801 protein-coding genes, 5 tRNA genes, 4 pseudogenes and 1 riboswitch (1 of these 811 cut by a window edge) are annotated in these 922,746 nt (G+C 62.4%); of the genes and pseudogenes, 396 read left to right on the top strand and 414 right to left on the bottom strand.

Annotated features, from left to right (window positions below):
* On the bottom strand, positions 1-3,174 hold the 5' portion of the coding sequence (gene putA / locus B0G71_RS19715; protein ID WP_116143588.1) for a trifunctional transcriptional regulator/proline dehydrogenase/L-glutamate gamma-semialdehyde dehydrogenase. 756 nt of this gene lie to the left of the window's left edge; 3,174 of the gene's 3,930 nt are visible here — the first part of the coding sequence; the start codon lies at positions 3,172-3,174; its stop codon lies off the left edge, out of view.
* 322 nt (positions 3,175-3,496) lie between these two features.
* On the opposite strand from putA, the gene B0G71_RS41430 reads away from it, so the two are divergent.
* Positions 3,497-3,667, top strand: a complete 171-nt coding sequence (locus B0G71_RS41430; protein WP_181916799.1) for a hypothetical protein — start codon at positions 3,497-3,499, stop codon at positions 3,665-3,667.
* A gap of 124 nt (positions 3,668-3,791) precedes the next feature.
* Here the strand turns inward: B0G71_RS41430 and B0G71_RS19710 are convergent, their stop codons facing one another.
* The 4 genes from B0G71_RS19710 to hemE form a co-directional block, all read right to left on the bottom strand.
* Entirely contained in the window at positions 3,792-4,037 is a 246-nt protein-coding gene (locus tag B0G71_RS19710; protein ID WP_116143586.1) for a hypothetical protein, read from the bottom strand.
* Complete coding sequence (locus B0G71_RS19705) at positions 4,037-5,458, bottom strand: YeiH family protein (protein ID WP_116148729.1); 1,422 nt, start codon at positions 5,456-5,458, stop codon at positions 4,037-4,039. The genes B0G71_RS19710 and B0G71_RS19705 overlap by 1 nt, the downstream gene beginning before the upstream one ends.
* A gap of 170 nt (positions 5,459-5,628) precedes the next feature.
* On the bottom strand, positions 5,629-7,875 hold the full coding sequence (locus tag B0G71_RS19700; protein WP_181916798.1) for a primosomal protein N': 2,247 nt from the start codon (positions 7,873-7,875) through the stop codon (positions 5,629-5,631).
* A gap of 465 nt (positions 7,876-8,340) precedes the next feature.
* On the bottom strand, positions 8,341-9,441 hold the full coding sequence (gene hemE / locus B0G71_RS19695; RefSeq protein WP_116118558.1) for a uroporphyrinogen decarboxylase: 1,101 nt from the start codon (positions 9,439-9,441) through the stop codon (positions 8,341-8,343).
* A gap of 218 nt (positions 9,442-9,659) precedes the next feature.
* Here hemE and B0G71_RS19690 point away from each other — a divergent pair, with 218 nt between their 5' ends.
* On the top strand, positions 9,660-10,457 hold the full coding sequence (locus B0G71_RS19690; protein WP_116143584.1) for a transporter substrate-binding domain-containing protein: 798 nt from the start codon (positions 9,660-9,662) through the stop codon (positions 10,455-10,457).
* A gap of 882 nt (positions 10,458-11,339) precedes the next feature.
* On the opposite strand, the gene B0G71_RS19685 is transcribed toward B0G71_RS19690, so the two are convergent.
* From B0G71_RS19685 to B0G71_RS19560, 26 genes are all read right to left on the bottom strand, one after another.
* Positions 11,340-13,070, bottom strand: coding sequence for an AMP-binding protein (locus B0G71_RS19685; RefSeq protein WP_116143582.1), 1,731 nt, complete (start codon positions 13,068-13,070; stop codon positions 11,340-11,342).
* Between the two features lie 235 nt (positions 13,071-13,305).
* Positions 13,306-13,731 carry a F0F1 ATP synthase subunit epsilon gene (locus B0G71_RS19680; RefSeq protein ID WP_012434800.1) on the bottom strand — a complete coding sequence of 142 codons (426 nt, stop codon included), beginning with the start codon at positions 13,729-13,731 and terminating at the stop codon, positions 13,306-13,308.
* Positions 13,732-13,800: 69 nt separating this feature from the next.
* A complete protein-coding gene (gene atpD, locus B0G71_RS19675) occupies positions 13,801-15,195 on the bottom strand; it encodes a F0F1 ATP synthase subunit beta (protein WP_116143580.1) in 1,395 nt (464 codons plus the stop codon).
* 102 nt (positions 15,196-15,297) lie between these two features.
* Positions 15,298-16,182 carry a F0F1 ATP synthase subunit gamma gene (atpG, locus tag B0G71_RS19670; RefSeq protein ID WP_106284868.1) on the bottom strand — a complete coding sequence of 295 codons (885 nt, stop codon included), beginning with the start codon at positions 16,180-16,182 and terminating at the stop codon, positions 15,298-15,300.
* Positions 16,183-16,321: 139 nt separating this feature from the next.
* Entirely contained in the window at positions 16,322-17,863 is a 1,542-nt protein-coding gene (atpA, locus tag B0G71_RS19665) for a F0F1 ATP synthase subunit alpha (RefSeq protein WP_116118562.1), read from the bottom strand.
* Positions 17,864-17,921: 58 nt separating this feature from the next.
* Positions 17,922-18,461 (bottom strand): F0F1 ATP synthase subunit delta, encoded by a 540-nt coding sequence (locus tag B0G71_RS19660; protein WP_006050846.1) that lies wholly within the window; start codon positions 18,459-18,461, stop codon positions 17,922-17,924.
* A 2-nt stretch (positions 18,462-18,463) separates the two neighbouring features.
* Positions 18,464-18,934 carry a F0F1 ATP synthase subunit B gene (locus tag B0G71_RS19655; protein WP_106284870.1) on the bottom strand — a complete coding sequence of 157 codons (471 nt, stop codon included), beginning with the start codon at positions 18,932-18,934 and terminating at the stop codon, positions 18,464-18,466.
* A 136-nt stretch (positions 18,935-19,070) separates the two neighbouring features.
* Positions 19,071-19,340, bottom strand: coding sequence for a F0F1 ATP synthase subunit C (gene atpE / locus B0G71_RS19650; protein ID WP_007180033.1), 270 nt, complete (start codon positions 19,338-19,340; stop codon positions 19,071-19,073).
* Between the two features lie 88 nt (positions 19,341-19,428).
* Entirely contained in the window at positions 19,429-20,280 is an 852-nt protein-coding gene (atpB, locus tag B0G71_RS19645) for a F0F1 ATP synthase subunit A (protein WP_106284871.1), read from the bottom strand.
* A gap of 162 nt (positions 20,281-20,442) precedes the next feature.
* A complete protein-coding gene (locus B0G71_RS19640) occupies positions 20,443-20,988 on the bottom strand; it encodes an ATP synthase subunit I (RefSeq protein WP_116143578.1) in 546 nt (181 codons plus the stop codon).
* 830 nt (positions 20,989-21,818) lie between these two features.
* Positions 21,819-22,706, bottom strand: a complete 888-nt coding sequence (locus tag B0G71_RS19635) for a ParB/RepB/Spo0J family partition protein (RefSeq protein WP_116143576.1) — start codon at positions 22,704-22,706, stop codon at positions 21,819-21,821.
* A gap of 18 nt (positions 22,707-22,724) precedes the next feature.
* Complete coding sequence (locus tag B0G71_RS19630) at positions 22,725-23,516, bottom strand: ParA family protein (protein WP_116143574.1); 792 nt, start codon at positions 23,514-23,516, stop codon at positions 22,725-22,727.
* A gap of 93 nt (positions 23,517-23,609) precedes the next feature.
* Positions 23,610-24,293, bottom strand: coding sequence for a 16S rRNA (guanine(527)-N(7))-methyltransferase RsmG (rsmG, locus tag B0G71_RS19625; protein ID WP_116143572.1), 684 nt, complete (start codon positions 24,291-24,293; stop codon positions 23,610-23,612).
* On the bottom strand, positions 24,290-26,248 hold the full coding sequence (gene mnmG, locus B0G71_RS19620) for a tRNA uridine-5-carboxymethylaminomethyl(34) synthesis enzyme MnmG (RefSeq protein ID WP_116143570.1): 1,959 nt from the start codon (positions 26,246-26,248) through the stop codon (positions 24,290-24,292). Before mnmG ends, rsmG begins: the two co-directional genes overlap by 4 nt.
* Positions 26,249-26,423: 175 nt before the next feature.
* On the bottom strand, positions 26,424-27,176 hold the full coding sequence (locus B0G71_RS19615) for an ABC transporter ATP-binding protein (protein ID WP_181916797.1): 753 nt from the start codon (positions 27,174-27,176) through the stop codon (positions 26,424-26,426).
* A gap of 11 nt (positions 27,177-27,187) precedes the next feature.
* On the bottom strand, positions 27,188-28,972 hold the full coding sequence (locus B0G71_RS19610; protein WP_116143566.1) for an ATP-binding cassette domain-containing protein: 1,785 nt from the start codon (positions 28,970-28,972) through the stop codon (positions 27,188-27,190).
* Between the two features lie 4 nt (positions 28,973-28,976).
* Positions 28,977-30,032: a branched-chain amino acid ABC transporter permease gene (locus B0G71_RS19605; RefSeq protein WP_116143564.1), complete on the bottom strand. Its 1,056-nt coding sequence runs from the start codon at positions 30,030-30,032 to the stop codon at positions 28,977-28,979.
* 205 nt (positions 30,033-30,237) lie between these two features.
* The gene (locus B0G71_RS19600) at positions 30,238-31,398 is read right to left on the bottom strand and encodes an ABC transporter substrate-binding protein (RefSeq protein ID WP_116143562.1); all 1,161 of its coding nucleotides are present in this window, start codon (positions 31,396-31,398) and stop codon (positions 30,238-30,240) included.
* A gap of 369 nt (positions 31,399-31,767) precedes the next feature.
* On the bottom strand, positions 31,768-32,934 hold the full coding sequence (locus tag B0G71_RS19595; RefSeq protein ID WP_116143560.1) for an ABC transporter substrate-binding protein: 1,167 nt from the start codon (positions 32,932-32,934) through the stop codon (positions 31,768-31,770).
* A gap of 518 nt (positions 32,935-33,452) precedes the next feature.
* On the bottom strand, positions 33,453-34,424 hold the full coding sequence (locus B0G71_RS19590) for a branched-chain amino acid ABC transporter permease (RefSeq protein WP_181916921.1): 972 nt from the start codon (positions 34,422-34,424) through the stop codon (positions 33,453-33,455).
* Positions 34,424-35,308: a branched-chain amino acid ABC transporter permease gene (locus tag B0G71_RS19585; protein WP_106284883.1), complete on the bottom strand. Its 885-nt coding sequence runs from the start codon at positions 35,306-35,308 to the stop codon at positions 34,424-34,426. The genes B0G71_RS19590 and B0G71_RS19585 overlap by 1 nt, the downstream gene beginning before the upstream one ends.
* 187 nt (positions 35,309-35,495) lie before the next feature.
* Positions 35,496-36,710 (bottom strand): ABC transporter substrate-binding protein, encoded by a 1,215-nt coding sequence (locus tag B0G71_RS19580; RefSeq protein ID WP_116143556.1) that lies wholly within the window; start codon positions 36,708-36,710, stop codon positions 35,496-35,498.
* Between the two features lie 51 nt (positions 36,711-36,761).
* A complete protein-coding gene (locus tag B0G71_RS19575; RefSeq protein WP_116143554.1) occupies positions 36,762-37,520 on the bottom strand; it encodes an ABC transporter ATP-binding protein in 759 nt (252 codons plus the stop codon).
* The gene (locus tag B0G71_RS19570; protein ID WP_116148725.1) at positions 37,517-38,296 is read right to left on the bottom strand and encodes an ABC transporter ATP-binding protein; all 780 of its coding nucleotides are present in this window, start codon (positions 38,294-38,296) and stop codon (positions 37,517-37,519) included. Before B0G71_RS19570 ends, B0G71_RS19575 begins: the two co-directional genes overlap by 4 nt.
* 293 nt (positions 38,297-38,589) lie before the next feature.
* Positions 38,590-40,302 (bottom strand): GMC family oxidoreductase, encoded by a 1,713-nt coding sequence (locus tag B0G71_RS19565; protein WP_116143552.1) that lies wholly within the window; start codon positions 40,300-40,302, stop codon positions 38,590-38,592.
* Between the two features lie 131 nt (positions 40,303-40,433).
* Positions 40,434-41,972: a CoA-acylating methylmalonate-semialdehyde dehydrogenase gene (locus B0G71_RS19560; protein WP_116143550.1), complete on the bottom strand. Its 1,539-nt coding sequence runs from the start codon at positions 41,970-41,972 to the stop codon at positions 40,434-40,436.
* A gap of 145 nt (positions 41,973-42,117) precedes the next feature.
* On the opposite strand from B0G71_RS19560, the gene B0G71_RS19555 reads away from it, so the two are divergent.
* Complete coding sequence (locus B0G71_RS19555; RefSeq protein WP_106284888.1) at positions 42,118-43,017, top strand: LysR family transcriptional regulator; 900 nt, start codon at positions 42,118-42,120, stop codon at positions 43,015-43,017.
* A 350-nt stretch (positions 43,018-43,367) separates the two neighbouring features.
* Positions 43,368-43,904 (top strand): class IV adenylate cyclase, encoded by a 537-nt coding sequence (locus B0G71_RS19550; protein ID WP_106284889.1) that lies wholly within the window; start codon positions 43,368-43,370, stop codon positions 43,902-43,904.
* A 50-nt stretch (positions 43,905-43,954) separates the two neighbouring features.
* On the opposite strand, the gene B0G71_RS19545 is transcribed toward B0G71_RS19550, so the two are convergent.
* Positions 43,955-44,446 (bottom strand): Lrp/AsnC family transcriptional regulator, encoded by a 492-nt coding sequence (locus B0G71_RS19545; protein WP_116143548.1) that lies wholly within the window; start codon positions 44,444-44,446, stop codon positions 43,955-43,957.
* A gap of 145 nt (positions 44,447-44,591) precedes the next feature.
* On the opposite strand from B0G71_RS19545, the gene phhA reads away from it, so the two are divergent.
* Complete coding sequence (phhA, locus tag B0G71_RS19540) at positions 44,592-45,482, top strand: phenylalanine 4-monooxygenase (protein ID WP_116143546.1); 891 nt, start codon at positions 44,592-44,594, stop codon at positions 45,480-45,482.
* 93 nt (positions 45,483-45,575) lie between these two features.
* On the top strand, positions 45,576-45,866 hold the full coding sequence (locus B0G71_RS19535) for a 4a-hydroxytetrahydrobiopterin dehydratase (RefSeq protein WP_116143544.1): 291 nt from the start codon (positions 45,576-45,578) through the stop codon (positions 45,864-45,866).
* Positions 45,867-45,971: 105 nt separating this feature from the next.
* On the opposite strand, the gene B0G71_RS19530 is transcribed toward B0G71_RS19535, so the two are convergent.
* Positions 45,972-46,196, bottom strand: a complete 225-nt coding sequence (locus tag B0G71_RS19530) for a DUF3717 domain-containing protein (RefSeq protein WP_106284892.1) — start codon at positions 46,194-46,196, stop codon at positions 45,972-45,974.
* Positions 46,197-46,435: 239 nt separating this feature from the next.
* On the opposite strand from B0G71_RS19530, the gene B0G71_RS19525 reads away from it, so the two are divergent.
* Together B0G71_RS19525 and B0G71_RS19520 are read left to right on the top strand one after the other, a co-directional pair.
* On the top strand, positions 46,436-47,122 hold the full coding sequence (locus tag B0G71_RS19525) for a response regulator transcription factor (protein WP_013590077.1): 687 nt from the start codon (positions 46,436-46,438) through the stop codon (positions 47,120-47,122).
* 134 nt (positions 47,123-47,256) lie between these two features.
* Entirely contained in the window at positions 47,257-48,762 is a 1,506-nt protein-coding gene (locus B0G71_RS19520; protein ID WP_116148723.1) for a sensor histidine kinase, read from the top strand.
* A gap of 64 nt (positions 48,763-48,826) precedes the next feature.
* Here B0G71_RS19520 and B0G71_RS19515 read toward each other — a convergent pair whose 3' ends face one another.
* From B0G71_RS19515 to mnmC, 7 genes are all read right to left on the bottom strand, one after another.
* Positions 48,827-49,345, bottom strand: a complete 519-nt coding sequence (locus B0G71_RS19515) for an SET domain-containing protein (RefSeq protein ID WP_116143542.1) — start codon at positions 49,343-49,345, stop codon at positions 48,827-48,829.
* A gap of 218 nt (positions 49,346-49,563) precedes the next feature.
* On the bottom strand, positions 49,564-50,676 hold the full coding sequence (locus tag B0G71_RS19510; RefSeq protein ID WP_116118581.1) for an NADH:flavin oxidoreductase/NADH oxidase: 1,113 nt from the start codon (positions 50,674-50,676) through the stop codon (positions 49,564-49,566).
* A 74-nt stretch (positions 50,677-50,750) separates the two neighbouring features.
* Entirely contained in the window at positions 50,751-51,464 is a 714-nt protein-coding gene (locus B0G71_RS19505; RefSeq protein WP_106284895.1) for a glutamine amidotransferase, read from the bottom strand.
* Positions 51,465-51,591: 127 nt separating this feature from the next.
* Positions 51,592-52,230, bottom strand: a complete 639-nt coding sequence (locus B0G71_RS19500) for a MarR family winged helix-turn-helix transcriptional regulator (RefSeq protein ID WP_012434832.1) — start codon at positions 52,228-52,230, stop codon at positions 51,592-51,594.
* Between the two features lie 538 nt (positions 52,231-52,768).
* The gene (locus B0G71_RS19495; protein WP_116143540.1) at positions 52,769-53,884 is read right to left on the bottom strand and encodes a YbdK family carboxylate-amine ligase; all 1,116 of its coding nucleotides are present in this window, start codon (positions 53,882-53,884) and stop codon (positions 52,769-52,771) included.
* 130 nt (positions 53,885-54,014) lie between these two features.
* Complete coding sequence (locus B0G71_RS19490) at positions 54,015-55,217, bottom strand: cation:proton antiporter (RefSeq protein ID WP_106284898.1); 1,203 nt, start codon at positions 55,215-55,217, stop codon at positions 54,015-54,017.
* Positions 55,218-56,062: 845 nt separating this feature from the next.
* Complete coding sequence (gene mnmC / locus B0G71_RS19485; protein ID WP_116143538.1) at positions 56,063-58,033, bottom strand: bifunctional tRNA (5-methylaminomethyl-2-thiouridine)(34)-methyltransferase MnmD/FAD-dependent 5-carboxymethylaminomethyl-2-thiouridine(34) oxidoreductase MnmC; 1,971 nt, start codon at positions 58,031-58,033, stop codon at positions 56,063-56,065.
* A 494-nt stretch (positions 58,034-58,527) separates the two neighbouring features.
* Between mnmC and B0G71_RS19480 the strand changes: the two genes are divergently transcribed.
* Positions 58,528-58,806, top strand: a complete 279-nt coding sequence (locus tag B0G71_RS19480; RefSeq protein WP_006050811.1) for an HU family DNA-binding protein — start codon at positions 58,528-58,530, stop codon at positions 58,804-58,806.
* A 129-nt stretch (positions 58,807-58,935) separates the two neighbouring features.
* Here the strand turns inward: B0G71_RS19480 and B0G71_RS19475 are convergent, their stop codons facing one another.
* Positions 58,936-60,258, bottom strand: a complete 1,323-nt coding sequence (locus B0G71_RS19475; RefSeq protein WP_116143536.1) for a GTP-binding protein — start codon at positions 60,256-60,258, stop codon at positions 58,936-58,938.
* A gap of 143 nt (positions 60,259-60,401) precedes the next feature.
* A complete protein-coding gene (locus B0G71_RS19470; RefSeq protein ID WP_116143534.1) occupies positions 60,402-60,848 on the bottom strand; it encodes a lytic transglycosylase domain-containing protein in 447 nt (148 codons plus the stop codon).
* Positions 60,849-61,364: 516 nt separating this feature from the next.
* Between B0G71_RS19470 and gspD the strand changes: the two genes are divergently transcribed.
* From gspD to gspF, 3 genes are read left to right on the top strand one after another with little or no spacing between them, the layout of a single operon-like run.
* Positions 61,365-63,722 carry a type II secretion system secretin GspD gene (gene gspD / locus B0G71_RS19465; RefSeq protein ID WP_116143532.1) on the top strand — a complete coding sequence of 786 codons (2,358 nt, stop codon included), beginning with the start codon at positions 61,365-61,367 and terminating at the stop codon, positions 63,720-63,722.
* Complete coding sequence (gene gspE, locus B0G71_RS19460; RefSeq protein WP_116143530.1) at positions 63,719-65,275, top strand: type II secretion system ATPase GspE; 1,557 nt, start codon at positions 63,719-63,721, stop codon at positions 65,273-65,275. The genes gspD and gspE overlap by 4 nt, the downstream gene beginning before the upstream one ends.
* Positions 65,276-65,279: 4 nt before the next feature.
* Positions 65,280-66,497 (top strand): type II secretion system inner membrane protein GspF, encoded by a 1,218-nt coding sequence (gene gspF / locus B0G71_RS19455; RefSeq protein WP_116143528.1) that lies wholly within the window; start codon positions 65,280-65,282, stop codon positions 66,495-66,497.
* Positions 66,498-66,572: 75 nt separating this feature from the next.
* Here the strand turns inward: gspF and B0G71_RS19450 are convergent, their stop codons facing one another.
* Entirely contained in the window at positions 66,573-66,986 is a 414-nt protein-coding gene (locus B0G71_RS19450) for a general secretion pathway protein GspC (RefSeq protein WP_106284950.1), read from the bottom strand.
* Positions 66,987-67,159: 173 nt separating this feature from the next.
* On the opposite strand from B0G71_RS19450, the gene gspG reads away from it, so the two are divergent.
* The 8 genes from gspG (at position 67,160) to B0G71_RS19410 (ending at position 73,932) form a co-directional block, all read left to right on the top strand.
* Positions 67,160-67,624 (top strand): type II secretion system major pseudopilin GspG, encoded by a 465-nt coding sequence (gene gspG, locus B0G71_RS19445; protein WP_106284905.1) that lies wholly within the window; start codon positions 67,160-67,162, stop codon positions 67,622-67,624.
* Positions 67,625-67,730: 106 nt separating this feature from the next.
* Complete coding sequence (locus B0G71_RS19440) at positions 67,731-68,312, top strand: GspH/FimT family pseudopilin (protein WP_116143526.1); 582 nt, start codon at positions 67,731-67,733, stop codon at positions 68,310-68,312.
* Between the two features lies 1 nt (position 68,313).
* Positions 68,314-68,730, top strand: a complete 417-nt coding sequence (gspI, locus tag B0G71_RS19435) for a type II secretion system minor pseudopilin GspI (RefSeq protein WP_106284906.1) — start codon at positions 68,314-68,316, stop codon at positions 68,728-68,730.
* Positions 68,708-69,394 (top strand): type II secretion system protein J, encoded by a 687-nt coding sequence (locus B0G71_RS19430; RefSeq protein WP_116143524.1) that lies wholly within the window; start codon positions 68,708-68,710, stop codon positions 69,392-69,394. The genes gspI and B0G71_RS19430 overlap by 23 nt, the downstream gene beginning before the upstream one ends.
* 490 nt (positions 69,395-69,884) lie before the next feature.
* A complete protein-coding gene (gene gspK, locus B0G71_RS19425; protein ID WP_181916796.1) occupies positions 69,885-71,162 on the top strand; it encodes a type II secretion system minor pseudopilin GspK in 1,278 nt (425 codons plus the stop codon).
* A gap of 28 nt (positions 71,163-71,190) precedes the next feature.
* The gene (gene gspL / locus B0G71_RS19420; protein WP_116143522.1) at positions 71,191-72,618 is read left to right on the top strand and encodes a type II secretion system protein GspL; all 1,428 of its coding nucleotides are present in this window, start codon (positions 71,191-71,193) and stop codon (positions 72,616-72,618) included.
* Positions 72,615-73,118, top strand: a complete 504-nt coding sequence (locus tag B0G71_RS19415) for a type II secretion system protein M (protein WP_116143520.1) — start codon at positions 72,615-72,617, stop codon at positions 73,116-73,118. The genes gspL and B0G71_RS19415 overlap by 4 nt, the downstream gene beginning before the upstream one ends.
* Before the next feature lie 34 nt (positions 73,119-73,152).
* Positions 73,153-73,932, top strand: coding sequence for a type II secretion system protein N (locus tag B0G71_RS19410; RefSeq protein ID WP_116143518.1), 780 nt, complete (start codon positions 73,153-73,155; stop codon positions 73,930-73,932).
* A 211-nt stretch (positions 73,933-74,143) separates the two neighbouring features.
* Here B0G71_RS19410 and B0G71_RS19405 read toward each other — a convergent pair whose 3' ends face one another.
* Both B0G71_RS19405 and B0G71_RS19400 read right to left on the bottom strand, forming a co-directional pair.
* Positions 74,144-75,715: an efflux transporter outer membrane subunit gene (locus B0G71_RS19405; RefSeq protein ID WP_116143516.1), complete on the bottom strand. Its 1,572-nt coding sequence runs from the start codon at positions 75,713-75,715 to the stop codon at positions 74,144-74,146.
* Positions 75,716-75,902: 187 nt separating this feature from the next.
* A complete protein-coding gene (locus B0G71_RS19400) occupies positions 75,903-76,274 on the bottom strand; it encodes a hypothetical protein (protein ID WP_116143514.1) in 372 nt (123 codons plus the stop codon).
* 251 nt (positions 76,275-76,525) lie between these two features.
* Here B0G71_RS19400 and B0G71_RS19395 point away from each other — a divergent pair, with 251 nt between their 5' ends.
* Both B0G71_RS19395 and B0G71_RS19390 read left to right on the top strand, forming a co-directional pair.
* The gene (locus tag B0G71_RS19395) at positions 76,526-77,068 is read left to right on the top strand and encodes a MarR family winged helix-turn-helix transcriptional regulator (protein ID WP_116143512.1); all 543 of its coding nucleotides are present in this window, start codon (positions 76,526-76,528) and stop codon (positions 77,066-77,068) included.
* A 133-nt stretch (positions 77,069-77,201) separates the two neighbouring features.
* Positions 77,202-78,764 (top strand): DHA2 family efflux MFS transporter permease subunit, encoded by a 1,563-nt coding sequence (locus B0G71_RS19390; protein ID WP_116143510.1) that lies wholly within the window; start codon positions 77,202-77,204, stop codon positions 78,762-78,764.
* 79 nt (positions 78,765-78,843) lie between these two features.
* On the opposite strand, the gene B0G71_RS19385 is transcribed toward B0G71_RS19390, so the two are convergent.
* The 4 genes from B0G71_RS19385 to ada all read right to left on the bottom strand — a co-directional run bounded on the left by B0G71_RS19385 (position 78,844) and on the right by ada (position 83,588).
* The gene (locus B0G71_RS19385) at positions 78,844-79,344 is read right to left on the bottom strand and encodes a hypothetical protein (RefSeq protein ID WP_181916919.1); all 501 of its coding nucleotides are present in this window, start codon (positions 79,342-79,344) and stop codon (positions 78,844-78,846) included.
* A gap of 212 nt (positions 79,345-79,556) precedes the next feature.
* Positions 79,557-81,173 (bottom strand): glutamate--cysteine ligase, encoded by a 1,617-nt coding sequence (gene gshA / locus B0G71_RS19380; protein ID WP_116148717.1) that lies wholly within the window; start codon positions 81,171-81,173, stop codon positions 79,557-79,559.
* 322 nt (positions 81,174-81,495) lie between these two features.
* Positions 81,496-82,413 carry a DNA-3-methyladenine glycosylase gene (locus tag B0G71_RS19375; RefSeq protein ID WP_116143508.1) on the bottom strand — a complete coding sequence of 306 codons (918 nt, stop codon included), beginning with the start codon at positions 82,411-82,413 and terminating at the stop codon, positions 81,496-81,498.
* The gene (gene ada / locus B0G71_RS19370; RefSeq protein ID WP_116143506.1) at positions 82,410-83,588 is read right to left on the bottom strand and encodes a bifunctional DNA-binding transcriptional regulator/O6-methylguanine-DNA methyltransferase Ada; all 1,179 of its coding nucleotides are present in this window, start codon (positions 83,586-83,588) and stop codon (positions 82,410-82,412) included. The genes B0G71_RS19375 and ada overlap by 4 nt, the downstream gene beginning before the upstream one ends.
* 394 nt (positions 83,589-83,982) lie before the next feature.
* Here ada and B0G71_RS19365 point away from each other — a divergent pair, with 394 nt between their 5' ends.
* Positions 83,983-84,408 carry a VOC family protein gene (locus B0G71_RS19365; RefSeq protein ID WP_116143504.1) on the top strand — a complete coding sequence of 142 codons (426 nt, stop codon included), beginning with the start codon at positions 83,983-83,985 and terminating at the stop codon, positions 84,406-84,408.
* Between the two features lie 32 nt (positions 84,409-84,440).
* On the opposite strand, the gene B0G71_RS19360 is transcribed toward B0G71_RS19365, so the two are convergent.
* Complete coding sequence (locus B0G71_RS19360; RefSeq protein WP_106284955.1) at positions 84,441-84,995, bottom strand: YaeQ family protein; 555 nt, start codon at positions 84,993-84,995, stop codon at positions 84,441-84,443.
* Positions 84,996-85,139: 144 nt separating this feature from the next.
* Positions 85,140-86,117 carry a LysR family transcriptional regulator gene (locus B0G71_RS19355; RefSeq protein WP_116143502.1) on the bottom strand — a complete coding sequence of 326 codons (978 nt, stop codon included), beginning with the start codon at positions 86,115-86,117 and terminating at the stop codon, positions 85,140-85,142.
* A gap of 188 nt (positions 86,118-86,305) precedes the next feature.
* On the opposite strand from B0G71_RS19355, the gene B0G71_RS19350 reads away from it, so the two are divergent.
* The 5 genes from B0G71_RS19350 to B0G71_RS19330 all read left to right on the top strand — a co-directional run bounded on the left by B0G71_RS19350 (position 86,306) and on the right by B0G71_RS19330 (position 93,367).
* On the top strand, positions 86,306-87,754 hold the full coding sequence (locus B0G71_RS19350) for an aldehyde dehydrogenase family protein (protein WP_116143500.1): 1,449 nt from the start codon (positions 86,306-86,308) through the stop codon (positions 87,752-87,754).
* Between the two features lie 126 nt (positions 87,755-87,880).
* Positions 87,881-88,885, top strand: a complete 1,005-nt coding sequence (locus tag B0G71_RS19345; protein ID WP_116143498.1) for an arabinose ABC transporter substrate-binding protein — start codon at positions 87,881-87,883, stop codon at positions 88,883-88,885.
* Between the two features lie 85 nt (positions 88,886-88,970).
* Complete coding sequence (araG, locus tag B0G71_RS19340; protein ID WP_116143496.1) at positions 88,971-90,518, top strand: L-arabinose ABC transporter ATP-binding protein AraG; 1,548 nt, start codon at positions 88,971-88,973, stop codon at positions 90,516-90,518.
* 71 nt (positions 90,519-90,589) lie between these two features.
* Positions 90,590-91,594 (top strand): L-arabinose ABC transporter permease AraH, encoded by a 1,005-nt coding sequence (gene araH / locus B0G71_RS19335; RefSeq protein ID WP_116143495.1) that lies wholly within the window; start codon positions 90,590-90,592, stop codon positions 91,592-91,594.
* Between the two features lie 39 nt (positions 91,595-91,633).
* Positions 91,634-93,367 carry an IlvD/Edd family dehydratase gene (locus tag B0G71_RS19330; protein ID WP_116143493.1) on the top strand — a complete coding sequence of 578 codons (1,734 nt, stop codon included), beginning with the start codon at positions 91,634-91,636 and terminating at the stop codon, positions 93,365-93,367.
* Positions 93,368-93,627: 260 nt separating this feature from the next.
* Here the strand turns inward: B0G71_RS19330 and sap1 are convergent, their stop codons facing one another.
* Together sap1 and speG are read right to left on the bottom strand one after the other, a co-directional pair.
* Positions 93,628-93,966: a surface attachment protein Sap1 gene (sap1, locus tag B0G71_RS19325; protein ID WP_012434866.1), complete on the bottom strand. Its 339-nt coding sequence runs from the start codon at positions 93,964-93,966 to the stop codon at positions 93,628-93,630.
* A gap of 453 nt (positions 93,967-94,419) precedes the next feature.
* Positions 94,420-94,992, bottom strand: coding sequence for a spermidine N1-acetyltransferase (gene speG / locus B0G71_RS19320; protein ID WP_258875773.1), 573 nt, complete (start codon positions 94,990-94,992; stop codon positions 94,420-94,422).
* A 154-nt stretch (positions 94,993-95,146) separates the two neighbouring features.
* On the opposite strand from speG, the gene B0G71_RS19315 reads away from it, so the two are divergent.
* A complete protein-coding gene (locus tag B0G71_RS19315; protein WP_258875626.1) occupies positions 95,147-95,422 on the top strand; it encodes a hypothetical protein in 276 nt (91 codons plus the stop codon).
* A gap of 72 nt (positions 95,423-95,494) precedes the next feature.
* Here B0G71_RS19315 and B0G71_RS19310 read toward each other — a convergent pair whose 3' ends face one another.
* Entirely contained in the window at positions 95,495-95,920 is a 426-nt protein-coding gene (locus tag B0G71_RS19310) for an HIT family protein (protein WP_116148713.1), read from the bottom strand.
* Positions 95,921-95,988: 68 nt separating this feature from the next.
* Complete coding sequence (locus tag B0G71_RS19305; RefSeq protein WP_116143491.1) at positions 95,989-96,930, bottom strand: GlxA family transcriptional regulator; 942 nt, start codon at positions 96,928-96,930, stop codon at positions 95,989-95,991.
* A gap of 182 nt (positions 96,931-97,112) precedes the next feature.
* Between B0G71_RS19305 and B0G71_RS19300 the strand changes: the two genes are divergently transcribed.
* On the top strand, positions 97,113-97,937 hold the full coding sequence (locus B0G71_RS19300) for an SDR family oxidoreductase (RefSeq protein WP_116143489.1): 825 nt from the start codon (positions 97,113-97,115) through the stop codon (positions 97,935-97,937).
* 23 nt (positions 97,938-97,960) lie between these two features.
* Here the strand turns inward: B0G71_RS19300 and B0G71_RS19295 are convergent, their stop codons facing one another.
* Entirely contained in the window at positions 97,961-98,488 is a 528-nt protein-coding gene (locus tag B0G71_RS19295) for an Lrp/AsnC family transcriptional regulator (RefSeq protein WP_012434873.1), read from the bottom strand.
* 152 nt (positions 98,489-98,640) lie between these two features.
* Between B0G71_RS19295 and mdeB the strand changes: the two genes are divergently transcribed.
* Positions 98,641-101,388 carry an alpha-ketoglutarate dehydrogenase gene (gene mdeB, locus B0G71_RS19290; protein WP_116143487.1) on the top strand — a complete coding sequence of 916 codons (2,748 nt, stop codon included), beginning with the start codon at positions 98,641-98,643 and terminating at the stop codon, positions 101,386-101,388.
* Between the two features lie 122 nt (positions 101,389-101,510).
* On the opposite strand, the gene B0G71_RS19285 is transcribed toward mdeB, so the two are convergent.
* The 7 genes from B0G71_RS19285 to B0G71_RS19255 all read right to left on the bottom strand — a co-directional run bounded on the left by B0G71_RS19285 (position 101,511) and on the right by B0G71_RS19255 (position 110,436).
* Entirely contained in the window at positions 101,511-102,599 is a 1,089-nt protein-coding gene (locus B0G71_RS19285; protein WP_116143485.1) for a diguanylate cyclase, read from the bottom strand.
* A 60-nt stretch (positions 102,600-102,659) separates the two neighbouring features.
* Positions 102,660-103,676 carry a chemotaxis response regulator protein-glutamate methylesterase gene (locus B0G71_RS19280; protein WP_116143483.1) on the bottom strand — a complete coding sequence of 339 codons (1,017 nt, stop codon included), beginning with the start codon at positions 103,674-103,676 and terminating at the stop codon, positions 102,660-102,662.
* A 16-nt stretch (positions 103,677-103,692) separates the two neighbouring features.
* Positions 103,693-106,191 carry a hybrid sensor histidine kinase/response regulator gene (locus B0G71_RS19275; protein ID WP_116143481.1) on the bottom strand — a complete coding sequence of 833 codons (2,499 nt, stop codon included), beginning with the start codon at positions 106,189-106,191 and terminating at the stop codon, positions 103,693-103,695.
* Positions 106,188-106,868, bottom strand: coding sequence for a chemotaxis protein CheW (locus B0G71_RS19270; RefSeq protein ID WP_116143479.1), 681 nt, complete (start codon positions 106,866-106,868; stop codon positions 106,188-106,190). Before B0G71_RS19270 ends, B0G71_RS19275 begins: the two co-directional genes overlap by 4 nt.
* The gene (locus tag B0G71_RS19265; RefSeq protein WP_116143477.1) at positions 106,861-108,285 is read right to left on the bottom strand and encodes a protein-glutamate O-methyltransferase CheR; all 1,425 of its coding nucleotides are present in this window, start codon (positions 108,283-108,285) and stop codon (positions 106,861-106,863) included. Before B0G71_RS19265 ends, B0G71_RS19270 begins: the two co-directional genes overlap by 8 nt.
* A complete protein-coding gene (locus B0G71_RS19260; RefSeq protein ID WP_116143475.1) occupies positions 108,282-108,746 on the bottom strand; it encodes a chemotaxis protein CheW in 465 nt (154 codons plus the stop codon). Before B0G71_RS19260 ends, B0G71_RS19265 begins: the two co-directional genes overlap by 4 nt.
* Positions 108,747-108,810: 64 nt before the next feature.
* Positions 108,811-110,436, bottom strand: coding sequence for a methyl-accepting chemotaxis protein (locus B0G71_RS19255; protein WP_116148711.1), 1,626 nt, complete (start codon positions 110,434-110,436; stop codon positions 108,811-108,813).
* A gap of 287 nt (positions 110,437-110,723) precedes the next feature.
* Here B0G71_RS19255 and B0G71_RS19250 point away from each other — a divergent pair, with 287 nt between their 5' ends.
* On the top strand, positions 110,724-111,050 hold the full coding sequence (locus tag B0G71_RS19250; protein WP_116118617.1) for an ecotin precursor: 327 nt from the start codon (positions 110,724-110,726) through the stop codon (positions 111,048-111,050).
* Between the two features lie 88 nt (positions 111,051-111,138).
* Here B0G71_RS19250 and B0G71_RS41425 read toward each other — a convergent pair whose 3' ends face one another.
* From B0G71_RS41425 to mnmE, 3 genes are all read right to left on the bottom strand, one after another.
* Positions 111,139-111,300, bottom strand: a complete 162-nt coding sequence (locus B0G71_RS41425; RefSeq protein WP_012434883.1) for a hypothetical protein — start codon at positions 111,298-111,300, stop codon at positions 111,139-111,141.
* Positions 111,301-111,534: 234 nt separating this feature from the next.
* Entirely contained in the window at positions 111,535-112,743 is a 1,209-nt protein-coding gene (locus B0G71_RS19245) for an integrase arm-type DNA-binding domain-containing protein (protein WP_116143473.1), read from the bottom strand.
* 176 nt (positions 112,744-112,919) lie between these two features.
* Entirely contained in the window at positions 112,920-114,314 is a 1,395-nt protein-coding gene (mnmE, locus tag B0G71_RS19240) for a tRNA uridine-5-carboxymethylaminomethyl(34) synthesis GTPase MnmE (protein ID WP_116143471.1), read from the bottom strand.
* Between the two features lie 369 nt (positions 114,315-114,683).
* On the opposite strand from mnmE, the gene B0G71_RS19235 reads away from it, so the two are divergent.
* Positions 114,684-115,097: an XRE family transcriptional regulator gene (locus B0G71_RS19235; RefSeq protein WP_116118620.1), complete on the top strand. Its 414-nt coding sequence runs from the start codon at positions 114,684-114,686 to the stop codon at positions 115,095-115,097.
* 133 nt (positions 115,098-115,230) lie between these two features.
* Here the strand turns inward: B0G71_RS19235 and yidC are convergent, their stop codons facing one another.
* The 4 genes from yidC to rpmH all read right to left on the bottom strand — a co-directional run bounded on the left by yidC (position 115,231) and on the right by rpmH (position 117,900).
* Positions 115,231-116,889 (bottom strand): membrane protein insertase YidC, encoded by a 1,659-nt coding sequence (gene yidC, locus B0G71_RS19230; RefSeq protein ID WP_116143469.1) that lies wholly within the window; start codon positions 116,887-116,889, stop codon positions 115,231-115,233.
* 30 nt (positions 116,890-116,919) lie between these two features.
* Entirely contained in the window at positions 116,920-117,150 is a 231-nt protein-coding gene (gene yidD, locus B0G71_RS19225; protein ID WP_007180115.1) for a membrane protein insertion efficiency factor YidD, read from the bottom strand.
* A gap of 106 nt (positions 117,151-117,256) precedes the next feature.
* On the bottom strand, positions 117,257-117,742 hold the full coding sequence (locus tag B0G71_RS19220; protein WP_106284939.1) for a ribonuclease P protein component: 486 nt from the start codon (positions 117,740-117,742) through the stop codon (positions 117,257-117,259).
* Between the two features lie 23 nt (positions 117,743-117,765).
* Complete coding sequence (gene rpmH, locus B0G71_RS19215; RefSeq protein WP_004198824.1) at positions 117,766-117,900, bottom strand: 50S ribosomal protein L34; 135 nt, start codon at positions 117,898-117,900, stop codon at positions 117,766-117,768.
* Positions 117,901-118,292: 392 nt separating this feature from the next.
* Between rpmH and dnaA the strand changes: the two genes are divergently transcribed.
* The 4 genes from dnaA (at position 118,293) to B0G71_RS19195 (ending at position 125,852) form a co-directional block, all read left to right on the top strand.
* Positions 118,293-119,930, top strand: a complete 1,638-nt coding sequence (gene dnaA / locus B0G71_RS19210; RefSeq protein WP_220377326.1) for a chromosomal replication initiator protein DnaA — start codon at positions 118,293-118,295, stop codon at positions 119,928-119,930.
* A gap of 220 nt (positions 119,931-120,150) precedes the next feature.
* Positions 120,151-121,254 (top strand): DNA polymerase III subunit beta, encoded by a 1,104-nt coding sequence (gene dnaN / locus B0G71_RS19205; protein ID WP_007180118.1) that lies wholly within the window; start codon positions 120,151-120,153, stop codon positions 121,252-121,254.
* A gap of 114 nt (positions 121,255-121,368) precedes the next feature.
* On the top strand, positions 121,369-123,840 hold the full coding sequence (gene gyrB, locus B0G71_RS19200) for a DNA topoisomerase (ATP-hydrolyzing) subunit B (protein ID WP_116143465.1): 2,472 nt from the start codon (positions 121,369-121,371) through the stop codon (positions 123,838-123,840).
* A 242-nt stretch (positions 123,841-124,082) separates the two neighbouring features.
* Positions 124,083-125,852: a DUF262 domain-containing protein gene (locus B0G71_RS19195; RefSeq protein ID WP_220377325.1), complete on the top strand. Its 1,770-nt coding sequence runs from the start codon at positions 124,083-124,085 to the stop codon at positions 125,850-125,852.
* On the opposite strand, the gene B0G71_RS19190 is transcribed toward B0G71_RS19195, so the two are convergent.
* From B0G71_RS19190 to B0G71_RS19170, 5 genes are read right to left on the bottom strand one after another with little or no spacing between them, the layout of a single operon-like run.
* A complete protein-coding gene (locus tag B0G71_RS19190) occupies positions 125,849-126,199 on the bottom strand; it encodes a PAAR domain-containing protein (RefSeq protein ID WP_116143463.1) in 351 nt (116 codons plus the stop codon). The genes B0G71_RS19195 and B0G71_RS19190 overlap by 4 nt on opposite strands.
* Positions 126,200-126,243: 44 nt before the next feature.
* Complete coding sequence (locus tag B0G71_RS19185; protein ID WP_116143461.1) at positions 126,244-127,212, bottom strand: DUF6708 domain-containing protein; 969 nt, start codon at positions 127,210-127,212, stop codon at positions 126,244-126,246.
* A gap of 2 nt (positions 127,213-127,214) precedes the next feature.
* Complete coding sequence (locus tag B0G71_RS19180; protein WP_116143459.1) at positions 127,215-129,794, bottom strand: T6SS effector BTH_I2691 family protein; 2,580 nt, start codon at positions 129,792-129,794, stop codon at positions 127,215-127,217.
* A 30-nt stretch (positions 129,795-129,824) separates the two neighbouring features.
* Complete coding sequence (locus B0G71_RS19175; RefSeq protein ID WP_181916794.1) at positions 129,825-130,640, bottom strand: DUF4123 domain-containing protein; 816 nt, start codon at positions 130,638-130,640, stop codon at positions 129,825-129,827.
* A gap of 17 nt (positions 130,641-130,657) precedes the next feature.
* Complete coding sequence (locus tag B0G71_RS19170; RefSeq protein WP_116143454.1) at positions 130,658-133,201, bottom strand: type VI secretion system Vgr family protein; 2,544 nt, start codon at positions 133,199-133,201, stop codon at positions 130,658-130,660.
* A 507-nt stretch (positions 133,202-133,708) separates the two neighbouring features.
* Between B0G71_RS19170 and B0G71_RS19165 the strand changes: the two genes are divergently transcribed.
* The gene (locus B0G71_RS19165) at positions 133,709-133,993 is read left to right on the top strand and encodes a hypothetical protein (protein WP_116143452.1); all 285 of its coding nucleotides are present in this window, start codon (positions 133,709-133,711) and stop codon (positions 133,991-133,993) included.
* 287 nt (positions 133,994-134,280) lie between these two features.
* On the opposite strand, the gene B0G71_RS19160 is transcribed toward B0G71_RS19165, so the two are convergent.
* The 6 genes from B0G71_RS19160 to B0G71_RS19135 form a co-directional block, all read right to left on the bottom strand.
* On the bottom strand, positions 134,281-135,465 hold the full coding sequence (locus tag B0G71_RS19160) for a Wadjet anti-phage system protein JetD domain-containing protein (protein WP_116143450.1): 1,185 nt from the start codon (positions 135,463-135,465) through the stop codon (positions 134,281-134,283).
* Positions 135,462-138,836, bottom strand: coding sequence for an ATP-binding protein (locus B0G71_RS19155; RefSeq protein WP_116143448.1), 3,375 nt, complete (start codon positions 138,834-138,836; stop codon positions 135,462-135,464). The genes B0G71_RS19160 and B0G71_RS19155 overlap by 4 nt, the downstream gene beginning before the upstream one ends.
* Positions 138,829-139,476: a DUF4194 domain-containing protein gene (locus B0G71_RS19150; protein WP_116143446.1), complete on the bottom strand. Its 648-nt coding sequence runs from the start codon at positions 139,474-139,476 to the stop codon at positions 138,829-138,831. The genes B0G71_RS19155 and B0G71_RS19150 overlap by 8 nt, the downstream gene beginning before the upstream one ends.
* A gap of 2 nt (positions 139,477-139,478) precedes the next feature.
* Positions 139,479-140,933: a DUF3375 domain-containing protein gene (locus B0G71_RS19145; RefSeq protein ID WP_116143444.1), complete on the bottom strand. Its 1,455-nt coding sequence runs from the start codon at positions 140,931-140,933 to the stop codon at positions 139,479-139,481.
* 246 nt (positions 140,934-141,179) lie between these two features.
* A complete protein-coding gene (locus B0G71_RS19140) occupies positions 141,180-142,457 on the bottom strand; it encodes a reverse transcriptase family protein (protein WP_309546260.1) in 1,278 nt (425 codons plus the stop codon).
* A 760-nt stretch (positions 142,458-143,217) separates the two neighbouring features.
* Positions 143,218-143,700 carry a GyrI-like domain-containing protein gene (locus B0G71_RS19135; protein ID WP_116143440.1) on the bottom strand — a complete coding sequence of 161 codons (483 nt, stop codon included), beginning with the start codon at positions 143,698-143,700 and terminating at the stop codon, positions 143,218-143,220.
* A gap of 308 nt (positions 143,701-144,008) precedes the next feature.
* Between B0G71_RS19135 and eat the strand changes: the two genes are divergently transcribed.
* Genes eat through eutC form a run of 3 tightly spaced genes read left to right on the top strand, consistent with a single transcriptional unit; the run spans position 144,009 to position 147,644 of the window.
* Entirely contained in the window at positions 144,009-145,412 is a 1,404-nt protein-coding gene (gene eat / locus B0G71_RS19130; protein ID WP_106283980.1) for an ethanolamine permease, read from the top strand.
* A gap of 43 nt (positions 145,413-145,455) precedes the next feature.
* The gene (locus B0G71_RS19125) at positions 145,456-146,850 is read left to right on the top strand and encodes an ethanolamine ammonia-lyase subunit EutB (RefSeq protein ID WP_116143438.1); all 1,395 of its coding nucleotides are present in this window, start codon (positions 145,456-145,458) and stop codon (positions 146,848-146,850) included.
* On the top strand, positions 146,847-147,644 hold the full coding sequence (gene eutC, locus B0G71_RS19120; RefSeq protein WP_116143436.1) for an ethanolamine ammonia-lyase subunit EutC: 798 nt from the start codon (positions 146,847-146,849) through the stop codon (positions 147,642-147,644). The genes B0G71_RS19125 and eutC overlap by 4 nt, the downstream gene beginning before the upstream one ends.
* A 5-nt stretch (positions 147,645-147,649) precedes the next feature.
* Here the strand turns inward: eutC and B0G71_RS19115 are convergent, their stop codons facing one another.
* Positions 147,650-148,045, bottom strand: a complete 396-nt coding sequence (locus tag B0G71_RS19115) for a DUF779 domain-containing protein (RefSeq protein ID WP_116143434.1) — start codon at positions 148,043-148,045, stop codon at positions 147,650-147,652.
* A 65-nt stretch (positions 148,046-148,110) separates the two neighbouring features.
* A complete protein-coding gene (gene adh, locus B0G71_RS19110; protein WP_116143432.1) occupies positions 148,111-149,631 on the bottom strand; it encodes an aldehyde dehydrogenase in 1,521 nt (506 codons plus the stop codon).
* Between the two features lie 334 nt (positions 149,632-149,965).
* Between adh and B0G71_RS19105 the strand changes: the two genes are divergently transcribed.
* On the top strand, positions 149,966-151,000 hold the full coding sequence (locus B0G71_RS19105; protein WP_116143430.1) for a helix-turn-helix domain-containing protein: 1,035 nt from the start codon (positions 149,966-149,968) through the stop codon (positions 150,998-151,000).
* Positions 151,001-151,045: 45 nt separating this feature from the next.
* On the opposite strand, the gene B0G71_RS42675 is transcribed toward B0G71_RS19105, so the two are convergent.
* Positions 151,046-151,414: a zinc ribbon domain-containing protein gene (locus tag B0G71_RS42675; RefSeq protein WP_116143428.1), complete on the bottom strand. Its 369-nt coding sequence runs from the start codon at positions 151,412-151,414 to the stop codon at positions 151,046-151,048.
* Positions 151,415-151,455: 41 nt separating this feature from the next.
* Positions 151,456-153,555, bottom strand: coding sequence for a cation-translocating P-type ATPase (locus B0G71_RS19095; protein WP_116143426.1), 2,100 nt, complete (start codon positions 153,553-153,555; stop codon positions 151,456-151,458).
* Positions 153,556-153,660: 105 nt separating this feature from the next.
* Here B0G71_RS19095 and B0G71_RS41420 point away from each other — a divergent pair, with 105 nt between their 5' ends.
* The 8 genes from B0G71_RS41420 to B0G71_RS19060 all read left to right on the top strand — a co-directional run bounded on the left by B0G71_RS41420 (position 153,661) and on the right by B0G71_RS19060 (position 159,942).
* Positions 153,661-153,837 carry a hypothetical protein gene (locus B0G71_RS41420; protein ID WP_181916793.1) on the top strand — a complete coding sequence of 59 codons (177 nt, stop codon included), beginning with the start codon at positions 153,661-153,663 and terminating at the stop codon, positions 153,835-153,837.
* A 49-nt stretch (positions 153,838-153,886) separates the two neighbouring features.
* Entirely contained in the window at positions 153,887-154,318 is a 432-nt protein-coding gene (cadR, locus tag B0G71_RS19090) for a Cd(II)/Pb(II)-responsive transcriptional regulator (protein WP_012431139.1), read from the top strand.
* A gap of 116 nt (positions 154,319-154,434) precedes the next feature.
* Positions 154,435-154,635 (top strand): hypothetical protein, encoded by a 201-nt coding sequence (locus B0G71_RS19085; protein WP_012431140.1) that lies wholly within the window; start codon positions 154,435-154,437, stop codon positions 154,633-154,635.
* Between the two features lie 43 nt (positions 154,636-154,678).
* Positions 154,679-156,082 (top strand): ATP-dependent RNA helicase DbpA, encoded by a 1,404-nt coding sequence (gene dbpA / locus B0G71_RS19080; protein WP_106283970.1) that lies wholly within the window; start codon positions 154,679-154,681, stop codon positions 156,080-156,082.
* Between the two features lie 302 nt (positions 156,083-156,384).
* Complete coding sequence (locus B0G71_RS19075; protein WP_116143424.1) at positions 156,385-157,539, top strand: pyridoxal phosphate-dependent aminotransferase; 1,155 nt, start codon at positions 156,385-156,387, stop codon at positions 157,537-157,539.
* A gap of 124 nt (positions 157,540-157,663) precedes the next feature.
* The gene (locus tag B0G71_RS19070) at positions 157,664-158,452 is read left to right on the top strand and encodes an ABC transporter substrate-binding protein (RefSeq protein WP_116148707.1); all 789 of its coding nucleotides are present in this window, start codon (positions 157,664-157,666) and stop codon (positions 158,450-158,452) included.
* 428 nt (positions 158,453-158,880) lie between these two features.
* A complete protein-coding gene (locus B0G71_RS19065; protein ID WP_116143422.1) occupies positions 158,881-159,384 on the top strand; it encodes a hypothetical protein in 504 nt (167 codons plus the stop codon).
* Between the two features lie 60 nt (positions 159,385-159,444).
* Positions 159,445-159,942 (top strand): 3'-5' exoribonuclease, encoded by a 498-nt coding sequence (locus B0G71_RS19060; protein ID WP_116143420.1) that lies wholly within the window; start codon positions 159,445-159,447, stop codon positions 159,940-159,942.
* A gap of 6 nt (positions 159,943-159,948) precedes the next feature.
* Here the strand turns inward: B0G71_RS19060 and B0G71_RS19055 are convergent, their stop codons facing one another.
* Positions 159,949-160,617, bottom strand: coding sequence for a hypothetical protein (locus tag B0G71_RS19055; RefSeq protein ID WP_116143418.1), 669 nt, complete (start codon positions 160,615-160,617; stop codon positions 159,949-159,951).
* Positions 160,618-160,762: 145 nt separating this feature from the next.
* On the opposite strand from B0G71_RS19055, the gene B0G71_RS19050 reads away from it, so the two are divergent.
* The 13 genes from B0G71_RS19050 (at position 160,763) to B0G71_RS18990 (ending at position 170,743) form a co-directional block, all read left to right on the top strand.
* Positions 160,763-161,080 carry a cellulose synthase gene (locus B0G71_RS19050; RefSeq protein ID WP_181916792.1) on the top strand — a complete coding sequence of 106 codons (318 nt, stop codon included), beginning with the start codon at positions 160,763-160,765 and terminating at the stop codon, positions 161,078-161,080.
* Between the two features lie 239 nt (positions 161,081-161,319).
* Complete coding sequence (locus B0G71_RS19040; protein ID WP_116148705.1) at positions 161,320-161,532, top strand: major capsid protein; 213 nt, start codon at positions 161,320-161,322, stop codon at positions 161,530-161,532.
* 512 nt (positions 161,533-162,044) lie between these two features.
* Positions 162,045-163,490, top strand: coding sequence for a virulence factor TspB C-terminal domain-related protein (locus B0G71_RS19035; RefSeq protein WP_147308690.1), 1,446 nt, complete (start codon positions 162,045-162,047; stop codon positions 163,488-163,490).
* Complete coding sequence (locus tag B0G71_RS42015; RefSeq protein WP_258875624.1) at positions 163,487-163,615, top strand: hypothetical protein; 129 nt, start codon at positions 163,487-163,489, stop codon at positions 163,613-163,615. The genes B0G71_RS19035 and B0G71_RS42015 overlap by 4 nt, the downstream gene beginning before the upstream one ends.
* Positions 163,612-163,890, top strand: coding sequence for a DUF2523 family protein (locus B0G71_RS19030; protein WP_116143410.1), 279 nt, complete (start codon positions 163,612-163,614; stop codon positions 163,888-163,890). The genes B0G71_RS42015 and B0G71_RS19030 overlap by 4 nt, the downstream gene beginning before the upstream one ends.
* A complete protein-coding gene (locus B0G71_RS19025; RefSeq protein WP_116143408.1) occupies positions 163,887-164,822 on the top strand; it encodes a zonular occludens toxin domain-containing protein in 936 nt (311 codons plus the stop codon). The genes B0G71_RS19030 and B0G71_RS19025 overlap by 4 nt, the downstream gene beginning before the upstream one ends.
* Entirely contained in the window at positions 164,819-166,207 is a 1,389-nt protein-coding gene (locus B0G71_RS19020; protein WP_116143406.1) for a type II secretion system protein GspD, read from the top strand. The genes B0G71_RS19025 and B0G71_RS19020 overlap by 4 nt, the downstream gene beginning before the upstream one ends.
* A 480-nt stretch (positions 166,208-166,687) precedes the next feature.
* Complete coding sequence (locus tag B0G71_RS19015) at positions 166,688-167,467, top strand: hypothetical protein (RefSeq protein WP_116143404.1); 780 nt, start codon at positions 166,688-166,690, stop codon at positions 167,465-167,467.
* Between the two features lie 3 nt (positions 167,468-167,470).
* Entirely contained in the window at positions 167,471-167,677 is a 207-nt protein-coding gene (locus B0G71_RS19010; protein ID WP_116143402.1) for a DUF4224 domain-containing protein, read from the top strand.
* A 1-nt stretch (position 167,678) separates the two neighbouring features.
* The gene (locus B0G71_RS19005; protein WP_116143400.1) at positions 167,679-168,758 is read left to right on the top strand and encodes a tyrosine-type recombinase/integrase; all 1,080 of its coding nucleotides are present in this window, start codon (positions 167,679-167,681) and stop codon (positions 168,756-168,758) included.
* A gap of 394 nt (positions 168,759-169,152) precedes the next feature.
* The gene (locus B0G71_RS41415) at positions 169,153-169,344 is read left to right on the top strand and encodes a hypothetical protein (protein WP_116143398.1); all 192 of its coding nucleotides are present in this window, start codon (positions 169,153-169,155) and stop codon (positions 169,342-169,344) included.
* A gap of 126 nt (positions 169,345-169,470) precedes the next feature.
* Positions 169,471-170,541 carry a reverse transcriptase family protein gene (locus B0G71_RS18995; protein WP_181916791.1) on the top strand — a complete coding sequence of 357 codons (1,071 nt, stop codon included), beginning with the start codon at positions 169,471-169,473 and terminating at the stop codon, positions 170,539-170,541.
* Positions 170,525-170,743 (top strand): retron Se72 family effector protein, encoded by a 219-nt coding sequence (locus B0G71_RS18990; protein WP_116143394.1) that lies wholly within the window; start codon positions 170,525-170,527, stop codon positions 170,741-170,743. Before B0G71_RS18995 ends, B0G71_RS18990 begins: the two co-directional genes overlap by 17 nt.
* Positions 170,744-170,892: 149 nt before the next feature.
* On the opposite strand, the gene B0G71_RS18985 is transcribed toward B0G71_RS18990, so the two are convergent.
* Positions 170,893-170,968 (bottom strand) — tRNA-Lys (locus B0G71_RS18985).
* 203 nt (positions 170,969-171,171) lie between these two features.
* On the opposite strand from B0G71_RS18985, the gene B0G71_RS18980 reads away from it, so the two are divergent.
* Both B0G71_RS18980 and B0G71_RS18975 read left to right on the top strand, forming a co-directional pair.
* Positions 171,172-171,576 carry a PaaI family thioesterase gene (locus B0G71_RS18980; protein ID WP_116143392.1) on the top strand — a complete coding sequence of 135 codons (405 nt, stop codon included), beginning with the start codon at positions 171,172-171,174 and terminating at the stop codon, positions 171,574-171,576.
* A 36-nt stretch (positions 171,577-171,612) separates the two neighbouring features.
* A complete protein-coding gene (locus B0G71_RS18975) occupies positions 171,613-172,491 on the top strand; it encodes a patatin-like phospholipase family protein (RefSeq protein WP_116118652.1) in 879 nt (292 codons plus the stop codon).
* Positions 172,492-172,586: 95 nt separating this feature from the next.
* Here the strand turns inward: B0G71_RS18975 and B0G71_RS18970 are convergent, their stop codons facing one another.
* Positions 172,587-173,600 (bottom strand): D-2-hydroxyacid dehydrogenase family protein, encoded by a 1,014-nt coding sequence (locus tag B0G71_RS18970; RefSeq protein ID WP_106283965.1) that lies wholly within the window; start codon positions 173,598-173,600, stop codon positions 172,587-172,589.
* Between the two features lie 376 nt (positions 173,601-173,976).
* Between B0G71_RS18970 and B0G71_RS18965 the strand changes: the two genes are divergently transcribed.
* Positions 173,977-175,833, top strand: coding sequence for a phosphoenolpyruvate carboxykinase (GTP) (locus B0G71_RS18965; RefSeq protein WP_116143390.1), 1,857 nt, complete (start codon positions 173,977-173,979; stop codon positions 175,831-175,833).
* A gap of 45 nt (positions 175,834-175,878) precedes the next feature.
* Here B0G71_RS18965 and B0G71_RS40975 read toward each other — a convergent pair whose 3' ends face one another.
* The gene (locus B0G71_RS40975) at positions 175,879-176,109 is read right to left on the bottom strand and encodes a hypothetical protein (protein ID WP_147308689.1); all 231 of its coding nucleotides are present in this window, start codon (positions 176,107-176,109) and stop codon (positions 175,879-175,881) included.
* 59 nt (positions 176,110-176,168) lie between these two features.
* On the opposite strand from B0G71_RS40975, the gene B0G71_RS18960 reads away from it, so the two are divergent.
* A complete protein-coding gene (locus B0G71_RS18960) occupies positions 176,169-177,272 on the top strand; it encodes a LysR family transcriptional regulator (protein WP_106283963.1) in 1,104 nt (367 codons plus the stop codon).
* A gap of 160 nt (positions 177,273-177,432) precedes the next feature.
* On the opposite strand, the gene B0G71_RS18955 is transcribed toward B0G71_RS18960, so the two are convergent.
* The 3 genes from B0G71_RS18955 to dprA form a co-directional block, all read right to left on the bottom strand.
* Positions 177,433-180,102 carry a DNA topoisomerase III gene (locus tag B0G71_RS18955; protein WP_116143388.1) on the bottom strand — a complete coding sequence of 890 codons (2,670 nt, stop codon included), beginning with the start codon at positions 180,100-180,102 and terminating at the stop codon, positions 177,433-177,435.
* A gap of 250 nt (positions 180,103-180,352) precedes the next feature.
* The gene (locus B0G71_RS18950) at positions 180,353-180,730 is read right to left on the bottom strand and encodes a thioredoxin family protein (protein WP_116143386.1); all 378 of its coding nucleotides are present in this window, start codon (positions 180,728-180,730) and stop codon (positions 180,353-180,355) included.
* Positions 180,731-180,798: 68 nt separating this feature from the next.
* On the bottom strand, positions 180,799-182,094 hold the full coding sequence (gene dprA, locus B0G71_RS18945; RefSeq protein WP_116143384.1) for a DNA-processing protein DprA: 1,296 nt from the start codon (positions 182,092-182,094) through the stop codon (positions 180,799-180,801).
* A 241-nt stretch (positions 182,095-182,335) separates the two neighbouring features.
* On the opposite strand from dprA, the gene def reads away from it, so the two are divergent.
* The 14 genes from def to B0G71_RS18875 all read left to right on the top strand — a co-directional run bounded on the left by def (position 182,336) and on the right by B0G71_RS18875 (position 195,290).
* A complete protein-coding gene (gene def, locus B0G71_RS18940; protein WP_106283999.1) occupies positions 182,336-182,839 on the top strand; it encodes a peptide deformylase in 504 nt (167 codons plus the stop codon).
* A gap of 31 nt (positions 182,840-182,870) precedes the next feature.
* Positions 182,871-183,860 carry a methionyl-tRNA formyltransferase gene (gene fmt / locus B0G71_RS18935; RefSeq protein WP_116143382.1) on the top strand — a complete coding sequence of 330 codons (990 nt, stop codon included), beginning with the start codon at positions 182,871-182,873 and terminating at the stop codon, positions 183,858-183,860.
* A gap of 114 nt (positions 183,861-183,974) precedes the next feature.
* Complete coding sequence (locus tag B0G71_RS18930; RefSeq protein ID WP_116143380.1) at positions 183,975-184,616, top strand: LysE family translocator; 642 nt, start codon at positions 183,975-183,977, stop codon at positions 184,614-184,616.
* 103 nt (positions 184,617-184,719) lie between these two features.
* A complete protein-coding gene (htpX, locus tag B0G71_RS18925; RefSeq protein WP_116143378.1) occupies positions 184,720-185,577 on the top strand; it encodes a zinc metalloprotease HtpX in 858 nt (285 codons plus the stop codon).
* A 417-nt stretch (positions 185,578-185,994) separates the two neighbouring features.
* Positions 185,995-187,434 carry a 16S rRNA (cytosine(967)-C(5))-methyltransferase RsmB gene (rsmB, locus tag B0G71_RS18920; RefSeq protein ID WP_116143376.1) on the top strand — a complete coding sequence of 480 codons (1,440 nt, stop codon included), beginning with the start codon at positions 185,995-185,997 and terminating at the stop codon, positions 187,432-187,434.
* On the top strand, positions 187,431-188,030 hold the full coding sequence (locus B0G71_RS18915; RefSeq protein WP_116143374.1) for a DUF4390 domain-containing protein: 600 nt from the start codon (positions 187,431-187,433) through the stop codon (positions 188,028-188,030). Before rsmB ends, B0G71_RS18915 begins: the two co-directional genes overlap by 4 nt.
* Positions 188,020-190,434: a PAS domain-containing sensor histidine kinase gene (locus B0G71_RS18910; RefSeq protein ID WP_116143372.1), complete on the top strand. Its 2,415-nt coding sequence runs from the start codon at positions 188,020-188,022 to the stop codon at positions 190,432-190,434. The genes B0G71_RS18915 and B0G71_RS18910 overlap by 11 nt, the downstream gene beginning before the upstream one ends.
* On the top strand, positions 190,435-191,124 hold the full coding sequence (gene esaR / locus B0G71_RS18905) for a response regulator transcription factor EsaR (RefSeq protein ID WP_116143370.1): 690 nt from the start codon (positions 190,435-190,437) through the stop codon (positions 191,122-191,124). It begins immediately after the preceding gene.
* A gap of 108 nt (positions 191,125-191,232) precedes the next feature.
* Positions 191,233-191,308: transfer RNA gene (locus B0G71_RS18900), tRNA-Phe, on the top strand.
* 388 nt (positions 191,309-191,696) lie between these two features.
* Positions 191,697-192,431, top strand: a complete 735-nt coding sequence (gene queC / locus B0G71_RS18895) for a 7-cyano-7-deazaguanine synthase QueC (RefSeq protein ID WP_116143368.1) — start codon at positions 191,697-191,699, stop codon at positions 192,429-192,431.
* Positions 192,432-192,495: 64 nt separating this feature from the next.
* A complete protein-coding gene (queE, locus tag B0G71_RS18890; RefSeq protein WP_116143366.1) occupies positions 192,496-193,128 on the top strand; it encodes a 7-carboxy-7-deazaguanine synthase in 633 nt (210 codons plus the stop codon).
* Positions 193,129-193,137: 9 nt separating this feature from the next.
* Positions 193,138-193,581 (top strand): 6-carboxytetrahydropterin synthase QueD, encoded by a 444-nt coding sequence (queD, locus tag B0G71_RS18885; protein ID WP_090518804.1) that lies wholly within the window; start codon positions 193,138-193,140, stop codon positions 193,579-193,581.
* A gap of 225 nt (positions 193,582-193,806) precedes the next feature.
* Positions 193,807-194,589: an HpcH/HpaI aldolase/citrate lyase family protein gene (locus B0G71_RS18880; RefSeq protein ID WP_116143364.1), complete on the top strand. Its 783-nt coding sequence runs from the start codon at positions 193,807-193,809 to the stop codon at positions 194,587-194,589.
* On the top strand, positions 194,586-195,290 hold the full coding sequence (locus B0G71_RS18875) for a tetratricopeptide repeat protein (protein ID WP_116143362.1): 705 nt from the start codon (positions 194,586-194,588) through the stop codon (positions 195,288-195,290). Before B0G71_RS18880 ends, B0G71_RS18875 begins: the two co-directional genes overlap by 4 nt.
* A gap of 105 nt (positions 195,291-195,395) precedes the next feature.
* Here the strand turns inward: B0G71_RS18875 and rodA are convergent, their stop codons facing one another.
* The 5 genes from rodA to B0G71_RS18850 all read right to left on the bottom strand — a co-directional run bounded on the left by rodA (position 195,396) and on the right by B0G71_RS18850 (position 201,827).
* Entirely contained in the window at positions 195,396-196,544 is a 1,149-nt protein-coding gene (rodA, locus tag B0G71_RS18870) for a rod shape-determining protein RodA (RefSeq protein ID WP_116143360.1), read from the bottom strand.
* Between the two features lie 9 nt (positions 196,545-196,553).
* A complete protein-coding gene (mrdA, locus tag B0G71_RS18865) occupies positions 196,554-198,869 on the bottom strand; it encodes a penicillin-binding protein 2 (RefSeq protein WP_116148703.1) in 2,316 nt (771 codons plus the stop codon).
* Between the two features lie 142 nt (positions 198,870-199,011).
* Positions 199,012-199,524 (bottom strand): rod shape-determining protein MreD, encoded by a 513-nt coding sequence (gene mreD / locus B0G71_RS18860; RefSeq protein WP_095417751.1) that lies wholly within the window; start codon positions 199,522-199,524, stop codon positions 199,012-199,014.
* Complete coding sequence (gene mreC, locus B0G71_RS18855) at positions 199,521-200,630, bottom strand: rod shape-determining protein MreC (protein ID WP_116143358.1); 1,110 nt, start codon at positions 200,628-200,630, stop codon at positions 199,521-199,523. Before mreC ends, mreD begins: the two co-directional genes overlap by 4 nt.
* A gap of 153 nt (positions 200,631-200,783) precedes the next feature.
* Complete coding sequence (locus B0G71_RS18850) at positions 200,784-201,827, bottom strand: rod shape-determining protein (protein ID WP_004189550.1); 1,044 nt, start codon at positions 201,825-201,827, stop codon at positions 200,784-200,786.
* Positions 201,828-202,209: 382 nt separating this feature from the next.
* Here B0G71_RS18850 and gatC point away from each other — a divergent pair, with 382 nt between their 5' ends.
* The 5 genes from gatC (at position 202,210) to B0G71_RS18825 (ending at position 207,477) form a co-directional block, all read left to right on the top strand.
* Positions 202,210-202,509, top strand: a complete 300-nt coding sequence (gene gatC / locus B0G71_RS18845; protein ID WP_105511670.1) for an Asp-tRNA(Asn)/Glu-tRNA(Gln) amidotransferase subunit GatC — start codon at positions 202,210-202,212, stop codon at positions 202,507-202,509.
* A gap of 193 nt (positions 202,510-202,702) precedes the next feature.
* Positions 202,703-204,190, top strand: a complete 1,488-nt coding sequence (gatA, locus tag B0G71_RS18840) for an Asp-tRNA(Asn)/Glu-tRNA(Gln) amidotransferase subunit GatA (protein WP_116143356.1) — start codon at positions 202,703-202,705, stop codon at positions 204,188-204,190.
* A 5-nt stretch (positions 204,191-204,195) separates the two neighbouring features.
* Entirely contained in the window at positions 204,196-205,671 is a 1,476-nt protein-coding gene (gatB, locus tag B0G71_RS18835) for an Asp-tRNA(Asn)/Glu-tRNA(Gln) amidotransferase subunit GatB (protein ID WP_116143354.1), read from the top strand.
* A 140-nt stretch (positions 205,672-205,811) separates the two neighbouring features.
* Complete coding sequence (locus tag B0G71_RS18830) at positions 205,812-206,651, top strand: PPK2 family polyphosphate kinase (protein WP_116143352.1); 840 nt, start codon at positions 205,812-205,814, stop codon at positions 206,649-206,651.
* 46 nt (positions 206,652-206,697) lie between these two features.
* Positions 206,698-207,477 (top strand): exodeoxyribonuclease III, encoded by a 780-nt coding sequence (locus B0G71_RS18825; RefSeq protein WP_116118668.1) that lies wholly within the window; start codon positions 206,698-206,700, stop codon positions 207,475-207,477.
* A 165-nt stretch (positions 207,478-207,642) separates the two neighbouring features.
* Here B0G71_RS18825 and B0G71_RS18820 read toward each other — a convergent pair whose 3' ends face one another.
* The 7 genes from B0G71_RS18820 to argB all read right to left on the bottom strand — a co-directional run bounded on the left by B0G71_RS18820 (position 207,643) and on the right by argB (position 214,979).
* Positions 207,643-208,935 carry a M48 family metalloprotease gene (locus tag B0G71_RS18820; protein WP_116143350.1) on the bottom strand — a complete coding sequence of 431 codons (1,293 nt, stop codon included), beginning with the start codon at positions 208,933-208,935 and terminating at the stop codon, positions 207,643-207,645.
* A complete protein-coding gene (locus B0G71_RS18815) occupies positions 208,932-210,326 on the bottom strand; it encodes an AmpG family muropeptide MFS transporter (protein WP_106283942.1) in 1,395 nt (464 codons plus the stop codon). The genes B0G71_RS18820 and B0G71_RS18815 overlap by 4 nt, the downstream gene beginning before the upstream one ends.
* A 14-nt stretch (positions 210,327-210,340) precedes the next feature.
* A complete protein-coding gene (gene metW / locus B0G71_RS18810) occupies positions 210,341-210,949 on the bottom strand; it encodes a methionine biosynthesis protein MetW (RefSeq protein WP_012431403.1) in 609 nt (202 codons plus the stop codon).
* Positions 210,946-212,091 carry a homoserine O-acetyltransferase gene (locus B0G71_RS18805; RefSeq protein WP_106283941.1) on the bottom strand — a complete coding sequence of 382 codons (1,146 nt, stop codon included), beginning with the start codon at positions 212,089-212,091 and terminating at the stop codon, positions 210,946-210,948. Before B0G71_RS18805 ends, metW begins: the two co-directional genes overlap by 4 nt.
* 310 nt (positions 212,092-212,401) lie before the next feature.
* Positions 212,402-213,085, bottom strand: coding sequence for a nucleoid occlusion factor SlmA (gene slmA / locus B0G71_RS18795; protein ID WP_116143346.1), 684 nt, complete (start codon positions 213,083-213,085; stop codon positions 212,402-212,404).
* Positions 213,052-213,855, bottom strand: a complete 804-nt coding sequence (locus tag B0G71_RS18790) for a pyrimidine 5'-nucleotidase (protein WP_116118670.1) — start codon at positions 213,853-213,855, stop codon at positions 213,052-213,054. Before B0G71_RS18790 ends, slmA begins: the two co-directional genes overlap by 34 nt.
* A gap of 224 nt (positions 213,856-214,079) precedes the next feature.
* Positions 214,080-214,979: an acetylglutamate kinase gene (argB, locus tag B0G71_RS18785; RefSeq protein ID WP_007179687.1), complete on the bottom strand. Its 900-nt coding sequence runs from the start codon at positions 214,977-214,979 to the stop codon at positions 214,080-214,082.
* A 263-nt stretch (positions 214,980-215,242) separates the two neighbouring features.
* Between argB and B0G71_RS18780 the strand changes: the two genes are divergently transcribed.
* Positions 215,243-215,461: a cysteine-rich CWC family protein gene (locus B0G71_RS18780; RefSeq protein WP_116143344.1), complete on the top strand. Its 219-nt coding sequence runs from the start codon at positions 215,243-215,245 to the stop codon at positions 215,459-215,461.
* A gap of 190 nt (positions 215,462-215,651) precedes the next feature.
* Here B0G71_RS18780 and B0G71_RS18775 read toward each other — a convergent pair whose 3' ends face one another.
* Entirely contained in the window at positions 215,652-217,289 is a 1,638-nt protein-coding gene (locus tag B0G71_RS18775) for a tetratricopeptide repeat protein (protein ID WP_116143342.1), read from the bottom strand.
* 132 nt (positions 217,290-217,421) lie between these two features.
* Here B0G71_RS18775 and B0G71_RS18770 point away from each other — a divergent pair, with 132 nt between their 5' ends.
* Together B0G71_RS18770 and B0G71_RS18765 are read left to right on the top strand one after the other, a co-directional pair.
* Positions 217,422-218,732: an ATP-binding protein gene (locus tag B0G71_RS18770; protein WP_106283936.1), complete on the top strand. Its 1,311-nt coding sequence runs from the start codon at positions 217,422-217,424 to the stop codon at positions 218,730-218,732.
* Complete coding sequence (locus B0G71_RS18765; RefSeq protein ID WP_012431409.1) at positions 218,729-219,271, top strand: response regulator transcription factor; 543 nt, start codon at positions 218,729-218,731, stop codon at positions 219,269-219,271. Before B0G71_RS18770 ends, B0G71_RS18765 begins: the two co-directional genes overlap by 4 nt.
* Before the next feature lie 139 nt (positions 219,272-219,410).
* Here B0G71_RS18765 and hslU read toward each other — a convergent pair whose 3' ends face one another.
* The 9 genes from hslU to B0G71_RS18720 form a co-directional block, all read right to left on the bottom strand.
* Entirely contained in the window at positions 219,411-220,757 is a 1,347-nt protein-coding gene (hslU, locus tag B0G71_RS18760; RefSeq protein WP_116143340.1) for an ATP-dependent protease ATPase subunit HslU, read from the bottom strand.
* 9 nt (positions 220,758-220,766) lie between these two features.
* Entirely contained in the window at positions 220,767-221,303 is a 537-nt protein-coding gene (gene hslV / locus B0G71_RS18755) for an ATP-dependent protease subunit HslV (protein ID WP_106283934.1), read from the bottom strand.
* Positions 221,304-221,780: 477 nt separating this feature from the next.
* A complete protein-coding gene (dksA, locus tag B0G71_RS18750) occupies positions 221,781-222,200 on the bottom strand; it encodes an RNA polymerase-binding protein DksA (protein WP_012431412.1) in 420 nt (139 codons plus the stop codon).
* Between the two features lie 677 nt (positions 222,201-222,877).
* On the bottom strand, positions 222,878-223,966 hold the full coding sequence (locus B0G71_RS18745) for a GTP-binding protein (protein ID WP_116143338.1): 1,089 nt from the start codon (positions 223,964-223,966) through the stop codon (positions 222,878-222,880).
* Between the two features lie 202 nt (positions 223,967-224,168).
* The gene (locus B0G71_RS18740; RefSeq protein ID WP_116143336.1) at positions 224,169-225,371 is read right to left on the bottom strand and encodes a class I SAM-dependent rRNA methyltransferase; all 1,203 of its coding nucleotides are present in this window, start codon (positions 225,369-225,371) and stop codon (positions 224,169-224,171) included.
* Positions 225,372-225,464: 93 nt separating this feature from the next.
* Entirely contained in the window at positions 225,465-226,388 is a 924-nt protein-coding gene (gene xerC / locus B0G71_RS18735) for a tyrosine recombinase XerC (protein ID WP_116143334.1), read from the bottom strand.
* Positions 226,389-226,427: 39 nt separating this feature from the next.
* Positions 226,428-227,150, bottom strand: a complete 723-nt coding sequence (locus tag B0G71_RS18730) for a DUF484 family protein (RefSeq protein WP_116143332.1) — start codon at positions 227,148-227,150, stop codon at positions 226,428-226,430.
* A 57-nt stretch (positions 227,151-227,207) separates the two neighbouring features.
* Entirely contained in the window at positions 227,208-228,095 is an 888-nt protein-coding gene (gene dapF / locus B0G71_RS18725; protein ID WP_116143330.1) for a diaminopimelate epimerase, read from the bottom strand.
* A gap of 94 nt (positions 228,096-228,189) precedes the next feature.
* The gene (locus B0G71_RS18720; protein WP_116143328.1) at positions 228,190-229,074 is read right to left on the bottom strand and encodes a lipid A biosynthesis lauroyl acyltransferase; all 885 of its coding nucleotides are present in this window, start codon (positions 229,072-229,074) and stop codon (positions 228,190-228,192) included.
* Positions 229,075-229,351: 277 nt separating this feature from the next.
* Between B0G71_RS18720 and metK the strand changes: the two genes are divergently transcribed.
* Positions 229,352-230,542 (top strand): methionine adenosyltransferase, encoded by a 1,191-nt coding sequence (gene metK, locus B0G71_RS18715; protein WP_116143326.1) that lies wholly within the window; start codon positions 229,352-229,354, stop codon positions 230,540-230,542.
* A gap of 186 nt (positions 230,543-230,728) precedes the next feature.
* On the opposite strand, the gene B0G71_RS18710 is transcribed toward metK, so the two are convergent.
* The gene (locus tag B0G71_RS18710) at positions 230,729-231,094 is read right to left on the bottom strand and encodes a hypothetical protein (RefSeq protein WP_116143324.1); all 366 of its coding nucleotides are present in this window, start codon (positions 231,092-231,094) and stop codon (positions 230,729-230,731) included.
* Positions 231,095-231,554: 460 nt separating this feature from the next.
* Here B0G71_RS18710 and B0G71_RS18700 point away from each other — a divergent pair, with 460 nt between their 5' ends.
* A complete protein-coding gene (locus B0G71_RS18700; RefSeq protein WP_116143320.1) occupies positions 231,555-232,316 on the top strand; it encodes a phytanoyl-CoA dioxygenase family protein in 762 nt (253 codons plus the stop codon).
* An 80-nt stretch (positions 232,317-232,396) separates the two neighbouring features.
* Here the strand turns inward: B0G71_RS18700 and B0G71_RS18695 are convergent, their stop codons facing one another.
* Entirely contained in the window at positions 232,397-232,603 is a 207-nt protein-coding gene (locus B0G71_RS18695) for a DUF3185 family protein (protein WP_116118683.1), read from the bottom strand.
* A 216-nt stretch (positions 232,604-232,819) separates the two neighbouring features.
* Between B0G71_RS18695 and mgrA the strand changes: the two genes are divergently transcribed.
* Entirely contained in the window at positions 232,820-233,863 is a 1,044-nt protein-coding gene (gene mgrA / locus B0G71_RS18690; protein ID WP_106283922.1) for an L-glyceraldehyde 3-phosphate reductase, read from the top strand.
* A gap of 62 nt (positions 233,864-233,925) precedes the next feature.
* On the opposite strand, the gene B0G71_RS18685 is transcribed toward mgrA, so the two are convergent.
* From B0G71_RS18685 to B0G71_RS18665, 5 genes are all read right to left on the bottom strand, one after another.
* Complete coding sequence (locus B0G71_RS18685) at positions 233,926-234,111, bottom strand: hypothetical protein (RefSeq protein WP_012431424.1); 186 nt, start codon at positions 234,109-234,111, stop codon at positions 233,926-233,928.
* Positions 234,112-234,383: 272 nt separating this feature from the next.
* On the bottom strand, positions 234,384-235,622 hold the full coding sequence (locus B0G71_RS18680) for an MFS transporter (RefSeq protein WP_181916917.1): 1,239 nt from the start codon (positions 235,620-235,622) through the stop codon (positions 234,384-234,386).
* A gap of 204 nt (positions 235,623-235,826) precedes the next feature.
* Positions 235,827-237,356 (bottom strand): efflux transporter outer membrane subunit, encoded by a 1,530-nt coding sequence (locus tag B0G71_RS18675; protein WP_116143316.1) that lies wholly within the window; start codon positions 237,354-237,356, stop codon positions 235,827-235,829.
* On the bottom strand, positions 237,353-238,558 hold the full coding sequence (locus tag B0G71_RS18670) for an efflux RND transporter periplasmic adaptor subunit (protein WP_116143314.1): 1,206 nt from the start codon (positions 238,556-238,558) through the stop codon (positions 237,353-237,355). Before B0G71_RS18670 ends, B0G71_RS18675 begins: the two co-directional genes overlap by 4 nt.
* An 88-nt stretch (positions 238,559-238,646) precedes the next feature.
* Positions 238,647-241,829: an efflux RND transporter permease subunit gene (locus B0G71_RS18665; protein WP_116143312.1), complete on the bottom strand. Its 3,183-nt coding sequence runs from the start codon at positions 241,827-241,829 to the stop codon at positions 238,647-238,649.
* Between the two features lie 427 nt (positions 241,830-242,256).
* Here B0G71_RS18665 and B0G71_RS18660 point away from each other — a divergent pair, with 427 nt between their 5' ends.
* Both B0G71_RS18660 and B0G71_RS18655 read left to right on the top strand, forming a co-directional pair.
* Positions 242,257-242,469 carry a hypothetical protein gene (locus B0G71_RS18660; protein ID WP_042327325.1) on the top strand — a complete coding sequence of 71 codons (213 nt, stop codon included), beginning with the start codon at positions 242,257-242,259 and terminating at the stop codon, positions 242,467-242,469.
* Positions 242,470-242,584: 115 nt separating this feature from the next.
* Positions 242,585-243,613, top strand: a complete 1,029-nt coding sequence (locus B0G71_RS18655) for a serine/threonine protein kinase (RefSeq protein WP_116143310.1) — start codon at positions 242,585-242,587, stop codon at positions 243,611-243,613.
* A 24-nt stretch (positions 243,614-243,637) separates the two neighbouring features.
* Here B0G71_RS18655 and B0G71_RS18650 read toward each other — a convergent pair whose 3' ends face one another.
* From B0G71_RS18650 to B0G71_RS18585, 14 genes are all read right to left on the bottom strand, one after another.
* Positions 243,638-245,539, bottom strand: a complete 1,902-nt coding sequence (locus B0G71_RS18650; protein WP_116143308.1) for a DUF3857 domain-containing transglutaminase family protein — start codon at positions 245,537-245,539, stop codon at positions 243,638-243,640.
* Between the two features lie 104 nt (positions 245,540-245,643).
* Positions 245,644-246,666, bottom strand: coding sequence for an XdhC family protein (locus B0G71_RS18645; RefSeq protein WP_116143306.1), 1,023 nt, complete (start codon positions 246,664-246,666; stop codon positions 245,644-245,646).
* Positions 246,639-247,235, bottom strand: a complete 597-nt coding sequence (locus tag B0G71_RS18640) for a CoxG family protein (protein WP_116143304.1) — start codon at positions 247,233-247,235, stop codon at positions 246,639-246,641. The genes B0G71_RS18645 and B0G71_RS18640 overlap by 28 nt, the downstream gene beginning before the upstream one ends.
* On the bottom strand, positions 247,226-248,461 hold the full coding sequence (locus B0G71_RS18635; RefSeq protein ID WP_116143302.1) for a VWA domain-containing protein: 1,236 nt from the start codon (positions 248,459-248,461) through the stop codon (positions 247,226-247,228). Before B0G71_RS18635 ends, B0G71_RS18640 begins: the two co-directional genes overlap by 10 nt.
* 5 nt (positions 248,462-248,466) lie before the next feature.
* Entirely contained in the window at positions 248,467-249,354 is an 888-nt protein-coding gene (locus tag B0G71_RS18630) for a MoxR family ATPase (RefSeq protein WP_116118692.1), read from the bottom strand.
* Positions 249,355-249,481: 127 nt separating this feature from the next.
* Entirely contained in the window at positions 249,482-250,279 is a 798-nt protein-coding gene (locus tag B0G71_RS18625) for a xanthine dehydrogenase family protein subunit M (protein ID WP_116143300.1), read from the bottom strand.
* A gap of 22 nt (positions 250,280-250,301) precedes the next feature.
* Positions 250,302-252,683, bottom strand: coding sequence for a xanthine dehydrogenase family protein molybdopterin-binding subunit (locus B0G71_RS18620; RefSeq protein WP_116143298.1), 2,382 nt, complete (start codon positions 252,681-252,683; stop codon positions 250,302-250,304).
* A gap of 10 nt (positions 252,684-252,693) precedes the next feature.
* Positions 252,694-253,248, bottom strand: coding sequence for a (2Fe-2S)-binding protein (locus B0G71_RS18615; protein ID WP_116143296.1), 555 nt, complete (start codon positions 253,246-253,248; stop codon positions 252,694-252,696).
* A 185-nt stretch (positions 253,249-253,433) separates the two neighbouring features.
* A complete protein-coding gene (locus B0G71_RS18610; protein ID WP_116143294.1) occupies positions 253,434-253,778 on the bottom strand; it encodes a hypothetical protein in 345 nt (114 codons plus the stop codon).
* On the bottom strand, positions 253,775-254,110 hold the full coding sequence (locus B0G71_RS18605; RefSeq protein WP_116143292.1) for a tlde1 domain-containing protein: 336 nt from the start codon (positions 254,108-254,110) through the stop codon (positions 253,775-253,777). The genes B0G71_RS18610 and B0G71_RS18605 overlap by 4 nt, the downstream gene beginning before the upstream one ends.
* Positions 254,111-254,514: 404 nt before the next feature.
* Entirely contained in the window at positions 254,515-255,906 is a 1,392-nt protein-coding gene (locus tag B0G71_RS18600; RefSeq protein ID WP_106283907.1) for an amino acid permease, read from the bottom strand.
* A 304-nt stretch (positions 255,907-256,210) separates the two neighbouring features.
* Positions 256,211-256,867, bottom strand: a complete 657-nt coding sequence (gene rqpR / locus B0G71_RS18595; protein ID WP_012431442.1) for a response regulator transcription factor RqpR — start codon at positions 256,865-256,867, stop codon at positions 256,211-256,213.
* Between the two features lie 10 nt (positions 256,868-256,877).
* On the bottom strand, positions 256,878-257,756 hold the full coding sequence (locus B0G71_RS18590; protein ID WP_116143290.1) for a sensor histidine kinase: 879 nt from the start codon (positions 257,754-257,756) through the stop codon (positions 256,878-256,880).
* Between the two features lie 433 nt (positions 257,757-258,189).
* Positions 258,190-258,960, bottom strand: coding sequence for a ferredoxin--NADP reductase (locus tag B0G71_RS18585; RefSeq protein WP_106283905.1), 771 nt, complete (start codon positions 258,958-258,960; stop codon positions 258,190-258,192).
* Positions 258,961-259,336: 376 nt separating this feature from the next.
* Here B0G71_RS18585 and B0G71_RS41410 point away from each other — a divergent pair, with 376 nt between their 5' ends.
* Entirely contained in the window at positions 259,337-259,507 is a 171-nt protein-coding gene (locus B0G71_RS41410) for a hypothetical protein (protein WP_181916790.1), read from the top strand.
* Positions 259,508-259,622: 115 nt separating this feature from the next.
* Here B0G71_RS41410 and B0G71_RS18575 read toward each other — a convergent pair whose 3' ends face one another.
* From B0G71_RS18575 to B0G71_RS18555, 5 genes are all read right to left on the bottom strand, one after another.
* Positions 259,623-260,582 carry an ABC transporter permease gene (locus B0G71_RS18575; RefSeq protein ID WP_116143288.1) on the bottom strand — a complete coding sequence of 320 codons (960 nt, stop codon included), beginning with the start codon at positions 260,580-260,582 and terminating at the stop codon, positions 259,623-259,625.
* Between the two features lie 46 nt (positions 260,583-260,628).
* Entirely contained in the window at positions 260,629-261,666 is a 1,038-nt protein-coding gene (locus B0G71_RS18570; RefSeq protein ID WP_181916789.1) for an ABC transporter permease, read from the bottom strand.
* A complete protein-coding gene (locus B0G71_RS18565; RefSeq protein ID WP_258875769.1) occupies positions 261,656-263,230 on the bottom strand; it encodes a sugar ABC transporter ATP-binding protein in 1,575 nt (524 codons plus the stop codon). The genes B0G71_RS18570 and B0G71_RS18565 overlap by 11 nt, the downstream gene beginning before the upstream one ends.
* 431 nt (positions 263,231-263,661) lie before the next feature.
* The gene (locus B0G71_RS18560) at positions 263,662-264,681 is read right to left on the bottom strand and encodes an ABC transporter substrate-binding protein (protein WP_116143284.1); all 1,020 of its coding nucleotides are present in this window, start codon (positions 264,679-264,681) and stop codon (positions 263,662-263,664) included.
* Between the two features lie 115 nt (positions 264,682-264,796).
* Entirely contained in the window at positions 264,797-265,849 is a 1,053-nt protein-coding gene (locus B0G71_RS18555) for a LacI family DNA-binding transcriptional regulator (protein WP_116143282.1), read from the bottom strand.
* Between the two features lie 339 nt (positions 265,850-266,188).
* Here B0G71_RS18555 and B0G71_RS18550 point away from each other — a divergent pair, with 339 nt between their 5' ends.
* Positions 266,189-267,169: an aldose 1-epimerase gene (locus tag B0G71_RS18550; protein ID WP_116143280.1), complete on the top strand. Its 981-nt coding sequence runs from the start codon at positions 266,189-266,191 to the stop codon at positions 267,167-267,169.
* A gap of 28 nt (positions 267,170-267,197) precedes the next feature.
* Here B0G71_RS18550 and B0G71_RS18545 read toward each other — a convergent pair whose 3' ends face one another.
* Complete coding sequence (locus B0G71_RS18545) at positions 267,198-267,995, bottom strand: endonuclease/exonuclease/phosphatase family protein (protein WP_012431452.1); 798 nt, start codon at positions 267,993-267,995, stop codon at positions 267,198-267,200.
* A gap of 88 nt (positions 267,996-268,083) precedes the next feature.
* A complete protein-coding gene (locus B0G71_RS18540; RefSeq protein ID WP_116143278.1) occupies positions 268,084-268,611 on the bottom strand; it encodes a hypothetical protein in 528 nt (175 codons plus the stop codon).
* Between the two features lie 269 nt (positions 268,612-268,880).
* On the opposite strand from B0G71_RS18540, the gene B0G71_RS18535 reads away from it, so the two are divergent.
* The 4 genes from B0G71_RS18535 to B0G71_RS18520 all read left to right on the top strand — a co-directional run bounded on the left by B0G71_RS18535 (position 268,881) and on the right by B0G71_RS18520 (position 273,439).
* A complete protein-coding gene (locus B0G71_RS18535; RefSeq protein ID WP_116143276.1) occupies positions 268,881-269,858 on the top strand; it encodes an AAA family ATPase in 978 nt (325 codons plus the stop codon).
* 418 nt (positions 269,859-270,276) lie between these two features.
* Entirely contained in the window at positions 270,277-271,383 is a 1,107-nt protein-coding gene (locus B0G71_RS18530) for an NAD(P)/FAD-dependent oxidoreductase (protein ID WP_106283896.1), read from the top strand.
* Between the two features lie 197 nt (positions 271,384-271,580).
* Entirely contained in the window at positions 271,581-271,892 is a 312-nt protein-coding gene (locus B0G71_RS18525) for a high-potential iron-sulfur protein (protein WP_116118703.1), read from the top strand.
* Positions 271,893-272,146: 254 nt separating this feature from the next.
* The gene (locus B0G71_RS18520) at positions 272,147-273,439 is read left to right on the top strand and encodes an MFS transporter (protein WP_116143274.1); all 1,293 of its coding nucleotides are present in this window, start codon (positions 272,147-272,149) and stop codon (positions 273,437-273,439) included.
* Positions 273,440-273,535: 96 nt separating this feature from the next.
* Here the strand turns inward: B0G71_RS18520 and B0G71_RS18515 are convergent, their stop codons facing one another.
* Complete coding sequence (locus B0G71_RS18515) at positions 273,536-275,056, bottom strand: amidase (protein ID WP_116143272.1); 1,521 nt, start codon at positions 275,054-275,056, stop codon at positions 273,536-273,538.
* Between the two features lie 264 nt (positions 275,057-275,320).
* Complete coding sequence (locus B0G71_RS18510; protein ID WP_116143270.1) at positions 275,321-276,019, bottom strand: dienelactone hydrolase family protein; 699 nt, start codon at positions 276,017-276,019, stop codon at positions 275,321-275,323.
* 253 nt (positions 276,020-276,272) lie between these two features.
* Between B0G71_RS18510 and B0G71_RS18505 the strand changes: the two genes are divergently transcribed.
* The 3 genes from B0G71_RS18505 to B0G71_RS18495 all read left to right on the top strand — a co-directional run bounded on the left by B0G71_RS18505 (position 276,273) and on the right by B0G71_RS18495 (position 280,083).
* Positions 276,273-277,376 (top strand): nitronate monooxygenase family protein, encoded by a 1,104-nt coding sequence (locus tag B0G71_RS18505; protein ID WP_116143268.1) that lies wholly within the window; start codon positions 276,273-276,275, stop codon positions 277,374-277,376.
* Between the two features lie 423 nt (positions 277,377-277,799).
* Complete coding sequence (locus B0G71_RS18500; protein WP_116143266.1) at positions 277,800-278,945, top strand: branched-chain amino acid ABC transporter substrate-binding protein; 1,146 nt, start codon at positions 277,800-277,802, stop codon at positions 278,943-278,945.
* A 121-nt stretch (positions 278,946-279,066) separates the two neighbouring features.
* On the top strand, positions 279,067-280,083 hold the full coding sequence (locus B0G71_RS18495; protein ID WP_181916788.1) for a cupin-like domain-containing protein: 1,017 nt from the start codon (positions 279,067-279,069) through the stop codon (positions 280,081-280,083).
* A 163-nt stretch (positions 280,084-280,246) separates the two neighbouring features.
* On the opposite strand, the gene B0G71_RS18490 is transcribed toward B0G71_RS18495, so the two are convergent.
* Positions 280,247-281,692 (bottom strand): collagen-like triple helix repeat-containing protein, encoded by a 1,446-nt coding sequence (locus B0G71_RS18490; RefSeq protein ID WP_116143264.1) that lies wholly within the window; start codon positions 281,690-281,692, stop codon positions 280,247-280,249.
* 259 nt (positions 281,693-281,951) lie between these two features.
* On the bottom strand, positions 281,952-283,163 hold the full coding sequence (locus B0G71_RS18485; RefSeq protein ID WP_116143262.1) for an MFS transporter: 1,212 nt from the start codon (positions 283,161-283,163) through the stop codon (positions 281,952-281,954).
* 192 nt (positions 283,164-283,355) lie between these two features.
* On the opposite strand from B0G71_RS18485, the gene B0G71_RS18480 reads away from it, so the two are divergent.
* The 3 genes from B0G71_RS18480 to B0G71_RS18470 all read left to right on the top strand — a co-directional run bounded on the left by B0G71_RS18480 (position 283,356) and on the right by B0G71_RS18470 (position 286,289).
* A complete protein-coding gene (locus B0G71_RS18480) occupies positions 283,356-284,018 on the top strand; it encodes a HugZ family protein (RefSeq protein ID WP_116143260.1) in 663 nt (220 codons plus the stop codon).
* A 395-nt stretch (positions 284,019-284,413) separates the two neighbouring features.
* Positions 284,414-284,716: an H-NS family nucleoid-associated regulatory protein gene (locus B0G71_RS18475; RefSeq protein WP_106283886.1), complete on the top strand. Its 303-nt coding sequence runs from the start codon at positions 284,414-284,416 to the stop codon at positions 284,714-284,716.
* 319 nt (positions 284,717-285,035) lie between these two features.
* The gene (locus B0G71_RS18470) at positions 285,036-286,289 is read left to right on the top strand and encodes a cation diffusion facilitator family transporter (RefSeq protein WP_116143258.1); all 1,254 of its coding nucleotides are present in this window, start codon (positions 285,036-285,038) and stop codon (positions 286,287-286,289) included.
* Positions 286,290-286,350: 61 nt separating this feature from the next.
* Here B0G71_RS18470 and B0G71_RS18465 read toward each other — a convergent pair whose 3' ends face one another.
* The 3 genes from B0G71_RS18465 to B0G71_RS18455 all read right to left on the bottom strand — a co-directional run bounded on the left by B0G71_RS18465 (position 286,351) and on the right by B0G71_RS18455 (position 288,170).
* The gene (locus tag B0G71_RS18465; protein ID WP_012431468.1) at positions 286,351-286,809 is read right to left on the bottom strand and encodes an Lrp/AsnC family transcriptional regulator; all 459 of its coding nucleotides are present in this window, start codon (positions 286,807-286,809) and stop codon (positions 286,351-286,353) included.
* A gap of 90 nt (positions 286,810-286,899) precedes the next feature.
* A complete protein-coding gene (locus B0G71_RS18460) occupies positions 286,900-287,529 on the bottom strand; it encodes an exonuclease (RefSeq protein WP_116143256.1) in 630 nt (209 codons plus the stop codon).
* Positions 287,526-288,170, bottom strand: a complete 645-nt coding sequence (locus B0G71_RS18455; protein ID WP_116143254.1) for an MBL fold metallo-hydrolase — start codon at positions 288,168-288,170, stop codon at positions 287,526-287,528. Before B0G71_RS18455 ends, B0G71_RS18460 begins: the two co-directional genes overlap by 4 nt.
* 638 nt (positions 288,171-288,808) lie before the next feature.
* Here B0G71_RS18455 and B0G71_RS18445 point away from each other — a divergent pair.
* On the top strand, positions 288,809-289,411 hold the full coding sequence (locus B0G71_RS18445) for a septal ring lytic transglycosylase RlpA family protein (protein ID WP_374957034.1): 603 nt from the start codon (positions 288,809-288,811) through the stop codon (positions 289,409-289,411).
* Positions 289,412-289,535: 124 nt separating this feature from the next.
* Here B0G71_RS18445 and rsmI read toward each other — a convergent pair whose 3' ends face one another.
* A complete protein-coding gene (rsmI, locus tag B0G71_RS18440; RefSeq protein ID WP_116143250.1) occupies positions 289,536-290,417 on the bottom strand; it encodes a 16S rRNA (cytidine(1402)-2'-O)-methyltransferase in 882 nt (293 codons plus the stop codon).
* A 37-nt stretch (positions 290,418-290,454) separates the two neighbouring features.
* Here rsmI and B0G71_RS18435 point away from each other — a divergent pair, with 37 nt between their 5' ends.
* From B0G71_RS18435 to B0G71_RS18415, 5 genes are all read left to right on the top strand, one after another.
* Positions 290,455-290,919: a YraN family protein gene (locus tag B0G71_RS18435; protein ID WP_404935363.1), complete on the top strand. Its 465-nt coding sequence runs from the start codon at positions 290,455-290,457 to the stop codon at positions 290,917-290,919.
* Between the two features lie 216 nt (positions 290,920-291,135).
* Positions 291,136-291,723 (top strand): phosphoheptose isomerase, encoded by a 588-nt coding sequence (locus B0G71_RS18430; RefSeq protein WP_106283879.1) that lies wholly within the window; start codon positions 291,136-291,138, stop codon positions 291,721-291,723.
* Positions 291,724-291,749: 26 nt separating this feature from the next.
* Positions 291,750-292,547, top strand: coding sequence for a BON domain-containing protein (locus tag B0G71_RS18425; RefSeq protein WP_116143246.1), 798 nt, complete (start codon positions 291,750-291,752; stop codon positions 292,545-292,547).
* Positions 292,544-292,894, top strand: coding sequence for a c-type cytochrome (locus tag B0G71_RS18420; protein ID WP_404935362.1), 351 nt, complete (start codon positions 292,544-292,546; stop codon positions 292,892-292,894). Before B0G71_RS18425 ends, B0G71_RS18420 begins: the two co-directional genes overlap by 4 nt.
* 74 nt (positions 292,895-292,968) lie before the next feature.
* A tRNA-Ala gene (locus B0G71_RS18415) sits at positions 292,969-293,044 on the top strand.
* Between the two features lie 148 nt (positions 293,045-293,192).
* On the opposite strand, the gene B0G71_RS18410 is transcribed toward B0G71_RS18415, so the two are convergent.
* Positions 293,193-294,953, bottom strand: a complete 1,761-nt coding sequence (locus B0G71_RS18410; RefSeq protein WP_116143244.1) for a methyl-accepting chemotaxis protein — start codon at positions 294,951-294,953, stop codon at positions 293,193-293,195.
* 250 nt (positions 294,954-295,203) lie between these two features.
* Here B0G71_RS18410 and B0G71_RS42010 point away from each other — a divergent pair, with 250 nt between their 5' ends.
* The 5 genes from B0G71_RS42010 (at position 295,204) to B0G71_RS18385 (ending at position 301,332) form a co-directional block, all read left to right on the top strand.
* On the top strand, positions 295,204-295,437 hold the full coding sequence (locus B0G71_RS42010; protein WP_258875622.1) for a hypothetical protein: 234 nt from the start codon (positions 295,204-295,206) through the stop codon (positions 295,435-295,437).
* 168 nt (positions 295,438-295,605) lie between these two features.
* A complete protein-coding gene (locus tag B0G71_RS18400) occupies positions 295,606-297,138 on the top strand; it encodes a sensor domain-containing diguanylate cyclase (protein WP_116143242.1) in 1,533 nt (510 codons plus the stop codon).
* A gap of 88 nt (positions 297,139-297,226) precedes the next feature.
* Positions 297,227-297,841 carry a DUF2239 family protein gene (locus tag B0G71_RS18395; protein WP_116143240.1) on the top strand — a complete coding sequence of 205 codons (615 nt, stop codon included), beginning with the start codon at positions 297,227-297,229 and terminating at the stop codon, positions 297,839-297,841.
* Positions 297,842-298,263: 422 nt separating this feature from the next.
* The gene (locus B0G71_RS18390; RefSeq protein WP_116143238.1) at positions 298,264-299,829 is read left to right on the top strand and encodes a methyl-accepting chemotaxis protein; all 1,566 of its coding nucleotides are present in this window, start codon (positions 298,264-298,266) and stop codon (positions 299,827-299,829) included.
* A 195-nt stretch (positions 299,830-300,024) separates the two neighbouring features.
* A complete protein-coding gene (locus B0G71_RS18385; protein ID WP_116143236.1) occupies positions 300,025-301,332 on the top strand; it encodes a solute carrier family 23 protein in 1,308 nt (435 codons plus the stop codon).
* 131 nt (positions 301,333-301,463) lie between these two features.
* Here B0G71_RS18385 and B0G71_RS18380 read toward each other — a convergent pair whose 3' ends face one another.
* Complete coding sequence (locus tag B0G71_RS18380) at positions 301,464-303,119, bottom strand: Na+/H+ antiporter (protein ID WP_116143234.1); 1,656 nt, start codon at positions 303,117-303,119, stop codon at positions 301,464-301,466.
* A gap of 384 nt (positions 303,120-303,503) precedes the next feature.
* Between B0G71_RS18380 and B0G71_RS18375 the strand changes: the two genes are divergently transcribed.
* Together B0G71_RS18375 and B0G71_RS18370 are read left to right on the top strand one after the other, a co-directional pair.
* On the top strand, positions 303,504-304,781 hold the full coding sequence (locus tag B0G71_RS18375) for an EAL domain-containing protein (RefSeq protein WP_106283871.1): 1,278 nt from the start codon (positions 303,504-303,506) through the stop codon (positions 304,779-304,781).
* Between the two features lie 45 nt (positions 304,782-304,826).
* Positions 304,827-305,522 carry a copper homeostasis protein CutC gene (locus B0G71_RS18370; protein ID WP_116143232.1) on the top strand — a complete coding sequence of 232 codons (696 nt, stop codon included), beginning with the start codon at positions 304,827-304,829 and terminating at the stop codon, positions 305,520-305,522.
* A gap of 94 nt (positions 305,523-305,616) precedes the next feature.
* Here B0G71_RS18370 and B0G71_RS18365 read toward each other — a convergent pair whose 3' ends face one another.
* From B0G71_RS18365 to B0G71_RS18325, 9 genes and pseudogenes are all read right to left on the bottom strand, one after another.
* On the bottom strand, positions 305,617-309,204 hold the full coding sequence (locus B0G71_RS18365; RefSeq protein ID WP_116143230.1) for an indolepyruvate ferredoxin oxidoreductase family protein: 3,588 nt from the start codon (positions 309,202-309,204) through the stop codon (positions 305,617-305,619).
* Between the two features lie 277 nt (positions 309,205-309,481).
* Positions 309,482-310,453 carry an ion channel gene (locus tag B0G71_RS18360; protein WP_116143228.1) on the bottom strand — a complete coding sequence of 324 codons (972 nt, stop codon included), beginning with the start codon at positions 310,451-310,453 and terminating at the stop codon, positions 309,482-309,484.
* A gap of 231 nt (positions 310,454-310,684) precedes the next feature.
* Positions 310,685-310,930 (bottom strand): hypothetical protein, encoded by a 246-nt coding sequence (locus B0G71_RS18355; protein ID WP_106283867.1) that lies wholly within the window; start codon positions 310,928-310,930, stop codon positions 310,685-310,687.
* Positions 310,931-311,010: 80 nt separating this feature from the next.
* The gene (locus B0G71_RS18350) at positions 311,011-311,241 is read right to left on the bottom strand and encodes a hypothetical protein (RefSeq protein WP_012431490.1); all 231 of its coding nucleotides are present in this window, start codon (positions 311,239-311,241) and stop codon (positions 311,011-311,013) included.
* Positions 311,242-311,362: 121 nt separating this feature from the next.
* Positions 311,363-312,280 (bottom strand): carbohydrate kinase, encoded by a 918-nt coding sequence (locus B0G71_RS18345; protein ID WP_116143226.1) that lies wholly within the window; start codon positions 312,278-312,280, stop codon positions 311,363-311,365.
* A complete protein-coding gene (locus B0G71_RS18340; protein WP_116143224.1) occupies positions 312,277-313,560 on the bottom strand; it encodes an AGE family epimerase/isomerase in 1,284 nt (427 codons plus the stop codon). Before B0G71_RS18340 ends, B0G71_RS18345 begins: the two co-directional genes overlap by 4 nt.
* Positions 313,557-314,543, bottom strand: coding sequence for a LacI family DNA-binding transcriptional regulator (locus B0G71_RS18335; protein WP_106283864.1), 987 nt, complete (start codon positions 314,541-314,543; stop codon positions 313,557-313,559). Before B0G71_RS18335 ends, B0G71_RS18340 begins: the two co-directional genes overlap by 4 nt.
* Before the next feature lie 194 nt (positions 314,544-314,737).
* Positions 314,738-316,589, bottom strand: a pseudogene (locus B0G71_RS18330) (EAL domain-containing protein).
* A gap of 290 nt (positions 316,590-316,879) precedes the next feature.
* On the bottom strand, positions 316,880-317,908 hold the full coding sequence (locus tag B0G71_RS18325; protein WP_116143222.1) for a bile acid:sodium symporter family protein: 1,029 nt from the start codon (positions 317,906-317,908) through the stop codon (positions 316,880-316,882).
* A gap of 596 nt (positions 317,909-318,504) precedes the next feature.
* Here B0G71_RS18325 and B0G71_RS18320 point away from each other — a divergent pair.
* Entirely contained in the window at positions 318,505-319,014 is a 510-nt protein-coding gene (locus tag B0G71_RS18320; RefSeq protein WP_258875621.1) for a hypothetical protein, read from the top strand.
* Positions 319,015-319,376: 362 nt separating this feature from the next.
* Here B0G71_RS18320 and B0G71_RS40960 read toward each other — a convergent pair whose 3' ends face one another.
* Positions 319,377-319,589, bottom strand: coding sequence for a hypothetical protein (locus B0G71_RS40960; RefSeq protein WP_147308686.1), 213 nt, complete (start codon positions 319,587-319,589; stop codon positions 319,377-319,379).
* A 124-nt stretch (positions 319,590-319,713) separates the two neighbouring features.
* Here B0G71_RS40960 and B0G71_RS18315 point away from each other — a divergent pair, with 124 nt between their 5' ends.
* From B0G71_RS18315 to B0G71_RS18305, 3 genes are all read left to right on the top strand, one after another.
* Positions 319,714-320,799 (top strand): porin, encoded by a 1,086-nt coding sequence (locus tag B0G71_RS18315; RefSeq protein WP_116143218.1) that lies wholly within the window; start codon positions 319,714-319,716, stop codon positions 320,797-320,799.
* 206 nt (positions 320,800-321,005) lie between these two features.
* The gene (locus B0G71_RS18310; protein WP_116143216.1) at positions 321,006-321,944 is read left to right on the top strand and encodes a LysR family transcriptional regulator; all 939 of its coding nucleotides are present in this window, start codon (positions 321,006-321,008) and stop codon (positions 321,942-321,944) included.
* An 82-nt stretch (positions 321,945-322,026) separates the two neighbouring features.
* Positions 322,027-325,734: a methylmalonyl-CoA mutase family protein gene (locus B0G71_RS18305; RefSeq protein WP_116143214.1), complete on the top strand. Its 3,708-nt coding sequence runs from the start codon at positions 322,027-322,029 to the stop codon at positions 325,732-325,734.
* Between the two features lie 163 nt (positions 325,735-325,897).
* Here B0G71_RS18305 and B0G71_RS18300 read toward each other — a convergent pair whose 3' ends face one another.
* Entirely contained in the window at positions 325,898-326,857 is a 960-nt protein-coding gene (locus B0G71_RS18300; protein WP_116143212.1) for a nitronate monooxygenase family protein, read from the bottom strand.
* Between the two features lie 285 nt (positions 326,858-327,142).
* On the opposite strand from B0G71_RS18300, the gene B0G71_RS18295 reads away from it, so the two are divergent.
* The gene (locus B0G71_RS18295; protein WP_116143210.1) at positions 327,143-328,033 is read left to right on the top strand and encodes an alpha/beta fold hydrolase; all 891 of its coding nucleotides are present in this window, start codon (positions 327,143-327,145) and stop codon (positions 328,031-328,033) included.
* A gap of 51 nt (positions 328,034-328,084) precedes the next feature.
* On the opposite strand, the gene B0G71_RS18290 is transcribed toward B0G71_RS18295, so the two are convergent.
* Positions 328,085-328,555 carry an Lrp/AsnC family transcriptional regulator gene (locus tag B0G71_RS18290; protein ID WP_116118736.1) on the bottom strand — a complete coding sequence of 157 codons (471 nt, stop codon included), beginning with the start codon at positions 328,553-328,555 and terminating at the stop codon, positions 328,085-328,087.
* Positions 328,556-328,668: 113 nt separating this feature from the next.
* Between B0G71_RS18290 and B0G71_RS18285 the strand changes: the two genes are divergently transcribed.
* A complete protein-coding gene (locus B0G71_RS18285; protein WP_116143208.1) occupies positions 328,669-329,568 on the top strand; it encodes a DMT family transporter in 900 nt (299 codons plus the stop codon).
* A gap of 321 nt (positions 329,569-329,889) precedes the next feature.
* Here the strand turns inward: B0G71_RS18285 and B0G71_RS18275 are convergent, their stop codons facing one another.
* From B0G71_RS18275 to B0G71_RS18250, 6 genes are read right to left on the bottom strand one after another with little or no spacing between them, the layout of a single operon-like run.
* Positions 329,890-330,810, bottom strand: coding sequence for an MBL fold metallo-hydrolase (locus tag B0G71_RS18275; RefSeq protein WP_116143204.1), 921 nt, complete (start codon positions 330,808-330,810; stop codon positions 329,890-329,892).
* Entirely contained in the window at positions 330,807-331,292 is a 486-nt protein-coding gene (locus B0G71_RS18270) for a MaoC family dehydratase (protein ID WP_116143202.1), read from the bottom strand. Before B0G71_RS18270 ends, B0G71_RS18275 begins: the two co-directional genes overlap by 4 nt.
* On the bottom strand, positions 331,289-331,513 hold the full coding sequence (locus tag B0G71_RS18265) for a DUF1289 domain-containing protein (protein WP_106283990.1): 225 nt from the start codon (positions 331,511-331,513) through the stop codon (positions 331,289-331,291). The genes B0G71_RS18270 and B0G71_RS18265 overlap by 4 nt, the downstream gene beginning before the upstream one ends.
* A 13-nt stretch (positions 331,514-331,526) precedes the next feature.
* Positions 331,527-332,048, bottom strand: coding sequence for a YbaK/EbsC family protein (locus tag B0G71_RS18260; protein ID WP_116143200.1), 522 nt, complete (start codon positions 332,046-332,048; stop codon positions 331,527-331,529).
* 54 nt (positions 332,049-332,102) lie between these two features.
* On the bottom strand, positions 332,103-333,029 hold the full coding sequence (locus B0G71_RS18255) for a hydroxymethylglutaryl-CoA lyase (protein WP_116143198.1): 927 nt from the start codon (positions 333,027-333,029) through the stop codon (positions 332,103-332,105).
* Positions 333,030-333,089: 60 nt separating this feature from the next.
* Positions 333,090-334,031 carry a glyoxylate/hydroxypyruvate reductase A gene (locus tag B0G71_RS18250; RefSeq protein WP_116143196.1) on the bottom strand — a complete coding sequence of 314 codons (942 nt, stop codon included), beginning with the start codon at positions 334,029-334,031 and terminating at the stop codon, positions 333,090-333,092.
* A gap of 348 nt (positions 334,032-334,379) precedes the next feature.
* On the opposite strand from B0G71_RS18250, the gene B0G71_RS18245 reads away from it, so the two are divergent.
* Positions 334,380-334,982, top strand: a complete 603-nt coding sequence (locus B0G71_RS18245; RefSeq protein ID WP_116143193.1) for an alpha/beta hydrolase — start codon at positions 334,380-334,382, stop codon at positions 334,980-334,982.
* Positions 334,983-335,118: 136 nt separating this feature from the next.
* Positions 335,119-336,144 (top strand): sulfate ABC transporter substrate-binding protein, encoded by a 1,026-nt coding sequence (locus tag B0G71_RS18240; RefSeq protein ID WP_116143191.1) that lies wholly within the window; start codon positions 335,119-335,121, stop codon positions 336,142-336,144.
* Between the two features lie 92 nt (positions 336,145-336,236).
* Here the strand turns inward: B0G71_RS18240 and bioB are convergent, their stop codons facing one another.
* The 12 genes from bioB to B0G71_RS18165 form a co-directional block, all read right to left on the bottom strand.
* Positions 336,237-337,322, bottom strand: a complete 1,086-nt coding sequence (bioB, locus tag B0G71_RS18235) for a biotin synthase BioB (RefSeq protein WP_116143189.1) — start codon at positions 337,320-337,322, stop codon at positions 336,237-336,239.
* Between the two features lie 33 nt (positions 337,323-337,355).
* Positions 337,356-338,099, bottom strand: coding sequence for a dethiobiotin synthase (gene bioD, locus B0G71_RS18230; protein ID WP_116143187.1), 744 nt, complete (start codon positions 338,097-338,099; stop codon positions 337,356-337,358).
* On the bottom strand, positions 338,096-339,280 hold the full coding sequence (bioF, locus tag B0G71_RS18225) for an 8-amino-7-oxononanoate synthase (RefSeq protein ID WP_116143185.1): 1,185 nt from the start codon (positions 339,278-339,280) through the stop codon (positions 338,096-338,098). The genes bioD and bioF overlap by 4 nt, the downstream gene beginning before the upstream one ends.
* Positions 339,280-340,641, bottom strand: coding sequence for an adenosylmethionine--8-amino-7-oxononanoate transaminase (gene bioA / locus B0G71_RS18220; protein ID WP_116143183.1), 1,362 nt, complete (start codon positions 340,639-340,641; stop codon positions 339,280-339,282). Before bioA ends, bioF begins: the two co-directional genes overlap by 1 nt.
* A gap of 1,034 nt (positions 340,642-341,675) precedes the next feature.
* A complete protein-coding gene (locus B0G71_RS18205; RefSeq protein ID WP_116143181.1) occupies positions 341,676-342,953 on the bottom strand; it encodes a dienelactone hydrolase family protein in 1,278 nt (425 codons plus the stop codon).
* Between the two features lie 572 nt (positions 342,954-343,525).
* Entirely contained in the window at positions 343,526-343,975 is a 450-nt protein-coding gene (locus B0G71_RS18195) for a YchJ family protein (protein WP_116143179.1), read from the bottom strand.
* A gap of 7 nt (positions 343,976-343,982) precedes the next feature.
* On the bottom strand, positions 343,983-345,113 hold the full coding sequence (locus B0G71_RS18190; RefSeq protein WP_116143177.1) for an acyl-CoA dehydrogenase family protein: 1,131 nt from the start codon (positions 345,111-345,113) through the stop codon (positions 343,983-343,985).
* 28 nt (positions 345,114-345,141) lie between these two features.
* Positions 345,142-345,819 (bottom strand): SDR family oxidoreductase, encoded by a 678-nt coding sequence (locus B0G71_RS18185; protein ID WP_116143175.1) that lies wholly within the window; start codon positions 345,817-345,819, stop codon positions 345,142-345,144.
* A gap of 45 nt (positions 345,820-345,864) precedes the next feature.
* The gene (locus B0G71_RS18180) at positions 345,865-347,058 is read right to left on the bottom strand and encodes an acetyl-CoA C-acetyltransferase (RefSeq protein WP_116143173.1); all 1,194 of its coding nucleotides are present in this window, start codon (positions 347,056-347,058) and stop codon (positions 345,865-345,867) included.
* Entirely contained in the window at positions 347,051-347,827 is a 777-nt protein-coding gene (gene can / locus B0G71_RS18175) for a carbonate dehydratase (RefSeq protein WP_116119715.1), read from the bottom strand. The genes B0G71_RS18180 and can overlap by 8 nt, the downstream gene beginning before the upstream one ends.
* Before the next feature lie 94 nt (positions 347,828-347,921).
* Entirely contained in the window at positions 347,922-349,760 is a 1,839-nt protein-coding gene (gene aceK / locus B0G71_RS18170) for a bifunctional isocitrate dehydrogenase kinase/phosphatase (RefSeq protein ID WP_116143171.1), read from the bottom strand.
* A gap of 84 nt (positions 349,761-349,844) precedes the next feature.
* Positions 349,845-350,249, bottom strand: a complete 405-nt coding sequence (locus B0G71_RS18165) for a MerR family DNA-binding transcriptional regulator (protein WP_012431532.1) — start codon at positions 350,247-350,249, stop codon at positions 349,845-349,847.
* A 187-nt stretch (positions 350,250-350,436) separates the two neighbouring features.
* Here B0G71_RS18165 and B0G71_RS18160 point away from each other — a divergent pair, with 187 nt between their 5' ends.
* The gene (locus tag B0G71_RS18160) at positions 350,437-351,510 is read left to right on the top strand and encodes an MBL fold metallo-hydrolase (protein WP_181916787.1); all 1,074 of its coding nucleotides are present in this window, start codon (positions 350,437-350,439) and stop codon (positions 351,508-351,510) included.
* A gap of 75 nt (positions 351,511-351,585) precedes the next feature.
* Here the strand turns inward: B0G71_RS18160 and B0G71_RS18155 are convergent, their stop codons facing one another.
* From B0G71_RS18155 to argS, 7 genes are all read right to left on the bottom strand, one after another.
* Positions 351,586-352,047, bottom strand: a complete 462-nt coding sequence (locus tag B0G71_RS18155; protein WP_116143167.1) for a DUF3828 domain-containing protein — start codon at positions 352,045-352,047, stop codon at positions 351,586-351,588.
* 623 nt (positions 352,048-352,670) lie between these two features.
* On the bottom strand, positions 352,671-354,257 hold the full coding sequence (locus B0G71_RS18145; protein WP_116143163.1) for an ABC transporter substrate-binding protein: 1,587 nt from the start codon (positions 354,255-354,257) through the stop codon (positions 352,671-352,673).
* Between the two features lie 265 nt (positions 354,258-354,522).
* Entirely contained in the window at positions 354,523-355,341 is an 819-nt protein-coding gene (locus B0G71_RS18140; protein WP_116143162.1) for a cobalamin-binding protein, read from the bottom strand.
* A gap of 3 nt (positions 355,342-355,344) precedes the next feature.
* On the bottom strand, positions 355,345-356,124 hold the full coding sequence (locus B0G71_RS18135) for an SDR family oxidoreductase (RefSeq protein WP_116143160.1): 780 nt from the start codon (positions 356,122-356,124) through the stop codon (positions 355,345-355,347).
* A 15-nt stretch (positions 356,125-356,139) separates the two neighbouring features.
* Positions 356,140-356,778 (bottom strand): thiol:disulfide interchange protein DsbA/DsbL, encoded by a 639-nt coding sequence (locus B0G71_RS18130; protein ID WP_012431539.1) that lies wholly within the window; start codon positions 356,776-356,778, stop codon positions 356,140-356,142.
* Positions 356,779-356,947: 169 nt separating this feature from the next.
* Positions 356,948-357,769: an SPOR domain-containing protein gene (locus B0G71_RS18125; protein ID WP_116143158.1), complete on the bottom strand. Its 822-nt coding sequence runs from the start codon at positions 357,767-357,769 to the stop codon at positions 356,948-356,950.
* Between the two features lie 61 nt (positions 357,770-357,830).
* A complete protein-coding gene (gene argS / locus B0G71_RS18120; RefSeq protein WP_116143156.1) occupies positions 357,831-359,621 on the bottom strand; it encodes an arginine--tRNA ligase in 1,791 nt (596 codons plus the stop codon).
* A 442-nt stretch (positions 359,622-360,063) separates the two neighbouring features.
* On the opposite strand from argS, the gene B0G71_RS18115 reads away from it, so the two are divergent.
* The gene (locus B0G71_RS18115) at positions 360,064-360,390 is read left to right on the top strand and encodes a DUF1840 domain-containing protein (protein WP_106282286.1); all 327 of its coding nucleotides are present in this window, start codon (positions 360,064-360,066) and stop codon (positions 360,388-360,390) included.
* A gap of 143 nt (positions 360,391-360,533) precedes the next feature.
* Here B0G71_RS18115 and B0G71_RS18110 read toward each other — a convergent pair whose 3' ends face one another.
* The 7 genes from B0G71_RS18110 to B0G71_RS18080 form a co-directional block, all read right to left on the bottom strand.
* Entirely contained in the window at positions 360,534-360,743 is a 210-nt protein-coding gene (locus tag B0G71_RS18110; protein ID WP_012431543.1) for a hypothetical protein, read from the bottom strand.
* 159 nt (positions 360,744-360,902) lie between these two features.
* A complete protein-coding gene (gene metH, locus B0G71_RS18105; protein ID WP_166679063.1) occupies positions 360,903-363,620 on the bottom strand; it encodes a methionine synthase in 2,718 nt (905 codons plus the stop codon).
* An 84-nt stretch (positions 363,621-363,704) separates the two neighbouring features.
* A complete protein-coding gene (locus B0G71_RS18100) occupies positions 363,705-364,775 on the bottom strand; it encodes a homocysteine S-methyltransferase family protein (protein WP_116143154.1) in 1,071 nt (356 codons plus the stop codon).
* Between the two features lie 319 nt (positions 364,776-365,094).
* Complete coding sequence (locus tag B0G71_RS18095; RefSeq protein WP_007179533.1) at positions 365,095-365,352, bottom strand: DUF3567 domain-containing protein; 258 nt, start codon at positions 365,350-365,352, stop codon at positions 365,095-365,097.
* 117 nt (positions 365,353-365,469) lie between these two features.
* Positions 365,470-366,258 carry an alpha/beta fold hydrolase gene (locus B0G71_RS18090; protein ID WP_116143152.1) on the bottom strand — a complete coding sequence of 263 codons (789 nt, stop codon included), beginning with the start codon at positions 366,256-366,258 and terminating at the stop codon, positions 365,470-365,472.
* A gap of 183 nt (positions 366,259-366,441) precedes the next feature.
* On the bottom strand, positions 366,442-367,746 hold the full coding sequence (locus B0G71_RS18085) for a DUF3108 domain-containing protein (RefSeq protein ID WP_116143150.1): 1,305 nt from the start codon (positions 367,744-367,746) through the stop codon (positions 366,442-366,444).
* A 274-nt stretch (positions 367,747-368,020) separates the two neighbouring features.
* Complete coding sequence (locus B0G71_RS18080; RefSeq protein WP_116148695.1) at positions 368,021-368,920, bottom strand: IclR family transcriptional regulator; 900 nt, start codon at positions 368,918-368,920, stop codon at positions 368,021-368,023.
* 128 nt (positions 368,921-369,048) lie between these two features.
* Here B0G71_RS18080 and B0G71_RS18075 point away from each other — a divergent pair, with 128 nt between their 5' ends.
* From B0G71_RS18075 to rfaE2, 6 genes are all read left to right on the top strand, one after another.
* The gene (locus B0G71_RS18075; protein ID WP_116143148.1) at positions 369,049-370,032 is read left to right on the top strand and encodes a fumarylacetoacetate hydrolase family protein; all 984 of its coding nucleotides are present in this window, start codon (positions 369,049-369,051) and stop codon (positions 370,030-370,032) included.
* A 255-nt stretch (positions 370,033-370,287) separates the two neighbouring features.
* Positions 370,288-371,523, top strand: a complete 1,236-nt coding sequence (locus tag B0G71_RS18065) for an ABC transporter substrate-binding protein (RefSeq protein WP_116143143.1) — start codon at positions 370,288-370,290, stop codon at positions 371,521-371,523.
* A 49-nt stretch (positions 371,524-371,572) separates the two neighbouring features.
* A complete protein-coding gene (locus B0G71_RS18060) occupies positions 371,573-372,460 on the top strand; it encodes an enoyl-CoA hydratase/isomerase family protein (protein WP_116143141.1) in 888 nt (295 codons plus the stop codon).
* A gap of 97 nt (positions 372,461-372,557) precedes the next feature.
* Positions 372,558-373,376 carry a PhaM family polyhydroxyalkanoate granule multifunctional regulatory protein gene (locus B0G71_RS18055; RefSeq protein ID WP_116143139.1) on the top strand — a complete coding sequence of 273 codons (819 nt, stop codon included), beginning with the start codon at positions 372,558-372,560 and terminating at the stop codon, positions 373,374-373,376.
* Positions 373,377-373,937: 561 nt separating this feature from the next.
* Positions 373,938-374,810: a ferritin gene (locus tag B0G71_RS18050; RefSeq protein ID WP_106282278.1), complete on the top strand. Its 873-nt coding sequence runs from the start codon at positions 373,938-373,940 to the stop codon at positions 374,808-374,810.
* 153 nt (positions 374,811-374,963) lie between these two features.
* Positions 374,964-375,446, top strand: a complete 483-nt coding sequence (gene rfaE2 / locus B0G71_RS18045) for a D-glycero-beta-D-manno-heptose 1-phosphate adenylyltransferase (protein WP_106282277.1) — start codon at positions 374,964-374,966, stop codon at positions 375,444-375,446.
* Positions 375,447-375,537: 91 nt separating this feature from the next.
* On the opposite strand, the gene B0G71_RS18040 is transcribed toward rfaE2, so the two are convergent.
* The 3 genes from B0G71_RS18040 to B0G71_RS18030 are packed head-to-tail and all read right to left on the bottom strand — an operon-like array spanning position 375,538 to position 377,533.
* Positions 375,538-375,777: a hypothetical protein gene (locus B0G71_RS18040; protein ID WP_106282276.1), complete on the bottom strand. Its 240-nt coding sequence runs from the start codon at positions 375,775-375,777 to the stop codon at positions 375,538-375,540.
* Between the two features lie 53 nt (positions 375,778-375,830).
* On the bottom strand, positions 375,831-376,643 hold the full coding sequence (locus B0G71_RS18035) for a type III pantothenate kinase (protein ID WP_116143137.1): 813 nt from the start codon (positions 376,641-376,643) through the stop codon (positions 375,831-375,833).
* Entirely contained in the window at positions 376,640-377,533 is an 894-nt protein-coding gene (locus B0G71_RS18030) for a biotin--[acetyl-CoA-carboxylase] ligase (protein ID WP_116143135.1), read from the bottom strand. The genes B0G71_RS18035 and B0G71_RS18030 overlap by 4 nt, the downstream gene beginning before the upstream one ends.
* A gap of 105 nt (positions 377,534-377,638) precedes the next feature.
* Between B0G71_RS18030 and B0G71_RS18025 the strand changes: the two genes are divergently transcribed.
* The 10 genes from B0G71_RS18025 (at position 377,639) to B0G71_RS17980 (ending at position 386,367) form a co-directional block, all read left to right on the top strand.
* Positions 377,639-378,772, top strand: a complete 1,134-nt coding sequence (locus tag B0G71_RS18025) for an ABC transporter permease (RefSeq protein WP_116118771.1) — start codon at positions 377,639-377,641, stop codon at positions 378,770-378,772.
* A complete protein-coding gene (locus B0G71_RS18020) occupies positions 378,769-379,647 on the top strand; it encodes an ABC transporter ATP-binding protein (protein WP_106282272.1) in 879 nt (292 codons plus the stop codon). Before B0G71_RS18025 ends, B0G71_RS18020 begins: the two co-directional genes overlap by 4 nt.
* A gap of 16 nt (positions 379,648-379,663) precedes the next feature.
* A complete protein-coding gene (locus B0G71_RS18015) occupies positions 379,664-380,626 on the top strand; it encodes an MlaD family protein (protein ID WP_116143133.1) in 963 nt (320 codons plus the stop codon).
* A 44-nt stretch (positions 380,627-380,670) separates the two neighbouring features.
* Positions 380,671-381,297, top strand: a complete 627-nt coding sequence (locus B0G71_RS18010; RefSeq protein ID WP_116143131.1) for an ABC-type transport auxiliary lipoprotein family protein — start codon at positions 380,671-380,673, stop codon at positions 381,295-381,297.
* A gap of 31 nt (positions 381,298-381,328) precedes the next feature.
* Positions 381,329-382,486 carry a VanZ family protein gene (locus B0G71_RS18005; protein WP_116143129.1) on the top strand — a complete coding sequence of 386 codons (1,158 nt, stop codon included), beginning with the start codon at positions 381,329-381,331 and terminating at the stop codon, positions 382,484-382,486.
* A 135-nt stretch (positions 382,487-382,621) separates the two neighbouring features.
* Positions 382,622-382,945, top strand: a complete 324-nt coding sequence (locus B0G71_RS18000) for a ferredoxin (protein WP_106282268.1) — start codon at positions 382,622-382,624, stop codon at positions 382,943-382,945.
* An 8-nt stretch (positions 382,946-382,953) separates the two neighbouring features.
* Positions 382,954-383,598 carry an alpha/beta hydrolase gene (locus B0G71_RS17995; RefSeq protein WP_116143127.1) on the top strand — a complete coding sequence of 215 codons (645 nt, stop codon included), beginning with the start codon at positions 382,954-382,956 and terminating at the stop codon, positions 383,596-383,598.
* Positions 383,599-383,917: 319 nt separating this feature from the next.
* Entirely contained in the window at positions 383,918-385,147 is a 1,230-nt protein-coding gene (locus tag B0G71_RS17990; RefSeq protein WP_116143125.1) for a D-alanyl-D-alanine carboxypeptidase family protein, read from the top strand.
* A gap of 13 nt (positions 385,148-385,160) precedes the next feature.
* Complete coding sequence (locus B0G71_RS17985; RefSeq protein WP_116143123.1) at positions 385,161-386,126, top strand: D-amino acid aminotransferase; 966 nt, start codon at positions 385,161-385,163, stop codon at positions 386,124-386,126.
* Complete coding sequence (locus B0G71_RS17980; protein WP_106282264.1) at positions 386,098-386,367, top strand: DUF493 family protein; 270 nt, start codon at positions 386,098-386,100, stop codon at positions 386,365-386,367. Before B0G71_RS17985 ends, B0G71_RS17980 begins: the two co-directional genes overlap by 29 nt.
* A 21-nt stretch (positions 386,368-386,388) precedes the next feature.
* Here B0G71_RS17980 and B0G71_RS17975 read toward each other — a convergent pair whose 3' ends face one another.
* Positions 386,389-387,357 (bottom strand): transcriptional regulator GcvA, encoded by a 969-nt coding sequence (locus B0G71_RS17975; protein ID WP_116143121.1) that lies wholly within the window; start codon positions 387,355-387,357, stop codon positions 386,389-386,391.
* A 98-nt stretch (positions 387,358-387,455) separates the two neighbouring features.
* Here B0G71_RS17975 and B0G71_RS17970 point away from each other — a divergent pair, with 98 nt between their 5' ends.
* The 3 genes from B0G71_RS17970 (at position 387,456) to lipA (ending at position 389,734) form a co-directional block, all read left to right on the top strand.
* On the top strand, positions 387,456-387,782 hold the full coding sequence (locus B0G71_RS17970) for a DUF2917 domain-containing protein (RefSeq protein WP_116143119.1): 327 nt from the start codon (positions 387,456-387,458) through the stop codon (positions 387,780-387,782).
* 205 nt (positions 387,783-387,987) lie between these two features.
* The gene (gene lipB / locus B0G71_RS17965; protein WP_116143118.1) at positions 387,988-388,713 is read left to right on the top strand and encodes a lipoyl(octanoyl) transferase LipB; all 726 of its coding nucleotides are present in this window, start codon (positions 387,988-387,990) and stop codon (positions 388,711-388,713) included.
* Between the two features lie 13 nt (positions 388,714-388,726).
* On the top strand, positions 388,727-389,734 hold the full coding sequence (gene lipA, locus B0G71_RS17960) for a lipoyl synthase (protein WP_106282260.1): 1,008 nt from the start codon (positions 388,727-388,729) through the stop codon (positions 389,732-389,734).
* Positions 389,735-389,853: 119 nt separating this feature from the next.
* Here the strand turns inward: lipA and B0G71_RS42000 are convergent, their stop codons facing one another.
* Both B0G71_RS42000 and B0G71_RS17955 read right to left on the bottom strand, forming a co-directional pair.
* Positions 389,854-389,988 (bottom strand): hypothetical protein, encoded by a 135-nt coding sequence (locus B0G71_RS42000; RefSeq protein WP_258193327.1) that lies wholly within the window; start codon positions 389,986-389,988, stop codon positions 389,854-389,856.
* A 56-nt stretch (positions 389,989-390,044) separates the two neighbouring features.
* Positions 390,045-390,491, bottom strand: a complete 447-nt coding sequence (locus tag B0G71_RS17955; RefSeq protein WP_106282259.1) for a hypothetical protein — start codon at positions 390,489-390,491, stop codon at positions 390,045-390,047.
* Between the two features lie 189 nt (positions 390,492-390,680).
* Between B0G71_RS17955 and B0G71_RS42520 the strand changes: the two are divergent.
* Positions 390,681-391,067, top strand: a pseudogene (locus B0G71_RS42520) (glycine betaine ABC transporter substrate-binding protein); the annotation flags it as partial.
* Positions 391,068-391,266: 199 nt separating this feature from the next.
* The gene (locus B0G71_RS42670) at positions 391,267-391,683 is read left to right on the top strand and encodes an ABC transporter permease subunit (protein ID WP_404935359.1); all 417 of its coding nucleotides are present in this window, start codon (positions 391,267-391,269) and stop codon (positions 391,681-391,683) included.
* 59 nt (positions 391,684-391,742) lie between these two features.
* Here B0G71_RS42670 and B0G71_RS17945 read toward each other — a convergent pair whose 3' ends face one another.
* Complete coding sequence (locus B0G71_RS17945; protein WP_116143116.1) at positions 391,743-392,432, bottom strand: HAD family phosphatase; 690 nt, start codon at positions 392,430-392,432, stop codon at positions 391,743-391,745.
* 218 nt (positions 392,433-392,650) lie between these two features.
* Between B0G71_RS17945 and B0G71_RS17940 the strand changes: the two genes are divergently transcribed.
* Positions 392,651-394,318 carry a Na/Pi cotransporter family protein gene (locus B0G71_RS17940; protein ID WP_116148694.1) on the top strand — a complete coding sequence of 556 codons (1,668 nt, stop codon included), beginning with the start codon at positions 392,651-392,653 and terminating at the stop codon, positions 394,316-394,318.
* Between the two features lie 24 nt (positions 394,319-394,342).
* Here the strand turns inward: B0G71_RS17940 and B0G71_RS17935 are convergent, their stop codons facing one another.
* Complete coding sequence (locus tag B0G71_RS17935; protein WP_116143115.1) at positions 394,343-395,113, bottom strand: DeoR/GlpR family DNA-binding transcription regulator; 771 nt, start codon at positions 395,111-395,113, stop codon at positions 394,343-394,345.
* A 311-nt stretch (positions 395,114-395,424) separates the two neighbouring features.
* Here B0G71_RS17935 and ugpQ point away from each other — a divergent pair, with 311 nt between their 5' ends.
* The 8 genes from ugpQ to B0G71_RS17895 all read left to right on the top strand — a co-directional run bounded on the left by ugpQ (position 395,425) and on the right by B0G71_RS17895 (position 405,531).
* On the top strand, positions 395,425-396,213 hold the full coding sequence (ugpQ, locus tag B0G71_RS17930) for a glycerophosphodiester phosphodiesterase (RefSeq protein ID WP_116143113.1): 789 nt from the start codon (positions 395,425-395,427) through the stop codon (positions 396,211-396,213).
* A 108-nt stretch (positions 396,214-396,321) separates the two neighbouring features.
* Positions 396,322-397,437, top strand: coding sequence for an ABC transporter substrate-binding protein (locus B0G71_RS17925; protein ID WP_116143111.1), 1,116 nt, complete (start codon positions 396,322-396,324; stop codon positions 397,435-397,437).
* Between the two features lie 137 nt (positions 397,438-397,574).
* A complete protein-coding gene (locus B0G71_RS17920; protein ID WP_116143109.1) occupies positions 397,575-398,513 on the top strand; it encodes an ABC transporter permease subunit in 939 nt (312 codons plus the stop codon).
* Complete coding sequence (locus tag B0G71_RS17915) at positions 398,510-399,301, top strand: ABC transporter permease (protein ID WP_116143107.1); 792 nt, start codon at positions 398,510-398,512, stop codon at positions 399,299-399,301. Before B0G71_RS17920 ends, B0G71_RS17915 begins: the two co-directional genes overlap by 4 nt.
* 46 nt (positions 399,302-399,347) lie before the next feature.
* Positions 399,348-400,418, top strand: coding sequence for an ABC transporter ATP-binding protein (locus B0G71_RS17910; protein WP_116143105.1), 1,071 nt, complete (start codon positions 399,348-399,350; stop codon positions 400,416-400,418).
* A 404-nt stretch (positions 400,419-400,822) separates the two neighbouring features.
* A complete protein-coding gene (locus B0G71_RS17905; protein WP_116148692.1) occupies positions 400,823-402,103 on the top strand; it encodes a dicarboxylate/amino acid:cation symporter in 1,281 nt (426 codons plus the stop codon).
* A gap of 57 nt (positions 402,104-402,160) precedes the next feature.
* The gene (locus B0G71_RS17900) at positions 402,161-404,161 is read left to right on the top strand and encodes an ATP-binding protein (RefSeq protein ID WP_116143103.1); all 2,001 of its coding nucleotides are present in this window, start codon (positions 402,161-402,163) and stop codon (positions 404,159-404,161) included.
* A gap of 17 nt (positions 404,162-404,178) precedes the next feature.
* The gene (locus B0G71_RS17895) at positions 404,179-405,531 is read left to right on the top strand and encodes a sigma-54 dependent transcriptional regulator (RefSeq protein ID WP_181916786.1); all 1,353 of its coding nucleotides are present in this window, start codon (positions 404,179-404,181) and stop codon (positions 405,529-405,531) included.
* Positions 405,532-405,609: 78 nt separating this feature from the next.
* Here the strand turns inward: B0G71_RS17895 and B0G71_RS17890 are convergent, their stop codons facing one another.
* Positions 405,610-406,140: a TlpA disulfide reductase family protein gene (locus B0G71_RS17890; RefSeq protein WP_106302219.1), complete on the bottom strand. Its 531-nt coding sequence runs from the start codon at positions 406,138-406,140 to the stop codon at positions 405,610-405,612.
* A 301-nt stretch (positions 406,141-406,441) separates the two neighbouring features.
* On the opposite strand from B0G71_RS17890, the gene B0G71_RS17885 reads away from it, so the two are divergent.
* On the top strand, positions 406,442-407,008 hold the full coding sequence (locus tag B0G71_RS17885) for a hypothetical protein (protein WP_241974473.1): 567 nt from the start codon (positions 406,442-406,444) through the stop codon (positions 407,006-407,008).
* A gap of 343 nt (positions 407,009-407,351) precedes the next feature.
* On the opposite strand, the gene B0G71_RS17880 is transcribed toward B0G71_RS17885, so the two are convergent.
* The gene (locus B0G71_RS17880) at positions 407,352-408,953 is read right to left on the bottom strand and encodes a YifB family Mg chelatase-like AAA ATPase (RefSeq protein ID WP_116143099.1); all 1,602 of its coding nucleotides are present in this window, start codon (positions 408,951-408,953) and stop codon (positions 407,352-407,354) included.
* A gap of 121 nt (positions 408,954-409,074) precedes the next feature.
* Positions 409,075-409,329, bottom strand: a complete 255-nt coding sequence (locus B0G71_RS17875; protein ID WP_012431591.1) for an accessory factor UbiK family protein — start codon at positions 409,327-409,329, stop codon at positions 409,075-409,077.
* A 413-nt stretch (positions 409,330-409,742) separates the two neighbouring features.
* Between B0G71_RS17875 and B0G71_RS17870 the strand changes: the two genes are divergently transcribed.
* The 7 genes from B0G71_RS17870 to ptsP (B0G71_RS17840) all read left to right on the top strand — a co-directional run bounded on the left by B0G71_RS17870 (position 409,743) and on the right by ptsP (B0G71_RS17840) (position 417,502).
* Positions 409,743-410,081, top strand: coding sequence for a P-II family nitrogen regulator (locus B0G71_RS17870; RefSeq protein WP_006048089.1), 339 nt, complete (start codon positions 409,743-409,745; stop codon positions 410,079-410,081).
* 44 nt (positions 410,082-410,125) lie between these two features.
* Positions 410,126-411,625 (top strand): ammonium transporter, encoded by a 1,500-nt coding sequence (locus tag B0G71_RS17865; protein ID WP_116143097.1) that lies wholly within the window; start codon positions 410,126-410,128, stop codon positions 411,623-411,625.
* A gap of 237 nt (positions 411,626-411,862) precedes the next feature.
* Positions 411,863-413,152 (top strand): glutamate--cysteine ligase, encoded by a 1,290-nt coding sequence (gshA, locus tag B0G71_RS17860; protein ID WP_012431593.1) that lies wholly within the window; start codon positions 411,863-411,865, stop codon positions 413,150-413,152.
* Positions 413,153-413,254: 102 nt separating this feature from the next.
* Positions 413,255-414,211, top strand: a complete 957-nt coding sequence (gshB, locus tag B0G71_RS17855; protein ID WP_106282214.1) for a glutathione synthase — start codon at positions 413,255-413,257, stop codon at positions 414,209-414,211.
* A 337-nt stretch (positions 414,212-414,548) separates the two neighbouring features.
* Positions 414,549-415,076 carry a PTS sugar transporter subunit IIA gene (locus tag B0G71_RS17850; RefSeq protein ID WP_116118877.1) on the top strand — a complete coding sequence of 176 codons (528 nt, stop codon included), beginning with the start codon at positions 414,549-414,551 and terminating at the stop codon, positions 415,074-415,076.
* Positions 415,077-415,172: 96 nt separating this feature from the next.
* Positions 415,173-415,442, top strand: coding sequence for an HPr family phosphocarrier protein (locus B0G71_RS17845; RefSeq protein WP_012431596.1), 270 nt, complete (start codon positions 415,173-415,175; stop codon positions 415,440-415,442).
* 311 nt (positions 415,443-415,753) lie between these two features.
* On the top strand, positions 415,754-417,502 hold the full coding sequence (ptsP, locus tag B0G71_RS17840; RefSeq protein WP_106282210.1) for a phosphoenolpyruvate--protein phosphotransferase: 1,749 nt from the start codon (positions 415,754-415,756) through the stop codon (positions 417,500-417,502).
* 89 nt (positions 417,503-417,591) lie between these two features.
* Here ptsP (B0G71_RS17840) and B0G71_RS17835 read toward each other — a convergent pair whose 3' ends face one another.
* From B0G71_RS17835 to gpmA, 3 genes are all read right to left on the bottom strand, one after another.
* Positions 417,592-418,350 carry a molybdopterin-synthase adenylyltransferase MoeB gene (locus tag B0G71_RS17835; RefSeq protein WP_116143095.1) on the bottom strand — a complete coding sequence of 253 codons (759 nt, stop codon included), beginning with the start codon at positions 418,348-418,350 and terminating at the stop codon, positions 417,592-417,594.
* A gap of 166 nt (positions 418,351-418,516) precedes the next feature.
* Positions 418,517-420,091, bottom strand: a complete 1,575-nt coding sequence (locus B0G71_RS17830; protein WP_116143093.1) for a S41 family peptidase — start codon at positions 420,089-420,091, stop codon at positions 418,517-418,519.
* 303 nt (positions 420,092-420,394) lie between these two features.
* Positions 420,395-421,141 (bottom strand): 2,3-diphosphoglycerate-dependent phosphoglycerate mutase, encoded by a 747-nt coding sequence (gene gpmA / locus B0G71_RS17825; RefSeq protein WP_106282205.1) that lies wholly within the window; start codon positions 421,139-421,141, stop codon positions 420,395-420,397.
* A 138-nt stretch (positions 421,142-421,279) separates the two neighbouring features.
* Here gpmA and B0G71_RS17820 point away from each other — a divergent pair, with 138 nt between their 5' ends.
* From B0G71_RS17820 to B0G71_RS17800, 5 genes are all read left to right on the top strand, one after another.
* Positions 421,280-421,705, top strand: coding sequence for a rhodanese-like domain-containing protein (locus B0G71_RS17820; RefSeq protein WP_012431601.1), 426 nt, complete (start codon positions 421,280-421,282; stop codon positions 421,703-421,705).
* The gene (gene grxC, locus B0G71_RS17815) at positions 421,702-421,965 is read left to right on the top strand and encodes a glutaredoxin 3 (RefSeq protein WP_007179466.1); all 264 of its coding nucleotides are present in this window, start codon (positions 421,702-421,704) and stop codon (positions 421,963-421,965) included. Before B0G71_RS17820 ends, grxC begins: the two co-directional genes overlap by 4 nt.
* Before the next feature lie 151 nt (positions 421,966-422,116).
* Entirely contained in the window at positions 422,117-422,587 is a 471-nt protein-coding gene (gene secB, locus B0G71_RS17810) for a protein-export chaperone SecB (protein ID WP_106282308.1), read from the top strand.
* A gap of 22 nt (positions 422,588-422,609) precedes the next feature.
* On the top strand, positions 422,610-423,608 hold the full coding sequence (locus tag B0G71_RS17805; protein WP_116143091.1) for an NAD(P)H-dependent glycerol-3-phosphate dehydrogenase: 999 nt from the start codon (positions 422,610-422,612) through the stop codon (positions 423,606-423,608).
* Positions 423,609-423,704: 96 nt separating this feature from the next.
* Entirely contained in the window at positions 423,705-424,253 is a 549-nt protein-coding gene (locus tag B0G71_RS17800) for an O-acetyl-ADP-ribose deacetylase (RefSeq protein WP_116143089.1), read from the top strand.
* Here B0G71_RS17800 and trmL read toward each other — a convergent pair.
* Both trmL and B0G71_RS17790 read right to left on the bottom strand, forming a co-directional pair.
* The gene (gene trmL / locus B0G71_RS17795) at positions 424,226-424,696 is read right to left on the bottom strand and encodes a tRNA (uridine(34)/cytosine(34)/5-carboxymethylaminomethyluridine(34)-2'-O)-methyltransferase TrmL (RefSeq protein ID WP_116143087.1); all 471 of its coding nucleotides are present in this window, start codon (positions 424,694-424,696) and stop codon (positions 424,226-424,228) included. The two genes, B0G71_RS17800 and trmL, sit on opposite strands and share 28 nt — an antisense overlap.
* 18 nt (positions 424,697-424,714) lie before the next feature.
* The gene (locus B0G71_RS17790; RefSeq protein ID WP_116143085.1) at positions 424,715-425,416 is read right to left on the bottom strand and encodes a ComF family protein; all 702 of its coding nucleotides are present in this window, start codon (positions 425,414-425,416) and stop codon (positions 424,715-424,717) included.
* A 168-nt stretch (positions 425,417-425,584) separates the two neighbouring features.
* Here B0G71_RS17790 and B0G71_RS17785 point away from each other — a divergent pair, with 168 nt between their 5' ends.
* The 8 genes from B0G71_RS17785 to B0G71_RS17755 all read left to right on the top strand — a co-directional run bounded on the left by B0G71_RS17785 (position 425,585) and on the right by B0G71_RS17755 (position 432,858).
* Entirely contained in the window at positions 425,585-426,550 is a 966-nt protein-coding gene (locus tag B0G71_RS17785; RefSeq protein WP_116143083.1) for a methyltransferase domain-containing protein, read from the top strand.
* Positions 426,551-426,862: 312 nt separating this feature from the next.
* Positions 426,863-427,336: a DUF2244 domain-containing protein gene (locus B0G71_RS17780; protein WP_116143081.1), complete on the top strand. Its 474-nt coding sequence runs from the start codon at positions 426,863-426,865 to the stop codon at positions 427,334-427,336.
* A 65-nt stretch (positions 427,337-427,401) separates the two neighbouring features.
* Entirely contained in the window at positions 427,402-429,036 is a 1,635-nt protein-coding gene (gene coxB / locus B0G71_RS17775) for a cytochrome c oxidase subunit II (protein ID WP_116143079.1), read from the top strand.
* A 44-nt stretch (positions 429,037-429,080) separates the two neighbouring features.
* A complete protein-coding gene (gene ctaD, locus B0G71_RS17770; protein ID WP_116118885.1) occupies positions 429,081-430,694 on the top strand; it encodes a cytochrome c oxidase subunit I in 1,614 nt (537 codons plus the stop codon).
* Between the two features lie 114 nt (positions 430,695-430,808).
* The gene (locus tag B0G71_RS41740; RefSeq protein WP_097391202.1) at positions 430,809-430,943 is read left to right on the top strand and encodes a cytochrome oxidase small assembly protein; all 135 of its coding nucleotides are present in this window, start codon (positions 430,809-430,811) and stop codon (positions 430,941-430,943) included.
* A gap of 42 nt (positions 430,944-430,985) precedes the next feature.
* Positions 430,986-431,624, top strand: coding sequence for a cytochrome c oxidase assembly protein (locus B0G71_RS17765; RefSeq protein WP_116143077.1), 639 nt, complete (start codon positions 430,986-430,988; stop codon positions 431,622-431,624).
* Between the two features lie 35 nt (positions 431,625-431,659).
* The gene (locus B0G71_RS17760) at positions 431,660-431,869 is read left to right on the top strand and encodes a DUF2970 domain-containing protein (protein ID WP_091796857.1); all 210 of its coding nucleotides are present in this window, start codon (positions 431,660-431,662) and stop codon (positions 431,867-431,869) included.
* 131 nt (positions 431,870-432,000) lie between these two features.
* The gene (locus tag B0G71_RS17755) at positions 432,001-432,858 is read left to right on the top strand and encodes a cytochrome c oxidase subunit 3 (protein WP_106282185.1); all 858 of its coding nucleotides are present in this window, start codon (positions 432,001-432,003) and stop codon (positions 432,856-432,858) included.
* A gap of 182 nt (positions 432,859-433,040) precedes the next feature.
* Here B0G71_RS17755 and B0G71_RS17750 read toward each other — a convergent pair whose 3' ends face one another.
* Complete coding sequence (locus tag B0G71_RS17750) at positions 433,041-433,250, bottom strand: twin transmembrane helix small protein (protein ID WP_007179452.1); 210 nt, start codon at positions 433,248-433,250, stop codon at positions 433,041-433,043.
* Between the two features lie 111 nt (positions 433,251-433,361).
* Here B0G71_RS17750 and B0G71_RS17745 point away from each other — a divergent pair, with 111 nt between their 5' ends.
* The 5 genes from B0G71_RS17745 to B0G71_RS17725 all read left to right on the top strand — a co-directional run bounded on the left by B0G71_RS17745 (position 433,362) and on the right by B0G71_RS17725 (position 437,474).
* The gene (locus B0G71_RS17745) at positions 433,362-434,078 is read left to right on the top strand and encodes an SURF1 family protein (protein ID WP_116143075.1); all 717 of its coding nucleotides are present in this window, start codon (positions 433,362-433,364) and stop codon (positions 434,076-434,078) included.
* 67 nt (positions 434,079-434,145) lie between these two features.
* Complete coding sequence (locus B0G71_RS17740; protein ID WP_116143073.1) at positions 434,146-434,808, top strand: cytochrome C oxidase subunit I; 663 nt, start codon at positions 434,146-434,148, stop codon at positions 434,806-434,808.
* Positions 434,809-434,830: 22 nt separating this feature from the next.
* Entirely contained in the window at positions 434,831-435,940 is a 1,110-nt protein-coding gene (locus B0G71_RS17735; protein WP_116143071.1) for a heme A synthase, read from the top strand.
* A gap of 6 nt (positions 435,941-435,946) precedes the next feature.
* Positions 435,947-436,852: a heme o synthase gene (gene cyoE / locus B0G71_RS17730; RefSeq protein ID WP_007179448.1), complete on the top strand. Its 906-nt coding sequence runs from the start codon at positions 435,947-435,949 to the stop codon at positions 436,850-436,852.
* A gap of 4 nt (positions 436,853-436,856) precedes the next feature.
* A complete protein-coding gene (locus B0G71_RS17725; RefSeq protein ID WP_116143069.1) occupies positions 436,857-437,474 on the top strand; it encodes an SCO family protein in 618 nt (205 codons plus the stop codon).
* 67 nt (positions 437,475-437,541) lie between these two features.
* Here the strand turns inward: B0G71_RS17725 and B0G71_RS17720 are convergent, their stop codons facing one another.
* Entirely contained in the window at positions 437,542-437,832 is a 291-nt protein-coding gene (locus B0G71_RS17720) for a YciI family protein (RefSeq protein WP_116143067.1), read from the bottom strand.
* A gap of 258 nt (positions 437,833-438,090) precedes the next feature.
* Between B0G71_RS17720 and B0G71_RS17715 the strand changes: the two genes are divergently transcribed.
* Both B0G71_RS17715 and B0G71_RS17710 read left to right on the top strand, forming a co-directional pair.
* A complete protein-coding gene (locus B0G71_RS17715; RefSeq protein ID WP_116143065.1) occupies positions 438,091-439,968 on the top strand; it encodes a methyl-accepting chemotaxis protein in 1,878 nt (625 codons plus the stop codon).
* A 248-nt stretch (positions 439,969-440,216) separates the two neighbouring features.
* The gene (locus B0G71_RS17710) at positions 440,217-441,029 is read left to right on the top strand and encodes a MetQ/NlpA family ABC transporter substrate-binding protein (RefSeq protein ID WP_116143063.1); all 813 of its coding nucleotides are present in this window, start codon (positions 440,217-440,219) and stop codon (positions 441,027-441,029) included.
* 13 nt (positions 441,030-441,042) lie between these two features.
* Here the strand turns inward: B0G71_RS17710 and B0G71_RS17705 are convergent, their stop codons facing one another.
* Positions 441,043-441,969 carry a helix-turn-helix domain-containing GNAT family N-acetyltransferase gene (locus tag B0G71_RS17705; protein WP_116143061.1) on the bottom strand — a complete coding sequence of 309 codons (927 nt, stop codon included), beginning with the start codon at positions 441,967-441,969 and terminating at the stop codon, positions 441,043-441,045.
* 372 nt (positions 441,970-442,341) lie between these two features.
* On the opposite strand from B0G71_RS17705, the gene B0G71_RS17700 reads away from it, so the two are divergent.
* From B0G71_RS17700 to nagE, 5 genes are all read left to right on the top strand, one after another.
* Positions 442,342-443,076, top strand: a complete 735-nt coding sequence (locus B0G71_RS17700; RefSeq protein ID WP_106282168.1) for a GntR family transcriptional regulator — start codon at positions 442,342-442,344, stop codon at positions 443,074-443,076.
* Between the two features lie 101 nt (positions 443,077-443,177).
* Positions 443,178-444,281, top strand: coding sequence for an N-acetylglucosamine-6-phosphate deacetylase (nagA, locus tag B0G71_RS17695; RefSeq protein WP_106282166.1), 1,104 nt, complete (start codon positions 443,178-443,180; stop codon positions 444,279-444,281).
* On the top strand, positions 444,274-445,281 hold the full coding sequence (locus B0G71_RS17690; protein ID WP_116143059.1) for an SIS domain-containing protein: 1,008 nt from the start codon (positions 444,274-444,276) through the stop codon (positions 445,279-445,281). The genes nagA and B0G71_RS17690 overlap by 8 nt, the downstream gene beginning before the upstream one ends.
* Before the next feature lie 38 nt (positions 445,282-445,319).
* The gene (ptsP, locus tag B0G71_RS17685; protein WP_181916785.1) at positions 445,320-447,887 is read left to right on the top strand and encodes a phosphoenolpyruvate--protein phosphotransferase; all 2,568 of its coding nucleotides are present in this window, start codon (positions 445,320-445,322) and stop codon (positions 447,885-447,887) included.
* Positions 447,888-447,996: 109 nt separating this feature from the next.
* Complete coding sequence (nagE, locus tag B0G71_RS17680; RefSeq protein WP_116143055.1) at positions 447,997-449,769, top strand: N-acetylglucosamine-specific PTS transporter subunit IIBC; 1,773 nt, start codon at positions 447,997-447,999, stop codon at positions 449,767-449,769.
* A 131-nt stretch (positions 449,770-449,900) separates the two neighbouring features.
* On the opposite strand, the gene cydX is transcribed toward nagE, so the two are convergent.
* The 5 genes from cydX to rpoH form a co-directional block, all read right to left on the bottom strand.
* Complete coding sequence (gene cydX, locus B0G71_RS17675) at positions 449,901-450,017, bottom strand: cytochrome bd-I oxidase subunit CydX (RefSeq protein ID WP_116143053.1); 117 nt, start codon at positions 450,015-450,017, stop codon at positions 449,901-449,903.
* Between the two features lie 28 nt (positions 450,018-450,045).
* On the bottom strand, positions 450,046-451,182 hold the full coding sequence (cydB, locus tag B0G71_RS17670) for a cytochrome d ubiquinol oxidase subunit II (protein ID WP_116143051.1): 1,137 nt from the start codon (positions 451,180-451,182) through the stop codon (positions 450,046-450,048).
* 35 nt (positions 451,183-451,217) lie between these two features.
* Entirely contained in the window at positions 451,218-452,810 is a 1,593-nt protein-coding gene (locus B0G71_RS17665; RefSeq protein WP_116118899.1) for a cytochrome ubiquinol oxidase subunit I, read from the bottom strand.
* Positions 452,800-453,060 (bottom strand): cytochrome oxidase putative small subunit CydP, encoded by a 261-nt coding sequence (cydP, locus tag B0G71_RS17660; protein WP_106282151.1) that lies wholly within the window; start codon positions 453,058-453,060, stop codon positions 452,800-452,802. Before cydP ends, B0G71_RS17665 begins: the two co-directional genes overlap by 11 nt.
* Before the next feature lie 339 nt (positions 453,061-453,399).
* Entirely contained in the window at positions 453,400-454,335 is a 936-nt protein-coding gene (gene rpoH / locus B0G71_RS17655; protein ID WP_106282149.1) for an RNA polymerase sigma factor RpoH, read from the bottom strand.
* A 363-nt stretch (positions 454,336-454,698) separates the two neighbouring features.
* On the opposite strand from rpoH, the gene B0G71_RS17650 reads away from it, so the two are divergent.
* Both B0G71_RS17650 and B0G71_RS17645 read left to right on the top strand, forming a co-directional pair.
* A complete protein-coding gene (locus B0G71_RS17650; protein WP_116118900.1) occupies positions 454,699-455,262 on the top strand; it encodes an acyloxyacyl hydrolase in 564 nt (187 codons plus the stop codon).
* 42 nt (positions 455,263-455,304) lie between these two features.
* Positions 455,305-455,688, top strand: a complete 384-nt coding sequence (locus B0G71_RS17645) for a nuclear transport factor 2 family protein (protein WP_116143050.1) — start codon at positions 455,305-455,307, stop codon at positions 455,686-455,688.
* Positions 455,689-455,879: 191 nt separating this feature from the next.
* Here B0G71_RS17645 and B0G71_RS17640 read toward each other — a convergent pair.
* Positions 455,880-456,911, bottom strand: a pseudogene (locus tag B0G71_RS17640) (2-isopropylmalate synthase); the annotation flags it as partial.
* Positions 456,912-457,411: 500 nt separating this feature from the next.
* Positions 457,412-458,383 (bottom strand): DNA-binding protein YbiB, encoded by a 972-nt coding sequence (ybiB, locus tag B0G71_RS17635; protein WP_116143046.1) that lies wholly within the window; start codon positions 458,381-458,383, stop codon positions 457,412-457,414.
* Positions 458,384-458,611: 228 nt separating this feature from the next.
* On the opposite strand from ybiB, the gene B0G71_RS17630 reads away from it, so the two are divergent.
* Together B0G71_RS17630 and maiA are read left to right on the top strand one after the other, a co-directional pair.
* Positions 458,612-459,310 (top strand): fumarylacetoacetate hydrolase family protein, encoded by a 699-nt coding sequence (locus B0G71_RS17630; protein ID WP_106282139.1) that lies wholly within the window; start codon positions 458,612-458,614, stop codon positions 459,308-459,310.
* Between the two features lie 25 nt (positions 459,311-459,335).
* Complete coding sequence (maiA, locus tag B0G71_RS17625) at positions 459,336-459,980, top strand: maleylacetoacetate isomerase (RefSeq protein WP_116143044.1); 645 nt, start codon at positions 459,336-459,338, stop codon at positions 459,978-459,980.
* Positions 459,981-460,078: 98 nt separating this feature from the next.
* On the opposite strand, the gene ftsY is transcribed toward maiA, so the two are convergent.
* Positions 460,079-461,242 (bottom strand): signal recognition particle-docking protein FtsY, encoded by a 1,164-nt coding sequence (ftsY, locus tag B0G71_RS17620; protein ID WP_116143040.1) that lies wholly within the window; start codon positions 461,240-461,242, stop codon positions 460,079-460,081.
* Between the two features lie 241 nt (positions 461,243-461,483).
* On the opposite strand from ftsY, the gene rsmD reads away from it, so the two are divergent.
* The 3 genes from rsmD (at position 461,484) to B0G71_RS17605 (ending at position 463,047) form a co-directional block, all read left to right on the top strand.
* A complete protein-coding gene (gene rsmD, locus B0G71_RS17615; protein WP_116143038.1) occupies positions 461,484-462,098 on the top strand; it encodes a 16S rRNA (guanine(966)-N(2))-methyltransferase RsmD in 615 nt (204 codons plus the stop codon).
* 112 nt (positions 462,099-462,210) lie between these two features.
* On the top strand, positions 462,211-462,726 hold the full coding sequence (gene coaD / locus B0G71_RS17610; protein ID WP_012431643.1) for a pantetheine-phosphate adenylyltransferase: 516 nt from the start codon (positions 462,211-462,213) through the stop codon (positions 462,724-462,726).
* A gap of 63 nt (positions 462,727-462,789) precedes the next feature.
* Complete coding sequence (locus B0G71_RS17605) at positions 462,790-463,047, top strand: YfhL family 4Fe-4S dicluster ferredoxin (protein WP_106282131.1); 258 nt, start codon at positions 462,790-462,792, stop codon at positions 463,045-463,047.
* A gap of 77 nt (positions 463,048-463,124) precedes the next feature.
* Here B0G71_RS17605 and hisC read toward each other — a convergent pair whose 3' ends face one another.
* From hisC to B0G71_RS17565, 8 genes are all read right to left on the bottom strand, one after another.
* Positions 463,125-464,204, bottom strand: coding sequence for a histidinol-phosphate transaminase (hisC, locus tag B0G71_RS17600; protein WP_116143036.1), 1,080 nt, complete (start codon positions 464,202-464,204; stop codon positions 463,125-463,127).
* Positions 464,205-464,274: 70 nt separating this feature from the next.
* Positions 464,275-464,880 (bottom strand): aminoacyl-tRNA hydrolase, encoded by a 606-nt coding sequence (pth, locus tag B0G71_RS17595; RefSeq protein WP_116143034.1) that lies wholly within the window; start codon positions 464,878-464,880, stop codon positions 464,275-464,277.
* Positions 464,881-465,030: 150 nt separating this feature from the next.
* Positions 465,031-465,654 (bottom strand): 50S ribosomal protein L25/general stress protein Ctc, encoded by a 624-nt coding sequence (locus B0G71_RS17590; RefSeq protein ID WP_106282125.1) that lies wholly within the window; start codon positions 465,652-465,654, stop codon positions 465,031-465,033.
* A 163-nt stretch (positions 465,655-465,817) separates the two neighbouring features.
* Positions 465,818-466,774, bottom strand: coding sequence for a ribose-phosphate pyrophosphokinase (locus tag B0G71_RS17585; RefSeq protein WP_006048037.1), 957 nt, complete (start codon positions 466,772-466,774; stop codon positions 465,818-465,820).
* Between the two features lie 44 nt (positions 466,775-466,818).
* Positions 466,819-466,895 (bottom strand) — tRNA-Gln (locus tag B0G71_RS17580).
* Between the two features lie 49 nt (positions 466,896-466,944).
* On the bottom strand, positions 466,945-467,826 hold the full coding sequence (gene ispE / locus B0G71_RS17575; protein ID WP_116143032.1) for a 4-(cytidine 5'-diphospho)-2-C-methyl-D-erythritol kinase: 882 nt from the start codon (positions 467,824-467,826) through the stop codon (positions 466,945-466,947).
* A gap of 65 nt (positions 467,827-467,891) precedes the next feature.
* Positions 467,892-468,524, bottom strand: a complete 633-nt coding sequence (lolB, locus tag B0G71_RS17570) for a lipoprotein insertase outer membrane protein LolB (protein ID WP_116143030.1) — start codon at positions 468,522-468,524, stop codon at positions 467,892-467,894.
* On the bottom strand, positions 468,524-470,365 hold the full coding sequence (locus B0G71_RS17565; RefSeq protein ID WP_116143028.1) for a tetratricopeptide repeat protein: 1,842 nt from the start codon (positions 470,363-470,365) through the stop codon (positions 468,524-468,526). Before B0G71_RS17565 ends, lolB begins: the two co-directional genes overlap by 1 nt.
* A gap of 87 nt (positions 470,366-470,452) precedes the next feature.
* Here B0G71_RS17565 and mutM point away from each other — a divergent pair, with 87 nt between their 5' ends.
* Together mutM and mutY are read left to right on the top strand one after the other, a co-directional pair.
* Positions 470,453-471,283: a bifunctional DNA-formamidopyrimidine glycosylase/DNA-(apurinic or apyrimidinic site) lyase gene (gene mutM, locus B0G71_RS17560; RefSeq protein ID WP_116143026.1), complete on the top strand. Its 831-nt coding sequence runs from the start codon at positions 470,453-470,455 to the stop codon at positions 471,281-471,283.
* 7 nt (positions 471,284-471,290) lie between these two features.
* On the top strand, positions 471,291-472,418 hold the full coding sequence (gene mutY / locus B0G71_RS17555) for an A/G-specific adenine glycosylase (RefSeq protein ID WP_181916784.1): 1,128 nt from the start codon (positions 471,291-471,293) through the stop codon (positions 472,416-472,418).
* 29 nt (positions 472,419-472,447) lie between these two features.
* Here mutY and B0G71_RS17550 read toward each other — a convergent pair whose 3' ends face one another.
* The 11 genes from B0G71_RS17550 to kdsD form a co-directional block, all read right to left on the bottom strand.
* Positions 472,448-473,083 (bottom strand): LON peptidase substrate-binding domain-containing protein, encoded by a 636-nt coding sequence (locus tag B0G71_RS17550; protein ID WP_012431654.1) that lies wholly within the window; start codon positions 473,081-473,083, stop codon positions 472,448-472,450.
* 39 nt (positions 473,084-473,122) lie between these two features.
* On the bottom strand, positions 473,123-474,016 hold the full coding sequence (rapZ, locus tag B0G71_RS17545) for an RNase adapter RapZ (RefSeq protein ID WP_116148688.1): 894 nt from the start codon (positions 474,014-474,016) through the stop codon (positions 473,123-473,125).
* 97 nt (positions 474,017-474,113) lie between these two features.
* The gene (gene hprK / locus B0G71_RS17540; RefSeq protein ID WP_012431656.1) at positions 474,114-475,082 is read right to left on the bottom strand and encodes an HPr(Ser) kinase/phosphatase; all 969 of its coding nucleotides are present in this window, start codon (positions 475,080-475,082) and stop codon (positions 474,114-474,116) included.
* Positions 475,083-475,209: 127 nt separating this feature from the next.
* Positions 475,210-475,725 carry a PTS sugar transporter subunit IIA gene (locus tag B0G71_RS17535; protein WP_012431657.1) on the bottom strand — a complete coding sequence of 172 codons (516 nt, stop codon included), beginning with the start codon at positions 475,723-475,725 and terminating at the stop codon, positions 475,210-475,212.
* A 298-nt stretch (positions 475,726-476,023) separates the two neighbouring features.
* Positions 476,024-476,380 carry a ribosome hibernation-promoting factor, HPF/YfiA family gene (gene hpf, locus B0G71_RS17530; RefSeq protein ID WP_106282113.1) on the bottom strand — a complete coding sequence of 119 codons (357 nt, stop codon included), beginning with the start codon at positions 476,378-476,380 and terminating at the stop codon, positions 476,024-476,026.
* A gap of 249 nt (positions 476,381-476,629) precedes the next feature.
* Positions 476,630-478,141, bottom strand: a complete 1,512-nt coding sequence (locus tag B0G71_RS17525; protein WP_116143022.1) for an RNA polymerase factor sigma-54 — start codon at positions 478,139-478,141, stop codon at positions 476,630-476,632.
* Between the two features lie 187 nt (positions 478,142-478,328).
* Positions 478,329-479,114: an LPS export ABC transporter ATP-binding protein gene (gene lptB / locus B0G71_RS17520; protein WP_116143020.1), complete on the bottom strand. Its 786-nt coding sequence runs from the start codon at positions 479,112-479,114 to the stop codon at positions 478,329-478,331.
* The gene (lptA, locus tag B0G71_RS17515; RefSeq protein WP_106282107.1) at positions 479,111-479,782 is read right to left on the bottom strand and encodes a lipopolysaccharide transport periplasmic protein LptA; all 672 of its coding nucleotides are present in this window, start codon (positions 479,780-479,782) and stop codon (positions 479,111-479,113) included. The genes lptB and lptA overlap by 4 nt, the downstream gene beginning before the upstream one ends.
* Positions 479,783-479,802: 20 nt before the next feature.
* Positions 479,803-480,411: an LPS export ABC transporter periplasmic protein LptC gene (gene lptC / locus B0G71_RS17510; protein WP_012431662.1), complete on the bottom strand. Its 609-nt coding sequence runs from the start codon at positions 480,409-480,411 to the stop codon at positions 479,803-479,805.
* Complete coding sequence (locus B0G71_RS17505) at positions 480,408-480,968, bottom strand: HAD family hydrolase (RefSeq protein ID WP_106282105.1); 561 nt, start codon at positions 480,966-480,968, stop codon at positions 480,408-480,410. Before B0G71_RS17505 ends, lptC begins: the two co-directional genes overlap by 4 nt.
* Entirely contained in the window at positions 480,968-481,951 is a 984-nt protein-coding gene (kdsD, locus tag B0G71_RS17500) for an arabinose 5-phosphate isomerase KdsD (RefSeq protein WP_106282103.1), read from the bottom strand. Before kdsD ends, B0G71_RS17505 begins: the two co-directional genes overlap by 1 nt.
* Positions 481,952-482,112: 161 nt before the next feature.
* Between kdsD and B0G71_RS17495 the strand changes: the two genes are divergently transcribed.
* From B0G71_RS17495 to purU, 5 genes are all read left to right on the top strand, one after another.
* Entirely contained in the window at positions 482,113-484,116 is a 2,004-nt protein-coding gene (locus tag B0G71_RS17495) for a cation:proton antiporter (RefSeq protein WP_116118916.1), read from the top strand.
* A 90-nt stretch (positions 484,117-484,206) separates the two neighbouring features.
* Positions 484,207-484,773, top strand: coding sequence for an adenine phosphoribosyltransferase (locus tag B0G71_RS17490; RefSeq protein ID WP_106282100.1), 567 nt, complete (start codon positions 484,207-484,209; stop codon positions 484,771-484,773).
* Between the two features lie 57 nt (positions 484,774-484,830).
* Positions 484,831-485,445, top strand: a complete 615-nt coding sequence (locus B0G71_RS17485) for a LysE family translocator (protein WP_116148686.1) — start codon at positions 484,831-484,833, stop codon at positions 485,443-485,445.
* Between the two features lie 33 nt (positions 485,446-485,478).
* A complete protein-coding gene (locus tag B0G71_RS17480; protein ID WP_116143018.1) occupies positions 485,479-486,342 on the top strand; it encodes a DUF4743 domain-containing protein in 864 nt (287 codons plus the stop codon).
* A 100-nt stretch (positions 486,343-486,442) separates the two neighbouring features.
* Positions 486,443-487,312 (top strand): formyltetrahydrofolate deformylase, encoded by an 870-nt coding sequence (gene purU, locus B0G71_RS17475; RefSeq protein ID WP_116143016.1) that lies wholly within the window; start codon positions 486,443-486,445, stop codon positions 487,310-487,312.
* An 80-nt stretch (positions 487,313-487,392) separates the two neighbouring features.
* Here purU and B0G71_RS17470 read toward each other — a convergent pair whose 3' ends face one another.
* From B0G71_RS17470 to uvrA, 3 genes are all read right to left on the bottom strand, one after another.
* Entirely contained in the window at positions 487,393-488,619 is a 1,227-nt protein-coding gene (locus B0G71_RS17470) for a PepSY domain-containing protein (RefSeq protein WP_116143014.1), read from the bottom strand.
* Positions 488,620-488,803: 184 nt separating this feature from the next.
* Positions 488,804-489,889 carry an AI-2E family transporter gene (locus B0G71_RS17465; RefSeq protein WP_116143012.1) on the bottom strand — a complete coding sequence of 362 codons (1,086 nt, stop codon included), beginning with the start codon at positions 489,887-489,889 and terminating at the stop codon, positions 488,804-488,806.
* Positions 489,890-489,926: 37 nt separating this feature from the next.
* Positions 489,927-492,800 carry an excinuclease ABC subunit UvrA gene (gene uvrA, locus B0G71_RS17460; protein ID WP_116118922.1) on the bottom strand — a complete coding sequence of 958 codons (2,874 nt, stop codon included), beginning with the start codon at positions 492,798-492,800 and terminating at the stop codon, positions 489,927-489,929.
* Between the two features lie 344 nt (positions 492,801-493,144).
* Here uvrA and B0G71_RS17455 point away from each other — a divergent pair, with 344 nt between their 5' ends.
* The 9 genes from B0G71_RS17455 to B0G71_RS17415 all read left to right on the top strand — a co-directional run bounded on the left by B0G71_RS17455 (position 493,145) and on the right by B0G71_RS17415 (position 502,797).
* Positions 493,145-494,332 carry an MFS transporter gene (locus B0G71_RS17455; protein ID WP_012431673.1) on the top strand — a complete coding sequence of 396 codons (1,188 nt, stop codon included), beginning with the start codon at positions 493,145-493,147 and terminating at the stop codon, positions 494,330-494,332.
* Positions 494,333-494,468: 136 nt separating this feature from the next.
* Positions 494,469-495,002: a single-stranded DNA-binding protein gene (locus tag B0G71_RS17450; RefSeq protein ID WP_116143010.1), complete on the top strand. Its 534-nt coding sequence runs from the start codon at positions 494,469-494,471 to the stop codon at positions 495,000-495,002.
* A gap of 295 nt (positions 495,003-495,297) precedes the next feature.
* A complete protein-coding gene (locus B0G71_RS17445) occupies positions 495,298-495,798 on the top strand; it encodes a MaoC family dehydratase (RefSeq protein WP_116143008.1) in 501 nt (166 codons plus the stop codon).
* A gap of 189 nt (positions 495,799-495,987) precedes the next feature.
* Positions 495,988-497,373: an MFS transporter gene (locus tag B0G71_RS17440; protein WP_116143006.1), complete on the top strand. Its 1,386-nt coding sequence runs from the start codon at positions 495,988-495,990 to the stop codon at positions 497,371-497,373.
* Between the two features lie 4 nt (positions 497,374-497,377).
* Entirely contained in the window at positions 497,378-498,790 is a 1,413-nt protein-coding gene (locus B0G71_RS17435; protein WP_116143004.1) for an MmgE/PrpD family protein, read from the top strand.
* Between the two features lie 10 nt (positions 498,791-498,800).
* A complete protein-coding gene (locus tag B0G71_RS17430) occupies positions 498,801-499,964 on the top strand; it encodes an acyl-CoA dehydrogenase family protein (protein ID WP_116143002.1) in 1,164 nt (387 codons plus the stop codon).
* Positions 499,961-501,151, top strand: a complete 1,191-nt coding sequence (locus tag B0G71_RS17425) for a CaiB/BaiF CoA-transferase family protein (protein WP_106282078.1) — start codon at positions 499,961-499,963, stop codon at positions 501,149-501,151. The genes B0G71_RS17430 and B0G71_RS17425 overlap by 4 nt, the downstream gene beginning before the upstream one ends.
* A gap of 46 nt (positions 501,152-501,197) precedes the next feature.
* Positions 501,198-501,950 carry a GntR family transcriptional regulator gene (locus B0G71_RS17420; protein ID WP_106302037.1) on the top strand — a complete coding sequence of 251 codons (753 nt, stop codon included), beginning with the start codon at positions 501,198-501,200 and terminating at the stop codon, positions 501,948-501,950.
* 34 nt (positions 501,951-501,984) lie between these two features.
* On the top strand, positions 501,985-502,797 hold the full coding sequence (locus B0G71_RS17415; RefSeq protein ID WP_116143000.1) for a CoA ester lyase: 813 nt from the start codon (positions 501,985-501,987) through the stop codon (positions 502,795-502,797).
* A gap of 14 nt (positions 502,798-502,811) precedes the next feature.
* Here B0G71_RS17415 and B0G71_RS17410 read toward each other — a convergent pair whose 3' ends face one another.
* Positions 502,812-503,612 (bottom strand): hypothetical protein, encoded by an 801-nt coding sequence (locus B0G71_RS17410; protein WP_116142998.1) that lies wholly within the window; start codon positions 503,610-503,612, stop codon positions 502,812-502,814.
* Positions 503,613-503,911: 299 nt separating this feature from the next.
* Between B0G71_RS17410 and B0G71_RS17405 the strand changes: the two genes are divergently transcribed.
* Positions 503,912-505,561 (top strand): methyl-accepting chemotaxis protein, encoded by a 1,650-nt coding sequence (locus B0G71_RS17405; protein ID WP_116142996.1) that lies wholly within the window; start codon positions 503,912-503,914, stop codon positions 505,559-505,561.
* Between the two features lie 142 nt (positions 505,562-505,703).
* Here B0G71_RS17405 and B0G71_RS17400 read toward each other — a convergent pair whose 3' ends face one another.
* The 7 genes from B0G71_RS17400 to B0G71_RS17375 all read right to left on the bottom strand — a co-directional run bounded on the left by B0G71_RS17400 (position 505,704) and on the right by B0G71_RS17375 (position 512,358).
* On the bottom strand, positions 505,704-506,513 hold the full coding sequence (locus tag B0G71_RS17400; protein ID WP_116142994.1) for a c-type cytochrome: 810 nt from the start codon (positions 506,511-506,513) through the stop codon (positions 505,704-505,706).
* Positions 506,510-508,135: a b(o/a)3-type cytochrome-c oxidase subunit 1 gene (locus B0G71_RS17395; RefSeq protein ID WP_116142992.1), complete on the bottom strand. Its 1,626-nt coding sequence runs from the start codon at positions 508,133-508,135 to the stop codon at positions 506,510-506,512. Before B0G71_RS17395 ends, B0G71_RS17400 begins: the two co-directional genes overlap by 4 nt.
* Positions 508,122-508,694 (bottom strand): cytochrome C oxidase subunit II, encoded by a 573-nt coding sequence (locus tag B0G71_RS17390; RefSeq protein WP_116142990.1) that lies wholly within the window; start codon positions 508,692-508,694, stop codon positions 508,122-508,124. Before B0G71_RS17390 ends, B0G71_RS17395 begins: the two co-directional genes overlap by 14 nt.
* Before the next feature lie 2 nt (positions 508,695-508,696).
* Entirely contained in the window at positions 508,697-508,870 is a 174-nt protein-coding gene (locus tag B0G71_RS41400) for a hypothetical protein (protein WP_181916783.1), read from the bottom strand.
* A gap of 24 nt (positions 508,871-508,894) precedes the next feature.
* Positions 508,895-510,271 (bottom strand): cytochrome c, encoded by a 1,377-nt coding sequence (locus tag B0G71_RS17385; RefSeq protein ID WP_116142988.1) that lies wholly within the window; start codon positions 510,269-510,271, stop codon positions 508,895-508,897.
* Positions 510,268-510,981: a c-type cytochrome gene (locus B0G71_RS17380; RefSeq protein ID WP_106282060.1), complete on the bottom strand. Its 714-nt coding sequence runs from the start codon at positions 510,979-510,981 to the stop codon at positions 510,268-510,270. The genes B0G71_RS17385 and B0G71_RS17380 overlap by 4 nt, the downstream gene beginning before the upstream one ends.
* Positions 510,982-511,470: 489 nt before the next feature.
* A complete protein-coding gene (locus tag B0G71_RS17375) occupies positions 511,471-512,358 on the bottom strand; it encodes a LysR family transcriptional regulator (protein ID WP_116142986.1) in 888 nt (295 codons plus the stop codon).
* Positions 512,359-512,453: 95 nt separating this feature from the next.
* On the opposite strand from B0G71_RS17375, the gene B0G71_RS17370 reads away from it, so the two are divergent.
* From B0G71_RS17370 to B0G71_RS17335, 8 genes are all read left to right on the top strand, one after another.
* Entirely contained in the window at positions 512,454-513,770 is a 1,317-nt protein-coding gene (locus B0G71_RS17370) for an MFS transporter (RefSeq protein WP_116142984.1), read from the top strand.
* Positions 513,771-514,104: 334 nt separating this feature from the next.
* The gene (locus B0G71_RS17365) at positions 514,105-514,797 is read left to right on the top strand and encodes a response regulator transcription factor (protein WP_181916782.1); all 693 of its coding nucleotides are present in this window, start codon (positions 514,105-514,107) and stop codon (positions 514,795-514,797) included.
* 152 nt (positions 514,798-514,949) lie between these two features.
* The gene (locus B0G71_RS17360) at positions 514,950-515,639 is read left to right on the top strand and encodes a response regulator transcription factor (protein ID WP_116142982.1); all 690 of its coding nucleotides are present in this window, start codon (positions 514,950-514,952) and stop codon (positions 515,637-515,639) included.
* A gap of 118 nt (positions 515,640-515,757) precedes the next feature.
* A complete protein-coding gene (locus tag B0G71_RS17355; protein ID WP_116142980.1) occupies positions 515,758-516,402 on the top strand; it encodes a response regulator transcription factor in 645 nt (214 codons plus the stop codon).
* A 256-nt stretch (positions 516,403-516,658) separates the two neighbouring features.
* The gene (gene aqpZ, locus B0G71_RS17350) at positions 516,659-517,405 is read left to right on the top strand and encodes an aquaporin Z (protein ID WP_116142978.1); all 747 of its coding nucleotides are present in this window, start codon (positions 516,659-516,661) and stop codon (positions 517,403-517,405) included.
* A 53-nt stretch (positions 517,406-517,458) separates the two neighbouring features.
* Complete coding sequence (locus B0G71_RS17345; RefSeq protein WP_181916914.1) at positions 517,459-521,901, top strand: ATP-binding protein; 4,443 nt, start codon at positions 517,459-517,461, stop codon at positions 521,899-521,901.
* Positions 521,902-522,404: 503 nt separating this feature from the next.
* Positions 522,405-522,839 carry a CHRD domain-containing protein gene (locus tag B0G71_RS17340; protein ID WP_116142974.1) on the top strand — a complete coding sequence of 145 codons (435 nt, stop codon included), beginning with the start codon at positions 522,405-522,407 and terminating at the stop codon, positions 522,837-522,839.
* Between the two features lie 117 nt (positions 522,840-522,956).
* Positions 522,957-523,913, top strand: a complete 957-nt coding sequence (locus B0G71_RS17335) for an alpha/beta hydrolase (protein WP_116142972.1) — start codon at positions 522,957-522,959, stop codon at positions 523,911-523,913.
* On the opposite strand, the gene B0G71_RS17330 is transcribed toward B0G71_RS17335, so the two are convergent.
* Positions 523,883-524,725, bottom strand: a complete 843-nt coding sequence (locus tag B0G71_RS17330) for an EcsC family protein (protein ID WP_116142970.1) — start codon at positions 524,723-524,725, stop codon at positions 523,883-523,885. The genes B0G71_RS17335 and B0G71_RS17330 overlap by 31 nt on opposite strands.
* 139 nt (positions 524,726-524,864) lie before the next feature.
* Here B0G71_RS17330 and B0G71_RS17325 point away from each other — a divergent pair, with 139 nt between their 5' ends.
* Both B0G71_RS17325 and B0G71_RS17320 read left to right on the top strand, forming a co-directional pair.
* Positions 524,865-526,460, top strand: coding sequence for an MDR family MFS transporter (locus tag B0G71_RS17325; RefSeq protein WP_116142968.1), 1,596 nt, complete (start codon positions 524,865-524,867; stop codon positions 526,458-526,460).
* Positions 526,461-526,491: 31 nt separating this feature from the next.
* Positions 526,492-526,992, top strand: a complete 501-nt coding sequence (locus tag B0G71_RS17320) for a MarR family winged helix-turn-helix transcriptional regulator (protein ID WP_116142966.1) — start codon at positions 526,492-526,494, stop codon at positions 526,990-526,992.
* Between the two features lie 119 nt (positions 526,993-527,111).
* On the opposite strand, the gene B0G71_RS17315 is transcribed toward B0G71_RS17320, so the two are convergent.
* The gene (locus tag B0G71_RS17315) at positions 527,112-528,389 is read right to left on the bottom strand and encodes an amino acid deaminase (RefSeq protein WP_116142965.1); all 1,278 of its coding nucleotides are present in this window, start codon (positions 528,387-528,389) and stop codon (positions 527,112-527,114) included.
* A gap of 146 nt (positions 528,390-528,535) precedes the next feature.
* Between B0G71_RS17315 and B0G71_RS17310 the strand changes: the two genes are divergently transcribed.
* The 3 genes from B0G71_RS17310 (at position 528,536) to B0G71_RS17300 (ending at position 531,372) form a co-directional block, all read left to right on the top strand.
* Positions 528,536-529,426 (top strand): MurR/RpiR family transcriptional regulator, encoded by an 891-nt coding sequence (locus B0G71_RS17310; RefSeq protein ID WP_106282034.1) that lies wholly within the window; start codon positions 528,536-528,538, stop codon positions 529,424-529,426.
* Positions 529,427-529,429: 3 nt separating this feature from the next.
* Positions 529,430-530,911, top strand: a complete 1,482-nt coding sequence (locus B0G71_RS17305) for an amidohydrolase family protein (RefSeq protein WP_116142963.1) — start codon at positions 529,430-529,432, stop codon at positions 530,909-530,911.
* A 74-nt stretch (positions 530,912-530,985) separates the two neighbouring features.
* On the top strand, positions 530,986-531,372 hold the full coding sequence (locus B0G71_RS17300) for a RidA family protein (protein WP_035562439.1): 387 nt from the start codon (positions 530,986-530,988) through the stop codon (positions 531,370-531,372).
* Between the two features lie 50 nt (positions 531,373-531,422).
* Here B0G71_RS17300 and queF read toward each other — a convergent pair whose 3' ends face one another.
* Genes queF through ilvA form a run of 3 tightly spaced genes read right to left on the bottom strand, consistent with a single transcriptional unit; the run spans position 531,423 to position 534,735 of the window.
* On the bottom strand, positions 531,423-532,247 hold the full coding sequence (gene queF / locus B0G71_RS17295; protein WP_116142961.1) for an NADPH-dependent 7-cyano-7-deazaguanine reductase QueF: 825 nt from the start codon (positions 532,245-532,247) through the stop codon (positions 531,423-531,425).
* Positions 532,244-533,146, bottom strand: a complete 903-nt coding sequence (locus B0G71_RS17290) for a 5'-nucleotidase (RefSeq protein WP_116142959.1) — start codon at positions 533,144-533,146, stop codon at positions 532,244-532,246. Before B0G71_RS17290 ends, queF begins: the two co-directional genes overlap by 4 nt.
* 23 nt (positions 533,147-533,169) lie before the next feature.
* Entirely contained in the window at positions 533,170-534,735 is a 1,566-nt protein-coding gene (gene ilvA / locus B0G71_RS17285; protein WP_404935471.1) for a threonine ammonia-lyase, biosynthetic, read from the bottom strand.
* Between the two features lie 462 nt (positions 534,736-535,197).
* On the opposite strand from ilvA, the gene B0G71_RS17275 reads away from it, so the two are divergent.
* From B0G71_RS17275 to B0G71_RS17185, 19 genes are all read left to right on the top strand, one after another.
* Complete coding sequence (locus B0G71_RS17275; protein WP_116142955.1) at positions 535,198-539,292, top strand: FAD/FMN-binding oxidoreductase; 4,095 nt, start codon at positions 535,198-535,200, stop codon at positions 539,290-539,292.
* A 34-nt stretch (positions 539,293-539,326) separates the two neighbouring features.
* Positions 539,327-539,755 (top strand): HIT family protein, encoded by a 429-nt coding sequence (locus B0G71_RS17270; protein WP_116142953.1) that lies wholly within the window; start codon positions 539,327-539,329, stop codon positions 539,753-539,755.
* An 86-nt stretch (positions 539,756-539,841) separates the two neighbouring features.
* Positions 539,842-540,255 carry a gamma-butyrobetaine hydroxylase-like domain-containing protein gene (locus B0G71_RS17265; RefSeq protein ID WP_106282019.1) on the top strand — a complete coding sequence of 138 codons (414 nt, stop codon included), beginning with the start codon at positions 539,842-539,844 and terminating at the stop codon, positions 540,253-540,255.
* Positions 540,256-540,322: 67 nt separating this feature from the next.
* Positions 540,323-541,054: a bifunctional demethylmenaquinone methyltransferase/2-methoxy-6-polyprenyl-1,4-benzoquinol methylase UbiE gene (gene ubiE, locus B0G71_RS17260; protein ID WP_012431711.1), complete on the top strand. Its 732-nt coding sequence runs from the start codon at positions 540,323-540,325 to the stop codon at positions 541,052-541,054.
* Between the two features lie 37 nt (positions 541,055-541,091).
* The gene (locus tag B0G71_RS17255; RefSeq protein ID WP_116142951.1) at positions 541,092-542,084 is read left to right on the top strand and encodes a Tim44 domain-containing protein; all 993 of its coding nucleotides are present in this window, start codon (positions 541,092-541,094) and stop codon (positions 542,082-542,084) included.
* Between the two features lie 156 nt (positions 542,085-542,240).
* Positions 542,241-542,885 (top strand): SCP2 domain-containing protein, encoded by a 645-nt coding sequence (locus B0G71_RS17250; protein WP_116142949.1) that lies wholly within the window; start codon positions 542,241-542,243, stop codon positions 542,883-542,885.
* 15 nt (positions 542,886-542,900) lie between these two features.
* On the top strand, positions 542,901-544,478 hold the full coding sequence (ubiB, locus tag B0G71_RS17245) for a ubiquinone biosynthesis regulatory protein kinase UbiB (RefSeq protein ID WP_116142947.1): 1,578 nt from the start codon (positions 542,901-542,903) through the stop codon (positions 544,476-544,478).
* Positions 544,479-544,502: 24 nt separating this feature from the next.
* Positions 544,503-545,126 carry a methyltransferase domain-containing protein gene (locus tag B0G71_RS17240; RefSeq protein WP_116142945.1) on the top strand — a complete coding sequence of 208 codons (624 nt, stop codon included), beginning with the start codon at positions 544,503-544,505 and terminating at the stop codon, positions 545,124-545,126.
* A 189-nt stretch (positions 545,127-545,315) separates the two neighbouring features.
* The gene (locus tag B0G71_RS17235; RefSeq protein ID WP_116142943.1) at positions 545,316-545,693 is read left to right on the top strand and encodes an FmdB family zinc ribbon protein; all 378 of its coding nucleotides are present in this window, start codon (positions 545,316-545,318) and stop codon (positions 545,691-545,693) included.
* 75 nt (positions 545,694-545,768) lie between these two features.
* Positions 545,769-546,422 (top strand): DUF502 domain-containing protein, encoded by a 654-nt coding sequence (locus B0G71_RS17230; RefSeq protein WP_116148682.1) that lies wholly within the window; start codon positions 545,769-545,771, stop codon positions 546,420-546,422.
* A gap of 63 nt (positions 546,423-546,485) precedes the next feature.
* Positions 546,486-548,285, top strand: a complete 1,800-nt coding sequence (aspS, locus tag B0G71_RS17225) for an aspartate--tRNA ligase (protein ID WP_116142941.1) — start codon at positions 546,486-546,488, stop codon at positions 548,283-548,285.
* A gap of 181 nt (positions 548,286-548,466) precedes the next feature.
* On the top strand, positions 548,467-548,982 hold the full coding sequence (nudB, locus tag B0G71_RS17220) for a dihydroneopterin triphosphate diphosphatase (RefSeq protein ID WP_106282305.1): 516 nt from the start codon (positions 548,467-548,469) through the stop codon (positions 548,980-548,982).
* On the top strand, positions 548,979-550,238 hold the full coding sequence (clsB, locus tag B0G71_RS17215; protein WP_116142939.1) for a cardiolipin synthase ClsB: 1,260 nt from the start codon (positions 548,979-548,981) through the stop codon (positions 550,236-550,238). The genes nudB and clsB overlap by 4 nt, the downstream gene beginning before the upstream one ends.
* 98 nt (positions 550,239-550,336) lie before the next feature.
* On the top strand, positions 550,337-550,465 hold the full coding sequence (locus B0G71_RS42665; protein ID WP_404935351.1) for a hypothetical protein: 129 nt from the start codon (positions 550,337-550,339) through the stop codon (positions 550,463-550,465).
* Positions 550,466-551,072: 607 nt separating this feature from the next.
* Complete coding sequence (locus B0G71_RS17205; RefSeq protein WP_106282004.1) at positions 551,073-551,672, top strand: TetR/AcrR family transcriptional regulator; 600 nt, start codon at positions 551,073-551,075, stop codon at positions 551,670-551,672.
* Positions 551,673-551,769: 97 nt separating this feature from the next.
* The gene (locus B0G71_RS17200; RefSeq protein WP_106282002.1) at positions 551,770-553,557 is read left to right on the top strand and encodes an acyl-CoA dehydrogenase C-terminal domain-containing protein; all 1,788 of its coding nucleotides are present in this window, start codon (positions 551,770-551,772) and stop codon (positions 553,555-553,557) included.
* 127 nt (positions 553,558-553,684) lie between these two features.
* Positions 553,685-556,120 carry a 3-hydroxyacyl-CoA dehydrogenase/enoyl-CoA hydratase family protein gene (locus B0G71_RS17195; protein WP_116142937.1) on the top strand — a complete coding sequence of 812 codons (2,436 nt, stop codon included), beginning with the start codon at positions 553,685-553,687 and terminating at the stop codon, positions 556,118-556,120.
* Between the two features lie 241 nt (positions 556,121-556,361).
* On the top strand, positions 556,362-557,561 hold the full coding sequence (locus tag B0G71_RS17190) for an acetyl-CoA C-acyltransferase (RefSeq protein ID WP_106281998.1): 1,200 nt from the start codon (positions 556,362-556,364) through the stop codon (positions 557,559-557,561).
* A gap of 118 nt (positions 557,562-557,679) precedes the next feature.
* Positions 557,680-558,450, top strand: coding sequence for an enoyl-CoA hydratase (locus B0G71_RS17185; RefSeq protein WP_116142935.1), 771 nt, complete (start codon positions 557,680-557,682; stop codon positions 558,448-558,450).
* A 131-nt stretch (positions 558,451-558,581) separates the two neighbouring features.
* On the opposite strand, the gene fdhD is transcribed toward B0G71_RS17185, so the two are convergent.
* Entirely contained in the window at positions 558,582-559,421 is an 840-nt protein-coding gene (gene fdhD, locus B0G71_RS17180; protein ID WP_116142933.1) for a formate dehydrogenase accessory sulfurtransferase FdhD, read from the bottom strand.
* Between the two features lie 147 nt (positions 559,422-559,568).
* Here fdhD and B0G71_RS17175 point away from each other — a divergent pair, with 147 nt between their 5' ends.
* Together B0G71_RS17175 and B0G71_RS17170 are read left to right on the top strand one after the other, a co-directional pair.
* Complete coding sequence (locus B0G71_RS17175) at positions 559,569-560,045, top strand: nitrate reductase associated protein (protein WP_116142931.1); 477 nt, start codon at positions 559,569-559,571, stop codon at positions 560,043-560,045.
* 159 nt (positions 560,046-560,204) lie between these two features.
* Positions 560,205-563,324, top strand: coding sequence for an EAL domain-containing protein (locus B0G71_RS17170; RefSeq protein WP_116142929.1), 3,120 nt, complete (start codon positions 560,205-560,207; stop codon positions 563,322-563,324).
* Positions 563,325-563,343: 19 nt separating this feature from the next.
* Here B0G71_RS17170 and B0G71_RS17165 read toward each other — a convergent pair whose 3' ends face one another.
* Positions 563,344-563,958 (bottom strand): glutathione S-transferase, encoded by a 615-nt coding sequence (locus B0G71_RS17165; RefSeq protein ID WP_116142927.1) that lies wholly within the window; start codon positions 563,956-563,958, stop codon positions 563,344-563,346.
* A gap of 160 nt (positions 563,959-564,118) precedes the next feature.
* Here B0G71_RS17165 and B0G71_RS17160 point away from each other — a divergent pair, with 160 nt between their 5' ends.
* Complete coding sequence (locus tag B0G71_RS17160; protein WP_116142925.1) at positions 564,119-565,051, top strand: LysR substrate-binding domain-containing protein; 933 nt, start codon at positions 564,119-564,121, stop codon at positions 565,049-565,051.
* Positions 565,052-565,243: 192 nt separating this feature from the next.
* Positions 565,244-565,579 carry a DUF4148 domain-containing protein gene (locus B0G71_RS17155; protein ID WP_116142923.1) on the top strand — a complete coding sequence of 112 codons (336 nt, stop codon included), beginning with the start codon at positions 565,244-565,246 and terminating at the stop codon, positions 565,577-565,579.
* Positions 565,580-565,648: 69 nt separating this feature from the next.
* Here the strand turns inward: B0G71_RS17155 and B0G71_RS17150 are convergent, their stop codons facing one another.
* Positions 565,649-566,044, bottom strand: coding sequence for an acyl-CoA thioesterase (locus tag B0G71_RS17150; protein ID WP_106281983.1), 396 nt, complete (start codon positions 566,042-566,044; stop codon positions 565,649-565,651).
* A gap of 285 nt (positions 566,045-566,329) precedes the next feature.
* Between B0G71_RS17150 and B0G71_RS17145 the strand changes: the two genes are divergently transcribed.
* Positions 566,330-568,216, top strand: coding sequence for an ABC transporter ATP-binding protein/permease (locus B0G71_RS17145; RefSeq protein ID WP_116118973.1), 1,887 nt, complete (start codon positions 566,330-566,332; stop codon positions 568,214-568,216).
* A 126-nt stretch (positions 568,217-568,342) separates the two neighbouring features.
* Here the strand turns inward: B0G71_RS17145 and murU are convergent, their stop codons facing one another.
* Together murU and B0G71_RS17130 are read right to left on the bottom strand one after the other, a co-directional pair.
* On the bottom strand, positions 568,343-569,071 hold the full coding sequence (gene murU, locus B0G71_RS17135; RefSeq protein WP_116142921.1) for an N-acetylmuramate alpha-1-phosphate uridylyltransferase MurU: 729 nt from the start codon (positions 569,069-569,071) through the stop codon (positions 568,343-568,345).
* A 3-nt stretch (positions 569,072-569,074) separates the two neighbouring features.
* Complete coding sequence (locus tag B0G71_RS17130) at positions 569,075-570,166, bottom strand: aminoglycoside phosphotransferase family protein (protein WP_116142919.1); 1,092 nt, start codon at positions 570,164-570,166, stop codon at positions 569,075-569,077.
* A gap of 223 nt (positions 570,167-570,389) precedes the next feature.
* Here B0G71_RS17130 and B0G71_RS17125 point away from each other — a divergent pair, with 223 nt between their 5' ends.
* The 4 genes from B0G71_RS17125 (at position 570,390) to rsmA (ending at position 576,180) form a co-directional block, all read left to right on the top strand.
* Positions 570,390-572,756: an LPS-assembly protein LptD gene (locus B0G71_RS17125; protein WP_116142917.1), complete on the top strand. Its 2,367-nt coding sequence runs from the start codon at positions 570,390-570,392 to the stop codon at positions 572,754-572,756.
* A 67-nt stretch (positions 572,757-572,823) separates the two neighbouring features.
* The gene (locus B0G71_RS17120; protein WP_116142915.1) at positions 572,824-574,185 is read left to right on the top strand and encodes a peptidylprolyl isomerase; all 1,362 of its coding nucleotides are present in this window, start codon (positions 572,824-572,826) and stop codon (positions 574,183-574,185) included.
* 4 nt (positions 574,186-574,189) lie between these two features.
* Positions 574,190-575,200 carry a 4-hydroxythreonine-4-phosphate dehydrogenase PdxA gene (gene pdxA, locus B0G71_RS17115; protein WP_116142913.1) on the top strand — a complete coding sequence of 337 codons (1,011 nt, stop codon included), beginning with the start codon at positions 574,190-574,192 and terminating at the stop codon, positions 575,198-575,200.
* A 149-nt stretch (positions 575,201-575,349) separates the two neighbouring features.
* Positions 575,350-576,180 carry a 16S rRNA (adenine(1518)-N(6)/adenine(1519)-N(6))-dimethyltransferase RsmA gene (rsmA, locus tag B0G71_RS17110; protein ID WP_012431739.1) on the top strand — a complete coding sequence of 277 codons (831 nt, stop codon included), beginning with the start codon at positions 575,350-575,352 and terminating at the stop codon, positions 576,178-576,180.
* A 45-nt stretch (positions 576,181-576,225) separates the two neighbouring features.
* Here the strand turns inward: rsmA and B0G71_RS17105 are convergent, their stop codons facing one another.
* Complete coding sequence (locus B0G71_RS17105) at positions 576,226-577,161, bottom strand: DMT family transporter (protein ID WP_116142911.1); 936 nt, start codon at positions 577,159-577,161, stop codon at positions 576,226-576,228.
* A 259-nt stretch (positions 577,162-577,420) separates the two neighbouring features.
* On the opposite strand from B0G71_RS17105, the gene B0G71_RS17100 reads away from it, so the two are divergent.
* From B0G71_RS17100 to B0G71_RS17090, 3 genes are all read left to right on the top strand, one after another.
* Positions 577,421-578,542 carry a porin gene (locus B0G71_RS17100; RefSeq protein ID WP_116142909.1) on the top strand — a complete coding sequence of 374 codons (1,122 nt, stop codon included), beginning with the start codon at positions 577,421-577,423 and terminating at the stop codon, positions 578,540-578,542.
* Between the two features lie 86 nt (positions 578,543-578,628).
* Positions 578,629-579,015 carry a lactoylglutathione lyase gene (gene gloA / locus B0G71_RS17095; protein ID WP_116118980.1) on the top strand — a complete coding sequence of 129 codons (387 nt, stop codon included), beginning with the start codon at positions 578,629-578,631 and terminating at the stop codon, positions 579,013-579,015.
* 26 nt (positions 579,016-579,041) lie between these two features.
* Positions 579,042-579,440 carry a hypothetical protein gene (locus B0G71_RS17090; RefSeq protein WP_116118981.1) on the top strand — a complete coding sequence of 133 codons (399 nt, stop codon included), beginning with the start codon at positions 579,042-579,044 and terminating at the stop codon, positions 579,438-579,440.
* Positions 579,441-579,511: 71 nt separating this feature from the next.
* Here the strand turns inward: B0G71_RS17090 and B0G71_RS17085 are convergent, their stop codons facing one another.
* The 8 genes from B0G71_RS17085 to B0G71_RS17050 form a co-directional block, all read right to left on the bottom strand.
* Positions 579,512-580,414 carry a M48 family metallopeptidase gene (locus tag B0G71_RS17085; RefSeq protein ID WP_116118982.1) on the bottom strand — a complete coding sequence of 301 codons (903 nt, stop codon included), beginning with the start codon at positions 580,412-580,414 and terminating at the stop codon, positions 579,512-579,514.
* 44 nt (positions 580,415-580,458) lie between these two features.
* Positions 580,459-581,217 carry a 1-acyl-sn-glycerol-3-phosphate acyltransferase gene (locus tag B0G71_RS17080; protein WP_116118983.1) on the bottom strand — a complete coding sequence of 253 codons (759 nt, stop codon included), beginning with the start codon at positions 581,215-581,217 and terminating at the stop codon, positions 580,459-580,461.
* Positions 581,218-581,257: 40 nt separating this feature from the next.
* Entirely contained in the window at positions 581,258-581,812 is a 555-nt protein-coding gene (gene gmhB / locus B0G71_RS17075; RefSeq protein ID WP_106282304.1) for a D-glycero-beta-D-manno-heptose 1,7-bisphosphate 7-phosphatase, read from the bottom strand.
* A 10-nt stretch (positions 581,813-581,822) separates the two neighbouring features.
* Complete coding sequence (glyS, locus tag B0G71_RS17070) at positions 581,823-583,922, bottom strand: glycine--tRNA ligase subunit beta (RefSeq protein WP_116142907.1); 2,100 nt, start codon at positions 583,920-583,922, stop codon at positions 581,823-581,825.
* A 15-nt stretch (positions 583,923-583,937) separates the two neighbouring features.
* A complete protein-coding gene (gene glyQ / locus B0G71_RS17065; RefSeq protein WP_106282303.1) occupies positions 583,938-584,945 on the bottom strand; it encodes a glycine--tRNA ligase subunit alpha in 1,008 nt (335 codons plus the stop codon).
* A gap of 218 nt (positions 584,946-585,163) precedes the next feature.
* Positions 585,164-586,774 carry an FMN-binding glutamate synthase family protein gene (locus B0G71_RS17060; protein WP_116142904.1) on the bottom strand — a complete coding sequence of 537 codons (1,611 nt, stop codon included), beginning with the start codon at positions 586,772-586,774 and terminating at the stop codon, positions 585,164-585,166.
* Between the two features lie 216 nt (positions 586,775-586,990).
* A complete protein-coding gene (gene mnmA, locus B0G71_RS17055; protein WP_116142903.1) occupies positions 586,991-588,136 on the bottom strand; it encodes a tRNA 2-thiouridine(34) synthase MnmA in 1,146 nt (381 codons plus the stop codon).
* 58 nt (positions 588,137-588,194) lie between these two features.
* The gene (locus B0G71_RS17050) at positions 588,195-588,674 is read right to left on the bottom strand and encodes an NUDIX hydrolase (RefSeq protein ID WP_116142901.1); all 480 of its coding nucleotides are present in this window, start codon (positions 588,672-588,674) and stop codon (positions 588,195-588,197) included.
* Positions 588,675-588,885: 211 nt separating this feature from the next.
* On the opposite strand from B0G71_RS17050, the gene B0G71_RS17045 reads away from it, so the two are divergent.
* Genes B0G71_RS17045 through B0G71_RS17035 form a run of 3 tightly spaced genes read left to right on the top strand, consistent with a single transcriptional unit; the run spans position 588,886 to position 591,830 of the window.
* On the top strand, positions 588,886-590,028 hold the full coding sequence (locus B0G71_RS17045) for a Re/Si-specific NAD(P)(+) transhydrogenase subunit alpha (protein WP_116118988.1): 1,143 nt from the start codon (positions 588,886-588,888) through the stop codon (positions 590,026-590,028).
* 15 nt (positions 590,029-590,043) lie between these two features.
* Positions 590,044-590,376 (top strand): NAD(P) transhydrogenase subunit alpha, encoded by a 333-nt coding sequence (locus B0G71_RS17040; RefSeq protein ID WP_106281949.1) that lies wholly within the window; start codon positions 590,044-590,046, stop codon positions 590,374-590,376.
* Positions 590,376-591,830, top strand: a complete 1,455-nt coding sequence (locus tag B0G71_RS17035; RefSeq protein WP_116142899.1) for an NAD(P)(+) transhydrogenase (Re/Si-specific) subunit beta — start codon at positions 590,376-590,378, stop codon at positions 591,828-591,830. Before B0G71_RS17040 ends, B0G71_RS17035 begins: the two co-directional genes overlap by 1 nt.
* Before the next feature lie 114 nt (positions 591,831-591,944).
* On the opposite strand, the gene B0G71_RS17030 is transcribed toward B0G71_RS17035, so the two are convergent.
* Positions 591,945-592,685, bottom strand: coding sequence for a YafY family protein (locus B0G71_RS17030; protein WP_116142897.1), 741 nt, complete (start codon positions 592,683-592,685; stop codon positions 591,945-591,947).
* A 71-nt stretch (positions 592,686-592,756) separates the two neighbouring features.
* Entirely contained in the window at positions 592,757-593,140 is a 384-nt protein-coding gene (locus tag B0G71_RS17025) for a VOC family protein (RefSeq protein ID WP_116142895.1), read from the bottom strand.
* Between the two features lie 858 nt (positions 593,141-593,998).
* On the opposite strand from B0G71_RS17025, the gene B0G71_RS17020 reads away from it, so the two are divergent.
* The 3 genes from B0G71_RS17020 to B0G71_RS17010 all read left to right on the top strand — a co-directional run bounded on the left by B0G71_RS17020 (position 593,999) and on the right by B0G71_RS17010 (position 596,346).
* Positions 593,999-594,955: a M23 family metallopeptidase gene (locus tag B0G71_RS17020; protein ID WP_220377324.1), complete on the top strand. Its 957-nt coding sequence runs from the start codon at positions 593,999-594,001 to the stop codon at positions 594,953-594,955.
* Between the two features lie 247 nt (positions 594,956-595,202).
* Positions 595,203-595,973 (top strand): hypothetical protein, encoded by a 771-nt coding sequence (locus B0G71_RS17015; RefSeq protein WP_147308684.1) that lies wholly within the window; start codon positions 595,203-595,205, stop codon positions 595,971-595,973.
* A gap of 100 nt (positions 595,974-596,073) precedes the next feature.
* Positions 596,074-596,346 (top strand): ClpX C4-type zinc finger protein, encoded by a 273-nt coding sequence (locus B0G71_RS17010; protein ID WP_116142889.1) that lies wholly within the window; start codon positions 596,074-596,076, stop codon positions 596,344-596,346.
* 92 nt (positions 596,347-596,438) lie between these two features.
* Here B0G71_RS17010 and B0G71_RS17005 read toward each other — a convergent pair whose 3' ends face one another.
* The 7 genes from B0G71_RS17005 to B0G71_RS16980 all read right to left on the bottom strand — a co-directional run bounded on the left by B0G71_RS17005 (position 596,439) and on the right by B0G71_RS16980 (position 603,399).
* The gene (locus tag B0G71_RS17005; protein ID WP_116142887.1) at positions 596,439-597,731 is read right to left on the bottom strand and encodes a class I SAM-dependent RNA methyltransferase; all 1,293 of its coding nucleotides are present in this window, start codon (positions 597,729-597,731) and stop codon (positions 596,439-596,441) included.
* Positions 597,732-597,880: 149 nt separating this feature from the next.
* Entirely contained in the window at positions 597,881-598,024 is a 144-nt protein-coding gene (locus tag B0G71_RS41395; protein WP_158608118.1) for a hypothetical protein, read from the bottom strand.
* 115 nt (positions 598,025-598,139) lie between these two features.
* Entirely contained in the window at positions 598,140-599,057 is a 918-nt protein-coding gene (locus tag B0G71_RS17000) for a hypothetical protein (RefSeq protein ID WP_116142885.1), read from the bottom strand.
* Between the two features lie 507 nt (positions 599,058-599,564).
* Positions 599,565-600,296, bottom strand: a complete 732-nt coding sequence (locus tag B0G71_RS16995) for a PqiC family protein (protein ID WP_116142883.1) — start codon at positions 600,294-600,296, stop codon at positions 599,565-599,567.
* Complete coding sequence (locus B0G71_RS16990) at positions 600,293-601,951, bottom strand: intermembrane transport protein PqiB (RefSeq protein WP_116142881.1); 1,659 nt, start codon at positions 601,949-601,951, stop codon at positions 600,293-600,295. Before B0G71_RS16990 ends, B0G71_RS16995 begins: the two co-directional genes overlap by 4 nt.
* Entirely contained in the window at positions 601,944-602,618 is a 675-nt protein-coding gene (locus B0G71_RS16985) for a paraquat-inducible protein A (protein ID WP_116142879.1), read from the bottom strand. The genes B0G71_RS16990 and B0G71_RS16985 overlap by 8 nt, the downstream gene beginning before the upstream one ends.
* Positions 602,619-602,625: 7 nt before the next feature.
* Positions 602,626-603,399, bottom strand: a complete 774-nt coding sequence (locus B0G71_RS16980) for a paraquat-inducible protein A (RefSeq protein ID WP_116142877.1) — start codon at positions 603,397-603,399, stop codon at positions 602,626-602,628.
* 419 nt (positions 603,400-603,818) lie between these two features.
* Here B0G71_RS16980 and B0G71_RS16975 point away from each other — a divergent pair, with 419 nt between their 5' ends.
* The 4 genes from B0G71_RS16975 (at position 603,819) to B0G71_RS16960 (ending at position 607,144) form a co-directional block, all read left to right on the top strand.
* The gene (locus tag B0G71_RS16975) at positions 603,819-604,379 is read left to right on the top strand and encodes a cytochrome b (RefSeq protein WP_106281928.1); all 561 of its coding nucleotides are present in this window, start codon (positions 603,819-603,821) and stop codon (positions 604,377-604,379) included.
* 8 nt (positions 604,380-604,387) lie between these two features.
* Positions 604,388-604,951 (top strand): YceI family protein, encoded by a 564-nt coding sequence (locus B0G71_RS16970; protein WP_116142875.1) that lies wholly within the window; start codon positions 604,388-604,390, stop codon positions 604,949-604,951.
* A 67-nt stretch (positions 604,952-605,018) separates the two neighbouring features.
* Positions 605,019-605,588, top strand: coding sequence for a YceI family protein (locus B0G71_RS16965; RefSeq protein WP_116142873.1), 570 nt, complete (start codon positions 605,019-605,021; stop codon positions 605,586-605,588).
* Between the two features lie 278 nt (positions 605,589-605,866).
* Positions 605,867-607,144 carry an MFS transporter gene (locus tag B0G71_RS16960; RefSeq protein ID WP_116148680.1) on the top strand — a complete coding sequence of 426 codons (1,278 nt, stop codon included), beginning with the start codon at positions 605,867-605,869 and terminating at the stop codon, positions 607,142-607,144.
* A gap of 128 nt (positions 607,145-607,272) precedes the next feature.
* Here the strand turns inward: B0G71_RS16960 and secF are convergent, their stop codons facing one another.
* From secF to queA, 5 genes are all read right to left on the bottom strand, one after another.
* Positions 607,273-608,223: a protein translocase subunit SecF gene (secF, locus tag B0G71_RS16955; RefSeq protein WP_106281923.1), complete on the bottom strand. Its 951-nt coding sequence runs from the start codon at positions 608,221-608,223 to the stop codon at positions 607,273-607,275.
* Between the two features lie 18 nt (positions 608,224-608,241).
* Complete coding sequence (gene secD, locus B0G71_RS16950; RefSeq protein ID WP_116142871.1) at positions 608,242-610,308, bottom strand: protein translocase subunit SecD; 2,067 nt, start codon at positions 610,306-610,308, stop codon at positions 608,242-608,244.
* 117 nt (positions 610,309-610,425) lie between these two features.
* Positions 610,426-610,755 carry a preprotein translocase subunit YajC gene (gene yajC, locus B0G71_RS16945; protein ID WP_007179286.1) on the bottom strand — a complete coding sequence of 110 codons (330 nt, stop codon included), beginning with the start codon at positions 610,753-610,755 and terminating at the stop codon, positions 610,426-610,428.
* 209 nt (positions 610,756-610,964) lie between these two features.
* Entirely contained in the window at positions 610,965-612,179 is a 1,215-nt protein-coding gene (gene tgt, locus B0G71_RS16940; RefSeq protein WP_116119002.1) for a tRNA guanosine(34) transglycosylase Tgt, read from the bottom strand.
* Positions 612,180-612,282: 103 nt separating this feature from the next.
* On the bottom strand, positions 612,283-613,341 hold the full coding sequence (queA, locus tag B0G71_RS16935) for a tRNA preQ1(34) S-adenosylmethionine ribosyltransferase-isomerase QueA (protein WP_116142869.1): 1,059 nt from the start codon (positions 613,339-613,341) through the stop codon (positions 612,283-612,285).
* 147 nt (positions 613,342-613,488) lie between these two features.
* Between queA and recG the strand changes: the two genes are divergently transcribed.
* The 6 genes from recG to ubiA all read left to right on the top strand — a co-directional run bounded on the left by recG (position 613,489) and on the right by ubiA (position 621,519).
* On the top strand, positions 613,489-615,936 hold the full coding sequence (gene recG / locus B0G71_RS16930) for an ATP-dependent DNA helicase RecG (protein ID WP_241974468.1): 2,448 nt from the start codon (positions 613,489-613,491) through the stop codon (positions 615,934-615,936).
* 803 nt (positions 615,937-616,739) lie between these two features.
* Positions 616,740-617,699 carry a LysR substrate-binding domain-containing protein gene (locus B0G71_RS16920; RefSeq protein WP_106284513.1) on the top strand — a complete coding sequence of 320 codons (960 nt, stop codon included), beginning with the start codon at positions 616,740-616,742 and terminating at the stop codon, positions 617,697-617,699.
* A gap of 399 nt (positions 617,700-618,098) precedes the next feature.
* The gene (locus B0G71_RS16915) at positions 618,099-619,553 is read left to right on the top strand and encodes a catalase (RefSeq protein ID WP_116142865.1); all 1,455 of its coding nucleotides are present in this window, start codon (positions 618,099-618,101) and stop codon (positions 619,551-619,553) included.
* Positions 619,554-619,638: 85 nt separating this feature from the next.
* Positions 619,639-619,797 carry a hypothetical protein gene (locus B0G71_RS41390; RefSeq protein WP_181916781.1) on the top strand — a complete coding sequence of 53 codons (159 nt, stop codon included), beginning with the start codon at positions 619,639-619,641 and terminating at the stop codon, positions 619,795-619,797.
* 153 nt (positions 619,798-619,950) lie between these two features.
* Positions 619,951-620,448 (top strand): Dps family protein, encoded by a 498-nt coding sequence (locus B0G71_RS16910; protein WP_106284510.1) that lies wholly within the window; start codon positions 619,951-619,953, stop codon positions 620,446-620,448.
* Positions 620,449-620,655: 207 nt separating this feature from the next.
* Positions 620,656-621,519 carry a 4-hydroxybenzoate octaprenyltransferase gene (gene ubiA / locus B0G71_RS16905; protein ID WP_116142863.1) on the top strand — a complete coding sequence of 288 codons (864 nt, stop codon included), beginning with the start codon at positions 620,656-620,658 and terminating at the stop codon, positions 621,517-621,519.
* A gap of 87 nt (positions 621,520-621,606) precedes the next feature.
* On the opposite strand, the gene proC is transcribed toward ubiA, so the two are convergent.
* The 6 genes from proC to B0G71_RS16875 form a co-directional block, all read right to left on the bottom strand.
* Positions 621,607-622,422 carry a pyrroline-5-carboxylate reductase gene (gene proC, locus B0G71_RS16900; RefSeq protein WP_116142861.1) on the bottom strand — a complete coding sequence of 272 codons (816 nt, stop codon included), beginning with the start codon at positions 622,420-622,422 and terminating at the stop codon, positions 621,607-621,609.
* Between the two features lie 63 nt (positions 622,423-622,485).
* Positions 622,486-623,184, bottom strand: a complete 699-nt coding sequence (locus B0G71_RS16895; protein WP_116142859.1) for a YggS family pyridoxal phosphate-dependent enzyme — start codon at positions 623,182-623,184, stop codon at positions 622,486-622,488.
* Positions 623,185-623,221: 37 nt separating this feature from the next.
* On the bottom strand, positions 623,222-624,448 hold the full coding sequence (gene glcF / locus B0G71_RS16890; RefSeq protein WP_116142857.1) for a glycolate oxidase subunit GlcF: 1,227 nt from the start codon (positions 624,446-624,448) through the stop codon (positions 623,222-623,224).
* A gap of 8 nt (positions 624,449-624,456) precedes the next feature.
* On the bottom strand, positions 624,457-625,545 hold the full coding sequence (glcE, locus tag B0G71_RS16885) for a glycolate oxidase subunit GlcE (RefSeq protein WP_116142855.1): 1,089 nt from the start codon (positions 625,543-625,545) through the stop codon (positions 624,457-624,459).
* Between the two features lie 151 nt (positions 625,546-625,696).
* The gene (locus B0G71_RS16880; RefSeq protein ID WP_116142853.1) at positions 625,697-627,190 is read right to left on the bottom strand and encodes an FAD-linked oxidase C-terminal domain-containing protein; all 1,494 of its coding nucleotides are present in this window, start codon (positions 627,188-627,190) and stop codon (positions 625,697-625,699) included.
* Positions 627,191-627,261: 71 nt separating this feature from the next.
* Positions 627,262-628,677, bottom strand: coding sequence for an FAD-linked oxidase C-terminal domain-containing protein (locus tag B0G71_RS16875; RefSeq protein WP_116142851.1), 1,416 nt, complete (start codon positions 628,675-628,677; stop codon positions 627,262-627,264).
* A gap of 213 nt (positions 628,678-628,890) precedes the next feature.
* Here B0G71_RS16875 and B0G71_RS16870 point away from each other — a divergent pair, with 213 nt between their 5' ends.
* Positions 628,891-629,445, top strand: coding sequence for a cob(I)yrinic acid a,c-diamide adenosyltransferase (locus B0G71_RS16870; RefSeq protein ID WP_116142849.1), 555 nt, complete (start codon positions 628,891-628,893; stop codon positions 629,443-629,445).
* Positions 629,446-629,520: 75 nt separating this feature from the next.
* Here the strand turns inward: B0G71_RS16870 and B0G71_RS16865 are convergent, their stop codons facing one another.
* The 6 genes from B0G71_RS16865 to B0G71_RS16840 all read right to left on the bottom strand — a co-directional run bounded on the left by B0G71_RS16865 (position 629,521) and on the right by B0G71_RS16840 (position 638,577).
* On the bottom strand, positions 629,521-629,853 hold the full coding sequence (locus B0G71_RS16865) for a helix-turn-helix domain-containing protein (RefSeq protein WP_116142847.1): 333 nt from the start codon (positions 629,851-629,853) through the stop codon (positions 629,521-629,523).
* A gap of 2 nt (positions 629,854-629,855) precedes the next feature.
* The gene (locus tag B0G71_RS16860) at positions 629,856-630,194 is read right to left on the bottom strand and encodes a type II toxin-antitoxin system RelE/ParE family toxin (protein WP_116119010.1); all 339 of its coding nucleotides are present in this window, start codon (positions 630,192-630,194) and stop codon (positions 629,856-629,858) included.
* A gap of 190 nt (positions 630,195-630,384) precedes the next feature.
* Positions 630,385-631,458: a 3-deoxy-7-phosphoheptulonate synthase AroG gene (gene aroG, locus B0G71_RS16855; protein ID WP_012431785.1), complete on the bottom strand. Its 1,074-nt coding sequence runs from the start codon at positions 631,456-631,458 to the stop codon at positions 630,385-630,387.
* A 378-nt stretch (positions 631,459-631,836) separates the two neighbouring features.
* Positions 631,837-633,303 carry a metalloprotease TldD gene (gene tldD / locus B0G71_RS16850; RefSeq protein WP_106284500.1) on the bottom strand — a complete coding sequence of 489 codons (1,467 nt, stop codon included), beginning with the start codon at positions 633,301-633,303 and terminating at the stop codon, positions 631,837-631,839.
* A 102-nt stretch (positions 633,304-633,405) separates the two neighbouring features.
* Entirely contained in the window at positions 633,406-634,257 is an 852-nt protein-coding gene (locus B0G71_RS16845) for a carbon-nitrogen hydrolase family protein (RefSeq protein ID WP_116148678.1), read from the bottom strand.
* A 129-nt stretch (positions 634,258-634,386) separates the two neighbouring features.
* Positions 634,387-638,577, bottom strand: coding sequence for a YhdP family protein (locus B0G71_RS16840; protein ID WP_116142845.1), 4,191 nt, complete (start codon positions 638,575-638,577; stop codon positions 634,387-634,389).
* Positions 638,578-638,772: 195 nt separating this feature from the next.
* Between B0G71_RS16840 and glnE the strand changes: the two genes are divergently transcribed.
* Positions 638,773-641,565 (top strand): bifunctional [glutamate--ammonia ligase]-adenylyl-L-tyrosine phosphorylase/[glutamate--ammonia-ligase] adenylyltransferase, encoded by a 2,793-nt coding sequence (glnE, locus tag B0G71_RS16835; protein ID WP_116142843.1) that lies wholly within the window; start codon positions 638,773-638,775, stop codon positions 641,563-641,565.
* A gap of 136 nt (positions 641,566-641,701) precedes the next feature.
* Here the strand turns inward: glnE and recN are convergent, their stop codons facing one another.
* Together recN and B0G71_RS16825 are read right to left on the bottom strand one after the other, a co-directional pair.
* Positions 641,702-643,372 (bottom strand): DNA repair protein RecN, encoded by a 1,671-nt coding sequence (gene recN / locus B0G71_RS16830; RefSeq protein ID WP_116142841.1) that lies wholly within the window; start codon positions 643,370-643,372, stop codon positions 641,702-641,704.
* Positions 643,373-643,443: 71 nt separating this feature from the next.
* Positions 643,444-644,346: an NAD kinase gene (locus B0G71_RS16825; protein ID WP_106284495.1), complete on the bottom strand. Its 903-nt coding sequence runs from the start codon at positions 644,344-644,346 to the stop codon at positions 643,444-643,446.
* Positions 644,347-644,676: 330 nt separating this feature from the next.
* Between B0G71_RS16825 and hrcA the strand changes: the two genes are divergently transcribed.
* From hrcA to pabB, 7 genes are all read left to right on the top strand, one after another.
* A complete protein-coding gene (hrcA, locus tag B0G71_RS16820; protein ID WP_012431792.1) occupies positions 644,677-645,696 on the top strand; it encodes a heat-inducible transcriptional repressor HrcA in 1,020 nt (339 codons plus the stop codon).
* A 185-nt stretch (positions 645,697-645,881) separates the two neighbouring features.
* Entirely contained in the window at positions 645,882-646,952 is a 1,071-nt protein-coding gene (hemH, locus tag B0G71_RS16815) for a ferrochelatase (RefSeq protein ID WP_116148676.1), read from the top strand.
* An 8-nt stretch (positions 646,953-646,960) separates the two neighbouring features.
* Entirely contained in the window at positions 646,961-647,368 is a 408-nt protein-coding gene (locus B0G71_RS16810; RefSeq protein ID WP_116142839.1) for an RNA-binding S4 domain-containing protein, read from the top strand.
* 524 nt (positions 647,369-647,892) lie between these two features.
* Positions 647,893-648,477 carry a nucleotide exchange factor GrpE gene (gene grpE / locus B0G71_RS16805; RefSeq protein ID WP_106284490.1) on the top strand — a complete coding sequence of 195 codons (585 nt, stop codon included), beginning with the start codon at positions 647,893-647,895 and terminating at the stop codon, positions 648,475-648,477.
* Positions 648,478-648,961: 484 nt separating this feature from the next.
* Positions 648,962-650,914: a molecular chaperone DnaK gene (gene dnaK / locus B0G71_RS16800; RefSeq protein WP_106284489.1), complete on the top strand. Its 1,953-nt coding sequence runs from the start codon at positions 648,962-648,964 to the stop codon at positions 650,912-650,914.
* Between the two features lie 277 nt (positions 650,915-651,191).
* Entirely contained in the window at positions 651,192-652,334 is a 1,143-nt protein-coding gene (dnaJ, locus tag B0G71_RS16795; protein ID WP_106284488.1) for a molecular chaperone DnaJ, read from the top strand.
* Positions 652,335-652,359: 25 nt separating this feature from the next.
* Positions 652,360-654,276: an aminodeoxychorismate synthase component I gene (gene pabB / locus B0G71_RS16790; RefSeq protein WP_116142837.1), complete on the top strand. Its 1,917-nt coding sequence runs from the start codon at positions 652,360-652,362 to the stop codon at positions 654,274-654,276.
* A gap of 341 nt (positions 654,277-654,617) precedes the next feature.
* On the opposite strand, the gene panB is transcribed toward pabB, so the two are convergent.
* From panB to B0G71_RS16755, 7 genes are all read right to left on the bottom strand, one after another.
* Complete coding sequence (gene panB, locus B0G71_RS16785) at positions 654,618-655,433, bottom strand: 3-methyl-2-oxobutanoate hydroxymethyltransferase (protein WP_106284486.1); 816 nt, start codon at positions 655,431-655,433, stop codon at positions 654,618-654,620.
* Positions 655,434-655,472: 39 nt separating this feature from the next.
* Complete coding sequence (locus tag B0G71_RS16780) at positions 655,473-656,153, bottom strand: deoxynucleoside kinase (protein ID WP_116119017.1); 681 nt, start codon at positions 656,151-656,153, stop codon at positions 655,473-655,475.
* Positions 656,150-656,698: a 2-amino-4-hydroxy-6-hydroxymethyldihydropteridine diphosphokinase gene (gene folK / locus B0G71_RS16775; protein WP_116142835.1), complete on the bottom strand. Its 549-nt coding sequence runs from the start codon at positions 656,696-656,698 to the stop codon at positions 656,150-656,152. Before folK ends, B0G71_RS16780 begins: the two co-directional genes overlap by 4 nt.
* A 48-nt stretch (positions 656,699-656,746) precedes the next feature.
* The gene (pcnB, locus tag B0G71_RS16770) at positions 656,747-658,336 is read right to left on the bottom strand and encodes a polynucleotide adenylyltransferase PcnB (protein ID WP_116119018.1); all 1,590 of its coding nucleotides are present in this window, start codon (positions 658,334-658,336) and stop codon (positions 656,747-656,749) included.
* Complete coding sequence (locus B0G71_RS16765; RefSeq protein ID WP_116142833.1) at positions 658,333-659,019, bottom strand: HAD family phosphatase; 687 nt, start codon at positions 659,017-659,019, stop codon at positions 658,333-658,335. The genes pcnB and B0G71_RS16765 overlap by 4 nt, the downstream gene beginning before the upstream one ends.
* A complete protein-coding gene (gene hda / locus B0G71_RS16760) occupies positions 659,012-659,782 on the bottom strand; it encodes a DnaA regulatory inactivator Hda (protein ID WP_116142831.1) in 771 nt (256 codons plus the stop codon). The genes B0G71_RS16765 and hda overlap by 8 nt, the downstream gene beginning before the upstream one ends.
* Before the next feature lie 72 nt (positions 659,783-659,854).
* Positions 659,855-660,931, bottom strand: coding sequence for an AI-2E family transporter (locus tag B0G71_RS16755; protein ID WP_106284480.1), 1,077 nt, complete (start codon positions 660,929-660,931; stop codon positions 659,855-659,857).
* A gap of 161 nt (positions 660,932-661,092) precedes the next feature.
* Between B0G71_RS16755 and purM the strand changes: the two genes are divergently transcribed.
* The gene (gene purM / locus B0G71_RS16750) at positions 661,093-662,160 is read left to right on the top strand and encodes a phosphoribosylformylglycinamidine cyclo-ligase (RefSeq protein ID WP_012431808.1); all 1,068 of its coding nucleotides are present in this window, start codon (positions 661,093-661,095) and stop codon (positions 662,158-662,160) included.
* A gap of 71 nt (positions 662,161-662,231) precedes the next feature.
* On the opposite strand, the gene miaA is transcribed toward purM, so the two are convergent.
* Together miaA and mutL are read right to left on the bottom strand one after the other, a co-directional pair.
* On the bottom strand, positions 662,232-663,179 hold the full coding sequence (miaA, locus tag B0G71_RS16745) for a tRNA (adenosine(37)-N6)-dimethylallyltransferase MiaA (protein WP_116148674.1): 948 nt from the start codon (positions 663,177-663,179) through the stop codon (positions 662,232-662,234).
* A gap of 45 nt (positions 663,180-663,224) precedes the next feature.
* On the bottom strand, positions 663,225-665,273 hold the full coding sequence (gene mutL / locus B0G71_RS16740) for a DNA mismatch repair endonuclease MutL (protein ID WP_116142829.1): 2,049 nt from the start codon (positions 665,271-665,273) through the stop codon (positions 663,225-663,227).
* Between the two features lie 207 nt (positions 665,274-665,480).
* On the opposite strand from mutL, the gene B0G71_RS16735 reads away from it, so the two are divergent.
* Positions 665,481-666,152: a DedA family protein gene (locus tag B0G71_RS16735; RefSeq protein WP_116142827.1), complete on the top strand. Its 672-nt coding sequence runs from the start codon at positions 665,481-665,483 to the stop codon at positions 666,150-666,152.
* Positions 666,153-666,280: 128 nt separating this feature from the next.
* Here B0G71_RS16735 and B0G71_RS16730 read toward each other — a convergent pair whose 3' ends face one another.
* From B0G71_RS16730 to ydfG, 11 genes are all read right to left on the bottom strand, one after another.
* Positions 666,281-667,093 (bottom strand): mechanosensitive ion channel family protein, encoded by an 813-nt coding sequence (locus B0G71_RS16730; RefSeq protein WP_106284477.1) that lies wholly within the window; start codon positions 667,091-667,093, stop codon positions 666,281-666,283.
* A gap of 232 nt (positions 667,094-667,325) precedes the next feature.
* Positions 667,326-667,784 (bottom strand): hypothetical protein, encoded by a 459-nt coding sequence (locus B0G71_RS16725; RefSeq protein WP_309546259.1) that lies wholly within the window; start codon positions 667,782-667,784, stop codon positions 667,326-667,328.
* Positions 667,785-668,044: 260 nt separating this feature from the next.
* Positions 668,045-668,120, bottom strand: a tRNA-Lys gene (locus B0G71_RS16720).
* Between the two features lie 177 nt (positions 668,121-668,297).
* The gene (gene ybgF / locus B0G71_RS16715) at positions 668,298-669,047 is read right to left on the bottom strand and encodes a tol-pal system protein YbgF (protein WP_106284476.1); all 750 of its coding nucleotides are present in this window, start codon (positions 669,045-669,047) and stop codon (positions 668,298-668,300) included.
* A gap of 19 nt (positions 669,048-669,066) precedes the next feature.
* The gene (gene pal, locus B0G71_RS16710) at positions 669,067-669,576 is read right to left on the bottom strand and encodes a peptidoglycan-associated lipoprotein Pal (RefSeq protein ID WP_012431817.1); all 510 of its coding nucleotides are present in this window, start codon (positions 669,574-669,576) and stop codon (positions 669,067-669,069) included.
* A 33-nt stretch (positions 669,577-669,609) separates the two neighbouring features.
* The gene (gene tolB / locus B0G71_RS16705) at positions 669,610-670,902 is read right to left on the bottom strand and encodes a Tol-Pal system beta propeller repeat protein TolB (protein ID WP_012431818.1); all 1,293 of its coding nucleotides are present in this window, start codon (positions 670,900-670,902) and stop codon (positions 669,610-669,612) included.
* Between the two features lie 139 nt (positions 670,903-671,041).
* On the bottom strand, positions 671,042-672,076 hold the full coding sequence (gene tolA / locus B0G71_RS16700) for a cell envelope integrity protein TolA (RefSeq protein WP_116142825.1): 1,035 nt from the start codon (positions 672,074-672,076) through the stop codon (positions 671,042-671,044).
* Positions 672,073-672,519 carry a protein TolR gene (gene tolR / locus B0G71_RS16695; RefSeq protein ID WP_012431820.1) on the bottom strand — a complete coding sequence of 149 codons (447 nt, stop codon included), beginning with the start codon at positions 672,517-672,519 and terminating at the stop codon, positions 672,073-672,075. The genes tolA and tolR overlap by 4 nt, the downstream gene beginning before the upstream one ends.
* Before the next feature lie 10 nt (positions 672,520-672,529).
* Positions 672,530-673,207 carry a protein TolQ gene (gene tolQ / locus B0G71_RS16690; protein ID WP_007179119.1) on the bottom strand — a complete coding sequence of 226 codons (678 nt, stop codon included), beginning with the start codon at positions 673,205-673,207 and terminating at the stop codon, positions 672,530-672,532.
* A gap of 155 nt (positions 673,208-673,362) precedes the next feature.
* A complete protein-coding gene (gene ybgC / locus B0G71_RS16685) occupies positions 673,363-673,842 on the bottom strand; it encodes a tol-pal system-associated acyl-CoA thioesterase (protein ID WP_116142823.1) in 480 nt (159 codons plus the stop codon).
* A 70-nt stretch (positions 673,843-673,912) separates the two neighbouring features.
* A complete protein-coding gene (gene ydfG / locus B0G71_RS16680; RefSeq protein WP_116148669.1) occupies positions 673,913-674,659 on the bottom strand; it encodes a bifunctional NADP-dependent 3-hydroxy acid dehydrogenase/3-hydroxypropionate dehydrogenase YdfG in 747 nt (248 codons plus the stop codon).
* A 241-nt stretch (positions 674,660-674,900) separates the two neighbouring features.
* A riboswitch (ZMP/ZTP riboswitch) is annotated at positions 674,901-675,009 on the top strand.
* A 166-nt stretch (positions 675,010-675,175) separates the two neighbouring features.
* On the opposite strand from ydfG, the gene glyA reads away from it, so the two are divergent.
* The 7 genes from glyA (at position 675,176) to B0G71_RS16645 (ending at position 679,991) form a co-directional block, all read left to right on the top strand.
* Positions 675,176-676,423, top strand: coding sequence for a serine hydroxymethyltransferase (gene glyA, locus B0G71_RS16675; protein WP_012431824.1), 1,248 nt, complete (start codon positions 675,176-675,178; stop codon positions 676,421-676,423).
* Positions 676,424-676,429: 6 nt separating this feature from the next.
* A complete protein-coding gene (nrdR, locus tag B0G71_RS16670; RefSeq protein WP_012431825.1) occupies positions 676,430-676,912 on the top strand; it encodes a transcriptional regulator NrdR in 483 nt (160 codons plus the stop codon).
* Positions 676,913-677,119: 207 nt separating this feature from the next.
* Positions 677,120-677,680 carry a GspH/FimT family pseudopilin gene (locus B0G71_RS16665; RefSeq protein ID WP_258875619.1) on the top strand — a complete coding sequence of 187 codons (561 nt, stop codon included), beginning with the start codon at positions 677,120-677,122 and terminating at the stop codon, positions 677,678-677,680.
* Complete coding sequence (locus B0G71_RS16660) at positions 677,677-678,123, top strand: hypothetical protein (protein ID WP_116142819.1); 447 nt, start codon at positions 677,677-677,679, stop codon at positions 678,121-678,123. Before B0G71_RS16665 ends, B0G71_RS16660 begins: the two co-directional genes overlap by 4 nt.
* Positions 678,120-678,932, top strand: coding sequence for a PilW family protein (locus B0G71_RS16655; RefSeq protein WP_116142817.1), 813 nt, complete (start codon positions 678,120-678,122; stop codon positions 678,930-678,932). Before B0G71_RS16660 ends, B0G71_RS16655 begins: the two co-directional genes overlap by 4 nt.
* A 47-nt stretch (positions 678,933-678,979) precedes the next feature.
* The gene (locus B0G71_RS16650) at positions 678,980-679,549 is read left to right on the top strand and encodes a hypothetical protein (RefSeq protein ID WP_404935350.1); all 570 of its coding nucleotides are present in this window, start codon (positions 678,980-678,982) and stop codon (positions 679,547-679,549) included.
* A gap of 13 nt (positions 679,550-679,562) precedes the next feature.
* A complete protein-coding gene (locus B0G71_RS16645; protein ID WP_116119026.1) occupies positions 679,563-679,991 on the top strand; it encodes a type IV pilin protein in 429 nt (142 codons plus the stop codon).
* Between the two features lie 53 nt (positions 679,992-680,044).
* Here the strand turns inward: B0G71_RS16645 and B0G71_RS16640 are convergent, their stop codons facing one another.
* From B0G71_RS16640 to B0G71_RS16630, 3 genes are all read right to left on the bottom strand, one after another.
* On the bottom strand, positions 680,045-680,524 hold the full coding sequence (locus B0G71_RS16640) for a DUF3318 domain-containing protein (RefSeq protein WP_116119027.1): 480 nt from the start codon (positions 680,522-680,524) through the stop codon (positions 680,045-680,047).
* 120 nt (positions 680,525-680,644) lie between these two features.
* Positions 680,645-681,031: a phage holin family protein gene (locus B0G71_RS16635; RefSeq protein ID WP_106284466.1), complete on the bottom strand. Its 387-nt coding sequence runs from the start codon at positions 681,029-681,031 to the stop codon at positions 680,645-680,647.
* A 132-nt stretch (positions 681,032-681,163) separates the two neighbouring features.
* Positions 681,164-681,466, bottom strand: a complete 303-nt coding sequence (locus B0G71_RS16630; RefSeq protein ID WP_011486909.1) for a YqjD family protein — start codon at positions 681,464-681,466, stop codon at positions 681,164-681,166.
* A 342-nt stretch (positions 681,467-681,808) separates the two neighbouring features.
* On the opposite strand from B0G71_RS16630, the gene B0G71_RS16625 reads away from it, so the two are divergent.
* Complete coding sequence (locus B0G71_RS16625; RefSeq protein WP_116142815.1) at positions 681,809-682,447, top strand: peroxiredoxin; 639 nt, start codon at positions 681,809-681,811, stop codon at positions 682,445-682,447.
* A gap of 150 nt (positions 682,448-682,597) precedes the next feature.
* On the opposite strand, the gene B0G71_RS16620 is transcribed toward B0G71_RS16625, so the two are convergent.
* The gene (locus B0G71_RS16620; RefSeq protein ID WP_012431834.1) at positions 682,598-683,788 is read right to left on the bottom strand and encodes an acyl-CoA dehydrogenase; all 1,191 of its coding nucleotides are present in this window, start codon (positions 683,786-683,788) and stop codon (positions 682,598-682,600) included.
* 104 nt (positions 683,789-683,892) lie between these two features.
* On the opposite strand from B0G71_RS16620, the gene B0G71_RS16615 reads away from it, so the two are divergent.
* A complete protein-coding gene (locus B0G71_RS16615) occupies positions 683,893-684,678 on the top strand; it encodes an IclR family transcriptional regulator (RefSeq protein WP_116142813.1) in 786 nt (261 codons plus the stop codon).
* Positions 684,679-684,718: 40 nt separating this feature from the next.
* Here B0G71_RS16615 and B0G71_RS16610 read toward each other — a convergent pair whose 3' ends face one another.
* Positions 684,719-685,552, bottom strand: coding sequence for an EAL domain-containing protein (locus tag B0G71_RS16610; protein ID WP_106284462.1), 834 nt, complete (start codon positions 685,550-685,552; stop codon positions 684,719-684,721).
* A gap of 356 nt (positions 685,553-685,908) precedes the next feature.
* Between B0G71_RS16610 and B0G71_RS41385 the strand changes: the two genes are divergently transcribed.
* From B0G71_RS41385 to fahA, 3 genes are read left to right on the top strand one after another with little or no spacing between them, the layout of a single operon-like run.
* Positions 685,909-686,061, top strand: coding sequence for a hypothetical protein (locus B0G71_RS41385; protein ID WP_158608117.1), 153 nt, complete (start codon positions 685,909-685,911; stop codon positions 686,059-686,061).
* Positions 686,062-686,095: 34 nt separating this feature from the next.
* Positions 686,096-687,442: a homogentisate 1,2-dioxygenase gene (gene hmgA, locus B0G71_RS16605; RefSeq protein WP_116142811.1), complete on the top strand. Its 1,347-nt coding sequence runs from the start codon at positions 686,096-686,098 to the stop codon at positions 687,440-687,442.
* Positions 687,439-688,749 (top strand): fumarylacetoacetase, encoded by a 1,311-nt coding sequence (gene fahA / locus B0G71_RS16600; RefSeq protein ID WP_116142809.1) that lies wholly within the window; start codon positions 687,439-687,441, stop codon positions 688,747-688,749. Before hmgA ends, fahA begins: the two co-directional genes overlap by 4 nt.
* Positions 688,750-689,007: 258 nt before the next feature.
* On the opposite strand, the gene B0G71_RS16595 is transcribed toward fahA, so the two are convergent.
* From B0G71_RS16595 to B0G71_RS16585, 3 genes are all read right to left on the bottom strand, one after another.
* Positions 689,008-690,168: an MFS transporter gene (locus B0G71_RS16595; RefSeq protein ID WP_116142807.1), complete on the bottom strand. Its 1,161-nt coding sequence runs from the start codon at positions 690,166-690,168 to the stop codon at positions 689,008-689,010.
* Between the two features lie 73 nt (positions 690,169-690,241).
* Positions 690,242-691,408 (bottom strand): MFS transporter, encoded by a 1,167-nt coding sequence (locus B0G71_RS16590; RefSeq protein WP_116119036.1) that lies wholly within the window; start codon positions 691,406-691,408, stop codon positions 690,242-690,244.
* 185 nt (positions 691,409-691,593) lie between these two features.
* Positions 691,594-692,439 (bottom strand): crotonase/enoyl-CoA hydratase family protein, encoded by an 846-nt coding sequence (locus B0G71_RS16585; RefSeq protein WP_116148664.1) that lies wholly within the window; start codon positions 692,437-692,439, stop codon positions 691,594-691,596.
* A gap of 92 nt (positions 692,440-692,531) precedes the next feature.
* Between B0G71_RS16585 and B0G71_RS16580 the strand changes: the two genes are divergently transcribed.
* Entirely contained in the window at positions 692,532-693,146 is a 615-nt protein-coding gene (locus B0G71_RS16580; RefSeq protein WP_116142805.1) for a plasmid fertility inhibition factor family protein, read from the top strand.
* Here the strand turns inward: B0G71_RS16580 and B0G71_RS16575 are convergent.
* Positions 693,143-694,141 carry a 2-hydroxyacid dehydrogenase gene (locus B0G71_RS16575; RefSeq protein WP_106284456.1) on the bottom strand — a complete coding sequence of 333 codons (999 nt, stop codon included), beginning with the start codon at positions 694,139-694,141 and terminating at the stop codon, positions 693,143-693,145. The genes B0G71_RS16580 and B0G71_RS16575 overlap by 4 nt on opposite strands.
* A gap of 528 nt (positions 694,142-694,669) precedes the next feature.
* Here B0G71_RS16575 and aspT (B0G71_RS16570) point away from each other — a divergent pair.
* The 4 genes from aspT (B0G71_RS16570) to B0G71_RS16555 all read left to right on the top strand — a co-directional run bounded on the left by aspT (B0G71_RS16570) (position 694,670) and on the right by B0G71_RS16555 (position 701,323).
* On the top strand, positions 694,670-696,352 hold the full coding sequence (aspT, locus tag B0G71_RS16570) for an aspartate-alanine antiporter (RefSeq protein ID WP_116142803.1): 1,683 nt from the start codon (positions 694,670-694,672) through the stop codon (positions 696,350-696,352).
* A 152-nt stretch (positions 696,353-696,504) separates the two neighbouring features.
* Positions 696,505-698,187 (top strand): aspartate-alanine antiporter, encoded by a 1,683-nt coding sequence (aspT, locus tag B0G71_RS16565; protein WP_106284454.1) that lies wholly within the window; start codon positions 696,505-696,507, stop codon positions 698,185-698,187.
* Between the two features lie 92 nt (positions 698,188-698,279).
* On the top strand, positions 698,280-699,944 hold the full coding sequence (locus B0G71_RS16560; protein WP_116142801.1) for a bifunctional aspartate transaminase/aspartate 4-decarboxylase: 1,665 nt from the start codon (positions 698,280-698,282) through the stop codon (positions 699,942-699,944).
* Positions 699,945-700,099: 155 nt separating this feature from the next.
* Positions 700,100-701,323 (top strand): alanine--glyoxylate aminotransferase family protein, encoded by a 1,224-nt coding sequence (locus B0G71_RS16555; RefSeq protein WP_116148661.1) that lies wholly within the window; start codon positions 700,100-700,102, stop codon positions 701,321-701,323.
* Positions 701,324-701,354: 31 nt separating this feature from the next.
* Here the strand turns inward: B0G71_RS16555 and B0G71_RS16550 are convergent, their stop codons facing one another.
* The 3 genes from B0G71_RS16550 to B0G71_RS16540 all read right to left on the bottom strand — a co-directional run bounded on the left by B0G71_RS16550 (position 701,355) and on the right by B0G71_RS16540 (position 705,823).
* The gene (locus B0G71_RS16550; protein ID WP_116142799.1) at positions 701,355-702,440 is read right to left on the bottom strand and encodes an acyltransferase; all 1,086 of its coding nucleotides are present in this window, start codon (positions 702,438-702,440) and stop codon (positions 701,355-701,357) included.
* A 53-nt stretch (positions 702,441-702,493) separates the two neighbouring features.
* Entirely contained in the window at positions 702,494-703,927 is a 1,434-nt protein-coding gene (locus B0G71_RS16545) for a sialate O-acetylesterase (RefSeq protein ID WP_241974465.1), read from the bottom strand.
* A 684-nt stretch (positions 703,928-704,611) separates the two neighbouring features.
* Positions 704,612-705,823: an MFS transporter gene (locus B0G71_RS16540; protein ID WP_116142797.1), complete on the bottom strand. Its 1,212-nt coding sequence runs from the start codon at positions 705,821-705,823 to the stop codon at positions 704,612-704,614.
* Between the two features lie 390 nt (positions 705,824-706,213).
* Here B0G71_RS16540 and xdhA point away from each other — a divergent pair, with 390 nt between their 5' ends.
* From xdhA to xdhC, 3 genes are all read left to right on the top strand, one after another.
* A complete protein-coding gene (xdhA, locus tag B0G71_RS16535) occupies positions 706,214-707,737 on the top strand; it encodes a xanthine dehydrogenase small subunit (protein WP_116142795.1) in 1,524 nt (507 codons plus the stop codon).
* Positions 707,738-707,770: 33 nt separating this feature from the next.
* Positions 707,771-710,137 carry a xanthine dehydrogenase molybdopterin binding subunit gene (xdhB, locus tag B0G71_RS16530; protein ID WP_116142793.1) on the top strand — a complete coding sequence of 789 codons (2,367 nt, stop codon included), beginning with the start codon at positions 707,771-707,773 and terminating at the stop codon, positions 710,135-710,137.
* Between the two features lie 69 nt (positions 710,138-710,206).
* A complete protein-coding gene (gene xdhC / locus B0G71_RS16525; protein ID WP_258875618.1) occupies positions 710,207-710,773 on the top strand; it encodes a xanthine dehydrogenase accessory protein XdhC in 567 nt (188 codons plus the stop codon).
* A gap of 70 nt (positions 710,774-710,843) precedes the next feature.
* Here the strand turns inward: xdhC and B0G71_RS16520 are convergent, their stop codons facing one another.
* The 3 genes from B0G71_RS16520 to B0G71_RS16510 all read right to left on the bottom strand — a co-directional run bounded on the left by B0G71_RS16520 (position 710,844) and on the right by B0G71_RS16510 (position 714,332).
* A complete protein-coding gene (locus tag B0G71_RS16520; protein WP_116142789.1) occupies positions 710,844-711,824 on the bottom strand; it encodes a LysR substrate-binding domain-containing protein in 981 nt (326 codons plus the stop codon).
* Between the two features lie 270 nt (positions 711,825-712,094).
* Complete coding sequence (locus tag B0G71_RS16515; RefSeq protein WP_116142787.1) at positions 712,095-712,745, bottom strand: 2-hydroxychromene-2-carboxylate isomerase; 651 nt, start codon at positions 712,743-712,745, stop codon at positions 712,095-712,097.
* 93 nt (positions 712,746-712,838) lie between these two features.
* Complete coding sequence (locus B0G71_RS16510) at positions 712,839-714,332, bottom strand: TAXI family TRAP transporter solute-binding subunit (RefSeq protein WP_116142785.1); 1,494 nt, start codon at positions 714,330-714,332, stop codon at positions 712,839-712,841.
* A gap of 603 nt (positions 714,333-714,935) precedes the next feature.
* On the opposite strand from B0G71_RS16510, the gene B0G71_RS16505 reads away from it, so the two are divergent.
* Together B0G71_RS16505 and B0G71_RS16500 are read left to right on the top strand one after the other, a co-directional pair.
* The gene (locus B0G71_RS16505) at positions 714,936-715,289 is read left to right on the top strand and encodes a BON domain-containing protein (protein ID WP_116142783.1); all 354 of its coding nucleotides are present in this window, start codon (positions 714,936-714,938) and stop codon (positions 715,287-715,289) included.
* 247 nt (positions 715,290-715,536) lie between these two features.
* Entirely contained in the window at positions 715,537-715,785 is a 249-nt protein-coding gene (locus B0G71_RS16500) for a hypothetical protein (RefSeq protein ID WP_106284444.1), read from the top strand.
* Between the two features lie 57 nt (positions 715,786-715,842).
* On the opposite strand, the gene B0G71_RS16495 is transcribed toward B0G71_RS16500, so the two are convergent.
* Both B0G71_RS16495 and B0G71_RS16490 read right to left on the bottom strand, forming a co-directional pair.
* A complete protein-coding gene (locus B0G71_RS16495) occupies positions 715,843-716,631 on the bottom strand; it encodes a sulfite exporter TauE/SafE family protein (RefSeq protein ID WP_116119051.1) in 789 nt (262 codons plus the stop codon).
* 239 nt (positions 716,632-716,870) lie between these two features.
* On the bottom strand, positions 716,871-717,524 hold the full coding sequence (locus B0G71_RS16490; protein ID WP_116142781.1) for a LysE family translocator: 654 nt from the start codon (positions 717,522-717,524) through the stop codon (positions 716,871-716,873).
* 339 nt (positions 717,525-717,863) lie between these two features.
* Between B0G71_RS16490 and B0G71_RS16485 the strand changes: the two genes are divergently transcribed.
* The 4 genes from B0G71_RS16485 (at position 717,864) to B0G71_RS16470 (ending at position 722,767) form a co-directional block, all read left to right on the top strand.
* Positions 717,864-718,757, top strand: a complete 894-nt coding sequence (locus B0G71_RS16485) for a LysR family transcriptional regulator (RefSeq protein WP_116142780.1) — start codon at positions 717,864-717,866, stop codon at positions 718,755-718,757.
* 236 nt (positions 718,758-718,993) lie between these two features.
* A complete protein-coding gene (locus B0G71_RS16480) occupies positions 718,994-719,971 on the top strand; it encodes a hydroxymethylglutaryl-CoA lyase (protein ID WP_116142778.1) in 978 nt (325 codons plus the stop codon).
* On the top strand, positions 719,968-721,209 hold the full coding sequence (locus tag B0G71_RS16475; protein ID WP_116142777.1) for a CaiB/BaiF CoA-transferase family protein: 1,242 nt from the start codon (positions 719,968-719,970) through the stop codon (positions 721,207-721,209). Before B0G71_RS16480 ends, B0G71_RS16475 begins: the two co-directional genes overlap by 4 nt.
* Positions 721,210-721,282: 73 nt before the next feature.
* The gene (locus B0G71_RS16470) at positions 721,283-722,767 is read left to right on the top strand and encodes an MFS transporter (RefSeq protein ID WP_116142776.1); all 1,485 of its coding nucleotides are present in this window, start codon (positions 721,283-721,285) and stop codon (positions 722,765-722,767) included.
* A gap of 45 nt (positions 722,768-722,812) precedes the next feature.
* On the opposite strand, the gene B0G71_RS41380 is transcribed toward B0G71_RS16470, so the two are convergent.
* The 3 genes from B0G71_RS41380 to B0G71_RS16460 all read right to left on the bottom strand — a co-directional run bounded on the left by B0G71_RS41380 (position 722,813) and on the right by B0G71_RS16460 (position 725,346).
* On the bottom strand, positions 722,813-722,953 hold the full coding sequence (locus B0G71_RS41380; RefSeq protein WP_166679071.1) for a hypothetical protein: 141 nt from the start codon (positions 722,951-722,953) through the stop codon (positions 722,813-722,815).
* Positions 722,954-723,079: 126 nt separating this feature from the next.
* Positions 723,080-723,547 (bottom strand): hypothetical protein, encoded by a 468-nt coding sequence (locus B0G71_RS16465; protein WP_116142775.1) that lies wholly within the window; start codon positions 723,545-723,547, stop codon positions 723,080-723,082.
* 257 nt (positions 723,548-723,804) lie between these two features.
* The gene (locus B0G71_RS16460) at positions 723,805-725,346 is read right to left on the bottom strand and encodes a hypothetical protein (protein ID WP_258875616.1); all 1,542 of its coding nucleotides are present in this window, start codon (positions 725,344-725,346) and stop codon (positions 723,805-723,807) included.
* Between B0G71_RS16460 and B0G71_RS41990 the strand changes: the two genes are divergently transcribed.
* The gene (locus B0G71_RS41990; protein ID WP_258875615.1) at positions 725,321-725,767 is read left to right on the top strand and encodes a hypothetical protein; all 447 of its coding nucleotides are present in this window, start codon (positions 725,321-725,323) and stop codon (positions 725,765-725,767) included. The genes B0G71_RS16460 and B0G71_RS41990 overlap by 26 nt on opposite strands.
* A 617-nt stretch (positions 725,768-726,384) precedes the next feature.
* On the opposite strand, the gene B0G71_RS41375 is transcribed toward B0G71_RS41990, so the two are convergent.
* Positions 726,385-726,696: a hypothetical protein gene (locus tag B0G71_RS41375; protein WP_181916948.1), complete on the bottom strand. Its 312-nt coding sequence runs from the start codon at positions 726,694-726,696 to the stop codon at positions 726,385-726,387.
* Here B0G71_RS41375 and B0G71_RS16455 point away from each other — a divergent pair.
* A complete protein-coding gene (locus B0G71_RS16455) occupies positions 726,604-727,689 on the top strand; it encodes a glycosyltransferase family 4 protein (protein ID WP_116142773.1) in 1,086 nt (361 codons plus the stop codon). The genes B0G71_RS41375 and B0G71_RS16455 overlap by 93 nt on opposite strands.
* A gap of 30 nt (positions 727,690-727,719) precedes the next feature.
* On the opposite strand, the gene B0G71_RS16450 is transcribed toward B0G71_RS16455, so the two are convergent.
* The 4 genes from B0G71_RS16450 to B0G71_RS16440 all read right to left on the bottom strand — a co-directional run bounded on the left by B0G71_RS16450 (position 727,720) and on the right by B0G71_RS16440 (position 733,291).
* Positions 727,720-730,110: a PIG-L family deacetylase gene (locus B0G71_RS16450; RefSeq protein WP_116142772.1), complete on the bottom strand. Its 2,391-nt coding sequence runs from the start codon at positions 730,108-730,110 to the stop codon at positions 727,720-727,722.
* Between the two features lie 131 nt (positions 730,111-730,241).
* Positions 730,242-730,694 (bottom strand): GDP-mannose mannosyl hydrolase, encoded by a 453-nt coding sequence (locus tag B0G71_RS16445; protein WP_116148657.1) that lies wholly within the window; start codon positions 730,692-730,694, stop codon positions 730,242-730,244.
* A 45-nt stretch (positions 730,695-730,739) separates the two neighbouring features.
* Entirely contained in the window at positions 730,740-730,889 is a 150-nt protein-coding gene (locus B0G71_RS41370) for a hypothetical protein (protein ID WP_166679073.1), read from the bottom strand.
* A gap of 113 nt (positions 730,890-731,002) precedes the next feature.
* Positions 731,003-733,291 carry a hypothetical protein gene (locus B0G71_RS16440; RefSeq protein ID WP_116142771.1) on the bottom strand — a complete coding sequence of 763 codons (2,289 nt, stop codon included), beginning with the start codon at positions 733,289-733,291 and terminating at the stop codon, positions 731,003-731,005.
* A gap of 804 nt (positions 733,292-734,095) precedes the next feature.
* Here B0G71_RS16440 and B0G71_RS16435 point away from each other — a divergent pair.
* From B0G71_RS16435 to B0G71_RS16395, 9 genes are all read left to right on the top strand, one after another.
* Entirely contained in the window at positions 734,096-735,085 is a 990-nt protein-coding gene (locus tag B0G71_RS16435) for a helix-turn-helix domain-containing protein (protein ID WP_116142770.1), read from the top strand.
* An 85-nt stretch (positions 735,086-735,170) separates the two neighbouring features.
* Positions 735,171-736,718 (top strand): mannose-1-phosphate guanylyltransferase/mannose-6-phosphate isomerase, encoded by a 1,548-nt coding sequence (locus B0G71_RS16430; RefSeq protein WP_116142769.1) that lies wholly within the window; start codon positions 735,171-735,173, stop codon positions 736,716-736,718.
* A 53-nt stretch (positions 736,719-736,771) separates the two neighbouring features.
* A complete protein-coding gene (locus B0G71_RS16425; protein WP_116142768.1) occupies positions 736,772-738,157 on the top strand; it encodes an undecaprenyl-phosphate glucose phosphotransferase in 1,386 nt (461 codons plus the stop codon).
* A 65-nt stretch (positions 738,158-738,222) separates the two neighbouring features.
* Positions 738,223-739,362, top strand: a complete 1,140-nt coding sequence (locus B0G71_RS16420) for a polysaccharide biosynthesis/export family protein (protein WP_116142767.1) — start codon at positions 738,223-738,225, stop codon at positions 739,360-739,362.
* A 49-nt stretch (positions 739,363-739,411) separates the two neighbouring features.
* Positions 739,412-741,646 (top strand): polysaccharide biosynthesis tyrosine autokinase, encoded by a 2,235-nt coding sequence (locus tag B0G71_RS16415; protein WP_116142766.1) that lies wholly within the window; start codon positions 739,412-739,414, stop codon positions 741,644-741,646.
* 88 nt (positions 741,647-741,734) lie between these two features.
* On the top strand, positions 741,735-742,853 hold the full coding sequence (gene gmd, locus B0G71_RS16410) for a GDP-mannose 4,6-dehydratase (RefSeq protein ID WP_106284425.1): 1,119 nt from the start codon (positions 741,735-741,737) through the stop codon (positions 742,851-742,853).
* A 5-nt stretch (positions 742,854-742,858) separates the two neighbouring features.
* Complete coding sequence (locus tag B0G71_RS16405) at positions 742,859-743,818, top strand: GDP-L-fucose synthase (protein WP_116142765.1); 960 nt, start codon at positions 742,859-742,861, stop codon at positions 743,816-743,818.
* Between the two features lie 112 nt (positions 743,819-743,930).
* A complete protein-coding gene (locus B0G71_RS16400; protein ID WP_116142764.1) occupies positions 743,931-745,073 on the top strand; it encodes a glycosyltransferase family 4 protein in 1,143 nt (380 codons plus the stop codon).
* A 56-nt stretch (positions 745,074-745,129) separates the two neighbouring features.
* A complete protein-coding gene (locus B0G71_RS16395) occupies positions 745,130-746,464 on the top strand; it encodes a glycosyltransferase WbuB (protein WP_116142763.1) in 1,335 nt (444 codons plus the stop codon).
* 31 nt (positions 746,465-746,495) lie between these two features.
* Here B0G71_RS16395 and B0G71_RS16390 read toward each other — a convergent pair whose 3' ends face one another.
* Positions 746,496-746,996, bottom strand: a complete 501-nt coding sequence (locus B0G71_RS16390) for a hypothetical protein (protein ID WP_116142762.1) — start codon at positions 746,994-746,996, stop codon at positions 746,496-746,498.
* Positions 746,997-747,181: 185 nt separating this feature from the next.
* Here B0G71_RS16390 and B0G71_RS16385 point away from each other — a divergent pair, with 185 nt between their 5' ends.
* On the top strand, positions 747,182-747,802 hold the full coding sequence (locus B0G71_RS16385; RefSeq protein ID WP_116142761.1) for a DapH/DapD/GlmU-related protein: 621 nt from the start codon (positions 747,182-747,184) through the stop codon (positions 747,800-747,802).
* Between the two features lie 220 nt (positions 747,803-748,022).
* Complete coding sequence (locus tag B0G71_RS16380; RefSeq protein WP_116142760.1) at positions 748,023-749,762, top strand: FAD-dependent oxidoreductase; 1,740 nt, start codon at positions 748,023-748,025, stop codon at positions 749,760-749,762.
* 102 nt (positions 749,763-749,864) lie between these two features.
* On the opposite strand, the gene B0G71_RS16375 is transcribed toward B0G71_RS16380, so the two are convergent.
* Positions 749,865-751,085: a glycosyltransferase gene (locus B0G71_RS16375; RefSeq protein ID WP_116142759.1), complete on the bottom strand. Its 1,221-nt coding sequence runs from the start codon at positions 751,083-751,085 to the stop codon at positions 749,865-749,867.
* The gene (locus tag B0G71_RS16370) at positions 751,082-752,575 is read right to left on the bottom strand and encodes a hypothetical protein (protein WP_116142758.1); all 1,494 of its coding nucleotides are present in this window, start codon (positions 752,573-752,575) and stop codon (positions 751,082-751,084) included. Before B0G71_RS16370 ends, B0G71_RS16375 begins: the two co-directional genes overlap by 4 nt.
* Before the next feature lie 285 nt (positions 752,576-752,860).
* Between B0G71_RS16370 and B0G71_RS16365 the strand changes: the two genes are divergently transcribed.
* Entirely contained in the window at positions 752,861-754,015 is a 1,155-nt protein-coding gene (locus tag B0G71_RS16365; protein ID WP_116142757.1) for an acyltransferase, read from the top strand.
* Between the two features lie 117 nt (positions 754,016-754,132).
* On the opposite strand, the gene B0G71_RS16360 is transcribed toward B0G71_RS16365, so the two are convergent.
* Entirely contained in the window at positions 754,133-755,338 is a 1,206-nt protein-coding gene (locus B0G71_RS16360) for a glycosyltransferase (RefSeq protein WP_106284415.1), read from the bottom strand.
* A 330-nt stretch (positions 755,339-755,668) separates the two neighbouring features.
* Here B0G71_RS16360 and B0G71_RS16355 point away from each other — a divergent pair, with 330 nt between their 5' ends.
* The gene (locus B0G71_RS16355) at positions 755,669-756,922 is read left to right on the top strand and encodes an oligosaccharide flippase family protein (protein WP_116148655.1); all 1,254 of its coding nucleotides are present in this window, start codon (positions 755,669-755,671) and stop codon (positions 756,920-756,922) included.
* Positions 756,922-757,995: a glycosyltransferase gene (locus tag B0G71_RS16350; RefSeq protein WP_116142756.1), complete on the top strand. Its 1,074-nt coding sequence runs from the start codon at positions 756,922-756,924 to the stop codon at positions 757,993-757,995. Before B0G71_RS16355 ends, B0G71_RS16350 begins: the two co-directional genes overlap by 1 nt.
* Before the next feature lie 66 nt (positions 757,996-758,061).
* Here B0G71_RS16350 and B0G71_RS16345 read toward each other — a convergent pair whose 3' ends face one another.
* The 9 genes from B0G71_RS16345 to B0G71_RS16305 form a co-directional block, all read right to left on the bottom strand.
* Positions 758,062-759,129, bottom strand: coding sequence for a hypothetical protein (locus B0G71_RS16345; RefSeq protein ID WP_258875614.1), 1,068 nt, complete (start codon positions 759,127-759,129; stop codon positions 758,062-758,064).
* 251 nt (positions 759,130-759,380) lie between these two features.
* The gene (locus B0G71_RS41985; RefSeq protein ID WP_116142754.1) at positions 759,381-759,974 is read right to left on the bottom strand and encodes a hypothetical protein; all 594 of its coding nucleotides are present in this window, start codon (positions 759,972-759,974) and stop codon (positions 759,381-759,383) included.
* 409 nt (positions 759,975-760,383) lie between these two features.
* A complete protein-coding gene (locus B0G71_RS16335) occupies positions 760,384-762,174 on the bottom strand; it encodes a chloride channel protein (protein ID WP_116142753.1) in 1,791 nt (596 codons plus the stop codon).
* Between the two features lie 6 nt (positions 762,175-762,180).
* Positions 762,181-762,594 (bottom strand): MarR family winged helix-turn-helix transcriptional regulator, encoded by a 414-nt coding sequence (locus B0G71_RS16330; protein ID WP_106284409.1) that lies wholly within the window; start codon positions 762,592-762,594, stop codon positions 762,181-762,183.
* 89 nt (positions 762,595-762,683) lie between these two features.
* Entirely contained in the window at positions 762,684-763,850 is a 1,167-nt protein-coding gene (locus B0G71_RS16325) for an HPP family protein (protein ID WP_181916779.1), read from the bottom strand.
* A 194-nt stretch (positions 763,851-764,044) separates the two neighbouring features.
* Entirely contained in the window at positions 764,045-765,505 is a 1,461-nt protein-coding gene (locus B0G71_RS16320; protein WP_116142751.1) for an efflux transporter outer membrane subunit, read from the bottom strand.
* A 12-nt stretch (positions 765,506-765,517) separates the two neighbouring features.
* Entirely contained in the window at positions 765,518-766,660 is a 1,143-nt protein-coding gene (locus B0G71_RS16315; protein WP_116142750.1) for an ABC transporter permease, read from the bottom strand.
* Positions 766,657-767,601, bottom strand: a complete 945-nt coding sequence (locus B0G71_RS16310; RefSeq protein WP_116142749.1) for an ABC transporter ATP-binding protein — start codon at positions 767,599-767,601, stop codon at positions 766,657-766,659. Before B0G71_RS16310 ends, B0G71_RS16315 begins: the two co-directional genes overlap by 4 nt.
* A complete protein-coding gene (locus tag B0G71_RS16305) occupies positions 767,598-768,581 on the bottom strand; it encodes an HlyD family secretion protein (RefSeq protein WP_116142748.1) in 984 nt (327 codons plus the stop codon). Before B0G71_RS16305 ends, B0G71_RS16310 begins: the two co-directional genes overlap by 4 nt.
* A gap of 264 nt (positions 768,582-768,845) precedes the next feature.
* Here B0G71_RS16305 and B0G71_RS16300 point away from each other — a divergent pair, with 264 nt between their 5' ends.
* From B0G71_RS16300 to B0G71_RS16275, 5 genes are all read left to right on the top strand, one after another.
* Positions 768,846-769,532 carry a TetR/AcrR family transcriptional regulator gene (locus B0G71_RS16300; RefSeq protein ID WP_116119084.1) on the top strand — a complete coding sequence of 229 codons (687 nt, stop codon included), beginning with the start codon at positions 768,846-768,848 and terminating at the stop codon, positions 769,530-769,532.
* A 472-nt stretch (positions 769,533-770,004) separates the two neighbouring features.
* Positions 770,005-770,289 (top strand): YtcA family lipoprotein, encoded by a 285-nt coding sequence (locus tag B0G71_RS16290; RefSeq protein WP_116142746.1) that lies wholly within the window; start codon positions 770,005-770,007, stop codon positions 770,287-770,289.
* Between the two features lie 19 nt (positions 770,290-770,308).
* Positions 770,309-771,367 (top strand): multidrug transporter subunit MdtN, encoded by a 1,059-nt coding sequence (mdtN, locus tag B0G71_RS16285; RefSeq protein WP_116142745.1) that lies wholly within the window; start codon positions 770,309-770,311, stop codon positions 771,365-771,367.
* A 7-nt stretch (positions 771,368-771,374) separates the two neighbouring features.
* A complete protein-coding gene (locus B0G71_RS16280) occupies positions 771,375-773,483 on the top strand; it encodes an FUSC family protein (protein WP_116142744.1) in 2,109 nt (702 codons plus the stop codon).
* Complete coding sequence (locus tag B0G71_RS16275; protein ID WP_116142743.1) at positions 773,480-774,967, top strand: MdtP family multidrug efflux transporter outer membrane subunit; 1,488 nt, start codon at positions 773,480-773,482, stop codon at positions 774,965-774,967. The genes B0G71_RS16280 and B0G71_RS16275 overlap by 4 nt, the downstream gene beginning before the upstream one ends.
* An 18-nt stretch (positions 774,968-774,985) precedes the next feature.
* Here B0G71_RS16275 and B0G71_RS16270 read toward each other — a convergent pair whose 3' ends face one another.
* Positions 774,986-775,456 (bottom strand): hypothetical protein, encoded by a 471-nt coding sequence (locus B0G71_RS16270; RefSeq protein ID WP_241974457.1) that lies wholly within the window; start codon positions 775,454-775,456, stop codon positions 774,986-774,988.
* Positions 775,457-775,662: 206 nt separating this feature from the next.
* On the opposite strand from B0G71_RS16270, the gene B0G71_RS16265 reads away from it, so the two are divergent.
* Together B0G71_RS16265 and B0G71_RS16260 are read left to right on the top strand one after the other, a co-directional pair.
* A complete protein-coding gene (locus B0G71_RS16265; protein ID WP_116148653.1) occupies positions 775,663-776,193 on the top strand; it encodes a helix-turn-helix domain-containing protein in 531 nt (176 codons plus the stop codon).
* A complete protein-coding gene (locus B0G71_RS16260) occupies positions 776,190-776,606 on the top strand; it encodes a VOC family protein (protein WP_116142741.1) in 417 nt (138 codons plus the stop codon). The genes B0G71_RS16265 and B0G71_RS16260 overlap by 4 nt, the downstream gene beginning before the upstream one ends.
* 24 nt (positions 776,607-776,630) lie before the next feature.
* On the opposite strand, the gene B0G71_RS16255 is transcribed toward B0G71_RS16260, so the two are convergent.
* The gene (locus tag B0G71_RS16255; RefSeq protein WP_116142740.1) at positions 776,631-778,319 is read right to left on the bottom strand and encodes a beta-glucosidase; all 1,689 of its coding nucleotides are present in this window, start codon (positions 778,317-778,319) and stop codon (positions 776,631-776,633) included.
* A gap of 794 nt (positions 778,320-779,113) precedes the next feature.
* On the opposite strand from B0G71_RS16255, the gene B0G71_RS16250 reads away from it, so the two are divergent.
* The 3 genes from B0G71_RS16250 to B0G71_RS16240 all read left to right on the top strand — a co-directional run bounded on the left by B0G71_RS16250 (position 779,114) and on the right by B0G71_RS16240 (position 784,470).
* Positions 779,114-780,568 carry a glycosyl hydrolase gene (locus tag B0G71_RS16250; protein ID WP_116142739.1) on the top strand — a complete coding sequence of 485 codons (1,455 nt, stop codon included), beginning with the start codon at positions 779,114-779,116 and terminating at the stop codon, positions 780,566-780,568.
* Positions 780,569-780,909: 341 nt separating this feature from the next.
* The gene (locus B0G71_RS16245) at positions 780,910-783,264 is read left to right on the top strand and encodes a polysaccharide biosynthesis tyrosine autokinase (RefSeq protein WP_116142738.1); all 2,355 of its coding nucleotides are present in this window, start codon (positions 780,910-780,912) and stop codon (positions 783,262-783,264) included.
* 42 nt (positions 783,265-783,306) lie between these two features.
* Entirely contained in the window at positions 783,307-784,470 is a 1,164-nt protein-coding gene (locus B0G71_RS16240; RefSeq protein ID WP_116142737.1) for a hypothetical protein, read from the top strand.
* Between the two features lie 514 nt (positions 784,471-784,984).
* Here the strand turns inward: B0G71_RS16240 and B0G71_RS16235 are convergent.
* The 5 genes from B0G71_RS16235 to B0G71_RS16215 all read right to left on the bottom strand — a co-directional run bounded on the left by B0G71_RS16235 (position 784,985) and on the right by B0G71_RS16215 (position 789,735).
* Complete coding sequence (locus B0G71_RS16235) at positions 784,985-785,389, bottom strand: DUF2471 domain-containing protein (protein WP_116142736.1); 405 nt, start codon at positions 785,387-785,389, stop codon at positions 784,985-784,987.
* Between the two features lie 38 nt (positions 785,390-785,427).
* A complete protein-coding gene (locus B0G71_RS16230) occupies positions 785,428-785,709 on the bottom strand; it encodes a hypothetical protein (protein ID WP_116142735.1) in 282 nt (93 codons plus the stop codon).
* A gap of 313 nt (positions 785,710-786,022) precedes the next feature.
* Positions 786,023-786,739 (bottom strand): transposase, encoded by a 717-nt coding sequence (locus tag B0G71_RS16225; protein WP_116142734.1) that lies wholly within the window; start codon positions 786,737-786,739, stop codon positions 786,023-786,025.
* Positions 786,740-787,169: 430 nt separating this feature from the next.
* Complete coding sequence (locus B0G71_RS16220) at positions 787,170-788,417, bottom strand: ABC transporter substrate-binding protein (RefSeq protein ID WP_116142733.1); 1,248 nt, start codon at positions 788,415-788,417, stop codon at positions 787,170-787,172.
* A gap of 73 nt (positions 788,418-788,490) precedes the next feature.
* Positions 788,491-789,735: a DUF1479 domain-containing protein gene (locus B0G71_RS16215; RefSeq protein ID WP_116142732.1), complete on the bottom strand. Its 1,245-nt coding sequence runs from the start codon at positions 789,733-789,735 to the stop codon at positions 788,491-788,493.
* Positions 789,736-789,829: 94 nt separating this feature from the next.
* On the opposite strand from B0G71_RS16215, the gene B0G71_RS16210 reads away from it, so the two are divergent.
* Entirely contained in the window at positions 789,830-790,786 is a 957-nt protein-coding gene (locus B0G71_RS16210; protein ID WP_116142731.1) for an AraC family transcriptional regulator, read from the top strand.
* 229 nt (positions 790,787-791,015) lie between these two features.
* Here the strand turns inward: B0G71_RS16210 and B0G71_RS16205 are convergent, their stop codons facing one another.
* Positions 791,016-791,273, bottom strand: coding sequence for a DUF4148 domain-containing protein (locus tag B0G71_RS16205; protein ID WP_116142730.1), 258 nt, complete (start codon positions 791,271-791,273; stop codon positions 791,016-791,018).
* A 137-nt stretch (positions 791,274-791,410) separates the two neighbouring features.
* The gene (locus B0G71_RS16200; RefSeq protein ID WP_116142729.1) at positions 791,411-792,355 is read right to left on the bottom strand and encodes a LysR family transcriptional regulator; all 945 of its coding nucleotides are present in this window, start codon (positions 792,353-792,355) and stop codon (positions 791,411-791,413) included.
* 186 nt (positions 792,356-792,541) lie between these two features.
* Here B0G71_RS16200 and B0G71_RS16195 point away from each other — a divergent pair, with 186 nt between their 5' ends.
* The 3 genes from B0G71_RS16195 to B0G71_RS16185 all read left to right on the top strand — a co-directional run bounded on the left by B0G71_RS16195 (position 792,542) and on the right by B0G71_RS16185 (position 796,406).
* Positions 792,542-793,465: a dihydrodipicolinate synthase family protein gene (locus tag B0G71_RS16195; RefSeq protein WP_116142728.1), complete on the top strand. Its 924-nt coding sequence runs from the start codon at positions 792,542-792,544 to the stop codon at positions 793,463-793,465.
* A 237-nt stretch (positions 793,466-793,702) separates the two neighbouring features.
* Entirely contained in the window at positions 793,703-795,145 is a 1,443-nt protein-coding gene (locus B0G71_RS16190; RefSeq protein WP_116142727.1) for an MFS transporter, read from the top strand.
* Positions 795,146-795,332: 187 nt separating this feature from the next.
* Complete coding sequence (locus tag B0G71_RS16185) at positions 795,333-796,406, top strand: porin (protein WP_116148651.1); 1,074 nt, start codon at positions 795,333-795,335, stop codon at positions 796,404-796,406.
* Positions 796,407-796,694: 288 nt separating this feature from the next.
* Here B0G71_RS16185 and B0G71_RS16180 read toward each other — a convergent pair whose 3' ends face one another.
* Positions 796,695-798,437 carry a methyl-accepting chemotaxis protein gene (locus tag B0G71_RS16180; protein ID WP_116142726.1) on the bottom strand — a complete coding sequence of 581 codons (1,743 nt, stop codon included), beginning with the start codon at positions 798,435-798,437 and terminating at the stop codon, positions 796,695-796,697.
* A 566-nt stretch (positions 798,438-799,003) separates the two neighbouring features.
* On the opposite strand from B0G71_RS16180, the pseudogene B0G71_RS16175 reads away from it, so the two are divergent.
* A pseudogene (locus B0G71_RS16175) lies at positions 799,004-799,330 on the top strand (GNAT family N-acetyltransferase); the annotation flags it as partial.
* Between the two features lie 77 nt (positions 799,331-799,407).
* On the opposite strand, the gene B0G71_RS16170 reads toward B0G71_RS16175, so the two are convergent.
* Complete coding sequence (locus tag B0G71_RS16170) at positions 799,408-799,986, bottom strand: GNAT family N-acetyltransferase (protein ID WP_116142725.1); 579 nt, start codon at positions 799,984-799,986, stop codon at positions 799,408-799,410.
* A gap of 942 nt (positions 799,987-800,928) precedes the next feature.
* On the opposite strand from B0G71_RS16170, the gene groES reads away from it, so the two are divergent.
* Positions 800,929-801,219: a co-chaperone GroES gene (gene groES, locus B0G71_RS16165; protein ID WP_008923887.1), complete on the top strand. Its 291-nt coding sequence runs from the start codon at positions 800,929-800,931 to the stop codon at positions 801,217-801,219.
* A gap of 55 nt (positions 801,220-801,274) precedes the next feature.
* Entirely contained in the window at positions 801,275-802,915 is a 1,641-nt protein-coding gene (groL, locus tag B0G71_RS16160) for a chaperonin GroEL (RefSeq protein ID WP_106286119.1), read from the top strand.
* 168 nt (positions 802,916-803,083) lie between these two features.
* On the opposite strand, the gene B0G71_RS16155 is transcribed toward groL, so the two are convergent.
* Positions 803,084-803,944, bottom strand: a complete 861-nt coding sequence (locus B0G71_RS16155; RefSeq protein ID WP_106286118.1) for a hydroxymethylpyrimidine/phosphomethylpyrimidine kinase — start codon at positions 803,942-803,944, stop codon at positions 803,084-803,086.
* Positions 803,945-804,234: 290 nt separating this feature from the next.
* On the opposite strand from B0G71_RS16155, the gene B0G71_RS16150 reads away from it, so the two are divergent.
* The 8 genes from B0G71_RS16150 to B0G71_RS16115 all read left to right on the top strand — a co-directional run bounded on the left by B0G71_RS16150 (position 804,235) and on the right by B0G71_RS16115 (position 811,433).
* A complete protein-coding gene (locus B0G71_RS16150; RefSeq protein ID WP_006047743.1) occupies positions 804,235-804,405 on the top strand; it encodes a rubredoxin in 171 nt (56 codons plus the stop codon).
* Positions 804,406-804,671: 266 nt separating this feature from the next.
* Positions 804,672-806,084 carry a hypothetical protein gene (locus B0G71_RS16145; protein ID WP_116142724.1) on the top strand — a complete coding sequence of 471 codons (1,413 nt, stop codon included), beginning with the start codon at positions 804,672-804,674 and terminating at the stop codon, positions 806,082-806,084.
* Between the two features lie 261 nt (positions 806,085-806,345).
* The gene (locus tag B0G71_RS16140; RefSeq protein WP_106286116.1) at positions 806,346-806,924 is read left to right on the top strand and encodes a YqgE/AlgH family protein; all 579 of its coding nucleotides are present in this window, start codon (positions 806,346-806,348) and stop codon (positions 806,922-806,924) included.
* Positions 806,921-807,361 (top strand): Holliday junction resolvase RuvX, encoded by a 441-nt coding sequence (gene ruvX, locus B0G71_RS16135; protein ID WP_116142723.1) that lies wholly within the window; start codon positions 806,921-806,923, stop codon positions 807,359-807,361. The genes B0G71_RS16140 and ruvX overlap by 4 nt, the downstream gene beginning before the upstream one ends.
* On the top strand, positions 807,348-807,899 hold the full coding sequence (gene pyrR, locus B0G71_RS16130) for a bifunctional pyr operon transcriptional regulator/uracil phosphoribosyltransferase PyrR (RefSeq protein ID WP_116142722.1): 552 nt from the start codon (positions 807,348-807,350) through the stop codon (positions 807,897-807,899). Before ruvX ends, pyrR begins: the two co-directional genes overlap by 14 nt.
* A 194-nt stretch (positions 807,900-808,093) precedes the next feature.
* Positions 808,094-809,119, top strand: coding sequence for an aspartate carbamoyltransferase catalytic subunit (locus B0G71_RS16125; protein WP_116142721.1), 1,026 nt, complete (start codon positions 808,094-808,096; stop codon positions 809,117-809,119).
* Between the two features lie 100 nt (positions 809,120-809,219).
* Positions 809,220-810,500: a dihydroorotase gene (locus B0G71_RS16120; RefSeq protein WP_116142720.1), complete on the top strand. Its 1,281-nt coding sequence runs from the start codon at positions 809,220-809,222 to the stop codon at positions 810,498-810,500.
* Between the two features lie 75 nt (positions 810,501-810,575).
* A complete protein-coding gene (locus B0G71_RS16115; RefSeq protein ID WP_116142719.1) occupies positions 810,576-811,433 on the top strand; it encodes a 1-acyl-sn-glycerol-3-phosphate acyltransferase in 858 nt (285 codons plus the stop codon).
* Between the two features lie 49 nt (positions 811,434-811,482).
* Here the strand turns inward: B0G71_RS16115 and B0G71_RS16110 are convergent, their stop codons facing one another.
* A complete protein-coding gene (locus B0G71_RS16110) occupies positions 811,483-812,361 on the bottom strand; it encodes a symmetrical bis(5'-nucleosyl)-tetraphosphatase (protein WP_116148650.1) in 879 nt (292 codons plus the stop codon).
* Positions 812,362-812,555: 194 nt separating this feature from the next.
* Between B0G71_RS16110 and B0G71_RS16105 the strand changes: the two genes are divergently transcribed.
* The 15 genes from B0G71_RS16105 to B0G71_RS16035 all read left to right on the top strand — a co-directional run bounded on the left by B0G71_RS16105 (position 812,556) and on the right by B0G71_RS16035 (position 834,978).
* Positions 812,556-813,467 (top strand): GDP-mannose 4,6-dehydratase, encoded by a 912-nt coding sequence (locus tag B0G71_RS16105; RefSeq protein WP_116142718.1) that lies wholly within the window; start codon positions 812,556-812,558, stop codon positions 813,465-813,467.
* 467 nt (positions 813,468-813,934) lie between these two features.
* Positions 813,935-814,996, top strand: coding sequence for a dTDP-glucose 4,6-dehydratase (gene rfbB / locus B0G71_RS16100; protein ID WP_116119114.1), 1,062 nt, complete (start codon positions 813,935-813,937; stop codon positions 814,994-814,996).
* A 10-nt stretch (positions 814,997-815,006) separates the two neighbouring features.
* On the top strand, positions 815,007-815,900 hold the full coding sequence (rfbA, locus tag B0G71_RS16095; protein WP_116142717.1) for a glucose-1-phosphate thymidylyltransferase RfbA: 894 nt from the start codon (positions 815,007-815,009) through the stop codon (positions 815,898-815,900).
* Complete coding sequence (gene rfbC, locus B0G71_RS16090) at positions 815,885-816,436, top strand: dTDP-4-dehydrorhamnose 3,5-epimerase (RefSeq protein WP_116142716.1); 552 nt, start codon at positions 815,885-815,887, stop codon at positions 816,434-816,436. The genes rfbA (B0G71_RS16095) and rfbC overlap by 16 nt, the downstream gene beginning before the upstream one ends.
* Before the next feature lie 11 nt (positions 816,437-816,447).
* Entirely contained in the window at positions 816,448-817,344 is an 897-nt protein-coding gene (rfbD, locus tag B0G71_RS16085; protein ID WP_116142715.1) for a dTDP-4-dehydrorhamnose reductase, read from the top strand.
* Complete coding sequence (locus B0G71_RS16080; RefSeq protein WP_241974448.1) at positions 817,341-818,237, top strand: glycosyltransferase family 2 protein; 897 nt, start codon at positions 817,341-817,343, stop codon at positions 818,235-818,237. The genes rfbD and B0G71_RS16080 overlap by 4 nt, the downstream gene beginning before the upstream one ends.
* A gap of 84 nt (positions 818,238-818,321) precedes the next feature.
* Complete coding sequence (locus tag B0G71_RS16075) at positions 818,322-820,493, top strand: glycosyltransferase family 2 protein (RefSeq protein ID WP_258875612.1); 2,172 nt, start codon at positions 818,322-818,324, stop codon at positions 820,491-820,493.
* Positions 820,382-821,506, top strand: a complete 1,125-nt coding sequence (locus B0G71_RS16070; RefSeq protein ID WP_147308682.1) for an ABC transporter permease — start codon at positions 820,382-820,384, stop codon at positions 821,504-821,506. The genes B0G71_RS16075 and B0G71_RS16070 overlap by 112 nt, the downstream gene beginning before the upstream one ends.
* 56 nt (positions 821,507-821,562) lie before the next feature.
* A complete protein-coding gene (locus tag B0G71_RS16065; protein WP_116142713.1) occupies positions 821,563-824,016 on the top strand; it encodes a glycosyltransferase in 2,454 nt (817 codons plus the stop codon).
* Between the two features lie 88 nt (positions 824,017-824,104).
* Positions 824,105-825,580, top strand: coding sequence for an ABC transporter ATP-binding protein (locus tag B0G71_RS16060; RefSeq protein ID WP_404935345.1), 1,476 nt, complete (start codon positions 824,105-824,107; stop codon positions 825,578-825,580).
* 85 nt (positions 825,581-825,665) lie between these two features.
* Entirely contained in the window at positions 825,666-829,760 is a 4,095-nt protein-coding gene (locus tag B0G71_RS16055; RefSeq protein WP_147308681.1) for a glycosyltransferase, read from the top strand.
* Between the two features lie 27 nt (positions 829,761-829,787).
* Positions 829,788-830,924, top strand: a complete 1,137-nt coding sequence (wecB, locus tag B0G71_RS16050; RefSeq protein WP_116142711.1) for a non-hydrolyzing UDP-N-acetylglucosamine 2-epimerase — start codon at positions 829,788-829,790, stop codon at positions 830,922-830,924.
* Positions 830,925-831,053: 129 nt separating this feature from the next.
* Positions 831,054-832,355, top strand: a complete 1,302-nt coding sequence (locus B0G71_RS16045; RefSeq protein WP_116142710.1) for a hypothetical protein — start codon at positions 831,054-831,056, stop codon at positions 832,353-832,355.
* Positions 832,356-832,552: 197 nt separating this feature from the next.
* Positions 832,553-833,716 carry an acyltransferase gene (locus tag B0G71_RS16040; protein ID WP_116142709.1) on the top strand — a complete coding sequence of 388 codons (1,164 nt, stop codon included), beginning with the start codon at positions 832,553-832,555 and terminating at the stop codon, positions 833,714-833,716.
* Between the two features lie 2 nt (positions 833,717-833,718).
* A complete protein-coding gene (locus B0G71_RS16035) occupies positions 833,719-834,978 on the top strand; it encodes a hypothetical protein (RefSeq protein WP_147308680.1) in 1,260 nt (419 codons plus the stop codon).
* A gap of 39 nt (positions 834,979-835,017) precedes the next feature.
* On the opposite strand, the gene B0G71_RS16030 is transcribed toward B0G71_RS16035, so the two are convergent.
* From B0G71_RS16030 to B0G71_RS16000, 7 genes are all read right to left on the bottom strand, one after another.
* Positions 835,018-835,443 (bottom strand): GtrA family protein, encoded by a 426-nt coding sequence (locus tag B0G71_RS16030; RefSeq protein WP_116142707.1) that lies wholly within the window; start codon positions 835,441-835,443, stop codon positions 835,018-835,020.
* Positions 835,440-836,723: an NAD(P)/FAD-dependent oxidoreductase gene (locus B0G71_RS16025; protein ID WP_116142706.1), complete on the bottom strand. Its 1,284-nt coding sequence runs from the start codon at positions 836,721-836,723 to the stop codon at positions 835,440-835,442. Before B0G71_RS16025 ends, B0G71_RS16030 begins: the two co-directional genes overlap by 4 nt.
* Positions 836,724-836,736: 13 nt before the next feature.
* The gene (locus B0G71_RS16020; RefSeq protein WP_116142705.1) at positions 836,737-837,675 is read right to left on the bottom strand and encodes an NAD(P)-dependent oxidoreductase; all 939 of its coding nucleotides are present in this window, start codon (positions 837,673-837,675) and stop codon (positions 836,737-836,739) included.
* Positions 837,676-837,790: 115 nt separating this feature from the next.
* Complete coding sequence (locus B0G71_RS16015) at positions 837,791-839,506, bottom strand: hypothetical protein (RefSeq protein ID WP_116142704.1); 1,716 nt, start codon at positions 839,504-839,506, stop codon at positions 837,791-837,793.
* Between the two features lie 15 nt (positions 839,507-839,521).
* The gene (locus tag B0G71_RS16010) at positions 839,522-840,262 is read right to left on the bottom strand and encodes an SDR family oxidoreductase (protein ID WP_116142703.1); all 741 of its coding nucleotides are present in this window, start codon (positions 840,260-840,262) and stop codon (positions 839,522-839,524) included.
* Positions 840,259-841,575, bottom strand: coding sequence for an FAD-binding oxidoreductase (locus tag B0G71_RS16005; RefSeq protein WP_116142702.1), 1,317 nt, complete (start codon positions 841,573-841,575; stop codon positions 840,259-840,261). Before B0G71_RS16005 ends, B0G71_RS16010 begins: the two co-directional genes overlap by 4 nt.
* A gap of 3 nt (positions 841,576-841,578) precedes the next feature.
* Entirely contained in the window at positions 841,579-843,003 is a 1,425-nt protein-coding gene (locus B0G71_RS16000) for a UbiA family prenyltransferase (protein ID WP_116142701.1), read from the bottom strand.
* A 364-nt stretch (positions 843,004-843,367) separates the two neighbouring features.
* Between B0G71_RS16000 and B0G71_RS15995 the strand changes: the two genes are divergently transcribed.
* Genes B0G71_RS15995 through B0G71_RS15980 form a run of 4 tightly spaced genes read left to right on the top strand, consistent with a single transcriptional unit; the run spans position 843,368 to position 848,088 of the window.
* Complete coding sequence (locus B0G71_RS15995) at positions 843,368-844,213, top strand: glycosyltransferase family 2 protein (protein ID WP_116142700.1); 846 nt, start codon at positions 843,368-843,370, stop codon at positions 844,211-844,213.
* A complete protein-coding gene (locus B0G71_RS15990; RefSeq protein ID WP_116142699.1) occupies positions 844,210-845,166 on the top strand; it encodes an SDR family oxidoreductase in 957 nt (318 codons plus the stop codon). Before B0G71_RS15995 ends, B0G71_RS15990 begins: the two co-directional genes overlap by 4 nt.
* Before the next feature lie 7 nt (positions 845,167-845,173).
* Positions 845,174-846,205 carry a glycosyltransferase family 4 protein gene (locus B0G71_RS15985; protein ID WP_116142698.1) on the top strand — a complete coding sequence of 344 codons (1,032 nt, stop codon included), beginning with the start codon at positions 845,174-845,176 and terminating at the stop codon, positions 846,203-846,205.
* 5 nt (positions 846,206-846,210) lie between these two features.
* On the top strand, positions 846,211-848,088 hold the full coding sequence (locus B0G71_RS15980; RefSeq protein ID WP_106286169.1) for a nucleoside-diphosphate sugar epimerase/dehydratase: 1,878 nt from the start codon (positions 846,211-846,213) through the stop codon (positions 848,086-848,088).
* Between the two features lie 102 nt (positions 848,089-848,190).
* On the opposite strand, the gene B0G71_RS15975 is transcribed toward B0G71_RS15980, so the two are convergent.
* Entirely contained in the window at positions 848,191-849,291 is a 1,101-nt protein-coding gene (locus B0G71_RS15975; RefSeq protein WP_116142697.1) for a glycosyltransferase, read from the bottom strand.
* Positions 849,292-849,561: 270 nt separating this feature from the next.
* Here B0G71_RS15975 and B0G71_RS15970 point away from each other — a divergent pair, with 270 nt between their 5' ends.
* From B0G71_RS15970 to B0G71_RS15925, 10 genes are all read left to right on the top strand, one after another.
* Complete coding sequence (locus tag B0G71_RS15970) at positions 849,562-851,109, top strand: methyl-accepting chemotaxis protein (RefSeq protein WP_116142696.1); 1,548 nt, start codon at positions 849,562-849,564, stop codon at positions 851,107-851,109.
* A gap of 387 nt (positions 851,110-851,496) precedes the next feature.
* Complete coding sequence (locus B0G71_RS15965) at positions 851,497-852,984, top strand: hypothetical protein (protein WP_116142695.1); 1,488 nt, start codon at positions 851,497-851,499, stop codon at positions 852,982-852,984.
* 468 nt (positions 852,985-853,452) lie between these two features.
* Positions 853,453-854,187 (top strand): Crp/Fnr family transcriptional regulator, encoded by a 735-nt coding sequence (locus tag B0G71_RS15960; protein WP_116148641.1) that lies wholly within the window; start codon positions 853,453-853,455, stop codon positions 854,185-854,187.
* 1,393 nt (positions 854,188-855,580) lie between these two features.
* On the top strand, positions 855,581-856,642 hold the full coding sequence (rfbB, locus tag B0G71_RS15955; RefSeq protein ID WP_116148639.1) for a dTDP-glucose 4,6-dehydratase: 1,062 nt from the start codon (positions 855,581-855,583) through the stop codon (positions 856,640-856,642).
* Positions 856,643-856,652: 10 nt separating this feature from the next.
* Positions 856,653-857,546 (top strand): glucose-1-phosphate thymidylyltransferase RfbA, encoded by an 894-nt coding sequence (rfbA, locus tag B0G71_RS15950; RefSeq protein ID WP_116142694.1) that lies wholly within the window; start codon positions 856,653-856,655, stop codon positions 857,544-857,546.
* A gap of 491 nt (positions 857,547-858,037) precedes the next feature.
* Complete coding sequence (locus tag B0G71_RS15945) at positions 858,038-859,528, top strand: lipopolysaccharide biosynthesis protein (protein WP_116142693.1); 1,491 nt, start codon at positions 858,038-858,040, stop codon at positions 859,526-859,528.
* A gap of 9 nt (positions 859,529-859,537) precedes the next feature.
* Positions 859,538-860,539 carry a glycosyltransferase family 2 protein gene (locus B0G71_RS15940; protein ID WP_116142692.1) on the top strand — a complete coding sequence of 334 codons (1,002 nt, stop codon included), beginning with the start codon at positions 859,538-859,540 and terminating at the stop codon, positions 860,537-860,539.
* Positions 860,536-861,186 carry an acyltransferase gene (locus B0G71_RS15935; RefSeq protein WP_116142691.1) on the top strand — a complete coding sequence of 217 codons (651 nt, stop codon included), beginning with the start codon at positions 860,536-860,538 and terminating at the stop codon, positions 861,184-861,186. Before B0G71_RS15940 ends, B0G71_RS15935 begins: the two co-directional genes overlap by 4 nt.
* Positions 861,183-862,337 (top strand): NAD-dependent epimerase/dehydratase family protein, encoded by a 1,155-nt coding sequence (locus B0G71_RS15930; RefSeq protein WP_116142690.1) that lies wholly within the window; start codon positions 861,183-861,185, stop codon positions 862,335-862,337. Before B0G71_RS15935 ends, B0G71_RS15930 begins: the two co-directional genes overlap by 4 nt.
* 75 nt (positions 862,338-862,412) lie before the next feature.
* Complete coding sequence (locus tag B0G71_RS15925) at positions 862,413-863,321, top strand: glycosyltransferase family 2 protein (RefSeq protein ID WP_116142689.1); 909 nt, start codon at positions 862,413-862,415, stop codon at positions 863,319-863,321.
* 241 nt (positions 863,322-863,562) lie between these two features.
* On the opposite strand, the gene rffA is transcribed toward B0G71_RS15925, so the two are convergent.
* Positions 863,563-864,735, bottom strand: a complete 1,173-nt coding sequence (rffA, locus tag B0G71_RS15920) for a dTDP-4-amino-4,6-dideoxygalactose transaminase (RefSeq protein ID WP_116142688.1) — start codon at positions 864,733-864,735, stop codon at positions 863,563-863,565.
* Between the two features lie 1,601 nt (positions 864,736-866,336).
* On the opposite strand from rffA, the gene B0G71_RS15910 reads away from it, so the two are divergent.
* Complete coding sequence (locus B0G71_RS15910) at positions 866,337-867,485, top strand: glycosyltransferase family 9 protein (protein ID WP_116142686.1); 1,149 nt, start codon at positions 866,337-866,339, stop codon at positions 867,483-867,485.
* Positions 867,448-868,509: a D-glycero-beta-D-manno-heptose-7-phosphate kinase gene (gene rfaE1, locus B0G71_RS15905; RefSeq protein ID WP_116142685.1), complete on the top strand. Its 1,062-nt coding sequence runs from the start codon at positions 867,448-867,450 to the stop codon at positions 868,507-868,509. The genes B0G71_RS15910 and rfaE1 overlap by 38 nt, the downstream gene beginning before the upstream one ends.
* A gap of 163 nt (positions 868,510-868,672) precedes the next feature.
* On the opposite strand, the gene B0G71_RS15900 is transcribed toward rfaE1, so the two are convergent.
* The 11 genes from B0G71_RS15900 to B0G71_RS15850 form a co-directional block, all read right to left on the bottom strand.
* Positions 868,673-869,809: an AGE family epimerase/isomerase gene (locus B0G71_RS15900; RefSeq protein ID WP_116142684.1), complete on the bottom strand. Its 1,137-nt coding sequence runs from the start codon at positions 869,807-869,809 to the stop codon at positions 868,673-868,675.
* A gap of 110 nt (positions 869,810-869,919) precedes the next feature.
* On the bottom strand, positions 869,920-871,155 hold the full coding sequence (locus B0G71_RS15895) for a glycosyltransferase family 1 protein (RefSeq protein ID WP_116148637.1): 1,236 nt from the start codon (positions 871,153-871,155) through the stop codon (positions 869,920-869,922).
* Positions 871,156-871,464: 309 nt separating this feature from the next.
* Entirely contained in the window at positions 871,465-872,328 is an 864-nt protein-coding gene (locus B0G71_RS15890) for a sugar transferase (RefSeq protein WP_116148635.1), read from the bottom strand.
* A gap of 961 nt (positions 872,329-873,289) precedes the next feature.
* Complete coding sequence (locus B0G71_RS15885) at positions 873,290-874,024, bottom strand: ABC transporter ATP-binding protein (RefSeq protein WP_116142683.1); 735 nt, start codon at positions 874,022-874,024, stop codon at positions 873,290-873,292.
* Positions 874,025-874,053: 29 nt separating this feature from the next.
* Positions 874,054-875,994, bottom strand: coding sequence for an ABC transporter permease subunit (locus tag B0G71_RS15880; RefSeq protein ID WP_116148633.1), 1,941 nt, complete (start codon positions 875,992-875,994; stop codon positions 874,054-874,056).
* Between the two features lie 8 nt (positions 875,995-876,002).
* Positions 876,003-876,878: a branched-chain amino acid ABC transporter permease gene (locus B0G71_RS15875; RefSeq protein ID WP_012431965.1), complete on the bottom strand. Its 876-nt coding sequence runs from the start codon at positions 876,876-876,878 to the stop codon at positions 876,003-876,005.
* 118 nt (positions 876,879-876,996) lie between these two features.
* Positions 876,997-878,214, bottom strand: a complete 1,218-nt coding sequence (locus tag B0G71_RS15870) for an ABC transporter substrate-binding protein (RefSeq protein WP_116142682.1) — start codon at positions 878,212-878,214, stop codon at positions 876,997-876,999.
* Positions 878,215-878,438: 224 nt separating this feature from the next.
* The gene (gene galE / locus B0G71_RS15865; protein WP_116142681.1) at positions 878,439-879,461 is read right to left on the bottom strand and encodes a UDP-glucose 4-epimerase GalE; all 1,023 of its coding nucleotides are present in this window, start codon (positions 879,459-879,461) and stop codon (positions 878,439-878,441) included.
* Between the two features lie 12 nt (positions 879,462-879,473).
* Complete coding sequence (locus tag B0G71_RS15860) at positions 879,474-880,622, bottom strand: glycosyltransferase family 4 protein (protein ID WP_106285872.1); 1,149 nt, start codon at positions 880,620-880,622, stop codon at positions 879,474-879,476.
* 39 nt (positions 880,623-880,661) lie between these two features.
* Positions 880,662-881,492: a glycosyltransferase gene (locus B0G71_RS15855; RefSeq protein ID WP_116142680.1), complete on the bottom strand. Its 831-nt coding sequence runs from the start codon at positions 881,490-881,492 to the stop codon at positions 880,662-880,664.
* Positions 881,489-882,751 (bottom strand): oligosaccharide flippase family protein, encoded by a 1,263-nt coding sequence (locus B0G71_RS15850; RefSeq protein WP_116148631.1) that lies wholly within the window; start codon positions 882,749-882,751, stop codon positions 881,489-881,491. Before B0G71_RS15850 ends, B0G71_RS15855 begins: the two co-directional genes overlap by 4 nt.
* A gap of 301 nt (positions 882,752-883,052) precedes the next feature.
* On the opposite strand from B0G71_RS15850, the gene B0G71_RS15845 reads away from it, so the two are divergent.
* The 5 genes from B0G71_RS15845 to B0G71_RS15825 all read left to right on the top strand — a co-directional run bounded on the left by B0G71_RS15845 (position 883,053) and on the right by B0G71_RS15825 (position 888,798).
* Positions 883,053-884,447, top strand: a complete 1,395-nt coding sequence (locus B0G71_RS15845) for a phosphomannomutase/phosphoglucomutase (RefSeq protein ID WP_106285874.1) — start codon at positions 883,053-883,055, stop codon at positions 884,445-884,447.
* Positions 884,448-884,659: 212 nt separating this feature from the next.
* Entirely contained in the window at positions 884,660-885,661 is a 1,002-nt protein-coding gene (waaC, locus tag B0G71_RS15840; protein WP_116142679.1) for a lipopolysaccharide heptosyltransferase I, read from the top strand.
* Positions 885,662-885,710: 49 nt separating this feature from the next.
* A complete protein-coding gene (locus B0G71_RS15835) occupies positions 885,711-886,595 on the top strand; it encodes a Kdo hydroxylase family protein (protein ID WP_116142678.1) in 885 nt (294 codons plus the stop codon).
* A 67-nt stretch (positions 886,596-886,662) separates the two neighbouring features.
* Positions 886,663-887,976: a lipid IV(A) 3-deoxy-D-manno-octulosonic acid transferase gene (gene waaA / locus B0G71_RS15830; protein WP_116142677.1), complete on the top strand. Its 1,314-nt coding sequence runs from the start codon at positions 886,663-886,665 to the stop codon at positions 887,974-887,976.
* A 111-nt stretch (positions 887,977-888,087) separates the two neighbouring features.
* A complete protein-coding gene (locus B0G71_RS15825; protein ID WP_116148629.1) occupies positions 888,088-888,798 on the top strand; it encodes a Fic family protein in 711 nt (236 codons plus the stop codon).
* Positions 888,799-888,802: 4 nt separating this feature from the next.
* Here B0G71_RS15825 and ureG read toward each other — a convergent pair whose 3' ends face one another.
* The 17 genes from ureG to tssH form a co-directional block, all read right to left on the bottom strand.
* Positions 888,803-889,456 (bottom strand): urease accessory protein UreG, encoded by a 654-nt coding sequence (gene ureG, locus B0G71_RS15820; protein WP_012431976.1) that lies wholly within the window; start codon positions 889,454-889,456, stop codon positions 888,803-888,805.
* A gap of 11 nt (positions 889,457-889,467) precedes the next feature.
* Positions 889,468-890,148, bottom strand: coding sequence for an urease accessory protein UreF (locus B0G71_RS15815; RefSeq protein ID WP_116148627.1), 681 nt, complete (start codon positions 890,146-890,148; stop codon positions 889,468-889,470).
* Positions 890,135-890,788 carry an urease accessory protein UreE gene (gene ureE / locus B0G71_RS15810; protein WP_116142676.1) on the bottom strand — a complete coding sequence of 218 codons (654 nt, stop codon included), beginning with the start codon at positions 890,786-890,788 and terminating at the stop codon, positions 890,135-890,137. Before ureE ends, B0G71_RS15815 begins: the two co-directional genes overlap by 14 nt.
* A gap of 3 nt (positions 890,789-890,791) precedes the next feature.
* Complete coding sequence (gene ureC, locus B0G71_RS15805; RefSeq protein WP_106285880.1) at positions 890,792-892,498, bottom strand: urease subunit alpha; 1,707 nt, start codon at positions 892,496-892,498, stop codon at positions 890,792-890,794.
* Positions 892,499-892,556: 58 nt separating this feature from the next.
* Positions 892,557-892,862, bottom strand: coding sequence for an urease subunit beta (locus B0G71_RS15800; RefSeq protein WP_116142675.1), 306 nt, complete (start codon positions 892,860-892,862; stop codon positions 892,557-892,559).
* Between the two features lie 27 nt (positions 892,863-892,889).
* Positions 892,890-893,192 carry an urease subunit gamma gene (gene ureA, locus B0G71_RS15795; protein ID WP_011487082.1) on the bottom strand — a complete coding sequence of 101 codons (303 nt, stop codon included), beginning with the start codon at positions 893,190-893,192 and terminating at the stop codon, positions 892,890-892,892.
* 175 nt (positions 893,193-893,367) lie between these two features.
* Positions 893,368-894,171 carry a transporter substrate-binding domain-containing protein gene (locus B0G71_RS15790; RefSeq protein ID WP_116119167.1) on the bottom strand — a complete coding sequence of 268 codons (804 nt, stop codon included), beginning with the start codon at positions 894,169-894,171 and terminating at the stop codon, positions 893,368-893,370.
* A gap of 378 nt (positions 894,172-894,549) precedes the next feature.
* Positions 894,550-898,551, bottom strand: coding sequence for a type VI secretion system membrane subunit TssM (gene tssM / locus B0G71_RS15785; protein WP_116142674.1), 4,002 nt, complete (start codon positions 898,549-898,551; stop codon positions 894,550-894,552).
* 28 nt (positions 898,552-898,579) lie between these two features.
* On the bottom strand, positions 898,580-899,827 hold the full coding sequence (gene tssL / locus B0G71_RS15780; protein WP_116142673.1) for a type VI secretion system protein TssL, long form: 1,248 nt from the start codon (positions 899,825-899,827) through the stop codon (positions 898,580-898,582).
* Positions 899,828-899,972: 145 nt separating this feature from the next.
* On the bottom strand, positions 899,973-901,316 hold the full coding sequence (gene tssK, locus B0G71_RS15775; protein WP_116142672.1) for a type VI secretion system baseplate subunit TssK: 1,344 nt from the start codon (positions 901,314-901,316) through the stop codon (positions 899,973-899,975).
* A gap of 12 nt (positions 901,317-901,328) precedes the next feature.
* Positions 901,329-901,841, bottom strand: a complete 513-nt coding sequence (tssJ, locus tag B0G71_RS15770) for a type VI secretion system lipoprotein TssJ (protein WP_116142671.1) — start codon at positions 901,839-901,841, stop codon at positions 901,329-901,331.
* A gap of 70 nt (positions 901,842-901,911) precedes the next feature.
* Entirely contained in the window at positions 901,912-902,394 is a 483-nt protein-coding gene (locus B0G71_RS15765; protein WP_012431989.1) for a type VI secretion system tube protein Hcp, read from the bottom strand.
* A gap of 221 nt (positions 902,395-902,615) precedes the next feature.
* Positions 902,616-903,002: a hypothetical protein gene (locus B0G71_RS15760; protein ID WP_116148625.1), complete on the bottom strand. Its 387-nt coding sequence runs from the start codon at positions 903,000-903,002 to the stop codon at positions 902,616-902,618.
* Positions 903,003-903,069: 67 nt separating this feature from the next.
* A complete protein-coding gene (locus tag B0G71_RS40950) occupies positions 903,070-903,603 on the bottom strand; it encodes a L,D-transpeptidase (protein WP_147308679.1) in 534 nt (177 codons plus the stop codon).
* Between the two features lie 32 nt (positions 903,604-903,635).
* Entirely contained in the window at positions 903,636-905,132 is a 1,497-nt protein-coding gene (gene tssC, locus B0G71_RS15755) for a type VI secretion system contractile sheath large subunit (RefSeq protein WP_116142670.1), read from the bottom strand.
* 70 nt (positions 905,133-905,202) lie between these two features.
* A complete protein-coding gene (gene tssB / locus B0G71_RS15750; protein WP_116142669.1) occupies positions 905,203-905,748 on the bottom strand; it encodes a type VI secretion system contractile sheath small subunit in 546 nt (181 codons plus the stop codon).
* Between the two features lie 36 nt (positions 905,749-905,784).
* Entirely contained in the window at positions 905,785-908,505 is a 2,721-nt protein-coding gene (tssH, locus tag B0G71_RS15745) for a type VI secretion system ATPase TssH (protein WP_116142668.1), read from the bottom strand.
* A gap of 594 nt (positions 908,506-909,099) precedes the next feature.
* Here tssH and B0G71_RS15740 point away from each other — a divergent pair.
* Genes B0G71_RS15740 through B0G71_RS15715 form a run of 6 tightly spaced genes read left to right on the top strand, consistent with a single transcriptional unit; the run spans position 909,100 to position 915,322 of the window.
* Positions 909,100-909,804, top strand: a complete 705-nt coding sequence (locus tag B0G71_RS15740) for a TagK domain-containing protein (RefSeq protein ID WP_116142667.1) — start codon at positions 909,100-909,102, stop codon at positions 909,802-909,804.
* The gene (locus tag B0G71_RS15735) at positions 909,801-910,673 is read left to right on the top strand and encodes a type VI secretion system accessory protein TagJ (RefSeq protein ID WP_116142666.1); all 873 of its coding nucleotides are present in this window, start codon (positions 909,801-909,803) and stop codon (positions 910,671-910,673) included. Before B0G71_RS15740 ends, B0G71_RS15735 begins: the two co-directional genes overlap by 4 nt.
* Positions 910,670-911,206 (top strand): type VI secretion system baseplate subunit TssE, encoded by a 537-nt coding sequence (gene tssE, locus B0G71_RS15730; protein ID WP_116142665.1) that lies wholly within the window; start codon positions 910,670-910,672, stop codon positions 911,204-911,206. The genes B0G71_RS15735 and tssE overlap by 4 nt, the downstream gene beginning before the upstream one ends.
* Positions 911,207-911,221: 15 nt before the next feature.
* Positions 911,222-913,111, top strand: coding sequence for a type VI secretion system baseplate subunit TssF (tssF, locus tag B0G71_RS15725; protein ID WP_116142664.1), 1,890 nt, complete (start codon positions 911,222-911,224; stop codon positions 913,109-913,111).
* On the top strand, positions 913,111-914,223 hold the full coding sequence (tssG, locus tag B0G71_RS15720; protein WP_116142663.1) for a type VI secretion system baseplate subunit TssG: 1,113 nt from the start codon (positions 913,111-913,113) through the stop codon (positions 914,221-914,223). Before tssF ends, tssG begins: the two co-directional genes overlap by 1 nt.
* Complete coding sequence (locus B0G71_RS15715; protein ID WP_116142662.1) at positions 914,216-915,322, top strand: ImpA family type VI secretion system protein; 1,107 nt, start codon at positions 914,216-914,218, stop codon at positions 915,320-915,322. Before tssG ends, B0G71_RS15715 begins: the two co-directional genes overlap by 8 nt.
* Positions 915,323-915,599: 277 nt before the next feature.
* Here the strand turns inward: B0G71_RS15715 and B0G71_RS15710 are convergent, their stop codons facing one another.
* The 6 genes from B0G71_RS15710 to urtA all read right to left on the bottom strand — a co-directional run bounded on the left by B0G71_RS15710 (position 915,600) and on the right by urtA (position 922,536).
* Positions 915,600-916,481 carry an urease accessory protein UreD gene (locus B0G71_RS15710; RefSeq protein ID WP_116142661.1) on the bottom strand — a complete coding sequence of 294 codons (882 nt, stop codon included), beginning with the start codon at positions 916,479-916,481 and terminating at the stop codon, positions 915,600-915,602.
* 116 nt (positions 916,482-916,597) lie between these two features.
* On the bottom strand, positions 916,598-917,290 hold the full coding sequence (urtE, locus tag B0G71_RS15705; protein ID WP_116119192.1) for an urea ABC transporter ATP-binding subunit UrtE: 693 nt from the start codon (positions 917,288-917,290) through the stop codon (positions 916,598-916,600).
* A gap of 32 nt (positions 917,291-917,322) precedes the next feature.
* Positions 917,323-918,186, bottom strand: a complete 864-nt coding sequence (gene urtD / locus B0G71_RS15700) for an urea ABC transporter ATP-binding protein UrtD (protein WP_106285901.1) — start codon at positions 918,184-918,186, stop codon at positions 917,323-917,325.
* On the bottom strand, positions 918,183-919,367 hold the full coding sequence (gene urtC / locus B0G71_RS15695) for an urea ABC transporter permease subunit UrtC (protein ID WP_116119193.1): 1,185 nt from the start codon (positions 919,365-919,367) through the stop codon (positions 918,183-918,185). The genes urtD and urtC overlap by 4 nt, the downstream gene beginning before the upstream one ends.
* A 1-nt stretch (position 919,368) precedes the next feature.
* A complete protein-coding gene (gene urtB, locus B0G71_RS15690) occupies positions 919,369-921,030 on the bottom strand; it encodes an urea ABC transporter permease subunit UrtB (RefSeq protein ID WP_116148623.1) in 1,662 nt (553 codons plus the stop codon).
* 210 nt (positions 921,031-921,240) lie between these two features.
* Positions 921,241-922,536 carry an urea ABC transporter substrate-binding protein gene (urtA, locus tag B0G71_RS15685; protein ID WP_012432005.1) on the bottom strand — a complete coding sequence of 432 codons (1,296 nt, stop codon included), beginning with the start codon at positions 922,534-922,536 and terminating at the stop codon, positions 921,241-921,243.
* Between the last annotated feature and the right edge of the window lie 210 nt (positions 922,537-922,746).

The following is a 922,746-nucleotide window of genomic DNA, read 5'->3' as shown; positions in this document are numbered from 1 at the left end:
AATGTTGCCGACGTGCGCGCGGCTGATCACGTGAGCGATGGTTTCATCGATCCGCGTGTGGATGCCGAGCGTCAGGCCGTAGCCCGTCGTGCGAATCTGTTCGAGCAGCTTGTCGAGCTGGCTGCGGCGGTAACGCACCACATGCAGCACCGGACCGAATACCTCGCGCTTCAGTTCGTCGATGCTGTCGAGTTCGATCAGCGTGGGCGGAACGAAGGTGCCTTGCGCGCAACCGTCGGGCATCGGCAACTGCTCGACCTTGCGGCCTTTCTCGCGCATCGTCGCGACGTGCGCGTCGATGCCGCGTTTCGCGTCGAGGTCGATCACCGGGCCGACGTCGATCGACAGGCGGTCCGGATTGCCCACTGCCAGTTCGCGCATCGCGCCCGTTAGCATCTCCAGCGTGCGGTCGGCGACATCGTCTTGCAGACAAAGAACGCGCAGCGCGGAACAGCGTTGACCGGCGGAGTCGAAAGACGATTGCAGCACGTCCGCGACCACCTGCTCAGCGAGCGCCGACGAGTCGACGATCATCGCGTTCTGGCCGCCGGTTTCCGCGATCAGCGGAATCGGCTTGCCGTCCGGATCGAGGCGGCTGGAGAGCGTCTTGTTGATCAGGCGCGCGACTTCAGTCGAGCCGGTGAACATCACCGCGCGCGTGCGCGGATCGGCCACCAACGCGGCGCCAACCGTTTCACCGTTGCCCGGCAGCAGTTGCACGGCGCCCGCCGGGACGCCGGCTTCGCGCAGAATGCGCACGGCTTGCGCGGCGATCAGCGGCGTCTGTTCGGCAGGCTTCGCGAGCACGGTGTTGCCGGCAGCGAGTGCCGCGGCCACCTGGCCCATGAAAATCGCCAGCGGGAAATTCCACGGGCTGATACAGACCACCGGACCGAGCGGGCGATGCGTGTCGTTGGAGAACTCGTCGCGAATCTGCGTGGAGTAGTAGCGCAGGAAGTCGATCGCTTCGCGGATTTCCGCGACGGCGTTGGCCAGCGACTTGCCGGCTTCACGCACCACCAGACCCATCAGCGTATGCATCTGCGCTTCGAGCAGATCGGCGGCACGCGCGAGGCAATCGGCGCGCGCTTCGACCGGCGTGGCTTGCCAGATCGGCGCCGCGGCGACGGCATGCGTCAACGCGGCACTCACATGTTCCGGCGTCGCTTCAACGACCGTGCCGACGAGGTCACGATGATCCGCCGGATTACGCACATCGCGCGCCACGCCCACGGCGATCTCGTTGTCCTCGAGCATCGGCGCGGCGCGCCACGGATGATGCGCGCTCGCCAGCAACGCCGACGACAGCGACGCCAGCCGATGCTCGTTCGACAGATCGAGACCCATCGAATTGAGACGCTCGGCGCCGTACAGATTGCGCGGCAGCGGAATCTTCGCGTGCGGCGCGCCGAGCGGCACGATCTTCGAAGCTTCGTCGACGGGGTCGGCGATCAGGTCCTTGATCGCGACGCTTTCATCGGCAATGCGATTCACGAACGACGTGTTCGCGCCGTTTTCCAGCAGACGGCGCACGAGGTACGCGAGCAGCGTTTCATGCGTGCCGACCGGCGCGTACACGCGGCACGGACGGTTCAGCTTGTCGCGGCCGGTGACTTCCTCGTACAGCGGCTCGCCCATGCCGTGCAGGCACTGGAACTCGTACTGGCCGGGGTAGTAGTTGTTGCCCGCGAGGTGATAGATCGCCGAGAGCGTGTGCGCGTTGTGCGTGGCGAACTGCGGATAGACCGCGTCGGGCGCGCTCAGCAGCTTCTTCGCACAAGCGACGTATGAGACGTCCGTATAGATCTTGCGCGTGTAGACAGGATAGCCTTCGAGGCCGTCCACTTGTGCGCGCTTGATTTCGGTGTCCCAGTACGCGCCCTTCACGAGGCGCACCATGATGCGGTGACGGCTGCGGCGCGCCAGATCGATGATGTAGTCGATCACGAACGGGCAACGCTTCTGATAGGCCTGCACCACGAAGCCGATGCCGTTCCAGCCGGCCAGGTCTGGATCGAAGCATAGCGCTTCGAGCAGATCGAGCGAGATTTCGAGGCGGTCTGCTTCTTCGGCGTCGATGTTCAGGCCGATGTCGTAGCGGCGCGCGAGGATCGCCAGCGAGCGCACACGCGGCAGGAGTTCGCTCATCGTGCGTTCCTGCTGCGAACGCGAGTAGCGTGCGTGCAGCGCGGAGAGCTTGATCGAGATGCCAGGGCCTTCGTAAATGCCGCGGCCGCCGGCAGCCTTGCCGATCGCGTGGATCGCCTGTTCGTACGACGCGTAGTAGCGCTGCGCGTCGGCTTCGGTGGTGGCCGCTTCGCCGAGCATGTCGTACGAGTAGCGGAAGCCGCGCGCTTCGTATTTGCGGCTGTTGGCCAGCGCTTCGGAGATGTTCTCGCCCGTCACGAACTGCTCGCCCATCAGGCGCATCGCCATATCGACGCCCTTGCGGATCAGCGGCTCGCCGCCCTTGCCGATCAAACGCGTCAGCGCCGACGAGAGGCTCGTTTCGCTATTGGTCGTCACCAGCTTGCCGGTGATCATCAAGCCCCAGGTCGCAGCGTTGACGAACATCGACGGTGCCTGGCCCATGTGCGATTTCCAGTCGCCCTTGCTGATCTTGTCGCGGATCAGCGCGTCGCGCGTGGCGCGATCGGGAATGCGCAGCAGCGCTTCGGCGAGGCACATCAGCGCCACGCCTTCCTGGCTCGACAGCGAGAACTCGTGGATCAGACCTTCGACGCCACCGCCCTTGCTCTTGGTGCGCAGCGTTTCGACGAGCTTGCCGGCCATTGTCTGCACATCGCCCGCGAGGTTGGCGGGCAAGCGAGCCTGACCGACCAGGAACGGCAAGCATTCCGGCTCGGGACGACGGTAAGCGGCCGTGATCGCCGCGCGCAGCACCGACTGCGGTTGCACGTTTTGCGCGAACTCGAGGAACGGATGCGACGCGCCGTCTTCTTCCTGCTCGACCGTGGCGCCGTCGGCGAGATCCGCCGAGCCCGTCACGCCCGACAGTTCGGGCGGCAACTGGCCGTGCTCGATCTTTTCGAGGTACGCGAAGATGGCCTGCTTGATGAGCCAATGCGGAGTGCGTTCAAGACGGGTAGCGGCATCTTTCAGCCGTGAACGCAGGAGGTCGTCGACCTTGACGCCAAGGGTGGTGCTAGCCATGTTTCCTTCTTCGGATACCAAACGAATGCGCTGGGAAAGACTAAAAGTTGGCGAATCGTACGCCTCCCAATAAAAAGGTGCAACCATGTTCGGTGCGTGGTTGCACCCTGCTGAGAGCCTTGTGTGGCGAGGGTTTGCGCCAGATCGCGCTGGCCGCTGGCGCAGTGGTTGCGCTTAGTACTTTCCCTGGCGTGATTCTTTTTGCATTTACCCTTATCAGAACGGGTCGGCGCGCCGTTATACGGAACATAGCGGCACGCGGCCTCCGGGCACGCACAAAAAAACGGTACGGGGTTTTAGAAGACAGGCGAGGACAGGTGAAATGGAAAAGTGGCTGGTAATACTGGGCATCTGGGCGATGTGCGCGACTTGCGCGGTGTTGTTCATGCGCGGCGCGACGAGTGGCCCAGGCAGGCGCGAGCCCGACGAGGAACACGTGCCCGCGGCGTCGCGCGCATCGGTAGGCGACGCGCGGACCGCGTTAAACGAGTGAACTGAAGAAGTGAATGGACGCGTCCGGCGTTCCGTGCCGGAAAGAGCGAGGACTATCTTCGGCTGACGCGCTGGCGGAACGCTGACATCGCCGGGCTCGGCGCCGCGGCTGGCTTAGACGCGCGTCAAAGTTGATGAACCGGTTCGAACCGCGCGCAACTGTCGCCAGGCGAGACGAGTTGGTCGTGCAGCCGGCAGAGCCGGCTGTTCGCCACGCTCGCGCCGAATGCGGAACCGAACACGGCGAGACCCGGAATGCCCTGCTCCAACGAGTCCCGATTCTCAGCGCGATGCCGGCAGCCCGCGCAGCACGGCGCGTGCGTTTCATCGCGCGCCTGCGCCGCGCTGTCGAGGCGGACCGTGCGTCTCATCACGAGCCCTGCCCCAAGCTATTCCAGTACGGCGCGAACACGTGCGCGGACAGCGCGTAACCGATGGCGATATTGACCACCACGCCCACCGTGAATGCGAGGAACGGCTTCAGGCCGGTTGCAGTGAGCGAGCGCAAGCGCGTGGTCAGCCCGATGCTCAGGAAGCAGAAAGTGAACGCCCACGTGCGCAACGCCGTGATCGGCGCGACGAATTCGGGCGTCACGACTTTGCGGTAATCGACCAGCGAATAGTGGCTGGCGATCCACGTCACCAGCGCGGACGCGATCACGAAACCGATCACAAATTTCGGGAAGCGCGCCCAGATCTCGCCGGCGTTGGCCTTGGCTTTGACGCCGCTGTCCTGCGATTCCCAGCGCGTCGTCGCGACGATCGCCAGCACGAACGCCCAGATGCCGATCCAGATATCGCGGCCGACCACTTTCATCAGCGTGAACGCCTGCAACGACGCCTCCGGCGCGCCGGCAATTGCGCCGCCTGCGTGTTTCGCAAAGTCGCCGTAGGCTTGAGCGGCCGCGATGCCAGCGGCGTCGGCGAATTCAGACGTGCCGATCCACGCGCCGGCGACTGCAGTCGACAGGCCGAGCGAGCGGGATGCGAACGGCAACACGAAGATCATCACGATCGCCCACAGCACCACCAGCGTGATTGCCACCGAGGCCTGCTCGCGCTTGGCGCGCACTGCGCCAGCAATCGCGATGGCCGCCGAGACGCCGCACACCGCGCCGCCGACGCCGAGCACAGCGGCAAAACGCCGGTCGAGGCCGAACGCTCTCGCGGCGAAGAAGATCACGAAGAATGTGACGAGCGAGACGATGGTGGCCTGCCCGACCGCGACCGGTCCCGCCCACACCAGCAACGTGAACGGCAACGTCGCGCCGAGCAGCACGATGCCGACCTTGATATAAAACTCGACGCGCAAGCCGGCCGAAAACCATTCAGGCAGCGTGAACACGTTCGAGATCAGCAGGCCCAGCGCCAGCGCGACGAGCGGCGGCTCGAGGTTGTACTTCGACGCGTTGACCCACGCGCCCAGCGTGAAAATCAGCGCCGACGCGATGAACAGAATCAGGAACGACGCCAGGAAGGCGCCGACCCGCTGCTTGAGCGCCGCCAGGCTTACGCCGAAGAGCAGCGCGAACGCTATAAACAGCGCGGCATAGTTCGGCAAATGCTTGCCGACGTCCTGCGCGGCCTGCGCCACGCTCGACCATTTGGCCGGCGCCACCGCCAGCCACTTGATGCTGCTGCCCGACGCGAACAGCGCCCAGGCGACTACGATCACCATCAGGCCGACCCACACGGCCCACCAGTCTTCAGTCGAAAAGAGCCCGCCACCGTGGGTGCCAGGCCGGTTCGTCGACGCCGCGCCGGGTTGTAGTGCTGGGTTCGTATCGCTCATCGCCATGCCCCGAGTAAGTTGAGGTGCCTCGGCGCCGGAGTGTTGGAGTTTTGCCCGAAAGTGCGCCGATTCGGCGAAATATAGGCGAGCGGCGTTGCAAAACGAAACGACCATTCGCTCTAAGAATATGACCGAAAGAAGTAACGGCGGCGTCGCCCCGGCGATGCGCCTTAGATGTCGAGCGGATCGACTTCCAGATTCCAGCGCAGCACACCTTTCAGGCTGCGCAGCAGCGGCTGCCACGCACGCAAGGTCGCCTGCAAGGCGGCCCGCGACGCGCTCTCGATCAGCAATTGCGCGCGGTGCACATGCATCACTTTGACGATGGTGAGCGGCACGGCGTCGTAGACGGTCACACGTTCGGCAGCCGCAATGCCGGTCAACTCGGCCGCCGCCTGTTGCAGGAAGGCGAGCGCGGCTTCGAGCGTGCGGCCTTCGGCGCGCAGCAAAGCCTGATAGACGAACGGCGGCAAATGGGCGTCGCGTCGTTCGGCCAGCGTGGAGTTGGCGAAGCCGACGTAGTCGTGGCGGCCCAGCGCGTGATAAAGCGCGTGGCGCGGATAGCGCGTCTGCACCAGCACTTCGCCCGGCAAACCCGCACGGCCTGCCCGGCCGCTCACTTGCATCAGTTGCGCGAAAAGCCGTTCGCTCGCGCGGAAGTCGTGGGAAAACAACGCGGTATCGGCGTTCAGCACGCCGACCAGCGACACGCGCTGAAAGTCGTGGCCTTTGGCGATCATCTGCGTGCCGACGAGAATGTCGACTTCGCCCGCGTGGACGTCGGAGAACAGCGCCTGCGCGCTGCCTTTACGACGCGTGCTGTCGGCGTCGATGCGCAAGATGCGGGCGCCGGGCACCGCGCTCGCCAGCGTCTCTTCGACGCGCTGCGTGCCACGGCCCATGGGCGCGATATCGACGTTGCCGCACTCCGGGCACGAACGCGGGATGCGCGCTTCCCAGCCGCAGTGGTGGCAGCGCAGCGCGCGCTCGGGCTTATGCAGCACGACATACGCGCTGCATCGTGGACAACCGGCGACCCAGCCGCAGGCATCGCAGGCAAGCTGCGGCGCATAACCGCGGCGGTTCAGGAACACGAGGCTTTGCTCGCCGCGTTCGAGTCGCACCTTCAGCGCCGCGATCAGCGGCCCCGACAAACCTTCCACCGATGCCCGCCCGCGCCGCCGCTCCTCTTCCAGATCGATCAGTTTGACGGTCGGCAATACGGCCTCGGCGACGGCACGGCGCGACAACGTGAGCCGCTTGTAGCGGCCCTGGTCGGCCTGCCACCAGCTCTCCAGCGACGGCGTGGCCGAACCCAGCACGACCGGCAAGCCGAGTTGCTTGGCGCGGTAGATCGCCAGGTCGCGCGCCGAATAGCGCAGGCCTTCCTGCTGCTTGTAGGCCGGATCGTGCTCCTCGTCGACGACAATGATCGCGAGCTTCGGCAGCGAGGCCAGCACCGCCAGCCGCGTGCCGAGCACGATCCGCGCGCGGCCGGTGTGCGCGGCGAACCAGTTGCGGGCGCGCTCGCCTTCCGCGAGGCCGCTGTGCAGCGTGACGATCGACGTGCCCTCGAGCGCGGCGAAACGCGCGCGGAAGGCCGCTTCGAACTGCGGCGTCAGATTGATTTCGGGGACGAGGACGAGCGCCTGAGCGTCGGGCTTTGCGGCCAGAATCTCGGCGAGCGCGCGCAAATAGACCTCCGTCTTGCCACTGCCCGTCACGCCGTGCAGCAGGAACGGCGCGAAGCCGTCGGCATCGCGGATGGCTTCGACGGCGGCCGCTTGCTCGTCCGTGAGCGTGGGCAGCGTGGGGGCGGGCGCGTCAGGCGAAGCGACCGCGGCCAACGCCGCCGCGGCCTCGACGATGTTCAGCGTGATCCAGCCTTCCGCCCGCCACGCGTCAAGCGTTGCCACAGCCTTGGGGTGCAGCGCGCGCGCATCGGTGGCAAGCACGAACTCGGTCCCGGCCAACGCCTGCGCCAGTTTCCGCAACGCGCTCGCCCGCGCCGGCAGGGCGTCGGGCAAGGCAGCGCGGCCTGCGGGCGTGAGACTGTAGCGCTCTTCCGGCGCGAACAGGCGCGACCAGCGCGACGCATCGCGCAGCGCCTGCGGCAATGCGGGCAATGCGACCTCGCCGAGACCACGCTGGTAGTAGTCGGCGGCGAACGCGGCCAGCTTCAGCCAATCCGACGACACCGGCGGGCAAGCGGTACACACGCCACTCACCGAGCGAAGACGATCGGCCGGCACGTCGCTGTGAGCGGTCACTTCGCAGACGAGCCCCACGACATGGCGTTTCCCGAACGGCACGCTGACCAGCCTGCCCGGCGCGACAGGCTCAGGCGTGTCGCAGCGGTAGTCGAACAGCGTCGGCAGCGGATGGTCGAGCGCGACGCGGACGAACACGTCGCTCACGCGCCAGCAACGGTCAGGGGAACGAGCGCGACACGATGCCACATCGCGAGGCCCATCGAGCAGACGGCGAATCCGTAGAAGTTAAAGTAAAACTTCAATTTCGGCGCTAAGTTTTGGATTCGGCTGAACAATTGCAATCGGTCCGCGTGCCTGTGGATAACTTTGTTGAGAACTTTGCCCGGACGGCCCGGGAACCGCGCCGCAGCGGCCTTCTGTGGGATTCCGCACAGTCTGTCCCGAACCCGGGAAACCCTTGCCAGACAAGGCTTAGATCAAATACGCCTGCAAAGTGCAAGGGCCAGGACACGACTAAAGCTTCTACCGCGCCGCAGCGTGATGAATGTGCATAAGTCAAGTCTTGACTTTCGCAAGACCGCCATCTGACGGCCTGTTAGCTGCAAATTTGCCCTTAGACCGAGAGCCCAGTTCGCTGCAATGCAACAAAAAATGGTAACGATTACGGCTTCAGGCCGGTGCATGAGCGCCGCTGCGGATCGCCCGGCTATGACGGTGCACTTCGTCCACCAGTTCAGCGACATTCTCCGGCGGCGTGAACTGCGAAATACCGTGGCCGAGATTGAACACGTGGCCCGGATGATTCCCGAAGCTGTCGAGCACCGCACGAGCTTCCATGCGGATCGAAGCCGGCGGCGCGAACAACACCGAGGGATCGATATTGCCCTGTAGCGCCACCTTCCCGCCTACGCGTTCGCGCGCCTTGCTCAGGTTGACCGTCCAGTCGAGGCCGACCGCATCGACGCCGGTTTCGGCGATCTCGTCGAGCCACAGGCCACCACCCTTCGTGAACGTAATGACCGGGACTTTCTCGCCGTCGTGCTCGCGCTTCAGCTGACTCACCACCTGCTGGATGTAGTGCAGCGAGAAACGCTGATACACACCGTCTGCCAGCGCCCCGCCCCACGTGTCGAAAATCATCACGGCTTGCGCGCCAGCTTCGATCTGCGCGTTCAGATACGCCGCGACCGAGCGCGCGTTGATGTCGAGAATGCGGTGCATCAGATCGGGACGGGCATAAAGCATCGACTTGACCGTACGGAAATCTGCCGACCCGCCGCCTTCGACCATGTAACACGCGAGCGTCCACGGACTGCCCGAAAAGCCGATCAGCGGTACGCGTTGACGACCTTGCGCGTCGGTCAGCGCCGTGCGAATTTCGCGCACGGCGTCGGTCACGTAGCGCAGCGTGGCGTCGATGTCCGGCACGGCGAGCCGCGCGACGTCGTCTTCCGTACGAACCGGGCGAACAAACTTGGGCCCCTCGCCGGTCACGAACTCGAGGCCGAGACCCATGGCGTCGGGCACGGTGAGGATGTCCGAGAACAGGATGGCGGCGTCGAGTGGATAACGCTCGAGCGGCTGCAATGTGACTTCCGTCGCGAACGACGGGTTCTTCGCCAAACCGAGGAAACTGCCCGCGCGACCACGCGTGGCGTTGTATTCCGGCAGATAGCGGCCAGCTTGCCGCATCAGCCAGATCGGTGTGTAGTCGGTCGGCTGGCGCAGCAGCGCGCGCAGGAAAGTGTCGTTCAGGAGTTTATGGGCCACGTTGCGTACGACTGAGGGCAAAGGGGCATTTTACCGGAGCCGGCTCGCCGCATCGTGCTTGATCCGGCCAATAACTGTTGGACGCGTCGCTCGCGGCCGGTTTTCCGCGCGCTGGCCGCGGCGTCATGACCTGGCTGAACGGCCAATGTTCAAGCGCGAATTGCCGGGCTATCATCCAACGGACTTACCAGACAATTACATACAACCAAGGAGACTCGATGAACAAGGCAGCACTCGCACTGCTCGGCGCACTGGCCGGCGTTTTGATGCACGCAGGCGTGGCCGGAGCACAGACCAGCGCCGCCACCGCAACGCCCTCGCGACTCGACGAAATTCTCGCGCGCGGCACGCTGCGCGCCTGCACGACGGGCGACTACAAACCGTACTCGTTTTACAAGGCGGACGGGCAGTTTGAAGGCATCGACATCGACATGACCGAGTCGCTCGCCAAGTCGCTCGGCGTCAAGACGGAGTACGTCAAGACGTCGTGGTCGAATCTGATGAACGACTTTGTCGCCAAGTGCGACGTGGGCGTGGGCGGTGTGTCGCCGACCCTCGAGCGGCAGAAGCGCGCGTTTTTCACGGAGGCCTACATGGTCGACGGCAAGACGCCGATCGTTCGGTGCGACGACGTCAACAAATATCAAACCGTCGCCCAGATCGACCAACCGGCGACACGCGTGATCGTCAATCCTGGCGGCACCAACGAGCGCTTCGCGAAACAGTACTTTCCGCATGCGAACTTGACCGTGTATCCGGATAACGTGACGATCTTCAAGCAGATCCTCGCCGGCAAAGCGGACGTGATGGTGACGGACGCGTCGGAAACCCTGCTGCAGCAGAAGCTAAACCCCGGACTTTGCTCGGTTCACCCGGACAAACCCTTCCAGTATGGTGAAAAGGCTTGGCTGCTGCCGCGTGGCGATGTGTCGTTTCAGCAATACGTCAACCAGTGGTTGCACCTTGCGCGGGCAACAGGCGAGTATCAAGCCATTTCGGACAAGTGGTTGAAGTAGCCTGAAGCGTTTCTTGGCCGCCCCTTTTTTCACTGTAAAACGGCGGCGGTCGAGAAACGCCAAATGATCACGCTCGCGCGCCAATCGTGTAACTTACCGGGCGCTATTAAATAAAACCTAAAAAATAGTGCGTACGCAGCTCGCCGCGAACGCATTCTTTGCGCCCCAATTGCGTGTCCGTACGGATGCTGCAACGCAATACGGCTGCGTACGTTGGATAACAGAAGTTGGTGACTGCTGGCCAGCACCTGCAAAGCGGGGAATCAATTGTCCAAAAGATGAACGTGCAACCATTTCATGCGGCATCGACTTAACGGATTACGCCGCATTATGCTTCGCGAATAGCATCAATCATGCGTATGAAATTGCGACTGAGTCATCGGTAAAAATTGCGTTTAAATCGTCGTGTTTTGGCAATATGTCCTGCAACGCCTTATCTGGCGGGCGTTACAACCTGAAACACTTTGTTACCGCGCTCGTAGATTAATTCGCCCACAATGCCCTCAACGGTTTCAACACGGATGTGGCTGTGTGCGTGGTGTGAGCGGATACGATGCACTTGCCGGTCGGCCTATGCCGAAGCCCTGTGAAGGGGCATCCCTGCTGGGGCCGTAGTCGACGTAGGGTCGTCGTCTCAGTCGGTTCCTTCTTTGGTCTCCTCGCGCTAACCCCGTAGCGTGTGGTTTTTAGCGGGCTCCAGGCCCGCTTTTTTTTCGTCTGGCCAAACGTTTGCGCAGTGCGGTAGCGCGCTGTTTCGGGCACGTTCGCGGGTTTTAGCGACTTGTACGGCAAACGGTTGGTTCCACCAGGTTCGTCCTTCGTGCCTTGTTGGCTGGTCCGGGTCGCGCAATGATTTTGCCGGCACGGCCCAGCGATTAGCTGTCACGCCGTCTTGTCTTCCCGCAGCTTCAACTCGCTGATCATCAGCTCGCGCATGATGAACTTCTGCACCTTGCCGGTTACCGTCATGGGCAGTTCGTCGACGAAACGGATGTATTTGGGCACCTTATAGTGCGCAATCTGCCCCTGACAGAACTGCTGGATCTCTTCGGCTGTCGCCTGCTCGCCAGCTCGCAATACGACCCACGCGCACACCTCTTCGCCGTACTTTGTGTCGGGTACGCCGAACACCTGCACGCTCTGGATCTTCGGGTGGCGGAACAGAAACTCTTCAATTTCGCGCGGATAGATGTTCTCGCCGCCGCGAATCAGCATGTCCTTCAGACGGCCGACGATGTTGCAGTAGCCTTCTGCGTCGAGCGTCGCCAAATCGCCGGTATGCATCCAGCCATCGACAATGCTTTCGCGCGTCTTCGCCTCGTCGCCCCAATACCCCTGCATCACTGAATATCCACGCGTGCAAAGCTCACCCGTTTCGCCCACCGCCACGATCTCGCCGAGAGGATCGACGATTTTCACTTCGAGATGCGGCTGGATGCGGCCGACCGTTGTCGTACGCTTGTCGAGCGGGTCGGTCGTCGAGCTTTGGAACGAGACCGGACTGGTTTCCGTCATGCCATAGGCAATGGTGATTTCGCTCAGATGCATTCTGGAAACGACCTTCTTCATCGTCTCGATCGGACAAGGCGAGCCCGCCATGATGCCGGTGCGTAGGCGCGAGAAGTCGTAGCTGGCGAAGTTCGGATGATCGAGTTCGGCGATGAACATGGTCGGTACACCATGCAACGCGGTGCACTGCTCTTCCGCGACCGCGGCCAGCGTCGCGGCAGGGTCGAAGCCTTCGCCTGGAAACACCATATTAGCGCCGACCGATACGCAAGCCAGCACTGCCAGCACCATGCCGAAGCAGTGGTACAGCGGCACCGGAATGCATAAGCCGTCCTGCTCGCTCAGCCGCATTGCCATGGCAATGTAGCGCGCGTTGTTCACCACGTTGCTGTGGGTCAGCGTCGCGCCCTTCGGATTGCCTGTCGTGCCGCTGGTGAACTGGATATTGATCGGCTCATGGCACGAGAGCGTCGCGCCGATCGCGTCGAGCCTGGCCACGTCGAGCGACGCGCGTCCCTGCTCGATCACGTCGGAAAAGGTCAGCATGCCGGGCGTTTCCGTGTCGCACATGCGAATCACGTAGCGCAACTCGGGCAACCTTGCCGCGTGCAGTTCACCGGGCGCCTGCGTGGCTAGTTCGGGCGCGAGCTCCTGCAGCATCTCCAGGTACATAGATGCCTTGAAGCGCTCGGCGGCGATGATTGCCTTGCAGCCGACCTTATTCAGCGCGTACTCGAGTTCCGCGAGCCGATAGGCCGGATTGATGTTGACCAGTACGGCGCCGATTCGCGCAGTCGCAAACTGGGTCAGCAGCCACTCCACGCGATTCGGCGACCAGATGCCCACACGGTCGCCCTTCGCAATACCAAGTGTGAGCAGCCCTGCCGCCAAAATGTCGACTTCTTCGGCGAACTCCCTCCAGGTCCACCGAATCCGTTGCTCGCGAAACACCACGGCCGGACGATCTGGAAAGCGTGCCGCGGTATCGCGCAGAAACCGGCCGACCGTCGCTTCGCTCAGCGGAATGTCGGTCGACCCGCGGACATACGACAGCCCGTCTTTGGGTTCGATGAGTGCACCTTCGCCTGACACATGCGTTGCCATGGTGTTGTCTCCGTGAGCTCAGCGGAAGCTCGTCTATTGAAATGAATTTGAAATCGATTGTGCCACCGGCGTGTGTCGGTCCGGCATCAAGTGTTACCCGCACCGCATTGCCGGACCGGCCGGGTTTGGGCGCCGATTGCCGCGAAAACAAGATTTTGCTTACCTTTCCGTAAACGTCAAGTCGAGGTCAAAAAAAAGCAGCCACGAAGGCTGCTTTCTCTCTGATACGTAATGCTTAGTTCTGACCGCGCAGCTTGCGCAGGCGCTGGATCGCAGCGAGCTGAGCCGTCGCGTACGCCAGTTCCGCTTGCGCGGTCGCGTATTCGAGGTTCGAACCCGTGTTCTGCAGCGCTTCTTCCGCACGCTTGCGTGCATCTTCAGCCTTGGCTTCGTCGAGATCCTTGCCGCGAATAGCCGTGTCGGCGAGAACCGTCACAGCGCCCGGCTGGATTTCGAGGATGCCGCCGGCGACGAAGACAAACTCTTCTTCACCGTTTTCAGCTTCGATGCGCACCGCACCCGGACGAATCCGCGTGATGAGCGGCGTGTGGCCCGGCAGAATGCCGAGTTCACCTGCTTCGCCCGGCAGCGCGACGAACTTCGCCTGGCCCGAGAAGATCTGCTCTTCCGCGCTAACGACGTCTACTTTAATGGTTGCCATATCGACTCCTGGTGAGCGTAATTCGAGGGCACCGACATTGGCCGGCGCCCGCTTCTATACACCCGACCTTTACTGGATCTTCTTGGCCTTTTCGAAGGCTTCATCGATCGTGCCGACCATGTAGAACGCTTGTTCCGGCAGGTGGTCGCACTCGCCGTCAACGATCATCTTGAAGCCACGGATCGTTTCCTTCAGCGGCACGTATTTGCCCGGCGAGCCCGTGAACACTTCAGCGACGTGGAACGGCTGCGACAGGAAACGCTGAATCTTACGAGCGCGTGCCACGGCGAGCTTGTCTTCCGGCGCCAGTTCGTCCATACCCAGAATCGCGATAATGTCGCGCAATTCCTTGTAGCGCTGCAGCGTTTGCTGCACGCCGCGCGTGATCGAGTAGTGCTCTTCACCGATCACGTTCGGGTCGATCTGACGCGAGGTCGAATCGAGCGGGTCGACTGCCGGGTAGATACCCAGCGAAGCGATGTCACGCGACAACACGACCGTTGCGTCCAGGTGGCCGAAAGTCGTAGCCGGCGACGGGTCGGTCAAGTCATCCGCAGGGACGTACACGGCCTGAACCGACGTGATCGAGCCGGTCTTGGTCGACGTAATACGCTCTTGCAACTTGCCCATTTCTTCAGCCAAAGTAGGCTGATAGCCCACTGCCGACGGCATACGGCCGAGCAGTGCCGACACTTCCGTGCCTGCCAGCGTGAAACGGTAGATGTTGTCGACGAAGAACAGCACGTCGAGACCTTCGTCACGGAAGTGCTCAGCCATTGTCAGACCGGTCAGCGCGACGCGCAGACGGTTGCCCGGCGGCTCGTTCATCTGGCCGTACACCAGCGCGACCTTGTCGAGAACGTTCGAGTCCTTCATTTCGTGATAGAAGTCGTTCCCTTCGCGGGTACGCTCGCCAACACCTGCGAACACGGAGTAACCGCCGTGTTCTTTAGCGATGTTGTTGATCAGTTCCATCATGTTCACGGTCTTGCCCACGCCGGCGCCACCGAACAGGCCCACCTTACCGCCCTTGGCGAACGGGCAGATCAGGTCGATAACCTTGATGCCGGTTTCGAGCAGTTCCGTCGACGGCGACAGCTCGTCGAACGCCGGAGCCTTCTGGTGAATACCGCGAACCACGTCCGAGTTGATCGGGCCAGCTTCGTCGATCGGGCGACCCAGCACGTCCATGATCCGGCCCAGAGTCGGCTTGCCGACCGGCACGCTGATCGGCTTGCCGGTGTTCTTCACCGTCGTACCACGGCGCAGACCGTCCGATGCACCCAGACAGATGGTACGGACGACGCCGTCGCCCAGCTGTTGCTGGACTTCGAGGGTCAATTCCGAACCGTCGAGAATGAGCGCGTCGTAAATCTTCGGCATGTGGTCACGCGGGAATTCCACGTCGATCACCGCGCCGATGCACTGTACGATCTTGCCTTCTACCAAAGCAGTAGTACTCATCGCTTTTCCTTTAGATACTCAATTCTTCACTCGCGCAAAGGCGCAGTTTCGGTGGGGTGCGCCGCCAAGGCGCACACGAAGCAACGTGCCTGACCGACAAGGTCAGACCGCCGCCGCGCCACCGACGATTTCCGACAGTTCTTTCGTGATCGCGGCCTGACGGCTCTTGTTGTACACGAGCTGCAGTTCGTTGATGACCGTCTTCGCGTTGTCCGAAGCGGCCTTCATCGCGACCATGCGTGCCGACTGTTCCGATGCCATGTTTTCCGCGACGGCCTGATAGACCAGCGCTTCGACATAACGCACCAGCAGTTCGTCCACCACTGCCTGCGCATCCGGCTCGTAGATGTAGTCCCACTGCGTGCTCGGCGTCGTGCCGTCTTCTTCCTTGCGCTCGAACTGGTCTGCCGACAGCGGCAGCAGCTGCTCGATCACCGGCTCCTGCTTCATCGTGTTGACGAAGCGCGTGTACGCGAGGTACACCGCCGAAACCTTGCCTTCGGAGTACAGGTCGAGTTGCACCTTCACCGCGCCAATCAGCTTTTCCAGATGCGGCGTGTCGCCCAGATGCACGACATTCGACACTACCTTGGCGCGCAAACGGTTCAGGAAACCCAGACCCTTGGTGCCGATCGCAGTTGCTTCGATCGTCTTGCCCTGGCCTTCCAGTTCCTTGAACTTCTGCAGCGACGCGCGCAGCACGTTGGTGTTCATACCGCCGCACAGACCTTTATCAGTCGTGACGAGGATGATGCCGGCCGCCTTCGCGCCTTCGTTCGACACCATGAACGGGTGACGATACTCCGGGTTCGCACGGCTCATGTGCGCAGCGATATCGCGGACCTTGTCGGCGTACGGGCGAGCAGCGCGCATGCGCTCCTGAGCGCGGCGCATCTTCGATGCGGCCACCATCTCCATCGCTTTCGTGATCTTGCGCGTGTTTTGCACGCTCTTGATCTTGCCGCGAATTTCCTTCATTCCAGCCATTGCTTGCTCCTTGTCGGCCCGAGTTAGCGCTTCAGCGCTTACTCGGGTCCCATGCAAAGCGATCGAAGCAGCGCGGGTTCAGTCGCCTGCGGCCCGCGCCGCTTCAAGGTCCGTTTATGCCTTGCGGGTCACTCGCGGATCAATAAGCGCCGGACTTCTTGAAGTCTTTGAGAGCCGTGTGCAGCAGGGCTTCGTCGTCCTTCGAGAGTTCCTTGGTGTCTTCGACGCGCTTGATCAGGTCTGCGTGCTTCGTCTTCAGGTAGTCGCGCAGACCCTTTTCGAACGGCAGCACTTGCGCAACTTCCAGATCGTCGAGGTAGCCGTTGTTCGCTGCGAACAGCGCGACAGCCAGTTCCCACACTTGCAGCGGCTGATATTGCGGCTGCTTCAGCAGTTCCGTCACGCGGCGGCCGCGCTCCAGTTGCTTGCGGGTGGCTTCGTCGAGGTCCGATGCGAACTGCGCGAACGCAGCCAGTTCACGGTACTGCGCGAGGTCGGTACGGATACCGCCCGACAGCTTCTTCACGACCTTCGTCTGAGCCGCACCACCGACGCGCGACACCGACACGCCGGCGTTAATTGCCGGGCGGATACCTGCGTTGAAGAGGTCGGTTTCCAGGAAGATCTGGCCGTCGGTAATCGAGATCACGTTCGTCGGAACGAATGCGGTCACGTCGCCGGCTTGCGTTTCAATGACCGGCAGTGCCGTCAGCGAACCGCTCTTGCCCTTCACTTCGCCGTTGGTGAACTTCTCGACGTAGTCTTCCGACACGCGAGCAGCACGCTCCAGCAGACGCGAGTGCAGATAGAACACGTCGCCCGGATACGCTTCACGGCCCGGCGGGCGGCGCAGCAGCAGCGAGATCTGACGGTATGCCCAAGCTTGCTTGGTCAAGTCGTCATAAACGATCAGCGCGTCTTGACCGCGGTCGCGGAAGTATTCGCCCATCGTGCAGCCGGCGTACGGTGCCAGATATTGCATGGCAGCCGATTCCGAAGCCGACGCGGCCACGACGATCGTGTATTCCAGCGCGCCGGTTTCTTCCAGCTTGCGCACCACGTTCATGATCGACGAAGCCTTCTGGCCGATCGCGACGTAGATACAGAAGAGGTTCTTGCCCTTCTGGTTGATGATCGCGTCGACTGCGACTGCGGTCTTGCCGCACTGGCGGTCGCCGATGATCAGCTCGCGCTGGCCACGGCCAACCGGCACCATCGCGTCGATCGACTTCAGACCGGTTTGGACCGGTTCCGAAACCGATTTACGCCAGATCACGCCCGGAGCAATCTTCTCGATTGCGTCGGTCTTTTTCGCGTTGATCGGGCCCTTGCCGTCGATCGGGTTGCCGAGTGCGTCGACCACGCGGCCGAGCAGTTCCGGACCCACCGGCACTTCCAGAATGCGGCCCGTCGTCTTGACGATGTCGCCTTCCGAAATGTGTTCGTACTCACCCAGAATCACGGCGCCGACCGAGTCGCGCTCGAGGTTCAGTGCGAGACCGAAGGTGTTGCCCGGGAATTCGAGCATTTCGCCCTGCATCACTTCCGACAGGCCGTGAATACGCACGATACCGTCGGTCACGGAGATCACAGTGCCCTGGTTGCGAACGTCTGCGCTCGCTTCAAGGCCCTGGATCCGGCTCTTGATCAGCTCGCTGATCTCAGAGGGATTGAGTTGCATTATTCGCTCCTGATAGTCAATTCTGTTGCGTGCCAGCCGCTTCAGCGCATAAGGCGCTTCAGGCCGTCAGAGCCGTTTGCATGCTGGCAAGCCGCGCGCGGACCGAGGTATCGAGCACTTCATCGCCGACCGTCACGCGCACGCCGCCGATCAACGACGAGTCGATCTCGACCGTCGGCTTCAGCTTGCGTTTGAACTTGCGTTCGAGACTTGCGACGAGGTCGTTCAACTGCGCGCCTTCGAGCGGGAATGCGCTGACGATCAGCACATCGGCCGCCCCTTCGCGGGCGTTCTTCAACTCTTCGAACTGCACAGCAATTTCCGGCAGCAATTGCAGACGATGGTTGTCCACCAGCATTTGCACCAGATTCTTCGCTTGCGCGTTGTCCTTGAGCGGCGACTTGACCGCGGCCAGCAGCAGTTCGCTGACCTGGGCGCGGCTTACTTTCGGGCTCGAGGCGATCGACAGCACTTCGGGCAGACGCGCAACCTGTGCCAGCTCCTGCACGAGCGTGGACCAGGCGGCGATGTCACCAGCTTCGGCCACGCCAAACAGCGCTTCTGCGTACGGACGGGCGATGGTTGCAAGTTCGGCCATGATCAGAGCTCGGCTTTCAGTTGATTCAGCAGGTCAGCGTGAGCTGCCTGGTCGACTTCGCGCTTCAGGATCTGTTCAGCGCCCTTCACGGCGAGTGCGGCGACTTCACCGCGCAGCGTTTCGCGCGCCTTCACGACTTGCTGGTCCGCGTCGGCCTTCGCTTGCGCGATGATGCGAGCGGCTTCAGCCTGTGCTTGAGCCTTGATTTCGTCAGCGACTGCCACAGCGCGCTTTTCTGCGTCAGCAATACGTTGCTGACCGTCGTTGCGTGCCTGAGCGAGTTCCTGGTCGACGCGCTTGTGAGCGGCTTCGAGTTCTGCCTTGCCCTTTTCAGCAGCCGACAAACCGTCAGCAATCTTCTTCGAGCGCTCGTCGAGGGCGTTGATCAGCGGCGGCCACACGAACTTCATCGTGAACCACGCGAGGATCAGGAACACGACCATTTGCGCAAACAGGGTTGCGTTGAGATTCACGGTGTTTCCTTAAACGTTGCTAGTTCGGAAAGTGAAACGGCAAGGCGCTCATCGATTCCGTTCGATCAGCGCCCGAGTGCCCGTTCCGCCCTGCGCCCTCACTAGTTATAGCTCAGGCGCAAACTTCCGAGGAACCTCAGCCTGCCAGCTTCGACAGCAGCGGGTTCGCGAACGCAAACAGCATTGCCACACCAACGCCAATCAGGAACGCCGCATCGATCAGACCAGCCAGCAGGAACATCTTGGTTTGCAGCGGGTTCATCAGTTCCGGCTGGCGTGCACATGCTTCGATGTACTTGCCGCCCATCAGGCCGATACCGATACAGGCGCCGATTGCACCCAGGCCGATGATGATGCCGATACCGATGGCGGTCAGACCCTGGATGTTGGCGATGAAAGCTTGCATGATCACTCCTTTGTGAAAAGTCTTTTAGAACTGGTTGGAACTGGGATTTAAATGAAACAAAACTAAAACGTCGTTCGACAAGCCGCGATTAGTGGCTGTCGTGTGCCTGGCCGATGTACACCAGCGTCAGCATCATGAAAATAAATGCTTGCAGCAGAACGATCAGGATGTGGAAGATCGCCCAAACCGTGCCAGCGATAACGTGGCCGATGAAGCCGAGCACTGACGCGTCCGCGCCGAAACCCCACATGCTGCCGAGCAGGGCAATCAGCAGGAACAACAGTTCGCCCGCGTACATGTTGCCGAACAGCCGCATGCCGAGCGAGACCGTCTTTGCGACGAACTCGATGATGTTCAATGCAAGGTTCGGGATCCACAGCAGCGGATGCGCGCCGAACGGAGCGGACAGCAATTCATGTACGAAGCCGCCTGCGCCCTTGATCTTGAAGTTGTAGTAAATCATCAGCGCGAACACGCCGAGTGCGATGCCGAGCGTGCCGTTCAGGTCGGCGGTCGGCACGATGCGGTGGTGGGGGATGACTTCCGACAGACCCAGCCAACCGATCACGCGGCCCGGCAGATCGACGGGGATGAAGTCGAGCGAGTTCATGAGGGCAACCCAGACGAACACGGTCAAGGCCAGCGGCGCGATGAAGGTGCGCGTGCCGTGGATCATCGACTTCGATTGATCCTCGACCATTTCAACCAGCATTTCGATCGCGCACTGGAAACGGCCCGGCACGCCGGACGTTGCCTTGCGGGCAGCGAGATGCAGAATCAGGATCGTGGCCAGACCGCAAACGATCGACCAGAAAAGGGTGTCCAGATTCCAGACGTGAATGTCGAAAATCGACGTCTGGTGCGCGGTGGAGAAGTTCTGCAAGTGGTGCGCGATGTACTCGGACGGATCCAGAGCGCGCGTGCCTTCGCTAGCTGCCATATCGTTAATGCCACCCAAATTGTCGAAAATCGTCTTAGGCCGCTCCCGCAGCAATGCTGTATTGCGGGAACACCCGGGTGCGGATCGTGTCATATCCGCACTCCTGATGCCGGCGCTGCGCGCCAGCCTGAATTTTTTGCTGCTACTTTCGTTGCTGCTACCTTAGCGCCAGGCTAAGGCGATCCAGTACGTCTTGAGCGCGATGAGGTAGGTCACGAGCAGCGGAACCCAGCGTACGTCGTGATACCAGAAGGCGATGGCTACAAACATCGCGATCGTTGTCCCCATCTTGAGCGCTTCGCCGATCATCCAGCTCATTGCTGTTTCGGCGCCGCTCAGCGTTCTCAGTCGTGCCGCGAACAACGCGCTCGGCACCCAGCAGATCGCTCCTCCCAGGAACGCGGACAACGCAGCAGCGCCCGGCGGCTTGTAGAACAGCCACCACACCAGCGTAGCACCCAGGGACAAAACCATTTGCGCTGCCACGACCTTGAAAGGCGTGACGCGCGATGGACGGCTCACGGTGGGACCAAATAGCTTTTCAGCCTCGGCCCGCGTGAGCGGAACGATATTGTTATCTTGCTGCTCGACATCCCACGCTTCACCAGGTGTTGCTTGCTGACCGGTGGACGCAACGGAAGCCTTGCGTTCAGCGCGGTGTTCGTCGTGCCCATTCTTCGGCGCTTGATTCGACGTTTTGACCGCCATCGCAGTGTTCCGAAAGTCTTGTTCCAGCCCGCGAGCTTACGCTGCGCTTACGGGGTTCCCGTGCAATTAAATCCGGGCGATTGTAAGCGATAGTTGCAGGCAATTCAAGACTTTAGGCCGTTCAATAACCAGTGTGAAAAGGCTCCTCACCATGCGGGAGCGGCTGTTTCACCGGGCGAAACACGTCAAATGTAAGGCTGTCGGGCAGCGCCAAAACACGCTACCTAAGAAGGAAGAATTTGTCCTCGCTGCTGGCTCGTTTAAACGCCGTAGCAGACGTCTCGAAAATGCAACAAACGCCGATTTTTGCCCAAGCATATGGACATTGCGGGCACTGCCGGGTAGGCGCAACGGGAAGATCCACGAGAAAGGGTTGTCGAGAAGTATCCCCTCGCTTGCGCTGAATCAATGTGCCGGCGAGGAGGCGGTCAACTTTCAGCCTTTGCTTGGGACACGCCCTCCTCGCCAAAGTTGTCCCGTGGAAATAGCGGCCTAGCCGCCTCGCGGCTCCTGACACCAGTTGGGCTCAAATGCCCGTATCGCGACGCCGACGTGGCCGTTACGCGCGCCGACGGCCCCAATCCTCGCGGCCAGCAAGCGCCCCTGAAATGACCGGATATATGAGTAATCCTGATTATCCCACGCCACTTTATTTAGGAATCCGTCGGACGTTGATATGGATCACTGGTAGGTCGCAAAATCCGATCAAAAAAACCATGCGCCTTTTGCAAACCCGCCGCGTCAAACGATCCACGGTGAATCCAACAGCTTGCGATCGGCAGCAGGCCTCATCGCAAGCTATCAGGTGCCCTTGCCGGTCAACTCGTCAATCAGGCGGTGGCGTTACCACGCAAGCGGACCAGAATGCCCTCCAGCGCATCCAGATCGCCGAAGTCCACCAGCACCTGGCCGCGCCCGCGTCGGCCGAGTTTGATCTTGACCGTCGCCGCCAGCAAGTCCGACAGTTCTTCTTCCAGCCGGCGAGTATCGCGGCCGCCGTCGCCATTCGCACGCGCCTTTACCGCTGGCGCGGCCTTTGTAGTCGCCGTCACCAGCTTTTCGGTTTCGCGCACCGACATGCGCTTGTTAACCACCTGGTTGGCCAACGTGATTTGCGTCGCGGCGTCGACGGCCAGCAATGCGCGGGCGTGGCCCATGTCGAGGTCGCCGGCCAGCAGCATCGTTTGTACGGGCGACGCCAGGTTAAGCAGACGCAGCAGATTCGATACCGCGCTGCGCGAGCGGCCGACCGACTCCGCTGCCTGTTCGTGCGTGAAATTGAACTCGTCGAGCAAGCGCTGGATCCCCTGCGCTTCTTCCAGCGGATTCAGATCTTCACGCTGAATGTTCTCGATCAACGCCATCGCGGCGGCAGCCTGGTCCGGCACGCTCTTCACCAGCACCGGCACTTCTTCGAGGCCCGCGAGACGCGCCGCGCGAAACCGCCGTTCGCCAGCGATGATCTCGTACTTGTCCGCCGAGATAGGTCGCACGAGAATCGGCTGCATCACCCCTTGCGCACGGATGCTGGCCGCCAGTTCTTGCAATGCGCCCTCGTCCATGCGCGTACGTGGCTGATATTTGCCCGCTTGCATCTTGCTGAGCGGTAGCACATTCGGCGCACCTTCAATCGTTACTGCCTCGGTAATGTCTGCCGTACCGCCCAGCAATGCTTCCAGACCGCGGCCCAATCCCTTCTTTCTCGCTACTGCGTTCATCGTGCTTCCTCGATCCGCTTAGGACGTCTGGGGCGCGTCATTCAACGCGCGCACCCGCTCAATCATTTCCGCGCCGAACTGCACATACGCCTGCGCACCGCGCGATGCCCTGTCGAACACCACGCCCGGCAAACCATAGCTGGGTGCCTCGGCGAGACGCACGTTGCGCGGGATCACCACGTCGAACACCTTGTCGCCGAAATGCTCTTTCAGCTGATCCGAGACTTGCTGCTGCAGCGTGATGCGCGGGTCGAACATCACGCGCAACAGACCGATCACCTTCAGGTCGCGGTTGAGGTTCGCGTGCACCTGTTTGATGGTGTTGACCAGATCGGACAAACCTTCGAGTGCGAAGTACTCGCACTGCATCGGGATCACGACGCCGTGCGCGGCGCACAGGCCGTTGAGGGTCAGCAGCGACAAGGCCGGCGGGCAGTCGATCAGCACAAAATCATATTCGTTTTCGACTGCCGCGAGTGCAATCTTCAATTGCCGCTCACGGCTCTGCACACTGACCAATTCGACTTCGGCGCCGGCGAGTTCACGGTTCGCGGGCAGCACGTCGTAATCGACTGCCTCCGGCCGCACTCGTGCATCGGACACCGCAACACCGTCCACCAGCACTTCGTAGACAGTGTTTGCGCACGCAGCCTTATCGATGCCGCTGCCCATCGTGGCGTTGCCCTGCGGGTCCAGGTCGATGAGTAGGACTCGCTGTCCCTGCGCTGCCAAGCTCGCGGCCAGATTGACTGTGGTCGTCGTTTTGCCGACGCCGCCCTTCTGGTTCGCAACGCAGAAGATTTTTGCCATCGTTGGAGTGTCCCTTTTGCAGCTTGGATGAAGTAAAAATCGTGGGTGATGCTGGTGCGGCTAAGAGGCCGGTATGTGCCAGCCGCTAGTCTGCTAGCTGGCAACATCCACCAAAACTTTGATCAGATGCCGCTCGGCATCGAGCGACGGCACGTTCAGCCGGATAACCTGTTCCACGTGGGCGCCCGCCGGCAAGCGTTGGATCTCGCCGTCCGGGCGCACCCCTTTCATGGCCCAGATTGCGCCCTGCTCCGCAACCAGATGACGGGCCAGTGTAACGAAATCCGCGAGCTCTGCGAATGCGCGCGAGACAATTACGTCGAACTTTGCCGGTACTTCGGCGCCTGGCTGCAAAGTCTCGACCCGGCCGGTTACCACGGAGAGATTCGCAAGGCCGAGTTCAGCCTTGGCCTGCGCCTGGAACGCCGTCTTTTTGTGAACGATGTCGTTCACGGTCACGGTCCATTCTGGCAGGACAATCGCGAGCACAATGCCCGGCAGACCGCCACCCGAGCCAACGTCGAGCACGGAGGACGCGCCTAGCGGCGCGAGGTGCGGCACGATCGAAAGCGAATCCAGAATATGCTGAACCAGCATCTGGCGCGGATCGCGGATCGCCGTGAGGTTATAGACGGCGTTCCACTTCGACAACAACGCGACATAGTCGAGCAGTTTGCCGAGTTGCGCGTCACTCAACTTGAGCCCGAGTTCGCGAACACCGGCCTCAAGCAACGGCGCCAACGCTTCCCGGCCACTCCCCTTCTGGCTCAACGTCATTGCGTCACCGGCGTGCTGTCTGTGCCAGGTTCGGCGGGTTTCGTCGGACGACGGCCCAGCCCGCGCTTCAGATGGACCATCAACAAGGAAATCGCCGCCGGCGTGATGCCCGAAATACGCGACGCCTGCCCAATGGTCTCAGGGCGAAATTGCGTTAGCTTCTGGCGTGCTTCGAATGACAGCCCGCGAACTTCCGCATAGTCCAGCCCGTCGGGCAAGCGCGTACTCTCGTGCGCCTCGTTTCGCTCGATTTCGCCGGCCTGGCGCTCGATATAGCCCTGATATTTAATGCCGATTTCGATCTGTTCCTTGATCTGGGCGAGCAGAACATCGTCTTCGGCCAAGGTCTCCGGCGCGGCACAGGCGCCGGCGCGCAAGCCGCAAACCCCGTCGTAGGACACGCCCGGTCGACGCAGCAGGTCCGCCAGGCTGTACTCATGGTCGATCGGCTTGCCCAGCAACGTAGTCGCCTCGTCTGCCGGTAAGGTCTTAGGATTAACCCACGTCGTGCGAAGACGCTCTGTTTCACGTGAAACAGCATCGCGCTTGCGGCTGAAAGCGTCCCAGCGGGTGTCGTCAACGACACCGAGTTCACGACCAATCTCCGTAAGGCGCATATCCGCGTTGTCTTCGCGCAAGCTCAAGCGATATTCCGCGCGGCTTGTGAACATGCGGTACGGCTCAGACACGCCGCGCGTCACCAGATCGTCGACGAGCACACCAAGATAAGCTTCATCACGGCGCGGGCACCACGCTTCCTTGCCTTGCACAAACAGACCTGCATTGATGCCCGCCAGCAGACCCTGCGCCGCCGCCTCTTCATAGCCAGTCGTACCGTTGATCTGACCGGCGAAGAACAGCCCATGGATCACCTTGGTTTCGAGCGATGCCTTCAGCCCGCGCGGGTCAAAGTAGTCATACTCAATCGCATAACCCGGCCGCAGGATGTGTGCGTGCTCCAACCCGCGCATTGAGCGCACGAGTTCCAGTTGCACATCGAACGGCAGGCTTGTGGAAATTCCGTTGGGATAGAACTCATTGGTCGTCAGGCCTTCCGGTTCGAGGAAAATCTGATGCGATTCTTTCGACGCGAATCGGTGAATCTTGTCCTCGATCGACGGGCAATAGCGCGGCCCCACCCCCTCGATCACGCCGGTGTACATCGGCGAACGGTCGAGACCGCCGCGAATAATGTCGTGCGTGCGTTCGTTGGTGTGCGTCACCCAGCACGGCACTTGCCGCGGATGCTGCTCAACGCGCCCAAGAAACGAGAAGACCGGCACCGGATCCAGATCGCCCGGCTGCTCCTCAAGTTGGGAAAAATCGATCGTGCGACCATCAATTCGCGGTGGCGTCCCTGTCTTGAGCCGACCTTGTGGCAGCTTCAGTTCCTTCAGACGCGCGGACAATGACACCGCAGCCGGATCGCCGGCGCGGCCGCCAGTGTAGTTGTTCAAACCCACATGAATCTTGCCGTCAAGGAACGTCCCTGCCGTCAGGACCACCGCGCGCGCCCGAAAACGAATTCCCACCTGCGTAACGGCACCAACGACGCGATCGCCCTCCACCATCAGATCGTCGACAGCTTGCTGGAAAAGCCACAGGTTCGGCTGATTCTCCAGCCGATGCCGGATAGCCTGCTTATACAGCAGACGGTCAGCTTGCGCGCGCGTCGCACGAACGGCCGGACCCTTCGACGAATTCAGGATGCGGAACTGGATGCCGCCCTCATCGGTGGCGGCCGCCATTGCACCGCCGAGCGCATCGACCTCCTTCACGAGATGGCCCTTGCCAATGCCGCCGATCGACGGATTGCAGCTCATCTGGCCGAGGGTTTCGATATTGTGGGTCAACAGGAGCGTCGTATTACCCATGCGCGCCGAGGCTAAAGCGGCTTCGGTGCCGGCATGACCACCGCCGACGACGATTACGTCAAATTCTGTGGGAAAGAGCATCGCGAGATCTCACGCCAGATCATCGCGTGAGCCTTCAAAAGAAAAGTATGGGCGAATTATAGCGGGTTCGGTTTAGGCCCGAATTTCGTCCGAATGGCCAACCTATGAAAAAGCGGCGTGTTTCACGTGAAACACGCCGCTTCGAACAAGCCGGAAACAGAAGCAAACTCAGGCGCTAAGCCACTTTCTTCGCCAGCCCAAGATAGGTTTCGATCACACGCGGATTCTGCGCCAGGTCCGCCGCCGGCCCTTCGAGCGCCAGTTCACCGGTTTCCAGCACATAGCCGTAATCGGAGATTTGCAGCGCGGCGCGCGCATTCTGTTCGATCAGCAATGTCGCAACGCCGGTCTGCCGCAGCGCGCTGATGATGTGGAAGATTTCTTTCACGATCAACGGTGCGAGACCGAGACTCGGCTCGTCCAGCATCAGCAGGTCCGGCTTGCCCATGAGCGCCCGGCCCACTGCGAGCATCTGCCGCTCGCCACCGGACAAAGTTCCGGCAGCCTGCTTGCGCCGCTCTTTCAGCCGCGGAAACAGGGTAAAGACCGGTACGAGCTGATCCAGGAAGTTGCGCTCCCCTGCCCGTTTGCGCCGATAGGCGCCCAGGACGAGGTTGTCTTCCACTGTCATCGACGCAAACAACTCGCGTTTCTCCGGCACGAGACACATACCGCGCGACACACGCTTCTCGACCGGCACGGCGCTGACGTCTTCGCCTTGGTACAGGACGGTGCCCTTCGCATGGCCCGTGGTTGGCAACGCGCCCATGATCGCGTTCAACAGCGTGGACTTGCCCGCACCGTTCGGGCCGATTACCGAGACAATCTGGCCGGCTCGCACCTTGATCGCCGCGCCGTGCAGCGCCTCCACCTTGCCATAGCGGACCGACAAACCGTCCACATCGAGAATCGGGCCGGCAGCATTCATCGTGTTCTCCATCACTCCACCCCGCCGAGATAAGCTTCCAGCACCGCCGGGTCTTGTTGTACCTCTTGCGGCAGACCTTCGGCGATACGAGTTCCGAACTCCATGACCACCAGCCGATCGGTGAGATTCATAACGAAGTCCATATCGTGTTCCACCAGCAGCACGCTCATGCCTTCAGCCTTCAGGCGGCGCAGCAGGTCGCCCAGTTGCAGCTTTTCCTGGTAGCGCAGACCAGCGGCCGGTTCATCCAGCAGCAGCAGCGTCGGATCGCAACACAGCGCGCGAGCGATTTCGAGAATCCGCTGCTGTCCCAGCGCGAGGCTTCCGGCTTCGTCGTACATGTGTTGTTCAAGGCCGACGCGGCGAATCTGACGAGCCGCCTCGGCCATCAAGCGCGCTTCTTCCGTGCTGTTCAGGCGCACGATGCTGCGCCAGACACCGGCTTGCCCGCGCAGATGCGCGCCAATCGCGACGTTCTCAAGCACTGTCATGCCCGGCAGCAGCTTGACGTGCTGGAACGTGCGGCCGATTCCGCGTTTGACGATTTCACGTGAACTCAGCGAATCGATGCGCTCGCCGCGGAACGTGATCTCACCGCTGGTCGCCTGCAACACGCCGGTGACCAGATTGAAGGTCGTCGACTTGCCGGCGCCATTCGGACCGATCAGGCCGATGATCTGCCCCGCCTTCACCTCGAAGCTGACATCGTTCACCGCGACCAGACCGCCGAATTGCTTGCGCGCTTTATTCACCGTCAGCAGGTCTTCACCGGCCGCCGGCTTGCTGCGCTGCGGCAACGGCTCGGCGTGATCCGCGACGTGAGCGCGCGGGCCCTTCGGGAAAAATCGCGCGACGAACGGCCAAACGCCTTGCCGCGCGTATTGCAGCAGCAGCACCATAAAGATGCCGAACACGATCACTTCAAAGTTGCCGTTCTCGCCGAGCAGCTTCGGCAGCAAGGTTTGCAAATAATCTTGCAGCACCGTCAGGATCGCCGCGCCGAGCACCGCGCCCCAGACGTGCGAGACGCCGCCCACGACGGCCATGAACAGAAATTCGATGCCGTGATTCAGACCGAAAGGCGTCGGGTTCACCGCGCGCTGCAGGTGGGCGTAGAGGAAACCGGAGACCGAGGCTAGCACCGCCGCGTACACGAAGATCACCACGCGCATCCATCCGGTGTTGACGCCCATCGCCTCGGCCATCATGCCGCCGCCACGTAGCGCGCGGATCGCCCGCCCCGGACGACTATTAAGCAGATTCTGAACAGAAATGACCGCACCGAGCACAACCAGCCAGATCAGGTAATAGATATGACGGCCGGATTCGAGGTTGATGCCAAATACGTTCAGCACCGGAATCCCGTTGATGCCGTCGTACTTGCCCAGCATCTCAAGATTGCCGAACAGGTAGAAGAGCGCGAGTCCCCAGGCGATCGTGCCGAGAGGCAGAAAGTGTCCTGACAACCGCATCGTCACCAAACCGAGCATCAGCGCGATCAACGCCGTCACTACCACACCTGCAATCAACGCCAGCCACGGCGAAACGCCATACTGCGTCGTCAGATACGCGGTCGCATAAGCGCCGATGCCGACAAACGCGGCTTGCCCGAAGCTCGTCATCCCGCCGATTCCTGTCAGCAGCACAAGACCGATCGCGACGATCGAATACAGACCGATGTAGTTGAGCAGCGTCACCCAGTATTCAGGCACGTGAATCGGTTGCGGCAACACCGGCAACGCGAACAGCACCACGAGGAACAGCCAGAAGAACTTGTTTTGCATGATCCGTTTCATCGCGTCACTCCTCTTCCTCTTCGGCGTGCGGACTGGCGAGACTTCGCCAGAGCAACACGGGGATGATCAACGTGAACACGATCACTTCCTTGTAAGCGCTCGCCCAGAACGACGAATACGACTCCAGCAGACCGACCAGGATCGAGCCCGCGGCCGCCAGCGGATAGCTGACGAGCCCGCCGATAATCGCCCCCACAAAGCCCTTCAAACCGATCAGGAAGCCCGAGTCGTAGTAGATGGTGGTCAAGGGTGCGACGAGGATGCCGCACAGCGCGCCGAGGCCTGCCGCCAGCGTGAATGCGAGGCGCCCCGCTTGCGTCGTGCCGATGCCGACGAGCCGTGCGCCGAGCCGGTTCACCGACGTCGCGCGCAACGCCTTGCCCGAGATTGAGCGATCGAAGTAAAGATACAGCGCGCCGATCAACACCGCCGCCGTGCCGACCACCCACAGGCTTTGCCCGGAAATCGTCAGTGTGCCGATGTTGAAGGTCGCATCGGAAAACGCTGTAGTGCGTGAACCTTCCGCACCGAACATCACGAGACCCAAGCCGACCATCGCGAAGTGCACTGCCACCGCCACGATCAACAGCAGCAGCGTGCTTGCCTCCGCGATCGGCTCATACGCGAGCCGGTACACATAAGGTCCCATCGGAATCACGATCAGCAGCGTCAACGCGATCTGCACGATCATCGGCAGCGTATGCATGAAAACGCTTTGTGTGAGCGCATAGACCGCGATCGGAAACAGCAGATATTTGCCGACCAGCATGACCAGCGTGCGCGCCGCATGCCGGCGCCGTTCGGGATGCCGCACCAGCCCCGCTATCTCGACGACAAAGCAGGCCGCGCCCATCGCCATCAGCAACCAGCAGGTGGCTGGGAATTTCTGCGTCTGCAGTGCGGCGAGCGTCAACGCGCCGTACGAAACAAACTCCCCCTGCGGGATGAAGATCACCCGCGTCACGGAGAACACCAGCACCAGCGCGAGCGCTAGCAGCGCGTAGATCGCGCCCGTGGTGATGCCGTCCTGCGCGAGGATCGCCGCAATTGATAGATCCATACTTCCTCGTCCTGAAGCGTCGAAATCGAAACTGGGAAACCGTCGTGGCGGCAGAACTCGTGGCCGTCCATCGACCCCCTATGCCCTGAAAAGGCGACCGCCGCGCCGGTCACGGCGCGGCGGTCGATGCCATTGTCATCGAACAGAATGGCAATGCGGCGTCACATGCCGCACGTTGCGCGAGAGGCGCGTACCGCTTTTGTTGTTAGTCGTTCTGCAGCTTCCACTTGCCGTCGACGATCTGCACGATCACGCGTGCGCGCTTATCGAGGCCGTTGTGGTCGGTCGTCGTGGTGTTCATGATGCCGTGCGAGACAGGCAGTTCCTTGATGTTCTCAAGCGCCCCACGCAGTGCCACGCGGAACTGTTCCGTGCCCGGCTGAGCGGTCTTCAGTGCGACAGGAATCGCGGCCTGCAACATCTGGCCGGCGTCCCATGCGTGCCCGCCGAACGTCGCCACCGAGCCCGCGCCATACGCTTTCTCATACGCCGACTTATAAGCCAGCGACGACTTCTTCACCGGGTTCGAGTCAGGCAGTTGATCCGCCACGAGGATCGGTCCGGCCGGCAGGAATTCGCCTTCGCAGTCCTTGCCGCACACGCGCAGGAAGTCGTTGTTGGCGACGCCGTGAGTCTGATAGACCTTGCCCTTGTAGCCGCGCTCCTTGAGCGTCTTGGCCGGCAGCGCCGACGGCGTGCCCGCGCCCGCGATCAGCACCGCGTCCGGGTTCGCAGCCATCGTCTTCAGCACCTGGCCCGTCACCGATGCATCGGTGCGGTTAAAGCGCTCGTTCGAGACGATCTTCAGATTGTGTGCAGCGGCCGCCGCGGTGAAGACGTTGTTCCAGCCGTCGCCATAGGCATCCGCGAAGCCGATGAAGCCCACCGTCTTTACGCCGTGATGCTCCATGTAATCGGCGATGGCGTCGGCCATCAGGCTGTCGTTCTGCGGCGGTTTGAAGGCCCATGCGCGCTTCGCGTCCATCGGCGAAATGATCGCCGCCGATGCCGCCAGCGAGATCACCGGCGTCTTGCCTTCGGCAGCGGCGTCGAGCATGGCGAGCGAATTCGGCGTGACGGTCGAGCCGATGATCGCGTCGACGTGGTCTTCGTCGATCAGCTTGCGCGTGTTCTGCACGGCTTTGCCGGTATCGGATCCGTCGTCGAGAATGATGTACTGCACGGTCTTGCCGCCGATCTCTTTCGGCAGCAGTGCAATCGTGTTCTTTTCAGGAATCCCGAGCGATGCGGCCGGCCCCGTGGTAGAAAGCGTCACGCCGATTTTCACCTGAGCGAACGCCGCGCCCGCACTGCACATCAACGCCATGGCAATGCCGGTGCGTACCCATTGCTTTGTCTTTTTCATTGCAAGTCTCCAAACGCTTTGAAGCGCGTATCTGAAATCCGACTCGTGGGCCGGGTGTCTGAATCTAGTTATAGGGTTCTGGCGTGCCAAGCATGGTTTTCCCTGCTCAGCGCGAATACCGTCGCCGCTTTGCTGCTACTTCACTGCGCATACCACGACTGCAAACTGCTGCGATATCCTGTGAACAAAACACTAACATGTTAGTAGTATTGCGTTCTGCATGATTGACGGTCAATAGACTGCAACCCAAATGCGGGTTTGTCCTGAAGCGGCGGAGCCACACTTTTTCACGCGATGCGGACAATAAAAAAGACGCGTCAACTGCACGCGTCTTTTGTTTATTGAAGGTCCATATCGTTTTGCCTTCGCTCAGTCGCCGGACAACTTCCACTTGCCGCCGACAATCTCCACCATCACGCGTGCCCGCTGATCGAGACCAGCATGGTCGTTCGCGCTCATATTGAAGATGCCGTGCGACGCGGGCATGTCTTTAGTGCTTTCCAGTGCGGCCCGCAATGCTTCACGGAATGCAGGCGTACCCGGTTGACCCTTCCTCAACGCCAGCGGAATCGCGCGTTGCAGCAGCAGGCCCGCGTCCCATGCGTGGCCGCCGAAGGTCGACACCGAGCCGGCGCCGTAAGCGGTTTCGTACGCGCGCTTATAGGCAAGCGCACTCTTCTTCACCGGATTCGAATCAGGCAATTGCTCGGCAACGAGCAACGGACCCGCCGGCAGATAGGTGCCTTCGCAATCCTTGCCGCACACACGCAGGAAATCGTTATTGGCGACGCCGTGCGTCTGATAGTACTTGCCTTTATAGCCACGCTCCCTGAGCGTTTTCTGCGGCAGCGCGGCCGGTGTGCCGGCACCCGCAATCAGCACCGCGTCTGGATTCTGCGACATGATCTTCAGCACCTGGCCGGTCACCGATGCGTCGTTGCGTGCGAAGCGTTCGCTCGCGACGACCTTGATCTTCGCGAGATCGGCAGCCTTGCCGAATTCCCTGAACCAGCTCTCGCCGTAGGCGTCGGAGAAACCAATAAAGGCCACCGTCTTCACACCGTGGTTCGACATGTGCTGCGCGATGGCTGTGGCCATGAGAATGTCGTTCTGCGGCGTCTTGAAGACCCACGCGCGCTTCGCGTCCATCGGCTCGACGATGCTCGCCGCGGCCGCCATGGAGATCATGGGCGTGGTGGTTTCGGCGGCGACGTCGATCATGGCCAGCGAGTTCGGCACGACGGTCGAGCCGATCAACGCATCCACGTGATCTTCGCTCGTGAGCTTGCGTGCGTTCTTGACAGCCTGGGTGGAATCCGTGGCGTCGTCGAGGACAATGTAATCAATCTTCTGACCTGCCACCTCTTTAGGCAGCAGTGCGATCGTGTTCTTTTCCGGAATGCCGAGCGATGCGGCCGGGCCGGTTGCCGACACGGTCACGCCGATTTTCACGTCCGCGAATGCATGGCCGCTCCATGCTGCGCTCACTCCGGTGGCGACCAATGCCGCGCTGATCCAACGCAATGCCGACTTCATGCCGCTCCTCTATCAACCCCGTTATCCATTCGAATTTAAATGGACAGATTTAAATCCCGACCATGCGGTCGGTGAATAGCGAGTTTAGCGGACGAAAGCCGCGCACGGCAAGCGTTTTGCAGGGTTGAGACGTGTGAAATAGAGACATGTTCGGCGAATGAAAAAGGGTCACCGAATTAGCGGGGAATTTGAATGGCGAATAACCGGAAGTACAAATAAAAAGCGCTGTTGGATATCAATCCAACAGCGCTTTCGTCTGGGCACTGAGTGCCTCATTGTCTCCTCGTTCTCCACCTGCAAAATTCGTGGTGCATCAGAACTGCATGAAGATTAAACGAGCACTCCACGTACTACAACTAGCAATTACCCTAGTGGTGCACTGCGGCACCGAATTGGGGCGCGGTTGTGCGAGCCGTACCGTGTATGCATTTCGACTCGATTGCCGCCCTCTTCAACCTGCCGCATCGAGACGGCTGGATTATATCGGATGCCGAAGCAATTGCCCATTTCACTAAACGTCAGGCCCGCAGCGGCCGCACTCGCGCGATAATTTCGCCGACGATGCCACGCCGGAACGCCAGCACGCAGGCAATGAAAATCACGCCGGTGACGATGGTCACCGATTCGCCCAGCGAGCGGAACCACTCGACGCCCGTGGTCGTCGCCAGTGCCCCGCCGATATCGCCGAGCCGATCCTCGAGCGCGACGATCAGCGCCGCGCCGAGCAGCGGCCCGAACAACGTACCCATGCCGCCGACGAGCGTCATCAGGATCACGAGGCCGGACATGGTCCAATACGCGTCGCTCAACGTCTCGAAGCCTTGCACCAACACCTTGAGCGAACCCGCGAGACCCGCAATTCCCGCCGACAGAATGAACGCGAGCAGCTTGAAGCGATCCGTATCGTAGCCGAGCGACACCGCGCGCGGCTCGTTCTCCTTGATGGCCACCAGCACCTGCCCGAACGGCGAATGCACGATCCGCACGATCAGCAGGAAGGCCAGCACCATCACGGCGAGCACGACGAAATACAGCGCCATGTCGGACGACAGATCCAGCACGCCGAACAGCTTGCCGCGCGGCACGCCTTGCAGACCATCCTCGCCATGCGTGAACGGCGCCTGCAGGAACACGAAGTAGACCATCTGCGCGAGCGCCAGCGTGACCATCGCGAAGTAGATGCCCTGGCGGCGAATCGCGAAGAGACCCACGATCAGGCCGAGCAAGGTCGCCGCCGCGGTGCCGGCCAGCACACCGAGTTCCGGCGAGAAGCCGAGCGACTGGATCGCATAGCCCGTCACATAGCCAGCCGAAGCGAGAAACATGGCGTGGCCAAACGACAGCAACCCGGTGTAGCCGATCAGCAAATTGAACGCCGCCGCGAACAGCGCGAAGCACAGCACCTTCATTACGAAGAGCGGATAGATGCCGAGCACGGGCACCGCGAGCAGCACGATCAGCAGCAGACCGTAGAGCACTTTTCTCTGCATCATTTTTCCTTGCCGAAGAGACCCGCCGGGCGCACCAGCAACACCAGCGCCATGATCACGAAGACGACGGTCGCCGACGCTTCCGGGTAAAACACGCGCGTCAGCCCTTCGATCACGCCGAGCAGCAAACCGGTGAGAATCGAGCCCATGATCGAACCCATGCCGCCGATCACGACCACCGCGAACACCGTGATGATCATCGGCTGGCCCATCAGCGGCGAGACCTGAATCACCGGTGCCGCGAGCACGCCCGCAAACGCCGCCAGCGCGACGCCGAAGCCGTAGGTGAGCGTAATCATCAGCGGCACGTTGATGCCGAACGCTTCGACCAATTTCGGGTTTTCCGTACCGGCGCGCAGATAGGCGCCGAGACGCGTCTTCTCGATCACAAACCATGTCGCGAAGCACACCGCCAACGAAGCCACCACGACCCACGCGCGATAGTTCGGCAGGAACATGAAGCCGAGATTGGTTGCGCCGGAAAGCGCCGACGGTACGTCGTAGGGCTGACCGGACGAACCGTAGATGGAGCGGAACACGCCTTCCACCACGAGCGTGAGCCCGAATGTCAGCAAGAGCCCGTACAGATGATCGAGCTTGTAGAGCCAGCGCAGCATGGAGCGCTCGATCACGATGCCGAACAACCCGACGATCAGCGGTGCCAGCACCAACATCAGCCAATACGGCAGGCCGAAATACGAAAAGCCCATCCACGCGAGCATGGCGCCCAGCATGAACAACGCGCCGTGAGCGAAATTGATCACGTTGAGCAAGCCGAAGATCACCGCCAGCCCGAGGCTCAATATTGCATAGAACGAGCCGTTCACGAGCCCCAGCAACAGCTGGCTGAGCATCGCCGGTAGCGGAACGCCAAAGATTTCCATTGAAGCCTTAACCCATCGCCAAGGTGAGATCGGTCACGCACGATCCGGCCGGCGCGCAATCAGCGGCAACGACGCCGATCGCGCGCGGCATGTGAAACGCTTCGCCGTCTGCCTGTGTACCATCACGGCAGCACGCATCGCCCGTCAAGACGACGAGGCAGACGGCCATCTGGTTATGAACCAGCGATTACTTCCACAGCGCGCAGCGCGTTTCGGCCTTGGTCGTGAACGCCTGCTCCCCGGGGATCGTCGCCGTGATCTTGTAGTAGTCCCACGGCTCTTTGGATTCGGCCGGCGTCTTGACCTGCATCAGGTACATGTCGTGGATCATGCTGCCGTCCTGACGGATGTAGCCCTTCGCATAGAAATCGTCGATCTTGGTCTTTTTCAGTTGTGCCATCACCTTGTCGGAGTCGGTCGAACCCACCGCCTTCACTGCGTTCAGATAGGTCATGGTCGCCGAGTAGTCGGCTGCCTGCAGGCTCGAAGGCATCTTTCTCATCTTGTCGAAGTAGCGTTGCGCCCACTTGCGGGTGGTGGCGTCCTTGTTCCAGTACCAACTGTCCGTCAGTACGAGGCCTTGCGTGGTTTCGAGACCCAGGCTATGCACGTCGTCGATGAACATCAGCAGCGCGGCGAGTTTCATCGTCTTGGTAATGCCGAACTCCTTGGCCGCCTTGATCGCGTTGATCGTGTCGCCGCCCGCGTTGGCGAGGCCGAGGATCTGTGCTTTCGACGCTTGCGCCTGCAACAGGAACGACGAGAAGTCTGACGCCGACAGCGGATGACGCACCGCGCCCAGCACCTGGCCGCCATTCGCTTTCACCACGTCCGACGTGTTCTTCTCCAGCGCCTTGCCGAAGGCATAGTCGGCCGTCAGGAAGTACCACGTCTTGCCGCCCTGCTTCGTCACCGCCGAACCCGTGCCCTTGGCCAGCGCCGTGGTGTCGTACGCATAATGGATCGTGTACGGCGTGCATTGCTCATTGGTCAGCGTGTCCGCGCCCGCGCCAATGCTGATGTACACCTTCTTCTTTTCTCCGGCCACGGTGTTCATCGACAGACCGGTTGCCGAATTCGTGCCGCCGATCAGCAGATCGACGCCGTCACGGTCGAACCATTCACGCGCGCGCGACGCCGCGATGTCCGCCTTGTTCTGGTGGTCCGCATACACCACCGTGATCGGCTTGCCGTTGACCTTGCCGCCGAAATCCGCCACCGCCATGCGAATCGCTTCGAGTCCACCCTGCCCGTCGATGTCCGCATACAGACCGGACATGTCGGTGATGAAACCGATCTTCACCGCGTCGTCAGCCGCTTGCGCGCTGCTCATCGTCAAGGCGGCGCCGGCGGCGACCGCGAAACAGAGTGTGGCAAGCCGCGCGAGTGGGTTCTTTTTCATTCCTGTCTCCTGGTTTCTTCGCTTGTGGTTATCAGAGGCAATCGGGCGCTTTTATACGCCCAGTAGATCGTGCAGGACCGGCATCTTGCTTTCGAGTTCACTTGCCCCGAAGTGCTCGACAATCGCGCCGTGCTCCATCACATAGAAGCGGTCCGCCAGCGGCGCGGCAAAACGAAAGTTCTGTTCGACCATCACGACGGTGTAGCCCCGCGCCTTGAGTGTCATGATCATGCGCGCCAGCGCCTGCACGATGACAGGCGCGAGCCCTTCCGAGATTTCGTCGAGCAGCAGCAGGCTCGCGCCGGTGCGCAGAATACGCGCCACCGCCAGCATCTGCTGTTCGCCGCCGGACAGCCGGGTGCCTTGGCTGGCGCGGCGTTCCTCCAGATTAGGGAACATCGAATAGATTTCTTCGAGCGACATCATGTGCGCCTTGTCGCCGATGGGCGGCGGCAAGAGCAGGTTTTCCTCGCATGAGAGGCTCGAAAAAATACCCCGTTCTTCCGGACAGTAACCCACGCCGCAATGCGCGATCCGATGCGTGGGCAGACTGATGGTTTCGCGTCCGCCGATGCGGATCGAACCGGTGCGCCGTCCGGTCAAGCCCATGATGGCGCGCAGCGTAGTGGTCCGGCCCGCGCCGTTGCGGCCCAGCAGCGTGACGACTTCGCCGCGGTTCACCGTCAGATCGACGCCATGCAGAATATGGGATTCCCCGTACCACGCCTGCAAACCCTTGATGTCCAGCGCAGGAACGGCGTTATCCGTCCCGCTTATGTCGAGGCTTTCTCGCTCGGCAATCGTATTCATGCGTGAGCTCCGGCGAGCGCCGCGTCGGCGCTGCCCATATAGGCTTGCATCACGAGCGGATTTTTCGACACTTCGGCGTAGCTGCCTTCGGCGAGCACCTCGCCTCGTTGCAGCACCGTAATCGTGTCGGAGATGCCGGCGATCACATTCATGTTGTGCTCGACCATCAGGATGGTGCGGCCGCTCGATACTTTTTTGATCAACGCCGTCACGCGATCGACGTCCTCATGGCCCATGCCTTGCGTCGGTTCGTCGAGCAACATGAGTTCGGGCTCCATGGCGAGCGTGGTGGCAATTTCCAGCGCGCGTTTGCGGCCATAGGAAAGTTCGACCGTCAACACTTCGGCGAAATCGGTCAGTCCGACCTGGGTGAGCAGATCCATTGCGCGGTCATCGAGTTGGCGTAGCGTGCGCTCGCTCTTCCAGAAATGAAATGCCGTGCCGAGCTGGCGCTGCAAACCGATACGCACATTCTGCAATGCTGTCAGATGCGGAAACACCGCGGAAATCTGGAACGAACGAATAATGCCGCGCCGCGCAATCTGCGCCGGGCGTTCGCCGGTGATGTCGATGCCGTTGAAAACGATCTGGCCCGCAGTGGGTTCCAGAAACTTGGTGAGCAGATTGAAGCAGGTGGTCTTGCCTGCCCCGTTCGGGCCGATGAGCGCATGGATCGAGCCACGGCGCACGCGCAGGTTCACACCGTTCACGGCGATGAAGCCTTTGAACTCACGGGTGAGGCCGCGCGTTTCGAGAATCGTATCGCCGAGAATCATGTTCCCTTCCATACGGAGTAAGGCGAAGCACTACGATCTTCCGCGCGAACCGCTGCGCGACTTTTTATGACGGCGGCACCCCGTGCCGCTCGTTGGCGTGCTGCACCAATGCGGACGGTGATCCATGGGGCGGCACGCAGCATGGGTGCCATTGTCGCGCCAATGATGCAGCGCATTCATTGGGATTTGCACTTAGTGGAAGTGGATGACACCGGCCCCGAACGGGGTGCATACGTGCGAGATGCCCGCCGAGCAGGTCGGACGGACATCTCATGCGGCTCGTGCGCTAGTTGTCACGCCGCGGACATGGAAGGCGTTGCGCTAGTCTGTGCCGCGAAGCTGCCGCCCACGTGCGCTCGCCGATCTTCGCGGATCATGTCGCTGGCGCGCTCGGCGATCATCAGCGTGGGCGAATTGGTGTTGCCCGAGGTGATGGTCGGCATGACAGATGCATCGACCACGCGCAGTCCGTCAACACCGATAACCCGTAGGCGGTTGTCGACCACGGCGCCGGGGTCGTCGGTGGTCCCCATACGGCAGGTGCCGACTGGATGGAAGATAGTCGTGCCGACCGCGCCGGCGGCCTGCTGCAACTCCTCTTCGGTCTGGTACTGAATGCCAGGCAAAATCTCCTGCGGCCGGTAGCGTGCGAGCGCGGGAGCCGCCGCGATGCGGCGAGTAAGACGCAGCGCGTTGGCGGCAACGTGCCGGTCGTAGTCGGTGGAGAGGTAGTTCGGCGCGATCAGGGGTGGCGCTGAAGCATCGGCGGATTCGATGTGAATGCTGCCGCGCGAAGTGGGCCGCAACTGGCATACCGACGCCGTGAAAGCGTTGAACCGATGCAGCGGCTCGCCGAAGCGATCGAGCGAAAGCGGCTGGACGTGATATTCGAGGTCGGGCCGCGTGAGCGAGCGATCGCCTGGATCGGATTTGGCAAATGCACCAAGTTGCGACGGCGACATCGACATTGGGCCGCTTTGAAAAAACGCGTACTGCATGCCGATCAGCAACTTGCCCCACCAATGCGCGGACGCTGTATTGAGCGTACGCACGCCGTCGACCTTATAGGCCATGCGCAATTGCAAATGATCTTGCAGATTCTCGCCCACGCCGCGCAGATCGTTGACGACCTCGATACCCAGAGTCTGCAGACGCGCGCCATTGCCGATACCGGAGAGTTCAAGCAACTGCGGTGAATTCACCGCACCTGAACTGAGGATCACTTCGCAGCGAGCCTTGGCCAGATAGTCTGTGTTGTCGCCGCGATATTCGACGCCCGTACAACGGCGTCCTTCGAATACGACGCGTTGCGTGTGCGCGCCGGTGATCACGGTGAGATTCGGCCGCTTGAGTGCGGGACGCAGAAACGCCTTCGATGCATTCCAGCGAATGCCGCGTTTCTGATTCACGTCGAAATAGCCGACACCAGTGTTGTCGCCGCGGTTGAAGTCGTCGGTGGCGGGAATGCCGGCCTCTTGCGCGGCGCGCGAAAACTCTTCGAGAATCTTCCATTTCAACCGCTGTTTTTCGACCCGCCAAGGTCCGCCCGCGCCATGCGATTCGCTTGCGCCGGCATGGTGATCTTCGCTGCGTTTGAAGACCGGCAACACCGAGTTCCATGACCAGGATGCGTCGTTCGTGACGCGCGCCCATTCATCGTAATCTTCGCGCTGACCACGCATGTAGATCATGCCGTTGATGGAAGAACTCCCGCCCAAAACGCGGCCGCGCGGATACGACAGCGCGCGGCCATTGAGGCTCGCTTCCGCCTGCGTTTTGTAGAGCCAGTCCGTGCGCGGATTGCCGATGCAATAGAGGTAGCCGACCGGCACGTGAATCCAGTGATAGTCGTCTTTTCCGCCGGCTTCGAGCAGAAGCACTTGCACGTCGGGATCCTGGGTCAAGCGATTGGCCAGCACACAACCCGCTGTGCCCGCGCCCACGATGATGTAGTCGAATTCGCCTTCGAGACGCCGGGCCGCGGACGTCGGATCGGTATGGCTCATTGTTCAGTCTCCTAAGCTTTTTTGCCGGCTAGTCGCATGGTTATCATGCGACTGCGGCCTGGGCTCTATTTTTGTTTTTTGCCTTCGACATGCCACCAGAAGCGCAGGCTGCCGAAGGCAATCGCCTCACACTACTTAGCCACCGGCATCGTGAACTCAGCACCCTTGGCAATACTGTCGGGCCAGCGCTGCATGATGCTCTTGTAGCGCGTATAAAACCGCACACCTTCTTCACCATACGCATGATGATCGCCGAACAGCGACTTCTTCCAGCCACCAAACGAATGCCACGCCATCGGCACGGGAATCGGCACATTGATGCCCACCATGCCGATCTGGATCTGCCGCGAGAAAGCGCGAGCGACGCCGCCATCGGACGTAAACAACGATACGCCGTTAGCAAACTCGTTGGCGTTGATCAATTCCACCGCGGAAGCAAAATCCGGCACGCGCACTACACAGAGCACGGGTCCAAATATCTCTTCGCGATAGATCTTCATGTCGGTCGAAACATTGTCGAACAGAGTGCCGCCCAGAAAGAAACCCTTCTCATGACCGCTGACCTGATGGCCGCGTCCGTCGACCACCAGCTTCGCGCCCGCTTCGATGCCCGAGTCGATATAGCCGACCACTTTCTCGCGATGCACCGACGTCACCAACGGTCCCATCTCGGCATCTGATTCCATGCCGTTGAGCATCTTCAAACTCTTCACGCGCGGTGTGAGCCGCTCCACCAGTTCATCGGCGATATGTCCCACCGCGACGGCCACCGAAATTGCCATGCAACGCTCGCCCGCCGAACCGTATGCCGCTCCGATCAAGGCATCGACGGCCTGGTCGAGATCCGCGTCCGGCATCACCACCAGATGATTCTTCGCTCCGCCCAAAGCCTGCACACGCTTGCCGTGCCTCGTGCCTTCCGTGTAGATGTATTCGGCAATCGGCGTCGAACCGACAAACGACAATGCGCTGACTTCCGGATGCACGAGCAACGCATCGACAGCGACCTTATCACCGTGCACGACGTTGAACACGCCGTCCGGCAAGCCGGCTTCCTTCAGCAACTCCGCGAGACGATTCGAACAGGACGGATCGCGCTCTGACGGCTTCAACACAAACGTGTTGCCGCACGCAATCGCGACGGGGAACATCCAGCACGGCACCATCATCGGGAAATTGAACGGCGTGATGCCGGCGACCACGCCGAGCGGCTGACGCAGATTCCAGTTGTCGATGCCGCCGCCGATCTGATCGGTGAAGTCGGTCTTCAACAGGTTCGGAATGCCGCACGCGAACTCGACGATCTCGATGCCGCGCATCACCTCGCCCTTCGCGTCCGAAAACACTTTGCCATGCTCGCGCGTGATCAGTTCCGCGAGTTCGTCGTGGTGACGGTCGAGCAGTTCCTTGAACTTGAACAGGACACGCGCGCGCTTGATCGGCGCGGTTTCACTCCACGCGGGAAACGCGGCCTTGGCGGCAGCGACGGCGGCATCCACTTCGGCAACGCTCGCCAGCGGCACGCGCGCGCTCACACTGCCTTGCGCGGGATTGAAGACGTCGCCGAAACGGCCGCTCGTGCCCTCGAACGTCTTGCCGTTGATGAAGTGGGTCAGCGCACGGGCGGTGGTCGCGCTGCGCTGGGTTTCGTCCTGATATGTCTCGCTCATGATGTCCTCTTTCGTGTGAAGTCTTCCGCCCCGGCGTGCCCGGGGCGTGATAACGCCGTGCTGAAGGTGAAGCGTACGGCGCTTCGGGCCGGGAAATCCAATGAGTAATGCTCAACTGCGCTATAAGGCGCGTTAATATCAGGCTATGGATCTGACTCTGCTCCGGGCGTTCGTCACCGTGGCGCGCGAGGGCAACCTCACGCGTGCCGCCGTGCAACTGCACCTGACCCAACCTGCCGTCAGCCTGCAAATCAAGCATTTGCAGGAGACGCTCGGTGTCACGTTGTTCACGCGGACCTCGCACGGGCTCTCGCTCACACGTGACGGACAGGCGCTGCTGCCGCACGCCGAACGCGCGCTCGGCGCGGCGAACGACGTGCAGCGGGCGGCGCAATCGCTGCGTCACGAAGTGCGCGGACGGTTGCGGATCGGCACGATCCTCGACCCGGCGTTTCTGCGCCTGGGCGGCTTTCTCAAGCAGCTCGTGGAAAGCTGGCCGCACATCGAGACGGCCTTGCGCCACGGCATGTCGGGCTGGGTGCTGGAGCAGGTTCGCGCGGGCGAGCTGGATGTCGGCTACTACATCGGCTTGCCGTCCGAAGACGAACCGCGCGACGGCCCCGCTTTCCACGCGGTCACGCTGACTCACTTCCAATACCGCGTGCTCGCGCCGGCCGGCTGGAAAGACCGCGTCAAGGGCGCGCGCGACTGGCGTGCGCTGGCGGCGCTGCCGTGGATCTGGACGCCGCCCGCGTCCGCGCATAACCGGCTGTTGACGCGCTGCTTCGACGAAGCCGGAGTGAAGCCGGTCAAGGTGGCGGAAGTGGACCAGGAGCCGTCGATGCTCGATCTGGTCAAATCGGGCGTCGGCCTCACGCTCGCACGCGACGCCACCGCGATCGCCGAAGCGCATGCACACGCGTTGACCATCGTCGAAGGTGTTACCGTGCCGACCCAGCTCAGCTTTATCACGCTCGCGCAGCGCAAGGAGGAACCGGCGATTGCCGCGGCGTTGAAGCTGATCGAGCAGCAATGGGCCACTTGAGGATCGCGCGAATGGCGCTCGCGTGACGGGCATGAGAGCGCCAGCGAGTGTGCGATATGAGCCGCTCTCATGACAGCTGCAAGCCGTATGGTCCTATCGCTATAGATAACCGGCGCTATCTCCTCACGCAGCAGCCACCTGCGTGCGGGTCCAGCAACCCGCTCGCCCGCCGCGACCACTTGACCCTCGCCTGAAACCACACCGTCACGCAGTTTTTGTTAGATTGAGGGTTCGCGCACACGCGCCTGCTCGCCATCCTTTTCCGTTCCACCTGGTTTGTCCTTCCCGGCAGCTTCGCCTCGGCAACACCGGAAGCCGCCGATCAATCCATCCTTCAACAGGAACCTGACATGGCACGCAACATTGAAATCAAAGCCCGCGCCCAGCATTTCGAGCAACTCCGCGAACGCGCGGCGCAGCTCGCGCCGGACGCACCGCTGATCTTCCGCCAGCAGGACTTTTTCTACGACGTGCCGCGCGGCCGCCTGAAGCTGCGCCAGTTCGACGACGGCACGCCGGCCGAGCTGATCTTCTATCAGCGCGACGACCGCGACGGTCCGAAGGCGTCGTACTACACGCGCAGCCCGGTGACCAATCCGGAAGCCATGCACGCGCTGCTCGCCACCGCGCTGACCACGCGCGGCATCGTCACCAAGGAACGGCACGTGTATCTGACCGGGCGCACGCGGATCCATCTGGACCGCGTCGACGGTCTGGGCGACTTCGTCGAACTGGAAGTGGTGCTCGCCCAGGACGACGATGAAGAAGGCGGCCACGCCGAAGCCCATGCGATGTTCGCCACGCTCGGCGTGCCGGAATCGGATCTGGTGGCGGTGGCCTACGTCGATTTGCTGAGCCCGGACAGCGCGCCGAAGCAAGCGGCATAAGACTGAGGCAACCCAGAGCTGCAGGCGGAGTCAGGGCGGCCGGTGCCGCATCAAGGGGCGGCCGTCCCCGGCGACAGATGGCCCAGCGGCAACGGGCCATTGCGTTTGAACGTGGTGAGCACGATATTCGAGCGCACGCTGTCGACGCCTGGCACACGCATCAGCTTCTTCATCACGAACGTCGATAGATAATTCAGATCGGGCGCGACAATGCGCAGGAGATAGTCGGCGTCGCCCACCACGGCATGACATTCCAGCACTTCAGGCAGCACGTCAATCTGCTGTTGAAACTGCTCGATGATCGAATCGCCGTGGTGCTTCAACTTCAGACTGGTAAACGCGGTGACGCCAAGCCCGAGCTTTTCGGGCCGCAGCACGACGCGATAGCCATCCACCACGCCCAGCTGCTCCAGCCGCTGCAGACGCCGTCCAATCTGCGACGGCGACAGCGGCACCTGCTCCGCTAATTGCTGATGCGTTGCACGGCCGAAGCGCTGAAGCACGTCCAGCAGCGCAAGATCGAAGTGATCGAGTTCTAACATGTTGGATATCCGCATTGAATGGCTTATTCATGCACGATTATTGCATAATCGGCCCATAAACCGCCATCATTGCGCCCATTCCGCACTGCCGCCGCTCTACACTTGCATCACCTATATATAAGCCGTCACCGTAGAGCGCAGCATCATGTCCACCGCCAACACCGCCAAACTGAAAGAGCAATTCAACGCCGGCCTCCAAACCCGCGCCGATTTCACCATCGACCAACCGACCGGATGCTACGGCGCGGTCGACCATGCGGTATGGCAACAGCTTTACGCGCGCCAGACGGCGCTGCTCAAAGGGCGCGTCTGCGACGAATTCCTGGCCGGCGTCGACACAATCGGCATGCCCGCCGACCGCGTGCCCTCATTCGACGAAATCAACGCGAAGCTCACGCCCGCCACCGGCTGGCAGATCGTCGCCGTGCCCGGCCTCGTACCGGACCAGGTGTTCTTCGAGCATCTGGCGAATCGCCGCTTTCCCGTGACCTGGTGGATGCGCCGGCCGGACCAGCTCGATTATCTGCAGGAGCCGGACTGTTTTCACGATCTGTTCGGCCACGTGCCACTGCTGATCAACCCCGTTTTCGCGGACTACATGCACGCGTACGGCCGCGCCGCGGTCGCCGCCCATGACGCCGGCGCCCTGCCGCTGCTCGCGCGTCTCTATTGGTACACAGTGGAGTTCGGGCTGATCCGCGACGCGGCCAGTCCGAACGGCGTGAAGATCTACGGCGCGGGCATCGTGTCGAGCAAGGGCGAGACGCTCTACAGCCAGCAAAGCGCCGCGCCGAACCGCCTCGGCTTCGATCTTGAACGGGTGATGCACACGCGCTACCGCATCGACACGTTCCAGAAAACCTACTTTGTGATCGACGACTTCGCGCAGTTGCTCAACATCGCGCAAACCGATTTCGCGCCGCTGCTGGCAAGGCTTGCCGCCGAACCGGCCTTCGCGGCCGGCGACGTCCTCGAGCACGACCGCGTCATTACGCGCGGCTCTCAGGAAGGCTGGCTGGCCGACGGCGATATCTGAAGAGCAGGCCGGCTGCGGGCAGATGTCATCCGTGAAAAAATAGGAATGCGCACGCTCACCGGCGTGCCCGTTCAGATCCAATGAGGTAGCACCATGATTCAGAAACTGACTTCCGAAGAACGCGCCACGCAGCTCCCCGGCTTGCAGGGCTGGCAAGCGGTGACGGACCGCGACGCGATCCAGCGCCAGTTCAAATTCGCCGACTTCAACGAAGCATTCGGCTTCATGACGCGCGTGGCGATCAAAGCGCAGGAAATGGATCACCATCCGGAATGGTTCAACGTCTACAACAAGGTGGATATCACGCTGTCCACGCATGAGGCCGGCGGCTTGACCGAGCGCGACATCAAACTGGCGACGTTTATCAACAGTATTACGGCGTAATACAAAACCGCTGGTGCGTCTCAGGCGCGTTTATGCGCCGACCATCGAGCAATTTGGCAGCAATGAAAGGGCATTGCAGGTAATCCCTTGCCCAAACCTTCAGTTCTACAGGCTATTCTTAAGGTGCACGTAAGAATCCCACGCTTGCCTGGCAATGCCGTCTAAACGATCCAGTGATAGCGTGTGCTGACGCTGTACAATCAGCAGCGCATACGGCTTGGAGAGCGCGCTTGCCTCCTTGCACAGAACGAGTTCGTCGCCGCTCGAAGGTGAGCGGGCACGCCAGAAGTTGATTGCGGCTTCCAGTTCGTGAATGCTTATCTCGGACATGACTTCGTGATCGCTTTCAGGAAAACGCCGGGTTGTCCGAAGTTATCCTGGCCCTTCGGGAGACTGGTGCGATGTGACAGGTTGAGAAGCGCCCGGTTGGCGTTTCGAGGCCGCTCGATGCCTGCTTCGTGGCCGCTTCGTGCCAGTTCGGTACGGCCACGCCGCACGCTGTCTGTGCAGCAGGCGCCCCGGCGAACCGCTTGCCCAAACGCCTAACCCATTGTACTTGAGCGAAACTCATGCGACTCCTTCTGATCGAAGATGACCGCCCCATCGCACGCGGCATCCAAAGCAGTCTCGAACAAGCCGGCTTCACCGTCGACATGGTCCACGACGGCATTTTCGCCGAACAGGCCCTCACGCAAAATCGCCATGAGCTGGTGATCCTCGATCTGGGTCTGCCCGGCATCGACGGCATGACGCTGCTCTCGCGCTTCCGTCAGAGCAATCGTCACACGCCGGTGATCATCCTCACCGCGCGCGACGAACTGAACGACCGCGTGCAAGGCCTGAATTCCGGCGCCGACGACTACATGCTGAAGCCGTTCGAGCCCACCGAGCTCGAAGCGCGCATCCGCGCGGTCATGCGCCGCAGCGGTCCGCACGGCGATATGCCGCGTCCGGAAGTGTCGCTGGGCGGTGTGCGCCTGTCGGGCGTCGATCGCCGCATTTTCAACGACGACAAGCCGCTCGAACTCTCGCCGCGCGAATTCGCGGTGCTCGAAATGCTGCTGCTGCGTCATGGCCGCGTGGTCAGCAAGGCACAGCTGCAAGACCATCTGACGCATTTCGGCGGCGATCTCGGCGACACCGCAATCGAGGTCTATGTGCACCGGGTTCGTAAAAAGCTCGAAAACTGCCGTGTCGAGATCGTCACGGTACGCGGCTTCGGTTACCTGTTGCAGGAAATCCGTCAGGCCGCATAATCGTCGTGACGGCCGCACGCTACGTTGCGGCCTGACGACGCCAGACCGGCGCCGCGCACCCGGTGCGCACTTCGCCGGCATCCGGCGATATTTCGCGGTGCTTGCGCCGTTGCTACTTTCCCGCGCGTTCGATCATGCCCCAGCCGGCCGCCAATAGTCTGCGCCGCACGCTGCTGCGGCGCCTCGCTGCTCCCCTTTCGCTGCTCGCGCTCATGAGCGGCCTGATCGCCTACTGGCTGGCGTGGCAGTACACGCAGCACGTGGTCGACCGTTCGCTCGCCGATCTCGCCACCGCGATTTCCAAGCAGATCCAGATTGCCGGCCCGGATGCGCGCATCACGGTGCCGCCGCTCGCGCAGGCCATGTTCTCGGATCCAGTCGAGCAGCTCGTCTACCGGATCAGCACGGGCGAAACGGAAATTGCCGGCGATCACAATCTACCGCTGCAAGGCACGAGCGTGCGCCGCATGCATTACGCGTACGTATTCGAAACGCAGCATCAAGGCGTGACGGTGCGGGTGGCGCAGGTCCGGGTCGATCAGCCGACGGGTAATCCGATCGTCGTGGAAGTCGGTCAGCCGGTGCATCACCGGTTTCGCATTGCCGCCGAGTTTTTGGTCGCGATCATGATGCCGCTGCTGTTGCTGCTGCTGGCGGGCTGGGTGATCGTATGGCGCGTGGTCAATCAGCAGCTCAATCCGCTTACCGATCTCGCTGATTCGCTGAACCGGCAAACCCACACGTCGCTCGAACCGGTCGATGAAACCTATGTGCCGGTCGAAATTCGCCCGTTGACCGGCGCGCTGAATGCGTTGCTCGGCCGCCTGAAAACGGCACTCGACGGCCAGCGCAAGTTCATCGCCGACGCCGCGCATCAACTGCGCACGCCGCTCACCGCCGTCAAGCTGCATGCGGAGCAGGCGGCCATCGCGCGCGATCCGCAGCAAACCCTGGCCGCTGTCCGTGAGCTACGCGCCGCGGCTGATCGCGCCGTGCGGCTGTCCAATCAACTGCTCTCGCTCGCGCGTGCCGAGCCGGGCGAACAGGCGGCTCGGTTCGTCAACGTGGACATGGCCGCGCTCGCGTTCGACACGGGCGCCGAGTGGGTGCCACGTGCGTTGACGTTCCACGTCGACCTCGGTTTCCAGCGTCTGGACGACCCCAGCAACGGCCATCCGCTGATGGCGCGCGGCAATCCCGTGCTGCTGCACGAAGTACTCGCCAATCTGCTGGATAACGCGCTCAAATACGTGCCTCCGTCGCGCTTCGATGGCGGCCGCATCACGGTGACAGTGTCGCAAACGGTGATCGACGAATTGCGCATGGCGGAGATCATCGTCGAAGACAACGGACCGGGCGTGCCGCGCAACCAGCAGGCCGATCTATTCAAGCGGTTCTTCCGCGGCGACGGTCAGACCGACGCCGGCGTGGATGGCGGCGCCGGTCTCGGCCTCGCGATCGTCCACGACATCATGGTGCTGCATCACGGCAGCGTGCATTACGAGGATGCCCCGGAAGGCGGCGCACGTTTCATCGTGCGCATTCCGCTAGTGCCGATCACTGTTCAGAGCGATGTGGAGGTGGTTGAACCGAGGCGCCCGGCAAAAAAATCGGCGCACTCGGCGCCGTTGGATATCTGACTGTCTGCAAGCTCGGCGGGCGTCTGAATCGATCGCCAACGTGATCGATCAGACAGCCCAAACATCATTTCTTCTTCGCTTTCTTCGCCGACGTTTTGCCCTTGGCCGCCGACTTCCCGGACTTGCCCTTCTCCTTCTCCGGCGCCGCCAGCATCGTGCCGCGGCACTTGCGCGCGCCGCAACGGCATTCGTATTCCTTCTTGAGCTTCTTGGTCTGACGCGCGTCGATCACGAGGCCGTAATCGTAAAAGACCTCCTCGCCTTCCGCGATATCGCGCAATGCATGCACGTATACGTGACCGTCGATTTCTTCGGCTTCGCAGTTCGGCGCGCAGGAATGGTTGATCCAGCGCGCGCTATTGCCGTTCACTTTGCCGTCGATGACCTTGCCGCTGTCGAGTGCGAAATAGAACGTGTGATTCGGTTCGGCCGGATTATGCGGATGACGGCGCAGCGCTTCTTTCCAGGAGATCCGCTCGCCTTTGTATTCGATCAGGCGCTCGCCGGCCCCAATCGGTTCGAGGGCAAACACGCCTTTGCCGTGCACACCCGAACGGCGCACGGCGATCCTGCGTGAACTCATTGAATGAATCCTTGTGAAGAACTGGGGGTGAAGTTTGGCAGCCGTCGAAGATGCCCGCGTCTCGCGCGCTGCTTTTTTCTGCCGCGGATAGCAAACGCGGCGCCTTGCGAGCGCCGCGTCGACCTGCGACGCACGTGCGCCACAACCGGCATCCTACACGCTGAAGACGGCTTCGTTCAACCGTCAAAAAGACGCGCGCCGATGACGGTTGACCAACTTCACCGTTGTCCGAACGAAATGTCGCCGAACAATGCCTTTTGCTCGCGCGGTTGCGAACGCCAGTACTGCGGCGGCGCTTCGACCGTCGCGCCGAGTTGCGCCGCGGCGTGCCACGGCCAACGCGGGTTGTACAGCAACGCGCGGGCCATCGCGATCAGGTCGGCGTCGCCGTCTTCGATCAGTTGTTCGGCATGCAACGGGTCGGTGATGAGGCCCACGCCGATGGTCGTAAGGCCGGTTGCTTTCTTAACCGCCTTGGCAAAGGGGATCTGATAACCCGGTTCAAGCGGAATCTTCTGCAACGGCGAGACGCCGCCGGACGACACGTCGATCCAGTCGCAGCCGCGCTTTTTCAGCTCCTGTGCGAACGCGATGGTGTCTTCCAGCGTCCAGCCGCCTTCGACCCAGTCCGTCGCGGAGACACGCACGCCGACCGGTTTGTCGGCGGGAAAGGCAGCGCGCACGATATCGAAGATTTCAAGCGGAAAGCGCATGCGGTTTTCCAGCGAGCCGCCGTAGTCGTCATCGCGCTGATTGGCGATGGGCGAGAGGAACTGATGCAGCAGATAGCCGTGCGCCGCGTGCACTTCCAGCCCATCGACACCGAGCCGCGCGGCACGGCGAGCCGAGGCCGCGAATGCTTCGCGGATGCGGTTCAGCGCCGGTGTGTCGAGCGCCAGCGGCGGTTCTTCGCCGGCCTTGTGCGGCAACGCGGACGGCGCGAGCGGCAGCCATCCGCCTTGCGACACCGGAATCAGCTGGCCGCCTTCCCACGGCGCGTGGCTCGACGCCTTGCGCCCGGCGTGCGACAACTGCATCGTGACCTTGATGTGCGAATGCTTGCGGATCGCGGCCAGCACGGGCACAAGCGCGGCTTCGGTGACGTCGTCCCACAGGCCGAGATCGCCTGGTGTGATGCGGCCGTCCGGCTCGACCGAGGTCGCCTCGATGCACAGCATGCCGGCACCGGATAACGCCATGCTGCCGAGATGGATCATGTGCCACGCGGTTGCCTCGCCACGGTCGGCGGAATACTGGCACATGGGGGACACGACGATACGATTGGGAAGCGTCACGCTACGCAGCGTGAGCGGAGAAAAAAGCGCGCTCATGGATTACGCCCAGTAGAAACCCGAGAGCGATCGAGCATAGCACCGCAAGTGATTTAGTGCTGGCCCATAGCCATTCAGGGTTTCGCCTCGACCTGATCGAGCCACTCGCCGAACATCCGGCACGCGGCGGCTTCGAGCGCGGGACCGAACTTCGCGGTCTCGGCCCGCAACTGGCGCGCGTCGATGCCGTGGCCAACCAGTTCACCCGCATTGCCGATCAGCCATGGCTCGAAGCGATCCGTCCGGATCTCCGGATGACACTGCAGACCCAGCACATGATTGCCCCAGGCGAACGCCTGGTTCTCGCAAGCCGGTGTCGACGCAAGCCGCGTTGCCTTGTCAGGCAGATCGAACGTATCGCCGTGCCAATGCAGCATGGAGGTCTGCGCACCGTCCAGATGACGGACTGGCGAAGCGCGGCCGGCGTCGGTCAGCGTAAGCGGCGACCAGCCGAGCTCGGTTCGACCCGCGGGATAGACGCGAGCGCCAAGAGCACGCGCGATCAATTGAGCGCCGAGACAGATGCCGAGAGTCGGCAAACCCGCGGCGATGCGTTTTTCGATCATGGACAGCAACGGCACGAGCGTCGGATAAAGCGCGTCGTCGGTTGCGCTGATCGGGCCGCCGAGCACCACCATCAGCGACGCGGAAACCGGGTTCGGCGCTTCGATGCGGGCGAAGCCCACGTCGAGATAGCGGACCGGGCGCCCGCGCTCGCCGAGCACCAGCTCAAGACTGCCCAGATCCTCGAAGTGCACGTGGCGAATGGCCAGAACTTCGCGATTCATCGGCCTGTCCCACCTTCAGGTTGACTAAAGACTCGCCGCCACGCGGCACCAGTCGGCTGACGGGCGGCAAACGCCGCCCGCTGAAGCCGGCTTGGCAGTGTAGCGGATTGTCCCGGAAGAAGCCGCCTTATTGGGCGAAGATCTTCCAGGTCTTCTTCTGGGTGGCGACGTCGGCCATCTCATACACCGAGCAGTCGAGGCGCAGATCCGTATCCGACATGTTCAGGTCGAGCAACGCGCAATGATGCGGCGTCTTCTTCGGGTTCTTGCTGGGCTCGAAATGCGTGCAGCTCAGACACATGCGGTGCGGCGGAATTGTGCCTTGCGCTTCCAGCTGATGAACCGTCTTGAGCAGCGTGCGATAGAACACAGCCTGCTCGTCGTCACGCAGCGTGCCGACCGCCTTAGCCAGGAAGTCCGGCCATTGCGCCGCGCGCTTCGCAGCCGTACGGCCACGAGCCGTCAGGCGGACCGCGAGGGCACGGCCGTCGTCGAGGGCACGGCGCTTTTCGACCAGCCCTTTGGTTTCGAGCGTGCTGACTGCATCACTTGTCGTCGCGGCGGTGAGCGCCGTTTCGCGGGCAATTTCGCCGAGACGCATCGGGCCTTTGCGCTGCATCAGCAAGACCAGAATTTCGCCCTGGGTGGGTGTCAGGCCAGCGCCCTCCGCCCATTCCCAAGCCTGGCTCCGCATCGCCGTGCTCAATCGCAATAGGCTGTGGGTCACCCGCCCGGTCGCCTGTTCTCCGTATACGCCTTCGCTCATAATCTTCGATTGGTTTATTTACAGCTTTCGTACGACGCCGGCGAACTGCTTACCGACCGCGCCCGTAGCCTGTGTGGGGTAGCCTCGCCCAACTGCGGACAAGACGGTTTTCTACTATCTCAAAAATTTACCGCCTTGCAAGGCAAAGCAGCGGAAACGACATTCTATGCGAGAGCGGCGAATCGTACAGCTAAGTTATCCAACACAAGTTGTGGATAACCACGGGAAAACTCCGGGATGGCTTGTGCGCCGATTCTTGATAAGCACCCAGGCCTGATCCTCCTGTCACAAAGTTGTCCTCGTATACCGGCGCCGATGCACCCTCGATCAGCGCAGTTATGGTTTACGCAGCACGTTGACTTTGCAGGGAATTATTCAGTTGTCCACAGGCAGATGCAATGCTTGTTAACTACTACTACGTTTGTATACATTAACGGTATAAAAACCTAAGGCACGCCGAGCTGGAAAATTAATTTATTGAAAAAAACCCGCTCGAGGCGGGTTTCCTTACGATTTCACGCGGGCCATCAGCCCGCGGTCAGGCCCGCCACTGCAAACACTGCTGCCTGACGGCTTCATGCAGAGACTTTTCCCGTTCGACGACACCGCGTAACCAGGTTGCATCATTCACCTGACCGCGAGCGATCGCGCCGATCTCGGCAAGCGCGTTGCCGGAACCCAACGCTTCGGCGTGCGGAGCAATCAGATCCAATGTTTCGAGGATGTCTTCGGAAATCGTCTTGCGCTCGCCCGTTTGCGGATTGATGCAGGTACCGGCCAGGCCGAAGCGGCATGCTTCGAAACGATTGAACGTGTAGACGAGGTAATCGTCTTCTTGCGGCGTGATCGGTTTGTCGAGCAGCAGATGCCGGGCGAGCGTCTGGATGTAGCAGGCAATCGCCGCCGCGCGATCCACGGACAACGGCGTGTCCATCACACGAACTTCGATCGTGCCGAAACCCGGCTTCGGCCGGATGTCCCAGTAGAAATCTTTCATGCTGTTGACGACGCCGGTGTGGACCATCTTCGAGAAATATTCCTCGAAACTGTCCCACGTCAGGACGAACGGCGCGCGGCCCGACAGCGGGAACGCGAACACGGAATTCAGTCGTGCCGAATGAAAACCGGTATCGACACCCTGCACGAACGGCGACGACGCGGACAACGCAATGAAATGCGGAATGAAGCGCGACATGGAATGCAGCAGATAGAGCGCACTGTTCGGATCCGGGCAGCCGATATGCACGTGCTGGCCGAACACCGTGAATTGCTTGGCAAGATAGCCGTACAACTCGGAGAGATACTGAAAACGCGGCGTATCGACGATCTGCCGCTCGCTCCATTGCTGGAACGCGTGCGTGCCGCCGCCGCACAAACCGACGTTCAGATGATCCGCCGCGGAGACCAGCGTGTCGCGAATCTTGCGCAAGTCGGCGACGGCCTGCTCATGTGTCGTGCAAATGCTGGTCGACAACTCAATCATGCTTTCGGTGATTTCCGGCGTGATGTTGCCGGGGATCTTTTCGTCCTTGATGAGGCGCAGCAGATCCGAGCCGGCTTTGGTCAGATCATAGTCATGCGTATTGACGATCTGCATCTCGAGTTCGACGCCGAAGGTGAACGGTTTCGAATCGATGAAGGGTTCGAGTGACATGGCGTCCCCTGAGTCAGGTCGGCCGGGCATGGGTCACATGCCCGGCCGTTTTGGAATCGAATATAAGTTGCAAAAAGCGTGTGAAACATCGAGCTTCGAGCAGCACAACGCGCTCTTTGCCTCGCGCTTGCTATTCGCGCCGTTCAGCGACCAGCGCCAGGCTGCGATAGACGAGCCACGGCCCGAGAATCTGCAGCACGAAAATGGAACACATCACGATCGCGCGCAGTTGCGGGTCGAAGTTCGGATACAGGTTGTAAGTGTCGTCGACCAGCAGATACGCGAGCGCCGACATCGGCGATAAGGATAGACCGAGCGCCATCCCCTGCTTCCAGTTCAAGCCGCTCGGCTTGGCGAACGCCAGCACGCCCACCAGTTTCGCCACGAGGCGCGCAACAATCAGACCCAGCGCCGCGACGCCGCCGAGCGCGATGTCTTTCCATTCGAACGAAGTCAGCGTCAGCACGAACAGAATCACGGTCAACAACCAGCCGGCCGTGCCGAAGTGCTCGGGCCACAACTGCGGACGCGCTTCATGATTCTTCACGATGATGCCCGCGGCCAGCAACGCAAGAATGGTCGACAGCTTGAACAGATGCGCGACCGCGATGGCCAGCAGCACGAGGCCGAACAGCGCGACGAACGAGTGCTCGTCCTGCATGTTCAACCGTCGATAAAAGAATGTGCAGGTACGCGCGAGCAGATACGCGAGCACGAGCGAGCCGACCAGCAGATAAAGCGGCTGCAGGATGGTCGCGAATACGTTGCCGTACATCTCCTGATGCAGCCAGCTCGATACGAGCTTCTCGATCACCACGGCATACATGCTGTTCAGCGCGGTCAGGGTCAGCAGACGCTGGGTGACCTGGCCTTCCGCGCGCAATTCCGTTTTCAGCTGAATCACCATGGCCGGCGACGTTGCCATGGCAATCGCGGCGAGCACGGTTGCCACCATCAGCGGCACGTTGAGGAACAGCAAAACCGGCAACACGAGCGCGAAAGTCAGCGTGGCTTCGGCGACGCTCGACAGAATCAGCCACGGATTCCGACGGATCCAGCGCAAATCGAGCCGGCTGCCGAGTTCGAACAGCAACAAACCGAGCGCGACATCGAGCAGCGGCCGCGCGGCGCTCGCGGAATCCGCGTCGATCACGCCCGATCCGGCCGCACCGGCGATCAGACCAATCACTGCATAACCGGAAATGCGCGGTAAACGCCACGCGCGATAGCACAGCTCACCGCACAGGCCGGCGGCGAGCAATGCGAGACCAGCCCAAAAAATGGCGTCGGGTGAAAGCGGCCAGGCTGGAAAAAATGAAAACGCCGAATTCATCGTAATGGGTTCTCCTTAGCAGCAACGGCAGGCGACACGAACCGGCACGAAAACCGGCGAGCGGGGTGGGCACATGAAGCGCTCACTGTCGCGATCGCTTCGCGTGGCCAGCGTTGCGAGTTTTTCAACGATCGGATGATCTGAATGCCCGGCAGCAGTAAGGAACCTGGCGCATTCGGGGTGCGGCCGTAGCAACCGGCACGGTGATAGAGCGCCGTCGACTTTGAATCAGATTCTGATTGAGCGGCACCGTTCCGTTTGCTGCGTGTGCCGCTGTAGAGACAGGGCACGACGCGGAAAAGAACGGCGATTGTGCCATAGCTTTTTCAGCCTTGACCGAAAAGGCGCGAACATGCTGGCAAAACGGTAAAAACGTACGTTATCTCGCTGGCGTGAGGAAAAACCGACCGTTTTCAGCGCGAATTGGGCCGGTCAAATGGCTAGTTTGATCGCGGCAGATGTGCTTTTCGGGACATCGCGGCGGGAGTTTTGCACGGGTTCAGAAGCGGTCCGAGCTACGCCGATAGCTCTGCAGCCGCCACGGTCTTTCTGTTTACAGGTTTACCGTATGTATACGTAGTAACAGTTAACAAGGTGCCTCGGTTTCTGTGGATAACTCCTGTTTACCGAAACGAATCATCGCTTTGCCGACGGCATAACCGGATGCACAGCATGTGCGGGAGCGGCGCGTATACAAGGGTAACTTTTGGCGCTTTTCGACGACGGCCAAGTTACCCCGTTTACGTCCACAACGGTTCCACACCTGTTGCGCCGGTAAACCAAGCGGTTATCCACAACTTTCAGTGGATAACTTATCAGGCGAGCCGGCTGGGTGGGGCCCGCGGTTAACTCACTGTTCCCTGACGCAATGCGCGCAACAGGAAGCGCGCCGGGTCGATGTCTTCAGCCAGATCCCGTTCAAGCGGCCAAGGTTCGCCTTCGAGTTGCGAGGCGATCAGTTCCGCGCCGAGCGCCGCCCATACAAGGCCTCGTGAACCGTACGCAAAGGCGCCGTAGAGGCCGTCCGTCCGTGGCAGATCAAGCGGCCATGCGCCACGCAGACGCGCGGCGTCAAGCGCAGCCTGCGCTTCGTCGGCGAGCTGGCCGATCATCGGCATGCGATCGCTGGTGACGCAGCGGAACGCGACGCGTCCGGCTAACACAGTCGATCGAGCCGGATCGGCGACGTTTGCAAAGGCCGGCAGCATCTGCGCGACGCGTTCCAGGTTTTCTAGGTGGCCGTCCGCGCGCAGTGATGTGTCGGGGTCGTCGAGTTCATATGTGGCGCCGGTCAACGTGACACCGTCCGCGAGCGGCACAGCGTAGCCTTCGCCGATGACGGGCATCTGAAGCGGCGGCAGCACGGTGCCGGCTGGCAGCAAAGTGAGTTGACCGCGAATGCTGCGAGTCGGAGCATGCTGCAAACCGGCGATGCGCGCGGCATCGTGTGCAGTGGCGACGATAACCACCGGCGCACGCACGATGACATCGCCCGACGTATCGAATACGGTCCATTGACCACCGGACCGCTCGATTCGCGCGACGTCCACACCGAAGCGGCGCTCCAGTAGTGAACCCGCCGCCGCACACTGCGCGGCGCATAGCGACGCCGGGTCGATCCAGCCACCGTGTGGAAAGAACCATCCACCGCGCGCGAGCGGCATGCCGGCGAGCCGCTGCGCTTCATCTGAAGAGACGGGCGTGACGTAGTCGGACGGATAGCCGGATGCAGCGATCGCTTCTCGGATCGAGCGGGCTTCGTCTTCGTCCGCGGCGATCTGCAATAGGCCCTGGCCGCCGCGCAACGGCGCGTGACCGAGCCGCTCGAGCGCGGCCCAACGGCTGAGCGCATACAGAAAGCCGGCACGCGTGACGCGCGAGGCGACGCTGTCGTCGCGCGAAATCATGGGATGGAACACGCCGGCCGGATTGCCCGATGCCTCCTGCGCCACCGAAGCGTGCCGCTCCAGCGACGTGACGCGCCAGCCGCGCGCGGCGAGCCGCTCGATCACGGCGCAGCCGGCCAGCCCCGCGCCGATCACCACCGCATGCCTTTCGTCGACCGCGAGCGGCGTCGGCGGCTCGTGACGGCGCACACGCCAGCGCGGCGCGAAATGGCCGACCAGCATCGCCCGTTTCCAGCCGAAGCCGTCCACCTTGCGGTACTCGAAGCCGCATTGCGTCAGCGCGCGCTTGATGTCGCCGGCGCTGCTGTAAGTGGCGAAGGTGGCGCCCTCGCCTGCCAGCCGAGCGAGCGCCTTGAAGATCATCGGAGTCCAAAGCTCGGGATTCTTGGCGGGCGCGAAGCCATCGAGATAGAACGCATCGGCGCGGAGCCTCAAGGCCGGCAAGCGCTCCTGCGCGTCGCCGAAAACCAGCGTGAGCACCACGCGCCCTTCATCGAATTCGAGCCGATGCGTGCCGGGAACGAGCATCGGCCAGGCGTTCGCGAGCGCTTGCGCGAGAGCGGCGATCTCCGGGTCGGAGATCGTCGCTGCAATCACCTTGCGCAAGTCGCCGACGGTAAAGGGATGCTTCTCGGCCGACACGAAATGCAGCCGCTCGCACCGCGACGGGTCGGTGCGCCACGCGGCCCAGGTCATCAGAAAATTGATGCCCATGCCGAAGCCGGTCTCCAGCACGGTGAAAATGCGACGGCCCTGCCACCGAACGGGCAGCGAATTGCCGTGCAGGAATACGTATCGAGCCTGTTCGAGACCGCCTACGGCGCTGTGATAAATGTCGTCGTATAGCGGCGAAAAAGGTGTGCCGTTGTCGCGAAAAGCGAGGACGGCGGGGATTAGCGGATCGGTCATGCGCGACGGAAAATGACGCTCGGAAAAATGCCCCCGGACCTGTCGTTTCGCGCCAGGCCCCCGCGGGGAATTGAAAAGATTTGAGGCGGCCGGGTGGTTACTTACGCGTGGGATCGAACGTTACCGCGCGCGGATAGCTCGCCGGACGGCGAAAAAGACCCGCTGAACGTTGGCAAAAACCAACGCCAAGCCCCGTCCATACTGGGTTTCAGGCCTCGGTTGGCGGTCGCCGAACGCACAATTTGCGATTTCCTTGCGATATCGACCCCGGAACCGCTTAAATCTTCGAAACCCTTGTCCTGATTGGGTTTGCGCTGCGCTATCATAGCAAGCGCCGCGAAGGGAGCGGCAGCACGGCCGACGGGCAGTCATCTGTCCGGCGCCTTTGGTCCGGAGGGGATCCGGAGCCGGCGCTGCTCGACGGCGCGGCCCGCGCACGTATAATCGGCGCGTTCGCGCTGTTCGTGTCAACCTAAACTCAGAAAGGAACCTTAATGAACAAACAGGAACTGATCGACGCCGTCGCAGGACAGACGGGCGCCAGCAAGGCTCAAACCGGTGAAACGCTGGACACGTTGCTTGAAGTGATCAAGAAGTCTGTGTCGAAGGGTGATGCGGTCCAGTTGATCGGCTTCGGCAGCTTCGGTTCGGGCAAGCGCGCAGCGCGTACGGGTCGTAACCCCAAGACCGGCGAAACTATCAAGATTCCGGCCGCCAAGACCGTCAAGTTCACGGCTGGTAAGGCGTTCAAGGACGCAGTCAACAAGCGCTAAGCAGATTACTGCCAGGCAGTTGACACCCGCCAACGGCGGGTTTTTTTTCGCCCGCGCATTGGGGATGGGAAAGGCGCGACGGGCGTCGTGGCACGATTGCGCCGCGCGGCGAAGACCGTTCAGTTCAGTTCAGTCGTGACGATGCACGATCTCACCATGGCCATGACCGTCGTGATCGTGATCGTGATCGTGGTCATGATGATCGTGGTCGTCTTCGTCGAAGTCCCAGGCCGGGAACGGATCGGCGAACTGCTCCCAGGCTTGCGGTCCCTGCGCGTATTCATCGTCGGTCAGCAGGCACGCGTCGAACTTCGCTTTCCAGACCGCGGCGTCGATGCCGACGCCGATCATCACCAGTTCCTGGCGACGGTCGCCGATGCTCAGATCGTCCGGATCGCCGTACCAGTCCGCGGCGATTTCGGCGGCCAACTCGTCGTCGCCTTCCGGCCACTCGCTGCGATCCTGAGCGGCCCACCACATGCCCGCCGGACCGTGCCGGCAAGCACCGCCCGCCTGCGAAAGCGAACCGGCGATATCGTTACGCGTGGCGAGCCAGAAGAAGCCCTTGCTGCGCAATACACCCTTCCACTCCTGATGCAGCAACGCCCATAGGCGTTCCGGATGAAACGGCCGGCGCGCCCGGTAAATGAAATTGCCGATGCCGAATTCGTCAGCCTCGCCGTGATGAGCATGACCGTGCTCGTGGTCATGCTCATGATCGAGCGATGTTAGCCAGCCCGGCGCGCCCGCCGCCTCGTCGAAATCGAAGCGGCCGGTATTTAGCACCTGCTCAAGCGGCACGTCGCCAAAACGTGCGACGACTTGCACTGCGCGCGGGTTGATCCGGCCGAGAATGCGCTGCAGGCGCGTGAGTTCGTCCGCGCTCACCAGATCGGCCTTGTTCACCACCAGCACGTCGCAGAATTCGATCTGCTCGATCAGCAACTCGACCAGCGTGCGGTCGTCTTCCTCGGTCGCGGCGATGCCGCGCTCGGCAAGCGCGTCGGCCGAGCCGTAGTCGCGCAGGAAGTTGAACGCATCGACCACGGTCACCATTGTGTCGAGCCGCGCGACGTCGGCGAGCGACGCGCCTTCATCGTCGACGTAGGCGAAGGTCTCGGCGATCGGCATCGGCTCGGCCACGCCGGTCGATTCGATCAGGATCGCGTCGAAACGCTGCTCGCCGGCCAGCCGCTTGATCTCGACCCGCAGATCGTCGCGCAGCGTGCAGCAGATGCAGCCATTCGACAGCTCGACGAGTTGCTCCTCGACGTGAGAAAGCGCGGCGGCGTCGCGCACGAGGGTCGCGTCGATATTGACGGCGGCCAGATCGTTGACGATCACGGCCACGCGCAAACCCGCGCGATTCGCGAGGATGTGATTCAGGAGCGTGGTCTTGCCGGCGCCCAGAAAACCGGAGAGCACGGTGACGGGCAGTAGCGGCTGGTTCATCGCAGTACGGAGAAGCTAGGGGATTGGAAGGCACGCCGGGCGCGGCGCCGCATGACTGCGGACCGCAACGAGGTCGAGCCTCGGCGGCGGCACGAAGCCGCATTGTGCATCAAAATGGGCGGAGTTCGCGTGATGTGGCCGGATCAGCGCGCAGCCGGCATCAGATTCCATTTGCGCAGGATCGCGGCGATCTGCTGCGCGTACTTGTCGCGCAGCACCGGCGTTTCGGAGTGGTAGGCACCGATGGCCTGCCAGGTGTTGCCGTACTTGTTCATCTGACGGCGCAGATGCCACGCCGCTATATAGACGTTCTTGCACGGTTCCATCAGCGTGCCTTGCGAGATGCCATACTGGGCGAGCACGGGCAGATGGATCGAATTGATCTGCATCACGCCGTAGTCGGTCGAGCCATTTGCATTTTTATGCGTTGCGTCGGGACGATTGTGCGACTCCTGCCACGCAATTGCGCGCAGAATCAAGGGGTTGACCTTCTGATACTTCGCTGCTTCGTCAAAGCAATCGGCGCGTGCGGACCCTGCTGCTATCAGCATGGCAAGTCCCACGGCGACGGTGACGAAGCTTCGTTTCATCAGTCAAGACCACTAAGCAAAGCGCAAGAGTAAGGTTCGGTAAGGCATCGTATCGGCCATACTTCAGCCGCTGACGGTCGCCGGGCCACGCAGGCCGGAGGTTTGTCGGACATCGGGGAAAACCCGCGTCGGCAACCCGCAACCAGGGACTCGAACGGCTCGTATCATACCGGCAGGCAGACCCCCGTCAAGTTGGCTAACCGACATAAGGGAGCAGAAAACGAAGCGTTTTCGCGCCCAATCGTCTGACTTTCCGTTGGCTTTCAATTGTTTGACAGCAGGCGGCGATTTCCAGAGAAATCGCGCAAGACAGTTCGTTTTGTGACAAATCAGACATGAAAAACTGTTACTGTTCATTTTTTTCGGACATCGGACGGCGGCCGACGAGGGCGAAAATCGTCCGCGAGGCTGGCCGGCAGACCGTCAGGACGGCGGCCTGCTCGCATGTCCGCACTGCATGACCGTCGACAGCTACGGCTGTCGGCATCGAAACCTTATTCCATGAGAAGAAATCGTATGGCTTTGCGTCGCGTCGCAACGGCGCTGCTGGTGGCTGGCTTGATCACCGCGCAGACAGCACAGGCACAGGTGACACTGAACTTCGTCAACGCGGACATCGACCAGGTGGCCAAGGCGATTGGAGCGGCAACCGGCAAAACGATCATCGTCGACCCGCGTGTGAAAGGTCAGTTGAATCTCGTGTCGGAGAACGCGGTGCCTGAAGATCAGGCACTGAAAACCTTGCAGTCCGCCTTGCGCATGCAGGGCTTCGCGCTCGTGCAGGACCACGGCGTACTGAAAGTCGTGCCCGAGGCCGACGCAAAGCTGCAAGGCGTGCCGACCTATGTCGGCAATACGCCTACGGCTCGCGGCGACCAGGTTGTCACGCAGGTATTCGTTCTGAAGAACGAATCGGCCAACAATCTGCTGCCGGTGCTGCGTCCGCTCATCTCGCCGAACAATACCGTCGCGGCCTACCCAGCCAACAACACGATTGTAGTCACTGACTACGCCGACAACGTGCGGCGTATTGCCCAGATCATCCAGGGCGTGGATTCCGCGGCGGGCCAGTCGGTATCGGTGGTGCAACTGAAGAACGCGAATGCGATCGACATCGCCACGCAACTCAACAAGATGCTCGACCCGGGTGCGATCGGCAGTACCGACGCGACGCTGAAGGTATCGGTCACCGCCGACCCGCGCACCAACTCGCTGCTGATCCGCGCGTCGAACGGCGCGCGCCTCGCGGCGGCGAAGACTCTGGCGAAAGAACTCGATACGCCGACCACCATGCCCGGCAACATTCACGTCGTGCCGCTGCGCAACGCGGACGCGACGAAGCTCGCGAAGACCTTGCGCGGCATGTTCGGCAAAGGCGGCGAGACCGGCTCGTCGAGCAACTCGAACGACGCGAATTCGTTCAACCAGAACAACACGGGGGGCATAGGCGGCAACAATTCGACGGGCTCGTCGGGTACGCCGCCGCTGCCGTCGGGCGGACTCGGCAGCAGCTCTCTGGCTTCGCCGATGGGCGGCAGCGGCAGCGGCGGATACGGCGCGGGCGGTTCCAATAACGGCGGCTTCGGCAACGAGAAGGACAAGAGCGACGACAATCAGCAAGGCGGCATGATCCAGGCGGATTCCGCGACCAACTCGCTGATCATCACGGCGGCCGAGCCGGTGTACCGAAATCTGCGCGCGGTAATCGACCAGCTCGACGCACGTCGCGCGCAGGTCTATCTCGAGGCGTTGATCGTCGAGTTGAACTCGAACACAAGCGGCAACCTCGGCATTCAGTGGCAGGTGGCGAACAATTCGATCTTCGCCGGCACCAATCTGCAGACCGGCAGCAGCAACAGCATCGTCAATCTGACGGCGGCGGCTGTGGCGGCCGGGTCCACCGGCGGACTCGCCAGCGCGCTCGGAAGCGGGGCGCTCCAGCAAGGCCTGAATATCGGCTGGATTCACAACATCTTCGGTGTGCAAGGACTCGGCGCGCTGCTGCAGGCGCTGTCGCAGACCGCCGACGCGAACGTGCTGTCCACGCCTAATCTCATTACGCTCGACAACGAGGAAGCGAAGATCGTCGTCGGTACGAACGTGCCGATTCAGACGGGTTCATATTCGAATCTGACGAGCGCGACGGCGACTTCGGCGTTCAATACCTACGACCGCGTCGACGTCGGTCTGACGCTGCACGTGAAGCCGCAAATCACGGACGGCGGCATTCTCAAGCTGCAGCTCTACACGGAAGACTCGGCGATCGTCACTGGCACGAACAACGCGGCGACCAACCCGGCCGGCCCGGAATTCACCAAGCGTTCGATCCAGTCGACGGTGCTCGCCGATAACGGCGAGATCATCGTGCTGGGCGGCTTGATGCAGGACAACTATCAGGTCAGCAACAGCAAGGTGCCGCTGCTGGGCGATATTCCGTGGATCGGCCAGCTGTTCCGCTCGGAACAGAAGACCCGCAACAAGACCAACCTGATGGTGTTCCTGCGCCCTGTGATCATCAGCGATCGCGGTACGGCTCAGGCCGTGACGTCGAATCGCTACGACTACATCCAGGGCGTGCAGGGCGCGTACAAGCAGGACAACAACCTGATGAAGGACAACGACGATCCGGTGGTTCCGCCGATGCCGATCGGTCCAAGCCAGGGTGGGTCGCCCGCGATGAATCTGTTCGATCTCGACAAGATGCGCCGTCAACAGTTGGCGCCGCCGCCGGCCAACGGCGGAGCGCCCACGAATGGCGGCGCCGCTACCAACGGTAACGCCGTGCAGAGCAGCCCGGCCACCGTCGGGCCTGCCATACAGAGCAGCCCCGTCACCGTGACGCCGTCCACGGCGTCGCCTGGAGTGCGGCCGTGAGCACGCCGTCCACGCCGCCGTCAGCGTCTGCTACGCCAGCCGCAACGCGAGTTGGTGCCGCAACACTACCGCCCGCCGGCGTGACGGAGCATGCCGGGCGCGAGGCGCCCTCCGCCATCGCCGCGCGGCTCGTGCCGTACGGCTTTGCCCGTGCCGGCCAGATTCTGGTCGCGCATCAGCATGCGGACAGCCTCGAGGTCTGGATCAGCGAACGCACGAGCGACGCCGCGCTGTCCGAAGTAGCGCGTAACTTCGGCGCGGTGTCGATCGTACGGCTGCCCGCCGACGAGCTCACGCAAGCGATCAACCAGGCGTATGCGCGCCAGGACGGCAGCGCTGCGCAGGTGGTCGGCGAAGTGGAAGGCGAAGTCGATCTCTCGCGCCTGATGCAGGACATTCCCGAAGTGGAGGATCTGCTGGAGTCGGAAGACGACGCCCCGATCATCCGCATGATCAATGCCCTGCTCACGCAAGCGGCGCGCGAGCAGGCGTCGGATATTCATATCGAGCCGTTCGAGACTTCTTCCGTCGTGCGCTTTCGCGTCGACGGTACGTTGCGCGACGTCGTGCGGCCGAAGAAAGCGCTGCACGGCGCGCTGATCTCGCGGATCAAGATCATGGCGCAGCTCGATATCGCCGAAAAGCGTTTGCCGCAGGACGGCCGTATCACGCTGCGCGTGGGCGGCCGCCCGGTCGACGTGCGCGTCTCCACGCTGCCGACCGGCCACGGCGAACGCGCGGTGCTGCGTCTGCTGGAAAAAGACGCGTCGCGCCTGAACCTCGAAGCGCTCGGCATGGCGTCAGATACGCTCGGCAAGTTCGACAAGCTGATCGGCAGGCCGCACGGCATCGTGCTGGTGACCGGGCCGACCGGTTCCGGTAAAACGACCACGCTGTATGCGGCCATGTCACGGCTCGAAACCGCGACCACGAACATCATGACGGTCGAGGATCCGATCGAATACGACCTGTCGGGCATCGGCCAGACGCAGGTCAACGAACGAATCGGCATGACCTTCGCGCGGGCGTTGCGCTCGATTTTGCGGCAGGACCCGGACGTCATCATGATCGGTGAAATCCGCGACCTCGAAACCGCGCAGATCGCGGTGCAGGCGTCGTTGACGGGCCACCTCGTGCTGGCCACGCTGCACACGAACGACGCGGCATCCGCCGTGACGCGTTTGACCGACATGGGTGTCGAACCGTATCTGCTGGCGTCGTCGCTGCTCGGCGTATTGGCGCAGCGGCTGGTGCGGCGCCTGTGCCCGATATGCCGCGAAGAGCGTGTCGAGGAAGACGGCAGCGTGCGCTACCACCCGGTCGGTTGCGACCGGTGCGGCCATTCCGGTTACGCGGGACGCCGCGGCGTCTACGAATTGCTGTTGATCGACGACGACATCCGCACGCTGGTTCACCGCAACGCAGCCGACGCGGAGATTCTCGCGGCCGGCCGTGCGCAAGGCATGCGCACGCTGCGCGAAGATGCGGACCGCTGGCTCGCCTCCGGGCTGACATCGCTCGAAGAAGTGATCCGCGTCACGGGCGGAGCATAAGCGCATGCCGGCATTTCGTTTCGAAGCGATCGACGCGGCGGGCAAGGCGCAAAAAGGCGTGCTCGACGCGGACAGCGCGCGCGGCGCGCGGACCAATCTGCGCTCGCAAGGACTGACGCCGCTCGTCGTGGAACCGGCGGCCACGCGCACGCGCGGCGAGCGTAATCAGCGGCTGTCGCTCGGGCGGCGTCTGTCGCAACGCGAGCAGGCGATCCTGACGCGCCAGCTCGCCAGCCTGCTGATTGCGGGCCTGCCGCTCGACGAAGCGCTCGCGGTGCTGACCGAGCAATCGGAGCGCGACTATATTCGCGAACTGATGGCGTCGATTCGCGCGGAAGTGCTCGGCGGCCATTCGCTGGCCAATGCACTGACGCAGCATCCGAAAGACTTCCCCGAGATTTATCGCGCGCTGGTCGCGGCGGGCGAACATACCGGCAAGCTCGGTCTCGTGCTGTCGCGGCTCGCCGACTACATCGAGCAACGCAACGCGCTGAAGCAGAAGATCGTGCTCGCGTTCACGTACCCGACCATTGTCACGATCATCGCTTTCGGCATCGTCACGTTTCTGTTGAGCTACGTCGTGCCGCAGGTGGTGAACGTGTTCGCCAGCACCAAGCAGCAACTGCCCTTTCTCACCATCATGATGATGGCGCTCTCCGGATTCGTGCGGCACTGGTGGTGGGCGATGCTGATCGGCGTGGCCGTGCTGGTGTACCTGGTGCGCTCGGTTCTGAGGCAGCCCGGTCCGCGCCTCGCGTTCGACCGTTGGCTGCTCACCGCACCGCTGCTCGGCAAACTCGTACGCGGCTATAACACGGTGCGCTTTGCCAGCACGCTCGGCATTCTCACCGCGGCGGGCGTGCCGATTCTGCGCGCGCTGCAAGCCGCCGCCGAAACGCTCAGCAACAACGCGATGCGCGAGAACATCGACGATGCGATCGTGCGGGTGCGGGAAGGTACGTCGCTGTCGCGCGCGCTCGGCAATACGAAGACTTTTCCGCCCGTGCTGGTTCACCTGATCCGTTCGGGCGAAGCGACCGGCGACGTGACCACGATGCTCGACCGCGCGGCCGACGGTGAAGCGCGCGAACTCGAACGTCGCACGATGTTCCTGACGAGTCTGCTGGAGCCGTTGCTGATCCTGGCGATGGGGGGCGTGGTGCTGGTGATCGTGCTGGCAGTGATGCTGCCGATCATCGAATTGAACAACCTGGTGCAGTAGGAGTGGATTGCCCGGTCACTGCTAGAGGTCACCGCGCAATCGATTGAAGCGAGGCTGCTGTGCAGCGCCCGGGCTTCAGCGCACGTAGATCGTCGGGCCTGCGGGATTGGCCGGCAGGAACACTTCTGAATGCGCGCCATTGCGGTCGATGATGATTGAGCGGGCGCGGACTTCGGAGAGTTTGGTGCCTTTCATCAGCGCGCTGCCGAGCGACACCGCATGCGGCGGTTCGCCGCCCACGCTGACGATGGCCGCGGCGCCTTCCCGCAAAGCGAGGATGCCGAACAGCCGCACGTCCTGGTTGGCGTTGCGCGTGAGTTGGCCGCCGAATAGCGTGGCAGCCTGCTCGGTCGAGATCTGCGCGTGCGCGGCGGCTGCGGGCAACGGCGCACCGGACAACGTGCTGAGCGTGATGACCCAGTAGGTGAGCGTCGCGCAGAACACGGCGAACAGCGCGAGCGACAGAAGGCGGATTTGGATGGCGTTCATGCGCATCATTGTACGGACTATTGTGAAAATTGCGTTGGGCTGAAAGCGCCTTCTCACGACCCTTCAACTGCATGACATTAAAATGACCGGCCGGGCGTGTTCAATGGCACCCTGATTGCCAAAACGCGAATCCCGCCGAGTCAAAAATTTCACCTGAAAAGAGGTAGCAAGCTATGCAACTGTCGACCACTCGCCGTCATGACATCGCGGGTCCGCGCAGCCGTCGCCAACGCGGGTTCACGCTGATCGAAATCATGGTCGTGATCGCGATTCTGGGCATTCTGGCCGCGTTGATCGTGCCGAAGATCATGAGCCGTCCCGACGAAGCGCGCCGTGTCGCCGCCAAGCAGGATATCGGCACGATGATGCAGGCGCTGAAACTCTATCGTCTGGATAACGGCCGTTATCCGACGCAGGAGCAAGGCTTGCGCGCGCTGATCGAAAAACCGGCCACGGACCCGGTGCCGAGCAACTGGAAAGACGGCGGTTACCTGGAGCGTCTGCCGAACGATCCGTGGGGCAACGCTTACCAGTATCTGAATCCGGGCGTGCACGGCGAGATCGACGTGTTCAGCTACGGCGCTGACGGTAAAGCGGGCGGCGAAGGCAACGACGCCGACGTCGGCTCGTGGCAGTAGGCGTTCGATGAGTTGGTGTTTTCATGCGTGCGGCGGGATTGAACCTCGCACGTTCCTGTCGATGCATCGTCGTTTGATTTTGAGTTGATCGTTCGTGGCCGGCACTATGCGATTGTCCCCTTGCAAGTCCCGTGTGGACACGCCCTGTACGGCTCCGTTGCCGCGCGCGGCGTGGGCTGGCGCGCGCTCGCAAGGCGTGCGTCACCCGCGTGAGGCGGGCCGGCCCGGCGGCGGCAAACGCGCGGCGGGTTTCACACTGCTCGAAATGCTGGTGGTGCTGGTGATTGCGGGCCTGCTGGTGTCCTTGACCGCGTTGACGATGACACGTAATCCGCGCACCGATCTGAACGAGGAAGCGCAGCGTCTCGCGCTGCTGTTCGAATCGGCTGGCGACGAAGCGCAGGTGCGCGCGCGGCCGATCGCCTGGCAACCGCTCGATGGCGGCTTTCGTTTCGACCTGCGCACCGAAGACGGCTGGCGTCCGCTGCGTGACGATCTGCTGGGGCCGCGCCGTTGGGAAGGCGGCGTGACCGGGGTGAGCATCAGCTATCCGGGTTCGGATTCGCAGCCCAGCCGTATCGTATTCGGCACCGAGGCGATCGACGTGCCCGTGCAGATCACGCTGTTTTCGGCAGCCGGGAGCGCGACGATAGTCGGCACCGGCAATGGCCGCTACGAGGTGCACTGAGATGCGTCGTTGCAGGAGCATGACGGCTCGCGAGAAGGTTCACGGCGCGCAGCGCGGTTTCACGATGATCGAAGTGCTGGTGGCGCTGGCGATCATCGCGGTGGCGTTGGCCGCGTCGTTGCGCGCGGTGGGTAGTCTGGCGAGCGGCGAGGCCGATCTGCACCGCCGTTTGCTGGCGGGCTGGAGCGCGGACAATACCTTGGCGCAACTGCATTTGACGCATGCCTGGCCGAACGTCGGCTCGACGAGTTTCGACTGTTCGCAGGGCAACTTGCAACTGGTCTGTACCGAGCAGGTGACGGCCACGCCGAACCCGGTGTTTCGTCGGGTGGAGGTGATGGTGACGATGCCGGGCGGTTCCGGCAATCTGGCTCAGATGGTGACGGTGGTCGCGAATGAAAACAACCGTTCGCTCTGAGCGCCGCCGCCCGTTGAGGGCAAGGGGCGCGCGTGGTTTCACGCTGATCGAATTGCTGGTGGCGATTGCGATTCTGGCGGTGATAGCCGTGCTGTCGTGGCGCGGGCTCGACCAGATCATTCGCGGCCGGCAGACCATCACGAGCGCGATGGAGGAGGAGCGCGTTTTTGCGCAGCTCTTCGACCAGATGCGGATTGATGCGCGGCAGGCCGCGTCGGATGATGAGGCTGGTCAGGCGGCGGTGTCGGTGTCCGGCAGCGTGTTGCAGATCGTGCGGGAATTCCGGTTGCCGGGCGCGGCGCCGCGGTTGCAGGTGGTGCGGTATCGGGTGTCCGATGGACGCGTGATTCGATATGCGTCGCCGCCGTTGGCGAATATGGGGGACTTGCGGCGGGCTTTGCGCGGCAGTGAAGGTGAAGGATGGAGTGGGGTGCCGTTGATGGGCGGTGTTGGGTCTATTTCTGCTCAGGTTTATGTGCCTAAGGTGGGGTGGACTACGCAGATGGGTGAAGTGCAGAGTGCCATTACCGAGGCGGACAATAATCTTAAGGTGCCCCAACTGGGGAGCGCGCCGCTGCCGCGGTCGGTGACGGGGTTGCAGGTGAGTGTCGGGGCTAAGTCGTTGGCGCGGCCTGTTACTCGCGTTTTTCTCGTCGGAGAGTGATATGAGGTTCTCGGTTTTGTCTTTCCGACGGGAGTGTTTGGGGGCTTTGGGGTTTTTGCGTGTTGGCCTTTCCTTGAATTCTTTGTGGTCTATTAGCGTTGCCCCTGTGCGGGGCGGCACTTACTTTCTTTGCCGCCGCAAAGAAAGTAAGCAAAGAAAGCGGCTTCACACCGCTAACGTACAAGCGGGTCCCCCGCACAGTCGCGGTAGTGGCGCGATCAACGCACATGCCCTCGCACAGCCAACGGCAGTGACCAGGCAGTCATCCGCTCCGGCGGCGCTGCGCGCGCCGAGCGGCAAGCAATCAAACCAGCAGTCCCTGGCAATGCCGGAGTACGCCTCATGGTATCTCCGGCCTGCTTCGGCGTCCGGGCATGCACCCGCACCTAATTCGGCGCCCCGCCGAGGCGAAGCCGACGGCCCCCGCTTCGCCAAAACGCAGGCACCGAGCTCTACCCTTCCGGCGAGCACGGAGTGCGAGGCGGGAGGTATGACGGCCTTGTCACCGGGGTTGAATGCGCGAGGAGACGGATTCCAGATGGTCCACTACCGTTGCTGTGCGGGGGATCCGCTTAGCATTGGCGGTGTGAAGCGGCTTTCTTTGCCTACTTTCTTTGCCGCGGCAAAGAAAGTAGGTGCCGCCCCGCACAGGGGCGACGCTAATAGACCACAAAGAATTCAAGGAAAGGCCAATAAAACCCAAAAAACCCAAACCGGCGTAGCCATAATCAGCGCATTACTAGTAGTCGCGCTATCAGCGATTCTGGTGTCGGGCATGCTCTGGCGCCAGCAAGTCCAGATCCGAAGGATAGAAAACCAGCGCCTCCTGTCCCAGGCCCAATGGGTAGCCCGCGGCGCGCTAGACTGGACACGCCTGATCCTCCGCTCAGAAGGCGACACATCAGCCGGCATCACATACCTTGGCGGCCTATGGGGCGTCCCAATAGCCAAAACCCGCCTATCCGATTTCCTGGGCCAAATAGGCGAAGTAAGAGCACAACAAGGCGCAGAAACCTACCTGTCGGGATCAATCGAAGACGCCCAGGCAAAATTCAACCTGAGAAACCTGGTCGAAAGCCCAGCCCCAGGCGTGATGCAACTGGACATGGACCAGATCGGCGCCTACCAGCGCCTACTGGCATCACTCGGCGCAAACAGCCAACTGGCAAAAACCACGGCAATCCAGGTCCGCGCGAGCCTCGCACAATCGGCAACCCGTTTCCAGACCATCACCTCGACGAACGGCACCACCGCGACCCCGCCGCCGATCCAGGGCGGCGCCACCGGCGGCAGCTTCACCAACAAACCGGGTATCGAAGACAGCGACGACAGTTCCGCGAACGCGCCGATCCAGATGACCAGCGTCGACTCGTTGCTCGATATCCCCGGCTATACGCCCGAAATGGTCGCGCGCCTGCGCCCCTTCGTCACCGTGCTGCCGACCGTGTCGGCGGTCAACGTGAACACGGCGTCGGCCGAAGTCATCGCGGCGGTCGTGCCGGGAATGAGCGTGTCGACGGCGCAAGCCTTCGTCGCGCGCCGGCAAACGGTGTTTTTCCGCAATGTCGGCGACATACAGCTCGCGTTGCGCGGCGCCGGCGTGCAATCGGTCTCGATCGACCCGAGCGAACTCGACGTCAACTCGAATTACTTCCTCATCCACGGCCGCGTGCAGCACGAACGCGCCGAGGTGGACCGCACGACCCTCGTCTATCGCGATGCATTGACTCACACTACGCGTATCGTGCGAGTAGAAGACCAACTATGAATAACGCTTTTCCCAGAGAGAGTGGCCTTTGAGCACGCTGATCGTTCTATTGCCGCCGCGTGACCCGGCGGTGCCGTCGCAGGAATGGCAACTGCCGGAGTTGCCGTTCGTGCTGCTCGACAAGTCGGGCCGCGCCCAGCGCGCCGGCCGGTCGGCGCTCGCGCTGCTGCCGCGCGCGTCCACCACGGTGCTGATGGTCGCCGCGCGCGATCTGCTGATGATGCCCGCCACACTGCCGCCGCTACGTGGCCCGCGGCTGCGCCAGGCGCTGCCCAATATCGTCGAGGATCAACTGATCCAGGACCCGCAGACCTGTCACATCGCCGTCGACCCGAAACCGCTCGCGGGCGGCCGGCAGTTGCTGGCGATCATCGACCGCGGCTGGTTCCGGTATATCTGCGAATCGTTCGCCAACGCCGGGCATCGCAGTTTGCGCGCGGTGCCGGTCACGCGCTGTCTGCCGCAGGCGGCCGCGCTCGATGCCGATGTGCCCGCCGAAGTCACCGAAACGGTAAATGCCGGTGAGCCGGCCATGGCGGGCGCTGCAGGCGACGCGTCGTTACTGCCGGGCGTCGCGCCGGCGCTAGCGCCCGGCGTCGCGGCTGCGGTGCCGATGGTGGCCGCCGTGCTCGGCGCCGTAGTGCAGACCGCGCCCGCCCTGCTGCTCGAAGGCGTGGCGAACAGCGCAGGCGACCGAGGCGTGCCGCGCGTCGAACTGGCGATTGCGCGCGGCGTGCAGGGCGAAGGGCTGGCAGTGCCCGCCAATGCCGTGAACGCGACGCTCGCCGCGCTCGCCGGGGCGGCGCCGGTCTCGCTGCACATGCTCACCGAAGTGCCCGGCAACGAGCCGAGTCTCGCGCCGAATAGCCCGGCCCGGCTGGCAGCGCACATCCACGGCGCGAGTCCGCTGCCGTTCGAGCAACTGGCGCGGAGCGCGCTGGAGTGCCGCTTCGACCTGTGCCAGTTCGAGTTTGCTTCGCAGCCGTGGCGGCTTGACCGCGCGACGCTGCGGCGTCTGCGGCTGCCGGTGCTGCTCGCAGTCGGCGCGCTGCTGATCGCCATCATCGGTGCAAACGTGCAGTGGCTGATGCTCGCGCGCCAACGCGATGCGATCAACACGCAGATGACCGAATTGCTGCTTAATACCTTCCCCAAAACGACCGTCGTGCTCGACGCGCCCGACCAGATGGCGCGTCAGTTGCAGCAGCTGCGCGTGGCGGCGGGCGAGCTGTCGCCGGACGATTTCCTGCCGCTCGCCGACGGCCTCGCGCGTTCGCTGGCGCCGGCGCCGGTCAACGGCATTGCCGCGCTCGACTATCACGACCGCCGGCTCGACGTGAACTTCAAGCCGGAGGTCAAGCTCGATCCCGATTTCGCCAAGCGCCTTGCGCGCAACGGCCTGAGCGGCGCGATCGACAGCAATACCGGCAAGTGGACCATCAGGAACGGACAATGAAAGCTGAACTCGCTCAAACATGGGCCGGATTCTGGGAGCAGCGCACCGAGCGCGAAAAAGCCCTCCTGACGTGGGGCGGCGGCGTTCTCGCCGTGGTGATCGCGTGGTCGGTGCTGTGGGCGCCGGCGCAGGAAGGCCGCTCGCATCTGCGTGAATCGCTGCCCGCCATGCAGCGTCAGTTGGCGCAGATGACCGCGCAGGCGAACGAAGCGCGTCAACTGTCGGCGGCGGCTCAAGGCGTCGCGCCGACCGGCGCAGCGCTGAAGGACGCGCTGACCGCTTCGCTCAACGATCACGGCCTCGCGGCGACGCAGGTTCAGGTGATCGGCAATGCTGTCCAGATCCAGTTGAAGAACGCGTCGTTCCCGGCATGGACCGTCTGGGTCGACGACGTGCGCAAGCAATTCAAGGTGCAAGTCTCGGAGGCGCACGCCACGGCGCTCAAGGAAGACGGGCAGGTGGACCTGACGGCGTCGTTGCAGCCGTCTACCGCGAAATGACAATAACCGCGACCGCGCCGTCACAGGATCTCGCATGAATTACTGGATGCGGCGCTTGCGCGTCGCGCTGCCTTGGCTGGTGATCGCGGTGCTGTCCGCCGCGGCCGTGATGCTGACGATGCTGCCGGCCGCCTGGATCACCCCGCAGTTCGCCAAGCAGACAGGTGGCCACGTCAATCTGGTCGATCCGGCCGGTTCGCTGTGGCACGGCTCGGCCACGCTGATGCTGGCTGCCGGCTCGGACATGAGCGCGGCGACGCTGCTGCCCGGGCGGATCGAATGGCGCACGGCGTTCTGGCCGCTGTTTACCGGCCGTGTGCGCATGATCATGCGGCACAGCGAAGCAATGCCGGAGCCGATCACCGTCGACGCCACGCCGCGCACCGCGACTGTTACGGCGGGCGCGATCGCCGTGCCGGCTTCGCTGCTGAGCGGTCTTGGCGCGCCCTTTAACACGCTCGATCTGCAGGGCAATGTGCAACTGTCCTGGTCGGACTGGCGCAGCTTCAATCGGGAAGCATTCGGGCAACTGACCGTCACGTTGACCGACGTCAGTTCGCGCGTCTCGCTGGTCAAGCCGCTTGGCTCGTACCGGGTGCTGTTTCAGGCGCAGGGCGAGTCGTCCACGCTCGACCTGACCACCACCAAGGGTCCGTTGATGCTGACCGGCAATGGCACGGTGTCGGCGGCGTCGACGTCGTTTCATGGCACGGCCAGCGCCGCGCCGGAGGCGCGCGACAATCTCGCGGGACTGTTGAACCTGTTGGGGCGGCCGAGCGGGCCAGACACTGTGGCGTTGACGTTCGTGCACTGAGGCGCGCGGTCCGGCTTTACGGCGCACATTGTTGCTTGAGGCGGGGCATCGGCTTCGTTGTGTGCGGTGGCCAGCGCTGCGGCGTAGGAGCGCGATAACCGCGTGGGGCTGCTGGATCCGTTGTGGCGCCGGGCGTCGGCGCAATAAAAAAAGAGGCATGGCCGTGGGATGCGGCCATCCCTCTTTTGCCTTGCCTCGACGGCCGGCGCTTTTACTCGGTATGCATTCGCGACAGCGGCGTCGCCCCGCTTTGCGCGACAGGCGCGGCCGATGACGCCGGCAGCGGCAACGGCGCCGCCACGTCGCCGGTTTCGCGATTCATCTGCGAGACGTCCCAGCCGCCGCCCAGCGCCTTCACCAGACCGACCGACGACACCATCCGCTGCCCGGCGATGTTCTCCAGCTTCTGCTCGGCCGTGAAGGCCGTGGTCTGCGCTGTCAGCACGTTGACGTAGCCGACCGTGCCGGCCTTGTATTCGTTCGTGACGATGGCGAGCGCCTGGCGTGCCGAATCCACCGCTTGCTGCTGCACGACGATTTCCTGTGCGAGGATGCGCTGCGACGCGAGATTGTCCTCGACGTCCTGGAACGCGGCCAGCACCGTTTGACGGTAGGTCGCGACGTCGCCGTCGTAGGCAGCGCGCGCGGCGTCGGTCTGAGCCTGGCGCAGGCCGGCGTCGAACAGCGTTGCGGCGAGCTGCGGTCCGAGCGTCCAGAAGCGCGACGGCGCGGTCAGCAGCTGCGAGAACACCGAATTTTCGAAGCCCCCTGAAGCCGACAGCGTCAGCGACGGGAAGAACGCGGCGATAGCGACGCCGATCTGTTCGTTCGCCGCTGCGGCCTTGCGCTCCGCCGAGGCGATATCCGGACGCCGCTCGAGCAGCGCGGAGGGCATCTGCGCCGGTACGGTGGGCGGCGCGGCGGTGAGCGGCATCGGCGGAATCGAGAAGGTCGAGGCCGGCTCGCCCACCAGAACGGCGATTGCGTGCTCGTCCTGGGCGCGCTGAACGCCGTTGTCGATTGCGGACGCCTGCGCCGATTGCAATTGTGTCTGCGCCTGAATCACGTCGGAGCGCGCGGCAACGCCGGCTGCGTACTGGTTTTGCGTGAGCTGCAGCGAGCGTTGATAGGCCGCGACGGTGTCGTCGAGCAGCTTTTGGGTCGAATCGAGCGCACGCAGCGAGAAGTAGGTCTGGGCGAGCGTGGCCTGGGCCGACAGCCGCGCGTTGGCTAGGTCCGCCGCGGCGCTTTGCTGGCCGGCTTTTTGCGCGTTCACCGAGCGGGTGACCGAACCCCACAGATCCGGCTCCCAGCTTGCGTCGAGTTGCACGTTGAAACTGTTGCCGACGCCGGAGCGGCTCGTCGCGGTGGTCGAATTGCCGCCGGAGGACGTCCCGTTGCCGGAACGCGTGGCACCCGCCGACGCGCCGATAGTCGGGAAATATGCCGCACGCGCCTCGCCGACGAGCGCGCGCGCCTGCCGATAGGCGGCAGCAAACTGGGCGACGGTCTGGTTGGCGGTGTTCAGGCGCTCCTCGAGCGCATTGAGCTGAGGATCTTCGTAAATGCTCCACCAGTCGCCGCGATCCTGCTGATCGGCCGGTTGCGCGACTTTCCAGCCGGGCGCGGCTTCCTTGTACGACGCCGGGATCTCGGCGGCAGGCCGCTTGTAGTCGGGGCCGACCGCGCAAGCCGCCAGCAGGCTGGCGAAGGCCGCGGCCACCGCAATAGTCAGGGCGCGAGGCGCAAGTATCCGCGCGCGCGAGATTCGATCAGACTGCATGCAATGAATTCCTTCTGGACGCCGCGGCACGGCCAATGGCGGCACCGCCGGCCGGGCGAGATCTTGGTCGCCGGAATGTTAGCGTATGAGCCCGCTGGGCGCGGGAAACTGAAAGGGTAATGCGAGGAAGGAGGCAGGTGTGTTACTGACGATGCCGCGAAGGTTACGCGCTGTTACCGGCCAGGCGTTAAACCCGCGATTCCGTCGATTTGGTCCGGCGGGCCAGCTTACCCGCGGCGGCCCGGCACGGCGCATCGCCGCGCGTCTGGCAGACGCCGGCGGGACCGACGTGCTTTTCCGCGCTGGCAGGAACGACAGCGGCGTTCGCCGTAGGCACGGCCGCCGCCACCAACCGGATTTTTGCTGCCCTGGCGCCCTTCTGTCCCCGCCGATGCTCGAACCACGCCAGCACCGCGACGCCGACCGATCCGCCTGGCAAGACGAACAGGACGGCGAACAGCGCGAGTTTCCACCAGCGGTGCGGCCCTTGAAAGGTGCTGAGCGCGGAATCGGTCAGGGAGCGGCTCAGGCCGCCAAGCGTGTTTTTGAGGTACAGCATCGGGGAAATCCTTTTTCGCGCGTCGCGGTCGCGACGGGCAGACAATCGGTCAGAACATGTTTCGGGTGGCGCGGGTCGCGCGTAACTCGTTGCCTATAATAATATTGACTATGCAATTAAATTTCAAGATACTTCCCTCCGCGAACGTCGGCCGTGTTGTTTTCCTGTCGTTCGCGCTATGTGAAATCGAGTTTGACTTGTCTGCTTAGGCAGCTAAAATCCGTTCTGCTCGAGACGTTCCCGGATACACGATGACTGATGGCCCCTACAAGGCAGACGAGATTCATCTCGAATCGAGTCTTGGCTACTACCTGACGAAAGCTCGAAACGTACTGGTCGAGCGGACGGATCGTGCGGTCAAGCCATTGGGACTGACCACGCAGCAGATCGGCGTGATCCTGATGCTGTCATCGCGGCGGGCGAGCACACCGTTCGAGCTGTCGCGCGCCATGTCGTACGACAGCGGATCGATGACGCGTCTGCTCGATCGCCTTGAAAAGAAAGGCTTTATCGCGCGTTCGCGCAGCGAGACCGATCGGCGCATGGTGAAGCTGGAGTTGACGCCGCAAGGTCACGACGCCGCGCGGCAATTGCCCGCTCTCGGCGCGGCGGTGCTGAACGAGCAACTGCGCGGATTTTCGGCCGCCGACCATGCCACGTTGATCGACCTGCTCGGCCGTTTCATCGCAAACGGCATCGACGCGGGCGCGAGCGCGGGATGTGGATTGGGGCCGCAGCAGGAATCGCTGGACGAACCACCCGAAGCGTCGCCGCGGGAACACGGCGAACACTAACTTGGACGCGCTTTTGAGAGCGTCGTCGTCGGAAAATGTCTGTCTGGGCAGAGAGTGATCTGGCATGTAAACACGTTACCTGGTATGGTCGATAAGGCTGCCGCGACAAGCTTTCCGGTTGAGGAGAAGAATGATGAATGCCACGGCTTCCGCCGCCGCCCTACCCGCCGCTGAACCCGCCCCGCTGAAGGGCGGCGCTTTGGCTCTGCTAACGGTCGGACTCGCACTCGGCACGTTTATGGAAGTGCTCGACACGTCGATTGCGAACGTCGCGGTGCCGACCATTTCCGGCAGCCTCGGCGTAGCGACCAGTCAGGGCACCTGGGTGATCTCGTCGTATTCGGTCGCCTCGGCGATTGCGGTGCCGCTGACAGGCTGGCTCGCCCGGCGCGTCGGCGAAGTGAAGCTGTTCACGCTGTCCGTGTTGCTTTTCACGATTGCTTCAGCGCTGTGCGGCTTCGCGCACAACTTCGAATCGCTGATCGCGTTCCGGCTGGTGCAGGGGCTCGTTTCCGGGCCGATGGTGCCGCTCTCGCAGACCATTCTGATGCGCTCGTATCCACCGGAAAAGCGCGGACTTGCGCTGGGTCTATGGGCGATGACGGTGATCTGCGCGCCCATCTTCGGGCCCGTGATGGGCGGCTACATTACCGACAACTACACGTGGCCGTGGATCTTCTATATCAACGTGCCGATCGGTCTGTTCTCGGCGGTTTGCGCGTTCCTGCTGCTGCGCGGCCGTGAGACGAAGACCACGAAACAGCGCATCGACGCGGTCGGCCTCGCGCTGCTCGTGATCGGGGTGTCGTGCCTGCAGATGGTGCTCGACCTGGGCAAGGATCGCGACTGGTTCAACTCGACGTTTATCGTGACGCTGGCGGTTATCGCTGTGGTGTCGCTCGCCTTCATGCTGGTGTGGGAGATGACCGAGAAAGAGCCGGTAGTCGATCTCTCGCTATTCAAGGATCGCAACTTCGCGCTTGGCGTGATAATCGTGTCGTTCGGCTTTATGGCCTTCTTCGGCTCGGTAGTGATTTTCCCGCTCTGGCTGCAAACGGTGATGGGTTACACCGCCGGCCTGGCTGGTCTGGCGACCGCGCCGGTTGGTTTGCTCGCGCTGTTTTTGTCGCCGATGATCGGCAAGAACATGCACCGGCTGAACCTGCGCGTGGTGGCGAGTTTTGCGTTCATCGTGTTCGCGTTCGTCTCGTTCTGGAACTCCACGTTCACGCTCGACGTGCCGTTCAATCATGTGATCTGGCCACGGCTCGTGCAAGGCATCGGCGTCGCCTGCTTCTTCGTGCCGATGACCACCATCACGCTCTCCAGTGTGCCGGATGAACGCCTGGCGAGTGCTTCCGGGCTGTCCAATTTTTTCCGGACCTTGTCGGGTGCGATCGGCACGGCGATTAGCACGACGTACTGGGAGAACGACACGATCCGCCATCACGCGATGCTGACCGATTCGGTCAACGTCTACGCCGCGAACACCAATGCTTATACCAATGCGCTGGCCGGTATCGGGCTCTCCGGCGACGGCATCACGGCGCAGTTGAATCAGGTGGTGACGGCGCAGGCTTATATGATGGCCACTAACGACTTCTTCCGCATTTCCTGCGCGGCGTTTCTCGTGCTCGCGGTGTTGGTGTGGATTACCAAGCCACGCAAGGGCGTAGGCCCGTCAATGGGGCATTAAGGTCTGACGCTGCCTCGAGCGGACGCGCGCCGAAAGAAACGACATTGTTCCTGCAACTTCTCGCGCGCGTCTTCAGCGTTTATTGCGTGACGGCTTCGCCATTCGTCGCCGGGACCGATTGACCCTGCATGCCATCCGGATGCGGCGTCGTCGGCGCGGCTTGCGGGGGTTTAGCGCCACTCTGCGGCGCGCCGGCCGCAGTGCCTCGCACGTATTGCTTGAAGTCGGCGCCGGCTTCCCACGGGTTCGGCTTGCAGCCCATGGAGCCGTCGCAATGCGCGGCGAAGCCGATCGTTGCCGTGCCGTCCGGATTCGCGGCGCGCGTGATCTGATACGCCAGCGCGCGTTTGCCGCCATCCGGGCCGGCGGTCTGAATCAACGTGTCGGTCGAGGCATCGATCTTGTACGTCGAATGGCTCGCCACCCACGCTTGCGCGCGTTGCCACCAGACATCGCATTCCGTCTTGTTCGAACACGTTAGCGGCGTGGTCGCGATCTGCATGACGTCCGGATCGACCTGCCCTTGCGTTGAACATCCCGCCGCCGCTACGCACAGCATGGCCAACAGACTTTTCTTCATCACGTTGAATCCTCCCTCTGTGGTGCGCGTCATGTCAGTTTGGACTACGGCGCGGGGACGGTGTTTCATCTGGATCAGAGAATCGTTAGAACGCGCGGAGTATTTGCCGATGACGTTTGAAACGCACTGCACTTTGCGTAGACGTTACCGGCGCGAAATAAAAAAAGCGGCCGTGTTGGCCGCTCTTTCGTCATGTCGCCTGCAAGCGTGATTCAGACGCTGAACCGGTTCAGCGTATACGCCCGATATGCAGCGACGAACGCGTCGAACGAACCGACTTCTTCCCGTTCGAGTTTGGCTTGCTCGGCAAGCGATTGCGCGGCGAGATCGGTGAAGGCCTGGGTCTGTTCCGCATCCAGCGGACGTGAGCGGAAATGCGTGGCGTGTGCTTCGCTTTGTTCGAGACCGAATGCGAGGAAGCTCTGCTGCTTCTCGCGCATGGTCTGCAGCACGCGCGCCGACGGCGTGAGCGATGCATCCGCCAGCTTCGCGCGTTGAACCGCGACGGCGCGAGCATGCGCATCGCCGCCATGCAAAGTGTCGAGCGCGGCGGCGGCCGCGTCGATCTTGATGAGCAGCTCGTTCGCCCAGTCCGTCATCGCAACCGGTTGGCCGTCGCGTGCCAGTTCAAGGCCCGGCTTGCGCCCTTCCATCGTTACGCGGCCGAAATTCTGGTTGGCTTCGGCATAAGCATCTGGCGGTAACAGCGCGCTGTCGTCGAGCGCGCACACCAGCAGGTAAGCGTCGAGAAAGCGGGACGTTTCGAGCGAAATGCCGGTGGGCTCGAATGGGTCGATGTCCATGCAACGCACTTCCACGTATTGCACGCCGCGTGCGGCGAGCGCGTGCAGCGGACGCTCGCCCGGATGCGTGATGCGCTTCGGACGGATCGTCGAGTAAAACTCGTTTTCGATCTGCAGCACGTTCGTGTTGATCTGTACCCACTCGCCGTCGCGTTGCGTGCCGATTGCCTCGTATGCGGGGTACGGCTGGCTCACGGCTTTCGCGAGCGCGTCGAGGTAGCCCGGCAGCGTGTCGTAATCGGCGCGCAATTCGGCTTGCGCCGCGGTGTTCGAATAGCCGAGGTCGCTCATGCGCAAACTGGTTGCGTACGGACGATAGAGCGTGTCGGCGTCGAACGTGTCGAGCGTGTGTTTGCGATCGCGGAGGAAACGCCGATCCAGCGCCGGCGATGCGCCGAACAGATACATCAGCAGCCAGTTGGTGCGGCGGAAATTGCGGATCAGCGCGAGATACCGTTCGGACTGGAAATCGACCGCGCTCGCGGTGGATTGCTGGTCGGCATGCAGCCGCCCCCACACTTCTTCGTTCAGCGAATAGTTGTAGTGGATGCCCGCAATGCACTGCATCGTGCGGCCGTAGCGCAGCGCGAGGCCGATGCGGTACACGTACTTCAGCTTGCCGATGTTCGAGCTGCCATAGTTCGCGATCGGAATGCCGTCGTCGGTGTCGGGCAAGAGGCCCGGCATGGAGTTGTTCCACAGAATCTCGTCGTCGAGTTGCGCGTAGACAAAACGGTGGAGCGTATCGAGCTTTTCGAGCGTGAGCGCGACGTCATGCTCAGCCGGCGTGATCAGTTCGAGCAGCGCTTCGGAATAATCCGTGGTGAGCGACGGATGCGTGAGCGCCGAACCGAGCGCGCGCGGATGCGGCGTCAAGGCGAGCTTGCCCTCGTGCGTCACGCGCAGGCTTTCCTTTTCGATGCCGCGCAGGCCGCGTATCAGCGCGTCGCGCTGCGGGCCTGAGGTCAGCACGGACAGGCGGTGCGAGAGCGCGTCGGTCGTGCGGGAAGGTGTCGTGTTTGGCATTGATGCGAGTCGGGCGTTGTCGGCCGCCATGTGCCGCAGCACTGCGGTTGACAACGTTCGGCGGAATTTTCGGTAGCGGGCACTTTAACATCTCGCCAGAACGGCTGCTTGAGGCCGCTTCAGCGGGTCGCCGGAGCACTTCGGACCGCTTCTACTTTGGGCCAATTTCACTGCTTTTTGCGCCAGTCCGTTGGCTTTGCCCGACTTCACTCTATCCGTCACGCACGTCGCGCGCTATCCGCATTTCTTCCCCCAAAGCCGCGCGTTGTGTCGGCCGCCGTCGGCGACGCACCACGTCAACCGCCAGGAGCGACGCGCCGCTTCAGCCGCCACGCGCGGCGCCCGCGCGGTCCGCTACTTCATTCCACAGATGCATCGCCGCGTATGCACGCCACGGCCGCCATGTGTCGGTGCGGACGCGCTGCTGCGTGGGCCGCACGAGCGACGGATCGCGCGCGCGGATCGACTGCATCAGCACGAGGTCCCACGCGGGCCACGCGTCGGCATCGCGCCATGCGCGCATGGCGACGTACTCGACGGTCCACGGCCCGATGCCGGGCAGCGCCAGCAGCGCGGCACGCAGACTGTCGGCATCGGCCGTGTTGCTGTCGAGCGGCACGTCGCCGGTGGCGACCGCGTGCGCGAAACCCTGCAATGCCGCTACACGTTTACCCGGCATGCCGATTTGCGCGAGATCCACAGCAGCCAGCGCGGCGGGCGTCGGGAAACGCCAAGCGGTGCTCTCATGCGGATGTCCCTCGATACGCTCGCCGGCGCGCTGCACCAGTCTGCCGATGATGGTGGTCGCCGCCTTCACGCTGACCTGCTGCCCGACGATTGCACGCACCACCAGCTCGAAGCCCGACCACGCGCCCGGCACACGCAAGCCGGGCACGGCTTCAACCAGCGGCGCGAGCCACGGATCCGCGGCGAGTTCTGCGCCGATCTTTTTCGGATCGGCGTGCAGGTCGAACATCTTCGCAATCGGCGCGGCGAGCGCGTCGGCGTGACGGCTTACCGGCCCTTCCATGCTGGCGACGAGGCAACGCTTGCGCGGATGCAGACGTACGCTCAGCGTGCCGCTGTCGCCGGCCCAATCAATCGCGCGGCGGTACGCGCCGTCTTCCACCGCTTCGACGCCGGGCGTCGCGCGTCCGCCGAAGAAACGCAGCAGGCGCGGCCAGTCGAAGGGTGATTTGAACGGCAATTCAAGGGTAGCGACTTCGTCGAGCGTACTCACGCGGCGTGGTCCAGTTTGGTGGTGGTTTCGGTGTCGACGTCGGCGTCGGCATCGACGCGCTGGTTGCGCTCGGTCTGGCCGTGCGGGAAGCCGCCGGCGTGCTGCGCCTCGTTGTCCAGCAGCGCGGCCTTGCGCGGCAAACCCCAGCGATAGCCCGCCAGCGCCCCGCCCTTGGCCACCACGCGATGACAAGGAATCGCCAGTGCCACCGGGTTCGTCGCGCAGGCGCTCGCTACAGCGCGCACGGCGCGAGGCGCGCCGACTGATTCGGCGATCTGCGAATAGCTGCGCGTCTCACCGTACGGGATGCGCCGCAACGCGTCCCACACGCGCTGGCGGAATGCCGTCGCGGCGATATCCAGCGGCAGATCGAAGTCCTGACGGGTGCCATGCAAATAGGCGTCGATCTGAGCGATGAACGGTGCCAGGTGTTCGGTATCTTCCAGCACGTCGGCGTTGGCGAATTCGCCGCGCAGGTCGCCGGCGAGTACGGCTTTGTCGTCGCCGAAAGCGATCTTGCAGATACCCTTCTCTGTCGCCGCGACCAGCACATAACCGAGCGACGTCGGCGCGCTGGCGTAGCGAACGGTCAGTCCGGCACCCTTGCGGCGATACGCGGACGGCGCCATGCCCAGTTCGGCCGACGCACTGTCGTACATCCGTGACGGCGAGCCGAAGCCCGCGTCGAGCGTGGCGCGAGTGACGTCCGAGCCGCTCTGGAGCGCGTCGCGCAACGCGGCGCCCCGCCGCGCGGCCTGATATTGACGCGGCGACACGCCCACCACCCGCTTGAAAAGACGCTGCAGATGGAACGGGCTGACGTGCACGGCGTCGCTCAGTTGCGCGAGCGTGAGGCGCTCCTGCGGGTCGGCGTCCAGCGCGGCGCACGCGCGATTCACGATTTCCAGCTCGCGCGGCAGGCCGCCGGGCTGGCAGCGCTTGCAATCGCGAAAGCCCGCGGTGCGCGCGGCGGCGGCATCGGTGAAGAAAGCAACGTTCTCACGGCGCGGCAGGCGCGACGCGCACGACGGACGGCAGAACACGCCGGTCGTTTTGACGGCGTAGAAGAACGCGCCATCGGCTTGCGACTCGCGGTGGGTGACGGCTTGCCAGCGCGCGTCGTCGGAAGTCCAGTGGCTGGCGCTGGAGGCGGTATCGGTAGATTTGCGGTTCATGATGGTCCCGAAGAGACGGTGTCGATGCTCACCAATGTAGGACGCATGCCGACACACTACGCTCCGGTTCTTGCTCTGTCATTGCGCTTCTTCGTAGACCCAAAGCCCCGCCGGGCGTCCGTTTAACGGAAAACTGCGACAATTTGGCACGATATCGGGTTTTCCCTTAAAAAGTTATTGCGTCGCACCAGGCCGATGTGTATATTAGTACTTGTCTCCTCCATGTCTCCTCCTGATATGGATTCAGCCCGCTCCACATAGAGCGGGCTTTTTTTCGTCCATATGGTCCTGATCCAGCCCTTAACGCGGCTTTCACGACCTGCACTCGCAGCGCCGCCCTTTCTTCTACACTGGCAATTCACGCGTTCTGCGAGCCAGCCAAGGGGCGTTCCATATGAAAATCCACATTCGCGAGATCGATCATGTTGTCATTCGGGCGACGAAAGTCGAGACCATGGCGCGTTTCTATTGCGACGTGCTCGGCTGCAGCGTCGAAAAAGAGCAGCGCGATCTAGGCCTGACGCAGTTACGCGCGGGGCGTTCGCTGATCGATCTGTTGCAGGTGGGCGCCAAGCTCGATCACGCCGAAAACGGCGTGCCGGGCACCGGGCGGAATATGGATCACGTGTGCTTGCGCATCGATCCGTTCGACGCTGAAGCGCTCAAGGCGCATCTGGTCGAACACGGCGCGCGGCTGGGTGAACTGGGGCAGCGCTATGGCGCGGACGGCTACGGACAGTCGCTGTATCTGTTCGACCCGGAAGGCAACATGGTCGAACTGAAAGGCCCGCCGGAAGCGGCGCACGTGACGTCGCTATAAAGCTATCGGCAAGTTTGTAAGGCGTCGAAGCGTCAGGCGTTGGCGGGCGCCTTAAGCACCGTCCATTCGATTTTCACCGCATCGGCATCGGCGCTGCCAAGCCATGCTTCGCCGTCCTGCACGGTGCATTGCAGCCGCATGGTCCGTTCGGCCAGCGAGCCGAGGGCAGTGGCGACGTCTTCGCCGAGCGTCCAAACCGTCACGTTGCGCATGCGCTCAACCTTATTGCGCACGCCCTGCCACCAGATGTCCGACGCACGACCGCCGTAAGCAATCACGATCACTTTGTTCGAGCGGCCGCTCGCCTTGGCGATGCGCCGTTCGTCCGGCTGGCCGACTTCGATCCAGGTGTCGATCGCGCCGGTCAGATCTTTTTCCCACAGATCCGGTTCGTCCACATCCGACAAACCTTTGCAGAATTCGAGCCGCTCCTGCGCGAACAGCGCGAACGCGGCGACCCGAACCATCATCCGTTCGTCGGTTTCCGAGGGATGGCGGGCGATCGTCAGCGAATGGTCGGCGTAGTAGTGCCGGTCCATGTTGGCGATCTGCAGTTCCGCCTTGTAAATCGTCGATTTGAGAGCCATGCCGTTGCTAAACCAGGCGCTCGCTCCGCCGGAGCGAACTGAAAAAGAATCGTCGACGGCGCGTTGCCGTTTTCCGTGTTTGTTGTACATCTTCTGTCCCTCCCGCGCGCCGCCAGCCGGCTGTCGTCACCACGGGAGAAGCATTTATCGCGCCACTGTTGGCTCGAAAGCGGTGCCGTACACCTCGCTAGCGGCTTCCCGCAAGGCTTCCAGCACAACCGAGGCCGCCGGCGAAAGCAGGTGTGACTGGCGCGTGATGATACCGAATGTATCCATCCTGCACGGTAAATCGATCGGTATCCGCTTCAGCACGCCGTACTGTTGGTATTGACGCGCCACTTCGTCGGGTAAAACCGCCAACATGTCGCTTTGAAGAAGCAGGCTCGAAATCGCCAGAAAATTGTTGGTATTGACCACGTTTTGCGGCGGATTCAGCCCGATTTGCGAAAACATCAGATCAAATCGATGACGCAAAACACTGCCCGGAGGATGTAAAACCCAGCTGGCATTGACGATTCCGCGCAGCGTCAAACCTGTCTCATTTTCGAGATGATGGCCGGGACGCGCCACCACGCAAAGCGGCTCGTCGGCGAGCGGTTCGTAGCGGACTTCAGTCTTGAACTGATTCTGCCGCTCCAGTACGCGGCCGATCATAATGTCCAGTTCACCTTCCGCCAGTCGCGGCAGCATCACATCCGAGGTTTCGACCTCTGTCCAGATTTGCAGTTGCGCATAGCGCTCCTTCACGCTGGCAATCGCGCGCGGCACCATGGTCGCCGCTGCCGCCGCGATCACGCCGATCCGCACTTGCCCCGCCAGCCCCGCGCGCAACGCCGAGATTTCGTCGTGCGCATGACTCAGGTTCGATAGCACCATGCGCGCATGACGGATCATCACCTCGCCGTACAGCGTGGCATGCATGCCGTGCGGCGTGCGGTCGAACAGGCTCACTTCCAGCATGTCCTCGAGCTCTTTCAGCAGTCGCGACGCCGCGGGCTGGGTCATGCCGAGCACGTCGGCGGCACGCCGGACGTTGCCTTCCTCTTCCATTGCCGCGAGCAATAGCAGTTGCCGCGTCTTGAGCCGCGCCCGCACGAACCAGTTCGAGTAGCTACGCGTCATGGCCTGTCTCCGACCGGTTTCGATGAGGCGGCTCGCAGTCACGAGCCGCGAACTCTGCCAAGGCAAGGCTCCATCATGCCATACCGGAATTGATATCGGGATAGCCTAAAAAGGGATTGGAAAGTTATTGGGACGGCTCATACCATTCGTGGACTTTCTGAGCTTCCTGTGTGGCGCCTTCCCCTTCGATGAACCGCGATCCGCTCGTCCCACTCGTTGCAAGCCCGTTTCGCCACTACATCAATGGCGGATGGGAGACGGGCGCGACCACCGGCGTCTCGCTCAATCCTTCGGACCTGGATGATCCGGTCGGCGAGTATGTGCGAGCCGACGTGCGACAAACCGATATGGCCATCGAGGCCGCGCACGCGGCCTTCCGCGAGTGGTCGCTTGGTTCGGCGCAGCGCCGCGCGGATGCGCTCGACGCCATCGGCAGCGAGATGCTCGCGCGCCGCGACGAACTGGGCCGGCTGCTGGCGCGTGAAGTCGGCAAGACGCTGCCCGACACTTTGGTCGAGGCGACGCGTGCCGGGCAGACCTTCAAACTGTGCGCGGCGGAAGCCTTGCGTGTCTTCGCCGAGCCCGTCGCGTCGGCGCGTGCCGGCGTCGAGATCGACGTAACGCGCGAACCGCTCGGCGTGGTCGGCATCATCGCTCCGTGGAGCGCGCCGCTGGCGATTGCCGCGGCGAAGATCGGCGCCGCGCTCGCTCATGGCAATTGCGTCGTCTTCAAACCAGCCGAATCGACACCGGCTTGCGCGGCGGCGCTGGCCTCGATCATCAGCCGCGCCGGTCTGCCCGCGGGCGTGTTCAACCTCGTGATGGGCAGCGGCCGTCAGGTCGGCGCGCGGATTGCCGCGCATCCGCTGACGGCGGCCGTGAGCTTCACCGGTTCGGCGGAGACCGGCACGCGCGTGCTGCAAGCGGCAGTCGCCCGGCAGGCGCGCGTGCAACTTGAGATGGGCGGCAAGAATCCCTTCGTCGTATTGGCCGACGCCGATCTCGAAGCCGCCGTCGAAGCCGCCTTGAGCGGCGCCTATGGCTCGACGGGTCAACGCAGCACCGCGGCGGCGCGGCTGATTGTCGAAGGCGCGGTGTTTGAGCCGTTCGTGGACGCATTGCAGGCGAAGCTCGCGAGACTCTCGATCGATCATGCCTTGAAGCACGGCACGGACATGGGTCCCGTGGCCAACGCCGCGCAGTTGGAGCGCAATCTCGACTATGTGCGCATCGGCCAGCAGGAAGGCGCGCGATTGCTGCACGGCGGCCGCCAACTGGAGCGCGCGACGCGCGGCTATTTTTTCGAACCGGCGCTGTTCGTCGGCGAACCGGAACATCGTGTCGCGCGGGAGGAAATCTTCGGCCCCGTTGCCGTCGTGCTGCGCGCGGACGACTACGATCACGCGCTGCATCTCGCGAACGACACCGCTTACGGTCTGTGCGCCGGCATTTGCACGCGCTCGCTCAATCGCGCGCGGCATTTCCGCCGTCATGTCCACAGCGGCCTTGTCACGATCAATCTGCCGACCACGGCCGTCGAGCGTCACGCGCCCGGCGGCGGCCGCAAAGCGTCCACTTATGGCGCAACGGACGCGGCCTTCTGGAGCGCCGTGAAAACGGCGTACGTGGCGGGCTGATGGTCATGCGATCGCTTCACGTCACCATGCATTCCAACGTCCATCCGCGTCCTCGCTGACGCCGCCGTGCATCAACCGCTGCAATCAAATAAATCAACGCAGCTTTTTCAACTTCAGGAGACAGATATGACCAGCAAGCTTCGCCGTTTGACGCTAACCGCAATGGCGGCCGCCGCCCTCGCCGCGCCTTTTGCCATGCAACTTTCCGCGCACGCGGACGCGCCGCTCAAAGTCGGCTTCCTCGTGAAGATGCCGGAACAGGCCTGGTTCATCAACGAACAGAAAGCCGCTAGCGCGCTCGGCCAGAAGGACGGCTTCTCGGTGGTGAACATCGGCACGCCGGACGGTGAAAAAGTGCTGGCCGCGATCGACAACCTCGGCGCACAAGGCGCCAAAGGCTTTGTGATCTGCGCACCCGACGTGCGTCTCGGACCGGCAATCCAGGCGCGCGCCAAGCGCTACAACATGAAGTTCGTCACCGTCGACGATCAACTGGTCGACTCGACCGGCAAGCCGCTGGCGAACGTGCCGCATCTGGGCATGTCCGCGTTCAAGATCGGCAATCAGGTCGGCACGGCCATCGCCGAAGAGATGAAACGCCGCGGCTGGAAGCCGGAAGAAGTCGGCGCGTTGCGCATCACGAACTACGAATTGCCGACCGCGAAATTGCGCACCGACGGCGCGACACAATCGCTCATTGCCGGCGGCTTCAAGAAGGAAAATATCTTCGACGCCCCGCAAAAGACGACCGATGACGAAGGCGGCTTCAACGCGTCGTCGCCGGTGCTCGCGCAGCATCCGAACATCAAGAAGTGGGTGATCTTCGCGCTGAATGAGGAAAGCGTGCTGGGCGGCGTGCGCGCGACCGAGCAGTTGCATATTCCGGCTGCGGACGTGATCGGCGTCGGCATCAACGGTGCGGGCGAAGCGTTCGCCGAATTCCAGAAGAAGGAACCGACGGGCTTTTACGGCACGATCGCCGTGAGCTCGACGATGCATGGCAAGGAAAGCACGGAGAACCTCGTCGAGTGGATCAAGGACGGTAAGCAGCCGCCCGCCGATACGCAGACTACCGGCAAGCTGATGGTGCGCAGCAACTGGCAGGAAGTGCGCAAGGAACTCGGTATTTAAGCGGGATTCGAGTTCGCACGCTGCGGGCCATCTCGCTCACGCGAGAGCGGCCCGTATAGGTTGTTCACCAGCTTGAGGTTTTTTGATGACGTCCCCACACATCGATCCCCACACCGCCGAAGCGGCGCCCTCGCCCGCGCTCGCGTCCACCGAGCCGTATCTGCGGCTCGACGGGATCACCGTGCGCTTTCCCGGCGTGCTCGCGCTCGACCAGGTGTCGCTCGACGTGCGGCGCGGCGAAGTGCACGGGTTGATGGGCGAGAACGGCGCCGGCAAATCGACGCTGCTCAAGGTGTTGTCCGGCGTGAATCAGCCGGCGGCGGGCAGCTTGTCGCTCGATGGCGTCGAACAGCAATTCATCACGACCAAGGCCGCGATCGCCGCGGGCGTGGCAATCATCTATCAGGAACTGCATCTCGTGCCGGAACTGACGGTTGCGGAAAACCTGATGCTCGGCGCCCTGCCCAATCGTTTCGGGGTACTGGACGAAAAAGCGCTGGTAGCGCGCGCGGTGCGCGAGCTGGAGCGGCTCGGCGAAAAGATCGATCCGTCGCAGCAAGTGAAAAATCTCTCGATCGGCCAGCGGCAAATGATCGAAATCGGCAAGGCGTTGATGCGCGACGCGCGCGTGATCGCGTTCGACGAACCGACCAGTTCGCTGTCCTCGCGTGAGACGACGCAACTGTTCCGGATCATTCGTGCATTGAAGGCCGAAGGCCGCGTGATCATCTACGTCACGCATCGGATGGATGAAGTCTACGAACTGTGCGATCGGGTCACGGTGTTTCGCGATGGCCGCCGCATCGATACGTTCGAAGCGGGTGAAGGACTCGACCGCGATCGCCTGATCAGCTGCATGGTGGGCCGTTCGATCGCCGACGTGTACGGCTATCGCTCGCGCGACCTCGGCGACGTGCAACTCGACGTCAAGGAATTGATGGGACGCGGCCTGCGTGAACCGGCTTCTTTCACGGCACGCAAAGGCGAAATTGTCGGCTTCTTCGGACTCGTAGGCGCGGGGCGCTCAGAGTTGATGAAGCTCATCTACGGCGCGGTCAAACCGGCAGCCGGCGAGATCACGCTCAAAGGCAAGCGCGTGCGTTTTGCCACGCCGCGCGACGCCGTACGCGCGGGCGTCGCGCTCTGTCCGGAAGATCGCAAGCAGGAAGGCATCGTTTCGATCGCGTCGGTATCGGACAACCTCAACATCAGCTGCCGACGCCATTTCAGCCGCTTCAACGTGCTCAACGGGCGCAAGGAAGCGCAGACCGCCAAAGAGTTCATCGGCAAGCTTGCGATCAAGACGCGCAATGGCGACACGCCGATCGGCACGCTCTCCGGCGGCAATCAGCAGAAGGTGATTCTGTCGCGCTGGCTCGCCGAGGACATCGACGTGTTCCTGATGGACGAACCCACGCGTGGCATCGACGTCGGCGCGCGCAGCGAGATTTATGGGCTGCTGTATGGGCTTGCCGAAGCGGGCCGCACGGTGATCGTCGTGTCGAGCGACCTCGCCGAAGTGATCGGCGTGGCGGATCGCGTGGTCGTGATGAAGGAAGGCCGCATCGTTGGCGATCTGCCCAAGGCGCAGGCCACGCCGGATGCGCTCATCAAGCTGGCCCTTCCTCGCTGACCCCGGCCGCATACACACGAGAACACGAAGCCAACTGAATCGAATCGCGTCATAGAAACGGAATAAACACCATGCAGACACCCTCAACCGATTCCTCGACCCCAGCCGTCGCCTCAGCGAGCCTGAGCGCGCGCGCCGCGCGCACCTGGGACCTGATCAACAAGTCCGGCATCGTGATGGTGTTCGTGATTCTGTTCGCGGCTTTGTCGTTCACCGTGCCGGATTTTTTGAGTTCGCGAAACATCCAGGGCTTGCTGCTCTCCGTCACGCTGATCGGCTCGATCTCCGTGACGATGATGTTCGTTCTCGCGCTCGGCGAAGTGGATTTGTCGGTGGCGTCGATCGTCGCGTTCGCGGGCGTGGTGGCGTCCACCTTGATCACCGCGACGCATAGCGTGATGCTCGGCGTCGCGGCCGGCGTGCTCGCGGGCGGCGCGGTCGGACTCGTCAACGGCGTGCTGGTCGCGCGCTACAGGATCAACTCGCTGATCGTCACGCTGGCCATGATGGAGGTCGTGCGCGGCCTCGCCTACATCACCTCGAATGGCGACGCCGTGATGATATCCGAAGAGCGTTTCTTCGACCTCGGCGGCGGCGCGTTCCTCGGCATTTCGTATCCGATCTGGAGCAACATCGTCGGCTTCGTGCTGTTCGGCTTTTTGCTGAAGAAAACCGTGTTCGGCAAGAATGTGCTGGCCGTCGGCGGCAATAGCGAGGCAGCGTTGCTGGCGGGCTTGCCGGTGACGCGGATCAAGATCACAGTGTTCGTATTGCAGGGCCTCGTCACCGGTTTTGCGGGCGTGATGCTTGCGTCGCGTATGAGTCTGGGCGACCCGAAGACGTCCGTCGGTCTGGAACTCGGCGTGATTTCCGCGTGCGTGCTCGGCGGCGTGTCGCTCACGGGCGGCGTCGCGACGATTTCCGGTGTGCTGGTCGGCGTGCTGATCATGGGCTCGGTGCAGGACGCCATGAGCCTGCTCAACGTGCCGACCTTTTACCAATACCTGATTCGCGGCGGGATCCTGCTGCTCGCGGTGCTGTTCGATCAGTTCCGCCGCAGCAAGCGCGTGCACTGACGCGCGCCCCGCCCCCCACGTTTGCCAACAGGAGATTTCATGGCTGATTCGAACCAGACTAAAAAGCCGCTACGCAGCCAGGCGTGGTTCGGCCTCAAGGACCGCGACGGTTTTCTACATCGCTCGTGGATGAAAAACCAGGGCATCCCGCACGACGAATTCGACGGGCGCCCCGTGATCGGCATTTGCAATACGTGGTCGGAACTCACGCCGTGCAATGCGCATTTTCGCGAACTCGCGGAGTACGTGAAAAAAGGCGTGCACGAAGCGGGCGGCTTGCCGCTCGAGTTTCCGGTGATGTCGCTTGGCGAGACCAATTTGCGGCCTACCGCGATGCTGTTTCGCAACCTCGCCTCCATGGACGTCGAGGAGTCGATTCGCGGCAACCCCATGGACGGCGTGATTCTGCTGGTCGGCTGCGACAAGACCACGCCCGCGCTGCTAATGGGCGCGGCGTCGTGCAATCTGCCCGCGCTGGCCGTCTCCGGCGGCCCGATGCTCAATGGCCGGTTTCGCGGCAAGAACATCGGCTCCGGCACGGGCGTCTGGCAGATGTCCGAGGAAGTGCGCGCCGGCACGATGACGCAGGAAGAATTCACCGAAGCCGAGTCGTGCATGAACCGCTCGCGCGGCCACTGCATGACCATGGGCACGGCCTCGACCATGGCCTCGATGGTCGAATCGCTCGGCATGGGTTTGCCGCACAACGCGGCGATTCCCGCGGTCGATGCGCGCCGCCAGGTGCTCGCGCATCTCGCGGGCCGGCGCATCGTCGACATGGTTCGCGAGGATCTGACGATGGACAAGATCCTCACGCGCCAGGCCTTTGAAAACGCGATCCGCACGAATGCGGCGATCGGCGGCTCGACCAATGCGGTCGTCCATCTGATCGCGCTGGCCAAGCGCATTGGTGTGGAGTTGTCGCTTGAAGACTGGGAGCTGGGTTCGAATGTGCCGTGTCTCGTGAACCTGCAACCGTCCGGCGAATACCTGATGGAGGACTTTTACTACGCGGGCGGTTTGCCGGCGGTGTTGAAGCAACTCGGCGAACAAGGCCTGCTGCATCGCGATGCGCTGACCGTGAACGGCAAGACCATCTGGGACAACGTGCGCAACGCGCCGAATCACGACGAGAAAGTCATCACGATGTTCGCCGAACCGTTCAAGCCGAAGGCCGGCATCGCGGTGCTCAAGGGCAACCTTGCGCCGAATGGCGCTGTGATCAAGCCGTCGGCGGCCACCGCGGCGTTGCTCAAGCATCGCGGGCGCGCGGTGGTGTTCGAGAACATCGAGGAATTTCACGCGAAGATCGATGACGAGTCGCTCGACATCGACGAGCATTGCATCATGGTTCTAAAAGGCGCGGGCCCGAAGGGATACCCGGGCTTTGCGGAAGTCGGCAATATGCCGCTGCCGAAAAAGGTGCTGCAAAAGGGCATTACCGACATGGTCCGCATCTCGGACGGCCGCATGAGCGGTACGGCATACGGCTCGGTGGTGCTGCATGTGTCGCCGGAAGCGGCGGCGGGCGGCCCGCTCGCGTTCGTGCAAACCGGCGACATGATCGAACTGGACGTCGAAGCACGCCGCTTGCATCTCGATGTCACCGACGAAGAGCTAGCGCGCCGCCGCGCCGCATGGAAGGCGCCCGAGGCGCCCAAACGCGGCTACTACAAGCTCTACGTCGAACACGTGCTGCAAGCGGATCAGGGCGCGGATCTCGACTTCCTGGTCGGATCGAGCGGTGCGCCGGTGCCACGCGACTCACATTGAGCGGCGCGTGATGAGCTGACGGTTGTTCCCTGCGCTTTGCGAGAAGGCGCACTGCCGATGCGGATTCAGACGATCCGCATTGGCTTTTTTCTGTCCATTCGAAAGCGGGGCTCAAGCGTGCAAATAAAATCGGCCGGGCATTAATGCCCAGCCGATTTTTAACTCACAGGTTCATCATCTCCGGCTCATCGAGTCAGAGGAAGGAGGCGCACGCGCGCAAAATCACATTCCGGCATTTCGCCGGAATGAACGCGCTCAGCTTATTGCTTGATGAATCGATCGTTTGCCCACAGGCCTTGCGTATCGCTATTACCCGAATTCACGAATTCGATGTCATGGCCAACTACGCGCACGACGCGGAAACTCGAGTTTTCCGGTGTCGAAACACATTGGTATCCGGAGAAAAATTCCTGCATCTTTTGCTGTTCGCCAGCTTGCGCATGCTGGTCGGCGGCGTCGAGTTTATCCTTCGACAGGCAGCCATAGGCGTTGGCCTTGAACTGGATAGTCTGCTGCGGCTTGATCATGACGTCTTGCGCCTGAACAGTCGCGGCGGCCAATCCCGCAATGGCGAAAACAACGGCGATTCGCATTTTCATATTGTCCTCCGGTGCGGGTGGATACTCAGGTTAGCTATGTATTTAACTTTAACTTTGAACCCGCATATTGCACTTTAGGAGAATGCGAGAGAACGACAAGCACATCTTGTGTGCGGTCGCAACAGCGGCGAATTGTCGCACCGTATCGTGTGCCTGCCTGATCGTTAAGCACTGACCTAAATAGCGTTGGATACGATGGATAACTAAACACCTGGCAGGGCACGCCGCTTTCACCAGTAACGCTTTGCGGCACGTATTCGCGTAAACGAGCAGCCGCATTTAAATGTTTTGCGAAAGTTAGTCACAATGCTTGGTGCAATGCACACAAAGTCATTCAACCGACTAAACAGAAATTACTAAATAACGGTGTATTTGCAGAAGATAAACGGTGCCAGGCGAGAAAGCAGGGCGCGCGGCGCCTGTGTTATCCGGCAGCGGTGCGCGGTCGCCACGTCACTCGGCGCGCCGATTGGCCTCGAAAAACTCAGACTGGAACATGCACATACGCAACGCATTGTGATAGCTGCCATTGCCGAAAAATTCCTCGATCAGTTCGGCCTCGTGCCTGAAGCCGCACTTTTCGTAGACGTGAATCGCCGAGGTATTCGACTTGTCGACGATTAAGTAGACCTTGCGCAGATTCAGCACGGAAAACGCATAGTCCGTGGCGAGCTGGGTGGCAAGCGTGGCGTAGCCGCGGCCCTGCGCATGCGGCGCGATGATGATCTGAAACTCGCCGCGTCGATGAATATAGTCCAGCTCGATCAACTCGACCACGCCGACGGTCTGCCCCTCGTTGTCGATCGCCACAAAACGCCGTTCGCGCAAGTCGTGCACGTGCTGGTCGTAGAGCTGGGTCAGTTCTGAGAAGGTTTCGTACGGCTCCTCGAACCAGTAACGCATGATTTTCGCGTTGTTGTTCACTTCGTGGACGAAGCGCAGATCGGTACGCTCGAGCGGGCGCAAGGTGAGTTCGCTGCTGCGTTCAGTCGCACTGGATTCCCCTTGAGAATTGTTGGTTTGAATGCGCGCGGTTCGTGCACGCAAACATGCTTTCCGGTTAGTCAGGAAGTGGGGCAGGGAGTTCTTGCACGCGCTCGCACGTCGTCGACACTTTTTTCGGTAAGTCAGGCGTCAAGTGAGTCCGGCGAGACCACGGCGTCGCGATGTCGCAGGTCCGGTGTCCGGTTCGATCGCGACGATTATGAGGCGCCGCACGGTACAGGTACGCGCGGTGCTCTACAATGAAATCATGCTCCTGCGATCGGAGGCCACCGTGATCGAGCACTTGATATTGGGCGTTTTTCTGGTCATTCCGCTGCTCATCGTCGCTTTTCTTTTCTCCGACGAGCTGTGGCAAGAACACCGCCATCTGCACGAGATGCGGCCCATGCATGTGAGGCCGCGCCGCATCGACTGGCGGCATCCGCTGCGCCGCTCGCGGGATCGTCTGTAACGGCGGTTTCAGCCGCTTTTACCCATGTCACGGCGCATAAGCTAACCGCCCGCACGACGTGGCGAATCGCCCTCAGTCCGCACGCCAATGCGAGCGGATGCGCTTGGCCAGCGCTTCGAGCGTGTCCACGTCGGCGATGTCGCGCGCGTGCATTCGCAGCGGCTGACCTTCCCAGCGCGGAATCACATGAAAGTGGACATGCGGCACCGTTTGCCCCGCAGCGGCGCCATTGAATTGTCCGATGAACACGCCGTCCGGCCGCAACGCCGCGCGAACCGCGATCGCGAGCTTCTGTGTCATGCGCATGCAGGCCACCGTCGAGGCATCCGACAACTCAAAAATCTCCGCGGCGGCTTCCTTCGGCACCACCAGCAGATGGCCGTCGGCTTGCGGCATCAGATCCATGAAGGCGAGGGCGGCATCGGTTTCGGCCACCTTGATGCAGGGTAGTTCGCCGCGCAGAATCCTTGCGAAGGGATTGCTGTCGTCGTAGTTCATCGCGTTCCTCTCATCGTGGAAGGTCATATCGGTTAAAGCGCCGTTGCCGGTATTGTCCCTCGCCTGTGTTACAGCACGCCCACACGCGCCGCGCGTTTGATCGCCTGCGGCGGTTGGCCGAACGCGCGCAGAAAGGCGCGCCGCATCCGTTCGGTATCGACGAAACCCGTTTCCGCCGCTACCGCCTCCATGGAATGGCGGCCCGCTTCCAGCATGGCGCGCGCGGCTTCGACGCGCAATGCCTCGATGGCTTTGGCCGGCGATTGACGGGTTTCGTCGCGAAACGCGCGGCTGAACTGGCGTGGGCTGAGATGCGCGACATCGGCGAGTTGCTCGACCGTCAATGGCTCGCGCAGATGGCTTTTAGCGTACGAGAGCGCGTTCTGAATGCGGTCTGATTTCGGCTCCAGGTCCAGCATGGCCGAAAACTGCGACTGGCCACCGGTACGGCGATGGTACACAACGAGCTTTTTGGCGATCGCGCGCGAGACTTCCCCGCCGAGATCGTTTTCAACGAGCGCCAGACACAGATCGATGCACGCGGTCATGCCGGCTGAGGTCCATACCGAACCGTCGACGATAAAGATGCGGTCTTCATCCACGCGCGTCTGCGGAAAGCGTTGTTGCAGATCGCGGGCGTGAAACCAGTGGGTGGTCGCGTGGCGGCCGTCGAGAATCCCTGCCTCGGCCAGCACGAACGCACCCGTGCAAATGCTCGTGGTGCGCCGCGCCGCGCCCAGCGCCTCGTGCAGAAACGCCAGCAATCCAGGCGACGACGGCGCGATCTCCATCGCGCCGGTAACCACTACGGTGTCGTATGCCGGGTCGCCGAACGGCCGGGTGGCGATCTCCACGCCCGCCGAGCTGCGCACCATGCCGCCATGCTCGGAAATGATCTCTACCTCGTATTCAGGCTGGCCGGCCTCCAGGTTGGCCAGTTCGAAGATCGAGACGGCCACCATATCGAGAATCTGGAAGCCGGGAAAAACCACCACGCCGACATGTCTCATCGCAATGTCCTAAAACGAGGTAAATACGACATTTGAGACATAAGGCTACGCGCCTAAACTTGCCTCGTCAACACCGCAATGCCGCACAACAACGGTGCGGCGGCGGAGTTTCCCAGGTTTCCCCATTCACTTATCGGACAGGGCAGAGGCGCGACGCGCCACGCCCGCAAGGAGAGATTCAAATGGCAACGCAAACGGCAACGCAATCAGGCAAAGGAACGGCATTGGTGACGGGCGCATCGTCGGGTATCGGCGCTGTGTATGCGGATCGCCTCGCGCGGCGCGGCTACGACCTGATTCTGGTGGCGCGCGACGTACAGCGGCTGAACGGTCTGGCCGAACGTCTGACATCGCAAACCGGCCGCCACGTCGAGACGATCGGCGCGGACTTGACCGTTAAAGCCGACGTGCGCCGCATCGAAGAACGGCTGCGCACGGACCGTGGCATCACGATGCTGGTCAACAACGCGGGCGTTGGCGCTACCGCCCCGCTGATCGATTCCGACGTGGACGAGCTCGAAAAAATGATCGACCTGAACGTGACCGCGCTCACGCGCCTGACGGCGGCGGTCGTGCCGGGTCTGGTAGAGCGGGGCAACGGCATCGTGATCAATATTGCGTCGATCGTCGCGCTATCGCCGGAAATGTTGAACGGCACCTACAGCGGCACCAAGGCCTACGTGCTCAACCTGACGCAGTCGCTGCATCACGAAGTGGGCGGCAAGGGCGTCCAATCGCAGGCGGTGTTGCCGGGCGCCACCAGCACGGCGTTCTGGGACCGTGCGGGCCTCGCGGTCGAACATCTGCCGCAGCAGATCGTAATGACCGCCGAAGACATGGTCGACGCCGCGCTGGCCGGCCTCGACCAGGGCGAACTGGTGACGATTCCGTCGTTGCCGGACGTGGCGGATTGGGAGCGCTTCAACAGCGCACGCCAGCACCTGCAGCCGAATCTCTCGCATAAGGTGCCGGCCGCACGCTACACGCGCGGCGCTGCTTCCGCGTAAAGCCAGGCGGACTGTAAGCGCCTTCAGCGCCAGTCGGTCGACACGTCGTCGGGATCGATCAACGTCAATCCCGACGACGGCAACGGCAGCGCCGTCTTGTAGCGCACCTGTTTGAGCGCAAAGCTCGAGCGGATATTGGAAATGCCCGGAATCTTCGTCAGATGATCGACGATGAAGCGCTCCAGCGTCTGCATATCCGGCATGACCACGCGCAGCAGATAGTCGGCGTCGCCCGTCATCAGATAGCACTCCATCACCTCGGGGCGCTCCGAAATCGCCTGCTCGAAACGCTGCAGCGCGTCTTCCACCTGCTTTTCCAGACTCACCTGAATGAACACGTTGATGCGCAGCCCAAGCGGCTCCGGGTTCAGCAACGTGACCTGCTGCTTGAACAGACCGAGCTTTTCGAGCGCCCGCACGCGGTTGAAGCACGGCGTGGGCGACAGGTTCACCGAGCGCGCCAGATCCGCATTGGTGATGCGCGCGTTCTGCTGCAACTGGCTCAGGATGCCGATGTCGATGCGGTCCAGCCGTCTGGGTGGCGTGGTCATAGATGAAATATTCTGTCGTTGTGGGGAAATCCGGAATAAATAGCCTATCGCAGCACGGGATCACAAGCAAATGAGACGCTCATTTTGTGAGCACATGGCTACCATTGACTCACTCGATCTTGAGCCGAACGCGTCAATGCGGGAGTGGTGCCATGACGGATTTGTCCAGCGGTAGCGAGCAGTTGCGGTTATCCAATCCACAACGCGTTGAAAGCGCGGAGCAGGCGGATGCGGATCCGCAAGAAACGGCCGAGTGGCTGGAAGCGCTCGATGCGGTCGTCGCGCATGTCGGTCGCGACCGCGCGCAGTTCCTGTTCGACAAACTTGCGAGCCATGCGCTGTCGCTGGGTGTCGAATCGGCGCGCACCAACGTCACGCCGTACCAGAACACGATCCCGTTCGACCAGCAGCCGCGCTATCCGGGCAATCTCGAACTCGAAGAACGGCTTGCCGCCGCGCTGCGCTGGAATGCTTTGGCCATGGTGGTGCGCGCGAACCAGGCTTATGGCGAACTCGGCGGTCATATCGCGAGTTATGCGTCGGCGGCGGATTTGTTCGAGGTCGGCTTCAATCACTTCTTCCGGGCAGCGGCGCCAGGTGGCGAGGAGGGCACGGGCGACCTCGTGTATTTCCAGCCGCATTCGTCACCGGGTGTGTATGCGCGGGCTTACCTCGAAGGGTTTTTAAGCGAGCAGCATTTGCAGCACTATCGCCGCGAGATCGGCGGGCCGGGCTTGTGCTCGTATCCGCATCCGTGGCTGATGCCGGACTTCTGGCAGTTCCCGACCGGCTCGATGGGCATCGGCCCGATCAATGCGATCTATCAAGCGCGTTTCATGCGCTACCTGGCCAATCGCGGGCTCGTGCAAACGGAAGGCCGCAAGGTGTGGGGCTTTTTCGGCGACGGCGAAATGGACGAGCCGGAATCGACCGGCGCGCTCTCGCTCGCCGCGCGCGAGGGGCTCGACAACCTCGTCTTCGTGATCAACTGCAATCTGCAGCGGCTCGACGGGCCGGTGCGCAGCAACGGCCGCATCATCGATGAACTGGAAGCGCACTTCATCGGCGCCGGCTGGAATGTGATCAAGGTGATCTGGGGCTCGGACTGGGACGCGCTGTTCTCGCGCGACCGCACGGGCGCCTTGCTGCGCGCCTTCGCGCATACCGTCGACGGCCAGTTCCAGACCTTCTCCGCCAACGACGGCGCGTACAACCGCGAACGCTTCTTCGGCCAGAATCCGGAACTTGCCGCGCTCGCGGCGCAATTGAGCGATGACGACATCGACCGCCTGCGCCGCGGTGGCCACGACGTGCGCAAACTGCACGCGGCCTACGCGAAGGCGCTCGAACACCGCGGCCAGCCGACGGTGATTCTCGCGAAGACGATGAAGGGCTTCGGCATGGGCACTTCGGGACAGGGCCGCATGACCACGCATCAGCAAAAGAAGCTGGGCTTCGACGACCTCAAGGCGTTTCGCGATCGGTTCCGCCTGCCGCTCACGGACGAGGACGTCGAACAGGTGAAGTTTTACAAACCCGCGGAAGACAGCCCGGAAATGCAATACCTGCATGCACGCCGGGTGGCTCTCGGAGGCTATCTGCCCAGAAGGCGGAGAGTTGCATCGAAGGGGCTGACCGTCCCGCCGGTGTCCTCCTGGGGGCAATTTGCGCTGGACTCGAACGGCCGCGAGATGTCCACGACCATGGCGCTGGTCCGCATGCTGACCGCGCTGCTTAAGGACCGGGATGTCGGTCCGCGCGTGGTGCCGATCGTCGCTGACGAAGCGCGCACTTTCGGCATGGCGAACATGTTCCGTCAGGTCGGCATTTATTCGCCGCTCGGGCAGTTGTACGAGCCGGAAGATCTCGGCTCAATGCTTTACTACCGCGAGGACACCAAAGGCCAGATCCTGGAAGAGGGCATTTCGGAAGCGGGCGCGGTGTCGTCATGGATCGCGGCGGCGACGTCATACAGCGTGCACGATCTGCCGATGCTGCCGTTCTACATCTACTACTCGATGTTCGGCTTCCAGCGCATCGGCGACCTGATCTGGGCTGCAGCGGACCAGCGTGCGCGCGGCTTCCTGATTGGGGCGACCTCGGGCAAGACGACGCTCGGCGGCGAGGGCCTGCAGCACCAGGACGGCACGAGCCATCTGGCGGCCTCGACGATTCCGAATTGCCGCGCGTACGATCCTGCGTTCGCATACGAGGTCGCCACGATCGTCGACGAAGGCATGCGCGAGATGGTCGAGCAGCAGCGCGACGTGTTCTATTACGTCACGGTGATGAACGAAAACTACGCGCAGCCTGCAGTGCCTGGCGGCGACTTGCAGGCGCTGCGCGAAGGGATTCTCAGGGGTATCTATCCGCTGGTGGAGCATGCTGAGGAGCAGGAGAGCAAGCAGGCTCAGGTGCAATTGCTCGGCGCGGGCGCGATTCTCGGCGAAGTGATCGCGGCGCAGCAGATGTTGAAAGACGACTGGCAGATCGACGCCGCCGTGTGGAGCGTAACGAGCTTCACCGAATTGCAGCGCGACGGCATGGCGGCGGAACGGCTCGCGCGTCTCGGCGAAGTGATCGCGGCGCCGTATGTCACGCAAGCGCTCGATGCATCGCAAGGTCCGATCATCGCCGCGACCGACTACGTACGCGCCGTGCCGGAACTGATTCGCGCGTACGTGCCGCGTCGCTATGTGACGCTCGGCACGGATGGTTTCGGCCGCAGCGATACACGTCAGGCGTTGCGCGAGTTTTTCGAAGTGGACCGCAAGTCGATTGTGATCGCCGCGTTGAAGGCGCTGGTGGACGAGGGCGCAATCGATACAAGCGTGCTTGTCGAAGCACGCGGCAAGTACCTCGGCGATGCGCCGGTCGGCGCCGGGTCGTGGCAATGCTAAAGAAGCACACGCGTTAGAAACCGCCGGACGCACCACCAGTGCTACTGCTACTGCCGCAAATGAAACGCGCCCTGCAAACGGGCGCGTTTTCATTGCACGCTGGTAGAACCGCATGCAAACAATCAATCACTCACCGCAACCTGATTCTTCCCATCCCGCTTCGCACGATATAGGCCGACATCAGCCGCTTCGATCAGCTTTGTCACCGGCTCGGTGACCGTCGGCACCAGCGTCGCCGCGCCGATGCTGATCGTCACGACGCCGGTCGCGGAGCCCGCATGCGGGATCGCCAGCCCTTCGATTGCAATGCGGATCTTCTCCGCGAGCAGACGCAAGCCACCGGCCGACGTGCCCGGCACCACCACTGCGAACTCTTCGCCACCGAAGCGCGCCGAGAGATCCGCCGAGCGTCCGAGGCACGATTCGAGGGTATGCGCGACCGTCTTGAGCACTTCATCGCCGGCAACGTGCCCGTAGGTATCGTTGTAAGCCTTGAAGTTATCCACATCGATCATCAGAAAACCGAGGCCGGTTTTGTCGCGTGTGCTGCGACGCCATTCGGCGGCCAGATATTGATCGAGGTAACGGCGATTCGACAGGCCCGTCAGGCCGTCCGAATGCGTGAGCCGTTGCAATTCCAGATTCGTCGCGAGCAATTGCTGTTGCGATTGACGCAACGCCTGGTAGGCCTCGTCGCGTTGAATCAGGTTCAGATACGAGCGCGAGTGATAGCGGATACGCGCGATCAGCTCGATGCGGTCCGGCAGCTTCACCAGATAATCGTTGGCGCCGGCGGCGAAGGCCGCGCTTTTCACGAGCGGCTCTTCCTTGGTCGACAACACGATGATCGGAATATCGCGCGTGGCCGGATTCTGCCGGTATTGGCGCACGAGGGTGAGGCCGTCGGTGCCAGGCATCACGAGGTCCTGAAGGATCACCGTCGCGCGCGTTTCCGCGGCGCTGCGCAGTGCTTCTTCGGGCGATGCACAGTAGTGAAAGTCGACGCTCGGTTCATCGGCCAGCGCCTGGCGGATCGCTTCGGCGATGATCGCCTGATCGTCGACCAGCAACACCATGATCGGGCACTCGGCTGCGGGCGGATTACCGAGGATGCGCGCGAGAGCGTCGTCGATCGCGAGATTGGGGGCGTCCACCGCGTCCGACGCGAAATCCTGCGCGGCGGCGTTCTGATGCGGTTTAGGAGTGTCCATGTTGTTCGGCCAGAATGAATGTGAGTGAATCGAAACGGCTCATGAATGGCGAGTGCGTGTTCAGCGCGCGTTGACGGCCGTCGCGAGCGCGCCGGCGATGCGCGGCAACGGCAGGATCGCGGTGGCGGCGTCGAGCGCCGCGGCCGCTTTCGGCATGCCGTAAACGGCGCTGGTCGCTTCGTCCTGCGCGATCGTGTGATAGCCCTTGGTGCGCATCGCCTTGAGTCCGATCGCGCCGTCGCGGCCCATGCCGGTCAGCAGCACGCCGACCGCGCGCGTCGGCCAGCGCGCCACCACGCTATGAAAGAACACGTCCACGGAAGGCCGGTAAGGCGTCTCTTCCGGTGTGCGCGTGTAGCCAAGCACGTCGGGCAGTTTGAGATGCAGATGGTCGTCGGTGGCGGCGAGCAGCGCGACGCCCGCTTGCGGGCGGTCGCCTTCGCGCGCGATCCGCACCGGCAGCGCCGATTGCTGGTTCAGCCAGTCCGCCATGCCGGCGGCAAACGCCGCGTCGACGTGCTGCACGATGACGATCGCCGCCGCAAAATCCTTCGGCAGGCCGGCGAGCAGCGTGGCAAGCGCCGCCGGTCCGCCCGCCGATGCGCCGATCGCCACCAGCGGCGTGTCGCGATTCGTCGCGCAAGCGGACGTTGCCGCGGCCGCGGCGCCGGGTGCATTGCGTTCCTTGACGAGCGCCGCGATGCGATCGATCTTCGCGATCAGCGTGGCAATACTCTTGTGCGCATCGGGACCGCTCAGCGAGGGCGTATCGACGGCGTCGAGCGCGCCCGCCCCCATCGCTTCATAGACGCGCCACGCGTTCGCGCCCACGTCGACGGTGACGATCAGGATTGCGCACGGCGCGCGCGCCATGATGCGCCGCGTCGCCTCGATGCCGTCGACGTTCGGCATCACCAGATCCATCAACACGATGTCGGGCCGCTGCGCGGTGCAGAAATCGACCGCCTGCTGGCCGTCCTGCGCGATCCACAGCACTTCATAGTCATGGCGCGCCGCTAGCGCGCGACGCAGCGCCTCGACGGCGAGCGGCATGTCGTTGACGATTCCGATTTTCATCCGTTTCTCCCCGGCACTAACCGTATGCTTCGCCGATCAGATCGCGCACCGCATCGAGCAGTGCTTCGTCATGAAAACTGCCTTTCGCCAGATAGTAGTCCGCGCCCGCATTCAGTCCGGCGCGGCGGTCCTCCTCACGATCCTTGTACGAGACGATCATCACCGGTAGCGACTGCAACTGCGGATCGCGCTTGATGAGCGTGACAAGTTCGATGCCGTCCATGCGCGGCATGTCGATGTCGGTAATGACGAGGTCGAAGTGCTCGCCGCGTACGGCGTTCCAGCCGTCCATGCCGTCGACGGCGATCGTCACGTCGTAACCGCGCGTGGCCAGCAGCTTGCGTTCGAGCTCGCGCACGGTGAGCGAATCGTCGACCACGAGCACGCGGCGCGTGGCACGCTGAGCCGCACGCGCGACGCCATGTTGCGTGTGCTTCAGATCGCCACCCGCCACGAGCCGTTCGACGGAGCGTAGCCAGTCGTCCACGTCGGCGATCAGCACGGGATCGCCGTTCTCCATCAACGCGCCGGCGGTGACGTTGCGGATCTTGCCGAGGCGCGGATCGAGCGGCTGCACCACGAGCATCCGCTCGCCGAGAAAGCGGTCGACCACCACGCCGTAGGTTTGCGAGCCGTCGCCGATGACGATCATGCTGACGGTGCGGCTTTCGTCCGCGGGCGGCGCGGTGTCGAGAATCTGATGCGCGGTGACGACGCCGATACGCCGGCCGGAAAAGGCGATGTGCTGATGCCCTTCGAGCCATTCGATCCGCGTACGATCCACCTGCAGCGTGCGGTTGACATGCGCTAGCGGCACCGCGTACGGCTCGCCGGCCACTTCGATCAGCAGGCTGCGGATCACCGAAAGCGTCAATGGCAACTGCAGTTGCACACGCGTGCCGAGGCCCGGTTCATGCGTGATTCGCACCGTGCCGCGCACGCGTTTGACGATGTCGTGCACCGCGTCGAGTCCAACCCCGCGGCCCGAGACTTCGGTTACCTGGCCGCGCAGCGAGAAGCCGGGCAGAAGCAGGAATTCGAGCAGCTCGGCCTCGGATAGTCGCGCTACCGTTTCCTCGCTCGCGAGTTTCTTGCGCACGATCGACGCGCGCAAGGCGTCGAGATCGATGCCCGCGCCATCGTCGGAAACGGTGATGAGCAGTGCGCCGGCAGTGTGACGCGCGTCGAGCGTGAGCGTGCCTTCCTCCGCCTTGCCGCGCGCGAGGCGCACGGCGGGCGCTTCGATGCCGTGGTCGAGCGCGTTGCGCAGCATGTGGCCGAGCGGCGCTTCGAGCAGATCGAGAATGTCGCGATCCACCTGAGTCGATTCGCCGACCAGTTGCCAGCGCACTTTCTTGCCGAGCGAACGCGCGACGTCGCGCACCATTCGTGCGAGGCCGCTGGTGCCGTCGCCGAACGGGCGCATGCGGCATTGCAGGGCGGCGTCGTAGAGTTGCTGCGACAGATGCGTCGAGCGGCGGTCGAAGCTCTCCAGATCGGCGAGACGCTCGGCCAGCAAATGTTGCGATTCGGCCGTGAGGCGACGCACTTCTTCGAGCGCGGCCTGCGCGCGCGGATCGAGCTTGAGGTCGGCGAGCGTTTCGTGCAGTTGATCCAGCGCGCGAGTGCTGTCGCGTTGGACGCGTTTGACACGCAGCATCGATTGCGCGAAGGGTTTCAGCCAGCGCGATTCGACCAGCGATTCGCCGGACAGCGAGAGCAGACGGTCGAGGTTTTCGGCGCGTACGCGCAACATGCGGCCGGGTTCGGTGGTCGCTGCGATGGCTGTGCTGTTTGACGCGGACGGGGCGGCGAGCGGGGCGTCTTGCTTCTGCTCGGGTACGAGGGCGGCGTTGTCGTCTTGTGTAGCCGCGGGCGTCGCGTTGGCCGGTGTGGCTTCAGCGCGCAGTGCATTGGCTAGCGAGTCGAATACGGCGTCTGGGTCCGGCTGCGCGGCCGGGGTGGCCCGCGGACCTTCGGCGCGCAGTGCGCGGGCCAAATCGTTGAACGCGGCGTCAGGGTCCGGGTCCGCATCCGCATTTGCAACGGCAGCAATGGCAGGCTCTTCGGCGACCGCAGCGGTCGCCGGCAGCGTAGAGTCTCGCAGCATCGCCGCGCCGTGCGGCAGCACACCCGACATACGTGTCTGCAATGCCGCCACACACGCGCCGACCGCGTCGCGAGCCGACTCGTCTTCATCGTTGCCGATGCGCGCGACGATATCCACCCCGCGCAGCAACTCGTCGATCCAGGCCGCGTCGAGCAACGCACGCCCTTCTTGCGCGGCGACGAAGCAATCCTCCATCGCATGCGCAAGTTCGACACCAACCTGCACGCCGACAATTCGCGCGGCGCCCTTCAACGAATGCGCGGCCCGCATGCAGGCCTCGAGCGCGGCGGCATCGCGCGGCGCGCGGTCGAGGGCGAGCAGGCCGTCGTTGAGCACGCGCGCCTGGGTCCGCGCTTCTTCGCGGAACAGATCGATCAGCGACGGGCGGCGTGGGTCGTCCGTCATCCGAGACTCCGGTTCAAGGTGTCGAAGAGCGCGTCGGCGTCGAGCAGGCCGACGCTCATGCCGCGCCACGGCGCGACTGCGCGCGTATGCGCAGCGGCGGCATGGGAGAGCGTGGCGGGCGGCGCGCAAAAGCTGGCCGTCGCGATCCGGTGCACGCCGTCGACCTGGTCCACCGGGAACACGGCGTGTTCCTCAGCGCGCGAAACAACGAGGAAGCGCGGCAGATCGTGACGCGCCCGATCGTCGCGTGCGGCGGGGCCGGTTTCGAAGCCGAGCAGGTGCGCGAGCGACAGGCACACCAGCAACTCGCCCTGCACGTTCACTACGCCCAACACCGCGCGATGCTGCCGATGCGGCAACGTATGAATCGGCCGCGTCTGCACGATGCGTTTGAAGATCGGCGTGGGCAGCGCGAGCCATTCGTCGCCGATGCGAAAGACGAGGAACGATTCGCTCGCGCCTTGCGCATCCTGCTGCGGTCGTGCCCGCGCGCGCACTTCATGCTGCGAGAGATCCACCAAGGGAATCGGCCGTTCCAGCAGTTTGGCCGCGGCGGTTTCGAACACCGGGCAATTGAGGCAGCGCACGTACTCGACAAGACGCTCGCACGACGAGTCGCCGCGCACGCCAATGCGATTCCAGCAATCGTCGAAGCTCGCCGTCTGCGCATCAGCCACGTTGCGCTCCCTGCGCGCGCGTCGCGCGTTGCATCAACAGGCGCGCACCGTCTCGGTCGCCCTCGAGTTCAAGCAAGGTCGCGAGATGCGCGAGCGCTTCCGCGTGTTGAGGATCGAGATACAGCGCCTTGCGATACTGGCTGCGTGCAAGGTTCGCGTCGCCGTTGGCATCCGCCAGAACGCCGAGCAGGTAAAACGCGTCGGCGTGCGGGGCGTGATGTTCCAGATAGGCGTTGATCGCCGTGGCCGCTTCCGCGAGGCGGCCGGCGTCGGCTAGCGCGTGCGCGGCTCGCAACGTGTCGCGCGCCGCGTTGATCGGCGCGGTGATTGGCGGCAATGGCGAGTTGCGTAGCGGCGACGTGGTGGCGGGCATCGGCGTCTTGCGCGCGTGTGTCGCGACGTTCTCACGCGGTGTGAACTGCGTTGCACCGCTGAACGGCGTACGCGCAACCGGATCGGGCCACGCGAAAGGCTCCGCGGAAAACACTGGCGGCGACGAGAGTGCGGGAACGTGCGAATGCGTCATCGCGAGTGCGGCGGCCGTAGCGAGCGGTGCAGTGTGCCAGCTATTCCACTGCGTTTCCTCGGGCGCGCTGTGATGGAACGCGAAGGCCAGCGGGATCTTCGCGGGCTGCATGCCGTAGCGCATCAGCAGCCCGGTTTCCGCAGGGCCGACGAACAGCGTGCCGTTTCCGGCCAGCACGCTGGTGAGCGCCTGCAAGGCTTTTTGTTGCGCGTCGCGATCGAAGTAAATCAGCACGTTCCGGCAGAACACGAAGTCGTAGACACCGAGCGACGATGCATCGAGTTGCATCAGATTGGCGCGCGAGAAACGCACTGCTTCGACGATGCGCGGAGCGAGACGCCAGCCGTCTTCGGTGCGCGTGAAGTGCGCGTCGCGAAACGGAAACGCATTGCCGCGAAACGAGTTGCGTCCGTAGACAGCGCGTTGCGCGACGGCGAGCGAGCGGTCGCTGATATCCATTGCGTCGATGCGCAACCGGGCGGCGTCAAAGCCTGCGTCGAGCAGCGTCATCGCGATCGTGTACGGTTCTTCTCCGGTCGAGCAAGGCAGGCTCAGAACGCGCAGCGGCAACGCGTCGCCGCGCTCGGCGAGACGTTCATGCGCGAGTCGCGCGAGTGCCTTGAACGCTTCGGCGTCGCGATAGAACCAAGTCTCCGGCACGACGACTGTTTCGATCAGCGCCTGCACCATCGAAGGTGAACCTTGCGCGGCTTCCCAATAGTCGTTGAGCGTGGCCTTGGCGTGGCCATCCGCGCACCACGCCGCCGCGCGCTGATCGACCGCGCGCTCGATCGCGCTATGGCCGAGCGATGCCGCATCGAGCCCGATCGTCCTATGCAACAGTTCGGCGAAGCGTCGGTAGAGCGGTGCGTTGTCATGATGCGCGTTCATGCGTGAGCCTCGGGAAAGAGGAGCGCTTTGACGTCGTCGGGCAGCAGATGCTCAATGCGAATCCACTGCACGAGACCGCCCGCTTCGCTCGCGACCGGCCCGAGATACCGCGCGTGCGGCATGTCGAGTCCGGCATCGTGAAACGCCGCCATGTCGAGTCGAATCGTGCGCGTCGCGCCTTCGAGCAGCAGCGCGAGCAAGCGCGTCGTGCCCGCGTGCGGATAGCGCACCAGCACGATGCGCGTCGACATCAGTTGCGCGGCGGGACGGCCGAGCGCGAGCGCCGGCAGATCGATCAGCGGCAGCGGCGCGCCTTCGTGATCGAGCACGCCCGCGACCCACGGCGGCGCGCCGGGGATCGTCTTCGGCGGCGACTGCGGCGTGAGCGGCATCAGACGCTCCACCTGCGTCGCGTCGATCACGTACCGTTCGCTATCGAGCGTGAAGAGGATGAAGAGCATCGGCGTGTGCGAGAGCGATGGATGGGCGTGCGGGTATCGGTGTCCGGCGGCGCGGCGTGGCGCGTCAGGCCGTCACCTTGAAGCGCGACACGCCGGTGCGCAGACTGTTGGCGACGTGCGTCAGATCGTCGATCGCCTGGGTCGACTGGCGCAGCGACTCCGCCGTCTGCTGCGCGGCCTCCGAGAGTTGCGTCAGCGCCTGGGTGATCTGCTCGGCGCCGGTGGCCTGCGTCTGCATGCCTTCGTTGACCATCGAGAAGCGCGGCGCGAGTTGCTGCACCTGCTGGATGATCTGCGTGAGATGGCCGCCGACGTTCTGCACGTCGAGCATGCCGCGCCGCACTTCTTCGGAGAACTTGTCCATACCCATCACGCCGGCCGCCACCGCGGACTGGATTTCCTTGACCATCTGTTCGATGTCGTAGGTCGCCACGGCGGTCTGATCGGCGAGGCGGCGAATCTCGGTTGCCACGACCGCGAAGCCGCGGCCGTATTCGCCGGCTTTTTCCGCTTCGATCGCCGCGTTCAGCGAGAGCAGGTTAGTCTGGTCTGCAACCTTGGTGATGGTGGCGACGACCTGATTGATGTTGCTGGCCTTCTCGTTGAGGATCGCGAGCTTCGCGTTGACCGAGCCGGCCGCTTCCATCACGAGGCGCATGGTTTCTTCCATGCGTGCGAGACCGGCGTGACCGGTGCCCGCGAGCGCGGCCGACTGGCCGGCCACTTCGGACACTTCGTTCATGGTACGCAGCAGGTCGCGCGAGGTCGCAAAGATTTCACGCGACGTGGCGCCGATCTCCGTGGTGGTGGCGGCGGTTTCGTTCGCCGTGGCTTGCTGTTCGCGTGAGGTCGCGGCGATTTCCGTCACAGACGTGGTCACCTGCACCGCCGATTTCTGCGCCTGTCCGACCAGCGCGGTGAGTTCGTCGGTCATGCGGTTGAAGCCCGCCTCCAGCGCGCCGATTTCGTCCGCGCGATTCAGTTGCAGACGCTGGGTCAGGTCGCCCGTGCGCATGACGTCGACGACGCGGAGCACTTTGGCCATTGGCGTGGTGACCGCACGCAGCAGCCAGTATCCGGCCAGCACGGCCGCGATGGCGGCAAGCAACAGCATGACGAGCAACACGACGCGGGTTGCCTCGACCGAATTGCGGATGCTTTCGGCGGCTTTGTCCGCAGCGGCTTTGTTGATTTCGACCAGCTTGCGCGCCGAGAGGCGGCCCGCTTCCCAGATCGGTGTCAGTTGTGTGTTGAAGACGCGCACGGCGTTCTCTTTCGAGCTCGGCAGAGCATTCAGCAGCGCCGCCTGGATCGGCAGGTACTGCGTGTGTTGCTGGCGGAAGTCGTTGAAGAACTCACGATCGGTGTCGCGGAAGATGGTCGCGCCGTAATCGCCGAACAGCTTCTGCAGCGTTTGCTCGGTCTCCTGCAAACGATCGGTGTCGCGCTTGATGGACTCGGGGTCCGCGTCCACGTAAATGAGGCGCTGTGTGACGGTGTAGTTCTCGAACCAGGCCGCGCGCATCGCGGTCGCGTAGTAGAGGCCGGGCATCGAATCTTCCTGCTGGCTCTTCGCGTCGCGGTCGATGCCGCCGAGCTGCTCGAAAGTGACGATTGCCATTGCCAGCATCACGATCAGCACGATCCCGAAGCTGCACAGAATCCGTTGCCGGATGGTCCATTGTTTCACGCGCACGCCCCTTACTTTTTCGCTTTGTCTCGACCCGTGCTGTCGATGTGGTCCGATCTGCTATCGACGGGCTGGAAAAGCTTTGCGGGTTGTCAGAAATATCCGACAGGTTATGCGGCGAATTTTACATTGATCGGTGGAATGGGGAAGCGGGGTATCGCTTCGATTCATAGCCAGCCGCGCGACTCGCGGCGTTACACGGGTAATGTCCCGTTACCACTTGCAGCATCTATTTCTGCGCGCGCCCGCCACAATCCGTTCCATGCCTCAACGGCGAGGAGTCAAACATGAAAAAGATCGCAGTGGCGTTGGTGATGGTGGGAAGTCTGAGCGTGGCCGGGCAAGCATCGGCGCACGGCAATGGCGGCGATGTCGTCGGTGCGCTGATCGGCGGGGCCGTGCTCGGGGCGGTGGTGACCTCCGTGCTGAATCCGGCGCCCGTGGTGGCTTACCAGCAGCCCGTGTACGCGCAGCCGGCGTATCAGCCCGCGCCGGTCTATGCGCAAGCGCCGCCGGGATACTGCTATGACCAATACCAACAGGCCTATGTGGCGTGCGGTGCGCCACCGCCGCCGGCTCAATACGGCTATCCGCAGCCCCAGCCGGGTTGGTAATCAATCGCAGAGCGCGCGCATGGTCGTGCGCGCCCACAGACAAAAAGGCCGTCGTGTTACGCGACGGCCTTTCCATTTCAAGCGCGACTCAGTGCCTGTGATGCAGCCACTCCGCATAGTGCGTGTCGAGCCAGCGCTCGAGTCTCTGTGGCTTTGTCTTCTGGTGATAGTGGGACGCGGCCCAGATAGCAACGCCGACCAGCAACATGACAGCAGGCCCCAGCAAATAAGCGATCAACGATTCAGACATGGGAGCCTCCGTATCGAGTTGGGTCCACCCTTCAGTTTAGGCGATGAAACGCGGGAGAAAAGGTCCGCGTGATGCGATTGTGGCCGGCGGCTCAGCGGCGTCTTAGCCCTCACCCTTGAAACCTAGTAAAAAATAGAATTTCATATTTCGAGCAGGCAGTTGGGGCGGATGCGAAGTGATTTGTGTACCAATAAAACTGGATGTTTGGAAGGCGCGGCGCCCCACGAGGCACCTTCAGGGCGTACTGGTCGCAACTCTACGCGTGCCTTCGATCTGTGCATCTACAAAATCCGCCCACCGCTGCATAAGCCATCGCTGCCTGGCGGCGTTGGCCGCGCTCGCACCTTGCTCGATACGCTCGGGCGCCGCCGCTGAGTTCTGCGCGTCTGACGATTGTGTTATCTCGCGCAGATGCGCTGCTGCGGTGCGCCGGAAGTCATGCAGGACGAAATGCTCCACGTCAAGGCCGAGCGCCTTGACCGCCTGGTTCAGCGTACTTTTGGCGATCGGCCGGTCGTCGCCCCTGACGCTCGGGAATACGAATTTCCGGCTCGCCCTGGCGTGGTCGAGTTCGCGCAGCATAGAGACTGCCTGCTGCGAAAGCGGCACGCGCTGATCGCGGTCTTTTCTTAGGCGTGCCGCGGGTATCGTCCACATCGCCTTGTCCAGATTGAATTCGGCCCACGTCGATTCGATCAGGTCCGACTTGCGCACCATCGTCAGCACCAGCAGGTGCAGCGCCAGCTTCAGAGGACGGCGAATACTCGACGCGTCGATCGAGCGAAACATCGCGCCGATCTCGTCGCCGGAGAGCACGCGGGTGCGGCTGTCGAAAGTAGCGATGGAGCGCGCCGGCACGACCTCGGCCGGATTGCTGGCCGCGAGTTGCCGGGCGACCAGATATTCGTAGAGACGCTTCACCACGTTGCGCGTATGCAGCGCCATTTTCGGCGAACCGCGATTCTTGATTCTCTCGCATATCGCGACGATGTCATCGGCGGTCACCGCTTTGATCCGCATGTGGCCGATGGCGGGCAAGATGTCCTTGTCGAGCGCGCGCCGCGTGGTGCGACGGTATTCCTCTGACTTGCCGGCCATTTCCGTGGCGAGATAAAGCTCGGCGGCTTCGCGCAGGACATCGGCTTTGCTTTCCGCGCCTCGGTCGCGCCGCGCCGTGGCGACTGGCGAGATGCCTTGCGCGACCATCTCCGCATACTTCTGCGCCTTGGCGCGCGCGACGCGCAGCGAGATCATCCGGTAGTCGCCGATGGTGGCGAGCGGTTGGCGTTTGCCGTTCAACGAATAACGGAAGCGCCAGATCTTGGTGCCGGTCGTCATGACTTCGATGACGAGGCCGTTGCCGTCAGCGACGCAATAGCGGGTGTCGCGCGGTTCGAGAGCGCGAATCTGAGCTTCGGTGAGCGGGACGGCTAAGCGGGGCATGTTCGGATCGCGGGTATTCGGACAGCGGCGATTTTAAAGCTTTTGGCTGCTGTGTACCAAAGATTTGGCGATTTTTGGGTCAACGGAGCGGGGCGTTTGCGTTCGTGAATCTCCGCTTAGGATGACCAGAAAGTCCCTTGCAATAGGACCCGGTAGCCGATGCTGCAGACACTCGCTCACTTCCCGATACAGAACCTGCTAAAAATTACTCCGAGCAGGTCATCGGAACTGAACTCACCAGTGATCGAATTCAGCTGATCTTGCGCGAGCCGTAGTTCCTCGGCGAACAAATCAAGCGCCTGCGAGTTTTGATCGGCGTGTGCGGCTGCAGTCGCCAGATGCTCCTCGGCTGCCCGCAATGCAATGAGATGCCGCTCGCGCGCCAGATACACGCTTTCCGCTCCCGCCTGCCAGCCGGCGATCCGCAACAGTTCGTCGCGCAACAGCGCGACGCCATCGCCCTGTTTCGCGGAGAGTCGCACTTCGCTCAGTTCGAGATCCGCGTCGAGCGCTTGTGCCGCTGGCGCGAGGCCGGTCAGGTCCGTCTTGTTGAGCACGCGTACCACCGGCACGCCGCGCGGAAAGCGCCCGGCAATCGCATCGTCTTCAGCCGTCATGCCGGCGCGCGCATCGAGCAGATGCAGCACCACATCGGCGCGCTCGATTTCGCTCCACGTGCGTGCAATGCCGATTTTTTCGACTTCGTCCTCGGTATCGCGCAGACCGGCGGTGTCGATCACGTGCAGCGGGATGCCTTCGATCTGAATCGTCTGCGCGACCTTGTCGCGCGTCGTCCCGGCGATCGGCGTGACGATGGCCAGCTCGGCTCCGGCCAGCGCGTTCAGCAGCGATGATTTGCCGACGTTCGGCTGCCCGGCCAGCACCACCGAGAGCCCTTCGCGCAACAACGCGCCTTGCCGCGCTTCGCTCAGCACGTGCGCGAGACGCTCGCGTATGCGTGCGAGCTTGCCGCGGGCGTCGGCGGCTTCGAGGAAGTCAATCTCTTCTTCGGGGAAGTCGAGCGTCGCTTCGACCAGCATGCGCAGCGTGATCACGTCTTCGACCAGCGCGTGAATGTCGCGCGAGAACGCGCCGTCGAGCGAGCGGCCCGCTGAGCGCGCGGCGGCTTCGGTGCTGGCCTCGATCAGATCGGCGACCGCTTCGGCCTGCGCCAGATCCAGCTTGTCGTTGAGGAAGGCGCGGCGCGTGAATTCGCCGGGCTCGGCGAGGCGCAGACCGAACGCGCGGCCGGCGTCGATGCAACGCTGCAGCACGAGTTGCAGCACCACCGGACCGCCGTGGCCTTGCAGTTCGAGCACGTGCTCGCCGGTGTAGGAGTGCGGCGCCGGAAAGTACAGTGCGATGCCGCGGTCGAGTGCGTTGCCGCTCGCGTCAAGGAACGGCACGTAGCTAGCGTGGCGCGGCGCCAATCTCTGGCCGGTGAGTGCCTGCATCAGCGGCTGGGCTGCCGCCTCGCCCGCACGGCCGAACGAAATCCGCACGACCCCGATTCCTCCCCGGCCGGGCGCGGTGGCAATGGCGACGATCGGATCGGAGTCGGTGGTGAGCATAAAAAGCGTGACAGAAGCAGAGAGGAGGGGAGGGCGCCGCCGGTCAGCGCGGCGCGAGGCATTGTAACGCGCGCGCATTCGGTGCCCGTGTCGCGGCGCTCTTGTTGATGGCGGAAGCTGACTTATTCCGACGGTTGGGATTTATCTCAAACGAGCTAGGATTGCTACTGCGTTCCTTGAGAATAAATCAGAAGTTGTAGGACGGCGAGGTCACAGACAGGCGTGCTAGACAAGGAAAACACCAAAATTCTACAAATTCGGCAGACCCATTGCCCGAAGCGCCTCGCAAGCTAAAACTATCTCAAATACGCTAAAACTAAACTCGCCCGGTTGTCAACTGTTTGAACGTTGAATTGCACAATCCGGCCCATGCCGACCAATAAAGAAAAAGCCGCCTTCGCCAAACGGTTGAAGGACCTGCTGGAGCCGCTGAAGATTCGCGGTGGGACCAAGCTCGCCGAGCAATTCAACCTTCGCTATCGAGGCGAGCGGGAGGTCACGCCGCAAACCGCGCATAAGTGGTTATCTGGTACGACGATTCCTAAGCCCGATAAGTTGCGTACGTTAGCCGAATGGCTGAACGTAAAAGAGCATTGGCTGCATTACGGACCGTCGCCGGGCGTGAATGCGAGGCCGCTGGCGCGTGGCGAGAAATATCCGCCGTCGCCGGAAACGATTGAGCTCGCTTCCAAAATCGAGTCGCTTACACCGAAAGACCGCTTTCTGGTTCAGGAGATGATCGTTCGCTTTTACGGCGAAGACGCGGAGCCGGGCGAGGAATAAGTACGGCATTGCGTAACGCGTTTGCCGCGAGCATGAAAAAAGCCGCCCGGTTTTGCGCCGGGCGGCTTTTTTTCTGCTGCTAACAGAGCTTTAGACGACGGCGGGCGTTTCCGCCCACCTCACGCAATTGTCATCAAGCCGCTTTTGCCTTCGTTTGCCCCATCATCCGCGTGATGTAGTACTGCTGGGCGATCGACAGCACGTTGTTCACGACGTAATACAGCACCAGACCGGCCGGGAAGAAGAAGAACATGACCGAGAACGCGATCGGCATGAACATCATCATCTTGGCTTGAACCGGGTCCGGCGGCGTCGGGTTCAGCTTGGTCTGCAGGAACATGGAGACGGCCATCAGCACCGGCAGGATGAAGAACGGATCCTGTTGCGACAGATCGTGAATCCACAGAATCCACGGCGCGCCGCGCATTTCCACGGACGACAGCAGCACCCAGTACAGCGAGATGAACACCGGAATCTGGATCACGACCGGCAGGCAGCCGCCGAACGGATTCACCTTCTCGGTCTTGTACAACTCCATCAGCGCCGAGTTCATCTTCTGCGGATCGCCCTTGAAACGTTCGCGCAGCGCTTGCATACGCGGCGTGATCGCCTTCATGCGCGCCATCGACTTGTAGCTCGCAGCCGACAGCGGGAAGAACACCGCCTTGATCAGCAGCGTGAGCAGCACGATCGACCAGCCCCAGTTGCCGACATAGCTGTGGATCTTTTCGAGCAGCCAGAACAGCGGCTTCGCGATGATCGTCACCCAGCCGTAGTCCTTCACCAGTTCCAGACCCGGTGCGATGCCTTCGAGCATGCGCTCTTCTTCCGGACCGGCGAACAGCTTGGCCGACACGTCGACCGTTTGGCCCGGGGCAATGGTCGGCACCCGCTCCTTCACGCCGACGCGATACAGCGCCGGATCGATCTTCTCGACGTAGATGTCGCGCTTCACGCCCTGCTGCGGAATCCAGGCCGACGCGAAGTAATGCTGGACCATCGCGATCCAGCCGTTGTCGGCCGAGGTCGCGTAATCGTGCTTGTTCTTGTCGATGTCGCCGAACGTCATCTTCTGGAAGTGATGCTGGTCGGTGTAGACAGCCGGTCCGATGAACGTGTGCGAGAAGCGCGGCGTTTCCACCGGCTGATCGTCACGCACCAGTTCCATATAGACCGACGGGCTCACCGGCGTGGTGCCGACGTTCTGAATCTTCGTGTCGACGCCGATCACATAACTGCCGCGCGTGAACGTGTAGGTCTTGATGACCTTCACGCCACCCTTCACCGGCGACTCGAAGCTGAGCTGGAACGACTTTTCGTCGCCCGTCAGGTCGTGCTGCTGGTTCGGCAACGGCGTGTAGATGTCGTTGTGATTCGGGAAATCGCCGCCGAGCAGGCCCGTGCGCGCCAGATACGTATGGTTCGCGGTGCGGTCGAACAGCGTGATGACGAGGTCCGGCTGCTTGCCGTCACCCTTGTTCACGAGCGACAGCTTCGACAGCGTGCCGCCGCGAGTGTCGATTTCGCCGCTATAGACGTCGGTATTGAACTTGACCAGTTGCGATTGCGTGGCCGTCGGCGCGTTGCCCGGTGCGGCTGCGTTCGTTGCCGGCAGATCGGCGGGCTGGGTTCCCGGCGTCGTGGTTCCCGGTGCGGCGCTACCGACGGTCTTGGTCGGCGTGGCGCTCGGGAAGAACATCGACGGGCGTCCGTGGTCGCGTTGCCAGTTGTCGAACAGCATGACCGCTGACATGAAAAAGATGACCCATAGGACGGTGCGTTTGATATCCATGCGTTGTCTCAGTGTCGATGGAACGGCGCGTCAGCGCTTTTCAGAAGTGGGAGGCGGGACGAGATCGATGCCGCCCGCGGAAAACGGGTGGCAGCGGCAAATACGCCTGGCGGCGAGATAAGTCCCGCGCGCGGCGCCATGATACTGGATTGCTTCGCGCGCGTAATCAGAGCAGGAAGGGTAAAAACGGCACCGGTTGCCGAGCATTGGGCTCACGGCAACCTTGTAGAAACGCAGTAAAGCGATGAGTACCGTTTGCATGGCTGGTGCGGCCGGACAGCGCCGCGCAACGTGGAGTACCGGGCGACGCCCGCTCAGCATAGCCGCCGGAGCGGCCTGAACTGCAAAGCGGGCGGTCACTTGAGCGTCATTCCGTCTTGGGCGCTTCCGCGGGCGGCGCCTCGCGACGGGTCACTTCGCGCGCTGCCTTGTCGAGCAACGCCTCGATTTCGCTGCGGCACAACGCCCTCAACGGCGGCGACGAGGCGCTCGGCAAAGCCTTCTTGTCGAAGCGCGTGTGCAAACGCAGCAGCACATCCCAACCGCCGAATTCCGCGCGACGCAGCCGGAAGGCTTCACGCGCGATTCGACGTACCAGATTACGCGTGGCCGCGCGCGGCGCATACTTCTTGCCGATCACGAGGCCCAGGCGAGCTTCGTTGCCGGTGGGCCGGCCGTACACCACGAAGTGCGCGGTGCGGCGCCACGGGCGCAAACGAAAAACGGATGAAAATTCATCCGTTTTCAGCAGCCTTGCGGCTTTGGGGAAGGCGGCTTGCGCTCGCAACGGAACCGAGCCCAGTTGCTGCGCTTCAGCCGTTCCCGCCTTACCGCGGGCTTCACTACCCGGCATAAGCGTCGCGTGCAACGCCTGCCTTAGATGGCGAGGCGCTTGCGGCCCTTCGCGCGACGTGCGTTGATGACCTTGCGGCCGCCTGCGGTCTTCATGCGAACGCGGAAGCCGTGGGTGCGCTTGCGACGGGTAACGGAAGGTTGGTAAGTACGTTTCATGTTGCTCTCACTTGATCGAAAAATAACCGCGCGATCATCGCTGAAAGCGCAATGGCCGGTGGTTCGCTGAATTGGTTTTCGCGGAACCCGCTATTTAAACCGGTTTTTCGTTGACCGTCAATAGTTTAGCCTGGTTCGGCCCGGCCCCATGAGGAGCCAGCCTTGTGATCCGTCCCTGTGGATAACTCCCTTGCGGGTCCGTTTTGGCGTTAGAATCTCGCCTTACTTCCCAAAAATCCTGCACGCCGCTCCGGCTCGCTCGTCCCGCAAACCCTTGTGGCACAAGCGCCTGGAGCCATTGCGCCTGGTTAGTCTCGCTGCTCAGGGCCTTGTTGCGTGCGCGCGACAGGGGCAGCGGCAACCGCCGTGCACACCATAACGACAGCAACTCGATGAACGATTTCTGGCAACACTGTTCCGCCTTGCTGGAGCGTGAGCTCACGCCCCAGCAGTACGTGACGTGGATCAAACCGTTGGCCCCGGTCGCCTTCGACGCCGCTGCGAACACGCTTAGCATCGCTGCGCCGAACCGTTTCAAGCTCGACTGGGTCAAGAGCCAGTTTTCCGGCCGCATCGCGGATATGGCGCGCGATTTCTGGCACGCTCCTGTCGACGTCCAATTCGTGCTCGACCCGAAAGCCGGCATGCGCGCCCCTGCGGCGGCCGCGCCGGCACCGGCTTCTGCGCGCCCGGCCTCCGCGCCTAGCTCGATGGGTGGTAGCGCCGGCAATGGCGCTGCGGTGGACGCAGCCGTCGGCGCCGTGCAAGCGGCGCAGGCGGCACGCGCCGCTGGTATGAATGGCGCGAACAACGCCATGGCCAACCTCAACGCGAATGCCCGCGCCGCAGCTGAACACAACGCGAACGCACGCGCTGCGGCCGCTGAAGATTCCGTTGACCTCGATTTGCCCAGCCTCGATGCGAACGAAGCCGCGGCCGCCCGTCGCACGTGGCGTCCGGGCCAGAGCGCGAGCTCGAACGGCAGCGGCGAAAACGACTCGATGTACGAGCGTTCCAAGCTGAACCCGGTGCTGACCTTCGACAACTTCGTGACCGGTAAGGCGAACCAGCTGGCGCGCGCCGCGGCGATTCAGGTCGCGGACAATCCCGGCATCTCGTACAACCCGCTGTTTCTGTATGGCGGCGTCGGCCTCGGCAAGACTCACCTGATCCACGCGATCGGCAACCAGCTTCTGATGGACAAAGCCGGCGCGCGGATCCGCTACATCCACGCGGAACAGTATGTGTCCGACGTGGTGAAGGCGTACCAGCGCAAGGCGTTCGACGATTTCAAACGCTACTACCACTCGCTCGACCTGCTGCTGATCGACGATATTCAGTTCTTCTCCGGCAAGTCGCGTACGCAAGAGGAATTCTTCTACGCGTTCGAGGCGCTGGTCGCCAACAAGGCGCAGGTGATCATCACCAGCGACACGTATCCGAAGGAAATTTCGGGTATCGACGACCGGCTGATCTCGCGCTTCGACTCCGGCCTGACCGTGGCGATCGAGCCGCCCGAGCTGGAAATGCGCGTCGCGATTCTGATGCGCAAGGCGCAATCCGAGTTCGTGAGCCTGAATGAAGACGTCGCGTTCTTCGTCGCGAAACACTTGCGCTCGAACGTGCGTGAACTCGAAGGCGCGCTGCGCAAGATCCTCGCGTACTCGAAGTTCCACGGCCGCGAAATCACGATCGAAGTGACGAAAGAAGCGCTGAAAGACCTGCTGACAGTACAGAACCGGCAGATTTCGGTGGAAAACATCCAGAAGACCACGGCTGACTTCTACAGCATCAAGGTCGCGGACATGTATTCGAAGAAGCGTCCCGCGAACATCGCGCGGCCGCGGCAGATCGCCATGTATCTGGCGAAAGAGCTGACCCAGAAGAGCTTGCCGGAAATCGGCGAGCTGTTTGGCGGACGCGACCACACCACGGTGTTGCACGCGGTGCGCAAAATTGCCGATGAGCGCAGCAAGGACGCGCAACTGAACCACGAACTGCACGTGCTGGAGCAGACGCTGAAGGGCTGAGCCGTTTGTCTGGAAAAAACGACCTGTTTATTTCCAAACTCGCCCCCATTTTAGTGAGGCGGTTCCGTTTTCAGGCACAATACAGGTTTAACCGCCCGGCGGCCGCGGGCGGCTTTCACGCCGTGACAGGCGCTGCGTGGCGCCGGCGGGGAGTCGTGGCTGCGCGCGGAAAAGCTTACCTGGCAAGGCGCGCAGGCCGTTATATCAACGAAGGAACTCTATGCAACTGGTCAAGACCGAACGCGATAACCTCCTCAGGCCGCTGCAAACTGTGAGCGGCATCGTCGAACGCCGCCATACGTTGCCGATCCTCGCCAATTTGCTGATTACCAAGAACGGCCCTGACGTGTCGTTCCTGTCCACCGACCTCGAGTTGCAGATCACCACGCGTGCGGATTTCGGCGTGGGCGGCGATTCGGTGGCGACCACGGTGGCAGCGAGAAAGCTCCTCGACATTCTGCGCGCCATGCCCGACGGGCAGGTCACGCTCACGCTGAACGACAAGCGTCTGACCGTGCAGTCCGGCAAGAGCCGCTTTGCGCTGCAAACGCTCGCCGCGGACGAATTCCCGACGGTCGCGCAAGCTAAAGACTACGGCGCGAACCTCGTGGTTCCCCAGAAGACGTTCCGCCAGTTGCTCGGCATGGTCCATTTTTCGATGGCCCAGCAGGACATTCGTTACTACCTGAACGGCATGCTGCTGGTGGTGGACGGCGACCAGCTGATGGCGGTCGCAACGGACGGCCACCGTCTGGCGTTCTCGTCCATGAAGATCGAAGGCTCGTTCCAGCGTCAGGAAGTGATCATCCCGCGCAAGACGATCCTGGAACTCCAGCGTCTGCTGGAAGACATCGACGACACGCTGAAGATCGACATCGCGCAGACACAGGTCAAGTTCACGTTCGGCCAGGTCGAACTGGTGTCGAAGCTGGTGGAAGGCAAATTCCCCGACTTCCAGCGCGTGATTCCGAAGTCGCACAAGAATCAGTTCGTGATCGGCCGTGAAGAACTGCAGCGCTCGCTGCAACGCGCCGCGATTCTGACCTCGGACAAATTCAAGGGCGTGCGCTGCATCATCGAGCCGGGCCAGTTGAAGATCATGTCGACCAACGCCGATCAGGAAGAGGCGCAGGAAGAACTGGAAATCGCATACGACGGCGACAGCGTCGATATCGGGTTCAACGTCACGTATCTGCTCGACGTGCTCGCGAACCTGAAGGTCGACACGTTGCAAGTGAGCCTGGGCGACGCCAGCTCCAGCGCGTTGATCACGATTCCCGAGAACGACGAATTCAAATACGTCGTCATGCCGATGCGCATCTAACGCGTCCAACACCAAAGAACACACCAAGGGGCGCAGCGCCCCTTTGGCGTTTTTATGGTGATTTGAAAAGTCCCGAGCAGCAACCTTGCAGCAACGCAGAACCGGAAAAAATCCATGACTGAAACGAACAATTCGCAACCCGACAACAGCTACGGCGCATCCTCGATTCAGATCCTCGAAGGTCTGGAGGCGGTGCGCAAGCGGCCCGGGATGTACATCGGGGATACATCGGACGGGACCGGTCTGCATCACCTCGTATTCGAAGTGCTGGACAACTCCATCGACGAAGCGTTGGCGGGGCATTGCAACGACATTCAGGTGATCATTCACGCGGACAACTCCATTTCGATCACCGACAACGGCCGCGGCGTGCCGACCGGTCTGAAGATGGACGACAAGCACGATCCGAAGCGCAGCGCCGCTGAAATCGTGATGACCGAGTTGCACGCCGGCGGCAAGTTCGACCAGAACAGCTACAAGGTGTCCGGCGGCCTGCACGGCGTGGGCGTGTCGTGCGTGAACGCATTGTCGGCGTGGCTGCGTTTGACCATTCGCCGCGACGGCAAGAAGCACTTCATGGAATTCCACCGTGGCGTGCCGCAGAACCGCATTATCGAAGAGATCGACGGCGTGGCTGTTTCGCCGATTCAGGTTGTCGGCGAGACCGAGAACCGCGGCACCGAAGTGCACTTCCTCGCTGACGAGACGATTTTCGGCAACATCGAATATCACTACGATATTCTGGCCAAGCGGATTCGCGAACTGTCGTTCCTGAATAACGGCGTGCGGATCAAGTTGACCGACCAGCGTACCGGCAAGGAAGAAGATTTCGCGTTCGTGGGCGGCGTGAAGGGCTTTGTCGAGTACATCAACAAGAACAAGTCCGTGCTGCACCCGAACATTTTCCACGTCAGCGGCGAGAAAGACGGCGTGGGCGTGGAAGTGGCGATGCAGTGGAACGACAGCTACAACGAAAACGTGCTGTGCTTCACGAACAACATTCCGCAGCGTGATGGCGGGACGCACTTGACCGGGTTGCGTGCGGCGATGACGCGCGTGTTGAACAAGTACATCAACGATCACGAAGTCGCGAAGAAGGCGAAGGTTGAGACTTCGGGCGACGATATGCGTGAAGGGTTGTCGTGCGTGCTGTCGGTGAAGGTGCCGGAGCCGAAGTTCAGCGCGCAGACGAAGGACAAGCTGGTGTCGTCGGAAGTGCGCGCGCCGGTGGAGGATGTGGTCGCGAAGGCGCTCGAAGAGTTTCTGCTCGAGACGCCGAATGACGCGAAGATTATTTGCAGCAAGATTGTCGATGCCGCGCGCGCACGGGATGCGGCCCGGAAGGCGCGTGAGATGACGCGGCGGAAGGGCGTGCTCGACGGCGTGGGTCTGCCTGGGAAGCTGGCGGATTGCCAGGAGAAGGATCCGGCGAAGTCCGAGATTTATATCGTCGAGGGTGACTCGGCAGGCGGGTCGGCGAAGCAGGGTCGGGATCGGAAGTTTCAGGCTATCTTGCCGCTGCGCGGCAAGGTGCTGAATGTGGAGAAGGCACGGTATGACAAGCTGCTTTCTTCGGAGCAGATTGTTACGCTGATTACCGCGCTTGGTTGCGGGATTGGTAAGGAAGACTACAACCTCGACAAGCTGCGTTATCACCGCATCATCATCATGACCGATGCTGACGTTGACGGTGCACACATTCGGACGCTGTTGTTAACGTTCTTCTATCGGCAGATGCCGGAAATGATCGAGCGTGGGTATATCTATATCGCGCAGCCGCCGTTGTTCAAGATCAAGGCGGGTAAGGATGAGCGGTATTTGAAGGATGAGGCCGAGGTTAATGCTCACATTCTGAAGCTGGCGCTGCAGGGGTCGGAGTTGTTGGCATCTGAAGGGGCTACGCCTATCACCGGCGATGCGTTGGGGGAGTTGGCTCGGGCTTATTTGCTGGCTCAGGGTGTTGTTAACCGGTTGAGCCGGTTGTATGACGCCGGGGCGCTTGAGGCTGTGATGGATGGGATTGCGATCGACCTGTCTAGCGAGGAAGCGGCGGATGCGTCGGCTAAGGCTCTTGAGGCGAAGTTGCGCGATGATCCGTTGAAGCCGGAAGTTAAGGTTACGACGATGTATGACCCGGTGAGGGAGCTGCGCTCGCTGCGGGTTGCGCGGACGCATCACGGGAATCAGAAGATTTCTGTGTTGGATCAGGATTTTCAACTCACCGCTGACTATCAACAGCTGATCAATACCGCTAATACGTTTAAGGGGTTGATTGGGACTGGCGCTGTCATTAAACGTGGCGAGCGGAGTATGGCGGTTACTGATTTCAAGTCCGCTATGAAGTGGTTGTTGGCGGATGCTGAACGCAATATTTCAAAGCAGCGCTATAAGGGGCTCGGTGAGATGAACCCTGGGCAGCTTTGGGAGACTACGATGGATCCGACGGTGCGTCGTCTTCTTCGGGTGCAGATTGAGGATGCTATTGCGGCTGATGGGATCTTCACTACGCTCATGGGGGATGATGTGGAGCCGCGTAGGGCTTTCATTGAATCGAATGCGTTGAGGGCGGGGAATATTGATGTTTGAGAGCCAGGGTAAAAACCTCCTAACCTAAGAAAAGCAGACCCATAAGTTGAGAAACTTATGGGTCTTTTCTATTGATATTTCGGATTTAGAGATAGCTCAGCGACCCTGCCGCGTCCAAGAGAACCCCAGCAGAGCATGCTCCTTGACGATTTTCAATCCCCATATCGCCAATACGAGACGTCTACCGAAATCGGCGCCGGGCGACTGAGTTCGATAATTCAGGTAAGACATTCAATCTTTAAATGACTATGAGCGACACTCTATTCAAAGAAGTGCACTACAGCCTCGAAGGTCTTATCAACGATATTGGCCTCGGCCGCATCGGGCTCCCAGACATTCAGCGACCCTTCGTCTGGGCAAATGCCAAAGTACGGGACTTGTTTGATTCAATGTATCGCGGCTATCCGGTCGGCTACTTTTTATTCTGGCAGACGGGAGCAGAGGGCATCGATACCAAGGTAATTGGTGACGAGAACAAACAGAAGGCACCGTCGCTGCTCATCGTTGACGGCCAGCAACGGCTGACATCTTTGTATGCGGTCATTCACCGAGAAGCGGTGTTGCGAGAAAATTTTGAGCGCGAACATATTCGCATCGCCTTCCGTCCCCAGACCGGCACTTTCGCAGTACCTGATGCAACAACCGAGCGAGACCCGGAATATATTCTTGACATTTCCGAGGTATTCAACCGGCCGACCCACAAAACCATTCGCGAATATCTTGAGCGTTTGTCTGCCACGCGCGAGGTGACCGAGGCGGAGGAAGACAAGATTGCCGATGCCATCGGTCGTTTGGCCGGTCTGACGAATTTTCCTTTCATTGCGCTGGAACTCTCGCAACAGTGCAGCGAGGAACAGGTGGCCGACGTCTTCGTTCGCATTAATAGCGAGGGGAAGAAGCTGAACCAGTCCGACTTCATCCTCACCCTAATGTCAGTGTTCTGGGACGATGGTCGTTCCGAACTGGAGCAGTTCTGTCGTCGTGCTCGGCAGCCATCACCCACAGGGCAGCCGAGCCCGTTCAACCAAATCTTTCAGCCGGACCCCGACCACCTACTTCGCGTCGATGTTGGTGTCGCTTTCCGGCGCGCACGTCTGGAACACGTGTATTCGCTGCTTCGTGGGAAGGACCTTTCCACGGGGGACGTAAGTCCAGGCCAGCGCGACAGCCAGTTCACCAAGCTGCGTGACGCTCAGACCCGAGTGTTGAACCTCACATACTGGGCCGATTTTCTCAATATCGTGCGTGCGGCGGGCTACCGCAGTGGGAAGACCATCAGTTCGGTTAATGCACTGGTATTTGCTTACCAGCTGTACCTCCTTGGGCGCACGGAGTACGACGTTGATGCCTTTCTGCTCAAGAATGCGGTTGCGCGCTGGCTGTTCATGTCGCTGCTGACTGGTCGCTTCACGTCTTCACCCGAGTCACGAATGGAGCAGGACCTCGCCGAGCTCCGAGATTTGAAATCAGCCGACCAGTTTCTCGCACGTCTCGCCGCTGTGGAGGCTGTAACGCTGACAGATGACTACTGGACAAAGACTCTGCCCATGGAGCTCGCTACGTCGGCAGGCCGCAGTCCAGCGCTTTTTGGCTTCTATGCCGCGCAAACGTTAATCGGCGCCCGAGCGCTTTTTTCCAAGAGTCCGGTTGCGGACTTACTGGACCCACCCGCGTACGGACAAAAAAAGGCGCTGGAACGCCATCACCTGTTTCCGAAGCAATATTTGAAAAAGCAAGGCATTGATAGTGTGCGTGACATCAACCAGATTGCAAACTATGCACTGGTTGAATGGGACGACAACATTGCAATTTCAGACGGTCCGCCAGCCAGCTATTGGCCGCAATATACCGCTCGTTTTTCGCATGAGGAGTTAGCGCAGATGTGCACGTGGCACGCACTGCCAAAAGATTGGTGGAGCATGAACTACGCGGATTTCCTCACCGCCCGACGCCCGCTCATCGCAAACGTGATACGAGCGGGGTACGAAAGATTGGCAAGCGACGTGACCTAAAGTTGTTCACGACAGTACTCTAGGGTGAAATACGGTTGAAAATGATGCCCGGTTAATTCCGACATAGGCGATATAGACGCCTGACGCTGCGAAGCTACGAGGCGCGGTGGCGGCTCGCACTTACATTTGCAGATATCGTTTTCGAGCGCGAGTTGCTTACCCATGAAAGTCATGGGTAAAGATGGTCCATCGCCCACAATCACCCCCTGCGTATTACACGTGTGACAGAATACCGGCGCTCCGTGATAGGCAACGGGACGCCCTTCAAGCATGGAGGTAGCCACACCCTCAAGCACCTCGCCATTGCGGTCTGTCTTGTCACCCTTCAATATGATTCGTCGCGCCATACATTCTCTCCTCGTTCCCGTGCAGACACGTGTCGTCTTGGAAGCTAAGCGCGGACTCGCTCAACGAGCGGCGCCCGCTCGCATTCGCGCTCCACGTCTGCAGGCCACACTGGCTGTCGGCTCGTTCGTTGCCCGATGTAGTGCAACAAGGCAGTCAAATAGATAAACGGGCTCAAAACGACCACGAGCAGTGTTGTGAAAAGAATGCGCTCGGCCAGGATAGCACGGTCGGCACGTCGCCAGATACGCATTGAGTTGGCGAGCGATACCTGCGTGGGAACAAGTTCCGGATAGGACAAGACGCCCGGGCCTTGCTCCATATATCTGCGGATATATTCAAACTGGCGTTTGAGCCCGTCGACAATTGAGCGGCCATTCTCGGTGGTCTCATCGGAAATGGTGACCACACGGTGACCTACCGAAAACGACTGGGTGACGATGCCTCTTTCATCCAGCACGTGGCACCGGATCCCAAACACGTAGGCGCGCGAAATCGGGTCTCGCGGGCGAGGCTCGACGAAGAAGAACGCTTTATCCCACGGTACGCTTATTACGCCCTTCGAACCGGCTCCTCTGAAGGCGTAAACCGTTCGAGTCTGCCGGTTGAACCTGATCGGAAATCGCGTCCAGGTGAAGTTTTCCTGACGCAGCCCCCAGAGACCGATGAAGACAACAGCCAATGCAAATACGAGAAATAACGTAGCGAAACCATATGCAATAGCGAGTGTCGCCCCTTGGACGCTACCGTTGCCAGGAGGATTATTCAGGCACCAAACCATAACCCACGCGAAAAAACCACCTCCCGCAATAATTGCCAGGCAGCCGTACGTCAGCAGACCTCGCTGCATGAATGCGACGTTGGTGCTTTCCAGGAAAACGTCATTCATGGAGAACACCGTGAAGTCATCGTTCGGCGTTTCACTAGCAGCAACTTCAACCTTGAGCTGACGTGCCTTCTCTTCCTCGGTAAGCGGACGTTTCAACTTAACCCAGACCGTACCATCCCAAGCCATCGTTATGCTCCAAGTCCGTTATAGGCTTTCTGTTCTTCAGCAAACGAAGTATATCGGTCGTCCTTCTTATTCGTTCCGAAAAAGCTTCGACCGAGGAATTCCTTCAGTTCTCTTTCCTTGAACCACATGATAATCAGACCGATGACTATTAACAGAATAGTGAGCGGTAGGATAAGGGAGGTCAGCACTCCGAAAGTTACGCAAATCGTCAGGGCGAGCCCTGCTGCCGCCGAGGTCGAATATACCAGGAAGAGGCCTACATGGCCTTCCTTCCACGCTGCCTTCGCATTGACCCCGTCATACCAGACGCCGATCAGGGCAGCCGGCGCTGCCAGCAGCCGACTTGCAAGTAGCAGTCGCTCAGCCGCCGCCGCTGATAGATATCGGGGCAAAGACAGTTCCAGCTTGTGCATGGCTTCCAGGGAGTTCCCCGCTAAGGCCATGGCCCCACCGCCCAACGCGACAATTGATGTCCGGAACTTGAGCATCGTCTCCGTGCTGTTGAAGTGGGTCGATTTCTCGAACTCCTTGGCGGCAAAGAAAACATTGATCGCCGCGAATACTGCGCCGATGCCCGCACCTGCGACCTCGCCTCCGGTGAGTTTGCGAAAGGTGGGAGCGAACTCTTTCTCGATAACTTCGTCCGTTAGCATGAGCTTGTTGGCCGGGTTGGTGATGCTCGCGGCCTTTTCCTTGCTCGTCCCGCTCAGATTCAGACTCTGCAAGCCATCACGGTCAACAATGATGAATTGAGGCACCTCTGTAACTGGCCCCTCCGCGCCTTTTGTAGTGAACTGGGCTCGGATCGAGGCCTTAAGGGATTTCATTGTCGGCCGCTTGTCGGCCGGCATCATTTCCCACATTTGACGGGCAAAGTACGTGACCCATTGGGACTGCGTACCTCGAACGGAGTGTTCAATCACTACCTTGCCGCTGCGCGCGGAAATCATAAGGACGGCAGCTTTGGCCGCAACTGTATCGATACTGTCCGAGAGCAACTTCGCAACCGGCGCTCCAATCTCGTATATGAGTTTCGAACCCGCCTTGTAAAAATCGGCGAAAAAACGAGGCGCTTTACTCTCAAGTGCTTTCGCCGAGTTAAACCACGTCTCAATTGCTTTTGCGCATGTCTCGCGCAACTCCGTGTAGGGAAAGTCCCCGGCTGCCAGAAGATGTTGGGCGTTGACTGCCTGGTTCAACGCCATTGCACGAAGCAGGAGGTTATTGTGATCATCCGACTTACCTTGCAACCACTTGTACAACAGATCTAGCCCTTCCTTTCGCGCCGAGGCACCCGCAATACAATCGTGGAACGCCATTGCGTACCATGCACCACCCAGAGGGTCCTGTTCGTCGTGGTCGTAATGAAATACGTGCGCAAGGTTTGGCGAGCCGAGCCATGCGGCATGGTCCATCGACAAGGGCGTCCAGGTTTCTTTCCCCTCCTGTGCGAGTTCCGCTTTCATCTTGTTTCGGTATTCGGTCGCAGCCGTCTCGCTTACAGCCGTTGCGTACTCTTTCCAGGCCTCTTCGCGCACTTTCGGAAGTTCGCCAATCTGGTTGGCGCGCATGTCCGAGAGGTTTTTCTCCAACTGCTTGCCGCCATCCCAGAGGGCGCCCATCGATTGAGCTTCCATCATCTGGCCTTCGGCCATCTGTTCGAAGATCTCGTCACTCTTGACAGCCCCAGCCTGGACAACTTCTTTCACGTTCTCTACCATTTCGGCCGACCATGTGCCCCATTGGTGATCTGCCATCACAACGCCGTAAGCGTATTTGTTTTCGATATTGAGTTCCTGCGTGATACCAATCGGATCCCATAGCGCGAACACCGCGCCCTTGTGCGGAGCAAGGTGGTCCATCGCCGCGTTCAGCGCAGCCGTTTCGACGCTTCGTTCCCGAAACGGGAACGGCGATGTTACAAAGGCCTTTCCAGCTCCGCCCTTGTATTCCGCCACATACTTCTGAACATCGGTCGCTTTCGTGGCGTGCGGGACGTTCGCCCCGGGGTTGGCGAACCAGCCGGCCGCATCGAACGCCTGCATACGCTTGGTTCGGCATCCCTCACTGTTCTTCGCATAGCGGTCACGTACGGTCTTTGTCCACTGGACCGTACTGAACGCCAGGTAGACCGTCCCTGCCTTTTCGGCATTCTCAATGGTGATGCATTGCGCAAGCTCCGGATGCCCGGTCTGGGTGCAGGAAAAGGGCCTTTCCGTCGAACGATCTAACACAGCGTCGAGCGGGTAGTCATAGACGTAGCCTTCCTTCGTCACGGCATAACACTGCCATTTAGATGTCTTCGGGTAGAAGACGTAGACGAAGCCATAGCGAAGCGAGCGCAAGGTGTACTTCGTTTTGCGCGATGCGATGTCCATCACATGCTGTCCAAAATTGCCGCCCATCAGGATGGGGACACCGTCAATTCCGTGTGCGCGCGTCGCGGCAAAGGCTGAATACCTGACCGGCAGGATCGGTAGTCCCTTTTTCTCGCACATCTTGCACTGCGTGACGGGCGCGCCACCCGCTGCGGCGACCTTCGTGAGGTCGGAGATACTTTGGTAGCCCGAGTCCAGCAACATGAGCGTTCCCTTGTATTGTTTGGATAGTGATTATTGGTACTGGTACAACGCGCTCTCGCGTGCAATGCGCGACCAGTCATCGTCGGTCCAATCAGCCACCGCCTCTGTGTAAGGCGTCTGCCCAATACCTGCGAGAACGGATTTCACCTGCGGGTGCTGGTCGAAATTTGGCGAAACGAACACGCCGTGCAATGCGAACGGCACACGGTCCTCGTCCGGAAGCCCATACCGCTCTGCCTTTACCAGCTGTGTGTCCAGACGGCGAGGCAGGTCCTCGGGTATTGAGATATTTTTAGCGGTAAGCGGTTCAAGAGCGTGCCGGACAAAGGCAAGTCGCCCCAGTTGCCCGAACTGTTCTTCGGTGACCTTGACGCGGGGACCCGGGAGGCCTTCTAGCGGCATCTCAACCCAGTTCCCAGCGCTCGAAAGGTAGGTCCAGTGCGTCGTGGGACCTGTGAGGGCGTGGAACTGCTGCATGTCCAGTATCCAGCGCAGATGCGCAAACACTCGAGGGTCGTAATAGCGGAAAACGGTGGTTCCCGACTCCGGCTTATCGAGCACCAACGAATCGGCCAGGTGATGTCGTATCGTGTCGGTGTCCGCAGGCGTTTCGATGATGCAACAGACAAGTGGTGGACGTCCCTCGCGGCGGTGATATTCGGCGAGCTCCTTGACACGTGCCAGTTGCCGGTCCGAGTGCTCAAGGCGATAGAGGATTGGGGCAACGCCTTCGAGTTCCGGGCGCGCGGTCGGAACAAGCTCGCCAATCTCATAGGGATTTGGCGCGGGCTGGATGTCGAACTCCCCGTTGCTGGGTTCGACAATGACATAGGTTGAAATCGGCATACGCATTCCTTTTAGTCTTAGCCAACTAAGGCTGCGCCGCTCTGTGCGGCAGACGCGAACTGCGATGCGCAGGAGGCCGACGTCGGCGCCGAATTGGCCGCTGACTCACCTTGAGGTCCTGCAAAGCTGTGAGAAGCGCCTTTGAAGTCGAGTGCTCCGGGCGCGTGCACGGAGATATTCCCGCCAGACATCTTGATTACAGCGCCGGCCGCTGTCAGCGTGATCTCCTTTTGCGCGACGACCGAGACGGCATCAGAAGTCGATACAACCTTCACCGTCTTGTCCGCTGTCAATTCGATGTTGTCGGAAAGTGCCATGACTTGGACTTTCCCCTTGCCAGCGAACAGCTTCATCCCCGCGGTCTGGGCGAAAAGACTTATTTTTTCCCCAACGCTTGCTATGAGCGACTTGGTGGCAGCTACGTGGGTATTTGCCCCGCTGACAAGATTGACGTGGTCGGTGGCCGCTGCATGAATTGATTTCATCGAAGTCAGGCCGATGCCAACGGGGCTACCTAGCAGCATGACGGGCTCTGAAAATCCGTTGGCCGTGCCAGTGCCGCCACCTGCGGTATTACCGCCGCTCGTACTGCCGGTGATTTCCTGCTTCGTCGCATTGGTGAATGCCTGCAGGTCGGAATGAGCGTCCGTCAAATCGTCGGCCTGCACAGCCTTGGCCGCGTCCGAGCGAATCTCGACGACGTTTGTCGATTCCGTCAAATGTTCATTCGCCTCACGAACATCCAGAGGTTGACTCGCAGAACCGCCGCGTGCGAACGTCGAAAAGAAGATGCCTTGCCCCGCCCGTACTGCGCCATAGGCGTCGGTCTTGAGGTCGAAACCGTTTCCAAGAAAGGAACCGCGCGTGTTGCCTTGCTGGTCAATGAGGTATCCGAGATGCAGGTGGCTCTGTGCGACACTACTGAACAGTTGCGCACGGTTCTGACCCGTCGAATCGTCCATCACAAGCTGGTTATAGCCAGTCCCCTGAAACTCCTTCGACTTATATCCCGACAGTAGGCCGTTGGAATGCCATTGCGGCGTCTGCCGTCCGTTGAAGAGACTGCCACTCACTACCGGACGATCACAGTCGCCGTCCAGATACACGATTCCGACCTCGTGTCCTACGCGCGGGACAAATACACCGCCGAGAGTTCCGCCGGCGTGCGGCGACATGACACGCAGCCAGCACGACGCTTTCTCATCGCCACCGTTCTGGCGGTCCCAGTGCATCAGAACCTTGACCCGATTGAGGCTGTCCGTGAACACCTCGTCCTGCTGCGGCCCGACCACGGTTGCGGTCTGGGTGTACATCTGGGGCTTGCGATGTTCGAACTGACTGCGAAAAGGGACAGTACGGCGCTGCGTCTCCAGTTCAACGAGGAAGAAGCCTTCGCCCCCAAGTGCATCTTTCACGTTGAAGACGTCCGACGCACCCGCGTGATATGCGCGCGCCTCCGCCAGTTGCGGCTGGAGGCTATGACGGAATTGCGTCTCGGTGGACACTGGAAGATTGTTTTCGATGTACCAGGTCGCGGCTAGAATTGCAAACTGGCGGTTCTCTGCACTGTTGGAAGCAAGCGCCGTAGCCCCCTCCAACTGAAACCAGCGCCCTACATCAGCGCGCCGAACACTACCTGTGGCAAAGAAACGCTTGGCGCGAGATTCCCACGCCTCCATCCGCGTCTTGGACAGGGCATTCCCCCTTTCGCTAGTGCCGTAGGTATAGGCACCTGTGTATTCATAGACCTCTGCCTGGTCGGGCAAATCGCCCTGCATGCCGACAGTCGGAGTGCACATTTCCTTCTTGAAGGTCGGATCTTTGTAGTCAAAGGTACGCGTGGTGTAGTTCACGCTTTGCAAAGTGCGTACACCACCCCAATGCACCACAGCATCTGTCTCGCTTCCAATGCCCGCGCGGTAAAAAGGGACTTCTTGCGGCGCCAGGGCTTTCAGAGAGTACAGGTCGTCTGTAATAACCAGCGTATGCGCTTTGCCATCTTCCGCCTGCTCGAAGTAGCCGAAGATGCCTTCCTCTTCCATGAGCCGATGCACGAAATTCCAGTCATCCTCGTACTGGACACAGAATGATCTCCGTGGAAGCGGATTTCGGAGATCAAAGCGATATGCGCCGCGTGATTGTGGATGCTCGTCGAAAACCGCCGATAAAATATCCTCTGCAGTTTTGTCCTGAAAAATCCGTGCATCACTTCTGAATCTCAGGAAGTGCAACCACGAGGAAAAGCTAATCTGATATAGCTGAACGCTTCCGTCCGAGCCAAGCATTCGCGCGGTGTGGACGTAGCCGTGGCGGGGCAAATAGGATGCATCGGTCTGTTGGGTCCACAAGGTCACCGGCTTCGCGATGAGGGATTTAAGCTCGATGCAATCCTTTAGTGAAGCTACGTCAACGGTGAACTCATAATTGCGACCGATGCGACAATTACCAACAGCGCGGACCGGCACCAGAACGCTTGCCCCTAAAGCTGTGTCCAGCTTTAACAATCTTCGCGATTGGTCGATTCCAGCACCAATTACGGTAGCCAAGTCGTTTATTGTCATATCCCGCCCCCGCCACAAATTTTTACGCGCAAATAATAAGACGAAATAGCAATCCAAACAATGAAATCCCGATACGCACGGGAAAATTGACAATTGACAAGAAAATTTTGCCAGATAAAAAATAGATCGGTCGTTATTTCCGGCCACTGCACCCGGAACCATCGCCCGGATATTCAGATTGCATGCATTGCAATTGATTTGCGCCCGCCTTCGACAGTCGCGGGGGAATCGTTAGAGGCATAAAAGAAGTAGCAAGGAGGCCGGTTTAACTAGAGATTTCTGCCCCACACAGATTTTTGACCACCAATAAGCGGCAAGGCCGCGACCTCCCAGCGACGAGTCCTCTGGTGTCGAAGCGGGCTAACAAAGATTCGTGAATGCGAGGAATTGTCCGAACCCGGTCGCGATGTTGATTGTCCGACTCTGCAAGGTCGCATACCTGCTTTATATATGCATGCCAGTCATGCCTAAAACTATCTCGTTGGTATTGAACTCCGCGAGTTATTGATGTCGGGTACCTTTAATTTGTCGAACGGCGCACTGGACATCGGCACAGGACCGGTGCTCGCGCCCGATTGCACGACCGTGTCGGATCTGGCGGGAGCAGGGTGGAAGGCGCTGGATGCTCAAAACGGCTGGGAGTCCTTCAGCGTCGACGAGCTGATCATCTGGCGGCGCTCGTTTGCGGTGGCGGCCCGCTTTCAAGAAGGCAAATTTGCAGTGATTGACTGCATCTGGAATGATGGGAGTATTCGCAAAGAGGACTGGTCGGCAACAGATGAATTACTTTGACTGATCAGGTCATTTGTCGTGATGCGATCGAAATGGTCCAGGTACGTCGCGCGATTTTTCTACCAACTGGTCGCTGAGTCATTTGACGCTCCTGGGTCGGTCGTGGACTGTAGGGCCTCGCACCGGATCTGCGCGATCGTCACCGCCCCCGCCCCCCGCGCAGACCAATCGGACAGGTCGTTGGTGACTACCGGTTGACCACGCGCAATGCGTCGCCGGCGCTCGAGGAGCGAACCAGTCCACACCGCATCTGCACGGTGAAAGCAGCCATCAAACAGCACCAAACTTCACCCACCACCCAACTTCCCAAGCGCCGCCTCCACCCATCCAAACCCAATCTTCTCCTGCTCCAGCCGCAGATTCGCGCGCAAACGGTTATCGCGCAGATCGTCATACAACGCGCCCTCATCGCGATTCAACCGCGGCAGATCTCGCAGCGTCTGCTTATCCTCTCGATCCCACTGCGATTCAAACGCTAGCAACGTCTCCCGGTCCATCAGGAACGATTCCACGTGGTCGAACTGATAGCGTAGCTGATCGAGAATAGCGAACCCATGCGTATCGATATCGCCCCAGTAGTGAATCCGCCGATGCAAAAGCCATTTGGCGGCAGTCAGCATTTCAAAACCATATCCCGCGCCGAAGACAACCGCGCTGTCTTCAACTGGCGGAAAGGCCAAAAAATTTGTCTCGTTCTCGGTGATAAAAACGCGGCTGACATCGAGCTCCAGGCGAGCAAAGCTGGCGGCATCCAGCGTGATGTCCTGCTCAACGGTGGCGGGATGAAACAGCGCCTTCTTCGCATCCAGCACGCGAAATCGAATACGCAATGGCTTTTCCCGAAACCCATAACGCGCCGCGAACTGACCCAGACCCGACCTTTCGAAATCCACGGCTGGCTCGGGAAGCACGCTATCGAGCAATTCCGAAAGCACACCGCGATAAGCCTCGATAAATTTGGTGTGCACATTTGCGATGTCGATCTGCCTGACATACACACCGGGACGTGGATGCCGCTCCAGCCACATGCACACATCCAGCAGCCGTCCCCACACGTCCGCCAGTTCAAGCGCCCTGAGTGGTCTTTTCGCTAACCATGCAACAAGGCGTGGTTCGCGCGCGCGAGTCACATCCAGCAACAAGGCGAACCTGGCTGCGTCGCGTTGTTTTCCAATCAACGCGACGGCATCCTCGAATGAGTCGATCCAGACTTCAACCGGTAACGAATTAGCGCCGAAAACCCGGTGCCGGAACTCACGCATCTCGACGCGGCAATGCGCCGCCGCCCTGAGGCTTCCACTCCACTGACGAATGTCTTGGAAGCGCTCTGTGATTTCGGCCGATGTGGGCCCTTTGAGCGCGAGACGCCTCGGGAACAGAGTAGCGCCCGTAGCAAGTCCAGCAAGCAACTCACCCCTTTCCCAGAGCCTGCTTACCTGCATGCGCAGATCTGCCGGTGTCGTCCAGCTCACGACTCGCTCCTGCCTTTTTCCTCGCGATACTCTTCGATCGAAAGATTCCGCAACCTCGATTCACGTCCCTCCTGATTGTCGACAAATCCGACGCTGGCTACAAATGGTTCGATGATATAAATCTTCTGCAGTGGGGTGACGATTAGCAATTGCAGGTTCAACTGAGCGAAAAGCCGCAGACCGTACTGCGCGGACTCGTCGGATCCGCGCCCAAATGCTTCGTCGATGACGACGAATCGGAAAGAGCGTGAGCGAACGGCGCCCCACTCGAGACCGAACTGGTAAGCGAGGCTCGCGGCCAGGATCGTATAGGCAAGTTTTTCTTTTTGCCCACCAGACTTGCCGCCCGAGTCGGAATAATGCTCGTGCTCGCTGTTATCCTCGCGCCAACGTTCGCTGGCGGCGAAGACGAACCAGTTGCGCACGTCAGTGACCTTCGCCGACCAGCGACGATCCTGCTCGGTGAGCCCCTCACGTCCACGAAATCGTTCGATGATCTGTTTGACTTGAAGAAACTTGGCTTCGGAATACTGAACGTCGTCTGAGCCTGTTAGCGTGCCTTCGGTACACGAACGCAAATCGCTCTGAAAGTCGCGGATCTCAGCGTCCTGACTCAACTGCGCTTCCAGAACGATATAACGACCGGCGTTATAGTCGATCTGCGTGAGCGACTCGTTGATCAACGCAATCCGCTCCCTTATCGTCTCGCGTTCGCGAGCCAGCTGGGACTGGAAGTTGGCCACTTCGCGAATGGTGTTCTCATTGAGCAAATCCTTGAAGCGAGCTTCGAAGCGTGGCAAATCGTCTGCTTTCAACGTGTCCAGCATGGCGCGATATTCTTGCGCTGCTTCAATGGCAACATCCACTTCCTGCGTCTCGAGCGGAAAGGCTGTGCAATATTCGCGCATGGCGACCACGATCTTCTCGCGCTGGCGCGAAACTTTTTTGTCCTCGGCGTCGATGCTGTCCTGCAACCATTTGCGCATTTCGCTCTCGCGATTGTCACAAGATTCGACGGTCAATTGATGCTTGCCGAGCAATTCGGACCACAGTTCGGTGAGCCGTTCGAAATAGGCCGTGTGGGTCGAGTGGGCCGGATCGTCAAGAACCGCTTTGGCCTGGGAATGCAAGTCGTCGGCTATCCGCTGCCGCTCTTCGATACGCGTGCGCTCGGCCTTGTGTCCATCGAGTTTCGCCTCCACGTCAACCAGTGCGGCGCCGACCTGATTCAGACGCTGGGTGAGTTCATGCAACAAGTCAGAGGCGGATTCCAGGCGAGCCTTCTCATCACGGAGTTCGGCGATCTCCGTCGCGACACCGCGCCAGTCGATCTCACGGTACTCCGCATGTTCGTTGAGCAGCGACAGCGCGTTTAAGCGCGTCCTCAATCCGGATTGCTCGGCCTCAATCTTGCCGATCAGTGAGCCCAACTCGCGCAACTGCGCAGCCAGCTGGTCTGATTGCGCTTCAAGGGCCTGAATCTTCGCCGTATTGGTCCAGCCCAACACGTAACGCCGACGATCGTCCAGCCGATGGCGATCGTCTTTCTCGTGCCGCTCGCCCGGCGCCTTGATCTGCCCGGCACGTGTAATGGCCCGCGTCTCGCGGCGGAATTGCTCCTGCGTGTCGCAGCAGACGACGTTGAAGCGCTGCGCGACTTCATACTCCAACCAATCGTAGAACGGCGATTCAGGTTTGACCGACAGCTTGCGGGCGAGCGAATCGCGATGCACTTCGGGACGTTCGCGTCTGGCGGATTGCCGAACCCGAAAATAAACGAGCCGCCCTTTGAGGTGAGTCTTATCCACCCATTCGGTGACAGCGGCGTAGTGTTCATCCGAAACGAGAAGCGACAGGCCAAAACTTCGCAGCAGACGCTCGGCGGCGCCCTCCCAATCGCGCTCATCGTGGCGTACCTGCAGCAGTTCGCCGGCAAAGCATACATCCGCTTCAGGAAGCGCAAGAGCATTGCACAACGCGGCGCGCATCGCGATCTGTTCCGCGGGGATGTTGCTGCGGCGGCTCTTCAGACTCTCGATCTCGGCCGTCAGCGCGTCATGTTCCTGTCGGCTTGCGCGGAAACTGACGACGTGTTCGGTCAGGTCGTTCTGCAGCCGTGCTTCGTCAGACTGCACGGCGTCGAGACGCTCGCTCACACGTCGGCGCAACGCCATAAAGGACTGTTCGTCCTCAGGAGTCTGTTCGTCGGCCACCTGCGCGAGATCGTCGAACCGCTGTGCCTTTTGCTTGCGCCGGGTGCATTCCGCATCTTTCGATTGAATCTCCGCTTCCAACCGCTCCAGCCGGTCTCCACCATTTTCGGCGATGTTGCGCCGCAGTTCGCCTTCCTCGACGCGATGCGTAGAGCGCATGGCATCGAGCCGCTTGACGTGGGCGTCCTGCCGCTCCCACTCCGCTGCGAGATTTTCGATTCGACGGTCGAGCAAGCGGAGCTTGAGGTCGGCGGCATAGGATCTCATCGCATCGCGGCATGCCCGCAAATCTTCCACCTGCGTTACGAGCAGCGCATGCCGCTCGCAATCTTCGATCAGTGGACTTAGCCGTTCCATCTGCCGCTTGGCTTTCAACACTGCTTCATGCGCGCGATTCAGGTCGTCGAAGTGACCGATCAGCGCAGTGATGCGCGATGCGACATCGAACGGCTCGAGCATGTGGCTGCGGACGAAATCCGTCAGATTGCCCACCGACTTCATGGATACCGTTTGATGAAATAACTCGAGGGCCTGCTCATTCTCGATTCCGAAGCGCCGACGGAACCATGCACCGTAAGGAGGGAAACTATCGAACACGTCCGCGCCGAGCGCGCGTAACTTTTTGCGCAGACCGGAGATGTCCGGTCCGAAATCGGCAAAGTCTGTTGCGATCGACAGCGCCCGTTCCGCACCAATGAACAGCCGCGCGGGTTGGCCGTGCGGCTCCTTCATCCAGAACACCTGGGCCAGCGTGATGGTCAGGTCATAACCCGCATTGTGGAAACGGGCGAGTATCACTGAATAGTTGTTGGAGTCGCGTAAAGCAACGGGCTTGGCTGAACCGCTGGCTTCGTTGCGTTCCGACTTGTAGTGGCCGAGTACGTACGAGCGCAGCGTCCGCTCCTTGCTGTCGGCGCCCGCAGCTTTGTTGTAGGCGATCCGATGCGCGGGTACAAGCAGCGTTGTCACGGCGTCGACGAGGGTCGATTTGCCGGAGCCAATGTCGCCCGTCAACAGCGCGTTTTTGCCGGCGGGATTCAGCGTCCAGACGCGGCGATCGAAAGTCCCCCAGTTAAAGACTTCCAGTTGATGCAGGCGAAAACCGGACAGTGCGTCGTCGGAGACGAAATCGAGCCCGGGCAATTGCATATCAGTCATCTGCGTTCCTTGATGCAGCTGTGCCGAGTTGCGCTTGATAACCCGCAAGCCGTGCATCGAAATCGGCCAGCCACTGAGCGTCGACGAATGCTTTAAGAATGCGCTGTACCTCGAAAGCGGTGGCTTGCGTCTCACGCGTCCCCGTAGTCGGCTTCAGCTTGCGCAGAAACCCGAGTTCGATGATTTTGTTCACATGTGTGTCGATCTGGTCGATTAATTTGGCCTCGTTGCTGCCTGCTGGTAGAAACACGCGGACTGTCTCCACAATCTGCTCGCGCGTGAGGATGAGGCGCGTTTCTCCGCCGCCTGCGTCGGACTCGGCGAGCTTTTTGCGCAACAACGCCAGCATCAGGCTGACAGGAAAGGACAACGGACGTCGCGCGATAAGACGGGGCAACGCGGGCGAATCTTCGTCGCCGCTATCGGGGCGTGAGCGCAGGAACGCATATCCTTCGGCTTCATCGAGCACCAACTCAAGATTGAGCACCGTGACGTAGTCTCTGACGCGCGCTTGCAAGTCGAGCAGCGCGCTCCACAGCGCCATATCCGCCTCGCGGTAAACGACGCCTTTAAGCAGCGGAATCAAAAGGCTCGACAGATCGTGTGTCGAAACCGTTGTGGCAGGTTCCTGTTCGTACATGTTTATCTCACGAAAATGACTCGCGACAGCTTCGCCTGTCGGGCCTCCTGTTCGCCGTTGTCGTTTCGACCGACCCAGACGATCGTTTCGCTGGCCTGCTCGTCCACCACCGTGCTGAACGCGTCGCTGGCAAGTTGCAGGTAGGCGACGAGTTCGGCCAAACCTTGTTGTAGAGGCTGGGTTTCGCAAAGTTCGCGTAGCGTCACTTGCGAATGGTCCTGCAGGACATGACGGATATGCCATACCAGTCTGGCTTTGTCGACGACGACCTGGGCGTACAACGCCGCGGCGTCGATATCGTCGTCGCCGGCCTCGATTGCAATGTCGGCAATGCGTGGTTTGAGGCTCGGGGTGTAGAGTGGACGCTCCATCGGTAGTTCGATATTGGCCGCGACATCGGCGATAGTCATGACTTCGCCAGCGGGCGGCGTGTCGCGGAGCGACAGCGCTCTGGCTTCGACGCCATGCAGAATATCCATGATGCGACGATTTTCGAGCCATGCCTGATCGTCGAGAAAGCGCCGCAGTTGCTGCGACAAAAATGCGACGGTGCGCTGCGTATGTTCGCCCGCTTCCAGCCAGTCATAGTGAACCCGCCGTGTCCGTGCATCGGGTTTGAGTTCCGCGACAGGCGGGAGCGCCAGCACGCGGTCGAGCAAAACGGTGAGTTCTTCCTGACGACTGCTCGACATCAGGAAGTCCCAGAACGCCCGGAAGCTGCGGCCCTGATCCGAGTCGGCAATCGCATCGCGCTCGCCCATGATTTCTTCCAGCAATTCACCTTTCGCGCCGTCCCACAGTGCAATACGCTCGCGCACCCGGCGATCGAGACCACGAAAGTTATGCTCGACCTCACGGAAATCGGTCAGCAATTCCCGCGCGATCGCGGTGAATTGCTGAAAGCGATCTTTGAGCGCCGTATCATCCAGAATGGAGATGTCACCAGCCTCTGCACGAGCGATGTCTGCGTCAATCTCCGCGCGACGCTTATGCAGTTCGGCAAGCCGTGTCTTGGGATCACTTTCGCTGCCCTCGCTCATCTGTTTGAGCAATTCAAACAGTGTAAGCAAGCGCGATTCTGTACCGACGAAGCTACGGGCCGTCAATGTGCCAAGCCACGCAATCGCCTTTTCCGTAGCGGGCGTGAGATCGAAATGTGGTTCGTCCGAATCCTGAGGATAGAACTTGCGCAGCCAGCCTTTATCGTTGGCGCTCCAGTCAGTGAGGTAATCGGAAGCGGCTTTGGGAAAGGTTGCGGTACCGAGTTGTTCGCGCAACGCATACAGTTCGTCCTCGAGCGCTTCGGCCAGATCTGCTTGCGATATCACGCGCACATTAGGCGCGGTGAAAACGCGATGCAGAAAGCTTGCCACGAGCGGCGCGTGGTCTGAGCGCAGCAGGCGCCACGCCGGATGATTCTGGCGTAACGCGTCGAGCGTGGAATAGTCGAAGTCCATGGCGCGAGAGCTGGAGAGCGAAAACGGTCAAATTCGTCGTTCGCATCCTACTGCTCGACGCGAGCGAATACCATGATTACTCTTCGCATTCTATGCGCTGAATGGTCCTCAGTTATGGAACGAGGTTTTGCGAGGAGGAACGACTGCCGATGCCGTTGTTTGAATGATTTCCGCAAGTCAAGGGTCAATGAAGAACCATGTATTTGGCACGGACTGCCACCTGCAACCCTAGGCGTGACCGAATCCTCAGCGAGTCGCCTTACCGTTAGACTCCGCCCCAACCTCGCTCTCCTCATCCCACTCAATCCGCCCAAGCAAAGCCCTCAGCTTCGCACCTCTCGCCGCATTCACCATGGCGACATGCGCAACCCGCCCCGCAAGATGCGCCCGAAAATCCGCATGATCATCCCGATTCTGCGAGCGCGGCCCATGCCGTACGCAATTGGTCAGCACGGCTTTCAGCGCATCAAACTCCGGCCGCGCCACATTCGCATGGCTATTGACCACCAGCCCGGCCAGATGCTGCCGCACACCGCGCCGCATCACGCGAGTCTTCCTCAGATTGACCGAAAACCCCTCTTCAAGGGCAATCGCCGCGACACGAACGGTTAAGCGCTCCGCCATACGAGCAAGATTCTCGTCTCCGGAAAACGCCAGATCATCGGCATACCGCGTGTACCTCGCGCCGACCGAACGAGCCAGACCCGCAAGCCGAAGATCGAGCCGAAAAGCGCACAGGTTCGCCAACGCCGGTGACGTCGGCGCGCCCTGCGGCAAATGCCGGTTCCGATAACGCTGCCGTTCCTGCCAATCGATCCGGTCGCGCACATCCGGCGCGAGCAAGCGGCTGCTCGGGATACGATTGGTACACAGCGCGGTCAAAGCTCTTGCAACGGCTAGCGGGTAGCCCAATGCGTGAAAAGCGGAGTAAACGCGTCCCGCATGGACTGATGCAAAGAAGTCGGTGAGATCAAAGCGCATCACCACCGCTTTCGCCACATGGGGCGCGGCAAAGGTCACGATATTCCGGCCGCGTCGAAAACCATGCGCCGATTCGTGAGCTGGAACACGGTCGAGCAAACCTGACAACACTTTGCGTTGCAAAGCCCGCAATCGCGATTTGGGAATCTCGATGATCCGGCATCGACCGTCGCACTTCTCGATCGCCTTGTACGAATAGTGGTGAAGTGGCGTCGCCGCGCTGTGTGCCGGCACGCGCCAGCGATCGGCAAACCAGTCCAGTTCGTCCGGTTCGACTTTTAACCACGCAGCCAGATCGCCAGGTGTGGGCAGCTGCGGCAGCATTACGTCCGGCAACCACAGCGGAGGCGGTCGCTGAAAAGGCGGCCGCGTCAGCACGCGAACCACGGTCGGCGGCTGCTCGCTGCGCCACGCTGAAACGAAGCCGGGCATCCCGGCCACGACCGTCGACAACTCCTTGCGCCCGACGCTATCCCACCGCGCAGCAAATCTCTTCGCCACGTGGCGGGCCAATCCGTTCATCCAGCCGGCGGCCTCGCCCAATGCGAGCGTCATCCGCTCGACCATTCCCGCAGGCTCGGCCGGGCCGGCCAGCACGGCATCGGCAATCGCGTAAGTGACGTGTTGCAGCGAAGATAAGGACATAGCAAAAGAAGGCGGGGCGGCCAGTCAACGCGTCTTGTGCTGCGTGAGCTCTCTTGCGCAACGCGCAACTGAGGCTCATGCGATGAACTGCGGAGGAGTGTCGATCCACGGGGTAGCCCCGTAGTGCCCGGAACCGATGCGGCCTGTATCCAGGCGTGCTTGACCAGCCGTCCCGCGTGGCGACGATAAGCGAGCCGCCCGGCGCTTGTCAACGCGTTGGCCGTATGAAGCGATTTTTCGCCATAGATGGACGGCGGAAATCTGACGGTCGCGTCGTCGCACGGAACTGACACAGCGTATGTTCGTGCAGAGTCAACAAGATGCGGCTGGGCGACGCCAGATCCTTCTGGTTATCCACAGCTCCCTCTGGACAACTCTTGTACAAGCCACCTGACACATTGTGGGTGGAACCTTGATAAGAACGCCGCGTCGCCAGGTCGCACAAAAGTTGTCCCTGGCTCCGTGTTCCTGTCCGCGCGCGCTCCGCAGGGTTATCGATTCCGCAGTGCCTTGATCCGTCAACGAAGTTTCAGGTTATCCACAGCACGATGCGAGGCTTGTTAACTATTACTACGTATACATATACAAAGACTATAAAAACCAGAGAGGCACCTGCAGGGCATGCTGCGCAAGCGCGCAAATCCGGGCAGGTATACGCTCAAGCCAGCGGTAAACAGATCTCCGTGATCAGATGCGCAGGCGCCGTATCCTTCGGGCTAGTCACATACTCCTCGAACACCGGCGCATCGGCCGCTTCTCGCCCGGACTGCACGAGCCATGTCCCGTACAGCCTCTCATACGCGGCACGCATATCGCTATACGGTCCTTGGTGCCTCAACACCGCGTACTCACCACCTTTCACATGCGCCACCGAAACCGGCGGACTCACCGTCACGGACGCCTGAACCGGATGCGGCAACAACACACCGGCCTTCGAGCGCAACTCGCTCTCTGCAACAACGCCGGGATCGTCATAGTAAACACCGATCATGCGCATCTCAGCCGCGAGTAAATTGTGTTTCGCGAGCCAGCCGAACAGCGCGTCGAACGCCTTGCCGATCTGCGTATACGGCCCAGCGTGGTCGACCGACAAAACTTCCATCGGCTCCACGTGACGAATCACCACTTCACGCATCGTCATTTGATCGTCTCCTGATAGTGCCGGCCGAAACCGGCTATGGCTGGGTGAATACAAAATGACCACAAAAATTGTCGAACGGATGCGGACGAAAGTACCACGCGCCCCTTTACCAAATCCTGCGAACTTCAGTCGAATGCCCGCTGAACGTGATACTCAATTAAGTGCCCGCTGACACCGAACCGCCCAGAACTTTGCCGAATTTCGATAACACCTCGAATAATGGCTCACTACTATCGGCTCAAGCCTGTCCGCCCGTGCACCGCAAAGCCTTGCGGCGTCGGGCTGCCGGCACCATCAGGGAGCGTCCGATGAAATCAGAGTCGAAGAATCAGCACGTCGGCAAAGTCACGCATCACGAGTTGAAGCAGACGCTCGGCACGTGGCAACTGTGGGGCATCGCGGTCGGCCTCGTCATTTCCGGCGAATATTTCGGTTGGAGCTATGGCTGGGCGAGCGCCGGCACGCTCGGCTTTGTCATCACGGCGATTTTCATTGCCGCGATGTATACGACGTTCATTTTCAGTTTCACCGAGCTCACCACGTCGATTCCGCATGCGGGCGGTCCGTTCGCCTACGCCCGTCATGCGTTCGGCCCGACCGGCGGATATCTGGCCGGCGCGGCGACGCTGGTGGAGTTTGTGTTTGCGCCGCCGGCCATCGCGCTTGCGATCGGCGCTTATCTGCACGTGCAGTTTCCGGGTCTCGAGCCTAAACACGCGGCGATGGGCGCCTACCTTATCTTCATGGCGCTGAATATCGTGGGCGTGCAGATCGCCGCGGCGTTCGAATTGTGCGTGACGCTGCTCGCGATCTTCGAACTGCTGGTTTTCATGGGCGTCGTGTCGCCCGGCTTTCAGTGGTCGAATTTTACCAAGGGCGGCTGGTCCGGTGCCGATACCTTCAGCATGGGTTCGTTTCACGGCATGTTCGCGGCGATTCCGTTCGCCATCTGGTTTTTCCTGGCGATCGAAGGCGTGGCAATGGCCGCCGAGGAAGCCAAGAACCCGAAGCGCTCGATTCCGATCGCCTACGTCGCCGGCATTCTGACGCTCGTGGTGCTCGCCATCGGCGTGATGGTGTTTGCCGGCGCGGCAGGCGACTGGACCAAGCTGTCCAACATCAACGATCCGCTGCCGCAAGCGATGAAATACATCGTCGGCGAACATAGCGGCTGGATGCATATGCTCGTGTGGCTCGGCCTGTTCGGGCTGGTCGCGTCGTTTCACGGCATTATCCTCGGCTATTCGCGGCAAATTTTCGCGCTGGCTCGCGCCGGCTATCTGCCGGAGTGGCTCTCGAAAGTGCATCCGCGTTTCAAGACGCCGCATCGCGCGATCATTGCGGGCGGCGTGGTCGGCATCGCCGCGATCTACAGCGACGAACTGATCCAGTTCGGCGGCCAGACGCTGACGGCGAACATCGTGACGATGTCGGTATTTGGCGCTATCGTGATGTATATCATCAGCATGTTGTCGCTGTTCAAGCTGCGCCGCACCGAACCGAATATGGAGCGACCGTTCCGCGCGCCGCTGTTTCCGGTCTTTCCGGCGTTCGCACTGGTGGCCGCGGTCATCTGTCTGGCGACAATGGTCTACTTCAATTTTCTGGTGGCGATCGTGTTCGCAATCTTTCTCGCACTGGGCTACGTCTACTTCCTGATGACGCGCCATCAACGCGAAGCCGCGCCGTCCGACGCCTTGCTCGAGGAATGACGGATCGAGCCGCTGCGCAAGCAGCGGCGATGGAGTCGTAAAGATGAGCTACACCGAGACGATCGGCAGCCGCACCTATCGCTTTGCCGACCTGAAAACCCTGCTGGCGAAGGCCAGCCCGCAACGCTCCGGCGACCAACTCGCGGGCGTGTCGGCCGCGAGCGAGGAAGAACGCGTCGCGGCCAAGATGGCGCTGGCGCAGGTGCCGCTGCGCACCTTCCTCAACGAGGCGCTGATTCCCTACGAAAGCGACGAAGTCACGCGTCTCGTGATCGACGATCATTCGCCGCAGGCGTTCGCCGAGATCTCTCACCTCACCGTCGGCGACTTTCGCAACTGGCTGCTGAGCAGCACCACGGATGCCGACGCGCTCACGCGTATCACCGCGGGTCTGACACCGGAGATGGTCGCGGCGGTGTCCAAGCTGATGCGCAATCAGGATCTGATCGCGGCGGCGCGTAAACGTCCGGTGATTACGCGTTTTCGAAACACGGTCGGCTTACCGGGGCACATGTCGGTGCGTTTGCAACCAAATCATCCGACCGACGACGTCAAGGGCATCGCTGCGTCGATGCTCGACGGCCTCATGTACGGATGCGGCGACGCGATGATCGGTATCAACCCGGCGAGCGACAATCTCGCCGCGATCACCAAATTGCTGCTGATGGTCGACGACTTCCGCCAACGCTATCAGGTGCCGACGCAATCGTGCGTGCTGACTCACGTCACCAACACGATTGCCGCAATCGAAAAAGGCGCGCCAGTCGATCTGGTGTTTCAATCGATTGCGGGTACCGAGAAAGCGAACTCGGGCTTCGGCATTTCTCTCGCGCTGTTGCAGGAAGCGTATGAAGCGGGACTCTCCTTGAAGCGCGGGACGGTCGGCAATAACCTGATGTACTTCGAAACGGGTCAAGGCAGCGCTTTGTCGGCGGATGCGCATTTCGGCGTGGACCAGCAGACTTGCGAAGTGCGCGCTTATGCGGTCGCGCGCAAGTTCAACCCCTTTCTGGTGAACACGGTGGTCGGCTTCATCGGCCCGGAGTATCTGTACGACGGCAAACAGATCACCCGCGCCGGTCTTGAGGACCACTTCTGCGGCAAAATGCTTGGCGTGCCGATGGGTTGCGACATCTGCTACACGAATCACGCTGAAGCCGACCAGGACGACATGGACAATCTGCTCACGCTGCTTGGCGTAGCGGGCATCAACTTCATCATGGGCATTCCAGGCGCCGACGACGTCATGCTCAACTATCAGAGCACGTCTTTCCACGACGCGCTTTATGTGCGCGATGTACTCGGTTTGCGCCGAGCACCGGAATTCGAAGCATGGCTGGAGTCGATGCAGATCACCGACACGCGCGGCGCGCTGCTGAGCGCATCGACACAGCAACCGTTGCTCGAAGGCGCGCGCGACTGGATGGGCATCGCATGAGCGACTTCCTCGAAAAGAATCCCTGGAACGCGCTGCGGCAATTCACCAACGCGCGCATCGCGCTGGGCCGCGCGGGCAATAGCTTGCCGACCGCGCCGCTGCTCGCGTTCAACCTGTCGCACGCGCAGGCGCGCGACGCTGTGCATCATCCGCTCGATACCGACGTGCTGCACGAGCAATTACGCGCGCAAAACTTCAAGACGCTCGACGTGCATAGCGCCGCGCCGGATCGTGAGCATTATTTGCGGCGTCCCGATCTGGGCCGGCGTTTATCGGAAGAAAGTCGCGTGGCGCTGGCAGCGATGCCGAGCGATTCCCCCGAAGTGGTCTTCGTGATCGGCGATGGTCTTTCGGCGTTCGCAGCGTCGAAGCAATCGATCCCGTTGCTGCAAGCCGTCGTTCCGCGACTCGCAGACTGGAAGATTGGCCCAGTCGTGATCGCGCGTCAGGCGCGCGTCGCGTTGGGTGACGAGATCGGCGAGCTGCTCAATGCAAAGTTGGTGGTGATGCTGATCGGTGAGCGGCCAGGTTTGAGTTCGCCCGACAGCCTCGGCGTCTATTTGACGTACGCGCCCAAAGTGGGTTGTAGCGACGCCCAGCGCAACTGTATTTCGAATGTGCGTCCTGAAGGCCTCGACTTTCCGCTGGCCGCGCACAAGCTGCACTATCTGCTGACGCATGCAAGGCGTTTGGGTTTGACCGGCGTCGGCCTGAAAGACGACAGCGATGCGCTGCTGGCCGATACACCAGCGGCGCCCGCCGTTAGCGACGATTCAAAATCAGGCACACCATAAAACGATCAAGCATCGGCGCGTTCCACCGGATGCGTTTCCAGCCACGCATTCTCTGCATCCTCGAAAAGACGGGAGCGCGTCAGAAACCGTAAACCACTGGGCCGCTCCAGTGAAAACATTCCGCCGTTCCCCGGCACTGCGTCGATGATCAACTGCGTGTGCTGCCAGTATTCGAATTGCGATTCGCTCATGTAAAACGGCACGCCCGCAATCGTGCCGAGTTTGACATCGGACGAGCCGACCATGAATTCACCTTGAGGAAACATCATCGGCGCGCTGCCGTCGCAGCATCCACCGGATTGATGGAACAGCACCTCGCCATGCTCGGCGCGCAACTTGTCGATCAGGTCGACGGCCGCAGGCGTTGCGATCACGCGGGCAACTTCTTTCTCAGCAGCCATCACATGTCCTCGCAGAAAAAAGAGCGAGCCGCGTCATGCGGCCCGCTCGAACAGGAACGCGACGCTTAGAAGAAACCGAGCGGCTTGTCGCTATAGCTGACCAGCAGGTTCTTGGTTTGCTGATAGTGGTCGAGCATCATCTTGTGATTTTCACGTCCGATGCCCGACTGCTTATAGCCACCGAATGCCGCATGCGCCGGATAGGCGTGATAGCAGTTGGTCCATACGCGGCCTGCCTGAATCTGCCGGCCGAAGCGATAGGCGCGTGTGCCGTCGCGTGTCCACACGCCGGCGCCGAGACCGTAAAGCGTGTCGTTGGCGATTTCGAGCGCTTCTTCTTCGGTCTTGAACGTCGTGACCGACACCACCGGCCCGAAAATTTCTTCCTGGAAGATGCGCATCTTGTTGTGGCCGCGGAACACGGTCGGCTTCACGTAGTAGCCTTTGCTCAATTCACCGCCGAGCGCATTGCGTTCGCCGCCGATCAGGCATTCGGCGCCTTCCTGTTTGCCGAGGTCGACATACGAGAGAATCTTTTCCAGCTGCTCTTGCGAGGCCTGCGCGCCGATCATCGTCCTGGTGTCGAGCGGATGACCTTGCGTGATCGCCGCGACGCGCTTGAGCGCACGTTCCATGAAACGATCGTAGATCTTTTCATCGATCAATACGCGCGACGGACACGTGCACACTTCGCCCTGATTCAGCGCAAACATCGTGAAGCCTTCGAGCGCCTTGTCGAAATAGCTGTCGTCGGCGCTCATCACGTCGTCGAAGAAAATATTCGGGCTCTTGCCGCCGAGTTCGAGCGTCACCGGAATGATGTTCTGGCTCGCGTACTGCATGATCAGGCGACCGGTCGTGGTCTCGCCGGTAAACGCGATCTTGGCGATGCGCTTGCTGGAGGCGAGCGGCTTGCCGGCTTCGAGACCGAAACCATTCACCACGTTCAGCACGCCTGCTGGCAACAGGTCGTGAATCAATTCGACGAGCACCAGAATCGAAGCGGGCGTCTGCTCGGCCGGCTTGAGCACCACGCAGTTGCCGGCGGCGAGTGCGGGCGCAAGCTTCCATACGGCCATCAGGATCGGGAAATTCCACGGAATGATCTGGCCGACCACGCCGAGCGGTTCATGAAAGTGATACGCGACGGTGTCGTGATCGATCTCGGAGATCGAGCCTTCCTGCGCGCGCACGGCGCCGGCGAAATAGCGGAAGTGATCGATGGCGAGCGGAATGTCGGCGGCCATGGTTTCGCGCAGCGGCTTGCCGTTGTCGATCGTCTCAGCCACGGCGAGACGTTGCAGGTTCGCTTCCATCCGGTCGGCAATGCGCATCAGAATGTTCGAGCGGTCGCCGGCGGAGGTTTTTCCCCACGCGGCTTTCGCGCGATGCGCCGCATCGAGCGCGAGTTCGACGTCGGCTTCGCGCGACCGTGGGATCGACGTGAAAGCTTCACCGGTGATCGGCGACACGTTGTCGAAGTACTCGCCGCCTACAGGCTTCACCCATTCGCCGCCGATAAAATTCGCATACTGCTTCTTGTACGGGAATTCGGTGGTCAGAAATTGCATCTCTGCGTGATTCATCTGTGTGCTCCTCACATGTTTGAATGGGCTATATTCGGCTCGATATATCGATTGGCCGCGAACGGCTAGAGCCAGAAGTGTGCCAATGCACCGCGCAGGTGATCCTTGCACGCGTAGCAGGCACTCGCGCACGGTAAGAGGCGTCACGCTGTTCAACCGGCGCAAGGTGAGCGTTTCGTTTCTGAGCAAGGTGTGCAGCGCTGTTCATCCATTGAACACGGGCTTTGATGTCTGCCGATACAAACGCGTGAGCAGGCGCCGGATTCGTTCGGCATGGGAATTGCCTGTTCTTTCCCCTCGATCCTCCTCGATATTCCATTTGGGCAGATCCGGTATGACGATTGATACGCTCAGCGACACCCTGTTCAGTCCGACGCTCACGCCGCAGCCGAGCTTCCGCGTGCAGACCTGCGTCGCGCACGACGCCGACGAACAGGCGCGCAATCTCCACGGCTGGAGCCAGACCTACGATCAGTTGACGGCGGGATGTTTTGTCGGCGGCCTGACGGAGTTGTGCCTCGATCACATGCAGGTGTTCGTCGAAACGACCAGTCACACGCTGCGGCAAACCTGCGAGGTGCAAAAGGACGCGTACTGGTTCGGTATCCCGACTTGCCCTGCGGGTTCGGGGCGCATCGACGCTCAGGTGATTGCCGGCGACGCGCTCGCGTTTCGTCCGGGTGGCATTGAATTCGAATTGCTGACCTCGGCGGGTTACGAGATTTTTGGCGTGGTGGTCAAAGGCGAAGTGCTGCGCCGTTACGCGGCGGAAGTGGAGCGCGTCGGGCTGGCCGACCATGTGCCGAACACGCAGGTCGTGCCGATCGGCATGGCTCGCAAGCAGCAGTTGTGCGCCACGCTGCGTCAACTGCTCGACGATGGCGCGGCGCGCGGCACGCCGCTCTCTTCGGTCGCGCGCAACAATCTGCAGGCTTCCGTGCTGGCTTTGCTCTTCGACGTCGGCGCGTTGCCCGGCTCGGAGCCGGTGGCGATGCCGGCGCGGCCACGCCGTCAGTCGATCGTGTCGGAAGCGCGCGACTATGTGCTGATCAATCGCGAGCGGGCAGTGAGTGTGCCGGAGTTGTGCGAGCAACTCCATGTGAGCCGGCGCACGCTGCAATACTGCTTTCAGGACGTGTTCGGCATGGCGCCTGCCACCTATCTGCGCGCAATCCGTCTGAATGGCGCGCGGCGCGATCTGTCGAATGCGTCGCGCGAATCGCGCTCGGTGCAGGACGTGGCGGCGGCGTGGGGCTTCTGGCACTTGAGCCAGTTCGCAACCGATTACCGGAAGCTCTTTGGCATGCGGCCTTCGGATACGTTGAAGGCCGCGATCGGCTCGGTTAACCGGGCTGCGTTGGCGCATTAGTCCGAACGGAACTGTGGCACGCAGGCCCGGGTGACCGTCCCTGCTTCAAGCCTGGGTCGCGGTCCCGCACTGCTGACAGAACTTCGCTCCAGGCGCAATGGAGGCGCGGCAAGCGCCGCACGTCGCCGGCATAAGCGAGGTTCCGCATTGCTGGCAGAAGCGCGCACCTTGCGCGTTAGCGGTCCGGCACTGCGGACATGACGCCCCCGCGCTGCTGGTTGGAGACGGCGGCATGCCGTGGCCGGATTGATCGCCGTATGATCCGTGACGATTGCCGCGGCCCCAGGCGTCATGACCGCCGCCGTGGCCACCGCCATGACCGCCGCCGTGGCCACCGCCGTGGCCACCGCCATGACCACCGCCATGACCACCCTCACTATGGTGGCCGCCGAGCATTTTTTCCCAGAATCCCATTTCGCGACTCCCTTCGTCAAATCACAAAAACTGCCGCACCATTATTTGCGCAACAGCCGCAACCCGTTCGCCACCACCAGCAGACTCGCACCCACATCGGCGAACACGGCCATCCACATCGTGCCCAGACCGGTCACGGCCAGCACGAGGAAGACGCTCTTGATGCCGAGCGCGAGCGCGATGTTCTGCACCAGTACCAAATGCGTCGCCTTCGACAGACGAATGAACGACGGGATCTTGCGCAGGTCGTCGTCCATCAGCGCGACGTCGGCGGTTTCGATCGCGGTGTCGGTGCCCATCGCGCCCATCGCGAAGCCGATGTCGGCGCGTGCCAGCGCGGGCGCGTCGTTGATGCCGTCGCCGACCATGCCGACCGTCGCGCCGTCGTCCGACCACCGTGCGACTGCGTTCAGCTTGTCTTCCGGCAACTGGTCGCCACGCGCTTCGTCGATACCCACCTGCTGCGCGATCGCGGCGGCAGTGTGCGGGTTGTCGCCGGTGAGCATGGCCGTGCTCACGCCGAGCCGCTGCAATTCGGCGATTGCCGCGCGGCTCGTTTCCTTCACTGTGTCGGCGACCGCGAACAGCGCGAGCACGCGTTCGGCGTCCACCAGCATCACGACGGTCTTGCCCTGACTTTCGAGCACATCCAGCCGCGCTTCGAGCGACGCGGAGCAGCGTCCCAGTTCCTCGATCAGCCGATGATTGCCGAGCCAGTACGGCACGCCGTCTATCTCGCCACGCACGCCGCGTCCCGCGATTGCCTCGAAGGCGTCGACGGTGATGGGCGCCAGGCCGTCAGCTTTGGCTGCCGTCGCGATCGCCGTCGAGACAGGATGATCGGAGCGCCCCGCGAGACTCGCCGCGAGTGTGCGGCAACGGAGGGCGTCGATCTCAGCGAGTATTTCGAACTCGGTCTGTACGGGTTTGCCGTGCGTGAGCGTGCCGGTTTTGTCGAGCGCGAGCCGCGTCAGCTTGCGGCCTTGCTCGAGATAGGCGCCGCCTTTGATCAGAATGCCTTTGCGGGCCGCCGCGGCAAGACCGCTGACGATCGTCACCGGTGTGGAGATCACGAGCGCGCACGGGCACGCGATCACCAGCAGCACCAGCGCCTTGTAGACCCACGCCTGCCACGAACCGTCGAACAGCAGCGGCGGCACGATGGCCACGGCAAGCGCGACGGCGAACACGATCGGCGTATACACGCGGGCGAACTGGTCGACGAAACGCTGCGTCGGTGCCTTGGTGCCTTGCGCTTCCTCGACTGCGTGGATGATGCGTGCGAGTGTCGTGTTGCTGGCCGCAGCGGTGACACGATAGTCGAACGAGCCGGTCTGGTTGATCGTGCCGGCGAACACCGCGTCGCCCACGGACTTATCGACCGGCAGGCTTTCGCCGGTGATCGGCGCCTGGTCCACGCTCGAGCGGCCCGCGACGATTTCGCCGTCGAGTGCGATCCGCTCGCCCGGCTTCACGCGAACCACGGCGCCGATCGCAATGGCCTTGAGTTCCACTAGTCGCCAGGTGCCGTCGAGTTGCCGCACGCTCGCTTGTTCAGGCGTGAGTTGCATCAAACCCTGGATCGCATTGCGGGCGCGGTCGAGCGACTTCGCCTCGATCAGTTCGGCGATGGTGAACAGCACCATCACCATTGCGGCTTCCGGCCACTGCCGCAGAACCAGTGCGCCGGTCACCGCGATGCTCATCAGCGCATTGATGTTCAGGTTGCCGTTGCGGATGGCGAGCCAGCCCTTCTTATACGTCGTGAGGCCGCAGGAGACGATCGCGAGGATCGCCAGACCTGCAGGCAGCCAGGCCGGTGCGCCGAGCCAGCCAGCGGCCTCTGAACCTGCCGCGGCCACGCCGGCGAGCGCCAGCGGCCACCACGGCTTGGGCGACGCGTGCGGCGCAGGCGTGGCCGCGGCGTCCGGACTTACGTCAGCGAGTTCGGGCGTGAAGTCGAGCGAACGCAGCGCGGCGAGGATCGAATGGAGCGCTTCCGGCGCATGGATGACTGTCAGGACGCGTTGCATCAGGTTGAATTCCATGCTGCGCACGTGCGGCATGCGGCTGAATTTCTTGCGGATCAGCGCTTCTTCGGTCGGGCAATCCATCTGCATGATGCGGATGGCGGTGCGCATGTTGCTGCCGATGGTTTCGGATGGCGGCAGGGGGGCCGCGGCGGCTGCCGTTGTTGCTGCTCCTGCGCTGCAACACGCCGCATCGGCACGACTGTGGGCGGGCGCGTGGCTCAAGCCGTCGTGAGCATGGTCGTGATCGTGCGCATCGTGGCGATGACCGCAGTTGGGGGCATGCGCGTCCCCTTCCTGCCCGTCCGCATGCGCTTTCGCCTGTTCAAGGCGGTCGACGTCGGCGTGGTCGGTTTGAGGCATGGTGGCTTCCTGGTTCGATTTGTGGTCTAGTAAACACCCTGAAGCCACTACAAGGTCAAGGCTGCCAGCCGGAGGGTCCATGAAAATCGGCGAATTGGCGAAAATCGCCCATTGCACGACCGAAACCATCCGTTTCTACGAAAAAGAAGGCTTGTTGCCCGAAGCGGAGCGCACCGAGGCCAATTACCGCAGTTACACGGCGAAGCATGTCGAACGGCTGCGTTTCATCCGTAATTGCCGCGCGCTCGACATGACCCACGACGAAATCCGTGCGCTGCTGCGTCTGACCGACGCGCCGGCGGACGGCTGCGGCGGCATCAATGCCTTGATCGACGAGCACATTGCGCACGTCGACATGCGCATCGACGAACTGAAGCAGCTGAAAGTGCAATTGACCACCTTGCGCGAGCAGTGCCACGGCGAACAGGCCGTGGAAGACTGCGGCATCGTGCAGGGCCTCACCGAGATGGATGTGAGCGCGCCGCGCGCGCGGCATACGCATCTCGGTTGACGTGCCGGGTTGACGTGCATCAGCCGTCGCCACCGTGGCAGCAAACGTCCCATTCACGGCCGGGCCGTCCGTACGGCTCGCCGGACAAGCAATCGAATCCAGTTGGAGAATCAAACGTGTTTACCTGTAGAAACCAGTCCTGCCAGGCGCAGTGGGAGCAATCGGACGTTGTCATCAAGAACGAAGGGCAGGGCCTCCTGTTCCGTTGCCCGATGTGCGGCGCGCGCAATTACGTCGAGCGTTTCGACGGGGACGATGGCTCGGTGCTGTACGAGCAGATCGAAGGCCGTCCCGACACCGGCCCGATGGCCGAATAATCGTTGTCCCTAGCCGCCTATCCGCTTTGCGAGTCATCACCCTATGAACAGTCCCACCACCGCCGGCGCGCCGTTTAGCCAGCTACCGCTGCCGCCCGCGACGCTCGCCAACCTGACGCAGCTTGGCTACGTCGAGATGACGCCGATCCAGGCCGCGAGCCTGCCGATCGCGCTCGCCGGCCACGATCTGATCGCCCAGGCGAAAACCGGCAGCGGCAAGACCGCGGCGTTTTCGCTGGCGCTGCTGGCGCGCCTCGACGCGCGCAACTTCGCCGTGCAGGCGATGGTGCTATGCCCCACGCGCGAACTCGCCGATCAGGTCACGCAGGAAATCCGCCGCCTCGCGCGCGCCGAAGAAAACATCAAGGTGCTGACGCTGTGCGGCGGCACGCCGATGCGTCCGCAAACGGCCAGCCTGGAACACGGCGCGCACATCGTGGTCGGCACGCCCGGCCGCATCATGGATCACCTCGAGCGCGGCAGCCTGCCGCTGCAATCGCTCAACACGCTGGTGCTCGACGAAGCGGACCGCATGCTCGACATGGGTTTCTTCGACGATATCGCCACCGTTGTGAAGCAATGCCCGAAAGAGCGCCAAACGCTGCTGTTTTCGGCGACGTATCCCGAAGGCATCGTCAAGCTGAGCCAGCAGTTCCTGCGCAATCCGAAGGAAGTGAAGCTCGCCGAACGGCACGACAACACCAAGATTCGTCAGCGCTTCTATGAAGTGACCGAAGACGGACGGCTGCACGCCGTCGGTCTGCTGCTGAATCACTATCGTCCGGTGAGCACGCTCGCGTTTTGCAACACCAAGCAGCAGTGCCGCGATCTGCTCGACGTGCTGCGCGCGCAGGGTTTTCACGCGCTCGCGCTGCATGGCGAACTCGACCAGCGTGAACGCGATCAGGTGCTGATCCAGTTCGCCAATCGCAGCTGCTCGGTGCTGGTGGCCACCGACGTCGCCGCGCGCGGTCTCGACATCGCTCAGCTCGAAGCCGTGATCAACGTGGACGTGACGCCGGATCCGGAAGTGCACGTTCACCGCATCGGCCGTACAGGCCGCGCCGATCAGGAAGGCTGGGCGCTGAGTCTCGCGAGCATGAACGAGATGGGCCGCGTCGGCAGTCTCGAACAGGCGCAAAAGCGCGAGGTGGAATGGCACAAGCTGTCCGAACTCACCGCGGCGAGCAATGAGCGGCTGCTGCCGCCCATGGAAACGCTGCAGATTCTCGGCGGCCGCAAGGAAAAGATCCGTCCGGGCGATGTGCTCGGCGCGCTGACCGGCGAGGCGGGTTTTGCCGGCTCGCAGATCGGCAAGATCAACGTGACGGAAATGTCCACCTACGTGGCGGTGGAGCGTAGCGTCGCGCGTGAAGCGTTGCGCAAGCTCAGCGCCGGCAAGGTAAAGGGCAAAAAAGTCAAAGTCCGTTTGATGGACGACGCCTGATAGACGGCGAGGCCGGTCACGAGCGCTCCGCTCGAGACTGGCCGCATCACATTACGTCATACCTCTGCAGTTCTCCGCACTTCTCGTGCGGCCTCGTTTCTTCCCCGAAAGTACCGATCCGACCGGCTTTGCCCGTGGCGGCGCGCCTTCGCGCGAGGCATGACGTAAATGCATGCCGCGCATGACAAAGTTTCGATTGTGACGGATCTTTGGCTGATGCCTAATCACCAAACCGGAAGGGACCGCCGCGCAGTTGGCTGTTCCGTGAATCCGCTGCCGGATGGAGAAAGGGAGAAAGCCTTATGCAGAGCGCCACGCAAGCCCGCTCGAAGTTGCCTGACGTAGGCACGACGATTTTTACCGTGATCGGTCAACTGGCCGCTCAGCACGACGCGCTGAATCTGTCGCAAGGCGCGCCGAATTTCGCGCCGGACGCCAAACTGATCGATGGCGTAGCCCAAGCCATGCGCGCCGGTCATAACCAGTACGCGCCGATGGCCGGCATCGCCGCCTTGCGTGAAGTGCTCGCCGATAAGGTCGCCACGCTGTACGGCGTGCGCTACGACCCGGCGAGCGAAGTCACCGTGATCGCCAGCGCAAGCGAAGGCCTGTATTCGACGATCAGCGCGTTGGTGCATCCGGGCGACGAAGTGATCTACTTCGAGCCGTCGTTCGACAGCTACGGGCCGATCGTGCGACTGCAAGGCGCCACGCCCGTGCCGATCAAGCTGTCGCTTGACGACTTCCGCGTGAACTGGGACGAAGTCGCCGCCGCGATCACGCCGAAGACTCGCATGATCATCATCAACACGCCGCACAATCCGACCGCGACCGTGTTCAGCGAAGCCGACGTCGAACGCCTGAAAGCCGTTACGCGCAACACCGATATCGTGATTCTCGCCGACGAGGTCTACGAACACGTGGTGTTCGACGGCGCGAAACATCAGAGCATGGCGTGTCATTCCGAGCTCGCGGAACGCAGTGTGATCGTCTCGTCGTTCGGCAAGTCGTATCACGTGACCGGCTGGCGCGTCGGTTACTGCCTCGCGCCGGCTGCGTTGATGGACGAGATTCGCAAAGTCCATCAGTTCATGGTGTTTTCCGCCGATACACCGATGCAGTACGCGTTCGTCGACGCATTGGCCAATCGCGACAGCTACCTCGGCTTGTCCGCGTTCTATCAGAAGAAGCGCGATCTGCTCGCGGAAGCGCTGCGCGATTCGCGCTTCGAGTTGTTGCCGAGCGAAGGCAGCTTCTTCATGCTCGCGCGTTTTCGCGGCTTCTCCGAGGAAAGCGATAGCGATTTCGTGCTGCGGCTGATTCGCGATGCGCGTGTCGCCACCATTCCGCTGTCAGCGTTTTATACCGATGGTACGGACTCCGGCTTGATCCGCCTAAGCTTCTCGAAGGACGATGCGACCTTGATCGAAGGTGCGCGGCGTCTTTGCGAGATCTGATCGGAAAGACAACACGGCTCCGCGAGGCGGCTGCCTTTTTGAACGCAGTATGATCGTCGCGCGGGTGCGCATTAGCGCGCCGCAAGGCGGCGTAACAACAAAATCGAAGGAAAAGGGACCTGCTATGAAATTGCTCAAGCCTCTTCTGGCGCTGGCCTGTGCATTCGCGTCGCTCGCGGCGTCGTCTGGTGCAAGCGCTGCCGATACGCTGCGTTTCGGCCTCGAAGCGCAGTATCCGCCGTTCGAATCGAAAGGCCCGAACGGCGAGTTGCAAGGCTTGGATATCGACGTCGGCAATGCCGTTTGCGTTGCCGCGCATATGACGTGCAAATGGGTCGAGACCTCGTTCGACGGGTTGATTCCCGCGCTGCAGGGCCGCAAGTTCGACGCGATCAATTCGGCGATGAACGCGACCGATGCGCGTCGCCAGGCGATCGATTTCACCACCGTCGTGTATCGCGTGCCGACGCAGTTGATCGCCAAACGCGACAGCGGTCTGCTGCCGACGCCGGCCTCGCTGAAGGGCAAGCGCGTGGGCGTGTTGCAGGCGTCGATTCAGGAAACCTTCGCGAAGGCGCATTGGGAATCGGCGGGCGTGACCGTCGTGCCGTATCAGGACCAGAACCAGGTTTATACCGACCTCGTGGCCGGGCGTCTGGACGCGACGCTCGTGCTGGCGCCGGCCGGACAAACCGGCTTTCTGTCGAAGCCGAGCGGTGAAGGTTACGCTTTCGTCGGCGAACCGGTGCGCGACGACAAGATTCTCGGCAGCGGCATTGCATACGGAATTCGCAAGGGCGATACGGCATTGCGTGACCGCTTGAATGCGGCGATTGCCAAGGTGCAAGCCGACGGCACGGTGAAGACGCTGGCCGCGAAATATCTCGGCAACATCGACGTGTCGGCGAAGTAGTCTGTCGCGTATCTGCGGGCGTTCCGGTGTGGGGGGCGTTCGTGAATCTGACGTGGTGGGAGTGCGCGACTCGAAACGCAAAAAGCCCAGTCGCAAGGACCGGGCTTTTTGCTTTGAATCTTTGGTGGGGCGTGAGTGACTCGAACACTCGACCTACGGATTAAGAGTCCGCGCAAATTGCGTGTGAAATCAATAGCGTGCGGTCAAGTTTTGCACCGCAAAAACCGTCGAAGCTGCCTATCGTAATGCCGTTCTGCAACGGGCCTCCGAGAATTTTGCGGAGCAGTTTCCGGCGACGCCGCCCCGGGCTAACGGTACGTCTTGGAGTGACATCGGATTAAAGGTTCAAGATTAGATGCCGATAAGTGACTGGCCGAATTGTGTTGGTCGGCAATTGCTTAAAAATTAATCTATCCTTGGACCTGAGAATGAAAGTGAAATTGATGGTAACCGCCGCTCTGTTAGCTCTTTCCGGTGCTGCTTCGTGCGCAACGATCGCGGATGGTGTGGCAGCGCAGTTCATTTCGCAGAACGGTGGGCTTGCATTGAGCGTCAACAACACGCGTACCGATGCACCAGTACATATCGCGCGGGTGACACTATTGTTGCCGCAGCGCGCAGGGGAGAGCACGAGTCAGGTGGCATATCAAACTGTCTCTGATGTGGATGTCGCGCCGGGTAAGTCGGCGGTGGTGCCATTGTTGCCAATCCCTAAACTTGTGACGGTAATGCAGACTCATGGCGATGCGCCCGCCAGCGGCTATTCGCAAGTTTTTGTGGATAACACATCAGGGAATTGCGATGCCTGCGCTGGAATGAAGTCTTATGGATACAGGTCCGTAGGGTTTGGGGCCCAAACAGTCGTTAGCCTGAGCAGCAATGCGACGACCGCGACCACGCTATTCGGCGGCTATCTTGTCTTTGTGAACTGATAGTCATCTCTGGCCAGCCCTGTATTGGCAGGGCTCTAAGCGGCAAGATCGGGACCCGTAATGCTGCTATTTCTCGATACCGAGTACACGGGCTTAAAGCAGCTTCCACCGAAGCTAATCAGTTTGGCGCTTGTCAGCGAGGATGGACAGCGGGAGTTCTATGTCGAACTGTCAGATACTTGGCAAATGGACGACTGCTCTGAGTTCGTTAGGCGCGAGGTTGTGCCGCTGCTTCAGGGAGAGGCGCTTGGTTCATCCGAGGCGCGAGCCAAACTGATTAGGTGGCTTGCGGATGCTCCTCGCGAAGTCCAGGTGGCGTGCGATTCTGCGCGGGACTTTGGCTTTTTATTAGAGATGCTGGGGGATGCGCGTCCCCGTAATCTGCGCCTAAGCTATTACGATCTTCGGCCCTTGATCGACAGCAATGTATATCACCAAGCCGTGATGAGGTATTACGAGGATGACAGGCGCGAGCATCACGCTTTGGTTGATGCGCGGGCCTATCGTAAGGGCTGGCTGGCGTGGATGGACAAGCTGAAGGCGTCGCGGTCCCGTTAATCTGCGTTACTTTTGATAGATCGACAGAATTTGTCGACTTTCTTCGAGAGCGGACGTTGCTTTGGCAAACTCGAACTCGGCGATAAGGCGTTTCAGCTCCTGCATATTGCCCGACTGGTCGAGTGCGTCGCTGAATTGTTCTTTGAGATGTTGCAAGCGACGCTCAAACGCTAGCTCTGCGATCGCCGCGTCTAGATCTTTGTACTTCGGCGCTTGGGCGGCGTTCGCCGGTTCAGCCGGCGCCGTGGATGCAGCAGTGTCACCTTCTTCATGGTTGGCGCTCCGAACCTTTCCTCCTCGAGTTGCGTAATAGCGCTCGGTTGCATCTGAAGGGCCGTATGTCAGATCTTGTAGCAGCAACTTCGCGTCGAAGTATCTGCTAGCGGCTAACTCCGATTCCTCCCCCGACGTTCGCTCCCCCGATGCCCATATCCCGGGAGCAGTATGCCCAGCAGCAGGATCCGTTAGACCGGTGGCTAGCCAAAAAGCGTACTTTGGCCAACGACGGCTAAGCGCTTCAATCATGTGGGCCGTTGGCCTCTGTTTCCGCTTTGCTGCGCTCTGCCAATTCGTAGCTGGTATGCCCGTCTCTTCCTCAAGTTCCTTATAGCGACGTCTTTCCGTGGTCACTGCCTTCATGACCACAATTGCCCGTTCGAAAATGTCATGACGCATGCGTTGCCCCCTTGTGCATCGACCGCGAGGTTGGTATATTTCACCTGGGTGTATTCCACCCACGTATATTTTCCGATGCCTTGATTCTACAGCCAACGATTAGCAGTGAGTCAGTCCGCTACGGCCAAAACCTAGGAGCACGTTGATGAGCAAGCAAAAACTTACGATCTTGTCGATAAACACACGCAGCGGCACCAGTCAAAAAACCGGTCGGGCCTACACCATTCGTGAAGCCCAGTGCATTTTGGAGCAGCAGTCAGCAGATGCCGGTACGAACATAGTGGTTGGCGTCATCAACCTCCCAGAGGCGCTGGCAGAACGGCAGCCGGGCGAATACCTCGCCGAATTTGCTCTTGCGCAAGGGAACGGGAACGACTCCGGCAAATTGGTACCCCGCATCGTCTCACTAGTCCCATTCGGACAGCCTAAGGCCAAGCCTGCTGCCGGGGCTATGACTGCATAACAGTCAAACAGCTGAGGCGCCCCATGGATCATTTGTCTTCGTATGCTGTAGATCCCGTTTCCTCGCAATTAGCATTACTAAATGTAATGGTCGCGATTTACATGACATGCAAGGGAGTTGCGTTCGTGATGAACATGGTTTTTCGTCGCGATTCGCCAGAGAAACCGATTCGTCCAAAAGTGGCCCAGCTGGACGAATCTTAATCAACGGGCCGCGAGATAGACCTAAAAGGTATGCAAATGAAAAATTTGAATAAAAAGTTGGCTGTTGTTGCCGGTGGTGTCGCAGTGTCGGCTGGCGCTTTCGCACAGGCGTCGGGCGTGGACGTGACAGCGGTTACATCGTCGATCAGCAGCGTCACTACTTCGGTCGTGGCAGTCGGCGGTGCGGTTCTCGCGGTGTCGGCTACGGTGTGGGGCTTCCGCAAGATCGGCGGCTTCCTCGGTCGGTAAGCCGCTAGCGCGGGCACGTTAAAGGCGTCTGGAAAACCGGACGCCTTTTTTTCTGGTGGGGCGATGCTGGTTTTGCTTTGGATCGCGATGGCGGTTGTGGTGGTGCCGTCGTTTGACTTTGGCTACTGCGTGATGCTGCGCATCCTGCGGGCTTGATTTGGGGGCCGTTATGGCGGTGTCTGGGGTCGTGTGTGGGCCAGGTGGGGTGGATGGCGTGACTTACGTTGCTGTGTCTGGTCATCCGGCGACGTGCGGGACCGATTCGACGGGTAACACGCTGATGTTGCAGATTTCGACGTTGCAGAGTGATAACCCTATTGGTGGCGGCGACATCGTTGGGTTGCAGATTGGTGGTGCGGTGCTGGGTGTGTTGGCGGTTGCGTGGTGCATACGTGCGATTCGCAATCAGATTAACTCGGGAGGGGACGGGGCATGACTTGGTTCTATGAGTGCATCGGGATAGTGGTGGCGACGTGTTGGCTGGCTGGTTACATCATCTTCGCTTGATTGCCATGTGGAAAAAGATCGTTTTGATGTTCGCGCTCGTCGCGATGCTTTCGCAGCAGTATGCGAATGCTCAGGCGCTGCCGTTCTTCTGGTCGTCGCCGGTGTTTTCCGGGGTAGTGAATCGGGCGATTGGTTCGGGAATCATGGCGAATCTCGCTCGTCGTGGCATTTCGGTCGCGGCTAACGATGCGGTGTTTGCTGACACGATGGCATTCGTTGGCAAGGCTGCGAACGACGCGAACTATGCGGCGACGGGGGCGAGTCTTGTGGCGTCGGTGTTCGGTGCGCCGGTTTGGCTGTCGGCGTTGGTTGGTGTTGGTGCGTTGGCGGCGGTCGGCGCCGTCGCGTGGGGCATCTACAAGTTTTCGCAGACCGGGACCAGCTCGGCGCCGCAGTTGTCGTTGCAGAACCCAGCCGCGCAGCCCGCGCCGCCTCCGGTTGTGAACGGTTGGACGAGCTACGCAAGTCCAACGTGCAATCCGGCGATCACGACGACTTGCGGGAACGACGCGTTGCCGTCAAACGCGCCGTATTACACGCAGGGTTATCCAAACTCGGGAACGGTGATCGGGTGCTCTACGGGTCTGGATTGCGCGACGCAACGGGCGGCGGCTGAAGTCAATTTTCAGGGTGCGGCGGTGACGAACATCCGGTACACGATCGCTCCGACGATGACTGGATGTACCGACAGTTCTTCCTCGGCGTGCTCGTACAACATCCAGTTGACGTGGACGCCGTGTCAAGGGTGCGATCCGACCGTGACTGGTGAGGTTGTGTCGGTGTATCCGTCGAGCAACCCAAATTATGTATCGCCGGGGCAGACGGGGAACCTGACGCAGTTGCAGCCGACTAGCGCGATGATGCAGCAGCCGTTTCCGCAGCAGCTGACGGCGTCGCTGGCGGATCAGCTTTGGAAGAATGCTGCTGCTCAGCCGGGGTATGACGGCTATCCGTACGATGCGACGAACCCTGTTTCTCAGGCTGACGTGGCTACTTCGCCTGTGTCGCCTACGTGGAATGATGTGCTGGATTCGCTGCCGCGTCCAGCGGGTTCTACGTCGGTGCCGATCGACACCAATCCCATTCCCAACACTCCGTATAACCCGGGTCAGACGACGACGCCGACGAATCCGGCGAGCGGAACGACGGGCACGACTCCGACGCAGGACCCTTGTCAGCTTGAACCTAATGCGTCGGCGTGTGCGCCGCTTGGGACGGCTCCTGCTGCTCCGCCGATACCGACGAGTTCCGCGAGTGTTTCGATGGCGCCGTGGAACATTGGTGCGGCTGATGGTGTTTGTCCAGCGCCGCAGGTCGTCACTGTTTTGGGCAGTCCGTTGTCGTTGTCGTGGGATCCGATATGCGGTTTTGTCCAAAAGGTGCGGACGTTGATCCTCGCGATTTGTGCGTTGGCGGCCGCGTTGATCGTTGCTACGGGGGTGTCGCTATGAAGATGCTGGTGGTCTTTGCTGTGGTGGTCACGCTGTTTTTTGGCTACATGTTTGCGTCGGCGGTTAAGTCGGCCGAACGTGCCAATGATGCTGTGGACTTGATGATTGCGAGGTACACGCGATGACGTGGGCGACGTGGTTGCTTGGGCTGGTTCAGCCGTTGATCGTCCAAGCGTTGGTGGCGTTGGGTATCGGCGTTCTGACGGTGAGCGGTATTGACCTCGCGATTAACGCGGCGCTCGGGTGGGTCACGTCGTCGGTCGGAGGTCTGCCGTCCGATATGGCGAACGTGATGGCGATGGGTGGGATTTTTCAGGGTATGGGTTACATCGGCGGCGGCATCTCGGCGCGTGTCGCGATGGCCGGTGTGTCTGGTGCTAAAAAGTTCTTTATCAAATGATCCATCTCATTACGGGCGTTCCGGGCAGCGGAAAGACGCTGTACACGATTTGGTGGCTTCAGAAGGAAGTGTCGGCGGGTCGTCGGCTTGTGGTCAACGGCGTGAAGGATCTGCTGTTAGACCATGAGTTGGTTGACGACGATTGGGTGCGTGATTGGCATAACCGCTGCCAGCAAAACGACATCGTCTTGGTCGACGAGGTGCAGCGCATTTGGCCTCCAGTGACTGCCGGGGCGAAGCCGAGTGCTGACGTCGAGCAGCTGCATGTGCATCGGCATAAGGGCGTCGATTTCGTCGTGATCACCCAGCATCCGAACCGGATGAATAAGACTGTCCGCGATCTGGTGGGCCGTCACGTTCATGTTCGCAAGCTGTTCGGCTTGTCGAGGGCGATGCTTTACCAGTGGGACATGGCGCACAACCCGAATAGCGGGTTTCGTGATGCGGTCAAGACTATGTGGACCTATCCGAAGAGCGTCTACAAGCTGTACACGAGCGCCGAGATGCACACGAAGACGAAGGCGGTAATTCCGAAGGCGTTGTTCATCCTGCCGGTCGCGGCGTTGGCCGCGGTGGTGCTCACGTATCGAGGGCTACATGGTGTGAATACGGGCTTCGGGATCAGCGGCGCCAAGGCTCCGGCTGCTGCTTCGGCTGCTGTTGTTGGTGGCTCGGTTGACGGTTCTGCGCGCGGTTCGTTCGCTGATCCTAAGGGTGCAGTGTCGAGCGTGTGGCGTGTTGCTGGTCAGTACGCGATCGACGGACGCGGGTATGTGTTGTTGACGGATCGGCAGGGGCATTTTCGCCGCGAGAGCAGCGAAGATTTTCGCGGCGAGACGTTGGGCGTGACGGGTGTGGTTGATGGCGAACGCGTGGCCGTATGGTCGGGCGCGAGTGGGAATAACGATAACTCGGCGGGAGCGCGGAAATGAAACGCGTTATTGGGGCGGCTGTGAGTCTGTTGCTGTCGGGCGTTGCGTTGGCGGGCGAGTCGTTGCCTCCGCTGCCGACGTTGCCGGTGTCGATTGTGCCGGCTGTTGCGTCGTCGCCGTTGCCAGCTGTGCCGCTTGCGCTGTTGCCGCGTGTGAAGGGAGGGGCGTTCGACCTGCGGTTTGTAAATGTCGGTCAGCTGGTTGATCTGCTGTACGGGGATGCTATGCACGTGCCACACGTGATCAGTTCGGACGTGTTGCAGGATACGCGGCTGGTGTCGTTTCAGTACGACGGCAAGGCGGGCGATCTGCGCTCGTTTGTGAAGGTTTTTTTGGACTCGCAGGGGTTCAGGGTTGAGACGAAGGAAGGCGTGGACTTCGTGACGAAGAAACCGCCCGAAGAACAGAAACAGTCGGATCACGAGACGTATGTGTATCACCCGCGTTTCCGTACGGCGGATTATCTTGCCAAGGTGGTACAGCCGCTTTTTGCGGGGCGTATGAACGCGTCCACAGGCTCGGTTGCTAGTGCGGTCCCTCCGGAGGCTCTTGGGGTAGCTATGGGCGCTTCTGGCGTGTCAGGTATCGCTCCGCCGATGGTGCGGTCTCAGGCGTCGGGCGTGTCGGTCGCTGACGAATTGGTGTTTAGTGGTACGGCGAGCGAGATTCGGGACGTGACGCGGTTGCTGCCCGAGCTGGACCGGGTTGCTGGTGAGGTGGTGGTGCGCGGCTGGGTCTATGAGGTGTCGAACATGAACGATAAGAACACGGCGTTTTCGGTCGCGGCCAAGGTGCTTAATGGGATTGGTGGGCAGGTGTCAATGTCGAACGGGCCGACTGATCAGGACGCTACAGCGCTGCGTTTTTCGAGCAATTACCTGAGCATCGCGATTTCCGCGTTGAACGCCGATACGCGGTTTAGGCAGGTGAGCGATCCGCATGTGCGGGTGACGTCTGGCGCGAGCGTGCGTCTGAATGTCGGCTCGCAGGTGCCGACGCTTGGGAGTATCAGCTATCAGGGTGCTAGTGGGACGCCGGTTCAGTCGGTCGAATATCAGGACGCGGGGTTGATCTTTGACGTGCAGCCGACCGTGATGGCAGATGCAATTCAGGTGCAGTTGCAGGAGCAGATATCGAGCTTCGTTGCGACGACGACTGGCGTTAATAATTCGCCGACAAAAAACACTCGGGAGATGCGTACGACTGTGAGCATGCGGGATGGGGAGGTAATCGTATTGGGCGGGTTAGGACAGGACAGCGATTCGTCTTCCGTCAGCAGCCTAGGCTGGCTGCCGAAGTTTCTTGACGGTCATGGATCGTCGAAAAGCCGTACCGACGTGCTTCTGGTGTTGCAGGTACAGCGCGTGGAAGCCGCTGAACTTTGACTTGGCCAGAGGGCTGCGCGCTGGGGTCAAGGTTCGCGATAGCGACCCGTAGGGCTTGACCTTGATGCCAGCTGAACCGCAAAACGCTTGCGTCGTGGGTTGTGTCGGCCGCAGGACGGCATAAACCATGACGAACCTAGCGCGGTTGATGGGGAACGCGGCACGCGGCCGGCAGGTCGCGACGGTAGCGCGAACAGCCGGCCGCGCGCAGCGCGGCTAGATTTATATCAGGGACACTTAACGTACGAGGTACGGAATGAGGAAGTGCAAGGAACACATGGTCATCAAGCTGACGCGTTTGCAGTCAAGCCGATTGGTGACGCTTACGTTCGTTGCGCGCGGTAATGCAGCGAAGGAAATCAGTCGCGGCTGGAAATTGGCTAGACGTGGATTGACACGTCGCCGGCCGTAAAAAAGAAAAAGCCCCGACCGCTGCAACGGTTCGAGGCTTGTACAACAGCATTACAAGGACTAGTTGCAATGCATGACGACAGTATAGGCAATTTCTCGGCGTTTCGCCGGGAATGGGTAGTTCGTGGCCGGAACTTCGGTGACGGCCAAGTTGAAGTGACAGCTACACGTTTTGATCGGTACATGGGAGCGCAGGGTCTTAGCCTGCTCCCTCGTGCGAAGCGTGGTGAGTCTGAGAACACTGAGCAAAATCTCATGGATGCCGCGAAGCGAGCTAAGCAACAGGTTCGGCTGCGCTGCAAGGCGATTTCCGCAGATCGAATGATCACTTTGACTTACCGAGAGAACATGATCGACAAAGCAAGGTTAAAGAAGGATTTTGATGCTCTCAGGCGGCGTCTTGGGAAACTGCAAGACTTTCAGTATGTCGCCGTCGCGGAGCGTCAAAAGCGTGGTGCTTGGCACCTGCATATCGCGGTTAAAGGACGCCAGAACTACCGCGTTCTTCGCTCGATCTGGCGGAGCATCGTTGGACAAGACAATGGAAATATCGATGTGCGGAATCCGTTCAAAGAGAAGGGGCTGCGACACAAGCTAGCGTCCTACATCGGGAAGTACATAACGAAGGATTTTGCCGAACATGCGATCAATGAGAAGCGCTACTGGACCAGTCGAGGTATCGCGGTGCCTGAGGTCCACTCCATTGCGCACCTGCTTTCGGATAGCGCCGCCGAAGCTATCAAAACGGCATTCGATGCCGCGCTGAAGGCGGGATCGTCACTTGACCGTTGTCAAGCGTACTGGAATCAGGATCTAGGCTGCTTCTGGTTATCAACACGGGAAATTTGAGCCATGACTGAAATGTTCTTATCTTCTTCTGAATTAGTAGTGCTTACTGGAAGAAAGATTAAAGCAAAGCAGATTGAAGCGTTGAGACGTATGGGAATTGCCTTTTTCGTAAATGCGGCTGGTCGCCCAGTGGTCGCGCGATTGGTGGTTGAGGGCGGTAAGCAAGTGCCGGTTCGTCAAGCGTGGCAACCACGAGTGTTGGCGACGTGATATGGGGCGTCGTCCGACAAAGAACCTGAATTTGCCACCAGGCATGCGCGCACGAAAACAGCGCAGTGGGACTGTTTACTACTATTTCGATTTGGGTGGCCTCCCTCGTCGCGAACTTCCGTTGGGCCCCGATTTCGTTGAAGCCGTTCGGAAATGGTCCGAGCTGGAGGCGCAAGCCCAAACACGTCATCAGGAGTTGGTGACATTTCGCTACGCAGCCGAGCGGTATGTACGCCAAGTGTTGCCTACTAAGTCGCGTCGGACGCAGCGTGATAACTTGCTGGAGCTAGATAATTTATACAAATTCTTCGATGACCCTCCGGTTCCGCTTGGTGAGATGAGACCCGTACATGTTGCGCAGTATCTTGCGTGGCGAAGCGATCTTGCGAAGAGATGGTATGTCGAACGCGGACGACCTGTGCCGGCTCGGCCGGGACATGTGCGCGGAAATCGTGAGATCGCGTTGCTGTCCCACATTTTTAATTTTTCGCGGGAGCACGGCCTGACGGACGCTGTAAATCCATGCGTCGGAGTTCGTCGCAACAAGGAGGTTGGACGGACGGTGTATATCGAAGACGATCTGTTCAGCAAGGTATGGGAGGCTGCTGACGTGCCGACTAGAGATGCAATGGATCTTGCGTACCTGACGGGCCAGCGGCCGGCAGACACTCTTAAGTTTGCGGAGAGCGATATTCGGCGCGGCGAATTGTGGATAGAGCAGGGCAAGCGCGGCAAGAAGCTGCGTATTCAGGTCTCAGGGGAGCTTGCTGCTGTGATCGACCGCATTCGTGTACGTAAGTCAACCTACGCGAGCCAAGTCGATGCGCTTATTGTGAACGAAGCTGGCGAACGGTTGTTGCCTGACGCATTGCGGTTTCGGTTCGACCGAGCGCGGGTTGCCGCCAAAGTGGAAAAGGATCTCTTCCAGTTTCGCGATCTACGTGCGAAGGCGGGGACGGACAAAGCAGAGTCAGCGGGCGATATCCGTGCGGCGCAGCTACAGCTGGGACATCGCTCGCTTCAGATGACCGAGCATTACGTACGTGAACGGAAAGGTGACAAAGTAGAACCGACTAGGTAGATGCGATGTGGCTGTTTGACGTCGTTTTTTCCGACCGGTCTGCGTGCGGTTGTTTTTTCCTAGTTGAAGGTGTAGATTTCGTCTGACTAGACGAACCGTCTAGGCTGTCAGTTTTTGGTAAATCGTTGTTGTTTGAACGGAAAAATCTGGGTCTCGCATGAGACGTTCTGTTTTGGCAGTATAAATTCAGGACATGACCGGGATGTCGGCCAGCGGATCGGGCACGTAACGCAAGGCGCTACGGCAAGGAATTAGCGGCGGCGTCCAGCTACGGTTGATGAGCAAAATGCGTAGGCACCTGAGCTAGCGGCGAGTTTTTGTTTTCCGTTTCTCTGTTTGGGGGTGAGCTGTCGTGACCAATTGGTCGCGACTTAACCCGAACGGAGGAAGTTTTATGTGTAAACGTAAACCAAGCAAAACGACCGGCAATGTTCGCATTGCCCAGAAGACAAATGTTGCGAAGCGAGAGCAGACCAATATTATTGACAGCGCTAACCGCTGGCTCGGCATCACTACCCTGATGATCAGGTCTGTAGGGCTGCTGGAATCTTTGCCGTGGGATAAGGTTCATCATCTCATCAGGTAGAGTAGGTGCTTACCTTTTTTTACCGCAATGCGACCTTTCTATACTAAAAAACCGGTTGGCTCAGTTGCGGCACTTTCGGCATCGCTTCGGGTGTCCGACGCCGTGCTGAAGCACACGGCCGATAACTTGGACAAGCACTACACCCCGTACCAGATCCCGAAGAAAAACGGGAAGCCGCGGACGATCATGATTCCGAGTTTGCATCTTAAGACTCTGCAAAAGCGGATTAATAGAGAAATATTCTCGCACGTCAAATATCCGGACTACTTATATGGCGGAGTCGAGGGTAAAGACTATGTCAGAAACGCAGAGATGCACGCAAAGGCGCACGTTCTTGTGTCGCTGGATGTGAAAGATTTTTATCCTTCAATATCTGCTGACCGTGTGACTGGCATCTATCAGTATTTGCTAAAGTTTAATCCCGGTGTCGCCGAATTGCTTGCGCGGTTAACGACTTATAAGGGCGCGGTTCCCCAAGGGGCGTGTACAAGTTCCCATTTGGCGAATTTGATTTTGCATGACGTTGAATATCATGTTGCGCAATATTGTAAGAACGCTGGATTGGTCTATACGCGGCTGTTGGATGATATTTGTGTTTCGTCAGAGGCGGCTCTCTCTGAGAAAAAGATTTCTAGAATTATTGAGATGATCTCTAGAATGCTTCGAGACAAAGGATTGAAACTAAAGCATCAAAAAACCCGAATCTCATCGAAGTCAAATCCGAAGGAATTGATGGAGGTGACCGGTTTGTGGGTGAACAGAGGCATGCCACGCGTAAATTCCACCGAGCGCCGCTCCATTCGAGTGGAGGTGCATCGTTGCCGGCAGCTTGCTGCGGGGAGGCGGACGGATTTGGCATACCATAAGGCGCACGGGAGTGTTTCCGGCAAGGTCGCCATGCTGAACTATTTGCGTCACTCGGAAGCTGGAAGGCTAAGGCGGTCGTTAGGGGCTATTCTTCCCGAGTACGACCAAGCCGAGATGACGAAGACAGTGAAGATAGTTGAAATGCTTAGTCGAACCTCCCCCAAGGATAGGGAAAAATATTCGTTCAATGTCAGCTTCTTCAAGACGCTACAGCGCTTAAATGTTGTAGCTAGAACGGACCCTAAACTGGCCGTTCGATTGAGGAAGAAATTGGCGAGTTGCCGACCAACCAAACACTCAAGCGCGACGTTATATGACGAGCCAATCTGACGAAGTTTTTTTCGGTACGGTGAAGGCGTACTACGCGTTCAAGGGTTACGGGTTCATCACCAGGGAAAAGGGGAAGGACGTATTTTTTTACTTCCGTGACGTGAAGGAAGAGTCCGACATCTTCGAGGGATCGAAGGTGCAATTCCTGCTGGTCGATGGAGGCAAGGGGCCGTGTGCCAAGGAGATTCGGCGGATAGGCTAGGCGAACGTTGCGGGAAAAGGGTCGCAGAGGCATCTATACGCGCTCGGCTTGGTTCGGCGATGAGGGCTAGTCGTGATGTTTTGCGGAGCAGAGCGGTTTTTGCGGAGCAAAGAAAAAGGGCTTAGCCGAAGCTAAGCCCTTGAATTCTTTGGTGGGGCGTGAGTGACTCGAACACTCGACCTACGGATTAAGAGTCCGCTGCTCTACCAACTGAGCTAACGCCCCCAACAGAAGCGAAATTATGCAGAAATTTTTCGGGCTTGCCAAGTCCCCTTCGCAGATTTCTTAAAAATAATTGCATCCGAGAGCCCGAGGCATTCGTCGATGGCCGCACTGTCGCGAAAAAGGCGCGCCCTGCATCGTCCCGGTATCATGTCGCGGACACCTTGCCGCACGAAGCCTCGCGCGGCTTTCGACCGGGGATTGCCATGGATGACAAAGAGATTAGCGAATTGCTCGACCGCATCCTCGCGCCGTGGGTCCGTGCGCTCACGCTGACGCCGGTCAAGGTCGATGAGGAAGCTGCCACGCTGCGCCTACCGTTTTCCGGCGGGCTGCGTCATTCGGGCGGCGTGATCTGCGGGCAAGTGTTCATGGCCGCGGCGGACACAGCGATGATCGTCGCCATTTCGGCCGCGCTCGGCGGTTTCAAGCCTATGACCACGGTCTCGCTCAACATCAATTTCATGCGCGCGGTGCGCAAGGGCGACGTGCTGATCACCGCCCGAGTGCTGCGCATGGGCCGCAATCTGGTATTCGGCGAAGTCGAGTTATTCGACGAATCCGGCAACATGGCCGTTCACGCCACCACCACCTACGCGCTGCTCGGCTGATACAGGCCAGAGAGCCGCATTAGAGGAAAAACCAGGATGTTCGATCAGGTCGTATTCGCCGGCGGCGGCAATCGCTGCTGGTGGCAGGCGGGTTTCTGGGATGTGATCCAGCCGGAGCTGCGGATCCGGCCGCGTGTCATCACCGGTATTTCGGCCGGCGCCGCGACTGCGTGCATGCTCTACACGCGCGATTCCGACTGGGTCATGCGCTATTACGAAGAGGCGCTGCGCCACAACACCCGCAACGCCTACTGGGGCAATCTGCTGCGCGGCGAGTCGGTGTTTCCGCATTACCGCATCTACCGTCAGGCGCTGCTGGACATCTACGGCGAGAAGTTTTCGACACTCGCCGATGCGCCGGAAATCCGCATCGGCGTATCGCATCTGCCGCGCTGGCTTGGCGCGCGCAGCGCGGTCGCGGCCGGCCTGATCGCGTACAACATCGAAAAATACGTGCGCAAGACGCTGCATCCGACACTTGGTCAGACGCTCGGCTTTCATCCGGAATTCGTGCGTGCACAGGATTGCGCGAGCGTCGAGGATCTGGCGGATCTGATTTTGCAGTCATCGAGCACGCCGCCGTTCACGCCGGTTTTGCGACGCAACGGCCGGCCGGTGCTGGATGGCGGGATGGTCGACAACGTGCCGGTCGGCGCGCTCGACGCCGAGGCGCCGGGCAACGTGCTGGTGATGGTCACCCGCCTCTATCCGCGCCCGCAGATGTTCGTCGTGCCGCACGGCGTGCAGCAACGGCTTTACGTACAGCCGTCGCGCAAGGTGCCGATTTCGAGCTGGGATTACACGAGTCCGTCACAGATGATCCACGCGTACAACCTCGGCCGTGCCGACGGCGAGACCTTCCTCGAACGTGTTCCCGATCTATTGGAAGCCGGCGCGCACGAAGCGGTACGGTGAATTGAGCGGTAGCGGCGGCGCGAAGCCAAACGGCGATGAGCGCGTCGCACGAATTCGCACGGCGCGCTTATCGCCCCAAAAAACGCAGTGGTTTTTTAACGCCGACGGCCGCCCTGCAAGGCTTCCGGATTCGCCACGCTGCTCGTATCGCCGGCGTCGAAAGCCAGAATGTTCTTGAATGCGGCGGTGAAATACTGCTCGTAGCTTTCGCGCTCCACATAGCCGATGTGCGGCGTGCAAATCACGTTTTCCATGCGCAGCAGGCTGTAGCCCTGCAGAATCGGCTCGCTTTCGTAGACGTCGATCGCGACCATGCCCGGACGGTTGTGCGATAGCGCATTCACCAGCGCGTTGTCGTCGAGCAACTCGGCCCGGCTCGTGTTCACGAGCAGCGCGGTCGGCTTCATCCGCATCAGGTCTTCCTGTTTGACGATGCCGCGCGTGTCGTCGTGCATGCGCAAATGCAGCGACAGCACGTCGCTCTGCTCGAACAGCGCCTCGCGGCTCTCCGCGACACTGTACCCGTCAGCGCGAGCGGCTTCGCGCGAATGCTCGCGGCCCCAGATCAACACGTTCATGCCGAATGCCTTGCCATAACCGGCCACCAGCCTGCCGATCTTGCCGTAACCCCAGATCCCCAGCGTCTGGCCACGCAATACCTGGCCCAAACCGAAGTTCGGCGGCAGCGCCGACGTCTTCAGGCCGGACTGCTGCCAGGCTCCTTGCTTAAGGTTTGCTACGTATTGCGGAATCCGCCTTTGGGCGGCCATGATGAGAGCCCACGTCAACTCAGCAGGCGCGAACGGTGAGCCGGTGCCTTCCAGCACGGCAATGCCGCGCTCGGTACACGCGTTCAGATCGATGTGGCTGGAAACCTTGCCGGTCTGACTGATCATGCGCAAACGCGGCAATTTATCGAGGAGTTGCGAGCTGATGCGGGTGCGTTCGCGAATCAGGACGAGGGCGTCGACTTCCGAAAGACGGCTTGCCAATTGGCCGAGACCGCGAACGGTGTTGTTGAAGACCTTGACCTCATGGTCGGCCAGCAATTGAAAGCAGTCGAGCTTGCGCACGGCGTCCTGATAATCGTCGAGGATGGCAATCTTCATGGTATGTGTCTTACGACGCACCTTGGTGGTGCGGAACGGAGTGTTATGCTGACTGTCCCACCATGTGACCTAGGTCACATGCCGGTCTGGCTGAATGCCTTACCGTAGTAGCTACCGCACAGAATGGCAGCGCCACGGCAAGGCCGATTGACATCGTTTTTAACAGTTTGTTGCGTGTTGAGGCAAGCCGCTTTACAGACGGTTGCAGAAGCCCGTCGGCCGGCGCCTCCGCTCACAGGCTGTGTGGCCCGGAACGACCTGCACAATTGCGCGTCGGGTGGCAGGCACCCGGCGTGAAGAATTGAATGCCTCTCGCATGCAGCGTCTCTGGGCTTGTACCGTTTTTTCTATTGTTTTTCAAAACGGAGACAAGTCGATGAACCACCCCTCATTCGAAGGACAGCCTACTATCGAGGCGCCCGCGTGGGTCAAACACCGAAAGCTGCTCGACTGGGTCCAGCGCGTTGCCGCCAGGACCAAGCCGGACAGGGTCGTCTGGTGTGACGGTTCGCAGGAAGAATACGACCGGCTTTGTGCACAGATGGTCGAAGCAGGCACACTCAAGAAGCTCAATCCCGCCAAACGCCCCAATTCTTATCTGGCATGGTCCGACCCGTCCGATGTGGCGCGCGTCGAAGATCGCACCTTCATCTGCTCGCAGCGTCGCGAAGACGCGGGCCCCACCAATAATTGGATCGCACCGGCCGAAATGCGCTCGACGCTCGACGGCCTGTTCGAAGGTTCCATGCGCGGCCGCACGATGTATGTCGTGCCGTTTTCGATGGGCCCGCTCGGCTCGCCGATCGCGCACATCGGCGTTGAATTGAGCGACAGCCCGTACGTGGTCACCAACATGCGCATCATGACGCGCATGGGCCGCAAGGTTTACGACGTGCTGGGCGACGACGGCGAGTTCGTGCCGTGCGTCCATTCGGTCGGCGCGCCGCTAGCGGCCGGCGCGAAAGACGTTCCGTGGCCGTGCAACGAAACCAAATACATCGTCCATTTCCCGGAATCGCGCGAAATCTGGAGCTACGGTTCGGGCTATGGCGGCAACGCGCTGCTTGGCAAGAAGTGTTTCGCGTTGCGCATCGCCTCGACCATGGGCCGCGACGAAGGCTGGCTCGCCGAACACATGCTGATTCTCGGCGTGACCTCGCCGGAAGGCCGCAAGCATCATGTCGCGGCGGCGTTTCCGTCGGCGTGCGGCAAGACCAACTTTGCAATGCTGATTCCGCCGGAAGGCTTGAACGGCTGGAAAATCTCCACGATCGGCGACGATATCGCCTGGATCAAACCGGGCAAGGACGGCCGGCTGTACGCGATCAATCCGGAAGCCGGCTACTTCGGCGTGGCGCCGGGCACGAGCGAGAAGACCAACTTCAACGCCATGGCCACGTTGAAGGAAAACGTGATTTTCACGAACGTTGCGCTTACCGACGACGGTGACGTCTGGTGGGAAGGCATGACAGACGATGCGCCCGCACACCTGATCGACTGGCAAGGCAAGGACTGGACACCCGCCAGTGCAAAGGAAAGCGGCCGCAAGGCGGCGCATCCGAACGCGCGCTTTACGGCGCCGGCCTCGCAATGCCCGTCCATCGACCCCGACTGGGAAAACCCGGCGGGCGTCGCGATCGACGCGTTCATCTTCGGCGGGCGCCGCTCCACGACGGTGCCGCTCGTCACCGAAGCGCGCAACTGGGTGGAAGGCGTCTACATGGCCGCGACCATGGGCTCCGAAACGACCGCCGCCGCAGCCGGCCAGCAGGGCGTGGTGCGCCGCGACCCATTCGCGATGCTGCCGTTCTGCGGCTACAACATGAGCGACTACTTCGGTCACTGGCTGAAAACCGGCGAGCGTCTGGAGCAACTGAACGCGAAGCTGCCGAAAATCTTCTGTGTCAACTGGTTCCGCAAGGGCGCGGACGGCAAGTTTGTATGGCCGGGCTTCGGCGAGAACATGCGGGTGCTGAGCTGGATGGTCGGCCGGATCGAAGGCTCGGCTCACGGTGAGGAACACGCGTTCGGCGTGTCGCCGCACTACGAGGACCTCGACTGGAGCGGGCTGAATTTTAGCCGCGAGCAGTTTGAGCAGGTCATTTCCGTCGACGACGCAGCCTGGCGCGCGGAATTCGCGTTGCACGCCGAGCTGTTTGACACATTGCAGCAAGGTCTGCCGCCTGCGCTGACGGAGGCCAAACGCGCGCTCGAAGAGAAGCTCGCAGCCTGATCAGGTGAGTGTTCACTTCGCACGGAACCGCCTTCGGGCGGTTTTTTATTGCCGCCCGTCCGCATGAGGAGCTTCTTGGTTTTGCCACGCCGGCGACCATTCCGTCTGTTCGAACAAAAAAGGCAGTTCAAGCTGCACTGCAGCAGATTGTTTCTTTTTCAGGAACAATTCCTGATCGTGCCCCACACTGGGGAGCACAGTCGCACAAATATTGACAATATTTCCGCTTTCGCGGGCAACTTCTGCACGATTCCGCGAGTCGTAGGAGAATTCCAAGTTCGCTTCGCTGGTTTTCCCCGATTGTCAGGAAGCTGTAACACGGCAGGAGTTGTCCTATGGATCATTTGCAGTCGATGCGAGTTTTCGTCAGAGTGGCGGATCTCGGCAGTTTTGCCCGCGCTGCGAGCGCGATGGATATTTCCAACGCAGTCGCGACCCGACACGTTGCGGACCTCGAAGGCCGTCTAGGTACGCGGCTGCTCAATCGCACCACCCGCAGCTTGTCTCTGACCGAATCAGGTCAGGTTTATCTTGAGCGCGCGCGCCAGATTCTCGACGAACTGGAAGACGTCGAGCAGATGGTGGTGGCGCGCAATCACGAACCCGTCGGCACGTTGCGAATCGTCGCGCCGGTCGTGTTCGGGTTGCACAATCTGGCGCCCGTGCTCCAGACGTACGCGGAGCGTTATCCGAAAGTCATTCCCGATGTCACGCTGGTCGACCGTCAGGTGGATCTGGTCGAAGAAGGCTTCGACGTGGGCGTGGTGATCGCGCGGCAAATGCGCAGCGCAAGTATTGTCACTCGGCGTCTCACCACCGGTTGCATGACGGTGTGCGCCACGCCGGCTTATCTCGAGAAGCACGGCATGCCGACGCGTCCGGAGCATCTGCTGGAGCATCCGTGCCTGAGCCTGCCGTCCGAATATTGGGGCGACGAGCGCGTGTTCACCGGCCCGGAAGGCGAAGTGCGCGTGCGTCCGGCGAACGTGATCGTCGCGAACAATACGGAAATGCTGCGTCAGTTTGCGTTGCTCGGCATGGGCATCGCGATCCTGCCGAGCTATCTGATCGGCCGCGACATGACGCGTGGTCGCCTCGTGCGTCTGCTCGGCGATTACCGGTTGCCGCAGGTCGAGATCAACATTGCGTATCCGAGCCGCCGTCACTTGCCGGCCAAGGTGCGCACGTTTATCGACCATCTGGTTGAGCATTTCAGCCAGACCCCGAACAGCTTGCTTGGTGAACAGTGGATCAAGGAGGACGGCCTCGGCCGGGCCGCCACGACGACGGCGCTCGATTCCGCGGACGCCATGCCGCCGGAAGCGTTCGACGGCGCTGAGCCGCTCTCACGCCTGCTAGACAGCGAGTTATCGCCGCTGCCCAAGACGCTGGCCAAGACGACACCTCGCACACGGCCCACGGCTTTGTCGCCGCTGTAAGTCGCGAATCGGGCGAGCCTGCAAAGCCGCTGATAAGCGCTTTCGCCGGACAAACAAAAAGGCGCGGTCACGTTATGTGATCGCGCCTTTTTTCATTGCAAGCTCAAATTAGGCGAGCCGGAAGCGAATCCTCTTCCGGCCTTCCCGCGACCAGTTCGACTTACGAGCCGGTTTTGCGCGCCACCGCTTTCTTGGCGGGTGCTTTCTTGGCCGCAGCGGTCTTGGTCGCCGGCGCTTTTTTCGCCGCCGTCTTCTTGGCTGCCGGCGCGGCCTTCACGGCCACTGACACTTCGTCGTCCTCCGACTCCGCTTCCGGGGCAGCCTTCGCAGCCGACTTCGCCGCTGCGGTCTTCGCGGCAGTCTTCGCCGACGGCTCCTTCTTCTCGAACTCGAAACCGATCTTGCCGTCGTTCTGCTTGACGAGGAACGCCTTGAAGTTGCGGCCGGTACGCGACGACTTGAAGTTCGTCAGCAGATCCGTGCGGCCTTCTTCGAGCAGCTTGGCCATCTGTTCGCGAGCAATTTCTTGCTGCAGGATCACCTTGCCCGAACGGAAGTCACAAGTCTTCGGATTGGCGACCGAGTTTTCGCAGACGTAGCTCATGCCGTGCTCGAACACGCGGCCCTTGCATTTCGGGCACGCGCCCACCGGTTGCTGATCGGAGAAGTCAGGCGGTTCGCCGTCTTCGCCGCCCGCATCCTGGCCGAAGTCGAATTCCAGCTTGTAGTTCTTGATCTCGTCATCGAACGACAGCTTCAGGATCGCCGAGAAGGGGCGGCCCATCTTGCTGCGGAAACCCGAAAGCGGACCGATCGTCTTGTTCTGCAGCAGTTCTTCGACTTCCGGAATTTCGAACTGACGTCCGCCCGGAATTTTCGAAATCGAGAACTCGCATTTCGAGCAGGCAAAGCGTCGGTAGTTTTCCTTCACCTGACCGCCGCAATTCGGACAAGGCGTCTGCAACGTCGCGTAATCGCCCGGGATCGTGTCGGAATCGTACTCTTTCGCGCGCTTGACGATGGTCTGCGTCATGCGGGCGATTTCCTGCATGAACGCGTCGCGCGGCAGGTTGCCGCGTTCCATTTGCGAGAGCTTGTACTCCCACTCGCCGGTGAGTTCGGGCGCCGTCAGTTCCTTCACGCCTAGACCGCGCAGCAGCGTCATAAGTTGGAAAGCCTTGGCGGTCGGAATCAGATCGCGGCCTTCGCGGATCAGATACTTTTCACCCAGCAGACCTTCGATGATCGCCGCGCGCGTGGCCGGCGTGCCGAGCCCCTTGGCCGCCATGGCTTCGCGCAGTTCGTCGTCTTCGACGAGCTTGCCCGCGCCTTCCATGGCCGACAGCAAGGTTGCTTCGTTGTAGCGTGCGGGCGGTTTCGTCACCAGCTGCTGGGCGGCGATCTTGTCGGTCTTGACCTTTTCGTCTTTCTGCACCGGCACGAGGTTCGCGTCTTCGCCGCTGATCTCGCGGCCGTAGACTTGCAGCCAGCCGGGCTCGACCAGCACCTTGCCTTCGGTCTTGAAGTGATGGCCGACCACTTCCGTGATCCGCGTCGTCACCTTGTATTCTGCTGCCGGGAAAAACACCGCGAGGAAGCGCTTCACGACGAGGTCGTAGAGCTTCTGTTCGGGTTCCGACAGATTCTTCGGCGCCTGCAGGGTCGGGATGATTGCGAAGTGGTCGCTGATCTTCGAGTTGTCGAAGATGCGCTTGTTCGGCTTCACCCAGCCCTTGTCGAGCACCTGCTTGGCATACGGCAGATAGTTGTTGCTCTCCTTGAGCATGCCAAGCGTCTCTTTGACCGTATCCAGGTAGTCTTCCGGCAGCGCGCGCGCGTCGGTACGGGGATAGGTCAGCACCTTGTGCTTTTCGTACAGTGCCTGGGCGAGGCCCAAGGTGTTCTTCGCCGAGAAGCCGAAGCGGCCGTTGGCCTCACGCTGCAAGCTGGTCAAATCGAACAGCGCCGGCGACAGTTGCGTGGACGGCTTCGATTCTTCCGTCACCGTGCCGATCTGGCCACGGCAGGCGGCGACGATCGTTTCGGCCGCGGGCAGCGCCCACAGACGCGAATCGCGTTTTTCCGGATCGAACTCGTCGCGCTTGAATTTTGGATCGAACCAGCGGCCTTCGTAGAAACCGGCCGCGCAGACGAACTCCGCTTTCACTTCCCAATAGTCGCGCGGCACGAAGCGGCGAATCTTCTCTTCGCGCTCGACCACGATCGACAGCGTGGGCGTCTGCACCCGCCCGACCGTGGTCAGGAAGAAGCCGCCGCCTTTGCTGTTGAACGCGGTCATGGCCCGCGTACCGTTGATGCCGACCAGCCAGTCCGCTTCCGAGCGGCAACGCGCCGCATCGGCGAGCGGCTGCATCTCTTCGTCGCTGCGCAGGCGGGCGAAGCCGTCGCGGATCGAGCCCGCCGTCATGGATTGCAGCCACAGGCGCTGCACCGGCTGCTTGGCTTTCGCGTGCTGCGCGATCAGGCGGAAAATCAGCTCGCCCTCGCGCCCCGCGTCGCATGCGTTGATCAGACGGTCTACATCTTTGCGCTTGAGCAGTTTGGTCAGCACCTTCAGGCGCGACTCGCTCTTGGCGATCGGGTTCAGATCGAAGTGCGGCGGAATGACGGGCAGATTGGCGAAACTCCACTTGCCGCGTTTGACTTCGTAGTCTTCAGGCGCGGCAATTTCCAGCAGATGGCCGACTGCCGAGGAAAGGACGTACTCGTCGCTCTCGTAGTATTCGTCATGCTTGGTAAATCCGCCCAAAGCGCGCGCGATGTCGTTCGCGACGGAAGGCTTTTCGGCGATGATCAGTGCTTTGGACATGACTCGATGTGAGGTTGGTAGATCAGGGTTGATGGCCGTGAGTGCGCTTCTGTTAGCGCTACCCTCGTTTGCGACCTTTGCGACCCATTAACGACCGCTTTATAGCACACGGCGCGCGACCGGCGTGTCAAGTGCCATAAAAAGCGCGAATTCATAATCGCGTGCTCAGGCATTGGGCAAGCCGGCGCCAACGCCTTATACATCGCACGCAACGCCCGGGCCGCCGGGCTTGCAAGCTGGCCAGCCTGAATCAGGCAACCGCCAGCGCGGGCCGCAGTTTCGGCGCACCGCTCACGCCGGGCACGGCCGTCAGATCAGACAACATCCGTTCCACAATCGCCGCTTGCGGCAAAACCGTGCCGAAGAATCGCGTCGTAACCGAATCTTCGATCAGGATGGTCGGAAAGTTCTCCACATCCAGCTCCTCGAACCGGTCCGCATGCGTCTCTATATCGATCCATGCGAAACAGATGTCCGGGTGCCGGTCGGCCAGCTTGTCAAAAGCGTCCTGATACTCGCGGCAGGTCCCGCACCATTCCGCGCACAGGCAGGCCACGAACAGCGTTTCGGGTTCGTTGACGCGCTCGGCGATCCGGTCTTGGTCGGTGTCGAGGTTTAGCGCGGGCATCAGGGTTCCTTGCGTACTTTTGTCAGGTGCTTTGGCGCGAATGTAGCATGGCCGATCGTGAATGGTGGTCAACTCTGATCAATGCCGCGTTGGCCGTGGCTTGCCCGCATGAAGCGGCCGCCGGGCAGCATGGTCACCTGGCCGGCGAGTTCCAGTTGCAGCAAGGCAGTTTGCAGGTCCGCGTCCTCCATCTCGGTACGGGTAGCGAGAATTTCAAGCGTGGTGGGCGAATGGCCGAGCGCGGCGAGGAGGCGCTGTGCTTCGGGATTGGCCGGTGGGCAGGGCGGGGCGGCGGCCAATGCTGCTTCTCCGGAGTCAGCCGGAGACGCTTCTGTCGGCTGAGGCGCTGCCGGGTCCGCTCGATCCGCGTCCGCGGCGCTGCGCGCGGGTCTGTTTCCCAAGTCGGCGCGGCTCCAGAAGGTGGCGTGCGCCGAACTTGAACCCGAACCCGCTTGCGGAGCCGCCCGCCGCGCGAAACCCAGTTCCTCCAGCACTTCGTCCGGCGTTTCCACCAGCTTCGCGCCTTGCTTGATGATCCGATGACACCCGCGCGACAGTGGCGCGTGAATCGAACCGGGCAATGCGAAGATATCGCGTCCCATCTCGTTGGCGAGCCGCGCCGTGATCAGCGAACCGGATCGCATCGCCGCTTCGACGATCACCACGCCGCTGACGAGGCCGGCGATCAGACGGTTACGCTGCGGAAAATTGGCGGCGCGCGCGGGCGTGCCGAGCGGCCATTCGGAGAGAATCGCGCCCTGCACCGCGATCTGCCGCGCGAGCGCGTGATGCGCGGCCGGATACACGAGGTCCGCGCCGGTACCGATTACGGCCACCGTGCCACCGATACCTTCCAGGCCGCCCCGATGCGCGGCGCCGTCGATACCGAGCGCGAGCCCGGAGACGACGGTCACACCGGCCACCGACAGCTCGCGCGCGAATCGCTCCGCGTCTTCGACGCCTTGCGGCGTCGCGCTGCGACTCCCGACAAGGGCGACCGCCCGCGTGTGCAGCAGGTTCAACCGGCCCTTTATATATAGCAGGGGCGGCGGATCGGGCATGGTCAGCAGTGCCGGCGGATAAGCGGGGTCGTCGAGCGTCACGACCTGATTGCCGGGTTGCTCGCGCCACGCGATGACCGCGTCCAGCTGGGCGTCGAAATCGGGACCTGTCGGCGCCAGCGCTGCGCGTGCCGCGGCCTCGCCGGCAATCTCGGCGAGCGCCTCGGGTGCTTGCCCGAATATCGCTTCAGGCAACCCGAAAGCGCCGAGCAATAAGCGCAGCGCTGCGGGTTTCAGACCCGGCGCGAGCGCAAGCCGCAGCCAGGCGGCAAGTTCAATATGGGTTGCAGGCAAAGTGTGCATTGCGGGTCGATCCTCCTGCAGGGCCAGCGGGCAGGCGGGCGCCATGCTAAAATTTTCATCATCCGAAATAACCGCAGCGCCGCGCCCACCCGCGCGGGCTCGTCGTCTGGCGCCGTGGCGCGTTGAATCGAACCGGTTCGACACCATCTATCCTCTGCGCAACGCGACGGGCTCACAACCTGGCCGAAAGGCCAACGAACCTTCAACGGGTCGGCGGCGCCCGAAAATCACACTCGAGATCATGGCTTTACTCAACATCCTCAATTACCCGGACAAACGGCTGCACAAGATCGCCAAGCCGGTCGAAGTGGTCAACGACCGCATCCGCCGCCTCGTCAAGGACATGGCCGAAACCATGTACGCCGCCCCGGGCGTCGGCCTTGCCGCGACCCAGGTGGACGTGCACGAGCGCGTGATCACGATCGACGTGTCGGACGACCACAACGAACTGCTCGCCTTCATCAACCCCGAAATCATCTGGTCGAGCGACGAAAGAAAGCTGTCCGAAGAGGGCTGCCTCTCGGTGCCGGGCATTTACGACAACGTCGAGCGTGCGGAGAAAGTGCGCGTGCGGGCGCTCAACGAGAAGGGCGAAACCTTCGAGATGGACTGCGAAGGCCTGCTTGCGGTGTGCATCCAGCACGAAATGGATCACCTGATGGGCCGCGTGTTCGTCGAGTACCTGTCGTCGCTGAAGCAGACGCGCATCAAGAGCAAGATGAAGAAGCTCGCCCACGCGATGTAATGCGCGTTCACCTCGCCTACCGCCCCCGTTCATGAGTCATTCGTTGCGCGTCATCTTTGCCGGTACGCCGGAGTTCGCCGCGGCCGCGCTGGCCGCGATTCACCGCGCCGGGTTCCATGTACCGCTCGTGTTGACCCAGCCGGACCGGCCCGCCGGGCGCGGCATGAAGTTGCAGGCGAGTCCGGTCAAGCGCTACGCGCAGGAGCACGGACTGGCCGTCGCCCAGCCGCCTTCGCTGCGTCGCGCCGGCAAATATCCGGCTGAAGCCGCTGCCGCGATCGACCAACTACGCGCTACGCCGCACGATGTCATGGTGGTCGCCGCATACGGCCTGATCCTGCCGCAGGAAGTGCTCGATATCCCGCCGCTCGGCTGCATCAACATTCATGCGTCGTTGTTGCCGCGCTGGCGTGGCGCGGCGCCGATTCATCGCGCGATCGAAGCGGGCGACGCCGAAACCGGCATCACGCTGATGCAGATGGATGTCGGCCTCGACACGGGCGCGATGATCTCCGAAGCACGCACCGCGATTTCCGCCGACGACACCACGGCCACGTTGCACGACCGTCTCGCGCAGGACGGCGCGAAGCTGATCGTCGAGGCGCTGATCGAACTCGAGCGCACCGGCAAACTGGCGGCAACGCCGCAACCCGCGGAAGGCGTGACCTACGCGGAAAAGATCGGCAAACACGAAGCCGCGCTCGACTGGCGCCGCCCGGCGGACGTGCTCGCGCGCCAGGTGCGTGCGTTCGATCCGTTCCCCGGCGGTGTAGCCACGCTTGAAGACGGCTCGTCCATCAAAATCTGGGCCGCTGTTGCAATCGACGGCGCAGCCGCCAGCAACGCGCCCGGCACGATCACCGACGTCTCCCCCGAAGGCGTAGTCGTAGCCTGTGGCGAAGGCGCGCTGCGTCTCACGCAATTGCAGAAACCCGGTGGCAAACGCCTGCCGGTGCGCGAATTTCTGGCTGGCTCGACGCTGGCTGCGGGGCAGCGCTTTCAACTTCCCGAAGCAAAGTAACACCGCTGCGTATGTCCTGAACATCGTCCATTCGGCCGATGTTCGAGACCCCGCAGGACAGGCCTGCCGCGCGTAGAATCCTTCATGTAACGGCCCCGGATTTTGAGGATTCACATGTTCGGCATTACCCATTTCGAGTTTTTCGTCGTCGCGGTCTTCCTTCTAAACGTGACGCCCGGTCCCGATACGGCTTATATCGTCGGGCGCAGCGTCGCTCAAGGCCGCGGCGCGGGTCTCATGTCGGCGCTCGGCATTTCCGCCGGCTGCTGCGTTCACTCGCTGGCCTGCGCGTTCGGCTTGACCGCGTTGCTGGCTGCATCGGCCACCGCATTTACGGTCATCAAGTTCGTCGGCGCTATTTATCTGATGTACCTCGGCGTGCGTTTGCTCTTTGCCAAGCCCGCTGTCGTTGATGCCGCGGGCGAAGCGCGCGCAGCCGGCGCGCCCAGGTCGCTGCGCCAGCTTTTCCTGCAAGGCTTCTGGACTAACGTGCTGAACCCGAAGGTCGTGCTGTTTTTCGTGTCGTTCTTCCCGCAATTCGTGACGACCGGCAGCGATCACAAAGCGCTCGCTTTCCTCACACTGGGTGCGGTGTTCGTCATGATGAGCATGGTCTGGAACAGTTTTGTCGCGTGGATCGCGGGCAGTGTGACGCGGCGTTTCTCTGGCCGGGCGGCGGTGAAGAAGTGGTTGGATCGCGGAGTCGGCAGCGCTTTTGTCGGCCTCGGTATCAAGCTCGCCACTGCGTCAAGATGATTGAATTTTCCTGACGCGCCCATATCTAACATTTAGCTTACAATCGGGCGCAGCGATCACGCGGCGCAGATATGAACCCGCGTTAGGGCAAGGAGTTGCAGACATGTTCAATTGGGTCAAAACCGCGATGTTGATGGCCGCGATCACGGCCCTTTTCATCGTGATCGGCGGGATGATCGGCGGGTCGCGCGGCATGACGATCGCGCTCGTGATCGCCCTTGGGATGAATTTCTTTTCGTACTGGTTTTCGGACAAGATGGTCCTGCGCATGTACAACGCGCAGGAAGTCGACGAAACCAGTGCGCCGCAGTTTTACCGCATGGTGCGCGAACTGTCCACACGCGCCGGCCTGCCCATGCCGCGCGTGTACCTGATCAACGAAGACGCGCCGAATGCGTTCGCCACCGGCCGCAATCCGGAACATGCGGCGGTCGCCGCCACCACCGGCATTCTGCGCGTGCTGTCCGAGCGCGAAATGCGCGGGGTCATGGCGCACGAACTCTCGCACGTGAAGCATCGCGACATTTTGATCTCGACCGTTTCGGCCACCATGGCCGGCGCGATTTCCGCGCTGGCGAACTTCGCGATGTTCTTCGGCAGCCGCGACGAAAACGGCCGTTCCACGAATCCGATCGCGGGCATCGCCGTCGCGCTGCTGGCGCCGATCGCGGGTGCGCTGATTCAGATGGCGATTTCGCGCGCACGTGAATTCGAAGCCGATCGCGGCGGCGCGCAGATTTCCGGCGACCCGCAGGCGCTCGCTTCGGCGCTCGACAAGATCCATCGTTACGCGAGCGGAATTCCGTTTCCGACAGCCGAGCAGCATCCGGCCACCGCGCAGATGATGATCATGAATCCCCTGTCGGGCGGCGGCATCGCGAATCTGTTCTCTACGCACCCGGCCACCGAGGAACGCATCGCGCGTTTGATGGAAATGGCGCGCACGGGGCGCTTCGAATAACGCTGCGCATTCCTTGCGCGGTGTGAGGAAAAAGGCGAGTCTGCGGGCTCGCCTTTTTATTTCGGCGCAAGGGCGTGAGCGGCCGATGCGCTGCGTTATCACGAGAGAATTCACTCTGTTCGCCAGGCGCCTAGGGGACCGCGCCGCATCGTTGAACCTGCGCTTGGCCCCCCGGCCTTTGCAGCCACCGTGGATTTGCAATCTCTACGCTTGCACGCTGCCCGCGGACTCGTGCGCCGCGTTACGCCACGTCCGCGCCGATATATCCAACCCGCGCTTCAATCCCACTCCTTCCCGCTCGCCTCAGATCCGCGATCACCACGCTCACAGACCGCCCGTCGGCCCGCGTCGCGCGCCACGCTACAATGCGTGTTGATTGCGTCGCGCGCTCCCGCGCGGCCCGCCTTAGTCTTCTTCATGACCACAAAGCCTTCTTCGCGTACCGCTTCCTCATCGGTGCGCCCGCGCGAATCACGTTTGTCGATGCTGCATCTCGCGCCCGAATCGCTCGGCTTCGCGCTCGACTGCGCGGGCCAGGCGGTCGGCGCCGTGCGTCTCGGCGCAGCGTTGCCAGCCGCGCTGCAATCCGTCTTCGTGTCCGCGCCGGAGGCCAGCGTTGCCGCGGCGCGTGGCGCAGTGCAGGACATCGCCTATCGCACCATGCGACGTCTCGCGATTGCCGAGTGGCTGATCGCGAAGCTGGTGAAAAAGGCGCCGCCGCCGCACGTTGGCCATGTGCTCGCGTGCTCGCTGGCCCTGCTCATCGACGACGAAGCGAACGCTGCCTACGCACCGTTCACGGTCGTCGATCAGGCAGTGAGCGCGATCGGCGCGCGCCGTGAATTTGCCTTTGCGAAGGGCCTCGTCAACGCCGTGCTGCGCGGTTTCCTGCGCGAACGCGAAACGCTATTGAGCGCCGCGCAAGCCGACGAAGTCGCACGCTGGAACTATCCGGCATGGTGGATCGATGCCGTGAAGCGCGCGTGGCCCGACGCATGGCAGTCGGTGCTAGCCGCCGGCAACACACAAGGCCCGCTGACGCTGCGCGTGAACGCGCGTCAATCGACGGTCGACGCCTACTTGCAAATGCTGCAAAACCATCACATTGCGGCGAGCAGGGCCGGCGACTACGCCGTCAAGCTCGCCACGCCGATGCCGGTCGACCGCATTCCGGGCTTCAGCGACGGCGTCGTCTCGGTGCAGGACGCCGGCGCGCAGCTCGCCGCGCCGCTACTCGACGTGCGCGACGGCATGCGTGTGCTCGACGCCTGCGCGGCGCCGGGCGGCAAGACCGGCCATCTGCTTGAACTGGCCAACCTTCAGCTCGTCGCGCTCGAAAGCGACGCGTCGCGCGCGCGCCGTATCGGCGAAAATCTGCAGCGGCTCAAGCTCGAAGCGGAAGTGCGGATCGGCGACGCGGGCGCGCCCGCAAAATGGCACGACGACATCGACCCGCCGTTCGACCGCATTCTGGCCGACGTGCCGTGTTCGGCGTCGGGCATCGTGCGGCGTCATCCGGATATCCGCTGGCTGCGCCGCGCATCCGACATTCCGGCGCTGGTTGCCGAGCAGCGCCGCATTCTCGACGCGCTCTGGCCGCTCGTGAAACCAGGCGGCGAGTTGCTCTACGTTACCTGTTCGATCTTTCCCGAAGAAGGCGAGTTGCAGGCGCAGTGGTTTGGAAACAAGTATCAGGATGCGGTACGATTGGACGCGCCGGGGCAACTGTTGCCTTCAGTCGCTCGCGCGCCCGCCGACACATCGGCCGGTTCTCATGCCGGACAACCCGCTGAAGACAGCGCCGGCGCGAACTCAGACCACGACGGATTCTTCTACGCGCGCTTTCAGAAACGGTGACCATCAAACGCTTCTTCCCGCTTCGGCTCGCTGCCGTGCTCTGGATCGCGCTGGCCGTATGGCTGGCGGCGCCGGGCGTGGCGCATGCTGATTCGATCGCGGTGCAGCGTGCATCGCTGCAAGCCGACAACACGGGTTGGAATCTCGACGCACGTTTCGACTTCGATCTGAACAGCAACCTCGAAGACGCGGTCAATAAAGGCATTCCGCTCTATTTCACGACCGACTTCGAACTAAGCCGGCCGCGCTGGTACTGGTTCGACGAGCAGCCGGTGAGCGTGTCGCAAAGCATTCGCCTGTCGTTCCAGCCGCTCACGCGCGAATACCGCGTGTCGAGCGTGTCGTCCGGCGGTTTGCAGCTCGGCTTCGCCACGCTCAAGGATGCGCTCGCGGTGATCAAGCACATCACGTCGTGGCACGTGATCGATCGCAATGAGGTGCGCGTCGGCGAGACGTATAACGCGTCGGTGCGCATGCAACTCGACATCGCGCTGATGCCCAAGCCGTTTCAGATCGACGCGGTGAACAACCGCGACTGGAATCTCGCTTCCGAATGGAAGCGCTTTACCTTCACGGTGACCGAACGTGCTAAATAAAGTGCGCTCCGCTACCAGTGTCAGCAGCATCGTCGTGCGCGTGCTGGTGTCGACGGTCGCCGTGACGGCCGTGCTGCTGCTCGTGCTGCTCGCCGCGGCCAGCGCGAACACCGAATTCTTCGACCGCTATTACCAGTGGCTCTACGCCGCCAACCTCGTGGTCGCGATGATCTTTTTGCTGGTGGTGGCGACGCTCGTCATCATCATCATCGCGCGGCTGAGAAAGGGTAAGTTCGGCACGCGGCTATTGGCGAAACTTGCGTTCTTCATGGCGCTGGTCGGCGTGGTGCCGGGCGGCATCATCTACGTCGTGTCGTATCAGTTCGTGTCGCGCAGTATCGAGTCGTGGTTCGATGTGAATGTCGAAACAGCGCTCACGTCCGGTTTGAATCTCGGGCGCGGCATGCTCGACGCGTCGCTGTCCGATCTGCAAACCAAGGGCCGCTTGATGTCGGAACAGTTGGCGAGCGCGGACGCCGCCGGCACCACGCTCACGCTGCTGCGTTTGCGCGACCAGTTCGGCGTGCAGGATGCGACGATCGTCGAACCTACGCGCAGCATGTCGGGCGCGACGCCCGACATGCACGTGGTCGCGCAGGCCTCCGGCAACTACGCGACGCTCGTGCCGAACGATTTGCCCACGCCGTTGATGATCGAACAGGCGCGCGGCCGTGGCTATGCGGCGATCGAAGGCGAAGTGGACGGCGATCCTCACGCGCATGGCAGCAAGGGCGTGTTGCGGCTGCGGGTGGTGCAACGCATTCCCGATTCGAACGCCGCGCTGTTGCAGCCCACCGAACGCTTCCTGCAACTCACGCAGCCGGTTTCGCCCACGCTCGCGCGCAATGCCGACGCGGTGCAGCGCGCCTATCGCGAGTACCAGGAGAAGGCGCTCGGCCGTACGGGCCTGCGCAAGATGTATATCGGCACACTGACGCTCGCGCTGTTCCTCGCCACCTTCATCGCGATGATGCTCGCACTCGCGCTCGGCAATCAGCTCGCGCGGCCATTGTTCCTGCTGGCGCAAGGCACCAAGGAAATCACGGAAGGCGATTACACGCCGAAGCGCGAAATCAAATCGCGCGACGAACTGGGCTTTCTCACGCAGTCGTTCAATGCGATGACGCGGCAGTTGTCCGAAGCGCGCGCGGCGGTCGAGAACAACCGCATCGCGCTTGAACACTCGAAGGCGTATCTGGAAAGCATTCTCGCGAACCTGACTGCGGGCGTGTTCGTGTTCGACCGGCAATTCAGACTGACCACCGCGAATCGTGGCGCCGAGCGGATTTTCCGTCAGCCGTTCCAGGCGGTGATGGGTTCGGCTTTGGATCAGATCGGCGTGCTGAGCGAATTCGGCGGGATGGTGCGCAAGGCGTTTGCCGATCGCGAAGCGGCGAGCGGCGATGGTCACGACGATCGCGGTCACTGGCAGCAGCAGTTTTCCGTGCAGGTGCCGGACGAAACCGAGCCGCTTACCTTGCTCGTGCGCGGTGCGCGGCTTGTCTCGGCGACGGACCGCGACGCGGAAGACATGCAGACTTCCGGCTACGTCGTGGTGTTCGACGATATCTCGGACGTGATCTCCGCGCAGCGTTCCATCGCGTGGGGCGAAGTCGCGCGGCGGCTCGCGCACGAGATCAAGAATCCGCTCACGCCGATCCAGCTCTCCGCCGAACGTCTGCAGATGAAACTCGCCGACAAGCTCTCGCCATCCGATGCCGATGTCTTGAAGCGCGGCGCGACCACGATCGTGAACCAGGTCGCCGCGATGAAGCAGATGGTCGACAACTTCCGCGATTACGCGCGTACGCCGCCGGCGGTGCTCGCCCATTTGCAGCTAAACGATCTGGTCAGCGAAGTGCTCACGCTGTACGGTATCGAAGAAGGCAAGGGCGCCATTCAGGTGGAGCTCGCCGCATTGCCGGCGATTCGTGGCGACGCGACGCAATTGCGTCAGGTGATTCACAACCTGCTGCAGAACGCGCAGGATGCGGTGGCGGACCTCGAGCATCCGCGTGTGTTGCTCGAGACGAGGACAGTAGAATACGGAGACCCCGACGCGGAAGGCAAAGTCCGCGTCGCGGTGCGTCTGACGGTGTCGGATAACGGAGCGGGCTTTCCGGCGCGTATCCTCACACGTGCATTCGAACCTTACGTAACGACCAAGGCCAAAGGTACGGGCCTGGGTCTTGCGATGGTCAAGAAGATCGTCGATGAACACGGCGCGCGCATCGACATCCGCAATCGCATGAAAGCGGGAGATGTCATCGAGGGCGCGCAGATTTCGATCCTCTTCCTTCAACTGGCAGACGATGGCGTGGCACCCGGAACAGGGCCGCGTCCGGCGCACGGCGGTGCGGCGCAGGGAAAGACAAAAGCAACAGTGCAGACAAGGGCAGCGTAAATGGCAACCATCCTGGTGGTAGATGATGAAATGGGCATCCGGGAATTGCTCTCGGAGATCCTGAGCGACGAAGGGCATGTCGTGGAGGCCGCGGAAAACGCGCAGGAAGCGCGCGAATTCCGTTTGCGCCAGGCGCCTGACCTGGTGCTGCTCGACATCTGGATGCCCGACACCGACGGCGTGACCTTGCTTAAGGAATGGGCCGCGCAAGGGCAACTGACCATGCCGGTGATCATGATGTCCGGCCACGCAACCATCGACACGGCGGTTGAAGCAACCAAGATCGGCGCGCTCAATTTCCTCGAGAAGCCGATTGCGCTGCAGAAGCTGCTGAAGGCGGTCGAACAGGGTCTCGCACGGGGCACGGCAGCGGGTGCGCCCGGCGGCGCGGCGGCCAAGCCGGTGTTGCCGGTAAGTGTTTCGGCGGTCGCTTCGGCGGCGGCATTGCCGATGCTCTCCACCGACGGCATGGGCAGCGGCGCGCTGGCTGCGCAAACGGCCTCGATCTCGTTCGACATTCCGCTGCGTGACGCACGCGACGCGTTCGAGCGCGCGTACTTCGAATATCACCTCGCGCGCGAGAACGGCAGCATGACGCGCGTGGCGGAGAAGACCGGGCTGGAGCGGACGCACTTGTATCGCAAGCTCAAGCAGCTCGGCGTGGATCTCGGCAAAAACAAAGGTGAGTGAACCGCGGAAGTGAAGCCGGCGTTGATCATGCGGATTTCGCTACCACAGAATTTTTCGAGAAGGGGCTTGTCGGAGCGCTGACCCTTTGATATCATTTCGTTCTTCGTTGGCCCGGTAGCTCAGTTGGTAGAGCAGCGGATTGAAAATCCGCGTGTCGATGGTTCGATTCCGTCCCAGGCCACCAGGATTCAGCCCCAGGAAATCGCAAGATTCCTGGGGCTTTTCCTTTTTGTGCATCTGATGCGATGGGCGTCACGGGCAGCGTTGCTTCGGCTTGCGTGCGCCACGTGTGCGGGGCGCGCTCGGCGGCGTTTGGCGTCGCGTGATAAAATCGCGCCAGTTCAAGGACTTGCACGTAAGTGCGTCGCCTGAGTGCCGCGCGGCAACGCCGCTATTAGCACCGAACCCTTCGCCCGACGATTAACGGTATAAGCCCCAGCGACTCTGCATGCGAAAGGCGCGGCCTATACTGCTTTGGGCCGGCAGCAGTGCCGGCACGCGTCGCGCCGCGTTGCTTGCATGGCGCACCTCGCGCAGCGCGACGTGGCACTCTTCATTCACGGAGTTTCACGGTGATCCGCAAAGACGCTAAACGTAGCGCTCTGGTGCTGTTTTCCGGCGGCCAGGATTCCGCCACATGTCTCGCCTGGGCGCTCGAACGTTATGAAACGGTCGAGACACTGGGCTTCGATTACGGTCAGCGGCACCGCGTCGAACTGGAATGCCGCGAGGGGTTTCGCAATGCGGTCGCGCGCGCGTTTCCGGCATGGGCCGAGCGCCTCGGCGACGACCACATGATCGATCTGTCGGTGCTCGGCGCGATCAGCGATACCGCCATGACGCGCGAGATCGAGATCGAAGCTACGGCGAACGGTTTGCCGAACACGTTCGTGCCGGGCCGCAATCTGATGTTCATGACCATCGCGGCGGCGATTGCCTATCGACGTGGTTTGCAGGTGCTGGTCGGCGGTATGTGCGAGACGGATTTCTCGGGCTATCCCGATTGCCGCGACGACACCATGAAGGCGTTGCAAGTCGCGTTGAACCTTGGCATGGACACGCGCGTCCTGCTCGAAACACCGTTGATGTGGCTGGACAAAGCCGACACGTGGCGTCTCGCACACGAACTCGGCGGCGACGAGCTGGTTGAGTTGGTGCGCGTCGAGACGCATACGTGCTATGTCGGCGAACGCGCTGAATTGCATGCATGGGGTTTCGGTTGCGGCGAATGCCCGGCATGCCGTTTGCGCAAGCGCGGTTATGAGGCGTATCTGTCGGGTGAGAAGGTCACCGAGGCGCCGCTCTGATGACGCGCGGCGCAGCAGCGCAACTCAGGCATTAATTTTTCAGGAATAGAGGGCAGAAAGCAGCATGACTTACGCGGTCAAGGAAATCTTCTACACGTTGCAGGGCGAGGGCTCGAATGCCGGGCGTCCGGCTGTCTTTTGCCGGTTCGCCGGCTGCAACCTGTGGTCGGGCCGTGAAGAAGATCGCGCCGAGGCGGTGTGCCGCTTCTGCGATACGGATTTTGTCGGCACCGACGGCGAGAACGGCGGCAAGTACCGCACGGCTGACGATCTCGTGAAGATGATCGCGTCGCAATGGCCCGAAAGCGAGGGCGAGCGTTTCGTGGTGTGCACGGGCGGCGAGCCGATGCTGCAGATCGATCAACCGTTGGTCGATGCGCTGCATGCCGCCGGCTTCGAGATCGCCATCGAAACCAACGGCTCGCTGCCGGTGCTCGAAACGATCGACTGGATCTGCGTGAGCCCGAAGGCCGACGCACCGCTCGTCGTGACCAAGGGCAACGAATTGAAGGTTGTGATTCCGCAGGACAACCAGCGTTTGTCCGAGTATGCGAAGCTCGACTTCGAGTATTTCCTCGTCCAGCCTATGGACGGACCGTCGCGCGACCTCAACACCAAGCTCGCGATCGACTGGTGCAAACGCCATCCGCAATGGCGCCTGTCGATGCAGACCCACAAGTATCTGAACATTCCCTGATTTGCCGTGCTGACGATTACACGAAAACTCGAATTCGACGCGGGTCACCGCATCCCCGATCACCGCAGCCAGTGCCGTAATCTGCACGGTCATCGGTATGTGCTCGAAATCACGCTGCAAGGCGATCTGGTCGACACCGAAGGCGCGCCCGATCGAGGCATGGTGATGGACTTCGCCGACGTGAAGTCGCTCGCCGTCGAGCATCTCGTCGACAAGTGGGACCACGCGTTTCTCGTTTATGAAGGCGACACCCAAGTGCGCGGTTTCCTGGAAACGATGGCCGGCCACAAGACGGTCGTGCTCGATCGCATTCCCACCGTCGAAAATCTTGCCGCCGTGGCGTTCGACATTCTCGCGAACGTCTACGACGCGCACTACGGCGTGAATCTGCGTCTGCACAAGCTGCGTCTGTACGAGACGCCGAATTGCTGGGCCGACGTGGTCCGCGACTAAAGCCTGTAACCCGACGCTCGCGGGCCGCTCGCGCGGCCAAACCCTCGCGTTATTGTCACGGTATGATCGCTCCGACAACCACACGGAGCGAGACATGCCGGTCACCGCATTGCGTCGCAGCAGGCAGCCGGGCCGCCACGGCCCGCGTGCTCATCTGGCCCACGAGGCCAGCACGCTTTCCCGCAGTTCAGGCGAAGCGCCGCTTCACTGCGAGGGAGCGCGGCGATGAGCACCTTCACCAATCCCCTCAAGTCACGCCTTAAAGAAACCGATCCGCTGTTCGGACTGTGGCTCTCGCTCGGCAGCGACGCCGCCGCCGAAGCGCTCGCGCACGCCGGTTACGACTGGCTGCTGATCGACATGGAGCACTCGCCGAACGATAGCGGCGACGTCGCCTCGCAATTGCGCGCGATCGCCGCCGCGCATCTGCCGAGCGAGCCGGTGGTGCGCGTGCCGTCCAGCGAGGCATGGCTCGTCAAGCGCGTGCTGGATGCCGGCGCGCGCACGCTGATGTTCCCGAATATCGAGTCCGCGGACGAGGCGGCGCGCGCCGTGCGTCTCACGCAATATCCGACCGCTGGCGCGCTCGACGGTGAGCGCGGCGTCGCCGGCGCGGTGCGGGCCGCGGGTTACGGCATGCGGCGTGACTACGTGCAGACGGCCAATGCTCAGATCGCGACCATCGTGCAGATCGAGTCGGCGCGCGGCTTGCAGGAAGTGGAAAAGATCGCGATGACGCCGGGCGTCGATTGCCTGTTCGTCGGGCCGGCGGATCTCGCCGCGAGCCTTGGTCATCTCGGCGATTCGAAGCACGCCGACGTGCAGGCCGCGATGACGCGCATCGTCAGCGCCGCGGACAAGGCAGGCATTGCCGCCGGTATTTTTGCCATGGACGTCGCGAGTGCGAAGCAGCATCGCGATGCCGGTTTTCGATTCATCGCTCTGGCCGCGGACGTCATGTGGATGTTGCGCGCGACTCGCCAGGCGCTGCAGGAGGTGAGGTCATGAAGGGGATGGTGCAGTGCGTCGTGGTGCGTCTGGCGCTCACAGCGGCATTGATGGCGAATGTGGCGGCCTATGCGCAAGACAGCCGGATCGCGAAGTCGAATGATCCGGAGACGCAAACCGCGGTCGCCGACTACAACGCCGGCAATCTGGCTGCGGCGCTTGTCGAGTTCCGCAAAGCTGCCGAGCGCGGCAGCCGTCTCGCCGAGTTCAACTACGCGATGATGCTGCTCAACGGCGAAGGCACGTCGGTCAATGTCGATGAAGGCAAGAAATGGCTGCGCAAGGCCGCCGACGCCAACATGTCGCACGCGCAATACGTGTACGGCAAGATGTACGACGATGGCGAGTTCGTTGGGCGCGATCCGGTTGAGGCGCACCGCTGGTTCCTGAGGGCGGCGGAGCAGGGACACGTGCAGGCGGAGCTGGCGCTGGCCAATCAGTTCCTCGATGGCCGCGGCACTGAGCGCGACAACAAGCAGGCGTTCGTCTGGTACAAGAAGGCGGCGCAGGGCGGCGACATGACCGCGCAATACGTGGCCGGCTCGTTCTATGAGCGGGGCGGCGACGGTGTGGAGAAGAATCTCAACGTGGCGCGCGCTTATTACGCGGCTGCCGCGGCGCAAGGCGATCCGGCGGCGCGGCTCAAGTATCAGCAACTCAGCGCGCAGTTGCGGGATCAGAAGGAAGTGAAGCCGCAGTAAGACCGCGGTGTTTTGATAACGACGCTGGATGCAAAAAGGGACGCTCCGTGAAGAGCGTCCCTTTGCTTGTGGAGTCGCCGGCAAAGCCCGCGCGGCACCGCCGCGCTAGCTCTGCATCAACCGCTTCTGCCGCGCGACGCTCATGATCAGGCCAATCGCGACGCCCAGCGTGGTCAGCGCGGTGCCACCGTAACTCATGAATGGCAACGGCACGCCGACCACCGGCAAGATGCCGCTCACCATGCCGATATTCACGAACGCGTAGGTGAAGAACGCCATGGTCAATGAGCCGGCTAACAGGCGTCCGAAGAGCGTCGCGCCATTGGCCGCGATATACAGCCCACGCGCGATCAACAGCATGTATAGCGTGAGCAGCACGACGCCGCCCGCCAGCCCGAACTCTTCGGCGAACACGGCGAAAATGAAGTCGGTGTGCTTCTCAGGGATGAACTCCAGGTGCGCCTGCGTGCCCTTCAGCCAGCCTTTGCCAAGCGGGCCGCCCGAGCCGATCGCAATGACCGCCTGAATGGTATGGAAGCCCTTGCCGAGCGGATCGGAAGTCGGATCGAGCAGCGTGCAGATGCGGTGTTTCTGGTAGTCGTGCATCAGCGGCCATTGCACTTCCGGTTGACAGATTTTGTCCTGGAAGGCGGCGATGGACACGACCGCGATCACACCTGCAATCAGCACCGGCACGATCAGCTTGAAACTCAGGCCAGCAAAGTAAATCACGAAGAGACCGGCCGCGAACACCAGCACGGCTGTGCCGAGGTCGGGCTGCTTGGCGATCAGGCCGACCGGCACGGCGAGAATCACCAGACCTACCAGAAAGTCGTACCAGCGCATTACACCTTCGCGTCGCTGGTAGTACCAGGCGAGCATCAGCGGCGTGGCGATCTTCAGGATTTCCGACGGCTGGATCACCACGCCGACATTGATCCAACGCTTCGCACCTTTGCGCGTGAGGCCGAATAGCGCCACCGCGACCAGTAACGCGATCCCGAATGTATAGAGCGGAACCGCGAAACGCATCAGCGTGGTGGGTGGCACATTGGCGAGCGCCCACATCAGCACGAAGGTCAGCATGATGTTGCGCAACTGGTCTTCCACGCGGCCGGGGACATCCAGACTCGCGCTGTACAGCGTGACGATGCCGACGCACAACAGCAGAAACACGATCAGTGCGAGCGGGCGATCGAAGCCCGCGAACATCCGCTTGATGCGGTCGAGCCAGGCGCGCTTGTCGAATTGCATGCCTTCTCCTTACTCGTCGATGCCGCCGGAAACCGGCTGGCGTGGCGACGTGGCCTGAATGCCGCCATCGCGCGACGCAGCGGCGGCTGTCGGCGCCGGCTCGCTGGCCGGACGGGGTTTATGCGGGACGCCGGATTTACGCGACGCCGGATTCTTCGTGGCGGTGGACGCGGACGTCGAGGCGGCAACCGGTGCCGATGCGGCATCAGGGGCGGAAGCTGCCGCCGCCGCGGACGCAGCCTTCGCGGCCGCCGCAGCGGAGGCCGCCGCTGCCGCCGAAGCCGCGCCGGGAATCGGCAGCGCGGTGAAGCCCGCTGCGACCTTGACCGGCTGCACGCCGTCCTGCGGCGCCGGCGGCGCATCGCCGACTTCCGGCGCGGAGGCATCCTCGGTTGCCGACGCCGCTGCCTCGATGGCCGCTTGCTGCGCACCCGGCTTGTTCTTGCCGACAAGGTAATAGTCGAGCACCTTGCGCGCAATCGGACCTGCCGCTTCCGCACCCCAGCCGCCGTTTTCGACAATTAGCGCGAGCGCGATCTTCGGTTGCTCGGCTGGTGCGAACGCGATGAAGAGCGCGTGGTCGCGCAGATGCTCGGCGACCGCGTGGCCTTTGTAGTTCGCGCCCTGCAGCGAGTAGACCTGCGCCGTACCCGTCTTGCCGGCCGCCTGATACGGCGCGCCGATGAACAGCTTCGACGCCGTGCCGTTGGTCACGACGCCTTCCATCGCGCGCTTGATGATGTCGATGTCCGATTGCTTGACCGCAATCCTGTCGCTCGGATCGCGCACCACCGGCCGCGTCTCTTTCGTGATTGGGTTTTCGATGTCGCGCACGAGGTGCGGCTTCATCACGACGCCGTTGTTCGCGAGCGTGGCCGTGGCGTGAGCGAGCTGGAGAATGGTGAACGAGTTGTAGCCCTGGCCGATGCCGAGACTGATCGTTTCGCCTTCATACCAGCGTTGCTGCTCGGGCTTGCGGTACGCCTTGCGCTTCCATTCCGTGGACGGCAGGATGCCGCGCGCCTCGCCCGAAATGTCGATGCCGGTAATCTGGCCGAAGCCCCACGGCTTCATGAAATTAGCGATATTGTTGACGCCGAGATCGTGCGCGAGCATGTAGAAATACGTGTCGTTCGACACCACGATCGCGCGGTTCATATCGACCCAGCCTTGGCCCGAGCGCACGTCGTTGCGGAACGTGTGGCCGCCGAAGGTGTACGAACCGGGATCCTGGAAGCCCCAGCCCGGCGTGCGCTTGTGCAGCGTGAGCGCGGCGAGCGCCATGAACGGCTTGTAGGTCGAGCCCGGCGGATAGGTGCCGTGCAGCGGACGGTTGAGCAGCGGATGGTCGGGCGAGTTGTTGAGATCGTCCCAGGTCTGCTGGTCGATGCCGTCGACGAACGAGTTCGGATCGAAGCTCGGCGCGGACACAAAGGCGAGCACGTCGCCCGTCGACGGTTCGATCGCGACCAGCGCGCCGCGGCGGCCCGCGAAGGCCTGCTCGGCCACCTGCTGCAAGCCGATGTCCAGGGACAGCACGAGGTTGTTGCCAGGCGTCGCCTGGGTTCGCGACAACGTCCGCACCGGGCGGCCGCCGGCGGTCACTTCCACTTCCTCGAAACCGGTCTGGCCGTGCAACTCGGTCTCGTAACTCTGCTCGACGCCGATCTTGCCGATGTAGTCGGTGCCCTTGTAGTTATTCGCGTCCAGACGCGGATCGTAGTGGTCCGGATCGCTGTCGTTCTGATCGCTGGCGTCGTCGATACGGTCCTGATCGCGTTGCGAAATCCGGCCGATGTAGCCGATCACGTGCGCCGCGGTCGGCCCGAGCGGATATTGACGGAACAGGCGCGCGCGCACTTCCACGCCAGGAAAGCGGAAGCGCTGCGCGGTGAAACGCGCGACTTCGTCGTCGGTCAGTCGGGTGCGGATTGGCAGGCTCTCAAAGTTCTTCGAGTCTTCCTGCAGCTTCTTGAAGCGGCGGCGATCGCGTGCGTCGATTGAAACAACCGTGGCCAGGTTGTCGATCACGTTTTCGATCGAGTCGTTCAGCTTCGACGGCGTCAGTTCGAGCGTGTAGGCCGAGTAGTTCTTGGCCAGCACCACGCCGTTGCGATCGGTGATGATGCCGCGGTTCGGGACGATCGGCGCGACCGAAATGCGGTTTTCATCGGCCTGCAGCGAATATTTGCTGTAGTGCCAGACCTGCAGAAACAGGAAACGGAAGCCGATCAGCCCGAAGCAGACGAACACGAACAGGCCCGCCGCCGCGACGCGCAGGCGGAACTTCGAGAGCTGTTGCTGAGTGTCCTTGAATTCGGTCATGCGATTCTGCAAAAGGCCGGGTGACGGCCATCATGAGTGTGCGCCTTTTCCGGCCGGAACCGGGAGGCATGAACAGCGATGCGCGTCGAGCGGGCCGCGAAAGTGGGTTCTGGCAAGAACGGCCGGCGCGCTCGATGCGGGATCAAATCGGCCGGGTATCGTCCGGATCGGCGGGGCGGCGCTGCGGCATCAGCAGCAGCATGCTGGTGACCGGCCACAGCGCGGCTTCGACGAAGCCGTCGATCAGATAACCCCAGCCCGGAAACGCCGCGCCCGTCAGCAGACGGATCACGAACGGCACCAGTTGCGCGACCACCAGCAGCGGCATGACCGCGAAGGTCTGCACGCCGAGCGACATCCACAGCACGCGGCGGTGAATCGTGATCGCGCCGTACGACAACAACGTGTACGCCAGCGCGTGCTCGCCGAGCAGGCTGGCGTTGTGTACATCCATCAGCAAACCGAGCGAAAACGCGATACCCATGCCGACTTTGCGCGGCTGGTGCACGTTCCAGAACAGCAACACGAGCGCGACGAAGTCCGGCACGCCGACGAGGCGCCCCCACGGCATCAGGTTCAGCAGGAACGCCGCAGCGAGGCTGAACGAGATGAAATAAGGATTGACCGGCTGCAGGATGTATTGCGGACGGTTCATGGCTGGGCCCCTGGCTTGGCTGGCGGCTTCGCGTTCTTTTCGGCGGCCGGTTTCTTTTCGGCGGCGGACTTTTTCTCCGCTGCGGGCGGTTTGGCCGGCGCTTTTTCGGTGGGCTTGGCGGTTGCGGGTTTCTCGGCTGCGGCCTTTTCGCCGGCTTTTGCCTGGGATTTATCCGCCGCGGCCTTGCCGTCGGCAGATTTGGCGCCTTTCTTCGCTTTTGCGTCCTTCGCGGCCGTGGCTGCGTCGGGCTCTTCGGCCGGACGCGGCGGCACATTGTTCACGTAATGCAGCACCAGCAACTGACGCGCGCCGCGCACCGGCGCGACCGGCAGGCAGATCACACGCGCGAACGCCGTATCGGCCTGCTTGTCGACCCGCACTACCTTGGCGACTGGCAGACCCGGCGGATACACACCGTCCAGACCGCTGGTGACGAGTTCATCGCCCGTCTGAATGTCGGCGCTGATCGGTACGAAGCGCAGATCCAGAGTGTCGCCCTTCGGCGTGCCGTAAATCACGCTGCGCAGACCCGTGCGCACGATCTGCACAGGCACTGCCTGATCTTTGTCCGTGAGCAGCGTCACCTCGGCTTGCAGCGGGAACACGCGCGTTACCTGCCCAATCACGCCGTCTTCATTGACGACCGGCGAACCGTTCTGGATGCCTTGCTGCGCACCCCGGCCAATCACAACCTTCTGCGTGAACGGATCACGCGTGTCGTACTGGATTTCGGCGGGCAGCGATTCGGTGGTGGAGCGCTGCGACAGTTGCAGCAGCGCGCGCAAATGCGCGTTCTCGGCCGCCAACCCAGCGGCCGTATTGGCTTGCTGCGAAAGCTGCAGATCTTTGGTGCGCAGTTTGTCGTTTTCGCTGCGCAGCGTGGCGCTGGTCACGGCCAGGTCGGCCGCGCCCACGAACATATCGCGCGGCACGAGGGCGGCGCGTTGCAACGGATAAAGACCCGCGCCGAGCACGCCGCGAACGATTTCGAGCGTTTTGAAGCGTGCGTCGGAGATCAGCAGGGCGATCGCCAGCAAGACAAAAAATACGAGTCGTGCGAGGGCGGACGGTCCTTGCTTGAACAGGGGCGGCGGACTGTATTCCATGGTCGGCGCCGGGGGCGTGAGCGGTTGGGTGAGACGGCGGCGCGCGGGAAAGGCGCGTTCAGCGCGCGGAGGCTGGTAGGCCCAGCCAACGGCAAACCGGCCCGCAAGGAGCCGTTTGCCTGATCCGCGCTACTGACATGAAGACGGGCTCGCTTACTCGTACGAGAAGATGCTGCCCAGCTTGTCCATGCGTTCGAGCGCCATGCCCGAGCCGCGCACAACGCAGGTCAGCGGGTCTTCGGCGACGAGCACCGGCAGGCCGGTTTCTTCGGCGAGCAGACGGTCCAGATCGCGCAGCAGTGCGCCACCGCCCGTGAGCATCATGCCGCGCTCGGCGATGTCGGCGCCGAGTTCCGGCGGCGTTTGTTCGAGCGCGATCTTCACCGACGACACGATCTGGTTCAGCGGGTCGGTGAGGGCTTCGAGAATTTCGTTGCTGGAGATGGTGAAGCTGCGCGGAATGCCTTCCGACAGATTGCGGCCCTTCACTTCCATTTCCTTGACTTCGGAACCCGGGAAGGCGGAACCGATTTCCTTCTTGATGGCTTCGGCGGTTTGCTCGCCGATCAGCATGCCGTAGTTGCGGCGGATGTAGTTGACGATCGCTTCGTCGAACTTGTCGCCGCCCACGCGCACCGAGCCCTTGTACACGATGCCGCCGAGCGAGATCACGCCGACTTCGGTCGTGCCGCCGCCGATGTCGACGACCATCGAGCCCGTGGCTTCCGACACCGGCAGGCCGGCGCCGATAGCCGCGGCCATGGGTTCTTCAATGAGGTAGACCTGCGAAGCGCCCGCACCGTGCGCGGCTTCTTTAATGGCGCGGCGCTCGACCTGGGTCGAACCGCACGGCACGCAAATGATGATGCGCGGCGACGGCGAGAACATGCGCGATTCGTGAGCAGTTTTGATGAACTGCTTGATCATCTGCTCGGTGACGGTGAAGTCGGCGATCACGCCGTCTTTCATGGGGCGGATTGCCTCGATGTTGCCCGGCACCTTGCCGAGCATCTGCTTGGCTTCCTTGCCGACTGCCTGGATGGTTTTCTTGCCGTTGGGACCGCCTTCCTGGCGGATCGACACCACCGACGGTTCATCAAGAACGATGCCCTTGCCACGCATGTAGATGAGCGTGTTGGCCGTGCCGAGGTCAATGGCCAGATCGTTGGAAAAGTAGCTGCGCAAAAAACCGAACATTCAAAATCCTGTCTCGCTGGGGGCCGGGCCTCGCAATGGTTGCGCAGGGCGGCAGCGGAAAAAATAACAGCTTCAACCGGGCGGATGCGGCGCCACAGGAACTTGAAGCTGCGAGGGAGTCTACCGGAGGCCGATGCAAAGCCAGGTCAGAAAAATCCGAACTATCTTTGGGAATTGTTCAGAAAGGCCTTGGTAAGACGGTCCGGGTTTGGGTCGAACGCGTAATGATACCTTATAATTTTGGATGTTTTGAAGGAAACGGACGGCACTTTTTGCCACCGCTGGCCCCTTTTTCGAGGTCTTCCTCCAGCGTCGTAACCCGCTGTCGCGGCATTGTTTTTTTCCTTGCTGCGGCGGTCCACCACATTTTTCCGGTGACTGCATGGCTCTGACCCTGACCGATGTAAAACGCATCGCGCATCTCGCGCGGCTCGAACTGGCCGACGCCGACGCTGAGCACACGCTCGTCCAGCTCAACGATTTTTTCGGCCTCGTCGAGCAGATGCAGGCGGTCGATACCACCGGCATCGCGCCGCTTGCCCACCCGATCGAGCAGATCGAAGACGTCGCGCTGCGTTTGCGTAACGACGCGGTGACCGAAACGGTCGAACGCGAAGCTTTCCAACGCCCGGCGCCCGCCGTGCAGGACGGCCTGTACCTCGTGCCGAAGGTGATCGAGTAACACCCGCGCATCGAGCCCGGCGCGATACGCGAGCGGGCCTCCAGACGAAGTGCCGACTTGCGGCATCTCGACTCGTGGCTTCAACGCTCGCATAACCGTCGTCTCCGGCTTCCTCGGCTCGGGTTGCCGGCGGGCAGCCGAACGCCTCCACGGCAGCGTGACTACGCTGCCGCGCTCTTCAGGATAAAACGCAATGCATGAAAAAAGTTTGACCGAACTGCGCGCCGCACTGACGGCCAAGGAATGCTCCGCAGTCGAACTGGCGCAGCTCTATCTGAAGCGGATCGACGCGGCCAACAGCCTGAACGCATTCATCCAGGTCGATCCCGATCTGACGCTCGCGCAGGCGAAAGCCGCGGACGCGCTGCTTCATACAGGCCACGCCGGCCCGCTGGTCGGCCTGCCGATCGCGCACAAGGACGTGTTCGTCACCAAGGGCTGGCGCTCCACCGCCGGCTCGAAAATGCTGTCGAACTACGAAAGCCCGTTTGACGCGACCGTGGTCGCGCGTCTGCAGAACGCCGGCATGGTGTGCGTGGGCAAGACCAATATGGATGAGTTCGCGATGGGCTCGTCCAACGAGAATTCGTACTTTGGTCCCGTGCAGAATCCGTGGGATGTTAAGGCTGTGCCGGGTGGTTCGTCGGGTGGGTCGGCTGCGGCCGTCGCCGCGCGCCTCGCGCCCGCTGCAACGGGTACGGACACCGGCGGCTCGATCCGTCAGCCGGCGTCGTTCTCCGGCATCACCGGTATCAAGCCCACGTATGGTCGAGTATCGCGTTACGGCATGATCGCGTTTGCCTCGTCGCTGGATCAGGGCGGTCCGATGGCGCAAAGCGCCGCGGATTGCGCCACGCTGCTCAACGCCATGGCCGGCTTCGACGAACGCGATTCGACCAGCCTCGTGCGCGACGACGAAGACTACACGCGCTACCTCGGCAAACCGTGGAAAGAAGACGGCGCCGCCAAGCCGCTCGCCGGCCTGCGCATCGGCCTGCCGAAAGAGTATTTCGGCGCCGGTCTTGCCGACGACGTGCGCGCCTCGATCGACGCCGCGTTGAAGCAATACGAAGCGCTCGGCGCCACGCTGGTCGAAGTCTCGCTGCCGAAAACGGAGTTGTCGATTCCGGTGTACTACGTGATCGCGCCGGCCGAGGCTTCGTCGAACCTGTCGCGTTTCGACGGCGTGCGTTTCGGTCATCGCGCGGCGGAGTATCGCGATCTGCTCGACATGTACAAGAAGTCGCGCGCCGAAGGTTTCGGCCCGGAAGTGAAGCGCCGCATTCTGGTCGGCGCCTACGTGCTGTCGCACGGCTATTACGACGCGTACTACCTGCAGGCGCAGAAGATCCGCCGCATCATCGCGCAGGACTTCCAGGAAGCGTTCAAGCAGTGCGACGTGATCATGGGACCGGTCGCGCCGTCGGTGGCGTGGGACCTCGGCGCGAAGGGCGACGATCCGGTGCAGATGTATCTGGCCGACATCTACACGCTGTCGGTGAGCCTTGCCGGTTTGCCGGGCATGAGCGTGCCGTGCGGCTTCGGTGCGGGCGCGAATGCGCAGCGTCCGGTCGGTTTGCAGATCATCGGCAACTATTTCAATGAAGCCCGGATGCTGCAGGTGGCCGACGCGTTCCAGCGCGCGACCGACTGGCACCGCCAGGCACCGGCAGGAGTGTGAGCACCATGACCAAGCAATGGGAAGTCGTGATCGGTCTGGAGACCCACGCGCAACTGTCGACCCAGTCGAAGATTTTTTCGGGCGCCTCGACGCAATTCGGCGCCGCGCCGAACACGCAAGCCTGCCCCGTCGATCTGGCGTTGCCGGGCACGTTGCCGGTAATGAACCGCGGCGCTGTGGAGCGCGCGATCCAGTTCGGTCTCGCGATCGGCGCAACGGTGGCGCCGCGCAGCATCTTCGCGCGAAAGAATTATTTCTACCCCGATCTGCCGAAGGGTTATCAGATCAGCCAGTACGAAATCCCCGTCGTGCAGGGCGGTCAGGTGACGATTCAGGTGCCGGCCAATGAAAAGGCGGGTAAAGAAGCCTACGAAAAGGTCGTCAACCTCACGCGCGCCCACCTCGAAGAAGACGCGGGCAAGTCGCTGCACGAAGACTTCGCGGGCATGACCGGCATCGACCTGAATCGCGCCGGCACGCCGCTGCTTGAAATCGTCACCGAGCCTGAAATGCGCAGCGCGGCCGAAGCGGTCGCTTACGCGAAGACGCTGCATACGCTCGTCACGTGGCTCGGCATCTGCGACGGCAACATGCAGGAAGGCTCGTTCCGTTGCGACGCGAACGTGTCGGTGCGTCCGGTCGGCCAGGCCGAATTCGGCACGCGTGCCGAGATCAAGAACCTGAACTCGTTCCGCTTCCTCGAAGAAGCGATCCAGTACGAAGTTCGCCGTCAGATCGAGTTGATCGAAGACGGCGGCACGGTGGTGCAGGAAACGCGTCTGTACGATCCGGACAAGCGCGAAACGCGCTCCATGCGCAGCAAGGAAGACGCGCACGATTACCGCTATTTCCCCGATCCCGATCTGATGCCGCTCGTGATCGACGCGGCGTGGATCGAGCGCGTCAAGGCAGAGATGACAGAGCTGCCGGTGGCGATTCAACAGCGTTTCGTGTCGCAATACGGTTTGACGCCGTACGACGCTAACGTGCTGACCTCCAGCAAAGCCATGGCCGCGTACTACGAAGCGGTGGTGAGCAAGGTCGGTCCGGCCAACGCCAAGGTTGCCGCCAACTGGCTGATGGGCGAAGTGTCGTCGCAATTGAATCGCGAGGGTCTCGACATTGCCGGGAGCCCGGTGTCGTCCGCGCAACTCGCGTTGCTGCTGCAGCGTATCGCCGATGGCACGATCTCCAACAAGATCGCCAAGGAAATTTTCCTCGCGATCTGGGAAGAGAAAGCCACCGACGAAGCCGCCGCCGACCGCATCATCGAAGCGAAGGGGCTGAAGCAGATTTCGGATACCGGCGCGCTGGAAGCGATCATCGACGAAGTGCTCGCCGCGAACCAGAAGTCGGTCGAGGAATTCCGCGCCGGCAAGGAAAAGGCATTCAACGCGCTGATCGGTCAGGCAATGAAAGCGACGAAGGGCAAGGCCAATCCGGCGCAGGTGAACGAACTGCTGAAGAAGAAGCTATCCTGAGTCGAAGTTAAGTTGAGCGTGAACGACTGAAGCGTTAAAGCTCAAGTCAGCACGGGCTGTTGCCGGCAACGAAAGTAGGGCAACGGCCCGTTTCATTTTGCGGGTCCATTTAAGCGAACACAGATCAGGGGAGTGTGTGGATGGCCAGGCAACCCGAACTCGACGATTTCCGCGTGCCGTATTTCGACGACGGCAAGAAGAAAAACAAATTCTCGCTGAGCGATTTCGACCCGGCCGCCAAGCCGTTTTCGACCGGCTCGAAAGATGGCGACAAGGCGCTTCTGTCGGAGATCGGCACGAAGCTCGACAACTTGCAGGAGCGCCTGCACGCGCAGCAAACGCGGCGCGTATTGCTGGTGCTGCAGGGCATGGACACGAGCGGCAAGGACGGCACCATCCGCGCCGTGTTTCACGAAGTCGATCCGCTTGGTTTGCGCATCGTGCCCTTCAAGGCGCCGACGCCTGTCGAACTCGCGCATGACTTTCTCTGGCGCGTGCATTCACAAGCGCCGGCCGCCGGTGAGCTGACGATCTTCAACCGCAGTCACTACGAAGATCTGCTGGTGCCCACCGTGCACGGCACTTTGGATGAGCAAGCCTTCATGCAACGCTGCTGCCACATCCGCCAGTTCGAGGAATTGCTGGCGTATAGCGGTACGGCCATCGTCAAGTGCATGCTGCACATTTCGAAAGACGAGCAGCGGACGCGTCTGCAGGCGCGCATCGACGATCCGAGCAAGCACTGGAAATTCGACCTTGCCGATCTCGAAGCGCGCAAGCAGTGGGACCAGTATCAGGCGGCGTACCAGGAGGCGCTGCCAGCGACCTCGACGGAATACGCGCCGTGGTACGTGATTCCCGCCGACTCCAAGACTCATCGCAATGTGATGGTTGCGGAGTTGCTGCTGCGCACGTTCGAAGCACTCAAGCTCGAATATCCGCCTGCCAAAGAATCGCTGAAGGGCATCAAGGTCGAGTGACCGTGCCTTTCGCTTCATCAACGAATCGAACGTAAAAAGGAACGACATGTTGCGTGTGATTACCGCCAACCTGAACGGCATCCGCTCAGCGGCGAAGAAAGGCTTTTTCGACTGGTTCGGAGAGCAGAAGGCCGACGTGCTGTGCGTGCAGGAAATCAAATGCTCGCAGGACGATATGACGCCGGAATTCATGGCCCCGCACAACTTCACCGGCTATTTTCAGCACGCCGTGAAGAAGGGTTATAGCGGCGCGGGCGTGTACACGCGTCACGAACCGGACGAAGTGGTGATCGGTTTTGGCAGCGAGGAGTTCGACCCGGAAGGGCGTTATGTCGAACTGCGTTTCGGCAAGCTCTCGGTGATTTCGGTGTATGTGCCCTCGGGTTCGAGCGGCGACGAACGCCAGCAGGCCAAATACCGTTTCATGGACGAGTTCATGCCGCATCTCGCGGAGCTGGCTCAGGAGCGTGAGGTGATCGTGTGCGGCGACGTCAATATCGTCCACAAGGAAATCGATATCAAGAACTGGAAGAGCAACCAGAAGAATTCGGGTTGCTTGCCGGAAGAACGCGCATGGCTCACCAAACTATTCGATGAAGTGGGTTACGTCGACGTGTTCCGCACGCTCGACCAGCGGCCGGAACAGTACACATGGTGGAGCAATCGCGGTCAGGCGTATGCGAAGAACGTCGGGTGGCGGATCGATTATCAGATCGCGACGGCGGGTATCGCGAGCAAGGCGAAACGTACCGATGTGTTCCGCGATATCAAGTTCAGCGACCATGCGCCACTAACGGTGGATTACGACCACAAGGTGAAGAAGTAAGCACGGCAAGCGAGGCTGAGGGCTCGCCTTTGTCACGACAATGGTCGCGAGTGCGAGTGCGAGTGCGAGTGCGAGTGCGAGTGCGAGTGCGCAGCAAGTAAACCTGAACTCCGCCCTGCGGCATGCGTTGTCACGGAAGAAGCTGACGCTAAAGGCCCGCGCAACTCAATCGCGGGCCAGTTTGCGGCGCGGCCGGCCCATGCCGGCGTAGTCCGGCAACGCGTCCACGGTCTTGCCGATCGCCTTCGCGTAGAGCGGCAGCATGTCCGGCAAGCGCTTGACGATGTCCTGACGGCGCGCCGGCGTGTAGGGATGCACGTAGATGAAGCCTTGATCGCGATTGCTGCGCGTGGCCTGCGCCAGCTTGTCCCACAGCGTGACCGCCGCGCGCGGATCGAAGCCGGCGCGCGATGCGATATCGCTGCCGATCACGTCGGCTTCGGTCTCGTCGGTATTTTCGTACTTCATTTCCAGCAGGCGCGAGCCGATGCCAAGCGGCGCCGCGCCCAGATCGGCGAGCCCGAATAGCTGCGGGATCGTGCCGGACGAGTCGAGCTGGCTTGCCTGCAGTTGGCCGAGCCGCTCGCGTGCATGCTCGCGCAACGCATGCGCGATCTCATGGCCGATCAGCATGCCGAGCTCATTGTCGTTCAGATGCGCGCGGTCGAGCAGTCCGCCGTACACGACGATCTTGCCGCCCGGCAGACAGTACATGCGGATATCGGGCGAGCGCACCACCGCTACATCCCATTTCCAGTTCCTGGCCCGCTCGTTCCATTTCAGCGAGTACGGAATCATCTTGTCGACGATCGAGCGCACGCGCGTGACATGCGCGTCGGTGTCGGCATACAGACGGTTCGAATGCTCGGCGCCGTAGGTGATCTGGCTGAACTCGTCGGCGGCTTGCGCCTCGAGCATCGGCGATGGGATCAGGTTGCGGAACACCAGATAACCGCCGTAACGCAACTGCGTGTTCAGGGTGTACGACGCGGACGCCGGGGCGGGCATCGAGGGGACGGCCGGCGCTTTGGTGGCTGCGGGTGGCGAAGATGTCGCGGCGGGCGTTCTGGCCGTGACCGGGGCCGGCGGCGGCTGCGTCAGTTGGGGCGAGGGAGGTGATGAAGGCGGCGTTGCAGCGGCGGGCGCGCTGCCTGCACCCGCTGCGCCGGTGGCATTGTTCGCGCCCTGTGCCGCGGATGTCGCGTTTTCAGGGCTCGCGGCTGTCGCCGCTGCGGGCTTCGCCGTCGGTGCTGACGTAGTGGCCGGCGCCGGAGTCGCCGCGGGTGCGCTGGTGGCCGCAGCCGGCACGGCTGCCGCAGAGGCGTTCAATGGCGCGGCAAATGTCAGGCTCGCACAGCCAAGCGCGCATACGGCGTGCAGCGCCGCGCGGCTGCCCTTGATGGCAGGGCGCCGAGACGTCACCGAGCGCGCCGCACCCTTCGAAAGAAGCGCCTTCACGACTGCTTCCTCCACGGCGCGATACGCAGCAGAAGCAGCATGCCGGGCAACCCCAGCGCGGTACAAACGATGAAGTAGTCGAACCAGCCGATCTGCGCGACCACGTAGCCACTCGCCGCGGAAGCCAGCGTGCGCGGCACCGAAGCAAGGCTCGTGAAGAGGGCGAACTGGGTGGCGGTGTAGCGCGGATCGGTGGTGCTGGCGATATAGGCGGTGAAGGCCGCCATCGTCAGCCCGGTGGCAAAGGTTTCCAATCCGTAGACAAGCGCCAGCGCAACTGAACGCGGCTCGAGCTGCACCGCCCAATCGACGCCCACCAGTGCCAGCAGCTTCGTCGTGCCTTCGCTCAGCCAGACGGCGATGTCGTAAATTGCCACGAGACCGGGCGATGCCGGCCCGAGGTGCGCGAGCCATGCGAAGCCGAGCGTCGACACCATCTGCAGGACACCGAAGATCCACAGCCCGCGGCCGATGCCGATTTTCATCAGCCAGATCCCGCCGACAATCCCGCCCGCCAGACTCGCGCCGAATGCGGTGGTCTTCGCGATCACGCCGATCTGCGTGCGCGAAAAGCCGATGTCGAGAAAGAACGAGGTGGACAGCGTGGTCGCCATCGTGTCGCCGAGCTTGTACAGAAAGATGAAACCGAGCACGAACAGCGCGCCGCGCCAGCCGTCGCGCTGAATGAATTCCTTGAATGGCTGCACGATCGCTTCGCGCAGATTTTTGGGCGGCGTGCCGTGGACTTCGGGTTCGCGCACGACGAGTGTCATCACCATGCCAGGCAGCATGAACGCCGCCGTCACAATGAAAACGGTGGTCCAAGGCAAATGGTCGGACAGGATCAACGCGAGCGAACCGGGCACCAGCGCCGCGATCTTGTAAGCGTTCACGTGCACCGCGTTGCCCAGACCCTGCTGGGTATCGCTCAACAACTCGCGCCGGTAGGCGTCGATCACAATGTCCTGGCTTGCGCCGAAGAACGCGACCAGCGCGGTCAAAGCCGCCACCGTCCAGATCGAATCTTTAGGCGACACGAACCCCAAGGTGGCAATGGCGCCGGCCACGAGTATTTGCGTGACCAGCATCCAGCCGCGCCGTCTGCCCGGACGCCAGCCCGGAAAACGCGGGACGTAGCGGTCCATCAACGGCGCCCAGATGAATTTCCAGGTGTACGGGAACTGGATCAGCGCAAAGAGGCCGATTTCCTTCAGATTGACGCCTTCTGAGCGTAACCACGCCTGCACCAGGTAGACGAGCGTGAACAGCGGCAAGCCCGACGTAAAGCCGAGAAAGACGCAGATCAGCATGCGCGTATTCAGGAACGCGCGCCAGCCGGGATGTTCTTCGTGAGCGGTAAGTGCAGGCGCCTCGTGCGGCGGGTTCGACATGTGGATAAGTGGGGTTAGCTTTTCTTGACGCGATAGACCGCAAGACTACCACGCCAGTTCACCCCCCACCGCACCACCTGACCGTCGTGCAGCACCACGCGGTCAAGAATCTCGATGCCGACTTCCGGCGCCAGCGCCTCGAAATCCTCGATGGTCAGTACCCGCACGTTCGGCGTGTTGTGCCACTGATAAGGCAGCGACTTCGACACCGGCATGCGCCCCTGCAGCACCGAGAGCCGATGCGCCCAGTAGCCGAAGTTCGGGAACGACACGATGCATTCCTTGCCGACCCGCACGGTCTCGCGCAGGATCGCCGCCGTCTGATGAATGGTTTGCAGCGTCTGCGACAGAATCGCGAAATCGAAGCTGCCGTCTTCGAACAGGCGCAGGCCGTCTTCCAGATTCTGCTGGATTACGTTGACGCCGTTCTGCGTCGACGCCAGCACGCCCGCGTCGTTGATTTCGATGCCGTAGCCCTGCACGTCCAGTTCTTCGGTCAGCAGCGAGAGCAGCGAGCCATCGCCGCAGCCCAGATCCAGCACGGTGGCGCGCGGTTCGACCCAGCGCGCGATCGCGCGGAAGTCCGGGCGCAGCGCCAGGTAATCGAGTGCTCGCTGGTTCATGCGTTCACCTCGTTCGCAATACGTTCGTAGTAGGCGCGCATCAGGTTGTGATAGCGCGCGTCGTCGAGCAGGAAGGCGTCGTGGCCGTGCGGCGCGTCGATTTCCGCATATGTGACCGTGCGCTTGTGGTCGAGCAGCGCTTTCACCAGTTCGCGCGAGCGGGCCGGCGCGAAACGCCAGTCGGTCGAGAAGCTGGCGATCAGATATTTCGCCGTGGTGTGCGCGACGGCGGCGGTCAGATCGCCGTCGAAAGCCTTGGCCGGATCAAAATAGTCGAGCGCGCGGGTGATCAGCAGGTAGGTGTTCGCGTCGAAGTAGTCGGCGAATTTGTCGCCCTGATAACGCAGATAGGACTCCACTTCGAATTCCACGTCGAAGTTGAAGTTATACGCGTCTACCGCGCCTTCCGCCCGACGCAGCGAGCGGCCGAATTTCTCGGCCATGTCGTCGTCCGACAAATACGTGATGTGGCCGATCATGCGCGCGACGCGCAAGCCGCGCTTCGGCTTCACGTTATGCGCGTAGTAGTTGCCGCCGTGGAAATCCGGGTCCGACAGAATCGCCGAGCGCGCGACCTCGTTGAACGCGATGTTCTGGGCCGACAGCTTGGGTGTGGACGCGACCACGATGCAATGACCGACGCGCTCCGGATACATCATGCTCCACGCGAGCGCCTGCATGCCGCCGAGGCTGCCGCCCATCACCGCCGCGAAACGCGTGATGCCGAACTGATCGGCGACGCGCGCCTGGGCGTTGACCCAGTCTTCCACTGTCACGACCGGGAACGTGGCGCCGTACGGGTTGCCGGTGGCCGGGTCGATACTCATCGGCCCGGTCGAGCCGAAGCACGATCCGAGGTTGTTCACACCGATTACGAAGAACTTGTCGGTGTCGAGCGGCTTGCCCGGCCCGACCATGTTGTCCCACCAGCCGATGTCCTTGGGATTGTCAGCGTACACGCCCGCCACGTGATGCGACGCGTTGAGCGCGTGGCACACCAGCACCGCGTTGCTATGCGCGGCGTTGAGCGTGCCGTAGGTCTCGACCATCAGGTCGTAACCGGCCAGCGAGCTGCCGTTCTGCAATTGCAGCGGCTCGGAGAAATGCATTTTGTGGGGAGCGACGATACCGATCGATTCCATTCATTCCGCCATTTGTCGAAACAGGGCGGCTAAACGGCGTCGGCGAAAGCACGGAGGAACGACTGTGTGCGTGGCTGACGACCTCTTTAGCCGCATTTATAGTGAACCGCGGGAAACGTTCCCGGCAGTTCGCGCGCCCGCAATCGAGTCAGCAAATCGGCGCGTATAAGCTTTTCAAGCAGGTGTTCAGGGTGTTGCGGACGGCGGTTCCGAATGAATCGGGGTCCCGCGGTCAGGCGCAAAGTATAGCGGAAATTTTCGTGCGGCAACGTCGCGGGCTCAGAGCGTGGCGCGACGCAAGCCGCGCGGACTACTGAAGAATCAGGAGCAGTTGCGCGTCGGCGTGGTCGGCGGGCGGTCGCGCGAAGCCGCTGCGCACATAGCGATGCCAGCGGCCGATGATATAGCTCAGCAGCAGACTCGCGCGGATCGCGGGATCGTAGCCGGCCGGCAGCGGGACGGCGCCCTCGCCCGAACTCGCCGCGGTGTTCGCTTCCATTTGTGCAAGCCGCAGGCATTGCTTCAACGACGCCTCGACGCGCTCCAGCATCTGATTGACGCGCTCGGTCAGCCGTTCATGCTCGCCGACCAGCGCCTCGCACGTCAGCACGCGCGTCATGCCGGGGTTCTTCGCGGGAAAGTTGAGCAGCATCAGCGCAATCGAACGCGCCTGCAGCACGCCGTTGCTTTCCTTGTCGACGATCTGATTGATCAGCCCGAAGATGGTCTGCTCGATGAACTCGATGAGCCCTTCGAACATTTGCGCCTTGCTGGCGAAATGACGATACAGCGCGGCTTCCGATACGCCGAGCCGGGCGGCGAGCGCCGCGGTGGTGATCTTTTCGCTCTTGGGCGCCTCCAGCATCGCGGCGAGCGTCTGCAGGATGTGCACGCGGCGCTCGCCCGGCTTCAGGCGCTGCGCGCGCGGGGCGGCGAGCGTGGTGGTCGGTTCGTGTTCGGTTAAGACTTCGTCAGGCTTGTCGATCGGCTGCATGGCTGTCGTCCCGTCTGCTGTCTCTTCAATCGAACCGAGCGGGTGCTCAGTCGTAGCGATTTTAACGAACGAATGCTTCTATCGACATAGTGTGGCCGGCCGGTGCCCGGCAGGCGAGTCGGTATGCCGTCCGCGTGCGGCTTGCGTGGCAGATGGCCGGTGATCCACACCGTGCGGATGCCGAGCCGCCGATAGTTTTTCAAGTGCGAACGCGTGTCTTCGACGAGGATCACGTCCTTTAGCGAAACGTGCGCGTCGCGCATGGCCTTGCGCAGCATCCCGTGGTCGGGCTTGGCGCGCCAGCGGCGGCGATCGCGCATATGTTCGATGGCGATCACCTGCTCGAACAGACGCTCGATTCGCAGTTCGGCGAGCACCGCGCGCGCGTAGGCTTCGGGCGCGTTCGTCAGCACGATCTTGCGGCCCGGCAGGGCAGCGACTAGGCGCGCGACGCCGCGTTCATGGCGGATCATCGAACCGAGATCGGGGAAGGTGTGCACGACCTTCAGGAAGTCGTTCGCGTCGAGCGGATGGTGGCGTGTCAGGCCCAGCAGCGTTGCGCCATAGCGTTGCGTGTAGCCGGTGCGCAGACGGTTTGCTTCGTCGATGTCCACCTGCAGCGCGTCGATGATGTACTGCGTCATCCCCTGATTGATCGCCGGAAAAATCGCGTGCGACGCGTGATGCAGCGTATTGTCGAGATCGAACAGCCAGACCGGACGGCCCCCTGCGATGTGCGGCCGACGGTTTCGGGAGGTGGGAGTGCGCATGGTGGAGGACGCCGTTCAGGCGCGAACAGTTGCCTCACGCGGCGAACGCGAACGGTTCACGGTGCGGGTGGCGAGCAAGGACGAGGTAGTGGGGTGGTGCTTTGTGGCGGCGCGCCGCTGCGAGCCGCCGAAAGTGTAGCGCGCGCCGGATGACTGCCCAGCGCAGCAGCACGGCACACAGGGCACGCCATGACGTGCCGCGTGTGCCGGATTTGAGGCAGGAATCAATGCGAACGGATCATTGTGCCGAACGGCTGTTCGGTGAGAATTTCCAGCAGCACCGAGTGCTCGATACGGCCGTCGATGATGTGCACCGAGCGCACGCCGCTCTTGGCCGCGTCCAGCGCCGACGAGATTTTCGGCAGCATGCCGCCGGAGATCGTGCCGTCGGCGAACAGGCCGTCGATTTCGCGCGCCGACAGATCGGTCAGCAGATTGCCTTCCTTATCCATCACGCCGGGGATGTTGGTCATCATGACGAGCTTTTCGGCGTTCAGCACCACCGCCAGCTTGCCCGCGACCAGATCCGCGTTGATGTTGTACGAGAGGCCGTCTTCGCCGAAGCCGATCGGCGAGATCACCGGAATGAACGCGTCATCTTGCAGCGCTTTCACGACCGCCGGATTGATCGCCTCGACTTCACCCACCTGGCCAATATCCACGTACTGACCAGGATTGTCGCGATCCGGCATCAGCATCTTGCGCGCGTGGATCAGGCCGCCGTCTTTGCCCGTCAGACCGACCGCGTGGCCACCGAAGTGGTTGATCAGCGTGACGATGTCCTGCTGCACTTCGCCGCCGAGCACCCATTCGACGACTTCCATCGTCTCTTCGTCGGTGACGCGCATGCCCTGGATGAACGTGCCCTGTTTGCCGATCTTTTTCAGCGCCTGGTCGATCTGCGGACCACCGCCGTGCACGATGACCGGATTGATGCCGACCAGCTTGAGCAGGATCACGTCGCGCGCGAAGCCTTGCTTGAGCCGCTCTTCGGTCATGGCGTTGCCGCCGTATTTGATGACCACGGTCTTACCGTGATACTGACGAATGTAGGGAAGCGCCTCGGCCAGGATTTCAGCCTTCAGGGTGGGCGCGATCTGCGAAAGGTCGGGAAGCTCGGACATGGCGGCAGGCTCAGGCACGGAACAGTTGAAACAGGGCGAATTGTACAGGACTGGCGCGCTGCAACAGGGTTTTCGATAGTTGCGCGGGCGGCGGGCGCCGTGGGCTTTGCGCACCGCGCAATCACGGCCCGCACGCCAACGGAAGACAAAGCGTACCGCGCCTCGGAGGTGCCCGTAAATTAGCCGAACGGACGACTCACGGTGGTTCGCCAGTCGTGGCATCATTTCCTGATCCCCGTTGCTGCGAGGGTGTCCAGGCTGTCATGAAACCGTCCGTTTCCCGTTCTGAAGGCCGCGCGCGCTGCCCGCGCTGCGGCAACGCGTTCGATTGCGCCATGCACGGCCAGCCATTCGACTGCTGGTGTCGCGAGATGCCGCCGTTGTCGGCAGACCGGCTCGATCCAACTGGGCGCTGTTTGTGTCCTGAATGTCTTGCGGCGGAGATTGCGCAGGCGGCTCAGGTGAGGCCCGGCGGCGTGTGATTGGCGGGGGAAGGCCGCGCGAGCCGGCGTAGCTTGGGGGAAAGCACAGTCAGTCCCCGGGGGTGTTGCTAGCTGGCGAGCGCGCCACTGGCCTACGGGCGCAGCGTCGCCGTCTTGCGAGAGCGCCACCGGCTCAGGGGTGCGCCACCGGCTCACGGTAGCGCGATCCGCCTACTTAAGCGCGGCGCGCTTATGCCGCCCGGCGGTGCTGAGCCGCAAGCGCACTCAGATCACGCGCGACGGCTTCCAGCGCCGGCTCCCACTGACCGAATTGCGGCTGCCGGTAAAGCGTGGCGCTCGGATACCACGGGCTGTCGCGGCGGTCGAGCAGCCAGACCCAATGCGGGTTGACGTCGAGCAGCACCCACGTGCGCTGGCCGATTGCGCCGCTCAGATGCGCCGCCGAGGTGCAAACCGTAATGACGAGATCGAGCGCGCCGACAAACGCGGCTGTATCGTCGAAGGTCGCGAATTCGGCGGTGTAGTCGGTCATCGGCAAGCCGGCCGCACGTGCCGCCGCCACGTCCGCGCCAGCGCCCGGCTGCAGCGAATAGAACGCCACGTCCTGCATGCCGCCGAAGTGAGCCGCATAGCGCTCCCAGCCGACACGCCGGAACGGATTGCGTTGATGGCCATGGCTGCCGGTCCACGTCAACCCGACTTTGAGCCGCGATTCCCCGGCCAGCCGCTCTTGCCACGAGTTGATGGCGCGCGGGTCCGCTTGCAGATAGGGCGCCGCCGGAATCGTTTCTTCGCGCGTGTCGAAAATCAGCGGCAGGCTCAGCAAAGGAACCTCGTAATCGAACGCCGGCAGCGATTCGACCCCGCCACCGGCTGAAAACTCGTCCGCATGAGCGCCGAGGCTGCGCGCGAGCAGCGCGCCCATCTGCGGAAATGAATTCCAGACGAGACGGCCGCCTTCGCGATGGACGCGCTCGGCCAGCATTGGAATGTAGCGGCAGAACTGCAACAGGTCGCCCATGCCTTGCTCGCCCCATACGAGCAATGTCTTTCCGGCAAGCGGTTCGCCGCGCCAAAGCGGCGCCGGCATTACCGGACGGTTGCCGCCCAATTCCGAAGAACCGTCCCAGCGCGCTTCATGCGATGCCCAACCGTGCGCATAATCGGCATGAACGAGCTGCAGCATGGAGAGATTGGAGCGCATGCTGGCGTCGTCGGGGGCTAGCGCGCAAGCGGTTTGGGCGGCTTGCGCCGCGTCGTCCCAACGTTGCGCTTCACGCAGCGTCAGCCCATAGTTGTTGTGCGCCAGCGGGCTATGCGGCGCGCATTGCACGGCCTTTGCGCCGGCTTCGAGCGCGCGCGGCAGGTCCATATTTATACGGTAAGCGTGCGTGAGATTGGTCCAGCCGTCGCCCTCATCGGGTTCATCGCGGACGGCATTTTCCAGCAGCGTGATCCGTTCGTTCAGGCTGCCGCCGGTGAACGTCAGCGCAGCGGCGAGATTGTTGCACAGGCGCGGCAAACGCGGATCGATTGTGAGTGCATGGCGATAGGGCGTGATGGCTTCGGCATGCCGGTTCGCCATCTGCAGCGCGTAGCCGAGGCGAAAGTGTGCAAGAGCGTTGCGCGGATCGAGTTGGGCAATAATGGCGGCGAGTTCGATTGCGTCGCCGGAGCGCTGTTGTTCGAGCAGCTTGGTCATGAGCGAACTGAGCGAGGCGTCGTCGAGCGGATGAATTCGCGCCGCAGCGTCGAGGCAGGCGGCTTCGGCCTGCGCCGTGCCGGTTTGCCGGGCTGCGGCGGCTTGTCGCAGAACAGTCAGGAAAGCTGAAGAGGCGTCGGCCTCGCTGTGGGGAGTCGGTAGCATGGATGAGTTGCGCGATGAAGGAGCCGAAGAAAGTTCGTTCCCGTTAAGCGCTATCGCAAAAATTCCATGTTACCGACGCAAGGCCGCGAGGTAAGTCGGACTAGTCCGAACAGGTAAATTAAAGTTAAAGTCATGCACCGAATCACCAACACTGGCCGCGTCAATCTCGGGCATCTGTTCTGGCTGCGCAGCCTTGCGATCATTGGCCAGTTGATGACGATTGCGTTCGTGCAGATTTTCATCGGCGTGCACTTGCCGCTGCCCGCCATGCTGCTGGTGATCGCGCTCGAAGTGATCTTCAACGGAATCACATGGTGGCGTGTCTCGCAGCAGCGCCCCGAATCCAACATGGAATTGTTCGGCCAGATCTGGGTCGATCTGGGCGCGTTGTCCGCGCTGCTGTTTCTCTCCGGCGGCACCACCAATCCATTCGTTTCGCTTTATCTGCCGTCGCTCGCCATCGCCGCGGCCGTGCTGCCGTGGCATCTGATGGCGTGGCTCGCGGCGTTCGCCGTGGCCTGTTACGCAGTCCTCGGTTTCGATTCCGTGCCGCTGAATCTCGACAATCCGGCGAACCTGTTCGACTACTACCGAGCCGGCATGTGGGTGAACTTCATGGTCAGCGTCGGCCTCATTGCATGGTTCGTTGCGCGCATGTCGCGAGCATTGCGGCTACGTGACGCAGCGCTCGGAGATGCGCAGCAGCGCTTGCTTCACGACGAACGCGCGGTCGCTCTGGGTGTGCAGGCCGCTACCGTCGCGCACGAAATCGGAACGCCGTTGTCTACAATTGCCATGTTGTCCGAAGAATTGCGAGATGCAGCGCGTTCAGATAAGGGACTTGCGCCTTATAGCGCCGATCTCGAATTGCTCGAACAGCAGATGACCCTGTGTACGTCGGCGCTTGCACGCTTGCGCAGCCGGGCATCGACAACTACCAACCGGCAGCAGGTCGGCGAGTGGCTCGAATCGTTTGCCGAGCAGTGGCGCTTGCGTCATCCGCATGTGAAGTTCGAGCGGGTTGGCGTGCCGCCGGCGGATGTCAGTCTTGACGATACGGTGGCCGTGAGTCAGATTCTCACGATTTTGCTCGACAACGCCGCGCGTGCAAGCCGCGATCACGTGACGCTGTCCTGCGCGCTGGGGGCGCGCGGCGACCAGATCGTCTTCGAAGTATGTGATGCGGGCCCCGGCATTCCGGCCGCGTTGCGCGGCTCGCTCGGAGCGATGCCGGTCGAGAGCACGCAAGGTGGGCACGGTGTGGGCCTCTATCTGGCTTTTTCGGCGGCGGCGCGTCTGAATGGGTCGATCGAGTTGACCGATGTCAGCGCTATCAAGCCGCGTGGCACGCGCGCGGTCCTTAAGCTGCCGCTCGCCGGACGCAAATTTTCTGGCAAAGGCCGTCTAGGCGCTGCGCCATCCAACACGGAGAAACAGGCATGAGCGATATGAATTTTCTGGTGATCGACGACGATGAGGTGTTCTCCGGCATCCTCGCTCGCGGGCTCACCCGGCGCGGCTACACGGTGAGCGAGGCGCACAACGCGGATGAGGCCATCAAGCTGGCAAATCAGCAGAAGTTCAGCCAGATCACGGTGGATCTGCATCTCGGCAACGACTCAGGTCTCACGCTCGTCGCACCGTTGCGCGATTTGCAGCCCGACGCGCGCATGCTGGTGCTGACGGGCTATGCGAGCATCGCTACCGCGGTGCAGGCGGTGAAAGACGGTGCCGATAATTACCTGGCCAAACCTGCCAACGTCGAGACGATTCTGTCGGCGCTGCAAAGTGAAGCGAGTGCGCTGCAAGCTGAAGAGGCGATCGAGCATCCCACGCCGTTGTCGGTGGCACGTCTGGAGTGGGAGCATATTCAACGCGTGCTCGCCGAGCACGGCGGCAATATTTCGGCTACCGCGCGCGCGTTGAACATGCATCGTCGCACGCTGCAGCGCAAGCTGGCGAAGCGGCCGGTCAAGCAATAAGGGCCTCGATTCAATTCAGCTTGCCTTAAGCCAATAAAAACGGGCTGCCAATCAAAGGCAGCCCGTTTTCTTATACGCCTTGTATCAGTTCCGCCTCAAGCCGTGAAAGCAACAGAACGAGGCAATCCCGGCAACGACATCACAGCACGTAGCGCGACAGATCCTCGTCTTCCGCCACTTCGTTCAGCGCGCGATCGACATAAGCCGCGTCGATCTGCACCGTCCGGCCTGAGTGATTGCCGGCCGCGAACGAGACTTCTTCGAGCAGCTTTTCGATCACCGTGTACAGACGCCGTGCGCCGATGTTCTCGGTCTTTTCGTTCACCGAGTACGCGATCTCGGCGAGGCGGCGGATGCCGTCGTCGGCGAATTCCAGTTGCACGTCTTCGGTGGCGAGCAATGCCTGGTATTGCTTGACGAGGCTCGCATCCGTGGAAACCAGGATCGATTCGAAGTCGTTCACCGAGAGCGAGTCCAGTTCGACGCGAATCGGAAAGCGGCCTTGCAATTCCGGAATCAGATCGCTCGGCTTGGCCAAATGGAATGCGCCGCTCGCAATGAACAGAATGTGATCGGTCTTCACCATGCCGTACTTGGTGTTGATCGTGGTGCCTTCGACCAGCGGCAGCAGATCGCGCTGCACGCCCTGACGCGAAACTTCACCGCCGCCGGCTTCGTTGCGCGAGGCGATTTTGTCGATTTCGTCGAGAAACACAATGCCGTTCTGCTCGACGTTCTGCACAGCTTTGGTTTTCACCTCTTCGTCGTTCAGCATCTTGCCGGCTTCTTCGTCGGTGAGAACCTTCAGCGCTTCTTTCACCTTCAGCTTGCGGCGCGTTTTCTTGCCGCCGCCGATGTTCGCGAACATCGAACGGATCTGCTCGGTCATGTCTTCCATGCCCGGCGGCCCCATGATGTCCATGCCGACTTGCGGCTGTTCCACGTCGAGCTCGATTTCCTTGTCGTCAAGCAAGCCTTCGCGCAGACGCTTGCGGAAGGTCTGGCGTGTCGTGCTGCCTTCGTCGACGGTATCAGCCGCGCTCGAACTCGCGCCGAAGCCGACGGGCCGCGCGCTCGGCAGCAGAATATCGAGGATGCGGTCTTCGGCCTGATCTTCGGCCTTGGTCCGCACTTTGCGCATTTCCGTTTCGCGCGTCTGCTTGACGGAAATTTCGATCAGGTCGCGCACGATGCTGTCCACGTCGCGGCCCACATAGCCGACCTCGGTGAACTTGGTTGCTTCGATCTTGATGAATGGCGCGTCGGCCAGTTTCGCCAGGCGGCGCGCAATTTCGGTCTTGCCGACGCCGGTCGGTCCGATCATCAGAATGTTCTTCGGCGTGATTTCCTGACGTAGCGGATCTTCAACCTGCTGACGGCGCCAGCGATTGCGCAGCGCCACCGCCACCGCTTTTTTCGCGCGGCCTTGGCCAATGATGTGTTTGTCGAGTTCCGAGACGATCTCGGCAGGGGTCATGGTGCTCATCGTGGGTCCTTACTCGATCGTCTCGATAACGCGGTTATGGTTCGTGTAGATGCACATGTCGCCCGCAATCTCCAGCGACTTCTCCACGATTTCACGGGGCGACAGGTCAGTGTTGTGAGCGAGCGCGGTCGCGGCGGCTTGCGCATAAGCGCCGCCGGAACCGATCGCGCAGATGCCGCCTTCCGGATCGAGCACGTCGCCGTTGCCGGTGATGACGAGCGTGGTCGTGGCGTCCGCGGTGATCAGCATGGCTTCGAGACGGCGCAGCATGCGGTCGGTGCGCCAGTCTTTGGCGAGTTCGACGGCGGCGCGCGTGAGATTGCCCTGATGCTTTTCCAGCTTCGCTTCGAAGCGGTCGAGCAGCGAGAAGGCGTCGGCCGTGCCGCCGGCGAAGCCGACCAGCACCTTGCCGTTATAGATGCGCCGGACTTTCTTCGCACCGCCTTTCATGACGATGTTGCCTAGCGTCACCTGGCCGTCGCCGCCGAGCGCGACTTTGTCGCCGCGGCGCACGGAGACGATCGTCGTGCCGTGAAATTGCTCCATATGCGTTCCTCTTTGCAAAACGGGTAGGACGCGGCAGCGCACTGCGCTACCGCATGAATCCTGAAAGCGGACGGCGCGCGACGCTAACAAACCAACCGGCCGGCGCGCGCTCGTGCAGCGCATGTCCGATTTATTTTAGGGCGTGCGCGGTCATATCAAGAGCCGGCAAATGGCATAAGACAAAAAACACGTGAATTGGTGCGGGGTGCGCGTCCGCGCGGCATCACGCGGCGCGGGGTCGGGATAGCATGAATCCCGCTCGCGGGCCGGCAAATGGCATAGGACAAATACAGATGAGTTCGGAAGCGAAAGCGGTGGTTACGCCGATAAGGAGGTGCCGAGGCAAGGTGGAAACCGTCTGCACCACAGCAATGCCTCAGAAATGCGTCACACAAAAGAAAAAGGCGCACGGCTCACCGTGCGCCTCTCGACGAAGCAGCGTTTCAGGGCGCGGAGCCGAAGCCGCGCCGCAAGCGTTCAGTCGCCGAACAGCTTCTGGCGCAGTTCGCGGCGCTCCTGCGCTTCGAGCGACAGGGTGGCCGTGGGCCGTGCGAGCAGACGCGGGATGCCGATCGGCTCACCGGTTTCTTCGCACCAGCCGTAGTCGCCCGAGTCGATGCGCGCGATGGATTGCTGCACCTTCTTCAGCAGTTTGCGCTCGCGGTCGCGCGTGCGCAGTTCGAGCGCATGCTCTTCCTCGATCGTTGCGCGGTCGGCCGGGTCCGGCACGATGACCGTTTCGCGCAGGTTCTCGGTCGTCTGGCCGGCATTGCGGAGAATATCCGCCTGCAGTTGTTCGAGCTTGTTCTTGAAGAAGGCGAGCTGATCCTCATTCATGTAATCCTTGTCGCTCATCTTCAGGATTTCGGCTTCGGTCAAGAGTCGTTTCGTCGTCATCTGGCTTACTTCTTCAATGTGAGGCAAAACTCTTACATAGTGCCCGCACTTTCGTATTGCCCGCAAATGCGCCTAGAAGACGCTGAGCACCAAGGCGGGCACGGACGGTGGACTGTCGTGACGCCGAAGCGCCTGGCGCCCACACGCCGGGCGTCGCAACGCTAATGCGGGGCCGAACTCCTCTGGAAACCGATTCTCAAATGCTCCTGAGGCATTGCTTGCCGACAGCGCGCCTTTTCAGGCGCTGCCAGCCGGCATTGTCGGCGTATCGTCCGGATAAGATTTTCCGGCGCCTTTCAGGCCCGTCGCGGGATACGCGCTGACCGGGCAATTCGTTGTCATTCTCCAGTGGGCACGTATTGTAACTGAACCACAATCTAGCGCCGCAAGTGGTGAAAATCCCCGTACGGCACCCCGATATCCCGAAAATATAACGCGCGCACGACCAAAAAGCGATGGTCGTGCACGCTTTAATACAGCAGGGTTTTCACGCGCTTTTCATACGCGCGACTTTTCAGTGAGCTTTCGGCCGTCGTTAAGGCGGATTCAGCAGATGATTTGGCCGGCGCGCGCTTTGCGCATATTTACATTCACGCATTAGCACGGCGCGTGCCGCGTCGCACGGCGCTCGGTCTGAATAAACGGCAAGCCCCGGGCAAGCCGGGGCTTCGCATTTCCTAGGCGAGGCAGGCGTCCAGTCCGTCGGTGATCAGGTCTTGCGGCAGTTCGATGCCGATAAACACCATCTTGTTGGTCTTCTTCTCAATGGGCTGCCATTTGGCGGCCAGATCGCTGCCCATCATCTGATGCACACCCTGGAACACCACCTTGCGATCGACGCCCTTCATATAGAGCACGCCCTTGTAGCGCAGCAGGCGCTCGCCATAAATCTGCAGAATGCCGCCAAGAAAGTCTTCCAGCTTGTTCGGATCGAACGGTCGGTCGCTGCGGTAGACGAATGATTTGATCTTGTCGTCATGGTGCGCATGATGGTGATGCGCGTGATCGTGGCCTTCGTGATCGCATTTGCCGTGGTCGTGATCGCAGTTGGCGTGATCGTCATGGGTGTGGCCGTGCTCGTCATGCGCGTGAGCGTGGCTGTGCGCATGCTCGTCTTCCACGAGGAAGTCCGGATCGATCTCGAGCTTCGAATTCAGGTTGAACCCGCGCAGGTCGAAGATTTCCTTGATGTCCGCTTCGCCGAAATTGACCACCTTGATGGCCGCGCGCGGGTTCATATGCAGCAGGCGGTGGCGGAGATCGGCCAATTGGCTTTCATCGACCAGATCCGACTTCGTGATGAACAGGCGGTCGGCGAAACCGACCTGGCGCTGTACGACTTCGTGTTCGTCCAACTGGTGGTTCGCGTGCTTCGCGTCGACCAGGGTGATGATCGCGTCCAGCAGGAATTCATTGGCGATCTGGTCGTCCATGAAGAACGTCTGCGCAACCGGGCCCGGATTGGCGAGGCCGGTGGTTTCGATCACGACGCGGTCGAAATCCAGCTTGCCTGATTGCTTCTGCGCCGCCAGATCGCCCAGCACGCGCGACAGGTCGCCGCGAATCGTGCAGCAGATGCAGCCGTTGCTCATCTGGATGATCTGCTCGCCCGTGTCCTGCACAAGGATTTCGTTGTCGATGTTCTCTTCGCCGAACTCGTTCTCGATCACGGCGATCTTCATGCCGTGCTTTTCATTCAGGATGCGCTTGAGCAGGGTGGTTTTGCCGCTGCCGAGAAAGCCGGTCAGGATGGTGACTGGGATCATGTGGGTCGCCTGTATGGTCGTGTAACGGTGCGTAATCAGGTGAATAAACGAATGCGTGTGCCGGGCGCGCAGCCGGGTGGCGCGCTGCCCTGTCCAGGCGGTTATTGAAACATATCTGTCAAGGCGACGCTGGCGGACCCTGGTCCGCGTCCGCTGTCGCCCAAGCATCCAGCGCCGGAAACATCCCTGAAACTATGGGCGATCAGGCGATTTGCAACAGCAGGCCCTTCAGGTATTCGCCTTCGGGGAATGCAGTGAGCAATGGGTGATCCACCCCGGCGCCGAGCCGCTTGAGAATGCGGGCGTCCACGCGCGCGTCGGCGGCCGCGCCGGAGACGATCTTCTGGAAAAGCTCGGCGTCGATCGCGCCGGAGCACGAATAGGTGAAGAGCAGGCCGCCCGGGCGCAGCAGCTTCAGGCCGGTCAGGTTGATGTCCTTGTAAGCGCGCGCCGCACGGTCCACATGCTCGCGCGACGGCGCGAATTTCGGCGGATCGAGCACGATCAGGTCGAAGCGCTCGCCTTCGTCGTGAAGGCGGCGAAGCGTTTTGAACGCGTCGGCGTCGAGCCAGGTGGCGCGCTCGGCGTCGAAGCCGTTGGCTGCGACGTTCTGTTGGGCGATCGCCAGTGCGTCGCCCGACGAATCGATCGACACCACGCGTTTGGCGCCGCCTTTCAGCGCCGCCAGCGAGAAGCCGCCGGTATAGCAGAAGCAGTTCAGCACCTCGCGATCCTGCGCGAGCTGCTGCACGAGCAGGCGGTTGTCGCGCTGATCGACGTAAAAGCCAGTCTTGTGGCCGTTGCGCACGTCGACGTGATAGCGCACGCCGTTTTCGCTCGCGATCAACGCTTCCGACGGCGCTTCGCCCGCCAGCACGCCGGTGATCTGCTCAAGTCCTTCCTTCTGACGAATCGACACGTCCGAGCGTTCGTAGACGTTCGTGCAGCCGGTCGCGCCGGTCAGCGCCGCAACGATCGCTTCCTTCCACGCCTCCACGCCTGCCGCCATGAACTGACAGACGAGTTGGCTGCGCTGGCCTTCGTCCTCGGCGATGTAGTGATCGACGATCAAGCCCGGCAGCCCGTCCGCTTCGCCGAAAATCAGCCGCACCGCGCCGGTGTCGTGGACCATCGTCTGACGGTGCGCGAGCGCGCGCTGCACGCGGCGCTTGAAGAACGCGTGATCGATCGGCTCGCTTTCGTCGAAGCTCCACACGCGAGCGCGGATCTGCGAATGCGGGCTGTACGCCGCACGCGCGAGGAAACGGCCGTCGTGCGCGCGCACCAGCACGGTGGCGCCGGGCGCGGGATTGCCGTCGATCCGGTCAATCGCGTTGGCATAAACCCACGGATGGCGCCGCAGCAGCGACTTTTCTTTCGACGGTTTGAGCGTAACGGTATTCATCAGGGTGTCAGAGAGAGCAATGGGCCGCGCGGCACGGCGCACGCAGCAGGTAAGGCGGAGGCGGAGACCGTACGCCGCGAATCGACCGCGGAATCAGTCGCGTTTTTTGGCGCGCGGGTGCGCCTGATCGTAGACGTGCGCGAGATGCTGGAAATCGAGCGCGGTGTAGACCTGTGTCGCGGTGATGCTCGCGTGGCCGAGCAACTCCTGCACGGCGCGCAGATCGCCGCTCGACTGCAGCACGTGCGTGGCGAACGAATGCCGCAGCACGTGCGGATGCACATTGGCGGGAATGCCGGCGACCAGCGCCGCGCGCTTCACACGCTCGCGCACGACGTTCGGCGACAGGCGATTGCCGCGCGCCGAGAGAAACAGCGGATGCGGATCGTGCTTCACCATCTGATCGCGGACGGCGAGCCAGGCAATCAAGGCTTCCAGCGCCTTGCTGCCGACCGGCACAACGCGGCGCCGGTTGCCCTTGCCGAGCACTTCGACTTCAGCGGAATCGAGCTTGAGCCAGCCGGCCGAGCGATAGCCGTCGGCATCGGCAAAACGGGCGTCGAGCCCGACCAGTTCCGCGAGTCGCAGGCCGGACGAGTAGAACAGTTCGAGCATGGCGTGATCGCGCAAACCTTCGGGCGATGCGGCGGGCGGACTTTCCATCAGGCGCGTGGCGTCGTCGACGGATAGCGCTTTGGGCAGCGGTTTGGCCTGCTTCGGCGCGCGCACGGTCGCGACCGGATTGGCCGGCAGATCGACGCGGCCGGCGAACCAGCGGTAAAACGCGCGCCACGCCGACAGCCGGTGGCTAATCGAGCGCGCCGTCAGGCCGCCTGCATGCGCCCGCGAAACGGCGCCGCGAATGTCCACGGCTGTGAGGCTTTCGAGCGGCCGGCCTTTGGCCAACTGCCTGAGTTCTTCCAGTTCGTGGGCGTAGCCGCGCAGCGTATGCGCCGAGAGCCGCCGCTCGTGTTCGAGATTCGACAGATAGGCGGCGATCGGGTCGGCGGCGGTCACGGTGGGTTTTCGAGCGGCTGGCGCGGAGCTGAGTGCGGCTCAGCGCGGCAGCAGACGGCTCAGCGCCGCACTGGCCAGCGCGCTGATCTGCGTGAGGAAATCAGTGGCCATGCCGTCGTGGAAGCGGCGCGCGTCTGCCGAACCCATCACCAGCAGGCCGAATGTCGGCGCTTCTTCCTTGCCTTCCGGATCGCGCAGCGCAAGCAGCGCGATCGATTCGGTTGCGTGCGCCGGCTCGGGCGCCGCGTGGCCGGCCGAGCCCTCGTCGCTTACCGTGGTCACGGAGGGCACCAGCCACTGCGCCGCCTCGAAGCCGGTATTCGCGCCGCAATACGGCGTGGTCAGGCTGTTAGCGAAAATGCGCACTTCTTCGCCGACATGGCGCGCGAAGTCGGCCTGGGCATACGGTTCGGCCACATCCCACACGCGCAGCGCGGCTTGCGGCACGTCGAAGATGTCGCGCAAACCGGTGGCGATCGTGCGCGGCAGCGCATACGGATCGCGCTCGGCCATCACGCGAATGGTCCAGCGGTTGAATTTCGACGCGATGCTGTCGTTCTCGTGGCCGTAGCGCAGGAGTTCGGCGAGGCGGCGTTCAAGGTGCTTGTTCTTGTCGCGCAGCATTTCCATCTGCCGTTCCTGCAGCGACACCGCGGCTTTGCCGTGCGGATTCGCGAGGCGGATCGTCGCGAGCATTTCCGCGTGTTCGGCGAAGAATTCAGGATTGGCCAGCAGGTATTCGGCGACTTCGCGATCGTTCATGGTTTCGGCTAGAGGACTACGGGGCGACGCCGTAGGGCGGCGCATCGGTCAATGAGTTTAAGCGGCCTGTGTATCGGCTAATGAATCGGCCAGTTCGATTTCGCCTTCGAAGACGGTCGCGGCGGGGCCGGCCATCAGCAACGGCTGGTCGGCTTGCGCGGCGTCCCACGTGATGGTCAGTTTGCCGCCGTGTGTGTGCACGAGCACCGGTGCGTCCAGCAGCCCGCGCCGGATGCCGGCCGCGACGGCCGCGCACGCGCCCGTGCCGCACGCCAGCGTTTCACCCGCGCCGCGTTCGTACACGCGCAGCTTGATCTCACTGCGCCCGACGATCTGCATGAAGCCCGCGTTCACCCGCTGCGGAAAACGGGCATGACGTTCGATCACCGGGCCTTCGACCAGCACGGGGAACGCTTCCACGTCGTCGATTACTTGCACGGCGTGCGGATTGCCCATCGATACCACCGAAATCCAGCGTGTCGTGCCGTTCACGTCGAGCGGCCAGAGCGTGTCCGCGCCTTCGCGGCGGCCTTCCAAGCCTTTCGTGGCGAACGGCACGCGTTCCGGGTCGAACACGGGCGTGCCCATGTCGACCAGCACTTCGCCGTTTTCCTGCATGGTCAGCGTGATGGTGCCCTTTTGCACCTGCACGCGCACGCTGCGTTGATCGGTGAGGCCCCTGTCGCGCACGAACTTGACGAAGCAGCGCGCGCCGTTGCCGCAATGCTCGACCTCGCCGCCGTCGCAATTGAAGATGCGATACCTGAAATCGACGCCGGCCACCGTGGGCTTCTCGACCAGCAGCAACTGGTCGGCGCCCACGCCGAAATGCCGGTCCGCGAGCGCGCGCACCTGCGCCGGCGTCAGGTTGACCGGTTGGGTGTAGCCGTCGAGCACGACGAAGTCATTGCCCGCGCCGTGCATTTTGGTGAATTTCAGTTTCATCACGCTATTGTAAGTGACCCGCCCACAGGTGGACCCGAACGCCGCGTTATTTCCATGTTCGGACGCTTGCTTCACACACCGCGGAGGCGGTCGCTCAATACACGCTCGGTTGACCCGGCGGCCGGGTCTTGAAGCGCTTGTGGACCCAGTAATACTGCTCGGGCATCAACGGAATCTGCTCTTCCAGGAAAGCATTCATGCGACGGGCGTCGGCGTCGTCGTCGCCGGTCGGATAGTTCTCCCACGGCTTGAACACCTTGAGACGGTAGCCTTTGTAATTCGGCAGCACCTCGCCGATGAACGGCACGACCTGCGCGTGGCCGACCTTGGCGAGACGTCCCACTGCGGTCAATGTACAGGTCGGCACGCCGAAGAACGGCACGAAGGTGGAATTACGCGCGCCGTAGTCCATGTCGGCGCCGAGCATGACCGGCTTGCGCTCGCGCAGCCAGCGCAGCACGACGCGCGCGCTGTCTGCGCGGCTCGCCATATCCGCGCCGAAACGCGCGCGCGCCGCTTTGGCGACTTCTTCCAGCTCCGGGTTCGACATCGGCTGATAGAGCGAGCCGCATTGGCGCTTGAGCGAATAGTTGAGAAAGATCGAACCGGCCTCGATACCCACGAAGTGAAAGCCGAGAAACAGCGTGGGCGGCAGATTCGGATCCGTCAGATCGATCGCGCTGTCGAGCTGGATCAGCTTTTCGAGCTTCTTCGCCGAGCCGAACCACTGCACGCTGCGCTCGAGGTAGCTGCGAATCGCGTGGCGGAAATGCTTCTGCGCGACGTCATCGCGACGCTCGTCGCTCCACTCGGGAAAGCACAACTTCAGGTTGATATGGACAATGCGTTTGCGCCGGCTCGGGATCTGATAGAGCAGCCAGCCGAGTCCGTCGCCAATGCGAGCGGTGAGACCATAAGGCAACAGTGCAAACAGTTTCAGCAGCGCGATCGCGAGTTTGGCGCCATAGCGGCTCAGCATGCCGCCCCCTGAAAAAAGGCGCGGCACAGGACGGGCTTCAGAAAAGCGGAAAAGTTGACGTAATACCGCACTCTTGGACACTCTGTGACAATCATAAGAAGTCGCTATAATAAGGGCTTCGCCGAGTTAATAGACAACTTGCGGGGCGAAGCCGGTGGCTGCAATCCACGTGATTTGCGCCGCCTGGTCAGGTAATCCGCTAAAGCGTCGCCGCTTCAAGGCTCCCGAAGCTGGCTACGTGAAACTCAACCGTAACCACACAACAGGAGTCTGCAACGTGGCAAACGACTATCTCTTCACTTCCGAATCCGTTTCCGAAGGCCATCCCGACAAAGTCGCGGATCAGATTTCGGACGCCATTCTCGACGCCATTCTCGCTCAGGACAAATACTCGCGTGTCGCCGCGGAAACGCTGTGCAATACGGGTCTCGTCGTGCTGGCGGGTGAAATCACCACGACCGCTAACGTCGATTACATCCAGGTCGCGCGCAACACGATCAAGCGCATCGGCTACGACAATACCGACTACGGCATCGACTACCGCGGCTGCGCGGTGCTCGTCGCGTACGACAAGCAATCGCCGGACATCGCGCAAGGCGTGGACCGCGCGCACGACAACAACCTCGATCAAGGCGCGGGCGACCAGGGCCTGATGTTCGGTTACGCGTGTGAAGAAACGCCGGAACTGATGCCGCTGCCAATCCACCTGTCGCACCGTCTGGTGGAGCGTCAGGCGAATCTGCGCCGTGACGGCCGTCTGCCGTGGCTGCGTCCGGACGCGAAGTCGCAAGTCACTGTGCGTTATGTCGACGGCAAGCCGCATGCGATCGACACCGTGGTGCTGTCCACCCAGCATTCGCCGGATATCGATCTGGGCACGCTGCGCGAAGCCGTGATCGAAGAAGTCATCAAGCCGACCCTGCCGGCCGATCTCATCAAGGGCGACATCAAGTTCCTCGTGAACCCCACGGGTCGTTTCGTGATTGGCGGTCCGCAAGGCGATTGCGGTTTGACCGGCCGCAAGATCATCGTCGATACATACGGCGGTGCCGCACCGCACGGCGGCGGCGCGTTCTCGGGCAAGGATCCGTCCAAGGTCGACCGTTCGGCGGCTTATGCCGGCCGTTATGTCGCGAAGAACATCGTGGCCGCAGGCCTCGCTTCGCGCTGCCTGATTCAGGTGTCGTACGCGATCGGCGTCGCCCAGCCGACCTCGGTGATGGTGAACACGTTCGGTACGGGCCGCGTGTCGGACGCGACCATCACGCGTCTCGTGCAGGAGCATTTCGATCTGCGTCCGAAGGGCATCATTCAGATGCTCGACCTGCTGCGCCCGATCTACGAGAAGAGCGCGGCCTACGGTCACTTCGGCCGTGAAGAGCCGGAATTCACGTGGGAATCCACGGACAAGGCATTGGCGCTCGCCGAAGCCGCCGGTACGGAACCGGTTGCCGCGCTGGCCGAATAAGCGCGAGCCGTCCGTTTCGGAAAAAAACCCCGCTGGCGTGAGCCAGGCGGGGTTTTTTCATTTTGCGTCGGTTGCTTTGCTGCGCAGTCGACTGGCAGCTTCAACGGCTGCGACGTGTTCTTGCATCAGCGCAGCCGTTGCAGCCGCGCCGGTCCAGAAACAAACGTGCTGCGTTCCGTAATCGGCTTAACGGCTCGCAAACGCGAACGCGAACCAGCCGGTGCTGCCATTCGTCGACATGCGACGCGGACGACGGCTCGTGTTCTGTGGCACGGCGGCAGGGGCACGTGGCGCGGTGAGGCGCAGCGGCGTCGGTTTGCGCAGCAGTGTGCGCAGCGAAAAACGGCGCGAGCCGCCTTGCACACGCAAGGCGGAGAAGAACGTGTTGAACCAGGTGCGAATGCCGTCGACGGCTCTGGCATCGCGCCATTGTTCGCCGAGCGCGCGGGTGCGGGTGGCGTGATGGCGCAGCGCGCGCACGACATGGCGGCGCGCGGGACGCGCTGCTTTCAGTGCGGCGCGGGTAAGACGGGTGCTCAGGAGAGTATGCATGGCTTCACAAATAGGCAACGTGTCGCGCGACGGAATGTGCGCCAAGAGGAGCACCAAATGTGCCAATGGCGGTGTCGCGATGGACGGCGCGAAAGCCTGGAATTCGACGGAAAAGTGCACGGTGTACGGCGGAGTCGGCCTCGGCGGCCTGTACGCGGCGCGGAAGTGCGGAAATAACGATCAACATGCAGCGCAGGTTACACGCGATTCGTGACGTCATAAAGTCCGTTTTTACCCTGCGAATACGGGTTTTTACGGGGTAGATCGCGATTTGCGGCAGTGGGATCGCGCCCTTTGCGGTCAATTTTCGTGCGTGCTTGCCCACTCGAAGTGCCGCAACATCGAGCCTAGCGCATGAAAGTAGTGCGTAAGGTGCGGTTTCTCGCGGGCGAAACGGCACACCTTGGGATCGCGCCCGCTTTACAATCTTGCATCGGCTTGTCGACAGTAACGGAACACCATGTCACTTCATTCCAAGAAAGAGCAGATTCAGACGTTGCGGGAGCAGGGTTTTGTCGTGGTGCCCGGATTGGTGCCGCCCGAGCGTTGCGATGAATTCAGGCAGATTGCGCAGCGTCAGTTGCAGGAAGCGGCCGCGCCGATCGAGTTCGAAGCGGATCTGCAGTATCCGGGCGCGCCGACCTCCAAACACGCGCCCGGCGGCCATACGGTGCGGCGGCTGCTGGATGCGTATGGCCGTCATCCGAGTTTCGCGCAATGGGCGACCGCGCCGGAGATTCGCGGCTGGATGGAACTGTATTTCGGCGAGGAGCCGCGTCTGTCACGCGCGCACCATAACTGCATGATGACCAAGCATCCGGCGTATGGCAGCTTGACCGGCTGGCATCGCGACGTAAGGTATTGGTCGTTCGAGCGGGACGATCTGGTATCGGTGTGGCTGGCGGTCGGCTCGGAGACGGTGGATAACGGCGCGCTGTGGCTAGTGCCGAAGTCCCACAACGCCACGTTCACTTCCGACCGGTTCGATCAGGCCAAATTTTTCCGCTCCGATCTGGAAGAGAATCAGGAGTGGATTCGCGCAGCGGTGTCGCCTGAACTCAAGCCAGGCGACGTGGTGTTTTTCCACTGCAATACATTGCATTCAGCCGGCAAGAACATCAGCGATCAAGTGAAGTTTTCGCTGGTGTACACCTATCACGGCGTGAGCAACGTGCCGTTGCCGGGAACCCGTTCGGCTGCGAAGCCCGAGGTGGCGTTTTAGGCTTTCCCGACTTGTCGTGGTGGCGCTTCGGGACCAGATACCCGGAGCCCGAAGCACCTCGCCGCGCATCGCGCACGCCGTTAGCGCCGCCGCCCCGACAAAGCCATTCCCGTCAGGCCGGCGATCGTAGCCACGACGCCGCCCACGATCAGCATGATCGCCTTGTTGGACGGCGAACCGGTAAAGACGCGCGAGACGTCGCTGCTCACCGAATTGAACGCCTGCCCGCCGAAATACAGCAGCACGATACCGCCGACAATCAACGCGATGGAAATCGCTTTCGTCATCTATCTCTCCCCTGAGCTTGAGTCGGGCAAAGTGTAGGGGAGCCGCAGGCGATCGTCCATCCCGCATACTGGGTGTCTGCATGCATCACGTCGATTCGCTACCATAGCGGTCTGGCTGCATCCCCCACCTACAAAAATAAAGCAGCACGCCTCCCGCAGCATGCAATTGCCCATGCCCGCACATGTCGGGCGCCTTCACCATCAAGGACACTAGCAATGGCTTACGAAGCAGCTTCAGAACGCTATTCGGATATGCAGTACCGCGTCTGCGGTAAGTCGGGTCTCAAACTGCCTGCGCTGTCGCTCGGTCTGTGGCACAACTTCGGCGACACCACGCCGATTTCCACGCAGCGCGACATCCTGCGCACAGCCTTCGACCTCGGCATCACGCACTTCGACCTCGCCAACAATTACGGGCCGCCGTACGGCAGCGCCGAAACCAATTTCGGCCGACTCTTCAAGGACGACTTCAAGCCGTATCGCGACGAACTGCTGATTTCGTCGAAGGCCGGTTGGGACATGTGGCCGGGTCCGTACGGTCAAGGCGGCGGCTCGCGCAAATATGTACTCGCGAGTCTCGATCAGAGCCTGGCGCGCATGGGTCTCGACTACGTCGATATTTTCTATTCGCATCGTTTCGATGCCGACACGCCGCTCGAAGAAACCGCGGGTGCGCTGGCGAGCGCGGTGCAGCAGGGCAAGGCGCTATACATCGGGATCTCGTCGTACTCGGCAACCAAAACGCTCGAAATGGCGAAGCTGCTCGCTGAGTACAAGGTGCCGCTGCTGATCCATCAGCCCGCGTACAACATGCTCAATCGCTGGATCGAGCACGGATTGCTGGATACGCTGGAGAATGTCGGCGCGGGCGCCATCGCGTTCACACCGCTGGCTCAAGGTCTGCTCACCGGCAAGTACCTGAACGGCGTGCCGGACGACGCGCGCGTCAACAAGCCGGGCGGCGGTTCGTTAAAGCAGGAGCACTTGAGCGCGCAGAATATCGACCACGTGCGCAAGCTCAACGACATCGCGCAACGCCGCGGACAGAGCCTGGCGCAGATGGCGCTCGCGTGGGCGCTGCGCGATCCGCGCGTGACGTCCGTGCTGATTGGCGCGAGCCGTGCGGAGCAGGTGCGTGAGAACGTCGGTGCGCTGAAGAATCTCGCGTTCTCGAAGGACGAACTGGCCGAGATCGATCGCTACGCGACCGAAGGCGGCATCAACCTGTGGGAAAAGCCGTCGACGGATCAGGCGATCTGATCCCCGCGCCTCGGCCGTTCACACCGCAGCAAGAGCAAAGCCGCCGTCGGGGCGGCTTTTTTCTAGACGAGCGCCGGCAAACCTTCGACCAGCACCACGGCGAACATCACGCCGATCAGCGCGCCAAGCACGCGCAACGCGTTGTGCCGGAATTCCGTCTTGCACGGAAGTGCACCGACAAACAAGGCCCCGGCCAACGCCATCGGAATGACCAGGATGAAATCGCCGATCGTGAAGTAGGTCGTCATTCTCGTCTCCTTATATATTCCGGCTAAGGCGGCGGCTCGATTTATGGAGTCATGCACCGCCCACGCCCGATTTGAGTATAGGAGACAAGTCGGGTCGATATGGCGGCGCTTTGCGGCGCTGCAGCGCCTATTCGCAAGCCGCTGAACCCGGTGCCGTAAGGGCCGCCGCGATTGTCGCGACGCAGCAATCACGATAAAAAACGTTAAGCGTTCGCTTACGTTGTCCTTACTTTTAGGCGCTATTCAATGCGCGCTGGGTCGAAGCGCGAGCATCAGATGCGAGCTTGCTCACGCCCGCGCAAACGCATCGCCGCAACCAGGCCGATGACGAGCAACACGCCCACCAACCCCGCGACACCGTTCCATCCGAAACCGGCCCACACATGACCGCCGTACGAGCCGACCAGGCTCGAGCCGATGTAATACGCAAGCAGATAGAGGGCGGCGGCCTGGCCTTTGGCATCCTTGGCGAGGCGTCCGACCCAGCCGCTCGCCACGGAATGTCCGGCAAAGAAGCCGAACGTCACGCACGCAATGCCGGCCGCAATCGCCGCCAACGGATGCAACAGCGTGAGCGCGAGACCGAGCAGCATCAACAGCAAACTGGCGATGAGCACGCGGGCGCGGCCGAACGTATCGGCCATGCGGCCCGACCACGGCGATGCGACTACGCCCGTCAGATACACGACGAAGATCGCGCCGATTTCCGTCTGATTCAACTGATACGGCGGCGCGAGCAACCGGTAGCCGATGTAGTTGTACAGCGTGACGAAGCTGCCCATCAGCACGAAGCCGAGCAGAAACAGCAGAGGCAGTCCAGGTCGTGTGAATTGCCTGAGCAGGGCGGTGCGGTGATGCGTGAAGCCGAGGCCGCGCCGCGGCACGAAGTGACGCGACGGCGGCAGCAGCGCGCGGAACGCGAGCATCGAGAGAATGCCGAGCACGCCGATCGTGCCGATCGCAACGCGCCACGAGAACAGATCCGCGACCACGCCGGTGATCACGCGCCCGGCCATCCCGCCGATCGCCGTGCCGCCGACGTAAAGTCCCATCGCGAGGCCGAGCCCATCGGGATGCACTTCCTCCGCGAGATAGGCCATCGCGACGGCGGGCACGCCACCGAGCGCTAGACCTTCGAGCGTGCGCAGCACGAGCAGTTGATGCCACTGCGGCGCGATCGACACGCCGATGGTGAGTAGTGCGGAAACGGTGAGCGAAAGTGTCATCAGCTTATGACGGCTCCAGCCTTCCGAAACGAAGCCGGCAACGAACACGGCAAGCGCGAGCGCGGCCGTGGTGAACGAGAGCGACAGGCTGCTCTGTGCCGGCGTCACGTTGAACGCCGTCGAAAACGATGGCAGTAAGGGCTGTACGCAATAGAGCAGCGAGAACGTCGCGTAGCCGGCGAACAATAGCGCGATGCTGGCGCGCCAGTAGGCGCGCGTGCCGCGTTCGAGGTAAGGAATGTTGGGCGCGGCAGCGGCGCTGGAAGAGACGGGCGAGGAATCGATCGAAGAAGCAGGAGCAGCCGAAGCAGCAGTCTGATGGGCGTCCGGCGGCGGGGTCACGAAAAATCTCCTCAGGGATGTGAAGGCCGAAAGAGTTAAGGATACGCTGAAAAAGCCGCGCGAATCGGCACTCAGATCAGCGGGCCGTCGCTGCGACGCGACCAGACGGCGCGCCCGACGCCCGTCGTCGCCGTTGAAAAACGGCGGTTACCCATGCGCCGCGGCATCGCTCGCGGGTGCGGACGGATGCACGATCTGTTCGTCCGTCGGCAGCGCGGACGCGTCCCAGCCGCCGCCCAGCGCCTTGATCAACGCCACGCTCGCGGCCATCCGCCGGCGCGCGATCGAGACAGCGTCGCGCTCGTTGGTAAGCGCGGTGGTTTGCGCGACCACCACGTCGAGATAGGTGATTGCGCCGTTCTTATAGCGATTCGATACGACCGCGAGCGCTCGTTGCGCGGCGGCCACCGCATCGTCTTGCGCAGTCGCTTCCCGTTCGAGCACGCGCAGCGCAGCGAGATTGTCCTCAACCTGGCCGAAAGCGCTCAATACCGTCTGCCGGTATTGCGCCACGCTTTCGTCGTAATGCGCACGAGCCTGCTCCTTCACGGACGCGCGTCCGCCGAAGTCGAGCAGCGTGCCTGCCAACGTCGGCCCCAACGACCACAGGCGGCTCGGCGCCAGCAACCATTGGCTGTAGTTGGTGGCTTCGAGGCCGCCCGTCACCGACAGAACGAGGTTCGGAAAAAACGCCGCCGTCGCCACGCCGATCTGCGCGTTCATGTCGGCGACGTGGCGTTCCGCCGCCGCGATGTCTGGCCGGCGTTCAAGCAACGCGGACGGCACGCCTGCCGCTGCCACGACGGGCACCGCGGCGAGCGGCGCAACCGGCAGTGAATACGTGGAAGGCGACTGCCCGATCAGGATCGCGATCGCGTGTTCGAGTTGCGCGCGCTGCACGCCGAGATCGAGTGCTTGCGCCTGGGTGGTTTTCAGTTGCGTCTGCGCCTGCGCGACATCGGCATCCGTGGCGATGCCGCCGGTGTAGCGGTGCTGCGTCAGATCGAGGGCTTGCTTATAGGCCCCGATCGTGTCGTCGAGCAGTTGACGCTCCTGATCGAGTCCGCGCAGCTCGAAGTAGTCGGTGGCGAGTTCGGCCTGCATCGACAGGAGCATGGCTTGGGCATCGGCGGCGCTGGCCTGTGCTTCGGCTTTCGCGCCTTCGACGCTGCGCGACACGCGGCCCCACAGGTCGGGCTCCCACGATGCGTCGGCTTGCACGAGGTAGTCGTTCAGCGTGAGGCCGGCGGTCGATTTGTGCAGCACATTCTCCGAAGAACGCGCACGCGAATAGGCGCCATTCGCGCTGACGACCGGGAAGAAGCTCGACCGATATTGCGCCACCGTGGCGCGAGCGGCGCGAAAGCGCGCTTGCGCGGCCTGCACGTTCTGGTTCGCGCTCGCGACCTGTTGTTCGAGTGCGTCGAGCGAAGGGTCAGCGTAGACGCTCCACCAAGTGCCGCGTGTGAGCGTGTCGGCGGGTTGGGCGGGTTTCCAGCCGGTGCCGTCGAGTTCTTTATAGGTGGCGGCGGTGGTGGCGGTCGGCTTCACGTAGTCCGGGCCGAGCGTGCATGCGGTGAGTGCGCATGCGCTCGCTAATGCTAAAGCGGACGCGTGCAGCGAGACATATCGCAGCGGCGGCGCGACAAAACGGCGACCGGATCCTTGCGTGTTCATGACGACGCACCCGTCGCCGCACCTGCTTTCGCGGGCACGATCCGCACCGGCGCGCCATCGACGATTGAGTCCTGCGGATTCACGATCACCTGCTCATCCCCCTGCAAGCCGGACACGATCGCCACTCGAGTGCCGAAGTCCGTTCCTAGCGACACTGGCAATAGCTTCACCTTGCGTTGCGCGTCGACGGTCGCGACTTTCACGCCGTCAGGGCGGAACAGCAGCGCGTTGCCGGGCAGCGTAAATGGTGCCGCGCCGGTGCCCAACGCGAAGTGCACTTGCGCATAGGCGCCCGGCAGCAAGTCGCCATTTCGGTTGTCGACGTCGACCTCCGCCAGCATCGTGCGTTGTTGCGGATCGACGGCGCCTGCGGTGCGCGCCACGGTGCCCGGATAGTGTTTCGACGGCGCTTCGGTCAGCGTCAGAAACGCGGTCTGCTGAGCGCGAACCTGCTGCGCGTACGCCTGCGGCACATTCACATAAACGCGCAACCGGTCCGCCTGCGCGACGTGAAACAGCTCCTTCGCGGGTCCGCCCGAACTACCTGCGTCGATCAGCGCGCCGATGTCCACATTGCGCGCCGTCACGATGCCGTCGAACGGCGCATACACTTTCTGGAACGACTGCGTCTTCTCGAGGCGCGCCACGTTGAACCGCGTGGCGTCGAGCGTGGCTTTCTTCGCGAGCATGTCGCCGACTTTCTCGTCGGTTTCCTGCTTCGAGACCGATTTGCTTTTCAGCATGTCGCTCCAGCGGTCGGCGGTGCTTTTCGCAAGCGCATAGTTGGCGTTGGCGTTCGCGAGATCGGCGCGGGCCGCGCGCAGTTGATCGTCCACTTCGGGTGTGTCGATTTCCGCCAGCAACTGGCCGTTCTTCACATGCGCGCCAATGTCGGCGTACCACTTCTTCAGATAGCCGCTGGTGCGCGCGTAGATCGGCGTATCGAGGAAAGCCTGCACGTTGCCGGGCAGCACGAGATCGAGTCCGGCCGTCGACTTCTGCGGCCGCACCACTTCGGCGCTCATCTGGCTCGTATGCTCGGCATCGCGTTCGAGCGCCGCGTGCGCGTCGTGGCGCGACCAGATGCCTTGTGCCGCCAGCGCGACGACGGCCACGGCGACCGCGATGCCGATCCAGCGTGCGCGTTTCGCTTTGGCCGGATCGTGCGTGGTGCCGGAACGGTCTGGACGTGGTCCTTCCATCAAACTTCCCCTGTAGAGATGCGTGGGCAGTCCAGGCTGCCTCTTATGCTCCATGCCACTGCCGGCACGATGACGAAGATGCGCTGCATCACGGCTTCCCCACCACGTGCTCAGCCGCGCGCAAGCGACGTGCCGCCAGTCGGCGGTAGATCATCGAAAACACCACCGGCACGAAAATCAGCGTCGCCAGCGTGCCGATTGTCAGACCGCCGATCACCGCACGCCCGAGCGGCGCGTTCTGCTCGCCGCCTTCACCGAGACCGATCGCCATCGGCACCATGCCGATCACCATCGCGAGCGCCGTCATCAGCACCGGACGAAAACGCGTGAAGCCCGCTTCGATCGCCGCGCGCGTCGCGTCGCCGTGTTCGAGCAACTGCTCGCGCGCGAAGCTGATCACGAGAATCGAGTTGGCGGTGGCAATGCCGATACACATGATCGCGCCAGTAAGCGCGGGAATCGACAGAGTGGTATGCGTGAGAAACAGCATCCACACGATGCCCGCGAGCGCGCCCGGCAACGCGGTGACGATGATGAACGGATCGAGCCACGACTGAAAATTCACCACGATCAGCAGGTACACCAGCAGAATCGCGAACACGAGTCCTGCGAACAGGCCGGAGAACGAATCGTTCATTGTCTGCACCTGGCCGCGCACTTCGATGGTGGAGGTCTTGGGCAGATCGGCCTTGGCGTCGTCGATGATCTTGCGGATGTCGTCGGATACGCCGCCCAGATCGCGGCCATCGGCGGTGCCGAAAATATCGATGGTGGTCTGCGCGTTGTAGTGCGTGAGTGTCGCGTTACCCGCTTCGCGCCTCATGGTGGCGAGCGAGCCGAGAATGTTGCTGCGGCCATTCGCGTTCAGCGGAATGTTGGCGAGCGATTGCAGCGAGTCGATCGTGTACTGCGGCGCTTCCGTGATCACGTTGTAGCTCACGCCGTTGCGCGGATTGAGCCAGAACGTCGGCGTGGTTTGCTGGCTGCCCGACAGCGTGATCAGCAGATTGCTCGCGATGTCGCGTTGCGAAAAGCCGGCTTGCTGCGCACGCGTGCGGTCCACGTCGATAAAGATGCGCGGCAAATCCGCGGGCTGCTGGATGCGGGCATCGACTAGACCGGGCACCGTGCGCAGCCGGTTCAGCAACTTCGCGGCGAACACGCGATTGCCGGCCACGTCACGGCCAACGATCTGAATATCGATCGGCGACGGCATGCCGAAGTTGAGCGTCTGACTGACGATATCCGCGGGCAGGAAGGCGAACTGCACGCCGGGGAATTCGTCGGTCAGCGTGCGCCGCAGCGTGCGCACGTAGCCGGCGCTCGGATGATGATCGGGATTGAGTGTGATCAGCACGTCCGCATCCGAGGTGCCGATCGTGCCGGTGTTGCTGTACGAAAGGTTGATGCCCGAGACCGGCAAGCCGATGTTGTCGATGATCGAATGCAGCTCGCCCGCTGGTATCAACTGACGGATGCGCGTATCGACACGATCGGTCACCACGGCGGTTTCCTCCACCCGCATGCCGGTTTTCGCGCGCAGATGCAGCGCGATGGTGCCTGCATCGACCGCCGGGAAAAAGTCGCGGCCGAGAAACGGCATCAGCAACATCGACGCGCCACAGCAAACCAGAAACAGCGTCACGAACAGACCCGGCCGCGCGACGCGCGCTTCGAGAAACACGCGATAGCGGTCGCGCAAACGCGCGAAGCCGCCTTCAAATGCGTAGTGCACGCGCATGAACGGATTACGCGTTTGCGTCGGCGCGTGATGCAGATCCGCCGGCTTATGGTGATAGCGCAGCAGGTATTTCGCGAGCGTCGGCACGAGCGTTCGCGAGAAGAAGTAGGACGCCAGCATCGCGAACACTACCGCTTCGGCGAGCGGAATGAACAGATAGTGCGCGACGCCCGTCAGCAGAAACATCGGCACGAACACGATGCAGATGGACAGCGTGGACACCAGTGTCGGAATCGCAATCTGATGCGCGCCGTCGAGAATCGCCTGCTCCAGCGTCTTGCCCTGCTCGAGTTGATGGCTGATGTTTTCGATCGCCACGGTCGCGTCGTCCACCAGAATGCCGACCGCGAGCGCGAGCCCGCCGAGCGTCATGATGTTGATGGTTTCGCCAAGCATAGAGAGCGCGATGATCGACGTGATCATCGACAGCGGAATCGACACGGCGATGATCAGCGTGGCACGCCAGTTGCCGAGGAACAGCAGAATCATCAGACCGGTCAGGCAGGCCGCGATGAGCGCCTCGCGCAGCACGCCTTGCACCGAAGCGCGCACGAACAGCGACTGATCGGCGACCGGGTCGATATTCAGCGAGGCGGGCACGAGATTGCGCAACGTCGGCATCATCTTCTTGATACGGTCGACGATTTCGAGCGTGGACGTGTTGCCGCTTTTGTTGATGGTCAGCAGCGACGCGCGCTGGCCGTTCACGCGCACGATATTGGTTTGCGGCTGGAAACCGTCGCGCACATGAGCGACGTCGCGAATATAAACGGTGCCGTTGGCGGTGGACTTGATCGGGATATTGTTCAGGCCCGCCAGCGAATCCGGACTGCCGTTCATTTCCACCGAGTATTCGGTCGAGCCGATTTTCGCGGTGCCCGAGGGTAGGATCAGATTTTGCGCGGTCACCGCGTTGACCACGTCCATCGCCGAAAGATTGCGCTCCTGCAATTTGCGCGAATCGATATCGACCATGATCTGGCGCTGCTTGCCGCCGTACGGCAGCGGCGCGGACGCGCCCGGCACGGTGGCGAGCTGCGTCTTCAGGAAGTTGTTGCCGAAGTCGAACAGTTCCTGCTCGGTAAGCGATGCGGACGATAATGCGAGCCGCAGGATCGGCACGGTCGAGGCGTTGTAGCGCAGGATGAACGGCGGCGTGATGCCGGGCGGCAGCGAGCGCAACTGCGTTTGTGACAGCGAGGTGACCTCGGCCAGCGCCTCGTCGATATTCGCGTGCGGCTGAAAAAAGATCTTGATGACGGCGATGCCGTTCAGCGAGGTCGACTCGGTGTGTTCGATGTCGTTGACCGCCACCGACAGCCCGCGCTCGTAGTTCAGCACGATGCGCTTTTCCATCTCGTCCGCGGGCAGGCCGTTATACGACCAGATCACCGAGAGCACCGGAATGTCGATATTGGGGAAGATGTCGGTGGGCGTGCGCAGGATCGTCAAAGGTCCGACGATCAGCAATAGCAGGGCCAGGACGACGAATGTGTAGGGGCGCCGCAGCGCGAGACGAACAATCCACATGACTAGTCGGGCCGTTCAAACCCGCGCAAGGCCGCGCCGTACAGGCGGTGAACGTGAGCGCCGGGACGCGCGCCGCCGCAGCGCGCAAAGGCCGCAGGGGCGGTCCGCTTGAGCAAATGGTCTAGTTGGTGCACGTTTTTGATATCTCACCCCACCAGGGTTTATGATGGTCTCGTTGCGACGCGTTACGCTCCGAATCATCGGTCTAGCGCGCCGTAATGGGAATAGGGCGAAACAAGGGGTGAAGAGCCCTGAGTTCGCGCTTTCCTCGGCCCCGCAAAACGGGAACAATGACTCGAACCTTTCACGCGTATCACGCGCAGCAGATTGGGTGCGTACGCAACGTTATCGACGGGGCGACGCTTTTATCATCACATTGACCGGCGCGAAATCATAAAGCCGGCTATGGGAGAAACGGGGAAACATCATGCAAATCGGTTCGATTGTTCGATCGGTGCATATCGCGGTGCCGCAAGGCGCGCGCGGGATCGTCATGCGCATTCTGGGCGACATGGCCATGGTCGCGTGGTATGCCGGCGAGCCCGGCGCTTCGCCGCACCTGAATACTGAACCCTTTTTCCTTGAAGACCTGATCGATACGGGCGAGCAAGTCCGACCGTCGAGCGCGCAGATGCATTGAAGGCAGTTTGAGTGTGAGCCGTGTGCAAGTTGTAAGCCGCGGCTCGTTCCGCTGTTCATTCCGCTTGTGAGCCGTCGCCCTCGTCTTTGACGGCGGCGCGGCGCACAATGCGGGCATGAACGACGACATCCTCGATCCACAGGACAGCGCGAACAGCGCTGTGCCTTTCGCCCGGCTCAGGCCGGAAATCGTGCTCGACGCGCTCGACAGCGCGCTCAGTACAGTCGGCGTGCGCACCGACGGCCGTATGCTCCCGCTCAACAGCTACGAGAATCGCGTCTACCAGGTGGGCGTGGAAGACGGCCCGCCCGTGGTCGCGAAGTTCTACCGTCCCGAGCGCTGGAGCGACGCCGCTATCCTCGAAGAACATGCTTTCGTCGCCGATCTCGCCGCGCGTGAGATTCCGGCTGTGCCCGCGCTTGCTCTCGATGGCCGCACGCTTCATACGTTCGACGGCTTCCGCTTCTCCATCTTCGAGCGTCGCGGCGGCCGCGCGCCGGATCTCGACCGGCGCGACACGCTCGAATGGCTCGGGCGATTCATCGGCCGCATCCATGCGGTCGGCCAGACACAGAATTACGCCGAACGTCCCACGCTCGACATCCACACTTTCGGCTATGAACCGCGCGACTTTCTGCTCGCGCACCGTTTCGTGCCGGACGACGTGCGCACCGCGTGGGAAACCGTGGTGAATCTCGCGCTCGAAGGCGTGGAGCGCGCGTTCGAACGGGCCGGCGATATCCGCATGCTGCGCATGCATGGCGACTGTCATCCGAGCAATGTGTTATGGACCGACGCCGGGCCGCACTTCGTCGATTTCGACGACAGCCGCATGGGACCGGCGGTGCAGGATTTGTGGCTGTTGCTGCCGGGCGAGCGCATTGAAGCGTCGCGCGCGCTGGCGGATCTGCTCGCCGGTTACGAAGACTTCTGCGACTTCGAGCCGCGCGAACTCTATCTGGTCGAAGCGCTACGCACGCTGCGGCTGATTCATTATCAGGCGTGGCTCGCGCGTCGCTGGGACGATCCAGCTTTCCCCGCGGCGTTTCCGTGGTTCAACACGCAGCGTTACTGGGAAGAGCGCATCCTGGAGTTGCGCGAACAGCTTGGCGCGATGCAGGAAGGGCCGCTCTGGCCCGTTTGAGCGCATGCGCTCTGAAGCAGGCGCTCACGGCGCCTGCGCAGCAACGCTCGACGAATCGACCAGTGTCGATCTGACGATCACCTCCGCTCGCACGTCGCGCCCGATTGCTTCGATTGCGGGACGCATCTGCGCGAAGTCGTCGGGCGTGCAGACGTCGCTATCGAAGTGCGTCGTGCCGTCGCGCGTCATCGTGACGACGTTGCTGAGCGGATCGAACGTGTACTGCGACTCGAAATCGACGAAGCGATCCTGGGTTCGTTTCGCCTCGGGCATGTCGAGCACGTGAAAATTGGCGGGCAGCTCGATGCGCGCGCGTTCGTGCAACGCCAGGTTGTGACAGACGAACGGCTGCGTGCGCCGGCGCTCGCCGAGCCAGTAACGCGTATCCGCCGCGAGGCCGCCGGCCAGACTCGTCAACGCTGGAATCGACGCCGCCGCGCCCGGCACCACGAGACTTTCCAGCGTGCCTTTCATCGTAATGACGAGCGGGCCGTCGGCGACGCCGAGGTCATTGGTGGCGAGCGTCGCGGTGCCACGCAGGTTGACGCTGCGCAGTTCGGCCTGAAGCGACTCCTCGCGTTGCGCGGGTGTCTGCGTGCGCAACATCGAGCGCGCCTGTTCAGCCGAAGCGCCGGCCGCTTCCAGCCGATAGGTAAAGCTCGCCGAGCCATCCGGTTCGACTTTGATCGACAGATCGGTGCTGCGCGTCATCAACATGGTGGCTGGCGTGCGCGACAGCACGCCCTCGTCGACCAGCACGGTCGGCCGGTTTATATCGGACGACGGCAGAAAACCGAACTCGACATTCGAGGCGGTCGAGTCAACGTATTGCTGCAAATCCGGCAGCCACGTAATGACGTGATTGATGACGCCGTAGCCGGGCACGCTCGGCAGCGTGTAGATCGTGCCGCTGCTGATCAAGGCCGGCTCGTTGCGTACGCCGGCCGCGTCGAGCAACGCGCCGTACAGCGCCACGTGATCCTTGCAATCGCCATAGCGATTCGCGAGTACCGCGCTCGCGTTGTGCGGCACGACGGCGCCGCGCCCGACGTTGATCGCCACGTAGCGCACGTTGCGGCGCACCCAGTCGTACAGCGTTTTGGCCTTGTCGCGCGGCGTGCGGTCGTGCGCGGTGAGCTGTTGCGCGAGACGCGTGACGGCCGCGTCGTGCGCGCTCGGATCCGCCGCGGATTCGCGGTAGGTTGCGGCGAACGCGGCGTAGTCAGGGAAGGTCGACACCATCAGCCGGTCGCCATACGAAACGTAGGCAACAGAGCCGCGTTCCAGCCGGCTGAAGTGCGCCTTGTCGTAGCGATATTCGTAGCGCGTGCGGCCGTCGCGCGTCACGGGTTGCACTGCGGTGAAACCACGCGCGTCGGCATAAAGCGGCTTGTCGGCGGGCAGATCGTAGATCAGACGGAAGTTGTGCGTCGGTGCAAGATCGGGCGGTGTGAAGTCGCTGAATTCGCCCGGCACGATCGGCTGCTTCTGCGTCTTGCGATAGGTGAGATGCACGCGCGCGCCTGGCTCGACGGCGGGAAACACGATCACCTTTTCCTGGATGTCCTGGAACATCGGCGCGTCGAACGAACGGGCTTCCTGAACGTTGCGAATCTGCTCGGGCTGCACGTCATGACGCACGCCGTCGGCGGTGATCGTGTAGGCCTCGAGGATCTGCACGTCCGCCATGTTGCGATTGAACCAGACATATTGCTGCGAGACCCGCGCGACGCCGGCTTCGTTATTCACGTGCAGCGTCATCGAATCGAGTTTCGAGAAGGAGCCGTCGGCGTTGACGGTGAAGGTTTGCGTCTCGCCTTCGTTGGTGTACGGATCGTCCAGTTTGGCGGGAACGCTCGCGCCCGCGCCGTGGATGCCGGCAAGCCAGCCGAGAGATGCAAGACAGACCAGAAAAGGGAGGCGCATGGCAGGCTGGTATCCGAACGTAACGTTGACGGGATCGCCCGTTAGAGTCGGTTTGCGCCGCGTAGATGTCAAGCGGATGCCGCGCGTTGCGGTCGAATAAATCGTCAAACGCTACAAGCTGCCCCGCCGGACGCCGCGATTTCGCGCGCTGCCTTGGCGCCTTCGACCTGAAGCAAGGTCGGCAGCGAAACGCCGTTCTTGGCCGCCGTCACTTCAGCGAGAATCGACACCGCGATTTCGGGCGGCGTGCGGCTGCCGATATAAATCCCAACCGGTCCGTGCAAGCGGGCCAGCTCCGTATCGTTCAGATCGAACTCCTTGAGACGTTCGCGCCGCGCCTGATTATTCCTTCGCGACCCCAACGCGCCGACATAAAACGCCGGCGTTTTCAACGCTTCCATCAGCGCGAGATCGTCGAGCTTCGGGTCGTGCGTGAGCGCGATCACGGCGCAGCGTTCGTCGAGTTTCATCTCGATCACCGTGTCGTCGGGCATGGTGCGCACGATCTTCGTGCCGGGGATGTCCCACTCCTCGGTGTATTCCTCACGCGGATCGCACACGGTGACCTGATAATCGAGCCCCACCGCGATGTGACACAGATAGCGCGACAACTGTCCCGCGCCGATTACCAGCATGCGATAACGTGGGCCGTGAATCGTCAGCAGACGCTCGCCGTCGAAATGCACGCCGTCGGTTGCCTGCGCGTCTTCGAGTTGCGTGGCGCCCGTCGTCATATTCACTTCGCGGGCCACGAGGCGTCCGTTCTCCACCGCGTGGCACAGTTCGGCAATGCCGCTTTCCTGTGTCAACGGTTCGAGCACCAGCTGGATCGTGCCGCCGCACGGCAGGCCGAAGCGATGCGCTTCTTCCGCCGTGATGCCGTACTTGACCGCTTCCGGCCGTGTCTGCTCGATACCGCGCTGCCGCACGCGGTCGATCAGATCGTCTTCGATGCAACCGCCCGACACGGAACCCACCACGAGTCCGTCATCGCGCACCGCAAGCATCGCGCCCTCGGGACGCGGCGACGAGCCCCACGTCTTCACCACCGTCACCAGTAGCGCGCGATGTCCTTCTTCGAGCCAGCGAGCGCTGGACTTCAGGACTTCGAGATCCACGCTGTCCATGATTTCTTCCTTTTCGTTGCGTCGCCGCCGGACTCGCCGTCCGCGGCCTCATTCGATGCTGTATTGTGCGGCACCGTTTCATCTGCTGCATTTTCCCCGGCGTCCGGGGCTGTGGCGCCCTCATCGCCGCCGCCTACCTGGGCGCCGAAGCGTTTGAAGAACTCGCCTGCAATTTTACGCGCTGCGCCGTCGACGAGCCGCGAGCCGATCTGCGCGAGCTTGCCGCCGACCTGCGCGCTCGCCGTGTAACTGAGCTTGGTGGCGGCATCGCCGTCGGCCTCGAGCGAGACATGCGCGTTGCCCTTGGCAAAACCCGCGGCGCCGCCCTGGCCTTCGAACACGATGCTGTACGAGTTCGGCGCCTCGATGTCGGTGAGTTGCATGCGCCCCTTGAAGCGCGCTTTGACCGGCCCGACTGCAGCGCTCAGCGCCACCACATAGGCATTTTCACCGTCCGGTTCGATGCTTTCGCAGCCGGGAATGCAGGCGCGCAGAACCTCGGTGTCGTTCAGCGCGTCCCATGTGCGCTGCTGCGAAACGGGCAGCGTATGGGTTTCGATCAATTCCATGATGTCGCTCCTGCGGTGCCTGTGACACCGGCACTGCGACGCGGCGCGCGCGTGAGTTGCGCGAGGTCGCGGCCGAACGCCGTCAGGCTGTCTAGATTATGAACCGGACGATGCGCGTCGACATACGGCAGGATCGCCTGCACGCCGCGCGCTTTCGGAGAAAAGCCGCTAAAACGCAGCAGCGGATTGAGCCATATGATGCGGTGTGCGAAGCGGTGCAGGCGGGCCATCTCGGTGTCGAGCACGTCGATCGCTTCGTGATCGAGGCCGTCGGTGACGAGCAGCACCGTAGCCCGGCCGGTCAGCACGCGCCGGGCCCAGCGGCGGTTGAATTCGGCAAGCGCCGCGCCGATCCGCGTGCCGCCCGACCAGTCGACCACCTGCTCGGTGAGCGTCGCGATCGCCACGTCGGGATCGCGCTCGCGCAGCGCGCGCGTCGCGTTGGTGAGCCGCGTGCCGAACAGAAACACTTGCAAGCGTTCGCGCGATTGCAGCAACGCGTGGCAGAAATACAGCACCGCGCGCGAATAGCTGCTCATCGAACCGGAGATGTCGAGCAGCAACACGAGCGGCGGTTTGCGTTCAACCACCGCGCGATATTTCCACACCGTCCAGTCACCCCCCGCACGGACCGCATGCCGGGCACTCGCGCGCAAGTCCGCATGCGTGCCGTGCGAGGCCGCTTTCAGACGACGCGTCGGCTCGGCGGCGAGCGGCAGACGCTGGCCGCGAATCAGATGACGCAAAGTGCGCCATTCATCAGCGGAAAGCGTGTCGAAATCGCGATGACGCAGCCGCTCTTCTGCGCTGAATGTGATGTGCGCATGCAGTTCGTGTCGCTCGGTTTCCTGCTGCGCTTTGCTATGCGGCGATGGCGGCGCGCGGACGGCCAGCGCGTCGGCGAGACGGTTGTTGCGTTTGGGTGGCGGCAGGCCGTCGCGGACTTTTGGCAGAAGCAGCGCGCGCAGCTTGCCTTCCCAATCGGGATCGCGCCAGAAGAGATCGAAGGCGGCGTTGAACAGATCGCGTTCGTCGGGCGCCGATACCAGCGACGCGGCGAGGGCGGCGCGCACGTCGTCGCGGCGGCCGAGGTCGATCCAGTGCAGCGCGGCGAGCGCATCGACGGCTTGCGCGGGCGACATCGGCAAACCGGCGCCGCGCAGCACGCGCACGAAGTGGACGACGTTGCGAGCGAGCGTGGGCGTGTCGTCGGGTGAGTTCGTCATGCCGGCTATCCAGGCGCCGCAAGGCACTGCGCGATTTGCGCGGCATCGACGCGTGCCAGATCGTCCTGATACTTGAGCAGAACGCCAAGCGTGTTGTGTACGGATTGCGGATCGAGCTCGGTCACCGACAATGCCTCCAACGCGCGGCACCAATCGATCGTCTCAGCGATGCCAGGCGCCTTGAACAGATCCATGCCGCGCAGCCGATGCACGAAATCGACCGCACGCCGCTGCAATTCCGCCGACGTTTGCGGCGCGCGAGCGGCGACGATCTCCAACTCGCGATCCCGATCCGGATAGCCGATCCATTGATACAGGCAGCGGCGCTTCAACGCGTCATGCACTTCGCGCGTCCGGTTCGAGGTCATCACGACGAGCGGGGGTTGCTCCGCGCGGACCGTGCCGTATTCGGGAATCGATACCTGGAAGTCCGAAAGCAGTTCCAGTAGAAAGGCTTCGAACGGCTCGTCGGCGCGGTCGATCTCGTCGATCAGCAACACGCGCCGCGCGCCGGGATGATTTTCATCGGGCATCAACGCTTGCAGCAACGGCCGCTTCAGCAGAAATTCGCCGCGATACAAGGTGTCGTTGTCGGGCCGTTCGCCGGCGGCTTCGGCAAGACGCAGCGCCATGATTTGCCGCGGATAGTCCCACTCGTAGAGCGCGCTTGCCGTATCGAGACCTTCATAACATTGCAGGCGCAACATCGAGGTGCCGAGCATGCCCGCCGCTGCCTTGGCGAGCTCCGTCTTGCCGACGCCCGGCTCGCCTTCGACGAACAATGGCCGCTCCATGCGCAGCGCGAGATACAGTGCGGTCGCCAGCTCGCGGCTGGCGAAATAACTTTGGGCGGCGAGTTGAGCGAGGGTGTCGTCGATTGAAGCGGGCTGCATGGTGTTCCTGGATCTGCGCAATGAAGCGATGCCAACGAAGCCAGGCCGCATTCACGCACGTGAGCGAATGCGGCTGACGTGACCTGCGTGAGAGCAGATCACATCAGCCGCGAACAGCGAGAAAACGCTAAGCGTTCGCCTTCGCCACCGCGCGCGCGGCCAGCACCGGAATCAGATGCGCGCGATAGTCGGCACTCGCGTGCATGTCGGTGTTCAGGTCGGCCGCCGACACCGTCACTCCGCGTGCTGCTTCGGGCGTGAAGTTCGCCGACAACGCGCTTTCCAGCTCCGGCACACGAAACACCGACGCCGCCGCGCCCGTCACCGCGACGCGCACACCACTGGCGAACTTGGCGACGAACACGCCGACCAGCGCAAAGTGCGAAGCGGGGTTCCGGAATTTTTCGTATGCCGCGCGCTCGGGCACGGGAAACTCCACGGCGACGATTAGCTCGTCGGGCGCCAACGCCGTTTCATACATGCCGACGAAGAAGTCGTTCGACGCGATGCGCCGCCGATCAGTGACGATGGTCGCATCCAACCCCACCGCCGCCGCCGGATAACACGCGGCCGGGTCGTTGTTGGCGAGCGAGCCGCCTATCGTGCCGAGCGCGCGCACCTGTCGATCGCCGATGTGCGCGGCGAGATCCGCGAGCCCTGGAGAAACGCGCCGCAGTTCCGCGTGATCCGCCACGTCCGCATGACACACGGCTGCGCCGATCGTCACCGTTTTCGCATCGACGGTGATCGCCTTGAGCGCGGGAATGCGCGTTACGTCGATCAGTTGCGACGGCTGGGCAAGCCGCAACCGCATGGTAGGCAAGAGGCTCTGGCCGCCGGCCAGAAACTTGGCATCGCTGTCGGCGGTGAGAATGGCGGCGGCCGCTTTGGGATCCGTCGCGCGTTGATACTCGAATGAATACATGTCGAATGCTCCGCTCAGGATCTCAATGGGGTTGCTTGGCCGCGTGAATCGCGGACCACACGCGATGCGGCGTCGCCGGCATTTGCAGGTCGGTCACGCCGAGCGGCGCGAGCGCGTCGAGGATCGCGTTGATCACCGCCGGCGGCGAGCCGATCGCGCCCGCTTCGCCGCAGCCTTTCACGCCGAGCGGATTGTGCGTGCACGGCGTGCCCTTCGCGGTTTCGACCGTGAAGTCCGGCAGATCGGACGCATGCGGCATCGCGTAGTCCATGTACGAGCCCGACAGCAACTGGCCGCTCTCGTTGTCGTACACGCAGCGCTCCAGCATCGCCTGGCCGATGCCCTGAGCGAGCCCGCCATGCACCTGGCCCTCGACGATCATCGGATTGATCACGTTGCCGAAATCATCGACCGCGGTGAACTTCTGGATCCGGCACACGCCCGTTTCCGGATCGACTTCGATCTCGCAGATGTACGCGCCGGAGGGATAGGTGAAGTTGGTCGGATCGTAGAACGCGCTTTCTTCGAGGCCGGGTTCCAGCACGTCGAGCGGATAGTTGTGCGGCACGTAGGCGGCGAGCGAGATGTCGGCGAATGCCTTGGTGCGGTCCGTGCCCGCGACGCGGAACACGCCGTCCTTGAACTCGATGTCTTCTGCCGCGGCTTCGAGCAGATGCGCGGCGATCTTCTTCGCCTTGGTTTCGATCTTGTCGAGCGCCTTCATGATCGCCGAGCCGCCGACCGCGATCGAGCGCGAGCCGTACGTGCCCATGCCGAACGGAATGCGGCCGGTGTCGCCGTGGACGACCTCGACGCTTTCCAGCGCAATGCCGAGCCGGTCGGCGACCACTTGCGCGAAGGTTGTCTCGTGCCCCTGGCCGTGACTATGCGAGCCCGTGAACACGGTGACCGACCCGGTGGGATGCACGCGAATCTGACCGACTTCGAACAGGCCGGCGCGCGCGCCCAACGCGCCCGCTATATTCGACGGCGCGAGACCGCATGCCTCGATGTAGCAGGAGTAGCCGAGGCCGCGCAGTTTGCCGTTCTTTTCGGATTCCTGTTTGCGCTCCGCGAAGCCTTTGACGTCCGCGAGTTCGAGCGAACGGGCGAGGATGGTTTCGTAGTCGCCGGTGTCGTAAGTGAGGCCGACCGGCGTCGCGTACGGAAACTCGCGGATGAAGTTGCGGCGGCGAATCTCGGCCGGGTCTAGCTTCATCTCGCGCGCGGCGGTTTCCACCAGCCGCTCCACCACGTAGGTCGCTTCGGGGCGGCCCGCGCCGCGATAGGCATCGACGGGAACGGTGTTGGTGAAGACGGCTTTCACTTCCGCGTAGATCGCGGGCGTGGCGTACTGGCCGGCGAGCAGCGTGGCGTACAGAATGGTCGGCACGGCCGACGCGAACGTGGACAGATACGCGCCCATGTTGGCGGTCGTGTGGATGCGCATGCCGAGGAACTTGCCGTCGGCGTCCATGGCCAGTTCCGCCTTGGTCACGTGATCGCGGCCGTGCGCGTCGGAGACGAACGCTTCCGAGCGCTCGGCCGTCCATTTCACTGGACGGCGGATTTTCTTCGACGCCCACGTCAGCGCCACGTCTTCGGCGTACAGGAAAATCTTCGATCCGAAGCCGCCGCCGACGTCCGGTGCGATCACGCGCAGTTTCGATTCCGGTAGCGACAGCACGAACGCCGCCATCAACAGCCGCTCCACGTGCGGATTCTGGTTCGCGACGTAGAGCGTGTAGCCGTCGTCCTGCACCGAATAGCTCGCGTTGACCGCGCGCGGTTCGATCGCGTTCGGGATCAGGCGGTTGTTGACGATGTCGAGCGTGGTGATGTGCGCGGCTTTGGCGAAGGCGGCGTCGGTGGCGGCTTTGTCGCCGTGGCCCCAGTTGTAGCAGACGTTGTCGGGCACTTCATCGTGCACGGCGGGCTGGCCGGCGTCGGCCGCATGCGCGGTGTCCACCACGGCCGGCAGCACGTCGTAGTCGACTTCGATCAATTCGGCGGCGTCTTTCGCGGCCTTGATCGAATCGGCGATGACGAGCGCGACCTGATCGCCGACGTGCCGTACTTTCGTGTGGGCGATGATCGGATGCGGCGGCTCGTTCATCGGCTTGCCGTCGGTGCTATGGATCAGCCAGCCGCAAGGCAGGCCGCCGACGTTGTCAGCCGCCATGTCCGCGCCGGTGAAGATCGCGACCACGCCGGGCGATTGTCTGGCCGCGGCGGTGCCGATGCTGTTGATCTTCGCGTGCGCGTGAGGCGAGCGCAGGAATACGGCATAGGTTTGCTGGGGCAGGACGATGTCGTCGGTGTACTGGCCGTTGCCGGTGAGGAAACGATAGTCTTCCTTACGTTCGACGGAAGCGCCAATCAGGTGAGTGTCGGGTGCGTTCATCGTCGGCTCCTCAGGCGGTGGCCGGTGCGGTGGCTTGCGCGTCGGCCTGTGAGCTGGCCTGTGAGTCGGCATTCGCGGCCGCATTGGCCGAGCCGGCGGAGTTCATGCCTTCGGCGCCTTCGAGCACTGCTTTGACGATGTTGTGATAACCCGTACAGCGGCACAGATTGCCGTCGAGCTGGGCGCGCACGTCGTCGCCGGTGAGATTCGGTTGACGCTGGACGAGCGAGACCGCGCTCATCACCATGCCGGGCGTGCAGAAGCCGCACTGCAGTCCGTGGCAGTGTTTGAAGGCCGCCTGCATGGGGTGCAGGGCGCCGTCTTTGGCGAGCCCTTCAATGGTGGTGATTTCCGCGCCTTCCGCTTGCACGGCGAGGATGTTGCAGGATTTGATCGCGCGTCCGTTGAGGTGGACTGTGCATGCGCCGCATTGGGCTGTGTCGCAGCCGACGTGCGTGCCTGTCAGGCGCAGTTGGTCGCGAAGGAACTGGACTAGCAGGGTGCCAGGATCGATTGACGCGCTGATGGGCGCGCCGTTCACCGTCAGACTGATGCTGATCGCCATGAAGTTGTCTCCTTATGGGGTGAGACCGGACCTTTTGCTTTTCCTTTTGTTGCCTTTTTCGCGGGGTCCGATTGCGGGTGCTTCGGGTTTTTATAAGGCTGCAGAAAAGTAAAGCACAAATCGGGCTGGGGCGCTATGAGGGGTTTTTTGCGCGGGGGGCTTTGGGGGTGCGGTTTAGGACTTGCCTATTTCGGAAGTTTTTCCGAGACAACCCACACAACCGGATCAGACATCGAGCACTCCACCGAGCCGGCCTGGCTAGATGTGATGACTTCGATCGACCGTCCGCCGCGCTCGTGAAACGTAATGTCATAGACATCACGCCAAAGACCTTTGCCGATCTTCTCCGAGGCAACGCGAACCGCACGGGTTTTCGATTCGTCCAGCCTGGTCGGATCGGTAATCCCCGCGTTTTTCAGATACACGATGGCGATATTAGTGGGCCAGCTCTTGCATCCGAGGGGCGAGCCCGCGAAGCAGAGGGCGGGGGCCGCCAATGCGAGCGCGGCAACGAACGGAAGTATCTTCATTGCGTTACGATCAGCGTGTGATCGCCGCTCGCCCATATGTGTTGACGGTTGTTCATGCCGGTAATGATGCAGCCATTTGAAGCCTGTCCCGGATGGACGCTGCTATCGCCGTGAATCAGAAAACCCGAGCGGCCGAACGTGACCGTACCCGTTTGTGGGGACAGCCGCAGTGTGTAAGGTTCGGCATGCGGGTGCGTGAACGGCTGGCCTATTGTCCATGCGCCGCGAGGAATCGGACCGATACTTTCCTGCATTTGCGCAGAGGGATTATTTTTGCCCGGCCCGATCCCCGAGTATGCCGCGGGCGTTAACGAGTTTCCATCATGAGATATAACGCCAGTCGCCTGGCTGTACTTCCACGCCGTTTGCCAACCTCATTTTCAGGTGAAAGTCGCGATACTACTGGCTCTGGCTTCTCAAAAATAGAAGCAATCTGCAATTTTGGCGGCCAGCAACGCGCGCGTATTTAAGATATGCCATTTGAATCGATTATGAGCCATGCATCGATTAACCGGTTAAACGCTTTAATCGATGCCGCCTATCCACATCTGCGCCGATATTGCCCCGACTCGGCCGCTGAGTCCCGCGCGCCTTGAAGACGGGCGAGAGTGGCTCCAGCGTTCACACCCGGTTACGACGACTGGCCTTCTCATTCTCGTGCAACGCATTTAGACGAGCAATGAAAAGGCCAGCACCCGAGAACAAGAAAACCGTATCCCGCGCGGAGTGAAGAAAATCACTTGCTCAACTTGGAATGCCGCCGCGAATAGCCAAAATAAATAACCATCCCAACCAGCAACCAAACAACAAACGCGCCCCAAGTAACAGCCTGAAGATTAACCATCAAAAACAGACACGCGGCCACCGCTAAAACCGGCACAACCGGCACTCCGGGACACCGAAACGCCCTCGGCAAATCCGGATGCGTCTTCCGCAAAACCAGCACCGCAATCGACACCATCGAAAACGCTGCCAACGTACCGATATTGATCAGCTCAGCCAACACATTCAACGGAACGAGCGCGCCGATCAACCCGAAGAAAATCCCAACAAGCCAGGTCGTAAAAAACGGCGTAGCGAACCGAGGATGCACTCGCGAAAGCCTCGCTGGCAACAGCCCATCCCGCGACATCGCGAAAATCACCCGCGTCTGCCCGTAAGCCATCACGAGAATCACCGTCAGCATACCCAGCACGGCGCCAAGGTCGATAAACCCCGCGACCCACTTCTGACCAGCCACCTGCAACGCATACGACACCGGATGCGAAATGTTCGCGAACTGCGCCGACGGCACGATGCCAGTCACCACGGCGGCCACCGCCACATACAACACCGCGCAAACGCCCAACGACGCAATGATCCCGATGGGCAGATCGCGCTTCGGATCTTTCACCTCTTCCGCCGCGGACGATACCGAATCGAATCCGATGAACGCGAAGAACATCACCGCCGCCGCGCCGAACACGCCGTTCCAGCCGTTCGGCATGAACGGATGCCAATTGGCCGGCGTCACGTGAAACACGCCCACGCCAATCACCAGCAACACCACGACGACCTTGATCGCGACCATGACGTTGTTGATCCGCGTTGACTCGCGCACGCCGACCGACAACAGCGCGGTGATCGCCATCATCACGAGGAAGGCGGGCAGGTTAAAGAGCGTGTCATGACCGGGCAACGCGCCCGGCGCGGCCGTCAGCGCCACCGGCAAGGACACGCCGAAGCCCGACAGCAAGGATTGCAGATAACCCGACCAGCCCACCGATACCGCCGAGGTGGCCAGTCCATACTCGAGCATCAAGTCCCAGCCGATGATCCACGCGGCCAGTTCGCCGAGCGTCGCATACGAATAGGTGTAGATCGATCCGGCCACCGGAATCGTCGACGCGAATTCGGCGTAGGCCAGGGCGGCAAAGCCGCAGGCGACCGCGGCGATCAGGAACGAGATCATTAGAGCCGGACCGGCCTGCACGGCGCCCGTGCCGGTCAGCACGAAAATGCCGGTGCCGATAATGGCGCCGACGCCAAGAAAGGTCAGATCGAGCGCACCGAGCGCTTTCTTGAGACCGGCGTTCTGGGCACTCGCGGCGATCATGTGCTCGACGCTCTTCTTGCGAAACAGGGACATTGGCGGGGTCTCCAGTAGTGCACGCGTGTTGCGCGCCGAATGTCGGAAAACCCGCGATTTTAACGGATGCACGCCTTGCACCATGTTGGGACGTGCTTTTAGCGGCGGGATGCAGAGGCCGAAAATCCCCGTTCGACGTGACTCGGTGGCATTCACGTCCGCGGCAGGCCAAGCAAGGCCCGCAAAGGCTTTCGCTCGATGCGCAGCCAACCAGGCGAGAACGGTCCTCTTGCAAATGAGTGCAGGCAAGGGCGAGTCGTTCAGCGACCCAGCGACCTAACGCCGCGTTGGCGTCTAGCGCCTATCAGCCCGCCATCGCCGGATTCAGATCAATGAGCCGGTTGCTCATCACATAGAACGTCAGCTCGGCGTTATTGCGCAGCTTCATTTTCTCGAGCAGCCGGGTGCGGTACACGCTGACCGTTTTCACCGACAGCGAGAGCGCCACGGCAATATCCGTCAGCCGCTTGCCCGACGCGAGCATGCACAGCGTCTGATATTCGCGGTCGGAGAGCTTTTCGTGCGGCAACTGTTCGCCGTCGAAGGAAACGTAGTCGGCGAGCGCCTCGGCCATCGCCGGGCTCACGTATTTGCGGCCCGCCGCGACCTGTTTGATCGCGCTGATCATCTGCGCGGCATCGACGGTTTTTGACAGGTAGCCGGCGGCGCCTGCCTTCAGGGCGCGCACGGCGTATTGGTCCTCGCGGTACATCGAGAACATCAGCACGGCCGCGCGCGGCGCCTTGCGCTTCATGCGCTTGAGCACTTCGACGCCGTTCATGTCGGGCAGTGAAATGTCCAGCAGCACCACGTCGTAGGCGTGCCGGGCAGCGGCGTCGAGCGCTTCGGCGCCGCTTTGCGCTTCGGTGACCTCGCGCGCCACCCCGCGATCGAGCAGCAACTGGCGGACGCCCTGGCGAACCACCGCGTGGTCGTCGGCGAGCAGAATGCGCAGGCTCATGATGGTGTGCTCACGATTGCTGCGCGTGCCGGGCCGCGCGCGGCGCGTGCTCCAGCATCGCGTCCCAGGCAAAACGCGCGCGCACGAGGGTGCCGCGCGACGCCTTGCCGTTCTCGTTGTTTTCGCCGCGTTCAGAACCGGCGCGCCGGGCGCTCACGCGCAGTGTGCCGTCGAAAGCCGCGCAGCGCGCCTGCATGCCGCTCAGGCCGAAATGGCCGGGACGGCTGCGGGTGTTGCGCGTGACGCCGACACCGTCGTCGCTGATGAGCAGCGTGAGGTGACGGCGGCTGGTTTCGATCCGCACATCGGCGGATTCGGCGCGTGCGTGCTTGGCGATATTGTTCAGCGCTTCCTGTGCGACGCGGAACACGGCCAGTGCGGCGTCCGCCGGCAGACGCGTGAGGCGCACGTCGGCGGCGCACACAAAGCTCGTGCGCAGTTGCGTGCGTGCTGCGAAGTCGCCGGTCCAGTGCGCCAGCGCGCCGACAATGCCGGCTTCGAGCGACGGCGCATGCAGTTCCGCGACAGTCTGGCGGCTAGCCTCGCACACCGCATCAAGCGACCGGTTCGCCACGGCAAGCGCGGCGGCGCACTGCGGCGGCGCGTCGGCGGGCAGCCAGGTTTCGACGCCGGCGAGCGCGAAACGTGTCGCCGTCAGTTCGGCGCCCACGCCATCATGCAACTCGCGCGCCACATGGCGGCAAGCGGCTTCCTGCGCCTGAACCAGCTCGGCCGAGAGTTCGCGCACCCGGGCGCGCAGTCGCGCAAGTTCCCGATCGGCCGCCGAGGTCAGCGCAACCGGCTCGGCCGCGGCGCACGCGTCGAATCCGTCACGTGCCGGTGACGAAGCAAGAGGGGCGGTGAACCGGACGACAGTCGACGTATCCATGACTTTCCCTGTCAGGAAACGCTGTGGACAGCGAAGCGGATGCGCATGAGCGGCGCGAAGACGAAAGAACGCATGTGGGTCTCTAGCCTCCAGGTGCAGGCCGTCGCGCTTAGGACGCAACGGATGAATCGCTACAGTGTGACGTAACGAAATTTACATTCAGTAACATGGCGGACGGGCCACGACAGGCAGGACAATTCGACTGATGATGCGCCGCGATGATATCTCATTAAAAGAAAAAATGCAGTCGCACCAAGGGTTAGCGCCCACATTTCACGCAATGGTCGATGAATTGCAACGCCTGTTTTGTAGGAAGAATACCGACGCCGAATGTCAGTCCGGCGACGCCGAATTGTAACTGGGCAAAAAAAAGGAGCCCATAGGCTCCTTTTGCTGATTTCGCGGCGGCGGGCCGCGAAGATCGGAACGTGACTCAGCCGACGAAGGCCTTTTCGACCACGTAGTGACCCGGCGAGTTGTTGCTGCCTTCCTGGAAGCCTGCGTCGTCGAGCAGCTTGCGCGTGTCGCGCAGCATGTGCGGGCTGCCGCAGAGCATCACGCGGTCGTTTTCGAGCGAAAAGCCCGGCACGCCGAGGTCGGCGAACAGCTTTTCGGTTTCGATCAGTTCGGTGATACGGCCACGGTTCTGGAACGCCTCGCGCGTGACAGTCGGGTAGTACAGCAGCTTTTCCTGAACCAGCTCGCCGAGATGCTCGTGCGCCGGCAAGTGATCCGTGATGTATTCCTTGTACGCCAGCTCGTCGACGAAACGGCAAGTGTGCGTGAGCACCACGCGTTCGTAGCGTTCGTAAATGTCCGGATCTTTAATGATGGACATGAACGGCGCGAGACCCGTGCCGGTGGACAACAGCCACAGCGTCTTGCCCGGCAGCAGGTTGTCGGCCATCAGCGTGCCGACCGGCTTCTTGCCGATCAGCACTTCGTCGCCGACCTTCAGATGCTGCAAACGCGACGTGAGCGGGCCGTCCTGCACCTTGATGCTCAGGAATTCGAGGTGCTCTTCGTAGTTCGCACTCGCGAGGCTGTAGGCGCGGATCAGCGGCTTGCCGTCGACTTCGAGGCCCACCATCGTGAACTGGCCGTTTTCGAAACGGAACCCCGGGTCGCGCGTGCAGGTGAAGCTGAAAAGCGTATCGGTCCAGTGATGGACGCTCAGGACGGTTTGTGAATTCAGGTTGCTCATGGCTTCTTGGATAGTGCGAAAACAAGGGCGGCCAGTCGTTTAAGCCGGCCGGCACGGCAAGGGCGATGCTGCGCTAACCCATACGGGAATCACGCGCAATCCGCTATTTTACCGCGCCCGCTGCCTGGGGGCTGCGGCGCGGCGGTTGAGCGTGGTCATGCGGGTTACCGGACCTGGAAGCGCCGGCGCCGGCTGTCTTTGTGATCGGCGCCGCGGAATACGTTGGCGTGGTGCGGCTACGCGCTTCAGCAGGGGTGCGGCGATGGGCGAATGCCGCGCAGGGCGGCTGCCATCGGTTGTCCGGGATGCGCCGGGTAGGCGCGCCGCGCGGGCAACATTTTCAGGATGATACCGAAACCCGCCATGCGCTGCAGCATTGACCCTGCTGATAAAACTGGCAAAAAGGGCGACGGATGGAGAGAAAAAGCGTCGCGGCGTGTCCGTGACGACGTTTTCATCGGTCAACTGCAACGGCGCCGTGTTGGTACACAAATGCGGCGCGATGGCCGTCAGCCGCGCCGGAATCCCAATTGAAGCCGGGGTTTGAGCGTTTGCCGTTTTGATTACTCCGAGGCGCGGCAAAGGAAAGCAGATCAGCGGCGAGCTCTTAGCCGTCACCCCGCCACGTCAAATGGATCAGTCAAGCCGCGTGGTTCAGCCAGTCACGCCGGAGCCGCGACCCGCTTTTTCCCTCGTTGTTTCAGCATGCGAGCCTGCAACACGATCACCAGCAGCAGGAACACGCCGCGAATCACTGACTGCCAGTACGCCGACAAGCTGATAAACCCTAGCCCGTTCTCGAAGTTCAGCAGGTTGAACACCAGACCGAGCAACAACACGCCGGCGATCGTCATCGCGATCGAACCTTCGCCGCCCGTTAGCAGCGTGCCGCCGAGCACCACCGCCGAGATCGCGAACAGCTCCCAGCCGACACCTTCGTTGGGTTGTCCCGCGCCAAACTGCGCGGCGAGGATCACGCCCGCCATGCCGGCAAGCAGGCCGCTCACCGCATATGCCATCACCAGCGTGCGGTCGACGTTCAGGCCCATCAGCCGCGCGGCTTCCTCGCTGCCGCCGATCGCGAGCGAATGCCGGCCGAAGCGCGTGCTGCGCAGCGCAAGCCAGCCGGCTACCGCCGCCACCACGGCGACGATGCCCGGAATCGGCAGTCCGAACAGATCGCCCTGGCCGAAGGTGCCGAAGTTCGACTCGGCGGCAATCGACACTGCATCGTTCTTGCCGAGCAGCAGCGCGACGCCGTGCGCGCCGAGGCTCGTAGCGAGCGTGACGATAAACGGCAGGATTTTCAGGCGCGTGATGATTAGTCCGTTGAGCACGCCGACCGCGAGTCCCGCTGCGCATCCCGCCAGCACGGCAACCCAGCCGCCATAGACACTGGTCAGCGCGGCGACGACGCTTGCCAGCGCGGCCACGGTACCCACCGACAGGTCGATGCCGCCCGTGATGATCACGAACGCCATGCCGACCGAGATCAGCGCGAACATCGAGTTGTAGCGCCAGAACGACGTGATGTTGTACGCCGAGCCGAAATGCTCGTAGCGCACGAGGCCGAACACGACGAGCGCGGCCAGTGCGAGCAGGATAGGAAGATTCTTTTTCATCGCTTGGGGTCCGGAATTTCCTCTGAGGCGCGTGAGTTAGCGAGCCTTAGCGCGAGCGCCTCTGTACATAAACCGCCGCGACGATGATGCCGGCCTTCACCACCAGCGCCGCCGCGTCGGGAATGCCGTGCGCGAGCAGCGTGTAGCGCAGCAACTGGATGATCAGCGCGCCGATCAGCGTGCCGCCGATATACGCCTTGCCGCCCGTCAGCGCTGTGCCGCCGACGGCGACCGCGGCAATCGCGTCGAGTTCGACGCCGAGTCCGACTACGTTCGCATCCGAGGACGAATTCACGGAGATCGAGATCAGCCCCGCCAACCCCGCGAGCGCCGCGCAGAGCGTGTAGGCGGTCAGCTTCACGGTGGCCGTCGGCACGCCGCATAGATAAGCGGCTTTTTCATTGCCGCCGGTGATCAGCAGATACTGGCCGAACAGCGTCTTGCGCACGACCCACGCGAACAGGACGACCAGCGCCAGCATCAGCAGCACCTGAAAGGGCACGCCCGCGACCTTGCCGAGCGCGATCCACTGGAAGGCGGGCGTGTTGAACGCCTGCAGGCTGCCGTCGGTGACGACTTGCGCGATGCCGCGTCCGGCGATGAACAGCACCAACGTCGCGACAATCGGCTGCACGGATAACCTCGTGACGAGCAAGCCGTTGAAGACGCCGCACAGCGCGGCGGCGAGTACCGGCAGCACGAACGCGAGCGCGATGCCGCTGGGGCCGGGAATGTTCAGAAACAGCATCGGCGCGAGCGCACCGGAGATCGCCATCGACGCGCCCACCGACAGATCGATGCCACCGGTCGCCACCACCAGCGTCATGCCGATGCCGACGATCACGATCGTCACCACCTGCGTCATGTTGACGTTGAAGGTTTGCAGCGACCAGAAGTGCGGCGTGAAGATCAGGTTGAACAGCACCATCGCGAGCAGCACGATGACTTCGCGCTGCATGGCGAGATGGCGCCATTTACGCACCGTGGTTGCCGGGGAGGCGGGCAAAGCGGCGGCCGTCTGCTGGGTGGTTTCGCCGAGCGGCGGCTCGGTGTGCAACGATTCGGTGTGCAACTTAAGCGCCATGACGGTCGTCCTCCAACGCGTCTTCGATGTGTGCGGCGTTTGCCGTTTGCGCGGCTTCCGCGAGTTGCGAACGGCCGTCGCTGCCGTAGGCGATGGCGTCCATGATCGCGGTCTCGCTCATGTCGGCGCCATTCAGTTCGGCGACCGTGCGGCCGTCGCGGATCACCACCGCCCGATCGGCCACGGCGGTCAGTTCCTCCAGTTCGGAAGCGGACAGCAGCACGGCGAGGCCCGCGTCGCGCAGCTCGCGCACGATCTTCGCCACATCCGCTTTGGCGCCGACGTCGATGCCGCGCGTCGGTTCGTCGAGCAGCAGCAGGGAAGGCTCGGCGGCCAGCCAGCGCGCCAGCAGAACTTTCTGCTGATTGCCGCCCGACAGTTCGCGGATCGGCTGATCGGCGGAACGCAGCTTGATACCGAGCGACAGAATAAAGCGATCGACAATGGCCTGCTGTTTCTTCACGTCGACCACGCCATTCCTGGTCAGCGTGCGCAGACAGACCAGCGTGAGGTTGTCGCGCACCGAGAGTTCGGGGACGATGCCCTCGGCCTTGCGGTCTTCGGTGAGATAGGCGAGGCCGCGCGAGATTGCGTGCTGCGGCGACTTCAGCGCCACCGTCTCGCCGCCGATCGAGAGCGAACCTTGCTCCAGCGGATCGGCGCCGAACATCAGCCGCATGGTCTCGGTGCGGCCCGAGCCGAGCAGGCCGGCGAGACCCACGGCTTCTCCGGCGTGCACTTCGAGTGAAACGTCGCTCACCTTAGGGTGCGCGCTCAGTTGCGTGGCCGCGATCATCTGCTTGCCGCGTCGCGCGAGGTTCGCTTCGCGTGCGTCGGCGTCGTCCTGCACGACGGCGGCGAGCGTGCGGCCGAGCATCGTCGTGACGAGTTGCAGTTTGTCCATGTCCGCCATGGTGCTTTGCGCGACCGTCTCGCCGTCGCGCATCACGGTAACGCGGTCGCACAACGCGTAGAGTTCGTCGAGCCGGTGCGACACGAAGATCACCGCGCGGCCGTCGTCGCGCAGCTTGCGCACCACGGTGAACAGCAGCTCCACTTCGCGTTCGTCGAGCGATGAAGTGGACTCGTCCATGATGACCATCTTCGCGTCCGACGACACCGCGCGCGCGAGCGCGACCATCTGCTGAATCGCGGTCGAGTAGCGGCCGACGGGCTTCTTCACATCGATCTGCAAACCGAACGATTCGAGCAGCGCGGCGGCGCGTTGCTGTACCGCGCGCCAGTCGATCAGTCCAAAACGGCGCGGCTCACGGCCAAGGAAAATGTTCTCCGCCACCGAGCGGAACGGCACCAGATTGATCTCCTGATAGATCGTGCTGATGCCGGCTTCGCGCGCCTGCTTGGGCGTGCGGAAATCGACTTCGCGGCCTTCGAAGCGCACGCTGCCCGAGCCGCGTCGATACGCGCCGGTCAGGATCTTGATCATGGTCGATTTGCCGGCGCCGTTCTGGCCGATCAGTGCATGCACTTCGCCGGCGGCGACGCTCAGATTGGCACTGCGCAATGCGGGGACGCCGCCGAAGCTGATGCCGATGTCCTGCATCTCGAGTAGCGGCGAATGGGTAAGGGGAGAATGTGGCGTCTCTTTGCCGGATTCCGTCACGGATGTCCTCCTGATGCAGGTGCTGCCTGATTTGCCGCGTGCGCGCCATGCGCTGCACGTGCGAGCCGGTGTGGCCCTTCGTTCGGGCTCTGATGCGGGCAGTGTTGGCGAACCATGTTACGCCGCATAAAAGCGAAGCGACGGTTCGTGCTGCCACGAACGCGTCGCTCCGAACCCTTCCCGTCGCCCGCCCCCCGAGGAGACAGATTCGGGGCGGGGACGTCCTGCGAGGCAATCCCCCGATTCCGATGCATCTAACGGACTTGCTTCGGGACGGGGGACTTCCTTCGGGGCGCCGCCGGAGCGCGTGGACGCTCCGTCACAGCATGGCGCTCAAACTTCGCAACTGCGCGTACAACTCCGCGTCGTGATCAATAGCCGTCCTGCATGTTCTGCTGCACGTTGCTCTTGTCGTAGAACTTGTCGGAGACCTTAACCCACGTCGGAATCTTTTCGCCCTTCGCGTAACGCTGCGCGACGTCGCACGCGAGCGGGCCGAAGAACGGGCTCGACTGCACGCTCGCGCCGAGTTCGCCGGCCGCGATCGCGTCCATGCCGCCCTTGGTGCCGTCGATCGTGACGATCTGTATGTCCTTGCCCGGCTGCTTGCCGGCGGCCTTGATCGCAGCGATCGCGCCGAGCGCCATTTCGTCGTTGTGCGCGTAGACGGCGGTCACGTCCGGATGCGCCTGCAACAGCGTTTCCATGACCTGGCGACCCTTGTCGCGCGCGAAGTCGCCGCTTTGCGACGCGATGATCGTCATGCCCGGGTTCTTCGCGATGATTTCGTCGAAGCCCTTCTTGCGATCGTTCGCGGCGGACGCGCCGGTGGTGCCTTCGAGTTCGATGATCTTCGCCTTGCCGCCCGTCGCCTTGACGAGCCAGTCAGCAGCGCGATGGCCCTGATCGATGAAGTCCGAGCCGATGAAAGTGATGTAGTCGCGGCCCGCCTTGGCGACCGATTGATCGACATTACGGTCGACCAGGATCACCGGAATGCCGGCCTTTTTGGCTTGCAGCACGACCGGCGCAAGCGGCTTTTCTTCGCGCGGCGGGAACACCAGCAGATCGACGTGCTGCGCGATCATGTTCTGGATGTCCGACACCTGCTTGGAGTTCGAACTGTTGGCGTCGGTCATGACCAACTGCCAGCCGCACTTGGCGGCAATGTCCTTGAAGCTCTTGGTTTCCGCCAGCCGCCATGGATTGTTGCTTTCGGTCTGCGCGAAGCCGACCTTCAGCGGAGTCTTGCTGGGCAACTTCGGCAGCGCGTCGTCGGCGTGCGCGGTGGCGATGCCGAAACCGATTGCCAGGGCCAGCAGCGAACCCGCCAGCGGACGAATCTGCTGCTTGCGCGCGTATCCGCGCGACTGCGTGTTGAGCGACGCCATGTCTTCCTCCAGTACCTGGTGAGGTAGGTGTTATTTGCTTTTTAATTTCTCCGGCCGGTCGACGTTGATCTGTGCCGCCGGACGTGCCGATTATTTCATCCAGAATTATTATCGGTCAATCACTAATAATATTAATTATTGGCTTTTTCGCCTCGGTAATTACCCTGACCGAACCGCGTTCGACCAGCGGCCCGTCCAGTTTCACCATGCGATGCCGAACCGGCGCGCCGGCCGCACGATTGTGTTCTTCCTGCAGCAAAGTCTCGACGGCCCAGCGTCCCAGTTCGTAGTTCGGCAGCACCACGGTCGAGAGCGGTGGATGCGTGTGGCGGGCGATTTCCTGGTCGTCGTAACCGAGCACCGAGACGTCTTCGGGCACGCGCATGCCGAGTTGCTTCAACGCTTCGATCGCGCCGATGGCGGTGAGGTCGTTGGCGCAGAAAATCGCGGTCGGCGGATTGGGCTCGCGCATCAGCGAAAGCGTCAGTTCGAAGCCGAGGCCCGAACTCCAGTCGCCGTCGCGCACCATTTCCGGCGCGTAGGGCAGATCGGCGGTCGCAAGCGCGGTGCGGTAGCCTTTGAGGCGATCCTTCGACGCGTCCTGCCAGGGCTCGCCGTTGATATAGCCAATGCGCCGATGGCCGGACTGCAGCAGATAGTCGGTCGCCAGATGGCCGCCGGCCACTTCGGCGGGCACCACCGACGAGAACCCGCCTTCGCCCGTATAGCAGTTCAGCAGCACGGTCGGCACCTGCGACAGCGCCGCCGGCGGCGTCACCTTGCGCGTGTAGACGGTCGCGTAGATCACGCCGAACACATGCGGATTGGACAGCGTGGTGTCGAGCACCTGCTTCTCGATGTCGGCGTTGCCGTGCGTGGAATAGACCGCCAGCATCTTGCCGCTTGCGTACGCTGCATCGCGCGCGCCGTCGATATTCACGACCGGATGCGGACTGGTGGAAATTTCGTCGGCGAGATAGACGATCAGATTGCGTTCATCGGCGGAGGCCGATACCGGCTCGCGCAGCGAGAGCCGGTAGCCGAGATCGTGCGCGGCCTTCAGGACCTTGTTGCGGGTAGTCTCCGAGAACTTCGCGCCGGTCGCGTTGTTCAGCACCAGCGAGACAGTCGATTGCGACACGCCGGTGAGCTTGGCGATGTCGGTCATGGTCGGACGGCGTTGAGTCGATTTTTTCATTGTGCGGGCCGCGCTGCAGCGGCGCTAAAGCTGGGGCATGCCGTGGGCATCCTGGTGCCTGACGGTACCACTAATAATATGCGCGCGGCAACGCGCGGTAACCCGTCATTTGGGAGGCTCGCATTGCTCTCTGCTGGACGCTCATTCGACAAGTTTATTACTAATAAATTGACGATTGTGCTTTGGCGTGCGATTCTCGGTCGCGCGGATTGTGACAGTCCGCCGGCCGCGCGCTGTGCGAGGCACGTTCCAGGAGACGCCAATGCGCGTTCATGCCGCCATCCGCTCGAGGCACTGCCTTTTCTGACCATGCGCGACGTTTCCTTGCATTCGATCCGGCCGTCGGCGACCGGACTCATGTGGCTCGACGATCCCGCAGTGGTGCCCACGGTCGTCACGCTTTCGGCCGGCGCGCTGCGTGTCGTGATCGCGCCCGAAGTGGGCGGCGCGCTGGCGGCCTTCTACGAAACGACGCCCGACGGTCCATTGCACTGGTTGCGGCCGGCCTCGGCAGCGGCGTTCGCTGAGCGCGATCCGCTGCGCATGGCGAGCTTTCCGCTTTTTCCCTACTGCAACCGGATTCGCGACGCGCGTTTCGAATTCGACGGCCGCACGATCGATCTCGCCGGCAACGACACGCGTTTCGCCCACGCGCTGCATGGCAACGCGTGGCGGCATCCGTGGCAGGTGGGGGCGCGTACCGAAAGCTCGGTGGAACTGCACTTCGAACACGAACCGGATGCGCGCATACCCGGCGAGTGGCCGTTTCGCTATCGCGCGCGGCAGCGAATCGGGCTGAGCGGCGGCGCGTTGCGCATCACGCTTGCCGCGCAAAACCTCGCCGATCAGCCGATGCCGTTCGGCATGGGACATCACCCGTACTATCCGCGCACCGCGCAGACTCGCGTGTACGCTGAGGTGAAAGCCATGTGGCACGCCGACGCCGACGTGTTGCCGACGCGTCTCGGGGCGCATCCCGCTGTGGAAGCGTTGCGCAAAGGCATGTCGCCGGACGCGTTCGATCTCGACAACAACTTCGCGAACTGGTCGCGCGAGGCGACCATCGCGTGGCCCGACGAACACCGTCGATTAACAATGACCGCCGACGCCCCGTTCGATCACATGGTGATATTCGCGCCCGCCGACGACCCGCAACTGTGCGTGGAACCCGTGACGAATACCACGGACTGCTTCAACGCGGTCGGCCCGCCTGAGCACGTGGGCGGCTGCGTATTGCAGCCGGGCGAGCAGATCGCCGCGACTGTAAAATGGACGCCGCACAAGGACTAACGTGCGGCGCGTGCGTTCAGGTTCGCTTCTATTCGACTCGCAAGCGCGCCATATACGGTAAGTGATCCGAGAGCCACGCGGTCTCCTGCGTCGGCTGGATCCATTCGATCGGCTTCATGCCACGCACGAACATTTTGTCGAGCGCGAGTGCGGGCGAGAAAGCCGGAAAAGTACGGCCCGACTCGCCGAGCAGCGTGGCGACTTCCTGCAAACCGTGTTCGCCGAAGAGCGGCACGGAATCGTTGCGCCAGTCGTTGAAGTCGCCGGCGAGCACGAGCGGACCTTCGGGCGCTTCCTTCGCGATCCAGTGCGCGATCCAGTTCATCTGACGCAAGCGGGCTGAGCGTGTAAGCGCAAGATGCGCGCACAGCAGCGTGACCGAGTGACCGCCGAAAGTCGCGCGCGCCACCAGCAGACCGCGCTTTTCGAAGCGATGCGCGGAGATGTCCCAACGTCCGCCGAGATCAAGCGGATGCGGCGACAAAATCGCATTGCCATGCCGCCACGACGGTTTGAAAACGTTTGGTCCGAGCGCGATTTCGAGTTCGAGCGCGCGCGCGATTTCCGTGGCCTGACAATGCCAGACATCGCTCAAAGGATCGGCGAGCGGCGAGCCGAAACTGCTCGCCAATACCGGCGACGGCATGCGCCGCGCCATCGCTTCCTGTAAAAAATAGGCGTCCGCGTGGGTCGATTGCACCCAGCGTTGCATGGCTTGCCATGCCTGAAAGCCGAGCGGTGTGCGGCCTTTATGCAGGTTCCAGCTCACCGCAACGAAATCTTTGGGCGCTACGCTCTCGCGGATCAATTCTTCGGGGTTTCGCATGCCGCGTTGTCCACGTGTTCTGGTTGGGGGCGTCGGTTAGCCGCGTGCTGTTTGCGTGTTCGCTTGCGTGTGCTTTGCATCAGTTCGATCAGTTTGCCGAGGTTGCGCTGTCCGCGAGACTTGCACGCACGCGGTAGACCAGGTTCGGGTCTTTGTCGACGATGGTCCAGGTGGCCCATTGCCCCGGCGCCACCCTCAGACCCGGATGGCTCGCGCTGACCTGGCGCGGTTGCGGCGGCAGCTTGCAGCCGGTGTCGGTTTGCCGCGCGGCGTTTTCCTCGAATGTTTCCTGTGCGTCGATCGACATGGTGACGCCGCTCGCATCCGCCTGCAGTGGCGAGACGGTCAGCGTGCGTGCCAGATCGATACTGCCGGCGGGCTGATCCTTGCAGCCGACGTTATGCTGCACCATCTTGTGATGCGTGTCCGTGCGCGCCTGGCCGACGGTGGTGGTGCCGTCGAACGCGTCGATTTGCTGGCCGTCGCGCATGACCTGCAACTGCCATTGCACGACCTGCTGCGCCGGCCGTTGTGGTGTGCTTTGCGGTGCGCTTTGTTGTGCATTCGCAAGCAACGAAGTGCCGAGCAACACGGCCACGATACTGGTTTTCCACATAGAAGCATTCTCCGGTCACGAGATCCGGCCGAGTAATCAGAAGGCCATCTTACCCCTGATGGACGTAACGCCTTTCTGACACGTCAAACGGGGCCGGGTTCAGCAACAATCCATTTCAGGTAAGGCCGGCAATCACCAAAAACAACCCGCTGTTAGCAGCAGAGTCGCGAGACTGCTGGCTTGCACGCGAATATGTCGTCGTTACACTGGACTTGAAACGGCGCCATACAAGGAGCCGCAGCAGCAAGACCAGCCAGACGGGGTGAGCGATGACAACAGCAATGGTCAAACAAGAAATCGCCGTGGCGTCTTTCAGCAGGGTGTACGACCTCGATCAGGTCGAGACCGCGCTGAACGATCTCGGTGAAGGCGCGAACGAGGCACTGCGCGCAACCTACGAAAAGATGCTGAAGACCGGCAATCTGCGCTTTTGCGTGAAGCCGAACCGCATGCCGTCGATCGACGATCTGATCGACGCGCTGCCCAACTTTTCCGCGCCACTCGACGACATTCGCAAGCAGGTCGCCTTATGTCTCGAGACCGAAGACCGGCTCGAACTGATGCCGATCCTCCTGCTCGGCGACCCCGGAATCGGCAAGACGCACTTCGCCAAGCAGTTGGCGCGCCTGCTCGGCACCTCGTATCAATACGTAGCGATGAGTTCGCTGACGGCGGGCTGGATTCTGTCGGGCGCTTCCTCCCAATGGAAGAACGCGAAGCCGGGCAAGGTGTTCGATGCGCTCGTGAACGGCAGTTACGCGAACCCGGTGATCGCCGTCGACGAAATCGACAAGGCCACCGGCGATTCGCAATACGATCCGCTCGGTGCGTTGTATGCGCTGCTGGAGCACGACACGGCGCAGACCTTCATCGACGAGTTCGCCGAGATTCCGATCAACGCCGGGCATGTGATCTGGATCGCGACGGCGAACGACGAACGCTCGATTCCCGAGCCGATCCTGAACCGGATGAACGTGTATGAGATCCCGCCGCCGGATCGCGACGGCGCACGCCGTATCGCTCAGGCGATCTACGACGAGATCCGCAGCGCGCACAACTGGGGCCTGCGCTTTCCCGAGGTGCTGGGCGACGACGCCCTCGACGCGCTGATGCGGGCGTCGCCGCGTGAAATGCGCCGCGCGATTCTTAACGGCTTCGGCGCGGCGCGGATCGATGGACGGAACCATGTCGAAGCGGGCGACATTCGCCTCGACCACGGAAACCGGCGAAAACCCATCGGTTTTTGAGCATTTTTGCCACTTTTTCGTAGCAAGCCGCCTTTGGGCGGCTTTTTTGTGGCCAAAGGCAGGAATCTGTGCTCGAAGCACAATGAATGTCGCGGCAATTATTGCTATTAATAAGATGCAACCCGGCAGTGCCTCCCATTCGTCCCACATACGAAGAAGCGAGCGCCGCGACCCCCGACGGCGTACACTGATTGAGTCCGGCCACTACGTTTGAAATCCGCACAAGACCGCATGCCCGCAGCCATTACCGACTGCGGGCATTTGTGTCTGTAAGGCGTCGTACAATTTTGCGTAGCGGTGGCGAATGGACAGGTGCGTTCGGCAGCGAGCGGTGTAAGGCACGCGAAAGCCGCACCTTGTCTTCATCTTGATCGGGTGAACGAGGTAGCGCGCGGCGATGTTGGCCGCGTCAAGGGACATGGACCAAATCGAATGTGTAGTGATCGGCGCCGGCGTGATCGGGCTCGCGGTGGCGCGCGCACTGGCGGCGAGGGGCCGCGACGTCATCGTGCTGGAAGCCGCCGAAGCCATCGGCGTGGGCACCAGCTCGCGCAACAGCGAAGTGATTCACGCGGGCATCTACTATCCGCGTGGTTCGCTCAAAGCCGCGCTTTGCGTGCGCGGCCGCGAGATGCTCTACGACTACTGCGTCGAGCGCAACGTGCCGCATTCACGCTGTGGCAAATTGCTGGTGGCCACTTCACGCAATCAGATTCCTCAGCTCGAAAGCATCATGGCCAAAGGCCGCGACAACGGTGTGCTCGACCTCATGCGAATCACCGGCGACCAGGCGCAAGCGCTCGAACCCGCGCTCGAATGTGTCGAAGCGGTGTTCTCGCCGCAGACGGGTATCGTCGATAGTCATCAGTTCATGCTGGCGCTGCAGGGTGACGCCGAACGCGACGGCGCAGTGTGTGCGTTTCACGCGCCGGTCAAAGCGATCGAAGCGAGCAACGGCCGCTTCATCATCAACGTGGGCGGTGGCGCACCGACCACGATCAGCGCAGCGTGCGTGATCAACAGCGCCGGTTTGCAGGCGAACGCACTGGCGCGCAGAATCCGCGGACTCGACGCGCGGCATGTGCCGCCGCTCTACCTCGCACGCGGCAACTACTTCAGCATCTCGGGGCGCGCGCCGTTCAGCCGCCTGATTTATCCGATGCCGAACGAGGCCGGACTCGGCGTGCATCTGACCATCGACCTCGGCGGCCAGGCGCGTTTCGGTCCCGATGTCGAATGGGTCGATGCGATCAACTACGACGTCGACCCGCGTCGCGCGGAATCGTTTTATGCGGCGATTCGCGCCTACTGGCCCGCGCTTCCCGACGATGCATTGCAGCCCGCGTATGCGGGGATTCGTCCGAAGCTCTCCGGTCCCGGCGAACCCGCTGCCGACTTCGTGATTCAAGGTCCGGCTGCGCACGGTGTGCGTGGACTCGTCAATCTGTTCGGTATCGAGTCTCCAGGATTGACCGCATCGCTCGCCATCGCGCAGCGAGTGTGCGAGTTGAGCGGACGCGCGTGATTCGCAGCGACGGCATCACCGCGAGCGCTCACTTCGTCTGCGATCGATTCGCATTCCGCGCGACATTCAGCCGCGCGGTCGTACCAATTCGCTTATCTCTATCATTTGGACCGTCACGCGCGACGGCTTCATTGCTATCCTTGGGGACCGCTGTCACCAGAACGGCGATGAGTTCAATATAAATGGAGTGAGTCCCCATGAAACCTTCCCGTCGTACATTCTTGATCACCAGCATTGGTGTGGCATCAAGCTTCGCGCTGTCGCGCCAGGCGTTCGCCGACGCACCGAAAGTTTCCGAAACCGATCCGACCGCGCAAGCACTCGGCTACAAGGAAGACGCCGCGAAAGTGGACAAGGCGAAGTTCGCCAAATACGCAGCAGGTCAGGACTGCGGCAACTGCAGCTTCTATCAGGGCAAGCCGACCGACGCCTATGCCGGCTGCCCGATGTTCGCCGGCAAGCAGGTCGCGAGCAAGGGTTGGTGCAGCGCATATAACAAGAAGGCCTGATTACCCATCAGCCGCACGCGCACTTCGTGTTGCGCGAAATGCGCCGCAACATCGCAGCGCGCATTCGAGGTCCCATCATTCAGACGTCTGCCACCTCGCGCGGCAGACGTCTTTTTGCTGCTTGAAAACCGCACATGCGCTCTTTACACTCCAATTCGACCTCTACGGCTCGCGCTCTTTTTCTCGCTCGCGCTAACACGGCATTGCACTAAAACGACGCACCACAGGATACTTTTGGCAGGCTGGAGATCCGAATGAGACCAGCGTCAAGGAGCCTTCATACGCGAGCCGTCGTCGCGGCTGTGATCGGCAATGCACTCGAGTGGTACGACTTCACCGTGTTCGGTTTTCTGACGGTGGTGATCGCCCAGTTGTTCTTCCCGGCCGGCAGCGACTATTCGTCGTTGCTCCTCGCCACCGCGACGTTCGGCGTCGCCTTCGTCATGCGGCCGATCGGCGGCATCCTACTCGGACTCTATGCGGATCGCGCGGGACGCAAAGCGGCGTTGTCGCTCGTCATCGCCCTGATGACGCTCGGCATTCTGGTGCTGGCGATCGCACCGCCGTATTCGGCGATCGGCATCGGCGCGCCGTTGATGATCGTAATCGGACGTTCGCTGCAAGGCTTTTCCGCCGGCGGTGAATTCGGCAGTTCGACGGCGTTGCTGATCGAAGCGGCGCCGTTTTCCAAGCGCGGCTTTTACGGCAGTTGGCAGATGGCAAGCCAGGCGGCGGCGCTGCTGCTCGGCGCGCTGGTGGGCGCCTTGATCACACGCGGACTGTCGCCCGAGGCGTTGAAATCCTGGGGCTGGCGCGTGCCGTTCGTTCTGGGTTTGATCATCGGGCCGATCGGCATCTACATCCGCCGGCATCTCGCGGATTCGGAAGCGTTTCTGCTCGCGCAAAAAACCGCGCGGCGCGCGACGCTTGGCGAAGTCTTCAAGACTCACACCCGCGACGTGCTCTGCGGACTCGGCTCGGTCATCGCACTCACGGTGACGATATACGTGCTGATCAGCTATCTGCCCACCTTCGCGGTCAATCAACTCAAGTTGCCCTACGCGCAATCCTTTTATGCGGTGATCGTCGGCAATCTGCTGTTGACGGTGCTGTCGCCATTGGCCGGCGCATGGTCTGACAGGATCGGACGCAAGGGGCTGTCGCTGTGGTCGCTGGTGATTACGCTCGTGATCATCTATCCGCTGTTTGCGTGGCTCGCGGCGGAGCCGAGCGTGTCGAAACTGATTCTCGTGCAGGCGCTGCTGTCGATCACGCTGTCCGGCTACTACGGACCGTTCGGCGCGCTGATCGCGGAGTTGTTTCCGGCGAACGTGCGCTCGACTGGCTTATCGCTCGCCTACAACATCGCGGTGATGGTGTTCGGCGGCTTCGGGCCGTTTGTCGTGACGTGGCTGATCGACGCCACCGGCTCGCCGCTCGCGCCGACTTACTACGTGATGGGCGGACTGGCGCTGTCGATCGTCGCGGTGGCCTGCATTCCAGGCAAGCGCCACGCGGATCTCGACGCGCATCGCAAGCCGGCCTGAACGGCGGCGCCGTTTAAGTCAGGCGCCGACGTCGGTGCCCGGTTCTCTGAGTCACTTCGTTACGACACATTCTTTCGCCGCCGCCAGTTGCTTCGCCTAGTTGCGCGCCTGTATCAACGGCGGCCGTTTGTCGAACCACGGTCGTGCCATTTCGAGTTGCGCGGCCAGACGCAGAAGCGTCGCATCACCGCCGACGCGTGCGGCAAACTGCACGCCGATCGGCAGCCCGCGCGCATTCCAGTAGAGCGGCACCGACATGGCAGGCTGGCCGCTCAGGTTGAACAGTTCAGTACAACCGGCCCACGTAAACGCCTTGTTCGAGGCTTCCGACAGCACTTTCTTCAACAGTGCTTCGAGCGGCATGGTGGTGACGGCGCGCATCTGCATCCGCTCCGCCGAAGTGGGCTGCATCTCGCCGATCTTGATCGGCGGCGCGGCGAGCGTGGCGCACAGAATCACGTCGTAGCGATTCAGCAGATCGGTGAGCCGTTCGGTGATGCGACGCTGTTCTTCAAGCGCAGCAGGCAGGCCGCGTTCGCCGAGTTTGCGGCCCACATGCGCCATCGTCCACGTCGAAATTTCGAACTCGGCGCGCAGCGGTTTGCGGCCGCTGATGCGCTCGGCGTTCAACACCAGGTCTTCTGCCGTGACGGACCAGAGCGTGAGGAACGCATGACGAACCGCCGCGAAGTCAATGCCGAGCGATACCGGTTCGATGTTATGGCCGAGCGAACTGGCGAGTTGCGCGGCATCGTCGAGCGCGGCGCGCGCGTCGGCGGAAAGCGAGGGCGCCAGCATCGGCTCAGTGACGTACGCAATATTCAGCGGCTTGCACGTCTCGCGGCTCGCGCTCAGAAACGTGCCCGGCGCGCCGAGCGGCCGGTCGACATTGCCGCCAAGCAGATCGAGCAGCAACGCACTGTCGCGCACGCTGCGCGACACCGCATGATCGACGCCGAGTTCACCGGCTGCCACCACCGCAGTCGTACGCGGCACGCGTCCGCGCGATGGTTTGAGCCCGAAAAGTCCGCAGCACGACGCGGGAATGCGGATCGACCCGCCGCCGTCCGACGCATGCGCGAGCGGCACGATACCCGCGGCAACCGCCGCCGCTGCGCCGCCGCTCGAGCCGCCAGGCGTATGGTCGAGATTCCACGGATTGCGGCATGCACCGAACAGTTCGGGCTCCGTATAAGGCATCTGGCCGAGTTCGGACGTGCTGGTCTTGGCGAAGATGTTGAGGCCGGCCGCTTTCGCCAGCGCGACCACGGGCGCGTCTTCGGTGGGAATGAAATGACGGTAGTGGCGGCTGCCCATGGCCATGCGCAGACCGGCGACCGGCGCGCCGAGGTCCTTGATCAGATAGGGCACGCCGGCCAGCGCGGTTTGCACGCTGACGCCGTCGGCGTTGGTTGCGCCGTTCGCCCGGCTCGCGTCGTCGCGCGAAGCGCGTTGACGGGCTGCATCGTAGTCCTTCAGGACAATCGCATTGATCGCAGGGTTGACGGCTTCCGTGCGTGAAATCGCGATGTCGAGCAACTCGCGCGCGCTTGCTTCACGCTTGCGTACCAGTTCGGCGAGGCCGGTGGCGTCATGGGCGAGATAGTCTGAATGCACGACGAAGGAGCCCTCGCTATCGAGTATTGAATGGGCCGGCGGTCCATGCGCACGATGAAGCGCGCGGCGAATTGCCGTCGCCCGGATTAGTCGCCGTACAGGGAAAGACGGCGTGCCACTGAAATGCCGTCTTCGAGAGAGTAACTGAGTTACGCGCGCGAGTTACTTGCGCCAATGCAAAGCACCCAGAAAAAAGCGCACTGGGTGCGCGCAATCAATCGACGCGACTGGCGGCGCACACAAGCACGCCGCCAGAACCGCGCTTTACAGACGTTCGCCGAGGAACGTGAGCGTGCGGCCATGCGCCAATGCAGCAGCGCGCTGGTTATACGATGCGCGGTCCGAACAGTTGAAGCCGTGATCGGCGTTCGAATAGATGTGGAATTCGGCGTCGGTGCGGCCGGCAAAGCGCTCCTGAATCTCACCGACAGCCGACACCGGGATATGCGCGTCGAGTTCGCCGTAGTGGAACTGCATGGGCACCTTGATCTTCGCGGCTTCGTCGAGCTGGTTCTGGATGCCGCCGCCGTAGTAGGCGACCGCGCCGTCGAGCGTGCCTTGCGCCGCGGCCAGATACGCGAGCCGGCCGCCGAAGCAGAAGCCGATCGCCGCGACCTTGCCGGTCACTTCCGGCATCGCGCGCAGTGCGGCGGCGGCTGCGCCGATATCGGCCACTGCTTCGTCGACCTTGAGCTTCTGCATTAGCTCGATGCCTTTCTCGCGATCGGCGCCGTCGTACGTCAATTCCACGCGCGGTTGCACGCGCCAGAACACGTCCGGTGCAAGGGCCACGTAGCCGTCTTGCGCGTACTGATCCGCGACCGAACGGATATGGCTGTTCACGCCGAAGATTTCCTGAATGATGATGACGGCCGGTCCCTTGCCGCCTTTGGGCAACGCCAGGTAGCCGCCGAAACTGTCGTTGCCGGCGGGAATGTCGATCCATCGGGAAGTGGTGCTCATGTTGCTCTCCATTGACTCGCGCGCGGCTGCGCGAGGTCGGTCCGAGTGAAGGCCACAGGCCTGAACGCCTGAAGCGGGGCGGTCAGTTTGCCACCAAAAGAAACGCCGCGCAGCGCGGCCCCGTGAGGCGGAAATCTCGTAAGGCGATTGAAACGTTCTCGATTATTCATTTTCCCCGCGTGAGCCGGCTCGGTACATTGAAGCGTGTTGGCTCGCTCGTGCGGCCAGCGCATTGACGGGAAAGGAGTCCATCATGAGTGAAGGCAGTTTTGTGACGCCGTTTGCCGAGCGGTTCGGGTTGCGCGTGCCGGTGGTGCTGGCGCCGATGGCGGGTGGCGCGACGACGCCGGCGCTGGTCGCCGCGGTATCGAACGCCGGCGGTCTCGGCTTTCTGGCGGGCGCGGCGCTCTCGCCCGAGAAGATCGCGAGCGAAGTCGCGGCGATCCGCGCGCTGACGGATCGTCCGTTCGGCGTGAATCTGTTCGTGCTCGAACCGGCTGCGCCGGACGACGCGACCGTGCATACCGCGCTCGAAGCCATCGATCCCGTGCGACACGATCTCGGTTTGCCGCCGGGCGCTCCGCTCGCACGCTACGCGCCGGATTTTCGCGCGCAACTGGACATGCTGATCGAATTGCGCGTGCCGCTGGCGAGCTTCACATTCGGCCTGCTCCCGGCCGACGATGTCGCCCGTCTGCACGACAACGGTCTATATGTAATAGGCACCGCGACGCATGCCGCCGAAGCTGTGGCCTGGCGCGACGCGGGCGCCGATGCCATTGTCGCGCAAGGGGCGGAGGCGGGCGCGCATCGCGGCACCTTCATCGGCGCATTCGAAGATGCGTTGGTCGGCACGCTGGCGCTCGTGCCGCAACTCGTCGACGCGACCGGACTGCCGGTGCTCGCCGCCGGCGGCATCATGGACGGACGCGGTATCGTCGCCGCGCTCGCGCTCGGCGCGCAAGCCGCGGTGATGGGCACGGCGTTTCTCACCTGTCACGAAAGCGCGATTCCGCAGATATGGAAAACCCGCGTGCGCGCCACGTCCGACACGTCGACTTCGGTCACGCGCGCGATCACCGGCCGCCATGCGCGCGGGATACGCAATCCGTTGATGCAGCGTTTGAGCGAAGCGGCTGAAAAGATCGCGCCGTATCCGGTGCAGAACGCGTTGACGCAGGAGTTGCGGCAAACCGCGAGCCGCGCGGAAAACGGCGACTATCTCTCCCTATGGTCGGGCCAGGGCGCGCCTTTGGGCCGCGCCCGCCGCGAAGATATCGGCGCCGCCGAACTGATGAGCCAACTCGAAGACGAATGGCGCGCGGCGACCGCGCGCGTCGCTGCGTTCAAACGCTGATTCGACACGATCCGGACAGCGTCCGGACGTGCCTCCTTTTCAAGCACGAAGCCTATTCGGGTGATTAACGGTTTAACACGCTAAAAGCTTTAGGCCGTGCAGTTAGACGAAAGCCTCACCTGGCGGAAACCCGCATGGGCTGGTGCTTTCCAGTCACTCTCTCCAGCCGGAATCGGCGCCTGTTGGATAAACGCTATTAGTGTTCATCCCACTTCCTCAAAAAAGCCCCACAAATTAATTTGATGGCCTACACTTGCGCGCAAGTACGGTTTGCCGCCTGCCACAAACAGTCCGGTAAGCGTGCTGGCCAAGTGCATGAACGATGCAACCGGCGTGGTCGTCCACGGGACTGAGCGACACGTGTTGGGGAAGCGGGGGCACAGGGCGATTACGTTGTTTTTGGGACCGAAACTGGAGACTTACATGAACATCAAGATTCAAAAGCTGTTGCCGATCAGCGCTGCGGCGATGCTGTTCGCGACGTTGGCAACTTCGGCTGCAGCCGACACGGTCGTCAAGATCGGTCACGTTGCACCGCTGACTGGCGGTATCGCTCACCTGGGTAAAGACAACGAAAACGGCGCGCGCCTGGCAGTTGAAGAAATCAACGCCAAGGGCCTGACGATCGGTGGCCAGAAAATCACGCTGCAACTCGATGCGCAAGACGATGCAGCTGACCCGCGCACGGCAACTCAAGTCGCCCAGAAACTGGTCGACGACAAGGTCGTGGCAGTGGTTGGCCACTTGAATTCGGGCACGTCGATTCCGGCTTCGAAGATCTATAGCGATGCAGGTATCGTGCAGATCTCGCCGTCGGCAACGAACCCGGCCTACACGCAACAAGGTTTCAAGACGACGTACCGCGTCGTCGCGACCGATGCGCAACAAGGTCCGGCACTGGCTAACTACGCAGCGAAGGGTCTGAAAGTGAAGAGCGTCGCGATCGTCGACGACTCGACCGCTTACGGCCAGGGTCTGGCAAACGAATTCGAAAAGACCGCCAAGTCGCTGGGCCTGAACGTGATGTCGCATGATGCGACGAACGACAAGGCTGTCGACTTCCGCGCGATTCTGACGAAGATCAAGGGCGAAAACCCGGACGCGATCATGTACGGCGGCATGGACGCCACCGGCGGCCCGTTCGCCAAGCAAGCCAAGCAGCTCGGCCTGCGCGCGAAGGTGCTGGCAGGCGACGGCGTGTGTACCGACAAGCTGTCGGACCTGGCCGGCGACGCAACCGACAACATCGTCTGCTCGGAAGCCGGTATGGCGCTCGAGAAGATGGCTGGCGGTTCGGCGTTCCTCGCCAAGTATCAGAAGCGTTTCGGTCAGCCGATCCAGATCTACGCTCCGTTCACGTATGACGCTGTGTACATCATCGTCGACGCAATGAAGCGTGCCAACTCGACCGATCCGGCGAAGATCCTGGCAGCCATGCCGAGCACGGATTACAAGGGTGTGATCGGCGAAACCACGTTCGACTCGAAGGGCGACCTTCAGCACGGCGTGATCTCGCTGTACAACTACAAGTCCGGCAAGAAGACGCTGCTCGACGTAGTGAAGATGTAAAAACCCGTGATCGAAGGCAGCGTGTTGTCTGTCTTCAGTTGCAGGGTTTAAAAGGCACGCGCGCCGCAAGGTCCGCGTGCCTTTTTTCTTTTGCGGATCCGCTTTGTCGGGAGAGACCGCCGTGACTGCCGTGACCCGTTCGTTCGACGACGCGTGGCGCCGCTGGATTGCCGAGAATTTGATGCTCGACGCACCGTCATCTGCCTTGCATGGCGCGCTGGTCGGCCACGGTTTCGACGCGGCCGATGCCACGCGGGAAATCGACGCGGCGCTCGCAAGTCCTTATTTTCACGGTGCAACGCGTCTGCGCAATCGTTTGCGTAAGCGCGAGTGGATTTTGTCGGTGTACGGCGAACTCAGTCGCATGCGCGCGGCGAGCGGTGTGGTCGAACGGCGCGAACGGTTATCGCGCGATGCGTTCTTTGAGCAGTACTACTTTCAGAACCGGCCGGTGATCATTACCGGCGCATTCGATGTCTGGCCTGCACGTTCGCGATGGAATTGGGACTACTTTCGCGAGCGGTGCGGCGATCGTGAAGTGGAGGTGCAGTTCGGCCGCGAATCGGACGCGAACTACGAAATCAATCAGCCCAGGCTCAGGCGCATGATGCGCTTTGCCGACTATGTCGACCTCGTCGAACAGAGCGGGCCGACTAACGATTTCTACATGACCGCCAATAACACCTCGCACAACCGCGCGGCGCTCGCGGCGTTATGGTCCGACGTGCCGCCAATCGACGAATATCTCGACGCTGCATCGCCCGACACGGGTTTCTTCTGGATGGGGCCGGCCGGCACAAAGACGCCGTTTCATCACGACTTGACGAACAACTTCATGGCTCAGGTGATTGGCCGCAAACAGATCAAACTCGTGCCGCTGTCGGACACGCCATATATGGCGAACCATCTGCATTGCTATTCGCAGGTGGACGGTGCGGCGATCGACTACGACAGCTTCCCGTCAATGCGGCAAGCGCAGTTGATCGAATGCACGCTTGCACCCGGCGAGTTGCTGTTTTTGCCGATCGGCTGGTGGCATTACGTGGAAGGACTCGACGCGTCGGTGACGATGACGTTCACCAATTTTCTGCGTGGTAACGAGTTCTCGCGTCACTACGATACGTATCACGAACTGTGACGCGCGCATGAAGCGGGCGCGGCGCTTCGGCGCTGCATCGTTGACGTGTGACTCGCGCAGACGGACGCGTCGATAAAAAAACAGCGAGCCGGTTGCCCGGCTCGCCGCCCCCTGCGACGCCTGTTTTTATCGCGTCGTTATGTGCAGTCGTTATTCTTGTTTGTCACTTCTTTGAAGCGATGCCGCCTAGGCCGCCGAGCAAGCCGCCGCCGGTCGTGCCGCCGGCGGACGCTCCCGCGCCGCCCAAGGTGCCGGTGACGGTGGTCAACAGGCCGGTGATCGGTGCGAGCGGGTTGCTGCTTCCGCCGCTGCTACCCGATCCCGTGGCCGAGCCCAGCGCGCCGGTCAGCGTCGACACGACCGAGGTCACGGGTGCGAGCGGATTGCCGCTGCTGCCCGTCGCGCCGCCCAATGCGCCCGTGACCGAACTCACGACGCCGGTGAGCGGCCCAAGCGGACTGCCCGAACCCGCTCCGCCGAGACCGCCGGTCAAGGCGCTGACCACATTGGTCAACGGCGCGAGCGGGCCGCCGACGCCGCTGCCGCCCGTCAGGCCGCCGCTCAAGGTGCCGGGCAGCGCGGTGAGGATGCTGGTCAACGGTGCGAGCGGCGAACCCGTGCCGCCGCCGCTGCCCGGATTCAGAATGCCTGTGATGCCGCCGAGCGGATTGCCGCTGCCGGTGCCGCCCGCCGTCAGCAGGCCGCCCGCGGATGTGACCGTGTCGCCGAGCTTGGTGACGACGTTGCCGAGATTCTCACCAATCGGATTGCCGGTCGCCCCGCTGAGTTTGCCGCCGGCGCTGTCGAGGCCATGGCCGACCGTCGCGAGCAGACCGTTCAGCGGTGCGCCGAGACCGGTCGTGTCGCCGACGGTTTGGGTCGTTTGCGCGAGCGTGCTCGTAATCGGCGTGATCGCGGTGCCGACCGTCTGCGTGACTTGCTGGATCGGGCCGTTCGTCAACTGCGAGCCGAGTTGCGTACCTAGGCCGCTGACGGCGTTGCCGACCGTCGAGACCGCACTGCCGAGCGGCGTGGTCAACGGACTGAGCGGCGCAGTGGGGCCGCTGCCGAGACTCGTCACGAGTTGGCCAGCGCTGTTGACGGACTGGCCCGCGTCGTAGACCAGGTTGCCGCTGCTGGCGAGCGTCGTGCCGAGCGGATCGGTGGAATTGCCCAACTGGCCCAAGCCGTTCGCCACGCCCGTGCCGACCGCGGTCACGCCATTGCCGAGATTCGATACGACATTGCCGAGCGCCGTGGTGGTCGCCGGATTCGCGCCCGGTATCGGCGTGAGGCCGATCTGGCTGCCGACGGCGGAGACGGTCTGCCCGACAGCGGTGACGGCGTTGCCGGTGTTTTGCACGACGACGCCGACGGGGTTGGCGCTGGTGGGCGTCGGAGTGGGCGTGGGCGTGGGCGTTGGTGTCGGCGTTGGGGTGGGAGTCGGCGTGGGCGTAGGTGTGGGTGTAGGGGTCGGTGTAGGCGTCGGCGTGCCGCCGCCCGATCCGCTCCCTACGCCCGGCCTGTTCAACGTGCTTCCGCATCCCGTCAGGACGATCGTCGACGTGACGCACATGGCGATCGCCGTCAGCTTGAATTTGCGATTCATGGTCTGCTCCCCCGTAGTTTGGTCATTACTTGGGGGAACTAACTGCAAGGCCTATGCCATTTCTATCTGCTTAGCCGCTGCACGTAATAACCGCATATAAATCAATGTGTTGGCGGTATGAGGGCCGCGAGCGGCGACGTTTCATTCAACCAACGTGTCGCGGAACGCCACAGCGCGCGGCCGCTGCGTAACGTAACGTGAAGCGAGCGCGTTTCGTGTGCCGCCGCACGCCATGGCGCAGCAGCGGCGCGTCTGCGCGTCAGATCTTCAAACGCCGCAAAACCTTCGGACCGACGAGCGCGATCAGCGCCGAACAGATCGCGACCACCGACAACCCGATCGGCAAACTGGTCACCTGCGTCACCGCGCCGATGATCACAGGCCCGAGCAGCAGCCCGAAGTACGCCAGCCCGGCAACATGCGCGAGCCCTTCCGCCGGATGAATGCCTTTCACGCTCGCCGCCGCCGCGAACAGCACCGGCATCATGTTCGCGAGCCCAAGACCCATCAGCGTGAACCCGATCAGCGCCGCGACCGCATTCGGCAGCAGCAGCGCGCCGACCATCCCGACGCAGGCGAGCGTCGCGCTTGCCATCACCAGTTGCGGTGCGCCGAAGCGGGCGCGCACGGCGTCGCCGCCGAAGCGCGCGGCCGCCATGCCGCCCGAGAACGCGGCGTAGGCCGCGCTCGCAAGCGCGGGTGTGGCAAGCACGACGTCGCGCATGTAGACGGTGGCCCAGTCGTACATCGCGCCTTCGGCGATCAGCGCAACCAGCGCCATTGCGCCGAGCGCCCACAACGCCGGCGAGCGCCAGCGATTCGCGCGCGGCGCGGCGGAGTCGGGGTGGTCGGCATGCGGCACGTGCGGCAGCACGGAAGGGCAGGCGGCGATCAGCACGAGCGCGCTGACCGAGGCAGCCAGCGCAAGATGGACCGCCGGCGCCATGCCGCGCGACAGCAGCGCCCCGCCGGCTGCAGCACCGAACATCCCGCCGACGCTGAACATGCCATGCAACGACGACATGATCGGCTTGCCGAGCGCTTTTTCGACGGCGCTGGCCTCCGCGTTCATCGCGACATCCAGCGTGGCCATGCCCGCGCCGAAGGCGGCCAGCACGACCAGCAGCATCCAGTAAGCCGGCACGACCAGAATCAGCGCCGCGCACACCGCCATCACGAGGCCGCCGGCGAGGCAGGCGCGGCGCGTGCCGACTCGCGCGATCCACGAAGCATTGGCCACCATCGCCCCGATCGAGCCACCGGCGACGGCCAGCAACGCAAACGAGAGCAACGCCGCGTTCAGATGAAAACGGTCGCGTACCGTCGGCACATGCACGCCCCACGAGGCGTACATCATGCCGGCAATGAAGAACACCGCCATCGTGGCGAGACGGGCGCGCTGCCGGGCCGTATCGGAGAGGTCGCGGTGGGCGGCGGGAAGGGCGGCGAATTCGGAGGAGCGGTCTGACACGGAAATCTCGAGGAGCGGTGACGCGCGAGAAAGCGCGTTGAAAGCGAATTTCCGATTCTAACGAAGCATGCTGTCTTATGCTTGGAAGGCGGAATCCGCATATTGGCGATTGTTCAGTTCGGAGCCGCCAGCGTTGTGCGGCCTGCTTACCGGCGTTTGTGATTCGCCGCTCATCTATCGAGGAACGCGCACTTGAATATCCCCGCTCACGCTCCGCTGCATCTGCTGCATACAGCCGCTGTCGGCACGCTCGCCACTCATGCGCGCCAGCCGGAAGGTTTCCCTTATCCGTCAGTGCTGCCGTTCGCACCGGATTTGCAGCATCGTCCGACGATCCTCGTGAGCCGGCTCGCCGAGCATACCCATAACCTGCACGCCGACCCGCGCGCCGGTTTTCTGGCCGTCGACGCCCCCGACGGCGACGTGCTGAGCGGCCAGCGCGTCACCTTGCTCGGCACCTTCGAACCGGTCGACTCGACGCCCGAGGTGGTGCAGCGTTATCTGCGCTATCACCCCGACGCGGAGCGCTATCTCGTACTCGGCGACTTCACTTTCTGGGCAATGCGGCTCGAGCGGCTGCGTTATATCGGCGGTTTCGGCGCAATGGGTTGGCTCGCCGGCGATGAACTCGATCCGTTGCCGCCACTCGTTTTCGATGAAGAGAACGCGTTGATCGCGCAATTCGCCGGTCAGTCCGGGAGTAAGGGCGAATTTCAGCTAGTTGGCGTCGATCGATATGGCGTGGATCTGAAACTGAACGGTGAGCGCAGCCGTTTTCCCTTTGACGACGCCAAACCCGATACTGAAACCTTGCGCGCGGCGCTAGAAGATTGCATGCAGCGCTACATGAATTAGATTTTTACCGGCGTTCGGGGAAAACACTCATGCGTAATAACAGCGCAGACGGCGTGTCTCAATATGTTACGACATTTCATGTTGAAGCTATCACGGCATGAAATGTTGGTGTCAAATCTGCATTTTAAATTTCATCTTTTGATAGTTAATCCCATATTTACTGATGCTCACTGCGTTTTTCAGCAAAAAGCGAAATGAGCTATCTGAAAGGAAGTGCTCGGGCGCGACGGCAGCTGGAAATTTTTTGAAACGAATCTAGTTTAATTTTCCGTCCCATCTTTTGTAATCTTTCTATCTTGTGTTAATCTCGCCTCCAATTCCGAGGCGTGATCTATCTTCAAAGGGCAAGCCGGCTTAAGACTGGCGGTCATTTATCCAAACCACAAAGGGAATCTATGTCTTCCTACAAGGAACTACTCGCCCAGCGCGAGAAGCTCGAAAAGCAGATCGAAGAAGCGAAGTCGCGCGAATACGCTGAAGTGTTAAATGAAATCAAGCAGAAAATGACCGACTACGGCATTTCTCTGACAGAACTGGGTGGCGGTCGCGCTGCCAAGGGTGCTAAAGCCGCGCGTCCGCGCGCAGGCGTCGCACCGAAGTATCGCGACCCGGATAGCGGCAGCACGTGGTCGGGCCGCGGCAAGCCGCCGCGCTGGATTGCAGGTCTGGATCGCGAAAAGTTTCTGATCGAGAAGTAATGCTTTGCTAGCAGCTTTGCCGGCCGCTTTTTGCCTGCAACTAATGCTTCTGATCATAAATCATACGAATAGCTTCAATCAGATGCAGCGATTGCGTCTGCCGTTGCGAAAGAGAACCGCGTACCGTCGAGGGCGCGGTTTTTTATTTACGGCAGCCACTGCCGTGATTTTTTGCCGCATGAACACCAGTCAACTGGAACGCGAATGCTTTTCGTTTAGATAAGCGATTGATTTAAAAGGAATTTTGTTGGCATCTCCAGCGCATTTCGAGATGCGCCGGGTAGAATGCAGGAAGTGAACTTTTCATTCCACTTCTGAGATGCCCGCCGCCACTGCTGCCCCATCCGCCGAAAAACATCGCGTTGCGCGCAAAAGTACCTTTGTCAGTATTGCGCTCAATACAGTGTTGATGACGCTGCAAATCGTCGTCGGTGTGTTTGCGCACTCGCAGGCATTGGTCGCCGATGGTGTCCATTCCCTCGCCGATCTGATTTCCGATTTTGTCGTGCTGATTGCCAATCGGCACAGCGGCGCAAAGCCCGACGCGGATCACAATTACGGGCACAGTCGCTACGAGACGGTGGCGTCGCTATTTTTAGGCGCGCTTCTCATTGCGGTCGGCGTCGGCATGTTATGGCGAGCCGGAACGCGTCTCGCCGATTTGCAAAATATTCCCGCCGTGCATATGAGCGCGCTTGCCGTCGCATTGCTCGTTCTGGTTTCCAAAGAGAGTCTGTTTCGCTACATGCTGCGGGAAGCGCAACGCGTGCGTTCCGCGATGTTGATCGCCAATGCCTGGCACGCGCGTTCCGATGCGGCGTCGTCGCTGGTGGTCGCGAGCGGTATTGTCGGCAGCCTCGCCGGCGTGCGGCTGCTCGATCCGATTGCCGCGGCGATTGTCGGCTTCATGGTGGCGCGCATGGGCTGGATGTTCGGCTGGGACGCGCTGCAGGATCTCTCCGACCGCGCGCTCGACGACGCTGCCACCGCCGACGTGCGCGCGCTGCTGCTCTCGACGCCCGGCGTACGTGACGTGCACGAAATGCGCACGCGCAAGATGGGCGATTTCGCGCTGGTCGACGCGCATATTCTCGTCGATCCGCTGATTTCGGTATCGGAAGGGCACTACATCGCCGAGTCGGCGCGTCTGCGCGTGTTGACGGACAACCGCGTGCTCGACGCGTTGATTCATGTCGATCCAGAAAACGATGCGCTTGCACGTCCGCCCTTCGATTTGCCGACTCGCGAGCGGGTCATTGCAGAGGTGAACTCCGCGTTGGCGTCTTACGGCGTGAAGGCGGCGGCGGTGAATATCCACTACCTGAGCATGGGGCTGGATGTCGAAGTTGTGCTGCCGGATGCATCGTCGTCGCGCAAGCTGCCCAGCGAGGCGCAGCGGCTTGGGCGGGCGGATCTGGCGGCGCTCAGGGCTCGCCTGGGCGCGCGCAGAGTGGAACTGCTACAGGCATTGGACGCGGTATCCGCGGAAGTCGATGCGGAAACGCTCGCCGCAAAAGGCGGTGTGGGCATTGAAGGGCGCACGAAGGCGACGGAACCGCACAGCGCTACTTAAGCCTTGCGGGCACCGCGCGAGCATGCCGCGGCCCGCGTGGCGTCTTTATGCCATCAACGGATCACAGCGGCAGTTGCGTATCGAATTTGATCTCGCGCAGCACTACGCTCGTGCGGACCTGCGCAACGGCGGGAATCTTGAAGATGCGTTCGTGCAGAAAGCTGTCGTACGCCTTGATGTCCGGCGCGACGATTTTGAGGATGTAGTCCGATTCGCCGGTCGTGCTGTAGCATTCGGTGACTTCGGGGCAGGTGGCGATTTCCCGCTCGAACTGTTCCACGCCGCCTTCGGTGTGCCGCGTGAGATGGATGTGGGCGAGGGCGCACACGTGCAGCCCAAGTTTTTCCCGATCCAGCAGCGCCGTGTAGCGCTGGATGACCCCCGACTGTTCCATGTCCTTGATGCGCCGCCAGCATGGCGTGCTCGACAGGCCGACCTGGTCGGAAATTTCTTGCACCGAGCGGCGTGCATCGAGCTGCAATAGGCGCAGGATTTTTTGAGAGAACGTATCGAGTGTCAACTGCGCCTCCGTTTGCGTCGCCGTATCAACGCATGGTAGAGGGCGCGAAAACGAAACGCAATGTAAAACGGCCCTGGCGAGGGAGATTACCTAATTTGCCGGTTCCTCGGTGGTGTTTTGTCCTGTGCCGTCCCCATCTTTACTAGCTGCCAGCGTGATCGCCTGACTTGCGCGCAAATCCTTCAGCATGTTGCAGAAAAGCGCGCCTTGTTCGATCGCGTCGTCCAGCGCGACGTGCGTATGCGGATGTTCGTCGAACCAGTGCTTGGGAAAGCGCGGCTTGATGTTTTTGCGGTACGGCAGGCCAGTCATGGCGAAGGCCAGCGTCTTGATGTCGAGCGCCGACCAGGAAAACGGACAGCGGCCGACAAACCGCATCATGTACCAGAACATATAGGTGAAGTCGAAGCCGGCCGGCATCGCCACGAACACGGGTTTGCCCGGCAAGGCCTCGACCCAGTCGACGTACGCCGTCAATGCGGCCTCCGGCTTCTGCAAATCCTTGCGGCAGGCTTCCCATGCTTCGGGCTGGGTCTTCCACCACGCTTCCTGCACGGGATGCGCCTTGGCTCCCTCGAGCAACTCCAGATTCGCCGAGAAGGTGGCGATCAGGCGCTTGTCTTCGGTGTAGGCGGCGGAGGCGAAACTGAGCATGGAATGCGGACCGGGAATCGGGCCGTCCGCTTCGACATCGGTGCTCACGTAGATTTCGCTGCTCATGCCTCGACTCCGTCGGCAACGTACGGATTGGTGCGGCGTTCGGCGCCGAACGTCGAAGTGGGACCGTGACCGGGGACGAAGGTGATGTCGTCGCCGAGCGGCCAAAGTTTTTCGCGAATCGAGCGCACCAGATCCGCATGATTGCCGCGCGGAAAATCCGTGCGGCCGATCGAGCCGGCGAACAGCACGTCGCCCACCAGCGCCAGCCGATGCGCGCGGCTGAAGAACACCACGTGGCCCGGCGTATGACCTGGGCAGTGATAGACCTCGAGCGTTTCGTCGCCGAACTGCACGCTCTCGCCGTTCTGCAGCCAGCGATCCGGTTCGAACGCTTCGGCGGCCGGAAAGCCGAAGCGCGTGCTTTGATCCGGCAGCTTGTCCAGCCAGAAGCGTTCGTCGGGATGCGGGCCCTCGATCGGCACGCCGTAGCGCGTGGCCAGCGTTTTGGCGCCCGCGCAGTGATCGATGTGGCCGTGCGTCAGAAATACTTTTTCGACCGTCACGTTCTGCCGCGCGATTTCGCCGTCGATGATGTCGAGGTCGCCGCCCGGATCGACGACGGCCGCGCGTCCGGTTGCCTCGCAAACGAGCAGCGAACTGTTCTGCTGGAACGGCGTGACGGGGATCAAGGTGACTTTCATGGATGACGGCGCCGCTGGAAATACATTGATTGTACCGGCCTCTCGTCCGCGTTCGCTGAGGGCGCTGAAGCCCCGGTGCAGCGGGCTTCGAGATGCTCATTCTTGCAGCAGGAGTGAAAATTCATCAAGGTTTTCAGTCGCTTGCCAACCCGGAATTCTGTTTTAGGTATAATGCACCCCATGCACAGGGAACTGTGCATGCCACAAGGCGATGCGTCCCCATCAAAAATGGGCACGCGGATCGCCACTCAAGTATGGGCTGTCGCACTTTTGGACGGCCATCAAGTATCGATGCTTTCGATGCACACGTCTTGCCCAGCCAGGCGCCGCGCGCCTGCTACGGACTTAACTGCCGTGACGCTGGGTGGGGCCTACGCCGCCGTTCCTGCGCGCTGAGTTGCGCGCGCAAGAACGTGTTTGCCACGTTCGATGGCGGCATGTGGGGTCTGGTCAGGCTGCCGGGGACAGGTTGCGCCAGACGTGAAAATTAACCGTGCGGTAGCGGCTGAATGAGCCGCATCCGGGCTTTGACGTTCTGCGCTTGTCTGCGCGGCGCGTTGTCGTCCATTGCCGCCGGAGTCGCAGGCAACACGCTCAACTTTGGCGTGATGCGGCTCGACAATGTGATTGCACGTCTTATGAAAACTCGGTTATCCCGTGGTCTGGGGACTCTTTTTGCCTTTTTTGTGCTGGCCGGTTGCGCCACGCCTCCGGGCGCTAGCAACACGTCGGAAAGCGGCGCGCCGCAGAGCACGAAACTGACGCAAGCGGGCTCCTTTGGACCGCAAGCTTTCGGTAGCGCGCCGGCCTCCGGCGCGACTGCTCAAGGCTCGTCGCTGGCCGATGCAAAGCCTCTCACCGATGAAGGTTCCGGCATTTCGGACTTTCATCAGACCGGTCGCGCTTCCTGGTACGGCCGCGGCTTCCATGGCCGCCGCACCGCCAACGGCGAACGCTACGACATGCACGCGCTGACCGCCGCGCATCGTACGTTGCCGCTCGGCTCTTACGTGCGTGTGACCAATCCGGCCACGTCGCGCTCGGTCGTCGTGCGTATCAACGACCGTGGTCCGTATGCGCGCGGCCGCGTGATCGATCTTTCCATGGCTGCCGCGTCCGCGTTGGACATGCGCCATGCCGGTACGGCGCGGGTGCAGATTGAAGGGCTGACGCAGCAGGAAGCACGCGACGCGCGTAACGAAATGCTGGCGTCGAATTCGGATTCGAGCGCCCAGAAGTGATATGACGGCGGCGAGCGCGGCTAAGGCGCGCTCCTCGTAGCGCCGCGTCGGCGGCCTCACGGGTTGTGTCCGTGGAAGAACGAAGGGCCGCTTTGTGCGGCCCTTTTTCGTTGGTCCGCCAGCTTTACTCTTCGTCTTCTTTCTTCAGCGTCAGCGCACGCGTGTACAGCGCGTTGCGCGACGCTCCGGTGATCGCCGCCGCTACTTTGGCCGCGCTACTCACCGTCAACTCCTCCAGCAGAATGCCTAGCAGCGCGTCGTGATCGTGCTCGCCGTCGGCTTCCGGCTGCGCGCCTTCCACCACCAGCACAAATTCGCCGCGTTGCCGGTTCGGATCGGCGGCGAGCCACGTTGGCGCTTCGGCCAGGGTGCCGCGATGCAGCGCTTCATGTAACTTCGTCAATTCCCGTGCGATGAGCAGTTTGCGCTCGCCACCGAATGCATCGGCCAGTGCCTGCACCGTTTCGACGATCCGGTGCGGCGCTTCGTAGAACACCATCGCGTGAGGATGGCTTGCGAGCGGCTGCAGCGTCGCGGCGCGGGCTTTAGCTTTGGGCGGCAGGAAGCCGAGGAACGAGAACGTCGCGACCCAGTCGCCGGCCACGCTCAGCGCGGTCGCGAGCGCGCTTGCGCCGGGCAGCGGGATGACGGGAAAGCCGGCTTCACGGACCGCGTCGACGAGTTTCGCGCCCGGGTCCGAGATGCCCGGCGTGCCCGCATCGGACACGTAGGCCACGCGTTCGCCCGCTTGCAGATGCTCGATCAGACGCAGTGCCGCGGCGCGCTCGTTGTGCTGATGCACGGCGACGAGCGGTTTCGAAATGCCGTAACGCGCGAGCAGTTGCCCCGTGTTGCGGGTGTCTTCGGCGGCGATGCGGTCTACCAGTCCGAGCACATGCAACGCGCGCAGCGTGACGTCGGCGATGTTGCCGATCGGCGTGGCCACCACATATAGCGCGGCAGTGGGGTACTGCTGCCCTTGCGCGAGTTCGGAGAGAGGAGTCATGAGGCAGAAGACACAAACAGACGGAACGAGGCCGCCATTGTGCCACGCGGTTCCAGGCGATCCGCGTGGCGGCCCGGCCGTGAGCGCGCCGGCGCCGAGCGGTGCCCTCACCAGGCCGCACAACTTTTCGGGACTCGTCGGGTCCAAACTCGTCGGCGCGGTTTTCGAATTGCGTGCGCAGGAATTTTTGCAGCGCCAGCGTTTGCGATTCGTCGCGCGCAATGTGTCGTGCCGCGGCGGCGAGATCGATCTGGTCATGCGCGAACGTGATGGCGCGCTGGTCTTCGTCGAAGTCCGCGCGCGTGCGCAGAAGCGCTACGGCGGCGCGGCGGCGAGTATCGGCTGGCAGAAGAAGCAGCGCATCGTACGCGCCGCGCAACATTTTCTGGTGACGCGTGCCGCCGGCTGGCGCGATCAACCCGCGTGCCGCTTCGACGTGATCGCGTTCGAAGCCGGCCGTCTCGTGTGGTTGCGCGACGCGTTCCGTGCCGACGAAGTCTGACGCCAGGCGCGGAGAACGCGCGTGAGTGCGATAAACTTGCGCTCGCGTGCAGGCCACGGGGCAACGTCGACAACGCGGCGAGCAGTGCGATGAGCGATGGTTTGCGCGCCTGCACCGCGTTGCCGCTCTGATTCATCGAAGCGGCACGACCTGGTAATACGACTTCACAACACGGCCGCGCAGTGCGGCCCATTCGCGGCAGAAGATAGAGACTCGATGTCAGTCGAACGCATTCAACAACACTTCCGCGACAGCGCGGCAGTCAAACTCGAAGCCCTCGAAACCCTGTCGATGCCGATCGCCGCTGCGATCGACACGATGTTCGCCGCGCTGGCCAACGGCAATCGCATTCTCGCGTGTGGCAACGGCGGCTCGGCGGCCGACGCGCAACACTTCGCCGCCGAACTGATGGGCCGCTTCGAGCGCGAGCGGCCCGGCTTGCCGGCGGTCGCGCTGACCACCGACACCTCGGTGTTGACCGCCATCGCCAACGACTACGCGTTCGAACAGATTTTCTCGAAGCAGGTTTGGGCGCTCGGCCAGCCGGGCGACGTGCTGCTGGCGATCACCACGTCCGGCAATTCCGCCAACGTGCTCGCCGCGATCGAGGCCGCGCATGAGCGCGAAATGATCGTGGTCGCGCTGAGCGGCAAGGGCGGCGGACGCATGCAGGAAGTATTGAGCGATACCGATATCCATATCTGTGTGCCGTCGGATCGCACCGCGCGCATTCAGGAAGTGCATTTGCTGACCATCCATTGTCTGTGCGACGGCATCGATGCCATGTTGCTGGGCGAAGACTGAGACTGATTCCGAAGGAGAGCTAGTTGATGAGCGTATTCCGCGTCAAGAAGACACTGGTGAGAACCGTGCTGGTGGTTGGGTTCGCGGCGGGGCTGTCCGCAACGTTGCAGGGTTGCTTTCTCGCTGTTGCCGGCGCGGCGGGCGGCAGCGCGCTGGTGGCGACGGACCGGCGCACGCTCGGTGCGCAGACCGAGGATCGCGAGTTGCAGGTGAAGGCGCTCTCGCAGATCAGCCAGAACTTGCCCGACAACGCGCACGTGAACGTGACGGTGTTCAATCGTCGCGTGCTGCTGACCGGCGAAGTGGCGGGGGACGTGTCGAAGCAACGCGCGGAAACCATCGTGCGTGGTTTGAACAACGTCAGCACGATCGTCAACGAACTGACGATCATGCCGGCCAGTTCGTTCTCGTCGCGCACCAACGACACCTACCTCGAGACGCGTGTGAAGACCGCGCTGATCGCCGAGAAGAACATTTCGGCGAACAACTTCAAGGTGGTGGCCGAGCGTGGCTCGGTGTATCTGATGGGCCTCGTCACGATGGATGAAGGCAATCGCGGTGCGGATGTCGCGAGCCGTGTGCCGGGCGTGGTGCAGGTCGTGAAGGTGTTCCAGTACATTCAGCCCGCGGAAGCCGCGGCGGCTGCCGCCGCAGCGGGGACGGCGCCCGTAGCGGCGGCTTCGCAACCGGACGCGAGCGCGCCGACCGTCGGCACTATTCCTGATTCGTCGGTGAGTTCGCGGCCGCTCGAACAGCAGACGCCCGCGCCGGTCACCAATTCGAACGCCGTGCATCCAGGTAACCCGAAGGCGACGACGCCATGATGCGCGGTGTTGCCTTGGCGATCAGCGCGCTGGTGGTCGGTGCGCTGGCGGGTGCCGTTGTGCCGGCTGCGCGTGCCGCCGATGCGCCGCGCGGCCAACTTGTCGCCAACGCGAATGCTTGCATGGGATGTCATGCGGTGGATCGCAAACTGGTCGGCCCGTCGTTCCAGCAGATTGCCGCGAAGTACAAGGGCGACGCCCAGGCGCCGGCGAAATTGTCGCGCAAGGTGAAGGACGGCGGCTCTGGCGTGTGGGGCATGATTCCGATGCCCGCGCATCAGTCGATGAGCGATGCGGATATTCGGGCAGTGGTGGATTGGGTGCTTGCAGGGGCGCCTTCCAGGTGATGGTTTTGCCGTTTTGCTGGTTCCGGCCGGCTTGGCAAAACGGAAAATGCCTGTGCTAGAATTGTTCGCACGTTGGGGGGGTAGCTCAGCTGGGAGAGCGTCGCGTTCGCAATGCGAAGGTCGGGAGTTCGATCCTCCTCCTCTCCACCAACCAGATTTATCGTCACTCGAAAACCGGCTAACGCCGGTTTTCGCATTTCTACCCCAAGCTTTTCGCACCAACCCCCTCTGCCGCCCCAACCACGTCCCGCCTGAGCGCCACCCGCACAAGCACGGCGCTCAAGCAGAAAAAAAACATTCAAAACTTATCCCACCCCTCATCCGCACCGACGACAGTCGCAGCCGTCGCCAACGCAGCAACCGGCGTGCCACCCAACGCAGCACCCGGCGCAACACCCGTCGCCCGCATCACCCGCCGCCCAGGTGCAACCCCCCGCTCCTCCCGCACCGTCTCCCTCCGCAAGGGCGCCGCGGCGACAATCCCCCCCGCACCACCACCATTCAAAATCTGAAAGAACGCCACAGCCTCATTCAACTGCTGCCCCTGATCTTCCATCGACCGCGAAGCCGCAGCCGCTTCTTCCACCAAAGCGGCATTCTGTTGCGTGACATTGTCCATCTGCGTGATCGCGAGATTGACCTGCTCGATGCCGCGGCTTTGCTCACTCGATGCCGCCGCGATCTCCGACATGATGTCCGTCACCCGCGCCACCGCCTGGGTGACTTCGGCCATCGTCTTGCCCGCTTCACCGGCAAGCGCCGACCCGTCGCGGATCTTCTCCACCGAGGTGGCAATCAGATCCTTGATTTCCTTGGCCGCGCTCGATGAGCGCTGCGCCAGGCTTCTGACTTCGCTCGCCACCACCGCGAAACCGCGGCCTTGCTCACCAGCGCGCGCAGCCTCGACGGCCGCGTTGAGGGCCAGGATGTTCGTCTGAAACGCAATACCTTCGATGATGCCCGTGATGTCCGCGATTTTGGTTGAGCTATCGCTGATGTCGTGCATGGTGTTCACCACCTGGCCGACCACCTCGCTGCCTTTCTGCGCGACCGACGATGCGTTCGTGGCGAGCATGCTGCCTTGCTGGGCGTTGTCGGCGTTCTGCTTAACCGTCGAGGTGAGTTCTTCCATGCTCGACGCCGTCTCCTGCAGCGAGGCCGCTTGCTGCTCGGTGCGCTGGCTTAGATCCATATTGCCCGCGGCGATCTCGCGCGCGGCGCCGGCGATGCTCGTGCTGCTGTCGCGCACGCGTCCGACGATCGCCGTCAGCCGTTCGTTCATCTCGCGCAACGCACCCAGCAGCTTGCTGGTTTCATCGCTGCCGTCGACCACGATGCGCGTACGCAGATCGCCATCCGACACAGTGCGCGCGACATCGATCGCCTGGCGCAGCGGCCCGGTCACCGCGCGCGTGATCAGCACGCATGCGCCGATCGCGAGCGCCACCGCGATCAGGCTGATCGCGATCAGCAGATTGCGCTGGTTCTCGTAGTGCGCCGCGTAGTCGTTGACCATCTGTTCCTGACGCGTATGCGTGTAGTCGGCATACGCGTTGGTCGCGCGAATCAGCGCGGCGAGCAACGGTCGGCATTGATCGTCCATCTTGACGATCGCATCGTCGCGCTTGTTGGTCAGCGCGAGATTGACGATGTCGGTGGCGACCGGTCCATACAAAGCCTCCACCCGATTGATCTCGGCGACGAGACTGCGCGCTTTCTCCGACGTGTCGGTAGCGGTCGCGATCATATCGTTGAGCTTCTTCAGATCGGTTTGCACGTCTTCGTGCGCGCGCAGCACATCGGCTTTCTCTAATTCGAGGTCCTGCGACTTGGTCACGAGCACGAGATTACGCGCGGCGATTGCCCGGCGGTCGACCGCGGTTCGCACCTGCACCGCCATGTCCGCGCGTGCATTGATACCGCGCACGAAGCTGGAAAAACCATCGGTTGAGTCGCTGAGCGCTTTCAGGGAAAGCCCGGAAACCGCGACGACGATAAGAGACAGCATGCCGAACCCGGCAATGAGTTTTGCTTTGATGGTGAGGTGCTTTAGTGTCAAGATTTTTTTCTCCAATAACGAAACGTAGATGCGTTCGCAATGGACTCTCAGGTCCGGGCATGGGAGCGTCTGTGTGACCGCCGTATATCGCGGGGCCTCGCGCGGTCTATCCCTTCGATGTCTTGCGTCGATGCAGCAGCGAAAGCGCATCGACGCAAGCCACAAAATGGGTATCCCATTTACCGGATATCGGTTCGCACACTCGAGTACTGAAGGCAGATCGGGTATATCTCTACAAGGCTTGCCCGCGATGACCGACAAAATTGGAATTTCTCCATCAACTGAATATATTCGAGCGCGTGATGAAAGCATTGCATCGAGCGAGAGGAGGGAGCAATCGCTTGAGAAGGTCGCCGTTCCCGTTGGTCTCGCCATGCTGAAGGTCGCCCGGCACGGCGCCGATAAAGCCGTGTTCGAGACCGCCGACATCCGCGCGTTGAGCCGCTCAGCATCCCGGCCCGCGCTCGATCTGCACACTGGCTGAGCACGCGCGAGCGGTGCCGAACTCGCCCGACCCGGCAAAAAACTCGTCTTTTCGATGGTTTGGCGCGGCGCATCGTCTGGTACGCTACCGCTTCACGGTACGCGCCAGTGAGGACGCGGCCCTCTTCTTCACGCGCTTAGGCGAGCGCATGTTCGAACGAAAAAGCCCATGGTGACGCGCCGACCGAACTTCGTGATTGCGATCAGTATCGTGCTGGCCAGTGCGATTCTTGCGATCGCCGTGTGGGTGCTGGCACAGATGCGCGACGACGCATTGCGGCGCGCCCAGGATTCGGTCTTCAACGTGTCGCTGTTGGTCGAGCGCGACGTGTCGCGCAATCTGGAGATTTACGATCTCTCGCTGCGCGCGGTGATCGACGGTCTGAAACACCCCGGCGTGCTGGAACTGGATCCGGCCATCCGCCAGATGGTGTTGTTCGACGGATCGGCGAGCGCCAAAGACATGGGCTCGATCCTCGTGACCGACGAAGCCGGCAACATCAAGTTCGACTCGCAGGCCACGCCGCCACGCCTCGTCAATCTCGCCGACCGTGATTACTTCAAGGTGCAGCGGGACTCGCCGAACGTCGGTCTGTACATCAGCCACCCGTTCATGCCGAAGGTTAGCGGCAAGCAAATCAGCATCGCGCTGAGCCGGCGCATCACGCGGCCGGACGGCAGTTTTGGCGGCGTAGTGGTCGGCACCATGCGTCTCACCTATTTCCGCAGGCTGTTCGCCGGCATGAATCTCGGCGCCGGAGGTTCGATGGCGCTGATGCTGAACGACGGCACGATGCTGATGCGGCGTCCGTTCGATCCGAAAATCATCGGTATCAATCTGACCGGCACCGCCAACTACTCGCGCTTCACCCAGCAGCCGAGCGGCGATTTCTTCGGCACGGCGGCGATTGACGGTGTCGAGCGCTGGTACGCGTTCCGCCATATCGACATGTATCCGCTGATCCTCGACGTTGCGCTGTCCACGCGCGATATCTACGTGGAATGGCGGCACCGCGCATGGATCATCGGCTCGCTGATCGCCGCGCTCGATGTCACGATCATCGCGCTGGCGCTTCTGTTCTCGCATCAGTTGCGCTATCGCCGCGCGGCCGAAGAAGAATTGCGCGTGCTGGCGCGCACCGACGGGCTGACCGGCCTGAACAATCGCCGCAGCTTCGAGGAACACGCGGAAGATGAGTGGCGCCGTGCGCAGCGCAACGCGTGGCCGCTGTCGATGCTGCTGATCGACGTCGACAGTTTCAAAGGCTTTAACGACCTGTACGGCCATTCCGCGGGCGACGACGCACTCACGGCCGTGGCACGTTGTATCACGCAGAGCGTGCGGCGTCCGGGCGATACGGCGGCGCGCTACGGTGGTGAAGAGTTCGCCGTGCTGCTACCGGACACCGACGAAACTGGCGCAACTTTCATCGCCGAGAAGATTCGCGCGGCGGTTCAGGCGCTTCAGCTTCGCCACGTGGCGAGTTCGCACCATGTGCTGACCGTGAGCATCGGCATCGCCACCGCGCGAGGCGAGGTGTTCGCAACGAGCCGCGCGCTCCTGAACGCCGCAGACGACGCGTTGTACGAAGCCAAAGATGCGGGCCGCAATCGCGTGCTGAGTTCTCGCACCGTGACGCACACTTCGCCCATCGGCGGCGGCGCGGTGACGCCCCGCACCGAAGCGCGCAACTCCGTGTAGAGCGAGTCGCATAAATTTACCCGGGTAATATATTGCATTTGAATTTAACCCGGATATAATTCGACAAATTCTTTATTTGGAGTTTGTCATGACCATCCATCCGACCACCTGCACCGCGTTCGAAGGCCATCGCCGTATCGCCTCCGGCGCCTTGCCCGACGTGGCGCTTGCCGTAAGGGAAGTACTGGCGCGCGGCGAACAGGCGCCGGTTCTGGTCTTCGACGACGTGACCAGCCGGCCGGTCGAATTCGATCTGCGCGGCACGCCCGACGAGATCGTTGCGCGGTTAGCGAGCGAGGATGACGGCGCCCAAACCGCTCACGCCATCGACGACGCCGCAGAGGACACGCCACGCGGCCGTGGCCGGCCCAAGCTCGGTGTGGTGGCGAGGGAAATCACGTTGTTGCCGCGCCATTGGGACTGGCTCAATGGACAGTCTGGCGGCGCGTCGGTCGCGTTGCGCAAACTGGTCGACGCGGCGCGCGTGGCCGGCGAGAACAAGGACCGTCAGCGCGCGGCGCAGGAAGCGGTGTATCGCTTCATGACCGCGCTGGCCGGCAATCTGCCGCGCTATGAAGATGCGACCCGCGCGCTGTACGCCGACGACCGTCCGCGTTTCGACGAGATCGTCGCGGCATGGCCGCAGGACGTACGCGACTACACTTTGCGACTCGCCAACAACGCTTTCGCGACGCACGCATAAAGGCACGCAAATCGCAGCGTCTTTGCAAGCGACCCGCGCACCGAATCGCATAGACAAAAAAAAGCCGCTCACGCGGGGAAGCGTGAGCGGAAAGTCGGAGAGTTACAACAACATCGCATGCGCCTACTCATGGGGGGCGGCGCAGCAAAACAAGTCTAAGAGCTTGCTCTTATCCGATACATCAGACGAATCCCAAACTTGTCGCTGACCCGCCGCGCACGTAGCCCCTCGTGCCCCGGCCGCGTGCGCTAAGCATTGCTTACAACATCCTGTCCCGGTTATTCCTGACATTTCGCGCATCAAGTCTCTGTGGTGCCCGCCGTAATTGAGGTGGGAGCGTCGCTACGTATCCGACAGATCGCGAAATGTTCGCGACATCGTGGCGGCTGGAGCGTCCGCCGTGACTCGTGAAGGATGGTGAAATGAAGTGGTTCGACCGCATGCCTGTGTTCAGGAAACTGCTGCTGGCGTTTGCCGTGGTGATTGGTTTTTGCGTGGTGATCGGCGCGATGTCGCTGAGTACGCTGTCGTCGATGCACGGCATTACCGACGCCATCTGCGATAAGCACATGAACGGCCTGTACTGGATGGAAGAGGCGAACCGCCACAAGATCGATTCCGATCTGGCCGCCGCGAATCTCGGCTATGCCGCCGACGACGCCGGCCGTCAAAAGTTGAAGGACAGCATTGTCGGCTCGCTCAAGGAGATGCACGCGGCCTACGACCAGTATCGCGCGACGATCGAGACGGGCAAGGGCCAGGAAATGTTCGACGACGTGCTGCGCAAGTCGGCGGTGTGGGAAGGTATCGTGCATCAGCAGATCGGCCTCGAACCGATTCCGGTGGGCGTCGACAACAACGAACTCGTGCGTCGTGCGATCGCGTCGAGCGAGGCGCTGCGCGATCGCATCACGGCGCTGATCGACTATCGCCGCCAGCAAGCCAACGACGCGCAAGCGGAAGCGTCCACCGGCTATCAGCACATGCGCATCGTCATGAGCGCGCTGGTGCTGGGCGCGATCGTCGCGGGCATGCTGCTCGCCATGGTGATCGCGCGTCGTCTCGCGGGGCAACTCGGCGGCGAACCGGATTACGCGATGCAGATCGCCAACCGCATCGCGGACGGTGACCTGAGCGTGCGCGTCGAAACACGCGCCGGCGACGCTCACAGCTTGCTGTTCGCGTTGCGCAACATGCGCGAACGGCTGGCCGGCATCGTGTCCGGCATCAGCGAGTCGAGCGAATCGATCCTGATGGCGTCGGGCGAAATCGCGCAGGGCAATACCGATCTGTCGCAACGCACCGAAGAACAGGCCGCGGCGCTCCAGGAAACCGCGTCGAGCATGCAGGAGCTGACGTCGACGGTGAAGATGAACGCCGAGAACGCGCAGCAGGCCGGCGGCGTGGCGCACGGCGCGTCGGAAGTCGCGGCGCGCGGCAGCCAACTCGTCGGCGGCGTGGTCGAAACGATGCGTGAGTTGGCGGCCGGTTCGAAGCGCATGACGGACATCATCGCGGTGATCGAAGGGATCGCGTTCCAGACCAACATCCTCGCGTTGAACGCGGCGGTGGAAGCCGCACGTGCCGGCGAACAAGGACGCGGCTTCGCGGTCGTGGCGGGCGAAGTGCGCTCGCTCGCGCAGCGCAGCGCGGTGTCGGCGAAGGAGATCAAGGAGTTGATCGAAAGCTCGACCGCTCGCGTGGGCAGCGGCGCAGAACTCGCCGAGCGGGCCGGGCAGACCATGGCCGAAGTCACGCACGCGGTGAAACGCGTGACCGACATCATGGGCGAGATTTCGTCGGCCTCACAGGAGCAAAGCACCGGTATCGAAGAGGTCAACCGCGCGGTCGCGCAGATGGACGACGTGACCCAGCAGAACGCGGCATTGGTCGAACAGGCGGCGGCCGCGGCAGCGTCGATGGCGGATCAGGCGAGGCAGTTGCAGGCGGCCGTGACGGTGTTTTCGCTGGAAGCGCGGCACGACTGAGGGCGCGGGTGCTCGCGCGGGTGTTCATGACGGGCGCAACGGATTGCGCCCGCTTCCACGCGACGCCTCGCCGCGCATTTCCCCGAGCTTGCCAGGCCCAATGGCACTCCGTACACTCGCGCCTAATTCCTGGGCGGCGCTTTGTTCCGGCGCCGCGCCACCATGCATAGCGCCGAACAGAGGAGAACCCCCGCCATGGCCGATTCCTACTTCCCCCGCTGGCGTCCCCAGTCCGCGGCTGCCGAGGGCCGCATCGTCGCTACCGACGAGCGGCTCGCGTGGCCGCAGATGTTTGCGATGGGCGTGCAACACGTCGTCGCGATGTTCGGCTCGACGGTGCTCGCGCCGTTGCTGATGGGCTTCGATCCGAACCTGTGCATCTTCATGTCGGGCATCGGCACGCTGTTGTTCTTCGTGCTGGTGGGCGGCCGCGTGCCGAGCTATCTCGGGTCGAGCTTCGCGTTCATCGGTCTCGTGATCGCGGTCACGGGTTATGGTGGGCATGGCCCGAACCTGAACATTCCGGTCGCACTGGGCGGCATCATCGCGTGCGGCGTGGTGTACGCGCTGATTGGCCTGATCGTTTCGGCGGTCGGCACCAAATGGATCGAGACGCTGATGCCGCCGGTGGTGACGGGCGCGATCGTCTGCGTGATCGGTTTGAATCTGGCGCCGATCGCGGTGCGCGGCGTAAGCGCCAGCAACTTCGATTCGTGGATGGCGCTCGTCACCGTGCTGTGCGTCGGCGCGGTCGCGGTGTTCGCGCGCGGCATGTTGCAGCGTCTGCTGATTCTGGTCGGCCTGCTGATGGCGTACGTGATTTACGCGATCGTGACGAACGGTCTTGGCATGGGTAAGCCGATCGATTTCGCCGTCGTCGCGAACGCCGCGTGGTTCGGCATGCCGCACTTCACGGCGCCGGTGTTCAACGTGCAGGCGATGACCTTGCTCGCGCCAATCGCGGTGATCCTGGTGGCGGAGAATCTCGGGCATATCAAGGCAGTGAGCGCGATGACGGGCCAGAATCTGGACCGCTACGTCGGCCGGGCATTTCTCGGCGACGGACTCGCGACGATTGTCTCCGGCTTTGCAGGCGGCACGGGCGTCACGACTTATGCCGAGAACATCGGCGTGATGGCCGTCACCAAGATCTATTCGACGCTGGTCTTCGTGATCGCCGCGTTGATCGCGCTGGTGCTGGGTTTTTCGCCGAAGTTCGGCGCGGTGATCCAGACGATTCCGGGACCGGTGCTGGGGGGCGTGTCGATTGTCGTGTTCGGGCTGATCGCCGTGACCGGCGCGCGCATCTGGGTCGTCAACAAGGTGGACTTCTCCGACAACCGCAATCTGATCGTGGCCGCGGTCACGCTCGTGCTCGGCGCCGGCGACTTCTCGTTGAAGCTCGGCGGCTTCGGTCTCGGTGGCATCGGCACCGCGACGTTCGGCGCGATCATTCTCTATGCGCTTCTGAGAAGGAAGCCGGCTCAAGGTCCGGTGGCGTGAGTTTTCGCGCACGCTGAAGCACTCGTTTCTACAGGTTCGTCGCGGCGCGGCTTTTTCTTTCGCACGTTGTCTTGATCGAAGAAAAGGCCGTTGCCGCCGCCGGAATCGCACCCACGTAGCGCAAGCGCCCGTTACTTTCTCCGCGCCGTCAGTGCGGTCTCCGACAAGTCCACCTCCCGCATCAGCTTGTTCAACGTCTCGTCGTTGATCTCCTGGCTGCTGTGCAGTTCCAGCAACGCCTTACGTTCGGCTCTCATGGCAGCGAGCTTCATCCTGAACTCCAGCGCGTCGGCACGGCGCGCCAGCTCGCGCGGTTCGCGTTCTTCATCGAGCGTGGCGAGGCGGCGCCGATAGAGGTCCATCACTCGCGCCGTGACGTCTGCCGCATACGCCGACGCTGACTCATCGAGATTCCCGCACTCTCTGTCGTGCACCTCGTCGACGGCGCGAATCGCGGCTTGCGCGGCCATGGTCCGGGCGAGCGCTTCCTCGGCGGCGTGCGGATCCTTGCCGCGGCGCCAGCCGCTCAGCAGCAGCGGCAACGCCACCACCGCCACGATCAGCGAGACCAGAATCACGCCGGATGCGATGAAGATCGCGAGATCGCGGCCCGGCAACGGGGCGCCACCCGGCAACACCTCCGGCAATGACAACACGCCCGCGAGCGTCACGGCTCCGCGCACGCCGGCTACGGTCGTCACCGCAGCAGTGCGTAGGCCCGGCACGGCATTCGCCATGCCTTGTTTTGCGGCGCTGCGGCTCGCGAAATAGCGCAGCAGCCACACCCACACAAAGCGCATCGCGTAGAGCGCTCCCGCTACCGCGGCGATGTAGCCGATCAGCCGCCAGACCTGCGCGTCACTGGTCTCGTGGGCGTCGAGCAATGCCCGGCCCAGAATGTGCGGAAACTGCAGCCCCAGCAGAATGAACACCATGCCGTTGAACACGAACTCGATCATCGTCCACGTGCTGCTCGCGCGCACTCGCGATGACGCCGGCCCCGCAGTCACAATGGTCGTGTAGTTCATCATCATGCCGGCGGCGACCGCGGCCAGAATGCCGGACAACTCGAAACGCTCGGCGACCAGATAGGCGGCGAACGGAATCAGCAGGGTCATCACGACGCCGGGCGCCGGATCGCCTTCTTCGGTGAGATTCAGAAAGTGAGCCGATACGAAGCCGAACAGCCAACTCACCGCCGCGCCGGTCGCGAGGCCGCCCACGGCGATGATCACGAAACTGATCGACGCGTCGCGCAACGAAAACACGCCGGTCAGCGCCGCGGCAATCGCGAACTTCAACGCGACCAGTCCCGACGCGTCGTTCATCAACGCCTCGCCTTCGAGAATATGCATCAGCCGCCCGGGAATCTTGCCCTTGCCGACGATGCTGGATAACGCGACCGCATCGGTCGGCGACAACACGGCGGCCAGCGCGAATGCGACCGGCAGCGGGATCGACGGCACCAGCGCGTGCACGAAGTAGCCGACCACCAGCACCGTCATAAAGACGAGGCCGAGCGCGAGCATCAGGATCGAGCGCCGGGCCATGAAGAACTCGCGCTTCGGAATGCGCCAGCCGTCCGCGAACAGCAGCGGCGGAATGAACAGCATCATGAAAATTTCCGGATCGAAGGTGACGTGCAGGCCAAGCCTCGGCCACGCGAGCAATGCGCCGATCGCGATTTGCACGAGCGGCAGCGGCAACGCGAGCGGCAGGACGCGGGTAAGGGCGCCCGACGCGGCGACGGCGAGCAAAAGAATCAATACGGTAAAGACAATGTCCATCGGTCTATTTCTGGGGATATAACGGTGTGACTTCGGCGATGTTCGGCGAGTTTCGGCGATTCGGGCGACGCGAAGCTGACTGAGCGTAAGGTCGCAGTTTAGCCCGACGACGCGTTCCACCTCGGTCAGGGCGACATGCCGCGCCGCCAGCGAGTTGCCGACATGTTTTCATGTCGCCGCGCACCTTAACGGTGCGCGCCACGCCCACGCGCGGCGCATGCTCCCTTACACGGGTCAATCTTTCAGATAATTTTCATCGGAACGTGCGTCAGCGTGCGCATGGAGCTTGCTTAAGGGATATCGATGACGCACATTTGAGAAACGGCGCCGAGGTTGTTCGCTTCCGCGTTCCGACCGGCCCGGCTCTCGCGTGAGAGGACTTGCATGACCATTGCGCAACAGGAAAGGACGGCCAGCGCGCCACACGGTTTCGGTGTCGAGATGACGTCGGGGCTCGAACGTTTTACGGTGCAGCATGGCGAACTCACGCTGAGTAGCGTGTTTCAGCCGATTTTCAGCCTCTCGCATATGCGGGCGGTCGGTTACGAAGGGCTGCTGCGTGCGCACGACGCGCTCGACCGCCCCGTGTCGCCGCTCGACGTATTCGGCGAGGCCGCGCGCCTCGGCGATGTGCTGCAGGTCGACAAGCTGGCTCAGACGCTGCATCTGGAGAATTTCAAGGTACTCGGCGCGGAGCGCGAGTGGTTGTTCCTGAACGTGCATCCGGGCGCGCTCACCGATCCCTATCTCGCCGCTGCCTTGCTGGCAACATTGAAGCGCGTCGATCTGCCGCCGCGACGCATCGTGCTCGAAGTACTCGAGCATCGCGCCGAAGACCTGGAGCGTCTCGCCGACGCCGTGCGCCAGTTCCGCGAGCGCGGCTTCCTGATCGCACTCGACGATTTCGGCGCGGGCCACTCGAACGTCGAACGCATCTGGCAGTTGAATCCCGACATCGTCAAGCTCGACCGCATCATGCTGTCGCATGCCGCGCATCGCGCCGACATGGCGACGATCCTGCCCGGCCTCGTGGCGCTGCTGCACGAAGCGGGCAAGCTGGTACTCGTCGAAGGCGTGGAAACGGAGCATGAAGCGCAGATGGCGCTCGCCTGCAATGCGGATTTCGTGCAGGGCTTTTTCTTCGGCCGTCCGAACCCGGGTGCGGCAGATGCGTTGCACGCGACCACCTGCATCAGCGAACTCACCGAGCGTTATCGCGATCAGGCCGACGCGCGCGAGCGCCGCAATGCCAGCCGGCTCGCGCCGTACTTGCGGGCTTTCGAGCGGGCCGCGGAGCGGCTCGCGGCCGGCGAACCGCTGGAGGAAGTGTGCTGGAATTTTCTGGCGCTCGATCACGCCGCGCGCTGCTTTCTGCTCGATGCGAAGGGCAAGCAGGCGGGCCGCAACGTCGTGCTGCGGGCTGATCGCGCCGCGCATGAAACGCGCTTTCTGCCGCTTGCCGACGCGCAGGGCGCGAACTGGTTGCGTCGTCCGTATTTCCGCGATGCGATCAATGCGCCGGAGCGCGTGCACGTGACGCGGCCGTATCTCTCGATCAACGAGGCGTTGCCGTGCGTAACGCTTTCGGTGGCGACGCGCGTCGGCGAGCAGACCTGCGTGTTGTGCGGCGATATCGACTGGGTGGACGAAGAGCGGTTCTGAGATCATGTCGTTTTCAACGATATCTAACGACACTCAGCCGCGCTTATGTCCGTCCTCCTTGAAGTCATTGCCACGACCGTTGCCGATGCGCGCCTTGCCGCGCAAGCCGGCGCTGACCGTCTCGAACTTGTCACCGCGATGGGCGAGGGCGGTTTAACGCCGAGCCTTGGACTGATCGAAGCGGTAGTCGCCGCAGTCGAGATACCGGTGAATGTGATCGTGCGGCCGCACAGCCGCTCGTTCGTCTACGACGCCGACGACTACGCAGTGATGCTGCGCGACGTGCGCGCGGTGAAAGCGGCGGGCGCGAATGGCATCGTGATCGGCATGCTGAACGCCGCCGGCGAGATCGACCGCGAAGGTCTCGCCCGTGCGATCGATGCAGCGGATGGACTGGCTATCACCTTCCATCGTGCATTCGACGAAGCGCGGGATTTGCGCCGTTCATTGGATGTGCTGCTTGGTTTCGACGCCGTGACGAACGTGTTGACTTCGGGAGGACAACCTTCGGTGCTGCACGCAGAAGACACGATACGCGAATTGGTGCGGCAAGCGGCCGGTTCGCATTGCACCGTCTTGGCCGGAGCCGGCTTGACGGTCGATGCGATTGCCGGCTTCGTAAGCAGAACACAAGTTGAAGCTGTGCATTTTGGCTCGGGTGTGCGCGTGAACGGCGACGGTCTCGCGCCGGTCGATCCAGACAAGATTGCAAAGGTGCGCGCACTATTGGCGAGCGCATGAATCAATAGCTAAACCAGCGAAGCAAAGAAAAATGCCGCTTCGAGATCGCTCTCCAAGCGGCATTAATTTACTTGCCTCTACGAGGCCCAAAAAACTATTTCGCCACGACCACCGGAATCCCGCGCAACTGCCCCGCGCCCTTGACATCTTCCAGCGATTTTCGCACCGACTCACCCGTCGCCGCCTCGATCTGCAAACGTACGGCCAGATCGCGCTCACCCCGCTTCACACCCGCCAGATTCGCAAGCTTCACGTGACCATAACCGCGCACACGAGCGTGCAGGTCGGCGAGCTTCGCCACGTCTTCCAGATTGCCGGCACCGAGCTTGGCGAGCGCGCGCTGCAACGTGGTTTCATAATCGCCCGCAAGTTCGCGTTCCATCTTGCGTTCCAGCGTGCGGCCGAACGGATCGAGCATCGTGCCGCGCAGGCTGCTGAATTTCGCCAGCGTGCCGAGCACCGGCCACATCCATTGACCAAAGGTTTTTTTAGAAGGATTCTTGCCCGGTTCAGGACGCGTGAGCGTCGGCGGCGCGAGATTGAACTTGATGCCGAAGTCCTTGCCGGCCACGCCTTCGAATTGCGCTTCCAGTGCTTCACGGAATGCCGCGTCCGTATGCAGACGCGCTACTTCGTATTCGTCCTTCACCGCGAGCAGACGATAGAACGTGGTCGCCACCGCACGCGTCACGCGCTCGCTCTTCGCATCCACCGAGGTTTCTGCGCGACGCGCCGCGTCTACTAGCGCGCGATAACGCTTCACGTAGCTCGCGCCGCCGTATGTCTGCAGACGTCCTTCGCGATGCGCGATCAGTTCGTCGAGTGTATCCACGCGCACGCTCTGCCTGGCGAGATGCCGCGCTTGCCACAGCGCTTCGAGCGCGGCGGGATCTTCGGCGGCGAGGCGGCCGATCGAAAACGCCAGTTGATTCATCTGCACGGCGACGTTGTTCAATTCGATCGCACGCATCATCGCGCCGAACGATACAGGCACCAGACCGAGTTGCCAGGCATAACCGAGCATCAGAATGTTCGCGCCGATCGTGTCGCCGAGAAAACGCGTGGCGAGCGCTTGCGCATCGCATGTCGACATGCGCTCCGGGCCGGCCGCGTGACGCATCTTGTCGAGCAACGCGTCGGCGTGCAGTGTCGCGTCCGGATTGGTCACGAACGTGGCGTTCGGAATTGCATGCGTGTTCACGACGATGCGCGTGCGGCCATGACGCACCGTTTGCAGCGCATCGGCGCTGGCGCCGACCACCATATCGCAGGCGAGCAGCACATCGGCCTGTTGGGTGTCGATACGCACCTGGTTGAGCCATTCGTCGCGCGCGGCGAAGCGCACGAACGACAGCACCGAGCCGCCCTTTTGCGCGAAGCCCATGAAGTCGAGCACCGATGCGCTCTTGCCTTCCAGATGCGCCGCCATGCTGATCAATGCGCCGACCGTCACGACGCCCGTGCCGCCGACGCCCGTCACCAGAATGTCGTACGGGGCGGCGTCGAGGTGCGTTGCGGGGATGGGTAGTGCTTCGACGCGAGCGGCCAGTGCTTGCGGATCGAACGCGGCGCCCGCGGCTTTTTTCAGCTTGCCGCCTTCCACCGTGACGAAGCTCGGGCAGAAGCCGTTCACGCATGAATAGTCTTTGTTGCACGACGATTGATCGATGCGGCGCTTGCGGCCCAAGGCCGTTTCAACCGGTTCCACCGACAGGCAATTCGACTGTACGCCGCAATCGCCGCAGCCTTCGCAAACTTCTTCGTTGATGAAGAGACGCTTGTCCGGATCGGGGAATTCGCCTTTTTTCCGGCGCCGGCGCTTTTCCGCCGCACAGGTCTGGTCGTAGATCAGCACGGTCACGCCGTCGGTGTCGCGCAATTGGCGCTGCACGGTATCCATCTCGCTGCGATGGTGAAACGTGGTGCCCTTCGGGAACTGGTCGTGATGGCCGTCGTATTTCTCCGACTCGTCGCTGACCACGACGAAGCGCGACACGCCTTCGGCTTCCACCTGACGCGCGATCTGCGGCACCGAGATGCTGCCGTCCACGGGTTGGCCACCCGTCATCGCGACGGCGTCGTTATAGAGAATCTTGTACGTGATCGTGGCTTTCGCGGCCACGGCCTGGCGGATCGCCAGAATACCCGAGTGGAAGTAGGTGCCGTCGCCGAGATTCTGGAACACGTGACGCGTTTTCGTGAACATCGAATGCGAGGCCCAGTCCACGCCTTCGCCGCCCATCTGGATGAGACCGGTCGTGTCGCGCTCCATCCACGACGCCATGAAGTGACAGCCGATGCCCGCATGCGCGATCGATCCTTCCGGCACCTTGGTCGACGTATTGTGCGGACAGCCCGAGCAGAAGTACGGTGTGCGCTTCACGCTGTCCGCAGCGTTCGAAAGAATTTGCGGCGCGACCAGATCGACCACGCGTTCGCGGCGATCGAGCGCGGGCTTGTGCTTCGCGAGCCAGTCGGCGAATACCGGCAGAATGCGCGACGGCCGCAATTCACCGAGCGACGACAGCAGCAGCGTGCCGTCTTCGGCGTTCTTGCCGACCACGATCGGCCGCGTGCCTTGCGTGCGGTTGTACAGATAGTCCTTGATCTGCTGTTCGATGACCGGGCCTTTCTCCTCGATCACCAGCACTTCGGACAGGCCGGAGACAAACGCGTCGATCCGCGTCATCTCCAGCGGAAACGACAGGCCGACCTTGTAGATCCGCACGCCGGCCGCTTCAAGGTCGGCGACCGTCAGATCGAGGCGGCGCAGCGTTTCCATCAGGTCCAGATGCGCCTTGCCGCACGTCACGATCCCGACGTTCGCATGCGGACTCGGCGCGATCCATTTGTCGATGCTGTTCACGCGCGCGAAGTGGCGCACCGCGTCGAGCTTTGCGTGCATCCGCGACTCGATCGTCAGGCTCGGCAGATCGGGCCAGCGATTGTGCAGGCCGCCGGCGGGCGCCGCGAAATCCTGCGGTATGGTCCAGTCGGTGCGCAGCGCGTCGAGATCGACCGTCGAGCCTGATTCGACCGTTTCGGAGATCGCCTTGTAGCCGACCCACGCGCCCGAAAAGCGCGACAACTCCCAGCCATACAAGCCGAATTCGAGCATGTCGGCGATGTTCGACGGATTCACCACCGGCATATGCCAGGCCATCATCGCGAAGTCGCTTTGATGCGGCATCGATGAGGACACGCAGCCGTGGTCGTCGCCGGCCACCACCAGCACGCCGCCGTGCGGCGACGAGCCGTAGGCGTTGCCGTGCTTGAGCGCGTCGCCGGCGCGATCCACGCCCGGGCCCTTGCCGTACCACATCGCGAACACGCCTTCGACGGTGCGCTCCGGGTCCGACTCCACCCGCTGCGTGCCAAGCACAGCGGTGCCGCCCAGTTCTTCGTTGATGGCGGGCAAAAAGCGGATATCACTCGCCGCGAGCAGTTTTTTCGCTTTCCACAACTGCTGGTCGACCATGCCGAGCGGCGAGCCGCGATAGCCGCTGATGAAGCCGGCGGTATTCATGCCGCGCGCCTTATCGGCGGCGCGCTGCATGAGCACGAGGCGCACCAGCGCCTGCGTGCCGGTCAGGAAGATCCGGCCGCGCGTCGCGGTGAGGTTGTCGGAAAGCTTGTAATCGGCCAGTGCGGGCGTGCCGTCGATGGGCAGGCGAGCGGTCATGGGTGAGTCTCCGTTGTCGGTCGGAGTTGGCGCTTTGGCGCTTACTCCGATCCCATGCAACTTAGTTGCGGTTTGCATCCGCGCGCGGTGGTGGGGACCACGAAGGTGACGCAGCGAAAGAGACTCTATTTTTTAGCGCCAATGAGAGAGAATTTTTTCTACTTTGCCCGGACAGTCGCAAATGGGCGCGAAGACCCGCGCGTTTTAATGAAGTTTTGAGATGGATTTGCCGCGCAACGGGCGGAGTCGGGTAAGCCCTGGTGCGGTCCGAACCTGATTACAGCAACGTCCGCAGCGTTGCAGCGCTCGCGACGGGCGCGTCGTCGAGCGGCACGATCTCACTGAAATGCGCGTAGTCGATATGGCTCACGCCGTCTTTCTCGGTCATGATGTCGACGAAACGGTGCTGCCAGAAGATCTGGTCGCACGACCACGTGTGGCGCGCCTGCATGGTTTGCGAGGTCGACTCGTCGATGCCTTCGAGTGTGAGCAGCAGCAACGTGCCGCGTTTATTGAGCGTTTCCGCGGTCTCGCCGAATAGCGGACTGGTTTCATCGACAATGTGCATCACCGTCCAGCCCAGTTTGAATACCGGGTGTTGATCGCGGACCAGCGTCAGGTCATAGAGCTTGCGCAACGTATAACCTTCGACCGTGGTTTCCGTGCGCAGAATGCGCAGCCGCGCGCGCGCCTCGGCGATCACGTTCTGACGCGCGTTGGCCGAGCGCACCATGAGCGTCATGCGTCCGTCGAGCGGACGGATCACCGCGTAACGGGCAAAGATGATCTTGGCGTGCGGGCGCGAGAAGCGCGCGAAGATGAGCCCCGTTGCCAACGCGATGCTGGACATGCCGACAAAAATTTCCAGCGTGGCGATCCAGTGCGCGTAGACGGTTTGCGGATGCATGTCGCCATATCCGACCGTGGCGAGCGTCTCGACGCTGAAGAAAAACGCGCCGCCAAAACCGGCGGGAAACTGATTGGCGATGGGCGCGTTGCCCAGCATGTAGAGCGCGGCGAACGTGGTGTTGAGCAGCAGGAACAAGACGCCGAGCGATACGAAAAAAACCGGCCAGCGAACCACGAGCGCGCGGTGATAGAGATCCTGCCAGAGCGGCGTCGGCATGCCGTGATCGATGACCACGCGATCGTCCAGACGGAATTCGCGGCTGCCTGTTGGGCGGCGCGTCGATGCACGAGCTTCAGCGTCGCCGAAGCCGGAAGGACGGTCTGACGGTTCGGTCGCCATCGCAAACTCGTGGAGATGAAAACGGCCAAAGCGTAGCACGCCGCCTTGTCCGCGAAAGATGATTTTCGGCGTGGCGCGTGGGGCGCGACGGTGCGCCGCTGCCGTGAGTTCGCCGTGCCTGCACGATGTTTCGGCCCGGCGTATCGACCGGCTTCAATGGGCTCGCACCGCGCTTTGAAGCAAGCACGCAGCAGTCACGCACGCGAACCGCGGCGTGCGCGCGCTTCGAACTTACGGAAAGGCTCGCGGCTTGGGAATGCCTGCGCCGTGTTCGATATCGTCGACGGCTTGCTGATGAGCGGCCGCGACCGCTTCGGTCTCGTCGCCGTAGCCGTTGTCGCCGCCTACCGTCGTCCACGGTTTGACGGCTTTCTCGCGATGGCGGATTTCGTATTCCGCGTCCCAGCGGGCACCATTGAGTTCGAGCGGGCGGACGTGAATCGAATACACGCCGTAGAGGAAGAGCTGTTCAGCCATGACCGCCTCCGGCCGTTTGGTTCAGGGTGGCGCCGAGCGATGACAAACGAAAACGCGAAAGACTCGGCGCCGGTTGCTGCCTAAAGTTCGATTTCTCCGAGGATGCGGTGAGCAAGCGCTTTGGCTTCCTCAAGGGCTTCCTCCGGCGTCGACGAAGTGGCTTCGACTTCGTACAGCGTGGTTTCCTGATCGGCGGTTGCGTCGCCTTCGTCGCGCGAAAGGGTGACCACGCCCTGCCAGGTGTCTTTTTCTACTTCTCTTGTGGAGGCAGTGGCCGTGTAAATGCCTTTGGTGTAGGTGATGTCGTCCATGGCGTCTCTCCGTCTTCCAAAGGTTTCGGTTTTTTCATCCTAGCACGATGATGGCGCTTCCGTTCTCCGCCCCGGCGGCGCTCCATGCCGGTGAGAATGCGCGCCGCACAAGGCAACAGAATTACAGCAGCGCGACCACCTCATCGAGCGACGGCGCGTGGGCGCCGGCATGGCGGCAAGCGGCCGCGCCGGCGGCCAGCGCGAACGCCAGATGCTCAGGCCACGCCCGCTGCGGCGCGGTCATCAGGCTGAACAGCAAGCCGCCGATCGACGCATCGCCTGCGCCGACCGTATCCACCACCTCGACGCGCGGCGGCCGTGCCTCGGTCACCATCGCGCCGTCTATCAGCACGGCGGTCTCCGGTCCGCGCGTCACCAGCACGGTGGCGGTCGGATTCATGGCGCGCAACTGCGCGAGTGCGCCCGCTTCGTCGTCGGTCTTGAAGATCAGGCGCAAGTCTTCGTCCGACACCTTGATCAGATCGGCGAGCGCGGCCATTTTCCGCAACGTCGGCTCGTAGCCGTGCTCCATCAGATTGCGGTAGTTCGGATCGAAACTGATCTTTACGCCCTGCGAACGCAACTCGGCCGCCAGCGTCGCGAGCGTGTTGCCGATCGGCTGCCGCACGAGGCTGATGCAGCCGAAGTGCGCCCATTTCACCTGACCCATCCAGCCCACAGGCAGTTGTGCCGGATCGAACGCCAGGTCGGCGCTGTTCTCGCCCATGAAGAAGTACGCGGGCGGATGCGTCTGATGGACGATCGCCAGCAGGGGCGGCCGCTCCACGCGCTGCATGAAGCGCATGTCGAGCCCGGCCGCGACGCTTGCATTCCACAACTCGTCGGAGAAGTTGTCGACGCCTAGCGATCCCGCGCACGCGGTCGGCAGACCGAGCCGCGCCACGCAGCGCGCCACGTTCCAGCCGGCGCCGCCAGGACGCGAGAGCCATTGCGACGTGCCGGTGCGTACGAGATCGGTGAGGATGTCGCCGGCTGAGACGAAGAAGGGGAATTCGTGGTTCGCGCTGGGATTGCTCATTTTGTTTGCTCCGCGGATTCGGGCGCAGCGGCCGCCCCGTCGGGCAGCGCGTGGGCCAGTACTTCGTAGCAGGCGCCCATGGTGTGATAGTCGGTCTTGCCGGCCGGACTCTTTTCGTCGCTGTACTTGCGGTTGTCGCACGTGAGGATGCGGTACCACGCGCCATACTTGTGATCGACGAAATGCGCCCAGCTATAGCGCCAGATCTCGTCGTACCAGTCCCAGAAGCGTTCGTTGCCGGTGCGCTTGCCGAGCAGCGCGGCCGTCGCGAAGGTCTCTGCCTGGACCCAGAAATACTTGTCGTGGTCGCATACGGTGCCGTCGGGGCCGAAGCCGTAGTAGAGGCCGCCGTGGTCTTCGTCCCACGCGTGCGTCATGGCGGCGTCGAATAGCTCGATGGCGCGCGGCAGCAACCACGGCAGCGGACGGAAGCGTTCGAGAATCAGCAGCAGCTTCGCCCATTCCGTCTGGTGCCCCGGCTGGAAGCCCCACGGCCGGAAGATGTTCGAGCTGTCTTCCTCGTTGTAGTGCCAGTCGACCGACCAGTCCGCGTGAAAGTGCTCCCACACCAGGCCCTGCGACAGCTTCGCCTGACGCAGCGTGATATTCGACGCCACGCGCTCCGCACGATCGAGATAGACGAGATGTCGGGTCGCTTCGTGCGCGGCGAGCAGCGCCTCGGTGGTGTGCATGTTCGCGTTTTGCCCACGGTACGAACTGACCCGCCAGTCGGGCGACGCTTCGTCGGCATAGAGGCCCGCGGCGGCGTCCCAGAAACGGTGTTCCATCAGCTCGAAGGTTGCGCCGATCATCGGCCTGGCTTCTTCGATGCCGGCCATCGCCGCATGCGAATAAGCGAGCAGCACGAACGCAAGGCCGTAGCAGTGGCGCGTCGCGTCGAGCGTGCGCTTCTTGCCGTCGTGCCATTCGATCTCCCAGTCGTAGCCTTCGTGCCGCGCGTCCCAATGCGCTTCGCGCAAAAAACGCAAACCGTGGCGCGCGTACTCGAGATGCTGCGGGTCGCCGAACTGGCGATACGCCATCGCATAGTTGAATACGTAGCGGCAACTGCTCACCAGATGCCGCGTGGTTTTGTCGTAGACCGAACCGTCGTCGCGGAAGAAATGGAAAAAGCCGCCGCTCGGGTCGAACACGTTCGGCGCGTAGAAACGCAGCGTGTCCTGCACATGCGAGAGCAGAAAGTCGCGCGAGCGGAAGCTCTCGACGGGCGGCGCCGCAGCGGCGCCGTTAGCGGGGTGAAGCGGATCGGATTGCGTCATGGCATTTTCACCAAAGTACTGGCACGGGCAATGAGATGGACGGGCAAACGGACTTCCAGTTCGGCGGGTGCGTCTTCGAGCAGCAGCTCGACGCCGCGCCGGCCGAGCGCTTCCTTGTCGACCGAGAGGGTCGACAGCGGCGGCGTGGCATGGGCGGCGGCGGGAATGTCGTCGAAACCGATGATGGCAATGTCCTCGGGCACGCGTAGTCCGCGCGCGAGGCACGCGCGCAGCGCGGCGAGCGCGGCGGCGTCGTTGTAGGCGAACACGGCGTCGGGGCGGGGGCCCGGCGCGTCGAGCAACTGATGCATGGCGCGCGCGGCGCCGCTGTCGGGGTCGAGGCCGGCGTCGATTGTTACTTCCAGTGACGGGTCGAATAGCAAGCCCGCTTCGAAGAACGCGCGCCGGTAGCCGAGCGCGCGCTGCGCGATGCTGAAGTGCGCGAGCGAGCCGCCGATGAACGCGACACGCTTGCGCCGCTGCTCGAACAGATGCCGCATGGCGAGCATGGCGCCCGCGGCGTTGTCGAGATTCACCGAGCGCATGCCGGGCGCCCACAGGTCGATCAGCACGAGCGGGCGCTGCATGGCTACCAGCGTGGTCAGCGTTTCGGGCTCGACGAAACCGGCGATCGCCACGGCGTCCGGCGCATGCAGGCGCATCTGCTGGATCACGTCTTCGGTGGGGCCGGCGGTTAGCACGGACGGCACGATACCGCGCTCGCGGCAGGCGTCTTCCACGCCGTGCAGCACGTGCGAAAAGAACGGACTGACGGCGAAATTATTGTGCTGACGGTGCAGCAAAAAGGTGAGACGGCGGATGCGCGGGCGCAACTGGGCGGCGTCATAGCCGAGCTTGCGCGCCGCTTCGACGACGCGCTCGCGGGTGGCCTCGGAAAGGCCCGGCTGGTTCTTCAATGCGCGTGAGACGGTGCCGATCGACACGCTGGCCGCGCGGGCGACGTCGCGGATGGTTGTGGCCATCGAATCAGGCGGACGCGCAAGGGCGGCCGCACGGTGTTTGAGTTCGGGCGATTGTATAGTAAAACCGCTCCGAAACCGCCCGAAAAACATCCGCCCGACACCGGGAAATACCCGTAGGCAATGGAATTGGCCCGGAATATGCTGTTTAGTAAAATAAGCTAAACAAAGCCCGATGCGGTCTCAATGCCGCCCATTCACCCGAGCGAAACATGAGCGGCTTCGGCCTGGCCGCGCAACAAGGCCACGCTTTCGTCGGCATCGATCAGTACGAAGCCGCTCGTCTCGTGTTTCGCGCGCCGCTTGGCCAGCGCCGCTACGGATGCAATTTCCTCGCTGCTGTAGAGCGACGGGCCGTCGGCGGGTTCGACGCGCACGCAGCCGATCGCCATCGTCACGAAACCGAAGAAGGTCGGGTTGCCGCGTCGGTCTTCGCCGTGAATGCCACCGGCGAGGCGATCGGTCGGTGCGTAGAAGCGCTGCGCGCCCTCGTTGAACACGTGAATCGCGCGCAGCACGCGCTCACGCCAGTCGTCGCTCTGGAACAGGATCAGAAAGTCGTCGCCGCCGACGTGGCCGAGAAAGTCGCGGGTGGGATCGCACGCATCGGCGAGTACGACGGCGGCGAATTTCAGGACTTCGTCACCTTGCCAGTAGCCGTACTGATCGTTGAACGGCTTGAAGTGGTTCAGATCGACGTAGCATGCGTAGAAGCCGGCGTCGTTGCCGAGCAGGCGGGCAATGTGCGAACTGATCGGGATGTTGCCGGGCAGGAAGGTCAGCGGGTTCGCGTAGCGCGCGGCTTCAATGCGGACCTCCGTGACCGCGCGCACGAGCTTCTCGCCGGTGCCGAGGCCGACGTATTTGCCGTTGTCGGTGATGACGAAACCATCGGCGAGATAGCGCTGATCGTCGCTTGCGAGGAGCTTGGCCATCTGCTCGACGGTCATCGATTTCTCAATAATCACCGGCGACGCATTGGCGAACAGCAGGCAAGGGCGCTTGCCGAACAGCTCGCGGTGATACGGCAGCGCGTAGCGGTCCATGAAGCTGCGACGGTTGATCAGCGCGACCGGCTCGTCGTGTTCGACCACCGCGACTGCGTGCAGGTCGGGCAGGCGGTTGAACAGTTCGAGCACGTCGTTGTTAGTCGCGTGGCGCGGCAACGCGGGCGCGTGCACCAGCATTTTTTTCCGACGCCATGCCGCCCGAAGGCGAGGCGCTGCTCACCGTGCGCGTGGTCTCGGGGAACACAGCGATGTGACCCGCGCGCAGCGCATCGCGGGCGTCGTCGGTCACGTGGCGGGCCGGCTGCGCGTGCGGGCGGCCGAAGAAAAAGCCTTGCCCGCAGCCGATTCCCATGTCGCGCACCACGATCAGATCCGCTTCGTTTTCAATGCCCTCCGCGACGAGCCGCGCGCCGCTCGCGCTGGCGAAGTGCTGCATCGCGCGCACGGCCTCGAACTTGAGCGGGTCGCAGGCTATGTCGTGGATAAAGAAGCGGTCGATCTTCACGACGTCCGGCTGCAGCCGCACCCACAAATTCATGCTGGCGTTCGCGGTGCCGTAGTCGTCGAGCGCGAACTGCGCGCCGGTTGTGCGCAGTGTCGTGATCACCGGCAGGAAACTGCCCACATCCAGAATGGTGCTTTGCTCGGTCAGTTCGACCACGATCCGTTGCGGATCGACGCCGCGATGACGCAGTAGCGCGAGCGTATCGTCGCGCGCCTCGGCCAACTGACGCATCGCGCCCGCGCTGAAATTCAGAAACAGCTTTCCGTCGAAGTCGAGCTGCGCGAACGCTTCGATGCAGGTGCGCGCGGCGGCGCGTTCGAGCTCGATCGTGCAGCCCTCGGCGAGCGCTTGCGCAAACAGCGCGAACGGCGCTTCGAGCGGCGTGCCGGCCGGGCCGCGGATCAGACCTTCATAGCCGAGGATCGCGCCGTCTTCGAAATCGATGATCGGCTGGAACACGGCGGACAGCTCACGCCGGGCGATCAAGTTCTCGACGCGCGGCGCGGCGGGTCGGGAGGGCGAGCGAGGTTGCATGGCGGGTAGGCGTAGCGTTCGACCTTCGGCTTATCGGCCGGACCCGCCTGGAGTTAAGTGAAGTTTTAATGAACCGTTGCACCGGGTTGGTGCGGTTAATATTCGTGGAGTCATTCTGAAGGACGCTCCCATCCGGCTTCGCATTGCTAGGAATCGGCCTATGCCATCCGGCCGAGGCGACAGCGACGCCGTTTGCGCGTGAAATAACAAAAAAGCCGCGCGAGGCGGCTTTCTTCAAATGACGCTCAGGGAGGGCGCTTATGAATGTCCTGTTTGCATTGCGCGCATATTCACCGGCGGGCCACGGCGGCGGCGGTCCGCTCGCGCGCAGCGGCGTGGGTCTCGCCGCTGGTGTCGCGCGCCCCCCAGCGCTGCGCGAGCGCGGCGCACACCATCAACTGGATCTGGTGGAACAGCATCAGCGGCAAAACGACGGCGCCCACCGCATGCGAGGCGAAGATCACCTTGGCCATCGGCACGCCGGCGGCGAGACTCTTCTTCGACCCGCAGAAGATAATGGTGATCTGGTCCGCACGGCTGAAGCCGAGCCGCTTGCTGACGAATATCGTCATGGCGAGAGCCAGTGCGAGCAGCACGACACACAGCAGCAGCAGGCCGCCGAGGGCCGAGAGCGGAATCTGATGCCACAGGCCTTCGTTGACGGCCTCGCTGAACGCGCCGTACACCACCAGCAGGATCGACCCCTGGTCGACAAACTTGAGCACGCCGCGATTGCGTTCGATCCATTTGCCGATCAGCGGGCGCAACAACTGCCCGGCCACAAACGGCACCAACAGCTGCAGCACGATATTGCCTACCGTATGCCACGGCGAAGCGCCGCCGCCGGCCGCCTGATTGGTGACGACGAGGCTGACGAGGGCGGGTGTGATGAAAATGCCGAGCAGGCTCGAGGCCGACGCGCTGCATACGGCCGCCGGCACGTTGCCTTTGGCAATGGACGTGAACGCGATCGACGACTGAACCGTAGACGGCAGCGTGCAGAGGAAGAGGACCCCCGCATAGAGCGCCGGCGTGACAAGTGGCGAAAGGAGCGGTTTAAGCGCGAGGCCGAGCAGCGGAAAGAGCGCGAACGTACTGAGCAGCACTACAAGATGCAGGCGCCAATGCGTCGCGCCCGCAATAATCGCTTCGCGTGAGAGCTTGGCGCCGTGCAGGAAAAACAGCAGGCCGACTGCCACGTTGGTCACCCAGTTGAACCCGACGGCGGCCTGCCCGTGAACCGGCAGCAAGCTGGCAAGGATCACGGTGCCGACGAGGCACAGGGTGAAGTTGTCGGGAAGCAGTTTCGGGCGAGCCATTGTCGGAATCTCGATTCGGTGACGCGGAATAGCGCGCAGGACATGCGCGTGAAGCCGCCGTCCCCGCCTATGAAAAACCGCTATTGTTGTAGATTTTCGATTAAATATGCAAATTCATTTGCCGAATTGATTAATGAGGGCTGTGCATCAAAAGGCGCGTTTCCGGAAATTTCGGACAGCGCCTTGATTCACGTTTTCAGTATTGGCGACGTGATCTGTTTGGTCTATCGCTTTTGGCAATCGAAGTGAAAATCCCACACGATTCGTCATACGCAAAAGCGCGTGAGCGGGCCGCGCCAAGTCATTGAACCCAAGCGGTTTCACGGTTTTCCCGCAAGGCCTCCGTGGCGGAAAAAGGTCGCAGTAACAAGGTGTTACATCCGCGTCCGAGGCCTAACACTTTTTGGCTCGACACCCTTTGCTGGTGCCCATAAATTACGGTTCAAAGGCCGTCGGGTTGTACCCGCGCCGCGACCTTGTCGCAGCGCCCGTGCCAATCCCAAAACAAGTCCATCGCAGCTCGAACGATGGGTTTCAGGCAAGTCTTCGGGCATGAGAGTCACTGGGTGGACGGGTTGTCGAGAACGAGGCACTGGGTGTTGGGCGCGGTTATCACCGCGCTGTGCTCGTTCGCCTATGCGAAAGCGTCGGGCGTGCCGCACGGCGGTGGCCATTCGCATGCCGAAGCGAATCACGCCGTAGGTGGCGAGATGCGCAACGGTGGCCGCTACTACGGCGCCGCCACCGCAGCACCGGCGCGCACTAGGGACGCCGACCGCAACACACGTTTGCCGCGTGGCGGACCCAACTTCGCGGGCGGAACTTACGCCGACGGCTTCGACGTCTACAAACCTGGCGTGCACCGGGTCGCAGGCCCGGCCGGATATGCCGGCGACAGCCGCGGCAGCATGCAGTACGCCGGCGCCATCACGCCAGTCAGTGCCGAGTCGCGCACGGTGCCGCGGCCGCCGGCCAATGCGCCGGTTCGCTCCGGTTCGATTCGCGCCGACATCGCCCGCTACAACGAAGAACGCGGTTCGCAGCGCGCCATGCAGCGCCAGTCCGACGACCCGCGCCAATCGGAAGGCTCGCCTTACCGGAACTAGGCGTACGCGCTGCGCGCTGTGCGTCGGGTTTGTTGCGTGAGCAACCAGTGTTTGCCGTTCGGGCTGCGCTCGCACACATCTCTTTCTGTATTCCTGACACTTCGATATTGTCCGAATGCTCCCGTTGGGTAGCTGGTTCCGCGCGCCCTAGTTATGCCTCATCGCGAACGGCGAGCGAGGCGTCTCTGCCCATTTCGTCCTCCCAGATTCATATCACTTCGTCGCACCGCACCGCTTCGCCTACCTTTCAATCTGGCAGTTAGCAGCCTCGGCGTTGCCTTCACTCCTGACGCGCGCCGTCGATGTGACGTTTCGGCGCCACACTTTTTTGAAAATACTCGGCAGCAAACCCTCTCCCATCGTCAAATTTGGTCGTTTCTGCGGCGGTGCGTCATCCGCGTGTCATCTGAGGCGTTATCAATCCGTCCGCTGCAAGGTGAGCAACGGTTTGCGCGGTGCGCCAAAACTTGCGGCGGCACCGCGGGCGCGCTATCGGCCAGGGCTTTATCAGGCCGATAAGCGACAAAACTAATCAGACCGATATACCGGCAATAACCAACGATATTTTTGTTCATAAAAATGGTCCGCAAAGATGGTCCCGCCCAGATTGGCTCGATGATCGAACGGACAACAACAATGATTCGCGCGAGCTCCCCCTTTCGCACAGCCACACCCTTTTTGACAAAGACAGGAGAACCCATGAAAACAAGCATCAGCAGTGCGCTGAAGACCACCCTCAAGGCAACCGCGTGTGCCGCTCTGCTGGCCAGTGCATCGTCTGCTTTTGCGCAATCGAGCGTGCAGCTTTACGGTCAGGTCGACGAATGGGTCGGCGCGCAGAAATTCCCGGGCGGCAAGACTGCGGTGCAGGTCGCGGGTGGCGGCATGTCGACTTCGTACTGGGGCTTGAAAGGGGCGGAGGATCTGGGCAACGGCTACAAGGCGATCTTCGCGTTGGAAGGGTTCTTCCTGGCGCAAAACGGCCAGTACGGCCGCTTCACCGGCGATACGATGTTCTCGCGTAACGCATACGTCGGTGTCGAGTCGCCCTACGGTACGGTCACGGCCGGCCGTCTGACGACGCCATTGTTCGTGTCCACGATTCTGTTCAACCCGTTCGTGGATTCATACCAGTTCTCGCCGATGGTCTGGCACACGTACCTGGGCCTCGGCACGTTCCCGACCTACTCGACGGATCAGGGCGTGACCGGCGACTCGGGCTGGAGCAACGCGGTGTCGTACTCGTCGCCGAACTTCAGCGGTTTGAGCGCGACGGCCATGTACGCGCTCGGCAACACGACTGAGAACGGCGCGAAGAAATGGAGCGGGCAGGTTCTATACTTCCACGGCCCGTTCGCGGCCACGGCGGTGTACCAGTACGTGAACTTCAACAACGTGCCGAGCGACCTCGGCAGCTTCGGCACCTCGGGCGTGCCCGGCCTGAAAAGCCAGAGCGTCGCGCAAGTCGGCCTGTCGTATGACCTGAAGTTCGTGAAGTTTTTCGGCCAGTACATGTACACGTACAACTACCAGCAGGTCACCAGCTGGCACGTGAACACGGCGCAAGGCGGCGCGACGGTGCCGTTCGGGCCGGGCTCGGTGATGGCGTCGTACGCCTACTCGCGCGACGGTGGCGGCTTCGACCAGACCCGTCAGACGGCAGCGCTCGGCTACGACTATCCGCTGTCCAAGCGTACGGACGTCTACGCCGCCTACATGTACGACCACATTTCCAGCGTGTCGAGCGGCAACACCTACGGCGTCGGCCTGCGCGCGAAGTTCTGAGCATCCCGGCGACCCTGCGCGACGCCTGCTTGCGGGCTTCGCGCGACGGACGCATCAGTTTGATCTCCAAACCCGTCTCCTTTGGAAGGCGGGTTTTTTTGTATCCTGCGCGCCGCTATTCTTTCGCTCGGGAAGTCGTTTTGCCGACCAGTCTTTGATAAACCCGGCAAAATGGTGCCGATTGATTCCCAAAGCGAGTGATTGAGATGGATACCCTCGTCAGCATGAAAGTGTTCCGCCACGTGGTCGAAGTCGGCAGTTTTGTGGGCGCGGCTGAACGCATGGAGATGTCGGCGGCCATGGCGAGCAAGCATGTGATGCACCTCGAACAGCAACTCGGCGCGCGGCTGCTCAACCGCACCACGCGGCGGGTCGCGCCGACCGAGGCGGGCCGCGAGTACTACGAGCGGCTGAGCCAGGTGCTCACCGAACTCGAGGAGGCCGAGCAGGTGGTTGGCGCGGCGAGCGTCGTGCCGCAGGGGCGCTTGCGGGTGTCGTCGCTGTCGGCATTCGGTTTGAGCCACGTGATGGCCGCAGTGGCCGATTACGCCGCGCAGTATCCGCAGGTCACCGTCGATATGACCTTGTCGGACCGCGTGGTCGAATTGATCGACGAGGGTTTCGATGTCGCGATCCGCGCGTCGCCGAGCGGGCTGAAGTCTTCTTCGTTGATCGCCCGGCAGATCGCGACCGCGCATCTCGTGCTGTGCGCGTCGCCGGCGTATTTGAAGCGCCACGGCACGCCGAAGACCGTCGCCGATCTGGCGCGCCACAATTATCTGCAATACGCGGGCGTGTCGGCGCTCGAAATCGCGCCCGCCACCGGCGACGCCTCGCCGCGTGTGCGTCTGACGGGCAATCTGATCGTCAATCATCTGGAAGCGCAGCGCGTGATCGTGCTGCAAGGCGCGGGCATCGCGATGCTCGGCACCGAAGTAATCGGCGACGATCTGGCCGCGGGGCGCCTCGTGCCGTTGCTGGTGGACGACGTGCCGCCGCGCGAGCTGCCGATTCACGTGGTCTACGCGAGCCGCCGGCATCTGTCGGCCAAGGTGCGCTCGTTTGTCGACTTTCTCGCCGAACGGTTCGCGAACGAATCGCTGTGGCCGTCGCTCGAACAGATCAAAGCTTTGGCGGTGCGCTAGGCGGCTTTGGCCACCGAGGCAGCGTGACCCGTTTCGCTATACTGGTTGCCAGCACCCATACGCGTAACGATCTGGGGGAGACATGACCGATCTGTCCACGCCGCAGCGCGCCGGCAGCCACAAGTTGCCCGCGGGCCGGCGCTTGCGCTTTGTCACGGCGGCTGCCTTGTTCGACGGCCACGATGCGTCGATCAACATCATGCGGCGCATTCTGCAGGCGAGCGGAATAGAGGTGATTCACCTCGGCCACAACCGCTCCGTCGATGAAGTCGCCGCTGCCGCGTCGCAAGAGGACGCCGACGGCGTCGCCGTGTCCAGCTACCAGGGTGGCCACAACGAATACTTCCGCTATCTGGTCGATCTGCTGCGAGCGCGCGGCGGCGAGCGCATCAAGGTGTTCGGCGGCGGCGGCGGGGTGATCGTCCCTGAGGAAATCGCGGAGCTCGAGCGTTACGGCGTCGAGAAGATCTATTCGCCGCAGGATGGGCAGCGGCTCGGGCTGCAAGGCATGATCGACGATATGATCGCGCGCTGCGCCGAAGGCGCGCGTGCGGCTGTGGCGGCCGGGCAGAATCCGGTTGGCGAGTGGGTGAACGAACTTTCGAAGCATGGGTTGCCGCGATTTGATTCGCGCGGCGATGCTGGCGGCGACGAGGACGTGAATGCCGCGCGGAATCTGTTCAATCAGCCGAGTCAGGTGGGCAACACGGCGAACGCGGATCATATGGCCGACACGGCCGACACGGCCGACAAAACATCCCTCACCTTCCGCCGCCTCGCGCGAATCATCAGCGAGTTCGAGGCGGGCGGCGTCGACGCAGCCACGCGCGACAAACTGTCCGCTCAAGCCAAGGTCAAGGCAGCCGCAATCCCCGTCCTCGGCATCACCGGCACCGGCGGCGCCGGCAAATCCTCGCTCACCGACGAACTGATCCGGCGCTTTCGCCTCGACTACGGCGACGCCCTCACCATCGCCGTGCTCGCCATCGATCCGTCGCGCCGCAAGTCCGGCGGCGCGTTGCTGGGTGACCGCATCCGCATGAACGCGATCGGCGACTGGGGCGGCGGCGTGCGCGTCTACATGCGTTCGATGGCGACGCGCGAAGCATCGAGCGAAGTCTCCGACTCGTTGCCCGACGTCCTGATGATATGCAAAGCGGCGGTCTTCGATCTGATCGTCGTTGAAACATCCGGCATCGGGCAGGGCAACGCGGCGATCGTGCCGTTCGTTGACGAATCGCTGTATGTCATGACGCCGGAGTTCGGCGCGGCCAGCCAGTTGGAGAAGATCGACATGCTCGACTTCGCCGGCTTCGTCGCGATCAACAAGTTCGATCGGAAGGGCGCGCCGGACGCGCTGCGCGACGTCGCCAAACAAGTGCAGCGCAATCGCGGCGACTTCGCGAAGCCGCCGGAAGCGATGCCGGTGTTCGGCACGATCGCCTCGCGCTTTAACGACGACGGCGTGACCGCGCTGTATGTGCACGTGGCCGAGGCGCTCCGCAAACACGGCTTGCGCGCAGGCGGCGGCCGTCTGGCCGCGCCGGAAGGCTTGCGCTTTTCGAGCGGCCGCAACGCGATCGTGCCGCCGGCTCGCGTGCGCTATCTGGCGGATATCGCGCAGACGGTCCACGCTTATCGCGAGCGAGCCGACGCGCAAGCGCGGGTGGCGCGCGAACGCTGGCAACTTGCAGAGGCGCGCCGGATGCTCGCGGAGGCAGTGAGGGCCGCAGGGGCTGTTGCGCAATCGCGCGCGAGCGTGAGCGCCAACCCGAGCGCGGACCCCAACGCCGACCCGAGCGCCGACCCGAGCGCCAACTCGAGCGCGGACCCGAATGCCAACCCGAGCACCAGCCCGAGCACCAGCCCAAGCAGCAACTCGAACGCCGACCCGAACGCCAACCCGAACGGCAACCCACGCGCCGACTCAAACGAACATTCCGTAGCGAGCGTCGCAGACGCCCGCGCGCCTTCGCCACTCCAGCAACTCGACGCCCTCATCGCCCAACGCACCGCCTCCCTCGGCGAACGCGAACGCACGCTGCTCGACGGCTGGCCGCAAACCGTGGCCGCCTATTCAGGTGCCGAACACATCGTCCGCATCCGCGACCGCGAGATCCGCACCGCGCTCACTGTCACGACGCTCTCCGGATCTGAAGTCCGCAAAGTCTCCCTGCCGAAGTTCGTCGACCACGGCGAGATTCTGCGTTGGCTGATGCTCGACAATCTGCCCGGCTATTTTCCGTTCACTGCGGGCGTGTTCCCATTCCGCCGCGAAAACGAAGACCCGACGCGGATGTTCGCCGGCGAAGGCGATCCGCAACGCACCAATCGCCGCTTCAAGCTGCTCTCCGAAGGCATGCCGGCCAAACGACTTTCGACTGCCTTCGATTCGGTCACGCTCTACGGCGAAGAACCCGACGAGCGGCCCGACATCTACGGCAAGGTGGGCAATTCGGGCGTCTCGGTAGCGACGCTCGACGACATGAAAACGCTCTACGACGGCTTTGATCTCTGCGCGCCGGAAACCTCGGTCTCGATGACGATCAACGGCCCTGCGCCGACCATCCTCGCGATGTTTTTCAACGTGGCGATCGATCAGCAGATCGCGCGCATGACGCAGCAACAAGGCCGCGCGCTCACTGACCAGGAACTTGCCGCCACGCGCCGCGCAGCGCTGGAAAACGTGCGCGGCACCGTGCAGGCCGATATCCTGAAGGAAGACCAAGGCCAGAACACCTGCATCTTCTCGACCGAATTCAGCCTGAAGGTGATGGGTGACATTCAGGCGTACTTCGTCGAGCACGGCGTACGCAATTTCTATTCGGTGTCGATCTCCGGCTACCACATCGCCGAAGCCGGCGCGAACCCGATCTCGCAACTCGCCTACACGCTCGCGAACGGCTTTACCTATGTCGAGGCCTATCTCGCCCGCGGCATGTCGATCGACGACTTCGCGCCGAATCTGTCGTTCTTCTTTTCGAACGGCATGGACCCGGAGTACACCGTGCTGGGCCGCGTCGCGCGCCGCGTCTGGGCCGTTGCCATGCGCGAGCGCTACGGCGCGAACGAACGCAGCCAGAAGCTCAAGTATCACGTGCAGACGTCGGGCCGCAGCCTGCATGCGCAGGAGATCGACTTCAACGACATCCGCACCACGTTGCAAGCGCTGATCGCGATTTACGACAATTGCAACTCGCTGCACACCAATGCCTTCGACGAAGCGATCACCACGCCCACCGAGGATTCGGTGCGCCGCGCGGTGGCGATCCAGTTGATCATTAATCGTGAATGGGGGCTCGCGAAGAATCAGAATCCGAATCAGGGCAGCTTCGTGATCGAGGAACTGACCGACCTGGTGGAAGAGGCTGTGCTCGCCGAATTCGACCGGCTGACCGAGCGCGGCGGTGTACTCGGCGCGATGGAAACCGGCTATCAGCGCGGACGCATTCAGGACGAGTCGATGCTGTACGAGCACCGCAAGCATGACGGCTCGTATCCGATCGTCGGCGTGAACACGTTTTTGAGCGCGCATCCGCATGAAGCGCCGCCGCCGATCGCACTAGCCCGTTCCACCGACGACGAAAAGCAGAGCCAGTTGCAACGTCTGCGCGCTTTCCAGGCGCAGCATCGCGACGCGGCGCCGGCCGCGCTCGAACGCCTGAAGCGCGCGGTGATCGACGACGAGAACGTGTTCGCGGTGCTGATGGACGTCGTGCGTGTCTGCTCGCTCGGCCAGATCACGCACGCGTTGTTCGAAGTGGGCGGGCAGTACCGCCGCAATATGTGAGTCAGGCAGCGCGGCGATCGCTGCGGCTCGGCGTGAAGCCGGGCCGCAGTGCAAAGCTGTCCGGATCAGGCGCTTCGAATAAAGCGCCCCGAATCAGACGCTTCAGCCGACGCGCTCCAGGCAAACGCGCGACCCCCGCCAAGTCACGCCCGGGCGCACCACCTCAGCGCGCAATCCCCAGCCGCGCCTTTGCGTCGTTATATTCCGTCGTCAAACGCTGCACCAGCTCGCCCACGCTCGGCACGTCGTCCATTAGCCCGACGCCCTGACCCGCACCCCAGATGTCTTTCCACGCCTTCGCCTTGTCGCTGCCGAAGTTCATCGCGCTCTTGTCCGATTCCGGCAGCGCGTCCGGGTCCAAGCCCGCGTTCAGGATACTTTCGCGGATGTAGTTGCCGTGCACGCCGGTGAACAGGTTCGTATAGATGATGTCCGACGCCGTGGAATTGACGATCGCCTGCTTGTAGCTGTCGACAGCGTGAGCTTCCGTGGTCGCGATGAAGCGCGTGCCCATGTAGGCGAGGTCCGCGCCCATGGCCTGCGCGGCGAGAATCGAGCCGCCGTTGGCGATCGAGCCCGACAGCACGATCGGGCCGTCGAACATGCGCCGCACTTCGCCGACGAGCGCGAACGGCGAGGTCGTTCCCGCATGGCCACCCGCGCCGGACGCGACCAGGATCAGACCGTCGACGCCCGCTTCCAGCGCTTTCTGCGCATGGCGTAGATTGATCACGTCGTGCAGCACGATGCCGCCATAGCTGTGCACCGCATCGACGATCTCACGCGCCGGCGCCCGCAGGCTCGTGATGAAAATCGGCACCTTGTGTTCGACGCATACGCGCACGTCGTGTTCGAGCCGCGTATTCGATTGATGGACGATCTGATTGACGGCGATCGGCCCGATCAGCGCATTGGGATTGGCGGCCTTGTGCTCGGCGAGCTGCGCCTGAATCTGCGTGAGCCACTCGTCGAGCAGTTCAGCCGGACGGGCATTCAGCGCGGGAAACGAGCCGACGATCCCGGCCTTACATTGAGCCAGCACGAGCTCGGGATAGCTGACGATGAACATCGGCGAAGCGACGACGGGCAGCGCAAGTTTTTGCAGGACGGCGGGCAATGCCATAGTGCGTGTCTCCTGATTTGAGCGGGCCGGTGCGTCGTTGCGCGCCCGGCGATGACTGAGTTTAGCGGCACATGGCTTGCGGCGCTTTCCTGCACGCCACAGCCACCCGAAGATTTTAAGAACGATCGTTCGATTATAGGCGAAGCGCAACGAGCGCGTTCGATTGAGGCGTTTAGAACAGTTGGAAGGAGTGTTCAGGTTCTACGCTTGCGTGGGCTATCCCACCTCGCACGGACACATCGGGCTTCTACAATGCAGGAACTCCAAAATCACGAGCGAGACGCCATGGCTTTCGAGAATTTCACGCCCTTTCGCGTCGCCGTGGGCGACGTCGATATTTTTGGAGTGAAGGGCGGGGCGGGGCCGCCTCTTCTGCTGCTGCACGGTCATCCGCAGTCGCATCTGATCTGGCGGAAGTGCGCCGCGCAGCTGGCGGAGCATTTCACGGTGATCGCCACCGATCTGCGCGGTTACGGCGCGTCGGGCAAGCCGCCGAGCGACGCCGCGCACACACCGTATTCCAAGCGCGTGATGGCGGCCGATCAGGTCGCCGTGATGCGCCATTTCGGCTTCGACCGTTTTCTCGTATGCGCGCACGATCGCGGCGCGCGCGTCGCGCACCGCATGGCGCTCGATCATGCGGACGCCGTCGAGCGTCTGATGCTGCTCGACATCGCGCCGACGCTCGCCATGTATGAAGCCACCGACCGCGCCTTTGCGACGCATTACTTCCACTGGTTCTTCCTGATCCAGCCGGCGCCGCTGCCTGAAACGCTGATCGGTGGGAATCCGGCGGCGTATGTCGACGCGGTGATGGGCAGCCGTCACGCGGGTCTTGCGCCGTTCGAGCCCGGCGCGCTCGACGCCTATCGCGCGGCCCTCGCGCAACCGGATGCGATTCACGCGATGTGCGAGGACTACCGCGCATCGGCGAGCATCGATCTGGAACACGATCGCGCCGACATCGAGCGCGGTCTCAAGATCGGCTGCCCGCTGCGCGTGCTGTGGGGCGACAAAGGCGTGATCGAGAAGTGCTTCGACGCGCTGGCGGAATGGCGTCACGTGGCGCGCGACGTGAGCGGCCGCGCGCTGTCTTGCGGCCACTACATACCTGAGGAAGCGTCAGACGAACTGGTCGCCGAAATGCTTTCTTTTTTCGAACCGGTCGAGCAGTAACGTCACGTTCGTTCCATTTCGCTCCTACGCGAAGCCGCGTCCGCGCGTCGCTCAACCGAGCGGCGGCAGGCGGCGCGCAACTGGCGTCGACTTGACGATCGCGGTGCTGGTCTCGGCGCGCTCGGTGACCTTGGACAGAATCTCGTCGAGCTGCTCGATCGAATGGAGATACAGGCGGCAGATGAAGCAATCGTCGCCCGTCACCTTGTCGCATTCGACGAACTCCGGAATGCGCCGGATCACTTCTTCCACCAGATGCAACTGGCCGGGCAACGGCTTCACGCGCACGATAGCCTGCAGCGTGTAGCCGAGCGCGCGCGGATCGATCTGCACCGTGAAGCGCTCGATCACACCTTGCGCTTCGAGCCTGCGCACGCGCTCCGCCGTGCTCGGCGCCGACAGCCCGACCTGACGCGCCAGTTCGCTGACCGGCTGACGGGCGTCTTCCGCGAGCGCGGCGAGGAGGGCCCGGTCGGTGTCGTCGAGCGGGGCGGGCGTTGGAAGAGTAAGGCGTTTGGTCATGACGGCCTTCGATTGTTAGGTCGGATTGCGTGATCGCTTAAGTTTAGCCATGTATTCGGACGATCGGATTAATTACACTGCTCGTCATGCAGGAATCAATTCGAGGACGAATCATGGCGTCAAATGAAATCCGCCGCGGGGCCGCGGAAATGACCATGGCCATGCTGATGTCCGGCACCATCGGCTGGCTGGTGGTGTCGTCGCAGCAAAGCCCGTTCAATGTCGTGTTCTTCCGCTGCATTTTCGGCGGCGCGACGCTCGCGCTCGTGTGCGCCTTACTCGGGCTATTTCAGCGCAAGCTGTTCTCGTGGAAGATGCTCGGCCTCGCCTTGCTCGGCGGCGCGGCGATCGTGATCAACTGGGTATTGCTGTTCGCCGCGTATTCGCGCGCGTCCATCTCGATGGCGACGGCGGTCTACAACACGCAGCCGTTCATGCTGGTGGCGCTCGGCGCGCTGGTGTTTCGCGAGCGCGTCAGTATGTCGACGCTCGCGTGGCTGGTGGTCGCGTTCATCGGCCTTGTGTTTGTCTTGAAGGTCGAACCGGCGGTGCTGGCGGTGCCGGGGCAATATCTGGTCGGCGTCGCATACGCGGTCGGCGCGGCCGCGATGTATGCGGTGTCGTCGATCATCACGAAGCGGCTCAAGGGCACGCCGCCCCATCTGATCGCGCTGATCCAGGTATCGCTCGGCGTGCTGATGCTCGCGCCGTTCGTGCGCTTCGATGCGTTGCCCGCAACGAGCGTGCAGTGGCTCGAACTGGTCGTGCTCGGCGTCGTCAATACCGGCCTCATGTACGTGCTGCTGTACGGCGCGATCCAGAAGCTGCCGACCTCCATGACGGGCGCGCTCTCGTTCATCTATCCGGTGGTGGCGATCATCGTCGACCGGGTCGCGTTCGGGCAAACGCTCGCGTGGATTCAGGTGCTGGGAGCGGTGCTGATTCTGGTGGCGGCAGCCGGGGTCAATCTCGGCTGGCGGATCGTGCCGCAAAAGCGCCTGTCGTCGACCTGACGGGCGATGCCCCGTTGCGACGAATCACAATGCTACGGATTCCAGAGTAACTGGATGCGCAAATATATTCATACCGTGGACTAATGATCCGAAAGATACGCAACGACGGCGCCTCGTAACGTGACGCGTTGTAGACGGCTTTGAAAGCGGGCGTCAAACTTCTGTAGGGAAATCACCGATGCGGTCAAAAAACCGGCACGCGTATCATGCGTCTTGACGCTGATCACGTCCGACAGAATTTCCGCCGCTCGCCTGCAAGGGTCGAGCGGCTTTCTTTTTGTGGCGACGATATCCCGCTGTGCCTCTGTCAGAGGCACAGCGTCAGGCCGCGCGCGCGACGATGCGCGCACCATCCACTTCCAGCGGCCCATTCCTGGCCGCCAGTTCCTCGACGATCTCTCTCAGCAACGCGGGCCATTCGCCACGCGGCTTGAGCATCGACGCGGCGGCGCGCATCACGCTGGCGTCGTCGAGCATGCGCAGCAAGGTATCGAAGCCCATTGCACGGACTTCGAGCAGCTTGAATACGATCAGCACCTTCAGCGCATTCCTTGCGTTGCGGGCCGGATCGGCGCGCAGCCACGCAACGCGCGAAAACGCGCGCTCAAGCGCCTGTTCGACACTCGTGAAGGGTGCGCCATGGCCAGGGATCACGAGGCGCACGTCGAGCCTCGCAATGGCTTCCAGCACGGCTTGCTCCTCGGCGAAACCGCTTTCGCCTTCCAGTTCAGGAAAGATCACGCCGAAGCCGTTTTCCCATAGCGCGTCCGCGCTGATCAGAATGCGTTCGTCCGCGCAGTAGAGCATCAGCGAATGCGGATCGTGGCCTGGCGCGCCGAGCACATCCCAATCGAGCGCGCCGAGCCGCAAGCGCGCGCCGGGCGCGATCGTTCCAGTGAGGGTGAAGCGCTCGCAGGTCTGGCCGGTGGCGCGAAACGTGAGGCGCGTTTCGTCCCAGTCCTGCACGGCGCCAGCTTCCGAAGCCGGAATGACGGTACGGCATGGCCACGTCGCCTGCAACAGAGCATTGCCGCCGCAGTGATCCGAATGCAGATGCGTGTTGACGATCAGATCGAGCGGCCGCGCGCCGAGTGCTTGCCGCACGAGGGCGAGCGTTTGCGGCGCGTGCGTGGCGTAGCCGGTATCGACCAGCGCGGCGCAGGCGTCGTCCACCAGCAGCACGTTGTTCGACGAGAGCCAGCCGCGTTCGAAAACCCGAATCGATTCCGGCAGCGTGATCATGGCGAGTTGGGCGCTACGTTTGCGCTTGCGTCTGCGTTCGCGGACGCTTCGGGTTTCGGCATCACGAGAATCGTCGACGAACCGACCAGCATGGTCTCGCCACGCTGATTCACCACCGAGCCTTCGAGATGCGTCAGATCGCCGTTCAAACTCGGCTTCCAGTAAGCATGCTTCACGCGCCATGTGATCGTGAGCGTGTCGTTCGCCTGGACGGCTTTCTTCAGCTTGATATCGAACTCAAGACCGAGCGGTTGCGCATAGGTCGAATAATGCGTGGCGAGCAGCGCCATGAAATGCGCGGTGGGCTGCGTGCCGGACGCGATCAGGCCGCCGAAGCGGCTTTGGGCGGCATACGCTTCATCGTGATGCAGCGGGTTGTAATCATTGACGAGCGCAGCAAACGATTTCACCGACTCCGCCGACAGCGCCAGCGTCGAACTGAACGTTTCGCCAACCGTGACGATGCGCGGGGCTGCGTTCATCGCCGCTCCTTCGGCTGGCTCGCGACGAATTGCGCGTGGCGAAGCTCGATCGCGTCCCAGACCGCGCGCTTCGCGTCATCGTCGAATAACGACCAGTTGGCGATTTCGTCGATGGTGCGCAGGCATCCTTCGCACCAGCCCGTCGACGCATCCATCCTGCACACGTTGATGCAAGGCGACGGCACGGCGTGGTGGTCTTCGTTATCGAGGCCCGCTGTCATCATCGTCATCGCGTCAAGCCGTCTCGCGCAGCGCGACGTCGATCACCGGCGCGTTCGTGAGTGCAATTAATTCCTGCGCCGTCAGATTGAACACCGCATGCGGATGACCCGCGGCGGCCCACAGACTGTCGAGTTCGAGCAGATCGGCATCGATCAGCGTGACCGGCTCGGTCGCATGACCGATCGGGCAGACGCCGCCGATCGCATAGCCGGTTTTTTCGCGGACGAACTTCGCGTCCGCACGGCCGATCTCGCCGACTCGCGCGGCGACTTTCTTTTCGTCGACACGATTCGCACCGCTCGCGATCACCAAAACCGGCGCGTCGTCTTCCCGGCGGCGAAACAGGATCGACTTGGCGATCTGCGCGACCGAGCAGCCGAGTCCTGCGGCGGCTTCGGCGGAGGTCTTGCCGGTTTCCGGCAGCATCACGATCCGGCCCGCGTGACCGCGTTCGCGCAACAGCAGCGCGACGCGGCGCGCCGAGTCGGGCAGTGCGGTGAGATCGTCGGATTCGAGAGAAGCTTGGTCCGTCATCGTTTCAGGTCCTGATTGATTGCGTGAGTGGTGAGCGGCCGCATTGCGCAAGCGTCAAACGCAGTTGGCCGCTTCGCTGCGTGCTTTGGCGAGCAGTGCTTTGCCCGCGCGCGAAACATTGGGGCGGCCGATCGACGTCGAGATGAAATCGCCGATCGCCACGACTTGCGCGAGGTCGATGCCGGTCTCGATGCCGAGGCCGTTCATCAGATACAGCACGTCTTCGGTCGCGACGTTGCCGGTCGCGCCCTTCGCATACGGACAGCCGCCGAGGCCCGCCACCGACGCATGATAGATTTCGATGCCTTCCTGCAGAGCCGCGTAAATGTTGGCGAGCGCCTGACCATAGGTGTCGTGAAAGTGGCCGGATAGACGCTCGCGCGGAAACACCTGCGTGACCGCCTCGAACACTTCACGCGTGCGTTTCGGCGTGCCGACGCCGATCGTATCGGCGATATCGATCTCGTCGCAGCCGAGCGCCGCGAAGCGCTGGACCACATCCACCACCGATGCGACCGGCACTTCGCCCTGATACGGACAGCCCAGCGCGCACGAGACACTCCCGCGAATCCGCAAGCCATGCTCCTTCGCCGCCTGCGCGACAGGCGCGAATCGATCGATGCTTTCCGCGATGCTGCAATTGATGTTCTTCTGCGAAAACGCTTCGCTGGCGGCGCCGAAAATCACGATCTCGTCGGCACGCGCGGCAAGTGCGCCTTCGAAGCCGCGCAGGTTCGGCGTCAGCACCGAATAGATCGTGCCGGGGCGGCGCTCGATGCCAGCCATCACGTCGGCGCCGTCGGCCATCTGCGGCACCCATTTCGGCGACACGAACGAAGCGGCCTCGACGTTACGGAAGCCCGCCGCCGACAAACGGTTGATCAACTCGATTTTGGTCGCGGTGGCGACGAATTCCTTTTCGTTCTGCAGTCCGTCACGCGGACCGACTTCGACGATTTTCACTTGCTGAGGCAGGGCCATGATGTGTCTCCTATGTCGACGCCGCGCATGGCGGCGCTCCTTCAACTGGATTCGATGGGTTCAGTATCCGTGTTCGATATTCACCACGCCGCTGATCGTGTCACCGCGCACGAGCGCGGTGATCTTCTGCGCGACCTGGGCCACGCTTTCTTCGCGCAGCGTCAGCGCGGACACGTGCGGCGTGATCGTGATGCGCGGCTCCTGCCAGAACAGATGATCCGGCGGCAGCGGTTCCTCGCGGAACACGTCGAGCGTGGCGGCGGTGATCTGCCCGCTTGCGATGGCGTCGAGCAAATCCTGTTCGACCAGATGCGCGCCGCGCGCCACGTTGATCAGATACGCGCCGTGCGCAAGCTTCGCGAAGGTGCGCGCGTTCAGCACATCGCTCGTCTCCGGAGTACGCGGCAGCAGATTGACCAGCACCTTCACGCCGTCGAGAAACGCGTCGAATTGCGCTTCCCCGGCGAATGTCGTGATGCCGTCGATCTGCCGCGGGCTGCGGCTGTAGCCGCGCACCGGCAGGCCGAACGCTGCGAGCGTTCGTGCGACATGCGCGCCGAGCACGCCGAGTCCCAGCACGCCGACCGTGAAGGTGTCACGCGGATGCGGCTCGAGCACTTCCCAACGGCGCTCGTTCTGCAGCGTCTGATACTCGTCGAAGCGGCGCAGGTAGCGCAGCACCGCGTGCGTTGCATACTCGGCCATTTGCGGCGCCATGCCGGTGTCTTCGAGACGGATCAACTGCGCGTTGCGCGGCAACGTGCCGGGCTGCTCGTGTTCCAGCGCGAGGATAGCGTCGACGCCGGCGCCGAGATTGAAAATCGCGCGCAGATCGTCGCGGCCGGCCAGCATCTCGCGCGGCGGACGCCACACGACCGCGAAGTCGGCCGGCGCGGTGTCGCCCGGCTGCCACTCACGCAGATCGGCATCCGGCAGGGCGCGAGCGAAATCGTGCAGCCAGGCGGCGGCGTCGGCATGCGGCATGTAGAAGAGGATTTTCATACGGTCCGAAAGGCGCCTTCGAGATCGGGTCTGGGCGCGAAGATGCCACGGCATGACCGGCGCGACGGCTGCGGCGTTGTGGACGACGCTTGCGGCATGAGGCCTCCTCCTTTTATGGATAGGCTTCATTCTACTTTTTCGACGCGATTCGCGCGCGTTTGCGTACGGCCGTGCGGTTCGGAGGTGGGCTTTGCGCCGGGCGGCCCATGTTGGCGGCGCGTTTATTCGTGCGTTTGCCCGCTCGTTCGCTCGCGCATTTGTCCGATAAACAAAGCACAAAAACTTGGTTCGCCCTTGCGGTGAGCGGCGGGACAATCACTACCCGGATTCCCGCTGCGAGGCACACACATGCTTTCATGCACCAAATCGACATGGCCGCCGCGGCTCGTCACCGTTCCCGGCCTGCACGGCAGCGAGAGCGCGCACTGGCAGAGCTGGCTGGAGCGGCAGTTCGCGCGCTCGTTGCGCGTCGAGCAAGCCGACTGGGACGCGCCGGACCTCGCGCTGTGGTCGAAATCGCTGCGCGATCTGCTGGCGCGCGAGCGTGGGCCGTTCGTGCTGGCAGCGCATAGCTTCGGCTGCCTCGCGACCGCGTACGCATTGCAGCAGGCGTCGTATGCGAACGACGTGGTCGGCGTGCTGTTCGTCGCGCCCGCGAGTCCGCAGAAATTCGCCTTCGCGGGAGCGTTCGACGCGCGGCGTCTCGGCGTGCCGTCGATCCTGATCGGCAGCGAAACCGATCCGTGGATGTCGCTCGCCGGCTCGCGCGATCTCGCGCAGCGTTTCGGCAGCGCGTTCGTCAATCTCGGCGACGCGGGGCATATCAACACGGCGGCCGGCTTCGGTCCGTGGCCGCGCGCCAAGTATTTCGTCGATACGCTCGTGCACTGCGCGGCGCCGCTGCGTTTTCGCGAGGAGCCGTTCGAGGCTGTACAGCAAGCGTTCGTGTGAGCGTTTGAACTGCAACGCTCGCACATCGAGTGACGGACGCAAGGAACACTGGCCAAGTAAGCGATCCGTTAGAATCCCGCTTCACGCTGCACGTTCGTGCGGCCACTGGTTTTCATCATCGACAGGCGGGGACAAGATGGCAGGCAAGACGGAGACATCGCGCTGGCTGGCAGCCGGCATGACGGCAATCACGCTCGCGCTGGCGGGCATGTCGACGGCGCACGCGGATACATCGCTGCTCAACGTCTCGTACGACGTGACGCGCGAGTTGTACAAGGACATCAACGCCGGCTTCATCGCGGCGTACAAGCAGAAGAGCGGCGAGAACATATCGATCCGCCAGTCGCACGGCGCGTCGAGCGCGCAGGCGCTGTCGGTGCTGCAAGGCCTGCAGGCCGACGTGGTGACGATGAACCAGCCGAACGACATCGACCTGCTCGCCGAGAAAGGTCAACTGGTGCCGGCCAACTGGCGCGCGCGCCTGCCGGACGACAGCGCGCCGTACACCACGACGATGGTGTTCCTCGTGCGCAAGGGCAATCCGAAACACATCAAGGACTGGGACGATCTCGCCAAGCCTGGCGTGCAGGTGATCATCGCGAATCCGAAGACTTCGGGTAACGGACGCTACACGTATCTGGCCGCATGGGGTTATCGCAAGCAGCACGGCGGCACCGACGCGCAGGCGCTCGACTTCGAAAAAGAGATCTTCAGGAACGTGCCGGTGCTCGACACGGGCGGCCGTGGCGCGACGACCACCTTTACGCAACGCGGCATCGGCGACGTGCTGGTGACGTTCGAAAACGAAGTCGCGCTGATGGACACGGGCGTGGGCGGGGCCAATTTCGAGGCGGTGTATCCGTCGGTGAGCTTGCTGGCGGCGCCGCCGGTGTCGATCGTCGACAAGGTGGTCGACAAGCGCGGGACGCGCAAGGAAGCGCAGGCTTATCTCGACTATCTGTGGTCGCCGGCCGCGCAGGACATCATCGCGCAACATCATCTGCGTCCGCGTGACAAGACCGTGCTCGCGAAGCATGTCGCAGAGTTCAAACCGATCAAGACGTTCACGGTGGAAGAGATGTTCGGCAACTGGCAGAAAGCGCAGCAAACGCATTTCTCCGATGGCGGGACGTTTGATCAGATCATCGTGGATAAGAAGTAGGTTTTTAGCGCCGTAAGTCAGCAAAAAGGCTGCCTCGAAAAACGAGGCAGCCTTTTTTATTGCGCGTGCTCTATCACGCGCGATGCATACGCTCAGTTCGGCGCAGCGTGCTTATCACAGCCATGTTCGCAGCCGCTTTGATCGAGCGGCATTTGCTGCGCGGCCTCGGCGCGAATGCCGAGACGTTCAAGCAGCTTGCGGTCGGCCTCTGCTTGCGGGTTGCTGGTGGTCAGCAATTGATCGCCGTAGAAAATCGAGTTCGCGCCGGCGAGGAAGCACAGCGCCTGCAACGCTTCGTCCATCTGCTCGCGGCCGGCCGACAGACGCACCATCGCGCGCGGCATGGTGATGCGCGCAATGGCGATCGTACGCACGAATTCGAACGGGTCGATCGCTTCGGTGCCCGTCAGCGGCGTGCCTTCCACCTGCACCAGATTGTTGATAGGCACCGATTCCGGATACGGCTCCATGTTCGCCAGTTGCGCGATCAGACCGGCACGCTCACGACGCGATTCACCCAGACCGACAATCCCGCCGCAGCACACGTTGATGCCCGCATCGCGCACGCGTTCGAGCGTGTCGAGGCGGTCCTGATACGTGCGCGTCGAAATGATCTGTCCGTAGAATTCCGGCGACGTGTCGAGGTTGTGGTTGTAGTAATCGAGGCCCGCTTCACGCAGCCCTTGCGCCTGATGCGTTTCGAGCATGCCGAGCGTGACGCAGGTTTCCAGACCCATTGCCTTCACGCCGCGAATCATGTCCTTGATCGGTTCGAGGTGGCGGTCTTTCGGATTGCGCCACGCGGCGCCCATGCAGAAGCGCGTCGCGCCGTTTTCCTTGGCGACCTTGGCGGCGGCGAGCACTTCGTCGACCGGCATCAGCTTGTCGGCCTGCAGGCCCGTATCGTGATGCACCGACTGCGGGCAGTACGCGCAATCTTCCTCGCAGCCGCCGGTCTTGATGGACAGCAACGTGGACAGTTGCACGGTGTTCGCATCGAAATGCTCGCGATGGGTTTGCTGCGCCTTGAACATCAGGTCGTTGAACGGCAGTTCGTACAACGCGACGATGTCGGCGACGCGCCAGCGAGCGACCTGTTTCGCGCCAGCTGCGGCGTTGGCATTGTTGTTTGCCGCGGCTGTGTCGGCGGGTGTGGAAGCGATGTTCAGTTGCGTCATGTCGTCAATCCTCATGGATGGATATGTGAGTTTTTAGCGCTGCGAATGCGTTTGCATGTGCCGCAGCGTCTGCAAAAGCCGTTTGATGTCGAGTTGGTCCGCCGCAAGCTCGGGCGAGGGTGGATTCAGATTCGGCACGATGCCGAGCAACGGCGCGTCGTATTCACGTGCCAGATGCTCGCGGATCGATGCGATGTTTTCGTCGGGGAACGTCATGTCCGGATCGATGCGATTCGCGACCCAGCCGGCGAGCGTGAGCCCGCGCGCGGCGATTGCTTCGGCGGTGAGCAGCGCATGGCTGATGCAGCCGAGCCGCATGCCGACCACCAGCACGACCGGCAGCTTCAACGCGACGGCGAGATCGGCGGTGTCCTGTGTGGTCGTCAACGGCACACGAAAGCCGCCGACGCCTTCCACGACCACGATCTCCGCGCGCTTCAGAGCCTGCGCGTGACAATCGACGATGTGGCCGAGATCGAACGTGACGTTTTCCAGTGTGGCCGCGATGTGCGGCGCGGCCGGTTCCTTCAGCAGATACGGCGTGCGCATCTCGGGCGGCAGCAACACGTTCGACGCGGCGTCGAGTTGATCCGCGTCTTCGTTATGCAGCACACTGTTCAGTTCGAACGCGCCGGCGGCGATCGGCTTCATTGCGGCAGCTTGCAAGCCTTCGCGGACGAAGCCGCGCAACAGCGCCGACGAGACGAACGTCTTGCCGATTTCCGTATCGGTGCCGGTGACGAACAACGACAGTGCGTGTTGAACTGTGCTATTCATGCCGCTTTCGCTCCGAGTTGCTGCAAGCCGGCTTCGAGACGGTCGAGGTCCGCTTGCGAGTGCGCGGCCGACAGCGAAATACGCAAACGCGACGTGCCGGCGGGCACGGTGGGCGGACGGATCGCCGGCACCCACAGACCCGCGCGATCGAGCGTGGCCGCGATGTCGAGCGTGGCGTCGTTCGCGCCGATGATGAGCGGCTGCACGGCAGTATGCGAGTCGACCGGCAGCCAGGGCGTCGCCTTCAGCATGGCGCGCGTGCGTTCGATCAGTTGCCGAAGATGCGCGCGACGCGCGTCGCCCTCCTCGCCACCGATGATGCGCAAGCTCGCCGACACCGCGTGCGCCGCGGCCGGCACCGACGCGGTGGTGAAGATGTACGGACGCGCGCGCTGCACGAGCCATTCGATCACGGTTTCATGCGCGGCGACGAACGCGCCGGAGACGCCGGCCGCTTTGCCGAGCGTGCCGATCGAAATGAGGTTCGGCGAACGGAGCGCGGCTTGCGCGATCGCGCCGCGGCCTTGCGGGCCGAGCACGCCGAAACCGTGCGCGTCGTCGACGATCAGCCATGCGCCGTGTTGCTCCGCGAGTTCGAGCAGACGCGGCAGCGGTGCGATATCGCCGTCCATGCTGAAGACGGTATCGGAGACGATCACTTTGACGTCGGCCTCCGAGGCTTCGAGCATTGCGCTCAGCGCTTCTGTATCGCAGTGCGGGTAGATCTGCACGTCGGCGCGGGACAAGCGCGCGCCGTCGATCAGCGAGGCGTGATTGAGCGCATCGGAGAAGAGCGTCGTGCCGCGGCCCGCGAGCGCGGTGAGCGTGGCGAGATTCGCCATATAGCCGGTGCTGAAGTAGAGCGCGCGAGCGTTATCGACGAAGCCGCCCGCGAATTCCGCGAGATCGTCTTCGAGTTGCGCGTGCGCGCGCGAGTGGCCGCCGAGCAGATGAGAGCCACCGCTGCCCGCGCCATAACGCTGCGCGCCTTCAGCGATCGCCGCGATGAGTTGCGGATGCGCGGCGAGACCGAGATAGTCGTTACTGGCGAAGCCGATGATTTCGCGGCCGTCCACAGTCATGTGCGCGGCGCATGGCGTTTCGGCAGTGCGGCGGCGACGGCGCAGGCCGCGCGCATCGATTTCCGCGAGGCCTTCGGTGAGCCTGTCGAGCAGGTGCATTAGCGGGTCTCCGCGAGCGTGGCTTCGAAGGTTTCGCGCGTGCGCGAGGCGAGCAGCGCGAGTTCTTCGTCGTCGAGGATATATGGGGGCATCAGATACACCGTGGTTGAAATCGGGCGCAGCAGCAGTTCGCGCTGCAGCGCGTTTTCGAAGAAGCGGCGCGAGAATGTTTTGGCTTGCTGGGCGTCGTCGATCACGGCATCGAAGGCGAAGAGCGTGCCGCACTGGCGCAGATTGCGGACTTGCTTGTGCTCGGCTAGCGGCATGAGCGCGGCCTTCAGCTTCGCGGATTTTTGCGCGTTGGCGGCAAGCACGTTGTCGCTCGCGAACAGATCGAGCGTGGCGAGCGCCGCGCGACACGCGAGCGGGTTGCCGGTGTACGAGTGCGAATGCAGGAAGCCGCGCGCGGTGTCGTCGTGATAGAAGGCCGCGAAGATTTCGTCACGCGACAGCACGATGGAAAGCGGCAGATAGCCGCCGCTGATCCCTTTCGACAGACATAAAAAGTCCGGCCAGATGCCGGCCTGTTCGCAGGCGAAGAAAGTGCCGGTGCGTCCGCAGCCGACGGCGATTTCATCGGCGATCAGATGCACACCGTATTGGTCGCACAAGGCGCGCAATCCGGTGATATACGACGCGTCGTGCATGGCCATGCCGGCTGCGCACTGCACGAGCGGCTCGACGATTAGCGCGGCGACTTTCGTGGCGCGTGTTTCGAACAGCGAGCGAACGTTATCGAGCGCGCGGCGCGCGACGTCGGCGGCGTTTTCACCTGGTTGCGCGAGGCGGGCGTCGGGCGATGCAACGACGTGCGCGTGGCGGATCAGCGGATCGTAGGCGTCTTTGAAGAGCGCGACATCGGTGACGCCGAGAGCGCCGATGGTTTCGCCGTGGTAGCTATTGGCTATGCAGACGAATTCCTGCTTGTCCGCGAAACCGCGATTGCGCCACGAGTGGAAGCTCATCTTCAGGGCGATTTCGACGGCGGATGCGCCATCTGATGCGAAGAACGCGTGGCCCAGCGTGTTGCTCGTCAGCGCACTGAGCCGCTCGGCGAGTTCGATGGCCGGTTCGTGCGTGCAGCCGGCGAGCATGGCGTGTTCGAGCGTGTCGAGCTGGTCTTTCAGTGCCGCGTTGATGCGCGGGTTGGCGTGGCCGAACAGGTTGACCCACCAGGAGCTGATGGCATCCAGATAGCGATGGCCGGCGCGGTCATAGAGCCACGCGCCCTGGCCGCGCGCGACGGGCACGAGCGGCAGGCGTTCATGGTGCTTCATCTGCGTGCAGGGGTGCCAGATGGCGCGCAGGCTGCGGGCGATCCAGTCGTCGGGGGCTGCTGATGGTGGTGCTGGGTTGTCCAAAGGGTACTCCAGGGGTGCTTTTTTGCCGCTGCGCGGGGGGCTTTTTTAGGGCCGTTTTCAGTCGGGTGGCGCGGATTTTTTTGCGCTGCGCGCGGCTCTTGGCGGGCTTGCGGGGTCGAGATTAGCGGTTTATTTCGTGCTGTGCACTAGGGGTTCGATGCGCGTTTTTTGCCTGCGGCGCTGGGGTTTGGCGATGTTCGGTGCAGGTGGTTTCTGTTTGTGGGTGAAGGTCGCTGATCGGCGGAGTTGACGACGGCAAAGTAGTGGCAACTTACTGGCGGGGATTTGGGGTTTTGGGCCTGCGCCGGCTCGGATTTTTCTGTCTGTGTTCTCTGCGGTGTTGGCCTTTCCTTGCATTCATGGTGGTCTATTGGCGTTGCCCCTGTGCGGGGCGGCACCTACTTTCTTTGCCGCGGCAAAGAAAGTAGGCAAAGAAAGCCGCTTCACACCGCGAGCCCATAAGCGGGTCCCCCGCACAGCCGCGGTAGTGGCGCATCTGGAATCTGTGCCCTCCCACATTCGACGCTTGTGACACAGCAGTCATACCTCCCGCCTCGCGCTGCGCGCTCGCCGGAAGGGACTGCGTAAGTCGACTGGGTTTTTCGTGCGCGGCGGGGCCGACGACCTCGTTTCGGCATGAACGCCGAAACGATGAGGATTGGAGAAGTTGGTACACGGATAGGGGCTGGTAGCTCAGGAAGTACTGAGCACAAGAGCGAACCGATGGTTTGACGAATTACCGCGACGGCGCGCGCAGCGCCGCCGGAAGAATGACGGCCTTGTCACTGAGGCTGAATGTGCGGGGGCACAGATTCCAGATGGGCCAGCGCCCCCTCCAAGCCGAGGGACCCGCTTATGAGCTGGCGGTGTGAAGCGGCTTTCTTTGCCTACTTTCTTTGCCGCGGCAAAGAAAGTAGGTGCCGCCCCGCACAGGGGCAACGCTAATAGACCACAAAGAGATCAAGGAAAGGCCAACGCCTCAAAGAACACCGAGAAGCAACACCCGCCGGGCAGGCATAAACAAAACCGGACTCCTACTCCCGACTAGCAAGAGCCCGCCGAGCATCGGCGCCGCCAGCAGCACCCCCACCATCAGCCGTCTGCGAAGACTGATCCCCCCAAACAACGGAGCTATTCACCGCATACAACCTGCAAGGCGCAGAAGACTGCTTCTGACAATTCGCGACCGCGACCGACATCGGATCATCACCGCCCTCAGCCCAGGACCAGGCCCCCGAGTCAGAAACAGCAAACGCCCGACTAGGAAACTGATGCAAGAAATTCCGATACCCATTACGCCCGGCTTCATCGACAAACGGCACGGCGTCGACCGCATCGACAGCAGCAAACCCACTGGCTTTAGGCGTGGACGGATCCGACACACGATACTGCACGCCAGTCGGCATGCCCACCTGCGCAAGAAAAGCCTCGACAGCCGGCCACCACACATGCACGCCATCACGATCGCCGACCAGCCGGTGCGCGTCATTCTTGTAGTTGCCGAAATCCACCATCTTCGCGCTCGCGCCATGCGCGCCATAAGCGGCGTACATGGCCGCCACCAACCGCGCGTTCCAGACCGAATCGTTATCGCCGTACATCCACAGCGATGGCACCTTGGTCTTTTCGCCATACGCGCCGAACGCATGCGTCAGGTTGCCCTGCCAGTCGCCGCACGCGTCCTGCCGCAAGCCGCCCGAGAAATTGATCAGCGCCCTCACGCCCGGCGCTGCTTGCGTGCCGTACGCCATCGTCGCAAGACCGCCGTGTGAGGTGCCGGCCACGACGATATGCGTCGCGTCCACGTAAGGTTGCTTCGACATGAAGTCGACCGTCGCGGCGACATCGCCGGCCTGGCCGATGCCGTTTTTCTCGACGTCGCAACCATCCTGCTGATACACGCCGTCCGAGTGTCCGAAACCCTGGCGGTTCGGCGCCACCACCACGTAGCCGCGGCGCACGAATTCGCGCGCGAACGGCAGCGGGTCGCTGCGCTCCTGCGTGTGCGGATCGCCGGGAATCTTGCCGTGGTTGAACACGATCATCGGAAACGGGCCAGCGCCGTCCGGTTTGTAGATCGTCGTTTCGAGAGTGACCGTGCCGGCTGCATCGACCGGTACGCGGATGATCTGTTCGTTGAGACCAGCGGTGGGCAGATAGACGTCGTCGTCGAGCGCGATGCGCGGCACGTGTGCGCGGGTCAACGGTCCCGGCTGCGTGTCCGCGAGCGGGTCGGCGTGCGCGAGTGCGACAGCGCATGTAGCCGCTGCACAGATCACCGCACACTTCGTCAGAACCTTGCTGAACACCATTCACGCACCTGCCTCAAAAACCTGCCCTGAACACCGTGGCGTCTGTCTGTCGAAAGTCATTGCTGACATTTGCCTTTCGGGCGGGTTTTCGACAAACAAAAACACACTCGCGTACGGAGTGCGCCAGAGGCGCACGCACGCTATTCGAGATCGCACGGGATGAACCCAAACGGCCGACGCGACCCCACGCGCCGATGATGAGCGCCACGGCTGCTGCCCGAAACCGCCGCCGGAACCACACTGTCTGGTGCCCGGCAGGGCTCCCTGCGCATTTTGCGGAGCTGGTATCGACCGGCCCTCGCAACGTGACGTCATGAAGCTACGGCCTCATCCTGGCACGACAATTTTGTTTTGTGCAATCAAGGAGAACCCGCGTCGCAAAAATTGCCGCGTGCTGTTTGATCGCTGAGCCCGGTCGATACAGGCGTCACCGGCGTTTGGCGCACCGAAGCAATCAGGCGTGGCGCGGGTCATGTGGCATCTCGCCAACAAAAAAATGGCCCTGCTATCAGGGCCATATGTGAGCGCGGCGTAAGGACGCTGCGGCGTCTTGTAAGGGGCAGAAAGGGACTTTATTCGCTGATGTCGCCGTCGACGTAGCGCCAGCGGCCATCATCGCCGCGAACGAAACGGCTCAGTTCGTGCAACCGACGCGCGCGGCCGCACACCTTGTAACGTGCGACGAATTCGACCGTCGCGTGATCGGCGTCGGTTTCTGCAAACGCCTTGATTTGTAGTCCGAGCCAACGCGGCGCATCGGGTGCGGCCGGGTCCGCGTCGAGATCGGCGGGGCAGGTCTGCGGCGCCCAGGTGGCGCGCAGGTAATCCGTTGAGCCTACAACATAGGCGCTATAGCGCGAGCGCATCAGTTCGAGCGCCCGTGGCGCCGTTTCGCCGCCGTCGATATAGCGGCCGCAGCACTGCGCGAAGCGCGGCGCCTTGGCACCGCTACGCTGGTCGGGCGCGGCGCCGCCGCACGGACAGTCGGATGGTCGTTGCACTAACAACATTTGCTTATTCATCTGACTTTCAGCCAAGACCACGCGCGATCAAAATCTTCTGGATGTCGCTGGTGCCTTCGTAGATCTGGCACACGCGCACATCGCGGTAAATGCGCTCGACCGGGAAGTCGCTCAGGTAGCCGTACCCGCCGTGAATCTGCAAAGCGGCAGAACAGATGCGCTCGGCGGCTTCGGACGCGAATAGCTTGGCCATCGCGGCTTCGGTCAGGCACGGTTGACCGGCGTCTTTCAACGATGCGGCGTGCCAGATCAACTGTCGCGCCGCTTCGAGTTGCGTCGCCATGTCGGCGAGGCGGAATTGCACGGCCTGGTGCGAAAACAGCGGTGCGCCGAAACTTTCGCGCTCCTTCGCATAACTCAAGGCCGCTTCGAACGCGGCGCGCGCCATGCCGATGCTTTGCGCGGCGATACCAATGCGTCCGCCTTCGAGCCCCGACAACGCGATCCGGTAGCCTTCGCCTTCCGCGCCGATCAGATTCGCGGCCGGCACGCGGCAGTCCTCGAAAATAATCTGCGCCGTATCCGACGAATGCTGGCCGAGCTTGTCCTCGACTCGCGCCACAACGTAGCCCTTCGTGTCGGTGGGCACGATGAACGCGCTGATGCCGCGCTTGCCCGCCGCTTTATCGGTCACGGCCATCACGATCGCGAGGTTGCCGTTCTTGCCGCTCGTGATGAATTGTTTGACCCCGTTCAGCACGTACGCGTCGCCGTCACGTGTGGCGGTGGTGCGCAACGCGGATGCGTCGGAGCCGGCCTGCGGTTCGGTCAGGCAAAACGCGCCGAGCATCTCGCCGCGCGCAAGCGGCGTGAGCCAGTCGCGTTTCTGCGCGTCGTTGCCAAAGGTCAGCAGAATGCTGCAGACGGGGCAGTTGTTGACGGAGATAGCCGTCGAGGTGCCACCGTCGCCGGCGGCGATTTCTTCGAGAATCAGCGCGAGCGCCAGCGCGTCCATGCCGGCGCCGCCGTACGCTTCGGGCACCAGCACGCCATACGCGCCGAGTTCGGCGAGCTGCCGGTGCACATCCTTCGGAAAAGTACGCTCACGGTCCCACGCCGCGGCATGCGGCGTGATCGCTTCGCGCACGAAGGTGCGCAGCGCGTCGCGGACCATCAAGTGATCCTGATCAAGCACCATGTATGTGTCTCCCGTGCGGCACAGCTGCTCACCAGTCGAGCAGCGTGCCGTCGTATTGATAGAAGCGGCCGTTGAACTCTTCATGCGCCGCCGCGGCTTGCGCCAGCACTTCACGCATGCCGGTGACGCTGCGCGCCGGATCGATCGCCGCCTGCGCACCGCCCATGTCGGTGCGCACCCAGCCCGGATGCAACGAAACGCACGCGGCGCGCTTCGCTTCCAGCGACGCGAGTTTCAGCGTGTCGTTCAACGCCGCCTTGCTCGCGCGATACAGCCATCCGGTCGTGCCGCTAGCGTCGCCGATGCTGCCCATCTTGCTCGAGATTACCGCGAACACACCGCCGGCCTCTTCGACGAGCGGCAGCAGGATCGGCATCAGTTGCATCGGTCCGCGCACGTTGGTGTGCATGACGTGGTCGAAGTCTTCAACGGTAATCGCCTCGATGCCTTCCGTGCGCGGGCCGTACACGCCCGACACCAGGATCGCCGCGTCGAGTCGTTCACCGTCGAGCTTCCAGCCGAGCGCGGCGATTTCTTCCGGCGCGCTCACATCGAGTGAAAAAGTTTCGGCGCCGAGTGCCTTCAATGCATCGAGCGCGGCGCCGTCGCGCGCGGTTGCGAGCACGCGCCAGCCGCTCTTTTTGTATTGCCGTGCAAACTCCTGGCCGATGCCGCGCGATGCACCGACGATCAACACTGTCTTCATGGAATACCTCAGCAAGCCGTCAAAACAGCGCGAAAAAAACGCGGGTTAAACCAGTTCGATACCCATCGCCGTCGCTTCTCCACCGCCGATACACAGCGTCGCGACGCCGCGCTTGCCGCCGCGCTTCTTCAGCGCGCCGATCAGCGTGACGAGAATCCGCGCGCCCGACGCGCCGATCGGATGGCCGAGCGCACAAGCGCCGCCGTTCACGTTGACCTTCTCGTGCGGCAGATGATGTTCCTTCATGGCCGCCATCGTCACGACGGCAAAGGCTTCGTTGACCTCATACAGATCGACTTCGTCGGCGCGCCAGCCGTTCTTCTCGAACAGCTTGCGAATCGCGCCGACCGGCGCGGTGGTGAACTTCGCCGGCTCCTGCGCGAACGTCGAGTGACCGACCACACGCGCGATCGGCTCGACGCCGAGACGCTTCGCGGTCGATTCGCGCATCATGACGAGCGCGGCCGCGCCGTCGGAAATCGACGACGAATTCGCCGCCGTCACCGTGCCGGTTTTGCTGAACGCCGGTTTGAGCGTTGGAATTTTTTCGATGTTTGCCTTGAACGGCTGTTCGTCGCGATCGATGGTGACATCGCCCTTGCGGCTCTCCACCTTCACCGGCGCGATTTCCCAGGCAAACGAACCATCTTCGTTGGCGCGTTTTGCACGATTGAGCGACTCGACGGCGAACGCGTCCTGCGCCTCGCGCGTGAAGTCGAACGAGCCTGCGCACTCTTCAGCGAAGGTGCCCATCAGTCGGCCTTTTTCGTAGGCGTCTTCGAGGCCGTCGTAGAACATGTGGTCGATCACCTGACCGTGGCCCATGCGCATGCCGCCGCGCGCCTTGGGCAGCAGGTACGGCGCATTCGTCATGCTTTCCATGCCGCCCGCGACAATCACATCGACGGAGCCCGCCGCGAGCATGTCGTGCGCGAACATCGCGGCGCGCATGCCGGAGCCGCACATCTTGTTCACCGTGGTGCTGCCGGTGGCGAGCGGCAAGCCGGCGCCGAGCGCGGCCTGACGCGCGGGCGCCTGACCGAGGCCGGCGGGCAGCACGCAGCCCATCACCACTTCGTCGATCTGTTCGGGCTTCAGTCCCGCGCGTTTCACGGCGGCTTCTATCGCTACCGAGCCCAACTGCGGCGCCGTCAGCGCGGCGAAGTCGCCTTGAAATGCCGCCATGGGCGTGCGGGCCACACCCACGATGACGATCGGATCAATCTTTGTCTCACTCATGTTTAAGCTCCTTGATTACGCCTTCGACGATAGCCGGCACGTCGCCGAGCTGAGCCGCATCGGCGGCGACCACGTCGTTCTCTGCCTTGTGCGGGCCACTAGCCGACACCGCCGCGACGCACTTCTGATAGGTGGCATCGAGCGCGCCCGGCTCGCTGACCATCATGCCGAGGTTGCGCACCTTGCCGTCATGCACGCCGTACGCCCAGCCGTGTACCGTCAATTCCTGGCCGCGCGCCCACGCATCGTTGACGATGGTGGTGCGGCATACGTTCATCACCTGTTCGATCGCGTTCAGTTCGACCAGCCGCCGATGGCGCACCTCACCGATCGGCCATTCCTCGATCAGCGCCGCATGTTTGGTGCGCACATCCTGCACGTGATGCAGCCAGTTGTCCGCAAGACCCACGCGACGGCCGTGCAGCGCCGCGCCGACGCCGGAGCAGCCGTAGTGGCCGACCACCATGATGTGCTTGACCTTTAGCAGATCGACGGCGAACTGGATCACCGAGAGACAGTTCAGATCGGTATGCACGACCACGTTGGCAATGTTTCTGTGCACGAACACTTCGCCCGGCGGCAAGCCGATGATCTGGTTGGCCGGCACGCGCGAATCGGAGCAGCCGATCCACAAATACTCGGGCGTCTGCTGATGGGCGAGGCGCGAGAAATACTCTGGGTCTTCGGACAGCTTGCGGGCGACCCACGCTTCGTTGTTGTCGAACAGATGCGAGAGCGGATTGTCAGGAGTTGAATCGTTCGTGTTCATGGTGCGTCTTGGCGGTTGCTCGACCGATTGACCGGTCGATGTCGTTACATAGAGTTCGGACGAGGCATCTGAAGATGCGAGCGGCGCGTGAGCTTCACGCCGCCCGCACGCTGCGCGCGTCGGCTGTCGCATCTGGCGCGGGCGATGCAAGGCCGGCGGCATCGACGAAGCGTTCCGGGTAGCGGTTGCAGAAGCGCACGCTGTCGTCGTACGGGAAAAAGTCGGGCAGTTCGCCTTTCAATAAATGATCCTTGTGCCGTTGCCATAGCGCAGGATCGAAGAAGTCCGCGTGATACTGCATGAAGGAACGGCGCACGCGTGGGTCGCCGAGCAGGAATGTGCCGTACGTTTCCGGGAAGATGTCGTGCGGGCCGACCGAGTACCACGGCTCGCCCGACATTTCGTCCTCCTCGTTACGCGGCGCCGGCACCGCGCGCACGTTGCAGTCGGTCAGATATTCGATTTCGTCGTAGTCGTAGAACACCACACGGCCGTGACGCGTCACGCCGAAGTTCTTGTACAGCATGTCGCCTGGAAAGATGTTCGCCTGCATCAGTTCCTTCACCGCATTGCCGTATTCCTTGATCCCGTGCTCGACGTCTTCGTCGTTGCCGTTCTGCAGGAACAGATTGAGCGGCACCATGCGGCGTTCGATATACATATGGCGAATCACCAGGTTGTCGCCGTCGTATTCGAGCAGCGACGGCACTTCCTTCTCGAGTTCGCGCACCAGCGCTTCGTCGAGGCGTGAGCGGGGCAACGCCACGCTCGAATATTCGAGCGTGTCGGCCATGCGGCCCAGCCGGTCATGTCGTTTGACGAGTTGATACTTGCTTTGGATTTGCGCGCGCGTGGTTTCCTTCGGCGGCGGGAAGTTGTCCTTGATCAGCTTGAACACGTACGGAAACGACGGCAGCGTGAACACCAACATCACGAGCCCCTTGATGCCGGGCGCGATGATGAACTGATCGCTCGAATGCGAGAGGTGATGCAGCAGGTCGCGATAGAACAGATTCTTGCCCTGCTTCTGTAAGCCAACCGACGTATAGATTTCCGCCTTCGGCTTTCCCGGCATGATGGTGCCGAGAAATTCGACGTAGGCGGACGGCACTTCCATGTCCACCAGGAAGTACGAATGCGAAAAGCTGAAAATGATCAGCAACTGTTCGCGCTTGAGCAGCACGGTGTCGAGCGCGAGCACGCCCGGCTTCACATGACGCAAGGGCACCGCGAACGGCAGGAGCAAATCGCCGTTGATGATCCGTCCGACGATATACGCCGACTTGTTCCGGTAGAACAGCGACGAGAGCACGTGAATCTGGAAATTGGGCGCTTCGTCGAACGCACCGAACGCGTCATGGATCGCTTGCATCACACAGCCGACGTCGCGCGTCAAATCTTCGAACGACGGCTCCAGCTGGAAGTTCGTGACGATGCGTTCAAGCGTCGCCGCGAGTCCGTCTTTGCCCGGATAGTACGCACGGTAAGTCGGCTTCGCGGCCGGCTCGTCGTTCTCGATGTATTCGGTCGAGATGGCCGGGCGCACGAAAATGAAATCGTTGTTGAAGTACGAGCGGTGCAGGATCTTGCAGCATACCGAATTAAAAAACGTTTCCGCGCACTCCGGCTGACGGTGCGTGGTCAACAGGCCGATGTAATGCAGCTTGATCTGCTGCCACACTTCGCTGTCGATTTTTTCCGCGTCGTATTCGTCTTCGAGCAGTTCGACGCATTCATCGACACGCTCGTCGTATGAGGTAATGCGATCGCGCGCGAGCTTCTGCAAACCGTGCCAGTCGCCTTTTTCGAAGAGCGTCTTGGCGTGGATCGCGGCGTCGCGAAAGATCCGGTAATGGCGGTCGAATCCTTCGAGCATGGTCTGCGCGAGGTCAAAACCGATCTGCGACGACAGCAGTTTGGGGAAGTGATTCATGTCGACCGCGCATTCGCCTCATGTCGTGAAGACACCCGTGATTGTATCGTCGGGCGCACCTGCGACGCATCGCGCCGCGATTGTTCAGGCCGGCTTGGCTTCGCGCGTGCCGCCTTCCAGTAGCGCGCGCGCCTGGGTTTCGTATTGCGCGAGGTCTTCGAGCGTCGCGTTCAGGTCTTCCAGTTGACGCTCGAGCACTTCGCGATGACGCGCCACCGTGGCGAGGAACGCGTGCAACTGCGGCACCGTGTCGGTCGGCGACTCGTACACGTCCAGCAGATCGCGAATCTCCGAAAGGGTGAAGCCGAGCCGTTTGCCGCGCAAGGTGAGCTTCAGACGCGTGCGGTCGCGGCCCGAATAGACGCGCCGCAGGCCACTCGACCCTTCACGGCTCGGAGAGAGTAAACCCTGGTCTTCGTAGAAGCGGATCGCGCGGGGCGTGACGTCGAATTCCCGCGCGAGCTCGGTGATCGTGTATTGCGTGTTCATCGGGGCATTCCGTGGCCGGGCAGGAAATCGGATTGAACGATAGAATCGACGTTTACGTTATCGTCAACTTGAGTTGAACGCAACCAGGCGCAGTACGGCGGCGGTACGTCATTCGCACACGGCAACCACGCCGTCCGGCATCGCACACCTCGCCATGCCGGACGGCCGACGGAGGAAGACACCCACAATGAATGCACTCGAACATCAACTCGACTACCCGTTCAACGACACCTTGCCGGACGCGGGCCATGCGTTGGAAGTCGCGCCAGGCGTGTTCTGGCTGCGCATGCCGTTGCCTTTCGCGCTGGATCACATCAACCTCTGGCTGTTGCGCGACGAGATCGACGGCCAGCTGGGCTGGACGGTGGTCGACTGCGGGATCACCTCGGATACGATCAAGGAGAACTGGGAGAAAGTGTTCGACTCGGTGCTCGACGGCCTGCCGGTGCTGCGCGTGATCGTCACGCATTGCCATCCCGATCACATCGGCCTCGCGCACTGGATTTGCGCCGGCGGCGACAAAAAGCGCTGGGACGTGCGGCTATGGATGACGCTTGGCGAATACATGCAGGCCCGCGTCATGGCTGCCGGCGACGGCTCGAATGCGGGCGGCGAGGGCGCGGCACGACACTTCGCGCGACACGGCGTGACCGACGAAGAGTCGCTTGAGAAATTGCGCAATCGCAAGAGCTATTACGCGAGTCTCGTGCCGGCGATTCCGGGGCAGTATCGCCGGTTGCGGGAAGCGGACGGCGTGGAGATTGGTGGCAAGACCTGGCGCGTGGTGACCGGCTTCGGCCATTCGCCCGAACACTGCGCGTTGTTCTGCGAAGAGACCGGCGTGCTGATTTCCGGCGACATGGTGCTGCCGCGCATCTCGACTAACGTGTCGGTGTTCGATATGGAGCCCGAAGGCACGCCGCTCGCGTTATATCTGGAGTCGCTAGGCCGTTACGAGACGATGCCGGAAGACACGCTCGTGCTGCCGTCGCATGGCAAGCCGTTTCGCGGTGTGCGCACACGCATCCGCCAATTGCGCGAGCATCACGACGCGCGTCTAGCCGAAGTGCGCGAGGCGTGCGCGGAGAAACCGCAGAGCGCCGCGGATATCGTGCCGCTGATGTTCAAGCGGCAACTCGATATCCATCAGATGACGTTTGCGATGGGTGAAGCGCTAGCGCACTTGCATCTGCTGTGGCTTGCGGGTGAGTTGACGCGTAAGCAGGATGCGGATGGGGTGATTCGGTTTTCGCCGGCGTGATCGAGGTGGTGTGTTGATGGGAGAGGAAAGCCCGCAGGCGGGGGCTTTCAGTGGTCAATGCGGCACTGAAACGTACTATTTGTCATCTTGCGTATCGTCGATTTTGGTGATCTTCCAGACACCATTCTGTTTGCGCAGAAACGCAAGAATGGTTTTCTTCTCTGCGGATCCGAACGTAACGGGAACGAGCGCGACATCGTCAAGCATGATCGCGGGATGCGTTGCAATGTGCGCGAGCCAATCCTGCTCGTCGTAATCCTGCACCTTTGTGAAGTACTCGGCCCTTTCGGCAAACTTGTTTTGCTTATATTCGGCCCTCAGGAAGTCGACGGTCGATCTCGATACGTAGCGATAGACTTCCTTGTCCATGAGAGCATAGCCGCGGTCTTCTGAATCCCGCTTGATGAACCACGTATAGAAAGCCTTGGTACTGGCCTCGGGCGTCGTGGCCTGGCGCATCTGCGCGAGCGCCAGCGGCTGAAAGAAGCTGCCGGAAATGACGAAGAGCGCCGCAATTAGCATGAAGATTTTTCGCATGATGCCGCTCAGTCGTGACGGTAGATTTGATAAGGCGGACGTGCGCTCCGGTATGCTGGGCCGGGATAAAAACCGTATTGCTGTCTGAAATCGGAAATCCAGATTCGTCCGTCGTACATGGCCATATGACCGTCCGGATGGTTCGCGATGGCCTGGATCACGACGACATCCCCTTTCTGCGGATTTGCGTCGCTTACCTCATAAAAGCCTGTGCAGATTAACGAAGAGCCATAGTTCCTCGCGGAGTACATCACCATGAGTGAAATTCCGCCGCGCTGGATTGCCTCTCGAACGTATCTTGCGCAACGTTGGTGGCTTGAAGATTCCGCATGCCATTGAAGATAGTCGACAGCGGAATTTATATTCCAATAAGGCATAAAATAGGTATCCAAATTAAATTTGAATCCTAACGTCGTTCGTTGATGTGGTGCTATAAAAATGACAAACTTTTAACGTTTTCTGCAAATAATTCGTATTGCAGAAGTCCTTTTCATCGAGATACCCGCAATGCATATCGTATTGCGCGAATTAGTAATCGAGCCTCGGATGCCGGTAAAGCAAAAAGCCCGGTGCTTTCGCAACCGGGCTTTTTTCGCATGCGGCACGTTCAAACACGAACGCGATTACTGCACCGACACCGCCCCGAAGTTCTGCCGCCCAAACGGACTCACGTGATACCCACTCACGTTCGTGCGCGCGATCGCCGCAGCGGTCGGATACCCAAGCGGAATCCACAGCGCCTGATCGTGAATGATCTGCTGCGCCTGTTCATACGCCTTCGTGCGCTTGGCCTGATCCGGCGTTGCTTTGCCGTCGGCGATCAGCTTGTCCAGATCCTGGTCGCAGAAGCGCGCGAAGTTGATCCCCGACTTCACCGCGTTGCAACTGAATAGCGGCGACAAGTAGTTGTCCGGATCGCCGTTGTCGCCGGCCCAGCCCATGAAGAGCGAATCATGCTGGCCTTGCTTGGCCTGCTTGATCAACTCGCCCCATTCGATCACCTTCACGTCGGCCTTCACGCCGATCTTTGCGAAGTCGGCTTGCAGCAGTTCGGCGCCGGCCTTCGGATTCGGATTCAGCACGCTGCCGTTCGGCCGCACCCAAATAGTCGTTTCGAAACCGTTCGGATAACCCGCGTCGGCGAGCAGCTTCTTTGCCTTCGCCGGGTCGTACGGCCACGCCTTCACGGCCTTGTCGTAGCTCCACGTGTTCGGCGGATACGGATTCACGGCCGGCGTTGCCGTGTTGTCGAATACGGTCTTCAGATACGTGGTGCGATCGAACGCCATGTTCAGCGCGGCGCGCACCTTCTGGTTGTCGAGCGGCTTCTTCTGCGTGTTCAACGCGACGAACGCCGTCATGAACGCGGGCGTCTGCACGATGGCAAGCGACTTGTCCGTCCTGGCATCAGCGAGGTCCTGCGGCTTCGGCGACAAGGCGATCTGGCATTCGCCCGCCTTCACTTTCTGCGCCCGCACCGTGGCGTCCGGCGTGATCGCGTAGATCAGGCGGTCGATCTTCGGTTTCGGGCCCCAGTAGGTCGGATTCACGTCGTAGCGAATCACTGCGTCTTTCGTATAGCTCTTCAGTTCGAACGGACCGGTGCCGATCGGCTTCGAGTTCAGATCGACCTGCTTGCCGGCCTTGAGCAACTGATCGGCGTATTCAGCCGAATAGATCGAGGCGAAACCCATGGTCAGGATCGAGACGAAGGTCGCGTCGGGCGCGTTCAGTTCGAACTTGACGGTGTTGTCGTCGACCTTGCTGATCGACTTGATGAGCTTCGGCAGACCCATCGACTGCGCATGCGGGAAGCCGCTCGCGCCCGCCACCTTGTGCCACGGATTGCTATCGTTGAGCATGCGGTCGAACGTGAAGACGACGTCGTCTGCATTCAGCGCGCGCGTGGGCTTGAAGTAATCAGTGGTCTGGAACTGCACGTTCGGGCGCAGATGGAACGTGTAGGTGAGGCCGTCGGGGCTTACGTCCCACTTGTCGGCCAGCGCCGGCACCACTTTCTTCGCGGCCTCGTCGTACGAGACCAGCGAGTTGAAGATCACGTCGGCCGACGCGTTGGTCGTGACGAGCGAATTGAACTGCACGACATCGAAGCCGTCGGGGCTCGACTCGGTACAGACGGTCAGCGGTTTGGCGAGCACGAGCGCGGGCGCCGTGAACAGTACGGCGGCTGCGAGCAGTTTGAAGCGCATAGGATCTCCCATAACAAGCGCAGTCAGGCAGTGCGTCTGGTTGTGTGATTATGTTCCGTTGACGAAGGACGGGCGGCCTTGCGGCGTAGCCGTCGTCTTTATTGTGATACGTTTCCGGCGCTGGCGCATGAGTCGGCTGTTGCCGCCGACGCGCGTGGGCCTTCGCGAAAGCTTATCGAAGGGTGGTTGCGGCGACAACAACATAATCCGCATATTCATATGGCGGGTGCGGCCCAGATTTAAGGCGCGCTGTCCTTGCACGCGCTCAGGCCGTCGCAGCGCGCTGCAGCAGGTAAGCGATGCCTTCGATCGCGCGCACGCCGTACCACGACACCATTTCCCCATCAATTAACTCAATGCGCTTGCCGGCCAGGCGCGCGTCGCGTTTCAGCGCGTCGCAATGGACCTGTGTAAAGCGATACGGCTCGCTGGAGAGCAGGATGCGGTCGACCTGGGCGAGCCACGGCGCGGTGTCGAAGTCGAGCGTCGGGTAACGCGCGGCGCCTGCCGCACCGCCTTGCACGTCCGGCAGTGTGTGCCAGTTGACGAGCTGCAGCATGGTCGAGATATAGGTGTCACGCGCTACGGTCATCCACGGTTCGCGCCAGATCAGATACAGCACGTTTTGCGGGATGAACGCATGCGCCGCCGCGTCGCAAAGGCGGGCTTCGAGCGCTTCGCTCAGGCGCTGCGCTTCCTGCGCACAACCGAAAATCGCGCCCAGCAGTGTATAGAGCGCCAGATTGTCCCGCGGCGTTCGAGGATGCGTCACGACGATATGCGGTACAAACGCCCGCAACTGCTCGACAGTATCGCGTTCGTTTTCGTCGATGTTGACGATCAGATGGGTGGGGCGCAACGCACGAATGGCGTCGAGCTTCACAGCCTTGGTGCCGCCGACCTTGCGCACCGATTGCACCCTGTCGCGCGGATGTACGCAAAAACCAGTGCGGCCAACAATCTGCTTGTCGAGGCCAAGCGCAAACAGCAGTTCAGTGATGCTCGGCACCAGCGACACGATGCGCGTCGCGGCGCCCGCTGGTTCGTGCGCGACGCCGGCTGCATCGACCGCACGGGGTTGCATGGCTTACTCGGCTTCGGCGGTGGCGCGCGGCTTGCGCGGCGCCCGCTCGAAAGCGCGGTCGTAGAGCCAGCGCGGCAGCACGTGCAGCAGCATGGCCACCACGCGCATCTGCCAGGGAAACACCGCGAACGCGGTTCGACGTTCGATCGCCTGCGCCACCTTGAGCGCGAAACGGTCGGCGTTCATCAGGAACGGCATGGTGTACGGGTTGTGCTCGGTCATGGGCGTGCGGATATAGCCGGGCGCAATCGTCACCACGCCGACATCATGCGGCCGCATTTCGACGCGCAACGCTTCCAGATATTTGAGCGCCGCCGATTTCGACGCGCTGTACGCGCCGGAGCCCGGCAAGCCACGCACACTCGCGACACTGGCGATTCCCACCAGCGTGCCGCGTTTCGCGGCGATCATCGCGGCGGCGAACGGCTCGAAAGTCGCGACCATGCCGAAGTAATTGATATCCATCACTTCGCGGAAGGTGCGCAGATCGCCATGACCGGTGACAGCGCCGCGGCTGATGCCTGCGTTGGCGATCACCACGTCAGGCAGGCCGTGCCGCGTGATGAACTGCGCGGCCGCATCGGCGAGCGCTTCCGCGTCGCGCACGTCGACGGAATAGATGGAGACAGTATTCTGCGGATGGGACTTCTGGAAGGCGGCGAGGGCGTCGCCGCGGCGGGCAACGAGGCCGAGAATCGCGCCGCGCCGCGCATATTCGGCGGCGAGCGAGAGGCCTATGCCACTCGAAGCGCCGGTAATGAAAACCTTCAGGGGGGAACTCATTCCGGCGCCTTAGCTTTACATCTTCTTGGCGCGGACCTGGGCGACCAGGTAGTCGAGCACCTGGATCGTGCCCGGCAGGCTGTTGGTCGCGGCCGGGCCGGTTTCATACTTGCCCTGCACGGCCAGCGTCGGCACGCCGTCGATCTTGTAGTCGTCCAGCAACTTCTTGTCCTTCTGCAGCGCGCTTTGCGTCGAGAACGAGTTGTACGCGTCCATGTACTTCTTCGGATCGACGCCGTTCTTCGCGAGGAATTTCGCCTGATCTTCCGGCGTCAGCAGATAGTCCTTGTTGACGTGGATTTCGTTGAAAACTTTCGGCGTGAGCTGCGTGGCGAGGCCGAGCGCGTCGAGCGCGTGGTACATCTTGGAATGCGGAATGAAGTCGTCGCGGAAGGCGACCGGCACGCGCTTGAACACCACGTCCGGACCTTGCTTCTTCACCCACGCTTCGAGGTACGGGTTGAATTCATTGCAGTGCGGGCAGCCGTACCAGAAGAATTCGGTGACTTCGATCTTGCCGGCCGGCACGTCGGTGGGCTGCGCGGTGGGCAGCACGGTGAAATCCTTGCCCGACACCGGCGCGGTGGGCGATGCCTGTGCCGAGGCGGCAACGAGGCCCAGCGAGAGGAACAGAATGCTCAGCAGTTTCTTCATGTTGTTGACCCAAGTAGGCGTAGAACGGTGGCGCCACGCAAATGCCCGTCACCGTCTTCAAGATTCGGCGTTGGACGGTTTGAACCGTCCGTCGTGCTTGTGACACGCGCCGCACGCCGATAGTTCGGCGGCGGCGCGTTCCGGCAAGTCACCGTGTATTTATTGTGGCTTATTGCTTCGTGAAGCGGATCACTGCGGTATCCACGCCCGCGTCCGACAGACGCTGACGGCTCGAATTCATGTCTTCGAACTTCGAGAACGGCCCGATACGCACGCGGTAATACGTGACGCCGCCGGCGTCGCGCTGCGTGACTTTCGATTCGAAGCCCTGGAAGGCGAGGCGCGCGCGCTGCTGTTCGGCGTCCGCCGAGGTCTTGTACGCACCCACTTGCAGGAAGTAGCCGGTGTTCGCATCGCCCGGCGCGGGCGCCGCGCCCGAACCGGGCTTGGCGTTCGCGGCCGTGGTGGACGAACTGCTCTTCGGCGTCGAACCTGCCGCGGTGGCGGCCGGTGCGCTGGAGGCTTGCGGCTTCTTCGCCGGCGTGGTGGCCGTGCCGTTGCCGTTATCCTGCGCGGGCTTCGGTGCGACCGCCGTGCCGTTCGCGTTGCCGTTGTTGGCGTTAGAAGGCGGCACCTCGACGATCTGCGGTTCTTCCAGCATGCCCGACTGCGTCTGCGAGTTGGTCTGGCCGGGCGCGGTGTTCGGCGGCGCAGGTTGCGCGGCTTGCGGCACAGGCTGACCCGGCGTCTTGCCTTGCAGCGGACGGTTCGGGTCGTATTGCGGCTGGTTCGCGCTGGAAGAATCGGACGCCGCGGGCGGCGCCACCTTCGAGACGAAAGGCGTAGGCGCACGGGTGATATACAGCGCAACCACTACCGCGATCGCAAGGCCGACGATCAGGCCCAGCACGATTCCGAGAAAAGTGCCCCCGGTTTGTTTCGATTGCTTTGTTGTGCGGCGTGGTTTTGCCATCGTATGAATCACCTGCAAAAAGAATCCTGGAACGGCCGTCGATTATAACGACGGCCGCATGCATGTTGCGCCGGAGGACTTACATCTTGGCGGGAGCGGAGACGCCGATCGTCGCGAGACCGTTGGCCAGCACTTGACGCGTGGCCGCGAGCAGCGCCACGCGTGCATTGCGCTCGGCCGCGTCGTCGACCAGCACGCGCTCGGCACGGTCATTGTAGAACGAGTGGAATTCCCCGGCGAGGTCGCGCAGATAGAACGCGACCGCGTGCGGCGCGAGTTCGTCGGCGGCGTGTTGCAGCATGTCCGGGAATTCGGCGAGTTTGTTCAACAGGGCCATCGCGCGTTCGCTGGTGAGCGGCGAGACGTCCACGTCCGCCAGCGTGCTTTCGTCCGTGCTGTAGCGCGCCTTGCTTTCGGCGATGACCGAGCAGATCCGCGCGTGCGCGTATTGCACGTAATGCACCGGATTCTCGTCGTTCTGCTTCAGCGCGAGGTCGATGTCGAACACGAATTCCGTATCCGCCTTGCGCGAGATCAGGAAGAAGCGCACGGCGTCGCGTCCGCGGCGAATCGTTTCCTCGTCGATCAGATCGACGGCGGCTTCCGAGCCCGGCGTGGCGCCGCCCGACCATTCGATCAGGTCGCGCACCGTCACGTAACTGCCGGCGCGCTTGGAGATTTTCACCTCTTCGCCGTTGCGCATGACCGTGACCATCTTGTGCAGGATGTAGTCGGGGTAGCCCTTCGGAATGCCGACGCCGAGACCTTGCAGGCCGGCGCGCACGCGCGCGATCGTGCCGTGGTGGTCCGAACCCTGAATGTTGATGACCTTGGTGAAGCCGCGTTCCCACTTGGCAACGTGATAGGCGACGTCCGGCACGAAGTACGTGTAGGTGCCGTCGCTCTTGCGCATCACGCGGTCTTTGTCGTCGCCGTCGTCGGTGGTGCGCAGCCACAGCGCGCCTTCCTGTTCGTAGGTCTTGCCGGCGGCGATCAAGGCCTCGACGGTCTTCTCGACCCGGCCTTCCTTGTACAGCGACGATTCCAGATAGTACTGGTCGAACTTCACGCCGAATGCCTGCAAGTCCATGTCCTGCTCGCGCCGCAGGTACGCCACGGCGAAGCGGCGGATCGCTTCGAGGTCTTCGACGTCGCGCGCGCCGGTGACCGGCTCGCCGTCGCTCGCGGCCACGGTGACGCCGTTCAGATAGTCTCGCGCGATCTCGGCGATGTACTCGCCGTTGTATGCCGAAGCCGGCCAGCCTGCGTCGCCGGGAGCGAGGCCGCGCGCGCGTGCCTGGGTCGACAGCGCGAGTGTCTGGATCTGCACGCCGGCGTCGTTGTAGTAGAACTCGCGGTGCACGTCATAGCCTTGTGAGGCCAGCACGTTCGAGAGCGCGTCGCCGAGCGCGGCCTGACGGCCGTGGCCGACGTGCAGCGGGCCGGTGGGGTTGGCCGAGACGAATTCGATCAGCACATGCTTGCCGGCGTCGCGCTGCGAGCGGCCGAAGGCCTCTTTCTCGGCGAACACGGCGGCGATCACCGCCTGCTTGGCGGCGGACGCGAGGCGCAGGTTGATAAAGCCGGGGCCGGCCACTTCGGCGGCTTCGACGAGGCCTTTGGCCTGCGGTTGCGCGAGCAGCGCGTCGACAATCTGTTGCGCCAGCTGACGCGGATTGGCGCGCAGCGGCTTGGCGAGCTGCATCGCCACGTTGCACGCGACGTCGCCGTGCGCGGCGACCTTGGGGCGCTCCAGCGTGATGGTGGGCGACACGAACGCGGCTTCGCTCGCGCCTTGCGAGGCGGTCGCGACCTGCTTCACGGTGTCGGCGAGCAGTGTTTCGAGGGTAAGTTTATGTGCAGGCAGCATGCTTGTTGCGAGTCCAGTGAGGCAATCCGGTGATGCGGGAGAGGCGCCGGCCGCGCGAGGCGCAACCGGTTCGTCAGAAGCGTGCAAAGCGGCATGCATTTGCCGAAGCGCGGCGGGCGCAATGCGCCCGGTATCAGGCACGTTGTCTGCAACGCTTCAAATGCGGTGCAGGCGGCCTGCCGTGGCGTTGACCGCTGGGCGGGCCGCGGCGGTTCGCGGATCGTGCTCACCCGGCCTGGCCACGTTACACGCACTTCGCCGCGCGGTGCATTGCGGCACGCTTTTCCGTCCAGACGGATTTTAGCAGGTGCTAATATGTTCAATGAGATGCCCAACAAGGGCCGTGGCCGCTGCGCCTGATCGCGAGCCAACGTAACGCGCGCTGGCAGCTGCCTTTGGGCGGCTTGCGCGCCAATCCAACATAACGAAAAAGGGAACAGTCATGCTGATTACTTTCAAATGCCGCGCCTGTCCGGACGTGATGATGCTGGAAAATCTCGCGCAGTATCTGGTCGGCATCGTCGGCAAGCGGCTGGGTGAGCGCGGCGTGATCACTCACGACGAAGCGGGGCTGGCCATCGAGAAGCTCGAGGCAGCCATTACCTTCGACAAGCAGGAACGTGCCGAGCACGACGGCCATTTTCACGAAGGCGAAGACGGCCACGAGCATCACGAAATTCCGCCGGGACTCGCGCAGCGCGCGTATCCGTTCCTCGACATGCTGCGCGCGGCGCAGAAGGAAAACGCGGATATCGTCTGGGGTCTCTGATCCCACGCTGAACCGCTGTGCGCGGCGTTCAAAAGAGCCGTGGCACCCGGCGGGGCGAAACCTTGCGCACCAATGAAAAGAGCCCGCTTAATGCGGGCTCTTTGTCGTTCAGAGATTCAGACCGACCGGCGCTGCCGTGCCGCTTACTGGCTGGCGGCGTCCGCCGGCGCGGCTGCGGGAGCCGACGCACCCTTCTTCGCTTTCTGTTTCTTCGGTTTCTTGACGTGTTTCACCGTGGGCGGCGAATACGAACTGACCGAGCTGGAACCGCCGGGTGCGGCGGGCTGGGCCAGCGCCGCCGTGGCGCCCAAAGCAAGCGAAACAGCGGTCAACAACAGCGTCAGCTTCTTCATACGATTTTCTCCGTTGACGATTGCAATTATTAAGCCGACGCGTTTTGGCCGCGTCTGGCGGGGTCAAGCCGCCTCAGTCTACAAAGCCGAAAATTACGTTGCCGCAAATATTCAGTCTTTCCAGCCCGATATAGTGGGGTTCCCGCCACGCCCGACGGCTTACAGCAAAGGCGCCAAGGCTCGTTCCGCATCCGTTTTCGACAGCGCCATGCGCTTTGCGTAGTCTTCCAGTTGGTCCTGACCGATCTTGCCGACCGAGAAGTAAGTGCTGTCCGGGTGCGCCAGATAGAAACCGGAGACGCTCGCCGCCGGCAGCATGGCCAGCGACTCGGTCACACTCATGCCAATTTCCGTGGCGTGCAGCACGTCGAACATGTCGCGCTTCACCAGGTGATCCGGGCAGGCCGGATAGCCGGGCGCCGGACGGATGCCGTGGTACTTTTCCGCGATCAGATCTTCGTTGGAGAGCGTTTCGGCGTTCGCGTAGCCCCACAGATCGCGCCGCACGCGCGCATGCAGCGCTTCGGCGAAGGCTTCGGCGAAACGGTCGGCGAGTGCTTTCAGCATGATCGCGCTGTAGTCGTCGTGATCCTTTTCGAACTGCTTTTCCTTCACGTCGACGCCCAGACCCGCCGTGACCGCGAACATGCCGATGTAGTCGGCCACGCCCGAGTCCTTCGGCGCGATGAAATCGGCAAGCGACCGGTTCGGCCGCATCACGCCGTCCACCACCGGACGCACGCTCTGCTGGCGCAGATTGCGCCATGTGAGCGCGACTTCCGAGCGCGATTCGTCCGTGTAGATTTCGATGTCGTCGTCGTTCACCGTGTTGGCCGGCAACAGCGCGATCACGCCGTTCGCTTGCAGCCAGCGGCCCTGGATCAGGCGCGCGAGCATCGACTTGCCGTCCGAGAACACGCGCCGCGCCGATTCACCGACGATCTCGTCATTGAGAATGGCCGGATACGGGCCGGCCAGATCCCACGTCTGGAAGAACGGACCCCAGTCGATATAGTTCGCCAGTTCGCTCAGATCGAAATTCTTGAACACGCGGCGGCCGATGAACTTCGGCTTGACCGGCTGATAACTCGCCCAGTCGACCTTGGTCTTGTTGGCGCGAGCCTCGGCCAAAGTGACCATGGGCTGCGCCTTCTTGTTGGCGTGCTGAACGCGGATCCGGTCGTAATCGGACTTGAGTTCGTCGAGATACTTTGCCGCGCCTTCGTCGGACAGCAGGCTCGACGCCACGGAGACCGAGCGCGACGCGTCCGGCACGTAGACCACGGGCCCTTCGTAGTGCGGGGCGATCTTCACGGCGGTATGCACGCGCGAGGTGGTCGCGCCGCCGATCAGCAGTGGAATCTTCTTCACGCGGAAATAGTCGTCGCGCTGCATTTCCGAGGCGACGTAGGCCATTTCTTCGAGGCTCGGCGTGATCAGTCCGGAGAGCCCGATGATGTCCGCGCCTTCGACCTTCGCCTTCGCGAGAATGTCGTTGCAGGAGACCATCACGCCCATGTTGACCACTTCGAAGTTATTGCACTGAAGCACCACCGAGACGATGTTCTTGCCGATATCGTGCACGTCGCCCTTCACCGTGGCGATGACGATCTTGCCCTTCGCGCGCACGTCGGCGCCGGCTTCGGCGAGCTGCTTCTTTTCTTCTTCAATGTACGGAATCAGATGCGCGACGGCCTGCTTCATCACGCGCGCCGACTTCACGACTTGCGGCAGGAACATCTTGCCCTGGCCGAACAGGTCGCCGACGATGTTCATGCCGTCCATCAGCGGGCCTTCGATCACGTTGATCGGGCGGCCGCCATCAGCGGCGATCTTCGCGCGGACTTCTTCGGTGTCTTCGACGATGAAGTTGGTGATGCCGTGCACGAGCGCATGCGACAGACGCTTCTCGACCGGCTGGTTGCGCCACTCGAGGTTCTCTTCTTTCTTCGCGGCGCCGGTCTTGAACTTGTCGGCGATTTCGAGCAGACGGTCGGTGCCGTCTTCACGGCGGTTCAGCACGACGTCTTCGACGCGTTCGCGCAACTCCGGATCGAGGTCCGCATACACGCCGAGCTGGCCCGCGTTGACGATGCCCATGTCCATGCCCGCCTGGATCGCGTGATAGAGGAACACGGTGTGGATCGCTTCGCGAACCGGGTCGTTGCCGCGGAACGAGAACGACACGTTCGACACGCCGCCGCTCACTTTCGCGTACGGCAGATTCTCTTTGATCCAGCGCGTCGCGTTGATGAAATCGACGGCGTAGTTGTTGTGCTCTTCGATACCGGTCGCGATCGCGAAGATGTTGGGATCGAAGATGATGTCTTCCGGCGGAAAGCCGACTTCGTTCACGAGGAAGTCATACGAGCGCTTGCAGATCTGCGTCTTGCGCTCGAAGGTGTCGGCCTGGCCTTGTTCGTCAAAAGCCATCACCACGGCGGCCGCGCCGTAGCGGCGAATCAGGTTCGCGTGGTGGCGGAACGCATCTTCACCTTCCTTCAGAGAGATCGAGTTGACGATCGCCTTACCTTGCACGCACTTCAGGCCCGCTTCGATCACTTCCCATTTCGACGAGTCGATCATGATCGGCACGCGCGCGATATCCGGTTCCGACGCAATCAGGTTCATGAAGCGCACCATCGCCGCTTTCGAATCCAGCATGGCTTCGTCCATGTTGACGTCGATGACCTGTGCGCCGTTTTCGACCTGCTGGCGCGCGACCGCGATCGCATCGTCGAACTGGTCGTTCAGGATCATTCGCGCGAACGCCTTCGAGCCGGTCACGTTGGTGCGTTCACCGACGTTGATGAAAAGCGTCCCGGACGTGACGTTGAACGGCTCGAGGCCGGAAAGGCGCATGGTGTGATCGGTCATGGCGTATGTGCTCGATTGCTGCGATTAAGTGCGTCGTGTTCAATAGCGGAAGTGTGGCGGCGGCTCGACGAGACGCGGCTGGACTCAGGCCGCGTCGCGGTATTGCGTCGGCCATTGGCGCGGCTTCACCTCAGCCAACGCCTGCGCAATCGCCGCAATATGCTCCGGCGTCGTGCCGCAGCAACCGCCCGCAATATTCACCAACCCCGCCTGCGCGAACTCCTTCAGTAAGCCCGAAGTATCCGCGGGCAGTTCATCAAAGCCCGTATCGCTCATCGGATTCGGCAAGCCCGCATTCGGATAGCAGGACACGTATGTGTCGCAGAGCTTGGCCAGTTCGGCGATATACGGCCGCATCAACGCCGCGCCCAACGCGCAGTTCAAACCGAACGTGAGCGGCTTTGCATGACGCAGCGAGTTCCAGAATGCTTCAACCGTCTGACCCGACAGAATGCGCCCCGATGCGTCGGTGACGGTACCCGAGATCATGATCGGCAAACGCTCGCCGGTGTCCTCGAACAGTTCGTCGAGCGCGAACAGCGCGGCCTTCGCATTGAGCGTGTCGAAAATGGTCTCGACGAGGAACAGATCGGCGCCGCCGTCGAGCAAGGCCTTGGCCTGCGCGTAGTAGGCCGCGCGCAGTTCATCGAACGTCACGTTGCGCGCGCCCGGATCGTTCACGTCGGGGGAAATGCTCGCGGTCTTCGGCGTCGGTCCGATCGCGCCGGCGACGAAGCGTGGCTTGTCGGGCGTCGAATATTTGTCGCAGGCGGCGCGGGCCAGTTTCGCCGACTCGAGATTCATTTCGACGGCAAGGTCTTCCATGCCGTAGTCCGCCTGAGCGACCGTGGTCGCACCGAACGTGTTGGTTTCGATGATGTCCGCGCCCGCCGCCAGATACTGCTCGTGAATCTCGCTGATGATCTGCGGCTGCGTGATCGACAACAACTCGTTGTTGCCCTTGATGTCGCGCCCGTAGTCCTTGAAGCGTTCGCCGCGATAGCGGGCTTCGTCGAGCTTGTAGCGCTGGATCATCGTGCCCATTGCGCCGTCCAGGATCAGGATGCGCGACTTGAGCAGCGCGGGCAGCGCTGTGCCGCGCGTATAGGCGGCGTCGGGGCGGACTGGCGTGGCGGTTCGAGCGGGCTGGTTCATGGCGGACAAGGGCTTGCGCCGGCTTTTTCGGGAAACCTGTCATTGTAGCCGCTGCCGGCCAGATGCGCCCGGCGCGGGCGGAGCATCGGCCTTCCGCTGTCGAAGCATGCTGCCTGGGAAAACGGGAAGCGGAAAGCGGAAAGCGGCGAGACAAAAAAGCATCAGCGGCGTCACAAAGAAAACGGCCCAGCGAGGCAAAAGCCTGCTGGGCCACTTCATATTTGCCGACCGACTTGTAAAAGCCGCCTGCTTGCCCGGTTGCGGGGGCTGACGGCGCGGTCGATGTATGTCGCCAAAAACGCTAAGCCTGACCTCGCGGTTAGTGAAGGATCACCGGTTGATGCATCAGGCTGTCGAACTGGCCGAGGAATTCGTCTACTTCGTCCAGCGACGGTTCTTCTTCGATCAGCTTCTGCACGTGCTCGCGAAACCGCGCCGCCATTGCGCCGTCGATATAGATCTCACGCTGCATGTTTTTGTCGACGATCTCATAGCCGCCGGACTTCATGGCCAGCGGGCCTTCCTGCGGCGGAAACTCGACGACACAATAGTTGGGGCTGTTGTAGATCATTTGCATGGCGACACTCCTTATTTCCGTTGGCTCCTGGCCATTCCTGCGCCATAGGTGGAGCGTATGGTTTGGAATTCAAGGGGTGGGTCCGGATTGACGCTTGTAAAGTTCCGAACCTACCGGTTAGACCGGCCTTTCAAGAAACGTTTCAAGCAGTGCAGCAAAACGGTGAGATTGCTCGATGGGCGCAAGATGAGCGGCATCCAGCAGTTCGAAGCGTGCGCCTTCGATGGCGTCTGCTATCGCCTGCGTAGCAGCAGGCGGCGTGCCCGTGTCGTGGCGGCCCGCCACGGTCAATGTTGGGCATCGGATTGCTCCCAGCTTACTGCGTACGTCGAAATCGCGCAGAGCTTCGCACGCCATGGCGTAGCCTTCTGGCAACGTGTTGGTCAGCACGTCGCGGATTTGCTCGACTGCTTCGGGGTGCGCGGACTGAAAATCGGGGGTCAGCCAGCGGCTCAACGTCGCGGGAACGAGCGACGCCATGCCACTGTCACGGGCCGCGGCGGCGCGCTGATCCCACGTGGCGCGGGCTTCCTGCGGCGTGCCGCCGCTGCTGTCGCCGATCGTCAAGGTATTTACGCGAGCGGGATGATCGAGTGTGAATTGCTGCGCGATCATGCCCCCCATCGACATGCCGACCAGATGCGTACTGGGTGCGCCGAGTGCATCGAGCAGCGTGGCGAGATCGTGTGACAGATCGGCGATGCCAAAGGGCGCGCCGGACGCGGCGGTCTTGCCATGACCACGCACGTCGTAGCGTAGTACGGTGTAGTCGTCGCGGAAATAGCCGGCGAGTTGATCCCACACGGACAAATCGCCGCCGAGCTGATGGATGAACGTCAGCCACGGGCCGCCGCCCTCGTTGCTCAACACATAGCGCGTCTCGATACCGTTGATGTTCACTTGCATGCGGGCTCCTTTGAAAGGGAACGCAGTGGAAGGTCCATTCGCGCGCTGGGTGCCACCTGGTCACTTGCCTGCAGGGCTGATCAATATACGCAGCATATTCGCGAACGGATGCAGCAGCAGGTGCGAGTCAGCTTCATGGCGGAAGTTTCGCCGCTCAGATAGAAACTCTCTTCAAGTTTCGGCTCAGGGTTTGATGATGCCGGGCGTATTGCCGGGGTCGGTCGGATCGACCCGCGAGGCGGGCGCAGCTTCGGGCATAGCTGCCGCTGCGGCCGGAAGCGGAGGCGGAGTTGCAGGTGCGGCTGAATTGTCAGGAGAAGCCGCGGCCGCGTCACCATTGCTGTTGGGAGCGCTGCCACCCATGTTGGCATTGAGCTTGCCGCGCCACACCAGTTCGAACTGTGTGCCGTTCGGCTCCGTCTGAACGATGCGCGCAGGCAGCCAGCCGAGCGACGGCGCGAGCCACACGTCGATGCGCCGCAAATCGCCGTCATGGCGCGGCAGCCGTTTGAAATGACGAGTGTCGAGGAAACCTTCGGCCGTCCGGATGGTTTCGTCGCCGATCGTCTCGACCGGCCAGTTCTCGCCGCTATCGTTGTCGACCACGAAGAACTGGCGCGTCACGCCAGGCTTGTAGGCACCCGGGTCGCCGCGCACGAGGCTCGCAAGCTGCATCACCATGCTGAAGCGATCCTGCGCGCCGTCGGGCAACGGTACGGTGGACGGTGTGCGCGTAAATGCGATTTTCTTGTCGGCGCGGTTAAAAATCGCAATGTCTTCCGCCCGGCGGCCGCGTTTTTCGACGTACTGGTCCGGCGCGAGACCGAAGGCGTCGATACGGCCATGGCTCGCGTACACGAAGGTGCCGACAAAAGGCAGCGGCACGGAGACGACCATCTCGTAGCTTTGCGCGTTGCTGGTCCAGTGGATCGTGCCGGGCTGGTTGCGCACGCCGTTGTAGAACGTGTCGTACTGGAGTTCGCCCGATGGCGGGACGGAGAACTTCACGCCTGGCGACGCTTGCGGCGCGCTCGCGGCAGCGGGTGCGCTGGCCGTGCCGGTGACACTGGCGGCGTTGGCTGCCGCGTTGACGCTCGACACAGCGCCCGGAGCGCTTGCAACGGCTTCCGATGCCGCGACAGGTACCGCCGGCGCGGCTGGCTTTGCCGGCCGCAGCGCGGTCAGCACATGTTCGCGCGGCTTGCTCGCGGCGGCGTGGCGAGTGGGCGCCGGTTCAGGCGCGGGCGACGCCACGGTCGCCGGTTTGCGTTCGATACGTTGGGGCGTCAGCAATGCAACCTGCACCGGCACATGCTCATTGTCGGAGGGATTCAGGTTCGCGCGATTTCGCTCGACCCACTGCGCGGCGATCCAGTGCAAAGCGGCCACGATCAACAGCACCACGATCCAGCGCCACGCGCGCAAACCGGTGCGCGGCCCGCTGGGCGGCGTGCGATCGGAACGGTGGGTGGCGGGGGCTGAGGACATCGGTCAGTGCTTGTGTGCGGGCGGATAGCTTCGGGATCGACTGGCAGCGCGTGCGAGCGGCGGTGAATACGACAATGGCGCCAGGCCTGATGCCTGAAGCGTACAAGGCGGGCAGCGAACCGATTCGACCGCGTTACGGCGAGCGATGTTCCGCGCGGTTGAAAACACGCCCACGTTCAAGACCCGGAACAGTACACGCAGCGCGGTTGACGCCATGCTTGCCGACTGAGTTCGCGTCAAACCCTGCAATGCGCCACGCACCCAACGCGCCGCATCACACCTGTTCGTCGCGCGGCGACGCACTATACCCCAGCTCATACGAGAGCTTTTCCGCGCAGTCGCGCAACGCCGTATCGATCTCACCGCCCCAGCGAATATCGAACGCGCCCTCATGACCGAGTGCGATGAGCCCAAGCGCGAGTTCGCCGGTCGAGTCGAACACCGGCATGCAAAACGCGTGAATGGTCGGCAGCAACATGCCTTCGACACGTGCCGCCTGGTGCTCTCGCACCTGCGAGAGGACCTGTTCGACTTCATCGCGCGTGCGGGGCGCGCCGATATGCGACGAACGGCGCGAATCAGCCAGTTCACGTTCGAGCATCGCGGCAGTCTTGCTCGACGGCAGATATGCGGCGAACAACAGGCCGGTGGCGGAACTGAGCAGCGGCATCACATCGCCGAGTTTGAGCGACGCCTTTGCCGGATAGCTCGATTCCATCCAATGCACCATGGTCGGCCCCTGATTGCCCCATACCGCGATGCCGACCGTCAGATCGAGCCGGTCGCGCAATTCGGAGAGCGCGATGCGCGCGAGCTTGACGCCGTCGACGCGCGCGAGCCGCGCGAGTCCCAGTTGCAGCGCGAATCCGCCCAGCTCGTAACGGCCCGACAGCGGGTCTTGCGACACCACACCGAGGCGCAGAAAACTCACCAGATAGCGATGCGCTTTCGCCGGGCTCATGCCGGCACGCTGGGCGAGATCGCGCAGCATCATGGCGCGCGGCTCGCGGGTCAGCACATCGAGCAATTTGAAGCCGACTTCGATCGACTGGATGCCCGAGCGCAGCTTTTCCTCGCCGCTCTCGCCGCCTTCGTCGTCGGATTCGGTCGGGTCGAGCGGTTCAGCGGAGTCGGCGTCGGTGCGGATGGCGCCGGAGCGGGCAGTTGGAGGCATGAGCGAGGCGCACGCGGCGCATTCAAAAAGTGACACACGGATGAGGCGGATCGTCGGCACTTGGGCCGGGCCGATTCACCATCGTAGAATAGATTCCTTCTATCGTCACTAACACGGTTCATTCCTCTATGAAACTTGCCACGCTGAAGGACGGCACGCGCGACGGACAGCTGATCGTCGTGTCCCGCGACCTGCACACCGCAGCTGTCGCCGACGCGATCGCGCCCACGTTGCAACGCGTGCTCGACGACTGGGCCTTCTACGCGCCGCAATTGCAGGATCTGTATGACGCGCTCAATCAGGGCCGCGCGCGCAACACTTTTCCGTTCGACGCCAAGGAATGCATGGCGCCGCTGCCGCGCGCGTTCCAGTGGGCCGACGGCTCGTCGTATGTGAACCATGTCGAACTGGTGCGGCGCGCGCGCGGCGCGGAAATGCCGCCGGAGTTCTGGACCGATCCGCTGATGTATCAGGGCGGCAGCGACGACTTCATCGGACCGAAAGACGACGTACTGTGCGCGTCCGAGGCATTCGGCATCGACTTCGAGGCGGAGGTCGCCGTGATCACCGGCGACGTGCCGATGGGCGCCACGCCCGACCAGGCGCTCAGAAGCGTGCGTTTGATCACGCTCGTCAACGACGTGTCGCTGCGCAATCTGATTCCCGCCGAACTCGCGAAAGGCTTCGGCTTTTTCCAGAGCAAGCCGGCGACGTCGTTCGCGCCGGTCGCGGTGACGCCCGACGAACTCGGCGAACACTGGCGCGAAGGCCGCGTGCATCGGCCGATGATCGTCCACTGGAACAACAGGAAAGTCGGCCAGCCGGATGCCGGCACGGACATGGTGTTCCACTTCGGCCAGTTGATCGCGCATGCCGCCAAAACGCGCAATCTGCGCGCGGGCGCGATTGTCGGCTCGGGCACGGTGTCGAACAAGGACGCCAAGCGCGGCTATTGCTGTATCGCCGAGAAGCGCTGCCTCGAAACCATCGAGCACGGCGCGCCGCAGACCGAGTTCATGAAGTACGGCGATACGGTGAAGATCGAAATGTTCGACGAAGCGGGCAAGTCGATCTTCGGTTCGATCGATCAGGGCATCGCGCCGCTGGATTGAGCACCGCTGTTGTGTGGAACGCGGCATGTCGGCCGCACGGGTATCCGCGCGCTTCGTTCCGATTCGAAAGGGTTTCGCCCGATGCAGCGGCGGGTGCGCGCGGCTACACTGACTGGCGCGACGGCATGGCCGGGGTGGCCGACTGCGGGTTCATCGCAGGACTGTCGCGAAGCCGCGTGTGAACGGCACGTGAGCAGGGCATGAGCCGGGACATAGGCAGTACATCAAAACGAAAAACCCACGTGAGGAGACAGCATGCCGCGAATCGAATTCCTTGAACCCGAAGCCCGGCGCGCTCGCGCGTCTAACCACTCGCGCCTGACGCCTTCGCGCAATCGCCTCGCGCGTCGTGCCGTTGCGCTAGGCGCGGCATTGGCGGGTGTATTGCCCGGTATCGCGCTGGCGCAGGTGAAAATCGGCCTCGTGTTGTCGCTCACCGGACCGGCCGCGTCGCTCGGCATTCCCGCGCGCGACACGGTCGCGCTGCTGCCCAAGCAGATCGGCGGTCAGAGCGTCGAATACATCGTGCTCGACGACGCATCCGATACCACGCAGGCCGTGCAGGACACCAAGAAGCTGATCTCCGAGAATCACGTCGACGCAATCATCGGGTCGTCCATCACGCCGAATTCGCTGGCGATGATCGACGTAGTTGCAGAAGGTCAAACGCCGATGATCTCGCTGGCCTCGTCGGCGAAAATCATCGAGCCGGTGGATGCGAAACGCCACTGGGTCTTCAAGACGCCGCAAACCGACGCGATGATGGCGTCGGCGATTGCCGAACATGCCAGCCTGCACGGCGTCAAAACCATCGCGTTCATCGGCCAGGCCGACGCGCTCGGCGAGACCTTCTATACCGAGGTCGCGAAGTTCGCGCAACTGCATCACATCGACATGGTGGCGAGCGAGCGCTTCAATCGCACCGATCCGAGCGTGACCGGCCAGGTTCTCAAGATTCTCGCGACGCATCCCGACGCGGTGGTGGTGGGCGCGGCCGGCACGCCCGCCGCCTTGCCGCCGAAGACACTGAGGGAGCGCGGCTACAAAGGCCTGATCTATCACAATCACGGAGTCGGGAATAACGACTTCCTGCGCGTGTGCGGCGCCGATTGCAATGGCACCTTCCTGCCCGCGAGTCCGGTGCTGGTCGCCGCGCAATTGCCGGCGGATCATCCGGCCAAACGGCTCGCGCTCGACTACATCGCGCGCTTCGAAGCGGTGCGCGGCGCGGGCAGCGTCTCGGCGTTCGGCTCGTACACGTGGGACGCGGGCATGTTGCTCAACAACGCCGTGCCGATTGCGTTGAAAAGCGGCGCGCCGGGCACGCCGGAATTTCGCCGCGCGCTGCGCGATGCGCTCGAAGCGACCCGCGGTCTCGCGGATACCAATGGCGTCGTCAATATGAGCGCCACGGATCACCTCGGGCTCGATCAGCGGGCGCGTGTGATGGTCGAAATCAAGAATGCGAAGTGGGTTTATCAGCCGCGTTGAATGAACGCTGCACGGTTCAAACGAAACACCGATATACGGATTGCTCATCATGTCTCAGGCACCACACCGGAACGACGCGTTCTACGCGCACTACCAGTCGCTTCAGTTGCATCGCCATCCGCATGGCGTGCTCGAAGTCGTGATGAGCGGTGAGGGCGCCAACAAGAGCGTGCTCGCTACCGCCGACGCGCGCATGCATTTCGAACTCGCGGAAATCTGGCGCGACATCGACCGCGATCCCGACACGCGCGTGGCGATCATTCGCGGCGAAGGCAAGGGCTTTTCGGCGGGCGGCGACCTGCAACTCGTCGAAGACATGGCCACTGATTTCGACGTACGCGCGAGGGTGTGGCGCGAGGCGCGCGATCTGGTCTACAACGTGATCAATTGCAGCAAGCCTGTTGTATCGGCGATGCACGGACCGGCGGTAGGTGCCGGGCTCGTGGCGGGGCTGCTCGCCGACATCTCGATCGCGACGAAGACAGCGCGGATCATCGACGGTCATACGCGTCTGGGCGTGGCCGCCGGCGATCACGCGGCGATCGTCTGGCCGCTCCTGTGCGGCATGGCAAAGGCCAAGTATTACCTGATGTTGTGCGAGCCGGTGAGCGGCGAAGAGGCGGAACGCATCGGCCTCGTCTCGCTCGCCGTCGACGAAAACGATCTGCTGCCCAAAGCATTCGAGGTCGCGCAGAAGCTGGCCAACGGCTCGCAAACGGCGATTCGCTGGACCAAATACGCGTTGAACAACTGGTTGCGCTCGGCGGGGCCGGCGTTCGATACCTCGCTCGCGCTCGAATTCATGGGCTTTGCCGGGCCGGATGTGCGCGAAGGCGTCAACTCGCTGCGCGAGCGGCGCGCGCCGGATTTCGGCGGCGCCGATCCGTGGCGCGGTCAGCCGTCGAACGGCGGCGCGACAGGCGGCGAGCGTTCCTGAGGCTGCCTCCTGCACGGTATGATCGAAACAAGACGCGCGCGGGACGGCGCCCCTTCTTTACCGCTTCTTCTTCAATTTACGCAGCGAGGCGACAAGCATGACCGATACTCCTGACTCCACGCCGCCCTTTCCCGGCTTTCCCGGTTTCCCGCCCGCTGAAATGCTAGAACGCATGTGGGGCATGATGCGGCTGTCGCCGTTCGGCTCGGCTTTTTCGGGCACGCAGCCGGCCGGTGGCGGCGGCCTCGGACCTTCGCTCTCGATGATGTCCGACATGATGGCGCCGCTCACCAACGTCGAAGAACTGGACAAGCGTATCACCGACATGCGGGCGGTCGAGCAATGGCTCAAGCTGAATCTGAGCATGCTGCAGTCCGCGATTCAGGCGCTCGAAGTGCAGCGCGCGACGCTCGCGACACTGCGCGCGTTCGGCGCGTTCGCGCAGTCGTCGATGTCGCAACCCGCAGCGGAGTCGGCCGCGCCGAGTCCCGCGGCCGCGAGAGGCTGGCCGCATCCGGCGGCGCCTGCATCGGCGCCGGCGTCGGCTGCCGCGGCGGGCGCCGCTGCGTCGGCTGAGGAGTCGGCGGGTGGGGAAGAGGAGGCGCCGGCCACGCCGCCATTCGACGCATCCGCATGGTGGAATCTGCTGCAATCGCAGTTCAACCAGATCGCCCAGTTCGCGATGACGCAACCGCCGGCTGTGGGAGCGGGCGCCGAGGCGTCTGATTTTGTCCCGGACGACGATGCGGCCGCTTCGCCAGCGGGTGGGGAGCCAGCGCCCAACGCGCCGCAGGCGCGGGACGCGGAAGCCGCTGAGTCGGAAGCCAAGCGGCCGGCCGCGAAGCGGGCGCCTGCGGCGACAAAGCGCACGAGCGGCGCAAGCGCCAGTCCAAAAACCACGAAAAAATCTACTTAAGGCAGGAATGAAACGCTGCGGCGTGACGCGGGTATTAAAGACACACAGAAGGGCAGGTTCGCCGTCTGTCACGGTTTTGACCCCGATCGTCCGCCACACTCCGCGAATCGCACGATTTCTTGCGCGCGGTCAGCCAGGCACCGGAATTGCGACTGTTACGACGCGGGTTCGGTCAAGTCAGCGTGCTATCATTGTGTAAGCTTAATTAGGCTTTTGGGCGTGCGCTGAAAACTACCAATCCAGCCGCCCTTGCTCCATTCGCGGCCGGCAACACCGGCGCAGGGCTGGACGGTGCGGTTTTCATCGCAAACTGGCTCGACCTCAGGCACGGGGTATCCCTCACCCACGGTTGGCCGCGCAGCGCGTAATGTAGGACTAGTCGCGCATGCGCAAACGCCTGGACTTCTTTGCCGCCAGTGCATCTAGGCGGCAGATTACCGCGTAAAATTGAATGCTTGGCCGGCAAACGGAGCACATACGGTGCGACCCGTTCGTCGTGAGCAAAAGTACTACAACGTAGTAGTGACAGACACACAGTATGCGCAGAACAGGGGTGGGACTATGAACACCATGCTTTATCCGGAACTTTATAAATCGCTCGAATCCGTTCGATGGGACATGGAGAAAGACATTCCCTGGGACAAGTTCGATGCATCGCTATTGACCGACGAGCAGGCGGCGACGATCAAGATGAACGCGATCACCGAATGGTCGGCGTTGCCCGCCACGGAAATGTTTCTCCGTGACAACCATCACGACAGCGATTTCTCCGCGTTCATGAGCGTGTGGTTCTTCGAGGAACAGAAGCATTCGCTGGTGCTGATGGAATATCTGCGCCGCTTCAAGCCGGAAATGTGCCCGACCGAAGAAGAACTGCACGCCGTGCGCTTCGAATTCGATCCGGCGCCGCCGCTCGAAACGCTAATGCTGCACTTCTGCGGCGAGATCCGCCTGAATCACTGGTATCGCCGTGCGGCCGAATGGCACACCGAGCCGGTCATCAAACACATCTACGAAACCATTTCGCGCGACGAAGCGCGACATGGCGGCGCATATCTGCGCTACATGAAGAAGGCCATGGCGCAAACCGGCGACATTGCGCGCGCCGCGTTTGCGAAGATCGGTGTGCTGATGGCCTCGGCTCGCCGCACGGAAAAACCGCTGCACCCCACCAACCTGCACGTGAACCAGGCACTGTTCCCGCGCGACACGATTCAGTCGCGTCTGCCGGATCCGGAATGGCTGGAACGCTGGCTCGACGAACAGATCCGTTTCGACGACGGCTGGGAAAAGAAGGTGGTCGAGCGCATTCTGCACAACCTGTCCATTCTGTTCGAGCGTACGTTCAACACCGCGCAGGAATTGAACCGCTACCGCAAGGAAGTGGTTCTGCGCCTGCAGGCTGAGCAGAAGTCGGCGGAGCAACCGGCCTGAGGGTAGCGAGCATGTGACTCGGTCTGCGGCGCCGCGCGCCGCGAACTGGTTTAAAAGAAAACGGCCTGACGCATTTATGTGCGCCAGGCCGTTTTGTTTCATGCGACCCATCGTGTATGGTGACGACACCTTCCTGTCCTTTCCGATTTCTCCATGGCTGCCATTTTTGAACGCAAGATTCTCACGCGCGATGCACTGGTGACGCTGCGTCCCTCGCTGAAGGCGCCGGTTGTGTTTACCAACGGCGTGTTCGATATCCTGCATCGCGGGCACGTGACTTATCTCGCGGATGCCAAGGCTTTGGGCGCCTGTCTGATCGTCGGTGTGAATAGCGATGCGTCGGTGCGCATGCTCGGCAAAGGCGACGACCGGCCAATCAACAACGAGGCTGACCGCATGGCGCTGCTAGCGGCGCTGGAGAGCGTCGACTACGTGGTGTGCTTCGGCGAGAAGACGCCCGTCGAGCTGATTTCGGCGGTGCGGCCGGACGTGCTCGTGAAGGGCGGCGACTACGACATGGACGTGTTGCCCGAGTCGGCCATTGTGCGAAGCTGGGGCGGTAAGGCGTTGGCGATTCCCTTCGAGCACGACCGCTCGACGACCGCGCTACTGAAGAAAGTTCGCACGCAAGGCTAGTGGCCGGCTGCGGCGGGAGTCTCTCACCAGCTTAAGGACTCGCGTCGCGCACTTCGAAACGCGCTTCGCAGGCAGCAAGACAGCGAGCGACTTACTGCGAAAGCGCGGATGCCGCGATCGGCGCCACTGGCGCCGGACCGCCTACAACGGCTTGGTCGGCAGCCTCCGCGGCAGTGACCGGCTGCACCTTCAGCCATTCCTGATGAACCTGGCGATTCAGATGGTTGGGCTCGCGTCCGCCGGCTGTGGGCGTCGGGCCGAAGACGCCGCGCACCGCGACGAATGCCAGCATATTGGCAAGAAACAATATGGCGATCAGCCAGCGCAGCATTATTCGTTTTCCCCGTCCAGAAGTTGAGCCACCGTTATGCCGTTGGTCGCGATTCAGTTGCCGCGTTCCAGGGCGCGCTCGGCAGCAATCAGCGCGAGGCCGGACAGCACCAGCGAATCGTGGCGAGTATGCGGCACTTTCAGTGCGCTCGCCACTTCGTCCACGGCGCCGCCGCTGACTACGAGCCGCACCGGCACCTGCCATTCATCCTGCAAATCGCGCCACGTCCGCTCTATCAAGCCCGCTTGCGCCAACGTGCAACCGGCAGATAGCGAGCGCGGCGTGTCCGTCGCGAAGAACGGCCCGCCGCGCGCCGCGTCGGGCATGCCGCCGTCGAGCAGACCGCGTGCGGCGTGGGCGTCGAGCGTCGGCAGTTGCGCCGTGTGTTCGCCCAGCGAGCGCATCATCAAGCTCCAACCCGGCGCGATCAGACCGCCGACAAAGCTGCCGTCCGCGCGCAATGCCTCGAGCGTGGTCGCCGTGCCGAATGTCGCGATCAGCAGATGTTCGCCGGGAAACGCCGCGTGCGCGCCGATCATGCCGGCCCAGCGGTCGCTGCCGAGCGCGTGCGGCGTGGTGTAGCTATTGGTTACGCCGCATTGCTGCGTGCAAGCGCGGATCGTGGTGAGCGGGAGCTGTGGCCAGCGTGCGTCGAGCAAGGCGGCAATCCGCGCCGCGACATTTTCACCCGCGACATTGGACAACCACGCGCCGCGCGGCCTCGGCAAGTTTGACCAGTCCGGCTGATCCGCGCCGCCGTGGGCCAGCGCGCCGGCCGCGATCTGCGTACCGTCCGCCTCAACCAGCGCCCACTTGATACGGCTATTGCCCGCGTCGATCAGCAAATCAGGCGCGCCGCTCGTCATGCGGCACCGTCGGCCAGACGCAGCGAAACGTCGCCGGTCGCAACGACCTCGCGGCCGGCGGCGGTGTCGAGCAGCAACTGGCCGCGCTCGTCGACGCCCGCCGCCACCCCGCGCATCTGTTCCTGGCCTTGGTCCAGCAACACCACTTCGCGGCCCGCATAAGCGTGCACCGCGTTCCAGCGTGCCTGAAACGGCGCGAAACCTTCAGCGCCGAAGCGCTGCAAGGCGGGTTCGAGCGCGTTCAGCTCGGCGGCGAGCGTGTCGGTGAGGTTGGCGTTGGGCAGCGCGCGCTGCAAGGCGGTCGGCGCGGTGCCGCGCGCCTGCGGCGGCACGCCGGCGTTCAACGCGCCGACTTTGGCCGCGAGTTCGTCCGCGCCCTTCACATTGGTGCCGATGCCGATCACCACCGCGCTGGCGTCGTCGGTGCTCCACGCGGTTTCGATCAGGATGCCGGCCAGCTTGTCGCCTTCGAGCAGGACGTCGTTCGGCCACTTCAGCGCGATCTGGCCGGGACCGGCAACCGGCAGCGAGCGCAGTCCGTCAACCAGTGCGACGCCCACCGCGAGACTCAGGCCCGCGAGCCCTTCGAGCGGACGCGGCAATACGCACGCCACCGAAAACAGCAGCGCATTGCCGGGCTCCGCATACCACGGACGACCGCGGCGGCCGCGCCCGGCGGTTTGCAGATACGCGACCCGCACGATCGGCCGCGGCAGCGCGCCGGCCTTGCGCGGCAGCGCTTTGACGCGCGTCATCAGGTCGGCGTTGGTCGAGCCGGTTTCCTCGACGATTTCGATCGGCCAGTCGTGCGCGTGCGGGCCGAACAGCGCGACGGCGCGCTCGCGGTCGATGCGCCAGTCGCCTTGGGGGGAAGTCTTGGACGTGTTCATGAATCATATTGTAGCGATAGCGAACCCGTTGAGTCCGCGGGCGCAGTTGCCGCGCCGCGCCTTCGTTACAATGGCCGCTAATCCGATAACCAGATTCAACGATCCTTGAACTACGACACTCCGCCCGGCCTCGAAGTCGCGGCAGGCAGCCAAGGCAAGATCGTCCGGCTCTCGGGCCAGTGGACGGCGCTCGCGCTCGCGCGCGACAGAGCCACTGGGCACGTGATCCCTCTGCTGCGCTCGCTGGTCGGCGCCGAAGGCATCGGTCAATGGGACCTGTCGCGTATCGACCGGATGGACCACGTGGGCGGCCAGGCGCTGTGGCGCGTGTGGGGCCACAAGATGCCCCCGGACACCACGCTGACCGACACGCAACGCGACATTTTCGAGCGCATCGCCTTGCTCGACACCGTGCGCGAAACGGCCGAGCCGGTGGTCAGATTCGATCCGCTCACGCGGCTCGGGCTTGCGATCTTCTCGTTCTTCGAGCATTTGTATGGCGGGGTGGCGATGCTCGGGCGCGTCGTGCTCGACCTGTTGGCGATCGCGCGCAAACCGAAAATCACGCCGTGGACCGAAATATCCGCGAACATCTATAACGCCGGCACCAAAGCCATGCCGATCACCGCGCTGGTTGCGTTCCTGATCGGCATCGTGCTCAGTTATCTGTCCGCGCAGCAACTGCGGTTGTTTGGCGCAAACCAGTACATCGTCAATATCCTGGGGCTTTCGGTGATTCGCGAACTCGGGCCGGTGCTTGCCGCGATTCTGGTGGCAGGCCGCTCCGGTTCGGCGATCACCGCGCAGATCGGCGTGATGCGCGTCACCGAGGAACTCGACGCCATGCGCGTGATGGGCATCCCGCATGGCCTGCGGCTGATCCTGCCGCGCGTGGTCGCGCTCGGCGTGGCCATGCCGCTGCTTGTCATGTGGACCAACATCATCGCGCTGACGGGCGGCGCGCTTGCCGCGAAGATCGCGCTCGGCATCGACATGAGCTACTTCGCGCGGGCTTTGCCGGGCGTGGTGCCGGTCGCGAATCTGTGGATCGGCTTGGGCAAGGGCGTCGCGTTCGGCATGCTGATCGCGATCGTCGGCTGTCATTTCGGTTTCCGTATCAAGGCTAATTCGCAGAGTCTGGGCGAAGGCACGACGACCTCGGTGGTGACCTCGATTACCATCGTAATTCTCGCGGACGCCGTGTTCGCGATCCTCTTCCAGAACGTGGGGCTTGGATGATCGCGCCACTCACTCAGGCCGTCCGTGGCCAACCCGTACCCTCGATCGCCGAGCCGGTGATCGAAGTGATCGACGTGACCAAGCGCTACGGGCGCAACATCGTGCATCAACATCTGAATCTGGACGTGCGGCGCGGCGAAATCGTGTCGATCGTCGGCGGCTCGGGTTCCGGCAAGACCACGCTGGTGCGGCAGATACTCGGGCTGGAGCGGCCTTCGTCGGGCACCATCAAACTGTTCGGCGAGAATCTCGCCACCATCTCGCCGGAAACCGCGCTGCTGATGCGCAGCCGCTCCGGCATGCTGTTCCAGCGTGGCGCGCTATTCTCGTCGCTGTCGGTGTTCGACAACATTGCGCAGCCGGTGCGCGAACTCGGCAAGGTGCCCGAGGATCTGTTGCGCGACATCGTGATGCTCAAGCTGGAAATGGTCGGCCTGCCATGCAAGCACGCGTCGAAAATGCCGTCGGCGCTGTCGGGCGGCATGATCAAACGCGTGGGCATTGCACGGGCGATCGCGCTCGAACCGGAACTGCTATTCCTCGATGAACCGACCGCCGGGCTCGATCCGCAGGCGTCGGACGAATTCGTCGAGCTGATCTCCGCGCTGCATCGCGCGCTCGGCCTGACGGTGGTGATGGTCACGCACGATCTCGACACGATGATCGCGTTGTCCACCCGCGTCGCCGTGCTGGCGGATCGCAAGGTGCTGGTGGCCGCGCCGGTGGAAGAGGCCGCGGGCGTCGATCATCCTTTCATCCGCGAGTATTTCCTCGGCCTGCGCGGGCGCCGCGCGTTGCAGGCGCTGCCGCCGGAGCGCCGCGCGAGGCTGCCGCGGGCGGCGCTCGAGCCGGCATCGTCCGAATTGCCGCTGTGAACCAGGGAACCTGACAATGGAAAACAAATCACATGCCTTCTGGGCCGGGCTCTTCACGATCGTTTTGCTGGTGGCTATAGCGGTGGCGGCTTTTTTGTTCAATGTCGACCGTTCCGTGCGAGTGCCGTACGATCTGATCGCGCGCACCAATGTGACGGGCCTGTTTACCGACGCCGCGGTGCGTTATCGCGGGCTTGACGTCGGCAAGGTGCAGTCCATCAAGTTCGATCCGGCTCATCCGGGGCAGATTCTGATTCGTATCCTCGTCGATACGCACGCGCCGATTACCCATTCGACGTTCGGCAGCCTGGGTTTTCAGGGCGTCACGGGTATCGCCTTCATCCAGCTGGATGACAATGGGCGCGATCCGACGCCTCTGGCGTCGTCGTCGAAACAGGTGGCGCAGCTGCCGATGCGCCCCGGCTTGCTCGATCAACTGCAGCAACGCGGCGACGTGCTGCTGCGCAAACTCGAAAAAGTCACGGACGACGTCGACAATCTGCTGTCGCCGGAAATGGCCGCGCAGTTGCGGGGCACGGCTGCAAGCCTGCAGAAAGCCGCCGACGGCGTGGCTACGCTGACGCAGAAAATAACGCCGGCCGCAGGGATGCTGCCCGGCACGATCAACCGGCTGGATCGTACGCTGGCGTCGACCAATCAGCTGATCACCAGCCTGAACCGGCCGAACGGCCCGTTCGAGACCAACCTGAACAAGGTCGGCACGGCCGCGCAGCAAGCCGGCGACGCGCTGGTGTCGATCAACGGCGCGGTGCAGGAATTGTCGTCGCGGGTCGGCTACGACACCTTGCCGCGCGTCAACTCGCTCGCTGAAGACGTGCGCTCCGCGGCCCGCTCAGTGGACCGCGCCGCCGACACGTTCAGCACCAGCCCGCGCAGCGTGCTGTTCGGCGCGCCGGGTGCGGCGCCCGGCCCCGGCGAAGCAGGCTTCAAATGGCCCGCCGCGCGCGCTGCCCAATGAGGTTGAAGCAATGATTCTGAAGGTTTGAAGAAAGGAAGATTGTCATGTCACGCTCGATTCACCGATTCCTGTCCTCGAGCGCCGCACTGGCGGTGCTGCTCGCATTCGGCGTGCTCGCCGCGGGCTGCGCCGGCACGCCGGCGGCGCTCTCGGACATCCGCTACGACTTCGGGCCGCCGAGTCCGGCGGCGTCCGCCGGCGCGTCGCCGGCCGTGAAGGTGCTCGATGTGAGCGCGCCCGACGTGCTCGAGTCGGACAAGCTGATGTACCGCCTGAGCTACGCCGACGCGCAGCAGACCGCTGCGTACGCAAACAGCCATTGGACCATGACGCCCTCGCAGTTGCTGACCCAGCGTCTGCGCGGCGCGCTCAGTTCGCGCGGCACGGTGCTGACCGGCGCCGACGGCGTCGCGGCGCCGGTGTTGAAGGTCGACCTGAGCGAGTTCGAGCAGGTTTTCGACAGCCAGTCCGAAAGTCACGCCGCGGTCACCGCGCGCGCCACCCTCACGCAAAGCGGCAAGGTGCTCAGTCAGCGCACGTTCATCGCACGGGCGCCGTCCAGGTCGGCGGACGCCGCCGGCGGCGCGCAGGCGCTCGCCAGCGCCAGCGACGATCTCGTCTCGCAGATCGGCGCGTGGCTCGGTGTGCAGGCGCTGGTCGCCGCGCAATGACCGGCTCGCAGCGCACATCGCGGAGCGCTGCATGAGCGTGAAACCCTGGGCGCGCCGTCCGTCGGTGCTCGCCCGGCAGGCGCTGGTGCTGTACACCGCGTTGATCGTCTACGGTTCGTGGTATCCGTTTTCGGGCTGGCGTTCGCTTGGCCTCGGTCCGTTTGCCTATCTGTCCGATCCCATGCCGCAGTATCTGACGGCGTTCGACGTCGTCACCAACGTGCTCGGCTATATGCCGTTCGGCGCGCTGGTGGTGCTCGCCGCCTATCCGCGCTGGCGCGGCACGCTGGCGGTCGCGTTCGCCTTCGTGCTCGGTGGACTGCTGTCCGGCGTGATGGAGGCCGTGCAGACCTATTTGCCGACGCGTGTCGCCTCCAACCTCGATCTCGCCGCCAACGCGCTCGGTGCGCTGCTCGGCGCGGCGATCATGTCGCCGGCGACGGGCGCGCTGCTCGATCGCGGCTTGCTGCGGCGCGTGCGGCTTCTGTGGTTCGAGCGCGATCGTGCCGCGCTAGCGTGTCTGGTCGCGGCGTGGCCGTTCGCGACGATGTACCCGGCGCCGCGCCTGTTCGGTCTCGGCAACTGGCCGCGCGCGCTCTGGCTGCGTTTCGATTCGACCACGCAAGACGCCTTGCTCGCATGGACGCCGCCGGCCTGGCACGTCGGCGCCTGGCCGGCGCTCGTCGCCGCGTGGCTGCCTGACGACGCGTGGGAAGCCGTGATCACCACGCTCAACCTGTTCGCCGCGCTCGCGCTGGCATCGTTGCCGGTCCGCCGCCCTGCGCCGCGCGCGCGCCTGTTGCTGCTGTTTATCGTGATCACCTTGTGCGTGAAGGCGGGCGCGACCTTTCTGCAATCGCAGTCCGGTCTCGCGTTCGACTGGGCGACGCCTGGCGCGTTGGTCGGTCTTGTGTGCGGGACCGCCGCGGCACTCCTCGCGTTGCGCCTGCAGCGCCGATCGCGCGCCGCGCTTGCGGGTGTCGCGCTGACGATCGCGCTGGTGTTCGTCAATCTGCTGCCCGTGAATCCATACTTCGATGCCGTGCTCGCCGACTGGCGGCAAGGGCGTTACCTGCACTTCAACGGACTGGCGCATTGGCTCGCGTGGATCTGGCCGTATGCGGCGCTCGTGTGGCTGGCGTATGTGGTCGAACTGGCGTGGCTCAAGCGGCGCATGAAACACACGTGAAGGGGCGCGGCGCGTGGCGCAGCGGTGGACCGCGTCAGCGACCGCTAGCCTCGCTCGTTATAATCGTTCGCACAACTGGCGCGCCGCGTGCATCCAGCGCCATTCCCCACACCGACTGTCTCGCCTCCGGACATCATGGATTCCTTCTATAAGTACCACGTCTTCTTCTGTCTCAATCAGCGCGAGCCCGGCGCCGAACGCCCAAGCTGCGCGAACTGCAATGCACAGGAGATGCAGGAGTACGCGAAGAAACGCGTGAAAAAACTGGGTCTCGCTGGTCCAGGTCAGGTGCGCATCAATAAGGCCGGCTGCCTCGACCGCTGCGAACTCGGCCCGACGCTCGTCGTGTATCCCGAAGGCATCTGGTACACGTACGTCGACGAGAGCGACATCGACGAAATCGTCGACTCGCACCTCGCGAACGGCAAGATCGTCGAGCGTCTGAAAATCGATCAATAAGCCTCGCCATGAACGTACACACCAAAAAATATCTGATCGACGGCCCCGTCGGCAAGATCGAGGTCGCGCTGGATCTGCCCGACGAAACCCGCGAAAACGGCGCGGCGCCGCGCGGCATCGCGCTGGTTGCGCATCCGCATCCGCTGTTCGGCGGCACGATGGACAACAAGGTCGCGCAGACGCTCGCGCGCACGCTCGTGCAGCTGAACTACGTGACGTATCGCTCGAATTTTCGCGGCGTTGGCCAAACGCATGGCGAGCATGACGCGGGCATTGGCGAGCGCGACGACTTGCGCGCCGTGCTGGATCACATGCGTGCTGAACCGGGTCAAGGCGATCTGCCCCTCGTGCTGGCGGGTTTTTCGTTCGGCACATTCGTGCTGTCGCACGTGGCGGCGCAACTGCGCGAAGAAGGCCAGCAGATCGAGCGAATGGTGCTGGTCGGCACGGCCGCGAGCCGCTGGGAGGTCGCCCCGGTGCCGGAAAATACACTCGTGATTCACGGCGAAACCGACGAGACAGTTCCCATTCAATCCGTTTACGACTGGGCGCGGCCGCAAGAATTGCCGGTTGTCGTGATTCCGGGGGCGGAGCATTTTCTGCATCGCAAGTTGCACGTTCTGAAGCGGATCATAGTCGACGCCTGGCGGTAAGCTGCGCGCGATGTGTGTTTTCCGGGGTACAGGTACGCACAAACGCAAATTAATCGCCGGCCTTTGCGCAAAGTAACGGGGAGAGCGCGCGTATAATGGCGACTCTTTTTTGGGCGCAGCGCCGCCCATCCGGCAGTTCGCGCGACGCGTAGCGTCTTTTCGCGCGCAGCGGTGCCGGATGCCGGCGTGCTGCGCGAACCGATCGCGTGGCCGGAAGTCCAACGGGCGCCGCGCCGTTTTTGCGGCCAGACGCTCGCCGACCGGCTCTTCCAAACTCTGCGCCCTGCGCGCGCTGTATTTTTCTGCACGAATCGACCCTATGCGTTTTTCCACCTCCGGCCGCACGTCCTTCCCTTCAGTCGCTTCCTTTGTTCCTTCTACGCTTAGCCGTGCCGTGACCCTCGGCGTCGTGCTGCCGGCCACGCTCCTCGCCAGCACCGCGTTCGCGCAAGTGCCGCCGCCGGCCGTGAACGCGCGCTCGTGGGTGCTCGTCGATGCGACCAGCAACCAGGTGCTCGCCTCGGGCAATCCGGACGAGCGCGTGGAACCGGCGTCGCTGACCAAGCTGATGACGGCCTACCTCGTCTTCGAAGCACTGCAGACGAAGAAGATCAACATGGAACAGACGGTCATGCCGAGCGAAGCGGTGCGCCGCGTGCGCACGGACGAATCACGCATGTTCATCGAAGCCAACAAGCCGGTGACCGTGCACGACCTGGTGTACGGCATGATCATCCAGTCGGGTAACGACGCGGCGATCGCGCTGGCCGAACTGGTTGGCGGCAGCGAGTCGCAGTTCGTGAACATGATGAACAACGAAGCGCAGAAGCTCGGCATGAAGAACACGCATTTCGCCGACGTGAACGGCATGCCCGATCCGCAGCACTACACCACGGCGGGCGACCTCGCGGTGCTGTCGGCGCGTCTGATTCGCGACTTCCCTGACTACTACAACATCTTCTCGGTCAAGGAATTCACATACAACAAGATCAAGCAGCCGAACCGCAACCGTCTGCTGTGGATCGACCCGACCGTCGACGGTCTGAAGACCGGTCACACGCAAGCCGCCGGTTACTGCCTGATCGCGAGCGCGAAGCGTTCGCTGCCGGGCACGACCGACGCGTCGCGCCGTCTCGTCTCGGTCATGATGGGCGAGACCAAGGAACACGACCGCGTGCAGGACAGCCTGAAGATGCTGAACTACGGCTACAGCGCGTACGACACGGTGCGTCTGTACAAGGCGAATCAGGTGGTGGGCACGCCGCGCGTCTACAAGGGTGCGCAGGACACCGTGCAGATCGGCGTGAAGAGCGATCAGTACATCACCGTGCCGAAGGGCATGGGCGACAAGGTGAAGCCGCAGATCGAGCAGATCGATCCGTTGATCGCACCGATCGCGAACGGTCAGCAGGTTGGTACCGCAAAGCTGGTGGCGGACGGCAAGGTGCTTGCGCAGTTCCCGATCGTGGCCCTGCAGGCTGTGCCGCAAGCGGGCGTGGTCGGCCGCGTGTGGGATTCGCTGATGCTCATGTTCAACAAGAAGAAGTAAGAGCCTGATTGCAATGACCGCTGTTTCCGATGTTTCGCCCGATCCGATTGTCTATCTGAACGGCGAGTTGGTGCCGTTGTCCGAAGCGCGCGTGCCGGTTCTCGACCGCGGCTTTATTTTCGGCGACGGCATTTACGAAGTTGCGCCTTTGTATGCGCCAACCGGGGGCGCGCGCGGCCGCACGCCGTTCCGTTTCCAGCAGCACCTGGCGCGCCTCGCGCGCTCGGTCGACAAGATCGGCATCGTCAATCCTTTTGACGACGCCGGCTGGCGCGCGCTGATCGAGCGCGTGGTCGCGGCGAACGAGGTGGACGGCGGTTTGCGCGGCGATCAGGACGCGATTGCCTATATTCAGGTCACGCGCGGCGTCGCCAAACGCGGTCATGCGTTTCCGGCCGGCATCCAGCCGACCGTGTTCGTGATGGTCACGCCGCTGCACCTGCCGGACGCGGCGCAGCGTGCGCAAGGCGTGCGCTGCGTGACGGCGGAAGATCGCCGCTGGCTCAATTGCGACATCAAGTCCGTGTCGCTGCTCGGCAACGTGCTGACGGCGCAATATGCCGCGGAGAACGACGCGTTCGAGACGATCCAGTTTCGCGACGGCATGCTCACCGAAGGGTCGTCGTCGAATGTGTGGATGGTGAAGGACGGCGTGTTGTCCGCGCCGCCGCGCAGCCACAAGATTCTCGAAGGGATCCGCTACGGCCTGATCGAGGAACTGACGAGCGAATGCGGCATCCGTTTCGAAGCGCGTGAGATTACCGAAGCCGAGCTGCGCGCGGCGGACGAGATCATCGTCAGCTCTGCAACCAAGGAAGTGCTGCCGGTCACGCAACTCGATGGCCGGCCGGTCGGCGAGGGCAAGCCGGGTGCGGTCTTTGCGGCGCTGTATGCGGCGTATCAGCGAGCCAAGGCCCAGCAAGCGCGCGAGGCGCAGCAAGGAGTTGAGAATGAGTTCCGTGAACGAGTCACTGTTTGAGTTTCCTTGCGATTTCCCGATCAAGATCATGGGCAAATCGCACCCCGAGTTCGCCGAGACGATCGTCACGGTGGTGCGGCAGTTCGACAACGAGGTCGACGCCTCGCGCATCGAGACGCGGCCGTCCAGCGGCGGCAACTACACGGGCCTGACGGTCACGGTGCGCGCCACGAGCCGTGAGCAGCTCGACGATATCTATCGCGCGCTCACCGGCCATCCGATGGTCAAAGTGGTGCTTTAAAGCCCTTCGTTCGTATACGTGTTACGGCGTGACGTGCAATGCGTTCGCCGATAGATCGGCGCTTGCGGCAGGTCGTAGCTCGCAAGCCCGGTCGAACAACTGCTTGAAGCGTCCCACCTCCTCGAACACCCAGTCGTGAAACGCTTTCACACGGGCGGTTTCGAGCATCTGCGGCGTGCAGATGAAGTAGTACTGCCACGGGCTCGGCCCATCTACATCGAAAAGCCGCACGAGACGGCCCGCCGCGATTTCTGGCATGGCCAGCGAGCGGCGCGTGAGCGCGACGCCTTGGCCGTCGATGGCTGCCTGCAGCAGATTCGACGAATCCTGGTACAGCACGCCGCGCTTCGGCTCGGGCCAGTCGGTGAGTCCGGCGGCGTCGAACCAGGGGCGCCAGAGTTCGTCGTCGGAACGCAGCAGCGGGACTTTGGCCAGATCGGCCGGCGTTTGCGGCAGCTTGCCGCCATTGAAATCCGGCGCGCAGGCGGGAAAGAAAATCTCCTCCAGCAGCAACTCCGAATGCAGACCCGAATATTTACCGAAGCCGAAACGGATCGCCACGTCGACGTCGTCGCGCGCGAAGTCCGTGAGCGCGTTGGTGGACAGCAGTTCGAGGTCCCACTGCGGATGCGCCTCGATAAAGCTGCCGACGCGTGGCGTCACCCAGCGCGCGGCAAACGACGACAGCATGGACACCACCAGCCGCCGCTCGCGATCGCCGGCGCGGATTTCGCGGGTGGCGTCGGCGAGCGCCATGAGCGCCGAGCGCACGTGCGTGGCGTAGCGCCGGCCGGTCTCGGTGAGCCGCACGCGCTTGCCGTCGCGCGCGAACAGCGAGACGCCGAGTTCGGCTTCGAGCGCGCGGATCTGGTGGCTCACGGCGCCGTGAGTGACGAAGAGTTCGTCGCCGGCGCGCGAGAAGCTTTCGTGGCGGGCGGCCGCTTCGAATGCCTTGATTGCGTTCAGGGCGGGTAATTGCCGAAGGTCCATGCCAATATTTCTCACATAGAGGTGAAAATAGATCGTTTTGCGTAAACCCTTGTTACGCCTAGGATTGTACTCATGAAACGACTTTTTGCGAGAGCATTATGCGAGAAATTTCCTCTAGCATCGCGTTTGAAATCCGCACTGGCGAGACAGTTCCCCTAAAGGTTGTGCGCAGCACCAGGCTGGTCGTTCGTGGTGGCGCGGTTTGGGTCACGCGCAGCGATGACACGGAAGATTACTGGCTGCAACCTGGTCATACGCTGCGGTTGCGGCGCGGTGAACGGCTGTGGCTGAGCGCCGAGGGCAACGGGCAAGCGAGAGTGGCATTTTCAGTGCCGACACGCTGCGACGAGCGCGCGTTGAACTGGTTTGCGCGCGTCGGCGAACGGTTGATGGCGCGTGTACGGGGCGGCTGGCGTACGGTTTGAAGGTACTGTTGCGGGCGCGATGGTTTAACCGAATCGCGCGCCGCAGCGGAACGTGGCGGGTGCCACCGGCACAGCCTGGCACCACCGGCGCGGCCGCGCTGAGGTGAATTGGCACTTCGAGGCACCGCCACGCGACAGAGACCTGGCGCCTCCAACTCCGCCGTCTCCGGCGGGGATTCCCAGATTTCGGTAAACTGCGGAGATTATGTCCGCCACCCCGGTTTCCCCGAGTCCCTTACCCTACACGACACCGCTCACGCTGCGTTGGCGTGGCAGCGAACCCTACGAAGCCAGTTTCGAAGCCATGCGCACGTTCACCGACGAACGCACGGCCGACACCCCCGACGAAATCTGGCTAGTCGAACATCCACCGGTCTTCACCTTAGGCCAGGCGGGCGATCCGGCCCATCTGCTGGCCGCCGACAGTGGTATTCCTCTGGTGAAAGTCGATCGGGGCGGGCAGATCACCTATCACGGGCCGGGGCAGGTAGTGGCCTACCTGCTGCTCGATTTGCGCCGCCGCAAGTTGATGGTGCGCGAACTGGTCACGCGGATCGAGCAAGCCGTGATCGACACCCTTGCGGCGTATAATCTCGCCGGAGAACGAAAGGCGGGCGCCCCCGGTATCTACGTGGCGCCCGGGCCTGACGTTGGGCTGCACGCCGGCGCCAAGATTGCGGCGCTGGGTCTGAAGATCCGCAACGGCTGCAGTTATCACGGCGTGAGCCTGAATGTGAACATGGACTTGCGGCCGTTTCTGGCCATCAATCCATGTGGCTACGCGGGGCTCGAAACAGTCGATATGGCAACGCTTGGCGTGGCCGCCGGCTGGGACGACGTGGCCCGCACCTTTGCAGAACGCCTCACGGCAAACCTCGACGGCAGTCCCGCGGCCGTCGCCCAACCGCAGGCCGGTGCCCTCACCGCCTGACTGGATCGAACGAATGACTGACGTTACCGCGAACCTCGCAGCTTCCCCCGCTCCTGACGCCGTGCCGGCTTCCGCCGCCGCTTATGACGCGACCGCAAAGCAGAAGGCGCAGGCCAAGACCGCCCGTATTCCGATCAAGATTGTCCCGATCGAAAAGCTCAAGAAGCCCGACTGGATCCGCGTCAAAGCGGCGACCGGCAATTCGCGTTTCTACGAAATCAAGCAGATTCTGCGCGAGCACAACCTGCATACGGTGTGTGAAGAAGCGAGCTGCCCGAACATCGGCGAATGTTTCGGCAAGGGCACGGCGACCTTCATGATCATGGGCGACAAGTGCACCCGCCGCTGTCCGTTCTGCGACGTCGGCCACGGCCGCCCGGATCCGCTCGATGTGGACGAACCGGGTAATCTCGCGCGCACCATCGCCGCGTTGAAGCTCAAGTACGTGGTGATCACCAGCGTCGACCGTGACGATTTGCGCGACGGCGGCGCGGCTCACTTCGTGGAATGTATCCGTCAGACGCGCGAGCTTTCGCCGGAGACGCGCATCGAAATTCTGACGCCGGACTTCCGTGGCCGTCTGGATCGCGCGATCGGTATTCTGAATGCCGCGCCGCCCGATGTGATGAATCACAATCTCGAAACGGTGCCGCGTCTGTACAAGGAAGCGCGCCCGGGTTCGGACTACGCGCATTCGCTGAAGCTGCTGAAAGACTTCAAGGCGCTGCACCCTGAAGTCGCCACCAAGTCCGGTCTGATGGTCGGCCTCGGTGAAACCGAAGAAGAGATTCTGCAGGTGATGCGCGACCTGCGTGAACACGACGTGGACATGCTGACGATCGGACAGTATCTGCAGCCGTCGGAGCACCATCTGCCGGTGCGTTCTTACGTGCACCCGGACACGTTCAAGATGTACGAGGAAGAAGCGTACAAGATGGGTTTTACGCACGCAGCCGTGGGCGCGATGGTTCGCTCCAGCTACCACGCCGATTTGCAGGCGCATGGGGCTGGTGTGGTCTGAGCGTTTTAGCTAATAGCTGTCAGTATGAGAAAAGCCTGCACGCGTTGCAGGCTTTTTTCTTCTAGGCGCTCAGATTCTGAACGCCGATGCAACGCAGTTTCACGCTTCTCCGCGAAGAATTACCGGTAGTAGCGTGCGAGCAGCATGCAGATCGATGCGATCGTGCTACCAATGACTGAAAATGGAGCGGCCAGTTCGATCAGGCGATCGCGCACATCGCGATTCTCCATGACGTAGTCGATCAGATTGGGCATTTGAGTTCTCCCTGTTGGACGTGCTTAAAAGTATAGCTCAGAGGGTTGTTATTTAGTTAGTTTAACGAATAATGAGATAGGGCGAATGAGGCGGCCACTGCAGCGGTCATGATCGTGGATGTCCACATCAACTTCCGCTCACGTGCCTCGTCGCCGTGGCGATAGTCAGGATTTGGCGTCGAGTCAGCAGCGCCGAACGACACGAGGATGGATGCCACGACGAGAAATAGGACATGCCAGAGCAGTCCTGCCAACATGAAAGCCAGCCTGCTGTTCGTCGATGCATCGCCCAACGCGCTGCCGATTTCATAACACGCGCTGGCGCACATTGAGATGACGACCCAGAGAAGTTGACCGTTCTGCACTGAGCGTATCGCAATACCGTTGGACGACTGCCGATAGAACCGCGAAAAGCTCAACAGAGGCAGCAACGCAAAGGGCGCACACACCGGCACGCCGACGTTGAAAAGCAACCAGCTAAGGCGGCCGACGAAATCGATCATAGGAATGCGAAGGTTTAGCGACGCAACGATATTCCCGCCGCGTCAAGCGCGGGTCAATCCGCCGAACGGCCAGCTTGCGCACACAAGCCACTATCCGCGATCATTCGCTGGAGCCGCCCGACTGCCCGTCGCAGCAGTAGCCGCGAGCCAACCGAACGTGAAAAGCAATGCTCGCCGTTTGCTTGCGTGGCGCACGCCGACACCAAAGAGGTCGAGATCGCGTATCAGGACATGGTGGTGCCCTGGCGTTATGCGCAGGCTACCGGTGAAGTGGAGAAAGCGACCGGCTACAAAGTCACCTACCGCAAGTTGGGCAGCGGTGCCGACGTGATCCGCGCGCTGGCCTCCGGTTCGGTGCAACTCGGTGAAGCCGGTTCGAGCCCGATCGCGGCGGGTCTGTCGCAGGGCGTGGATATTTCGCTGTTCTGGATTCTTGACAATATCAACGACGCCGAAGCGCTGGTCGCACGCGATGGCTCCAATGTAACGAGCGTCGCCGGTCTCAAAGGCAAGAAGATCGGTGTGCCGTTCGTATCGACGTCGCACTTTCACACGCTGGTTGCGTTGCAGAGCGCCGTATGGACCGCCTTCCTCGATGCGTGGCACGGCCGCATTCAAGGCGGCTTCCGCTCGCGGAGCATCTCGCGTGGAGCGCGTTGCGCGTGTTCGGCGCGTTTGCTTTGGCCGCGCTCACGGCTGTGCCGGTCGGTATCCTGATGGGCGCGAGCCGGGTCGCGCGCGGCCTTCTCGATCTGCCGCTCGAGTCTATCGACCATTGCCGCCGCTCGCTTATCTGCCGCTCGTGGTGATCTGGTTCGGCATCGACGAAACGGCGAAGATCGTCGTGATCTATCTTGCCTGCTTCGCGCCGATTGCCATGGCCGCGCGCGCGGGCGTGCGCAGCGCCACCATCGAGCAGATTCATGCGGCGTATTCGCTGGGAGGCCGCTTCTCGCAGATCGTGCGGCATGTGGTTTTGTCTGCGGCGTTGCTGGAGATTCTCACCGGCCTGCGCATTGCAATTGGCTTCGGCTGGACGACGCTGGTCGCCGCGGAAATGGTCGCGGCCACTGGGCCTCGGTCAGATGGTGCTCAACGCGTCGAGCTTTCTGCGCACCGACGTCGTGGTAATGGGCATCGTGCTGATCGGGTTGATCGCGTGGCTGTTCGATCTGGGCATGCGCGCGTTTGAGCGGCGGCTCGTGCCTTGGAAAGGGCGCGTACAACGCAGCGGCCGCGCGCGGTCAGCGCTCAGGCCCGGTCAAACAGCTCGATTACCGGCCAGCCGCGGTCCGTGGCGATGGCACGCAAACGCGCATCAGGGTTGGTCGCGACCGGATTCGTGACGCGCTCCAGCAAAGGCACGTCGTTGATCGAATCGCTATAGAACCAGCTCTGCGGGAAATCCTGCAGACGGTGTCCGAGCGAGGCCAGCCAGCTCTCGGTGCGCGTGATCTTGCCTTCGCGGAAGGTGGGCGTGCCGACCGCCATCCCCGTGAAACGCGCCAACGGATCGCCGCCTTCGGTGCCAAGTTCGATTCCCAGCAGATGCTCGAAACCGAGCGCCTTGCCGATCGGCTCCGTGATGAACACATTAGTTGCGGTGACGATGCAGCAAAGATCGTCCGCATCGAGATGGCGTTGCACGAGCGCGCGCGCTGCCGGCAGGATGGCCGGCGCGATCACCTGTTGCATAAACTGCTCATGCCACATGTCCAGTTGCTCGCGCGAGTGGCGGGCAAGCGGCGCCAGCGTGTAGTTCAGATAAGCGGCCATGTCGAGCGTGCCGGCCACGTACTGCTGGTAGTAATCGTCGATTTCCTGCGCGTGTCGCGCGGCGCCTTCTATCCCCAATCCGGCAATGAAGTGGGCCCACGCCTGATCGCTGTCCAGCGGCAGCAAAGTGTGATCCAGGTCGAACAGCGCAAGGTTGCGGCTCATCCAGCGTTCCCGTGGTTAGGTGGTCGAGTGGCAGGAGTCGCCGCATGACTGACCAAGAGCCGGCACACAGCAATCCACAGCTTTGCCCGAGCCTATATTTAAAAGCACAAAATTACAATAAGGCAAAAATATGCAACACTACTGTCATACGCCCCGGGTGCCGGTTCGCGCGGCATGCGGTTCGGGTCATGGCAGCAGGAATGGATGCGCAGTGCCTTATGTTGATTCTCCTAAACCTTCTGGCCGGTGTGGCGCTCCTCGTGTGGGGTTCGCATATTGTGCGCACCGGCATCCTGCGAGTCCTCGGCGCCGACCTGCGCAGTGTGCTGGGGCGCAGCACCAGTAGCCGCGGGCGGGCTTTTCTCTCGGGTGTCGGCGTTACGAGTCTCGTGCAAAGCAGTAATGCCACCGCGGTGATCGTCACATCGTTCGCGGCGCAGGGATTGTTGCCGCTCACCAGCGGCCTTGCGATCATGCTCGGCGCTGATGTCGGCACCGCATTGATGGCGCGGATTCTCACACTCGACCTATCCTGGTTGTCGCCGATCCTGATTCTGCTCGGCGTGCCGCTGTTCCTGTCACGCAAGCAAACCCGTCTCGGCCAGGCCGGCCGCACGTTGATCGGCCTCGGTTTGATCCTGCTGGCGCTGCGTTTGATCGTCGAAGCCGCGCAGCCGATGATGCACGGCGCCGGCGTGCGCGTCATGTTCGGTGCGTTGACCGGCGACACCATGCTCGACGCGCTGGTCGGCGCCGGGTTCGCCATGCTGTCCTATTCGAGCCTCGCCGCCGTGTTGCTCACCGCAACACTTGCCTCGTCCGGCGTGATTTCGCTGAAGGTCGCGCTGTGCCTCGTGATCGGCGCGAATCTCGGCAGCGGCCTGCTCGCGCTGCTCGGCACCGTCGCGCAAAACGCGGCGGCGCGGCGTCTTGCGTTGGGCAGCTTTGCGTTCAAGCTGGCCGGCGCGCTGCTGATCCTGCCGTTCACTTCGCTGCTCGCACGGGGTTTGCCGGTGCTGATCGCGAACCCGCGTGAAGCCACGGTCGGCTTCCACCTGATCTACAACACGCTGCGCTGCTGCGCGTGCCTGTCGCTGATCGACCCGGTGGCGCGTATCTGCGCGCGCGTGTTGCCCGACCGGCCGGTGCCGGGCGGTGAGTTGCGGCCCCTGCATCTGGATGCCGCCGCGTTGTCCACGCCGACGCTCGCGCTCGCGCATGCCTCACGGGAGGTGCTGCGGATCGGCGACATCGTGCGATCCATGCTCGACAATGTCGCGGATCTGATCCATTACAACAATCTCGACAAAGCGCGCGAAACGGTGCGCATGGACGACGATGTGGATGAGCTCTACGCCGCCGTCAAATCCTATCTGACGCTCATCTCGCGCGAGCAACTCGACGAGGCCGACAGCCGCCGCTGGACCGACATCATTTCATTGACGATCAACCTGGAGCATGCGGGCGACATCATCGAGCGGATCGTGGGGGACATCGAGGAAAAGAAGATCGCTCATCGCCTGTCGTTTTCGGAAGAGGGGCTGGGCGAACTGGACGACTTGCAGGCGCGGCTCGTCAGCAATTTGCAGCTTGGCCTGTCGGTGTTTCTGAATAACGATCTGCGTTGCGCCGAGCGCCTGCTCGCGGAGAAGGAGCGCTTTCGCGATCTGGAGCGCGCCTATTCCTACCGGCATCTGGACCGGCTTACCGGACAAACCTTGCGAAGCATCGAGACAAGTGCGCTGCATCTCGATCTGATCAGCGACATGAAGCGGCTCAATTCACTGTTCTGTTCGACCGCCTATCCGGTACTCGACGCAGCCGGCGCATTGCACGACACGCGCTTGCGCAAGCGTTCGCTCGATACGATGCACGTGAAGGAATAACGCTCGAGTCTCCCGACCCAAACCCTAAGCAAGCACGATCTCTTCGAGCTTCTTTTTCAGCGATGCGAAATCGGCGGCTTCGGCCGCTTTTTTGTTGGTGACGAGCACGTCGATCCGATCGACCGGGCAGTACGAGATACGGCTGCGCTGACCGATCTTGCTGTAGTCGGCGAGGATCACCACGCGGTCCGCGTTGGCGACCATGGCGCGCGCCACTTCGGTTTCGGCGTGATCGTAATTGGTCGCGCCATGCCGGTGGTCGATGCCGACCGGCGACAGCAGCGCGAGGTCCGCGCGATAGCGCTGGATGTCGAGCACGGTGGTCGCGCCGGTGGTTGCCATGGCGCGGTCGCTGATCGAGCCGCCGAGCAGGAGGACTTCGTTGGCGGCTTCGGTCTGATCGACCGCGCCGCGCATCTTCAGTGCGACGTCGATCGAATTGGTGACGATGGTGAGGTTGGCGAGCTTCGCCAGTTCTTCGGCTAGCGCGGCGGTGGTGGTGCCGGCGTCGATGAACAGCGTCTGGCCGCTCGCGATCAAACCCGTGGCGGCCTTCGCAATCGCCGTTTTGGATTTGACGCGCATGTGGGCGCGTTCGGCGATCGGCGCTTCGTCGGCGGGCTTGATCGCGCCGCCGTGCACGCGCCGCAGCTCACCAAGCGCTTCGAGATCGAGCAGGTCGCGCCTTACGGTTTCGCGCGATACCCCGAGGTCCGCCATGATCCGTTCCGTGGACACGCGTTGCAGCGTGGACAGTAACGCGCGAATTCTTTGATGACGGTCTTCCTGCCACATTCATTTTTCCCTGGATGCGTACGCGCGTTGGTTCAGCTTGTATTTAACTGCGACATCGTGGTCACGAATGTGTGTCCGGACGATGTCAAGCCTACTACTTTAGTCGAATTGTGTTGTATTTTTTTGGCAGCTTGCAAGTTTGTGTATTTCAACTTAGCCTTCGCAGATCGAAGCGCGCAGTCTATTCGAACATCAAATGTTCGGAAAGGAACCGAAGTCCGCGCATGCCATCATGATGGCCGAGGCGGTGGTGACGGCCGGGAACGTGTCGAGAGCATGGTCAACCCGCTCTATCTGAAAGGTAACGAGACGTGGGAAACGGGATTAATCGCACCTTATCCGCAGACTGGCCTTATCCGCGACTGGCCGCCCATCGCTGCGGCGGCACGCTGGCGCCGGAAAACACCCTTGCCGGTTTCGACGCCTGCGTGCGTTATGGCTACCGCATGGTCGAATTCGACGCCAAGCTATCCGCCGATAACCAGCTCTTCCTGCTGCACGACGACACGCTCGAGCGTACTACCAACGGCCGCGGCGCCGCCGCCGAACACACATGGCAGCAACTCGCGACGCTCGACGCCGGCTCCTGGTACGGACCGCAATTCGCCGGCACGCGGTTGCCGACGCTTGCCGAGGCGGCCGAACGCTGCGCGCGCGACGGCATTGCCGCCAACATCGAAATCAAACCCTGTGTGGGCCGCGACGAGATCACCGGCACGCTGGTGGCGCGCGGCGCGCTGACCTTGTGGCAAGGACAGAAGACACCGCCGTTGCTGTCGTCGTTTTCGTTCGAGGCGCTCGCCGCAGCGCGCGACGCCGCGCCGTCCGTGCAACGCGGCATGCTGTTCGACGAAATTCCTGACGACTGGCTGCGCATCGTGCGTGAACTGGACTGTGTGTCATTTCATGCGAACCAACGCTATCTCACCGAGCGGCTGGTCGCGGAGGTTCACTGCGCCGGCCTGCGCGTGCTGGCCTACACCGTCAACGAACCGGCGCGCGCGCAACTGCTCGCGCAATGGGGCGCCGACATGATTTGTACAGATCGCATCGATACACTGCGACACGACATGTTCCCGGTGCCGGCTAACCCGGCCTGAGCGACATGGCGCGGGCGCGCACGTGCGAGCTTGCAGAGGCGCGCGCCCCGAAGTTCGAACCAGAAATTTTCCAAACGTAGCAATTTCGGCAGAGGATGGGGAACGACTATGAACCGCACCGCGTTAGCTCGCATACTTTCGATGTCGGCCGTTGCGGGTGTCGCCGCCGCCGGCGCTAGCAGCAGCGCTTCGGCCGCGCCGCTCGACGCACTGATCGCCGCAGCCAGGCAGGAAGGCCAACTCACCGTGATCGCGCTGCCGCACGACTGGTGCAACTACGGTGAGCTGGTCGCCGGCTTTCAGAAGAAGTACGGCATCAAGATCAACGAACTGAATCCGGATGCGGGTTCGGGCGACGAAGTTGAAGCCATCAAGGCTAACAAGGGCAACAAGGGCCCGCAGGCGCCCGATGTGATCGACGTGGGCCTGTCGTTCGGTCCGTCCGCGAAAGCTGAAGGGCTGCTGCAGCCGTACAAGGTCGCCTCGTGGAACTCGATCCCGAAAGAGTCGAAGGATGCCGACGGCTATTGGTATGGCGATTACTACGGTGTGCTCGCTTTCGAAGTCAATGCCGACATGATCGACAAGGCGCCGTCCGACTGGAGCGATCTGCTCAAGCCGGACTACAAGAACGCCGTCTCGCTCGCGGGCGACCCGCGCTCGGCCAATCAGGCGATCCAGGCCGTGTACGCCGCCGGTCTGTCGCAAAGCAAGGGCGATGCAAGCAAGGCCGGTCAGGCCGGCCTCACGTATTTCGCCAACCTGAACAAGAGCGGCAACTTCGTGCCGGTGATCGGCAAGGCGGCATCTCTCGCGCAAGGCACCACGCCGATCATCGTGCGTTGGGACTACAACGCGCTGGCTGACCGCGACACGCTCAAGGGCAACCCGAAGGTGAATGTGGTGATTCCGAAAACGGGTGTGGTCGCCGGTGTGTACGTGCAGGCAATCAGCGCTTATGCGCCGCATCCGAACGCAGCCAAGCTGTGGATGGAATACCTGTACTCCGACGAAGGCCAGATCGGCTGGCTGAAGGGCTATTGCCATCCGATGCGCTACAACGACTTGGTGAGCGGCAAGAAAGTGCCGCAAGCGCTGCTCGACAAACTGCCGCCGCCGTCGGCCTACAAGAACGTGGTGTTCCCGACGCTCTCGCAACAGGACGCGTACAAGGACACCATCACGAAGCACTGGGATGAAGCGGTCGGCGCGAACGTCAAGTAAGCGGCGTAGCGTGAGCCGCGGCGGCAGCGAAACGCGCCTGCCGCGGCGCCTGAACGAAGCCTGAAGTTTTTGCCGCCGGCGCGCCGCTCTTTTCTGCGGCGCGTTCGGCGTTTGCCAGAAAGCCCCAAGGGTGAGCTATGAGCGCTTCATCGGATGCGGGATCGGTGCAGCCGGAACTGCTGGTTCCGCCGGTGCCTACCCCAACGCCTCGCGTCGACGGTCCGGGCCGCGCGTCGCCGTTACTCGCCTGGATCGGCGTCGTGCCGTTCTTTACGTTCGCGCTGCTGTTCCTGATTCTGCCGACGGGTTTCCTGATGGTCGGCGCATTCCAGGACCCGCAAGGCCACTTCACGCTCGCCAATTTCCGTGACCTGCTCCAGCCGACCGTCATGGACGCGTACTGGATCAGCTTCAAGGTGAGCGCGGCGTCTTCGCTCGGCGGCGCGGTGATCGGCTCGCTGCTCGCATGGGCGGCGGTGCAGGGCAAACTGCCTGGCTGGATTCGTCCGACCTTGATGACGTTTTCGGGCGTCGCGTCGAACTTTGCCGGCGTGCCGCTCGCGTTCGCTTTCATCTGCACGTTGGGGCGCGTCGGGCTCGTCACCGTGCTGTTGAAAAAATACCTGGGCTTCAATCTGTACTCGACCGGCTTCAGCGTCCTGAGCTTTTCCGGACTGACGCTGACCTATCTGTATTTCCAGATTCCCTTGATGGTGCTGATCGTCACGCCCGCGCTCGACGGCCTGAAGCGCGAATGGCGCGAAGCCTGCGATTGTCTGGGCGGCTCCGCATATCAATACTGGCGTTACGTCGCGCTGCCGGTGCTGTGGCCGAGCGTGCTCGGCGCCGCGCTGTTGCTGTTCGCCAACTCATTCGGCGCGGTCGCCACGGCTTACGCGCTGACCGGCAGTTCGCTGAATATCGTTACGATCCTGTTGTACGCGCAGATTCGCGGCGACGTGATGCACAACCAGAATCTCGGCTATGCACTCGCGCTCGGCATGGTGCTCGTGACCGGCCTCTCGAATGGCGGCTACATCTGGCTGCGTTCGCGCGCTGAAAGGGGACGTCGATGAAAAGCCAGTCGCGCGTGGGTGCGTGGACCGCGATGATCGTCGGTTCGCTGTACTTCCTCATTCCGTTGATCGCGACGTTCGAGTTCAGCCTGCGCATGAAGCGGGGCGCCTATAGCTTCGAAGCGTACAGCGTCGTGCTCGGCGATCCGCGTTTTCAGGCCTCGTTCGGCTACTCGATCCTGATGGCGCTGCTGACGATCGTGGTCGGCGTGCTGCTGGTGGTGCCGACCGCTTACTGGGTGCAATTGCGTTTGCCGAAGCTGCGGCCGGTGGTCGAATTCATCACGCTGCTGCCGCTGGTGGTGCCCGCTATCGTGATCGTATTCGGTTATCTGCGCATCTATAACAGCAGTTCGATTCTGCCGCTCACCGGCAACGAGCGCACCACCGATCTGCTGCTGGTGTTCGGCTACGTGACGCTCTCGCTGCCGTACATGTACCGCGCCGTCGATGCCGGTCTGCGCGCGGTCGACGTGCGCTCGCTCACCGAAGCCGCCGAGTGTCTCGGCGCGAACTGGCCGACGATTCTCTTCAAGGTGATCTTTCCGAATATCCGCTCGGGCATTCTGTCCGGCGCGTTCCTCACTTTTGCGGTGGTGATCGGCGAGTTCACGCTGGCGAGTCTGCTCGACCGTCCCGCGTTCGGTCCGTATCTGCAATTGATCGGGGCGAACCGCGCGTACGAGCCGTCGGCGCTCGCGATCATCGCGTTCGTGATCACGTGGGCGTCGATGGGACTGATTCAGGTATTCGGCTCGGCCCGCTCCATGAGCGGCCAGAAAGTTTGACCAACGAGTTTGATCCAACAAGTTTGACGGACTGAGGCGGCGCATCATGGCATTCCTTGAGATCGAAAATCTGCATAAGTCCTTCGGGGCGAACATTGCGCTGCATCACTTCGACATGAAGATCGAACGCGGCGAATTCATTACTTTCCTCGGGCCGTCCGGCTGCGGCAAGACGACCGTGCTACGCATGATCGCCGGCTTCGAAACGCCGACGCGCGGCATCATCCGGCTCGACAACAAGGACGTCACCCACCTTCGCACGCGACAGCGCAAGGTCGGCATGGTGTTCCAGTCGTATGCGCTGTTTCCGAACATGACGGTGGCCGAGAACATCGGCTTCGGGCTGAAGATCACGCATCGGCCGCAGGCGGAGATCAATAGCCGCGTCGAAGAGATGCTGCAACTGATCAAGCTGCCACATCTGGGCGGGCGCTATCCGTGGCAATTGTCGGGCGGCCAGCAGCAGCGCGTGGCGCTTGCACGGGCGCTCGCCGGCAAGCCGCAGGTGCTGTTGCTCGACGAACCGCTCTCCGCACTCGACGCCAAGATCCGTATCTCATTGCGCCAGGACATTCGCGCACTGCAGCGCGAACTCGGTATCACGTCGATCTTTGTCACGCACGATCAGGAAGAGGCGCTGTCGATTTCCGATCGCATTGTCGTGATGAACGAGGGCCGCGTCGAACAGATCGGCTCGCCCTCGGAAATCTATAACTTTCCGCGCACACGGTTCGTCGCGTCGTTCGTCGGCACGCTGAATATTCTGGCCGGCCATGTGGTGGATCCGGCCACCGGCAGGATGGTGGTGGACGGCCAGGAGCTGACCACGACACAAGAACTGCCCTCGGACGATGCGGGCAAGAAGCGCCTGCTCGCGCTGCGGCCCGAAGCGATCGTGCTGGAGCCGGCCGCGCCCGGCCGCAACACGCTGAACGCCACCGTCGAAGAAGTGAATTTTCTCGGCGCGGTGGTGCGCATCAGAACCCGCGTGAAAGACGCCGTGATTTCGCTCGACGTATTCAACGATCCGAATCGCGGTTTGCCCGAACGCGGGCAGCCGGTGTCGCTCGGTTTTTCGCACGAGAATCTGCTGGTGCTGGAAGAGGGCAGCGTTTAGAGGCCGCAAGTTGGACGGCGTGCTTGCTGTCTCGCAAGGCACGCCGTAGAAAGCCTTACGGGTTATCCCGAGGCCGCCGTCCCAATGGATTCCGGATTCCCCGACAGGCTTTGTCCGGATTTCCAGAATCCCGGACGGCGCGTACACTGGATCGTCAGAAAACCTATAAAAATCAAGGCGTCGATCCAGGCGTAGAGCTGGCATCGACCTTGCAAAATAGAACCCGCGGCCGCAACGGTCCGACAACTAAAGCAAGGAGACAACGATGTCCGATTTCCCTTCCCGGTATTTCTGAATTCGTCCCTTGTCGCGGCCTAATGCCGTGCACAGGCGTGACGACTATTCGTTCGCATGATGCGCAGCGTGGCAGGCCATTTGAGCTCATCCACATCGCAGGAACCATCGTGAAGAAACCTATCCATAAAGTGCTGTACGTCCAGGTGATCGTGGCGATCATCATCGGTATTGCGCTCGGGCATTTCTACCCGAATCTCGCCGTCGACATGAAGCCGCTCGGCGACGGCTTCATCAAGCTGATCAAGATGGTGATCGGGCCGATCATCTTCTGTACGGTGGTGACGGGCATCGCCGGCATGGAGGACATGAAGAAGGTCGGCCGGGTGGGCGGCAAGGCGCTGCTGTACTTCGAGATCGTCTCGACTTTCGCACTGGTGCTCGGCCTGATCGCCACGCACGTGCTGAAACCGGGCGTCGGCTTCAACATCGATCCGGCCACGCTCGACGGCAAGGCAGTCGCATCGTACGCCGCCAAGGCGCACGGCCAAACCACGGTCGACTTCCTGATGCACATCATTCCGGACACGTTCGTGTCGGCGTTCGCGCAGGGTGAAATCCTGCAGATTCTGCTGATCGCGCTGCTGTGCGGCGCGGTGCTCGCGACTGCCGGTGAGAAGGGCAAGGTCGTGACGAGCTTTATCGACGGGTTCTCGCATGTGCTGTTCGGCATTGTGCGCATCATCACGAAGCTGGCGCCGATCGGCGCGTTCGGCGCGATGGCGTTCACGATCGGCAAGTACGGTATCGGCTCGCTGCTGCCGATGCTCAAACTGATCGGCACCTTCTATCTGACCTCGATCGTGTTCGTGGTGGTCGTGCTCGGCATCATCGCGCGTGCGGTGGGCTTCAACATCCTGCGCTTCGTCGCGTACATCAAGGAAGAGATGCTGATCGTGCTCGGCACGAGTTCGTCCGAAGCCGCGCTGCCGCAACTGATGCTGAAGCTGGAAAAGCTCGGCTGCTCGCGCTCGGTGGTGGGCCTCGTGGTGCCGACCGGTTATTCGTTCAATCTCGACGGCACCAACATCTACATGACGATGGCCGTGCTGTTCATCGCGCAAGCCACCAACACCGACCTCACGTGGACGCAACAGCTCACGCTGCTGGCGGTGACGATGCTGACCTCGAAGGGCGCGAGCGGTGTGACCGGCGCGGGCTTCATCACGCTGGCCGCGACGCTGGCTGTGGTGCCGACCATTCCGCTGTCGGGCATGGTGCTGATTCTCGGTATCGACCGCTTCATGAGCGAATGCCGCGCGCTGACGAACATTGTCGGCAACGGCGTGGCGACGGTGGTGGTGTCGGCATGGGAAAAGGAACTGGACCGCAACAAGCTGAACGCGGCGTTGCGTGGCGATGTGCCGGTCAAAGAGCCGGCCGGCGTTTAAGCTGTTTGATCGGCAACGTCCCTTAACGCAACGCTCACGGCTGCGGACACCAAACGTATGAAACCGGTGTCCGCGCGCCCAACCCTCACGTCGTCGGCCGACGAAGCCTGGCCCGACGACGCTTCGCCTTATGCCACAATAAACGATCCTCACCGATCGGATATTGCCAACGTGACGCGACGCCTGCTGATCCTCTTCGCGCTCGTCGCCGGGCTCGTGGTGGCGTGCGGGCTCACCTACAGCATCGCGTGGCAAAGCGGCATCGACCATTTGCGGCGCAACGCCGCGGTGCGTGTCGACCGTACGACCAGCGCGCTGAAGAGCACGCTCGAACGCTACGAATCGCTGCCGTATCTGCTGGCGGAACATCCCATCGTGCAGGACGTGCTGGTCAATCCCACGCCGGTCAATGTCGAGCGCGCCAACCTTTATCTCGAGGATCTGAACCGCCACGCGCGCGCCACGGTCACCTACATCATTCCACTCAACGGCTTTTGCGTCGCCGCAAGCAATTGGCGCGGGCCGGGCAGTTTCATCGGCGCGGGCTATCAATTCCGGCCGTATTTTCTCGATGCGGTCAAAGGCGGCGTGGGCCGCTTCTTCGGCATCGGCACGATTTCACAGGCGCCGGGCTACTACATCTCGCAGCCGGTGCGGCGCGAGGGCAAGATCGTCGGCGTGGCGGTGGTCAAGCTCGATCTCGAATGGTTCCAGGGCGTGGATGCGTCCGAGCCGCTCGTCGTCACGGACGATCACGGCGTGATCTTTCTGTCGTCGGTGCCGGCGTGGAAGTACCACACCATCCGGCCGCTGTCGGGGCCGGTCGCCGATTCGATCTATCAGGCGCGTCAATACGCGCAGCAGCCGATCGCGCCGCTGCCGGTGTCGATCGAACGCACGCTCGAAGGCAACGCGCAGATCGTGCGCATCGGCGGCGGCCGCTATGCGCCGCGTTATCTGGCATCACGGCGCGGTATGGGCGAGCCGGACTGGCATCTGATCACCATGTCGCCCGTCGATCCGGTCGACGCCGATGCGCGCAAGGCGACCATCGTGACGGGCTTCGGCTACGTGTCGCTCGTGTTGCTCGCGTTTTACTGGAGAATGCGCCGGGCTCGCGTGCGCGAAGTGATGCGCAGCCGCGCGCTGCTGCAAAAAGCCTACGCGGAGCTGAACCGGCGGGTTGCCGAGCGCACCGCGGATCTCTCGCAGGCGAACGAACAGTTGCAAAAGGAGGTGGCCGAGCGCACGCGCGCCGAGCAGGAGTTGCGCGCCGCGCACGACGAACTGATCCAGGCGAGCAAGCTCGCCGCGCTCGGTCAGATGGCCGCCGGCATCACGCATGAATTGAATCAGCCGCTCGCTGCGTTGCGCGGTTTTTCGGACAACACGCGCGTGCTGCTCGAGCGCGGCGACCAGGCGTCGGCGCGCGAAAATCTCGAAGCGATCGCCGCGCTCACCGAGCGTATGGGCAAGATCACCAACCAGTTGAAACTGTTCGTCGGACGCGCGCGGCCACGCGGTGCGCGCGCGCCGGTCGTGCGGGCGCTGCGCAACGTCGTCGCGTTGCTGCAAAAGCGCTTGCAGGGCGTCGAAGTCGACTTCGCTTTGCTCGATGCGGACAGCGGCACGCGCACGCCGCTGAGTCTCGCCGACGATCATCCCGAACTGGTCGCGCACTGCGACGATCTGCGGCTCGAACAGGTGTTGATCAACCTGCTCGGCAACGCGCTCGATGCAACCGCCGACGTCCACCCGCCACGCATCTCGATCGAGATCGAAGTCGCCGATGCGAATCTGTCGATCGCCGTGAGCGACAACGGCCCAGGCATTCCTGACGACGTCCTGCCGCGTCTGTTCGAGCCGTTCTTTACCACCAAGGAAATGGGCCAGGGGTTGGGGCTAGGGCTCGCGATATCGTCGTCCATCGCGCGTGATTGCGGCGGCTCGCTGGTAGCGCGCAACGCGCCGCGCGGCGGTGCATTATTCGTGTTGACGCTGCGCCGCGCGCGCGTGCAGACGAGCCACACAACGGACCCGCTGACCACGGGCTCCTGAATCACACGGAAAACGCCATGCTGAACCACGGCCTGCAAGTGCTGTATATCGAAGACGACGAACTGGTGCGGCGCGCCAGCGTGCAGAGTCTGCAACTGGCGGGCTTCGACGTGATCGGGCATGCCTCGGTGGAATCCGCGGCGAAGACGATCAGCGCGGACTTCTCCGGCGTGATCGTCAGCGATATTCGTTTGCCGGGCGCGAGCGGCCTCGATCTGCTTGCGCAATGCCACGAGCGCGCGCCCGACGTGCCGGTGATTCTCGTGACGGGCCACGGCGATATTTCAATGGCCGTTCAGGCGATGCGCGACGGCGCGTACGACTTCATCGAAAAGCCTTTCGCCTCCGAACGTCTGATCGAAACCGTGCGGCGCGCGTTGGAGCGCCGCAAGCTGGTGCTGGAGAACCTCGCGCTGCGCCGTGAGTTGGCGGAACAGAACTCGGTGGCGCCGCGGATTATCGGCAGGAGTCCGGCCATCGAACAGGTGCGGCGGCTGATTGCCAATGTCGCGCCGACTGACGCCTCCGTGCTCATCAACGGCGACACAGGCGCGGGCAAGGAGTTGATCGCACGCAGCCTGCATGAACTGTCGCCGCGGCGTGACAAGCCGTTTATCGCGGTGAACTGCGGTGCGCTGCCGGAGCCGATGTTCGAGTCGGAGATGTTCGGCTACGAGCCGGGCGCATTCACCGGCGCGGCGAAACGCCGCATCGGCAAGCTCGAACATGCGTCGGGCGGCACGCTGTTTCTGGATGAAATCGAGAGCATGCCACTCGCGTTGCAGGTCAAGCTGCTGCGTGTGCTGCAGGACGGCGTGCTGGAACGCCTCGGCTCGAATCAGCCGATTCGCGTGAATTGCCGCGTGGTTGCCGCTGCCAAGGGCGACATGGCCGGGCACGTCGCGGACGGTTCTTTCCGGCGCGATCTGCTGTACCGGTTGAACGTGGTGACGATCGCATTGCCGCCGTTAGGCGAGCGTCGCGAGGACATCGTGCCGCTCTTCGAACATTTCCTGCTGGATGCGGCCGTGCGTTACCAGCGCCCCGCGCCGATCCTCACCGACCGTCAGCGCGCGGGCCTGATGCAGCGCGACTGGCCCGGCAACGTGCGCGAGCTGCGCAACGCCGCCGACCGGTTCGTGCTCGGCATTGCCGACGACCCGGTCATGTCCTTCGGCGACGACGGCGCGGCCACGCAGCCTTTGAAGGAGCGAGTCGAACAATTCGAACGGGCGGTGATCGCGGAAGCGCTGGAGCAGACCGGCGGCGTTGTGGCGGTCGCGGCGGACAAGCTGCAGCTCGGCAAGGCAACGCTCTACGAGAAGATCAAACGCTACGGCCTCGCCGCGAAGGGAGAAGGGGAGCGGTGAGGAAATGAAAACGCCGGCGTCGCGATGCGAGGCCGGCGTGTTTGATTCAGTTGGATCGGGTCAGACTGCGCTGCTCGTTCAGGCCGGTTTCAGCGCCTTTTCGAGCAACTGGTCGAGTTCCGCGAATTGCGGTTCGCCCACATAGCGCTTGAGAATCTTGCCGTCCTTGTCGACCAGGAACGTGGTCGGCGTGAGCTGGACATTGCCGAACTGCTTGGCGGCCGAGCCGTCGTCCATTGCGACCTTGAACGGCAACTGGCGGGTTTGCGTGTAGTTGGCCACGTACATGGGCGCGTCGTAGTTCATCGCCACGGCGACGAATTCGAGGCCTTGGCCCTTGAAGCGGTTATAGGTCTGGACCATCTGCGGCATTTCCTTCATGCACGTGTCGCAACTCGTCGCCCAGAAGTTGACGAGGTAGACCTTGCCTTTCAGGTCGGCGGTCGAAACTTTCTGACCGGACAGCAACGTGAAGGTCGCATCCGGCACGCGCTGCTGGCCGGCAAACGCAAAATAACCGGCGACGGCAATCGCGACGGCCACGGCGGCAATGATGATGTAACGAAGCGGATTCGCTCGCCGGGTGGCGGTGGACGGCGTGGAGCTCATGAACGGAACCTCAGGAGTCGCGCGGAACGCGCGGGACAATGCGTCGGTTTGGGTTTTCGGCCCGGTGCTGAACGGCCTCGTTATTGTAGCCCCATTCGGGCGGTGCGGCAGGCCGCGGGCCAGGAGCGGATAATAGGGTTTTACGTCCTCGTCAGTCTGGTCTTCTGTCCCCATGCTCCGAAATGTTTTTTGCGTCAGTCGCTTTCTCGCTCGAATCCCGTTCTGTCTTACTTCTGCCAGCAACTCTGCGGCCCGCTTTTTTGGCCGCTCGCCGCGCCCGATAGGGGGCGGCGGCCGCCCAATGGGCTCCGCGCCCCAATTGTCGAGCGCGCGCACGGCGTTGAGCACGCTCGCTTGCGCGCTGGCGTTAGGCGCCGCGCTGAGCGCCTGTTCGCCCACTTTCGACTGGCGGACCATCATGAACAACGACAACGGCTACACCGTCGACCTGCCGGCCAAGCCGGGCAACGATCAGCGAGCCGTACAGATCAACGGCACGCCGATGCAGATGGCGATGCAGACAGCCGAAGCCGGCGACGCCGTCTTTGCGGTCGGCACGGTCATGCTGCCCAATGACGACGAAGCCACGCAGCGCGCCGCGCTCGATTTCCTGCGCACCGGCCTCGCCCGTAACGTGGGCGCCGCGCCTGATGCGCGTGCGGTGCAGATCCCGCTTGCTGCCGGCGGCCAGGTGCTCGGTCTGGAAATGAAGCTGAGCGGCGAGGCTGGCTCGCAGCACGAGACCCGCACTGTCTACGCCCGGCTCGTGGCGCGCGGACGGCATGTGTATCAGGCTGCGATCATCGCGTCCAAGCCGATGCAGCAGGAACAGGTCGACCAATTTTTCTCGTCTTTCCAACTGTACTGAGTGCGGTATTTTTGGCCGATTCGGCGGCTGATGGGCGCGGCAGCGGCGCTGCGCATACTGAAAGTTCCTTCGCAGCTTTGCGCGCTAATTCCCGGTTTACGTTGAGGTTTTCCTGTTGCTCACCGTTCCTGTGGATAACTCTGTTGAGAACTCGCGAAAATTGGCTGGAGATGCCCATTCTGTGGGCACTCTGTCAGATTCGGCCCTCTCGACGTCGCTAAAAAAACTCAATCAAATCAACGTCTTTGGGAAGCGGTCAACCGCGTACCTTTCAGTTGTTTCAAAAATTTATCTGGAACGCGTGCGTGTGCATAAGTCAAGTCTTGACAGCATGTTTTTCGCCTCATAGAGAGCCAAAAGCCCGACGATACTGGATCGCTTCGCCAATCTGTGCGGCGCTCGGCATCGGCGCGCCGGCGAGATCGGCGATGCTGCGTGCCACCTTCAGAACCCGGTAGTACGCGCGCGCCGACCAGCCAAAGCGTTCCCCGGCTTCGCGCAGCAAGGCCTCGCCGGCAGAGTCGGGGCGGCAGACCTCGTCCACTTCCCGTCCTCCCAATTCGCGATTGGTTTTGCCCTGACGCCTTAATTGCCGCTCGCGGGCGCGGCTGACGCGCGCCGCGATGGCGGCGCTTGTTTCGCCGGCCGCCGTCGAGCGCGCGGACAGTTCCGCTGGCGTGAGCGCGGGTATCTCGAGCTGGATGTCGATCCGGTCGAGCAGGGGGCCGGAAAGCTTGCGCAAATAGCGCGCAGCGATCTCCGGCGTGCAACGGCAACGGCCGTTGGGATCGCCGCGCCAGCCGCACGGGCAAGGGTTCATGGCGGCGATCAATTGACACGCAGCCGGAAAATCCGCCTGTAAGGCGGCGCGTGAAATCGTGATACGGCCGGCTTCGAGCGGTTCCCGCAGCGTTTCCAGGACATGGCGATCGAACTCAGGAAGCTCGTCGAGAAAGAGCACTCCCAGATGCGCCAGCGTAATTTCCCCGGGTTGCGGCGGATTGCGCCCGCCGACCAGCGCGGCGGCGCTCGACGAATGATGCGGAGCGCGAAACGGCCTTCGACGCCATTGTGACGGCGTAAAGCCGGCCCGGCTGGCGGATAGCAAGGCGGCGGAAGCGAGCGCCTCGTCGTCGGTCATGGGCGGCAGCAGGCCCGGCAGGCGGGCGGCGAGCATGGATTTGCCCGCGCCGGGCGGCCCGACCAGCAAGACGTGATGCCCGCCGGCAGCGGCAACTTCGAGTGCCCGGCGCGCGCCGCGTTGACCGATGACGTCGCCCATATCCGGGATAACGGCCGCTGGGCTTTCGGCGAGGTCCGGCGCGGCGACAGGATAGAGGCGGCCGTCCGGCGCTTGCGCGAGGTGAGCGCACAACGAAGGCAGATCGGCGGCGCCGTAGACATCGACGCCGGGTACGAGCGCCGCTTCCGCCGCGCTCGCAGCGGGTAGATAGAGCTGAGGCGTGGAAGGCGCGGTCGCCTCGCCGACAGCAAGCTCGCTCGCCGTCCCGGCGGATTGCGCCACAGCGCCGCCGCCTTGAGCCGCGCCGCCGCGCGCCGTTCCGCACGCCATGGCGAAAGCGCCGCGCATCGGTCTGAGCGCGCCAGTCAGCGACAGTTCGCCCGCGAATTCACGATGCAGCAAGGACTCGGCAGGAATCTGGCCGCTCGCCGCCAGAATGCCCAAAGCGATGGGCAGATCGAAGCGGCCGGATTCCTTTGGCAGATCGGCGGGCGCGAGATTGACGGTGATGCGTCGGACGGGGAAGTCGAAGTTGCAGTTCTGCAGCGCCGCGCGCACGCGCTCGCGGCTTTCGCGCACTTCCAGATCAGGCAGGCCGACGATCGAAAAAGAGGGTAGTCCGTTCGCGAGGTGGACCTCGACGGTTACTTCGGGCGCGCGGCCAGAGGCCGGCGCGCGACTGCGCACCACGGCAAGCGACATGTTCTCTCCCGTCGGACGGCGCGCCGAAGGCGCGCGCAAATCCCCTAAAACGCTGATGACGTCACGGCTCGCTTGCCTGTGATGTGCAGCACTGCGCGGCGCTTGCGCCGCGAGCAACGCGTTACGGCGTTTGCGTGACCGGCAGCTTCTGTTCGAGTTCGGCGACGCGGCGCTCCAGTTCTTCAAGGCGAGCGCGCGTGCGCACCAGCACCTGGGTCTGCGTGTCAAATTCCTCGCGCGTCACCAGGTCGAGCTTCGAAAAGCCCTGCGACAGCATGGCCTTAACGTTCCGCTCGACGTCCTTGGCCGGCGAGTTCTTGAAGAGCTCGCTCATGCGGGCCTGAAAGTCGTTAAAAACATCATTCGGTTGTTTCATGGTGTTCCCCTTGGTGCACAAAAAATGTGCATGTTTCGTTACGCCTGTGCTTTGTGGCGGCAAATGAGCGGTGTTGGTGCATGCCCCATTGCGTGACGTTGCGGCATGAGCCCCTTTGGTGCGCGCCCTTGCGTTCCAGACCTGCGAACACTCTAGCAACGATCCATACGCTGCGCCAGCGTGCCCCCGTCAACGTTGGCCGTCCGGCCAGGGCGGCTTGCGCCCCTTTTGCGACGTCCACGGGGCGGAGTCTGACACAACATGGCATGCGAGTTGCTGTTACTGCCCCGCGCGCACTGCCGGCGCCTTTTTACCGGCAGCGGAACGAGACCACGCGAACGGTTTTAGGGATACGCAACGAGAGTTAGCAAACGGGTTACGCAAACGGGTTACGCAACTAAGCGAGGGATGTCATGAAACTCATTACCGCAATCATCAAGCCGTTCAAGCTCGATGAGGCGCGCGAAGCCTTGTCGGCCATCGGCGTCTCGGGCATCACGGTGACGGAAGTCAAAGGTTTCGGTCGCCAGAAAGGTCACACGGAGCTGTATCGCGGCGCCGAATACGTCGTCGATTTTCTGCCGAAGGTGAAGATCGAGGCCGCTGTCTCGGACGACATCGTCGACCAGGCGATCGAGGCGCTCGAGCGTGCGGCTCGCACGGGCAAGATCGGCGACGGCAAGATTTTCGTCACGCCGATCGAACAGGTGATTCGGATCCGCACCGGGGAGACTGGCGCGGACGCTCTGTAATACCAAAAGATAGCGACACAGATAGCGACAAGAGGAAACGAAAGATGCGCAAATTAATGATGTCCTTGCTGATGGCCGGTTCGCTGCTCGCGGGCGGTATCGGCGCCGCCCTCGCGGACGACGCTTCCGCCCCCGCAGCCGCTTCGGCCGCTGCTCCCGATACGACGGCGAGCGCGCCGGCACCGGACGCTTCGGCGGCACCTGCTGCCGCCGCGGCTTCGGCACCGGCCGCTGACGCGTCCGCCGCACCGGCTGCCAGCGCGGCCGCCGCCGCATCGGACGCTGCGCCGGCTGCCCCGACCGCGCCGTTCTCGGTCGATTCGTCGAAGATCAATTCGGGCGACACCGCCTGGATGCTGACTTCCACCGCGCTCGTGCTGTTCATGACGATCCCGGGTCTGGCGCTGTTCTACGGCGGCATGGTCCGCAAGAAGAGCGTGCTCGCGATTCTGATGCAAAGCTTCGCGATCACTTGCCTCGTGTCGATCATCTGGGTCGTGGTGGGCTACAGCCTCGCCTTCACGCCGGGTGGATCGTTCATTGGCGGCTTCTCGCGCTTCTTCATGTCGGGCATGAACTACATCAAGGGCGACAAGGCCACGACGCTGACCGTCAGCCACCTCGCGCCGACGATCCCGGAAACGGTCTACGTCGTCTATCAGATGACGTTCGCGATCATTACCCCGGCGCTGATCACGGGTGCGTTTGCCGACCGTATGAAGTTCTCGGCGATGCTGGTGTTCATGACGCTGTGGTCGATCATCGTCTACTCGCCGATCGCGCACATGGTCTGGGAACCGACCGGCTGGCTGGCTAGCGCGGGCATCCTCGACTTCGCGGGCGGCACGGTGGTGCACATCAACGCCGGTATCGCGGCGCTGGTCTGCGCACTGGTGCTCGGCAAGCGTGTCGGTTACGGCAAGGAAGCGATGGCGCCGCACAACCTGACGCTCACGCTGATCGGCGGCGCCATGCTGTGGGTAGGCTGGTTCGGCTTCAATGCGGGTTCGGCAGTGGCAGCAGACGGCCGTGCCGGTTTCGCGATGTTCGCAACGCAAGTGGCGACCGCAGCGGCAGCACTCGCATGGATGTTCGCCGAATGGGCGACCAAGGGTAAGCCGTCGGTACTCGGTATCGTGTCGGGCGCCGTGGCGGGTCTGGTGGCGATTACGCCGGCTTCGGGCTTCGTTGGCATGGCGGGTTCGCTGGTGATCGGTATCGCAGCGGGCGTGATCTGCTTCTGGTCGGCAACGTGGCTCAAACACAAGCTCGGTTACGACGACTCGCTCGACGCGTTCGGCGTGCACTGCATCGGCGGTATCGTGGGTGCGCTGCTGACCGGCGTGTTCGCGGTGAAGGACATCGGCGGCGCGGATGGCAGCGTGATCCTGCAAGCCAAGGGCGTGCTGACGACGCTGATCTACAGCGGCGTGGTGAGCTACATCCTGCTGAAGATCATCGACATGGTGATGGGCCTGCGTGTGACGGAAGAACAGGAACGCGAAGGTCTGGACGTGACGCTGCACGGCGAACACGTCGAATAAGCAACACACCGCGAGCCCGCGCTCCCGGGCTCGTGGGGATGACGGATAAGCGCAGCGATTTTGGCCCGCCTTCATGGCGGGCTTTTTTCTTGCGCGCTATCTTGTAAACGGTAGTTTTCCCCGCCTATGATGGCAATAGCGAGAATGCATTCGCGTCCGCTTGCGAATGGAGAAACCGTCCCCAAATGGACAAAGCATTTGCTCTACAATCTTTTTTCTCCAGTCTGCGAGTGATCAATGGTTCCGCACCTAGTTACGGCGTTAAACGGCCCGCTGCTCGATCTTGAGCGGAAGATCCTCGACGCTACTCCCGCCATCGAACGCTGGTTCCGGCTCGAATGGCAGGAGCACACGCCGCCGTTCTATTGTTCCGTCGATCTGCGCAACGCGGGCTTCAAGCTCGCGCCGGTCGACACCAATCTGTTTCCTGGCGCATTCAACAATCTGCCGCAGGAAGTGTTGCCGCTCGCCGTCCAGGCGGCGATGGCGTCGATCGAGAAGATCTGTCCGGACGCAAAGAATCTGCTGGTGATTCCGGAGCGCCACACGCGCAACGCGTTTTATCTCGAGAATGTCGCCCGTCTGGCCGCGATCATGCGCCAGGCCGGCTTGAATGTGCGTTTCGGCACGCTCGACGAAACCATCAATGGGCCGGTCACGATCGCGCTCTCCGACGGTCAGAAGCTCGTGCTCGAACCGCTCGAGCGTTCGCAGCGGCGCCTCGGCCTGAAGAATTTCGACCCGTGCTCGATTCTGCTGAATAATGATCTGTCGGGCGGCATTCCGCCCGTGCTCGAAAATCTGCACGAGCAGTATTTGCTGCCGCCGCTGCATGCCGGTTGGGCCGTGCGCCGCAAATCCACGCATTTTTCCTGTTACGACGACGTCGCAAAGAAATTCGCGAAAATGGTCGAGATCGACCCGTGGATGATCAACCCGTACTTCGCGCACGTTGAAGGCGTCGACTTCCAGGAACGCACCGGCGAGGAAGCGCTGACGGACGCGATCGACGGCGTGCTGAAGAAGATCGCCAAGAAGTATCGCGAGTACGGCATCTCCGAAAAACCGTATGTCGTCATCAAGTCGGACGCGGGCACGTACGGCATGGGCGTGATGACCGTGCACGACGCGTCGGAAGTCGCCGCGCTCACCAAGCGCGAACGCGCCAAGATGGCCGCGACCAAAGACGGCCTGGAAGTGCATGACGTGATCGTGCAGGAAGGCGTGTACACCTTCGAGCGCATCGGCGAAGAAGTGGCCGAGCCGGTCGTGTACATGATCGACCGCTACGTGGTGGGCGGCTTCTACCGCGTGCACGGCAGTCGCGAGCGCGATCAGAATCTGAACGCGCCGGGCATGCACTTCGTGCCGCTCGGCTTCGAGCATACGGCGCTGCCCGACGCGCACGCCAAGCCGGGCGCGGCGCCGCCGAACCGCTTCTATATGTACGGCGTGGTGGCGCGGCTCGGGCTGCTGGCCGCATCGGTGGAACTGGAAAAGACCGATCCGGAAGCGATTCAGGTCTAAGCCACCTCGGGTGGCCGATGGCGGCATGCGTGCCGCCATCGCCATTTTCAACGACTATATTTACGATCAATGCCAAGCCCGTCAGGGCGCACCGGGACCTTCATGGACATTCTTTTCATCGCCGATCCGCTCACGCAATTCAAGATCTATAAAGACTCGACCTACGCGATGATGGCCGAAGCCGCGCGCCGCGGTCACGTGGTGTACACGTGCGAGCCGAAGCATCTGGCGTGGACGGGCGGCGACGTCGAGGCGAACGTGCAGCGCTTTGCGATTGTCGGCGACGTCACCGATCTGCATCGCGAGGTCTGGTACGACGCTGAAGCAGCCGCGCCGCGCTCGCTCAAGAGCTTCAGCGCCGTGGTGATGCGCAAAGACCCGCCGTTCGACATGGAATACGTCACGTCGACGTGGCTGCTCGAAATGGCCGAACGCGGCGGCGCGCGCATCTTCAACAAACCGCAGGCGATTCGCGATCATTCGGAAAAGCTCGCGATCGGCGAGTTCGCGCAGTTCGTCACGCCCACGCTGGTCACGCGCGACGCGACCCGTTTGCGCGCGTTCCATGAGGAACATGGCGACGTGATCCTGAAGCCGCTCGACGGCATGGGCGGCATGGGCGTGTTCCGGGTGAAGGCCGACGGCATGAACCTTGGGTCGATCATCGAAATGCTGAGCCACGACGGCGCGCGTTCGGTGATGGCGCAAAAATTCATCCCCGAGATCAAAGAGGGCGACAAGCGGATTTTGCTGATCGGCGGTGAAGCCGTGCCATATTCGCTCGCGCGTATTCCTCAGGGTAATGAAGTGCGCGGCAATCTCGCGGCCGGTGGCCTGGGCGTGGCGCGTCCGCTGACCGATCACGACCGCAAGATTGCCGATACGCTGGCGCCCGTGCTTGCCGCGCGCGGTTTGCTGCTGGTCGGGCTGGATGCGATCGGCGACTGGCTGACCGAAGTGAACGTGACGAGCCCGACGTGTTTCCGCGAGATCATGGATCAAACCGGCTTCGACGTGGCCGCCATGTTCATCGACGCATTGGAGCGCGCGGCGGGGTGATGGCGCGGCCTGCTGGCGGCACTTGAATGCCCGCCATGCCCCCCAAACTGTGTAACAAGTCCGCCTCACGCAGCACGCCGGAATTGGCGCGAAAATGAGCCTGATACAATGCCCGCTCTTCCGCGCCAAGGTGAATCGATCGGACCCGACGGGTGTCACGGGCAGCGGACTGTAAGCGAGCAGTGTTTCGCCGGCGCAGGCACGACGCCATGCGCGGCAAGCCGCTCGTCAATTGATGCGTTCCGGCCCTCATGGCCCACGGCCGGCAGAGGGCGCTGACGAACCGGGCTTCGTCCCGGTTCACGGTTCGAGGCCGTTCTTTTGCAGTAAGGCTGACATGGCAGGCATTCTGATCATTGCGCACGCTCCGTTCGCCACCGCGTTGCGCGATTGCATTTCGCACATCTATGGTGGCTTGCCGGCTCGTATCGGCGTGATCGACGTATCGCCGGATTGCGATCCGGTACAGCAGGTTGCGTTTGCGAACTCGGAGATCGAGCGTCTCAAGGAAGAAAACGGCGCGCTCGTCCTCACGGATATGTTCGGCGCCACGCCGGCGAATATCGCCGGACGGCTCGCATCGCTGCCGGACGTGCGCGTGCTGTGCGGCGTCAATTTACCGATGCTGGTGCGTGCGGTCTGTTATCGCGCCACGCCGCTCGACACGCTGGTCGACAAGGCACTCGCCGGCGCCACCAAGGGCGTGCATGCGATCGGACCGGCCACCCCGGCGCCCATTGCACCCACGGCGGAATCCGGCGATTGTTTGCCGGCTCTGCCGCCGGAGGCGGCATCGGCAGACTGTATCCCTGCGTTGCCCCCTGAGGCCGACCTGACACAGAAAGCCGATTCGGCCGGCTTATAAGTTATTGCGCCGGCTCGCCTTGGGTGGCAGGCGCATTGCAATCGCTTCGCAGTTTCACCTTTCACAACAACACTTACCCGCGCTTCGGACCATCACATGCTGCAACAGGAAACGACTATTGTGAACAAGCTGGGGCTGCACGCGCGCGCGTCGGCCAAGTTGACCCAACTCGCGGGCAACTATCAGGCGGAAATCTGGATGAGCCGCAATGGCCGCCGTATCAATGCCAAGAGCATCATGGGCGTGATGATGCTGGCCGCGGGCATCGGCAGCACGGTGCTGATCGAAACGGAAGGCTCCGATGAAAAAGAAGCGATGGACGCATTGTTGAAACTGATTGCCGATAAATTCGGCGAGGGGCAGTGAACCCGTGCGTCCACGTTGCGATGAGCAAGAACGCCGCGGTTGTCCGCGGCGTTTTTTTTAGCGCATGACAATGGGCAGACGAAACGCGCGTGAGGGCGCGCGCGTCGGCATGCGCTTGCGAGACTTGAGTCGAGCGATACGCGAAGCGCGAGGCCGATGAAGGCGCATTGCCACGGCTGCTTACGGTTTTTCGTGCTGCACTGCACACACCCCCGTCGCATCGACGGAGGGCGTGGAATTTATAATGACGGACAGTGTCTGAGAGCATTGCAGCGGTTTGCCGCGGCATCACACAACTAGAGGAGGTGCGCGTGTCCTTCACGCTGCATGGAATTCCCGTGTCACGCGGTATCGCCATCGGGCGGGCTTATCTGATCGCCCCGGCTGCACTTGACGTAGACCACTATCTGATCGAACCCGCCCAGATCGAGAGCGAGATCGAGCGCTTTCGCACGGCCCAGCAACACGTGCATTACGAGCTCGAAACGCTGCGTGCCGATCTTGCCGCGGACGCACCTAGCGAAATGGGCGCGTTCATCAACGTGCATTCAATGATCCTGAACGATGCGATGCTCGTGCAGGAAACCTTCGACCTGATCCGCACACGCCGCTACAACGTGGAGTGGGCGCTGACCGAGCAGCTCGAGCGCCTCTCGCGCCATTTCGACGATATCGAAGACGAGTACCTGCGCGAGCGCAAAGCCGATATCGAGCAGGTGGTGGAGCGCGTGCTGAAGGCGCTCGCCGGCGCGTCGGTGGCGCTGGGCGACGGCGTGCACGGTGCATGCGACGAAATGATCGTGGTCGCGCACGACATCGCACCGGCCGACATGATGCAGTTCAAGACCCAGACATTTCAGGGTTTCGTCACGGACCTCGGCGGCCGCACGTCGCACACGGCGATCGTCGCGCGCAGCCTGGGCATTCCGGCGGCGGTCGGCGTGCAGCACGCGAGCGCGCTGATTCGCCAGGACGACCTGATTATCGTCGACGGCGATCATGGCATTGTGATCGTCGATCCCGCGCCGATCGTGCTCGAAGAGTACTCGTATCGGCAGAGCGAGAAGGCGCTCGAGCAGCGCAAGCTGCAACGGCTGAAGTTTTCGCCTACACAAACGCTGTGCGGCACCCGCATCGAACTGTGCGCGAACATCGAGTTGCCGGACGACGCGCGCGCCGCGGTCGATGCGGGCGCGACCGGCGTCGGCCTGTTCCGCACCGAGTTCCTGTTCATGAATCACAAGGACCGCCTGCCGGAAGAGGAGGAGCAGTTCGGCGCGTATCGTCGCGCGGTCGAGTTGATGAACGGGCTGCCGGTGACTATCCGTACGATCGACGTGGGCGCCGACAAGCCGCTCGATTCGATGAGCGGGGGCGATGCTTACGAAACCGCCGCGAACCCGGCCTTGGGGCTGAGAGCGATTCGCTGGAGTCTTTCCGAGCCGCAGATGTTCCTCACGCAGTTGCGCGCTATTTTGCGCGCGTCGGCGTTCGGCTCGGTGAAGATTCTGATTCCGATGCTCGCGCACGCCCAGGAAATCGACCAGACGCTCGATCTGATTCGCGAAGCCAAGCGTCAGCTCGACGACGCGGGTATGGCCTACGATCCGAACGTGCAGGTCGGCGCGATGATCGAGATTCCGGCCGCCGCCATCGCTTTGCCGCTGTTCCTCAAGCGGCTCGATTTTCTGTCGATCGGCACCAACGATCTGATCCAGTACACGCTCGCAATCGATCGGGCGGACAACTCGGTCGCGCATCTGTATGACCCGCTGCATCCGGCGGTGCTGCATCTGATCGCGTTCACGCTGCGCGAAGCAAAGCGGGCGGGCGTGCCGGTCTCGGTGTGCGGTGAGATGGCGGGGGATCCGACGTTGACGCGCCTGTTGCTCGGCATGGGCCTCACCGAGTTTTCGATGCATCCGAGCCAGCTGCTGGTGGTCAAGCAGGAAGTGCTGCGCTCGCATCTGAAGACTCTGGAGAAGCCGGTGGCCGATGTGCTGGCTTCGTTCGAACCGGAAGAAGTGCAGGCTGCGCTCAAGCGCGTGATGCTGGCTTGATTCGCCACGCTTGCCTCGTCATCCGGTGAAGACGCCGCCCATTGGGCGGCGTTTCTGTTTCAGCGTGCGGTTGAGGAGGCTAGCTAGCGTCAGGCGAGGTGCGTCTGTCCGCACACCGGACAATCCGGCTGGCGCGCGATGCGCATCGTGGTCCACTCCATCCGCAGTGAATCCAGCATCATCAGGCGGCCGAGCAAGGGCGTGCCGATTGCGCCGATCACCTTGAGCGCTTCGGCCGCCTGCATCGAACCGACAATGCCCACCGTCGGCGCGAACACGCCCATGGTCGAACACGCTACTTCCTCGAACGGCTGGTCTTCGGGAAACACGCAGGCGTAGCAGGGCGACGCTTCGTCGCGGAGATCGAAGGTGCTGATCTGGCCGTCGAAGCGCAACGCCGCGCCCGACACCAGCGGCACGCCGTGCTTCACGCAGGCGCGGTTGATCGCATGGCGCGTGGCGAAGTTATCGGTGCAATCGAGCACGACGCTCGTGTGCGGCACGTGCGCGTCGAGCCACGCGTCGTCGACGCGCTCGGCCACCGCGTCCACCGCGACCTCGGGATTGATCCGCGCGATCGCGTCACGCCCGGACTCGACCTTCTTGCGTCCAACCGATGCGGTCACATGCAGGATTTGCCGCTGCAGATTGGTCAGGTCGACCGTGTCGGCATCGACCAAAGTCAAACGACCGACGCCCGCCGCAGCCAGATACATTGCCGCGGGCGAGCCCAGGCCGCCCGCGCCGACGATGATCGCGTGCGCATCGATAAAGCGCTGTTGCGCCTCGATGCCGATTTCATCGACGAGGATGTGGCGGGAATAGCGAAGGAGTTGATCGTCGTTCATGGCGGGGCGCGTGAATGTGTCGCGCGATGAGATGCAGGACCGACGGGCCTGCCGTGCGCGTTGTGGATATTTTAATCGCGCCGGGAGCGGGTGTTCTTGCTGATGCTGGGTATGGCAGCGTGTCTTCGCAGCATGTTTCGCTGCGAAGACACGTCAGACTGGCTGCTTAGTTGCTTTGCGAAGCAGGCGTGGGGGCCGCTGCACCCGGCACCGGTTGCGTCGGCTTCACCGCGACCGGCGCGGACGCCGACGCGGCCGGCTTGTTTTGCGCGAGACGGCGCTCGGTCAGCGACTTCGATTCCTGCACCGGCTTGCCTTCCAGCTTGTTCAGCGCCTGTTGCAGCATGAAGTCGTCGGCCGAACCGAATTCCACCGGCTTGCGCTCACGATCCTTCTGGCGCTGTTCCGGCGTCTTCTTGTCGTTCTGCTCTTCAAGCTGGCGCAACTGGTCCATGCGCTCCTGTTCGCGCTGTTCCGCTTCCTTCTTCTCGTTCGGATCTTGCGTGTTCGCAAGGTGATTCGTGTAGTCGACTTCGCGGGTGACGAGTGCGTCGTCCGGATCGCCTTCTGCGTATTGATCGACCGCGACGTCAGGACGGATGCCCTTGTTCTGGATCGATCGGCCGCTCGGCGTGTAGTAGTACGCCGTGGTCAGACGCAGTGCGGTGTCGGCCGTCATGGGACGCACGGTCTGCACCGAACCCTTGCCGAAGGTGGTCTTGCCGACGATCAGCGCACGGTGCTGATCCTGCAGCGCGCCCGCGACGATCTCCGACGCCGACGCGGAGTACGCGTTGGTCAGCACGATCATCGGCACGGTCTTGAAGATCGGCGCTTCGTCCTTCAGCGGATCGCTGTCGAAGGATTGCAGGCGGTAGTTGTCGTAGGTGTCGCGATAGACCTGCTTCGAATCCGGAATCTGGCCGTTGGTGGACACCACAACCGAATTTGGCGGCAGGAACGCGCCGGCCACGCCGACCGCGCTTTGCAGCAGGCCGCCGCCGTTATTGCGCAGGTCGAGCACGAGACCCTTCAGATTCGGCTGCTGACGCGCGATGTCTTGCAGCTTCGCAGCCAGGTCAGGCACGGTACGTTCCTGGAAGCTCGTGATCCGCACATAGGCGTAGCCCGGCGCAAGGATCTTCATCTTGACCGACTGGACCTTGATGATCGCGCGCGTAACCGTGAGCGGGAACGTGCGGTCGTCGGTCTTGCGGAAGATGGTGAGCGTGACCTTGGTGCCCGGGTCGCCGCGCATCTGCTTGACCGCCTGGTCGAGCGTCATGCCGCGCACGGGTTTGTCGTTGATACGCGTGATCAGGTCGCCCGGACGAATGCCGGCGCGGAACGCGGGCGTGTCTTCGATCGGCGAAATCACCTTGATCAGGCCGTCTTCCGACGAAATTTCGATGCCAAGGCCGGCGAAGCGACCTTTGGTCTGCTCCTGCAGTTCCTCGTAATCGGTCTTGTCGAGGTAGGAGGAGTGTGGGTCGAGGCTCGACACCATGCCCTTGATGGCGGCGGTGAGAAGCTTTTTATCGTCGACCGGTTCGACGTATTCGTGCTTGATTTGCCCGAATACTTCGGCAAAGAGCCTGAGCTGGTCCAGCGGCAGCGGTGCAACGGCGTTCGACGCTGCGCCGGCGGGTTGCTGGGCCGAAGCCGAAAGCTGCAGGGTGGCAAATACGCCGGTAGCAAGGCCCGCGGCAATCAGGCCGATATTTTTCAGGTTCTTTCGCATAGAGTCTGTTGCGGTCGGAAGCGCGTGGCAGCGTCGATAGAGATGGGGACGGACAAGTATAACTGCACACCCGCCAAGTCAGGGCGCGGCGCAGGCAATCGTGATTCGACAGCACGCGCCGGACCTGGTTCGTTGGATTGCGCGCACAACGACGAAGTAATGTGCCGTAACGAATGGATGGCGGCCAGGACGGCGCGCTCGAATCAAGCGAGCCGCGCTGACTGGCTCGTCCTGCCCGTCGGCGCGACCCGTGAGCCGCCATTCACCGCGTTTCTGACGGCAACATGGCGGCAAGATGGCAGATCAGCCGGCCTTGCCTTGCTTGGCAACAGCGGCCTGTGCCTTGGCGATCGCTTCCTGGTCGCCCAGATAGTAGTGCTTGATGGGCTTCAGGTCTTCGTCGAGTTCATAGACGAGCGGCACGCCGTTCGGAATATTCAGGCCGACGATGTCGTCGTCCGAAATGTTGTCGAGGTACTTCACCAGCGCGCGGATCGAGTTGCCGTGGGCGGCGATCACGACCTTGCGGCCCGACTTGATGGCCGGCGCAATCGACTCGTTCCACAGGGGCAGAACGCGCGCGACGGTGTCTTTCAGGCATTCGGTGAGCGGCAGTTGCTCGCGCGGCACTTTGGCGTAGCGTGGGTCGTTATAGGGCGCACGTTCGTCCGTCGGCTCGAGCGCCGGCGGCGGCGTGTCGTAGCTGCGGCGCCAGACCAGCACCTGTTCGTCGCCGAACTTCGCGGCCGTTTCCGCCTTGTTCAGACCTGACAGCGCGCCGTAGTGGCGTTCATTCAGACGCCACGAATGCACCACCGGCAGGTACATCAGATCCATTTTGTCCTGCACGTGCCACAAGGTGCGGATCGCACGCTTGAGCACCGAGGTGTAGGCGATGTCGAACGTGTAGCCCGAGTCCTTCAGCAGCACGCCCGCCTGTTGCGCCTCATTGTTGCCCTGTTCGGTCAGGTCGACGTCGACCCAGCCCGTGAAGCGGTTTTCCTTGTTCCACGTCGATTCGCCGTGGCGGATGAGAACGAGTTTGTACATGAGATTGCCGGTCGGTAGTGAGGAAGCGGGAAAGCGCTGCGCGCGGTCCTCTGAAGGAGCGCCGCCATCGCGTCAGACGGTTATTTTATAATGGCTGGATTGCCCTTTTCGATTTCTCTCTTTTTCGGCGGATTTTCCGTGAAGTTTTTCACTGATTACACAAACCTTGTACTGATCGCGATCGTCCTCATCTCCGGTGGGTTGCTGCTGTGGCCGACGATCAGCCGGCGCGGGCGCGGCGGCCTGTCGGCCGCTGAAGCCACGCAACTGATCAACCGGCGCAATGCGGCGGTCATCGATCTGCGTCCGTCCGCCGACTACGCCAAAGGGCATTTGCCCGCGGCGCGGCACCTTGAATTTGCAGAGTTGCAGGCGAAGGTCGCGCAACTCGTGAAGAACAAGAGCAACCCGGTGCTGCTGGTATGCCAGACCGGCCAGCAGTCGAACAAGGCAGCGCGTATCGTGCAGGATGCAGGTTACGCGGAAGTCCATGTTCTCGAAGGCGGTGTCGACGCCTGGCAGAAAGCCGGTATGCCGGTTGTGAAACAAGGAGCAGCCAAGTGAACAAAGTGATCATGTACAGCACCCAGGTGTGCCCGTATTGCCAGATGGCCGAACGTCTTTTAAAGTCGCGCGGCGTCGAGCACGTTGAAAAGGTACTGATCGACAAAGACCCGGCCCGTCGTGAGGAAATGATGACCCGGACCGGTCGCCGCACGGTGCCGCAAGTGTTCATCGGCGAGACGCATGTGGGCGGGTACGATGACCTTTCCGCGCTCGATCGCGCGGGCGGTCTGATGCCGCTGCTCGAAGCAACCGCCTGACTTCGCGCGCCCGCGGGCGCTAGAGAAGGGCGGGTGAACACCAAGCCGGCGCGGCCTCGCCTCATCAGGGCGGGCGGCGCGCCGCAATGATCTGGCGGCCCATGCTTGCATGGGCCGCCACTATGCATATCTATCAGGGAATCACTTCATCATGTCCGACGAGAATAACCAGCCGTTCTTCAACATCCAGCGCATCTATCTGAAGGACATGTCGCTCGAGCAGCCGAATTCGCCGGGCATCTTCCTCGAACAGGAAATGCCCTCGGTCGAAGTCGAAGTCGACGTGAAGGCTGAGCGCCTCGCCGACACCGTGTTCGAAATCCTCGTCACGGGCACGGTCACGGCCAAGGTTGCGGACAAGGTGGCGTTCCTGATCGAAGCCAAGCAAGCGGGCATTTTCGACATCCGCAACATTCCGGCTGAGCAGATCGATCCGCTGGTCGGCATTGCCTGCCCGACCATCCTGTTTCCGTACCTGCGCTCGAACATTGCCGACGCGATCACCCGCGCCGGTTTCCCGCCGATCCACCTCGCCGAGATCAACTTCCAGGCGCTGTACGAGCAACGTCTCGCGCAGATGGGTGGCCAGGACGGCGCGGCGCAGAACGGCGTCACGCACTAACGTGTCGCAGGCAGTGCCGGCTATGAAGGTTGCTGTCCTCGGCGCCGGCGCATGGGGCACAGCCCTCGCCGGCCATCTGGCCGTCAGGCACGACACGGTGTTGTGGGGGCGCGAGCCCGCGCTCATGGCCGAGCTCTCCGCTTCGCACGAAAACGCCCGCTATCTGGCGGGCGTTGCTTTGCCGCCTTCGCTTCGCTATGAAGCCGATCTGAACGCAGCGCTCGACCATGCGCTCGCCGACGACGCGTTATGCGTCGTGGCGACGCCCGTGGCCGGACTGCGCGGTCTGTTTCAGGCGATGCGCGACGCGGGCAAAGTGCCGGCCCATCTCGTGTGGTTGTGCAAGGGCTTTGAAGCCGACTCGCAGTTGATGCCGCATCAGGTGGTCGCGGCCGAACTGCCGGAACACCAGAGCAACGGTGTGCTCTCCGGGCCGAGCTTCGCGCGCGAAGTCGGGCAGGGCTTGCCGGTCGCGCTGACCATCGCGAGTGCGTCGGCGGCGTGCCGCGAGCGCACGGTCGCCGCGTTTCATCACGGCGCCATGCGCATCTATACCGGCGACGACGTCGTCGGTGTGGAAGTGGGCGGTGCGGTGAAAAACGTGCTGGCCATCGCAACGGGCATCGCCGACGGCCTCGGCCTCGGTTTGAATGCGCGCGCGGCGCTGATCACGCGCGGTCTCGCCGAAATGTCGCGCCTCGGCGTGACGCTGGGCGGACGCGCGGAAACGTTCACCGGTTTGACCGGTCTGGGCGATCTGATCCTGACCGCAACCGGCGATCTGTCACGCAATCGCACCGTCGGCGTGCAACTCGCCGCGGGCCGCACGCTGGAGGATATTCTCGGCGCCCTCGGTCACGTGGCCGAAGGCGTGCGTTGCGCGCAAGCCGTGCTCGCGATTGCTCGCGCGCATGGCATCGAGATGCCGATCACGCAGGCGGTCTGCGCCGTGCTGTTCGACGGCGTGGCGCCGCGCGACGCCGTCAGCGCCCTGCTGCGGCGCGACTCCAAAGCCGAATAAGCCTTGTCTTTCAGCCGTTTAGCGCGCCAAAGCGCTGAACGGCTGCCTGCTCGCGCTGTCCACGTTTTATCGACGCTTCGGATCAGCGAGGTTCTCATGCTCAGATTCAATCGTTGCACGCTGGAAGCACGCGTAGTCGACATCACCACGCTCGCCTTGGATGCGATCGTCAACGCCGCGAATACGTCGTTATTGGGCGGAGGCGGCGTGGATGGCGCGATTCATCGCGCGGCCGGCAAAGAGTTGCTGCGCGAGTGCGAGGCGCTCGGCGGCTGCGCGACCGGCGACGCGAAGCTGACCGCCGGCTACCGCCTTCCGGCCAGACATGTGATTCACGCAGTCGGCCCGGTCTGGCGCGGCGGGACGCATGGCGAGGCCGACCTGCTGGCGTCCTGCTATCAGCGCTCGCTCGAGGTGGCGCGCGAGGCGCAGTGCAAGAGCATTGCGTTTCCCGCGATCAGTTGCGGCATCTACCATTTCCCCGCAGATCAGGCGGTGCGGATCGCGCTCGGCACCGTGCTCGACACGTTGCCGCGCACGCCGCAAATCGAACAGGTGGTGTTCGCCTGTTTCGACGACGCCATGTTCGCGCGCTACGAAGCCGAACTGAAACGCCGTCAGGCGCCGCCTTCGAAGCCGGTCTGACGCCACGCTTCGAACACAACAATCGCAACGGTATTCGACAGATTCAGGCTGCGGTTGCCTGGCCGCATGGGCAGGCGCACGCGTTGCTCATTGGCGAACTGGTCGAGCACCGGGTCGGGCAGGCCACGCGTTTCGGCGCCGAACACGAACCAGTCGCCGGATTGAAAGGCGTGCTCGTGAAAGCGGCCCGAGCCGCGCGTGGTGAAGGCGAACATGCGCGCCGGGTCCGGCGCTTCCCTGGCGATGAACGCCGCCCAACCCGCATGCACGTTCATTTGCGCGTACTCGTGATAGTCGAGGCCGGCGCGGCGCAACTTGGCGTCGTCGAGCGGAAAGCCGAGCGGTTCGATCAGATGCAGCCGAGCGCCGGTGTTGGCGCACAGGCGGATCACGTTGCCGGTGTTCGGCGGAATTTCCGGTTCTACGAGAACGACATTGAACATGGTGAGCTCAGGTGGAGACTAGTTTTTCGGCGTGCGCAGCGCGACGAAGTTGGTGACCCGCCGAGCGCCGGCTGCCTTCAGCGTGCGCGCCAGCGCTTCGAGCGTGGCGCCGGTCGTCATCACATCGTCGACGATGCCGACGTGCAGGCCTTGGACAGATCCAGCGACCTTGAAGGCGCGGCCTACGTTCAGGCGGCGGGCGTCGAGATCGAGCCTGGACTGCGGCGCGGTGTGAATCACGCGATCCAGCAAGGTGGCGTCGCTGCGTAACTTCAGCGCCCGGGCCAGCGGCCTGGCGATCTGCCAAGCCTGGTTATAGCCGCGCTCGGTGAGCCGTTTTCTGGCCAGCGGCACGGGCGCGATCACGTCCGGCCATTCGGCGTGGTCCTGCCAGGAATCCTCCGCAAGACGCGCGAGCCGTTGTGCGAACTCGCGCGCCAGCATCAGCCGCGCGCGAAATTTCAGGCCGACCGCGAGCGTATCCAGCGGCGCCCGATAGTCGGCGAGGGCGAAGGTCGCGTCGAACGGTGGCGGCTCGCCGATGCAATCCGCGCAGCGATATTGCGCGTAAGCCGCCCATCGCGAATGGGATAACGGCACTGCGCAGACGGTGCAGCGCAAGCGGCTTTCGTTCCAGTAGGCGTCGTCGCAACCGGGGCACAGCGTCGTATGCGACAAATTGCCGCATAACGCGCAGAGATTCGGCAACGCCGCGTGCATGACGCGCGGCCAGGCTGAACGAAAGCCGCTCGCGAAGCGCGCGAATCTGCCGCCGGAAAATGATGAAATGGGTCGGAATGACACGGTGGAACCGCCCGCGAAGGCCCTTCACGCTGAATGGAAAGAAGCGAGCGAGTATACTTCGTGCTCCACGCCAGCACGACACCCATGTCCCCAACTTCCGCTCAAACTGGCCGTCCGGCCTATGATTCCCGGCGCCTCCGGCGGATCTTCGACCGTCGCGCAGCGACTTTCGACGAGGTCGCGTTCCTGCCGCGCGAGATCGCGCAACGTATGCGCGAGCGTCTCGACTTCATCAAGGTCATGCCGGCGAGCGTGCTTGACGCCGGCTGCGGCGCGGGCGAAGACATTCCCGCTCTGCGCGAGCGCTTTCCCGAAGCGCCGGTGTTCGGCTCCGACCTCTCGCACGGCATGCTCACGCGCGCGCTCCAGCACGATTCCGGCGGCACGAGCTGGCGGCGCTTTTTGCCGGCATCGCTCGGCAAGGCGCTTGGCGCCCGTGGTCCGCGCTTCGCCCAAGCCGACTTTTCGGCGCTGCCGTTCGCGGCCGGCGCCTTCGAATTCATCTGGTCCAATCTGGCGCTCCACTGGCACTCGCGGCCCGATCTCGTGTTTCCCGAGTGGCAGCGCGTGCTGAAAGTCAACGGCCTGCTGATGTTCAGCACCCTCGGCCCCGACTCGCTCAAGGAATTGCGCGGCGCCTATGCCGAAGTCGAGGCCGCGCATGGCGTCCCCTCGCGCAAGCATGTGATCGACTTCGTCGACATGCACGATCTCGGCGACATGTTGGTCGAAAGCGGCTTCGAAATCCCCGTGATGGACCAGGAAGTCCTCACCATTACCTATAAGTCGCCGCAGTCGCTGCTCGCCGACGTGCGCCGCTGGGGCGCCTATCCGTTCGAGCGCGAAGCGTCGTCGAGCGCCGCGGCGCGCCGGCTGCACAAGGCTTTGCTCGCGGCCCTCGAAGCCCGCCGGCGCGCCGACGGCACGATCGCGCTGACCTTCGAAGTGATCTACGGACACGCATGGAAAGCCGTGCCGCGTACCACGGCCGAAGGTCACGGCATCGTGCGAATCGAGGACATTGGACGAGGTTCGTCGAGGAATCGTTGAAGAATTGCCGGGGCGGTAAAGACGACATCTGTTATGTCTGAAATTACCACTTCAAAAGACGCGCAAAAGGTGCGTCAAAACGGCGCGGAGGCTTGTCGCGCATGGCTTGTGGGCCAATGGAGGCTTGCTTGTGGATGCTATGGATCGCGCCTATAATGCGTCAGTTTGTCGCCCGGAGTTCCCACATTTGGGGCGGCAGGCCCGAGGCACAGGGCAGCAAGATAAGATAGCGCGGCGGTGATCGAACGGCCGGAATAATGGCTGCGAAGATTGGCGCTGGCGGCGATTGGAGACAATCGGCGGGAGGCAGCGATGGAAGCATCAGATCTGCTGGCGGATTCAGAACCGGTTCTGAAAGACTGGACGATGAAACGCAACTGTTCGATATCGCCGCGGCAGTTCGTGTATTTCTACGTATCGCTAGCGTTGTTCTCGTTGGCAATTGCTTTCATGCTGGTTCTGGTCGGCGCCTGGCTGGTGTTGCCGTTCACCGGTATCGAATTGCTGGCGGTGGGCATCGCGTTTGCCATATATGCGCGTCATGCTGTGGATTACGAGCGCATCCGGTTGTTTCAGAACCGGCTCGTCATCGAGCAGGTCAGCGCCGAGCAACTCACGCAGTTCGAGTTCAATCCGCGCTGGGTGCGGATCGAGGCGGGCGCAACACCGCGTGACCAGATCAAACTGGTCTCGCGCGGGCAGACGATCATGATCGGGCAACATCTCGCGCAGTATCGGCGCGCGCAGTTCGCAGGCGAACTGCGCATGTGGCTCACGCGTTGTTAATGCGATGAGTCGCGCGGCGTTCACGGGGAGCGCGAGGCAACCTGCCAGCGGGGTCGAGGGTTTGAATGGAAAATTTGGGTAAGGAAGCTATGAAAACAATCAAGCGAGCCCTCATGGGCGTGCTGGCGATGAGCGGTCTGCTTTTCGCCGGTGCGGCCCTGGCAGTGGGCGATGTTCCGGGCGGCCCCGCCGTCAACGAGATCAATCTCCAGCCGCCTGCGACCAAGATCGCTGAGGAGCTCTTCAGCCTCCACATGTTCATGCTGGTTCTTTGCCTGGTCATCTTCGTCGGCGTGTTCGGCGTGATGTTCTATTCGATCTTTGCTCACCGCAAATCGAAAGGCCACAAAGCTTCCAACTTCCACGAAAGCACTACCGTCGAAATCATCTGGACGATCGTGCCGTTCATCATCGTCGTGCTGATGGCGCTGCCCGCCACCAAGACGGTGGTCGCGATGAAAGACACCACGAACGCCGACGTCACCATCAAGGTCACCGGCTACCAGTGGAAATGGGGCTACGACTACGTGAAGGGCCCGGGCGAAGGCATCAACTTTCTGTCCACGCTGGCCACGCCACGTGCGGAAACGGATGGCCGCGAGCCGATTTCCACCACGTATCTGCAGGAAGTCGACAATCCGCTGGTCGTCCCGGTCGACAAGAAAATCCGCATCATCACCACCGCGAACGACGTGGTCCACTCCTGGTACGTGCCGGCTTTCGGCGTGAAGCAGGATGCGATCCCGGGCTTCGTGCGCGACACGTGGTTCAAGGCTGACAAGGTCGGCACGTTCCGCGGCTTCTGTACGGAACTGTGCGGCAAGGAACACGCGTTCATGCCGGTGGTGGTCGAAGTGCTCTCCGCCGACGACTACGCGAAGTGGGTCGACACGCAGAAGAAGAAAATGGCCGCTGGCCAGGACGATCCCAACAAGACGTACACGATGGCCGAGCTGATGGAGCGCGGCGGCAAGGTCTATGCGGCGAACTGCGCGGTCTGCCACCAGCCGACCGGCAAGGGTGCAGGCGCATTCCCGGCGCTCGACGGCAGCAAGATCGCCAACGGCGCGATCGCCGAGCACGTCAGCCTGGTGCTGAAGGGCAAGAATGCGATGCCCTCGTGGGCGCCTACGCTGAACGACGTCGAGATCGCTTCGGTGGTCACGTACGAACGTAACTCGTGGGGCAACCACACCGGCGACATTCTCCAGCCGAAGCAAGTGGCCGACGCCCGCAACGGCAAGCTGCCGGAAGGCGGCAACCATCTGGCCGACGCAGGCGCGGCAGCGAGCGGCGCAGCGGCAGCATCCGGCGCCTCGGGCGCGGAAGCGGCAACAGCGTCGGCACCGGCAGCGGCCGGTTCGGACAGCGCGGCAACGCAAGCGGCACTCCCGGCGAGCATCTACTTCGACACCGGCAAGAGCACGCTGCCGGCCGACGCAAAAGCGGCAGTCGACGCAGCCGCGGCCTACGCGAAAGCGCATCCGGATGCGAAATTCACGCTGTCGGGCTTCACCGACGCCACCGGTTCCGCCGACCTCAACGCGAAACTCGCGAAGAGCCGTGCCGAAGCCGTGCGCGACGCGTTGAAAGCAGCCGGCATTGCCGAAGACCATATTATTTTGAAGAAGCCGGAAACGATCACGGGCGGCAGCGACGCGAAAGAAGCCCGGCGTGTTCAGATCAGCCCGGCTGTCTGACGTGTTCATGGTCAGCACCGCAGTATTCGCTTTAGGAGATTGTCATGTCTAGCATCGGACACGATGTAGTCGCAGGCCACGAACACGTGCACGGCGACCATGCCCACGAAACGCCGCATGGCTGGCGCCGTTGGCTGTTCGCAACCAATCACAAGGACATCGGTACGCTGTACCTGATCTTCTCGTTCACCATGTTCCTCTCCGGGGGCGTGATGGCGCTGATGATCCGTGCCGAACTGTTCGAGCCGGGCTTGCAGATCATGCGTCCCGAGTTCTTCAACCAGTTGACCACCATGCATGGCCTGATCATGGTGTTCGGCGCGATCATGCCGGCCTTCGTCGGCTTCGCGAACTGGATGGTGCCGCTGCAGATCGGCGCATCGGACATGGCATTCGCCCGCATGAACAACTTCAGCTTCTGGCTTCTGCCGGTGGCGGCTGTTCTGCTGGTCGGTTCGTTCTTCGCGCCAGGCGGCGCGACCGCTGCGGGCTGGACGCTGTACGCGCCGCTCTCCACGCAGATGGGCCCGGGCATGGACTTCGCGATTTTCGCGGTCCACTTGATGGGTGCTTCGTCGATCATGGGCGGGATCAACATCGTCGTGACGATCCTGAACATGCGCGCACCCGGCCTCACGCTGATGAAAATGCCGATGTTCGTCTGGACGTGGCTGATCACCGCCTACCTGCTGATCGCCGTGATGCCGGTGCTGGCGGGCGCGATCACCATGGTGCTGTTCGACCGTCACTTCGGCACGTCGTTCTTCAACGCGGCAGGCGGCGGCGACCCGGTCATGTACCAGCACATCTTCTGGTTCTTCGGGCACCCCGAGGTGTACATCATGATCTTGCCGGCGTTCGGGATCGTGTCGCAGGTGATTCCGGCGTTCTCGCGCAAGCCGCTGTTCGGCTATAGCTCGATGGTGTACGCAACGTCGTCGATCGCGATTCTGTCGTTCATGGTCTGGGCGCACCACATGTTCGCCACCGGCATGCCGGTGACGGGCCAGCTGTTCTTCATGTACGCCACCATGCTGATCGCCGTGCCGACGGGCGTGAAGGTGTTCAACTGGGTCGCGACGATGTGGCGCGGTTCGCTGAGCTTCGAAACGCCTATGCTGTTCGCGGTCGGCTTCCTGATCGTGTTCACGTTCGGTGGTCTGTCGGGTCTGATGCTGGCAATGGCCCCGCTCGACATCCAGTATCACGGTACTTATTTCGTGGTCGCGCACTTCCACTACGTGCTGGTGGCGGGCTCGCTCTTCGCGCTGTTCTCCGGCTGGTACTACTGGGCGCCGAAGTGGACCGGCTGGATGTACAACGAGACGCGCGGCAAGATCCACTTCTGGGCGTCGCTGTTCTTCTTCAACCTCGCGTTCCTGCCGATGCACTTCGTCGGTCTCGCAGGCATGCCGCGTCGTTATGCTGACTACCCGGCACAGTTCACGGACTGGAACCAGGTCATCTCGATCGGTGCGTTCGGCTTTGGTCTGGCGCAGGTCTACTTCCTGTTCGCGGTTGCACTGCCGGCCTACCGTGGCGGCGGCGAACTCGAAAAAGCTGGCGACAAGCCGTGGGACGGCGCAACGGGCCTCGAATGGACCGTGCCGAGCCCGGCTCCGTTCCACACGTTCGAAAACCCGCCGACCGTCGAGTAATCGGCGCACGGTGAGATTGCCGGCTCGGGTGGCGCAGCAGTTCGCTACCGGAGCTGGCGGTCAGGAAAGTCGTGGCGGCATCCGTAGTCACGAAAAGTATTCAAAAAGTCGAGCATGACGCGCAATCCTCAAGAAAGACGTACGCCCGAGCAGATTCGCGCGGGCAACCGGCGGATCGGTTTCGTGATGTTCGTGATCGCCGCGGTCTTTTTCGCGAGCGTCATCATTCATCAGAAGTGGTTCACCTGACCGGGCGGTTCGAGTCAGTTTGCAGGCTTGTTGAGGATTGAGATGTCGACGCAACCGCCGGCTCAGGCCGACCGCTCTTTTAACCGTTCGATGCTGATCAAGCTGTTCGTCGTCGCGTTGATGATGTTCGGTTTCGGTTTCGCGCTGGTGCCGATGTATCGGGCGATCTGCCAGATCACCGGCATCAACAACCTGGTGCAGCGTGATGCCACGGTGCGCGAGGCGAAGAATACGCAGGTCGACACGAGCCGCACGATTTCGATCGAATTCGATGCAAACGCGCGCGGCCCGCTGGGTTTCAAACCGGAGCAACGCAGTCTCGACGTGCATCCAGGCGAAGTGACGACGGTGATGTACGAGGTGAGCAACGAACAGGCGCGCACGATTCAGGCGCAAGCCATTCCGAGCTACGCGCCGAAGCAGGCCACCGAGTATTTCAAGAAGATCGAGTGTTTTTGCTTTACGCAGCAAACTTTGACGGCGAATCAGAGCAGGCGGATGCCAGTGGTATTCGTGGTCGATCCGAAGTTGCCGAAGGACGTGAATACGATCACGTTGTCGTACACGTTCTTTGAATTGAATACGCCGGCAGCGGCGACGGCCGGAAGTGCGGCGCCCACAGCCAATACGGCGACAGGCGCGGATAAAAGCGCGGCAGCCACGGCAGCCAATCCCGCCTGACGGTTCGCGCCGCCGGCGAAGGAAAGAGAAACGAGATGAGCGATAACGGCGGCAGCCCGCGCAAAAGCAGTTTTGGCCAGTCGATGCGTGCGGTGTTCTGGTCGTTTTTCGGGGTGCGCAAGCGTCGCGATCTGGAGGCGGACGCCACGCAGCTGAACCCGCTGCACGTGATCGCGGCAGCATTGATCTGCGCGGCCATTTTTATCGTGGCGCTGATTCTGATCGTGCGCGCCGTAGTAGGTTGAAGCGCCAGACGCACGCGTAGAATCGGGCAAAGCAGCGCCCGGAAATTAGAGCGAAGCGGTGCGGTATCGACGCGCCGCCGAAGATACAGCCGGAGCTTCCGGAACAACTGGACTGAAGTGGAGAATCAAGAATGAGCGGTCAAAACGAGAGCCCGTACTATTTCGTACCGCATCCGTCGCGGCATCCGATCAGCGCCGCTGCTGGGTTGCTGGTCATGCTCGGATCGCTTGCGGCCTGGATCAACGAACACGACTGGGCGCCGATCGGCGTTGTGGCCGGTTTGTTGTGGCTGCTCTTTACGCTGTGGCACTGGTTCGGCGACGCGATCGCCGAGTCGGAAGGCGGCATGTACGGCAAGAACGTCGACAAGTCGTATCGCTGGAGCATGAGCTGGTTCATTTTCTCCGAAGTGATGTTCTTCGGTGCATTCTTCGGCGCGCTCTTCTATGCGCGTGAAATCGCGCTGCACCAACTGGGCAGCCTCGATTACAAGCTGATCTGGCCGGACTTCTCGGCGGTGTGGCCGAACAACGGTCCGGCAGCGCTGGTCTCGACCTTCAAGTCGATGCAACCGTGGCCGGTGCCGACCATCAACACGGCGTTGCTGCTTTCCTCGGGCGCGACGCTGACGGTCTCGCACCACGCGCTGCGTGAAGATCATCGCAAGAAGGCGATCATCTGGCTGGCCGCAACGCTCGTGCTTGGCGTCTGCTTCCTGTTCCTGCAAGGCTTCGAATATTTCCACGCGTACAACGAACTGAATCTGACGCTGAATTCGGGCGTGTACGGTTCGACGTTCTTCCTGCTGACCGGCTTCCACGGCTTCCACGTGTTTCTCGGCGGTACGATGTTGGCCGTTGTGCTGGCGCGTATGATTCGCGGGCACTTCACGGCAGAGCATCACTTCGCGTTCGAAGGCGCGGCCTGGTATTGGCACTTTGTGGACGTCGTGTGGCTCGGACTGTACGTCGTCGTGTACTGGCTGTAACGCAGCCTCGCCTGCACCGACCGAGAACCTCGGAATGCGTGCAGGCCGTTCGCGCTGGATTCTTCGGGGCGCGGCGTACGAGCAACAACGCAAGACAGCAGTACGTAAGACTTGAGCAGCGCCGCCCTCGACCCTGTCAGGGCGGCGTTTTGTTTGGCGGCGTGGAGATTTTTCCGCCGGGCTCAGCGCCCGTAAGGAATACCGGTCGACTGAATCCAGCCCATCCAGTGAGCAAAGAGGATGAACAGGAACAGCGAGATCGACAGGCCCACCCGCGTGGCGAGCGACCAGACCATCCGCTTGGTTTTGCCCTTGTCATGCATCATGAAGTACAGCGCCGACACCATGCTGGCGATGATCAGGACGAAGGCGATGGGAACGAGAATGTGCATGGAACCAGCTGAGACCGGAAAGCGCAGAGGCAAGATGTTTATTATCGCACCGCGCGCTTGCGTTTGCCGGTCGTTCCCTGTTGCGCCGCACGCGGCTGACGAGCGTGCGCGATGAAGTTTCGCTTCGTTCCCGCGCTGCTGATTCTTCTGGTGATGGTGGTAACGGTGCGGCTGGGTTTCTGGCAGCGCGACCGCGCGCATCAAAAGGAAGCGCTCGAAGCGCAAATCACGCAGTTCGAGAATGCGCCCGCGCAACCGGTGGGCGCCGCGCCGGTTCAGTTGAAGGACATCGAGTTTCATCGCGTGAAGGCGCGTGGCAGTTTCGTCGCGGACAAGGTCGTCTACCTCGATAATCGTCCGTATAACGACCAGCCGGGCTTTTACGTCGTGATGCCTTTTAAACTGGCCGGCGGCGGTTACGTGCTGGTCAATCGTGGCTGGTTGCCGCGCAATATGAATAATCGCGAAACCATCGCGCCGTACACGACGCCGCAAGGCGAAATTGAAATCGAAGGCATTGCCCGTGCCGACGCTTCGCGCGCGTACGAGTTGGGGCATGGCGGCTCGGCTGAGCATCAACTGATCCGCCAGAATCTGGATGTCGCCGCGTACGCTGCGGAAACCGGGCTGCCGCTGCAATCGTTCGTGATTCAGCAGTTGAGCGACGACGGCGACAAGCTGGTGCGCGATTGGCCCGCGCCGACTGAAGGCGTCGAGCGCAACTACGGCTACATGTTCCAGTGGTGGGGCATGGCGGCCGCCGCGCTGGTCTTCGGCCTGTATGCCGCGCGCCGCGCCGCGAAGAAAGAGCACGCGCCGGGCGCGTAATGCAGCACATGCGGCTTGTGGCCCAGGTTCGAGCCGCAAGCCGCGCAATCATTGAAAGAGGTCCGTAGTGTCGACGCAATCTCCCCGTTCGCCGCAAGCCGGCAAACCCGCAGCACCCCGCGCCATGCCCGGCCAACCCAACGGCAAAGGCTCGTGGCAACGCGGCCGCTGGATGCTGCTGCTGGTGGCGATCATCTGCGGCGCGCCGATAGCAGTGTCGTATTTCATGTACTACGTGATCAAGCCGGCCGGCGGCACCTCGAGCTACGGCACGCTAGTCGAACCGCAACGCCCGATCCCCGATTCGCTCACGGTCACCGGCGAGGACGGCAAGCCCGTCAAGTTCGCCACGCTGCGCGGCCACTGGCTGATGATTTCCGTCGACAACAGTGCGTGCGACAAAGCGTGCGTCACCAAGCTCTACTTCATGCGACAAATCCGCGCAGCTCAGGGCCCGGAGCGCGAGCGCGTAGTGGAAGTGTGGCTGCGCACCGATGCAGGCAACGTGTCTGACGTGATACAAAAGGCGTATCCCGACACCGACATGATGATTGCCGATCCGGCGCAGGTGTCCGCATGGCTACCTACCGACAACGGCACCAAGGTCACCGAGCACATCTACCTGGTCGATCCGAACGGCAATCTGATGATGCGTTTCCCGAAAGATCCGAATCCCAGCAAGATCAAAGGCGACCTGACCAAGCTGCTCAAATGGTCGCGCATCGGCTGATGCCGCAATATAGGTAAGAGAGATGTTCGTACTGCAACTGGCTCTGATCGGCTTGTGTATCGCGTTGTTGCCGCTGTCCTACGTATGGGTCAAGGCAGACGACAACAAATTCGGCAAGCTGGTCTGGCTCACCACCTTTCTCACGCTCGACCTGGTGATGTTCGGCGGCTTCACGCGGCTCACCGATTCCGGCCTCGGCTGTCCGGACTGGCCGGGCTGTTACGGCACCTCGTCGCCGTTTATCGCGCATGCGGCGATCACGGCCGCTCATCAGGCGATGCCCACCGGACCGGTCAGCATGACGAAGGCCTGGATCGAAATGATCCACCGTTACTTCGCGATGGCGATCGGCGTGCTGATCATCGCGCAGACCGTGATCGTGTGGACGGCGCGCATCAAGCGGCGTCCGCTGCATGTGTCACCGTGGTGGCCGACCTCGTTGCTGCTGCTGATTCTGGTGCAAGGCGCGTTCGGCGCCTGGACCGTGACGATGAAGCTGCAACCGATCATCGTGACCACGCACTTGCTGCTCGGCCTCGCGCTGCTGGGCACGCTCGGCTGGCTGGCCGCGCGGCAAACGCCGTTGCCAGCCTACGAGCCTGAAGCGGCGCGCTGGCGCGCGGCGGCGATTGCGGGCCTGGTGCTGCTGATCGCGCAAATCGCTTTGGGCGGCTGGGTCAGCACCAACTACGCGGTGCTCGCGTGCACGGATTTCCCGACCTGCAACGGCCAATGGGTCCCGCCGATGGACTTCACGCACGGCTTCCACCTGTGGCGCGCGCTCGGCATGACCGGCGACGGCGACATGATCACGCAGGATGCGCTGGTGGCGATTCATTGGACCCACCGCACATTCGCCATCGTTGTGGTCGCGTATCTGGTGTGGTTCGCGCTGAAACTGCGCCGCTTCGAGTCGTTGCGGCGCCCCGCAAACGGCGTGCTGCTGGTGGTGCTGATCCAGTTCATCACCGGGCTGTCGAACATCGTTCTGCAATGGCCGTTGCCCATTGCGGTCGCGCATAACGGTGGAGCCGCGATCCTGCTGCTTCTGCTCGTTATGTTAAACTTTCGGATCGCTTATAGCCGTCCCGGCCGCGCCGTGCTCCCTGCGCGCGATGCCGCGCCAGCGTGACTCCACATGGACAGCACAACACTCTCCCAAACGCCCGGCAGCCGGGTCTCCCAGTACATCGCCCTGACGAAGCCGCGCGTCACGCAACTCGCCGTGTTCTGCGCCGTCATCGGCATGTTCCTGTCGACGCCCGGCATGGTGCCCTGGACTCCGCTGATCGGCGGCACCGTCGGCATCTGGTTGCTGGCCGGCGCGGCGTTCGCCATCAATTGTCTCGTCGAGCAGAAGATCGACGCCAAGATGCGCCGCACTTCGTGGCGGCCGTCCGCGCGCGGCGAAATCACCACCGCGCAGATTCTGCTGTTCTCGGCCGTGCTCGGCGGCCTCGGCATGTGGACGCTTTATACATTCGCCAATCCGCTCACCATGTGGCTCACGCTGGCCACGTTCGTGGGCTATGCCGTCATCTATACGCTGCTGCTCAAGCCTGCCACGCCGCAGAATATCGTGATCGGCGGTGCCTCGGGCGCCATGCCGCCGGCGCTTGGCTGGGCCGCGGTCACCGGTCATGTGCCGGGCGACGCGTGGATCCTGGTCCTGATCATCTTCGTGTGGACGCCACCGCATTTCTGGGCGCTCGCGCTGTATCGCCGCAAAGACTACGAAAACGCCGGCCTGCCGATGCTGCCGAACACGCACGGCGAGAAGTACACGCGCCTGCATATTCTGCTGTACACGGTGATCCTGTTCGCGGTCACCATGATGCCGTTCATCTCCGGCATGAGCGGCGTGGTGTATCTCGCGGCGGCCGTGCTGCTGGGTGCCGTGTTCCTTGCCTATGCGTGGAAGATCTATCGCGAGTACTCGGACGATCTGGCGCGTAAGACCTTCCGTTATTCGATCGTCTATCTCTCGCTGCTGTTCGCCGCGCTGCTGATCGACCACTATGCGCGCGTCCTGATCGGCGCGTAAGACCATGCTCAATATCCGCTTCGCGCGCACGGCGCGTGCTGCTGTGATCGCTTGCGCGTTCGGTGCCGCGTTGCTGATAGCAGGCTGCGGCAAGCAGCCGCCGGCGTTCCAGAATCTCGACATCACCGGTAATACCCAGTTCGGCAGCGACTTCTCGCTACCCGATACGGGCGGCCATGTCCGCACTTTGGCGGACTACAAGGGCAAGGTGGTGGTGCTGTTCTTCGGCTACACACATTGCCCGGACGTTTGCCCGACCACCATGGCCGAGCTCTCGCAAGCGTTGCAGCAGCTCGGCCCGGAAGACGCGAAGCGCGTGCAGGTATTGTTCGTCACCGTCGATCCGGAGCGCGATACACCGGCTCTGCTCGCGCAATACGTGCCAGCATTCAACCCGACGTTCGTCGGCTTGCGTCCGGCCGATCAGGCGCAACTCACCAAGATCACGAAGGACTTCCGCGTCTACTACGCGAAGGTGCCGGGCAAGACGCCTGACAGCTACACGATGGACCACACGGCCGCGAGCTATGTGTTCGACACAGACGGCAAGCTGCGTCTGTTCGCGCGTGATGGCCAGGGCGCGACGCCGTGGGTGCACGACATCAAGCTGCTGCTCGACTGACGCGCATAGCCGTAAGGGCGCGTGTCGTATCGCGCGCCCGTTTTCACATCTCTTCCCTTTCCAACGCTCAAGCCGGAATCGGCAGATTCAACCCCGGCGCGAGCCGCGTCGCCTTGAATTCCGTCACCTCATAGCGCGCGAGCTTCTGCTGCGCGAACGGGTCGCTAGCAAGAATCTCGTCCAGCTTCTCGCGCTCGACGCGGACCGCCAGAATGATGCCGCCGTTGCGCGGCACTTTCGGTCCTGCGGCGACGAACACGCCTGCGTCGAACTGTTGCGTCAGAAACGCGCGGTGCGCTTCCAGCGCGTCGTCGACGCGTTCGAGCGGTGCGGTGTAGATAAGGTCGATGACGTACATGGGCGTGGTTCTCTCTGCAAGGGAATGAGCCGCATCGAGCATGCGGCCGCAGTCTCCAATTATCGTGCAGAGACCGTTCCGATGCGTGAATTCAATCCGCACGCATGCCGCGCGTCGCGCCCGCCGGCCTCCTCGCAGCGTCTCTCAAGTTGCCCGTTTGTGATGCCGTTATATCGATAGCAATCGTTTGCGCGCGATATGCAATCGCACTCTTGCGACTGCGAACGGAACATGAATCACACGAGAGAGACCACAACAATGAGCAGGATGAGTTTGAACCGCAAACTATGGCTGTCGCTCGCGCTCGTCTGGCTGGGGCTGCTGGGGGTCGGGCTGTGGAGCGCGGTCGAAACGCGCAGCATGATGCTGGCCGAGCGCAAGGCGGGCATGGTGAATCTGGTCGATGCCGCGCAAGGTATCGTGAACGGTTATTACGCGCTCTCGCAGAGCGGCAAGCTGAGCGAAGCCGACGCACAGCGCGAAGCGCTCGCTCGTCTTGCGACCATGCGCTACGGCGAATCCGGCTACCTGTTCGTGATGGATTCGAAGCCCGTCGTGCTGATGCATCCCACGCTGCCGCAGATGACCGGCAAGCCGGTCGGCGACTTCAAGGATCCGGACGGCAAGCTCTTGTACGTGGCAATCGTCGACGCGGCCAAGGCGAGCGGCCGCGGTTTCGCGGAGTATCGCGGACGCCTGCCGCACAGCGAAACGGCGGTGCCGAAAATCAGCTACGTGGTGCGTTTCGCGCCGTGGGACTGGAACATCACGAGCGGCGTGTTCATCAAGGACATCGATACGGTGTACTACGTGACGCTGCTCGGCCACCTGGCCGTGGTGCTGGTGATCGGCGCGATCATCTCGCTGGCGATGCTGCTGATTATCCGCAATGTGCGCGCGAGCCTCGGCGGCGAGCCCGATCAGGCGGCGCGACTCGCGGCGAGTATCGCGCAAGGCGACCTGACGCAAGTGGTCGAGGTTCGTCCGCAGGACAAGACGAGCATGATGGCGGCCATGCATGACATGCAGGACCGCTTGCAGCAGACCATCGGCGAGATTCGACGCTCGGCGGAATCCATTGCGTCGGCGACGCAGCAGATCGCGGCCGGCAACGGCGATCTGTCGCAGCGCACCGAGCAACAGGCGGCTTCGTTGCAGGAGACCGCGGCGAGCATGGAAGAACTCACCGCAACGGTCAAGCAGAACGCCGACAACGCGCGGCAAGCAAGCGGACTTGCGCACAACGCGTCCGAAATCGCGACGCGCGGCAACGACGTGGTAAGCCGTGTGATCGGCACGATGGGCGAGATCAACGATAGCTCGCGGCAGATCGCGGACATCATCGGCGTGATCGAAGGTATCGCGTTTCAGACCAACATTCTTGCGTTGAACGCAGCCGTCGAGGCGGCGCGCGCCGGTGAGCAGGGCCGCGGTTTCGCGGTCGTCGCGGGCGAGGTGCGCAACCTCGCGCAGCGCTCGGGGACGGCGGCCAAGGAGATCAAGCAGTTGATCGGCGCGTCGGTCGAACGTGTGCACAACGGTTCGACACTGGTGCAGCAGGCCGGCACGACGATGGGCGAAATTCTGCAGGCCGTGCGGCGTGTCACTGACATCATGGGCGAGATCGCGGCGGCATCCGAAGAGCAGAGCAGCGGCATTGCCCAGGTCGGCCGCGCCGTCACGCAAATGGACGAAGTGACGCAGCAGAACGCGGCGCTGGTCGAGCAGGCGGCGGCCGCGGCGGCTTCGTTGCAGGATCAGGCGGGGCGTTTGCGCGAGACAGTGAGCGCGTTTCGCGTGAGTGGCGCTGAAGGGAGCGCGCCTGGTTCGGCGGTCGTCGCGGCGCGGAGAGTGACTGCGACGGTGGCGGCGGCAAGGGTCGCGGCGCCGCATGCAACCGCAACCGCAGCGCGCGAAATCGGCACGACGTCGCACTCTGCGTCGGCATCGCCGCATGCGGAGCCGAAATTGTCGGCACCCAACAGGACGTCCGCCACGTCGGCCTTGGCATCGACCCGAGCGTCGGCTTCGTCCGCGCGTATTACGAGCGCCAAGGCTGTCGTGGTGACCACGCCGCGCGCATCCACCGAGGCAGTAAGAGCCACCGCGCCAGACGACGACTGGACCACCTTCTGACTCCCCGCTGCATCGACCGCGTGCCTCTCACATGCACGCGGTCCCCGCCGCTCAAGGCGCATAACCATATGCGATCGTGATATTTCCCATCTCGCTGGGACTATGAGACCATTTCAGGTCAAGTTGGCAGCGCAGGGCCACACGCCATGTGCCGCCGGCTTCCACCCGAATCTGACACCGATCAGAAATCGATTCGCCGTTAATCAATTCATCGATCAAGCCGTCGATTAGAAACAAGCGAGAATCACATGCAGCGCAGAAACATCCTCAAAGCCCTCTCGGCAGTCGTCGCCACTACGGCGATCTTCACCAGCTTCGGCGCGCACGCCGACGACAAAGTCATTAAGGTCGGCACCATCGGCGGCCCGGACGCGCAGATCTGGGAAGTCGTCACCAAGGTGGCAAAGCGCGAAGGCCTGAACGTGAAGGTCGTCGAATTCAACGACTACGTGCAGCCGAACGCCGCGCTCGACGCAGGCGACCTCGACGCGAATAGCTTCCAGCACCAGCCGTACCTCGATAGCCAGATCAAGCAGCGCGGCTACAAGATCGTCAGCGCCGGCCTCACGTACATCTCGCCGCTCGGTATTTATTCGAAGAAGCTGAAGTCGCTGAAGGATCTACCGCAAGGCGCGAAGGTCGCAGTACCGAACGATCCGTCGAACGAAAATCGCGCGCTGCTGTTGCTGCAAACGCAAGGCGTCATCAAGCTGAAGACCGGCGCGGGCACGAACGGCAATAACGCGACGCCGCTCGACGTCGCCGACAATCCGAAGAAGATCAAGCTGGTCGAACTCGACGCCGCGCAACTGCCGCGCTCGCTGTCGGACGTCGACGCCGCCGCGATCAACACGAACTTCGCGTTGGCCGCCGGCCTGCAACCGACCAAAGATGCGATCGCGCTCGAAGACGTGCATAGCCCGTACGCGAACCTGATCGCCGTGCGCACGCAGGACAAGGACAAGCCGTGGGTCAAGAAGCTGGTTGCCGCTTACCAGTCGGAAGACGTGCGCCAGTTCATCAAGACGCAGTTCAAAGGTTCGGTGGTGCCGTCGTTCTAAGCAGCGACGTTTGCTACAGACCTAACTCCCATCGCTCGACCGTCAGGTCCTTGCCGAAACGGCGCTCAGCCGCCGTGCCGGCAAGCCTGAACCCGGCGCGCTCGCACAGGCGGCGCGGTTGTTCGAGCGAGGCGGCCGTGGTCAGCGTGAGCTTCGTATAGCCCGCGCGCTTCGCAAAGCGCACGCATTCGTTCAGCAACTGCGTGCCGATCCCCAAACGCTGCACATCCGGCTCGACCCACAGGAGCCGCACGCCCGCCACCGTCGTCGATACGCCGACGATGCACACCGAGCCGACCACCATCCCGTCCTGATCGGCGACCCAGCACATCTCCCGCAGCGGATCATTGCGTTGCGTGTAATCGGCGACGACCCGCGCGAGCAATCCCTCGAACGACGGATCCCAGCTGTATTGCGCGGCGAACCATTGCGCCTGCCGATGCACGAGCCAGCCGCATTCACCCGCACGCGGCTGACGGAGCACCACGAGTTCGTGACTGGGTTTGTCGCCGAGCAGCCGCTCGATGAGCTTCATCGCGGCGATCAACTGATCCTGGGAGAGGGCCGTGAGGCCGGAAAGCAAGGTCGACACTTCTTCGATCGCCGCGCTGTCGAGCGGGGCATACGCGGCATGGCCGCTATCCGTGAGCGCGATGAGCGACTGGCGCGCATCCGTCTCGGACGGGCGGCGCGTGATCAGATCGCGTCGTTCGAAGCTCGTCAGCAGACGGCTGAGGTAACCGCTGTCGAGACCGAGAGAACGCCCGAGCACCGAGGCCGTTTGCGCGCATCCGCGGGACAGCTCGTGCAGTACGCGCACTTCGGTCAGTGAGAACGCGCTTTTTGCCAGATGCTCATGCAGCGCGCCAATGTGTCGGGTATAGAAGCGGTTGAAATGGCGGACGGCCTGAGCACGCCGCAGCGTCTCGGAATCTGTCAAATGCGGCTCCCAGGGGAATTTTTATAGCTTGCTACTCAGCACTATATTGGAACGCACCCCTTTACAGAAGCGACGCCGACAAAGGCCTGACCGGCACTGGTATTAAAAAGGTATCGATCGCCTCGGGGATGTCAGCGCGCTGAAACCCTGTTTCAGCCAGTTAGCAGGCTTTCTGAAGCTCCATGCGGGTAAATCCTGGGCTCCAAAAAACCCTCTCCGGCGCCTCCGCACGCCCCTCTAAGCCTTATTCAGCAAGGCTTTGCACCGGATCGTACCGGCATGGAACCAGTTGGTTGACTGGTATTATGTTGGTTATATAATGGGCTCTCATTTTTCGTAGGCCTACCTTTTCGCGAAGGCCGCCGGAGCCCCATGGAAACTCGCTGGTCCGCACTGATGCCTGACGCCCGCAACGTCACGCCACTCTATTTGCAGCTCGCGCGCAATCTTGCGACGGCGATTCACTGCGGCGTGTGGTCGGCGGGCGAGGCGTTGCCCTCGGAGCGCACGCTCTCGGACGCGATCGGCGTGTCGCGTATCACGGCGCGCAAGGCGATTGAGTTGCTGGTCGAACAAGGTTTGATCCGGCGCGCTCGCGGCGCGGGCAGCTTCATCACACCGCGCGTCGAAGATCCGCTTTCGCGGCTCACCGGCTTCACCAAGAAGATGCAGCAACGCGGTTTCCGGCCGGATTCGGTGTGGCTCGAGCGCGATATCCGCGCCGCCAATCGCGACGAACTGGTGCACCTCGGGTTGTCGCCCGGCGCGGCGGTGACGAGTCTGCGGCGGCTGCGGCGCGCGGATGGCATTGTCATGGCGGTCGAGCATTCGGCGCTGCCGTCGGCGATCGTGCCCGATCCGCATGCCGTCGGCGATTCGCTTTACAGCTATCTCGAACAACGCGGAGCCGCCGTGGTGCGCGCGTTGCAGCACTTCCGCGCGGTCAACGCGTCGAGCGAGATCGCTTCGCTGATGGATATCGAACCGCGCTCGGCGCTGCTGGTCATTACCCGTATCGGCTATAGCGCCGATCAGCGCGCAATCGAGTTGACCGATACGTATTGCCGCGATGACTACTACGACTTCGTCGCTGAATTGCGCACCTGAGCTGACCGGCTGAGTCCGCGCGCGCAGCCTGCAAGTTCAGGTGCGGCGCAGACAAAGCGCCATTCAGTCACACCCCGTATCACGCCTCACCAGAGAGACTCATGCTGACCGGAAACATACTCACCACCGATGGGTGGATTCACGGCACGCTCGAATACGAAAACGGCCGCATCACGGCGCTCACCGGCGAACGCGTCGATCCGTCGACCAACGACGCGCCGTACATCCTGCCCGGCTTCATCGATCTGCACGTGCATGGCGGCGGCGGCTCCGACGTAATGGAAGGCGGCAACGCGGTCGAAACCATCACGCGCACGCATGCGCGTTACGGCACGACCAGCCTGCTCGCCACCACCATGACCGCGCCGCGCGACGAGCTGATGGCCGTCGTCGCGGAACTGGGCAACAACGCGCGGATTCGCACGCCCGGCGGCGCGCGTGTGCTCGGCGTGCATCTGGAAGGGCCGTACATCAATCCCGGCAAGCTCGGCGCGCAACCGGACGCGGCGGTCTCGGCAGTCATGGACGAAGTGCTGAAGTATCTGTCCATCGCGCCGATTCGCGTGGTCACGCTGGCGCCGGAAATTGCCGGCCATATGGAGATCATCTCCGAGATGGCGGCGCGCGGCGTGCGTGTGCAACTGGGCCACTCGCTCGGCACCTACGACGACGCCGTCGCCGCGCTCAAGCATGGCGCCTGCGGCTTCACGCATCTGTTCAACGCCATGTCGCCGCTGCACCATCGCAATCCCGGCCTCGTCGGCGCGGCGCTCGCGCACGCCGAGTTCGCCGAAATCATTCCCGATCTGCTGCACGTCCATCCGGGGGCGATCCGCGCTGCGTTGCGCGCGATTCCGCGTCTCTATGTGGTCACGGACAGCACCTCGGCCACGGGCATGCCCGACGGTGAATACCGTCTCGGCAGCCAGCATGTGACGAAGTGCCTCGGCGGCGTGCGTCTCGCCGATGGCACGCTCGCCGGCAGCACCCTGACCATGGATCAGGCGCTGCGCAATCTTGTGTCGATCGGCTTGCCGATCGCCGATGTATCGAACCGTTTGTCGCGCTACGCCGCCGACTACCTGGGCATTGAAGACCGCGGCCGCATCGCGCGCGGCGCATGGGCCGATGTGGTCGTGTTCGATCGTGAACTGGCGTTGAGCGCGACTTACGTCGAAGGAGAAGCAATTGTCGAATATGCTTAAAGAGGCGCTGGCGTCCGCCGAAACGGTCGCCGCGCAACTCACGGATACCTCGCGCGTCGAGGCATTGGCGGCGAAGCTGGCACAGCAGCCGCGCCATGTCGCGCTGACGGTCGCGCGCGGCAGCTCGGATCACGCGGCGAGTTATTTCGCGAGCCTGACGATGAGCCGCCTGGGCGTGCCGGTGGCCTCGCTGCCGATGTCGGTGGCCACGCTGCAACAGGCGCCACTGCAAGTGCGCGACCAACTCGCGCTGGCGTTCTCGCAATCGGGCAAGAGCCCGGATCTGGTCGGCACCATGGAAGCGCTGCGCAAAGCCGGCGCGTTGACCGTCGCCGCCGTGAACGTGTCGGGCTCACCTCTGGCCGACGCGTGTGAGTTCGAGTTGCCGCTCGTCGCCGGTCCGGAATTGAGCGTCGCGGCTACCAAGAGCTACATCGCGATGCTGTCGATCTCCGCACAGCTCGTCGCACATTGGCAGAAGGACGCCGAATTGCTTGCCGCGTTGAAAACGCTGCCCGAGGCGCTGCGTACGGCGGGTGAACTCGACTGGTCGACGGCCGTGGAAGAACTGCGCGGCATCGAGCGCATGATCGTGATCGGCCGCGGCCTGGGTCTCGCCATCGCGCAGGAAGCCGCGTTGAAGCTGAAGGAAACCTCCGGCATTCAGGCCGAGGCGTTTTCGAGCGCGGAAGTGCGTCACGGTCCGATGGAGCTGATCGATCGCGACTATCCGCTGCTGGTCTTCGCGCCGCGCGGACCTGAGCAGGCCGGCTTGCTGCAACTCGCGCGCGACATGAAGGCGCGCGGCGCCCGCGTGCTGCTCGCGGCGTCGGCCGATGTGCCGGAAGCCACGCTGCCGCTCGCCACCACCGCCCATGCGGCGCTCGATCCGATCGCTGCAATCCTGTCCTTTTACGTGATGGCCGCCGGCCTTGCCGCCGCGCGCGGGCGCAATCCCGATGCGCCGCGCCATCTCAACAAAGTCACCGAAACTCACTGACGAGAAATCAGATGCGACGTGTCGAGGAGTCCCGCTTGATGAGCCATTCTGAAGGCCATATTGTTTTGCTCGCGCCCATGACCGGTCCGGTCGTGCCGCTCGCGAACGTGCCCGACCCTGTGTTTTCGGGCGGCATGTTCGGCGACGGCATCGGCGTCGATCCGCTCGAAGGCCGACTCGTCGCGCCGTGCGACGGTACGGTCACCCATCTGGCGCGCACCGGTCACGCTGTGACGCTGGCTACTGCCGAGGGCGCCGAGATTCTGCTGCATATCGGTATCGATACGGTCGAACTGAACGGCAAGGGTTTCGCGCCGATGGTCGCTCAAGGCGCTCAAGTGCGCGCCGGCGACGTGCTGATCGAGTTCGATCAGGATCAGGTCGCGCTGAATGCGCCGAGCCTCGTGTCGGTGATCGCGATTGCCAATTCGGACGCGTTCGAGATCGTCGAGCGCGTGCAAGGCGGCCTGCTGAAGGCGGGCGAAACGCCGCTGCTGCTGCTGCTGCGCGCGCGCGGCGGCGCGGCCGCCGAGGCGTCCCGCCAGGCGAGTGCAGCCAACGTGACGGAAGAAGCCCGTCAGCAAGTCACGCTGATTCACGCAGGCGGTCTGCATGCACGTCCGGCGGCGCGTGCGCGTGAAGCGGCACGTGGATTCGATGCACGCGTCGAAGTGCGTTACGAAGGGCGTAAAGCGGCGATCGAAAGCGTGGTCGGTTTGCTTGCCCTTGGCGCTGGAGAAGGCGCGACCATCGAGTTGCTCGGCGTCGGTCCGCAAGCTGCAGCCGCTGTGGCCGCAATTGCAAACGAACTGACGCGCGAAGCGCACGGCGAAGTCGAAGAGAAACCGGCGCGCCAAAGCTCGCCTGCGCCGCAAGCTGTTGCTCGCCCGGCGGGCGAGACGCTTGCACCGAATACGCTCGCCGGCGTCTGCGCGGCGCCGGGCGTCGCGGTCGGCAAGCTGGTGCGCTGGGACGACGCGGACATCGATCCGCCCGAAAAGGCGACCGGCACGTCCGCAGCGGAAAGCCGTTTGCTCGACAAGGCGATTGCCACCGTCGATGCCGACCTCGATACGACGGTGCGTGACGCCTCACAGCGCGGCGCGGTTGGCGAAGCGGGTATTTTCTCCGTGCATCGCGTGCTGCTCGAAGACCCCACGCTGCTCGACGCCGCGCGCGATCTGATCAGCCTCGGCAAAAGCGCCGGCTTTGCGTGGCGCGAAGCGATCCGCGCACAGATCGCGATCCTGTCGAATATCGAAGACGCGTTGCTCGCGGAACGTGCCGCCGATCTGCGCGACATCGAGAAGCGCGTGCTGCGCGCGCTGGGTTACACGAACGCTGCGGCGCGCACGCTGCCGGAAGAAGCCGTGCTGGCGGCTGAAGAGTTCACGCCGTCCGATCTGTCGACGCTGGATCGTACGCGTGTCACCGCCTTGGTGATGGCACGCGGCGGCGCGACCTCGCACGCGGCGATTCTCGCGCGTCAGGCGGGCATTCCCGCGCTGGTCGCAGTCGGCGATGCACTGCATGCGATTCCCGAAGGCACGCAAGTGGTGGTGAACGCCACGACTGGCCGCCTCGAATTCGCGCCGACCGAACTCGATGTGGAACGCGCGCGTCTCGAGCGCACGCGTTTGGCCGATGTGCGCGAAGCAAACCGCCGCACCTCGCAGCAAGCGGCGGTCACGGCCGATGGCCGCGCGATCGAAGTCGCCGCGAACATCGCCACGCTCGACGACGCGAAAACCGCCGTCGAAAACGGCGCTGATTCCGTTGGCCTGTTGCGCACCGAACTGCTGTTCATTCACCGCGCGGCCGCGCCGACCACGGACGAACATCGTCAGAGCTACCAGTCAATTGTCGATGCATTGAGCGGCCGCACCGCGATCATCCGCACGCTGGATGTCGGCGCGGACAAGGAAGTGGACTACCTGACGCTGCCGCCCGAACCGAATCCCGCGCTCGGCTTGCGCGGCATCCGCCTTGCGCAAGTACGCCCGGATCTGCTCGACGATCAGTTGCGCGGCCTGCTGGCGGTGCAGCCGCTCGGCGCCGTGCGCATTCTGTTGCCGATGGTGACCGACGTCGGCGAATTGATCCGCATCCGCAAGCGTATCGATGAATTCGCGCGCGAGTTGGGCCGCACGGAACCGATCGAAGTCGGCGTGATGATCGAAGTGCCGTCGGCGGCGTTGCTGGCCGATCAACTGTCGCAACACGCGGATTTCCTCTCGATCGGCACCAACGATCTGACGCAATACACGCTCGCCATGGACCGTTGTCAGGCCGACCTCGCCGCCCAGGCGGACGGCTTGCATCCGGCCGTGCTGCGCTTGATCGCAGCCACCGTGCAAGGCGCGAACAAGCACGGCAAATGGGTCGGCGTGTGCGGCGCATTGGCGGGCGATCCGCTTGCCGCGCCGCTGCTCATCGGCCTCGGCGTGACCGAACTTTCGGTGGATCCGGTCTCGGTGCCGGGCATCAAGGCGCGGGTGCGCAACCTCGATTATCAGCTGTGCCGTCAACGCGCCCAGGATGCCCTGGCGCTCGAATCGGCGCAGGCGGTAAGAGCAGCAAGCCGCGAAACCTGGCCTTTGGACTGAACCCCACACGGTCCGCAGCCAGCTTCGCTCAATCATCACTCATAGCTACAAAACTCAAGACGCCGTTCAAGAACGGCGTTCAACAAAGAGACAAGGATTGGAGGTATCAATGGATGGGAATCCGTTTCTGAAGATTCAGCGCCTGGGACGCGCGCTGATGCTGCCGATTGCGGTGCTGCCGGTCGCCGGCCTGCTGCTGCGCCTCGGCCAGCCCGATGTGTTCAACATCAAGATGATCGCCGACGCCGGCGGCGCGATCTTCGACAACCTGCCGCTGCTGTTCGCGATCGGCGTGGCGGTCGGTTTTGCGAAAGACAACAACGGCGTGGCGGGTCTGGCGGGTGCGATCGGTTATCTGATCGAAGTCGCGGTGATGAAGGACATCAACGACAAGCTCAACATGGGCGTGTTGTCCGGGATCGTGGCGGGTATCGTCGCGGGTTTGCTTTACAACAGGTACAAAGACATCAAGCTGCCCGATTACCTCGCGTTCTTCGGAGGGAAACGCTTCGTGCCGATTGTCACGGGGGTGGTCTGTCTCGTGCTCGGCATAGCGTTCGGCTACGTGTGGCAACCGGTGCAAGCCGTGATCGATACGGCGGGCCACTGGCTGACCACCGCGGGCGCACTCGGCGCGTTCGTGTTCGGCGTGCTGAACCGCCTGCTGCTGGTCACGGGTTTGCATCACATCCTCAATTCGCTGACGTGGTTCGTGTTCGGCACGTTCACGCCGCCGGGCGGCGCCGCTGTGACGGGCGACCTGCATCGCTTCTTCGCGGGCGATCCGACTGCGGGCACCTTCATGACGGGCTTCTTCCCGGTCATGATGTTCGGCCTGCCGGCTGCGTGTCTCGCGATGTTCCATGAAGCGCCGAAGGAGCGCCGCGCGGTTGTGGGCGGTTTGCTGTTCTCGATGGCACTGACCTCGTTCCTGACGGGCGTGACCGAGCCGATCGAATTCAGCTTCATGTTCCTCGCACCGGTGCTGTATGTGATCCACGCGCTGTTGACGGGCCTCTCGCTCGCCATCTGTTCGGCGCTCGGCATTCACCTCGGCTTCACGTTCTCCGCCGGCGCAATCGACTACGTGTTGAACTACGGTCTGTCGACTCGCGGCTGGTGGGCGATTCCGATCGGCCTCGTCTACATGGTCGTGTACTACGGTCTGTTCCGCTTCTTCATCCGTAAGTTCAACATGGCGACGCCGGGCCGCGAACCCGCCGCTGCCGATGAACAGGTCGACTCGTTTGCCGCGGGTGGTTTCGTATCGCCGGTCGCCGGTGCGGCTGTGCCGCGTGCGCAGCGCTATATCGCGGCGCTGGGCGGCGCGTCGAATCTGTCGGTGGTGGATGCTTGCACGACGCGTCTGCGTTTGTCGGTGGTCGATTCGAACAAGGTCTCCGAAAGCGAGTTGAAGACGATCGGCGCGCGTGGCGTGCTCAAGCGCGGCTCGACCAACGTGCAGGTGATCATCGGACCGGAAGCCGACATCATCGCGGACGAAATCCGCACGGTGATCGCGCAGGGCGGTGGCGAGGCGGTGAAGCCGGTGGCTGCTACTGTGGCGGCTGCGCCGGTTGCGCCGGTTGCGGCTTCGGGTGCTCAAGGCAGCGGCCCGCTCGATCCCGATCCGCTGCGCTGGCTCGCCGTGTTCGGCGGCGCGGGCAACGTGGTGTCGCTGGATGCGGTCGCGGCGACGCGTTTGCGTATCGTCGTGCGCGATCCGTCGGCGGTCGATCGTCAACGTCTGGCGACGCTCGATACAGCATGGGTTTCTGCGGACACGTTCCATATCGTCGTCGGCGACGTTGCGCAACGCTACGCTGAAAAGCTGGCGACGCGCACGACGCAAAGCGGTGGTGCAACGCCTTTGCCGGCGTGACGCATTGCTAGACAAGGGAGCGGCTCGCGCCGCTTCGCATTCGCTTAAGCTGCGATAAAAAAGCGGGACCTTGAATCATTCAAGGTCCCGCTTTTCCGTTTACCGGCCCATCTCAGCCGGCATAGGCCGCCTTAGCGTCTCTTCTGCGCGCTCGTTGCCGCCGACTGGCGCGACTCCAGCCACATCACGTTGATGATGCCGAACGCCAATGCCACGCCGATTCCGAGAATCCAACTGAAATACCACATCGCAAACTCCTCTTGAGCGTCTTGCCGGTCAATACATCGTATGGTGATTTTCTTCGAGCGCGGCGGCGGTCACCTTGCCGCGCATCACGCGATACACCCAGCTCGTGTAGATCAGGATGATCGGCAGGAAAATGATCACGGCGATCAGCATGATCTGCAGCGTCATGCGGCTCGAAGTCGAATCCCACACGGTGAGGCTGCTGCGGCCGTCGAGCGAGGAGGGCATGATGAACGGAAACATCGAGAAGCCCGCCGTCAGGATTACGCCGATGATCATTAGCGAGGTCGACAGAAAGGCGCTCTTCTCGAAGCGCGAGCGAGCGAGCAGCGTGGCCAGTACGCCGCCTGCGAGACCGGCCACCGGCGCAGCCACCATCCACGGATAGTTCGCGTAGTTGGTGAGCCACAGTCCCGGTGCGCCGATCACGTTCTTCGTCAACGGATTGGCGACCGTGTCGAGCGGCGGCGCGTCGATCACCTGGTAGCCGCCGATCATCGTGGCGATCAGCGCGCCGGCAATCAGGAACAGCACCACGGTCGCGAATGAGGCAATTCGAAGCGCCAGCGAAGCGCGCTCGGCGACAATGTCGTCCGCTTTCATCTTGACGAAGGCGGCCCCGTGCGCGGCCAGCATCGAGACGCTGACGAGGCCGCACAACACCGCGAACGGGTTGAGCAGTTCGAAGAATCCGCCGTGGTAAGTGACGCGCAGGTCGGTATCGAACGAGAACGGCACGCCTTGCAGAAGGTTGCCGAAGGCGACGCCAAACACCAGTGCCGGTACGAAGCCGCCGGCGAACAACGCCCAGTCCCACGCCGTACGCCAGCGCGGATCTTCACGTTTGCTGCGATAGTCGAAGCCGACCGGCCGGAAGAACAGCGCGAACAGCACCAGCAGCATGGCGAAATAGAAGCCGGAGAACGACGCCGCGTACACCAGCGGCCACGCGGCGAACATCGCGCCGCCCGCCGTGATGAGCCAGACCTGATTGCCTTCCCACGTCGCGCCCACCGTGTTCACGACGATGCGCCGCTCGGCGTCGGTCTTGCCAATGAATGGCAGCAAAATCGCCGCGCCCATGTCGAAGCCGTCGGTGAGCGCGAAGCCGATCAGCAACACGCCGATCAGCACCCACCAGATCAGTTTGAGGGTTGCGTAATCCATGATGATCTTTTCCCTTGAAACTCAGTGGCGGCGAATCAGGCGGCCGTGTTGGTCGGAAGCGGCTGATTCAGCGGCTGTTGTTCGTGGTGATAGCGGCCCGTATGCAGCGACGAAGGACCGAGCCGCGCGTACTTGAACATCAGCATGATTTCGATGATGAACAGCACCGTGTAGAACACCACGAAGCCCGCGATACTCAGATACAGGTCATTCGGCGTCAGGCTCGAGGCCGACAGGTTGGTCGGCAGAATGCCCGCGATGGTCCACGGCTGACGGCCCACTTCAGCGACGATCCAACCGAACTCCGCCGCGAGCCAGGGCAGCGGAATTGCCCATACGGCCCAGCGCAGGAACCAGCGGCGCTTCTCTAGCAACAGCGAGCGCTGAGCGCAGAACCAGAACGCCAGCACGAAGGTGGCGAGGAACAGAATGCCCAGGCCCACCATCAGCCGGAACGAGAAGAACACGGGCGCTACAGGCGGGATCGTTTTCTTCGCGGCCTGGGCGATCTGATCCGGCGTGGCGTCGGTGACGTTCGCGGTGAACTGCTTGAGCATCAGGCCGTAGCCGAGGTCCTGCTTGTGCGCGTCGAAGGCGGCTTTGGCTTCGTCGGTGATGTCGCCTTGTTTCAGTTTCTGCAGCGCGGCGTAGGCGAGCATGCCGTTCTTGATGCGCACCTCGTTGCGCGCCATCAAGTCCTTCAGACCGACCACGGGTTCATCGAGCGAGCGTGTTGCGATCAGGCCGAGCGCGTACGGAATCCTGATAGCGTAATCGGTGCGCTCTTCCTTCTGATTCGGGATCCCGATTATCGTGAACGGAGCCGGTGCGGGCGCGGTTTCCCATTCGGATTCGATCGCGGCCAGTTTGACCTGTTGAACTTCGCCGGTGCGGTAGCCGGATTCGTCGCCGAGCACGATCACGCATAACGTGGATGCCAAACCGAAGCCGGCGGCAATCGCGAACGAGCGCAACGCGAATTCGGTGTCGCGGCGCTTGAGCAGATACCACGACGACACGCCGAGCACGAACATCGACGCCGTCACATAGCCCGCCGACACGGTATGCACGAACTTGACCTGCGCGACCGGATTGAACAGCACGGAGAAGATGCTATCGAGCTCCATGCGCATGGTCTGGTAGTTGAAGGTCGCGCCGACCGGATTGTTCATCCAGCCATTGGCCACCAGAATCCACAGCGCCGACAGGTTCGAGCCGAGCGCGACAAGAAACGTGACGAACACATGCTGGACCTTCGAGAGCCGCTTCCAGCCAAAGAAGAACAGTCCGACGAAGGTCGACTCGAGAAAGAAAGCCATCAGGCCTTCGACCGCGAGCGGCACGCCGAAAATGTCGCCTACATAGTGCGAGTAGTAAGACCAGTTGGTGCCGAACTGAAATTCCAGCGTGAGACCGGTGGTCACGCCCATCGCAAAATTAATGCCGAACAGCTTGCCCCAGAACTGGGTCATGTCTTTGTAGATCTGCTTGCCGGTCATCACATAGACCGACTCCATGATGACAAGCAGCCAGGACAGGCCGAGCGTGAGCGGGACGAACAGAAAGTGGTAAAGCGCGGTGATGGCGAACTGGAGGCGCGACAGTTCTACGACTTCGCTAACGGGCATGTGGATCACCTTGGGACGGATGCGAGGCAGGCACGGACAGCAGCGCCTGCGCGACTTGCTCAGGCGGCAGCGACATGTGCTCCGCCTGCGGATGATTGAAGAACGTGTACTTGAGCGCCATCAGCAGTACGAATTTGATGGCGAGGACGATGGCGATATCCCGCGCCAACGTCGGACCGCGCACCCAGCCATGGAACCGTTGGCGCAGGCTCCGGCGGCGGGTGGTGCTGCGATTGAGGGCTGTGGTCATGATCGGTAGAAGGCAACTTCACACCGGCGAATCCGGCTGGCGCCAGACCGCGTCAGCGGTCGGGCGAGTGCATCCCGATTCTAGGAGTAGAACCTCGCGCGCAACAGTTCGGAACTGCGGCATTGGGTCGCGAGACTTGCCCCGTTCAACCAGTATTGCTATCTGGTTTGTGATACGTCAAGAAACGCATGTCGCTTGTGGATGTTCTTGAGCGAAGGCGGGCGTGCGCGAACAAGCCGCGGCGTGGGCGAAAAAAAGCCCCGCCGTCTTGCGAGGGCGGGGCTTGGCAGCTTTGCTGCCGCGCGCCGGACGAACCGGCATGCTGACAATTTTCAAGCGTTAAGCGTATTCGGTGAGCGCGCCGCGCATCTTCTTCATAGCGCTCGCCTCGATCTGGCGAATACGTTCGGCGGACACGCCGAATTCGTCGGCCAGTTCGTGCAGCGTGGAGCCGCCCGAACCGTCGTCTTCCACCTTCAGCCAACGTGCCTCGATGATGCGGCGGCTGCGGGCGTCAAGTGCGTCCAGCGCGCTCGCAATACCGTCGCTTTGCAGCTTGTCGCGCTGACGCGAAGCCAGCACGGCGGTCGGTTCGCTATGCGAGTCAGCCAGATAGGCGATCGGCGCGTACGCTTCTTCACCGTCTTCGACCTGGCCTTCCAGCGCAATATCGCCGCCGGACAGACGCGTTTCCATTTCGGAGACTTCTTCGCGCTTCACGTTCAACTCTTTGGCCAGATCGTCGATCTGGTCCGGCGTGAACGCGCCCAGCCCTTGCTTGTGGCTGCGCAGGTTGAAGAACAGTTTGCGCTGCGCCTTGGTGGTGGCGACCTTCACCATCCGCCAGTTGCGCAGAATGTATTCGTGGATCTCAGCCTTGATCCAGTGCATGGCGTACGACACGAGGCGCACGTTCTGCTCCGGATCGAAGCGCTTCACGGCCTTCATCAGGCCGATATTGCCTTCCTGGATCAGGTCGGCGTGCGGCAGTCCATAGCCCAGATAGTTGCGCGCGATCGACACGACCAGCCGCAAGTGCGACAGGACGAGACGGCGCGCGGACTCGAGGTTGTCCTGCTCGCGAAATTCGGTGGCGAACTGGCGTTCTTCCGCCGGCGTCAGCATCGGAATCCGATTTACGGCCTGGATGTAGGCGTCGATATTGCCCAGTTGACCGGGCAGCAGCGAGGAATGCGAGAGCGCCAGTGCACCTGCCGAAGCGGCCTTAGCCGACGACGGGCTCAAAGTACTCGGAAGGGTCATTGCATGGCTCACGTAGGAAACTCCTTTGGAATCAGACAAAAGCTTATTCAGGTAACGACTCCAGCGTTGGATGTTAGCACTCTGAATTGCCGAGTGCTAATACTTAGAGGGCGTAGGGGCATCCAAGTTCCGCAAATTCCTATTGAAATTCACGAATCAATAGCCAGGGTACACCGCTTCAGCCGGCTCTGTGCTAGACGTAGAATTTACCTAACAGACTGCCTACATCGTTATAAATACCTGATTTTTGCCAAATTTGAAGTGACTAATTGCGGAAAGTCAGCTTTCTTCATGCGATCCGCTAAATTGAGATTCACCTTAGAATACGCAAAACAGTTACAGATTGTTCAGCGTTCCACGGAACCCAGGTGTTAGATGAACAACAAAAAGAATGCTTTGCGTGGTCTGACTCTAAAAATCTTCGCCGGATCGTTGATTTTAGGGGCTTCAGGTTTGGCCTCGGCCGATCAGTGGGGCGTGCAGGTTGCAGGCGGTCTTGGCGACCATCACGTCCGGAAGCTCGACCTTGGGGTGGTGTGGGACCCCAATCTGACCTGGTGGCAAATTGGCGACTGGCACTTCGCGCTGATCGGCGAAGCGCACGTGGCCTGGTGGCATACCGATGAAAGTGACGAGCACCGCAATATCGGCGAATTCGGCGTCACGCCGTTTATCCGCTTCATTCGCGGCACGGGCTCGATCCGTCCCTTCGTGGAAGCGGGTGTTGGTGTGCGACTTCTTACGCATGCCCGCATCTCTTCTGACTACACCTATGCCACGGCGTTCCAATTTGCGCCAACAGCCGGCGCGGGCGTGCAGTTCGGCAGCCACCAGCAGTACCAGGCGGGCTATCGCTTCCAGCATGTTTCCAACGGCGGTATCAAAGAGCCGAATCCTGGTATAAATTTCCACCAGCTATATCTGCAATACAACTTCTGACAACCGTGGCCACGTTGGCTCACCGGTGCAAGGGGCTGAGCGATGGCAGCAAAGATTATCGAAGCGGTTCGCGAACTCGAGCGAGAGCGCTTTCGGGCGATGGTCGACGGCGACGGGCCCTCGCTCGACGCCCTGCTCGCGGACAACGTGAGCTACGTTCACACGAACGGCAAGCGGGAAACCAAACGGCAGTTCATCGACGGGATTACCACGGGCCGCCGCCGCTATCGGCAGATCGAGATTCAGTCGCAAGAGGTGCTGCCGGTCGGGCGCGAGATCTGCGTGATAACCGGTCGCGCGCTGATCGAAATGGAGGCGAACAACGGGGCGCTGCTGTTTCCGATCGCCTACACGGCGATTCATATGCAGGAAGACGGCCGTTGGCGCCTGATCGCCTGGCAGGCCACGCGTTGCGCAATCGAGTGAGCCTTGTGAGCTCATTCTGTCGAGCCGGCGGCGCCTTGTGAGCGGGCCGCTCCGATTGACGCGAGCGCTCGCGCATCGTGTTTGCGTCGGTTTGCCTCACGTCGGCCTGATTCTCAGGCGGCGACGCTTTCCTGATCCACACCGCTCCATTCGCGTCGATCCGGCGCGCCGGTTTCTGCCCCTTTGAGCGCCTGCGCCGCGACGCCTTGCCGCTCCGCGTCCTTCGCCCGCATCACCGCTTCGCCTGTACATGGATGGCGTGGATGCACCGGCAACTGATTGCAGCGCTCCGCCACGAGCCGGACCGCCTCCATATCGGAGAAATCGAGCCCCGTATCGACGCCCTGCGCATCCAGATTCATCGCCAGCGCGACGAGATCGACGTTGCCGGTGCGCTCGCCGTTGCCGAACAGGCAGCCTTCGACGCGGTCCGCGCCCGCCAGCAGCGCCAGTTCCGCGGCGGCCACCGCGGTGCCGCGATCGTTATGCGGATGCACCGACAGCACGATGCTGTCGCGGTAGCCGAGATTGCGATGCATCCATTCGATCTGGTCCGCGAAAACGTTCGGCGTCGCCGCCTCCACGCTCGCGGGCAGGTTGACGATCATTTTGTGATCGCGCGTGGGGCGCCACGTCTGCGCGACCGCGTCGCACACCTCGCGTGCAAAAGGCAATTCGGTCGTATTGAACGTTTCCGGCGAGTACTGGAAGGTCCAGTGCGTGCCGGGACGCGCCTGCGCATGGTCCTTGATGAGTTGCGCGCCCTGCACTGCCAGCGCCTTGATCTCGGTCTTCGACTGCTTGAACACAATCCGCCGAAACGACGGGCAAATCGCGTTGTACAAGTGCACGATGGCGCGCGGCGCGCCTTCCAGCGCCTCGAACGTGCGCGCAATCAGTTCCGCTCGCGACGGCGTGAAGACCTCGATGGTCACGTCGTCGGGAATGCGCTTTTCCTCGATCAGCTTGCGGACGAAATCGAAGTCCGTTTGCGACGCCGACGGGTAGCCGACCTCGATCTCCTTGAAACCGATCGCGACCAGCATCTCGAAGAACTCGAGCTTTTGCGCGGCGTTCATCGGCTCGATCAGCGCCTGATTGCCGTCGCGCAGATCGGTGCTCATCCAGATCGGCGCCCGGTCGATCGTGCGGCTCGGCCATTTACGGCCGGTCAGACGTACGGGCGGGAAAGGGCGGTATTTTTCAGCGGGGTTTTGCAACATGGTGAGCCTCGTTCGTTGGATCGTTTGCGAAAGGGTGTGGCCGGGAGCGGTTGGCGGACTGCCACGGATGTTCGGTCCGCCAGCCGGTGGCTAGCGGCAACAACGAACGGGCGCGAACGAACGGCGTCACCGTGACGGCGAAAACGGACGTGGATAAAGCCCATGCGGCGTGCATTTGATCCTCGCGCTTCGTCCGCGCGGTAAACGGACGAATGCAAACGACTACAGGTTGTGAAGAACTACGCTTTGGGGGTGCAACAGGAACAACGGAACTGCTGGAGAGCCCGCGCTTTGAGCAACCTGAGATGCCAACGCGCGGCGCTACGCCTGACTTACGCTAGACGTAGCGATAGGGGCCGCGCCAGGCGGCCGGAGGTAATTCGGAGGGTGTTCGGAAGGGAACGCATGGGTCTAATGTATGACGCCGCGTTGCGGCGTGTCAACCCGCGCGGGTCGCGGCGGGCGACGGCAAGCGCGCCGTAGCGCTTACGCCGCGGCCGTTAAACGGGCATTCTGGCGACGTCCACGATCAGTTCCACCTGCCGTTCGATCGCGCTCGGCACGGGGGCTTCGCCGCGCAAGACGGCGCTGATCCAGGCGGCCGTCGTCGGCGCGTCCTTGGCCTCGGGCAAGTCCACTTCCGGCGCATCGGGCGACGAGCGCTCGTGCGGCACGCGCGTTTCGCAGACACCGTCGTGCAACCAGTCGACCTGCACCTGACGACGCGTATCGGCCACCGCTTCGCCTTCGGTGCCGCGCGCAAGCAGCGCGCCGCCGGTGGCCGCGTCCGGATGTGTGTTGAACAGTTGTGTGAGGCTGTCGCGATACGGCGGGTGCGTGTAGTTCACGAGGCGCAGACCCGCGGGCGCAAACGGCTGAAGGATTTTCACGAGCGTGTGCGTCGAGTTGCGCACGCCCATGCGCCGGCGCAGCGCAAGCAGACGTGCGAGTTTCGGCGCGAGCACCTCGATTGGAGCAAACGCAACGCGGTGCTCGGCGAGACCGTCTTCGATATCGGCGTGTGATCGTGCGTGCTGAATCTGCAGATGCGTGAAGATTTCCGCGCTCGTCACCCGGCCCGGATCTTCGGTGACGCCGTGCACCAGCACCGGCACGCCTTCGCGCGCCAGCAGCAGGGCGAGCAGCGGCACCAGATTCGGCTGCTTGCGCGCGCCGTTGTAGCTCGGTATGGACACGGGTCGGAACGTGCCGTGCGGCAAATGAACCGGCTCGAACGACGCATGTGCGCCGGCCAGCATCGCGGCGAGTTCGTCGGCGGTTTCGCCCTTCACGCGGTACGCGAGCAGCACCGCGCCGAGTTCGAGCTCGGCCACGCGACCGTCGAGCATGGCGGTGTAGAGCGCGCGTGTATCGTCGGCGGTCAGCGCGCGGGCGCCGTTCGGGCCGCGGCCGATTTCCTTGATGAAGCGGGCGCAGGGGAAGGGATTGACGGTGTCGGAGGAGTCGGTCATCGGGCGCAAGGGAACGAGTTGGCGTGCCGCTTCAAAGCGGCTTGCCACGGTATTCAAGGGACGCTGTTGAGTGTGAGTATCGCATCTATGGCGATCCGGCGAGGCCCCGCGCCCGTGCCGCCGGCCTTGCCAGTCCATGCCGGACTGGTGCGCGCGGCGCTTTGCCGCGCGTTACACTCGATGTTTTATCGCCGCACAGGCGGCACACATCAAGAAACGGAGAACGGGATGAGTTACGTATTTGCACCCGCACCGGTGGTCGCGGTGCCGGTTGTGGGGTCCAGCGAGCAGTTCGCGGTGCGTCGCATCTACTGTGTGGGCCGCAATTACGAGGCGCACGCGCGCGAGATGGGACATGATCCCGACCGCGAACCGCCGTTCTTCTTCGCCAAGCCAGCCGATGCCGTGCTGTACGTCGCGCCCGGTGCTACCGGCGAGTTTCCGTATCCGTCGCTGTCGAAAAACGTCCACTTCGAGATGGAAATGGTGGCGGCGATCGGCAAGGGCGGCAAGAACATTCCAGTCGAGAGCGCGCTAGACCACGTGTACGGCTACGCGCTCGGTCTCGATATGACGCGCCGCGATCTGCAGGCCGAAGCCAAGAAGCTGGGCCGTCCGTGGGATACCGCGAAGGGCTTCGATCACTCGGCGCCGCTCGGCCCGATTCATCCGGCGGCGACGGTCGGCCATGTCGACAAGGGCGCGATCTGGCTATCGGTGAACGGCGAAGAAAAGCAAAACTCCGACGTGTCGCAACTGATCTGGTCGGTGGCCGAGACGATCGCTTATCTGTCGACGCTGTTCGAACTGCAACCTGGCGATCTGATCTTCACCGGCACGCCGGAAGGCGTCGGCGCAGTGGTGCAGGGCGATCTGATGAAGGGTGGCGTGGACGGGCTCGGCGAGCTCAGCGTGCGCGTCGTCTGACGGCCGGTTGGAGGAGACAGGCAACATGAAGCTCTACAGCTATTTCCGTAGCTCGGCGTCTTATCGCGTGCGCATTGCGCTGAACGTGAAGAATCTGCCGTACGACTACGTGCCGGTGCATCTCGTGCGCGACGGCGGCGAGCAGTTGAAGCCCGAATACCGCAAGGTGAACGCGGACGGGATCGTGCCGACCTTTGTCGACGGCAATGAAGTGATGCCGCAGTCGCTCGCGATCATCGAGTATCTGGAAGAGATGCATCCCGAGCCGCCGCTGTTGCCCAAGGCGCCGGCCGATCGTGCGTATGTGCGCGCGCTGGCGTTGCAGGTAGCGTGCGAGATTCATCCGCTGAACAACCTGCGCGTGCTGAAGTATCTGAAGCACACGCTGGGCGTCGACGATTACGCCAAGGACGCCTGGTACCGGCACTGGGTGGAAGCCGGCTTCGCGACGTTGGAAACACATCTGGCGGCAGATTCCCGTACCGGCAAGCTGTGTTTCGGCGATACACCGACCATTGCCGACACCTGTCTGATTCCGCAGGTGTTCAACGCGCAGCGCTTTAAGGTCGACACAGCGAAGTTTCCGACGATTCAACGCATCTACGATCACGCGATGCAACTCGACGCGTTTGCCCGCGCAGCGCCGGGCGCGCAGCCGGACGCTGAGTAATTTGTGATTGTCGGGCAGGCGGGATGAAAAAAGGGCACTCCTCGGAGTGCCCTTTTTGCTGCCTAAGCCCGAGGCTTAATCGGCGAACGCCGCGGCGCTTAGCCGCCCAGCAACGCGTCGGAAAACTCTTCCGCGCTGAACGGCTGCAAATCCTCGACCTTTTCGCCGACGCCGATGAAGTACACCGGAATCGGACGCTGCCGTGCGATCGCGGCCAGAATGCCGCCCTTCGCCGTGCCGTCGAGTTTGGTGACGATCAGGCCGGTGAGGCCGAGCGCGTCGTCGAAAGCCTTCACTTGCGCGAGCGCGTTCTGGCCGGTGTTGGCGTCGATCACCAGCAACACCTCGTGTGGCGCACCGTCTTGCGCCTTGCCGATCACGCGCTTGACCTTGCGTAGTTCTTCCATCAGATGCAGCTGGGTCGGCAAGCGGCCGGCCGTGTCCGCCATCATCACGTCGATTTTGCGCGCGCGCGCGGCGCCGACCGCGTCGAAGATCACCGCAGCCGGGTCGCCGCTTTCCTGCGAGACCACGGTTACGTTGTTGCGCTGACCCCAGATGGCCAGTTGCTCGCGCGCGGCGGCGCGGAACGTGTCGCCTGCGGCCAGCAGCACGGATTGATCGAAACTCTGCAGATGCTTGGCGAGCTTGCCGATGCTGGTGGTCTTGCCCGCGCCGTTGACGCCGGCGATCATCATCACGAGCGGCTGCGCGCGACCGAGCATGAGCGATTTTTCCAGCGGCTTGAGCAGATCGACTAGCAACGTGCGCAGCGCGATTTTGACCTGCTGGGGATCGGCGAGGCGCTCGGCGCGCACTTTTTCGCGCAGCGCTTCGAGCAGGAATTCGGTGGCGTCGACGCCAGCGTCCGACATCAGCAGCGCGGTTTCGAGCTCTTCGTACAGATCTTCGTCAATCTTCGTGCCGACGAAAATGCCGGTCAGGTTCGAACTCGTCTTCGACAAGCCGGTCTTCAGACGCGTTAGCCACGAACGCTTGGCGCCCGCGTCCGGCAGCGGCGGCGGGACGACTTCGACAGTTTCTTCGAGCGCGAATGCTTCAGGCTCGGGATCGATTGCGGACGGAGCGGCCACCGGCGGCGTCTCGATGCGAACCGGAGCCGCGGCCGGCTGCGGCGTGGCCGGCGCGACGGGCGCCTCGACCGCGCCTGCGGGCGTCGAGCCTTCTGGCGCGGTTTGCGACTCTTCTGGCGCGTTATCGGACTCTTTCGAACCCTTGAATCGTTTGAAAAAGCTGAACATGATCTGGCGTGGTGAGAGCGCGCGCCGATGCGCGCAGCCGGCACAAGACCGGTGGGAGCGGCAGGCAGCGTTGCGATGCGGGATGCAAGGCGCTGGAAGCCGCACATTTTATCAGGCGCGCCGCCGGCCGTCGTATCGGCCGAACGGCCAGGCTGGACGCGGGGCGTCGCTGTGGTAACGTTGGCGCTCCGGCCCGCATATTTCGTCGTCGCGGGCGCTTCAATAACGTAATCGAAACCGCATGCCCCGTTCCGCACCTTCACGCGCCCATGGCGCTTCGTCCAAAGGCGGCAAGCCGCACGCCATCCGTATCATCGGCGGCGACTGGAAGCGCACGCCTTTGCCCGTGCTCGATCTCGACGGCCTGCGCCCCACGCCCGATCGCGTGCGCGAGACGCTGTTCAACTGGCTCGGGCAGAATCTGGACGGCCAGCGCTGCCTCGATCTGTTCGCCGGCAGCGGCGCGCTGGGGTTTGAGGCCGCGTCGCGCGGCGCGGCACGGGTCTTGATGGTGGAGCGCAATGCGCGCGCTGCCAGCCAGTTGCGCGCAAACCAGGAACGCCTGGCGGCGCGCACAATCGAAATCGCTGAAGCAGACGGTTTGCGTCTTGCCGCGAGCCTCCCGCCCGGTTCGTTCGACGTGGTGTTTCTCGATCCGCCCTTCGGCGACGACCTGCTCGGCAAAGCGCTCGCGCTGGCGGCGCCGCTCGTGAGCGCAGACGGATTCCTATATGTGGAAGCGGGTGAGGCGCTCGAACTCGACGGGAACGAGACGCTCGCGGGCTGGGACATTGTGCGGCAAGGTAAAGCCGGCGCTGTCCACTTTCATTTGCTGCAGCGCGAAAATAAGGAATAATGCGCGTTCCAAAACAAGCGCCGGACGGTTCGCCGTCACGGGCGCGGTCGGTGCCAAATGCGTCGCGTGGACGCTTTGACGTGCCCTTTTGTCTGAAGAGAGGAGAAGTCTCATGGTAGTCGCCGTGTACCCGGGCACGTTCGACCCGCTGACGCGCGGTCACGAAGACCTCGTTCGGCGCGCGTCGAGCATTTTCGACACGCTGGTGGTCGGCGTTGCCGACAGCCGCAACAAGAAGCCATTTTTCACGCTCGAAGAGCGTCTGGACATCGCTCACGAAGTGCTCGGGCACTATCCGAACGTTCAGGTGATGAGCTTCAAAGGGCTATTGAAGGATTTCGTGCGCACCAACAACGCGCGCGTGATCGTGCGTGGTCTGCGGGCCGTGTCGGACTTCGAATATGAGTTCCAGATGGCCGGCATGAATCGCTATTTGCTGCCCGACGTCGAAACCATGTTCATGACGCCGTCCGATCAGTACCAGTTCATCTCGGGCACGATCGTGCGTGAAATCGCCCAGCTCGGCGGCGACGTCAGCAAGTTCGTGTTCCCGTCGGTCGAGAAATGGTTGACGGAAAAGGTCGCCGCGATGGATCCGGCCAGCGGCGCTTCGGCGGGACAACCGTAACCGGCGTAAACTGTCGGTTTGACGGATCAAAGCCGGCTGCGGCTGGCGCGAAGTGAGAGAAGTATGGCCTTGATGATTACCGACGAGTGCATCAATTGCGACGTGTGCGAGCCTGAGTGCCCGAACGACGCAATTTCGATGGGCCCGGAAATCTACGTGATCGACCCGAAAAAATGTACCGAGTGCGTCGGGCATTTCGACGAGCCGCAGTGTATTCAGGTGTGCCCGGTCGAATGTATTCCGCGCGACCCGGACCATCTGGAGACGCCTGATGGCTTGATGGCCAAGTACCACGCGCTGCAGATCGCGAAGGGCGCCTGAGGTACGAAGTCAAAAAGAAAACGGCGAGGCTTTTCGGCCTCGCCGTTTTCTTTTGGTGGTGATGCTTTTGCGCAGTCCTATCCCACGTACGCGCTGAAGATCTCGCGCAATGCATCCAGCAGAATGTCGCATTCGGCGTCGGTGCCGACCGAGATTCGCAGATGCTGGTCGATGCGCGGCGCCTTGAAATGGCGCACGAATATCTCCCTTTCCCTCAGTCGCAGCACGAGCGTCGCGGCGTCGTAGCCCTCATGGCGAGCGAACAGCAGATTCGCCGCCGACGGCACCACCTCGAAGCCCAATGCCGTCAGCCCCGCAGCCAGTCGCTCGCGGCTTGCCACAACTTTGGCGCAGGTGTCGCGAAACCAGGCGTCGTCTTCGTACGCCGCCGCGGCGGCGACTTGCGCGAGACGGTCCAGCGGATACGAGTTGAAGCTGTCCTTCACGCGGTTCAGCGCGCCGATCAACTCCGGGTTGCCGAACGCAAAGCCAACGCGCATTCCCGCCAGCGAGCGCGACTTCGACACGGTTTGAACGACCAGCAGATTCGGATAGCGGTCGATCAGACAGATGGCCGATTCGGCGCCGAAATCCGCATAGGCTTCGTCGATCACCACGACGGAACCGGGATTGCTCGCCACCAGGCGCTCGATATCGGCGAGCGGCAGCGGACGGCCGGTCGGCGCATTCGGATTCGGAAACAGGATGCCGCCATTCGGCGACTTGTAGTCGTCGACGTTGATCGCGAAGCTGTCGTCCAGCGGGATTGTCTGGTAGTCGACTTCGAAAAGTCGCGCATACGTCGGATAGAAGCTGTACGTGATGTCCGGAAACAGCAGGGGCTTGTCGTGCTTGAGCAAGGCCTGGAACGTGAGTGCCAGCACTTCGTCCGAGCCGTTGCCGGCAAACACCTGCTCCGCGCGGATGCCGTGGTAGGCGGCAACCGTTTCGCGGAGCTTGTACGCAGTCGGATCGGGGTAGCGCCGCAGCGATTCGGCCGCGTCGCCCAGTTCCCGCCGGATCGCTTCGAGCACCCGCGGCGACGGCGGATACGGATTCTCGTTGGTATTCAGCTTGACCGGATGCGCGACCACGGGCTGTTCGCCCGGCACATACGGTGTCAGACGGTGAACGATGTCACTCCAATAGCGGCTCAAGCGGTTCTCCTCCCAAACAAGATCGTTGCTGTCGACTGCGTTACGGCAACCTGGCTTCCAGCGAAACAGTCTACGGGTTGCGATGCAGTTGCATCATCGCGCGTTCCAGTTCGCCCTTGATGATTTGCGGCATGACGGCAAGCCCACGCTCGATCGACGCGTCGATCACGTCCTGTTCTTCCCGGCGCGGCGGTTTCAGCACGTAGTTGGCGACGTCGGGCTTGGCACCGGCGCGCGCGCTCTCAGGAATCAGGTCGCGCGGATGGCCGATGCCGATCCGCAGCCGCCAATACTGCTGCGACGACAGATGCGCGGTAATGTCCTTCAGCCCGTTGTGGCCGCCGCTGCCGCCGCCGAGCTTCAGCTTGATGCTGCCGGGCGGCATGTCGAGTTCGTCGTGCGCGACCAGGATTTCGTCGGGGAGAATTTTGAAGAACTGCGCAACCGCCACGACCGATTGGCCGGAACGGTTCATATACGTCTGCGGTTCCAGCAGATGCACTTCCTCGCCGTAAAGCCGTGCCTTGGCATAGAAGCCATGGAAACGCCGTTCGTCGCGCAGCGTCGCGCCGCCTGCTTCGCGCGCCAGTTGATCGACCAGCCAGAAGCCGGCGTTGTGGCGCGTCGCGGTATATTCGGCGCCCGGATTGCCGAGGCCGACGATCAGCTTGATCATGATTGCGTAGGTCCGTCTGGCCCGAAAGCTGAATGCAGTCGAGCCGAAAAAAACCGAAAAAAAACCCGCCGGGGCGAACCTCGGCGGGTCACGTCGACCGTTTCATTCAAACGGATCGAGAGGATTTCTTGCTCTTTGCCTGAGGCGCCCTTAAGCAGCCGGCTTTTCGCCTTCGCCTTCAGCAGCAGCGGCGTCGCCTTCAGCGATTGCGCCAGCCGGGATCGTTGCAGCTGCGACCACCGGGTTTTCTGCTTCGACGTGAGCAACCAGCGACACACCTGCCGGCAGCTTGATGTCTTTGGCGTGAACCGAGTGACCTGCTTCGATCGTCGCCAGATCAACTTCGAGGAATTCCGGCAGTGCCGACGGCAGGCACTCGATTTCGATTTCGTTGATGACGTGCGAGATCACCGCGCTCGACAGCTTCACTGCCGGGTTCGATTCCTGGTTCATGAAGTGCAGCGGCACCTTGGTGTGCAGCTTCTTCTTCGCGTCGACACGTTGGAAGTCCACGTGCAGCACGAGTTGACGGAACGGGTGGTATTGCACGTCGCGCAGCAGAACCTGTTGCGACTTGCCTGCCACTTCCAGATCAAGGATCGACGAGTGGAAAACTTCTTTCTTCAGCGCGTGCCACAGCGCGTTGTGGTCCAGTTCGACCAATTGCGTTTCAGCACCAGCGCCATATACGATGCCCGGGGTCTTGCCCGAGTTACGCAGGCGGCGGCTCGCACCCGTACCTTGCAAAGAACGCTCGAAAGCGACTACTTTCATTTTGAATCTCCAATGCACTGCCCGCGACCAGGCAGTAAAAACGGGGCCTCCAAGCCAGATGGCTGAGGCCCCAGAACTGCGGCACGAACCTTCGTTCGTTCATGCCGATTGTGCAAAAGCGCAGCTTGCCGCCAGAAGCGGCGCACTGCGCCTTCGCAAATACTTAACTTTCAGCGAACAGCGACATGACCGAATCGCCGCGGCGAATCCGCGAGAACGTTTCGGCAAGCAGGCCGGCGCTGGTCAACGAACGGATCTTTGCGCACGAGCGGGCTTCTTCGCCGAGCGGGATCGTGTCCGTGACAACGAGTTCGTCGAGTGCGGAAGCCGCGATACGCTCGCCCGCGCCGCCCGACAGAACCGGGTGCGTGGCGTAAGCGAACACCTGCTTTGCGCCGCGTTCCTTCAAAACTTGTGCTGCCTTGCAGAGCGTGCCGGCGGTGTCGACCATGTCGTCCATGATCACGCAGGTACGGCCTTCGACTTCACCGATGATGTTCATCACTTCGGCAACGTTCGCCTTCGGGCGGCGTTTGTCGATGATCGCGAGATCGCAATTCAGTTGCTTGGCCAATGCCCGGGCACGCACCACGCCGCCGACGTCCGGCGAAACGACCAGCAGGTTCTCGTAGTTCTGCTTGCGCAGATCGCCGAGCAGCACGGGCGTAGCGTAGATGTTGTCGACCGGAATGTCGAAGAAGCCTTGAATCTGGTCGGCGTGCAGATCCATCGTAATGATCCGCTCGACGCCGGCGATTTCCAGCATGTTCGCCACGATCTTCGCCGAGATGGCGACGCGCGCGGAACGCGGGCGACGATCTTGACGGGCATAACCGAAGTAGGGGATGGCTGCGGTGATCCGGCCGGCGGATGCGCGCTTGAGCGCATCGACCATGATCATCAGTTCCATCAGGTTGTCGTTCGCCGGTGCGCACGTGGACTGCAGGACGAAAACATCCTTGCCACGCACGTTTTCCTGAATCTCGACTTGGATTTCACCGTCCGAGAAACGGCTAACCATTGCTTTGCCGAGGGGAATACCGAGGATTTTGACGACTTCCTGTGCAAGCGCGGGATTTGCGTTGCCAGTAAAAACCATCAGGCCGTCATGGCTGCTCATCGTGCACCTGCTTCAGGCTGGGGGCGAGGGAAATGCGAGAATTTTGGCAGGGGAGGAAGGAGTCGAACCTTCGAATGCCGGAATCAAAATCCGGTGCCTTAACCAACTTGGCGACTCCCCTACACTAACTTTGAGCTTCACCGAACGAGGAGCGTTCGACGATGCAAAACTTATGACGCGAAAGTAAAGAGTGGATGCTGATCGAGACCTGCGGTCACTGCGCTATTCCATTCGGCTGGCAGTTTGGCTTGCACCGCTTCTGCTTCAGCTTTACTTCGGAACGCGGCAAAAACACTCGCACCTGATCCAGACATCCGCGCTGGCGCGACGTTTTCAAACCATCGCAACACATGCGCTACTTCCGCGTATTTTCCTACGACAACCTGCTGCATGTCATTGCGGCCGAAACTTTCTGGCCACTCAGTGTTGCAGCTAAGTTCTGCAGGAAAGTCCGTAATTGTGAGGGGTTTTGAATCTCTTGTCAACGCTTTTTCAGAGAAAATTGCTGCAGTCGGAACATGAACCCTCGGCGTCACTACTAGGAAATGGCGCGGCGGCAATTGTACAACGTCTAAAGCTTCTCCGACACCCTGGGCGAACGCATTTTTTCCGAAAACAAAAAACGGCACATCGGCGCCAAGTTTCAATGCCAGCGCCTGCAACTCCAGGCGCGGCAGATTGAGCTTCCACAGACGGTTCAGCGCGAGCAGCGTCGTCGCCGCATCAGAGCTGCCGCCGCCAAGGCCGGCACCCATCGGCAGACGCTTGTCGATTTCGATATCGACGCCTTCAGGCGAGCCCGTATGCGTTTTGAGCAGCGTCGCCGCGCGTACAGTCAGGTCGTGTTCCGGTGGCACGTCGGCGATTTCGCTGCTGCGCGTGATGAGTCCGTCGTCGCGTCGCGTGAAGTGCAGCGTGTCACCCCAGTCGAGCAACTGGAAGACCGTTTGCAGCGTGTGATAGCCATCCGGCCGGCGGCCTGTGATGTGCAGGAAGAGGTTGAGTTTCGCTGGCGCGAGGCAATCGCGCAGCGAATCGGTCGTTTCAATCATGAGTCGAGGCTACATGCGCCAGATGGCGCCGAAGAAGCGGCAAGGTCGCGCGAGACGGCGCGAGGTTACTGATCCAGCACGAGCTTGATGTCGAGCGGCGGTTCCGAACGGCTCAGGTTGATGCGCTTCACACCAGTGGCGGGCGCGTCGGCATAAGCCAGATAGTCGATCGTCCAGCCGTCCTGCGTGATTTGCTTGAGCCGCGACGGTTGCTCGGGATCCTTCTCGGTCCTGGCGCGCGAAGTGGGCGCCGGCGACGGTTGCAGCCAATAACGCAGCCCTTCGACCGGCAACGCGAAGCCGAGCGCATTCTGCATCAGCGTGGAGACGTTATCCGCGGTGAGCGGCTGGCGATTCGGCAGCTCCAGCGTTGCCGAAGCTGGCGACGATGTCACCACCGCCAGCGTCTGGCCAAGCGGGTTGCGCAACTGCAGGGTCACGGTGTCGCCGGTTTCGTGCCACGTGAAGTTGCCGTAAGCGTTGCGCTGCTGGCCGTTCTGATCGTTGTACTGAACCGCGAAACGGCCCTGGTAATCACGGCTAGTCTGCGCGGTGACGGAAGTCGCGGCATTCGACGTGGACGGCCCTTGCGGTTTGACCGATGCACAACCGGCCAGTGCGACGACCGCTGCCGCAGCGAAAGCAAACGCCGCGCTGCGCGGCGCCCGAGGAAAGTAAATCAAACGGGAAAGACGCATCAAAGATCGTTCACCTGAAGACGTTGGAGCGTTTTGACAAGCGTGTCGTTGTCCGGTTCGAGCTTGCGCGCATCGCGGAAAGCGGCGCGTGCCTGATCCTGATTGCCGGTTTTCCACAATACTTCGCCGAGGTGCGCGCCGATTTCGGCGTTCGGCTGCATGTCGTACGCTTTGCGCAGCAGCTTGATTGCGTCCGAGGTGTTGCCCATCCGGTATTTGACCCAGCCGACGCTGTCCATGATGAACGCGTCGTTCGGCGCCAACGAGGATGCCTTCTCTACCAGCTTATCCGCTTCGGCGAGGCGCTGATTGCGATCGGCCAGCGAGTAGCCGAGCGCGTTATACGCTTGCGGATTGTCGGGTTGCGTCTGGATCAACTTGCGCAACTGCGCTTCCATGACGTCGTAATGGCCGGTTTTCTCGGCGGACATCGCGTAGTCGTAGGTCAGATCGGGGTCGTCGGGAAATTGCGCCGTGGCTCGCTGCAGACGTGATTCCGCCTCCGGGTAGCGCTTCGCGTCGAACAGGATCGCCGCATCGGTGCGGGAGATCAGCGCCTGGTCGCGCGGATCCGGCGCCGGCAGGTTAGCCAGCAGCTTGCGTGCGTCGTCGGTCTTGCCCTGCTTGGCGAGCAATTGCGCGCGCGTGATCTGCGCCGGCACATATTGCTGGCTCGACGGCGAGATCTTGTTCAGCCAGTCGCTCGCGGCCGCTTCATCCTTCTGCTCGAGCGACAGTTGCGCAAGGTAGATGTACGCCTGGCCCGGATCGGCGCCCTGCGTTTTTTCGGCTTGCTGGGCGTACTGCGTCAGGTAGGTTTGCGCGTCGGCGAAATTCTTCTGCTGGATCTTGATCAGCGCGAGCGCCATGAGCGGCGTCAGCTCGTTCGCGTTGTTCTTGTGCATGATCTCGAACTGCTTCTGCGCGTCGTCCAGACGGTCGCTCGCGAGATACATCTGCGCAAGCGCGAGACGCGCGTCATGCGATTTCGGATTCTGCTGCACGTACTTTTCGAGCGAAGCGATGCCTTCCTTGCGCTCTTCCGGGCCCATTTGCGACAGCGTCAGCGCCGCCGGTAAATAGTCGGGCTTGAGCGCGAGCGCCTGTTCGAGCGACTTGCGCGCGCCCGGGGCGTCGTCCGATACGAGTTGCTGGCGTGCGATCGCCAGTTGCGCTTCGGGCCGGTTCATGTCGTTCTTGAGCAGATCCTGCAACACGTGCAGGCCACCGATCCGGTTCGGGCCGCGCGAGAGCAGCAACTGCAGCGCCAGGATCGCGCTGCCGCGATTGTCGGCGGGTACGCGTGCGAGTTCACGGGCGAGGATGGGCGCCGCGTCGTCAGGTTTGCCGGACAACACGAGCAGCGATGCGTCGAGTTGCGCGGCGCGTTCCGAGTTCGGCGCATACTGCTGCCACAATTGCGCGGCGGCCAACGCGTCCGAGGGACTCTGCGCGGCCAGCGCGATCTCGGTGGCGCGCTGCGCCATGCGCGGATCGTGCGTGTCGCGCGCGAGCGCGAGGTAAGTCTGATAGGCGGGCGCCGGTTGGTCGCGCTGCAGCGCGACCTCGGCAGCGAGCACCTGGAATACGATCTGGCTCGTTAGCGGCACGCCGGGCAGCGACTTCTGGTCTTCCGCCGATGCCGGGCCGAGCGGATCCGGCAAGGTGACCGAGGTGTCATCCGAGTCCGGCGAGGGGTCCTGCGCGTAAGCGGGCACGGCCGCCAGTGCCCAGACTGCGAGCGCTGCCGCACCGAGCATCCGGCGAGCGGACACGGCGTGCGGTACGCGGAATGCGCTAGCCGGGCGCTTCAAAAACAGCTTCACGAAGGACAAGTTCATGGAAATCCGTTCAATGTTTCGGACGATTGTAACGCGCTCGCTACAATACGCGCACAACCACTCACGCAAGTTGCACACCAGTTAGACATGCCAGAGTTGCCAGAAGTTGAGGTTACCCGACGGGGAATCGCACCGTATGTGTCCGGGCGCAAGGTTGAGCGCGTGGATGTGCGCACGCCCGCATTGCGCTGGCCAATTCCGGCCGATCTTGCGAAAACCTTGCGCGGCCATGTGGTGCGCAAGGTCGAGCGGCGCGGCAAGTACCTGCTGTTCGAGATCGACGCGGGCTGGTTCATCGTGCATCTTGGCATGACTGGGACGCTGCGGGTGCTGCGTCACGTGCCGCATCCGCCGGCCGCGGCGAAGCACGATCACATCGACTGGATTTTCGACGAGTTCATTTTGCGCTATCGCGATCCGCGGCGCTTCGGCGCGGTGCTGTGGCACCCGCGCGAAGCCGGCGACGTGCTCGAGCATCCGCTGCTCGCGAGTCTCGGCGTCGAACCGTTTTCGCCCGCGTTCTCCGGCGCGCTGATGCACCGGCTCACGCGGGGGCGCAAAGTCTCGGTGAAGCAGGCACTGCTGGCGGGTGAAATCGTGGTCGGCGTGGGCAATATCTACGCGTCGGAGAGCCTGTTTCGCGCCGGAATCCGGCCGACCACCGCGGCGGGGCGCGTCTCGCTCGTGCGCTACGAGTTGCTGGCCGACGCCGTGCGTGTGACGCTCGCCGCCGCCATCGAGAAGGGCGGCAGCACGTTGCGCGACTTCGTCGGCAGCAACGGCGAAAGCGGTTACTTCCAGCTCGATTATTTCGTCTATGATCGCGCCGGACTGCCATGCCGCGTGTGTGGAACGCCGATCAAACAGATCGTGCAAGGGCAGCGTTCAACGTATTTCTGTCCCACCTGCCAGCGCTAAATCGTCGATGCCTTCTCGCTTAACTCCGCGTTCCACTTCGTCCGCCGCGCCGCAAGCGCCTGCCGTTCCAGTCATGTCTGATTTTTCCGTGCGTCTGATCGCGTGGCAGCGTCAGCATGGCCGGCATGATTTGCCGTGGCAGAACACGCGCGATCCGTATCGCATCTGGTTGTCGGAAATCATGCTGCAGCAGACGCAGGTGTCGACGGTGATTCCGTACTACGCGAAATTTCTCGCGCGTTTTCCGACCGTCGCCGCGCTCGCCGCCGCGCCGTCTGACGACGTGATGGCGTTGTGGGCCGGCCTTGGTTATTACACACGTGCACGCAACCTGCATCGCTGCGCGCAGGTCGTGGTCGAGCAACATGGCGGTGCGTTTCCGGCATCGGTCGAGGAACTGGCGGAATTGCCGGGCATCGGCCGCTCGACGGCGGCGGCGATCGCATCCTTCGCATTCGGCACGCGCGCGACGATTCTCGACGGCAACGTGAAGCGCGTGCTGGCGCGCGTGTTCGGCGTCGAAGGTTTTCCCGGCGAAAAGAAAGTCGAAAACGCGATGTGGACGCTGGCGGAGTCACTGCTTCCGTCGAACGCATCGAATGCCGACGTCAGCGCGTACACGCAAGGCTTGATGGATCTCGGCGCGACCCTGTGCGTGCGCGGCAAGCCGGACTGCCTGCGCTGTCCGTTCGCCGCCGACTGCGTCGCCAACCTGACCGGACGTCAGCGCGTACTGCCCACGGCGCGTCCGAAAAAGACCGTGCCGACGCGCCGCACATGGATGCTGGTGCTGCGCGACGGCAACGCGGTGATGCTGGAGAAGCGTCCGCCGTCCGGTATCTGGGGCGGCTTGTGGAGCCTGCCCGAAGCCGCCGACGAAGCCGCGCTCGCCGAACGTGCGCGCGCTTTCGGTGGCGACGGTGCGGTCTCTCCGCTTGCGCCGCTCACGCATGTGTTCACGCATTTCAAACTGGACATCGAGCCGCGCCTAGCGGAACTGGATCGCGGAGTCGGCGCTTTGGCTGCGCTGGGCGATGCCGACACCGCATGGGTCGCGCTCAGCGATCTCGATTCGTTCGGCGTTCCGGCGCCGGTGCGCAAACTGCTGGACGGGTTGCAAGGCTCGCTGATCTGATCAATCCGCCAGGAGCGCGGCGCCCGCCTTCAAAGTAACTGATGCTGCTGCATGTAGTGATGAACCACGTCGATCCGCGCGCCGGCGTCCTGCAGTTCCATCAGTTTCTGGCGGGCACGCAGCGCGATCGGCAGCACTTCGGCTAGACGGTTGGACACCCATGACGGATCTTCGAGTCTGAACGGTTCCGCGAACGGCAGGCTGTCCGGATCGCGCTCGCGGATCGTCGCGATGATCCGTTCGAGCACTTCCGCGCATGCGCCGAACTTGGCCAATTGCTCGTTGCCTTCGAGCGGCATGTCCTCGCCGAGCGGCTCCGCCATGCCGACCAGCAAACCGCTCGATTCGACGCGATGCGACAGCAGACGAAAACGCCGCGTGCCGCGCGCGCGAATCAGCAGCATGCCGAAGGCTTCGACATCGCACTCATCGATTTCAGCGAGACAGCCGATTGCTTCGGGCACCGAAGGCTCCTCCGCACGCGCCACTTCCGCGCCGCTTTTCAGCAGACATACACCGAACGGCGTTTTTTCACGCAGACAGTCGCGCGCCATGTCGAGGTAGCGCGCTTCGAAAATCTTCAGCGGCAGCAGTCCGTCGGGAAACAGCACCGTATGCAGCGGAAACAGCGGCACATCGGCAAGCACAGTAGAAGTAGAAGACATGGCGCAACGCTTCGAGTTGAGGCCGCGCGATGCGGCCGGTTAAGCCACTAACTTCGATGATTCGCCGGCTTCAACCGGCGCATCGCGGTGCCGCACAATGACATTCGCCGACGTTGCGAGACGCGCGGCGAGCGTCTCCGCAATGAATACCGAGCGGTGCTGGCCGCCCGTGCAACCGATCGCGACGGTCAGATAACTGCGGTTGTCGTCGCGGAAATGCGGGAGCCACTTGGCGAGAAATTTTTCGATGTCGTCGATCATTTCGTGCACGACCGGCAGCGCATCGAGAAAATCGATCACCGGTTTGTCGAGGCCGGTGAGCGGCCTCAATTCATGATCGTAGTACGGGTTCGGCAAGGTGCGCACATCGAACACGAAATCCGCGTCGAGCGGCACGCCGCGTTTGAAACCGAACGACTCGAACATCAGCACGAGCCCTGAATCTTTCTGCTCGATGAAGCGCTTGACCCAAGCACGCAGCACGTTCGCGCGCAGATTGCTGGTGTCGATCTGATGGCCGAACTCCGCCAGACCCGCCACGAGTTCACGTTCGCGTTCGATCGCTTCGGCGAGCGAGGTGAGCAGGCCGACGTCGGCGTCGTGCGACGTGGAACCGGACAGCGGATGGCGGCGGCGCGTTTCGGAGAAGCGTTGAATCAGCGACTGCGTGCTTGCGTTGAGGAACAGCACGCGTACGTCGTGGGCACGCGACAGGTCGCGGATCATGGCGGGCATTTCGTCGAGCGAGGCGCTCGAGCGTGCGTCGATCGCGACCGCAAGGCGGTCTTGCCCGTCCTCGGCGAGATAGGAAGCCAGTTGCGGCAGGAAGCGCGGCGGCAAGTTGTCGACGCAGTAATAGCCTGCGTCTTCAAGCGCGTTCAGGGCAACTGATTTGCCGGAGCCGGATATACCGGTGATCAGGATTATGCGCATGGGGTCGTCAAAACCGTACATTTCATCATAGCATCTGGTCCTCCCGCGCGTACCCGCGGCCTGCCGTTGACTGCGGATACGAGCCGGTCTTGCGGACTCAGATCAGTTTGCCGGGAAACTGGCTGTCGGGGTCTTGCATGGCGAGGCGCTGGCGATCCATGAAGTCGCGCAGCGTGTCGATGCCACGCAGTTGCAGGATCGTGTTGCGCACGGCCGCTTCGACCAGTACGGCGAGGTTGCGGCCGGCCGCCACTTGAATCGTGACCTTGCTGATCGGCAGGCCGAGCACGTCGACGGTCTGGCTTTCCAGCGGCAGCCGCTGGAATTCGCCATCGGGACGGCGGACCAGTTGCACGATCAGCTTGAGTTTCATTTTCCGGCGCACCGCGGTTTCACCGAAAATCGTCTTGATGTCGAGGAGGCCGAGGCCGCGCACTTCCAGCAGGTTTTGCAGCAACGGCGGGCAGCGGCCTTCGACGAAGTCGGGACCGAGGCGCACGAAATCGACCGCGTCGTCGGCAACGAGACCGTGGCCGCGGCTGATCAGTTCCAGCCCGAGTTCGCTCTTGCCGAGGCCCGAGTCGCCAGTGAGCAGCACGCCCATGCCGAGAATGTCGAGAAACACGCCGTGCAACGTGGCGCGCGGCGCGAGAATGCGCGACATGTAGAGGCGCAGGCTGTCGATCACCGCGGCGGCGGACATCGGCGTGGTGAACAGCGGCGTGGACGAGCGCGTGCAGCGCAGGACCAGTTCCGGCGGTGCGGCGACGCCGCCCGCCACCACCAGAAACGGCGGTTCCAACGCAATCAGCTCGGCCATGTGGCGCGAGCGGTCTTCGTCGGTTTGGCGCTTGTAGTAGTCGATTTCGGCGTCGCCGAGCACCTGGATCCGGTTCGGGTGGATCAGGTTCAAGTGGCCGACGAGGTCGGCGCTCGACGTGGCATTGGCGACCGATTCCGAAGAAAAGCCGCGCTCCCAGCCTTCATGCCCCGTCAGCCAGCTGAGCTTCAGCATGGCCGCGTTATCGTCGAAAATGCTTTGGGCGTTGATGCTGGACGTATCCATGAGTCAGTGACTCCAGTGTGGGCCGCTTGCCGGACAAAGCAACGGCCGCGCTAGCGCGGGCCGGTTGCGTTGTCAGACTGTATCCGCACCTGCGCGGATCACCGGCGTGCGGATAACCGCCGATGCATCAAGGTTGCCACTGAGTGAGCAGGCGATGCAATGATTCGCGGTCTTCTTCCGTATGCAGACGCTCGCGGGCTTCGCGATCGGACAGCAACTGCGCGATTTCCGAAAGGATTTCGAGGTGCTGTTGGGTGGCCTGTTCGGGCACGAGCAGGAAGATGAGCAACGAGACCGGCTGACCGTCGGGCGATTCGAAGGGGATGGGTTCGGCAAGACGGACGAACGCGGCGAGCGGCTGCTTCAAGCCTTTGATCCGGCCATGCGGAATCGCCACGCCTTCACCAAGGCCAGTCGATCCGAGGCGCTCGCGCGCGAACAGATTGTCAGTGACCGTGCTACGGGCGATGCCGTTCTGGTTCTCGAAGATCAGGCCCGCTTGCTCGAACACACGTTTCTTGCTGGTGACCGATAGTCCGACGACGACGTTCTCGAGGGGAAGAAATTTGGCTAAACGATTCATGTTGACAGGCGAAAACGTGGCCTGGGTTCTCCTCGCTGGGGCGTTTGAGTGGCGTTCCATTCGTTCGATGCTCACGGCGACATGCGTTGGAGTCCGAAAGCGCAGGACTCCGGCCGACCGACTTTCGCTTGAGCTTACCTGACCCCGATGGTAACCGGAACATTATAGAACAGGGTAGCCACGGATGGTGCGGCGCGCCATCAATGCGTATTGAGTTCTTTTGAAGCGAGGGCACAGGGTGCGACGCCGCGCGAAAAGCAGCGTCCGGAAACAAAAAACCGCCCGGGTCCGGGCGGTTTCGCTGGTTAAGGGAAGACGAAGAGCCAATGAAGAAACGAAGAGCGCCTTCTGGTTTCCCTTATTGCGGCGGCACGTCGAGTTGCGGCGCCGGTTGATACTTGATCGCCTCATGCGCATGGCCTTGCAGACGATCCTTATGGCGGATGACTTGCCGGTCAAGCTTGTCGATCATCAGATCGATCGCAGCGTACAGGTCGCTGTCACAGCTCTCGACAAAGATGTCCTTGCCCTTGAGATGCAGGTTGATTTCAACCTTTTGACGCTTTTCCTTTTCCTTGTGGTTGTCGACCGAGAGGACCACACTGCCGTCGATGACCTGATCAAAATGTCTTAGCACCCTATCCAGTTTGGTGATCACGTATTCGCGCAACGCAGGCGTTACTTCGAGGTGGTGTCCACTGATCTGCAGATTCATAGTGCTTCTCCAAGCTAATGGCCGCTTGGTCCGCACGATGACGAAGGTCCGGTCGATCTGTCGGCTTGCCTGAGTCGCCCCCCGGTGGCTGACTGCTGGCAGGTCGCATCGGCCGGCCTGTCCGCCAACTGCGGAGCGGCCGGTAAATGCCCGCCGCGGAAGGCGACGGGCTCAAGACAAACGCCGGGCCGCCCCAAGTTGTCTTGCCCCCTCGGGGGGGCTGGTGCGAAGCGACAGCTTGGGGGCGCGCTACAGAGACTTGCGCAGGTTGACTGCCGGGATCTTGAGCGCTTCACGGTACTTCGCAACGGTACGCCGTGCGACCACGAAGCCCTGTTCCGCCAGCAGTTCGGCTATGCGACTGTCCGAAAGAGGAGATTTCGGGTTTTCCGCTCCTATCAGTTGCTTGATAAGCGCGCGGATCGCCGTTGAAGACGCCGCGCCGCCCGTGTCAGTCGAAACGTGTGATCCGAAGAAGTACTTAAATTCAAGCGTCCCGAATGGGGTCAGCATGTATTTACCGGTTGTCACACGCGAGACAGTTGACTCGTGTAGGCCCAGCGTATCAGCAATTTCCCGCAAAACCAAGGGGCGCATGGCAATTTCGCCGTGGACAAAAAAGCTCTTCTGACGTTCCACAATTGCCTGCGCCACGCGCAGAATCGTCTCGAAACGCTGCTGGATATTTTTGATCAGCCAACGCGCTTCCTGCAGTTGCTGGCGCAACGAACCACTGCCCGGATCGCCCCGGTTATTGCGCAGAATATTCGCGTACAAATGATTAATCCGCAGCTTCGGTACCACCTCCGGGTTCAGCTCGGCCTGCCAGCCCTGTGCCGTTTTGCGCACCATGATGTCCGGAACGACATAGTCCGCTTCGGCCTTGCCATAGGCCGCGCCCGGAAACGGTTCTAGCGAGCGGATCAGCACGTGCGCATCGCGCAGATCGTCGTCGTTGGCCTTCAGATGCTTGCGCAGTCGCGTGAAATCGCGCGCCGCGAGCAGTTCGAGATGGTGGGCGACGATGTCGAGCGCGAGCGTGCGTGTAGGCGAGCCATCGAGCCGCAACAATTGCAGCTTGAGACATTCCGACGCGGAACGCGCGCCGACCCCGGCCGGGTCGAAGCTATGCAGCAGCGCAAGCGCGGCGTTCATTTCGTCGAGGTCGACTTCGAGCTCTTCGGGCAGATCGGCCAGCACTTCTTCGAGCGTGGCGGCCAGGTAGCCGTCGTCGTCGAGCGATTCGATCAGGAAGGTGATCAGCGCCCGGTCGCGCTGGCTTGCCTGGGTGACGCGCAATTGCGCCATCAGGTGATCGCGCAGCGAGGTGCTCGATTCATGGATTTGCAGCGGCGGCAGGTCGTCGTCGTCAGAGGCGTTGCCGGAGCGGCCGTAGTCGTCGAGATTCCATTGGGACGCGTCGCCGTTGCCGTCGCCCGCAAGGCCGTTGTATTCGTCGACGCCCTGAGGCTCGCCGTTCTCGGCGCGCTCGCTGCTGGACGAGGACGATGTACTGCCGCCCATCTGGTCGGGCGGCGGGGAGGAGTTGGGCGCCTGCGCGATCAGCGAGCCGTCGGCCGCTACGCGCAGCGGGCTCGCGATCCAGTCGTCCTCGTTTTCGAGGAGCGGATTCTGCGAGATCGCCATTGCAACTTCTTGCTGCAGTTCGAGCGTAGACAGCTGAAGCAGCCGGATGGACTGCTGCAGCTGCGGCGTCAGCGCAAGATGCTGCGATAGGCGGAGTTGGAGGCTGGCTTTCATGGCAAGTTGAGATTCATTGTAGAGAGTTTGCCACGACCGCGATACCTTGCGACATTCGCAATTACGCGTGCGCCAGTTTTGGGCGGCGGCGGGCGCAAGACGGCCCGGCTCAAAAATGCGGATGTGCGGTTGCCGCATGGAGAGGCCGGCCGGTGCGCGCTCGCACGGCCGGTAATCCCTCATGCGCTTACATGCGGAAGTGCTCGCCCAGATAGACGCGCCGCACGCTTTCGTTTTCGATGATCTCGCTCGGCGCGCCGGCGGCCAGCACGCTGCCGTCGCTGATGATGTAGGCGTGATCGCAGATGCCGAGCGTTTCACGCACGTTGTGGTCGGTGATCAGCACGCCGATATTGCGCTGCTTCAGAAATTTAACGATCTTCTGAATTTCCAGCACGGCGATCGGGTCGACGCCCGCAAACGGTTCGTCGAGCAGAATAAAGCTCGGATTGGTAGCCAGCGCCCGGGCGATCTCGACCCGGCGACGCTCGCCGCCCGACAGCGAGAGCGCCGGATTTTCGCGCAAGTGCGCAATCTGCAACTCGTCGAGCAAGGCTTCCGTGCGGCTCGTGATGGCGTCTTTGCTGAGCCGCGCGCCGTTGTCTTCGTGCTGCAATTCCAGCACCGCGCGAATGTTTTCTTCGACGCTCAGCTTGCGGAACACCGAAGCTTCCTGCGGCAGATACGACAAACCCAGCGAAGCGCGCTTATGGATCGGCAGCAGGCTGATCGACTTGCCGTCCAGATCGATCTCGCCCGCGTCGAGCGGCACGAGGCCGACGATCATATAGAACGATGTGGTCTTGCCCGCGCCGTTGGGGCCGAGCAGACCGACCACTTCGCCGCTTTTCACGTCGAGCGACACGTCTTTGACGACCGTGCGCGAGCCGTAACGCTTCTTCAGGTTGCGCACCACCAGCGAACTGCTGGTGCCGGCCGGCTTGCGATTGGGGAGGGACGCTGAGGTGCTCACTGGTTCGGGGCTCCCTGGATCGTCGTGGACGGCGCAAGCGTGGCCGACGCGCCGTTCAGCGGCGCTGCGCCGCCATTGCGTGGCGACAGCATGGCGCGCACGCGGCCAGTCGGGTTGCCCGGGCCGGCGACGTCCTTGCCCGCCTTCGCCGTGTAGAAGTCGTTCTGGCCGTCGTACGTGACAACGCTGCCGTGCACCTGGTCCATCACCGTGGAGAGGCCTTGCAGGCGCTTCACGGTAGCGTTGGTGGTAAGCGTAGTCAGATCCTGCTTGCCGTCGTAGTCGATACGGACAGCCGTGCCTTCAATGTACTCGTCGAGGCCTTCGCGCTTCTGGCGGAAGTACGACAGATTGCCGCCGCTCGAAGTGCCGGTGGCGTACTGATAGCCCTGCGGGTCTTGTGTCACTTCGACACGGTCGGCCTTGATGACGATCGTGCCTTTGGTGGCGACCACATGGCCTGTGAAGATGTTGACCTGCTTCAGGTCGTCGTAAGTCATGTTGTCCGCTTCGATGTTCAGCGGCTTGTCCTTGTCGGCACGGTCGGCGTGCGCGAGCGGCGCGAAGCCGGCAAGCGGCAACGCGACGATTAGCGCAGCGAGTCCGGCGCGCCACGCGGACAGGGTGCGTGGGCGGCCGGTATCAAAACGGGGGAACGATTCGTTCATGCAGTCACGCCTGGAATGGATTACCCGGGTTGCTTGGGCGAGCTGCCGCCTGCTTCGGACGGGGCGATGTTGCCTTTCACGTTGCCGAACAGCTGCATTACCCGGGTGACGTTGTTGTAGTTCATGCCGCTGGCAGTCATCACCGACATGCCGCGCTGAAGTTTAACCGGCTTTTCAGTCTCGATCACATCGTCGTTGACCAGCACCCTAAAATGCTGCGAATCCGCTTGCATCTGCGGATCTCCGTAGCCGGGCGCCCGCACGATGCGTGCGTTGTCGTAAAGATCGACGATCGACGCGTCACCGTTCACCTTGCCGGTGTCGCCGGTTGCCGTAACGATCGGCTTGCCGGGCTGGAACGCGCGCATGGCCGGCTTGACCAGGTCGCTCAGCTCGTCGTCTTCGTAGTGGATCAGCGATTGGGCGGTCAGCCGGTACTGCGTCGAGCCCGACTGATCGAGTTCGGAAACCGAGAAGTTGTCGGCGAAGTAGTCCGGCGTGTGCTCTTTGGGACGCACCACGCCTTCGTTCTGCCGGGGCAGGGTGGCTTGCAGTAGCCACCACGTGATACCGGCGAGCGCAGCCATGGCGACCAGCGGAATCAGTGACGTCAGGCGAAACTGGTTCATCCGACGAGGCCCCGCTGTTCGCCGCTACAGGCGGCCGCGAGCAGCGCTTCGTATTTGTGCTGCGCGCGCAGCAGCGTATCCACGACTTCACGCGCCGCGCCGTGGCCGCCGCGTGCCTCGCTGACCCAATGGGCCCGCGCGATCACCTCGGGATGCGAGTTGGCCGGCGCGGCAGCAAAGCCGACCTTCAGCATCACGGCGAGATCGACCCAGTCGTCGCCCATGTAGCCGCATTCTTCGGCGCTCAGGCCGGTTTGCTGCAACAGGTCCGCGAACGCCTGAGGTTTGTCCTGCACGCCCTGATAGACGTGCGTGACGTTCATTTCTTTCGCCCGTACCGCGACGATCCCCGACTTGCGCCCCGTGATGATCGCCGTCTCGATGCCGGCCTCGCGCAGCAGCTTCATGCCGTGGCCGTCCATCGAATGGAAGCCCTTCATCGTGTCGCCTTCCGCCGTGAACAGCAGGCCGCCGTCGGTGAGCACGCCGTCGACGTCGAAAATCATCAGCTTGACGCGGCTTGCGCGTTCAGTCGCGGTGGGCGGAGCAATGGCCATCAGATCACCTTCTTCGAGAACAGGTCGTGCATGTTGAGTGCGCCGATCAGCTTGCCTGCTTCGTCGACGACCAGCATCTGATTGATCCGGTGGCGCTCCATCAGTTCCACGGCTTCCACCGCGAGTTGATCCGGACCGATGGTGCGCGGGCCGGCGGTCATGACCGAGGCGATCGACAGTTCGCGGAAATCGCCGTCGCGTTCGAGCACGCGGCGCAGGTCGCCGTCGGTAAAGATGCCGGCGACGCGCTCATCCTGATCGACGATCGCGGTCATGCCCATACGCTTGGCGGTCAACTGAAACAGCGCGTCGCGCACGGTGGCGTCGGGCGTGACCTTCGGCACCTGGTCGCCGGTACGCATGACGTCGCGCACATAAGTGAGCAGGCGCCGGCCGAGCGCGCCGCCCGGATGCGAGCGCGCGAAGTCGTCGCGCCCGAAGCCGCGCGCGTCGAGCACCGCGACCGCGAGCGCGTCGCCGAGCGCGAGCGCGGCGGTGGTGCTGGCGGTAGGCGCAAGATTCATCGGGCAGGCTTCTTTCGCTACGCCGGAATTCAGGTGCACGTCGGCCAGTTGTGCGAGACTCGATGACGGACGGCCCGTCATGGCAATCAGCTTCGCGCCGAGCCGCTTGATGAGCGGCAGGATCGCCACGAGTTCTTCGGTTTCACCGGAATTGGACAGTGCGAGGAACACGTCCTCGGCGGTGACCATGCCGAGGTCGCCGTGGCTGGCTTCAGCGGGATGCACGAAGAACGCCGGCGTGCCCGTGCTGGCGAGCGTGGCCGCGAGCTTGCGGGCCACGTGGCCGGATTTGCCGATGCCGGAAACGACCACGCGCCCGCGGCAACCCAGGATGAAGTCGACCGCCCCGACGAAACCATCGTCGAGTTGATCGCGAAGCGCGCGCACGGCGTCCGCTTCGATGTCGAGCACGTCGCGAGCGAGCGCGAGTGCCCGGTCGCCATTGATTTTCGCTATCATTCGCGAAGTATAGCAAAGGCGCCTGTTCGCCGCGCCGGGCCTGCTGTGCCGAGCCGCTGTCTTTATCGCTGCCTTTAACGGCCCCTCAACCTTGTCGCACGGCGTTTCTCGTGCGCGGTTCCGCTGACGAACGAGGACGCTTTACCGATGCGTTTTTGCCGATGATTTCCCCCCTCGAAATGACGCTGTTCCTGCTGCTGGCATCGGTGGCAGGCGTGGTGGTGTTTCGCTTTCTGAATCTTCCGCCGATGCTCGGCTATCTGACGGTGGGCATCGTCGTCGGTCCGCATGCGTTCGGTCTGATTCCCGACTCGGCGGGCGCGCAGAACCTCGCCGAGTTCGGCGTAGTGTTCCTGATGTTTTCGATCGGGCTGGAGTTCTCACTCGCCAAGCTGCGCTCGATGCGCCGCCTCGTGTTCGGCCTCGGCCTGTTGCAGGTGATCGGCACGATCGCGGTGGCGGTCTCGCTTGGCTTCGTGCTGGAGCGCTGGGTGCACATCACGTGGCAAGCGAGCGTCGCGCTGGGCGGCGCGCTCGCCATGTCGTCGACGGCGATCGTCAGCAAGATGCTCGCGGAGCGGCTCGAGATCGAGACCGAGCACGGCCGCAATATCTTCGGCGTGCTGCTGTTTCAGGATCTGGCGGTGGTGCCGCTGCTCATCGTCATCGCTGCGCTGGGTGGCAACTCCGAAGATCTCGTCAGTTCGCTCGGCGTGGCGGCCATCAAGATCGTCGTGGCGTTGTCGCTGCTGTTGATCGTGGGCCAGCGCTTCATGACGCGCTGGTTCAACGTGGTGGCGCGGCGCCGCTCGCAGGAACTGTTCATTCTCAATCTGTTGCTGGTGACGCTGGGTTGCGCGTTCATCACGGACAAGTTCGGTTTGTCGCTCGCGCTCGGCGCGTTCATCGCCGGCATGCTGATCGCCGAGACGCCGTACCGGCATCAGGTGGAAGAAGACATCAAGCCGTTTCGCGACGTGCTGCTCGGGCTGTTCTTCATTACCACCGGCATGCTGCTCAATCCGCGCGTGATCTGGGAGCATCCGCTGATCGTGCTCGGCTTTCTGATCGGCCCGATTCTGCTGAAAGCGATCATGGTGACGGGCCTGTCGCGCCTGTTCGGCGCGTCGCCGGGCGTCGCGATGCGCACCGGCATCGGCCTCGCGCAAGCGGGCGAGTTCGGCTTCGTGCTGCTGAATCTGATTCTCGACAAGCATCTGGTCGACGCCACCCTGCTGCAGGCGATTCTCGCAGCCATGCTGCTATCGATGCTGGCCGCGCCGTTCATGATCCAGAACGCGGACCGGATCGTGCTGCGGTTGTCGTCGACCGAATGGATGATGCAGTCGTTGCAAATGACGCGCATCGCCACGCAGAGTCTCAAACAAAGCGGCCACGTGATCATTTGCGGCTACGGCCGGGCTGGGCAGAATCTGGCGCGCATGCTGGAACATGAAGGTTTGTCGTACGTTGCGCTCGACCTCGATCCGGATCGTGTCGCGGCAGCCGCGGCTGCGGGTGAATCGGTCGTGTTCGGCGATGCTGGGCGGCGCGAGTCGCTGCTTGCGGCCGGTATCCATCGGGCGGCAACGATTGCGATCACCTATGCGAATACGCCGTCGGCATTGCGCGTGCTGCACAACATCCACGAACTGGAGCCGACGCTGCCGGTGATCGTTCGTACTGTCGATGACGCCGATCTGGAAAAACTGCTGGCAGCGGGCGCGACCGAGGTGATTCCGGAAATCGTCGAAGGCAGTCTGATGCTCGCGTCGCACACGCTCGTCGTGATGGGCGTGCCGATGCGGCGCGTGGTGCGGCGGGTCGAGGAAATGCGCGACGAACGCTACGCGCTGCTGCGCGGCTATTTCCACGGCGCCGACGACGTGGACGACGACGACGGCCACGAACAGGTGCGGCTACAATCGGTGCCGGTCGACGAAAACGCGGACGCGGTAGGCCGGACGCTCGCGGACCTGGGCCTGTTCGAGATCGGCGTGGAAGTGACGGCGATTCGCCGGCACGGCATTCGCGGCGTCGAGCCGGATCCGTCCACCAAGCTGCGCGCGAGCGACATCGTGGTGCTGCGCGGTCTGCCCGAACAGTTGGCGGAGGCCGAGGAACGGCTCTCGAAACACCGGCGCGCGGGCGCCGCCGCGGCCTGAAATTTGCGCTCATGCCTGGCTGGGTGAGCCTGCCGGGCCGCCGCTCGTTTAGTTTTTCATCGGACCTGTCGAGGTCCATCCGGAGACATCATGTCCAACGCGCTCGCGAGCGCGCCGCTCGATGCGGCCGACTACATCAAAAGCCACATTCGCACGGTGCCCGACTGGCCGCAGCCGGGCGTGCAGTTTCGTGATATCACGCCGCTCCTGCAGGAGCCGAAGTCGCTGCGCGTGCTGATCGATCTATTTGTGCAGCGTTATATCGACGCCGAGCTGGACTACATTGCCGGGCTGGACGCGCGCGGTTTCATCATCGGGCCGATTCTCGCGTATGAACTGAACCTCGGCTTCATTCCGATCCGCAAGGCGGGCAAACTGCCCTACAAGCGCGTCGCGCAATCATATGAGCTCGAATACGGCACGGCGACCGTCGAGATTCATGAGGACGCCTGCAAGCCGGGCGACCGCGTGGTGATCATCGACGATCTGATCGCGACCGGCGGCACGATGATGGCCGGCAAGATGCTGCTCGAGCGCCTCGGCGCGGTTGTCGTGGAAGGCGCGGCGATCATCGATCTGCCCGAGCTCGGTGGTTCGAAGCTGCTCAGCGAGGGCGGCCTCGCGCTTTATACGGTGACCCGATTCGACGGTCACTGATCACTCGCAGCCAAAAGCCGCTGCGAACTTCTTTCTGGTCACAAGAAGGTAAGAATGATGCCCAACTTCCTGCTGTTTCTCGCCACATCGATCGCCATTACCATGGCGCCCGGCCCGGACAATCTGCAAGTGCTCGCGCGCGGCATCTCGCAGGGCCGCGCGGCGGGGCTCGTCGCGGCGCTCGGCTTTGCGGCCGGCATCACGTTTCACACCACGCTCGCCGCGCTCGGCGTGGCCGCGTTGCTGCGTTCGTCGCCAGTGGCCTTCCAAGCCATCAAACTGGCCGGCGCCGCGTATCTGATCTGGATCGGCATCAAGGCGCTGCGCAGCCAGGGTCTCGCGACCGCGCACGAGCGCCCGCCGCAGCCGTTGATGGCGGTGTTTCGCCAGAGCGTGCTCGGCAATCTGCTGAACCCCAAGGTGACGTTATTCTTCGTGGTGTTCCTGCCGCAGTTCGTGCAGCCGCACGGCACGCAAAGCGTCACGCTGCAGATGCTCGAACTCGGCGTGCTTTTCATGCTGCAGACCGTGGTGGTGTTTTCGCTGTTCGGCGTGTGCGCGGGGATGATCGGCGGTTGGCTGAAACGCCGTCCGCGTGTCGGTGTGTGGCTCGATCGCCTGGCCGGCGCCACGTTCATCGCAATCGGGATTCGCGTCGCGTTGCGTGATTGACGGGATGGCGCGGACATTAGTTTGGAGCTTTAAATGACTTTGCCATGCATTACCGCCGCGCGCCGCTTCGACGTGCAGGCGCATGTGCCGTTCTGTATCGACGCCGAGCAAGTCGGCTGGATCCGCACGGGCGATGTGCCATTACTTGCGCGCTGGCCCGATGTGTTCGATATCGACAGCGGCCGTGTGACTCTGGCGCCCGCATTCAATACGGTGGATTTGCGCAGCGCCGCGCTCGGTTCCGTGATCGGCGCGCTCGCCGCTGAAGACCGCATTCCGGGCTGGCGCAACGAGACCTACGCGATCCGCAATGCGTTCGATGCGCCGCCGCTCGCGTATATCGAACGCGCGGCGTCGCGCTTCTTCGGAACGATGACCTACGCGGTGCATCTGAACGGCGTCGTAGAATACGCGCATAGCGGGGCGCCCCGTGGCGCGCCGCAATTGTGGATCGCGCGCCGCAGCGACACCAAGGCGACCGACCCGGGCATGCTCGACAATGTCGTGGCGGGCGGGATCGGCTGGGGCTTCGGCGTCGCGGAAACGATCGTCAAGGAATGCTGGGAAGAAGCCGGCATCCCTGAGGAGATCGCCACTCGCGCCGTGGCGGGGCGCACTGCGCATGTGCTGCAATCGTTGCCGGAAGGCACGCAGGCCGAACAGATTTTTATCTACGACCTCGCGCTGCCGGCCGATTTCGCGCCGCGCAATCAGGATGGCGAAGTGGGTGAACACCGGCTCGCGCGTATCGACGAAGCGGCGCGCTGGATCGAGGAGGGCGCCATGACCGTCGACGCGAGCCTGGCCACGCTGGATTGCCTGCTGCGCCGCCGCTGGATCGATGAAGACGCGTGTACCGGCATCGAGGCGTTGTTCGTGCCGCCGGTGTTCGCCTGAGCGCCGCATCGATGCGCGTGCGACGACCATGCCGAAGCGCGCTGCGTCGAACCAGACACACCGAACAAACCACGCATTGAAGAAGGGAGTCACCCAGGTCATGTCGACCGATCACAGCTTTATCCTCAAACTGTCGTGCGCCGACCGGCCCGGCATCGTTCACGCCGTATCGGGCTTTCTGTTCGAGCGTGGCAGCAATATTCTCGACTCCGCGCAGTTCGGCGACAGCCGCACCGGCGAGTTCTTCATGCGCGTGCATTTCCAGCAGGTGGGCGGTGATCCGGGTCTGGAGGCGCTACGCGAGTCGTTCGCGACGCTCGCCGGGCAGTTCGGCATGCGCTGGGAGTTGCACGACGCGTCGGTGAAGCCGCGCGTGGTGATCATGGTGTCGAAGATCGGCCATTGCCTGAACGATCTGCTGTTCCGCTACCGCACCGGCCAGCTGGGTATCGAGATTCCGGCGATCATCTCGAACCACAAGGAGTTCTATCAGCTCGCCGCCAGCTACGACATTCCGTTCCATCATTTCCCGCTGCTGGGCGCCACGCCCGACGCGAAGGCCGCGCAGGAAGCGCGCGTGCTCGAAGTGATCGACGAGCATCAAGCCGACCTGGTGGTGCTTGCGCGCTATATGCAGATTCTGTCGCCGAAGCTGTGCGAAGCGTTGGCCGGCCGCGCGATCAACATTCATCACTCGTTCCTGCCGAGCTTCAAGGGCGCGAAGCCGTACTACCAGGCGTTCGATCGCGGCGTGAAATTGATCGGCGCGACCGCACATTACGTGACGACGGATCTCGACGAAGGTCCGATCATCGAACAGGAAGTGGAGCGGGTCGACCACAGCATGACGCCGGAGCAACTCACGGCGATCGGCCGCGACGTGGAGTGCGTGACGCTGGCGCGTGCGGTGAAGTGGCACGTGGAGCATCGCGTCGTGTTGAACGGCAGCAAGTCGGTGGTGTTTCGCTAAGCGAAAAGCTGTTGATAGCGGGCTCGGTATGGAAGGCGGCGTCCGGATAATTCCGGCGCCGCCTTTTTGTTTGCCCGCGATCAGGAGCGCGCCGCGGACCGGCCCGCTTCGCGCGCGAGACTGGCGTTCTGCGCCGAACGGCGGCGCGCGCTCAGCTTCTTCAGCCAGATTAGCAGTCCCGTCGCGCTCAACACGGCGACCGCGAGGCCGACAGCGCTAATCAGAATCCGTCCGCCGAGACCGAGGATGCGTCCCGAATGCAGAGGGAATTGCACCTGCACGAAAATATCGCCCGCCGTACCCCTGCCGGGGATCTGTGCGCCAAGTTGCTTGCCGGTGGCCGCGTCCCAATACATCCACGGAACGCCGAGGCCGAAGTCGCCGTGATCGTTGCCGGTCGCGTAGAAACCGACACCGTATGCATGCATGAATTCCGCGTAGTAGATGCCGCCCGGCGCGACGCCGAGGTTCTGCGCGCGGCCTGCCTGCTCGGCCAGTTGCACGATACGCTCGCGGCTCAACACCTTGTCGCCGGGTTGCGGGGCGCGCAGGATTTGAGGGTTGTTAATCGGATCCGGAGTGAGCTTCGAGAACAGCGACACGATTGGGCGCACCACGGGCGCCGAGAGGTTCATCGAGACTGATGTCAGCGCAACGATCACCAGCAGGCCCCAGATCCACACGCCGCCCGAGCGGTGCAAATCGAAAGTGAACGTATAGCCGCCGCGCCCGAGGCGAAACGCGAACGACTTGCGCCATGCCTTGACGCTCGGAAACGACAGCCACAACGCGATTACGCTGTCGAACAGCCAGATGATGCCGACGATCCCCATCAACCACGTGCCGATATCCACGCCGCCGGTAAAAGGCAGTTGTAGCGTGTAGTGCAGCTTATAGATGAACGGGATCAGATTGAGCCGCGCGAGCGACACGGCGCCCCATTCGCGGCGCCCTTGGATCTCGCCGGTGGCCGGGTCGACGGCAATCTGATTGAAGTCGAGCGGGTAGGGCTTCCGGGTGCCCGGGTCGGTTCTCGGCAGCACCATCATTTGCAGCGTATGGCCCGGCTCGGCGGCGAGCGGCAGATACGTCACCTGAAGACGCGAATCGGCCGCTTCCACACGACGCGCCAACTCCAGGCCCGACAGCGCCGGACCGGTGCTGCGGGCTTTGAAGAAGGATGGGTTCAGCGCCGCATCGAGCTCATGGTCCCACGCGATGATCGCGCCAGTCAGGCCGGCGACGAACAGAAACAGCGCTGTGGCGACACCGAACCAGCGGTGCAGACGGACGAGCTGACGCCTCATGGGCGAGCCGTCGCGACGGAGCGGGACTTCGAAAGGGGTGTCACGACTCGATTTTGCGAATGGGAATTGTTCGCATCTTACGGGAGTGTTGCCTTGGGCTGCAAGTTCTCCGTAAACATGCCGCCCATGAAAAACGGCGCCGAAGCGCCGTTGTTTCTGTTCTGATGACCCGCTTCCCGCCGCCTCAAACCAACCGCAAGTAGATCAGTTCCCGCTTGATGTACGCATAGAAAATCGGCGCCGCGATCACGCCGGGAAGACCGAACGCGGCTTCCATGATGAGCATGGCGATCAGCAATTCCCACGCGCGCGCCTCGATCTGTCCGCCCACGATGCGCGCGTTCAGGAAGTACTCGAGCTTGTGAATCAGGATCAGGAACACGAGCGACATGACCGCCGCGGGAAAGCTCACCGAGAGCGCCACCGCGACGATGATCGTGTTCGAGATCAGATTGCCGATCACCGGCAGCAAGCCGACGATGAACGTGACCAGCACCAGCGTCTTCGACAACGGCAGCGTGTCGTGGAAGATCGGCAGAATCACCAGCAGGAAGATGCCCGTGAAGGCCGCGTTGATCGCCGAGATCTTTACCTGGGCGAACACGATGCGGCGAAACGCGTCGGCGAAACGTGTCACGCGTGTGACGAACGCCGTGGATAGCGGCAGCCGCTGCATATGCTTCTGCGCGCCGACCGCGATGATCGCGCCGATGATCATGCCGATCAGGATATGCGTGAACGCGCGCGCCGCGGTCTTGCCGCTTTGCTGAAGCATGTTGGCGTGCGTCTGCATCAACTCCGCCGCCTTGGTCTTCATCTGTTCGGTATCGACCGGCAGATAGTTGGCGACGAAATGCGGAATCCGGCCGCGCGCCTGGTCGATCAGCTGCATGGCCTGGTCGAGCAGCTTCTGCACGCTCGGCACGTCGTTCTCGAAATGCTCGATGATGCCGAGCGTGAGCCCCGTCAACGCTCCCACGATCACCGTGGCCAGGATCACGACGGCGAGCCAGCGTGCCCGCTTGCTCGACATGTGGCGCTCGATGCGCGGCGCGATGGTGTGAACCAGTTGGAACACCAGCAGCCCGGCGAGCAACGCGCCGAGCAACCGGAGTTCGATGACCGCCCACATGCCGAACAGCATCACGATATAACTGCCGATTTCAACCGCCGACAGCTTCGGCAGGCTCATGTCGCTCGTCAGCCTGACCGGGCGTGGGCGTAGGTCCTGCACTTGCCCGTCGTCGCGCGCCTGATTCCGCTTGGCCATGGCTTATTCCGTCTCCAACCGAGTTGTGCCGCGTTACTTACTTTTTACTGGCCGCGCGTTTCAGCAGAGGCGCCAGGTACTTGCCGGTAAAACTTGCCTTTGACTTCGCAACTTGTTCCGGCGTGCCTTGGGCGATGATCTGCCCGCCGCCCGCTCCGCCTTCCGGACCGAGATCGATGACCCAGTCCGCAGTCTTAATTACATCGAGATTATGCTCGATGATCACGACGGTATTACCCTGGTCGCGTAATCGATGAATCACTTCGAGCAACAAGGCGATGTCATGAAAGTGCAAGCCGGTGGTCGGCTCATCAAGTATGTATAGCGTGCGACCCGTATCACGCTTGCTCAGTTCCAAAGATAGTTTGACCCGCTGCGCCTCGCCGCCGGACAGCGTGGTCGCCGACTGGCCCAGCCGGATATAACCCAGACCCACGTCCAGCAAGGTTTTCAGCTTGCGCGCAACGACCGGCACCGGCTTGAAGAACTCATAGGCGTTCTCCACCGTCATGTCGAGCACTTCACTGATGTTCTTGCCTTTGTACTGCACGTCCAGCGTTTCGCGGTTGTAGCGCTTGCCGTGACAGACGTCGCACGGCACGTACACATCGGGCAGGAAGTGCATCTCGACTTTCAGCACGCCGTCGCCCTGGCAGGACTCGCAGCGGCCGCCCTTCACGTTGAACGAGAAGCGGCCGGCTTCATAGCCGCGTTCCTTCGCCGCAGGCACACCCGCGAACAGTTCGCGGATCGGCGTGAAGAGGCCCGTGTAGGTGGCCGGGTTCGAGCGCGGCGTGCGGCCGATCGGCGACTGGTCGACGTTGATGACCTTGTCGAAGTGCTCGAGGCCTTCGATCGATTCATACGGCGCCGGCTCCGTGGCCGAGCCGTACAGGTGATGCGCGACCGCGTGATACAGCGTGTCGTTGATGAGCGTCGACTTGCCCGAACCGGACACGCCGGTCACGCAGGTGAGCAGGCCGACCGGCAGATCCAGCGACACGTGCTGCAGATTGTTGCCGTACGCCTCGACGATTCGCAGGCGCTTATCGTCGGGCTCCTTGCGTTCGTCGGGGAATTCGATGTTGCGCGCGCCGGACATGTACTGCCCGGTCATCGACGCCGCGTTCGCCTGCACCTGTTTGGGCGTGCCCTCGGCGATCACCATGCCGCCGTGTTCGCCCGCGCCCGGGCCCATGTCGACCACGTAGTCGGCCATGCGGATCATGTCCTCGTCGTGTTCGACGACGATCACCGAGTTGCCGAGGTCGCGCAGATGCTTGAGCGTGGCGATGAGCCGGTCGTTATCGCGCTGATGCAGGCCGATAGACGGCTCGTCCAGCACGTACATCACGCCGGTCAGCCCTGAGCCGATTTGCGACGCGAGGCGAATACGCTGCGCCTCGCCGCCGGACAGCGTTTCCGCGCTGCGCTCCAGCGACAGATAATCCAGCCCGACGTTGTTCAGGAACATCAGGCGCGCGACGATCTCCTTGACCACCTTGTCGGCGATTTCGCGCTTCGATCCTTCCAGGCGCAGCGTCTGGAAATAGCCGAGCGCGTCGCGCAGCGGCCAGCCGCTGATTTCGAAGATGCCGCGCGCGTCGCCGTCCGTGCCGATCCGCACGAAGCGCGCTTCGCGCCGCAGCCGCGTGCCGGCGCAGGCCGGGCAGGGCTGGTTGTTCTGATACTTGGCGAGTTCCTCGCGCACCGCGACCGAATCGGTCTCGCGGTAACGCCGCTCCAGATTCGGGATGATCCCTTCGAATACATGCTCGCGCACCGAAGTGCGGCCGCGTTCGTTGATGTACGAGAATGGGATTTCCTGCTTGCCCGAACCGAACAGCAGGATCTTGCGGACTTTCTCCGGCAAGTCTTCAACGGCCGTGTCGATGTCGAACTCGTAGAACGCCGCGAGACTTTGCAGCATCTGGAAGTAGAACTGATTGCGCCGGTCCCAGCCCTTCACGGCGCCCGCCGCGAGCGACAGCGACGGATGCGCGACCACCCGCTTCGGATCGAAGAAAGTGATCTGGCCGAGGCCGTCGCATTCCGGGCATGCGCCCATCGGATTGTTGAACGAGAAGAGGCGCGGCTCCAGTTCCTGTAGCGAATACGAGCAGATCGGGCAGGCGAACTTCGAGCTGAACAGATGCTCCTTGTCCGTATCCATTTCGAGCGCGATCGCGCGGCCGTCGGCGAGACGCAGCGCCGTTTCGAACGATTCGGCGAGACGCTGCTTCATGTCGGGGCGCACTTTCAGGCGGTCCACGACCACGTCGATGGTGTGCTTGTCGTTCTTCTTCAGCTTGGGCAGCGAGTCGACTTCATAGATCTTCGCGACGCCTTCATTGGCGGTGCCGCCGCCGGAGCGCACGCGGAAGCGGATAAAGCCTTGCGCCTGCATTTCCTCGAACAGTTCGACGTGCTCGCCTTTGCGATTCGCCACGACGGGCGCGAGGATCATCAGCTTCGTTTCTTCCGGCAACGCGAGCGCGGCGTCGACCATCTGCGAGACGCTTTGCGCTTCCAGCGGAATTTCGTGGTCCGGACAGTAAGGCGTGCCGACCCGTGCGAACAACAGGCGCAGGTAGTCGTGAATCTCGGTGACGGTGCCGACCGTGGAACGCGGATTGTGCGAGGTCGCCTTCTGTTCGATCGAGATCGCCGGCGACAGGCCTTCGATCAGATCGACGTCCGGTTTCTCCATCAGTTGCAGGAACTGGCGTGCGTAGGCGGAGAGACTTTCGACGTAGCGCCGTTGTCCTTCCGCGTAAAGCGTGTCGAACGCCAGCGACGATTTGCCCGAGCCTGAGAGGCCCGTGATGACAACGAGCTTGTGACGGGGTAAATCGAGGTTGACGTTCTTCAGGTTGTGGGTGCGAGCCCCACGAATACGGATTTGTTCCACGGATTTATTCCATGAACTGGCGGAAAGAGGAAGAGGCTAAACCTGCTACTATAACGACTTTTCAAGACCGCCGTTACGGCTTCCTGACAGCCTGAAGAGGCGTCGAGGCGTGCTGTAAGGCAGCGGTCCAGCGCCGCGGGAAGACGTCTAACTTGGGGCCGTTTTCCGCGAGTACAAGGCAACACGAGGCACCGCGAGGCGCCAGCGGGAATGCAGGAAGGCTGTCGGCTCGAACGCCGCGGCGCCGCCGGCCCGCTGTCTTGCGGCAAGCCTCGCGGGCGTGCCCGCGCCGCCGCTGTGCCTGTCCGCGGTGTGCCGTCCAGCTCAATCTACGAACGCTCCCGATGTCCAATCCGTCCGCCATTTCCTCACGCATGAGCGCGCCTGAACTGCGCGCGACCGTGTCGCTTGCCGCCATCTTTGCGCTGCGTATGCTCGGTCTGTTCATGATCATGCCGGTGTTCTCGATCTACGCGAAGACCATCCCCGGCGGCGACAACGTGCTGCTGGTGGGTATCGCGCTCGGCGCATACGGCGTGACGCAGTCCATGCTGTACATCTTTTACGGTTGGGTTTCCGACAAGGTCGGCCGCAAACCGGTCATTGCGACCGGTTTGCTGATTTTCGCGCTCGGCAGCTTCGTCGCGGCGGGCGCGCACGACATGACGTGGATCATCGTCGGGCGGGTGATTCAGGGCATGGGCGCGGTGTCGTCGGCGGTGATCGCGTTTATCGCCGACCTGACCTCCGAGGAACATCGCACCAAGGCCATGGCGATGGTGGGCGGCAGCATCGGCGTGTCGTTCGCGGTGGCGATCGTCGGTGCGCCGATCGTGTTCCAGTGGGTCGGCATGAGCGGGCTGTTCACGCTCGTCGGCATCTTCTCGATTCTGGCGATCGGCGTGGTGCTGTGGATCGTGCCCGATGCGCCGAAGCCGGTGCACGTGCGCGCGCCGTTCGCCGAAGTGCTGCACAACGTCGAGCTGCTGCGTCTGAACTTCGGCGTGCTGGTCCTGCATGCCACGCAAACCGCACTGTTCCTCGTCGTGCCGCGCATTCTCGAAGCGGGCGGCCTGCCGGTCGCGTCGCATTGGAAGGTGTATTTGCCGGTCATGGGCCTTTCGTTCGTGATGATGGTGCCCGCGATCATCGCCGCCGAAAAGCGCGGCAAGATGAAAATCGTGCTGCTCTCCGCGATTGCTCTTATCCTGATCGGACAGTTGTTATTGGGCGTCGCTCCGCATACGATTCTGAGTGTGGCGGCGATCCTTTTTGTGTACTTTTTGGGCTTCAATATTCTTGAGGCTTCGCAGCCTTCGCTGGTGTCGAAACTGGCGCCGGGAACCCGCAAGGGCGCGGCGGCCGGCGTGTACAACACCACGCAGTCGATCGGTCTTGCGCTGGGCGGTGTGGTCGGCGGTTGGCTGCTGAAAGTGGATGGTCAGAGCGCTGTCTTTTTTACGTGCTCGGGGCTCGTCTTGTGCTGGCTTATAATCGCCGCAAAGATGAAACAGCCGCCGCGCAAAGCGTAATACGGCGCATCCCGAACTTACCCAGAACTCACCCGGCGGCGGGCAGAGGCGCAGTTCCGGTCTCGGGCCTGCCGGCCCTGAAACGCGAAACCGTATATTGCCGCGCCGCCCGTAACGGAATCAACAGGAGAAACTCATGGCATCCGTGAACAAGGTCATTCTCGTCGGCAATCTCGGAGCCGATCCGGAAGTCCGTTATCTGCCGAGCGGCGACGCAGTGGCGAACATCCGCCTTGCAACGACGGATCGGTACAAGGACAAGGCGTCCGGCGAAATGAAGGAAGCGACCGAATGGCACCGCGTGTCGTTCTTCGGCCGCCTCGCGGAAATCGTCTCCGAATATCTGAAAAAGGGTTCGTCGGTGTACCTGGAAGGGCGCATCCGCACCCGTAAGTGGCAGGCGCAAGACGGCACCGACCGTTACTCGACGGAAATCGTCGCGGAACAGATGCAAATGCTGGGCGGCCGTGGCGGTTCGATGGGCGGCGGTGGCGACGAAGGCGGCTACAGCCGTGGCGAACCGTCGGAACGTAGTGGCGGCGGCGGCGGCCGCGCAGTGTCGGGCGGTGGTGCGCGTGGCGGCAGCGGTGGTGGCGGTGGCGGCGCGAGCCGTCCGAGCGCGCCGGCTGGCGGCGGGTTTGATGAGATGGATGACGATATTCCGTTTTGATTCATCCGCACTCGCGCAGAACTGATGCAATGAACCCCGCTCAAGCAGCGGGGTTTTTTATTTGCACGTCGCTTGGTCAATTCTGACGTAGACCCGTCGCCTCCGTCCCTGACCACTTGCCAGGGATAAACCTGGTCACGAGCACTGGCGTGCCTCAGCGGCTCATTTACGCCGATTGCGCGCCGTCTCCACGAATACCGCCTTGACATTCCCCCCTCCGGCGACAATACTCAAACCACACTTTGTACGGACAAAGTAACAAAGACGGATAAGTTACTCGAAACAGGAGACAGGCATGGAGTCCGACGTCGCAGTCAAAAACCGCATTCGCGCCAGCTACGGCCGCTACCTCGAAGATTTTCAGGTGGGCGACATCTACGAACACCGACCCGGGCGCACTATTACCGAAGCCGACAACATCCACTTCTCGCTGCTGACGATGAACTTCCATCCGATGCACTGCGACGCCGCCTACGCCGCCAAAAGCGAGTTCGGCCGCCTGCTCGTCAATAGCGGTCTGACGGTTGCCGTGGTGCTGGGTCTGTCGGTAAACGACGTGAGCGGCAAGGCGATCGCCAACCTCGGCTGGAAAGAGATTCGTCTGACCGGCCCGGTGTTTTGCGGCGACACGATCTATGCGGAATCCGAAGTGCTCGAAAAGCGCGAGTCGAGGTCGCGTCCGGGGCAGGGCATCGTCACCGTGCAGACCCGCGCGTTCAAGCAGGACGGCACGCCGATCATGGATTTCGTGCGCAGCGCCTTGGTGCCCGCGCGCGGGCACGGAGTGGGCGATTGATCGACGCGTTTTCCGGCGTGAACCGCCGCATGTTCGGGCCGAGGGCCCGCCCAGTCTGAGAACGACCAGCAGCAAAACAGCGCATATCTGCCAGCAAGAGCAGTCAGTGCGCGGATTCCGGCGACGCCCGAACAGGCGTCGCGATGCGGCCAGCGCCAACGCAGCCGCACGCACACCAAGGAGACAAAGGTGGCTATCGGTATCGTCAACTCGGGCGCGCGACTCGATCGCCTGCCCATCGCGTCCTTTCACTGGAAGGTTCTCGGGCTCATCAGCGCGGGCGCCTTTCTCGACGCCTTCGACATCTATCTCGCGGCCGGTGCGCTCGGCGCAATGGTGAAAGCGGGCTTCTCGGATCTGAAGCTGAACGCGCTTTTCATCTCGGTGACCTTTCTCGGCATGCTGATCGGCGCGGGTTTTGCCGGCTATCTGGGCGACCGCTTCGGCCGCCGCTCGTCATATCAGACGAACCTGCTGATCTTCGGGCTCGCGTCGATTGCCGCGTGCTTCGTGCCGAATATGATGTGGCTGATCGTGCTGCGGCTGATCATGGGCGTCGGCCTCGGCGCCGAACTGGTGGTCGCGGCAGGCACTCTGTGTGAATTCATCCCGCCCGCATCACGCGGACGCTGGACCGCCTTGCTCGCGCTCATCATCAATTCCGGATTGCTGGTGTCGACGGCGGTGGGTTACGTCGTGATTCCGCATCTCGGCTGGCGCTATATGTTCGCCATTGCCGGGGTCGGCGCGATCATCGTGTGGGTGCTGCGGCATCGGATGCCGGAGTCGCCGCGCTGGCTCGAATCGGTTGGACGCAGTGAGGAAGCCGAGGCGACCGTCTCCGCTATCGAGCACGAGGTGCAGCGTCAGCGAGGTCCGTTGCCGCCTGTCGAACGCACCGAAAGTCTCGAAGTGCCGAAAGCCCCATTTTCCGCATTGTTCTCGCACGCCATGTTCGGCCGCACGCTGGTCGCGATTCTCACTGCAGTCGCCGTGAATATTTCGGTGTACGGTTTTGTTGCATGGCTGCCGACCTTCTTCGTCAAGGAAGGCCTCACCATTGTCCAATCGCTAGGCTTCACGACGCTGATGGCGTTCGGCGCGCCGGGCGGCGCACTGGTCGGCTTCTTCTGCGCGGACCGCATCGGACGGGCGCGCGGCCTGGTGATCTTCGCGATCGCCACGATCGTGGTCGGCTTCATCTATCCGAACATGCATGCGGGGTGGGCGATCAGCAGCGTCGGCTTCGTGTTGATCACCTGCATCTATACGGTCACCACGCTGGGCTTGTTCGCCTACATCCCGGAACTCTTTCCGACTGAACTGCGCTTGCGCGGCACCGGCACGGCGGGTGTTTGCGGCCGGGCTGCCTCCATGAGCACGCCGTATCTGGCGGTGCTGCTCTACAACTCGTTCGGCGTGTCCGGCGTGCTGGCCATGGTGAGCAGCGTCCTCGCGTTGCTGGTGTTCGGGATTCTGCTGCTGCGCGTGGAAACCAACCAGCATGCGCTCGAGCGGATCTCGCCGAGCCTCGACACCGACTCTGATTCGCTACCCGCTACCCAGCAAGGTTAAGCTCATGACTTCACTCGATTCCTCCGTCACGCTGTCCGATCAATACGCCCGCTTCGGCCTGGGCCTGCAATTGAGCGATGTACCGCGCGCCGTGCAAACCCGCGCGAAGCACCTGATTCTCGACGCGGTCGGCATTGCATTCGCGTCGCGCGGTTATCCGTATGCGGATGTTTCGCTTGCCGCGTTCTCGGAGCTTGGCAGCGGCGCTTCACCGGTCATCGGCTACGGACGGCGGCTCGCCTTGCGTGATTCCGCGATGATGAACGGCGTGCTGATTCACGGTCTCGACTTCGACGACACGCATTCACGCGGCGTCATTCACTCGACCACCAGCGCATTGCCCTGCGTGCTCGCGCTTGCCGACCGCGACGGCGTGAGCGGCGCGGACCTGCTGGCTGCATACATCGTCGCCATGGAAGTGTCGACGCGTGTGGCATCGGCGGCGAAGGGCGGATTCCACGACGCCGGGTTCCATCCGACGGGTCTAGTCGGCGCATTCGGCTGCGCGGTCGCGGCATCGCGTCTGCTGCAACTCGACGAGACACGCGTGGCGCACGCGCAAGGCATCGTTCTTTCGATGGCGGCCGGCAGCCTCGAATTCCTCGAAGACGGCGCGTGGACCAAGCGCGCTCATCCTGGATTTGCGGCGGCCTCGGCCATTACAGCGGCGACGCTCGCGAAGCACGGTTTCACCGGCCCACGTCTGGCATACGAAGGACGCTTCGGTCTCTACGCGAGCCACCTCGGCAAGCCGCTCGACGCGGCCGATCGTGAACTCGCCACAGAAGGCCTCGGCAGCACGTGGCAGATCGACGAAGTGGCGATCAAACCGCTACCGGCATGCCACTTCACGCATGCAGTCGCCGACGCGGCGATCGCACTCAATCGTGAACATCGCTTCTCGGCGAATTCGCTCGACTCGATCAAACGCGTGATCGCCAAAGTGCCGCGCGGCACGGTGGAAATCGTGTGCGAACCGGTCGACGCAAAGCGCAAACCGGTCACGGCCTACGACGCGCAATTCAGCGTGCCGTACATCGTCGCCACCGCTTTGCTCAAAGGCCGCTTCACGCTCGACGAACTCGAACCGGCCGCGCTCGCCGACCCCGCGGTGCTCGCACTTGCCGCAAAAGTCGACTATGAAATCGACCCCGACACGACCTTCCCGCGCCACTACACAGGCGAAGTCGTGGTGGAGCGCAGCGACGGCTCGCGCGTCGCGCATCGCGAGGCGATCAATCGCGGCTGCGCGGACCGGCCCGTGAGCAACGACGACATCGTCGCCAAGTTCTACGCGAACGCGCAGCGCAGCGTCTCGCGCAGTGCCGCCGAACAGATCGCCCAAGCCGTATTGCAACTCGACGAACAGCCGGCCCGCTCGCTCGCCGACACGCTTGCCGGACACACCGCATCCTAAGGACGTCATCATGACTGCAACAGAACTCGACACGCTGGAAAACGATCAACTGATTCTCGACATGCTGGACCGCTTTCTCGAAACCGAGGTGCGTCCTTATGTTCACCAACTCGATCACGACGATATCTATCCAGCGGAGATCGTCGAGAAGATGAAGGAGATGGGTCTGTTCGGCTGCATCATCGATCCCGAGTATGGCGGGCTGGGTCTGTCGACTCGGACCTACGCGCAGATCGTCGCGCGCATCTCGCGAGTGTGGATGTCGGTGAGCGGCATCATCAACTCGCATCTGATTCTCGCAATGCTGGTGCAACGCAATGGCACGCCCGAACAGAAGAGCAAATACCTGCCGAAGTTCGCCACCGGCGAATGGCGCGGCGGCATCGGCCTCACCGAGCCCGATTGCGGCACCGATCTGCAAGCCATTCGCACGACCGCCAAACGCGTCGGCGACGAATACATCGTGAACGGCAACAAGACGTGGATCACCAACAGCAAGCACGGCAACACGCTGGCGCTGCTGGTGAAGACGGATACGACGGCGCAGCCGCGTCACCGAGGGATGAGTTTGTTGCTGGCGCAGAAAGGACCGGGATTCGAGGTTAGCCGTCAACTCGAAAAGCTCGGCTACAAAGGGATCGATACGTGCGAGTTGTCGTTCAACGACTACCACGTGTCCACGGATGCGCTGATTGGCGGCGTGGAAGGAAAGGGTCTGCAGCAGATACTCGGCGGCCTCGAACTCGGCCGTATCAATGTCGCGGCGCGCGGCGTCGGCGTCGCGCAAGCCGCGCTCGACGAATCGGTCAGCTATTCGCAGCAGCGCAAAACCTTCGGCAAACCCATCTGCGAACACCAGGCGATCCAGCTGAAGCTCGGCGAAATGGCCACGCGCGTCGAAGCCGGTCGCTTACTGGTGGACGCCGCCGCGAAGAAGTATGACCGCGGCGAGCGCTGCGACATGGAAGCGGGCATGGCGAAATACTTCGCCACCGAAGCCGCATTGGAAAACAGCATCGAGGCCATGCGCATTCACGGCGCGTACGGCTATTCGAAGGAATACAACGTCGAGCGCCTGTATCGCGACGCGCCGCTCCTCACGATCGGTGAAGGCACCAACGAGATGCAACGCATCATCATCGCCAAGCAATTGATCGAACGGAGCCCGGTATGAGTCTGCCTCTTTCAGGCGTGCGCGTGCTCGCCATCGAACAATATGGCGCCGGGCCTTTCGCTACTCAACATCTCGCGGACCTTGGCGCGGAGATCATCAAGATCGAGCATCCGAGCAATGGCGGCGACGTCGGCCGCGCGGTGGGCCCGTATTTCTTCGGCGAGGGCGATAGCCATTTCTTCGAGGCGTTCAATCGCAACAAGTGCAGTCTCACGCTCGATCTGAAGAAGCCCGAAGCGCGCGCGGTGCTGCTGGACCTCGTCGCGAAGAGCGACGCCGTGTTCAACAATTTGCGCGGCGATCTGCCGGCAAAACTCGGGCTCACTTACGCGCAACTTTGCGAGGCGAATCCGAAGATCGTGTGCGGGCATCTGTCCGCTTATGGACGAACCGGCAGCCGCGCGGCATGGCCGGGCTACGACTATCTGATGCAAGCCGAGGCGGGCTATCTATCGGTCACCGGCGAGCCTGATAGTCCGCCGGCGCGCTTCGGCCTGTCGATCATCGATCTGATGACCGGCACGACCGCGGCGATGGCACTGCTCGCCGGCCTCGTCGATGCGAAGACGTCGGGCAAAGGGCGCGACATCGACGTGAGTCTCTTCGACGTCGCGCTGCATAACCTCGCCTATGTCGCGACGTGGTATTTGAACGGCGGTGTGGTGACGGGGCGCGAGAACCGCTCGTCGCACCCGTCGCTCACGCCGAGCCAGTTGTACAAGACGCAGGACGGCTGGATCTTCCTGATGTGCAACAAGGAGAAGTTCTGGGGCGTGCTCGCCGAAGTGATCGACAAGCCGTCGTGGGTGACCGATCCGCGCTTTTGCAACTTCCAGGCGCGTCTCGCGAATCGCGATCTGGTGCAAACCGAACTCGACGCAGTGCTTTCGACGGCGACCACGGCGCAATGGCTCGAACGCTTCGGCGGCCGCGTGCCGGCCGCGCCGGTGTTCAATGTCAAGGAGGCGCTGGAGAATCCCTTCGTCGCCGAACGCGAATGCGTGGTGGATGCCGAGCATCCGCGCTTCGGCAAGGTGCGCGGCGTGGCCGCGCCGGTGCGGGTCGACGAGCCGCTGCCGACACGTGCGGCGCCGGATCTTGGGCAGGACACGCAGCGTCTGCTCGACGAACTGGGGTACGGCGCGGAAAGGATCGCTTTGCTGAGGGAGGCGGGTGTGGTGCAATAAGGCCGGGCGGGCAACCGTCCGCCCTCTCACTTTTTTGCACATCCAGATGGCCACGACAGTCCTTGGGCAACAGCCGCGCTATATGCAACTGGCACAGACGCTCCTGAACGAGATTCAGGGCGGGCAGTTTCCCATCGGCACGTTGCTGCCGACCGAGTTCGAACTGTGCGAGCAGTTCGGCGCGAGCCGCTTCACCGTGCGGCAGGCGATCAAGCAATTGGAGCAGCGCGGTCTGGTGGACCGGCGGCCCGGCATCGGCACGCGCGTGAAAGCCACGCAGAGCGAGACCGCGTACCGTCAGGTGATGGAGCGCCTGAGCGATCTGCACCGTTATACGACCGACACGGAGTTGGAGATCGCGTCGACGCAGACAGTGGAGATCGACGACCCGGATCTGATCGAGCGGCTCGGCGCGAAGCCGGGCGAAACCTGGTTGCTGGCCGAGGGCATTCGTCTGTCGCCGGAGAGTGTCGAGCCGATCTGCCACACCGAGGTGTATATCCACCCGGCGTTTCGCTCGTTGACGGGCCTGAGCGGCCGGACGCATGTGCCGATCTACACGATGATCGAAAAGCAGTTCGGTGAGCAGATCACCGAAGTACAACAGGAAATCCGCGCGGTCGCGCTGCCGGCGAAACTGGCGCAGCGTTTGAATGCGAAGCCGCGTTCGCCCGCGCTGTGGTTGTGCCGCCGCTATCTGAACCGGCGCGCGCAGGTGGTCGAGCTGACGATCAGCGTGCATCCGGCGGATCGCTACAGTTATTCCGAAACGTTTCAACGCGACTGGCACGCGAACTAGCAACATCGCGACGCGTGCCGTTCAGGAGAAGAACATGGACGCACGCAGTTATCTGTTCGTGCCGGGCGACCGCCCCGAGCGCTTCAGCAAGGCCCTCGACACCGGCGCCGACGCGGTGGTGATCGATCTCGAAGACGCCGTAGCCCCGGCGGCCAAGCAAGCTGCGCGCGAAGGCCTGCAACGCTGGCTATCGACGACAGACCTTACGCGGCTGATCGTCCGCGTCAATGCGGTAGGCACGCCGTGGCATATCGATGACGTGGACATGGTGCGCGCGTCCGGCATTTCCACGATGATGTTGCCGAAGTCGGACAGCGCGCGGCAACTCGCCGATGTCGCCGCACGGCTGCCATCGCAGATGCGAATCGTGGCGCTGATCGAAACCGTGGCGGGCGTAGTGGCAATGCGGGAAATTGCCGGCTCGCCGTCGGTCATGCGGCTCGCTTTCGGCACGGTGGACTTTTGCGGCGATGCCGGCATCGAAGGGCTTGGCGTGGAACTGAACTACGTGCGCTCGCAGATGGTCATCGAATCGCGCTATGCGGGTCTGCCCGCGCCGATCGACGGTGTGACGCTGGAACTCGACGATCTCGCGCGCCTGACGGAGCATGTGGCTACTGCGCGGCGCTTCGGCTTCGGCGGCAAGCTGTGCATTCACCCGCGACAGGTGGATCCGGTCAACAGCGGCTTCGCACCGAGCGAAGACGAGCGGCGCTGGGCATCGCGCGTTCTAGCCGCTTCTCGCGAGCATCCGCAAGGCGCGTTCGCGGTGGACGGCAAACTGGTGGACCGGCCGGTCATCGAGCGAGCGCGGCGGATTGCGGAGTTCGACGCGCTCGTCCCGTGACGCCCGCGCGACGCTCACCGCCTCAAATGATCCAGCGCGTCCCTCAACGGCGCGCTGGAGATGACGATCGGCCCCGTAAACGGCGTATCCAGATCCACAATCACGTAGATCGCCGAAGCAATCGACACCGCGCCCAGCGAAATCGTGACCAATGCCAACGCGTTGCGCGGCGCGATCAGGCCGAAACTCAGAAAGATCACACCCAGCCAGAACGTCAATGTCTTGAGAAAAGGCTGGGAAATCGAACTGTGCGCTTCCTCGATGAGCTTCCATCGCGCATCCACGACACGCCGGTATTGCTTCAGCCCGTCATCGAGCGCGCGCTGCCGTAACGGGTCGGGCATCCGTAGCGCCCGCAACTCCCGGCCCACGGCGCTCAGCATGTCGCCGAGCCGCACGCTTTCCAGTTTCTGCGAGTTGTTTTGCGACCCTATGTCTTTCGGATAGTCGCCAGTGGGCGGCGTTTCGGCAGGCCACGTCGATGCGATCGCCGCGGCGGTGTACTGGCGCAACAAATGCCGGGCCGGTTCGGTTTCCGTGCCGTAGTCGCGCAAGGTGGTGTCGAACTCGATCAGATCGGCCGCGTAGGCGCGCAAGTCGTTCGAGGCGGTGTCGAAGCTGGATTTCGCGGACGCCGTCATCAAGCCGAGTACCAGCGCGGCGAACGTCACCAGCATGCCGATCACCAGCTGGATCAACTGCACCGTCTCGTGCGCCTTGTGCTCTTCGGGCAGGAGGGGGCGCACGCACACCCCGGCTGCGGTCACGAGGAGCAGAAGAACAAAAACCACCACCGCCGAGCCTATTTCCGACATCGCCGTGCTCCGTGGATACATCCCGCCACTTTCCATCAAGCGCCGCCCAGCGAGAACCCGGGTAGTCCCGCAATGCCCCGTGCGAATCGCCCTTCATATGCACCCGTATGTTGATGTAGCGCAAGCCCATGCGCCAGCCACCATAAAGTTTTTCGAGATTGAGCCGTAGTCCTTATATGTGGCGTTCGCTTAAATTTAGACAAGAGTTGCGGACCTGGCCGAACGGGCTTGGGGCGCAGCACGCGTGGCCGAGGCATCTACTGAACATTCGGTCAGGCAGCCCAACGGAGACAAGCCCGATGTTAAAAAATCTGTCGATTCGCACCTGCCTCACCCTGATGATCGTGTTCTTCGGCGTCGTGCTGCTGTTCGGCGCCGCCGCCGGCTTGCTGTCGCTGCGTTCGAGCAATGCTTCGCTGCAGCAGATGTACACCGTGGACACGCCCGCTGTCGCCGACCTGGAAGGCAGCGCCGGGCAGTTGTTGCGCCTGCGTCTCGCGCTGGCGACATACGCATCGCTCGTCGACCTGAACGATCAGGACGGCGCGAATGCCGTGCTCAAGCGTTTTGATCAATACCAGAAAGCCTCCAACGACCGGCTTGCCCACTATTTGAGCCGCGCGAGCACGGACGCCGACGAACAACGCCTCATCAAGGACATGCAGGACAAGCGCGACACCTTCCTGCACGAAGGCGTCGATCCGGCGCTCGCCGCGCTCAAATCCGGCGACAAGACGACCTTCCAGCAATTGCAGGCGCACAAGCTGCCGTCGCTCTACAGCGCGTACGAAAAGGCGATGCTCACGCTCGAACAGTTGCAACTCGATCACGGTGCGCAACGCTATCAGGATGCGCAGGATCTGTTCTACGCAATCTGCATTGCAGTGGCGATCGGCATGGCCGCATCGCTGCTGGGTGCATGGATCGGCCGCGCGGTGCTGGTGCGTGCCATTGTCCGTCCGGTCGACGCCACCATCGCCCAGTTTCAGCGCATCGCCAATGGCGACCTGACCGGCCAGATCGTCGTGGGCAGCCATAACGAAATGGGCCGTCTCGCGGCCGCGCTGCGCAAGATGCAGGAATCGCTGATCGCGACGGTGAACTCGGTGCGGCAAGGCACGGAATCCATCGACACCGGCGTGAGCGAGATTGCCGCAGGCAATACCGATCTGTCGCAACGTACCGAGGAACAGGCCGCGTCGCTCGAAGAAACGGCGGCGAGCATCGAACAGCTCACCTCGACGGTCAAGCAGACGGCGGACAACGCGAAGCAGGCCAGTTCGCTCGCGCAGGGCGCGTCCACGCTGGCCGCGCAAGGCGGCGATCTGACGGAGCAGGTGGTGGGCACGATGCACGGCATCGTCGACGATTCGCGACGGATTGCCGACATTGTCGGCGTGATCGAAGGGATCGCGTTTCAGACCAATATTCTGGCGCTGAACGCCGCGGTTGAAGCTGCGCGCGCCGGCGAGCAGGGGCGCGGCTTCGCGGTGGTGGCGAGCGAGGTGCGCTCGCTCGCGCAACGCAGCGCGGCGGCAGCCAAGGAGATCAAGGACTTGATAGACGAATCGACGGCGCGCGTGCAGGCCGGTTCGCAACTGGTGCAACGCTCGGGTTCGACGATGACCGAGATCGTCGGCGCGATTGCGCGCGTGAGTTCGATCATGGGTGAAATCGCGGCGGCTGCTCTGGAGCAAAGCACGGGCATCGATCAGGTCAATCTCGCGGTCGCGCAGATGGACGAGGTGACGCAGCAGAACGCCGCGCTGGTGGAGCAGGCAGCGGCTGCCGCGAGTTCGCTGGAAGAGCAGGCGCGGCGGTTGACGTCGGCTGTGTCGGTGTTCCAGACCGGCAGCGGTGCGGCGTCTTCGTCTTCGTTTGCCGGGCGGCGCGGCAGTTCGGCTGCTACGCCGAACACGGCCGGTGCAGGCGAACTTGCGACGGCGTAGCATCAGCGGTTACTTTACGCCGCGGTCTGTTGAGTCTTCCGGACAAGCCGCACCGGGGATAGCGACGGCTCAAGGTCGGTGGTGGTGACGCGACGGCGCGCGGAGTCTTAGCGACGCAACGCGTCGCGCGGACAAGCGATCGTTACTGCATGGCCGCATAATATTTCGCCACGCTGTCGATCTCCGCGGGCGTCATTTGGCGCGCCACGTTGCGCATCTGTTCATTGATGTCGTTGCGCCGCGCGCCGGAAGCAAAGGCGCGCATCTGCGCGGCGAGATAAATCGACGACTGCCCGCCGAGCCACGGCGCCGCGCCCTTGCGATCGAGTTGTCCATGACACGCGGCGCACGGCGCGATATTGCGCTGCGGATCGCCCTGCATGGCGAGTTTCACCGCGTTCGCATCCGGTCCGACGCCAGTGGGCAGGGTTTCCGCCGCGGGCGCTCTCGGCAGCGACGCGTAGTAAGCCGCCAGATCGTGCAGATCCTGATCGCTGCGCGCGGCGATGATCGGTTGCATGATCGCGTTCTGGCGCACGCCGTTCTGGTAGTCGCGCAATTCCTTGTAGACCACATCGGCATATTGGCCGGCCAACACCGGCGCGGTCACCTGCACCGTGCCGAGTACGCCGTGGCACATCGAGCAATTCTGCGTCGCGATCGTCGCGCCACGGCCGATCGAATTCGCGTCGGCCCGCACGCGCCGCAACGGCGGCAGGACCACGACGTTACTAGGCGCCGGACCGGTGAGATTGCTGCCGCCATACCAGCTCGACGGCGCACCCGCGGCGCTGCAGATCGTCGCCCACAAGCCGCGATCGCCGAACGACTGGCTTGCCGAAGGCAGCCAGATGAAGCCGATCAGTATTCCCACGATAGCAATCGCAATCGTGCCGCCCACGCTCACGGTGAACCATGGGTTGCGCAAGCTGAAGACGCGTTCCTGATTCATCGCTGCGCTCCGACGACGACTGCCGGCACGGAGGTCTGCGGCAATCTGAGCAACTGCACGATCGGCACGCTGTAGTTGACGACTGTGAGTCCGATCATCAACGCCACCCACAAGCCGAAGCTATTGAGCGCGGCCGGTACACGGTCCACCGGTTGCGCCGCGCTCGCAAAGCGGAAGACCTGCTGCTGAACCAGTGGACCGAATTGCGACTTCACGAGGATGTAGATGAACAGCACGCCGGACGCCACGAGAATCAATCCGCCCACCGCCGACATGCCGACCCAGAACGCCTGGGACTGCAAGCCGAGAGCGTTGTAATCGTAGTAGGCCATGCGGCGCGGCGCGCCGAGCAGGCCAACGTAATGCCATGGCAGCGTCACCACCATCATGCCGATGAACCACAGCCACAGTTGCGTGCGCACCAGCTTCACCGACACGATCGCGCGGCCGGTCAGTTGCGGCCACAGCTCATAGGCAATCGCGAAGTACATGATGACGATCGCGCCGCCGAAAATCAGATGAAAGTGCCCGGTCACCCACTGCGTGTTATGCACGGTCGAGTTCAACTGATAGCTCATGTTGATCAACCCGCCCGCGCCGCCGAGACCGAGCATCACGAATGAAAACGCGATCACGAGCATCATGGGGTTCTGCCAGGGCAAGGCGGTCAGCCAGCCGAATGCGCCCTTGCCGCCGCGCAATCTGCCGGCGATTTCGACCGACGCGCAAATCGTGAACACCGTCAGCAGTGTCGGCACCGACACCATGCCGGTGAACACGGCATGCAGGAATTTGAAGCCGGAGCCGACCTGCGGATCGACGAACAGATGGTGGATGCCGATCGGCATGGCGAAGACGAGGAACAGGATGAACGACACGCGCGCCATCGAATCGCTGTAGAGCCGTCCGCCGATCGCGCGCGGCACCAGCGTGTAGTAAGCGATATAGGCGGGAATCAGCCAGAAGTAGACGATCGCGTGCAGCGTCCATGAGAACAGGATGCGCGAGAGGCCGGCGTCGATCGTGTTGGTCAGGCCGAATGCGACCGGCAGGATCTGGAACAGGATTTCCAGCGCCGCGCCGACGGCGGTCCATGCCCACAGATACGCACCCGCCACGTTGGCGAACATCGCGAGCGGCACCGGCTTGCCAGGATTGGCGCGTTTCCAGATGCGCAGATTCACATGCATCAGCGCGACCCAGATCCATGAGCCGACCACCACCAGCACCACGCCGAGATAATAGAACGGGCTGCCGATCATCGGCGGATAGAAGGTGTAGAGCACCGAAGCCTGGCCGAGCGCCACCGGCACCATCGCCATCACTGCGCCGACGGCCAGCATGATGAACGCGGCCCACGCCCATTTGAGACCCACGAGACGTTGCGCGAGAGCCAGCTCGACGATCGCGTAGCCGAAGCCCATCGACACGAGGGTGGGCATCACGTAGGCCATCACCGAACCGTGCGCGGTCACCGAGCGATAGTAGAGCTCGGGGTCGCCGACCCACGGCAGGAACGGGCTGCGCACCAGCATCTGCCAGGCGCCGAGCAGCAGCGCGATTAGAAACGCAATGAAGGCGAGCCAGAAATGCGCGAGAACGAGTCGCTTAGCGTGAAACACAGCTCAGCCTCCGTGATTGTCGGGCCTGCTCGAAGAAGGTGGCTTTGTCGATGACTTTCACATGTGCCCACATGGTCTGATGGCCGAAGCCGCAGAACTCGTGGCACGGCATGGTGTGATCGGCGGGCGCGTCGAAACGCGTGTTGAGCGTGGCGACGTAGCCGGGCACGACCATCGTGTTGATGTTGGTGTCGGTGACGAGCAGGCCGTGCACGACGTCGGCGCTGGTGGTGCGGATCGTGATCGGCGTGTCGGCGGGCACCAGCAGGCATTGCGGCGTGAACGAATACTGCTGCGCGATAAAGCGCAGGACCACCGAGCCGTCCGGCTCGACCGCGCTGCCGAGATTGTCTTCGACGAATTCGCCGGACAGTTGCAGGCGCGACGGATCGATCGTTTCGACGCGCGAGGGCGGCATCATTGCCCAATGCAGCCCGGAGAACACGATGACGGCTAGCATCAGCACGATCAGCGCGACGGCGAAAATCGCCCAGCGTCGTTCGGCGCGTATGGCTACCGCGTGGCCGCCGCCCGGTTGATGATTGGAATCGGTCGACATGATCAGTGAACGACGCCGCGCGGCAGAAACACGACGAAGTAGAAGCCGAACCAGATCGCCATGACGATCAGCGTGGCCACACCGGCCACGGCGATCGCGCCATGCGGGCCGGCCGCGACGACGCGTTCCACTTCGCTATCGGTCGGCGGCGCGCTGCGGGTATCGTTCGCTTCCATCTAAAGGTTCTCCAATGCAGCGCATCAATGCAGCGGCGCGTTGCGCAACTCGTTGACCTGGCGGGACGTCACGGGCTGGCCGTGATTGCCCCACGCAGTGCGGATATAGGTGACCACGGCGGCGGCGTCGGTGTCGTTCAGTTCCTGCCCGAAAGGCGGCATGCCGTACGGTTCCGGATTGCGCATGGTGCCTGGCGGGAATCCACCGTTCAGCACAATGCGGATCGGATTGACCGCGGAGTCCATTTCGATCGACTGGTTGCCGGCGAGCGGCGGGTAATGCTGCAGTTTCCCTTCGCCTTTCGCGCCGTGGCAGAGCGCGCACTTGTCGGCATAGATCTTTTCGCCGAGCGCGAACACGTTGGTATTGGTAGGCGCCGACGGCCCCGACTTGCGGCCGCTCTTGTCCGGCAAGGTCTTCAGATAAACGGCCATCGCCTTGACGTCTTCTTCGGTCATGTACTGAAGGCTGTGGTAGGTGACTTCGGCCATTGGCCCGTACACGGCGCCGCGATCGGAAATGCCCGCTTGCAGCAGATCGACGATGTCCTTGATGCTCCAGTCGCCGAGGCCGCCGTCCTTGTCCGAGGTCAGCGACGGCGCGTACCAGTTCTGCACCGGAATCAGTCCACCCGCGAACTGCTCGCTTTGCGACGATCCGCCGAGCATGTTGATCTTGGTGTGGCACATCGTGCAGTGCCCGAGCCCTTCGACCAGATACGCGCCGCGGTTCCATTCGACCGATCTGGTCGGATCGGGCTGGAACTCGCCCTCGCGGAAATACAGCGTACGCCAGCCATAGAGCAGCTTGCGCTGGTTGAACGGGAAGCGCAGCGTGTGCTTGCGGTTCGGTTCGCGGACCGGGGTGACCGTCTTCAGAAACGCGAAGATCGCGTCCGAGTCTTCACGCGTCACCTTGGTGTACTGCGCGATCGGCATGGCCGGGTAGATCAGCGTGCCGTCCGGCGTGCGGCCGGTGCGCATCATCTTGAAGAAGGCGTCCTGACTCCACGTGCCGATGCCGAACTGGGCGTCCGGCGTGATGTTCGGCGAATACAGCGTGCCGAACGGCGTTTCCATCGCGAGGCCGCCGGCGAACAGTTTGCCGCGCGGCGCCGTGTGACAGGCGACGCAGTCGCCGGCGCGCGCGAGATACTCGCCGCGTTTGACGATGTCGGGGCGCGTGTCGGCGCCCGGCGCGGATGCCGTGGCGGTCTCGGCGGCGCGGGCTTCGGCGATCAGCAGGGGCGTAGGCGACGCACGCAGAAGCGCGGCGCTACCGGCCACGATCAGGCCGCCGACCAGCAGACCGGACACGAGCGATGCGGGCGCGCCACGGCGCTTCATCACGGCAATCAAAGCGGCGCGCAAAGTGCCCGGAGAGCGGAAGGTCGGCTTCATTGCGGTTGGCTCCCGCAGGCGAGAGGCAGCCGTTCCGCGGACGCCGGTGCGGGCCGCGGATCGGCCGGACGCGGCTGGCGCGCAAGCCAGCTCGATACCGCGGTGATGTCTTTGTCGGTCAGCTTGACCGCGATCGAATGCATGCAGTCCGGCGCCAACGCGTGCCGCGTGCCCGAGCGCCAGGTGCCCATCTGTCCGGCGATATAACTCGCGTGCAGACCGAGCAAGCCGGGAATACCAGGTTGCGTGCCGGTCATGCGCGCGCCATGGCACGCAATGCATGCCGGTATCTTGCGGGCCGGATCGCCCTGCGTGACGAGGCGCCGTCCGGCGGCGAGCACGGCAGGCGCAACGTTGCTTTGATCGGCATTGGGGTAGGGCGGCTGCAGATCGGCGAAATACTGGCTGATCTTGCGAAGGTAGTCGTCGGGCAGGAACGCGAGCAGATAGCCCATTGGCGGATAGGTGCGGCCGCCGTCGCGGAACGCGGTCAACTGATTGAACAGATAGTCGGCCGGTTTGCCGGCAATGCGCGGAAAGTAATCGTTGTTCAGGCCTTGGCCCTGCACGCCATGACACGAGGTGCAGGCACGCACACGCTCGTCCATGGCCGATGGCATGGCGCCGGACGCGTCGGCGGCGAATGCCACGCCGCTCCACATGACGTAAAGCGCAAACAGAACCGACGATCCGATAGTTCGACGATGCACGCCAGGCCTCGATTGGGGAACGTTCTTTGTTCTCGATTATCTCTCGCGCATTCGCACGTGGATTCGCATGCGAAGCCGACAGATGATCTATGTCCACTCTGCCGATATTTTTCTTGTATAGCGACTGCAAGAACAGCGAATCGAAACGGACTTGTTCTGGACGGCGAGTGATGATTCGCTACGGCGATGCGATTGCTTTATATAAACAACGATCTGCCTGAATGCGCCGGTGGGTGGCGGCTTTCGGGCTGCGGGAATTAACGCTTGAAACGTTCAGCAGCGTGTATGAGGTTGCAGGATTTCGGTCGACGCGTCAATAGCAAACACAAGCTCGTTCGACGGGATACCTGATCATGATAGGCGTCGATTAGAGGGCTTTCAACATTTCCCGCGCGGTTCGCCTCGTCCGCCGACGTTATCGCGTGAATGTGATTGTTTGATGATGAGGCACGAGCGTCTGCGAGACGGCGTGAGCCCATCATCCATGAGTCAACTGAAAAGTGCCTTCAAGGCCGCGCGAGCATTGCTGACGAGTTCGCTTTCGCCTATTCGCCCAGGCAACAGATGAAACTCGACGGCGGGCAATGCGGGCAAGCCCACGCTCGCCGGACATGCCACGACGCCGCCGCCAATCGACGATTCGTTCAGGCAGGAAATGCCGAGCCCGGCCTTCAGCGCGAGTTGCAAACCGGACACGCCCGATGCGGAGTGCGACACCACGTACGGCACCTTGTGCTCGTCCAGCAGCTTCACGACGAAGCGCTGCAACTGGCAGCTCGACGGCAGCAATACGAGTGAATAGGGCGTGGCCGGCCGCGGACCTGAATCGGCCGCGCTGACCCACAGCAGTTTCTCGCGCCGCACAACCGTGCTTTGCGCGCCGGCGCGCCGGCCCGCGGCGCGCGTGTTGTCCGCCACGAGCCGCAGTGAGAGTCCGATGTCGAACGACGCATCGTCGCCCGCATTGCTGTCGATCACCGCGCTCGGCTGCACGGTGACGTGCAGCTTCAGGCGCGGGTGCTGTTCCGAGAACGTTTTGAGAATGCGCGCGATGTCGTGCGGGCGGTAGTAGTCCGTGATGGCGATACGCAGTTCGCCGTCGAGCGAGCGGCCTTGCAGGTCTTCGAACGCGGCTTCGCTCATGGCGATGATGCGCCGCGCGTGGTCGAGCAGCCGGCTGCCGGCCGGCGTGGCGCTCACGCCCTGCTTGCTGCGCACGAACAGCGGCTGGCCGGCGCGCTCCTCGAGTTTCTTCAACTGCTCGCTCACGGAGGACTGCGACAGGAAGACCCGCTCCGCGCCGGCCGAAACGCTGCCCGATTCGGCGACGGCGACAAAGGTCCGCAACTGCGTCAGGTCAAATCCACGTTGGCTCATGATTCGGCATATCCGATGGAGGTCATCTGAATTTCCGGCTTTTCCGATGGAAAGCCCAGCCGTAGGATACCCCCAGATTCTTTGCGGAGGGTGTCATGGGGAGCGAAACAATTGCGGGCTTAGGGTTATCCGGCGGGCTGACGGCAAGTCATCGGTGGAAAGTGCTGGGTGTCGGCTTCGCCGCGAACGCGAGCTTTTCGGCTGCGTTCTCGGGGATTCCGACGACAGCGGTTTTCTTGCGCTCGGGTTACCACCTCGGCAACGAGGGGCTGGGCCTCGTGCTCGGCATGCTCGGCCTCGGCATCGCGGTCAGCGAATTGCCGTGGGGGCTCTTGACCGACCGCTGGGGCGACCGGCGCGTCCTGCTGCTCGGACTGCTTTCGACCGCGGCCGCGTTGGCTGGCCTGGCGCTGTTCGTCGTGCCGTCTGGTGCGCACGTGCCAGGCGTGATGGCGCTCGCGCTCGGCCTGTTGCTGGTCGGACTGTTCGGCGGCAGTGTCAACGGTTCGAGCGGCCGCGCGGTGATGGCGTGGTTTCGCGAGGGCGAGCGCGGCCTGGCCATGAGTATTCGCCAGACCGCGGTGCCAGCGGGCGGCGGCGTCGGCGCATTGCTGCTGCCGGTGCTCGCGTCGCGCTTCGGTTTCGCGAGCGCCTATGGCGTGCTGGCGCTCGCCTGCGCGATCACGGCGGGGTTCGCGTGGCGCTGGTTGCATGAACCTTCTCATACCGGAGCGGATGGTGCCCGTGAAGTCCGCGACACGGCCGCGGCGAACGGTGTGCCCGCCAGGGTCTCGCCATTGCGCGACATCGGCATCTGGCGCGTGGCGCTCGGCGCCGGCGCGTTGTGCGTGCCGCAACTCGCCGTGGTGACGTTCGGCACTGTGTTTCTCCACGATTTCAGCCGCGCCGGCGTGCTGGCGATCAGCGTGACGATGGTCGCGGTGCAAACGGGTGCTGCGATCGCGCGGGTCTGGAGCGGCGGCTGGACCGACCGGCGCGGCAACCGGCGCGGCTACATGCGCGCCTGTAGTCTGCTGACGGCGGTGCTGTTCGCTTCGCTCGCGCTGCTGACGGGTCTCGCCCGCATGAATCACACGACGATGACGGCCGTGTTCGCAGTGATGGTCGTGCTGGGCGGCGTGAGCGCGTCGGCATGGCACGGCGTGGCGTTCACGGAACTCGCCACGCTGGCTGGGACGAGCCGTGCGGGCACCGCGCTCGCGATCGGCAACACCTGTGTGTTTCTTGCGCTGTTCCTGACGCCGCTGGCGATTCCGCCGCTGTTGTCGATAGGTTCGTGGCCGATGGTATGGGCGGTGACCAGTGTATGCGCGCTGATCGCGTTGCCCGTGTTCCCGCGCGCGGCACGAGAAACCAAAGTGAGGACGGCGCGCGCTTGCGACGCAACCTGACGAGCCGCGGCGCCGGTTGTTGGCCATGCGAAGGGCGGGCGCGGCGGGTTCCTCAAGCGGTTTGGGTCAGACGGTGCATCGGAATTCCGCGGCGAATGATCGAGTCGCCAAGTTCCGCCGAAAATGCGCGGCTCAAAAAGACGAATTATTCATTTTGCGTATTTAGATTTTCTTCTTCTGATAGATCCGCGATGGGTTATTAGTTTCTGTGCAGGATTCGGAGCGCTCCGATTTTCGTAATGTTTGGGCGGTGATTTTATGGCTGCCTTGGCGCGCTGTGCGTTGCCAAGCCGGCCGTTAAGGCAGACGTAGAGTCGTTCGGATTTTTCTGCGTATGCGCATTCACTCCTACAACAAACGAGAGAAAATCCTGGTGAATATTCGAATTATCCTGGCGGACGATCATCCATTCGTTCTCCTTGGCGTCCGTGCCGCGTTGGAAATGGAGGCCGGCGTCACCGTCGTCGATCAGGCGACGAATCCTGTTTCGCTGATCGAACGCCTGCGGAGCACGCCCTGCGATGTGCTCGTCACCGATCTCTCGATGCCGGATGTTTCGTTCGCCGTGAACGACGGCTTCAATCTCGTGAGACGAATCCGCGGTGGCTGGCCGCAATTGCGCGTCGTGGTGATGACAACTCTGACAAACCCCGCGATTCTTCGCGCCATCGTGTCGGACGGCGCCGTGAGCATGGTCGGCAAAGCTGAGTCGATGGACGAGCTCCGGCAGGCGATCATGGTGGCTCGAGATGGTCACGCGTACCTCGGCCGTTCCATCATTGAAGCGCTAGCCCGTCCACACGATCCCGAATGCGAACCACCGCCAACGCCGCGTTTAACGGGCAAACAGGTCGAAGTCGTCAGGCTGCTGGTAAGCGGCCAGTCGATCTCTGAGATTGCGACCGCGCTCGGCTGTGATCGGCGCACGGTCACTCGGCAAAAGCGCGAGGCCATGGCGAAACTGGGAGTCACCAATGATCCCGGTCTTTTCTCTTACGTGCGCGCCTATGGAATTCTTAATTTTTAATCGCATATCTAAGTAATTTATTTTTCGAATTAACCGAGGTTGTTTCGGAGCGATCTTATGGTTATTCTCGAAGAAGTATTTAATGATCGCGAGAAGAGCCGTCTTGTTCGTGGAGAGGCAGCAGTCAACTTAGGACGGAGGAGAAATAGAAGATGCGCGACACCGCTGAGGTAAGCACACCCGTTCGCGCGATCATCGCGGACGATCATCCATTGGTGCTGCTGGCGATCGAAAACCTGATGAACGGCTATCCGAATATGGAGATCGTCGGCCGTGCAGCCGACGCCACTGAACTCTTCGCGGAAATCGATCGCTGTTCATGCGATCTGGTGCTCATGGATCTCTACATGCCCGGCGGCGCGGATGGCGACGGACTGGAAGTCGTCAGACAGTTCAAGACACGGTACCCGGGCATCGCGCTCGTCGTACTCACCATGGAAACCGAGGCGGCCGAACTTCAGAAGGTGATTTCGCTCGGCGTCGAGGGACTCATGAGCAAGCGCGACCGGATCGACCTGATTCACGTGGCCGTCATCACCGCGCTGGCGCGCGAGCGCTATGTCGGGCCTGCGGTGCGTGCATTGATCGCCGACGCAACGGTGACCCAGCGGCTAGATTATGTTCGGAAGATTCTCTCGCGCCGCGAACTCGAAGTGTTCACTCAATATGCGTCAGGTTACGGCGTCACTGAGATCGCCGCGCGTTTGGAGCGCAGCGTCAAAACGATCAGCGCGCAGAAGTGCACTGCCATGCGCAAGCTGGCTCTGCGCAGCGACGCGGAACTGTTTCGTTTTGCCGTCGAGTACGGTGTGATCCCTGAGGAACCCATGTCGAAGCGGTGATGAGCCGCTGATAAGTCAGTGATGTGTCGCGCCGTCGCGCGGCGAATAGAAGATGCATTGGCATCGCCTGGGGAAGCACACCGTGTGCAGGGCATGTCAGTCGATAAGACAACAGAAAATGAGACAGAAGATCCGTGTCATCATCGCAGACGATCACGACTGCGTTCGCGTCGGCGTCAAGCGCGTGTTGCAAGCCGCGCCGAACATCGAATGTGTCGGCGAAGCGGCCGATACGCACGAACTGGCGGAATTGCTAGACGCCCGCGCGTGCGACGTCGTCGTTTCCGATATCAGCATGCCGGGCATTCATGGCGGCAGCAACGCGGTGTCGTTTCTGCGCCGCTTGCTGCGGGGCCAGTCGCATCCATGCGTCGTGGTCCTTACCATGATCTGCCACGCACATATGCTGTCCGGGCTGTTGCATATCGGCGTGAGCGGAATCGTCGATAAACGCGAGACCGTCACAGCATTGATCGACGCGATCGAGGCCGCTTTTGCCGGGCACATCTATCTGTCGGAACACGTGCGGGTCGCGATCGACGCGGCCGACGCGCCGCCGCAACTACGCGCCGGCATGCTGAGCGCACGCGAGTGGGAAGTATTCCAGCTTTATGTGCAAGGTCTTGCCGTCCATGAAATCGCGGTGCGGCTGCAGCGCAGCGGCAAGACCATCAGTACGCAAAAACGCAGTGCCATGCGCAAGCTCGGGCTGGAAACGGAGGCCGACCTGATCGACTACGCGCGGCAGATCGGATTGACCTGAGCTGATATCTGGCGAGCATATTGCACTGCGCCGTCGGCAAGTGATTTTGGATAACCAGGAATTTAGGAGTGTTCTGATTGGTTGCGGGAGGTTGCCGTCTCATAGTTCTGAATTCACTACGGCTTTATTCCGTGCTCTCCTGATGAAAGCAGTCGTTTCGTCAAGCTGAGCGATGCCCGGGCCGTGAGAATACAGGCAGATTTGTGGCGGCAATCGTGCAATGCCGTCTGCCTGGCGGACAGAACCAGGAGGCGGCATGGATGCATTAGGTAAGCGGTTGTTGGTCGAGGTTGTCGGAACGGCGTGGCTGGTGTTCGTCGGTTGCGGCAGCATCGTATTGAACGTCGGTGTGATCCAGCAGGCGTGCGGCGTGCTGGAAGTGGCACTGGCATTCGGCCTCGCCCTCGCTACAGCCACCTATTGCTTCGGCGCCGTGTCCGGCGGTCATTTCAATCCCGCTGTCACCGTAGGTTTCACGGTCGCGCAACGTTTTCCGGTCAGGGATCTGCTCCCCTACATCGCGTCGCAAATTCTCGGTGCGATCGTTGCCGCCGCGCTACTGCTTTACGTGGCGGGCGGGCGTCCCGGGTTCGATCTGGGCGTGAGCGAGTTCGCGGCAAACGGCTTCGGCGACCATTCTCCCGCCGACTATCAGATGCATTCGGCGCTGGCCATCGAGTTCGTGCTGGCCTTCGGTTTTGTCACGGCAAGCCTGTTGGTCGCCCACAGGCGAGACATGGCGCCGATCGCGCCGCTGGTCGTCGGCGTTTGCCTGGTGCTGGTCTATCTGGTGTCGATTCCGGTTACCAACGGCTCGGTCAATCCCGCGCGCTCCACGTCCCAGGCGTTGTTCGTCGGCGACTGGGCGCTGGACCAGCTTTGGCTGTTCTGGGCTGCGCCTCTGTCGGGCGGTGTCATGGCCGGGGCGCTGTTCTCGTTTCTGCACGGCAAGGCTGACGACGCTGCCGCTACGCTCGCCGACGGGCGCGGCGAAGTCGCCTGAGTGTCGCCGGTGCCATCATCGTGTCCGCCGTCAATTTCGTGTCGGGCGTTGCAATGAGGCGTTTGCTTGGACGCCTCTCGCTGTGTCTGTTCGCTTGGCTCCTTGTCGTCGCCGCGCAAACAACAGCCGTTGCCCAATCGTTCGACAATCGCTCGAACGCTCAGGTTGTCGCCAACTTTCCCGCGAAACTAACCGTCGGCGTTCTCGCTAACAGTTGGCTGCCGTTCGACGCGATGCAAGACGGTCAACTCACCGGCATGAGCGTCGACTATCTGCGCGCCGTTGTCGGGCCGAACGTGGTCATCGAAGCCAAGGTCTTTCCGGACCTGACGCAATTGCTCGCGGCCGCCTGCGCCGGACATGTCGATTTGATGATGAGCCTTGCCCGCACACCTGAGCGCGAGCGGTGCCTGAGTTTTACCGCGCCTTATTTCCGTTCGTCCTCGTCGGTCGTGGTGCGCCGGGACAGTAACAGTTATGCGAATTCCGCCCAGTTAGCGGGAGCGCGCATCGCAATAGAAAAAGGCTTTGCGCTCGAGCGTGTGACACGCGAGCGCTTCCCACGCGCCCAGATCGTCACGTTTTCCGTGACGCGCGAGGCACTCGCCGCCGTGATCCAGGGCGACGCGGACGTTTATCTCGGCTTCACTACCGCCGTGCAATATGCATTGTCCACCGACGAGTTTCGTGGCTTGCGAGTGGCGTTCGAGGAGAACGCCAAAACCGCCAATTTGCGCTTCGCGGTGCCGCGGAACCAGACTGCATTGCGGGACAAACTTGATCAGGCGCTCGCGTCGATGAACCCGGCCGACGACGCGGCTATCCGCGCGCGCTGGCTATCCGGCAACTTCGACGCGAAGCCTTTGCCCACCGTGCCAAGTCTCGCGCTGACGCCGCAAGAGCAGGCGTGGCTTAGTTCGCTGCCGCCGTTGCAGGTCGGTTTCGATAACAATTGGGCGCCCTTCAGTTACGTCAACGGTTCTGGCCGGCCCGCGGGCATTGCCGCCGACTATCTGACGTATCTTAGTCGCACGCTCGGCGTCGTGTTCAATCGCGCCGACACGGCTGACTGGCCCGCTGCGATCGAATCATTTCAGCGCGGCGAACTTGCGATCCTCGCCACTGCTTCGAGTCACGATCCCCGCCTTTCGAAGGCGCGGCACACCAGTGCGTACGAGCACTATCCGCTGGTGCTCATCGGGCGAGAGGACGAACCGGCGGCTCGCTCGCTGAACGATTTTGCGTCACGCCGCATCGTCGTTTCGTCGCATGTCGGCGGGTCGGTTACGCTCCCATTCCAGCGAATTCCGCAGGACCACGTGGTAGTTGCGCCCAGTCTCGACGACGCCCTCAAGATGGTTGAGTCCGGCGAGGCGGACGTTCTGGTGGGCAACGTGGCCGCCGCCGATATCCTGCTCAAGCAACGGTACAGCGGTGTCCTCAAGATCCTCGGCACGGTTGGCGATTCCGACGCGCTCGACTTCGCCGTGCGCCCGGACCTGAGCCCACTCGCCGGGCTGATCGACCGTGCGCTGCTGGCGATGCCGCCCGCGCAAAAGCAACGCATCCGGCAGAAGTGGGTCACCGGCAATGCACCGGGGGCCGGCACGTGGAGCGTGACCGCGGTGCGTCTGCTGCCGGTGCTGATCGGCGTCTGCGTCGTGCTGCTGATCACCCTGCGTGCCTATCTGTTGCTGCAGCGCGAAGTCAGGTTGCGCAAGACAACGGAGCGGGAACTGGAACTGCAACTGAATTTCCAGGAAACCTTAATGAAGACGGTACCCTATCCGCTCGTCGCCAAGGATCTCGATGGCCGCTATATCGCAGTCAACGAAGCCTATGAGCAAGCTTGCGGATTGGGCCGCGAGGCGATCGTCGGACGAACCACCCTGGAGGTGCAAACGTGGGGCGAGGCCAACAGCCGCATCCTGGACGAGATGACCCGCGAAATGCTGAACGGCGGCGAGACTGCGCAGGTGGAGTTGCAGTTCGAGCGCGACGCGGGCAACGTGCGGCATGGGCTTTTCTGGACCCGTATCTGTCGCCGCAGTGACGGTCAACCGGCTTGCGTGCTCGGCACGATGGTCGATATCACCGACATCCGGCGCGCCGAAATGCGTGCGCGCGAGACCGAACGGCGCCTCTTCGACGTGACGCGCTCACTACCGGCGGTGGTATTTCAACTGCGCCGCACCGCGGACGGCACGTATTCGTTTCCGTATATCGGCGGAGACACGCGTCATCTGCTGGGCGTGCGAGACGGTTCGCAGAGCAGCAGCGATCACGTCGATTTCCAGCGCGTGTGCGAGGAGGATAGGGCGTTCGTGCTGGCTGAACTCGAACGCTCGGCGCACTGCGAAACGCCCGTGAACATGGAGTTTCGTTTCGCCGGCGACGAGGACGTCAAATGGGCGCGAGCCGAGCTGGTGCCGCGCCGCGAATCGGACGGAAGCGTTGTGTGGAGCGGTTACTGGGTGGATGCCAGCATGGAGCACGCGCGCTCCGACGAGCTTGCGCGAGCGCGCGATCTTGCCGAAGCGGCCTCGCGCGCCAAAGACGACTTCTTTGCCATGATGAGCCATGAAATCCGCACGCCGATGAATGGCGTGCTCGGTCTCGTGGAAGTGCTGGAGCGCACGCCGCTCAATACAGACCAGGGCGAAATGCTGGGCATGATCCACGAGTCGGCCGGCGCGCTGCTACAGATCCTCGACGACCTGCTGGACTATTCGAAAATCGAAGCGGGGCGGCTGACCATCGAGGCCGAAGCCATCGATATACGTGAACTGGTGGACAACGCTGTCGGTCTGTTGGCTGGCCGCGCCCATGAAAAGGGCCTGAAAGTGCGCGTGGATATCGGATCGGACGTCGCCGCCACACTGCGCGGCGACAGCGTCCGGTTGCGACAGATTCTCTTTAACCTGCTAGGCAATGCGATCAAATTTACGCCGCAGGGCGAGGTCGACGTGTGCGTGTCGGTCGTCGCGCAAGACGACGGCATTCAGACGCTCGAAATGATCGTAGAGGACACCGGGATCGGCATCGCGCCCGAGGTGCAGGCCAAATTGTTCGAGCCGTTCGTGCAGGCGGAATCGTCTACCACACGCCGTTTCGGTGGCACGGGCCTCGGCTTGACGATCTGTCGCAAGCTGATCGACCTCATGAACGGCTCGCTCAAGTTGCGCAGCGAACCGGGTAGCGGCACGCGCATGACCGTGCGGCTCGCCATGCCTATCGAGACGCAGCGCTATTCGGTCAACGGCTTGCGCGGCAAACGCGGAATCGTGGCAACCGGCGAGGCGCGCGTCGCGCAGGCCCTGATGCACTTTGGCGAGGCGCTCGGACTCGAGTTGCGCCGCGTCCCGCCTGATGCGCCGGAACTGCGCGATCGCGCCGCACTCGCCGAAACCGATCTACTGTTCGTGAGTGAAGATGTGACCTTGCCGGCGGAGATCAGGCCGCGCACGCGCGTCATCAGTCTGACCGAGAAGCCCAAGCCGACGGGCTACCGCATTCTCGACGACAACGTGCGCGTCAGCGTCAATCCCATTTCATGGCGCGGCCTTGGCGCCGCCTGTGCCGCTGCGATGACGGGCCTGCCGTCGGTGGCGCCGCGGTCGGCAGGCATGCCGCGTACGCCGGAAAGCGGCGCTTCGCCCCCAGATCGTGAGCGGGCCATTGCCAGTGGCCGGCTGATCCTCGTCGCAGAAGATCATCCGGTCAATCAGGAGTTGATCCGTCATCAGCTCGCGTTGCTCGGTTTTGCCTGCGACGTGGCGAACGACGGCGCCGAGGCGCTCGCCGCACTGGAGCATACGAGATACGGCTGTCTGATCACGGATTGCCACATGCCGAACGTCTCCGGTTACGAACTCACTCGCCGTATTCGTGAAAGTGAGCAGGGCGGCGCGTATCGCCTGCCCATTCTGGGTATCACCGCGAACACCGCGCCCGAAGACCTGAATCTGTGCCGCGACGCGGGCATGGACGATAGCCTCGTGAAGCCGACCCGGCTCGCCACGCTGCGTGATTATCTGAGCCGCTGGTTCGGCACTGACAGCGCGTGGCAAGCCGCGCCTTCGGAGGCCGTCAGCACGCCGGCGGTTGCCGTGCCGGATGTGCGTGGCGGCGCGGGACCGTTCGTGCCGGTCGACCTCGGGCACATGACACAACTGTGGGGCAGCGAGTCGACGGTCAAGGCTTTACTCGACTCGTTCGTGTCGTCCGTGCGGGAGGACGTGCAGTCGTTGTCGCCGTTGCTCGAGCGCGTGGAGTCCGAGCATATCGAGCTGGAAAGAGTACGCGAATGGCTTCATCGCGTGGCGGGGGCGGCGAGCGTCCTGCAATATCCGCCGCTGCTCACCGCACTCGAAGATTATCGCCGCGAAATCACCATCAAACCGCCGGAACGTGTGCGCGACGACGGGATGTTGTTAATCGACAAGTGCAATGCCATGCTGGACGGGATCGAACAGCAGGCCGCCTTGCTCGTATAAGTACGCTCCACGCATGTGTGCGCGTCGAAGCGAGCGCGCCTCTGCGGACGAGAGCGTGACAAATTGGCCAACCAGACAACCAGACCAACAGACGAAAAAAAAACGCGGCCGAAGCCGCGTTAAAGATTTGGAGACTTCCCTCGATGAAGGAGTCACTTCTCGCAAGCAGAAGCATAACCGGGATGTTGCGGTTCATTCATTACAAAATCCGCAATTAACTGTTTGAGTAAATCGATTAAAACGTCGCCGGGACGCGCCCTGAGCGATATCTCAGGCACGTCGGTGCGCCTGAAACGCCCAGGGAATCACTACGGACACCTACAAACTCGCCACGCATTCCAGCGCGCCTGAAAGCAGGTGCACTGAACGAAAGTGACCGAAAAAACCACGCAACGGCCGCGCGCGCCCCACCACAAACAGATTCGGCGGATTTGCACTAGTATGTGGTGGCTTCGCGCGCGGCCGAGTGTCGGTGCGGCGGGGCTTCAAGTCCGGAGAAGACCATGACTGCGCTTCGAAAAGTGAATCTTGCAGTGGTGTTGTGGGCGTTGGCGTCGGGTGTCGCCTTCGCGGATACGGTGGCACTGAAGGCGGATCTCGAGCCTTCGAGCGAGGTGCCGCCTCGCGTGAGCCACGGGCACGGTATGCTGGACGCCACCTTCGACACGTCGACGAAATCCCTGCGATGGACCGTCAGCTATGAAGGCTTGAGCGGCCCAGCAACCGCCGCGCATTTCCACGGACCCGCGCCGGTGGGCCAGAACGCCAAGGTTCAGGTGCCGATCGACAAGGGCGCGCTCGCCAGCCCGATCAAAGGCTCGGCGGCGCTGACCGAACAGCAGGTGACGGATCTGATGGCGGGCCAGTGGTACTTCAACGTTCATACCGCGCAGAACCCGATGGGCGAAATTCGCGGGCAGGTTTTGCCGGCGAACTAGGCGAGCGGAAAGCCTGATCCGGCGGCTCCGGCGTTTTTAAGATTAGAAGCCGCCATCCACCGACGCAGCCGCGAACGCACGTAACATGACAGGACACAATCGAAGGAGCGTGTCCCGATGAGTTGGCAAAGCGCACTCGCGTGCTGGTATTTGCGCAGGCAGTTTCGACCGGAAACCCTCAAGCCACGCATCAATGTCGAACGAGCGCGCGCGCTGAGCGCCAAGCGCGTCTGGTCGCCGCGGGTGCCGGGCGGCTGGCGTCTGCGTGAGCTGTACGGCGCGGACGATTCGCCGTTGCGCGGCGAGTGGATCGAGCGCGCCGGCCGTGCGCTAGCAACGAACGCCGGGCCGACCGTTCTGTATTGCCACGGCGGCGGCTATTACTTCTGTTCGCCGCGTACCCATCGGTCGATCGTGTTCGGTCTGGCGGCGCGCGCCGACTCACCAGTTTTTTCCCTCGACTACCGTCTTGCGCCCGAGCACCGCTTCCCGGCGGCGCTCGATGACGCGACCGCAGCCTACCGTCAGTTGATCGCCGACGGCGTCGCGCCCGAGTCGATCGTCATCGCGGGCGATTCGGCGGGCGGCGGTCTTGCGCTTGCCGCGCTGGTGGCGCTGCGCGATGCGGGCGATCCCGTGCCGGCAGGCGGCCTGCTGTTCTCGCCCTGGACCGATCTCGCCGCGACCGGCGTTAGCATTCGCACCAACGACGGTCTCGATCCCATGTTCAGCGGCTCCGCGATCGCCCGGGCGGGGAAGCTCTATCTTGGCGACACGCCGCCCACGCATCCCTACGCGTCTCCCGTCTATGCGGACCTGCATGGCTTGCCGCCGCTCTTCATCATGGCAGGCAGCACTGAAGTCTTGCTCGACGACTCGCAACGCGTGGCCGACAACGCGCGCGCGGCGGGCGTCGACTGCGAACTCGAAGTGTGGAACAAGATGCCGCACGTCTGGCCGATCTTCGCGCCGTTCATCCCTGAGGGAAATCGCGCGCTCGACCGCGCCGCCGCCTTCGTGCGGCGCGTGACGAACCGCGCGGCTCAGCCGTCGAGCGCGATGTCGATCGTCTGATAGGCGGCCTCGACCGTCGCCTGGCCGTAGTGCCGTTCCAGCCGACGCACGGTGAAGTGACCGTGCGCGACTTGCTGGAAGTGGTCGATGAACACCGTATTGACCATCGCGCCGAGCACCGCGCCGATCGCCGGAATCGACTTTGCGGCGATCTGTTCGCTGACCTGCACGGAGAAACGCGCGGCGATCGTGTTGAGCAGGCGCAACAAGGCCGCGGAACCGTGCGCGGTGAAGCCCTTCGTGGCGATTTCGGATGACGCTTTCGACACCGCCTGCGCAAGCGCGCCGCGCATGATGAAGTAGCCGAAGTCGGCGTCGTCGTCGGCTTTTGACGTGCCGCCCATGCCGAGCACCGTCAGACATTGCAACTGCGTGTCGATCGCCGTCAGATCCTCGCCCTCGCTGCGCGCGATATCGCAGATCGAGCGGAACATCAGCGTGGTCGTGACGGGCAGTTCGACGGGCAGCGCGAACAGTCCGAATGCGCCGCCGGCCGCGCCGGTGGTCGCCACGGCAAACTTGTGCAGCAAGTTGCTCGGCTTGTCGGGCACCGCCAACGCAGTCGCGCCGTCCCGTGTCCCCAGCGTGCGCAGCGCGATCGACAGGCACTTGCGTAGCGCCAGTTCCGTCGCGTCGGTGACTTTTTCGTTGGCGAACGCCGGCATGCGCGCGAGCAGTTTTTCCAGCGGCGCGCCGACGATGCTCGCCAGCTTCATCGCCAGAGCGGGGCTCTCCAGTTCGTGTTTTGCGTGGCGCAGCGCCTTCAGGTCGTCATCCGATAACGATTGTGTTGCGAGCGAACTCGGCTCCATGTGCCTCCCTGGCGTCATGTGATTTTCCTTTCTTCAGTCGATTGTCGGCGCGGCAAAGCCAGCAGCCTGTCCCGCTTAGAGCGTCGCAGCGTGGTATGATTCCCAATCGTTTGACGTGTCAACTGTTGCGCTATCAAAAATGGCTGTCCATACCGCGGCCCACCACTCGAGTGGGCAAGTTTTACCGTTCCGTGAGTCGCTTCTGGCGATGCTCGGCATCTCCTTCGTCACGATGCTGGTCGCACTCGACCAGACTGTGGTCGGCACAGCGCTTCCCACCATCGTCGCCGAACTCAAGGGTTTCGAGCTGTACGCGTGGGTTGCCACGTCGTATCTGCTGACCTCGGTGATTACCGTGCCGATTTTCGGCCGGCTCGGCGATTACTACGGACGCAAGCCGTTCGTGATTGCGTCGATCGTCGTGTTCACGGGCGCTTCCGTGCTGTGCGGCGCGGCCAACAACATGCTGTTCCTCGTGCTTGCGCGCGGCCTGCAAGGCATCGGCGGCGGCATGCTGGTCGGTACCGCGTTCGCCTGTATTCCCGATCTGTTTCCCGACTCGGTCGTGCGCCTGCGCTGGCAGGTGCTGATGAGTTCGGCGTTCGGCATCGCGAATGCGGTGGGGCCGTCGCTCGGCGGGTTCCTCACGCAGTATTACGGCTGGCGCTCGGTTTTCTACGTGAATCTGCCGGTCGGTCTCCTCTCGCTGTTTTTTGTCTGGCGCTTCCTGCCGCATCTGCGTCATGTTGAACACGAAGGCAAGATGCGGCTCGACTGGCCCGGCGCCGTGCTGATCGCCGTGGCACTCGGTTCGCTGCAACTATTCGTCGAATTGCTGCCGAAGCATGGCGTGACCTTGGGCGCGGCCGCGTTGCTCGCGCTGAGCGTCGCGTCGGCTTACGCGTTGTGGCAGTGGGAAAAGCGCTGCCCGACGGCGATCCTGCCGGTCGACATGTTCCGCAACCGTAGTCTCGCCGCGCTCTTCACGCTCGCCGTGTTGGGCGGCTTTTCGATGTTCTCGCTGCTGTTCTACGCGCCGTTGCTGTTTCAGGGCGGCTTCGGCATGTCGCCGAAAGAAGCGGGTCTCGTCATCACACCGCTGGTCGTGTTCATCACGATCGGCAGTATTGCCAACGGGCGCATCGTCTCACGGGTGCGCAACCCGAATCTGATGCTCTATATCGGCTTTGCACTGCTCGCACTGGCATGTCTGGGCGTGGTCGTCGCGACACGCGCCATGCCGCAGTGGCTTCTGATGTCGTTCATGATCGTCGGCGGCTTGGGACTCGGTTTCGTCATGCCGAACCTGACGATTTTCGCGCAGCAGACGGCGGGCCGCGAACACCTCGGTATCGCGACGGCGCTGTTGCAGTCGCTGCGGATGATCGGCGGCATGATCGGCACGGCGCTGACCGGCACACTGGTCAGCCATATGTACGCGAGCGGTGTGCGCAATACGTTGGAGAACGATAACGCGTCGCAATGGTTCGCGGACCTCGGCGATCCGCAAATCCTCATCAATCGGGACGCGCAAACTACTTTGCTCGACCAGTTGGCGCACGCGGGCCATAACGGCGCGATGCTGCTCGAGAGCGCGCGCGAAGCGCTCGTGTCGGCGATTCATCTGGGGCTCGCCATGGCGGCCATTATTGCGGTGGTGTCGGTCTGGCAAAGCCGCCGCGTGCCGCCGATCAAACTCCAGCGCAAGCTCGAGCCCGTGATTCACGCGGACTGATTTTTTAGACTTACCGTTTTACTGATAGATCATGGAAGAACAGGACCGCGTCGCCGTCATGCAGCAATTCGGCCGCACATATCGGGCGTTCATGTCGGCTTTCGAGGCGCATGTCGGCCATCCGTTGCCGCGCTGGCGCATTCTGCTCGCGCTGCACGAGCAGTCCGGCGAGTCGTCGCAGAAGCGGCTGGTGGAGCGCTTGCGCGTCGATCCGGGCGCGTTGACACGGCAGTTGAAAACGCTGGAAGGTTTGGGCTGGATTGCTCGCAGCATGGATGCGCGCGATAACCGCGTGACCAACGTGCGGTTGACGGAGGCGGGACATTCGGCGACCGAAGCCAGCTTGCCGCGTCGCAACGCGTTTCTGCACGACACCATCGCCGTGCTGCCGGACGAGGCGCTGAACGCGCTGTCCGGTGCGTTGAAGATGCTCGAGGCGAGAATCGGCGAAGTGGCGGCTGCCGCTGGCGCAGCCGAGGCTGCCGAGCAAACCCGCCCGACAGCGGGCGATGAAGCGCCGCGCCAAGCCTGATTTGCTGGACGCGGCTGAACCCGGTCAGTGCGGCGGCGCGAGGCGAACAAAATCACGCGTTCCGCAACACCACGAAAGGCGCGCCTCGCTTCCCGAGAAAGCGCCCTTCGTGAAGCCAATCAGAAAAACGTTTCGATCACTTCCTTCACGCGATACGCCGGATCGACCACCAGTACCTGACGCCACTTGTCGAACGTCAGACACGGGTGCGAGATGTCGAACGCGATCATGTCGCCTACTTTCAGGTCAGCCCCTGCCGGAATCCGCAGATACGCGTGCTGATCCATCAAGCCAAAAATCTCCCAGCCTTCGCTCGCCGCGATATCGCGTGGCGCTTCGTTGCCCGGACGATAGTGGCGCGCCGGTTCCGGCATGCCCGCATCGAATGCGGAATCGCGCTTGCCGAGACCGATGATCGCGCGATCCGGTTCAGGAATCGACTGCACATACGCCCACAGTTGCAGCGCCGGCAGCAACCCTTCGCCCATTTTCTTCGCGACCGGATTACGCGCGAAGATTTCCGTCTGCGCCTTGCGATAAATGCCGACGTCGTGCGTCAGATAACAACCTGGACGCAGCACGACCTCGACCTTGCCGGTCTCAGAGGCCTTCACGAATTCTTCCGCGACCACGTCGTACCAGGCCGAACCTGCGCCTGACAACACGGCCGGCGTACGCGCAAACCGGCCCCGCTCGACGAGTTCGCGTGTAACCGCGACCGCGCTTTGCAGGAACTCGCGCACTTCATGTTCTTCCTTGAGTACGCCTTCATACAACTCGACGCCGGCGAGCTTCAGCGTGTCCGGATAGCGTGCAATCGCCTCCAGCACCGCATTGCGCTGCGCCACGTCGCGCACGCCCGTGCGGCCGCCCGGCACGCCGAGTTCGAGCAGCACCTGCAACTGCTTGTTCACCGACTTGAAAAACTCACCCAACTGTTCGACGCCTTCCACTGAATCGACGAGGCAGAAGAATTCGAAATCCGGATCGCTCAGCAACTCTGCGACCATCATCATGTTGTGACGGCCGACCAGCTGGTTGGCCATGAGAACACGCGACACACCGCCGTGATAAGCCGCGCGCACCTGATGCGCGGTGGCGAGCGTGATGCCCCACGCGCCGTTTTCGAGCTGACGGCGGAATAGCTGCGGCGCCATGGTCGTCTTGCCGTGCGGTGCGAGCTTGACGCCGTATTCCGCGACGAATGCCTGCATCCACTTGAGGTTGTGTTCCACGCGGTCCGCATAAAGCACGGCGGCCGGCAGGCTCACGTCTTCGTTCAGCAGGTTCCACTCGAGGCGCGTGGCATCCGTGAGTTGGATGCTGGTGCCCGGAACCATGCCCAAGCCCTTGCTATAAGGATCAATCGTTGCGCCCTGATAGTTTGTAACTTTCATGTCTCCTTGCTCCATCGTCCAGTTAAATTGAATCAAAGTTGACTTTACCATGTTACCGAAAGTACGATGGATGGAGAAATGTTATTTAGTACCACGGTTCGCCGCGGGCGCGTTACAGGCCTTCGCGCGGCCACCCACAGTCCGCAATGAATCTAACCGCCGAACCGCTGGCTTTCGACATCGTCGCGCGCATTGCCGAATGCGCGCCGGAACTGCGCTCGGCCGAACGCAAGGTCGCCGCGCTGATTCTCGACGACCTGACGGGCGCTTCGCGCGCCAGCATCGGTGCGCTCGCGCAGCGGGCGGAGGTGAGCGTCGCGACCGTGACGCGCTTCGCCAAAGCCGTGGGTTGCCGCGATGTCCGCGAACTCAAACTGCGGCTTGCGCAGGCGGCCGCCGTCGGTCAGCGCTTCCTGCAGCCCGGCGGCCCGAGCGACGCGCCCGAGCCGATCGCGACTCGCGTGTTCGACGAATTGCAGACCGCGCTGGCGCATAACCATCAATTGCTGCGCCAGGCGCCGCTTGGCGACGCGGCGGCTGCTCTGCGCGGCGCGCGCATGATCTACGTGTTCGGCATGGGCGGCGGCTCGACCGCGCTCGCCGACGAAATGCGCTTCCGGCTCGTGCGCCTGGGCCGGCCTGTCGCGACCTATCAGGACGGCTTGCTGCAACGCATGGTCGCCAGCACCGTGTCGCGCGAATGCGTGGTGATCGCGCTTTCTACTACCGGGCGCGTGCCCGAGATGGTCGAGAATTGCAAGATCGCGCGCAGTTATGGCGCGACGGTGATTGCGCTGACCGCGCCCGCTTCGCCGCTCGCGCGCCTGGCCGATTGGGTGATCCCGATCGTCGCTTTTGAGACCGACTTCATTTACAAGCCGTCGTCGTCGCGTTACGCGATGATGATGGCGCTCGATGTGCTCGTCACCGAACTTGCCGTCAGTCAGGGTGACGAGAGCCGCGAATTGCTGCGCCGCATGAAGCACGCACTCGACACGCACCGCGGCGGCGGCGATCGACAACCGTTAGGAGACTGATCCATGCACTCGCATCCCGAAGCCGCTGATACGCTGATCGTCGGCGCGCAACTGTATGACGGCACGGGCGCGCCGCCTGTCGAACGCGATGTCGCGGTTCGCGACGGCCGCATCGTCGCGATCGGCAACCTGTCGAACTGGCTCGCCGAAGAAGTGATCGAGGCCGATGGCCGCGCGTTGGCGCCGGGTTTCATCGACGTTCACACGCACGACGACACGCACGTGATCCGCTCGCCGCAAATGCTGCCGAAGATCACGCAAGGCGTGACGACGGTGATCGTCGGCAATTGCGGCATCAGCGCGTCGCCGGTTGCGCTGAAGGGCGATCCGCCCGATCCGATGAACCTGCTCGGCGAGCGCGACGCATTCCAGTATCCGACCTTCGCCACTTATGTCGAAGCGGTGAACGCGGCGCGGCCCGCGGTGAATGTCGGCGCCCTGATCGGGCATACGGCGTTGCGCAGCAACCAGATGGACCGGCTCGACCGCGCGGCGACGCCGCAGGAAATCGACGGCATGCGCGCGCAGCTTGAAGAAGCATTGGCCAATGGCGCACTGGGTCTGAGCTCAGGGCTCGCGTACGGCTCGGCGTTCTCAGCGCCGACCGAAGAAGTGATGGCATTGGCCGAACCGCTCGCCGCAGCCGGCGCGTTGTACACCACGCACATGCGCACCGAATTCGACGCGATTCTCGATGCCATGGACGAGGCGTATCGCGTGGGCCGTCACGCACACGTGCCGGTGGTGATTTCGCATCTGAAGTGCGCGGGTCCGTCGAACTGGGGACGCAGCGAAGAAGTGCTGAAGTCGCTCGAAGGCGCGAGCCGGCTGCAGCCGATCGGTTGCGATTGCTATCCGTACAACCGCAGTTCGTCGACGCTCGATGTGAAGCAGATCACGGGCGATATCGACATCACGGTTACGTGGTCCGAGCCGCATCCGGAGATGGCGGGCAAGCTCGTGAAGGAGATTGCGGCGGAGTGGGGCGTCTCGCAGCAGGAAGCGGGCAAGCGCTTGCAACCGGCGGGCGCTGTGTATCACAACATGTCGGAAGACGACGTGCGGCGCATCCTCTCGCATCCCGCGACCATGGTCGGCTCGGATGGATTGCCGAACGATCCGCTGCCGCATCCACGCTTGTGGGGCGCATTTCCGCGCGTGCTCGGCCACTACGCGCGCGACGCGGGCTTGCTGCCGCTCGAAGAAGCGGTGCGCAAGATGACCAGTTTGTCGGCGCGTCGCTATGGACTCACGCAGCGCGGCGAGGTGCATATCGGTTACCACGCCGATCTGGTTTTGTTCGACCCGGCCAAGGTGCGCGACGTGGCGACGTTCGAGAACCCGCAACAGGCCGCCGACGGCATCGACGCGGTGTGGGTGAACGGCGTGTTGACGTATCGCAATGGTGAAGTGACGGGCGAGCGCGCCGGCCATTTCGTGGCGCGCGGCGCGGCGTCGAAGGGCGACGCGCACGGCGCGTTCTGATTGTTCAACCGATTGATTGCGGCGCGCGCGGCGCTTCTGCCGAACGCGTGCCGGACTTTTTAAGGAGTGTAGTGATGAAGCGATATGGTGTTGAAGGCGGCAAGGGAACGGGCGGTCAGCATATGCCGTTTGCACGCGCGGTCGAAGCGGACGGCTGGCTGTTCGTCTCCGGACAGACGCCGATGGAGAACGGCGAAGTGATCAACGGCGGCATCGTCGAACAATCGCACAAGGCGATTCAGAACGTGTTCGCGATTTTGAAGGAAGCCGGCTACGGCGCGGAAGATGTGGTCCGCTGCGGCGTGTGGCTGGACGATCCGCGTGACTTCGCGTCGTTCAACAAGGTGTTCCGCGAGTACTTCGGCGACAATCCGCCGGCACGTGCGTGTGTCGTTTCTTCGATGGTGATTGATTGCCGCGTCGAAGTGGATTGTGTGGCTTATAAGAAGCCAGCGGCCTAAGCGCTTTGTCGTCATCGTTCGCCGCAGATTTGCGGCGAACGTTCTACTAACTACTGCCGCGCCAGACGCATATTGTCCGGCATCGGCAAATTGTAGTTCGTGCGGAACGGATTGATATCCAACCCGCCGCGCCGCGTATAACGCGCATACACCGCGAGCTTCACCGGCTTGCAAGCCTTCAGCACATCGAGAAAGATCTTCTCGACGCACTGCTCGTGAAACCCAGTGTGATTCCGGTACGAGATGATGTAGCGCAGCAGGCCCGCGTGATCGATCTGCGGACCCACGTAATGAATCTGCACACTGCCCCAATCGGGCTGCCCCGTCACCGGGCAATTCGATTTCAGCAAGTTGGAGAACACTGTTTCTTCGACCGGCGCTTCATCCAGCGCCGCTTTCAACAACGACGCATCCGGCTGATAAATGTCGGTATCCAGATCCAGCCGATCCAGCGACAAACCCTCGAATTCTTCCATCTGCAATTTGCCGAACTCATACGGCGCAGCCAGATGAACCGAAACCGTCGCGCCGCACGATGCGGACACATCGCGCTTGATCGTGTCGCGCACCGCATCCATCGACTCGAATGCGGTCTGCGCGAACGAGCCGAGATACAGCTTGAACGACTTCGATTCGACGATATTCGGCGAATCCGCCGGCACGAAAAACGTTGCCACTGCAATCTGCGGCTTGCCGCGCGCATTCAGCCACGACAACTCGTACGCATTCCAGATGTCCGTGCCGAAAAACGGCAACTGCGCGCCGATGCCGATCGCCTCGCGCGCATTTTTTCGCGCGATCGGAAACAGCAGCGACGCGTCGTATTGTTCGGTGTAAGTGGAGGCCTTACCCAGCGGTGATTGTTCGGGTGTCATGATGCGTTCACAATGCCACTCAACACGTGCCCCGTCGCCGTCACGACGCGGGCCGATTCGCAGTGGCCAATTTGGTCGTCGAAGAAAAAGTCCGGCTCGAACTCGCGCAGAAATGCGCTCTTGTCGAGGCCGCCGAGGAACATCGCTTCGTCGATTTCGATGTTCCACGCCATCAAGGTGCGGATCGCGCGCTCATGCGCGGGCGCCGAACGCGCCGTGACCAATGCCGTACGAATATGCATCGGTGCGGCTTCGTCCGCGAGTTTTTGCAGCCGGTGCAGCGCTTCGAGCAACGGCTTCAACGGACCGTCCGCGAGCGGCAGATCCTTGTTGTCAATCTCGTGGCCGACAAAGGCGCGCAGGCCGTCCTTCTGGAACACGCGCTCGGCTTCGTCGGAAAACAGCACGGCGTCGCCGTCGAAGGCGATACGGATTTCGTCCGGATACTTGCTCGCCATTTTCGCCGATTCGGGCAACACGCGCGCGGCGGGAAATCCGGCGGCAAGCGCGTCGCGCACGTCCTGCTGGTTCGCGGACAGAAACAGCGACGCGTTCAGCGGCTTCAGGTAGCCGAACGGCGCGCGTCCGCGCGTGAAGACCCCGCGCTCGATGGCGAGCCCATGTTCCCGGCACGAATGGAACGCGCGCAGTCCGCTGATCGGATCGCTGCGCGAGAGGATCACCACTTCGACGCGATGGCCGCCCGCGTTCAAGGCCAGCAGCTTGCGGATCAACGGAAACGCCACGCCCGGTTTGGCGGGCACGGTCAGGCGGTCGCGCTGCAACGCTTCATAGGTCTGCAGGTCGCCTTCCTCGTACACGCGGTTCTCTTCCTCGAAGTCGAACAGCGCGCGCGACGAGATTGCCACCACCAGTTTGTCGACGAGCGAAAGAGCCATCTGCGGATTGCGGTCCTAAGTAATCAGGCGAGGAACAATCGATACACCGGATTCTGCGTCTCTTCCCAGTTCGGATAGCCGAGCGTGGCGAGAAACCTGTTGAACGCCTCGTTCTCGCTGTCCGGCACCTGGATGCCGACCAGAATCGAGCTGTAGTCGGCGCCCTGGTTGCGATAGTGGAACAGGCTGATGTTCCAGTTCGGCGCCATCGACGAAAGGAATTTCATCAGCGCGCCTGGCCGTTCGGGAAACTCGAAGCGGAACAGACGTTCGTCGTGTGCCAAGGGCGAGCGCCCGCCGACCATGTAGCGGATGTGCTGCTTGGAGAGTTCGTCGAACGTCAGATCGACAGTGGCGAAGCCGTGCGCTTCGAACGCGCCCGCGATCTGCGCCGACTCGCTGCGATTCCTGATCTGCACGCCCACGAAGATATGGGCGGAGTTCGCATCCGCAATACGGTAGTTGAATTCGGTGACGCTGCGTGTGCCGACCAGTTCGCAGAAGCGGCGGAAACTGCCGCGCTCTTCGGGGATCGTCACGGCGAACACTGCTTCACGCGCTTCACCGACTTCGGCGCGTTCGGCCACGAAGCGCATGCGGTCGAAGTTCATGTTCGCCCCCGACGTGATTGCGATCAGCGTCTGGTTCTCGATGCCTTCGCGCTCCGCATACTGCTTCGCGCCGGCCACGGCCAGCGAGCCAGCGGGTTCGAGCACGCTGCGGGTATCCTGGAAGACGTCCTTGATCGCGGCGCACAGCGCGTCGGTATTCACGAGCAGCACGTCGTCGAGATATTCGCTGCACACGCGGAAGGTTTCTTCGCCGACCAGTTTTACCGCCGTGCCGTCCGAGAACAGACCGACTTCGTTCAGCGTGACACGCTCACCGGCCTTCAGAGACGCGGCCATCGCGCACGAATCATCGGTTTGCACGCCGATCACCTTGATCTCGGGGCGCACGGATTTGACGTACGCGGCGACGCCTGCCGCCAGTCCACCGCCGCCGATCGGCACGAAGATCGCGTGAATCGGCCCCTGGTGCTGGCTGAGAATCTCCATCGCGACGGTGCCTTGCCCGGCGATCACATACGGATCGTCGAACGGATGCACGAAGGTCAGGCCGCGTTCTTCCTGCAGCTTAACCGCGTGCTCATACGCGTCGCTATACGACTCGCCGAACTGCACCACTTCGACGGTCGGGCCACCGTGTGCGCGCACTGCATCGACCTTGACCTGCGGCGTGGTGACCGGCACCACGATGATCGCCTTCACGCCCATGCGCGCCGCCGACAACGCCACGCCCTGTGCATGATTGCCCGCCGACGCCGTAATCACCCCGCGCTCCAACGCTTCAGAAGGAATATGCGCCATCTTGTTGTACGCGCCGCGCACCTTGAACGAGAACACCGGCTGGTTGTCCTCGCGCTTCAGATAGACCGGATTGCGCAGACGCGCCGACAGATTCGGCGCGCGTTCGAGTTCGGTCTCGCGGGCCACGTCGTACACGCGCGCGGTCAGGGTTTTTTTCAGGTAGTCGTGGGAAGCCATGCGGGTGGCGCGGAGCGCTTGGTGAGACGGGAAAGGGTCAATGATAGCGCCAACGGTGTAGGCTCAGGCTGTCGGCATATGCACTGAAGCAGGGCCGCACAGCGCCGCCCGACCGTTCGGTTGGTCATTCCGGCATAAAGGCGCCTCCTTACGATTCGCCGCGAAAGTGCCCAAATCCCCGCCGCTGCTCCGACTTCGGCCGTCAACGCGTGGCGGAATCATGCGGTAGAATTCCATTTTGGAATAAGGATCGGAAGATGCACTGGCAGCCTCGGATCGCCCACTTGATGCCCGCCCCGCGTGCGTGTTGTCCCGCGGCAGAGCGTCACGTCCGCCACGCACGATCGTGTAGCTATATCTGAGCGCCGCGAAGCGACCGGTGTGGGTTTGGCCGTCGGTCGAGCTTCGCTCCCCTAGAAGATTTCCAGCATTGCGCGCCACGCGCGCCGTCAGCCGACGCCTCATCGACGAGCGCGCCCGGTTGACCTACCGAGTCGTCCAAACATGAACGCACCTCAAGTTTTCGATCCGCACGGAGCCGCCGCTACGGTGGCTGCCGATCCAGAAGCGCGTTTGCGCGAAATTCCCTACAACTACACGTCGTTTTCCGATCGCGAAATTGTCATCCGCCTGCTCGGCGACGAAGCTTGGGCCGTGCTGGCTGAATTGCGCGCGGAACGCCGCACCGGCCGCTCGGCACGGATGCTGTACGAAGTGCTGGGCGACATCTGGGTGGTGCGCCGCAATCCTTACCTGCAAGACGACCTGCTCGACAATCCAAAGCGCCGGGCGATGCTGATCGAGGCCTTGCACCACCGTTTGAGCGAGATCGAGAAGCGCCGTCGCGCCGATCTGACCGAGCACGGCGACGAAGCGGGCGTGGACCGCGCTGCTCGCGTGGAAACGCTGGTCCAGGCCGCGCGCCGCGCCGTCGACGAATTCGCCAGCGAATTCCAGAAGACCTACGATCTGCGCAAGCGCGCGACCAAGGTGCTGGGCAAGGTCACGGAAAAGGACAACATCAAGTTCGACGGCCTGTCGCGCGTCTCGCACGTGACCGACGCGACCGACTGGCGTGTGGAATACCCGTTCGTCGTGCTGACGCCGGATACTGAAGCCGAAATCGCCGGCATGATCAAGGCGTGTTTCGAGCTCGGGCTGACCGTGATTCCGCGCGGAGGCGGCACGGGCTACACAGGCGGCGCGGTGCCGCTCACGCCGTTCTCGGCCGTCATCAACACTGAAAAGCTCGAACAGCTCGGCGCGGTTGAAATGACCGAACTGCCGGGCGTCGACCGTAAAGTCGCGACGATTTTCTCGGGCGCGGGCGTGGTCACACGTCGCGTGACCGAAGCGGCCGAGCAGGCCGGTTTCGTGTTCGCCGTCGATCCGACCTCGCTGGATGCGTCCTGTGTGGGCGGCAACGTCGCGATGAACGCGGGCGGCAAGAAGGCGGTGTTGTGGGGCACGGCGCTCGACAATCTGGCCTGGTGGCGCATGGTCGACCCGGAAGGGAACTGGCTCGAAGTCACGCGCCTCGACCACAACATGGGCAAGATTCACGACATCGAAGTCGCGCGTTTCGAGCTCAAATGGTTCGACGGCAACTACGCGCCGGGCGAAAAGCTCATGCGCACCGAAGCGCTCGACATCAAGGGTCGCGTGTTCCGCAAGGAAGGTCTCGGCAAGGACGTCACGGACAAATTCCTTGCCGGTCTGCCGGGCGTGCAGAAAGAAGGCTGCGACGGGCTGATCACGTCCGCGCGCTGGGTGCTGCACAAGATGCCGGCGCATACGCGCACCGTCTGCCTCGAATTCTTCGGCCAGGCGCGCGACGCGATTCCGAGCATCGTCGAAATCAAGGATTACCTGTTCGAGACCTCGAAGCAGGGCGGCGCGATTCTCGCCGGTCTCGAGCATCTGGACGAGCGCTATCTGCGCGCGGTCGGCTATGCGACCAAGAGCAAGCGCAACGCGTTTCCGAAGATGGTGCTGATCGGCGACATCGTCGGCGATGACGCGGACGCGGTCGCGCAGGCCACGTCGGAAGTGGTGCGCATGGCCAACGGCAAGAGCGGCGAAGGCTTCGTCGCGGTCAATGCCGAGGCACGCAAGCGTTTCTGGCTCGACCGCAGCCGCACGGCGGCGATCGCGAAGCACACCAACGCCTTCAAGATCAACGAAGACGTGGTGATTCCGCTCGACCGCATGGGCGAGTACACGGACGGCATCGAGCGTATCAACATCGAGCTGTCGATCAAGAACAAGCTGCAGCTGGTCGACGCGCTCGAAGCGTTCTTCAAGGCCGGCAAGCTGCCGCTCGGCAAGAGCGACGACGCCAACGAGATTCCGAGCGCCGAACTGCTCGAAGACCGCGTGCAGCAAGCGCTCGATCTGCTCAAGCGTGTGCGCACGCGCTGGGAATTCCTGCGCGACAAGCTCGATCTGTCCTTGCGTGAAGCGCAGCACTATCTGGTCGGTCTCGGCTACGAAGCGATGGCGGAAAAATTCGCCGATCGCGTGGACGCACAGCCCGACGCCAACGTATTTCACGTCACGCAGGACCGCACGATCCGCGTGTCGTGGAAGCAGGAAATCCGCGCCGAACTGCGCCAGATTTTCAACGGCGGCGAGTTCAAGCCGATCCTCGACGAAGCCCAGGCGATCCACAAGCAGGTGCTGCGTGGCCGCGTGTTCGTCGCGCTGCACATGCACGCCGGCGACGGCAACGTGCACACGAATCTGCCGGTCAACTCCGACAACTACGAGATGCTGCAGGACGCCCACACGGCGGTCGCACGCATCATGAAGCTGGCGCGTTCGCTCGACGGCGTGATTTCGGGCGAGCACGGCATCGGCATCACCAAGCTCGAATTCCTGACCGAAGACGAGATCAGCGAATTCCGCCAGTACAAGCAGCGCGTCGATCCGCATGGCCGCTTCAACGCGGGCAAGCTGCTCGAAGGCGCCGACCTGCGCAATGCCTACACGCCGAGCTTCGGCCTGATGGGTTATGAATCGCTGATCATGCAGCAGTCCGACATCGGCGCGATTTCCGAGTCGATCAAGGACTGCTTGCGCTGCGGCAAGTGCAAGCCGGTGTGCGCGACCCACGTGCCGCGCGCGAACCTGTTGTACAGCCCGCGCAACAAGATTCTCGCCACCTCGCTGCTGGTCGAGGCGTTCCTGTACGAGGAACAGACCCGCCGCGGCGTGTCGATCAAGCACTGGGACGAGTTCAACGACGTCGCGGATCACTGCACCGTGTGTCACAAGTGCGTGACGCCGTGCCCGGTGAAGATCGACTTCGGCGACGTGACCATGAACATGCGCAACCTGTTGCGCAAGATGGGCAAGAAGAAGTTCAATCCGGGCAACGCGGCCGGCATGTTCTTCCTCAACGCGACCAACCCGCAGACCATCAATCTCGCGCGCACCGCGATGATGGGCATCGGCTACAAGGCGCAGCGCCTCGGCAACGACGTGCTGAAGAAGTTCGCGAAGAAGCAGACGGCGCACCCGCCGGCAACCGTCGGCAAGCCGCCGGTCACGCAGCAGGTGATCCACTTCATGAACAAGAAGATGCCGGGCAATCTGCCGAAGAAGACCGCGCGTGCGTTGCTCGATATCGAGGACAACAAGATCGTCCCGATCATCCGCAATCCGAAGACGACCACCGCCGACACGGAAGCGGTGTTCTACTTCCCGGGCTGCGGTTCCGAGCGGCTGTTCTCGCAGGTCGGTCTCGCCACGCAAGCCATGCTGTGGGAAGCGGGCGTGCAAACCGTGCTGCCGCCGGGCTACCTGTGCTGCGGCTATCCGCAACGCGGTTCGGGCCAGTACGACAAGGCCGAGCAGATCGTCACGGATAACCGCGTGCTGTTCCACCGCGTCGCCAATACGCTCAACTACCTCGATATCAAGACCGTGGTGGTGTCGTGCGGCACATGCTACGACCAGCTTGCCGGCTACGAATTCGAGAAGATCTTCCCGGGCTGCCGGATCATCGACATCCACGAGTTTCTGCTGGAGAAAGGCATGAAGCTCGACGGTGTGAACGGCGTGCGCTACATGTACCACGACCCGTGCCACACACCGATCAAGACGATGGACCCCGTCAAGCTCGTCAATCAGTTGATGGGCTCGGAGAAGGACGGCTACAAGATCGAGAAGAACGACCGCTGCTGTGGTGAATCCGGCACGCTCGCGGTCACGCGTCCTGACATTTCGACACAGGTCCGCTTCCGCAAGGAAGAGGAGATCCGCAAGGGTGCGGCGAAGCTGCGCGGCATTCCTTTGGTGGCCGAAGCCGGCGCGAACGGGATCAATCCGGCCAATGCCTCGGCGGGCTCGGCGGGCGCGCCGGACGGCTCCGTGCTCAAGGCTGGCGACGGCCCGCAGCCGAAGGGCGCCACTGACGTGAAGATCCTCACGAGCTGCCCGTCCTGCCTGCAAGGTCTGTCGCGCTACAACGAAGACGCGGGCATCGAGGCGGACTATATCGTCGTCGAGATGGCACGTCACGTGCTCGGTGAAGACTGGATGGTCGACTACGTGCAGCGTGCGAACAATGGCGGAATCGAGCGCGTGCTGGTTTAATGGCACGACTGACGATTTTTGCCTGAGGCCGACGATGGAATGCGTTTTTTGCCGTGAAGATGGCGGCGATGTGCTGTGGCACGACGACACCTTGCGTGTCGTTCTCGCCGATGAACACGATTACCCGGGCTTTTGCCGGGTCATCTGGAACGGGCATGTGGCCGAGTTTTCCGACCTCGACGGAGACGACCGCGATCGCGTGATGAAGGCCGTGTATGCGGTCGAGCGCGCGATCCGGCGCATCCTGCAGCCGGTCAAGGTGAACCTGGCGAGCCTTGGCAACCAGGTGCCGCACGTGCACTGGCATGTGATTCCGCGTTTTTCGAACGACGCTCATTTTCCGCTGCCCATCTGGGCGCCGCGCCAGCGCACGGTGTCCGAAGCCATGCTGTCGTCGCGCCGCGCGCAAGCCACCTTGCTGCGCGAAGCGGTGCGGCAGGAAATCGAACAGGCGCTGGCTTGAGTTCGAGCGCTCCCGAACCTGTCGCGTTCGCGCCGGGCCCCGCGAAGGGCAAGAGGCATTGAGGCGCCGTTCTCTATGAGGTCAACATGAGTGGACTAACTCCCGATACGCCAGTGCCGACCGGCGTGGTCGTGCATTCCAAATCGCGTGTGCTCGAATTGCAGTACGCAAACGGCGAATCTTATCGCTTGCCGTTCGAGCTGCTGCGCGTGTATTCGCCATCGGCGGAAGTGATGGGCCATGGGCCCGGCCAGGAAACGTTGCAGACCGGCAAGCGCGAAGTGACGATCACCATGATCGAAGGCGTCGGCAACTACGCGCTGCAGCCGACTTTCTCGGATGGACACGCCACCGGCATCTATTCGTGGGACCTGCTATACGACATGGCCGTGCGCCAGGATGAACTCTGGCGCGACTATCTCGCCAAACTTCAGGCGGCCGGCGTTGACCGCGATACGCCGATGGTTCAGGCCGGCGCTGCGCACGGCCACTGTCACTGATACGATTCGCCCCGAACGCCGCGCTGATGCGGCGCAACATTTCAGAATACGCGAAAGGACGAGCGCGATGAGCAAAACCCACTTCGGCTTTCAATCGGTCGACGAACAGGACAAGGCGCAGAAGGTGGCGGGCGTGTTCCACTCGGTTGCCGCCAACTACGACCTGATGAACGACCTGATGTCGGGCGGGTTGCACCGCGCGTGGAAGATGTTCACGATCGCCCAGGCCAACGTGCGGCCGGGCTACAAGGTGCTCGACATTGCGGGCGGCACCGGCGATCTGTCGAAGGCGTTCGCGAAGCAGGCGGGCGACACCGGTGAAGTCTGGCACACCGACATCAATGAATCGATGCTGCGCGTGGGCCGCGACCGTCTGCTGGATAAGGGCGTGATCACGCCGGCGCTGCTTTGCGACGCTGAGAAAATCCCCTTTCCGGACAACTACTTCGACGTAGTGACGGTGGCATTCGGCTTGCGCAACATGACTCACAAGGACGTGGCGCTGGCGGAAATGCGGCGCGTGCTAAAACCGGCGGGGCGTCTGCTGGTGCTGGAATTTTCGAAGGTGTGGGATCCGCTCAAGAAGGTCTACGACGTCTATTCTTTTAAGGTGTTGCCGTGGTTGGGCGAACGCTTTGCGAAAGATGCCGAGAGCTATCAATACCTCGCCGAATCGATCCGGATGCATCCGGACCAGGAAACTTTGAAAACAATGATGGAACAAGCGGGTCTCGACGGCGTCAAATATTACAATTTGTCAGCTGGCGTGGTAGCTTTACATGTGGGGACCAAATACTAGGGTTCCTAACCCATCGATTTTTAAAGGAAAGTACGAAATGTCCGATTCAGGTATGTTATCTCCCCGTAAGGTTAAGCGGTCGCTGGTGAGAAGAATCGGACTGATCGCGATGGTCGGTCTGATCATGGCCGGCTCCCTCGCTTCGCTCGATGCGGAAGCTCGCCGCATGGGCGGTGGCCGCAGCATCGGCCGTCAGTCGAATAGCGTGACGCAGCAGTCCGCGCCGTCGCAACCTTCCCAAAGCAATCAGGCCATGCAGCAGCGTGCGCAGCCCGCTCCGGCGCCCGCGCCAACTCCGGCCGCGCAGCCTAACCGGTCGCGCTGGCTCGGGCCGATCGCCGGTCTGGCGGCCGGTCTCGGCATCGCCGCGTTGCTGTCGCACTTCGGCCTGGGCGGTGCGTTCGCCGGCGCCATGGCCAACATCATCGTGATTGCGATCATCGCCATGATCGGTATCTGGCTGATCCGCCGCTTCATGGGCCGCAAGCGTGACTCCGCGCAACCGGCTTACGCGGGCAATTCGCCGTCGCTGAATTCGGGCGGCACGGGCTATTCGCAGGAACCGCGTTATAGCGCGCCGCCGTCCGGCCCGTACCTCGAACCGCAAGGCAATCCGCTCACCACGCCGACCATCAACGCCGCGCCTGTGGTGCCGGCCGGCTTCGACTCGGAAGCCTTCCTGCGCAACGCCAAGGTCTACTTCGTGCGCCTGCAAGCCGCATGGGACGCCGGCAACATGGACGACATCCGCGAATTCACCACGCCGGAAATGTTCGCCGAGGTGAAGGTCGATCTGTCTTCGCGTGGCGCCGGGAGGAATCAGACTGACGTCGTTCAACTGAATGCCGAACTGCTGGGTGTGGAAGAGCGCGCGAACGAATACTTCGCCAGCGTGCGCTTCTCGGGCCTGATTCGCGAGGCACCGGGCGCGGCGGCGGAGCCGTTCGTCGAAGTCTGGAACCTGTCGAAGGCGAATCGCCCCGGCGAAGGCTGGCTGCTGGCCGGCATCCAGCAGGTCGCGCAGCACTGAAGCGGCGGTGCGACAGGGGCCGCGTGACGCAGCAACGCCTTCTGGATTCGCACCGTACGTTGGCCGTTCGGCATAGCAGGCCGCGAAGCGAACGGACGTTACAATAGGAACCCGCGCGGGCACCTCGCTCGCGCGGGTTTTTTCTTGCCACTTTCAATGACCCTCGCCGCCAAGCCCTTCGCTGCTGCTGTCAATCATCTGCTCGCCCGCGAATCGTGGGCTCGTGAGCGCCTCGCCCCCTACGCGGGCAAGACCGCGAGACTGTCCTGTCCGCCGGTCGTGCTGATGCTGCTGGTGCAACCGGACGGCTATCTGAGCGCGGTCGCGGCCACGGAGGCGCAGCAGTTCGACGTGACCATTTCGGTGTCGTCCGACGCGCTGCCCGCCTTTGTACAAGGCGGCCAGGCGGCGGTGATGAAGCATGTGAAGATCGAAGGCGACGCCGAATTCGCCACCGTGATCGCCAAGCTCGCCGAACATCTGCGCTGGGAGCCGGAAGAAGATCTGGCCAGGTTCATCGGCGACGGTCCGGCGTGGCGTGTGGCCTCGGTGGTGCGCACGGTCGGCGAACGCGTGCAGCGCACCGGGCGCAACCTGCTCGACACCGCCGCCGAATATCTGCTCGACGAGAATCCGCAACTGGTGCGCCGTACCGCGCTGGAAGACTTCAACGTCGAACTGGCCCGCGCGCGCGACGCATTGGCGCGCGTGGAAAAACGCCTCGAGCGTCTTGAACAGAAGGTCGAAGCCCGCGGCGCCCATGCGCCGGGCGGCGCCGCCACGTCGCGCGGCACGCGCTAGTCACCGGGCACAACTATGCGTTTTCTGCGTTTCCTCAAGATTTTCTTTACGGTCATCCGCTTCGGTCTCGATGAGATGATGCTCAGCCGCGTCAACGACCGGCGCGTGCGTTTGCTGCTGCGTATCACCACGATCGGCCGCAAGTTCGACGCGCCGCCGGGCGTGCGTCTGCGGCTCGCGCTGGAAAGCCTGGGGCCGATCTTCGTCAAGTTCGGGCAGGTTTTGTCGACGCGGCGCGATCTGCTGCCGGTCGATATCGCCGACGAACTCGCCAAGCTTCAGGATCAGGTGCCGCCGTTCGAATCGGCGGTGGCGATCAGGCTGGTGGAAAATGCGCTCGGCGCGCCGGTCGACGTGCTGTTCGACGACTTCGAGCGGGTGCCGGTGGCGAGCGCCTCGATCGCGCAGGTGCACTTCGCCACGGTGAAGGCGGGGCAGCACGCCGGCAAGGCGGTGGCCGTGAAGGTACTGCGCCCGAACATGCTGCCCGTGATCGATTCCGATCTCGCCCTGCTGCGCGACATCGCCGTGTGGGCCGAGCGGTTGTGGGCCGACGGCAAGCGTCTGAAGCCGCGGGAGGTGGTCGCCGAATTCGACAAATATCTGCACGACGAACTCGACCTGATGCGCGAGGCGGCCAACGGCAGCCAGTTGCGGCGCAACTTTGCCGGGCTCGATCTGCTGTTGGTACCGGAAATGTACTGGGAGTTCTGCACGCCCACGGTGCTGGTCATGGAGCGCATGGTCGGCGTGCCGATCAGCCAGGTGGAGACGCTGCGCGCGGCCGGCGTGGACATTCCCAAGCTGGCGCGCGAAGGCGTCGAAATCTTCTTCACCCAGGTGTTTCGCGACGGCTTTTTCCACGCCGACATGCACCCAGGCAACATTCAGGTGAGTCTTGATCCGAAGCACTTCGGCCGCTATATCGCGCTCGACTTCGGCATCATCGGCGCGCTGTCGGACTTCGATAAGAACTACCTCGCGCAGAACTTCCTCGCATTCTTCAAGCGCGATTACCATCGCGTCGCCACGCTGCATCTGGAGTCGGGCTGGGTGCCGCCGACTACCCGCGTCGAAGAACTCGAGAGTGCGATCCGCGCGGTCTGCGAGCCGTACTTCGATCGCGCGCTGAAGGACATTTCGCTCGGCCAGGTGCTGATGCGCCTGTTCTCGACCTCGCGCCGCTTCAACGTCGAAATCCAGCCGCAACTGGTGCTGCTGCAAAAGACCATGCTGAACGTGGAAGGGCTCGGTCGCTCGCTCGATCCCGAACTGGATCTGTGGAAGACAGCCAAGCCTTACCTCGAACGCTGGATGAACGAACAGATCGGCCTGCGCGGCTGGTACGAGCGTCTGAAGATCGAGGCGCCGCAGTGGAGCAAGACACTGCCGCAGTTGCCGCGCCTGATTCATCATGCGCTGGCCGAGCGCCACGACAACAAGCGCGGCGCGAACGACGACATGATTCGCCAGATTCTGCTCGAGCAGAAGCGCACCAACCGGCTGTTGCAAGGCTTGCTGCTGTTCGGTGTGGCGGTCGGCGTCGGTGCGGTGCTGACGCGGGTGTTTCTGGTGCTTGCTTACGGCGGTTGATTGCGATCCCCTGCGAGGTAATTGATGAGCGACCCGACCCAACCTTCCGCGCCTGAATTCGAGAGCCGCGATCCCAACTCGCCCGAGTTCTGGGACGAGCGTTTCGAGCGCGGTTTCATGCCGTGGGATCAGGCGGGCGTGCCGTCCGCGTTTGAGTCATTCGCCGCGCGCCATCCCGGCGCCGCTGTGCTGATTCCAGGTTGCGGCAGCGCGTACGAAGCGGTCTGGCTGGCCGGGCACGGCTACCCGGTCCGGGCGATCGACTTTTCACCGGCTGCGGTTGCGGCGGCGCATGAGCAACTTGGCGCACAGCATGCGCATCTGGTGGAGCAGGCGGACTTCTTTACGTACAAGCCGCCTTTCGCACCCGCCTGGATTTACGAGCGCGCGTTTTTCTGCGCGCTGCCGCTCGCGCGCCGCATCGACTACGCACGAAGAATGGCCGAGCTGTTACCCGCTGGCGGGTTGCTCGCGGGGTTCTTTTTTATCGGCGCGACGCCGAAAGGGCCGCCGTTCGGCATCGAGCGCGCGGAACTCGACGCGCTGCTCACGCCGCACTTCGAGCTGATCGAAGACGAAGCCGTGCACGACTCGATTGCCGTCTTCGCGGGACGTGAGCGCTGGCTAACCTGGCGTCGCCGCGTTTGACCGCGCGGCTGTGGCGCCTGGCGCCTGGCGGCGGCGCCCTCCGCACTTGATTCGACTACCGCCGCCCCCATTTAACGCAACGGCGCCTGCGTCAGGCGCTGGTCCCCAAAATCCGGGGGGAAGATATCGTTTGCGGCTATAATTCAAGGCTTTGCAAGCGTTTACCAGATTTCAGTAGGGAAAAAGATCATGCCGATCTACGCTTATCGTTGCGAGTCATGCGGCTTCGGGAAGGACGTGCTTCAGAAGATCAGCGACCCGCAGTTGACGCAGTGTCCCGAGTGCGGGAAAGACACATTTCGCAAGCAGGTCACCGCTGCCGGGTTCCAGTTGAAGGGCTCCGGCTGGTACGTGACCGATTTTCGCGGCGGCAATGGCGGCGCGAGCGCGCCGGCCAAGCCCGACGGCAACGGCGCCTCGAATGGCGCCTCCGGCGAGAACGCGAGCGCCAGTAACGGCGCTACGCAAACCGACGCGGCGCCGGCCGGCAACACGGCTGCGACGCCCTCCGCGCCTGCTGCCGCACCGGCCGCTTCGGCGAGTTCGAGCGGTTCCGGCAGCACCTAGTCGCACTGCCGCCCTCCGGGGCGGCGCACACGCCGCGCCTTGGGCTTCGGCCCGCGCGGCTTTCTGGCGGTACACATGACGACGAAAAAAACGACACTCAAATCGGTGTTCGCGACTGGCCTGCTGGTGCTGGTGCCTCTGGCCATCACACTGTGGGTGCTCGGTCTGATCATCGGCACGATGGACCAGACGCTGCTTCTGCTGCCGCGCGCGTGGCAGCCGGAGCGCCTGTTCGGCTTTCGCCTGCCCGGCCTCGGTGCAGTGCTCACGCTCGCCTTCATCTTTGTCGTTGGACTGTTGACGCAAAACTTCATTGGGCAGAAGCTCGTGAAGTGGTGGGAAGTCGTGGTCGCACACATTCCGGTGGTCGGCCCGATCTACACCAGCGTCAAGCAGGTGTCCGATACCCTGCTGTCGAGCAGCGGCAATGCGTTTCGCAAGGCGCTCCTGATCGAGTACCCGCGCCGCGGCTCCTATACGATTGCGTTTCTGACCGGCATTCCGGGCGGCGACGTCATCAACCACCTGAAAGAAGATCACGTCAGCGTGTATGTGCCGACTACGCCGAATCCAACCTCCGGCTTCTTCCTGATGGTGCCCAAGAGCGAAGTGATCGAGCTCGACATGACGGTCGACGCTGCGCTCAAGTACATCGTCTCGATGGGCGTCGTGGCGCCGTCCGCGCCCCCGGCGCCGGTGCGCCGCACGACAGTCGAGCCTCCGCTGTAACGCGGCGCGTAGCGTTTCCATGCCACGCGCCGTTCAACCAATGCAAAACGAAAGACAAACATCATGTCGATGAGATCTCAATACTGCGGTCTGGTGACCGAAGAACTGCTGGGCCAATCCGTCTCGCTGTGCGGCTGGGTGAGTCGCCGCCGCGACCATGGCGGCGTCATCTTCATCGACCTGCGCGATCGCGAAGGCCTCGTCCAGGTCGTCTGCGACCCGGACCGCGCGGAGATGTTCAAGGCGGCCGAAGGCGTGCGCAACGAGTTCTGCCTGCAGATCAAGGGCGTGGTTCGCGGCCGTCCGGAAGGCACCACGAATGCTGCGCTCAAGAGCGGCAAGATCGAAGTGCTGTGCCACGAGCTGATCGTGCTGAACCCGTCGATCACGCCGCCGTTCCAGCTCGACGACGACAACCTCTCGGAAACCACGCGTCTTACGCATCGCGTGCTGGACCTGCGCCGTCCGCAGATGCAGCACAACCTGCGTCTGCGCTACCGCGTCGCGATCGAGGCGCGCAAGTACCTCGACTCGCTCGGCTTTATCGACATCGAAACGCCGATGCTGACCAAGAGCACGCCGGAAGGCGCGCGCGACTACCTCGTGCCGTCGCGCACGAACCCGGGCCAGTTCTTCGCGCTGCCGCAATCGCCGCAACTGTTCAAGCAGCTCCTGATGGTGGCGAACTTCGATCGCTACTACCAGATCGTCAAGTGCTTCCGCGACGAAGACCTGCGCGCCGACCGTCAGCCGGAATTCACGCAGATCGACTGCGAAACCTCGTTCCTGTCGGAACAGGAAATTCGCGATCTGTTCGAAGACATGATCCGTCATGTGTTCAAGGAAACGATCGGCGTCACGCTGGACGCGAAATTCCCGGTCATGCTGTATTCGGAAGCCATGCGCCGTTTTGGTTCGGACAAGCCGGACCTACGCGTGAAGCTTGAATTCACCGACCTGACCGATGCGGTCCGCGATGTCGACTTCAAGGTGTTCAGCACGCCGGCCAACACGAAAGACGGCCGTGTCGCGGCGATTCGCGTGCCGAAGGGCGGCGAACTCTCGCGTGGCGATATCGACAGCTACACGGAATTCGTGCGCATTTACGGCGCGAAGGGCCTCGCATGGATCAAGGTCAACGAAGTCGCGAAGGGCCGTGACGGTCTGCAAAGCCCGATCGTCAAGAACCTGCACGACGAAGCGGTCAAGGCGATCATCGAGCGCACCGGCGCGCAAGACGGCGACATCATTTTCTTCGCGGCGGACCGCGCGAAGGTGGTGAACGACAGCCTCGGCGCACTGCGTCTGAAGATCGGCCATTCGGAATTCGGCAAGGCCAATGGCCTCGTCGAGAGCGGTTGGAAGCCGTTGTGGGTGGTGGACTTCCCGATGTTCGAATACGACGAGGAAGACAACCGCTACGTCGCCGCGCATCACCCGTTCACGAGCCCGAAAGACGAGCACCTCGAGTATCTGGAAACGGATCCGGCGCGCTGCCTCGCGAAGGCCTACGACATGGTGCTGAACGGCTGGGAAATCGGCGGCGGCTCGGTGCGTATCCACCGTGAAGAAGTGCAGAGCAAGGTGTTCCGCGCGCTGAAGATCAACGCGGAAGAAGCGCAAGCCAAGTTCGGCTTCCTGCTCGACGCGCTGCAATACGGCGCGCCGCCGCACGGTGGTATCGCATTCGGTCTGGACCGCATCGTTACGATGATGGCCGGCGCCGACTCGATCCGCGACGTGATCGCGTTCCCGAAGACCCAACGCGCGCAGTGTCTGCTCACGCAGGCGCCGAGCGAAGTGGACGAGCGCCAGTTGCGCGAACTGCACATCCGTCTGCGTCAGCCGGAACCGAAGGTGTAATGGCTTGAGTCCAGTCAGTGCTGTCTGAAAACGACAGCAGGCGCAACCGGAAAAGGCGTGATCACCATGTGTGATGCGCCTTTTTCGTTTTTTGCGTTACAGTCGATGCAACTGCGTTCGACCGCTTCCTGGACCGATCTCCGACATGTACCGCGCAAGCATTGCGCCCAGTTTTCACGCCATGCCGAAACCGCCGAAGATTCCGCAATCCGTACTCGTCATCATCCATACGCCCGCGCTCGACGTGCTGCTGATCGAACGTGCCGATCACGCCGGGTTCTGGCAGTCGGTCACGGGCTCCAAAGACCGGCTCGATGAGCCACTCGCCGAGACGGCGGCGCGCGAAGTCGCCGAAGAGACCGGCATTGTGGTGGGCGGTGCGCAAGTGCCGCACAACGCATTGTTCGACTGGCAATATTCGATCGAATACGAGATCTACCCGGAGTTCCGCCATCGCTATGCCGAAGGCGTGATCCATAACACCGAGCATTGGTTCAGCTTGCAGGTGCCCGAGCAACTCGAGGTCACGCTCGCGCCGCGCGAGCACACCGCGTTTCTGTGGCTGCCGTATGACGAGGCGGCGTCGCGCTGTTTTTCGTCGTCGAATGCCGATGCGATCCTGCAGTTGCCTAAAAGGTTGCATGAGCGGCTCAGTGGGCGTGCTGTCGTTGGGCATCCCACGGAGCGTGGCCGGTGAGCGTCGGCGGCGCGCGCCGCTTCGCCCGACTGCGGCAATCGCTGCTCGGCCGCCGCTATTGGCAACGTTATCGGTTCACCAGCGGCAACGACGTCAAGCTGCTGCGTTCCGGCGACGAGTTCTTCAGCGCCCTGATCGCGCGTGTCGATGCCGCGCAAAGCGACGTGGTGCTCGAAACTTATATCTTTTGCCATGACAACGCCGGGAAGGCGGTGAGCGCGGCGCTGTTGCGCGCCGCTGGGCGCGGCGTGAGGGTGCGCGTGATTACCGACGGCATCGGCACCGCGCGTCTGCCGCTGTTCGACGAGTGGTCCGTCGCCGGCATCGAGCATCGCATCTACAACCCGCATCTGTTCGGCCGCTTCGGCTTTTCACGCACGCATCGCAAACTGGCGGTGATCGACGATCAGTTCGCGTACTGCGGCGGGATCAATATCGTCGACGACTACGAGAACAATGGCGAGAAGCTGCCGTACCGGCGCTGGGACTTCGCGGTCGAATTGCATGGACCGGTGGTCGCCGATATCCGCCAGGCGTTCGAAGTGCAGTGGCGGCGGATTCGGCTCGGGCATCGGCCGATCGAGTCGATGGAGCTGGATCTCGGGCCGAAGACCGCGGCCTCGCTCGGCAGTCTGCGCCGTCGCCGCCGGCGTCGTAACGAGGAATTGTGGGCGGGCGGCCAGCCCTGCGTGGCGTTCGTCGCGCGCGACAACCTGATCAACCGGCGTGCTATCGAGAAAGCGTATCTGGTCGCGATTGGCCAGGCGCGCAACGAAGTGCTGCTCGCCAATCCGTATTTCATGCCGGGCCGCAAGCTGCGGCGCGCGCTGGTGTTTGCGGCGCGACGCGGCGTCGTCGTGAAGCTGATTATCGGGCGCAAGGAATTCAAGGCGCTCGATTACGCGGTGCCGTTTCTGTATCGCGCGTTGCTCAGGGCCGGCGTGCAGATCGCCGAGTACGAGAAAACGCTGCTGCACGGTAAGGTCGCGGTGGTGGATTCGAACTGGGCGACGGTCGGCTCGTCGAACCTCGACGCGCTGAGCCTGATGCTCAACAACGAAGCCAATGTGGTGCTGGTGAACGACCCGTCGATCGACGCACTGCGCGAGGCGATTCTCGTCGCCTTCAAAGACTCGCGCCGTATCGACGAAGCGCGCTACGACGCCCGGCCGGCCGGCGAACGCGCGCTCAACTGGCTCGCCTACACGACCTATCGGGCCGTGATGAAGTTGCTGACGGTGGGCGGGTACGACTGACTCACGGCGATGCGTTCGTGACCAATGCGGCGGCACGAAGCGGCCCAGGTGCAATGCCTGGGCCGCTTTGCTCTGGTCGCCGCCGCCCGGTGCGATGATTGACCGATTGGACAGACGAAATTACTGACTTCGCGGATACCGCGTCATTGATCGACAACCTCGATCTGGTGATTTCCGTCGCGACCTCGGTTGCGGGTCTTGCGGCGGCAATGGGCAAACCGGTCTGACTGCTCAACCGTTTCGCGGGATGTTAGCGCTGGGTTGTATGGTCAGGACCACAGCCCGTGGTATCCCGGATTGCGTGTTTTCATCCAGCCGCAGATGGCTATTGGAACGACGTGCCGGCGAGCGTTGCCACGGCGTTTGAGCCAACTTTCCCGGTGCACGAGAACGCGTCCTGACCCGGTCCTCTTTCTTCCTGCCTGTTCCGATCGGACAAGCCCGAGCGGACCGCCGCATGACGTCAACGCCCTGTCGGGCTTGCATCTCGAGGACGATCGACACACGTTCCGACGAGCAATGCGCGCCTTCGCGAGCGGTCTCCCAATACCCGCGATACGCCAAACGCTTCTGCATTCGCACCGACTTGCTGCATCATGTCGGCCCGGCTGCGTGGATCAGAGAAAGCGTGTACTTGGACGAGCGAACTCTCTCAAAGGCAAACTTAAGGCAAACGCCTCTAAAAAATCTCATTCCTCCGATTGACGGATGCCGCAGAATTGAAACCAGGTTAGAAACCGGTTTCTAATAAAGTCCTTGTTTCGCGGACGGCAGCACTCAATAATAGTACGGCCGTTCGATTTTCTTTCGGTCACATTAGAACGGTAAAAAGCTATGCGAAAAGGCGAACAGACGCGAGCCGCAATTCTCGATGCAGCACTTGACCTGGCAAGCCGCGACGGACTGGAAGGTCTGACCATCGGGTTGCTGGCCGAGCGCATGCAGATGAGCAAAAGCGGAGTGTTCGCGCATTTCGGGTCGCGCGAGGACTTGCAGGTCGAAGTCGTGCGCGAATATCACCGTCGTTTCGAAGACGAGGTGTTTTTCCCGAGTTTGCGCGAGCCGCGTGGATTGCCGCGCTTGCGCGCGATGATTTCCCGCTGGATCGAGAAGCGCATTCAGGAAGTCACCACCGGCTGCATCTACATCAGCGGCGCCGTCGAATACGACGATCGCGCGGATAACCCGGTGCGTGAGCAACTGGTGTCGAGCGTGACGGTCTGGCGTGCCGCGCTCACGCGGGCGATTTCGCAGGCAATGGAAGAAGGGCATCTGCGTGCCGACACCGATCCGCAACTGATGCTGTTCGAACTGTACAGCTTCACGCTCGGTCTGCATCACGACGCGCGCTTCCTGCACTTGCCGGATGCGGTGCGTCTCACGTGGGCCGCGCTGGAAAAATTGATTGTTTCGTATCAAAGCGAAAGCCGTTAGCAGCGTCGCCGCCAATCCGGCGGATTCAGCGGCGCAGAAAGTTCCGATCCACGGACTCAGCTAACGGCCTGGCTTCTTGTCAAACTTGGAGAGAGTCATGGGACAGTACGCCGCGCCGCTGCGCGACATGCAATTCGTGTTGCACGAACTGCTTAACGTCGAAGCCGAAATCAAGCAGATGCCGAAGCACGCGGATCTCGATACCGACACGATCAACGCGGTGCTGGAAGAGGCCGGCAAGTTCTGCTCCGAAGTATTGTTCCCGCTCAATCACAGCGGCGATCAGGAAGGCTGCACGTATGTCGGCGACGGCGTCGTGACCACGCCGAAGGGTTTCAAGGAAGCCTACGCGCAATACGTCGAAGCCGGTTGGCCCGCGCTGGGCTGCGATCCGGAATACGGCGGCCAGGGCCTGCCCGCGTTCGTCAACAACGCGCTGTATGAAATGCTGAACTCGGCGAATCAGGCGTGGACCATGTACCCGGGGCTCTCGCACGGCGCGTACGAATGTCTGCATGCACATGGCACGCCGGAGTTGCAGCAACGCTATCTGCCGAAGCTGGTGGCGGGCGTCTGGACCGGCACGATGTGTCTGACGGAGCCGCATTGCGGCACCGACCTCGGCATTCTGCGCACCAAGGCCGAACCGAACAGCGACGGGTCGTACGCGATCAGCGGCACGAAGATTTTCATCTCCAGCGGCGAACACGATCTCGCGGAGAACATCGTTCACCTGGTGCTCGCGCGTCTGCCGGATGCGCCCAAGGGCACCAAGGGCATTTCGCTGTTCATCGTGCCGAAGTTCGTGCCGAACGAAGCGGGCGAACCGGGCGAGCGCAACGGCGTGAAGTGCGGCTCCATCGAACACAAGATGGGCATTCACGGCAACGCGACCTGCGTGATCAATCTCGACAACGCCAAGGGTTGGCTTGTCGGTGAGCCGAACAAAGGCTTGAACGCGATGTTCGTGATGATGAACGCCGCGCGTCTTGGCGTCGGCATGCAGAGCCTGGGCCTGACCGAAATCGGTTACCAGAACTCGCTGACGTACGCGAAAGAGCGTCTGCAGATGCGTTCGCTGACCGGCCCGAAGGCGCCCGAAAAGGCGGCCGACCCGATCATCGTGCATCCGGACGTGCGCCGCATGCTGCTCACGCAGAAGGCCTACGCCGAAGCCGCGCGCGCGTTCTCGTACTGGTCGGCGCTGCATATCGACAAGGAACTGTCGCACGCTGACGAATCCGTGCGCAAGGAAGCCGCCGACCTCGTCGCGCTGCTCACGCCGATCCTGAAGGCGTTCCTGTCAGACAACGCGTTCGAGAGCACCAATCACGCCATGCAGATCTACGGCGGCCACGGCTTCATCGCCGAGTGGGGCATGGAACAGTACGTGCGCGACGCGCGCATCAACATGATCTACGAAGGCACCAACGCGATTCAGGCGCTCGACCTGCTCGGCCGCAAGATTCTCGGCGACATGGGCGCGAAGATGAAGAAGTTCGGCAAGCTGGTGTCCGATTTCGTCGAAGCCGAAGGCGTGAAGCCGGAAATGCAGGAGTTCATCAACCCGCTCGCCGACATCGGCGAAAAGGTGCAGAAGCTGACCATGGAAATCGGCATGAAGGCCATGCAGAACCCGGACGAAGTGGGCGCCGCCGCCGTGCCGTATCTGCGCACCGTCGGCCACCTGGTGTTCTCGTACTTCTGGGCCCGCATGGCACGCGTCGCGCTGGATAAGGAAGCGTCGGGCGATCCGTTCTACAAGGCCAAGCTCGCCACGGCTCGCTTCTACTTCGCGAAGCTGTTGCCGGAAACGGCGATGACGATCCGTCAGGCGCGCGCGGGTTCGAAGTCGCTGATGGACGTCGAAGAAGCGCTGTTCTAAGCCCCGGTTTCAGGCAAACATCAAGGCAGGCGCCGCGCGTGTCGAACCTGCGGCGCTTCCCGTCAGCCACACATCGCGAAGCGTCCATGAAGCTTCGCGACATCGCATAACTCCCCGGAGGAACGACGTGAGCAATCTGATCATTCGCAAGGTAGCCGTGCTCGGCGCCGGCGTGATGGGCGCGCAGATCGCCGCGCACCTGATCAACGCCAAGGTGCCCGTGCTGCTGTTCGACTTGCCCGCCAAGGAAGGCCCGAAGAACGCGATCGCGCTGAAGGCGATCGAGAACCTGAAGAAGCTGTCGCCGGCGCCGTTCGGCGTGAAGGACGACGCGCAATACATCCACCCCGCGAATTACGACGACGACATCGAGAAGCTCGCCGAATGCGACCTCGTGATCGAAGCCATTGCCGAACGCATGGACTGGAAGCACGACCTGTACAAGAAGGTCGCGCCGCATCTCGCGCCGAACGCGATTTTCGCGACCAACACGTCGGGTCTGTCGATCACCGCGCTGTCTGAGGGTTTCTCGGATGAACTGAAAGCGCGCTTCTGCGGCGTGCACTTCTTCAATCCGCCGCGCTACATGCACCTGGTCGAGTTGATCCCGACCGCGACCACGCGTCCGGAAATCCTCGATCAACTCGAGTCGTTCCTGACCAGCGTGGTCGGCAAGGGCGTCGTGCGTGCGAAAGACACGCCGAACTTCATCGCTAACCGTGTCGGCATTTTCTCGATCCTCGCCGTCGTGACCGAAGCCGCGAAATTCGGCCTGCGTTTCGACGAAGTGGACGACCTGACCGGCGCGCGCCTGGGCCGAGCGAAGTCGGCCACGTTCCGTACCGCGGACGTGGTCGGTCTGGACACGATGGCGCACGTCATCAAGACGATGCAGGACACGCTGAAGGACGATCCCTTCTTCCCGGTCTACGAAACGCCTGCTGTGCTCGCTGAACTCGTCAAGAAGGGCGCGCTGGGTCAGAAGACCGGCGGCGGCTTCTACAAGAAAGAAGGCAAGGCGATCAAGGTGCTCGACGCGAAAACCGGCGAGTACGTCGACGGCGGCGCGAAGGCGGACGAACTGGTCGGCCGTATTCTGAAGCGCCCGCCGGCGGAGCGTCTGAAGCTGCTGCGCGAATCGCAGCATCCGCAGGCGCAATTCCTGTGGGCAATTTTCCGCGACGTGTACCACTACATCGGCGTGCATCTCGAATCGATCGCTGACAACGCGCGCGATGTCGATCTGGCGATCCGTTGGGGCTTCGGCTGGAACGAAGGTCCGTTCGAAGGCTGGCAGACGGCCGGCTGGAAACAGGTCGCCGAATGGGTGCAGGAAGATATCGCGGCGGGTAAGGCGCTCTCGAACGTGCCGCTGCCGTCGTGGGTGCTCGAAGGGCCGGTCGCCGCGCAGGGCGGCGTGCATACGAACGAAGGTTCGTGGTCGCCGGCTTCGAAGGCGTTCGTACCGCGCTCGTCGCTGTCGGTGTACGACAAGCAGGTGTTCCGTGCGCCGCTGGTCGGCGAAACCAGGGCTGATCCGAAGACCTACGGCAAGACGCTGTTCGAAACCGACGCCGTGCGTGCATGGGTCGACGACCGCGCGGGCGAGAACGATGTCCTGATCGTGTCGTTCAAGAGCAAGATGAATACGATAGGACCGTCGGTGATCGACGGCCTGACGCAGGCGATCGAGCTGGCCGAAAAGGACTACAAGGGTCTGGTGGTGTGGCAGCCGACGTCGCTGAAACTCGGCACGCCGGGTGGTCCGTTCTCCGCCGGCGCCAATCTCGAAGAAGCCATGCCCGCGTTCATGATGGGCGGCGCGAAGGGCATCGAGCCGTTCGTGAAGAAATTCCAGCAAGGCATGCTGCGCGTGAAGTACGCGAGCGTGCCGGTCATCTCGGCCGTGTCGGGCATCGCGCTCGGCGGTGGCTGCGAGCTGGCGCTGCACAGCGCGAAGCGCGTCGCGCACATCGAAAGCTATTTCGGTCTGGTGGAAGTGGGTGTGGGTCTCGTGCCGGCTGGCGGCGGCCTGAAGGAAGCGGCGCTGCGCGCGGCGGAAGCGGCGAAGCAAGTGGGCGCAACCAACGACCTGCTCAAATTCGTGCAGAAGTCGTTCGAAAACGCGGCGATGGCGAAGGTTTCGGCCTCCGCGCTCGACGCCCGCGCGATGGGCTACCTGAAGCCGTCGGACACCATTGTCTTCAACGTGTTCGAACTGCTCGACGTGGCGAAGAAGGAAGCGCGCGCGTTGTCGTCGGCGGGTTATCGTCCGCCGCTGCGCGTCACGCAAGTGCCGGTGGCCGGGCGTTCGGCGATCGCGACCATCAAGGCGTCGCTCGTCAACATGCGCGATGGCCGATTTATCAGCGAGCACGATTTCCTGATCGCGAGCCGTATCGCGGAAGCGGTGTGCGGCGGTGATGTCGAAGCGGGCAGTCTGGTCGATGAAGAATGGCTGCTGCAACTCGAGCGGCGTGCGTTCGTCGATCTGCTCGGCACGCAAAAGACGCAGGAACGGATCATGGGCATGCTGCAGACCGGCAAGCCGGTGCGCAACTAAGCGACGAGCCCGCACTATGTGCTTGGGGCGGGAGTAAGTGCTGAAGCGCTAACTGCCGCCGACCGCGATGAGACTGCATGGGACGGCAGTAAGCGCTAAAGCGCTAAATGCTGTCGACCGCGATGAGACTGCATGGGACAGCAGTAAGCGCTAAAGCGCTAACTGCCGTCGACCGCGATGAGACTGCATGGGACCAGAGTAAGCGCTGAAGCGCTAACTCTGGTCGACAAAGGAGATTCAAATGGCAAAGCAATTGCAAGACGCATACATCGTCGCCGCGAGCCGCACGCCGATCGGCAAGGCGCCGCGCGGGATGTTCAAGAACACGCGCCCCGACGAACTGCTGGTGCACGCGCTCAAGTCGGCCGTGGCGCAAGTGCCCGGCCTCGATACGAAAGTGATCGAAGACGCGATCATCGGCTGCGCGATTCCGGAAGCGGAACAAGGTCTGAACGTCGCGCGTATGGGCGCGCTGCTGGCCGGCCTGCCGAATAGCGTCGGCGGCGTGACGGTGAACCGCTTCTGCGCATCGGGACTGACCGCGCTCGCCATGGCCGCCGACCGCATCCGCGTCGGCGAGTCGGACGCAATGATCGCGGGCGGCTGCGAATCCATGAGCATGGTGCCGATGATGGGCAACAAGCCGTCCATGTCGCCGCATATCTTCGATCGCAATGAAGACATCGGCATCGCCTACGGTATGGGCCTGACGGCGGAGAAAGTCGCCGAACGCTGGAAGATCAGCCGCGAAGCGCAAGACGCGTTTTCAGTGGAATCGCATCGCCGCGCCATCGCCGCGCAGCAAGCCGGCGAGTTCAACGACGAAATCGCTGCGTACACCATCACCGAGCGCTTCCCCGATCTCGCCACCGGCGAAGTCCGCGTGAAGACCCGCGAAGTGTCGCTCGACGAAGGTCCGCGCGCGGAAACGTCGCTCGAGGGACTCGCCAAGCTGCGCGCGGTGTTCGCCAACAAGGGTTCGGTGACGGCGGGCAACAGCTCGCAGACCTCGGACGGTGCGGGCGCGCTGATCGTGGTGTCGGAAAAGATGCTGAAGGAGTTCAACCTCACGCCGCTCGCGCGTTTCGTCAGCTTTGCCGTGCGCGGTGTGCCGCCGGAAATCATGGGCATCGGTCCGAAGGAAGCGATTCCGGCCGCGCTGAAAGCCGCCGGCCTGAAGATCGACGACCTCGACTGGATCGAGTTGAACGAAGCATTCGCCGCGCAATCGCTGGCGGTGATTCAGGACCTCGGTCTCGATCCGGCGAAGATCAACCCGCTCGGCGGCGCGATCGCCCTCGGCCACCCGCTGGGTGCGACGGGCGCGATTCGTGCGTCGACCGTGGTGCATGGCTTGCGCCGCCGTAACTACAAGTACGGCATGGTGACGATGTGCGTCGGCACGGGCATGGGCGCGGCGGGCATCATCGAGCGCCTGTGACCGTGTTCACCCCGATGTTCGCTTCGGTCCTCGCGCGTACGCGTTGAGGACCACAGAACGGTTCGCAGGCCATCCGGCTTGCGAACCGTTCTTACATTCTCAGCAGGAGTACGAGGAGATGACGATGGATATTCTGGTCGAGCGTGCCGACGGCGTGCTGACGATGGCCTTCAACCGGCCCGACAAGAAAAACGCGATTACGGCCGCCATGTATCAGACGATGGCCGACGCGCTGGTCGAAGCGCAAGGCGACGCCGCCGTGCGGGCGATCCTGATTCGGGGCAGCGCCGGCATTTTCAGCGCCGGCAACGATCTCGACGATTTCATGAAGACGCCGCCGATGGGCGAACACGCGCCGGTGTTCCAGTTCCTGCGCGCGATCAGCTCGGCGGAGAAGCCGGTGGTGGCGTCGGTGGCGGGCCCGGCGGTCGGCATCGGCACGACCCTGCTGCTGCATTGCGACTTGGTCTACGCAGCCGATACCGCGAGCTTCTCGCTGCCGTTCACGCAACTCGGTTTGTGTCCGGAAGCGGCGTCGAGTCTGCTGTTGCAGCGTATCGCCGGCTATCAGGCGGCCGCGGAGAAACTGTTGCTCGGCGAAGCGTTCGACGCCGCCGAGGCGCAGCGCATGGGTTTCGTGAATCGCGTGCTGCCCGCCGCCGAAGTCGATGCGTTTGCGGCTTCGCAGGCCGCGAAGCTGGCCGCGTTGCCGGCTTCGTCGCTGCGCGTGACGAAGAGCTTGATGAAGCGCGCGAGTCACCAGGAATTGCAAACGCAAATGTCCGAAGAAGCCGTGCATTTCGGCAAGATGCTGCTCGCGCCCGAAGCACGTGAGGCGTTCAAGGCGTTCTTCGAGAAGCGCAAGCCGGACTTCCGGCAATTCGATTGAGCGGCGTGGGGGGTGTTCCAGGCGCTTCCGGCGTGCGAGCGCTCTGGCGTTGAGGGATTTGCCCACTCGCAACTTCAGGCATGAGTGCGTTGGGACGTTCGTGCGCCTGAATGCTCAGGCGCGTTGGCCGCTCAAAGCTGCGTCGACTGCAACGTATCGTAGTCAACGTAGCTTGTCTCGCGGCAGAAGCTGACCAGCCGTACGCCCGCCTTGCGCGCAATCGTGATCGCCAACGACGACGGCGCCGAGATCGTGGCGACCATCGGCACGTCGACGCGCGCGGCCTTGCGCACCAGCTCGTAGCTCGCGCGGCTCGACAGGAACACAAAACCCTCCTTGGTATCCACGCGGTCGAGCACCAACTGGCCAATCAGCTTGTCGAGCGCATTGTGACGGCCGACGTCTTCGAACGCGTAGCGGATCGCGCCCGTGGCGTCGCACCACGCGGCGGCATGCAGGCCGCCGGTCAGCCGCGTCAACGCCTGATGCTCGGGCAGATCGCGGGCGGCGCGCGCGATCGCGTCCGGCGCGAGGCGTTGCAGAAAGCCGGTATCCGGCACACGCTCCGGCTGCAGATCCAGCAAATCGATACTTTCGATGCCGCAAACACCGCATCCGGTGCGCCCGGCGAGCGCGCGGCGCTTCTCCTTCAGCGCGACGAAGGCCTGTTGCACCACTTGCAACTGCACTTCGGCATGCGGCAATTCGCCGTCGTCATGCAGTTCGACCTCGATGTCCTGAATGTCGCTGCCACGCCCCACGATCCCTTCCGAAATCGCGAATCCAACCGCGAACGCTTCCAGATCGCGCGGCGTGCACATCATCACCGCATGCGAAATGCCGTTGAAGACGAGCGCGACCGGCCATTCCTGACCGACATGGTCGATGACGGTTTCGACCGCCGCGCCGCGATGCCGGTGCACCTGGCGCTCTACCGCGCCCGGCTGCCCGGCAGTTTCCAGTTCGTTCAAGCTAGTTCGCTCCTTTGTCATGCCATGCGCGTGAGCGGTTGACGAGCCGGCAGGGTGCAGCCAGCCATGCCGCCGTCGCGCGAATAAGGTTCTAAAATACCCCAAGCTGGGCTTGCGTGTTGCCCGCCATCCAGGAGGGACTCAATCATGGGACTCAACGAAGCACCGCTTCTGTTCAACTTCGAGGTCGCGTCTTCGGAGAATTTCACTTACATCCCGATGTCCGTGCGCTTCAATCTCGACCGGTTCGGGCTGCGCATTTCGCTCGATCAATGGCAGACGCTGCCGCTCGAAGACCGCAAGCTGCTGGCGCGTTTCCCGGTCGAGGAAGACGCGGAAATCGAGCCGAATTTCGATCATGCCCTGTTCGAAATGCTGCGCACCCACGCGAACATCGAGCCGGAGTGGTTCACACCTGAGGAAGCGCCGGCCTGGCGTCGCACCGACAGCGTGCCGGAGGGTATCGCGCATCAGGCGCAACTGGCCGGTCTCGCCGCGCCGGGCGTCGCCCAGTGGGCCGAACTTGATCCGTTCAAGCGCTACGTGCTCGCCAAGCTGTCGCGCAAGCAGGAGGCCAACCACGACTTCGTCCCGGCCATGAAGGAGTTCGGCGCGGCCGGCTAGGTGCGGCCGGCCAGGTTTTTTTCACTCACTACCCTCAATCTGTTCCGAACCCTGCCGTTATCCATGGGTTGGCGCGTAAAGAGACTAGTATCGATGCGGCCCGACGCATCGGCCGCGACCGCGCGCTCCCGCCCGCAGAACGATTGACGTTCGGAACCCATGACTCCTTTTCTATCGAAGCGGCTGCTGATCAATCTGGCGGTCGTTGCCGCGGCGATCGGCGCGAACGCGTTCGTCGCCTATACGCAGATTTGCGGCCAACGCGACGTTGACGCGCGCATGCTGCGTTCGACGAGCGTGCGCCAGCACCTCGACGCCTACTATACGGCGCTCGACGGCGGGCTGGCCGCGCTCGGCCGCTTCGAGGCGTCGGGCGAGTCGGCGCCGGCCAGCGCGGCCGCCGCGGCCGCCGCCATGGCGACGACGCTCGCGGGTCTGGAGCGCGACCTGCGCAATGAACTGGCCGGCGAACCCGCCATGCTCGGCGCGCTCGCAAAGCTGAGCGCGGACAGCCACGCGCTGCAACACGACATCGACGACGCGCTGCTCAGGAGCGCCAGTGCCGGCCCGGACGCCTCGCGCGCGTGGGCGGCATCGACCTATACCCATCTCGGGCTCGGCCTGGATCGCGTCGAAGCCGGCCTCGCAACACTGCGCGGCGCGGAGAACCGCGCGGTGCAGGCGTCGCTCGCGGCATCGGCGAGCGAAACGCAGCGGGCGATGTTCCTGCTGATCGTGACCATGCTGGGCAGCAGCGTGCTGCTGATCTTCACGTTCGGCGCGCGCGAAAACAGCGCGCGCGAGAAGCTGCGCAGCGTGCGCGCGCTCGGCCGCCACGACGAACGCTTTCGCGGCCTGTTCGACGACCATCCGGTGCCGATGTATATCTTCGATCGCGAGACGCTGCGCTTTCTCGCCGTCAACGCGGCCGCGATCCAGCAATACGGCTACACCGAAAGCGAATTTCTCGGCATGACCGTTCGCGCGATCCGCCCGAGCGGCGAAATCTCGCGCCTCGAAACGCATATGCAGCGCAGCGACGCGGGCCAGCACGGCCGCACCATGGCGGGCATCTGGCATCACCGGCGCAAGGACGGCTCGACGATCAGCGCTGACATTTCGTATCACGCGCTGAACTTCATGGGCCGCGCCGCGTTCTTCGTGCTCGCCGACGACGTTACCGACCAGATCAACGCCGAAGCCGAAGCGCAGCGTTCGAACCAGATGCTCGAAGCGGTGATCGACAATATTCCGCAGCGCATTTTCTGGAAGGACATGCAGTCGCGCTATCTCGGCTGCAACATGGCGTTCGCGCGCGATGCCGGGCTCGCGTATCCGGAGCAGGTAGTCGGCAAGAGCGACGCCGACATGCCGTGGCGCGACTTCTCGACGCTGCTGAGCGACCATGACAAGGAGGTCGTGAGCACCGGCGTGCCGAAGATGAACTTCGAGCTCGATCTGGTGATAGACGGCGTGCACCGCACGACCGTCACGAGCAAGCTGCCGTTCACCGACGGCGACGGCCGCGTGATCGGCGTGCTCGGTTCCTACACGGACATCACCGAGCGCAAGCGCGCCGATCTTGCCTTGCGCCTGCAAAGCCGCGCGCTCGATGCCAGCGTCAACGCGATTCTGATCACCGCGCCGTCGCCGACCGGCAATCTGATCGAATACGTGAATCCGGCGTTCATGCGCATTACCGGCTACGATCCGGCCGAGGTAATCGGCCACGATTGCCGCGTCCTGCAACGCGACGACCGCGACCAGGAGGGCGTCGCCCTGATCCGTCAGGCGCTCGCGGCGAATCGAGAAGTCAGCGCGGTGGTGCGCAACTATCGCAAGGATGGCGCGCTGTTCTGGAATCAGCTCTTCATCGCGCCGGTGCCGAATCAGGACGGCATGATCACGCATCACATCGGCGTGATCAACGACGTGACCGATCTGATGCGCTATCAGGAACAGCTCGAATACCAGGCCAACTACGACAGCCTCACGCGTCTGCCGAACCGCAACCTGCTGCGCGACCGCTTGCAGCATGCGCTGATCGTCGCGCAACGGCATCACAAGGGCGTCGCGGTCGTGTTCATGGATCTGGACGGCTTCAAGAACGTCAACGACAGTCTCGGCCACAGCGTCGGCGACCGGCTGCTCAGCGTGGTCGCCGAACGTCTCGCGCGCTGCACGCGCACGAGCGATACGGTGGCGCGGCACGGCGGCGACGAGTTCGTGATCGTGATGACCGACACCGTCGACGAACAGTCGCTGATCGCCTGGATGGAGCGCGTGCGCGCGTCGATCTCCGAGCCGGTCTGGCTCGACGGCACCGAACTGTATGTGGGTTGCAGCATGGGCGCGAGCCTGTTCCCGCAAGACGGCGAAGACGCCGAGACGCTGATGAAGAAGGCCGACGTCGCGATGTATCGCGCCAAGGACATGGGTCGCAACACGTTCCAGTGCTATCAGCCGGAGATGAACGCGAGCGCGGGCGCGCGCCTGAATCTCGAACGGCGTCTGCGCCGCGCTTTGCGTGACAACGAGTTCCTGTTGCATTACCAGCCGCAAGTGGATATTGAGAGTGGCCAGATCGTCGGCACCGAGGCGCTGGTGCGCTGGCGCGATCCGGAAGTCGGGCTGGTGCCGCCGTCGTCGTTCATTCCGGTTGCGGAAGAAAGCGGTCTGATCGGGCCGCTTTCGGAATGGGTGCTGCGCGAAGCGTGCCGCCAGAACAAGGCCTGGCAGGACGAAGGCTTGCCGCCGGCGCGTGTGTCGGTGAATCTGTCGGCGCGCGTGTTCCAGCAGCGCGACATCGCCAAGCTGGTCATGCAGGTGCTGGCTGAGACCGGTCTCGAGCCGCGATACCTCGAACTGGAACTGACCGAAAGCACCATCATGCGCAATGCGGAAGAAGCGGTGTCGATGCTCAACGAACTGCACGCGCTCGGCATCGGTCTTGCCATCGACGACTTCGGCACCGGCTATTCGAGCCTCAGCTATCTGAAGCGCTTCCCGGTGGACCGCCTGAAGATCGACCGCTCATTTGTCTCCGACATCGGCGTGTCCGCCGACGATGAGACGATCACCTCGGCGATCATCGCGCTTGCGCATTCGCTGAAGTTGCAGGTGATCGCCGAAGGCGTGGAGACGTCCGCGCAACTCGACTTCCTCAAAGAGCGCGCGTGCGATGAGATGCAGGGGTTCTACTTTGCGAAGCCATTATCGACGGACGCGATTTCCGAACTGCTGCAAGGTGGCGTGGGGCGCGAGCTGGCGATGGTTTGAGCCGTTCGCGCCGCGGTGCTCACTGCGCCGGCGTGCTGAGGAAAACCGGCAGACCTTCAGCCAGTTCGGAGAATGACTGCAGGAACGGATGCGCCGTCTTGCTGACCGTCCCCGGCAGCATCATCTGCGTGAAGTGCCAGGCGACTGCCACGGTGACGTCGGCGGCGTCGAACTGATCGGTTTCGATGGGCAGCGCCGCTGCCGCAAGCTCGCGTTCGAGTTCTGCATACGCGGCGAACAACTGCGTGCTCACGCGATCCAGCCAGGGCTCATGCTGCTTTTCCGCCGGCCGCAGATTGCGTTCGTAGACGATCTGCACGGTCTTCTCGCACGCGGCGAGCGCAAGGCCGGTGGGGCGGGCGGCGCGCAAGGCGGTGTCGGGACGCGTCGGGAAAAGCCGCTGGTTCGGCCCGGCGAGCGTGGCGAGGTACTGGAGAATCACCGTCGAGTCCATCACGCTCTGGCCGTTGTCGGCGATCAGCGTGGGCGCCTTGACAACGGGGTTAATTTTCGGGAACCGGTCGTAGGTGCTGAACACCGAGATCGACTCGTGCTCGAATTCGAGCTTCAACAATTTGAGGCAGATAGCGACCCGGCGTACGTAGGGCGAATCCAGCATTCCGATCAGTTTCATCTCATTCCCGTTAGAACATCTATCATGGCGCACCCGACCTCCTCATGGCCGTGCAGTTCCGCTTCGGGCCTGGGCCTGGGCACATCGAACCGATAGGTTAAGCATCTCTGCGGCGCAAAAAAAGCGACAATTAACGACGACTTGCGTCAGAATTTCTTACATGAAACCGATCCCGCCTTTGACCGCGCTGCGCTGCTTCGAGGCCGTCGCCCGTTTGGGCGGCGTGACTCAGGCCGCGCGCGAATTGCATGTCACGCACTCGGCGGTGAGTCAGCAGATCAAGGTGCTGGAAGATTCGATGGGCGTCGCGCTTTTCATGCGGGAGGCGCGCGGACTGCGGTTGACCGAGGAGGGGCGGCTTTACGCGCTCGACATCCGCATGGCGTTGCGCGACATCGGCCATGCGACGCGACGCGCGCAGGCGCGCCCGCACGAAAGCGAACTGGTGATCAGCACCTTGCCGTCGTTCGCGCAGCATTGGCTCGTGCCGCGTCTCGCCAGTTTTCGCGACGCGCATCCGTACTACCGGATTCGCCTGCAGACGAGCTTGCAGATCGAGGATTTCCGCCAGGGCGCGAGCGATATCGGCATCCGCATGGGGCAGGGGCATTGGCCCGACGTCGCGCAACAGAAGCTGTTCGACGACGAGATGGTCGTGGTGGCCGCGCCGCATTTCACGCTACCGCCGCATGGCCGCTTGCCTTTGAGCGCAGCGGAAGTGCTGGCATGTCCGCTGATCTCGAGTCCCGATACGCCGTGGCACGACTGGTGTCAGGCGGCGCAGGTGGCGAAGCCGGCCGAGGGAGCCGTAGTGCTGTCGGCGAACGATTCGAATATCGTGATCGGCGCCGTGCTGCAGGGCCAGGGCGTCGCGCTCGAGCGGCGCAGCCTGGTTGCGTATGCGCTGGCGCGCGGCGAACTGGTGCAGATCACCGATATCCGCGTGCCGTACCGTTATCCCTATTGGCTGGTCTGGCCGCAACGCGAAATGCTCAATGCCTCGCAGGCGCATTTCGCACAGTGGATCGAAGGGCAGGTCGACGCCTATCTGCGCAGCAGTGGCGCGCCAGCCGCAGCGATGCGTGCGGGTTAGCCCGTATTCATTCGCATAAACCGTTTTGCGCAGGAGTTTGGGTCGGCTATATTCGTGGTTCCCATCTCAGACCGCGCTGGGAACCACGAAGCACGATTCAGTGGCGTTGCGCCCGATTTTCGCTGCTTGCACTGAGTCATGGGCGTTGCGCCGTCGACTATCCCAATCTGATTGATCCGACTGGAGAGAGCAATGACGTCGTCACCTGCAAAGAAACTGTCTGTGTTGCTGGCATCGGTTGTATTGAGCGTGGCTTGCGCCGCGCCGGCGTTCGCCCAGAGCGGCGGCGGTGGCGGTCCCGCGGGGAACGACTCTGACGCGGCGGTTCCGTCGGCCGCATCGAAAGCGGCGCCGTCCACCAAAGCTCAGCGCAAGGCCGCGCGCAAGCAGGCGCGGGCGAAGAAAAATGCCGAGTTGAAGAAGTTGGAGGCCAACGGCTATCAGCCGTCGAGCACCGATCCGAACTATCCGAACGACATTCAGAAAGCGCAGAAGAAGGCGGGAATCGGGCAGGCAGCGAGCCAGTGACCCGGTACTACGGTTGAGAACGAACGAGGCGCCGCGGCGCCTCATTTTTTTTGTGCGCAGTCAGGGCGCTCAGTCCAGCGCCGGCAGCGCGCGTGGACGCCGGTCGCTATCCGTGGCGACGTAGGTTAGCGTCGCTTCCGTGACCTTCACGAGATCTTCGGTCAGGCTCATGCGCTGCGCGTAGACTTCGACCGCCACGGTGACGGACGTGTTGCCCGTCTTGACGATGTCCGCGTAGAAACTCAGCAGATCGCCGACGAACACCGGCTGCTTGAACACGAACGAATTGACCGCAATGGTCGCCACCCGCCCGTTGGCGCGGCGGCTTGCCGGAATCGAGCCGGCAATGTCCACTTGCGCCATGATCCAGCCGCCGAACACGTCGCCGTGGACGTTCGCGTCCGAAGGCTGCGGCACGACGCGCAGCGCGCAGTGCTTTTGCGGGAGTTGAAGAATATCCGTCATTGGGGGCACTCTTGGGAAACGTGTTGGCTCGGTCGCCTCGACCGGCACGCGGGGCATTTCACGACAACGGTGTGGCACGCACCGCGCGGCCAACGTGCCACCCACGGCGGGCCCACCCATGAAAAGCGGCGCCAGCCGGCTTCTGCGACAATAGAAAGATCAGGAATTGTACGGGAAAGCGCCCAGCGAGGTCGCGCGACAAAAAGCAGTGTGCCGGGCAGGCATGCCGCGGTCGGCGCGCCGCTGCGAACTCCGGCATTTCCACACTCTCCCCAGTCGATCCCCATGCGCCGCACGCCCTCGTCCGAACCTTCCCCGATCTCTACCCAGCCGCGCAACGACTGGCAGACGATCCTCTCGCTGCTGCCGTATCTCGCCACGTATAAATGGCGCGTCGGCTTTGCGCTGAGCTGCCTGATCGGCGCGAAGATCGCCAACCTCGGCGTGCCGATCGTGATGAAGCGGATCGTCGACGGCCTCGCCTCGGTGCAGCATCTCACGGCGCTCGGCCGCGCGCACGATTCGCCGGGGATCGTGTTGCTGGGCGGCATCGGCCTGCTGGTGGTCGCGTATGCAGTGGTGCGGTTGTCCACGTCGCTCTTCACCGAACTGCGCGAGATTCTGTTTTCGAAGGTAACCGAAAGCGCGGTGCGGCAACTCGCGCTGAAAGTGTTCCGCCATCTGCATGCGCTGTCGTTGCGCTTTCACCTCGAACGGCAGACGGGCGGCATGTCGCGCGATATCGAACGCGGTACGCGCGGCATCACGCAACTGATCTCGTATTCGCTGTACAGCATTTTGCCGACGCTCGTCGAAGTCGGGCTCGTGCTCGGCTTTTTCGTCGTCAAATACGAGGCGTATTACGCGGTGGTCACGTTCATCGCGCTGGCCGTGTATATCGTCTTCACGGTGAAGGTCACGGAGTGGCGCACACATTTTCGCCGCACCATGAACGATCTCGATTCGAAGGCGAATTCACGCGCGATCGATTCGTTGCTCAACTACGAGACGGTCAAGTACTTCGGCAACGAAGAGTGGGAAGCGAGCCGCTACGACGAAAACCTCAAGCGCTATCGCACGGCGGCGATCAAGTCGCAGCGCTCGCTGTCGGCGCTGAACTTCGGGCAGCAGGCGATCATCGGCACAGGGCTCGTGTTCATTCTGTGGCGCGCCACGCAAGGCGTGATGGCCGGGCGTCTCACGCTCGGCGATCTGGTGCTGATCAACACCTTCATGCTGCAGCTTTATATTCCGCTGAATTTTCTCGGCGTGGTGTATCGCGAGTTGAAGCAGAGCCTCACCGATATGGACCGCATGTTCACGCTGCTCGGCGCCGCGCAGGAAGTGCCCGATCTCGAGGGTGCTCCCGCGCTGCGCGTGAGCGGCGCGCAGGTGCGCTTCGAGCGGGTGAACTTCGCGTACGAACCGGCGCGGCAGATTCTGCACGACGTGAGCTTTACGATTCCCGCCGGTACCACGACCGCGGTGGTCGGCCATAGCGGTTCGGGCAAATCGACCCTCGCGCGGTTGATGTTCCGTTTCTACGATCTGGACCGCGCGACGGGCGGTGCGATTACCATCGACGGTCAGGATATTCGCGACGTCGCGCAGGATTCGCTACGCGCGTCGATCGGCATCGTGCCGCAGGATACGGTGCTGTTCAACGATTCGATCTACTACAACATCGCTTACGGCCGGCCATCTGCGACACGCGACGAAGTGATCGCGGCGGCGCGTGCGGCGCATATTCACGAATTCATCGAAGGGCTGCCGAAGGGCTATGACACGCCGGTCGGCGAACGCGGCCTCAAGCTGTCCGGCGGTGAAAAGCAACGCGTGGCGATTGCACGGACCATCCTCAAGAACCCGCCGATCCTGTTGTTCGACGAAGCGACCTCCGCGCTCGATTCACGTTCCGAGCGCGCCATTCAGCACGAGCTCGATCAGATCGCCCGCGAGCGCACCACGTTGATCATCGCGCACCGGCTTTCGACAGTGGTGCACGCCCAGCAGATCATCGTGATGGACAAAGGGCGGATCGTCGAGCGTGGCACGCATGCGGAACTGCTGCGCGCGAACGGCCTGTTCGCGCAGATGTGGGCGTTGCAGCAGCAACGCGCAGCGGAAGCGCCGGAAGCAGTGGAAACGGTGGGTGCTGGCGGCGGGCGATAAATTTGCGCGGCGATTTTTCGCGTTGTCTCGTGCAATGCCGCGCGAAACTTTTGCGCCGAACGCCGAACGCCGAACGCCGAACGCCGAACGCCGAACGCCGAACGCCGAACGCCGAACGCCGAACTTCTAGCGCCTGCCGTCTGGCACGCGCAAACGCTGATCCAGTTCACCCAACTGCGCCGGCGTGCCGACGTTCTCCCACAAGCCCTCGTACAACTCGCCGCTGGCGAGCCTGCGTGCGATGGTGTCGCGATAGTACGGCGTGAGCGCGCGTCGCGTGCCGAGTGGCAGATCGCGGAACATGCGCGTGTCGTAGAGCCCGATATTGCCGAACGTGAAGCGCGGCTGGGCGTCGAGCGAGAGCACGCCGCCGTCCACCAGACCAAAGTCGCCGTTCGGATGAAACGCCGGGTTCGGCACCATTACCAGATGCATGCCCGGCTCGGGCAAGGCATGCAATCTTTCGGCGTGCGCATTCAGCGTCGCGTAATCGAAGTCGGCGTAAACGTCGCCGCTGACCGCGACGAACACTTCGCTCGCGCCGTCATCTTCGAGCAGCGGCAACGCCTGCACGATGCCGCCTGCGGTCTCCAGCGCCTCGCGTTCCGCCGAATAGCGCAACTGGACTTGCCAGCGCGAACCGTCGCCGAGAGAGGCTTCGATCTGCTCGCCGAGCCATGCGTGGTTGATCACAATGGTGCGAAAGCCCGCCTGCGCGAGCCGTTCGATCTGCCACACGATCAGCGGCTTGCCGCCCACGTCGAGCAAAGGCTTAGGGCATGTGTCGGTCAACGGACGCATGCGCTCGCCGCGACCGGCGGCGAAAATCATCGCTTTCTTCAGGGGCATCGTCATCGGTCAGAAGGTGTAGCCGACTTCGTTCGCGCGGCCTTCGAGATCGTCGAGGAGCTTCGCGAACGGACGCAGCGGGGCATAGCGCTCGGCGACCTTGCGCGCGTAGCCGATGAAACGCGGCAGGTCCTTCATGTAGTGCGGTTTACCGTCGCGATAGTTGATCCGGCAAAACAGGCCCAGCACCTTGATGTGCCGTTGCAGGCCCATCCATTCGATCTGGCGGTAGAACTCGCCGAAATCGGGATCGACCGGCAGGCCGGCTTTTTTCGCCCGTTCCCAGTAGTACACGAGGCAATCCAGCTCGAACTCTTCGTCCCAGCTCAGAAACGCGTCGCGCAACAGCGAGGCGACGTCGTAAGTGATCGGGCCGTACACCGCGTCCTGGAAGTCCAGCACGCCGGGGTTCACGGGATTCGCCTCGGCGGCGATCATCAGATTGCGCGGCATGAAGTCGCGCAGCATGAACACTTGCGGTTGCGCGCGGGCGCTCGCGATCAGCAGCGCAAAGGTGCGATCGAGCACGCCACGGATTTTTTCGTCCGCTTGTTCGTCCGTCCCGCGGCCCAGATGGCGGCCGAGGAACCACTCCGGCATCAACTCCATCTCGCGGCGCAGGAAGGCTTCGTCGAACGGTGGCAGCACGTCTTCGCGCGAGGTGAGTTGCCAGCGGATCAGCGCGTCGAGCGCGTCGCGCATCAGCGAGCGGGCGCGGCGCGGGTCGTCCGCGTTCTGCGCTTCGGTTAGCGCGCCGAGGTACGAAGCCGTGCCCAGATCGGTGACGAGCATGAAGCCGGCCTCGAAATCGACCTCCAGCACACGCGGCACATGCACGTCGGCGGCCGCGAGCAACTGCGCGACCTGCACGAATTCGCGGCACTTTTCGGGCGGCGGGGCATCGACGGCGATCAGCGTGCCGTTGCTTTCGCCTTCCGCCGCCTTACCGGCGAGCCGGAAATAGCGGCGAAAACTGGCGTCGGACGAAGCCGGAACAAGTGTGTCGAGCTCGAGCGAATAGCGCGCCGCGTGGCCTTTCAGCCAGGCTTTGAGCAGGTCGAGACGGGTATCGGTGGAGTCTTGGGATGGGGGCAGCGTCATGAAAACCGGCGGCAAATTCAGAGGGGCAACGTCTTGCCATATAATACCCCACGACTTTTTTGACGCGGCTCACGCCAGCTTTTCGCGTATTCCGCTTTACCGCCCGCCTCATCGTTCAACAGATTGTAAATATTGATGTGCAGCCGACTGTCACGGTCGGGATGTGCAGGCGGTGGACCGTGACTGCAGATGCTGACGGACGAGCCGATTCGCCAAACGATACATGCCGCCTAGACAGCTTTCCCAAACGACTCCCTCTTGTGCTGTTGTGCCGCGCAAAAGGCGGCTCGTCGCGGCGTTGATCGCCGTTCCGGGCCTGATGCCCGCGCTTGCGCACGCCCAGCTGGTGGGGGAAGCCGCGCAGCCGCAACCTATCGACGCGCCCTGGGGCATGCAACTCGCCCCGCAGCTCGAAGACCATCCGTTGCAGACAGGCCAGAAGCCAGCCACGTTCGTGCTCGGCGACGCGACCACCGGCACCAGCGACCAGGACATGGCCGCCAAGGGCTCGGCCGAGGTGCGCCGCAATACGGTCGTGATCAAGGCCGACGCGCTGCACTACGACCAGGACACGGACATGGCCGATGCGTACGGCCAGGTCCACGTGGTCAACAACGGCAGTTCGTTCGTCGGCCCGGAAGCGCACATGCGGGTGGATTCGAGCGAAGGTTTCATGACCGCGCCGAAGTACCACTTCAACGTGACGGGCGGCTCGGGCAGCGCGGAGCGCGTCGACCTGCTCGACAACGAGCGCTCGGTGTTCACGAAGGGCACTTACACGGCCTGCGCGTGCGCGGACGATCCGGCCTGGTACATCAGGGGCAGCGAGTTCGATTTCGATACCGGCGCGGACGAAGGCGTCGCCCACAACGGCGTGCTGTTCTTCCAGGGCGTGCCGGTGTTCGCTTCGCCCTGGCTGTCGTTTCCGCTTTCGGGCGAGCGGCGCAGCGGGATTCTGCCGCCCACGTTCTCGCTGAGTTCGTCGAACGGCTTCGAACTGTCGGTGCCGTATTACTTCAATATCGCGCCGAATCGCGATCTGACGGTGACGCCGCGTGTGATCTCCAAGCGCGGCGTGCAGTTGCAGTCCACGTTCCGTTATCTGTCGCCCACGTATTCCGGCTCGATCACCGGCGAGTTCCTGCCGGACGATCATCTGACCAAGACCAACCGCTACGCGCTGTATATCCAGCACAACCAGAACTTCGGCAACGGGTTCGGCGGCTACATTTACTACAACAAGGTTTCGGACAACACGTATCCGGAAGACCTGTCGTCGTCGGTCAGTCAGTTCATGAACGGCACCCAGCTCCTGTATCAACAGGAAGCCGGGTTGACCTACAGCAACGGCCCGTGGTCGGTGCTCGCGCGCGAACAGCATTGGCAGACGCTGGAGCCTTCAACGGCGCCGTACGGCCGCGAGCCGCAGTTGAACGTGAAGTACGCGAAGTACAACGTCGGCGGCTTCGACTACGGCGCGGAAGCCGACTACACGAATTTCACCATCACCACCGCGGACCAGACCGAAGGTCAGCGGGTGATGTTCAACCCGTACCTTGCGTATTCCGTGGTCGGGCCGGGTTACTTCGTCACGCCAAAGGTGCAGTGGCACTTTGCGTCGTACAACCTGCGCAATATTCACGACGACGTGCCGATCGGCACGCCGAAGAACTTCACCGAATCGATCCCGACGTTCACCTTCGACACGGGCCTGATCTTCGACCGTTCGGTGCGCATCTTCGGCCAGGATTACATCCAGACGCTCGAGCCGCGCCTGTATTACGTGTACACGCCGTATCGCAATCAGGAATCCGCGCCGCTGTTCGACACCGCCGACTCCGACTTCGGCCTGGCGGAAATCTTCACGCCGAACACCTTCGTCGGCAATGACCGGATCGCCGACGCGAACCGCCTGACGGCCGCTCTCACCACGCGCTTCATCGACGCGGCCACGGGCGACGAGCGGGCGCGTTTCGTGATCGCGCAGCAGTACTATTTCCAGGACCAGCGCGTCACGCTGCAGCCTACGCAGACCAGCACGCAGGCCACACATTCGGACCTGATCGCGGGCGCGTCGTTCAAGCTCGGCGCCGGTTTCGCTTCGGAAACGGCGTTCCAATATAATGCCGACAACAACCAGTTGGTGAAGACGAGCATCGGCTTCGGGTTCAGTCCCGCCACCGGCAAGGTGATCAACGTCGGGTACCGTTACACCCGCGCGAACACCACGCTGGACAACCAGCCGATCAATCAGGTGCTGATCTCGGGGCAATGGCCGCTCACGCATCGGGTGTTTGGCGTGGGCCGTTTCAATTACGACCTGGGCGGTCATCGCATCGTCGACGGTCTGGTCGGCCTGCAGTACGACGCCGATTGCTGGACGCTCGGCGCGGGGATCCAGCGCTACGCGAACGGTCTGAACACCTCGGGGCAGAATCAGTCGAGCACGCGGTTCCTCGCGCAGTTGACGTTCAAGGGCTTGTCGAGCGTCGACAACGGGCTGATGAGCGCGTTCCGCGCCAGCGTGGCGGGCTATACGCCGTTGCCGCCGCCGCCGCCGCCGGAATCGCGTTTCACCAATTACGAATGACGCTCGCCCGATCATTTATAAAGTGCGAAAAGACGGGCCAGGCGCGCCCGACATCATTGGAGTATCTGTGGCAATCATGAAAAAGCTTCGCTTGGCAACGCTTGCGGCCGGTCTGGCCGCCGCGGCGTCTTTCCTGTCGGTCGCGCCGGTGCAGGCGCAGGCGCTGGGCGGCAGTAGCGGCCAGACGGTCGACACCATTGCCGCAGTGGTCAACAACGGTGTCATCACGCGGCGCGAGCTCGACGAACGCATGAGCCTGATCACCCGCCGCCTGAACCAGCAGAACGCGCCAGTCCCGCCAATGGACCAGTTGCGTCAGCAGGTGCTCAACCAGATGGTGCTGGAACGCATCCAGTTGCAGAAGGCAAAAGAAGACAACATCAACATCGACGACGCCACCGTGCAGAAAACGCTCGAACGGCTGGCCGCGGCGAACAACCTGTCGCTCGACGTGTACCGCTCGCGCATCGAGGCGCAAGGGGTGCCCTGGAGCACGTTCACCAGTGACGCGCGCACCGAACTCACGCTCTCGCGCCTGCGCGAGAAGGAAGTGGACAGCAAGGTCACGGTGTCGGACGCCGAAGTCGCGAACTACATCGCCAGTCAGCGTGGCCCGAACGCCGGCGCGACGAGCGACCTGCATCTGCAACACATTTTCCTGAAGGCGCCGTTGAACGCGTCGGAGACGGATATCGAAGCGGCGCAGCAGAAGGCCCAGGCGTTGCTTGCCGAAGCAAAGAGCGGCGCCAATTTCGACAAGCTGGCGAAGTCGAATTCGCAGGCGCCGGATGCATCGAAAGGCGGCGATATCGGTTTCGTTTCGCCGTCGAAGCTGCCGGCTGAAGTCGTCAAGGCTGTCTCGACGATGCGTCCCGGCGAAGTCAGTCCGGATCTGATCCGCACCAACGACGGTTTCGAAATCGTGCGTCTGGTCGATCGCCGTGCGGGTCAGGGCACCAGCTCGGACGCGCCGAAGCTCGTGCAAACGCACGTGCGCCACATTCTGCTGCGCGTCGGCGACGGCATGTCGGAACCGCAAGCGCGTCAGAAGCTGCTTGAAATCAAGAAAGAAATCGCTGCAGGCGGCGACTTCGCCAAATTCGCGCATACTTACTCGCAAGACGGTTCGTCGTCGCAAGGCGGCGACCTCGGCTGGATCAGCCCGGGCGAGACGGTGCCGGAATTCGAGCGGGCCATGAACAACCTGCAGGACGGCCAGATCAGCGATCCGGTCCGCAGCGAATACGGCTATCACCTGATTCAGGTGCTGGGCCGTCGCGAATCCGAGGGTTCGGTTTCGCAGCAGATGGATCTGGCGCGCCAGGCCATCGGTCAGCGCAAGGCGGAACAGGCCTACGCCGACTGGTTGCGCGAACTGCGCGACACCGCGTATGTGGAAGTGAAGCCCACTCTGTCGAGCACGCAATAACGTCATGACAAGCGCCACCCAGTCCGCCCGCCCACCGTTGCAGATCGCGATCACGACCGGCGAGCCCGCCGGCGTCGGTCCCGAATTGACGGTGCAGGCACTGGCGGGCGCGGCGGCGCATTGGCCCCACGCGCAGTTCACCGTGCTGGGCGACGCAGACCTGCTCGCCGAACGCGCGCGCGCCGTGGGCGTGGACTGGAGCGCGCTGATGGCAGACGGCAAGCGTGTGCGCATGCAGCACCGGCCTTTGGGAGCGCCTGCCGTTGCGGGCAAGCTCAACGCGGCCAACGGCCGCTACGTGCTCGACCTGCTCGACAGCGCGATCGACGGCGCGGTAGCCGGCACGTTCGACGCGATCGTCACCGCGCCGCTGCAAAAGAGCACGATCAACGATGCCGGCGTGCCGTTCACCGGTCACACCGAATATCTGGCCGAGCGCACGCATACGCCGCGCGTGGTGATGATGCTGGCCGGCACCGGCAAGCGTCCGTTGCGCGTCGCACTGGCGACCACGCATCTGCCGCTCAAGGATGTGTCCGCGGCGTTGTCCATCGAAGGCATTGTCGAGACGCTGCGCATTATCGATCACGATTTGCGGCATCACTTCGGCTTGCCGGCGCCGCGCATCCTCGTGACGGGGCTGAACCCGCACGCGGGCGAGAACGGCTATCTGGGCCGCGAGGAAATCGAGGTCATCACGCCGGCGCTGCAGCTCGCGGAGGCTCAAGGCATCGACGCGCGCGGTCCGTACCCGGCCGACACGCTGTTCCAGCCGCGTTATCTGGACGAGGCCGATTGCGTGCTGGCCATGTTCCACGATCAGGGCTTGCCGGTGTTGAAGTACGCCACGTTCGGCGAAGGCATCAATGTCACGCTCGGATTGCCGATTATCCGCACCTCGGTCGATCACGGCACCGCGCTCGATCTGGCCGGCACCGGCCGCGCCGACGCGGGCAGCCTGATCGCGGCGATCGAGACGGCGGTGTCGATGGCGCAGCACCGCCGCGCGGGCTGATTCTCGGCGCTGCCGTGCCGCTGCTCGCGTGTATCCTGCCGCTAGCAGCCGCGTATGCGGCTTGGCGAGCGCTCCGGGCGCATTCGGCAAGTGCGCGCCGCTCAGCCAGTTCCTTTTCTTAAGCAGTTCTCTTTCTTAGCGTTTCTTCGATGTCCACCAGCAGACAGCAACAGGGCCGGCACCAAGGTCATATCGCGCGCAAGCGTTTCGGTCAGAATTTTCTGGTCGACATGGGCGTGATCGATTCGATCGTCGATGTCATCCGGCCGCAACGCGGCGAGCGCATGGTCGAGATCGGGCCGGGTCTCGGCGCGCTCACCGAACCGCTGATCGAGCGTCTGGCCACGCCGGAAGCGCCCTTGCACGCCGTCGAACTCGACCGCGATCTGATTGGCCGACTAAAGACGAAATTCGGCGGCCTGCTCGAACTGCACGCCGGCGACGCGCTCGCGTTCGACTTCGGCTCGCTGGCCGCGCCAGGCGAGAAAGCGTCGCTGCGCATTGTCGGCAATCTGCCGTACAACATTTCGAGCCCGCTGCTGTTTCATCTGACGTCGTTCGCGCATCGCGTCATCGATCAGCACTTCATGTTGCAGAACGAAGTAGTCGAGCGGATGGTGGCGGAGCCGGGCACCAAGGCGTTCAGCCGTCTCTCGGTGATGCTGCAATACCGCTACGTGATCGACAAGCAACTCGACGTGCCGCCCGAAGCATTCAACCCGCCGCCGAAAGTGGATTCGGCGATCGTGCGGATGATTCCATACGAGCTGCATGAGTTGGCGCCGGTGGATGAGCGCGTGCTCGGCGAAGTGGTGACGGCCGCGTTCTCGCAGCGTCGCAAGATGTTGCGCAACACGCTCGCCGCGTATCGTGATTCGGTGGATTTCGAGGCGCTTGGTTTCGACCTGCAACGCCGCGCCGAAGACGTGCCGGTGGACGAATACGTGCGCGTGGCGCAGATCGTGGCGGCCAAAGCCTAGGCCTTGGCGGAGTAGCGAGACTGCGATCTCGAATGACGCGATGCTCTAGCCCGTCACGCGTTTTGCCGGTGCATTGACCAGCGCAATGCCGGTCAACACCAGCACGGCGGCCATCAGAAAGCGCAGGCTGAACGACTCGCCGAGCAACAGCACGCCGAAGGTCACGCCGAACAGCGGCGTGAGAAACGAAAACACCGACAGGCGCGACGCGATATAGCGCGTCAGCAACCAGAACCACAGCAGATAGCTGACGAACGCCACGATCACCGCCTGATACGCGAGGCTCACCACGGTCAGCGGCGTGACGGTTTCGACATGTGCCTGGCCGAGTCCGAGCGCAAGCGCGAGCAGCACCACCGCCGACACCATCAGTTGATAAAACAGCGTCTTGCTGGCGCTCGATTGAGCGAGCCGCGTGGCGCGCACCACCACGGTTGTCGCGGCCCACGTGATGCCGCCCAGCACCCCAAGCGCGTCGCCCGCGACACCCGCCAGCAGCGAACCGCCGGCGGCGCGGCCGTGCAGGAACCCGTCCGCGAAGGCGAGCGAGATGCCCGCGAACGCCACGACGATACCGGCCCACTGAATCCGCCGCATGCGCTCGCCGTCGACGAACCAGTGCAGGCCGAGCGCCGTGAAGCACGGTGCGGTGTACAGAAAGACCGCCATGCGCGACGCGCTGGTCAGCGTCAGGCCGAGAAAAATGCACACGAACTCGCCCGCGAACAGCACGCCCGCGAGCAGGCCGGCGCCCAGGGTGCCGTCGTCGCGGAAGAGCGGCGTGCCGCGTGAGCGCGCCCAGGCCCACACCAGCACCGACGCAATCGCCGAACGCAGGCCGGCCTGGAAGACCGGCGGCACTGCCGCATTGGTGCTTTTGATCGCGACTTGCTGGAGGCCCCAGATCGCGCACAGGCCGATCATCAGCAGGATGGCAAAGCTATCCGGGGCGCGGCGTGCGGGCAGGGCGGAGGTGCTCATGGGCGGTGTCGAGTCGGAAACAGCTCGTACGATAGCAAACCTGCCCACGCCGGCCGCCGATGACCCCATTGGCTACGCGTGCTTCTTTCAGCCCGCAAGCGAGGCCGCAAGCGTTTTTGCCGACTTAACAACACCTGCCTCAGACTAATTTCGCACGGCCCGCGTTTCGCGCTAAGGTTCTGCCACTAACGTTTTGTCAGGGAAATTCCAAGCAGGCGAACTCGATCCGCGCGACGCGGAGCCTGTACGAGGAGAAGCTATGAAGAACGTAGGCAGGTGGGCAGCGGTCGCGGTACCCGCGGCATTGGCGTCGTTGGGGTGTCAGTGGGCACACGCGCAATCCAGCGTGACGCTGTATGGCGTGGTCGACGAAAGCGTGCGCTACCTGACTCACGTCAACAAGGCCGGCGATTCGTCGATCGGACTCGGCACGGGCGGCATGACGCAGAGCCGCTGGGGGCTGAAGGGCGTCGAGGATCTCGGCGGCGGCTGGTCTACTTTCTTCAAGCTCGAGAACCGCATCTACATCAACAGCGGCCAAAGCGATCCCACGCTGCCATTCTTCAATGAAGCACAGGTCGGCGTGCGATCGGATTCATACGGCCAGATCATCCTCGGGCGGCAGTACAACGTCGTGATCGAAGGGGTCACGGTGGCCGGCTACGGCAGCAATTGGTGGATCCCGTACGACTTCAGTTTTCAACCTGAAATCACCATGACGGGCGGCATCTGGACCAGCAACCAGGTGCAATATCAGGCGCGATACAACGGCTTCACATTCGCGGCCGGCTACGCATTCGGCGGCAACGCGGGCAATTCTTATGGCAGTCAGATCGGCGCGGCCGCGGCTTATAAGCCGGAAGGCGGTCCGTTCAGCCTCGGCGGCGCGTACGAAGTGTCGAAAGATTCGGTCAACGGCGCGGCCGCGAAGACATGGACATTCGGCGGCGCGTACACGTGGAATCTGACGCGTTTTTCCGCCGGCTACATCGTCAATCAGAACGACGCGGGCTTTTCGAATTTCGCCAACGGGCCATTTACCGCGCCCGTACTGGCGGCGCTCAAGTACACGGACTTCGCGCGGCGCCGCATGATCATGGGCGGCATCTCGCAACAGGTCAGCAATAAATGGCACTTCGCCGCGAACGTCTGGCGCACCTTGCAGGACGGCAAGTCCGCCGCGCAGGCCGGCTCGGCCTGGCAATATCAACTGGTCGCCGACTACAACCTGTCCCGCCGCACCGACGTCTACGTGGAAGGCGACTATTCGCTGTACCGCGGCGGTCTGATCGGCGCGCAACTGCAGGGCGTCAACGGCGTGGGGCTCGCGCAGAAGGGCTCGCAGATCGGCCTGATGGCAGGCTTGCGGCATCAGTTCTGAGTACTGATTTAAAGTGGCACGCCCTGCAGCGCCGCGTGATTCGGGGTAAATTGAGGGTCTCGTTACCACGCAACAGGGAGTGCACAATGCGCCTGCTTCACACCATGCTCCGGGTCGGCGACCTGGATCGTTCGATTGCCTTCTACACCGAATTGCTCGGCATGAAACTGCTGCGCCGCGAAGACTATCCGGACGGCAAATTCACGCTGGCATTCGTCGGTTACGAAGATGAGCGCGACGGCACCGTGCTCGAACTCACCCACAACTGGGACACGCCTTCGTATGACCTCGGCACCGGCTTCGGCCACCTCGCAGTCGAAGTGGAAGACGCCTACGCCGCCTGTGACAAGATCAAGGCACAAGGCGGCACGGTCGTGCGCGAAGCCGGCCCGATGAAACACGGCACGACCGTGATCGCTTTCGTCACGGACCCGGACGGCTACAAGATCGAGTTCATCCAGAAGAAGAAATAAGGCCGGCGGCAGGGCGAGGTCAAAGAATGAATAACATCAATCCCTACTTCAAAGAACTCGACGAGATCCACGTCGAAATTCAGGCCCTGTTCGACGGTTCCGCCGATGAAGGCGCGCTGCAGCGAATCATGGCGCGCTTCGCCCCGCAATTCACGCTGGTCATGACGTCGGGCGTCGCACTGGATCACGCCGGCGTGCGCGAGATTTTCTCGAAGCTGCACGGCGCGCGTCCAGGCTCGCAAATCACGATCCGCGACAGGGAGATCGTCGCCGAATATCCGTCCGGGGCGGTGGTGAAATATCGCGAGTATCAGCGCGACAGTTCCGGCAACGCGAACGTGCGGCGCTCCACGGCGGTGATGGATCTCGACGCGCACGGCAAGGTGACGTGGCGTCATCTGCAGGAAACTTTGTGCTCGGAATGAACTGAAGTGTGTGACAAACCGGCGCTTCGATTTCAAACCGAAGCGCCGGTTTTCAAGGCGTGAAAGAGGCGTTAAAGCGTTGGCAACAATTCCGGCGGATGCGACTTCAACGTCTGCCGCGCTTCGCGAAACTCCGGAAAAATCGATTCCACTGTTTGCCAGAAGCGTGGGCTGTGATTCATTTCACGCAGATGCGCGAGTTCGTGCGCGACGACGTAATCGATGATGGAAAGCGGGAAGTGGATCAGCCGCCAGTTCAGGCGAATCTTGCCGTCACTCGAACAACTGCCCCAACGCGTCGCCGCTGACGAAAGCGCGTACGCGCGATAGTTCACGCCCAGTTTCTCCGCGTAAATTGCGAGGCGCTCGCCGAACAGACGCTTCGCCTCGCCCTGCAGCCAGCCTTGCACGCGATCCTTGATCTGCTGCGGATCCGCTTGCAAGGGCAGCGGCACTTGCAGCGCCGCATCTTGCGCGCTGAACGCGAGCATGCCTTGCGGCGCGCCGAGTTTCACTCGCACGGGCTGACCGAGATACGGCACTTCGGCGCCATCTTTCCAATCGACCTTCGGCAACGCGCGTTGTTCGACACGCGTCTGCCACTCGATCAGCTTCGTGAAAATCCAGCGCTGCTTTTCGGTGATCGCGGTTTCGATATCGGCGAGCGTGACCCAGCGCGGCGCGGTGATCGTGAGACCCGTGCTGTCGATGGCGAAACCGATCGAGCGGCGCGCCGAACGCTTGAGCGCGTAGTGGAGCGTGCGTGAGCCGATCGCGAGACTGCGCAGCTTGCTGCCATCCGGCGCGAGCGGCACGGCCGGCTGCTGGCCCCCTGGCGAGTTCTGCGAAGCGCCCGGCGTCGGTGCGGAAGGTGACGGGGACGACGACGTCGACCCCGGCTCGGCGAAGAGCGGGAGATCGAGTTGCCGGTTATCGAGCGCCGCAGCGGGCTGCGGCGTAGGAAACTTCTGCATCGGATTCGGCTTCGCGCAAATACGCCTTCGAGGGCGTGGGCGCGTCAGATTGGTGCGGCGGCGGAACTGCTTTCCGCCGCGCGGTACGCAGTAGGGTCGATGCGACGCATTTCAGCTTCGATCCACTGTTCGACGCGCGTGTTCACTTCATCGGGCGTGAGCCCCGTCGTCTCGATCGGCTTGCCGATCGACACTGTGACTATACCCGCATATTTGAGAAACGAGTTGCGAGGCCACACACGTCCTGCGTTGTGCGCAATCGGCACGACCGGCGCACCGGTGGCCGTCGCGAAACGCGCACCGCCGGTTTTGTACTTGCCTTGCTTGCCGGTGGGCGTGCGCGTGCCTTCCGGAAACATGATGACCCAGGCACCCTCGGCCATGCGCGCATTGCCTTGCCTGATCACCGACTCGAACGCGTACTTGCCTTCCTTGCGATCAATATGAACCATCTTCAGCATGCCGAGCGCCCAACCGAAGAAAGGCACGTACAGCAGTTCGCGCTTGAACACGTAGCACAGCGGCCGAGGCATCAGCGCCGGAAACGCCAGCGTTTCCCAGGCCGATTGATGCTTGGAGAGCAGCACGGCGGGACCGTTGGGCAGGTTCTCGAAGCCTTCGATGTTGTAGCGGATACCGTTGAGCCAGCGCACCGTATGCAGCGTCGCGCGGCACCAGCCGGCCGCCATCCAGTAGCGGTTGTCGGCGCGCATGAACGGGAATGCGATGAAGCATGCAGTCGCGTACGGCACCGTGAACAGAACGAAATAGATCAGCAGAAGCAAAGAACGAATGAAGCGCATCGGCGTGGTCAGTGAGGGTTGGGGACGCGCGCGACGCGCGTCACTCTTGAGCGTCGGCGAGGAAGTCGAGCGCGAAGGCACGCAGGTCGTCGTGGACGATCGTACCGTCGGGCAAGCCGCCGGCATCCAGCGTTTTGCGGCCCTTGCCGGTCAGCACCAGATGAGGCGGGTGGCCGAGCGACGCGCCTGCTTGCAGATCACGCAGAGAATCGCCGACCACCGGCGTGTGCTCCGGATCGACCTCGAAACGCTCGTTGATCATCTTCAGCATGCCGGGCCTCGGCTTGCGGCACTCGCAGTGATCTTCCGACGTATGCGGGCAGAAGAACACCGCGTCGATGCGCCCGCCGACCGCCGCCGCCATGCGATGCATCTTCAGATGCATCGCGTTGAGCGCGTTCATATCGAACAGGCCGCGGCCGATGCCCGACTGGTTGGTGGCGATCGCCACGCGATAGCCGGCCTGATTCAGGCGCGCGATGGCTTCGAGCGAACCGGGCAGCGCCACCCATTCGTCCGGCGACTTGATGAACGCGTCGGAGTCGACGTTGATCACGCCGTCGCGGTCGAGGATCACCACTTTTTTGGTCGGCATGGCTGGGGGCTCAGGCGGCGAGTCGGGAAATGTCGGCGACGCAATTCATCTGCTGATGCAGTGCGCCGAGCAAGGCCAAACGGTTGGCGCGCAACGCCGGATCTTCGGCATTGACCATCACGTCGTTGAAGAATGTGTCGACCGGTTCGCGCAACGCGGCGAGCGCGGTTAGCGCGCCCGTGTAGTCGCGTGCGGCGAGCTGCGATTGCACACGCGGCGCGACCTGTTCGAGTTGCGCGTGAAGGGCTTTTTCCGCCGCTTCGACTAGCAGCGTGACCTGCACGCCGCCGGTCGCCGCGCCTTCCGACTTCTTCAAAATGTTCGAGATGCGCTTGTTGGCTGCCGCGAGCGCGGCCGCTTCCGGCAACGCCGCGAATTCACGCACGGCATCCAGGCGCGCGACGATGTCGTCGAGACGCGTGGGGTTCAGCGCCAGCACCGCGTCGATTTCGCCCGGCGCGTAGCCGCGTTCGCGCAGCAGGCCGCGCAGACGGTCCATGCTGAACTCGTAAATGGCTTGCGTCGAATCGGTCACGTTCGGCACTGCGGCGAATTGCGCATAAGCGGTGCGCAGCAGTTCGACGAGATCGACCGGCAGTTGCTTCTCCACCAGAATGCGCAGCACGCCGAGCGCGTGGCGACGCAACGCGAACGGGTCTTTCTCGCCGGTGGGTTGCAGGCCGATGCCCCAGATGCCGACCAGCGTTTCGAGCTTGTCGGCCAGCGCGACGACGGTGCCGGTCGCGGTGGCCGGCAATGCGTCGCCTGAGAAACGCGGCTGATAATGTTCCGAGCACGCGAGCGCGACTTCTTCCGGCTCGCCGTCGTGCCGGGCGTAGTACGTGCCCATGGTGCCTTGCAACTCGGGGAATTCGCCCACCATGTCGGTGATCAGGTCGGCCTTGGCCAGACGCGCGGCGCGCTTCGCGAGCGCCACGTCCGCGCCGATCAGTTCGGCGATCGCGCCGGCCAGCGCTTCGACTCGCTCCACGCGTTGCAGCGCCGAACCCAGCTTGTTGTGATACACGACGTTCGCGAGCAGCGGCACGCGATCCGCGAGCGGCTTCTTCTTGTCCTGCTCGAAGAAGAACTTCGCGTCCGCCAGACGCGGACGCACCACGCGTTCGTTGCCTTCGACGATATCGCCCGGCGTGGACGTCTCGATGTTCGACACGATCAGGAAGCGCGAGCGCAGCTTGCCGTTCGCATCGGTCAGCGCGAAATATTTCTGGTTGGTCTGCATGGTGAGGATCAGGCATTCCTGCGGCACCTGCAGGAACTCGTCCTCGAAACGGCATGCGTACACCACCGGCCATTCGACCAGCGACGTCACTTCGTCCAGCAGCGATTCCGGCATCACCACCTGATCGCCGTCCGCTTGCGCGAGCAGTTGCGTGCGGATGGTTTCCTTGCGGTCGGCGAAATTCGCCACCACGTGGCCTTTGTGCAGCAGTGTTTCGGCGTACGAGTCCGCATGCTGGATCTGCACGAAACCTTCGGAGAGGAAACGATGGCCGAGCGTGGTGTCGTCGGCATCGATGCCGAGCGCGCTCACCGGCACGACCTGTTCGCCATGCAGCGCGGTCAGCCGATGCGCCGGACGCACGAATTGCACGTTGGTGCCGTCCGGACGCTGATACGTCATGACCTTCGGAATCGGCAGCTTGGCGAGCGTTTCGTCGAGCGCGCCTTGCAGGCCGTCGGCGAGCGTGGCGCCCGGCGCGGCGTAGCGCAGGAAGAAGGCCTCGGCCTTGCCGTCCTGCGCGCGCTCCAGGTCGCTCACCGAAAAATCGGGGAAGCCGAGCGCGGCGAGTTTCTTGGCGAGCGGCGCGGTGGGCTGGCCGTCTTTATCCAGCGCGACGGAAACCGGCAGCACTTTCTCCCGCACGTGTTTTTCCGGCGCGACCGCGCGCACGTTCTTGATCGTGACAGCGAGGCGGCGCGGCGTGGCATAACGTTCGAACGACAGTTCGCCTTCGACCAGGTCGCGCGCCGCGAGGCGCTGCGCAATGCCTTCCGCGAAGGCGTCGCCAAGACGCGCGAGCGCTTTCGGCGGCAGTTCTTCGGTCAGCAGTTCGACGAGCAGGGTAGCTTGATGGGGTTGAGTCATTTCTTGATGTTCTCGTCAGTCCGGGTCGATCTTGCGTTCGACTTTGAGCGGCGGCGCCCACGCGGGCATCGCGGCGTCCTGTTCGTCGGTCGTGAGGCCGGGCACGCCGTGCACCGGATTGCCGAGCATCGGGAAGCCGAGCTTTTCGCGCGAATCGTAGTAGGCCTGCGCGACCAGCTTCGACAGCGCGCGAATGCGGCCGATGTATGCCGCGCGCTCCGTGACCGAAATGGCGCCGCGTGCGTCGAGCAGGTTGAACGTGTGGCCGGCCTTTAGCACGAGCTCATAGGCGGGCAACGCGATCTGCGCTTCGATCATGCGCTTCGCTTCGGCCTCGTAGCTGTTGAAGATCGAAAACAGCAGTTCGACGTTCGCGTATTCGAAGTTATAAGTGGACTGTTCGACTTCGTTCTGGTGGTACACGTCGCCATAAGTCAGGCGACGCAGTTCCGGGCCGTTCGGGCCTTGCTCTTCCCACTCGGTCCAGACGAGGTCGTAGACGTTCTCGACCTTCTGCAGATACATGGCGAGGCGTTCGAGCCCGTACGTGATTTCGCCGAGCACCGGTTTGCAATCCAGACCGCCGACCTGCTGGAAGTACGTGAACTGGGTCACTTCCATACCGTTCAGCCACACTTCCCAACCCAGACCCCAGGCGCCGAGCGTGGGATTTTCCCAGTCGTCTTCGACGAAGCGCACGTCGTTCTGCTTCAGGTCGAAGCCGAGAGCTTCGAGCGAGCCGAGGTACAGTTCGAGGATATTTTCCGGCGCCGGCTTGAGCACCACCTGGTACTGATAGTAATGCTGCAGACGGTTCGGGTTCTCGCCATAGCGGCCGTCTTTCGGACGGCGCGACGGTTGCACGTACGCCGCGCGCCACGGCTCGGGGCCGACCGCGCGCAGGAACGTATGGACGTGGGACGTGCCCGCGCCGACTTCCATGTCGATCGGCTGGAGCAACGCGCAACCCTGCTTGTCCCAATAGGACTGCATTGTCAGGATGATTTGCTGAAACGTGAGCATGAAGTGCCTTTCGGGCATGAGGCCGCGCCGTGAGCGCCGAAGCGCGCGGGGCTGGCCGTGGAGCGAAGTGCTAAACCGTAGATTTTAACGGAAAGGGAGGGGGGTGTCCGTTTTGCGGGGTCGGACGGGAGTTCAAGTGTGCTCCAGACGGCAAAGGGCCGCGCGTGGCGGCCCTTCGTCTTCGGTCGTGCGTCTTGCAGGCCATGTCGGCCACCGGCTCAGGTCGCCGCCAACTCCACCTTCGGCGAGAACGAATCGCTCTGCGCCATCGGCCAGTACTTCTCAAATAACGAGTAGCGATGGTTGCCGTTGAGCAGATCGTTCGGTTCGAGATACTTCAGCAGTTCCGACATCAACCGCACTTCATGCGACGACACACGCCGCACGATGTGATGCGCGCGCAGTTCCGCCGGATGCTTCAGCCCCGCGGCCTGAATGATCTCCTTCAGCGCGTGCAGCGTGTTGTGATGGAAGTTGAACACGCGGTCGGACTTGTCGAGGACCGCCAGCGCGCGCTGGCGCACCGGGTCCTGCGTCGCGACGCCGGTTGGGCAGCGCCCCGTATGGCAGGTCTGCGCCTGGATGCAGCCCACCGCGAACATGAAGCCGCGCGCCGCGTTGACCCAATCCGCGCCGATCGCGAGCGTCCTGGTGATGTCGAACGCGGTGATCATCTTGCCGCTCGCGCCGATACGAATACGTTGCCGCAAGCCGATGCCGACCAGCGTGTTGTGCACCAGCAGCAGACCCTCTTGCAACGGCACGCCGACGTGATCGGTGAATTCGAGCGGCGCTGCGCCCGTGCCGCCTTCCGCGCCGTCCACGACGATGAAGTCCGGCAGGATGCCCGTCTCCAGCATCGCCTTGGCAATGCCGAAGAACTCCCACGGATGTCCGATACACAGCTTGAAGCCGGTCGGCTTGCCACCCGACAGCGTGCGCAGCCGGTCGACGAATTCGAGCAGGCCGCGCGGCGTCGAGAACTCGGAGTGCGTGGCCGGCGAGATGCAGTCGCGGCCCATCGGCACGCCGCGCGTCTCCGCGATTTCCGGGGTGATCTTGGCGGCCGGCAGCACGCCGCCGTGACCCGGCTTCGCGCCTTGCGAGAGCTTCACCTCGATCATCTTCACTTGCGGCTCGGCGGCCTGCTTCGCGAACTTCTCCGCGCTGAAGCTGCCGTCGTCGTTGCGGCAGCCGAAGTAGCCCGAAGCGATTTCCCAGATGATGTCGCCGCCGTGCTCGCGGTGATATTTCGACATCGAGCCTTCGCCGGTGTCGTGCGCAAAATTGCCTTTCTTCGCGCCGAGGTTCAGCGCCATGATCGCGTTCGCCGACAGCGAACCGAAGCTCATCGCCGAGACGTTGAAGATCGACATGGAATAAGGCTGCGCGCGATCCGGTCCGACGACGATGCGGAAGTCGTGATTTTCGAGCGTGGTCGGCGCGAGCGAGTGGCTGATCCATTCGTGCGCAGTGGCTTTGACGTCGAGTTCGGTACCGTACGGGCGGCTGTCGACATCGTTCTTGGCGCGCTGATAGACGATGCTGCGCTGGGCGCGCGAGAACGGTTTTTCGTCCGTGTCGCCTTCGACGAAATACTGGCGGATTTCCGGGCGGATGAATTCGAACAGGAAGCGGAAGTGGCCCCACAGCGGATAATTGCGCAGGATCGCGTGGCGCTGCTGCGTCAGGTCGAACAGGCCGAGCGCGACCAGCGCAAGCGGCACGATGATCCAGAACCATGAGATGTGATGCGTGTCGGCCAACGCCGCGCAGACAGCGAACAGCACGGCTGCGCACCACATGGCCAGATAACGTCGAGAAAACATGGGAACTCCAGTGCAGTGAGGACCGTCACGGCGGGATCGCCTGCGCTGCCGGCACAGACGGAATCCGCCGCGAAGGAAAACGAACGACTGCTTGTTATGGTGAAGCTGGTTGCGGCAGGAAGAGCGAGCGCGTGGATGCCACGTGCCGCGCAGGTCGAAACGTGAAGTTGCGGCGTGTGGCGCCACGCTGTGTTGCCGCACGATCGGACGCGAAGCTCAACGGGCGTTCAGCAACGCCGCTTTTTGCGGCTCGCGCGCGACCGGCTGCCCGGTGACCGCGTGTTCGATGATGCCGCCGCCGAGGCACACGTCGCCATCGTAGAGCACCGCAGATTGCCCCGGTGTGACAGCCCATTGCGCCGCGTCGAAATTCAGCTCGAAGAGACCTTCGCCGCTGCCCGCGCTGCTAAACGTGCACGGCGCGTCCGCTTGCCGGTAACGGGTCTTCGCTGCGCACGCGAAACCGTCCGCCGGCGGCTCGCCCGCCACCCAGCTCGTGTTGCCCGCGGACAGCGTATGGCTGAGCAGCCACGCATGATCGTGGCCCTGCGCGACGTACAGCGTGTTCGACGCAATGTCCTTGCCGGCGACGAACCACGGCTCGCCGCTGCCGTCCTTGCTGCCGCCGAGGCCGATGCCCTTGCGTTGGCCGAACGTGTAGAACGCGAGGCCGATATGTTCGCCGACCACTTTGCCGTCGGTGGTTTTCATCGGGCCGGGCTTGGTCGGCAGATAGCGGTTCAGAAAGTCGCGGAACGGCCGTTCGCCGATAAAGCAGATGCCGGTCGAGTCTTTCTTCTTCGCGTTAGGCAGCGCGATCTGCTCGGCAATTTCGCGTACTTTGGTTTTCGGAATCTCGCCGAGCGGAAACAGCGTCTTCGACAACTGCGCCTGATTCAACCGATGCAGGAAGTACGACTGGTCTTTCGAATGGTCGAATGCCTTCAGCAGTTCGAAGCGGCCGTTGTTCTCGCGCACGCGCGCATAGTGGCCGGTCGCGATGGTCTCCGCGCCGAGCGACATGGCGTGATCGAGGAACGCCTTGAACTTGATTTCGGCGTTGCAGAGTACGTCCGGATTCGGCGTGCGGCCGGCCGAGTACTCGCGCAGGAATTCGGCGAACACGCGGTCCTTGTATTCCGAGGCGAAGTTGACCGCTTCGACGTCGATGCCGATCAGGTCCGCCACCGAAACCACGTCGATCCAGTCCTGCCGCGTCGAGCAGTATTCGCTGTCGTCGTCGTCTTCCCAGTTTTTCATGAACAGGCCGACCACGTCGTAGCCCTGTTCCTTCAGCAGCCATGCGGTAACAGACGAATCGACGCCGCCCGACATGCCTACTACGACTTTCTGCTTGCTCATAAGATGCTCACTGGGTGCCGCGTGACTTCATGGATCGTGGGTTGGCCGCGCGTTGCGGCTATCTTTTTGGCCCGACCGAATGCGTGTGCACGAAGTCGAGCGGGAAACGCCGGCCCGCAAGATAATCTTCGAGACATTGCATGACGAGCGGCGTGCGGTGCCGTTCCGGACAGGCGCGCAATTCGTCGGCGCTCATCCACAACGCGCGGACGATGTCGGGGTCGAGGGCGCGCTGTGGATCAGCTTCGCCGCCCGCGCCGCAATAGGTGAAGCGCAGGTAGGTGACGCCCTCGCTGCCGGGCCGCTCGAAATGGGTCATATACATGCCCACCAGCGCCTCGGGCGTAAACGGATGGGCCGTTTCCTCGAGCGTTTCGCGGATCACCGCTTCCACCAGCGTCTCGCCCGCTTCCAGATGGCCGGCGGGCTGGTTCAGGCGCAGGCCGTCGGCGGTATGTTCCTCGACCACGAGAAAGCGCCCGTCACGCTCGACAATGGCCGCTACGGTGACGTGCGGCAGCCAAGTTTCCGGTTTCATGGGTGCGCATTTTACCGGTTATGGGCCTCGCCTGCCGGGAAGCGGGCGGCGCGCGGTCTGGCCGACCCCGCCCGCCGTGCAACCCCGGATTGTCCCCGATTTCTGCGCACCCCCCTCTTTCGGTTAAAGTGAGGCGTTAGCCGTTGCACCTGCAAGCCGGCGTGCCTCGTCGGCCGATCTGTCGTAAAACAGGAAGTCGAGGAGGAACAAGATGCACATCGGAGTGCCAGCCGAGACGCGCGCGCACGAAACCCGCGTCGCCGCGACGCCCGAAACGGTCAAGAAGTATGTGACCCAGGGCCACCGGGTCACGATCCAGAGCGGCGCCGGCACCGGCGCCAGCTTTCCAGACGATGCCTTTACGGCCGCCGGCGCGGAGATCGTCGACGCGGCGACCGCTTTCGGCGCCGATCTCGTCCTGAAAGTCCAGTCGCCGACCGATGCCGAGTTGCCGCTGCTTAAACGCGGCGCGACGCTGGTCGGCATGCTCGATCCGTTTAATACCGAAAACTCATCAAAGCTGGCAGCGGCGGGCGTCACGGCGTTCGCTTTAGAGGCCGCGCCGCGCACTACACGCGCACAGAGCCTCGATGTCTTGAGTTCGCAGGCAAATATCGCGGGTTACAAGGCGGTTCTACTGGCCGCCACGCTTTATCCGCGCTTCATGCCGATGCTGATGACCGCCGCCGGCACCGTGAAGGCGGCCCGCGTGCTGATTCTCGGCGCAGGTGTGGCCGGTTTGCAGGCGATTGCGACCGCCAAGCGCCTGGGCGCGGTGATCGAAGCCTCCGATGTGCGTCCTGCCGTAAAAGAGCAGATCGAATCGCTCGGCGCCAAGTTTCTCGACGTGCCCTACGAAACCGACGAGGAACGCGAAGCCGCGCAAGGCGTCGGTGGCTATGCACGGCCGATGCCGCCTTCCTGGCTCACGCGTCAGTCCGCGCTGGTCCACGAACGCGCCAAACAGGCCGACGTGGTGATTTCCACCGCACTGATCCCGGGCCGCGCCGCGCCGACGCTGATCTCGGTCGACACCGTGCAGGCAATGAAACCCGGCTCCGTGCTGGTCGACCTTGCTGCAGGCCGTGGCGCCGAGTACGAAGGCCAGCGCGGCGGCAACTGTCCGCTCACCGAGACGGACAAGGTCGTCATCAAGCACGGCGTGACCATTGTCGGTTATACGAATCTGGCCTCGATGGTGCCCGCCGACGCATCGTCGCTCTACGCACGCAACCTGCTCGACTTCCTCAAGCTGATCATCACGAAGGAAGGCGCCCTGAACATCGATCTCGCGGACGATATCGTCGCGGCCACGTTGCTGGCCCGTGACGGCGAAGTCACGCGCAAGGCCTAAGAGGAGAGTGCGGACATGGAAGTCATCAACCACACCGTCATCAACCTGATCATTTTCGTGCTGGCGATTTATGTCGGCTACCACGTGGTCTGGAACGTCACGCCCGCGCTGCACACGCCGCTGATGGCCGTGACTAATGCGATCTCGGCGATCGTGATCGTCGGCGCGATGCTCGCCGCGGGTCTCACTCTGGGCACGCCCGGCAAGTTCTTCGGCACGCTGGCGGTCGCGCTCGCGGCAGTGAACGTGTTCGGCGGCTTTCTCGTCACCCGGCGAATGCTGGAGATGTTCCGCAAGAAAGAGCCGAAGAAGCTGATTGCAGACAAGTCGGCCAAGGAGAACGCGTAATGAGTCTGAACGTCGTCACGCTGCTTTATCTGGTCGCGTCGGTCTGTTTCATTCAGGCGCTCAAGGGGCTGTCGAATCCGAAGACGGCGCGCATCGGCAATACCTTCGGCATGGCGGGGATGGCGATCGCGATCCTCACGACCATCGCGCTGATCGTCAAGCAGGCTAATGGGCTCGGTTCGAATCTCGGGTTGGGGCTGGGTCTGCTGCTGGTTGCGCTGGTGGTCGGCGGTGCGGTCGGCGCGTTCGTCGCGGCTCGCGTCGAGATGACCAAGATGCCGGAACTGGTCGCGGCCATGCACTCGCTGATCGGTCTTGCCGCTGTGTGTATTGCGTATGCGGTGGTGTCTGAGCCGGCCGCGTTCGGTCTTGTTGATCCGGAGAACACCGCGCCGGGCTTCCTGCCTTACGGCAATCGCGTCGAGCTGTTCATTGGCACGTTCGTCGGCGCGATTACGTTCTCGGGTTCGGTGATCGCGTTCGGCAAACTGTCGGGCAAATACAAGTTCCGGCTGTTCCAGGGCGCGCCGGTCGTGTACGCAGGACAGCATCTGATCAACCTGCTGCTTGCGCTCGCGATGCTCGGCTTCGGCGTGATCTTCTTCCTCACGCAATCGTGGCTGCCGTTCATCATCATGACGCTGATCGCGTTCGTGCTCGGCGTGCTGATCATCATTCCGATCGGCGGCGCGGATATGCCGGTGGTGGTGTCGATGCTGAACTCGTACTCGGGCTGGGCGGCGGCGGGCATCGGCTTCTCGCTGAACAATCCGATGCTGATCATCGCGGGCTCGCTGGTGGGGTCCTCGGGTGCGATTCTGTCGTACATCATGTGCCGTGCGATGAACCGTTCGTTCTTCAACGTGATTCTCGGCGGCTTTGGCAATGAGCCGGGCGCGGCTGCGGCGGGCGGGTCGGCGGAGCAGCGTCCGGTGAAATCCGGCTCCGCGGATGATGCGTCGTTCATGCTCGGCAATGCTGAAACCGTGGTGATCGTGCCGGGTTATGGGTTGGCGGTCGCGCGCGCACAGCATGCGTTGAAGGAGTTGACCGACAAGCTGGTCGAGAAGGGCATCGAGGTGAAGTACGCTATTCACCCTGTTGCCGGACGGATGCCGGGGCACATGAACGTGCTGCTCGCCGAAGCCGAAGTGCCGTACGACATGGTCTACGAAATGGACGACATCAACGGCGAGTTTGGTCAGGTCGACGTGGTGCTGGTGCTCGGCGCGAACGACGTGGTGAACCCGGCGGCGAAGACCGATCCGAAGTCGCCGATTGCGGGTATGCCGATCATCGAGGCGTACAAGGCGCGCACGGTGATCGTCAACAAGCGCTCGATGGCGGCGGGTTACGCCGGGCTCGACAACGACCTGTTCTATATGGACAAGACGATGATGGTGTTCGGCGATGCGAAGAAGGTGATCGAGGATATGGTGAAAGCGGTGGAATAACGGCGTGCTCGAAGTTCGCGGCCCGCTTTTCAAGCGGCCGCGAACCGCTGGGTTGTCTGCTGGAAGCCTCGTGCTCAAAGGCGGTTTTGTCTCCACCGGTTCGATACAGCGGCCCTATCGCGGCTTCGCATTCACATGCCGCAACAGGTCTGCAAGCCGCCTTCCTTCCTGATCCGGATACTGTTCGAGCACCTGAAGATTCTCCATCTTCTCCAGCCCGAAATTGCGGAAATCGCCGCGCAATTCACACCACGCTCCAAGCGTCCAGCGCGCGCCCCAATAGGCGAGGGCGAGCGGCCAGACGCGGCGCTCGGTCGCCGCGCCGTTCATATCGACGTAGGCAAAGCTCACCACATGTCGCGTGTCGATCGCGCGATGCAGCGCGTCGAGCTGCGCGGAAAAATCCCCTTTGATGTGAAACGACGGCGCGAAGACGGCGAGCCTTTCCAATGCCGCACGCTTGTCGGCGGGCATGGCCGAGGCGATCTTGGCAAGCGCCCCGCGCGCGCCGCCCGCAAAGCCGGCGCCGCCCCATGATTCGAGCATGCGCGCGCCCGCGGCGAGCGCGGCCAGTTCGTCGGCGGTGAAGGTGAGCGGCGGCAGGCTTGCCGTGCGGCTCAGCCGGTAGCCGATGCCGGCCTCGCCTTCGATCGGCACCCCTGACAGTTGCAGATCGCGCACGTCGCGATAGACCGTGCGCAGCGAGATGTGCAGCCAGTCGGCAAGTTGTTGCGCGGTGGTCAGCCGCCGTCCGCGCAGCAGTTCGGCGATCTGGAACAGGCGGTCGGCGCGGCGCGTCATCGTGGGCGTCTTGTAGAAGAGGACGGGGACAGTTCCGCGATGATAGCGCCGCATGCCGCGCTCCGGTCGGCGTTCGCGCGCGGCGCTCACCGGCCGCCGCGCGCGAGCGTTGCGTTGCGTTGGGTTTAACCGTTGGTCCGCGAATGCAGGCCGAGGCGGTTGCCTTCCGTATCGGTGAAGAACGCGATAAAGCCGATGTCTTGCGGCAGCTTGATCACCGGACCGTCGGTCTTGCCGCCGGCTTGCTCGACGCGCGCGAGCGTGGCATCGACGGTCGGTCGCGCGTTCAGATAGACGAGCACGCCGTCGCCGGTGGGCGTCATCGACGGACTATGGACGATCGCGCCGCCCGTGGCCGGTTCCTCGTAGCCGAACACGGCGATCGGCTGGCCGCCGATTTCCTGGACATTCAGTTTGACGTCGAGCGCCGCTTCATAGAAACGGACGGCACGATCGAAATCGACGGACGGAATCTCGAACCACGCAACAACTTTGGATGATGCGGACATGTCACTCTCCTGTGGATGGCGGTAAGCCGTGCAAAGCGCCGGATGGCGTGAGAAGGAGTGTGCGGGGGTGCTACTGACAGCGTGGTGTCAGTAGGAGATGGCAGGAGCCACGAACGCGGCGGTGACTAGTCCGATAGAGAAACGGATTTCTCCCCAGTAGCGCGCGCCACATCAGCAAAGCGCGGTTGTTCGTCGCGCTGCCCGCTTTTAGGACGAATGCCATGTTTTTTGTAAAAGCCTACCGGTAACCTGACTGCTTCTGTTGTCGGGCTGTGCTCTCCGATGCCGCAACCTTCCCTGGTTGCAAGCTCATCTGTTCCGCACCATTTCCAGGTGTCAACGCACCTTCGTTCAAGCCCGCGGCGTTCTGTTTTCAACCGCGAGATTCCTACGTGATGTGGTTTTTTCTACGTAACATCCTCGCGCGCGAGCAGGTCAACTCCATTGACATGAGCCGTGCGGCTCACGTCAAACGCAAATTCCCGCTGGGTGCATCCGCGAGTGCTGTCTTGCTCGGCGGCACCATGGTCGTGTTGGGCGCGCCTGTCGCGTCGGGTGCTGCGGCGAAGACGCTCCGCCAGGCCGCATCGGCCGGTACGGAAGGTTTTGCAGTGGAGCGGGACATGCTGGGCGCGCATCCGTTTTTGTCGAACCGCACCGCAGTCCCGGCGCCGCTTGCCGGCGCTCTGGTTCAATCCGGTGGCACTCAAACACGGCCTCTCATGGAAGCCGATTTGCATGCAAAGCCAGCCTTCGTGTTATCGCCAGGCGAGTCCGTTCTCGTATCGATTTGCCGCGCGAAACCGGGCATGTGCGATCCGCATGTGGCTGGTGCGGCAACGGCCACGGCACTCATACATGGATGGGCAGGGCGGGTTGTGGTGCAGCCGACGAGGCCGGGCGCTCAGCATTGCCGACGTCAGCGGCGGCACGCTTTCCGCAGCAAGCTCGCTCGTGATGCCGACTGCCGATGTCGGCACCTACACCGGCCAGATCAAGGGCAGTTTGCACGATACGTGGGTGGCAGCCGGACTGCCTCCGGATCTGATTGCACAACTGCGGCGGATCTTTGCGGGGCGCTTGGACGAGTCGACTCGCGCTCAGCCGGGTGACGGCTATCGCATCGTCTATGGACCTACGGGCAGCGCTGGAACCGCCTCACAACGCAAGCGTGTGAGTGCCGTCGAAATCACATTGGCAGGACACACGTACAGCGCGGTCTGGTTCGTGGCGCCAGGGCACACGGATGGCGATTATTTTTCGTTCGATGGCGCGCGCCTCGCGGCGCAGCCCTTCGCGATGCCGCTGAACTATGTCCGCATCAGTTCGCCTTTCGGTTATCGCATTCACCCGGTGACGGGCGAGCATTTGTTCCATACCGGCGTGGACTTGACCGCGCACGTGGGTACGCCGGTCGTTGCCGCATGTGCGGGGACGGTGCAATTCATCGGCGCCGATGGCAGCGGCTACGGCAAGCACGTGGTGTTGCGCCACGCGCAGGGTTATACGACGTACTATGCGCATCTTTCGGCCTTCTCCAGTGGTTTGCGAGTTGGCTCGCACGTGAGTGAAGGGCAGCAACTGGGTGCAGTGGGACAGACCGGCGTGACGACCGGTCCACATCTGCATTTCGAGGTGCGGCTGAACAACGAGCCGACCGATCCACTCAAGTTGACGAGCCGTTTCAGTGCGGCTCCGTTAGCGGCTCGTGATCGCGCGGCTTTCGATCGTGTTGCAGGCATTGCGCGAGAGCAGTTGGCGTCGCTGCCTGCTGCGACACGTAGTGCATCGATCGCGCCGCCTGCGCGCGGATAATGCAGAAGTGCTGATCATCCGCAGTGCCTTGTAGTGGAGATGCGTTTGCGCGCAGCGACACGCCGCTGCGTGTTCGACGCTGCCTGCTTAAAAAACGCCCGCCTACGGCGGGCGCAATTCGTTCGCGACCAATGGATAACGGCGCTCGGGGAAGCGCCTGATCGCGTTACGAGGAGCACGGTTTTCGGCTCATCCAAATTCAGAGTACTCACTGACTGATCGAAAAGCAATCAAGTGCGCAAACAGTTTGCAGACCGATCTTTGGACATTTCTTTACGGCGAATTTCATTCAGCCGCTAATCGCGTTCACCGTACTTGTGGGCTCTTCGCTATCGCACAGTCCATTCAATTTACAATCACTTCTTTTCTGCATACGATAATTACGGTAGCTTCCTATTTGCGGATTGTTTCAAACGCGAAACAGCGTGAGGTGCCGAAAATGATGAATACCCCAGCGCACGTCTTTAGATCGATTCTCACGAGCGGCGCGCAATTCGAGGAGTACGTCGACCGGATCGGACGTCCGCGATTCGCCATCAGTATTGACGGAGACGAAACCGCGGCATCCCTCGCGCAGTCGGACGAATGGTTGTTCGCCGACGATATCGATTGCCTCATGCACGCGTTCCTCGACTGCGATAAAGGCGCATGGCAGGTACTTCTCGAAACGATGTTCAATAACGCCTGGCGATACGGCTTCGTCGCCCTATGCGCGAATCGTTACGACAGCTTCACTGAAGAATGGAAGGCGGACGACGACAAGAACGCTCGCCCCGATCACTACCGCGCACAGAAATATTTCGGCGTAATCGTCGACGCCGGAGAGATCGGCTTTAGCAACGCGCCATTGCAGTACTGGGTGTTCATCGGCAGTACGAGTGGTTGTATCACCGCTGAACAGCTTCTCGGCGCAGGCCTGACCCACGAGGGATTGATTGGTCAGCTCTGCGTGATCAACGGGCTCTGCGAAGTCGAACGAATTGGCAATCATCGGATCGCGGAGCGCAGCGCCGCGTAGTCCTTCAGCGCCGAACGCGCGAGCGCGATTTCACGTCTCGCGGAACCCGCCCTGCAGGCTCGCGTGGCGGTGGAGTGCACCTCTTATAGGGTGAACGAATATGAAAACCTGCGACGGGAAGTGGGTGTGCAACTTTTGCGGATCGGATGAGTGCGAAGCCATGACGATCATCATCGGACCGAAAAATGTGGCGATCTGCGGAGCATGCATCGAAATCTGCATGAAGGCCATGGACGCACGGCAACGTCACAGTGCTGCCGCCGTCGCGTCGGTTGCCGCCGTGCTCGCCATTGCGACGGCGCGTGCTACGAAGGAACTTGCGTCGAGAGCCGAACAACGCGCCAAATCTGCTCGACGACACGGAAAATCATGACGCGGAGTCGGCACGATCGCGCGGCGATCGGTGCTCGACCACGACCCCGCGTCCACCACGTTCCAGGTTTTACGACGAGCGAGTGACCGGCCTCAAGCCGCAGGCGTATCGCTCTGCGGCCGCTGCCGCACACTGCCAGCGATCAGATCGAAGCGGAACAGCCGGCATTCGAGCGCGCCGTTAAAGAGCGGCGTCTTGGTCGATTCACGCAGACGCAACTGACCCGGCAGCTTGCGATCCGACGTCAGGATGAACGCGTGCCAACCGGTGAAACGCTGCTTGAGCGCATCGCCGAGCGACTGGAAAAATTCACTGTCCGGCGCTTCTTCCTGAACGCGGCGAAAGCCCTCGTCTTCGCGGTTCTCACGATTGCCACGGCCTTCGCGAAGCTCGCCGCGAGCATTGCGACCGCGCACTTCGATCCGTTCGCCATACGGCGGATTGGCGACGAGAATACCCGCATCGGAGGTCGGCGGCGTCATGCTGCGCGCGTCGACCTGTTTGAGCGGAATGTTCGGCAAGCCGGCGCGCTGGAAGTTGGCGCGCGCCTTGTCGAGCATGTCGCCGGAAATATCGCTGCCGAAGATTTGCAGATCGGCGCGCGAACTGCGCGCGGCGTGCTTGGCGTCGAGCGCGGCGGCCTTCAGCGTTTGCCAGGTTCTGGCTTCGAACTGTTTGAGCTTCTCGAAGCCGAAGCGCCGTTCCGCGCCCGGCGCGATATTCAACGCCACTTGCGCCGCTTCCGCGAGGAAGGTGCCGCTGCCGCACATCGGGTCGTACAGCGGCGTGCCCGCGGTCCAGCCGGTCAGACGCAGAATGCCCGCGGCCAGATTCTCACGCAGCGGCGCCGCGCCCTTGTCGAGCCGCCAGCCGCGCTTGAACAACGGATCACCCGAGGTGTCGAGGTACAGCGTGCAATCGGTGGCCGTAAGAAAGGCGAACACGCGCACGTCGGGCATGGCGGTGTCGATGTTCGGACGCGCCCCGCTCACTTCGCGCAGACGATCGCAGATCGCATCCTTGACGCGCAGCGTCGTGAATTCGAGGCTGCGCAGCGGCGATTTGATCGCGGTGACGTCCACGCGCAGCGTTTCATTTGCCGAGAACCATTGTTCCCAACGCTGCTCGACCGCAAGCGCATACACGTCCTGCTCGCTGCGATACGGGCGGTGCGCGATCTTCAGCAGCACGCGGCTCGCGAGGCGCGAATACAGGTTGGCGGCCATGCCGGCAGCCCAGCCTCCGCGGAAATGCACGCCGCCCGGCACTTGTGTGCCGGCCGTGAACGGCGCGCCATTCAGGTGTTTCGCTGCAATTTCGGCGAGTTCGGCCGCGAGCGAGGCTTCAAGGCCGCGTGGGCAAGGGAGGAAGAAATCGAAGGACATTGAGGTTGCCGGAAGGCGTTGGATAAGGCGCTATTGTACGCGGTCGGGGTGGGCCGCCATGCGCGATGTCCTGGGTGGCATGCGGCGGCGCGTCGGTCGCAGCGCATAAAGCAAAGCGCGAAGGTCAGGGGCATCGCAGCGGGCGCCCGTCATGCGCCAGAATCCACCGCCGGCGAGCAGCGGCTATTCAGGGTGAACAGGGCGACGTTGTAGAACACGGTCGGCGCGCCATAGGCAGCCGACCCGAGCGGCGTCAGACGATAGCGGCCGATCTGCAGGGTATCCCGCGCCAAGGTCTGATTTGTTGACGATGACGAATGTCATCGTGTCGCGGGCGCCTAACCAATTGAGTTTTGCCCGGCTGCCGCGGTTGTCTGGCTATCGCGTGTCTGCAAGCGTGAGCATCGATCATGGTCGGCTCGCTAACGAGGACGGCCGCGCCTTTACTAAAACCAGATGCCGGTTCACGGCGCGGTCGCGCCGCGTGCCGTTTCGCCTTCCTTCGTGTTGGAGCGTCGGTTCATCGCTCTCTATCCGCAACGAGTCGTTGCCGGACACGGACTTGATCTGGTTCGTCGCGGCAATACCCCTTCTGCGGAAGGGCCGGTCTGCGCATTCCGGGTTTGCGGGCACAGACACGCGCGCCGCGCGGGCCTGGTTCATGAGCAGGCACAGCGCCTCGGCCGGTGTCGCATTCGTCGCCGGCATTTCAATCTCCGGCAGTTGCGCGAGCCGGCGCCACGCGGACGGAAACGCACGGCTGAACAGGAAACACAATGCCCGGGTGTTGAGCGGGTGATGGCGGCCGCGCTCCCATTCCCTGCGCAGCAGCACAATCGCGCTGGTGCGCAGGGCAGTGTGCGACGCACGTTTCGCCAATAATTCACGCCGGACCGCGAGATCTTCCGCACACAGAACTGCTACGCCGACGACATCGGCATTCAGGCTTGCCCGTTCGGCCACCGTTCCGCAGCGCATGTTGAGCAGCGTATGGCCGCCGCGCGTCAGACGGATGGTCTCAAAGCGCACGTTGTCATCCAGTTGCGCCTTGAAGGGAAGGCCGGCGCATTCCGCCTGAGCATCGCACTCGCGAAGGATCACGGCGCGCACCGCGCACGCGGCGTTACTCTCCAGCAGCGCGAGATGCTGCGATAACGCCGGATGCATGCTTCGCAGCCACGCTACATGCTCGATCACGCCGAAGCCGGGCGTGCGGAGCAGACCGCTGACAAAGAAGAATCGCAAGGCACCTCGACTGTCTGAAAAGGCCAGACCGTAGACGACGATGCGAGGCGTCGGCGGCAGAGCATGTGCGCGGTGACGCATGATCGTCTCCAGCGAAATAGTTTCAAACGTCTGAATATTCCTAGATTAGGCTAAGCCACAAAACGTGGCTATTTATTCAGTAAAAAGTGCGCCTCGTAAATGTAATAAAAGTAATTAGTACCTTGACGACGGCATGAACGATCGAACTGCCCTCGGCTAGTGCTTATCGATGAGCAGAATTGACGCACTTTTTGCGCCGCTTAATGGTGCAGCGGATGGATTCGGAAAATGTGACTTGAGGCATGCTTCGCCGCCGGCGACTTCGGATAGCCGCCTGGTAGATGGTATTGGAACCACTCGCACAGGCGTGTCGGAAGCGGTCGTCGACGCGCGCGCGGCAACCGGACACGGCGTTGCTGGCGGATAAAAGCTGGAGAAGGAGAGCTACATTCGCGACGGGCGCGCAAGCCCGCAAGAGGCGCGCCGTCTACAAACCTGCGAAAGCCCGTGATCGCGCCTCGCGCGCCACGGGCAAACAGGCAACGGCGTTGCGCCGTGCCCGATCGATCAAGCGCCGGTCGCCGCGCTGCCAGCGCTCGACGGACACGGCGGCGCGGACGCAACCGCGCCCTTCGTCGTCGCATTCCCTCGGGCCTGCGCAGCCGACGCCGCCATGGCCCGCACCGCCGAAGCCACTTGCGTGGAGATCTCCTGCAACGCCTTCCGGTGCCCGTCCACCAGCGCGTCATATCCGCCGCTGACCGGCTCGCTCACCACGCTGCGGCAAGTCATCACCGTCGTGCTCCGCACGGCCCGCACGCTCCACACCGCATCGATCAACGCATGCGAACCAGGCCATGACTCGAAGCGCTGCACATTCATGCTGACGCGATACACCGGCGTCGAATCCGGATACGCCGTGCCGTACACGTCGATGGTGCCCAATTGCTCCGTCAGATTCGTCGACAGCGCGCGACGGATTTCGTCGCCGGGCAAGGAAGCCCAGCGGTCCTGTTCGAGCACCTGAACCTGCGTCGGCCCCGTTTGCACGACGAGTTGATTCTTGGTCACCTGCGGCGGCACGTCGATCGGCGCGACTTCAATCAGCCATGCCGGCGCCGCCGTGGTCTGCGCGCTGACCGGCGCAGCCGATCCGGCGGCACTGTCGGCACCGAGCGTATAGAAGCGGCTTGTCGGCGACGAGCACGCGGCCAGCGCTGCCATACCGGCCAGCGCGCCTGCAACGACAGCGCCGCGCACGAGCCCGCGCGGCGGGCTGGGGAGCCGGGCAAACATCATGGTTTATCTCCTGTTTTACCGCGCAACAGCGACTCGGGATGACGCTCCAGATAATCCGACAGCGCATTCAGCGACTGCAATGTGCGCGTCAATTCCTGCAACGCCTGATGAACATCGGACTGCAACGGCGAGTCCTGCTGCAACGTCGCTTCGGCTGAACCGAAGGTTTGCTTGGCCGCCGCGAGCGTGTCGCGAGCCTGCGGCACGACTTCCTTGTCGAGTCGCGTGAAGAGTTGATCGGCGTTCTTCAGCGCGCTGTTCAGGTTGTTGCCGATCTGATCGAACGGCACCGCGTCGAGCTTCTTCGCGATGTCGGCGACCTGGAGTTGCAACTCGTCGAGCGTGTTCGGAATCGTCGGCAGTTCGAGCGGATCCTTTGTTACGTCGACGGTTGCCGGCGGCGCCTTCGGGAAGATATCCACCGCCACGTACAACTGGCTCGTAATCAGGTTGCCCGTGCGCAACTGGCCGCGCAGACCATGTTTGACGAGCGCTTGCAGCATGGTTTGCCCCGCCATGCTGCCAGGCGCGGGCGCCGTTTCGCGGAAGCGCTTGCCGAGGCGGTCGGGGTACAGGTTCATCGTCACCGGCATGGTGAAGCTGCGCGTCTTCGGATCGTAGTCGATGCCGATATTGGTCACCTGGCCCAGCACGATGCCGCGGAAATCGACCGGTGCGCCGATCGACAAGCCACGCAGCGACTGGTTGAAGTTCATCACCACACGCAACGGCACGCCGTCCGGTTCGCGCATGGCATCCGCTTCGTCCGAGCCGAGGCGGAACGTCATGTTGTTCGGCGCCTGCGCGCCCACGCCCTGACCCGGCGGCGACTGGAACGACAAGCCGCCCACGATCACCGTCGCAAGCGATTGTGTGTTCAGCTTGAAGCCGCTGGAATCGAGCCGCAGATCGACGCCGCTCGCATGCCACCAGCGCGAATTGGTGCCGACATACTGGTCGAACGGCGCGGACACGAAGACCTGCATGGTCACGCCGGTGCCGTCCTTGTCGAGCGAGAAGCCGACCACCTGGCCGACCTGCACGCGCCGGTAAAAGATCGGCGAGCCGATGTCGATCGAGCCGAGCGAGTCGCCGTGCAGCACGAACTGGTGGCCCTTCTGGTCGCCGGTAATGGGCGGCGGCGTTTCGAGGCCGACAAAATTCTTCTCGCTATCCGGCGAGTGGCCGGCGTCTGCCCCGATGTACGCGCCCGAAAGCAGCGTGGTGAGACCCGACACGCCGCTCGCGCCGATACGCGGCCGCACCACCCAGAAACGCGAGTCCTTGACCGCGAAGTCTTCGCCTTCCTTGGTCAACTGCACCTGCACGAGCACGTGGGACAGATCTTTCGACAGCGTGATGGTCTTCACCGAGCCGACATCGACGTCCTTGTACTTCACCTTGGTCTTGCCGGGCTCGAGACCTTCGGCGCTCACGAAGCTGATCGTGATGGTCGGGCCTTTCTCGGTCACCGACTTGATCACGAGCGCGATGCCGATCAGCGCGGCGATCAGCGGAATCACCCAGACGAGCGAAGGCAGCCAGCGGCTGCGCGGCTCAATTTCAGGGTCCGGGAGTTGGGGCGGCAGCTTCGGTCCGTTCGAATCGTTGCGCGGCGCATCGGAGGCGGGCGTCGGTTCTTGCGGGCTAGTCATGTTTGAGGTCCTGAGGTTTTTGGGTACTGCCGTTCGCGCTTCCTTCCACGCTGCCTTCCACGCTATCCCAGATGAGCCGTGGATCGAATTGCATGGAGGCCATCATGGTCAGAATCACGACCGAGCCGAAGGCGATCGCGCCGGGGCCGGCCGTGATGACGGCAAGCGATTTGAAGCGCACCAGCGCCACAGTCAGTGTGACGACGAACACGTCGAGCATCGACCAGCGCCCGATCCGTTCGACCATCCGGTATAGCGTGGTGCGCTGCTCGGGCCGCCAGCGCGAACGGCGCTGCGCCGTGACGGTCAGCAGCACGAGCACGCTCAGCTTGAGCATCGGCACCATGATGCTGGCGATGAACACGATCACCGCGAGCGGCCAGTCGCCCGAGGTCCAGAAATAGACGACGCCGCTCATGATGGTGTCGTCTTCGGAACCGAGCAGCGACGAGGTGTGCATCACCGGCAGCAGATTCGCGGGAATATACAGGAGCGCCGCGGCGATCAGCAGCGCCCACGTGCGCATCAGGCTGTCAGGGTTGCGCGAGTGCAGGCGCGAGCCGCACCGTGCGCAGTGCTGCGGCGTGACGGAGCGGATGCGCGGTTCGACGCGTCCGCATGCGTGGCAACTAAGCAGACCGGCACGTCTTGCGGTGACGTATTTCATCGCGTGCTCATCCTCGACGTGGCGTCGGCGGCACCGGCGGCAAGCCGGACGGTGCAGTGTGCACGTCGGGCGCCGCGGCGGTGTGCAATTCGGCCGGCGCGGGCGGGCCGGCGACCGAACTGACGGCGGCCGCCGCGCTATCGGCGGAGGTGCGCGGCAGTGGGCGCTGGCTGCGGTCGCCAAGTTCGTCGGCGAGGTCCCACAGAATGCGCGGATCGAATGTGACCACCACCGCGAACATCAGTGTCAGCACGCCGAACGCGAACAGCGCCGCTTCGGGAATCACGCGCGCGAGACTGACCATCTTCACGATCGTGATCAGAACGCCGAGCATGAACACTTCGATCATGCCCCACGGGCGCACGAACTGAATGGCGCGCAGCACCTGATTGAAGGCGGGCGGCACATAACCCGCGCGCAGCGGGATCAGCACATAGAGCAGTGCAAGGAGCTCAGTCAGCGGAAACAGAATGGTCGAGCAGAACACCATGACCGCGACGATCTGCATGTCTTCGCCCCACAGCGCGACGAGCGCGCCGAACAACGTGGTCTGCGAGGTGATGCCATTGGTTTCGAGTTCGACGATCGGGAAGCCCTGCGCGATCAGGAAAGTGATCAGCGCGCCGAGCGTCATTGCGCTGATGGCGTCGAGCTTGCGGGCCACGCCGCTGTAAAGCGTCGCCCCGCAACGCGGACAGCGCGCGACCGTGCGCCCGACAAGCCGCGGCTTGCGGAACAGCGTATCGCATTCATGGCACGCAATCAGGTTGTCATGGTCCATAGAGCAAGGGGCCGACGGTGTGAGGGGAGGCGTGCAATGCCCGTTCTATGGCAGGTCTGATAAAAAAGGTGGAGCAATAGTACCAAAACGCGCCCGGACGTCGCACGGACCGTCGCATGGGCTGCGGACCGCGGGCGGGGCGGCCTGTTCAGCTGACGGTTGATCCTACATGCAATCGGTATAACTCTGACAGCCTCCGTCCCCAATTGTTCAATGCCGGCGACGTGGGCGAAGAAACTGCCGATCCGCGGCGCGTCAGCGGCCCGCAGCCAGTTTTTTCCGATTGGGGTAGCATGGCCGCCTTGGCGCGTGCCGCAACCGGCATGGTCCCGTAATACGCGTCGATGCCATGTGCATCGAAGGCTGGAATAGCAGTGCGGGCTGCGCCGTTAACCTCTCTTAGCTTGCGTTGACCTGTCATGGCACTCAATCCTTCGTTCGCCAGCCGCGAGTCGTACACGCGGACTGCCATCGCCCTGCATTGGCTGATCGCGCTGCTGATCGTGTGCGGCTTCGCGCTCGGCTGGGTGATGACCGATATTCCCGGCTTCACGCCCACCAAGCTGAAGTACTTCTCGTGGCACAAATGGATCGGCGTGACGGTGTTCGCGCTCGCCGTCCTGCGCATTCTGTGGCGCGCCACGCATGCGGCCCCCGTGATGCCGCGCCGCATGCCGGTCTGGCAGCGCGGCGCGGCGCATCTCGTGCACCTGCTGCTGTACCTGCTGATGATCGCGATTCCCGCCTCGGGCTATCTGTACAGCTCGGCGGCCAATATCCCGGTGGTGTACCTCGGGCTGATTCCGCTGCCGCGCCTGATCGCGCCGGATCCGCATCTCAAGGAACTGCTGAAGAACGTGCATATCACGCTGAATTACACCTTGCTCGTGCTGGTCGCGTTGCACGTTGTGGCCGCGCTCAAGCATCAATGGCTGGACCGCGACGGCCTGCTCTCACGCATGCTCCCTTTCCTCAAATAAGGACAACCATGAAGGTTTCGTTTTATCGCTACATGCTCGCCGCGTTCGCTGCGGCCTCGCTGACGGTGGCAGGCAGCGCCTTGGCGCAAGTCGACGTCGCGAAGAGTTCGGTGACGGCCACCTCGAAGCAGATGAACGTGCCGGTGGAAGGCAAGTTCGGCAAGTTCACCGCGCAGATCAAGTTCGATCCGGCAAAACCGGCCGACGGCACCGCGCAGCTCAGCATCGACGTGGCCAGCTACGATCTCGGCGACGAAAGCTACAACGACCAGGTGCGCGGCAAGGACTGGTTCGACGCGAAGACCTATCCGAGCGCCACTTTCGTCTCGAGCGCGATCGCGCCGGCCGGCGGCAACCAGTTCAAGGTGACGGGCAAGCTGACCGTCAAAGGCAAGTCGCAGACGGTGGTGGTGCCGGTGACGGTGACCCAGCAGGGCGCCGTGCAAACCTTCGACGGTTCATTGCCAATCAAGCGCTCGCAATTCGACATCGGCACCGGGGAATGGAAAGACACCTCGGTAGTCGCCGACGAAGTGGTCATCAAATTTCATATCGTTGCAGCACATAAGTGATGTCCGCGGCGCGGTTCGGGCGCGGCAGCTTTCTTCAAGAACCTAGGAGCGTGAATTGAAAACATCCATGTTGATCGCCGTCGGCGCGCTGGCTTCGACTTTTTCGTTCGGCGCGTTGGCGGCCGCCGATACCTATCAGCTCGACCCCACCCACACGTATCCGAGCTTCGAGGCGGATCACTTCGGCGGTATGTCGGTATGGCGCGGCAAATTCACCAAAAGCTCCGGCACGGTCACGCTCGACCGCGCGGCGAAAACCGGCACGGTAGACGTGACGGTCGATCCCGCGTCGATCGATACGGGCAACGGCAAGCTCGACGAGCACTTGAAGTCGAACGAGTTCTTCGACGTCGCCAAGTATCCGTCGGCGACCTATAAGGGCACCGATATCAAGTTCGACGGCGACAAGCCTGTCGAAGTGGTCGGCAGCCTGACCATGCACGGCGTCACCAAGCCGCTCAATCTGAAGATCGAGTCGTTCAAGTGCATGCAGCATCCGGTGCTCAAGCGCGAAGTGTGCGGCGTGGAAGCGAGCGCGCATTTCAGCCGCGCCGATTACGGCATGGATTTCGGCTCCAAGTACGGCTTCAGCATGGACACCAAGCTGCATATTCAATCCGAAGGCATCAAGCAATAAGCGCTTTCATGGGCGTTTGATTCAAGGTCTTCAGTCGCGTCGCCGTTGCGTCGCAACAAAAAAACCGTTTCGTTCGCTTTCGCGACGAAGCGGTTTTTTATTGCCCATTTGAAACGCTGAAAGCCTTACGCAGCGGCATCGCGCAATTCCGCACTCGCGCCGGTTTATTTTTTCGGGTACATAGAGCGCAGGCACCGTACTGGTTGTGCGCGCATCCAGTCGGGCGTTTGAGGCGTAATGCCAACATGAATAATATTTCGCGCGAATCGGAGATCTGCATGAACGCAACGACAGCAGCAAGCCTGGCGGGGAGCCGGCAGAATTCGTGGCGCGCGGTGGTCGCGGCCTCGATCGGCAACGCGCTGGAATGGTTCGATCTGGTGGTGTACGGTTTTTTCGCGGTGATCATCGCGAAGCTGTTTTTCCCGGCCGGTAACGACACGGTCTCGCTGCTCCTCACGCTCGGCACGTTCGGCGTGTCGTTCTTCATGCGGCCGCTCGGCGCGATCGTGATCGGCGCGTATGCCGACCGCGCCGGCCGCAAGGCGGCGCTCACGCTCTCGATCTTGCTGATGATGGGCGGCACGCTGATCATCGCGATTCTGCCAACCTATCAGAGTATCGGCCTCGCCGCGCCCGTGATCCTCGTGCTGGCGCGTCTGATGCAAGGTTTCTCGGCGGGCGGAGAATTCGGCAGCGCCACCGCGTTCCTCGCGGAACACGTGCCGGGGAGGCGCGGCTTTTTTGCGAGCTGGCAGGTGGCGAGCCAAGGCCTGACCACGCTGCTTGCCGCCGGTTTTGGCGTACTGCTCACCGGCAAGCTCTCGCCGGAACAGATGGGTTCCTGGGGTTGGCGCGTGCCGTTCATCTTCGGCCTGCTGATCGGTCCGGTCGCGTGGTACATCCGCACGAAGCTCGACGAGACGCCCGAGTTTCTCGCGGCCGAAACCACCGGGACGCCGCTGCGCGACACCTTCACGGGCCAGAAATTGCGCCTGCTGGTTGCGATTGGCGTGGTCGTGCTCGGCACGGTGTCGACGTATCTTGTGCTGTTCATGCCGACGTTCGGCGTCAAGCAGTTGGGACTGGCGCCTTCGGTGGCGTTCGCGGCGATTGCGCTGACCGGCCTGATTCAGATGGTGTTCTCGCCGCTGATTGGCCATCTGTCTGACCGGCACGGGCGCACCACGATCATGCTGATCTCGGCGCTGCTGCTGCTTGTGCTCATCTACCCGGCCTTCGTGTACCTGGTCGCGCATCCGACTTTCGGCACCTTGATTGCCATGCAGATCGTGTTCGGCTTTCTGATGACCGGATATTTCGCAGCGCTGCCAGGCCTGCTTTCGGAGATGTTCCCGGTGCAAACGCGTACCACCGGCATGTCGCTGGCTTATAACATTGCCGTGACGATCTTCGGCGGCTTCGGGCCGTTCATCATCGCGTGGCTGATCAGCGCGACGGGCTCGAAGGCCGCGCCGAGTTACTACCTCATTTTCGCCGCGCTCGTGAGTCTTGTCGCGTTGATGGCGGCGCGTCGCAAGCTAGGCTTTCGCTGAAGCGGGCGCTGTGCCGTCTCGCTCTGATGTAGGGCGGCGCGACGGCGAAGAAACGCGGCGGTAAACGCAAAAGGCCGGTTCATAATGAACCGGCCTTTTGCGTTGCGAGGTCTGAAACTACAACAGAATCAGACTTGCGCGCCTGCGTTCGGATCGTCCGCGTCGGTGCGGTCCTTCCTGTCCTTGATCAGATCTTCGCGCTTCACGCCGAACCACATGGCGAGCGCCGCGGCGACGAACACCGACGAGTAGATACCGAACAGAATACCGACCGTCAGCGCCAAGGCGAAGTAGTGCAGCGTCGGGCCGCCGAACAGGAACATCGACAGCACCATCATCTGCGTACAGCCGTGGGTGATGATGGTTCGCGACATCGTGCTGGTGATCGCGTGGTTGATCACCTCGATCACGGTGAGCTTGCGCTCGCGGCGGAAGGTCTCACGAATCCGGTCGAAGATAACCACCGACTCGTTCACCGAATAGCCGAGCACCGCGAGCACCGCAGCCAGCACCGACAGCGAGAACTCCCATTGGAAGAACGCGAAGAAGCCGAGAATGATGATCACGTCGTGCAAGTTCGCGATCACGCCGGCCACCGCGTACTTCCATTCGAAGCGGAACGACAGGTAGATCACGATACCGACCACCACGCAGGCCAGCGCGAGCAGGCCGTCGGTGGCGAGTTCCTTGCCGACCTGCGGGCCGACGAACTCGACGCGTTGCAATTGCACTTGCGGTGTGTCGGCCTTCAGCGCGGTCATCACCTGATCGCTCTGTTGCGCGGACGTGTAGCCCTGTTTGAGCGGCAGGCGGATCAGCACGTCGCGCGAGGTGCCGAAGTTCTGCACCTGAGCGTCGGCGTAACCGAGCTTGCCCAGCGTAGCGCGCACCGGTTCGAGCGGCGCGGCGCCCGGATACTGCACTTCGACAACCGTGCCGCCGGTGAACTCCACCGACAGATGCAGCCCGCGATGCAGCAGGAAAAACACAGCGGCAAGGAACGTCAGCAGCGAGATCGCGTTGAAAATCAACGCGCGCTGCATGAACGGAATGTCTTTGCGGAAACGGAAAAATTCCATGGTCTTGTTCTCCGGGACTCAGCGGGACGAACCCGGTTTCTGCGGCGTGCTCGATGAACCCGGCGACGAACCCGGCGCATTGCGGCGGCGCACGGTCGGCTTGCCGGCGCGTGCCTGCGCGACGGCGGCCCTGGCCTTCGACGGCTTGGCGGCGACCGCGGCAACGGCTTGCGCCGTGTCGGTCGCGGCGTCTTCGCTGCCGAGGTAAGCAGCCGAGCCTGCCGGCGCCGTCTCCGGACGCCACACCTGGCCGATAGCCAGCGACTTCAGCTTCTTCTTGCCGCCGTACCAGAGATTGACGATGCCGCGCGAGAAGAACACGGCCGAGAACATCGACGTCAGAATGCCGATACAGTGCACGATCGCGAAACCGCGCACCGGGCCGGAGCCGAATGCGAGCAGCGCAATACCGGCGATCAGTGTGGTGACGTTCGAGTCGAGAATCGTCGCCCAGGCGTGCGCGTAGCCGTTCTGGATGGCCAGTTGCGGCGGCGCGCCGTTGCGCAGTTCTTCACGCACGCGTTCGTTGATCAGCACGTTCGCGTCGATCGCCATACCGAGCGCGAGCGCGATAGCGGCGATACCCGGCAAGGTGAGCGTGGCTTGCAGCATGGACAGCACGGCGATCAGCAGCAGCAGGTTGACCGACAGGCCGATCATGGAGATCACGCCGAACAGCATGTAGTACGCGATCATGAAGACGGCGATCGCCGCGAAGCCCCACACCACCGAGTGGAAGCCCTTCTTGATGTTGTCCGCGCCGAGGCTCGGGCCGATCGTGCGTTCTTCGATGATGTCCATCGGCGCGGCCAGCGAGCCGGCGCGCAGCAGCAGTGCGAGGTCGGCGGCGCCTTGCGGCGTGGCCTGCCCGGTGATCTGGAAGCGGTCGCCCAGTTCCGACTGGATGGTTGCCACCGTCAGCACTTCGCCCTTGCCTTTTTCGAACAACACCATGGCCATCGGCTTGCCGATGTTGTCGCGCGAGATGCTGGCCACCGCGCGGCCGCCGGCCGAATCCAGACGGATGTTGACCGAAGGGCGTTGATGTTCGTCGAAGCCCGCCGACGCGTCGATAATCCGGTCGCCCGTGAAGATGATCTGCTTGCGCAGCAGCACCGGCGTCTGGTTGCCTTGCGTGAACAGTTCGTCGCCCGGCGGCACCGGATCGGACGGATTCGGATGCGTGTTGACCGGATCGGCGAGGCGCGCTTCGAGCGTTGCCGTGCGGCCGATGATGTCCTTCGCCTTCGCCGTGTCCTGCACGCCCGGCAGTTCGACCACGATGCGGTCGGCGCCTTGCTGCTGGATCACCGGCTCGGCCACGCCGAGTTCGTTCACGCGGTTATGCAGCGTGGTGATGTTCTGCTTGAGCGCGGCGTCCTGCACGGCTTTCTGCACTGCCGGCGTGAACGTGCCGACCAGTTGCACGCCACCGTCCGGGCCGGCTTGCGAGGCCCACTGGAGTTCGGCGATGCCGCGGCTCAATTGCTTCGACGCGTTGTCCGCCGTGGCCTGGTCGGCGAAATTGATCACCACCGACTGGTTCACGCGGTTCACGCCGCCGTCGCGGATATTCTTGTCACGCAGCAGCGTGCGCGCGTCCGAAGCGTCCGAATCGAGCTTTTTGTTCAGCGCGCCGGCCATGTCGACCTGCAGCAGGAAGTGGACGCCGCCGCGCAGATCGAGACCGAGGTACATCGGCAGCGCGTGCAGGGCGGTCAGCCAGCGCGGCGACGCGCTTTGCAGATTCAGCGCGACGATGTACTGCGGGTCGGTCGGATCGCTGTTCAGCGACTTCTGCAGCAGGTCTTTCACGCGCAGTTGCGTGTCGGTGTCCGGCAGACGCACGCGGATGTTCGCGTTGGTCGCCGAGTTGTCGAACGTGACGTCGTCCGGCTTGATCTGATTCGCGGCGAGCGCGGCTTCGACAGCCGACAGCGTGGTCGAGTCGAGCTTGACCGTTGCCTTGCCGCTCGACACCTGCACCGCCGGCGCTTCGCCGAACAGGTTGGGCAGCGTGTACACGAGGCCGATGACCAGAGCCACCAGCATCACGGCGTATTTCCAGAGGGGGTAACGATTCATGAGTGGTCCAACGGGAAGGTTGGCTTGGAAGCGATGCGTCCGGCGATGAGCGCGGGCGGTTCACGGTGTGCTGCGTGAACTGCCGGCGAGGCCGCGCCGGACGCGAGAGATTCGGCCTTACAGCGACTTGATCGTGCCCTTCGGGAGAATCGTCGTGACCGACGCTTTTTGCACGGTGATTTCCGTGCCTTCCGAGATTTCGACGCCGACGTAGGCTTCGCCCACCTTGGTCACCTTGCCGACGATGCCGCCATTCGTCACCACTTCATCGCCCTTGGCCATCGCGGCGAGCATGTTGCGATGTTCCTTCTGGCGCTTCATTTGCGGGCGAATCATGATGAAGTACAGCACGCCGAACATCAGGATCAGCGGCAGGAAGCTCATCAGGTTCGATTCAATGCCACCTGTTGCTGTGCCTTGGGCGAAGGCATTGGAAATGAACGACACGTTGGTCTCTCCGTTATAAGTCAAAACGATCAAAAAAATCAGCCGGTTATTCTACCACCGGCCCGACGCGCGTCAGCGCGGCGAATCGGCTTTGGGATCAACCGTTTAAAGCCTGCTTTGCCGTTTTTACCGCCGCTCGCGAAAGATAATTGTAAGGTTTTCCCGGCGAGGTGGACGGATTCTTCGGCTGAATCCGTTCTGCCGCGCCGTTACGGCGCCTCGGCGGTGCCGCGCGCGCGGTTCTCGTGAAAGCGTTTGCGGAAGGCCTCGAACATTTTCGCGTCGATTGCGTCGCGGATTTCCTGCATCAGTTCGAGGTAGTAGTGCAGGTTGTGGATCGTATTCAACTGCGCACCGAGGATTTCCCCTACTCGATGCAGATGATGCAGATAGCCGCGAGTGAAATTTCGGCAGGTGTAGCAGCCGCACTGCTCGTCGAGCGGGCGCAGCGAATTTTTATGCGCCGCGTTGCGGATCTTCACGTCGCCAAAACGCGTGAACAGCCAGCCGTTGCGTGCATTGCGGGTCGGCATCACGCAATCGAACATGTCGACGCCGGCGGCCACGCCCGCCACCAGATCTTCCGGCGTGCCCACGCCCATCAGGTAGTGCGGCTTGTTGGCCGGCAACTTGGGACCGATGTGGTTCAGCACGCGCATCATGTCTTCCTTCGGCTCGCCGACCGACAGACCGCCGATCGCGAGACCGTGGAAATCCTTTTCGGCCAAGCCTGCCAGCGACTCGTCGCGCAGGTCCTCGAACATGCCGCCTTGCACGATGCCGAACAGCGCGTTGGGATTGCCCAGCCGCCTGAATTCGTCGATGGAGCGCTGCGCCCAGCGCATCGACATGCGCATCGAATCGGCCGCTTCCTTGTGCGAGGTCGGCACGTTATTGGTCGCGTACGGCGTGCATTCGTCGAACTGCATGACGATGTCCGAGTTGAGCACTTTCTGGATCTGCATGGACACTTCGGGCGACAGAAACAGTTTGTCGCCGTTGATCGGCGACGCGAACGTGACGCCATCTTCGGTGATCTTGCGCAGATCGCCAAGCGAGAACACCTGGAAGCCGCCCGAGTCGGTGAGGATCGGCTTTTTCCAGCCCATGAAGCCGTGCAGACCGCCGTGCGCCTCGATCGTCTCCAGACCCGGGCGCAGCCACAGGTGGAAGGTGTTGCCGAGGATGATCTGCGCGTGCATTTCTTTGAGCTCGCGCGGCTGCACGGCCTTCACGGTGCCGTAGGTGCCGACGGGCATGAAGATCGGCGTTTCCACCACGCCGTGATTCAGCGTGACGCGGCCGCGGCGGGCCAGGCCGTCGACGCCGAGCAATTCGAAATTGAGGCCGTTTTCCGGGCGGACGTGATCGCCGAGGTAAGCGCCGTGATCGGCGCGCGTGCTAACGGATTGACCGTTGGTCATGAAAAAACTCCTGTGCTACCGGAAAACAGTCCGGCGCAAATGTTGAGCGCCGGCGGAAAGGTTCGCGGCGGGCTGGAACTGCGAAAATTCTCGTGGACGTCGATCAGACGTCGCGCCGCGTGAGCAGCATCGCGTCGCCGTAGCTGAAGAAGCGGTAACGCTGCTCGATCGCATGGCGATAGGTTTCGCGAATCGTCTCGACGCCCGCGAAAGCCGACACGAGCATCAGCAGCGTGGATTTCGGCAAATGGAAATTGGTGACGAGCCGGTCGACCACGCGGAATTTATAGCCCGGTGTGATGAAAATGTCGGTTTCCGTGCTGGCTGCGGCCAACGGGCGGCCTGCGGCTTCGGCGTCGCGCGCGGCGGCTTCGAGCGCGCGCATCGAGGTCGTGCCCACCGCGATCACGCGGTTGCCGCGCGCGCGCGTCGCCGCGATCTGGTCAGCGAGCGATTGCGGCAAGTGATACCACTCGCTGTGCATCTTGTGCTCGGCGAGATTCTCGACCCGTACCGGCTGGAAGGTGCCCGCGCCGACGTGCAGCGTCAGCGTCGCGCGTTCCACGCCTTTTTCGTCGAGGCGGGCCAGCAGCGTGTTGTCGAAATGCAGGCCGGCCGTGGGCGCGGCGACCGCGCCGGGATTCTGCGCGAACACCGTTTGATAGCGGGTTTCATCGGTCGAATCGGGATCGTGCTCGATGTACGGCGGCAACGGCAGCCGGCCGAACTGCTCGATCAGCGTCAGACAATCGTCGGGGAAATGCAGCGTGTAGAACGGCTCGACTCGCTCGCCGACCGTGACGTCGAATGCATCCGCCAGCCGGATCGTGGTGCCCGGCTGCGGGCTCTTGCTCGCGCGGATCTGCGCGAGCGCCGTGCGCTCGCCGGTGAGGCGCTCTACCAGCACTTCGATCTTGCCGCCACTGGCCTTTTGGCCGAGGAAGCGCGCCTTCAGGACTTTGGTATCGTTGAAGACCAGCAGATCGCCGGCCGTGATGCATTCGGGCAACTCGGCAAAACGGCGGTCGATCAGGCGCGCGGGGCCGGTGGCGTCGGCCGGGTGATCCACCTCGAGCAGGCGGCTGGCGCTGCGCTCGGGCAGCGCGACTTGCGCGATCAGCTCGGGAGGCAGATCGAAATCGAAATCGGAAAGCGTCAACATACGAACGACTGGAAGCGAAATGAACTGAATTGAGCCGAAGCCGGAGCCGGGCGGCTATGATTGCGGGACGCCAGAGCGGCCCGCGAGCCCGCGCGCTGTATGGCGCCGAACCCTTTGACAGCCGATATTGTACTTGCGAAGCAGCCCATGCCATTGTCCGACCGCCGATCGCCCTCCGTTACCGATGAAGTGAGCGCCGAACCCAGGCGCCGCGTCTCGCGCGGCAAGGCGGTGGCGGGAGTGAGCGACGCGGGCCAGGGTGTCGGCGCGGACGCCGGGTTGAACGCTGGAAAAGCTTCGCGACAGAGTGACGAGTCGGATGGCAAGCCCGTTGACGAAGTTGGCGGCAAACGCGCCGGCGAGCCCGCTGAAACATCTGTCGGCGAGCGCGTCGGCCTTGTGGATCCATCCGGTGACACACACGTCGGCAAGCCTGCCGACATATTCGGCGACAGGCCCGCCGGCAAGCCCGGCCCCAAGGTTGCCGCAAAATCCGCAGTGAAGTCCGGCGCGAAATCCGCCGCCAAACCCGCGGACAAAACCGCCGACAAGCTCGCCAAACTCGGCCTGACGCGCGACATCGACCTCGTGCTGCATTTGCCAATGCGCTACGAGGACGAAACCTCGCTGACGCCGATCGGGCATCTGCTGCCGGGCGGCGTTGCGCAAACCGAAGGCGTGGTGTTCGACAACGAGATCGCCTATCGTCCACGCCGTCAGTTGTTGGTGAAACTGCGCGACGACGCCGGCGACGAACTGGTGCTGCGTTTTCTGAATTTCTACGGCTCCCAGGTCAAGCAGATGGCGATCGGCGCGCGGCTGCGGGTGCGCGGCGACGTGCGCGGCGGTTTCTTCGGCATGGAGATGGTGCATCCGGCCGTACGCGTGGTCGACGAAGACACGCCGCTGCCGCAGGCGTTGACGCCCGTGTATCCGAGCACCGCAGGCGTAACGCAGGCGTATCTGCGCAAATCCATCGACAACGCGCTGTCGCGCACGTCGCTGCCGGAACTGCTGCCGGAGTCGGTCGCGCGGACGTTTATGGAGCCGCTCGGCGTGCCGTCGCTGATGGACGCTGTGCGCACGCTGCATCATCCGGGCGTTCAGTCCGATGAGACCGCGTTGATCGACGGCACGCATCCCGCGTGGGTGCGCATCAAGTTCGAGGAATTGCTCGCGCAGCAGATGTCGCTCAAGCGCGCGCACGACGAACGCCGCACCCGCGCGGCGCCGGCCATGCCGCGCCGCAAGCTGGGCGACGAATCAGCGCTGGTGGCGCGTCTGCTGAAAGCGCTGCCGTTTTCGCTGACGGCGGCGCAGGAGCGCGTCGGCGGCGAGATCGCGCTTGATTTGACGCAGCCTCATCCGATGCAGCGGCTTTTGCAGGGGGACGTCGGCAGCGGTAAGACGATCGTCGCCGCGCTGGCCGCGGCACAGGCCATCGACGCCGGCTACCAGGCCGCGCTCATGGCGCCGACGGAAATCCTCGCCGAACAGCACGCGCGCAAACTGCGCGGCTGGCTGGAGCCGCTCGGCGTGAGCGTTGCGTGGCTGGCCGGCAGTCTGAAGGCCAAGGAAAAGCGCGCCGCGATCGAAGCCGCCGCGCTCGGCACGGCGCAACTCGTGATCGGTACGCACGCGATCATTCAGGACGCGGTCGAGTTCGCGCGCCTCGGGCTGGTGATCGTCGACGAACAGCACCGTTTCGGCGTGGCGCAGCGGCTCGCGCTGCGCGCCAAGGCACTGAACGCCGCCGATGGCGCCCGTAACTTCCAGCCGCATCAACTGATGATGTCGGCGACGCCGATTCCGCGCACGCTCGCGATGACGTATTACGCCGATCTCGACGTCTCGACCATTGACGAATTGCCGCCCGGGCGCACGCCGATCCTGACCAAGCTGGTGTCCGATGCACGGCGCGAGGAGGTGATCGGACGCGTGCGCGAGGCTGCGTTGACGGGGCGCCAGGTGTACTGGGTGTGTCCGTTGATCGAGGAAAGCGAGACCTTGCAGTTGCAGACCGCGGTCGAGACGTATGAGACGCTGGTGGCCGCGTTGCCCGAACTGAATGTCGGTCTCGTGCATGGACGGCTTGCACCGGCTGAAAAGGCGGCCGTGATGGATGCGTTCACGCGTAACGAGGTGCAGCTGCTGGTGGCGACGACGGTGATCGAAGTGGGCGTCGATGTGCCGAACGCGTCGTTGATGGTGATCGAGCATGCGGAGCGGTTTGGGCTTGCGCAGTTGCATCAGTTACGGGGACGGGTGGGGCGCGGGAGTGCGGCTTCGGTTTGTGTGCTGCTTTATACCGGGCCTTTGTCGATGACTGCGCGGGCGCGGCTTCAGACAATGCGGGAGACCACTGATGGGTTTGAGATCGCCAGACGGGATCTCGAGATTCGTGGACCGGGGGAGTTTTTAGGGGCGCGGCAGTCGGGCGCGGCGATGTTGAGGTTTGCTGATCTTCAGAATGATCAGTGGTTGATTGAGCCTGCGCGGGAGGCTGCGGCGGTTTTGCTTGAGAAGTTTCCCGAGGTCGTGTTGCAGCATCTGGCGCGCTGGCTTGGCGCGCGGGAGCAGTTTTTGAAGGCTTGAAGGTGAGGATTTGCCTGCTCGGCGGGTTTTTTTGTGTTGGCCTTTCCTTGGCTTGTTAGTGGTCTATTAGCGTCGCCCCTGTGCGGGGCAGGCACCTACTTTCTTTGCCGCGGCAAAGAAAGTAGGCAAAGAAAGCCGCTTTACACCGCCAGCTCATAAGCGGGGCTCCTGGCTTGGAGGGGGCAGTGGTGCATCTGGAATCCGTGTTCTCGCACATTTCGCCCTGGTGACAAGGCAGTCATTCTTCCGGCGGCGCTGCGCGCGCCGTGGCGGTACTTCATCAGCCAGTGGATAGGTCCGGGCATCCACCTGCGGTCGCTTTCCACGCGGCGCCACCGCGTACCGATGCAGCCAAGCAATCCAACCATCCCGCCGGGATTCGCCGAGGCGAAGCCGACGGACCCCCTTCGCGTGATCGAAAGCCAGCTTTTCAAGCAGACCGCTCCGGCGAGCACGTAGTGCGAGGCGGGACGTATGACTGCTTTGTCACTCGCGGGGAATGTGCGAGACGACGGATTCCAGATGCACCACTGCCCCCTCCAAGCCGAGGGACCCGCTTATGAGCTGGTGGTGTGAAGCGGCTTTCTTTGCCTACTTTCTTTGCCGCGGCAAAGAAAGTAGGTGCCTGCCCCGCACAGGGGCAACGCTAATAGACCACTAACAACGCAAGGAAAGGCCAACCAGCAAGAAAGCCCCACCAAACCCCCCAGCGCCCCGCGCAAATAACCCCAAACAGTTGGCGAACCGACCCTATAGGTGTATAACTAGAACCTATCGAACTCACCGCACTGATTGGTCCCCTAATGACGCTCACCGAATTGAAATACATCGTCGCGGTCGCCCGCGAGCGGCACTTCGGCCGGGCCGCCGAAGCGTGTTTCGTTAGCCAGCCGACGCTGTCGGTCGCAATCAAAAAGCTCGAAGACGAACTGAACGTGCAGATCTTCGAGCGCGGCACCAGCGAAGTGAGCGTCACGCCGATCGGCGAACAGATCGTCACGCAAGCGCAACGCGTTCTCGAACAGACGCTCGCCATCAAGGAAATCGCGAAACAGGGCAAAGATCCGCTGGTCGGGCCACTGCGTCTTGGCGTCATCTACACGATCGGGCCGTACCTGCTTCCCACACTCGTCAAGCAGATGATCAAGCGCGTCCCGCAAATGCCCTTGATGCTGCAGGAAAACTACACGCTCAAGCTGATCGAACTGCTCAAGCAAGGCGAAATCGATGTCGCCATCATGGCGCTGCCGTTTCCGGAAACCGGCCTGATGCTGCGCCCGCTATACGACGAGCCTTTCGTGGTTGCCTTGCCGTCTGGGCATGCCTGGGAAAACCGCCCGAAAATCGATGCTGACGATCTCAAGCAGGAAACCATGCTGCTGCTCGGCAGCGGTCACTGCTTCCGCGATCATGTGCTGGGCGTCTGCCCGGAACTGATGCGCTTTTCGCAAAACGCGGACGGCATCCAGAAAACCTTTGAAGGGTCCTCGCTGGAAACCATCCGCCACATGGTGGCGAGCGGTGTCGGCATTACCGTGCTGCCGCGCATGTCGGTGCATGAAGTCAAGCCGCACGCCGGCGGCATCGATTCGGGGCTGCTGAGCTACGTCGCTTTCGACGAGCCCGTGCCGGATCGCCGCGTCGTGCTGGCCTGGCGCAAGAGCTTCACGCGCATGCCCGCGATTGAGGCCATTTGCGACGCTATCAACTCCTGCGATCTGGCGGGCGTCAAGAAGCTCGATTTGCCGGTCGCGGTCAACTAGACAGATGCCCCACGAAGGCCGGCTCGCCGCGTAAGCCCAGCGGGCGACCGGCTTGGCGCCCATATAAGGCGCCGACAGCCGCCAGGCCTATCGAATAGATAAAATTAATCAAACACGTTATTTCGATAGCATTGTTATAGTTTGCTCCATGGATCGCCCGATCCCAAAGACCCCGGAGGAAATCATGACGCAATCCAAGCCGCGACAAGTCCAAATCCTCGTCCCTCGGACGGCCGTTGCGCCGAGCCGTTTTGCCGCCTCAATGCTCAGCGCGCGCACTGTCATGTTTTCCCTGCTGGTCGATCGGGCCTTGTCCGCCTAGCGCATGAGCCTCTGGCCTCAGTGTGCCGCGCCGCTCCCCCACAATCTGTTCCGATAAAAGCCAACCAGGAGTCACGCATGTCCGAACGTAAGCTCACCAGTGCCGCCGGCGCACCCGTCGCCGACAACCAGAATTCGATGACCGCAGGCGCGCGCGGCCCGGTTGTTTTGCAAGATGTCTGGCTGCTCGAAAAACTCGCCCACTTCGATCGTGAAGTGATTCCGGAACGCCGCGTTCACGCCAAAGGTTCAGGTGCGTTCGGCACGTTGAAGGTCACGCACGACATTTCGCGCTATACGAAGGCCAAGGTGTTCGCGCAAGCCGGCAAGGAAACGCCGCTCTTCATGCGCTTTTCGACGGTCGCGGGCGAGCGCGGCGCCGCCGATGCCGAACGCGACGTGCGCGGTTTCTCGATCAAGTTCTACACGGAAGAAGGCAACTGGGACGTGGTCGGCAATAACACGCCGGTATTCTTTATCCGCGATCCGCTGAAGTTTCCGGACTTCATCCACACGCAAAAGCGCGACCCGTACACCAACATGCGCAGCAATGTGGCCGCGTGGGATTTCTGGTCGCGTCATCCGGAATCGCTGCATCAAGTGACGATTCTGATGAGCGACCGCGGCATTCCGCAGAATTACCGTCAGATGCACGGCTTCGGCTCGCACACGTATTCGTTTATCAACGCCGCCAACGAGCGTTTCTGGGTGAAGTTCCATTTCAAATCAATGCAAGGCATTGAGAACTTCACCGATGCCGAAGCGGCACAAGTCGTCGCGCAAGACCGCGAAAGCGCGCAACGCGATCTGGTCGGCAACATCGACGCGGGCAATTTCCCGAAGTGGCGCTTCGCCATTCAGGTGATGCCGGAAGCAGAGGCCGTCACGTATCGCTTCAACCCGTTCGACATCACGAAAGTGTGGTCGCAGAAGGACTATCCGTTGATCGACGTCGGCACGATCGAGTTGAATCGCAACGCACAGAATTACTTTGCCGACGTGGAGCAGGCGGCGTTCACGCCCGCCAATGTGGTGCCGGGTATCGGCTTCTCGCCGGACCGTCTGTTGCAGGGCCGTCTGTTCTCATACGGCGATACGCAGCGCTATCGGCTCGGCATCAATCACCATCAGATTCCGGTGAATGCAGCGCGCGTCCCGAGCCCGCATTCGTTCCATCGCGACGGCGCGATGCGCACCGACGGCAATCTCGGCGGCAACGTGAATTACGAGCCGAACCGCTTCGGCGACTTTGCGCAGGACGCCGACGCAGCCGAACCGCCGCTCGCGGCGGGCACGGTGGATCGCTACGAGCATCGCCTGGACGACGACTACTACACGCAGCCGGGTATGTTGTTTGCGCTCTTCGATACGGCTCAGCGCGAGCGTCTGTTCGGCAACATCGCACGCCATATCAACGGCGTGCCGCAGGAAATCGTTGCGCGTCAGATCGAGCATTTCCGTCGTGCCGATCCCGCTTACGCGCAAGGCGTGATCGCCGCGATGGCCGACCTCGCGGAACGCAGCGGGCAATAAGCAGCAATCGCACAGTTGAAGTCATGCAGTAGAGCGGGCGCATTTGCGTTCCGCTAGTACCGATACGAACCGAAGGAGCACGATCATGATGCAGATGATGACGAGCATGTCAGGCGGCACGTCAGCCGCAAACAGCGCGCAACGGCATGCATTGGTCGCGCGCAGGGCGGTAGGCTTTGCGATCTTCGCGAGCGGAGTGGCCGTGATCGTCGCGCAGGCGCTGCAACACGCGCTCGGCGGTTGATGGAAGCCGCCGCCTGGACGCGGCAAGTGGCCACGCGTCATACGAACGCAGCAGCTTTCCAGGCTAAACTGTCGAGCGTTCGAGCTGTCGAGTTTGCTATCCGCAGACCGTCACTTTGCCGACCGGTTCGTATCACTCTTCAAAGGAGTCATCATGGCCAAAAAAGAAGCCACAGCAGCCGTACAGCACGTCAATATCGGGATCAGCGACAAAGATCGCAAGAAGATTGCAGAAGGTCTGTCGCGCCTGCTCGCCGACACCTACACGCTGTATTTGAAGACCCATAACTTCCACTGGAACGTGACGGGTCCGATGTTCAACACGCTGCACCTCATGTTCGAAACGCAATACAACGAACTGGCGTTGGCGGTCGATTCGATCGCCGAACGGATTCGCGCGCTGGGTGTGCATGCGCCGGGCAGCTACAAGGAATTCGCCAAGCTGTCGTCGATTCCGGAAGCGGACGGCGTGCCGGCCGCGGAAGAAATGATCCGCCAGCTGGTGGAAGGTCAGGAAGCTGTCGTGCGTACCGCGCGCGCAATTTTCCCGTCGACGGAAGCCGCCAACGACGAACCGACGGCCGACCTGCTGACGCAACGCATGCAAACGCACGAAAAGACCGCGTGGATGCTGCGCTCCATGCTGGCTTAAGTATCTGCGCGCAAGGCGCCTCGTTTCGGCGCCGGCGTTGAAGTTGAAGTTAAAGTTGAATGCGACTCCAACAAAGCCTCCCTGCGCGGGAGGCTTTGTTTTTTTTCAGCGTCGTCGGCTTTATTCGCCTTGACAGCCCGAAAGCGGCGCGCCGTCCGCATCCCGTAAAATAGCCGCACCGTCTTCGCACTTTCACAGAATCCGCCCATGTTCGCCCGACTTCCCCTGTATCTGCGCCTCGTGCGCATGGACAAGCCGATCGGCAGCCTGCTGCTGCTGTGGCCGACGCTCAACGCGCTGTGGATTGCTTCCGACGGTCATCCCACGTGGCCGCTGCTGGTGATTTTCACGGTGGGCACGGTGCTGATGCGCTCGGCGGGTTGCGCGATCAACGACTACGCGGATCGCGACTTCGATCGCTACGTGAAGCGCACGGAGAATCGGCCGATCACGTCGGGCAAGATCAAGGCATGGGAAGCGGTGGCGCTGGCGGCTGCGCTGTCGTTGCTGGCGTTTCTGTTGATACTGCCGCTCAATACGCTGACCAAAGAGTTGTCCGTGGCGGCGCTTTTCGTCGCCGGTTCGTATCCGTTCACCAAGCGGTTTTTTGCGATTCCGCAGGCGTATTTAGGGATCGCGTTCGGCTTCGGCATTCCGATGGCGTTCGCCGCGATTCAGGGCCACGTGCCGCTGCTCGCGTGGGTGATGCTGCTGGCCAATGTGTTCTGGTCGGTGGCGTACGACACCGAATACGCGATGGTCGACCGCGACGACGACATCAAGATCGGCATCCGCACGTCGGCGCTGACATTCGGCCGCTTCGACGTGGTCGCGATCATGCTCTGCTATGCCGCGACGCTGGGGATTTACGTCTGGATCGGCGTGCTGCTCGGCTTCGGCGTGCTGTACTGGCTCGGATGGGCGGCGGCCGCCGGCTGCGCGATCTATCACTACACGCTGATTCGCAATCGCGAACGGATGGCGTGCTTTGCCGCGTTCCGGCATAACAACTGGTTGGGCGGCGCGCTGTTTGTCGGCATCGCCGCGCATTACGCGGCGGGCTCGTTTTAAGTTTTTTCGCGTGGCGTCGAGGCCGGTTCTGCGCTGCTATTCAGCAGGCGCCACCTCTGGCTCGAATTGTGGCGCCGCCGAACACCCTCACTGCTTGCCGAACTCGTCGCCCATTTCCTTCGCGCGGGCATCCGCGGCAAGCGCACCGCGCACGATCGCATCCTTAACGCCGCTCGCGTCGAACGACGCCAGCGCCGCCGCCGTCGTCCCGCCTTTGGACGTCACACGTTCGCGCAACACACGCGGCGGCTCGTCAGAATTCGCCGCCAGTTGCGCCGCGCCGGTGAAGGTCGCCACCGCCAGCGCGCGGCCTTGCGCTTCATCCATGCCGAGTTGGCGCGCGGCTTCCTGCAACGCCTCGATGAAATAGAACACGTAGGCCGGCCCGCTCCCCGAGATCGCGGTGACGGCGTCGATCTTCGCTTCGTCGTCGAACCAGACGGTTTCGCCGACCGCGCCTAGCACTTGCGACGCGAGCGCGCGGCCCGCTTCGTCGACGCTGCCGGTCGCGACCAGCCCCGTCACGCCCATGCCGATTAGCGCCGGCGTATTCGGCATGACACGCACGATACGGTGGTGCCCGTTCAGCCAGCGCGACATGTCGTCCATGCGAATGCCGGCGACGATGCTCACGGCCAGTTGCGACGCATGCAGATGCGGCGCCACTGCCTCGGCGACGCTCTTGAGGATCTGCGGTTTCACCGCCAGCACGACGGCGTCGTACGCGCCGAGCGCGGCATCCGCGGCGGCGCCGGTCTTGATGCCGAATTGCTGCTCATTGCGCTTGCGCGCGTCTTCGTTGGGGTCGATTGCGTAGAGGTCAGCGGGCGCGACGCCACGCTTGATGAGGCCGCCGATCAACGCAGCGGCCATGTTGCCACCGCCGATAAAAGCAATTTTCATGATGTTCCGAATGAAGTGCCGAGTGCCGTGAAGAACCCAAGGAGCCTGAAAGGCCCGATAAGGTCAGTTAGAGTAATCTCGCGCGCCGAAGATGGCGGTGCCGACGCGCACGATCGTCGCGCCTTCCAGCACGGCAGCCTCGAGATCGCTCGACATGCCCATGGACAGCGTGTCGAGTTCGAGACCGTCGTTGCACAGACGCTCGAACAGTTCGCGCAAATGCCGATGCGGCACGCGCTGTTCGTCGATGCCGCCGGCCGGCTCGGGAATCGCCATCAGGCCGCGCAAATTCAGCTTCGGCAGCGCGGCGATCGCCTGCGCAACTTCCACCGCTTCGGGAATGCTCACACCGCTCTTCGACGCCTCGCCGCTGATGTTGACCTGCAGGCAGATGTTGAGCGGCGGCAGATTGTCCGGCCGCTGCTCCGAGAGCCGCTGCGCGATCTTCAACCGATCCACCGAATGCACCCAATCGAACTGCTCGGCCACCGGCCGGGTCTTGTTCGATTGCAATGGACCAATGAAATGCCACTCGAGCGTGGCGCGCAGATCGGCGAGCGTCTCGATCTTGGTGAGCGCTTCCTGCACGTAGTTTTCACCGAAGGCACGCTGGCCCGCCGCGTAGGCGGCGCGCACGTCTTCGGCGGGGAAGGTCTTGGAGACCGCGAGCAGATGGACCGAACGCGTATCGCGTCCGGCCACGTGGGCGGCCATGGCGATGCGCTGCTGCACCGCCTCGAGGTTGTGAATCAGATCGGGCATGTCGGAACTGGAAGTCCAGCGAAAGTCGATTACCCGATTATACGGACAGCATGTGCTCGACCAGTTCGATCCAATGCGCGACCGGCGTCGAGGTGCCGCTTTGCAGATGCGCAATGCAGCCGACGTTCGCCGACACGATCACCTGCGGCTCCTGCGCTTGCAGCCGATCAAGCTTCTGATCGCGCAGCGCGTACGAGAGCTTGGGTTGCGTCAGCGAGTAGGTGCCGGCCGAGCCGCAGCACAGATGACTGTCGGCGGGCAGACGCACCTCGACGCCCAGCGCGGTCAGCAAATGCTCGACCTTGCCGCGAATCTGCTGGCCATGCTGCAAGGTGCAGGGCGGATGAAACGCCACCGTATGAACCGAGCGGCGGCGCGTGACCGAGACCAAAGCTTCTTCGAACTCCGGCAGGATTTCCGCGACGTCGCGCGTCAATTCCACCACGCGGCGCGCCTTTTCCGCATACGCCGGATCATGGCGCAAGAGGTGCGCGTATTCCTTGACGGTCGCGCCGCAGCCGGACGCGTTCATCACGATCGCTTCCACGCCTTGTTCGACGTAGGGCCACCATGCGTCGATGTTGGCGCGCAGGTCGTCGAGCGCGTCGTCGTTGTAGCCTAGATGCAGACGGATCGCGCCGCAGCAGCCGGCATCCGGCGCGATCAGCGTTTCCACGCCGAGCGCGTCGAACACGCGCGCGGTGGCGATGTTCACGTTCGGCATCATCGACGGCTGCACGCAACCCGCGAGCATCAGCATCTTGCGCGGATGTTTTGCCGTCGGCCATTCGAGCGGACGCTGCCGCGCGGGCACCTTGTCGCGCAGTTTCTTGGGCAGCAACGGACGAAAATGCTGGCCGATCCGCATGGTCGGCGTGAACAGCGCGCTGTTCGGCACAAAGCTCGCGAGCATCCGGCGCACCAGCCGTTGACCGAGCGGGCGCGTGACTTTCTCTTCGGTGAGCTTGCGGCCGATTTCCACCAGCCGGCCATATTGCACGCCGGATGGGCAGGTCGATTCGCAATTGCGGCAGGTCAGGCAGCGGTCGAGATGGACTTGCGTGCTGCGCGTGACCGGCGCGCCTTCGACCATCTGCTTGATCAGATAGATGCGTCCGCGTGGGCCGTCGAGTTCGTCGCCGAGTATCTGATAGGTCGGGCAGGTGGCTGTGCAGAAACCGCAATGCACGCAATTGCGCAGGATGCCGTCGGCTTCGTCGCCATCGGGCGTGTTGCGAATGAAGTCCGCGAGGTTGGTTTGCATCGCGTCGCTCAGAAGTCGGGGTAGAGACGGCCGCGATTGAAGATGCGGGCCGGGTCGAAAGCGGTTTTCAGGCCGCGATGGATTTTCATCAGCGGCGCGGGAAGCGGGGTGAACACGCCGGCGCCGCGATCGTAGCCATGGCCGGTGCGGAAGATCGTGGCGTGGCCGCCGGCCTGTTTGGCGCTGATGCGCACGGTTTGCGCGTCGGTGTCGGTGATCCACCAGCGCTGGCCGCCGCCCCATTCCATGAGTTGCGCGCCGGGCAATTGCAACGGCTCCGTAATTGAAGGCAGAGCAAGGCGCCACAGCGCGGCCCGCGGCGGGATGGCGGCGAAGAACGAGTCGGTCTGTTCGCGCAGGCCGGCCCAGAAGCGTTCGGCTTCGACGGCATCGACCACCTCGCCGCCGAGCGCCATTTTCGCCGACTTGACCGCGGCCTCGGCGCCGGCAAGGCGCAAGACCAGCGTGCCATGACGCCACGCGCTCGCGGTAATCGGCAGCGGCCGGCCGCCCCATTCGTTGAGCTTACGGACTGCGTCGGTGCCGTTCATGTCGAATTTGAGCGTGGCTTCCGCCTGCGGCAGCGGCAACACCTTGATCGACAGTTCGAGGATCAATCCCAGCGTGCCGAGCGAGCCCGCCATCAGGCGCGAGACGTCATAGCCGGCGACGTTCTTCACCACCTGGCCGCCGAAATGCAGCTTCTGGCCCTGACCGTTCATGATCACGGCGCCGAGCACGAAGTCGCGCGCCGCGCCGGCCGACGGGCGGCGCGGACCGGCGATGCCCGCCGCGATGCAGCCGCCGAAGGTGGCCTGCGCCCCGAAGTGCGGCGGTTCGAAGGCGAGCATCTGATGATGCTCGGCGAGCGCGGCCTCGATCTCCAGCAGGGCCGTGCCCGCGCGCGCGGTGATGACCAGCTCCGCCGGGTCGTACGCAATGATGCCGCGATAAGCGCGCGTGTCGAGGATGTCGCCTTCCAGCGTCTGACCGTACCAGTCTTTGGTGCCGCCGCCACGGATGCGCAACGCGCGCCCCTCGGCGCTGGCCGAACGCACACGCTCCGACCACACGGCGACGATGTCGTCCTCTTCCATGGTGTCCTGCTTCGTTGTGTTTCGTTTGATTGTACCGGGCAGGGGCTGGCTGGCAACCAGGAGCGGACCCGCATCGGGTAATCAGGGTGAGAGCAGGAAAAACGGCGCCCACGCGGCTTATGCGCGACGCGTGGGCGGAACCTGTACTGCGTTAGAACCGCGGCAGCTCAGGATGCGGCAGCAAGCCGCCACGCACATGCATCTTGCCGTACTCGGCGCAACGCGCTCGCGTGGGAATACCTTTGTCGGGGTTGAGCAGACCGGGCGCGTCGAAGGCTCGCTTGACCGCGTGGAAGGTATCCCGCTCTTCCGGCGAAAACTGCACGCACATCGAATTGATCTTTTCGATGCCCACACCGTGCTCGCCGGTCACCGTCCCGCCCAGTTCGACGCACGCTTCGAGGATGTCGGAACCGAACGCTTCTGCCCGGTGCCACTCGTCCAGGTCGTTGCCGTTGAACAGGATCAGCGGATGCATGTTGCCGTCTCCCGCGTGGAAGACGTTAATGCAGCGCAGGTTGTAGGTCTTCTCCATCGCCTCGATGCGCGCCAGCAGCGGCCCGATACTGCGGCGCGGCACGGTGCCGTCCATGCAGTAATAGTCGGGTGAAATGCGGCCGGCGGCCGGGAATGCGTTCTTGCGCCCCGACCAGAAGCGCAGCCGTTCGTTCTCCGAGCGGGAAATCTGGATGCGGGTGGCGCCCTGTTCACGCAGCACAGCGGTCATGCGCACGATTTCATCCGCGACTTCTTCGGGCGTGCCGTCCGATTCGCACAGCAGGATCGCCGCCGCGTCGAGATCGTAGCCCGCGTGGACAAATTCCTCGACGGCGCGCGTGGCCGGCTTGTCCATCATCTCCAGACCGGCAGGGATGATGCCCGCCGCAATGATGCCGGCGACCGCGTCGCCGCCTTTCACGACGTCGTCGAAACTGGCCATGATGACCTGCGCCGTTTGCGGCTTCGGGATCAGCTTGACCGTGACTTCGGTGACGATCGCAAACATGCCTTCGCTGCCGATCAGCACGGCCAGCAGATCGAGACCGGGCGCATCGGGGCCGAGCGAGCCGAATTCGACGATGTCGCCTTCCATGGTGACGGCGCGCACGCGCAGCACGTTATGCACCGTGAGACCGTATTTGAGGCAGTGAACACCGCCGGAATTCTCCGAGACATTGCCGCCGATCGTGCAGGCGATCTGCGACGACGGGTCCGGCGCGTAATACAAACCGTAAGGTGCGGCGGCCTCGGAGATCGACAGGTTGCGCACACCCGGTTGCACCGTGGCGGTCCGCGCGTATGAATCGACTTCGACGATCTTGCGAAAGCGCGCGAGCGATACCACCACGCCGTGACGGATCGGCATGGCGCCGCCGGACAGCCCTGTGCCCGCGCCACGCGGCACGATCGGCACGTCGAGACGGTGGCAGATCTGCACGATGCGCTGCACCTGCGATTCCGTCTCCGGCAACGCGACCGCAAGCGGCAGACGCCGGTAAGCAGCGAGGCCGTCGCATTCATAGGCGACGGTGTCTTCTTCGCGAAACAGCAGACAATGGGTCGGCAGTACAGCCATCAACGCCTGCACGACTTCGCGCTGGCGCTGGGCGAGTACTTCGGCCGTCAGTTCAGCGGGTGCGTTCATGTGACTTGTCTCCTCGTGCCCTTCAAGTCCAACGCGGCTGGCTTTCTAGCGCCGCCGCGCCTGAATACGCCTCATGCCGCCCAGGTGAAGATCTTGCCCGGGTTCATCAGATTGCGCGGATCGAGTGCGTGTTTGATGGAGCGCATCGTATCGACCGCGACTTCACCGTGCTCTTCGAGCAGGAAGCCCATCTTGTGCAGGCCGACGCCATGCTCGCCCGTGCAGGTGCCGTCCATGCGCAACGCGCGCTGCACGATGCGATGGTTCAGACGTTCGGCTTCGACGAGTTCTTCCGGCTTGTTGGGATCGATCAGGATCGCGACGTGGAAGTTGCCGTCGCCCACATGGCCGACGATGGGGCAGGGCAGCGGCGACGCTTTCAGATCCTGTTCCGTTTCCTCCACGCATTCCGCGAGGCGCGAGATCGGCACGCAGACGTCGGTGGTGACCGCGCGGCAGCCGGGCTTCAGTTGCAGCATGGCGAAATAGGCGTTGTGGCGCGCGTTCCACAGACGGCTGCGATCTTCCGGACGGGTCGCCCATTCGAAGCCTTCGCCGGCATTCTGCGCGGCGATTTCCTGGACCAGTTCCGCTTGCTCTTTCACGCCGGCCTCGGTGCCATGGAATTCGAAGAACAGCGTGGGCGCTTCACGCAACGTGAGATTCGAGTGGCGATTGATCGAACGGATGGCGAGCGAATCGACGAACTCGACGCGCGCAACCGGTACACCCATCTGGATCGTTTCAATCACCGCGCGCACCGCGGCGCCCATGGACGGGAACGCGCACACCGCCGCCGACACCGCTTCGGGTTGCGGATACAGGCGCACGGTGATTTCCGTGATCACGCCGAGCGTGCCTTCCGAGCCGACGAACATGCGCGTGAGGTCGTAACCCGCGGACGATTTGCGCGCGCGCGTACCGGTTTTGATCACGCGGCCGTCGGCCAGCACCACGGTCAGCCCAAGCACGTTCTCGCGCATTGTGCCGTAACGCACGGCGTTGGTGCCCGAAGCGCGCGTGGCCGACATGCCGCCGATGCTCGCGTCCGCGCCCGGGTCGATCGGGAAGAACAGGCCGGTGTCGCGCAAAGCTTCGTTCAACTGCTTGCGCGAGATGCCGGGCTCGACCGTGACGGTCAGGTCTTCGGCGTTGATCGACAACACCCGGTTCATTTCCGACAGATCGATCGAGACGCCGCCTTGCACGGCGAGCAGATGCCCTTCGAGCGACGAACCGTTGCCGTAAGGGATGATCGGTACGTTGTACTGGCCGCACAGTTTGACGACGGTTTGCACGTCTTCGGTTGTACGCGCGAAGACGACGGCGTCTGGCAGTTGCGGGTCGAACGGCGATTCGTCGCGGCCATGATGGGTGCGCACGGCTTCGGATACGGACACGCGATCGGCAAAGACGGCTTTGAGCGCGTTCAGCAACTCGGCGGGAAACGGTCGGCGCAGCGGGGCCGACGGCACGGGATGATTCACGCATGTCTCCTAATATTTGGGGCGGTGCTGGTTTGCAGCATGTGTTTCATTTTACGCCGATCGCCCGCGGGCCGGCGCTGCAGCCGGCCCGCGCTTCTATAATGGCGGCGACTTCATGATGCGCGCAATATGGATAAACGCGGTGCTTCGATAGGCTGCTTCGGACCATGGCGGATTGCGTAGCGCATCGTCACTGAATGCATGGGAGAAAGCATGGGCAACCGTTTGAGCAAGATCGCGACCCGCACGGGCGACGACGGCACCACCGGTCTCGGCGACGGCAGCCGTGTGCGCAAAGACAGCGCGCGCATTGCCGCGATCGGCGACGTGGACGAACTCAACTCGAACCTCGGCGTGCTGCTGTGTGAAAGCTTGCCGGACAACGTGCGGGCGGCGCTCTTAGCGATCCAGCATGATCTATTCGACCTTGGCGGCGAACTGTGCATTCCTGGCCACACGATGATCACCGACCGGCACCTCGCCCAACTCGACGACTGGCTTGCCGACTACAACGCAGCTCTGCCGCCGCTGAAGGAGTTCATTCTGCCCGGCGGCTCGCGCGCGGCCTCGCTCGCGCATGTGTGCCGCACCGTATGCCGCCGTGCCGAACGGGCGATTGTTGCGTTGGGTGAGCACGAGACCATCCACGCCGCGCCGCGTCAGTATGTGAACCGGCTTTCCGATCTGCTGTTCGTGCTCGCGCGCGTACTCAATCGTGCGGACGGCGGCACCGACGTGCTTTGGCAACACGAGCGCAACGCTGGCTAAAGACCTGCCGGTGCCAATACACGTATGACCGCGCGATGACGCATGCAGCGTCACGCGCGTGACGAGCCCGACACGTTAGCCGACCGCCAGCGTGACCGGCTTGCCGATCCGGCTCATCATTTCCACCAGCGTGTCGATGGTGAACTTGGTCGTCTTCTTGTTGACCACGTCGGACACGCGCGGGCGCGACACCATCAGAATCTCAGCCGCCTCGGCCTGCTTCAGATGATGCTGCTCAATCCACGTGGACAGTTCTGTCATGAGCTGTTCCTTGAGCAGCCGCGTGTCGTTGATCTGCTTTTGCGACGCGGCGTGCAGGCGCTTTGCCTCTTCAGCGGAAAAGCCGAGTTCGAGGAACAGATTGGCGCCCGGCTTGGTGACGTGACGAATTTTGGTGTCGATCGTCATTGTTAAGTTTTCCTATCGTTAATGATGGCGCGATACCGCGTTTCGGCGATCTTCCTGTCGTGCGGACCCAGCTTTTGCGTCTTCTTCTGGAAGCAATGCAGCACGTATAGCGCTTCCACAAACTTGGTCACGTACATGACGCGAAAAATACCGTCTGCTTCCCTGAGGCGAATCTCGCGCGTTCCTGGGCCGATCGAGTCAAACGGTTTCCAGTCGTCTGGGTCGAGGCCTGCCTGAATCTTGCCGAGTTGGAACCCGGCTTGACGGCGCATCTCTTCGGGAAAGGCGAGTAAATCGTGATAGCTGGAGCCTAGCCAGCGAACTTCTTTTTCCTGCTCCATAGCCGCCTTTCATGTACAAAATCTTATACGTAACATTCACCCCGGTCAAGTCGTATTCGACCCGGCCATGAGTTGTTACGGTACAGAGGCGGTTAAAGGAGCACCATTCGTCCGTTCGGCTAACAAAAAACCCGGCTCATCCATCGAGCCGGGTTTCCGGTGTATCCACTGCTGCAATCAACGCGGGCTTTTAGTTGCCGCTGCCGCGTGCCACACGGCGTTGCTTGACCGCGTCGGCGAGGCCTTCGAGTACGGCAACGCTTTCGTCCCAGCCGATGCACGCGTCGGTGATGCTCTGGCCGTACGTCAGCGCGCAGCCTTCCTGCAGATCCTGGCGGCCCGCCACCAGATGCGATTCCACCATCACGCCGACAATCCGTTCGTCACCCGAAGCAATCTGGCGGCCGATATCCGCGCACACCGGAATCTGGTTCTCGTGCTTCTTCGAGCTGTTCGCGTGGCTCGCGTCGATCATCAGACGCGCGGCAAGTCCTGCCTTGCCGATGTCAGCGCACGCGGCGTTGACGCTGTCCGCGTCGTAGTTCGGCGTCTTGCCGCCACGCAGAATGATGTGGCAATCCTCATTGCCCGCGGTCGAGACGATCGCCGAGTGGCCGCCCTTGGTGACCGACAGGAAATGGTGCGGCTGCGAAGCGGCCTTGATTGCGTCGACGGCGATCTTGACGTTGCCGTCCGTGCCGTTCTTGAAGCCGACCGGGCACGACAGGCCCGAAGCCAGTTCGCGATGCACTTGCGATTCGGTGGTGCGCGCGCCGATCGCACCCCACGAGATCAGATCGGCAATGTACTGCGGGCTGATCATGTCGAGGTATTCGGTGCCGGCCGGCAGGCCGAGTTCGTTGATGCGCAGCAGCAGCTCGCGGGCCGTGCGCAGGCCGTCGTTGATCTTGAAGCTGTTGTCCATGTGCGGGTCGTTGATGAGACCCTTCCAGCCCACGGTAGTGCGCGGCTTTTCGAAGTACACGCGCATCACGATTTCCAGCTCGCCGGCGAAGCGCTTGCGCTGCTCGATCAGACGCCCCGCGTATTCCATCGCCGCTTTCGTGTCGTGGATCGAGCACGGTCCGATGATCACGATCAGCCGGTCTTCCATGCCATGCAGAATGCGATGCATCGCGGTGCGCGAGTTGTAGATCACGTCGGACACCGTTTCGTCGCAAGCGAATTCGCGGATCAGGTGAGCCGGCGGCGTGAGTTCTTTCAATTCGCGGATGCGGACATCGTCGGTGTTGTGCGGGGGCATCTTGTTCTCCAATCGGTTCGTAGCGTGGTCGCGCGGGCAATCAGGTTTGCGATGAAGCAGCAATACCAGAGCGGACGATCATCAAATTAAAGTTTCAAAGGCATGAGGCGAAAAAAAAACCGCCAGGCTGGCTGGCGGTTTTTCGGGAATTCTCGGTGTCCTGCGTGCACTAACACCTCTCTCGATCCGCCAGCGGTCTGAGATGCCAAAAAAAGTAAAAATAAAACTTGGCGGACATGACGAATGAGGTCGCAGGTCAAAAAGGGTGAGTGACTTTATAACCCGGGCAGGCGGCGCTTGCAAGCTGCGGGGTGCAAAAATGCGGAAAATCCGCATACTTCGCGCGATGTGTGCACGAAGTATGCGTTAGCTGCGAATTCAGGCGGTACCGCCCACGGTCATCTTCTCAATGCGCAGCGTAGGTTGGCCGACGCCCACCGGCACGCTTTGGCCTTCCTTGCCGCACACGCCGACGCCCGAATCGAGCTTCATGTCGTTGCCGATCATGGTCACGTATTTCAGCGACTCGGGGCCGCTGCCGATCAGCGTCGCGCCCTTCACCGGGTACGTGACCTTGCCGTTTTCGATCATGTACGCCTCGGAGGCCGAGAACACGAACTTGCCGTTGGTGATGTCGACCTGGCCGCCGCCGAAGTTCACCGCATACAGACCGTTCTTCACGGAGGCGAGGATTTCCTGCGGATCCTTGTCGCCGTTCAGCATGTACGTATTGGTCATACGCGGCATCGGCAACGCCGCGTAGGACTCACGGCGAGCATTGCCCGTGACCGGCATCTTCATCAGACGCGCATTCAGCGTGTCCTGGATGTAGCCCTTCAGGATGCCGTCTTCGATCAGCGTGGTGCACTGGGTCGGATTGCCTTCGTCGTCGATATTGAGCGAGCCGCGGCGATTCGGCAGCGTGCCGTCATCCACCACGGTGACGCCCTTGGCGGCGACCTGTTCGCCGATGCGCCCCGCGAATGCCGACGAACCCTTGCGGTTGAAGTCGCCTTCCAGACCGTGGCCGATCGCCTCATGCAGCAGCACGCCGGGCCAGCCCGGTCCAAGCACGACGGTCATCGCGCCAGCCGGAGCCGGCCGAGCGTCGAGGTTCACCAGCGCCGCATGGACTGCGTCGTCCACATAGCCAGACAGGATGTCGTCGGTGAAATAGCCGTAGTCGAAGCGGCCACCGCCGCCGCCGCTGCCGATTTCGCGGCGGCCGTTCTGTTCGGCGATCACGGTGACCGACACGCGCACCAGCGGACGAATATCGGCCGCGAAGCCGCCGTCGCTGCGCGCGACCAGCACCACGTCGTATTCACCGGCGAGGCCGGCCATGACTTGCTGGATGCGCGGATCGCGGCCGCGCGCCATCTTTTCGATGCGCTCCAGCAGCTTGACCTTCGCGGTTGCGTCGAGCGAATGCAGCGGATCGGCCGGCAGGTACAGATCGCGTCCCGCAATGCCGGTCAGCGACGACGCCACCTTGATCTTCTGCTTGCCGCCGCCGGCCTTGCCGATCGCGCGCGTGGCGATGGCCGCCTGGCGGATCGCTTCGGGCGACAGGTCGTCCGAATAGGCAAAAGCCGTGCGGTCGCCCGACACGGCGCGCACGCCGACGCCCTGGTCGATGCTGAAGCTGCCGGATTTCACAATGCCTTCTTCGAGACTCCACGCTTCGCTGCGCGTGTACTGGAAGTACAGGTCCGCGTAATCGATCTTGTGTGTGAAGATTTCGGCGAGCGTGCGAGTGAGCAGGGCTTCGTCAAGACCGTAGGGCGTCAGGAGGATGTCCTTGGCGGTGGCGAGATTACGGATACCGGGTTCGATGATGTTCATGCGAAGTATGTTCTGCTCGATACGAAGGATTCGGTTAGCGCCTCTGTCACACACTATATGAGTCGGGGGCGCCGCAGTTTCAATGTCACGCGAAAGGTTGGATCAACTGAGCACGCGATGACGCCAGGCGGGCAAACTCTGTCGCACTTCGTCGATCCGCGCACGCTCGAGATTGCCGGCGACCACGCCCGCGCCCTCGTCGCGCACCGCGACGATTTCGCCCCACGGGTCGATCAGCATGCTATGGCCCCACGTGCGGCGGCCATTTTCATGTTTGCCGCCTTGCGCCGCGGCCAGCATGTAACACTGGTTTTCGACCGCGCGGGCGCGCAGCAGCATCTCCCAATGCGCGCGGCCGGTGGTGTAAGTGAACGCCGACGGCACCACGATCAGCGCGCAGTCGCCCATGCGCCGGTACAGCTCCGGAAAGCGCAGATCGTAGCAGACCGACAGACCGACGCGGCCGAACGGCGCCTCGAAGGTGCGAACCTCGCCGCCGGGGCAGATGGTGCGCGCCTCGTCGAACGACTCCTCGCCCTTTTCGAAGTTGAACAGATGGATCTTGTCGTAACGCGCGGCCTCGTTGCCCTGCGGGTCGAACACCAGCGTGGTGTTCAGCACGCGCGAGGCTTCGGGCGACATCAACGGCAGCGTGCCGCCGATCACCCAGACCTGGTGGCGGCGCGCGGCGTCGGCGAGAAAGCGCTGGATGGGACCGTCCTGATAGGGCTCGCGCACGGCCAGCTTGTCCGTGTCCTTGAAGCCCATGAAGCAGAAGTATTCAGGCAGCAGGACGAGTTGCGCACCGTCGGCGGCGGCTTCGGCGATGAGGCGCCCGGCTTCGGCCAGATTGCGCTCGCGATCCGGTGTGCTCACCATTTGCAGCGCCGCGACACGGAAAGCGCTTTCCAGAGAACCGCTGGAGACGGTTGAAGAGACGTGTGTTTCGCTCATGAGCGTTTCGAAAAACTCCCGGCAAGACGGCGGCGCGAACCGCTGACGCCGCATACGTCGTTCAAGGCTGGCTAGGGCCGCCGGCGCGCCACGGCGCCCGTCCAACCAAACAAAGGGCCGGATACAGGCTCAGTTCGCCTCCACGGTCGAAGCCGGAGCGTCCATCTTACCGCGATCGCCCTTCACCCGCTCAACGTGCGGTTTCGACCACGAACCGGTGATGGCGTAGTCGCGCGCGAACGCATGCGAGACGGTCTGGCTAAAGGCAACATCGGCCACCAGCGCGCCCAGCCCGAGCAGCGGATTGATGACCGCCGCCGCGATCACGCCGGCGCCGGCGCTGATGGTCGGTACGACATGCACGCGCAGATCCTGGGTCTCCTGAGCGAGATCGACCGAGCCTTTCATCTCGGCGCGCGCCGGCGCGGTCACCAACTCGAAGTTCTCGGTGCGGCCAATGCCGTTGCGAATCTGCGCGGTGCCGGTGACATGTTCGAACGGCAAGCCTTCGCCGATCACGTCGTGGAAATTCAGCGTCGCGAAGCGAGCGAGGCTTTGCAGGCTGAGCACGCCCAGCAGCTTGGCGACGCCTGGATCGACCTTGAGAATCTGACCGTGGCGCAGATCGACGGCCAGATTTCCGTTGAAGGTCGGATAGTCGATCCTGGTCGGGCCGCCTTGCCACACCACCGTGCCCGACAGCGAGCCGGCGCCTGCCTTGAGCGTGCGCGGTTGACCGAAGCGCTCGAGCAACGCGCCGGCGTCCTTGATGTCGAGCTTGAAATCGAACACGGTGCGGCGCGGTGTGGCTTCACCGGCGCTGTTGCCGAGTTCGGTCGAAGTGCGCCAGTTCGCGGTGGCGGTGAGCGTCGCGGCGGAGTTCGTGATGTCGAGCTTGTCGAGTTGCCAGACCGGCACGCCGTCTTCGTCGAAGTTGTGCGCGTCGACTTCGAGGCGGCCGATGTTGCGGTCGCGCTCGATCAACTCGTTGACCACCAGATCGATGGACGGCATGTTCTGCGCCGGCGCCGAGATCGCCTGGCCGAGCAGGTCCTTGTCGGTGGCCGACGGAATCACCAGGCGGGCGAAGCGCGCCTGCAGCGTGCCCGGCGATTCTTTCGTCGCGCCCGGCAGCCACGACACGTGGCCCGACACCTGGTTCGAAGCGATGTTCGCCTGCCACGTGCGGTCCGCATGCGACGCGCCGACGATCACACTGTCCCAGTGGCGCTTGAGCAGCGTCAGTGTGCCGACGTGCAGCGCGAACCGGCTCGGCAGGAATTGTGTGACGGTCGGGTTCGGCGCGACCGGCGTCGCCGCAGCGGGAGCGGGCGCTTCTTTACTGCGCATCTGTGCGATCAGCGCGCGCCAGGCGTCCGCATCGAATGTGTCCAGATCGACGGCGGCGATCACGCCTTCGGACGGCAAGTCGGCCGGTTTGTTGACGCCGACCGCGCCGCGCACGACTGTCGGCGCGGTTTTCGGCTGATAACGCAGCAGATAGGTAGCGGCGACCGGGCCGAAGGTGAGATCGGCGCGCTGCAGTCCCGCTTCGCCCGGCGTGGCGGACGGGCTGACGGCGAAACGCAGCGGCATTGGCGTGCCGACCGGCTTGTTGAACGGCGCGGGGAAGTCGAGCGCGAGGCCGGTCAGATCGGAGTTCGCTCTCACTTCGGGCAGCCGTCCTTTGGCGCCGCGCACGTTGAGCGCATAAGGCGCGCTGCCGCTCATGCGCGTCAGCACCTGCGCGGCCGGGCCATGCAGGTTGAGGCCGCGCGCCGCGTCGACGGCGATATGGCCGCCCAGGTCGAGCGCATAGGTGCCGTCCTGCTTCAAGCCGCCGTTCGCATGCAAGTCGCCGCCGAGGAATTGCCCGGAGAGCCGGTCCACCTGTGCCGTGTGCTCGGTGAAATGCACCTTCCCCTTGAGTTGCGACAGCGGCGGCGCATTGTCGACGCTCAAGCGGTTGTTCTGAAAGCCGACCGCGCCCTCCACGGCAACGTGCGGCTTCGGCGTGCGCGGCACCGTGAGCTGCAGCGCCAGAGACGCCGGCCCTTCGGCGCGCACCTTTTCGGTTTCATGCTTCGCCATGATGCCGAGCGAACTGGCATTCACATAGTCGAGCATGTCGGCGAGCGGGCCGTGGGCATCGCCCTTGATGACGAGGCTCGACGCTCTGGTGCCGAGATCGTCGATCCTGCCGCTGACGCCCATCAGCGCGACCTGCTTGTAATGCGCCCGGTCGATGTCGAAGCGCAGCACGTTCTGCTTGAGCTCGAACACGCCGTCGATGCCGTCGAGCGCCGGCCACACGTTCGGCGTGCCATTCCTCATCTTGCGCGGCGGGAAGGGCGTCGGATCGAACTTGCCGCCCTTGAACGGCGCAACGATATGGAACAGCCCGGCGTCCGGATCACGCGAATAAGGGAACTTGGTCAGATCGCCGTGAATCTCGATGGTCGCGCCGTGCGACATACCGGCCTGCAAGCCGTGGCCGAGATAGATGCGCAGCTTCTCGCTAATGCTGGTGGGCAGATAGCGGACGATACGTGCCACCTGCGCGCGCTGGAAGTCGGCTTTCAGATCGAGCGAGCCGCGTCCGTGGCCGGGATTGCTGTAGTTTGCGGAGGCGGTGGCCGCGACGTCGGCGTTCGAGACGCCGAAATCGGCCAGCTTCACGGTGAAGGCCGGGCGGTTTTCGCCCGGCTTCTTCGGCGTGATGGTCCAGTCGGCGCGGCCATGCAGATGGTCGAGCTTCAACCGCGGATCGTCGAACACGCCAGGCAGGGTGATGGCCACATTGGAGGTGTCGAGCAGAGCGGTGCCGCGGGTCTCGTCGGCATCCACCTTGCCCCACAGATTCTCGATGCCGGGAATGCCTGCGCGCGGGTGGTTCCGCGGCGTCAGCCCCGGCGGCGGTTCCTGAGCGGCGACGCTGATGCCCTGTAGATCGCCCTTGAAACGATAATGCTCGATCGGTTCGGCGCCGCTCGGGTGACGGTCGCTGCCTGCTTCGCCGGATTCCGGCTTGCCGCGCTCGACTTCGATCACATAGTTGGCGACCAGACCGCGCGGACTGAAACGCACGAGATTGTTCAGCTGGCGTCGCGGCAGCGGCAACGCGCGGCTGAATTCGGCGAGGATGCCCAGGTCGACGCGGTCGCCGCTCACGCTGACGAGTTGCCCGTGCTGCTGCGAGGCGGTCCGGTAGCGCCCATTGAGCGTGGCGAACGCAAGCGTGCGGGTGAGCGGCGTGCCGTCGTCGAGCGGCGGCTGGCCGAGTTCGGCACGCAGATCGGTCAGTTGCAGTTTGTAGTCACCCTGGTCGGCTTCGAGACGCCACGAAAAATTGGCAACGGGCACCAGCAGCTTCGGCTGGGTCGGACGCACTCGCAGGGCAACGTCGTTGCCGGCAAGTTGGCCGCCCGCCGACGTCATGCGGCCGTCGGCGAAGTCGATCCAGATGGCGTTGTCGATACGGCCGGCAAACGTCTCGATCGGGAAATTGACGTAGCGCGCGAGCGTCGGCAGATCGACCGGGCCAGTCGACACGTACACCTGGCCGGTCCAGTTGATCGGCTTGCCGATCGCGGAGAGCGGCGCGTGTTTGAAGCGCGTGCGGAAATCGAGCGGCCCGTGCAGGACCTGGCCGTCGGCAGGTGCCTGCAGCGCGAGCCGGTGATCGTAGCCGTCGTTGAGGATCGCGATGCGGATGTCGCGCAGCGCCAGTTCCGGCGCGTCGTGTTGCGCATCGCGCCAGCGCAGCGCGCCGCCGCGCACTACGATCGCCTGCTGACGCAGCAGCCAGGTGGATAACGTGTCGTTGCCGCTGTGACGAGTCGGCACCGGCACGCCCGCCACCGAGAGCACGCCGTCGCTGCTGCGCGACACCAGCACGTCCGGCTGATCGACAATCAGACTGGAGAGCGCGGGATGAAACTGCCAGAGCGATCGCCACGAGAGCGTGGCGGTGGCGTGCGGGATCGTCAGCGCGGCTTTGCCTTCGTGATCGCGGATTACCAGGTCGGTGACGTCGAGGCCCGGCTGGAAGCCGCTCCAGTGGGGCGCGAGCTTGCCGATGGTGAATTGCGTACGCAGCTTTTCGGAAACGGTCGCTTCGATGCGAGGCCGGAATGAGTCCACACGCGGCAGCACCACATAGCGCAAGCCGAGCAACAGACCCATCGCAATGAAGTACAGGACGAGCGCGAGCACGAGAACCACGTGCAGGATCCGACGCAGCACGACGTGGTCGCTTCCGCTCACAGGCCGGACCTGCACGGTTTCGTGCGGGTCGGCGGATTCGTTTCGCTCGGACATGCTGCGGCGGGTGGGCGTATGGTAGTTTTGCGAATTAACGACGAAATGTAACACACGGGAAAGCGTAGGCGGACCTCCTGCAAACCCTGTCTGCATGCCGTCTTGCGACTTGCGGGAGGCGGCCGCGACCGCCGCAACCGTGTACTACTGCGAACTGAACCACGCTGATCAAGCAACGAGCGAGCCAGACCTTTGATGACTGACGCCACTCTCCTGAGTTCCAACTATTCACACTACGCGGCGCGCGCTGCGGCTGCCCGTCCGCAACTCGTGGCGCGGGTCGCGGCGCTTGCGTCCGAGCCGCTGACGCGCGAGCGTATCGATGCCCGTTTCGACGCTTTGTGCGCCGAGGCGGCCGGCGCAACCGACGCGCCGCTAAGCGAAGATGCACTCAAACGGGCCTTGCGCCAATTGCGCACCGAGGTCTTTTGCGCCGTGATGGAGCGTGATCTGGCGGGCGAGGCGGATGTTGCGGAAGTGACCGGCGCGATGACCGACCTCGCGGAGACGACGATCCAGCGCGCGCTCGCCGTCCTGTCGGCGGAACTTGAAACGCTATACGGCGAGCCGCGCGGGCCGCAAGGCGAACGGCTCTCGCTCGGCGTGGTGGGCATGGGCAAGCTCGGCGGGCGCGAACTGAACGTCTCGTCCGATATCGACCTGATCTTCATTTATGAAGAGGACGGCGAGACCGCGGGCGGCCAGCGTTCGCCGATCGCCACGCAGGACTTTTTCACACGCCTCGGCAAGCGCCTGATCGGCGCCCTCGCCGAAATAACCGGCGACGGCTACGTGTTTCGGGTCGATATGCGGCTGCGGCCGAACGGCGACTCCGGGCCGCTCGTGTGCAGTCTCGGCATGCTCGAAGAGTATTTCTACGTGCAAGGCCGAGAGTGGGAGCGCTACGCGTGGATCAAAGGGCGCCTCGTGTCCGAAGGCGCGAGCGATGCGGCGCAACGGCTGCAGAAGCAGCTCGACGCGATCGTCACGCCGTTCGTCTACCGCCGCTATCTCGACTTCGGCGTGATCAGCGCGATTCGCGCGCTGCATCTGCAGATTCGCCAGGAGGCGCAGCGGCGCGCGTCGATGCGGCCCGACAAGGCCGACGACATCAAGCTCGGGCGGGGCGGCATCCGCGAAATCGAATTCAGCGCGCAGGTGTTCCAGTTGATCCGTGGCGGCCAGGACGCGGGTTTCCGCGTGCGGCCGACACTGGCGGTGCTGCGTCACGCGGCCACGCATGGGCTGCTCGATACGTCGGTCTGCGTGAAGCTCTCGCAGGCGTATCGTTTCCTGCGCGAACTCGAGCACCGGCTGCAATACCGCAACGACGCGCAGACCCATGCGATGCCGGTCGATCCGGAGGAACGTTCGGCGCTCGCCCACGCGATGGGCTGCGACGACTACGCCTCACTAATGACGAAGCTGGACGCCCATCGCGAATTCGTCGAACAGCAGTTCGACCAGATTTTCGCCGACAAAGTGAACGGCCGCGATGGCTGTGGCGCGCCCGAAGACGGCGCCGCCGCATGGGTCTGGAGCAGCGCGCTCGCCGACGACAGCGCCGACGAAGCTCTGCGGGCGCGCCTCGTCGAACTTGGCGTGGCCGAGCCGGGCGAACTGCTCGCGCGGCTGCGCGCGATCTGGCAGTCGTCGCGTTACGCGGGGCTTGCCGAGCGCAGCCGGCAACGTTTCGACATCGTCGCGCAACGGGCGCTCGAAGCCGCTCGCACGTTGGAGCCTGCGGAGCGCCGCGCCGATACGGTGGCGCGCTTCTTCGATTTGCTGGAAGCGGTGAGCCGGCGCGGCGCGTATCTCGCCCTGCTGACCGAATATCCGCAAGCGCTGCATCGTGTGCTGTCAGTGCTCGGCGCTTCGCGTTGGGCGGCGGGCTATCTGATCCGCCATCCGCAATTGCTGGACGAATTGCTGGACGACGAAGCGATCAATAGTCCGTTCGACTGGCCCGAGTTCAAGCGCACGCTGCGCCTGCGTCTGGCCGCGGCCGACGGCGTCGAGCAGCAGATGGATCTGCTACGTCATGCCCACCAGGCCGAGGTGTTTCGCATTCTGTTAATCGATCTGGCCGGCAAGCTGAGTGTCGAGCACGTAAGCGACCGGCTGTCCGAACTCGCCGACGCCGTGCTCGACGTCACGCTCCAGGCCGTCTGGAACCAGTTGCCGAAACGCCACCGCGACGTGCCGCGTTTCGCGGTGATTGCGTACGGCAAGCTGGGCGGCAAGGAACTGGGTTACGCGTCCGACCTCGACCTTATCTTCCTCTACGACGACCCCGACGATGCCGCAGCCGACGTCTATTCAACCTACACCCGTCGCCTGATCACCTGGCTGACAACTGCGACCGGCGCCGGCACATTGTTCGACGTCGACTTGCGTTTGCGGCCGAACGGCGAGTCAGGTCTGCTCGTCACGGATCTGGACGCGTTCCGCCGTTACCAGTTGCGCGAGGGCGACGCGGCCAATACGGCGTGGGTCTGGGAGCACCAGGCGTTGAGCCGCGCGCGTTACTGCGCGGGCGACGCCGAGATCGGCGCCAAGTTCGAGGCGATCCGCGAACAGGTACTGACCACGCCGCGCGAAGCGGCGCCGCTCATGAAAGAGATCGTCGAGATGCGCGCGCGCGTCGAAGCCGGGCATCTGAACCACACGGCGCTGTTCGACCTGAAGCACGATAGCGGCGGGATGGTGGATATCGAATTCACCGTGCAGTACTGGGTGTTGTTGCACGCGGCGAGCGATCCCGAACTGATCCGCAATACCGGCAACATTGCGTTGCTGCGGGAAGTGTCGCGCTTCGGCCTGATGAGCGAGGCGGAAGCGGAGACGGTCGGCGCGGCGTATCGCACTTACCGCAAGTTGCAGCACCAGCTGCGGCTGGATGGGATGGAAAAGGCGCGGGTCGAGCCGGCGCTGGTGGCTAAGGAGCGCGAAGCGGTGCTGGGCTTGTGGAAACGCGTGTTTGGGTGACGGTTGATTCGACGTTCGCAGTTTGCGCGAGCGGATTGTGCAGCTCGATGCTTCGGATGCGGTGAGAGCGAACTCGTGGCGTTCGCTCTCCGAAACGGCATGAAGGGTGGCGAGACATCCACCCGCCAACGAACAGCTAAGCCGCCAGCATTTCCTTCGCATGCTTGCGCGTGGTCGGCGTGATCTCCAAACCGCCGAGCATGCGCGCGACTTCTTCGACGCGGCTCGCCTTGTCGAGCGAGGTCACGCTGCTGACCGTGCCGCCCTTGCCGTTGCCCGCTTTCGCAACCTGGAAGTGGTGGTCGCCGCGCGCGGCCACTTGCGGCAAGTGCGTCACACACAACACCTGGCGCTGCTGGCCGAGCTGATGCAGAAGCCGTCCGACCACTTCGGCGACGCCCCCGCCGATGCCCGTGTCCACTTCGTCGAAGATCAGCGTGGGTGTCGGGCTGGCGGCACTGGCAATGACCGCGAGCGCGAGGCTGATCCGCGCCAGTTCCCCGCCTGAGGCGACTTTCGCGAGCGGCCGCAGCGGCACGCCGGCATGACCGGCGACGAGGAACTCGACCTGTTCGAGCCCATGCGCGCCGCCTTCGGGCAGCGGCACCAATGCGACTTCGAAGCTGCCGCCTTTCATCGACAGTTCCTGCATGCCGGTTGTGACCGCCGCGCCCAGCGCCTTGCCGGCCTTGGCGCGCGCCTTCGAGAGTTTCTTCGCTTCGGTCAGGAAGGCTTCCTTGGCCCTGGCTTCGGCGGCGTGCAGGCTGTCGAGGTCGGCGGCCGCGTCGAGCGCGGCCAGTTGCGCGCGACGCGCCTCGTGTTCCTCAGGCAGCGTTTCCGGCTGCAGACGAAACTTGCGCGCTGCCGAGTGCAACGCGTCGAGACGCTTTTCGACTTGCGCCAGCCGCTCCGGATCGAGTTCGAGCTTTTGCGCGTAGTGGCTCAGCGAATAGGCCGCTTCCTGCAACTGGATTTCGGCGGGTTCCAGCGCGGCCAGCACGTCGTTCAAGGCCGGGTCGATCTCCGCCAGATCGCGCACCTTCGAGACGATCGAGGCAAGATGCGTGATCATCGCCTCGTCCGATTCGGACAGCGCGCCGAGCGCGCCTTGCACACCGTCGATCAGATTGGCCGAATGCGACAGCCGCCGGTGCTCGGCGTTGACGTCTTCCCACTCGCCCGGTTGCGGCGCGAGCTTGTCCAGTTCAGTGAGTTGCCAGGCGAGACGCTCGCGTTCGAGTTGCAGTTCACGGTCGCGCGTTTGCGCGTGCTCGACCGCCTGAATCTTCTCGCGCCACGCGCGCCATGCCCGTGTGACGCTTGCCGCGGTGTCCGACAGGCCCGCGTGGCTGTCGAACAGTTCGCGTTGTGCGTCGGGACGCATCAGTAATTGGTGCGCGTGCTGGCCATGAATATCCACCAGCATTTCGCCGACCTCACGCAACTGCGCGAGCGTCGCCGCGGTGCCGTTGATAAAGGCCCGCGAGCGGCCGTTGGCATCCACCACGCGCCGCAGCATGACCGTGCCGCCATGATGGCCGTCGTCGCCGGTCGTGCCGAGCGCCTGCTCGTCGAGCCATTGCTCGACCTGCGCATGAGTCTCGAATTCCGCGGTGATGTCGGCGCGGCTTTCGCCGGTGCGCACGACGTTCGCATCGGCGCGCGCGCCGAGCGCGAGCGCCAGTGCGTCGATCAGGATCGACTTGCCGGCGCCGGTTTCGCCGGAGAAAACAGTAAAGCCGCTGTCGAATTCGAGATCGAGCGCGGCGACGATGACGAAGTCGCGTATCGAGAGGTGGCGAAGCATGGAGGTCGTCTGGTGAGCTTGATGTTCGGGTTTCGGCCGCGGCGGCGTTCGCGTTCCGGATTTCTTGCCGCTCAGGGCTTGGGATCTTCTTCGTGCGACGGGTATTCGTTCCAGTGCAGCTTCTTGCGCAACGTGGTGAAGAAGCTGTAGCCGACCGGATGCAGCATGGGCACCGTATGACGCGAGCGGCGCACCTCGATCGTGTCGCCCAGTTCGAGCGAGGTGAACGACTGCATGTCGAAATTCACGTTCACTTCGCGCCCGGAAACAATCTGGATGCTCACCTTCGAGTCGTCCGGCAGCACGATCGGCCGGTTCGACAGCGCATGCGGCGCGATCGGCACCAGCACGATACCTTGCAATTGCGGATGCAGAATCGGCCCTTGCGACGACAGCGCATAAGCGGTCGAACCGGTGGGCGTGGCCACGATCAGACCGTCCGAGCGCTGGTTGTACATGAAGCGGCCGTCCACCGAGACATGCAGCTCCGCCATGCCCGAGAAGCCGCTGCGGTTGACCACCACGTCGTTGAAGGCGAGCGCGTGATAGATCGGATTGCCGCCGCGCATGATGCGCGCTTCGAGCAGCACGCGTTCCTCGCGCTCGAAATTGCCCGACAGCATTTGCGGCACGATCTCGCGCATGTCGGAGATCGGGATGTCGGTGATGAAGCCGAGCCGCCCGTGGTTGATGCCGATCAACGGCGTGCGGTATGGCGCCAACTGGCGGCCGATGCCGAGCATGGTGCCGTCGCCGCCCAGCACGACCGCAACGTCGGCGCGCGCGCCGATCTCGGCGGGACGCAGCGCCGGATAGTCGGTGACGCCGATCTCGGCGGCGGTGTCGGCTTCGAATACGATCTCGAAGCCGCGCTTCGCGATGCACGAGGCGAGCGCGGTCAACGGCTCGGCGATGCCCGGCGTATTGTTGCGCCCGACGAGCGCGACGGTCTTGAACTGGCTGGTCACTTGCATGCCGGCATTACACCATAGGTAGGGCCTGAAAAGAACCGCAGACAGACCCGGTAGCGGGCCGGCGCGCGCGGGCTGTCAGCGCATCTCGCGATTATCGTTAGAATGGTGAAGCCTTGATGACACGTGCGCCGGTTAAAGTGCGGCGGGGTGCCGGCAGCCGGGCCGCCCAGAAGGTGGCTCGCAAGGCGGTCGGCAAAGCGCCGGGCGGAACGCCGGCTCGCAGGCCGGACCGGAGGCAGTGCGCCGCTTTGGCAAACGGCGGCGCGTTCGTCAGGGATGGGCGCCCCTAGCGCTCGCGGTAGTCGTGCCATTGAGCTAAAATTTTCCCTCATGCTAGATCCTCGCGCACAAACCCTCCTCAAAACGCTGATCGAGCGCTACATCGCCGAAGGTCAGCCGGTCGGCTCGCGCACGTTGTCGCGCTATTCGGGCCTCGAACTTAGTCCCGCAACGATCCGCAACGTGATGTCCGACCTCGAGGACCTGGGGCTCGTGATCAGTCCGCATACTTCCGCGGGCCGCATTCCCACACCGCGTGGTTACCGCCTGTTCGTGGACACCATGCTCACCGTGGAGTCCGCCGCGGACGAAGAAGCCGTGACGCGTACCGTCAAGACTACGCTGCAGGCAGGCGAACCGCAGAAAATCGTTGCGGCGGCGGCCAGCGTGCTGTCCAACCTGTCGCAGTTCGCCGGGGTGGTGCTCACGCCGCGGCGCAGCCACGTGTTCAAGCAGATCGAGTTCATGCGTTTGTCGGACAAGCGCATTCTGCTGATCATCGTGACGCCCGAAGGCGACGTGCAGAACCGCATCATGGCGACTCAGCGCGACTTCTCGCCCTCGCAACTGGTCGAAGCCTCCAACTACATCAACGCGCACTTCGCGGGCCTTTCGTTCGACGACGTGCGGCGCCGCCTGCGCGAAGAAATCGACGCACTGCGCGGCGACATGACCACGCTGATGCACGCCGCCGTCACGGCCAGCACGGACGAATCGGACACGGGCGAAACCGTGCTGATTTCCGGCGAGCGCAATCTGCTCGAAGTGGCCGACCTTTCGTCGGACATGGCGCGCTTGCGCAAGCTGTTCGATGTGTTCGATCAAAAAACCAGTCTCCTTCAGTTGCTCGACGTGTCGAGTCACGCGGCGGGCGTGCAGATTTTCATCGGCGGCGAGTCGAATCTCGTGCCGATCGAGGAAATGAGCGTGGTGACCGCGCCGTACGAGGTGAACGGCAAGATCGTCGGCACGCTCGGCGTGATCGGGCCGACCCGCATGGCCTACAACCGCGTGATCCCGATTGTGGATATCACCGCGCGCCTGCTTTCGCTGACACTCAGCCAGCAGTAGGCGGCTTCGACTCCCGGCTGCGGTAGCGCTTGGTTCCTGCTCCTGCCGCAAATGATGCGTGACGGCGCGCGGCTTGCCAATTGGCCGAATGGCCAGGGGTGTGCGGCGGACCAGTGCATGAACCGCGCCGCTATAATGAATCCCACCTCAACCGACTCTCCGCCAACACCGGTGCCTTGCTGCCTATGCGCTTCGACCTCGAGCGGCCCTCACAGAACGCCAGTTCACACCGTGTCGCCGTGCTGCTGATCAATCTCGGCACGCCCGACGCGCCGACGCCGCGCGCGGTACGCCGCTATCTCGCGCAGTTTCTGTCCGATCCGCGCGTAGTCGAAATTCCGGCGCTGCTCTGGCAGATCATTTTGCGGTTGCTGATTTTGCCGATTCGGGGCGTCGCCTCCGCCAAGAAGTACGCTGCGGTGTGGATGCCGGAGGGCTCGCCGCTGCGCGTTCATACGGAAAAGCAGGCGGAAGGCCTGCGCCATCTGTTGCAACTGAATGACTACACAGTGCTGGTCGACTACGCGATGCGCTATGGCACACCGGGTATCCCGGCCATGCTGAACCAGCTCAAGCTGGCGGGCGCCGAGCGCGTACTGTTGATGCCCATGTATCCGCAGTACTCGTCCTCGACCACCGCCACCGCGTTCGACGACGCCTTTTCGGCGCTCAAGCGCATGCGCAATCAGCCGGAAATCCGCACGGTGCGCCAGTACGCCGATCATCCGGCCTACATTGCGGCGCTTGCCGCCCAGGTGCATCACTACTGGCATCAGCACGGCCGGCCGGATTTCGCCGCGGGCGACAAGCTGGTGCTGAGTTTCCACGGGGTGCCCAAGCGCACGCTGGATCTCGGCGACCCTTACCACGAGCAATGTCAGCAAACCGGCGCGCTGCTGATGCAGGCGCTCGAACTGACGCAGGTGGAATGCCGGATCACGTTCCAGTCGCGTTTCGGCAAGGCCGAATGGTTGCAGCCGTACACGGCGCCCACGTTGAAGGAACTGGGTGCGGCGGGCGTGCGGCGCGCCGACGTGTTCTGTCCGGGCTTCACGGCCGATTGCCTTGAAACCATTGAGGAAATCGGCATGGAAGTGCGCGACGAATTCCTCCATGCGGGCGGCAAGGATTTTCATCGGATTCCCTGCCTCAATGCCTCGCAGGCGTGGATCGCCGCACTGGGCGAAATCGTTGCGCAGAACCTGCAGGGCTGGCCGGTTCAGGCGTTGCCGGTGCCACATACGACAGGAGCTTGACCCGGCTCATGAACTACAGGATTGCAACTGACCCGGGCGCGAAGTTGCGCATCGACAAATGGCTCTGGGCGGCGCGCTTCTTCAAGACGCGCTCGCTCGCGGCGGACGCCGTCGAAAAAGGGCATGTGCGGATTGGCGGCGCCAGCGTCAAGCCGGCTAAAGATGTGCGGGTCGGCGACCTGGTCGAGATCGAGATCGAGCGGATTGTGTGGCAGGTGGAGGTGCTGGGCGTGTGCGACGTGCGCGGCCCGGCGAGCGTCGCGCAAACGCTTTATGCGGAAACCGAAGAGAGCAAGGTAAAGCGGCAGGTCGAACAGGAGCGGCGCAAGACGTATCGCGAGCCGGCGGCCGCATTGCACGGCCGGCCGACCAAACGCGACAGACGCACTATCGACAAACTTTCAGGTGGGGGTTGAACAGCTGTTCCATGGTCGCGTGCACACCGCCGTATTCGGTAGTGTGGTCGTTGACAGCCCCGGACATGCAGATGGTCGTGGTGCCCGCAATCAGAACCAATGCGACCACCGAGATTGCAAAGGTCAGTTTCACGGTACTCCCCTCGGGAAGGTTCAGGATAAAGACGGGCGAATCGGGTGGGAATTGCAATATATCGGAAAGGCTTGTGTCAGATTAGGGTTAACGCGTCTTTTCCGATGCTTTAATGGAGCATAGGCCACTTGCCGATCGCACTCAATCTCAATCTGATTGCGCAGCAAAAATGGTTGTAACCGGGCATTTCCACCACCCATCCCTGGTGCGAAAAGATCAGGGAGAACCGCTTGAAATGGCTGTTCCCGGCCTCATCTGCCGTTTTGATTTGCGGTGACTCGCGAAGTTGTCTGTCGCGATTTTGCAACGCACAAACCACGCCAGGTTGGATGTGTTGCCTGCCACCGCTGGCTTTTACCTCGCTTTCACCCATTTAACGACTTTCAGCGACATGGAAAACACGCAAGAGAACCCGACGAGCCAGAATCCCACGCCCGCCGACGAAACCGCGCGCCAGGCCGCCGAGGCCGCAGCACCCCAGCAGGAAGCGGCGGCCAACGCCGCGACCGATTCGCCGGTCAACGCAGAGCAGACGGCCCTGGCCGAAGCTGAAGCGAAGATCGCCGAGTTGCAGGAGAGTTTTCTGCGGGCCAAGGCTGAGACCGAAAACGTCCGCCGCCGCGCTCAGGAAGACGTCGCCAAGGCGCACAAGTTTGCTATCGAGAGTTTCGCTGAGCATCTGCTGCCGGTGATCGACAGTCTCGAGGCAGCGGTCGCCCACTCGTCCGACGATCTGCAGAAGGTGCGCGAAGGCGTCGAACTCACGCTGCGTCAGCTCACCGGCGCGCTCGAGAAGGGCCGCGTCGTCGCCCTGAATCCGGTTGGCGAGAAGTTCGACCCGCACCGTCATCAGGCCATTTCCATGGTGCCGGCCGAGCAGGAGCCGAACACCGTGGTGGCCGTGCTGCAGAAGGGCTTCGTGATTGCCGATCGCGTACTGCGTCCGGCGCTCGTGACCGTCGCCGCACCGAAGTAAGCGCCAGAAGGCGAGGCAAGTTGTCTCGTCCGGCAGGTGGCCGCCATGGCTGACCTTCCCGTCGACGCTGCCGCGCTCGGCCTCTAGGGGAACCACAGCAACGTTGACGGGTATCCCGGACCGGGCCGGCGCTTCATCGTGCAGTGCTTGCCCACGGGGTTCTTCTACCGCGGCAAGCGGCCCAGTTGGTGAGGCCTCAAGTCAAGGCTTAAGGAATTCGCAGTCGCGTTTCGCGGCCACACCAGAGAAGATTCGGGCGGGCAAAACGGCCGACGCCACGAGCGTCGCTCAGGCCGATGGAACAAATTCGGGCAAAAGTTCGCCCGATTGAAAAAAATTAAAGACCGCATCGTAAAAGAGGTCTTGAAAACGATGCGGACGCACTTATGTTGAGTGCAGGTATGAATTGAGAGCGGATCGCCTTACCGCCAGCAGGGCAAACAAGGCGATTCCCGCAGCGATCAAAGTTAGGAGATTGGAAAACATGGGCAAAATCATCGGCATCGACCTCGGCACGACCAACTCGTGTGTGGCGATCATGGAAGGCAATTCGGTCAAGGTGATCGAGAACTCGGAAGGCGCGCGCACCACGCCGTCGATCATCGCTTACATGGAAGACGGCGAGATTCTCGTCGGCGCGCCTGCGAAGCGTCAGTCGGTCACGAACCCGAAGAACACGCTGTACGCGGTCAAGCGCCTGATCGGCCGCCGCTTCGAAGAAAAAGAAGTTCAGAAAGACATCGCGCTGATGCCGTACAAGATCATGAAAGCCGATAACGGCGACGCATGGATCGAAGTGCGCGATCAGAAGCTCGCGCCGCCGCAAATCTCGGCGGAAACGCTGCGCAAGATGAAGAAGACCGCTGAAGATTATCTCGGCGAGCCGGTCACCGAAGCCGTGATCACGGTTCCCGCGTACTTCAACGACAGCCAGCGTCAGGCTACCAAAGATGCGGGCCGCATCGCCGGTCTGGAAGTGAAGCGCATCATCAACGAACCGACCGCAGCCGCTCTGGCATTCGGTCTGGACAAGGCCGAAAAGGGCGACCGCAAGATCGCGGTGTATGACCTGGGCGGCGGTACGTTCGACGTGTCGATCATTGAAATCGCTGACGTCGACGGTGAAATGCAGTTCGAAGTGCTCTCCACGAACGGCGATACGTTCCTGGGCGGCGAAGACTTCGACCAGCGCATCATCGATTACATCATTGCCGAGTTCAAGAAGGAACAAGGCGTCGATCTGTCGAAAGACGTGCTCGCGCTGCAACGCCTGAAGGAATCGGCTGAAAAGGCGAAGATCGAACTGTCGTCGAGCCAGCAAACCGAAATCAACCTGCCGTACATCACGGCCGACGCGTCGGGTCCGAAGCACTTGAACCTGAAAATCACGCGCGCCAAGCTGGAAGCGCTGGTTGAAGAACTGATCGAACGCACGATCGAGCCGTGCCGCGTGGCGATCAAGGACGCGGGCGTGAAGGTCGGCGAAATCGACGACGTGATTCTGGTTGGCGGTATGACCCGCATGCCGAAGGTGCAGGAAAAGGTCAAGGAGTTCTTCGGCAAGGATCCGCGCCGTGACGTGAACCCGGACGAAGCCGTGGCCGTGGGCGCCGCGATTCAAGGTCAGGTTCTGTCGGGCGACCGTAAAGACGTTCTGCTGCTCGACGTGACCCCGCTGTCGCTCGGCATCGAAACGCTCGGCGGCGTGATGACGAAGATGATCAACAAGAACACCACGATCCCGACCAAGCACGCACAGGTCTACTCGACGGCTGACGACAATCAGGGCGCCGTGACGATCAAGGTGTTCCAGGGCGAACGCGAAATGGCGGCCGGCAACAAGCTGCTGGGCGAGTTCAATCTGGAAGGCATTCCGCCGGCACCGCGCGGCACGCCGCAGATCGAAGTGAGCTTCGACATCGACGCGAACGGCATTCTGCACGTCGGCGCGAAAGACAAGGCGACCGGCAAGGAAAACCGTATCACGATCAAGGCGAACTCGGGTCTGTCCGAAGCCGAAATCGAGAAGATGGTGAAGGACGCCGAAGCGAACGCTGAAGAAGATCACAAACTGCGTGAACTGGCCGATGCCCGCAACCAGGGCGACGCGCTGGTCCACAGCACGAAGAAGGCGCTCACCGAATACGGCGACAAGCTGGAAGCTGCCGAGAAGGAAAAGATCGAAGCCGCGCTGAAGGACCTCGAAGAAACGCTGAAGAGCGGTTCGAGCGACAAGGCCGCGATCGAAGCCAAGATCGAAGTGGTTGCCACCGCCTCGCAGAAGATGGGCGAGAAGATGTACGCAGACATGCAGGCTGCGCAAGGCGCGGAAGCGGCTGCAGCGGGCGCGGCAGGCGCGGGTGCAACGGCTGGTGGCGCAAGCCAGCAGCAGGACGACGTGGTCGACGCCGAGTTCAAGGAAGTCAAGAAAGACTAAAGCCAGGTCGTCTTTCGACCGTAAAGCCGCACACAGCCTTGTGTGCGGCCCGGCTGCACCGAGACTGCGCCTGCATTGTCAAACGGCGGGACAGCAAACGTGCAAGAGCGGTTATCTCGCCTGGCGAGCCTTTTAGGCTCTCCGGGCACATTTGTTTTATGGAGGGCGTTGTTTTGAGCCGCATTCAGGCGGCGTGAAACAGCGGCCGGACGAGTCGTGAGACTCCAGCATTCAAGAGGAGCCACCGTGCGCATTGCGCGAGTGGCGTTGAACCGATATGGCGAAACGGGATTACTACGAGGTTCTGGGCGTCGCAAAGAACGCGAGCGACGACGAAATCAAGAAGGCTTATCGCAAGCTGGCGATGAAGCACCACCCCGACCGCAATCCGGGCAACAAGGATGCGGAAGGGCATTTCAAAGAGGTGAAGGAGGCCTATGAAATGCTCTCGGACTCGCAAAAGCGTGCCGCGTACGATCAGTACGGCCACGCGGGCGTCGATCCGAACATGGGCGGTGCCGGGGCGCAAGGCTTCGGCGGTTTTGCCGACGCATTCGGCGATATTTTCGGCGACATCTTCGGCCAGGCGGCCGGTGGCGCCGCACGCGGCGGCGGCGGCCGCGCCGGTCCGCAGGTGTATCGCGGCGCCGACTTGCGCTACAGCATGGAAATCACGCTGGAGCAGGCCGCACACGGTTACGACACGCAGATTCGCGTGCCGAGCTGGGTCTCGTGCGAAATCTGCCATGGTTCGGGCGCCAAACCCGGCACCAAGCCGGAAACCTGCCCGACCTGCAGCGGTTCGGGTTCGGTGCGGATGTCGCAAGGCTTTTTCAGCATTCAGCAAACCTGCCCGAAGTGTCACGGCACCGGCACCTACATTCCTGACCCGTGCGCGCACTGCCACGGCGCGGGCAAGGTGAAGGAAACCAAGACGCTGGAAGTGAAGATCCCGGCAGGTATCGACGACGGCATGCGGATCCGTTCCGCCGGCAACGGCGAGCCGGGTATCAACGGCGGTCCGTCGGGCGATCTGTACGTCGAGATCCACATCAAGCAGCACTCGGTGTTCGAGCGCGACGGCGACGATCTGCATTGCCAGATGCCGATTCCGTTCACCACTGCGGCGCTCGGCGGCGAAATCGAAGTGCCGACGCTCGCGGGCCGCGCCAGCTTTACCGTGCCGGAAGGCACGCAGTCGGGCAAGACGTTCCGTCTGCGTGGCAAGGGCATCAAGGGGCTGCGTTCGAGCATTGCCGGCGATCTGTACGTGCACGTGCAAGTCGAAACGCCGGTCAAACTCACCGAGCCGCAACGCGATCTGCTCAAGCAGTTCGAAAAGGCGCTGGTCGAGGGCGGCTCGCGGCATAGCCCGCAAAGCAAGAGCTGGTTCGACCGGGTGAAGAGCTTCTTCGATTAACGGCGGTTTGAAGTTGGCGGTAGGTATGACGGCAGATGAGCGCGGCGCGGTTTTCGCGTTGCTCGACGATTGCGACGCCACGGCGGCGCGCCGTTCGAGTCGTCTGTACACGGGTTTTGTGCATGAACGCGTATGTGCGAACGCCGCACAGCTCGAAGCCGTGTGCGAAACCGTGGCCGCGCAGACGCAGCGTGGTTTGCATGCCGTCGTGCTCGCCGACTATGAGTTCGGCCGGCATCTTCTCGACTCGGAAGCACACCGGTCTCTGAAAACGCAGCGTGGCGATGCCACGCTGCGTTTTTTATTGTTCGAACGTTGCGAGAAGCTCAGTCGTGAAGAGGTCGACGCATGGCTCATGGCGCGCGATGAAGGCGCGGCCGAGCCGTCGGTGGCGGGTACGGCCAACGTGCGCGCAAGCGTCGACCCCGAGCAGTTCAACGCTGCGATCGACGCGATTCACGCGGCCCTGCGCGCCGGCGATTCCTATCAGGTCAACTACACGTATCGGCTCGGCTTCGATGTATTCGGCTCGCCGGCCGCGCTCTATCGGCGGTTGAGGGCGCGTCAGCCGGTGCCGTTTGGCGCGCTGATCTCGCTGCCTGACGACCGGTGGGTGCTGTCGTGCTCACCGGAACTCTTCATCGAAAAGCACGGCGCGATGTTGCGTGCGCGGCCGATGAAAGGCACCGCCCCGCGCTCGGACGATCCCACGGCGGACCGGCGCGCTGCGGAATTCCTCGGCAACGATCCGAAGAATCGCGCCGAAAACGTGATGATCGTCGATCTGTTGCGCAATGATCTGTCGCGGGTGGCGCAAACGGGTTCGGTCAAGGTGCCGGCGCTATTCTCGGTCGAACCGTATGCGTCGGTGTGGCAAATGACCTCGACGGTGGAGGCGACGCTCAAGCCCGCCACGTCGTTCGCCCAGACGTTGCGCGCACTGTTCCCCTGCGGCTCGATCACCGGCGCGCCGAAGCATCGTACGATGCAGTTGATCGATGAACTCGAGAGCACGCCGCGCGGGCTCTATACCGGCGCGATTGGTTGGCTGGACGCGCCTTCAGCCGCTACCAGCAAAACTGACGCAGCCGCGTCTCATGCAAACCAGTCCGACTGCGGCGACTTCTGCCTGTCCGTCGCGATTCGCACGCTGACGTTGAGCCCGTCGGAGCAAACCAGTCAACTGGAAGGAAAGATGGGCGTCGGCGCGGGCATCGTGCTCGACAGCGTCGCCGCCGACGAATACGCGGAGTGCCAATTGAAGGCCAGCTTTCTGACCGGCGCCGAGCCGGGCTTCGAGCTATTCGAAACGATGTATGCGACGCGCGAAGAGGGCGTTCGGCATCTGTCGCGCCATCTCGCGCGACTCTCGTCGAGCGCCGCGACACTCGGCTTCAAACTCGACGACACAAACGTCATTAGCGCGGAGATCGCGGCGAAGTGCGCGTCGCTACCCGCGCGCACACCGCATCGCATGCGGCTCGCGCTGAGCAAGAACGGCACGATCCAGATCACGGCCGCGGTGTTGACGCCGTTAGCCGGATCGACCGTCGGCGTGCTGCTCGGACCCGATCACGGATTCTCGACAACCGATGCCGCCGACCCGCTGCTGCTCCACAAAACCACGCGCCGCGCCGACTACGATCGCGGCTGGCGCGAAGCTGAAGCAGCGGGCGCATTCGACACGTTGTTCTTCAACACGCAAGGCGAGCTGACCGAAGGTGGCCGCTCGAATGTGTTTGTGAAACTGGCTGGACGCTGGTGGACGCCGTCGCTTGCGTCGGGCGTGCTGCCCGGCGTGATGCGCGGCGTTCTGCTCGATGACGCTTCGGAGCTACAGGCGGGCGAACGTGTACTGACCCGAACCGATCTGCAAAATGCCGAAGCGCTAATGGTGTGCAATGCACTGCGAGGCGCAATGCCGGCGCGAATCGTGGACTGATAAAGGCGAGAGCGCGAAGCCGCTAACGGCGACAAACAGAACGCGACGTAGGGTCGCGGGCCGCGCCTCAACTATGAAATACACGCAACAACCGAGACATCAAGACGTTCAACCGCGCATGCCAAGCGGATTCGCGCACGTCATGCGGCGCGGTGGCGTGGTCGCGGATTTCCGCGACGTCGATCAGACAAAAAGGGCTCATGGTGGTCTCTCCTCGGCTCACGGTCAGGCCGCATAAACAAGAAGACGAAGATAGACCACCGGCTTTGCATGCGATATCGGAGAGGTCTCAAAACGGGCACGAAGATGCCCGTTCTACCGCATCCTCTATCGCTTGAAACTCAGAAAGTATGCTCCGGCCCGGGAAACGAACCATCCTTCACCGCCGCCACATACGCTTCCACAGCCGCCAGAATACTCGGCTGCCCTTGCATGAAATCCTTCACGAAGCGCGGCCGTTTGCCGGGGAAAATGCCCAGCATGTCGTGCAGCACCAGCACCTGACCCGAGCAGTCCAGGCCCGCGCCGATGCCGATCGTCGGAATACGCAATTGCTTCGTGACGTCGCTTGCGAGCAGTGTCGGAATCGCTTCCATCACGATCAATTGCGCGCCGGCCTGCTGCACGGCGAGCGAGTCGCGCATCAACTGGGTGGCGCCCGCTTCGGTTTTGCCCTGCACCTTGAAGCCGCCGAACGCATGCACGGATTGCGGCGTCAGACCGACGTGCGCGCACACGGGAATCGAGCGCTCCACCAGAAAGCGCACCGTGTCCGCGAGCCATTCGCCGCCCTCGAGTTTCACCATCTGTGCGCCGGCGCGCATCAACTCCACCGAGCTTCTGAACGCGTCTTCCCGCGTGCCGTAGGAGCCGAACGGCAAGTCGGCCACGATCAGCGCCGCGGGCCGCGCGCGCGCCACGCTAGCCGTGTGGTACGCGATGTCGGCGAGCGCCACGGGCAGCGTGGTGGTCTGGCCTTGCAGCACATTGCCGAGCGAATCGCCGATCAACAGCACGTCGACGCCCGCACGATCCAGCAGCGCGGCGAAGCTCGCGTCGTAGCAGGTGAGCATGGCGATTTTTTCGCCGGCATCGCGCATTGCCTGCAGTTTCGGCACGGTGACGGCGTTCCGGCTCGCTTCCTGCAAATAGGTCATGGGGTCAATCCGTTGAGAAAAGAGAGGTGGCCGCGCCGCTTACAGCGACGTGCCTTTGACAAAGAATTCCTTGCGGCCGCGCATGGTTTCGATGCGTTCGGCGAGTAGCGCAAGGTCCGCGTCCGAGTCGAGCGGATTCAGATGTTCGGCGTTGACCGTCAGCACCGGCGTGCGGTCGTAGTGATAGAAAAACTCGTTGTACGCGTCGCACAGGGCGTGCAGGTACGCGTCGGAAATCTGCAGTTCCATGGGCACCGCGCGCTTCTGGATGCGCGCGAACAGCACTTCCGGGCTCGCCTGCAGATAGACCACGAAGTCTGGAGCCGGCGCGCTGACATCGATCCGCGCAGCGAGCGCGCGATACAACTGCCACTCGTCTTCCTGCAGCGTCAGACGCGCGAAGATATCGTTCTTCTGCGTCATGAAATCGGCGACCAGCGGCGTGCCCGATACGTGCGCCGCGCTCACGTCCTGAGCTTGCTGCGCGCGCTGCAAGGCGAAGTGCAATTGCGTGGGCAAAGCGTACCGCGCGGTGTCGCGATAAAAGCGTTCGAGAAAGGGATTGTCCTGCGGCCGTTCGAACAGTTCCTGCATCGACCAGCGTTGCGCGAGGCGCCGTGCGAGGGAGGTCTTGCCGACGCCGATCGGCCCTTCGATCGCGAGATAGCCGAACGGAGGCCGCAGTTGCGGCGCGGTGACGGTGAGCGGCGTTGAATTCATTCGCAACGGCCTTTAGGAGCGGTGCTCTTGCCTGCGGCCAATGCATTGAGCATGGGACATTGGCAAGGCCCTTTCACTTTCTCGATGTGCTGATCGCTCACACGGCTGAGCAGCGCTTCCGCGCGGCCGTGTTGCGGGATCACGAGTGCGGGATCGATCTCGACGAGCGGCACCAGCGCGAAAGCGCGTTCGATCAAACGCGGGTGCGGCACGATCAGATCGGCTTCGTCGATCGATTGATCGCCGAATAGCAGGATGTCCAGATCGAGCGTGCGCGGTGCATTGCGAAACGGCCGCTCGCGGCCGAACTGATGCTCGATCTTGTGACAGAGCGCAAGCAGATGCCGTACGGGGAGCGTCGTCTCGATCTGCACGACGCAGTTGAAATAATCGTCGCCGCCCGCGTCGATCGGGGCAGTGCGATACAGGCTCGACTTGGCGAGCACGGTGATGGTGTGCTGTTGTGCGAGGCACACCACCGCGTCTTTCAGGGTCTGGCGCGCGTCCCCGAGATTCGCGCCGAGGCCGAGATAAGCAACCGTCATGGCATAACTTCCTGCAACTATCGTTCGACGGCAACGGCGAACGGTATATCAGTCTTCGTGCGAGCCGTCATGGCCTGCGTCGTCGGCTGTACGTTCGGCTGGCGTGCCGCCCTCCAATCCGTCCCCCGGCTTGCGGTTTCTACCGCTACTGCTGCGCCGCCGTCGTTTTCTGGGGCTTCGGTCCTTCCCGCCTTGCGTGAGCAATGCCTCACGCGCGGCGATGTCTCCTTCTATGAACTCCGTCCACCACGCACCGACCGACTCATCGAGTTCGCCCGATTCGCAGCGCAACAGGAGGAAATCATACCCCGCTCTAAATCTTTGGTGTTCCAGCAGCTTCAGCGCACTTCTTCCCGAGCGTTTTTCGAGGCGCAGCTGCAGGCCCCAGATCTCGCGCATATCCGACGAGAAGCGCTTGTGGATCGCGAGTTTCTCCGTTTGCATGTCGAGGACGTCGTCCATCGCGCGATGCAGTGCGGGGACCGGATATTCGCCGTTCGCTTCAAATTTCTGCCAGCGCTGCTGTACGTCGTGCCACAACAGCGTAGCGAACAGGAAGCCCGGCGAAACCGGCTTGCCGGCGCGCACGCGGGCATCCGTATTGTTTAGCGCGAGCGTGATGAATTTTTCGCCGATGGGCTGCTCCAGCACCACGTCGAGCAAGGGCAGCAGGCCGTGATGCAGGCCTTCCTGGCGCAGGCGTTTCAAGCATGCGAGCGCATGGCCCGACAGCATCAGCTTGAGCATCTCGTCGAACAGACGCGCGGCGGGCACGTTGTTGATCAGATCGGCCATGTTGGCGATCGGCTCGCGGGTGCTGTCCTCGATCTCGAAGTCGAGCTTCGCGGCAAAACGCACCACGCGCAGCATGCGCACCGGATCTTCACGATAACGCGTGGCCGGGTCGCCGATCATGCGCAACAGACGCGCGCGCATGTCGGCCATGCCGTTGTGATAGTCCAGCACGGTTTGCGTGGCCGGATCGTAGTACATCGCGTTGATCGTGAAGTCGCGGCGCGTGGCGTCTTCGTGCTGCTCGCCCCACACGTTGTCGCGCAGCACGCGGCCGCTTGCGTCCACCGCGTGGGTGCGGCGGTCGAGCTCGTCGCGCTTCAGGCGGCGCGCCGGAGGCGCGTCGGCCGCGGGCGGATCGACCAGTGCGCGGAATGTCGACGTCTCGATGATTTCCTGACCGAACTGCACGTGCACGATCTGAAACCGCCGGCCGATGATGCGCGCGCGGCGGAACAGCTTTTGCACCTGTTCGGGCGTGGCGTCCGTGGCGACGTCGAAGTCTTTCGGCTTGATGCCGAGCAGCAGATCGCGCACCGCGCCGCCGACGATGAACGCGCGGTGCCCCGCCTGTTGCAGACCTTCGGTCACGCGAATCGCGTTTCTCGAGATCAGCGCCTGGTCGATGCCATGCACGTCGTGCGGAATGATGACCGGTACGTCCGGATCGCGCACGGTTTTCACGGGCGCGGCGGAGCGAGCGGGCTTGCGGCGCGCTTTACTCGCGCTCGACGTTGTGCGCGCCGGTGCGCTGCCGGTTTCGTCTGCTTCGGCTTCGGCGGGCAGGCTCTCGTCAGCGGGCGCTGAATCCTGGCCGAATAGTTTGCGGATAAATTTTTTGATCACGAGGGTTGGAAGAGTTCGAGGATGCGCCAGCCTTTGGCCTGCGCATGGGCGCGCAATGTGTCGTCGGGATTCGTAGCGATTGGGTCGGTGACTTTTTCGAGCAGCGGAATGTCGTTGTGCGAGTCGCTATAGAAAAAGCTGTGCTCGAAGTCGCTCCACGTCTTGCCGAGCGAGGCGAGCCACGCTTCGGTGCGCACGATCTTGCCTTCCTTGTAGCTGGGCGTGCCGGTGGGGCGGCCGGTGTATGGCGAATGCCGCTCGCCGTCGACGGTTTCCGCTTCGCAGGCGATCAGCGCGTCGACGCCGAATGCCTGAGCGATCGGGCGGGTGATGAATTCGTTGGTGGCGGTCACCACGCAGCACAGGTCGCCGGCTTCGCGGTGCTGCTTCACCAGTTCCAGCGCGACGGGAAAAATGGCCGGCTTGATGACTTCGTGCATGTACTGCGCGTGAAAGTCGGCGAGTTGCGCGCGCGTGTACTTCGACAGCGGCGTGAGCATCGCGATCAGATAGGCGTGAATGTCGAGCTTGCCGGCTTTGTAGTCGGCGAAAAAGCGGTCGTTTTCACGGGCGAAATTTTCGGCGTCGACCATGCCGTGTTTCACCATGAAGCGGCCCCATTCGTGGTCGCTGTCGGTGGGGATGAGCGTGTGGTCGAGATCGAAGAGTGCGAGGTTAGCCATGGGGGCCTATTTTACTTGAAGCGGCGGACGACGCGGATGAGGCCGCCGAGCTCGGCCCGCCGCGCCGTTCTTCGACGTCGGGCGAAGCGAGCATGGTACGCAATAGCGGCAGCGTGACCGCGCGTTTCTGTTCGAGCGAGAAGCGGTCGAGCGCGTCGAGCAGCGCCATCAAACTGGGCATGTCGCGCCGAAAATGCGTGAGCAGGTAGGCCGGCACGTCGTCGGCCAGCATGATGCCGCGCTCGCGCGCCGCGTGCTTGAGTACCGCGGCCTTGCCTTCGTCCGGCAGCGGCGCGAGATGGAACACGAGGCCCCAGCCGAGGCGCGTGCGCAAATCCTCGCGCACCGTCATGCCGATCGGCGGCGCGTTGCCCGCGGCGACCAATGCGCTGGTGGGATGCGCGCGCACTTCGTTGAACAGGTTGAAGACAGCGATCTGCTGCGCGGCCGAAAGGCCGTCGCAATCGTCGATCGCATAGAGCGCGACGCGCGGGTCGAAGCTGAACGCGGCGAGGCTGCTTTGCGGACCGGCGAAACGCGCGTGCCCCGACGACGCTTCGTGCACGAGCGCCTGCAACAGGTGCGTGCGGCCGCTGCCGGACTCGCCCCACAGGTAGAACGTGCGATCGGCGACCGGGCCGGCTGCGAGCGCGTTTTCGAGCTCGCGCAGGCGCGTGACCAGCTCGGCGTTGGCGCCGGCGAAGAAATTGTCGAATGTCGATGGCGGCGGGGTGCCGAGATCGAGCGTCAGTTGACGAAGCACAGTAGGTGAATGCCGAAAAGGAGGCTTGGGCCGCAAATGGCCGTATGACGGGCCGAAATAGTCAAGGATCAGTCAGTTGTTATAAAGCGTGCTCGTCAGATAGCTTTGCCGCAACTCGCGCACGGCGACCGACAGAATCGCGCTGACCGGCAACGCCAGCAATACACCGAAAAAGCCGAACAGCTGCCCGAACGCGAGCAACGCGAAAATCACCGCGAGCGGGTGCAGTCCGATCCGTTCGCCCACCAGCCGCGGCGTGAGAAAAAAGCTCTCCAGGATCTGGCCGACGCCGTAAATCAGCGCGACCGCGCCGAAGCCGTACCAGTCGCCGAATTGCAGCAGTGCCGCGAGCAGCGCCAGTGCAAGGCCGGTTGCAAAACCGATGTACGGGATGAACACCGCGAGTCCCGTAAAAATACCGACCGGCAACGCGATCTCGAAGCGCGCGATAGTCAGCGCCACCGCGTAAAACACCGCCAGCACGCCCATCACGAGTAACTGGCCACGCAGGTATTGCGACAGCATCTGGTCCATGTCACGCGCCAGTTGCAGCGTCTTGTCGAGCCAGCGGCGCGGCACGACAACCTGCGCACGCGCGAGCATGCGGTTCCAGTCGTACAGCAGATAGAACAGCACGAGCGGCACCAGCACCACGTTGCCGACCACCGTCATCATCAGGTTGCTGCTTGTGCGGATGTAGGTCCACGCGTAAACCGCAACGGTTTGCGCGCTGCCTTCCAGTTGCCCCATGACGAGATCGCGCAGACTGGCGAAATCGAGCGAATCGGCGAGTCCCAGCATGGCCAGCTTGGGTTGCAGCCAGGCGTTCACGTGTGCAAAGAATACAGGCACCTGTTGTTTGAGTTGCGGCGCTTCTTTCTGGATGACCGCCAGAACCAGCAGCACGAGCAGCGTCATCACGAGCGTGAACAGCAGCATCATCAGCAAGGCGGCCAGACCGCGCGGCACGCGCCGCCGCACCATCCACGCCACGCCAGGCTGCAGAATGTACGCGAGAATCGCGCCGAGCAGAAATGGCGTGAGAACCGGACTCAGCAGCCAGAGCAAAATGCCGACGCCGAGCGCGATAGCCAGCCAGATAAAGGCGCGGCGCTGAACAGGCGTCAGTATCGAAGAGTTCTCTTGCAAGGTTTGTTTCCCAGGTGTCGTCGCGACCGGATCATTGAGGGTGATGCAAATTCCAGCCAGTCGGCCGGCAACTCTGTATGGGGCCGGAGTAAGCGCTGAAGCGCCAACTCTGGGCCGGCATCGGGTAAAATCGCATTTTACCGACCTTCGAGCTCTTCCCCATGAATCAACCGAAATCCGCCCCGAATTCAACTGATTCGGCCCAAGGTCTGTCGTATCGCGACGCCGGCGTGGACATCGACGCGGGCGACGCCCTGGTCGACGCGATCAAGCCATTTGCCAAAAAGACGATGCGCGACGGCGTGCTGGGCGGCATCGGCGGGTTCGGCGCGCTGTTCGAAGTGCCGAAGAAATACAAGGAGCCGGTGCTGGTGTCCGGCACCGACGGCGTCGGCACCAAGCTGCGTCTCGCGTTTCAACTGAACAAACACGACACCGTCGGCCAGGATCTGGTGGCGATGAGCGTGAACGACATTCTCGTTCAAGGTGCCGAGCCGCTGTTCTTCCTCGACTATTTCGCCTGCGGCAAGCTGGACGTCGGCACGGCGGCGACGGTCGTGAAGGGTATCGCGCACGGCTGCGAACTGTCGGGCTGCGCGCTGATCGGCGGCGAGACGGCGGAAATGCCGGGCATGTATCCCGACGGCGAGTACGATCTGGCCGGTTTCGCGGTCGGCGCGGTTGAAAAGAGCAAGATTATCGACGGCAGCACCATTGCCCCCGGAGACGTGGTGCTGGGCCTGGCTTCGAGCGGCATCCATTCGAATGGGTTTTCGCTGGTGCGCAAGATCATCGAGCGCGCGCAGCCGGATCTGAACGCGGATTTCGACGGCCGTTCGCTCGCCGACGCGTTGATGGCGCCCACGCATATTTATGTGAAGCCGCTGCTGGCGCTGATGCAGCAGATCGCCGTCAAGGGCATGGCGCACATCACGGGTGGCGGACTGGTCGAGAACATTCCCCGCGTGTTGCGTGAAGGCCTGACGGCTGAACTGGATCACCGTGGCTGGCCGTTGCCGCCGCTGTTCTCGTGGCTGCAAAAGCACGGCGGCGTGGCGGATGCGGAAATGCATCGCGTGTTCAACTGCGGTATCGGTATGGCGGTGGTTGTATCGGCTGCTGATGCCGATGCGGCAATCGGTCTGCTGTCGGCTGCCGGCGAGCAAGTCTGGAAGATTGGCGTGATTCGCGAAAGCGCCGCTGGTGAAGCTCAGACGGTCGTGGTCTAAAAGGCTTGTGCGACCGCGCGGCGTGGGACTAGCTGGCGCCGCGCGGTTCAAGGCTTTCACGAATCAAAGTTTCAAAGCAACGTTTCAATCGCTTCAAGCACCCGCGCCGTCGCGTGCGGATCGCAGCAATCCACCACCACCCGCTCTGGCATGCTTCGCAGCCATGTGAGCTGTCGCTTGCACAACTGGCGCGTCGCGAAGACGCCTTTGTCGCGCATGGTCGAATAGTCGATGGCGCCATCCAGATACTCCCAGACTTGCCGGTAGCCCACGCAACGCATGGACGGCATCTCGGGCAATAAGTCGCCGCGCTCGCGCAACTTCACCACTTCATCGACGAAACCGCCGGCTAGCATCGCATCGAAGCGCTTCTCAATGCGCGCATGCAGCACGCTGCGATCGGACGGCTCCAGTGCAATCGGCACGAAGCGCCACGCGGCCGCGGCGTCGTCCTGTGGGGCGGGTGCGGCCAGTAAAGCGGACATGGCCTGTCCTGTCAGCATGAAAATTTCGAGCGCACGCTGAATCCGTTGCGAATCGTTCGGCGCCAGCCGCGCGGCCGTCTCAGGATCGATCACGGCAAGCCGTGCATGCAGGGCGGGCCAGCCTTCGCGCGCGGCCTCGGCGTCGAGCGTGGCGCGCACATCCGCGTCGGCGGTGGGCAGATCGTTGAGCCCTTGCGTGAGTGCCTTGTAGTACAGCATGGTCCCGCCGACCAGCAACGGCAGCCGCCCGCGCGCGTGAATCTCGCCGGTCAGCCGTAAAGTGTCGGCGCGAAACTGCGCGGCGGAATAGGCGTCGGTGGGATCGATGATATCGATCAGATGATGCGGCGCCGCCGCGCGTTCTTCAGCGGTCGGCTTGGCCGTGCCGATATCCATCTCGCGATAGACCAGCGCCGAATCGACACTGATGATTTCCACCGGGCGCCGCGCGGCGAGCGCCAGCGCGGCAGCCGTTTTGCCGGATGCGGTCGGGCCCAGCAGACACGGCACGACCGTGGGTGTGCGCGACGTCATGTGCGCGGTCATGGGCAAGCGGTTGCGCGTCGAAATGGCGTCACGTCATTGACCACGCATGAACAGCCGATCGAGATCCGACAGCGTCAACTGATACCACGTGGGACGCCCGTGATTGCATTGATCGGCGCGCTCGGTGGCTTCCATCTGACGCAGCAGCGCGTTCATTTCATCGAGCGTCAAACGACGATTCGCGCGCACCGCGTGATGGCAGGCGAGCGTGCCGAGCATCTCGTGCTGACGTTCGGTCAACACGCGCGAGCCGCCGAACGCGTGCAGGTCGGCGAGAACCGCGCGCGCCAGCGCCTGCAGATCGGCGTCTTTCAGCAGCGCCGGCACGGCGCGGATCGCGAGCGTAGTGGGCGACAGCACGGCGAGGTCGAAACCGAGCGCATCGAGCGTCTCGCGTTCTTCTTCCACGGTGCCGATTTCGATCGGGTCCGCCTGCATCGATTGCGGGATCAGCAGTGGCTGCACGGCAATCGTGCGATCGGCCAGCGCGTTCTTGAACTGCTCGTACAGAATGCGTTCGTGCGCGGCGTGCATGTCGACGATCACCAGGCCGTGCGCGTTCTGCGCCAGCACATAGATGCCATGAATCTGGCCGAGGGCGAAGCCGAGCGGCTGCTCATCGGCGGCGTGGAACGTAGGCGCCGGATAAGGCGCGGACGCGTTGTACGGCGATGGCGATTCGCCGGCCGAATCGCGCGCCTCGAACAGCGTGGCGCCTTCAGCCGTACCGGCGTTGGTGTCTTTGCGGCCGAAGAGCGCGTCGTAAAACGCGAGCGGTTGCGCGACCGGCAGCGTGCCCTGCGTCATGCGCGCCTGGCGCGTCCACGTGTTGCCTGGCTGCTGCGACGACGAGCCGAAGCCGCCGCCCGATGCGCCACCCAAGCCGCCCACGCGGTTGCCCGCACCGAAAGCGACGCCGCCGATGCCCGCGCCACCCAACGGCGTCGCGCCAAACGAAGCCGGTCCGCCAACGGAAGGCTCGAGATGTGCCGCATGCCCGCCCGCCGTCGTTTCCGGCGATGCGCCCGCATGCCGCGCCAGCGCGCGCTGCACGGCGTGGAAGACGAACTGGTGGATCGAACGCGAATCGCGGAATCGCACTTCGATCTTCGACGGATGCACGTTCACGTCGACCGCTTCAGGCGGCAGATCGAGGAACAGCACATAGGATGGATAGCGCTCGCCGTGCAGGACATCTTCATAAGCGGCGCGCACGGCGTGCGTGAGCAGCTTGTCGCGCACAAAGCGGCCGTTGACGAAGAAATACTGCTGATCGGCGCGCCCGCGGCTCGCGGTCGGCAAACCCGCGCAACCGTACACGGCCAGCGGTCCGGCGGATTCGTCGAGCGGCAAATGGGCTGTCGCGAACGTTTCGCCGAGAATCTTCGCGACCCGCACCGGCGGCTCGCTGGCGTTCCAGTGCTCGACCGCCTTGCCGTTATGCAGCACCGAAATCGCGACATCCGGCCGCGCCAGCGCCGCGCGGCGAATCTGTTCGAGACAATGGCCGAGTTCGGTCTGCTCGCTCTTCAGAAACTTGCGGCGTGCCGGCGTGTTGAAGTACAACTCGCGGACTTCGATTGTGGTGCCCTGAGTGCCGGCTGCGGGGCTCAGCACGCCGGTTTCCGCATCCACCCGCACCGCGTGCGCCGCGTCGGCCGTGCGGCTCGTGATGGTCATCTGCGCGACCGACGCAATCGAGGCCAGCGCCTCGCCGCGAAACCCCAGCGTGGCGACCGCTTCCAGTTCGGCAAGCGAGCGGATTTTGCTGGTGGCGTGGCGCATCAGCGCGAGCACGAGTTCGTTCTCGGGGATGCCGCAGCCGTCGTCGGTGATCGAGATGCGCTTGACGCCGCCTTCGTCGAGCAGAATGCGCAGCGATTGCGCGCCCGCATCGAGGGCATTTTCCAGCAGTTCCTTGACGACCGAAGCCGGCCGCTCCACCACTTCGCCGGCGGCGATCTGGCTGATCAACTGATCGGGAAGCGGCTGGATCGCGCGTAACGGGCGTGGGGTGGGCGCGGCGGCGGAAATCGCGGCCGCGGCATCGAGGCCGGCAGGCGTTTCGGAGAATTCGGACATGGCGAAATTATAGCGATTCGGCGCGGCAAGCCCGCAACGCGCGCAAGCACACTCACGCGGGGGAGATTTTTAATTGTGGCCGGGCACTTTCTGTATCATGACGCGGTCAATTTCCGGCGGCGAGTGAGCGCTGGCCGCCATCGCTAACAGGCCTGGTCACACGGCTGTTTATTGCCATCGTCATATTCGCTTCATAAAGGATTCTCTTTGGACACGTTGCTACATTTCGTCAACCTTGTCTTGCACATCGACAAGTTCCTCGGAGACTTCATTCATGTCTACGGCGCCTGGGTCTACGCAGTGCTGTTTCTGATCGTGTTCTGCGAAACCGGGCTCGTGATCCTGCCGTTTCTGCCGGGTGATTCGCTGCTGTTCATCGGCGGCGCTTTTTGCGCGACCGGGGAGATGAACATTGGGTTGCTGATCGTGCTGCTGCTCGTGGCGGCCATTGCGGGCAATACCGTCAACTACATGATCGGACGAGCCATCGGGCCGCGGGTTTTCAATTCGCACATTCCGTTTCTCGAACGCTTTCTCGATCGCAGCGCGCTGCAGAAGACGCACAACTTCTACGAGAAGCATGGCGGCAAAACCATCGTGCTGGCGCGTTTCATTCCGGTGGTGCGGACCTTCGCGCCGTTTGTCGCGGGTGCATCGGAAATGACCGTGAGCCGGTTCCAGTTGTTCAACTTTGCCGGCGCATTCTTCTGGGTGTTGCTGCTGACGTTGCTCGGCTACTTCTTCGGCAACATTCCGTTTATCCGTCAGTATCTGAATGTGATCGTGCTGGTGGGTATCGGCGCGGCGATCGTGCCCGTCCTGCTCGGGGCGTTGTGGAAGATGATGCGCAAGAACACGTCGAATGCGAGTAACCGCTGAGGTTTTCACGCTAGAGGTATCCAGATGAAAAGCGGCGTCGCGAATTTCGTGACGCCGTTTTTTTTGGTGCTTGTGAATCTCGTCAATATAACGATTGGACGCGAGCCATTCACGCGACTCGACGATGCTCAGGTCACCGCACGCGGCGCCAGCGGCGTTTCCGGCGTCGGGTAGCCGGCTTCCTTGAACGTCTGGATGATCGCGCGATTGGTGTCGAAATAGACCTGCCAATAGTGCTCGTTGTTCGTGTAGGGCCGCACACAAAGCAGGGGGCCTTCCGGCGTGAAGGTCAATACTTCGATGTCCGGCGCGGGACTCTCGGCCACGTTCGGAATCTGCGTGACGGCCGCCTTCAACCGGTTCATCGCGTCCGTCGGATCGACGCCGTTGGCGATCTTCGCCGTCAACTCGACGCGCCGCACCGGGAGAATGCTGTAGTTCGAGATGGTGTCGGAAAAGATCTTGTTATTGCCGACAATGGTTGTCACGTTGTCCGGCGTCACGATGGTCGTGCCGAATAGACCCAACTCCGAAACCGTGCCGGTGACGCCGCCCGCCGTGACGAAATCGCCGACCTTGAACGGACGCAAAACCTGCATGAATACGCCCGCCGCGAAGTGGGCGAGCAGACCGCCCCAGGCAGTGCCGATCGCGAGACCGAGGCCGGCGAGCAGCGCGGCGAACGACGTCGTCTGGACACCGAACACCTGCAGGATCGCCAAGATCAGCAGCAGGTTCAGCAGTGCGCCCAGAATCGAGCCGAGATAATGCGCCAGCGTGGGATCGACCCGGCCGTTGCGCGCGAGCACTTTGCGCAGTAGTCCGATAATCAGACCGATGAGCCACCGGCCGACGATCCAAAGGACGATTGCTCCGACAACCTTGGTGCCGAGGTCGATGCCTCGGGTCATGATGAACACGCGTACGGTTTCGAGATCCAAGATGTTCCTCGTTGGGTGAGTTGCCTTCGACTGATTGAACTGCGGTGGTGCAATACAGCGGCAAATGCCCGGCGACGGGCGCAAACGGTAACTCAGGTAACACTCGGTCTTCGGACGTTATAGGCGACGGCGCGGGCATCCGCAAGGACCGTTCCAGTGGCTCATATGGCGTGTCAGGCGGGAAAGGCAGTCACTTCGGCGGACGCGCTTGAAGCGATGACGCTTGTCGTGCCTACATCGGCAGATTCGATTTCGAATACGGTGAAGTGTGGATGACGAGCGGCTTGTCGACGCTGACTTTCGCGCGGCGGGCAGCGCGACGCCAGGTGAGAGCCGCGATGATCGCGAGCAGGTATGCGCCGCTGCGCTCGAAAAACGCAGTCGATGTGCTGAACTGACCGTAGCGGCTCTGCGAATCGGCGAACACTAAAAAGGTCAGCGCGGCATCGAGCAGGAATGCGGCCGATGCCAGCGCGGCGAATATATGCGAGCCATTGAGTGACGCACCTGGGGCGAAGCGGTTGCACAGGTGACAGACGGCCAGCACGAAGGTAAGCAGAGCCAGGTTCGAGAACAGATCGAACAGAAAATTAGTCATATGGGTGAAATGAAAGCGCAGGGGGCTGCGGCGTTGCCAAAGCGTCTGCTCACGCAGAGTCGCAGCGTGTTTCGCTCGACCGGCGGCGATCATTGCACGTCTTTATGTCTCAATAAATGTTCAGTTCGGAGTCCGTTGTTTCCTGTCTGTGGCAATAGCGTTGGCGCGGGAAAACGCCGGTCGTGTTGTGAGAAATGGTGGTGAGTGTTGCGGGAAAAGTCCGCAGTTAGATCGGTGAATATATGTAGCTGTGTTATGAATTTTGCGAGCGGTCTTGCGGGATTGCATTGCGCAATCCGAGCCGCAAAAAGAAAAGGGCTCGCACGCTAATGCGTGCAAGCCCTTGAATCTTTTGGTAGGCCGTACGGGATTCGAACCTGTGACCAACGGATTAAAAGTCCGCTGCTCTACCAGCTGAGCTAACGACCCAAAAGAGAAGCGAAATTATAGCGATAGCTTCGGCGCGCTGTCAACCCATCGCACCGATCCGCATTTCAAATAGTGAAAAGCCCGGGCAGACCGCCCGGGCTTTTCAGCGAGAGGCGCGCGTGGCTATGGCGTCGGTCACTGCGCGTTACTGCTAACTACTCGAGCAATACTACACAACTACTTGATCTGCGACAGCTTGCTCTGTGCCGACTGCGCGACGTCGGAGCCGCCGTATTGCGCGACGATCTGCTCCAGCGTCTTCTTGGCCGCAGCCTTCTGACCTTGCTCGAGCTGATTGTTAGCAATGGCCAGCAGCGCTTCCGGCGCCCGCGGATGCTGCGGATATTTCTGCACCACACCCTGCCAGGTTGCCGTCGAACCCTTGTAGTCGCGCAGTGCATACAGCGCGTTGCCGAGCCAGTACTGCGCGGTCGGCTGGTATGGGCTGTTCGGGAACTTGGAGATGAAAGCGCGGAACGATGCCGCCGCATTCTTGAAGTCGCCGTTGCGGAATTGCTGTGAAGCCGCGTTGAACGAATCGGTCTCACCCGGCTGCACCTCGCCCTGGACGCCGTCCACCGTCTGCTGCTGCGGCTCGAATTTCTTCAGGCGCGTGTCCAGATCGGTGTAGTAGTCCTTCTGCTGCTTCTGCACGGTGGCGAGCTGGTTGGCCATATCCTCGTTCTGCCCACGCAGCGTCGCGACCTGCTGATTCAACTGGTCGAGACGGTTGGACTGATCGAGGATGGTGCGCTGCGCGGCCGACAACTGACTCGACAGGCTATCGGTCTTCGAACGCAGATCGAGAATAGCCTGACGGGCCTGGTCGTCGTCGAAGATGCCTGCATGCGCGGGCACGGCCGCGAAGGCCGTGCCCGCGACGCAGGCCGCTGCGGCAAAGCGCAGCCAGGAGAAACGATGCGTCATTCGGCTCATCACCCGTTACTTACTGTTGGTACACGAGGTCGGCGCGGCGGTTTTGTGCCCACGACGATTCGTCATGACCCGTAGCTTGCGGCTTTTCCTTGCCGAGGCTCACGGCTTCCATTTGCGAGTCCGTCACGCCCATCAGCGACAGCGAACGGCGCACAGCTTCAGCACGCTTCTGGCCGAGTGCCAGGTTGTACTCGCTGGTACCGCGTTCGTCGGTGTTGCCCTGGATCAGGACGTGGCGTTGCGGATGGCTCTTCAGGTATTGCGCGTGTTGTTGCAGCAGCGATTGATAGTCGTCCTTGACCGAGTAGCTGTCGAAGTCGAAGTAAATGCTGCGCTTGGCCAGCGGGCTGTTCGGGTCGTTCAGCGGGTCGACATTGACCGTTGCGACATCGTTCGGATTCGGCTGTGCCGAAACCGTACCACCCTTGTTAGCGTTTTCGTCGAGCTTGACGCCCGAGTGGCACGCGGCCAGTGCACCGACCATCAATACGGCAAAAGCGAAGCGAAGTTTGGACATCATTTTGATAACTCTCCTTGTGTTATTGCATCAACGTTATTGCATAAACGGGCCCCAGGATGGCTCGCGTACGCTGCCACCCTGAACGGACAGGACCTGCCGAGTGCGACCGTCGGTCGAAACTGCGGCCAACACGCCACGGCCGTTCACCTGTGTGGCGTAAAGAATGTACTGACCGTTCGCCGCAAAGCTCGGCGATTCGTCATGTGTCGTGTCCGTCAGGCCTGTGGCGGTGTTGCCTTGCAGGTCCTGGATATAAAGCTTGAACCCGCCGCCGACGCGCGAGATATAAGCGAGCTGTTTGCCGTCCGGGCTCACGCGCGGGCTGGTGTTGTAGCTGCCCGTGAACGTGACGCGTTGCGCGGCGCCAGCGTTTTCACCTTGCGCCGACATCTTGTAGATCTGCGGCTGGCCGCCACGGTCGCTGGTGAAATAGATCGACTGGCCGTCAGGCGAGAAGCACGGTTCGGTGTCGATCGAGCTGCCTTGCGTGAGACGGCGCAGGCCGCTGCCGTCCGCGTTGACGGCGAAAATCTGCGTGTTGCCGGTGCGCGAGAGCGCGACGGCCAACGTGCGTCCGTCCGGCGACCACGCCGGCGCGCTGTTGTTGCCCTTCTGGTCCGAAACGACCACGCGGCGGCCCGTAGGCAGATCGTGGATGTAGACGATCGGCTTCTTCTTTTCAAACGAGACGTAAGCGACCTTGGTGCCGTCCGGCGACCATGCCGGCGAGATGATCGGCTCGGGGCTCGACAGCGCGATATGCGCGTCCTGGCCGTCCGAATCGGAGATCTGCAATTGATAACGGCCGCCCGTTTTGATGACGTACGACAGGCGCGTGGCGAACACGCCGCGACCGCCCATCAGCTTCGCGTAGATGTAGTCCGCGACCTTGTGCGCGCTCATGCGCAAGCCGCTTTCCGGGCTCACCAGCACGAGGCCGCCGAGGCTTTCGCCCTTGACGGTGTCGTACAGCTTGAAGCGCACTTCGTACTGGCCGTTCGGCAGACGGTTCACGCTGCCCGACACGAACGCGTTAGCGCCCTTGGCCTTCCAGCTGCCGAGGTCGACGGAATCCGTTTCGGCGACCGGCGTGGAGCCCGCGTCGATGTTTGTGAATTTGCCGCTGCGTTGGAGATCCTGACGCACGATCGTGCTGACTTGCTGCGGCGAGTTCGCTTCATTGGCGAAGTTCGCCGTTGCGATTGGAAACTGGGTGGACCCGACGCCTGTCACGAGGACGTTGAGTTGTGCGTGGGCGGCGCCGCCAACGGCGATCAGGCACGACGCTACAAGTGTCCGCAGGCCTAGCTTGGTCATCAAACTCATGCTGTATGGTTTCCCCAAAAACGGTTTACTAACGCTTCAAGACAGCAGACAGACCCGAAAAGAACTAATTCGTTCCCGAGCGCGCCCCGGTGGGCTGGGCGCAGAGTCTGCTGTCAACTGACTGTCAAACTACTGTGAATCAACCGGCCGGGCGCAACGTAATCAGGAAACTCGGCGGCGTCTTGCCATTGATGTCCTGAGGCATCGGATCGGTACGCTGAACCGCTCGTAGCGCGGCGTCGTCCCACGCAGCGTTGCCACTGCTGCGCGAAATCGTGGCACCCAGCAAGGTACCCGTCGGTGAGCAGCGCACGGAGACCACCGTCTCCAGACCGCTCGTTTCGCCGCCCCACGAGATATTCGGGCGCACGGCACGCCGCACCTTGTCGGAGTACCCAGGCGATGTCGCCGTGCCACCCGAGCCGCTGCCCGTGCCGCTCTTGCCCAGCCCGTCGCTGGTGGTCGAGCCGGTGCCACCGGTCGCGAGGCCTTGCATTTGCGCGAGTCGTGCGCGACGTTCGGCATCCAGCTTCTTCGCTTGCGCCGCGGCGTCGGCTTGCGCTTTGGCCTTCGCGGCTTTCTGCGCGTCGGCTTTTTTCTGCGCTTCGGCCTCGGCCTGCTTCTGCTGTTCCTGCTGCTGCTCTTTCAACTGCTGTTCTTTCAACTGCTGCTGCTTTTGCTGCTCCGCCAATTGCTGTTGCTTCTGCTTGTCGGCCTGCTGTTGCTGCTGCTTCTGTTTGGCTGCCGCAGCTTTCTGCGCGGCGAGTTGCGCCGCCTGCTCCGCAGCAAGTTGTTGCTGACGCTTCGCCTCGGCTTCCTGCTGCGCCTGCAGTTTCTGCTGACGTTGCTGTTCAGCCAACTGCGCCTCGCGAGCCGCTTCCTGCTGCTGACGTTTCTTTTCCTGCAGCGCGATGTCGGCCTGTTCGTCTCGCACCGGCGGGGCAGGGGCCACGGGAACGGGCACTGGCGGCGGCACGGGACGCGGGATCGCCACATCCGGCACTTCGGTCCACAGCTCCGCTTCCGCGCCTTCGGGCGTACTGTTTTGCCACTGAATGCCGTGGTACAGGAAGAACCCGAGCAGCGCGTGCATCACCAGCGCGAACGCAAAGGCTCGCCCGGTGCCGCGTTCACGCGGTGGCTGGAGCGGGTATTCGGAATTCTTGCGGATCATTGCGATTTGACGAGCAATCCAACGCGCTTGACGCCGCGAGCTTTCAGTTCGGACATCACGTTCATGACGACTTCGTACTTGACGGTCTTGTCGGCGGCGATCACGACGGGCTGATCAGGATGCGATTGCGCGCGATCGGCGATGAAGCCGTTCAGATCGGCTTTCGTCATGTTCTCCTGCTGTTGCGCGCCGGAATCGTCCTTGTATTTGACGCTCATGTTGCCGTCCGCGCGAATGTTCACGATCACAGGCGGCGTTTGCTGCTGCGGCGCGGCGCCGCCGACGGTCGGCAGATTGACGATCGACGGGGCCACGAGCGGCGCGGTCACCATGAAGATCACGAGCAGCACGAGCATCACGTCGATGTACGGCACGACGTTGATGTCGGCCATCGCGCGGCGCGAGCGGCTGCCGCGCATGCTGGAGGAGCGAGAGCCTGCCATCGTGGACTCCTTACTGTGCCTGACGCTGCAGGATGTTCGAGAACTCTTCGATGAAGGTTTCGAAGCGGATTGCCAGGCGGTCGATATCGTGCGCGTAGCGGTTGTAGGCAACCACGGCCGGAATCGCGGCGAACAGGCCGATCGCGGTGGCGGTCAGCGCTTCGGCAATGCCCGGCGCGACGTTGGCGAGCGTGGCCTGCTGCACGTTGGCGAGGCCGCGGAACGCATTCATGATCCCCCACACCGTGCCGAACAGACCGATATACGGGCTGACCGAACCGACCGACGCGAGAAACGCGAGATTGGCTTCGAGCACGTCCATTTCACGCTGGAACGCGGCACGCATGGCGCGCCGTGCGCCGTCGAGAATCGCGCCCGGATCGTTCAGGCGCTTTTCCTTGCCCTTCAGGAATTCGCGCATGCCGGACTCGAAAATCCGTTCCAGTGCGCCAATGGTGTGCCGGTTGTTCGCGGCGCTTTGATAAAGCGCCTGCAAGTCGCCGCCCGACCAGAAATCGCGTTCGAAACGCTCAGTTTGCGCGCGCGCCCGGCGGATCGCAAACCACTTGCGGAAGATGAAAGTCCACGATAGCAGCGACAGCAACAGCAGCAGAGCCATGACAGCCTGCGCCAGCAGGCTTGCGTTGAGTACGAGTGAAACGATCGACAGATCTTGTGTAGTGTTCATAAAGGTTCGTTTTAACGTCCCGGAAGGGGGCGTCCGGCTGCAAGGCCACTCGAAGCTTGCCGTGAGCAAAACGGAAGCATCGGCGATATTGCAAGCCGAACCATGCTTTGTGTTGCTTGATCGTTACGAGTTCACTGGCCCCATAACAACGGGGTTCAGTCTTTATCCGTTGACACGCCGGGCTCGCTCGCGCCCGGCCCACGCCGCAAGGCAGCGAGAACCGGCGAAGGAATCGCGGTCGGCCGCAGCGCAATGCGGTCCACGCAGCCGACCCGGATGGAACCGGTAGCAAGCAGCGTGCCGTCCCGCCACGCTTCCTGCGCGAAATCGACCGACGCTCTGCCGAGCCGCTCGATCCGGCTGACCACGTTGACCATGTCGTCTAGCCGGGCCGGCGCCCGATAATCGACCGCCGTGCTGCGGACGATGAAAATCGCGCCCGCTTCGTCCGCGAGCCGATTCTGGTCGACACCGCACGCGCGCAGCCACTCGGTGCGCGCACGTTCGAAAAATTTCAGGTAATTCGCGTAAAACACGATGCCGCCGGCGTCGGTATCTTCGTAGTACACGCGGATTGGCCACATGTAGCCGATTTCCTCGCCGGGCTGGCTGGTCGACATATTCATGCGGCGCATTTTACCGGAACGCACACCCGCAGGTCTGTTTCAAGATGTGCGCCCCGTCCGGCGGGCTTCAGCCGGGATTTCAGCCGCGATGGACGGACAACGCGGAGAACGATTGCGCCACCGGCATCAGTTCGATCGTGTTGATGTTGACGTGCGCCGGGCGCGTGGCGATCCAGTAGATCGAGTCGGCGATGTCTTCAGGCGTCAGCGGCTGCACGTTTTCGTACATTTTGCCGGCCTTCGCGTCGTCGCCGCGAAAACGCACGTTCGAGAATTCGGTGCCGCCGCACAGGCCCGGCTCGACGTTCGTCACCCGCAGTGCGGTGCCGGCGACATCGGCGCGCAGATTCAGGCTGAACTGATGCACGAACGCCTTGGTGGCCCCGTAGACGTTGCCGCCCGCGTACGGCCAGCTGCCGGCTGCCGAGCCGAGATTGAAAATGTGGCCGCGATTGCGCTCCACCATGCCGGGCAGGAGGGCATGCGTGACTTGAACGAGCCCTGTGCAGTTGGTCTCGATCATGGTGTTCCATTCGTCGAGATTCGCTTTCTGCGCCGGTTCGATGCCGAGGGCAAGGCCGGCATTGTTGACCAGCACGTCGACGGCTGCGAAATCGGCCGGCAGCGAGGCCGGCACGGCTTCGACGGCGACGCGGTCGCGCACGTCGAGCTCGTACGGCAAAAGCGCGTCGCCGAGTTCGTCGGCGAGTTCTTGCAGGCGGTCCTTGCGGCGAGCAGTGGCGACGACGCGATGGCCGCCTTTGACGAAGGCGCGTGCGATGGCGGCGCCGAATCCCGCGGACGCTCCGGTGACGAACACGATCATTGCAGTGGTTCCCAGGCTGGTAGGAGAGAAAGGCCCCAAGCCTACTTCCATTGCGGCGCTGCGGCAAGGATGAACCAGCCGCACGAGAGGCTGCGGCAAGGACGCGCCGCGAGTCTCTGTGCGGTTTTCCTCAGACGTTTGCGCGCCGCATGAGACGGCTCTGGAGGCCGCCCGGCGGGCACCCGCAGGAGTGGCCGGAACCCGGTTGCCTATTCGATCCGCTTCCAATAAACTAACGCGCTCATCCCTGCGTGACTGGCGATAGAACCGGTTCAAGCAATCGGGTTCAAGGTGGAACAACCCACCGTGAAGCGCGGGGTGCCGTTTTGCCGTTCGCCTGGGCAGCCGTGATCCGCGCGCATTGATCTGCGCTGACGGTGGCTGCCCTGCCTCGCGTGTGCGGCGACTCTCCATCCGCCACGTCAGGGCTGGCCCAGCCGCCAGCAGCGCTGCGTACCCTCTACGCAAGATTCGGCGCACGATCCGGTCAACCTGAACACATTCAACGGAATCCGTATGTTTGACAGAGCCCAAAGCACCATCGCCAACGTCGATCCTGAACTCTGGAAGGTCATCGAGCAGGAAAACCGCCGTCAGGAAGAGCATATCGAACTGATCGCGTCGGAAAACTACACGAGCCCGGCTGTCATGGCTGCACAAGGCTCGCAACTCACGAACAAGTACGCTGAAGGGTATCCGGGCAAGCGCTATTACGGCGGCTGCGAGTACGTCGACGTCGCCGAGCAGCTCGCGATCGACCGCGTGAAGCAACTGTTCGGCGCCGAAGCCGCGAACGTGCAGCCGAACTCCGGCTCGCAGGCCAACCAGGGCGTGTTTTTCGCCATGCTCAAGCCGGGCGACACGATCATGGGCATGAGCCTCGCGCACGGCGGCCACCTTACGCACGGTTCGCCGGTCAACATGTCGGGCAAGTGGTTCAACGTGGTCAGCTATGGCCTGAACGAAGCCGAAGACATCGACTACGACGCCGCGGAGAAACTCGCTCAGGAACACAAGCCGAAGCTGATCGTGGCAGGGGCGTCCGCGTTCTCGCTGCGTATCGATTTCGAACGCATGTCGAAAATCGCCAAGTCGGTCGGCGCGTACTTCATGGTCGACATGGCGCATTACGCCGGTCTGATCGCCGCGGGCGTTTATCCGAACCCCGTGCCGCACGCCGATTTTGTCACCACCACCACGCACAAGAGCCTGCGTGGCCCGCGCGGCGGCGTGATTCTGATGAAGGCCGAGTTCGAAAAACAGATCAACTCGGCAATTTTCCCCGGCATTCAAGGCGGTCCGCTCATGCATGTGATCGCCGGCAAGGCTGTCGCGTTCAAGGAAGCCCTGTCGCCGGAATTCAAGGCATATCAGCAGCAAGTCGTCGAAAACGCGCGCGTGCTGGCTGAGACGCTGGTCAAGCGCGGTCTGCGCATCGTGTCGGGCCGCACCGAAAGCCACGTCATGCTCGTCGACCTGCGTGCGAAGAAGATTACCGGCAAGGCTGCGGAAGCCGCGCTGGGCGCCGCTCACATCACGGTCAACAAGAACGCGATCCCGAACGATCCGGAAAAGCCGTTCGTGACGAGCGGCGTGCGCCTCGGCTCGCCGGCCATGACCACGCGCGGTTTCGGCGTCAAGGAAGCGGAGCAGGTGGGTAACCTGATCGCCGACGTGCTCGACAATCCAGAAGACGCCGCCACGATCGAGCGCGTGCGCGGGCAAGTCGCTGAGCTGACGCAGCGCTTTCCTGTTTACCGCTAAGCCGCCATGCATTGCCCCTTCTGCCGTCACGCCGATACGCAGGTCGTCGACTCGCGCGTATCCGAAGACGGCGCGACGATTCGCCGGCGCCGCCGCTGCCCGGCCTGCGATAAACGTTTTACGACGTATGAGCGGGTCGAGCTGGCGTTGCCGTCGGTCGTCAAGAAGGATGGTAGCCGTACTGAATTCGACCGCCGCAAGATCGTCGCGAGCATGCAACTGGCGCTGCGCAAGCGCCCGGTGGCAGCGGACGCGATCGACGCCGCGGTCGCCCGCATCGAGTATCTGTTGCTCGGCAGCGGCGAGCGCGAAGTGCGCAGCGAGCGCCTCGGCGAGCTCGTGATGAATGAATTGCGTGCGCTCGATACCATTGCCTACGTTCGTTTTGCTTCTGTCTACCGGCGCTTCGAAGACGTCTCCGAATTCGAAGACGTGATCGAAGAATTTCGCCGCGCCTCTTCTCCTCCCAAGCCTTCCCGCAAGCGCTGAACGCAGTCGCATCGCGCGTTGCGTTTGAATCGCCGTTCTGCTGTTCCGCGTTGTTTCGCGCATCCGTATCTCCCGCCGCCGCAATGGTTCGTCGCGTGCATTTTTGCGCGGACTAGCGTCTGAGTGCCACCTGGCCGTTCGGCCGATTGTTGGACGATTTGCAAATCGCTAGATTGGCTGCATTCTTCGAATCGATCAGGGATGCAGATGAATCGGAACGCAGTCCGTCCGCCGCGATATCGTGGCTTCACGCTTGTCGAAACACTGGCTGTTATTGCGCTGCTGGCCGTGGTCGCTGTGATGGCCACGCCGTCATTCGTGTCGTGGCACGTGCGAGATCAGGTCGACGCCCGCGCGAAGGCGCTTGCCTCGACGCTCGCTTATGCACGCAGTGAAGCCTTACGCCGAGGCGCACGAGTCACCGTATGCCGCACCGACGCCGCGCGGCGTTGTCTTGCCGCGGGGCAACCGTGCGGCAACGGCGTCGCCGACTGGTCGTGCGGTTGGGCCGTGCTGGCCGAACGAGGCGGCACGCTATCGCTATTACGTGCGCAGCCTCTGCTGGCGGCCGTGAGCATCGCCGGCACGCAGACGAATCTCACGTTCACGCCTCCGGCGGGCCAATTGATCGGCACCTTTCGCAGTTTCGATATCGCGCCGCGTGCACCGTCGAAGGCGACACAAGGAGACAAGTGGCGACGCTGCATTCGCATTGCGGCGGGCGGCCGCGCGCGGATCGTTGAGGGCGCATGCGGAGCCGCGTCATGAGCCGACATCCGCGGAGTCCGCACTCGCGCTGCCGCGAGTCCAGGTGGGTCGGCAGTTCATTGATCGAAGTCATGCTGGCTGTCGCGTTGATTGCTGTCACGGCGCTCGGCTTGATCGCCGGCCAGTTGTGGACCGCGCGCGAGGCCCGCGCGATGTCCCTGCGCGAACATGCCGCCTGGATAGCCGATTCCGTCGCGGAGGCCATGTGCGCTCCCACTTCGGGCGACTCCGCAACCAGACAATGGAGCGCGCGTGCAGCGAAACTTTTGCCGCATGGCGAAGCCTCGGTGAGTGACATCGCGGGCGTGTCCGCTGCACGCGTGACATGGGCATCGCTGCGTGACTTGCCACATTCCGACGACGTGATCGACAAGCCCGCGCCTTGCGGCGGAGTGGATCTGCCCGTGGGCTCTTCATGCGTCGTGCTGGCGTTTGCGCAATGACGCGGCGTTCGAACCCTGCTCACGGCCATACCTTGATCGAATTCGTGATCGCGATGGCGTTGGGGCTGCTGGTGACCGCGGGTGCCGTCTCGCTCTACAGGACGCAGCGGAGCGCATTCGAACGCGCGAGCGATGCGATGCGGATTCGCGAAGCCGGTCTGACTGCGCTGACGCTGATCGGCCCGCAATTGCAAATGGCCGGCTTCGTACCCGCGGACATCGCGCGGTACAACAGTCCGCCGCCGATGTTCGGATGTTCGGGCGGCCGCCCGGTCGGCGCCGACGATAGCCTCGCCTGCGAGACCTTGCCCAGTCACTCGGATGGTGTCGCGGTCCGTTATGTCGGGGACAACGTCTCCACGTGGGCATCGACCAGCGGGCAAACGACCGACTGTCTCGGTCAGGCCGTCGCTGGCAGCAGCGCCGCGCTCGGCGACCAGGGCGTGCCGGTCGTCAACCGGTACTTCGCGAGGGTCAGCGGTTCGACCGGTGAGCCGGAACTTTACTGCGAGGGTAACGGCAAGCCGGGGTCCGCGCAGCCGCTGGTAGAAGGCATCGAGCGCTTGCGGATCAAGTACTGGCTAGCTGGCGGGCTGACCGCAATCGACGCGTCGGCGGTGACGGCCGATCAATGGGCAAAGATCGTCGCCGTCGATCTTTGCGTGCTCGTACGCGGCATGCCGCAGGGGCAACAGCGTGCGCGCTATGTCGATTGCGATGGCGTAAGTGCTCTCGGTGCGGATTCACGACCGCGCCAGGCGTACTCGCGGCGTGTTGCGATACGCAATCACGTGGAGGATTCGCTGTGACGAAACCACAAAGGGAAAAGCAGCCGTGTCGGACCGAGGGGAAGTGCATGAGACGTCACGGTCAGTTGGCCAACCCGGCAAACCTGATAGGCCTCAGCCGAATGCGGTGCACCGTGCCGAGCACCAGGCAACGGGGCGTGGTGTTGCCGATCGTCCTGCTGATTTCATCAATGATGCTGGTCACTTCAGCAGCCTGGTTCGAAACGTCACTGGCGGCTGCGCGCGGCACCATCAACGTTCGCGAGTACTTGCAGGCCTTTCATGCCGCGGATTCGGCGCTGACTTTATGCGCCCGCAGTGTCGTCGCCGCTGCAAGCACGCAGTCCGCAGCACCGCTGCCGGTCGCATCCGGCATGCCGGTGCAATGGAAACTCGCAGCAGCGTTCGAAGCAGGAGCCGTCACGCCCGTGGCGCAATGGCCAGGATCGCTGCGCGCACCGCAATGTCTGATCGAGGCCTGGCGTCTCGCCACTCGTGCCGATGCGCGGGCGTATTTATTAACTGCGCGCGGTTTCGGCCGCGCCAGCGAATCGCAGGTATGGCTGCAAATGGAACTGGTGGTCGATGGAGAGAAGATCGAACGTCATTGGCGCCGCGTTGCCGCCAGGCCATTTTGACGGAGGCGGCCTAATGAAGTCGCATGCATCCGGATTCACGCTGCTCGAGTTGATGATCACGCTGGCAATCGCCGCCACGCTGGCCGTCTTTGCCGTGCCTTCGTATCGCAGCCATGTTGCGCGAACGCATCGAATCGACGCAGCGTCCGCGCTCTATCGCGCGGCTCAATTCATTGAAGGAGCGGCAAACGACAGCGCACCGACATTGCCCCCGGGCCTCGATCAGGCGCCGCAATTCGGCACGGCTGTCTATCACCTGCACGTGCTGCCCGCGGACGATGCAAACGGTGGCTATGCGATCGAGGCAACGCCGAGTGAAGCCGGGCCGATGCACGACGACACGTGCGGCATTTTCACGCTCGATGCGACAGGACTACGTGGCAACAAACCCGCGGCAACCGGTTCGACAGCCGCCAGCGGCGACTGCTGGAATACGAGCTAGCAAACCGAACCGGGCTGAGCTGAACTGAGGCGGAACGCCGCGCGGCGTTTCCCTCAGTCTCGACTATCCGCCGACTCAACCTTGCCGCCTGATGACGCCGCCGAATCCCGCTTCATCTGCTGCCAGATCCGATAGGCCTCCCACGCGGCAAGCCCAACGCTGCCCCATTTGAGCACGGGTTTGGCGCCGGCTACGACGGTTGTGCGCAGCGGCTTGGCAAGCACGATCGAAGCGATCGAGCTGATGAGCGGATACTGTTTGAGGAGGGCGCCGACGCTGCCCGCGTTAAGAAAGCTCGCCTTCGAGCCTTTACCGACGCGCATGCCGCCGAAGCCCGGCAAAATGAATTTGAGCCAACTAAAGTGCGTGACTGCTTGTCGCAACTCGATGGTCGCCTGAGCGAGTTCCATGCGCTCGACATCCGCGCGCACCAGCAGCAACTCCTTGCGCAGTGCGCGCAAATGCGGTGCGCTCAGATCTTTGGCCTGGTGGCGCTTGTTGCGGAACGCGGTATCGGAATGGATCTGGCTCATGGCGTGTCGACGGCAGTGAAGGTTGAGCAACGGAACGGCGCTGCAATTCGCGCAAGGCTGTTAGGCAAGACGCAGAACCAAAGACGCGAGGCGCTATGTCGCACCGTGGCGTCTTCCGGGTCACGGTTTGCGGAACACGTCGCGGTCTTTTTCAAACTCTGCGAGGGTCGCTTCGAACACCATTGGCGCGTTGCGCAAACCACTGCGCGCTTTCAGCGCACAGGCTAATCCCGCGATCGCATAGACCGCGGTGATGCCTGCCAGCGCCTGCCAGCGGTAGGTGTCCCAGAACGCGATGGCGATCAGCGCAGTCAGCGCGATCAAGGCCATGGTGGCGAGCATCATCGCGGCAAGGCCGAGGAACAGTACGGCGAGCAAACGGTCCTTTTCTTCGGCGAGCTCGATGCCGACCAGTTCCAGCCGCGTCTGCAGAATGGCAAACACGGAGCCGATTATGCGGCGCAACGGACTATGTTCTCCGCGCTGCGATTGTGTTTCGATCGTCATGGCTGTGGGCGTTGCGCGTGAAGGTCTAACCGGCGCGCGCGCGCGCCAGAAGAAGCGGACCGGTAAGACGTGCGCCGGTCAACTCGGTTCGCTGGTGCGCCGGACGAAATACGCCCGGCGGCATCGCCAGTGTTACTTGCGGTTGATCAATAGCCCAAGCAGCACGCCGGCGCCGGCGGCAATGCCGATGGATGCCCACGGATGCTCGTGCACGTAGTCGTCAGTGGCGCGGGCCGCCTTCTTGCCTTTTTCGACCACCACGACCTGAACGTCGGCCGCCTTTTCCCTCGCTTGTTTCAGGCGCGTCAGCGCCGTTTCCCGCAATTCGGAAGCGCGCTCGCCGGTGGCGCTCGCGGCCTGTTTCAGCAGATCTTCAGCGTCCGCGAGGACGGTTTTGATATCCGACATCAATCTCTCCTTGTTGATTTCCGACATTGACAGCTCCCCTTCGTCTCACGCCACGCGTGAATCGTAACCAAAGAAACGGCCGCTGGCGAGCACAGGGCCCGGTTGGTTGACAAGATCGCACGAACCGTTCCCGCTTGAAGCATAGCCACAAACAACGCCGTCGCCACACAACGTGTAGACGAAGTTTGCTTGAGATGGAGTTGATCTGTCCCGCAAAGTTTCCTCCAAATCGGTGAAAATTACAAAAACGCATAAAGTAGTGACGCGATGTTGGTTCGTCATACACCGTCACTCCCGTATGCTTTATCGTTGCGGGGCGCCGCGCGTGAACGCTCGCGCGGCAATGTCCAAACCTACAGGAGATGCACAATGAGTCTACGTCTTGGCGATATCGCACCGGATTTCGAGCAGCAGTCGAGTGTCGGCCCGATCAAATTCCACAAATGGCTGGGCGATAGTTGGGGCGTGTTGTTCTCGCATCCGGCCGATTTCACACCGGTCTGCACGACCGAACTCGGCTTGACCGCCAAGCTGGCCGACGAGTTCGACAAGCGCAATGTGAAGACCATCGCATTGTCGGTCGACAGCGCCGAGTCGCACAAAGAGTGGATCAAAGACATTAACGAGACTCAAGCCGCCAGCGTCGGCTTCCCGATTCTCGCGGACGGCGATCGCAAGGTTGCCGAGCTGTACGACATGATTCATCCGAACGCCAACGAGACGCTCACGGTGCGTTCGCTGTTCGTGATCGACCCGAAGAAGAAGGTGCGCCTGATCATTACCTATCCGGCGAGCACTGGCCGCAACTTCGACGAAGTACTGCGCGTGATCGATTCGCTGCAACTCACCGACAGCCACTCGGTTGCCACGCCGGGCAACTGGAAGCAGGGCGATGACGTGGTCATCGTCCCGTCGCTGAAGGACGAGGAAGTCATCAAGCAGAAATTCCCGAAGGGCTACAAGGCGCTGCGTCCGTATCTGCGCATGACGCCGCAGCCGAACAAGTAAGCGGCTGATGCGCTACAAAGCGGGCCGCTAACCGCGGCACGCCGGGTCGAATGAAAAAAAGCCAGTTCACGAGTGAACTGGCTTTTTTATTGTGCTGCGCAAACGCGCGGCAATCGGAGCAACCCGCGCGATTCGCGCTTCAGAAAACCTTCAGAAAAAAGCCTGAATGCCGGTTTGCGCGCGCCCCAGAATCAGCGCATGAATGTCATGCGTGCCTTCATAGGTGTTCACGACTTCCAGATTCACCAGATGCCGCGCGATGCCGAACTCGTCCGAGATGCCGTTGCCGCCGAGCATGTCGCGCGCGAGCCGTGCAATGTCCAGTGCCTTGCCGCATGAATTGCGCTTCATGATCGAGGTGATCTCGACGGCCGCGGTGCCTTCATCCTTCATGCGGCCGAGACGCAGCACGCCTTGCAGACCGAGCGTGATCTCGGTCTGCATGTCAGCGAGCTTCTTCTGGATCAACTGGTTCGCGGCGAGCGGCCGGCCGAACTGCTTGCGATCCAGCACGTACTGACGCGCGGTGTGCCAGCATGATTCAGCCGCACCGAGCGCGCCCCAGGCGATGCCATAGCGCGCGGAATTCAGGCACGTGAACGGGCCGCGCAAGCCGCTGACTTCGGGGAAGCGGTTCTCCTCCGGCACGAACACTTCGTCGAGCACGATTTCGCCGGTGATCGACGCGCGCAGACCCACCTTGCTGTGGATGGTGGGCGCCGACAGTCCCTTCCAGCCCTTCTCGAGAATGAAGCCGCGGATCGCGTCCTTGCCGTCTTCCTCGAGCTTCGCCCACACGACGAACACATCGGCGATCGGCGAATTGGTGATCCACATCTTCGAGCCCGACAACGAATAGCCGCCGTCGACCTTCTTGGCCCGCGTGACCATGCTGCCCGGATCGGAGCCGTGATTCGGCTCGGTCAAGCCGAAGCAGCCGATCCATTCGCCGGTGGCGAGCTTCGGCAGGTATTTCTGCTTCTGCGCTTCCGAGCCGAATTCATAGATCGGCACCATGACCAGCGACGACTGCACGGACATCATCGACCGATAGCCCGAATCCACGCGTTCCACTTCACGCGCGATCAAACCGTACGCCACGTAGTTCAGACCGGGGCCGCCATATTGCTCAGGAATGGTCGGGCCGAGCAGGCCGAGTTCGCCCATCTCGCGAAAGATCTCGATGTCGGTCTTCTCATGACGGAACGCTTCGAGCACGCGCGGCTGCAGCTTGTCTTGCGAGTAAGCTGCGGCGGCGTCGCGCACCATGCGTTCGTCTTCGGTGAGCTGCTGATCCAGCAGCAACGGGTCTTCCCAGTGAAACTGCGCGGCCTCGGCCATGGCTTATCTCCTGATCCCTTGCTTGACGGAAACGTGTTTGCGCTTGACTTGAGTTCCGCTATGCGAAACAATGTTTTGCAAACCACGCCCGAGTGTATCACCCCATGACGCCGACATCCACTCTCTCCGAACCGCTCGACGAGCGCAAATTTGTCGTCGCGCTGGCGCGCGGGCTGGATTTGTTGCGCGCGTTCAAGCCGGGCGAAACGATGCTCGGCAATCGCGATTTCGTCGAACGCACGGGTTTGCCGAAGGCGACCGTCAACCGTCTGGCCTATACGCTGACTGTGCTCGGTTATCTGCGGCTCGACGAAACGCTGGGCAAATACGCGCTCGACGCCGGTGTGCTGTCGCTCGGCTTCGCGCTGCTCTCGGGTACGGACACGCTCGAACTCGCGCGCCCGCACATGCGCGTATTCGCACGCGACGTAGGCGCGGCAGTTTCGCTCGGCTGCCGCGACGGGCTCGACATGATTTATCTGGAGACAATCCGCAGCGAGACCGCGTTGACGCTTGGGCTGGCATCCGGTTCGAAACTGTCGATGCTGACGAGTTCGATGGGCCGCGCCTATCTGGCCGTGCAACCGCTCGACGTGCGCGCCGCGTTATTGGCGGAATTGAAAAAGGCGGCCGGCAAGGCAGGCGCCGAACTGGTCGCCGACGCCGAGCAGGAAATCGCCGCCTTCGCCGAGCAGCGTTGCTGCTACTCGTTCCGCGCGTGGCATGACGACGTCAACGCGGTCGCGGTGCCGTTTCGCGAGCCGCGCGAAGGGCGCTGGCTGGTGCTGAGTTGCAGCGGGCCGGCTTCGTCGATGGGAGAGGATGTGTTTCGTGGCAACGTCGCGCCACGGCTGAAGGCGCTTGCGCGGCGTTTGGGCGATACCGGTTGAAGTGGGCGGCGCGTGTCAATGCACCAGGCCAACCCGCTGCTCAAACGGCCCGGTCGTGATAATGCGCATTGAACAATGGCCCTTGCACGAAGCGCACGTCGTACTGCTGCAAAGCCTCGAACTGCGCTTCATCCACCACCCGGTTGAAGATCAGCGGAATTCGCAGCCGGCCTGCATAACCCACTAGCGGTTTAACGGTGGCATCGCGCAAAGCGGTCCCTGCATCCATCTTGAGAAAGTCGAGCCGCGCGGTCTCCGACACCGACAGAATCTGCCCCGCGTTGGACAGATTGCCCGCCACCTTGAAGCCGTAGTGCTGGTAGCTCTTGGTCAGATAGCCGAGAAAAGTCTTGTGCGCGACCGCCGCTGCGGGCAGTTCGATCACCACCCGCGACGGGTTCAATCCGAACGACACCAGTACGCTCGAAAAATGCCGCCCGTGGTCGTACTTCACGCTCTTGAGCAGCCGCTCGTGCACGCGCAGAAAGAGCAGCCCATGCCGCTGGGCGCCAAAGAAATTGATGGCATGCAGCGCGCGCGACATGCGGTCGAGCGCGACCAACTCCTGATCGTCGGCGATGCGGTCGAACGGATCGAACACGTCGAACGGCGCCGCGTCGACCTGGTGCGTGACGGCCTGGAAGCCGAGTTCATCGCCGAAACGGTCCACGCCCTCGACGCCCGACGAAAGCGACTGCGCCAACGCATGCACGCTGATATCGAAGATCGGCTCATACGCGCTGGCGAGTTCGAACCCGTCGAATTGCGCCAGCGCGACGTCGTGATGCAGGCCTTGCCCCATCACCAGATGCTCGCCAAGAAACGGATGGTCGGCGGAGCGGGCAATGAGGTTGGGAATGGTCGGCGGGATCATGTAGACGTATGGATGGCGATAGTGAGGCGCTCGGCGCGGGGCAACGCGACGCGATTGCCGCATTCATTGATGGTAGCAGTCCGCACCGTGCTTACATGAACAAATTGCTCATAACGTTATCCGCCGAACGCTTGTGCCCACGGGCGGTCCGGGGATTTCAGGTGACGTTGCAGGGTTTACGTTAATTTCACTATTTGTAATTCGTTTTACTATCCGTAAATTGTAATGCGGTTGTGATCGCGGCTAGGTCATGTCGTGAGCGCAGTCCATGCGCCGATCACAGACGCTTGCGGGCGGTGTTCAACCCCGCTGCAACCAACGAACAATCCATCCAGGCAGCATCAGGAGACGACGCAGTGAGCGCGAAACCGGCCGCGGCCGCCGTCAATGTGATCGAAGTCGAGCACGTGCTCGGCGAAACGTATCACCCCGCATTCCAGTTGCTGCTGCTCGCGCTGGCTGCCGCGACACGCCAACGCGGCCGGCCGTCCGAGCCGCGGACCGCGTGAAATGACGAGATCGAGTATCAACGGAGAACCTAGCATGGATACCCAAACCCGTACGCCGCACACAGGCAACTCGCGGCTCGAAATCGAGCCGGGCTATCAGTCGGGCTTCGCAAACGAATTCGCCACGGAGGCCTTGCCGGGTGCGTTGCCGCAAGGCCGCAATTCGCCGCAGCGCGCGGCATATGGCCTATACGCCGAGCAACTGTCGGGCACGGCGTTCACGGCGCCGCGCGGCCATAATCGCCGTTCGTGGTTGTACCGGATTCGGCCGGCGGCGGTGCACATGCCGTTCACCCAACTGCCTTCGGAGCGGCTCGTCGCCAACTTCGCCGAGGTGCCGCCGACGCCGCCCAATCAGTTGCGCTGGGACGCGTTGCCGATGCCGGTCGAGCCGACCGACTTCATCGACGGCTGGGCGACGATGGCGGGCAACGGCGCGGCGGAGTCCATGAGCGGCTGCGCGATCCACCTGTACGCGGCGAACCGCTCGATGCAGGACCGCTTCTTCTATACCGCCGACGGCGAATTGCTGATCGTGCCGCAGGAAGGACGTCTGCACATCGCGACCGAGCTTGGCAAGCTCGACGTCGAGCCATTCGAAATCGCGGTGATTCCGCGCGGCGTGCGCTTCGCGGTGAGCCTGCCGGATGGCGTGGCGCGCGGCTACATCTGCGAGAACTTCGGGGCGTTGCTGCGTTTGCCGGATCTTGGTCCGATCGGCTCGAACGGCCTTGCCAATCCGCGTGATTTCCTCACGCCGCATGCGGCCTATGAAGACCGTGAGGGCGAGTTCGAACTGGTCGCCAAGATGAACGGCAACCTGTGGCGCGCGGACATCGGCCACTCGCCGCTCGACGTGGTCGCGTGGCACGGCAACTACGCGCCGTACAAGTACGATCTGCGCCGCTTCAACACGGTCGGCTCGATCAGCTTTGACCATCCGGATCCGTCGATCTTCCTCGTGCTGCAATCGCAAACCGATACGCCGGGCGTCGATAGCATCGACTTTGTGATTTTCCCGCCGCGCTGGCTTGCCGCCGAAGATACGTTCCGCCCGCCCTGGTTCCATCGCAACGTGGCGAGCGAGTTCATGGGACTCGTGCACGGCGTGTACGACGCCAAGGCCGAAGGTTTCGTGCCGGGCGGCGCGAGCCTGCATAACTGCATGTCGGGTCACGGCCCGGACGCGGAGACGTTCGAGAAAGCCTCGCACAGCGATACGTCGACGCCGAAGAAAGTCGGCGACACGATGGCCTTCATGTTCGAAACCCGCACGCTGATCAAGCCGACGCGCTTCGCGCTCGAAACCGCGCAATTGCAGGCGCATTACTACGAGTGCTGGCAAGGTCTCACGAAACATTTCAACCCGGAGCAACGATGAACGCATTGAGCGATCTTCAGGCGACGCTCGATCCGTCGCGCAAGAGTTGGGTCGAGTCGGCGAACGATTCGGCCAATGACTTTTCGATTCAGAATCTGCCGTTCGGTATTTTTAGCGACGACCTGAATGCCACGCGCCGCGTAGGCGTCGCGATCGGCGGCAGCATCGTCGACCTGGCCGCGCTCGAAAGCGCGGGTCTGTTGAGCTTGCCTTCGTCGAATGCCGGCGACAGCGTGTTCGTGCGCGACGCGCTGAACGATTTCATCGCACTCGGTCGCGACGCATGGCGCGGCGTGCGCATTCAGTTGAGCAATCTGCTGTCACGCGATAACGCGACGTTGCGCGACGACGCCGAATTGCGTAGCCGCGCGCTGATCCGCCAGGCCGATGCGCGATTGCATCTGCCGGTGCAGATTCCGGGCTACACCGATTTCTATTCGTCGAAGGAGCACGCGACGAACGTCGGCTCCATGTTCCGCGATCCGAAGAATGCGCTGCTGCCGAACTGGTCGGAGATGCCGATCGGGTACAACGGGCGGGCGTCGTCGGTAGTGGTGAGCGGCACGCCGGTGCGTCGTCCTAATGGGCAGTTGAAACTGCCGGACCAGGATCGTCCGGTGTTCGGCGCGTGCCGCAAGCTGGATATCGAACTGGAAACGGGCTTCGTGATCGGCGCAGGCAATGCCTTGGGCGAGCCGGTTGCGTGCGCGGATGCGGAAGCGCATATCTTCGGCATGGTGCTGCTGAACGACTGGAGCGCGCGCGATATTCAGCAATGGGAATACGTGCCGCTCGGACCGTTCAACGCGAAGACTTTCGCGACCACGATCTCGCCGTGGATCGTGACGCTGGATGCGCTCGAACCGTTCCGCGTCGCGCAACCGGCGCAGGAACCGCAGCCGCTCGCGTACCTGCGTCATGAGGGCGAGCATGCGTTCGATATCACGCTGGAAGTGAGGCTGCGCCCGCAGCAGGCGAAAGAGGCGAGCACGATTTCGCGGACCAACTTCAAGCATATGTACTGGACGATGGCCCAGCAGCTCGCGCATCACACGGTATCGGGCTGCAATACGCGCGTGGGCGATCTGATGGGCTCGGGCACGATCAGCGGACCGACGGAAGATTCGTTCGGCAGCCTGCTGGAGTTGACGTGGAACGGCAAGAAGCCGGTGGAATTGCAGGAAGGCGGCACGCGCAGTTTCATCGAAGACGGCGATGAGTTGACGCTCGCCGGTTGGTGCCAGGGTGACGGTTATCGTGTGGGTTTCGGCGCGTGTGTCGGGGAGATTTTGCCGGCGTTGAAGTAAGGCAGAGCGAGCGGGCGAGACACGCGCAACGTGCATGACAAAAACGGGGAAGCCGCGAGCAATGGCTTCCCCGTTTTGTTTTTCACGCGTCATCTTGCGCGGCGCCAGAGTCTGTTGATCGATCTGCGATCTGCGATGCGCGACCCGCGATCCGCACTCGCGCCTCTCTCCAAGCCGCGACGACAAACGCCAAATCAGCGGGGAGCAGCACGTGCGCCGTCGCATCGCTGCCGGCGCCGCACCGTGGTCAGCAGCCGATCAACCCGCGATCCGCACCGGCGCCCGCCGTCTCTCCCACCAAACCGCCGCCAGAAATGCCAACGCTGCGACGAGCAGCACACCGACCATCGCGTCATTCCCGACGCCCTTCATCAGCGCACCAGCCACCAGCGGCCCACCGAAACTCGCCGCGCTCCACGACGCGCCCACCAGCGAACTCGCGGACACCAGCGCGACACCGCGAAAGCGTTCACCACAGGCAACCAGCGACAGCGTATAAATCGCGCCCGCCGCCGCGCCGAGCACATACAGCAGCGGCCAGCATAGCCACGGCGAGGTGATCGCCCACGGCAGCAAGGGCAGCAGTGCCACAACGATCACACCGCAACCGATATGCACGCGTTCGCGTCCAAGCCGGTCAGCCAGCCAGCCGATCGGGAATTGCATCGTCGTATCGCCGAGCAGCAGTGCCGACGCGAACAGCACGGCCACTTCGCTCGTGATGCCGTGCGACATCGCGAAGAGCGGCAGCAGCGAGAGCGCGATCGTGTCGAACAACGCGAAGAAGCCGGTGCCGATCGCGAGCGCCGGCATCAGCGGCAAAACATGACGCCAACTGCCGTGCGCCGCGTGCTCATCCTCGGACGCTTGCGGAGTCTTGCGAATCGTGGCGAGCATCGGCAGCGCCAGCAGAAAGATCGCGCCGCAAATCAGGAAGCGCCATTGCGTGAAGCCGGCGATCTGACTCACCAGCACCGGACCGGCCATCTGGAACAGGGTGAAGTTGGTCGCGTAAATGGCGATCACGCGACCGCGCGTGGCATCGTCGGCCAATTGATTGACCCAGGCTTCGCCGATCGTGAAGAGGAGCATCAGCGCGGCGCCGCACAGCACGCGCAGCACGGCCCACAGCCACAGGTTCGAGGTGAGTTGCATCAGCGCGGTGGCGAACGCCACCACCAGCACGGCCCCGACGATCACCTGGCGGCCGCCGAAACGCGCCGCGATCCATCCCGCGAGCGGCACGATGACGAGCCCACCGCCCGCTTGCGCGGCGGTCAGCAGGCCGACCACGTCGGTGCCGTAGCCGGCTTGCGTGAGCGCGAGGGCGGTGAGGGGAAGCGTCGCGCCGCTGCCGAGTCCGACGACGGCGACGCTGAGGATCAAAGCGAGGAAATCGCGAGTGAAGATGACTTTCATCGGCCGAGATGCTACTACGGCCGTGAGTCAACCGCACCTGTGCGCGGCTTGAGAGGAGTGCGGAGAAGGGCGCTTAGCTCGCCATCGCCATGCGTTGTGCGCGCCGGTCGATCGACACCGACCACAGCGTCAGCACCAGCGCGCCGATCGACGTTGCCACGCCGACCCACGGCAGCGTCGTGAGCGGAGCGCCCGCGCCGATCGCCATGCCGCCGAGCCAGGCGCCCGTCGCATTGCCGAGGTTGAAGGCGCCTTGATTCAACGTCGAAGCAAGATTCGGCGCATGGCTCGCGCGGTCGACGATCAGCATTTGCAGCGGCGGCACGATCGCGAAGGCCAGAATGCCCCACACGAAAATCGTGATCATCGCCGGAATCTCCGCATGCATGGTGCCGGCGAAGACGGTCAGGATCACGACGATCGCCAACAGGAACGCCACCAGCGAAGGCATCAGCCGCCAGTCGGCGAGCTTGCCACCGAGCGTGCTGCCCACCGTCAGGCCGAGGCCGAACAGCAGCAGTACAAGCGTGACCGCATGCGGCGTAAAGCCGGTCACGTCTTCGAGAATCGGTGTGATGTACGTGAAGGTGGAAAAGAGGCTCGCCGACGCGAGCACGCTGATGCCGAGCACCATCAGCACCTGCGGGTTCTTCAGCACGCTGAATTCGCGGACGAGGCTGGCCTTCTGCATCTCGATCTTCGCCGGTAGGCACACGGCGAGCGCGGCCGCCGCGACGACGCCGATGCCCGTCACCGCCCAGAACGTGGCACGCCAGCCCACCGCCTGGCCGAGCGCGGTGCCGAGCGGCACGCCCAGCACGTTGGCGAGCGTGAGGCCCGTGAACATCAACGCGATGGCTTGCGCACGGCGGTTCGGCGCGACGAGGCCGGCGGCCACCACGGAGCCGATGCCGAAGAACGCGCCATGGCAGAACGCCGTCACGATGCGTGCGGCCATCAGCACCGCATAGCCCGGCGCCACAGCGCACAGCAGATTGCCGACGATGAACACGCCGATCAGGCTCATCAGCGCCTTCTTGCGCGGCATGTTGGCGACCGCGATCGCGACGATCGGCGCGCCGATGGTCACGCCGAGCGCATACGCCGACACCAGCATGCCGGCCGCGGGGATCGACACAGAGAGGTCGCGCGCGACATCGGGCAACAACCCCATGATTACGAATTCGGTGGTACCGATTCCAAACGCGGCAACGGCAAGGGCAAGCAGGGGTAAAGGCATGGTGAAGGAGCGCGAATCGGCGCGACAGGAGGCGTCGCGCGGCCGGCGCGCGTTTTCGGGGCGAGAACGCGTGCGCCGTACAGGGGTAAAACAGCAGGGGATTCTACCTAAGTCAAAACCGGCTTGCTGATCGTCAATGCTGGTGTTGTTTTTTGCTGATAGGTGCGCCAGCCCTCGTCGCGTGCCTAATGTTTGCCGCTGCCGCTGCCGCTGCCGTCTCCGCTACCGCCGTCACCGCCTCGCGTCTCGCCATGACGGCCGGCGCCGCTGGTGAATTGCGCCGCGCCCGCCACGCCTTCGTCGAAAACCGCCTGGTAGCCGCCGGCGCCTTCGCGGCGCAATGCTTCGGCGAGATCGTCGAGCATGCTGTTTTCCAGCACCGAACGGCGATCGGCGAGCAACGCAGCCTGCGGAAATGCAGCCAGTTCGGCGGCCAACCGCTCGGCCGCCGCGCGTGCCGTGCCCTTCGGTACGACGCGATTGGCGAGGCCGAAGCTGAGCGCTTCCTGCGCGTTCACCGCGCGGCCGGTCAGGATCAGGTCCAGCGCACGTGACAGTCCGATCAAGCGCGGTAAGCGGATCGTACCGCCATCGATCAGCGGAATTCCGACGCGCCGGCAGAACACGCCGAGCACCGCGTCGTCCTCGACGACTCTGAGATCGCACAGCGCCGCCAGCTCTAGTCCGCCCGCCACCGCATAGCCGGCAATCACCGGTTTGCTGAAGCTCATCCGGGTCGGTCCCATCGGACCCGGGCCGCTGCCGTCGGCGTGCAGCTCGTTGCGGCGAGTGTCGTCGGCGAGAGCGGTCAGGTCCGCGCCCGCGCAAAAGGTGCCGCCCGCGCCGAACAGCACCGCCGCGCGCCACGCGGGCTCCGCCTCGAAGCGGGCAAACGCGGCGCTGAGCGCCTCGGCGACAGGACGATCCACGGCATTTCGACGCGCGGGACGCTCAAGTACGATCGTGGCCACGCCGATATCCCGATCAGCTTCGATGCGCACGTGGTCATTGAAATTTTGCGTGGTTATCATCGTTGTCACCGTAGAAGTCATCAGCGTCTGCCCGCTTGTCGCGGGGTTGTGAGCAGTGTGCTCATGCAGAGTAATTAATACCGTGGCCTGTCATGCTTCTTACACAATCGGCTCGTAGCGTAAGCGCTCTCCTAACTCGCTGGCGCCTGTTCGCCAGCTTATCGAGCCTGCTTTTGCCCTTGTCCAATTCATCGTCAGCCGCCGCGCCGGCTTGTGCCGAAACGGTCTGGACCGTGCCTCTGCAAGAGCATCCATGGTACGACCATGTGCGCCTGAAACGCGTATTCGTCACGGACGGCACGCGGCATCAGGTCGTACTCGTCGACGTGCGCAAGCTGCTCGCGTGCGCAGATCGCGACAATACCGATTACGTGCTGAAGCCGGTCGCCGAATGGCATTCGGGCAAGGTGCGCGGCATTCGCGAGTTTCTCGATCCGGAGAATCCGCGTATTCCGCAGATGCCGTACGTGACCATCTCGACGCGTCGCGCGCCGGGTGTGTTGGGCTGGTTCGGACTGGAGCGCGAAGGCGTGGTGGCGTTTCGCAACGGCCAGCATCGTGCGCGCTATCTTGCCGATGCGGGCGCGCGCTGGTTTCCGGTCGAAGTGCACGAGCGCGAGGCGACCTTGCTGCGCGAACTCTGCGGCGCCGCGGACGACGCGCGCACCGTGGTCCGCGCGACGCCGCTGAACACCGGCGGCGTCTAGGCAGGCGCGCGCACCACGTTGCGCGGCGTGCCGGCCTGCCACGCCGCGACGTTGTCCAGCGTGGTCAGGGCGATCTCGTTCATCGCCTCGCGCGTGAAGAACGCCTGATGCGCCGTGACGATCACGTTCGGGAACATCAACAGACGCGCAAGCACATCGTCCTGCAACGGCAGGTTCGAGTGATCCTCGAAGAACAGGCCTCCTTCTTCCTCGTACACATCGAGCCCGAGGTGGCCGAGCCGGCCATCTTTCAGGGCGCCGATCAGCGCATTGCTTTCGACGAGGCCGCCACGGCCGGTATTGATCAGCATCGCGCCGCGCTTCATCTTGGCGAGCGCGGGGCCGTCGATGAGATGGTACGTGTCCGGCACCAGTGGGCAATGCAGGCTGACCACGTCGGCTTCGGCGAGCAGCGTGTCGAGCGGCACGTAGCGCGCGCCGAGCGCGAGCAGGTCGTCGGCCGGCTTGCCGGGATCGTAGGCGAGCACCTGCATGCCGAAGCCCGCCATGATGCGCCCGAATACGCGACCGATCATGCCGGTGCCGATCACACCCACGGTCTTGCCATGCAGATCGAAACCGAGCAGACCGTGCAGCGAAAAGTCGCCTTCGCGCGTACGTGCGACGGCGCGTGGCAGCCGCCGGTTCAGCGCAAGAATCAAGCCGACCGCATGTTCGGCCACCGCGTGCGGCGAATAGGCCGGCACCCGCGCAACGGGGATGCCGAGACGCTCGGCCGCGGCCAGGTCGACGTGATTGAAGCCCGCCGAGCGCAGCGCGATCATGCGCGTGCCGCCGGCATGAAGCCGCTCCAGTACCGCCGCGTCGACGTTGTCGTTGACGAACGGACACACCACGTCGTAGCCCTGCGCGAGAATGGCCGTCTCGCTGTCGAGGTGCGACTCCTGGCAGTGCAGTTCATAGCGATGCGCGGCGTTGGCTTCGGTGAACGTGTCGCGGTCGTATTGGCGGCTGCTGAACAGGATCATGCGCATGTGGACTCCGAAGAATGCGTGCCGGCGCTAATAGCGAAACAGACTCAGGGCGCGGCGGACGAGCGCTCCAGTATAGGTTAGCCATGCGGACGCACTGCATTGCAATCCATCCGCGTTTGCTAAAAATCATTCTTTTGCGAAGTCAAACGAAACGCGAGTTAAAAAATAATATTGACAGCCACACAAAATTACAATATTTATTAAAAAAGCAGTTCCAAAAATGCATGTTCACTCATGCTGTAATAAATTGGCCATCAGCAGACGATGTCTTTTTCAAGGCGCAAGGCAACTTCGCGAGGAAAGAGTGACTGTCGAGCTATCGGAAGACCGTTTCAGTGAGTGCCGCTGCAGTGCGGCAAATCAGCTCGGGCGCGACGCGCGTCATTTTACTGCCATAAATTAAATTTTCACTCAATCGCGATGCTGATTGAGTGATGCGTGCGTCAAATCGCGACGAATTAATTCACTCGATTTTTCCGGGTGGTTATTCAGTCCCCTGCTAATAAACCCGTCAATGGGCGAGTCGACATGATCGGTGAATTGCTGAGATCGCAACCGGAGATCGCGCTGTTCGCAAGTCTTGCAATTGGATATTTCATTGGTTCGTTCCGCATCGGTCCGATTCAGCTCGGCGGCGTGTGCGGCACGCTGATCGTCGCGTTGTTGTTAGGCCAGACAGGCGCACGCATCGCCCCCGATCTGAAGAACATCGCTTTCGCGCTGTTCATCTTCGCGCTGGGTTTTACCGGCGGGCCGCAGTTCTTTGCCAACATTGGCCGCGGCTGGCGCTATGGGCTGCTGTCGGTGGTCGAGATCGTGTCGGTGCTGCTGCTGATCATGATCGCGGTGGCCGTCATGCGGCTCGATGCCGGCACCGCGGCCGGCCTGCTGGCCGGCGCCGCGACGGAATCCGCCGTGATCGGTACGGCGTCCGAGGCGATCGCCAAGCTCGGCTTCGGCGACGCGGAAACGGTCCGCCTGCAGGCCAATATCGTGACCGCGTACAGCGTGAGCTACCTGTTCGGCCTGATCACCATCGTGCTTTTTACGAGCCAGTTTGCGCCGCTGCTGCTGCGCGTCAATCTGCGCGACGAAGCCGAGCGCGTGTGGCGTAAGCTCGGCGGCGAAGGCTCGTTCGGCGAGGGTCAGCGCGCGGCAGCGCCCGCGCTGGTGGGGCGGGCGTTTCTCGTCGGCGCGGCGGCTGGCGCGACGATCCGCGCGTTCGAACAGCAGTACGGCTTCAACCTGACGGTCGAGCGCGTGCGGCGCAACGGCGCGAACTTGCCGGCCGAACCGCAACTGACCCTCGCGCCCAATGACGTCATTCTGCTGGCGGGGCGGCGCGAAGCGATCGTGGCGGCCGCGGCCAGTCTCGGCGACGAAGTGGGCGGCGCGGACTTCGGCCTCGTGATCGCCGAACAGGTCGATGTGGTGCTGACGCGCCGCGATCTGCATGGCCGGACCATCGCTCAGGTGCGCGAACAGGCCACGCCGGAAAACGGCCGGGGCATCTACATCGCGGCGGTCACGCGGCTCGAAACCACGGTGCCGGCGCTGCCCGGCACCGAACTGAATCGCGGCGACGTACTGACGCTGGTGGGCGCCAAGGCCGATGTCGAACGCGGGGCGCAGCGTCTGGGCTACATGCTCGTCGCGACGCAGAAGACCGACTTCGTCTATCTGGCTCTGGGCGTGCTGGTTGGTATGGCGATCGGCCATCTTGGCGGACGGGTGGGCGGCGTCTCGGTCGCGCTCGGCACCGGTGGCGGTTGTCTGCTGTCGGGGCTGCTGTTCGGCTGGATCCGTTCGCGGTATCCGCTGATCGGTTCGCTGCCTTCGGCGGCCGCGCAAATCCTCAAGGACTTTGGTCTCGCCACTTTCATTGCGGCAGTCGGGCTGTCGGCGGGACCGGACGCCATCAAACTGGTGCGTGAATACGGTCTCGCGTTGCCGGTGGCCGGGATTCTGATGGTTCTTGTGCCGGGACTGCTGTCGTTATGGATCGGCCGCATGTTCCTCAAGCTCGAGGCGCCCATGCTGCTCGGCGCGATTGCCGGCCAGCAATGCAGCACGCCCGCGATCAGCGCACTCGTGGGCGTCACGGGAAATTCCACACCCGTGATCGGCTACACGATCACGTATGCACTCTCGAACATTCTATTGCCGCTGATGGGACCGGTCGTAGTCGGCCTCGCCGGGAAATTCCATTAGGCGGCAGATGTGCCGGACGTGGCGCGCCGTGCCACGTTCGGTCGAAGTGGCAGGCGGCGTGCGGCGCGCGGCGCGCGACTCGATGGCGCTCCCTGTGCGCAGGGTGCACCCAGTAAAGTACTCAGGATCGCAAACTATCCAGCGAGGGCACGATGGACTGGCTACATCACATCTTTCAGAAATCACCCGAGATTGCGCTGTTTCTGTCGCTCGCAGTCGGCTATTTCATCGGGCAGATCAACTTCGGCAAGTTCCAGTTGGGCGGCGTGGGCGGGTCGCTGCTGGCCGCGGTCGTGATCAGTCAGGCAGGCGTGACGATCGATAACGGCGTGAAAGCGGTCATGTTCGCCGTCTTCATCTACGCGGTCGGCTATGACTCCGGGCCCGGGTTCTTCAACTCGTTGAACCGCAAGACGCTGCGCGAGATCGCGATGGCCGTGTTTCTGGCGGTTAGCGCGCTAGCCACCGTGGTCATCTGCGCGAAGCTGTTCCACCTGAACAAGGGACTCGCCGCCGGGCTCGCGGGCGGCGCGCTGACCCAATCGGCGATTATCGGCACGGCGGGCGACGCGATCGCGCGTCTCGGCTTGCCGGCCGATCAGGTCAAGTCGCTGCAATCGGACGTGGCGATCGCGTACGCGGTGACCTACGTGTTCGGCTCGCTGGGCGCGATCATCGTGTGCGTGAATATTCTGCCTAAATTCATGGGCCAAAGTTTGCGCGACGCCTCGATCCAGGCGGAACGCGAGTTGACGTCAGGCGCGCCGTCTATCGCGCCGGGGCAGCTCTCGGCGTTGCCCGAGATGGTCGGCCGCGCGTACAAAATCGATGTCAGCGCCGGCAAAACGGTGAAGGACGTCGAAACCCAGCACCAGGACCTTTTGACGATCGAGCGGATCAAGCGCGACGGCCATCAACTCGACCCCGCGCCCGACCTCGTATTGAAGCCCGATGACGTGGTGCTGGTGGTGGGCCGCCGCGAGGGCGTGGTCGCGTTCGGCGCGAGCGGCGGCGAGGTGGCCACCGTCGAGGACGTCGGCGTCGTCATGCAGACACGTCAAGGCGTGTTCACGCGCAAGGGCATGAATCACACCACGATCGCCGCCGCGCGAGAATTGTTGGACCGCGATATGCGTCACGGTGTCTACATCCAGGGTATTTCGCGCGCCGGTCAGCCACTGCCGATCCTGCCGGAAACCCAACTCGAGCACGGCGACGTCCTCACCTTCTATGGGTCGCCGAAAGACACCAAGCGCGCCGTCGACATCGCCGGCTACGAGCTGCCCTACAGCATCAAAACCGACTTCATCTACATGGGCGTCGGCCTCGTGCTCGGTTTGCTGATCGGGCTGATCGTCATCAACGTCGGCGGCATTCCGCTCACGCTCGGCTCGGGCGGCGGCTGTCTGCTGGCCGGCCTGCTGTTCGGCTGGATGCGCGGCAAGCATCCCATGTACGGCGTGATGCCGTCGGCGGCTTCGCGGCTGCTGCAGGATTTCGGTCTCGCGGCGTTCGTGGTGGTGGTGGGCCTCAACTCCGGCTTGCAGGCCGTGGTGACGGTCAAGCAGCTCGGCATCACGATTTTCCTGCTCGGCGTGTTCGTCACGCTGTTTCCGTTGTTGCTCACCATGCTGTTCGGCCGCTATGTGCTGAAGTACAACAACGCAGCCATTCTGGCCGGCGCGCTGGCCGGCTCGCGCAGCGCGAATCCCGCATTCGGCGGCGTGCTCGACAAGGCGGAAAGCGCCGTGCCGACCGTGCCGTTCGCGATCACGTACGCCATCGCCAACGTCGCGCTGACGCTGCTCGGGCCGCTCGTGGTCGGGCTCGTCTAGCGCGGGCATCCATCGATCTCTCTTGCGCCGGCGCTCATCGGGCGATCATCGCCGCGCCGGCGTCTTTCACTTGACTCATTGGAGAACGCATCATGGCAAAAGACAAGGGCGACAAGAAGCACGCAGATATGGCACAAGCAGGCATGGCCGCGCTCAGCCCGTTCGAATTGAAGGACGAACTGATCAAGGCGGCCGGTGGCGGCGCCGTGGAGCGGCCCGCCAATGCGGCGATGCTCAACGCCGGCCGCGGCAACCCCAATTTTCTGGCGACGATTCCACGCCACGGCTTCTGGCAACTCGGCCTCTTTGCGATGCGCGAATCGGAGCGCTCGTTTGCCTACATGCCGGAAGGCGTGGGCGGCTTTCCGCGACGCGAGGGCCTCGAAGAACGCTTCGATCTGTTCTTGCGCGAAAACAGGGGCGTGCCGGGCGTCGACTTCCTGCGCGGCGCCGTGTCGTACGTGCGCGACCAGTTGGGATACTCGGCGGGTGACTTCCTGTATGAAATGTGCGAAGGCATTCTCGCGTCGAACTATCCGGTGCCGGACCGCATGCTCAAGCTGTCCGAGCTGATCGTCGGGCAGTATCTGCGCAAGGAGATGATCGGCGATCATCCTTTTGTCGGCGAGTTCGACGTGTTCGCGGTGGAGGGCGGCACGGCGGCGATGACGTACATCTTCAACTCGATGCGCGAGAACCATCTGATCAAGGAGGGCGACACGATCGCGCTCGGCATGCCGATTTTCACGCCGTACATCGAGATTCCGCGACTGAACGACTACAGGCTCAACGTGGTGAATCTCGAAGCCGACGTCGCGAACGGCTGGCAGTATTCGAAGAAGGAACTCGACAAGTTGCGCGATCCGAAGGTGAAGGCGTTCTTCCTCGTGAATCCGAGCAATCCGCCTTCGGTGAAGATCGATGACGAAAGCCTTCAATACATAGCCGACATCGTCAAAGAGCGGCCCGATCTGATCCTGCTCACCGACGACGTGTACGGCACCTTCGCCGACGACTTCGTATCGCTATTCGCGCTTGCGCCGAAGAACACCATTCTCGTGTACTCGTACTCGAAGTACTTCGGCGCGACCGGCTGGCGTCTGGGCACCATCGCGACGCACCGCGACAACGTGCTCGACAAACTGATCGCCGACTTGCCGAAGGACGCGAAGAAGCAGTTGCACGAGCGTTACGAATCGATCACGACGGAGCCGGACAAGCTCAAGTTCATCGATCGCCTCGTGGCCGACAGCCGCACCGTCGCGCTGAATCACACGGCGGGTTTGTCGACGCCGCAGCAGGTGCAGATGGTGCTGTTTTCGCTGTTCTCGCTGATGGACACGCCCGACGCATACAAGAACGCGTTGAAGCGGCTGATCCGCAAGCGCAAGCAGGCGCTTTACGAAGAGGTCGGCATTTCGTTCGCGGACGATGATCCTAACCAGGTCGATTACTACACGATTCTCGACGTCGAATTCTTCGGCGAGCGGATGTTCGGACGCGAGTTCGTCGACTGGTTGTTGAAGAATGCCGAGCCTTCCGAGTTGCTGTTCCGGCTCGCGCGCGAAGCTCGCGTCGTGCTGTTGCCGGGCCGTGGCTTCGGCACGCAACATCCGTCGGGGCGTGTGTCGCTAGCGAACCTCAACGAGTCCGACTACCGGCAGATCGGTCGCGCCGTGCGCAAGTTGATGGAAGACTATGTGGAGCGTTTCAATGCGGCGACCGGCAAGAAACTCGACAAGACGAAGGTGAAGTAACGGCGCGGCTCGCCGCGTTGCCTCGCTAACAAGCATAGTCAAAAAACTTGCGCAATCGCGCGGATCGGTGAATGATCGAACAGGCGGCCTCGTCAGCGTCCATGCTGGCGGGGCCGTTTGCTCCTTTGCGTCCTGACATTCACGTACCGATCATCATGCCGACTTCATCATTCACATCCGCATCTTCCGCAGTGCCCTGTCCGGTTGTCGAGTCGCTCGACGCCATTCTTCCCGAAGAGCCGCTCCTGATGATGGGCGCCGGCCCCGTGCCGATTCCCGCGGCGGTGGCCAAGGCCAACGCGATCGTGATCAATCACCTGGGCGGCACGATGGTGAAGGTGATCGGGCAGGTGAAGTCGATGGCGCGCTATGTGTTCCAGACGAACTCGAAATGGGTGCTGGGCGTGGCCGGACCAGGATCGGCCGCGATGGAGATGGCGATTTCGAACCTCGCGTGGGAAGGTACGCGGGTGCTTTCCATCAAGAATGGTTTTTTCAGCGAGCGGATGGCGGAGATGGGGCGGCGCGTCGGTGCGCGGGTTAGTACGCTCGATGTCGCTGATCGCGCGGTGGCCAGTCTTGAGGAGATTGCCGGGGCGATTCGGCGCGAGCGTCCCGAGATCGTAACGGTGGTGCAGGGCGAGACGTCGAATACGGTGTGGAATTATCACCTGAAGGAGATCGCCGCGTTGGCGAAGGCCGCTGGCGCGTTGGTGATCGTCGATGCGGTTTGTACGTTGAGTACGATGCCGCTGGAGATGGATGCCTGGGGGATCGATGCGGTGATTACAGGTGGGCAGAAGGGGTTGTCGTCGATTCCTGGGGTGTCGTTGATCGCGTTTTCCGATGCGGCCTGGGAACGTGTGAAAGGGCGCACGGCGCCGAATGCGCATTGGTGTCTTGATGCTTCACTCGCGGAGAATTTTTGGCATAACGCGGGGTATCACTATACGGCGCCGGTTTCTGGCGTTTTGGCTTTGCATGAAGCTTTGAGGCTTGTTTGTGCTGAGACGCTGGAGAAGCGGTTTGCACGGCATTTGAAGTGTTCGTTGGCGCTGCAGGATGGGGTCGCTGCGATGGGATTGCGGTTGTATGCGCCTGAGGCTTGCCGGTTGAATTCTGTTGTCGGGATCGAGGTGCCTGACGGGTTCAGTCCTGCTGATGTTTGTTCGCATATTTCGCGGATGCATCAGGTTGAGATTTCTGGGTCTTTTGGATTGCCAATCGTTCGTGTAGGGCAGATGGGGGAGCAGTGTCGGGAACATAATTTGTTTCGGACCGTGCATGCGCTTGGGAGGACTATGGTGGATCTTGGGGTTAGGGTTGATTTGCCTGCTGGTGTGGCGGCTTTGGAGAGAGGGTTGTCGGGGGGTAAGTAGGACGCCGACACGACTGTGACTATGGCCGAAGTCACGTACCTGACTTGACGGTTTTTTCAGGACTATGCGCGACGGCACTTGCGGACGCGGTGCCATCGTTCCGCACTTCTATAGGTTCCTCGAAGCCGACCCAATGCGCGATGCCAAGGCGCTTCGTCGTGAGCCAGATCGCTATCGGTAACGCCAACCCGGTCGCACTGCCGAGCACAAAGTGAACCACGGGCTGGCTGATGTGAAAGGCCAGCAACGCGTTCCAGACCACGGCGGTAGCGAGCACGTGCAGCAGATACACCGGCTTCCACGCTGAGCCAAGCGAGACGATCCAGCGCGACCTTCGCCATATCGGCAGGCACCTTCCGATCGAAATGGCCGCTACGATACCGAGAAAACTCGCCAGCAGCGAATACAAGTCGAGGTCGTGGCCGGCACGTTGCCCCATGAATGCGACAACTGCAAAGGCAATGGTCGTGACCCACGCAAGGTGAACGCCGGCAGCATGGCCGCCTTGCCGGTCAGGCCGGGAACCGAGCAGTACGCCGGGCAGAAAGAAGACCAGGCCCCAGCATGTCATCGTGACGATGCCCCAGCGGCTCCGCGTCGCGATTGCGGCGCATACAATGAACATCGCGACAAGCAGGCAGCGGTTCGGCACCGTCAACGCCGATCGGACCTTCGTGGACCGTGGCCATACCGTGATGCACGCGACGATCTGGCAGATGAACAGCGCGTATAGAAACCAGAATTGACCGCCGGGCACTAATGCCAAGCGAGTCAACTCAAACTGCTGGCCGGCGTAGTCTTTATAGTCGGCCACGAGCCATTCAAAAGCCATCTGCAATATCGACCAGAGCAGATATGGGTAGAGCACGCCTACGGCGATGTATTTCAGCAGGTCCGCGCGCGAGCGTTGTAAATACCCTACCGTACTCATGCCGAGGAGGAAGAAGGCAGTCGGGTAACCCGACGTGTTTGCGGCGTACCGAAGAATCTTCAGAACGCTAGACACGTGCCCGTCCTGCAGAAATCCGGCATCGCCTAGCCGGCCAATCACCTCGGCGCAAACGATCGCGATGATTGAAATGGCCAGGCCGCCTCTGATGCGCTCGTTCTTCACCATTGCCTCGTTCCGGTTCATGTTTGCGCTTGATGCCGCCGGCCGTTCACGATGTGCTAAAGCGATACATCGAAAATCACGCACCAGTTGTCGAGGCGCATCGATTCACGTCCGTCGTTGAAGCGGATCGCGTCGCCCTGCGAATCGCGCAGATTGCCGCGCGGACCATAGCGGCTGCCCGCGACGCCCGCACCATTGAATGCGTATTCGACGTGCGTACCCGCGGGGATCGGCGATTGCGCGATGATTTCCACCTCGTCGGCTCCAGTGATCGCTACTGAACGGATCGGCAGTAGAGCGCCGGAAGGTAGACGCAGCGAGAAGCCATAATCCGAATTGCCGGCAACCTGCGTCGTATCCCATTTGAGCGGCGGCGCGGGAACATTGAAGCGCAGCGTGGCCGTCGTGCCGTCGCGTTGCCAGCTCAGCGGCTCGAGAGGCTTCCATGTGGCACGGTCGATCAGAATCCGCTTCAGCACCAAGCCGTAATAAGCGCCCATCCATTCGGTGCTGCGATTGTCGGTGTGTCCGCCATCGATGTAGCGAAAGAGATACATGGGCACAGCCAGATGAATGTGCGGATCTTCGTGGCTGGCTTGCAGCAGAGCGAGCGCGATATGCGGATAGCGCTGGTCGAAACGGCGATGCGTGGCCAACTGATAGGTGATCATTTCGACGTCCTGCTTCTGTCCGGTCATCGCCTTCGCGTCCCGGTCGACGTCGGCGCGCAGCGTCCGCAGCTTCGCCACGTAAGTCGGAATGGAGGTCTGGCTGGAATCGTCAGCTTCCCCTTGCGTCCACGTGATGGCGCCGATGCCGTATGTTTTGCCTTCGGCGTCAGCAAGCCGCTTTGCCTGAGCGATGTCGCGCAGCAACTGCGAGTAATAGCGTCCAGGCTCCGACAGCGTCGCAATAGCCATCGATCCTTCACCGGGCGCAGAGCCAACGAACCGATAGGGGATGTCCGCATGATTTTGCAGGTTCTCCTGTTCGATCAGTTGCATGGCCATATTCAGCGTGCCGCTGGTCGGTGTCTCGGCCTTGTCGCCCCATTGAGTCTCGACTAACGGGACGAACTGTTTGTAGGCGACCTCGACGTTTCCGCTTTGAATGCTGTCTTGAACCCGCACGCCGCCATTGAAGCGCAACGAAGAATAGCGTTGGTGGGTGGACAGCACAGGCCGGTTATAGAAGCCCTGACTGAGCGACTGACCGTAGCTGATGACGTGGGTAATATCCCACGGCGCAGCGCCATGCGGAATCCATGCCGAGTAAGCCGGCTCGATGCGACCGTCGCCAGAGCCGGGCTGCGTAGCGTCGAAGATAGTCGTCGTAGCCAACGCGCTTACGGCCGACACCTTCTGCACTGCCCAGGTATTAGCCGACGATGTGAGCGTGAAGCGAATCTGACTACCCGGTCTTCCGTCGACGTTTTGCACGACCACGCTTGCCTGGTTGCCATCGACTTGCGTGCTGTAAGTTTCGGGCATCGCGGTCAAACGATCGCAGGCGGTGGCCGTCGATATATGTAAGAGCTGCTGGAACAGACTTTTCACAGCCGCGAGCGCGACGGCGTCGGCTCCGCAGGTCGAACGGTTATATCGCCACAGGGGATCGAAATTGTCTCTCCATGCGTGCACTGCGCTGTCGACGCGATGATCTTCTGAGGAGACGGCCGCACGATTACCTTGCTGCGAACATGCGCAGCACACGATTGCCAACAGGACGGGGTAAGCGAAACGCATTGCATCATCCTTATCGTTCATCTGCGCCGGACGATTGTAGGGGGAACGATATAAGCGTTATGTGCGACCTCGTACGAAAGCGGAGGCATCGAACATACGGAGGACGCGCAGCGAAGACGTCCAGACGTCTAATGAAGTAAACGCCAGAGAACAAGATATCAGACCGCGCCAGAAGCGACCGCGCAGCGCAAGTCGAGAGGGATGACTGTTGTGTCCACAGGAGCGGAATGTGCGAGAGCACAGATTCCAGATGCACCACTAGCGAGGGCGGCGCGGGGGCCCGCTTATGAGCTAGCAGTGTGAAACGGCTTTCTTTGCCTACTTTCTTTGCGCGGCGGCAAAGAAAGTGGGTGCCTGCCCCGCACAGGGGCGACGCTAATAAACCGCCGAGAATTCAAGGAAAGGCCAAAACCGAAAGAACCCAAACCCTCACAACGCCGCAGGCAAATTAGTCACCTTAGCATTCCGAAGATAAAGCAAAGTAGACAACCCCACCCCTGCAGCAGCCGCCACAGCGGCAAAGAGGAAAACCGACCCATACCCAAACTCCCCCGCGATATACCCGGCCAGCGGCCCAGTAATCCCAAGCGAGAGATCCAGAAACACGGAATAAGCCGACAAAGCCGCTCCCCGGCTAGCCGGCGGCACGAGCCCCACAGCCTCGACCCCGAGCGCCGGAAACACCAACGCAAATCCGAATCCGGTCAAAGCCGCGCCGGCGAGCGCAATATGAGGCTCGGGCGCCAGCCACAACATCAACAACCCGGCACACTCAAACGAAAACGAAGCAATCGCGACCCGAAACCCGCCGTAGGTCTTGATCGTATTGGCAAACAACAACCGCGCGCCAATAAACAGCGTCCCGAACACCGTCAACGACAAAGCCGCATTCGGCCAATGCCTGGCCGCATAAAACAGCGTGATAAAAGTAGCGATCGACCCAAACCCGGCCGAACCGAGCGCCAACCCAATCCCGTGCGGCAACACCCGCGTGAACACACTCCGATACGACATGCGCTCGCCATGCACAATCGGCACCGGCGCGATCGGACGAGCCAGATAAAAACCAAGCGCCGCGAGCAGAACCACCAGAATCCCCAATGCGGCAAACCCAACCGTATGCTCGATCGCCACGCCCAGCGGCGCGCCGACTGCCAGCGCGCCGTATGTCGCGATACCGTTCCACGAGATCACCCGCGCATTGTTGCTGGTGCCGACCCGGCCGATGCCCCACAGAATCGCACCCGTGCCGCACAGACTCTCACCGAAGCCCAACACAAGACGGCTGCAGACCAGAAGCCCAAGACTCACCACCGGCCATCGCCCGCACAGCACAGCCAGCAGCAACAAAACCCCGCTCGCGCCACAACCCAGCAGACCGATCGTCACAGTCCGCTTCGGCCCCAACGTATCGGCAGAACGGCCGGCCAGCGGCCGCGACGCCAATGTCGCCAGATATTGCACGCTGATCGCCGCGCCCGCCAGCACGGCGCTGTAACCGAGATCGTCGTGGACATAGCCCGGCAGCACCGCGAGCGGAATTCCGATCGTCAGATAGCAAAGAAACGTGAAAAAGACGACCGGAATGATCTGCATGGTCGTCGCGAATTCGCTACGAGGTGTCGCTGAGTCGGTGGACATGGGGAAAACGAGACTTGAAATCGGCGGGAAGGCGTGATTTTCCCATGGAACCGATTCTCTTGCAGGACTTGCTTAATAATTCATCCGACGAAAATCCGTTCCGGGACCCATATAGTGGTCCGTTTCCACATCGTCAGTGCCTAATTTTTAAGCGAAGCTAGCCAATACGCCCTCGCTGAACCTGTCCGTTATGCGGCATAAAATACAAAAACACAGCGAAACATCATGATCACCATAAGCCAACCGCCTCCCAAATCCATCTCGATATCTTTTCGCGGATATGTCCCGCATGCGATCCGAGCTATGGGTTGTATTTATTGACGGTGATAGTTTTCGAACCATCACTGCCGCACGTCCCCACGGACACAGAACATTCGAGAGTAACGAGACATGACTGAGCCGATTCGCTTCTACCACCGCAACGCGATCCGCGAGATCAAGGACGCGCCCGTCACCCGCACCGTCCTGCAATATCTGCGCGAAGACGCGCACTGCACCGGCACCAAGGAAGGCTGTGCCGAAGGCGATTGCGGCGCGTGCACGGTCGTGGTCGGCGAGCGCAACGCGGCGGGTGGCATCGACTTCAAGGCGGTCAACGCCTGCATCCAGTTCGTGCCGACGCTGGACGGCAAAGCGCTCTACACCGTCGAAGACCTGCGCCAGCCGGACGGCTCGCTGCATCCGGTGCAGGAAGCGATGGTGGAGTGCCACGGCTCGCAGTGCGGTTTCTGCACGCCGGGCTTCATCATGTCGATGTGGTCGCTGTACGAAAAGCACGGCCACGAGCATAGCTGCGCGAACAAGACCGTGCCGTCGCGCGAGACGATCAGCAACGCGCTGACCGGCAACCTGTGCCGCTGCACGGGCTATCGTCCGATCGTCGACGCCGCCGTGCGCATGTTCGAAGCGCCCGCGCCGAAAGCGCCGGTCAACATCGAAGCGCTGTCGAAAACACTCGCCACGCTCGAGCGCAAGGACACCTTCCATTATCAGCACGCCGGCCGCCAATTCGACGCGCCGCGCACGGTCGAAGCGCTCGCCAAGATCAAGGAAGCCGCACCGGCCACGCGTATTCTCGCCGGCAGCACCGACATCGGCCTGTGGGTCACCAAGATGATGCGAGATCTCGGCAACATCGTGTACGTCGGGCAGATCGCCGAGTTGCAGAAGCTCGAAACCAACGACGAATGGATCGAGATCGGCGCCGGCGTGAGCGTCGAAAAGGCCTACTCGGAAATCATCAAGCAGTACCCGGAACTGTTCGAAATGCAGCAGCGCTTCGCGTCGCTGCCGATTCGTAACGCCGGCACGCTCGGCGGCAATATCGCCAACGGTTCGCCGATCGGCGATTCGATGCCCGGCCTGATCGCCCTCGGCGCGCGCGTAATTGTGCGCGGCGGCGAGATCGAGCGCGAAATGCCGCTCGAAGACCTGTACCTCGCGTATCAGAAGAAGGACATGGCGGAGCATGAGTTCGTCGTCGGCCTGAAAGTGCCGTCACGCACCGGCGTACGGAAGAATTTGCAGTTCCGCTCTTACAAACTCTCGAAGCGTTTCGATTCGGATATCTCGGCCGTGTGCGCCGCGTTCTCATTCATCGCCGACGGCAACCTGATCCGCGAGCCGCGCATCGCGTTCGGCGGCATGGCGGCCACGTCCAAACGCGCGACGCACGCCGAAGCCGTGCTGCGCGACGCCGAGTGGCACGAAGCCACGGCACAAGCCGCGATGCTCGCGCTCGGCAACGACTACGCGCCGCTCTCGGACATGCGCGCGACCAGCAACTATCGCCTCGAATCGGCGAAGAACACGCTGTACCGCTTCTGGCTCGAAACGCGGCCGAACAATCCGCTGCCCAAGAGCGCGCTGGATGTGCGCGCGGTCGCTGCGGCGTGCGCGCCCGCAGGCGTCTAAGCCGAAGCCCAACGGATACGGAGAACACACACAATGAATCAGCATGCCGAACCGTTCCTGAAAGACCTCAAGGAGCTCGACGACTTCACGCAGGTCCACGTCTCGCGTCCGCATGAGTCCGCGCATCTGCACGTGAGCGGCCGCGCGACCTACACCGACGACATTCCGACGCTCGCCGGCACGCTGCACGCCGCGCTCGGTTTGTCGTCGAAAGCGCATGCGAAGATCGTCTCGATCTCGCTCGACAAGGTGCGCGCCACGGCGGGCGTGGTCGCGATCTTTACCGCCGACGATATCCCGGGCGTCAACGACGTCGGCCCGATCATTCACGGCGACGATCCGATTCTCGCCGATGGCCTCGTGCAATACATCGGCCAGCCGATCTTTATCGTGGTCGCGACGTCGCATGACACCGCGCGTCTCGCCGCGCGCCGCGCCGAAATCGTCTACGAGGAACTGCCCGCGATTCTCACCGCGCAACAGGCGCGCGCCGCGAACCAGCACGTCTTGCCGCCGATGAAACTCGCGCGCGGCGAAGCGGGCACGAAGATCGCTCGCGCCGCGCGTCGCCAAGCCGGCGAAATGCTGCTCGGCGGCCAGGAGCAGTTCTATCTGGAAGGCCAGATTTCGTACGCGGTGCCCAAGGACGACGACGGCATGCACGTCTACTGTTCGACGCAGCACCCGACCGAAATGCAGCACATGGTCGCGCATGCGTTGGGCGTGGCGTCGCATAACGTGCTGATCGAGTGCCGCCGCATGGGCGGCGGCTTCGGCGGCAAGGAATCGCAATCGGGTCTGTTCGCGTGCTGCGCCGCGCTCGCCGCATGGAAGCTGCTGTGCCCGGTGAAACTGCGTCCGGACCGCGACGACGACATGATGGTCACGGGCAAACGTCACGATTTCCACTACACGTATGAAGTCGGCTACGACGACCAGGGCGTGATCGACGGCGTGACGGTCGACATGACCTCGCGCTGCGGCTTCTCCGCCGACCTGTCCGGTCCGGTGATGACGCGCGCGCTGTGCCACTTCGACAACGCGTACTGGCTCTCCGACGTGACGATCGACGGCTTCTGCGGCAAGACCAACACGCAGTCGAATACGGCGTTCCGCGGCTTTGGCGGTCCGCAAGGCGCGTTCGCGATCGAATACATCATGGACAACGTCGCGCGCTCGGTGGGTGAAGATTCGCTCGACGTGCGCCGTCGCAATCTGTACGGCAAGACCGAACGCAACCAGACGCCGTACGGCCAGATCGTCGAAGATAACGTGATCCACGAATTGATCGACGAACTCGAAGCGACCAGCGAATACCGCGCGCGTCGCGCTGCGATCAACGAGTTCAACGCGAACAATGAAATCCTGAAGAAGGGCATGGCACTGACGCCGGTCAAGTTCGGCATCGCGTTCAACGTGACCCACTTCAACCAGGCTGGCGCGCTCGTGCACATCTACACCGACGGTTCGGTGCTGGTGAATCACGGCGGCACCGAAATGGGCCAGGGCTTGAACACGAAGGTTGCGCAGGTGGTCGCGCATGAACTGGGCATCGGCTTCAACCGCATTCGCGTCACGGCGACCGACACCAGCAAGATCGCCAACACGTCGGCGACGGCGGCATCCACAGGCTCCGATCTGAACGGCAAGGCCGCGCAGGACGCCGCGCGCCAGTTACGCGAGCGTCTGTCCGCGTTTGCCGCCGAGCGTTTCGGCGCGGGGAATGTGAGCGCGTCGGAAGTGCGTTTCATGCATGACCGAGTGGTGGTCGGCGACGCAATCGTGCCGTTCGAAGAATTGATCGCGAAGGCTTACATCGCGCGTATTCAACTCTGGTCGGACGGTTTCTACGCGACGCCGAAGCTCTACTGGGATCAATCGAAGCTGCAAGGCCGGCCGTTCTACTACTACTCGTACGGCGCGGCCGTGTCTGAAGTGGTGATCGATACGCTGACCGGCGAAATGCGCGTGCTGCGCGCGGACGCATTGCACGACGTGGGCGCTTCGTTGAATCCGGCGCTCGACGTCGGCCAGGTGGAAGGCGCGTTCATTCAAGGCATGGGCTGGCTCACGACCGAAGAATTGTGGTGGAACGCGGGCGGCAAGCTGATGACGCATGCGCCGTCCACCTACAAGATTCCGACCGTCAACGATACGCCACCCGACTTCCGTGTGCGCCTCTTCAAGAACCGCAATGCGGAGGACAGCATCCATCGTTCGAAGGCGACCGGCGAGCCGCCGCTGCTGCTGCCGTTCTCGGTGTTCTTCGCCGTGCGCGATGCGGTGTCGGCAGTCGGCGGCCATAAGGTCAATCCGCCGCTGAACGCGCCCGCGACCAGCGAGGAAATTCTCAAGGCGGTCGGCGCGGTGCGGGCCGCAACCGTAGCGGCGCGTCAATGAGCGTGGCCGTAGCGCAGCAATGAGCCGGGAAAGAAGCACGTGAACAACACACTCACTGGAATGATCGCCATGAACGATTTTTCATCCGTTCAGATCGGCCGACGCAGCGCTGTCCAGATGCCGCGTCCGGCACCGATGCATATCGTGCTGTTCGGCGCGGGGCACGTCGGACATGCGCTCATCAAGCTGCTCGGCAGCTTGCCGTGTGTGGTCCAGTGGGTCGACGAGCGCGACGAACTGTTCCCGGACGAAACGCCTGCCAATGTGCAAGTCGAAGCGACCGACACGCCGGACGCGATCGTCGATACGGCGCCGCCCGGCGCCTACTTTCTCGTCATGACGCATAACCACGCACTCGATTTCTCGCTCGCCGCGCGCATCATGCGGCGTCGCGATTTCACCTACTTCGGCATGATCGGCTCGAAGACGAAGCGCGTGAAATTCGAGCGTCGTTTGCTCGATCGCGGCGTGGATCTGGACCGGTTGGTGGAGATGACGTGTCCGATCGGCGTGGCCGGCATCGTCGACAAGGCGCCTTCGGCGATCGCCGTGGCGGTGTGCGCGGAGTTGCTGCAGATTCGCACGCGGCAGGTCGTGGCGCAACCCGCGACGCGGCGGCTCTGCGCGAGTGTCTGATGTCTGAGCAATAGATCGGATCAGAATGAGGCGCTCGACCGGCGTCCTTCGAACTGCAAACTCAAAAACGTCAGCCCGTTGCGGCTGACGTTTCTTTTTTGGGCGCCCGCTTCGCACGCCGCACCTTCCGCGCGACCAGCGTATCCGACACTTGAGACATCAGCGTACGCAGCCAGCCGACATCGCTCGGCCGGTCCGGCTGCGGATGCCACAACTGATAGCACTTGATGCGCGGAAATGGAATCGGCACATCGACCACGGCGAGCGGCAACATGTCCGCGTAGTGCATCGCGAAGCGGCGCGTCGTCGTGAAGATCAGATCGGATTGCAGCAGTGTCTGCGGCACCAGCCCGAAGTAGGGCAGCGTGGCGACGATGCGGCGCTCGGCGCGCGCCCGTGCGAAGCCGATGTCGATGGCGCCGCCGCTCGCGCCGCTATACGGCGTTGGCGCGAGATGCGGCGCGGCGAGATACGCTTCGCGCGTCAACGGCATGCGCGTCAACGGATGATCGGCGCGCATCATGCACACCACGGTGTCGGAGAACAGGTCGCTGCGCTCGAAACGCGGCTCGGGCTTCGGCCAGTTGCCGATTACGAGATCGAGTTCGCCGGCGTCGAGCGCGGCGGAATAATCGAGCAAAGGGCTGAGCGAACCGATCTCGAGCCGCGCATGCGGCGCCGCCTCGCGAAACTGCGCGATCACCGTCGGCATGAAGAAGTCGTTCAGATAGTCCGGCGCGGCCACGCGAAACGTGCGGCGCGAGCGGCCGGGATCGAAGTCGCCGTGCGGCGTCGCGACGAAGTCCACTTCGCGCAGCACGCGTTGGGCGGAAGCCAGCAGCGATTCGCCATATTCGGTCGGCACCATGCCCGACTTGCCGCGCACGAGGATCGGGTCGTTCAGCGTTTCGCGCAGTTTGCGCAGCGCGGTGCTGATGGCAGGCTGGGTCTGATTCAGACGCAATGCGGTCTGCGTGACGCTGCGCTCGACCAGCAGCGTGCGCAGCACGCGCACGAGCCAGATATCGAGGGAAGCGGCGGTGTCGTCCATGGTTTAAGCAAGGCGGGGCAAACGAATCGGATCCGGTGAGGCGCCGCACGCAGCCACCCGCGAGAACCCTCGCAAGCGCGCAGCGCCAACGCGCACGGCGCGAAGGTCATAACCTTAGGCCCGTTTGCGGTGTAGCGGCATAGCGGGCCCGGTATGGCCGGCATCAGCAGGGCTGTTTTGCCGGGACAAAGCCGCGCAAGCGAGTCACATCAGCGAGCCACATAAGCGCCGTGCCTTGCGCGTTTTGTCCGCTTTACGTTGACGTATCGCCTACGTTTGAATGTCCGCGAGCCCCGACGGCAGCGAACTGATCCGTTTGACTTCTTTCGATTCGAGCCAGTTCGGCGTGCGCGCGCAGTACAGCACCATGGGCAACGCGTCCTCACCCCAGAACAATTGATCGTTCAGAAAGAAGGTCGGCACGCCGTAGACGCCCAGGCCGATCGCATCCGCCGTATTGCGCTGCAATTGCTCGAGCACCGCTGCGCTTTTGATGATCTCCGGACCGTCGGGCATGCCGACGCGGTCGCACAACTCGGCAAAGGCTGTTTCTGTGGACGGATCACGGCCTTCACGCCAGATGAAACGAAAGATCTCGCGCACGAAGTTGACGTCGCCCTTCGCCGCGGTGGCGAGCAGCAACGGCTTCATGGAATCGAAGGGATGCGCCGGCGGCATCTTGTACGGAATGCCGAGTTGCTCCGCGCGAAACAGCGCGTGCCGGTACAGGAAGGTGCGTTTCGAGGGCACCCCATAAGCCGGCCGCTGTCCCCAGTGACGATACAGATCGTTCAGGACCACCGGCGTGAACACGAAGTCGAAGCCCGGCCATTTGTCGTGCTGCTCCAGCAACAGGTAGGTGAACGGCGAGACAAAGTCGTAAAACCACAGTGGTTGCCTGGCGTCGATGCCAACGGTCATAAATGTCTCCCGGATTGCCTGTTCCGCACGGCGCGTCTGCTGCACCGTCGGAATTGTAATGATCTTACGCGGTGCAGCCGCGGCTTGCACCCGTCAATATGGTTTGGCGTTGCCTTCGTCGCTGCCGTCGCGTGTTTCGCCGATTTCGGCCGCTTCGTTCGCGGCGGGCGGCGTGGGTTCCGCGCCGCGCTCGTCTGAATCGTTCTGCGTGCCTTCCGCTGCGTTGGCGGCGTCGTCGCGCTGGGCGTCGCGAGCTTGCATGAGCCGCTGGCGAACGAAGCCGATATGCTCGCGCAGCACGTAGAACTGATCGGCATAGGCAAGCGGCATCTTCAGACCGTTGACGGATTCCTCGATCGCGTCGAGCCGCTCGATCAGCGAGGCACGCTCGCTCGGCGAATGATCGCTGAGCGCGCTGCGTTCGATCGCGATCAGCGCGCCGTACCAGCGGTAAATGCGCGACTTCACCCGCCATGCATAGAGTGAAGGCACGAGGCGCAAGGCCGGCACCAGCAACACGATCAGCGGCACGACGACCACCAGCAGCCGGTCGGCGAGACTCGCGAGCCAGAACGGCAGGATGCGGTAGAGGAAGCTCTTGCCTGACTTGTAGTAGCGGGCGGCGTCGTCGCTGATCGGGAAATCGTGCGCGCGCGGCGCCGGAAATTCGCCGGCGCGCTGCATGATGTTCGCCTTGCCGTGCACCTCGCGGGCCGCTTCGATGAGCAGATCGGAAAGCGCGGGATGCAGCGAGTCGCGCGCCACCAGCTCGGCGGTCGGCGCCACCATGTGAATCGGCGCGGACGGCAGGTTCTTGCCGAGGTCGAACGCGCCCATCGGCATTTCGAGTTGCGTCAGGTAGGGAAAGCGGCGCGTGTAGGCGTCGGCCTGCGAGAAATCGTAGAACTGCACGTTCGGCGTGCGGTACAGCTTGCCCATCACCGCGGGTTGCGCCGAATCGCCGGCGAGGAAGGCTGCGTCGACCTTGCCGGAGACGAGTGCCTCGGCGGCGTCGTCGCCGGAGAGCGGCAGCAGTTTGGTCGCGCCGCCCGGCACGATGCCGTTGGCCTTGAGCAGCGCGAGCGCCAGTTCGCGCGTGCCGCTGCCTTCGGCGCCGACCGCGAGCCGCTCGCCCTTGAACTCGGAAAGCCGCGTGACGGTCGGTCCGTGATAGAAGATCGCGAGCGGCACATAGGCCACGCTGCCGAGCGACATCAGCCCGTCAGCCGCCGGGCCGGGCGCGACGCCGTCCTGCACGAAGGCGACATCGACGTTCGACTTCGGGTCCGACAGCCGCTTGAGATTCTGCAACGAGCCTTCCGACGGCAGCACGTTTAGCGTGATGCGGTTGCGCGCGAGAATCGTCTTGTACTTTTGCGCCGCGGTCCAGAAGGTGCTGCCTTCGGGGCCGGCGCTGATGGTCAGTGTGCTGGGCGGCGCGGGCTGGATCAGCCGCACGGCGACCCAGATCGCGACGGCGGCGATCAGCAGGATCGGTCCGAACGAGACGGCGAGATCGCGCCAGGAGATCGCGACGAAACGGGCGACGAGACGGGGAGGGCTTTTGCGGCCGGTGGCTGGCTTCATCGGATGACGTGACGGCTACGGTCGAAGGTGAACAAGGGCGGCGCTTTGGCGGTGCGCAAGCCGGGCGAAGCGCTCGCGCCGGCCCGCTTGCCGTGAGTGGCGCGCAAGCCGCGCGGCAGCGCGCGTCGCGCCGATGGTACCTGAGATTGACCGCCCGGCGAAACGCGTGGCGGCAGGCAGCGCCGACAAACCCGTAACAAATCGTGAACGTGGCGTGACAGCCTGCGCGCCTGACGCGATTCGCATCTTAAGCGTCTCGAGTATGACTAAACCCGTCTAAACCCTTTGCGCTTCCGGCCCGGCTAGATTAAATTGTGCATCGCTGCCGCGAACGGATGTTTGCGCGGCGCGACCCGGCACGACACACAAGAACCGGGCGCGTCGGCGGACCTCGCGGCTTGCCGGTTTTCGTACCGCACTGCATGCCCGTCATCGCGGGCGGCAACGGCAATCGGCCTCTCTCGCCTCTCGCACATCGTGTTACTGCCATAGTCGGCCGTTTGCCGGCCGCGCCTTGTCGCGCGCGCCTGGCATGGCCGCCGGAAGTCGTAACGAAGCCGCTTGTAGATGCGGTCCAATGTGAAGCAAAGGAGAAGAAAAGCTATGAAATCGGTCGGTTTTCTGAAAACGCTGGGTTCGGTTGTGGCAATGGTGGTGGCGTGCAATGTGTACGCTCAGGCAAGCGACGCAATGGCAACCGGCACGATGGCCGCGCCCGCTGCGAGCGCCAAGTCGACCAAGAAGGCGAACAGCCAACTGGGCCGCAAGGTGCGTAGCGTGCTGGCCAAGACACAAGGTGTCGACGTGTCGAACATCGCCGTGCGTGCTCGTGGCGGCGCGGTGACGCTGACGGGTTCGGTGCCTGACCAAGGCCAGATCGACGCTGCCGGCCAGGCCGCCAAGGGCGTCGCCGGCGTGACGTCGGTGTCGAACAAGCTGACCGTTGTGCAGCAGTAAGCAGGCTGCGGCAACTGGCGCGGGCGGTTCACGCCGTCATGCGCCAGTGTGAAGCAGGCGTGCACCAGGGTTCCGGCAAAAACCGGAGCCTTTTTTTATTTTATCTGGCGATTATTGACGCGGCGATGATAGGGCTCAGCCGTTTCGAACTGACCGGCGGCACGGCCGCGGTCCGTCTGTGCGCTGTGACACACTGCCGACGCACTTCAGAGCGTACTGTGAGGCGTTGGGAACCGGAGTCAACGCCATGGAAACCCCGCTTTTGCGTTATACCGATCTACCCATCGGCGATCGGGCGGCTTTCGAACTGGTGTGCGCGCGGCACGGTTTCGCGCCGGCCCATTTCGACATCAGTGCCTGTGCGGATCCGGGCGATGTGGCGCACGAGCGTCTCGTCACCGTGCGGCGCGGCGGCTGGGCGCAGTCCTATCACGATCATCACGGTCAATGGATCCGGCAGTTCGAGTCCGATCTGACCTGCCGGTTCTTCAAGTAGCCGCGGGACTTTCGCGTTGCCGCGCGTCGATTTGCTCGTTTCGGCGTCAGCCGGTTTTCAGGCCAGCACGAGGCGCACGCCGACCAGCGTGAGCGTGGCGGCGAGCAGGTTGCGCAGCAGCGCGTCCGGCGCGCGCGACGACAGATAGCTGCCGATCGCGATGCCCGGCAGCGATCCCACCAGCAACGACAGCAGCATCGACCAGTCGACCGAACCCAGCAGCCAATGGCCCGCGCCCGCCAGCAGGGTGAGCGGCACCGCGTGCGCGATGTCCGAGCCGACGATGCGCGTGGTGGGCAGCAGCGGATAGAGCAGCAGCAACACCGTCACGCCGATCGCGCCCGCCCCGACCGAAGTCAGCGACACCAGCACGCCGAGCACCGCGCCGGTCAGCATGGTGAGCGCGAGCGTGCGTCCCTGACTCGGCGTGCGCAGTTTGCGCGCGCCGAGTGCCGCGAGTTGCGGACGAAACACCAGCGCCACCGCCGTCACCAGCAATGCCACGCCGAGCACGACCTGGATCAATCGGCTGGCGCCGGGCGTGTCCATCCCATAACGATGCAGCAGGATCAGCGTGATGGTGGCCGCCGGCACGCTGCCGGCGGCGAGGCGCAGCGTGACCTGCCAGTCGACGGAGCCCTTCAGGCCGTGCACCAGCGTGCCGGTCGCCTTGGTCGCCGCCGCGTACAGCAGGTCGGTGCCGACCGCGGTGGCCGGATGCACGTTGAACAGCAGGACGAGGATCGGCGTCATCAGCGAGCCGCCGCCGACACCCGTCAATCCGACCAGAAAGCCGACAAACAGGCCGGAGACGGAGTACAGCAGATCGATGTGGGGAAGTGCCATTGAGCGGACCGCTGACGGTCGGGTGGGTTGGACGGGTTATAGGCGGCAAGGCCGGCGCGCCGGCCTTCGACAGTCGATGGAGGGCGGCGGGAGGGCCGCCGCGGCGCGGCGAAAGCCGCTATTGTCGCAAAACCGCTGCGTTTGCGTATGAAGCGATGCGTGTACGGTCGATCAACGCTGGCGAGTCGGGCCGGCTCGCGGCCTTTTGCGCAGGCGTACGGCGATGTGTTGTCGCCCGCTCAAAGCGCCCGGCGAATTTCCACGACGCCGAACGCCGCCAGCGTGAACCCGACAATCCGGTCGATGGCCACGCGCAGTTTGCTGCCGATCGCATGGCGCGCGAGCGACACCACGGTCACGAGAAAACACCACCACGCGATCGAGCCGCAAAACACGCCGCCTACCGTGGTCAGCGCAACGCTCGATGAAAACGCGCCGCGCGGGGCGAGCGTGGTGAACAGCGCGGCGAACATGATGACCGTTTGGGGATTGGTCAGCGTGAGCAGCAAGGAACTCGCGTACGCGCGCAGCGCGCCGGCGCGGCCCACTTGCGCGAGCTTGCCGTTGCCTTCGCCGTTGCCGTTGCCGTTCGGCGCATCGGCGGGCGCTTTTTGCAGCAGCGTGCGCACACCCAGATACAACAGGAACAACCCGGCCAGCAGATGCAAGGGCCGGTCGTACGCGAGCATGAATTGCGAGATGCTGACGAGGCCGAGCGCCGCGATCAGACCATAGGCGGCGTCGCCGGTTGCGATGCCGAAACCGATGGCAAGCCCGGCCTGCGGACCGCCGGTCAGCGTGCGGCGGATGCACAGCATGCCCATCGGGCCGACCGGTGCGGCAATCGCGAGGCCGACGCCCGCGGCGGTGAGGAAGAGACTGGTGGTGGACATGGCTATCTCTGGTTGATTTGTTCTGGTTCGTGCCGCGATTCGCTTGCTGCGCAAAGGTTCGCGGCCGGCAAGGCCCTCAGGATAGCCAGACCGGAAAAGCCGGGCAAGTGCGGATCTGATTGCAGGTTGAAGCGAGGCGGGTGGTCCAAGCGGCCTGCATGGCCAAGTAACCCATGTGTCGGCCCGGCTGAAACGATCCCGGCGTCCTGAGCGAACCGGGCAACTCAAGCGAACCCGGCACCCCAGGCAACTCCCGCGGTGGATACCCTGGGATGGCCTCGGCCGCCGTCATCGTCGGGCATAATTTTCCCACTTCAAACCTTGGGAGCACGCCCGCTCATGTGGCAGATCGATCAGGTGACCTTGCGCTTGTTCATTGCCGTCTGCGAGGAAGGCACGATCGCGCGCGCGGCCGAGCGCGAGTTCATCGCGCCGTCTGCGGTCAGCAAGCGGCTCGCCGATCTCGAGGCGCTGGTCGACGTCGCGTTGCTGTCGCGCAGCCAGCGCGGCGTGCGCGCGACCGCCGCGGGCGAGGCGCTGCTGCGGCATGCGCGGCTCATCATGCGCGGCCACGAACGCCTGCAGGCCGAACTCAGCGAATACGCAGCCGGCGCACGCGGCCATGTGCGCGTGCTGGCGAACGTGTCGTCAATGGTCGAGTTTCTGCCTGAGGCGCTCTCGGCGTTTCTGAAAGCGAACCCGCGAATTCGCGTGGACGTCGAAGAGCGCGTCAGCGCGGAGATTGTGCGAGGGTTGGAAGAGGGCGTCGCCGATCTCGGCATCTGCCGCGACGCGGTGCCGCTGGGCAGTCTCGACGTCGTGCCCTATCGCTCCGATCATCTCGCGCTGATCGTGCCGCGCGATCATCCGCTCGCGGGCGAGGCCGCGATCAGCTTCGAGCAGACGCTGGCGTTCGACCACCTCGGACTCTCGTCGAATGCATCGGTGAACGCGCTGATGCAGCGCATCGCGGTGGAGAAGGGCCACGAACTCAACTATCGCACCTACGTGTCGACGTTCGACGCCGCCTATCGTTTCATCCAGGCCGGCCTCGCCGTGGCGATCCTGCCGCGCGAAGCGCTGCCCCGCCATGCCGCTGACGAATACGGCATCATCGCCGTGCCCTTGCGCGAAGCCTGGGCCGAACGGCGCTTCGTGATTTGCATGCGCGACCGCCAGGCACTGACGCTCGCGGCGTCGCATCTGCTCGATCATCTGTTGAACGCGGTGTGAGGCGAAGCCCGCGGACCCAGCGGCGATCCGCGCATCAAGGCCCTCTGAAAAGCCCTTAAGGGTTTCCCCTTTGCGACGGCTCACGCCCGTCCCGCCTGCCTGAGCCGCCATCGCGAGCGGCGATGGAGTGCGTCGCCAACGCAGACTTTCGCGCACGCCGATGCGCGGGCACGCTGTCACTCAGTTGCTTCATCTCCCCGCATTCTCCGCAGCATTCAAGACCGGGATTCAAGACCATGAGTGACATCCAGGAGCGCGTCGTCGTGACCGAAGTCGGTATGCGAGACGGTCTGCAAAGCATCGCCCGCACGATGCCCACCGAGTTCAAACGACGCTGGATCGACGCCGCCTATGCGGCCGGCGTGCGCCATATGGAAGTCGCCTCGTTCGTGCCGGCGAAGCTGCTGCCGCAGATGGCCGACGCCGACGCAGTCATCGCCCACGCGCTCGCCTACGACGATCTGATCGTCACGGCGCTGGTGCCGAACGTGAAGGGTGCGCAGCGTGCGCTCGAATCCGGCGTGCACCGGATCGTCGCGCCGATTTCGGTGAGCACCGCGCATAGCCTCGCGAACGTCCGGAAGACGCCGGCCGAGATGATCGAGGCCTTCGCGGCGATGCGCGAGTTGATCGACGGCGCGTCGAAAGCGGGCGCGCGGCGCGTCGAATTGATCGCCGGGTTATCGACGGTGTTCGGTTGCACGCTGCAAGGGGCGGTGCCATACGCGGATATCGCCGCGATCGCCCGCGCCGCGGCGCAAGCGGGCGCCGATGTGATCGCGCTCGGCGACACCACCGGCGAAGCGACGCCGCGCCAGGTCGGCGAGATCATCGAACTGGTGCGCGACGTCGTGGGCGGCAAGCTGCGCTCGCTGCATTTCCACGACACGCGCGGTCTCGGTCTCGCCAACACGCTGGTCGCGCTGCAACACGGCATCCGCGAATTCGACGCGTCGCTTGCGGGGCTCGGTGGCTGTCCGCATGCGCCGGGCGCGACAGGCAACGTCAACACCGAAGACCTCGTGTTCATGCTCGACAGCATGGGCTATGAGACCGGCATTGACCTCGACCGTCTGCTCGCCTCGCGCGCCGTGCTCGCCGACGCTCTGCCCGGCGAACCGCTGTACGGCTATCTGGCGCGCGCCGGCTTGCCCAAACAGTTCAGCGCCGCCCGTCAACGTTTCGAATCCTCCGACTCGCAGGTACTGCAATGAATCCGCTTTCTTCTTCCCCTTTTTCTTCGGCGCCGCAACCGCAGTCTGGCGCGCTGCCGCTCGCGGGCATTCGCGTGGTCGAGTTGTCGCATATGGTGATGGGCCCGACCTGCGGGATGATTCTTGGCGACCTCGGCGCCGAAGTGATCAAGGTCGAACCGCCGCGCGGCGACGGCACGCGTCGTTTGCTCGGCACCGGCGCGGGCTTTTTTCGCACCTTCAATCGCAACAAGAAAAGCGTGGCGCTCGACCTCGATAGCGAAGCGGGACTGGCCGCGCTGCACAAGCTGGTCGATACGGCCGATGTGTTCGTCGAGAACTTCAAGCCCGGCCGCATGGCGAGCCTCGGTCTCGATTACGCCTCGCTGCGCGAGCGCAATCCGAAGCTTATCTACGTCTCGCACAAAGGCTTCCTGAACGGTCCATACGAACACCGTCTGGCGCTCGACGAAGTCGTGCAGATGATGGCCGGCCTCGCGTATATGACGGGACCGGTGGGCCGCCCGTTACGCGCGGGCAGTTCGGTCAACGACATCATGGGCGGCATGTTCGGCGCGATCGGCGTGCTTGCCGCCTTGCACGAACGGCACGCGAGCGGCCGCGGCAAGGAAGTGCAGAGCGCGCTGTTCGAGAACTGCGTGCTGCTCTCCGCGCAGCACATGCAGCAGTTCGCCGCGACCGGCGTGCCCGCCGCGCCGATGCCCGAGCGCATCAGCGCATGGGCCGTGTACGACGTGTTCACGCTCGCCAACGAAGAGCAGATGTTTATCGCCGCGACCGGCGACGGTCAGTGGCGCGCGCTGTGCGCGATTCTTGGCCGCGCGGATCTGCTGGCCGACCCGCGCCTCACCACCAACAACGACCGCGTGCAGGCGCGCGAATGGTTGCTGCGGACGCTCGGCGAAACGCTGAGCCAGTTCGAAGGCGCGGCACTGGTGCCGCAGTTCGAGCGTGACCACATTCCGTTCGCGTCGATCACGAAACCCGAAGAGCTGTTCGACGACCCGCATCTGAACGAGAGCGGCGGTCTCGCTCGCCTGACGCTCGACGACGGCAGCGAAACCGCCATGCCGCTGCTGCCGATTTCACTCGACGGTGCGCGTCTGCAACCGCGTCAACCGATCGCGAAGATTGGCGAGCACACCGCGCAAGTGCTACGCGATCTGGGCTACGACGAAGCGCAGATCGCGGCGTTGAACGGCGGCTCGAATCAGATGCCGCGTGAAGCCGCTGCCTGAGCGCTGTGTTCGGTGCATCGAACTTAGTCAAATCAATCTCATCCGGCGCGAGACCGGACCAAGGAGACAGACGATGAAGTCGTCGAATCAAGCGGTGTATGCAACGGCGGTCGGCGATGCCGGCGCGCTCGGCGGATTGCCCTCCGGCGCGGGTGCATCTGCGAATGGCCTTGCCGACGAAATCGCGCTGGACGGCGCGCGCATTTCCGCGCGGCTCGACCGCCTGCCGGCCACGCGGTCGATCTGGAAGCTGGTGATGCTGCTGAGCCTCGGGCTGTTCTTCGAACTGTATGACCTGATGTTCTCCGGTTATATCGCCCCGGGACTTGTGCGCAGCGGCATTCTCACCGCGACGACACACGGGTTGTTCGGCACGAGCGGCGTGGCGAGTTTCATTGCGGCGTTGTTCGCGGGTCTGTTCATCGGCACGGCCGCGTGCGGGTTTCTCGCCGATCGCTTCGGCCGTCGAGCGATCTTCACGTGGTCGCTGCTCTGGTACACGGCGGCCAACATCATCATGGCGTTCCAGGATACGGCGCTTGGGCTCAATCTGTGGCGTTTCATCGCGGGGATCGGCATTGGTGTGGAGATCGTCACGATCGGCACGTACATCTCCGAACTCGTGCCGAAGCATGTGCGCGGACGCGCGTCGGCGTGTTCGCAGGCGGTCGGGTTTTGCGCGGTGCCGATCGTCGCGTTTATGTCGTATCTGCTGGTGCCGCATCGTTACTTCGGTCTCGATGGCTGGCGTCTGGTCGTGCTGACCGGCGTGGTCGGCGCGATCGTGGTGTGGTGGATCCGTCTGCGTCTGCCGGAGAGCCCGCGCTGGCTCGCGCAAAAAGGCCGCATCGACGAAGCGGACGCGATCATGACGCGGCTCGAAGCACGCGTCGAGCGTGAGTACGGACGGCCGCTGCCGGAGCCGGCGTTGCCCGAACCAGTGCGCGCACGGGCGGCGTTTCGCGATCTGCTGGTGCCGCCGTACCGCAAACGCACGTTGATGCTGATCATCTTCCACGTGTTTCAGACGATGGGGTATTACGGTTTCGCGAACTGGATTCCGACCTTGCTGATCAAACAGGGCATTACGGTGACGACGAGTCTGATGTACGCGAGCATCATCGCGATTGCCGCGCCGCTCGGGCCGTTGCTGGGCTTGCTGATTGCCGACCGCTTCGAGCGCAAGACGGTGATCATCTGCATGGCGGCGGTGAATGTGGTGTGCGGGCTGGCGTTCAGCCAGGCGCGCGAGACGGTCCTGCTGGTGAGCCTGGGCGTGTGTCTCGTGCTAGCGGGAAATATTATTTCGTATAGCTATCACGCGTATCAGGCCGAGTTGTTTCCGACCAGTATCCGGGCGCGGGCCGTGGGATTCGTTTATTCGTGGAGCCGGATTTCGGCGATGTTCTCCGCGTTCGTGATCGCGGGATGTTTGAGCCGCTTTGGCGTGGACGGCGTGTTTGTGTTTATTTCCGGAGCGATGGCAGTGGTGATGCTGGCCATTGGAATGCTCGGGCCGAAGACACGGGACGTGGCGCTGGAGGATATTTCGAAGTAATTCGCTGACGAGAATGCCCGCCGGTGTGTGGCGGGCTTGCTTGCTTTAGTGCTTCTTCTGCGTTGCCGACACGCTCGGTGCTACGCGGATCGGCGGCGCGCCGGATGGCGAAGTGGCGGGTTGGGGTTTCTTCGCCTGCTTCGGTTTCTTGACTTCGCGGTTACTGCGCATTTGACCTTTTGCCATGATGGACTCCCCAATTGGCGGTTTTTGCTCTACATACGAGCAATACGCTAGTGTGCGCCTGTTTTAGCACTTTATGTTGGGGTTTCTGTTTTCCAGGCGCTTGCCTGACTTGGGTCGCAGCGAAACTTACATCAGGCCCAGCAGCCTGGCTGGCGCGCAAGTCACGCAAGAAATCTGGCCGGTTTTTTCCAGTGCGATGAAAGCAATTGCCAGCGCCACGAGAATAATCGACGCGACGGCGAATATCTGTTTCTTGCGCGAGCGTCGCGAAACGGCGTCGGCAGCGGCCGCCATCTCGGGCACGGCAGCCACGGTCTGCACCGCTACTGCGGGCTCCGCATGCAGCGCGTCGACATCCTTGACGAGTTCCGAGAGCACGCCCAGTTTTTTGCCCACAATCTTTCGCTTGAGATGGACGCGCTTGAGTTCGCTCTCGAGTTCGGTGAAATACGACTCCAGCGAATTCGATTCGGCTTTCAACCGTTCGAGCATCGACGATACGTCTTCGGCTGCTTCAGGTGTGGGGAGGGGAATGTTGTGATTCCAGCTTTCAGCGATCGGATTTCTGTAGTTCATCTGGTAGGTGTTGCTCACGTCTTACCTCGCCCGCTGAGATTACTGGCCTATCGACCGTTTAAAGGAATAGTGGATTGTAGGCAGCCCAAACTTGCTTAGCTATAAGACAAATCTCAAGGTATTGGTGCGATCCTGCGACATCGTGGCTCGTTTTCGATACAGACCTTGCGGTGCCTGTTTCGAACGGTCAAAAAAAGAACGTCAGCCGGCCCATGAGCCGGCTGACGTTTTCATGTCCGCCGAGTACCCGAATCCGGGTCTGTCAAACGCGCGTCTTACATAGCGGCGTAACCCACCGGCGTCGTCGCGTTGGCCTTGGCGACCGACGCATTGTTCGACACCACATACACCGGCGATTCGGTCAGATTGAGCGTCAGCACACCATTGCTGTAGTTCGCATTGGTTGCGTTGCCCATCATGTCGACCACCTTCACGGTGCCGCTCGTGCCCGGCGCGTCGACGTTGAGGCTGTACGCAACGCTATAGGTCGAGCTGAAGCCCGCGCTCGCGCTCCACACGTTATTGTTGTGCGCCCACAAGGCGGTGACGACCGCGCCGTTGCCCACTTGCTGGAACGCGTAGGCGTAGACGCCGGTAGGCGTGCCGTTCACCGGACCGAGGGTGGTGGTGCCATCGAGCGTGTGCGTCATCGCGCTGATCGCCATGGCGACCGGCTTCGGACTGATATTGGTCGCGCCGTACGCGCCTTGCGCATCGCTTAGGTCGAAGAAGGTGCCGTAGCCGACTTCATCCGGATAGTCCGCGCCGTAGAACACGTAGGTCTGATCCGCGCCTTCGCCGAGCGTGATGATGTGCATGCGCGCAGCGACCGCCGCTTGTGCGTACAACACGTTCGCGGTCGGATAGTTCGGACCGTACGACGTGCCGAGGTCGTAGCTGATGCCCGCTTCCGTCGAGAACAGATGCATGCCGGTCCGATAGTCGGTGGCCATTTCCGCGCGCAGGTTGCGCATCTGGCCGCGCAATGAACCGTCGGCGGTGGCCGGGTCGCTGTCGTAGCGCTCAGGCGGATGCGACGGCGACGTGCCCGCGTCGTAGTAACCATGCGTGGCGACCGCGTCGATGTATTGGCCAAAGCCGAGCGACGCGAGGCGCTTCAGGTGCGAAGTGGTCAGGCTCGGGAAGGCATCGGCCGGGCCCATCACCATCGCGTGCGGGTCGGTCGAATGAATGCCCTGGTAGGCCGCCTGGTACAACGCGACAAAGTTGGCGTCGGTGTCGGTCCACATCTGGTTCGGTTCCCACGTCACCTGATAGTAGTTCGCCGACTGGGTCGGGAAGTACGCGGCGCGAATCGCGTTCGATTCCGTGCCGACACGGCTCATATAGCTCTGGTAGTACGACATGTCGGTCGGCAGCCTCGTGTCGTCCTGGAAGGCGCCGGTGCTGCTCGCCCACGCGGGAATGCCGTCGAGGCGGATCAGGCGCATCACGTTGCCGCTCTTGTAGAACGAGTCGAGATTATTCGCCGACGGGTTGAACGTGTTCGGTCCGTTCGGTTCCGTGCTGGAGAGCTGGCGATCGTCGATGGTCGACGAAATGCCCAGCGCGGCGAGCAGCGGACCGTTGTCGTTCGCGCCCTGCATGCCGAAGCGATGCTGCTCCTGGCGCGCATACGTCACGGCCGGAACGACGCCGGACAGGTTCGGCGTCACGCCGAAGCTGGCGATGCCGACCGGACGCGTGCCGGCTTGCGGCAACTGGCCGCCGTTCTTGGCCAGCGTGCCCGTCGCCGCGAAATAGCCGGCAAGTGTCGAGGTGCAGTCGAACGTGATGGTTTTCGCGCCGCTCGGCACGGCGGTGCTGCCGCTCGCGGCGACGCGGCCGAGCGTGTCGGTGACGGCCCAGTTCAGCGTGTCCGCGCTCGGCGCGTTGGTGTTGAAGACGAGCTGGAAGGTGCTGCCGGACGCGAAGATGCGCGTGCCGTCGGCGCTCGGCGTATCGGCCGAGATCGTTGCGCTGCCCGAGCCGCCCGACGTGGTCGGCGAGGCGCAGCTCATCGCCGCGGTGGCGCCCGTGGCGCTCAATGCAGCGGTGCCGGTGCTGGCGTTGCCGGCGGCAGAGGTGCTGGCCGAACTGCTTGAACCGCTGGTGCCGCCGGACTGCGCTGCCGCGGTGCTGGCGGCGCCGTTACTGCCGCCGCCACCGCCGCCGCATCCGGCGAGTGCGAGAGAGAGTGTCGAGAGTAGGAGTAGTCGTGATTTCATCAATCTGTAAGCAATGCGTTAGCTGATCGTGCGTCTACGTCCTCGCGCAAAGCGCGTTGGGGAGGTCGAGCGAACAGCGGGGTTCATTTGCAAGCCAGCCGATGACCGAGGCTTCGACACTGGCGTCCTGAGTGCGCAGCGTCGTGACTGCGCGAGGGTGATGCCTTCCCGGGATGCCGGCTCCGAAGCGCTTCTGTGCAAAGAAGCGTTTGTCATACGAAACCGCACCGCTGACATGAGCGGGTTTTGGCGGAATCGGACGACCGGGGAAAGTACGACGAAAACGGCCAGCCTATTGAGGAGTAGCGCGATTCAGATCGCAGCACGTGAAGTCACCGCGCAAGCCGACGAACTTTTTACTGTCCGTAGGCTGCAACAGCCCAGTTTGGGAAGAATCGACCGCAACGATACGCATTAGTATGCTTAAAAGACGTAACTAGTCGTTACGTATGAACATTAATGCAGTACTAATTGCTTTATTCGTACGAAATATCTGTCAGGCGAGACTAGTATTTGTCCGCCACGTCGAATTAGGGTCGTAAAAAGTTGAAACGGATGCCTAACTATCTGGCGGGATCAATCGACTGAGAAATGGGCGTTAGCGCTCATTGGTCAGCCGAAAAGCTCTTAGGGTTGGCGTAAAAGTGCTGGACCTTGGGTGTAAGGTTTCTTCGCGACATGGACTTCGCAGCGGAACTGTCGCTGTTTTACGAAAGCACTGATGCGCTCCGAAAAGCGGAGCGCGCCAACCACGATGTTGGATGCCGACGTTATCTTTGCGTCTGCTATAACGGGGGCGGCATCCCTCCGCTGCGCAAAAAAGGCGGTTATGCAGAGAGATAGATCGTGAGGATTCTTCAACTGGTTCATGCACCGCGTTTGTCCGGGGCGGAAGTACTCGTAAAGGGATTGGCCATTCATCATCAGCGCGGTGGCCATGAGGTCTGCATGACATCGCTGCTGCCGGAGCAGGAGGATTTCGCCGCCATTCACGCAGAACTTCAGGCGGCCGGTGTCACGTGTCTGTTTCCCGAGGTTCGCTATGGCAGGGTGGGAAAGCTGCTGCATCTGTATCGCGTGGTGCGGCGGTTCCGGCCCGATTTCATCGTGGCTCATGCCACGCTTGCCGCGCTTTATGTGCGCCTTCTGCCGGTCCATACGCCGATCGCATGGGTCATGCATTCTGGCGTCAACGATTTCGAGAACGGTGCGCTCAAGCGCGCCGAACGCCTGCTCTCGCGACGCGCGAGAGCCGTCATCGGCGTGTCGCAGCAGAATATCGACGACTACCTTCGGGAGATTGGCCGCCATCCCTCCATGGTCGTGATTCCGAATGGTGTGGATGCGCAATTGTTCTCGGAAGACAACGACGTCGTCGCGCCAGATATCGGCGTGCACCCGAAGCAGATCGTCCAGCTCGGCCGCTATATCGAAGGCAAGAGCCAACTGGACACGATCCGCGCGTTCGAGCGCGTGTTGCAATCGGAGCCGGAGGCACGTCTGTTGTTGTGCGGCGTCGTCGAAGATCTCGACTATCACGGGGCGGTGCTGTCGCTGGTTCGTCAGCTGGGTCTGGAAAGCAAGGTGACGGTGGGCGGCCCGCGTTCCGACGTCGCCGCGATTCTGCGCGCCTCGCGCGTCTTCGCGATGCCGTCGCGTTTCGAAGCACAGAGCATTGGTTTTCTTGAGGCGCTTGCGTCGGGCATTCCAGTCGTGGCGAGCCGGATTCCCTCGTTCGGTTTTGCGAGCGCGTTTGCCGGCGTCAGTCTGGTCGACACGACCGATGCGGAAGCCTACGGCCGCGCTCTGTTGCACGCGCTCGACACGCCGCGCGCGAACCGGCAGCTGGCCGGCTACACGCTGCACGACACCGCGGATCGTTACATGACGATCGCGCGCAAGTTCGTTCACCCGCTCCGGGTTTCGGCCTGACGTCGATCGGGCCGGCCGGCTTGCGTAACGTTATTGCGCGAGCCGGTCGATTCGCACGGTCTCCGAGAAAAGCCCCGGCAGTTTGCCGAGTTCCTGCACTTCGCCCAGCGTCAGGCCGTTTCCGGATGGATAGCGCGTGATTGCCGGCGCGCCGCCGGTGAAATAGAAATCGCCGAGGGTCGCGTCGGTCCGTCGAAACAGCACGAGTGCCGCCCCCCGTTTGTCACGCACGAATTCCGGAAACACATCCGACCACGACATGCCATGCAATGTCGCCGCCTGGGCCGGCGCGCTCGCCGCGCCGCTCAGGTCGAGCGTGGCGACGTCGATCATGGCTTCTTCGCTCGATTCGTCCAGATGCGGCGTCAGCAGGATCAGCGTGTTGCCGTCGCGGCCATGCACGGCGCCCATTGTCACTTTCACGAAGGCGGGGGCAAAAGTCGCCGGCAACACGTTGCGCTCGCCGACGCTCATGCGCGTGCCCTCGTTGGCGATCGGCGTGATCGCGAGGCGTCCGTCGGCGCCGTCCACCGCGACCAGCGAGGCGCGCGAGCCGGCCGTTTCGCGTGTCAGCAGATTGACGTTCTGCGGCAGATTTCTGGCCTGCGCCCAGAGCACCGGCGGCGATCCCATTGAGATGCCCGATCCTTGCGCAGACGCCATCCATAGATCGAGCCCGCTGTCGGGCCGCTTCTGCGCGATCAGCACGCTGGCTCGTCCGGTGCCGGTAAAGTTCGCCGCCACATATTGCTGCGTCAGTTCCGGCCTGAACGCGTTGCTCGTTTGCAGCCAGAGGCGAGGAGTCTCGAACGATTCGCCGGTACTGCGAAGCAACCAGAACGCGGTCCCGCCCTGGCGCGCCGCGACGATCATCAGATCCGCCTTGCCGTCGCCGTCGAAATCGCCGAGCAGGAAGCGCACGCTGTCGAAGCACAGTTTGTCGCCGGCGCAACTCGGCGCGCTCGCCAGGGGATCGAAGGGGACGGCGCTCGCGTACCACAGCGCGGGCGCCGAAGCCTTGGTAAGCGACGCGGCATACACGTTGAATCCCGGACCGTCGTGTTGCCGCTGTACGTACACCACGGACTGTTCGCCCGAGCCCGCGATGTCGCCGACCATCGCCGCGGCGAGCCTCAGGTCGTTCGCCTGCGTGTGTTGCGTGGTGGCCCAGCGGTAGCGCGTGGTGAGCGCGGTGCAGCCGCGCATGGTGAGCTTGCCGTCGTTTTCGCCGAGACAATGCCGCATCGGCGTATAGACGAGGCCGAAGTCCCACGGCGTCCAGCTTTGCGCCACGTCCCATTGATCGCAAGTCTCCGCGACCAGGTAGCCGTCGCGCTCGGCGATACATTGCGACGTCGCGACGCTCACGAGCGCGGCGTTGCGCGTATTGCCGGGATACACGGTCAGCGGATCCCAACGCCATTGCTGCGCGGACGAGTCCGTGCAGGCGGCGAGTGTCGGCGCGCGGCCTGGTCCCGTGGAAGTCAGGCAGCGGCTCGCCGCCGCGTTGAACAGCTGGATTGGATGAGACACGAAATCCGGCACGCGGCGATCGGTGCGATCGTCAACCACATAGCGGCGCGAAATCCAGTTGCCATCCCACTGAAACTCGCCGAATACATGGGACGACTCGCTGCCGTCGATGGAAAAATAACTGGCGACGATGTCACGCTTGCGCTGCACTTCGGCAGCGGGAAGATTACCGGGCCAGCCGCCGGTCGGATAGGTGACGTGGTAGACGATCGGCACGCCTTTGCCGAGTGTCTGCGCGACGTGGCGAGTAATACGCGCGGAATAGATATGATCGGGATGCTCGATAAACGGCACGGTGTCCGGATTGAGCGTGTAGATCAGCGTCGCCGGCGCGAGCATCGCTTTTAAAGTCGCCGACAGCGAATCGCGATCGTATTTCACGCGCACGGAGCCGTCCGCGTTCATCGGATACGTGGAGATCGTGGCGTGTTGTTCCCACAACAGGCCGAGCGGTACGCGGCCGCCGCGCACGGCGCCGCCGGGCAGGCGAAGTTCGAGCAGGCGCACTTGCGGCCTGGCCTTCAGCACCATCTGATGCACGAGCTTGCCGGCAATCGTAACGTTTGATTCGAGCCACTCGTCGGGCACGCCGGCCATGCGCGCATAAGCGAGGCGTGAGGCCCGCTCGCGGGTTTGAACGTAAGCGAAATCCGCACCGTTGGCACCGCCGATCAGATGCACCGTAGTGATGCACCAGCCCGCGTCGAGACGCTCGCTGATGGCGGGGTCTACGAAGAGCAGATCGTCGTCGAGGTGCGCGACTACCGTGACCAATGTGCCGGGGCCGCACTCGGCCGCGCGCGCCGCGCCCGGCAGGAAGGCGAAGAAGAGAACCGCGAGAAAAGCAAAGAATGAATCGCGAACGAGCGGGCTTGCCGATAATCGCATGGTGATTCGAGCTCTGACGGTGAGCTCGCATCATACTGCGGCGGCCATGACCGGCACGTTGCCGAACTCACAGTCCGTCGCAAATCGCGCCTTGGCGCGGGTTCAGCCTCGTGCGACGGCCTGCGGCTGCGTTAGAGGAAGTAGGCTTTGGTGTTGTCGTGGACGTCCGCGCGCGCGAGCAGTTCCGAAGGCGCGAGCCAAAGGTATTCGCTGTGCTGCTCGGGCCGTCCGAGCGGCGCGGTGCCCGGGAGCGTGAGCGAATAGGCGAGCACGATGTAATGCGTCGACACGTCCGGCTCGCCCGCGAAATTGTCGCTGTAGTGATGCTCGAACACGCCTTCGAAGCGCGCCGTCGAGCGCGCCAGTTTCGCGATGCCCAGCTCGGCGTCAGCGATGCGGGCAAACGCGGCGTCGAGTGTTTCGTCTTTGTGGATGCGACCGCCGGGAACGAACCAGGTGCCACGGGCAGGGCGGTTGCGGCGGCGGCCTACCAGCACGCGCCCTTGCGTATCGCTGACGATCAGATCGAACGCAACCAGAGGCGTGAGGCGGACCACGTCCAGGAAATCGATCTCGGTCAACAGCATGTCATCTCCCGCGTTTCTCGCGCCGGTTGAACGCGTCATCAGCTAATAGTCGCGATGGTGATCATCGTGTCGCGTGAGCCGGCCCGACACGCTCGTCAGAAAAAGCGCGAGCACAATCGCGCCGATCGTCGCGAAGAGAAACGCGCCGATCAACGCGGCCAGTATCAGCGTCATCCATGCAAGGCCGTTCATGTCTCGGCTCCGGCGTGTTGGTAGGCATGCTAACGTGCATCCGCTTGCATACTATGTGCGCCAGTCGCCGCAGAGGCTGTCCCATCACGCCGAAGTATCGGCACATCGCGCCGCTAATGCGCCACGTAACCCTCGGGCGTGGTGACAGCGTCCTTGAAGACGTCGGCGTTGCTGGAGACGACATAGACCGGCGCGGGCGAGAGTTGCAGGTTAGCCACGCCGTCGCGGTACGGCAAGCTCGTCGCGTTGCCCATCATGTCGAACGCCGTCACTTCGCCGGCCGTGCCCGGCGCATCGACTCGCAGACGATAGTCCGCGCTGCGACTCGCGTCGAAGCCGCTTTGGGCGTTCCACCTGTCGTTGTCGTGCGTCCAAAGCGCGGTCACGATCTTGCCGCCGTTAAGCCGGCGAAACGCGTAGGCGTAGACGCCTTTGGGCAGATCCTTGAGCGGTCCGAGCGTGTCGGTGCCGTCTATGATCCGCGTCATCGCCGCTACCGCGAGCGCCGCGGGTTTCGGGCTGATGCGGGCTGGACCGTAGGTGCCTTTCGGATGATCGAGCTCGAAGAAAATCCCGTAGCCGGGCGCGGCGTCCGGCATATCCGCCAGATAGAACACGTAGGTCATGTCGGCGCCTTCGCCTAGCAGGATCAGATGCGTGCGCGCCGTCACGGCAGCTTGTGCATACAGCACGTTCGCGCCCGGATAATTCTTGCCATACGACTGCCCGATGTCGTAGCTGATGCCCGTTTCGGTCACGAAGAGCGGCGCGCCGGGCTTCAGGTACAGGCGCATTTCGTGGCGCAGCGCGCGCATTGCGGAGGGCAGCGCGCCCGGCACGGTGCCCTGATTGCCGGTATCCGCGACGCGCTCGGGCGGGTGCGAGGGCGTAGTGCCGATATCGTAGTAACCGTGAATCGTCATGCCATCCATATAGCGGCCGATGCCTTGCGGGCCGAGCTTGCGCATCCACGTGACATTACCCTGCACTGACGAATAGGTCGGACCCATGACCACCGCATGCGGATCCGTCTGATGGATGCCCTCCCAGACGGCCTTGTACATGGCGATGAAATTCGCATCCGTGTCACGCCACGGCAGACCGCCGTCCGCGTCCGGTTCCCACGTCACCTGATAGTAGTTATCGCGCTGTTTGGGAAAGTAAGTCGTGCGCACGCGATTCGACTCGGCGCCGACCTTGGCCATGTAGTCCTTCATCTGCGCGAGCGATTTCGGCGCATAGCTGTGCGTCTCCGTCTTCGTTGGACTCGCCCACTGCGGAATGCCGTCGAGCTGGATCAGCCGGAGCAGGTCGCCGCGCCGGAAGAACGGCGTGAGCTGTTTGCTGGCGGGCTCGAACGTGCCCGCTTGTTTCGGCTCCTCCATATACCAGTTGCGATTGTCGTTGACCCATGTGAGGCCGAGCGCGGTATAGACCGGCCGGTAGCCGTCGCCGTCGCAGCAGTGTTGCCCCGGCGCAAGATAAGCCGCGCCCTGACCGCCGAAGCGGTGCAGATCTTCATACGGAAAACGCACGACGGGTAACGCAGCGGACGCATCGGGCAGCACGCCGAACGTCGCGATACCCGCGGGGCGCGTGCCGCGCGATTCGAGCTGACCATGAGCACGTTCCAGCGACGCGGACACCGCGAAGTAGCCCGCCACGCTCGACGCGCAGCTCAACGTGGACAGCGTCGCACCCGCCGCGACGGGAAAGCGTCCGCTGGCGCGCACGGCATTCCACGTGTCGCGTATCTGCCAGTTGAGCGTGTCGCCTTGCGTCGGGCGCGTGGCGAAAACCAGCGCAAACGGTTTGTTCACCGCGAACAGACGCGTGCCGTCGCTGGGCGTATCGGCTTCGAGCAGATCGCCGTTCGCGGCTGCAGGTACTCGCGATGAAGGTGACGAGCAACGCAGCCCTTGTCCGGGTGGCGCCTTCAGGTCTATTGGCGTGGCAGATTGCATTGCGGCGCTCGGCGCTGCGTCCTGCTTCGCGACAGGCGCGGGTGCATTGCTCGCCGCCGCCGGCGCCATCGCGCAACGTTTCTCCACTCCGGGCGCAGGATCGCCGAATACGCCGTTATTGCACTCCGCACTGGTTGAGAACGTTTTGACTACGTGTTGCTCCGGCGTGCCATACAGTACGTCGCGCGTACCGTTGAAACGGCACGTGCCGTACTCCGCCGCGCACGGCGTCCACTTCCTGCCGTCCGCGGTGAATGGGCCATTGCTCACACCATTCGCCTGCGGCGCAGCATCGGCGGCTACGCATCGGCCGGCCGCGAAGCCAAGCAGAATGGCGGCCACTGTCGAGATAGCGAGGGCCATTCCCTGCCGTACTCCGCCACCGATAAAGGCGCCGTTGCGGTTTCGCGGCGCGTGCTGTTCGCGTACATTCGACATGTGCTCCCCGTGTCGTTCGCTGTCCTTCCAGGCGCCACAGACGCGTCGCCCAATTACTAGTTCACCAGGTCAGAGCCGCCTCGTGTGACGCCTTCGTGCAATGTGTTGCGGAAACCGCATAGTGTATTTCCGCACACCGCTGGCGGAAATAGTCCGGTCCCGTCTCGACACATTCCGCCATTGGCCCGTCTATTGCCGTGCGACCTAAAGGTATCTTATTTGTGTGTTTCAGGTTTGAAACATTAATCGTCACGTTTATATGCGTGCGATCCAACAACAACCAAGTAAATAATTTTGTCGAACTCTCAAGTGTTTATATTGGTTGTTCGTTTTACTTATTGCCATCCCCGCGCATATATCGTCAGAAGAAACCAGAGTGGGCACGGGCTGCGGCAGACGTCGGGATTGCAAAGCCGGTTGCACTCATTCTGACGCCCTGATGGGAAAAAGTCACTTCAAATCCACTTCGCGATGGATGGATCAAATTGTAACTGCGCCGTTTTCGAGTAGTCGTAGTGTGTGCGGTGGCGTACGAAATGGCGTTTTTATTTGCATTAACATTCGCAGAATGCAAATTCATTCCTATGCGGAATCGGCAATTAATTCGTTGAAAAAGACGGCGGTTGCGGGGTTGTTCCGAAAATCCCTGGTTGGTCACCCTGTCCATACGCCAACATGTCTGCGCTTTCGGTCATGGCGGCTAAGTGCTTGAAGGGCGGTGACTATGATGCGCTGCACAGAGGATGGCCTCTCTGCGGCCTTCCAAGGTGAAAAGTAGATCCGTTTTCTGGTGAGAGGATGACTATGACCTGCGCGAGTCTCGAGTCCGCAATGCTGCGCTGGGTGCACGCTCCGAGCAAGGGTATGCGTCGCATCGCGATACTGATGTTCAACGACTGCTCGCTGCAGGGAGCAGGGGTTGTCGCCGAGGTGTTCCAGGCAGCCAACGAAATGGCTTCGTCCGGCTCGGGCGGTTGGTTATACGACGTTTCGTTCCTGTCGGCCGACGGCGGCATGGTGACTTCGTCGTCCGCGCTGCGGGTCTGGACTGACGGACTCGACGCGCGGCATTACGGCGGTTTCGACGCGTTGTATGTTGCGGGTGGCAAAGGCGCATTGGCTGCCGCCAACGACGAACGCCTGATTGCGTGGCTGCGCCGTGTGCGCCGCAATACCGGCATGATCCGGCCGATCGCGGAAGGTCGCGCGTTGCTCGAGGCGGCGTTCGTGCCCGACAACCACGAGCTTGGCGATGCGCATGCGCAGTCGGCGCCGACGCCGACGCGCCAGCCTGAGCAGACGGCCGATGCGGGCGATCGTCTCGAATCGATGCGAAGCGCGCTCGCCATGATCAAGCGCGATCTCGGCGGCGCCACCGCGCGTACCGTCGCCGAGCGCCTGCTGGCGGACTCATGCTCGAATCTCGCGCCGCTGCTCGGCGAAGACGGCGGCCTGAGTCCTGGCGACAAGGTGCGCGCGGCCGCTCGCTGGCTGCAAGAGAATTGCCAGCAGGCGATTTCGATTGCCGACGCGGCGCAGTTCGCCGCGATGAGCGAGCGCAACTTTCTGCGCCGCTTCAAGATGGAAATGGGCATTACGCCCTCGAGTTTTCTGTTGCACGAGCGCCTTGCGGTGACCTGCAGCCTGTTGACCGAATCGGAATTGCCGGTCGACAAGATAGCCCGCCGCACCGGCATGGGCAACGGCGATCGACTCGCGAAAGTGTTTCGTAAGCGGATGAGAATTTCGCCGACCGAATTTCGAATTCAAAGTCGCCGACTAGTCGGCGAATAGCGACGGGGCCAGCCGGCGGGCCGTGTGGCAACACGGCATCCGGTCCGTACTTCCATCGACTTTGGGAATTATAAGGAATGCGAATATGTTGACTCAGGGAGCTGTAGGCGCCGCGTCGGCCGGCACGCACACTGCGGGTGCCGCGACGGCGAGCGCGGGTTCCACGCGCATTGTTCCAGTCATTCTGGCGGGCGGCTCTGGCACGCGCCTGTGGCCGGTATCGCGGGAAAACTATCCGAAGCAACTGATCGACGTCGTCGGTTCCGATTCGCTGCTGCAAGCTACCGCGCGGCGCATGGACGGCTTTCCGGCCGGCTGGAGCGTGGATGCCTCGCCGATCATCGTATGCGGCGAAGAACATCGCTTCGTGATCGCAGAACAACTTCATGAAAATGGCGTCGACGCTCGTCTTATTGTCGAGCCGGCTCGTCGCGATACGGCGCCCGCATTGACGCTGGCGGCGTTGCTGGCGTGTTCGGGCGGCCGCGACGCGATTCTCGTCGTCATGCCGGCGGATCATTCGATCGCCGACGTGCCCGCCTTGCAGGCCGCGCTGGAACTCGCAGCGCGCTACGCCGAGCAGGGTTCGATCGCGACACTGGGCGTGCCGCCCACGCGCCCCGACACCGGCTTTGGTTATATCCGCGTCGGCGCCGAACTGGCGGGCGGCGGCCATGCGATCGACGGTTTCGTTGAAAAGCCCGCGGAAGAACTCGCGGCGAAGTACGTGGCGGCGGGCATGTACTGGTGGAACAGCGGCATCTTCATCGTCCGCGCCAGCGTGTGGCTGGATACGTTGAAGCGTCTGCAACCGGACATGCACTCCGCCTGCGAACGCGCATTCACGGGCGGCCGCATGGACGGTGCGTATTTCCGGCCGCTGGTCGATGCATTTCTCAGTGCGCCCGCCAACTCGATCGACTACGCGGTGATGGAGCGCCTCACCGAGACTGTCGGCCCCGAAACGCCAGACAGCGCGCCGGCGACGCCGGCAGGCGTCGTGATCGGACTGAATGCCGGCTGGTCCGACCTGGGTTCCTGGGACGCCGTGTGGGCCGCGATGGAGAAGGACGTCAACGGTAACGCAGGACGCGGCCGGGTGACCTTCGAAGGAGCGGTCTCGAGCTATGCGCATTCGGAAGGCCGGCTGGTTGCCTGTGTCGGCACCACCAATGTCGTGGTGGTCGAAACCGCGGACGCGGTGCTGGTGGTCGACCGCTCGCACGTGCAGGACGTGAAGGGGCTGGTGTCGCGCATCAAGGCGCAGCACGCGCCCGAGGCCGACGCGCACCGCAAGGTGCGCCGTCCTTGGGGTTTCTACGATTCGATCGACCATGGCGAGCGTTTCCAGGTCAAGCGCATCGTGGTGACGCCGGGCGCGCAACTGTCGTTGCAATTGCATCACCACCGCGCGGAACACTGGGTCGTCGTGCGCGGCACGGCGCTCGTCACACGCGGCGAAGAGCAGTTTCTGTTGAGCGAAAACGAATCGACCTATATCCCGCTCGGCATCAAGCACCGGCTCGAAAACCCGGGCAAGGTGCCGCTCGAAATCATTGAAATCCAGTCAGGCGCTTATCTCGGCGAAGACGACATTGTGAGGTTCAACGACAACTACGGCCGCTGCTCCTAAACAGCACGCCGGACTCAACTGCGGACAAGAACGGCAAGAACGAGGTGACCAGAATGCGCAAGTTTCAGGATTTGCTCGCGCGAGTTTTCGATGTTGCATTGGTATTGGTGGGTGCGGCGGTGGCGTCGCAGATCCGCTTTGACTACCTCGCTCAATCCGGATTCTATTGGGCCCTCGTGATGTTTTCCGCCGCTTTCGCGTTGGCTATCTTTCCGGCGTTCGGCGTGTACGAATCATGGCGCGGCCGCTCCAAGCTGGTGCTGGCCGGGCAAGTGTCGCTCGCGTGGCTGATGGTGCAGGTCAGCGCGCTCGTGCTGATGTATTCGCTGCATCGTATCGACTTCGTGTCACGGCTGTGGTTCTCATACTGGACGGCGGTGACCGGCGGCCTGCTGATCGCATACCGCCTGATGACGCACGCCGTATTGGCGAGGGCACGCAGCGCGGGACTGAATCTGCATCAGGTCGCGATTGTCGGCAGCGGCTCGCAGTGCGACGCGATCATTCGCCGGATCAACGCCGCGCCGACTACCGGCTTTCGCGCCACGGCCGTGTACAACGCGCGTCCGGATGTGTCGCCGGTCGTGAGCCCCGGAGTCCCGGTGTTCGACACGGTCGACGCGCTGGCCGGCTACATGCGGACCAACGACGTCCACGAACTGTGGCTGATGCTGTCGCTTTCCGAAGAGCCGCTGATCTGTTCGCTGGTCAGCGAATTCCGCGACGACCTGGTGAACATCCGTTTCATGCCGGACGTGCGCAGCCTCGCGCTATTCGAGGGCAGCGGCGTGATCGATCTGCTCGGCGTGCCGGCGATCAATCTGGTGGCTTCGCCGCTGTCCGCGAACTCAATGCTGAAGAAGGAAATCTTCGACCGCCTGTTCGCCTTGACCGCCTTGATCGCGCTCGCGCCGGTCATGCTCGTCATCGCGATCGCGGTGAAGCTGTCCTCGCGCGGTCCGGTTCTGTTCAAACAGAAACGCAAAGGCGCCGACGGTCACGTGTTCACGATCTATAAGTTCCGTTCTATGCGGTTGCACACGGAGCAAAAAGGCACCGTCAGGCAAGCTACGCGTAACGATCCGCGAGTCACGAGAGTGGGCGCCTTCCTGCGCCGCACGAGCCTCGACGAATTGCCTCAATTCTTTAACGTGTTGCGTGGCGACATGTCGGTCGTAGGACCGCGTCCCCATGCACTCGAGCACGACGACCTCTATCAGAAAGTGGTCGCGGGCTATATCAATCGCTACCGCATAAAACCGGGGATCACGGGGTGGGCACAGATCAACGGTTTTCGTGGCGAAACCGACCGCATCGAGAAGATGGAACGTCGCGTCGAACATGACCTGTATTACCTGGGCCATTGGTCGTTCGCGCTCGACATGCGGATTATCGGCGCGACGATAGTCGCCGGACTGGTGCATCGAAACGCTTATTAGTTGTTAACAAAACGCTGCGCGCTTCGTCCCTTGAGGAAAAACGCCGTGGCACAAGGAGGAACATCATGAGCTCGCTTGGTCTACGCACGGGAAGTCTCCTGGTTTTCGCTACGGCAACACTGCTTTCTGGATGCGGTATCGCGCCCGGCCAGCGGATGATCACACCGGCCACCATTCAGGACACCGGTGGTGATTACAGTACTGAGCCGTCGCAGCAACAGCAGATTCCGATTACCGATATCAATCTCGCGCTGCTGCGCAAGATGAACCAGGCGCAAATGGCGTCGACGCTGCCGCCGGCAACGACCGCACTGTTCGGCAAGCCGACCGCTTACAAGGTCGGCCCCGGCGACGTGCTGCAGATCGTCGTGTGGGATCACCCGGAACTCGCGGCCGCGCTCGGCCAGCCGCAGCAGAACGCGAAAACGTCGGACGCCGCAGCCGGCTTCCTGATCGACGAAAACGGCGACGTGCAGTTCCCATATGCCGGTACGGTACATGTGGCCGGCAAGGACGCCACGACGATCCAGAAGGAGCTCTACAAGCGTCTGAGCAAGGTGTACCAGAAGCCGGAAGTGACGGTGCGGGTGGCCTCGTTCCGCGCGCAGCAGGTTTATGTCGACGGCGAAGTGCGCACGCCTGGCGCATTGTCGGTCACCGACATTCCGATGTCGCTGACGAACGCGATCGGCCAGGCCGGCGGCCTCAGCGCCAATGCGGATCGCAGCCGCGTGGTGTTGCTCCGCAACGGCGTGCCGTATCAGTTGAACGTGGACGACCTGATCAAGCGCGGCCGCAATCCGTCGGACATCTACCTGCAACCGGGCGACGTGCTGCGGGTGGCATCGCGTGAAGACAGCGGTGTCTACGTGATGGGCGAAGTCAACAAGCCGGCGACCATCCTGCCGATGCGCAACGGTTCGTTGACGCTTTCGCAGGCAATCTCCGACAGCGGCAGCTTCGACTCGAACACGGCTGCGGCGCGGCAACTGTTCGTGATTCGCAACTCGACGAGCGAAACGCCTGAGGTGTACCACCTCGACGCGACCTCGCCGGTGTCGATGGTGCTAGCGAATCAGTTCGAACTGCAGCCGAAAGACGTGGTGTATGTCGGTCAAGGCGGGCTGGTCCGCTTCAACCGTGTGTTGAACCTGCTGCTGCCGGCGATCAATGCGGCTGTAACGGGCGCCGTTCTCGCGAAATAGTAACCGCACAGTGTGAACTTGAACCTCCGGACCTTGTTGGGTGAAGAAAATGGCAATCAACTTTGAAAACCGTTACACCGACGTGTCCGGTCCGGACGAGCTTCACCTGTCGGACTATCTGCGCACGATCGTGCGAGGTTGGCGCACGATCGTCGTGGTGACGCTGATCGCGCTCGCGCTGGGATGCGCGTACGCTTTCCTCGCGCCGCCCACGTATCGCGCGGATGTTCTGTTTCACGTAGAGGACAAGACGGCGAATGCCAATGCGAACGGCAAGGATTCCTTGCCGCCGCTCACCGGCATGTTCGACACCAAGCCTTCGACGGCGGCGGAGATCGAGTTGCTGAAGTCGCGGCTCGTCACGGAAGAGACCGTCAAGAAACTGCACCTCGATATCACGGCTGCGCCGCGCTATTTTCCGGTTATCGGCGGAATGATCGCGGGGTTGGTGAACGGGCAATGGGGCTTCAAGTTGCCGCAGTTCATCAACCTGTCCGGCTATGCATGGGGTGACGAGAGCATTTCGGTGTCGCAGTTCGACACGTCGAAGGAAATGTACGACACGACCTTCACGCTGATTTCCGGCAATGACGGGTCGTACGTGCTGCGGGACAAGAACGGTATTGCGATTCTGTCGGGGAAAGTCGGCGAAACCGTGGAAACGGATACGGCCGACGGCCCGATCACGCTGCGCGTCGATAAGCTGGTCGGCCCTGCCGGCTCGCGTTTCGAATTGCAGCGCGCCTCGACGTTAAGCACCGTGGACCGTTTACAAAAGGCTTTGGTGGTGCAGGAGACCACGCTGCAATCCGGTGTGATCCGCGCGAGTCTGGAAGGCGGCGACGCCGGCCTGACGGCGGCGATCGTCAACAGCATGGCGCGCGAGTTCGTGCGTCAGGATGTAGAGAGCCGTTCGACCGAAGCCGAGCATATGCTGGCCTTCCTCGATCAGCAACTGCCGGGCTTGCGCAAGGAGCTCGACGACGCCGAGCAACGCTACAACAAGTTCCGCAACACGCATGGCACGGTCGACCTGGGCGAAGAAAGCCGCCTGCTGCTGCAACAGATCGTCGATAACAAAACCAAGCTGATGGATCTGCAGCAGCAACGCGCGGAGATGTCGCAACGCTTCACGGCGAATCACCCGGCGGTGGCCGCGCTCGACGCGCAGATCGCCGCATTGCAAGGCGCGGCGGCCAACATGAACCGCAGCGTGGCGGTGATGCCGGATACGGAGCAGACCGCCTTGCGTCTGCTGCGCGACGTGCACGTCGATACGGAGTTGTACACCAATCTGCTGAACAGCGCGCAGCAACTGCGCGTGGCGAAGGCGGGACAGGTGGGCAACGTGCGCGTGGTCGATTTCGCCGAAGCGCCTGATGAACCCGTGCGGCCGAAACGCGTGATCGCGATCCTGATCGCGCTCGGCGGCGGCCTCGTGCTCGGCATTCTGCTGACCTTCTTCAAGCGCGCGATGTACGGCGGCGTGGAACGTCCGGACGAACTCGAAGGCATGCTCGGCGTGCCGGTGTTCGCCGTGGTGCCGCGCAGCCAGACCCAGTTGAAGCTGCAGGAAAACGTCATGCTGCGCCGTCGCGGACTGCATGTGCTGGCGCAGCAGGCGCCTGAAGACATCGCCGTGGAAGGCGTGCGCAATTTGCGCACCTCGCTGCAGCTCTCGCTCGATCACGCCGAGAACAACGTGGTGATGATCACCGGCTCGCGGCCCGATTCCGGCAAGTCGTTCCTCTCGGTGAATCTGGCGGCGCTGGTGGCGTCGGCGAACAAGCGCGTGCTGATTATCGACGGCGATATGCGGCGCGGCGACGTGCACTCGCATTTCGGTGTCGCGCATCAGCCGGGTCTGTCCGATGTGCTGAGCGGCGGCGACCTGAGTTCGATGATTCAGCGCGATGTGCTGCCGGGTCTCGACGTGCTTGCCAAGGGCACGCTGCCCTCGCATCCGGCCGAACTGCTGATGAGCAAGCGCTTCGAAACGATGCTCGAAGAACTGAAGTCGCACTACGACCTCGTGATTGTCGACACGCCGCCGGTTCTCGCGGTGACCGACTCGACGGTGATCGGCAAGTATGCGGGCACGACGCTGCTGGTGGTGCGCCACGGCCGCCATCCGCTCAACGAAGTCATGGAGACGGCCAAGCGGCTGCGCAATGGCGGCGTGGGGCTCAGAGGCGTTCTGTTGACCGATGTGCCGCAGGAAGGTGCGTTCCTCGGCTCGGGCTATCAGGGCGGCTACTACGGCTACGACAGCATCGCCGGTTGAGGCAGCGGCCGACGGCCGGCCGCCCGGCAAAGCCGCGCAGCCAGGCTTCCGGCAGTCGGATTGCAAAGCTTAACGAGGAGAACGCTCCATGAAACGTAAGGTCGCGCTGATCACCGGCATCACTGGACAGGACGGGTCGTATCTGGCGGAACTGCTGCTCGCCAAGGATTACGACGTACACGGCATCAAACGCAGGTCATCCCTGTTCAACACAGACCGGATCGATCATCTTTACCGCGATCCCCACGATCCGGATCAGCGCCTCTTTCTGCACCACGCGGATCTGACCGACTCGACCAGCATTTTGCGCGTGATCCAGCGCGTCGAGCCGGACGAGATTTATAACCTCGCCGCGCAGAGCCACGTTGCGGTGTCGTTTGAGGAGCCGGAATACACCGCCAACGCGGACGGCCTCGGCGCCTTGCGGATTCTCGAAGCGATCCGCATTCTCGGCTTGCAGGAGAAAACGCGCTTCTACCAGGCCTCGACCTCCGAGCTATACGGTCTCGTGCAGCAGGTGCCGCAGTCGGAGACGACGCCGTTCTATCCGCGCAGCCCATATGCCGTCGCCAAGCTGTTCGCGTACTGGACCACCGTCAACTATCGCGAAGCGTACGGTCTCTACGCGTGCAACGGGATTCTGTTCAATCACGAATCGCCCGTGCGCGGCGAGACGTTCGTGACGCGCAAGATCACGCGCGCCGTCGCGCGCATCGCGGTGGGCATGCAGAAGACCCTGTATCTCGGCAATCTGTCGGCGCTGCGCGACTGGGGCCATGCGCGTGATTACGTAGAGATGCAATGGCGCATGCTCCAACAGGAGCAGCCGGAGGATTACGTCATCGCCACCGGCGTGCAATACAGCGTGCGTCAGTTCGTGCAGCACGCCGCCGCTGAACTGGGCGTCACCGTGCGTTTCGAAGGCACCGGCGTGGACGAAATCGGCATCGTCGAAAAGGTGGAAGGGCGCGAGATCAGGATGTCGCCGGGCGACGTGATCGTGCGGGTCGATCCGCGCTACTTCCGGCCCGCCGAGGTCGAGACGCTGCTCGGCGATCCGTCGAAGGCGCATGCGAAGCTCGGCTGGCAGCCGACTACCTCGTTCGCCTCGCTCGTCAAGGAAATGGTGCGCTCTGACTATCAGATCGCGCGACGTGACGCGCTTGTCACGCTGGCCGGATTCACGGCGCTGGAACATCACGAGTAACGGCGATGAACAAACAAGCACGCATCTTCGTCGCGGGCCACCGTGGCATGGTCGGCTCCGCGCTGGTCAGGCGTCTTGCCGCCGAGGGGTACCAGAACGTGATTACCCGCTCGCGCAAGGAGCTCGATCTCACGGATCAGGCGGCCGTGAACCGCTTCTTCGAAAGCGAAAAGATCGACGTGGTGCTGCTCGCGGCCGCGCGCGTGGGCGGCATTCTCGCGAACGCGACGCAGCCGGGTGAGTTCATCTATGAAAACCTGGTGATCGAAACCAACGTGATCCACGCCGCGTATCGCGCCAAGGTCGAGCGGCTGGTGTTCTTCGGTTCGTCGTGCATCTACCCGAAGCAATGTCCGCAGCCGATCCGCGAGGAGTATCTGCTGACCTCGCCGCTGGAGCCGACCAACGACGCCTATGCGATCGCGAAGATCGCCGGCGTGAAGCTGTGCGAAGCGTATAACCGCGAGTACAACACGCAGTACGTCGCGTTGATGCCGACCAACCTGTACGGCCCGAACGACAACTACGATCTGAAGAGCAGCCACGTGTTGCCGGCGCTGCTGCGCAAGGCGCACGAAGCGAAGCTGAACGGCGACGCCACCTTGACGGTGTGGGGATCGGGCACGCCGCTGCGCGAGTTCCTGCATGTCGACGACCTTGCCGCGGCCACGCTGTTCGTGCTCGAGCACAACGTGACGGAAGGCCTATTCAACGTCGGCGTGGGTGAGGACCTGTCGATTCGCGAGCTGGCCGAATGCATCTGCAAGGTGGTCGGCTTCGAAGGCGAACTCGTGTTCGATGCTTCGAAACCCGACGGCACGCCGCGCAAGCTGCTCGACGTTTCACGCCTGACGCAAATGGGCTGGCAGGCCACGATCGGCCTCGCCGACGGCATTGCCTCCACCTATCGTGACTTCGTCGAATCACACGCTGGTTCGACGCCCGCCGCCGCCATCGAAGCGTAGGCGCGTGGATGGCCGCCACGACGCGGCTTTGGATTGACGGACCAAAGGGGACGCTGTGCCTGCGCAGAATGCGCAATGCACGCAGGACGATATTTCTAGGAGTGGCATAAAAATGACAGCGTCAGTCACGATCTTCCACAACGTCGTGTGGTCGCGCCACAAGGGTGTCGTGTTTTCCGCCTTGCATAACATTTCGGCTTCCGGAGCGATTCGCTATTCGATGGTGCAGATCGCCGATACCGAGCACGACCGCGTCGGCTTTTCCGACGTCGATTATTCGTTTCACCGCTATCCGATGCAAAAGCTGTTCGACGGCTGCTACGAAGACGTGCCGACCCTGAAGCTGATCGCGCGGCTCACATGGGAAGTGCTGCGCACCAAGTCGGATCTGATCGTGCTGCCGGGCTACCACCGCCCGGAATACTGGGCGATGCTCGCGGCGTGCATCGTGACCGGCAAACGGCGTGCGGTGTTCTGCGATTCGACCGCGCGCGACCGGCCCAAAAAGTTGCTGACGTCGATTCCGAAGCGCGTGTTTTTCGCGCTGTGCGACGGCTATTTCGGCTTCGGCGAGCGCAGCCGCGAGTATCTGCTGTCGCTCGGCGCGAAGCGCGACAAGATTTTCGTGCCTTGTCAGGCTGCGGCAATGCCCGGTTCGTTTTCGCCGGAACGTGCGCTGGTCGAGCGGGTCGCCGCTCGCGCGGGTAATCCGCCGGTGTTTCTGTTCGTGGGGCGTTTGTCCGAAGAGAAGGGCATCGGCACGCTGATCGACGCGTTCGCCGGATTGCGGCGGCGGATTCCGGCGGCGAAGCTGCGCATTGTCGGCACCGGCCCGATGTGCGACGCGCTGCATGCGAAGGTGGCCGAGCTCGAACTCGGCGACGCGGTGACGTTCGTCGGCAGTCTGCAGGACGAGCCGCTGACGCGGGAGTATTACGGCGCCACCTGCATGGTGCTGCCGAGTTACAGCGAACCTTGGGGACTCGTGGTCAACGAGGCGCTCGCGCATGGCTGCCCCGCCGTGGTCAGCGAAAGTTGCGGCTGCGTGCCGGAACTGGTGATCGACGGGGTGAGCGGCTATGCATTTACAGCGGGCGACGTCGCCGGCCTGCAGCGCACCATGCTCAAGGCCATGGAGGCGTTCGCCGACGCGGGCGGCACCGCGCGCCGCTGCATGGATGTGATTCGCCGTTTCGATCCGCCTTCCGCGGCTGCCAACATCGCCCGCGGCTGTGCATTGATGTTGAGCGACTGAGCCGCTTCGCACAACCAGGCCGCGCCACAACGCCCTTACTCGCTCCGGCAGTTACGATGAAGATACTGATCTACGGCATCAACTATGCGCCTGAGCTGACGGGAGTGGGCAAGTACACGGCGGAAATGGCCGTGCTGCTGGCGAGCCGCGGACATGACGTGCGCGTGGTGTGCGCGCCGCCGTACTACCCGGAGTGGCGTGTCGGCGAAGGCTACGCGTCGTGGCGCTATCAGCACGAAACGCGCGACGGCGTGGCGATCTGGCGCGCGCCGCTGTGGGTGCCCGCGCGTCCGAGCGGCCTGAAGCGCATGCTGCATCTGGCGAGCTTCGCGGCGACCTCGCTGCCGCTTCTCGTGCGACAGGTGCTGTGGCGCCCGCACGCTGTCATGCTGATCGCGCCGACCTTGATGTGCGCGCCGGGCGGGCTGATGCTCGCATGCATCACGCGCGCGCGCGCCTGGTTACATATTCAGGACTATGAGGTCGATGCGGCATTCGATCTGGGCTTGCTGAAAAGCTCATTCGCGGCCCGCATGGCACGCCGGGTGGAAAGCGCTTTGCTGCGGCGCTTCGACGCCGTGTCCTCGATCACGCGGCAGATGAGCGAGCGCGCGACGACCAAGGGCGTCGACGCATCAAAGGTTGTCTGTCTGCCCAATTGGGTCGACGTGTCGACGATTTTTCCGCTCACGCGGCCGAGCGAATTCCGGCGCCTGCTGGGGATTCCTGACGACCAGAAAGTGGTTCTGTACTCCGGCAACATGGGCGCGAAGCAGGGCATCGAAACGCTCGCCGATGCGGCGGTTGCGCTCGCGGCGCGCGCGGATCTCACCTTCGTGTTCTGCGGCAGCGGCGCGGCGAAAGAGGGGCTGCGCGAACGCTGCTCGGGACTGACGAATTGCGTGTTCCTGCCGCTGCAACCGTTGGACCGCCTGAACGAACTGCTCAACCTCGCCGATATTCACGTGCTGCCGCAACGCGGCGACGCGGCCGACCTTGTCATGCCGTCCAAGCTCACCGGCATGTTCGCGAGCGGACGCGCGACCGTGGCGATGGCGCGTCGCGGCACGGCGCTCTACGAAGCCGTGGCGCCGCGCGGCGTGGTCGTGCCACCGGACAACCTGAAGGCGCTGACCGCGGCGATCACGGCGCTGGCGAACGACACGGAACGACGTGCGGCGCTTGGCAAAGCGGCGCGCGCTTATGCGGAGCGCACGCTCTCGCCGGAGTCGACGATTCGCACCTTCGAGGAACGGCTCGCGATGCTGTTGCGTGAGGCAGGAGGCAAACGCGGGAAAGGCGGCACGCCGTCTTTCGGCGCGCGGCCTTCAGGTGCTGCGGCGAGGCGCCGGCGAAAACCGGCTACCGCGGAGGAAGCCGCGCCGGATTGATCCGGCCCGCGGCGGTGTCATGAAGGCGATATTACCAGGGAGAACGGTAGACGCCCTGCTTGCTGGCGTAGGGGTCGGTGTAGGTGGTTCTCGTGGCGCCTTGGGGCGTCAGACCGGCGGCCGCGTTCGGACGTCCTGGCTGGCCGGCTACACGCACCTGGCCGTCGGCCGCAAGCGGCGCTTTGCCCTTGCCTTTGCCGACCGCTGGCTGTGCCGCCTGGTCGCCGCCCAACACCGTCATGCGTTGCGTGTCGAGCAGCGCCGCGCGTTGGGCGTCGTTCGTATCGCCTTGCGCGCCGTCGGTGCTGTAGGGGTTCGGGGAGCCGAGCAGCGCCTGCTCGCTACTGCGATGCGCGGCGCGCCGGTTGGCCGGAAGCTGTGCATTGAGACCGTAGCCGTTGGCCGCCGTCGCGGCGGGCGGGAGGGCGGGCGCCGCGTTATTGGGCGCGGCGTTCTGCGCGAAGGCCGGCACCGCGCACGATGCGATCGCGAGAAGCGTCCAGGTAGCAGTGTGTCGAAGCGAGGTGATCATCTGATTCCCCAAGGAAATGCTGTCGGGATAAAGCTATCGTGCGCCAACCACTACGCGCGTAGCCGCCAAAACGCTTGCCTGCACAGCCACCGCGTGAAGCCGGGGCAGACACCGCAACATAATGTAAGAGATTTGCCTGGCATGCCTGCCTATGTTTACCACTGTTCGTGGTTCGGAGAAAGCTGATGGGTAACGTAGCCGACGATCCTCACGTCGGGCGCATGCCGCCGGCCGAGGGCGCGCGCGGGAACGGCCGCGTGATCGATCTGTCGCAGGCCGGAAAAGGAAACTATCAGGCTAAGCGCGGTGCGCTGGTCGAGCTTGTCTGGTTCGCGCTGGAAGCCTGTGTGATCAACAACAAACTACTGCCGTTCTCCGCTGTGCGCGTGGCGTTGCTGCGTCTGTTCGGCGCGAAGATCGGTACAGGTTGCCGATTCGTGCATCCGCTGCGCGTGAAGGCGCCGTGGAATCTCGAAGTGGGCGACAACTGCTGGTTCGGTGTCGATGTGTGGATCTACAACCAGACGCTGATCCGCATCGGCTCGAACGTGTGCATTTCTCAGGGCACGTTCCTCACCGCGGGATCGCACGATATGAGCACCACGATGGATCTGCATGTCGCGCCGATCATCATCGAGGACGGCGTGTGGATCACTTCGAAGTGCGTGGTGCAAATGGGCGTGACGATCGGCCGTTCGGCGGTCGTGACACCTTTGTCGGTCGTGCATCGTTCGCTGGAAGCGGAGGGCGTGTACGGCGGCAATCCTTGCCGTTTTATCAGGAAACGGTTCGACTCCGTGACCTGAACCACAGACATAAAGCCACAGCGTTTGTACGCTGAGGACGCCGAGGTCGTTTTGCCGGAATGCCGGCCGTTGCAATGGGATTGACGCACTGCGTGATGAACGGCATTCGCGGCGGCGCCCTTGCAAGTTCCGGCCGCGACGACTGCGTGGTCTGGTTGCCGGCTCCGCCTGGCGAACCGCACCGCGCCCAGGAAATGCGTGAAGCAGATGGGAGTAGCGGATGTTCATCGATACACGTACTGTTGAACAGAACACCGTCGTCGAGACGACGGTCTGCATCATCGGCGGAGGCGTCGCGGGCATCACGCTCGCGCTGGAAATGTCGAGGGCGGGTATCGACACCTGCATGCTCGAAAGCGGTGGTTTTGGACCTGACGACGCAACTCGCGACCTCTATCGCGGCGAGAACATCGGGCTTCCCTATACGTTCGCGGACGGCTCGCGCAGCCGCTATTTCGGCGGTAGCAGCAACTGCTGGGGCGGCTGGTGCCGCCCGCTCGATCCATGGGACTTCGAAAAGCGTGACTGGATTCCGCACAGCGGCTGGCCGTTCGGCCTCGATGAACTGGCGCCTTACTATGCACGCACGCATGAACTGCTGAAGCTCGGCCCGCAGAATTTCGACCCCGCTTACTGGGAGCGCGAGATCGGGCGTCAGGACGTGCGCCGTCTGCCGCTCGCCACCGGCGACATGCGCGATACCGTTGCGCAGTTCAGCCCGCCGGTTCGCTTCGGCAAGGTGTATCGCGACGAACTGTCGCATTCGACGCGGGTGCGCGTGTTCCTTCATGCGAACGTGCTCAGTATCGACGCCGATGCGCAAGGCACGACGATTTCCAGACTGAAGGTGGGCACCATCAGCGGCCGCGCGATAACGGTGACCGCGAAAATTTTCGTGCTGGCCACGGGCGGCATTGAAAACGCGCGCCTGCTGCTGGCATCGAACAACGTGCAGGCCGCCGGGCTCGGCAATGCCAACGATCTGGTCGGCCGCTATTTCATGGATCATCCGCGCATGATGTCGGGCAAGGTGCGCTTCCGTCCCGGCATCGCGCGCAACAAGCTGTACGACATCAAGTACCACTACCAGAACGTGGCTGTCTCGGCGCACGGCACGAAGATATCGTCCCAGTTCGCGCCGAAGCAGGAGTGGATGGAACGCGAAAAGCTGCTCAATTCACGCGTGTGGCTCTACTCGAAATGGTACGGCGAGGGCAGCGCGGGTTCCGAGGCATTGATCCGTTTCAAGGAAGCGCTGATGGGCAAGGACCAGCCGGGCCGCAGCGTGAAACGCGACATCGAGACCATGATCGCGCACCCGCTGCATACCGTCGGCTTTGGTTTGACGCGGCTGTTGCAATGGCCCGCGTTGATCACCGACGTCACGCTGCAGGCTATCGTCGAGGCGGTGCCCAATCCGGATAGCCGCGTGACCTTGTCGGCCGACAAGCGCGACCACTTCGGCATGCCGCGCGTGCGGGTGGAGTGGCGCCTCGGCGACCAGGTGCAGCGCACTTTCGACAAGACCTTCCAGTTGCTCGCGAAGGAGTTGCAGATGGCGAACGTCGCGGACGTCACGCTCGATGAACCGCTCGAAGGCCGCACGTGGCCGGCGAAGCTCGAAGGCACGTGGCACCACATGGGCACCACGCGCATGCACGATTCGCCTCGCGAGGGCGTGGTCGATCGCGACTGCAAGGTGCACGGCATCAGCAATCTGTACATTGGCGGCAGCTCGGTGTTTCCGACCGTCGGCGCCAATTTCCCGACCATCACGATTGCCGCGCTGTCGTTGCGTCTCGCCGGCCATCTGATGCGGCAACTCAATGTGCCGGACGCCGTCGGCAGTACGCGAGTTGATGCGGCGAACAGCCCCACCATGTCACTTCACACACCGTCTCAGGTCGATACGTTGCCGATCGCGGCCTCGACCTTGACACCCTTGATGAAAGAGCAGTGAACGTGTGATCAGGACAAGCGAAGATGGCGCGCACAAGGCGCGCCATCTTCGCTTTTGGGTTGCCGGTTCGAGAGTTTTCCGCCTGGTGAGAGACGGCGCGCGTCAGTGGGTTGGCTGAGTCGTTTCGCGCAGCGTGGTGAGCGTGCTGTCGTTGTTGCGCGCGTCGTCGTGGCTGCCCCTGGCTTCGAGCAGAGCGGTCAGGGCGCTGACCATAGTCTCGACACGGAAGCGCGCGTTGAAGGTCGCGGCCGCCTGCGCGCGCATCGCCGCGCGAGCCGCGTCGTCCAGTTCGAGCCAGCGCGTCAGATTCTTTTCCGTACCGTCGACGGTATCCGCGGCCACCATCCCCGCGCCGTCCGCTTCGATTTCGCGCCACACGTTGACTTTATCGGAGATCAGCGCCGGCAATCCGCAGCCCAGCGCCTCGGCCACCGCCACGCCGAAATTCTCCTGATGCGACGGCAGAACGAACACGTCGCTCGCATGAAAAGCGCCCCACTTGAGTTCGCCCTGAAGCATGCCCGGCAGACTCACGCGATGCGCGATGCCGGCCGCCTGCGCCTGGGTACGCAGCGTCGAGGCCCAGCCGGTTTCATCCGGACCGGCGATCACGAGGTGCAGCGCCGGGTCGCGGCCGGCAATGCGTGCGAAAGCGTCGATCAGCAGATCGCAACCTTTCTTCGCGTGGACGCGGCCGAGAAACAGCACGATGCGTTTGCCGCGCAGGCTCGGTATGGCTTGCAGGAACGCTTCGCGCAGCGGCGCCGCTTTGAGTTGCGGCACCGTCGTGCCGAACGGCACGATCCGTTCATGCACGCGGTACAGCCAGAACGACTTGCGTGCGCGCGTGCGTTCTTCCTCCGTCGTGAAGATGACAGCGCGCGCGTCGCGCAGTACGCGATACTCCGCCCACGGCCAATACAGCCATTTCTTCAGATGCTTGAGCGGGTAAGCCTCCTTGAACCACGGGTCCAGCATGCCGTGCACATACACGTAGTACGGCACCTCGCTCTTGTGCAGCGCCTTCCATGCCGCGAAGCCGTGGTATTGCCACAGGCCGTGCACGATCACCGCGTCATAGCGCTTCGCGTTGGCGGCGAGCCACGGCGCGAGGCGTTCGCTGAAGCTGTAGCGGCCTTTGGTCGGGCCGAAGACATGGACCGGAAAGGGGAAGGACGCAAGAAAGGCGTCGCGGGGCGCGTCGCAAGTCGCCACCTCGATCTCGTGGCCGGCTTCGCGCATAGCCAGGCCGCTGCGGCGAACGCCTTCAACGGGACCGCCGGCGCGTGGGTCGACGCTTGCTAGCAGGTGGAGGATCTTCATCGGGCGATATTCGGTCGGTTGGAGCGATGTCTGGGCGGCGAATGCGGGACGAGGGCGCCGAACTGGCCGGTTTCGGATGCGGAACTCGCGGTGCGCGATATGCCGAGCGTTGACGGGAGGTCGGCGCGGCCCATGCCCGGCTGGATCCGGCCGGGCAACTCCGGCATCGCTTCCGGACGCACAGACGGCGGGCTACGGAAGCGCCGTGCGCGTGCCGGCAGCGCACGCTGCAAACGCGCGTACGTGGCGATCATCAGGCCAAGCGCGACGCCGAAAATCAGCCCGGAAAATCGCGGCCCGAGCGGATTGCCGCCGATCGAGGTGGCCGGCAACGCGGCGAACAGCATGATGGCGCGCCCGAGCACCGGCAGCATCGGCGCGTCGGGCACGACCGAGCGCCAGTAGCGATATGAGAAGAAGCAGACCGCCAGCGCGGCGAGTGTGGCCAACGGCATGCCAACGCCGAACAGGAGTCCGCCCGCGAACAACTGATAGACCCAGAAGTTATGGCCAGCGGCCCATTCGTTGATCGCGTAAAAGTCTTTCTCGCTGATCTGGCCGGCAAGGTCAGGCAGATAGACCGGCGAGTAGCGGTAGTAGTGGCCGTAGCCTTCGCCGAACAGCAAGGTCGTCGGGTCCGCGGTCACCTGATCGTACTGGTCGCGCATTTCCGCGAGACGCGTGATCGTGGTCGGATCCTTGCCGGAGCGGGTTTCTTCGGAGAAGAAGATGCGCTGCGCCCAGTGTTCGGCGACGGTCGGGAAAGCCAGCGCCGCGGCGCCGGCCACGCCGGCGAGCACCGCGCCAATGATCACAGTGCGGCTCATCGCGCGCCAGATATGCCGGATCGACGGCGCGCTCAGCCCCATCGCGATCAGGAATAGCAGCACCGTGCCGACCATCACGCTGCGGGTCACGCTCAGCAATTCGATGATCACGCTCAAGGCGAAAATCGATACCGTGAAAAGCGAATAACGCTTTGCCACGATGAATTCGTGCAGCAATACGCCTTGCAGACCCAGCAATGTGACGGAGAGGATACGGAAGCGCACGTCGTCGAGATCGCCGCCCGTCGCCATGCCGTAGACCAGGGTGAACAGAAGGCTGATGACGTTGGCGACAAACAGGGCTTTCTCGAACTGGGCGATGCGAAATTCGCTCCACGGGCGGCACGCCACGAGATAGCCCAGTGTGAAGAGAATGAACGGCAGCAGCACCCGCAGATAGTTGCCGGTGTCGTTATCCTGAACGAGTTGCGCGACGATGCTGCCGACCACGCACAGAATCATGCTCCACGTGACGATCGAGCGCAGCCGCGAGCGCTCGTGAAAGCGCGGCGCGATGAGAAGCAGGGCAATCCCTGCGGCGATCGCCGGCAGGACGAAAATGAATTGCGCGAAGTGACCCGTATTCGCGTCGGTCGCCTTGTAGTCGAACGCGAGCGGCAGCAAAAAAAACCATATCCAGGGCGTTGCATACTGATGGCGCATTAACGATTCCCTCCCCGTCGCCGTAGATTCGCCGCGGTCTATAGCGGACGGTCTCGCATCGGGTTATTTTGAAGGAATCGCTACGCCTGTTAGTTGGCTGGGCCGCATTCGTCGAACAATGCCTGGGTTTAGGCGTTAGCGGAAAGCGTAAGCTCTGCAAGACGCGCGCACACTTGCGCAGGTTGTCGGTGAATGCCTTGAAGTTGGCGCGCACGCACGCTTGCCGACACCGAATATGCAAAAAGGGCCGCGTGCCTTGCGAGAGAGACGACCGAGGGGAACAGCATGAAGTTATTTGGCGGGGCGGGACCCGCAAAAGCCGGACGGGCGATCGAACTCGACTTCGTCCGCGGCATCGCCATCATCATGGTGATGGGCTTTCACTTTCATGCGGTCCATACCGGCAATTACCTCATCCAGATTATTGAGTACCCACTGAAGAGTTTCGGCCGCGAAGGCGTGAACCTGTTCTTCACGTTGAGCGGCTTTCTGGTGGGCGGCCTGCTGCTTCGGCAGTACGCCGAAACCGGCCATGTCGATGCCCGGCGCTTTATCATCCGGCGGATTTTCCGCATCTGGCCCGCGTATTACGTGCTGATCGCCTTCCATGTGCTGGCCGGACGCCACCCGTGGAATACCTTCCTCGTCCAGAACCTGACGCACTTGCAGAACTACCTGGGCACGTCGATTACGCAGACCTGGAGCCTCGCCGTCGAAGAACACTTTTATCTGGTGCTGCCGGCGCTTCTGCTGATGTTCTCGCGCTGGCGTCTCGGCGCGTGGACGATCGTCAGCGTGCTCACGGGCATCTGCGCGGTGGTGCTCACAGCGCGCTGCTTCGCGGTGGCGGGCGGCAATCTCGACGGCGCCTTCGCTTACACGCAATACCGCATCGACAGCCTGCTGGTGGGCGTGATTCTTTCCGCAATCTACTGGATGAAACCCGGCGTCTATCATCAACTCGCGAAGCGCAAGTGGCTGCTGATTTTTAGCGTCGTCCTGCTCTGTGCATGGCTCGCATTCGCCACCAAAAACCTCGCACTGGACGAAAGCATCGGCTACTCAATCCAGGCGCTCGGATTCGCCGCGCTGATCGTGCTGGTGCTCGAATACTCGGGATCGTTGCGTACGTCGTGGATTTATCGTGGCGTAGCCTGGATCGGCCTTTATTCGTACGGTATTTACTTGTGGCATTCGCTCGCGCTCGCGCCCGGCGACATGCTGATCCGGAAAACGACCGCGCTGGGTCTCACGCCGAGTCTCATCTGGGTCGTCGCGATCGCGGCGCAGTTTGCGATCGCGATCGCAATCGGCTATGTGACCACGCGCGCCATCGAGTACCCGTTCCTGCTGATGCGCAATGCGCTGTTCCCCGAAAAGCGCAGCAGCTCGGTGCGCGAGGAAGTGCCCGCCGCTGCCGCCGGTGGGCAGTTATCCTGAGCATGCAAGAGCATGCGGCTGCTTACTCGCGTATGCGGCCATAAACCGGCGCCACATGTGACGAGGCGTCCATCGCACTGATGGACGCCTCGTTTTTTTGAAAAACCCGTCGCGCAATCAAGCCATCTGCTGCAACAAGGTCTGCTTGAATTGCCCGAGCGTATGTCGTGACAGCAGGTCTTCACGCGCGGAGGGCATGGCCTGAGCGGTGTGCGGCCAGGACGTCATGGTCTCGGTGATCGCACGGCCGATCGACGCGGAACTCAGGTCGCTCAGAATCGGCCCCAGTTCGCAACGCCGGCTGAACCAGCCGATCAAACCGTCTTCAGTTGCGATCACCGGCTTGCCGAAACGGTAGGCCTGGACCAGCACGCCACTCATGCCGTAGTGCCCCTTATAGCCGAGCCAGACCGCGTCGCACGCGGAGAACAGATCGCGCTCCATATCGTTGGAAATGAAGGCGTCGAGTACCAGCGGCGCGGGATTGAGGCTGCGCACGTGATTGCGCATGAAATGACGCGTGCCCGCATCCTGCTCGCCGGCGACGATCAGCGTGGGCGCATGCTCGAGACGCGTCAGCGCATGCACCAGTTCGTAGATGCCCTTGCGTTCCGTGATCGCGCCATACACCAGCAGGTAGCGCTGCCCGGGATCGAGCCCCAGACGCTCGCGGGCCAGCACGGGGTTTTCCGCGTGCTCATCGGGAAACGGGTCGGCCACGTAGGCGATCGCCGCGCTGTGCTTCGACGGGCTGCGCGCCGACCATTCCGGCAAGGTCGGATCGATCGTCAGCAGCGTGCGCAGGCCGGTGGTGCGAATCGCGCGCTTGAAGAGCAGCGCCTTGATCGCATTGACGACCGGACGATCGGGCGCCTTGATGCCGACCTTGTGATGATGGAATGTCGAGCGCATGGTGATGCCGATCCATGGCGTCTTGCCGAAAGGCGAGCCGAGAAACGGCAGCGAATAGAAAAAGTAATCGACGTAGGGGACGACCACGAGCCGGATCGACTGCATGCGGGTGATGATCGTATGCACGCGCTTGAAATAGCGGTGGAAGCGCCAGTATTCGTTGGGGTCGGGCAGGCGGTTGCGGGGCCGCTCCTCCGGATCGACGAAAGCGATCTGCTGATCCGGGCGGTTGGCGGCCGTGATCTGTCTTGCGAGCCGGTGGTCTTCGTTGGCGCACTCGGTCACGAGCATGCACGGATAGCCGGCGTCCGCGCAGGCCTGCATGATCCACTCGGCGTATCGCCAGCGGTGGCCAGTGAGATTCGGTTCCACGATCAGGACGTAGTCTTGTTCCATTGCGTCGGTAACCATTTGCGTTGCTGAAATAAGTACTCGAGCGCCGCTTCTCGCATGGCGCTGGCTGAACAACGTTAGCATCGCCGGAATCCGTGTAACTACTAATTTGTCCGGCTTTGTGGTTCAGCGTACTAGGGGTCGTCGCCTTAGGCCGAACCGGCCTAGCTGATGGCGGTTGTGGGCGATTCTCTCGCGGTATGGTCGTGTATGAAATTCGACGAAAAAACTCGCCAGCTTGCTGGCGCAACCTAACAAATCATGCGCTGGCGGCGTTCGCAGAGCGATCCACGAAATCGTTCCGCGCGCGACGGATTCAACGGCGCTCCGATTCGACGGAGAGATAGCTTGCGGGCGATCAGGCTTCCGGCGTTCTCGGTGGCGGGCAGCTTCGGCGCGAGTGCGGCGACGTGGGTCCTGCTGCAGCAGTTCGCCGTGCGTGGACTTGTAGCGATCAAATTTCTTGCGATTGGCCGGATGCTCGGGCCGGCGGCAATCGGTAGCGTGAGCGTGGCCCTGCTCGCGGTGGCGATTGCGGAAGCGCTGTCCGATACCGGCCTCGCGCAAGCGGTCATTCAAGGCGAACATCCACCTTCGCGCTCGCAACTCGGCGCGGTGTGGACCACATTGACGGCGCGAGGCGTGCTCATCTCGCTGCTGCTGGTCGCGCTCGCCCCACTGCTGAGCAGCCAGTTCCACCTGAACGGCTCGCTGATCCTGATCCAGCTCGCTGCACTGCTGCCGTTGCTGCGCGGTCTGGCGTCGCCGGCTTATTACGTGGTGCAGCGCGAGCGGCGCTTCCAGCACATCGCGGGCGTGGAGGTGGCGGCGTCGTTCGTCGATTGCGCGGTCGGACTCGCGCTCGCGTATTTCGGCGCCGGTGCGTCGTCGGTACTGATCGGCCTCGTAGCCGGCGAGAGTCTGAAAAGCTCCTTAACCTGGGCGACCATGAAACCGCGTCCGCCGATCCGCGCCGTGTGGTCGGGGATCGGCCACTATGTCGGGTTCAGCCGCTGGATCTGGGCCAGCAGCGTGATCAATCTGCTGCTCAATCAGTTCGACAAGGTGGTGGTCGGCAAACTGCTCGGACCGGCGCAACTGGGCAGCTATCAGATGTCGTCGCGGCTCGCGCAGATGCTGCTCGCCGACGCCGCGATTGCCATGTCGCAATACCTCTTTCCGACCTTCGCGGCGCATCATCGCCACAGTCCGCAGTCGGCCTCGCGCATCATCAAGATCTATTTGCTGGTGATCGCGCTCGGGCTCGCGGCTTTCGTCACGTTGCTCAGGCTGATCGCCGAGCCGCTCTTCTCGCTGATTCTCGGCGCCGCATGGCTGCCGGCGGTGCCGCTCTTCAGGATCCTCGTGATCAACATGGCGATCGGCGCGTTGATCGCCGTGCTCGTAGCGTATCTGCGCGCAGTGGGCGACGCGAAGGCGACCGTGCATGCGTCTGCGATTCAGGTGGTGGTGCTGCTGTTGAGCGCGCCGCCCGCGGTGCACTATTGGGGCGTGACAGGCATTGCGTGGTCCATGACGCTCGGCCTTGGCTGCGCCGCCGCGTGGATGCTGTTCAGGACGTTGACAGCAAGGACGTCGTGATGCGTGTCTTTCACCTGGTTCTTGCGCCGCGTCTGTCCGGAGCAGAAGTTCTGGCGAGGGACCTTGCGCTCGATCAGTGTGCCGAGGGCATGGCGGTGTGCGTGGCTTCGCTGTTGCCGGCGCATGCCGATTTCGCACCTTTGCGGAACGAGTTGGAAAGCCACGGCGTGCAGTGCTTCTTTCCGAAGCTGCGCCATCGTTCGTTCATCAAGCTGTGCCATTTGTTCGGAGCGGTGCGGCGTTTTCGTCCGGATGTGATCTTTGCGCACGCGACCATTCCGTCGTTTTACGCGCGCGCGTTGCCGCTGCGTGTGCCGGTGGTCTACGTCATGCATTCGGCGACCAACGACTTCGAGCGCCCGCTGTTCAGGCGCATCGAACATGTTCTGTCCGGACGTGCCCGAATGGTGATAGGTGTGTCCGAGCAGGGCGTGACGGATTACGTGCAGGCCATCGGGCCGCATCCTTCGATGACCGTGGTGCCGAACGGCGTGGATCTGGCGCGCTTCGCATTCACCGACGGCGTGGAGCGCGACGGCCGCGCGCCGCAGGTGGTGCAGATTGGCCGGTACGCGGCAGTGAAGAATCAATTGCTGACGGTGCGTGCTTTCAGCGAAGTACTCAAGCGCGAGAAAGACGCGCGGCTCGTGTTGTACGGCGTGATCGAAGACACCGACTACTGGCGCGCGGTCATTGCGCTGGCGCAGACGTTGGGCATCGCGGAGCGTGTCGCGGTGGCGGGCCCGCGCACCGATGTCGCCACCGTGCTGTCGGAGTCGAACGTGTTCGTCATGCCGTCGCAATCCGAGGCGCACAGCGTGGCGTTTCTCGAGGCGCTCGCTTCCGGCGTGCCGATCGTCGCGAGCAAGATTCCGGCTTTCGCTTTCGCGAGCGGATTTCCGGGCGTCCAACTGGTCGATACCGGCAACGTGCAGTGCTATGCCGAGGCGGTGATCGTTGCGCTAGGACAGGCGCGGGCGCAACGCTCGCTGGCCGGCCTGACGCTCAGGGATACCGCCGACCGCTATCGCGCGATCGCGCATCAGGTGGGTCTGGCCGTGTCGGCCCGCTAGCGCGGCGCATGGCGCGCCTGTTCCTGTTGTCACGAACTCATTGCACGCGGCGGGCGGACGCTCGGATCAATGATGGGTGCTCACGTCACGCGTCTCGGGCGCCGGCTCGGGTGCGGGCTCCGCGGGCGGGGGAATCTGGAGTTCCGTTTCGCGCTGCGCGAGTGTCACGAGACGCTGTGCTTCCTTGCTGCTCGAATCGATCTGCAGCGCGGTGCCAGCGTTGTGCGAGACGCATGTCCATCGCGCGATATATCCGCAGCCTCTTGCGAGGCTCAATAGCGCGTCGCGCTGCTGTTCCCGCGTGCTCAGCATGGAGCGCAGGTTCAACGCGTCGCGATTGTCCGGTTGCGCGGCGATGACCGCCGCAAGGCGCGCTCGGGTCGCCGACAGGTTGTTGCGCTGCAGATTGGCCCGTGCGGCTCTGAGATGCCGCGACACGTCGGCGCGCGGTTGCTCCGGCGGGTTGCCTGACTGTCCGCCCGGATTGCGCTTCGCCTCGGGTTCCACGGATGCGACCCGGCGCGAGAGCGGCGGCGAAGCGGCCGGCGGCGCAATCGGCGGCGAACGCACGGGAGCGGACCGCACGGCGGCGACGGTCGTGGCAGTCGTGGTGCGCGGTGCGGTGACTGCCACGGCAGGTTTCTGCGCGGCCGCAGGCGGCACGTTAGCGGGCGTCTGGACGACGACCGTGGCCGGCTTCTGTGCGACGACGGTGGCCGGTTTCTGGGTGACGGCAGCGGCGGGTTTCTGCACGGTGACGGCGGCAGGCTTCTGAACGGCGACAATCGCGGACTTCTGCTGTGCGGCAGGCGTCGGCCGCTGCGCGACGGCGGCCGGCGGCTTCTGCGGAATGACGACGAGCGGCGCGACATTTTGTGTCCGCACCTTGCCCGACACCGCGATTGGCGTGCCGACATTCGAGTCGTTGCTATGGATGAAACCCAGGTACACCGCGGAGGTCACCACCAGCACCGATGCACCCAGCACGAGGGGCTGGCGCAGCCGCTGATAGGCGGATACGGCGACCTCGGGCTTCTCGACGAACTCGTAGGGATTGACCAGTGCGCGCGAGGACGGATTCCAGATTTTGCGTGCCGGCACACGGCTGTCGACGAGCGGCTGCGAGTCGTCCAATTGACCGTTCAGCGGGACTTTGAGCGAGGCAGGCGGCGCCGGACGCGCGCCGAACGAATCGGCCGGACGCCGATGGCACGAAGGACAGGGCGTGAAGCGACCGGCTAGCGGGACACCGCAGTGCCCGCATCGGAAGGGATCGTGCTGATCGGAAGTAAAGTCGCTAAGCATCGCCGTGTCGCAAAGGGGCGTCGAATGCCGGCGCCACAATCAGAAAAAACAAGGCACCGTAACGAGGCTTGCAAGCGGGGTTACTGTGCGACTACGTAACCCCGCGCTTGCATGCACGCGCCATACGCGGCCCAGTACTGTGTCATGGGCGGCTCGGGCGCCGGCAGAGGCGGCAGCTTCACGCTGGACGCCGCAGCCGTCTGCGCCGCGCTCGCGGCTGCCGTTTCCGAGGCGCTGTTGCCCGCGGTCGTCGCCGATCCCGCCGTGGCGGCCGTAGTCGTGGTGTCCGCCGATGTCGCGCTCGCCGCCGTCGGGGCCGAAGCCCCCTTCGCTGTCGCCGCCGTGGTCGCTACGGGCGCACTCGCGCCCGGCGCGGCGGCGGCCGGCATGCTCTCGCCGATCGGCGCGGACGAGAAGGTGCTGGGCGGCAACGGCGGCCGCGACGGCGCGCCGGTCGACGAAGTCTTGGTGGCAGCCGGCTTGCGCGGTGGAATCTGCGGCTCGCGGACGATGTTGACCTTGGTCTGTTTGTTCGCCGTCGCATAGCACATCGCGGAATCGATGCTGCGCTGATAAGGGCTTTGACTTCGGATTGGATAGGTGAGCGGCTGCCATGCGAAAGCAGCACTGCTAAACGCCAATAGCGTCAGTAGGGTATATGTTTTGATTTGCATCGCAGTCTCTCCCGCAGCGATGTTTCGCCTTTCGTAGGCAATGGCGCTTCGCGGTGTGTTCTATGCCTGCTAATTTTGCCGCTGGACGGCGGCTCATTACCGCGAAGGCTGCTTTGGTGAGCGTAACACCCTGTATTGTCAACGCAATACACTGGCATAGCGCGCGAAACCGCCATCCTGCAGTCGAATCAAGACAGATCGACGAGAAGTGGCGGAAAACGTAGGGGTATCCCCAGGCGATGCAGCCGTGCCGGTGTTGAATGCGCAGGCGCTTCTCCGTGCATGGCAAGGAGTCGGACATGAGGAAATGGCCGTACTGCTATCGGATGCTGTTGGCGGTGGCATCCGTGTCGCCTCCGGATGCGCCTCCGGGAAAGGGCAGGGAGGAATGGCTTGCGGATCGCGCGGCTTACGGAACCGGCGGGAAATGCCGCTTGCCGGTGTGCACCCGCAAATGCCGGAAGCGCTCTTTCTTGTGCTCTTCGTCGAAATGCGCAAGAGACGGTTTGATCAGATCGCTGCGCGACACAATCCCGATTAATTGCAATGTGGTGGAATCCGCAACCACGGGCAAACGTTCGAGACCGTGCACCGCAAGCCGTGTTGCGACGAGGCGGCACGTTTCACCGGGCAGCGCGAACGTGGCCGAACGGTGGCGCAATACATCGGCGAGTTGCGAGTCGAGCGTACTGTGCGCGTCGCCACTGCGGATTGTCTCCAGCATCGCGCGATCGACGACGCCCACCAGCGCGCCCTGATGCACGACCGGATAGGCGCGATGTGTCTGCGTCGCACCGAAGTACGTTGTTAGCGCTTCTGCCACGGACATGCTGCCATCGATCGTCTTGACCGCGCGCGACATCACCTCGTCGACATGGTGGCGCTCGAGTGGATCGACGCCGTATTCGCGGTAAATGTGATAACCGCGCCGGGCAATTTTCTCGGTCATGATGGAGCGCTTCATGACGACCGTTGCGAACCCATGCGCGATCAGTGTCGCGGCGAGCAGCGGCAACAGCGCGTTACTGTCGTGCGTGAGGCCGAATGCGAACACGATGGCGGTCAACGGCGCGCCCAACGTGGCGCCGAGCGTAGCCGCCATGCAGACGAGCGGCCACAGCGCGGGTTCGCCGCCCGGCAGCACGTGGCCGAGCAAAACACCGAGTCCCGCGCCCAACATGAGCAGCGGAGCAAGGACGCCGCCCGAGGTGCCCGAGCCGAGCGCGACGACCCAGATGACCGCCTTTACGACGAGGATCGCCAGCGCGATCTGGATGGCAATGTGCTGATGCAGCAGATCGCCGATCACGTCGTAACCGACACCCAGCGCACGCGGTTCGAGAAAGCCGCCAATGCCGACGACAAGTCCGCCGAGCGCGGGCCACCACATCCAGTGGATTGGCAGCTTGCCGAACAGGTCCTCGACTTTATAAAGTGCGGCCGACAAGCCCGAGGCGAGCGCACCGGACAGCAAGCCGGCGATGACGCAGGACAGCAGCGATAGCGCGCCGGGCGGCGCCGTTTCAAGCGGAAAGAGCGGGCCGGTGCCGAACAACGCCGCACGCGCAAAACCGGCGACGGCACACGCAAGCGCTACCGGTAGAAAACTGCGCGGACGCCATTCGAACAGCAGCAGTTCGACCGCCAGCAGCACGGCAGCCACGGGCGTGCCGAACACCGCCGTCATGCCCGCCGCCGCGCCGGCCACCAGCAGCGTCTTGCGCTCCGCGGACGTGACCTTCACACACTGCGCGATCAGCGACCCCAGTGCGCCGCCTGTCATGATGATCGGGCCTTCCGCGCCGAACGGACCGCCGCTGCCAATCACGATGCCCGACGATAGCGGCTTGAGAATCGCCACCTTCGGCGACATGCGGCTCTTGCCGAACAGGATGGCTTCAATCGCTTCGGGAATGCCGTGACCGCGAATCTTCTCCGAGCCATAGCGCGCCATGAGACCGACGATCAGGCCGCCGATCACAGGGATGACCACCACCCAGACACCCAAGGTATTGACGGCCGGTGAACGGTCCGCAAACGAAAACTGCTGGAAGAAAAACAGATTGGTGAACAGATGAATCAGGCTCAGCAGCACGAACGCCGCGAGCGTGCTGAGCGCGCCGATTCCCGCGGCGAGCGCGGCAATGCCGGGAAGCCTCGCGTTGACGGAAAAATCGCGTTTATGGTGGTCGAGACTCATGGTGACTCAAATATCGATCTGGGGGACGCTAAACGCGCCTTTGAGCGACTTCAATTCGGCACGGTGCATCTCAGCGAGACGGGCGAGCACCTGCTCGCCGGCTTTCAGCAAATGAACCTCGACTTGGCGGCGATCCGTCTCGCTGACTTTTCTGCGGACCAGATCGAGCGCCTCGCAGCGGGACACCAGCGCAACCACGCCGTGATGCTGCGCCTGCAGCCGTTCCGCAAGTTCGCCGACGGTGGCCCAGTCGCGCTCGGGATAACCCTTGATGTGCAGAAGCAGTAGATACTGCAATGGCGTGATGCCTTCGCCCTGAGCAGCCTGCTCGGAAAAACGCTCGAAGCGCCGCATCTGATAGCGAAACTCGGACAGTTGCTCGAAGTTCGCCTTGGTCAAACCGCGCGTGAGTGTTTTCATTGAAGTGCCGTGGAGGAAGAGATAACGCGCGAATTATATCATGACGTGATATGTATGCCCGTGCTCGATCCCTGTGTCCGTGACAGTGGCTATGCCGCGGTTCGATGCCTGGCGTAAGCCTGGCGATACAGAGCCGCGATGAGGTCGGCCTGCGTGATCATGCCGGCTAGCCGCTGTTGCGAGTCCAGGACCGGAATATGGTGGTGCCCGTAGTTCGCGAACACCGGCACCAGTTCGACGATCGGGGTCGTTCCGTCGACTGTCTGAACGTCCGCGTTCATCAGTGCGCCGACGAGCGGCGCCGGAGTGACACTGCGCCTGAACCAGCGTTGCATGGGAGAAGTCAGACCGGGCGCTTTGCCGAACGCGCGTTTGCCGACGAGGTCGGCCCGGGTCACGATGCCGATTACGTGTTGCTTCTCGTCAGTGACCGGAAGTGCCTTGATATGACGCCGTTTCAGCAGACTCCATGCGGCGGAAGCACGCGTGGTCGCCGACACGGCGACGAGCGAGCGCGACATGATGTCCGCGCAGGTCAGTTCATTGAACGTGCGCGCGTAGGCCTGTAGCTGGACATCGCGCAGCAGGGATTCCAGATCGTCCGTATCGATATCGAGCAATTCGCCGCGGCGGCTCAGCACCGCTTCGAGGTCCGCCCGCGTGAAACCTTCGCTCGACGCCGAAGCCGACGCTCCCGCGCCTTTGACCGAACTCGCCTGAGCGACGTGGGGGTATCGGTGTCCGGTAGCTGCGTGATAGACGATGGCGGCGCATAGCAGCGTCACCGACTGGATCGCAATCGGCTCGGCCACGAAGCGATAGCCCAGCGCATGCACCGCCGGACCGCCAAGAACCGCAGTCAGCGCAACCGCGCCTGACGGCGGGTGAACACAGCGCAGTGCAAACATCGCGCAGATCGCGAGCGCGACGGCCAAAGCGCCGGCGCCCACCGGATCGCCGATCCAGCTTGCACAGGCCACGCCGACCGTAGCAGAGACGATATTGCCGCCGATGATCGACCACGGTTGCGCAAGCGGACTGGCCGGAACCGCGAACAGCAGCACGGCCGAAGCGCCCATTGGCGCGACGAGCAACGGAATATTTGCCGCCGGTCCGAGAAGGACGTGCATGGTCCCGCCGGTAAACGCAATCCCAAGCAGTGCGCCGAGACACGATCTCAGGCGTTCTGGCCATCGGACAGCCATGGGATGGGGGGCGAAGCTGGCGAGCCAGCGGATGAAAGCGTAGCGGGACAAGGTTCGAATAGGAAAATGGAAGGCGGTGTCACATTAGAGGAGGCCACACATTACGGCCAAATCCCCAGGAAACGAAAGAACGCATCGTCATGATTATATTTCATTGTGATATAAAACTGCGCGGCGGGGCGCCGCAACGCAGCAGAAGCAGGCGGTGGCCGAGGGTCAGGTCTGGTCCGCGGGTTCTTCCGCCGTTAGCGCGCGCTTCCTAAGGTCAAATCGGGTTCGCTGCTGCCCAGCGACTGGAATAGCGCGGCCGTATCGCTTAACCGGGCCGCCTGCGCGCGCGTCTGATCGAGAGCGGTCTGCCACGCCTGACGTTGCGTGTCGAGCAGGCTGAACTGGCTGACGCCACCCGCCGAATACTGCGCATGCGCAATGTCGAGGTTGGCTTGCGCTTGCCGGGCGGCGTCGTCGCGAGCATGCAGTTCGTGCGCGTCGTTACGCAACGCCGTCAGCGCGTCCGCAACCTGTTGCAGGGCCTGGAGCACCGTTTGCTGATAGCTCGCGAACGCAGCGTCATAGGCCGCCTGGGCAGCGCGCTTTTTCGCATGCAGCTCGCCACCACGAAAAATGGGCTGGGTGAGATTCAGGCCGATATTCCAGATATTCAGGCCATTCACAATGTCCTGGACACTCGTACGTTCAGAGCCGATTCCCGCCGACAGCGAAAACTGCGGGTACAGGTTCGCTGTCGCAACACCCACGTTCGCGCTGGCCTGGTGCAGTAGCGCCTCAGAGGCGCGAATATCAGGGCGTTGCCGTGCGAGTGACGAAGGCAGCGTGACGGGTATCTCAGTCGGCAGATGAAGCGAGTCCAGCGTGAGTCGATCGAACTCCGCTTTGGACGGCACGTCGCCCACCAGGATCGCCAGTTGATGATCCGCCTGCGCCAGCTGTGTGGCGAGCGGCGGCAGCGACGCGCGCGTTTGCGCAAGCAGCGTGCGCTGGCTGTTTACGTCGAGTTGCGACACACCACCGGCGGCGAGGCGTGCTTCCATGATGCCGAGTTGCTGCGCCTGTGCGTCGGCGAGGCGTTGTGTCAGCAAGACCTGCCGCTGCAACGAAGCGCGCTGCACCGCCGTCGATACGACATTGCCCGCAATGGACAAGCGCGCTGCGTCCAGTTGGAACGCCTCGTAGTCGACCTGCGCCAACGCGGCTTCGAGCGCCCGGCGATTGCCGCCGAAAACGTCGAATGTATACGCCACCGTCACCGACGCATTGAATAGCGAAAACGGCCCCGGGTTCTCGACATGCGGGATGCCGAACGCCGCGAGATCGACCTGTTGACGCGTTCCGGAAATCTTCGCGTCGACGCTCGGAAATCGTGTGGCGCCCGACTGCGCATTGTAGTTTTCGCGCGCCTCCATCAGCTTTGCGCGAGCTTGCGCCAGAGAGGGGCTTCGACTCAGCGCCTGATCGACGAGACGGTCTAGTTCGGCCGAATGAAATTGGCGCCACCACAGCGGCAGCGGCGCATCCGCTGTTGTGAAGGTTTGGGCGGAACCCTCGGTGCCGTCGGTCGATACTGTGCGTGCCGGCTCGGCCTTGTGCGTGTAGGTTTGCGTGTCCGGTGCCGCGGGCGCGTGAAAGTCGGGTCCCACTGCGCAGCCGCACAGCACGAGTGAACCGAGGAAAGCAAGTGGCTTCATGATCGTGTTTTCCTAGTCGAGCGTGCGCCGGTAGAAGCGCAATGCAATAGCCATGACGATCGCGGTAAACAGCGCCATTGGCCACACAGAGGGCCACAGGTCGGCCCAGCCATTGCCCTTGAGCAGGATGCCGCGAATCAGCCGGTTGAAATAGGTCAGCGGCAGGAGGTTGCCGATAAACCGCGCCCACGCCGGCATGCCCGCGAAAGGGAACATGAAGCCCGAGAGCAGGATGTTGGGCAAGAAGTAGAAGATAGTCAGCTGCATCGCCTGCAACTGGTTCTGTGCAAGCGAAGAAAGCGTGATGCCCACCGTCAGATTCGCCGCAATGAAAAGCAGAGCCGAGAGATAGATGGCCAATGCGCTGCCGACAAATGGAACGTGGAAAACGTAGCGTGTCGCGGCAAGAATGATCGACGCCTGAATGAGCCCGATGACGACATAGGGCACGATTTTGCCGGTCATCACTTCGATTGGCAGAACGGGAGTGGCGAGCAGGTTTTCCATCGTGCCGCGCTCGCGTTCGCGGGTCACGGCGAGGCCGGTCATCATGACGAGCGTCATGGTGAGGATCACGCCCATCAGCCCGGGCACCACGTTGTATTGCGTCACGCCTTCGGGGTTGTAGAGGTTGTGAACCTGCACGTCGAAGGCGTTTTGCGTGCCGTTCAGATGTGCGAGCGGACCCGTGAGATCTTTATCCGCGACCGGTTGGACGAGTTTCGGCAGCGCGCCGACGGCGGTGTTCGTTGCGGTCGGATCGGTCGCGTCGGCTTCGACCAGCAGTGACGGATGCTCGCCACGCAGCAGTTTGCGCGAGAAATCTACGGGCACATTCAGCACGAATTGCACCTTGCCTTGGGCGAGCGCGCGGCGCCCGGCCTCTTCGTCAGGCAAGATTCCGACGATATCGAAATAGGCCGAGTTCGTCATCGCCGCAACGAAGCTGCGGGAAAACTCGCTCTGGTCGTGCAGGATAACGGCTGTCGGCAGGTGCTTCGGGTCCGTATTGATCGCGAAGCCGAACAGTGCAAGCTGGACGATCGGCAGTCCGACAATCATGCCGAACGTGACGCGGTCACGCCTTAACTGAAGAAACTCCTTGAGAACGATGCTCCACCAGCGTGTCAGAGAGAAGACGGTGCGATTGCTCATGACGGCGCTCCGAAGTTGTCCTTCGAATGGCTCATCAGATAGATGAACACGTCTTCGAGTCCCGTGCCGATCGGTTCGATGCGCAGCGAGGTTCCGGCAACCGCGTGCCGCACCGCGGTTTCGAGCGCTTCGTGGTCGCGCCCGCTGACGTGCAGCGCGGAACCGAACACGACGGTCTGGTCCACGCCGGGCGTCGTGCGAAGCTGCTCGGATAGTTTGCTCAGGTGTTCGCCGTGGATGGACCACGTCGACAGAGCTTGTGATTCGATCACCTCACTCGCGGTGCCGCGCGCGAGCATCTTCCCGTAAGCGATATAAGCGAGCTTGTGACAGCGTTCCGCTTCGTCCATGTAGTGGGTGCTGACGAGCACGGATATGCCGGTGGCGGCGAGGCGATGCAATTCTTCCCAGAAGTCGCGCCGTGCGGTGGGATCCACGCCGGCGGTGGGCTCATCGAGCAGCAGCAATTTTGGCTCGTGCAACATACAGGCGGCCAGCGCGAGCCGCTGCTTCCAGCCGCCCGATAGCGAGCCGGTCAACTGGTTCGCGCGTGTCTGCAGGCCGAGCGATTCCAGCGAGCGATCCACCGCTTCTCGCCGGTTGCGCATCTGGTAGATACGCGCGACAAAGTCGAGATTCTCGCGGATGGTCAGGTCTTCCCAGTAGGAAAAGCGCTGGGTCATGTACCCGACGTTGCGTTTGATCTGCTCGCTCTCACGCACGATGTCGTAGCCGAGGCAGGTGCCGCTGCCCGAGTCCGGTGTGAGCAATCCGCACATGAGGCGGATGGAGGTCGTCTTGCCGCTGCCGTTCGGCCCGAGAAATCCGAAGATTTCACCACGGCCGACCTGCAACGAGACGTTGTTGACAACGTGCTTGTTACCGAAGCGCTTGTTCAGGTCATGCACGTCGATCACGTACTGGTGGGCGTCGTCGTTCATTGCAGCACCACTGAGACAGGTTGGCCCGGATGAAGCTTCGTTGCGTCCGCAACCGATGAGTGGGCTTCGACCATGAACACGAGCTTGGCGCGGCTCTCGTTGCTATAGATGACGGGCGGCGTGTATTCGGCCTGATTCGACACATAAGTGATCTTTGCGGGTACATCAGCCGCGCAGCCGTCGCAATGCAGCGTCACGCCGCGATTGAGCGCCAGTTGCCCGACGATCGTCTCCGGAACGAAGAATCGCACCTTGATGTTCTGCGGCGGCAGCATCTGGACGACCGGACTGCCGGCAGCCACCCATTCACCCTGGCGATAGAGCGTGTCATAGACAAGGCCTTCCGATGGGGCGGCGACGCGTTTCTGATCGAGTTTCCATTGGGCCTGCGCGACGACGGCATCGGCGGCGGCTACTTGTGCCTCCTGTCCGACGATCTGTTGTGAACGGGCGGGTAGGCGAGCCACGTCGACCTGATGGGCGAGTTCCCGAACCTGCGCGGCGGTCGAATCTGCGTTAGCGCGCGAGTCGTCGAGTTGACCTTTTGCGATGCCACCTGCGCGGTATTGGGCCTCGTCGCGCGTCAGTTGCAGCGCGGCTTTGCGGGCGTTGGCGATGGCCTCCGCCAGTTGCGCGCGATTGACGTCGACCTCGGGCACGCGCTTGCCGGTGCGGATGTCGGCGAGTTGGGCGCGGGCCGCCGCGAGTTGCTGCTGCGCCTGGACGAGTGCGTGGGCTTCGTCGTCAGACTCAAGGGAAAATAGCGAGTCATTCGCCTTGACTGTTTGTCCACGAGAGACGGATAGCGCCGTAAGCTTGCCGGCCTGTGTTGAGCCGAGATAGACGAACTCACCTTCGACATAGCCCTGATAAGTTGCCGTTTCGTGCCGTGAACAGGCTGATAGCAGGGCGAGAAGCAGCACTGAAAGCGCGGTCCCGGCAAATCGTTGCGCTCGCCTGGAGTTGGATGGAACTTCCATTGAGAGGCGTTTATTTAGTGAGTAATACATAATTAAAATCCTATGGAGCCGCGATTCGGCACACCAGGCGGATCGAGTCAGCACGACAGGAAGCGCGCGATGAGTTCGATCTGCGGTCCCCGCGAGGGCGATCCGGCTGCCTTGGTGACTCGGCCTTCCATGCCGGCGCGTCCGTTCGCGGACCGGACGCAGATGAAGTAGAATGGATACTATGCGAATTTGAATTCAAATTCAAAGTATTTTTAGGAATGTAAGCCTTCGACCATGCCGACCAGTCCGAGAAAAACAGCCGCGACGCAGCCTAAGCGGGTCTCACGCCCCGACGGCGCGGCGACCCGTCAGCACCTGCTCGCGACTGCGGGCCAGGTGTTCGCCGAACGCGGTTTCGCGGATGCCACCAGCAAGGAAATTTGCCAGCGCGCGGGCACACCGATGGCGTCGGTGAACTATCACTTTGGCAGCAGGGAGGCGCTCTACGAAGCGGCGCTCGTCGAGGCGCATCGGCAAGTCGTGGGTCTTGACGAGTTAGCGGCGCTTGCCGCGAGCCTCGACGACCCCAGGGATCAGTTGCGTGCCATCCTTTGCCGTTTCGTCGGTCTTTCAACGAGCGCGGGCACGCCTTGGGGCTTCATGCTGATGTTGCGCGAAGTGCTGTCGCCATCGAAAGCGATCCCGGCGCTCATCGAAAAAGCGGTGCGTCCCAAAGCCGCATTCCTGCTCAAGGTGATCGGCGAAGTGCTGGGGCTGGACCCGACCACGCCCGTGGTTCAGCGGGCTGTGATGTTTACGGTGTTGCCCTGCATCGCCATGATGATCGCGCCCAAGCAGATGCAGTCTGCGCTATTGCCTGCTGCCGCAAAGGACAAGGATGCGCTTGCAGAGGATTTTGTGCGATTCGTGCTGGCAGGGCTCGATGCGATCGCAGTCGCTCATCGTTCAGAAGCCAGGTGAATCCGGCATTTCAGACAGCTTTTTCCATGGGGGTAGCTTCCATGACGGTAGCCAGGATTATCGCTTCGACATTTGGTGGTGCAGGTCGAGCGCGCCTCGGTCGATGCACGGCATCGCTTCTTGCAATCCTTTGGCTGCTCAGCGCCGAGTTTGACTAGGAAGCGGAACGATCGCAACATGTCATATTCATACAGTGCGGGATGCCTTTTTCGGCGTTATTGTGTCGACTTGGTGCGCCGCCATCTGTCGGCGGGCGGACCCATGGGCTACAACCTTGCAAATGCGCCATGGGTTTTTTCAGACGGTCTTGAACGACGGCGCGCTGTTGGAGATGTAGGGCAAGCGGCGGCGCGCTAGTGCGCCCGAAGCCGTTTCCCTTGTTGCCCAACACCCGAATCCGGGGCGAGAGGCATCGGCGTATCTGCAAGGTGAGACATTGATTTCAACCACAGAGTCGACTTTGAAACGACACATGCCACCAGCCAGAGGCAGATATTCAAAGCGTGCAATCGGCGCGGCCGCGATTGCCGCGATTCCGATCACAGGGTGTACAAATTCACCGTCCATCGGCGTGCTTGGCGCGTACTTTCCCGACTGGCTGTTCTGCATTGTCGCGGGCGTCGTGCTCACGGTCGTCATCTATCTGATTCTCAAGCGGCTGCAGGCCGACCATCTGGTGGGACCTTCCGCCGTCGTGTATCCCACGCTTGTCGCTTTGCTGGCGCTCGTTGTCTGGTTGATCTTCTTCCAACATTGAATCTTTGTCGGGTGGATGAATGGCGACTCCAGCCAGCAAGACATCGAAAAGAAAATGGCCGGCCATCGTGATCGTCGTGGTGACGCTGTTGCTGCTCGTCTATGTAATCCGGCAGTGGGACCGCACCCCTCGTACCGACGACGCTTATGTCTACGCGGACACGATCGACGTCGTGCCGGAGGTCAACGGCCGCATCGTCGAACTGGCCGTACGGGACAACCAGGCGGTGAAGCAGGGCGATCTGTTGTTCCGTATCGACCCGCGCCCGTATCAGGATGCGCTCGCGCGAGGCAACGCGTCGCTCGTCGCGCTCGATCGCCAGATCGAGTTGACCCAACGTACGGTCAACGCGCAGCAGTACAACGCGCAGTCGGTGCGTGCGGCGGTCGAGCGCGCGAGAGCTGCGGCCGGGCAGGCATCCGATACGCTGCACCGCATGGAGCCGCTGCTGTCGCACGGTTATGTGTCGGCGGAAGATGTCGACCGCGCGCGCACCGGGCAACGCGCCACGCAGGCCGAACTCAGCGCCGCGCAACTGCAGGCGCAGCAGGCGGCAGCGGCTGTGAGCGGCGTCGATGCGCTGGTCGCGCAACGTGCCGTTGTCATGGCGGAAATCGCGACTGCCGAACTGAACCTCGAGTATGCAACGGTGCGCGCACCGTTCGATGGACGCATCGTGTCTTTGAAGACATCGACCGGGCAGTTTGCCACGGCGCTCAAACCGGTCTTCACCTTGATCGACACGCGCCACTGGTACGTAGTCGCGAACTTTCGCGAAACCGAACTCAAGGGCGTCAGGGCGGGCACGCCAGCCACTGTGTACCTGATGAGCGATACGGGCCAGCGTTTCCAGGGGACCGTCGATTCGATCAGCTACGGCATCGCGCCCGATGAAGCCGGCCTTGCATTGCCGGGCGGATTGCCACGCATTCAACGCACGCTCAATTGGGTGCATGTATCGCAGCGCTTCCCGGTGAAGATCCTCATCGAAAAACCGAACCCGGAACTGTTCCGCGTCGGTACGTCGGCGGTGGCCGTGCTGGAACCCGGGCGCGGCAACGACGGCGAGCGCCATTGAGGAGCCCATGACCGCCGCCGACTACCTGCCCGTTTCGCTGCGCGACGCAGGCGCCTTCCTGATGCGCGAGCTTGCGCCGTTCCCCGGGCGTCTGAACGTGATGCTGCGCTGCATGCTGACGAGCGCCATTGTGATCGTCGTGTCGAATACGCTCGAGGTGCCGGAGCTCGCGCTATCGCTGCTGGTGGTGTTCTATGTCACGCAATCGAACGTGGTGGTCACGCGGCTGGTCGGCGTGATGTTCATGATCGGATCGACGCTCGCCATCGGCCTGTCGATCCTGCTGCTGAAATTTACATTCGACTATCCGTTGCTGCGCATCGTCATCGCGAGCCTGCTATTCCTGGGCAGCGTGTACCTGCTGCGGGTGCTCAAGATTGGCATCGTGTTCTTCATCGTCGCGATCATTGTGATTTACGTGCAGAGCTTCGTCGACCGGACCGATCAGGCCGACCTGCTGATCCGCGCGGTGTTATGGGTATGGGTCGCCGTCAACTATCCGATCGCGCTGACGCTCGTGGTCAATACGCTTTTGTTGCCCGTCGAGCCGAAATTGCAGCTCAAGGCGGAAATCCATCGACAACTCGCAGCGCTGGACGCGCGCCTGACGGAACTGATCGACGGCGGCACGAGCGCCGCGCCGGTCACGCTGGCGGCCGTTCAGCAAGGCGCACTCACGCTGCAGAAGTTGCTGCGGTTCACAACAATGCGTGATGCGCACTATCGCGAACATCAGGCGTCGCAGCTTGCATGCATTGCGACCGTGTCGCGGCTTTATCGCGGAGCGAGTGAGCTTCCGCCGAGTTGGCCGCGCGCCTCAGCCGCGCAGCTGGCGATGTTGCGCGAGTTGCGTGCGAACTGCCACGCGCTCGACGAAGCGGTGGCGACAGACGAGCCATATCGCTACGTGAGCACGGCGACACCTGAAGAGCGCAACGCCGCCGACACGATTCCTGCTGCTGCCGAATCGCAGCGGGCGCTGCGCGCATTCGCCGACCTGGCTGCGAGCGACCCGGCATCCGGCAAGCCGCCCGCGAGCGAGCCGATGATTGCGTCGGACGCATGGACCAATCCCGCCTACATGCGCTTTTCGCTGAAGACCTTGCTTGCCGTTCTGGTCTGCTACGTGTTCTACAACGCCGTGGACTGGCAGGGCATCCATACGATCATGCTGACCTGTGTGATCGTCGCGCTGCCGAGCCTTGGCGCATCGGCGCAGCGCGCGTTGCTGCGGGTGGCCGGTGCTGCCATCGGAAGCGCGCTGGCGCTGTTCATGGTCGTGTTCGTCGTTCCTCATCTCGACGACATTGTCGGTCTGCTGCTGATGACGCTGCCTGTCGTCGCGTTCGGAGCATGGATCTCGGCGGGTTCGGAACGGATCGGCTACGCGGGCGTACAGCTCATCTTCACCTTCTCGCTCGCCTTGTTCGAACAGTTTGGCCCAACCGTCAATCTGACTGAAATACGCGACCGGCTGGTTGGCATTCTGCTGGGCGTCGGTGTGGCGACGTTCGTGCAGATGTCGTTCTGGCGCGAGGGCGAGGGCGACGTGCTGCGGCAGAAGCTCGCCACCCTGTTGCGCGCGATCGCCGCACAGGTGCGCCCGTCGCAGGTCGGCGAAGAGCAAGTGGATGAGTTGCCTCATGCTCAGCGGCAGTTGCAGGCGTGGGCCGTGCTGACCGATTGCGAGACGACGCTTTCGCGCGTCGCGCTCGAACCCGGCTGGCAGGAAAGCGAGCAGTCGCAACTGACACTGCGCGCGCAAACGGTCCTCGCGCAGGGGCGCGAGATCATGCTGGCGGGTGACGCGTTGCGCAACACGTTGGTGGCTCAAGCGGGCTTGTCAAGCTCACACACCATGGACGCAGTGCGCGCAGCCCAGCAACAGGCCGGCACCGAACTCAACCGGTACGCGGATGAGCTGGCGGCCAACCCACCCGATGCGCGCGCGCCGCGCCGTATCGAGACCGCTGCGCAAGCGGGCGAACCGGCTCAGCCTGCCGATCAGTCGCTCATCACCGCAGCGGACGAACTGTTGCGGCAGATCACGGGCTTGCCGGACTGGCGTGCCGAGGCACCGGTCGCGGCGCACGCATCAGCGGCGGTACGAGCATGAAGGCGCGACCGGTTTTGTGCGCTCGACGATGGCGTCGCCGCGTGTTATGCCTCGCGTGGCTAACGTCCGTGCTGTCGGGTTGCGCGCTGATTCATCACAACGGCACGCCCCGTTCCGAGATCGCGCCCGAGCAGATCAATCTTGCGGACGACATCCATCTCGCACGCGACGGCTGGCCCGCCGCGCGCTGGTGGACGCGCTATCACGACGCGCAACTTGACGCCCTGATCGATCAGGCGCTCGCCGACGCGCCGACGATGGTGATCGCGCGCACGCGCGTCGCGCAGGCGAAGTCGGACGTGGAACTGACCAAAGCAGGATCCAACCTTCAGGTGGCCGCGCTGGCGTCGCTGGATCGCGAGCATATTTCCGCGAACGGTTTTCTCGGCCCGTTCGCGAAGAACGAACCGGCTGCGGGGCTGACCGGGCCGTGGTACACCGAGGGCGTCGTCGGATTGGGTGCAAGCCTGGATATCGACATCTGGGGCAAGCAACGCGCGGAGGTCGCTGCGTCGCTGGGTGTGAGCAATGCGCGGCTCGCCGAGACATCCGCTGTCGAACTCGAAATCTCGGCGGATGTCGCGCAGCTGTACTACGGCATTCAAACGACTTATCAGCTGATCGATCTGCTGAGTGACTCGCATGAGGTAGCGGTGTTCGCAGTGCAAGCACACGAAGCGCGCGCGGCGCGCGGCCTCGAAGCCCGCACCCTGCTCGAAGAAGCACGAGCGCAGCAACTGGCCATCGAACAGCAGATCGTGTCGGCACAAGGGCAGATCAAGCAACTTCGCGAATCGATGCGGGCACTGGTCGGCGCCGGACCCGTTGGCCTGCCCACGATCGAACCCGTCGCGCTGCCACGTTCGCAGGCGGCCCTGCCGGCGACGCTGTCGTACGAACTGCTGGCCCGGCGGCCCGATCTGCAGGCAATGCGATGGTATGTCGAGGCGTCGTTCGACAAGATCGATGCGGCAAAGGCGGCGTTTTATCCGAGCTTCGACATCAAGGCATTTTTCGGCTTCAACGCTTTGCACCTCGCCGATCTCTTCACGCATGCGAGCCAGCAGATCAACCTGATTCCGGGTTTGTATCTGCCAATCTTCGACGGCGGCCGGCTCAATGCGAACCTGAGCGGCGCGCGCGAGGGGAGCAACCTGTTGATCGAGCAGTACAACCAAGCCGTTCTCAACGCTGTACGCGATGTCGCGCAGACGGGCAGCCGTCTGCAGTCTCTCGATGCGCAGAAGGCTTTGCAGAAGCAGCGGATCGAATCGGTTACATTCACGAGAGACAGTGTGGAAGCCTATTATCAACGCGGACTCACGAGCCGGCTCGCGGCGCTCGAAGCGCGCCAGCCGGTGATCGCGGAACAGGTCGCCCTGCTTACGCTCAACGGTCAAGTGCTCAGTCAGGAGATTGCTCTGGCGAAGGCGCTCGGCGGCGGTTATCTCGCCGATCCGCCTGTTGAACTGAAGCCGCGCTGAACGGCGCGGCTATGCCGCTCAGAGCTGTTGTGATCGCAGCGATGCGAATTCCGCGCGGCACACGTCGCCAAACTTGCCGAGAATGTCGATCGAGCCATCCGCGAGCATCTCGCGAATCTCGATGAAAGACTTGTCTGGCGCGAGATAGGTGTCCACGATCTTGCGTCCGATCACGTCGGCTTCGTCCGCGACTTCAAGGGACGAGCGGAGGCGCATGCGGCTGATCTCCGCGTAGAGGTTGCCCAGGCCAGCGAGATCGGGCTCGTTGTGTTGCAGCGCGTGCACATAGCAATTCGTCGCTTGCTCAATGAACGCTTTGTACAGTTCCTGCCGCCACGCGAGATCATGCGCTAGCCACTCCGCGCGAACCTGGGTGCGTTGGGTCAGCCAGGAGGCAAGAACCGAAGTCAAGCCGCCGATCGCGGCACCGACAAGGGCAGCCAGGGCAGAGATAACCGATGCGTTCATGGACTGTTCTCGCGTGGTCATTCAGCTATCCATAGTAATGCAGTGGTGTGTATTTTTGAGGGCAGTCGATCCCACGGAACGCGATGACGGCTGAAGCTGCGCAAAGGCGTGCCCTGGCAAAGGCCGACGGCCGCCGCACGCGTCGAAAGCCGGCTGCTGCGAATCCGGCGCGCTAAAATTATCCATGCACCGCGCTCGCGACAAAGGATGGCGACAGAATGACGCTCATGGCCGAACCTAATCAACCACACACCTCGTCTCCGGCACCGTTCGGCATTGACCCGTTGCAGGCGCCAGCACTGTTGCGTCGCCTGCTGCGCGCCAAAGACCGAATGGACGCTGCCTCGCACGAGGCCTGGCCTGTCGAACGATTGGCTGCGGTCAGTGGCGTCTCCGAGGCCCATTTCGCGCGCTCGTTCAAGCAGGCCTTCGGCATCCCGCCGCATCGCTATCTGTTGACGCGGCGCATCGAGCAAGCCAATACCCTGCTGCGCGACACCGCGCTCAGCATTACGGAAATTGCCTTCGCCACCGGCTGGGAGAGCCTGGGCACCTTTGGCCGCATCTTCCGCGATATTAACGGTCGGAGCCCGAGCGCCATGCGCCGGGAGGCGCAGGCCGCCATGCAGCAGATCGACCGCGTACCCGCTTGCGTTCTGAAGGCCGCTCAGCGTCCCGATCTCACCATCGCAGTTTTGGAGAAGCGCCGCCGTGCGGCCAAAGGTACATTGCGGCCATCAACCAAGGAGGTGTCATGAACCAGGGTATCAGTGTGGTGGGCGTGTACGTCGACGATCAGGACGAAGCGCTGGAATTCTACGTCGGCAAACTCGGATTCCGCGTGCATACGGACGTGGTGAACGGCGCCTACCGGTGGCTGACAGTCCAGCATCCGGACCAGCCTTCGTTCCAGCTCGGGCTGTTCAGACCCGGGCCGCCCATTCACGACGATGCCACCGCGCAGATCCTGCGCGCGATGGTCGCGAAGGGCGCCATGCCGCCACTCGTCCTGCTGGTGTCCGATTGCCGCGCGAGCTATGCCCGGCTAAAGGAAAGTGGCGTGGAATTCACCCAGGAGCCGGTGGACCGCTATGGCAGCGTCGACGCTGGTTTTCGCGACCCCGCCGGCAATGGGTGGAAGATGATTCAGGAGCCGCGGAGCACGACGTGAATAGTCGCCCCCGTCGCGCCGACGCTAGCGTCGTTCTGGTATGAGGTAGCGGGGAATTGAGCCCACTCGCCAGTGGAAGACTTGAGCACTAATCGACACAGGCGTATCGACACCTTGCCAGTCGCGCAGTATGTATTTTCCCGGCGGCAGGCTCACGACCGCGTCATGTTGCTTGCCGTCGACGGTCCAACCGGCGATAACCGGATCGTCGGTTCCGTATTGATATGCCTTGACGTTCTCCGAGTCGATTAACGCCTTCACCCACGGTCGCTTGCCAACTGTGCTGCTTAATACGGATGCCGCGACGAATGCCGGTTTCGGTGTCAGGTCGTAATGCAGCAACCCAAAGTTATGTTCGATGTTGTAAGGGTCGGTGCCGTCATCGACAAAGTCATACCAGAACAGGACGCGAACCGTGCCATAGCGGCGTGACAACAAATAGCTGCGCACCAGATTGGCCGCTTGCATGGCCTCGTCTTGCCCCGGTTCCTTGGGATTGACAGGCCAGCCCATCTCCGTCACCCAAACTTGCAGAGGTCGGCCGTCTGTTTTCACCCGGTCGGCGATAAAGTCCTTCAGATAGGGCCACACTGTGGGGATGCTCACCGCGTCGATTGGTGCGTCTACGGTTCGGTAACCCTTTTCTGGCGTATTCGGCGACATATATGGATGGACGCTAAAGCCCGTCTGGTCGTTTAGTCCTCCTTCCTTGAGCAGGCCGACCACACAGTCGCCGCCGGGGCCGCCGCCCGAGCCGCCGCCGCCGCAGGAAATCACCGATGCGTTGGGATCCACATCTTTAATCGCGCCGAACGTTTCCCACAACAGCGCAAGATAGGCGGCGTAGCTGATCTTGCTAAAGTCAGGCTCATTCCACACTTCCCAATGGCTAACTGTTCCGCCGTAGGGTTCAGCCACAGTGTCGTCGCCGTATCGCGCCACCACTGCATCGACGTATGCTGCAAAGCGCGCACGGGCATCAGGTGAAAATGGAAAGTCCGATTTCGGAAACAGGGCAGGGTAGGCATCCGCGTTACCGCCGCCAAGTACGATTACAGTCGAAATGCCGAGCCGTTTGCTCAACGCCAGGTAGGCGTCATAGCTCTTGGGAAACTTGAACACACCGGGCTTTTTCTCGATTGCCGACCAATAGAGGTCGTCCCGAATCCACGAAAACCCAGCCTGCTTGACGAGCGGCAGCAGCACCGATGCAGGTGGTGTGACGCGTTGAGCGAAGTGCGTGCCGACCCCGAAGTCGGAAGGGCCGACTTCGTCGCGTTTCGTGACGACAGCCAGCGTGCTCGTGGTCTTGCCGAGGATTTCCCCATCCGATGATTTCAAGGTTGCGTCGACACGGAATAGACCGGAACGTGGGATCAGTACTTCGACGTCGATGGCCTTGCCACCCTCCATGCTGCCGACGCTTTTCTCGTACGAGGCGAGTGGCGCGGGCGCCGCCTTGCCGTCGCTGTCGTAGGAAAAAACGCCGACTGTCATTTTCGCGGCGCGCAAACGGGCCGGCGACAAGACCTTGAACTGGAGGATCTTCTTTCCGCTTGTCAGGTTGACTTGCGAGCCGGGCGGGTTGACGAGTTGCAGCGTCACCTGCGCGTATGAGCCGCCTGAGAAAGCCAGAAACACCAGTGCGGCCAGCGCAGTGCGCCAGGGTATGCGTGATCTGAACAGGCGGCGGCGGCGATGAATCGTCGGCATCGGATCAACCCTCGTTGAATCGCTGATGAAAATGGTCCGGTCGGTTTGACGAGCGGAGAGGCGGGTGCTGCAGCAACTGGAGACAACGCGGGGCACCGCGTCTTCTGCGGCGGGCAGACCCAAGATAGGGTGCGCTGGGCCACTCGTCAGTACGACATCGAACTTTCGGAGCATTCATCGCCGGGCGTGCGTTTGAACCACAGCGTGTTGCTTGCGCGTGCCAGATCACGTCCGCGATCGGTATTTCATCTGGAGAATCAATCAAACGTCTGACGAGAAGTGGGACGCCTGCGGGCGGAATTTCGCAGTGGACTTCGGAGCGAGCGTGGTTAAAAGATTTTCTATGGGGACTAATGGAAAACCCTTCACTCGTTTAAGGGTCGGCATCTTTTTGAGACAATTGATTCAAAACGTTATTCATCAGACACCTTAACCAGCGATTAACGTATTTGTATGAATAATTAGTCTCACTATTTGATCTTTGTATTGCAATTCGTTTCTCTGGAAACAAGGCGCAGGAGCGCTAGCAGAGAGGGATTGAGCACAAAAATTAAGATTTGAGAACCCCAAATTAATAGGTAAATAATTTTTTCATCAGTGCGCGTGCACAACATCCGTATGTTCGGTGGCGCACATATGTTCTCTTTTTCGATACGCGTAATGCGGATATTTGCTTTTCGGAATTGGTCTGGAGATAGTTCGCCTTATTGCTGCGCTTTTACATCCAGTTACAACATACGAAAAAGTCGGGCACATATACTGCGATCCCCAACCGAACTGCGTAAGTTGTACTCATGACCTTACCCAACCGACCGAAAAATCAGCAACATCTTCCACTGTCCGTCCCTTCTCTGGTTCCTACTGAATCCGTCCCTCGAAGGAAGTTCCTCGCCGGTCTCATCGCGGGCGCCGGGTCGATTGCGCTTTCCGCGTGCGGCGGCGGCGGAAGCGGCGACTCGCCTGCGGCGGTGGCCAACGACGCCACCGTGGCCAACAAGGCGGGCTCAAACGGCTTCACAGTGACCGCTCCTGCGGCGAACGCGACTGTATCTGGCACCATCACGGTGAGCGGCACGGCCGGCACCACGTGGCGCAACGTCGCCGTTTATGACCACGCCACGGTTGCCAAGATCGGCCCCGACACGACACCCAGCGGCGGCAAATTTTCCGTCCAGGTTGACACGACGAAATTGTCCGTGGGATCGCACCAGATCGACGTGGTCGCATTTTCGGTGGCGGCTGGCCAGGCCGGCGGCACCAAGACCACACAGACCATCACGGTCAACGTCACTCGGGCAAGTTCCGGGTCGACTTCGGGCAATCTGTTCTACGGCATGAATGGCCACCTTGCGTGGCCCGACGGCATCTACCACACCATGTCGGCAGCTGCGCAACTGGCACTGCTCAAAGATCTCGGCGTCACGAACTATCGCGTGGACGTGGCGGATGCCGGCATGGCTCAAACGGTGGCCAACGCGCTGACCGGCGCGTTCGCCGGCAGCGGCGTGGCCATCATGCCGTGTATTAACGCGGCTTCGACTGCCTATAACCAGAACGGTTCGGAATCGGCCGCCTACACGCTGGGCTACAACCTCGGCGCCTCGATTGCCAAGCCGCTGAAAGGCCTTGTCAAGTACATCGAGTGTGGCAACGAACTCGATTCGGACGGTCTGGTTACGAACGGTGACGGCAGCAATACAAATAACTATAGTCCCGCGATCTGGCCGGCATTCCGCGGCGTCATTCGAGGCATGATCGACGGTGTGAAGGCAATCGATCCGACGATCCAGTGCGGTGTCAACGTTGGTATCCCGCTTGCCTATCGCGCCCAGCAGATGCTGTGGAGCGGTATCACGCCTGATGGCTCCGTTAACGGCGTTTCCGGTGCAACTCCGGTCCGTTGGGACTACACGACGTTCCATTGGTATCAGAGTTCAGGCGATATCACCTGCGGTTGGCGAAACAACGCCTGCGTGAATGTGCTGCAGATTCTGAAGGACTCCTTTAACCTGCCAATCTGGTTGACGGAATGGGGTTGGGAGGGGAGCCAGGTTACGCCGACGCAGCAAGCCAGTTACGTAACCCAGGCACTGACGGAGTACCGGTCGCTCAAGGATCAGTTCAACATTCAGTCGGTCCAGATGTACTGCCTGATCGATCCTGACTTCGGCCTCATACAGGCGGACGGTGTCACGAAAAACCCGTCCTACTCGGCGTTCAAGAAATTCGTGGCCGCCAATCCGGTCTGACCTGAGCCATTACACTACTGTGTTGGGGTAGCAAACCCCGCTCCCGCAGCCCGCGCGCTTCCTGCAAGCCGCGGGCTGTTTCTATTTGGCGGGCAACACCTCGGATAACGCGATTTGGGAGTCTTGTGCGGTAAAGCACAGACGCTATCGCTGCGGCGCCGCAATCTGTCAGGTGAGACCGGACTGCAAGACCCCTGCCGCCAACGAGCCCCCTGATCCCCACCAAAGCGTGATGATGCCTGATTCAATCTGATGCGCCGTTCGATCGGCGAGGCGCGTTCGGGGAGAGGATTTGCCGGTTAGTGGTTCACTCCGGCTCCAACAAACAAGGAGTTCGTCGTATGAATCCGAGTGTTTCCCGTACTCCGCCAATCGTGCTACAAAATAACGCTGATGCATTGTCAGCCCGTGAACTGGCACGTCAGATCGTAGATAACGTGTGGTTGATCGCCGGCATTGTCGCGCTGGTCACGGGACTGGCCGCGCTTTATGCATTCGCGGCGACCCCAATATATTCCGCCGATGCGTTGGTCAAAGTTGATTTCCCTCAGCCCTATGCGCTCGGTGAAGCGTCAAAGGCGCAGGAGCGGGTTATTCCGCCCACGCTACCCACCGAGGCTGAGATTCAGATTATCCAAAGCCGGAGCGTGATTGCGCCGGTGATCAGGAAATTCAAACAGGATACCTTAGTAATACCGAAGCGCGTCCCTGTTATTGGGGCGATGATTCGGCAATTCGCCACACCGGGCTCGCCGATGCCGGCTCCCATCGGCTTGAGTTCCTATGCATGGGGCGGAGAGGAGGCGACCGTCGGTTCGCTGACCGTGCCGGCCCGCCTCGAAGACCAATCATTGAAGTTGACCGCGCTTGCTGACGGCCGCTACCGTCTCGCCGATCAGAACGGGCGGACATTGCTTGTGGGCACGCCCGGCGTGCCGTCTCAAGCCAATGGCGTTGCTCTCACGATGGATCGGCTCGTTGCACGCCCCGGAACCGAATTCACGTTAGTGCGCTTAAGTGAGGCCAAGGCAATCGAACGTTTCCAGCATCAGTTGAAGGTCAGCGAATCGGGTAAGGACACCGGTGTCGTGCAGATCGTCTACGAAAACACCGATCCGGAATTGGCCCGGTCGATCGCCAACGGCATCGCGCAAGGCTATATCGCGTCTCATATCGCGCAGCACCGCGCCGAGGCCCTTACCACTCGGGACTTTATCATTGGAGAACTGCCGCAGCTTCGCGCCAACCTGACGCAGGCAGAGGCCGAACTGAGCCAGTACAGAACTGCATCGAGTTCGATGCAGGCGGGTACCGAAGCCGCGTCCTACCTGCAGGGAAGCATTGAGTTCGATCGCCAGATCGCGACACTCAAGGTACAGAAAGCAGCGTTGGAAAGTCATTTTGCGCCGAACTCGCGTGACGTCCAGACTATCGTTAGCCAACTTGCACTACTTCAAAATGCCAAGAGTGCATTCGAAGCGCGCTTCGACCAGTTACCCGCGTCAGAGCGTCGCTCGGCCGACCTCACGCGTAACGTCAAGGTGGCCGAGGACATCTATGTCGCGATGGTCAACAAATCCAACGAACTCGCGGTGACGCAGGCTGGGACGCTTGGGAACGTACACATCATCGATACCGCGTTGTTGCCCGTTGACCCTGTGAAACCCAAGCGCCCGCTGGTGATCGGCGTGGGCGCCGCCGGCGGCCTGATCGCGGCGTTCCTGTACATCTTTATCCGGCGCCTATGGTCTTCCTCGCTCGAGAATTCGCTGGTAGCCGAGCGACATCTGAACCTGCCTGTTTTTGGCCACGTGCTGTTCAGTGACGAGCAGGCCCGCCTGGACCGTGCGCAGAATTTGAACCTGCCGCCGGCAAAGAAAGGGCTTTCGGGCCGAGCACAGCAAACAGGGGACGAGAGGGTAACGGGATCGCCGCCGAGATTGACCTATGGGGGCTCTGCTCCGCAAGACCCCGTGTTGGCCGGCGGCCGCTTCCTGCTCGCCACCGACGGCTATGACGACATGCCGCTCGAAGCTTTGCGAAGCATACGTGCGTCATTGCAACGGCAGATTCAGGACGCCCCGAACAACGTGCTTGTCGTGACGGGCGCAACGCCCGGTACTGGAAAAAGCTTTATCTCGTCAAATCTGGCTGTCCTGAGCGCGGAAGCTGGCAAGCGGGTGTTGCTGATCGACGGCGATATGCGCCGAGGCCATTTGGCCGCCATCATGAAGCGGACCAACAGAGGTGGCCTCGCTGAAATTCTGAGTGGTGAGGTCGATGCCGGTGCCGTCACTCAAAACACCGACGTTCATGGACTCTCGTTCATCGCTGCGGGCCGGTATCCGTCCAATCCGTCCCGGTTGCTCTCGACACCTCGCATGCAACAACTACTTGACCGTCTTGGCGGACTGTATGACGTGGTCATCATCGACACACCGCCAGTGCTGGCAGTTAGTGATGCAAACCTGATCGCTTCTCTCGCGGGATCGACAGTGCTCGTGGTACGCCCGAACGCTCAGAGCGAACGAGAGCTGGAGGACACCGCGCAAGGTCTCGAGCGTGCGGGTGCGCGTCTGATCGGCATGATATTCAACGCGATGCCACGACGGCGCAGTGAAAAACGCAGCTACAGCTATGCGGCGGCCTACTCCGCGGCAAGTACTCCGCCACCTGCAGAGCATGGCGCTTCGTGATCGCAACCTGACGGTTGTTGCGCATCTTGCATTGAGAAAGCAATGTACTCCAGACTAGTATCCGTACTTTTCTATATGTTTTTTACCTGCGTGATTCTCAATCCACAGGTGGACGGGACCACGCTTTACTTCTATATCGTGATTCCGTTTCTGGATCCGGATTTTTCCCGCTTTCTCGCGAGTACGGCACGCCGCTGGGTCGGCCCATTGCTGATTGCGGCTTTGGCATGCGCGCTAACTTCTCCTTCGGCAGCCGTGCGGGTTCTGTCGATCGGCATCTGCATCGGTTACCTGATGTACACGGCAGAGCGCCGCATTAGTTACCTTCATCCGTGGATGGTCATCAACATTCTGTTCGCAACCGTGCAGTTTGCGATGTACTACATCGATCGTGACTTCTCGTACCAGCTCGGCCCAACGAATCTCTCGCAGCTGATCTGGGGCGACAACGCGACAATGACGTACACGAACTTCTATGAGGTCTTCTTCTTTACCCGTGTCTCGGGATTCTCGCGCGAGGCGGGGTTCTTCTCTTCGCTGCTTGCGGCGTCGCTTATCCTGCATCTTTACAGCGATTCGCCCAATAAAAAACTCATCGCTCTTTATCTCTTCGGTCTTTTCATCAGCTTCTCGAAGTCGTCGATGGTGCTTTTCCTTTTTGCAGCGGTCTATCCCTTTCGCGACAGGTTGCGCTCGATCCATCCGCTGGTGATAATGGGCGCCTACTACGTGGTGATGTCAGTGATTTCGGTGTACCTTGCATCCAACGACTTTTTCGGATCGGACACATTTGGCCACCGGTTGGCCGGCTACGCGTTCATGTTCGACGCGCGGCTGGAGGATATCGTTAAGGGCGTCACTGCAGCAGAAATCATGGCCCACTACAAATATCTTCCATACATCCGCTTAATCCAGGAAGACATGGCGCTCGGTGCGCTGTTTGGCGGTCTTCCCGCCACAATTGCGGAATTGGGGCTGTTCGGTGCACTTGTCGTTTTCGCCGTCATTGCGTTTACCGCGAGCGATGGTTTCGTCATGATGATATTCCTGTTTATAAGTGCGACTGTCAACGTGACTACTGTCACTTCCTTCATTCCGCTCGCGTATTTGATTTGTTACTGGCCGCGATTCGCGGCATATAGCGCACACCGTGTGGAAAACTTGAGTCGATACCAGCCACTTCCAAAGTATTGCAAGACAAGTTGATCGTGTCGAAACGACGAGTGCAACTTCGCTCCACCCGCGCATTTTGTTTTTTTGATCTGTGCGGGGATGTGCGCGTTGGATTCCGAAAAGTCCAGCATTTCGGGGCGCGAAAAGTGTCCGCCAGCTGCCGCTGGTGACCCGTCGTCCGGGTATGCACAGGCACCCGGCAGCTAGGACCCTCGGTGCCCTGCTATTTACCGCGGTCGCATTGGGCGCGGCGTCCAATGCAACGACGGACACGTCGGTTCGTTTGAACAGCCTGCCACGGCTCCAGGCCATTTGCCGCAGGAATGTCTGCTTGAATCCGCGGCGGTCCGATGCCATTGCAAAAGGCGTGGGGGCGGGACTGCGCGCGCACCGTTGTGGGACAACTGGGCACAGGGTAACTTTTTGTTTAAAAGCTCAGCCAACCTGAACTCGTGGTTCGTTTAAGTCTGAACTATTTGGAATTTGGCTCATTTAACTTTGAACCTCCTGAAGCGCATTCAACCCTATAAGGGCCGATATCCACGCTTCAGTCCTGCGCGGCCCCGTCAGCAGCGTCGTCCTGCACCAGTGCGCGCACGAGCAGGTACACGGCTGGCAGGTTGTCGTCGTCACGCCGCCAGTCCACGGGTTCGTCGAGATCCATCCCGGACAACCGGCTGTCCTCAAACCGGACAAACGTCGAACGTACGATCTCGTTGTGTCTCGTCACGAAGCCCCGATTCTCAAAGACCTGTTCGTCGATTACGAGCAGCGTGCGCCAGGTGGGCAATCGCGCGCTGTTTGAGTAACGGCGACGACCAGTATCGAGGTGACGACCTGCGACCGTGGCAATGATCTGCTGCAGATCGAGCGACGCGCTGCGGAGCGCGCGTTCGAGGGCGGCAGGGTTGAAGTCGTGGACTTCCATATCGGGAGCAGCGTCGTTAACCATATTGTTATTTCCCTGAGGACTCGCAGTAACTCGCAGCATTAAAGTCGATGCTTCAACAACGCCCGGTTTCGCTGTGCCAACAACTCGCGGATCTGGGCTAGATAGTTATCGCCGACCGTGCAGTCTTCAACAGGCCGGCTATGTTGATGAGGGGCAGGCGGACGCACGCCGAGATAGCGGCACACGGCGGACACGTACGGTTTGCCGTTACTCCCCAGATGCCGCGCCGCAGCGGCCACGCGCACGTCTCCAACATGCTTGCGTAACCACGCGAGCGTTTCGCGGTCGCCGTCGTTCAAGATGCGGATGAGTTGATTCATGACCGATCCTGTATATAAAAACAGTACTGTAAATTTATACAGTATTTGACTTGGATGCAAGTCAATTCGCAGGATGTCGGATTTAGCGGAGGAGAGGCTGACGATCGGAGTCGGTGCGCAGCTGGCGGTCGGGCACGCCGAGGCGGCTGACGACGCGCCTCGGCTCGATCATCTGGCGCGAGATGAGCGTTTACAAAGTCCAGCGAGCGTGATGTTGGAGGCGCAACTATTGTGGCGTTATCGCATCAGCAAATGTGGGCATGCAGGAATGCCCACACTGCCATGAGCGTTCCTACCCACGAAGATCTATCGATTAGCCCGCGTGCTCGAGCACGCGCGTCGTCTGAACTTTGCGCGGCCGGTCACGCAGCAGCAGGGGCATCAAACGTCGATTAGCTGTCTGCGCCGCCCACTCGCAATATGTGGCGCTGCCGAGCACCCAGCCCTTGAGCGTCGACTGCATCAGGTTATCGACATCGCGTTCGTCGAGGGCCTGTGCGGCGAGATCGCGGTAAGCCTGCTGGCGCTCCGACGGCGTATGACCGAGCGCCCGGTAGAGCGGATGATCCTTGATGAAGCTATCGACACGCAGCCCGACGTGGTGCGCGTAGCTCGACCACCGGTAGTTTCCCGGCTCGCCCACGACGCGGTTGCGCACCGGCGCATGATCGATGACCTGGCTCGCGAGCAGGAAATACCGGTCGGGCTCGATCACGGTCGCGCGGTACTCGCCGCGCCACACCGTGCCGCGGCGCCCATGGCGCCGGTTGAAGGTGTCGATATAGCGACGGCCGATCGCCTGCATTGCCATGGCTACGCTCGACTCGTACGAAGGCGTGACGAGCAACTGTACCGCGTCAGGCATGAGTACCCACGCGTGGACGGCCAGATCGGCGACGCGCGCCGCGTCTGCCAGGCAGGCAAGGAAGTACCGGTAGTCGCCTTCGTCCAGGAATGCAGGCCCTGTGAGCCCCTGCAGGATAACGTGCTGTGGTTGGTCTGGGACGTAGTGCCGTGCAAGCCGTGTCATGCTGAATTAAGCGGAAATCCGATGTGAGAAAACGATCCGACAGGTATCGGGCGCGTGGCATTGCGTAACGTGCGCATCGGAAGAAATTCTATCGGTCATGTGCGTGCGTTTGCGTCACGAACAGGGCTTTTTTATGGCTTCTTTTCGTTGATTTGCCGGTCGCAGCAGCATCTTTTTATGTCACCGCTGAATGCAGCGGCGCGCTTTACGTCTCCGGCCGCTCCGGTTGTGTCATCCGGCGCTAAATACGTGTCAGGCTACACAACAGTGCGGTGGTTGAGGGGATCTCCAAAGAAAAGAAGCCCGCGCGAATGGCGGGCTAAATCCACATCATGAAGACACGGAGGAGACGTTGATAAAGGTCACCTCATATCCTCGAATAACTTCGCATGACCGCTTGATTTTCTCGAGGTGGCCCGGAAGCTCGTACCTATTTGATCTTCGCTGCAGCGGCGACTTTGCGCACCGCCTCTTGCGGGTCTTCGTTCGAGTTCATGAAACCCGTCACGACGTCGGTAATCGCGCCTTCGGTGGCTGAGGACTGAACATCACCAAACGCGAACGACGGAAAGAACGTGTTGGATTTGATTGTGGTTTGCTCGTCTGCGTACGACTTCCTCGCGCAGGCGTCGAATTTGTCCATTGCAACATCCTGCCTCACCGGAATGGAACCCTTGTAAAGACTGAATTGCTCCTGGAAGGCGGGGGACATGATTGTCCTGGCCAACGCAAGCTGTCCAGGCGTCGCTTCTTTCTTGCCGTTCTGCTGGAAAAACACGAACGAATCTACTGTGTAGGTGAAAGCGTTCGACGTACCGGGCGCAGCCGCGCAGATATAGTCAACGTCGGCCTTCTTGTTCGCATTGGCGAACTCACCTTTCGCCCAGTCCCCCATGAATTGCATCCCGCCCGAGCCGTTGATGACCATGGCGGTCGCGAGATTCCAGTCGCGACCAGTCGAGCCTTTGTCGAAGTAACCCTGAATCTTCCGGACAGTCTGGAACACCTGCAACATCTGGGGCGAAGTGAGTGTTTTCTGGTCGAGATCGATCATGGCCTTGCGATAAAAATCCGCGCCCTGAGAAAGTACGACCGTCTCCCAGATGGTCATGTCTTGCCAAGGCTGGCCGCCACGCGCGACGGGCGTAATGCCCGCAGCCCGGAACCTGTCGGCTAGCGCGAAGAACTCGGGCCATGTCGTCGGCGGCTTGCCGCCCACTTTGTCGAGGGCGGCTTTGTTGATCCACAGCCAGTTGATTCGGTGGACCGAGAATGGCGCGGCCACATAGTGGCCTTTCGACATCGTGGTCTTGTTGATCTGCGCTGGAAGCTGCGCTTTCCAGTCGGTCGCGGACTTGTCTATATCGACCAGCACGCCTTGATCAGCCCAGTCCTGTATCAAGGGTCCCTTGATCTGCGCAGCCGACGGCGCGTTGCCGGACATGACCTGCGTTTTCAACGCCGTCATGGCAGCCGCACCCGCTCCTCCGGCTACGGCGAAGTCTTTCCACTCGTAACCCTGTTTATTCATGTCGTCCTTAAGCACTCTGATCGCCTTCGATTCACCGCCCGAGGTCCACCAATGCAATACCGAAAGCGACTCGGCAGCACTGGCGACCTGTGCGTTTGTGGCGAGCGCCGCTGCGACAATTGCAGCTGACATGAGTGTTCTGTTCATTGCTGTCTCCGTTTATTTTCTTTATGAATCACCAGACAGGCGCACGCCGCGAAGGCGTGCGCCAGGGTAGCGCTTACAGGTCGAAACCGAGTTGGGCTTTACCGAGCGGTGTCAGATCTCCGACGGTTGCGCGTCCCACGAAGTCGACTTCGAAATGGTCAGTGGGGAAGTCAGGCGGACTCTTGCCCTCAAGGAAGCTAGGCAACTGGCGCTTGAGGTATTCGTCGTTCTTGGCGCACGCAGGCGCCGACGCGATATACATCACGTTGCTGTAGCCTGCGCCGCGGTGCGCGTCTTCCACGGCGTGGATCACGTCGCTATGCCAGAACACGGTGTCGCCCGCCTGCATGTGGGGAATCGATGAAAGAGCGTCGAAAAGCGGCGCATGAAATTCCGGCTTGATGGAAAGCGCGCGGCCTGGCATCGCGCCGCACAGGTCGTCGTCGGCGACATCGTCCTGGAGGGCGCGCAACAGGATATAGGCCATCGAATTCGCAATCGGTACGAGTTGCAACGTCCCGTCCCCGGGACCTTGCGGCGTCAGTGCGGTCCAGCCCTGAAACGTGCGGAACATCGAACATACGGCGGGCGACGCAATCTCCTCTACGTCCGGCCGGAACGCCGCGTCGAACGGATCATATCGACGCCAGTTGCCGTCGAAAACATGCCGGTACACCTTGCGGAAGTTCGCCCCGATCCACCGCTCGACCGAGCCGCCGTCGCAGTGCGCGGACAAGCCCAATGACTCGGAACCAGGCGGCCGTCGACGCATCCGGTCCGCGTAAACCGGCACCCGCTCTGGATCGAAATGGACCCGGCCTTCACTCTCATTGCGCCATAAACGGTTCAGAAAGACACGGGCCGCAGTCAGCGATGGCGCCTGACGTGCGAGGACCTGCGGCTTTGACCAGTACACGCCGTAAATCTGTGGTTTGCTCGACGCGAGTTGGCCAAAGTATTTGTCCTCGGCGCGGTTCTGCAGGCGCGCATCCAGGTCGTTGCGTTCGACGTAGTCCGCGATGTCGCGGTCCCAACCTTCCACCAGAGCGCGGTCGAATACATTGCGGATCACACACGCGCCACGCGTTTTGACGAGCTCGATCTGCTCGGCGCTCACGCGCTGCTCCGCGATGTCGGAGAACTGGATTTCGGGGATCACGTTTTCGCCGCGATCGCGTTGCGCGGCAATTCTGCTGGCTTCGGCTCGGATTGTTTCATCCACCTCGGCGAAAACATCACGGTAGTTCGGAAGTCGCGCGCGAAGCTCCTGCTTGGCCTGCCGGATGGCTGCCGGCAGATCGTCGATGATGAGTGCCATGTCGTCTCCTTGTGGGTTCTGCTATGTCCGCAGGATAGGCCGACCGCATCCACAAAAGTGATACCATTCAGACAATTTCTTTGCGCTTTCTGCCATGAAACCAGCGTACGAACATGTCGAATTTGGCGACGACTGCTCGGTCCGGGTTTACCATCGGCGTCTGCCGCGCATTCCGTTCGAATGGCACCATCATCCCGAGTACGAACTGACTTTGACGTTGAATAGTCAGGGCAAGCGTTATATCGGGGATTCGATTGCAGACTATGTAGAGGAAGACCTGGTCCTCGTGCCGCCGAATCTTCCTCATACGTGGGCGTCGAACCGCTCGATTGACGCCGCGTCCCCTCAGGTTGCGATCGTGATCTGGTTCGGCGGCGACTGGGCGCGGCGACTGGCGGATGTCTGCCCGGAATATGCGCCTTTGCGTAATCTGCTACGGCGGGCGGCGTGCGGGCTGGCATTCGGTCCCGAGGTCGGCGTCGCCATGCACGGCCAGCTCGACAATCTGCTGTCCAGCGCGCCGCGACAACGCCTTGCGATCGTGCTGAACGTTTTGTGCGCGCTAGCGGAAGCATCCGGTGAACCGCTCGCTTCGCCTGCCGCATTCAGCGACCGGAAAGAGGGTCCTTCGGGCCACGAACCGGAGCGTATCAATCGCGTGCTTTCGATGATCGATTCGCGCTTCGCTGAGCCGCTGCGTTTATCCGAACTTTGCGAGGCTGCGAACGTGTCGGAGCGTTCGCTGGCGCGCTACTTCGAGCAGCACATTGGAGAGAGCGTCGGGCGATATATCGCGCGGGTCAGAATTGGACACGCGTGCCGGATGCTCGCGCATACCTCCACGCCTGTTTCCGTCGTTGCAGCCCGGTCTGGATTTCCGAACGTCGCCAACTTCAACCGACAGTTCAAGGCGTTGAAAGAACTCACACCCGCTGCTTACCGCAAACAGTTCGCGGCTGGCGATATCGCCGAAACAGCAACCGGTCCGCGGATCAACGAACGCTCACCTTCATTGCAACGGAACCCGCGACTGGCGAAATCCATTGCGTAACGCCGGCGAGCGGCTGGGCGCCGAAATATTCGCAAGAGAACGACGCTGCGATATTCCATTGGGTCGCGGCGGTAGGCTCGAAGGCGGCAGGAGATAGTTATGCGCCCACCGTGCAGTCCTCGACAGGCCGCCTATCTCGACGAGCCGCCAATTTGCAAACCGACGGCGTCCTACAAAGCAGCCGAGCGCAACGATGGGTGCCCGCCTGGGCCGTAAAAGCGTAAAAGGTTTACCGTTGCTGCATGGCCGACTGGTTCGCAGCCTGGCGTTGTGACGCCATCCGGTCAGCTTGCAATCGAGCTTCAGCGTTGTTCAGCCTGGTCGGGTAATCCACATCGTCAGGGATAGGGTTGTACCCAGCGCGTTCGAGGTCAGCAAGTTCCGCGCGTACTTGTGCTCGGGTTACCGGAGCGTCGGTTTGGGCAAACGAAGCTATTGGAGAAGAGGCGAGCAACGCGAGCGCGGTCGCAAGGACAATCTTTTTCATCACACACCTATTCGGGCCGTGTTCGGCCGTTACGGCAAGCACCCGAACGAGTATAGCTGCCGAAATATAGTTAGTTACCCTTGAAAAAACAAAAGTGAATTGCGAAACGCGATTTCTGCGCGCCGGATTTCAGCCCTTTAAATGGAGCGCAAAAACGCTGCGGACACGCCCCGCTGGAGGTCGGATGAAAGGTTCCGCGAACGCGCTATTTCCTTGGTGAGTTGCATGACCGTGCGGCAAGCGAGTGTCAGTTCGCCGTGGGGCGACATGGCAAGCGCAATGAAGCGAGGCACTGTAGGTTCGACCACCATCGACGCCTGCAGCCGGCACTCCTTTTCAAGGTTGGCAATCGCGTAAGGTCCGAGCAACGCATAGACGCCGCCATCGGCAACGATATGCGCCTGCAGACTCAAAGAGTCCGCTTCCGCCGCAAAGTTCAGGGAGATCCGGTGTTCACCGGCAATTTGCTCGAGTCGGTCGCGCCAGCTGTTGGGGCGGCAGAAAGAGACCAGCGGAATCCCATCGAGTTTTGAAAAAGCAATCGTAGGTTGCTTTAACAAAGGATCGCCCTCTGCGCCGACCAGGTAAGTCGCGGCCTCAACCAGATACTCGTCACCGTTTTTCGGCGTTGGACTGTTTCGAAAAAGTATTGCGATGTCGACGCTGCCGTTTTCCAACCACGTTTCCAGCAACGCACCTTGACCTTCGCGAACCTGTAGTTGCACCAGCGGATAAAGTTCTCGAAGGCGATGGTAAAGGGTGCTGACAAGCGGATGCGCGGTTGAGGGCAGGATCCCAATCCTGACCACGCCGATTGGCTCTCCCGCCGTACTGCGGATGTCGTTTGACAACTGCTCTGTACTGGCCAGCCATACCCTCACGCGCGGGGCGATACGCGCGCCCAACTCGGTCAATACCACGCCTCTTCCGGTTCGCTGAAACAAACGGCCGCCGCAGTACTGCTCAAGCTCAACAATCTGGCGACTGATGTGCGGCTGACTTGTCCCATATGCAACCGCGGCCTTGCTCAGGCTCCCGAGTTCCGCGGCGTCGATAAACAGCTTCCAGGCAGCGTAGTCCACCGCTAGGCCCCTCGATGAGATATGTCAAATGAGTATAGCTGAAATGTGCAGTTAGACAGTTCCCGCATGAGTCGTCCCTCCCTACACTGCAACGCATGCACCGTTGTTCCGGCTTGAAGCGAAACGAGCAGCGGGCTCTCCTCTGCGAAAAGAGGAGCCGAAAAGCTCAATTTGGATGGAGACGTCATGAAAGCGATCGATCTGCGCGGTTTGGTCCCGGCACCCGTTACACCCTTCACCCGCGACGGAGCGGTGGACCACGCAGCAATTCAACGGCTGGGTTCCTGGCTCGGCGGCATCGAGGGAGTTAAAGGTCTGACGGTTCTTGGCCACGCTGGCGAAGGTACGTTCCTCACACAGAAAGAACAGGCCGAAGTTATCCAAAGCTTCGTGAAGTCCGTTGACGGCAAGATCCCGGTCATCGCCGGTATCACGCTGGAAGGCACCGAAGTGGCTGTCGAAGAAGCGAAGCGTGCCGTGGAAGCCGGTGCGTCGGCCGGTCTGGTGTACCCGTCGCACGGCTGGCTGCGCTTCGGTTATCAGAAGGGCGCACCGCAAGACCGATATCGCGCCATCTACGAAGGCAGCGGCCTGCCGCTCATCCTGTTCCAGTATCCGGATGCCACCAAGGCAACCTACAACCTCGAAACACAACTGGAAATCGCCGCGCAGCCTGGCGTATTCGCGATGAAGAACGGCGTGCGCAACATGCGCCGCTGGGACGTGGAGATTCCCATCATTCGCCGCGAGCGTCCGGAACTGCAAATCCTCACCTGCCACGACGAATATCTGGTGCACACGATGTTTGATGTCGATGGCGCGCTCGTCGGCTATGGCGGCCTGGCCCCCGAGCCGCTCATCGAACTGATCAAGGCGGGCAAGGCGAAAGACTACAAGGCAGCTCGCGCGATCCATGATCGCCTGCTGCCCGTGACGCGCAATGTGTACCACCGCGGCTCGCACATGGAAGGCACCGTTGCACTCAAGCACGGCCTCGTGGCCCGCGGCATTCTCGAGCACGCGACGGTGCGCTCGCCGTTGCTGCCGCTCGCGGAAGGCGCGGACGTCGAGATCGCTGACGCGCTTCGTTCAGCCGGCCTCGTCGACTGACGGGGGAGCGGCACACCTTAGCCGCATGACGATAGCGAAGCGATGCTTCGCTTCGCTATAAGCGTTGAGCAGTAACGGCGACTCGCGAAACCTCGTTCCGCGAGTCGTCCATAACAGGATCGGGAAACGACCAAAAAAGCTCCCACGTCGCGACACAATAAGAGACAAAAGCGATCGGTGCTTCAAAAACAGGAACAAGACCGAGGGTCCATAAAATGCAGCTTTACAGGAGACAGCATGAACACCCCTTCGACCGCCTACGGCGTGGGCATTGGTCAACCACAGAGCGAAACACGCGCGGTCAGCGAGCAACTGCGTGCGGCGAACCTGCTGTTCCGCATCGAGAACGTACCGTTCTGCAGGTGGCACACCAAGGCACGCATCGTCATGGGCAGCGCGACCCTCTTTGACGCGTTTGACGCCCTCTCGCTTGCTTTCGTGCTTCCGGTGCTCGTCGGCCTCTGGCATCTTTCCCCCGGCCAGATTGGCGCGCTCATTGCCGCCGGCTATCTTGGCCAGATCGTAGGAGCGTTGGTGTTCGGTTGGCTTGCCGAGCGCATTGGCCGGGTGCCGAGCGCCACGATAACGGTCGGTGCCATGTCCGCAATGAGCATCGTATGCGCCTTCACCGGCAACTTGCCTATGCTCTTCTTGATGCGCTTCCTGCAAGGTATTGGAGTAGGCGGAGAAGTGCCCGTGGCGGCCACTTACATTAACGAACTTTCTCAAGCCCATGGCCGAGGACGTTTCTTCATCCTGTACGAACTCATTTTTCCGCTGGGTCTTCTTGCGGCCGCGCAACTCGGTGCCTTCATCGTCCCACGCTTCGGCTGGGAGTACATGTTCCTTATCGGCGGGATTCCGGGCATCGCCGTAGCGATCCTGATCGCACGCCTTCCGGAATCGCCGCGTTGGCTCATTGCAAGGGGGCGTTTCGATAAGGCGGAACGAATCATCGAGCGTCTGGAGGCAAGCACGGCGAAGCGCAGCCTCGACACACAAACGCAGCGGGCCGAAGTCGACGAGCGTGTTGTGAGCCTTCTGAACGGACTCCAGTCGAAGAAGAAAGGAACCTGGAAAGAGCTCTTCTCCCCGTTCTACAGAGGACGCACCGTTGTCGTGTGGTTGCTCTGGGCGAGCTCCTATTTTGTGGCCAATGGCATTAACAACTGGCTGCCCAGCCTCTACAGGACCGTCTACCATCTGCCGCTGCAAGAGTCGCTTCACATGGCGTCAATCTCGAATGTTCTCAGCACGTGCGGGGTGCTTGCCTGCGCGTTACTGATAGACCGTGTAGGGCGCCGCCGCTGGGCAATGGCTTGTTTCATCATCAGCGCCATACTGCTCGCCGCTCTGGGCATTCATGGAGCCGGCAGCGCATGGTCAGTGATGCTCCTGGGATCGTCGGCCTACGCCGTGATAGCAACCACGACTGTACTTCTGTACCTTTACACCCCTGAAATCTATCCGACCCGGATGCGCGCCATCGGTACTGGTCTCGCGACTTCCTGGTTGCGAGCAGCCTCTGCTGCAGCGCCAGCGATCGTCGGTGTCGTATTGACAGGGAAGGGCATCGCTGCGGTATTCGTCATGTTTGCCGTGGTCAGCGCAGTGGGTTTTTTCGTCGCCGCGCGAATGGTGGAGACGACCAATCGCGCTCTCGAAGAGATCTCCCCGTAGCTTCTTGAGTCGCTGTGACTCCTTCTCCGGATATGACTCCAGGGAAGGAGCCACCTGGCGCGTAATACCGTTAGCTTTGCCGACATGCTTGTGAAACGCGCTAGCACTACAGTCTGGCCCATAAGCAGTACTTAGTGCCGGCGCACGAAAAAGATCATTCAAAAAAATATGAATGGAGACAACCGAAATGAAAAAGGCGCAACGGGCAATGGCCAGCTCTCCCATGCGGAGAATTGTTGGTACGCTTGGACTTACAGCGATTATCTGCTCAGTTTTAGCATTGACGTCTGTCGGCGCCCGCGCAGATAGCGGCTCGCAGGTCCAGCTTTATGGCCTCATCGGCACCTATGTCGGGAGTGTCAAACGCAGCGACACGCCGCAATCTGCGGTACTGATGGGGAGCGGTGGACTCACCACTTCCTTCTGGGGAATCCGCGGCAACGAAGACCTAGGCGGCGGCGTCAGTGCCATCTTCGCCCTCGAGAGCTTTTTCCAGCCCCAAAACGGCGCGCAGGGTCGCAATGCGACGGACCCATTCTGGTCACGCAATGCGTACGTGGGATTTAAAGGCGATTTCGGTCAATTAACCTTGGGACGGCACAGAAACCCGACCTATACGGCAGAGTCCCTCGTCAATCCATTCGGATCATCTGTCGTCTTTTCTCCACTCGTTGTCCAGACATTCGTGGCCAATTATGGCGGCACGATCATCGGAGATACGGCGTGGAATAACACAGCCAAGTACACGACCCCGGACTTCAAAGGTTTCGGCGCAACGGTAATTTACGGCCTGGGTGGCGTCGCGGGTTCGCCCGGCATTGGTAACCTCGGCGTTCACTTGAATTATCAAGGTCACGGTCTCACGGCAGTGCTGTCCGGCCAGCGCGTGCGCTACACCGCAGCAGGACCGGTGGGAGCGCAGTATGCCTATCTCGCGGGCGCAGCGTACGATTTCAAAGTCGCGACGCTGTACGGGGCGTGGGCCATGACGAGTGACGTGAGTACGCCTACAGGCAGCCACACTTACGAAGCCGGCTTGTCGATCCCGTTCTCGCCCGCTGACTTCCTGCTTGCGGAGTGGGCTCGTACGCAACGGTCAGGGCCTACGCATACGACCAACACCCTTCGAAACACTGCCGCTCTCGGTTACGATCATCTGTTGTCCAAGCGGACGGACATTTACGCGATTTACTCCATTGACAAGCTGAGCGACCATCCCATCGGCAACACATTTGCCGTCGGCATTCGACACACGTTCTAGAAAGCGTTTCGCTTCTTTGTAGTCGCTTCCTGTCGCCGAAAAAGCTCGGCGGTGAAGAGGGGTTAGGCGCTTCATACGAGCGGATATCCTGGACCTGCAGAATGTCTACGCTGTACTCTTCCGCACCAGGCGGAAATTCAGGAATACTCCGGCCAGGTGCGATGCAGCCTCCGTCTGATCGGGATTCGCCGCGGCCGCATGCGCGACGGCGAATCTCGCGGGGATAGCGGCGTGAGCCCTTTCCATCGTTTCCATGGCGGGCTCCGTTGATTGTGTCGTTCAAGCAACTCAGAACGAGTCCCAGCCTTCGCTGTTGACTGCCGTTGCGCTGGCGCCTGCCAGACGAGGCACCGCGACCGGCCGGACGCGCGTTGCAGCCTTCCTCGTCGCCGGCCGCGCTGCGCGGGTTGCCGGGCCGGTTGACGGCTTGGCGGATCCGCCCGTTGCATGCGCGGCGGCCTGGGAATCCAGGCGGAAGAACGAAATCGCCTGGTTCAACTGCCGCCCCTGATCCTCGAGTGATTTCGATGCTGCTGCCGCTTCCTCCACCAGCGCGGCGTTCTGCTGCGTGACCTCGTCCATCTGCGTGATCGCCTGGTTGACCTGCTCAATGCCTCGGCTCTGTTCGGTCGACGCAGCAGCGATTTCACCCATGATGTCGGTCACCCGCGCCACGGCCTGCGTGACCTCGGACATCGTCTTGCCCGCCTCATTCGCAAGCGACGAGCCATTCTGGATCTTCTGCACAGAGGCGTTGATCAGATCCTTGATTTCCTTTGCCGCGCTGGACGAGCGCTGGGCGAGGCTGCGCACTTCGCTTGCGACCACCGCGAACCCACGTCCCTGCTCACCCGCACGGGCTGCTTCCACCGCCGCATTCAGCGCGAGGATGTTGGTCTGGAAAGCAATCCCTTCAATGATTCCCGTGATATCCGCGATCTTGGTGGAACTCGTGCTGATCTCGCCCATCGTATCGACCACCTGACTGACAACCTCATTCCCCCGTCCCGCTACTTCGGACGCATTGGCCGAGAGAGAACTCGCCTGCTGCGCGTTTTCGGCATTCTGCTTCACTGTTGATGTCAGCTCTTCCATACTCGCAGCGGTTTCCTGCAGTGAAGCCGCCTGCTGTTCCGTGCGGGAAGAAAGATCGACGTTGCCAGATGCGATCTGGCTCGAACCGGTGGCAATGCTGTCCGCGGAGGCACGAACCTGACCGATCAGACGCACGAGGCTTGCCTGCATCTCGCCCATCGAGGCCAGGACGCTCCCGGCAGGCGCATTGTTCGCCCCCGGCACGGGGCTCAGATCCCCACCAGCCACGCGCTGGGTGACTTCGCCCAGTGCGGCCGGCTCCGCGCCGAGAGCACGCGTCAAACTGCGGGTAATCAGCACACCGGCCAGCGCCCCGGCCAAGGCCGCCGCCAGGCAAATGGCGATCAGCACATTCCTTTGGCTGGCGTAGTGCTCGGCCGCTTCCTGTACCAACTGCGACTCAACGCTGTTGGCGTAGTCCGCGTAAGCCTGCGTCGCCTTGACCAATGCAGCGAGCAGTGGCCGGCATTCGTCATTCATCTTCGTGATGGCTGCGTCATGCTTGCCGTTCAAAGCAAGGTCGACGATAGCCGACGCAACCGGTCCGTAAAGCGATTCGACACGATTGATCTCGGCCACGAGCTCGCGCGCCCTAGCGGTCACGTCGCTGGCATTGGCGACCATCTCGTTGAGCTTTCGAAGGCGGTTGGCGACGGTTTCGTGGGCCTGCGCCACCGTAGCTTTTTCAATCGCCAGATCCTCCGGCTTCGTCACCAGCACCAGATTGCGAGCGGCGATAGCCCGTTGGTCAACGGCGGTCCGAACGCCCACGACCATGTCTCCGCGGGCGTTGACGCCCGAGATGTAACCTGAGAACTGGTCATTGGAATCGCTCAATGCCTTTAACGAAATGCCTGAGACCACAAGAACCAGCGCGGCTAGTACACCGAACGCCCACGTGAGTCTGGCTTTCACTGACAGCTGATTAAAGTTCATGTTTCGATTCCACTGAAAGCGTAGTAAATAAGGACGATGGCGGATCGCTGCCGCGCTAACGCCCTGGAAGATGCTGGAGTGCGGGATGTTCTTGTTCAACGGATGAATCAGTCACCCGCATCAGGTACTACGGCTATAAGGCAAAGATCCTGAAGGGCGAGGTTCCCCAGGTAGCGACTCGCAAACGTTCTCGCGCTATTGTTTTTTTTAATGAAGGAAGCATCTTGTTAGGCTCGCAGACGACAGCAAGCGGGTAGATTTTTGTCTGATGATTAATCTGAGTGACTGCAGGCCGCCATTCGTTCATAAGCTGTACCAACGAAATGAGCTATCGATTGCTTTGAATGGACGCGATCGCGGAAATGGGAAGCGTCGGGCCTCTCTTTCGAACCTGCTAACTGCCGGTCCTGTCGTGACTCGACTGACCGGATTGGATTGGTTGCGGTCCGCGCGCGATGTGCGGTTTGAGAGCTCTCGCACGCGTCGGCATCTGTGCGGATGCCGCCACAGAATTCGCCCGCGACAAGCCGCACTAACTCTCCAGCCTACAAGGAGAAGATCGAGCAGCGTTCCTTGCTGAGCTTGGCAGCAAAGCCGTCGGCCTCATTACGATTCAGGTGGTGAAGCCGATAAGCCCGTTATTGCAGCCCATCGTCGCTGGTCGCATCGGCTCCGTCGCGGTCTCAGAAAAAATCAGAGGACGCGGGGTCGGCAACTCTCTTATCAAACTCGCAGAAGAGTGGGCGCGGAACCAAGGTGCCACGGATATCAGACTAGCCGTTTGGGAATTTAACGAACAGGCAGTCAATCTGTACCAGGAACTTGGCTACGAGATTCGCGCGTTCGAGATGGGAAAGCGGATTCGGACCTTGGTGGATGTTCCGAGCGCGTGAGCCGGCGACCCCTGATGGCACCGGGTGCTTTAAGCCCACGGAAATCGAAAGGTCGGAGCGAAGGCTGCAAGACTGGTTTAACGTTCTGGAATTTGGTTGATTAGCGATGTGAGCACGTGGTCGGCCCATACTCCATTGATCCTTAGATAGGACCGAGCCAAGCCTTCACGCTCGAACCCTAGCCGTTTTAATAGTTGTTCGCTACGAAAATTTTCGGGCCTAAAATTCGCCATTATTCTGTGCAACCCAATTTCGTCAAAGATATAAGTAATGGCAGACGTCAATGCTTCGTACATCAGACCTTGTCCTTCAAACCGCTTTGCAAGCGAAAATCCAAGATGACATGCCTGAAAGGGCCCGCGCACGATGTTCGTGAAGTTGCAATCACCGACTATTTCGCCGGTTCTCGACGAAATTAGAAGTAGATGCAGCGCGACTCCAGAGCTGTTGTTATGCGCCATTGTCGACAGCCGTTGGCAAACGGATTCAGTGTCGAAGAAGCTTTCGTCTCGAAGCGGTTCCCAAGGCTGTAGGTGAGCGCGATTTTCAATGGAGTATTCCCGCAACTCATGCACGAACTGCTCACATGCCGGCACAAGTTTCAGGCGTGCCGTTGAAATTTCCCGCGGTAGTACGTCGATGTGAACACTCGTCACTGGGGCTCTCCGTTGAAAACGCGGGAGAGTATGTTTAGTCAGAAATTCTTCGTCAACAATTCGACTGGCGACAAGTGATTCAATGTCCGCTCTGGGAAAGCCAAGGGCGTTGTCTGTCAACGGCCGCGATGTATGAAGCCGACTCACGGATTGACTCCTCAAGGGATCAATCATTGACGGTCTCCGGAACGGCCACGCGTTTTACTACTCGACCGACCTCTCAATTTCCGGCCTCGAAATTCTGCCATCGAGCGATGACGAACTGGTGACGCACATGAATGAAAGGCGCGGCCACAATCTATCCCAGCTGTCTGAACTTGTGGCGATAGTGAGTTTGCCCAGCTCAACGGGGAAGCGTGATGCTGGTGAATCGTTTGAAGCCGCTATGGAAGAGGTAGTGAAGCGGGCTTGTCCAGCGACTCCTTTACGCCGTCGTTTCGCATGGCCAGGTGATGAATTGATCGAACATCTGAATCCAGAGCGGCTGCACGACGAGAGCGATAGGGTCGCGGGCTGCACGGTGTTTTTCGAATTCCCAGACCATTGCGGAAGGGGGCGATCCTTTCTGGGGGTTTACCCTTGAACGAATGTTGACCACTTGGTTTTGCGAGGCGGCTTCGCCAGAAACGGCTAGGTTTCGTAGCAGCGTTCACAACCCGTGTATCACGGCGGCCCCAGTTCTAACTCGTTGTTTCTTATGGAAAGTGTGCGCCGTTGCGGTGTCCGGGCGCACAGTCGTCGGTTCAAACTTAAGCGAACAAAGTTCAAAGCCAAGCGAATCTCGACACGAATCTTGATAACCGCACCATCCCTTCTTGAATTTGTCACCACCCGTCCATATAATTAGCACTCGCTGCACGAGAGTGCTAACAACATCGCCGGTTGGCTCCGCCAGCCGGGTTTTCTCAGCGTTCTTCAGTCTCAATCAAGAGAGGAGTATGTATGAACCTTCGTCCTTTGCATGATCGCGTGATCGTCAAACGTCTGGATCAAGAAACCAAGACCGCGTCGGGCATCGTGATCCCCGAAGCCGCAGCAGAAAAGCCGGATCAAGGCGAAATTCTGGCAGTCGGGCCGGGCAAGCGTGACGACAAGGGCGCGGCAATCGCGCTCGACGTGAAGGTGGGTGACCGCGTTCTGTTCGGTAAATACGCAGGCCAGACCGTTAAGGTCGACGGCAACGAACTGCTCGTGATGCGCGAAGAAGACATCATGGCCGTGGTGCAGAAGTAAGCGGAAAGTCGCTGCTTTTCCCGGTCGTATCTTAAAGAATTCAAGGAGTTAGAAGATGGCAGCTAAAGACGTCGTATTCGGTGATTCCGCCCGTGCCAAGATGGTTGAAGGCGTGAATATCCTCGCGAACGCTGTGAAGGTCACGCTGGGCCCGAAGGGTCGCAACGTTGTCCTGGAACGCAGCTTCGGCGGCCCGACGGTCACGAAGGACGGTGTGTCGGTCGCGAAAGAGATCGAACTGAAAGACAAGCTCCAGAACATGGGCGCGCAAATGGTCAAGGAAGTGGCTTCCAAGACCAGCGACAACGCAGGTGACGGCACCACGACCGCAACGGTCCTGGCTCAGTCGATCGTCCGCGAAGGCATGAAGTACGTTGCATCGGGCATGAACCCGATGGACCTGAAGCGCGGTATCGACAAGGCTGTGACGGCCGCAATCGAAGAACTGCGCAAGATCAGCAAGCCGTGCACGACCAACAAGGAAATCGCACAAGTCGGCGCGATTTCGGCGAACAGCGACTCGTCCATCGGCGATCGTATCGCTGAAGCGATGGACAAGGTCGGCAAGGAAGGCGTCATCACGGTTGAAGACGGCAAGTCGCTGCAAGACGAGCTGGACGTGGTCGAAGGTATGCAATTCGACCGCGGCTACCTGTCGCCGTACTTCATCAACAACCCGGACAAGCAAGTCGCCGTGCTCGAAAACCCGTTCGTGCTGCTGCACGACAAGAAGGTGTCGAACATCCGTGATCTGCTGCCGGTACTGGAACAGGTCGCCAAGGCTGGCCGTCCGCTGCTGATCATCGCGGAAGACGTCGAAGGCGAAGCGCTGGCTACGCTGGTGGTGAACAACATCCGCGGCATCCTGAAGACTGTTGCTGTCAAGGCTCCGGGCTTCGGCGATCGTCGTAAGGCCATGCTGGAAGACATCGCGATCCTGACCGGCGGTCAAGTCATCGCTGAAGAAACCGGCCTGACGCTCGAAAAGGCAACGCTGGCTGAACTGGGTCAAGCGAAGCGTATCGAAGTGGGCAAGGAAAACACCACCATCATCGACGGCGCTGGCGAAGCAGCCACCATCGAAGCACGTGTGAAGCAGGTTCGCACGCAAATCGAAGAAGCAACGTCGGACTACGACCGTGAAAAGCTGCAAGAGCGCGTTGCCAAGCTGGCAGGCGGTGTTGCGGTGATCAAGGTCGGCGCTGCGACCGAAGTCGAAATGAAGGAAAAGAAGGCACGTGTCGAAGACGCACTGCACGCAACGCGCGCAGCTGTGGAAGAAGGCATCGTGGCTGGCGGCGGCGTCGCGCTGATCCGTGCACGTACGGCAATCGCCGGCCTGAAGGGCGCTAACGCCGATCAGGACGCAGGTATCAAGATCGTGCTGCGCGCGATGGAAGAGCCGCTGCGCCAGATCGTCACGAACGGTGGCGAAGAAGCCAGCGTCGTCGTGGCAGCTGTTGCTGCTGGCCAAGGCAACTACGGCTACAACGCAGCAACCGGCGAGTACGTCGACCTGGTCGACGCTGGTGTTGTGGACCCGACGAAGGTGACGCGCACGGCGCTGCAAAACGCAGCTTCGGTCGCTGGCCTGCTGTTGACGACCGACGCAGCTGTTTGCGAACTGCCGAAGGAAGATGCTCCGATGGGCGGCGGTATGCCCGGCGGCATGGGCGGCATGGGCATGGACATGTAATTTCGATTGGGCCTCGTCTGGAGGCTCAGTTGGAAGCACATGGGGAAGTGCGCCGCAAGGCGTGCTTCCCAAACGAAAAAACCCGCAGAAATGCGGGTTTTTTTATGGGGCGCTCGCCGCGGGCAGAAGCGCCCGGATCAGAGGGCTGCCGACGCTCCGCGCCGGCTATCAGTGCCGCGCTTCGCCCGGCGCTGCGTCCTTGCCGGCTGCTGGCGGCGTTTCGTCGTCGGCACTGCGCGCCCAGAAGAACCGGTCAGGCATATACGCGCCCATGCCCGGCCGGAACGCATTGCGCACGGCCTGGTACAAATACTCCTGCGCCTCGCGCACCGCTTCGGCGGGATCCTGGCCGTTGGCCAGCAACGCGGCGATCGCCGCGCCCAGCGTATCCGTCAAGCCCATGATCCGATGGCTGCCACGGTCCCACATGTCCTGACGCAACTGGCCGTCTTCGCTGAAGAGCGTATTGACGTGCCGGTGCGTGCCGGTTTCCGTCGACAGAATGTATTCGCAGCCTTGCGACAGCAGATGCGAGATGGCGGCGTCGAGACTGGGCGCTTCGGCGTCGCCGTCCGGTTGGGCGAGCGCGAGCAGTGTTGCCGAATCGGCGACCAGCAACGTGGTTTGCGGCGCGAGCAGGTCGGCGATCGCTTCGCGCAGTTCGTCGGCGGACAGCACGTGCTCGTCGTCGAGCGTGAAATCGGGGGCGAGAATCAGTGGAATGTCGTCGTAATCGGCGACGACTTCGGCAATCGCGCTCACCACTTCCGCGCGGGTGCAGGCGCCGACCTTGAACGCGGCGATCGGCATGTCTTCGAGCAGCATCCGCGCCTGGGTCGCGACTACTTCGGGGTCGAGCCCGGTGACTTCGTCGCAGCTCGCCGAGTCGCGCACGGTGTAGCCCGTGAGCACAGAGACGCCATGGCAACCCATGCTGGCAAGAGTCATCAGGTCGGCTTGCAGGCCGGAGCCGCCGGTGGGATCGGAAAGGCCGAAGGTGAGGACGATCGGAGGCGTGTCGCTGGGCATGAAGATTTGCGGAAAGGAGCTAAATTTAGGCGCAGAGAGTGCGCAATCGACTCAATTATGCGGCCTAAACCGTCCCGAGGGCGTTTTTTCGCATCTCGCGATGCGCCGCAGCCGGCAAGCGTGGGGCCGGCGCGCGGCACGACGTCGCAACCACTGCGCGGGGCGACGCAACTGCATAACCAAAGGCCGTCGCACCCTGCGATTGCGCGTGTCTGATTGCTAGGCATTGGGGCGGCAACACGGTACCATCATGGCTCCCGTTTCCCCGGACTCTACGACGCGACACAAGAATGGAATATCAAAGCTGGATGTGCCTGATTTGCGGCTGGATTTACGACGAAGAAGCCGGTTTGCCGGACGAAGGCATTGCGCCGGGCACGCGCTGGGAAGACGTCCCCATAAACTGGACCTGCCCGGAGTGCGGCGCGCGTAAGGAAGACTTCGAGATGGTCCAGATCTGAAGTCCGGGAGCAGCCGGCAGACCGGCTACGGGCCGTGCCGCATGCCCGCGGCGCGGCGCTGGCGTGATGTTTCCCGGTCGGTGTGCCGCGCAGGATCGAACGCACACGGTACGTTCTGAAGTTTGCCCCAACGCGTCGACGCGGAACGTCCTCGGCCGCGCCGTGTCGCAACGTTAGTCTGTCATTGTCCTGTCGCCGGTTCGCGCGTTCGCCGATCAGTCTGCGTGCGGCGAGGCGACGGCCCGTCAGCTTCGTGTCGCCTGCCCATGACTCCTCAATCCGCTGCACCCGTTTCCTTCGATGCCTTGCCGAATCCGCGCGGCGGCGCCGTGCGCCCCGCCGAGCTTGCGCTGGCCGAGGCGCTGCTGGCGTTCGAACAGCACAGCGAGAGCACGTCGGCGCTGCTGCGTGCGTCGCATGCATTGCGCGGGGCCGGCTGGCTGAGCGCTCAGCGTTTCGCTGACGCATTAGTGCGGGTTTCGCCGCTGGTCGAAGGCGACCCGGTCGACGCGCTGAGCGCGCGCCCCGTGTTCGGCGCGGCGTTGCGCGACTTCCGCGCCGCGCTCGAGCGTCACAACTTGCGCGAGCTGTCCTGCTCGCCGGTCCTGTTCGATCATTACCGGGCGCTCGGCACGCATCTGTCGGAGCACACACCGGGTTCCACCATCGCCTTCGAAGATCTCGCGTTGACCGCGCGGCCGGTGCCGCCCGTCTCGCTGCACACGCAGCCCGCCGATCAACTGGCGCATCTGCGCGCGCGTTACGAACGCGCGCTGCTGCCGGTGCTGCGCTCGCAGGCCAACACCGGCAGTGCGGCGGCGCTGGCCGTCACCAACGCGGCGCTCGACGAACTGGACGCTGTCTTCGGCGAACTCGCCGGCCCGGACCCCTACGATTTCTGGCGGCTCGCCAAGGCTTGCGCCAAGGCGTTGCGGGTCAGCGGCCGCGCCACGGGCGAAACCGACGCGCGGCGTTTTTACGCGCGTTGCAACCTCGCGCTCGCCGATCACGCGCGCGGCATCGAGCTTGCGCCGCGCTCACTCGTGCGCGCAACGCTTGCGCTGCTGTGGCGCGACTATGCGTTGTTCGGCGCCGCCGCGGAAGACGCCGACCAGGTGGAAGTGCTGCACGACTACGGCTTGACGGTGGACTGGCACGTCGCGGGCACCCAGGCGTCCGAAATGCTTTGGGAAGCGGGCGCCGTGCAGGCCCAGGCGATCAGCGCCAGCCGTAGCGCCTTGACGCGCGAATTGGGCGTGCTGGCCGTGAATGTGAACGCCTACGAAGATTTTCTGCAAACGGCGGACGCATCGATCGCCGCGTTGACCGAGCATGCCCGTGCAGCCGACCAGCCGGAGAAAGCCGATCCGAGCGAAGCGCTGCAGGCGGGCGACGCCGCCTACCGGCTCGGCTCCGCCGCGTGCGCGCTGGGCCTCGGCCACGTGGCGCTGCTAGCCGATGCGCTGGGGCTCGCGTGGCGCCGTCGCGCGCATGCCGGCGTCTCGACGCCCGCGGTACGCGCGCACGTGATCGTCGGCGCTCCGGCGGCGAGCACGCTCGAGCAGGCCGCCGAAGCCCTGCGCGCCACGCTGCACAAGGTCGCCGCGGGCGTCGCGCCACCCGGCGGCGGCACCGCGCTGGCCGCCTTGACGCGCTCCATCGAGCAGGGCGGCGCGTGAGTCATCGGCGCGCCGGGTCGTGGGGCGCGCCGGTCCGTCTGTCACCGGGTCGTCACTGGCCGCGGTGAAGTGACGCGACCGCACGCCACGCAACACGCGTGCCGTGACACAGCGGGAACCTGCACGGTGGCGAGGGCCCGCGTGCGTGATAGAGTGCAACTTGATTCGCCGTCGATGGCTCGCGGCTCGCTTCATGGCACACATCGCGGTCCCACGCTCAAAGCCCCGCCATCCTGCATCGTCTTTGCTAAAATCCGAACTATGTCCAAGAGTACCGATCGCATCAATCTGACCAACCAGTTCCTGATCGCCATGCCGAACATGGCGGATCCGACGTTTTCGGGAACGGTGGTCTACCTTTGCGATCACAGCGAGCGCGGTGCGCTCGGCCTCGTGATCAACCGGCCGACCGATATCGACCTGCAAGCGCTCTTCAGTCGCATCGATCTCAAGCTCGAGATCGAACCCCTTCTCCATGTGCCCGTTTATTTCGGCGGCCCGGTGCAAACCGAGCGCGGCTTCGTGCTGCACGATCCGAAAGACGGCAACGCGTACACGTCGTCCATGTCGGTGCCGGGCGGTCTCGAGATGACCACGTCGAAAGACGTGCTCGAAGCCGTCGCGAGCGGTACGGGTCCCGAGCGTTTCCTCCTCACGCTCGGCCATGCCGGCTGGGGCGCGGGTCAGCTCGAAGAAGAGATTTCGAAGAACGGTTGGCTGACGGTCGAAGCCGACCCGAAAATCATCTTCGACGTACCCGCCGAAGAACGTCTCGAAGCCGCGTTGGCTCTTCTCGGCATCAACCTGTCGATGCTGTCCGGCGAGGCGGGTCACGCATGAGTCTGCCGGCCGGACGTGAGGCGACGCTGCTTGCGTTCGACTACGGTGAAAAACGCATCGGCGTGGCGGTCGGCAATTCGCTGACGCGTCGCGCAAGGCCGCTCGTGATCGTGCAGAACCGCAGCCGCGAATATCGGTTCGAGGCAGTCGGCAAGCTGATCGCAGAATGGAAACCGAACGCGCTTGTGGTCGGTTTGCCGTTGCATCCGGACGGCACGCCGCACGCAATGACGCAACTCGCGAAGCGCTTCGGCAATCAATTGAATGGCCGTTTCAATTTGCCCGTCACGTGGATCGACGAACGCTATTCGTCGGTCGAGGCGAAGGCGGAAATCCGCGCCGGCAACGGCCGCGCCGACATGCTCGACGCCGAAGCCGCCAGCATCATCCTCCAGCAATATCTAGACGGACTTTCCGACGATCATGAGTTCCATTGACGCCGAAGCGCTTTATCGCGCGTTGCTCGACCAGATTCGCGCGGTGTATGGCGACCAGCTCGGCGCCGGAAAAGACGGCGCCGAGGGCGCCGTGCTGGCCGGCATCTACAGCGGCGGCGCGTGGCTTGCCGAACGGCTGGCGCGCGATCTGAACCTGCCGAATTTCGGCGTGGTGAACGTCGCGCTGCATCGCGACGATTACGCGAAAAAAGGGCTGCACTCGCAGGCAAGCCCGACCTCGCTGCCGTTTTCGGTCGACGGCCGCCGTATCGTGCTGGTCGACGACGTTCTCTACACCGGCCGCACGATTCGCGCGGCGCTCAACGAGCTGTACGACTACGGCCGCCCGGCATCAGTTGAACTGGCGGTGCTGGCCGATCGCGGCGGACGTGAATTGCCGGTTGCGGCACGCTTTGTCGGCGGCGTGGTGGACATTCCCGCCGACGCCACGCTCGTGCTGGCCCGCACGGAACGCGACGAAGCAGGCGGCGCATCCGCGCAGTGTTTCACTTTTCACACTGAAGCACGCGTCGATTGAACAGGGCGCGATGTGCGAGGCGCGCCGCGCTTCCGTCGCAATCGGCGCATGGCATCGAGCCATCACGCGCCACGCAAGAGAGATTTATCGAGCCGCTCGCTGCAACTAAACGCGCGAAAGTTGGCCCGGCATCGTCACACGCAGTCCGCATCGACACCGATCACGTCGAAGTCCGTATTTGAAGCAGGTACATCATGACCATCGCCACCCAGGCTCCCAAGGATTCCGCCGACAGCGCCACCGAGCGCTTCCGTTATGGCTTCCTCAAGGGCAACCCGCAGCTCACGAAAAACGGCGAGCTCAAACATCTGTTGTCGATCGAGGGCTTGCCGAAGGCGATCGTCAATCACATTCTCGACACCGCCGATCAGTTCGTCAGCGTGACCGATCGCGAAGTGAAGAAGGTGCCGCTGTTGCGCGGCAAGTCGGTGTTCAACCTGTTCTTCGAGAACTCGACGCGCACTCGCACCACCTTCGAGATCGCCGCGACGCGTCTGTCGGCGGACGTGCTGAATCTGAATATCAACGCGTCGTCGACCAGCAAGGGCGAGTCGCTGCTCGACACGATCAACAACCTCTCGGCGATGCATGCCGATATGTTCGTCGTGCGCCATGCATCGAGCGGCGCGCCGTACCTGATCGCCCAGCATTGCGCGCCGCACGTGCACGTGATCAATGCCGGCGACGGCCGTCATGCGCACCCCACGCAGGGGCTGCTCGACATGTACACCATCCGCCACTACAAAAAGGACTTCACGAAGCTGCGCGTGGCGATCGTCGGCGACATTCTGCACTCGCGCGTCGCGCGCTCGGACATTCACGCGCTAACCACGCTCGGCGTGCCGGAAGTGCGCGCGATCGGGCCGCGCACGCTGTTGCCGGGCGGCCTGGAACAGATGGGCGTACGCGTGTTTCACAACCTCGACGAAGGCCTGAAGGACGTCGACGTGATCATCATGCTGCGTCTGCAGAACGAACGGATGAGCGGCGCATTGCTGCCGTCGGCGCAGGAGTATTTCAAGAGCTGGGGCTTGACGCCGGAGCGTCTCGCGCTCGCCGCGCCCGACGCGATCGTGATGCACCCCGGCCCGATGAATCGCGGCGTCGAAATCGATTCGCAAGTGGCCGACGGTCCGCAATCGGTGATTCTGAATCAGGTGACTTTCGGTATCGCGGTGCGCATGGCGGTGATGGGAATTGTCGCGGGTAATCACGACTGACCCTGCGGATGCGGATGCGGAGCCGCGTCACTCACGCACAGTACGAACCCGCGACACGTAACGCGGAATTAGCTGAACTCAGCTGAATATAAGGCAGCGCATGAAGATTCTTATTCAAGGCGGCACGCTGATCGATCCGGTAGCGGGCACCGAACAGCAGCAGGACATTTTTATCGCGGCGGGCAAGATCGCCGCCATTGGCGACGCGCCCGCGGATTTCCACCCGGAGAAGACGATCGACGCCCAAGGTCTCTGCGTCGCGCCGGGTCTGGTCGACCTGTCGGCGCGGTTGCGCGAGCCGGGCTACGAACACAAGGCGACGCTCGAATCCGAAATGGCCGCCGCGCTCGCGGGCGGCGTGACGAGCCTCGTCTGCCCGCCGGACACCGATCCGACGCTCGATGAACCGGGCCTCGTCGAAATGCTCAAGTTCCGTGCGCGCAATCTGGACCAGGCGCATGTGTATCCGCTCGGCGCGCTGACGGTCGGTCTCAAGGGGCAGGTCATCACGGAGATGGTCGAGCTGACCGAAGCAGGCTGCATCGGCTTTTCGCAGGCCGACGTGCCGGTGGTCGATACGCAGGTGCTAATGCGCGCGCTGCAATACGCGAACACCTACGGCTATACCGTGTGGCTGCGTCCCGTGGACGCCTATCTTGGCAAGGGCGGCGTGGCCGCGAGCGGCGCGCTGGCATCGCGGCTGGGGCTCTCGGGCGTGCCGGTGTCGGCGGAAACCATCGCGTTGCATACCATTTTCGAACTGGTGCGCGTGACAGGCGCGCGGGTGCATCTGTCGCATGTGTCGTCGGCGGCGGGCATTGCGCTGGTGCGCGCGGCGAAGGCCGAGGGTTTGCCGGTCTCATGCGACGTCACCGTGAATCACGTGCATCTGATCGACCTCGACATCGGCTATTTCGACGCGCAGTTCCGGCTCGATCCGCCGCTGCGTCAACAGCGCGACCGCGAGGCGATTCGCGCGGGCCTGATCGACGGCACGATCGACGCGATCTGCTCCGACCACACGCCGGTCGACGACGACGAAAAGCTGCTGCCGTTCGCCGAGGCTACCCCCGGTGCGACCGGGCTGGAGCTGTTCCTGTCGCTGACGGTGAAGTGGGCCGACGAAGCACGCGTGCCGCTTGCGAAGGCGCTGAACCGCATCACCACGGCGCCGGCCAACGTGCTCAAACTGGACGCGGCCGGCCGTATCGCCGTGGGCGGCGTGGCCGATCTCTGCGTGTTCGACCGCAATGCGCATTGGCGCGTCGAGCCGCGTGCGCTGAAGAGCCAAGGGCATAACACGCCGTTCCTCGGTTACGAACTGCCGGCGCGCGTGCGTGCGACCATCGTGTCCGGGCATGTCGCATTCGAACAGCGTTGATAGCCGCGGTGTTGCCACGCTCATTGTCCCGCTCATAGGCCAACCCTTACTGACCCAATCAGGAACGCTCCGACCATGAAGCTCGCGTTACGCAAGGCACGTCTCGTCGTTCATCTGCTGCACGGCATGTGGGTCGTGGCGACGCGCTTTCCCAAAGCCAGCGCCGAGGTGCGTCACACGCTCAATCGCGAATGGTCGCTGAAGATGCTGCGCCTGTGCGGTATGCGGCTCGTCGTGCATAACGACAGCGCGCGGCTCGATCGCGGCGCGCTGGTGGTCGCCAACCACATTTCGTGGATCGACATCTATGTGATCAACGCGTGGCGGCCCACGCCGTTCGTCTCGAAGGCCGAGATCCGGCAATGGCCGGTGGTCGGCTGGCTCGCGCAGCAACTGGACACGGTGTTCATCCAGCGCGAAAAGCGCAGCGACGCCAGGCGGATCATGCATGAACTGTCCGACCGCCTAAGCGCGGGCGAACTGATGTGCGTGTTTCCCGAAGGCACCACCTCCAACGGGCTTGGGCTGCTGCCGTTTCACGCGAACATGTTTCAGGCAGCCGTGTCGGCGTCGGCGCCGGTGCAGCCACTGTGCATGATGTATGAGGACGCGCAGGGCCGGCAATCCACGGCGCCCGCCTATATCGACGATCTGTCGCTCGCCGATTCGCTGAATCTGCTGCTGGGCGGCGGACCGCTCACCGCGCATATCTATGTTTGCGCACCGCTCGCGCCGGGCGCCGACCGGCGCACATTGGCGGCGGAAGCGGAAGGCGTGATCGCGGCCGCATTGCGGGAGATGCAAAGCGGCGCCGCGATGACCGGCGCGGTGATGGCGGAGCGGGCCGCTACGTCCGCCGCAGCGGCAAAGCTGATTGAAGAACCGGTTGAAGAACCGGCCGATCAGGTCGACAGGTCAGGGCGTTCGGCCTGAAATTCGGCCTACGGTCGATGCCGACATGCGACCGGGTCGCCGCGGCGGATTAATTGCCGCCGGCCGCAGCGCGGCAGTTCTCGCACTCGACCTGTGTCAGCGTACGCTCCGCGGGCTGTCGCGCGAGACGCACGGCGGACAATTGTTCGCCCCACACGCAGCCTGAATCGAGGCCGATCAGGTTGTCACGCAGAATCAGCCCGAGCGCAGCCCAATGACCGAACACCACGGTCACATCGGCGGTCTTGCGCGCTGGGACATCGAACCACGGCATGCAACCCGGCGGCGCCGCATTCAGGCCGCCGCTGCTGCTGAAATCCATGGTGCCTTCGGCGGTGCAGAAGCGGATGCGCGTCAACGCGCTGCACGTCAAACGCAGCCGCTCGATGCCTTTCAGTCCCGGTTTCCAGCGATTCGGCTCGTTGCCGTACAAGCCGGCGAGCGTCTCCTTCCAGTTCGGCGCACGCAGGGCGCGCTGCAATTCTTCGGCGAGTTCGAGCGTCAGATTCACGTCCCACTGCGGCAGTACGCCCGCGTGGACCATCAGCATGCCGTTGTCGAAATGCGCGATAGGACGGTGGCGGATCCACTCGAGCAGGTCGGCGGAATCCGGCGCGGCGAGAATCTCGTCGATCGTGTCGCCTTTCTTCGACTTGCGAATCCCCGCCGACACCGACAGCAGATGCAAATCGTGATTGCCCAGCACCGGCACTGCCTGCTCGCCGAGCGCGATGACGTCGCGCAACGTGGCCAGCGACTCGGTGCCGCGGTTGATCAGGTCGCCCGCGAACCACAGCGGCGTGCCGGCCGGCGGCGCGGCCTTGGCCAGCAGTTGCTGGAACGGCGTGCGGCAGCCTTGCAGATCGCCGAAAGCGAGCGGGAGTAGGGGCGGATCGGAAAGCGCGGAAGACGTAGTGGCGGGTGTCATCGAGGAAATGAGTGCGGTTTGATACACGCTGTTACGCACGCGGCGTGCCGCGTTGGGCAATGCAACATATTAGCGTGACATAATAGCCCGTTTGAAGGCTTGATATCGGGTCAAGGCGCCGCTGGCAAGCGGCCTGGCGCAGGGCGCCCACGATATTGCGACACAACAGGATGACTTTCATGAACGGAGAAAGCATGTCGTCTTTTCATGCAGAGCAGCCTATTCGTACGCTCGTCACCGGGGCGAGCGGCTTCACTGGCCGCTATCTGGTCGACAACCTGCTCGGGCGCGGCCACACCGTGATCGAAACGGTCGCGGGGCGCGACGTGGCGGAAACGCCGACGCGCCTGCGGCTCGACATCACGTCGCCGGACGCCTGCCGGCGCGTGATCGAGATCGCGCGGCCCGACTACATCGTCCACCTCGCTGCGATCAGTTTCGTAGGTCATAACGATCCGCTCGACTTTTACCGCGTCAACGTGATCGGCACGCTGAATTTGTTGGAGGCGTGCGCCGCTGTCGGTCATACGCCGCGCAAGCTGCTGATCGCGAGCAGCGCGAACGTGTACGGCAACGTGACGAGCGCAGCCATCGACGAGAGCTTTCCGGTCACGCCGGTCAATCACTACGCGGCCAGCAAGGCGGCGATGGAAACGATGGTGCGGACGTGGTTCGACCGCCTGCCGATCCTGATCGTGCGGCCGTTCAACTATACCGGCCGCGGCCAGGCATCCAACTTCCTCGTGCCCAAGATCGTCGAGCACTTTGCGCGCCGCGAACCGTCGATCGAACTCGGCAATATCGACGTGGCGCGCGACTTCTCCGACGTGCGCTACGTGGCAAGCGCATATGAAGCCTTGCTCGATTCCGAGGCCGCTTCGGAAACCGTCAATGTCTGCACCGGCACGCCCTTTACATTGCGCGAAATTCTTTCCGCGGCGAGTGATCTGACCGGGCATGAACTCGAGATTCAGATCAATCCCGCCTTTGTGCGGCAAACCGATGTGAAGATGCTAGCCGGTTCGCCCGCCAAGCTGCGCACGCTCGTGCCGAAAGTCGAGGCGATTCCATTCATGGATACGTTGCGCTGGATGCTGGCGGCATAATCGGCCGCAATTGCGCGGCGATCCGCCATCTATTTGGGGCATGGTGACGCGCGACTTTTCGTTCGCGTATAAACAACCATAATGCGCCGCATCGCAGGCTGATTTGATCAGACTTATACGGCGTTTGCTCCCGTTTTTCCCAGTGCATTACGCTGAATCAGACCGCTAGCCGTTTCATCGGCGCGGCGCTCCATCATGCCTGCGACCGCTCACAGCGACATGCGACATGAAAGTGACGGCCGAATTAACTGACGGAAACCAAACTTGTCAAGCTGTTTCAAGTTGTTAGGGTTCTAGTTTTTGCCTTGGGCGGCTTTATAATCGGGGCTTCATAAGATTGGCGTTTGAGTGTCCGTCCGCAGAGCGCGGGGCGGCGGCGGGCGTCGACAAGATTACGACACCACAACGCGTGGTAGCAGGTTGGTCCATTTACTTTGACCTGCCACCAACATCTGGAAGGGAATTTCATGATTCTGGTAACGGGCGGCGCCGGTTTTATCGGCGCCAATTTCGTGCTCGACTGGCTCAATGCGTCGGACGAAGCGGTACTGAACGTGGACAAGCTGACGTACGCCGGCAATCTGGGTACGCTCAAGTCGCAACAAAACAATCCGAAGCACATTTTCGTGCGCGCGGATATCTGCGATCGCGCTGCGCTCGACGCGCTCTTCGCGGAGCACAAGCCGCGTGCCGTACTGCATTTCGCCGCCGAGAGCCACGTGGACCGTTCGATTCATGGCCCGGCTGATTTCGTGCAAACGAACGTGGTGGGCACCTTCACGCTACTGGAAGCGGCCCGTCAGTACTGGACTGCGCTCGGCGAGGCCGACAAGGCCGCGTTCCGCTTTCTGCACGTTTCGACCGATGAAGTATTCGGCTCGCTCTCCGCTACCGATCCGCAATTCTCCGAGACCACGCCGTACGCGCCGAATAGCCCTTACTCGGCCACCAAGGCGGGTTCCGACCATCTTGTGCGCGCCTACCATCATACGTATGGCCTGCCGGTGCTCACCACGAACTGCTCGAACAACTACGGCCCGTACCAGTTTCCCGAGAAACTGATTCCGCTGATGATCGCCAACGCGCTCGGCGGCAAGCCGCTGCCGGTGTATGGCGACGGTCAGAACGTGCGCGACTGGCTGTATGTCGGCGACCATTGCAGCGCGATCCGTGAAGTGCTCGCGCGCGGCACGCCGGGTGAGACGTACAACATCGGCGGCTGGAACGAGAAGAAGAACCTCGACGTGGTCCACACGCTGTGCGACCTGCTCGACCAGTTGCGTCCGAAGGCAGGTGCGTCGTACCGCGACCAGATCACGTATGTGAAGGATCGTCCGGGCCACGACCGCCGTTATGCGATCGACGCGCGCAAGCTCGAACGCGAACTCGGCTGGAAGCCTGCGGAAACGTTCGAAACGGGTCTCGCGAAAACGGTCCAGTGGTATCTGGACAATCAGGAATGGTCGGACGAGGTCGCCTCCGGCGACTATCGCAAGTGGGTTGAGACCAACTACGCGCAGCGCGCGTAAGGGCACGGCAATGGCGCGCAAAGGCATTATTCTCGCGGGCGGTTCGGGCACCCGCCTGTATCCGATCACGCACGTGGTCTCCAAGCAATTGCTGCCGGTCTACGACAAGCCGATGATCTACTACCCGCTGTCAACGCTGATGGTGGCGGGCATTCGCGACGTGCTGATCATCTCCACGCCGCAGGACACGCCGCGCTTCGAAGCGATGCTGGGTGACGGCAGCCAGTGGGGCATGAATATCCAGTACGCGGTTCAGCCTTCGCCGGATGGGCTCGCGCAGGCGTTCATCATCGGCCGGGATTTTGTGGGCAATGACCCGTCGGCGCTGATTCTCGGTGACAACATTTTCTACGGCCACGATCTCGCGAAGCAGCTTGAGCGTGCCAACGAGAAAGCCGATGGCGCCACGGTCTTCGCGTACCACGTGCACGATCCTGAACGCTACGGCGTGGTCGAATTCGACAAGCAGTTCCGCGCGCTGTCGATCGAAGAGAAGCCGGTCAAGCCGCGTTCGAACTACGCGGTCACGGGTCTGTATTTCTACGACAGGCAGGTCTGCGACATTGCCGCGGACATCAAGCCGTCGTCGCGCGGCGAACTCGAAATCACCGACGTCAACTCGCGTTATCTGGCCAGCGCCGCGCTCAATGTCGAGATCATGGGCCGTGGTTTCGCGTGGCTCGACACCGGCACGCATGATTCGCTGATCGAAGCCGCGACCTTCATCGCCACGCTGCAGAAGCGCCAGGGTTTGGTGGTCGCGTGTCCGGAGGAAATCGCTTACCGGCAGCAGTGGATCGACGGCGAGCAGCTGCAGGCGCTCGCCAGACCGCTCGCGAAGAACGCCTACGGCAAGTATCTACAAAACCTTCTTACGGACCAAGTGGCATGGCCATCCAAGTAACCGCAACCGCGCTGCCTGAAGTCAAGATCATCGAGCCCAAAGTGTTTGGCGACGCGAGAGGCTTTTTCTTCGAGAGCTTCAATGCGAAGGAATTTGCCGAGCAGGTCGAGCCGGGCGTCGAATTCGTGCAGGACAACCATTCGCGCTCCGCGAAGGGCGTGCTGCGTGGGCTGCACTACCAGGTCCAGAATGCGCAGGGCAAGCTCGTGCGTGTCGTCGAAGGTGAAGTGTTCGACGTCGCGGTGGACATCCGCAAGAGTTCGCCGAATTTCGGCAAGTGGGCGGGCGTGGTTCTGTCGGTCGACAACCATCGGCAGTTGTGGGTGCCGCCCGGTTTCGCGCACGGTTTCGTGGTGCTGTCCGAGTCCGCGCAGTTCCTCTACAAGACCACCGACTACTGGTATCCCGAGCACGAGCGCAGCATCGTCTGGAACGATCCGGCCATCGGCATCGAATGGCCGATCGACGAAGAGCCGCTGCTGGCGGCGAAAGACGCGGCAGCCAGGCTTCTGGCCGATGCTGATGTCTTCGCATAAGGGGTTGTCGCATGAGCGCACATGATGCCAGGCGGACGATCCTCCTCACCGGCGTAAACGGCCAGGTCGGTTTCGAGCTCGCGCGTACGTTGCAAGGGCTCGGCACCGTGGTTGCGGTGGACCGCGCCGCGATGGACCTGTCCGATCCGGATCAGGTTCGCGCCGTGGTGCGCAACATCCGGCCGACGCTGATCGTCAATCCCGCGGCCTATACCGCGGTCGACAAAGCGGAAGAGGAGCTCGATCTCGCCATGCGCATCAACGGCGAAGTGCCGGGCGTGCTCGCTGAAGAAGCGAAAAAGCTGGGTGCGGCGCTGGTCCACTATTCGACCGACTATGTTTTCAACGGCGAGAAAAACGGCGCCTACGTCGAAGACGATCCCACCGATCCGCAAAACGCGTATGGGCACAGCAAGCTGGTTGGGGAGCAGGCCATTGCCGCAAGCGGCTGCGCGCACCTCATCTTGCGCACGAGCTGGGTGTACGGCACGCGTGGCAAGAACTTTCTGCTGACAATGCTGCGCCTCGGCGCGGAACGCGACGAATTGAGCGTGGTCGCCGACCAGATCGGCGCGCCGACCTGGTCAAAAACGATTGCCACGCTCACGGCAAACGTACTCGCACAAGCGGCGGCGCCTGGCCAGAGCGACTGGTGGCAGCAGCATTCGGGCGTTTATCACCTGACCGCGACGGGTTCGGCGTCGTGGCACGGTTTTGCCGAGGCCATTTTCGAACTGTCGGGCCTGGCGAAAACGCCGACCGTCAAGCCGATCCCGGCTGCCTCCTATCCGACGCCGGCGAAGCGGCCCGGCAACTCGCGCATGTCGAATGACAAGCTTGCACGGACGTTCGGCGTGCAGGCGCCGGATTGGCGCGACGCCTTGCAACTCTGCCTGGCCGAGCGTTGAGCAGCACGCCGCTGACATCGCGTACGGGCGCCGTCGTTGTTTTCTACAACCCCGATGCGGCCTGTATCGAGCGGGCCAACCGGCTCGCCGCAAGAATGCACTGCGTGGTGGTCGACAACACGCCAGGCGTGCGGCCGGCGAGCGAGCTGGGACTGGCCGCGACGATCGAGTACCTGCCCAACGGCGAGAACGCGGGCATCGCGACGGCGATCAATCAGGGCGTCGAAGCGCTGATTCGCGGCGGCTTCGATATGGCGATCATCTTCGATCAGGACAGCGAGCCGCCTGCGGCGTTGTTCACGGAGTTGCCGAAAGTCATCGAGGCGGCCAACGCATCGGGCGAGCGGGTCGCGCTGGTGGGTCCGGCTTATGAAGACGCGCGTCTGCGCGGCCTCGCGCCGTTCGTGCGCTTCAAGTGGGGCACGCTGGAGCGGATCGTGCCGCAGGGCGATCAGCCTATCGAGGTCGACTTCCTGATTTCGTCGGGGTCGTGCATCAATTTGCGCTGGTGGTCGAGCATCGGTCCGATGGACGACGCGCTTTTCATTGATTTCGTCGACCTGGAATGGTGTGTGCGTGCCAAGCAGAAGGGCTACCGGGTATTGGGCGTGCCGTGGGTGCACATGAGCCATGAACTTGGCGGCGAGCCGGTCCGCGTACTGGGTCGCGCGTATCCCATGCACAGCCCGTTGCGTCACTACTATCTGTTCCGCAACGCCGTCGTGCTGATTCGCCGCTCTTATGTGCCCTGGACCTGGAAGTCGTCCGAACTGGTCAAGTTTCCGGTGCGGCTCGTCATTTATTCATTGATGCCCTCGGAGCGGATGGCCCATCTGAAAATGGCCTTGCTCGGTATGTGGGACGGCATCCGCGGGCGGCTAGGTAGACTTTAGAAAGCGGTGCGACAGCAGTCGATGCCATTGACCACGAACTCCACGGGCAGCAGGCATCTCGTCGGACGCGCAGGAAGGAATTGCATGAATACGAAATTTAGCGGGCATCAGCAGGATGCAGTCAGTCAGGACGTCTCCCACGATGAGCCGTTATCGTCCGGCGCTGAAGATGCGCGCGGTCTTCAGGCGCGTGTGGCGCAGCTCGAGAAACAGCTCGGTGACGCGATCAACGACGGCGAGTCGATCGCCAAGCTTAACAATCGGATTCTGAAGCTGGAGGTTGAGCAGGCCACGTTGCTGAATTCGACTTCATGGCGTGTGACGGCACCGCTGCGCTCGGTGAGCCGTATCGCGGCGGCGGTGCGGCTCGCATTCAGCACCATTGGCCGGCAAGCCGAGGTCAGGGGCGGGCTGGGCAGCGCGCTGGGCTATTACGCGTCGGTGATCGGGCGCGAAGGCCTGCCAGGCGTCGTGGCGCGCGTGCGCCGGCTCAAAAGCGGACGCGGATTTGCCGACGGTCCGCCGCGTGACGAGGTCTACCATGAGTGGATCAGCCAGTACGATACGGTCACGCCGGACAAGCAACGTGAAATCGAAGCGGAAATTGCTCTGCTGGCGCGCAAGCCGCTGATCTCTGTCGTTGTGCCCACCTACAACAGCGACGAACGTCTGCTGCGCGAGATGGTTGCGTCGGTGCAGACGCAGATCTATCCGCATTGGGAGCTGTGCATTGCGGACGACGCTTCCACCCAGCCGCACGTCAAGGCGGTCCTGCAGGAACTCGCCGCGGCCGACAGCCGCATCAAGGTCGTCTTCCGCGAGACGAACGGTCATATTTCCGAGGCCAGCAATAGCGCACTCGCGCTTGCAACGGGCGAATACGTCGCCTTGCTGGACCACGACGATCTGCTTCCGCCGCACGCGTTGTACATGGTGGCGCGCTACATCAATCTGCATCCGCAGGGCCGGATGTTCTACAGCGACGAAGACAAGCTCAACACCGAGGGCAAGCGCACCACGCCGTACTTCAAGTCCGACTGGAACCCGCAGATGTTCCTCACGCAGAACATGTTTTCCCATCTGGGCGTGTTGGAAACCAGGCTGGTTCGCGAAGCGGGCGGTTTCAGGAAGGGCTTCGAAGGCAGCCAGGATTACGACCTGGCATTGCGCTGCGTGGAGCTTGCCGGCGACGACAGCGTGATCCACATTCCGCATGTGCTGTATCACTGGCGCATCGTGCCCGGCAGCACGGCGGGCAGCGGCAGCGAGAAGCCGTATGCGCTGATCGCCGCGATTCGCGCGCTGGAAGATCACCTGAAGCGCGCGAATATCAGCGCGACGGTCGAGCATCCGGTTGAATCACTCGGGGTGCTGCGCGTGCGTTATACGCTGCCCAGTCCGCAGCCCAAAGTGTCGATCATCATTCCGACGCGGGATGGGCTTGTGCTGCTCAAGCAATGTCTGGACAGCGTTTTTGGCTACACGCTTTATCAGAATTTCGAAATCATCATCGTCGACAACGGCAGCGTGCAGCCGGAGACAATGAAATATTTCGACGAAATATCGCAGCGTTCCAATGTGCGCGTTTTGCGCGATGAATCGCCGTTCAATTTCTCGGCATTGAATAATCACGCGGCGCGCGTTGCGACCGGTGAATTCCTGTGTCTGTTGAATAACGATATCGAGGTGATCTCTCCGGACTGGTTGAATGAAATGGTCAGTCTGGCCAATCTGCCGCGCGCCGGCGCGGTGGGCGCCTGCCTGTGGTATCCGACTGATGCGTTGCAGCACGGCGGCGTGGTGCTCGGTCTCGGCGGAATTGCCGGCCATATGCATCACATGATGAAGCGCGGTCACTTCGGGTACTTCGGACGTGCGGTGGCGACGCAGAACCTGTCGGCGGTGACCGCTGCTTGCCTCGTGGTCAGGAAGTCGGTCTACGACGAAGTGGGCGGACTGGAAGAAGACCTGGCCGTCGCCTTCAACGACGTAGACTTCTGCATGAAGCTGCTGAAGGCGGGCTACCGCAATATCTGGACGCCGTATGCCGAGATGTACCACCACGAATCGGCGACTCGCGGCTCGGACCTCGATCCGGCGAAGTACGAGCGGTTCGTGAGCGAAATCCGCCGCATGGAGGCACGTTGGGAAGGCTGGTTCGAACGCGATCCGGCGTACAACCCGAATCTGTCGCTCAGCTGCGAGGTGCGGCCATTTACGCTGGCGTCGCCGCCCCGCATCGGCCAGTTCGAATAGCGGCGCCGACGGCTTGGCGTCTGCACGAAGCCGGCTGCGGCACGCTGGCGCTTGATTTGACGGGGTTCAGTCCGCTACGGCAGAATGCCGGGTTAAGATGGCGGCGGCTGTATCCACACATATTCATGACGTTCCGGCGCGCCTGTCAACACGCCGCCGGAATTTTTAGCACCGTCTGCATCGGTATGACAATCGAAGCGCAGACGGTTTGTCGGAACCTATCAATGCAAATTTCTGTTTTGCGGCATCGGTCGCTCTTGTGGGACTTTGTCCGCCGTGACCTTGCGACTAAATTCCGCGGTTCGGCGCTCGGCTCCGTCTGGATGATCGTTACGCCAATCCTGACTTTGCTGGTCTATTTCTTTGTTTTTAGCGTCGTGTTTAAGGCGCGCTGGGCCGGCGAAGGGTTAAACAGTAAGGCGTCCGCGCTGATTCTTTTCAGCGGACTCATCACCTACACGTTCTTTTCCGAATGCTTTCTGCGCGCGCCGATGCTGATGCGCGAGAATCCGAACTTTATCAAAAAGGTCGTGTTCCCGCTCGAGGTGTTGCCGCTCGCCATTACTGTGTCCGCGGTCGTGAACGCGGCGATCGGCTATGGCCTTCTTCTCCTGTTCAACCTGGTGTTCGTCGGCCTGCCGCCGCTGTCCGCCATTGCGCTGCCGGTCGTTCTGCTGCCGATGTTCTTCGCCGTGCTGGGCGTGACGTATCTGCTGGCGTCGCTCGGCGTATATCTGCCCGATATCAAGCTGCTGGTGCCGCCCATTTCCATGGCTATCATGTATCTGAGCCCGGTGTTTTATCCGCTCGACATGGTGCCGCAAATCCTGCGATTCGCGGTCGCGATGAATCCTTTTACACCGGTGCTGGAAAACGTGCGGCACGTATTTTTCTTTGGCCAATGGCCGGATGCGGTCGGCATGATTATTCAGTTGGCCGTGTCGATTGCTTTTCTGTGCGCATGCTATTGGTTTTTTATGAAATCCAAAAAAGGATTTCCTGATGTGATTTAGGAAATTCGCTTAAAGGTATAAGTCGAATTAACGTCGGCAGGTATTGGATCAATATAATGAATAGCAAGAAGGCGCGTGTTGGCATTGTTATCGTAACCTTCAATTCAGCGGAGGTGTTCGCGCTTGCGATCGAGAGTCTGATCAAGACCCGCAGCGATACGGAATTCGTGGTGGCCGCGATCGATAACGCATCCCGGCCGGCCGAGCGTGCCGCCGTGCAGGCCACGTTCGAGCACGCCGTCGCCCAGTACGGCTTGCAAGGCAAATTCTTTCAGCAAGACAAGAACCTCGGCTTTTCCGGTGGCAACAACATCGGCATCCAGTACTGCCTCGCGGATCCGACGATCACGCATATCTGCCTGCTCAATAGCGACGTCATCGTCACCGACCACTGGCTGGACTATCTCGTCGCGGCAGGTAAGGATGCGATCGGCCCGCTGACCAACGCGTCGAACAATGAGCAGGGCATTCCCATTCCCTATCATCTCGGCGACCGCAACAGACTGGGTGAAGGCAGCGCCGCGCTCGATATGCCGGTGCTCACGGAGTTTGCGATTCGCCGCCGCGAAGGCTGGCTCGGCCTGACCGTCGACAGCGACTTCCTGAGTTACTACTGCGTGCTGTTCTCGCGCGAGTTGATCGAAAGCGTCGGCACGCTCGACGAACGCTTCTTTCCAGGCGCTTACGAAGACGACGACCACTGCGTCCGCATTTTGCAAGGCGGATTCAAAATGTACGTGGCGCGCGATGTGTATATCCATCACTGGGGCTCGGCTTCGTTCGGCAAGCTGGACGTGGTGGAGGCGCAAGGATTCGCCGCGCAGAACCGCGCGCGCTTCGAAGAGAAGCATGGCCGCGCATGGCAGGACCGCACGCGCCTGTCCGTGACCGCCTGGATGCAGGATTCGTTGTTCGCGATTGCCTCGCCGAAACGGGTTCCGATTCACCTCGAAACGCATCGCCTGTACGCACGCCAGATGCGCACGCTCGTAGAAGGCCTCGAAGCCTATTCGAAGCACTTGGGTGGCGAAACCGCGCGCTGGCAGACTGAACAGCTGAACGATCTGCGTTCGCTGGTGATGGGGCGGCATGTCGACCAACCCGCGTCGGTGGCATCACTGTTGCCCGCGATCAACAGTCTGGACACGGACATCGAGCTATACCTGTCGGCGGACGGCCAGGGTGTGTCGCCGGAAGTCGTGCAGCGCATGAAGGTTCGATTCGAGTCGTTCGCCGATGAACTGGATGCGCTGGTCGCTAGGACGTCGGGCATGGCTCGCGAGCTGACCGCGATGCAAGCCGCCAAGTCGCAGGACAAGCCGCTCAGCCTGAAGCAACGCGTGACGAACCGGCTGGCTCGCGCAGCGCAATTCCCCACCTCGAAGGTGAGCCGCCTCGTGCGCGGATACGAATTGTTGCAACTGCTGCGTCACGGCGACGGAATTCTTTTCTTCGCGCCGTATCCGACCAAGGAGCGCGAGCGTGACGGCTATTTCCAGCGCGTCAAAGCGATCGATTCGCTGTTCCCTTCGAAACACAGGGTGTATTGCGACGTGCGCGGTCATCCGGAGGCGAAGCCTTTCATCGAAAGGGCGGCGCATAACGCGTGGGTGCTGAATATTTCCCTGGCGTCGCGCAATCAGCGCCGGCTCGTCGCGTTGCTGGCGCGCCGCTTCAAACGCGTTTATTTCCACAGCGTCTTGCGCATGCCGAATGCGGCGGCGGAAGCGGCGCTTCGCGTGCCGGGTCTGAAGTGGGTGCTCGACGTGCACGGTGTCGTGCCCGAAGAGTTTCGGATGCACAATGATTTCTTCTCCGCGCGCATCCACGACGATTGCGAGCGCATGGCGGTGGAAAAAGCGAGCCGTGTGATCGTCGTGTCGCAGGCCATGGGCAACTATCTCGCGCACAAGTACCGCGAGTTGCTGCGCGCGAAAGTGATCGTGTTGCCGATCTTCGCATTGGAAGAAGGAAGCGAAGGGGCGCGGCCCTACAAGGACGGCCGGCCCACGGTCATTTATGCCGGCGGCACGCAGAAGTGGCAAAACGTACCCGCCATGATGGATGTGGTCGCACGCGCACTGGACCATGCCGACTGGTGGATGTACACGCCGGATGTCGAGGTGATGAGAAACGCGGCGGCGCCCGAGGTTCAAAACCACCCGAACTTCCATGTGGCCAGCGCGACGCGTGCCGAGCTCAACGAGGTGTACCAGCAGTGCCATTTCGGCTTCATTCTGCGCGACGACATGGTGGTGAACCACGTGTCCTGTCCGACGAAGTTGATCGAGTACCTGGCGTTCGGCATCGTACCCATCGTGGACACGCCCAACATCGGCGACTTCAACACATACGGCATGCGTTACGTGAGCGTCGAGGATTTTGCCAAGGGGCTGATTCCGGACGCGGCCACGCGCATGGAGATGGCCGCGCACAATCGGGCCATCTGCGAGCGGCTGGTCGAGCAGAAGGCCACGGGCGAGAAGGAACTCATCGAGGCGCTGACCTAGTCGGCTAACCGGGGCCGCCGCGCACGAGAGGCGGGCGGCTCCCGATCACAGCTTTGTGTAAAGCTGTTCATCAACAAAGAGAGTGGTCTTGGACGATATAGCTATCCACGTTCGCGATTTGAGCAAGCGTTACGAACTTTATGCGAAGCCTCACCATCGGCTGGCGCAGATGCTGCTTCGTGGGCGTCGGCAGTTTTTCGGCGAATTCTGGCCGCTGCGCAACATCTCCTTTAATGTGAAGAAGGGCGAAGCGGTGGGTATCGTGGGCCGTAACGGCGCCGGTAAATCGACGCTGCTGCAGATCATCGCCGGCGTCCTCTCGCCGACCCAGGGCGACGTGGAAGTGCATGGCCGGGTTGCGGCCCTGCTGGAGTTGGGCAGCGGTTTCAACCCGGAGTTTACCGGCCGCGAGAACGCCTATCTGAACGGCTCGATTCTTGGCCTGACGCGCAAGGAAATGGACGCGGCGATGCCGGAGATCATCCGCTTCGCGGCGATCGGCGATTTCTTCGACCAACCCGTCAAGCACTACTCGAGCGGGATGATGGTGCGCGTTGCCTTTGCAGTGCAGGTGCAACTGAACCCGGATGTGCTGATCGTCGACGAGGCACTGGCCGTGGGCGACGCGCTGTTCCAGAAGCGCTGCTATCAGCGCATTCGCCAGCTGCGCGATCGTGGCGTCGCGATTCTGTTCGTGTCACACGACATCGAGTCGGTTCGCACGTTTACCGACCGCGCGATTTTGCTCCACCACGGCGAGGTGATGGCCTCAGGGCCTTCCGGTGAAGTCGTGCTGGCCTATCGCAAACTGCTGCACGACGAGGAAAACCTCGCCAAGCAGAAGGAAATCGCCGAGCACAAGCAGGCGCTCAAGGCGAACACCGCACCGGTGGTCGCGGCGCCCGTCGAGTCGCCGCAATTGACGGCGCCCGCCGCGACAGCCGAACCGCTCGAAGCCGCCGCCGCCGAAGGGCATCTCGGGCAAGCCGTGTCGAACGTCGCGGACGCAACGGACCAGCTGGAAACGGAGGCGCGCAACGAAGGCGGCAAGTTCGAATTCGGCAGCCTCGAAGCGATGATTACCGACGTCTCCGTGCTGGACGGCGCGGGCGAGCAATGCACTACGTTCTATACCGGCGATACGATCAAGATCGTGGTGAAATTCTCGATCCGTGAGGACATGGACAAGCTCTATGTCAATCTGCGTATCCGCAACAAGGAAGGCATCAAGATGTACTCCTGGGGCACGTTCAACCAGGACGCCGAACTGATCGCCGGCAAGCAGGACGGCTTCATTTTCTGGAACCGCAAATTTCGCGCGGGCGAAGAGCATTCCGTCGTCTTCACGATGGACCGCTGCGCGCTGGGCGAAAACTTCTACGAAGTGCAAGCCTCGCTGATCCACCAGGAGTCGATGAACTTCTCCGATCAGGCGATCTTGCACTGGATCGACGAGGCCGCGTTCTTCATGGTCCGTGCGCGCGTCGACACGCATTTCTTCGGCGGTGTGTGCGATCTGCACATGCGCGCCGAACTTGAAGCACCCACCGGCGAAGCCTCGTGAGTCAACGCGCGTCAGTCGCAATCATCTGGACGGCTGACCTTCTTCGACAAAACGGCTCGCCGTACAAAACCTTGGTATCGACTGTATGACCGTGTTTTCAAGCCACGATGTGCGAGCATGCTTGCGCCAGTGCGTCACCTGTTTCGGACACGGCAGGATCCTGTACATCGGCGCGCATGCCGCTGATGCGCTCGACTTTCTGCTGACCGCCGGAACCGATCCGTACGCGCTTTCGCTCGACGCGGATGGCGGCGCGCAAGCCGATCATCGGTTCGTGCCCGACCGGCTCGAAGCGGCGTCCGTGACGGCGCCCGCTCTCGACATTGCCCGCCGTGAATCGTTCGACGCGGCGATCGTCGTTCTCCCGCCGGACAGCCTGGCCGCCGAAGCGGCAACGTGGCTCAGGCTGATTGCGGAAGCGGGGATCAGGAATGCCGCGCTGGTGACGCCGGTCGCGCAGAACGGGACCGACGCTGCCTCAGCCGTCGAGACCAAAAAACAGGCCTTCGAACTTGGCTTTCGCATTCACGCGCGCTTGACCTTCGCGCGGCTGACTCGTCCGCTGCCGCCGTTGGGCGGCTACGAAGTCTGCGCATTCGAGCGTGCCGCGAACGCGTCGACGGAACAAAGCTCGGCACCCGCCGAAGATATCTTGCGGCATACCGACCCGGCGTCGCAAACCGCAGTCGCTGAGTTCACGCAGATCGACGGCTTCGTTCGAGCCGGCGACGCCGTTCTCGTGCTGGACAATACGGCCGGCAGCGGCGCTTACGTCGTTGCGCAGAACTCGGCGGCGCGCCACGTGCTCGGCATTGTGCCGGAGGCGTCGCGGTGCGGTTATGCGTCGGCTCAATATGGCGAAGCCGGCCGCGTCGATTTCAAGCCGTGGGCCAGCGAGGCCTTGCATGAGCTTGCGAGCCATTCATTCGACGTGGTGATTTGCCGCGACGTTCGCCGCTTTGCGCCGCTCGACTGGCCGCGGCTTGCCGACATCGTGCGGCCCGGCGGTCGGTTGATTCTGGGCCTCCAGGCGCCGCAGAGGACGGGCGACGCGTCCGTCGAATTACAGTCGCCGGTCGAACTGCTGCGCTCCACTGCCGGTTCGACCCATGCAAGCTGGCTGCCGGAATGCGCGTTTATTTCGCCGCCAGGTGTGCCGTCGGACGTCGCCTGGCGCAAGATGGCACTCGACGAGCGCCTCGTGGCCAGCGACGGTCATGTGATCGTCGTCTCGATGCGTGATCCTGTCGGCGCGGATGCGTCGGCGTTTGTCGATACGATGTATCAGCACGCCGATTCGCCGGCGTTCAATGTATTGCCGGACGGACGCGGCATGGTCAATCCATGGCTCTTCAGGAGCATGGTGACCATCGGCACGCGCATGAACAACGATGCCGAACTGGGCAGCCTGCAAGCGCGAGTCCTGGAGCAGGCGCCGCATGACACCGCCGACTATGGCGCCGCGCTTTGTGGCCACGCGTATCGCGTGCTTGCCGCGCGAGCCTCGACGGATACGGTGCGCACTTGCGTGGCGGAAATTCAGGCGTACCTGGATACGAATAAGAAGGACGCACAACATCTGCGGTGGTCGATCTCGCAGAGTTATGTGGCCGCGAAACTGTTGCAGGCGATAGGCGATCTGGAAGGTGCCGAGGCTTGGGCTTTGAAGTGCGCCGCGATGGACCCGGTTCCGTTTAGTCCGCTGCTGGCAACCAAGACGGTTGCGGCGCTCGATCTGGCGGCCAGCTTTGCCGTAGGCCGCCGCGACTATGAGGCCGCGCGCCAGTATCTTGAGCGGGCGGTGCAGGAAGTCCAACGGGTTCTGTCGGGCGACTGGGTGAACATTCTCGGCGACACGGCGAAGCCGTTGGGTTTCGGCTTGCCGGAAGTGTCGCAACTGGCCGAATTAGGCGCACGGTGCGCTTATCTTCTGAATTATCTGGCCGATGCCGAGTATCGGCCTGGGCTGGTGTGGCGTGAACACCGGGGATTTTACGAGCGTGTGTTCGAAGTCAAGGACACTCAGATCGAAGCCTTGCTGGACCGCAACGCCTTCCTGTACGCCGAAACACAGCGTCTGGAGGATGTCGCCCGGCACATGCAAGGCGAAGCCGAGCGGCTGGAAGGCGTCATCCGGCAAGGCAAAGATGAGGAGGCTCGCCTCGAGGGCTTGATTCAGGCGGGCAGGATCGAGGCAGACCGCCTGGAAGGCGTGATTAGAGAGAAGGATCGCGACGTGGCTGCTCTCAAACAGGCTGCCGCTGCAGACGAAGCAGAAAAGGCTCGTCTCGCGGTTGCGCTCAAGGAACAGGTGCTCACCAGCGAGGCGCTGCGCGTCGCCGTTGCGCGAACCTTGAAGGCCAGGTTCCTGCGCGCGGCTCGTGCGCTTTCGCGGCGGTTTGGCATGACGGGCCGCACCCGCCAGCCCGCACCGGCCGCTTGGCCCCCGGCGCCGGTCCCGGCGCCCGTGAAGCGCTTTCCCAATGCGCCATTGTTGCTGAACGAACGGCGCGTCGCGCAATGGCTCGCGCAGTTCGACTCGGACGCGCCGCATTGGGCGTCCAGTCAGGCGCTCGCGTCTGTCTTGCCTGCAAGCGAGCGTGGTGCGGGCGACCTGAATGCAGATGACACGCAACTGAAAATCATCGCCGCCGCCGATTTGCGGTCTTTGGGACCGCAAGCGCCTGGCGTGGTGATCGTCGTCGTGTTCACGGCGGGCGACAACCCGTACGCGTTGCGCAGCGACGTCTACGACCATGTGGACTTGTGTATTGCACTCGACCATCACGTGTTCCTTGGGCTGGCGTTGCTACACCCCATGGTGATCGAAGCGACACCCGCAAACGTCGTCGACTCCGCGCGCCGTTTCTGGAAAGCGATCAATAGCACGCAGCCGTTGATCGTGCCGGACGCTGCCGCCTTCAACCCGTCGGTCGCGCCGGTCGTGATGCTGCAGGTCGACAGCTTCATGGTCGGCGGTCTGGAACGTGTCGTCTTCGACTTGCTGGACCGTTTGGGCAAGGCGGGCTTTCAACCCATGCTCGGTTTCACGAGCGAAATCGCGACCGAGGCCGAGGCCGAACTCAAGGAGCGCCAGTTCGACTACGTGCGCCTGCCAGGCGATCCCGCCGAGCTTCGCGCCGTGCTGGTCGAGCGGAAGGTGGCGCTCGTCAATGCTCACTATTCGCTGTCGCTCAGCGAGGTGTGCGCTTCGCTGAAGATACCGTTCGTCCAGACCGTGCATAACATGTACATGTGGCTCGACGCCGCGGGCAAGGAACAGTGGCGTCGCGTGGACGAGGTGACGGACGCTTATATCTGCGTGTCGGCCAATGTCGCGATGTTCGCCGATGTGAACCTGCGCCTGAGCGCGGACCGCATGATCGTCGTGCCGAACGGCTGCGACTCGGGCAGCGCGATGCCCTTGCTCGAGCCGGAGCGCGACCTCGCGCTGCGCGAGGAACTCGGATTTCCGGCGGATAGTCCGGTCTTCGTCAATGTCGCCTCGATCAATCCGGTGAAGGGTCAGGGTTTGTTGATCGACGCGTTTGCGATCGCGCATGCGAAGCGGCCCGACATCCGTCTCGTGATCCTCGGCAAGCATTCGGATGCCGGCTACGCCGCGCGGCTCCAGGAGCGCATTGCGCATCACGGCTTGCAAGGTGTGGTGTCGATGCCCGGCTATCGGTCCGACGTCTATCGATTCGTCGACCTGGCGCGCGCGGTCGTGATGCCGTCCTTTACCGAAGGCTGGAGTCTGGCGATATCGGAGACGCTTCAGCGCAACGCGCCGGTCATTGCCACCGATGTGGGCGGCGCCCGCGAACAGTTGATTGGCGAGGCAAGCACGGTGATTCGCGCCTATCGTGACGACTGGTCGACGCTGGACGGCGCCGAGTTCTATCAGGCCATCGCCAACGAGTGGGAACTGCACGCGGTTCGCGACGAACTGGCCAGAACGATGGTCGAGCACGCCGAGCGGCCGGTGCGCCAGCCGCGCGAGAGTTTGCAGCAGTCGTTCCAGTCGATGACACCGACGGAAGCCTACACGCGGCACGCCGAGATTTTCGCGGCCATCCTGACTCGCACGAACGCCGATTGCGTTCGCTACGCGTCGTATTTGCCTCAGCGTCAAAGCCGTTACTTCAAGTTGACCGATGTGCGGCCCGAAGTGGTCTGAAGCTGCCGGTTTCAAAGGATATCTACCATGGCAAAGAAAAAAGTAGTGGTGTTTGCCGGCACACGGCCGGAAGCGATCAAGGTGATCTCGGTGGTGCAGGCGCTGCGCGCGGCGCCCGACGATTTCGACGTGTGCCTGTGCTCGGTCGGACAGCATCGGGAAATGTTGATGCAGGCCTTCGCGGACTTCGGCGTGACGCCGGACGCGAGCCTGGATGTGATGTCGCAGAATCAGTCGCTGGCGGGGCTGAGCGCGCGTCTCTTCACCGCGATCGACGAATTCCTCGCCGCGCAGTCGCCCGACATCATCCTCGTGCAAGGCGACACGATGACCGTTCAGGTGGCCGCGTTGACGGCGTTCTATCGTCGCATTCGCGTCGGGCACATCGAAGCCGGGTTGCGCAGCCATGACATGGCCGCGCCGTTTCCGGAGGAACTCAATCGCCGTGTGGCGTCGCTCGTGACCGATCTCCATTTCGCACCGACGGAACTGTCGAAGAAGAATCTGCTGGCGGAGCAGGTGCCCGCGGAGCAGATCTTCGTGACCGGCAATACCGTGGTGGATGCGCTGTATCTGATGCTCGAGCGCCTGAAGAACGAGCATGTCGAATTGCCGGAGCGTGTCGAGGCCGCACTCGCCGAAGGGCGGCGCATCGTGCTGGTGACGGGGCATCGTCGCGAGAGTTTCGGGCCTGGCTTCGAGAACATCTGCACGGCGTTGCGGACAATCGCCGAGGCGCATCCGGACGTACGTATCGTCTATCCGGTGCATATGAATCCAAAGGTGCGGGAAGTGGTCAACCGCGTGCTGAGCGATCAGCCGGGCGTCTATCTGGAAGAGCCGTTGACCTACAAGCCGTTCCAGCGGCTCATGGCGGCCAGCCACATCATCCTGACCGACTCGGGCGGCATTCAGGAAGAAGGGCCCGCGTTGGGCAAGCCGGTTCTCGTGATGCGCGATGTGACCGAGCGGCCGGAAGGCGTCGAGTCCGGCGTCAACAAACTCGTCGGCACGGACGTGGCCACGATCGTTCGTGAGACGGCGCGTTTGCTCGACGATCCCGCAGCTTATCAAGCAATGTCCGCCGGCAAAAACCCGTTTGGCGATGGAACCGCGGGCGCTCAGATCGTTGCCATTCTGAAATCGAAGTTCGCCCAGCTCTGATTGGCATTTCGCTGGCGGTCGCAGGCCGGGCATCCGTTGAGCTCGCCCGCTTGCGCCTGCGCTTGCGTTCAGCGCGCATTCGGCCGAGTGCTGTCAGCGTGGCCATGTGGTATTGATCGATAAAAAAATATGAAATCCAAAGACCGCACCTGGGCAGCGGGGGCGCCCATCGCGGCCGGGCCGAACGCACCGGTAATCGATGACAAGGCCTCTAACGGGATCTGGTTGCTAGCCGTCTTCGCAATCACGTTCGGGCTGACGTTCGCGCGGATGCCGCAACGCCTGACACAAGGCTTCCTATGGGCGGAGGACGCATCGATCTTTCTCAAGGGCGGCTACGAGGAAGGCTTCAGGTCGATATTTGCTCCGTACGCGGGCTATCTCCACGCGGTTCCGCGTCTGCTCGTTGCGGCGTATGCATCCGTGGGTTCACCTGTCCATGCGCCACTGGTCCTGGCGTGGGTCTGCGCGATCGTGCTGGCCGGCGCTGCGACACTGCTGTTTACTGCCGTGTATCGCCATGTCGGCCGCGTCGCGGCCATGTGTTTCGCGCTTGCGCTGATTGTCGTCCCTCAGGATGGCGAAATATGGCTGACGGTCACCAATCTCCAATGGATCCTCGGGCCCTTGCTTCTCGTTCTGCTCTGGCGGGAATTCGTAGCCGGACAGGTCTTTCCAGTGCGAGTGTTTTATCTCGACGCGGCGTTGATCGTGCTGCTGGCTCTGACCGGCCCGTTTGGGCTTGTGTTCAGTGTGTTCGTCATTGGGGCCGCTTTCATCAAGGGGCGGCACGAATGGGCACGTCGCACATGGGGCCTGTTTGTCGCGTACGGTTTGGCACTGACAGCCCAAATGGTGTGCTTGATGCACGCGAGTTCGCAAGGTGGCCTGGTCAAATTCAATCCGGCTGATTTCCACTGGATCAGTTCTTTCCTTCGTTATTTTGTTCTCGATTTTTTAAGTCCGGCTTCGTTGAACGATCAATGGAGTGGTGGCGTGCGTATTTGCCTGTCGCTAATCGCTATCGCATGTTGTGGTTTTGCGCTGTACAAGACGCCCGGCAATTACCGTTTTGCGTGTGCCGCACTTCTTTTTCTCGCTGTCCTGTTCTGGGCACTTGGCATAGCCCGGTTTGGACGCACGGATCTCGCCATGAGATGGGCGATGGGCGGATCGAGATATCTCTTCGTGCCGTTCGTATTCTGCTTCTGGACATTTGTCATTTGCCTTTCAAAGGCGAATGGCGTTGGTGCCAAATCGGCAGCCGGTGTGCTCCTGCTGCTGGTCTGCATGTCCAGCGCGACTGGTTTTGCGAGCGGAAAATGGCCTGCGACGAATATTACGTCGCTAGTGACTGGTAATGTCGTTTCGTACCGGTTATCGCCTCCGCCTGGCGATTTATTCGTGACGACAATCAAACGCGTGCGGTGAGGCCCCTCAAACCTTTGCGTGGCGTCGGAAAATCGACTCGTGGTCGCGGCAGATAGCGCTGCGCAAAAGGCTCGCTTCGTCAATTGATGTCATGCATTGGGGAGATTCCGCTCCCGCCGAATCGTGGGAAGGGAAAAATCCCGGAAAATCACTGGTAAAATCGTTGTCTCAGAAATAGGCGGCGGGAGAGGCGATTCATGGTGGATTCGGTAAATGCGGGAAAGGACCGAGCGCCGTCGCTGGACATGCTGCGGGGCTATGCGGCCTTGATCGTCGTTTTCGCGCATACCACGGTGGCAGGGCTTTACAAGGTCGAGCCGCTGTGGGGATGGCTGAAATGGACTCCCCTGCGTGTTTTATGGGCCGGCCACCAGGCAGTGATCGTGTTCTTCATGCTCAGCGGCTATGCGCTCGCGCATATGTACGGCGAACTGAGGTCGCGCCGTTACCTTACGTTTGCCGCCGCGCGGATCGTCCGGCTTTATCCTCCGTTCATTGGGTCGCTCGTGGTCGCCGTCGGTCTGTACTGGCTTGTTGGCCGCGCGGGCTATGTCTGGGAGCGCGGCTGGATGTACACGGCGCATCCCGTACTCGACAAGCAGGTGATCTTCGATCATCTGAAAATGATTGGAAGCTATGACACCGGCGCGATCAATCCGCCGATGTGGTCGATCGTGCATGAGATGAGATGGTCGTTGGCATTCCCGATCATTGCCTTTCTCGTCAACCGTTTTCGATTCAAGGCCGTCATTGCAGCGGTAGTAAGCTCGACGCTCATCGGTATTGCGGCGTTGGCTGGATCGCCTACCCATATTCCCTGGCCGCTTCAGGATGCGCTCCTGACGACGCACTACGGTACGTTCTTTGTCATAGGCGCGTGGTTTTATTCGTGTCGTTTTCAGATTGTCGACAGGGTTACTGCCTTGCCGGCCAAGTCTCGCACCATGTGGTGGATCGCGGCGTTGGTCCTGTTCTCCTATCCATTCGACAATCCGTGGAGCATTGGCGGACGCATTTTCGGCGACCTGGGCGTTTCAATCGGCGCATTCCTGCTGATGGCGCTGTCCTTCACCATCAAGGAAGGGCGTGCTTATTCGATTGGACACTGGTTGGGGAAAATCTCTTACAGCCTGTATCTCAACCACTACGTGATACTGAGCGTGTCACTGGTCGTTCTCTATACGCGCTTCGGGCCGGTTCCTGTCTGGATCGCCACGATTTGTGGCGCACTGGTTCTCGCTTTCGTGATGAACAGGCTGGTCGAAGTGCCGTCGCAAAACTGGGCGCGCGCTTTGCGCCGTCGCTTGTCGCCAAAGGCTGCCGAGCGTTCAGCAAATAGTGCGAACCTTGTTCAACGATAACGATGGCCGAGATTCAGATAGACCCCGTATCTAGCTTTGAGAATGAACAGTCACGACGCCGGTCTTTAGTCGACGGCGCTTTTGTCTTTGTTCTGGCGCTCGTCGTGCTATTTATCCGCATGCACGGCCGACTGACGCACGGTTATCTATGGGCGGAAGACGCGCCCATTTTTATCAAAGAAGGTTTCGAACTTGGCGCTCGAGCCATCATCACGTCTTATGCAGGATACCTGCATGCGGTGCCGCGCTTGCTGATATACGGCTATACGTGGTTCGGGACAGTTATTTCAACGCCGCATGCGTTTGTCTGGCTGACCACGTCCACCACTCTTGTTTCCTGCCTGTACCTGTATGTGATCGCCGCGCGCTATTTGCCGCGCACCGGCGCCTGGCTGATCGGTCTGTCGCCCGTTCTCATTCCTCACAACGGTGAAGCTTGGCTCACCGTCACGAATCTCCAATGGGTGCTCGCGCCCGTGCTTATTGCGATGATCTGGGACAGCACGCAGCGCACCGACACGAATCGGATTTTCAGCCGTTGTGTCGCTATCGGTCTCCTCTCGCTGACCGGCCCGTTCAGCATTCTGTTTTCGCCCGTTGCCGCGCTGGGCATCGTGGCTCACCTGAAGCGGTCTGGAAAGCGCCTGTGTTGGTTGCCGCTGCTGGTGGTCGTGGCCGGCGGCGCGGTTCAACTAGTGACGCTACTGACAAGCCCGCCAAACCATCCGGCAGCCCACGCAGCAAGCGAATATTTGCACTTCGGCTGGCTGGGCGCTTTTTTCCGCTATTTCGTGCTCGACTTCTTACTCGCCGACCGGTGGATCAATGGTTTGGGCAAGGGCATGTTTTATGTTTCATTCGCGCTGTTCGCCGCGGTTCTGGCGTGCGTGGCGACTTTGCCCGGCAAATGGCGCAACGTCTGCGTGATTGCGCTCGCGCTCGCTGTTGTGTTCTGGATGCTCGGCGTGGTGCGGAGTGATGCACCGGAGTTGCCTGTCCGGTGGTCGGGCGTGAGTGCACGGTACACGTTCTTTCCGCTCGTTCTGTGCATGTGGACGTTCGTGATCGTGGCCGCCAGAAACAGAATCGCGCTTGCCCGCTACGCCGCTGCGCTGCTCTTACTGCTGATGCTGGTGAATAGCGCCTTGCGATTCAGGGTTCCCTGGTATCCCTATGAAATCGTGTCGGCGCAAGGTGGCGTTTTCCTCGTTCATGCGCCACCAGGTGATGTGTTCCGGGCAGAGGTCAAGCCTGCGCGCTGATCGTATGCGCGGATAGATCGGCTACGTCGCGCTGACCTTTCAGTGCTTGAAGCTCCACCTCTTGTGCCCCACGTAGCTCGTGAACACCGGTACAGCGACGCCGACGGCATGCGCAAGATCGCGCGCATGCCAGGTCATGCCCATCCGCGGAAACACGTAGTACGCCAATCCGACGCTTACGGCCCAGGTCTGCACGACGGCAACGAGATTGACGAGCGTAAAGAAGAACACAGACCGCCCTGTCGACTGCGTGCTCTTCGTGAACACGAACAGTTTAGCGAGAATGAACGCGGTGATCATCCCGGTGATATACGCGACGACAATGGCGGCCGAGTAGGGCATCCACTTGTTGTAGACAATCCGGCTGCCCCAATTGACCGCCGCGGCAAAGCCGCCGGTCAACAGGAACAGCAGAAAGCTCTTCGAGACGAAGGTACGCTTGGCGAGTGCATGAACCCGGGTCATATCATCTTCGCCATCTTGCGCGACAGGCCGATACTCTCCGAGATGCCACGGTCTTCCGGGTAGTAGTAAGACGTATCGGCCACGAGCAGGCCTTCCACCGGCAACTGGATCGGCGGCAGGCGGTCGAGATAACCCGGCTCACAAATCGGTTGCGCAAAACGATACCGGCTCGCGCGCACGTCGATGAAATCGTCAGTCTTCAATGCCGGATTGATTTTCATCAGATAGCGTTTCACTTTGTCGATGAACGCCGAATCCGGTTCCTGGTACTTCGGATGTTCGCCCGGAATATAAAACGGCACATAGACGACGTGATGATCGAGCGGCCGCAGATTCGTGTATTCGACAATGCCCGGAATATCCATCTCCGGATCGTTGGTGTTCAGCCAGAAGTTTTCGGTTACCGGTTTCTTCAGCTTGGCGATAATGCACACCACGGCCACGTTCTTGACGCTGCGGAATGCGTCGAGAATCTCGGTGGGCAGATCCGGTATCACGCGCGGCACATAGGGCAGCGGAATCGTGCTGATGACCTTGTCGAACGGCAGGAACTCACCGCCGGCTTCGATACCCTTGACTTTCCCGTTCTCGATCACAACCTTCTGCGCGGGCGTGCCAAGACGAAACTCGCCGCCGTTGGCCTCGATATAACGGCGCATGCCTTCCAGCAGCGTATCGGAGCCGCCTTCGAGATAGCCGAGTTTCTCGTGAAAGAGGTTGTAGCGCGAACGGCCGATGCGGCGAATACGACTCCAGATCCACGCTGCGGACAGGTTGTACGCGTAGTCGTAGAACTTGTAGTCGAACAGACGCCGCCACAACACTTCCCACGCTTCTTCACCGATCCAGCGGCGAATCCAGCCCGTCGCTTCAACGTGATCGAGCGGCTTCCAGTCATTGCGCTTGGTCGACAGAAACGCGTGCAGGCCATAGCGGAATTTGGCTTGCAGGCTGAGTCCCTTGAACTTCAGGAGCGCCATGGGGTTGCCCCACGGCTGCACGCGGCCTTGATAGAAGTAACCCATCTTCGTTTCGCGCCACTGCATTTTTTCTTCGAGTCCCAACTCGCGCAGCACCTCGAAGAAAGCGTGATCGGAGATCGCGTGGAAATGGTAGTAACGTTCGATAGAGAGGCCGCCGAAGTCGAAACACGCGGCCATCCCGCCGACCCGGTCGTCTGCTTCGAATATAACCGGCTTGCGCCCGTCCTTGACGAGCTGGTAGGCGGCGCCGAGACCCATCGGCCCGGCGCCGAGTACTGCAATGCGTTGTTCGCTCATAACGTGGCTTGGCTCAAAATTCCAGTGCGATGTGGCTATACGTCGGATCGTTGAAGGTCTCGTCCATGGCCTTGGCGAACGGCGTGGCGCGGATCTTGAAGATGCCTTCCCAGTCGATCACTTCGAATTCGTCTCCAGCCGTCAATGCTTTGAGCTGGTCCGCGGTGAACGGCGGGTTTTTGTCGAAGACGGCATACACTTTCAGCAGCACATAGAAGAGACCATACGGAATTCGCACGATCGCGCACGGTGCGCGAGTGGCGCGCTTGATCTGGCGGATGATGTCGATATAGTCCACGCGTTCGAGGCCGGTGATATTGAACGACTGACCCTTGATGCGCGACTCGATGCAGCTGATGATCACATTGCAGAAGTCGCCGACATAAAGCGGCTGACGCATGTATTTGCCGCTGCCGGGAATCGGGAACACCGGCACACGATGCATGAAGCGCGACAGCCAGCCCAGGTGCTTGCGGTCGAACCAGCCGAACATCAGCGTGGGCCGCAACACGACGCATTCGATGCCCGAGGCGTGCACGATCTCTTCCTGCTCGCGTTTCGTCTCGGTATAGAAATCCTCGCCCACGGAATTCACTACCGAAGAACTAATGTGCACGGTGTACGGAATCTGGTTGCGCTTGATCACATCGAGCACGTTCCGCGTGGACGTGATGTTGTTGCGAATGAACGGTTCGATGGTCGGAGCGCCGATCTGTGCCTGCAGCATCACGACGAGATCCGCGCCTTCGAAGTGCTGCTCCCAACCGCCCGGTTCGGCCAGGTCGGCATAAATTGCCGTGACGTCAGGATGGACCTTGCGAAGCACTTCCAGGTTGGCTTTGTGCTTGTCGATCACGACCAGATTGTCGTAGCCGCGCGCCTTGAGGCGTGCAACGAGGTTCTGGCCGACAAGGCCGGCGCCGCCTGGAAGAAGGATGCGGGTTTGGTTCATGCGTTAACTCTTTGAATGGGGCGTTCAGCAACTTTGTAAGGGCTAGATGATACTAGCAAGCCGCGGCGTCTCCAGAAACGGCCTGGAAACCGCCGGCGGCCGCTGGGGGCAGTGTTTATTGAACGGTCGTTGCGGCGGGCAATACTGCGGGCATTGGTTTTTCGGCTTGCGGTGCGCAATACGCACCGGTGGCGGTTTGTCCATCGACTCGTATGCCGCCGCTCGCCGGTGCCTTGAAAAAGGCCGTCCAGCCGCTGTATCGGGCGCTTCGTCCGAATACGTTGCGAACGTCGCCTCGCTCGGCGCCGACAACGCCAGTGCCAAGCGTCATACCGGTGGCGTCGGTAACGACGATTGCGCGTGGCGTGCGCTTGTCTGCCTGATCGTAAATCCAACCCGTCGCGCGATATATGCCGGGGCTCGTCGTCGCGGAGATGTCGTCGATGCTGCCGGCGCAGGGCGAGGACGCGTTGACCTGGCTCGGTGGCACCAGATAGTCGGGCTGATCGGGCGCAAAAATGGACAGGTGTTCCGCCTCAGCTTGCCGCGCGATGTTCGGCAGAGCATCAGGAAACGGATAGACCGGACGGATGATCTCAGGATCATAGACATGAGCCCGCAGCGCGAGGCCGGCGACGAAACGTGCGTAAGTCTCGTCACGATCCGCCCGCACGAAGAAGCGTTGACCCGACGCGACGGCCAAGGTGGCGAGTGCGGCGACGAAGACGGCACGCCTCAATTGTTCCGGTGTGCGGCTGTTCAGCGCAGCAAAGAGGATCAGCGCGAGCCAGCCCATCAGCGAGGCGGTCGTATAGCGGGAAGCCAGCGCTGTCTCCAGGCCGAACCAAAGCCGCCCGCTCGCCGTCAGCAACGCATTGCCCGCGATGAACAAGGCAAAGACGAGCAGGGCCACCCCTTGCGGACGATCGGCACTGGCACGCAAGAGTCTGAAGCAGTTTGCCGCGAGCGCCGCCAACACCAGAATACCCGCGACGTAGGCGCCCGCGAGGCCGGTCCTGATCTGAAAGGCCGGCGAGCCCAGATAGAGCAGTACGTAGCGAATCGCGGCAATGGGATGTTCGCGTACGCCGGCGAGCAGATTGCCGCTGCTACCCGGCTTGTGCCAGTCGATGAAATAGGCAAGCCATACGGCAACGGTCACGATCACGATTGCCAGCAGTTCGCGCGGTTTCAGTCGCGCGTAAAGTGCCTGTACGATAAGCGCGGGAAGCACCAGCACGCCGCTCGACATTGAGTATGCCGCGAGCCACGCACTGACTAACGCCGCCGTCAGCCAGCCGAGCCGTTTGGCCTGTTCGTCGCCGGCATTGGCTTCGGCGGTACGATCGATTGAATGGAACGCGAGCAGTGCAAAGAGATAAACGGCGAACCACTGGCTTTGAAATCCCCACGCGAAGTTTTCCCGCTGCATCCACGAGAAGGCGAATACGAGGATGGCGCCCGCCAGTCCGAAACGCGTCTGCCGTGCGAGGGTGGGGCGGTAGTGGATCGTGATGCGGAAAAAAGCCGCCGCCAGTGCACCCGCGAGCACCAGGTTGGAAATGAGGGAAAAGACATTTCGGCCGCCGAAATAACGAATGTCGGCGAAAAATATCAATCGCGAGAAAGTCAGGCGATGTTCGTTATGCTGTTCGAAAAACGCGTGCCAGGGATCTTGCGCGGCGCGCATATAGAAGCCAATGGAGCCGTCCCACGAGTCGCCGTACGGCAACGGCGAAAAGTGCTGCCACACCGCGAACGCCGTCGTTGCGAACGTGATGACGCCCAGCGCGAATACCGCGTAGTTGCCAGAAGTTTCTCGCCGACTCATCGTCCCGATTTCCTTTTACAGGGACGCCCGCTTGAACAGGAAGCGCGGCACCGAGCGGATGATCAGCATGATGATCGCCCAGAACCAGCGCGTATAGAGCACGTCCTTGCGCTTCTCAACCGCGCGCACGATATCGCTCGCCACTTGATCAGGCGTCGCGACAAGCGGCCCGGGCAACGGCAAACCGGCTGTCATCGGCGTCGCCACGAAGCCCGGTTTGATGGTCAGAACGTGGACGCCGGCTTTGAACAGCCGTGCATTCAGTCCCTCGCAGAATGCGGAAAGCGCGGCCTTCGCGCTGCCGTACAGATAGTTCGAGGGCCGGCCGCGATCGCCCGCCACCGACGAGATGACCGCCAATGCACCGCGCTTCTGCGCTTCCAGGATGTTGGCAATCGGCGTCAGCAGCGCGATCACCGAAACGGCATTCGTGTTGAATTCACGCACGGCCACCGCGGGGTCCGCCTGACACGCGGCCTGGTCCGGCAAGGTGCCGGGCGCGACCAGCACGATATCGAGCGCGCCGAGTTCTCTCTGGCACTGTTCGAGCATGCCCGCATGCAGATCCAGGCGATCGATATCGAGTTGATGACAGGCCGCCAGTTGTGCGCCGCGCGCGGTCAGATCGGCGGCCACCTGCTGAAGGCGCTCGCCGTTGCGGGCGACGAGGAAAAGACGTGCGCCCTGGGTGGCCCATTGACGTGCACAGGCGATGGCGATCGCCGACGTGGCGCCGACGATAAGAATGTTTTTCATGTTCGTGTGGTCCGTTCCCAGAAACGCGAGAGTAACGCGGGGTCGCGCAGCGCTTCGAGTTGCTGCCATTGAGGGTAAGCGGCGCGAAAGTCGGCGCCGGGCATGTGCGCGTCTTTGGCCGGATAGATCCGGCCGCCGGCTTCGCGCACGATGGCATCGAGATTCGCAAAGAGCCGGGTATTCAATGCGTCGCGCTGCGGGAAATCGAGAGCGAGGGACGTGCCTTCCATCGGAAACGACAACAGGCCCGGCGAGCGCAAATCACCGCAGCGTTTCAATACGGCGAGAAATGAGCCCGTGCCGCTTTCGGCAATCGCGTCGAGAATCGCGCGGGTCGCGTCGCGCGCCGCAGCCGACGGCACCACGCATTGGTATTGCTGAAAGCCCGCGCGCCCGTAGATTCGATTCCATTCCAGCAAGCTGTCCAGCGGGTAGAAGTAGGCGTCGTAACCGACCTGCGCGACGACTTCGCCGCGCTGCTGCTTCTGATAGTAGAGCTCGTTGAACGCGCGCAACGTGAAGCGGTTGAACACCGGAATCGGCAGCGTGAAGGGGACAGTGCGCTTCTTTCGCCGCGTGACTTCGAGCGGTCCGTCCGCCGCATGGTCGCCGGCCATGAAGATGCCGCGGCCGAGCGCCGAGCCGCGACTTTGGCAATCTACCCACGCCACGCTGTATTCATGCAACGGATCGAGCTTTTCCGACAATGCGAAGAACTCGTCCAGATCGCCGAAGCGGATGCTGGTCATGTCGATCAGGCTCGAGCGGATCGGCATCAACTGAATCTCCGCCCACAGGATCAGCCCGGTCAGCCCAAGGCCGCCGATCGTGGCGGCGAAAAATTCGGCTTGCTCGTCGGGCGAGCACTCGAACTGCGAGCCGTCGCTGCGCGCCAGCGCGAAGCGGCGCACATGCCGGCCGAAGGTGCCTCGCACATGGTGATTCTTGCCGTGGACGTCGTTGGCAATCGCTCCGCCCAAAGTCGCGTATTTCGTGCCCGGTGTGACCGGCAGCATCCAGCCGCGTGGAATCGCGACGTCGAGTATTTGCTCGAGCGTCACGCCGGGTTCCGCGCGCAGCACACCGGTTTGCCAGTCGGCGGCAATCAGCCGGTCGAGCGGCAGCGTTTGCACGACATGGCCGGAGGCGGCGAGGCAACTGTCGCCGTAGCTGCGGCCATTGCCGAAGGCGAGCGTGGTGCCGTGTTCCCGGGCCGCGTCCGACCACGTGGCGCGCGCGGCATCACGCCATGCAATCGCATGCGCTTCCTGCGGTATTGGCGGGTAACGTCCCCATGACAGAACTCGACTCATCGCCTAGATCGCGGCCCAGAAAATCAGGCCGCACAGCACGACGACTGCGAGGCTGACCCGATCGCGCGCCGCGAAGACAATCGGATCGTCGTGCATCAGACCGCGATGCGCGATGATCCAGGTGCGGCTGACCCAATAGAGCAGCAGCGGACAGGCGAGCCAGATGACTTGCGGATGGCGGTACATGCCGGCGGTTTTCGCGTCCTGAATATAGAGCGCGAGCACGAGCACGGCCAGATAGCCGGACGAGGTCCCAAGCGATGAGATGAGCGACAGGTCGCTCGCCACATAGCCGCGCCCGCGCGTCTTGACGAGGCCGCGCGCTTTCATCGAATGCAGTTCGGCGTAGCGCTTGACGAGCGCGAGGCTCAGGAAGATGAACATCGAGAAGGCGAGCAGCCAGAAAGTCAGTTGCGCGTCGACCGCTGCCGTTCCGGCGATGATGCGCATCGTGTACAGCATGGCCAGCACCACCACGTCGACCATCACCTGCCGTTTCAGGAACGTGGAGTACGCCAGCGTCAATACGTAATAGCCGAACAGCGCCGCGCAGAATTGCCACGGCAGGAAAAACCATGCCGTGACGAATGCGACCACCAGCAAGACAGGAAAGAGCCCGAGTCCCCATGTGAGCGGCAGCGCGCCGGAAGCAAGCGGACGTTTGCGTTTGACGGGGTGATGACGGTCGTCTTCGAGATCGAGCAGGTCGTTGAGCAGATAGACACTCGAGGCGCACAGGCCGAACGTGAGAAACGCCAGCAGAGCAGCGAGAGTCAGTTCGGGGGAAGACAACTTATGTGCGGCCAGCAGCGGCAGGAAGATCAAAAGGTTCTTCAGCCACTGATGCAGGCGCAAGGATTTGGCCCACGTCTTCGTGGCGGGAGGGCGTGATTCGATCACCCGTTCCACATTGCCGATCTTGCGCGCCGCGCGTTCCACACCGTTGGAAGGATTCACCACGTACGCGCGGTCGGCGGATTGCCAGACCGCCAGGTCGTCGTGCGAATTCCCGGCGTAGTCGAAGCCTTTTTCGCCGTACTCGGCGACCAGCGTATCGCGCTTGTTGTGAGCGGACAGGTTGATGCTGCCGTTCGTTGCGAACGTCCTGTCGAAAATGCCGAGATGGGCCGAGATGGCCTGCGCATAACGTTCGTGGCTTGCCGTGGCCAGCACCAGCGAGCGGCCGGCGTCGCGTTCAACCTTCAGCCATTGCAGGACGGTGGCGTCGTAGGGCAGCACGGCGACGTCCACGTTCGTCGCGTCGGCGAGGCCCGCTTTCAAACCCGGCTTGCCGCCGCGCGCGAGCCACAGCAGCGGCTCGTAAAAGCGTTGCGGGGCGGCCTTCAGATAGGCAAATCCAGACTCGATCAGGATGTCTGAGCGAATCAATGTGCCGTCGAGGTCGACGACGAGTGGTCTGCTGCGCATTCATTCTGCCCTGAGGGCGGTTGTCAGATTTGTTGAGCGGACGGCTGCCGTCTGTGGCGCTGCGCTGAAGCCCGAGTCTCGTCCGGTTACACGCGGCCGGAGTTTGGCGGCGTTACTTTACTATTCTGCGATAACGCGCACAACCTTACAGGTAAAGTGATTGATTCTGAGGCGGAAGACCCGATCAAACCATGTCAAATGGCGCTTAACGGAATCGTGTCGGGCGTAACAAAGGGAAAGACGGGTTGCCGAACCGCGAAAATTTAAGCAAACTTCGGGTTTGTTGCGTCTACGCAACGTCGGCTTTCGAAGTGCCCATCCGATGTGCCCACCGAAGTGCCCACGATAAGGCACGCAGTTCTACATGAAAGAAACGCGCACTCTGCATCCCCTGTCCGACGGGTTGTCCGTATCGGTGGTGGTCTACAACCCGGATACAGAACAGTTGGTGTCCACGCTCTCGGGGCTTGCCGCCGCGTGCGATGCGCTGCACGTCAGCCGGCCGCAACTCCCGGTGACGCTATATCTGGTGGACAACGGCGGCCTGCCCGACATCCCGGCAACGCTAGAGGAACTCCGGGCTCGCGGCATCGTTTGTACGATCATCGCGGGACAGGGAAACGTGGGCTACGGCAGGGGCCACAATCTGGCAATCGAACGCAGTGCCAGCCGCTATCACCTGGTGCTGAATCCCGACATCGATCTGGCGAGCGACGCGCTTCGCGAAGCGCTCGATTTTTTCGATGTGCATCCCGAAGCCGGCCTCATCACGCCATGGATCGGCGACGAGCATGGCGAGCAACAGTTCTTGTGCCGACGCTACCCTACCTTGCTCGACCTGTTTGTACGCGGCTTTTTGCCCTCGGGAATGCGTCGGCTGTTTGTCCGTCGACTCGCGCGCTATGAGATGCGCGATCGGATCAATGCGCGTGACACAGTGTGGGATCCGCCGATCGTCAGCGGCTGTTTCATGCTGTTTCGCATGACGGTCTTGAAGCAGCTGGCAGGCTTCGACGCCCGTTATTTCCTTTACTTCGAGGACTATGATCTGAGTCTTCGCGCGCATGACGTCACCCGCGTCGTCTACGCGCCCGCGGTGCGCGTGTTGCATCACGGCGGCGGCGCAGCACGCAAGGGCTCGGTGCATATCCGCATGTTCATGTCGTCGGCGTACAAGTTCTTCGACCGGTTCGGCTGGAAGTGGCTATGAGCCGGGTGCTCGTTACCGGCGCCAACGGCTTTGTGGGCCGCGCGCTGTGCCGCGCGTTGCGGGACTCCGGCAACACGGTCACCGGCCTTGTGCGGCGTGAGATGCAGCCAGAACGCGGCGTGCACGAATGGGTCGACCCCAGCGTGAATTTCGCGGGTATCGACGCAGGCTGGCCGGCCGCATTGCAGGTGGATTGCGTCGTGCATCTGGCGGCGCGCGTGCATGTCATGCTCGAGGATGCCGCCGATCCAGAGGCTGCGTTCCAGGCGACCAACGTCGAGGGCACGCTGCGTGTCGCGCGCGCCGCGCGGCGGCACGGCGTGCGGCGCTTTGTCTTCGTCAGCAGCATCAAGGCGATGACCGAAGCCGATTCGGGCCGCCCGGTGCGCGAAGACGATCCGCCGGCGCCGCAAGATCCGTATGGTCGCTCGAAACTCGCTGCCGAAGAAGCGCTGATCCGCCTGGGTGCGGAGACCGGCCTCGAGATCGTGATCGTGCGCCCGCCGCTGGTTTATGGTCCGGACGTGCGGGCTAATTTCCTGAGCCTGATGAGCGCCGTATGGAAGGGCGTACCGCTGCCGCTCGGCGCGCTTCGCGCAAGACGCAGCCTCATCTATGTCGACAATCTCGCGGACGCTTTAGTGCATTGCGCGACCGACGCGCGCGCGGCCCAGCAGTGCTTCCACGTTGCGGACAACGACGCGTTGGCGATCGCCGAACTGGCGCGCGCGCTTGGCCGCCACCTTGGCCGGCCCGCGCGTTTACTGCCCGTGCCTGAGAGCTGGCTACGTCTCGCCGGCCGCCTGACGGGGCGCACGGCGCAAGTAGACCGGCTGGTCGGCTCATTGCAGCTCGACACCAGCCGGATTAGCACGGTGCTGGGCTGGCAGGCGCCGCATTCCACCGAAGAAGGGCTGGCCGCGACAGCCCACTGGTACCGATCCACGCATTGAGGCACGCATGCTGATGTCCCATTCCACGATGCCGGGCTGGACGACCGTGATCCTGATCGCGCTCGGCTCCGCTTGTGCCTGCGCGGCGATCCTGTGGACGCTGCTCAGGACCGGCCTCGCGTGGCGCCTGGCCACCGACATTCCCAATGACCGCTCGTTGCACACACGGCCCACGCCGCGGGTGGGCGGTTGGGGCATCGTTCCGGTGGCGGTCGTGGCGACGCTTGTCGTCGCGCCACACCTCTGGCTTGCCGCGCTGTGCGCCGCGGTGCTGGCGGCGGTCTCGCAGATCGACGACCGGCGCGGACTGCCCGCGCGGGTCAGGTTTGCGGCGCACCTGGCCGCAGTGGCGATTTTCGTCTGGGCGCACCCCGCGCCGGCGCCGCTCTGGCTGCTGGCGGCCTTGTCGTTTTTACTGCTCTGGCTGATCAATCTTTACAATTTTATGGACGGTGCGGACGGCCTGGCCGGCGGCATGACGCTGTTCGGCTTCGCGGGCTACGCTGCCGGGGCCGCGCTCACCGCGCATCCGTCGCCGGAACTCATGTGGGCCTCGGCCGCCGTGGCGGGCGCGGCCGCGGGCTTTCTGATCTTCAACTTCCACCCGGCAAAAATCTTCCTCGGCGACGCCGGGTCGATTCCGCTCGGCTTCCTGGCGGGCGCTTTCGGCTATTGGGGCTGGAGCGACGGCGTCTGGCCGATCTGGTTTCCGGCGCTGGTGTTTTCGCCGTTCATCGGCGACGCGTCGGTCACGCTGCTGCGGCGGCTCCTGCGCGGCGAGAAAATCTGGCAGGCGCACCGCGAGCACTACTACCAACGCATGGTTCAGTACGGGCTCGGGCATTCGAAGACGGCCATCCTATGGTATGCAGTAATGGCGGCTGGTATAGTACTTGCTGTCGTGTCGCTTGGCTGGCCTTCAGCGCTTCAATGGTGTAGCGTGGGTGCATGGGTGATCGTACTGGTATTGATGGGTATCGGAGTCGATTCACGCTGGCGTCGATTCCGGATAGCAGTTTCCGAACAACCTGAGGTGTGACGCCGATGCTTCGACACAAAGCCTCATGGCTATCATTTAGCGCTTTCGCCTTCGACCTTTGCGCAGTCGCGGGCACCTGGCTCGCGGCATATCTGATCCGCTTCAATGGCTACGTTCCGGTCGAGTTCTGGTCCGGCGCCGTCCGAACCCTCATTTGGGTGCTCCCCGTCTACGGTGTGATGTTCCGCATCTTCGGCCTCTATCGGGGCATGTGGGTGTTTGCGAGCCTGCCGGACCTGATGCGCATCGCCAAGGCCGTGCTGGCCGGCGCATTCGTGATGATGATGGTGGCCGTCATGGCCCAACCGCATCCCATCATTCCGCGCTCCGTACTCGCTGTTTCCCCGCTTCTGTTGTTCCTCGCCATGGGCGGCTCGCGCGCGCTCTATCGCGCTTCCAAGGAGTTCTATCTGTACGGCGGCCTCGTTGGACAGGGCAAGCCGGTAGTGGTGCTCGGCGCGGGCAACGCGGGCGCGAGCCTGGCGCGCGAACTGTCGCGTTCGAGCGAATGGCGGCTGGTGGGCCTGCTCGACGACGACCCCGCCAAGCAGGGCCGCGAAATCTACGGCTACAAGGTGTGGGGGCCGATCAGCGACCTGCAGCACTGGGCTTCGGACATGAAGGTCGAGCACGCGATCATCGCGATTCCGTCGGCGTCGGTGGATGCGCAACGCCGCGTGGCAACGCTGTGCGTGCGCGCCGGCGTGCGGGCCATGGTGCTGCCCGCGTTGACCACGCTCACGCAAGGCGAAGCGTTCCTGTCGCGCGTGCGTCAGATCGATCTCGAAGACCTGCTCGGGCGCGAACCGGTACGTATCGACATGCCGCACGTCGAAGCACTGTTGAGCGGCCGCGTGGTGATGGTGACGGGCGCGGGCGGCTCGATCGGCTCGGAACTGTGCCGCCAGATTCTGCGTTTCGAACCCGCGCAATTGATCGCGTTCGATCTGTCCGAATACGCGATGTACCGTCTCGCGGAAGAACTGCATGAGCGCTTTCCGAAGCTCTCCGTGGTGCCGGTGATCGGCGACGCCAAAGATTCCTTGCTGCTCGATCAGGTGCTCTCGCGCTACACGCCGCACATTCTCTTTCACGCCGCGGCCTACAAGCACGTGCCGTTGATGGAGGAGCTGAATGCATGGCAGGCGGTGCGCAACAACGTGCTGGGCACATACCGTGTCGCACGCGCGGCGATTCGTCACGACGTGAAGCATTTCGTGCTGATCTCCACCGACAAGGCCGTGAACCCAACCAACGTGATGGGCGCGAGCAAGCGCCTCGCGGAGATGGCCTGCCAGGCACTGCAGCAGACCAGCACGCGCACGCAGTTCGAAACGGTGCGGTTCGGCAATGTGCTCGGCAGCGCGGGCAGTGTGATTCCCAAATTTCAGCAACAGATCGCGAAGGGCGGGCCGGTCACGGTCACGCATCCGGAGATCACGCGCTTTTTCATGACGATCCCCGAGGCGTCGCAACTCGTGCTGCAAGCGTCGAGCATGGGACACGGCGGCGAGATCTTCATTCTCGATATGGGCGAGCCGGTGAAGATCGTCGATCTGGCGCGCGACCTGATCCGCCTGTACGGCTTCAGCGAGGAGCACATCCGTATTGTCTTCACGGGCCTGCGTCCCGGCGAGAAGCTCTACGAGGAACTGCTGGCCGACGACGAAGCGACCACGCGCACGCCGCATCCCAAGCTGCGCATCGCGCAGGCGCGTGAGGCGCCCGACAATCTCCTCGACGAACTGCTGCCCTGGCTGATGCAGCATCGTGTGCCAAGCGACCAGGAGGTGCGCCGCGATCTGCGGCGCTGGGTGCCGGAGTATCAGCCGGCTGCCGCACCGGCGTTGCATAGCGTAGCCTCGGCGACGCGGGCTTCGTGATCATGAGCCGGTGAAGGCTGCCTTTCACTGCGGCCTGGAATCGCGAGCCCACCGTGAAGAAACGCACAATGCAAAAGGCGCTTATTCGAGCGCCTTTTTTCGTTACCGCCGGGTCTTTCGCACCACCATCCATCGCGGCGACTTGAAGCGCACGATACTCACGTAGAGCCAGACATACGTCCCGGCGAACACCACCACGAAGCAGAACAGATGCAGCGTGTGCCGCCAGAACAACGTGGCCGGCACGACCGCGATCAGACACAGCAGCCACAAGTACGGCGACGTCAGCGAGTTACGCCGCGTCAATTCGCGCGCGGTACGCGTGCCGACCGCCCAGCGCATGAGCCGCTTATACACCAGCATATGCAGATGCACGCCGTCGGGAATTCCCGGCGACATGCCGCGAATGAATTTCTTCCGGTAGATCGAGAAGCAGGTTTCGAAGATCGGATACATGAACAGCAGCACCGGATACCACGCCGACACGTCGCGGTTGCGCATCACCAGCATGATCGACAGCTCGGCAAGCATGAAGCCGATGAAATACGCGCCGCCGTCGCCGAGAAAGATCAGCCCCGCTGGAAAATTCCAGATGAAGAAGCCGAGCACCGCGCCCATCATCATGAACGAGGCGGACAACACGATCGGATCGGACACCTGGAACGCCACGTAGGCGAGCGAGGCGAACATCATGAACGCGACCATCGACGCCAGTCCGTTGAAGCCGTCGATGATATTGATCGCGTTGGCGAGCGCGGCCACCGCCAGCACCGTGACCGCGCAGGAGATCACCGCGTACGAGAGCAGGAAGTCGAGCGGCGGCACGCTGATGCGCGTCACGGCGATGTTCAGCAGGAAATAGGCGAGCGCGGCCGCCGCCATTGTGCAGACGAGCCTTGCAAGCGGCGACACGCGCTTGGTCAGGTCCTCGACCAAGCCTGAGCCGAAGGCCGGCATGCCGCATGCAATCAGCCCGAGAATGCCGCCCGACACGGCGGGATACTGATGATGCAACTGCACGGCGGAGACGATCAGCCCAAGCAGAATGCCGGTCCCGCCGATGCGCGGCACCGGGCGCACATGGAATTTCTGCACGCCGGCCAGATCGGTGTCGGTGGAGAATTTTTCATGCAGATGCGCGTAGCGCACGATCAACAGCGTGATCAGCAGTGAAACGAGAAAGCCGAGCGCAAAACTAAGCATGAAAGTGGGCCTGAGCGAAGACGCCGAATTATACAAACGAAACGCGCCGCGCCCGGAAAAGCAGCGGCGTCGCGTGGTTGCCCGCGGATCCCAGATAGTGAGGTCAAAGCCGCTCGCAAACGCCCGCCAGTCATGGATTCCACCTATTTAGCAGTGGCCGTGCGAGGTCGTTAACCTGGATGCGGCGAAGAGTAAGTCGCGCGCAAAAAGATGGCGCGCGCGCCTGCCAACCTGTTTCGCCGCCGATCGGCAAGACGTTCCGGAGACCCAATGCTAAATAACATCACAATTCGTGGCGGCCTGACGCTGGTGATCAGCGTATTCGTCGCTTTCCTGCTGACAGTGATCGGTGTCGGCTATGGCGCGCTCAAGCTCGCCAACAGCAGTCTCGACGACACGCAACGCAGCGCCGCCGCGTTGTCGCATCTGAAGGCGAGCTCCGAGAAGCTGCTGCAAGTGCAACTCGCACTGGGTTCGTATCAGACGCTTTTTAGCGTCGGCAAGCAGACCGACGACCTGTTGCCTGCCGCGCACAAGGTGCTGGTCGAATCGAACAAAGACTTCCGCAATTACATGGCCGGCCCTTTTGCGGACGATAACGAGCAGAAGCTCGCGCAGTCCGTGGAACAGGCGCGCAGCGCGCTGGTCGATAAGGCGATCGAGCCGGAATTCAAGGCGCTTGCGGATTTTGACTTCAATACCTTCCGCAATATTCAGGGCGAGACGGCGAACAGTTTTTACGCCACGTATTCGAAAGCGATCGACGCGCTGGAACGCTCGCGTATCGACAGCCAGCATCAGCAAGCGCAAACGGCCGCGCAGCGCTTCCAGATCGCGACGCTGCTGTTCGCCGCGATCGGCGCCATCGCGCTCGTGATAGGGGTGGCTGCGCGGATCGGTTTGTCAGTCGCGTTGATCAAGCCGGTCAACGCAACCGTCAAGCATTTCGAGCGCATCGCCGCGGGTGATTTGACGGTCGCTATCAAAGTCAAGTCGCGCAACGAGATGGGCCAGTTGCTGGGCGCCTTGACGAAGATGCGCGACGGCCTCGTCGAGACCGTGTCGAAAGTACGCGGCAGCACGACGGCGATCACTCAGGGGGCCAACGAGATTGCATCGGGCAATGCGGATCTGTCCTCGCGCACCGAGCAGCAGGCTGCGGCGCTTCAGCAGACCGCGGCGAGCATGGAACAGTTGTCGGCCACGGTGAAACAGAACGCTGACAACGCGAAGCAGGCGAACCGGCTCGCCCATGGCGCGCTCGACACAGTCACGCGTGGCGGCAAAGTGGTGTCGCGTGTCACTGAAACGATGGATGGGATCAGCGAGTCGTCGCGCAAGGTGACGGAAATCATCGGCATGATCGAAGGGATTGCGTTTCAGACCAACATTCTGGCGCTGAACGCGGCGGTGGAGGCAGCGCGCGCGGGCGAGCAGGGGCGGGGGTTCGCGGTGGTGGCGTCGGAAGTGCGCAGCCTCGCTCAGCGCTCAGGCGCGGCGGCGAAAGAGATCAAGGAGTTGATCGGTGAGTCGGCCGCCAAGGTCCAGGAGGGCGCGTCCCTCGTGTCCGACGCGCAGAAGACGATTCATGAAGCGATGAGCGCCGTCGAGCGCGTGACCGGCGTGATGAATGAGATCGAGGCGTCCGCACTCGAGCAGAGCGACGGTATCGAACAGGTCAACAAGGCCGTCTCGCAGATCGACGAAGTCACGCAACACAACGCGGCGCTCGTGGAAGAAGCCGCTGCGGCGGCGAAATTGCTGGAAGAGCAGGCGATCATATTGCGCGACGCCGTGTCGGTATTCCAGATGGCGTAATGGCAGAGGGGCCGCGCTCGCGTTGTTCGCGAGTGCCGGTTTTAACAGGGCACTAACAGCAATTTAATTAAGAAATCCTAATTGTTATATTTTGTAAAATGTGCTCACATGTGTGGCATTTTATGTTTTGGTGGGACGTCGATTGCTTACTCAAAGAACAATTTCCCGACGCAACGCATGGCAGGAAATTTATTCCGTACAGCAAAATGTTGGGCTATAGATACCTTGCAGTAAGGTTTCGAAATTTTGTCCGTGCGCGAGCGCACAGAGCGATCTGTCTCGTTAAGGGATATTGTGTGTTGAATCCGATCCGAGGAATGTCCTCGACTCCGGCGACGCGCATGGGGCGCATCAATTCACAGCGGACAACTATCGAACCCAAAAGTCATGCAGAGGTCCTCAGCAGCAGATCTGGATAGTTCCGGGAGCGTACCGAGCGATTACTCGTGTGTGTTGTGCGGCGCCGGCCCAGCAGGAATGGGCTTCCTGTTCTACACGTTCAAGAGCGGCAAGCTGGCAGAGGTGGCCAGAAACGGGCTGCTGATCATCGACAAACGCGCGAGCCTCGGAGCAGGCAAGCTCGGCGACTATGTAAACGTTACAGGCAACTCGGTCGCAAAATCCTTCCTCGCGTGCCTCGAGCACGAACGCTTCGACGAGGTGTTCGGCGACATCCGCGAGTACAACGAGTTGCATAGGAAACTGGCCGCGGATCCCGACGGCGCACCGCTGCTCTCCGAGGTCGGCGAACTCCTCACGCTGGCTGCCGAACGACTCATCGCGCACCTCGTCGAACATTTCGGCGTCGATGTACTGCGCGGACACGAAATCGATGCGATTCGTCACAATCGGGACGGCCGCTTCGAAATCGCTTATCACGACACGCGCAGACCCGCGGCACGCCGCATGGTGATTAGCGACACCGTCGTGATGAATCTCGGCGGAACGCAGCGCGTCGAAGAGGTCGATGATCTGTGCCGCACGCTGGACATACCATCGCCGGGCAACGGCGTCATCACCTGCACGTCGGATGAACTGCTTCGCTTCACGACCACGCAACTGGTCGACACCTTCGCGCCCGTGTTCGCCCCTGCCGCGGCCCGGCGTACGAACCGGATCACGATCCTCGGCGGCTCGCATAGTGCGTTCACGATGACCGAGCGTCTTGCGACTGATCTCGGCGGCGCCGGACTCGATGAAATCGCCATCATTCATCGCTCGCCGATCCGGCTGTTTTTCGAAACCGAGGAGGAAGCGCGCGCATGGGGTTATACGGTCGATCCAGTCAACGATATTTGCCCGATCACGCGGCGCGTTAATCGCTCGAGCGGTCTGCGCTACCGCGCGTTCGAGATTGCATGTTCGGTGATGTCGCAAGGTCGCGTCGCGGGAACGAAGCCGCGTGTCGAATTGATCGATGCCGCCTCCGGGGAAGGCGAGCGCGCCCGTGCCGCCACCTGTCTCACGCAGTCATGTGGCGTGGTTCATAGCGCCGGCTATGGGCCCAACATGTCCGTACTGGTCGACCATCGAGGGGCGGAGATTCCTCTGCTGTTCCGCCAGGGCGGCATCGAGGTCGACAAATTCGGCCGTCCGCTCGACATGGACGGCAAAGTGGTACGCGGACTCTTCACGTTTGGGCTGGGTTCCGGCTTTCGGCCCGACCCGGAGATCGGGAGCGAGGCCGCATTCACCGGACGAATCCATGGTGTCTGGATCTTTCATCATGAAATCGGCAGGCGGATTCTGACCGGCGTTCTGAAAGCGCTGGCCGAGAAGACTGTTGCACAGGAAGCGGAAATGATCGCGACGGCGGATGACGACACACATGCCGGGGGCCGGCCCCGTCGCGGTCGAGCGGACCAACGCCGCTGACTGACGGGTGAGCATGACCGCCCAACACCACTCTGGCTCACCGACTCGAGTCGCTGAGATAGGGCGAGTTCGGCTGCTTTATCCCATAGACCTCCTTAATAAACTGGACATGTTGTGAATCCACACTACGACCTATTGACACTTCAGCTAGCATCGGGGTCCTTTCGGTCTGCAGCAAAGTGACATTGGCGTCCAGCGTTTCAACGAACGTTCAACGCAAATAAGTCCTCTTATATCCGCCGATCGTGCGGGCTATTCCGCCAGCATTATTGGCGCGACCTTCTTTGACGGCTATGCTGCACTGCGACATCGAATGCAACGCGATGACCAATGCGAAGCTTTGATCGTCTCCATTACCGCTTCTGTTTGCCGACCGCGCGAATGAGGGCAATGCATCGTCATTGGTTCCTCGATTCGAGCGAGGCCTGCCGTACCAAGGCAGGCTGCGATACTTACGTGAGGGAAATGATGACGACATTCCAGTCATACAGCCGTGGCAACCGTCTGTTCGAGGCGCTCCCAACGCATGAATGGGATGCAATACTTCCTCATCTTGAACTCGTCGAATTGAGTCCGGGGCAACTGCTGTCGAAATCCGGTGAACTCATACGAACCGTCTATTTTCCGGCCACAGCGATCGTGTCTCTGCTGCAAACCATGGAAAACGGCAGTTCGGTGGAAATTGCCGCGATCGGCAGGGATGGCACGACAGGCGTGCCGATCCTGACGGGCGGAGACACCATGCCAGCCAGCGTTCAGGCTCAATGCCGGGGTTTCGCTTATCGAATCAGCGCTACAGCACTGCGCGAAGCGTTGCGCAATTGCGCTTCGCTGCGCTCACTGATGCTGCTATACATGCAGGCCCTGCTCACGCAGGTCGCACAGACTGCGGCGTGCAACAGGCTGCATCGACTGGACGAGCAACTGTGCCGGTGGCTGCTGGTCGATATCGATCGTTCGGGCACAAGCGATTTGCAAGTCACGCAGCAACTCATTGCCGACATGCTCGGCGTGCGTCGTGAAGGCGTGACGGAGGCCTCCGGCAAGCTTTGCGAAGCCGATCTCATCCATCACAGCCGTGGCCGTGTGCGGATCCTCGATCGGACCGGACTTGAGGCGCGCTCATGCGAATGTTATGAGATCGTGAAACGCGAATTCGATCGGCTATTGCCGCGTATCAACGCGATGGAAGTCACGCGCTGAGGGTTTTGCCGTATTCACAAATCGAATTGAAGTCTGGGACGGCCAGCAATATGTTGTGTGTTCGCACAGATTGCTGGCCTTGCGGAACTATAAAATGTGGCGAGCACCTGGCTTCAGGGAGCCTGACGCCGGTATCGGAAAGAGTAGGCTTGCCGGTCACGTGTAGTGATATCGGTAAGCTCGCGATTGATCGGCCGCGGTGCTTGTAGCGCAAGAAGAAAGAAGGCCTGGAGACAAATGGTCAGGCACTGGCCAACGAAATGCCGTGCCGTGGTCCGTGTGCTCGGGATCGTGCGCGGCAGTTTCCCGCTCCTGCGGAGAGCTATTCGCGCGTGTCAGCAATCACTCTCGCGCGGAGCGCTCGCCCACGACTCGTCGGCCTACTGCCCTTGCATAGGCCGCGCGATCTGATCGGAAGTTGCCGTTCGTCGTCTGCTTTGTCTGTCAAACTGTCATTACGCGGCGGCCTGCAGTTCTTGCCTCGCGTCGCACTACATCCGCGCTTTCGCCGACTTTGCCATGCTCGTATGCGCGGCTGGCTTCACGCTGTGTCCTCCAATGGGCGCGATCATCCGCATCCGGCTGGTGCCTGATGTCGCATCCACTGCCACGCCATACGCGTGCTGCTTCAGTTGTGCCGTTTTCCGACCCGGTCGCGATTCTAGTAAAGTATGATGATTGGCGCGCTAACCGCCGCGTCATACCATTGCTGCTGCCTGTGTGTCTTTGACGTTCTACCGGCTGCGCGCGGTGACTTCCGGTGATTCGCGAAGGAGGTGAATCGTTATAAATTCAATCTCGCCTCAATTGAAAGGACCAGGTAAATGTCGAGCGTTTTGACACATTTCTTATGCTTCATATTCGGCGTGGTGATTGGCGTTTTCGTATGCGCATTATGTGTCGCACGTTCCAGAACGTCACGAGACGATAACTAACTCTTTCTTTGAGACGCGCAGGCAGCCTGCGTCCCGATGCGCATCGGCAGGGGCATCTGCCGCAAACCATGAAGGCCGCGCCGATCATCGCGACGACGCAGACGCGGCTCTCAGCTAAAGAAATGGCCGGCAATCGGCGATAAGGCCGAACCCGGGCAACGCCATGTGGTGGAGACACGGGCAACGCGAACACTGCAAGCGTTGCCCGACCGCCGAAGCTCTCCTCCTTACCCCCGTTAGTGCGGGAGAAAGCGTGTATGTTGCTTTCCGCACTGAAACAAGATTTCTAGAACCCTACACTAAGCTGGTTGCATCTGTTCGCGGCGCTGGAAGTCGCGATGGAAAGCTATATCAAAGCTGCTTACCGACGTCCCGTGGACGCATCGTTCAACGGATGTCAGCGAGACTCCAATCGACCTTCCGCGCAACTGCATGAAGGCGGCTTCCAAAGGGCTTCCATGATCTTGGTGACAGGCAGCGCCGGTTTTATCGGCGCCAACTTCGTGCTCGACTGGCTGCAAATCTTCGATGAACCCGTCGTGAATGTCGACAAGCTCACCTATGCAGGCAATCTACGCACGCTGAAATCTCTGCAGCACAATCCATTGCATATTTTCGTATGCGCCGACATATGCGATCGCGCTGCAATGGACGAGTTGCTCGCCGAATACAAGCCGCGCGCGATCATCCATCTGGCGGCCGAGACTCACGTCGACCGGTCCATTCACGGGCCGGAGAACTTCCTGCTGACCAATGTCGTAGGTACCTTTACGCTACTGGAAGCGGCTCGCTCGTATTGGAGCAGGTTGAACGACGCCGGCAAAGCGGAATTCCGCTTCCTGCACGTGTCGACCGACGAAGTGTTCGGCTCGCTCTCCGCTACGGGTGCGCAATTCTCCGAAACTACGCCGTACGCGCCGAATAGCCCTTACTCGGCCACCAAGGCGGGTTCCGACCATCTTGTGCGCGCCTACCATCATACGTATGGCCTGCCGGTGCTCACCACGAACTGCTCGAACAACTACGGTCCGTACCAGTTCCCCGAGAAACTGATTCCGCTGATGATCGCCAATGCGCTCGGCGGCAAGCCGCTGCCGGTCTATGGCGATGGTCAGAACGTGCGCGACTGGCTGTATGTCGGCGACCATTGCAGCGCGATCCGCGAAGTGCTCGCGCGCGGCACGCCGGGCGAGACGTACAACGTCGGCGGCTGGAACGAGAAGAAGAATCTCGAGGTCGTCCATACGCTGTGCGACCTGCTCGATCAGTTGCGTCCGAAGGCGGGCGCGTCGTACCGCGACCAGATCACGTATGTGAAGGATCGTCCGGGCCACGACCGCCGTTATGCGATCGACGCGCGCAAGCTCGAACGCGAACTCGGCTGGAAGCCTGCGGAAACGTTCGAAACGGGTCTCGCGAAAACGGTCCAGTGGTATCTGGACAATCAGGAATGGTCGGACGAGGTCGCCTCCGGCGACTATCGCAAATGGGTTGAGACCAACTACGCGCAGCGCGCGTAAAGGCACGGCAATGGCGCGCAAAGGCATTATTCTCGCGGGCGGCTCGGGCACACGCCTGTATCCGATCACGCACGTGGTCTCCAAGCAGTTGCTGCCCGTGTACGACAAGCCGATGATCTACTATCCGCTCTCCACGCTGATGGTGGCGGGCATTCGCGATGTGCTGATCATTTCGACGCCGCAGGACACGCCGCGCTTCGAAGCGATGCTGGGCGACGGCAGCCAGTGGGGCATGAATATCCAGTACGCGGTTCAGCCGTCGCCGGACGGGCTCGCGCAGGCGTTCATCATCGGGCGGGATTTTGTGGGTAACGATCCGTCGGCGCTGATTCTTGGCGACAACATTTTCTATGGTCACGATCTCGCCGCGCAGCTCGAGCGCGCAAATGCGCGTGACAGCGGCGCGACCGTGTTCGCGTATCACGTGCATGACCCGGAACGTTACGGCGTAGTCGAGTTCGATAAGAGTTTTCACGCGCTCTCCATCGAGGAGAAGCCCGAAAAGCCGCGTTCGAACTATGCGGTCACAGGCCTCTATTTCTACGACAACCAGGTCTGCCACATCGCTGCGGACATCAGACCGTCGCCACGTGGCGAACTCGAGATCACGGACGTCAACTCGTGCTATCTGCGGCGCAATGCGCTCGAAGTGGAAATCATGGGCCGTGGCTACGCGTGGCTCGACACAGGTACGCATGATTCACTGATCCAGGCGGCTACGTTTATCGAAACGCTGCAAAAGCGTCAGGGTTTGGTAGTGGCGTGTCCGGAAGAGATTGCATTCCGCCGACATTGGATCGACGAGGAGAAATTGCTCCAACTCGCCAAACCGCTCGCCAAGAATGCGTATGGCCAGTATCTGCTCAATCTTCCGAAGGATCAGGTGGCGTGGCCAAGCCGCTGACCCCGTCATGTTCGAATGGAGCGAAGCTGCTTCCGACTTCCATGCGATAGCTCATACGCACCTTGCTGAACGTGCGCCGCCGCACATTTAAATTGAAGCTACACAGGTACGCTTCAAGGCGTAGACCGCAGTGATGATGCGCATCGTAAGTTGGCTTGCGCATAAGTGTTCATATGCGCGTCTGTTCACGCAGTCGAGGGGCGTTTGCCGATAGTCAAAATACGCCGTGAGACCGCATCAAATACTTTCGTAATACATCAAGTTTCACAAGTAGTCATTTTTCCCTATTGTCGAAACGCGTTGTGGTCAGCGCGAATTGTCATTCCGGCATCGACCGGCCGGAATGGAGGTGGCATCTTTCGGTCGTTTGGCAGATCAAGCGCTCGCCCAAAGACACGTTCGCGATGAGTTGATATTAACGATGTCGATTCAGAATTCGCGGCGACTCTGGCGGTACCTTCAGCCCTTACCTAATTTACTGGCAGACCGCGATGTTGAGACGAACCCTGCTCGCAAATTTCGTTGGACAGATGGTGACCGCGTTGCTCGGCATCGTCATGGTCCCGATATACGTGCGTCATCTCGGGGTCGAAGCTTATGGATTGATTGCGATCAACGCGGTGGTTCTCGCATGGGTACTCGTTCTCGACTTCGGGCTTTCGCCCACGTTGTGCCGGGAGCTCGGCAGCCTGCGGGCCGGTACCGGTTCGAAAGCTGAAGTCGGGTTGTTGCTGGAATCACTGGAAAAGCTGATTCTCGGCACCAGCGCCATCCTGTTCGTCTTGTCGATCTTCATCGCGCCTTATTTCGCCGAACGATGGTTGAACGCGTCCACACTGCCTCCGAGTGTGATTCGTACGGCATTTGTGCTGATGATGCTGACTGCCATCGGGCGGTGGCTCGGTGCGCTATACCGTGGGGGTGTGGTCGGCATCGATCGACAGGTTGCACTGAACGGAATTGTCATCACCTTTGCCGTGATACGCACGGTGCTCGTTGTGCCGATCATCATGATCTGGCCGCGTATCGAGTTCTTCTTTGTTTGGCAACTTTTGGCGATTGTCGTAGAAGCGGCCGCGATGCGGACACTGCTCGGCCGTACGATTGACATACCGTTTCTGTCGACGCGTTTTTCATGGAAGGTACTGTTGTCGCGCGCGAAGCTGTCGCTGTCGATTGCATTGGCGACGGTGATCTGGGCCTGCACCACACAGATCGACAAGATCGCCCTTTCGAGAATTTTGCCGCTCGCGGATTTTGCGGTGTTCAGCCTGGCGACTCTGTTGGCGAGCGGTATCTTGTTGCTGGCCAACCCGATTCAACAGGCGTTCATTCCACGGCTGACTACCGAAAGCTTCGGCGGCGGGGAACGAATTCGCCAGATGTATGCACTGGCCACTGAACTGACGTCATTGGCGGTGATCCCGGTTGCGGCAGTGTTCATCTGTGCGCCCGAGGCCGTGCTTCGATTCTGGTCCGCAAGCGCACCGTTGAGTCCCGACGCCTTGCGAACGATGCAATGCTATGCGGCAGGAAACGCATTTTCAGCGATCGCTTCGCTGGCGTTTATCGTGCAGTACGCGAAAGGGGACCTGTCTCTGCATCTGAAAGGCAATATTGGCTTTCTTGTCCTCTATGCGCCCGCGGTCCTATTTGGCGGCATTCATCTCGGTGCGGTCGGCGCTGCCTATGCGTGGGCGGGAATGAACTCTCTGCTCCTGTTCGGCTGGGTTGCGATCGTACATCGAAAGTTTATCCCCGGTATCAACGCCAGTTGGTATCGCGGCCTCGCTGCGCGTATCGCTGCGCTCACCCCCGTCGGACTGTTGTTGAGTTTCGCGGATCTCACAAGCTGTTCGCGTATTGGTCTGTTCTTTGTTCTATCAGGAGCGTGGCTCGCTATGGCCGCATTGACCATCGCGGTCTCGCCGATTATTCAACGAAAGGCTCGCCACCTGGCCGGGCGGCTGGTCCTCAACTGAGACAACAGCATGGATACTAACCTTTACCCTCCGGTCCAGGAGCAAGCCACGCCCGTACTATCGGTCATCGTGCTCTGCTACCGGCAAGGCGAGTATGTCGGTCCGTGCCTCCAAAGCGTACTCGACCAGAAGCTCGATGTGCCATTCGAGGTGATCATAGGCGATGATAATTCGCCAGACAACTCCCTCGACGTCATCGAGTCGTTTCGATCGCGCTATCCGGATGTGATCAAGGTCATTTCGCACGACGCCAACGTCGGCTTCGCGGCGAACTTCGCCGATACCGTCGCGATGGCGAAGGGCGAATACATCGCGAACATCGACGGCGACGATGTCATGCTTCCTGGCAAGCTGCAGCGCCAACTCGATTTCTTAAGAGTGCATCCTGAATGCGGTCTCGTGGTCCATAGGATGCGCACGGTGGATCAGGATACGTTGGAGTCTGTGCCGTATCCACTACCCCAAAATAAGCCCGCAACGTTCGATGCCGAATTCCTCATCAAGAATGGACCGTACTTTTTTCATAGCTCGGAGATGTATCGGGCCCATCTGCGTCATCGCAGCCCCGTTGACGTAGGTCTGAAATCAGTCTGTGATGTGGCCCACCTGCTCCAGGTGGTGTTCGGCTGGCAAGGCTGCTACCTGGACGAAGAGTGGGGCCTTTACCGTGTCAACCGGACGGGCATGACCTCGACACGAATCAACAATCCCGAGCGTCATAGGGAATACATGGCCGACATGATCCAGACCTGCCAGATCGCGGCCGATCTCGGCATGGCGAGCGACACAGTCAACCGGGGGCGCGCAAAGTTCTATCTGACCTCGGCCATCTTCTATCTGGAGCATGGACACGAGGATAACTTCGAGGACTGCATCGAGTCGAGCTGGCGCGCGGCAAGAATCAGCACGAAACAGCTGGTTTTGTACTCGACGCGCCGGTGGCCACGTCTGTCACGCGCTGTCTATACGCGGCTCAAGCAAGTGACCGGACGACAGCGGGCCAACGCATGAGTACCACCGTACAGGAGAACGAGCGTCCTGCCACTAAAAGATTGAGGCTTCTCGATCTGTGTAACCGCGCGCTTCTCGCTTGGTACCGACTCAAGACACGCCTGTGGTACGCGCATGTGTTCAAGTCGGTCGGCGCGAAAACGACGATCTTTCGTCCCATGCTACTCGTCAACGTGCATTACGCGTCGATTGGGAAGCGTGTACTGATTCGGCCTGGTGCGCGCATCGAACTTGTCGTGACGGATTCGGCTGCGCCGCCGCGGCTCACGATCGGAAGCCGGGTCAATATCGAGCAGAACGTTCACATCGTATGCGGCTCTTCAATCGAGATCGGCGACGGCGCGACCATTACCGGCAACGTTGCCATTGTCGATGTCGAGCATCCGTATGAGAACGTCAACGACACCACTCGCATTGGCGAGCGTATTCGCACGCGAGGTAATTATGTGGTGATCGGGCAGGGCGCTTTTATTGGATTTAGCGCAGTCATTCTGCCCAACGTGAAAATTGGCCGCCACGTCGTGGTCGGCGCGCATTCGGTAGTGACCCGCGACGTTCCCGACTATTGCGTGGTCGCAGGTAATCCGGCGCAAATCATCAAGCGCTACAACTTCGAAACCAGACTTTGGGAGAGGGAGAAACAATGAAAGTCCTGATTACGGGTGGCGCCGGCTTTATCGGCTCGAGTCTGGCGCGCAAGCTCTGCGCCAACAATGCGGAAGTCACGGTCCTCGATAACCTCTCCCCGCAGATTCACGGAGAGAATCCCAGCGTCACGTCTGCGATCTTCGCATCGTTGCCGGAAAGCGTGCACTTCGTGAAGGGGTCGGTGACTGATCGAGCCATGCTCGAACGTGTCATGCAGGGGCAGGACGCGATCGTTCATCTTGCGGCCGAGACGGGTACGGGCCAATCGATGTACGAGGTCGATCGCTATGTCGACGTGAACGTGCATGGCACAGCGCTGATTCTCGACATACTGGTGAAAAATAGCCGCAATTCCGTGCGCAAATTGGTCGTTGCTTCGTCTCGCGCGATTTACGGCGAAGGCAAGTATCGTTCCCCGGCCGCCGGCATTCTGTATCCTGGTCCGCGGAAGGAAAAAGACATGCTTGAGGGCCAGTTCGAGCATCTCTGTCCGGTAAGCGGCGAAGCGATGGAATGCGTGCCCACCGACGAGGAATCGAAAATCCATCCGACCTCGCTTTATGGCATTACCAAGCAGACTCAGGAACAGATGGTGATGACGACTTGCCGTTCTATCGGCATCGATGCATCGGCGTTGCGTTATCAGAATGTCTACGGACCAGGGCAGTCGTTATCGAACCCTTACACGGGCATTCTCTCGATCTTTTCGACGCGCATCAAAAACGGCAATCCGATCAATATTTTCGAAGATGGTCTGGAAAGCCGTGACTTCGTCTACATCGATGACGTGGTGGATGCGACCTACGCAACGCTCACGAACGCGAACGCGGCGGACAACGTGTTCGGCATCGGTTCGGGCGTGCGCACTTCGGTCATGGACGTCGCCAAGACTTTGTGCGAGGTGTACGCCAGCGATGTCAGCGTCACCGTGACGGGCGCATTCCGCCTGGGCGATGTACGCCATGTCTACGCCGATTTGACCAAGGCAAGGGACATGCTCGGATTCGAGCCCAAGGTGTCGTTCAGCGAAGGCATCGCACGGTTTGCCCGGTGGGTCGACCAGCAGGAGGTGATGGCCGATACCTACGAGAAGAGCATCGCCGAGATGCGGGAGAAGGGTCTATACAAGGGCTGTGAACGAGCCGCATGACACATCGGTGACGCCCTCACGCTACGACGGAGGCGCAGCGACGGCCGCCTCCGCAACTCATTTGAAGGACGCGATATGTCAACGAGATATGGTTCGCCGCTGATCGGGATTGTCACCGTGCTGTATCGCTCCGATTCCGTGCTTCCTGATTTTTTCAAGAGTCTCGCGGCCCAGCGCGATGCGAACTTCAAACTGTACGTGATCGACAACAGCGAGAAGGATACGGGGTGTGCGATATCGCGCGAGCTTGCGGCTCTCAACAATATTCACGCGGATATCGTGTTCAATAACGACAATGTCGGCGTCGCTCGCGGCAACAATCAGGGTATAGAGATGGCGCTTGCAGACGGATGCGAATACGTTCTGCTGGCCAATAACGACACCGACTTCCCGGATCCCGACGTGATCGCGGGACTTGTGCGGCACACCGAGGAGGCGGGTGCGTTGGCCTCGGTGCCCAAGATCACCTATCACGGCACCAATCGGATATGGTGTGCGGGCGGAAGATTCTCGCCGCTTACCGCCACCACGCCGCACGTGGGCGATCGGAAGGAAGATCGCGGCCAGTTCGACGAAGAAATGTTTACAGAATACGCGCCGACCTGCTTTATGTTGCTGCACAAAAGCGTCTTTCAGACAGTCGGAATGATGGACGAAAAGTACTTCGTCTATTACGACGACAGCGACTTCGTCTGGCGCATGAAGAGTGCCAATATCCGCCTGCTATACGTGCCGACATCGAGCGTCGGTCACAAGGTAGCGGTGTCTACCGGCGGCAATGAAAGTCCCTTCAGCCTGTTCTATACGGCGCGCAATCGCGTTTATTTCAGCCGCAAGCACCTCGCACCTGCACACCGTGCAATTGCGATTGCCTATGCGGTCGTCACGTTGACGGTCAAATGTGTGAAGTTTTCGCCGGCGGCCAGGTCGAGCGTGTTCAAAGGACTTAGAGCCGGCTTCTCATTGTCAGTCGCCGATCATTGACTGAGAGACTGCGTGGCAGCGCTTCGTTACTCCAGCGTGCTGCCAATTTCCCGGCGTGCACCCCGGCATAAGCGATGGCGACGAAAGTCTACCGCGCGAGATAAGAGAACTCCGGGACGGAAGTCGGCAACATCATCACCCCCCGCACCTTCCGGTGCGTGAGCACATCCGGACCGCTGCCGACGACCATTCGTCAACGCCCGGATGCGATTCGCACAAGCACGTCCAGCGTGGGTCAGCCCTATTTCACTAGCGCGCTGAAAATGTCGACCACGCGCATTTGTTGCGTTTCGGTCAAGCCGGCCCAGAGGGGAAGGCGAATCAGGCGTTTTGACTGGTCGATGGTAACGTCCAATGGGCCGCCAGCCTTGCCGTACCGTTGCCCGGCAGGCGATGAATGAAGCGGAACATAGTGAAATACCGAACCTATTTCCTGCCTTCTATATTCATCGAGTAGACGCTGGCGCACGTGTTCGTCTTCAACCAGAACGTAATACATATGCCCATTGTGCTGGCACTCTTTCGGCACGATCGGACGACGGAGCGCGCCTCGGCGCTCGAACGGCTCGAGAAGCGCATGATATCGATCCCAGTGCGCGAGGCGCGCCTGAGTAATCTTTTCAGCACTTTCCAGTTGAGCCCATAGATAGGCAGCGATCAACTCACTTGGCAAGAATGAAGAGCCGACTTCCTGCCAGGTGTATTTGTCGACTTCTCCGCGGAGATAGCGGCTTCGATCAGTGCCCTTCTCACGGATTATTTCCGCGCGCCTCGTGAGGGCGGGATCGTTCACGAGCAACGCGCCACCTTCGCCCGAGATGATATTTTTAGTTTCGTGAAAACTGTAAGCTCCGAGGTGGCCAATGGAGCCGAGGCCACGGCCCTTATAGGTTGCCATGACGGCCTGCGCCGCGTCTTCGACGACTTTGAGTCCGTGGCGTTGAGCGATGGATACGATCGTGTCCATTTCGCAAGCCACGCCGGCGTAATGCACCGGGACGATCGCTCGAGTTCGTGGCGTGATCGCCGCTTCGATCAATCGCTCGTCGAGATTCATAGTGTCTTCGCGGACATCCACGAAGACAGGCACGCCACCGCGCAGGACGAATGCGTTCGCCGTCGAGACGAACGTGTACGACGGCATGATGATTTCGTCGCCGGGTTGGATGTCCAGCAACAGAACCGCCATCTCAAGCGCGGCTGTGCAGGAGTGAGTCAGCAATGCCCTGCCGGCACCGCTTCTTTCCTGCAGCCACTCGTTGCAACGTCCTGTGAAGGAGCCGTCGCCAGCGAGCTTTTTACTGAAGTGAGCTTCTGCGACGTACTTCAGTTCATTACCCGTCATAGCGGGCGTATTGAAGGGAATACGATTCTCGTTTACCTCGATTCCAATTTGCGGCGTAGATCGGCTCATGAATAGTTCACCCCAACATGATCGAGAATCAATAGTTCTCGCTGCGACACATATTTGGATCTCGAAGCTGCCCGGCTTCAAGGCCCCGCGTTCCGGCGAACTCGCCAGGTGTTTCAATGAGCAAGTTGCGTGAAGTCCCTTGCTGTGGATCTCAACTGGAGATTGTTCTGTAGCGTGACACTTCGTCTGTCTAACAGATGGTGCGTGTGGACTGCGCGGCCTGCTTGTAGATCAGGCAAGGCGGAGCGTCGACTGGTACGAGATCGAACTGCTCGGTCAGTTGAGCAGCGACTTTCCCGAAGTCGTGCATGACCAAAAGCTCTGACGGCCGGATAGGCGCCGCAAGAAAATAGGAGAAGCTGCGAACGTCGCAACGGCGATAAATGCCAGCAGTGTCCAGACAGGGTCTCGCAATAGATGAAGCATGTCGCGCAACGAAAAGTTACCCGCTTCGTTGTCTGCGCGAGACGATCCAAAATTGAGAATATGCGTGTTCAAAGGCGCCATCTCCAAGATTCGGGTAGCAAGCTTCTCGATGGAGCGACAAGCTTCGCCGCGTCCATCGCGACTTTGCGCAAATGTGATAGGAATACCTCCTTTGCCACGTCGGAGTCTGTGGTTTAGCGCACGTTGCGCGGCGCCGATTCAGTTTAGGTAGGTGGATAGCCGACAGGCGGGAAAAACCATTTGTTTCGCAAATAGTGGTGTGGCAGGATTGATTACAGTTGCATTAATAGATGGTATGAAGTTTCGCCCGATATGAACCACGAAAGCCTGCATAAATTACTGAAGTGGCAGTTTCCCGACCAGGCGGCGCCCCTGCACGATGCCGGGTTTAAGTCGCGTCGCCATGCCTGAATCCTCATGAGGCGGTGTCGTTGTGATTCGCATAAGCGCGGAGAAACAGATAGGAGGCTTCGCGCAGACCGAGTGTCCGTGGCGGAACAATTCTACGGACTGGATATAGAAGTAGTACTTAGTATATCGATCGACCTTCCTGTGCCGGTCGTTCTGCGGCAAAAGCTTTCCGCAATGGGTGCCCCACATGCACTCGGGCATTCGAACGTTCGGCGCCGCACAGACAGCGCGCGTTCCAGCACGGATCATGCAGTTGCATCATCGGCCATTGCAGACTTTCGGCGCTCGATGCCGCCGACTGCTGTGAACGTCTGCTTCGGAGTGTGAGCCCTCAAAGGTATCGTCGGACCCGGTGTATGGCCTGACGCGGGGCGGTCGAATGGCAGCGGCGGTAAGCCGAGCACGGTGCCTGTCGAGAGTCACGATCAGCTAACGGGAATCCACCGTCAAGGCACAAATTGACGGGATCAGCGAACAACGGTACAGCGGCGACGTTGGGTAGCCTGGATGACCTGACCCAGCGCGGTGCCTGTCAGATCATCCCCCCAGACGACCGAGGCGGAATTGGCGACATTGCTCGAACAGTACGACAACGTGAAGACTTGTGGTAACAAGCGCACGGGGGCATGCCAAGACCATTCGCCCGGGCGCACGGTCGTCACGCCTATCGCACCCCGGCCGGCGAAGGTATGCAGCCGCTCGGGTTCTAGCTCGACGTTCAACTCGATGTTGCTGGACCTGAAATGAAAAATGAGCGCGGACAGAACCTTCTCAAGCGCGTCGACCTTATTGTCGGCGGCGCTTTCTTGTACATATTAGGGGCGCTTCGCAAAAAACGACGCCTGCCGGCTGAGTGCACGACAGCAGGGATTTTTGCCTTCGCTGCGATTGGCGACTCGATCTTGTCGTCGATAATTATTTCTGAGTTGAGGAAAGTCAAAAAGATTTCCAGAATAGTGGTATTTGCATCACGAAGCAACGCGCGTATCTATGATCTGTTCGACGGGCTCGACGAAGTTGTCATAGTCCCTTTGACCAGCCCGTTGAACGCGCTCAAGGAAATAAAGAAATACGAGGTCGATGTCTTAATCGACACTTCGCAATGGCCAAGGATTTCGGCCATATTGGCAGCTTTCACGAAGACGAAGTTTACGATTGGTTTTAAAACCAGGAATCAATTCCGCCATTATGCTTATGATGCCAGCGTCGAGCATTGCGAAGGCCTTCATGAGCTCGATAATTTCAGAAGGCTATTGCGCCCCCTAGGCATCGAGTCGACGGAACATCCGAAAATCACCAAGGCTATTCGTCCTTCCAATTTGCCGTTCGTCATTGACGATAAATATGTTGTTTTTCACCCGTGGGCCTCTGGAACAAATTTCGCCATGCGCGAATGGCCCATGGAGTGCTGGCGGGATCTTGCGCATGTATTGATTGATAACGGGCACGCTATTGTCATCACGGGCGGTCCTGAAGATGCCACACGGGCTCAACAATTGATTGAGCTGATCGGCAGCCAGAAGGTCGTAAGCGTGGCAGCCAAGGTGAGCCTGACTGAAGTGGTCGGAATAGTAAGGCGGGCGGAATGCATAGTTTGTGTGAACACCGGAATCATGCATTTGTCCGCAATGCTGGATACGCCGATGATTAGTCTGCATGGTCCTACCAATCCGTTTCGATGGGGCCCTGTCGGCAAAGAGCGTGGAGTCCTTGCTGTGTCTAAGCGAGAAGGCGGAATGTTCCTGAGCCTCGGATTTGAATATCCGAGAAATGCGAAGTACGTGATGGAAAAAATAAGCGTCGCTTCTGTCGCCGACGTTCTGAGTGAAGTGTATTCGATCAATTTAGGCCGCCATGACAAGAAACCCGCCGGTGAAGCTTTCGCCTCCTGATTTCGACTGCGCTCAATTAATGGTTGTAGGCGACGTCATGCTCGATTGGTATTGGCACGGTTCGACCTCGCGGATCTCGCCGGAGGCGCCCGTTCCCGTCGTCCATGTGCAAGCTGAAGAGACGCGTGTCGGTGGGGCGGGAAACGTCGCGCTGAACGCGGCAGCACTTGGAGCTCGTGTTCGCCTTCTCGGCTTGGCCGGGCAGGATGCGCACGCCGATCGGATCGAAGAGTTGCTGCGCGAAGGCGGGGTTGATTGCGTTCTCCAACGCGTCGCGGGCAGCAAGACGATCACCAAGCTTCGGATTCTTTCCCGCCATCAGCAGATGATCAGGGCGGACTTTGAGGACCATTTTCCCGAACGCAATGGAGATGAGCTGATTTTCAGCTTTGAGCGGCAGTTGCACGAAGTCGATGCGGTGGTCTTATCCGACTACGCGAAAGGGTCACTGCACGATTCGAAGAACCTCATCTCCGCCGCTCGCCGTGCAGGAAAACCCGTCATCGTCGATCCTAAAGGAACGGATTTCGAGCGTTATCGCGGCGCCACCGTCATTACGCCCAACCTGTCCGAATTCGAGGCTGTCGTTGGGCGGTGCGAGAGTGATGCCACGATCGAGCAGAAGGGTGCCGCCCTTTGCGATGCGTTTGAATTCGAAGCGGCGCTCGTCACACGCAGCGAGAAAGGCATGACGTTAATTTCTCGCGGCCACGCCCCTTTGCATTTGCCAACGCGCGCGCGCGAGGTGTTCGATGTGACGGGGGCCGGGGACACTGTCGTTGCCACGCTTAGTGCCGCGCTCGGCGCGGGCATGCCGCTGGACGAAGCAGTCGTGCTTTCCAATGTCGCGGCAGGCATCGTCGTGGCTAAATTGGGAACCGCGACGGTCCGTCGCCCCGAACTCCAGCAGGCACTGCAGCTTGACTTGCATTCCGCACGTCGAGGCAATATTCTCGCGCGAATTTCCCTACTACCTTGGCGAGCGAAACCCCGCTCTGAAAAGCCGAGTAACGTGAGCACCTGACGCGCAGACGTGAGCGGGACGTCGAAAGCCGACACGGTGTGGACTCGTTGTGTCGGCTGGTGACCCGCTCCTTCGATGCCCACATCGATTGGCATGCCGAAATGAACGAGTTCAGTCCCGCGAACCGAACGATCGCGCGGACCTTATCCTTCTCAGGCTGCAATCACGCCGCAGCAATGCTGCGAGGAGCGTCGCGAACTTCAGCCGGTAGCGCCGCGTAAGCGGTGGCGAGATGATAGGGCGTAGTCGACGGCATGTCGGCGCGCGACACGTCGCCCGCGGCCGTCTTGCATTCGAACCAGCCTTGCGCGTGCAGAAACCGCTCGCGGAAGCGCTCGATCTGCCCGGGCAACACCGCACGGGCCGCGTCATCGTTGCGGGTGGCGAGTGCGCGCAGATATTCGCTTTGCGCCCAGATCCGCTGCGTGGCGTCCTTTACTCGACCGGCTTCATCGAGCGACGCGCACACGCCGCCCGTGACCGGGTCCACGCCATGTTGCTGCGCAAACTCAAACGCGCGCGAGAGCGAGTCGTCGAGTCCCGATCCGCCCAATAGCGTGCCCGCTTGCCTGATCAGCCAGAACCATTCGAACTGATGGCCGGGCTCCAGACGGTTGTCGTCGACACCCAACGGCAGTTCCGCGATGCAACCGGTCGGCGCATGCACGAAGGTGCGTTCGATGGCGTCGGCCAGCTTGCGCAACGCGGAATCGAACGCACTGTCCTGGGTCACCTCGCGCGCGGTGAGCCAGGCTTCGGTGAGATGCATCAACGGATTTTGCGCCGGCGTGCCGGTCACCGTCGAAAAATCTGCGTCGAGCGCTGCATTGAACAACCCATGTTGCGCGGCGAAACGCGTTTCGATTAGCGCCGAGGTGCTATGGACGAGGTCAAGTGCATAGCGATTGTCGAAGCTTGCGGCATATTCAGCGCACGCGAAGACCAGAAACGCGTGCGTATAGAGATCTTTCGTCGTATCTAGCGGCGCACCTTGTGCATCAACGCTGTAGAACCAGCCGCCGCGGTGCTTGTCCTGAAAGTAGTGCAGCAGGGCTTCGAACAGCACATGGGCATGGGCTGCTTCGCCGGCTTGCGAGAAGACGAACAACTGCCGCGCGCACGCCATCGCGCGATAGCGTTCAACCGGCATCGGAACGTGGCCCGCGTCGGCGCTGATGGCCTCGTAAGGCAGATGCATCGCGGTATTGAAGCCGGGCCCGCGCCAGATCGGCAGGACGACGCGTGCGAAGTGATCTCGTAGCGTGGCGGCAAGATCGATCGTGGAGGCGGGCGTATTCATGCTGCGAAGCTCCTTCGATTAGGTCGTAAAAAAGGTCTTGCCGCAGTGACGCGCGACGAGCTTGCAGGTCTTTGGACCGGCGCATCGCGATAGGTGTTGCGCGATCCGCGCTAAACGCGAGAAGGCGCGGATCGCGCGTGAACCGGGCGAGCCACTCCGCCCGCGAGCTCACGCTCGAGAACGTCGAGCAATTGATGTGCAGACCGCTCCCACCGGAAGCCACGGGCATGCTTCCTTCCGCGTTCGCGCCAGGTTTCGCGCACCGCGGCGTCCTCCATCATCTGCGTCACTTTGTCGACGATGTCGTCGACCGAATGCGCGTCACAATACATCGCAGCATTGCCGCATACCTCAGGAAGCGAAGCTTCACGTGACACGATGACAGGACATCCACAAGACATCGCTTCAAGCGGCGGCAATCCGAAGCCCTCATATAAGGACGGAAACAGAAAGCAGCCTGCGTTTTCGTACAGCGCTCTCAATTCGCCGTCCGATACGAATCCTGCGGGGATGATGTTTTTCGACAAGTCGTACCCTACCTTCGCCTGTGAACTGAAGACCCGCAAATCGCATCCGCCAACGACAACAAACTTCAAGTCATGGCGATCACTCAGGCGCTCCATCGCGGCAACTATGCGTGGAAGGTTCTTTCCTACCGAGAGATTTCCGACAGCGAGCACGTAACCATCGTTCTGCAGGTTCAACCGCGACAGAATCGCCGTGTCCGGTGCGATCTTTTCAAAGTGGTCCACGCCATTCAGGACCACCGAAATGCGTGACGCGTCGATGCCAAGGCGCTCCATGATTCGTGTCTTCGAGAATTCCGACACCGTCACGATGTGACTAGCGTTGCGCTTCAGCAGAGAAAACGCAACGCGATACCAGAGCCTGTACTTCCACGAGTAATTTTCCGGTAGATCGTAGATCGCAACGTCGTGCATCATCACGACCTGCCGGCGAGCGAATAAGGGGCCCATATTGCAAAGGCTGAGAAGCGTTCGGCCGCCAATCGCGAATGGCAGTGCCAGTTGCTCCCATAGAGAACCCTTCAGCCACCGCCCGATCGTTTTTGCTTTCGGCAAGGCAACGTCAGTTCGTGCGTTCGAGGGAATCAACAAAGGCAGGTCGGCTTCCTCAGGAAACAGACGCTGGAACGCCATCGCCAGTTCATAACCGACACGTTGCACTCCTGTTATGCGTTGAGACGCAAACTTGCCATTGATTGCAAACCCAGCAGACGGACCCCGCCAATGAGAGTCTCGCGCCGAGCTAGCGTCGGCTGGCAACGCAGTCTGAACGGGGGCCTCTTCCCGGTGCACGTTGGACCGCTCCGCTAACTGTTTCATCATATATCGCTCCGGTATGCCAGTCGATGGGAGCATCGAGAAGGCGCTGTCAGCCAGCACAAACGTTCACCGCTCGGCCTTCATATGAAATTGCCGCGACAGAACGTTCGAGGGGAGAGAGAAGGTAAGTTGTCGGGTGTTTCGCTACGCCGTGCTAATTCAACGTAGTCTTCGTGACTTTCACTGGCGAGACGATTCGAGATCATGCACGCCACGGAGAGCGTGCCTGTAGAAGCCGATTCGACGACGTGAACAATTTGCATGGGCACTCCATACGGATTACTTTGCTGTGCCGGGCGTACACGATGTTCAATATGCCCCGCTTCCGTCGAAGACCACTTTGAATGTTCTCAGCAGAATGCTGATGTCGAGCAGGGTCGAGCGTTCCTTCACGTACGAGACGTCCAGTGCGACTCTCGTTGCGTAGTCAACGTTATTTCGTCCGCTGACTTGCCACAATCCTGTCACGCCGGGCCTGACCGACAGGTAATAGTGGGCGTCGGAACCATAGCGTTCCAGTTCCTTGGTGATGATGGGGCGAGGACCGACGAGACTCATGTCGCCCCGAAGAACATTCCAAAGTTGTGGCAGTTCATCCAGGCTTGTCTTGCGCAGAAACCGGCCGACGGTAGTGATGCGTACATCGTTCTTCAGTTTGAAATCGCGATTCCATTCCTCGCGCGCATTGGCGTCGGTGGCAAGGAGCTCGGCAAGAACGACGTCGGCCCTCGGCACCATGGAGCGGAATTTCAGACAGCGAAACGATCGTCCGCCTCTTCCAACGCGCGGATGGCCAAAGAAAGCCGACCCGCCGTCGCTCAGCACGACGCAAGCTATGACGAGAAAAATCGGCAGTAGCACAAGGAGCAAGGCGGATGCGCCGAGAATGTCGAAAGTGCGTTTCGTGAAGTCACCTTTTCTCGACGGGATGTCAGAGTCATTAGCCGCCGACAACGTACGGCGAGCCACGGGGCCTGCGGCGGCATCCGCGGACACGTCCGCAGAAAAGGACTCGTCGGCGCGGTTCAATTCCGAGGTGCTATCCACATGTGAAGCTGAAAAGCCGCGGCCGCCCAATTCAGGATGATCGGCGTGTGCACGACTTTCGTAGCGGGCATCGAAAGGATTGACGCCCTTTGACACTGATTCCGATACCTTGCCGACTAAAGCCATTGCTGCCCCCGGTGCGAAGTTCGTTGACGAGTACATCAGTGTTTCGGCATTGCAAGTCGTGCCGGTTATTTCAACCGTTGAGGCAAAGCGTTTGCAGCAGCAGACAAAAACGGGCCATCGGACAATTGCGGCGGACAACGCAAGATGGGAAATTAGGGGTATAGCAATATTTTATTGCTATAAAAACTACTTAAGATATTGAGAAGAAAAGCTCAAGAAAAATTAATAAGAAACTTCTCCTACGAAGCAGGGGAGCACGCTAGAAGCATGCGAAGCATCGCATTCCCCGGCAACATAAATCCTATTATTTCAGTAGAAAGCATAGCTTGGCAATTCGGCGTCCGTTTGCGGACAAGTCGTAAAATGCCGATGTCTTGGCCGACTCAGAAAGATATGCCAATGAGTGTCGCGATACATTTGACGGCCACCGTTGGCACTACGAAAATGTTGATCGTTATCAAAATTCCATTTGTCACGATCGAAGCCGGATGCGATAGGTAAACCGGTTTCTCTTGGCAGGCCGCGTCTGGCCATTCCCGCATTGACCCACGATGGCGATCAATTCAATAAATACGCGCCCGCTCCGTGTTTGGTCGAGCATGTGTAGACGTAGAGTATCTGTACGAATGTCGCTACTCCGTTCGGTACAGCACACAAAGCTCAGTTAGGGCATGCGTCAATCGCCGCGTCCATGTGTATGATGAAAGCGGCTCGCCGCGCAGATGCCGGGCTCCGACGAGATGAGTGTGGATGGCCGTCGCAACGTATTGCGCGTTCGTGTTCCGGATTCCAGCCACGCCTATGGCGAGAATTCCGTTGGCTTAAGTGTGCTGGCTAGGCCGCCAGAAGAGTGTTCGATCTCGCACGGAATATGCTAAATCTTTCATCTGGCTTGTCGAGTTGAAAGAGAAGGTTGCGCGCGCAACCTGCACGGTTCGTGCCACGCACTAGCCGATGTACCTCAGTGAGTGGCCCCCAGGTACGCCGCCTTCACCGAGGGATCGTTGCGCAACTCCGCCGCGGGCCCATGCGCCGCAATTCTGCCGTTCTCCAGTACATAGCCATAATCGGCCACATTGAGTGCCGCGGCGGCGAACTGTTCGACCAGCAACATGGTGACGCCCTGACTCTTCAGATTACCGATGATTCGAAACACCTCTTCGACCAGAATGGGCGCGAGTCCCATCGACGGTTCATCGAGCAAGACCAGCTCCGGATTCATCATGATTGCGCGCGCCATCGCCAGCATCTGTTGCTCGCCGCCGGAGAGCGTGCCGGCCAGTTGATGGCGTCGTTCCTTGAGCCGCGGAAACATCTCGATAGCGCGCTCCAGATCGGCCTTTACATCTCCGCGCGGCCGCGCCGAAGTCAGGCGCGGGAACGCGCCGAGTATCAGGTTGTCGGTCACGCTCATGGTCGCGAACACGCGCCGGCCTTCCGGCGAATGCGCGAGCCCGAGCCGCGCGATGCGATGTGAGTCCAGCGCGTCAATGCGCTTTGCGTCGGTGCCGACGCCCATCGTAATCTCACCGGCACTCGGCCGGATCATGCCGGAGATCGCGCGCATGGTCGTTGTTTTGCCCGCGCCGTTGGAGCCGATCAGCGTGACCACAGACGCCTTCGGCACATCGATTGAAATGCCGTGCAGCACTTTCACTTTGCCGTAGCCCGCATGCAGATTTCTGATCGATAACATGTCTGTTCCTGTAAGCGCGCTGGCTCGCTTCACGCCGCTTGACCGGCAGGCTGGCCGCCGAGATAGGCTTCGATGACTTTTTCGTTAGACTGAATATCGGCAGGCTTGCCCTCAGCGATCTTCTGCCCGAAGTCCAGCACCGAAACGCGGTCGCACACGCTCATCACCACGTCCATGTGATGCTCGATGAGCACGACGGTAATGCCGTGATCGCGCACTTTGCGAATGATCGCTACCAGTTCCTTGATATCCGGTGCGGTGAGCCCCGCGGCGGGTTCGTCGAGCAACAGCAATTGCGGATCGAGCGCGAGTGCCCGCGCGATTTCGAGCAGACGCTGTTTGCCGTACGGCAGGTTGCGTGCTTCCTCGGCGGCGACATTGTCGAGGCCGACGAACCGCAGCATGCCGAACGCGCGCTCACGCGCGGCGCGTTCCTCGCGCCGATAGCGCGACGACATCAGACCGACATCCGCGAGATTCGCGTTGAATGTGTGATGCAGGCCGACCAGTACATTCTCGAGCGCGGTCATCTCGCCGAACAGCTGCACGTTCTGGAAAGTGCGCGCGATTCCAGACAGCGCGATCTGTGCGGAGGTCTTGCCCGCGAGCGACGCGCCCCGATACTCGAGCGTGCCCGCGGTCGGCACATAGATGCCGGTGAGCACATTCATCATCGTGCTTTTTCCGGATCCGTTCGGGCCGATCAGTCCGTGAATCGTGCCGCGCTGCACGGTCAGATCGACGTCGTTGAGCGCCTTCAGTCCGCTGAACTGCATCAGGATGCCGCGCAACTGCAGGATGTCTTCCGTGCCGCCCGCGTGCACCGCCTGAACCGCATCGCCACCGATCGTGGCCGGTTGCGTGGCGTCGACGGTAACCGTGCGGACCCGCCCATGCATCACGATCTTGCGCACAAAGCCGACCACGCCGTCCTGCAGGTAATACACCACCAGCAGAATCATCAGCCCGAAGATCGTCAAACGCCAGTCGGCGAGCGTGTCGATCCGGTAGGAAAACGCGGCGAGACCTGCCGTGCCCAAAACCGGAATCGCGACCTTGCGCGGCGTGGACACCTTGCGCGCCAGCGCGACGCCCGCGCCGATCACGACGACCGCTGCCAGCACCGAGGCGACGGTGCGGAACATGTCGATATCGTCGAGCAGTTTGGGCAGCAGCACGATGATCGCCGAGCCGAGCAATGCGCCAGTGCGGGTCTTGCGGCCGCCCATGATGATCGCGAGCAGGAACAGGATGGTGAGTTCGAAGTTATAGGTATTCGGCGAGATGTACTGCTCCGAATACGAATAGAGGCAGCCGGCCAGGCCGGCAAACCCGGCGCTGATCACGAACGCATAGACCTTGTAGCGGTACACCGAGACACCCATGCAGTCCGATGCGATCGGACTGTCGCGCAGCGCCTCGAATGCGCGGCCCAGATGCGATCGGAGCACGCGGTGCACGACGATCAGCGAGGCGACCAGCAGCGCCGCGACGAGCCAGTAGTACTCGACTTCGTTCATCGGCCGGCCGGCGATCGAAGGTTTCGGGATCTTCACGCCCATCGGCCCGTTGGTCAGAAAATCCATCTCGTTGATGAGAATCTGGAGGATCGTGCCGAACGCCAGCGTCACCATCGCGAGGTAGGGACCGGACACGCGCAAGGCCGGCAGCGCGAGAATCGCGCCGAAGCCCGCGGTGATGAGAATCGCCAGCGGCGCGGTGACGATGAACGGCATGCCTAGCTTGAAGAACAACACACCGGCTGTGTAAGCGCCCACGCCGAACAACCCGGCATGCCCGAGCGACACTTGCCCCGTATAGCCGACCACGATGTCGAGACCGAAGAGCAGGATCGCGTAGATCATGATCGTCTCAAGCAGGTGGATGTAATACGGGTTCCCAGACAACACGGGAAACACCGCGAGCGCGATCAGCGCCAGTGCGGACGCAACGAGCTTCTTCGGATTCACGGCGGCCCTCACACTTTCTTGATCGACGTCTTGCCGAACAGGCCGGCAGGTTTCAATGCGAGCACGATCAGCAGCAGTACGAGCCCGGGCACGTCCTTATAGCCGGTGGAAATGTAGAAGCCGGTCGTGGTCTCGGCGATGCCGAGAATCACGCCGCCCACCACGATGCCTAGCCCGCTCGACAGCCCGCCGATGATCGCCACCGCGAACGCCTTGAGTCCGAGCACGGCGCCCATCGTGGCGCCGGTGAGCGTGAGCGGCGCGATCAGCACGCCGGCGAAAGCCGCGGTCAGAGACGACAATGCGTACGAAAACGTGATGACGAGACCGGTATTGATGCCCATCAACGCCGCGGCGTCGCGGTCGTTTGCGGTGGCGACCACGGCCTTGCCGAAGATCGTCTTGCGATTGAAGAACTCGACCGCCAGCATCATCACCAATGCGCCGCCGACCACCAGCAATTCCATCGGCAGCACATTGGCGCCGAATACTTTTAGCGGAGCTTCCGGAAGCGGGGAGGGGAAGCGCAGATCGTCGCGGCCCCAGAGGTTCTCCGCGACGTTCTTGAAGATGATGCCGAGCGCGATCGTCGACATGATCCAGCCGAATTCGGATTTGATCCTGATCGCGGGCCGCACGCCGATCCGTTCGACAAACGCGCCTTGCAGCAGACCGAATACGCAGACGAGCGGAATCATCAGCCAGTAATTGACGCCGAGTGTGACGAGCGTAAGACCGACCAGCGCGCCGAGCATCAGCGCGTCGCCCTGGCCGAAGTTCAGCGTGCCCGAGGTGGCGAATGTGAGTTGATAGCCGAATGCGATCACGGCGTAGATCATGCCGAGCGCAATGCCGCTATAAATGAGCTGCAGAAGAATGGCCATCGTCGACCGCCTTGGAGTTCACCGGATATGAAGCGAAGCCGCGCCCGCCTCGAGGCGGGTGCGGCTTCGTAACATGCCGCCGCGCTTGCTTAGCGCTTGTTCCGCGCTTATTCCACGCTCAGTTCGCGGAGCTCGCCTGCTTGCTGCGCAACTGGCTGCCGCCTTTCTTGTCGGCTTCGTACGCATAGACCACGCGGCCGCCCTTGACCTCGCCGACCACCGGCACATTCGGGCTGATCGCTTCGTGGTCGTCATGCGTGAACGGCTTGTCGTAGACCATCACGACGCCTTCCACCTTGGTGTTGAGGTTTTCGAGCGCGGCGCGCACTTTCGGGCCGTCGGTCGAGCCGGCCTGGGTGATCGCGGCGGCCAGCAGATAGACCGAGTCGTAACCTTGCGCGGCGGACACCGGCGAGTCGATGCGGTTGTTCTTCGGCTTGAATTCCTTCAGGTACGCGTCGATAAAGGCTTTGCGTTTGGGCGTGTTGGCTTCCTGAATGAAGGTCTGCGGCATGCGCGCGCCTTCGCCGTTGGTGCTGGCGTTGTCGATATAGTTCGCCATCGACAAGGTCCAGCTGCCGATCAGCGGTACTTTCCAGCCGAGCTTGGCCATGCCGTTGGCGATCTGCGCGAGTTCCGGTCCGATCCCATACGTCAGCACCGCTTCCGCGCCGGCCTCTTTGGCCTTGAGCAACTGCGCGGTCATGTCGACGTCCTTGATATTGAATTTCTCGACGGCGACGGGTTTCACACCTTTGGTGGCGAGCGCTTTCTCGAGGTCTTCGCGGCCGAGCTGACCGTAGTTGGTCGAGTCGGCGAGAATCGCAACCTTCTTGAAGCCACGTCTGGTCACGGCTTCTTCGACTATCATCGGCGCCTGGATGCGATCCGCGGCGGCATTGCGGAACACGTAGTTATCCGGCTGATCGGTGAACTGCTTCGTCACGATGCTGCCTGTGGCCACGTTGTTAAATACGGGAATCTTCGCTTCCTGGAAGAAGCGTTGCGAAGCGAGTGCGACGCCAGTGTTGATGTAGCCGACCACCGCGACGACCTTTTCCTTGTTGATCAGCTCTTGCGCGATCTGCACGCCGCGTTCGTTTTTCGCTTCGTCGTCGCGTTCCACCAGCACGATCTGGCGGCCCAGCACGCCGCCGGCTTTATTGATCTCGGCGGTCGCGAGGCGCACGCCATCGCGCATGCTGACGCCCATCGAAGATGAGCCACCGGTGAACGGTCCGTCGACGCCGATCTTGATCGGATCCGCCGCGTAGCTGACATTGGCGAGGGCACAAAGGGCGAGCGCACCCACAACGCTTTTCAAGCGAATTCCCATAGCTGTCTCCGTAGCATATCTTTTCTTGCATGAAGCCTCGATGCGGGCTCATGCGCGCCGATTCACACGTTCTTAGGAAGCCTGACCGTCAATCGGTAAGTCAGTATAGAAATCGTAAAGTATTAGTAATATGCGGAATTACCCGTGTGGTGCAATCCCGCAGTCGACGGCGGCGGAACCCCTGCCTGGCGGCTCCTTCGTGCCACCGTCGGCTTTCAGTCAGCTCACGCGAACCCTTGCGGATTCGTCGATTGCCAGCGCCAGTGATCCGCGCACATCCGCTCGATGCCAAACTGCGCGCGCCAGCCAATGATCTTCTCAGCCGCCGCCGGATCGGCGAAACACGAGGCGACGTCGCCGGGGCGGCGCGCCACGATTTCATATGGCACCGGCCGGCCGGCGGCCTTCTCGAACGCCTTGACCACGTCGATCACGCTATAGCCCTGGCCTGTGCCGAGGTTCACGACGAAACTCGCATCGCGCTTGACTAGCGCATCGAGCGCGGCCAGATGTCCGCGCGCCAGATCGACGACGTGGATATAGTCGCGCACGCCGGTGCCGTCAGGCGTCTCGTAGTCGCCGCCGAACACGCGCAGCTTCTCGAGCTTGCCGACCGCCACTTGCGCGACATACGGCATCAGGTTGTTCGGAATGCCGGCGGGATCTTCGCCGATCAGGCCGCTCTCATGCGCGCCGACCGGATTGAAGTAACGCAGCGTGGCAATGCGCCAGGACGGATCGGCCACTTCCAGATCGCGCAACACCTGCTCGGCGATCAGCTTCGACTGACCGTAGGGATTGGTGGCCGACAGCGGGAACGACTCGTCGATCGGCGAGCTCTTCGGCACGCCGTAGACGGTGGCCGACGAACTGAACACGAATTGCTTGACGTTACGGTCGCGCATCACGCCGAGCAAGGTCAGCAGGCTGCCGACGTTGTTGCTGTAGTACTCGATCGGCTTGGCCACGGACTCGCCCACCGCCTTCAGCGCGGCAAAGTGAATTGCGCCCGTAATCGGATGCGCGTCGAAAATACGGTTGAGCGCAGCTTCGTCGCGTGCGTCGGCTTCGTAGAAGGTCACCGCCTTGCCGGTGATCTTTTCCACGCGCCGCAGCGATTCGCGGTTGCTGTTCACGAGATTGTCGATTACCACGACGTCGTAACCGCCGTTCAACAGTTCGACACAGGTGTGCGAGCCGATAAAACCCGCACCGCCCGTTACCAGAATCGTGCCCTTCGTGGTCATGCTGTTGCTCCGTTAAAGTAAAACACCCGTCATTTTCTGCACCAGGTCCTTATACGTTTCGACGACCACCCGTTCGTCGAATTCTTCCGCGACTTTCTTCCGGCCGCGTTCAGCCATGGCCCGCCGCTCCGCGCTGCTCATGTCGAGCATGCGTGCCAGCGCGGCCGCAAGGCTTTCTGCATTGCGCACTTCGCACAGCAATCCGTTGACCCCGTCCGCCACCACCTCGCGGCAGCCGGGCACGTCGGTGGCGACGATCGGCCGGCCTATCGCCGAGGCTTCCATCAGCGTACGAGGCACGCCTTCGCGATACGACGGCAGGACCACGCAATCCGCCTCGGCGATCAAAGGCCGCACGTCGTGCGCCTCGCCAAGATACTCGATGATGCCTTCCCGCTCCCACGCCGCCACTTCCTCGCGCGTGATCGCGCTGGGATTGTCGACGCCGACCGGGCCGAGCAACTGGAACCGCGCGTGCGGGTAACGTTCACGCAAGCGCCGCGCGGCTTCGACATATTCGCCCACGCCCTTGTCCCACAGCAGCCGCCCGATCAGCACGAAGCGGTAATCGGTGCGCTCGGGCAGCGGCGTGAAGGCGAACTGCACGAGGTCGACGCCTTCGCCATGCAACAGCCGCGCACGCTCAGGATGCACTAACAAATTCTGTTCGACAAACGCCGCTTGATCGTCGCGATTCAAAAACCATATTTCGCGCGGGAAACGGAACGCAAAACGATACAGTTTTTTGGCCACCTGAGCGGCGCGGCTATGCTGGATGAACACGTAGCCCAGTCCCGTTGTGACCGCAACCGACTGCACGCCCGCCAGCTTCGCGGCGATCGAACCGTAAATATTCGGCTTGATCGTGTAGTGGAACACCACGTGCGGACGGATCGACCGATAGTGCCGGTAGAGCGCGTACAGCGTGCGCAGGTCGTCGCGTGGACTGGTGCTTTTCGAGGCGACCGGCAAGTCGATGCAGCGGCAGCCCATGGCGGTGAGCAGTTCGAACGTGCGGTCGCGCGGCGCGACGATCGTCACGTCGACGCCGCGTCCCACCAGCATACGGATCAGCCCTTGCCGATAGGTATAGATTGCCCAGGCGGTGTTACAGACGAGTGTAATGCGCAACGCGGGCGTCGACTTCAAGGCAGGCTTCATGCGGGAACGAGCTCGGCGGTGAATGGGATGGTGAATGGTTTAATGGCTCGCGCGCGGCGTGAACAGGCTGCGTTTGATCCGCTGCAGTGCGCTGTAGGGCGTCACCAGATGCAGCAGATTTTTGGCGAGGCCCAGCCAGTCGTACAGATTGGCGGCGTTGAAGTAGCGCAGTTGCAGGCGCAGCGTCGAACTCACCTGGCGACGCCGTCGGGTCGCGCTGATGCCGCCTTCGTTCAGTTCGTAGTAGAGCCCAAGCTCCGGCAGGTTCGCGCAGTCGTAGCGCTCCATCAGACGTACGAACAGATCGAGATCTTCGGCGGAACGGTACTCGGCGCGGTAGTTGCCGACTGCGCGCACGGCGTCGATGCGCAGCATCATCGAAGGATGCGCGAGGCATGAGCGGAAGAAGCGCAGGCGGCGGATCGCGTTCGGTTCGGCGGGCGGCGTCAGCATGAAGAGCGGCTTGCCTTCGCGCGTGACGACTTGCGTCCACATGCCGAGCCCTGCCACGCGTGGATGCGATTCCATGAACATGCGTTGTTTGGCGAGCCGCTGCGGCACGCTGCGGTCGCCCGCGTCAATGCGCGCCGCGTAACGAAAGCCGCGTTGCGCAAGCGCGTCGATGCCGGTTTGCAACGCCCGTTCGATCCCGCCGTTCTGCGCCATGCGCAACACTTCGATCGTCATATTGGCGATGGCCGGCGCGACGATCGGCGGCGTGCTGCCGTCGTCGACGATCAGCACGTGCACCGGCGCGCTTTCACTGAACGACGCCAGCGTGAGGTCGACATCGGCCTGGCCGTTATAGGCGGGAATCAGCACTGCGACGTCGTCGAGGGTCATTTGCGCGGTGGCGGGTGAGTTCGTCATGGGCGCAATTTGAAACGAATGTAATAAAGATTAACCGACGCGGCAGCCAGGTATCCGGCGGCGAGGCCCATGAGCGCGCCATAGGCGCCAAAGCGCGGAATCGCCAGCAGATTGACCACGAACGCAACGGCCAGCGCCAGCAGCCACTTGGCGAGCAGGACGAACTTGGCCTGATATTTCAACACAATGAGATTGCCGATCGCCTCGATGCCGGCGGGTACCGACAGCCACACGGCCCAGCGGAAGATATCGATCGCGCCTTCGAACTGCGGCCCGAACACGCGGCGGATGATCAGCCCGGCCAGCAGATCCAGTACGATCGCGCCACTCACCATCAGCACGGCGGTCATGGCCGTGAGCCGCCACATATTGCGGCGCAATTGGGCGGCATCCTGCACGCGGTAGACGAAGGCGGGCGCAATGGTCTGCGCGAGCATCAGCGCGAGTGTGATCCAGTTTTCGTTCAACTGCTGGGCGGCGGAATAGCGCCCGAGATCGGCGAAGGAAATCGTCCGTTCGAGCATCAGCCGGTCCAGTTTCAGGAACAGGTACATACCGATCAGGCCGAGCCAGAACACCGTGCCGGCGCTCGCGAAGTGCCTGAAGAGCGAACGGTCGAGATGCCAGCCGAGCTTGCCGCCGTGCCGGCGCACGTAATAGACCAGCAGGACCGCGCCGATGGCGGCCGATTCGAGCGCCCACAGCCAGCCGAAGCGCGCGGGCGCGGCTGCAGCGCGCACCAGCAGATAGACCAGCGCGGCCTTTAGCACCGCGGTGCTCATGCTGGTGAGCAATTGCGGCTTGCTATAGGTCATGCTCTGCAGCCACGCGTTCACCACGCCGACGAACGGTTCGCGAAACAGCATGGTGACGGCAAGGCCGGCGAGCATGGCGCCGACCAGCGGGTCGAAGAAATGCAAGGCGATGCCGAGCCAGGTCAGCAGCAAAGCGGCCACCGACACGGAAATGCGCAGCGCGAAAGCGCTGCCGAGCACCGTGCCGAGCTGCGCCGGCGGGCGGTTGACGATGGTAGGCACCAGAATCTCCGCGCCGCACACCCAGGTAATGGGCGAGAGCACCAGCAGCAGCGTGTTCGCGTATTGCCATTTGCCGAACGTGTCCGGCCCGAAGTAGCGCGCCAGCATGCCGCTGATCACGATCGCCACGCCGATCTGCGTGAGCCGCTCCAGCCCGAGCCAGACGATATTCGTGAAGGCGCGCGTGACGTCCGGATTGGCGAAGCGCTTGAGCGTCAGCATCCGCTGGCCGCTCGCCAGTCCACTTGCGCTGGGCGTGCCGACCATGCCCGCGGCACCGCAAGCATGAGCGGCACGCATGACCCGTGCGGCACAGTGCGCGCGTTTGCCCAACCCGCCGACGGTCGCGGCAACTTTACATTTGGAGGGCGTCTAAGCATTAGAATGGTGCTATAAGGCTGGTCTGAAAGGCGCAATTATAAGTTGGAACCGGATCGCTTCCGGCAAGGGCGCATCGCTGTGTTTTACCGATTCATCGGCGGTGCGCCGGTCAAATTTCTCCATTGCACGCAAGTGAGCCAACATGATCTCCAAATCTATTTTCAAGGCGTATGACATTCGCGGTGTAATCGGCAAGACGCTCGACGCCGATGCAGCGCGTTCGATCGGCCGCGCGTTCGGCAGCGAAGTGCGGGCCCAGGGCGGCGACGCCGTCGTGGTCGCGCGTGACGGACGCCTGTCGGGTCCCGAGTTGGTCCAGGCTTTGTCGGACGGCCTGCGTGAAGCCGGCGTCGACGTGGTCAACGTGGGCATGGTGCCCACGCCGGTCGGCTACTTCGCGGCCAGCGTGCCGTTGCAGCTCGACGGCGGCGAGCGCCGCGTCGATTCGTGCATCGTCGTGACAGGTAGCCATAATCCGCCGGACTACAACGGCTTCAAGATGGTCCTGCGCGGCGCGGCGATTTACGGCGAGCAGATTCTCGCGCTGCATCAGCGCATTGTCGACGAGAACTTCTCCGCAGGCAGCGGCACGTACACCGAGTACGACATCGCCGACGCCTATCTGGATCGCATCACGAGCGACATCAAGCTCGCGCGTCCCATGAAGATCGTGGTCGATACCGGCAACGGCGTGGCCGGCGGCCTTGCGCCCAAGTTGTTCAAGAAGCTCGGCTGTGAACTGGTCGAACTGTTCACCGAAATCGACGGCAACTTCCCGAACCATCATCCGGACCCGGCTCACCCGGAAAACCTGCAGGACGTGATCCGCGCGCTGAAGGAAACGGACGCCGAAATCGGCTTCGCGTTCGACGGCGACGGCGACCGCCTCGGCGTGGTCACCAAAGACGGCCAGATCATCTATCCGGACCGTCAGCTCATGCTGTTCGCCGAAGAAGTGCTGTCGCGCAACAAGGGCGCGCAGATCATTTACGACGTGAAGTGCACGCGTAACCTCGCCAAGTGGGTGAAGGACAAGGGCGGCGAGCCGCTCATGTGGAAGACCGGCCACTCGCTCGTCAAGGCGAAGCTGCGTGAAACCGGCGCGCCGCTGGCCGGCGAAATGAGCGGCCACGTGTTCTTCAAGGACCGCTGGTACGGTTTCGACGACGGCCTGTACACGGGAGCGCGTCTGCTCGAAATCCTCACGCGGGTGGAGGACCCGAGCAAGCTGCTGAACTCGCTGCCGAACTCGAACTCCACGCCGGAACTGCAACTGAAGCTCGAAGAAGGCGAAAACTTCGAACTCATTGCGCGTCTGCAGAAAAACGCACAATTCACCGGCGCGGACGACGTCGTGAAGATCGACGGCCTGCGCGTCGAGTATCCGGACGGTTTCGGTCTCGCGCGCTCGTCGAATACCACGCCGGTCGTGGTGATGCGCTTCGAAGCCGATAACGACGCGGCGCTCAGGCGCATCCAGGAAGACTTCCGCCGCGTGATCATGGCGGAGAAGCCGGACGCGAAGCTGCCGTTCTAAACGCATGAGCGGCACCGCGGTTCGGTTCGAACCGCGGTGGCCGTCGAACGCGGCGCGGGTTTCTCTTACCGCGCCGCGTTTTTTCATGCGGTGCGCATGCAACGCGCTAGAATTGCCGTCCTCATGAGAAACGGCGGTGTGTTTCAGGTTTTCTCATGCCCCTTGGGGCTCTCTCAACGCATCTTCGGGCCGGACAGCCGGTTTTCCCACTCTTGAGCGTGCAAAAGATACTGATCGTGAGGGTGTCGTCGCTGGGCGACGTCGTTCACAACATGCCGGTGATCGCCGATATCCGACGCCGCCATCCCGAGGCCCAGATCGACTGGCTCGTCGAAGAAAGCTTCGTCGGGCTCGTGCAACTCGTGAGCGGCGTACACCGGGCGATTCCCGTGTCGCTGCGGCGCTGGCGCAAGCGCATTCTGTCGGTCGACAACTGGCGCGAGATCGGCGCATTTCGCCGCGCGCTCGCCGCCGAACACTACGACCTCGTGATCGACTGCCAGGGGCTCATCAAGACCGCGTGGGTTGCGAGCATGGCGCGCGGCACGCTGGTCGGTCTTGCGAACCGCACGGACGGCGCGGGCTTCGAATGGCCGGTGCGCTTCTTCTACGACAAGCGCGTGCCGATCGAGCCGCGCACCCATGTGGTCGAGCGCACGCGCCAACTGGTGGCCGCGGCGCTGAACGACCCGCCGCCGCAGCCCTCCGACGACATCGACTTCGGCATCGACACCGGGCGCGCTGCGCTGGCTTTGTCGGAGGCGAATCTGAACTTGCCAGTGCCGTACGTCGTGTTCGTGCACGCTACCTCGCGCGCCGACAAGCAGTGGCCCGACACGGCATGGATCGAGTTGGGGCAGTCTCTCGTGCGGCGCGGTGCGTCGATCGTGCTGCCGTGGGGCAGCGAAGAGGAGCGCGCGACCAGCGAGCGTCTGGCGAAAGAGTTCGGCGCCGCGGCCATCGTGCCGCCCCGGCTCTCGTTGCCCGCGGTGGTCGGCCTGATCGAAGGCGCGGCCGCCACCGTCGGTGTTGACACAGGTCTGGTTCACATCGCCGCGGCGCTGAAGCGACCGACGGTCGAGTTGTACAATTTCGCCACTGCGTGGCGCACTGGCGGCTACTGGTCGCCGAACGTCGTCAATCTCGGCACGGCCGGACAGCCACCCACGCTGCAACAGGTGAAGTCGGCACTCGCGGGCTTCGGCCTGCTATGACACGTCCGGGGCGCTCCGCCTTGCGCTCCAACCGTTTTCAAGGGCGACCATGAACGAAACCCAGATCATCGAAGTAGCGAACGCCGACTGGCACGGGCGCAACCTGTCCGTGCCGCGCGAGATGCTGCTTGCCGGCGTCGAACGCGGCAAAGTGCTGTATTTCCCGAATCTGCGCTTCGCGATCGAAGGCGGCGAACAGGCGCTGCTCGACCCCGCGCTCGCCGATCCGAACCGCAAGAACATCAGCCTCGAACCGAATGGTGGCGCGCTGCACGGTGTGGCCGGCGACGCCGTCACGCAATCCGCCGTGCGTGCGTTGATCGCGCGTTATCAGACCAATGCGCGCACGCTGGTCGACGGACTCTTTCCCGAATACAACGGCAGGTTGCGCGTGGCGCCGACCAGCCTGCGGCTGCATCAGGTGGAAACGCGCGAGACGTCATGGCGCAAAGACGATAGCCGTCTGCATGTGGACGCCTTTCCTTCCCGGCCGAACTACGGCGAGCGTATTCTGCGCGTGTTCACCAACGTCAATCCGCACGGCGCGCCGCGTGTGTGGCGCGTCGGCGAACCGTTCGAGGACATGGCCAAACGTTTCCTGCCGCGCATCAAGCCGCAAATGCCGGGCGCCGCATGGCTGCTGAACCTGCTGCACGTGACCAAATCGCCGCGCAGCGAGTACGACCATTTGATGCTGCATCTGCACGACGGCATGAAGGCCGATCTCGACTATCAGAAGTCGAGCCCGCAGGAGACCATGCCGTTTCCGCCCGGCAGCGTCTGGGTGTGTTTTTCGGATCAGACCTCGCACGCGGTGATGTCCGGCCAGTTCATGCTGGAGCAGACCTTCTTCCTGCCGGTCAAGGCGATGGCGCAGCCGGAATGCGCGCCACTCGGAATTCTCGAGCGCCTGAAGGGCAGGGCGCTGGTTTGAGCGCCGCGTTCCATTTGCCGGTTTCGCTCGATGGATTGGCTCGTCGCTTCAGGCAGGCGGAGTGCCGATGCTGAGGGCGATCTATCGCGCGCTCTGGTGGATCATCGCGCCGCTGGCTGTGTTGCGCCTGTTGATCCGCTCGCGCAAGGAACGCGGCTATCGCGAGCGTATCGGTGAGCGCTTCGGTTATTCGCGCGGCCGGTTGCCCGAAGACAATGCGCCGCTAATCTGGGTGCACGCGGTGTCGGTGGGCGAGACGCGCGCCGCGCAACCGCTGATCGATGCGCTGATCAAGGCGCGTCCCGACGCGCGCATTCTGTTGACGCACATGACGCCGAGCGGGCGCGCCACCGGCGAGCAGATTTTCGGCGACCGGGTCTTGCGCAGTTATCTGCCGTACGACATGCCGCATGCCGTGCAGCGGTTTTTGCGGGCATGGCGGCCGTCGCTGGGTCTGGTGATGGAAACCGAAGTGTGGCCCACGCTGATCGACGAGTGCCGTCGCGCGGACGTGCCGCTGGTATTGACTAATGCGCGGATGTCGGCGCGCTCGTATAAGCGCGCGGCGAAGTTCGGCAGCGCGACCAAGGACGTGTTCGGCGGCTTTGCGCGTGTGCTGGCCCAGAGTCCATCGGATGCCGAGCGGCTGACCGCGCTCGGCGCGCGCAACGTGGCCGTGCTCGGCAATCTGAAATTCGACATGAGCACGCCGCCGGAACTGGCGGCGCGCGGGCATGCGTGGCGCGCGGCGATCGGCGCGCGTCCGGTGTGGGTCGCGGCGAGTACGCGCGAGGGTGAAGAGGAACTGGTGCTGCAGGCGTTCGCGGCGCTAGGCATTGATAACGCGCTGCTGATTCTGGTGCCGCGTCATCCGCAACGTTTCAACGAAGTGGCCGGGCTGGTCGAGAAGGCCGGGCTGCGGATCGCCCGACGGTCGGTGTGGGCGCCGGATGCCAAGGTGGCGTCGGCGGCAACGAGTGGTGCAGTGCCGCCACTGCCTGAGGGCGTGAACGTGCTGCTGGGCGATTCGATGGGTGAGTTGGGTGCTTACTATGCCGCGTCGGACCTGGCGTTCATCGGCGGTAGTTTGTTGCCGTTGGGTGGGCAGAATCTGATCGAGGCGTGCGCGGTCGGTGTGCCGGTGCTGATCGGACCGCATGTGTTCAACTTCACGCAGGCCACCGCGGATGCGGTCGCGGCGGGCGCCGCGGTGCAGGTTAAGGATCCTGCGGATCTGGGACGGGCGTTGCGCGAGTTGTTTGGCGATAAGGCCAGAAGGCTGGCCATGGGCGGCGCCGCGTCGGCATTCGCCGCGCGCCATCGCGGCGCGACGGCGCGTACCGTGGATGTGTTGATGGCGTTGTTGCCGGAGGGAGAGTGAGGGCGGGGTGCGGAAGCGGTGCTGCCGCTCAGCTTTGCGCGTTCATTGCTGATATGTTGCGCGAAGGTTGACATTCCGGCACTGCGCTTTCCTTCGCTTTCACCGACTGCAATGACGCTTTTCACCGACCTCGGTTTCAAATGGGATCGTGCCGCGATTCCACAAGACATCCCGACCCATTCAATTCGACGGGTGTGCTTCCGTTTTCATCGAATGCTGCCGGAATTCGTGTGGGATGCGAGCGTTGTCGAAGGTAATCCCTTCACGTTCACCGAGGTGAAGACACTGCTTGACGGTGTAACTGTGGGCAGTCGAAGAATATCCGATCAGGACCAGGTTCTGAACCTGCTTGAGACTTCGAAGTATCTGCTGGCGATTGTGCAGAACGGGCGATTCGCGCTCGATAAGGCGACGTATTGCGAGTTACACCGGCCGGCTGCGCGTCAGGAGGTCCATGAGTGGGGTGTCTTTCAAGGAGAAGGAAAGACGCGCCACACGCCGCTACCAACCCTGCCGGGCGCCCCGGAACTCAACCGCGTCTTTGCCGCAGGCACTCGTGCGCTGACTGATCAGGTCTCCAACGCCTTCGAACGCGGTTGTGCTTTTTTCCTCTTCGGCGCACTGCAGCAGTTCTTCTTCGACGGCAACAAACGCACGTCACGTTTCATGATGAATGGCGTGCTGATGGCGAACGGTATCGACGCGATCAGCGTCCCCGCTCAGCGTGCGGCCGACTTCAACGAAAAGATGGTGCGCTTTTACCTTTCGAAAGACGGCACCGAAATGATGGCATTCCTGCTGGAATGCCATCCGGGCGAGTGAAGCCTCAAACCTTCAACAACCCCTTCTCCTCAATAAACCTCACCACCACCTCCAACCCGTCGAGCGCCTTCAGATTGCACATCACGAAGGGCCGCTCGCCGCGCATCTTCTTGGCGTCCGACGCCATTACATCGAGGTTCGCGCCGACCATCGGCGCAAGGTCCGTCTTGTTGATCACCAGCAGATCAGACTTCGTAATGCCGGGGCCGCCTTTCCGCGGAATCTTTTCGCCGCCCGCCACATCGATCACGTAGATCGTCAAATCCGACAGTTCCGGACTGAACGTCGCAGCGAGGTTGTCGCCGCCCGATTCGATGAACACGATATCCGCATCGGGAAAACGCGTCAGCATGCGGTCGACCGCTTCCAGATTGATCGAGGCATCCTCGCGAATCGCCGTATGCGGACAGCCGCCCGTTTCGACGCCCATGATCCGTTCGGCCGGCAACGCGCCCGCCACGGTCAACAGACGCTGATCTTCTTTCGTATAGATGTCGTTGGTAATGGCGACGAGGTCATACTGTTCGCGCATCGCCTTGCAGAGCATTTCGAGGAGCGTGGTCTTGCCCGAGCCGACCGGGCCGCCGACGCCCACGCGCAGCGGCGGCAGTTTTTTCGTGCGGACGGACGAGTGGGCAGGCTGATGAGGTGCGTTCATGATGGATCGTTTTATGAGCGAAAGAGCCGCGAATACTGCGACTCGTGACGCGCCGAAAGAATGCCGAGTTGCGGCGCGAAAGTGTTGATGTTCTCGGGCGACGTGGCCATGGCGCGCGTGACGGCGGCATCGATCGGCTCACGCAACGCGACGATGATGCGTTGACCGGCGAGCTGTCCCAACGGCACGGCCTTCAACGCGGCGGCCGCCTGGTTTTCCACCCAGCTGAAGGCGTAGGCGGCGAGCGCGGCGTCGACGGCGGCGTCGTGCGCGTAGGCGGCGAAAGCGAACGCCGTGGGTTGAGCGAGCGGCGTCAGCGAGGCGAGGGTCGTGCGCCGCTCGGCGTCGCCCCATTCGAGCGATACGCACAACTGCCGCAACGACCAGCCCATCTGCTCTGTTTCGCGGCGCAGTTCCGCGGATTCGCGGCTCGCCAGGAATTCGCTGTTGGCCTGCGCGAGGGCCGAGGCGTCATGCGTGCGCCAGCGTTCCATCTGATGCGCGAGGAACGGCAGTTCGCCGTGCGCGAGCACGTCGCTCAAGCCGCTGGCGATCCAGTCGCGGGCGGAGTCGGCGTCGGTGATCAATTGCGCTTCGATGGCGGCTTCCAGACCCTGCGAGTAGCTGAATGCGCCGATCGGCAGCGCCGGCGACGCAAGGTGCAGCAGCGCCGTCAGTTCAGCGATGCGCATGATGGTGGTGATGCCCATGCCCGCACGATTCGTCGTGGACGTGATCGCCGTGGTCATGATCGTGCGAATGCGAATGACCGTGCGCCGCGTGGCTATGTTCATGGTCGTGACCATGCTCATGTCCATGATGCTCGCCGAACACCTGTTGCGCGAGCGCATAGTCTTCGGCGAAGGTTTCGTCATGACCGTGCTTATGGCCGCCGCCATACGCGCCGGACTCCGGCTGGAACGGCATCGAAACCTGATCGACGCTCGCGCCGATGCGCTTGAGCATGTCGGCCAGCACCGGATCGTATTCGAGCTTCAGGTAATCGGCGCCGACCTCCACTGGCGTATGGCGGTTGCCGAGGTGATAAGCGGCGCGAGTCAAAGTCAACGCGTCTTTCGCGCGCACGTAGAGCACTGTTTCCGGTGCGGCGACGACGCGTACGAGGCCGCCGTCGTCGGCGACCAGGACGTCGCCGTCGCGCAGCACGGTGCCGCGCGGCAACAGCAGCGCGACTTCTTCGCCGCTATCGAGCGTGGCCGCGAGCCGGCTCTTGCGGCGATCGTCGAACGCCAGTGTCAGCGTCGGCGCGCGCTTGACCAGCACGGGCGCGAGCTTCAGATGCGGCGCGATGAGTTTGTCGATGGTGCGCATGGGCTAGAACAGGAAGTAGCGTTGCGCCATTGGCAGCACGGTGGCCGGTTCGCAGGTCAGCAACTGACCGTCGGCAATCACCTGATAGGTTTCCGGATCGACACTGATCGCCGGACGCCACGCATTGTGGATCATGTCTGCCTTCGAAATGTTGCGGCAGTTCCTGACCGCAACGATACGCTTGTTCAGGCCGTAGCGTTCGCCGACGCCCGCATCGGCGGCCATCTGCGAGACAAAGGTCAGCGACGTGCGTCCCAGGGCGCCGCCGCGTGTCGCGAACATCTCGCGATAGTGCACCGGCTGCGGCGTCGGAATCGACGCGTTCGGGTCGCCCATTTGCGCCATGGCGATCATGCCGCCCTTGAGGATCAGCGACGGCTTGATGCCGAAAAACGCCGGCTCCCAGAACACCAGGTCGGCCCACTTGCCCGGCTCGATCGAGCCGACTTCGTGCGCGATGCCGTGCGTGATCGCCGGGTTGATCGTGTACTTGGCGACGTAGCGCTTCGCACGGAAGTTGTCGTGGCGCGCGTTGTCCTCAGGCAGCGCGCCGCGTTGCACCTTCATCTTGTGCGCGGTCTGCCAGGTGCGGATGATCACCTCGCCGACACGCCCCATCGCCTGCGAATCCGACGACAGCATCGACAGCGCGCCGAGGTCGTGCAGGATGTCTTCGGCGGCAATGGTTTCGCGGCGAATGCGCGATTCGGCGAACGCGATGTCTTCCGCAATCGACGGGTCCAGGTGGTGGCACACCATCAGCATGTCGAGATGCTCTTCAAGCGTGTTGACGGTGTACGGGCGCGTCGGATTGGTCGAGGAGGGCAGCACGTTCGCTTCGCCGCATACCTTGATGATGTCCGGTGCGTGGCCGCCGCCCGCGCCTTCCGTGTGATACGTGTGAATCGTGCGGCCCTTGAACGCGGCCACGGTGGCTTCCACGAAGCCGGCTTCGTTCAGCGTGTCCGTGTGAATCGCGACCTGCGTGTCGGTATCGTCGGCGACTGAGAGGCAGTTGTCGATCGCGGCCGGCGTCGTGCCCCAGTCCTCATGCAGCTTCAAACCGATCGCACCCGCGGCGATCTGCTCCAGTGCCGGCTGCGGCAGACTCACGTTGCCCTTGCCGAGAAAGCCGAGATTCATCGGATAACCGTCCGCCGCTTGCAGCATGCGTTCGAGATGCCACGGACCCGGCGTGCAAGTGGTCGCGTTGGTGCCCGTGGCCGGCCCGGTGCCGCCGCCGAGCATCGTGGTCACGCCGCTCGCGAGCGCCTCTTCGATCTGCTGCGGGCTGATGAAGTGAATATGCGTGTCGATGCCGCCGGCCGTCACGATCAGGCCTTCGCCCGCGATCACTTCGGTGGACGCGCCGATCGCGATCGTCACGTTCGGCTGGATGTCGGGATTGCCCGCTTTGCCGATTGCGGCGATGCGGCCGTCCTTGATGCCGATGTCGGCTTTGACGATGCCCCAGTGATCGAGAATCACGGCATTCGTCACGACGGTATCGACCACCTCGGCATGCACGCGTTGCGACTGGCCCATGCCGTCGCGAATCACTTTGCCGCCGCCGAATTTCACTTCTTCGCCGTAGGTGGTGAAGTCGCGCTCGACTTCGATCAGCAATTCGGTGTCGGCAAGGCGCACGCGGTCGCCGGCGGTGGGGCCGAACATTTCCGCGTATGCGCGGCGGCCAATGCGTAAGGTCATGGTGTGGGTCCGGAAATGAACAGGGCGATCTGGGCGTGTGCAAAGAGGCAGAGGGGCCTCACAGCTTGCCCATCACCTTGCCGTTGAAGCCGTAGACGACGCGATCGCCCGCCAGTTCGACCAGCTCGACGGTGCGCTCCTGGCCGGGCTCGAAGCGCACGGCGGTGCCCGCCGCGATGTTCAGCCGGAAGCCGCGCGCGACGTCGCGATCGAACGAGAGCGCCTCGTTGACTTCATAGAAGTGATAGTGCGAGCCGATCTGCACCGGACGGTCGCCGGTATTCGACACGACCACCGTGACGGTGGCGCGGCCCGCGTTCAGTTCGTGTTCGCCGTCGTCGATGAAGAGTTCGCCGGGAATCATCTAGCCTGCCTTATGTGATTGCAATGATCAGGGGATCGGGTGATGAACGGTGACGAGCTTGGTGCCGTCGGGGAACGTGGCTTCGACCTGAATGTCGGGGATCATTTCCGGCACGCCTTCCATGACGTCGTCGCGGGTGAGCAGCGTGGTGCCGTAGTGCATCACTTCGGCGACGGTCTTGCCATCGCGGGCTGCTTCCATCAGCGCGGCGGTGATGAAGGCGATCGCTTCCGGATAGTTCAGTTTGAGGCCGCGCGCGCGGCGCCGTTCGGCAAGCAGCGCGGCGGTGAAGATCAGCAGCTTGTCCTTCTCGCGAGGTGTCAGCTTCATCGAATGAGTGCGTAGGGTTGTGACGTTCGTTGCGACGGTCCGGGGCGGGACCGGCCACGACAATGATTGGCGCTGCGTGTCATGGCCGGGATCGCGTGCGCCGCACGGGATGCGTCCATGACGAGTGCAATGCCGGATAAGCCGGTCACGGTATCAAGTTCGGCTAACGGCGCGCTTACAGATCGGCCGGCAGCGGCGCGCTGAACCACTTCTTCGACATCGTGTTGAGCGTGCCGTCCTGCTTCGCCTGCGCGATCGCGGCGTTCACTTTCTGCTGCAGGCGTGGCTCGTTCTTGTTCATACCGACGAAGCACGGCGAATTCTTGATGACGAACTTCGGCTCCGGGCGGCGCGGCGGATTCTTCGCGAGGATCGCGGCCGCGACGATGTTGCCCGCGGCGATCAACTGCACCTGGCCCGACAGGAACGCGGCGATGGTCGCGTTGTTGTCTTCGAAGCGCTTGATGGTCGCGTTCGGCGCCATTTGCGTAAGACCGATTTCCTCGAGCGCACCGCGGGTTGCGCCGACCGTCTTGCCGGTCAGATCGGCGGGGCCGCTGACCTTGATGTCGGCGGGACCGAACACGCCCTGGTAGTACGGCGCGTAGGCGGTCGAGAAGTCGATCACCTTCTCGCGGTCCGGCGTCTTGCCGAGCGACGAGATCACCAGGTCCACCTTGCCCGTTTGCAGATACGGAATGCGGTTGGCGCTGTTGACCGGCACGAGTTCGAGCTTCACGTTCATCGACTTCGCGAGCAGGGCGGCAGTGTCGATGTCGTAGCCCTGCGGCTTCATGTCCGCGCCGACCGAGCCAAACGGCGGATAGTCTTCCGGCACGGCGACTTTGAGCACACCGGCCTTGGCGATGTTATCGAGCGTATCCGCGTGAGCGGCGGGCGCGGTGACGGCGAGGACGGGCGAGAGCAACAGTGCGGCGAGCCAGGCGCGACGCGCGGGGCGAAGAGTCGATCGGGTCATGTTGTGTGAGCGGTGGTGGCGACGAGCGGTCGGCTGCCGTCGGGACGCGGCAGTATCGTGGAGAAGATCAGAGCAAGGTGCATGCCAAAGCGTTCGGGCTTGGGCTGGCAAGGCGTGCGCAATCGCGACGCACAGACTTGATGCATTGCAATGCGCCGAATTGGTGCGTTGCTGGTTTTGCGCGGGTGACTGACTCCGCCGCGAGACACATGAAACGCACCAGATCGTTCTTCTCGTTCAGCTGCGCCGGGCGACTGGATGAATGACGTGAATGCGTTGCATGCGACCTGCGCGTTTTGAGTGGCGTTCGACTTTGCTTTGCGAATATGCATGACTGGCCGGGCGTATTCCTGGGTGTGCCGACGGCTCGCGTAGATATCAACGAGGAATGCGACCGCCCTCCGCCGCAGCGGAAACCGGCGTCGCCGAGGGCAAGCCAGGCGGCGGACCGCTGTCGGGCAGGTTGAACATCGACATTGAATTGGGGCAACGGAAAGCGGTGAGCACATCGCTGGTCAGCGGGTTGGCGACGCTGCCCGTACCGGTGATATCTAGCACCGCCTTGCGTCCGTCGAAATCGAATTCGACGCGCGTGCGCCCGGGCGTAGCCGTCTGGACGATCTGCCCCTTGCGCAACAGACGCATGAGTGCCCAAGGGCCGTCCGCCGCGACCGCCGAGGTTTCAGGGCGAATGCGCGGACTCGCGGTCATTTCGGCGTGCACCCCGCCGCGCGGCCCGGGCCAGCTCACCGCAAATGGTGCGACGGGTCCATGTTGATACAACATACTTTGACCATCTATGTCGATCGCCAGTGTCGTCACAGTCGGATCGAGTTCGGGCACGCGGATTTCGGTTTTCCAAAGAAGTTGCTTGCCCTGGTCGCCGAAGAACACGTCGCGGATTTGCCTCGCATGCCGGAATGGTTCGAGGTCGGGGCCCTGTACGGGCTCCGTGGCGCCCGGCAGCGTTCTGTAGCGCCACGGCTTCGCCGAGGTATCGACGAACGGTGCGAGGTTCTTCGTGAAGAAGTCGTCGATCACGCCGCCTTGTGCAAATACGCGTGTGAAGTCGTCGACACTCACGTCGCGCGAACTGTCCGGCGTAAAAGGATAGTTGCCCTCCACGGTCAGTCGGCAGGTATCGCTGACCACGGCCTGCATCTGCCGCGAAAGCAGTTGGCCGATGCCCTGATTGACTTCGCGCGAGCCCTGCACCGAGAGGCCGAGCAACACCTCGCGAAATGGCGCCGGCATGGTGTTGGCCGCCATTTTCAGTTTCGCCGCGGCATCGCTGGCGGGTGGCATGCTGTTGTTTGCGATCGCGTTATCCGCGACCGTCAGTGTGGTGTAGTAATCGTTGAGCAGGCTCGTCACGCCGTCGAGCCCCGTCTTGCCGGCCTGGGTATTGGCCGGCGCGTCGGCGGCCGAGGTGTCGGCGCTGCCTGTGACCATCTCGCGCAGCGCGGCGAAATGACCGTCCACCAGTTCGCGCTCGACGCGTTCTTCCGCCCGGATGCCCAGCGCCTTATCCGCTTTCTGACTGAACTGGTCGGTCGTTTTCTGCAGCAGAGAACCATTGGTGGCCGCGATCGACTGGGTGAGCGTCGTTTCATGCACGGATGCGCGAGCAAGGCGCGCCAGCGGCGAATCGGGTGCCGCGAACTGGCGCAGCACCTGCAGATTGAAGGCGAGGCTCGTACCGGCGACCGTGCGGATATCGCCGAGGAAAGCGTCCCACTGCTGCGCGTATTCGGTCAGATAGAGCCGGCGAATGGCTTCCGTCAGCGGATCGTCGGCGCCCGTTACCGTGCTTACGATTTCAGCCGTTTTTTTTTGAGCCTCGCCAAGATACGAACGTCCCATGACCCAGGCGTCGTCGTCGCGTGCAGCCTGGACGAACTCCGGCAGCCGCTTGTCGAACAGGTTCCGGTAGCCGTCGAACGTGAAAAGGCCCGGCACGCCGCGAGAGAGCGGCGCGCCGCTTGCGCGCGTGAACACCGTGCCGGCCTGCGGTCCGACCGCGCGAAGCAGCGTGAACTCGTCGGGCGCTTCTTTTTGCATGCCCGCCTTGGCGCGCTCGTAGAGCCGCTGCGTGGCGTTGCTGCTGTCGAGAAATGCGCGGGCTTGCTGGATCAAGCCGTCGTTGCGGATCAGCGGCGACCGAACGATACGCTCACCGGAAAATAACTGCTCGACGTGTTCGATCATCGAAGCCCGTCCGCCGAAGATCGACGCGCTGTCATTTTTTGCCCAGTCGTCGAGTACCCAGGCCTTGATGTCGGTCGAGTTGAACCTGGCCTTGTCATACAGCATCAAGTAGACGCGCAACGCGTCGTAGTTTGCTTTGGCATCCTTGTTCGCCATCGACTGAGCAATGACATCTTCGAGGCGATGGACGATGGATGGCAGCAGCAGGTTATCCTCGAGCGCGCGATAGGTGTCGCGGCTCGCCTCGACGACACCCGGCGCGCTGTAGAGGCCATAGCGAAAGCGGCTGTCAGGGTCGGGCAGATCCAGTCCGGTCCAGGTAGGGAGATAGCGCGCCTCGCCCAAGGTGTCGGGGACGGCTTCCGGTTTCGGTTCGCGGTAAAGCTGGCTGACCTTGGCCCCGAGCGCCTGGGTCTTGCGCGCGACCGCATCGAGATAGTCGGTGTTGTTGCCGAAGCTCACACGCATGCCCATTGCGAGCCAGACGAACAATACGAGGCCGAGCGTATGCCCGAGCAGCCGTAACAGGCGGAAACGGTACTCCCAGCGCAGATTGGGACGCACCAGATGCGCCTCGGGAAAGACGACCTTCGTGAACAGATCGTGCAAAAAGTAGCTATGGTTCGCGGCGGGCCGCGCCGCGTCCGCCGAGAACAGGCGACTGCGCCCCGCCATCAGACGCTGCACGACCGTGAGCGGTTCAGCAGTGACAGTTTGCCCTGCCTGCAACGCACTCGTGAAGTAGACGCCTCGTAGCATCGTGTGATTTTGCGTAGCGTCGTAACGCGAATCGATGAACAGTTGCCCCAGCAACTCGGCAAGCGGAGCGCAGAGCGCGGTGAACGCTTCCGGCAGTGCCGCGAGCCGCCGGCGGCGCTCGATGTCGTACTCGTCTTCCAGCCGTGTGTTCACGCCGCCGGCGAGACGCGTGACAAGCTGCCTCAGTTCTCCGTTGCACACCGCAGCGAGATTGCTCCGGGCCGATTGGCCGCCGACCGGGAGCGTGAACCCCCACATCTGCGCGCGATGCTCCTCGGTCAGCGATCCGAAATAATCGGCGAACCCGGACAAGCGGTCCATTTGCGTGATCATCAGGTACACCGGAAAGCGGATACCCAGCCGGGCGCGCAAATCGGCCAGCCGTTCGCGCAGCATGTCGGCTTCGGTCGCGCGCACCGCGGGGTCGGAGGCCGTCAGTATGTCGAGGCTGATTGCGAGCACCGCGCCGTTGATCGGCGCGCGCGGGCGGTGACGGCGAAGCAGGTCGAGAAAGCCATGCCATTCGTCTTCGTCCACACGCCGACGCCAGTCGGCATCGCCCACCGCCACGTCCGCTCTCTCGGTTGCGGCCGTGTCGCGGCCGGCGTCGTCGTCTTTGTTTTCGGCGCGTTTTTCCGCGAGCGCGGGCAATGACTGGGTCGATGCGCCATGTCGCGTGTAGTAGCCGGCGGTATCGATCAGAACGGCATCGTTCGACAGCCACCAGTCGATGTTCTTCGTGCCAACGGATGCGCCGGCCGTTCGCGGTGTCGCTCCGCCAATCGGAAACGCCAGCCCGGCGTTCAGCAATGCACTCGTCTTGCCGGAGGAGGTCGAGCCGAGCGCGATGAACCAGGGCAGTTCGTACAGATACCGCGTGCCCTGGAAGAGCCGCCCCACGCCTCGCGCGCCCGTGCGCATGGACTTCAGCCGGGCGAGCGCGGCGTTGATGCGAGCCTCGACCTCTTTGAGTCTGCCAGCGGCCGCCGGCTCCTCCTTCTTGCCGCCGAACGTCAGCGCCTTTTTTAGGAACGCTTCGTCGCTGCGCATTTTCTGCCAGAGCCAGTACAGACCGAACGCGGCCAGAAGCGCCAGCACGACGGCAATGGCGATCACGCGCGCCGCGACGGAGGTCAGCGGTACAGCATGTCCGAAGCTCAAAAGCGGTCCTGCGTACCAGATCAGCAGGCACAGCAACGCCCCGAACACCACACTGGTCGACCAGCCCTTGAGCCACAGCAGTGCGCCAACGAGCAACAGCGCAAGCACGAGGACACGCATGCCTACGCTGGAGAGAGGCTTGAGGCCGCCAAACGCAACAAACGGCCCCAAAAACCAGATCACGAGTCCGAAGACCAACAGCGCGAGGAATGCGAGGAACCAGCGCGATACCAGAAACGACAACTTCTTCATCCTTGAGTCCCGATGGGCATGTTATTGATCACGGCGTGACCGTGATTTCTACGCGGCGGTTCTGTGCACGGCCTTGTGCCGTTGCGTTATCGCCAATGGGATTCGCCTCACCGCCGCCGATGGCCTCTAGCCGCGCCGCAGCCACACCCGATGCTTGCAACATCTGCATGACCTGGGTTGCGCGCTCTTCGGAGAGCGCATCGTTCGATGCGAACTGGCGGCTCCTGATCGGCAGATTGTCGGTGTGGCCGGTGACGGTGACCTTGCCGGGCACCTTGCCGATTTCGCTCGCGATCTTCGCGATCAGTGGCCCCATCGACGCGTTGACGTTGACGCCACCCGGCGGGAACATTGCGTCGCCGCGAAACGTCACGGAGCTATGACGGGCGTCTTCGTCGACGCTGACCGTGCCGGCTGCAATCTCGTTTTTCAGCAGTTCCTTAAGGTGGGGCAGGCGCGGGGCCGGCGGCGGTGTCAGATGGCCGATATCGATAATCTGCTTTTCGACATCCGCGCCATGGTCGAGCAGATGGTATTTGAACCAGCCGAACAGGCCGAGCAGGATCAGCCCGAGAACGGCAAACGTGATCCAGACCGGAAAGTCGTAGACAGACAGGCGCCGTCCGCGGGCGTCGGATTGCACTCGCGGCGACAGCGCGATCGGCACGACCCCGCGCTGCGTCTGGATCTCGTTGTAGAGCCGTTGGCGCACGGAATCATGCTTGCGAGCGCCGTCGGCTTCATGGCGATAGCGGCCCATGAAGCCGAGGCTCAGGATCCGATAGATCACTTCGAGCAGGTCGAGACGCTCGCGCGGCTCGTTCATCAGTCGTCCGATCAGCAGATAGACCTTGTCGCCGCCTTGGCGGTCCTCGTGGAATTCGGTGGCCAAGCCTTTGCGAAGCCATTCGACGCCGGTTTCGCGTTGACCCCAAACGGTCTTTCCGGCGGCCTCGTCGAGCGCCGTGGCCAGACAGTAACGCGCGCCGATCATGTGATCGCGTCTGATATTCGCTTGCTCGCACAGTCGCTGGAAGATGCGCACCTCCTGTTTGAGCAGCAGGTGAAGCTGATCGATGGCCGTCAGATCCAGATTGTCGGGCATGTCGGCAAGCGCGCGCAGCAACGGGCGCGCGGCTTCCAGCAGCGGATTGATCGCGTCCTCCACGGCCTGCAGGCGGGCGGCCTGCGGTTCACCGGCGGGGATGCTGGCGAGCAACGTGGCCGGCAGTTTGGGCTTCGCGCCGGACGCGGAGTCGCCAGCTTTTTTCTCCATGGCGGCGGACGTAGCGCGGTCGTCGGGCGCGAACGCTGTGCCGAAAGAAGGCAGTCCTCGGTCTGGATTCACTGTGTTCCCCTGATGCGATGATGAACGGGCGCTTCTACGGAAGCGCTCCTGTTTTCCGGTGAGTCACGGCTTATCAGCGCACGCCCCACAGTTCCAGCCTGAGTGCGGGGAACTCACCCGCCACATGCAACGCAATGCCGCCATGCTGCGCAGCGGCCTCCCACAGCGGACCCGTACGCGCGAGTTCGTAGTACACATAGCCGGCGTTGAATGGAATCTGCCGCGGCGGCACGGGCAGTGCCTGAAGCGCAATGCCCGGCAGGTGCGAGCGCACCAGATCCGGCAGACGTTCGGACGGTCCCATCTTGGCCTGCATGGCGAATTGCTGGACCAGCGTGTCCGGCGGCATCTGGGCCGACACGGCGAGGACCAGCGAACTGAAACTGCGAATCTCCGCCGGATCGACCACCGCGTTGCGCATGCCGTATCCCGCGTCGGTAAACGGAATGCTTTGCGCACTGCGTACGAGGACCGCGTTGAGCAGCCAGTGTGTGTCGTCGACCACGGGCTTCAGGCACAGATGCGGCTCGATGTGTTGATACGGCGGATGGCTTTCGAGCGGCCGGCGCGTCTGCGGACGCACGTAGGTCGAGAGTTCTCCAGCCATGCTGAGCAGGAGCGCGTAGAGATCGACGGGGGAGGCGGTCGGAACCCGGCGCAGGTGTTGCAACAGCGGTTCGTAGCGGTTGAGCGTTTGCAGCAGCAGATAATCCGAGACTTCCGCAACCGTGCCGGCCTGGCCGTCGCTCCCGGTCAGCCGTTTGGCGAGCGCATCCGCACGCAGGCGCGTGAGGTCGTGGACCTTCGCCAACCAGCTCGTGAGCAGCGCGTTGGCGCCATAGCCCGACACCGGCGGGACCAGCGTATCGTCGAGTTCGATGCTGCCGTCAGCGCGAAGCGTCTTGACTCGCGTCAACGGTAGACCGATCCACGCGTCGGTCATCTCTTTCTGCGGCACCAGTCGCAGCCGCAGGTTGGATAGTTGAACGGCTTTCGGACCCTGTCCGATCGAGTTTGTATCGCGCAAGTCCGTGTCGAACACGGCATAGCGGGCCAGCGAATGGGAGGACTCGTCGAAGCTGGTTTCTTCCGCGTTGGGCACGCGAATCGACACGGCAAGATGGATGACCTGGTCCAGATGCTCCGGGCGTACCGTCAGCGGGGCGGGCGGCGGCGTGTTGCCTGGCGAATCGAAGGGCGTGCCGTCGGCGAATACGCCGTTGGCGGACTTCAGGATTACTTTGCCGAGCGCGAGCGCTTCATTGTCGATTGCGTAGTGAGAGAAGCCGAAGAAAAAGGGCGAAAGTGGCGCCGCGCGCTTGTGAGCGAAATGTTCGAGGTAGCGTTCCTGCTGCTGGAAAAGCTGAGGGCGCAGGAACAGACCTTCACTCCAGGTGACCTTGTTATACCAACTCATGCGTGTGGTCCATTACTTGTTTTGTTTTTGTGCGTCGGTGATCCGGATCGCACTGGTATCGAGATTGATCGTCAGCTTCAGTTTCGGCGCGGTCCGGTACCACGCAGCCGGTGGCGATGACGGCAGTGTCCAGGTGGCGCGCCACACGGAGTTCGGCAGATCGCGGTAGGCCGCGACGACACCTAGTGCGGTCGTGGCCTGATCGGCGTTGCGTTGGATAGTCCTGTTTTCTCCCGGGCGAAGCTGCAACTGCTCGCGCACGACGAGGTCGTCGGCGAGCACGGTCTTGTCCTTGTCCTGCAGCGAGAAAAAGTCGGCGGCAGTGAACGCGTCGGCGTTTTTCAATTCGTAAATGCGCACCACGATCGGCGCGGCGCGTTTCTGGTCATCGGGATTGACGCTCGATGAGGCGGTTATCGACAGCTCGAGCTTCACGGGTTCATGAACGGCTTTGGGATCGTTGCTCGCGCATGCGGTGAGTCCGAGCACGCAGATAAGTGCGACGACGTGAGTGGACGGGCGCATCGGCAGTGAACAGGGAAGTGGGGCGTTATAAGGTCCGGCGCGCACGCCGGACCTCGCAAGACAGGAGCGCTTACGCTTCCTTGTTGAGTTTGATGTCGTAGCCTGCCGTCACGGCGCCACCACTGCCGCCCTGGGCATTCTGCACGACGTATTCCTGCTTGACCTTCGCGAACGACAGGCGCACCTGTTCACGGATGCCGTTGTCAGCATTGCTGCCCGACGGATGAACCTGCGTAACGATGACGTCGTTCATCGTGATCTTCAGGTATTCGAGCGGATTGCCGCCTGCCTTGCGCACGGTCAGCACGGCTTGGTCGATGTGCTTGCCGGTCAGGCAATACTTCATCAGGTTCGGGCTTGCACGATCGACCAGGTGTTCGAACGCCAGATCTTCGACAGTTGCCTTACCCGCGCCGCCGCCCGAACCCATGTGCATGTTCGACTGCTGCAGGATTTGCCAGCCCCAGCTCGCCACTTCGATTTCATTCTTGTGCGCCGAATCCTGCGATTCGCCGTCGATGCCGTTGATCTTGATAAAAATGTCCTGTGCCATTTAAAGACTCCGTGAGTGAAAAAACAGACTGCTCTTTGTTGCGGGACTGCCGCGTCGTATGAGCGATGCTCTTTGCCAGTGAATGTCGCCGCGTATTGGCGGCGTTTCGGCTACCCACCGTTTTTTTGCGCAGACGAGGCGCGTACCGCGTGCGGACGTACGCGTGCACGTGCGCATCGCGATGGCTGTGGCGTTGGCTACGCTGCGGCGGCCGCATTACTTCATTTCGTTGACCGTTCGGTCTGCAAGACGGCGTGGGTCAGCGCCTTGCAGAACGTTTCCATGCCCGACGGACAGGATGACGTGGAAAGTCTTTTGATTTTGTCGAGGTCAGCCGTATCCAGCGTGCTGTCGATATGACGCAGCACGAAGCTTTTGAGCGATGGATTGCGTTTGATCAATTGACCAAGTCGCGGCAATGTATTCCACCGATCCACCAGTAGTCGCGCAATTGCCTCCGAGTACCCCTCGGCGATGTCGCCGTCATCGCACTGTCCGTACTTCGTGAACGCGACGTTCGCCGCGTTCCAGGTGGTGATCCTGTCAACCATCGCATCCGCACCCACTGCATCATGTTCGGTGCAAGCCTTACCGTAGGCCAATGACATTGACAGGAAACCGAGCACCGTAACGAGACATGCGATCGGCCTGAACACAGCGCCACGAATTGGAAGCCTAACCATGACTACGCCCATGAAGGCTGGCGTGACGGTTGCGCCGGGACGCGGCGTGCGCGCCCATGCTGTCGTTGCCGACAACTTCGACGGTGGTCAGCGCGTCCGTTCTCATCAGATTGCCAATAGCGTTCATTGCGTCGTCTGTCGTTCGGATGCAACCCATGGTCGGATGTTGCGGACCCGCCAAATGAGTCGCGTTGGCCCGTCCCGAATGGACGCCGATGCCGGGATGACCGGGCACGCTGAAGCGAACAATGCCGTGTAGCCCATAGGGGCCATTGGCGGACGCAGCGTGAGGGTGAGGTATCACCCTGTCCTGGACTGTGTAGACGCCGTTCTGAATATGACGAATCGTGGCATGACTGTCGACGTTGTTGTACGCAGCCCAGTTGCCGGTCGTATTGCCAGCAGAATCAACTAGCGCAATCTGGTGTGTACGCCCATCAAACCGTAGTGAAGACATCTGAGAGACACCCTTTTTGTTAATGGCCGAGGCATTGGGAATGACCTCCGGGACCGCCGGCTGGATCACGCGGCGGCCGGCGGCGTTCTGGCAACGATCGATCAGGCCGCTTCCTTCACGGTAGGCAGCCGGGCAACGAGACGCAGCGACACCGTGAGTCCCTCGAGCTGGAAGTGCGGGCGCAGGAAGAACTTCGCCTGGTAGTAGCCGGGGTTGCCTTCGACATCCTCGACGACCACTTCGGCCGCCGCCAGTGGGCGACGCGCTTTGGTTTCCTGCGATGAATTCGCCGGGTCTGCGTCGACGTAGTTCATGATCCATTCGTTGAGCCAGCGCTGCATATCCTCACGCTCGCGGAACGTCCCGATCTTGTCGCGCACAATGCACTTCAGGTAGTGCGCGAATCGAGAGCAGGCAAACAGATACGGTAGACGCGCCGACAGGTTGGCGTTGGCAGTCGCATCCGGATCGTGGTATTCGGCCGGCTTCTGCACCGACTGGGCGCCGATGAAGGTCGCGTGGTCGGTGTTTTTACGGTGCACGAGTGGAATAAAACCGTTCTTTGACAGTTCGGCTTCGCGACGGTCCGAGATTGCAATTTCCGTTGGGCACTTCATGTCGATGCCGCCGTCGTCGGTCGGGAACGTGTGGCACGGCAAGCTCTCGACCGTGCCGCCCGATTCGACGCCGCGAATCAGCGAGCACCAGCCATACAGCTTGAACGACCGGTTGATGTTCACGCCCATGGCGTACGCTGCGTTGGCCCACGCATAGTTGCGGTGATCGGGACCGTTGGTGTCTTCCTCGAAGTCGAATTCATCTACCGGGTTCGTCTGCGCGCCGTACGGCAGCCGCGACAGGAAGCGCGGCATTGCGAGCCCGATATAACGCGCATCTTCCGTATTGCGCAGAGAATTCCACGGCGCGTATTCGAGATTTTGCGCGAATATTTTCGTCAGATCGCGCGGGTTGGCGAGTTCCTGCCACGATTCCATCTGCAGCACCGAGGGCGAGGCCCCCGAGATGAACGGCGTATGCGCGGCTGCAGAGATTTTTGCAATCGAGCCGAGCAGGTCGACGTCGGGCGGTGTGTGGTCGAAGTAGTAGTCAGCAACGAGGCAGCCGTACGGTTCGCCGCCGAGCTGGCCATATTCTTCTTCGTAAATCTTGAAAAGCGGACTCTGATCCCATGCGAGACCCTTGTATCGCTTCATCGTGCGACGCAGTTCTTCTTTCGAAACGTCCATGAAGCGGATCTTCAGCCGCTCGTCCGTTTCGGTGTTCGACACCAGATGATGCAGACCGCGCCACGCCGATTCCAGTTTCTGGAAATCGTTGTGGTGGAGAATCAGGTTGATCTGCTCCGACAGCTTGTGATCGATTTGCGCGATGATCGCTTCGATGCTCTTGTACGCGTCGTCGCTGATGATGATCGACTGCTGCAGCGCCTGCTCGGCGAGCGTTTGAACCGCATATTCGACGGCGTCGCGAGCCGCGGCGGTCTTGGGGCGAAACTCCTGCGCGAGCAACTGCGAAAAGTCGGTCTGTGAGTGCGCGGCAGTTGCGGTTGCCGTCGCCTTTACCTGCTGTGTTGTCATGGTGTGTCTCTGTGGTTCTCGGGTCGTTCTTGAGTCGTTTTTGCCGGTGCGCCTTCGCCAGCAGTGGCGGTCAGTTCGACGGTTTGTCGGTATGGCTGTGTTCTGTCTCGTCGATAACCGTCGGCTTCGGCACGGCGGCGAGCGCTTTCAGCAGGGCCGGATCAGCCAGCAGCTTGTTGACGAGCGCTTCGGCGCCGGATTTGCCGTCCATATAGGTTTGCAAATTGGCCAGTTGCGTGCGCGCGTCGAGCAGGCGATGCAAGGGTTCGACCTTGCTGGCGACGGCGGCCGGCGAGAAGTCCTCCATGCTTTCGAATGTCATGTCGACCATTAATTGGCCCTCGCCCGTGAGCGTATTGGGCACTGCGAATGCGACGCGTGGCTTGAGCGCTTTCATGCGCTCGTCGAAGTTGTCGATATCGATGTCGAGGAAACGGCGATCGGCGACAGCCGGCAGCGGTTCGACCGGCTTGCCGGACAGATCGGCGAGCACACCCATCACGAATGGCAGTTCCACCTTTTTCTCGGAACCGTAGATCTCGACGTCGTACTCGATCTGGACGCGCGGCGCACGATTGCGCGCGATGAACTTCTGCGAACTGTTTGAAACGGACATGCATGACTCCGTAAGCGTGGGAAATGGCCGGCAGGTTTAATGAGTCTCGCCGACAGAAACCGGGGATATGCTCTCGGCGACCGCCGTCTTGTTGGCTGATGCAAAGACGAATGCGGCAGCGGGCGCGGCGTTGCTGTCGCCGACGTGGATTTCGATGCTCGAGAGGACTCGCTTCGACGAGAATGCGTCGAGCCAGAGAGCGGACAGTCTCGGTAGAACGTGTTGTTCGATAAACCCGATCAACACCCGAGCGCCGGTCTCCTGCACGAGGCAGCGGCTGATGATGTAGTCGATCACCTGCTCGTTGTAATGCAAAGCAATGCCATGACTGTCGGCCATACGCCGCACGACACGGTTCATATGCAGACGCACGATGCTGGCGAGCGACGCGTGGACCAGCGGGCGATACGGCACGACGGTCACGCGTCCGAGGAAGGCTGCGGGAAATACTTTCAGCAACTCCGGGACTAACGCTTCACGCAGGGCGTCCTGATCGGGCGCGAGTGTGGCGTCCGCGCATAGGCTCGCCGTCAACTCGGAACCGGCATTACTGGTCAAAAGAATCGTGGTATTGCAGAAGTCGATGTAGCGTCCGTCGCCGTCTTCCATGTAGCCCTTGTCGAACACCTGGAAGAACATTTCATGTACGTCGTGATGCGCTTTTTCGATCTCGTCGAGCAGAACAACCGCATACGGGCGCCGGCGGACGGCTTCTGTCAGCACGCCGCCTTCACCGTAGCCGACGTATCCGGGCGGTGCGCCCTTGAGTCCGGAGACCGTGTGCGCCTCCTGATACTCGCTCATGTTGATCGTGATCAGGTTCTGCTCGCCGCCATACAGGGCTTCGGCCAGTGCGAGCGCCGTTTCCGTCTTGCCGACGCCGGACGGCCCCGCCAGCAGAAACACGCCGAGTGGCTTGCGTGGGTCGGTAAGACCCGCACGCGCCGTCTGCACTCGCTCACCGATCTGGCGCAAGGCATCGCTTTGCCCGATCACGCGGGAGGCGAGTGTTTCGGGCAAGGCGCGCACAGCCGCAACTTCATTCGTTACCATGCGGCCGACGGGAATGCCGGTCCAGTCCGAGACGATTTCCGCGATGATCGTTTCGTCTACTTCCGGGAAGACTAGTGGCGTCTCACCCTGAAGGTCACGGAGGCGGTGCTCCAGCTGGCCGAGTGTCGCGAAAGACGGGACAACATCGGCGTGATCCGGATCGGGCTGGGTAAGGATGGCGTCGCGCGCGCTGGCTAATGCCTGTGCGGCTGCGAGCTGGGCCCGCCAATGTGCGTCGATTGCGCTTTCCTCCGTAGAGAGCGTACCGATGCGCGCCCTCGCGGCACTCAGCGCCTCCTCCGCATGGAGTCCGATACGCGCCTCCTGTTCGAGCAGGCGACACTCGACGCGCGCCGCCTGAAGTCGTTGACGCACGCTTTGCAGTTCGCGCGGCGGCGCATGCTGTGAGAGCGCAACGCGTGCGCATGCGGTGTCGAGCAGACCGATTGCCTTGTCGGGCAACTGCCGCGAAGGAATATAACGATGGGACAACGTAACGGCGGCGCGGATCGCTTCGTCTCGGACAATCACGCCGTGGTGCTTCGAAAACGTGTCGGCCAGTCCCCGCACCATGTCGATGGCTGCGGCTTCCTGCGGCTCGGCGACCTGCAGTACCTGAAAGCGCCGGGTGAGAGCGGGATCTTTTTCGATGTGCCGCTTGTACTCCGACCAGGTTGTCGCCCCGATCATGCGCACCGCGCCTCGCGCGAGGGCCGGCTTGAGAAGATTGGCGGCGTCGCCGGTGCCGGCCTGACCGCCCGCGCCGACGAGCGTGTGGATTTCGTCGACGAACAGAATGATGGGTGTCGTGGACCGTAAGGCGGCTTCGAGCACGCCTTTGAGCCGCGACTCGAATTCCCCTTTCATACTCGCACCAGCCAGCAATGCACCGACGTCGAGCGTCATCAGCCGCACGTCGGCCAGCGCGGGCGGTACGTCGCCATTGGCGATGGCAAGTGCGAGCCCTTCTACGACAGCAGTCTTGCCGACGCCGGCCTCGCCAGTCAGAAGCGGGTTGTTTTGACGGCGGCGCAGCAGGATATCGATGATCGTGCGAATCTCCTGCTCGCGTCCTGTCACGATGTCGATTTCACCTGCGCCGGCTCGCGCGCTCAGGTCGCTGCAGTACTGCTCGATTGGCGAGCTCTTCGAACCTGCGGGCAATGCCTGTGAAGCTTCGCCCGGCATCGCGGCGGAGAAGTCCGTGTTGTCGTACGGCGCGTCGGAAGACTCGGGCGAGCCGTCGATCCAGGCAATCAGTTCGTCGCGTGGCGTATCGGCCGGGATGCGTGCGAATGCGGGCGAAGCCGAAAGCAGTACCCGACGCAGTTCCGGCGTGCCAAGCAATGCCGCGAGCAACCACGCGCCACGTATCCGGCGGTCGCCGAAATCGAGCGTGGCAAGCACCCATGCTCGCTCGACAGCCAGTTCAATATGGTGCGAGATGTCGCTGATCGAACTGGCGCCCGCGGGCAAGGCAGCGAGCGCCCGTGCGAGATCGCGTTCCAGTGTTGCACGTTCGATTCCCGCATGCCGGGCAATGCGGTGCATGTCGCTGTCCGGCAATTGCAGCAATTGATGCAGCCAGTGGACAAGCTCCACATACGGGTTGCCGCGCAGCTTGCAAAACGCGGTAGCGGATTCGATGCTGCGGAAAAGTGTGGCCCCGAGCTTGCCAAAGAGTGCCTGGCGGGAAATCGTCATGAACTGGTCGCGTGTGGTTTATTAGGATGACTGATTGGAATCGAGCCTGAACAAGTGGAAATGCAAGCTATTTAAGCGAATTGCCTTATACGGTCAAACGCTTCGCTTTCGTTATGTAATTCGGCACTTTTCGAACCTGTCTCCGTTTAATGGTGTTTTCTGAATTATCGGACTTCAAGTTTGGATCAGTCAATGTGTGAAGGTGATTTTTATTTTTCGGTAATGCGTGAATTTTTTGATCGGCGACAAATGTGGAGTTAGCCTGTTCTGAGAGTTGTTGAGATAAAAATGTAAGTTAAATAATTGAAAATTATCGTCTTTAGCGTGGAAGTTCGGCTTGTTTTAGTGTTAGGAGATTTCCCCGCATTGGATTGAAAATTCCCTCTGTGTAGGATAAATCTGGCTTGTTGGTGCTTGATATATGTCGGACTATTTATATTTTGGATTGTCGCTTAATTTATCTCGAATTAAGTCTCTATTTTTTAAACATTGCTGCCGAAAGTTACGGTGGACATAAACTGCGTAGTCATGCGTTAATCAGTTCTGTTCGGTATAACGGATGCAGGATCGGCATAGACTGCTTGGCGTCACGCAATGACATTTCATACTTATTTCCGCAAAGTTCTTGGCAAGCCGTCGCGCGCAACCGCCGATCGGAGTGCTCTGCATCGTGACCCGTCCTGGATGCACATGGGTTCACGCGGGCAGGTTCGTGAGCAATCACGTATGGAAGGCCAGCGGCTGGCTGCGTCGGAGCGCAGCGACTGCTCACCGGAGTCGAGCGAGGCTATCTTCGAGTTGCTGGGTTCGTCGGCGAACGCCGCGTATGACACGTCGGCATACGAGCGGCCGGGCGCGTCGGCACATACCGATCGGGACGATCTTCTCGCCACGCTCAATGAACAGTATTACCAGGCGCTCAAATCGCCGTACTTCCTGCCCAACTCGGAATGGATCGGGTCGTCTGCAAACGGGATACCCGGATTGGGCAAAGAGGCGATGGGTGAACGAGCCCGCGCTGAGGATGATTTAAGTTCAATCCACAGTCTGCTATCCGACATCGACGTGCTCGAGGAAGCCTTCGATGCGTTGCACGAGGGCGGCGTGACGGATTTGGCCGGACACGACGCGGTGCCGGAAATCCTTCGCCTGTTCGCACCAGCCGAATATCACGCGTCGGCGGCGCGCCGCGTGGGAATGGCGCCGCCGCACGTCGCGCGGCGAGATCATCACACGCTCGCGATCGACAGCCCGCTAGCGGCTCTGAACACTCACATTCACCACGAGACCAACGAATGACCGCCCAACCGCTACAGGATGTCTTCGCGAGCCAGGAACGCCAGTGGTCGCCGGCAGCACAGATCGAAATGGTCGAAGCGAACATTCGTAGTCAGCCGACGTTGGCCGCGCATCGCTGGACGCTGTTCCAGTGGCTATGTATCACGTACCAGTGGACGCGGGCCATCCAGCAACTCCAGGTTTTTGCCCAACTGGAGCCGTCCCAGGCGTCCGTCGCGCAAGCATGTCGAGACCTGGTTCGCGCGGAACACTGGCGCGCAAAAGTCATGGCCGGGCAGCAGGAGCCGGGGTGGGTATTCGGCGACGCGCCCGCGTGGATACACGGCATGCTCAGTGCGCTCAAACTGTCCGCGCAGGGACAACAGGACGCGTCGGATGACGCCCGGGAGCGCGCGTTGGATCTCGCTCCGCTGGTCGCCGGGCACACCTCGAATCAGCGCTTTGAATGGATCGGTGACAGCGATTCGCGGCTAGGCCCGGTCTGTGAGCTAATTTCCGCCGGGCGCTATCGCTGGCTTTCGCTGGCGGATATCGCCAGTTGGCGGATCGAAAGGCCGTCGACGCTACTCGACCTCGTGTGGGCGCCGTGCACGCTGTCGCTGATCGACGGCGCGGTGGTGCGCGGCTTCATGCCGGCACGTTATCCGCTCGCCGCCCACGGGTTACCTGTCCTGCGCGAGACGCTGCAACTCGGGCATGAGACCGTTTGGCATGAGTCGGGGCGCACGGCCGTCATTGCGTCCGGGCGTAAGACCTGGACGACAAGCGCGGCTGATTTCGATCTGTTCGAATTGGCTGACTGTTCGTTTGGTCCCGCCGCAGTGGACGGCGCCGCGCACTCCGGTCCGGCGGCAGGAGTGCAGCGATGAGCCGCAAACGTCATGAGCCGGACCGAACGGCATCCGCGCCGCGCCAGGCCGATGCACAGCTGCTGCCCACCTTGTTCGATCGGCTGCGCGACGACGCACCGCACCGGCAGACCGAGGCGCCCGGCGACTATGCGGTCAGCCGGGCGCAGATGCGCGACATCATCCAGCGCGATCTTGCGTTTCTGCTCAACGCGACCAGCATGGAAGACCTGATCGATCGGAAGCGGCATTCATACGCGGCCGCATCGACCATCAACTTTGGCGTGCCGCCGCTCGCAGGGGCGTTCATGGCGTCGCAAAAATGGGCAAAGATCGAGGAGGTGATACGGGGCGCCATACGGGACTTCGAGCCGCGGCTGATTGCACATACGGTGCAGGTCGTGCCCCTCACGGATGTCGATAGCCAGAGTCGCTACAACCACCTCGCGTTCGAGATCCGCGGAATGATCCGCATGGACCCCTATCCGCTCGAGTTCATGGTGCAAAGCTCGCTCGACCTTGAAACGAGCCGGCTGCACGCAGCGGCTCGTTGACCACAGGACATTGTTATGGATCCGCGACTGCTCGATTACTACAGCCAGGAACTGATGTATGTACGCGAACTGGCTGGCGAGTTCGCGCAACTGCATCCGAAGATCGCACGCCGGCTCGGCATGCAGGCCGGCGAGATGACCGATCCGTACGTCGAACGGCTGATCGAATCGTTCAGCTTCATGGCGGCGCGTATGCAGCTCAAGCTCGACGCGGAATTCCCGCGCTTCACGGGACGTCTGCTCGAGGTGATCTACCCGAACTATGTGGCGCCCACGCCGTCCATGTCGGTCGCGCGTTTCTATCCGAGTCCGAGCGAAGGCAACCTTGTCGAAGGCTTCTGCGTGCCGCGCGGCAGCATGCTCACGGGCAAGAAGTCGCCGGGGGAGGACACTGTGTGCGAATTCCGCACGGGCCAGGACGTCGCGCTCTATCCCCTCGAGATTACCCATGCACAACTGACGGGGATTCCGCCGGACATTCCCATGCTCGACCGCTATGTGCCGCCCCACACGCAAGTGCGTGGCGCATTGCGGCTGCGGTTGCGTGCCACGGGCGAGGCCAAAATCGCTGAGCTGCGCGGACTCGACCGACTGCCGGTCTATCTGGCCGGAGACGAGCAGGTTGCGTCGCATCTGTTCGAACTGCTTCACGCGGCAGGCGTTGCGTCGATCACGGGCGAGCCTGGGTGTTTCGCCGACGCGGCGCGTCCCTTCTGTGCGGTCACGCATGGCGCGGTCGCACACGAGGGGCTTGGCATCGATCAGGGGTTGCTGCCGCTTACCTGGTCAAAATTCCATGGTCACAATCTTCTGCACGAATATTTCGCATGTCCGAGCCGCTTTTATTTTTTCACGCTGACCGGACTGCGCGAAGGGCTGAGCAAGGCAAAAGGCCGTGAAGTCGAGATCGTCGTGCTGCTCGACCAGTCGCCGGACCGGCTGATCGGCCTTGTCGACGCCTCGCGTTTCGCGCTGTTCTGCACGCCCGTGATCAATCTGTTTCCGCGCAAAGCGCAGCGCATCGAATTGAATGCGGCCAGCACGGAATTCCATCTGGTTCCGAAGCGCAACGCGCCGCTCGACTACGAAGTCTATTCGGTCGAAGCGCTCACGGCGCAGGTCGGCAAGAAGTCGACGGAATTCGCCTTCCGGCCGTTGTATCAAACGCTGAACAATGACGAGGGCAACCACGGGCGCTATTTTTCGCTGCGCCGCGAACGCCGGTTGTTATCGGACTCGGCCCGCCGCTACGGCACGCGCACGCCGTACATTGGAACTGAAGTGTTCGTGTCGCTGGTCGACCAGCAGGAAGCGCCGTATCACGAAGGAATGCGCTATCTGTCGATCGACGCCTGGCTGACCAATCGCGACTTGCCGAATCTGTTGCCGCGCAACGGCGTGAACGATCTGGACGCCGTTGATTCGGTGCCCGCGATCGGCGTCGGCTTGATTCGTGCGCCGAGCGCGCCTCGCGCGCCGTTTGCCGAGCGCGAAACCGCATGGCGGCTTATCCGGCAACTGAACTTCAACTATTTGCCGCTGGAAGATATGGATCACCGCCCTGGCGGGCAGGGTGTGCGCGACATGCTGCGCCTGTTCCTCACCGGCGACGACGTGGGACCGCGGCGTCAGGTGGAAAGCCTCGTCGGCGTGAAGACGCGGCCGGTCGCAAGGAAACTGCCCGGTGGCGGCCCACTGGTGTTCGGTCGCGGCATCGAATGTCAGTTGACGGTCGATGAAACCGGCTTTTCCGGTTTGAGCCCCTACCTGTTCGGGCTGATTCTCGAGCACTATCTGGCACGGCACGTATCCATCAATTCGTTCACGCAGACCGAGCTTCACTCAATGCAGCGCGGCCAATTGATGCGCTGGCCCGTGCGCATGGGCACACGCGGAGTGGCTTGATGGACCGGGCCCAATTCACGTCAACGCTGCGAGACACGGCGCTATCGGCGGATGCAGTCGAACGGTTGCAGACGCAGCCGTGGCATTTCGGATTTTTTTCGCTGATGCGCCGCATCGGTGCCGATGTGCGTATCGATGCGATCGGCAAGGCGCGGCGTCCGCGTGCCGAACCATTCCGGTTAGGCCAGAAGCCGAGCCTTGCATTCGCGCCGCGTGAGATCGCCAGTGTGGGTGAACTCGGCGGGCGCCTGCATATTCGTCTGTTCGCGCTCGGCATGCTTGGACCGAATGGGCCGTTGCCCATCCACATGACGGAGATTGCCAGGGAGCGTGAAGAAAGCCGGCGCGATCCTACGCTCGTCCATTTCCTCGATATTTTTCACCATCGCTACCTCACGCTGTTGTACCGCGCGTGGGCCGACGCACAGGCGACCGCTGGACTCGACCGTGCCGGGCCCGATAGCGAACGATTCTCCTTTTATGTCGCGAGCCTGACCGGCCAGGATACGCGCGAGATTGGGCAGCGCGCTTTGCCCGCACACGCGCAACTTGCCGCGTCTGCGAACCTCGTGCGCGAAGCCCGCAACCCGGATGGCTTGCGCATGACGCTCGAGCGGTATTTCGGCGTTCCCGTCGCGATCGAGGAGTTCGTTTTTAACTGGATCGACGTTGCTGCCGACGATCACAGCTATATCGGCAAGCCCGGCGGTGCGGCGACGATGGGCGACGGCGCGATGCTCGGTGAGCAGGTGCCGGATCGTCAGCACCGTTTCCGGATCATCATCGGCCCGGTCGATATCGACGAATACCTGCGCTTCACGCCTCGTGGCGCGGATCTGCCGCAACTGGCCGATTGGGTGCGGAGTTTCATCGGTCGCGAATTCGAATGGGAGCTGGAGTTGCGCATCCGCGCACAAAGCGCGCCGCCTGCCGTGATGGGCGGCCCGCAGCAATTGGGCTGGTCAGGATGGCTCGGTCGCTCGCCCAGCGGCGAGCCGATTACCGGCATGCGCTTCGAGCCTGAACGCTACGCCGGCACGTTCGCGAAACAAAGTATCGACGCGGCGGGCAAGCGCCGGGTCACGCCGCAAGTGAAGGGACAAGATGAGTAGCAGCAAGAGACAACCGACGGCGAAGGTGTCGGCAGCCAAGGCCGTCACACCCCTGCCTCACGACTGGATGTCACCGGTCGAGGCCGCCGCGCCGTGCGGGACCGACCTCGAATACGACCCGGAATTCGTCGTGCTGGCCGCGCAGATGGCCGTGAAAGTGGACGCGCAGTACGGCGACTTCGTGGGGATACCGGAACCGGTGAACTGGAGCGAGGTCGAGCGCGATTGCCGACGCCTGATGATGCGCAGCAAGGACATGCGTCTCGCGGTGTTGTTCACGCGCTGCCGCACGAGGCTCGCGGCAGCGGCGGGACTGGCGGAAGGGCTGGGGCTGTTGGCCGCATGGCTCGCCGCGTTCCCCGGCGCGCTCCATCCCCAACCCAGTGTCGACGACGATCAGGAAGCGGCGCTCGAAATCCGCATGAACGCTTTGCAGGCGTTGACAGATTCGGATGGGTTGCTGTCCGACCTGCGGGAGATCGCGTTGACTCGTTCCACCGCCACGCGCCTTCAGATGCGCGACGTCGAGCGCGCGTTTGCTCATCCACGGCCGAGCGATGCGCTCGCGCCCGAATCCGTTTCGCGGCAACTCGAGGATCTTCGCATCCAGCAGCCGGACATGCTTCGCGGCTTCGATGGCGCGCTCGCGAGCCTGGAGTCCATCGATACCTGGTGCAAGGCGCATCTCGGCGTCTACCTGCCGGACCTCGCTGCGCTCACGCGGTTGTTGCGGCGCGTAGTGGGAGATCGATCGCGCGTGACGATGGCGCCAGATGACGGATCGGTGGAGGCGATGCCGCTCGACGATGCTTGTGCGGCGGCATCGTCGAACGAGGAGGCGCGCGTCGAGCATGACGACATTTCGCCGCCGACCGGTTGCGCCGCGCCGGTTAGCCTCGGCGTCAATGTGGCGGCAGCGGGTCGTGAGGGCGCTTTGGAGCGTATCCGGGAAGCTCGATACTGGTTCGAACAACACGAGCCGAGCAGTCCGATCCCCGTGTTGCTGAAGCGCGCTGAACGGTTTGTGGGGAAACGGTACGTGGATGTCGTCAAAGCCATTCCCACGGAGTTGCTCGAACAATGGGATGGCGAGGAATAGTCGTGGTGCGCGATGTTTAGAGCCTTCACTGTGATTGCCATCGGAATAGCGCTTCTCGTCGCGGCGTGTTGTTGTCCACACGCCAGTTCTTGCAGGAGTCGATTGTTGTGCCAGGAAAGGTCGAGGCCTTGAACGCGGGAGGAAGCCATCCTCAAATCACCTTCGTGCAAAAAAAGGCGAAGTCATTTCGTACCCGCAAGGGGACGTGCTCTCCGGCGCTGCCGATAGCAGTCGATTTGAGCCAAGTCGGTCGCAATTTTCCAAAAAAAATGCCCCCTCAAGTCGCCCAAATCCGCAACGGCACCCCCTCAATCCCATGCACCACCGGCCGCAACTCAATCCAGCATTTCACAAACGCCCGCTGCAGCAATTCCATCGACCGCGAAACCCCCCGCACGACGAGCACTCCAGAAGTCACGCAAGAAGCCGCCATCCGCACCGAATCATCGAACGGCAATTGAGCCGTCAACGCCTCAGCAAGCGCATCATCGCAAGCATCCCCAACAGCCCAAAGCGTCCCATACGCAGGAAACCCCGCCAGCCCTTGAGCAGCATCGCGTAGCGAATCATTCGCCTCAAAAATCGCGCGCTCGAACCACAGCAACTCGCCGTCAGCCCCAACAATCCGCGAAACCGCACGCAAACGCCCATCCGACCACCGCTCACCCGCGGCCTGGCGCCCGAGCTGCGTCGCATCCCAGCCGATCGCAGTGGCGTCGCGAGCCAGCGTCAACGCAAAATCCAGCTCCGCGTCCGCACGATCAAAAACGATATTATTCTGCGGCAGCCAATCGAGCTTAGCCCGCTCACCGACACGCACCGCGATCTGCTGCTGCGCTTCACGCCCATTGGACTTGTACCACTTGGTCGCCCCCGGCGTGGTGATTACAGCATGCGCATCTGCGCCAACATCAACATCAATAGCAAGCCGATCACCACCCGCAATCCCACCCGGCGGATGCACGATCACCGCATGACAAACGCCATGTCCTTCAGGATAAAGCGGCCGCTGAACCCGCAACGGCCCGTCATGCAGCCGATGCTTGAGCGTCGTCCGCTCCCCATCCTTGACAAACCCAAGTTCCAGACGCGCGCGCCATTGCGAATGCGCGCCGTCTTGCGCGGTAGCGAGTGTGACGTGATTTTCGTGAAGCGACATGCGAAGGGAGTGCGACCAGACGAAGAAAAGCAAAGCGTGCCTGCGCACGTAAGACAGCGCTCAACAGCGCTGACACAGGATGCATCGAGAATAGCATGCACGATGTCCAACACCGTTCACACGGCGATCAGCCCCCGCACGCCATCCGCATCCATATTGGCGCCTTCGCCGCCCGCGATGATCTCGCCACGGCTCATCACCCAATACCGGTCGGCGATGTCCTTGGCGAAGTCGTAATACTGCTCGACGAGCAGTACCGTCATGCCCATTTCTTCGACCAGTTGACGCAGCGTGCGGCCGATATCCTGAATGATCGAAGGCTGAATGCCTTCGGTGGGTTCGTCGAGAATCAGCAATTGCGGATCGCTCATCAACGCGCGGCCAATCGCGAGCTGCTGCTGCTGACCACCCGACAGATCGCCGCCCCGACGGCTGCGCATATCCTTCAGCACCGGAAAGAGTTCATAGATACGATCCGGGATTTTCTTGGGCGCCTTCTTGCTAGCGGCTCCCACCAGCAGATTTTCTTCGACGGTCAAGCGCGGAAAGATATCGCGCCCCTGCGGCACATAAGCGAGGCCTTTCTCCACGCGCGAGTAAGTCGGCAGTTTGGTGATCGGCGCACCGCGCCAGGCGATCGAGCCGCTCTTCGTTTGCACGACGCCCATCAGACAACGCAGCAGCGTAGTCTTGCCCACACCGTTACGGCCGAGCAGAACAGTGAGTTTGCCGTCGGGCACGGTGAGCTTCACATCGCGCAGAATGTGGCTGCCGCCGTAGTACTGGTTCAGGTTCTCTACTTCTAGCATGTTGGTTCAACCTTTTATTACGGCAGTCCGTTTCACCGGCCCAGATAAGACTCGATGACCGTCTCGTCGCGTTTCACTTCGTCGAGTGTGCCGTGAGCGAGCACGCGCCCTTCGGCCATCACCGTGACCTTGCCGGCCGCGCCCGACAGCGCCGCCACGAACTCCATGTCGTGCTCGACGACCATCATCGAACAGGTGCCGCGCAGATGGTTGAGCAGTTCGGCGAGTTGCATGGTTTCGTCGTCGGTCATGCCGGCGGCCGGTTCGTCGAGCAACAGGAGCGCCGGTTGCTGCATCAGCAACATGCCGATTTCGAGCCGTTGCTTCTGGCCGTGCGAGAGTTCGCCGGCGAGCCGCCGCGCTTCGCTCTCCAGACCGATCAGCGCGAGTGTCTCCTCAATGCGCGCTTGCGCCTCGCGATCCAGCCGCGCGCGCAACGAAGCCCACCAGCCCTTGTCGGCCTTCATCGCCAGTTCGAGGTTTTCCCACACGGGATGCTGCTCGAACACCGTCGGCTTCTGAAACTTGCGGCCGATGCCCGCGCGCGCGATGGACGGCTCGTTCATCCGCGTCAGATCGATCGACTGGCCGAGATAGACCTTGCCGGAATCCGGCTCGGTCTTGCCGGTGATGACGTCCATCATCGTCGTCTTGCCGGCGCCGTTCGGACCGATGATGCAGCGCAATTCCCCGGCGTCGATGGTCAGCGTCAGCGCATTCAACGCGCGAAAGCCGTCGAAGCTCACGGTCACGTCTTCGAGGTACAGGATCGTGCCGTGCGACACGTCGATCTCGCCGGGCACGACCGCGCGGCCCAAGCTCGCGACGCCGCTCAACGAGGTTTCAGCCGGTTCTTCCGGTAAAGCCAGGTCAGGAACCATCGGGTTTTCGTTCATGAGCGGTTCCTCTTGCGCGTCACCATTTCGATCAGTCCCATGATGCCGTTAGGCAACAGCAACGGAACCAGCACGAAAATCAGACCAAGAAAGAACAGCCAGTATTCAGGGAAGTTCGCCGTGAAGAAGCTCTTCGCGCCATTCACCGCGAAGGCGCCGATGATCGGGCCGATCAGCGTGCCGCGTCCGCCCACGGCGACCCAGATCGCCATTTCGATCGAGTTGCCCGGCGACATTTCGCCTGGATTGATAATGCCGACCTGCGGCACATACAAGGCGCCGGCGATGCCGCACAACACGGCGGACACGGTCCAGACGAACAGCTTGTACGCAAGCGGGCTATAGCCGAGGAACATCAAACGCGTTTCGCCGTCGCGCACCGCGGTCACCACGCGGCCGAGCTTCGAGGTGACGATGGCTCGCGCGCCGATGAACGCGAGAATCAGCACGGCGAACGTAATCAGCAGCAGGGCAGTGCGCGTGCCGGGATGCGTGATCGGAAAGCCGCCTATGCGCTTGAAGTCGGTAAAGCCGTTATTGCCGCCGAAGCCCGTTTCGTTGCGATAGAACAGCAGCATCGCGGCGAAGGTCATGGCCTGCGTGATGATCGACAGATACACGCCTTTCACCCGCGAGCGGAACGTGAAGAAGCCGAATACCCACGCGACCACCGCCGGCACCAGCACCACCAGCAGCAGCGCGTAGCCGAGATGCTGCGTGCCTTGCCAGTACCACGGGAGTTGATGCCAGTCGAGAAACACCATGAAGTCGGGCAGGTCGCTGCCGTATTTGCCTTCGTGGCCGATCGAGCGCATCAGGTACATGCCGATCGCGTAGCCGCCGAGCGCGAAGAACAGCGCGTGGCCAAGGCTCAGAATGCCGCAGTAACCCCACACGAGATCGAGTGCGAGCGCGGCGATCGCGTAGCACATGAACTTGCCGGTGATCGTCATCGCGTAGGCGGACAGATGCAGCGCGCTCGTCTCCGGCACGACCAGCGTGGCGAACGGCACGCCCAGACCGAAGACGATAATCAACGCGACCAGCGCGAGCCACGCGCGCCGCGACAACAGCGCGGGGCGCGGCGGCAGGCCGAGCGCGAAGCCGGATTGAGGCTCGCGCCCGGCGCTGGCGCCACCGCTCGCTGCGCCGACATGAGCCGATGAAGTTGCCGATGTCATCTCATGCCTCCGCGCTGCGGCCCTTGAGGGCGAACATGCCCTGCGGACGCTTCTGGATGAACAACACGATCAGCACGAGCACCGCGATTTTCGCGAGCACCGCGCCCCAGAACGGTTCGATTGCCTTGCTGATGAGCCCGAGGCCGAAGCCGCCGATCACCGTGCCGGCGAGTTGTCCGACACCGCCAAGCACCACGGCCATGAACGAATCGATGATGTAGCTCTGGCCGAGGTCCGGACCGACATTGCCGATCTGCGAGAGCGCGCAGCCGCCCAGACCCGCAATGCCCGCGCCGAAGGCGAACGCATACGAATCGACCCGCGCGGTCTTTACGCCGACGCAGGCCGCCATACGGCGGTTCTGCGTGACGGCGCGCACGAAGAGGCCGAGACGCGTCTTCGTGAGCACGGCCCACGCGATGCCGACCACGATCAGCGAGAACGCGAGAATCGCGAGACGGTTGTACGGCAGGATCAGATTGGGCAAGACGGTGACGCCGCCGCTCATCCACGCCGGGTTGACCACTTGCACGTTCTGCGCGCCGAATAGCATGCGCGTCGCCTGAATCAGGATCAGGCTCACGCCGAAGGTGGTCAGCAACGTCTCGAGCGGACGGCCATAAAGATGCTTCAGTACCAGCCGCTCGAGCACGATGCCCACCAGTCCCGCGGCGACGAACGAAGCCGGAATGGCGAGTAGTGGATACCAGTCGAACGCGCCGGGCGCGAAGCGCTGAAAGAGGTTCTGCACGACGTAGGTGGCATACGCGCCGATCATCAGGAATTCGCCGTGCGCCATGTTGATCACGCCGATCAGCCCGTAGGTGATGGCGAGCCCCAGCGCGGCGAGCAGCAGCACGCTGCCGAGCGACAGGCCCGCGAACAGCGTGCCGGCGATCTGGCTGCGACGCTGGATCGCATCGAGTTCGTCGATGCCGCTTTGCGCGGCGGCGCGCACGCGATCGTCGGCTTCCACGAAGGTGCCGTCGGGCTTCTTCGCGACGAGCGGCCGCAGCAGTTCGTTCATGTCGAGGTCGTGCCGCGCGGCGACCAGTTGCACGGCTTCGAGGCGTTTGGCCGCGTCGGCGTCGTGCAGCGCCGTCATTGCCCATAGCGTGTCGAGGCGCTTCTTCAACGCGGGATCGGTTTCCTTCGCGCGTGCCGCGTCGACGAGCGGTTTAATCGACGGATCGGGGTTTTGCAGCAGCGCGGTAACGGCGGCATCGCGTGCGGCCACATCCGGCGAATCCAGTTGCAGGCCGGACAGCGCGCCCGCTACTTTGGAGCGCAGCAGATTGTTCAGCGTGACCGGTTGCGCATCGCCCGCAGCGACGGTCTTGCCGGTGACCGCGTCTTTCGCCGTATCGCCGTCCTGAAGCAGCACGGCGCCCGCGTCGGTGGCGAGCGCGCTATCTTCGGAGAGCGCTTTGAGCACCGCCATCGATTCTTTGTCGTGATTGGCGATCAGCTTGTCGATGGCCGCGGACTTCGCGTCGAAGTCGTCGCCTGCGAGCGGCGCAACATCGGCTTGGGTCAGCGCGAAGGCGGCCAGCGGTGCGCCGGCGAGCAGCACGAGTGCCGCGCCAGCGACGCCGCGTCGTGCGACCTTTCCTGCGACTTTTCGTGCGACCTTTCGTGCGGATGTCAGGAATGAAAACGCCATGGTGGCCTTTGAAGAAAATCCGGCGTAGCGGCGCGGCATGTGGGCAAGCGCCGTTGCCGCGCCGTCGGGTTGCTGCGCGCGAGGGTCGTGCCTTTCGGACGCCCGATCAAGGCACGAACGCGGGTGCGGTGGGCGCGCCCGTCGCGGGATTGCAATCGGCAAATCGAGGTGCCGCGTCGGCGAGTTTCACCGTCGCGGCACGCTTTGCCGTCAGGCGACGCGCGAGCGCTTCAGGAACGCCGGAATCGAACTGACCACGTCCGGCTTGCTCGAATTGCCGGCGATGAACGGGCTCCACGGTTGCGCGCGAATCGCGGTCTTGGTACGCCACACCACATTGAACTGGCCATCGGCACGTACTTCGCCGATCATCACCGGCTTGTGCAGGTGGTGATTGCCGTCCATCTCCAGCGTAAAGCCAGACGGCGCTGCGAAGGTCTGGCCGACCATCGCCACGCGTACCTTGTCGACTTCCGTGCTCTTGGCCTTCTCGACCGCTTGCTTCCACATATGGATGCCGACGAAGGTCGCTTCCATCGGGTCGTTGGTCACGCGCTTGGTGCCGCCCGGCAGGTTGTTCTGCGCGACCCATGCGGCCCATTGTTTCTTGAACTTTTCATTGGCCGGATTGCGCAGCGACATGAAGTAGTTCCACGCGGCCAGGTTGCCGACCAGCGGCTTCGTATCGATGCCGCGCAGTTCTTCCTCGCCGACCGAGAACGCAACGACCGGCACGTCCGACGCCTTCAGCCCCTGGTTGCCCAGTTCCTTGTAGAACGGCACGTTCGAGTCGCCGTTCACGGTCGAGATCACCGCGGTCTTGCCGCCTTGCGAGAAGGTCTTGATGTTCGCGACGATGGTCTGATAGTCGCTGTGGCCGAACGGCGTGTAGACCTCCTGGATATCGGCTTCCTGCACGCCCTTCGACTTGAGGAACGCGCGCAGGATCTTGTTGGTCGTGCGGGGGTACACATAGTCGGTGCCCAACAGGAAGAAGCGCTTGGCGCCGCCGCCTTCCGCGCTCATCAGGTACTCGGTCGCCGGAATCGCCTGCTGATTCGGCGCTGCGCCCGTGTAGAACACGTTGCGCGACATTTCCTCGCCTTCGTATTGCACGGGGTAGAACAGTAGGCCGTTCAGTTCCTCGAACACCGGCAGCACCGACTTGCGCGACACGGAAGTCCAGCAGCCGAACACTACGGCGCACTTGTCCTGCGTGATCAGCTGACGCGCTTTTTCAGCGAACAGCGGCCAGTTCGACGCCGGGTCGACCACCACCGGCTCCAGTTGACGGCCCATCACGCCGCCGTTCTTGTTGATGTCCGCAATGGTCATCAACGCAGTGTCCTTGAGCGATGTCTCCGAGATCGCCATCGTGCCCGACAGCGAATGCAGGATACCTACCTTGATCGGACCACTGGACTGCGCCTGCGCAAACGGAACCTGACCTGCAAGCGCCAGCGCGCCCGACATGGAGCCGAACTTCAACAGACTGCGACGTTTCATGTATATCCCCTTGCCATTGATGGTGACTGTTTATGGGCGTCGATTTCAGCCAGCAGGGCTTATCCCGCATGACTTGCCGCTTATGTACTGCAAGGCACATGCCATGCAGTAAATTCGACTTGTATGGCGTGGGGCGCATGCTGCGGCGCGACTGCGGCAGGGCGGCGTGTGCCTGATAGGCGCGGAATTGGTGCAGCATCGCGCGACGCG

It is taken from the genome of Paraburkholderia sp. BL27I4N3, from assembly GCF_003386115.1.
Classification (GTDB): domain Bacteria; phylum Pseudomonadota; class Gammaproteobacteria; order Burkholderiales; family Burkholderiaceae; genus Paraburkholderia.
This window is presented reverse-complemented; position numbering and strand designations above follow the sequence as displayed.

Coding starts and splice junctions, on each gene's coding strand:
- B0G71_RS41430 (WP_181916799.1), top strand. CDS start 3,497: ATGGAAAAGTGGCTGGTAATACTGGGCATCTGGGCGATGTGCGCGACT.
- B0G71_RS19710 (WP_116143586.1), bottom strand. CDS start 4,037: ATGAGACGCACGGTCCGCCTCGACAGCGCGGCGCAGGCGCGCGATGAA.
- B0G71_RS19705 (WP_116148729.1), bottom strand. CDS start 5,458: ATGAGCGATACGAACCCAGCACTACAACCCGGCGCGGCGTCGACGAAC.
- B0G71_RS19690 (WP_116143584.1), top strand. CDS start 9,660: ATGAACAAGGCAGCACTCGCACTGCTCGGCGCACTGGCCGGCGTTTTG.
- B0G71_RS19685 (WP_116143582.1), bottom strand. CDS start 13,070: ATGGCAACGCATGTGTCAGGCGAAGGTGCACTCATCGAACCCAAAGAC.
- B0G71_RS19680 (WP_012434800.1), bottom strand. CDS start 13,731: ATGGCAACCATTAAAGTAGACGTCGTTAGCGCGGAAGAGCAGATCTTC.
- atpD (WP_116143580.1), bottom strand. CDS start 15,195: ATGAGTACTACTGCTTTGGTAGAAGGCAAGATCGTACAGTGCATCGGC.
- atpG (WP_106284868.1), bottom strand. CDS start 16,182: ATGGCTGGAATGAAGGAAATTCGCGGCAAGATCAAGAGCGTGCAAAAC.
- atpA (WP_116118562.1), bottom strand. CDS start 17,863: ATGCAACTCAATCCCTCTGAGATCAGCGAGCTGATCAAGAGCCGGATC.
- B0G71_RS19660 (WP_006050846.1), bottom strand. CDS start 18,461: ATGGCCGAACTTGCAACCATCGCCCGTCCGTACGCAGAAGCGCTGTTT.
- atpE (WP_007180033.1), bottom strand. CDS start 19,340: ATGCAAGCTTTCATCGCCAACATCCAGGGTCTGACCGCCATCGGTATC.
- atpB (WP_106284871.1), bottom strand. CDS start 20,280: ATGGCAGCTAGCGAAGGCACGCGCGCTCTGGATCCGTCCGAGTACATC.
- B0G71_RS19640 (WP_116143578.1), bottom strand. CDS start 20,988: ATGGCGGTCAAAACGTCGAATCAAGCGCCGAAGAATGGGCACGACGAA.
- B0G71_RS19635 (WP_116143576.1), bottom strand. CDS start 22,706: ATGAACGCAGTAGCGAGAAAGAAGGGATTGGGCCGCGGTCTGGAAGCA.
- B0G71_RS19630 (WP_116143574.1), bottom strand. CDS start 23,516: ATGGCAAAAATCTTCTGCGTTGCGAACCAGAAGGGCGGCGTCGGCAAA.
- rsmG (WP_116143572.1), bottom strand. CDS start 24,293: ATGACGTTGAGCCAGAAGGGGAGTGGCCGGGAAGCGTTGGCGCCGTTG.
- mnmG (WP_116143570.1), bottom strand. CDS start 26,248: ATGCTCTTTCCCACAGAATTTGACGTAATCGTCGTCGGCGGTGGTCAT.
- B0G71_RS19615 (WP_181916797.1), bottom strand. CDS start 27,176: ATGAATGCTGCCGGCCCGATTCTCGATGTGGACGGTTTGTCGGTCCGC.
- B0G71_RS19610 (WP_116143566.1), bottom strand. CDS start 28,972: ATGAAACGGATCATGCAAAACAAGTTCTTCTGGCTGTTCCTCGTGGTG.
- B0G71_RS19605 (WP_116143564.1), bottom strand. CDS start 30,032: ATGGATCTATCAATTGCGGCGATCCTCGCGCAGGACGGCATCACCACG.
- B0G71_RS19600 (WP_116143562.1), bottom strand. CDS start 31,398: ATGAAAAAGACAAAGCAATGGGTACGCACCGGCATTGCCATGGCGTTG.
- B0G71_RS19595 (WP_116143560.1), bottom strand. CDS start 32,934: ATGAAGTCGGCATTGCGTTGGATCAGCGCGGCATTGGTCGCCACCGGA.
- B0G71_RS19590 (WP_181916921.1), bottom strand. CDS start 34,424: ATGCAGAGAAAAGTGCTCTACGGTCTGCTGCTGATCGTGCTGCTCGCG.
- B0G71_RS19585 (WP_106284883.1), bottom strand. CDS start 35,308: ATGGAAATCTTTGGCGTTCCGCTACCGGCGATGCTCAGCCAGCTGTTG.
- B0G71_RS19580 (WP_116143556.1), bottom strand. CDS start 36,710: ATGAAAAAGAACCCACTCGCGCGGCTTGCCACACTCTGTTTCGCGGTC.
- B0G71_RS19575 (WP_116143554.1), bottom strand. CDS start 37,520: ATGAATACGATTGCCGAGCGAGAAAGCCTCGACATAAGCGGGACGGAT.
- B0G71_RS19570 (WP_116148725.1), bottom strand. CDS start 38,296: ATGATTCTCGGCGATACGATTCTCGAAACGCGCGGCCTCACCCGTGAG.
- B0G71_RS19565 (WP_116143552.1), bottom strand. CDS start 40,302: ATGAGCCATACCGATCCGACGTCCGCGGCCCGGCGTCTCGAAGGCGAA.
- B0G71_RS19560 (WP_116143550.1), bottom strand. CDS start 41,972: ATGAGCGAGACATATCAGGACGAAACCCAGCGCAGCGCGACCACCGCC.
- B0G71_RS19555 (WP_106284888.1), top strand. CDS start 42,118: ATGGATCTGACTCTGCTCCGGGCGTTCGTCACCGTGGCGCGCGAGGGC.
- B0G71_RS19550 (WP_106284889.1), top strand. CDS start 43,368: ATGGCACGCAACATTGAAATCAAAGCCCGCGCCCAGCATTTCGAGCAA.
- B0G71_RS19545 (WP_116143548.1), bottom strand. CDS start 44,446: ATGTTAGAACTCGATCACTTCGATCTTGCGCTGCTGGACGTGCTTCAG.
- phhA (WP_116143546.1), top strand. CDS start 44,592: ATGTCCACCGCCAACACCGCCAAACTGAAAGAGCAATTCAACGCCGGC.
- B0G71_RS19535 (WP_116143544.1), top strand. CDS start 45,576: ATGATTCAGAAACTGACTTCCGAAGAACGCGCCACGCAGCTCCCCGGC.
- B0G71_RS19530 (WP_106284892.1), bottom strand. CDS start 46,196: ATGTCCGAGATAAGCATTCACGAACTGGAAGCCGCAATCAACTTCTGG.
- B0G71_RS19525 (WP_013590077.1), top strand. CDS start 46,436: ATGCGACTCCTTCTGATCGAAGATGACCGCCCCATCGCACGCGGCATC.
- B0G71_RS19520 (WP_116148723.1), top strand. CDS start 47,257: ATGCCCCAGCCGGCCGCCAATAGTCTGCGCCGCACGCTGCTGCGGCGC.
- B0G71_RS19515 (WP_116143542.1), bottom strand. CDS start 49,345: ATGAGTTCACGCAGGATCGCCGTGCGCCGTTCGGGTGTGCACGGCAAA.
- B0G71_RS19510 (WP_116118581.1), bottom strand. CDS start 50,676: ATGAGCGCGCTTTTTTCTCCGCTCACGCTGCGTAGCGTGACGCTTCCC.
- B0G71_RS19505 (WP_106284895.1), bottom strand. CDS start 51,464: ATGAATCGCGAAGTTCTGGCCATTCGCCACGTGCACTTCGAGGATCTG.
- B0G71_RS19500 (WP_012434832.1), bottom strand. CDS start 52,230: ATGAGCGAAGGCGTATACGGAGAACAGGCGACCGGGCGGGTGACCCAC.
- B0G71_RS19495 (WP_116143540.1), bottom strand. CDS start 53,884: ATGTCACTCGAACCCTTCATCGATTCGAAACCGTTCACCTTCGGCGTC.
- B0G71_RS19490 (WP_106284898.1), bottom strand. CDS start 55,217: ATGAATTCGGCGTTTTCATTTTTTCCAGCCTGGCCGCTTTCACCCGAC.
- mnmC (WP_116143538.1), bottom strand. CDS start 58,033: ATGACCGATCCGCTAATCCCCGCCGTCCTCGCTTTTCGCGACAACGGC.
- B0G71_RS19480 (WP_006050811.1), top strand. CDS start 58,528: ATGAACAAACAGGAACTGATCGACGCCGTCGCAGGACAGACGGGCGCC.
- B0G71_RS19475 (WP_116143536.1), bottom strand. CDS start 60,258: ATGAACCAGCCGCTACTGCCCGTCACCGTGCTCTCCGGTTTTCTGGGC.
- B0G71_RS19470 (WP_116143534.1), bottom strand. CDS start 60,848: ATGAAACGAAGCTTCGTCACCGTCGCCGTGGGACTTGCCATGCTGATA.
- gspD (WP_116143532.1), top strand. CDS start 61,365: ATGGCTTTGCGTCGCGTCGCAACGGCGCTGCTGGTGGCTGGCTTGATC.
- gspF (WP_116143528.1), top strand. CDS start 65,280: ATGCCGGCATTTCGTTTCGAAGCGATCGACGCGGCGGGCAAGGCGCAA.
- B0G71_RS19450 (WP_106284950.1), bottom strand. CDS start 66,986: ATGAACGCCATCCAAATCCGCCTTCTGTCGCTCGCGCTGTTCGCCGTG.
- gspG (WP_106284905.1), top strand. CDS start 67,160: ATGCAACTGTCGACCACTCGCCGTCATGACATCGCGGGTCCGCGCAGC.
- B0G71_RS19440 (WP_116143526.1), top strand. CDS start 67,731: ATGCGATTGTCCCCTTGCAAGTCCCGTGTGGACACGCCCTGTACGGCT.
- gspI (WP_106284906.1), top strand. CDS start 68,314: ATGCGTCGTTGCAGGAGCATGACGGCTCGCGAGAAGGTTCACGGCGCG.
- B0G71_RS19430 (WP_116143524.1), top strand. CDS start 68,708: ATGAAAACAACCGTTCGCTCTGAGCGCCGCCGCCCGTTGAGGGCAAGG.
- gspK (WP_181916796.1), top strand. CDS start 69,885: ATGACGGCCTTGTCACCGGGGTTGAATGCGCGAGGAGACGGATTCCAG.
- B0G71_RS19415 (WP_116143520.1), top strand. CDS start 72,615: ATGAAAGCTGAACTCGCTCAAACATGGGCCGGATTCTGGGAGCAGCGC.
- B0G71_RS19410 (WP_116143518.1), top strand. CDS start 73,153: ATGAATTACTGGATGCGGCGCTTGCGCGTCGCGCTGCCTTGGCTGGTG.
- B0G71_RS19405 (WP_116143516.1), bottom strand. CDS start 75,715: ATGCAGTCTGATCGAATCTCGCGCGCGCGGATACTTGCGCCTCGCGCC.
- B0G71_RS19400 (WP_116143514.1), bottom strand. CDS start 76,274: ATGCTGTACCTCAAAAACACGCTTGGCGGCCTGAGCCGCTCCCTGACC.
- B0G71_RS19395 (WP_116143512.1), top strand. CDS start 76,526: ATGACTGATGGCCCCTACAAGGCAGACGAGATTCATCTCGAATCGAGT.
- B0G71_RS19390 (WP_116143510.1), top strand. CDS start 77,202: ATGAATGCCACGGCTTCCGCCGCCGCCCTACCCGCCGCTGAACCCGCC.
- B0G71_RS19385 (WP_181916919.1), bottom strand. CDS start 79,344: ATGAAGAAAAGTCTGTTGGCCATGCTGTGCGTAGCGGCGGCGGGATGT.
- gshA (WP_116148717.1), bottom strand. CDS start 81,173: ATGCCAAACACGACACCTTCCCGCACGACCGACGCGCTCTCGCACCGC.
- ada (WP_116143506.1), bottom strand. CDS start 83,588: ATGAACCGCAAATCTACCGATACCGCCTCCAGCGCCAGCCACTGGACT.
- B0G71_RS19365 (WP_116143504.1), top strand. CDS start 83,983: ATGAAAATCCACATTCGCGAGATCGATCATGTTGTCATTCGGGCGACG.
- B0G71_RS19360 (WP_106284955.1), bottom strand. CDS start 84,995: ATGGCTCTCAAATCGACGATTTACAAGGCGGAACTGCAGATCGCCAAC.
- B0G71_RS19355 (WP_116143502.1), bottom strand. CDS start 86,117: ATGACGCGTAGCTACTCGAACTGGTTCGTGCGGGCGCGGCTCAAGACG.
- B0G71_RS19350 (WP_116143500.1), top strand. CDS start 86,306: ATGAACCGCGATCCGCTCGTCCCACTCGTTGCAAGCCCGTTTCGCCAC.
- B0G71_RS19345 (WP_116143498.1), top strand. CDS start 87,881: ATGACCAGCAAGCTTCGCCGTTTGACGCTAACCGCAATGGCGGCCGCC.
- araG (WP_116143496.1), top strand. CDS start 88,971: ATGACGTCCCCACACATCGATCCCCACACCGCCGAAGCGGCGCCCTCG.
- araH (WP_116143495.1), top strand. CDS start 90,590: ATGCAGACACCCTCAACCGATTCCTCGACCCCAGCCGTCGCCTCAGCG.
- B0G71_RS19330 (WP_116143493.1), top strand. CDS start 91,634: ATGGCTGATTCGAACCAGACTAAAAAGCCGCTACGCAGCCAGGCGTGG.
- sap1 (WP_012434866.1), bottom strand. CDS start 93,966: ATGAAAATGCGAATCGCCGTTGTTTTCGCCATTGCGGGATTGGCCGCC.
- B0G71_RS19310 (WP_116148713.1), bottom strand. CDS start 95,920: ATGAACTACGACGACAGCAATCCCTTCGCAAGGATTCTGCGCGGCGAA.
- B0G71_RS19305 (WP_116143491.1), bottom strand. CDS start 96,930: ATGAGACATGTCGGCGTGGTGGTTTTTCCCGGCTTCCAGATTCTCGAT.
- B0G71_RS19300 (WP_116143489.1), top strand. CDS start 97,113: ATGGCAACGCAAACGGCAACGCAATCAGGCAAAGGAACGGCATTGGTG.
- B0G71_RS19295 (WP_012434873.1), bottom strand. CDS start 98,488: ATGACCACGCCACCCAGACGGCTGGACCGCATCGACATCGGCATCCTG.
- mdeB (WP_116143487.1), top strand. CDS start 98,641: ATGACGGATTTGTCCAGCGGTAGCGAGCAGTTGCGGTTATCCAATCCA.
- B0G71_RS19285 (WP_116143485.1), bottom strand. CDS start 102,599: ATGGACACTCCTAAACCGCATCAGAACGCCGCCGCGCAGGATTTCGCG.
- B0G71_RS19280 (WP_116143483.1), bottom strand. CDS start 103,676: ATGAAAATCGGAATCGTCAACGACATGCCGCTCGCCGTCGAGGCGCTG.
- B0G71_RS19275 (WP_116143481.1), bottom strand. CDS start 106,191: ATGACGGACGACCCACGCCGCCCGTCGCTGATCGATCTGTTCCGCGAA.
- B0G71_RS19265 (WP_116143477.1), bottom strand. CDS start 108,285: ATGAACGCGCATCATGACAACGCACCGCTCTACCGACGCTTCGCCGAA.
- B0G71_RS19260 (WP_116143475.1), bottom strand. CDS start 108,746: ATGCTCTTCATCCTCTTCACGCTCGATAGCGAACGGTACGTGATCGAC.
- B0G71_RS19250 (WP_116118617.1), top strand. CDS start 110,724: ATGAAAAAGATCGCAGTGGCGTTGGTGATGGTGGGAAGTCTGAGCGTG.
- B0G71_RS41425 (WP_012434883.1), bottom strand. CDS start 111,300: ATGTCTGAATCGTTGATCGCTTATTTGCTGGGGCCTGCTGTCATGTTG.
- B0G71_RS19245 (WP_116143473.1), bottom strand. CDS start 112,743: ATGCCCCGCTTAGCCGTCCCGCTCACCGAAGCTCAGATTCGCGCTCTC.
- mnmE (WP_116143471.1), bottom strand. CDS start 114,314: ATGCTCACCACCGACTCCGATCCGATCGTCGCCATTGCCACCGCGCCC.
- B0G71_RS19235 (WP_116118620.1), top strand. CDS start 114,684: ATGCCGACCAATAAAGAAAAAGCCGCCTTCGCCAAACGGTTGAAGGAC.
- yidC (WP_116143469.1), bottom strand. CDS start 116,889: ATGGATATCAAACGCACCGTCCTATGGGTCATCTTTTTCATGTCAGCG.
- yidD (WP_007180115.1), bottom strand. CDS start 117,150: ATGCAAACGGTACTCATCGCTTTACTGCGTTTCTACAAGGTTGCCGTG.
- B0G71_RS19220 (WP_106284939.1), bottom strand. CDS start 117,742: ATGCCGGGTAGTGAAGCCCGCGGTAAGGCGGGAACGGCTGAAGCGCAG.
- rpmH (WP_004198824.1), bottom strand. CDS start 117,900: ATGAAACGTACTTACCAACCTTCCGTTACCCGTCGCAAGCGCACCCAC.
- dnaA (WP_220377326.1), top strand. CDS start 118,293: ATGAACGATTTCTGGCAACACTGTTCCGCCTTGCTGGAGCGTGAGCTC.
- dnaN (WP_007180118.1), top strand. CDS start 120,151: ATGCAACTGGTCAAGACCGAACGCGATAACCTCCTCAGGCCGCTGCAA.
- gyrB (WP_116143465.1), top strand. CDS start 121,369: ATGACTGAAACGAACAATTCGCAACCCGACAACAGCTACGGCGCATCC.
- B0G71_RS19195 (WP_220377325.1), top strand. CDS start 124,083: ATGACTATGAGCGACACTCTATTCAAAGAAGTGCACTACAGCCTCGAA.
- B0G71_RS19190 (WP_116143463.1), bottom strand. CDS start 126,199: ATGGCGCGACGAATCATATTGAAGGGTGACAAGACAGACCGCAATGGC.
- B0G71_RS19185 (WP_116143461.1), bottom strand. CDS start 127,212: ATGGCTTGGGATGGTACGGTCTGGGTTAAGTTGAAACGTCCGCTTACC.
- B0G71_RS19180 (WP_116143459.1), bottom strand. CDS start 129,794: ATGTTGCTGGACTCGGGCTACCAAAGTATCTCCGACCTCACGAAGGTC.
- B0G71_RS19175 (WP_181916794.1), bottom strand. CDS start 130,640: ATGCCGATTTCAACCTATGTCATTGTCGAACCCAGCAACGGGGAGTTC.
- B0G71_RS19170 (WP_116143454.1), bottom strand. CDS start 133,201: ATGACAATAAACGACTTGGCTACCGTAATTGGTGCTGGAATCGACCAA.
- B0G71_RS19165 (WP_116143452.1), top strand. CDS start 133,709: ATGTCGGGTACCTTTAATTTGTCGAACGGCGCACTGGACATCGGCACA.
- B0G71_RS19155 (WP_116143448.1), bottom strand. CDS start 138,836: ATGACTGATATGCAATTGCCCGGGCTCGATTTCGTCTCCGACGACGCA.
- B0G71_RS19150 (WP_116143446.1), bottom strand. CDS start 139,476: ATGTACGAACAGGAACCTGCCACAACGGTTTCGACACACGATCTGTCG.
- B0G71_RS19145 (WP_116143444.1), bottom strand. CDS start 140,933: ATGGACTTCGACTATTCCACGCTCGACGCGTTACGCCAGAATCATCCG.
- B0G71_RS19135 (WP_116143440.1), bottom strand. CDS start 143,700: ATGACGATGCGTGAAGTGGTGATTCGTCACGTGGAGCCGATGGAAGTT.
- eat (WP_106283980.1), top strand. CDS start 144,009: ATGAAATCAGAGTCGAAGAATCAGCACGTCGGCAAAGTCACGCATCAC.
- B0G71_RS19125 (WP_116143438.1), top strand. CDS start 145,456: ATGAGCTACACCGAGACGATCGGCAGCCGCACCTATCGCTTTGCCGAC.
- eutC (WP_116143436.1), top strand. CDS start 146,847: ATGAGCGACTTCCTCGAAAAGAATCCCTGGAACGCGCTGCGGCAATTC.
- B0G71_RS19115 (WP_116143434.1), bottom strand. CDS start 148,045: ATGGCTGCTGAGAAAGAAGTTGCCCGCGTGATCGCAACGCCTGCGGCC.
- adh (WP_116143432.1), bottom strand. CDS start 149,631: ATGAATCACGCAGAGATGCAATTTCTGACCACCGAATTCCCGTACAAG.
- B0G71_RS19105 (WP_116143430.1), top strand. CDS start 149,966: ATGACGATTGATACGCTCAGCGACACCCTGTTCAGTCCGACGCTCACG.
- B0G71_RS42675 (WP_116143428.1), bottom strand. CDS start 151,414: ATGGGATTCTGGGAAAAAATGCTCGGCGGCCACCATAGTGAGGGTGGT.
- B0G71_RS19095 (WP_116143426.1), bottom strand. CDS start 153,555: ATGCGCACCGCCATCCGCATCATGCAGATGGATTGCCCGACCGAAGAA.
- cadR (WP_012431139.1), top strand. CDS start 153,887: ATGAAAATCGGCGAATTGGCGAAAATCGCCCATTGCACGACCGAAACC.
- dbpA (WP_106283970.1), top strand. CDS start 154,679: ATGAACAGTCCCACCACCGCCGGCGCGCCGTTTAGCCAGCTACCGCTG.
- B0G71_RS19075 (WP_116143424.1), top strand. CDS start 156,385: ATGCAGAGCGCCACGCAAGCCCGCTCGAAGTTGCCTGACGTAGGCACG.
- B0G71_RS19070 (WP_116148707.1), top strand. CDS start 157,664: ATGAAATTGCTCAAGCCTCTTCTGGCGCTGGCCTGTGCATTCGCGTCG.
- B0G71_RS19065 (WP_116143422.1), top strand. CDS start 158,881: ATGAAAGTGAAATTGATGGTAACCGCCGCTCTGTTAGCTCTTTCCGGT.
- B0G71_RS19060 (WP_116143420.1), top strand. CDS start 159,445: ATGCTGCTATTTCTCGATACCGAGTACACGGGCTTAAAGCAGCTTCCA.
- B0G71_RS19055 (WP_116143418.1), bottom strand. CDS start 160,617: ATGCGTCATGACATTTTCGAACGGGCAATTGTGGTCATGAAGGCAGTG.
- B0G71_RS19050 (WP_181916792.1), top strand. CDS start 160,763: ATGAGCAAGCAAAAACTTACGATCTTGTCGATAAACACACGCAGCGGC.
- B0G71_RS19040 (WP_116148705.1), top strand. CDS start 161,320: ATGAAAAATTTGAATAAAAAGTTGGCTGTTGTTGCCGGTGGTGTCGCA.
- B0G71_RS19035 (WP_147308690.1), top strand. CDS start 162,045: ATGTGGAAAAAGATCGTTTTGATGTTCGCGCTCGTCGCGATGCTTTCG.
- B0G71_RS42015 (WP_258875624.1), top strand. CDS start 163,487: ATGAAGATGCTGGTGGTCTTTGCTGTGGTGGTCACGCTGTTTTTTGGC.
- B0G71_RS19030 (WP_116143410.1), top strand. CDS start 163,612: ATGACGTGGGCGACGTGGTTGCTTGGGCTGGTTCAGCCGTTGATCGTC.
- B0G71_RS19025 (WP_116143408.1), top strand. CDS start 163,887: ATGATCCATCTCATTACGGGCGTTCCGGGCAGCGGAAAGACGCTGTAC.
- B0G71_RS19020 (WP_116143406.1), top strand. CDS start 164,819: ATGAAACGCGTTATTGGGGCGGCTGTGAGTCTGTTGCTGTCGGGCGTT.
- B0G71_RS19015 (WP_116143404.1), top strand. CDS start 166,688: ATGCATGACGACAGTATAGGCAATTTCTCGGCGTTTCGCCGGGAATGG.
- B0G71_RS19010 (WP_116143402.1), top strand. CDS start 167,471: ATGACTGAAATGTTCTTATCTTCTTCTGAATTAGTAGTGCTTACTGGA.
- B0G71_RS19005 (WP_116143400.1), top strand. CDS start 167,679: ATGGGGCGTCGTCCGACAAAGAACCTGAATTTGCCACCAGGCATGCGC.
- B0G71_RS41415 (WP_116143398.1), top strand. CDS start 169,153: ATGTGTAAACGTAAACCAAGCAAAACGACCGGCAATGTTCGCATTGCC.
- B0G71_RS18990 (WP_116143394.1), top strand. CDS start 170,525: ATGACGAGCCAATCTGACGAAGTTTTTTTCGGTACGGTGAAGGCGTAC.
- B0G71_RS18980 (WP_116143392.1), top strand. CDS start 171,172: ATGGATGACAAAGAGATTAGCGAATTGCTCGACCGCATCCTCGCGCCG.
- B0G71_RS18975 (WP_116118652.1), top strand. CDS start 171,613: ATGTTCGATCAGGTCGTATTCGCCGGCGGCGGCAATCGCTGCTGGTGG.
- B0G71_RS18970 (WP_106283965.1), bottom strand. CDS start 173,600: ATGAAGATTGCCATCCTCGACGATTATCAGGACGCCGTGCGCAAGCTC.
- B0G71_RS18965 (WP_116143390.1), top strand. CDS start 173,977: ATGAACCACCCCTCATTCGAAGGACAGCCTACTATCGAGGCGCCCGCG.
- B0G71_RS18960 (WP_106283963.1), top strand. CDS start 176,169: ATGGATCATTTGCAGTCGATGCGAGTTTTCGTCAGAGTGGCGGATCTC.
- B0G71_RS18955 (WP_116143388.1), bottom strand. CDS start 180,102: ATGTCCAAAGCACTGATCATCGCCGAAAAGCCTTCCGTCGCGAACGAC.
- B0G71_RS18950 (WP_116143386.1), bottom strand. CDS start 180,730: ATGCCCGCGCTAAACCTCGACACCGACCAAGACCGGATCGCCGAGCGC.
- dprA (WP_116143384.1), bottom strand. CDS start 182,094: ATGCACACTTTGCCTGCAACCCATATTGAACTTGCCGCCTGGCTGCGG.
- def (WP_106283999.1), top strand. CDS start 182,336: ATGGCTTTACTCAACATCCTCAATTACCCGGACAAACGGCTGCACAAG.
- fmt (WP_116143382.1), top strand. CDS start 182,871: ATGAGTCATTCGTTGCGCGTCATCTTTGCCGGTACGCCGGAGTTCGCC.
- B0G71_RS18930 (WP_116143380.1), top strand. CDS start 183,975: ATGTTCGGCATTACCCATTTCGAGTTTTTCGTCGTCGCGGTCTTCCTT.
- htpX (WP_116143378.1), top strand. CDS start 184,720: ATGTTCAATTGGGTCAAAACCGCGATGTTGATGGCCGCGATCACGGCC.
- rsmB (WP_116143376.1), top strand. CDS start 185,995: ATGACCACAAAGCCTTCTTCGCGTACCGCTTCCTCATCGGTGCGCCCG.
- esaR (WP_116143370.1), top strand. CDS start 190,435: ATGGCAACCATCCTGGTGGTAGATGATGAAATGGGCATCCGGGAATTG.
- queE (WP_116143366.1), top strand. CDS start 192,496: ATGACTTACGCGGTCAAGGAAATCTTCTACACGTTGCAGGGCGAGGGC.
- B0G71_RS18880 (WP_116143364.1), top strand. CDS start 193,807: ATGAGCACCTTCACCAATCCCCTCAAGTCACGCCTTAAAGAAACCGAT.
- B0G71_RS18875 (WP_116143362.1), top strand. CDS start 194,586: ATGAAGGGGATGGTGCAGTGCGTCGTGGTGCGTCTGGCGCTCACAGCG.
- rodA (WP_116143360.1), bottom strand. CDS start 196,544: ATGCAATTCGACAAGCGCGCCTGGCTCGACCGCATCAAGCGGATGTTC.
- mrdA (WP_116148703.1), bottom strand. CDS start 198,869: ATGACCGAATTCAAGGACACTCAGCAACAGCTCTCGAAGTTCCGCCTG.
- mreD (WP_095417751.1), bottom strand. CDS start 199,524: ATGAACCGTCCGCAATACATCCTGCAGCCGGTCAATCCTTATTTCATC.
- mreC (WP_116143358.1), bottom strand. CDS start 200,630: ATGGAATACAGTCCGCCGCCCCTGTTCAAGCAAGGACCGTCCGCCCTC.
- B0G71_RS18850 (WP_004189550.1), bottom strand. CDS start 201,827: ATGTTCGGTTTTTTGCGCAGCTACTTTTCCAACGATCTGGCCATTGAC.
- gatC (WP_105511670.1), top strand. CDS start 202,210: ATGGCTCTGACCCTGACCGATGTAAAACGCATCGCGCATCTCGCGCGG.
- gatA (WP_116143356.1), top strand. CDS start 202,703: ATGCATGAAAAAAGTTTGACCGAACTGCGCGCCGCACTGACGGCCAAG.
- gatB (WP_116143354.1), top strand. CDS start 204,196: ATGACCAAGCAATGGGAAGTCGTGATCGGTCTGGAGACCCACGCGCAA.
- B0G71_RS18830 (WP_116143352.1), top strand. CDS start 205,812: ATGGCCAGGCAACCCGAACTCGACGATTTCCGCGTGCCGTATTTCGAC.
- B0G71_RS18825 (WP_116118668.1), top strand. CDS start 206,698: ATGTTGCGTGTGATTACCGCCAACCTGAACGGCATCCGCTCAGCGGCG.
- B0G71_RS18815 (WP_106283942.1), bottom strand. CDS start 210,326: ATGTCGAACCCGCCGCACGAGGCGCCTGCACTTACCGCTCACGAAGAA.
- metW (WP_012431403.1), bottom strand. CDS start 210,949: ATGAACCAGCGAGCACTCGATTACCTGGCGCTGCGCCCGGACTTCCGC.
- B0G71_RS18805 (WP_106283941.1), bottom strand. CDS start 212,091: ATGGAATCGATCGGTATCGTCGCTCCCCACAAAATGCATTTCTCCGAG.
- slmA (WP_116143346.1), bottom strand. CDS start 213,085: ATGCAGCCGATCGACAAGCCTGACGAAGTCTTAACCGAACACGAACCG.
- B0G71_RS18790 (WP_116118670.1), bottom strand. CDS start 213,855: ATGCGCACTCCCACCTCCCGAAACCGTCGGCCGCACATCGCAGGGGGC.
- argB (WP_007179687.1), bottom strand. CDS start 214,979: ATGTCCGAGCTTCCCGACCTTTCGCAGATCGCGCCCACCCTGAAGGCT.
- B0G71_RS18780 (WP_116143344.1), top strand. CDS start 215,243: ATGAAACCGTCCGTTTCCCGTTCTGAAGGCCGCGCGCGCTGCCCGCGC.
- B0G71_RS18775 (WP_116143342.1), bottom strand. CDS start 217,289: ATGCTACCGACTCCCCACAGCGAGGCCGACGCCTCTTCAGCTTTCCTG.
- B0G71_RS18770 (WP_106283936.1), top strand. CDS start 217,422: ATGCACCGAATCACCAACACTGGCCGCGTCAATCTCGGGCATCTGTTC.
- B0G71_RS18765 (WP_012431409.1), top strand. CDS start 218,729: ATGAGCGATATGAATTTTCTGGTGATCGACGACGATGAGGTGTTCTCC.
- hslU (WP_116143340.1), bottom strand. CDS start 220,757: ATGAGCACCATGACCCCTGCCGAGATCGTCTCGGAACTCGACAAACAC.
- hslV (WP_106283934.1), bottom strand. CDS start 221,303: ATGGAGCAATTTCACGGCACGACGATCGTCTCCGTGCGCCGCGGCGAC.
- dksA (WP_012431412.1), bottom strand. CDS start 222,200: ATGACGACGAAACGACTCTTGACCGAAGCCGAAATCCTGAAGATGAGC.
- B0G71_RS18745 (WP_116143338.1), bottom strand. CDS start 223,966: ATGATCCCAGTCACCATCCTGACCGGCTTTCTCGGCAGCGGCAAAACC.
- B0G71_RS18740 (WP_116143336.1), bottom strand. CDS start 225,371: ATGAATACCGTTACGCTCAAACCGTCGAAAGAAAAGTCGCTGCTGCGG.
- B0G71_RS18730 (WP_116143332.1), bottom strand. CDS start 227,150: ATGAACGATCGCGAAGTCGCCGAATACCTGCTGGCCAATCCTGAATTC.
- dapF (WP_116143330.1), bottom strand. CDS start 228,095: ATGAAACTGAAATTCACCAAAATGCACGGCGCGGGCAATGACTTCGTC.
- B0G71_RS18720 (WP_116143328.1), bottom strand. CDS start 229,074: ATGCTGAGCCGCTATGGCGCCAAACTCGCGATCGCGCTGCTGAAACTG.
- B0G71_RS18710 (WP_116143324.1), bottom strand. CDS start 231,094: ATGCATACTCTCCTGAGCACCCGTCTTACCCGCGCCGCACTGAAAGCA.
- B0G71_RS18700 (WP_116143320.1), top strand. CDS start 231,555: ATGTCACTTCATTCCAAGAAAGAGCAGATTCAGACGTTGCGGGAGCAG.
- B0G71_RS18695 (WP_116118683.1), bottom strand. CDS start 232,603: ATGACGAAAGCGATTTCCATCGCGTTGATTGTCGGCGGTATCGTGCTG.
- mgrA (WP_106283922.1), top strand. CDS start 232,820: ATGGCTTACGAAGCAGCTTCAGAACGCTATTCGGATATGCAGTACCGC.
- B0G71_RS18685 (WP_012431424.1), bottom strand. CDS start 234,111: ATGACGACCTACTTCACGATCGGCGATTTCATCCTGGTCATTCCGATG.
- B0G71_RS18675 (WP_116143316.1), bottom strand. CDS start 237,356: ATGAACACGCAAGGATCCGGTCGCCGTTTTGTCGCGCCGCCGCTGCGA.
- B0G71_RS18670 (WP_116143314.1), bottom strand. CDS start 238,558: ATGGAAGGACCACGTCCAGACCGTTCCGGCACCACGCACGATCCGGCC.
- B0G71_RS18665 (WP_116143312.1), bottom strand. CDS start 241,829: ATGTGGATTGTTCGTCTCGCGCTGCGGCGCCCCTACACATTCGTCGTC.
- B0G71_RS18660 (WP_042327325.1), top strand. CDS start 242,257: ATGCAAATCGGTTCGATTGTTCGATCGGTGCATATCGCGGTGCCGCAA.
- B0G71_RS18655 (WP_116143310.1), top strand. CDS start 242,585: ATGAACGACGACATCCTCGATCCACAGGACAGCGCGAACAGCGCTGTG.
- B0G71_RS18650 (WP_116143308.1), bottom strand. CDS start 245,539: ATGCGCCTCCCTTTTCTGGTCTGTCTTGCATCTCTCGGCTGGCTTGCC.
- B0G71_RS18645 (WP_116143306.1), bottom strand. CDS start 246,666: ATGGACAGCGTGGATCTCGAAGTCCTGAAGTCCAGCGCTCGCTGGCTC.
- B0G71_RS18640 (WP_116143304.1), bottom strand. CDS start 247,235: ATGGAATTGATCGAAACCCATACGCTGCCCGTTTCGCAGCAGCGCACA.
- B0G71_RS18635 (WP_116143302.1), bottom strand. CDS start 248,461: ATGACGAACTCACCCGACGACACGCCCACGCTCGCTCGCAACGTCGTC.
- B0G71_RS18630 (WP_116118692.1), bottom strand. CDS start 249,354: ATGCAGCCCGCTTCAATCGACGACACCCTCGCTCAACTCGCCGCCCAA.
- B0G71_RS18625 (WP_116143300.1), bottom strand. CDS start 250,279: ATGTATTCATTCGAGTATCAACGCGCGACGGATCCCAAAGCGGCCGCC.
- B0G71_RS18620 (WP_116143298.1), bottom strand. CDS start 252,683: ATGAACGCACCCGACACTCACCTGATTGGCGCTTCCGTCGAACGTAAG.
- B0G71_RS18615 (WP_116143296.1), bottom strand. CDS start 253,248: ATGGCGATCAGCATCAGTCTGACGGTGAACGGCGCGCCCATCAGCGCG.
- B0G71_RS18610 (WP_116143294.1), bottom strand. CDS start 253,778: ATGAAGATACTTCCGTTCGTTGCCGCGCTCGCATTGGCGGCCCCCGCC.
- B0G71_RS18600 (WP_106283907.1), bottom strand. CDS start 255,906: ATGTCCCTGTTTCGCAAGAAGAGCGTCGAGCACATGATCGCCGCGAGT.
- rqpR (WP_012431442.1), bottom strand. CDS start 256,867: ATGAGCCTGCGCATTCTGCTCGCCGACGACCACGCGGTGGTTCGCCAG.
- B0G71_RS18590 (WP_116143290.1), bottom strand. CDS start 257,756: ATGGATACGTCGACTGTCGTCCGGTTCACCGCCCCTCTTGCTTCGTCA.
- B0G71_RS18585 (WP_106283905.1), bottom strand. CDS start 258,960: ATGAGCAACCTGAATTCACAAACCGTCCTGAGCGTCCATCACTGGACC.
- B0G71_RS18575 (WP_116143288.1), bottom strand. CDS start 260,582: ATGAAAAAGAATCTTCCTATCCTGCTCGCACTGGCCGCGCTCGTCGTG.
- B0G71_RS18570 (WP_181916789.1), bottom strand. CDS start 261,666: ATGGCGCTTAAGTTGCACACCGAATCGTTGCACACCGAGCCGCCGCTC.
- B0G71_RS18565 (WP_258875769.1), bottom strand. CDS start 263,230: ATGCAGGACATCGGCATCAGCTTCGGCGGCGTCCCCGCATTGCGCAGT.
- B0G71_RS18560 (WP_116143284.1), bottom strand. CDS start 264,681: ATGGCGTCGCTCAACACGCAGTCGCGCGGATACGCGCGCAAGCAGCAG.
- B0G71_RS18555 (WP_116143282.1), bottom strand. CDS start 265,849: ATGACCGACATCGCCAAGCTCACCGGCGTGTCGCAATCGACTGTCTCG.
- B0G71_RS18550 (WP_116143280.1), top strand. CDS start 266,189: ATGCGCGACGTTTCCTTGCATTCGATCCGGCCGTCGGCGACCGGACTC.
- B0G71_RS18545 (WP_012431452.1), bottom strand. CDS start 267,995: ATGCGAAACCCCGAAGAATTGATCCGCGAGAGCGTAGCGCCCAAAGAT.
- B0G71_RS18540 (WP_116143278.1), bottom strand. CDS start 268,611: ATGTGGAAAACCAGTATCGTGGCCGTGTTGCTCGGCACTTCGTTGCTT.
- B0G71_RS18535 (WP_116143276.1), top strand. CDS start 268,881: ATGACAACAGCAATGGTCAAACAAGAAATCGCCGTGGCGTCTTTCAGC.
- B0G71_RS18530 (WP_106283896.1), top strand. CDS start 270,277: ATGGACCAAATCGAATGTGTAGTGATCGGCGCCGGCGTGATCGGGCTC.
- B0G71_RS18525 (WP_116118703.1), top strand. CDS start 271,581: ATGAAACCTTCCCGTCGTACATTCTTGATCACCAGCATTGGTGTGGCA.
- B0G71_RS18520 (WP_116143274.1), top strand. CDS start 272,147: ATGAGACCAGCGTCAAGGAGCCTTCATACGCGAGCCGTCGTCGCGGCT.
- B0G71_RS18510 (WP_116143270.1), bottom strand. CDS start 276,019: ATGAGCACCACTTCCCGATGGATCGACATTCCCGCCGGCAACGACAGT.
- B0G71_RS18505 (WP_116143268.1), top strand. CDS start 276,273: ATGAGTGAAGGCAGTTTTGTGACGCCGTTTGCCGAGCGGTTCGGGTTG.
- B0G71_RS18500 (WP_116143266.1), top strand. CDS start 277,800: ATGAACATCAAGATTCAAAAGCTGTTGCCGATCAGCGCTGCGGCGATG.
- B0G71_RS18490 (WP_116143264.1), bottom strand. CDS start 281,692: ATGAATCGCAAATTCAAGCTGACGGCGATCGCCATGTGCGTCACGTCG.
- B0G71_RS18475 (WP_106283886.1), top strand. CDS start 284,414: ATGTCTTCCTACAAGGAACTACTCGCCCAGCGCGAGAAGCTCGAAAAG.
- B0G71_RS18470 (WP_116143258.1), top strand. CDS start 285,036: ATGCCCGCCGCCACTGCTGCCCCATCCGCCGAAAAACATCGCGTTGCG.
- B0G71_RS18460 (WP_116143256.1), bottom strand. CDS start 287,529: ATGAGCAGCGAAATCTACGTGAGCACCGATGTCGAAGCGGACGGCCCG.
- B0G71_RS18455 (WP_116143254.1), bottom strand. CDS start 288,170: ATGAAAGTCACCTTGATCCCCGTCACGCCGTTCCAGCAGAACAGTTCG.
- B0G71_RS18445 (WP_374957034.1), top strand. CDS start 288,809: ATGAAAACTCGGTTATCCCGTGGTCTGGGGACTCTTTTTGCCTTTTTT.
- rsmI (WP_116143250.1), bottom strand. CDS start 290,417: ATGACTCCTCTCTCCGAACTCGCGCAAGGGCAGCAGTACCCCACTGCC.
- B0G71_RS18430 (WP_106283879.1), top strand. CDS start 291,136: ATGTCAGTCGAACGCATTCAACAACACTTCCGCGACAGCGCGGCAGTC.
- B0G71_RS18425 (WP_116143246.1), top strand. CDS start 291,750: ATGAGCGTATTCCGCGTCAAGAAGACACTGGTGAGAACCGTGCTGGTG.
- B0G71_RS18420 (WP_404935362.1), top strand. CDS start 292,544: ATGATGCGCGGTGTTGCCTTGGCGATCAGCGCGCTGGTGGTCGGTGCG.
- B0G71_RS42010 (WP_258875622.1), top strand. CDS start 295,204: ATGACCGACAAAATTGGAATTTCTCCATCAACTGAATATATTCGAGCG.
- B0G71_RS18400 (WP_116143242.1), top strand. CDS start 295,606: ATGGTGACGCGCCGACCGAACTTCGTGATTGCGATCAGTATCGTGCTG.
- B0G71_RS18395 (WP_116143240.1), top strand. CDS start 297,227: ATGACCATCCATCCGACCACCTGCACCGCGTTCGAAGGCCATCGCCGT.
- B0G71_RS18390 (WP_116143238.1), top strand. CDS start 298,264: ATGAAGTGGTTCGACCGCATGCCTGTGTTCAGGAAACTGCTGCTGGCG.
- B0G71_RS18385 (WP_116143236.1), top strand. CDS start 300,025: ATGGCCGATTCCTACTTCCCCCGCTGGCGTCCCCAGTCCGCGGCTGCC.
- B0G71_RS18380 (WP_116143234.1), bottom strand. CDS start 303,119: ATGGACATTGTCTTTACCGTATTGATTCTTTTGCTCGCCGTCGCCGCG.
- B0G71_RS18375 (WP_106283871.1), top strand. CDS start 303,504: ATGACCATTGCGCAACAGGAAAGGACGGCCAGCGCGCCACACGGTTTC.
- B0G71_RS18370 (WP_116143232.1), top strand. CDS start 304,827: ATGTCCGTCCTCCTTGAAGTCATTGCCACGACCGTTGCCGATGCGCGC.
- B0G71_RS18365 (WP_116143230.1), bottom strand. CDS start 309,204: ATGACCGCTCGCCTGCCCATCGACGGCACGCCCGCACTGGCCGATTAC.
- B0G71_RS18360 (WP_116143228.1), bottom strand. CDS start 310,453: ATGGCGACCGAACCGTCAGACCGTCCTTCCGGCTTCGGCGACGCTGAA.
- B0G71_RS18355 (WP_106283867.1), bottom strand. CDS start 310,930: ATGGCTGAACAGCTCTTCCTCTACGGCGTGTATTCGATTCACGTCCGC.
- B0G71_RS18350 (WP_012431490.1), bottom strand. CDS start 311,241: ATGGACGACATCACCTACACCAAAGGCATTTACACGGCCACTGCCTCC.
- B0G71_RS18345 (WP_116143226.1), bottom strand. CDS start 312,280: ATGAGCAATCCCAGCGCGAACCACGAATTCCCCTTCTTCGTCTCAGCC.
- B0G71_RS18340 (WP_116143224.1), bottom strand. CDS start 313,560: ATGACGCAATCCGATCCGCTTCACCCCGCTAACGGCGCCGCTGCGGCG.
- B0G71_RS18335 (WP_106283864.1), bottom strand. CDS start 314,543: ATGGCCACAACCATCCGCGACGTCGCCCGCGCGGCCAGCGTGTCGATC.
- B0G71_RS18325 (WP_116143222.1), bottom strand. CDS start 317,908: ATGGCTCGCCCGAAACTGCTTCCCGACAACTTCACCCTGTGCCTCGTC.
- B0G71_RS40960 (WP_147308686.1), bottom strand. CDS start 319,589: ATGAACAAAAATATCGTTGGTTATTGCCGGTATATCGGTCTGATTAGT.
- B0G71_RS18315 (WP_116143218.1), top strand. CDS start 319,714: ATGAAAACAAGCATCAGCAGTGCGCTGAAGACCACCCTCAAGGCAACC.
- B0G71_RS18310 (WP_116143216.1), top strand. CDS start 321,006: ATGGATACCCTCGTCAGCATGAAAGTGTTCCGCCACGTGGTCGAAGTC.
- B0G71_RS18305 (WP_116143214.1), top strand. CDS start 322,027: ATGACCGATCTGTCCACGCCGCAGCGCGCCGGCAGCCACAAGTTGCCC.
- B0G71_RS18300 (WP_116143212.1), bottom strand. CDS start 326,857: ATGGCATTGCCCGCCGTCCTGCAAAAACTTGCGCTGCCCGTCGTCGCT.
- B0G71_RS18295 (WP_116143210.1), top strand. CDS start 327,143: ATGGCTTTCGAGAATTTCACGCCCTTTCGCGTCGCCGTGGGCGACGTC.
- B0G71_RS18290 (WP_116118736.1), bottom strand. CDS start 328,555: ATGACCAAACGCCTTACTCTTCCAACGCCCGCCCCGCTCGACGACACC.
- B0G71_RS18285 (WP_116143208.1), top strand. CDS start 328,669: ATGGCGTCAAATGAAATCCGCCGCGGGGCCGCGGAAATGACCATGGCC.
- B0G71_RS18275 (WP_116143204.1), bottom strand. CDS start 330,810: ATGATCACGCTGCCGGAATCGATTCGGGTTTTCGAACGCGGCTGGCTC.
- B0G71_RS18270 (WP_116143202.1), bottom strand. CDS start 331,292: ATGAACGCAGCCCCGCGCATCGTCACGGTTGGCGAAACGTTCAGTTCG.
- B0G71_RS18265 (WP_106283990.1), bottom strand. CDS start 331,513: ATGACAGCGGGCCTCGATAACGAAGACCACCACGCCGTGCCGTCGCCT.
- B0G71_RS18260 (WP_116143200.1), bottom strand. CDS start 332,048: ATGACGGACCAAGCTTCTCTCGAATCCGACGATCTCACCGCACTGCCC.
- B0G71_RS18255 (WP_116143198.1), bottom strand. CDS start 333,029: ATGGCCCTGCCTCAGCAAGTGAAAATCGTCGAAGTCGGTCCGCGTGAC.
- B0G71_RS18250 (WP_116143196.1), bottom strand. CDS start 334,031: ATGAAAATCCTCTTCTACATGCCGCATGCCGACGCCGCCGCCTGGCTG.
- B0G71_RS18245 (WP_116143193.1), top strand. CDS start 334,380: ATGCTTTCATGCACCAAATCGACATGGCCGCCGCGGCTCGTCACCGTT.
- B0G71_RS18240 (WP_116143191.1), top strand. CDS start 335,119: ATGGCAGGCAAGACGGAGACATCGCGCTGGCTGGCAGCCGGCATGACG.
- bioB (WP_116143189.1), bottom strand. CDS start 337,322: ATGACGCAACTGAACATCGCTTCCACACCCGCCGACACAGCCGCGGCA.
- bioD (WP_116143187.1), bottom strand. CDS start 338,099: ATGAATAGCACAGTTCAACACGCACTGTCGTTGTTCGTCACCGGCACC.
- bioF (WP_116143185.1), bottom strand. CDS start 339,280: ATGCACCTGCTCGACAGGCTCACCGAAGGCCTCGCGGAAATCGATGCG.
- B0G71_RS18205 (WP_116143181.1), bottom strand. CDS start 342,953: ATGGTGTTCAGCAAGGTTCTGACGAAGTGTGCGGTGATCTGTGCAGCG.
- B0G71_RS18195 (WP_116143179.1), bottom strand. CDS start 343,975: ATGAATAAGCAAATGTTGTTAGTGCAACGACCATCCGACTGTCCGTGC.
- B0G71_RS18190 (WP_116143177.1), bottom strand. CDS start 345,113: ATGGTGCTTGATCAGGATCACTTGATGGTCCGCGACGCGCTGCGCACC.
- B0G71_RS18185 (WP_116143175.1), bottom strand. CDS start 345,819: ATGAAGACAGTGTTGATCGTCGGTGCATCGCGCGGCATCGGCCAGGAG.
- B0G71_RS18180 (WP_116143173.1), bottom strand. CDS start 347,058: ATGAGTGAGACAAAGATTGATCCGATCGTCATCGTGGGTGTGGCCCGC.
- can (WP_116119715.1), bottom strand. CDS start 347,827: ATGAACACGAACGATTCAACTCCTGACAATCCGCTCTCGCATCTGTTC.
- aceK (WP_116143171.1), bottom strand. CDS start 349,760: ATGAATCACTTCCCCAAACTGCTGTCGTCGCAGATCGGTTTTGACCTC.
- B0G71_RS18165 (WP_012431532.1), bottom strand. CDS start 350,249: ATGAACACGCAATACACGATCACCGAGCTCGCGCGGGAATTCGACGTC.
- B0G71_RS18160 (WP_181916787.1), top strand. CDS start 350,437: ATGAATGCACTCGAACATCAACTCGACTACCCGTTCAACGACACCTTG.
- B0G71_RS18155 (WP_116143167.1), bottom strand. CDS start 352,047: ATGCGAAAAATCTTCATGCTAATTGCGGCGCTCTTCGTCATTTCCGGC.
- B0G71_RS18145 (WP_116143163.1), bottom strand. CDS start 354,257: ATGCGCTTCAAACTGCTCGCAGCCGCCGTACTGTTCACGGCGCCCGCG.
- B0G71_RS18140 (WP_116143162.1), bottom strand. CDS start 355,341: ATGCAACCCCGTGCGGTCGATGCAGCCGGCGTCGCGCACGAACCAGCG.
- B0G71_RS18135 (WP_116143160.1), bottom strand. CDS start 356,124: ATGAGTTCCCCCCTGAAGGTTTTCATTACCGGCGCTTCGAGTGGCATA.
- B0G71_RS18130 (WP_012431539.1), bottom strand. CDS start 356,778: ATGAAGAAACTGCTGAGCATTCTGTTCCTCTCGCTGGGCCTCGTTGCC.
- argS (WP_116143156.1), bottom strand. CDS start 359,621: ATGCTGCCTGCACATAAACTTACCCTCGAAACACTGCTCGCCGACACC.
- B0G71_RS18115 (WP_106282286.1), top strand. CDS start 360,064: ATGCTGATTACTTTCAAATGCCGCGCCTGTCCGGACGTGATGATGCTG.
- B0G71_RS18110 (WP_012431543.1), bottom strand. CDS start 360,743: ATGAAGAAGCTGACGCTGTTGTTGACCGCTGTTTCGCTTGCTTTGGGC.
- metH (WP_166679063.1), bottom strand. CDS start 363,620: ATGACCGATCACACCATGCGCCTTTCCGGCCTCGAGCCGTTCAACGTC.
- B0G71_RS18100 (WP_116143154.1), bottom strand. CDS start 364,775: ATGAACCAGCCCGCTCGAACCGCCACGCCAGTCCGCCCCGACGCCGCC.
- B0G71_RS18095 (WP_007179533.1), bottom strand. CDS start 365,352: ATGCAAATGATCTACAACAGCCCCAACTATTGTGTCGTCGAGTTTCCG.
- B0G71_RS18090 (WP_116143152.1), bottom strand. CDS start 366,258: ATGCAAGTGAACATCAACGGTATCGAGACGCGCTATGTGTTGAGCAAC.
- B0G71_RS18085 (WP_116143150.1), bottom strand. CDS start 367,746: ATGTCCTCAGCCCCCGCCACCCACCGTTCCGATCGCACGCCGCCCAGC.
- B0G71_RS18080 (WP_116148695.1), bottom strand. CDS start 368,920: ATGCCTCCAACTGCCCGCTCCGGCGCCATCCGCACCGACGCCGACTCC.
- B0G71_RS18075 (WP_116143148.1), top strand. CDS start 369,049: ATGAAACTTGCCACGCTGAAGGACGGCACGCGCGACGGACAGCTGATC.
- B0G71_RS18065 (WP_116143143.1), top strand. CDS start 370,288: ATGCCGCGAATCGAATTCCTTGAACCCGAAGCCCGGCGCGCTCGCGCG.
- B0G71_RS18060 (WP_116143141.1), top strand. CDS start 371,573: ATGTCTCAGGCACCACACCGGAACGACGCGTTCTACGCGCACTACCAG.
- B0G71_RS18055 (WP_116143139.1), top strand. CDS start 372,558: ATGACCGATACTCCTGACTCCACGCCGCCCTTTCCCGGCTTTCCCGGT.
- B0G71_RS18050 (WP_106282278.1), top strand. CDS start 373,938: ATGAACACCATGCTTTATCCGGAACTTTATAAATCGCTCGAATCCGTT.
- rfaE2 (WP_106282277.1), top strand. CDS start 374,964: ATGGCTGCCATTTTTGAACGCAAGATTCTCACGCGCGATGCACTGGTG.
- B0G71_RS18040 (WP_106282276.1), bottom strand. CDS start 375,777: ATGCTGCGCTGGCTGATCGCCATATTGTTTCTTGCCAATATGCTGGCA.
- B0G71_RS18035 (WP_116143137.1), bottom strand. CDS start 376,643: ATGACGAGCGGCGCGCCTGATTTGCTGATCGACGCGGGCAATAGCCGT.
- B0G71_RS18030 (WP_116143135.1), bottom strand. CDS start 377,533: ATGAACACGTCCAAGACTTCCCCCCAAGGCGACTGGCGCATCGACCGC.
- B0G71_RS18020 (WP_106282272.1), top strand. CDS start 378,769: ATGATCGCGCCACTCACTCAGGCCGTCCGTGGCCAACCCGTACCCTCG.
- B0G71_RS18015 (WP_116143133.1), top strand. CDS start 379,664: ATGGAAAACAAATCACATGCCTTCTGGGCCGGGCTCTTCACGATCGTT.
- B0G71_RS18010 (WP_116143131.1), top strand. CDS start 380,671: ATGTCACGCTCGATTCACCGATTCCTGTCCTCGAGCGCCGCACTGGCG.
- B0G71_RS18005 (WP_116143129.1), top strand. CDS start 381,329: ATGAGCGTGAAACCCTGGGCGCGCCGTCCGTCGGTGCTCGCCCGGCAG.
- B0G71_RS18000 (WP_106282268.1), top strand. CDS start 382,622: ATGGATTCCTTCTATAAGTACCACGTCTTCTTCTGTCTCAATCAGCGC.
- B0G71_RS17995 (WP_116143127.1), top strand. CDS start 382,954: ATGAACGTACACACCAAAAAATATCTGATCGACGGCCCCGTCGGCAAG.
- B0G71_RS17990 (WP_116143125.1), top strand. CDS start 383,918: ATGCGTTTTTCCACCTCCGGCCGCACGTCCTTCCCTTCAGTCGCTTCC.
- B0G71_RS17985 (WP_116143123.1), top strand. CDS start 385,161: ATGACCGCTGTTTCCGATGTTTCGCCCGATCCGATTGTCTATCTGAAC.
- B0G71_RS17980 (WP_106282264.1), top strand. CDS start 386,098: ATGAGTTCCGTGAACGAGTCACTGTTTGAGTTTCCTTGCGATTTCCCG.
- B0G71_RS17975 (WP_116143121.1), bottom strand. CDS start 387,357: ATGGACCTTCGGCAATTACCCGCCCTGAACGCAATCAAGGCATTCGAA.
- B0G71_RS17970 (WP_116143119.1), top strand. CDS start 387,456: ATGCGAGAAATTTCCTCTAGCATCGCGTTTGAAATCCGCACTGGCGAG.
- lipB (WP_116143118.1), top strand. CDS start 387,988: ATGTCCGCCACCCCGGTTTCCCCGAGTCCCTTACCCTACACGACACCG.
- lipA (WP_106282260.1), top strand. CDS start 388,727: ATGACTGACGTTACCGCGAACCTCGCAGCTTCCCCCGCTCCTGACGCC.
- B0G71_RS42000 (WP_258193327.1), bottom strand. CDS start 389,988: ATGCCCAATCTGATCGACTACGTCATGGAGAATCGCGATGTGCGCGAT.
- B0G71_RS17955 (WP_106282259.1), bottom strand. CDS start 390,491: ATGATCGATTTCGTCGGCCGCCTTAGCTGGTTGCTTTTCAACGTCGGC.
- B0G71_RS17945 (WP_116143116.1), bottom strand. CDS start 392,432: ATGAGCCGCAACCTTGCGCTGTTCGACCTGGATCACACTTTGCTGCCG.
- B0G71_RS17940 (WP_116148694.1), top strand. CDS start 392,651: ATGTTGATTCTCCTAAACCTTCTGGCCGGTGTGGCGCTCCTCGTGTGG.
- B0G71_RS17935 (WP_116143115.1), bottom strand. CDS start 395,113: ATGTGGCAGGAAGACCGTCATCAAAGAATTCGCGCGTTACTGTCCACG.
- B0G71_RS17925 (WP_116143111.1), top strand. CDS start 396,322: ATGAACCGCACCGCGTTAGCTCGCATACTTTCGATGTCGGCCGTTGCG.
- B0G71_RS17920 (WP_116143109.1), top strand. CDS start 397,575: ATGAGCGCTTCATCGGATGCGGGATCGGTGCAGCCGGAACTGCTGGTT.
- B0G71_RS17915 (WP_116143107.1), top strand. CDS start 398,510: ATGAAAAGCCAGTCGCGCGTGGGTGCGTGGACCGCGATGATCGTCGGT.
- B0G71_RS17910 (WP_116143105.1), top strand. CDS start 399,348: ATGGCATTCCTTGAGATCGAAAATCTGCATAAGTCCTTCGGGGCGAAC.
- B0G71_RS17900 (WP_116143103.1), top strand. CDS start 402,161: ATGAAACCGGTGTCCGCGCGCCCAACCCTCACGTCGTCGGCCGACGAA.
- B0G71_RS17895 (WP_181916786.1), top strand. CDS start 404,179: ATGCTGAACCACGGCCTGCAAGTGCTGTATATCGAAGACGACGAACTG.
- B0G71_RS17890 (WP_106302219.1), bottom strand. CDS start 406,140: ATGAGCTCCACGCCGTCCACCGCCACCCGGCGAGCGAATCCGCTTCGT.
- B0G71_RS17885 (WP_241974473.1), top strand. CDS start 406,442: ATGGGCTCCGCGCCCCAATTGTCGAGCGCGCGCACGGCGTTGAGCACG.
- B0G71_RS17880 (WP_116143099.1), bottom strand. CDS start 408,953: ATGTCGCTTGCCGTGGTGCGCAGTCGCGCGCCGGCCTCTGGCCGCGCG.
- B0G71_RS17875 (WP_012431591.1), bottom strand. CDS start 409,329: ATGAAACAACCGAATGATGTTTTTAACGACTTTCAGGCCCGCATGAGC.
- B0G71_RS17870 (WP_006048089.1), top strand. CDS start 409,743: ATGAAACTCATTACCGCAATCATCAAGCCGTTCAAGCTCGATGAGGCG.
- B0G71_RS17865 (WP_116143097.1), top strand. CDS start 410,126: ATGCGCAAATTAATGATGTCCTTGCTGATGGCCGGTTCGCTGCTCGCG.
- gshA (WP_012431593.1), top strand. CDS start 411,863: ATGGTTCCGCACCTAGTTACGGCGTTAAACGGCCCGCTGCTCGATCTT.
- gshB (WP_106282214.1), top strand. CDS start 413,255: ATGGACATTCTTTTCATCGCCGATCCGCTCACGCAATTCAAGATCTAT.
- B0G71_RS17850 (WP_116118877.1), top strand. CDS start 414,549: ATGGCAGGCATTCTGATCATTGCGCACGCTCCGTTCGCCACCGCGTTG.
- B0G71_RS17845 (WP_012431596.1), top strand. CDS start 415,173: ATGCTGCAACAGGAAACGACTATTGTGAACAAGCTGGGGCTGCACGCG.
- B0G71_RS17835 (WP_116143095.1), bottom strand. CDS start 418,350: ATGAACGACGATCAACTCCTTCGCTATTCCCGCCACATCCTCGTCGAT.
- B0G71_RS17830 (WP_116143093.1), bottom strand. CDS start 420,091: ATGCGAAAGAACCTGAAAAATATCGGCCTGATTGCCGCGGGCCTTGCT.
- gpmA (WP_106282205.1), bottom strand. CDS start 421,141: ATGTACAAACTCGTTCTCATCCGCCACGGCGAATCGACGTGGAACAAG.
- secB (WP_106282308.1), top strand. CDS start 422,117: ATGTCCGACGAGAATAACCAGCCGTTCTTCAACATCCAGCGCATCTAT.
- B0G71_RS17805 (WP_116143091.1), top strand. CDS start 422,610: ATGAAGGTTGCTGTCCTCGGCGCCGGCGCATGGGGCACAGCCCTCGCC.
- B0G71_RS17800 (WP_116143089.1), top strand. CDS start 423,705: ATGCTCAGATTCAATCGTTGCACGCTGGAAGCACGCGTAGTCGACATC.
- trmL (WP_116143087.1), bottom strand. CDS start 424,696: ATGTTCAATGTCGTTCTCGTAGAACCGGAAATTCCGCCGAACACCGGC.
- B0G71_RS17790 (WP_116143085.1), bottom strand. CDS start 425,416: ATGCACGCGGCGTTGCCGAATCTCTGCGCGTTATGCGGCAATTTGTCG.
- B0G71_RS17785 (WP_116143083.1), top strand. CDS start 425,585: ATGTCCCCAACTTCCGCTCAAACTGGCCGTCCGGCCTATGATTCCCGG.
- B0G71_RS17780 (WP_116143081.1), top strand. CDS start 426,863: ATGGAAGCATCAGATCTGCTGGCGGATTCAGAACCGGTTCTGAAAGAC.
- coxB (WP_116143079.1), top strand. CDS start 427,402: ATGGAAAATTTGGGTAAGGAAGCTATGAAAACAATCAAGCGAGCCCTC.
- ctaD (WP_116118885.1), top strand. CDS start 429,081: ATGTCTAGCATCGGACACGATGTAGTCGCAGGCCACGAACACGTGCAC.
- B0G71_RS41740 (WP_097391202.1), top strand. CDS start 430,809: ATGACGCGCAATCCTCAAGAAAGACGTACGCCCGAGCAGATTCGCGCG.
- B0G71_RS17765 (WP_116143077.1), top strand. CDS start 430,986: ATGTCGACGCAACCGCCGGCTCAGGCCGACCGCTCTTTTAACCGTTCG.
- B0G71_RS17760 (WP_091796857.1), top strand. CDS start 431,660: ATGAGCGATAACGGCGGCAGCCCGCGCAAAAGCAGTTTTGGCCAGTCG.
- B0G71_RS17755 (WP_106282185.1), top strand. CDS start 432,001: ATGAGCGGTCAAAACGAGAGCCCGTACTATTTCGTACCGCATCCGTCG.
- B0G71_RS17750 (WP_007179452.1), bottom strand. CDS start 433,250: ATGCACATTCTCGTTCCCATCGCCTTCGTCCTGATCATCGCCAGCATG.
- B0G71_RS17745 (WP_116143075.1), top strand. CDS start 433,362: ATGAAGTTTCGCTTCGTTCCCGCGCTGCTGATTCTTCTGGTGATGGTG.
- B0G71_RS17735 (WP_116143071.1), top strand. CDS start 434,831: ATGTTCGTACTGCAACTGGCTCTGATCGGCTTGTGTATCGCGTTGTTG.
- cyoE (WP_007179448.1), top strand. CDS start 435,947: ATGGACAGCACAACACTCTCCCAAACGCCCGGCAGCCGGGTCTCCCAG.
- B0G71_RS17725 (WP_116143069.1), top strand. CDS start 436,857: ATGCTCAATATCCGCTTCGCGCGCACGGCGCGTGCTGCTGTGATCGCT.
- B0G71_RS17720 (WP_116143067.1), bottom strand. CDS start 437,832: ATGTACGTCATCGACCTTATCTACACCGCACCGCTCGAACGCGTCGAC.
- B0G71_RS17715 (WP_116143065.1), top strand. CDS start 438,091: ATGAGCAGGATGAGTTTGAACCGCAAACTATGGCTGTCGCTCGCGCTC.
- B0G71_RS17710 (WP_116143063.1), top strand. CDS start 440,217: ATGCAGCGCAGAAACATCCTCAAAGCCCTCTCGGCAGTCGTCGCCACT.
- B0G71_RS17700 (WP_106282168.1), top strand. CDS start 442,342: ATGGAAACTCGCTGGTCCGCACTGATGCCTGACGCCCGCAACGTCACG.
- nagA (WP_106282166.1), top strand. CDS start 443,178: ATGCTGACCGGAAACATACTCACCACCGATGGGTGGATTCACGGCACG.
- B0G71_RS17690 (WP_116143059.1), top strand. CDS start 444,274: ATGCTTAAAGAGGCGCTGGCGTCCGCCGAAACGGTCGCCGCGCAACTC.
- ptsP (WP_181916785.1), top strand. CDS start 445,320: ATGAGCCATTCTGAAGGCCATATTGTTTTGCTCGCGCCCATGACCGGT.
- nagE (WP_116143055.1), top strand. CDS start 447,997: ATGGATGGGAATCCGTTTCTGAAGATTCAGCGCCTGGGACGCGCGCTG.
- cydX (WP_116143053.1), bottom strand. CDS start 450,017: ATGTGGTATTTCAGTTGGATTCTCGGAATCGGCGTGGCATTGGCGTTC.
- cydB (WP_116143051.1), bottom strand. CDS start 451,182: ATGGATTACGCAACCCTCAAACTGATCTGGTGGGTGCTGATCGGCGTG.
- B0G71_RS17665 (WP_116118899.1), bottom strand. CDS start 452,810: ATGCCCGTTAGCGAAGTCGTAGAACTGTCGCGCCTCCAGTTCGCCATC.
- cydP (WP_106282151.1), bottom strand. CDS start 453,060: ATGACCACAGCCCTCAATCGCAGCACCACCCGCCGCCGGAGCCTGCGC.
- B0G71_RS17650 (WP_116118900.1), top strand. CDS start 454,699: ATGAACAACAAAAAGAATGCTTTGCGTGGTCTGACTCTAAAAATCTTC.
- B0G71_RS17645 (WP_116143050.1), top strand. CDS start 455,305: ATGGCAGCAAAGATTATCGAAGCGGTTCGCGAACTCGAGCGAGAGCGC.
- ybiB (WP_116143046.1), bottom strand. CDS start 458,383: ATGACCGACTCCTCCGACACCGTCAATCCCTTCCCCTGCGCCCGCTTC.
- B0G71_RS17630 (WP_106282139.1), top strand. CDS start 458,612: ATGAGTTACGTATTTGCACCCGCACCGGTGGTCGCGGTGCCGGTTGTG.
- maiA (WP_116143044.1), top strand. CDS start 459,336: ATGAAGCTCTACAGCTATTTCCGTAGCTCGGCGTCTTATCGCGTGCGC.
- ftsY (WP_116143040.1), bottom strand. CDS start 461,242: ATGTTCAGCTTTTTCAAACGATTCAAGGGTTCGAAAGAGTCCGATAAC.
- rsmD (WP_116143038.1), top strand. CDS start 461,484: ATGCCCCGTTCCGCACCTTCACGCGCCCATGGCGCTTCGTCCAAAGGC.
- coaD (WP_012431643.1), top strand. CDS start 462,211: ATGGTAGTCGCCGTGTACCCGGGCACGTTCGACCCGCTGACGCGCGGT.
- B0G71_RS17605 (WP_106282131.1), top strand. CDS start 462,790: ATGGCCTTGATGATTACCGACGAGTGCATCAATTGCGACGTGTGCGAG.
- pth (WP_116143034.1), bottom strand. CDS start 464,880: ATGATCAAGCTGATCGTCGGCCTCGGCAATCCGGGCGCCGAATATACC.
- B0G71_RS17590 (WP_106282125.1), bottom strand. CDS start 465,654: ATGAAAGTAGTCGCTTTCGAGCGTTCTTTGCAAGGTACGGGTGCGAGC.
- B0G71_RS17585 (WP_006048037.1), bottom strand. CDS start 466,774: ATGAGCAGCCATGACGGCCTGATGGTTTTTACTGGCAACGCAAATCCC.
- ispE (WP_116143032.1), bottom strand. CDS start 467,826: ATGATTGAAACGACCGATTCGCTGCGCGATTGCCTCGCGCCAGCGAAA.
- lolB (WP_116143030.1), bottom strand. CDS start 468,524: ATGCGTCTTTCCCGTTTGATTTACTTTCCTCGGGCGCCGCGCAGCGCG.
- B0G71_RS17565 (WP_116143028.1), bottom strand. CDS start 470,365: ATGAACTTGTCCTTCGTGAAGCTGTTTTTGAAGCGCCCGGCTAGCGCA.
- mutM (WP_116143026.1), top strand. CDS start 470,453: ATGCCAGAGTTGCCAGAAGTTGAGGTTACCCGACGGGGAATCGCACCG.
- mutY (WP_181916784.1), top strand. CDS start 471,291: ATGCCTTCTCGCTTAACTCCGCGTTCCACTTCGTCCGCCGCGCCGCAA.
- B0G71_RS17550 (WP_012431654.1), bottom strand. CDS start 473,083: ATGTCTTCTACTTCTACTGTGCTTGCCGATGTGCCGCTGTTTCCGCTG.
- rapZ (WP_116148688.1), bottom strand. CDS start 474,016: ATGCGCATAATCCTGATCACCGGTATATCCGGCTCCGGCAAATCAGTT.
- hprK (WP_012431656.1), bottom strand. CDS start 475,082: ATGGATACGTCCAGCATCAACGCCCAAAGCATTTTCGACGATAACGCG.
- B0G71_RS17535 (WP_012431657.1), bottom strand. CDS start 475,725: ATGGAACGCCACTCAAACGCCCCAGCGAGGAGAACCCAGGCCACGTTT.
- hpf (WP_106282113.1), bottom strand. CDS start 476,380: ATGAATCTGCAGATCAGTGGACACCACCTCGAAGTAACGCCTGCGTTG.
- B0G71_RS17525 (WP_116143022.1), bottom strand. CDS start 478,141: ATGAAAGCCAGCCTCCAACTCCGCCTATCGCAGCATCTTGCGCTGACG.
- lptA (WP_106282107.1), bottom strand. CDS start 479,782: ATGAACGAATCGTTCCCCCGTTTTGATACCGGCCGCCCACGCACCCTG.
- lptC (WP_012431662.1), bottom strand. CDS start 480,411: ATGAACCAGTTTCGCCTGACGTCACTGATTCCGCTGGTCGCCATGGCT.
- B0G71_RS17505 (WP_106282105.1), bottom strand. CDS start 480,968: ATGGCCATTGCTCCGCCCACCGCGACTGAACGCGCAAGCCGCGTCAAG.
- kdsD (WP_106282103.1), bottom strand. CDS start 481,951: ATGATAGCGAAAATCAATGGCGACCGGGCACTCGCGCTCGCTCGCGAC.
- B0G71_RS17495 (WP_116118916.1), top strand. CDS start 482,113: ATGATTTCCCCCCTCGAAATGACGCTGTTCCTGCTGCTGGCATCGGTG.
- B0G71_RS17490 (WP_106282100.1), top strand. CDS start 484,207: ATGTCCAACGCGCTCGCGAGCGCGCCGCTCGATGCGGCCGACTACATC.
- B0G71_RS17485 (WP_116148686.1), top strand. CDS start 484,831: ATGCCCAACTTCCTGCTGTTTCTCGCCACATCGATCGCCATTACCATG.
- B0G71_RS17480 (WP_116143018.1), top strand. CDS start 485,479: ATGACTTTGCCATGCATTACCGCCGCGCGCCGCTTCGACGTGCAGGCG.
- purU (WP_116143016.1), top strand. CDS start 486,443: ATGTCGACCGATCACAGCTTTATCCTCAAACTGTCGTGCGCCGACCGG.
- B0G71_RS17470 (WP_116143014.1), bottom strand. CDS start 488,619: ATGAGGCGTCAGCTCGTCCGTCTGCACCGCTGGTTCGGTGTCGCCACA.
- B0G71_RS17465 (WP_116143012.1), bottom strand. CDS start 489,889: ATGGCCAAGCGGAATCAGGCGCGCGACGACGGGCAAGTGCAGGACCTA.
- B0G71_RS17455 (WP_012431673.1), top strand. CDS start 493,145: ATGTCCAATCCGTCCGCCATTTCCTCACGCATGAGCGCGCCTGAACTG.
- B0G71_RS17450 (WP_116143010.1), top strand. CDS start 494,469: ATGGCATCCGTGAACAAGGTCATTCTCGTCGGCAATCTCGGAGCCGAT.
- B0G71_RS17445 (WP_116143008.1), top strand. CDS start 495,298: ATGGAGTCCGACGTCGCAGTCAAAAACCGCATTCGCGCCAGCTACGGC.
- B0G71_RS17435 (WP_116143004.1), top strand. CDS start 497,378: ATGACTTCACTCGATTCCTCCGTCACGCTGTCCGATCAATACGCCCGC.
- B0G71_RS17430 (WP_116143002.1), top strand. CDS start 498,801: ATGACTGCAACAGAACTCGACACGCTGGAAAACGATCAACTGATTCTC.
- B0G71_RS17425 (WP_106282078.1), top strand. CDS start 499,961: ATGAGTCTGCCTCTTTCAGGCGTGCGCGTGCTCGCCATCGAACAATAT.
- B0G71_RS17420 (WP_106302037.1), top strand. CDS start 501,198: ATGGCCACGACAGTCCTTGGGCAACAGCCGCGCTATATGCAACTGGCA.
- B0G71_RS17415 (WP_116143000.1), top strand. CDS start 501,985: ATGGACGCACGCAGTTATCTGTTCGTGCCGGGCGACCGCCCCGAGCGC.
- B0G71_RS17410 (WP_116142998.1), bottom strand. CDS start 503,612: ATGTCGGAAATAGGCTCGGCGGTGGTGGTTTTTGTTCTTCTGCTCCTC.
- B0G71_RS17405 (WP_116142996.1), top strand. CDS start 503,912: ATGTTAAAAAATCTGTCGATTCGCACCTGCCTCACCCTGATGATCGTG.
- B0G71_RS17400 (WP_116142994.1), bottom strand. CDS start 506,513: ATGAATCAGGAACGCGTCTTCAGCTTGCGCAACCCATGGTTCACCGTG.
- B0G71_RS17390 (WP_116142990.1), bottom strand. CDS start 508,694: ATGTCGACCGATTCCAATCATCAACCGGGCGGCGGCCACGCGGTAGCC.
- B0G71_RS41400 (WP_181916783.1), bottom strand. CDS start 508,870: ATGGAAGCGAACGATACCCGCAGCGCGCCGCCGACCGATAGCGAAGTG.
- B0G71_RS17385 (WP_116142988.1), bottom strand. CDS start 510,271: ATGAAGCCGACCTTCCGCTCTCCGGGCACTTTGCGCGCCGCTTTGATT.
- B0G71_RS17375 (WP_116142986.1), bottom strand. CDS start 512,358: ATGAGCCAACGTGGATTTGACCTGACGCAGTTGCGGACCTTTGTCGCC.
- B0G71_RS17370 (WP_116142984.1), top strand. CDS start 512,454: ATGGGGAGCGAAACAATTGCGGGCTTAGGGTTATCCGGCGGGCTGACG.
- B0G71_RS17365 (WP_181916782.1), top strand. CDS start 514,105: ATGCGCATTCACTCCTACAACAAACGAGAGAAAATCCTGGTGAATATT.
- B0G71_RS17360 (WP_116142982.1), top strand. CDS start 514,950: ATGCGCGACACCGCTGAGGTAAGCACACCCGTTCGCGCGATCATCGCG.
- B0G71_RS17355 (WP_116142980.1), top strand. CDS start 515,758: ATGAGACAGAAGATCCGTGTCATCATCGCAGACGATCACGACTGCGTT.
- aqpZ (WP_116142978.1), top strand. CDS start 516,659: ATGGATGCATTAGGTAAGCGGTTGTTGGTCGAGGTTGTCGGAACGGCG.
- B0G71_RS17345 (WP_181916914.1), top strand. CDS start 517,459: ATGAGGCGTTTGCTTGGACGCCTCTCGCTGTGTCTGTTCGCTTGGCTC.
- B0G71_RS17340 (WP_116142974.1), top strand. CDS start 522,405: ATGACTGCGCTTCGAAAAGTGAATCTTGCAGTGGTGTTGTGGGCGTTG.
- B0G71_RS17335 (WP_116142972.1), top strand. CDS start 522,957: ATGAGTTGGCAAAGCGCACTCGCGTGCTGGTATTTGCGCAGGCAGTTT.
- B0G71_RS17330 (WP_116142970.1), bottom strand. CDS start 524,725: ATGGAGCCGAGTTCGCTCGCAACACAATCGTTATCGGATGACGACCTG.
- B0G71_RS17325 (WP_116142968.1), top strand. CDS start 524,865: ATGGCTGTCCATACCGCGGCCCACCACTCGAGTGGGCAAGTTTTACCG.
- B0G71_RS17320 (WP_116142966.1), top strand. CDS start 526,492: ATGGAAGAACAGGACCGCGTCGCCGTCATGCAGCAATTCGGCCGCACA.
- B0G71_RS17315 (WP_116142965.1), bottom strand. CDS start 528,389: ATGAAAGTTACAAACTATCAGGGCGCAACGATTGATCCTTATAGCAAG.
- B0G71_RS17310 (WP_106282034.1), top strand. CDS start 528,536: ATGAATCTAACCGCCGAACCGCTGGCTTTCGACATCGTCGCGCGCATT.
- B0G71_RS17305 (WP_116142963.1), top strand. CDS start 529,430: ATGCACTCGCATCCCGAAGCCGCTGATACGCTGATCGTCGGCGCGCAA.
- B0G71_RS17300 (WP_035562439.1), top strand. CDS start 530,986: ATGAAGCGATATGGTGTTGAAGGCGGCAAGGGAACGGGCGGTCAGCAT.
- queF (WP_116142961.1), bottom strand. CDS start 532,247: ATGACACCCGAACAATCACCGCTGGGTAAGGCCTCCACTTACACCGAA.
- B0G71_RS17290 (WP_116142959.1), bottom strand. CDS start 533,146: ATGGCTCTTTCGCTCGTCGACAAACTGGTGGTGGCAATCTCGTCGCGC.
- B0G71_RS17275 (WP_116142955.1), top strand. CDS start 535,198: ATGAACGCACCTCAAGTTTTCGATCCGCACGGAGCCGCCGCTACGGTG.
- B0G71_RS17270 (WP_116142953.1), top strand. CDS start 539,327: ATGGAATGCGTTTTTTGCCGTGAAGATGGCGGCGATGTGCTGTGGCAC.
- B0G71_RS17265 (WP_106282019.1), top strand. CDS start 539,842: ATGAGTGGACTAACTCCCGATACGCCAGTGCCGACCGGCGTGGTCGTG.
- ubiE (WP_012431711.1), top strand. CDS start 540,323: ATGAGCAAAACCCACTTCGGCTTTCAATCGGTCGACGAACAGGACAAG.
- B0G71_RS17255 (WP_116142951.1), top strand. CDS start 541,092: ATGTCCGATTCAGGTATGTTATCTCCCCGTAAGGTTAAGCGGTCGCTG.
- B0G71_RS17250 (WP_116142949.1), top strand. CDS start 542,241: ATGACCCTCGCCGCCAAGCCCTTCGCTGCTGCTGTCAATCATCTGCTC.
- ubiB (WP_116142947.1), top strand. CDS start 542,901: ATGCGTTTTCTGCGTTTCCTCAAGATTTTCTTTACGGTCATCCGCTTC.
- B0G71_RS17240 (WP_116142945.1), top strand. CDS start 544,503: ATGAGCGACCCGACCCAACCTTCCGCGCCTGAATTCGAGAGCCGCGAT.
- B0G71_RS17235 (WP_116142943.1), top strand. CDS start 545,316: ATGCCGATCTACGCTTATCGTTGCGAGTCATGCGGCTTCGGGAAGGAC.
- B0G71_RS17230 (WP_116148682.1), top strand. CDS start 545,769: ATGACGACGAAAAAAACGACACTCAAATCGGTGTTCGCGACTGGCCTG.
- aspS (WP_116142941.1), top strand. CDS start 546,486: ATGTCGATGAGATCTCAATACTGCGGTCTGGTGACCGAAGAACTGCTG.
- nudB (WP_106282305.1), top strand. CDS start 548,467: ATGCCGAAACCGCCGAAGATTCCGCAATCCGTACTCGTCATCATCCAT.
- B0G71_RS17205 (WP_106282004.1), top strand. CDS start 551,073: ATGCGAAAAGGCGAACAGACGCGAGCCGCAATTCTCGATGCAGCACTT.
- B0G71_RS17200 (WP_106282002.1), top strand. CDS start 551,770: ATGGGACAGTACGCCGCGCCGCTGCGCGACATGCAATTCGTGTTGCAC.
- B0G71_RS17190 (WP_106281998.1), top strand. CDS start 556,362: ATGGCAAAGCAATTGCAAGACGCATACATCGTCGCCGCGAGCCGCACG.
- B0G71_RS17185 (WP_116142935.1), top strand. CDS start 557,680: ATGACGATGGATATTCTGGTCGAGCGTGCCGACGGCGTGCTGACGATG.
- B0G71_RS17175 (WP_116142931.1), top strand. CDS start 559,569: ATGGGACTCAACGAAGCACCGCTTCTGTTCAACTTCGAGGTCGCGTCT.
- B0G71_RS17170 (WP_116142929.1), top strand. CDS start 560,205: ATGACTCCTTTTCTATCGAAGCGGCTGCTGATCAATCTGGCGGTCGTT.
- B0G71_RS17165 (WP_116142927.1), bottom strand. CDS start 563,958: ATGAAACTGATCGGAATGCTGGATTCGCCCTACGTACGCCGGGTCGCT.
- B0G71_RS17160 (WP_116142925.1), top strand. CDS start 564,119: ATGAAACCGATCCCGCCTTTGACCGCGCTGCGCTGCTTCGAGGCCGTC.
- B0G71_RS17155 (WP_116142923.1), top strand. CDS start 565,244: ATGACGTCGTCACCTGCAAAGAAACTGTCTGTGTTGCTGGCATCGGTT.
- B0G71_RS17150 (WP_106281983.1), bottom strand. CDS start 566,044: ATGACGGATATTCTTCAACTCCCGCAAAAGCACTGCGCGCTGCGCGTC.
- B0G71_RS17145 (WP_116118973.1), top strand. CDS start 566,330: ATGCGCCGCACGCCCTCGTCCGAACCTTCCCCGATCTCTACCCAGCCG.
- murU (WP_116142921.1), bottom strand. CDS start 569,071: ATGACGATGCCCCTGAAGAAAGCGATGATTTTCGCCGCCGGTCGCGGC.
- B0G71_RS17130 (WP_116142919.1), bottom strand. CDS start 570,166: ATGACGCTGCCCCCATCCCAAGACTCCACCGATACCCGTCTCGACCTG.
- B0G71_RS17125 (WP_116142917.1), top strand. CDS start 570,390: ATGCCGCCTAGACAGCTTTCCCAAACGACTCCCTCTTGTGCTGTTGTG.
- pdxA (WP_116142913.1), top strand. CDS start 574,190: ATGACAAGCGCCACCCAGTCCGCCCGCCCACCGTTGCAGATCGCGATC.
- rsmA (WP_012431739.1), top strand. CDS start 575,350: ATGTCCACCAGCAGACAGCAACAGGGCCGGCACCAAGGTCATATCGCG.
- B0G71_RS17105 (WP_116142911.1), bottom strand. CDS start 577,161: ATGAGCACCTCCGCCCTGCCCGCACGCCGCGCCCCGGATAGCTTTGCC.
- B0G71_RS17100 (WP_116142909.1), top strand. CDS start 577,421: ATGAAGAACGTAGGCAGGTGGGCAGCGGTCGCGGTACCCGCGGCATTG.
- gloA (WP_116118980.1), top strand. CDS start 578,629: ATGCGCCTGCTTCACACCATGCTCCGGGTCGGCGACCTGGATCGTTCG.
- B0G71_RS17090 (WP_116118981.1), top strand. CDS start 579,042: ATGAATAACATCAATCCCTACTTCAAAGAACTCGACGAGATCCACGTC.
- B0G71_RS17085 (WP_116118982.1), bottom strand. CDS start 580,414: ATGCAGAAGTTTCCTACGCCGCAGCCCGCTGCGGCGCTCGATAACCGG.
- B0G71_RS17080 (WP_116118983.1), bottom strand. CDS start 581,217: ATGCGCTTCATTCGTTCTTTGCTTCTGCTGATCTATTTCGTTCTGTTC.
- gmhB (WP_106282304.1), bottom strand. CDS start 581,812: ATGCCGACCAAAAAAGTGGTGATCCTCGACCGCGACGGCGTGATCAAC.
- glyS (WP_116142907.1), bottom strand. CDS start 583,922: ATGACTCAACCCCATCAAGCTACCCTGCTCGTCGAACTGCTGACCGAA.
- glyQ (WP_106282303.1), bottom strand. CDS start 584,945: ATGCTCACGTTTCAGCAAATCATCCTGACAATGCAGTCCTATTGGGAC.
- B0G71_RS17060 (WP_116142904.1), bottom strand. CDS start 586,774: ATGTTTTCTCGACGTTATCTGGCCATGTGGTGCGCAGCCGTGCTGTTC.
- mnmA (WP_116142903.1), bottom strand. CDS start 588,136: ATGAGCAAGCAGAAAGTCGTAGTAGGCATGTCGGGCGGCGTCGATTCG.
- B0G71_RS17050 (WP_116142901.1), bottom strand. CDS start 588,674: ATGAAACCGGAAACTTGGCTGCCGCACGTCACCGTAGCGGCCATTGTC.
- B0G71_RS17045 (WP_116118988.1), top strand. CDS start 588,886: ATGCACATCGGAGTGCCAGCCGAGACGCGCGCGCACGAAACCCGCGTC.
- B0G71_RS17040 (WP_106281949.1), top strand. CDS start 590,044: ATGGAAGTCATCAACCACACCGTCATCAACCTGATCATTTTCGTGCTG.
- B0G71_RS17035 (WP_116142899.1), top strand. CDS start 590,376: ATGAGTCTGAACGTCGTCACGCTGCTTTATCTGGTCGCGTCGGTCTGT.
- B0G71_RS17030 (WP_116142897.1), bottom strand. CDS start 592,685: ATGCGGCGCTATCATCGCGGAACTGTCCCCGTCCTCTTCTACAAGACG.
- B0G71_RS17025 (WP_116142895.1), bottom strand. CDS start 593,140: ATGTCCGCATCATCCAAAGTTGTTGCGTGGTTCGAGATTCCGTCCGTC.
- B0G71_RS17020 (WP_220377324.1), top strand. CDS start 593,999: ATGGATGGGCAGGGCGGGTTGTGGTGCAGCCGACGAGGCCGGGCGCTC.
- B0G71_RS17010 (WP_116142889.1), top strand. CDS start 596,074: ATGAAAACCTGCGACGGGAAGTGGGTGTGCAACTTTTGCGGATCGGAT.
- B0G71_RS17005 (WP_116142887.1), bottom strand. CDS start 597,731: ATGTCCTTCGATTTCTTCCTCCCTTGCCCACGCGGCCTTGAAGCCTCG.
- B0G71_RS17000 (WP_116142885.1), bottom strand. CDS start 599,057: ATGCGTCACCGCGCACATGCTCTGCCGCCGACGCCTCGCATCGTCGTC.
- B0G71_RS16995 (WP_116142883.1), bottom strand. CDS start 600,296: ATGATGTTTGCCCGGCTCCCCAGCCCGCCGCGCGGGCTCGTGCGCGGC.
- B0G71_RS16990 (WP_116142881.1), bottom strand. CDS start 601,951: ATGACTAGCCCGCAAGAACCGACGCCCGCCTCCGATGCGCCGCGCAAC.
- B0G71_RS16985 (WP_116142879.1), bottom strand. CDS start 602,618: ATGAAATACGTCACCGCAAGACGTGCCGGTCTGCTTAGTTGCCACGCA.
- B0G71_RS16980 (WP_116142877.1), bottom strand. CDS start 603,399: ATGGACCATGACAACCTGATTGCGTGCCATGAATGCGATACGCTGTTC.
- B0G71_RS16975 (WP_106281928.1), top strand. CDS start 603,819: ATGGCACTCAATCCTTCGTTCGCCAGCCGCGAGTCGTACACGCGGACT.
- B0G71_RS16970 (WP_116142875.1), top strand. CDS start 604,388: ATGAAGGTTTCGTTTTATCGCTACATGCTCGCCGCGTTCGCTGCGGCC.
- B0G71_RS16965 (WP_116142873.1), top strand. CDS start 605,019: ATGTTGATCGCCGTCGGCGCGCTGGCTTCGACTTTTTCGTTCGGCGCG.
- B0G71_RS16960 (WP_116148680.1), top strand. CDS start 605,867: ATGAACGCAACGACAGCAGCAAGCCTGGCGGGGAGCCGGCAGAATTCG.
- secF (WP_106281923.1), bottom strand. CDS start 608,223: ATGGAATTTTTCCGTTTCCGCAAAGACATTCCGTTCATGCAGCGCGCG.
- secD (WP_116142871.1), bottom strand. CDS start 610,308: ATGAATCGTTACCCCCTCTGGAAATACGCCGTGATGCTGGTGGCTCTG.
- tgt (WP_116119002.1), bottom strand. CDS start 612,179: ATGACCAACGGTCAATCCGTTAGCACGCGCGCCGATCACGGCGCTTAC.
- queA (WP_116142869.1), bottom strand. CDS start 613,341: ATGTTGACGCTTTCCGATTTCGATTTCGATCTGCCTCCCGAGCTGATC.
- recG (WP_241974468.1), top strand. CDS start 613,489: ATGCCATTGTCCGACCGCCGATCGCCCTCCGTTACCGATGAAGTGAGC.
- B0G71_RS16920 (WP_106284513.1), top strand. CDS start 616,740: ATGACGCTCACCGAATTGAAATACATCGTCGCGGTCGCCCGCGAGCGG.
- B0G71_RS16915 (WP_116142865.1), top strand. CDS start 618,099: ATGTCCGAACGTAAGCTCACCAGTGCCGCCGGCGCACCCGTCGCCGAC.
- B0G71_RS41390 (WP_181916781.1), top strand. CDS start 619,639: ATGATGCAGATGATGACGAGCATGTCAGGCGGCACGTCAGCCGCAAAC.
- B0G71_RS16910 (WP_106284510.1), top strand. CDS start 619,951: ATGGCCAAAAAAGAAGCCACAGCAGCCGTACAGCACGTCAATATCGGG.
- ubiA (WP_116142863.1), top strand. CDS start 620,656: ATGTTCGCCCGACTTCCCCTGTATCTGCGCCTCGTGCGCATGGACAAG.
- proC (WP_116142861.1), bottom strand. CDS start 622,422: ATGAAAATTGCTTTTATCGGCGGTGGCAACATGGCCGCTGCGTTGATC.
- B0G71_RS16895 (WP_116142859.1), bottom strand. CDS start 623,184: ATGCCCGATCTGATTCACAACCTCGAGGCGGTGCAGCAGCGCATCGCC.
- glcF (WP_116142857.1), bottom strand. CDS start 624,448: ATGCAAACCAACCTCGCGGACTTCATTCGCAACACGCCCGATGGCGAC.
- glcE (WP_116142855.1), bottom strand. CDS start 625,545: ATGGAAGAGGACGACATCGTCGCCGTGTGGTCGGAGCGTGTGCGTTCG.
- B0G71_RS16880 (WP_116142853.1), bottom strand. CDS start 627,190: ATGAACGCACCCGCTGAACTGACGGCCGAAGTACTCGCCCAGCGCCAG.
- B0G71_RS16870 (WP_116142849.1), top strand. CDS start 628,891: ATGGGCAACCGTTTGAGCAAGATCGCGACCCGCACGGGCGACGACGGC.
- B0G71_RS16865 (WP_116142847.1), bottom strand. CDS start 629,853: ATGACGATCGACACCAAAATTCGTCACGTCACCAAGCCGGGCGCCAAT.
- B0G71_RS16860 (WP_116119010.1), bottom strand. CDS start 630,194: ATGGAGCAGGAAAAAGAAGTTCGCTGGCTAGGCTCCAGCTATCACGAT.
- aroG (WP_012431785.1), bottom strand. CDS start 631,458: ATGCCCCCGCACAACACCGACGATGTCCGCATCCGCGAATTGAAAGAA.
- tldD (WP_106284500.1), bottom strand. CDS start 633,303: ATGAACATCATCGAACCCGGTATCCGTAATCTCGCCACCGCCAAGGAC.
- B0G71_RS16845 (WP_116148678.1), bottom strand. CDS start 634,257: ATGAGCGAAACACACGTCTCTTCAACCGTCTCCAGCGGTTCTCTGGAA.
- B0G71_RS16840 (WP_116142845.1), bottom strand. CDS start 638,577: ATGTCCGAGCGAAACGAATCCGCCGACCCGCACGAAACCGTGCAGGTC.
- glnE (WP_116142843.1), top strand. CDS start 638,773: ATGACTGACGCCACTCTCCTGAGTTCCAACTATTCACACTACGCGGCG.
- recN (WP_116142841.1), bottom strand. CDS start 643,372: ATGCTTCGCCACCTCTCGATACGCGACTTCGTCATCGTCGCCGCGCTC.
- B0G71_RS16825 (WP_106284495.1), bottom strand. CDS start 644,346: ATGCAAGTGACCAGCCAGTTCAAGACCGTCGCGCTCGTCGGGCGCAAC.
- hrcA (WP_012431792.1), top strand. CDS start 644,677: ATGCTAGATCCTCGCGCACAAACCCTCCTCAAAACGCTGATCGAGCGC.
- hemH (WP_116148676.1), top strand. CDS start 645,882: ATGCGCTTCGACCTCGAGCGGCCCTCACAGAACGCCAGTTCACACCGT.
- B0G71_RS16810 (WP_116142839.1), top strand. CDS start 646,961: ATGAACTACAGGATTGCAACTGACCCGGGCGCGAAGTTGCGCATCGAC.
- grpE (WP_106284490.1), top strand. CDS start 647,893: ATGGAAAACACGCAAGAGAACCCGACGAGCCAGAATCCCACGCCCGCC.
- dnaK (WP_106284489.1), top strand. CDS start 648,962: ATGGGCAAAATCATCGGCATCGACCTCGGCACGACCAACTCGTGTGTG.
- dnaJ (WP_106284488.1), top strand. CDS start 651,192: ATGGCGAAACGGGATTACTACGAGGTTCTGGGCGTCGCAAAGAACGCG.
- pabB (WP_116142837.1), top strand. CDS start 652,360: ATGACGGCAGATGAGCGCGGCGCGGTTTTCGCGTTGCTCGACGATTGC.
- panB (WP_106284486.1), bottom strand. CDS start 655,433: ATGACCTATTTGCAGGAAGCGAGCCGGAACGCCGTCACCGTGCCGAAA.
- B0G71_RS16780 (WP_116119017.1), bottom strand. CDS start 656,153: ATGAATTCAACGCCGCTCACCGTCACCGCGCCGCAACTGCGGCCTCCG.
- folK (WP_116142835.1), bottom strand. CDS start 656,698: ATGACGGTTGCTTATCTCGGCCTCGGCGCGAATCTCGGGGACGCGCGC.
- B0G71_RS16765 (WP_116142833.1), bottom strand. CDS start 659,019: ATGGCTAACCTCGCACTCTTCGATCTCGACCACACGCTCATCCCCACC.
- purM (WP_012431808.1), top strand. CDS start 661,093: ATGAATCAACCGAAATCCGCCCCGAATTCAACTGATTCGGCCCAAGGT.
- miaA (WP_116148674.1), bottom strand. CDS start 663,179: ATGACGTCGCGCACACCCACGGTCGTGCCGTGTCTGCTGGGCCCGACC.
- mutL (WP_116142829.1), bottom strand. CDS start 665,273: ATGTCCGAATTCTCCGAAACGCCTGCCGGCCTCGATGCCGCGGCCGCG.
- B0G71_RS16725 (WP_309546259.1), bottom strand. CDS start 667,784: ATGATCGCCGCCGGTCGAGCGAAACACGCTGCGACTCTGCGTGAGCAG.
- ybgF (WP_106284476.1), bottom strand. CDS start 669,047: ATGACGCATCGTTTCTCCTGGCTGCGCTTTGCCGCAGCGGCCTGCGTC.
- pal (WP_012431817.1), bottom strand. CDS start 669,576: ATGATGTCCAAACTTCGCTTCGCTTTTGCCGTATTGATGGTCGGTGCA.
- tolB (WP_012431818.1), bottom strand. CDS start 670,902: ATGAGTTTGATGACCAAGCTAGGCCTGCGGACACTTGTAGCGTCGTGC.
- tolA (WP_116142825.1), bottom strand. CDS start 672,076: ATGATCCGCAAGAATTCCGAATACCCGCTCCAGCCACCGCGTGAACGC.
- tolR (WP_012431820.1), bottom strand. CDS start 672,519: ATGGCAGGCTCTCGCTCCTCCAGCATGCGCGGCAGCCGCTCGCGCCGC.
- tolQ (WP_007179119.1), bottom strand. CDS start 673,207: ATGAACACTACACAAGATCTGTCGATCGTTTCACTCGTACTCAACGCA.
- ybgC (WP_116142823.1), bottom strand. CDS start 673,842: ATGCGCCGCATGAATATGTCGACCAGCCAGCCCGGCGAGGAAATCGGC.
- ydfG (WP_116148669.1), bottom strand. CDS start 674,659: ATGATCGTGTTCGTCACCGGAGCGTCCGCGGGATTCGGCGCCGCCATC.
- glyA (WP_012431824.1), top strand. CDS start 675,176: ATGTTTGACAGAGCCCAAAGCACCATCGCCAACGTCGATCCTGAACTC.
- nrdR (WP_012431825.1), top strand. CDS start 676,430: ATGCATTGCCCCTTCTGCCGTCACGCCGATACGCAGGTCGTCGACTCG.
- B0G71_RS16665 (WP_258875619.1), top strand. CDS start 677,120: ATGAATCGGAACGCAGTCCGTCCGCCGCGATATCGTGGCTTCACGCTT.
- B0G71_RS16660 (WP_116142819.1), top strand. CDS start 677,677: ATGAGCCGACATCCGCGGAGTCCGCACTCGCGCTGCCGCGAGTCCAGG.
- B0G71_RS16655 (WP_116142817.1), top strand. CDS start 678,120: ATGACGCGGCGTTCGAACCCTGCTCACGGCCATACCTTGATCGAATTC.
- B0G71_RS16650 (WP_404935350.1), top strand. CDS start 678,980: ATGAGACGTCACGGTCAGTTGGCCAACCCGGCAAACCTGATAGGCCTC.
- B0G71_RS16645 (WP_116119026.1), top strand. CDS start 679,563: ATGAAGTCGCATGCATCCGGATTCACGCTGCTCGAGTTGATGATCACG.
- B0G71_RS16640 (WP_116119027.1), bottom strand. CDS start 680,524: ATGAGCCAGATCCATTCCGATACCGCGTTCCGCAACAAGCGCCACCAG.
- B0G71_RS16635 (WP_106284466.1), bottom strand. CDS start 681,031: ATGACGATCGAAACACAATCGCAGCGCGGAGAACATAGTCCGTTGCGC.
- B0G71_RS16630 (WP_011486909.1), bottom strand. CDS start 681,466: ATGTCGGAAATCAACAAGGAGAGATTGATGTCGGATATCAAAACCGTC.
- B0G71_RS16625 (WP_116142815.1), top strand. CDS start 681,809: ATGAGTCTACGTCTTGGCGATATCGCACCGGATTTCGAGCAGCAGTCG.
- B0G71_RS16620 (WP_012431834.1), bottom strand. CDS start 683,788: ATGGCCGAGGCCGCGCAGTTTCACTGGGAAGACCCGTTGCTGCTGGAT.
- B0G71_RS16615 (WP_116142813.1), top strand. CDS start 683,893: ATGACGCCGACATCCACTCTCTCCGAACCGCTCGACGAGCGCAAATTT.
- B0G71_RS16610 (WP_106284462.1), bottom strand. CDS start 685,552: ATGATCCCGCCGACCATTCCCAACCTCATTGCCCGCTCCGCCGACCAT.
- hmgA (WP_116142811.1), top strand. CDS start 686,096: ATGGATACCCAAACCCGTACGCCGCACACAGGCAACTCGCGGCTCGAA.
- fahA (WP_116142809.1), top strand. CDS start 687,439: ATGAACGCATTGAGCGATCTTCAGGCGACGCTCGATCCGTCGCGCAAG.
- B0G71_RS16595 (WP_116142807.1), bottom strand. CDS start 690,168: ATGAAAGTCATCTTCACTCGCGATTTCCTCGCTTTGATCCTCAGCGTC.
- B0G71_RS16590 (WP_116119036.1), bottom strand. CDS start 691,408: ATGCCTTTACCCCTGCTTGCCCTTGCCGTTGCCGCGTTTGGAATCGGT.
- B0G71_RS16585 (WP_116148664.1), bottom strand. CDS start 692,439: ATGATAACCACGCAAAATTTCAATGACCACGTGCGCATCGAAGCTGAT.
- B0G71_RS16580 (WP_116142805.1), top strand. CDS start 692,532: ATGCTTCTTACACAATCGGCTCGTAGCGTAAGCGCTCTCCTAACTCGC.
- B0G71_RS16575 (WP_106284456.1), bottom strand. CDS start 694,141: ATGCGCATGATCCTGTTCAGCAGCCGCCAATACGACCGCGACACGTTC.
- aspT (WP_116142803.1), top strand. CDS start 694,670: ATGATCGGTGAATTGCTGAGATCGCAACCGGAGATCGCGCTGTTCGCA.
- aspT (WP_106284454.1), top strand. CDS start 696,505: ATGGACTGGCTACATCACATCTTTCAGAAATCACCCGAGATTGCGCTG.
- B0G71_RS16560 (WP_116142801.1), top strand. CDS start 698,280: ATGGCAAAAGACAAGGGCGACAAGAAGCACGCAGATATGGCACAAGCA.
- B0G71_RS16555 (WP_116148661.1), top strand. CDS start 700,100: ATGCCGACTTCATCATTCACATCCGCATCTTCCGCAGTGCCCTGTCCG.
- B0G71_RS16550 (WP_116142799.1), bottom strand. CDS start 702,440: ATGGTGAAGAACGAGCGCATCAGAGGCGGCCTGGCCATTTCAATCATC.
- B0G71_RS16545 (WP_241974465.1), bottom strand. CDS start 703,927: ATGCCCGAAACTTACAGCACGCAAGTCGATGGCAACCAGGCAAGCGTG.
- B0G71_RS16540 (WP_116142797.1), bottom strand. CDS start 705,823: ATGTCCACCGACTCAGCGACACCTCGTAGCGAATTCGCGACGACCATG.
- xdhA (WP_116142795.1), top strand. CDS start 706,214: ATGACTGAGCCGATTCGCTTCTACCACCGCAACGCGATCCGCGAGATC.
- xdhB (WP_116142793.1), top strand. CDS start 707,771: ATGAATCAGCATGCCGAACCGTTCCTGAAAGACCTCAAGGAGCTCGAC.
- xdhC (WP_258875618.1), top strand. CDS start 710,207: ATGAACGATTTTTCATCCGTTCAGATCGGCCGACGCAGCGCTGTCCAG.
- B0G71_RS16520 (WP_116142789.1), bottom strand. CDS start 711,824: ATGGACGACACCGCCGCTTCCCTCGATATCTGGCTCGTGCGCGTGCTG.
- B0G71_RS16515 (WP_116142787.1), bottom strand. CDS start 712,745: ATGACCGTTGGCATCGACGCCAGGCAACCACTGTGGTTTTACGACTTT.
- B0G71_RS16510 (WP_116142785.1), bottom strand. CDS start 714,332: ATGAAGCCAGCCACCGGCCGCAAAAGCCCTCCCCGTCTCGTCGCCCGT.
- B0G71_RS16505 (WP_116142783.1), top strand. CDS start 714,936: ATGAAATCGGTCGGTTTTCTGAAAACGCTGGGTTCGGTTGTGGCAATG.
- B0G71_RS16500 (WP_106284444.1), top strand. CDS start 715,537: ATGGAAACCCCGCTTTTGCGTTATACCGATCTACCCATCGGCGATCGG.
- B0G71_RS16495 (WP_116119051.1), bottom strand. CDS start 716,631: ATGGCACTTCCCCACATCGATCTGCTGTACTCCGTCTCCGGCCTGTTT.
- B0G71_RS16490 (WP_116142781.1), bottom strand. CDS start 717,524: ATGTCCACCACCAGTCTCTTCCTCACCGCCGCGGGCGTCGGCCTCGCG.
- B0G71_RS16485 (WP_116142780.1), top strand. CDS start 717,864: ATGTGGCAGATCGATCAGGTGACCTTGCGCTTGTTCATTGCCGTCTGC.
- B0G71_RS16480 (WP_116142778.1), top strand. CDS start 718,994: ATGAGTGACATCCAGGAGCGCGTCGTCGTGACCGAAGTCGGTATGCGA.
- B0G71_RS16475 (WP_116142777.1), top strand. CDS start 719,968: ATGAATCCGCTTTCTTCTTCCCCTTTTTCTTCGGCGCCGCAACCGCAG.
- B0G71_RS16470 (WP_116142776.1), top strand. CDS start 721,283: ATGAAGTCGTCGAATCAAGCGGTGTATGCAACGGCGGTCGGCGATGCC.
- B0G71_RS41380 (WP_166679071.1), bottom strand. CDS start 722,953: ATGGCAAAAGGTCAAATGCGCAGTAACCGCGAAGTCAAGAAACCGAAG.
- B0G71_RS41375 (WP_181916948.1), bottom strand. CDS start 726,696: ATGGCCACCGCGCTGATGATGAATGGCCAATCCCTTTACGAGTACTTC.
- B0G71_RS16450 (WP_116142772.1), bottom strand. CDS start 730,110: ATGCGATTATCGGCAAGCCCGCTCGTTCGCGATTCATTCTTTGCTTTT.
- B0G71_RS41370 (WP_166679073.1), bottom strand. CDS start 730,889: ATGAACGGCCTTGCATGGATGACGCTGATACTGGCCGCGTTGATCGGC.
- B0G71_RS16440 (WP_116142771.1), bottom strand. CDS start 733,291: ATGTCGAATGTACGCGAACAGCACGCGCCGCGAAACCGCAACGGCGCC.
- B0G71_RS16435 (WP_116142770.1), top strand. CDS start 734,096: ATGACCTGCGCGAGTCTCGAGTCCGCAATGCTGCGCTGGGTGCACGCT.
- B0G71_RS16430 (WP_116142769.1), top strand. CDS start 735,171: ATGTTGACTCAGGGAGCTGTAGGCGCCGCGTCGGCCGGCACGCACACT.
- B0G71_RS16425 (WP_116142768.1), top strand. CDS start 736,772: ATGCGCAAGTTTCAGGATTTGCTCGCGCGAGTTTTCGATGTTGCATTG.
- B0G71_RS16420 (WP_116142767.1), top strand. CDS start 738,223: ATGAGCTCGCTTGGTCTACGCACGGGAAGTCTCCTGGTTTTCGCTACG.
- B0G71_RS16415 (WP_116142766.1), top strand. CDS start 739,412: ATGGCAATCAACTTTGAAAACCGTTACACCGACGTGTCCGGTCCGGAC.
- gmd (WP_106284425.1), top strand. CDS start 741,735: ATGAAACGTAAGGTCGCGCTGATCACCGGCATCACTGGACAGGACGGG.
- B0G71_RS16405 (WP_116142765.1), top strand. CDS start 742,859: ATGAACAAACAAGCACGCATCTTCGTCGCGGGCCACCGTGGCATGGTC.
- B0G71_RS16400 (WP_116142764.1), top strand. CDS start 743,931: ATGACAGCGTCAGTCACGATCTTCCACAACGTCGTGTGGTCGCGCCAC.
- B0G71_RS16395 (WP_116142763.1), top strand. CDS start 745,130: ATGAAGATACTGATCTACGGCATCAACTATGCGCCTGAGCTGACGGGA.
- B0G71_RS16390 (WP_116142762.1), bottom strand. CDS start 746,996: ATGATCACCTCGCTTCGACACACTGCTACCTGGACGCTTCTCGCGATC.
- B0G71_RS16385 (WP_116142761.1), top strand. CDS start 747,182: ATGGGTAACGTAGCCGACGATCCTCACGTCGGGCGCATGCCGCCGGCC.
- B0G71_RS16380 (WP_116142760.1), top strand. CDS start 748,023: ATGTTCATCGATACACGTACTGTTGAACAGAACACCGTCGTCGAGACG.
- B0G71_RS16375 (WP_116142759.1), bottom strand. CDS start 751,085: ATGAAGATCCTCCACCTGCTAGCAAGCGTCGACCCACGCGCCGGCGGT.
- B0G71_RS16370 (WP_116142758.1), bottom strand. CDS start 752,575: ATGCGCCATCAGTATGCAACGCCCTGGATATGGTTTTTTTTGCTGCCG.
- B0G71_RS16365 (WP_116142757.1), top strand. CDS start 752,861: ATGAAGTTATTTGGCGGGGCGGGACCCGCAAAAGCCGGACGGGCGATC.
- B0G71_RS16360 (WP_106284415.1), bottom strand. CDS start 755,338: ATGGTTACCGACGCAATGGAACAAGACTACGTCCTGATCGTGGAACCG.
- B0G71_RS16350 (WP_116142756.1), top strand. CDS start 756,922: ATGCGTGTCTTTCACCTGGTTCTTGCGCCGCGTCTGTCCGGAGCAGAA.
- B0G71_RS41985 (WP_116142754.1), bottom strand. CDS start 759,974: ATGCAAATCAAAACATATACCCTACTGACGCTATTGGCGTTTAGCAGT.
- B0G71_RS16335 (WP_116142753.1), bottom strand. CDS start 762,174: ATGAGTCTCGACCACCATAAACGCGATTTTTCCGTCAACGCGAGGCTT.
- B0G71_RS16330 (WP_106284409.1), bottom strand. CDS start 762,594: ATGAAAACACTCACGCGCGGTTTGACCAAGGCGAACTTCGAGCAACTG.
- B0G71_RS16320 (WP_116142751.1), bottom strand. CDS start 765,505: ATGAAGCCACTTGCTTTCCTCGGTTCACTCGTGCTGTGCGGCTGCGCA.
- B0G71_RS16315 (WP_116142750.1), bottom strand. CDS start 766,660: ATGAGCAATCGCACCGTCTTCTCTCTGACACGCTGGTGGAGCATCGTT.
- B0G71_RS16310 (WP_116142749.1), bottom strand. CDS start 767,601: ATGAACGACGACGCCCACCAGTACGTGATCGACGTGCATGACCTGAAC.
- B0G71_RS16305 (WP_116142748.1), bottom strand. CDS start 768,581: ATGGAAGTTCCATCCAACTCCAGGCGAGCGCAACGATTTGCCGGGACC.
- B0G71_RS16300 (WP_116119084.1), top strand. CDS start 768,846: ATGCCGACCAGTCCGAGAAAAACAGCCGCGACGCAGCCTAAGCGGGTC.
- B0G71_RS16290 (WP_116142746.1), top strand. CDS start 770,005: ATGCCACCAGCCAGAGGCAGATATTCAAAGCGTGCAATCGGCGCGGCC.
- mdtN (WP_116142745.1), top strand. CDS start 770,309: ATGGCGACTCCAGCCAGCAAGACATCGAAAAGAAAATGGCCGGCCATC.
- B0G71_RS16280 (WP_116142744.1), top strand. CDS start 771,375: ATGACCGCCGCCGACTACCTGCCCGTTTCGCTGCGCGACGCAGGCGCC.
- B0G71_RS16275 (WP_116142743.1), top strand. CDS start 773,480: ATGAAGGCGCGACCGGTTTTGTGCGCTCGACGATGGCGTCGCCGCGTG.
- B0G71_RS16270 (WP_241974457.1), bottom strand. CDS start 775,456: ATGACCACGCGAGAACAGTCCATGAACGCATCGGTTATCTCTGCCCTG.
- B0G71_RS16265 (WP_116148653.1), top strand. CDS start 775,663: ATGGCCGAACCTAATCAACCACACACCTCGTCTCCGGCACCGTTCGGC.
- B0G71_RS16260 (WP_116142741.1), top strand. CDS start 776,190: ATGAACCAGGGTATCAGTGTGGTGGGCGTGTACGTCGACGATCAGGAC.
- B0G71_RS16255 (WP_116142740.1), bottom strand. CDS start 778,319: ATGCCGACGATTCATCGCCGCCGCCGCCTGTTCAGATCACGCATACCC.
- B0G71_RS16250 (WP_116142739.1), top strand. CDS start 779,114: ATGACCTTACCCAACCGACCGAAAAATCAGCAACATCTTCCACTGTCC.
- B0G71_RS16245 (WP_116142738.1), top strand. CDS start 780,910: ATGAATCCGAGTGTTTCCCGTACTCCGCCAATCGTGCTACAAAATAAC.
- B0G71_RS16240 (WP_116142737.1), top strand. CDS start 783,307: ATGTACTCCAGACTAGTATCCGTACTTTTCTATATGTTTTTTACCTGC.
- B0G71_RS16235 (WP_116142736.1), bottom strand. CDS start 785,389: ATGGTTAACGACGCTGCTCCCGATATGGAAGTCCACGACTTCAACCCT.
- B0G71_RS16230 (WP_116142735.1), bottom strand. CDS start 785,709: ATGAATCAACTCATCCGCATCTTGAACGACGGCGACCGCGAAACGCTC.
- B0G71_RS16225 (WP_116142734.1), bottom strand. CDS start 786,739: ATGACACGGCTTGCACGGCACTACGTCCCAGACCAACCACAGCACGTT.
- B0G71_RS16220 (WP_116142733.1), bottom strand. CDS start 788,417: ATGAACAGAACACTCATGTCAGCTGCAATTGTCGCAGCGGCGCTCGCC.
- B0G71_RS16215 (WP_116142732.1), bottom strand. CDS start 789,735: ATGGCACTCATCATCGACGATCTGCCGGCAGCCATCCGGCAGGCCAAG.
- B0G71_RS16210 (WP_116142731.1), top strand. CDS start 789,830: ATGAAACCAGCGTACGAACATGTCGAATTTGGCGACGACTGCTCGGTC.
- B0G71_RS16205 (WP_116142730.1), bottom strand. CDS start 791,273: ATGAAAAAGATTGTCCTTGCGACCGCGCTCGCGTTGCTCGCCTCTTCT.
- B0G71_RS16195 (WP_116142728.1), top strand. CDS start 792,542: ATGAAAGCGATCGATCTGCGCGGTTTGGTCCCGGCACCCGTTACACCC.
- B0G71_RS16190 (WP_116142727.1), top strand. CDS start 793,703: ATGAACACCCCTTCGACCGCCTACGGCGTGGGCATTGGTCAACCACAG.
- B0G71_RS16185 (WP_116148651.1), top strand. CDS start 795,333: ATGAAAAAGGCGCAACGGGCAATGGCCAGCTCTCCCATGCGGAGAATT.
- B0G71_RS16180 (WP_116142726.1), bottom strand. CDS start 798,437: ATGAACTTTAATCAGCTGTCAGTGAAAGCCAGACTCACGTGGGCGTTC.
- groES (WP_008923887.1), top strand. CDS start 800,929: ATGAACCTTCGTCCTTTGCATGATCGCGTGATCGTCAAACGTCTGGAT.
- groL (WP_106286119.1), top strand. CDS start 801,275: ATGGCAGCTAAAGACGTCGTATTCGGTGATTCCGCCCGTGCCAAGATG.
- B0G71_RS16155 (WP_106286118.1), bottom strand. CDS start 803,944: ATGCCCAGCGACACGCCTCCGATCGTCCTCACCTTCGGCCTTTCCGAT.
- B0G71_RS16150 (WP_006047743.1), top strand. CDS start 804,235: ATGGAATATCAAAGCTGGATGTGCCTGATTTGCGGCTGGATTTACGAC.
- B0G71_RS16145 (WP_116142724.1), top strand. CDS start 804,672: ATGACTCCTCAATCCGCTGCACCCGTTTCCTTCGATGCCTTGCCGAAT.
- B0G71_RS16140 (WP_106286116.1), top strand. CDS start 806,346: ATGTCCAAGAGTACCGATCGCATCAATCTGACCAACCAGTTCCTGATC.
- ruvX (WP_116142723.1), top strand. CDS start 806,921: ATGAGTCTGCCGGCCGGACGTGAGGCGACGCTGCTTGCGTTCGACTAC.
- pyrR (WP_116142722.1), top strand. CDS start 807,348: ATGAGTTCCATTGACGCCGAAGCGCTTTATCGCGCGTTGCTCGACCAG.
- B0G71_RS16125 (WP_116142721.1), top strand. CDS start 808,094: ATGACCATCGCCACCCAGGCTCCCAAGGATTCCGCCGACAGCGCCACC.
- B0G71_RS16120 (WP_116142720.1), top strand. CDS start 809,220: ATGAAGATTCTTATTCAAGGCGGCACGCTGATCGATCCGGTAGCGGGC.
- B0G71_RS16115 (WP_116142719.1), top strand. CDS start 810,576: ATGAAGCTCGCGTTACGCAAGGCACGTCTCGTCGTTCATCTGCTGCAC.
- B0G71_RS16110 (WP_116148650.1), bottom strand. CDS start 812,361: ATGACACCCGCCACTACGTCTTCCGCGCTTTCCGATCCGCCCCTACTC.
- B0G71_RS16105 (WP_116142718.1), top strand. CDS start 812,556: ATGTCGTCTTTTCATGCAGAGCAGCCTATTCGTACGCTCGTCACCGGG.
- rfbB (WP_116119114.1), top strand. CDS start 813,935: ATGATTCTGGTAACGGGCGGCGCCGGTTTTATCGGCGCCAATTTCGTG.
- rfbA (WP_116142717.1), top strand. CDS start 815,007: ATGGCGCGCAAAGGCATTATTCTCGCGGGCGGTTCGGGCACCCGCCTG.
- rfbC (WP_116142716.1), top strand. CDS start 815,885: ATGGCCATCCAAGTAACCGCAACCGCGCTGCCTGAAGTCAAGATCATC.
- rfbD (WP_116142715.1), top strand. CDS start 816,448: ATGAGCGCACATGATGCCAGGCGGACGATCCTCCTCACCGGCGTAAAC.
- B0G71_RS16075 (WP_258875612.1), top strand. CDS start 818,322: ATGAATACGAAATTTAGCGGGCATCAGCAGGATGCAGTCAGTCAGGAC.
- B0G71_RS16065 (WP_116142713.1), top strand. CDS start 821,563: ATGAATAGCAAGAAGGCGCGTGTTGGCATTGTTATCGTAACCTTCAAT.
- B0G71_RS16055 (WP_147308681.1), top strand. CDS start 825,666: ATGACCGTGTTTTCAAGCCACGATGTGCGAGCATGCTTGCGCCAGTGC.
- wecB (WP_116142711.1), top strand. CDS start 829,788: ATGGCAAAGAAAAAAGTAGTGGTGTTTGCCGGCACACGGCCGGAAGCG.
- B0G71_RS16045 (WP_116142710.1), top strand. CDS start 831,054: ATGAAATCCAAAGACCGCACCTGGGCAGCGGGGGCGCCCATCGCGGCC.
- B0G71_RS16040 (WP_116142709.1), top strand. CDS start 832,553: ATGGTGGATTCGGTAAATGCGGGAAAGGACCGAGCGCCGTCGCTGGAC.
- B0G71_RS16035 (WP_147308680.1), top strand. CDS start 833,719: ATGGCCGAGATTCAGATAGACCCCGTATCTAGCTTTGAGAATGAACAG.
- B0G71_RS16030 (WP_116142707.1), bottom strand. CDS start 835,443: ATGACCCGGGTTCATGCACTCGCCAAGCGTACCTTCGTCTCGAAGAGC.
- B0G71_RS16025 (WP_116142706.1), bottom strand. CDS start 836,723: ATGAGCGAACAACGCATTGCAGTACTCGGCGCCGGGCCGATGGGTCTC.
- B0G71_RS16020 (WP_116142705.1), bottom strand. CDS start 837,675: ATGAACCAAACCCGCATCCTTCTTCCAGGCGGCGCCGGCCTTGTCGGC.
- B0G71_RS16015 (WP_116142704.1), bottom strand. CDS start 839,506: ATGAGTCGGCGAGAAACTTCTGGCAACTACGCGGTATTCGCGCTGGGC.
- B0G71_RS16010 (WP_116142703.1), bottom strand. CDS start 840,262: ATGAAAAACATTCTTATCGTCGGCGCCACGTCGGCGATCGCCATCGCC.
- B0G71_RS16005 (WP_116142702.1), bottom strand. CDS start 841,575: ATGAGTCGAGTTCTGTCATGGGGACGTTACCCGCCAATACCGCAGGAA.
- B0G71_RS16000 (WP_116142701.1), bottom strand. CDS start 843,003: ATGCGCAGCAGACCACTCGTCGTCGACCTCGACGGCACATTGATTCGC.
- B0G71_RS15995 (WP_116142700.1), top strand. CDS start 843,368: ATGAAAGAAACGCGCACTCTGCATCCCCTGTCCGACGGGTTGTCCGTA.
- B0G71_RS15990 (WP_116142699.1), top strand. CDS start 844,210: ATGAGCCGGGTGCTCGTTACCGGCGCCAACGGCTTTGTGGGCCGCGCG.
- B0G71_RS15985 (WP_116142698.1), top strand. CDS start 845,174: ATGCTGATGTCCCATTCCACGATGCCGGGCTGGACGACCGTGATCCTG.
- B0G71_RS15980 (WP_106286169.1), top strand. CDS start 846,211: ATGCTTCGACACAAAGCCTCATGGCTATCATTTAGCGCTTTCGCCTTC.
- B0G71_RS15975 (WP_116142697.1), bottom strand. CDS start 849,291: ATGCTTAGTTTTGCGCTCGGCTTTCTCGTTTCACTGCTGATCACGCTG.
- B0G71_RS15970 (WP_116142696.1), top strand. CDS start 849,562: ATGCTAAATAACATCACAATTCGTGGCGGCCTGACGCTGGTGATCAGC.
- B0G71_RS15965 (WP_116142695.1), top strand. CDS start 851,497: ATGCAGAGGTCCTCAGCAGCAGATCTGGATAGTTCCGGGAGCGTACCG.
- B0G71_RS15960 (WP_116148641.1), top strand. CDS start 853,453: ATGACGACATTCCAGTCATACAGCCGTGGCAACCGTCTGTTCGAGGCG.
- rfbB (WP_116148639.1), top strand. CDS start 855,581: ATGATCTTGGTGACAGGCAGCGCCGGTTTTATCGGCGCCAACTTCGTG.
- rfbA (WP_116142694.1), top strand. CDS start 856,653: ATGGCGCGCAAAGGCATTATTCTCGCGGGCGGCTCGGGCACACGCCTG.
- B0G71_RS15945 (WP_116142693.1), top strand. CDS start 858,038: ATGTTGAGACGAACCCTGCTCGCAAATTTCGTTGGACAGATGGTGACC.
- B0G71_RS15940 (WP_116142692.1), top strand. CDS start 859,538: ATGGATACTAACCTTTACCCTCCGGTCCAGGAGCAAGCCACGCCCGTA.
- B0G71_RS15935 (WP_116142691.1), top strand. CDS start 860,536: ATGAGTACCACCGTACAGGAGAACGAGCGTCCTGCCACTAAAAGATTG.
- B0G71_RS15930 (WP_116142690.1), top strand. CDS start 861,183: ATGAAAGTCCTGATTACGGGTGGCGCCGGCTTTATCGGCTCGAGTCTG.
- B0G71_RS15925 (WP_116142689.1), top strand. CDS start 862,413: ATGTCAACGAGATATGGTTCGCCGCTGATCGGGATTGTCACCGTGCTG.
- rffA (WP_116142688.1), bottom strand. CDS start 864,735: ATGAGCCGATCTACGCCGCAAATTGGAATCGAGGTAAACGAGAATCGT.
- B0G71_RS15910 (WP_116142686.1), top strand. CDS start 866,337: ATGAAAAATGAGCGCGGACAGAACCTTCTCAAGCGCGTCGACCTTATT.
- rfaE1 (WP_116142685.1), top strand. CDS start 867,448: ATGACAAGAAACCCGCCGGTGAAGCTTTCGCCTCCTGATTTCGACTGC.
- B0G71_RS15900 (WP_116142684.1), bottom strand. CDS start 869,809: ATGAATACGCCCGCCTCCACGATCGATCTTGCCGCCACGCTACGAGAT.
- B0G71_RS15895 (WP_116148637.1), bottom strand. CDS start 871,155: ATGAAACAGTTAGCGGAGCGGTCCAACGTGCACCGGGAAGAGGCCCCC.
- B0G71_RS15890 (WP_116148635.1), bottom strand. CDS start 872,328: ATGGCTTTAGTCGGCAAGGTATCGGAATCAGTGTCAAAGGGCGTCAAT.
- B0G71_RS15885 (WP_116142683.1), bottom strand. CDS start 874,024: ATGTTATCGATCAGAAATCTGCATGCGGGCTACGGCAAAGTGAAAGTG.
- B0G71_RS15875 (WP_012431965.1), bottom strand. CDS start 876,878: ATGGCCATTCTTCTGCAGCTCATTTATAGCGGCATTGCGCTCGGCATG.
- B0G71_RS15870 (WP_116142682.1), bottom strand. CDS start 878,214: ATGGGAATTCGCTTGAAAAGCGTTGTGGGTGCGCTCGCCCTTTGTGCC.
- galE (WP_116142681.1), bottom strand. CDS start 879,461: ATGACCACGAAGGGCACGATTCTGGTAACGGGCGGTGCGGGTTTTATC.
- B0G71_RS15860 (WP_106285872.1), bottom strand. CDS start 880,622: ATGAAGCCTGCCTTGAAGTCGACGCCCGCGTTGCGCATTACACTCGTC.
- B0G71_RS15855 (WP_116142680.1), bottom strand. CDS start 881,492: ATGACGAACTCACCCGCCACCGCGCAAATGACCCTCGACGACGTCGCA.
- B0G71_RS15850 (WP_116148631.1), bottom strand. CDS start 882,751: ATGCTGACGCTCAAGCGCTTCGCCAATCCGGACGTCACGCGCGCCTTC.
- B0G71_RS15845 (WP_106285874.1), top strand. CDS start 883,053: ATGATCTCCAAATCTATTTTCAAGGCGTATGACATTCGCGGTGTAATC.
- B0G71_RS15835 (WP_116142678.1), top strand. CDS start 885,711: ATGAACGAAACCCAGATCATCGAAGTAGCGAACGCCGACTGGCACGGG.
- waaA (WP_116142677.1), top strand. CDS start 886,663: ATGCTGAGGGCGATCTATCGCGCGCTCTGGTGGATCATCGCGCCGCTG.
- B0G71_RS15825 (WP_116148629.1), top strand. CDS start 888,088: ATGACGCTTTTCACCGACCTCGGTTTCAAATGGGATCGTGCCGCGATT.
- ureG (WP_012431976.1), bottom strand. CDS start 889,456: ATGAACGCACCTCATCAGCCTGCCCACTCGTCCGTCCGCACGAAAAAA.
- B0G71_RS15815 (WP_116148627.1), bottom strand. CDS start 890,148: ATGCGCATCGCTGAACTGACGGCGCTGCTGCACCTTGCGTCGCCGGCG.
- ureE (WP_116142676.1), bottom strand. CDS start 890,788: ATGCGCACCATCGACAAACTCATCGCGCCGCATCTGAAGCTCGCGCCC.
- ureC (WP_106285880.1), bottom strand. CDS start 892,498: ATGACCTTACGCATTGGCCGCCGCGCATACGCGGAAATGTTCGGCCCC.
- B0G71_RS15800 (WP_116142675.1), bottom strand. CDS start 892,862: ATGATTCCCGGCGAACTCTTCATCGACGACGGCGAACACGAACTGAAC.
- ureA (WP_011487082.1), bottom strand. CDS start 893,192: ATGAAGCTGACACCTCGCGAGAAGGACAAGCTGCTGATCTTCACCGCC.
- B0G71_RS15790 (WP_116119167.1), bottom strand. CDS start 894,171: ATGACCCGATCGACTCTTCGCCCCGCGCGTCGCGCCTGGCTCGCCGCA.
- tssM (WP_116142674.1), bottom strand. CDS start 898,551: ATGAAGAAGTTGTCGTTTCTGGTATCGCGCTGGTTCCTCGCATTCCTC.
- tssL (WP_116142673.1), bottom strand. CDS start 899,827: ATGGAGAAAAAAGCTGGCGACTCCGCGTCCGGCGCGAAGCCCAAACTG.
- tssK (WP_116142672.1), bottom strand. CDS start 901,316: ATGAGTTGGTATAACAAGGTCACCTGGAGTGAAGGTCTGTTCCTGCGC.
- tssJ (WP_116142671.1), bottom strand. CDS start 901,841: ATGCGCCCGTCCACTCACGTCGTCGCACTTATCTGCGTGCTCGGACTC.
- B0G71_RS15765 (WP_012431989.1), bottom strand. CDS start 902,394: ATGGCACAGGACATTTTTATCAAGATCAACGGCATCGACGGCGAATCG.
- B0G71_RS15760 (WP_116148625.1), bottom strand. CDS start 903,002: ATGTCATTGGCCTACGGTAAGGCTTGCACCGAACATGATGCAGTGGGT.
- tssC (WP_116142670.1), bottom strand. CDS start 905,132: ATGACAACACAGCAGGTAAAGGCGACGGCAACCGCAACTGCCGCGCAC.
- tssB (WP_116142669.1), bottom strand. CDS start 905,748: ATGTCCGTTTCAAACAGTTCGCAGAAGTTCATCGCGCGCAATCGTGCG.
- tssH (WP_116142668.1), bottom strand. CDS start 908,505: ATGACGATTTCCCGCCAGGCACTCTTTGGCAAGCTCGGGGCCACACTT.
- B0G71_RS15740 (WP_116142667.1), top strand. CDS start 909,100: ATGACATTTCATACTTATTTCCGCAAAGTTCTTGGCAAGCCGTCGCGC.
- B0G71_RS15735 (WP_116142666.1), top strand. CDS start 909,801: ATGACCGCCCAACCGCTACAGGATGTCTTCGCGAGCCAGGAACGCCAG.
- tssE (WP_116142665.1), top strand. CDS start 910,670: ATGAGCCGCAAACGTCATGAGCCGGACCGAACGGCATCCGCGCCGCGC.
- tssF (WP_116142664.1), top strand. CDS start 911,222: ATGGATCCGCGACTGCTCGATTACTACAGCCAGGAACTGATGTATGTA.
- tssG (WP_116142663.1), top strand. CDS start 913,111: ATGGACCGGGCCCAATTCACGTCAACGCTGCGAGACACGGCGCTATCG.
- B0G71_RS15715 (WP_116142662.1), top strand. CDS start 914,216: ATGAGTAGCAGCAAGAGACAACCGACGGCGAAGGTGTCGGCAGCCAAG.
- B0G71_RS15710 (WP_116142661.1), bottom strand. CDS start 916,481: ATGTCGCTTCACGAAAATCACGTCACACTCGCTACCGCGCAAGACGGC.
- urtE (WP_116119192.1), bottom strand. CDS start 917,290: ATGCTAGAAGTAGAGAACCTGAACCAGTACTACGGCGGCAGCCACATT.
- urtD (WP_106285901.1), bottom strand. CDS start 918,186: ATGAACGAAAACCCGATGGTTCCTGACCTGGCTTTACCGGAAGAACCG.
- urtC (WP_116119193.1), bottom strand. CDS start 919,367: ATGACATCGGCAACTTCATCGGCTCATGTCGGCGCAGCGAGCGGTGGC.
- urtB (WP_116148623.1), bottom strand. CDS start 921,030: ATGGCGTTTTCATTCCTGACATCCGCACGAAAGGTCGCACGAAAAGTC.
- urtA (WP_012432005.1), bottom strand. CDS start 922,536: ATGAAACGTCGCAGTCTGTTGAAGTTCGGCTCCATGTCGGGCGCGCTG.